This is a genomic window from Streptomyces sp. NPDC092369, from assembly GCF_044755245.1.
Taxonomy (GTDB): Bacteria; Actinomycetota; Actinomycetes; order Streptomycetales; family Streptomycetaceae; genus Streptomyces.
The window spans coordinates 1-922,746 of record NZ_JBIVQP010000003.1; the positions used below are offsets into that span (position 1 = coordinate 1).

Consider the following 922,746-nt stretch of genomic DNA (forward strand, 5'->3'; position numbering starts at 1 on the left):
CCCTCCCCCCCGCCGCGGGGCCCGCCCCCTCACCAGGGGCGGGCGGGGGCCCGCGCCCCGCCCCGACCCCCACCGGGGGGGGGGGGGGGCCCGCCCCCCCCCCCCCCCCCCCCCGCTCCAAGGTCACGCGTACGAGGGGTCGTACGCGATCAGACCTCCACCACCACCGGGAGGATCATCGGCCTGCGCCGATAGGTGTCGGAGACCCACTTGCCGAGCGTGCGGCGGATGAGCTGCTGCATCTGGTGCGGCTCCACCACGCCGTCCTGGGCCGACCGCTCCAGCACCTCCGAGATCCTCGGAGTCACCTCGCCGAAGACGGAGTCGTCGATGCCCGAACCGCGGGCCTGGATGTGCGGGCCCGCCGTGATCTTGCCGGTCGAGGAGTCGATGACCACGAAGACCGAGATGATGCCCTCGTCGCCGAGGATCTTGCGGTCCTTCAGGGCCGGCTCGCCGACATCGCCGACGGAGAGGCCGTCGACGTAGACGTATCCCGCCTGGACCTTGCCGGAGATCTTCGCCTTGCCCTCGATGAGGTCGACGACCACGCCGTCCTCGGCGATGACGATCCGGTCGTGCGGGACGCCGGTGAGGGCGCCCAGTTCGGCGTTGGCCCGTAGGTGGCGCCATTCGCCGTGGACCGGCATCAGGTTCTTCGGCCGGCAGATGTTGTAGAAGTACAGGAGCTCGCCGGCGGACGCGTGGCCCGAGACGTGCACCTTGGCGTTGCCCTTGTGGATGACGTTCGCGCCCCAGCGGGTGAGGCCGTTGATCACGCGGTAGACCGCGTTCTCGTTGCCGGGGATCAGGGAGGACGCCAGGATCACGGTGTCGCCGTCGACGATCCGGATCTGGTGGTCCCGGTTGGCCATGCGAGACAGGGCCGCCATCGGTTCGCCCTGGGAGCCCGTGCAGACCAGGACCACCTCGCTGTCCGGGAGGTCGTCGAGTGTCTTGACGTCGACGACCAGGCCCGGTGGGACCTTGAGATAGCCGAGGTCACGGGCGATGCCCATGTTGCGGACCATCGAGCGGCCGACGAAGGCGACCCGGCGGCCGTACTCGTGGGCCGCGTCCAGGATCTGCTGGATGCGGTGGACGTGGCTGGCGAAGCTGGCCACGATGATCCGCTTGCGGGCGCTGCCGAAGACCTGGCGCAGCACGTTCGAGATCTCGCGCTCGGGCGGGACGAAGCCGGGGACCTCGGCGTTCGTGGAGTCGGCGAGGAGCAGGTCGATGCCCTCCTCGCTGAGCCGGGCGAACGCGTGCAGGTCCGTGAGGCGGTTGTCCAGCGGGAGCTGGTCCATCTTGAAGTCGCCCGTGTGGACGACCATGCCGGCCGGCGTGCGGATGGCGACCGCCAGCGCGTCCGGGATGGAGTGGTTGACCGCGACGAACTCGCAGTCGAAGGGGCCCACGCGCTCGCGGTTCCCCTCCGACACCTCAAGGGTGTAGGGGCGGATGCGGTGCTCCTGGAGCTTGGCCTCGATGAGGGCGAGGGTCAGCTTGGAGCCGATCAGCGGGATGTCCGGCTTCTCCCGCAGGAGGAAGGGGACACCGCCGATGTGGTCCTCGTGTCCATGGGTCAGGACGATGCCCTCGATGTCGTCGAGGCGGTCCCGGATGGACGTGAAGTCCGGCAGGATCAGGTCGATTCCGGGCTGCTCCTCCTCGGGGAAGAGCACTCCGCAGTCGACGATCAGTAGGCGGCCTCCGTACTCGAAGACCGTCATGTTTCGGCCGATCTCGCCGAGGCCGCCGAGTGGGGTGACCCGTAGGCCACCTTCGGGGAGCTGCGGGGGCGGGCCGAGTTCAGGATGCGGATGACTCAAAAGACTCTCCTCACCACACGCGCCACGTACCGATGGGCACGTGGCGCGCGTGACGTTCGTGCGTGTAGCAGTTGTCATTGTGGATTGCAGGCATCGGTGGCCCGCTTATTCAGTTGTGAAGTCTGGTGTCAGAGCTGTACCCCGCCGGCGGCAAGATCGATCTTGAGCTGCTCGATCTCTTCCGAAGTGCACTCGACCATCGGTGCGCGCAGGGGTCCGGCGGGCAGTCCCTGGAGGGTGAGCGCGGCCTTCGTGGTCATGACGCCCTGGGTGCGGAACATGCCCGTGTAGACCGGGAGCAGCTTCTGGTGGATCTCCGTGGCCTTCTGTACGTCGCCCGAGACGAAGGCGTCGACGAGGGCGCGCAGGTCGGGTGTGACCACGTGGCCGACGACCGAGACGAAGCCGACCGCGCCCACGGAGAGCAGCGGCAGGTTCAGCATGTCGTCGCCTGAGTACCAGGCGAGGTCCGCGCGGGAGATGGCCCAGCTCGCGCGGCCGAGGTCGCCCTTGGCGTCCTTGTTGGCGACGATCCTCGGGTGTTCGGCCAACCGGACCAGGGTCTCCGTGGTGATGGGGACACCGCTTCGGCCGGGGATGTCGTAGAGCATGACCGGCAGCTCGGTGGCGTCGGCGACGGCGGTGAAGTGCCGGTACAGGCCCTCCTGCGGGGGCTTGTTGTAGTACGGGGTGACGACGAGGAGGCCGTGTGCGCCGGTCTTCTCGGCGGTGCGGGCCAGCTCGATGCTGTGGTGGGTGTTGTTGGTGCCGACGCCGGCCACCACGTGGGCGCGGTCGCCGACCGCCTCCAGTACCGCTCGTACGAGGTCCGTTTTCTCCGCGTCGCTGGTGGTCGGGGACTCACCGGTGGTGCCGTTGATGATCAGGCCGTCGTTGCCTGCGTCCACCAGGTGGGTGGCGAGCCGCTGTGCGCCGTCGAGGTCGAGCGCGCCGTCCGCCGTGAAGGGCGTGACCATGGCGGTGAGGACCCTCCCGAAGGGGGTCTGCGGAGTGGAGGTCGGAGCCATGGGTAACACGCTACTCGCTGCTCAATGCGGGGTCTGCCCTTGGGGTGCGGGATAAGTCCGGACAAAGGAGGAGCCCGGTACTGCCTGCTCGGGGGTTCAAGCAGTACCGGGTCCGTTTGATCAGGCTAGATGAACTTCTCCAAATGCCGCAATACGGACACTTCGCACGGCTGATCCGTACATGTGTGCCGGGTTACGGGGCGACACGGCCGTTGGTGTTGAAGGCGGCGTGGGTGAGCGGCATGAGCCTGGCCCACTCCTGCTCCATCTTCTCGCCGACCATCTCGATCTCCCGCTGCGGGAAGGACGGCACCTTGGCCAGCTCGTGCTGGGTGCGCAGGCCGAGGAAGTGCATCAGCGAGCGGGCGTTGCAGGTGGCGTACATCGAGGAGAAGAGGCCTACGGGGAGGACGGCCCGGGCGACCTCGCGGGCGACTCCGGCGGCGAGCATCTCCTGGTAGCGCTCGTACGCCTGGATGTATGACTCCTGCATCGAGCGCTCCACGATCTCCTGCTGCGCCTCGGTGCCCGCCACGAACTCGTACTTGCCCGGTCGTCCCTGCTGAACGAGCTTGCGGTCCTCTCCGGGGACGTAGAAGACCGGCTGGAGCTCCCTGTAGCGGCCGGACTCCTCGTTGTACGAGTTGTGGACGACGATGCCGTTCGCAAGGAAGTTGTGCCAAGGGCCTTCCACGGTCAGGTCGTACGTCATCTCCTCGCCGTCGTCCTCGATCGAGACGACCGGGTCCGGCACGGCCACGGCGATCTTTCCTCCGCGGCGCGCGAGCTTCTGTTCAGACGCGCTCTTGGCCGCATGGCAGGGCTCACAGGCGGGCGCCAGATTCCGCTCGTCGAGCGCTCGGGTCAGGTCCTCGGCGACGGGAACGACATGATCGAGCGCGAGCTGCTCGCGGGGAAAGGACTCTCCGCAGAGATGGCAGCTGTCGGTCTCGCCGATCAGTCGGTCGCGTTGCATCGAGGTCCAGACCCCCACACCACGGCGGAGGCTCGGCGGGACGGGCCTTTCCGAAGGCCCAGGCGCCGTGCCGGCGGTCATCACCGCGTCGCCGACCGTGAGTTCACCGGCCTTCCGCCATCCGTCCGGGGTGAGGACCGCATGATCGACCGTGGAACGCAGGACCTTGCCGCCTGAGGTGGTGATCTTGATCAGTGGCTTGATGCCCGACTGGATGACGTCGAGGATGGGAGCACGCTGCGCGGTCAGTGACTCCTCGTCGTAACAGCGGACGTGGTTCCGCCGCACGGATTCAAGCTTGCGCAGGCGGGTGGACGGGTTCTGCTCCCGGAATTCCGCGACGGCGGAGTCCGCCGCCTCACGGTTGTCGTACAGCCCGAGATAGTGGTTGGTCTCGCCTCGGCGGACCTGTGCCAGCCACTTCTGCGCGGGGGCGTGCCAGGTGACGCCCCCCGCCGAATGCGGCAGCCGGTCCTCCACTCCGAGATGCCACAGCTTGTAGAGATCCTCGATCGAGCGGCGGCGCAGATTCCCCGCCTCGCTCACGAGGGTGATCTCCGTGTCACCGGCGACGCACCAGCCCACCCGGTGTCGCATGAACTCGCGGAAGACGAAGATCGGGGCGCTGATGAAGAAGGTCATCGAGTTGTGCTCGAAGGGGCTGCCGTGCCGGTCCCGCATCAGGTAGTTGATCAGGCCCTTGGAGCGCTCCGGGTCCTTGCCCATCTCGTCCAGCGACTGCTCGCCGATGGTCGAGACACGGGCGGCGAACAGCACGTCCGCGTCGGACGCGGTGTGCTTGACCAACTCGACGGTGACGTCGCTGCGGAAGCTGGGCTTGTGGTCGTCGGTGGGGGTGTCGGTCACGGCTCGCGGGGTCCTTCCGTCTCTGCTCTCGGGCGGCGCCCACTCTACGGCCCGGGACTGACAACGGGCGTTCGGTGGCGGGTCGCGACATACGGCGGCGAAATTCTGTGAATTCGGTGAAACCGGGCACCTCTTGAGGCATTCGCTCGTCTGACCTGATGACAGTGATTCGTTCGACCCCGAAGGGAGAAGTACCTCTGATGTTCAGTCGGCGCGAACCCGTCCCGTTCGCCTTCCTCGCCGAAGCCGACAGTTTCCGCAGCAACGTCGCCCCGCCGCCCCGGGAGAAGGCGTCTCTCGGCCAGAGGGCCGGGCGCTGGCTGCTGGGGCTCACGATCGTCGCCGGGATAGCGGGTTCGCTGATCCTCGGCATGCCGGCGCTGTCCACCCCCACCTCCACGCCGGCCCAGCAGTCTCAGGCCTCCCAGGGGCGCTGACTCCATCCGGACCCCACAGGTGGTGAGCGCGGACACAGCCGGATAACCTCACCGGGCACAGCCCATGCATGGATTGAGTGAGGACCAGCCGTGCCCCTGCCCTTCCTGACGGCCGACCGAACCTTCGAGACGGCGGACGACATCGCGCTGCCGTTCGACGACCGCGACCGCTGGCGGCGGCCCTACCGTCCCGGACCCTGGCGCGTCGGCATGGCGGCCCTCTGGCTGCTGCTCGCCTCGTTCGTGCTGTTCTCCGCGGTCATCCTGGCGCTCACCACGTCGCCGTCCGACGCCGGCGTGATCCTCGCGATCGCGCTCGCCGTCATCCTCTGTTCGCTGCGGCTGCTGCGCGTGGGCGTGTGGGTCAGCGCGCACGGGGTGCGCCGGGTGGGCTTCTTCGGCACGCGGACCACGCCCTGGGACCGGGTCGTCGCCGTGCGGACGGTCCAACAGCCGGTGCGCTGGCTCGGGTTGCCCCGGACCGTGCAGGGGCAGGCACTGGTCCTCGTACGCAAGGACCGCGGCCCGGAGGACGCGCCGGTGCTGTTGACGACGCACAACGCCGACTTCCTCGCGCGCACGGGGTCGTTCGACCGTGCGGCGGACACCATCGAGGCCTGGGCCGCGGAGAACCGGCGGAGCTGACACCCACGCCTGTACGCAAGTCGAAGGGGCTGGCCCGCAGTTGGTGCGGGGCGGCCCCTTCGGCGTACCGGAGCGCGGGCGTCTGCCGAATGCGCGGTCAGGCCTCGATGGTCCTGCCGTCGTGGAGGGCGATCGCGCGCTGCATCGCCTTGCGGGCGCGCGGGGTGTCGCGGGCGTCGTGGTAGGCGACGGCCAGCCGGAACCAGCTGCGCCAGTCGTCTGGGGCGGCCTCCGTCTCGGCCCTGCGCTTGGCGAAGACCTCGTCGGCCGAGTCGCGGTCGATGCGGCCGCCGGGCGTGCGCACCAGTTCGTCGACGGGCAGGCCGCCCTCGGCGTCGAGTTCGGCGGCCAGCGCGTTGGCCCTGCGGACGAACTGGGTGTTCTTCCACAGGAACCACAGGCCGATCACCGGAAGGATCAGCACCGCCACGCCGAAGGTGACGGTGAGGAGTGTGCCGGACTGGATCAGCATGACGCCGCGGCTGCCGACCAGGACGAAGTAGAAGACCAGGACGGCGGCCGTGACGGCGTAGGTGAGCTTGGCTCGCATGGCGGTGGTCAGCCCAGGTCCAGGAAGTGTTCCAGGCCGAAGGTGAGGCCCGGCGTGGTCACCACGCGGCGTGCGCCGAGCAGGATGCCCGGCATGAAGCTGCTGTGGTGAAGGGAGTCGTGGCGGATCGTCAGCGTCTCGCCCTCACCGCCGAGCAGGACCTCCTGGTGGGCGAGGAGGCCCCGAAGGCGGATCGAGTGCACCGGGACGCCGTCCACACTGGCGCCGCGCGCGCCGTCCAGGGCGGTCACCGTGGCGTCCGGCGCGGGCGCGGAGCCGGCCTTGGCGCGGGCCTCGGCGATGAGCTGGGCGGTGCGGGCAGCGGTGCCGCTGGGGGCGTCGACCTTGTTCGGGTGGTGCAGTTCGATGACCTCGACCGACTCGAAGTACGGCGCGGCGATCTGCGCGAACTTCATGGTGAGGACGGCGCCGATGGAGAAGTTCGGCGCGATCAGCACGCCGGTCTCCGGGGACTGGGCGAGCAGGTCCCTGAGGTGCGCGAGGCGGTCGTCGGTCCAGCCGGTGGTGCCGACGACCGCGTGGATGCCGTGCCGTACGCAGAAGTCGAGGTTGCCCATCACCGAAGCGGGGGTGGTCAGTTCGACCGCTACCTGGGCGCCGGTGTCCGCCAGCGTCTCCAGCTTGTCGCCGCGGCCGAGGGCGGCGACCAGCTCCATGTCCTCGGCCGCCTCGACGGCCCGTACCGCCTCCGCACCGATCCGGCCCTTGGCACCGAGGACGGCCACGCGCAGCTTGCTCATGTTCTTGCTTCCTAACCGGAGGGGTGTCAGGCGACAGCTTCCTGCAGACGGGACGCCTGTTTGTCCTTCAGCGGCCCGATGACCGACAGCGAGGGCCGCTGTCCCAGGATGTCGCGGGCGACCGCGCGGACGTCGTCCGGGGTGACCGAAGCGATCCGGGCCAGCATGTCGTCGACGGACATCTGGTCGCCCCAGCACAGCTCGCTCTTGCCGATACGGTTCATGAGCGCGCCCGTGTCCTCCAGACCCAGGACCGTGGAGCCCCGGAGCTGGCCGATGGCGCGGTCGATCTCGTCGTCGGACAGACCGTGCTCGGCGACCTGGTCGAGCTCGTCACGGCAGATCTTCAGTACGTCATGGACCTGCGAGGGCCGACAGCCGGCGTAGACGCCGAAGAGTCCGCAGTCGGCGAAGCCGGACGTGTACGAGTACACGCTGTACGCCAGGCCGCGCTTCTCCCGGACCTCCTGGAACAGGCGGGAGGACATGCCGCCGCCCAGGGCCGTGTTGAGGACCCCGAGCGCCCAGCGGCGGTCGTCCGTGCGGGCCAGTCCGGGCATGCCGAGGACGACGTGCGCCTGTTCGGTCTTGCGGCCGATCAGCTCGACGCGGCCCGCGGTGCGCAGGGTGCGTCGGCCGTCGCGCGGGGCGATGGGCGCGGCGTCGGCGTTCTTGAAGGCGCCCGACTTCTCGAAGGCGGCGCGGACCTGGCGTACGACCTTGTTGTGGTCGATGTTGCCCGCGGCCGCCACCACCAGGTGGGTCGGGTCGTAGTGCTTCTTGTAGAAGCGGCGGATGCGGTCGGCGGTGAGAGCGTTGACCGTGTCGACCGTGCCGAGGACCGGGCGGCCGAGGGGGTTGTCGCCGAACATCGTGTGTGCGAACAGGTCGTGCACACAGTCGCCCGGGTCGTCCTCGGTCATGGCGATCTCTTCGAGGATCGCGCCCCGCTCGACGTTCACGTCGTCCTCGCGGATCAGCGAGCCCGTGAGCATGTCGCAGACCACGTCGATGGCGAGGGGGAGGTCGGTGTCGAGCACGCGCGCGTAGTAGCACGTGTACTCCTTGGCGGTGAACGCGTTCATCTCGCCGCCGACGGCGTCGATGGCGGAGGAGATGTCCAGCGCACTGCGCTTGGAGGTGCCCTTGAAGAGCAGGTGCTCCAGGTAGTGCGTGGCGCCGTTCAGCGACGGCGTCTCGTCACGGGAGCCGACGTGCGCCCAGATGCCGAAGGTGGCGGAGCGCACCGAGGGCAGCGTCTCGGTGACGATGCGCAGGCCGCCCGGGAGGGTGGTCTTGCGGACCGTGCCGATGCCGTTGGTGCCCTCGATGACGGTTTGGGTACGGGCGACGGCCCGCGCCTCCGAGGAGGTGCGGGCCGTCGCCGTGGAGCTGCTCGACGTCACTGGTCGGTGTCGTCCTTCTTGTCGTCGTCCGCTTCGCCCTCGATCACGGGGATCAGGGAGAGCTTGCCGCGGGAGTCGATCTCGGCGATCTCGACCTGGACCTTGGCGCCCACACCGAGCACGTCCTCGACGTTCTCCACGCGCTTGCCGCCGGCGAGCTTGCGGATCTGCGAGATGTGCAGCAGACCGTCCTTGCCCGGCAGCAGCGACACGAACGCACCGAAGGTGGTGGTCTTGACGACCGTACCCAGGTAGCGCTCGCCGACCTCCGGCATGGTCGGGTTGGCGATGCCGTTGATCGTGGCGCGGGCGGCCTCGGCCTGCGAGCCGACCTGGGCACCGATGTAGATGGTGCCGTCGTCCTCGATCGTGATCTCGGCGCCGGTGTCCTCCTGGATCTGGTTGATCATCTTGCCCTTCGGGCCGATGACCTCGCCGATCTTGTCCACGGGGATCTTGACGGTGATGATCCGCGGGGCGTTGGGGGACATCTCGTCCGGCGTGTCGATCGCTTCCATCATCACGTCGAGGATGTGGAGGCGGGCGTCACGGGCCTGCTTGAGGGCCGCGGCCAGGACGGAGGCCGGGATGCCGTCCAGCTTGGTGTCGAGCTGGAGGGCGGTCACGAACTCCTTGGTGCCGGCGACCTTGAAGTCCATGTCACCGAAGGCGTCCTCCGCACCGAGGATGTCGGTGAGGGCGACGTAGTGCGTCTCGCCGTTGATCTCCTGGGAGATCAGGCCCATGGCGATACCGGCGACGGGGGCCTTGAGGGGCACACCGGCGTTCAGCAGCGACATGGTGGAGGCGCAGACCGAGCCCATGGACGTCGAACCGTTGGAGCCGAGGGCCTCGGACACCTGACGGATCGCGTAGGGGAACTCCTCGCGCGTCGGCAGGACCGGGACCAGGGCACGCTCGGCGAGCGCTCCGTGGCCGATCTCGCGCCGCTTGGGGGAGCCGACGCGGCCGGTCTCACCGACGGAGTACGGCGGGAAGTTGTAGTTGTGCATGTAGCGCTTGCGGGTCACCGGGGAGAGGGTGTCCAGCTGCTGCTCCATCCGGAGCATGTTCAGGGTGGTGACGCCCAGGATCTGGGTCTCGCCACGCTCGAACAGCGCGGAACCGTGCACGCGCGGGATGGCCTCGACCTCGGCGGCGAGCGTACGGATGTCCGTGACGCCGCGGCCGTCGATGCGGACCTTGTCCTTGATGACGCGCTCACGGACCAGGGACTTGGTCAGCGAGCGGTACGCGGCGGAGATCTCCTTCTCGCGGCCTTCGAACTGCGGGAGCAGCTTCTCGGCGGCGAGACCCTTGACGCGGTCCAGCTCGGCCTCGCGGTCCTGCTTGCCCGCGATGGTGAGCGCCTGGGAGAGCTCGTCCTTGACGGCGGCGGTGAGCGCCTCCAGGACGTCGTCCTGGTAGTCGAGGAACACCGGGAACTCGCCGGTGGGCTTGGCGGCCTTGGCGGCGAGGTCGGCCTGGGCCTTGCAGAGCACCTTGATGAAGGGCTTCGCGGCGTCCAGACCGGAGGCGACGACCTCCTCGGTGGGCGCCTCGGCGCCACCGGCGACCAGCTGGATGGTCTTCTCGGTGGCCTCGGCCTCGACCATCATGATGGCGACGTCGCCGTCCTCCAGGACGCGACCGGCGACGACCATGTCGAAGACGGCGTCCTCGAGCTCGGTGTGCGTCGGGAAGGCGACCCACTGGCCGTTGATCAGCGCGACGCGGACGCCGCCGATCGGGCCGGAGAAGGGCAGACCGGCCAGCTGCGTGGACGCGGAGGCCGCGTTGATCGCGACGACGTCGTACAGGTGGTCGGGGTTGAGCGCCATGATCGTGGCGACGACCTGGATCTCGTTGCGAAGGCCCTTCTTGAAGGACGGGCGCAGCGGGCGGTCGATCAGGCGACAGGTGAGGATGGCGTCCTCGGAGGGACGGCCCTCGCGGCGGAAGAAGCTGCCGGGGATCTTGCCGGCGGCGTACATCCGCTCCTCGACGTCCACCGTGAGGGGGAAGAAGTCGAGCTGGTCCTTGGGGTTCTTGGAGGCGGTGGTGGCCGACAGCACCATGGTGTCGTCGTCCAGGTACGCCACGGCGGAGCCGGCGGCCTGCTTGGCCAGGCGCCCCGTCTCGAAGCGGATGGTGCGGGTGCCGAAGGAACCGTTGTCAATGACGGCCTCGGCGTAGTGGGTCTCGTTCTCCACTAGCGTTTTCTCCGTTACTTTTCGTCTGCTTTTCGTCTTTTGTCCCTACCCGCCCGTATGGCGGGGGGACATGAGCGGAGAAGCGCTCCGTCTGGTGCGGGCCGGTCTTCGATCGAAGCACCCGGGTTCGCATTGCCCGGGAGCCACTACCGAGGACCGGCGGCGGCGAGGTGCACTTCTCCTCGTGCTGTTGCGTTGTGCTACCACACTACAAAGCGGGTGTGACACTCCGCACGTTTCCGCACGTACGGCGGCACAAACGGCGAAGGGAGCGGTCCCCGATCGCTTCGGGAACCGCCCCCTTCACGGCGTACTACTTGGCGCCCGCCGCACCGCGACGGATGCCCAGGCGGTCGACCAGCGCACGGAAGCGCTGGATGTCCTTCTTGGCCAGGTACTGCAGCAGCCGGCGGCGCTGACCGACCAGGATCAGCAGACCACGACGGGAGTGGTGGTCGTGCTTGTGGGTCTTGAGGTGCTCGGTCAGGTCCGAGATGCGGCGCGAGAGCATGGCGACCTGGACCTCGGGGGAGCCGGTGTCGCCCTCCTTCTGGCCGAACTCACCGATGATCTGCTTCTTCGTGGCGGCGTCGAGCGACACGCGTACTCCTCATGGTCTGTGTGCCTTCGAGTGCCCCCGGTCTAAGTCTCGGGGGAGCTTCGGTGACTCGTCAGGCGGAAGGCCGTGACACAAACGGCCGTCACTCAGGGTACCAGGAGCCGGTGGGCGCCCTTACCAGCTCCGCGAACCCCGGAAGGCGGGCGTACCAGGTCACTAAGGTTGGCACACGGATCACGTCGGGAAGGGGTCGCTGCGGCATGGCGGAGACGGAAGAGCAGATCAAGGCGCGCAAGGAGCGGGAGCGGGACGAGTTGTACGCGCTCGACATCTCCGGCGTCGAGTGGCGCAGTGCGCCCGGTACCGAGGAGCACGAGGAGCGGGTCGAGATCGCCGACCTTCCCGACGGGGCGGTCGCCATGCGGTCCTCGCTCGACCCGGACACCGTGCTGCGGTACACGGAGGCGGAGTGGCGGGCCTTCGTGCTCGGCGCGCGGGACGGCGAGTTCGACCTGGAGCCGACGACGCGCAACGGGGGCCTGCCCGCGGAGTGAACCACGCGCGCGTAGGCGATCGCGAGAAGGAGGGGGGCGGCACGCACGCGTGCCGCCCCCCCTTTTTTTCGGTCAGATTCCGTCGGGGGCTGGTCGGAGTGGCCCCCACTGTGCCCGCCGCCTGGTGGAGCGCTCGGCCCTGGGGTGGACGGCGTTTCCTCAACACCCTTGCAGGGAACGCCTCTTCGGGTGTAAGCGCAGGCACCGCGGTGTCGATTCCTGTCCGGCACGTTTGCGGATCGTGCCCGGTTTGTTCACCAATACGGCGGCTCGGTACGGCACTTCTGGGCTGGTTGTGACGCACCGGGAAGGCGCTCAGGGGTGGACGGGCCTGCCGAGGTGGGGCCCCTGGTGATTAGGCTGGGAGAGGGCGCGTCACCGGAACCCGTGGACCGGGCGGTGGTGTCCCAGGGGGAGAGCCGGTGGATCGGACTACCTCGGACAACGTAAGGACGACACGAAATGGTCGCCCCCGCACGGCATGAGGGTGCTCGACCACACCAGGAGGAATTGTGAGCAGCGATCGGGACGGGAACCGCGGGGGCTGGGCCACACCCGGCGATGACCAGCCCGACGCGGAGTCCTCTGTCGAGACGACAGGCGAGTTCACCATCGATTACGCGCCGCCCGCCTGGTACACGCAGAACGCGTCCGGGGGGTCCGGATCGGGCTCAGGGTCCGGATCGAGCTCAGGGGCGGGATCGAGTTCAGGGGCCGGATCGGGTTCGGGGTCGCAGGAGGCGCAGGGAGCTGCGCAGGGGCAGGGTCCCGGTCATGGGCCGGGGCAGGTTCCTGGTCAGGGGTCCGGGCAGGTGCCTGGGCAAGTACCCGGGCAAGTACCTGGACGGGGGGCGGACTCCGGTGCGCCGGCCGTTGGACTCTCTCCTGCGGACTTCTCCGCGCTGCCAGGGCTGACTCCGCCTGCTCATTCGCTGCCGCAGCCGCCCAAGCCGGGTGCCTCCGGCGGTCCGACCTCCATTCCTGCGCCCTCTCCGGCTCCGGCTCCAGGGGCTCCGTTCACGCCGCCCGCGCCGCCTGTGCCTGCGCCCGGGGCCCCCTTCACGCCGCCGGCGCCTCCCGCGCCCGCGCCCGGGGGTGCCTTCACTCCCCCCGCGCCGCCCGCACCTGTGCCGGGGGCTCCGTTCGCGCCGCCCGTCACTCCGGCCTCGCCGGTGGTCGGCGGGCCGGGGTCGGTGCCCAGGCTTCCGGCGGGGAGCGGGTTCGAGCCGCAGGGGTCGCAGCAAGGGTTGCAGCAGGCGCCGGGGCCGGCTTCCGCGGCAACTCCGGTTCCGGTCGCGGACGTCTCTTCTCCGACGGCCGTGCCGAACGTTCCCGTCATCGGGGTCCAGCCGCTCGTGGGTCCTTCGGACGTGGCCTCGGATTCCGGGGACGAGCCCGGGAACGGCGATCTGGAGAGCGGCGCGACCATGCGCATCTCGCCTGTCGCCCTGAAGCGGGACTTCGAGGAGCGCGCCGCTGCCGCCGCCACCGCCGAGGAGGCGGAGGGTGCCGGTGAGGTCGTTGCGAGCGACGGACAGGACGAGCCCGAGGTCGCGGAGCCTTCGGCGGTTGAGCCGGAGGGAGCGGAGGCGGCTGACGCCGGGGCGGAGACCGAGGCGGAGGCCGCAGCCGAGCCCGAAGTGGACGCGGAGGTCGCTCCGGACGCGAAGGGCGAGGTCGAGACCGAGGTCGCTCCGGAGACCGAGCCCGAGGCTGCCACGGAGACCGAGGTCGAGCCGGAGGAGGTCGAACCTCAGGACACCGCGCCTGCCGACGCCGAGCCGTCGGGCTCAGTGACTGGCGATGCGGAGACCGAGGACGCGGTGGCCGCAGACTCGGTGACCGAGGACGTCGTAGGCGAAGACCTCGTTGACGAGAGCGTTGCAGACGAAGAAGAAGCCGCACGCGCAGACGCCACCCCCCAGAACAACGAGCCGCAGGACCACGCCCGGGACGAGGAGCCGCAGGCCGACGCTCCCCAGGCAGAGCCAGCGGAGCCAGAGCCGCAGGACGCTCCGCCCACCGGGCCGCCCGTCTGGACTCCCCCGCCGGCGCCGCAGAGCGGGTTGCCGCCATTGCCGCCGTCGTACCAACTGGCCGCGCCCGCACCGGCGGCCCATTGGCCCGCGCAGCCCCAGGGCCGGCCGCAGCAGCCGGAGCAGGTCGCGCCCGTGCAGCCGGAGCCGGCCGCCGCGCAGGCCCAGCCGCCCGTGCCGCCGTTCCAGCCGCAGGCCCCGCAGCCCGCCCCGGCGGCCTGGAACCAGCCTCCGCAGCAGCCCCCGGCCCAACAGCCGACCCCGCCCAACACCCCTGGCGGCTACGGCTTCCCGAACCCCGGCGCCCCCGCGGCACCGCAGACCCCGGCCGACGTACCTCCGCCGAACGGCTACGGCTTCCCGCAACCGCCGGCCGGCCCCAACACGCCACCCGCACCGGCCGCCACCGCACCGCAGGCCCCCGCGGACGCGCCCCCCGCCGGCTACGGATTCCCCCAGCCGCCGGCTCCCAACACAGCAGCCGCCCCGCCCGCGCCTGCCCCCACCGCACCGCAGGCCTCGGCCGACGCACCCCCGAACGGTTACGGCTTCCCGCACCCCGGAGCGCCCGCGCAGGCGCCCGCAGCACCGCAGCCCCCTACCGACGCGCCCCCCGCCGGCTACGGATTCCCGCAACCGCCGGCTCCCAACACAGCGGCCGCCCCGCCCGCGCCTGCGCCCACCGCACCGCAGGCCTCGGCCGACGCACCCCCGAACGGTTACGGCTTCCCGCACCCCGGAGCGCCCGCGCAGACGCCCGCAGCACCGCAGCCCCCTGCGGACGCGCCCCCCGCCGGCTACGGATTCCCGCAGCCGCCGGCTCCCAACACAGCGGCCGCCCCGCCCGCGCCTGCGCCCACTGCGCCCCAGGCCCCCTCAGCACCGCAGGCCCCGGCCGCCGACGCACCTCCGCCGAACGGTTACGGCTTCCCCCAGCCCCCGGTGCCCAACACTCCCAACACCCCACACCCTCCTGGCGGTTACGGCTTCCCGCAGCAGCCCGCCGCCCAGGGCCAGCCCCACCTGGGCGTCCCGCCGCAGGCCCAGCCGCAGCCCAACCCCCAGGCCCCGCACGCCCCTCAGCCCCCGCAAGCCGCCCAGCCCGCTCCCCAGGACCCGCACGCGCCGCAGCCTCCGCAGGCCCACGCGCCGCAACCCCAGCAACCGCCCGTCGACCCCCGCACCGGCACGTCCTGGCCGCAACCGATCCAGCACGATCAGCGGCAGATGACCAACCCCGGGGCCGCGCCGCTGGGTTACACCGCCGCCGTGGAGCTGTCGTCCGATCGGCTGCTCAACAACAAGAAGCAGAAGGCGAAGAGCGGTCGGCCCGGAGCCGCGCCGTCGCGGTTCAAGATCGGCGGGAAGAAGGAAGAGGCCGAACGGCAGCGGAAGTTGGAGCTGATCCGGACGCCCGTGCTGTCCTGCTACCGGATCGCCGTCATCAGCCTCAAGGGCGGGGTCGGCAAGACCACGACCACCACCGCGCTCGGTTCGACGCTCGCCACCGAGCGGCAGGACAAGATCCTCGCGATCGATGCCAACCCGGACGCCGGCACGCTCGGCCGCCGTGTGCGCCGGGAGACCGGGGCCACCATCCGTGACCTCGTCCAGGCGATCCCGTACCTCAACTCCTATATGGACATCAGGCGGTTCACGTCCCAGGCCTCGTCCGGTCTGGAGATCATCGCCAACGACGTCGACCCGGCCGTGTCGACCACGTTCAACGACGAGGACTACCGGCGCGCGATCGACGTGCTGGGCAGGCAGTACCCGGTCATCCTCACCGACTCGGGCACGGGTCTGCTCTACAGCGCCATGCGCGGTGTGCTCGACCTCGCCGACCAGCTCATCATCATCTCGACGCCGTCGGTGGACGGGGCGAGCAGCGCCAGTACGACGCTGGACTGGCTGTCCGCGCACGGGTACGCGGACCTTGTCTCGCGCTCCCTCACCGTCATCTCCGGTGTGCGCGAGACCGGCAAGATGATCAACGTCGACGACATCGTCAGGCACTTCGAGACGCGCTGCCGCGGTGTCGTGGTCGTGCCCTTCGACGAGCATCTCGCCGCCGGTGCCGAGGTCGACCTCGACATGATGCGGCCCAAGGTGCGCGAGTCGTACTTCAACCTCGCGGCGATGGTCGCCGAGGACTTCGTACGCCACCAGCAGGCGCACGGCCTTTGGACGAGCGACGGGAACCCGCCGCCGGTCGCGGCCCCGCCGATGCCGGGACAGCAGTACCAGCAGGTTCCGGGGCAGCAGCCGTATCCGCAGCAGGGCCAGCCGCCCCACCCCGGGCAGCAGCAGCCTCCCGTCCACCCCGGCCGGCCGCAGGCTCCCGCCCAGCCGGGCCCGTACCCGCCGCAACAGCAGCAGCCCCAGCCGCCGCAGCCCGGTCAGCCGTACGCCCAGCCGGGGCAGCCCTACCCGCCCCAGCCCGGACAGCCGTATCCGCAGGCCGGTTACGGCTACCCGCAGCAGCCGGACGGGCAGGTTCCGCCCCCGCCGCAGCAGTAGGCGAGCGCGAACGGCCGAAGGGCGGCCGGTGTCTCTATGACACCGGCCGCCCTTCGGCGTTCGTTCAGTCCAGTTCCGTTCCGCTCAAGGGACGGCTACTCCGCCGCCGAGATCAGCTCCCGGCACCGCTTCACGTCCTCCGCCATCTGCACGAGCAGCGCGTCCAGGGACGCGAACTTCGCCTGGCCGCGGACGAAGGCGAGGAAGTCGACGGCGACGTGCAGGCCGTACAGGTCGAGGCCGACACGGTCGATGGCGTACGCCTCGACCGTGCGCTCGGTGCCGTCGAACTGCGGGTTCGTGCCGACGGAGATCGCGGCCGGCATCGCCTCGCCCTCGACGTGCAGCCAGCCGGCGTAGACGCCGTCGGCGGGGATGGCGGTGTGCGGCAGCGTCTCGACGTTGGCCGTCGGGAAGCCCAGCTCGCGGCCGCGCTGGGCGCCGCGTACGACGACGCCCTCCACGCGGTGCGGGCGGCCCAGGATCTCGGCGGCGCCCTCGACGTCGCCCTCGGCCACCAGGCGCCGGGTCAGGGTGGAGGAGAAGGGTTCGCCGCCGCCCGCCTCGCCGGTCACGAACAGGTCGACGACCTCGACCTCGAAGTCGTAGACCTTGCCCTGCTCGATCAGGAACTCGACGTTTCCGGCGGCCTTGTGGCCGAAGCGGAAGTTCGGTCCCTCGACGACTGCCTTGGCGTGGAGCTTGTCGACCAGGACCTTGACGACGAAATCGGCGGGCGTGAGCTTCGAGAACTCGGTGGTGAAGGGGAGGATCAGCAGCTCGTCCACGCCCAGCTCGGCCATGAGTTCGGCGCGGCGGTGGTGCGGGGCGAGCAGCGGGGGGTGGCTGCCGGGGCGGACGACCTCGCTGGGGTGCGGGTCGAAGGTGACGACGACGGAGGGAACGCCCAGCTCACGGGCGCGTTCCACGGCATGCCGGATGATCAGCTGGTGTCCGCGGTGGACTCCGTCGTAGGAACCGATGGTGACGACGCTGCGCCCCCAGTCCTCGGGGATGTCCTCCAAGCCACGCCAGCGCTGCACTGTGACCGCTCTCCTCGAACCCGTGTCCGTATCTACCGACCTGTTACGCAGGTCTAAGGGTGCCATGCCAGGCGCCGCCCGCCCGCATCGGCATCAGGGCTGTGACCCGATGCACGTGACGATGTGCGCGGGGGCGAGCTCAGGCGGGCACGCGGACGCCGGACAGGTTCTCGATCATGCGGCGGGTGCTCGGGCCCACCACAGCGGCCCAGGCCTGCGGGGTGTCGGTCATCCAGCCCGCCATCCGGGCCGCGAAGCCGGGCACGTGCCGGCCCAGGTCGACGAGGCCGCGGTCGAAACGGGCCGCGCCGTCGGGGGTGCGGACCAGGAGGAGGCCGGTGCGGTGGACGAGGTCGCGCACGTCGTCACCGTCCTGCACGGCGGTGGCGTGCAGCAGGGCGTCCAGGACGGCCGGTGCGTGTTCGTGCGCCAGGAGGAATTCGAGGAGTTCGTGGCGCAGGGGGCGGGAGACCGGGGTGCCCGGGGCGGCGAGTACGGCCGCCAGCGCGGCCCGCACGCCTTCCTGACCGCCGTCCAGCAGGCCGGTGACCAGCGGCTGCAGCACGGCGCGGGCCGCCGGGCCCTGGTCCAGACAGCGGTCTACGTACGCGGCCACGTCGGCGGCCGTCTCCGGGCGCTGCTCGACGGCCTCGCGGACGAGGTCGGCGACCCGGCGCGCCAGCGGGGGCGTGGTGACGTCGGCGAGGGTGCGCAGCGCGTGTCCGGCGTCCGCGCGGCGCAGCCGTTCCCGGAAGGCGTCCAGGACCGGCTCGGGGTGGGTGGTGAGGGCGGCGATCAGCGCGCTCGGCGGGAAGTGCGGGTCGCCGGCCGCGAAGTGCCGCAGCGCCTGCGGGAGATGACGGGCACGCGTGCGTGGATCGCGGACCAGGAGGGCGAGGGCGCCGCCGTGCAGGGTGCAGTCGGCGGGGCGGGCGAGGAGGAACTGGGCTGCGTAGCGCAGGAGTTCACGGTCGGCCTCGGTCCGTACGTGCGGGGCGGCGCGCAGCCCGTAGGCGATCGCCGCGACCCGCCGGGAGGGCCGCTCGTCGTGCGCCCACCGGTCCACGGCCCGGCACACCGCCGACGGTTCGTCCTCCGCCAGCACGGCCAGCAACTCGTCCGCCCGCCGATGCGCACTCTCGACGAGCACCTCGGTCAGGTCGTCGAGGGCGAGATGCCGGTGCGTGTGCAACAACGCCTGCGCCGCCTTGGCCACGCTCGCGTGCGGGGTCGCGGGCAACGGCCGGTCGTCGTCGAACCAGCGGGTGAGCAGCGGTTGTACGGCGGTGGGGTCGGCGGCGAGCAGCCGGGAGGTCTCGTCGAGGAAGCGTGGCGCGGTGCCCGGGCCGTTGCCCGAACTGCCTTCCTTCGGTGGTCCGTCGGCGAGCACGAGCCGTCGGAGCAGGTCGAAGCGGTCGTCGTCCGGGAGGCGCAGGCCGGTCCAGAAAGCGGGCGTCAGGGCCCGGCTGCCGTGCTTCCTCCGCATCCTCACCACCAGCTCCGCCAGCGACCGCAACGGCTCCAGATACGGCGTCGCGTCCGGAACCCGCGTCAGGGTCTCCGTGAGGAGCGCGGCGGCCCACCACGAGTCCGGGTCGGCCTCCAGGGCGTGGGTCAATTCATCGAGGCGTAGGGCGAGTTGGGACACTCCTTGCTGCCGGGCCAGAAGGAGGAGTGCCTCGACGACCGGGCCGATGCGGTGGTGCGGCACGGGCAGGGGGCGGTCGCTCCGCGGAGTACGGCGGCGGTGGACCAGGGCGCGCAGGGCTTCGTCGAGGTCGAGGTGGACGCCCTGGATCCAGTCGGCGAGCTCCTCGTGGGCGAACCGGTAGCCGCCGCCGGCCGGCACGAGGAGGCCTTCGGTGAGGACGGCGGACGCCCAGCCGCTACCGCCGCCGAGCCGTGCGGGGGCCTGACCCCAAGGAAACACCGCCTCGAACGACTGTCGGTCCAACTCCCCCTGCCCCGGCCCGAGACTGCGCCGCGCCGCCTCGTGCACCTGCCCGGAGACCCTGGCGGCGAGCCGGCGTACGGCGGTCCCGCGCAGGCCGTTCTCGGCGGCCAGCCGGACGGCGATGCGCAGGCACATCAGGTCCAGGTAGGCCGAGAAGACCTCGTCGCGGTCCACGCGTGCGTGCGGGGCGTCGGGGAGAGCGGCGCGAACCTCGGAGAGCAAGCGGAGGGTGAGGGGGTGCCGGGCGTCGGGCTCGTCCAGGACACCTTCCGGGATGCCGTGATGGGCGCGAGCGCGCTCGGCTTCGTCGGGGGTGAGGTCGTCGAGGCGGACGCAGGGCGGGAGGCGCCGTGGGCTGTCGTCGGCGAGAAGATCGTCAGGGCGTGCGCCCGCCGACGGCTGTCGCGATGCGTGGTTCCCGCCTCCCTCATCGCCCCCGCCACTCGCCTCGGGCAACGCCACCCGGTGCAGCACCTCCCCCGGAAACTCCGCCCCCGCCCCCTCCCAGTACTCCGCCCGGCACGCCACCACCAGCCGCGCTCCGGTCTCCCCCAGCCACTCCGCCGTCCCACTTGTCCACTCCCGCAGCCGATGCGCCAGGACCGACGGCATCTCTTCGGGGCCGTCGAGGAGGAGCAGCAGGGGGCGGCCCGCCGCACGGGCGACCTGGGCCAGGCGGTGGGGCGTGATGTCGCCGAGGTCACCGGCCGGAGCCGACTCGGAAGCACGGCCGTCCCGGTCGCTCCGGGAACACCCAGCGGCCGATCCCGCTCCCACGAGACCCCCGAAGGGCCCCTTCCCCGCAGCCGATCCCGCCCCCACCACACCCCCGAAAGGCCCCTCCCCCGCCGCCGCCACAATCCGCCCCGCCCGAGCCAGCGCCCGCGCCACCGCGTCCGCGAGCGACCTGTCCTCGTCGTGCAGATCCGCCCCGCGCAGCCACAGCGTGGGAGCCGGTTCGGGAGCGCGGTGGCGGCGGCCGGCGAGGGTCGCGAGTGCTGTCGTACGGCCGCTGCCGGGGGCACCGACGAGAGCGAGGACGGCGGCCGGGCCCTGTTCGAAGGCGGCGAACTCCCGTGCCGTGGCGGCCCGTTCGACCGGTTCCACCGAGCCGAGGGCGTCGGCGTCCGCGCGGCCGACGTATCCGGCGAGGGTGCCCGGCGGGCCGTCCTGGCCGACCGAGGTGGCCGTCAGTTCGAGGACACCGGCGAGGTTGAGGTCGGCGCCGTAGGCGGGCACGGTGGCCGCGTTCTCCGTGAGCAGGTCGGCGAGCGGGCCGGCGTCGGGGCGCAGGGGCACGGCGAAGCCGGCGTCCCGGTGGCCGTTGTGCAGGGCGGTGCCGAGGACGCCGATCACGGCGCCGGTCGCGGGGTCGAGGACCGGTCCCCCGGCCGCCCCGCCGCCCAGCCGCAGGGCGTCCCGGCCCGCGGTGCCGATGGCCAACTCCAGGGCGTCGTCGAGGAGATGGAAGCGGTCGGTCGCGGTGTACGTCACGGACGTCGTGCCCAGCACCCGCGCCTCGCGCCAGCAGCCGGCGGCGATCCGTACGTACGCGCCGGTCCCGATGCCGTCCCGCGTGCTGACCGGCAGCGGGTCCGCGCCGAGGCCCTCGGTGCGGACCAGGGCCAGGTTCAGGTCGGGCAGCGCGGTTACCGCGTCCGCGGTCACCAGGCAGCTGCGGTCGCCGGCGGCGTACAGGATCAGCCGGGACAGGCCGTCGACCGCTTCGTGACTGGTGATCACCGTGCCGTGGTGGTCGGCCAGGAAGCCGGTGCCGCGGGGGCGTCCGGCGAGATCGCGGACGCGGATCAGGGAGTCGTCGCCGCCCGGCGCCGACTCCTCGACGTGGGCCCTGTCGCGTGCCGTCTCGTGGGCCCTGTCGCGTGCCGTCTCGTGGGCCTTGTCGCGTGCTGCCGGCCGCGGGCCCCGTCCCGCCATGATCGACCTCCCCGCCGTACACCTGTGCCCTGTATTCGACGGTAGGCGCGGGGTGATCGGCGGGACAGATCGCGTGTCGAAAGCGCCCCCTTCCGCTCCCTCGGTTCACTCCGAGCGCCTGCCCGGACGGGTGAATAGGAAGGGGCCGATGGATACACCCTAGGGGTGGGGGAACCGAGGGGGACCGTGGAGCGGCGGCACATTTCGACCCCGTGATCGCCGCTCCACGGGCGGGCCGGGCGGGCCGGCCCGGCCGTGCCTCAGCCGAAGACGGCCAGGCTCTTCGCCTTGCCCTTGTGGTCCTCCACCAGCGCGAGGAAGGTGCCCGCGGGGTCGAAGACGGCGACGGCGCCCCGCCCGGCGTACTCCTCGGGCAGGTCCAGCCGTACGCCGTTGGTGAGCAGCCGGGCCCTCCTCGCGTCCACGTCCCAGCGCGGGAACGCGGCCGCGGCCGCCTCGGCGAGCGGCAGCACGGTCAGCTCCTGCTGGAGCTGGTCCAGCGTCCTCGCGGTGTCCAGCTTGTAGGGGCCGACGCGGGTGCGGCGCAGGGCGGTCAGATGGCCGCCGACGCCGAGCCCTGCGCCCAGGTCGCGGGCGAGGGCGCGGATGTAGGTGCCGGAGGAGCAGACGACGGAGACGATCAGGTCGAGGACGGGGGTGCCGTCCTCGGCGACGGCCTCCCGGACGTCGTACACCTCGAAGGACGAGATGGTGACCGGGCGGGCCGGGATCTCGAAGTCCTCGCCGTCACGGGCCCGCTTGTAGGAGCGCACGCCGTCGATCTTGATGGCGCTGACCTTGGACGGCACCTGCATGATCTCGCCGCTCAGCTCGGCGATCCCGGCGTCGACGGCCTCGCGGGTGACCTTCGAGGCGTCGACCGACCCCGTGATCTCGCCCTCGGCGTCGTCCGTGACCGTCGTCTGCCCGAGCCGGATCGTGCCCAGGTACTCCTTCTCCGTCAGCGCGAGATGGCCGAGGAGCTTTGTCGCCTTCTCGACTCCGAGGACGAGCACGCCCGTCGCCATGGGGTCGAGCGTTCCCGCGTGCCCGACGCGGCGGGTGCGGGCGATGCCCCGCATCTTGGCGACCACGTCGTGCGAGGTGAAGCCCGACGGCTTGTCCACGATGACAAGGCCGTCGGGCGTCCGGATCTTCTCGGTCATTCGGCGGCGTCGTCCTCGTCGTCCTCGCCCGGCTTCTTGTACGGGTCGGCGTCACCGGCGTACGCGGCGCCCGCCGAGACCTCGCGGACCTTCTCGTCGGACTGCCGGGCCCGGTCGAGGAGGTCCTCGATGGTCTTGGCGTTGTCCGGCAGGGCGTCCGCGACGAAGGCGAGCGTCGGCGTGAACTTCACGCCGGCCGCGGCACCCACCGCGGAGCGCAGGATGCCCTTGGCGCTCTCCAGACCGGCTGCCGCCTCGGCCCGCTGCTCGTCGTCCCCGTACACGGTGTAGAAGACGGTCGCCTCCCTCAGGTCCCCGGTGACCCGGGTGTCCGTGATGGTGACGTGCGAGCCGAGCCGCGGGTCCTTGATCCCGCGCTGCAGCTTCTGGGCCACCACCTCTCGGATGAGGTCCGCCAGCCTCTTGGCACGCGCGTTGTCGGCCACTGGTCCGTCTCCTTAGTAACTACGTCGTGCTGCTTGCTTCAGTCTTCGTCGCTGTGGAGCCTGCGTCGAACCGAGAGCAGTTCCACCTCGGGCCGCCCGGCGACCAGCCGTTCACAGCGGTCCAGTACGTCGGTGAGGTGTCCCGTGTCCCCGGAGACCACCGCGAGCCCGATCTCGGCCCTGCGGTGGAGGTCCTGGCTGCCCGTCTCCGCCGCGCTCACCGCGTACTTGCGCTGGAGCTCGGCCACGATCGGACGGACGAGAGAGCGTTTCTCCTTCAGCGAGTGGACGTCGCCGAGGAGCAGATCGAAGGACAGAGTCCCCACATACATGTGTGCCCGGATGTCCCGCCGGTTCGGGGTATGGGCGCCTTCCTGGGCGCCGATACCGGAACCGTACACGCAACGGCCGGGGCCGATCGACGGAAATATTCTCTCCGCCGACCGGCCCCGATCGCGTGCTGTGCCGATCAGACGCGCGGCTTCTCGCGCATCTCGTACGTCGCGATGACGTCGTCGACCTTGATGTCGTTGAAGTTGCCGAGGTTGATACCGCCCTCGAACCCTTCGCGGATCTCGGTGACGTCGTCCTTGAAGCGACGCAGCCCGGAGATGTTGAGGCTCTCCGCGATGACCTTGCCGTCGCGGACGAGGCGCGCCTTGGTGTTGCGCTTGACCTCTCCGGACCGGACCAGGACACCGGCGATGTTGCCCAGCTTGGACGACTTGAAGACCTCGCGGATCTCCGCCGTGCCGAGCTCGACCTCCTCGTACTCCGGCTTGAGCATGCCCTTCAGGGCCGCCTCGATCTCCTCGATGGCCTGGTAGATCACCGAGTAGTACCGGACGTCGACGCCCTCGCGCTCCGCCATCTGCGCCGCTCGGCCCGCGGCGCGGACGTTGAAGCCGATGACGATCGCGTCGGAGCCGGTCGCCAGGTCGATGTCCGACTCGGTGACCGCACCCACGCCGCGGTGCAGGACGCGGATGTCGACCTCTTCGCCGACGTCGAGCTGGAGCAGCGAGGACTCGAGAGCCTCCACCGAACCGGACGCGTCGCCCTTGATGATGAGGTTGAGTTCCTGCACCAGACCGGCCTTGAGGGCCTCGTCCAGGTTCTCCAGGGAGAACCGGACTCCGCGCCGGGCGAAGTTGGCGTTGCGCTCGCGCGCCGCGCGCTTCTCGGCGATCTGACGTGCCGTGCGGTCCTCGTCGACGACGAGGAAGTTGTCGCCGGCGCCCGGGACGTTGGTGAGACCCAGGACCAGGACGGGGGTCGACGGAGTCGCTTCCTCGACGTTGTTGCCGTTGTCGTCGAGCATCGCCCGGACACGGCCGTACGCGTCGCCGACCACCATCGTGTCGCCGATGCGCAGCGTGCCGCGCTGGACCAGGACCGTCGAGACGGCGCCGCGGCCCTTGTCGAGGTGGGACTCGATCGCGATGCCCTGCGCGTCCTGCTCCGGGTTGGCCCGCAGGTCGAGCGAGGCGTCCGCGGTCAGGATCACGGCCTCCAGCAGGCTCTCGATGTTGAGGCCCTGCTTGGCGGAGATGTCGACGAACATCGTGTCGCCGCCGTACTCCTCGGCCACCAGACCGAACTCGGTGAGCTGACCGCGCACCTTGGTCGGGTCGGCACCTTCGACGTCGATCTTGTTGACCGCGACCACGATCGGCACGTCGGCCGCCTTGGCGTGGTTCAACGCCTCGATCGTCTGGGGCATCACACCGTCGTTGGCCGCCACCACGAGGATCGCGATGTCGGTCGACTTGGCACCACGGGCACGCATGGCGGTGAACGCCTCGTGACCCGGGGTGTCGATGAAGGTGATGCGACGCTCTTCGCCGTTGACCTCGGTCGCGACCTGGTACGCACCGATGTGCTGCGTGATACCGCCGGCCTCGCCCGCGACGACGTTCGTCTTGCGGATGGTGTCCAGCAGTCGGGTCTTACCGTGGTCGACGTGACCCATGACGGTCACGACCGGCGGACGGACCACGAGGTCGTCCTCGTCGCCCTCGTCCTCGCCGAACTCGATGTCGAAGGACTCGAGCAGCTCGCGGTCCTCCTCCTCGGGGCTGACGATCTCGAGGACGAAGTTCATCTCGTCCGCGAGGAGCTTCAGCGTCTCGTCGGAGACGGACTGCGTGGCAGTGACCATCTCGCCGAGGTTCATCATCACGCCGACCAGCGACGCCGGGTTGGCGTTGATCTTCTCGGCGAAGTCGGTGAGGGACGCACCGCGCGACAGACGGACGGACTGTCCGTTGCCACGAGGCAGCATCACACCGCCGACCGACGGGGCCTGCATGGCCTCGTACTCCTGGCGCCTCTGCCGCTTCGACTTGCGACCGCGACGCGCGGGACCACCGGGACGACCGAAGGCGCCCTGTGTGCCACCACGGCCACCCGGACCACCGGGACGACCACCGAAGCCGGGACGGCCACCGCCGCCACCGGCGGGAGCACCCGGACGGCCGGCGAAACCGCCGCCACCGCCACCGGGACCCGCGGGACGACCGGCGAAACCGCCGCCGCCACCACCGGGACGACCGGCGAAACCGCCGCCACCGGGACGACCGCCGCCGCCACCGGGACCGCCGGGACGACCGCCGCCACCGCCGGGACCACGGCCACCGGGGCCGCCACCGGGACGCGGGTTACCCGCAGCGGGACGCTGCGGCATCATGCCCGGGTTCGGACGGTTGCCACCGGGGCCACCGCCCGGACGCGGAGCGCCGCCCTGCGGACGGGGCATGCCGCCCGGGGTCGGACGCGCGCCACCCGGAGCGCCGGGACGGGGACCGCCCGAAGCACCCTGGGGACGGGGACCGCCCTGACCGGCACCCTGCGGACGCGGAGCGCCGCCGGGAGCACCACCCGGGCGGTCCTGGCCGCCGGGACGCGGGGCGCCACCGGGACGCGGCGCACCGGGGCGCGCCATGCCGGTGGAGCCACCGGAGGTGAAGGGGTTGTTGCCCGGACGGGGACCGGCCGGACGAGCACCGGGACGTGCGCCCTGGCCACCCGGACGCGGAGCGCCGGGACGGGCGCCCTGGCCGCGGTCGCCACCGCGCTCACCACGGTCCTGGCCGGGACCGCTCGGGCGGGAACCCGGACGCGGAGCCTGGCCGGCCGGACGCGGAGCGCCCGGACGGGGACCGGCGGCGGGTGCGGGGGCCGACGAAGCGGCGGGCGCGGCCGGGGCCGCGGGAGCCGCCGGAGGCGCGGTGAACTCGGGCGCCGTGGGCGCCGGAGAGGCCGGAGCCGGTCGCGGCGCGGGCCGCGGGCCCGGAGTGGGACGAGTGCCGGAGGAAGCCGGCGCGGCGGGAGCCGCGGGCTGCTCGGCGACGGCCGGCTTCGGGGCCGGCGGGCGCGGGGCGGCCGGACGGGCAGCCTGCGCCGGAGAGGGGGCGCCCGGCTTCGCCGGGGCAGCCTTACGCGCGGAAGCGGGCTTGCCGCCTCCGTTGCCCTGATTGAGGGCGTCCGTCAACTTACGGACGACGGGCGCTTCGATGGTCGAAGACGCCGAACGGACGAATTCACCGAGTTCCTGGAGCTTGGCCATGACGACCTTGCTCTCGACCCCGAACTCCTTGGCGAGTTCGTATACCCGGACCTTAGCCACTTCGCTCCTTTTAGGTCCGGGTGCGTCCGGACCGTCGCTACTTCATGGGCGTACTCATCGCGTGCTCATCGAGTGCTCATCGCAATCTCGACCTACTTCCAACTCGCGGAATACCGGGCCGCACGGAGGTTCCGTACGACTCGCTCTTACGGTGTTGCCTGCTCGACGTAGAGGCGCAACGCCTTTGTGTCGAGCGCTCCCGGGGCGCGCAGCGCCCTCGTGAACGCCCGGCGGCGTACCGCCAGGTCGAGACAGACCAGGGCGGGATGCACATAGGCACCCCGGCCGGGCAGCGTACCGCGATGATCGGGGACGCACTCGCCCTCGACCGCCACGATGCGCAGCAAGTCCTTCTTGGCCGCTCGCTCCCGGCACCCCACACAGGTGCGCTCAGGGCATGCGCGGGCTCGCGTCCGGCCAGACACTCTTAAGTCTACCTCCCCGCACCGACCTCACCCCTTGGGGGCAAGAATCGAACGGTTGTTGTCGTGATCTCAGCCAGCGACGGCTCAGATCTATTCCTCGGGCTGCTCCGTGTCGGGCCGGATGTCGATCCGCCAGCCGGTCAGCCGGGCCGCGAGGCGGGCGTTCTGGCCCTCCTTGCCGATGGCCAGCGACAACTGGTAGTCCGGCACCGTCACGCGCGCGGAGCGGGCCGCGAGGTCCACCACCTCGACCTTGGAGACCCGGGCCGGGGAGAGCGCGTTGGCGACCATCTCGGCCGGGTCGTCCGACCAGTCGACGATGTCGATCTTCTCGCCGTTCAGTTCGCCCATGACATTGCGGACCCGGCCGCCCATGGGGCCAATGCACGCGCCCTTGGCATTGAGCCCGGAGCGGGTGGAGCGGACGGCGATCTTGGTGCGGTGGCCGGCCTCGCGGGCGATCGCGGAGATCTCGACGGACCCGTCGGCGATCTCCGGCACCTCCAGCGCGAAGAGCTTCTTCACGAGGTTGGGGTGGGTACGGGAGAGCGTCACGGACGGGCCGCGGACACCCTTCGCCACCCGCACCACGTACGACCGCAGCCGCATGCCGTGCTGGTACGTCTCGCCGGGCACCTGCTCCTGCACCGGCAGGATGGCCTCCAGCTTGCCGATGTCGACGAGCACGTTCTTCGGGTCGCGGCCCTGCTGGACCACGCCCGTGACGATGTCGCCCTCACGGCCCGCGTACTCGCCGAGCGTCGCGTCGTCCTCGGCGTCGCGCAGCCGCTGCAGGATGACCTGCTTGGCGGTGGTGGCGGCGATACGGCCGAAGTCGGACGGGGTGTCGTCGAACTCGCGCGCCTCCTGCCCCTCCTCCAGGTCCTCGGGGTCCTCCTTCGCCCACACCGTGACGTGACCGGTCTCGCGGTCGAGCTCCACGCGCGCGTGGCGGCGGCTTCCCTCGGTTCGGTGGTAGGCGATGAGGAGGGCCGACTCGATCGCCTCGACCAGCAGGGGGAAGGAGATCTCCTTCTCCCGTACCAAGCCCCGCAGGGCACTCATGTCGATGTCCATGGCTACGCCTCCTCTTCCTTCTCGTCGGACTTCGCGTCGGACTGCTCGTCGGACTTGTCGTTGTCCTTGCGGTTGAACTCGACCTGCACGCGCGCCTTGTCGATGTCGGAGAAGGCGAGTCTGCGGCTGGTGGGCTTGCGGCCCTTCACGCCGGGCACTTCGAGGTCGAGGCCCTCGTCGTCGACCGCCAGGATCCTGGCGACCAGCTCGTCACCCTCGACCGGCTGGAACTTCACCAACCGCCCCACGGCACGCACGTAGTGGCGGTGTTCCTTCAGGAGGCGCTCGGCGCCCGGGGTGCCGACCTCGAGCGTGTACTCGCCCGCGCCCATCGCGTCGGTCTCGTCGAGCTTCGCCGAGAGCGCGCGGCTCACATCGGCGATCTGGTCCAGGTCCGCCCCGGTGTCGGAGTCGACGACGACACTCAGCACACGCTTGCGTCCGACGGAGTCCACCGCGATCTCTTCGAGATCCAGTCCCTGGGAGTTGACGAGCGGCTCCAGGAGCTCTCGCAGCCTCTCGCTCTGGGTGGTGCTCATCCGGGTGACTCCTCGGCCGCGTGTGCTGTTGTGGGAAGGTCGCGTGTCTGGTCAAAGGGTATCCGGTCGCGGGGTGTGTTGCCGTCCACGTACGGACCGTCGACGGCCCTCGCACACACGGGCGGTGCCGGTGAGGGGTGCCGGGCGGGGGCGCGGGTACGGTGATCACCTGCGGGCCGCCCTTCCCGCCCGCGGATTCGTACGAGCCTTCGAGGACGACTGCCGTGCCGTACCCCCCGCCACCGCGCACCCCCTCGGGTCCGCGCAGAAGAACCCTCCTCGCCTCGGCCGCCGGCGCCGCCCTGCTGACGGGCTGCTCCGCCGGGTCCGGCGAGGACGAGGAGAACACCAGCGGCAGCATGTCCGCGACCGCGCGGGTACGCGCGCGTGCGGCCCGGGACAGCTCCGGCCTGGCGGAACGCTACGACGCCGTGATCGCCGCGTACCCGGCCCTCGCGGAGCGCCTGGCACCGCTGCGGGCCGAGGTCGTACGGCACGCGGTGGCCTTCGGAGGTTCGGGGGCGCAGCCGAGCACGGGGAACGCCGGAAGCGAGGAGAGCGCGGGTACGGGGACGAGTACGACGTCCCCCGCGGCCTCGCCGTCCGGCACCGCCGTCCCCGCGACCGAACAGGACGCCCTCGTCGAGCTGGCCGCCGCCGAGCGCGCGCTCGCCGACCGGCGCACCGCGGCACTCCTCGATGTACCGGGAGAACCCGCCCGGCTGCTGGCCTCGGTGGCGGCGGCCGGGGCGGCCCACGCGTATCTGCTGACGGAGGGTGCCCGGTGAGCGATGACGGGAAGAAGGCGGTCAAGGCGCAGCTCGCGGCCTTCCAGGCGGCACTGGCGGCGGAGCACGCGGCCGTCTACGGGTACGGGGTCGTCGGCGGCCGGATCCGCGAGGGGCGTCGGACGGAGGCCCGGTCGGCGTACGACGCCCATCGGGCCCGGCGCGACGCGCTGGCGCGGGAGGTGCGGGACCTGGGCGGTACGCCGGTCGCGGCCTCGGCGGCGTACGCGCTGCCCTTCGCGGTGACGGACTCGCCCTCCGCCGTGCGGCTCGCCGCGGAGCTGGAGGACCGGGTGGCCGGGGTGTACTCCGACCTGGTGCGGGCAACCGACGGCGAGCGGCGGCGGACGGCCGCCGGGGCGGTGCGGGAGGCGGCGGTGCGGGCGGTGCGCTGGCGCGGCGAGAGCGTAGCCTTCCCAGGGCTCGCCGAACGGGCTTCCGACGCCTCGGCGACGCCGACGCCCACGGTGACGCCTGCTGGGTGACGCGTAGGGGAAAGGAACTGCTCGCGTATGGCTTTCGAACCGCCGCAGCGTCTGGTGCGGGCGCTCGGTGAGACGGCACCGGACGGTGACGGCTGGTTGGAGAAGCTGCCCGCGGCGGCGCAACAGGCCGTCGCTCTACGCGAGTTGACCGTGGAGCGGGTGCAGGTGCCCGGTGGGCGCAGCAGCCTGGTGGTGCTGGTGCGGCGGGCCGACGGGACGCCGGCCGTGCTGAAGCTGGCGCCGCCTCGGGCCCGGCCGGAGAGCGAGCGGGTCGCGCTGGCGCACTGGGGTGGGCGGGGTGCGGTGCAGCTGCTCGACGGGGTCGAGGGCGAGGGGGTGCTGCTGCTGGAGCGGTTGCATCCCGATGTCTCGGTGCGGTCGTTGCCGGAGGCGAAGGCGTTGCTTGAGGCGGCGGGGGCGTTGCGGCGGCTCTGGGTCGAGCCGCCGGGTGGGCATGTGTTCGAGACGGTGGCCGAGCGGACCGGGCGACAGGCCGGGGCGATGAGGGCGGGGGCCCGCGGAGAGGTTGTGGCGCTGGTCGATGCGGCGCTGGCGGCTCGGGAGGAGTTGTTGGCTGCGCCGCCGGAGGTTCGGTTGCTGCACGGCACGTTTCGGCAGAGCAAGGTGTTGGCGGGTGAGCGGTCTCCTTGGTTGGCGGTGGGGCCGGATCCGGTGGTGGGTGAGTGTGCGTTCGATCTTGCGCGGTTGGTTCGGGATCGGGTGGAGGATCTGATCGCTTCGCCTTCGGGGGCGGGGACGACTCGGCGGCGGGTCAAGCGGCTTGCCGAGTCGTTGGAAGTGGATCAGGAGCGGTTGCGGGGGTGGACGTTGTTTCGGGCGGTGGAGTCGGGGGTTCGAGCGCTTCGGGTGGGGCGGTTGAGGGATGCCGAATTGTTGCTGGAGTTTGCCGGGTGGCTCTAGGGGTTGCGTGTTGTCTGCGGGTGCGTGGGGGCTGGTCGCGCCCACGCGGCGGAGCCGCAAATCGATACAGCCCCGCGCCCCCGAGGTCCGTCACCTGAGCGCCAGCTTCAAAGCTAGGACTGGACAGTCTTCCGCTGCTCTGCGAGCCCGCCTTGCTGTGCGGGGCGGGACCGGAGCCCCGTCCACCAGGGGGTAGCCCCATTCGTCGAGAGTGATGTGGTCGGGTAGGAGCTCGGCGCACAGGCCGTGGCCCCGGCAGGACGTCCAGTCGATGTCGATGTGCTGGTCCATGTCAGCTCTCCTGAGGGACTGGCAGCAAGGGTGTGTGGTCGGTCGCCGTGCACAAACCCCTTGCGTGGGCGTCCAGTTCGGCCGCGAAAGTAGTGAGTGCGCTGCGGACCAGGCGGGCCGTGCCGTCGGGGTGGTGGCAGGCGCCTCGGCCTTCCACCAGGCCGGACCAGCGGGTCAGGGCGGTACGGGCGGTTCCTTGGGGACCTGGTGTCGCCAGGGACTGGAACGCGGCGGCCATGCGGGGCAGGCCGTTGAGGCAGGGGCCGCATTGGCCTGCCGACTGGAGGGCCAAGTAGCGCAGGACCCGGGCGGTTTCGATGAGGCCGCAGTGGGTGATGGGGAGGGTGGCCAGGACGCCGGCGCCCATCGTGGTTGCGTCCAGGGGGAGTTGGGCGGCTTCGGGGGCCGGGATCCAGGTGCCGTGGTAGCCGCCGAGGAGGACTGCCGACGTGGTGGCGTCCAGGGGGATGATTCGGCTCAGCGGCATTCCGAACGGAGCTTCCACGACCCGGACTTGACGGCCGGGGACGTGAACCGTGCACAGGGCGCTGCCGGGTTGGGTCGGGGTGCCCGCGGTGCGGAACCAGTCGGCGCCGTAGCGGGCGACCAGGGCGAGGTGGGCCAGGGTCTCGACGTTCTGGACGAGGGTGGGTGCCCGGCGCACTCCGCGTTCGCGCACGGGCGGGTCCTGGTGGACCGGCAGGGCGGCGGTGCCGGAGAGGTACTGGGCCAGCGCCGAGGACTGCCCGGACAGGAACCTCTTCGGCACTCGTACGACGGTGACGCGGAGCGGGTCGGTGCGCCGGGCCAGTACGGCTTCCAGGTAGGAGGCGCCGTCCTCGACCGCGAGGTGGGCCTCGTCCGCGCCGACCGCCTGTGCCGCGACCTGCAGTCCGTCCAGGACCAGGTGCGGGGAGAGGCGCAGCAGCGTCTTGTCCTTGTGGCTGGCGGGCTCGCCCTCGGCGCCGTTGGCGACGACCACCGGGGTGCGGCCGGTGCGGCGGCCCGCGTCGGCGACCGCGACCAGCTTGCGGTACACCGCGAACGCCGCTCCCCCGCGCCCGGTGAGCCCGGACTCCGAGACCGCGCGCAGGACGCCGTCCGGATCGCCGTACGCCAGGGGCCCGTACCGCTGTTGGTGCGTGGCGAGGTCGGCCGGGGTGCCGCCGGGGGCGAGCAGGCGCGGGGACATGTACAGGTCGGGGAAGGTCGCGGTCATGAGCGGGCTCCTTCGGCGGTGCGCAGCAGGGCGGCGGGGGTGCGGCGGGCCGCGCGGGCGGAGTGCGCCAGGCGGATGCCGACGGCGGCGACGACCGCGGCCACGCATGAGACGGTCAGCCAGGTCATCCAGTCGGCGCCGGTGTCCGTGCCGATGCCGATGCCGTGAACCAGGGCGACGGGCCAGGAGGCGTACGCGAGCCAGTGCACGGCGCGCCAGGCGCGGTGCCCCATCCGGGCGCGGAGCAGGCTGGTGACCACGACCGCGAGCATCAGGTCGAGGGCGACGGTGCCGAGGCCCAGCCACAGCGGCTGGTAGTTCGAGGCGAACGGGACGACGACGTCCACGACCGTGATGTCGACGTAGCTGTCGATCACCGCGAACGCGATGTGCAGGGTCAGGAAGGCCATCGCGGAGAGGGAGAGGCCGCCGCTGTGCAGGCCGACCGTGGCGTACGGCCCTTGCGCGGGCGTCTCGTCGACCGCTCCGGTCACGTCCTGGACGCGGATCTGCCAGCCGCCCGCCGGGGACTCGCCCGCGACGGCCGTGTCGCCGCCGAGGCTCACCAGCACTCCGCAGCCGGCCGCCTCCGCGAGCATCGTGGCGGCCCGGTCGGCGGCCCAGGCCTTGGCGGTCGCGCCCAGATCGAGCCGGACGCCCGCAGGGACGGTGACCGTGTCCGTCGTACGGTCCAGGCGGACCGTACGCCAGCCAGGGGCCCGCTTCACGGTGAGCCGGACCGGCCGGTCGTCCTCCTGAACGAGGGTGAAGTCACGGTCGTAGCCGATCGCGTCCATCGCCGAGCCGACCGTGGGATCGACGGTTCCGTCGGTCATCTCGGCGGCGCGCAGGGCGACTTCGAGGGCCTGGGCGAGCAGTGGACTGACCCGGACCGGGCGGCCGTCGGTGGTGTCGAGGGCGGCGAGTTCGGAGTCGGCGCGGAAGCGGCTGCAGGCCGCGTCCACCTCGGCGAGGAGCCGGGCGAGCAGCAGGTTGCAGGAGTCGAGCAGGGCCGGCGCGGTGACGACCAGACGGACGCCGGTGCCGAGGGCACGCCATTCGGCGGCGGCCGTGGTGCGCGGGGCGGTGTGCGGAGTGGCGTGCGGGGCGGCGGTCATCACGACGCCCCCGAAGTGGAGTCGGTGGAGCCGCCGTTGGAGGAGGTGAGACCACCGCTGGAGGACGAGCCGCTCGACGAGGAGCTGTCGGTCGAGGATGAACCACTGCTCGACGAACTGTCCGTCGACGAACTGTCCGTCGAGGAACCGCCGTTGGACGAGCCGCTCGACGTCGACGAGTCCGTCGTACCGCTACCGCTGTCACTGCTCGTGGTCGTGTTCGTCGAGGACGCGCTCGTGTCCGTGTCCATCGTGCCGATGAGCGCGAACATCCCGGCGGCGGCCGCCAGAGTGACCGCCGCCGCTGTCGCCGCCGTGCGCCGGGCCCCTCTGCGGACCGCGGCCGCGGCACCTCGTTCCCTGCTGTTCATGGCCGTTCCCCTCCCTGGTGACTCTGTGTCACTCACCACGGTCGGGGAACGGCCTGAGAGAAGTCTGTGAGGCGCCCATACGCCCCGGCAGAACTCCCTGAGAGGTGCCTTAAATCAGGGCGTCAGGCGGTGAGACGGGCGATCGCCTCGTCCACCGTCAGCTCCTCGCGCTCACCGGACTTGCGGTCCTTGAGCTCCAGGACGCCCTCGGCGGACCGGCGGCCCGCCACCAGGATCTGCGGTACGCCGATGAGTTCGGCGTCCGTGAACTTCACACCCGGGGAGACGCCGGCCCGGTCGTCGACCAGGACGCGCAGGCCGGCCGCGCGCAGCTTCTCGGAGACGTCGAGGGCGAGTTCGATCTGGAGGGCCTTGCCGGCAGCGACGACGTGCACGTCGGCCGGGGCGACCTCGCGGGGCCAGACCAGGCCGTGCTCGTCGGCGGTCTGCTCGGCGAGGGCCGCGACCGCGCGGGAGACGCCGATGCCGTAGGAGCCCATGGTGACGCGGACCGGCTTGCCCTGCCGGCCCAGGACGTCGAGCTTGAGGGCGTCGGCGTACTTGCGGCCCAGCTGGAAGATGTGGCCGATCTCGATGGCGCGGTCGAGCTTGAGGCCGGTGCCGCACTTCGGGCAGGGGTCGCCCTCCCGCACGACCACGACGTCGACGTAGGTGTCGACCTCGAAGTCCCGCCCGGCGACGACGTTCTTCGCGTGCGTGTGCTCCTTGTTGGCGCCCGTGATCCAGGACGTGCCGGGGGCCACGCGCGGGTCGGCGATGTACGTGACCTTCTCGCCGCGACCCTGCGGACCGACGTAGCCGCGGACCAGGTCGGGACGGCCGGTGAAGTCCTCCGCCGTCACCAACTCGACGGTGGCGGGGGCGAAGTGGGCCTCGACCTTGCCCAGGTCGACCTCGCGGTCACCGGGCACACCGACCGCGACGATGTCGCCGTCGACCTTCACCAGGAGGTTCTTCAGGGTGGCGGAGGCCGGGACGCCGAGGGAGGCGGCGAGGGTCTCGATGGTGGGGGTGTCGGGGGTCGGGATCTCTTCGAGCGCGGGCACGCCGGTGGCGTCCGCCGGCTTCAACTCGTAGGAGATCGCTTCGGTGTTGGCCGCGAAGTCGCAGTTGGGGCAGTCCGCGAAGGTGTCCTCGCCGGCCTCGGCGGGGGCCAGGAACTCCTCCGACTTGGAGCCGCCCATCGCGCCCGCGGTGGCGGCGCAGATGCGGTAGTCGAGGCCCAGGCGCTCGAAGACGCGCTGGTAGGCCTCGCGGTGCAGGGCGTAGGACTTGGCGAGGCCCTCGTCCTCCGTGTCGAAGGAGTAGGAGTCCTTCATCAGGAACTCGCGGCCGCGCAGGATGCCGGCGCGGGGGCGGGCCTCGTCGCGGTACTTGTTCTGGATCTGGTAGAGGATGACCGGCAGGTCCTTGTAGGAGGACGCCTGGTCCTTCACCAGCAGGGTGAAGATCTCCTCGTGGGTCGGGCCGAGCAGGTAGTCGCCGCCCTTGCGGTCCTGGAGGCGGAACAGCTCGGGGCCGTACTCGTCCCAGCGGCCGGTCGCCTCGTACGGCTCGCGGGGCAGGATCGCGGGGAGCAGCACCTCCTGGGCGCCGATCGCGTCCATCTCCTCACGCACGATCCGCTCGACGTTGGAGAGGACCTTCTTGCCCAGCGGCAGCCAGGACCAGATGCCGGCGGCGGTGCGGCGGACGTAGCCGGCCCGGACGAGGAGCTTGTGACTGAGGACCTCGGCGTCCGCCGGGTCGTCGCGCAGCGTCTTCGCCATCAACTGGGACATGCGCTGGACCGGTGCGTTCGCCATGGTTCTCGTACTCCTGCCGGAAAAGGGTGATGGCTAGGAGGTTAGCCGGGCGCGCTGTGGGGGTGGAAATCGGTTATCTGCGGCGGAGTGGGAGGGGGGCTCCCATGACCGCGTACGGCTTCGGGGCGCTCGGGAAGAGGACGCGGCGGGCCAGGTCCTGGTAGCCGAGGGAGTGGTAGAGGCCGCGGGCCGGGCTGTCGGTGTCGATCGCGGAGAGGATCGAACGGGGCTCGGCGGCACCGTCCGTGATCGTCGTGATCAGGGAACGGCCGATACCGCGATTCTGGTGGCCCGGGTGGACGTGCAGCTCGGTGATCACGAAGGAGTCGTCGAGCCAGTTGTCGTGACCTTGTTCGTGGAGGTAGGGCTCGACGACGGTGGACCACCAGTGGCCGCGGTTGTTGGGCATTCCGTACACGAACCCGACGAGGTGTCGTCCGACGGTCGCACCGAGGGCCCGCGCGCCGGGGTGGGTCATGTGGCGGAGGACGATCTGGCGGCGTACGGCGACTTCGTCCGCGCCGAGTCCGAAGGCGACGGCCTGGACGGCCAGGGCCTCGTCGACGTGGGTGGAGAGGTCGAGGGGGCCGATGACGAGGTCCATGCGGGGAGGGTACAGGGGGGCGTCGGTCATCTGCCTGGTGCGGGTTGCAAGTGGCTGACGGTGACTAGAACAGGACGCTCATGAACGCGCCGATCTCCTGGAAGCCCACGCGGTGGTACGTCCGCCTCGCCGGGGTGTTGAAGTCGTTCACGTAGAGACTCACCAAGGGAGCCACGTCGGCCAGGGCGTAGCGCAGGACCGCTGCCATGCCCGGGGCCGCCACGCCTCTCCCCCGGTACTCCGGGGCCACCCATACGCCCTGGATCTGGCAGGCCTGCGAGGTCGCCGCGCCGATCTCGGCCTTGAAGACGACCTTGCCGTGTTCGTCGACGCGGGCGAACGAGCGGCCCGCGCCCACGAGTTCGGCGACCCGGGCCTGGTAGAGGAGGCCGCCGTCGCCGGCCAGCGGGGAGACGCCGACCTCCTCGGTGAACATCGCCACGCAGGCCGGCATGATCGTGTCCATCTCGTCCTTGCGGATGCGGCGGACGTAGGGATCGGGGGCGATGTCGGTGGGCATGCGGTCGGCGACCATGAGGGGCTGGCGGGAGCGGACCTCGCGGGCCGGGCCCCAGCTCGGTTCGAGGAGCCGCCACAGCTGGGAGACGGCTTCTGCGGGGCCGACGATCGAGGAGCAGCGGCGGCCGGCCCGGCGCGCGCGGTCCGCGAAGGACCGGACGGCCTTGGGGGTGGCGCAGATGGGGACCAGGTTGGCGCCCGCGTAACAGAGGGACGTCAGCATGCCGTCCTCGTAGAAACCCCACATCTCGCCGCCGAGTCGCCAGGGGTCGAGGCCGGCGATCTGGACGCGTGATGTAACGAAGGCGTTCGCGACGGGCTCGCGGTCCAGAACTGCGAGCGCCGCTTCCAGGTCACTCGGTTCGAGCACTCGGGAGGTGGTCTGGGTCAACACGTGCGGGGCCTCACCCTGAGGGTTCTGCTGATCTGCGCACTGTACCTGCGGAAGCTGAGCGGTGCTGCCCCTGTTTTTGTGCGGGTGCGTTCTGCGGCTTGCGTGGGTGTCCGGACCGTCGTCTGGGGGCTGCCGCCCCCAGGCCCCCGCTTTCGGCCTGAACGGCCTCGTCCTCAAACGCCGGACGGGCTGGAATTACGAACCGGCGTCGAGCAGTTGGCGTGAATGGCAGCCCCCCGCCACGGAAAGCCGCTCGGGCCGCTGCCGACACCGACCCTCGGGTCACCGTCGGCAACGACCTCCAGGTCACTCCCAGCGGCAGCCTTCCGGCCCCCGCCCCCGAAAACCCTCAGCCCGCCACCGAAACCGACGGCTCGCCCGAGGTGATGCCGTCCGCCTCCATCTGTTCGGCCAGCTTCATGGCCTCTTCGATGAGGGTCTCGACGATCTTGGACTCGGGGACGGTCTTGATGACCTCGCCCTTGACGAAAATCTGGCCCTTGCCGTTGCCGGAGGCGACGCCGAGGTCGGCCTCTCGGGCCTCGCCGGGGCCGTTGACGACGCAGCCCATGACGGCCACCCGCAGCGGGACCTCCATGCCGGTCAGGCCTGCCGTGACTTCCTCGGCGAGCTTGTAGACGTCGACCTGGGCGCGGCCGCAGGACGGGCAGGAGACGATCTCCAGGCCGCGCTGCTTGAGGTTGAGGGACTCCAGGATCTGGTTGCCGACCTTCACTTCTTCGACCGGCGGTGCCGAGAGGGAGACTCGGATCGTGTCGCCGATGCCCTGGCTGAGCAGGGCGCCGAAGGCGACGGCCGACTTGATCGTGCCCTGGAACGCCGGGCCCGCCTCCGTCACGCCGAGGTGCAGCGGGTAGTCGCACTGGGCGGCGAGCTGGCGGTAGGCCTCGACCATGACGACCGGGTCGTTGTGCTTGACCGAGATCTTGATGTCCCGGAAGTCGTGCTCCTCGAAGAGGGACGCCTCCCAGAGGGCGGACTCGGCGAGCGCCTCGGGGGTGGCCTTGCCGTACTTCTGGAGGAGGCGGCGGTCCAGCGAGCCCGCGTTGACGCCGATGCGGATCGGGGTGCCGTGGTCCTTGGCGGCCCGCGCGATCTCCTTGACCTTGTCGTCGAACTGCTTGATGTTGCCCGGGTTCACGCGGACCGCGGCGCAACCCGCCTCGATCGCCGCGAACACGTACTTCGGCTGGAAGTGGATGTCCGCGATCACCGGGATCTGCGACTTGCGGGCGATCGTCGCGAGGGCGTCGGCGTCGTCCTGCGTGGGGCAGGCCACGCGGACGATCTGGCAGCCGGACGCGGTCAGCTCGGCGATCTGCTGGAGGGTCGCGCCGATGTCGGACGTACGCGTGGTCGTCATCGACTGCACCGACACGGGGGCGTCGCCGCCGACCGCCACGGTACCGACCTGGATCTGCCGGCTCTTGCGGCGCTCGGCGAGCCTGGTCGGAACGGACGGCATGCCGAGAGAAATCGCAGTCATCTGCTGTGCAACCCCAAGTCGTGGATCAAGGCCCCGGTCCCGGAACAACGGGCTCCAGGCTTCGAGATTACGTCACCGGCACGGGCCCGAGCACATCCCAGCGGTAAACCCACTCAATGGAGAACGGCCCGGCACAAAGGATGCCGGGCCGTCACAAACCAGGAATGGCTACGAGATTTTCACCGGGTTAACGACGTCCGCCACCAGGACCAGCAGCGTGAAGCAGACGAAGATGCCCGCCACCACGTACGCCACCGGCATCAGCTTCGCCACGTCGAACGGACCGGGGTCCGGGCGGCGCAGGAGCTTGGCCGTGTGGCGGCGCAGCGACTCCCACAGGGCACCCGCGACATGGCCGCCGTCCAGGGGCAGCAGCGGGAGCATGTTGAAGAGGAACAGGGAGAGGTTGAAGCCGGCCACCAGCATGACGAACATCGCCAGCTGCTGGCTGGCCGGGATGTCCAGGGTGAAGATCTCGCCGCCCACCCGGGCCGCGCCGACCACGCCCATCGGGGAGTCGTCGGCGCGCTCGCCTCCGCCGAAGGCCGCGTCCCACAGGGCGGGGATCTTGCCGGGCAGCGCCACGATGGAGTCGACGGCGTCACCGACCCGGTCGCCCATCCAGGTCACCGACTCGCCGAAGTCCTGCTTGACGACGCCCGTGGCCGCGCTGAAGCCGAGGAAGCCGGCGTTGACGTACTTGCCCTGGACGATCTGGCCGCTGGAGTCCTTCTTGGCGACCTGGTTGGTGGCGATCGTCGCGTGGAGGTCGATCTCCTTGCCGTCGCGCGAGACGACGATCGGGACGTCCTTGCCGGGGTTGGCGCGGATGAGGTCGGAGAGCTTGTTCCAGTCGTCGGTGCGCACGCCGGCGAAGGAGACGATCTTGTCGCCGGGCTTGAGGCCCGCCGCCGCGGCCGGGGAGGGCTCGTCGCCCTTGGTGCAGTTGTCGCGGTTCTCACTCTGTGCGATCACGCACTGGGAGACCGAGCTGACCGTGGTGGTCTGCTGGGCGATGCCGAAGCCCATCAGGACGGTGAGGAAGAGCGCCACCGCCAGGATCAGGTTCATGAACGGGCCCGCGAACATCACGATGACCCGCTTCCACGGGGCGCGTGTGTAGAAGAGGCGACTCTCGTCCCCGGGGCGCAGTTCCTCGAAGGCCGCCGAGCGGGCGTCCTCGATCATGCCGCGCCAGGGCGAGGTGGAGCGGGCCTCCAGGCGGCCGTCGGGTCCGGGCGGGAACATGCCGATCATGCGGATGTAGCCGCCGAACGGGATGGCCTTGAACCCGTACTCGGTGTCGCCCTTCTTGCGTGACCACAGGGTCGGTCCGAAGCCGACCATGTACTGCGGCACCCTGATGCCGAAGAGCTTGGCCGTGGACAGGTGGCCCAGTTCGTGCCACGCGATCGAGACCAACAGGCCGAACGCGAAGACGACTATGCCGAGGATCATCATCAAGCTCGTCATGCACGCGCCTCCGCGGTCGCCGTCTGCGCTGTCAGTTCCCGGGCCCGGGCCCGTGCCCAGGTCTCCGCTTCGAGGACGTCCGACACGGTGAGTGAAGTTCCCGCGCCGGGCGTGCCGTGCTCCTCGACCACTCTTGTCACGGTCTCCATGATTGCGTTGAACGGCAGTGCGCCGCCGCGGAACGCCTCCACGCACTCCTCGTTGGCCGCATTGAACACCGCCGGGGCGGTGCCCGCGAGCTCACCCACGTGCCGGGCGAGGTTCACCGAGGGGAACGCCTCATTGTCCAGGGGGAAGAACTCCCACGTCGAGGCCTTGCTCCAGTCGAAGGCGGGCGCCGCGTCCGGAACCCGCTCCGGCCAGCCGAGCCCGATGGCGATCGGCCCGCGCATGTCGGGGGGTGTCGCCTGGGCGATCGTCGATCCGTCCGTGAACTCAATCATCGAGTGGACATACGACTGGGGGTGCACGACGACCTCAATGCGGTCGAAGGGAATGTCGTAGAGAAGGTGCGCCTCGATGACCTCAAGGCCCTTGTTGACCAGGGTCGCCGAGTTGATCGTGATCACCGGGCCCATCGCCCAGGTGGGGTGGGCGAGGGCGTCCTCGACGGTGACGTCCGCCAGTTGTGACTTCGTACGGCCGCGGAAGGGGCCGCCGGACGCGGTGACGACGAGCTTGCGCACGTCGGAGCGGGTGCCGGCCGCCAGTGCCTGGAACAGGGCCGCGTGCTCGGAGTCGACCGGAATGATCTGTCCTGGCTTGGCCAGCGCCTTGACCAGCGGGCCGCCGACGATGAGCGACTCCTTGTTGGCGAGCGCGAGGGTGCGGCCCGCCTCCAGGGCGGCGAGGGTGGGGGCGAGGCCGATGGAGCCCGTGATGCCGTTGAGGACCGTGTGGCAGTGAGAGGCGGCGAGGTGCGTGGCCGCCTCAGGTCCCGCGAGGATCTCGGGAAGCGGCTCGCCGGGACCGTACAGACTGGTCAGCGCCTCGCGCAGGGACGGTACGACGTCCTCGCGGGCCACCGCGACGGTCCGTACCCGCAGCCGGTGCGCCTGCTCGGCGAGGAGGGCGACCCGGCCGCCGTTGGCGGAGAGGCCGGTGACCCGGAAGCGGTCGGGGTTGCGCAGTACCAGGTCGATGGCCTGGGTGCCGATCGATCCGGTGGATCCGAGGATCACCACGTCCTTCGGTCCGCCGCCCGCGACCGGGTCGTAGACGAGGTGCGGGTCGGCGAGGGGGGCTGGACTGTCGCTCATCCCTCCATTGTGGCCGCATCGGACCGCGAGGAGGACAGCGCGTCCCTCGCGCGGGTGGCTTGTCGCTTCCTGGGCCGAATGAAGCAGAAACCCCCTTTGTGAAGTCCGAGTGAAGATCGTGTGATAACACTTCTCTACCGACCGGGGGAGACATCGGTCGGGGGGACGAATTTCTTGGGATTCTTGGGGGATTTCCATGCGGATACGCACCGCTCTGCCCGCGCTCGCGGGCGCCGCCGTACTCACCGGCACCCTGCTCAGCACACCCGCCGAGGCCGCCGGCGGAGTCATCGTCTACCACGTCTGGTTCGACAGCCCGGGCTCGGACAACCGCTCGAACGCGAGCCTGAACGCCGAGTGGGTGCAGATCAAGAACACCAGCCGCTCGGCGATCTCGCTCAAGGGCTGGATCCTGAAGGACACCTCGAACCACAAGTACGTGTTCAAGAACATCAAGATCGGCGCCGGCAAGTACATGAAGGTGCACACCGGCAAGGGCTCGGACACCGCGTCGAACAAGTACCAGGGCCGCGGCGCGTACGTCTGGAACAACACCAGCGACACCGCCACGCTCACGAAGTCGACCGGCTCGAAGGTCGACTCCTGCTCCTGGACGACGCGGGATCCGAGCGACAAGTACTGCTAGTCGGACTACGTCACCGGCCGGTGCACGTTGTCGGTCTTCGAGGGCCCGGGGGTCGCGTCCGCGATCCACGGCCCCTCGCCCGACGGGTCGACGATGCCCTGCTCCAGCCACTGGTACGTGCCCGCCATGACGCCCTTGACCACCTTGCGGTCGACGGTGTCGGTGTTGCTCCACAGCCGGCCGAAGAGTTCCTCGACGCGCAGCCGGGACTGGCGGCAGAAGGCGTCGGCGAGTTGGTAGGCCTCGCGGCCGTTCTCGCCCTGGGAGCGCAGGAGTTCGGCGCGTACGCAGGCCGCGCTCATCGCGAACAGTTCCGCGCCGATGTCGACGATCCGGCCCAGGAAGCTCTGCTTGGTCTCCATCCGGCCCTGCCAGCGGGACATGGCGTAGAAGGTGGAGCGGGCGAGCTTGCGGGCGGTGCGCTCGACGTAGCGCAGGTGCGGGGAGAGGTCCACCTCGCGCTTGAACTCACCGTAGGAATTGGGGAGTTGACCCGGGCCCGCGACCAGCTTCGGCAGCCACTTGGCGTAGAAGACACCCGCGTTGGCGCCCGCCTTCGCCTTGTCCGTGAGGGACTTGTCGGGGTCGATGAGGTCGCCGGCCACGGAGAGGTGGGCGTCGACCGCCTCGCGCGCGATCAGCAGATGCATGATCTCGGTCGAGCCCTCGAAGATGCGGTTGATACGAAGGTCGCGCAGCACCTGTTCGGCCGGCACCGCGCGCTCGCCGCGGGCCGCCAGGGACGCGGCCGTCTCGAAGCCGCGGCCGCCGCGGATCTGGACGAGTTCGTCGGCGATGAGCCAGCCCATCTCGGAGGCGTAGAGCTTGGCGAGCGCGCCCTCGATGCGGATGTCGTTGCGGTCCTCGTCGGCCATCTGCGAGGACAGGTCCAGGACCGCCTCAAGGGCGAAGGTGGTCGCCGCGATGAAGGAGATCTTCGCGCCGACGGCCTCGTGGTCGGCGATCGGCTTGCCCCACTGCTCGCGGGCCGCGGACCACTCGCGGGCGATCTTCAGGCACCATTTGCCGGCCGCCACGCAGGACGCGGGCAGCGAGAGGCGGCCGGTGTTGAGAGTGGTGAGGGCGATCTTGAGGCCGGCGCCCTCCGGGCCGATGCGGTTGGCGGCCGGCACCCGGACCTGGTGGAAGCGGGTGACGCCGTTCTCGATGCCGCGCAGGCCCATGAAGGCGTTGCGGTTCTCGACGGTGATGCCGGGCGAGTTGGTCTCCACGACGAAGGCGGTGATGCCGCCCTTGCCGCCCTCGGTCTTCGGCACCCGGGCCATCACCACCAGCAGGTCGGCGACGACGCCGTTGGTGGTCCACAGCTTCACACCGTCGAGGATGTAGTCGTCGCCGTCGCGCACCGCGCTGGTGGCGAGGCGCGCCGGGTCGGAGCCGACGTCGGGCTCGGTGAGCAGGAAGGCGCTGATGTCGGTGCGCGCGCAGCGCGGGAGGAAGGCCTCCTTCTGCTCGGCCGTGCCGAACATCTTCAGCGGCTGCGGTACGCCGATCGACTGATGCGCCGACAGCAGCACACCGATCGCCGGGCACGCGGAGCCGGCCAGCGCGAGCGCCTTGTTGTAGTACACCTGGGTGAGGCCGAGCCCGCCGTACTTGGTGTCGATCTTCATCCCGAGGGCGCCGAGCTCCTTGAGCCCGTTGATGATCTCGTCGGGGATTCTGGCCTCGCGCTCGATGAGCGCCGCGTCCACCTTCGTCTCGCAGAAGTCGCGGAGCTTGGCGAGGAACTCCTCGCCGCGCTGGACGTCCTCGGCGGCGGGTGTGGGGTGCGGGTGGACGAGGTCCAGCCGGAAGCGGCCGAGGAAGAGTTCCTTGGCGAAGCTGGGCTTGCGCCACTCCTGCTCCCGGGCGGCCTCCGCCACCTGGCGGGCCTCGCGTTCGGAGACTGTGGCCTTGACGGGGGGATCGCTGGATGGTGCGGACATGAGGGTCACCTCGCCGCGAATCGGGTTCTCGGACCAGTTGGTTACCGACGGGTGCTACCCGATCGTTAGTACCCGATCCCGGGCGACCCCACCACCCTTCGCGCAGCCGTCCGACGGATTGAGGTGTTGCGCCGGGGGTCCGTCCGGGGGACGGTTCGGGTGCGGGTCGAGGCACGGTTGGGGTCCGGGTCGGGGCACGGCTCCCGAGTCGCGGGGCACCGGTTCGAGAAAAGCTGTCGAAGCGCTTCGACAACCTATGGACACCCACCCGCGCCGAAGCTAATGTCGAACCATCCTCACCCGTCCCTGTTCGTAATGCGCACTGTCGAAGCGCTTCACACCGCTTGGAGAGCTGGATGGTCACCCTCGCCGAGGTCGCCCAGCACGCCGGAGTCTCGGCGAGCACGGTGAGCTATGTCCTCAGCGGGAAGCGGTCCATCTCCGTGACCACCCGGCTGCGGGTCGAGCAGAGCATCCGCGAGCTCGGGTACCACCCGAACGCGGGCGCGCGCGCCCTGGCCAGCAGCAAGTCGAACATCATCGCGCTGATGATCCCGCTGCGCACCGACATGTACGTGCCGGTGATGATGGAGATCGCCATCGCGGTCGCCACCACGGCCCGGACCCACGGTTACGACGTCCTGCTACTGACCGGCGAGGAGGGCCCGGACGCGGTGCGCCGGGTCACCGGCAGCGGGCTCGCCGACGGAATGATCCTGATGGACGTCGAACTCGACGACGAGCGGCTGCCGTTGCTGCGCGGCACCGACCAGCCGGCCGTGCTGATCGGGCTGCCCGCCGACACCACCGAACTGACCTGCGTGGACCTCGACTTCAGGGCGACGGGCGCGCTGTGCGTCGAGCACCTGGCGACGCTCGGCCACCGCGACATCGCTGTCATCGGCGAGGCCCCCGCGGTCTACGAGCGGCACACCGGTTTCGCCGAGCGCACACTCGACGGACTGCGGTCGCGGGCCAACGAGTTGGGCCTACGACTGCTGCACCGGCCGTGCGACGGCGGGTACGACGCGATGGCGCTCACGCTCGCCCGCATCCTGGACGAGCGCCCGGGCACCACGGGCTTCGTCGTGCAGAACGAGTCGGCGGTGGAGCCGCTGCTCGCCCTGCTGCGCGGACAGGGCCGGGCCGTGCCGGAGGACGTGTCGGTGGTGGCGATCTGCCCGGAACAGGTCGCCGTGCAGGCCTCGGTGCGCCTGTCGTCGGTCGCCATCCCCGCGCAGGAGATGGGCCGGCACGCGGTGGAGCACCTGGTCGCCAAGCTGGACGGCCGCGGCAAGGACGAAGTCGTGCTGATCACACCGGAGTTGACGGTGCGGTCCAGTACGGGTCCGGCGCCCTCGACGTCCTGACCCTCCGCGTTTCAGGTTCCACGTTCCACGTGCCGGTGCGGGTCAGTCACCCCTGTCCGCTTTCCTCCAGGAGCACTCCTCGTGAATCAGCCTGCCGAAAACCAGTCCCCGACCGGCGCGGTGAGCCTCGCGCAGTCGTCCCCCACCGTCGGCACCTTCCGTGAGCGGGACGGCGCGCTGGAGTGGAGCGGCCGTCAGGAGACGCTGCGCGTCGAGCCGTGGGGTCCGGACGCCGTCCGGGTCCGGGCCCGGCTCGGCGGTCCCGTCCTCGACGGACTGCCGGGCGCGCTGCTCGCGGACGCGCCGCCGACGTCGTACACCGTCAAAATCGAGGGCGGAAAGGGGCAGTTGACCGTCGGGGCGCTCACCGTGGAGGTGGACGCCGAAGGGCTGATCCGGTTCCTGCGCACGGACGACCGCGTGGAGATCCTCGCCGAGGAGCGAGCGCACTTCTGGTGGCCGGGCTCACGCCTGTACACGGCCGTCGGCAACGGCCACCACCGCCTGGAGCAGCGGTTCTCGGCCTACGACGACGAGAAGCTGTTCGGCCTCGGGCAGCACCAGCACGGGCAGTTGGACCAGAAGGGCCTGGTGCTCGACCTGGTGCAGCGCAACGCCGAGGTCTCCATACCGGTGCTCTGCTCCAGCCGCGGCTACACCCTGCTGTGGAACAACCCGGCGATCGGCCGCGTGGAACTGGCCCGCAACGGCACGCGCTGGGTCGCCGATTCGGCCCGGCAGATCGACTACTGGATCACCGCGGGCGCCCCGGCGGACGGCCAGCGCCGCTACAGCGCGGTGACGGGCCGTACGCCGATGCTGCCGCAGTGGGCGGCCGGTTTCTGGCAGTGCAAGCTGCGCTACCGGACGCAGGACGAACTCCTCGCCGTGGCACGGGAGTACAAGCGGCGCGGGCTGCCGATCTCGGCGATCGTCTGCGACTTCTTCCACTGGACGCACCTGGGCGACTGGAAGTTCGACCTGGCGGAGTGGCCCGACCCGGGGGCGATGGTCCGTGAACTGGCGGACCTGGGCATCAAGTTGGTGGTCAGCGTCTGGCCGTCGGTGTCGCCGCTGTCGGAGAACCACCCGTTGCTGGAGCAGCGCGGCTACCTCATCGGCACGCAGTACGGCCCGATGGCGCACGCGGACTGGCCCGACAAGGGGGTCGCGTCCACCGTCCAAGTCGCCTTCTACGACGCCACGAACCCGGAGGCCAGGGAGTTCGTGTGGTCGAAGGTGAAGGAGAACTACCTCGACCCGTACGGCATCACGGCCTTCTGGCTGGACGCCTGCGAGCCGGAGCTGAAGCCCGGGTTCCAGGAGAACCTGCGGTACTGGACGGGCCCGGGCCTGGAGGTCGGCAACAGCTACCCCGCCGAGAACTCCCGGACGTTCTACGACGGGTTGCTCGCCTCGGGCGCCGGGGACGACGAGATCATCACCCTCAACCGCTCGGCCTGGGCGGGCAGTCAGCGCTACGGCGCCGCCCTGTGGTCCGGCGACATCGGCACCGACTTCCCGACCCTGCGCCGCCAGATCGCGGCCGGCCTCAACACCGCCCTTTCCGGCATCCCTTGGTGGAACACGGACATCGGCGGCTTCCACGGCGGCGATCCGGACGATCCCGCGTACCGCGAAGTGATGGTCCGCTGGTTCCAGTTCGGCGCCCTGTCCCCGCTGATGCGGCTGCACGGCTTCCGTGACCCCGGCATGGCGCTGGGCCCCGACATGACCGGCGGCCCCAACGAGGTCTGGTCCTACGGCGAGGAGACCACTCCGATCCTGGCGAAGTACCTGCGCCTGCGCGAGCGCCTGAAGCCGTACGTCCTGGACATGATGCGGGAGGCCCACGAGGAGGGGCTGCCGCCGATGCGTCCGCTGTTCCTGGAGTTCCCGGACGACCGCGCGACCTGGACGGTGGACGACGCCTATCTCTTCGGCCGGGATCTGCTGGTCGCCCCGGTGCTGACCGCGGGCGCCACGGCCCGCACGACGTACCTCCCGGCTGGCGCGACCTGGACGGACGCGTGGACCGGTGAGACGTACCAGGGCGGTGCGGCCGTGACGGTCGAGGCCCCGCTCGACCGCATCCCGCTGTTTTTGCGGGACGGGGCGCGGCTGCCGGTGGCGGAGTAGACGCGGGGGTGGCCGGTCCCGTGGGGAAGGGACCGGCCACCCGGCGATCAACAACTGCGGATCAACTACTGGTGACACTCTCGCTGTTGACGGTGAAGTTCAGGCCGCCGGAGGAGGACGTGATCTCGAAGCCGAACTGCACGTCTCCGATGGTCACGTTGCCGAACCAGCCCTTGGTGTCCTTGATCCACTTCAGGATCGGCAGGACGTTGACCGTGCCGGAGCTGGAGTTGGAGGTGCGGATGAAGGAGAACACGTCGTTGGCGCCGTTGTTGCCCTTGTAGACGGTCCAGGTGTGGCCGCCGAGGGTGAGGTTGCCCTGCGAGGTGCCGAGCGGGCCGACGGCTCCGGTCTTGTTCATCCAGAGCATGATCTCGTAGTCGTAGTTGGTGTCCCAGATGTCGTACGACGTGTTGTACGCGCCGGACGACGGGACGGAGACGTTGTAGCTGCTGGAGAGCGAACCGAGCGAGGTGATCGACTTGTTGATGACCTTCTTGGCGTTGGGGTAGGACTTGATGCCGCCCGTGTTGGGGTGGTTGGCGTTGACGCCCCAGTTGGTACCGGAGTTGGCCCAGATGCACTGGCTGCCGGCGCCGGAGCCCCAGATGTTGTTGTAGAGCGTGTAACCGTTCAGCGAGGTGTTGCCCCACTGGTCGCAGGAGCTCCAGACGGCGGCCGAGGCGGGGGCGGAGGCCAGTGCGACGGTGGCGCCGAGCGCGAGGGCCGGGGCCAGCAGCGCCATGGTGACCCTGCTCAGGGTGCGTGTTGCCATGGTGTCCCTTCCATGGGTGGGGGGAGTTGCGGGATCACCACGCCCTCAGGGTGAGGACGCGGTCTTCGCCGGCGACGAGATCGAGCGGCTCCGCGCCGGCGGAAGTCCGGAGTTCGACGCGGCGGCTGCGGGTGGGGCGCAGCCGCACGGTCGCTTCGTGCGGGCTCCAGGTCAGATCGAGCACGGCCCCGAACCGGGTACGGATGCCCTGGAGTTCACCGTGCGGGTACGCAGCCGGGAGCGCCGGCAGCAGGACCAGCCGGTCCGGCGTCGACTGCACGAGCGTCTCGACGAGGACCGCGGGGAGGGTGTGCGCCGCGTCCGCGTTGTAGACGTCCCGGTTCGGGTAGTGCGCGCTCATCAGGGAGTTGTGGAAGAAGTCGCCCTTGAGGACCTGCCCGAGCGCGTGCGCGACCCGGTCGCCGTCGCGCAGCCGGGCGGCGATCAGGGCGTGATGCAGATGCCCGTGCGCGGAGTCGTTCTCGGCGCCCCGCAGTTCGAGGGCGCGATGGGCGGCGGCCGCGAGGTCGGGGGTGTCGTACGGGGTGATCTCGTCGAGCGGCCAGACACCGTAGAGGTGGCTGAGGTGCCGGTGGTCGTAGCTGTCGTCGAGGCCGGGGTGAGCCCATTCGGCGAGCGCGCCGTCGGAGTTGACGCGGTGCGGTGGGAGACGGTCGGCGAGCGCCCGCCAGCGGTCGGCGTCGGGTCCCGGGTGGTAGTCGGCCGCGGTCAGCAGGGCGTGCCGGGCGGCCGACAGATCCATCGCCGCGTTGATGGCGCCCCAACTCCCGTTCGCGGGCCGGTTCTCGGGCGAGTAGGAGGGGACGACGACCAACCGCCCCTCGTCGTCGGTCCGGTTGAGGAAGTCCTCGTAGAACCTGGCGACCTCGGCGAGCGCGGCGGCGGTGCGCGGGTCGCGGGACCCGCGGGTCTCGTCGTGGTCGACGAGCGGCTTGAGCAGCCAGTCGGCGCCGGCGGTCCACAGATGGAGGGGGTATTCGCGGCTGAAGTGGTACGACAGCCCCGACTCGCCGTCGGTGTGGGCGGGGGCGACGACACCTCGGGCGCCGAAGACAGTGCGGGCGTTCTCGGCCCAGTCGTCGAGCTGACCGTGGATCAGAGAGGCGAGGGCCTTGCTTGCTTCCGGCAGAGCCGCGGTCGCCGCGGAGGCGGTCTGGAGGTTGAGGTTGGCGTCGTTGGTGAAGGCGCCGGACCATGCGGTGTCCCAGTCGCCGGTCCACAGGCCGGTCAGCCGGGGCGGGAGGAGGCCGCTCGCGGAGAGCAGGTGGTAGCGGCCGGCGGCGAAGAGGCGCTCCAGGAGGGCGGGGCTGTCGGGGTGGGTGAGCAACTCGGAGCCGGGGAGGGAGCGTTCGGCCGGGTCGGCGTGGAGGTCGAGGGTGACGCGGGTGTAGGCGGTGCGGTGCGGGATGGTGTGGCGGTCGAGGAGGTGGGTGCAGGGGTCGTCGGCGTTCGGGTCGTCGGCGTTCGGGACCAGCTCGCGCAGGGCGTGGACGAGGGGCTCGGTGTCCGGCTCGCCGGTGTGCCGTCGCACGCGGGTCAGCAGCAGCACCGAGTCCGCGCCGGTGACGCGGACTCCGGGCGGGGTGAGCTCGGTCCGGCCGCCCGTGACCACGACCAGGGTCACTCCGGTGTACGCCGTCTCGCTGCCTGGGTAGCGGACGCGCAGGGTGAGCAGGGCGCCCTCGGGGGTGAGGACCGCGCCGTTCCCGACGGCGAGTCCGGCGGGTGCGCCCGGGAGGCGGTGGTCGAGGGTGATGTCCAGGTCGGGCGCGATGACGTGCTGGACGATCACGTCGTCCGCACGGGACACGAAGACACGACTGCGGTGGCCCTCGTACTCGGTCTGCGTGACGCCGGTGGTGAAGTCGACGGAGCGGCGGTAGGGGGGTGCCCCTGTGCTTGGCTCGGCGGGCGCGCCGGCCTTGGTGAGCGCATCGGGCGTGCCGCGCAGCCGTACCTGGAAGGCCGGATGGAAAGGCTGCACCCACTGCAACTCGCGCCCGTCGGTGAAGGACTCGGCGGCGTCCAGGTCGCCCGCGAGCAACCTGTCCTGGAGGGCCGGGAGTCGGTCGGCGAGGTGGGGCGGGTGGGCGTGCTCGGCGCCGTTGGGGCGGACCAGGGTGTGGTGGGTGACGACGACCCGCTCGTCGTTCGGCTCACCGAACACAAGGGCGCCGTGATGGCCGTTGCCGCTCAGGAAGCCGTCCTCCCAGCGGACGGCGGGCCGGGGCTCCCAGGTTCCGTGCATAAGGTTCATGAGCGCAACACCATCACGCCGTAGCGGCCGAGGGTGAACTCGTCGGTGAGGGTCGCGCCCGTGAGCAGGTCGTGATGGGCGCCCGGGAGCCGGACGGTCACGGAGTCGCGGCCGTGGTGGAGCAGGAAGAGCAGCTCGCCGCGGCGCACGGCCTCGACCCGGTCGGGCAGCCCGTCGAGGACGGGGCGGGCGCCCGCGTCGGCCGCGATCCGGGCGAGGAGTGCGCGCAGCGCGTCGGGTTCGGGGAGCGTGGAGACGTACCAGGCACGGCCGTTGCGCAGCACGGCGGGAAGGCCGTCGAGCTCGCCTCCCTTGTACGCGGCCTCGGCCTCGGCGTTCCCGTCCGCCTCGATCTCCTCCGACCACAGGGCCCCGCGGAAGCGGTCGGTCTCGGCGACCTCCCCTTCGTCCAGGGGCCACCACTCGTGCAGGGTGCGGATGCCGAGGAGTTCGCGCAGCCGGGGGTCCATGCCGCCGGGGCGCACGCGGTCGTCCTGGTCGGCGACACCGGTGAGGAATCCGCAGACGAGGGTGCCGCCGTCGCGGACGTAGGCGAGGAGGTTGTCGATCGCCGGGTCCGTGAGGGCGTAGAGCTGGGGGACGACGACCAGCCTGTACGGGCTCAGGTCGTGCTCGGGGTGGGCGAAGTCGGTGGTGAGGTGGGACTGCCAGAGGGCGCGGTGCCAGGAGGTGAGGACGTCGGTGTAGTCGACGTGGGTGGAGAGGCGGCCTTCGTGGGCGCCGGCCCACCAGGAGTGCCAGTCGTGCAGAACGGCGATGTCGGCGGTGAGGTGACTGCCCGTCACCTCGGTCCCTATCGCGGCGAGTTCGGCGCCGAGCCGCTTGACCTCCTGGAAGGTACGGCCCTCCTCCCCCGCGTGGCTGACCATCCCGGAGTGGAACTTCTCCGCGCCCTGCCGGGACTGGCGCCACTGGAAGTAGCAGACGGCGTCGGCGCCGCGGGCGACGGCCTGGAGGGACCAGAGGCGGTTGAGGCCGGGCGGCTTGGGATGGTTGACACCCCGCCAGTTGACCGGACCGGCCGCCTGCTCCATCAGCATCCAGGGGCCACGCGCCTGCGAGCGGGTCAAGTCCTGTACGAGCGCCGCGTGTTGGGCGCCGAACGGATCACGCGGGTCGGGATAGAGGTCGACGGAGACGACGTCCTCCTCCTCCGCCCACCGCCACGCGTCCTGCCCGGCCCACAGCGGCATGAAGTTGGTGGTGACGGGGAGGTGCGGGGTGTGCCGGCGGACGATGTCGCGCTCGGCGGTGTAGCACTCCAGGAGCATGTCGGAGGTGAACCGCTTGAAGTCCAGCACCTGGGTGGGGTTCTTGAGGTAGTGCGCGTGCCGGGGCGGCAGAACCTCCGCCCAGTCACCGTAGCCCTGGCTCCAGAAGGCCGTTCCCCAGGCGGAGTTGAGGGCGTCGAGGCTGCCGTACCTCTCTCCCAGCCAGCCACGGAAACGGGCGGCGGCCTCGTCGCCCCAGTCGTAGGTGCAGTACTCGTTGTTGATGTGCCACATCGTGAGGGCTGGGTGGCCTGCGTAACGGGCGGCCAGGGCCTCGGTGATGGCGGCGGCGTGGTGCCGGTAGACGGCGCTGGAGTGCGAGAAGTGCTGGCGTCCGCCCCACCATTCGGTCCGGCCGTCCTCGTCGCGGGGCAGGGTCTCGGGGTGGAGGCGGCCGAGCCAGGGCGGAGGCGAGGAGGTGGGAGTGGCGAGGACCACGCCGATGCCGTGCTCGTGCAACAGATCCATCAGCCGGTCCAGCCAGCCGAAGTCCCGCTCCCCCGGCCGGGGTTCGAGCTTCGCCCACGAAAAGACACCGAGCGTCACGGAGTTGACGCCGGCCTCCTTCATCAGCCGGACGTCCTCGTGCCAGGTCTCCTCGGGCCACTGCTCGGGGTTGTAGTCCCCGCCGAAGAGGATGCGCCCACGGGTCGTGTCGCCGAGCCGGGGCATCAGATCCGCTCCCCGTACTGGATGCCGCGCCCGTTGGTGGCGAGGTAGACACGGCCGTACACGCGCGGGTCACCGGTGATGGCCTGCCCGGTCCAGCCCCACTGGTGCCGGTCGTCGTTGATCCGCACCCAGGTCTTCGCCTCGTCGTCGGAGCGATAGACGGCGGTGATGGTCTCGGTGGACCCGACCTGATAGATCGCCGGGTAGTCGGATCCGTCGGCGGCCTTCCCGAAGCCGAGGGTGTACGAGGCCCGGCAGCTGGCGACCTTGGTGAAGCTCGCACCTTCGTCGACGGACCGGTACAGCCCGTTCCACTTGACGCTCAGCCACAGGTCGCCGGACCGTCCCGGCGCCGCGACCAGCTGGAACTGGCTGTCCCCGGCGGGCAGCCCACTCGCACGCTCGGTGAAGGTGAGGCCACTGTCAGTGCTGGCAAGTAGCGTTCCCGTATCGGTGTCGTACGCGTAGAAGAGCGTCGGGTCGGCCGGGTCGGCGACCGGCGTGGCGCCCTTCGGGAAGGAGGAGATCTCGGTCCAGGTCGTGCCGTTGTCCGCCGAGCGGTGCGCTGCGTACTTCGTGCCGTCCCAGTGCACGAAGGACCACAGCAGCACGCTGCCGTCGGCGTTGGTGGCGATCGGCCCCGGTGCGTCATGGGCGAGGGAGGGCTGGGCAGCGAAGGGCGCCCAGGTCCGGCCGCCGTCGCCCGAGTGGGCACCGTTGCCGTTGTCGCCCCAGCCGGTGCGCACCACGTACGCCGGCCTGCCCGCGGCCTGCGCGAGTCCCGTCGCCGACCCGAACACGGGGTTCGTCGCCATGCCGCGGGAGGGCGAGGCCGTGAGCCGCTCGTGGTACAGCACGCCGATGTCCCCCGAGCCGCTCAGCAGGTGCGCCTCCCCGACCGGGGGCGACACGAGCTTGATCACGGACGTCTCCTCCAGGCCACGGATCTGCGGCGCCCAGTGCTTCAGGTCCCGCGTGCCGTAGAGCGTGGCACCGGTGCCGTACACCACGTGCCGGGAGTCGTACGGGTCGACGGCGACGGCCTGGATCCACCAGCCGAACTTGGGCTGCTCGGCACCCCACTTGAGGAAAGGAGTCTCGGACACGTCGAAGACGGCGACGTCCTTGAGGGACGTCCAGGTGCGACCGCCGTCGGTCGTGCGGTACAGGGTGTCGACGGCCGCCCAGCGGTTGTTGGTGGAGACGACGACGGCGCCGGGGCGACGGGCGTCCACGGCGACCCCGCCGTAGCCGAAGCTGTCGCTGCCGCCGGGCCGGACGGGGGTGACGTCCGTCCATCGGCCGGTGGCGGGGGCGAACTTGTGCACACTGCCGTCGGCCTGCCCGTTGGGCCCGGGCGCGTCGGCGTACGACACGTACAGCTCGCGGGTGTGCGCGTCGTACGCGGCCCGGATCGGCACCTTGGCGGAGGTGCCGGCGGGCTGCCCGGGGACGGCCTGCCAGGTGGTGCCGTCGGCGGTGCGGTACAGGTTGCTCGTGGCGGCGGTGCCGTCGCCGTCACCCCAGCCGGCGTAGACGACGCGGCCGACGGCGACGAGGAAGGTGACGCCCTGGCCGGAGGCGCTCGCGGTCGCCGGGAAGGCGGTCTCGGCTGCCCAAGTGGCCCCTCGGTCGGTCGACTTGAGCAGTCCGTCGTGTCTGGTCCCCAGCCACAGGGTGTCACTGTCACGCGGGTCGACGAGCAGTCGCTCGCCCGCCCCTCGTCCGTCCTCGTTGGCGCCGAGCTTCACGGTGAGGTCGGTACGGGTCCAGGTGGTGCCGCGGTCGTCGGAGCGCAGGACGGCTCCGTTGCCGGCCCAGGACTGGGCGTAGGTGCCGACGGCGAGGTAGAGCCGGTTCGGGTGGACGGGGTCGACGGCGAGCGCCTCCACGCCGAGGAGGTTCCAGTCGTCCCAACCGAGGTGGTCGGTCAACGGCGTCCAGCGGGCGGCCCGTTCGTCCCAGCGGTAGGCCCCGCCGATGTCGGTACGGGCGTAGGCGAGGCCGCGGACGGAGGGGTGGAAGAGGACACCGGTGACGAATCCGGTACCGCCAATCACTGCGTTGCGCCAGCGGTAGGAGGGGGCGACGGCGGCGTCGGCGCGACCTTGCAGGGTCGGGAGCGTGGTGAGCGCGGTAGCGGCAACGGTCCCGGCGAGCACGGTCCGACGACTCAGGCGCGGCGTGAGCATGACATACCTCGTCTAATGAAAGAGGGGACGTGGGCGCCCCTTCAGGGGCGCGGGGCTGTATCGATATGCGGCTCCGCCGCGTGGGCGCGAGCAGCCACAACGCAGCCGCAGACAAATGACCAGGTCAGCCCTTCACGGCACCGGTCAACATGCCCTTCTTGAAGTGCTTCTGGACGAACGGCGACAACACAGCCACCGGCAGCAGAGCCATCACCATCACCGCCATCTGAACAGCGAGCCCGGACAGTTCGCCGGTCTTGATCGCCTGCCCCAACCCCACCGGCGCCTCCTGCTTCTGCACCAACTGGATCATGACGTTCTGCAGCGGCATCATGTTCTGGTCGTTGAGATACAGGGACGCGTTGAACCAGGCACTCCAGTACCCGACGGCGTAGAAGAGCGTGATGACCGCCAGCACCGCACGGGACAGCGGCATCACGATCTGCCACAGGATCCGGAAGTCCCCGGCCCCGTCGATCCGCGCGCTGTCGGTGAGTTCCTGCGAGATCCCCATGAAGAACCCGCGCAGCACAAGGATGTTGAACACACTGAGCGCACTCGGCAGGATCAGCGCGAGATAGCTGTCGGTGAGGCCGAGCGACTGCACCAGCAGGTACGTGGGAATCAGACCCGCACTGAAGAACATCGTGGCGAGCAGGATCATCAGCAGCCACCGGTGCCCGAGCGACCCGATCCGCGACAGCCCGTACGCGCACAGCACCGAAACCGTCATCGAGAACACCGTGCCGACGAGCGTGACGAGGATGCTGATGATCGCCGCGCGGGTGACCTGACCGCCGCTGAGGAGTTCCTTGTACGCGACGAACGTGATGCCCCTGGGCACCATGACCAGGCCGCCGGCCTCGTCGATGGTCCTGCGTGAGGAGAGGCTGGTGACGAGGACGATCCAGAGCGGGAAGAGGATGCCGAGGCAGGCGAGGGTGAGGACCAGGCCCTTGCCCGCGAGGCCGGCCCGGCTGGGCTCCTCCTCCCAGGTGGGCCTGGGCGGCGCGGCCCAACGACCCGGCCGGCGTGCGGACTTGCCCGGGCTCACGGCCTTGTCGATGACGGCGGTCACTTCTTGTACACCCCCTGCTCGCCCATCAGGTGGGCCACTTTGTTCGCGGCGAGGACCAGGCCGAGGCTGATCACGCCCTTGACGAGTCCGGCGGCGGCCGCGTAGCCGAAGTCCTGGTTGCGGACGCCGTTCCACCAGACGAAGGTGTCGAGGACCTCCGCCGCTCCTGGGCCCACGGCATCGCGTTGGAGCAGGATCTGTTCGAAGCCGACCGTCAGCGCGTCGCCCACCCGCAGCACCAGCAGCAGCGCGATCACCGGCCGCAGCGCGGGCAGCGTGACGTGCCACATGCGGCGCCAGCGTCCGGCGCCGTCCATCGCGGCGGCCTCGTAGAGGTCGGGGCTGACGGAGGACAGGGCGGCGAGGAAGACGATGATCCCCCAGCCCGCGTCCTTCCACACGCTCTGCGCGGTGATCAGGAACTTGAACGTGGTGGGGTCGGTCATGATGTCGAGGCCGTCGTAGCCGTGTTGGCGCAGGAGTTGCGAGAACAGTCCTGCCCCGCCGAGCAGTTGCTGGAAGACGGCGATGACCAGCACCCAGGAGAAGAAGTGCGGCAGGTAGAGGATCGCTTGTGAGAGCGCCCGGACCCGGGGCCTGACCACGCTGTTGATGAGCAGCGCGAGCAGGATCGGGATGGGGAAGAAGAGGATCAGCTGGAGGAAGAAGAGGACCAGTGTGTTCCGTACGGCGCTCCAGAAGGCCGAGTCCTGGAAGATCAGCTGGAAGTTCTGGAAGCCGACCCAGGGGCTGTGCAGCATCGAGACGATGCCGTTGTCGCTGACGTAGGGGTCGTAGTCCTGGAAGGCGACGATGTTGCCGAGGATCGGCAGGTAGTTGAAGACCAGGATCAGCAGGAGCGCCGGCAGTGTCATCAGGAGCAGGACGCGGTCGCGCCGGAACCTGAGCCGCAGGCTCAGCTTCCTACGGGGTCGTTTCTGCCGGGTGCCGGTGGCGCCGCCGGACGCCACCGGGGTCCTCTCCGTCGTGTCGGCCTCGGTCCTGCTCCGAGGCACCGTGCTGTGGGACACGGCCGTTCTCCTCGCCTCGGTGCCGGTCAGCTCGTCGCGGTGCCGTTGTCGTCGAGCAACTTCTGGTACCAGTCGCGGAGTCTGTCGCCGCCCTTGCTCTTCCAGTCGGAGACGGCCTGCTGCATGTCGCTGATCTTCTTGCGGCCGCGGGTGATGTCGTCCTCCAACTGCTCGAAGTCGTTGGAGAGGTTGGTGTACCGGCTGGGCTCGGTGATCTGCTGGCCGTAGAAGGTGGACTTCTTGGTGAAGGCGCCCATCCGCTGCTGCCACTCGACCTGCGCCTTGGCGACGTCGGGGAAGTCGGGGTGGGCGATCGTGGCGGCAGGGCTCGCGACCATGACGTAGGCGTTCAGGACCTCGTTGTTGCCCTGTTCGGTCTTGGTGGGCACACCGTCCTTGACGGTGTAATGGGTGCCCTCCACCCCGTAGTTGGTGAGCATGTACTCCTTGGTGCCGTACGGCGCGGCGGTGACGTTGGCGACGGCCAGCACGTCACGGATCACGGACTCGGAGGCCTTCTTGCTGACGAAGGCGAAGATGCCGGCGGGCTGTTCGGCCCAGAGCGTCGGGTCGCCGCCGTCGTGGCCGAAGATGTCCATGCCCCAGATCTTGTACTCGGGGTTCTGGGTGGCCTGTTCGGCGGTGCGGCTCCACCACTGGACGATGTTGTTGGCGTAGATCAGGAACTCGCCGGCCGCGAACTTGGGGCCCGGGTCGGTGGCCGCGCTCTTGCCCAGCCTGGCGTCCGGGTGGACGTATCCGGCGGCGAAGAGCTTGCGGGTCCACTCCAGCGCTTCGAGGTACTCCTCGGTCTCGACGCGGTTGACCAGCTTGCCGTCGACGAGGTTCCAGCCGAGCGGCTTCTCGCTGCCGGAGAGAACACCGAAGGCCTGGAAGGCGGTCCACTTCATGTCCAGGCAGGCCCAGCGCTTGGCCTTGGGGTTGGTGATCTCCTTGGCCAGGGCCATGAACTCGTCGGCGGAGGTGGGGACTTGGTACCCCTCCTTGTCGAAGATGTCCTTGCGGTACAGGGGCACGATGCCGGTGACGTACGGGGACGGCTGCGGCAGGCCGCGGAGTTTGCCGCCGAAGATCGAGCGCTGCCAGGCGTCCGTCGGGATCGCCGCGAGGTTCGGGTACTCCTTGATCTTGTCCCCGGAGAGATAGGGGCCCAGATCGGCGAACTTGCCGACGATCGCGCTGGGTATCTTGCCGCCCATGTTCCAGCCGGGGATGACCACGACGTCGGGGATGTCGCTGGAGGCGAGCACCGCGCCGAGCTTCTGGTCGTAGGTGTTGCCGTCCTGGTTCTGCCACTCGACGTCGACGCCGATCAGCGCGTTCATCGCCTTGTAGTAGGCGTTGTCCGACTTCGGCGGGGAGCCCCAGAACGGCGACATGATGGAGACCTTGCCGCCCTTGCCGAGCTTCTTGGGCACCGAGGTCTTCAGTCCTGCGAGGTCCAGCTTGGCGGTGAAGCCGAGCGCGGAGCCGTTCTTCGCCGGGATGTCGGGGGTCACCACATTGCCGGCCACGTACGCCGGGAGCAGCTTCTTGACGCCCTTGCCCGACGACGAACCCCCGTTCGACCCGCTGTCCGAACCACCGCACGCGGCGAGCAGCGGCATTCCTCCCGCCACCGCTGCGGCGGCGACCGCCGTGGAGGCGAGGAAACTTCTCCGGCTGGGGGCGGAGGCGGCGGAGGCGTTCGGCGTCATTGCGTCAACCCTTCATGGCGCACCAGGACACCCGGCGGTGGGCCGTCGGCTGCGGTGTCTTGAGTGGAACAGAGCACTTGGCGAACTTGTCGAAGCGCTTCGATGTTGCTGCGAGGTTAAGTGAACACCCTGGGGTGCACAAGGGTCGCCTCCAAGATTCCTCCGAGGCGTCGGGGGCGAGCTCTTGGTATGTGCTGCTTGAAATAGCGGTGAGCATCCCTTGACACCCACCGGTCCGTCGAATGAGCATCGAAGCGCTTCGAAAGCGTTCCGCCGCTCCATCGCAAGGGGAACCCCACGTGACCGAACAGACGCCGTCCACGCCGCCGTTCCGCGATCCGCGGCTGCCGTTCGCGAAGCGCATCGACGACCTGTTGGAGCGGTTGACGCTCGATGAGCGGATCTCCTTCCTGCACCAGTTCGCGCCCGCCGTCGAGCGCCTGGGCATCGCCGCGTTCCGCACCGGCCAGGAGGCCCTGCACGGGGTCGCGTGGATGGGACCGGCGACTGTCTTCCCGCAGGCCGTGGGCCTCGGCGCGACCTGGAACCCGGAACTGGTACGCCGCGTGGGCGAGGCCGTCGCCAAGGAGGCGCGGGCCATGCGCGCCCGCGACGGCCGCGTCGGCCTGAACGTCTGGGCGCCGACGGTGAACCTGCTGCGCCACCCGCTGTGGGGCCGTAACGAGGAGGGCTACTCGGAGGACCCGAAACTCACCTCGGCGATCGCCACCGCGTACACCCGCGGCCTGCGCGGCGATCACCCCACCTACTGGCGCACGGCACCGGTCCTCAAGCACTGGCTCGCGCACAACAACGAGACCGGCCGCGATGTCACGTCCTCCTCGGTCCGCCCGCGTGTCCTGCACGAGTACGACCTGCGGGCCTTCCGCGAGACGGTCGAGGCGGGCGCGGTCGCCGGGGTGATGCCGGCGTACAACCTGGTCAACGGCCGCCCCAACCACGTCTCCCCGTACCTGCGCGAGCACCTGCGCGCCTGGACCGACGAGGAGCTGCTGGTCTGCTCGGACGCGGGGGCGCCCTCCAACCTGGTCGATTCCGAGCACTACTTCGACACCCATGAGGAGGCGACGGCCGCCGCGCTGAGCGCCGGCGTCGACAGCTTCACCGACCACGGCACGGACGCCTCGCGGATCACCGGGCGGATCAAGAGGGCTTACGAGCAGGGGCTGTTGACCGACGCGGACATCGACACGGCCGTCCGCCGCCAGCTCTCCGTACGCTTCCGGCTCGGCGAGTTCGACCCGCGCTACGACCCGTACGCCGGGACCGCCGACTTCGACACCCCCGCGCACCGCGCCCTGGCCCAGGAGGCCGCCGAGCAGGCGGTCGTGCTGCTCAGGAACGACGGTCTGCTGCCGCTCGCCCCCGACACCCGGATCGCGGTCGTCGGCCTGCTCGCCGACGAGTGCAAGCTCGACTGGTACAGCGGCACCCTCATCCACCGTTCCACTCCGCTGGAGGGGCTGTACGAGCAGTTCGGCGCCGAGCGCGTGGAGTTCGCGGAGGGCGTGGACCGGGTGCGGCTGAGGACTTCCCAAGGGGACTTCCTGCACGTGCCGGAGGTGGAGGTGGGTGACGAAGTACGGGGCGCGGAAGGCGCGTTGGACCCGGCCCTGCTGGCCGGCCGCACCGACCTGCCCCCGCTCACCACCGACCCCGCCGGCACCGAACTCGCGCTCGTCGACTGGGGCGAGGGCGTCCTCACGCTCCGCGCCCCCGACGGCCGCTACCTCTCGGTGGCCGAGGACGGCTACGTCCGCGCCTCCACCGACCAGCCCGGCGGCTGGGTCGTCCAGGAGACGTTCCGCCTTGTACCCCACGAGAACGGTCACCTCCTGCTGCATATCGGTACCGGTCGCCACGTCTGTGTCGCCGCCGACGGTGTGAAGGTTGCCGAGGCGGGCGCGGAGGTGTTCCAGCCGGTCTTCGTCGAGCGCGGCGAGGAGGCGGTGCGGCGTGTCGCCGCGCAGGCCGACGTCGTCGTGGTCGTCGCGGGCAACGACCCGCACATCAACGGCCGCGAGACCGAGGACCGTACGACCCTGCGCCTCCCCGACCAGCAGGAACGCCTGCTGCGCGCGGCCCGTGCCACCAACCCGCGCACGGCGCTGGCGCTGGTCTCCGCGTACCCGTACGCCGTCGAGACCGCGGCCCTGCCGGCCGTGCTGTGGACGGCCCACGGCGGCCAGGCGGCCGGCACCGCGGTGGCCCGCGTCCTGTCCGGCCAGGTCTCCCCCGCCGGGCGCCTCCCGCAGACCTGGTACGCGAGCGACGGTGACCTGCCGGACCTGCTCGACTACGACGTGATCGGCGGCCGGCAGACCTACCTGTACTTCGAGGGGACACCTCTGTTCCCCTTCGGCCACGGCCTGTCGTACGCCTCCTTCTCGTACGCGGACCTCGCCGTGCGGGTCGAGGACGGTTCGGCGCACGTCTCCTTCACGGTCACCAACACCGGTGACGTCACCGCCGACGAGGTCGCCCAGCTGTACACGCGGGCCGTGGAACCGTCGGTGCCGCGCCCGCGCCGCGAGCTGCTCGCGCACCGCCGGGTCACGCTGGCGCCGGGCGCACGGGCGGACCTGACCTTCGAAGTCCCGCTCTCCGCCTTCGAGTTCTGGGACGTGAAGGGCAGCGGGTGGCGCCTGGAGCCGGGTCCGTACGAGGTGTTGGCCGGCGCCTCCAGCGAGGACGTCCGCCTCCGTACGACGGTTCAGCTGGACGGCGATCCCGGTGGTCCGCGCCGCGTGCTCCAACGGGGGCTCTCCGCCGCCGACTTCGACGAGCAGATCGGGGTCGCGATCGTGGACCGTACGAAGGTGTCGGGGGACGCGGTGACGCCGGCGGGCGGTGAGGCCGGTGAACTGGTCTATCGGGACTGCGACTTCGGGGGCGGCATCACAGGGGTGACCGTGCGGGTGGCGGGCGAGGGAGCGGTCGAGGTGTCCCTCGACGGTAGTCCGGCGCTCGCCGAACTCGTCCTGCCCGCGCCGGCGTCGGGGCCGTACGACTACACCGTCCTCGGCACCGGGATCGTCGCCGAGGGCGTGCACGACGTGCACCTCAGGCTGCGCGGGCCGGTGCGGCTCGCGCATGTCGGCTTCTCCGGTTGAGGGTCCGGGGCGGGCCGACGCGGAGAAGGGGCCCGGCACCGGAAGGCATCGGTGCCGGACCCCTTCAGGGACAGCGACTCGCGTCGTCAGCGAGTGTATATGAAAATGGTTCCCATTAGCTAGGGGTGAGCTACAGCGCGAGGCCCGTCAGGACCAGTACGCGCTCGTACGTGTAGTCGTCCATCGCAAACTTCACGCCCTCGCGGCCGACGCCCGACTGCTTCGCGCCGCCGTACGGCATCTGGTCGGCGCGGTAGGACGGGACGTCGCCGATGACCACGCCGCCCACCTCCAGCGCGCGGTGGGCGCGGAAGGCGACCTGGAGGTCATGGGTGAACACCCCTGCCTGGAGGCCGTACTTGGAGTCGTTGGCGGCGGCGAAGGCGGCCGCCTCGCCGTCCACCTTCGTCACGGTCAGCACCGGCCCGAAGACCTCCTCGCAGGAGATCGTGGTGTCGGCCGGTACGTCGGTCAGGACCGTCGGCGCGTAGGAGGCGCCGTCGCGCTTGCCGCCGGCGAGCAGGGTGGCGCCGGCCGCGACGGCCTCGTCGACCCACGACTCGACCCGCTTCGCCGCGTCCTCGCTGACCAGCGGGCCGACGTCGGTCTTGTCGTCGGCGGGGTCGCCGGTGACCTGGGCCTCGACGGCGGCGACGATGCGCGGCAGCAGCCGGTCGTAGACGGAGGCGTCCGCGATGACCCGCTGCACCGAGATGCAGGACTGGCCGCCCTGGTAGTTGGAGAAGGTCGCGATGCGGGTCGCGGCCCAGTCGAGGTCGGCGTCGCTCGCGTAGTCGGCGAGGACGACGGCCGCGCCGTTGCCGCCCAGCTCCAGGGTGCAGTGCTTGCGCGGCACCGAGTCCATGATCGCGTAGCCGACCTTCTCGGAACCGGTGAACGAGATGACCGGCAGGCGCTCGTCCTGCACCAGCGCGGGCATCTTGTCGTTGGCCACCGGGAGGATCGACCAGGAGCCGGCGGGCAGGTCGGTCTCGGCGAGCAGGTCGCCGATGATCAGGCCCGAGAGCGGGGTGGCCGGGGCCGGCTTGAGGATGATCGGCACGCCGGCCGCGATCGCCGGGGCGATCTTGTGGGCGCAGAGGTTCAGAGGGAAGTTGAAGGGGGCGATGCCGAGGACGACGCCCTTGGGGAAGCGGCGGGTGAGGGCGAGACGGCCCTGGCCACCGAGGTCGGTGTCGAGGCGCTGGGCCTCGCCGCCGTTGAAGCGGCGGGCCTCTTCGGCGGCGAAACGGAAGACGGAGACCGCGCGGCCCACCTCGCCTCGGGCCCACTTGATGGGCTTGCCGTTCTCGGCGGAGATCAACTGGGCGATCTCCTCCGTGCGTTCTGCCAGGCGGCGGCTCACGTGGTCCAGGGCGGCGGCCCGGACGTGGGCCGGGGTCGCGGCGAAGTCCTCGCGGATCGTGTGGGCGGCGGAGACGGCCTCTTCCACCTGGGCGTCCGTCGGGACGGCGACCTTTGCCACCAGGCGGCCGTCCCAGGGGGAGGTCACGTCGAAGGTGTCATCGCCGGTGACCTGGCGGCCGGCGAGCCAGAAGGCGGTGGGGGAAGTCATTGCGGGGTCCGGCCCTTCCGTCGGGGGTGCGTGAGGTTTTCGCGCTGTTCGGGTCCACCGTAGGGCGGTGGGGGTGGAGCGGTGTTTGTCCGGGGTGTAGGGGTGGGGGCGGTGGGTTCGCCGCATTGGCCTAGTGGGAGGGGGGAGGTTTTTTCGCCCCCGCCGCCCCTACCCGTCCCATCCTTCTGGGGCTCCGCCCCAGACCCCGCTCCTCAAACGCCGGAGGGGCTGGATTTGGCGGACGTCAGTCCGAAGGCATCGTCTTCAGTGCCAGCCACAGCTCCATCCGTACGTCCGGGTCGTCCAGCGAACGGCCCAGGATTTCCTCCACCCTCCGCATGCGATAGCGCAGCGTATGGCGGTGGACGCCCAGGTCGGCCGCTGCCGCGTCCCATTGGCCGTGGCGGGAGAGCCAGGCCCGTAGGGAGGCGACCAGGTCGCCGCGGCCGGTCGCGTCGTGTTCCTGGAGGGGGCGGAGGAGGCCGTCGGCGAAGGCCTTCACCGCGTCGTCCGCCAGGAGGGGGAGGACGGAACCGGACGCCAGTTGTTCGTGTTCCACCGAGATCCGGCCCCGGCGTCTCGCCACCGAGAGCGCCTGTTCGGCCTGTTTGTACGCCGCTGCCGCCGCGATCGGACCCACCGGGGCCGACACACCCACGACGGGTTCGGTCTCGTCGCCGACGGGCTGGTCGCCCACCGAGCCCGTCCGTGCCGCCTCCAGCGCCGACGTGTACTCCCTGCACGCGGTGACCGCGGCGCCCTCGTCCGCGGCCAGGACGACCAGGCGCCCGCCCTCGGGCACCACCAGCACCGACTCCCCCGCGCGGGCGGCGGCGGACTCGACGGCCTCGGCGAGGGCGGCCGACGCCGAGGGGGATTCGGCCAGCACGATGCGGAAGGGAGCGTCGAGGAGGGTGCCGTAGAGGTCTCCGGCGACCGTGCGGGCGTGGTCCGGTTCGCCGGCCAGGAGCAGACGCAGGACCGCCGCGTCGATGCGCTGTTCGGCGTCCTGGAGGGAGCGGGAGCGTTCCGTGGTGAGGGTGAGGAGGGCGATGGCCGAGTGGACCGCGTAGCGTTCCGCCGTGCCCAGGGCGGCCGCCGTGCCGACGGCGAGGGCCGCTCGTGGTCTGCGGCCCGTGCCCAGTGAGTGGAGCTCCACGCGGTCCTCGTTCTCCGGGCCGCCGACCACCGAGGACGCGGGGGCCGGTCGTTCCCGCAGTCGCTCCACGTCGGGCGTGAGGCGCGCGGCCCGGCGACCCGCCCACTCCGGTGCCGCGGCGACCACGGCGCCCGAGGCGTCGTAGAGCGCCGCCCAGCCGTCCACCTGAGTGGCGAGCGCGGCGAGGAGTCCCTCGGGGCCGTTGGTCAGGGTCTGTCTGGTCAGTTCGCGCTGGGCGGCGAAGCCGGCCGTCACCGCGCGGTACTGGTCGGCCGCGATGGCCGCGGAGACCGCCTTGCTGATCGCGAGGAAGGGGGTGCGGCGCGGGACTTCGAGGAGGGGCAGGCCCTCCTTCTCCGCCGCGTCGACCAAGGCCTCGGGGATGTCCTCGTAGTTGACCCCGACGGCGAAGCCGAGTCCGACCACACCTGCCTCCGCCAGCCGCTTCACGTACCGGCGCATCGCCTCCGGGTCCTCCGCGTCCAGTTTCAGCGCGGTGATCAGGAGGAGTTCGCCGCCCTCCATGTAGGGCACGGGGTCGGCCAGCTCACTGGCGTGCACCCAGCGGACGGGCACGTCCAGGCGGTCCTCGCCCGCGCGCACGGTCAGCTTGAGCGCGGAGTGGTGGACGAGCGAGGCGAGGGTGGGGCGCATGGGGCCTTCAGGTCTGCGGCGGGAGCGAGGTGAGGTGAATCGACGGGAGAGGTCGGATGACCGGGCTGATCATTTGGCCGCTTCGTATGAACGACCTCTACCGATTCTGCCTCACCGTACGGTCCCGCCGCGTGCCTCAGTCCCGGAGGTCCACCAGGAGCGGGGGTGCGTGTTCGCCCTTGACGTTGGTCAGGGACAGGACCGCGTGGCCCGCCGGCACCCCGTGGGCCAGTTCGGACGCCGACCAGCGTTCCCGTTCGACCTGGCGGACGGTCACCGCTCGCTGGGTGGGGGCCTTGCCGGTGATCACGCGGCGGACCATGTGCAGGGCCTTGCCCGCGGGGGTCTCGGCGATGATCTGGCGGTCGGTGACGTCACGGGCCTCGGTCCACTCCTTGCCCCAGACCTCGGCGAAGTCCTGCCCGTCCCACGGGGTGAGCCCGGAGAGCGCCATCCGGCAGCCTGCCGCGCCGAGCAGGGGGGTGCGCAGGGGCCTGGGTACGTCGTCCAGGGTCCGCAGGGTGAGGACGACTCCGGCGTTCGCCGACCGCAGCCGCTGGATGCCGCGGATGGCCTCCGGGGTCACCACGCCGGACGCGTCGTCCAGCACCAGACAGGCGAACAGCGACCGGTCCTCCCGCGCCGACACACTCGCCGTGAACTGCGCCAGCACCAGGCGGGCCAGCATCCGCGAGGCGTCCGCGTGGCCGCGCTCGGGCAGGTCGATGCGGACCCGCACGGGATGGTCCAGCGCCTTGAGCGAGAACGGCCGTGTCTGCCCGGACGTGTCGAAGAACCCGGCGAACGCGGGCCGGTCCAGCAGCGCCACCCGGTCCGCGAGCACCGGCGCCACATCGCCCGGATGCGCCAACTGCCGCTCCCGCGCGTCCAGTTCGCGGATCAGCGACTCCTGCCCCGAGCCCTGCAGCGCCTCGCGCAGGGTGTCCAGCGGGCCGGGCGCGCCGTCCAGCAGCTGCCGCAGCTCCGGCACGGAAGGGAAGCGGCCGTGCACGGCCCGGAAGGGGCCGAGGAGCTGGGCCAGGACGGTCGTGGAGCGCCGGCTGTCGTTGCCCGGGTGCGGATCGGCGAGGTCCCCGACCAGCGCCTCGGCGAGCACGGCCGCGGCCTCGTCCGGGTCGGATGTGCCGCCGTACAGGTCCAGGTCGTAGACGGATTCCGGATTCCCGATCCGTACGACGACGTCGTACGCGTCGACCGGTCCGAGCCCCGCGCCCGCCGCGCCGACCACGACCACCGCCGCGCGGCCGGCCAGCGCGTGCAGGCACAGCGACTCGGCGAGCGGGCGGACCAGGGTGCCTGTCTTGCCGGAGCCGGCCGGTCCGACGGCGAGCAGCGAGGTGCCGAGCAGATCGGGGTCGAGGCCGAGGCCGGCACCGCGGTAGGCGTAGGGGTTGCGGGGGTCGTCGGCGGTGGTGCCGAGCCGTACCTGACCGGTCAGCAGGTCGTGGCGGGCCAGCCGGGCCGGCAGGTCACGCTCGCCGGAGGGGTGCAGACAGGCGGCGGAGCCGTCCTTCAGTACGGCTCCGGTGAAGGCGGCGAGACTGTGCCGGCCGCTGCGCACGCCCTGCCAGGCCCGGGTGATCCGGGCGTGGTCGACGTCCCGCATCAGCCCCGCCCGTGCCTCGGTCGTCAGCCGCTCGGCGGCGTCCGCGGCCCCGGCGGCCCGCAGCTGGGGCCATTCGGCGGGGTCCTGCTCGGGGGCCGGGGGGCGTTCGGTGCGGGGGGTCGCGGAGCGGTTCCAGGCGGGCGGGCCGTAGCGGCGCCAGATCTCGGCCCAGCGGCCGAGCCGGCCCACGCCGATCATGATGATCAGGGCGATCAGCACGTAGTAGGCGTAGACGACCACGACGGAGGCGAAGCTGTGGGGCGAGGCCCAGGAGTCGGGGATCATCGCGTAGAGCGGGAGCAGCCACCAGCCGCCGACGTAGCCGTTCCACAGCAGCGACCAGATCAGCCAGCCGACCAGGAAGGCGATCAGCGCGCCGCTGATCAGCTGGCGGCCCGGGATCCGCTCGGGCTCCTCCTCGGGCCGCGGCCGGTGTCCGAACCGCCACACGCCGGGCGGCGCCTCGGGGCGGGCCGTGCGCAGCCAGGTCAGGAAGGCCGAGCCGTCCGGGCGTGGTGGCGTGCCGGGGGCGTCGGCGGGCCGCGGCGGGATCCGGGGCGGCCCCGCCGGGCGCGGCACGGGATTCGCCTGCGTACCCCGCGTGTCCTGCGTCCCGTCGCTGTCCATCGCTCTCGCTTCCTGACCAGCCGTTCCGTCCACCTTCAGCGGTCAATCTAACGCGCCCGCAAGGGGAGTTCACCGATTGCGCGGCCGGGCGGCCCCGACGCTCCCGGAGTGGGCCATGTCCACGGTGGACAACCGGCGGCGCCGAAAACGCCCACATGGAGCATGCCCACCCCCCGTGCCCCGCCCTAGCCTGCGAGAAAAGGGAAAGACCGAAGCCGAAGCCAACAGTCCGTATGGCCGTAATACCCCCAGGAGCCCCTCATGACCGCACTTCCGCAGGAGCGCCGCGTACTCACCGCCATCCCCGGCCCGAAGTCGCAGGAACTGCAGGCCCGCCGCACCGCCGCGGTCGCGCAGGGCGTGGGCTCGGTACTGCCCGTCTTCACCGTGCGGGCCGGCGGCGGGATCATCGAGGACGTCGACGGGAACCGGCTGATCGACTTCGGTTCCGGCATCGCGGTGACGTCCGTCGGCGCCTCCGCCGAGGCCGTCGTGCGGCGGGCGAGCGCGCAGCTGGCCGACTTCACCCACACCTGTTTCATGGTCACGCCCTACGAGGGGTACGTGGAGGTCGCGGAGGCGCTGGCCGAGCTGACCCCGGGCGACCACGCCAAGAAGTCGGCGCTGTTCAACTCGGGCGCCGAGGCCGTCGAGAACGCCGTCAAGATCGCGCGGGCGTACACCAAGCGGCAGGCCGTGGTCGTGTTCGACCACGGGTACCACGGCCGTACGAACCTGACGATGGCCCTGACCTCGAAGAACATGCCGTACAAGAACGGCTTCGGACCGTTCGCGCCCGAGGTCTACCGGGTGCCGGTGGCGTACGGCTACCGCTGGCCGACCGGCGCGGAGAATGCCGGTGCCGAGGCCGCCGCGCAGGCCATCGACCAGATCAGCAAGCAGGTCGGCGCGGACAACGTGGCCGCGATCATCATCGAGCCGGTGCTCGGCGAGGGCGGCTTCATCGAACCGGCCAAGGGCTTCCTGCCGGCGCTCAGCACGTTCGCCGCCGACAACGGCATCGTCTTCGTGGCCGACGAGATCCAGTCCGGCTTCTGCCGTACCGGCCAGTGGTTCGCCTGCGAGGACGAGGGCATCGTGCCCGACCTGATCACCACGGCGAAGGGCATCGCGGGCGGGCTCCCGCTGGCCGCCGTGACCGGGCGCGCCGAGATCATGGACGCCGCGCACGCCGGGGGCCTCGGCGGCACCTACGGCGGCAACCCGGTGGCCTGCGCCGGTGCGCTCGGTGCCATCGAGACGATGAAGGAGCTGGACCTCAACGCGCGGGCCAAGCACATCGAGGCGGTCATGAAGCCCCGCCTGGCCGCGATGGCGGAGAAGTTCGACATCATCGGCGACGTGCGCGGGCGCGGCGCGATGATCGCCGTCGAACTCGTCAAGGACCGGACGACGAAGGAGCCGAACCCCGAGGCGACCGCCGCCCTGGCCAAGGCCTGCCACCAGGAGGGTCTGGTGGTCCTGACCTGTGGCACCTACGGCAACGTCCTCCGTTTCCTGCCCCCGCTGGTCATCGGCGAGGACCTCCTGAACGAGGGCCTCGACATCATCGAGCAGGCCTTCACCCGCATCTAGGGATGCCTTGGAGATGCCACCGGCAGAGCGTGTGAAGAAGGTGTGCGAGGTGCATGGCGGGACTCGATTCCGTCTGTCTTCGCCCACTCCACTGCCGTAGGTTCTTCCCAGATGAGAGATACACCCCGCCCACAGGGGACTGTGGGCGATTTCAGGCCGGGGCCTCCCCAGCTTCGACCTGGTCGTGCCCTCGCGCACACACCCGGGGCCTCCGGCTCCGGATCTCCTCACCGATCGGACAGTCGCCCGCCCCAAACCCCCCGGGGTGGGCGTCGATCCGATCCGGACGGCCACCCCGGAACCACCCCCCCTGTTCCGGGGTGGCCGACCTCCTCCCTCTCCTTCGTACTTCTCCTCGGGCTTCCCGCCCTCCTCTTCGCGCTGATCACCTGGCAGGTCGTGGCCGACGGCCCCCTGCTGCGCGCGGACGAACGGATCAGCCGGGCCCTCGTCCATCCGGACCGCGTCTCCGAACTGCTCGCCGACCTCGGCAACTTCCAGATCGCGGTCCCCGTGCTCGCCGTCGCCCTGTTCTACGTCGCTCTGCGGGGCCGTGCCATGGGCGTGGACCGCTGGTGGCTGCCGCCGCTCGCCGGAGCCGTCCTGATGGTGCTGGTCCCGGTGCTGGTCGTGCCCCTCAAAGAGCTGATCGACCGCCCCGGGACCCCGGTCGTGCCGCCCGCCACCGGCTACTACCCCTCCGGGCACACCGCGACGGCGATGGTCGCCTACGGCACCGCGGCCCTGCTCCTCCTCCCCTGGCTCCGCTCGGCGAACGCCCGCCGGGCAGTGGTCGTCGCGGCCGCCGTCCTCAACCTCGCCGTCGCCTTCGGCCTGGTGCGGCGGGGCTACCACTGGCCACTGGATGTGGTGGCCAGTTGGTGCCTCGGCCTGATTCTGCTGACCGCGCTGACCCTGGTGCTCGGCCCGCTCGGTCCGCTCAGGGGAAGTACGCGTCGAAGTTCCTCTGGAACTCCCAGTTCGAGAAGCGGTCCCAGTTGACCGACCAGGTCATCAGGCCGCGCAGGGCGGGCCAGGTGCCGTGGGTGGTGTACGAGCCGCAGTTGGTCTTCTTGGTCAGGCAGTCCAGGGACTTGGTGACCTCGGACGGGGAGACGTAGCCGTTGCCCGCGTTCGTCGACGCCGGCATGCCGATGGCTATCTGGTCGGGGCGCAGGGCCGGGAAGACGTTGTTCGCGTCGCCCGCCACCGGGAAGCCCGTGAGCAGCATGTCGGTCATGGCGATGTGGAAGTCGGCGCCGCCCATCGAGTGGTACTGGTTGTCCAGACCCATGATGGGGCCCGAGTTGTAGTCCTGGACGTGGAGCAGGGTGAGGTCGTCGCGCAGGGCGTAGATGACCGGGAGGTACGCGCCGCAGCGCGGGTCCTGTCCGCCCCACTTGCCGGTGCCGTAGAACTGGTAGCCCATCTGCACGAAGAATGTCTCCGGGGCCATGCTCAGCACGAACTTGGCACCGTACTTGGCCTTCAGGGTCTTCAGGGCCGAGATCAGGTTGACGATCACGGGAGTCGTCGGGTTCTTGAAGTCCGTGTCGCTCGCGTTCAGGGAGAGCGAGTGGCCCTCGAAGTCGATGTCCAGGCCGTCCAGACCGTAGGTGTCGATGATGTTCGAGACCGAGGAGACGAAGGTGTCTCTGGCCGCCGTCGTGGTGAGCTGGACCTGGCCGTTGGCGCCACCGATCGAGATCAGCACCTTCTTGCCCGCCGCCTGCTTGGCCTTGATCGCCGCCTTGAAGTCGGCGTCTGACTCGACGTTCGCGCACTCCGTCACCGGGCAGCGGTTGAAGCGGATGTCGCCCGAGGTGGTGGAGGTCGGTTCGCCGAAGGCCAGGTCGATGACGTCCCAGCTGTCGGGCACGTCGGCCAGGCGCGTGTAGCCGGCGCCGTTGGCGAAGCTCGCGTGGAGATAGCCGACCAGGGCATGAGTGGGCAGGTCGCCCGAGCCACCGCCTGAGCCCGCGGTGGTCGTGGCGGTCACCGCCGCCGACTTCGCCGATTCGCCGGCGTCGTTGCTCGCGGTGACCTGGAAGCTGTACGCCGTGGACGCGGTCAGGCCGGTCACGGTGGCCGAAGTGCCGGTCGCCGTCTGGACCTTGGTGCCGCCCCGATAGATCGCGTAGCTGGTGGCGCCGGTGGCGGCCGTCCAGGACAGGGCGACGGAGGACGAGGTGATCGTGCCGGTCCTCAGGCCGGTCGGGGCGGCGGGCGGCTGGCCGGTGCTGCCGCCGGGGCCGATGAGGGAGATGTCGTCGGCGTAGTAGGCGCCGGTGCCGTACCAACCGTGGGTGTAGAGAGTGACCTTGGTGGTGGCGGCGCCGGTGGTGAAGGTGGTGGTGAGCTTCTGCCAGTCGGGGGCGGACTGGGTCCAGGTGGAGACGTCGGTGGTGCCGGTGCCGTTCGCGCCGAGGTAGACGTAGGAGCCGCGGACGTAACCGCTCAGCGTGTACTGGGAGTTCGGCTGGACGGTCACCGTCTGCGCACACTGGGCGTAGTCGCTGCCGGCCGGGGTTGCCTGCAGCGCGGAACTCCCGCTGTGCACGGGCGAGTTCACCGTCGTGGCGGCCGAACAGGTCCAGCTGTCCAGGCCGGACTCGAAGCCCCCGTTCTTCGCCAGGTCCGCGTCGGCCGCACGGGCGGCCGACGAGAGCGCGGTGATTCCGGGCACGGCCAGCAGGGTGGCCGTGAGCAGGGCGAGGACGGGTCTGAAGCGGTCCACAAGTGCCTCCGGGCATGGGGGAATTGGAGGGGTGGAGCGCGCTCAATTTGGTCCAGACCAATCCTGTTGTCAAGACCTTCTGCCGCTACCCGCCTTCATCGCCCCCTGCCATCCCCGTCCTCACAGGCTGCCGTCATCGGTCGCCAGGCCGGCCGCCGCCTCGTGCATGGCGAGTTCGAGCAGCGCCGGATCGGTGAGCGTGCCGGAGCCGTCCGGTGGGACCAGCCAGCGGACCCCGCCGGTGGAGCGGCCCGGGTACGGCACGACGATCCAGGTGCCGGCGCCCGCCGTGCGGATGCCGGTGCCGAGCCAGCGCGCGGCCGTCCCCGGCGGCACGAAGAAGCCCATCCGGTTGTCGCCGAAGTCGACGAGCACGGGCCCGGGTTGGTCCAGCACCCGGGTGAGCACGTCGAGCGTGGGATAGCCGAGTTCACCCGGCAGGATCAGCACGTCCCACGCCTTGCCCGCGGGCAGCAGGGCCACCCCCAGCGGATTGCGTTCCCACTCCCAGCGGCATGCCTCGGGGTCGGGTGCCACCGATGCCAGCCACTCGACCGCCGTCTTCGCCCCAGTCATGAGACGACCTCCCTCTGTGTCGTGGACGCTGGTCGCGTCACGAGAGAGAGGGAGGTCTCGCGGGGAGCATTACGCGGGTTCCGGCACCCCGTTGGAGTGAACCGGATCACACCTCGCGAAAGCGGCGTTCAGCTGTCGAAGCCCAGGCCGAAGCGGTCCATCGTCCGCAGCCACAGGTTGCGCCGGCCGCCGTGCGAATCGGCTCGGGCCAGCGACCACTTGGTGAGGGCGATGCCCGTCCAGGCGAACGGCTCGGGCGGAAACGGCAGCGGCTTGGTGCGGACCATCTCCAGTCGGGTCCGCTCGGTGTCCTCGCCGTCCAGCAGGTCGAGCATCACGTCGGCCCCGAAGCGGGTCGCGCCGACGCCGAGGCCCGTGTACCCGGCCGCGTACGCCACGTTCCCGCGGTGCGCGGTGCCGAAGAACGCCGAGAAGCGCGAGCAGGTGTCGATCGCGCCGCCCCACGCGTGCGAGAAGCGGACGCCCTCCAACTGCGGGAAGCAGGTGAAGAAATGCCCCGCGAGCTTCGCGTACGTCTCCGGCCGGTCGTCGTACTCCCGGCGCACCCGGCCGCCGTACGAGTAGATCGCGTCGTAACCGCCCCACAGGATCCGGTTGTCGGCCGACAGCCGGAAGTAGTGGAACTGGTTCGCCGAATCCCCGAGTCCCTGGCGGTTCTTCCAGCCGATCGAGGCCAACTGCTCGTCGCTGAGCGGTTCGGTCATCAGCGCGTAGTCGTAGACCGGCACGGTGTACGCCCGTACGCGCTTGACCAGGTTGGGGAAGATGTTGGTGCCGAGCGCGACCTTGCGGGCGCGGACCGAGCCGTAGGGCGTGCGTACGGCCATGCCCGCGCCGTACGGCTTCAGGGCGAGGGCGGGGGTGTGCTCGTGGACGCGGACGCCGAGGCGGACGCAGGCCTGCTTCAACCCCCAGGCGAGCTTGGCGGGGTGGAGCATCGCCACTCCCCCGCGGTCCCACAGGCCGGCCTGGAAGGTCGGTGAGTCGACTTGTTGCCGTACCGCTTCGGCGTCCAGGAACTCGACGCCCTCGGCGAGGCCTGCGCGCTCCATCTCCTCGTACCAGTCGCGCAGTTCGGCCGCCTGGTAGGGCTCGGTCGCCACGTCGATCTCGCCGGTGCGCTCGAAGTCGCAGTCGATGCCGTGCCGGGCGACCGCGCTCTCGATCTCGTCGAGGTTGCGGGCGCCCAGCTCCTCCAGCTTGTGGATCTCCTCGGGCCAGCGGGCCAGGCCGTTGGGCAGGCCGTGGGTGAGGGAGGCGGCGCAGAAGCCGCCGTTGCGGCCCGAGGCGGCCCAGCCCACCTCGCGGCCTTCCAGCAGGACGACATCCCGTCGCGGGTCGCGCTCCTTGGCGATGAGCGCGGTCCACAGTCCGCTGTACCCGCCGCCGACGACCAGCAGGTCGCAGGTCTCGGCGCCGGTGAGGGCGGGCTCGGGGTGGGGCTTGCCGGGATCTTCGAGCCAGTACGGGACCGGCTGTGCGTCGGAGAGCGACTTCGTCCAACGATTCATGGCGACTGGGGCCATGATTTCAACTCCCTACAAGGGCTGTGCGTTTACGCCTTCTGCCTGTTGCGGCGATTTCCGAGAACCATGGAGAACAGCACCAACAGTACGGCGACCAGGAACATGGCCGTGCCGATGACATTGATCTGTACGGGTGTTCCGCGCTGTGCCGAACCCCAGACGAACATGGGGAACGTGACGGTCGAGCCCGCGTTGAAATTGGTGATGATGAAATCGTCGAAGGAGAGCGCGAAGGAAAGCAGCGCGCCCGCGGCGATTCCGGGGGCCGCGATGGGCAGGGTGACGCGCAGGAAGGTCTGCGCCGGGCCGGCGTAGAGGTCCTGGGCGGCCTGTTCCAGGCGCGGGTCCATCGACATCACACGTGCCTTGACGGCGACGACGACGAAGCTGAGGCAGAACATGATGTGCGCGATCAGGATCGTCCAGAACCCGAGCGGCGCACCGAGGTTGAGGAACAGGGTGAGCAGCGAGGCGGCCATGACGACCTCGGGCATCGCCATCGGCAGGAAGATCAGCGAGTTCACGGAGCCGCGCGCGCGGAAGCGGTAGCGGACCAGCGCGAAGGCGATCATCGTGCCCAGCGCGGTCGCGCCGACGGTCGCCCAGAAGGCGATCTGGAGGCTCAGCGAGAGCGAGCCGCACATGTCGGCGACCCCGCACGGGTCTTTCCACGCGTCGAAGGAGAACTGCTGCCATTCGTAATTGAAGCGCCCCTTCGGTTTGTTGAAGGAGAACACCGTGACGACGACGTTCGGCAGCAGCAGATAACCGAGGGTCAGAAGTCCCGCGATGACGACGAGATGGCGCTTGAGCCAGGTGATGACGGGCATTTAGACCAGATCCTCCGTCCCGGACCTGCGGATGTAGAGGGTGACCATGAGGAGAATCGCCGCCATGAGGATGAAGGACAGGGCCGCGGCCGTCGGATAGTCCAGGATCCGCAGGAACTGCGTCTGGATGACGTTTCCGATCATGCGGGTGTCGGTGGAGCCGAGGAGTTCGGCGTTCACGTAGTCGCCGGCCGCCGGGATGAACGTCAGCAGCGTCCCGGAGACCACACCCGGCATCGACAGCGGGAAGGTCACCTTGCGGAAGGTCGTGAAGGGTTTCGCGTACAGATCGCCGGCGGCCTCGTGCAGCCGCCCGTCGATGCGTTCCAGCGAGGTGTAGAGCGGCAGCACCATGAACGGCAGGAAGTTGTACGTCAGTCCGCAGACCACGGCGAGTGGTGTGGCCAGCACGCGGTCGCCGGAGGTCCAGCCGAGCCAGCTGGTGACGTCCAGGACGTGCAGGGTGTTGAGGGCGCCGACGACCGGTCCGCTGTCCGCGAGGATCGTCTTCCAGGCGAGGGTGCGGATCAGGAAGCTGGTGAAGAAGGGCGCGATCACCAGGATCATGATCAGGTTCCGCCAGCGGCCCGCGCGGAAGGCGATGAGATACGCCAGCGGGTAGCCAAGGAGCAGGCACAGCACGGTCGCGGCGGCGGCGTAGAGGACCGAGCGCAGGAACTGCGGCCAGTACTCGCTCAGCGCGTCCCAGTAGGTCGCGAAGTGCCAGGTGACCTTGTAGCCGTCCTCCAGGGAGCCCGTCTGCACGGAGGTGGAGGCCTGGTAGATCATCGGCAGCGCGAAGAAGACCACCAGCCAGAGCAGACCGGGCAGCAGGAGCCAGTACGGCGTCCAGCGGCCCCGCTTGCGCGGCGGCTTCTTCTCGGGGGCCGGCGCCAGAGGTGGCGCCTCGGTGGCTGCGGCCATCAGGCGGCCTCCTCCTCGATGTCGACGCCGGCGTCGATGTCCTGGGCCGCGTCGAGGCCGAAGGTGTGGGCCGGGTTCCAGTGCAGGACGACGTCGGCGCCTGGCACGAGGCGGGCATCGCGGTCGATGTTCTGGGCGTAGACCTCGAATTCGGGGCAGACCGGGCAGTCGATGACGTACTGCGTGGAGACGCCGATGAAGCTGGAGTCGGCGATCTTGCCGGTGATGCGGTTGCGGCCCTCGGGGATCTCGCCCGCGTCGTCCGCGTGCGTGAGGGAGATCTTCTCGGGGCGTACGCCGACCAGCACCTTGCCGCCGGTGGTGGTCGGCGCCGAACAGCGCGCCTCGGGCAGCACCAGCTTGCCGCCGCCCGCCCTGAGGACGATGTCGTCGCCGCTCTTGGTGTCGACCTCGGCCTCGATCAGGTTTGAGGTGCCGAGGAAGTTGGCGACGAACGTGGTGTGGGGGTTCTCGTACAGGTCGGTGGGCGAGCCGAGTTGCTCGACGCGGCCCGCGTTCATCACGGCGACCGTGTCGGCCATGGTCATGGCCTCCTCCTGGTCGTGCGTGACGTGCACGAAGGTGATGCCGACCTCGGTCTGGATGCGCTTGAGCTCCAACTGCATCTGGCGGCGCAGCTTGAGGTCGAGGGCGCCGAGGGGCTCGTCGAGCAGGAGCACCTTCGGGGTGTTGATCAGCGCGCGGGCCACGGCGACGCGCTGCTGCTGGCCGCCGGAGAGCTGGTGCGGCTTCTTGCGTGCCTGCTCGCCCAGTTGGACCAGGTCGAGCATGTCCTCGACCTGCTTCTTCACCGACTTGATGCCGCGCCGGCGCAGGCCGAAGGCGACGTTCTCGAAGATGTCGAGGTGCGGGAAGAGCGCGTAGGACTGGAAGACGGTGTTCACCGGCCGCTTGTAGGGCGGCAGATGGGTCACCTCCTGGTCGCCCAGGAACACGGTCCCGCCGCTCGGCTCCTCCAGACCCGCGATCATGCGCAGGGTGGTGGTCTTGCCGCAGCCGGAGGCGCCGAGCAGCGCGAAGAAGGAACCCTGCGGCACGGTCAGGTCCAACGGGTGCACGGCGGTGAAGGCGCCGTAGGTCTTGCTGATTCCGGAGAGGCGGACGTCGCCGCTGTTGTCCGTGGTGTTCATGGTCGTCACGCCCCTGTGAGCTTCGCGAACTTCTCTTCGTAGGCCGTCTCTTCCTTCGCGCTCAGGGAGCGGAAGGCATGGGACTTGGCGGCCATGGCCTGGTCGGGAATGATCAGCGGGTTCTCGGCCGCCGACTTGTCGATCTTCGCCAGATAGGGCTTCACGCCGTCGACGGGCGTCACGTAGTTGATGTACGCGGCGAGATCGGCGGCCTGCTGGGGCTCGTAGTAGAAGTCCATGAGCCGCTCGGCGTTCGTCTTGTGGCGCGCCTTGTTGGGGATCAGCATGTTGTCGGTCGACGTCATGTAGCCGCTGTCGGGGATGACGAAGTCGACGTCCGGGCTGTCCGCCTTGAGCTGGACCACGTCACCGGCCCAGGCGATACAGGCCGCGAAGTCGCCCTTGGTGAGGTCGGACGTGTAGTCGTTGCCCGTGAAGCGGCGGATCTGGCCCTTGTCGACGGCCTTCTGGATGCGGGCCACCACCGCGTCGAAGTCGTCGTCGGTGAACTTCGCCGGGTCCTTGCCCATGTCGAGCAGCGTCATGCCGATGCTGTCGCGCATCTCCGACAGGAAGCCGACCCGGCCCTTGAGCTTGGGGTTGTCGAGCAGATCGGAGACCGACTTCACCTCGACGCCGTCGAGCGCCTTCTTGTTGTAGGCGATGACGGTCGAGATGCCCTGCCATACGTAGGAGTAGGCGCGTCCTGGATCCCAGTCCGGGTTGCGGAACTGGGCCGAGAGGTTGGCGTAGGCGTGCGGGAGATGGGACGGGTCCAGTTTCTGGACCCACCCCAGGCGGATCAGACGGGCGGCCAGCCAGTCGGTGAGGACGATGATGTCGCGGCCGGTGTCCTGGCCCGCGGCGAGCTGCGGCTTGATCTTGCCGAAGAACTCGTTGTTGTCGTTGATGTCCTCGGTGTACTTGACCGTGATGCCGGTCCGCTCGCGGAACGCGTCCAGCGTCGGGTGGTGCTTGCCGCTGTCGTCCACGTCGATGTACTCGGTCCAGTTGGAGAAGTTGACGGTCTTCTCCGTGGCCGAGTGGTCGTCGGCGGACACGCCGCCCTGGGACTTGCCCGCCGCGGGGATCCCGCAGGCGCTCAGTGCCCCGACGCCGCCGAGCGCGAGCGCGCCGCCCGCGGAGGCGCGCAGCAGCGAACGGCGGGTGAGGGCGGCCCTCCCGTTGCGGAAGCTGCGCCGCATGGCGGCCACCTGGGCCGGGGAGAGGCGTTCGGGCTCGTACTGCTCCATGCGCTTGCTGCCCTTTCAGGAGGGACGAGGTTGAGGCCGTGGTCGGCGGCCGGTCTTCCCGCCCGGCGGTAGCCGGAGATGAACTACAGCCGGTCCCCGAAGATGGTGCGGTGCCAGTCCTTCCTGGCCACCGCGGTGTTGTCGAACATCACGTGCTTGATCTGTGTGTACTCCTCGAACGAGTACGCCGACATGTCCTTGCCGAAGCCGGATGCCTTGTATCCGCCGTGCGGCATCTCGCTGATGATCGGGATGTGATCGTTGATCCACACGCAGCCCGCCTTGATGTCGCGGGTGGCGCGGTTCGCCCGGTAGACGTCGCGGCTCCAGGCGGAGGCGGCGAGTCCGTACGGGGTGTCGTTGGCGAGGGCGATGCCCTCGTCGTCGCTGTCGAAGGGCAGGACCACCAGGACCGGGCCGAAGATCTCGGACTGGACGACCTCGCTGTCCTGCGCCGCGTCGGCGATCAGGGTGGGCCGGTAGTAGGCGCCCTTCTCCAGGTCTCCCCCGGGTGCCTCGCCGCCGGTCACCACGCGCGCGTAGGCACGCGCCCGGTCGACGAAACCGGCGACGCGGTCGCGCTGGACGTGCGAGATCAGGGGGCCGAGGTCGGTGCCTCCGGCGAAAGGGTCGCCGAGCCGGACGGTCTCCATCAGGGCGGCCGTCCGCTCGACGAACGCCTCGTAGAGCGGGCGCTGCACGTACGCGCGCGTGGCGGCGGTGCAGTCCTGGCCGGTGTTGATGAGCGCGCCCGCGACCGCGCCGTTGGCGGCGGCCTCCAGGTCGGCGTCGTCGAACACGACGAAGGGCGCCTTGCCGCCGAGCTCCAGGTGGAGGCGCTTGACGGTGGCCGTCGCGATCTCGGCGACGCGCTTGCCGACGGCGGTGGAGCCCGTGAAGGACGTCATCACCACGTCGGGGTGGCCGACCAGGTGCTCGCCGGCCTCCCTGCCCGTGCCGGTGACGATGTTGACGACGCCGTCCGGGATGCCGGCGTCGGTGACGGCCTGGGCGAACAGCAGTGAGGTGAGCGGGGTCAGCTCGGCCGGCTTGAGGACGATCGTGTTGCCGGCGGCGATCGCCGGGAGGATCTTCCAGGCGGCCATCTGGAGCGGGTAGTTCCAGGGCGCGATGGAACCGACGACACCGATGGGCTCACGGCGCACGTAGGAGGTGTGGTCGCCGGAGTACTCGCCGGCGGACTGCCCCTGCAGATGCCGGGCGGCGCCCGCGAAGAAGGCGGTGTTGTCGATCGTGCCCGGCACGTCGAACTCGCGGGTCAGCTTCAGCGGCTTGCCGCACTGCAGGGACTCGGCGCGGGCGAAGTCCTCGGCGCGGTCGGCGAGGACGGCGGCGAGCCGGTGCAGCGCGTCGGAGCGGTCGCCGGGGGTGGCGGCGGACCAGGCGGGAAACGCCTCGCGGGCGGCGGCGACGGCCGCGTCCACGTCCTCGGGGCCGGCCAGCTCGTAGGTGAGGACCTCCTCGCCGGTCGACGGGTCGACGACCGTGTGCGCACGGCCGGAGGTGCCCTTGGTCAGGCGGCCGGCGATGTACTGGGCGCCGTCCGCGAAGCGGTCCTGCGCCGGGAATCGGTCCGGGGTGGCAGTGCCCGGCTTGTGCATGTCGCTCTCCTCCGCCGGAGCCCCTCGGTCGCGGGGGCGGGTGGCGTAGCTCCAGCTCGATTTGAGTGCCGATCCTGACAGAGCAAAGGGCGTCCAACAAGTGATTCCGTTGTTGCCTTTTGGTTACGCGACGGAATCTGTCGACCAGGTGTCGAGTGACCACGGGAAAGGACGGACGGAATGTCAGTGGTGGCTGCCAGACTCGCGTGCATGGGACGGATCACGGGGACGATCGATTCACAGGAGACGCTGGTCAAGGCGGTCCGTGCGGGGGCGCAGATCAAGTACCTGCACTTCTGGGGGCACCGGGCGCGGGCGGACGGGCAGGTCGGGTCGAGCTGTCTGAGCCAGTGGTGGCCGGCGCCGTTCACGGTGGACGGGGTGGAGTACGGCACCGCCGAGCACTGGATGATGGCGCGGAAAGCGCGGCTGTTCGGGGACGCGGAGGCGGAGCGGCGCGTCCTGGACGCGGGGCATCCCTCGCTCGCCAAGAAGGCGGGACGGCTGGTGCGCGGCTTCGACGAGGCGACCTGGCAGCGGGAACGCTTCGCGATCGTGGTCGAGGGCAGCGTCCACAAGTTCACGGCGCACGCGGATCTGCGGGAGTACCTGCTGACCACGGGCGAGCGCGTCCTCGTCGAGGCGAGCCCCGTGGACCGGGTGTGGGGCATCGGCCTGCCGGCGGACGACCCGGTGGCGCAGGATCCGGAGCGGTGGCGGGGGCCGAATCTGCTGGGGTTCGCGCTGATGGAGGCGCGGGCGCGGCTTCGGGGTGAGGGGGACGGGACGGGTGGGGCTCAGGCCTGAGCCGGCGGCGGGGCGGGTGCGGGTCAGCCCCTGAGCTGGCGGCGGGGCGGGGCGGCTCGGCCCCCGGGCCGTTAGTGGACGCTGTTGGTCCGTTAGCGGGGCGGGGTCCGGCGGCGGGGCGGCTCAGCCCTCGGGCCGGTAGCGGGGCGGGGCGGCTGGGCTCCCGGGCTGGTCGCGGGGCGGGGCGGCTCGGCCCCCGGGCTGGTCGCGGGGCGGGGCGGCTCGGCCCCCGGGCTGGTCGCGGGGCGGGGCGGCTCGGCCCCCGGGCTGGTCGCGGGGCGAGTGCGGCTCGGCCCCGGGCCGGTAGCGCGGCCGAGATGCCCGGGGACGGATCGTAGGCCGGGAGATCGGCCGGCGGTGGCGCAGGGCGGGACCTGCCGGGTCAGCGCGGACGGAGGCGGCGCGGGGACGCCCTCGTCGTGTGGGTAAAGGGGCGGCTGGTCGGGGTCGCTCAGCCCCGAGCCGGCAGGGGAGCCGAGATGGCAGGGGCCGAGTTGTAGTACGAGCCGTCGTCCGTGCCGCTGTTGTCGTCGTCGTTCACCGCGATCGCGATGCCGACGATCAGCAGGGCGATCGTGGCGAGGCCCAGGACGATTCCGATGATGCCCGTGATGAGGCCGGACTGGGCCTGGCCGCGGTTGGTGGCCTCGCCGCGTTCGGCTCGTCGCTTGCCCTTGATGGCGAAGACCACGGCGAGGACGCCGAGGATGACGGAGAGGATGCCGTACACGCAGAACAGGCAGCAGGACAGGATGCCCAGCACCATGGCGGCGGTGCCCATGCCGTTCTGCGGGGGCGGCTGCATACCGGGCCAGCCGTAGCCCTGCGGGTAGGCGGGGTAGCCGTAGCCGCCGGGGCCCTGCGGGGCGGGGCCGGTCGGGGCGAACGGCGGGGGCGGCACGGCGGAGTCGGACCAGCCGGGCGGGGGCGTGCCGGGAGCGCCGTAGGTGGGGGCGCCGAAGCCGGGTGCTCCCTGACCGGGGGCGCCGGTGCCCTGGCCGGGCGGGGCGAAGCCGTCGGACGGCATGGCCGCCATCGTGGGCTGGTCGTGCACGGACGGCGGCTGCGGGTACGCCGGGGGCGGCGGATACGCGGACGGCGGGGCCGACTGGGGCTGCTGGGTGGGCCCGGGGCGGGCGCCCTTGTCCAGCGACGTCTTCTCCTCGGGCGGCGGTGCCCACGGGTCGCGTTCCGCGCCCGCTCCCCCGCCCGGTTGTGTCCCGTCCACCACGTTCCCGTCCCCCTCGATCGATCGCCTCGCCATGGTAAAGCCTGCCGCTGAACAGCTCACCGGCCGGTACACCGGCCAGGGCATCGCCCGGGCGTCACCCCCGCCCACCCCCCGCTCCCACCCTCCCGCCCCGGCCTACGATGATCCCTGAGTCATCGATCAGCCGATCACCCGCGTCCCGTGCGGCCGAGCCGTCCAGGGGCGCCGTTCCGGGGAGGAACCCCTTGTCCGACCACCTCGACGCTTCCGTCGCCCCGCGTGAGCTGCACGCCTTCATCGCCGGGCTGCCCAAGGCCGAACTGCACGTGCATCACGTCGGCTCCGCCTCCCCGCGCATCGTCTCCGAACTGGCCGCACGCCACCCCGACTCCCGGGTTCCCACCGACGCCGAGGCGCTCGTCGACTACTTCACGTTCACCGACTTCGCGCACTTCATCGACGTGTATCTGTCCGTCGTGGATCTCATCCGGACCCCGGAGGACGTGCGGCTGCTGACCTATGAGGTGGCGCGGGAGCTGGCCCGGCAGCAGGTGCGGTACGCCGAGCTGACCATCACGCCGTACTCCTCGACCCGCCGCGGGATCGACGAGCGCGCCTTCATGGACGCGATCGAGGACGCGCGCAAGGCGGCCGAGGCCGAGTTCGGGACCGTGCTGCGGTGGTGCTTCGACATTCCCGGCGAGGCGGGACTCGATGCCGCGGAGGAGACCGTGCGGCTGGCCACCGACGACCGGCTGCGCCCGGAGGGCCTGGTGTCGTTCGGGCTCGGCGGGCCCGAGATCGGCGTACCCCGGCCGCAGTTCAAGCCCTACTTCGACCGGGCGATCGCCGCCGGACTGCGGTCGGTGCCGCACGCCGGCGAGACCACCGGCCCCGAGACGGTCTGGGACGCCCTGACCTATCTGCGCGCGGAGCGCATCGGGCACGGGACCAGTTCGGCCCAGGATCCCAAGCTGCTCGCGCATCTGGCCCAGGAGCGCATCGCGTTGGAGGTGTGCCCGACCTCCAACATCGCCACGCGCGCGGTCCGCACCCTCGACGAGCACCCGATCAAGGAGTTCGTACGGGCCGGAGTCGTCGTCACGATCAACTCCGACGACCCGCCGATGTTCGGCACGGACCTCAACAACGAGTACGCGGTCGCCGCCCGGCTGCTCGACCTCGACGAACGGGGTCTCGCGGAGCTGGCGAAGAACGCGGTCGACGTCTCCTTCCTGGACCCGGCCGGCAAGGCCCGGATCCGCGAGGAGATCGACACCTTCACCACGGCGTGGCTCGCCCCCTGAGCCACCGGGTCACCACAATGGGGTCCATGCAGAAGGTGACCGCAGTCGCCCATCGCGGCGACCCCTACCGTGCCCGTGAGAACACCCTCGACTCACTGCGTTCCGCGTTCCGAACGGGCGCGGACGCGGTCGAGTTCGACGTCCGGCTGACCAGGGACGACGTCCCCGTGCTGCTGCACGACAGCACGCTGAAGCGGCTGTGGGAGCACGACCGGCCGCTCGGGTCGCTGTCGGCCGACGAGGTGCGCGGGCTCACGGACGGCGGGGTGCCGACGCTCGCGGAGGCGCTGGCCGCGACCGAGGGCCGCCGGGTCATGGTCGACCTGCCCGGCGATCCGGGGCTGCCCGCCGTGCGGCGGATCATGGAGGTTGTGCGCGAGAGCGGCGCGGCGGACCGGGCGTACTACACCGCGGACGCCCCCGCGATGCTCGCCGTCCGGGCCGCCGATCCGGCCGCCGAGATCGCGCTGACCTGGAAGACGCTGGCGCCCCCGCGGCCCGCGCTGCTGCACGCGGTGCGCCCGCGCTGGCTCAACTACCGCTTCGCGCTGGTCGACCGGGACCTCGCGACCTACGTCCACCGCTCCGGCTACCTGCTCTCCGTCTGGACCCCCGACACCCGCCGCTCCATGCGCCGCCTGCTCGACCTCGGCGTCGACTCCATCACCACCAACCGCGTCGACGTCCTGCACGCCCTGCGTGACGGCGACGGCGACTGAGCCGACGGCACCCCGGCGCCCCGTCTCCTACACGCGCGAACGCTGCGCCACCGTCGCCGGGTCCGCCGGGGTCGCGCGGGTGGCGTACTGCGGTACGGGGGTGTCGTCCCCGCCGGTGTCGCGGACCAGGCCGTAGCGGATCGCGCCCTGGGCGGGGCCGGTGGTGACGTCCTTCTCGACCGCGCGGTTGCGGGAGTCCCGGTACGGGTACAGCGCGGTGATCGGCGCGACCCGTGACCTCTGCCGGACCCTCGTCCACTCGGTGGGCGCGACGGACGCGAAGGGCGAGGAGATGATTCCCCCGGCGCAGCGGATCGCTTGGGCCGCGCTCAAGTAGCGAGTACCGGGGCGTGGTTCGGGGTGAGGGCCTCAAGTCGCTTGATCTTCCGGCGTACGACGTACAACGGGACGATCCCGATGACGCCGAAGGACATGTCGATCACCGTCCACCAGAAGGGGATGCCCCGGATCGGCCCGCAGATCAGGGCCAGCGGGACGATTCCGGCGCAGGCGATCATCCCGAACTCGACGACCCAGATGTTGCGGACCGGGTCGCGGTAGGGGCCGTAGAAGGCGACCGCGATGACGAGATGGGCGAAGGCCAGCCAGTCCGTGCCGTAGAGGACGAAGGGGTACTCGGCGTCGGCGGTGTCGAGGCCGCGGCGGACGTGCTCGATCCACTCCATGAGCGCGGGGAGGTGCTGCGGCACGGACAGGGACCGCAGGACGTCCTCGGTCCACCGCAGCTCGTGGACCAGCGGGAAGGCCGTGGCGCCGCTGAGCACCAGGCAGACGACGAAGAGGACCAACCAGGCGCGGATGCCCTTGAGCAGGGCGGCTCTGTCGCTCATGACGGCAGCGTACGCCCGTAGTTGAACATGTTCAAAACTCTTCGCGAGTGGTGTCAGCCACGTGGTTCGGCGGCGGTGCGGGCCGACGACGGCGCCACGGAACTCGTGTCCCGTGCGTCCGTCGGTGCCGTCGACGGTGCCTTGCTGGAGGACACCGTGGAGCGCTGGCCGGGCGGGACGCTGGACGGCACGCTGGACGGGATGCGGCGGCTGGGGACGGGGGTCACGGGGTTGGGGGCCGTCGGGGTGGGGGCCTCCGTCCGGTCATGGCCGGTGGAGGGACCGGTCGACGGACTGCTCGCCGGGGGCGGGGCCTGCGGGAGCGTCGGGACGGACGGGGAGTCCGTGGCGGTCAGCCGCAGGGGCAGGACGACGAGGGCGGCGACCCCGCAGGTCAGGGCGGCGCCGACGGCGGCCTTGGCCAGCTTGCGGCGGGCCGCGCCGCGGCGGATCGCCTCGTAGCGGCCGGTGGGTGGGCCGAGGTATTCGGTGGACGGGCGCAGCAGGACGGTGAGTTCGTCCTCGGGGTCGAAGTCCGGGCCGTCGTCAGAGTGTGTGATCAAGGCTTCTCCTCAGATGGGCGCGGAGCAGTTCGCGGGCCGCGTGGAGGTCGGCCTTGACGGTTCCTTCCTTGCGTCCGGTCAACGCGGACACCTCCCGGATCGGCATGTCAGCGTAGTAGTGCAGCAGGATCGGCACGCGCAGCCGTTCGGGCAGGGACTGGACCAGGAGCCGTACCGAGGGGTCGTCCTGTTCCGGCTGCGGGCGCACGGCCGCCTCGTCGGTGGCGCGGCGCACGGCCCGGCGCTCGCGCTCCAGTTTGCGCCAGTGGTCCCGGACCAGGTTGGCGGCGGTGACGTAGAGGAATCCGCGCGGCTCCGACACGGTCGTCCAGCGCGCCCACAGCCGGGTGAACGCCTCCGAGGCGATCTCGTGGGCCGTCTCGTCGTCGTCGACGAGCCGGCGGCACCAGCCGGCGAGGCGCGGGTAGAGGGCGGCGAACAGCTCGGACGCGGCCTTCTCGCTGGACCGTTTCAATGTTCTCTGTGGTCTCCATGTGGGGGGTGGTGGCGCTCGCATGCGTAGAGGAAGAGCCCGGACCGTCGGCTCGGGTTCCGACGGTCCGGGATCCGGGGCGCCGTGGTGCTCGTGGCGGCCGGCTACCCGGTCAGCGTCGCGAAGACGATGACGTTGTCCTGGTAGCCGTCACCGGTACGCGGTCCGCCACAGGTGATGAGCCGCAGCTCGGGGCGGTCCACGTCGCCGTACACCTCGTCCGTCGGGAAGTCCGCCTTGGCGACCGTGCGCACGGCCGTGACGGCGAACACCGCGGACCTGCCGTTCTCCAGGCGCGCCTCGACCTTGTCCCCCCGGTTCAGCTCCCCCAGGTGACGGAAGACCCCGTCCCCGTAGGAGCCGACCGTGACATGGCCGAGGATCACCGAGGGTCCGGTCTGGCCCGGTGTCGGTGAGTGCCGGTACCAGCCCGCCCGGTCGTGCGCGGTGATCGGCGGCACCTGGACGGTGCCGTCGGCCGCCAGCCCCAGCTGCATGACCGACGTGTCGACCCCGATGGCCGGGATCCTCAGGCCGACCGGGACCGAACGCCCCAGTGCCGACGCCGACTTGGCGGGCGGCGGGACGGAGGTCTCGGACGACACCGACGACGGCGGCGGACTCGCAGAGCCACCGGAGCTTCCGGTCGTGGTGCCCGGGCCACCGCAGGCGACGAGCAGCGAGGCCAGCGCCGCCCCGGCGAAGGCGCGCCTGGAGAGGGGGCTCATACCCCGTTCGCCCGGCGGCGGCGCACGAGGAGGACCCCGCCGCCGAGGGCGATCGCCGCGGCGGCGCCCCCGCCGATGAGGCCGCCCGTGGCGGAGCCGGAGGACGGGGTGACCTCGCCGGTGTTCGGCGCGCCGCTGGGCCGGACGGAGACCTGGGCGTCGGACGGTGCCCTGGTCGGCTCGGCACTGGTGGCGGGACGCGGGGCGTCGGACGGCGCCTTGGTCGGCGCGGCGGACTGGCTGGGGACGGGCGTCGGGGTCCCGTCGGCGAACGCGGGCACCGCACCCGCCAGCACGGCGGCGCAGGCGAGTGCCATGGCACTGAGGCCGGTTCGACGCATGAATCGCTCTCTTTCATCGAGGGGCTGTCGGTCGGCCGTCGGTCGAGGATCGGCCGACGGTCGGTTGACGGATCGAGCGGAGAGACGAGGCAGCCGGCGGACGGGTTGTAAAGGGCCGGCAAAGTCGTAGATGGCCTTGCGGTGTACGGGAGTTGGCAGGCCGGTTGAGCGGGAACGGCGAATGGGCGGGAAGTGGGCGCAGCGATCTCCGGCCGCCACGACGCTGGTTACGTTGAGGCCGTGCGGACACCTCAGCAGTCAGGGAACGGCAAGGCGGGCGACTCCCGGCAGGCGCCCCCGCCGATCCGAACCGCCCGGCCGACCGCGTCCGCCGCGCACCCCCTGCTCGGCGTCCAGAACTCCGCGGGGAACAGGGCCACCGCCCGGGCCCTACGGCACCACCGCGCCGGAGCCCCCCGGCCCGCGCTGCCGGGCGTGGGCGAGCGCCCGGAGACCGGCCTCGAACTGCCCTCCTACCTACTGCACTTGCAGGCGGCGGGACTCTCCACGGCCTACGGCCTGACAGGCCACGAGTTCGTGCGGCACGCAGTGGCCGCGGTTGTCGGACACGGTGACGGAGCCGTCGGTGACCTCGCGGCCGAACTGGCCGGGCGGCCGGAGAGCTTCTACGGGCAGGGCCGCGCCTTCGCCGTCCCGGGCCGCACCGGCAAGGAGTGGTACGACGTGACGGTCGCCGTCCGCCGCGCCCCCGACGACCGGCCGCCCGCCTTCCAGTCCCCGGAGCGCCTGGCCGACACGCCACTGGGGACCGACGAGGCGGAGCTGGAGGACGCCGAGGGCAAGGACACCAAGATCGACGTCCAGCACAACAGCGGTGCCACGGTGAGCAGTACGGCCGGGAGTTCGTCGAGCAAGGGCGCCGGCGGCATGGGCTTCGGGCTCGCGCCGGTCGCGCCGGGGCTCTTCCTCGGCGGCGCCGCCACCGGCAACGTGCAGCCCTGGCAGTCCTCCCGGGAGTCCCGCCGGCAGAAGAACGTGGCCGAGCCCCGCGTCCTGCGCAGCGACAAGGGTTCGGTCGAGGTGACGCGCAAGGTCGTCCACGACGTACGGGTGCGGCGGCACGGCAGCGCGGACGCGCAGTCCTTCCAGGGCGCCGGCACGCTCACCCAGCGGGTGCCGACCGAGCATCTGGTGCCGGTCGGCACCAGCGCTCCCGCCGCGCCCCGGCCGCTGCACGCGGACCCCGTGCGGGCCGCCGCGCTCGCCGCCTCGGTCTCCAAGGCCGACTCTCTGGCGCCCGTCGCCGTCGTCGAGACGGGTGCCCCGCACCGCGGCGGGGGCGGTCTGTTCGACGCGGTCGCCTCCGTGCTGCACCCCTCGATCACCGCGTCCGGCGCGCCGGGCCGGGCCCGGCTGCAGGAGGCGACCGCCACGGCGACCGTCCTGGAGGACCTGCCCCGGCTGCTGCGGGACGGGGTGGTCGGCGAGGACCTGCGGTCCAAGGACGGCAAGACGGCGGGCAGTTACCACCTGCGTGCCGTGCTCAGCGGCCTCTCCCCCGCCTGGGGCACCGGCAGGACCCAGCTGCGCACCCACCAGCAGGGCCAGGACACGGTCGCGGAGAGCGCGGGCAAGGGGCGCGCGGTCTCGGGCGGCGCGGGTCCGGCGATCGGTGTCGGCCTGTCCGGCAGCGCGGCCGTCGTGCGGGCCACGGCCATGCCGGTCGCGGGTGCCCGCAAGGCGCGCTTCACGGCGACCGAACAGACCGTCTCCAGCCGGCAGGGCGCGGAGGTCCGGGGCGAGAAGGCGCTCTACTCCGGGACGGTGACCATCAGCGCGGAGGGTACGGGTCCGCGGTCGGCGGAGATGATCCTGCACCCCGAACGCCGGACCGCCACGCACTCGATGAGGGTGTGGATGAGTCTGCGGGCCGACGAGGCGCAGGCGCTCGGCCTGCCGCTGCCGCCGGGGATGACTGCTGGGAAGTTCGTCGAGAAGCCGAGGCGGACCGACGAGAACGGCGCCGAGGTGGACGTCGAGCGCCATCTCCCTTACGGCGGCAAGGGATCCAACGTCGCGCTCAGTCAGATCGACACCGGGCCGATGGTGCGGGCCGTGCGCGAGATGTTCGCCACCGATCCCCGACTGGCGGGCTATCTCCCCGCGTTCGGCACCAACCCGCCCGGCACGCACACCAGCAACGAGGAGGCGGAGGTCCAGCGGCGCAACTACCGCGAGCTGATGACCGCCCTCTCGGAGACCAACCTCCGTGTCAACAAAGACCAGTTGCTGTCCACCGGTCTCACGGTCCGGCTGCGCCGCAAGACGACCATGCACGCCCACGACGTGCACCTGCGGGTCAAGGGCGACCTGGGCGACACCACCTATCAGGGCGACATCAAGGACTGGCTGGTGCGCGCCCACTCCGGGGTCACCAGCAACGCGCAGAGCGGGCGCAGCAGTTCACGCTCCATCGGCGGTCTGGTGCTCGGCCAGGCCCGGTTGATACCGGGCGTGCTGACCGGCGCGGCCCGCTACGAGCGGCAGAGCACCGGCAACCGGCGCAACCAGGCCGGCCCCACCGGCCGCTCCGACATCGTGGCCAACGGCTCCGAGTCGGCGAGCGCCTTCGCGGCTCCCCTGCGCCTGGACGTGGACGTCACCATGACGTCCCAGCCGCGCAAGCTGGCCCGTACGGTCACTCCCGGCTCTCCGGGCCAGGACGCACCGGCGTCCAGGCCGCTGGGCGGGCTGCACCTGCCGGAACAGGACGTACGGCTGCTGACGCCGACGGAGTTCACGCTGGACCAGGAGGGCAAGGAGCGGCTCGACGCCGTGGTCGAGGCCCGCAAGGCCCAGCCGTCCAGGCCCGATCACGACTTCGCCGCCGAGGGCATCGGCGACCTGGCCGCGGTGACCCCGAGGCCGTCGGCCGGACGGGTGCTGCGGGACTGGCAGTTGGTGGAGACCCTCGACGGGGAGCCCGTGCGGGCCCTGGCCTACGAGCTGCTCGCCCGGGCCGCCGCCCGCGACAAGGGCCTGCGCGGGGACACCGCGCTGGAGGCGGAGGGGCTCGCGCCCCGGCAGGCGCTGGAGGAGCGGTTCGGTGAGCGGTCGATCCAGGGGGCGCTGCGCCAGGCCGCGTCCTCGGGCTGGGTGGTGAAGAACCTCCGCTACCCGCGCCGGCTCGCGGCCCTCAACGGCTCGGTCGGCACCCGGATCGCCCTCGCCAACCCGAAGTATCTGCACACGGGTTCGGGGCCGGGCACGGAGACCTTCGTGCTGGGCGGGCACCAGTCGGCCGGGCAGGTCGGCCAGAGCACCACCAGCACGGTGCAGATCGGCGCGACCGTCACCGAGAACGCCCCCGAGTGGCGCACCGGCCAGGGCCTGTCGTCGTTCCGCACCTCGGGCGAGGGCGACACCCGGGCCGCCGCCGTGTCCGGCACGGTCGAGCGCAACACCCACACGCCGAGGAAGGCGCCGCTGTACCTGGTCCAGTGCGATGTGCTGGTGAACATGGTCGCGGAGGTCAAGGTGACCGGCGGCGGCCCGTACGTGACCAAGGGCGCGCGGACGCTGCCGGGCGCGGCGGGGGTGTGGCTGACGGAGGCGCAGCTGCCGCCGCGGATACGGCGGCAGTTGGGGCTGGACACGGAGGTGCCGGCGACCAAGGCCACCACGGCGTCGTCGCGGGTGCAGGGCGAGAGTCAGGCGGAGAGCTCGCGGACGGCGCAGGAGCGGGCGGACCGTAAGCAGGGGTCCGAGGAACAGCGGGCCGTTCGGGAGCAGGGGTCCGAGGAACAGCGGGCCGGGGAGCCCGCGGCCAAGGACTTGGCCGGCTCGTCCGGGGTCTTCGGGTCGGCGGCGGGGCCCGCCACCGGTCCGGCCCTCCGCGCCGACGCGGCGCTCGGCTTCGGCGCGATCGAGGATCTGCCGGACTTCGTACCGCTGTTGACGCGGCTGCGCGCGAACCTCGCGGCGTCCGGCCAACAGGCCGTTGCCGACGCCGTGTTGCCCCGGCAGCAGACCAAGGACCGCAACGACAACGTGCAGCGGCTGCTGCGCGTGCTGGACCGGGACGGTTCGGCCGGGCTGCTGTCGAGCGCCATGGACGGCGGGGTCACCGTCGAGCTGCTGGACGGCCGCAACACGCCGTACTGGGCGGTGTTCAAGGTCTCCCGCACCGGACCCGGCACGTACGAGGGTGACGTGGACGACGGCCGGGACATGGAGTACATCACCGCGGCCGTCTCCCAGAACGCCACTTCCCACGACGAGGGCGCGATGACCGGCGTCGAGGGCATCGTCGCCGGGTCGGGCAAACCGGAGGGCGGGGCCGGTCAGTTGAAGAGCACGGGTGGCTCGCTGGGCCTCGGCTACGCGTCCGGCGACTCGCGCCGCACCGGCGGCGCGGCCCGGGGTCAGCTCGGCATGAAGACGGTCGCGGAGGCGAGCGCCGCGCCGTCGGCGAAGATACGGGTGCCGATCCGGGCGAGCCTCGAACTGTACAAGCGGGACCTGCGGGTGGGGCTCGCGCAGCTCGGCGACAAGAACATGGCGCTGACCCACCGCGTCCTCAAGAGCGACCTGGCGGCGCTGAATCGGGTGGTCGCCCCCGCGGCAGAGCGGCGGCCGACTGCCGGAGCGACCGCCGGTCCGGCCGCCGGGCGGCCCCCGACCGGGCTCGGCGCCTGGCGTGCGGGCGGGGTGCGGCTGCCGATGGAGGCGCAGGTCAACGGGTTCCAAGGGGTCACGCAAATACGGCAGTTGCTGGACTCGGCGGTCCGGCAGGCGGGCGGTGGCGGCCGGTTCCGGGACAAGGGGCAGGCCGCCGCGTACGCGCTGAACGAGGCGGTCTCCACCGAGTGGATGATCGCCGCGCTGCCGCTGCTCACCTCAGCGGGGGCCGAGTTGCCGCCGGTGCACGCCTCGGGTGCGGAGGGGCAGGACCTTCGGGCCTCGCTGCACGCGCGGCTGCGGCAGGGGCGGGTGCTGGGCGTCGGCGACAGGATGACGTTCGAGACGGTGGGCCAGAGCCACCTGGACGCGCCGCGCCCGACCCAGACGGACGGGCAGAGCTCCACCGACCGGAGCCGGGCGGCCCGGCCGATGGGGGGTGCGGGACTGCTCAACGCGGACGAGTTCCGGCTCAACCAGCTGATGGGCAACACCGGCGGCTCCGGCGGCGCGGCGGACGCCACGGCGAACCAGGCGGGCTCGATGCCGCTCCACAAACCGAAGATGAAGTCGGTCCTGGTCCAGTTCACCCTGGACGTCAAGGTGGTGGCCCGGCTGACCAACCGCGTCCGCACCGGCCGCACGGAGACGGTGGAACGCGAGACGACCCTCGCCCGCCCGGTGGTGATCCGCATGCCCGAGCCGATGGTCCGCCGGATGCTGCAGGCGGAGGGTGCCAAACTCCAGGACCCGGACGACCACCTGGGGCTCAGGGCGACGGTGGCCCCACCGCCTCCGCCGTCCGGCAGCTAGGGCTCCGAGCACCGTACGCAAGCTCTAGTCAGCCCCCAACGCCTGCGGCAGCTCTCCCCGTCTCCGTATCCCCAACTTCTTGTACGTGCTGGTGAGATGGGTCTCCACGGTGCGGCGAGCCAGGTGGAGGAGGTCGGCTATCTCCGTGTTCGTGCGGCCCTGGGCGGCGAGTTGGGCGATGCGGCGTTCGCTGCCGGTGAGGGAGCGGGAGCCGGTGCGGACCAGGGCGGGGCGGCGGGCGCCGCCTTCGCGCAGGGCCTCCTCCGCGAGGGTCCTCAGGCGCAACGCGCCCAGGCGTTCGGCGCGTTCGGCCGCCTCGCGCAGGCATTCCCGTGCGCGGGCGCCCTCGGCGGCGGTCAGTTGGCGGCCCTGGGCGAGGAGGGCCGCCACCAGCTCCGGCTCGGCCGTGGCCGGCGCCGCGCGCAGCAACCGTACGGACTCCTCGGCCAGTTCGAGGCCGCGGCGGCCGCCGGTGACCGTGCCGAGGGTGCGCAGGGCGCGGCCCACCGTGCGGGGCGTGCCCCACTCGCGGGCCAGCCGCAGCTCCTCCTCGGCCAGCGCCAGCGCCTCGCGCGGGTCGCCCAGCGCGAGCCGGCACTCGGCGGCGGCCGAGCGCCACGGCGTGACGACCGGGCTGACCACGTCGCGTGCCGTCTGGCGGCGTCCGCACTCCAGGAAGTCGTGCAGCGCCGCCGCCGGATCGCCCGCGGCGGCCCGCTGGAGTCCGCGCGCGTAGAGGAACCGGTTCAACTCCCAGGAGTCCGGCGCCTCCCGCAGGTCGAAGCCGTCCGCGAGCCGGCGTGCCTCGACCGTGCGGCCGGTCTCCACCAGCGCGATCAGGGTGTGCGCGTGCACGTTGGAGGGACCGTCGTGCAGCCTCACCGGCGGCTCCACCGGGAGGTCCGCCCACTCGCCGCGCACCGCCGCGATGTCGGCGCGGGTGTTGAGCAGCGCCTGGTGCATGGGGTGCAGCATCCCGGGCCGCTGACCGGCCAGGCCGCGCTCGACGAGCCGTTCCGCCTCGTCGAGTTCGTCGGCCCACTGGGCGACGGCGGCGGCGGTGCCCAGCAGGAAGGGCTCGGTCAGCGGGTCGGCCGGTTCGGCGAACAGGTCCCGCACCTGGCGCATGGCGTCGGCGGCGGAGGTCAGTCCGGCGGTCGCCGCGTACCGGACGAGCAGGGCGCGGGTGGCCGGGCCGACCAACTCCGGTGCGTGCTGGGCGCGTTCGCACAGTCTCCGGTACACCTCGCGGCGGACGGTCTGGTCCTGTTCGGAGAGGAGGGCGGAGGCGCTCTGCAGGATGCCGGCCAGGTCGGGGCGGCCGACCAGCTGCTCGTCCAATCCGTGCAGCACCTCCACCGCGGCCCGGGCCCGGCCGCGCCCGGCGAGCGCGGTGCCCAGGGCCATGGCGGCGCGCACCCGGTCGTGCGGCTGTGCGGGCAGCCCGAGGGCCTCGGTGAGCCGGGGTATGCCGGCCGAGGAGCCGCGGCCCGCGCACTCCAGGGAGCCCAGCTCGGTCAGCAGCCGCTGCCGGCGGTCGTCGGGCAGCGTCTCGTCCAGGGCCCGGCGCAGATACTCCACGGCGTCCTCGGGGCGGCCGTCGCGCACGGCGAGCGTGCCGGCCTCCTGGAGCACGCCCGGCGCCCAGGAGGTGCCCACCCGGTCGGAGACCAGGAGTTGGCGGGCGACCGCCTCGGTGGGGGCGCCCCGGTGCAGCATCGCCTCGGCGGCGGCCCGGTGCGCGGCGCGCCGCCGGGTCATGGGCACGCCGGTGAGCACCGCGTCCCGCAGCAGCGGATGGGCGTAGCGGGGCCGGCCGTCGGCGTCAGGGCGCAGCAGGCCCAGGCCGGTCATCGCGGTCAGCCAGCCCGCCACCCGTGCGGGGTCGGCGCCCGCCAACTCCGCCAGCAGCCCGCCGAGTTGACCGGCCGGCTCGACGTCCTCGGCGCCGGCCGGCGCGTGGTCCCAGCCCTCGTCGAGGGCGGCGAGGGCCCGCGCCACCTCCGCGGTGCCGGGTCCGGCGCTGTCCAGCCACCACGACACGGCCGCCGAGTACTCGCCGGGGTAGAGGGCGGCGGTCGTCTCGGGCACGGTCGCGGGGCCGCCGGGCGCGCCGAGGTCCTCCAACAGGGCACGCAGGAGCAGCGGGCTGCCCGCACCGGCCCGCACGCAGTCGGCCACCCAGGAGGGGCGGGCCGCGGGGAACTCCGCGCGCACCACGAAGGCCGCCCGGTCGGAGGTGAGCGGGGCAAGGGTGTGGGTGTGCACGAGGGCGGGCGAGAGGGTGTGGGTCAGGCCCGGGGTCGGCACGTCGATGTCGTACTGGCTGCGTTCGGTGACGGCCAGCAGGACGGGCTGCCTTAATCGGCCCACGTGCCGGGCGACCTCCACGAGCCAGCGGTGGGAGGGGGCGTCGGCGAGGTGGATGTCGTCGACCGCGAGCAGCAGGGGGGACTCGTCGGCGTAGGAGCGCAGGACGCGGCGCAGCAGGGCGGCCCGGTCGCGTTCGCTCGCCGCGGGGCCGCCGTCGTCGAATTCGGGTACCGGGCCGAGGAGTTGGAGCACCGTGGCGAAGGGCGCCGTGGTGTCGCCCGGGGAGCAGCGGGCACGCAGCACGCGCATGCCGTGGGCGGCGGCGTCCGCCGCGGCGGCCTCCAGGACGGTGGTCCGGCCGGTGCCGGTGGCGCCGCGCAGCAGCACCAGGCTCCCGGTGCCCGCCCGGGCACGGGCCGCCGCGTCCGCCAACAGCGCGGCGGCTTCCCGATGTTCGCGCGGTCGGTCATGGTGCGCCTGTGACATCCCTGCCTCCTTGCTCGGACGTGCCGTGTTCCGCTGTCGAGGACGACCGCGGGAGCGGGTAGGTGACGTGACAAGTCCCACGGTGGCCGGAACCCGTCTTCGGGGAACCGGGCGCCCCGCCTCGGTCGTGGTATCCGTACCGCCGATCTCGTGGTGCTGCTCGTGGTGCTCCACGATTGCGCCCGCCCCACCCGTCACACGAGTGTGAGGAACACACGCCTGCCACCGCCCGCACAGAGATGACAGGCACGTGGACATGGGGGAAACGCTTGCTCAGCTCATCGCGGACCACACGCTCCGGTACGGCGGACGTGCCCGAGCGGATACCCGTGGCGGTGCACGCACCCGACCCGATCCTGCGCGAAGGGGCGACCGGGCAGCTGCGCCGGTACCCGGAGATCGAACTGCGCGAGGAGTCCGGCCCCGGCACGGTGGCCCTGCTCGTGGGCGACGTGCTGGACGAGGCCACGCTGACCCGATTGCGCCGGCTGGTGCGCAGCGAGGGGGCGCGGGCGGTGCTCGTGGTGAGCTCGCTGCGGGAGACCGAACTGCTCGACGTGATCGAGTGCGGGGTCGGCGCCATCGTGTGGCGGCACGAGGCCACGGCGACCCGTCTGGTGCAGGCCGTGATCGCCGCAGCGCGCGGCGACGGGGACCTGCCGGCCGATCTGCTGGGCCGGCTCATCAACCAGGTCGGGACGCTGCACCGCAGCGCGGCAGGCCGGACCGGCGCACCCTCCTCGGGGCTGACGCCGCGCGAGGTGGATGTGCTGCGGTTGGTCGCCGAGGGACTGGACACCGGAGAGATCGCCGCCAAGCTGTCCTACTCCGAACGCACCGTCAAGAATGTCATGCACGGGTTGACGACCCGACTGCATCTGCGCAATCGGGCGCACGCCGTGGCCCATGCCCTTCGGGAAGGTTACATCTGACCGGAAGGGCAGCCGGGGCCGCCCCCTCGGACAGGACGTTGTGCCCCGCCGCCGTCCCCTGCGTGCCTGCGGGGGCGGGGCCGGCCGGGGGCAGGATCAAAGAGCGGCAGGTCAGGCACGCGATCGGGCACGGCAGGGCGGGAGCACGACGGTGATCCACGAAGTGGACGAGGTCCTCAAGGAGTTGCTCGGCGGCGGCGCGCTGGCGGGTTCGGGGATCGACGTCGCCCTCGACGCGCCGACCCGCGACTGGGCCGCCCGCCGCAACGCGCCCACGATCAACGCCTACTTGTACGACATCCGTGAGGACGTCAACCGGCGTCAGCGCGGGCATGTACCGGTGCGCGACGACCGGGACGTGATCGTGAAGCGGCGTCAGCCGCCGCGCTGGTTCCGGCTGTCGTATCTGGTGACGGCGTGGACGAAGCAGCCGCAGGACGAACACCGGCTGCTGTCCGCCGTGTTGGCCACGCTGATCCCGCGCGAGCTGATCGCCCCCGAGGAACTCCCGGGCTCGCTCGGCGCGTTGGGCCTCACGGTCGGACTCTCGGTGGCCGGCATCCAGACGGAGGCGCGCTCCTTGGCCGAGATCTGGTCCGCGCTGGGCGGTGAACTCAAGCCGTCCCTCGACCTGGTGGTCACCGCCCCCTTCCCGGCCTACCCCGAGTACGACGCGGGCCCGCCCGTCACCGAGGGCGCCGCGGTCCGTGTCCGCACCATGGACGAGGAGCAGCCGGTCACCGAGGAACGCGCCCACCGCCCGGTCCAGGTGGCCGCCGCCCGCGACGCCCGCACGACGGCACGGCTCGGCGAGGGCACGGGGACGGGGACGGGCAGGGACCGGACGTGACGACACAGACCCCGCGCAGTGCGCCGCCCGACCCGGAGACGTACACGGAAGGACCGTCGGACCCGAAGACGTACGCGGAAGGGCCGTCGGACACGGAGACGTACGCGGAAGAATCGTCCGGCACCGAGCCGTACGCGGAGGTGCCGCGCCAACAGGCGGCGGACTCCGTCTCCGGCAGCGCCGCCGCGCTCGTCGCCCGGCTGGACGTCCTGCGCGAGCGCGTGGCCGCACTGGTCGAGATCCGCTCCGCCAACGACCCCACGGCCGGCGACCCGCTGCGCGGCCTGTACCTGTCGGACGAGGCGATACGGCATCTGCTGCAGCCGGTGGACCCGGTGCGGGAGGCCATCGCCGACGCCCGCCTTCTCGCCGGGTCCGGCGTCCCGCAGGACCGTCTCGTCGCCCTCGCCGCGCGTCTGGGGCTCGCCGAGTTCGACGCGGTGCTGCTGCTCATCGCCCTCGCGCCCGATCTCGACCGCACCTTCGAGCCGCTGTACGGGTATCTGAACGACGACGTCAGCCGGCGTCGGGCCACGGTCGCGCTGGCGCTGGACCTGCTCGGTGCGCCCGTGCACTCGGCGGGCGCCCGGGCGCGGTTGCATGCCTCGGCCCCCTTGTCGACGCTCGGGTTGCTCACCGTGGAGGAGCCCGAGCGTCCTTTCCTCAGCCGGTCGTTGCGGGTGCCCGACCGGCTCGTGGCCCATCTGCTCGGCGACGACACCCCGGACGCGGCACTCGCCGGGCATCTGCACCGGCTGCCGTCACCGCCCCCGTCGTACGACCCGCAAGAGCCGTTCCAGGACGGCGAGTTCGCGCCCTTCGTGCACCGGCTGGCCGCCGCTGTCTCCGCCGGGCCGCTCGCCGTCTACCTCCGTGAGCGGCGTGAGGGCGAGGGGCTCGCCTGTGTCGCAGCCGCCCTGCACACCGCGGGCGTGCCGGCGCTGCGCTTCTCGGGTCCCGAGGACCGCGTGCCCGACCTGCTGCGGGAGGCCCGGCTCAGCGGCCGGGCGATCGTCGTCTCCGGACTGCCGGACCAACCGGCCGGGCTGATGCGGGAGTTGATGAGCGCAGCCGACGTGCCCGTGCTGGTCACCGGGCCGCGCCCCTACGACCCCCTGTGGTGCGAGCACGACCCGCTCGTGCTGGACGTGCCCGCGCAGCAGGCGGAGGCGGTACACACCTGGTCGGCCGCCCTGGGCGAGGAGACCGGGTTCGATCTGGCCGCCGTCGTCGCCCCCTACCACCTCTCCGGCGACCGCATCGCGCGGGCCGCGCAGGCCGCAACTCAGCTCGCCCGCTTCGACGGCACCCCGCTCTCCCCCGCCCATCTGCGGCTGGGCGCCCGGCAGCAGTCCGCGTCGGGGCTCGAACAGCACGCCCGCCGGATCCACCCCGCCGTCGACTGGCAGGACCTCGTCCTGCCCGACCGGCCGCTCACTCAGCTGCGCGAACTCGCCCTGCGCGCAAGGCATCGCGACCGGGTGCTCGGCGACTGGCGGCTCAGCGCGGGCGGTGGCCGGGGCCGGGGTGTGCTCGGGCTGTTCGCGGGCGAGTCCGGCACCGGCAAGACGCTGTCGGCGGAGGTGGTCGCCGCCGAACTGGGCCTCGACCTCTATGTCGTCCAGCTCTCGTCCGTGGTCGACAAATACGTCGGCGAGACCGAGAAGAACCTGGAGCGCATCTTCTCCGAGGCCGACCGCACCGACGCCGTGCTCCTCTTCGACGAGGCCGACGCCGTGTTCGGCAAGCGCTCCGAGGTGAAGGACTCGCACGACCGGTACGCCAACATGGAGAGCGCCTATCTGCTCCAGCGCCTGGAGTCCTTCCACGGCATCGCGCTGCTCACCACCAACCTGCGGGCCAACATCGACGAGGCGTTCACCCGGCGCCTGGACCTGGTGGTCGACTTCCCGTTCCCGGACCGCCACCAGCGGCTCGCCCTGTGGCGGCAGAGCCTGTCCCACGTGCCGTGTGCCGGGGAGCTCGAACTCGGGCCCGTGGCCGCCGACTTCGAGCTGGCCGGCGGCTCCATCCGCAGCGCCGTGGTGACCGCCGCGTATCTCGCCGCGGCCCGCGACGACCTCGTCACCGGGACCGACCTCCTGGAGGGCGCCCGCCGCGAGTACCGCAAGGCGGGCCGGCTGGTGCCGGGTGAAGGGTCCTGGTAGTCGCGGCCTCCGGTGGCGGCGGCCGGGCTCCCGCTCGGCCGCCACCGATTCCGGTCAGTCCTGCACGCGCCACTTCTGGTTGGGCGTGCCGGAGCAGGTCCACAGCTGGAGCTTGGTGCCCTTCGCGGTGCCGTTGTCCTTGGCGTCCACACACTTGTCGGCCTGCGGGTTCACCAGGTCACCGGCCTGGCTCAGCACGAACTGCTGCGCCGGGTTGCCGCTGCACCGGGCCAACTGGATGTGCGCCCCGTCATCCTTCGAGCCCCACGCCACGTCCATGCACATGCCGAGCGAGCGCACGGTGCCGTCGCCGCGGAAGTCCCACTTCTGGTTGGCGCTCCCCGCGCAGTCCCAGATCTGGAGCTGGGTGCCGTCCTTGCCCTTGCCGTTCTGGGCGTCGGTGACATCGATACAGCGGTCCGAGCCCTGCCCGATGATGAGCTGCCCCACCACCTTGGCGGTCTTCTTCGGCGTGGGCTCGGCCTCGCTCCCCTGCTTCTTGCCGCCGCCCGTCGAGCCCGTGGACCCCGAGGAACCGGACGCGTCGGTGTCCCCCGAGCCGCCGGATCCCTTGTCCGACTCCTCCTCGGTAGCCAACGGGACGGACGGCTCCGGAGCCGCCTGGGCGAGGTCGGGACTGGCCTGCGACGAAGGGGCGAGAGGGTTGCCCGCCACGACGGGCTTGGGCCTGGCACCCGTACCGACCTGGGGCTTGTACGCGATCCAGAACATGGTGAAGGCGAGAGCCAGGGCGACGAAGACGCCGAAGAAGGTCGCCAGCCAGCGGGGCAGGAATCCGCCCTGGAGATAAGTCCCCTCCACCGGAAGGGGGTTGGCGCCCGACCGCAGCACCGACAGCGTGTACGGGCGCTGCTCCTTGGACCCGAACCAGATCATCCGGCGCGGCTTCAGCGTCGTCCTCACGAACGCCGCCCGGCCCGGCTCGATCTGCACGCTGCTGGGATGGATGTCGTAGGCGAGGTGATCGCCGTGGTCGCTGCCGCTGATCGACGCCGTCAGCGCGGTGTTGCCCAGGTTGTCCACGGCGAGCCGCGGACGCCCCCGGAACCGCCCCTTCACCGTCGGCGGCACCAACTCCGCCCGCACTTCCGTGAACGGAGTGATCGTCAGATTCCCCTCCGGGACGGTCGTCGCCTCCGGGTGTTCCGTGGGTGTGATCCGAACGGCGTACGGGTTCGGGCCCGCCGTCGCGTCGGGTGTGCGCGGCGGCTCGAACGTCAGGTCCACCGACCCCGTGGTCCCGGGGTACAGCCGGAGCGTCGGCGGCTCCACGACGGTCCAGGGCGCGATCGGCCCCACCGCCTCGAAGCGGTACTCGTCCACCACGTCACCGGTATTGCGCAACCGAAGCCGCACCCGCGTACTGCCGCCCGGATCAACCGTCGCGGAAGCGGGTTCCAGAGAAGTCCACAGAGTGGTCACGTCAGCCCTCCGTAGGGTGGACGATCCGCCACTCCTGGTCGTCGGTGGTGGAGCAGTCGAAGAGTGTGAGGTTGCGGTCATTGGCGGTGGAGCTGTAACCGTCCACGTCCAGGCACTTGTTGTTGCTGGCGAAGTTGCGGATCCAGTAGTCGCCGCTCTCCTGCTTGTCGATCCACCACAGTTGGTTGTCGGCGGTCGTGCCGTCGCAGGTGAACTCGGTGATCTTCGTGCGGATCGGCTGCGCCCCGTAGTACGGCAGATCCATGCAGAGCCGGTCCTCCACGTTGCGGATCTGGAAGAGCGGACGGCTGCCCGGGCCGCCCTTCGGGTACCGCACCTCAAGGTTCCAGAGCTGGTTGTCGTTGCTGGTGCCGTCGCAGATGTACTGGCGCACCGGCCCGTTGATCGTGCCCTTGTCGAAGTACGGGATGTCCGCGCACTTGTTGGTCGTGGCGTTGCGCAGCAGCACGTTCGTCGCCGGCACCACGGGCTTCGGCGCCTTCTTCCTGGGCGGGGCCTGCGAACTGCCGCCTCCGCCACCGCCACCGGCCTGCTGGGTCTGCCCGCCGCCGGTCTGCGCCGCCGGGGCGGACGGCTGCGGAGGGGGAGGCGTGAGGGCCGGGCTGGGGGTCGGCGTGGGCGTGAGGGCGTTGCCGGCCTCGACGGGCTTGGGCCTGGCGCCCGTACCGACCTGGGGCTTGTACGCGATCCACAACATGGCGAAGGTGATCGCGAGGGCGAAGAAGATCCCGAAGAACGTGGCCAGCCAGCGAGGGAGGAACCCGCGTTGGAGGTAAGTCCCCTCCACGGACACGGGGTTGGCCCCCGAGCGCAGTACCGAGAGTTCGTACGGCCGCTGTTCCTTCGGTCCGAACCAGATGATCCGGCGCGGCTTGAGCGTGGTCCTCACGAACGCCGCCCGGCCCGGCTCGATCTGCACGCTGCCCGGATGGATGTCATAGGCCAGGTGATCGCCGTGGTCGCTGCCGCTGATCGACGCCGTCAGCTTCGTATTGCCGATGTTGTCGATCGCCAGCTTGGGTCGGCCCCGGAACCTGCCCTTCACGGTCGGCGGCACCAACTCCGCCCGCACTTCCGTGAACGGAGTGATCGTCAGATTCCCCTCCGGGACGGTCGTCGCCTCCGGGTGTTCCGTGGGTGTGATCCGAACGGCGTACGGGTTCGGGCCCGCCGTCGCGTCGGGTGTGCGCGGCGGGGAGAACGTCAGATCCACCGACCCCGTGGTCCCGGGGTACAGCCGGAGCGTCGGCGGCTCCACGACGGTCCAGGGCGCGATCGGCCCCACCGCCTCGAAGCGGTACTCGTCCACCACGTCCCCGGTGTTGCGCAACCGAAGCCGCACCCGCGTACTGCCGCCCGGATCGACCGTCGCGGAGGCGGGTTCGAGTGAGGTCCACAGAGTCATGGGGTCACACCGTCAGCTTGATGGCTTCGATCCAGTGGGTGTTGCTGAAATTGCCGGCGGTGTTGAGGCCGGGGCGGGCGTCGTTGCAGACCTGTCCGCTCCAGTCCTGCTCAACCTGCTTGACGGTGTTGCAGAGTTGGCCGGCACCGACGTTCCAGACGAAGGTCACCATGTACGGGGCGTCCTTCGCCGTGCTGCCGACGTAGTTGTCCTTGCCGTCCTCGACGATGGCCGTCCACTTGGGCAGCCAACTGCCCTGGCCGTTCGTCGAACCGGGGTTGTGCACCATGGCCGTGCCGGCGGAACCGTCCACGCCGTACACCGCGATGTTGAGCGCCGTGACCTGCCTGCCCTGTCCGACCGTGCCGCCGAGGGTGCCGTCGCAGACCGGCTTCTGCCAGCCCACGCCGAAGACGAACGCGCGGTAGCAGACGTGCCGTCCACCGGGGTCGCTCTTGGCCAGCCGCTTCACGGCGGTCGCCGCCGTGTCCGCCTTGGGCTTGGCGGTCACCGTGGCCTTGGCCCCGCCGCCTCCGCCGCCGGACCCGCCTCCCCCGGCCGCCGCGCCGGAGTCGGCGGCCGGCGGCGCGCTGGTCGTCGCGGGGGCCGCCGGGATCACCGGAGCGGCGCTCGCCGAGGGAGTGGGCGTCAGGGCGTTGCCGGCCTCGACGGGCTTGGGCCTGGCGCCCGTACCGACCTGGGGCTTGTACGCGATCCACAACATGGCGAAGGTGATCGCGAGGGCGAAGAAGATCCCGAAGAACGTGGCCAGCCAGCGGGGCAGGAACCCCCGCTGGAGGTAAGTCCCCTCCACCGGATGCGGGTTGGTGCCCGAGCGCAGCACCGACAGCGTGTACGGGCGCTGTTCCTTCGGTCCGAACCAGATGATCCGGCGCGGCTTGAGCGTGGTCTTCACGAACGCCGCCCGGCCCGGCTCGATCTGCACGTTGCCCGGATGGATGTCATAGGCCAGATGGTCGCCGTGGTCGCTGCCGCTGATCGAGGCCGTCAGCTTCGTATTGCCGATGTTGTCGATCGCCAGCTTGGGCCGACCCCGGAACCGCCCCTTCACGGTCGGCGGCACCAACTCCGCCCGCACTTCCGTGAACGGAGTGATCGTCAGATTCCCCTCGGGGACGGTCGTCGCCTCCGGGTGCTCGGTCGGCGTGATCCGCACCGCGTACGGGTTCGGGCCCGCCGTCGCGTCCGGTGTGCGCGGCGGCTCGAACGTCAGGTCCACCGTGCCGGTCGTCCCCGGGTACAGACGGAGCGTCTGCGGCTCCACCCGCGTCCACGGGGCCACCGGCCCCACCGCCTCGAAGCGGTACTCGTCCACCACGTCACCGGTGTTGCGCAACCGAAGCCGCACGCGCGTGCTGCCGCCCGGATCAACCGTCGCGGAAGGGGGTTCCAGAGAAGTCCACAGGCTCACGCAGTCACGCTAGGGGTGGTCCGCGCCGCCGGTCAGGAGGCTTTGGGGCACATCGGGTGACCGGCGGGGCAGAGTGGTGGCGGTCAGTCCTTCATCTCGTCGAGTCCCGGCTTCGCGCGGGGTCCTGTCGAGTAGGGCCGCATGGTCATGTGCTGCTGGCTGTTGCCGGCCATGAGCTGGAACTGGGAGAGGCTCACCTTGAGTTCGATGTCCCCGTAGTTGGGGTCCTTGTAGGTGACGACGCGGCTCGACTTGTCGTAGGAGTCGATGAGGACGGCGTGCACCGTGCTCTCCATCTTGCTCGCCGACCGCTGCGTCAGGTCGACCACCGGACCCTCGTCGCCCCTTCCCAGCTTGAACCGCCGCCTGATACCGGCGTAGCTGGGCAGGCTCTGGTTCTCCAGGGTGAGGCGCACGTCGTCGAGGTTCTGGCTCGCGTCGATCTGCACGGGCGCGGTGTCGAGGAGTTTGCTCACCTCGTCGCCCGCGCTGCCGACCTTCTGCACCAGCAGCTTCGCGCGGTCGTACGCCTTGGTGTAGACCTCGTGGATCGAGTCGAACTGCGCCTTGCCGTCCTGGAACTCCAGTTTGTCGAGGGAGGTGTCCGCCCCCATGGCCCGGCGGGCGAAGGCTCCGACCTCTTCACGGGTGATGTCCGTTTCGGTCTGGTGGTGGGAGCGCCAGGTGCCCAGGACGCGCACCATGGCTGCCAGGGACTCGGCCGTCATCATGACCGCGAGCTCACGGCCGTTGACCTTGTTCCCCTTCTTCTTCTCCTCCTTCAGACGCTCGTCGCGGTTCTCCGTGGACGGATACGCCCGCATCGCGACGGACAGCGCCTGGATGGGCAGCCCGTGGTGCTCGGCGATGGCCTCCAGCACGTAGAGCCAGCAGGACGGCCCCTGTTGCACGGCCAGCTTGGTGACCCGCTGCACCGCACCGGTGGCCGCGGGCGCGGCGGAGGCCTGCGCCGTCGCCGGCATGCGCTGCACCCGCGGCACCGAACCGCTCATCACCTTGCGGGCGTTGTCCACCGCACGGCGTTCGCCCGAGTCGTTGACGTCGGAGACCCGCACCCCGCTCCCGTTGTCCGTCCCGGGGACCGGGCCGGCCATCTGGTCCTGGTAGTGGGTCAGTTCGTGGGCCCAGTCCTCCTTGGTCATGGTGTCGCCGACGACCACGTTCGGACCGGAGGTGTAGGCCTTGGCCTGGAGCTGTACGGCCGAGGCGCGGGCCGTGGAGCCGGTGTGCACGCGTACGCCGCTGAAGTCGGCCCCGCCGAACCGGGCTTCCATCTCGCCGCGCAGGACCGGGTCCATGGACTGGCCCGGGGAGCGCACCACGTCGTGCACGAGGGCCCGGCGCTGCACGGACGGTGTGTGCCCGCACCCCGCGTCGTGCTCGTGGCGCTCCGCCGCGATCGCCTGGGTCACGGCCGCGTTGCCCGCCAGGCGTTGCAGATCCAGCGCGCGCCGCGCGGGCGGGCCCGGTACCGGGGCGGGCCGTGCCCCCTGCTGGTCGCTGTCCTTGCGGACCGGTGTCCCCTGTGCGCGCACGGCACTCCCTCGAAGCTGGACGTCGACTCCCCAGCGTTACCGGGCTGTTGGGGGACGGGGAAGGACCGAAAGGGCAGCGCCGAGGGCACAAGGACCGGGCATCGCCGACCGGACTGCCCTTCCGGGCAATCACGTTGCCCCCGATCAGGCACTGGGGGCCGTTTCGCGGAGAGTTGCGCGCGCGTGAGGGTGGGAGGCGTTCCTGTCTCGTACCCCGAGGAGAGCAGAGCATGCCGTCCTACCTGTCGCCCGGCGTCTACGTCGAGGAGGTGGCCAGCGGCTCGCGCCCCATCGAGGGAGTGGGCACATCGGTCGCCGCCTTCGTGGGCCTGGCCCCGAGCGGCCCGCTGAACGAGCCGACCCTCGTGACCAACTGGACCCAGTACGTGGCGGCCTTCGGTGAGTTCACCGACGGGTACTACCTCGCGCACTCCGTCTACGGCTTCTTCCAGAACGGCGGCAGCGCCGCGTACGTCGTGCGGGTGGGCGGTGCTCCCGGCGCGTCCGCCACGAACGGCGCCGGACCCGCGGCGGTCACCGGTTCCGCCGCCCCGGCCGCTCTCCCCGCGGGCGAGCCCCGCCAGTTGGGCACCTTCTCCGTGACGGCGCTCGCCGCCGGCAGCGGCGGCCCGCTGAGCGTCGAGGTCGCGGACGCGGAGGGCGAGGGCCCGGCCGAGCGGTTCAAGCTGATCGTCAAGGACGGCGACAAGGCCGTCGAGAACTTCGACGTGACCGCCAAGAAGGGCGGCCGCAACTACGTGGTCACGCAGGTGAAGGAGCGCTCCAAGCTCATCACCGTGACCGAGGCCGCGCCCGCGGCCCAGCTGGCCCGTCCGGACAACCAGACGCTGGCCCTGGTCTCCCCGGCCGCCGCGCCCGCCGGCTCAGGCGGCACCGACGGCGCCGGCGAGACCTCGCACCCCGGCCCGGCCACCTACCTCGGCGACTCCGCCGACCGCACCGGTTTCGGCGGCCTGGAGGCCGTGGACGAGATCTCCATGGTCGCGGTGCCCGACCTGATGGCCGCCTATCAGCGCGGTGCGATCGACCTGGAAGCCGTCAAGGCCGTCCAGTTGGGCCTGATCGCGCACTGCGAGCTGATGGGCGACCGGGTCGCGATCATCGACCCGCCGCCGAGCCTGAACGCCCGTCAGATCCGGGTGTGGCGGCAGGAGACGGCCGGCTACGACTCCAAGTACGCGGCCCTGTACTACCCGTGGATCAAGACCTTCGACCCCTCCAGCGGCCAGTCCCGGCTGATCCCGCCGAGCGGTCACGTGGCCGGCATCTGGGCACGCAACGACTCCGAGCGCGGTGTGCACAAGGCGCCCGCCAACGAGGTCGTACGCGGTGCGGTGGACCTGGAGATGCAGATCACCCGCGGCGAGCAGGACCTGCTCAACCCGATCGGCGTCAACTGCATCCGGGCCTTCCCGGGCCGCGGCATCCGCGTCTGGGGCGCCCGCACCCTCTCCTCCGACCCGGCCTGGCGCTACCTGAACATCCGCCGGTACTTCAACTACCTGGAGGAGTCGATCCTGATCGGCACCCAGTGGGTGGTGTTCGAGCCGAACGACCACGCGCTGTGGGCCCGGATCCGGCGCAACATCTCGGCGTTCATGGTCAACGAGTGGCGCAGCGGCGCCCTGTTCGGGCAGCGGCCCGAGGAGGCGTACTACGTCAAGTGCGACGAGGAGACCAACCCGCCGGAGTCGGTCGACGTCGGCCGGGTCGTCTGCGAGATCGGCATCGCGCCGGTCAAGCCCGCCGAGTTCGTGATCTTCCGGCTGGCCCAGTTCTCCAGCGGCAACGGGGAGTTGGAGGAGTAGGCGGGTCCCGCTTCTCCAGGTCGTCCTCACCACCCTCAGCGCTTAGAAGGACAGCGATTTCATGAGTCTCCAGCCGGGTGACGCCCTCACCTCACACAATTTCGGCCTGCAGATCGACGGGGTGATGGTCGAGTACCTCGCCGAGGTCAGCGGCCTGAGCATCGAGCAGGACGTCATCACGTACCAGCAGAACACCCCCAACGGCCAGAACGTGGTCAAGAACCTGCCGGGTGTGAAGAAGAACGGCACCTGCACGGTGATCCGCGGTATGACCCAGTCGGCCTCGTTCACCCAGTGGATCAACGAGTCCATCTCCGGTCAGATGACGACGGCCCGCAAGAACGCGTCGATCATCATGATGGACTTCCAGAACAACCCGGTGAAGCGCTACCACCTGCGCAACGCCTGGTGCAACAAGATCGACGCGAGCACGGTCAAGGCCGGCGAGGCCGCCGCGCTCACCGAGACCGTGACCATCGCGTTCGAAGAACTGGTCATCGAGTAATGCGTCGTTCGGCTGCCAGGGCCGGCGGCGCCGTCTCGTACTCCGGCGCGGACGCGGCGGCGTCCGCGCCGGAGACGGACGGGGAGTTGACGGGTACTCAGGTGGCACCGGTCCCGGCGCCGCCCGCCCCCGTGCAGCAACCCGAGCCGCTGCGCACCGAGTTCGCCTTCCAGCTGCCGCGCGGATACGTCGACGAGGCGGGCACCGTCCACCGGGACGGCGTGATGCGCCTGTCGACGGCACGGGACGAACTGGTCCCGCTGCGGGACGTGCGGGTGCAGGAGAACCCGGCGTTCCTGTCGGTGGTGCTGCTGGGCCGGGTCATCACCCGACTCGGCACGCTGCCGATCGTCCACGACGGCATCGTGGAGAACATGTTCGCCTCCGACCTGGCGTTCCTGCAGGACTTCTACCGCCAGATCAACGCGGAGGGCCACACCCGCGCCGCCGTGCAGTGCCCGCACTGCTCGGAGCCGTTCGAGGTGGAACTCGGCGGGAGCCGCCTGGGGGAATCGTGACGTACGCGACCGACCGGCTGCACGAGGAGATCGCGTACGTCGCCTACCACTTCCACTGGAGCATGGACGAGATCCTCGACCTGGAGCACGCCGACCGCCGCCGCTTCACCGACGAGATCGCGTCCCTGGTGACACGGGCCGGGGCGGAGGGCTGAGCGGTGGGTTTTCTGGACCGGTTGCGGCGTGACTCCGTCGGTGGGCGGGGCGACAGTGGCGCAGGCGTCGACGTGGGCGCGAACAAGGGTGACGGCGAGGCGGCCGTCGCCCCCGCATCCGTGCCCTCGGGCGGTACGGCTCCGGTGCTCGCCTCCTGGCCGGGCCTGCCGCCGATCCAGCGGACCCTGACGCCGGGGCGTGCGGGGGTCGCCGACGCGGCCTTCGGTGGCCGCCTGCCGACCTGGCAGAACCCGTCGTTCATGGCCACGGCGTCGCACGCCGTCCTGGACGGCAGCTCCAGCGCCCTCCTCGGCCAGGCGGCTCGGGTCGCGGCCCGTCCGGTGTCAGGTCTCGAACGGCCCGCGGGCACCTTGCCGTTGGCCGGTCCCGAACCGACGGCGACACCGGTACGGCGTGCACCGGCGGTGCCTCTGCGGGTGCTCCCGCCGTCGATGCCGGGTGCGGGCGGCCGTCCGGCCGCGACCGGCGGCCCTGCGGCCGGGGCGCGAACACCCGTGGTCGGGCAGGTCGTTCAGCGGGTTGCCCGGGCCGGTGCGGCGGGTCCGACCGGCGCAACGCGCCCGGACGGCAGTCCCGTTGGGGGCGGAGGGGCATCGGGGTCGGTTCCCTCCAGGGGCACGCCGGCGCCGGCTCCTTCCGGCGGTTCATCGCCGTCGGGTCATTCGGAAGGTGCGTCGGCAGCGGCTCCTTCCGGCGGTGCCGCGGGTGCCGCTCGTACGAGTAGTGCGCCCTCCGTCGCCGCGAGCAGTACCGGCGGAGACAGGACCCCGGTTCAGCGGGTCGCCGCGGCGGGCCCCTCGGCTGTCGCCGCACCGACACGCGCTGTTCCCGCCGGACCGAGCGCCGCCCCCGTGGTGTCGCCGCCGGCATCCGGTCTCCGGGTGCGGAACGTCCCGGCCGCATCGCCGTCCCGGCCGCCGCAGTCCCTCACCAGGGCTCGGACCGGTGCTACGGCGGTACAGCGCCGGACACTGCCGGTGGCGGCCCGCACCTCGGCCGGGCCCATGGCCTCCGGCGCGAAGGCGGCGGGCGGTACGGCCGACACGGGCGGATCGGCGGCACCCTCCGCCGAGAGCGACCGAGCGGTTCGCTCCACGGATCCGGCGCCGACCGCCCCTCCCGTCGGCCCGGTCGCCGACGCCGTCGTGCAGCGGGCTCCGGGCGACAGCGGCACCACGCCGGTCGGCGCCCCTCGCGTCGAGGCCGCGCCGCCGGCTGTGCCCTCGCTCCCTGACTCGACGGACACGCTCCCGGTCGTCCAGCGGCGCGCGGCCACCGGCTCGGACTCGCCGACCGACGTCAGCCGTACGGCGACTCCGGGCCCTTCGCCGACCACGCCCCCGGTCTCGGCCTCGCGCATCGCGGACACCAACTCGCCGGTCCCGCCCAGCACTTCACCGCCAGCTGTGCAGCGGTCGGCCTCTCCTGGGCCTGCGCCCACCGCCGACGGTTCCGGGACACCCGTACGGCAGAATCCGGCGGCTCCCGGCTCCACCCCACCTCCCGTGCAGGGCACCGCAGAAGCTCCCGGCACCACCTCACCTCCCGTGCAGCGCACCACAAAGGCTCCCGGCGGCGGTCCGACGTCCGTACAGCGCACTGCAAAAACTCCCGGCGCCACCCCAACTCCCTCGCAGCGCACTGCAAAGGCTCCCGGCGGCGCTCCGACGTCCGTGCAGCGCACCACAAAAGCTCCCGGCGGCGCTCCGACGTCCGTACAGCACTCGCCGGCAGGGCCCGCCGGCGCCTCCGCTCCGGCCTCGCCGCCCCCACCCGGTGTCACACCCGCCGCCTCCTCACCCGCGCCTCCCCCGGGCCTCCCGATCCAGCGCATCGCCAAGCCCGCTCCCGAGTCGCCCGGGTCGCCCGCGTCCCCCTCGCCTGCCGCGTCCGCCTCGTCTCAACCGGACCCCACCGGCCCGACCACCCCGTCGAGCCCTCAGCCGGTCACCACCGCACCGGCCACCCCACCGACCCCCGCCCCGCCGACCCCCGCCCCGCCGGCCCCTGCTCCGCCCGGCCCCAAGTCGGCCACCGCACCGACCTCGCCGGCCGCCCCCCTCCCGTCGGTCCAGCGGAGCACCGCGCGCACCACGCCTCGCCCGCGCCCCGGCCTCGGCGCCCCACTGTCCGCACAGCCCCTCTCGTCCACGGCTCCGCAGTCGCCCCCGGCCGTGCCGAACCCGGCGTCTCCACGGACCAGTTCGGCCGCCCCCGCTGCGCCGGCGCCCAGCACCTCGGTGCCCGCCACGCGGCCGACTCCCACGACCATCGCCACGCCGGTCGCCTCCCCCACCCCGGCTGCCTCCACGGTACGTACCGGCACCACCGCCCCCACGGGCCCCGCCACCTCCACATCCCCGGTCGCCCCCGCGCGCCCCACCCCCGCCGGCTCCGCCACACCCCCCATCCAGCGCACCCCGGCCACCTCCCCCACACCCACCCCCCGTCGCTCCCCGCTGGGCGCCCCTCTAACCACCCTGCCGGCCGACGCCACGCCCCTCCTCGGTGCGCCCGTCCAGGCGCCCCCGGCCGTCCCCGCAGCGCGCTCCACCGCCGTACCGGACCAGCCGTTCGTGCAACGGATCGCCGGCGCTCCCGCAGCGCCGACGACGACCCCGCCCGGTTTTCCGACGGCACCTCCGGTGAGCACGCCACCCGGCAACTCCCCCTCGGCCACGGCCCCGGCGACCACCTTCGCCCCGCCCGGCTTCCCCCCGGCACCCGTCACGGGCACCCCCCTCAGCCTCCCTGCGGCGCCCCTCGCCATCTCGCACCAGCCGCCGACGCATTTCCCCACCACGGCCGACCCGTTGGGCCCCGGCCCGACGCCATCGCCATCAACTGCCCACTCGATGCCGCAGGTTCAGCGCAAGGCGATACCCGTCAAAGCCACCCCACTGCGCCGCCCGGCGCCACCCGGCACCGGCGGCGCTCCGCTCCCCGTGGCCGCGCTCACTCCGCCTCCGTCGCCTCCTTCTTCGGGCGTCCAAGGCTCGGCTCCCGCCGCAACCGGCAGCCAACAGAGCGCCGCCGCTTCCCCGTTGGCCGTCCAGCGCGCCCCGTGGAGCAGGTCCAAGTCGTCCTCACCGGCCAAGCACCAGACCAGGCACAGTGCCACGGGTGCCCTCGCGGCAGCCGCCGCGGCGACCGTCGCGAGCGCCGTCGGGCGCCACACGCCCGCCGCCCCGCCGGCCACCGCTCGTCGGAGCGAACCGCCACCGCCGTACAGCTCCCATACCGCGGGCCCGCCGCCGAACCCTCCGCCGCCCTACTCCGTGTCCGCGTCGGCCGCCGCGCCGCCGCCCGAGTACACGGCCGTGCCGGCAGGGGGGTTCGACCCGCGGGAACTCACCGACTTCCAGCTCGACGAACTCGTGCACCGGATCATCGGCCGCATCACGCGGCTGATCCGCACCGAACTCCGTATGGACCGCGAGCGGATCGGCAAGCTCCGCGACCCTCGCCACTGACAAGCGCCCGACCGACCAGCGTCCAACCGCCACTGAACGACAGAAAGGCCCCGTGATGTCCCGCCAGGACCCGGGCTCCACCATCTGGTTCACCCTCAGCATCGACGGGGAGAGCCTCGGCTACTTCAACGGATGCGAGGGCCTGTCGTCCCAGGTGGAGGTCGAGCACCGTCAGGAGGGCGGGAACAACGGCTTCGTCTGGCAGTTGCCGACGCGGGTCACGTTCTCCACGATCCGGCTGACGCGGCCGCTCACCCCGGACACCACGAAGGTCGCCAAGTGGATCTCGTCGGTGCAGACGGGCATCAAGCGGCCCACCGCGCAGATCGCGGCGCTGCGCGCGGACGGTTCGGAGGTGGCGCGCTGGGGTCTTATCGACGTGCTGCCGGTGAGCTGGACCGGGCCCACCCTCGACCCGGCGAGCCCGTCCGTGGCCACCGAGGTCCTGGAGATCGCCCACCACGGGTTCACGGACTAGCGGGGAGCGGGAGACATGGCGAAGGGCAGCAAGGGCGCGGGCAAGAGCCTCGTACACGCCACGCTCGCGATCCACGAACCGCCGAAGGGCAAGAGCAGGGCGCCCGGCGGGATCATCAAGACGTTCGGCTTCGACTTCAACCCGGCGCAGCTGTCGCTGACCCGCCGCGCCCAGTGGAAGGTCACCCCCGCGCAGATCGAACGGGACGGCCCGCTACCGGAGTTCATGGGTTCGGAGCCGCGCGAGATGAGCGTCGAGATCTTCCTCGACTCCTCCGACGAGCCGACCAGCAACACCGTCATGAAGAAGGTCGAGTCGCTGTTGTCGTGCTGCGAGGTGACGACCAAGTCCATCGCCGCCAAGCAGCCTTCGCCGCCGTGGGTCGTCTTCCAGTGGGGGTCGTTCGCGACGGCCCGGTTCACGGCGTACGTCAGCTCGGCGGAGGCCAACTACACGCTGTTCTCGACGACGGGCGTGCCCATTCGCGCGACCTGCCGGCTCCAACTGCACGAGATCCCCAGCAAGACGAAGGGGCAGAACCCGACGTCGGGCGCGCTGACGGCCCAGCGCGTGCACCGGGTTGTCGCGGGTGACTCCCTTCAGTCGCTGGCCTGGAGGGAGTACGGGAACGCGGGCGCGTGGCGGTCCATCGCCGAGATCAACGGCATCGACGACCCTCGCCACCTGCCCACCGGCATCGAACTCGTGCTGCCGGCCGCCGAGGAGGTGCGTAGCTGATGGTGCAGTCCGCGTACTCCAACGTCGTCGACGTGAAGATCGGCGGCGCCAAGCTGCCCCCCGAGTTCGCCCCCGACCTGGTGGAGAGTTACGTCGATCAGGGCGTCGGCGTCCCGGCCGCGTTCCGGCTCACCTTCCGCGACCCCTACCGGCTGCTGCTGGGCAAGCTGAACATCACCTTCGGCACCAAGGTGGTGTTCGCGCCGGTGGCCGACGGCGAGGGGGCCGGCGATCCGCTGCTGACCGGTGAGGTCACGGGACTTGAGGCCGACTACGACGGCACCGGCAGCTACACCGTCGTGCGCGGCTACGACCTCGGGCACCGCATGCTGCGCCAGCGCCGGGTGGCCGCGTACCGCAATCAGAGCGCCTCCGACATCGCCCGCAAGCTGGCGGGCCAGGACGGCGTGCCGATCGGGAAGATCGAGTCGACGAAGACGGTCTACGAGTTCATCAGCCAGTCCAACGTCACCGACTGGGACTTCCTCTCGCGCCTCGCCGACGAGAACGAGATGGTCATGTCCGTCGACGCGGACGGCAAGTTCCAGTTCGTGAAGCCCAAGTCGGCCTCGGGCGCGCCCTCGCCGAACACCGACGGCGACAAGAGCCCGTTCGTGCTGCAGGCCGGGCACGACATCCTGCGGCTGCGGGCCGCCGCCACCGCCGCCGACCAGGTCGGCAAGGTCGAGGCGCGCGGCTGGGACGTGACGACGAAGAAGAAGCTCACCGCCACCTCGCCCGCGACCTCCAACCCGGGCATCACCATCGGCACCACTCCGGGCGCGGCGGCCGGGAAGTTCAAGACGGCCAAGCTGGTCGAGACGGGCACGCCCTACGACAAGCAGAACGAGGTGAAGTTCGCGGCCGACGCCCTCGCCGACGACGTCACCGGGTCCTTCGCCGAGCTGGAGGTCGTCGCGCGCGGAAATCCCAAGCTGCGCCCGGGAGTTCCGGTCGCGCTCGCCGACGTCGGCGTGCCTTTCGAGGGCAAGTACACGGTCACGTCCGTGCGGCACGTGTTCGGCGACGGCAAGCACTACGAGGCGTGGGTGACGGTCAGCGGCCGGCAGTGGCGTTCGCTGTACGGCCTTGCCTCGGGCGGCGCGGACACCTCGCCGCGGCTGCCGAGTGTGGCCAACGCGCTGGTGACCGACGTCAACGACCCGCTCAAGCAGGGCCGGGTGCGGCTGCAGTTCCCGTGGCTGGACGACACCTACGTCAGCGACTGGACGCGGACCGTGCAGATGGGCGGCCTGGGCGGGGGTGGCATCTTCCCGTTGGACGTCAACGACGAGGTGCTGGTCGCCTTCGACCGGGGGGCACTCGACCATCCGTTCGTGATCGGCGGGCTCTACAACGGGCGGGACAAGCCGACCGTCGTGAGCGATGTGCCGCTGCACGACACCGTGCGCAAGAAGGCGAGCCGGCACACCGTCTCCGACCGGGACGGCAACCGGCTCGACCTGCTCAGCCAGAAGACCGGCATGCGCAAGCAGGGCGTGCGGCTGATCTCCGGCGACAAGATGCTGACCGTCTTCCTGGACCGGACGAAGACCGAGATCACCGTGGACAGCAAGGGCTCGGTCACCATCAAGGGCAGCCGGTCGGTGTCGGTGGAGGCAGGCACCGACCTCACGTTGAGCGCGCGGCGGGCGCTGACCATCAAGAGCGGCGGGCCGCTCAACATCCAGGGCGGCGGTGTGGTCAACATGCGGTCCGCGGGTGTGATCGGCCTGAACGCGGCGGGCGCCCTGAACCTCAACGCGCTGGGTGCCGCGAGCCTCACCGGCGTGGGCACCGTGCAGGTCACCTCGGCCGTCAACACGACGATCAAGGCGCCGACCACGATGGTCATGTCCCCGGTGTTCGGGGTCACCACCATCCCCGTGCCGATGGTTCCGTGAGCCGTTTCCCTGGAAGGCAGGTGCGTTGTTGATGGCGGAGCAGTTCGTCGGGTCCGGTTGGTCGTTCCCGCTGCGGATCGGGCCGACCGGCGGGATCGCGCTGGTCAGCGGCGAGCGGGAGGTCGAGGAGGCGATCCGCCTGGTCCTGTCGACCGCGCCGGGTGAGCGGCCGATGCGGCCCGACTTCGGCTGCGCGATCCACGACCTGGTGTTCGCGCCGGTCAACGAGCAGACCGCGGGCCGCATCCAGCACGAGGTGCACATCAGCCTGGACCGCTGGGAGCCGCGGATCGAGGTCGAGGACGTCGAGGTCACGGCCGGCGGCGACCAGAGCGTGCTCTACATCGACGTCCGGTACTCGATCCGCGGCACCAACAACCCGCGCAGCCTGGTCTTCCCGTTCTACGTCATTCCGTCCCACGAGGAGCCCGACGCCGGCCCCGGCGCGGGCACCTCCCTTGAAAGCGACCTCTGATGGCCCTGCCCTCACCCAACCTCGACGACCGCCGCTTCCAGCAGTTCGTCGACGACGCCAAGCGCTACATCCAGCAGCGCGCCCCGGAGTGGACCGACCACAACGTCTCCGACCCGGGCGTCACCCTCGTCGAGACGGTCGCCCACATGGCCGACCAGATCGTCTACCGGCTCAACCGGGTGCCGGAGAAGAACCATCTGGCGTTCCTGGACCTGGTGGGGATCACGCTGTTCCCGCCGTCGGCCGCGCGCACGGACGTGACGTTCTGGCTGTCGGCGCCGCAGGAGGAGGCGATCCCGGTGCCGGTGGGCACCGAGGTGGCGACCATGCGCACCGAGAGCGAGGAGGCGGTCGTCTTCGCCACCGAGCGCCAACTGACGGTCGTGCCGTGCGAGTTGAGCCACTTGCTGGTGCAGCACCGCGGCGAGCCGGCGGTGGACCGGACACCCGACCTGGCCGTCGAGGACCGGGACCTGCTGTGCTTCTCCGAGTCCCCGGACCCAGGTGACTGCATGCTGCTCGGCCTGACCAACGCGGTGCCGCACTGCGCGGTCGCGCTGGACCTGGACAGCCGGGTGGACGGCGTCGGCGTGGACCCGCGGCAGCCGCCGCTGGTGTGGGAGGCGTGGACCGCGGACGGCTGGCAGCTGTGCGAGGTCGACCGGGACGGCACGGGTGGTCTCAACCGGCCGGGGGAAGTGGTGCTGCACATCCCCAGTGGGCACGTCCTGTCCCGCAACGCCGGCCAGGAGGCCGGCTGGCTGCGCTGCCGGGTCACCGAACCCGGCCCCGGCCAGCCCTTCTACACCACCTCCCCCACCATCCGCGCCGCCGAGGCCTTCACCATCGGTGGCACCACCGCGGCCGTACACGCCGAAGCGGTGTACGACGAGGCGCTCGGCGAGTCCACCGGGCTGCCGGGGCAGCGGCTGCGGCTGGCGCACGCGCCCGTGGTCGGCGACGATCCGCCGGTGCTGCTGCAGACCGCCGAGCACGACGGCTGGACGGACTGGCGGGTCGTACCGCACTTCGCGGACTCCGGTCCTGACGACCGGCACATCGTCGTCGACGCGACGAGCGGCGAGATCGCGTTCGGTCCCGCCGTGCGCGAACCCGACGGTTCCCTGCGGCAGTACGGCACGGTCGCCCCCAAGGGCTCGCCGATCCGGGCCCGCCGCTACCGCACCGGCGGCGGTCGTTCGGGCAACGTGGCGCGGGGTGCCGTACAGATCCTGCGCACCTCCATCCCGTACGTCTCCGAGGTCGTCAACCGCGAGGCCGCGCGCGGCGGGGTGGACGGCGAGACGGTCCAGGAGGCCAAGGTCCGGGCGCCGATCACGCTGCGCGCGCAGGAACGGGCGGTGACGCTCAGGGACTACGAGGAGCTGGCGCGCCGCGCTGCTCCCGAGACCGCGCGCATCACCTGCCTGGAGGGCGCGGAGGGCGAGCACGGGGCGTACGCGGTACGGGTGTTGGTGGTGCCGCAGGCGGTGGCGGACCCCGGCGGCCGACTGCGCTTCGAGCAACTGGTGCCCGGTGACGCCCTGTTGGACCGCATCACCCGGCACCTCGACGAACGGCGCCTGATCGGGACGAGGTTGGCGGTCGGGCCGCCGTACTACCAGGGCGTGACCGTGGTCGCCACCGTGCACGCCTTCCGGGGCGTCGACACCGACAAGGTGCGGCGCGAGGCCCACGACGCGCTGTACCGGCACCTCGACCCGCTCACCGGTGGGGCGAACGGCACCGGTTGGCCGTTCGGGCGGCCCGTGCAGTCCGGCGAGGTGTTCGCGGTGCTGCAGCGCGTACCCGGGGTGGAACTGGTCGACGAGGTGACCCTGCACCCGGCCGACCCGCTGACGGGCAAGCGCGGCGAGGCGACGGACCGGATCGATCTGTCGGCGCCCTCGCTGGTGTTCTCGTTCGACCATCGCGTCCGGGTGATCGGGGACGGCAACTGATGAGAGGTTCCATCGACGGCCTGGAGTCGTCCGCGCCGATCGGCATGATGCTGCCGGCCGTGTTCGCCGACGACGACCTCGCGCAGCGCTTCGTCGGCGGCCTGGACGAGGTGGTGGCCCCGATCCACAACACGCTGGACTGCCTCGACACGTACTTCCGCCCGTCCCTCGCACCGCTCGACTTCACCCAGTGGCTGGGGAGTTGGGTGGGCGCCGAGACCGACGGCACCGAACCGGAGGCCCTGCTGCGCACGGCCGTCGCCGCCGCCGCGTACCTGCACCGGGTACGCGGCACCGTGCGCGGTCTCACCGAAGCGGTACGTCTGGCGTTCGGCGTCGCGCCGGAGATCACGGAGAGCGGCGCGGCGGCCTGGAGCGCACGCCCCCTCGGCCCGGTCCCCGGCGAGGCACGCCCCCGCCTCCACGTCCACCTCCGCCTGCCCTCCCCGACTTCGGCGGACCACCACCGCCTGGACGCCCTCGTGGCGGCCGCTCGCCCCGCTCACATGCCGTACACGGTCCAAGTGACCGCAGGCGACCCCGCCGAAAGGACTCAGCAGAGATGACGACCACCCAGAACTGCGCCGAATGCGGCACCCGCGCGGAACCGGGCCAGTCGTTCTGCGACGCCTGCGGGGCGGTGCTGAGCTGGACGGATCGCGGGAGTGCCTCCGGCGGGAGTGCGGGAGCCTCCGGCGAGAGTGCGCGTGCCTCCGGGCGGAACGCCGGCGCCTCCGGCGGGGGCACGGACGACTCCGGTCGTGACGGGGAGGCAGTCGACAGGAACACCGGTGCCTCCGCCGGCAGTTCGGGAACGACCGGCCGGAACGGGAACGGCTCCGTTCAGGGCGGGGACGCCTCGGGCCGCGGGTCGGACGAGGCCGCCTTCGCCGCGTCCTCCACCGGGGCCGCGTCCTCTGCCGGGGCGGGCGGTTCCTCGTCCGGTGGGCCCGGTGGATCGGGCGGGCCCGGAGGGTCCGGTGACCCCGGGTGGGACGCCTTCGCTCGGTCGGACGGGAGTGCCGGGCTGGTCCGCAGCGCCCGGGAGGAGCTGTTGGCCTCCGGTACGCCGGCCGCCGCGGCCGATGCCGATGGCGCGCCGGTGGCCGCGAACGCCTCCGCGGGCCCGTCCCCCTCGGCCGCGCACCCCGCCAGCCCGTCCCCTTCCCCCTCGCACCCCGCCACTCCGTCACCCACCCCCTCTCACGCCGCCCCCCAGTCCCCCTCCGACCCGTACCCCAATGTCCCGCCCACGGATGACGACACCCTCCCCAACGAACCGGTGTCCGCCGCGGCGGGGACGGTTCCGACTCCGACTGTCTTTCCGGCGGCCCCGCCCCCCGAGGACCCCGCGTACCACGACGACATGGCCCACCGCGCCCGGCAGTTGCTCGTGCCGGTCAACGACCCGCAGCCCCGCCCCGCGGCCGAGCCCGCCGTCGCGCCGGTGCTGCCCGGACGGCCCGCGCCGCAGCGGCCGCAGACCGTGCGGGCGCCCGGTGAGGAGCTCGGGGCGCACGGGGGGACGCCGTGTCCCTGGTGTGCCACGCGCAACCGGCCCGAGCGACACTACTGCGCCCGGTGCGCGATGCCGATGGCCGGCGAGGGGCCGCTGCCGGGTCGACTGCCCTGGTGGCGGCGGCTGTTGGGCTTCCGGAACCGCCAGACCCCGTGGGCCGGCGACCGGCCGAGACTGCGCCGCGCCTTCGACCGCGTGCTGACCTGGCTCACGGCCGCGGTCGTGCTGGCGCTGCTGATCTGGCTGGCGTTCAGCATTCCCAAGGGCATCCAGGCCACCCGCGACCACTTCGCCAAGCGCGCGCAGGTGGCCCCCGACAGCGTCAGCGCCTCCCGGTCCTACCCGGGCCACAAGCCGGCGCTGGCCTTCGACAAGCTCAACGACACCTGGTGGGGACCGGGGGTGTCGGCGTCGGGCCGAGGCGAGTGGATCGAGGCGAAGTTCGAGGAACCGACCCGGCTGCTCGACCTGCTCATCACGCCCGGCGTCTCCGCCCGCGCCGACCAGCTCTCCCAGTCGGCCCTGCCGCACCGCATCGAGGCCACCATCACGCTGGCCAACGGCAGGACGACCAAGCGTGAACTCACCCTCGACCAGGGCGCGGGCGCCCAGCGCCGGGCCTTCCGGGTCGGCGAGGTCACCAAGGTCCGCTTCACCATCGAGTCGGCGTACCTGATCTCCTCGACCAAGCAGGTGGCCATCGCCGAAATCGAGTTCTTCGGCCCGTCGAACGCGAACTCCGGCTGATACCGGCGATCGGCACAAGTAGCCGGACTACGAGGGAGATTCGTGGCGGTGGCGTGTGGATAGGTTCATACGCCACCGCGGGGCCCGTGGAACCCTTGCGGCGATCACTGCCGTGACGTAACAAGTTGGATCATGAACCTGTTCAACCGTGCTGCGTCCCTGCGCCGCCCGGCACCCCCCACGGACCTCCAACCCCCCACCGAACCCCCTGCCTTCGCCCCCGCCGCCCGCTTGGACCCCGGTCTGGCCGGCCTGACCGGCGACTGGCTGATCGACCCCGCGCACAGCCGTATCGGCTTCTCCGTGCGCCACGCCCTGGTGACGACCGTGCGCGGAGCCTTCACCGAGTACGACAGCCGGCTCCACTTCGACGGTCGCGACCCCTCCCGCTCACGCGCCGAGATCGTCCTGTCCACCGCGTCCGTCGACACCGGCGTCGAACAGCGCGACGCCCATCTCGTCGGCCGTGACTTCCTGGACGCCAGGAACTATCCGCGCATGCGCTTCGTCAGTACGGCCGTTCGGCTCGCGGGTGACGACGTCTACCGCATGACCGGCGACCTCACCATCAAGAACCGCACCCGTCCCGTGGACCTGGAACTCACCTACATAGGACACGTCACCGACCCTTTCGGATACGACCGGGTGGGATTCGACGGCACGACCACCATCAACCGCTCCGAATGGGGGCTCGCCTACAACGCCCGGCTCGCGGAGGGCGGCGCGATGGTGAGCGAGAAGGTCCGGCTCCAGTTCGACATCGCCGCCATCCGGACCGTACCCAACGACTGAACCGCTCGACTCCGGGGCGTCGACTCCTGGGCGCCACCCCCTGGGCGTCAACTCTTGGGCGCGGTCAGGTCGTAGACGACCGTCGAGCCCACTGTCCGCGCGGTGAAGGACGCCGTCACCCAGGCCGAGATCTGCGCACCGGTGCTGTCCTCGCCGTCGCGGGCGAAGCCGCCCTCCTCGCCGCCCTGGGCCACGAAGTAGTGGATCTTCCCGTCGGCGACGTACTGCTGGAACCGGGCGAGCGTCGGTGCCGGGTCCCCGCCGCTGAAGCCGCCGATGGGCATGACCGGTCGTCCGGTGGCGAGTTGGAGCCAGGTCTGGTTGTCCGAGGCGACGGTCGCGGCGACCCAGGTGTAGTCCTGGGCGTTCTCGACCAGCGTGGCGCGCAGTTGAGGCGTGACGGCGTCGATGCCGCCCAGCCGGCCGGCACCGCCCTTTCCCGTGCCGCCCGCGCGTCCCGTGCCTCCCCCGGTGGGGCCGCCGTGGCCCTGCGCGTCGGCGGCCGAGGCGGGGCCCGCGAGCGGGGTCTGCCCGGTATGGGCCGTGGTGACCGTGGCCCAGGTGTAGGACGCGGGTCCGGCGAGTACGGCGGCCAGTGCGAGACCGGTCGCCCCGAGGGCCAGGCGGCGCGGGAGGAGCCGCACGAGCGCCAACCCGACCGCGGCCAGGAGCCCAACCACGAGGACCGGCCAGCGCAGTTGGGCGGTCCAGCCGTCCACGCGGCCGAGCAGCACGAACGCCCACACCGCCGTCACCGCGACCGTCACCGCCAGGACCACCGCCGCGACGGCGCGGCCCCGCAGCCGCCACAGCAGGACCGTACCCATGGCGACCAGCGCGGCGACGTACGGCGCGAGCGCGACGGTGTAGTACTCGTGGAAGATCCCGGACATGAAGCTGAAGGTCACCGCGGTGCACAGCAGCGCTCCGCCCCAGGCCAGAAATCCCGCGCGGTGCGGGTCGGTTCGGGCGGCGCGGCGGGTGACCACCAGCGCGGCGACCAGAAGGATCAGCGCGGCGGGCAGCAGCCAGGAGATCTGACCGCCGAGCGCACTGTCGAACATGCGCGTGATGCCGCCCTCGCCGCCACGACCGCCGGCACCGCCTCCGCCGCCCGGCACACTGCCCCCTCCAAGCGCGCCGCTCGACACCGAACCGCCCCCGCCCGCGCCCCCCTTGGCCTCGTCTCCGGTGATGCGCCCGAGCCCGTTGTAGCCGAGGGTCAGGTCCAGGAAGCTGTTGTTCGTGGAACCGCCCACGTACGGGCGGGAGTCGGCCGGCCAGAGCTCGACCAGGGCCACCCACCAGCCGGCGCTGACCACGATCGCGGCCCCTGCCAGCAGGACATGACCGATCCGCCTGGTGACGGGCTGTGCCGCGCACACCAGGTAGACCGCCGTCAGCGCCGGCAGGATCAGCCACGCCTGGAGCGTCTTGACCAGGAAGGCGAGACCGAAGCAGACCCCGGTCAGCACCATCCAGCGGGCCACCCGGTGTCCTTCCAGGGCGCGTTGGAAGCAGTACAGCGCGCACACCATGAGCAGGGCCAGCAGCGCGTCGGGGTTGTTGAAGCGGAACATCAGCGCCGCGACGGGCGTCAGCGCGAGCAGTGCGCCGGCCAGCAGCCCGGCTGCCGGTCCGTACAGTCGCCGTACCGCCGCGTACAGCACACCGACCGTGGCGACGCCCGTGAGCGCCTCGGGGGCGAGGATCTGCCAGGACCCGACTCCGAAGAGCCGTACGGAGAGGTCCATCGGCCACAACGCGACCGGCGGCTTGTCGACGGTGATCGAGTTCCCGGCGTCCGACGCCCCGAAGAACGCGGCCTTCCAGCTCTCGCCACCCGCCTGCACGGCCGCCGAGTAGAACTCGTTGCCGTAGCCGGACGCGCCCAGGTCCCAGAGAAAGGCGATCGCCGCGACGACCAACAGGGCCCAGAACGCGGGCCGTTCCCATGGCGGACTCGCGGTGCGGTCGGTGGCGGTGGCGGCTCGGGGTGGCAAGGGGCCCTCAAGGACTGAGGGGTTGAGCGTGGTCATGTCTCTCCTCGTGGGGGCCGGGTGAGGCACTGTGGGGGCCGTCGGGACGTCGAAGTCCGTCCTCGGTGCGGCCGTCACCCTGCACGGCCGACTTCTCAGCCCGCTCTCAGCGCCGGGCCGAGGCGAGGTGCGCGAGCGGGTCTCCCGGAGGCCGCGCGCTGCCGCTGACCAGTAAGGACAGCGGGCCCCCGCGGGGTCGGCGGCCCGGCGCGCCGCTCCCCACCCGCACTCCGGGCCCGTACATCTCAGGCGAATCTCAGATTCGGGCGGTGTGATGTCACGGTGACTTCACGCCCTACGGACCCCGCCGCCCCGGCGCATCCCCTGGTCCGCCCCGACGGCTCGCGTGTCCGGGTGCTCGTGGTCGACGACGAGCCGGATCTCACCGAGGTGCTGTGCGGCGCGCTGGCCTACGAGGGCTACCACGCGCGCCCCGCCGCGGATCGGGCGTCGGCGGTGCGGGCCACGGCCGAGTTCCGGCCGGACGCGGTGATCCTCGACGTGATGCTGCCCGACGCCGACGGGCTCACCGTGCTGCGCGAGATCCGCGCCGAACTCCCCACCGTGTGCGTGCTGTTCCTCACCGCGCGGGACGCCGTCGAGGACCGGGTCGCCGGGATCCGGGCGGGCGGCGACGACTACGTCACCAAGCCGTTCAGCCTGGACGAGGTCACCGCCCGGCTGCACGGCCTGCTGCGCCGGGCGGGCATGACCCGCAGGAGCGCGGGCGAGACCGCGCTGACCGTCGGCGACCTGGTCCTCGACGAGGACGCCCACGAGGTCACCCGGGCCGGCGAGGTCATCGCCCTGTCCCCCACCGAGTACGCGCTGCTCAGACTACTGATGAACCACCCGCGCCAGGTGCTCAGCAAAACGCTGATCCTGGAGCGGATCTGGTCCTACGACTACGGCCACCACGCGCACGTGGTCGAGCTGTACATCTCGTATCTGCGCAAGAAGGTGGACGCCGGCCGACCGCCCATGATCCACACCGTGCGCGGTGTCGGCTACGTCCTCAAGCCCCCCACCTCATGACCGGCCCCCGCCTCATCACTGCGGCTGCCTCATGAACGCGGCGCCGCGTGCCCGGCTGGACCGGCTGCGCCCCCGCACCCTGCGCGCGAAGCTCACCTGGGGTCTCGTCGTCCTGCTCGCACTGAGCTGCGCGACCGTCGGGGTGGCGAGCGTCGTCGCCCTGCGCAGCTACCTCACCGACCAACTCGATCACCAACTGGCCGACTCCGGCTGCCTGTTCCCCTCCTCGCTGCGGCAGTCCGCGGACACCCAGCAACAGAGGGGCGGGGACATCGACTACGGCGACCTCGCGGCCCGTTGGCGTGCCGACACCCGGGGGCAGAGCATCGGTACCTTCGGGGCGCGTCTCGACGACGGACAGGTCACCGATGCCGCCGTGGTCCGGGCCAACCGGGGCACCGCCGTGACCCTCGACGCGGCCGACGCGGCGACGCTCAACGCCATCCCCACCGACGGAAAGGCCCACAGCGTCGCGTTCTCGTCCCTGGGCGCCTACCGCGTGTACGCCTGCACGGGAAAGGACGACGACGTCCTGGTCAGCGGCCTGCCCTTGGCGCCGCTCCAGGAGACGGTCCGGCGCCTCGCACTGGTCTGTTCCCTGGTCTTCGGCGGGGCACTGGTGATCACCGGGGTCGCCGGTGCCCTGTGGGTACGCCACTCGCTGCACCCGCTGCGGCGGGTGACGGACACCGCGGCGGCCGTCGCCGCGCTGAAGCTGGACAGCGGCGAGGTGACCCTGCCGGGCCCGACTGCGGCGGGCGATCCGCGCAGCGAGGCCGGTCAGGTGGCCGCCGCGCTCGACCGCATGCTCGGCCACGTCCAGGAGGCGCTGGCCAAACGCCACACCAGCGAGGAGCGGCTACGGAGCTTCGCCGCCGACGCCAGCCATGAACTGCGTACCCCTGTCGCCTCGATCCGTGGCCACGCCGAACTCGCCCTGCGCCACCCCGGACCGGTCCCGGCCAAGGTCGAGCGGGCCCTGGACCGGGTGGCCGCCGAGGCGGCCCGGATGAGTGCCATGGTCGACGACCTGCTGCTGCTCGCCCGCCTCGACGCGGGCCGGCCCCTGCAGCGCGACCGGGTCGACGTGACCCGCCTGGTCATCGACTGCGCGGACGACGCCCGAGCGGCGAGCCCCGACCACGACTGGGTGCTCGATCTGCCCGAGACGCCCGTCACCGTCACCGGCGACGCCCACCGCCTTGCGCAGGTGCTGACCAACCTCCTGGCCAACGCCCGGCTGCACACCCCGGCGGGCACGCTGGTGACCGTGCGGGTGGCGCGGAGCGGGCCGGAGCGGAGGGGGCCGGGGCCGAGCGAGCCGGGGTCGAGGGCGCCAGGGCCGAGCGGGCCGGGGTGGTGTCGGGTGTCCGTCGCGGACGACGGCCCCGGGATTCCGTCCGAGCTCCGGCCGACGCTCTTCGAACGCTTCACCCGGGCCGACCGCCGGCATCCCGGCACGGGGACGCGCGGGGCGGGTGCCGGGCTCGGTCTGTCCATCGCGGCGGCCGTCGTGGTGGCCCACGGAGGCACGCTGACCTTCGAGAGCGTCCCGGGTTCGACGGTGTTCACGGTGCTGCTGCCTGAGATTCCTCTTTAAAAGAGGCCGCGGGGCCCGTATCCGGCCTGGTCTGAGAGGGAACTGAGAGGTCCGCTGAGGAAGGTGAGGGCAGCCCACCGCTTCCGCGTCCGAGGAGCCTCATGAGCAGCGTTCACAGCAGTGCAGTGAGCGGCGTCGAAGGCCATGCCGTCTTTGCGACCGATCTGCCTGCTCGGTACGTCCACGTCGAGCACGTCATGGGCACCGCGGTCTCCCTCGACCTGCGCGACTGCGACCCGAAGGAGGCCGCCGCGGGCGCCGCCAGTGCGGTGCGCTGGCTGCACGAGGTCGACGCCCTCTTCAGCACGTACAAGCCGGACAGTGCCGTCTGCCGCATCGACCGCGGGGAGTTGCCGCCGGAGAACGCGGGCGCCGAGGTGACGTGGGTGCTCGACAGGTGCGCGGAACTCCGCCGTGCCACGGACGGGTACTTCGACGCCTGGGCCACGGGCGTCCTGGACCCGTCCGCCCTGGTGAAGGGCTGGTCGGTGCAGCGGGCGGCGGAGGCGTTGACGGCCAGGGGCCTGACCGACTTCTGTCTGACGGCCGGCGGCGATGTCGTGAGCCGGGGATGTCGGGGAGTCCGCGGAGTCCGGGGCGGCCGGGGCGGCGAGGGCGACCAGGAATTCCGCCAGGACGGTCTGCCCTGGCGGATCGGCGTCCAACACCCCAAGGACCGCGGCGCGTTGGCCGCGGTGGTGCAGGCAGGCGACCTCGCGGTGGCGACCTCGGGAACGTACGAGCGCGGCGCGCACATCATCGACCCCCACACGGGCTCCGCCCCGACCGGGCTGCTGTCGGTCACGGTCTGCGGTCCCGACCTGGGCACCGCGGACGCGTACGCGACGGCGGCCTTCGCCATGGGCCGCCGGGCCGCCGACTGGACGCTGACCCTCGACGGCTACGAGGCGATGACGATCACGGACGACGAACGCGTCCATCTCACCCCGGGCTTCCCCCTGGCCGATCCCGTGGAGGAGTCACGATGACCGCGCCCCACCTCTCCCAGCAGCCCCCGCCGAAGCCGCCCGTGCGGCCGCGCAACTGGCCCCCGCCGTCCGTCCCGCCGTCGGCACGGCGTGTCGTACGGGCGCCCCGGAGGTTCCCCGCCCGGCGCTGCCCGTTCGTCGTCGACGCCCTGGCCGCCGCCGCGGGTCTCGGCCTGGGCATCTCCCTTGCCCTGGGCATCAGTTCGCAGACCGCCAGCGCGTTGCAGGCCCCGGGTGGCATCGCCACCGCGCTCGGCCGTGTCACGGGGATGCTCAGCGGCTACGCCATGGTCGTCGTCGTCCTGCTCTCGGCCCGCATCCCGCCCCTCGAACGCGCCCTGGGCCAGGACCGGTTGATCCTCTGGCACCGCCGACTCGCCCCCTGGGGCCTGCACTTGCTCCTGGCCCACGCGGTCCTGATCACCGTCGGCTACGCACGCGCCGCGAAGACGGGCCTCCTCGCGGAGATCGGCCAACTCCTGTGGAGCTACGCCGGAATCCTGTCGGCCACCGTCGGCAGCGCCCTGTTGCTGGCCGCCGGGGTCACCTCCTACCGACGGGCGCGACACCGGATGAGGTACGAGACCTGGTGGGCCGTCCACCTCTACACCTACCTGGGTCTGGGTCTCTCCTTCACCCACCAGATCGACACGGGCGCCCCGTTCGTGGGGCACCCCCTGGCCACGGCATGGTGGACCTCGCTGTGGGTGAGCGCCCTGATCGTCGTACTCCTCTTCCGGGTCGGTCTCCCGCTGTACCGGTCCGTCCGCCACGACCTGCGCGTGGCCCAGATCGCGCCGGTGGGCCCCCGCACCTGGTCGATCGTCCTCAGCGGACGGCGTCTGGAGAAACTGCCCACGGCCGGCGGCCAGTTCATGATGTGGCGGTTCCTGCGCCGGGAGTTGTGGTGGCAGGCCCACCCCTACTCCCTCTCGGCCACGCCCCAGGCGGGTCATCTCCGCATCACGGTCAAGGAGTTGGGCGACCACAGCACTGCCCTGTCCTGCCTGACCCCAGGCACCAGGGTGGCGTTCGAGGGCCCGTACGGCGTCTTCACCGCCGACGCGCGGCGGTCCCGTAACGTCCTGCTCGTCGGCGCCGGCGTGGGCACGACCCCGATCCGCGCCCTCCTCGACGATCTGCCCCGGGACACCCACGTGGTCGTCCTGCTGCGCGGCAGGCGCTCCGAGGACATCGCCCACCTCGACGAGTTCGAGCGCCTTCTCGCCAAACGCCGGGGTCTGCTCCACACCCTCACCGGCCCACGAGACACGCTCCGCCTGGACGCGCCGTCCCTGCACACCCTGGTCCCCGACATCGCCGGCCGGGACGTCTTCGTCTGCGGCCCCGACGAGTTCACGCGGCGGATCGTCACCGCCGCGCGGGACGCCGGGGTGCCGGCCGCCCACATCCACCACGAGGACTTCGCGTTCTGAAACCCTTGGAGAATCCCATGCGACGTGCCCCGATCGTCCTGGTCACGACCGTCATCGGCACCACCGGGGTGCTGATGTTCAAGCCCCACGAGATCACCCCGACCATCGCGTCGTCCTCCTCCTCGTCCTCGTCTTCGTCTTCGTCGTCGTCGAGCCAGGACGCGACGGTCTCCAAGAGCGGCTCCACCACGACCGCGACCGGCGCCGCGATCAGCACCCAGTTCGGCAATACCCAGGTCCAGGTGACCATCAAGGCGGGCAGGATCACCGACGTGAAGACGCTCCAACTCCCCGCCAACGAACCGCAGTCCGTGCAGATCAGCAACGGAGCCGCACCGGCCCTGCGGGAGAGCGCGCTGGCCAAGCAGAGCGCCGCGATCGACACGGTCAGCGGCGCGACCTACACCAGCCAGAGCTACGCCGCGTCCCTCCAGTCGGCCCTGGACAAGGCGGGCTTCAAGGCGGCGGACGGCTCGACGGCCCCGACCACGGCACCGACGGAATCGGAGGAACGCGGACACGGGGGCGGCTTCGGGGATCACGGGGCTTTCGGCTAGGCCCCCAAGAATCGGCAAAGGATGCCTGGCCCATGCCAGAAGCACTTCCCTTTTGATCTTTCTTGGCGCTGTTTGCCACCTTTAAGCGTCAAGTAACTTCACAAGGCCATCACAGATGTGACGCCTCGTCACAGAACGCAACGGGGGAAGTGCATTGCTTCGTAAGCCTGTGCTCCGAAAGTCCTTGGGCCGAAGACGCTTGACAGCCGGCACCGTCTCGCTGGCCCTGGCCCTCGCGATGCTCGACGGCACGTACGCCGCCGCGGCACCCGCACCGGCAGGCGCCGGGACCGCCAAGGCCCCGCAGAAGGCGGCGGCCACGCAGGCCGCGGACATCCCGTCCGCACGCGTGGCGGCACGTCTGTCCGGCAAGCGGGTGGAGGCCCTGTCCGAGCGCACGGAGACCTCCACGACCTGGGTGAACAAGGACGGTTCGCTCACCACCGAACTCACCGCGGGACCCGTCCGGTTCAAGGACGACACCACCGGAAAGTGGCGCACCGTCGACCTGGACCTGGCGCGGGCCGCCGACGGGACGGTCGAGCCCAAGGCGCATCCGGACGGGCTCCGGCTGGCGAGCGGCACCGGAACCCCGGCCACCTCGTGGCAGGCGGCCCGCAAGGCCAAGGCCACGAACCTGGTGACGCTGGGCGGCGGCGACCGGCGGATCACCCTCCAGTGGAAGGGCGGCCTGCCGAAGCCGAAGCTGAAGGGGACGCGCGCGGAGTACGTCGACGCCGTTCCCGGCGCGGACGTGGTCGTGGAGGCCACACGGACGGGCTTCGAGCAGTTCGTCCGGGTCAACGAGCGCCCCGACACCGGGGGTTACTCCTACACCCTCCCGTTGCGGGCCAAGGGCCTCAAGGCGAGGCAACTGCCCAACGGCAGCGTCCTGTTCACGGACGGCAGCAACAGAAAACGGGCTGTCATGCCCGCGCCAACGATGTGGGACGCCTCCGTCGACAGTCGGTCCGGAGAGCACACCCACCGGGCGAAGGTCGGCCTGAAGGTCGTGCAGAAGGGTTCCTCCGTCGACCTGGTCGTCACCCCTGACGCGAAGTTCCTCGCCGACCCGCACACCACCTACCCGGTCACCGTCGACCCGTCCACGTCCGCGTTGTCCAACGTCTTCGACACCTACGTCCAGCAGGGCGAGACCGTCGACTGGTCGACCGACACCGAGCTCGACCTGGGCAACCCGGGCACCACGAACTCCAACGGCACCCCGCGCCTCGCGCGCTCCTTCATCTCCTGGAACACCACCCCGATCCAGGACGCCCTGGTCGCCGACGCCAAGCTGAGCCTGTGGAACTTCCACTCGGGCAACACCGACTGCAAGGCCTACCCGTGGGAGGTCGGGTCGGCCGGCGCGGCCTCCACCTCCTCCCGCTGGACCGCGCAGCCCTCGTGGATCGCGACGAAGGCCACCTCGACCGAGACCACCGGCAGCCCCGAGTGCGCCGCCCAGCCGGACGGCTGGATCAACGCGGACGTGACCACGCTGGTGCAGGAGTGGGCCTCGGCCAAGAACACCAGCAGCCACATGGGCCTGCGTGCCGCTGACGAGTCGGTGCTCGCCCAGTGGAAGCGGGTCAACTCCGCGAACGCCGCCACCAATCCGCCCAAGCTGACCGTCACCTACAACTACCGCCCCAAGACCGGCACCGACCGGCAGGCGGGGCCGCCCTTCTTCAAGGGCACCGACGGCGCCTGGTACGTCGGCACCACCACGCCGACGCTGCGTGACACCTTCGTCGACGTCAACAACGACACCGTCGACGGCACCTTCGAGATCGACGACGCGGCCACCGGCGCGCAGGTCGGCTCCTACCTCGTGTCGCCGTACGTGCCCAGCGGGCAGCCCGCGTCGGTGACCGTGCCGGCCGGGGTGCTGCAGAACGGCAAGACGTACAAGTTCCGCACCAACCCCTACGACGGCACGCACTACAACAACGCGTGGTCGGCGTACGAGACCTTCACGGTCGACACCTCCGCCCCCTCGGCGCCGGCCTCGGTGACCTCCACCGACTACCCGTCCGCCCAGTGGGTCAAGGGCGTGGGCCAGCCAGGCGTGTTCACCGTCACTCCGCCCTCCGGCGACCAGAACGGCATCGAGTGGTCGCTCGACGGCGTCAGCTGGACCACCGTGCCCACCGGCGGCACCACGACCCCGGTGAAGCTCACCCTCACGCCCGACACCGCGGGGACCAACATCCTCTCGGTGCGCACCACCGACAAGGCGGAGAACAAGTCCGACCCGGTCGTGTACACCTTCCACGTCGGTCCGGGCGGAGTCACCAGCCCGCGCAGCGGAACCCGTACCGCGGCCCGGGTGCCGCTGACCGCCGAGGCGGACAGTGGCAAGTACTCCGGCGTCTCCTTCGACTGGCGGCGCGGCGACGCCGACGCGTGGACCCCGGTGCCCGCCGCGGACGTGACCGTGGGCGGTCAGCCCCTGTCCTCCTGGCCGGCCCCGCTCACCTCGGGCAAGAGCGCCCAGCTCACCTGGAACGCGACCTCGACGGTCAATCCCGACGGGGACGTCCAGTTGCGGGCCGACTTCACCGGCTCCGGGGCCGCGGCCTCGTCCGACCCGATCAGTGTCGTGGTGGACCGTGCCGCGGACGGCGCCGCCACCTCGGACGTGGGACCCGGCAAGCTCAACCTGCTCACCGGTGACTACGGCCTGTCGGCCACCGACGCCTCCTTCTTCGGCCTGACGGTGGACCGCGCGGCCTCCTCCCGGTCGCCCCAGGCGGGCGCCGACGACGGCCAGGCGCCCATCTTCGGCAAGGAGTGGGTGTACGGCGCGGCCTCCGACCAGGTGGACACACCGTTCTCGTACCTGAGCAAGACCTCGGCCACCTCGCTGAGCGCGGTCACGGCCGGCGACGGCTCCGAGATCCGCTTCACGGCGACCGCGGACGGCACGGGCTGGACGCCCGAGCCCGGCTCGGAGGACTACACGCTCACCGGTGCCTTCTCCGGCGGGTTCACCATCGAGAGCAGCGACGGCCAGGCCACCACCTTCGTGCGTACGACGTCGACCAGCACCACCTGGCAGGCGAGCACCTCGTACACCGACGGTGTCGCGGACTCGACCACCACGACCGTTTCCGAGCCGGTCACCGTCGGCGGGACGCAGACCGCCCGGCCCAAGTACCTGATCGCGAACACCTCCGCCGTCCCGGCCGCGACCTGCCGGACCACCCCGTCGACCAAGGGCTGCCGCGTCCTGGAGTTCGTCTACGCGACGGCCACCACCGCGACGTCCTCGGCGGCCGGTGACGTGAAGGACCAGGTCTCGGGCATCCGGCTGTGGGCCACCGCGCCCGGGGCCACGGCCGCGACCGCCACCAACGTGTCGGCCTTCCGCTACGACGGCTCCGGACGCCTCGTCGAGGCCTGGGACCCGCGGATCTCGCCGGCGCTCAAGACCACGTACGGCTACGACTCCGCGGGACGGGTCACCACCCAGACGCCCCCCGGGCAGTTGCCGTGGAGCTTCTCCTACGGTCAGGCGGGCTCCAACGCCTCGGCGGGACCGGGCATGCTGCTGAAGGTGTCCCGGCCCACGCTCACCCCGGGCAGCGCCACCCAGACCAACGGCACCGGCGAGACGAACATCGTCTACGGCGTCCCGCTCAGCGGCGGCTCCGCGCCGGAGAACCTCGGCGCGACCGCCACCGCGTCCTGGGGGCAGAGCGACCTGCCCACGGACGGCACCGCCGTCTTCCCGGCCGACCAGGTGCCCTCGGGCCACGAGGGACCCGCCCTCGCCTCGACCGGCTACCAGCGGGCGACCATCCACTACCTGGACGCGTCCGGCCGCGAGGTCGACCTGGCCGTGCCCGGTCACCGCATCTCGGTCACCGAGTACGACGGGTTCGGGAACACGGTCCGCTCGCTGACGGCGGCCGACCGTGAACTGGCGCTCGGCGGCACCGCCGCACAGCGCGCCCAGCTCACCGGGCTGGGCATCAACGCCCTGGCCTCGGCGGAACGCGCCCAACTGCTGTCCACCGTCTCGGTCTACAGCGCCGACGGCGTCCGCGAGACCGACACCTACGGCCCGCTCCACCAGATCACGCTGGCCGCGAAGCTGGTCAACGGCACCACCACGCTCGCCGTCGCGGGAAGCGCCCTCGCGGCGCGGACGCACACCGTCCAGGAGTACGACACAGGCCGTCCCACCGACGGGACGGCGACCGTCGAGGACCAGGTCACCAAGGTCACCGAGGGCGCGCAGCCACGGTCCTGGCCGACCCTGCTGGCCGATCCCCGGGTCACCACCAACACCATCGACTGGACCAAGGGCCAGCCCACCGGCACCACTCAGGACCCGGGCGGTCTGGGCCTCGCCGCCACGACCTCGTACGACACCCAGAGCCGCGTCTCGGCCACGGCCCTGCCCGCATCGAGCGGGAGTGACGCCGGCACCACCAGGACCACCTACTACACCGGTGATGGCACCGGCACGTGCGGGAACCGGCCCGAATGGGCCGACCTCGTCTGCCAGACCGCACCCGCGGCCGCGATCAGCGGCGGTGGGAGCAACCCGACCGGCCGTGCCACCAAGACCTTCGAGTACGGCCTCTACGGCCAGGCCACGAAGGTGACCGAGACGGCCAACGGCGTCACCCGCACCACCACGTCCGGTTTCGACGCCGCGGGCCGGTCGACCACGCTCACCACCACCGGCGGACTGGGCGCCGCGGTACCGGCGGGCACCACGACGTACGACTCCGCCACCGGCCTTCCGCTGAAGGACACGTCGACGGACGGCGGCACCATCGCCAAGACGTACGACGCGCTCGGCCGGGACATCACCTACGCGGACGCCGACGGCGCCACCACCACGACGTCGTACGACGCCCTGGACCGGCCGCTCACGGTGACCGACAGCGTCCCGTCCACGACCAGCTACACCTACGACACGACGATCGACCCGCGGGGCCTGGTCACCTCCGTCACCGACTCCGTGGCCGGGACGTTCGCGGCGCGCTACGACGCCGACGGCGCCGTCACCAGCCAGACGCTGCCCGGCGGTTACACCATGACCCAGACCGCCGACCCGACGGGAACGATGACCAGCCGGGTCTACACCCGCACGTCGGACGGCACCGTCCTGGTCTCCGACAGCATCACCCTGACCGTGCACGGCCAGCGGGCCACACACACCGGCACGCCCGGCGTCACCGCGTCCCAGGCCTACGCCTACGACGCGGCGGGCCGCCTCACCCAGGTCCAGGACACCAGCACCGACGCCTACTGCACCACCCGCACCTACACCTACGACAAGAACAGCAACCGCAAGTCCCTGGCGACCGCCACCGGGACGGTCGGCAACGACTGCACCACGTCCGGCGCCACCACGACGAACTACACCTACGACACCGCCGACCGGCTGGTGAACTCCGGCTACGTCTACGACGCCTTCGGCCGCACCACCGCCCGGCCCGGCACCACGCTGGCCTACTTCGCCAACGACATGGTCCAGCAGCAGACCGCCGGCACTCGCCGGCAGACCTGGACGCTGGACTCCACCCTGCGCCTGCGGGCCTGGACCACCGAGAGCAACGCCTCGGGCACCTGGACCCAGACCGGGTCCAAGGTCAACCACTACGGCTCGGACGAGGACAGTCCCCGGTGGATCACCGAGGACACGGCCGGCACCGTCACCCGCACCATCGACGGCGCCGACGGCAACCTCGCCGCCACCACCACCAAGACCGGCGGAGTGGTCCTGCAACTGGCCAACCTGCACGGGGACATCACCCTGCGGCTGCCCGCCGACGCCTCGGTCGCGCCGACCGTCCTGGACGCCGACGAGTACGGCAACCCCAGGGCGGGCCAACCGTCCGCACGCTACGCGTGGCTGGGCGGCAAACAGCGCTCCGACGAGACCGTCACCGGTCTCACCCTCATGGGAGCGCGGCTCTACGACCCCACCACCGGCCGCTTCCTGTCCACCGACCCGGTCCACGGCGGCAGCGCCAACGCCTACGAGTACGGCAACGGCGACCCCGTCAACAACTACGACCTCGACGGACGGTGCGGCAAGGAGTGTCACGAGGCCAAGGCCTGCTGGAGCCTGGGCTACTCGAACTGCATCTTCGTGATGTACCTGTCCGGCATCCTGTCCTGGAACATCAAGGGCAACCACGGCCGGCGCAACGCCATCCGGCACTTCATCTGGCAGGCCAGCCTGACGTACTTCTTCGGCTGGAACGCCGCCGAGCGGATCGGCAACGCCCACGAGTGGGGGGAGAGGTGCCCCCGGCGCGGACGCTGCGACACCAAGGTGGACCAGCACAACAACCGCGTGGCCCGGATCTTCGAGAGCAGCAGCTGGAACCGCAGAACGACCCGGTACTGGCTGAACCGAGGACTGCTGTTCCAGTATCTCTACCAGGTGGGCAGCTACCTGTTCCGGTACGGCTACCTCTGGGGCTAGCCGCAGGCACCACGCAGTGATCTGAACGATCGACGAAGCCGGGCGCGGTCATCCCCTACGGGACCGCGCCCGGCCCTCAGTTGCCGCACTTCTAGGAGCACCGTCTTGTCCCCCACCTCATCGTCGACCGCCCGCGTCGGGCTGGCGGCCGCCCTCCTTCTGCCGGCCGCCTTCCTCGGCGGGTGTTCCGCCCTCGGTGGCGACGACGGCTGCCACGGCACGGCCGCCGAACTCAAGCGGCTGGCCGCTCAGCCGCTGCTCGGCGCGGCGCCCACGGGCGCCGCGGCGCCCGCCAACTACCGCGGTGTGGGCGTGACCACCGGATGCGACGACGACAGCGGCGGAAAGCCCTGGCTGCACGCGGACCGTGTCTACGCCTTCCCGGGCAGCCCCGACGACGTCCTCGCCCACTACACGAAGACCGCCGCCGCCGAAGGCTGGCATCCCGAGGCGGACCCGGACCCCGCGGCCCCGCCCGCCACGGTGGAGGGCAGCTGCTGGACCAAGACCGAGAAGAGCCGACACCTGCTGCTCAGCGTCGACTTCCGCACCGAAGGCTTCTCCCCGACCCCCAAGGTCGGCACGGGCCTGGCCTACGCGATAACGGTCGGCACCGAGGGCGACGGCGGCACCCCCACCTGCTGGCACTAGAACTGATCGCGGGTCCGGTCCAACGCCTCGCCCCGGAACCGGCCCGTTACTTCCTGGACCGCGCCTTCGACATCGTTGTCGAAAGCGCGGCCTGTCCGTGGCGCGAACCTACGGGATGCAGCGAACCCCGAGAGGGCGCCGGACGCCGAGGAGCATGGTCGGCCTACGGCGTGTAGCGGGCGTCACTGCCGTACAACTCCCTTGTGAACGCGGAGACATCGGCGCTGCGATTGGCGCCGTCGAGGTTGTAGGTCAGATAGACGCCGTACCCCTCGCTGACCGTGCGTCGGGCGAGGCTGGCGGCCGTGCTCTGCGAGGTGCCGCCGATCTGGACGGCCGCCGGCGACAGCTTCGACTTGGGCAGTGCGATGCCGGGGACCTGCCAGGTGCCGTAGTACGGGTTCCAGGCGTAGTCGAACTTGGACGTGATGTCGACGCCGCCGTAGGACAGGCGCGACGCGGACGGTCCGATGTTGTAGAGGCTGATGATCTTGCCCGGCATGTTGGCGCGCAGTGCCGACACCAGGTACACGAACGAGCTCGCGTTGGGCTGGCCGGTGCCGTTGTTGCCGTACTCGGCGTACTCGTCGTCGAAGTCGATGCCGTCGAGGCCGTACTTGGCCACGGTGTCCGACAGCTGCTTGGCGAACGTCGAAGCCGTCTGCTGGGACGGGAAGTTGGCGAAGCCCGAGCCCTGGTGGTTGCCGAGCACCGAGAGGACGACCTTGATGCCCTTCTGCTGCAACGGCCGTATCTGCGTGGCGGCGTTGTCGAGGACGCGCTGCACGTTCGGGTTGAAGTACAGGGTCCCCGCCTTCGTGCCCGCGTCGTAGTTGATGTTCGCCGCGAAGATCACGGCGACGTCGAAGACGTTGGCGCCGCCGTTGGAGAGGGCGTACTTGCCGACGTTCAGCATGCTGTTGTTGTTCACCTCGACGTACGCCACCGAGGTCGGTCCTTGTTTGGCGAGAGCGGCAGCGGGTGCCGCTGCCGCGCCGGTCGTGGCGGTCGCGCCGAAGGCGAGGGCCATGACGGCCGAGAGCGCGAGCGCGGCGGTCCGTACTCTGCTCCGCACCGGAGTGAACATCGTTGATCGGTCTCCCATCGCATGGAGCGGCGCCCGACCTGTCCACGGGCGCCGAGAAAGCTCCCCGAAACTTTCAGTGCCCATGACAGAATCGCCAGAACCCTGCGGGTGTGACCAGGAGCGGTAGTTGGCACTAGGCCAAGTTCGCGACCTGCACTGATGCCAAGTAGCTTCAGTAGCTGGAGGCACGGAATCAGAGAGACAGTTGGCACCTTGGTACACCGCAGGTCACGAGGCGTGTCACCGCGGCTGGACATCGAAGACCTGACAGTCCCAGCCACGATGGTCCCGACCTGCGAGCATGCCATCCGGTCGATTGCGGCCTTGCCAGTGCCCGTTTCCGGATTGGTGCGCTGAGGCGGAGGTCTGCCAGTGCAGTTGCGGTTCGGCTGTCGGCCGTGTTGTAGAGGTGTGCGACACACATTGCCTGGTCCTCGGCCTGCACGTGGTCGGGGCGTGCAAGCGCCTAAGACAGCAGCGCAGCCTCAAGGTCGGCAGCGACCTCGGTGACCTCAGCCAGGGATCTCCCTCTCTTCGAGCGAGGTGCAGTGATCGTCCGTGGGCGAAGCTCACCGGGAGGAGACGACGTCGGCCACGAGCGAGTTGAACGCGGGGAAGAGAGCAACTGGCCCAACTCGCGCTGCTGTCCGTGACCTGAAGGAAGGACCCCGCACCCACCACCCCGAACTGGTGCTGTTCGCTTCCTGGGACGACCCGCAGGACTGCATCACATTTCTGCTCGGCACTATAGGGAGTTCCTTGGGACTTTGGCGAGGAGGCTCGCAGCGTAGTCGGCGAGGACTGCCTGCGTGGCTCGGCTGTTCGGTGAGTTGTTCCGCAGCTTGGCCAGCAGGGTCTTCATCTGGAGATAGCGCTTCCGGCGCGTTCCGTCAGCGTTCCGTGGCAGGGGATCGGCGTCAGGAGCTAATCGCCACTCGCTGCCGGTGAGATGCGTCCAGATGATTGCGGAGCAGGCCCGCCGGCTTTTTTCCGACCACGTTGTTGGCCGACCGGGCAGTTCTTGGGCAAGGGTTTCCCAGGTTTCTTGGGACATGCGCCAGGAGAGGAATCGTCGACGCCGCTCTCGGTAGTCGATGCGATCTTCCGCCCCGCCGATGTGTGCGATGACGGCTTCGAAGGCGTCGGTGACGTTGAAATCCTTGCTGAGAACGTGCGCAGTTAGGGGCGCGACTTGGGGCCGGTGACCCGTGAACCATGTTTCGGGGATCTGCAGGAAGGTGGCGGCATCTGCCATCGGTGTGCCGGTCGCAATCTGGACCAATTGGACGGCTGCCGCCCGTCGGAAGCTGAGGCTTCGTGGGAGTGGGTTCTCGATGGATGCTTCGACGAGAACGGTGAACCAGTCTTCGGGCAAGTGCTGCGGGATGTGCTCTGGCTGGTAGTTGGACCGGCGAGGAAGAACGGGGCGGGCTCCACGAATGCCGGCTCGCCGATCGCGTTCACTCAGAGCAGCCAGAGCGGGTTCCACAGGCGAGGGTTCCGGGGACGGTTGAGTGAACGCGTATTTGAATTCGGCTCGGAGGACCGGTGAAAAGGATCCGAACTGGAGGTTCCAGGTGCTGCCCCAAGCCGGCTCTAGAGTGGATGGGGCATGTTCGGCGAGGGCCTGGAGTTCCATCCGCAGCTCCGCTACGGGCAGTTTCAGCAGATGTAAGGCGATTCTGAGCACTGCGGCAGTTGCAGGACCGGGCGCTGGAACAGTGTCCCAGCGGCATAACCGGTCGCCGGCTTCGAATGTTGTCTGGGGCGGGCGTTGGACCGCCTCGCTGAGCGCGTCGGTCAACGGCGTCGGAAGGCCACTGCCTCTCAGGCTGTGAGGCCATGCCGCGCAGACGATCGCTGCCATCACCCGCAGATGCGCCAGGGAACGCAGGCTTGGATCCGATCCCGTTCTACCGTCCAGCAGCCCCAGCAACTCCTGTTGGAGCTTTTCCAGAGCGGGCGTGAGTGCGAGGTCTGGCGGGCGTAACGAGTCGAGCCGATGTCCGCAGAGGGGGCTACGCGGATCTTTGCTGATTTTGTTGCGGCATTGAGCGGGGTGGAGTCCGGCGACCGTGGGACTGGTGATGAATGCCGAATCGAGGCGAACCGGGCTGACATCGGGTCGCTCGCAGCCTGGGCAGTAGTGCTGGAGGAAGACCTGGTGGTCCAGGCACGCAAACACGATGGGCAGATGCCACTGGAGCTTCCATGGGCCACCGTGCCTGCGCTGGACCTCCGAGCCGTCTCCGGCCAGGCAGAGTGGGCAGTACCGAGAACGGGAGACCAACAGCCAACTCGACAGCCTCCCTCGCCCGAGCAACTGAGCGGGATTGACCAGGTCATCGGTCACGGACGCGGAAGCAGTGAAGCAGGAATGCAAGGTGAGCCTGTCGACTGTCTCAATGCCGAGGCGGGTCGCGGCGGCGAATCTGCACTGTTGGTCGGGTTCAAGTGCAAACAGAAGTCGCTTCCGCGCGCGAGAGGACTGCAATCGACCCTTCAGCCCGAGACCAGTGCGCCAGAGGATGCGGCCAGGGGACTGGCCTAGGCGATGAGACAGACGCAGAACGTAGCCGTCGATGCCCTCTTGGGGGAGCGCGATGAGGCTGCGGGCAAGGGGCCGGGCAGAATCCACCGGTCAGCCCACCGCGACGGCGATCCGCGGACCGTGATCCTCAAAGGAGATGTTGCAGGCTCGTGACCTGCCGAACGGCGACTTCAGGGCAGCGGGTTGATCTTGGGCCAAATGTGGCGCTCTATGTTCCTCGCCGCCGAAACCCTGGAGCGCAATACAGAATCGGAAATCGTACGTGGCAAAGCCCATGTCTGAGCATTGAAACAACCACCTCAAGTCCTCGGGGCCCTCGCGCCCACGCATTCACCCATACGGGTGACTGTGGCAAGGCTGGTCGGCGGCGGGTGTGCTGCGCACGTACCCTCATCGCGTTCTTGTAAACGAATCGCGAGGCACAGGCAGTCACGGGAGTCAGCGATGAACTCGACTGGTTGCGGCTTAAGTTGGCGCTCCAGGACTCTTGCCACCTCCGAGGCCGCATGGTCTGATGCCTGCCAGCTCGAAGACCTTGCCGTGCTGTATACCGACTTCACGGACTACGCTCAAGCCTTGGACCTCGACGAGAAGTGGCCCGTGCGCTGGACCGCGTCGTGGAAGTTGGGCCGGAATCCTGTGATCGGCCCGGTGCGCGACCTGGACAAGGTAGACATCGGGCGGAGCGTTCCTACGCGCCGCTTCACGTGGCGCACGGACCAGTTCCACCGGCCGGGGCTCGAGTACCTGATGGCGACGGACCGGCACCACGGTTTCGAGAGCCACGAAGAGGAACGGCTTCTGCTGATCGCGGACTTCGCCGCAGGCCTGGTCGAGGCACTGTGCCAGCCGTTCCGGCTGCAGTTCCACTCCGGCGGCAAGGCGATCCGGCACACCCCGGACTTCCTGCTGGTGACGGAGTCCGGGCTCTTCCTGATCGACGTACGGCCAGCCGACCGGATCAAGCCGGAGGACGCTCTGAAGTTCGCCGCCACGGCGGAGGTCGCTCTGTCGGTGGGCTGGCAATACGGCGTCGTGGCGGGGTGGCGTCAACACGTATGGACGAACGTGGATGCCCTCTCCGCGGAGCGGCGCCCGCTGCCGGATGTGCTGGCGACTCAGGGACAGTTACGGGAGGTGGCGGCACAAGGCCCTTTGCCGTTCGGTGAGTTGGCTGCACGCTGCCGAATCCCGGCGATCGCCCGGGCCCATGCGATTCACCTACTGTGGCATCGCCACCTCGGCGTGGATCTCTCCGGGCCGTTGGGGGATGCGAGCCTGGTTCGGCTCGCTCCCCAGCAGCATCACCGGGAGCTGTCACAGTGAGCACTGCACTCGATCCCATGTGGAACCTGGCGCCAGGCTCCGAATTGATCATCAGCGGCGGCGCGTGGCGCATCGAGTCCTGCTTGCCCCATCTCGGCCAGGTCACGCTCGCCGACGAGGACGGCGAGATGTGGAAGACCTCCCTGAGCGAGTTGATGCATCGCACGGACTGCCGCCCCTCCACGCGGACCCGCACTGACCTGCCTGCCGCGGACCGGGGCCGGCAGCCCAAGGCAATGGACGACCTGGAGGAACATCAACGCGAGATCATCATGCTGCGCATGGAACACCTGCGGGAGGCCGAGACTGGGTATCGGAGCGGCGATCCGCTCGACGCACTCCCGCATGAACCGCGTCCGCAGTACAACCCTGAAACCACGACGCTGACCCAGCGCCGCCATGCGAAAGCGAGGGAGCTGCGGAAAGCTGAAGCCGAAGCCCCCGCACAGGCCAAGGCGAACGGGCTGCACCGGGCGAGTGTGCGCACACTAATCCGCTGGGACACGGCACGAGCGAAGTACGGTCCGATCGGCGTCGCGGACGACCGGTGGCTACGCGAAGCGACCGGGCACGTGATCTCCCCCGAGCTGCGCGAGGCACTGTTCGCGGTGTACGCCGAGGCAACTGATCGCCGCTCGAAGCTGACCATGCGGGACAAAGAACGACTCATCCACCAGTACGTCAGCGAGGTATTCGGCTCCGCTGACGCCGAACCCACCGACGGTGAAGCCACCGCCGCTGAACCCGCTGATACAGCAAGCGTGAAGATCCCCAACTACGACACCCTGCGGGCCATCTGGAAGGAGTGGTTCGGCTCCAACGGGGCGCGGCAGCGCTACGCCCGCTCGGCGGCGAAGGCTAAGCAGTATGCGACCGGCCGGCACATCGTGGTGCACCGGCCCGGCCAAGTAGTGGCCCTGGACAGCACAGTGTTGCCGGTGAAGGTGCTGGACAACGTGTTCGGCGATCCGGTGTCCGTGTATCTGACGCTAGCCGTGGACGTCTATACCCGCTCCATCGTGGCATTCCGGCTCAGCCTTGTCTCCGACAAGTCGATCGACGTGGCGATGGTGCTGCGGGACATGATGATGCCCCTGCCGATGCGCCCGGACTGGGGCCAGTCCGTGGAGTGGGCCTACCCCGGCGTCCCCAACACCGTGGTCGCGGAGTTCGCCGGGTACGAGGTCGCCGGCCTGCCGTTCTTCCCGCCTGAGACCGTCACCACCGACCATGGCTCCGTCTACCGCAACCACCACCTGGTCGAGGTGCAGCGGGTCATCAAGGCGAACATCAAACCCAGCCGCGTCCTGCGACCTACCGACAAGCACACCGTGGAGCGAACGTTCGGTGCCATCAGGTCACTGCTATTCGCCCTCCTGCTCGGATACCAGGGCACGGACGTCGCCGACCGAGGCGTGGACCCAGAGGCCGACGCCTGCCTGACCGTGACCGAGATGGAACACACCATCGCCACCTGGGTCGTCAAGACCTGGCAGAACCGTCGCTTCGGCTCGTACGCCCCCAGCTGGGACCCCCGCGGCGACCACAGCCCCAACAGCCTGTTCGCGGCCGCGATGTCCCAGGGCGGCTTTGCGCTGCGGATTCCGCCCGCCGAGCTGTACTACGAGCTCTTGCCGCGGCACAAAGTCGCGATCCACGGCAGGCGCGGCATGAAGATCAAAAACCTCTGGTACGACGGCGACGCCTTGGACCCGTACCGCGGGGAGCTCTCCCACCGCGGAGGCCGGCACAAGAACAAGTACGTCATCCACCGTGATCCACGCGATCCGTGCTTCGTGTTCTTCCAGGACCCGCGCACACACGAGTGGCACACACTTCGCTGGACGGGACTGCCCGAGGGAGGCGAAGTACCGGCCTTCAGCGACGCCCGCGTCCGTGAGGCCATGCGGGAACTGCGTAGGAGGGGCCTTGCCCCGAAGGCTGACACCGAACTCCTGCCCGTACTACTTGAGTTGATCGGCGGCAGCATCCCGGTCGAGCAGTGGCCGACCCAGCTCTCCAAGAGACAGCGCACCGAGCACTCACGCGCAGTTGCCCAGGCGGCCGCAGCAGCAGCCGACCGACCCGCAGGCGTGCTCAAGAAGGAGTCGCCGTCACGTCCCGCCACCACTAGCGCAGCCCGAGCAGGTTCACACGACGACAAGGTCGTGCCCTTTCGTCCGAAGGAGCGTGCTGAGCAGGTTCACGACGCGGTGAACAGCGAACGTCGGCGTCGCCGCGAAGCCTCCGTGCCCGACCGGCGGTCTCCACCGCCCGACCTGTCCGAACGGCTGCGCGCCAACAGTCTGTCGGCCCTGCTGGACGACTCCGACGATGACGACACGATCAACACGGCCGGTGAGGCCGAGGAAGAGGCCCGCCAGTGACCTCTCGGCAGAACCCGTTGTCGTTCCTTCCCGGTCCGGCGGTGGACCGTACCACCTTCGAGGGCTTCAACCGGTGGTGCCAAACCCGCAAAGCCTTCGTCCCCGCCCCCATCCTCACGGCGCAGGAGTACGACCGCCTGACGAAGCGCCAGCAGCGCATCCACGATCTGCACCGCCTCGCGACGCACAGTTCCCTGCCCATTCAGGCCACGCCGATGAGTGAGAACGTCGCCAACGCGGTGCTGGCCCGCATCGACGACGGCGCCTACAGCCACAAGGCCGGAACCCGCGGCGGCATCATGGTCAACGGCGACGGCGCCCAAGGCAAGACCGAGACTGTGTGCGAGGCCCTGGCCTGCTTCCAGGAGGAGTGGCTAGCCCTCAACAACTACGCCAACCCCGACGCCATGCCTGGCACCCGCGACCTGGTCGCTCCCGTCGCCTACGTACGCTGCCCGGTCAAGGCCACCCCCATCTCCACCTGCCAGCGGATCCTCGACTTCTACGGCGAGGACTACAAAGGCATGCGCCTGGAAGACCTCGTGCGCACAGTGAAGTCCGCGATCGTCGAGCACGCCACCAAAGCACTCGTGATCGACGACATCACCCGCCTCAAGCTCCACCGGGAAGCCGACCAGGACGTCCTCGACTTGATCCGCGAGATGATGAGCATGCCGGTCACGCTCATCCTCGTCGGCGTCGGCATCCCCACCTCGGGCCTGCTGCGCGAAGGCCGCCGCGACCCCAAAACCCAGGAGTGGATCTACGCGCCGGTCAAGGACCGCGGCCGCAGTCCTAACGACCACGCCGCCAGCCAGCACGAACGCCGCTTCCAGGTCGTCGATCTCGACCCGTTCAGATACACCACACCTGCGGAAATGGTGGCCTGGATGGATCATCTCAAGCGGCTGGAAGGCGAGTTGCGGCTGCTGATCAGCACGGCTGGCATGCTCACAGAGGGTGACATGCCGGAATACCTGTTCAGCCGTACCAAGGGCGTGGTCGGCATTCTGGAGAAGCTCATCCAGCACGGCTGCCGCCGCGCCATCAGCGACGGGAGCGAACGTCTGACCAAGGAGCTGCTCAACCAGTTCACCGTCACCCCCGACGACATGCCCGACCTAGACGCCGAATCCGGTGAGCAGCCCCACATCCCGCCCCATGACCCCACGCCGAAGAAGAAGCAGAAGGGCCACAACTCCGTGTTCGACGACGACGGCCCAGCAGCGGCCGGCTCAGCGAGCTGAGCCCGTGCAGCGCCGTGTACTAGCCAGGAGCCTGGAGCCACTGCCTGATGAGTCCCTGCCCGGCTTTCTGCTTCGACTGGCCTATCGATTGCACCGTTCCCCAGCCCGTGTAGCGCAGCTCTGTGGGATCGAGACCAACGGCCAACGGCGTCTGGCGGCTGACTACTTACTCGAACTGCCGCCGGACAGGGCAGTCGAGTTCGCGCGAGTGACCGGTCTGTCCCTGCCCGAGGTGCAGGGACTCGGTTTACGTCGATACACGGAAACGTTCCCCCTGTTGCTGACGATGCGGGGCAGCACATCTCGTCAGTCCGCAAGTCGGCAGGGGATGTTCGGCAGCGCCAGCCAGTTCTACGAGTCCAACTGGGCAGTCAATCTCTCAAGCCGTTTCTGCTCGCAGTGCCTCGCTGGTGACGGCAGTGCCTCGCAGGAAGCTTACGGTGGCCCCTGGGTTCTGCGCTGGCATCTCCCCGTTGTCTTCGCCTGCACGGTCCACCAGCAGCTCCTGCACAGCCGGTGCGCAAGCTGCCGGTCAGGTCTGGCCCACTCCTACCAGGGCCGCGCCACGCTGATCACGCAACCCGGTAGCACGCACATCCTGCATCCGCTGCAATGCCGCAACCTCGTCGCCGAACAAGACGCTGGAAATACCAGACCCCGCCCCTGTAGCGCGCGGCTGGACAGGGCTGAGGCGCGCAACCCAGCCACGCTGACCGCGGACGACCACGAACGTCTCATGGAACTGCAGCGGCGCCTGGACGCAAGGCTGTCTTTTTGTCCCGCCAAGATCGAGGAAAAGCAGTCGTCGCGTGACCCGTCGTTCCAAAAGCTCGTGCACATCGCCCAACTGATCAAACTTAGCTGGCCTGCCGGCGGCAGTCTGGTGCCCTCGGATTCCCTTGCCTCTCTTATCGACAACCATGCCGGTTCTCTGCACGCGGAACTGCGCAAGCCTCACGCCAGGTCCTCCTCCCGATTCTCCCTACTGTGGGCCGCGCCAGACGATAGCGGCCAGTGCGGCGCGCTGCTGTTGACCGCCGAGGCGGCGCTCAGTGCAGCGGACAGTCCAGCGCAACTGCGCGCGCTCATCCGTCCCATGGCGCGATTCGCATTGGAGCACGCCCCGGCGAGCGCCTGCCGATCCTTCTTCAGCCGCCCGGGCTTTTCACCAGCGCTGGCACGGGCCATGGTGCGCCGGTCGCACGGTTTCTACGCCGCTGGTCCGTGGGAGTATGCCAACCTGCGCGTCGCCTCCCGGGACTGTCACTTCACTGCCGAGGAAGTTCCATCCCACCTGCCGCAGAGCTGGTACGACGCATACTTCACGGACTTTGCTGACCACGTGCCGGGAGTAAACCTCTACACCGTCCGTCATCTGCGCCGTGCCGCGTCACTCAAACTCGTCGAAATGGCCAGAGGAGGCTCTTGGGTCGAGTGCGCTCAGGCCTTGGACATTCCACAAAGTCGAGCCCGCAGTGCGCTCAGCAAGCTCCGCCAGCAGTTCGGCGAAAGCGACCTGTGGACACGCTTCCAGGAATGCACCGAACAACTAGCCCGCCATCTGGATGGCTCGCCCCGGCGGATCAACTACGCTAGCCGCCGCCGCACTTTGGCCGACTGGCAGATGCCGCGTTCCGACTGGTCAGCCCTCATCGAGGGCCTGCCACAAGCCAGACGGCTCACCGCACGGTATGGAACGACGCTCGGAACCGTGCTCGCCTGGACCGATGCCACTCAGTCCGACTACCTCCTCTGCCCGCTTCTGCAAAACCTGCGCTCAGCCGGAGCCGACCCCTCGTATCTGATCGACGAACTCTCACTGTCATTCACGTCCGTCAACCAGAGAGGTTCACGCCTGGAGTTGCTGCGACGCATCAGGGACTACGCGACTTCTATTGGTACAGGTTGCCCAGAGGCGCCGGAACGCTCTTCGATATCGAATACCTGCGCGGCAGAAAATATGCGGGCCCCACACACGCACACCAACACTTGATAAAGTGTCAGCGCCAGTGGGACGCGCAGGCCACCACGCCATCAGCTGCCTAAGGCTTGTCCCGCAACTGATCTTGAGGGCGCTGTGCGCGGTCAGCGGCGATGAGCTCCGCCGCCGATTCGAGGCGCCTTGATGGTCCCAAATCGCGTCGCCCTGGCCACCGTGGTGCGAGTCAAGCGTCATGAGGCTTTCGCAGGCCACCGCAGTAAGCCGAGATCGCTGAACGCGGCAGGTGAAGTGCGTGGCGCCGAGCGGGTGGAAGTGATCTCTCCTACAGTGCGCTCGTGAACCGTAGTTCGTCCGATCCGGACGCGCCCGAGCCGTCCTCCGAGAGCGTCAGCAGTACATCCCGTCGTCGCCGACTTCTCGCGGCCGTCGGCGGAGTGGTCGCCGTCGTGGTCGAACTGACGACAGGGGTCGCGCAGAACGGCGTCAGCAAGATCTGGGACCACTTCTTCCCGCCTCCCTCTGGTCTCGCTGTGATCGAAGGTCGGGGATCCCGCCGATGACGATTCCGGCGGAGGAGGGTACATCTTTCGCCGACCGCTTTCAGAACTCGGAGACTTCATCGGCAAGGCAACCACCGAGCAAACAGGTCGCGCCCGACGACTATCGGTCAGCAAGCCTCCGGCGAGGCTCATGGGCGAGAACGTCCATGGTTCAACGACTGGATCTGAGGGCGCCCGTAGGACTCTTCGCCGTCGGGGTCACGCGGCCGGCGGTGCTGTGACCGTTTCCGTAGCCATGTGTTGGCGTGCAGTTCCGGGGCGGCGGTGATGATCAGCCGGTATGCCTCCGGCTTCGCCCGGTCGGTGACCTGCTGCAGCTCGTCCCAGGTCAGCTCGGACACGCCCGGCGCGTAGTTCGTCGTGAGGGTGAGGGTCTCCGGTCCCCGACTGAGCGCAAACTTGTGATCGGTCACGGTCTGATCCGCCCTCAGGCGGAGGGCCCTTGCCGAGGACGGCTGTGACGTGGTGTCCACCACCCCCGAGGGGATCGCGGCGGACAAGGAGCGAGACATGTTCTCGGAGCCGACTCTGGCGAACTGGGAGTGCGCGCGGTGGTCACTCAGGTGGTGGGTGAGGGATTGAGCCTGACCAACGCGGCCGAGGAGTTCGCCAGCGCCGTGTGGGAGCGTTGCTGCCCGGACGAGCTCTTCGCGTGAACCTCCCCTGTTCGATGAGCCGCACACCATATGCTGCTTGTGATGCGTCGGTGCTTGTCCGGGTTCGGGAGGCGGGCGCCATTGGGGAGGGGCGTTGGAACTGTGGGGGCCGCTGGTGCCGGCGGTGGCTGGTGTCTGGGAGCAGGCCGAAGGACAGCTCGACGAAGCGGTGCTGAGGGGTCTGGAAGAGGAGTTGGTCGCCGGGCTGCGTGCCTACGACGGGGCGTGCGCGGCGGCCGCCAGCGAAGCGCCCGCCATGACTCCGCAGACCTTCGACGCCGTCGACAGCGCGGCTCGCGCGGTGGAGGCCTCGCTGCGGGCTCGACCACCCTTGGGTACCTGGTTCAACCGGGAGTTCGACCGGCTCGTCGAAGGGCGAGAGCGCTTTGGTCCGGCCGCGGCACCGACCTACTGGACCTCCTATCTGCGCTCGCTCCTTGTTCCCGTCATGTATGCCAGCGACCGCGCATCCGAGGTTTCCGGCGCGGGTGCGGTGACGTACGGGTCCAGTCGGGGTGAACTCTCCTACGGCCGGGCCACGGTGAGTGTGCCGGACGAGCGTCCGGCGGGTACCGCGGGGAAACCCCGTTGGTGGCGGTTGCAGTTCCGTCCGGACCCGGGACGGGACGTGCTGCTCGGGGCGATCGAGGCGTTAGGCCACGATGTCTTCGCGGAACAGGTGCGCGCGCAGCTCGACGATGGTGCTGACCGTGAAGCTCTGGTGTTCGTGCACGGATTCAACGTGGCCTTCGTCGACGCTGCGCGACAGGCCGCGCAGATCGCCTACGATCTCAACTTCACCGGGGTGGTCCTTCTCTACAGCTGGGCGTCCAAGGGGCGCCTGCTGGACTACCCCGCCGACGGGGACGCCGTGCGCCGGGCCGTCCCGTACTTCCAGGACTTCCTGCGGACCTTGCTGACCCGGACGGGTGTGCGTGAAGTCCACATCATGGCCCACAGTATGGGAAACCGGCTGCTCACAGACGGGCTGGCAAGTCTGGACACCGAGGCGCTTCCGGAGGGATCCGGACGGCTGGGGCACGTCGTGTTCGCCGCGCCGGACGTCGACCGTGACGTCTTCGAGCACCTGCTGCCCAGCGTGCTCCGCCAGGCCCGCACCTGCACGCTCTATGTCTCAGACCGTGATCGGGCTCTGTCTGCGGCCCGGAAACTGTCGGACTTCCCGCGTGCGGGCCAGCGCGGCACCTCGGTGATCGTAGCCGCGGGACTGGACACCATCGATGTGACCGCGCTGGGCGCCGACTTACTGGGTCACTCGTACGTGGGCAACCACACGTCCGTGCTTGGTGATCTGTACGGCCTGTTCCGGCACGGCCACGCCCCGGCCGAACGTTACGGGCTGGCCCGCACATCGCATCCGGACGGCGACTACTGGTCGTTCGCACCCCAGAAATGACACCGCGCCACAAGCCGCGCACGACGACCGAGAACCGAGCGACAGACGATGACACACTTCGTGGACCGAGTTCCCTTCCGGTGGGATGCACCCGGCGCCCTGGAACTGCGGGATCTGCTGGCCGGGGCGTACACCCGTCCCACCCCAGCCGAGCAACTGGCGAAGCGGGCCGGTGTGGCGACGGGATACGTCAACTGGGAACAGCCCATGATGACGGTCTGGTTCGAACTCATGGAGAAGGCGGCCAACCAAAAGTGTCTCCGCCCCCTTTTGGAGGCAGTCACCGAGGGGCCCGACCAGGCTGTCGCCGACCGGGTGCGTGAACTGCTCGCCGCGCAGCCTGTCCTGGAGGCACCGGACAGGCCTCTAGGGCCGGGAGATTTCGCGGAGTTCGACGATCCCGACCAGCTGGAGCGGCAGATTTTCCGCTCGCACACGCTCCAGGACGTGTCCTTCCTCCGCCGGGGGACCGAACTGGCCACTTCAGTATGCCGGTTGCGCGTCACAGCAGCCGACGGCACGCTCTACCACGGCACGGCCTTCCGTATCACGGATGATCTCCTGCTCACCAATCACCATGTGCTGTTCGACGGCGACGCAAGCGCACCGCGCGCGGTCGAGGCGTGGTTCGGTTACGAGGCCGAGCTAAACGGGAGGACTCGCGAGCATCAAGTGGTGCCCTGCGACGTAGAGTCGGCTGTGGGAGAGCCTGAGCTGGACTGGGCGGTCGTCCGAAGCGCCAAGCCGCTGCCCGGCGACGCCCCGTGTGTCGCGTTCCCCAGCGCTGTCCAAGTGTCCCTGAACGACAGGGTGTACATCATCCAGCACCCGCACGGCGGGGTGAAGAAGCTCGCCGCGCACCACAATGTCGTACGTCATGTTGATGACACCGTGGTGCAGTACTGGACTGACACGGAACAGGGATCGTCCGGGTCGCCCGTCTTCGACGAGCGGTGGAACCTTGTCGCCCTGCACCGCCGTTGGCTCAGGGTCGGCGCCGACGACAAGCCCGCCGAGTTCCGCAACGAAGGTGTGAGGATCGGGCAGGTTCGGGACGGACTCGCACGGAAGCGACTGGTGTGAGCCCATGCCCGCGTTGATCGACGAGCGCTCCTTCAACCTCGATGACGAACGAGCCAGGAACCTCATCAGGGCCCTGGTCACCGTCTACAGCACCCAACCCGCCGCGCGGCAGGTCATTGTCGGCGCCGGACTCTGCGAGGGCGATATCAACTGGGGTCAGAGCATGGCCGACGTCTGGCCGGAGGCTCTTGAACTCGCGGCCCCAGCCGGTCGCCTGCGGGCCCTCGTTCAGTTGGCCGCGAAAGACCCCAACACGCAGGCATATCCGGTTATTCACTACCTTCTGACGGAGGAGGCGTCCGCCGCCGAAGCCGACCCGTGCACCACGTATCTCGTGGCCAACCGCCAAAGGGCGTTCTTCAACCGCCTGCAATTCCGCACCATTCTGCGCCAAATGGTGGAAGGGGCCGGCGGACGTGTCCTCGCCGTGGAGGGAGAGCGTCAGACCGGCAGGACACACAGCTGGTATCTCATCGCCCATGTACTGGAGAGTCATCGCGTCAACAATCGACGCATCAGCATGGACGACTTCTACTCCCCGGTGACGGTCGCCGACATAGGCGACACCCTCAGGGAACTCTTCGGGTGGGACATCACGCTCGATCTCAACACCTCGGAGGACAGCCAGTCCCGCAGTCTCGTCAACCAGATCAAGCACCTGCTGAACGACGAACACCGGACGGGGCAGGTGATGGCCGGACACTGGCTCGTCATCGACGACTCGCAGAGCGTGCGCTTCACCGAGCCTGCCCTGAGAGCGTTGATCCGACTGGTGACCGCCGTGATTGAGGAGGAGATGGCAGACCGACTCCGCATCGTCCTGCTCGCCTACGACGGCTGGCTCCCCTCCCACCTGGCGCCCTACGTCGCCCACCAGCAGTTCGCCCCGCTCACCGGCAAGGACCTGCATGACTACGTCCAGGCCGTCACCAAGGAAGCAGGCAGTCCCGTCGACTCCGAACAGGCCGACCAGCTCGTCAACGAACTGAGCAGCCAGGCCGGCTGCGGCCCCGTCACCGCCGACGCTCTACTGCCAATGTCCGACAGCCTGCAACTCGTCGCCGCATCCTGGGGCCGTGACCAGCTACGACAGGGGAGGTGCCCGTTGTGACCAACACTCCGAACGGTGACACCGAGCAGGCTTCCGCCTGCGAACGCGACGCCTTCCGGGAACGCACGGTGCTCCTGGGATCTTTCGCAGCCCTGGACCTTGAGCCGGACGGTGACCACGAGACAACTGGGCCCAGCGCCGCTCTCCAGGACTTTCTGTTGGACGAGTGCACCCGCGTCAGTACGCCCCTGGGCCGCCGGTGGCGCATGGCAGAAGGCTCCCGGACGCTGACCCTGGAGCGACTGCGCACCCGGAAGAGGCTGCTGGCCGCCGCACAGAACGCGCCCCGCGGTGAGGACCCGGCCCACGCCTGGGCTGAACGTCTCCTGCGAGGCGGGAATCCGCCGCTGGAGGAGCAAAGCTTCGACGAGCTGTACACCGCGCTCACCGTCGTGGGCTGGTTCCGTGACGCCCCGCTGTCCAAGAAGGCGCTGGTACACGACGGAGTAGAGCTTCCGGACCTCGACGACCTGGAGAGCGCGGTCAAGAGGGCACGCCTCTTCCAGCCGTTGCACGCTCTCGCCGACGCCAGGTTCGCCGGCCGCACTACCGAACTCGCGACGCTCGACGCGATCTTTGACGGTGCCTCAGACACGTCGAACTCGGCCCCGGTCCCTGCCTCAACGCTGTTCGTCGGCAGCCAGGAACTCAGCACCTGGGCTTTCATCCACGGACCCGGCGGCGTCGGCAAGTCCACGCTCCTCGCCCGGTTCGTGCTGGACCGCCTCGACGGACGGCCCTCCACGCCTGTGGATAACCAGGCTTCATCACAAGACCGGGAGCGATCTGAGGCGTCACCCTGCTTCTACCTCACTTTCGACCGGCACGACCTGGTTGCCGAGCGACCGTTGACTCTGGTTGCCGAATGCGTACGGCAACTGGGTCTGCTCCGTCCGGATCTGGCCGGACGGACAGCGGAGCTGGAGCGGGAACTGGAGATGACGCTCTCCGCCGACCGGTACACCCGATCCGAGGACAGTCACCACGGTCCCCGGGCCTCCCACCAGCGCGACGAACTGACCTTGATCGACGCGTTCGCCGCGCTGGTCGCCTCGATCACCGGCGGGGCCGGTGTCTCCCAGCCGTGGCTGTTGGCACTGGACGCGTTCGAACAGGTGCAGCGCGGCGGACCGGTCGCCCTGCGCCGTCTGTTGGACTTCCTCGACGGATTGCGCCGGGCGCACCCAGGGCTGCGGGTCATCGCGGCCGGCCGTGCTCCTGTCGCCGAACCCGCCTTCAGGCTCCTGCGGCTGGAAGGGTTCGACGCTGTCACCGCGCGGGCGTTCCTCCGCCGCGAACTCGTTGACGCTCCGTCGGTCCCACCTGCACATGACCAGGACACAGCGAGTGACCGGGACATCGAGGAGATCATCGGCATCGTCGGTACCAGTCCGCTCAACCTGAAGCTCGCAGCTGTCCTCGTCCATCGGAACGGGGCACACTTCCTCGGCGAGGGGGACCTGCCAGCCGAACTCCGGCTGAAACTCAGTGCGGAGACGGTGCAAGGTGTGCTCTACCGGCGTCTGCTGGATCATCTCCATGACGAGAACCTACGAAGGATCGCGAGCCCCGGTCTCGTGGTGCGCGTCCTCACCCCGGACGTCATCCGGGAGGTGCTGGCCGGTCCATGCGGTCTGGGTCGTCTGGGCAAGGACCGGGCCCGGCGGATGTACTACGCCTTCCGGGCCGAGGCCACGTTGGTGGAGGACGTACCGGGCCAGGAGGCTGTCGTGCATCGCGGCGATGTCCGCCGCGCCATGCTCCCGCTGCTCCGTCGTGACAAGCGAACCGTCGTGGAGAGGATCCACCGCAGGGCGGTGCGCTACTACGAACAGGGGCACGCGCACACTGACCCCGTGGCGAGCCGTGTCGAGGAGCTATACCACCGACTCGCTCTGGGGCAATCCGCCCGTACTCTGGACAGACGCTGGATCGAGGACGCGGGTCCGTTGTTGGAGCCGGCCATCGGGGAACTGCCCTCATCCGCCCAGGTTTATCTGATCGATAAGCTTGGCGGCTCTGCCCCGGACGACCTCCGTGTGGCGGGGGACGACGAGGTCTGGGAACGCCAGGCCCTGCGGACCGGCAAGGCTCTTCTGGCCGCGGACGATCCCGCCGGTGTCACCAATCTGCTGGACGAACGCCCTCACCGCGTCTCGGACAATCTCGACCTCACCGCGCTGACCATGCGGGCTGCGCTCGCCCTGCGGCGTCCCGTAGACGCCTACGAACGGGTCGGCAGGGCCATGGACCTGGCGGCTGACACAGCCGATCCGGAGGTGTTCGTCGAGCTGGCCTTGCTGGGCGCCCGCAGCTGTGAGGACCTCGGCCGCTTCGAAGAGGCTTTGAACCTCCTGGATCGGGCACGCCGGATCGCCGACGAGTCGGGCATGGAGATCCGTCTGCTGTCCGTGGCCGCGGCGCAGCTCAGAATCCACCGACGGTCCGGGGCCGCCGCGACTGCAGAGGCCACTGCCCTGCGTGCCGACACCGTGAGGAGAGTCAAAGCCCTCTCCTCAAAGGCGTTTCGAAGCCATCCCCAGCTGATCCGGGAACTGGCCGCCGAGATCGGCGACGAGCTGCCGCATCTGGTCTCCTACACGGCGAGGTCGCTGGGCGTCGGCGGCACCGAGGGGGCCGACGACGCCCTACTGGGTTCGTTGACCGGCGAGGTCGGCGTGATGCCGCAGGTGCCAGCCAGCACGGCGGACACGATCAGTGTCACCAGTGTGAGCCGGGGAAACGCCGTTGGCGAATACCTGGACACGCACGCCGATACCGCCGAGCCGCTGAGCGAGGTCCTGATTGACACCTATCGTCACGAACTGGACCGGCCCTACACAGGAGATGCCGTCGTCATCCTGCCCGGCTTCGCCGGGAGCGCTCTGATGAACCGGGAGACGGACGAGGCAGTCTGGGGAGCCGGTGTCAGTTCGCACCAGCTTGTGACTTCCGCTGGCCTGTTCCGGGATCTGGCACGGCTGAGGGTGACGGCGGCTGAACGTGCCGGTGATTTGGTCATGCTGCGCCCCACGGAGCTGCTGCGGGAGGTCGCCTGGCTGCCTCTGGTAGGCGGATTGTCGCCCTACGGCGCTCTCGTCAAGGGTGTCAACGCGTCGGTGCTGCATGACCGGGCCGTCCTGGAATTCCCCTATGACTGGCGTCTGTCGGTCACTGCCGCGGCCCGTCACCTTGCCAAGGCCGCGCTGGGGCACCTCGCCCAGTGGGTGGACCACCCGGCACGGCGCGCATCCGTCCTGGGCCGGGCCGGCGAAGGACCCAAGCTCGTGCTGGTCGCCCACGCGATGGGCGGACTAGTCGCCCAGGCCGCCCTGGCTGAGTTCCCGGAGCTTGCGAGGGCGACACGGGAGGTCGTCACCATCGGCACACCCTTCCGCGGGATTCCCAAGATCATGCAGTTTCTGGATCCGTTCGCTTCTTCGCTTAAGCATGTGTCAGTAGCCCGTCCCCTGACGGAGGCGGCGCGCTCCATGCCGGGAATGTACGACCTGCTGCCCGACACCCATTGTGTGTACACCGGCCACGGCGGAATGCGCAGGCTCACACCCCGCGACGTCGAGGAGGTGGGAGGGGACGGATCTCTGGCTGCGGACGCCTTCGAGGCCCGCCTCAAGCGGCACGCCGCCGAGGGCCGCCTGCCCCGCTGGCACGCGATCGTGGGTACGTCGCAGCCAACCGCACCCAGCATGATCATCAAGGGAGGTCGAGTACTGCTGCAGCCCGACACCCCGAAGGTGGACGACGAGGGGAACTCCCTCCGCGACGAGGACGACAGGCTGATCTCGGTACTGGGGACAGGCGACGGCCTGGTGCCCCTGGGGTCGGCAATCCCCTCCGGATTCGCCGGGTGTCTGCCGGTGGTAGGGCAGCATAGCTCCCTGCTCTCGAGCTCCACGGTCGTCAACCTGGTGCAAGAGATCGTCAGCGGAAAATCCGCATCCGGGATCGATCACCTCCGTGTGCATCCCGGTCTTCGGCCCACGGCCTTCGGTATCAGCGCCCCGCCTGAAGTCACCCCAGGAGACCAGTGGACGCTGACGGTCACGGGCGCGGACCACGCCGCTCTCTCGTGCAGCCTGGTCCATGCTTCCACCGGCGAGGTGGCCGAACGTATCCGGACCGCTCCTGTTGAGGGCCAACCCGGCACCTCGACCGCCCAGATCACGGTGCGGGAGCCCGGCATCTACGAGGTGGTGGCCCGGGCGGGCGGGCTTTCCGCGAGGGCGCTGGTGGTGGCCATGCAGTATGCGACGACTGGCTGAGGACGTCCGACAGCGACCTCTCCGGCCAGCGGCGAACCGACGCAGGCGCAGCCCTGTTCGCCAGGCCCGGCCTCCATCAGCAGCTCCTGAATATGGCCAAAACCCCCAACTGACCCACACGCAAAGGCTGTTTCGCCCCGCCCCATGGGTTACGGGACAAGCCTTAGCTTGACTCTGTCGGTGATCTTGGGGGCTGGGGTCAGGTGCCCAGGGTGCGCCAGGATCTCGGCCGGGGGATCTCGTGCTGATCGAGGTAGGTCTGGAAGGCGGTCGGCCGGCGGGGAGGGGGTGCTTCCCCGGTCGCTGGGAGACCGCTGAGGCGCTCGATGTTGATGGCGATGGCGGTCAGGACGTGCTGGAGATGGACCTTGTCCTGGCCTCGGTAGCGGCAGCGTCGCATGCCGTGTCCGTGGACGAACTCGTTGACCGTTCCCTCCACCCCGGAGCGGACCGCGTAGCGGGTCTTCCACTCGGATGTCTGCTGCTCGGTGCGGACGCGGAGTTGCAGGTCGCGGAGCTCTCGTGGGGGAAATCCCACGGTGCGGGCGTTGTCGGCGGTGGTGGTGCACTGGGTGCGGGCAGGGCAGGGGCGGCACTGGCTCTTGGTGAACCGTGCCACGATCAGTGGGGCCGCAGTGGGTGAGGAGGTCGGGTAGGGGCCGTGCCAGCCCTGGCTGACCTGGCCTTGAGGGCAGGTGACCTGCTGGCGGTCGTAGTCGATGTGGAAGTCGTCGCGGGCGAAGCCTTCACCCCGGCGGTGTTGGCGGGTGGGGTTGCCCCGGAGCGGCCCGGAGACGGTGACCTGGTGGTCACGTGCGGCTTGTTCCAGGTGAGGCAGGGAGGTATAGCCGGTATCGACCAGGTGCTCGGCGGGCAGCAGCCCGCGGCGGGCCAGGCGGGTGTGGATGCCGGGCAGAACCTGGCTGTCGTGGGTGGTGGCCGCGGTGGTGGCCACGTCCGTGATCACGTTGGGGCCGTCGGGAGCACACGTCTCCGTCAGGTGAGCGGAGAACCCCTTCCAGCTGATGATGTGTCCGTGGCGTGCGTAGCGGGCCGAGGTGTCATACGGGGAGACGATCGCCCGGGACGGGGGTGGCAGCCCGGGTCCGTCTTCCGTCTCGGCGGTGCGCCAGCGCAAGTGGCCTGCGGCATCGCGGTGGTAGTTCTGCACCATGATCTGTCGCAGGGCCTGGATGCGCGGGCCGGACGTGCGGTCCGCTCCGTGCTGTTGGAGGTGCTCCAGGAGCCGGACGGCGTCGTTTCCGGTGGCGAGGATCCTGGTCTTGGGCTTGGTGGGGTTCTTCCCCAGGCGGACCGGACGGCCGTAGCGGCGCCCCCAGTCCTCGTCGACCAGATCGTCCAGCAGGTGGGGAGAGACGCCGGCGACTTCTTCCAGTGCGGCGCGGACCGCCTCGGTGATCAGCTCCAGGCGGGTCAGATCCCGCACCGCGGCCAGGACATGGGTGGAGTCGGTGCGCTGCGTGGTGCGCTCGCTCACCAGTCCGGCCTCCTTCAGGCGGGCCAGCGCGAGGTCGAGGAGGCGGTCAGCACGGTCTCCCTCAGCGAGACGGTCGCGGAAGTCGGCCAGGACGCTGTGGTGGAAGCCGGGGTCGTCCAACTCCAGGGCCATCGCATACTTGAAGTCGATGCGGCAGCGGACCGCCTCGGCGGCCTGCCGGTCCGACAGACCGAGCACGAACTGCAGCACACAGACGGTCGCCAACTGCGCGGGCGAGAGACCCGGACGCCCGTCACGCGGATACCAGTCGGCGAAGTCGTCGTCACGCCAGAGCCCGTCCAGCCGGTCCTTCACCCACATCGCTGTCGTACCGCCCGGGTTGCTCGCCCGCGCGATCCGCGCGGTCAGAAACGGGACTTGCTCACCGGAACGGACACGGAGCGACAACGGACACCTCGAGAACTGCATCGGCCTTCGGAACAGCCCTGAGCATGTCTGTCGATCATGCTGCCGCACCGGCAAACTCCAAGATCACCGACAGAGTCAAGTTAGATCCTGCCAGTACGCATCGATGTGAACCGCACACCTACTCCCGGTAACCTCATCGGCGGGAATCTGCCACGGTCTATGGGTCGGCTAGGACATCCGGCGCAAGGTCGCCATCGTCGCCGGACGGCAGTCCTGGTCCGATGTGCTGTTGACAGGGAGATCCTCTGCCGGGGTCTGCTGGGCCGGCTCGGGTTCGTCAATCGCAAGGCGCAGCGTCGTCACGCGAAGGAGTAACTCGACAGACTCGGTGTCCGCACCCCGCCGATGATCCGCCCGGTGGAACTTCTGTCGGACGGTCAGCGCCAGGCCATCGCCTTCGCCAGGAGCGCCATCCGGGTCGCCGGGGAGTCCCATGGAGTACTGCTGCTCGACGAGCCCACGGCAGCGCTTGGGTACGAACAGACCCGTCAGGTCGAGGACTTGATCCGGAAACTGTCCGAGCAGGGAACAGCAGTCGTGGTCGTCTCCCACGACCTGCTCTTGTGCTACGAAGTCACCCACCGCGTGGTCATCCTCAACCGAGGACGAAAGGTCGCCGAAGTTCGTACAGCCGAAGCAGACCGTGACCACGTCGTCGGTTGGATCACGGGATCCCGCGCCTCGATGTTCGTGCCCTGACAGGTGGGTGGACCTGCTGGCGGGTGGACGGGATTTGCCCGCCAGCGGCAGGTGGCGAAGATACATACTTCGGCTCAAGAGAAAGACGCCGCCAGTGATCCGAACGCTGAGGAGTGCGTGGCACCTCCTCCGCTCAGGCCCAAACTCTGTCCTCGTCAGCGAAGTACGGCCATGGTTCCTGCCCAGGTAGGCCTTTTCTGAGGAGCTGGTCCATGCCACGCGCCCACGTCTGCAGATTGCTCAACTCCAGCATGAGTTGCTCAAGTCCGGCTCTGGCCATGGTGACCTGTCGGCCGTGCCCTCTGACGATGACGACAGGCCGGGCCGGTTCCATGTCGGCCCCGCTTGGCAGGACCCACTCAACGTCCAGCCCGTGCTTGCCGAGTTCCTCAATGAAGTTGTCCGATGACAGTGTCACGCTGAAGACAAGGACGTCGGCGATGAGCCCGGCACACTGGCCGGGTTGCAGCGGATAGATGCCCCACGGCGGGGCCATGGTGTTGCGGGCTGCGCTGTCCCCGCTGCTGAAGCAGATGTTCTGTCCGGTCAACCGTGTGCGGCGCAAGAGCGACGCATATGAGGCGTGGAACTGCTTGGTAGCCTCTTGGGCTCCCCATTTGTCGCCGGCTGCAGCGATATCGAGCGCCAGGAGAGCACGCTGCCCTGGGACACGCATCGTCTTGAGCCCGTCCTGATGCGCTTGGGCAAAGGCATCACTCAGCGCGGACAAATGGGTAGCGTAAGGCACTCCGGTTTCGACGAGAACAGCCTTGTCCGACCCGGGGAGCGGCCCGCCGATGTGCAGCGCCTCGGCGGCAAGCCGTGTTCGAGTCAGCTGGGCGCTCTCCTTCCGTAGCGGATTTGTCTTCAACTCGTACAGGTAGATCTCCTGCTCGCCGTCCTCTTGGTCGTGGAACACTGTCACGTCAGCGATCCGCAGGCAGTCAGTGATGTCGTGGAGCAGAGCGAAGTGCCTGTTCTCGCTCCACTGCTGTTCCACGAACTGGATCTCGTGAGCCGTGCCCTCCTTGCTGAGGGTCATCGGTCCGGGTGATTCGTTACGACGCAACGCGAGAATGTAGCGACGGTCGTACCGGAACGCGCGCCAGGCCATGGCGTCACCGATGGAGCGCAGCTGGCGCCCCACCCGCTCCAGAACGTCGTACTCCAGTCGCCAGTCGTTCAGGTCGTAAGGATCGCCAGCAACGAGTTCGGGGGCGTCAACGGGCAACGACTCCCTCTTCCTGAGCCGTTTGATCACTCGCGAGCGTTCCGCCCGGGCGAGGTTCGCGGCGAGCGTGGCCACCAGAAGTTCCCGCTGAAACGCCATGGAGTCCTCTGCGCTTTGGCACTCGCGCAGGTCCTTGATGAATCTGACCAACCGCTCAGCATTCTCCCGGTGGAACGGGTGCTTGATCAGTGCGTCCAGGCGGTCACTCGACATATCAGTCAGCATCGGAGCCACACACCGCATTCTGCCGCCATCAGGGGGCACGTTCCACTGAGTTCGCCGCTCGTCCTCAGATGGCGAAGCGGTACTTGACGCGCGCCCCTAAGGAAGCTGACTGCCCGCCAGGATGAGCGAGCTGGGAGGGGTCGGATGCCGCAATTCCGGTCATCCCTGTGCTTCGGCTTGTCAGGAGCCATCGACGGGAGCTGGTTGGTTTTCGATCCATGCGAGTCCTCCGAGGTCCAGTTGGTGCCGTGCGCGAGTGACGGCGACGTAGGCGAGGCGGGCGTCCGTTTCGCTCACGCGTTCCGGGATCGGGCAGCCGTTGTCGTCGAGTTGGTCGCTGTCCGGCGGCGGGGGAAAGTCATCGGCAATTCTGACCCCGAGCCACTCGCGGCCCTTTGCTTTGTGAGCGGTAGAGACCGCGACCTCGGCCTTGGCTTCATCGGTCAGGGCGGCAACAGCAGTGATGATGGCTTCGGGTCCATGGGTGTCGACGAGTTCGACGAACGGCAGGAGATCTCGGCCGGCGGGATCGTATTCCGCGTACTCCTGCAGCTCACCCCAGGAGGCGAAGAGAACCAGTTCAGGGTGGGATGTGCGTCGGCCGTCCTTGAGGTCCCTGGCGGCGAGCGCCAGTGCGATGAGTGTCTGTCCGCCGCGGGTGAGCGCGACCCGGCGGCCTGCCTCCAGCAGTCTCATGACCTCGGTCATGGCGCCGATGTTGGTGCGGCACAGGACCGCGTCCGGGCTCGTGACCAGGCCGACTTTCGTCGGGATGGTGTCGGATCCGGTCAGTCGGATCGGCGCGTCGGTGAACGCGAGCCAGCGGTTGGCCTGCTCGGCGAGGAGCGGGCCGAAGCGGAAAGAGCGGGTCAAGGTGAGGTGGATGGCGTCGAAGCCGGTCATCACGTCCCGGGCCCCGCGCCACCCGTAGATGGCTTGGGCGGAGTCGCCGACCATGACCAGCTGGGCGTGAGCGCGTTGAGCGGCGAAGACCTGCTCCAGGACGGGGTTGGTGTCCTGGGCCTCGTCGAGAAGGAGGAAGTCGGCCTCGATCCTCGGCTCGGTCAGTGCCCACATCTTCAGATAGTGGTCGTGCTCGAAGCGGACTACACCATCTTCGGGCTCCTGTAGGTCCTTCCAAGCCTTCCCAACGAACGGCATGACTGCTTCAGCGAGTTGGGCACGCTCGGCAGGCGTGTGCAACCTTCGCAGAGCCGGCACGTGATGGGGAGCAAGGGACGTGTCGGCGGACTGGCAGAAGCGGGTGACCGTACGCAACACCGTGTGGGACAAGGTCCGGTGGCTGATCTCGTGATCACCGATGCGGACGGGGGATCTGACGCCTAGGGCGTTGCCGATTCGCCAGGCGGGCTGGCGTGGGCTGCTGAGCCGACGGGCGAACCGGTGTCCGACAGCTGCGTAGGCAGTGGCGTGAGCCGTCCGGCACTGCACGGAGCGCGGGAACCGGGTGGCGGCGTCATCGGCAATGTCCTTGTTGAAGGCCAGATAGCGGCCTCGGCGTCCACTGCTCGCGGCCAGCAGGGCAAGCGTGCTGGTCTTGCCGGTTCCGGCGCCGGCCTGCAGCACCAAGTGGTGGCCGTCTCGGAAGGTGTCGACGGCGTGGGCCTGTTCGTCTGTGGGCGTGTGCAACAGGAGCTCCGCGGTGGGGAACGGTCAGGGGGTCTTGTGTGCGGTGCTTCGTCGCTGGTGGTCGGCGACGCGGGAGGCATCCGGCGGTGGGCACCGGTGGTCGATCAGGACGCGTGCCGCGCAGGCAAGGACGTCTTGGGGTGTGGTGGGTGAGAAGGCCTCGTAGCTGCGCGGTCAGTTGCACGGTGCGCGTCCGTGCGTCTCGTGCAACAGCTTCGTTGACGGCTTGGGCGAGAAAGTCTGCGGGCTCCTGCCCTTGAGTCGCTGCGGCCTGGTCGAGCGCAGAACGGATGGCTGGGGCGAACGCGACGTTGAGCAGGACCTGGCCCGAACTATCGGGGTAGTGGGTCGTCAAGACGTCGATGGGCAGGAGCCGATCGAGTTCGTGGCGGAGGGATCGCAGCGCGCGTCCCGCTGACTTGGCGCGGTGCACGACCACTAGGCGGGTGCGGTCCGTGTTCGTCGCGAGCGGCACCCTTCGACAGGCTCTGTGCAGCTCTGCCGGGGTGACCGGTCTGGTCAGGATGATCTCTACGGCGTGCTGTCTCCTCATCGCCGGACCGCTTTCCGGGCCCCGCTGCCAGGATGCGCCCGGCGACCATGGGCGGGGAGGCGCTGGTGAACGTACGCGTGGTGGACGAGAGGGTCGAAGGGTTCCCAGTCCGTCAAGGCCAGGTCCGCAGCTGTGGGGGTGGCTGCGTGCTGAGGACAGCGCTGCGTTCGCCAGCGGACTTGTTCGGCGTAGGGCAGGGAACTCAGGTCGTACAGGGCCATGACCTCAGCAGGAAAAGCCAACTGCCCCTGGGTGGCTGTAGCGGGAACCAGCCTCCAGACACCCGTCGGGCCGTCGGAGGAGAGCATCCCGCGGGTGCATCGGTCACGTCGTCGGGTCTGGGCCACGCACTGGATCTCGTCCAGAGGGCGTGCGGCGAGATAGCGGACAAACAGGATCTGGACGACAGGTCTGGCCGGCCGACAGGGGACCTCCGACTGCAGGGACTCCCGGTCCGCGGGTGCCGCTGGGATGAAGCCTGCCGCGTCCACCATGCGACGCGTGTTCACTGCCAACGCCTGACGGAGCCTTGCCAGTTCGGGGGCGGCAACGCTGTCGGCACTTCGGGCCGGGCAGACGCTGGCGTGGGTCAGACGGCACCAGGCGCTCCCGTCTCCGGAGGGATAGGCAAGGCCGGAGCTGACATGCCAGCGGTGGTCGGAAGGCACCACGGCCGCCGACAACTCCTGTGGATGCAGGCGGACGGGGCGGTCCCGGACTCGCTGGTACCACTCAACGGAATTACCGCATTCGCGACAGCGGTCGCGTTGAGCACAACGCAGCAGCCTGGTGGGGCTGTCTGAGTCGACGCACAGTGGGCGCCGCGGGTGGGCGAGGGCAGGGCCGCTGTTTCGGCGTCGGGGTAGGGGGGAGTAGTGCATGAGCGCGAAGGTGCCAGCACACACGCCGTCGAGCGACATCCGGGCCGGAGACGTCCACCGAACGGCCCCATCAAGGGCGACACGCGTTTGAATGAACGCACAGATGTTCGCGTCACTCTGCTCGATCGGCTGAACAGCCGACAGGCCCTGACGACTCGTCAGCCGCTCATCGGTTGCGGAGGTTCATGCCCGTGGCACAGGGCGCCGAAGAGCTCGTCGAGCGGAGTGCCTAGCGCATGAGCGAGGGCGTGCCATGTCTTGAGGGTGCCGATCGCGCGACCCTGCTCGATCTCGATGAGGGTCCTTCTGGCCAGGCCACTGCGGGCGGCAAGCTCGTCGTAGGTCCATCCCCGCACCGCACGCAGCCGGGCCAGCTCCAGACGCAGAGCCTGGAAGTCCGGGTCGGGCGTGAAGATCGTCACCCGTCCATCGGAAGGTGCAGACACCTACCCTGTCAGTGCAGACCTCTGCCCTATTTCGGCTCGCCGGGCATGAGAGCGAGGGCAGAGGTCTGCACTAGCGTGTGCGCCCGACTCCAGTCCGGCAGAGGGCCGGCGCAGAGAACGACGGGAGGAAGACGCGCGCCATGAGGCTCTGCTTCACACGTCCGGGAGTCCGGCGTACCTGGACGGTCGAGCTGCGTCCGCAGCCTGGCGGACCGGTGCTCGTGTGCCGACAGTGCACGCACGGTGGGCGGCCGCTCGTCGGCTCCGCCGCTCGAACTGAGCTCCTGGCCCACCTGGCCGCTCACGCCCGCCGAGATCCCCTTCCTGCACACCTGCGGATCTGCCAGTGCCACGAGCGAGGCTGCCGCCAGCATCCGCGCCACCGCGGGTGCAACGGACCGATCCGACTCCTCCTCGTCCGCGAACGCGGCGGACGCCGCTGGCGCCTCTCCGACGCCTGCACGGCGTGCGCGGCGTCCACATCCCAGGCCGCTGTCGTCCCCGAAACAACGCTGGCCGCCGAGGCCCCGCCTCCCTGGCGGACGCGCATTCGACGCAGACGACGTCCCAGAGGACCAGACAGCCAGACCCGGGTAAGCGAGTTGCTCAACTATCTCGCCACCGCATTGCCCGAGGAGGTAGGAGCGGGCGCCCGCATGCTCGCCCTTCAGTGCGCACTCCGTATGAACGACTCGGCTCAAGTCAGGCTGCCCAACGGCGTGCTGCGCAGCCTTCGCCTCAAATCTGCTGCGGAGGTCTGGCACGAACTCCACGACGCCGGACTGCTGCGCACACGCCATTTCGACCATCGCATGATGGCTGTCCAGATGCTCGATGCGGGTCTGCTGACCCAGCATCCGGCTCGACCTGACCGGCTCCGCGCCGCCGACTGGGCGTTGCGCGCCGCCTGTTTTACTCGCGCCTCGACTCCGCCGCTACGCCTCGCCGCTCTGTCCCTCGTCGCCCGCACTGCTGCCACAAGCGATCATGGCGCGGCGGAGGCCGAACGGGTGGCGCGGGGGTGCGGAGTACCTACCATTGCTCTCCTTTCGACGCTGGAACATCTCGTAGCGGCGGGAGTTCTCACGGCCTGGCAAGTGGCACCGGACGCAGGAGAGGTCTCATGGAGGCTGGGTCCCAGAGGGCTGCGGCGGCACCCCGCGATCGAGGACACCAACTGATCGTTCGGGCCCGGGGAGCGGCAGCTCAACGACGTCGGGGGCACGGCCCGTCGAGTTGGTCCAAGACTCTCGGCGGGCTCCCGCAGGAACGAGGGCCCAGTCTCCAGACAGCGTCACGTTCAGCGCTTCCGACGTCGCGCGACACCCTTCACCACGTACAGGACGCCTCTCGTCGCCACCCAGATACTCGGACGGACGATCAGCGTCCGCCAGACGGAAGAAAAGGGGCTTCGGTGACAGGTTCGGCAAGCAACACGCCCAGCACATCCTGCAAGACCTGCGCAGCACAGGGCTGTTGGAGCGTGACGTCGTCCTGGGGGCTCTGGCGGCCAGGGGTGCTTCCGATCGTGCGGTGCGGAACCTCGGCAAGTTGATCGACGCGCTGGAACGCGGCTGAGACTTGGCGACGGCCCCAAGCATCCGCCTGGCCAGTTGCGGAGAGTCCGCGGGCAGCGAGCCTCCCCACCTCACGCCGAGCTCGCCGGAGAACGACTTCGTGATGCACGGGATAAATTCGCCAGCAAGATCACTGGGACGCGTCTACTGTCGTGGAGTGTGCGAGTAGATCCCTGGGCTGAGTTGGCCCGCTCTCTTGAAGGTCTCCACTCTGCCTTTGCAGACAGCTACGACGCGGTCCATGGCTTCCTGGACGGATCACCTGCTAGCAAAGAGTGCGGCCGAGACGCTGCGCTGGCCGGAACCTGGGGAGATCGACCGGTCCGGAACGCCAACATCGCCCCGCTGTCGCCCGTCTTAGTGATGCTCGACCATTTGGACACCCTGTCTTCGGTGTTCAGATCACCTGGGGGTGTCACGTCCTCTCACACTCTTACCCGCGCCATCCTCGATATCGCGATGGGGCCTTGGTACTTGCTGGAGCCTGGCATCGGAGAGCGCGAACGTGTACGCCGCTACATGAACCTTCAGCTTCAGAGTCTGAAAGAACAGTCTCAGCTTGAAACGGGAACGATCAACACAGCGATCTTGGAGCACTCGAAGCAACGGATAGCGAACATCGTCAAGGCGGCCCGGGCTCACGGCTTCGAGGTGCGAAGAGATGGTGACCGATACCGACCGCCCTTCCTCGGTACTCAAATTCCGTCCACTACGTCTCTGGCGGCGGAGATGATCGCACCGCAGCTTCCGACGCTGGGACCCCTCTTCTGGCGCACCGGGTCAGCAGTAGCGCATGGTCAACAGCACGGCATCAGCATGTTCTTCGAACGGCTCGATCTTCCCGTAAACCCTGCGCACGGCGACACCGCAGTGACACTGCAAGCGAGCTCAAGGGACACTGCACTTCGATGCGGCGGTGCTCCTCTCGCAGTGATGGCAGCTCTCCGGCGCCTCTTCGCTCAGTACGGCTGGGATACCAGACGGCTCAACTCAGCTGAGATGGATGCCGTAAACACGTGGCAGGCCGTAGCAGGAATCCAGGCTGCCGTTCCGGGCACGTTCAAGCAGACGGACATAGACCTGCCGTAAGTCACATCAGGCTATCCTCCTTTGCCAGTTGGTTATACGCCAGCAGCCCAGTAGTTCAAGGCGCAGGCTGTTTCGCGAATGCACGTATCGACCAACTCACCCAGTTGCTCGAAGTCATATGCGGGGAAATATTGAGGCACTAGGCCGAAGATCGGCTGCGTCAGGTCTACCCTTGCGGTATCGGCTCCCCTCAGCAAGTTGTAGTGCATCAAGGTGTTCCGAAACTCTCGGACTGCGCTATCTGTGATGACGCGCACGGCATCAGTGTCCAGGATTGCCTCCAGTGCATCACCAGAAGAAGATGACAGTGGATAGCGGGCTTCATCCTTGAGAAGCTTGAGGCTTAGCAGCACTTGATACAGGGTGACATAGCGAATCTTGAAAACCGTGTACTCAAGATTGCGGACGTCTGCACCAGCAGTGATGATTCTATCGATGAAGTTCATCCGCACTTGGAAGTCGGTCAAGACGCCATTAATGGATTCTGTACCTGCCCCATTGAATGCCTGGGCGTAGTACGTTGAAGCTCGCACATCCGCAGACCACAGACGTTCACCCGATAGATGGTGAACAAACGTCTCCCCTCCCTGAGTATCCATGCGGGCACCGAGAGCCCCGAAGCATCTGCCCAGCTGTTGCATGACGCCCAGCATATAAGCGCCGTTATCCTCCTGAAGGAGGTTCTCCGTCTTGACTCCAAGATGAAACGCCGCAGCATGGGATGTCGTAACTAGCGTATTCTCGTACGTGAAGAGAACTAGATCTTTCTCCCACTTCCGGGCGAGCCAGAGCCAGGTATTTCCGAGGAAGTACTCAGAGTGCTTACTCGAAATTTCATCTTTGAAAAATTGCAACTGTCCGTCAATGTGCCGTTGTGTATCTTCGAAGAGCTTAAGGCTATGTCTCGCGCGAGCGCACACGTCTTCAGCTTCGGCAGAGAACCGATCAAAAACCGCAGGATCGATCGCCTGCGGCTTGCGCTTCGCCTCGTGAAGTATGAGGGAAAAGTACGGGGCCATGCACAGGGTCATGATCGTGATCGAGGATGGGCTCGCATCATGCGTTGTCTGAAGATCCCGGAAGAATCTACCCATATAGGCGGCATCGCTCGCCACGCCAGTCTTTATGACGTCATCATTAACAGACAATTCGCACCTCCTCTGCCTATATTGATATACGGTCGCACCTGGGCGGCGAGGGCGCCGCTAGATTAGTCGTCGGCTGGAATGATCTGCACGGTGCGCTTGTACTTGTTGCCGTGAGTCCATTCGAGCGCCCCATCATGCTGGAGACGACCCACGACAATTCCGGGAGCGATGCCGGCCTGCTGGGCGAAGGTCTCGATCCTGGTGAAGGGCATCGGCCTGCTGGCAAGGCGACGGTAAGCCGCAGCGTATTCCGGCGGGACCAGTGTTTCTGCCGCAAATGCGTTTGCCTCTTCTTCGCTCCGGTCGCCCTCAGGGGTCAGTTTGTCTCCATGGTCTGTGTCGTCCAAGAAGGTCAGTCGTTTTCCGTGAAGAAGAATGTGGGCGATCTCGTGGAAAACGGTGAACCAGAAGTGGTCGTCCTTCTTGAATCTGTCGCTCAGCGCCACTCCAACCTTGTCAGGCGCAAGCCACCGGGTGGCTCCGGAAACGTGTGATCGCGGTGGTGCGGGGATGAATACGACGGCCACTCCTGCCTGGGCGCACAAGGCGGTGATCCGGCCGCGCCACGTCTCCGGCTCCGCCACGGTGAGAGCGCGCAGGCGCGGCAGGAGCGCCGTGAGGGCGGCTCGGTCGAACGGTTGGCACGGCAGATCGCGAGCCTTGAGTTCTGCCTGGCGCAGCCAGATCGCTGTGGCGTAGTCGTTCGTCTCCAGGACGGTGGAGCGGCGGAAGGCGGTCCGGTAGCTGCGCCACAGATCCTCGGCTACCTCGGGATCGGCGACTCCGAAGAATGCCAACAGCTGCTGAAGGTTCTCTGCTGTCTTGTCCTTGGTGGGGAGGATCTTGCGTTTGACGAGTTCCGGCAGCGAGAACTTGTCCAACCAGTTGATGTGTTTGCTGAGCCGTCTGAGTTCCTCGTCACGGGTCACATGCGTGCGCCAGGCGGCCTCCAAGTGGTTCCACATGGAGGCGGGAATCTTCGTGGTCCGCTCCAGCAGGAGCGCGGTTTCCGGGCTGAGAACCGCGGTGCCCTGGATGATCTGGTTGATGTGCTTGGTCGACAAGCCGGTACGCCTGGCCAGGTCCGCCTGCGGAATACCCAGGGCGTCAAGCTGATCCTTGAGTGTTTCGCCGGGCGGTCGGGCGGAGTCGGGGTCATAAGCGACGTACGGAGTGGGCGGCGTCACGAGGACCTCTCTGAGGGCAGCAGGCTGAGGGCGGTGGCGGGGGTCAGCCGCGGATGGTGACCGCGGTGACGATCAGAGCTCGCACGGAATGTTCGTCGAGCAGGCCGTCCTGGTCGAGGACAGGCGGTGAGTCTCGGGGATGTACCAGCAGATCGCCGTACACCCCGAAGGAGATCAGCCGGGCGAAACGGTCGTCGGGCGGGCCTGCGCGTAGGCGGGCAGCGATCAGAACGCTCAGGTCGGCCAGGTGGGCTGCGGCCGCCATCTCGCCGAGCCGCCTGTGCAGCGCGACGGCGGCTTCCGACCCGAAGTGGGCCCTGCGAGCCGCGTCGCTGTTGCAGACGCGGCCCAACTCTGCGTCGACGAAGCCGATGTCCACCTGCAGCCCCAGAATTCACTTGCGTTTACCTGACAGCTCAATGCTACCCTCGGATCAAGGTCAATCGCATGAACCTGGTGAGTGCATCTAATTTATGATCTTGAAGTGCATTTATGCAGGCCAGGGCGATATATGAATCGACATGAGGTGGTTCTATGACAGTCAAGCGCAGTTCGTCCAGCGGATCCGGCGGCAAGCGCGGCCGGAGCGCGATCACCGGCAGGTTCGTGAAGCAGGCCACCGTGCGCCGCCATCCGGACACGACCGTGAACGAGCAGGCCGGCTCGAAGGCCAAGAAGCGCAAGTAGTCCGGAGCGGGCGAAGAGTCCGCATTCATCGATCCCTGCCCTTCACGGGCCGGGGAAGGAGGTGGCCGTCATGGCAGTGGCGGACACGCGGCACGAGGACGCCGCCCACAAGACGGTGAGGGTCATCGTCGACGAAGAGCTGGTCTCCGGGGTGCCCCAGCACACCACCCCGAACGAGATCCTGCGGCTGGCCGGGATCGATCCGGCCGACCACTACCTGGTCCGGGTCAACGGCCGGCACCGGGAGTCGTACAAGGACGAGGGCGACAAGGACATCACCGTGCACGAGCGGGAGAAGTTCGTGTCGGTGTTCACCGGCTCTACGCCGACCTCATGACCACGACCCTGCCGGAGGCCGGGCCCGCGGGCATGCTCGCGGGCCTGGCCGCAGCCGGCTACACCGTCGAGCCGCGGGGCGAGTTCGCTGTCTTCGACTACGTGATCGAGGTCGGCCCGCGGTCCGGCGAGACCGTCAGGATCGGCTTGGCTCTCGTGCAGGACTGGCCGCTCTCCCCGCCGCCCGGCCCTCACGTGAGCCCGCGTTTGGGACACCCCGCAGGCGCCGTCCACACTTCTCCGCTCGGGGACGAGTGGGAGTACTGGAGCCGCCCGGCCGCCAACTGGTCGGTCGATCGTACGATCCGGGGCTACCTGCGGCACTTGCGCACCTTGTTCTCGCAACTGGAGCCCCCGGCATGATCACCCGTTTCTCACTCGCCATGACCACCGACGTCGCGCAGTGTCTCACCCGCCATCTGCGCCGCGCCGATGGCCAGGAGGACTGCGTCTTCGTCCTGTGGCGGCCGAGTACCGGATCCCGCCGTACGACGGCTTTGATCGTTGAGGTGGTCCTGCCCGAAGACGGCGATCGAATCGTGCACGGCACTGTCGACTTCACCAGTGAGTACTTCCTGAGGGCCGCCGGCATCGCCGCCGAGGAGGGTTGCGGGCTCGGGTTCATCCATGCCCATCCCCGCGGTCGGCGCTGGCAGCGTCTGAACGACATCGACTACGCGGCCGAGGCGTCCTTCTCCGCCCAGGCCATCACCCTGACCGGACTGCCGCTGGTCGGCATGACCTTCGCTGGCGGGGACGCCCGCTTCGGCGCCCGGGTCTGGCAGCGGCACGCACCACGTACCTATGTCCCGACCGAGGCGGAGAACGTACGCGTGGTCGGAGAGCGCTTCACGGTCACCTTCAACGACACCCTCGTCCCGCCGCCCGAGACAACGAACCGGCAGGTACGCACCGTCTCCGCCTGGGGACAGGAGACCCAGAACGACCTGGCGCGGCTCCACGTGGGTGTCGTCGGGACCGGATCGGTCGGCATGCTCATCGTCGAAGCTCTGGCACGTACCGGTCTCCAACAGCTGAGCTTCTTCGACTTCGACACCGTCGAGAACCTCAACCTTGACCGGCTTCTCCACGCCACCGATCGCGACGTACGACTCCACAGGGCCAAGGTGGACATCGCCGCGCGTGCTGCACGCCGGTCCGCCACCGGCGCGGACATCCATGTCGCGACGCACGAGTTGAGCGTCGTGGAGCCGGACGGCTTCGCCGCTGCAGCAGACTGCGACCTGCTCTTTTCCTGTGTCGACAGGCCTTGGCCCCGCGCCGCCCTGAACCTCCTCGCCTACGCCCACCTCATCCCCGTCGTGGACGGCGGAATTTTGGTCGATGCGCGCAGCGGTCATCTGAAGGGTGCCGAATGGCGTGCCCACGTCGCCGCGCCGAGCCGCGCGTGCATGGAATGCCTGGGCCAGTACGACCCAGCTCACGTTCCGGTGGAGCGCGACGGACTGCTCGACGACCCCGCCTACATCAAGGGCCTCTCGGCCGATCATCCGTTGCGCCGGAAGGAGAATGTCTTCGTCTTCTCCGCGAGTGCGGCCGCCGCACAGTTGAACCAATTCCTCACTATGGTCACGGCACCGAGCGGCATCGCCGACACCGGCGCCCACCTGTACCACCTGACCACTGGAACCATCGACCAACGCTTGGAGGGCTGCGAGGCAGGCTGCCTCTATGACGGTCAGCTCCGCGCTCTCGGCGATCACACCCCTGTGAAGGTCACCGGGCGGCACAAAGCCGCCGAACGAGCGCGCGCTGCCCGCCTGGATGCGGCACGCCCATGGCCGCTCCGTTTCCGACGGGGTATCGACAACCTGCTGAGCAGGTACTGGTGATCGGGTTTTCCCGGAGGCGGCGCCCGATGCGGCGTCGGCAGACCAGCAGGCCACTCAACTGCCACGCGGGAAAAGATCTTGGTGATCGCGAGAGACGATCTTCGTCGGCGCAGCATACTCCTTGACCAGCACCTCCGTGGGTTCCCCAGTGACGGCAGCTACAAGCTCATCGATCCAGCCGGACTGCGGGCCGAACCGACGTGCGATCTCGGCACCATCGTGCGGTGCAACCCAGACTTCGGCGATGAGGTCTGGGCGCGGACTGAGCAACTGGCTTCTCGCACAGGCACGGATACCACCGCCATCTGGGAATGGGTAACCATCCATCGAGTCGTCAGCGGCGTCTACGCATGCAGTATTGGCTTTCAGTCCTTTGGCGATCTGCTGCTGGCCGAAGCGGACCGCCTCACGGCGTAGTCGCCTGTCGGGGGGACTAGCCCGCTCGCCCCGCCGGCCTCTGGGCGTGGCCACGACGGTCCGCACGACCGGCATGGAAGCAGGCTTCGTAGGCCAGGCCGCCGTCAACCCGGCGAACCTATGCGGTCACAGCACTAGCCGATCGTCCCCGCCGAGCGTTCGCACCGCTCATGTTCATACGCCAGGTCAGCATGCTCCTGCTGACCCCGTACGCAAGCATCGCCGCCTCAGGACTAAGCCGCTTCCTGGCTATGGACCAGGCCGCCTCGTTGGTGATCAAAAGACATCCCGCCAGCCAATCCGCTTCCCCTTCGACCTCACCGTCCCAGTGCCTACAACCGAGAACGTCAAGCGCCGGACCGGGTGGATGCATCAACAGGGCATGGGCGATCTCGTGATCGGCTGAGCTGTTCTGACGTCCCGGATCGTGGGAGTCGTTCACCCAGATCTCACGCCGCGGCCCTGCGTGCACAGTCAGGGCACTCAAGGATTCCCGCTCGGTCGTGAGGAGTCGCTCAATGCGAGCGTCATGCGCGATCGCCGAGCTGAAGGTCTTGATCGGGATCGCCAAGTGTTCAGCGAGTTGCGCGGGCGCGAGCGGTGCGGCGGGATGGAGTCCCAACTCCCTCCGCATCTGCACCGCCAAGCGATTGGCTTCAGCCTTGAAGCCATGACGCAACGACATAGGGAGCCCCCCTACTCCGGCTGATCGGTCACCAACTGGTTGTAGGCGACGGTGATCAGAGCTTCGAGGGCTTCCGCGGCCTCAGGAGTGAGGTTGCGATCGCCCCGCAGATGCGTAGCCACTTTGGTCAACGTGTCTTGACTGCGCGGTTCGTCGGTCCGGCGAACGAAATCATCGGCGCTCAGATTGGCCCATGTGACAAGAGCCGCGAGCCCGTCCACGTCGGGGCGCCGCCCCTGAGCCAATCTCGTCAGAGTCGAGGCGCTGACACCCGCCCGCTGGGCCACGTCCTTCCAGAGAAGGCCGCGCTCCTGACGTGTGCGATCCAGGGCTGTGTGAAACGCGACCGCGTCAAACCGTCCTGCTGCAATTCGCTCGTTCACGATCTCCTCCTCTCTCCACGCATGGTTACACATCAGGTATCGCTTGCGAAAGTCGAATCACACCCCTTACGCTTCTGATTGCAAGATCGGTACTGATGCCGATCTTGCAATCGGCTAGGCGTCAATGACGAAGGGTGGTGGCCATATGGCTACGAACACCGGCAAGGGATTCCGTCGCGGCAGCGTCTCCCGGCGGAGCCAGGTCCTCAATCCCCGGACCGCCACGTGGACAAAGCGAGGTGAGAACGGCCGCTTCATCGACGGGAAGGCAGGGGGCACGCCGTTCAAGGGTGTCCGCCGCGAGAAGTAGGAGCATCTCGCGCTGGTGGGAGGTCGAATCTCGTCTCCCACCAGCGCACAAGGAGGTATCAATGGTTAGCGAAGAGACCCTTGCGCAGCTCCTTGAGGAGGGGCGCCGCAAGATCCAGGTGACCGACAAGGAACTCGCCGAGGCCAAGCGCCGCCGCCTGCTCCTGGCCACGTCCGCACGCCGGGCCTTTTCCGGCTCCACCACCTACTACAACGGGAGCGTCGCGCACGGCGACGCCAACACCCCCCTCACCGACGTCGACCTCGGCGTCGTCCTCACCGAGAGGGACGCCGAGCCGTACGGTCCCGGCAAGAAGGGCCCCTTGGACCTCATGGAGAAGGTCCGCGAGGTGATCCACGAGGACCTCGACGACGAGTTCCACAAGCTCACCATCGAGGTCGAAGGCCGCCGCCGCGCCGTACTCGTACGCTTCGGCGACCCGGTCACACCGGGGCAGGCCGACTTCACCGCGGACGTGATGACCGCGCTCCCGCACCCCTCGGGCCGGGGGCTGTACATCCCGAACACGAAGATCGCGGACCAGTGGGACCGTGCCGACCCGATCACCCACACCCGGATGGTGCTCCAGGCCATCGAGGACACCGAGGTCGTCTTCGCGCGTACAGTCCGACTGCTGAAGCACTGGAACTGCACGCACAGCAAGCCCATGTGCTCGTGGAACATCAAGGCCCTCTGCCTCGGGTGCCTCGACAAGCCCATGCCGCTCATCAACGCGCTGCAGATCTTCTTCACCTACGCCGCGGACGAGATCGACAAGGGCCCGACGCCCGACCCGGCCGGTGTGGCCGGCCCGATCCCGCTCAACATGCCGCGCCGGGATGTGCACAAGCGGCTGCGCACCGCCAGGGAGTACATCGACCTCGCGATCGAGCACGAGAAGGCCGGGCGCCCGCTCAGTGCGCAGCACGCACTGCACCAGGTGCTCCCGGAGCTCGTGCCGGACGCGGACGGTACTCAGGAGGAGGCCGGGCGCCTTGCGCAGACGGTCCTCGCGGGCGGTACGGCAGCATCGGGATTGGGGCTCGCCACCCGGCTCGTCACTCCGACCCGGACCCGGGCCTGGGGAGACTGACCACCATGCCCCTCTGGTACGGGGTCCAGCCGGCATGGTGGGCCCCGCTCGAACGTGACGCCCGGCACCACTTCGGCGACGCACTCCAACACACTTACGACCGAGGTTCGTTGACGTACAGGATCACCGGACTCGACGTCATAGGCGAGCCCGACCCCATCGACATCCGGATCCGCTTCCACGCGGCCCCGCCCTACCCCACCTACGACCAGCGGCCCGAGGATTTCCCGCGCGTCCACGCCAAGCCGGGAGTCCTGTCAAAACACCGCTACAGAGCGGACGGCGCCCTCTGCCTCTGGTATCCGCGCGACCCGGAGGAGCGTCGGTGGACGAGTTCGAAAGGGCTGCTGGACCTCATCGAGATAGTCCGCACACACTTGTTCCTCGAACACTACTGGCGGCTCACCGGCGGTGAGCAGGGCGGCCAGTGGCTGGTGGAGGATGCTCCTCACGGCTTTCCGGGGAGTGGTGCGTGGCGGTCATCGCGGCGGCACAGGCGACGGACGGCGGCTGGACGTGGGCCCAGACCGCCGCGCTGATCGTCCCCTGCATCGCCCTCCTCGGCGCCTACCTCACGTACGCCCTCAACCAGCGGGCCGTACGCAGGGAACGCCGGGCGAAGACCTTCGCCGAAGCTCTGACTGCGGTCGAGGAGTACCTGGAGATGCCATACCGCATACGGCGACGTCCCAAGTCCTCCTCCGCCGTACGGCAGCAGCTCACCGACGAGGTCAGCGGCCTGCTGGCTCGGATGGCCTTCCACCAGGCGTGGCTCCAGATTGAGGCATCGGCCGTCGCGGAGCCCTACGCGACGCTCGTGGCCACGGCCCGAGCAGAGGCCGGCGCGCAGATGAGCCTCGCGTGGGACCAGCCGCCGATCACCACCGACAGCGGCATGAACCTCGGGGCACCGTATCCGCGTGACCGATCAACCGCTGCCCGAGCCGTGTGCGTCGAGGTGATGCGCCGTCACCTCGGCGAACAGTCGTGATCTTGGTGCCAACTATCCCTCTTTTGTGCCAACTAAAAATCCTCGTCACAGCGGGACCTCCCGGCGCGTCACAACCCCACGATCCGGTTCCACTCCTTCGCGAAGTCCACCCGTTCCTTCGAGGTGATGTCCCGAGCGATGGCCAGGTGCTTGCGCATCGTGGTGTCCGGGAAGATGAGGGGGTTCTCGGCGAGGGCGGCGGTGTCCTTGTCCTTGGAGGAGGCCAGGACGTCCTGGGCGGCCGGGACGGGACAGACGTAGTTCACCCAGGCGGCCAGCTCCGCGGCGACCCTCGGCTCGTAGTAGTAGTCGATCAGCCGCTCGGCGTTGGTCTTGTGGCGGGCCAGGTCGGGGATCATCAGGGAGTCCGACCACAGCTCCGCGCCCTCCTCGGGGACGACGAAGCGGATGTCGGGGTTGTCGGCCTGGAGCTGGATCACGTCGCCCGAGTACGCCTGACAGGCCAGGACATCGCCGCTGACCAGGTCCTTGGTGTAGTCGTTGCCGGTGAAGCGGCGGATCTGGCCGTTCTTGACGTACTTCTCGACCTCGTCGCAGACGGCGTGGAAGTCGTCGGCGGTCCACTTGGTGATGTCGACGCCGTTGCCCTGCATGAGCAGCGCGAACGCCTCGTCGAGGCCGGAGAGCAGCGTCACCCGCCCCTTGAGGTCGCTCGCCCAGAGGTCCTTCACGTGCCGGATCTCGCGGCCCACCCTGCGGCGGTCGTACGCGATGCCGGTGATGCCGGACTGCCAGGGCACCGTGTACTTACGGCCCGGGTCGAAGGCGGGCGAACGCAGCAGCGGGTCAAGGTACTTGGCCACATTCGGCTGCCGCGCGCGATCCATCTCCTGCACCCAGCCCAGCCGCACGAACCGCGCGCACATCCAGTCGCTGATGACGATCAGGTCCCGGCCGGTCTGCTGGTGGTTCATCAGGGCAGGGCTGATCTTGCCGAAGAACTCGTCGTTGTCGTTGATCTCCTCGATGTAGTCGACGGAGATCCCGGTGCGCTTCTCGAAGGCGTCCAGCGTGGGCCGCTTGCTGGAGTCGTCGTCATCGGTGTCGATGTACAGCGGCCAGTTCGACCAGGTCAGCCGGTGGTCCGAGGCGGAGAGATCGGCCCCGGCCCGCTCCCCGGGACTCACGTACGCGGCGGGCACCCCGCAGCCGGCCAGACCGCCCAGCACCGCGGTCCCGCCGAGCGCGCGCAGCAGGGTCCGGCGGGAGGGCGGGGGAGTCTTCGCTGAGAGGGCCATTCCCGAAGGATGCCGCCCCCGTCTGTGCCCGGACAATCGACGCAGCGTCGAGCGGCACCGCACAGGTCCGACACCTTGTCGATACGGCGGGTCAAGCCCGCGGCAAGGCCGGGTCCACCGGCGTGACCGCAGCCGACGCCCCCTCCCTCGTCCCCCGGCCCGGCAGACTGACCTCCACCGTCAGCCCACCCCGAGGCCGGGTCCGGGCCCATACGCGCCCCCCGTGCGCCGCGACGACGGCCGCGACGATCGACAGCCCGAGCCCCACCCCGTCCCGCTCCCGCCCCCTCCCCCGCGAACCCTGCGAGCCCTGCGAAGCCCACGAACTCTGCGCACCCCCCGGACCCCCCGGACCCCGCGAGCGGGCCCAGGCCTGCGGTGCAACCCGCTCAGGACCGAGCCGCCGGAACGGCTCGAAGAGCCCCGCCGCCTGATCCGCCGGAATCACCGGCCCACTGTTCTCGATCCGCAGCCCCGGCCGACCCGCCGCGTCCACCCCCGTCCACACGCTCACCCATCCGTCCTCCCCCGCCGGCAGGTTGTGGCGCACGGCGTTCTCGGTGAGGTTGACCACCAGCCGCTCGATCAACTGCGGATCCCCGAGCACGGGCGCCGGCTCCAGCCGCGCCTCGACCCGACAACCGTCCACGACCGGCAGCCGGTCCCTCACCATGGCCGTCAGGTCCACCGACTCCCGTCGCTCCAGCCCCCGTTGACTCCGCGCCAGCGTCAACAGCGCGTCGATCAACCGCTCCTGCTCCTGCCCCGCCGCCCGCACCCGCCGCAACGCGCCCCGCAGTTCGTCCGCCGAGGCATCGGGGTCGGCCAAGGCCACGTCCACGACGGCCTGTTGGAGCGTGAGCGGAGTACGCAGCTCGTGCGAGGCATTGGCGACGAACTGCTTCTGCGCCTCGAACGAACCCGCCAGCCTCGCCAGTACGTCGTCGAAGGTGTCCGCGACCGCCTTCAACTCGTCGTCCGGTCCCGCCACGGCGAGCCGTTCGTGCAGGTTGTCGGCCGAGATCCGCCGGGCGGTGGCGGTCATCGTCCGCAACGGCGCCAGCACCCGCCCGGCCATCACCCACCCCAGGGCGACGGAGGCCAGCGCCATCGCGGCGAGGGCGAGGGCCGCGTAGACGAGCAGGTCGTGCAGCTGGTCCTCGCGGATGATCTCGGCGAAGGCGCTGACGGTGGCGGGGGCGGTGGGCAGGGCGCCCGCCTCCGGGATGCCGGGTCCCTCGACCGAGGAGACGGTCCGGTGGACCCCCGCCGAGTGCGCGGCGAGGCCGTAGACGAAGCCCAGGAGCAGCGCGCCCGCCGCCACGAACAGGGCGCTGTAGAGCAGGGTCAGCCGCCACCGGATGCTGCGCGGGCGCCACGCGGGCACCTTCATTAGGCCGTTCCACGTGGGCACCCTCATAAGCCCGTTCCACGCGGGCACCCTCACAAGGCCCCTCCACGCGGACACCTTCGTAGAGCCGTTCACCGGATCCGGTACCCGGCCCGGTCCACCGTCTCGATCAACGGTGGCTCCCCCAGTTTCCGGCGCAGTCTGCTCACCGTCACCTTCACGGTCTGGCTGAAGGGATCGGCCGCCTCGTCCCACCCCCGCTCCAGCAACTCCTCCGTGGACACCACCGCCCCCTGCGCCCCGAGGAGCAGTTCGAGCACGGCGAACTCCTTCGGGCTGAGCGGCAGTTGGCCCCCGGCCCGGCTGGCCTCCCGCCGCGCAGGGTCCAGCCGGAGCTCTCCGCGAACCAGCACCGGCGGCAACGCCGGCTGCGCGCGGCGCGCCAACGCCCGTATCCGCGCGACGAGTTCGGAGAAGGCGAACGGCTTGGACAGATAGTCGTCGGCGCCGAGCCCCAGCCCCGCGACCCGGTCGGCCACCGTCCCGGACGCGGTGAGCATCAGCACCCGGGCCCGGCTGTCGCTCCCGGCCAGCCGTCGGCACACCTGATCGCCGTGCAGACCGGGCAGATCGCGGTCGAGCACGACGACGTCGTACCCGTTGATCCCGGCACGTTCGAGGGCGGTGTTCCCGTCAAGGGCGAGGTCGACTGCCATGCCCTCGCGGCGCAGCCCCGCGGCCACCGTCTCGGCGAGCTCTTCGTGGTCCTCGACCAGCAGCACACGCATGGCCGTCAGTGTGGCGGGCGGGGGGTTACACACGGATAAGGGAAACCGTTCCGCTGCTGTAACCGCACGGGGAGTTGCCTGAGTTCCGCACACGACAACGCCTGACCACAGGAGGAACCACATGCGCGCTCCGGCGACCCGATCGCAGAGCCTCGCCCTCGGCATCGTCGTACTGACGGCCGCCGCACTGGGTACGGTCGGGGCAACGGCCGCCCAGGCGTCCGGCACGTCGACGGCCAAGGCCCCGGGTGTGAGCGTAGGCAAGGAGAAGGGCGACGACGCCAAGCCCACCGAACCACCCCACGGCGCCCGCCTCGCGGTGAAGTACAACCCCACGGCCCAGGCCCCGGACGACCTCAACACCGCCAACGACGACTTCGCCACCTGCATGAAGGAGGAAGGCCAGTCCGTCTTCCCGGACTTCGAGGCGTCCAAGGGCGACGACGGCGGCATCCTGCTGAAGGTGAGCGTCAAGAGCCCGGACTTCGACCCGACGTCCAAGAGCTACCGCAAGGCGCTCAAGGCCTGCGGCCCGATCCTGGGGAAGGCCGGCATCACCTTCCCGGACCCGGCCGACCTGCCACCGCTGCCGACCCCGGGCAAGCCCGGCAAGCCGGGTGAAGGCCTCCCGTCACTGACCGAGAGCGGCTTCAGTGCCGCCTGACCATCGCATCAGTCACACCCAGCACGGCCAGCACAACCACCACGGCCACCGCGGAGGGGGAACGGCGCGGCCCCGGACGGGAGTTCACCGTCCGGGGCCGCGCCTCGTACCCGTACAACCGCCGGAGGCCTACGCGTCGAGCGACGTCATCACGTGCTTGATCCGCGTGTAGTCCTCGAAGCCGTAGCCCGAAAGGTCCTTGCCATAGCCGGACTTCTTGAATCCGCCGTGCGGCATCTCGGCGACCAGCGGAATGTGGGTGTTGATCCACACGCACCCGAAGTCGAGCTTCTTCGACATCCGCATGGCCCGCCCGTGGTCCTTCGTCCACACCGAGGAGGCGAGCGCGTAGTCGACGCCGTTGGCCCACTCCACCGCCTGGTCCTCGTCCGTGAAGGACTGGACGGTGATGACCGGTCCGAAGACCTCGTTCTGGATGATCTCGTCGTCCTGCTTCAGCCCGGAGACGACGGTCGGCGCGTAGAAGTAGCCGACGTCACCGACCCGGTGACCGCCCGTCTCCACCTTCGCGTGCGCGGGCAGCCGCTCGATGAACCCGGAGACCTGCTTGAGCTGGTTGGGGTTGTTGAGCGGGCCGAACAGCACGTCCTCGTCATCGGGCTGCCCGGTCTTCGTCTCGGCCGCGGCCTTGGCGAGCGCCGCCACGAACTCCTCGTGGATGCCCTCCTGCACGAGCACGCGCGTGGCCGCCGTACAGTCCTGGCCCGCGTTGAAGAAGCCCGCCACGGAGATGTCCTCGACGGCCTTGGCGATGTCGGTGTCCTCGAAGACGACGACCGGCGCCTTGCCGCCCAGCTCCAGGTGGACCCGCTTGACATCCTTGGCCGCCGACTCGGCGACCGAGATGCCGGCCCGCACGGACCCGGTGATGGAGGCCATCGCCGGAGTGGGGTGCTCGACCATCAGGCGGCCGGTGTCGCGGTCGCCGGTGACGACGTTGAAGACGCCCTTGGGCACGATCGAGCCGATGATCTCCGCGATCAGGACCGTCGACGCCGGGGTCGTGTCCGACGGCTTCAGCACGACGGTGTTGCCCGCCGCGAGCGCCGGCGCGAACTTCCACACCGCCATCATCATCGGGTAGTTCCAGGGCGCGACCTGCGCGCAGACGCCGACCGGCTCGCGGCGGATGATCGACGTCAACCCGTCCATGTACTCGCCGGCCGAGCGCCCCTCCAGCATCCGGGCCGCGCCCGCGAAGAAGCGGATCTGGTCGACCATCGGCGGGATCTCCTCGGACCGCGTGAGGCCGATCGGCTTGCCGGTGTTCTCCACCTCGGCCGCGATCAGTTCTTCGGCGCGCTCCTCGAAGGCGTCCGCGATCTTCAGCAGGGCCTTCTGCCGCTCGGCCGGGGTGGCGTCGCGCCAGGCCGGGAAGGCGGCGGCAGCGGCGGCCATCGCCGCGTCCACGTCCGCCGGTCCGGACAGCGGCGCGGTCGCGTACGCCTCGCCCGTCGCGGGGTTGACCACCTCGGTGGTCCGTCCGTCGGCGGCGTCCTTGAACTCACCGTCGATGTAGTTGCGCAGACGACGCAGCTCCGTGCTCACTGCCGGCCTCCTGTCAGGGGTCGAACCGTCCATTGACTGAGACACCCACCCTAATCCGCCGCCCCACGTTTTCAACACCCCTGGTCACCGCATTACTGCGAAATCCGTAGGTCTCCGTCACGTAAACAACGAATTTCATCGGTCCGCCCTTGCGGAACCGTTGAGACCTCGTGCACAGTGAGGTCGTGGCCAGTCGAAGCGCAGAGCACAGGGACTCCCGCGAGTCCAGGAACGGCAACAGTCCGCACCTGGACGCCGTCTCCCTCGCCATCATCGAGCAGCTCCAGGAGGACGGCCGGCGGCCGTACGCCGCGATCGGCAAGGCCGTCGGCCTGTCCGAGGCGGCCGTGCGCCAGCGCGTCCAGAAGCTGCTCGACCAGGGCGTGATGCAGATCGTCGCCGTCACGGACCCGCTCACCGTGGGCTTCCGCCGGCAGGCGATGGTGGGCGTCAACGTGGCGGGCGATGTCGAGTCCATAGCGGAAGCGCTGACCGACATGCCGGAGGTCGAGTACGTGGTGATGACCGCGGGCTCGTTCGACATCCTCGCCGAGATCGTCTGCGAGGACGACGACCACCTGCTGGACGTCATCAACAAACGCATCCGGTCACTGCCCGGCGTGCGCTCCACCGAAAGCTTCGTCTATCTGAAGCTGAAGAAGCAGACCTACATGTGGGGAACCCGATAACCGTGAGCCAGAAGGACCTCAGCAAGACCGCGTACGACCACCTGTGGATGCACTTCACCCGCATGTCCTCGTACGAGAACGCGCCCGTCCCGACCATCGTCCGGGGCGAGGGCACCTACATCTACGACGACAAGGGCAAGCGCTACCTCGACGGTCTCGCGGGCCTGTTCGTGGTCCAGGCCGGTCACGGCCGCGCCGAGCTCGCCGAGGCCGCCGCCAAGCAGGCGCAGGAACTGGCGTTCTTCCCCATCTGGTCGTACGCCCACCCGAAGGCCGTGGAGCTCGCGGAGCGCCTGGCCCACCACGCCCCCGGCGACCTGAACAAGGTCTTCTTCACCACCGGTGGCGGCGAGGCCGTGGAGACCGCCTGGAAGCTGGCGAAGCAGTACTTCAAGCTGCAGGGCAAGCCGACCAAGTACAAGGTCATCTCCCGCGCGGTCGCCTACCACGGCACCCCGCAGGGCGCCCTGTCCATCACCGGCCTGCCGGCCCTCAAGGCACCCTTCGAGCCGCTCGTGCCGGGCGCGCACAAGGTGCCGAACACCAACATCTACCGCGCCCCGCTCTTCGGCGACGACCCCGAGGCCTTCGGCCGCTGGGCCGCCGACCAGATCGAGCAGCAGATCCTGTTCGAGGGCCCGGAGACAGTCGCCGCGGTCTTCCTGGAGCCCGTGCAGAACGCCGGTGGCTGCTTCCCGCCGCCGCCCGGCTACTTCCAGCGGGTGCGGGAGATCTGCGACCAGTACGACGTGCTGCTGGTGTCGGACGAGGTCATCTGCGCCTTCGGCCGCCTGGGCACGATGTTCGCCTGCGACAAGTTCGACTACGTGCCGGACATGATCACCTGCGCCAAGGGCATGACCTCGGGCTACTCCCCGATCGGCGCGTGCATCATCTCCGACCGCCTGGCCGAGCCGTTCTACAAGGGCGACAACACCTTCCTGCACGGCTACACCTTCGGCGGCCACCCGGTCTCCGCGGCGGTCGGCCTCGCCAACCTCGACATCTTCGAGCGCGAGGGCCTCAACCAGCACGTCCTCGACAACGAGGCCAACTTCCTGCAGACCCTGCAGAAGCTGCACGACCTCCCGATCGTCGGCGACGTCCGCGGCAACGGCTTCTTCTACGGCATCGAGCTGGTCAAGGACAAGACCACCAAGGAGACCTTCACGGACGAGGAGTCGGAGCGCGTGCTCTACGGCTTCGTCTCCAAGAAGCTCTTCGAGTACGGCCTCTACTGCCGCGCCGACGACCGCGGTGACCCGGTCATCCAGCTGTCGCCGCCGCTGATCTCCGACCAGTCGACCTTCGACGAGATCGAGGGAATCGTCCGCCAGGTCCTGACGGAGGCGTGGACCAAGCTCTAGCCTCCGGCGGTTCAACGGTTTATACGGCCCGGGGTGCACCCGTACGAGTGAGAAGGGTGCACCCCGGGCCGCGTGCTGTCCGGGGTCGTGCCTCCGGCTCCCTAGCGTGCCTGGTAACCGATCGGTCCTGTCCTCGTTCCCCCACACGGGGGATGCGATACGGGAAATACGGATCTGAACGAGGTGTACGCGGATGGTGGCCCCGCCGGACAACGACGTGCTCTGGGCACGCGCCCTGCACTTCCAGCACAAGGACGGCTCGCCCGCGCTCAGCGGTGTCTCGATCGGCGTCCAGCAGGGCGAGATCCTCGCCGTCAGCGGCCCCCGGGGCAGTGGCAAGACGACGCTGCTGCGTTGTCTGTCCGGGCTGGTGCCCGCCCAGCGCGGCGAGGTGTGGTTCAACAGCGTGCCAGTGCACACCATGGGCCCGATGACCCGCGAACGGCTGCGCCGCGACCGCTTCGGCTGGATCGACCCGGCGCCCCTGCTCGTGCCCGAGCTGAACGTCTGGGAGAACGCCGCCCTCCCCCTGATGCTGCGCGGCACCAGCCGCCGGCGCGCCAAGGTCGCCGCCCTGGAGTGGCTGGAGCGCCTGGACATCGGCGACCGGGCCCGCAAACGCCCGCACGAACTCCTCCAGTCGGAACGCCAGCGCGTGGCCATCGCCCGCGCGCTCGCCCCGGCCCCCACGGTCCTGTTCGCGGACGAGCCGACGGCCCCGCTGCACCGCGCCGACCGCGCCCAGGTGCTGCGCACGCTCACCACGGCGGCCCGTTCGCACGGCATCACGGTCGTGCTGGCCACCCACGACGCGGACACGGCGGCCCTGGCGGACCGCACGATCACCCTGCTGGACGGACGGCGCGTGAACACCGTCCACCTGCCCCCAGTCACCGAGGCGGAAGGCCGGCCCGAGTGCTCGCTCTCCGCCTGAGCCGCGGCGCCCACCCGGCCGTACAACTGCGCCGCCTGCTGGTCGCGTTGGCCTCGGCGGGCACCGGCTTCCTGCTCCTGTGCACCCTCGGCTACGCGATGAGCCACCCCGGCGACCCCGGCGCCTCGCTGCTGCGGCTGGCCTGGTGTCTGACCCCGCTCGCGGCCACCGTCCACTTCGCCGTGGCGGTGGCCCGCACCGACCCCGGCACCAGGCCCCGCCCCGGCCTAGCGGCGATCGGCCTGGGCCCGGGCCGCCTGATGGCCGTCTCGGCCCTCACCACGGCCCTGTCCTGCCTCCTCGGCTCGATGCTGGCCCTCCTCTTCTTCCTCCACCTCCGCGGCGACCTCACGGGCATGCCGTTCGACGGCGCGGCGTCCCAATTCCTCGCGGCGGACAGCCCATTGCCCCTGCCCGCGGCCCTGACCCTCCTGACGCTGGTCCCGGCGATCGCGTCGGCGACGGTCGCACTGGTGCTGCGCCCACGGGACGCACGGCCCGCACAGACACGCGGAACGACCCGCGCATACGGCCGCTTCGGAGCGTACGACCGCTCCGGAACACGCGAGACGTTCGGAACATACGGCCGCTTCGGCTCCCGCCTACGGGCACAGGCGCAGCCTGCGGACAGTCGTGCGGCCGGGGCGGCGCCCGGCCCACAGGGAGGCGGCACCCCGCAAGCGCGGGCGGGCGAGGGAAACGCCCCTGCGGAAGCCGAGGCCGACCGCACCACCGAACCGCCGGCCCCCGCACCCGCCTCCTCCGACCTCGCCGCGCCGCGCACCGCCCCCGCCGGCCTCCCCTGGGGCATCGCCATCCTCGCCGCCGGCCTGGCTGTGGAGGCGTACGCGAGCCGCGCCACCCCCACCCCCCGCCTGTCCCTCCCCGGCGGCGTCACCACCGGCACCCCCGCCATCCTCACCGGCTTCGCCCTCGCCGCCCTGGGCCTCGCCCTGGCCGCCCCCGGCCTCACCCACCTCTGCGGACGCCTCCTCCAGTCCGCCCGCCCCGGCGCCCTACGCCTGCTCGCCGGTCGGGTCCTCATGGAGGAGTCCACCCGCATCGGCCGCCCCCTGGGCATCGTCTGCGCGGTGGCGGCCGGCGCGTACGCCATGACCGCGCTCTACGACACCAACGGCCCCGACTTCGGCCCGCTGACCACCCTCGGCACCCTCCTGGTCACCGGCTGCACCGTGGCGACCTTGCTCACCGCGGCCGTCGAGGCGAAGCACGCTCGCGCCGAGACCACCGCCGCGCTCGTCCGTCTCGGCGCCCCCGCCACGATGCTGCGCAGCGCCGCCGCGATCCGGGCCGGCGCCCTGCTGACGCTGTTCGTCCCGCTGACCCTGGTCGTGGCCGAACTCGCGGCCCTGCCGCTGACCCGCTGACCCGCTGACCCGCCAAAAAATCTCCGGGCACCGATGAGTTGTGCGCAGGCCCCCGGTCTACCCCACAGAACGACACACACTCGACGGGAGCCTTCCAGCCATGTACCAGCAGATGATCTTCGTGAACCTGCCCGTGAACGACCTCGACGCGTCGAAGAAGTTCTACACGGAGCTCGGCTACACGCTCAACGCGCAGTTCAGCGACGAGAAGGCGGCCTCCGTCGTGATCAGCGACACCATCTTCGCGATGCTGCTCACCAAGCCGTTCTACGCCACCTTCACCGACAAGGAGATCGTGGACGCGACGAAGGCCAGCCAGGTGCTGCTGTGTCTGAGCGCCGAAAGCCGCGAGAAGGTCGACGAACTGGTGGAGAAGGCGGTCGCGGCGGGCGGTACCGCCAACGACGACGTCCAGGACCAGGGCTTCATGTACGGCCGTTCCTTCAACGACCTCGACGGCCACGGCTGGGAGGTCATGTGGATGGATCCGGCGGTGGTCCAGAGCTGACCCCCGAGGTCTCTAGCATGGGCGCGTGCAGACGAGCCCGGCCCATGCGGCCCCCCACGACGAACGCGAGATCGAGACGGTCGAGGACTTCGACGCGGCCGTCTCAGCTCGCGGCACCCTCGCCGGACACCGCGTCCAGGCCGTCGATCTGACGGACCGTACGCGGGAGTTGCTCACCACGGACACCGCGGGCGCCGTCTTCCTGGGCTGCCCGATGCGCGAGGAGGCCGCCGCGAAGGTCCGCGCCGACGGCGCCCTGGTCTTCCCGCCGGTCCCGAACCTGCCCTTCGACCCCTACCGCGGCCGCCTCTACACGCCCGACGAGCTGTTCGCCTCGCTCGACAAGGGGTACGAGCGGACCCCGGACGCGCTCGCGTACGCCTGGTTCCAGCGGACCAAGGCCGACGGCGACATATACGCGTCCATGCTGCGCGCCGTCCACGACGACTCGGTCTCCGACGCCCTCGACGAACTCCTGCGCGGGACGCGGGTGGTGGGCGTGATGGGTGGCCACGCGATGGCGCGCGGGACGGACGCGTACGCCGGTGCCGCGCGCCTCGGCCGTGAGCTGAGCCGCGCCGGCCTCACCGTGGCGACCGGCGGCGGGCCCGGCGCGATGGAGGCGGCGAACCTGGGCGCCTACGCGGCGCCCTACGAGGACGCCGTGCTGGACGAGGCGTGCGAACTGCTGGCCGCCTCCCCGTCGTTCAGCCCCTCGATCACCGACTGGGCCCGGCGCGCCTTCGAGGTGCGCACCCGCTGGCCCAAGGGCAACCACTCGATCGGCATCCCGACGTGGTTCTACGGCCACGAGCCGCCGAACCCGTTCGCCTCGCACATCGCCAAGTACTTCGCGAACGCCACCCGCGAGGACGGCCTGCTGGCCCGCTCCAACGCGGGCGTGATCTTCCTGCCGGGCGCCGCCGGGACCGTACAGGAGATTTTCGACAGCGCGACGCCCAACTACTACGAGTCACGCGGTGAACCGACCCCCATGGTGCTGGTCGATCGGGCGCACTGGACCGAGCGGTTGCCGGCGTGGCCCCTCTTGCGGGCGCTCGCCCGGGAACGGTCGATGGAGTCCCGTATCGCCCTCGTTGACCGGATCGAGGAGGCTCCGGAGGCCTTGAAACGTCTCGCAGGTTAATAAGAAGGCAAAGCCAACGCACCAAGTGTGCATATGCATTGACACTCCTTATGGAACGCTTATAGACCTGTGAGTCCCCTGGGGAACGTGAAGTCTCGTCGCCACGTCGCCCCGGTTCTCTTTCAAGCCCCCCGCAGTTGCTCATCCGTGAAGGGCAAACGTGTCCATATCTCGCCGCACCGCACGCCGTTCAGCGCGCGTCCTGGGCGTTGCCGCCGCCACCACCGCTCTCGCGCTGGGTGTTGCCGGCAACGCGCTCGCCTGCAACATCAGTGAGTTCTCCGCCGAAGCCAAGTGCGACGGCAGCAAGGGCGTCATCACCGTCACCGACAAGGACGCCTCCGGTACCCCCGCGACCATCACCGTGTTCCTCGAGAACAACGGCGCCGACTCCAAGCAGGTCGGGGAGCAGGACGTCGTCGGTTCCCGTGAAGGTGTCACCATCACCTTCAACGAGGACTGGTCGCCGAACGCGGAGTACCGCATCCACGTCACGGCCGGGAAGGACAAGGAACACCCGATCGTCGACAAGGACATCGCGGACAACCTGAAGACCCCGTCCGCCGGTTGCTCGAAGGACGAGACCACCCCGCCGGCCACCACGCCGCCGCCGTCGGAGGAGACCACTCCCCCGGCCGAGGAGTCCGAGAGCCCGACCCCGTCGCCGTCGGAGAGCACCACCACTCCCGCCGACACGTCGAGCAACGCGCCGTCCCCGGCGGCCGGTGACTCCAACCTCGCCGAGACCGGTGCCAACTCCAACACCCCGATGATCGCCGGTGTCGCCGGTGCCCTCGTCGTCGTCGGTGGCGGAGCCGTCTTCTTCGGCATGCGCCGTCGTGGGGCCAACAGCGGTCGCTGACGCCTCCCGTAGGTCACGCGTGTGGCCCGTCCCCGGAACACCGAGGGGGCGGGCCACAGGCATGTCACCGTGCCCGCGGCATGCCACCGCGCCTGAGGCGCGTCCCGGCATCCGAGGCGGGCCGCCGGCTCAGAACGTCGCCCGCTCCAGCCAGAACTCCAGCAGCTCGCGCTCGCCGAGCACCTCCAACTCCGGGCTGTCCAGCGGCAGCCGACGGTAGAAGCCGAGGAGCACGGAGGTGAGCGGCCCGCGCAGGGCGACGGTCGCGCGCTCGTGGCCGCGCCGCCAGGACACCCCGTCCTCGGTGAGCTCGACCAGCCACTCGGCGTCGAGTTCGGGGGCGGTGTCGGTGGCGTGCAGGTGGAGACTGCGGCGGCCCGGTCCGCGCAACTCCTCGGCCGCCGGGTGCGGTCGCGTGCGCTGGATGTACGTCACGATCTCCAGCCACTCGTCGATCGCGTCGGCGGCCACCTCCGGCGCGACCTCGTAGGGCAGCCCGGCGGCGAGCGTGGCGTCGACGCGGTGGACGGTGATCTCGTGGGTCATCCGGCGGGCCCAGAAGCCCGCGTCGAGCGCTCCGGCCCATCCCCAGACCTTCGTGTCCGGCCCGGCCTCCCGCAGCGTGCCCACGACCAGCTCACCGGTCTCGGCGAGCCACGCGTCCAGCGCGGCGGCGTCCCCGCGCGCCTCGGGGCCGCCGATCCCGGGCACCCGCTCGCCGGGGACGGGCTCCTGGGCCCGCGTACGCACCATGTGCTCCGTCCAGCGCAGGGCGACGCCCACATGCTGTACGAGCTGTTCCAGCGACCAGTCGGGGCAGGTGGGTACGGTAGCGGCCAGGTCGGCGCCGGATGTCACCACGGCTCTCAACCCGGCCACCTGGTGGGCGATCTCGGCGCAGTAGCGGTCATGTGCGAGCAGCGTCATGCCCCGCACCCTACGGATGCGGCGATCAGCCGAGTACGACGATTTCGGCCGGGTCGAACTCCACCCCGACCGCGTCCCCCACCTCCGGCGCCTCCCGCAGCGCGCACGCCGCCTCCAGCCGGGGCGCGTCCGCCGGCTGAAGGTGCACGGCGACATGGGTGCCCTTGAAGGTGCGCGCGGTCACCGTGCAGCGCAGCCCCTCGTCGGCGGGCAACAGGCGTACGCCGGCGGGCCGTACGAGGAGCGTGCGCGACCCCTGTCGGGCGCCGTCGGGAACGGGGAGCTTCCCCCAGGGCGTGACCGCGAACTGCCCGGCGACCGTGCCCTCGACCACGTTGTCGAAGCCGAGGAAGCGGGCCACGAACTCGTCCACCGGCCGCTGCCACACCTCAAGGGGCGTACCGGACTGCGCGATCCGCCCGTCCCGCATCACCACGACCCGGTCGGCGAGCGCGAAGGCCTCGCCCTGGTCGTGGGTCACGGCGAGCACGGTGGTGCCCAACCGGCCGAACAGCTCCCGGAGTTCGACCACCAACCGCTCCCGCAGGGACCGGTCGAGCTGTCCGAGCGGCTCGTCCAGCATCAGCAGCCGTGGCCGGGGCGCCAGCGCACGGGCGAGCGCAACACGCTGCTGCTCGCCGCCGGAGAGCGAGCCAACGGCCCGACGCCCGGCGCCCGGCAGTCCGACGAGGTCGAGCAACTCCCGTACCCGTTCCGCCTGTTCGCTCTTCGAGGCGCCGTGCATCCGCAGCCCGAAGGCCACGTTGCCGCCCACGTCCCGCTGCGGGAACAGCTGGTGGTCCTGGAACATCAGGCCCACGCCCCGCCGGTGCGCCGGCACCCCCGCCTGGTCGTGCCCGTCGAGCAACACCCGTCCGGCGGTGAGGGGTTGCAGGCCCGCCACCGCCCGCAGCAGCGTCGACTTGCCGCTGCCGCTGGGCCCGAGCACGCACACGATCTCGTGCTCGGCGACATCGAGGCCGACGGCGTCGAGCACGGCCCGCTCACCGAACCGCACGGTCGCGTCCTCAAGGCTCAGCAGCATGCTGGGCCTCAGCGGCATGTTCGGCGTCAGCGGAATGTTCGGCCGAATGTCCGACGGCATCTAGAACTCCCCCGTCCGGTCCGTGCGGAGCCGCTCAAGGATCAGCAGCGCCACCGCGCACACCACCATCAGAATCGTCGAAAGGGCCATCGCCTGGCCGTAGTTGAGGTCGCCGGGCCGTCCGAGCAGCCGCGCCACCGCGACCGGCAGCGTGGGGTTGTCGGGCCGCGCGATGAACACCGTCGCCCCGAACTCGCCCAGCGACACCGCGAACGCGAACCCGGCCGCGACCAGCAACGCCCGCCGCACCAGCGGCAGATCGACCTCGCGCCACACCCGCCACGGCGAGGCCCCGAGCACCGCCGCCGCCTCCCGCAGGCGCCCGTCCACGGCCCGCAGCACGGGCAGCATGGTCCGTACGACGAAGGGCACGCCCACCAGTGCCTGGGCCAGCGGCACCAGGACCCAGCTGCTCCGGAGGTCCAACGGCGGCTCGTCCAGGGCGATCAGGAAGCCGAACCCGACGGTCACCGCGGACACCCCGAGCGGCAGCATCAGCAGCGCGTCGAAGCCCCGCACCAGCCGGCCGGCGTCCCGCCGGGCGAGGGCCGCGGCGGCGAGACCTCCGATCAGTACAGCGATCCCGGTCGCTGCGAGGGCGTATCCGAGGGAGTTGCCGACCGCCTCGATCGGCGGGACGAGGAAGGTCCCGCCGTCGTCGGAGGTGAGGGCCCGGTAGTAGCCGAAGTCCGGGGCGTCCAGGGAGCGTTGCACCAGCACGGCCAGCGGCAGCACGAGGAGGACCAGGACGGTGGCGAGGACACCGGCCAGCAGCGCCCACTGCCGGGCCCCGCGCGGCCGGTGCGCCGTCACGGACGCGTCCACCAGCCGCAGCGCGGTCTCCCGCCGCCGTACGGTCCAGGCATGCACGGCGAGGATCGCGCCGACCGCGACGAACTGCACGATCGTGAGGACGGCGGCCGTGGAGAGGTCGAAGATCTCGGAGGTCTGCCGGTAGATCTCCACCTCCAGGGTGGAGAAGGTCGGTCCGCCGAGGATCTGCACCACCCCAAAGGAGGTGAAGGTGAACAGGAAGACCATCAGCGCGGCGGCGGCCACCGCGGGCGCCAGCGCGGGCAGCACGACCTTGCGCCAGGCCCGCAGCGGCGAGGCGCCGAGCATCCGGGCGGCCTCCTCCTGCCGCGGGTCCAGCTGCGCCCACAACCCGCCCACGGTCCGTACGACGACCGCGTAGTTGAAGAAGACGTGCGCGAGCAGGATGGCCCAGACGGTCGTGTCCAGGCGTACGCCCCACAGCTCGTCGAGGAGTCCGCCGCGCCCGACCAGCGCCAGGAACGCCGTGCCGACGACGACCGTCGGCAGCACGAAGGGGACGGTGACGACCGCGCGCAGGACGTGTTTGCCGGGGAAGTCGTAGCGGGCGAACACGTGAGCGCCGGGCAGCGCGATCGCCAGCGTGAGCGCGGTGGAGGCGAGCGCCTGCCAGGTGGTGAACCACAGCACGTGCCGGATGTCGGACTGCCCGAGGACGTCGACGATCCGGCCGAACTGCCATACCCCGTCGACCTTGAGGCCGCGCGCGACGATCGCGGCGACCGGCCAGGCGAAGAAGACGCCGAAGAACGCGACGGGCAGGGCCATGAGCCCGAGCCGCGCCGCGTTCCCCGTACGGCCCGCGCGAACCGCGGGGCCGGCTACTTCAGTACGAGTGACGTCCACGACTTGACCCACTGGTCGCGGTCGGCGGCGATCTTGTCGGGGGCCACGGTCTCGGGATCCTTCGCGGCAGGCCCGTACTCGGTGAACTCGGCGGGCACGGCCGCCCCCTTGAGCACCGGGTAGACGAACATGTTCAGCGGCATGTCCTCCTGGAACTCCCTGGAGACCAGGAAGTCGATGAGCGCCTTGCCGCCCGCGGTGTTCTTCGCGTTGCTGAGCAGGCCCGCGAACTCGATCTGCCGGAAGCAGGTGCCCGTCGCGACCCCGGTCGGCGCGGTCGTCGGCTTGGGGTCGGCGTAGATGACCTCGGCGGGCGGCGAGGAGGCGTACGACACGACGAGCGGCCGGTCGGCCTTGGCCTTCTTGCCGCCGGCGGAACCGGAGAACTCCTCGTTGTAGGCCTGCTCCCAGCCGTCGACGACCTTGACGCCGTTCGCCTTGAGCTTCTTCCAGTAGCCCTCCCACCCGTCGTCGCCGTACTTGGCGGCCGTGCCGAGCAGGAAGCCGAGGCCGGGCGAGGAGGTGGCCGCGTTCTCGGTGACGAGGAGGTTCTTGTAGGCGGGCTTGATCAGATCGTCGTAGGACGTGGGCGGGGCCAGCTTGTGGTCGGCGAAGTACTTCTTGTCGTAGTTGACGCAGATGTCGCCGTAGTCGATGGGCGTCACCCGGTGCTTGCCGGCGTCGAGTTGGTACGCGCTGTCGACCTGGCCGAGCCCCTTGGCCTCGTACGGCTGGAACAGCCCGTTGTCCAGCGCTCGGGACAGCAGGGTGTTGTCGACGCCGAAGAAGACGTCGCCCTGGGGGTTGTCCTTGGTGAGGATGGCCTTGTTGACGGCCTGTCCGGCGTCGCCGTCCTTGAGGACCCGCACCTTGTACCCGGACTTCGTCTCGAAGTCCTGGAGCACGCTCTTGGAGACGGCCCACGAGTCGTGGCTGACGAGCGTGACGGTCTTGGAGCCGGCGGACGAGCCGCTGCCGCCGTCGGACGATCCGCACGCGCAGAGCGTGACGAGACCGAGGCAGACGACGGCAGCCCAGTACTTCTTGCTGTTCACAGTGATGACCGAACTTCCTACCCAGAATGACCTGGGCGAGGTTCAGAGGGTCTGCGGCCCGGTTGCCGCACTCTCAGCGCTGTCGCGCTCCCCTGTCGGATATGAAGATGTCGCATATGAAGATGTACGTACGGAGTAAAGATTACCGCTCGGTGGCCGCCAGCTGGCCACAGGCCCCGTCGATCTCCTGACCACGGGTGTCCCGGACGGTGACCGGCACCCCGTGCGCCGCGATGGCCTCGACGAACGCCTTCTCGTCCTCGGGCCGGGACGCGGTCCACTTCGAGCCCGGGGTCGGGTTCAGCGGGATCAGGTTGACGTGCACGGGCTTGCCCCGCAGCAGCCGGCCCAGCCGGTCCCCGCGCCAGGCCTGGTCGTTGATGTCCCTGATGAGCGCGTACTCGATGGACAGCCGGCGCCCGCTCTTCTGCACGTACTCGAACCCGGCGTCGAGGACCTCGCGCACCTTCCACCGCGTGTTCACGGGGACGAGGGTGTCGCGCAGTTCGTCGTCGGGCGCGTGCAGCGAGATCGCGAGCCGGCACTTGAAGCTCTCGTCGGCGAACCGGTGGATGGCGGGCACAAGCCCGACCGTCGACACGGTGATCCCGCGCTGCGACAGCCCGAGCCCGTCGGGGGCGGGATCGGTGAGCGCGCGGATGGACTGCACGACCCGCTTGTAGTTGGCGAGCGGCTCGCCCATCCCCATGAAGACGATGTTGGACAGCCGCGCCGGCCCGCCGGGCACCTCTCCGTCCCGCAGCGCCCGCATCCCGTCCACGATCTGGTGGACGATCTCGGCACTGGACAGATTCCGGTCGAGCCCCGCCTGCCCGGTGGCACAGAACGGACAGTTCATCCCGCAGCCGGCCTGCGAGCTGATGCACATGGTCACCCGGTCCGGGTACCGCATCAGCACCGACTCGACGAGCGTCCCGTCGAACAGCCGCCACAGCGTCTTGCGGGTGGTGCCCTCGTCCGTCGACAGATGCCGCACGACCGTCATCAGCTCGGGCAGCAGCGCGTCCCGCAGCTTCTCCCGCGAGCCGGCCGGGATGTCGGTCCACTCCGCCGGGTCGTGCGCGTACCGCGCGAAGTAGTGCTGCGAGAGCTGCTTGGCACGGAACGGCTTCTCCCCGACCTCGGCCACGGCGTCCTTGCGCTCGGCGGGAGTGAGATCGGCGAGATGCCGCGGCGGCTTCTTGGCTCCGCGCGGGGCTACGAAAGTGAGTTCTCCGGGTGCAGGCATAACCCATCCAGTGTCGCAGATCCCCCGGTGTAGCCCGCTCCACTGTGGATACGGGTGCCTACGTCATCGTCCCGGCACCCCTCCCCCCGGAATCGTGGAGCCCACAGAGCAGCACCCGAGCCTTCCACGAGGGGACCGTCCATGGCCGCCGACCTCCGCCGCCGACGCCGTATCACCACCATCGCCTCCGCCGTGGCAGCCGTCGCCCTGACCGTCGGGCTCGCCACCGGGTGCGACCCCGACGACCCGGATGCCCTCGGCGACTCGCTGGACTGCGCACGGACCTACGACGACTTCGTCGACGGCCTCAGGGCGATCCACGAGACGCCCGACTCCCAGCAGCTCGACGAGATCGAGGTAAGGACCGACGACAGCGAGGTCGGCAAGGCCGTGCGCGACCTGAACAAGGCGATCGCGGACTACAACAAGGCCGTGCTGCACGGCGAGCACCCCGACTCCGACGCGATCGACAAGGCGGCCGACGAGTTCAAGGACGTCTGCTCGTAGAACCCCCGTAGAACACACGGGAGCCCCCGCCCGACGAGCAGGCGGGGGCTCCGGCGGTTCGATCCGTCAGCCGGACCCCACGAACAGCACCAGCAGCAGCCACACCACCGGAGCCGTCGGCAGGAGCGAGTCCAGGCGGTCCATGATGCCGCCGTGGCCCGGCAGCAGCGTGCCCATGTCCTTGATGCCGAGGTCCCGCTTGATCATCGACTCGCCGAGGTCGCCCAGCGTGGCGGTGGCCGCGACCGCGAGGCCCAGCAGCAGGCCCTGCCACCAGGTGCCGTCGTCGATCAGGAACTGCATGAGCAGCGCCCCCGCCACCATGGCGAAGGTCACCGCGCCGAACAGCCCCTCGCGGGTCTTGCCGGGGCTGATGCGCGGCGCGAGCTTGTGCCGGCCGAACCGCCAGCCGACGGCGTACGCGCCCGTGTCGCTCACCACGGTCAGCACCAGGAACGTCAGGACGCGCCAGGCCCCGTCGTCGGCCATCAGCATCATCGCGACGAACGTGGCCAGGAACGGCACGTAGAAGGCCGCGAAGATGCCCGCCGTGACGTCCTTGAGGTAGCCCTCCGGCGGCTCCGTCATACGCCATACGAGGACGGCGAGCGATGTGAGCGCCATGGCGACCCAGGCGCCCTCGGCGCCCCGGACATACCCGGCGACGACCATCGCCGCGCCGCCGAGCGCCAGCGGGACCAGGGGCGCCTTGATGCCCTTGCGCTCCTGGAGCCGACTGGTCAGCTCCCACAGGCCGACGACGACGGCGACCGCTATCACCCCGACGAAGGCGGCCTTGACGACGAACAGGGACGCGACGATCACGGCACCGAGCCCGACGCCGACTCCTATGGCCGCACCCAGGTCGCGTCCCGCGCTCTTCTTCTGCGGGCGGGGCGCCGGCTGCGGGGCGTCGGACATGGGCTCCGGATTCTGCGGCGCGGCGTAGGGCTGCGCCTGCGGCGATTCGTCGCGGAACAAGGGACCGCCCGTGTGAGCGGCCCCCCGGTCGTCATCCTGGTCTCCGCCGTACGCGGGTCCGTCGGGCACGATGGGCATGGGGCGAGTCTGCTGCGCCTTGGGCGCATCGTAGGCGGGACCCGCCGGGGCAGCCCCCTGGACAGGCCCCTGGTCGGACGGCCCCCAGTACCCGGTCTGCGGCGGCGCCCCCCAGGAAGAGTCGTTCATCAGACCTCGAGCAGCTCCGCTTCCTTGTGCTTCAGGAGCTCGTCCACCTGGGCGACGTACTTGTGCGTGGTGTCGTCGAGCTCCTTCTCCGCACGGCGGCCCTCGTCCTCACCGATCTCGCCGTCCTTGATCAGCTTGTCGATGGTGTCCTTGGCCTTGCGGCGCACCGAGCGGATCGAGATCTTGGAGTCCTCGGCCTTGGTGCGGGCGACCTTGATGTAGTCCTTGCGGCGCTCCTCGGTCAGCTCGGGGAACACCACCCGGATGATATTGCCGTCGTTGCTCGGGTTGACGCCCAGGTCCGAGTCGCGGATCGCCTGCTCGATGTTGCGCATGGCGGTCTTGTCGAACGGGGTCACCACGGCCATGCGCGGCTCCGGCACGGAGAACGAAGCCAGCTGGTTGATCGGCGTCGGCGCACCGTAGTAGTCGGCCACGATCTTGTTGAACATCGCCGGGTGCGCTCGACCGGTACGGATCGCGGCGAAGTCCTCCTTGGCGACCACGACGGCCTTCTCCATCTTCTCCTCGGCCTCGAGGAGGGTCTCTTCGATCACCACTTGCTCCTGCGTGTCTTGAGTGAGGCCCGGCTGCGGTTCCTTGTTGGGGCGGCGGCCGGCTGCGTCGCGTCTTCTTTCTGCACGGTTCCCGACCGGCAGGACATTGTCCATCCCCCGGTCAGGGTCCGTGGGTGGTGTTGCCCGTCAGTCCCGGCCGCCCTGTTCACCCACCAGGGTGCCGATCTTCTCACCCTTGACGGCGCGGGCGATATTGCCCTCGGCCAGAAGCTCGAAGACCAGGATCGGAAGCTTGTTGTCGCGGCACAGCGTGATCGCGGTCATGTCGGCGACCTTGAGGTCGCGGGTGATGACCTCGCCGTAGCTGAGGGAGTCGAACCTGACGGCCTCGGGGTTGGCCTTCGGGTCGGAGTCGTAGACCCCGTCCACGCCGTTCTTGCCCATCAGCAGCGCCTCGGCGTCGATCTCCAGGGCGCGCTGGGCGGCGGTGGTGTCGGTGGAGAAGTACGGCATGCCCATACCGGCGCCGAAGATGACCACGCGGCCCTTCTCCAGGTGACGCACGGCGCGCAGCGGGATGTAGGGCTCGGCGACCTGGCCCATGGTGATGGCGGTCTGCACCCGGCTGTCGATGCCCTCCTTCTCCAGGAAGTCCTGGAGGGCGAGGCAGTTCATGACCGTGCCGAGCATGCCCATGTAGTCGGAGCGGGCCCGGTCCATGCCGCGCTGCTGGAGTTCGGCACCGCGGAAGAAGTTGCCGCCGCCGATGACGACGGCGACCTGGGCGCCGTCCCGCACGACGGCCGCGATCTCACGCGCGATCTTGTGCACGACGTCGGGGTCGACACCCAGGCCCCCGCCGCCGGAGAAGGCTTCTCCGGACAGCTTCAACATGAACCGGCCGCGTACTTTGCCGTCGTCGCTCTTCTGGGGCTTGGTGGTCATGGGAGATCCCGCCTCTTTCACGTCGTGCGCATACAAAGAAGGCCACTGCCGGTGGGGTGTCGATCGCATCCCATGCTCGGCAATGGCCTCCTCGTCAGATCTGCTGTCGTCCGTCACGCGCGCGCGTGACGGCGTACCGGACGACTGCGTCCGACCCTATCGGGGCCGGGCGCCGATCGCGGCACGGACTCAGATGCCGACCTTGATGCGCGTGAAGCGCTTCAGGGTGACACCGGCCTCGTCCAAGACCTTCTGGACGGACTTCTTGGGGTCGAGCGCGTACGGCTGACCGAGCAGCGTGGCGTCCTTGAAGAAGCCGTTGACGCGACCCTCGACGATCTTGGCGATCGCGGCCTCGGGCTTGCCCTCGGCGCGGGTGGTCTCCTCGGCGACGCGGCGCTCGGTCTCGACGACCTCGGCCGGCACGTCCTCCTTGGCCAGGTACTTCGGCGCGAAGGCGGCGATGTGCTGGGCGATGCCGCGGGCGACCTCGGCGTTCGGCTTGTCGAACTCGACGAGGACACCGATCTGCGGGGGCAGGTCGGGCATCGTGCGGTGCATGTACGCGGTCACGAAGCCGTCGGCGAAGGCCGCGAAGCGGTCCAGGACGATCTTCTCGCCGAGGTTGGCGTTGGCCTCGTCCACGAACGCCTGGACGGTCTTGCCGGCCTCGATCTCGGAGGCGAGCAGGGTGGCCAGGTCGGCCGGAGCGGTCGCGGCGACGTGCTCGGCGATCTGGTTGGCGACGACCTGGAACTTCTCGCTCTTGGCGACGAAGTCCGTCTCGCACTTCAGCTCGACCAGCACGCCGGAGGAGTTGTCGTCGGCGATGACGGAGACCACGGCGCCGTTCTCGGCGGAGCGGCCCTCGCGCTTGGCGACGCCCTTCTGGCCCTTGATCCGGAGCGCCTCGACGGCCTTCTCGACGTTGCCGTCGGCCTCGTCCAGCGCCTTCTTGCAGTCCATCATGCCGGCGCCGGTGAGCTCACGAAGCTTCTTGACGTCGGCGGCGGTGTAGTTCGCCATGAGTCGTTAAGTCTTTCTCGAAGTCGGAAGATCTGCCCGATCCACGATCTACACGGAGATGTAGATCGCGAACCTATGGGTGAACGGCGGGGGCGTCACGAATGACCTCGTCCCCCGCCGTCCACCAACCCTGGCGGGTCAGGCCTGCTCGGCGTCCGCGGCCGGAGCGTCGGCGGCCGGAGCCTCGGCCGCGGGGGCCTCGACAGCCTCGGCGGCCGGCGCCTCGGGGGCCTCGACAGCGGCCTCGGCGGCAGCCGGAGCCTCGGCCTGCTCGGCGTCGGCGACCTTCTCGGTCTCGGCAGAGGTCTGCACCTCGGCCTCGTCCGCCTTCTTCTCGCCCTCGAGCAGGTCGCGCTCCCACGCGGCCAGCGGCTCGCCCGCGGCCTTGTCGCCCTTGCCCTCGGTGGCGACACCGGAGCGGGAGATGAGGCCCTCGGCGACCGCGTCCGCGATCACACGGGTGAGCAGGGTGACGGAGCGGATCGCGTCGTCGTTGCCCGGGATCTTGTAGTCGACCTCGTCGGGGTCACAGTTGGTGTCGAGGATGGCGACGACCGGGATGTTGAGCTTCCGGGCCTCACCGACCGCGATGTGCTCCTTCTTGGTGTCCACGATCCAGACGGCGCTGGGCACCTTGGACATCTCGCGGATACCACCGAGGGTCTTCTCCAGCTTGGCCTTCTCGCGCGAGAGCACGAGAAGCTCCTTCTTGGTGAGACCGGACGCGGCGACGTCCTCGAAGTCGATCTGCTCGAGCTCCTTGAGGCGCTGCAGACGCTTGTAGACGGTGGAGAAGTTGGTGAGCATGCCGCCCAGCCAGCGCTGGTTGACGAAGGGCATGCCGACGCGGGTGGCCTGCTCGGCGATGGCCTCCTGCGCCTGCTTCTTCGTGCCGACGAACATGACCGTGCCGCCGTGGGCGACGGTCTCCTTGACGAACTCGTAGGCGCGGTCGATGTACGACAGCGACTGGAGCAGGTCGATGATGTAGATGCCGTTGCGCTCCGTGAAGATGAAGCGCTTCATCTTCGGGTTCCAACGACGGGTCTGGTGACCGAAGTGGACGCCGCTTTCCAGCAGCTCCCGCATCGTGACGACGGCCATGGCCGTACTCCTTGGTGTTCTCGGTTGTGCCGCGGATGCCGGACGGCTTCCGCGCCTGACGCCCACATGCGCCGTGCCACGAGGGACCGAGGGGCGCTGACAGGGACCGTTGCCGGCCGCGTGTCGGGGCGTGCGAAGTCGACCCGGTGACCCGGATCGCCAGAAGAAGTGTACGGGACCCTGGAGGTACCGGGTGACGCCGCTGTCCACAACCGGTGAGTAGTCCACAGATCCCGGCCATGATCGCCGGATCACGGGACCGTTCCCGCATGCGAGAGACGCGAGATGTACGGCAGTGGAAGCGATACGTGCGCCTGGTGGGAGCCCTGCTACTGGCCTCGGCGACGGTCCTCCTGGCCCCGTGGGCCCGAGCGGACACCCGGCCACCGCTCCCCGCTCCGGGCGAGCGGGCTCCGGCGATCGCGCGAGCCTGGCCGGTGGGCACCCGCCCCTCCGTCCTACGCGGCTGGCAGCCACCGGCGACGGTGTACGGCCCCGGCCACCGGGGCGTGGACCTGGCCGCGGCCCCGGGCACCCCGGTACGCGCGGTCGCCGCCGGCCGCGTCTCCTTCGCGGGCCGGGTGGCCGGCCGGGGCGTGGTCTCCGTGGAACTGACCGGCACGGACTTGCGCACGACCTACGAGCCGGTACGGGCGTCGCTGAAGAAGGGCGATGCGGTGGCGTCAGGCGAGACGGTGGGCACGGTGGAATCGACGACCGCGCACTGCCCGGTCACCTGTGTCCACTGGGGCCTGCTCCGAGGCGACGCCTACCTGGACCCGCTCACCCTGCTCCCACCATGGCTCCTGCGCACGGGCCCGTCCCGCCTGCTGCCGGTACTGGGCGTACCCCTGCCGCCGGAGTCGGTTTCGTACGCGGGGTGACGCCACTCCTGATCGGCAGGAAGCCCGGTCAGCACTCCTGATCGGCAGGAAGGCCGGTCAACCTCGCACACCCCGAAGCGCCATGCCGACGGCCGCGTCCGTGATCACCGACGGCTCCTCCGCCGCGCCGAGTTCGATGCGGCGGACGGCCGCGTCCACGACGCCCTGGAGCATCATCGCCGCGAGGCGGGGCTGGGCGTGGCCCAGTTCCGCCAGTGCCTCGACGATCATCGCGACGAGACCGCCGTGGGCGGCGCGGATCTTCTCCCGGGCACCCGCGTCCAGTTCGCTCGCGGAGATGGCCACGACGGCCCGGTGGCGCCGGTCGCCGACCAGGGCCAACTGCCGGCGGACGTACGCCTCGACCTTGCCCTCGGGCGTCTCCGCGCGCTCCATCGCCGCCTCGACCTCGGCGGCCCAGACCGGGAAGTCGACCTCGCACAGTTCCTCGACCACGGCGGCACGCGACCGGAAGTACTCGTACACGGACGAGCGCGCGAGCCCCGTCCGCTCGGCGAGCGCGGGGAAGGTCAGCGCCTCCGTCCCGCCCTCGGACAACAGGGACCGCGCCGCGTCCAGCAGGGCGGCTCGCTGCATCGACCGGTGCTCGGCCACGGAGGCCGCTCGAATCCTTGGCACGTCAACCACTGTACGGACGTGCCTCCCCGGGCGGGAGTCTCTCCGCCGGGACGGACGTCACTCAGCCCCGCCCGAAGAACCGGCACCCCACCGCTCAGCGGCCGAAACTCGCCAGCTTCGCGCGCAGCTGCAGCACCGACTTGGTGTGGATCTGGCTGACCCGGCTCTCGGTGACGCCGAGCACGTTCCCGATCTCGGCGAGGGTGAGGCCCTCGTAGTAGTAGAGCGTGACGACGGTCTTCTCACGGTCGGGCAGGGTGTTGATCGCCCGCGCCAGGAACCGTCTCAGCTCCCGGTCCTCGGCCACCTCCACGGGGTTGTCCGCGGCGGTGTCCTCCAGCGTGTCCATCAGGCTGAGCCGGTCGCCGCCCTCACGGCCGACGTGCAGCAGCTCCTCCAGCGCCACCACGTTCGCCAGCGACAACTGGCTGAACACCGCGTGCAGTTCGTCCACCTGGATGCCCAGCTCGGAGGCGACCTCCCCCTCCGACGGGGTCCGTCGCAGCCTCGCCTCCAGGGTCGCGTACGCCCGCTCCACGTTCCGCGCCTTCTGCCGCACGGACCGCGGGATCCAGTCCAGCGCCCTGAGCTCGTCGATCATCGCGCCCCGGATCCGCGTGATCGCGTACGTCTCGAACTTGATCTCCCGGTCGACGTCGAACTTCTCGATCGCGTCGATGAGCCCGAAGACCCCCGAGGAGACGAAGTCGGCCTGCTCCACGTTGGGCGGCAGCCCGACGCTGACCCGTCCCGCCACGTACTTCACCAAGGGCGAGTAGTGCAGGATCAGCTGCTCCCGCAGCCGCTCGTCCCCCGTGGACTTGTACGACCGCCACAGCTCGTCGAGCGTCGAGGGCGCGGGCGGTCGCACGCCGCCACCGCCGCGGGCGGCTGGCGGGATCGCCGCCCGGTCGGACCCGGAAGTGTGCTGGGGCATTCGTCGCCTTGTGCCGTTCTGCCGCGAATCGGGGCTGCGTGGGTGAGCTGTCGGTCTGATGTCGAGTTGCCTTGCTGCGTCGGAATTCAGGTGAGCGTAGCGTGACTGGAGTGTCGCGGTGAGCGAGGATCGGTGGCCAAGGTGCGCACCAAGGCGTCCCGTCGACGACTCACCGCGCCACGACAGTCGCTCTGAGTGATCGCCACGGAGCGCCAACTGCCCGGATTTCCAAAGGTGTCCGGCCTCCCCCGGACGGCCGAACACGCTCGGTCAGCATCGGCCCCGATCCGCTCCGACGGACGACACCGCCTGGCGTGTCAACTTCCAGCCGTCGCCGTGTCGTTCGACGTAACCGAGTGATCGGAGTTCGTACAGTCTCGCGATCGCGTCGTCCTGCGTGGTCCGCGCACCGCGGGCGATCGCGTCGACCGGCACCGCGCCGCGGGCGGACAGCGCGGCGAGGACGTGCCGGGCCGCCGGGTCCAGCAGATCCCTCGGCAGCACCGGACCGCGCCGCTCCGGGGCCAGCTCCCCCATGTCGCCGACGAGTTCGACGACTTCCGCGGCGTCGGTGACCAGCACGGCGTCGGCGCGCAGCAGTTCGTGCACACCGGCCGAGAGCGCGCTGGTCGCCGGCCCCGGCACTCCTATCGTGTGGCGCCCCAACCGCCGTGCGGCGCGCGCGGTGACCAGCGAACCGCTGCGGTAGGCGGCCTCGACGACCACCGTGCCCCTGGTCAACGCGGCGATCACGCGGTTGCGGACGATGAATCTGCTCGCCGTCGGATGCTCACCGGGCGCCAACTCGCCCACGACAAGACCCTGTTCCGCGATCCTGCCGATCAACTCGGTGTGTCCGCGCGGGTAGGGCCGGTCCACCCCGCAGGCCAGCACCGCGACGGTGGCACCACCGGCGCCGAGCGCGCCCCGGTGCGCGGCGGCGTCGACCCCGTAGGCGCCGCCGGAGACGACCACCCAGCCGCGCTCGGCGAGCCCGGAGGCGAGGGTGGCCGCCATATGTGCCCCGTACTCGGTGCAGGCCCGCGCTCCCACGACGGCAACGGATCTGAGCGCCCACATCCGCAGGCTCGCGGGCCCGCGCACCCACAGCCCGAGCGGACGCCCGTCCCCGAGATCGTCGAGCTGCGCGGGCCACTCGGAGTCCCCGCGCCGGACGAACCGCACCCCCGCGGCCCGCGCCACGGCAAGATCCCGCTCGGGCTCGGCCCGCTCGGCCCGCGCCAGCAACCCGGCCCACCGCTTATGGGTCACCCCGGCGAGCTGCGCCCCACGCCCCAGCAACCGCTCCAACACCTCCTCGGCCCCCAACTCCCGGACCCATCGCCCGCAGGTCTCGTCCCCCGGTTCGATGACCCGGGTGAGATGAACGAGGGCGAGCAACTCGGACGCGGGATCACCGCCCGTGGGCCCGGGGCCGGCGTCCGCAGACGCGCCCCCGACGCCCCCACCCACCTGCTCACCCCCGAAGCCACCCCACGCCACCCCACTCCCGCGTTCCTCCCCTGCCCTCACGCCAACGCCCCGATCGCCATCGGCACCCCGCGAGGCACCCCCGTACGCAGTTGCAGCGCCAGGGCCACATCCGTCGCGTCGGGCCGGTCGTGGCCGACCAGGTCCGCCACCGTCCAGGCCACTCGCAGTACCCGGTCGATGCCCCGAGCAGTGAGTACTCCCCGCTCCAGGCTGCGCTCGGCCTCGTCCATCGCCCCCGGCGTCGCGTGCCAGCGGCTGCGCAGCTCGCGTCCCGGGACCTCGCTGTTGCTGCGCCAGGGAGTGCCCGTGAAGCGTTCGGTCGCGCGCTCCCGGGCCGCTCTGACCCGGTCGGCGACCGTCGCGGTGGACTCGCCCCGCGCACCGGGCGCGGTCAGCTGGGCGCGGGTCACCGGGTCCACCTCCACCCGGAGGTCGACCCGGTCGAGCAGCGGGCCGGACAGCCGGGCCTGATAGCGGCGGATCGCCGAGGGCGGGCAGTCGCAGAGGGAGTTCAGCTGCGAGAAGCGTCCGCAGGGGCAGGGGTTGGCCGCGAGCACCATCAAGAAGCGGGCCGGGAACCGGACCACCCCAGCACTCCGCGCGATCACCACATGCCCCGCCTCCAGCGGTTGCCGCAGGGCGTCGAGGGTCTGGCTGTGGAATTCCGGCGCTTCGTCGAGGAAGAGCACTCCCCGGTGGGCCAACGAGACCGCACCCGGCCTGGGGATTCCAGGACCCCCGCCCACCAACGACTGCATCGTGGCCGAGTGGTGCGGGGCGCAATAGGGTGCCGTGTCGACGAGAGGCTTGCCCGGCGGCAGCAGTCCCGCCACCGAATGCACCGCCGTGACCTCCAGGGACTCCTCCCTGCCCAGCGGGGGCAGCACGGCGGGCAGCCGCTCCGCCAGCATCGTCTTGCCCGCTCCCGGCGGTCCCTCCAGGAACAGGTGATGTCCGCCCGCCGCCGACACCTCCACGGCCGTGCGCGCCGACATCTGGCCCACCACGTCGGCCAGGTCATGGCCGTGGTCGTGCTGTGCGGCGCCCATGCTGTGCATGCCCGTGGCGGCTCCGGTGCCCGGTACGCGCAGCCCCGCGAGGAGCGGATCCGGGCGGCCCAGGTCGTCCGGCACCTCCTCGGGCACGGGCTCGTCCGTGAGCACCGCGATGAGCTGGCGCAGACTGCGGACGCCCAGCACGGACACCCCCGGCACCAGCGTGGCCTCGGCGGCGGCGCACTCCGGCACCACCACCTGCTCGTAGCCGGCGTCCGCCGCGGCCAGCACCGCGGGCAGGATGCCCCGGACGGGCCGTACCCGCCCGTCGAGGCCCAGCTCTCCGATCATCACGATGTCGGCGAGCACCCGCGGGTCGATCCGCTCACTGGCGCCGAGCACCGCGCACGCGACAGCGAGGTCGAACCCGCTGCCCGCCTTGGGCACCGACGCCGGACTGAGTCCGACCGTCAGCTTCTTCTGCGGCCACTCGCCCCCGGAGTTCACCACCGCCGCCCGTACCCGGTCCCGGCTCTCGGTCAGGCTCTTGTCCGGCAGGCCGACCAGCGTGAACGCCGCGACCCCCGGTTCGAGGTCGGCCTGGACCTCGACGACCACTCCCTCGACGCCCACCAGGGCCACCGAGCACGTGCGCGCGAACCCCATCTCAGGCCACCCCCCGCGCGTGCTCGACCACGGGTGCGCCGCGGTCGGGGAGCAGGACGCCGATCAGGTCGATGCGGACGCCTCCCGGTGGTGCGCCCCCGTGTTCCTGGGCCCAGCGCTCCGCGAGGGTGCGCAGCCGGGCCGCCTTGGCGGGCGTGACCCCGGCCATGGGATGTTCGAAGGGGCCCGCCCTGCGGGTCTTCACCTCGCAGACCACCAGGACGTCCCCGTCCCGGGCCACGATGTCGATCTCGCCCGTCCGCCCGCAGCGCCAGTTGCGCTCCAGGACGGTCAGGCCGGCCTCGCTCAGTCGCCGGGCGGCGAGGTCTTCTCCGTACTTGCCGAGTGCGCTTCGTGCGTTCATGTCGGCACCACCTCCGGTGCCAACGCTCACGCAACGGGGCGGATCAAGTTGATCTTGGTGCGCTACTCACCGGTTGTGGAAAACTCCGTCACCCACACGAGCGACCCTCACCCCCACGGGCGGGCACCTGGTGCCACCACCCCTGCGACAGCCGACGTGGTGCCACCACCCCGGCGACAGCCACCATCACCCACCCGGCAGCTCCAGATCGCTCTTGTTCAGCTCCTCGATGTTCACGTCCTTGAACGTGAGGACGCGGACCTGCTTCACGAAGCGGGCCGGGCGGTACATGTCCCAGACCCACGCGTCCGCCATCGACACCTCGAAGAACACCTCACCCTGGACGGAGTGCACCTGCATCTCGTAGTCGTTGGTCAGGTAGAAACGCCGCTCGGTCTCGATCACATATTTGAACAGACCGACGACATCGCGGTACTCCCGGTAGAGCTTCAGCTCCATCTCGGTCTCGTACTTCTCGAGGTCCTCGGCGCTCATGGCATGTTCCCCTTCAGCCGTGCGATCCCACCATTGTGCGCCAGTCCCGTATGCCCCTAGACGATTTCTGGGTCAAGGGTCACCGGGCCGGGCGGGGGACCTTCGTCGAGCAGCCTGCGCAGCAGCTCGGCGAGTCTGGTCGGATACACCGTCTCACGTGCCCGGGTCAGTTCCTGACAGGTCCACCAACGCGCTCCGGCGACGCTGCGCCGCTCCAGCTCGGTCAGCCCCAGGGCCCGCGTCGCCGTCTGTGTCGTACGGGCCAGGTAGTACCACTCGTCCTGGTCCCAGCGACGACCTGCGAACGGGAAGGAGCACATCCGCCGCCACAGCACCGGGCCCAGTTCGACCTCGGTGATGCCGGTCTCCTCGGCGAGTTCCCGCACGGCGGCCTGTTCGCGGGTCTCCTCGCCCTCGACGCCGCCGCCCGGGGTGAACCACCAGTCGTCGGAAGGGTCGTCCGGTTCATGGCCGTGCAGGAGCAGGATGCGGTCGTCGGGGTCCAGGAGCACGACCCGGGCGACCTTGCGCAATCCGCCCTCGTAGGTGTCCGTCGCCTCAGCGGCCACCCAGGGGCTCCGTCCGGCTCCCGGCGCGGCGGCCGCCCAGCCGCTTGGCGATCGGGCCGTACGCGCCGCCGCCGAGGACGAGCACCGCGCCGACGACGATCAGTACGACGATCAGACGCAGCGGGCCCGGTGTGGACAGGGCGCCCAGTTCCTCGAACCCTGTCGGCTTCTTCAGCATGCCGTTCATGGGCCACACGACCGCGTCGACGCGGGCCGTCACCGCGGAGCGCGCGACCGTGCCGTTCGCGGTGTCCGTGAGGTGGGCGGTGGAATCCAGGGAGCCCTGGCGTTCGTCGCCGAGCAGGAACAGCCGGCCCTCGGGGACGGTGACGGACGGGAAGTCCGTGATCTCGGCGAGGCTGCCCTTGGGCAGATAGGGCTCGTCGATCTCCTTGCCGTTGACGGTCAGCTTGCCGTCCGTGCAGCAGGAGACCTTGTCGCCACCGACCGCGACCACGCGCTTGACGACCGCCGAGCCCGTCACCCAGCTCTTGTCGTTGAAGACGACGACATCGCCCCGGTGTATCTCACCGCCGTCGACGCGCTGCGCCAGCACCCGGTCGCCCGCGTCGATCGTCGGGGTCATCGAGCTGGTGGGCACGGTGTAGGGCCGGTAGACCACCGCACCCCAGGCGAACCCTCCCAGGAACAGCACAATGCCCAGTGCGACCGCCAGTCCGGACAGTCGCTGTCCGGTCCGGCTGCCCACCGGGCCCGTGCCTGTGCCGCCGCTGTGCGGGGCCGTACGCGTCATGCTCTCGCCACCCATGGATCCGCACCCTACCCGGCGGTACCTGACCCGGTCAGCCCCTCCAGGGGACCGGGGTCACAGCTCCACGATGGCTTCACGAAGGGGCGGTCCGAGCGACCCCAGCGGGTCGCCGCGGCAGGTCACCCCAGGGAGTCACCTCAGCGCGTCTCGGCGGGCTCGATCCGCCGCCGACGCCACAGGGCCACCGGCACCATCCCGGCGAGGGCGATCGCGTCGGGCGCGGTCGTCAGGGCGCCGGAGGCCGAGGACTGGTCGCCCAGGCCCGGCTGGTCGAAGGTGTCCGGGATCGGGAGGGTGTCCCAGCGGTTGATCGGCCAGGCGATCACGATGGCGCGGCCGACGACGTCCTTGACCGGGACCATGCCGTGGTGCGCGTCGTCCTGGTTGTAGCGGGAGTCACGGGAGTTCTGGCGGTGGTCGCCCATCACCCAGATGTAGCCCTTGGGGACCTTCACCGTGAACTGGCCGCCCTGGTCGTCCACACTGCACGGCGTGTTGCCGGCGTAGACGAACGAACTGTCGTTCAGCGCCTTGCCGTTGACCTTCACCGGGCCCGTGCCCTTGCAGGAGACCGTGTCGCCGCCGACGCCGATCACGCGCTTGATGAGGTCCTTCTCTTCCGCGGACGGCATCAGGCCGATCCAGCTGAGCACCTTCTGCAGCGCGTTCGGGTCGGCCGTGGGCTCGCCCGCCAGCCAGTTGTCCGGGTCGTGGAAGACGACGACCTCGCCGCGCTCGGGCTCCGACCCGAACCACGGGGTGAGCTTGTCGACGAGGACGCGGTCGCCCTGCTGGAGGGTGTTCTGCATCGAGTCCGAGGGGATCGAGAACGCCTGCACCAGGAAGGTCTTGATCAGCAGCGCGAGCACCAGCGCGATGACGATCAGGATCGGCAGCTCCTTCCAGAAGGAGCGGGGCTTCTTCGGTCCCGGCGTCGGATCGCCCGGACCCCGCCCCGATGCCGGATCGCCCGGACCCTGGTCCCCGGCCCGGGTCCGCTCGGCGGACGCCGGGGCGTCACTGCTCGCCCCGGAGTCACTCCCGGGGGTCACGGCGCTGTCCGCGGCCGGGACGGCTGCTTCCGCGGGTTGTCCGCGGTGCTCCTCGCCGTCGTGTCCGGACCGTGCGCCAACCGCCACATCCCCCACGCCAACTCCTTACTCTGTGCCGCCGCCTGCCCCATCTGCGGCGCAGGCCCACCACTCCCATAACGAGCGGGAGTTCCGCAGGGCTCGGGAGTTGGATCGTTCCGTTCGGATCGTCGGAGGCAACCCTATGCGACAGCTGGGGAACGGCGGTCGTCCCCGGCACCGAGTTGGAAACGGAGGCGAAAGTTTTAGGTTCGTTGAGGCTGGTCATGTGCCCGAACGGCCAGGCGATGACCTTGGCGCGGCCCACCACGGAGTCCAGGGAGACCGTTCCGCCGTAGTCGGTGTCCTGATGTGCGCGGGAATCGGCCGAGTTGGCGCGGTGGTCGCCCATCACCCACAGTCGCCCCTTGGGGACGGTGATGTCGAACTGCTGGATGGAGGGGGCGTTTCCGGGATACAGGTAGTCGGTCTCGCTCAGGGGAACGCCGTTGACGGTGACGCGGCCTTGCGTGTCACAGCACTTGACGTTGTCTCCGCCGACGCCGACGACGCGCTTGATGAGGTCCTTCTCGTTGTCGGACGGCAACAGGCCGATGAAGGTGAGCCCTTCCTTGACCTGCTTGATCACGATGGGGTCGCTCTTCTTGGTGGTGGTCTGCTCGTCGTCGAGCCAGCCGCCGGGGTCCTTGAAGACGACGACGTCACCGCGCTTGGGCTCGGAGCCGAACCACGGGGTGAACTTGTCCACCAGGACGCGGTCGCCGATCCGGATCGTCTGCTCCATGGAGCCGGACGGGATCACGAACGCCTGCACGAGGAAGGTCTTCAGGACCAGGGCTATGAGGACGGCGACACCGACGAGGAGGGGTATCTCCTTGACCGCGCTGCGCCGTCGGCGGCGCTTGACCTTGCGCTGCAGCTTGCGCCGGTCGGCGCGGGAGCGGCCGTCGACCGCCGGGCCGCGGGCGGTGCGCCGGGAGCCGGTGGGAAGCAGGTTCTCGGTGCCGAAGGGGTTGCTGGGCACCGAGCCCCGGGGTCTGCCGCGGTTACCCATGCGCACCGTCCCCCTTCTCAGACGTGGTCGCCTCCGTGGCGGGCACGCGCGCGTAGGCGCTCGGGCGGTGCAGGCGGGTCCAGTGGGCGGTGGGCCAGACGATCCAGTCGGCGCGTCCGACGACGTCTCCCACGGGGATCATGCCGCCTCCCGGCGAGCCCAGATGGTCGCGGGAGTCGCTGGAGTCGCTGCGGTGGTCGCCGAGGACGAAGAGGGTGCCGGCGGGCACGCGGACGTCGAAGGGGACCGTGGACGGACCGTCGCCGGGGAACAGGAACGTCGACTCGTCGACCGACCGGCCGTTCACCTGGAGCCTCCCCTCCCTGTCACAGCAGACCACGTGGTCTCCCCCCACACCCACTACCCGTTTGATGTAGTCGGCGTGCCCGAAGTAGCCGGTTCCGTCGAACACGACGACATCACCGCGCCGCGGCTCGGCACCAAAACGGTACGCCAACTTATTTACGAGAACGCGGTCGCCGATCCTCAATCCGTTCTCCATGGATCCGCTGGGAATCTGGAACGGCTGGACCACGAAAGCGTTGAGGAGCAGCAAAAACACCAGGCAGACCAGTGCGGTCAGGGTGAGGAACCCGCCGGGCAGCCAGTCGGTGATCCGCGCCACCAACGCGAAGCGCGACCGGCCCTCCGTACCCTCTGTGTCCGAGATCTCCCCGGATGTCCCCGGGGAGTCGGAAGGGCTGGAGGAGCGGTCGCGCTCCGTCGACTGTGCTTCGGTGTCCATCGGAGCCAGATGCTATCCGGCTGCGATATGACGCCCGTAAGCCGCTCAGTTGTCGCGCTTCTCCTTGATCTTCGCGGCCTTGCCGCGGAGCTCGCGCAGGTAGTACAGCTTCGCGCGACGCACGTCACCGCGGGTGACGAGCTCGATCTTCTCCACGATCGGGGTGTGCACCGGGAAGGTGCGCTCGACGCCGACGGAGAAGGAGACCTTGCGGACCGTGAAGGTCTCGCGGACGCCGGCACCCTGGCGGCGGATCACCACGCCCTTGAACTGCTGGACACGGGAGCGGTTGCCCTCGATGACGCGGACGTGCACGTTGACCGTGTCGCCCGGGCGGAAGGCAGGGATGTCGGTGCGCAGCGAGGCGCCGTCGACGATGTCGAGCAGGTTGGACATTTCGTCTGCTTTCTTCGCTGATGCCACAGGTCATCACCGGTACTAGGTTCTCTGAAGGATGTTGTCCGGGTCGGGGCGGGCGTCGTGTCCCCCTGTGGCAGGGGCGCGCGCCGGACGACGCACAACAACGGCCTATTCTTCCACGCCCTCGGGCCTGCGCCAAAATCGGCCGTGGGCCTCGCCCTCCGGGTAAGGCGCCCAGCCCAGGATGGAGAGCATCTCGCGGTCCTTCTTGTCGAAGGCCTTGGGCTCGCAGCGCTCGATGAGGTCGGGCCGGTGGGCGGCCGTGCGCCTGAGCGCCTCGTCGCGGCGCCAGCGGGCGATCTTCCCGTGGTGCCCGCTGAGCAGCACGTCCGGGATGTCCCGGCCGCGCCACAGGGGCGGCTTGGTGTAGACGGGCCCTTCCAGAAGGTTCGCCATCGCGCCGGGCGCGAACGAGTCGTCCCGGTGGGACTCGGCGTTCCCGAGCACGCCGGGCAGCAACCGCGCCACGGCCTCGGTGACGACCAGCACGGCGGCCTCTCCGCCGGCCAGCACGTAGTCGCCGATGGATACCTCGTGGACCGGCATCCGGGTCGCGTACTCGTCGATCACCCGGCGGTCGATGCCCTCGTAGCGCGCGGGCGTGAAGATCAGCCAGGGGCGCTCGGAGAGTTCGACGGCGAGTTCCTGGGTGAAGGGACGGCCGCTGGGGGTGGGCACGATGAGCGCGGGGGCGCCGGAGCCCGTCTCGTAACCGTCGGCCAGGACCGAGTCCAGGGCGTCGCCCCAGGGCTCGGTCTTCATGACCATGCCGGGGCCGCCGCCGTAGGGGGTGTCGTCGACCGTGTTGTGGCGGTCGTACGTCCAGGAGCGCAGATCGTGCACGTGGACGTTCAGCTGTCCACGCGCGCGTGCCTTGCCGACCAGGGAGACGTTCAGGGGCTCCAGGTACTCGGGGAAGATCGTGACGACGTCGAGCCGCATCACGCCTCCTCCTCCCTCGAGGACGCGATCTCGGCTCGGTCGTCGATCAGCCCGGGAGGCGGGTCGATGACCGCCCGCTGCTCCTCCAGGTCGATCTCGGTGACGATCGACTCGACGAAGGGGATCATCACCTCGCTGCCGTCGGGCCGCTCGACGATGAAGAGGTCCTGGGAGGGCAGGTGCGAGATCTCGGTGATGCGGCCGATCTCGGTGCCGTCCTCGGTGACCACGTCCAGGTCCATCAGCTGGTGGTCGTAGTACTCGTCCTCTTCCTCGGGCAGCTCCTCCGGGTCGATCTCGGCGATCAGGAGGGTGTTGCGCAGGGCCTCGGCACCGGTGCGGTCCCTCACGCCCTCGAAGCGCAGGAGGAGACGGCCGCTGTGGACCCGGCCGGTCTCGATGGTGAGCGGGCCCGTCGAGGCGGGGTCCGTCTGCAGGACGGCGCCGGGGGCGAGCCTGAGTTCCGGTTCGTCGGTGCGGACCTCGACGGTGACGTCGCCCTTGATCCCATGGGCCCGGCCGATGCGAGCGACTACCAGCTGCACGTGCTTGCTTCTCCTGATCTACGGCAGCCTCTACGACTGCAGATACGACTGCGGGCCAGGGACGGCCCAGTGGCCCTCCCCGGCCCGAGCCGGTGCTGTGTTCTTTGCGGGTTTCGTCAGCGGACGTGGTCCACGTCGACGAGGTCGACGCGGACACCGCGACCGCCGATGGCGCCCACGACGGTACGCAGAGCGCGTGCGGTGCGGCCGTTGCGGCCGATCACCTTGCCGAGGTCGTCCGGGTGGACCCGGACCTCCAGCACACGCCCGCGGCGCAGGGTGCGCGAGGCGACCTGCACGTCGTCGGGGTTGTCGACGATGCCCTTCACGAGGTGCTCGAGAGCCTCCTCGAGCATGCTCAGGCCTCGGTCGACTCGGACGAGGAGGACTCGGCCGCGGCCTCGTCCTTCTTGTCGGCCTTCTTCTTCTGGGTGATGGCCTCACCCTTGCCCTCGTCGTCGCCACCGAGGGCGTCGAACACCGGGCGCGCGGCCTTCGGCTCGGCCACGAGCAGCGGCGCCGGGGCCGGCAGGCCCTTGAACTTCTGCCAGTCGCCGGTCAGCTTGAGGATGGCGAGGACGGGCTCGGTCGGCTGCGCGCCGACACCCAGCCAGTACTGCGCGCGGTCCGTGTCGACCTCGATGCGCGAGGGGTTCTGCACCGGGTGGTACAGACCGATCTCCTCGATGGCCCGGCCATCACGGCGGGTACGGGAGTCGGCGACGACGATGCGGTAGTGAGGCGAACGGATCTTGCCCAGACGCTTCAGCTTGATCTTGACTGCCACGGGAGTGGGTTCTCCTGGTTTTGACGTGGTTGGGCACGGCAGACGGCCGCGTGGGGTTGCGGTACCCGAGTGCCCGATGGACGCGTCAGCCGGAGGCGAGAGGGTTCCTGTGCGGCTGTCGAGTACAGCTAGCCATTGTGCCACACCCTGCGGGTCCCTTCGCCCCCGGGAGTGCGAGGGCATGCCTGAGGGGCACCCGGCATGCCGGGTGCCCCCGGGCCGCGCACGCCACTACGCCGTCCGGGTGCGGCCGCCACGAGCAGCCGCACCCGTCAGCCGGCCGCCGCGCCCACGACCTCCGGGATCCGGAACGGCTTCCCGCAGCCCCCGCAGACGATCGGCGCCTGGGCGAGGACGGACGGGACCACCCGCACGTTCCGGCCGCAGTCGCACACGGCCTTGACCCGCACGCCGCCCCCGGAGGAACCGTGCCGGGCGGCCGGGCCGCGGAAGGAGCGGCCGGTGTCCGAGGACGTGGCCGCGGTGTGGGCCTTGAGGGCGCGCTGGAGCCGCTCGATGGTCGGGCGGTACCGGCGCTTGGCCTCGGGGTTGAGCGTGACCAGCGAGAAACCGCTGCTCGGGTGGGGCTCCTCCTGGTGGTCCAGGCCCAGCTCCTCGGCGATCGCGAGGAATCTCCGGTTGTGGTACCGGCCGGCACGGGACGTGTCACGCACGCCGCGCGCGGCGGCGATGCCATGGACTGCCTCATGCAGCAGTCGCTCGAAGGAGAGCTCGTGCCCGCAGGCGGACGACGACTCTCCGATCAGGGACTCGGGCGCGGCCAGATCGGGCAGTTCGGGGTGGTACCGCTGAATATCGGCCCACGCCTCTGCCAGCTCTGCGGCGAGAACAGGTGGTGTCTGTGTCGTGCTCACGTAATGACAACGAGCCGGGGTGCCCCTGTGTTCCGATTCCGGGCCATCCCAAATAATTTGCACGTACCCGTCAGTTGCCGCTGATGCGTCCGGACGAGGGCGGGTGCGCTGATCTGCGGAGAAGCCTCACAGCTCGTACCAAGCCGGTACGTAGCCTGACGTACGCACCTACGCGTAGATGATGTCCACACGCCGGTGCCGCTGCGATCCGCGGATGCGCAAGGGGCGTTTCGGTCGCTCTCGCGACGGAAGGGGCCCGCCCTAGTAAGCGCGTGCGACGACCGCGACGTTACCGGGCTGCCCGTCGCTCTCGGGCACCGACCCGTCCTCGGCGACCAGACACCGTACGGTCACGGCGTGCTCGGCCAGTCTGACCTCGCCCTCCGTGCCCAGATCCGCCCACGGGATGCGCGCCCAGCCCCCGGCCCCGGCGACCTCCACGGCCTCCTCGACCGTCGCCACGTCGGAGGTGCGGGACTCCCGGCGCTCCCGCGACTGCGCGAGCAGCAGCGCCTGATCCTCCTCGAAAACCTTCGGAAGCAGTCCTACGAGGGTGTCGATCGCCACCGGTTCCTTGCCCCCGGGGATCCGGCGGGCCAGCATCGCGGTGCCGTTCTCCAGGTCACGGGGGCCGATCTCGATCCGCACCGGCACGCCCTTGAGCTCCCAGTCGACGGCACGGCGGCCGAAGGGGACGTCCGTGCGGTCGTCGACGTGGACCCGTACGCCTGCCGCCTTCAACTGATCGCCGAGCTCGCGGACCTTGGCCAGAACCGCCTCGTCGCCCTTGATGGCGAGGACGACGGCCTGCGTCTGGGCGAGGTTGGGCGGGACGCGCAGGCCGTTGTCGTCGCCGTGCATCATCACCAGGGCGCCGATCATGCGGGTCGTGGAGCCCCAGGAGGTCTGCCAGACGAGCTCCTGCTTGCCTTCCTTCGACAGGTACTGGGTGTTGAACGCCTTCGCGAAGGTCTGGCCCAGCTCGTGGCTGGTGGCCATCTGGAGGGCCTTGCCGTCGCCCATCATGCCTTCGAGGGTGAGGGTGTTGATGGCTCCGGCGAACCGCTCCTTGACGGTCTTGCGACCGGCCACGACGTCCATCGCGAGGACCTTCACCATGAAGTCCTCGTAGACCTGGCGGTGGATGTGCGCGGCGAAGTCGCGCGCCTCCTCGAAGGTCGCGTGCGCCGTGTGGCCCTCCTGCCAGAGGAACTCCGTGGTGCGCAGGAAGAGACGGGGGCGCAGCTCCCAACGGACCACGTTCGCCCACTGGTTGATCAGCAGGGGCAGGTCGCGGTAGCTCTGGACCCACTTCGAGAAGTAGTCGTTGATGATCATCTCGGAGGTGGGGCGGACGACCGCGGGCTCCTCCAGCTCCTTGCCGCCGCCGTGGGTGACCACGGCCAGCTCGGGCGCGAAGCCCTCGACGTGGTCGGCCTCCCGGGCGAAGTACGACTGCGGGATCAGCAGCGGGAAGTACGCGTTCTGCGTACCCGTCTCCTTGATCCGCGCGTCCATCTCGGCCTGCATCCGCTCCCACAGCCCGTACCCGTACGGTCGGATGACCATGGTGCCGCGCACCGGGCCGTTGTCGGCCAGTTCGGCCTTGCTGATCAGATCCTGGTACCAGCGCGGAAAGTCGTCCGCCCGGGGCGTGAGTACGGGGGCCTTGGCCATGGCGAGATGGTACGGGTCCAAGTTGCCGGGATGTGAAATCTCGCCACAGACATACCTGAGCCACAAGCGGGACCCGAGAAACCCTGGACGCGGCTCCTGGTCCGGAGTTACCTGGCAATGCGGGGGCAGTGCGCGCGAACGTCACGGGGGCAGGGGAAACGGACACAGCGACAACTCTCGGCGGATTGGGGCGCTTTAGATGACACCTACGCTCGTGCGGCAGCACCATCCCCACGCGGACGAATCACCCCGCGTGGACCTGTGTGCACGCGCGCGTGACTGGTCCGAGATCCAGGAGCGGATGCTGGTACCGCTCCACGAGGCCGTCTACGAGCGAGTTGAAGTGGGCCCGGGTACCCGGCTGCTGGGCCTCGGCTGCGGCAGCGGCCTCGCCCTCTTGATGGCGGCCGCCAGAGGTGCGGCGGTCACCGGTGTCGACTCCTCCCGTGAACGACTCGCCCTCGCGCGCGAGCGGCTGCTCCCGGCGACCTCGGGCGCACGCACGCGTGAGGACACCCGGATCATCGACGGCGCACCCGGGGACGCGGCCGACGCGGAGACGCCCGCGTACACCCTGGTGACCGCCTTCGAGCCCATCGGGTGTCTGGCGGGCGACTCGGAGGGACTCGGCGGGCAGTTGCGGGCGGCGACTCCGCTCGCCGAGCGCGGGGCGCCCGTGGTGCTGGCCGGCTGGGGTCCGCCGGAGCGCTGCGCCACGTCGTCCGTGCTGCGGGTGGCCACCAGACTGGCGGATCCGCTGCGCAGTGCGGGCAGTTGGCGCCCCGCCCTTCGCGACGACCTGGAGGAGGTCGCCCAGCGGGCGGGCCTGAGGCCCGACGGTTCGGGGCGGGTGTCGTGCCCGTTCGGGTACGCCGACATGGAGAGCGCCGTACGAGGGCTGCTGTCGACGGGGCTCTTCGACGCGGCGATCACCGCGACCGATCAGGCGCAGGTGGACAAGGAGTTGGCGGAGGCCCTGCATCCGTATCAGCGGCGGGACCGGACGGTGTGGATGCCGAACGTGTTCCGGTACCTGATCGCGCGGACGCCCTGAGGACGGCTACGCCTCTTCCTTGAAGAGGCGTGTGACGCCCGCGATCCGGTACGCGTCCGTCTCCTCCAACGTCTCGTTCTCCAGCAACGCGGCCGCCAGGTCGTCGAGTTGGCCCCGGTGGTCGCGGAGCTTGCGGCAGGCCTCCTCGTAGCACTCGTCGACGATGCGGCGCATCTCGTCGTCGATGACGTCGAGGGTCTGGGGCGCGGCGGCGAGGCCGTACGCCTGCTGGGCGTCGTTCGGGAGGGCCGAGAGCCGGCCCACCCGTTCGCTCATCCCCCATCGCGCGACCATGCCGCGCGCGATGTTGGTGACCTGTTCGAGGTCGTTCTCGGCGCCGGTGGTGATCACCCCGTAGACGACCTGTTCCGCGGCCATGCCGCCGAGGGCGCCGATGATCCGGCCGCGCAGGTACTCCTCGGTGTACGCGTACTTGTCGGCGTCCGGGGTGGAGAGCGTGACGCCGAGTGCCCTCCCGCGCGGGACGATGGTGATCTTGCGGACGGGGTCCGCGCCGGGCTGGAGCATGCCGAGGAGGGCGTGGCCGCTCTCGTGGTACGCGGTGCGCCGGCGTTCCTCCTCGGGCATCACCAGCGGGCGTTCGGCGCCCAGTTGGACCTTCTCCAGGGCTTCCGAGAGGTCGGCCTGGGTGACCTGGTCCTGCTTGCGCTTGACGGCGAGGAGGGCGGCCTCGTTGGCGAGGTTGGCGAGTTCGGCGCCGGTCATGCCCGGGGTCGTACGGGCGACCTGGGCCAGGTCGACGCCGGGGGCGAGCGGGATCTGGCGGGTGTGGATCTCCAGGATCGCCTCGCGTCCGCCGCGGTCGGGCGGCGAGACCACGACCACCCGGTCGAAGCGGCCGGGGCGGGTGAGGGCCGGGTCCAGGACGTCGGCGCGGTTGGTGGCCGCGATGACGATGACGCCCTCCGAGCCGGAGAAGCCGTCCATCTCGGTGAGGATCTGGTTCAGGGTCTGTTCACGCTCGTCGTGACCGCCCATACCCGAACCGCCGCCGCGGGCCCGGCCGATGGTGTCGATCTCGTCGATGAAGATGATCGAGGGGGCCACCTTGCGGGCCTCCGCGAACAGTTCACGCACGCGTGAGGCACCGACACCGACGATCATCTCGATGAACTCCGAGGCCGAGGCCGAGAAGAACGGCACTCCCGCCTCCCCCGCGACCGCCCGCGCGAGCAGCGTCTTGCCGGTGCCGGGCGGGCCCGCGAGGAGCACGCCCCGGGGCATCTTCGCGCCCATCTTGCGATAGGCGTCGGGGTTCTTGAGGAAGTCGACGACGTCGTTGAGCTCGCCCTCGACCTCGTCGATGCCGGCCACGTCCTCGAAGGTGGTCCGCTGCTGGCCCGGCTCCAGCTCGACCGGCTTGGGCGGGGCCTTGCGGCCGAGCATGCCGCCCCCGCCACCGAGCCCCGCGCTCATTCGCCGCGCGATGAAGATCCACAGGACGACCAGGAGCAGCATCGGGGCCAGCGAGATGAGCAGATTGGCCAGAAAACTACGGTGCTGTACGACCGGCTCCGCCGTGACCGTGACGTTGTGCTTGGTCAGGTCCTCCCAGAGCTGGTCGTCCGCGAAGGTCGGCCGCTCGGTGTTGAACTTGGTGTACTTGCCGTCGCCCTCGGGGTTGTCCTGCCCCTTCTTGAGCTGGCCCTGGATCGCGTCGCCCTTGGCGTAGATCTTGCTGACGTTGCCGGCGTCGACCTGCTTGCTGAACTCGGTGTACGAGATCGTCGGCTCGTCGCCCTCGTTGAAGAACGACAGCACCAGGTTGGCGATCAGGTAGACGACCAGCGCGGTCAGGATCAGGCTCCACCAGCCGCCGCGCATCTTCCGCCCGCCCGGCGACGGCTTCGGGGGCTCGTCGGGGGTGCCCTCGGTACGCCAGGGCTGATCAGGGGACTTGCGCGGCGGCGCGGGGTTGGTCATATCGGGACGTTACGACACAGACCAACCCTTGGCATGCGCAGAGGGTGAACTCAGCCCATGAACTTCTTGAACTCGTCCGGCAGCTCGAAGTCCTGCGGAGCCTGCTGGCCCGGCACGCCGAACGCGCCGCCGCCGGCCTCGCGCCGCTGGGCCTCCTCCAGCTCCTGCTGCTTGCGCTTCATCGGGTTGCCGGAGCGCTGCTTGCCCTTGGCCTTCTTCGGCTGCTTCTTGCTGCGGCCGGGGCCGCCGCCCATGCCCGGTACGCCCGGCATCCCGGGCATCCCGCCGCCCTGGGCCATGCGGGACATCATCTTGCGGGCCTCGAAGAACCGCTCGACCAGGTTCTTCACGGCGCTGACCTCGACGCCGGAGCCCTTGGCGATACGGGCGCGGCGCGAGCCGTTGATGATCGTCGCGTCCTGGCGCTCGGCCGGGGTCATCGACTTGATGATCGCGGCCGTGCGGTCGACGTCCCGCTCGTCCAGGTTGTTGATCTGGTCCTTGATCTGCCCCATGCCGGGCAGCATGCCGAGCAGCTTGGAGATGCTGCCCATCTTCCTGACCTGCTCCATCTGGGCCAGGAAGTCGTCCAGGGTGAAGTCCTGGCCCTTCTTGGACGCCAGCTTGGAGGCCATCTTCTCGGCCTCTTCCTGACTGAACGTCTTCTCCGCCTGCTCGATCAGGGTGAGCAGGTCACCCATGTCGAGGATGCGGGAGGCCATCCGGTCGGGGTGGAAGGCGTCGAAGTCCTCCAGCTTCTCGCCGTTGGAGGCGAACATGATCGGCTTGCCGGTCACCGAGGCGATCGACAGGGCCGCACCACCGCGGGCGTCACCGTCGAGCTTGGAGAGCACCACGCCGTCGAAGCCGACGCCGTCACGGAAGGACTCGGCGGTGTTGACCGCGTCCTGACCGATCATCGCGTCGACGACGAAGAGGATCTCGTCGGGGCTGACCGCGTCGCGGATGTCCGCGGCCTGCTGCATCAGCTCCTGGTCGATGCCGAGGCGGCCCGCGGTGTCCACGATCACGATGTCGTGGACCTTGGCCTTCGCGAACTCGATGGAGTCCTTGGCGACCTTGACCGGGTCGCCCACGCCGTTGCCCGGCTCGGGCGCGAAGACCGCGATCCCGGCGCGCTCGGCGACGACGCTCAGCTGGTTCACGGCGTTCGGGCGCTGGAGGTCGGCGGCGACGAGCAGCGGCGAGTGCCCCTGGTCCCCCAGCCACTTGCCGAGCTTGCCCGCGAGGGTGGTCTTACCGGCACCCTGCAGACCCGCGAGCATGATCACGGTCGGCGGGTTCTTGGCGAAGCGCAGGCGCCGGGTCTCGCCGCCGAGGATCGTGACGAGTTCCTCGTTGACGATCTTCAGGACCTGCTGGGCCGGGTTCAGCGCCTTGTTCACATCGGCGCCGAGGGCACGCTCCTTGACGTTCTTGATGAACGTCCGCACGACGGGCAGGGCCACGTCGGCTTCGAGGAGGGCGATGCGGATCTCACGCGCCGTGGCGTCGATGTCCGCTTCGCTCAAGCGCCCCTTGCCGCGCAAGTTCTTGAAGGTCGCTGAAAGGCGATCGGAGAGAGTATCGAACACGGCGGCGTCGGTCCTCGGAGTCGGGGGCAGGATGGGCGTCTTCCAGGGTATCCGGCCGCGCAAGACAATCGTCCCCGCCTGCTGGGTTCATCGGGCGGGTACGCGGGAAACCTCGCGTCCGCGGGGCGGTCCGCCCGATGCGCGACAGGACCGCGAGCTCACGCCCGCAGCATCTCCTCCAGTTTGCGCGCCACCGCGGCCGCCTCCTCGCCCGGCAGGGCGGCCCCCTCCGCTCCGGTCACGTAGAAGGCGTCGACGGCGTTCGCGCCCAGCGTGGAGACGTGTGCGCTGCGCATCAGGACGCCCGCGTCCTCAAGGGCCCGGCCGATGCGGAACAGCAGCCCGGGGGCGTCCTGGGCGCGGACCTCGATCACGGTGGCGAAGCGGGAGGCGGCGGAGGCGACCGTCACGCGGGCCGCCGGTGCCACCACTCCGCGGCGGCGCGGATAGGCCGCGTCCCGCTCGGCGAGACGGCCCGCGATGTCCAGGGAGCCGTCCAGCGCGCGGACCAGGTCGGCCCGCAGCCGCGCGGCCTGGGGCAGTGAGCCGTACTCGGCGGCGACCCGCCAGTTCAGGAGCAGCACGGAGCCCTCGACGCCGGTCGGCAGGTCCAGGGCACGCAGTTCGGCGGTGCGCACGGTGAGCCGGTGCATCGCGAGGACGCCGGCCACCGCGGGCAGCACCCCGGGCTGGTCGGGCACGGCGATCAGCAGCTCCACGCCCAGCGGCTCGGGGTCCCCGGCGGGCTGGTCCTCCGTCGGCGGCTCGGTCTGCGCGCGCAGGGCGAGAACCGGGCTGCCGGTGGCGATGGCCTCGATGGCGAGCCGCTCCTGCTCGGCGGTGGGCGCGGCGGACTCGGGCTCCTCCGGGACGTCCCCGGCGAGCACGGCGGCGACCCGCTTCACCAGGTCGGCGACGAGGGACCCGCGCCAGGACGACCAGGCTGCGGGCCCGGTGGCCAGCGCGTCCGCCTCGGTCAGCGCGTGCAGCAGCTCCAGCGTGCTCTGCGTGCCGACCGCCTCGGCGACCGCGCGCACGGTGGCCGGGTCCTCCAGGTCGCGCCGGGTGGCGGTCTCGATGAGCAGGAGGTGATGGCGTACGAGGGTGGAGAGCACCGTGACGTCCGCACGGTCGAAGCCGATGCGGGCGGCGACGTCCTTGGCGATGATCTCGCCGGCCACCGAGTGGTCGCCCGGCCAGCCCTTGCCGATGTCGTGCAGCAGCGCGGAGACCAGGAGGAGGTCGGGGCGGCTGACCCGGCGGGTGAACTCGGAGGCGCGTACGGCGGTCTCGATCAGGTGCCGGTCGACGGTCCAGATGTGCACGGCGTTGCGCTGCGGCCGGCAGCGCACCCGCTCCCAGTCCGGCAGCAGACGGGTGATCAGGCCCTCCGCCTCCAGCGCCTCCCAGACCTCGATGGTGGGCTGCCCGGAACCGAGCAGCGTCACCAGCTGTTCGCGCGCCTCGGCGGGCCAGGGCGTGGGCAGCGGGCGCACGGTGGCGGCCAGGCGCCGTACGGCGTGCAGGGAGAGCGGCAGACCGGCCTGTGCGGCGGCGGCCGCGGCGCGCAGCGGCAGGACGGGGTCGCGCTCGGGGCGCGCGGCCCGCGCGAGCACCACCTCGCCGTCCTGCTCGACCACGCCCTCGGCGAGCGGGGAGCGTTCGGTGACGGGCTTGCTGCCGCCGAGCATGGCGCGCAGCCGCGGCCGCACGGCCCGCGACCTGAGCACGCGCCCCACCTCGCGCCAGGTGACGTCACTGGCGTACGAGATGACCCGGGCCGCCTCGTACACCTGGCGCAGCAGGGTGTCGGCGTCGAGCAGGCCGAGTTCGGCGGCGACCTGGTCCTGTTCCTGGAGGGCGAGCCGGTCGGTGGCGCGGCCGGTGGCCAGGTGCAGGGCGTCGCGGACGTCGAGAAGGCGGCGCCGGGCGTCGTCGAGGCCCTCGCGCGGGGCGTCGGCGAGCCAGGAGGCGGCGACGGCGCGCAGGGTGGTGGCGTCGCGCAGGCCGCCGCGGGCTTCCTTGAGGTCGGGTTCGAGGAGGTACTGCAGCTCGCCCTGGCGCTCGGCGCGCTCGGCGCAGAGTTCCTGGAGTTCGGGAAGGCGTTTGGGTGCTTGGTTGCGCCAGTCGGCGAGGACCGAGGTGCGCAGGGCGGCGGTGAGGCCGAGGTCGCCCGCGAGGTGGCGGGCGTCGAGGAGGCCGAGCTGGACCTTGAGGTCCTCGCCGGCGGTCTTGCGGGCCTCGGCCGGGGTGCGGACCGAGTGGTCCAGGGCGAGGCCGAGGTCCCAGACGGGGTACCAGATGCGGTCGGCCAGGGCGGCCACCGCGCCGGAGTCGGAGCCGTCGTGCAGCAGGAGCAGGTCCAGGTCGCTGCGCGGGGAGAGCTCGCCGCGGCCGTAGCCGCCGACGGCGACCAGGGAGACGCCCTTGAGGTCGGTGGCGCCGGCGGTGAAGAGCCCGGACAGCCAGTCGTCTGTCAGTTCGGCCAGGGCGGCACGGCGCGGCGGCCCGGACCGCGCCCCCTCCTGGAGGAGGCGCAGCCGGGCCGCCGCGTAGCCGCTGGGTCCCGAATCCTCTGCTTCGTTGCGCACGTCCGTGCTCGACACCCAGCGACTCCTGTTCCTCTTCTTTTAGAGCGCGTCCGGTCCGCGCTCGCCGGTCCGGACCCGTACGGCCGTCTCGACCGGGAGGGACCAGACCTTGCCGTCACCGATCTTGCCGGTGCGGGCGGCCTTGACGATGACGTCGATCAGCTGCTCGGTGTCGTCGTCCTCGGCCAGTACCTCGATACGGATCTTCGGTACCAGGTCGACCGTGTACTCGGCACCGCGGTAGACCTCGGTGTGGCCCCGCTGACGACCGTAGCCGCTGGCCTCGGTGACCGTCAGACCGTGCACTCCGAAGGCCTGCAGGGCTTCCTTGATCTCGTCGAGCCGGTGCGGCTTCACGACGGCGGTGATGAGCTTCATGCGTCCACCTTCTTCGTCTCCGCGGCGGCCAGCGCGCCGCCGCCGATGCCACCGCCGGCGCCGCTGAAGTCGTATGCGGTCTCGGCGTGCTCGGCCTGGTCGATGCCCGAGATCTCCTCGTCCTCGCTGACCCGCATACCGATGGTCTTGTCGATGAGGAAGGCGAGGATCGCGGAGGCGATCAGGGAGTAGGCGAGGACGGCGAAGACACCGGCGCACTGCTTCCAGAACTGGTCGAGGCCGCCGCCGTAGAAGAGGCCCTCGACGTCGGACTGGCCCTTGCCGCTGGCGAAGAAGCCGATGAGCAGGGAGCCGACGACACCGCCGACCATGTGGACGCCGACGACGTCGAGCGAGTCGTCGTAGTTGAAGCGGTACTTCAGGCCGACGGCCGCCGCGCAGGCGACACCGGCGATGACACCGACCGCGATCGCGCCGAGCGGGCTGACCGCACCGCCGGACGGGGTGATGGCGACCAGACCGGCGACCGCGCCGGAGGCGGCGCCCAGGGTGGTGAACGCGCCGTGCCGGATCTTCTCGTAGGCGAGCCAGGCGAGCATGGCGGCGGCGGTGGCGATCTGCGTGTTGACGAACATCAGCGGGCCGACGCCGTCGTCGTTGCCGAGCCAGGAGCCGGCGTTGAAGCCGAACCAACCGAACCACAGGAGACCGGCGCCGAGCATGACCAGCGGGAGGCTGTGCGGGCGCATCGGGTCACGCTTGAAGCCGCTGCGCTTGCCGATGACGAGGATCACGCCGAGGGCCGCGGCACCCGCGTTGATGTGGACCGCGGTACCACCGGCGAAGTCGATCACACCGAGGTCGAAGGCCCAGCCGCCGGTGCCCCAGACCCAGTGCGCGACCGGGAAGTACACGACCGTCGCCCACAGCGCGACGAAGAGCGACCAGGCGGTGAACTTCACGCGGTCGGCGATCGCGCCGCTTATCAGGGCCGGCGTGATGATCGCGAACATCATCTGGAAGACGGCGAAGACGAAGACCGGGATCGTGTACCCCGACCAGATGTCCATCTTGTCGATGCCGCTGAAGCCGACGAAGTCGGACTCCCAGCCGATCAGCGAGCCGTGGTCGGTTCCGAACGACATGGAGAAGCCGTAGAGCACCCACAGGATCGTGACGATCCCGATGCTGATGAAGCTCATCATCAGCATGTTGAGCGTGCTCTTGACGCGGACCATGCCTCCGTAGAAGAAGGCGAGGCCCGGAGTCATGATCAGCACCAGGGCGGAACAGATAAGCATGAAGCCTGTGTTGGCGGCAGACAATTTGTCTGCGGCAAGCGTGATGGCTGGTGCCATCGGCGTCTCCTCGTCGTTGGTACGGCCCCGTGCGGGCGAAGCCTGAGCGGTCATGAGGGGTGGGCCGGTTATGCGCCATGAGATTGGCGCAGCGCGGTTTCCGTCGAAGCCCCTCGATGTTTCGCCGCCGTGACGAAGGCGTCCTGTGTGTTACGCGTCGATGAACTGGCAGATGTTCGCCGAAGCGATCGTTATCGTGGCGCAACCTTCCGTGGGGGAAGGAAACCGGCCGCGGTCGACCTTCCGATGACCTGGCATGGGGGAGCCGAGTCGGGCAGTTCGGGAGGGCCGGCCGCGGCCGGGGTTCTGGGGTTGCGCCGTGTCTCAGACCGCTTCTGCGGTCTCCGGCAGTTCGATGGCGAGCTTGTCGGTGAGGTCGATGACCTCGGCGAGCTCACCGAAGTCACGGACGGCCGTGTCGACCGTCTTTCGAATACGAGTGTTGACGCGCTCCGAGCGGACCTTCTTGGCGACGCGCATGGCGTCCTCGACAAGAACCGTGCTCCGCTCGGGCTCGCGCTGCAGCAGGTGCACGGTGGCCATGCCGATCAGGTTCAGTGCGTACGACCGCTGGTGCTCGTCGTCCTTGGCGAACAGGTCGACGGCCCGCCGCATCACGGGCTCGGCCAGCGAGGCGTAGGTGGGGCTGCGGCCGGCCACGTAGGCCAGGTCGCGGAAGGAGTGGCTGTTCTCGCCGTGCAGTTCGGCCTCGGAGAAGAAGCGGATCCAGTCGGACTCCGGCTCGTCCCAGTCGTCGGCGTCGGCGAAGGTGTCCTCGGCCATCCGGACGGCCCGCTTGCACTTGCCGGGCTGCCCCATGTTGGCGTAGGCGCGGGCCTCCATCGCATACAGCATGGACTGGGTGCGCGGACTCGCGCAGTCCCGGCTGCCGTACTGCGCGAGGTGGATCAGCTCCAGCGCGTCCTCGGGCCGGCCGAGGTGGATCATCTGGCGGCTCATGCTGGACAGGACGTACGAGCCCAGCGGCTTGTCGCCCGCTTCCTTGGCGGCGTGCAGGGCGAGCACGAAGTACTTCTGCGCGGTCGGCTGCAGCCCGACGTCGTACGACATCCAGCCGGCCAGCTCCGCCAGTTCGGCGGCGACCTTGAACAGCTTGCGGGTGGTGGCCTCGGGCTGGGGCTCCTGGAGCAGGTCGGTCACCTCGTGCAGCTGCCCGACGACCGCCTTGCGGCGCAGCCCGCCGCCGCACTGGGCGTCCCACTGACGGAACATCACCGTGGTGGACTCCAGCAGTTCCAGCTCGGGCCGGGACAGCCGGCCGCCGCGCCGGCTCGCGGCGAGCGACTCGGCCTGGGCCGACTGGGGGCTGTGCTGCGAGGGCACGAGCCAGCGCTGCATCGGCTCGATGAGGGACGGGCCCGCGGACAGGGCCAGCGAGGTTCCGAGGAAGCCGCGCCGGGCCAGCATGAGGTCACTGCGCGAGAACTCGCTGAGCAGGGCCACCGTCTGCGGGCCCGTCCAGGGCAGGTCGACGCCGGTCGCGGAGGGTGACTGGCGGGCCGCGCGCAGGCCGAGGTCCTCCACGGAGACCACGCAGCCGAAGCGCTCGGAGAACAGCTCGGACAGGATCCTGGGGATGGGTTCGCGGGGGTTCTCGCCGTCCAGCCAGCGGCGCACGCGCGAGGTGTCCGTCGAGATGTGGTTGGCGCCCAACTGGCGTGCCCTGCGGTTGACTTGGCGCGCGAGCTCGCCCTTCGACCAGCCGCTGCGCACGAACCACGACGTGAGCAGCTCGTTGGGCAGCTTCTCCGTGCTGGTCGCGGTTGTCCCGCTTCCGCCGTTGCCGCTCACTGGAACGCCCCCATCCCTGAGACCACTTGTCGCTGAGTGCGCCAAGCCTTATCAGAATGCCGGGAAATACGGCCGTCCGTCTGCCCGTTGTCACCCTTCGAACGGAAAGCCGAGTTGCCTCCGGCATACCCACGAGTGCATGTGCCCCCAGGACCCGTGCACTCAAAGTAATCCTACGATCACTGCTCCAGCCATGGCGATCCCGGAAACGCCACCATTCGCCACCCCTTCGAATGAACTCACGGTCGTCCTCGCACGATTCACTTGACATAGGACGACCGGGAGTCGGCGGAGCGGTGCACTCAGGGGCGCGCACCGTCGAGTTCACCACCCGGGGCACGCCCGAGCGCCGTCTGGACGACGCGGCGCGGGGAAGTCGAAAAGCACGAGACAACACAGAGTCACGGTCTGCATCCGCGTCGTAACCACCGGCGCTTCGGACACGTTGGAGGGGGCATGGGCTTCACGATCGGCGGCATCCGGGAGATCCGCTCCGGCACGCGTCGGCGCGGCCGCTCCTTCGAGTGCACGGCCGTCGCCGAGTTCACCGGTCTCTGGGGCTGGGACGTGGTGCGGGGCGCGCGAGCCGCGGGCGGCGCCTGCTCCTGCGGTCGCACGGACTGTCCCGAACCGGGCGCGCATCCACTGGAGTTCGCGCCCCAGGTGCCGGCCGGCGCCACGCTCGACGAAGTCACCAAGGCCTGGGCGGAGTTCCCGGGAGCGTCGGTCATGCTGGCCGTCGGCCGCGCGTTCGACGTCATCGAGGTGGCCGAATCCGCCGGGCGCCGCGCCCTGATCCGCCTGGAGCGCATGGGCCTGCCCGTCGGCCCGGTCACCGCGACCCCCGAGGGCCGCGCCCACTTCTTCGTCGCCCCCGGCGCCGCCGCCGAACTCCCCGAGCTGCTCTACCGCATGGGCTGGGACGACCCCAGCTCGCTCGACCTGCGGGGCCTGGGCCCCGGCACGTACATCACGGCCCCGCCGTCCGACCGCGGGGGCCTCGGCCCGGTCCACTGGCTGCGCCCGCCGGCCCTGGACGCGGCGACCCGCCCCCCGGCGGCCCGCCTGCTCCTCGGCACGCTGGCGTACGTGGCCCACCGGTCGGGAGCGTAACTAACACCCACTGGCACCCCCCACGGCCGAAGCGCCCGTCCCTGACTGCATCTCGGGGGCGGGCGCTTCTTCGTCGGTGCACTCGGGCTCACTGAAGCCGGATGGAGTGTGTGCAGGTCAGTCCCCGATAAGCGCATCCACGAACGCCTCCGGCTCGAAGGGCGCCAGGTCGTCCGCGCCCTCGCCCAGGCCCACCAGCTTGACCGGTACGCCCAGTTCGCGCTGGACCGCGATCACGATGCCGCCCTTGGCGGTGCCGTCGAGCTTGGTGAGGACGATGCCGGTGACGTCGACGACCTCGGCGAACACGCGGGCCTGGACGAGGCCGTTCTGCCCGGTCGTCGCGTCGAGGACGAGCAGGACCTCGTCCAGCGGCGCCTGCTTCTCGACGACCCGCTTCACCTTGCCGAGCTCGTCCATCAGACCGGTCTTGGTGTGCAGTCGTCCGGCGGTGTCGATGAGGACGACGTCGGCCCCCATGTCCTTGCCCTCCTTGACCGAGTCGAAGGCGACGGAGGCGGGGTCGCCGCCCTCGGGCCCGCGCACGGTGTAGGCGCCGACCCGCTCGCCCCAGGTCTGCAGCTGGTCCGCGGCGGCGGCCCGGAAGGTGTCGGCGGCCCCCAGCACGACGGTGTTGCCGTCGGCCACCAGGACCCGGGCGAGCTTGCCGGTGGTGGTGGTCTTGCCGGTGCCGTTGACCCCGACGACCATCACGATGCCGGGCTTGCGGCCTTCGGGCTCGGTCTTCACGACCCGGTCGACGTCGGTGCCGACCAGCTTGAGCAGCTCCTCGCGCAGCAGCGTGCGCAGCTCGTCGGGCGTGCGGGTGCCCAGCACCTTCACCCGGGCGCGCAGGCCGTCGACCAGCTCCTGGGTGGGCTGCACGCCGACGTCGGCGGTGAGCAGGATGTCCTCGATCTCCTCCCAGGTGTCCTCGTCGAGGTGCTCGCGCGACAGCAGCGTGAGCAGCCCCTTGCCCAGGGCGTTCTGGGAGCGGGAGAGACGGGAGCGCAGCCGGACGAGGCGTCCGGCGGTCGGCTCGGGGACCTCGATCTCGGGAGCGGTGAGATCCGGTCCGGCGGGCGGCTCCTCCACGCCGACGGGCGCCGAGCCACCCGGCAGATCCACCTCCTCTATGGTCCGGCGCGGTTCGTCGCGCGGGGTCTCGGCCTCGTCGCCGACATGCGGCTCGGCCGGCGGGGCGGTGATGTCGGGCACGGAGGTGGGCGGCGGGGGCAGCGGCTTCTTGCGCCGGCTGCCGACGACGAGCCCGCCGATCGCACCGAGCACGACCACGGCGATGACTACAGCAAGGATGACGGTTTCCATAACCCACCCAGTATCGGCCATGGGTCCCGGCCGTGCTCAGTGCCGTAGGGCCCGGAACCGCCGCTCACCCGGATCGTGACCGAGGGCCCGCGACTCTGGCCGTCTGACGCTCCGTCAGCTACCGTCCCCCGCACATCCGCCCGGCGAAGGGGACCCCATGCCCGTCACGGTCGTACGTTTCAACCTCGTCGAACCCGACGCCACCCCCGCCTCCCTCGGCGCCCGCTACCGGGCCGCCGTGGAGATGGCCGCGTACGCGGACGAGCGCGGGGTCACCACCGTGCAGACGGAGGAGCACCACGGCGTCGCCAACAACTGGCTGCCCTCGCCGTTCGCCTTCGCCGCTACGGTGTTCGGCGCGACCCGCACGATCGCGGTCACCGTCTCCGCGATCATCGGTCCGCTGCACGACCCGCTCCGGCTGGCCGAGGACATCGCGGTGCTCGACCTGCTCAGCGGCGGCCGGCTGGTGACGGTCGCCGGCATCGGCTACCGGCCCGAGGAGTACGCCCAGTTCGACGTGGACTGGAAGCGCCGCGGCACACTCCAGGACGAGCTCCTGGAGACCCTGCTCAAGGCCTGGACCGGCGAGGAGTTCGAGTACCGCGGCCGCAGGGTACGGGTCACCCCGCGCCCGGCGACCCAGCCGCACCCGCTGCTCCTGGTGGGCGGCTCCTCGAAGGCCGCCGCCCGCCGCGCCGCCCGCCTCGGCCTGCCCTTCTTCCCCAGCGCCCACCTGCCGGAACTCGAGGCCTACTACAAGGAACGGCTGGTCGAGTACGGCACCGAGGGCTGGACCATGATGCCGACCGCCGAGACCCCGCTGCTGCACATCGCCGAGGACCCCGACCGGGCGTGGGCGCACTACGGCGAGCACTTCCTGCACGAGGCACGGACGTACGCCTCCTGGCAGTCCGGCGAGATCCGCTCGGCCGTGAAGTCGGGGGCGACGGACGTCGACGGACTGCGCGCCGAGGGCGTGTACCGGATCCTCACGCCGGACGAGGTCGTCGAGCAGGGGCTCGACAACCTCGTACTGCATCCGCTCGCGGGCGGGATGCCGGTGGAGGAGGGATGGCGGAGTCTGCGGCTGTTCTGCGACGAGGTGCTGCCGCGGCTCGGCTGAGCCCGGTCAGCCCATGTCCTCCAGCTTCTTGCCCTTCGTCTCCTTGACGAACTTCAGGACGAAGGGGATGGAGAGCGCGGCGAAGACCGTGTAGATCACGTAGGTCGCGGAGAGGTTCCAGTCGGCCAGGGACGGGAAGCTGGCGGTGATGGCCCAGTTGGCGATCCACTGCGCGGAGGCGGCGACGCCCAGGGCGGCGGCGCGGATGCGGCTGGGGAACATCTCGCCGAGGAAGACCCAGACCACGACACCCCAGGACAGGGCGAAGAAGAGGACGAAGACGTGGGCGGCGATCAGGGCGGTCCAGCCCTGGGCGCTGGGCAGTTTGCCGTCGACGAGGTCGTAGGAGAAGGCCCAGGCCTCCAGCGCGAGACCGACGACCATGCCGACCGATCCGATGAGGGCCAGCGGCCTGCGGCCGATGCGGTCCACGAAGATCATGGCGATCACGGTGCCGACGATGTTCACGATCGACGTGGTGAAGGAGTAGAAGAACGACTCCGTGGGGTCGACGCCGACGGACTGCCACAGCGTCGAGGAGTAGTAGAACGCGACGTTGATGCCGACGAGCTGCTGGAAGGCCGACAGGCCGATGCCGACCCAGACGATCGGCTTGAAGAAGAAACCGCCCCCGCCCAGCAGGTCCTTGAAGGTCGACTTGTGCTCGCTCCTCATCGCGTGCTCGATCTCGGCGACCCGGGCGTCCAGGTCGACGTCGTCGCCCTCGACCTCGCGCAGCACGGTGTGGGCGCGGTCGATCCTGCCCGCGGAGATCAAAAAGCGCGGGGACTCGGGGATGGCGAAGGAGAGCAGCCCGTACAGGACGGCCGGGATCACCATGACGCCGAGCATGACCTGCCAGGCCTCAAGTCCCATGAGCGTGCCGCGCTGGTCGCCGTCGGCGGCGTTGAGCAGACCCCAGTTGACCAGCTGCGAGATGGCGATGCCGATGACGATCGCGGCCTGCTGGAAGGAGCCGAGCCGGCCGCGGTAGGCGGGCGGGGAGACCTCCGCGATGTAGGCGGGGCCGATGACGGAGGCCATGCCGATGGCGAAGCCGCCGATGATCCGCCAGAAGGCGAGGTCCCAGAGCGCGAAGGGCAGCGCGGAGCCGACAGCGGAGATGGTGAACAGCACGGCGGAGATCTGCATGCAGCGGATGCGGCCGATACGGTCGGCGATGCGGCCCGCGGTCGCCGCGCCGATGGCACAGCCGATCAGGGCGACGGCGATGACCTGCGCCAGGGCCGCTGAGCCGATGTCGTAGCGGTCCCTGATCGCCTCGACCGCGCCGTTGATCACGGAACTGTCGTAGCCGAACAGGAAGCCGCCCATCGCGGCCGCCGCCGCGATGAAGATGACATGCCCGAGATGCTCGGGATGAGCCGGTCCGGCTCCTGACTTGGGGGCCTCAGCGGTGCTGGTCACGTGTACTCCTCGGGCCACCGGCGACACTGCCGAATGGGGACCATGCCAGATCGGTGGCATCTGCAAGTAAAAACGACGTTGCCGAGACTATGCCTTCAAGTTTCGAAGTCAATGGGCGACGAATGTGAGATATCAGCAAGCCCGTGAGGGGTTTGTGTTCAAAATTTGAAGGAACGGCTTCAGCGGAGCCGCTGGCTGATGACCTTCGAGACCCCATCGCCCTGCATGGAGACGCCGTACAGGGCATCGGCGACCTCCATCGTCCGCTTCTGGTGCGTGATCACGATGAGCTGTGACGCCTCCTGCAGCTCCTGCATGATCCGGATCAGTCGCTGGAGGTTGGTGTCGTCGAGGGCGGCCTCGACCTCGTCCATGACGTAGAAGGGGCTGGGTCGAGCTTTGAAGATCGACACCAGCAACGCTACGGCGGTGAGTGAGCGCTCGCCACCGGAGAGCAGGCTCAGCCGCTTGACCTTCTTGCCCGGCGGCCGGGCCTCGACGTCCACGCCCGTGGTGAGCATGTTGTCGGGATCGGTGAGGATCAACCGGCCCTCACCGCCCGGGAAGAGCCGGCTGAAGACGCCCTCGAACTGCACGGCCGTGTCCCGGTAGGCCTCGGTGAAGACCTGCTCGACGCGCTCGTCGACCTCCTTCACCACCTGGAGCAGGTCGGCGCGGGTCTTCTTCAGGTCCTCGAGCTGCTCGCTGAGGAACTTGTGGCGCTCCTCCAGCGCGGCGAACTCCTCGAGCGCGAGCGGATTGACCTTGCCGAGCTGCTGGTAGGCCCGTTCGGCCGCCTTGAGCCGCTTCTCCTGCTCGGCGCGGTGGAAGGACTTGGGCTGGTTGCGCGGGTGCTCCGGGTCGTCCGGAAGCTCCTCGCCCTCGGCGGCGAGCGAGGGCGGTACGAGCTGGTGGGGGCCGTACTCCTCGACGAGCCCGGCCGGTTCGACGCCGAGTTCCTCCAGCGCCTTGGTCTCCAGCTGCTCGATGCGCATGCGCTTCTCGGCGCCGAGCACCTCGCCGCGGTGCACGGAGTCCGTCAGCTTGTCGAGCTCGCCCTTGAGGTCGCGGCCGGTGGTGCGGGCGACGGTCAGCTCCTGCTCGCGCCGCGCCTTGGCCGCGTCGGCGGCGGTCCGCTCCAGATCGGCCCGGCCGAGCGAGACCTCCACGTGCAGGAGCAGCTGGCGCGCACCGGAGGCGACGGCCTCGGCGACGGCGGCCTCGTGGCGCAGGCGGGCGCGGCGCTGTTCGGCACGCGCGCGTGCGTCTCGCTCCGCGCGGGCGGCACGGTCGAGGGAGTCGGCGCGGCCGGCGAGTCCTTTGACCCGCTCTTCATGGGTACGGACCTGGAGGCGGGCCTCCATCTCGGTCTGGCGGGCGTTGGCGCCGTCGGCGGCGAGGCGGTCCCGTACGGAGGTGTCGGGTTCCTCCTCGACGGGCATCTCCTCGGCGACTGCCAGGCGTTCGGCCAGTTCCTCTGCCTCTTCGAGGGCCTTGTCGAGGGCGTCCTGTGCGCGGGAGGCGGCCGCGGTCGACCGTTCGGCCTCGCCGGCAGCTCCGCGAGCTTGGCCGGACAGGCGGCCCAGCTGTTGTGCGACGGCGGACTTCTCGCGGTCGGCGGCGCGTCTGCGTTCCGCCAGGTTCTCGACCAACGTCGCGGCATCTTTGCGGTGCTCGCTCGCGGCGTGCTGGGCCTCGGTCAACTCCGCGCAGCGGACTGCCAGTTCTTCGAGTTCTGCGGCTGCTTCGTCCACGGACGCCTGGACTTCGAGGAGGCTGGGGGCGCCTGCGGAGCCGCCGTGGGCGAAGTGGGCGCCGAGCAGGTCGCCTTCGGCGGTGACGGCTGTCAACTCCGGGTGCCTGTAGACCAGTTCCTCGGCGTTCTCAAGGGTGCCGACGACGACGATGCCTTGGAGGAGGCGGCGGATGGCCGGCATGAGGTCGGAGGGGGCGCGGACCAGTTCCGCCGCAGAAAGGGGGGTGTTCTGTGATTCGGCGGCTGCGGGCGCGTCGTGGCTGGTCGCGCCGTTCCCCGCGCCCCTTGAGGGCATAGGGGTTGACGTTGGCTCGTCCGGGCCGCCGGCCAGCAGGAGCGCTGCCCGGCCGCCGTCCTGTTTGCGCAGCAGGCGGATCGCGTCCGCCGCCGATGACGGGGAGGTCACCGCGATCGCGTCCGCCGCCACGCCGAACGCCGCCGCCAGCGCCACCTCGTAGCCCGGTGTCACCGTGAGCAGTTCCGCCGCCGGGCCCAGCAGTCCCGTGAGGCGGTCCTTCGCGCCCAGCAGTATTCCGGTGCCGTCCTTGCGGCGCAGGCCCATCGCCAGGGCCTCGTGGCGGGCCTGGGTGGCGGCTCGTTCGCGTTCCGCCGCGGTGGCCGCCTCGCGGGCGGAGGTCATCGTGGCCTCGGCCTCGGCCAACCGGCGCTTCGCCGCGTCGTGTTGCTCGCCGAGTTCCGCGTCGTCGGCGTCCAGGCCGTCGACCTCCGCTTTGAGGGCCTCGTACTCCTCCTGGGCGGTGACGGCGCGTTCCTGGGCCTCGTCGCGGGCGGCGGCCAGGCGGTCGATCTCGGCCTGGGCGGAGGCGGCGCGTGAACGGGCCGCGTTGACCTGGCCGTTGAGCCGGGCGAGACCTTCGCGGCGGTCGGCGATCGCGCGGGCCACGTCCTTGAGGCGCCGTTCCTCCTGGATGAGCTCGCGCTCCAGGTCGGAGCGGTGCGCGACGGTGTCCTCCAGGGCGCGCTCGGCCGCCTCCAGGGCCGCTTCGAGCTCGGCCTCCTGCTCGCGGATCCGGGCGGCCTCGCGCTCCATGTCCTCGGGGTCGCGCCCGCGCCGCTCCTCCGGAGGGACCGAGGTGGCGCTCTTCACGCGCGCGTCGGCCAGTGAGATCGTGCCGCGCACCCGCTCGGCGAGCTGCGAGAGTTCGTACCAGGTCTGCTGGGCGCGCTGGAGCCGGGGGGTGAGCCGGCGTACCTCGTCCTCAAGGAGCGCCTCGCGCTGCTGGGCCTTCTTCAGCTCCAGCTCGGCGGCTTCCTTGCGTTCCTTCAGCGCGGCCTCGTCGGCGACCTCGGTCTGCAGCGCGGAGCGCAGCCGTACGAGGTCGTCGGCGAGCAGGCGCAGGCGGGCGTCGCGGAGGTCGGCCTGGATGACGGCGGCCCTGCGGGCGACGGCGGCCTGGCGGCCCAAGGGCTTGAGCTGTCGGCGGAGTTCGTCGGTGAGGTCCTGCACGCGCGCGAGGTTGGCCTGCATCGCGTCCAGCTTGCGCAGCGCCTTTTCCTTGCGCTTGCGGTGCTTGAGGACGCCGGCCGCCTCCTCGATGAAGGCGCGGCGGCCCATGGGATCGGCGTGCAGGACGGAGTCGAGCTGGCCCTGGCCGACGATGACGTGCATCTCGCGGCCGATGCCGGAGTCGGACAGGAGTTCCTGGATGTCGAGGAGGCGACACGTGTCGCCGTTGATCTGGTACTCGCTGCCGCCGTTGCGGAACATGATCCGCGTGATGGTGACCTCGGCGTACTCGATGGGCAGTGCCCCGTCGGAGTTGTCGATGGTCAGGGAGACCTCGGCACGGCCCAGGGGCGGACGGCCCGTGGTGCCGGCGAAGATGACGTCCTCCATCTTGCCGCCGCGCAGCGACTTGGCGCCCTGTTCGCCCATGACCCAGCTGAGCGCGTCCACGACGTTGGACTTGCCCGAGCCGTTCGGACCGACGACACACGTGATACCCGGCTCGAACCGGAGCGTGGTCGCCGAGGCGAACGACTTGAACCCTCGGAGGGTCAGGGCCTTGAGGTGCACGCCGCTGGACTCTACCTTCCGACGCTGTCTCACTCCATGAACGTCCGGTTCCCCGCGGTTTCGCCGTTGAACGTGCAGGGCACACCAAACGTTAAAGAAGGTGAAGGGCGACGGGGGAAAGAAAGAAGGGACGCCGAAGCGTCCCTTGCAAACTCTGACAACTTAGCGGTTGATGTGGTCCACCGAACCCCTGCTGTCGTGGTGCGATGCAGTGATCAGGTGAGCGCAGGCTCCGCCTGGCGTGCGTCGATGCTCTCGAGAAGCGAGTCGTGAGAAGCGGCAGCCGTCAGCGCGTCGTTCTCCGCCTGGATCCGTCCGAGCTCGGATTCCAGGTCCTGGACGCGCTGCTGGAGCCGTCGCATCTCGGCGAGGAGTCGCGGGTCGGAACCGCCGACGTAACCGAGAAGCGCCTTTGCCATGATGGATGGTCCTCCACACTGAGTGACCGACCGAAGCGGTGTGGGTCGTGAGGGAATCGCACCCGCAGTGCCTGGCACTGTTGAGATAGTGCTGCCGTTCTCCATGCCAAACAGCTAAGGTGCGCGGGGTTTTCAGCGTCTCACCAAAAAGTTTGACGGTCAACACGATCACGCCCTGTATTGACGGGCAACCCGCGGTCTGCGGCCTGGAGACGGCGGCGACGCGACTCCTGCGGGGTCCTGAGGGCGTTCGATCATTCTTAGCTGCGGAGCCTGCCACGACACGGGGTTCTTGGCAACCACCAGGCCATTTCTGCTCGGGGCAGCTGCCGGTGGCATGTCCCTCCGCTTCGACCAGGGCCGCTTTACAGAACCGGGTCAACGGATGGCGAAGCCGTCGTATCCCCCACGGGGTGTGTCCCAGATCTCGGTGACGCCGTCCACGCGCCCGGGCGTGTCGTCACTCCGGAGCCACCCCAGGAGTCCCTCGCACCCCTCCCGTGGGCCCTCCGCGACCACCTGAACCCGTCCGTCCGCCAAATTGAGAGCAAAACCACTCAGGGACCCGAGCTCCAGCGCCTTGGCCCGCGTGAACCAGCGGAAACCCACACCTTGGACCCGTCCCCGCACCCAGGCGACCAGCCGCACATCCTCGCTCATGAGTGCAACCTAACCGGCCAATGTCTCTTGGGGCACTCCCTCCTCTGGCGCCATGCGGTACCGTCCCCATCCAATGAATCTCATATGAAACTCACTCCATCGAGTGAGATCGCGTGAGTCGGGTCACAGCGAAGATTCCAGGGCCCAGAGGTTCCGCGGATCCCGAGGTCCTATGGGTCCGCTCGACCGCAGCACGAGGAAGGCAAGGACATGGGACGCCACCGACGCTCCGCCGCCGGCCGCGCCGCCACAAGCCGCGCCACGGGGGTCACTGCAAGGGACGGCTCGTACGCGAGCGGTTACGACCCTCAGGAGTACTCGTACAGTTATGAACCGCCGCAGTCCTACGGCGGTGGGGCCCCGGAGTCGTTCGGGACCGGCCCCGCCACGGACAGCGACGTGCACACCAGGGCGTCCGCGCGCAGCGCCGCCTACCTCTTCGCCAACGAGGACGACTTCGCCACGGTCTTCCCCGAGGACGGGCGCTCGTCCGACGGCGGCTCCGGCCGGGGCCGCTCCCACCGGCGGCGCAAGAAGACCGTGACGCCGGTGAAGTCCGGTCTGCTCGGGGTCTCCGCCGCGGTCGCCATCGGCACCGTCGCGGTCGCCACCGGTTCGATGCCCGGGCTCGAGAACTACAAGCTCGGCGGCGGGAGCGGCGGCGACAAGACGCAGGCCGTCGGTACGCCGTCCAACTCCGCGACCGAGCAGGGCGGCACGTCCGGCAGCGCGGAGAGCCGGGACGACGGCTCCTCGACGAGCCGTGGCTCCGACCGGGCGGCCTCGCCGAGCACGGTTCCCTCGACCTCGCCGTCGACGGCCGCGCCGACCAAGAAGCCGACCGAGAAGCCGGTGGAGACGCCGAGCGAGAAGCCGACCACCACGCCGTCGGCGAAGGAGCCGGCTCCGCCGAAGGAGACTTCCTCCCCGATCACGGTGACCGCGGAGGCCGCCGCCGAGGCGCAGGTGCTCCAGCTGGTCAACGACGAGCGGGCCAAGGCCGGCTGCAGCCCGGTGGCCGCGAACAGCGCGCTGTCGGACCTGGCCACGGCCTTCAGCGACGCGATGGCCGCACAGGGCTTCTTCGACCACACCGACCCGAGCGGGGCCACTCCGTGGGACCGCGCGGCGGCACTGGGCATCACCGGCCTGGGCGGCGAGAACATCGCCCGCGGCCAGGCCGACGCGGCCGCGGTGATGGAGGCCTGGATGAACAGCCCCGGCCACAAGGCCAACATCCTGAACTGCGACTTCAAGACCCTGGGCGTCGGCGTGCACTTCGGCGAGGGCGGCCCGTGGTGGACGCAGGACTTCGGCTACTAGATCCGGGACGTCTCCGGGCAGATGCGAATTGAAGGCAGCGCTAACTTATGGTTAGCGCTGCCTTCGAGTACGCTCGTGGTATGGACATCACGCAGGAGCCCGCGGACGTACGGGACCTCCCGTACAGCGTGTTCGCGAAGGCGTGCCCCTCGCGCGTGACGCTGGAGCACGTGACCGGGCGCTGGGGCGGACTGACCCTGGGGGCCCTGTACGAGGGTTCGTTGCGCTTCAACGAGCTGCGCCGGCGCGTCGACGGCGTGAGCGAGAAGATGCTCTCCCAGACCCTGCACGCGCTGGAGCGCGACGGCCTGGTGCACCGCGAGGCCCAGCCGACGAACCCGCCCCGCGTGGACTACGAGCTGACCCCCCTCGGCCGCGAGATCGCCGAACGCCTCCTCGGCCTCATCCACTTCGTCGAGGGCCGCATGGACGACGTCCTCGCGGCCCGCGAGCGCTACGACGGGACGCGCGGCGCCCGCTGACACGTCGGGCAGAAGTAGCTGGACCGGTTCATCCACGGGCTCCGGCGCATCGGTGTACCGCACCTCCGGCACGGCAGACCCTCACGCCCGTACGCGTCCAGCGACCGGTCGAAGTACCCGGACTCGCCATTGACGTTGACGTAGAGGCTGTCGAAGCTGGTGCCGCCGACGGAGAGCGCCGCGTTCATCACATCCCTTACGTGGCGCAGGAGTTCGGCCGTGCGCGGGCGCGTGAAACCGGCCGTGAGGCGCTCGTAGTGGACGCGGGCGCGCCAAAGGGCCTCGTCCGCATAGATGTTGCCGACTCCACTGATCAACGACTGGTCCAGCAGGGCCCGTTTGATGGTCGTGCGCTTGCGGCGCAGCGCCTGGTGGAACGCCTCGTCGTCGAACAGCGGGTCGAGGGGGTCACGGGCGATGTGCGCGATGACGTCGGGCAGTCCGTCGGGGGTGTTGTCGTGCAACGACAGCCCGCCGAAGGTGCGTTGGTCGACGAAGCGGAGTTCCGTCAGCAGGTCGTCGGCGAATCGGACGCGGATCCTGAGGTGCTTCTCGTCGGGTGCGGTGTTCGGCTGGACCAGCAGCTGGCCGCTCATGCCGAGGTGCGCCAGGACCGACTGGTGGGTGTCCTCCAGGGGCAGCCACAGGTACTTGCCGCGGCGGCTGGGGACGCCGACGCGGTGCCCCTTGAGGCGGTGCGTGAAGTCGTCGGCGCCGGCGATGTGCCGGCGTACGGCACGCGGGTGCAGCACCTCGGCGTCGGCGACGACACGATGGGCGACCCATCGCTCCAGGCCGCGCCGGACGACCTCGACCTCGGGCAACTCGGGCATCGGGACTCCCGTACCGGAAAACCGCTGTGGATGAACCGAGCGCCCGGCCCACGGAGGGGACGGGCGCTCGGGATGGCGCTGTTCGTCAGGCGGAGACGGACGACGGGCCTTCCCCGTCCTCCTCGGCGGCTTCGACGACTGCCGGTTCGGCGGTCTTCTCGGCCTCCTGCTCGGCGACCTGTGCGGCCGCCAGCTCGGCAGCTTCCTCGGCGGCCTTCTCGACCGCCAGCTTGGCTCGCTGGTCCGCGTCGGCCCGGATGGACCGCCATGCGGACTCGGCGGCCTGCTGCTCCGCCTCCTTCTTGCTGCGGCCGGTGCCGGTGCCGTACGAGACGCCTCCGACGCGGGCGGCAGCAGTGAAGGTCTTCTCGTGATCGGGGCCGGTCTCCGTGACCAGGTACTCGGGCACGCCGAGACTTTCGGTCGCGGTGAGCTCCTGGAGACTGGTCTTCCAGTCCAGGCCGGCTCCGAGGTTCGAGGACTTCTCGATGAGCGGGTCGAACAGGCGATGCACCAGTTCGGAAGCCGCGTCGAGGCCCCGGTCGAGATAGACCGCGCCGATCACCGCTTCAAGGGTGTCGGCGAGGATGGACGCCTTGTCCCGGCCGCCCGTGCCCTCTTCACCCCGGCCGAGCCGGATGAAGGAACCCAGGTCGAGACCGCGACTGACCTCCGCCAGCGCACGAGAATTGACCACCGCGGCCCGCAACTTGGCCAGTTGGCCTTCGGGCAGGTCGGGGTGGGTCGTGTACAGCGTGTCCGTGACCACGAGGCCGAGCACGGAGTCCCCGAGGAACTCCAGCCGTTCGTTGGTCGGCAGACCGCCGTTCTCGTACGCGTAGGAACGGTGGGTCAGCGCACGCACCAGAAGGGCGGACTCGAGCTGGTAGCCGAGCCGCCCTTCCAGAAGCGTGTGGGACGAGGCCGTGCTGTCCGACTTTTTCCTGGCGGTTGGGTCCGCCTTGGCGTCATCCGCCTTCTTGGCAGTGGACACGGTGCCTCTCACCAGCCGCTCAGACCTCGAGGACCTGGCGCTTGTTGTAAGTGCCGCAAGACGGGCACGCGATGTGCTGCAGCTTGGGCTCGTGGCAGCGCTCGCACGCAACCAGGTTGGGGACCGCAGCCTTCCACTGCGACCGGCGGTGGCGCGTGTTGCTGCGCGACATCTTCCGCTTCGGAACAGCCACGGCTACTTCTCCTGCTTCTCGGCGGCACGGGCTGAACGAGGCTCGTCGCCGCTCATCTTGTCCTTCTCGCCGTCTTCGAGTGAACCGGCGAGTCCCTGCAGTGCCGCCCAACGGATGTCGACGGCGTCGTGGTGGTGGTCCGGGTCGTCCGTGAGCCGTTCTCCGCACTCGGAGCACAGGCCCAGACAGTCGTCCTGGCACACCGGCTGCATGGGCAGTGCGAGCACCACCGCATCCCGCAGCACGGGTTCGAGGTCGAACAAACCGTCCTCGATGAAGAGTCTGTCCTCGTCTTCCTCGGCGTCGTCGACCGGCTCCGCCTTGGGGCGGCCCCGGTCATCGGCGTCGGGGTAGGAGAACATCTCCTGGAATTCCGCCACGAGCGCCAGCTCGAGCGGCTCCAGACACCTTACGCACTCCCCCTCGGCCTGTGCACGGGCGGTGCCTGTGACAAGCACCCCTTCCATGACCGACTCAAGGCGGAGGTCGAGCTCCACCGGGGCGCCTTCCGGCACTCCGATGACCCCCTGCAGACCGAGGTCCTTCGGGGCGTCGATCGTGCGGGACAGCCGCTGCAGCGCGCCGGGCCGCCGCCCGAGCTCGTGAGTGTCGAACACGAGCGGGTTGCGGTGGTCTAGGCGTGCGTTGGAGGCCATTCCTGCTTTCGATCTTCAGAGCTCAGAGGGACGCCGCCCATCGGTGACTCCGGGCAGCGCTGATCGCGGACGTACACGCGACCGAAGAGCCAGGATACTGGACCTTTCGCTCTCGGCCCAATCCGGATGTCCGTTACTGGCCGCGACCCTGTTCGTAGGCCCGCAGCTGCTCCGGAGTGATCATGCCGGTGTCGAAGAGGCTGGTCTCGTCCAGGGCATACGACTGCTGGGCCTGCTGCGCCTGCTGGGCCTGGTTCGGGTCGTACGCCTGCTGCTGGGCGTCGTAGCCCTGGCCCTGGTAGGCGTAGGGGTCGGCCTGCTGCTGGTAGCCGTAGGCGTCCTGCTGGCCGTAGCCCTGCTGCTGGTACTGGCCGGCGTAGGGGTCGGCCTGCTGCTGGTAGCCGTACGCCGGCTCCGCGTAGCCCTGCTGCGGGGCGGCCTGCTGGGGCGCCGCGGCGGCGTTCTCCTGCTCGGTGAGGGCGGTGAGGTCGGCCAGGTAGTCGGCGTCGCTGGAGTGCTGGAAGGTCGTCTGGTCGTCGGCCAGGGCGCCGAGGTCGTCGGTGGCGATCCGGCCGTGCAGCTTCTGCCGGCCGCGGCCGACCGCCTCCAGGGTCTTGGCGAGCACCGCCTCGAAGGCGCCCAGCTTGACGTCGACGTAGGAGTCTGCGTCCTTGCGCAGGGTCTCCGGGTCGTGGCTGCGCTCGGGGGCGTCCTCGTCCTCGTAGCCCTGCTCGTCCAGGCCGGGGCCGGTGCCGAGCAGCTTCTCGCGGCCGCGGCCGACCGAGCCGAGGGTCTTGGTGAGGACGACCTCGAAGTTGGCGAGTTTGGAGTCGACGTAGTCGTCGGCCTCCGCGCGCACGTCCTCGGCCTCCTTGCGGGCCTCCGCGAGGATCCGGTCGGCCTCCGCCTGGGAGCGGCGGGCGATCTCGGTGTCGGAGATCAGGGAGCCGCGCTCGGCGTGCGCGTGCTGGATGATCTGCTCCGCCTCCTGGCGGGCCGACTCGACCATGTGGTCGCGGTCGCCGATCAGTTCCTGGGCCTGGGCGAGCGAGCCGGGCAGCGCCTGACGCAGCTCTTCGAGCTGCGCGAGCAGTTCGGCGCGGTTGACCACGCACGACGCCGACATGGGCATGGACCGGGCGCCCGAGACCGAGGCCACGATCTCGTCGAGCTTCTTCTGCACGTCCACCTGTACGTCCACCGGTACTCGCCACTCTCTACAGCCGTGTTGGAGACGGACGGGAAGACTGTAGCCCCATCAGCCCTTGCGCAGACGCTTGTCCAGAGCCTCCAGGACCAACGGCGGCACCAGGTGCGAGACATCGCCGCCCCAGGTCGCCACCTCCTTGACCAGTGAGGAGGAGAGGAAGCTGTAGGTGGGGTTGGTCGGCACGAAGAGGGTCTCCACGCCGGACAGGCCGTTGTTCATCTGTGCCATCTGCAACTCGTAGTCGAAGTCGCTGACGGCACGCAGGCCCTTGACGATCGCCGGGATGTCGCGCTGCTTGCAGAAGTCGACGAGGAGGCCGTGGAAGGCCTCGACGCGTACGTTGCCGTAGTCGGCGGTGACCTCGCGGATCAGGTCGATCCGCTCCTCGATCTCGAACAGGCCCTTCTTGGACTTGTTGATCATCACCGCGACGTAGACCTCGTCGTAGAGGCGGGAGGCGCGGGAGATGATGTCGAGGTGTCCATTGGTGATCGGGTCGAACGACCCGGGACAGACGGCACGGCGCACTTGTGGTCCCTCGCTCTCCGGTCCGGTCATCGTGCGTCTTCGCACGTAGAGGCGGCGCGACCGTACCAAAACGTCCCTTCGCCGTAGCGACGGGCCCTGATCGCTTCGAACCCGTCCGGCCACCGGAATTCGCCGCCTCGGGTACTGCGCTCAACGGTGACCAGTGCGTCCGGCGCGAGCCAGCCCCCGGTGCGGAGTGTGAGGAGAATCTCCCGAAGATCGTGATCCGTGACACGGTACGGGGGGTCCAGGAAGACCAGGTCGTACGGGTCTGCCGGCGCCGGTGACTGGATGATCTGTTCCGCCTTGCCCGCGCGGACCTCTGCGCCGGGGAGGCCGAGGTTCTTGACGTTCTCCTTGATGGTGCGGGCGGCTCTGGCGTCCGCCTCGACCAGCAGGGTGTGGCTCGCGCCCCGTGAGAGGGCCTCCAGGCCGATGGCTCCCGACCCGGCGTACAGGTCGAGGACGCGGGTCCCTTCCAGGGGGGTGCCGAGGAGGGACTGCCAGCTGGAGAAGAGGCCTTCCTTGGCGCGGTCGGAGGTGGGGCGGGTGCCGGTCCCTGGCGGGACGGCCAGGCGGCGTCCGCCGGCTTCGCCTGCGATCACGCGGGTCATCTTCGGTCCTTGGTCGGGGGTGGCTACGGATTCAGTTTGGCAGCAGGTCCGTCGTGGTTGCTCGCGCAGTTCCCCGCGCCCCTTACCGGCATCCCTCCTCAGCCCTTTTCCAAGTACTGCTCCCTTTCCTCGTCCAAAAGGGCGTCCAGGGCCGTGCGTAGGCCTGGGAAGTTGGTCAGCTCGGGATCCGTCGCCACCACCGCCGTCGCTTCCGCCCTCGCCTCCGCGATGACCTCCTCGTCCTCGATGACCGCGAGGACGCGGAGGCTGGAGCGGGCGCCGGACTGGGCCTGGCCGAGGACGTCGCCCTCTCGGCGTTGTTCCAGGTCGATGCGGGAGAGTTCGAAGCCGTCGGTGGTGGAGGCGACCGCGGTCAGGCGCTGGCGGGCGGGGCTGGCCTCGGGCATCTCGGTGACCAGGAGGCAGAGGCCTGGGGCGGAGCCTCGGCCCACGCGGCCGCGGAGCTGGTGGAGCTGGGAGACGCCGAAGCGGTCGGCGTCCATGATCACCATCGCCGTGGCGTTCGGGACGTTCACACCGACCTCGATGACCGTCGTCGCGACCAGGACGTCGGTGTCGCCGGCGGCGAAGCGGCGCATGACCGCGTCCTTGTCATCGGGGTGCATCCGGCCGTGCAGGACCTCGACGGAGAGGCCCTGGAGGGGGCCCTTGGCGAGGTGGTCGGCCACGTCGAGGACGGCCAGGGGCGGGCGCTTCTCGGCCTCGTCCTCGGGGGACTTCTTCTTGGCGGCCTTCTTCGGGTCGCCCTGTTCGTCGGCGTCGTCGCCGATGCGGGGGCAGACGACGTACGCCTGATGGCCGTTCTCCACCTCCTCGCGCACGCGCTCCCACGCGCGGGCCAGGAAGTGGGGCTTGTCGGCGGCCGGGACGACGTGGGTGGCGATGGGTGAGCGGCCGGCGGGGAGTTGGTCGAGGACCGAGGTCTCCAGGTCGCCGAAGACCGTCATGGCGACCGTGCGCGGGATGGGGGTGGCCGTCATGACCAGCAGGTGCGGGGGCTGTTTGCCCTTACCGCGCAGGGCGTCCCGCTGCTCGACGCCGAAGCGGTGCTGCTCGTCCACCACGACCAGGCCGAGGTCGTGGAACTGGACCTTGTCCTCGATCAACGCGTGCGTGCCGATCACGATGCCTGCCTCGCCGGTGACGAGATCGAGCAGGGCTTGGCGGCGGCCGGCCATGCCCATGGACCCGGTGAGCAGCACCACCTTGGTGGCCGTCTCGGCGCCGCCCAGCATGCCGCCCTCGGCCAACTCCCCCATCATCTCGACGATGGACCGGTGATGCTGCTGCGCGAGCACCTCGGTGGGGGCGAGCATCGCGGCCTGTCCACCGGCGTCGACCACGGCGAGCATGGCGCGCAGGGCCACCATCGTCTTGCCCGATCCGACCTCTCCTTGCAGCAGCCGGTGCATCGGGTGGTCCGTCGCCAGGTCGTCGAAGATCTCCTTCGAGACCTTCTGCTGGCCGTCGGTGAGGGTGAACGGGAGGCGGTCGTCGAAGGACGTGAGGAGGCCGTCGGGGGACGGTTTCCGTGGGACCGCCGGGAGTTGGGCGTCGGCATGGCGGCGGCGGGCGAGGGCTACCTGGAGGACGAAGGCCTCGTCCCACTTGAGGCGGGCGCGGGCGTCGGCGATGTCGGCCTGGGTGCGCGGGCGGTGGATCTTGAGGAGGGCCTCGGGGAGGGAGACCAGGCCGCGGCCCTCACGCAGGGAGTCCGGGAGGGGGTCGATGGCCTCCTGGGCGCTGGGCAGCACCGTCTGGATCGCCTTGCCGATCTTCCAGGACTCCATCTTGGCGGTGGCGGGGTAGAGCGGGATGAGGGCACCGGCCCAGGTCTCGACCGGTTCCTCTACCTCCCCGTGCAGCAACTCGTAGGCGGGATGGGCGAGTTGGAGGCGGCGGTTGAAGACGGAGACCTTGCCCGCGAACATCGCGCGCGTGCCCGGCAGGAGTTCCTTGTGGGGCTTGTGCACGCCGTTGCCGAAGAAGACCAGTTGGATCCGGCCGCTGCCGTCGGTGATCGTGACTTCCAGGCGCTGGCCCTTGCCGCGCGGTGCCTTGGACGAGGCGAAGGTGTGCAGACGGGCGTCGGCGACCTGGGCGACCACCGTGACGTGCTCGTCCATGGGAAGCTCGGCCAGGTGCGTGAGCTGGCCCCGCTCCTCGTATCTGCGCGGGTAGTGGTGCAGGAGGTCGCCGACGGTGTGCAGGCCGAGATGCTCGGCCATCACCTTCGCGGTGGCGGGGCCGAGCACCGATTTCAGTGGCTGGTGCAGCGGTTCTTTCAGTGCGGGCACGAGATCCATTGCACACCACGTCACTGACATTGCCGTATACGTCTGGGGAAACCCCTGGTCAGACGGCTCGTTCCGGCTCTAGGATGGCGCGCTCCGGCCATCCCCCGCGGTCACCACCCCAACCAGGGACCGCCCGACCCCGCGCCGTGCGTAAGTTCCCCCCAGCGGCGCTGCGACGATGGACTCCCAGACCTCACAGTCATCCCAGCCGTCCCAGCCACCTCACACGTTCCAGGTCGATCTGCGTGGCCTGGTGGACCTGCTCTCGCACCACCTCTACTCCAGCCCCAAGGTCTACCTCCGCGAACTGCTGCAGAACGCGGTGGACGCCATCACCGCCCGGCGCGCGGAGCAGCCCGACGCCCCCGCGCGGGTACGGCTGTTCGCCGAGGCGGGTGTCCTGCGGGTCGAGGACACCGGTGTGGGGCTCACCGAGGCGGACGTGCACAACCTGCTCGCGACCATCGGGCGCAGTTCCAAGCGCGCCGAGGGGCTGGAGGCGGCCCGCTCGGACTTCCTCGGGCAGTTCGGCATCGGCCTGCTGGCCTGTTTCGTCGTCGCCGAGCGGATCCGGGTGGTCAGTCGCAGCGCGCGGACGCCGGACGCGGCCCCCGTGGAGTGGACGGCGAGCGACGACGGTTCGTACACCGTGCGGACGCTGCCGCACGAGGCGCGGCCCGATCCGGGCACCACCGTGCACCTGGTGGCTCGGGCGGGTGCCGCCGAGTGGCTCGCCCCCGCGCGCGTGCTCACGCTGGCGCGGGACTTCGGTGCGCTGCTGCCGTACGACGTCCGGGTCGGCGACGAGGCGGTCACCGATCTGCCGGCGCCCTGGGACCGCTCGTACCCCTCCCCCGCCAACCGCAGGGTGGCGCTCGCCCGGCACTGTCACGACCTGTTCGGCTTCACGCCGCTCGACTCGATCGAGCTGTCCGTGCCGCTGGCCGGCATCCGCGGGGTGGCGTACGTGCTGCCGTCGGCGGTCAGTCCGGCGCAGCGGGCGGGTCATCGGGTGCACCTGAAGGGCATGTTGCTGACCGAGCGGGCCGAACAGCTGCTGCCGGACTGGGCGTTCTTCGTGCGCTGTGTGCTGGACACCGACAGTCTGCGGCCCACGGCCTCGCGCGAGTCGCTGTACGAGGACGAGACGCTGGCGGCCGTGCGGGACGCGCTGGGTGAGCGGATCCGGTCGTGGCTGACGGGTCTGGCGGCCGGCGATCCGGAGCGGCTCTCGGCGTTCCTGTCGGTGCACCACCTGGGCGTCAAGTCGCTTGCCCGGCACGACAAGGAGATGCTGCGCACGATGCTGCCGTGGCTGCCCTTCGAGACGACCGACGGGCGGTTGTCGCTGGAGGAGTTCGCGCAGCGGCACCCGGTGGTGCACTTCACGCGCACGGTGGAGGAGTACCGGCAGGTCGCGCCGATCGCGTCCGCGCAGGGCGTCGGGGTCGTCAACGGCGGTTACACCTACGACAGCGAGCTGGTGGAGGCGCTGCCTTCGGTGCGGCCCGGGACGGTGGTCGCCGAGCTGGACGCGGACACGGTGACCGCGCACCTGGACACGGTCGACCCGGCGGAGGAGCTGGCCCTGTCGGGCTTTCTGGCAGCCGCGCGGGCCAGGCTCGACCCCCTGGGCTGTGACGTCGTCCTGCGCGCCTTCCACCCGCTGTCCGTGCCCGCGCTGCACCTGGACGACCGGGAGGCCCGGCACGAACAGGCCCGCGCGGCGGCCGAGGAGGGCGCCGACGACCTGTGGGCGGGCATCCTCGGCTCACTGCGCGGCAGCACGCCCCGCGCGCGTCTGGTGCTCAACCACCTCAACCCGCTGATCCGCAGGATCAGTTCGCTCCGCGACCTCGAACTCATCGGCACGGCAACGGAGTCGCTGTACGGGCAGGCGCTCCTGATGGCCCAGCGTCCGCTGCGGCCGGCGGACACGGCGCTGCTGAACCGTTCGTTCATCGGCCTGCTGGAATGGGCCACCCATGGCGAAGCCGACCCCGGATCCGGCTCCGACTCCGACACCGCGGGGGGCGGTCACTCATGAGTGAGATCACCGATTTCGACTCGCTGCGCCAGGAGATGGCGGAGAACTCCGAACGTCCGGAAGGCCCTGCCCGCAACGCGCGCGCCGAGCAACTGCTCGCCGAGGCCGAGAAGTTGGGCATCCCACTGGCCGTGATCGAGGCACTCGGGCATCAGCTGAAGGTCTACAACTACAGCTCCGAGAAGGACAAGATGTTCGTCCCCTTCGCGCGTCTGCTGCGCATGTGGGACGAGCGGCCCGAGGACTTCGACGAGTACGAGACGCACTCGCTGCACTGGGTCTTCAAGTGGATGTCGTCCGGCATGCTCGACCAGCCGCACGTCCCGCTCGCCTCGATCGAGAAGTGGCTCGGCGAGATGGAGCACCGCTACCGGCTCGCCGGACACTCCGAACGGGCGGTGCGCAGCGCCGAGTTCAGCGTGGCCGCGCACATCGGTGACATCCCGCGCGCGGAGCGGGCGTTCGCCGCGTGGCTGGCGGCCGACCGGGACAGCATGGCCGACTGCCACGCGTGCGAGTTGCAGGGGCAGGGCTGGTGGCAGGCGGAGCGCGGCCGGGACGAGGCGGCGCTGGAGCTGCTGCGGCCGGTTCTGGAGGGCGAGTTCACCTGCGCGCACGAGCCGCACACCGCGCTTGCCTCCTCCCTGACGCCCCTGCTGCGTCTTGGCCGCACGGACGAGGCGCGCGCGAACCATCTGCGGGGCTTCCGGCTGGTGCGGTCCATGGAGAGCATGCGGGGCGCGTACGCGGACCATGTGGAGTTCTGCGCGCTGACGGGCAACGAGGCGCGGGGACTGGAGCTGCTCGCGGAGCGCCCCGCGTACTTCACGGACGCCGGACAGCCGCGCAGCAGACTGGACTTCCTGTCGGTGGTGGCGCTCCTCATGGACCGGCTGGAGGAACTCGGCCTCGGTGACCGCCAGGTGCCAGGACCGCCGGGCCGGACCTGGACCGCGAGCGAACTCGCCCCGCACGCGCGCGCGGAGGCCCTCGCCCTGGCGGCCCGGTTCGACGAGCGCAACGGCACGTCGTACGTCAGTGAGCGGGCACGCGCGCGTATGGGTCAACGCCCGCTGGTGGACCGGCTGCCGCTCGGGGTACGCGCCGTCGGCCCCGTCTCCGCGCCCATGTCGCCGGCCGTGGCGCCGGTCGCCGAGAACGCCGCGGAACCGGACCTGCCCACCCTCCTGGCCGAGGCACGCCGGCTGTCGGACACCCTCCGGCCGAACGCCGTCCCGGCCTGGGCGGCGGTCGCGCGGGCCGCCGAGGGCGTCGAGCTGGACGCCCGCGACCGCGCGGAGATCGTCGACCACGAGGCGATGGACCGGGGCCCCGAGGGCGCCGAACTCTTCGAGCGGGCCGCCGAGTTGTACGCCGAGGCGGGCGACCCCGGCGAGGCCCTCGCGGCACGCGCGCGTGCGGCCTACATCCGCGCCCTGTCCGGCCGTGTCGACGAGGCCGTCGCGGTGGTCACCGACCTCTACGACGAGGTCCTCGCGCTCTACGCCGACGAGGCGACCGGCGTCCGCCAGACGGCGTCGGTGCTGATGGGCCGGGCCCGGATCCTGATGCGGCGGGCGCACGAGGCGGGCGAGTCGGGCGAAGGCGTCGACAAGACGATCCTCGGTGCCGCCGACGCCGCCGTGCGGGAGCTGCTCGCGCTGGTCGACGGGCGCGGCGAGGGGGACGTACGACTGGCGTCCCGGTCCGCCGAGGGACAGGCCATGCTGGCGGAACTGGCACTGCAGAGCGGCGAGTTGGAGAAGTCCGCGGAGTTGTTCGGACGGGCCTCGGAGAGGTTCGTGGCGGCGGGGCTGCCGTGGTTCGCGGTGGAGTACGAGGCTCGGTTGGCCGGCCTCGCGCACCATCTGGGCGATGTCCCGGAGGCGGAGCGGGCGCTGCGGGCCGCGCTGGAGCACGGCGGACCGCACCTGGAGGCGGTCGGGCGGGCCCAGCTGCATCTCCAGCTCGGCGAGGTGCTCGGCGGCCGGGGACTGCTCCAGGAGGCCGCGGAGCACTCCCTGGAGGCGGCGCACTGGGCCGACGAGGCGGGTGAGGGCCCCACACTGGGCGCCTTGGCACGGCACCAGCTCGGCGGGGTCCTGCTGCGCCTGCAGCGGTGGGCCGAGGCCGCGGAGGTGCTGGAGTCGGCGCTGCCCGACCTGAACGCGGAGACGCACGGCGACGGCGCGATCGTCCAGACGCAGTGGTGGCTCGGCGACTGTCTGAGCGAGCTCGGCGAACACCGCGCGGCGGCCGAACGCCGGTTGCAGGCCGCCGAGATCGCCCGGCACTGGCCCGAGCAGCAGGACCACGCGACGCTGGCGCACCTCGCCGCCGAGTCCCTCGGCAACGCGGGACTGCTCGCGGAGGCGGACCAGGCCTACGCGCGCGCGGGCGACCTGTGGCAGTCGCTCGACAACGTCCACGGCCTCGTCCGCTCCCTGCGCGCCCGCGCGTGGCTCGCGCTGCGGGTGGAGGACGAGGACGGGACAGATGCGGCACGGGAGTTCATGGCGGCCGCGGTCCACGCCTGCGAGAACGCCCTGGGCGACGGCGTGGACGACGACACGGCACGGCTGCGGCTCGTCGCCGAACTCGGCCACACCCACCGCCAGTTCGGCGACCTGCTGGCCCGCTCCGCCGCCGAGGACGCCGACGACGAGGCGATCCGGGCGACGCTCGAAGCGGCCCTGGCCCAGGTCACCGAGGCGATCGCGGTCTTCGTACCGCTCGGCGAGGGCGCCCTGGACAGCCGCACCGGCGCCGAACTCGCCGCGGGCTGGCTGGAGTCCGACCTCAGCCGCCCGACCCGCGCGGCGGCCCGCGCCCGTTCGGTCCTTTCGGCGTACGACGGCGCCGCCAAGGAGGACACGACGGCCCAGGCCCGCCGAGCGGAGGCCCAACAGATGCTCGAGGTGGTCCAGGAACAGGGGGCGGACTGACGCGCGTAGCGCCGACGCCGGGCGGCCGTGCCACGCGAGGGGCCGGCACACCGGGCCCCGGCCATCGCCCGTGCCCGGCGAGACGGCTCAACGCCGAGTCGACGGCCGCGGGCTCTCATCACCGTGGGCGAGGAAGCGGATGCTCCGAATCCTCCGCGAACAGGCCAGCAGCCGCCCCACAACGCAACGAGCGTGCCCCGGCTGCACCCGCCATCCGGCCACGCGCGAGGGGCCGACACACCGGGCCTCCGGCCGTCCGCCGCGCTCAGCGGAGCCTCTCGACGCGGTCAGTGGCCGCGTGCGCTCGTCGCCGAGGACGGGATGCGGATGGTCGCCGAGCACGGGATGAGGATGTTCGCGCGGTCCCGGATCAGGTGACCGGCTGCCCCACGACCCAACGGGCCCGCGCCGGCAGCACTCGCCGGCCGGCCACGCGACGGGCCGCCTACCGGTTCTGCCCGGCGGCTCCACCCGCCACCGCCCCTGCCCCCGCCCGCACGCCCCCTCGGTGTCCTACTCCACCCCGATCAACAACAACGCCCCCTGCCGCCCACCCCGGTACACCACCGTGTCCACGGCCAAGTACCCCTCCCGCACGCGTGCTTCGAGGCGGGCGGTGACGGAGTCGGGGGCGTCGTCGCCGAGGACGAGGGTGACGAGTTCGCCGCCGGCCGAGAGCATGCGGTCGAGGACGGCCTCGGCGGTGGAGGTGACGTCCGAGCCGATGACGGCCACATCGCCGTCGATGAGGCCGAGGACGTCGCCGGCCTGGCAGATGCCGGCCATGGTCCAGGACTGGCGTTCGGCGACCGCGACCTCGGCGTACCTGGTCGCGCCTGCCGCCGACGTCATCGACACGACGTCCTCGTCGAAGCGCCGCTCCGGTTCGTGCACGGCGAGGGCCGCGATGCCCTGGACCGCGGAACGGGTCGGGATCAGGGCCACCCGGATGCCCTCGGCGCGGGCCTGCTCGGCCGCCGCGGCGGCGGTGTGGCGCAGGTCGGCGTCGTTGGGCAGCAGCACCACCTCGCGCGCGTGCGCCCGCCGCACGGCCTCGACGAGCTCCCCGCTCGCGGGCGGCTCCCCGGGCCGCGCGAGCACGATGGTCGCGCCGGCCTCGGTGTACAGCCCGGCCAGTCCCTCGCCCGGCACGACCGCGACCACGGCCCGCTGGGCGGGCTCCCGGGGCGGCCGCTCGGCACCCGTCGTATGGACGTCATCGAGCCCGAAGTGCGTGATCCGGATCCGGTACGGCCGCCCGGCCTCGACGCCCGCTTCCACGGCGGCGCCGGCGTCGTCCACGTGCACATGGACGTTCCACAGCCCGTCGCCGCCGACCACCACGAGCGAGTCCCCGAGGGCGTCCAGGCGGGCCCGCAGCCGGGTCACGGCCGCGTCCTCGGCCTCCAGGAGGTAGATCACCTCGTAGGCGGGACCGCCCTCTTCAGAGGAGTCAGGAGAAGACGGGGCGCATTCCTCGATCGCTACGGGGTCGGCGGCGGCGGCCGTATCGGCCTCCACGCGCGCGTGCCCCCCGACGACCACGACCGCCCCCGGCGTCTCCCCCGTGAACGTCTCCACCAGCGCGGCCAGCACCGCGACCAGCCCCCGTCCGCCGGCGTCGACCACCCCGGCCCGGTCGAGCACGGCCAGCTGTCCCGGGGTCTCGGCGAGTGCCGTGCGCGCCCCTTCGTAGGCGGCCCGCGCGACCGTCCCGCAGTCGCCCTCCGCCTCCTCGGCCGCGTCGGCGGCGGCGGAGGCGACCGACAGGACCGTGCCCTCCACGGGGTGCGCGACGGCCTGGCGGGCGGAGTCGGCGGCGCGGCGCAGGGCGAGGCGGAGACCGGAGCCGTCGGTGTGAGGCGTCTCACCGTCGACGGCGAGCACCTGGGCCATGCCGCGCAGCAGCTGGGCGAGGATGGTCCCGGAGTTCCCCCGGGCGCCTATCAGCGCGCCGTGCGCCATCGCGTGCGTGGCGTCCGCGAGCGTCGGCTTCTCCGGTGTCCCGGGACCCATCTCGTGGGCCGCGAACACCGCCTCCACGGCCGTGACCGCGGACTCCATGGTCAGATACAGGTTCGTGCCGGTGTCCCCGTCGGCCACCGGGAAGACGTTGATCGCGTCGATCTCCTCGCGCGCGCGGCCCAGTGCCGTCAGCGCGAGACCGCACCAGGTGCGCACCGCGAGAGCATCGAAGAATGTCTGCGGCACCTGCGCCACCTGCGCCTCCCTGAGCTGCTGGACTGCAGGAAGCGTAGAGCAGCCGTGGTAGTTTCGTTCTACTGGCGCAGCCGTTGTATGCTGCTCCGGTTGCCCGATCCACATCGGGCCATTCCCCTGGCAGCGCCACCAAGATCTCTGGTTCCAGTGATCTCGATCCCGGCATGCCGGGATCAACCGTAAGAGCATCTGAAGTCTTTGGAGTGACCCGTGGCTGCCAACTGCGACGTCTGCGGCAAGGGCCCGGGCTTCGGCAACAACATCTCGCACTCGCACCGCCGTACGCCCCGTCGCTGGAACCCGAACATCCAGCGCGTACGTACCGTGGTCGGTGGGACGCCGAAGCGCGTGAACGCCTGCACCTCGTGCATCAAGGCCGGCAAGGTCTCGCGCTGACGCACTGTTGAGCGCGTAGCCACTGCTGGTTCGCCGCACTGAGCCGGTCCACCTCGTGTGGACCGGCTTTTTGCTGTGCCCGGACCGCCACCCCAGAACCCGAAGCCCAGTAGCGCCTCACAGACGGCTTGTACGGCCCCGAGCCGCCCTCCGAGCCGCCGATGTTCCCAAGGCCGCGGCTACCGCGGCTACGCAGGCACGTGGCCCCGCCCACGGACATCACGCGGGAGCACCCGGCCCCGCCTTCGGCCCGAGGGCCCAGCCGTGATCCACGGGTCCGATCCCCGCGCCGAGCGCGAAGCCGGCCGCGATCGCCCCGGTGACGTACTCCTTCGCGGCCTTCACCGCCTCCGGCACGGACTGGCCCTTCGCCAGCTGAGAGGCGATCGCCGAGGCGAGGGTGCAGCCCGTGCCGTGCGTGTGCCGGTTGTCGTAGCGGGGCGCCCGCAGCCAGTGCTCCTCGGAGCCGTCCGTGAGCAGGTCCACGGCGTCGCCCGCCAGATGACCGCCCTTGATCAGCACCCATCGAGGCCCGTACGCCAGCACGGCCGCGGCGGCCTCCGGCAGTTGCTCCTCCGACTCGACGTGCACGCCGGTCAGTTGGGCCACCTCGTCCAGGTTCGGGGTCGCCACGGTGGCCGCCGGCAGCAGCCGCTCGCGTACCGACTCCAGGGCGGTGGCCGCCAGCAGCGGGTCCCCGTGCTTGGAGACGCCCACCGGGTCGACGACGGTCGGCGCGTCCGTCCCGCCGATCAACTCCGCGACCGCCTCGACCAGTTCGGCCGAGGCCAGCATCCCGGTCTTCACGGCCTGGACGCCGATGTCGTCCACGACGCTGCGGTACTGCGCCCGCACCGCCTCCACCGGCAGCTCCCAAGCCCCTTGCACACCCAGGGAGTTCTGCGCGGTGACCGCCGTGAGGACACTCATGCCGTGCACGCCGAGCGCGAGCATCGTCTTCAAGTCGGCCTGGATTCCGGCCCCTCCGCCGGAGTCGGAGCCGGCCACGGTCAGCACGTTGGGCCTCGTGAGCACGCCGGGCGTCACGACTCGATGTCCCCGAAGTGGTCCCAGCCGCCCTTGCTGGTCCAGGGCGCCCCGTCCACCGTCACCTGGGGCAGCGCCGAGGGGTTGAGGACCTCGCCGATGACCTTCCAGCGGGCCGGCAGCTTCACGTCCGGCGCGAAGGTCGCCACGATCGCGTGGTCCTCTCCCCCGGTCAGCACCCACTGCATCGGGTCAACCCCGACGGCCTGGCCGATGTCGTTCATCTGCGACGGGATGTCGATCGCGCCGGAGCGGATGTCGATCCGGACCTTGCTGGCCTCGGCGATGTGCCCGAGGTCGGCGATCAGTCCGTCGCTGACGTCGCACATCGCGGTCGCACCGAGCGCGGCGGCCGCCGGACCCGCGTGGTAGGGCGGCTCGGGGCGCCGGTGCGCCTCCACGAAGGCGCGCGGCGAGCGGAACCCGCGGGAGAGCACCGCGAACCCGGCCGCCGACCAGCCCAGCCAGCCGGTCACCGCGACGAGGTCGCCGGGCTGGGCGCCGCCCCGGGTGACGGGCTCGTGGCCCCGCAGATCGCCGAGTGCCGTGATCGACACCATGATCGTGTCGCCTCGTACGACATCGCCGCCGACCACGGACGCGCCCGCCACCTGGCACTCGTCACGCAGTCCGTCCATCAGCTCGCTCGGCCAGGTCACCGGCAGTTCGGCCGGGACGACGAGACCCAGCAGCAGCGCGGTCGGCACGGCGCCCATGGCCGCGATGTCCGCGAGGTTCTGCGCGGCGGCCTTGCGGCCCACGTCGTACGCCGTGGACCAGTCCCGGCGGAAGTGCCGCCCCTCCAGGAGGATGTCGGTGCTGGCCACGACCCGTCGGTCGGGCGCGGCGACCACGGCGGCGTCGTCGCCGGGGCCGACCCGGACCGCCGGGGTGGTGGTGAGACGGGAGGTGAGCTCCCTGATGAGCCCGAACTCTCCCAGCTCACCAACAGTGCCCTTCATGTCCCCAGCTCCCCTTCTGTCCCTGGCCGTGCCCGGTCGCGCGTCATCAGTGTCCTCGATACGGTCATATGGACCGTCACCCTCTGCCGTGCCCGCGCCTCGGCGCACGCTCCGCCCTCTCCGCGGGTCTCCCCGTGGTGAGCGGCGACGCGATACCGTGGCGTTCCTTTTCCCCACATGATCCTCGTGGCCGCCCTGGAGGTTCCGTGGTACAGGCGTACATCCTGATCCAGACGGAGGTCGGCAAAGCGTCGACCGTCGCCGAGACGATCAGCAAGATTCCTGGGGTGATCCAGGCCGAGGACGTGACAGGACCCTATGACGTGATCGTGCGTGCCCAGGCCGACACCGTGGACGACCTCGGCCGCATGGTGGTCGCGAAGGTCCAGCAGGTGGACGGCATCACCCGCACCCTGACCTGCCCGGTCGTGCATCTGTAGCCCCCGTCTACCCTTGGCCGGTGAACTTCTTCCGTCACCGGCACCGCACTGTCCTGGGGCCGCCGGCCCTCGCCCTGCTGCTCGCCGCGACGGGCTGCTCCTCAGCAGACGACAGCCCGTCGGCGGCGGTTCCCTCGCCGGGTACGAAGGTCACGAAGCTGTGCCGGAAACTGGACAGTGCGCTGCCGTCGAAGGTCGACGGCCAGGCCCGCCGGGATCCCGCGCCCGCGTCCGCGCTGACCGCGGGGTGGGGGAACGCGGCGATCATACTGCGCTGCGGTGTCGAACGACCCGAGAAGATGAGCGATCCGGAGGCCGACGGGGTCGAGGTGAACGGGGTCGGCTGGCTGCTGGAGAAACAGGACGACGGGTCGTTCCGTTTCACCACGACCTTGCGGACGGCGTACGTGGAGGTCACCATCCCGAAGGCCCGTACGGGAAACGGCGTGGCACCCCTCGTCGACCTGGCACCGGCAATAAAGAAGGCGATCCCCGAGGGGATCGCCGACTAGCCCAAACCTCAATCAGCGCAGGCCCGTTGAGCGGCGCAGTGCCGCCTGGATCAAACGGTCCACCAGGTCCGGGTAGTTGATGCCGCTCGCCTGCCACATCTGCGGATACATGGAGATCGGCGTGAAGCCGGGCAGCGTGTTGATCTCGTTGATCACGAACTCGCCGTCCTCCGTGAGGAAGAAGTCCGCACGGACCAGACCCTCGCAGGAAGCCGCCTCGAAGGCCTCCACCGCGAGCCTCTGCACCTCGGCGGTCTGCTCCGGCGTGAGCGGGGCGGGGACGATGCCCGGCGTCGAGTCGATGTACTTGGCCTCGAAGTCGTAGTAGGCATGCGCGTCCGGCGGCGGGATCTCCGCGGGAACGGACGCCCGCGGCCCGTCCTCGAACTCCAGCACCCCGCACTCGATCTCGCGCCCCCGAAGCGCCGCCTCGACCAGGATCTTCGGGTCGTGGCGGTGGGCCTCGGCGATCGCGTCGTCGAGGCCGGAGAGGTCGTCGACCTTGGTGATGCCGATCGAGGAACCCGCGCGCGCGGGCTTCACGAAGAGCGGCCAGCCGTGTTCCGCGGCGAAGTCGACGATCTTCTTGCGGGCGGCCGACTCGTCGCGCTCCCACTCACGCGGCCGGATCACCACGTACGGGCCGACCTTGAGCCCGAAGGAGGTGAACACCCGCTTCATGTAGTCCTTGTCCTGGCCGACGGCCGAGGCGAGCACACCCGAACCGACGTACGGGACACCGGAGAGCTCCAGCAGTCCCTGCAGGGTGCCGTCCTCGCCGTAGGGGCCGTGCAGGACGGGGAAGACGACGTCGACCTCGCCGAGCGCCTTGGGCACCGATCCCGGTTCGCTGTAGACGACTTCGCGGTTGGCGGGGTCGACGGGGAGCACCACTCCGCCCTCGCTCGACTCGGCGAGGTCCTCGACGTTGGGCGTACGGCGTTCGCTGATCGCCATGCGGTCGGGTTCGTCGGCGGTGAGCGCCCACCGGCCGTCCTGGGTGATGCCGATCGGCAGGACGTCGTACTTGGTCCGGTCGATGGCCCGCAGCACGGCGCCGGCGGTGACCACGGAGATCCCGTGTTCGGAGCTGCGGCCGCCGAACACGACGGCCACACGCGGCTTGCGAGCAGGCTGCTCAGGGCTCTGGGAGAGGTTCTCGGTGCTCATATCGCGTTGAGAGTACCCGGTGGTGGTGGCTTGAGTCAGCGTCCGCAGGGCGGGGTCGCTCAACGTCGTTCGGGCTTCGCGCTGCGCGACATCAGCTCCTTGAGGGCGACCACCGGAGGCTTGCCCTCGTGCACGATGTCGACGACCGTCTCCGTGATCGGCATGTCCACTCCGTGCCGGCGGGCCAGATCCGCCACGGACTCACAGGACTTGACGCCCTCGGCGGTCTGCTTGGTGACCGCGATGGTCTCCTGGAGGGTCATGCCCTTGCCGAGGTTGGTGCCGAAGGTGTGGTTGCGGGACAGCGGCGAGGAGCAGGTCGCCACCAGGTCGCCCAGGCCCGCGAGTCCGGAGAACGTCAGCGGGTCGGCGCCCAGCGCCATGCCGAGCCGGGTGGTCTCGGCGAGCCCGCGCGTGATGAGCGAACCCTTCGCGTTGTCGCCCAGGCCCATGCCGTCCGCGATACCGACGGCGAGCCCGATGACGTTCTTCACCGCGCCGCCCAACTCGCAGCCGACCACGTCGGTGTTGGTGTACGGGCGGAAGTACGGCGTGTGGCAGACGGACTGGAGCCGTTGAGCGACGGCCTCGTCGGTGCAGGCGACCACGGCGGCGGCCGGCATGCGGGCGGCGATCTCCCGGGCCAGGTTGGGCCCGGTGACCACGGCGATGCGGTCCGCGCCGACCTTGGCGACGTCCTCGATGACCTCGCTCATCCGCATGGCGGAGCCGAGTTCGACGCCCTTCATGAGGGAGACGACGACCGTGTCGGGCGCGAGGAGGGGTGTCCACTCGGCGAGGTTGGCGCGCATCGACTGGGACGGCACCGACAGGATCGTGAAGTCCGCGCCGGCGGCGGCCTCGGCGGGGTCGGTGGTGGCGCGCAGGTTCTCCGGGAGTTCGACGCCGGGGAGGTAGTCGGGGTTGGTCCGGGTGGAGTTGATGGCTTCGGCGACCTCCGCGCGGCGCGCCCACAGGGTGACCTCGCACCCCGCGTCGGCCAGCACCATGCCGAACGCCGTACCCCATGAACCGGCGCTGAACACCGCCGCCTTGACGGACTTGCTCACGCGCCCTGCCCCTCTTCCTGTGCTGCCTTCGCCTGTGTCGCCTGCGCCTGTTCGGCGTTCGCCTCCGCGGCCTGCACCTCGGCGGCCTTCACCTCTGCGGCCTTCTCCCGCTCGGCCTTCGCGTGCGCCTGCGCCTGCCGGGTCTGCTCGGCGGTCCTGCGCCGCTGCTCGATCCGTTCCTGGCGCGGGTCGTAGGGGGTCTCGGGCGCCTTCTCGCCGCGGATGTCCTCCAGCAGACCGGTGATGGCGGCCATGATGACCTCGGTCGCCTCCTTGAGAACGTCCGGGGACATCTCCTTGTCGTAGAAGGGAGACAGGTCCACGGGCGGGCCGGCGAGGACGTGCGAGGTCTTGCGCGGCAGGACGTGCAGCTTCTTGGCGTAGGGCGGCAGGAGTTCGTTGGCGCCCCACTGCGCGACGGGAATCACCGGGCACTTGGTCTGCAGGGCCACGCGCGCGGCGCCGGTCTTGCCGGTCATGGGCCACTGGTCGGGGTCCCGGGTGATGGTGCCCTCGGGGTAGAACGCGACGCATTCACCGCGCTCCACGGCGTCGATCGCGGCCCGGAAGGCGCTCAGCGCGTCGGTGGTCTCGCGGTAGACGGGGATCTGGCCGGTGCCGCGCATCATGGCGCCGACGAATCCCTTGTTGAAAAGACCGCTCTTCGCGAGGAATCGCGGAACGCGCCCGGTGTTGTACTGAAAGTGCGCGTACGCGAAGGGGTCGATGTGAGAATTGTGGTTCACCGCGGTGATAAATCCACCGTCGGCCGGAATGTGCTCCATTCCCCGCCAGTCCCGCTTGATCAGAACCACCAGCGGCGGTTTGGCGATCACCGCTGCGAGGCGGTACCAGAAGCCGATTCTGCGGCGGGACACGCGAACACCTTCCTCCAGGGCCCGGGGGGCCGCACAAGTGTCGCCCCAGGCCGTCGGTCTGTCGAGAACACCGTACGCCCCGGTGGCGCGACCGCCAGATGGACCAGGTGACGGCTGAGTGACAATGGCCGCGACAAGAGAGGGACGAAACGCTCGTGCAGTGGACCTTGGTCATACCCCTGAAAGCCCTGGCTCAGGCCAAGAGCAGGCTCTCGGACACCGCGGCCGACGCGCTGCGCCCCGGCCTCGCCCTGGCCTTCGCCCAGGACACCGTGGCAGCGGCCCTGGCCTGCCCCGCGGTCCGGGATGTGGCGGTCGTCACGGGCGACGCCCTGGCCGGCCGCGAGCTCGCCGCGCTGGGCGCGCGGATCGTCGCCGACGAGCCGCCGGGCGGCCTGAACAGCGCCCTGGCGCACGGCACGTCCGTCATACGCGCCCAGCGCCCGGGAAGTCCCGTGGCGGCCCTCAACGCCGATCTCCCGGCACTGCGCCCCCTGGAATTGGCCCGGGTACTGGACGCGGCCGCCGAATTCCCCCGCGCCTTTCTCGCCGACGCGGCCGCAATCGGCACCACTCTGCTGGCCGCCGCCCCGCACCGGGAATTGCTCCCGGCATTCGGCACGGAATCCCGCTCCCGCCACCGCACGTCCGGAGCGGTGGAGCTCCCTCTGGACGCGGTGGATTCGGTACGCCAGGACGTCGATACCGGGGCCGATCTGCGCGCGGCACTCGCGATGGGCGTGGGTCCCCGGACGGCCGCGGTGGCCGCGCAGTTGCTGATTCCGGGGCAGTAGCCACCGCCGGCGCCGCGGGACCCGCAGAGTTGCCGATCGGGGACGCTGGACGGACGCCGTCAGGCCGGCGTCAGTGCGTCGGGCCGTCGTACCCTCGCCCACCGCGGAGCACTAGGCTTCGGCCATGCAGGCGACCGCGTACACCTACGACTCCGAGACCCGCAGCGGGCAGGTGCTGCTCGACGACGGCACCCCGGTGCCCTTCGACGCGCCGGCGTTCGACGCGGGCGGGCTGCGGCTGTTGCGGCCCGGGCAGCGGGTGCGGATCGAGACCGAGGGCGCGGGCGAGGCCCGCCGCATCACGCTGGTGACGCTCCAGACCTTCTGAACGCCCCCTCCACGGCCCCCGGTTCCTTCCGAAGGTCCCCAACGCGCCGCGGGCCGGACTCCGTTGCGGAGTCCGGCCCGGCGCGTGAGTGCCCGTGCGCCCTTACCTCTTGCGGGCGGTGGCCTTCTTGGCGGTGGTCGTGCGCGCCGCGGACTTCTTGGCGGGGGCCTTCTTGGCCGTCGCCTTCTTCGCCGGGGCCTTCTTGGCCGTCGCCTTCTTGGCGGTGGTCTTCTTCGCCGCGGTGGTCTTGGCGGTGGCCGAGGTCTTCTTGGCCGTGGCCTTCTTCGCGGTCGTCTTCTTGGCGGTGGCCGTGGTCTTCTTGGCCGTCGTCTTGCGCGCCGTCGTCTTCTTGGCGGCGGCGGACGCCCGCTTCGCGGGAGCGGCCTTCTTGGCCGCGGCCTTCTTGACCGTCGCGGAAGCTCCGCCGCTCAGGCTGCCCTTGGGCGCCTTCTTGACGGCGACGTCGTTCTTCGGGAGCTTCTTCGAGCCGCTCACCAGGTCCTTGAAGCCCTGGCCCGCGCGGAAGCGCGGAACGGAGGTCTTCTTGACCCGAACCCGCTCGCCCGTCTGGGGGTTGCGGGCGTAGCGAGCCGGACGGTCGACCTTCTCGAACGAGCCGAACCCGGTGACCGAGACCCGGTCCCCTGCGACGGTCGCACGGACGATGGCGTCCAGGACCGCGTCCACCGCCTCGGCGGCCTGCTGACGGCCACCGACCTTGTCGGCAATCGCTTCTACGAGCTGCGCCTTGTTCACGTCTTCCCCTTCGGAGACATTGCCAGAACGAAAGTGTTCAAGCTTTTTCGCACGTTAGGCAGATATATACCGCAAATCAAACACGAAACGGGCTTATCACCCTTGTGCCGCAACGGTTTCGACTGCCTGGGACGTGTTCAGCGTTCCTCTTCGGGGAATCGACCCTCGTCGAGGTCCGACCTGAACCGCTCCAGACGCCTTGCCGCGTCGGCGAGATCGTGCTTGGCCGCGGCCGTAATGACCAGCAGCTTCCGGGTCAGCGCCATCCGTACGCCCTCCGGGACTTGCAGTGAGCGCACCCTTGTGTGCGCTTCCTTGAGTTGGTCCGCGACTGCCGCATAGAGCTTGAGTTGGCCGTCGCGTTCCATGCACAGATTGTGCCATCTGGGGCGAGTTGTCGCCTGCGGGGGTCGCAACTGATGCCTCAAACGGCCTTCCGGGCGGTTGCGGAAGTCACGGTTACTACCCTCGACTACCCCTGCAACAGCCCCTATAACGTGGGAAGTTGCCCGCGACTGCGAACGCTCGCAGGGCCGTTCGGGTACAGACACGGCTGTACCCCCGATCGGGCTGATCGGGGGTACAGGAAGGGTCCGTGGTGGCCGAAACTCGTCAGGCTTCGGCCCGCTGGGTCAGACCGGAAGCGTCCGCGGCTTGTACGAGGGGCGCTTGGCCTCGTACGCGGAGATGTCGCCCTCGTTCTGGAGGGTGATGGAGATGTCGTCCAGCCCGTTCAGCAGCCGCCAGCGGGCGTTCTCGTCGAGTTCGAAGGCCGCGGTGATGCCCTCGGCCCGCACCTCGCGGGCCTCCAGGTCGACCGTGACCTCGGCCTGCGGGTCCTTCTCGGTGAGCTCCTGCAGCGCGTCCACGATCTTCTGCTCCAGAACCACCGTGAGCAGGCCGTTCTTGAGCGAGTTGCCGCGGAAGATGTCGGCGAACCGGGAGGAGATGACGGCCTTGAAGCCGTAGTTCTGCAGCGCCCACACGGCGTGCTCGCGGGAGGAGCCGGTGCCGAAGTCGGGTCCTGCCACCAGGACCGTCGCGCCCTCGCGCTCGGGGCGGTTGAGGATGAAGTTCGCGTCCTTGCGCCAGGCCTCGAAGAGTCCGTCCTCAAAACCGTCCCTGGTCACCTTCTTGAGCCAGTGAGCAGGGATGATCTGGTCGGTGTCGACGTTGGAGCGGCGCAGCGGAACGGCCCGGCCGGTGTGCGTGGTGAATGCTTCCATGACTCTCAGACTCCAGCGGGCACGGGGGCGTCGGACAGGTCGGCGGGCGAGGCCAGATGGCCCAACACGGCGGTCGCGGCGGCGACCTGCGGCGAGACGAGGTGCGTACGGCCGCCCTTGCCCTGCCTGCCCTCGAAGTTGCGGTTGGAGGTGGACGCGGAGCGCTCACCGGGCGCCAGCTGGTCGGGGTTCATGCCCAGACACATCGAGCAACCGGCGTGCCGCCATTCGGCACCGGCGTCCTTGAAGACGACGTCCAGGCCCTCGGAGACGGCCTGCAGACCGACCCGCGCGGACCCCGGGACGACCAGCATCCGTACGCCGTCGGCGACTTTGCGATCCTTGACGATCTCGGCGGCCGCCCGCAGGTCCTCGATACGGCCGTTGGTGCATGAACCTACGAAGACGGTGTCCACCTTGATGTCGCGCAGCGGCTGACCGGCCTCCAACCCCATGTATTCCAGGGCCTTTTCGGCGGCGAGGCGCTCCGAAGCGTCTTCGTACGAAGCAGGGTCGGGGACGGAGGCCGAAAGCGGCGCGCCCTGACCGGGGTTGGTGCCCCAGGTGACGAACGGCGCCAGCGAGGGACCGTCGATGACGACCTCGGCGTCGAATTCCGCGTCCTCGTCGGTCTTCAGCGTCTTCCAGTACGCCACGGCGGCGTCCCAGTCCTCGCCCTCGGGCGCGTGGGCGCGGCCCTTGATGTACGCGAAGGTGGTCTCGTCGGGGGCGATCATGCCCGCGCGGGCGCCGGCCTCGATCGACATGTTGCAGATGGTCATGCGGGCCTCCATCGAGAGTTTCTCGATGGCCGAGCCGCGATATTCCAGGATGTAGCCCTGGCCGCCGCCGGTGCCGATCCTCGCGATGATGGCGAGGATCAGGTCCTTGGCGGTGACGCCGTCGGGCAGTTCGCCGTCGACTGTGATGGCCATGGTCTTGGGGCGGGCCAGCGGCAGCGTCTGGGTGGCCAGCACATGCTCGACCTGCGAGGTGCCGATACCGAACGCCAGCGCGCCGAACGCGCCGTGCGTGGAGGTGTGGGAGTCGCCGCAGACGACCGTCGTACCGGGCTGGGTCAGACCCAGCTGCGGGCCCACGACGTGGACGACGCCCTGCTCGACGTCGCCGAGCGAGTGCAGGCGCACCCCGAACTCGGCGCAGTTCTTGCGCAGCGTCTCCAGCTGGGCGCGGGAGACCGGGTCCGCGATGGGCTTGTCGATGTCGAGGGTCGGGGTGTTGTGGTCCTCGGTGGCGATGGTGAGGTCGAGCCGGCGCACGGGACGCCCCGCCTGCCGCAGCCCGTCGAAGGCCTGCGGGCTGGTCACTTCGTGCAGCAGGTGCAGATCGATGAAGAGGAGGTCGGGCTCGCCCTCGGCGCGCCGGACGACGTGGTCGTCCCAGACCTTCTCCGCGAGTGTCCTACCCATCGCTTTCCCTCCGGCCGGCCATGACGCGCCGGCCCAACTAGAGATCTGTGGAGGCGACGCCCGCGCCCCTGTACCCGGGCACCCGCCACCAGGCCCGTCGGTCTTCGGGCCGCCATGCATCCAGGGTTGCGCGTCTCACGGAAAAATGAACTTGCGTTTCACAGAGTGAGACGGGAGTATCGTTTCATGGACAACAGCAGCGGCGTGGGCGTTCTGGACAAGGCGGCCCTTGTCCTGAGCGCCCTGGAGTCCGGCCCGGCCACCCTCGCGGGGCTGGTCGCGGCCACCGGACTCGCACGACCAACGGCCCACCGCCTGGCGGTGGCCCTGGAGCACCACCGCATGGTGGCACGTGACATGCAGGGCCGTTTCATTCTCGGCCCCCGGCTCGCGGAGTTGGCCGCGGCGGCGGGCGAGGACCGCCTGCTCGCGACCGCGGGCCCGGTCCTCACGCATCTGCGGGACATCACGGGCGAGAGCGCCCAGCTCTACCGCCGCCAGGGCGACATGCGCATCTGCGTCGCCGCCGCGGAACGCCTGTCCGGACTGCGGGACACGGTCCCGGTCGGTTCGACCCTGACGATGAAGGCCGGCTCCTCCGCCCAGATCCTGATGGCCTGGGAGGAGCCGGAGCGTCTGCACCGGGGCCTGCAGGGCGCCCGCTTCACGGCGACGGCCCTCTCGGGCGTACGACGCAGGGGCTGGGCCCAGTCCATCGGTGAACGCGAGCCGGGCGTGGCGTCCGTCTCGGCCCCGGTCCGAGGCCCCTCCAACCGCGTGGTGGCCGCCGTCTCGGTCTCCGGCCCCATCGAGCGCCTGACCCGCCACCCCGGCCGCATGCACGCCCAAGCGGTGATCGACGCCGCGGGCCGCCTCTCGGAGGCCCTCCGCCGCACCAGCTGACGATCACAACCCAACAGGGCCGGCCTCAACGCCGCGGCAGGCCCTGACCGGGTTCAACGTGTCAGCAGGGGCGCACTGGTCCCACCTGAGGGGCGCGGGGAACTGCGCGTTCAGCCCCCACAGACCCGCACCCGCCGAACAACGAAAACGGCCCCCCACCTCAGCGAACCCGCTAAGGCGAAGAGCCATCGAATGCGTACCCCCGACCGGATTCGAACCGGCGCTACCGCCTTGAGAGGGCGGCGTGCTAGGCCGCTACACAACGGGGGCCTAGATTCTGCGTTTCTGCAGATCAGAGCTGGTCTACCAGGACTCGAACCTAGAATGACGGTACCAGAAACCGTAGTGTTGCCAATTACACCATAGACCAATGCAATTCAAGGAAAAGCGTACCCCCGACCGGATTCGAACCGGCGCTACCGCCTTGAGAGGGCGGCGTGCTAGGCCGCTACACAACGGGGGCCCTAGCGATCCTGCATGGGAGACAGCGGGTGCGACCCGTACTGCTTCCCCGGGAAGGATCTGTACCCCCGACCGGATTCGAACCGGCGCTACTGCCTTGAGAGGGCAGCGTGCTAGGCCGCTACACAACGGGGGCTTCGTGGAGCTGATCTCCACGTGTGCAGATGAGCTCTGCGAGCTGGCCTACCTGGACTCGAACCAAGACTAACGGAACCAGAAACCGTCGTGCTGCCAATTACACCATAGGCCACTGGAACGCAAGCCCCTGTGGGGATCTTGTTCTAGCGTGCACCTTCGGTTTCCGGCCTTTCGGCCCGCTCCCCGGCGGCGCAGGAAGAACATTACCCGAAGGTGGACGGGGCTCCAAAACGGGTATCCGAGCCGAGGATCATGGGGAGTTCGGCGAGGGAGGCGATCCGGTGAGGGCGGGTGGGGGCGTCCCCGCCGGCGTACACACCACCGCGATCGATCCACACCGACAGCAGTCCGGCGTCCGCCGCACCGCGGCCGTCGATCTCCGGATGGTCCCCGACGTAAGCGACTTGATCAGGGGTGAGTTCCAGGGCGTCGCAGGCGGCCAGGAAGGCGCCGGCCTCGGGCTTGGAGACGCCGAGTTCGGCGGCGCACAGGATGACCTCGAAGCGGTCGTGGACGCCCAGAGTGCGCAGTTTGCGGTCCTGGACGGTGATGCTGGAGTTGGAGAGCACCGCGTGCCGGTGGCTGGCCGCGAGGGCGTCCAGGACGGGCAGCACGTCCGGGAAGAGGGCCCAGGCGGCCTCGTAGTGCGTCATGTAGCGCCGGAACCACTTGTCCGCGTCGGCGTCGCTCAACTCCTCGCCCAGGAACACCCGTACGCGGTCCCGGCGTTGGCCCTCGAAGGTCGTCTCGCCCGCCGAGAACCTCGCCCACTGCTGATCGGTGATCTCCCGCCAGTGGGCGACGGCCTGCTCGGCGGTGCCGTACCCGTCGAGCAGGCCCTCGGCGGCGAGATGCGCGCCCATGCCGATCCGGTCGGCGCTCGTGTAGTCGAAAAGAGTGTCGTCGACGTCCCAGACCACCGCACGAATGCTCATGATCCGACGGTAACCCAACCCGTCAGTCGTGGGCGCCCCACCAGACGAACCGCTCGATCGGGATCTGGTCCGTGACCTCGGCCGTGCTGCTGTAGATGGCCACGCCGTTGTCCGAGGTGCGCAGTTGGTGCGCCCAGAGGTTCATGAGGCGGTTGTCGTCGCCGTTCCAGAACTGCTGGCCGCTGCCGCCGCACGGGCTCGTCCAGACAGCGTTGTTCTGGGACTTCCAGTCCGTGGTGAGGCAGTCGCCGTTGGCGTTGCTCACCAGTCGGCGGAAGGTGTAGCCGAAGCCGTCCTGGGTCACCGAGCCCCAGTGCCAGTTGCGGGTGGAGAGCGCGTCGTTGCAGGTGTCCGACCAGACCTTGTCGGTCGTCGCCGAGGCGACCAGACAGTTGCCCTCGTAGTCGTTCATGTACGTCCAGTTGGCCGCGGACGCGTAGGACAGGGTGCCGCCGGCGGCCAGCAGCAGGGCGGTGACGCCCGCGGGGACGGCCAGTCTCAGGGAAGTTCTCCAGGATGACATGATCATGAGAATTGAGGCCGCTCACGACATCTCCGCGAACCGATCATGAACGGGCGCCGTCGATCACCCCACATCGGCATGGAGAAAAACGGAAGGGCGGCGACCGTATCGGCCACCGCCCTCCACGCGTGCGTGCGTTACGCGGCCAGCTTCGCCAGGGCCGCGTCGATGCGGGTCAGGGTCTTCTCCTTGCCCAGGATCTCCAGGGACTCGAAGAGCGGGAGGCCGATCGTGCGGCCGGTGACCGCCACCCGGACCGGGGCCTGAGCCTTGCCGAGCTTGAGGCCGTGGAGCTCGCCGGCGGCCAGGACGGCCTCCTTGAGGGACTCGGGCGAGGTCCAGTCGGCCGCCTCCAGCTTCTCGCGGGCCGTGCGCAGGAGGGCGTCGGAGCCCTCCTTCATCGCCTTGGTCCAGGACGCCTCGTCCTCGACCGGCTCCGGCAGGAACAGAAAGTCGACGTTGTCCGTGATCTCCGACAGCACCTTCAGACGGGTCTGCGCGTGCGGGGCGATCGCCTGCCACTTGGCCTCGTCGAAGTCCTCCGGCGCCCAGGGGGCGAAAGGCGCCCGCAGCCACGGGGCGCAGCGCTCGGTGAAGTCCTTCACGTCCAGGAGGCGGATGTGGTCGGCGTTGATCGCCTCCGCCTTCTTGAGGTCGAAGCGCGCCGGGTTGGGGTTCACGTCGGCGACATCGAAGGCCGCGACCATCTCGTCCACCGTGAAGATGTCCTGGTCGGCCGAGAGCGACCAGCCCAGCAGGGAGAGGTAGTTGAGCAGTCCCTCGGGCAGGAAGCCGCGCTCGCGGTAGAGGTTGAGGGACGACTCGGGGTCACGCTTGGAGAGCTTCTTGTTGCCCTCGCCCATCACGTACGGCAGATGCCCGAAGGAGGGGATCTGCTGGGCGATGCCCAGGTCGATCAGCGCCTTGTAGAGCGCGATCTGGCGCGGGGTGGAGGAGAGCAGGTCCTCGCCGCGCAGAACGTGGGTGATCTCCATCAGAGCGTCGTCGACCGGGTTGACGAGCGTGTACAGCGGGGCGCCGTTGGCTCGTACGATCCCGTAGTCCGGGACGTTCTCCGCGGTGAACGTCAGCTCGCCGCGGACCAGGTCCGTGAAGGTGATCGTCTCGTCGGGCATGCGGAAGCGGACGATGGGCGTGCGGCCCTCGGCCACGTACGCGGCCTTCTGCTCGTCGGTGAGGTCGCGGCAGTGACCGTCGTAGCCCGACGGCCTGCCGGCCGCGCGGGCGGCCTCGCGGCGGGCGTCCAGCTCCTCGGTGGAGCAGTAGCAGTAGTACGCGCGGCCGGCGTCCTGGAGCTTCTGCGCGACATCCTTGTAGATGTCCATCCGCTGCGACTGGCGGTACGGCGCGTGCGGGCCGCCGACCTCGGGGCCCTCGTCCCAGTCGAAGCCCAACCAGCGCATCGCGTCGAGGAGTTGGCCGTAGGACTCCTCGGAGTCGCGGGCCGCGTCGGTGTCCTCGATGCGGAAGACCAGCGTGCCCTGGTGGTGGCGGGCGAAGGCCCAGTTGAACAGGGCGGTGCGGACCAGGCCCACGTGGGGGTTACCGGTCGGCGAGGGGCAGAAACGGACGCGTACGGGGGAACCGGGTGCGCTAGCCACGCTTGACAACCTTGTTGGTGAGAGTGCCGATGCCTTCGATGGTGACGGCGACCTCGTCGCCGACGGTGAGCGGTCCGACGCCTGCCGGGGTGCCCGTGAGGATCACGTCGCCGGGGAGCAGCGTCATGGCCTCGGTGATGTTGACGATCAGATCCTCGATCGAGTGGATCATCTCGCTGGTACGGCCGAGTTGGCGCTGGGCGCCGTTGACCGTGAGCTGGACGGTCAGGTCGGACGCCGTCGCGAGGTCGAGGTCCGTCTCCACCCAGGGGCCCAGCGGGCAGGAGGTGTCGAAGCCCTTGGCCCGGGCCCACTGCTTCTCGCGCTTTTGGACATCGCGCGCGGTGACGTCGTTGGCGCAGGTGTAGCCGAAGATGACGTCCTGGACGCGCTCGCGCGGGACCTCACGGCACAACCGGCCGATGACCACGGCCAGTTCGGCCTCGTGGTGGAGTTCCTCGGAGAAGGGCGGGTACTGGATCTCGTCGCCGGAGCCGATGACCGAGGTGGACGGCTTGAAGAAGGCGAAGGGGGCGTCCGGGACCTCGTTGCCCAGTTCGCGCGCGTGCTCCGCGTAGTTGCGGCCGAAGGCCACGACCTTGCTGGGGAGCACCGGCGGCAGCAGCCGGACCTTGCTGAGCGGGACCTTCGTGCCGGAGAGCTCGAAGTCCGTGAACGGGATGCCCTTGATGATGTCGAGGACGAGCTCGTCCGGCTTGTCGCCCTCTACCGCGCCGAAGGCGACGTTCCCGTCGATGGAGAATCTGGCGATGCGCACGGGATCCTGGCGCCCCTCACTGAGCCGGCTGGAGTCTGACGCTCCAGGCTAACGCGGTGAGGAGGGCCGGGCCGCGCGCATTACGGCGCGCGCCCGACCGTGCACTTCTGAATCACCCGCCCCCGCGGCGCGTACTACTGCGCGACGGCTGCCGGCTCGGGCAGTTCCATGAGGATGGTGCGGCGGGGGTTGGCGGTGTTGGCGGGGAGGTCGACGGAGTGCTCCTGCTGCTCCAGGGTCTGCAGTTCCTCCGCGCCATCGAGGTGCATCAGCGTCGTGCGCCGCGGGTTGGCTATCGTGCGGAACATCATCGTCGTCTTCACCGTTGTACGTGACCTTGTCGTGTACGGGCCCCCGGACCAGGGCCGATACGGGCTCTGGCGGGCGCGGTTGTCAAAGTGTTACGTCTTGTAAAGCGTCAGGCTAAACATGCAATTCCCCTCCGAAGACGCCGGGACCCCCTGAACCCCGTGTGAGTTTGCTCACGGACCCCTGGGCAAACCGGTCAATTCAGGCCCGCAACCGACCCTGACGAAAGGGACATTGGGCGCCTGAAGGCATCATTCCGCTCCTGATCATGGCGACTGGGACACCCCCCGTAAGGGGTCGACTCGCGGACATAAGTCCGATATGCAGGAGATCACTTTCTACGTCCGGTGACTCGCCACTCACGTGCTGTCACGTAGGTCACGGCATGGCCCACGGGCCTTGTTGGAGATCCGGCACTGTGCTGGAATTCCACGGACCGCCGCAGGATCGAGCCGGCGCACAGGGGGCGTGAACTCAGCGCCAGTGGCGGCGAGAGGGGGAACCAGCGCCGGTCACTCACGACCAAACATTGGGGCGCGCGTTCAGGGCGTTCCCCAACGCCGACACCGTGTCCTTCCGTTCACGCGGAGGGGTGCCTGGTCCAGAGGTTGCGACGCTAGTGCAGGGACGTTTCAAGAGGGATGGCAGTGCTTCGGCGGAGCCGGAGCCGCACGGCGGGGCTGGCCCCAAGGCTGGCAGCTCCTCGCCCCAGCACGCCCAGAACCCGGGCCCGGCCCCGTCCGGCGACGGCGGAGCCGCCGGGCGCCCTGGTGCGTCCGCAACCGGAGGGCCCGCGGGTACGCCCGCTCCCCCGGTCAAACCGCCCAAGGGCCCGAGTGGCCCCGGACCGCGCGTGGCGCTGCGCAACTGGCGAATCTCCACCCGCCTGGTGTCGCTGCTCGCGCTGCCCGTGGTCGCGGCCACCTCGCTGGGCGCCCTGCGCATCAGCGACAACATGGACGACATCCAGCAGCTCGACAACATGAAGCTGCTGACGGACATGACCAAGCAGGCCACCGAGCTGGCCGCCGCGCTCCAGCAGGAGCGCGACGAGTCCGCCGGCCCGCTCGCGCACGGCTCCAAGTCGAGCGCGTACACGGTCAAGGGCTACCGGGACGCATCCGACCGCGCCGTCCAGAACTTCGTGGACGCGGCCGAGGAGATCGACACCTCCAGCAAGGACGGCAACCTCCAGGGCGTCCGCGAGAGCCTGGTCGGTGTGGTCAGCGACCTCGACCAGCTGGCGAAGATCCGCTCCACCGCCTACGAGGCCAAGGGCAACTCCACCCAGACGGTGGAGGCCTACCACCGCCTCATCACGCACCTGCTCGACCTCTCCCAGGACATGGCCGAGGCCACGAGCAACCCCGAGATGATCCAGCGCACGCGCGCCCTGGCGTCGTTCTCCTCCGCCAAGGAGTACGCGTCGATGCAGCGCGCGGTCCTGGCGGCCGCGCTGCCCGTCACCAACAACACCTTCGGTGACCTCTCGGACAACGACCGGCTCTACGCCCAGTCGGCCCTGCAGAGCCAGACCTCCGAACTGCGCAGCTTCAAGAGCATCTACGGCACCGAGGCCGCGGCCAACCTCCTCAAGCCCATCGAGGAGAACAACGCCACGATCAAGGCCACCGACACCTACGCGGGTCGCGCGCTGGCCAGCACCGACGGCCTCGACGACCTGCAGAAGCGGTCCTACCAGGACTGGGTGGACGACAGCTCCACCAAGATCGACCAGATGAAGAAGATCGAGCACACGCTGCTCGAGGACATGGAGCAGAAGGCCCGCGAGCTGCGCTCCGCCTCCGAGCGCGAGGCGATCATCTCCGGTGCGCTGATCCTGCTCGTGCTCGGTGTCTCCCTGGTCGGCGCGTTCGTCATCGCCCGCTCCATGATCCGCTCGCTGCGCCGGCTCCAGGAGACGGCCAACAAGGTCGCCCAGGACCGGCTGCCCGAGCTGGTCAAGCAGCTCTCCGAGTCGGACCCGCAGGACGTCGACACCTCCGTCGAGTCGGTCGGTGTGCACTCCCGGGACGAGATCGGCCAGGTGGCCGCGGCCTTCGACGACGTGCACCGCGAGGCGGTCCGCCTCGCCTCCGAGCAGGCCATGCTGCGGGGCAACGTCAACGCGATGTTCACCAACCTCTCGCGCCGCTCGCAGGGCCTCATCCAGCGTCAGCTCTCGCTCATCTCCGAACTGGAGTCGCGCGAGGCCGACCCGGACCAGCTCTCCTCGCTCTTCAAGCTCGACCACCTCGCGACCCGCATGCGCCGTAACGGTGAGAACCTCCTGGTCCTCGCCGGTGAGGAGCCCGGCCGCCGCTGGACCCGTCCGGTCCCGCTGGTCGACGTGCTGCGCGCCGCCGCCTCCGAGGTGGAGCAGTACGAGCGCATCGAGCTGGCCTCCGTGCCGACCACCGAAGTGGCCGGCCGCGTGGTCAACGACCTCGTGCACCTGCTCGCCGAGCTGCTGGAGAACGCGACCTCCTTCTCCTCGCCGCAGACCAAGGTCAAGGTCACCGGTCACGCGCTGCCCGACGGCCGCGTCCTGATCGAGATCCACGACACCGGTATCGGCCTCTCCCCCGAGGACCTCGCGGCGATCAACGAGCGGCTCGCCTCGCCGCCCACCGTGGACGTCTCGGTCTCCCGCCGCATGGGTCTGTTCGTGGTCGGCCGCCTCTCGCAGCGCCACGGCATCCGCATCCAGCTGCGCCCCTCCGACTCCGGTGGTACGACCGCGCTGGTCATGCTGCCCGTCGATGTCGCCCAGGGCGGCAAGAAGACGCAGGGCAAGCCGGGCCAGGGTGCCGCGGGCGCTCCGGCCGCCGCGCAGGCCGCCGCCGGTATGGCCGCGGCCCGACGTCAGGCCGGTGCCGGTGCTCCGGCGGGCGGTGCCCTCGGCGCGGGTGCGCCGGGCGGTGGCGCCCTCGGTGCCGGTGCCCCCTCCGGTGGCCGGCTCGCCGCCGGTCAGGGTCCGCGGGCCGCGCTGCCCGGTGCGGGTGCGGGCCAGGGCGGCGGTCGTCCGGGCGGACCGGGCGGACAGCGTGGACCGCAGTCCCAGGGCGGTGCCCCCCAGGGCCGGCCGGCTCCCGCGGGTGCGGGTGCCGGGTTCGGTCAGGGACCGGGCTCGACGCAGGGCATGCAGTCCGTGGGTCAGGACGGCTTCGGCCAGGACAGCTTCGGCGGCGCCCGTGGTGCCGTACCGCCGCAGGCCGGGCGTGGGAACGCGCCCGCCGAGCAGGGACAGGGTGGCGGCGGCCGACGTCGTCAGCCGCTGCTGCCGGGCCGCGGTGGACCGCGCGCCGAGCTGCCGGGCGGCAACCCGCAGCAGCCCCGCACGCCGAGCTGGAGCGACGAGAACGCGCAGCCGCCGGTGCCGCGGGCCTCCCTCGACACCCCGCGCGGTCACGACGAGACCTCCCGGATGCCGCGGATCGACGCGACGAGCGAGATGCCGGCGGTGCCGCGCTACGACGAGCGGCAGGGCCCGGCCTCCACCTCCGAGTTCGCCCGCCCCGACTTCGGCGCCAACGGCAACCCGCAGCAGACGGGCCAGTTCGCCCGTCCCGGCGCGGAATCGCCGCACCACACCGGGCAGTTCCCCCGTCCGGACCTCGACGCGCCGCAGCAGGGCGCGAACGGCTCGCAGAACACGGGCCAGTTCGTCCGCTCGGACGTCTTCGGCAGCCCGAACCACGGACCGAACCAGCAGAGCAACGCCAACAACCCGAACAACCCCGCCAACACGGGCCAGTTCGCGGTCCCGCAGGCTTACGACAACGGTTCCACCGGGCAGTTCGCGGTGCCGGGTTACGACAACGGCTCCACCGGCCAGCACTCTCTGCCGGGCCGTCAGAACCCCGGTGGCACCGGGCAGTTCGAGCGCCCGCAGGCCAACGGCAACGGCGGCGACTTCGGTCCCCCGCGTCAGCCCGTCCCGCCGCGTCCGCAGCAGCGTCCCACCCGTCCGGAGCCCGAGGCGCTGCCGCCGGCCGGTCCGGGTGACGGTCGTACCCCGCTGTACGACACGCTGGAGACCAACTGGTTCCACGGTCAGGGCCAGAACGGTCAGGGCGGCCAGGACCCGCAGAACGGCACGAACGGAACCGGCTCCAACGGAGTCGTCCCGAACGGCCGGCAGAACGGCCAGCCCAGCGGCCGGCCGATCAGCAACGGGAACGGCTCCGCGCCGGCCCCCCAGCCGCAGGCTCCCGCGGCTCCCCCTCAGCGTCCCGCCCCGACTTCCTGGCGCACCTCTCCGAACGACGACCTCGTTCGGCAGGCGGAGCGCGTACGGCAGCCGGCCGCGGGCGGCGTCACCACCTCCGGCCTGCCGCGCCGGGTGCCCCGGGCGAACCTCGTCCCGGGCACGGCTCAGCAGCAACAGCACCAAGCCGGTCCGCAGGTCTCGCGTGCGCCTGATGACGTACGCGGCCGGCTGACCAATCTCCGTCGGGGCATCGCGCAGGGTCGGGCCAACACCGGCCAGACCGGCAGCTTCCCGAGCCCCACTCACCAGCAGGAGCGTTAGTTGAGCCAGATGAGCCAGGCGGCACAGAATCTCAACTGGTTGATCACCAACTTCGTGGACAACACCCCAGGTGTGTCCCACACCGTCGTCGTCTCCGCCGACGGTCTTCTTCTGGCGATGTCGGAAGGCTTTCCGCGGGACCGTGCCGACCAGTTGGCGGCCGTCGCGTCCGGGCTCACCTCGCTGACGGCCGGGGCCTCCCGGATCTTCGAGGGCGGCGACGTGGCGCAGACGGTCGTCGAGATGGAACGCGGATTTCTCTTCCTCATGTCCATCTCGGACGGCTCGTCGCTGGCCGTGCTCGCACACCCCGACTGCGACATCGGCCTCGTCGGTTACGAGATGGCACTTCTGGTCGATCGCGCGGGCGCGGTGCTCACGCCCGACCTGCGCGCCGAACTTCAAGGCAGTCTGCTCCACTGATCGGCCCCGGCACCACCCGTCTCACCAAATCACCGTCCGGCCGCCACAATCCCCCCACCGGCCTCGTCAGACGGCACGACTGACCGACTTGCTGTCCCGCCCGGAGGATTCATGACCCCGCCCACCGCCTCTCATGATCCGTACGCGGAGCCGTACGAGGATGAGGGCGACCAGCCGCTGGTACGTCCTTACGCGATGACCGGCGGCCGGACCCGGCCGCGCTATCAGCTCGCGATAGAGGCGCTGATCAGCACCACGGCCGACCCGGCAGCGCTCATGGGGCTGCTCCCGGAGCACCAGCGCATCTGCCACCTGTGCCGTGAGGTGAAGTCGGTCGCGGAGGTGTCGGCGCTCCTGGCCATGCCGCTGGGCGTGGCCCGGATCCTTGTCGCGGACCTGGCTGAGGCCGGGCTCGTCGCCATCCACCAGCCTGGTGGCGACGAGACGACCGGTGCGCCGGACGTGACCCTGCTCGAAAGGGTGCTCAGTGGACTTCGCAAGCTCTGACGGAGGGCGGGCAACCACCTCCGCGAAGATCGTGGTGGCGGGTGGCTTCGGCGTCGGCAAGACCACGTTCGTGGGCGCCGTCTCCGAGATCAACCCGCTGCGCACGGAGGCCGTGATGACGTCCGCGTCCGCGGGCATCGACGACCTCACCCACACCGGGGACAAGACCACCACCACGGTGGCCATGGACTTCGGCCGTATCACGCTCGACCAGGACCTGATCCTGTACCTGTTCGGTACGCCGGGACAGGACCGGTTCTGGTTCATGTGGGACGACCTGGTGCGGGGCGCCATCGGCGCGGTGGTGCTCGTGGACACCCGGCGCCTGGCCGACTGTTTCCCGGCCGTGGACTACTTCGAGAACTCGGGTCTGCCGTTCGTCGTCGCCCTCAACGGCTTCGACGGGCACCAGCCCTACGCCCCCGAGGAGGTGCGCGAGGCCTTGCAGATCGGGCCCGACACCCCCATCATCACCACTGACGCCCGGCACCGGTCCGACGCCAAGAGCGCGCTCATCACATTGGTAGAGCACGCCCTGATGGCACGGCTGCGGTAGCCGGCACCCAAGTCGGCAATGCTGTACGGCAGTTGTCGTAGATGTCCCGGAGCCGACTGTGGCCTTTGACACGGTCGGCCCCGGTGTTCATAACGTTTCGGCAGAGGTATCGGGTGGTACGGCCACGCGTCGTCGTCAGCCGGTCTCACTGTGCGCACGAAGGCCCCGTCTTTTGACGGGGCTCGTTCTTTATGACCGTTTTATCTGGGGCTTACATCACGTTGAAACCGTGCTTTCCACTGTTTGGAAGAGCACTGGTCGTCGTGCTGGAATGCCTGAACTGCCCATTAGTCAAAGACGTACTAGGAAGTAGTACGTACACATGGGTGAACTGGGCTCTGAGACACTGCGGCACACCGTTGGTGCCGACCGCCGGAAGGTTGTTGGTCGAGTGAGGCGAAGCAAGAACGGTCCCGAGCCGTCGGCACGGGGCAACTTCACCCCGCCGCCGCGCGGAGCGGCGCCCGCCACTATGCCTGGTCCGGAGCCGACGGCCGCGCCCCCATCGAGCGGCGGCCGTTTCTCCCCGCGCAACTGGCGAGTGCCGACGCGGCTGAACGCGATCCTGCTCATACCCGTGCTGGTCGGCCTCGTCATGGGCGGCTTCCAGGTGAAGAGCTCGATCGACACCTGGCAGGACGCCGAGGACGCGGCGGACACCGCGCGTCTGGTGCGCGCCTCGCTGACCTACGGCGACGCCCTCTACAACGAGCGCGACATCAGCGCTGCCCCGCTCCTGAAGGGCTCGTCCCAGAGCGCGACCGACAAAGCCACCGTCAAGGCCGTACGCGCCAACACGGACAAGGCCGCCGACGCCTTCGACGAGGCGGCGCAGAACATGCCGCAGAAGGCCGGCCTGCTGCGCCGCCTCAGCCTGTTCCGGGCCCAGGAGCCCAAGCTGGCGGGCATCCGCGCGGCGGCGTACACCTCCAAGCTTCCCGGCGTGCAGACCGAAGAGGGCTACACCCTCATCGCGCACCCCCTGATGGAGTTCGCCAACGAGCTCGGTCTGGGCACCGGAAACATCACCAGCTACGGCCGTACCGTCTACGCGATCTCGCTGACGAAGGCCGCGCTGTCGCTCGAGCGCTCGATCGGCATGCACCTGCTGGTCAACCCCGGCCCGTCGGCCGACTCGCTCGGCAAGCAGCGCGTCGCCATCTCCTCGTACGCCTACCTCGAAGGCATCGCCATCGAGGAGTACGTCGGTGGCGGTACCGCCGCGGACGCGAAGAAGCTCGACGTCGCCACCGCGAAGATCAAGACCGAGGGCGCCGCGCTGGCGCAGAAGGCCGCCGCCGACGCGAAGGCCAAGGGCGAGACCTACGTGCCGCCGCCGAGCAACCCGACCGACATGGTCACGGCGCTGGCGACCCTGCAGACGACCGACCCCAGCGCCCGCGCCGCGCTCGCCCAGAAGGGCACCACTGCCGAGAACTGGTGGGCGGTCAACACGCTCAAGTACAACGCCTACCGCCAGATCGAGTCGGACCTGGCCGACAAGGCGGTGAACGAGGCCACCGACATCGCGGACAACGCCAAGCGCGACGCGCTGATCACCGGTGCCGCCGTGGTCGTCGCCCTGCTGCTGGCCTTCATCCTGGCCGGCGCGGTGGCCCGCCAGATGTCCCGCGCCATGCGCCAGCTGCGCAACGCCGCCTTCGGCATCGCCGAACAGCGGCTGCCGATGCTGGTCGACCAGCTCTCGCGCACCGATCCCGGCCGCGTCGACACCCGGGTCGCGCCGATCCCGATCACCACCAAGGACGAGATCGGCGAGGTCGCCCGGGCCTTCGACCAGGTCCACCGCGAGGCGGTCCGGCTCGCCTCCGAGCAGGCCCTGCTCCGCGGCAACATCAACGCGATCTTCACCAACCTCTCGCGCCGCAACCAGTCCCTGATCGAGGGCCAGCTGACCCTGATCACCGACCTGGAGAACAACGAGGCCGACCCGGACCAGCTGGAGAACCTCTTCCGCCTGGACCACCTCGCGACCCGTATGCGCCGCAACGGCGAGAACCTCCTGGTCCTCGCCGGCGAGGAGCCCGGCCGCCGCTGGGACCAGCCGGTCCCGCTGGTCGACGTGCTGCGCGCCGCCTCCTCCGAGGTGGAGCAGTACGAGCGTGTCGAGCTGTCCGGTGTCCCCGAGGCCGAGATCCACGGCCGCGCGGTCACCGACCTCGTGCACCTGCTCGCCGAGCTCCTGGAGAACGCGACCACGTTCTCCTCACCGCAGACCAAGGTCCGCGTCACCGCGACCCGTCTCCCCGACGGCCGCATCATGATCGAGATCCACGACAAGGGCATCGGCCTCACCGCCGAGGACTTCGCGGACATCAACCACAAGCTGGCCAACCCGCCGACCGTGGACGCCGCGATCTCCCAGCGCATGGGCCTGTTCGTGGTCGGCCGGCTGTCCGACCGGCACGGCATCCGGGTCCAGCTGCGCCCCTCGGGCGAGCAGGCCGGTACCACCTCGCTGGTCATGCTGCCGGACGCGATCACCCACGGTGGCGGAGGCGAGCAGCAGCTGGACCGCGACGAGTTCACGGTCTCGCAGATCATTCCGGAGCAGAACTTCGGCGGCGAGGACTTCAACCTCGCCCCGCTGCGCACGGCGGCCGAACTCGGCTTCGACGACAGCCGCTACGCGGAGGTCCCGGACGACATACGGGAGCTGGACCCCGTAGGCCGCTCGCTGATGCGTGAGGAGCGCCGGGCGGCCCTGGAGGCCCAGGCGGGCCAGCAGCCCGGTCAGGAGTCCGCTGACGGCTCCGGGTACCCCGACTCCTTCGACGCGCAGCCGGCGTACGACAACGGCCAGGGCGGCTACCCGGACCAGACCGGGGCGTACGAGGTCGGTCCGGCGTACGACGAGCCGCAGCAGGCCCCGTACGAGGAGCACCAGCAGCCGTCGTACGACGAGCCGTACTACGCGCCGAACGGCGGACTGCCGCAGAACGACACCTTCTCCCCCAACGGCGGTTACCCGGAGCCCGCGTATGCGGAGCCCGTCCAGGAGGAGCGGCCGGCCGAGCGGGCCGGAGCGGCTCCAGCCTTCGCGGCGTTCGAAGAGCGTCGCTACCAGGACGACTGGCCGCAGCAGGACGGTTACCAGAACGGGTACGCCGACCAGTACGCTCCCGAAGCGGAATCCGCGCAGGCCGCTGACGTGACCGAGCGCGACCACGTAGGCTTCGACCGTCCGGGACCGGCTTCCTCCGTCGGCCACGACCTGACCGACGCCGGGCTTCCGCGCCGTGGCTCCATGGCGGGCGGCACCAACGGTTCGAACGGTGTGCGGCACACGAGCCTGGAAGCGTCGGCCCCCGCTCCGGCAACGGAGAGCAGTGCCCACGGGAACAACAACGGCAACACCAACGGCATCGGCAGTGGCGACAGTTGGCGCTCGGCGAACGACGCGCGCTGGCAGCAGGCCTCGGCACTGAAGAAGCCCAAGGCGGGCGGAGTCACCTCCTCCGGTCTGCCCCGGCGGGTACCCAAGGCCAACCTGGTCGAGGGCGCCGCCGAGAGCACCCCTCAGGGAGGCCCACAGGTCTCCCGTGCCCCGGAGGACGTCCGGGGCCGGCTGAGCAACCTGCGGCGGGGCGTCCAGCGCGGACGCAGCGCGGCGGGCAGCAGTGAAACGAACGGCCAGGGCTTCGGCTCTGACAGCACCTACAACCAGGAGCGTTAGTGTGAGCCCGATGAGCCAGGCGGCACAGAACCTGAACTGGTTGATCACCAACTTCGTGGACAACACCCCGGGGGTGTCCCACACGGTGGTGGTCTCCGCCGACGGACTCCTTCTGGCGATGTCCGAAGGGTTTCCCCGCGACCGTGCCGATCAGCTCGCGGCCGTCGCTTCCGGTCTGACCTCGTTGACCGCCGGTGCCTCGCGCATCTTCGAAGGCGGCAGCGTGAACCAGACGGTTGTGGAGATGGAGCGGGGATTCCTCTTCATCATGTCCGTCTCCGACGGTTCCTCGCTCGCGGTACTTGCACACCCCGAGGCGGACATCGGCCTCATTGGGTACGAGATGGCCCTTCTGGTCGACCGGGCGGGCACCGTCCTGACCCCCGACCTCCGTGCCGAGCTCCAGGGCAGCCTGCTCAACTAACAGTCAGACGGTGCGTATTGGCGTCCCGGGGCCGTAAGGTTTCGGGACGCGGCTCCACAGGGATCGGGTGCCCGGCACAGTCGGAGGAGGAGAAAGTGGCAACACCCCCAGGCGGTTCGAATTCGGGCAACTGGTCGTACGGCCCTGCCCAGGGCCAGGGCGACGGTTCCCAGAACCCGAACCGTTACAACTTCCCCTCCGCGCCCAGCCACCGGCGTCAACAGCCGTACGCGCCCCAGGGACCTGGGCCGTCGCCGTACGACCAGCCGCCGGCGCCGCGTATCCAGCCCGTGCAGCCGCAGCGACGCTCCGAGCCGTCGCCCGCAGGGGCGGCGAACAACCCGCTGGTACGTCCGTACGCCATGACCGGCGGCCGGACGCGCCCGCGTTACCAGCTCGCCATCGAGGCGCTGGTGCACACCACCGCACAGCCGCACCAGATGCAGGGGCAGTTGCCCGAGCATCAGCGGATCTGCAATCTGTGCCGCGAGATCAAGTCGGTGGCCGAGATCTCGGCGCTGCTGACCATCCCTCTCGGCGTGGCCAGGATCCTCGTCGCCGACTTGGCGGAGGCGGGCCTGGTCGCCATTCATCAGCCCGGCGGCGACGAGAACGCCGGCGGTCAGCCAGACGTGACACTGCTCGAAAGGGTGCTCAGTGGACTTCGCAAGCTCTAGCGGCGGTCCTTCCCGCTCCACCACCTCGGCGAAGATCGTGGTGGCGGGTGGCTTCGGCGTGGGCAAGACCACGTTCGTCGGGGCCGTCTCGGAGATCAACCCGCTGCGTACCGAGGCCGTGATGACGTCCGCGTCCGCGGGCATCGACGACCTCACCCACACCGGGGACAAGACGACCACCACGGTCGCCATGGACTTCGGACGCATCACCCTGGACCAGGACCTCATCCTGTACCTGTTCGGCACCCCGGGACAGGACCGGTTCTGGTTCATGTGGGACGACCTGGTGCGTGGCGCGATCGGCGCGATCGTCCTCGTGGACACGCGCCGTCTCGCCGACTGCTTCCCGGCGGTGGACTACTTCGAGAACTCCGGTCTGCCGTTCGTGATCGCCCTCAACGGCTTCGACGGCAACCAGCCGTACAACCCGGACGAGGTCCGGGAGGCCCTGCAGATCGGCCCCGACACCCCGATCATCACCACCGACGCCCGCCACCGCGCGGACGCGAAGTCGGCGCTGATCACGCTGGTGGAGCACGCGTTGATGGCGCGCCTGCGGTAGACAGGACACGAGAAGGGCCCCTCCGCGAGGAGGGGCCCTTCTTTTTGCGTCTGCCGTGGGGGTCAGTGCCAGCTGTGCGGGGCCCTGAAGCCGCCCTCGCGCTCCAGGCGGCGCCAGCCTGCCTTCGGCTTCGGGGTGCTGTCGGCCGGGTCGGTGGACGGCTGGGCAGCGGCGCGGGCCAGGAGGACGGCCGTGATGGCGGCGACTTCCTCGGGCTCGGCGTGGCCCTTCTCGACGCGGATGTCAGGCGTGGTCATAGGTCTCAGTCTCCGTGAGAGAGGTTTCCGCGCGGGTAGCGCGGAGGGTCCGCTGGGTTACTGCGGGGGGTTGCCGTGCTTGCGGGACGGCAGGTCCGCGTGCTTGGTCTGCAGCATCGTGAGTGAGCGGATGAGGATCTCGCGGGTTTCGGTGGGGTCGATGACGTCGTCGACCAGGCCGCGCTCGGCCGCGTAATACGGGTGCATCAGCTCGGACTTGTACTCCTTGACCATGCGGGCCCGCATGGCGTCGGGGTCCTCGGCCTCGGCGATCTGCCGGCGGAAGATGACGTTGGCGGCACCTTCGGCGCCCATCACGGCGATCTCGTTCGTGGGCCAGGCGTAGGTGAGGTCGGCGCCGATGGACTGGCTGTCCATGACGATGTAGGCCCCGCCGTACGCCTTGCGCAGGATCAGCGAGATCCGGGGCACGGTCGCGTTGCAGTAGGCGTAAAGGAGCTTCGCGCCGTGGCGGATGATGCCGCCGTGCTCCTGGTCGACACCGGGGAGGAAGCCCGGCACGTCCAGGAAGGTGACGATCGGGATATTGAAAGCGTCACACATCTGGACAAAGCGCGCAGCTTTTTCACTCGCCTCGATGTCCAGGACGCCCGCCAGGGTCTGCGGCTGGTTGGCGACGATGCCGACCACCTGGCCGTCGAGACGGGCCAGGGCGCAGATGATGTTGCGGGCCCAGCGCTCGTGGACCTCCAGGTACTCGCCGTCGTCGACGATCTCCTCGATGACCTTGGCCATGTCGTACGGACGGTTGCCGTCCGCCGGGACCAGGTCGAGCAGGACGTCGCTGCGGCGGTCCGCCGCGTCCGTGGAGTCGACGCGGGGCGGGTTCTCGCGGTTGTTCTGCGGGAGGAGGGAGAGGAGGTAGCGGACCTCCGCGATGCAGGTCTCCTCGTCGTCGTAGGCGAAGTGGCAGACGCCGGAGGTCTCGGCGTGCACGTCGGCGCCGCCCAGGCCGTTCTGCGTGATCTCCTCGCCGGTGACCGCCTTGACGACGTCCGGTCCTGTGATGAACATCTGCGAGGTCTCGCGGACCATGAACACGAAGTCCGTGAGGGCGGGGCTGTAGGCCGCGCCGCCCGCGCACGGGCCGAGCATCACCGAGATCTGCGGGATGACGCCGGAGGCCCTGGTGTTGCGCTGGAAGATGCCGCCGTAGCCGGCCAGGGCGCTGACGCCCTCCTGGATACGGGCGCCGGCGCCGTCGTTGAGCGAGACCAGCGGGGCGCCGGCCGCGATGGCCATGTCCATGATCTTGTGGATCTTCGTGGCGTGGGCCTCGCCCAGCGCGCCGCCGAAGATGCGGAAGTCATGGGCGTAGACGAAGACCGTGCGGCCCTCCACCGTGCCCCAGCCGGTGATGACACCGTCCGAGTACGGCTTCTTGGCCTCCAGGCCGAAGCCGGTCGCCCGGTGCCGGCGCAGTTGCTCGACCTCCTGGAAGGTGCCCGGGTCAAGGAGCAGCTCGATACGCTCGCGCGCCGTCAGCTTGCCCTTGGCGTGCTGTGCCTCGGTCGCCTTCTCGCTGGGGCCGGCCAGAGCCTGCGCACGGATCTCGTGCAGCTCGGCCACCCGCCCGCGCGCGTCCGTCGGCTCGCTCCCGGGAGATACAGCATCATCCAAAACGGTCATGTAGCGACCTTACGAAGGAGAGCGAGGTGAGCGGGACGTCGACTCCGTACAGTCTCCGACCCGTTTTCCTGGTAGCACTGAACAGAACCTTGACGGCATGCAGCCGTTCCGACTGCTCAGGGGGCTCTGGCCTTGTAGGGGTCACACAAACCCGTCAGCTGAGAGTCACCTCACATTCATGCGTGGCGCATGCCATCCCCGGAGTGACGCGGAGGCGGAGCCGGCGGCCCGTGGCGAGGATGTCGACCGTGTCGTCGGCCCGCACGACTTCGTGGACGGGGTGGTGCCAGGTGATCTCCAGCGGCTCGCCGGTGCGGGGCGGCTCGCTCACGCAGAGGGTAGCGGTACGGCCCCTGCGGCGGACCAGCACACTCGCCTCCGCCGAGACGGTGAGCGGGCCCGCGGTGCCCGCCTGCCAGAAGTTCGCCGCCGTCAGTCCGAGGGAGTGGACCTGGACGGCCTGGCTCACGCCGTCGTTGGCCAGGATCGACAGCCAGTGATGGTCGGCGGCTCGAGCCTGGACCGCCCCGCGGGTCGCGCCCGGCATGAGGAGGTACAGGTAGCGGGCGTCGACGGGGTCCGTGCCGTGATCCAGCCAGAGGGTCTGCCAGCGGCGGGTGGCCCGCTCCGTCGTGCTCGTGGTGTTGATGTCGGACCAGGCCCCGGTCCGGTCCTCACGCAGGCTCCTCAGCCCGCCCTCCTGGACCACCCAGCCGCCATGCCCCTCCAGATGCGCCCAGCCCGGCCTCTGCACCAGCCGCGCGCTCCCGCCCTCCCCCAGATTGCGGTTGTCCACCACCGTCTCGACCGGCACCCCGTCCGCGCAGCTGATCCCGGTACCGAGGCAGATCACCGCGTCCGCCACGCAGAACCAGGACTTGCGGGCCTCCAGGGTCGAGCCGAGCCCCTTGAGGTGCTGGCCGACGGCCGCGTACTCGCCGTCCGTCGTGCCGCCGACCCAGCGCACGTCGGGTCCGGGGGCGCCCCACTCGCCGCCGGCGCGGTCGGGCAGGCGCTTGGTGGAGACGGTGGTGCCGGGCAGCCGGTACCAGTCGACCGTCGGCCAGTACCAGTCCGTGTACTGGTCGCTCGCGCCCTTGGCCCACCAGGACACCATCCCGGCGCCGGTGTGCCAGCCGCGCGGGTTCTCGCCGTTGCCGCACTCGTAGTACGCGATGCGGTCACTGGCCATCGCGAGGCTCACCGTGAAGCCCGAACGGCGGTGCACGGCACGGTCCATGGCCGGGAAGAGGCGGTGGCCGACGGGTTCGGGGACGGGCGCGAGCGGCCGGGAGGCGACCGCGCGCAGCCGCGCCAGATCGGCTACGTCGAATTGAGGCGCCGTCAGAACCGGTGTGACCGTGTCCCGTTCGGCCCAGCCCTTGATCATGCCGTGCCAGCGGTCGCGCTCGGCCGGGCTCGCCGCGTCGGCCAGCAGCGCGATCGCGGCGATGACACCCTGTCCGTGGAAGTGGTCGCTGCGCATGACGTGCAGTTCGTCGTTCTTCAGGTAACCCCGGCTGATGGCACGGCCGTTGACGCCGTCCATGATCAGCCCGTCGTGGATCAGGGGCGCGTAGGCATGCTCGACGCTGTCGAGGACGACCTGCCGGTCGGGGTCCGTCACCTCCCACTCGGACCCGGCGAGCAACGCGAAGAGGCGCCCCAGGCCGTCGAGCATGACCTGTCCGTACGTCCCCGAGTACGGGACCCGGGTGTGCTGCACGAACGAGCCGTCGGCGTACAGCCCGTCCCCCTTGGTGACGTACGGGAAGACCGGCGAGAGGGCGTCGCGGGCGAGGGCAATCTTGGCGGGCGCACGGCCCAGGATGCCGCGCAGGGCGACCGAGCGGCACAGGTCGACGCGGTTGGCGCCGGTGGAGGTGCCGGAGTAGTCCGTGAGCATGGCATCGGGGATGAAGTGGTCGACTGCCGCGCAGGCGGCGGTGATTCGGGCGTCGGTGAGGTGGTCGTACAGGGCCGCGACGGTGTCCAGGAGGAGCCGGGGGCTGCCGATCTGCCACTCCCACCAGTTGCCGTAGCGGGTGGTGCCGGGGTGGTAGACCGTGGCGGAGAGGTGGTCGAGGCCGCGCAGGATGTCCGCGAGGAGGGCCGGGTCGGCGGTGGAGCCGGTGCCGGGCTGGACGTAGGCCCGGGCCATCGTCTCCAGGCGGGCGTAGCTCCGGGTGATCCCGGACGGCGGGTCGAAGGGGTGGCCCGGCCAGAGGGAGACCGGGGTCGGGGCCATGGTCGCGCGGAAGCCGCGGGCCCGTTCGCCGGTGGCGGTCAGGCGGGAGGCGTACGGTTCGAGACCTGGGTCGTAATCGGCTCCGAGGGCGATGTCCAGCCAGCGCAGGCGGAGCACGTCATAGGGGTCGGAATCGTTCCAGTCGTTGGCCATTCAGCACTCCTCCGGAAGTCCAGAATCCGCCAACGGAGTGTAATTCCATGAATACACGTGGATGATGTTGAAACCCGAACGGAATAGGTCTACGGTCTTCCGTGTTGGCATCGTTGAACATTCAACATCACCGCCTATCGTCCCCTCAGGAGCACATCATGGGCATCTTCGGCCGCAAGGACAGCACCGAGACCGAGACCGCCGCCCCCTCCGCGGTCAACCCCGAGCTTGCCGCGCTGACCGGCGAGTACACCATCGACCCGGCGCACTCGACGCTCGGTTTCGTGGCCCGTCACGCCATGGTCACCAACGTCAAGGGCAAATTCCTCGACTTCAACGGCACGCTGCACCTGGACGGCTCGGACCCGGCCAAGTCGACGGCCTCCATCGACGTCAAGATGGACAGCATCGACACCGGTTCCGCGGACCGTGACGGTCACCTGAAGAGCGCCGACTTCTTCAAGATCGAAGAGTTCCCGACGATGACCTTCCGCTCGACCTCGGCCGAGTACCTGGGCGGCGACGACTACCGCATCACGGGTGACCTGGAGATCCTCGGCACCACCAAGCCGCTCACCATCGACCTTGAGTTCAACGGTGCCGCGAAGGACCCGTTCGGCAACGAGCGCGTCGGCTTCGAGGGCAAGGCCGAGATCCTGCGCTCCGAGTGGGGCCTCACGTGGAACGCGGCGCTGGAGACCGGCGGCGTGCTCGTTTCCGACAAGATCAAGCTCAACTTCGACATCTCCGCGATCAAGAACGCGTGACCCTGCGGGGATAGGCGGCGGATTCGTAGTGCCGATCACTACGACTCCGCCGCCTTCGCTTTTCACGCGTCCCGGAATCGGAACAGCAGGCACGCGAGTACGAGCAGCGCCGCCGCGTAGGCCGCGAGCACGCCCAGGCCCGGCCAAGGGGCGATCGGGAGGTCGGCCAGGTGGCGGGTCGCCTGGATGGAGAGGGCCGCCGGCATGGGGGCCCAGCGCTCCAGGCGGTGTTGCCAGGTGGGGGACGGGATGATCGTGACCAGGAGCGGGACGACGTAGAGGATGCCCAGACCCAGGGTGATCGCTGCCGACGTGTCGCGGAGCACGGTCGCCAGGGCCAGGCCCAGCAGGGCGACCAGGGCCAGGGAGAGGACCGAACCCAGGGTGGGGCGCAGGGCGGGGGCGTAGTCCGGCAGGAGCGCGTCGGCCAGGAGGACGGAAGCCAGGACTCCCACCGCTCCCCCGGTCGCCGTCAGCAGCGCCAGCACAGTCGCCTTGGACGCCAGGACCCGCCAGCGCGTCGGGATCGCCGTCAGGGTCGTGCGGATCGTGCCCGTGCCGTACTCCGCGCCCATCGTCAGGACGCCCAGGATCAGACAGGCCGCCTGGCCCAGCCAGACGCCGGTGAGGCTGAGCTTCACCGTGTCCTCGTCGCAGGTGCCGCCCGGACAGACATCGGCGGCGACCGGGGCGATCGCGGCGGCGCCGATCGCGAGGGTGAGGGCGACGAGGGCCGACAGAAGCCACCAAGTGCTCGGCAGCGTACGGAGTTTCGTCCACTCGGCGTGCAGCGGGCGCAGTGCCTTCACGCGTCCCTCCTGCGTACCGTCCAGGCCGCCAGGAGCAGGGCCGCCGCCGTGTAAGCCGCCAGGACCGCGAAGCCGTTGCCGGGGGACAGGGGGTAACAGCCGCCCTCCGGAAGGCAGCTGTGCGCGGTGAAGTCGTACTTCTTCGCCCCCTGCTGGACCGCGAAGGCCGCCGCCGGGGTCACCCGCAGCAGCCAGCGGGCGGCCGGGAGCGGGAAGGCGAAGGACAGGATCTGCGGGAGGATCACGAGCATGACCACCGTGGCGATCGCGCCCGCGCTGTTGCGGAGCACGATTCCAACCGCCAGTGCCAGCACGGCGACCAGAGACAGCAGCGCGGCGCTGCCCAGGACCGCGCGCAGGGCCGGGTTCTCCAGCAGGGGGTGGTCCGGGAAGGCCGGGGGGCCGAAGCCGTTGCCGCGCAGGGTGCTCTGGGCGAGCGAGTAACCGATGGCCACGGCTGCGAGGCCGACCGCGAAGGTCACTGCGCCGATCACCGTCGTCTTGGCCGCCAGCACCTTCAGCCGGGCCGGCGTCGCCGTGAACGTCGTACGGATCAGGCCCCGTTTGTATTCGCCGGTCACGAAGAGCGCGCCGAGGGCGATCATGAACAGGATGCCGACGAAGACGCCCTGGAAGCTCATCTGGACGATGTCCGGGCCGCTCTGGTCGGGGCCGATGTCGCCCTGGCCGGTGAGGGTGTACGTGCCGTTGGTGACGGTGGTGGAGGAGTCCGGGCGGGCGTTGCTGGGGGCGGGGCCGGGGGCGGGCGCGTCGGAGGTCGGAGCGCCGACGTCCGTGCTGGTCCAGGCCGCTGTGGTCGAGGTGCCGCTCAGCGTCAGGTGGTCGTAGGTGGCCGTGGCGCGTCCGCCGCCGGTCGACTGGCTCGAACCGCCGAAGGAGCGGCGCACGTCCTGGTGGCCGGGGGTGGCCAGGACGAGGCCCACCTGCACGGTCTTCGGCAGGCCGGACAGACTGACGTCCTCGATCTTCGACCACTTGGCGCCGTCGGCGGACTCGTAGCCGGTGAGGCGGTCGCCGGTCCGCGTCAGGCGCAGCCAGCGCGGTACCTCCGTCACCTCGGAGTCCGAACCGGCCGTGTCGTGGGTGAAGTTCCACTGCATGCGCACGCCGTGGCCGGGGGTGGCCAGCACCGCCGCGTACGAAGAGCCCTGCCGCAGGCTCGACTTGACGATGATCCCGGCCTTCGCCCAGGGCTCCACGCTTCTGCCGTCGGCGGTCTTCAGGCCGGTGACCCGGGCCGTGACGGTGCCGTCGCCGGTGAGCGGGCGGTGGGTGAAGCGGAAGGCGTCGGTGACCGTGGTGCCGTCGGGGCCCTGGATGACGTCCGGTCCGCCGCTGGTGGCGGAGCCGCTCGCGCTCAACTGCGTGATCAGTACGGTGGCCACGGCGGCGGCCAGCAGCACGAGCGGCCAGGCGCGGACCGTACGGAACTTGGTCCACTCGGCGTGCAGGAGGCGGGGGAAGCCGGCGTGGGTGGGGTGGAGGCGGGAGCGGTAGGGGGTGGGCGCGGTCTCGGGCTCCGACGTTGTCCTCGTCGTCATCGGGTCACCTCGTCGGATGCCCCTACGGACGCGGACTCGGCCGTGAACTCGGCCTTGTCCCGGGTGAGTTCCATGTACGCCTCCTCCAACGTGGCCCGGTGGGCGCCGACTTCGGCGAAGGGGACGCGGGCCGCGGTCAGGAGTTCCACCACGCGGGGTGCGGGCAGGCCGGTGACGATGAGGATGTCCCGGTCGGTGACGGCGACCCGGCCGCCCTCGCGGGCGAGGAGTTCCATCGCCTGCGTACGGGCCTCGGTGCGCAGGCGGACACGGTCGCCGGAAGCGGCGTGCAACAGCTCGGAGACCGAGGTGTCGGCGATCAGGCGGCCTCGGCCGATGACCACCAAGTGGTCGGCGGTGTCCTCCAGTTCGCTCATCAGGTGGCTGGAGACGAGGACGGCGCGGCCCTCGGCGGCCAGTCGGCGCAGCAGGCGGCGGATCCACTGGATGCCCTCGGGGTCGAGGCCGTTGACCGGCTCGTCCAGGAGCAGGATCGGCGGGTCGCCGAGCAGGGCCGCCGCGATGCCGAGGCGCTGGCGCATGCCGAGGGAGTAACCGCCGGCCCGGCGGCGGGCGGCGGACTCCAGGCCGACCTGGGCGAGGACGTCGTCGACCCGGCGGACGGACAGTCCGTGGGAGTGGGCGAGCCAGCGCAGATGATCACGGCCCCGGCGGGCGGGGTGCAGCGCGGCCGCGTCCAGGAGTGCGCCGACCTCCAACAGCGGGGTGCGCAGGGCGTGGTAGGGGCGGCCGGCGATGAGGGCCTGGCCCTCGTCGGGGGCGTCCAGGCCGAGGAGGGCACGCAAAGTGGTCGACTTCCCGGCGCCGTTGGGGCCGACGAAGCCGGTCACCGTGCCGGGCTCGACCGTGAAGGAGAGGCCGTCGACCGCGAGGGTCCGGCCGAACCGTTTGCGCAGACCGCGGACTTCGATGGTTGCGTCGCTCATGGTGAGGGAGGCTAGGGGCGGCGGTGCGGGGGTGTCGTCACGCCGGGGAGGTCCCTCGCGTAGGGGATGCGCGCAGGAGGCGGCTCGGGACAATGGCGTACGTGGGTGAGAAGACTTCGACTTCAGCGGGGGTACGCGGCGGCATCGGGACACGGATCGCCGGTGCGCAGCGGGCCTTGCCCACCGCACTGGCGGCCCTCGCGGTCGGCGAGGGCCTGATCCGCAGCGGTGATCCGCACAGCAGCCTCGCCGTCGTGCTGCTGCTCGCGCTCGCCACGACGGGACCGCTCTCCTTCGTCCTGGGGACCGGGCGGGGCAGCCGGGTCGCGGCCGCGATCGCCGTGAGCGCCGCGTGCGTGCTCGCGCTCGTACCGTTCCAGGCGCTCACCGCGGGCGCCGCCGTCGCCGAGCTGATCTGCGTGTACGTACTGGCGCGGACGGGGTGGCCGCTGCCGGCCGGGCTGCTCGTCGTGCCGTACGTCGTCGTCGCGCTGTTCAGTCATGAGGACGCCACCCGGATCGTCGCCGTCCTGCTCGCCACGCTCGGGTCCGCCGCGGCGGCGACCGGTATCACGCATCACGTGCGCAGCACTGTGCTCGCGCACAGCGCGACCGAGCAGGCGTTCGCGGACACGCTCCTCGAACATGCCGCCCGGGGCGAACGGGCGCGTATCGCGCGGGAGTTGCACGATGTCGTCGCCCATCACATCTCGATGATCGCCGTCCAGGCGGAGACCGGCCGGCTCACCACGCGGGGGCTGCCCCCGGAGGGCGCGGACCGTTTCCTGGCCATCGGGAACACCGCGCGCACCGCACTGACGGAGATGCGGCGGCTGCTCGGCGTACTGCGGGAGGACGCGGACACCGGCGTCCAGCGGGCCCCGCAGCCCGGGCTCGGTCAACTCCTCGACCTGATCGACGAGTCACGCGACGCGGCCGGCGCGACGACCCGACTGATCGTCAGCGGACCGGTCACCGCGCTCGACCCGGGCGTCGAGGTCACCGCCTACCGAATCGTCCAGGAAGCCCTGACCAACGCCCGCCGGCATGCGCCGGGCGCCGCCGTGGACGTGGAACTGCGGTACGGGGAGACGGAGTTGGCGCTGCGTGTGCGCGACAACGGGCCCGGGCCCGCGACCGGCTCCCCCGGCCATGGGCTGCTCGGCATGCGGGAGCGCGCGGCGACCGTGGGCGGCACGCTGCGCACCGGGCCCGCGCCCGGCGGCGGCTTCCTGGTGGAGGCGCGGTTGCCGGTGCGGGCGGAGGTGCTCGCGTGAGCATTCGGATCGTCGTGGCCGACGACCATGAGATCGTCCGGGTCGGGTATGCCGGGCTCCTCGCCACCCAGGCCGACTTCACGGTCGTCGGGACCGCCCCCGACGGCGCCGAGGCGGTGCGGGTGTGCCGGGAGCAGCTGCCCGACGTGGTGCTCATGGACGTACGCATGCCCGTCATGGACGGGATCCGGGCGACCGCGCGGCTGCAAGGCCCGGACGCGCCGCGGGTGTTGGTGCTGACCACGTTCGACCTGGACGAGTACGTGTACGACGCCCTGACCGCCGGGGCGAGCGGGTTCCTGCTCAAGGACGTGACGGCGGAGCGGCTCTTCGACGCGGTGCGGGTGGTGGCGGCCGGCGAGGCCCTGCTCGCGCCCGCGATCACCCGTCGGCTGATCGCCGAGTTCGCGCGTCAGCGTCCTCGAACCGGCCCCGCGCACACGGCACTTGACGCTCTCACTCCGCGCGAGACCGACGTGCTGCGGTTGCTGGCCCAGGGGCTGTCCAATCCCGAGCTCGCCGTCCGTCTGCACGTGGGCGAGGAGACCGTGAAGACTCACGTCAGCCGGATCCTGTCGAAGCTGGGGCTGCGGGACCGTACGCAGGCGGTGGTGATGGCGTACGAGACGGGGCTGGTCGTGCCGGGGGTCGGGTGAGCGGCGGTCGGCCGATGACCTGACAGGTGAACTACCAGGTCCAGTGCGGCACTTCGCGCAGAGGATGGAGTTCCTCGTCCGTCTCGGCGCGTGAGTTCCGCTGGGCGACATGGGCACCGAACTCGACATGCTCGCGCACGGCCGTACGGAACGGCTCGTCGTCGGGCAGCCCCGCCTCGTCGAGCGCCTCCAGATACGCCCGCACGAAGCGCTCGCGCTGCTCGTCGGTGATGTGCAGCCCCCGGTGCACGCCGATGATGTACTCGAAGCCCAGCTCACGCGTGAAACGGTCGGGACCGCCGAAGGACTCGGCCGTGAACCAGGTCAGATGGTCGACGTGGGACGGGACGCGGTGCGAGAAAACCTCGCGGAGCACGGGGTCCGCGAGCGCCTTCGCGTAGAAGATCTCCTCCAGGCGGTGCAGTGCCTCGTCTCCGCCCGCGTGGTCGTAAAGACTCGTCATGGATCACACTGTCCGCCTGTGATGCGCCTTCCGCAGACGGTTGGCCGAGAAATGTCCTCGGCTCAGAAACCCCCGCCGAAGTCCCCTCCCCCGCCGAAGTCGCCGCCTCCGCCGTCGCCGAAGCCGCCGCTGAAGTCGCCGGAGTCGAAGTCGGCGCCGGAGACGTCGCCGCCGTCGTAGCCGCCGGTGGTGAAGTCGCCGTAGCCGGTGCCGTAGTCGGCGGCGTAGGACGGGGTGGCCATCATGCTGCCCAGCAGGGTGCCGACGAGGAGGCCGGGGAGCAGACCGCCGCCGAAGTAGCCGCCCGCCCAGGGGCCGTAGGCCGGGCCCGCGTCCCAGTAGGGGCGGCGGCCGTAGTCGGTGTCGACCTCGCGGATCGCCGGGTCGTGGCCGTCGGCCAGACGGGCCCGGTCGGCCGCGCAGACGGGTACCTCGCGCGGGGCGCCGCCGGCCGGCGTCCAGACGGCGTCGGCGACGGACGGGCCGTGGCGGGGGTCGAAGAAGCAGGGCGGGCGGCGCTCGGGCAGCGGGCGGCCCTCGCGGCGGGCGGCGAGCTGGGCGAGCGAGAAGCGGCCGTCCTCCAGGGCCTCGGTGACCGGACGGACGTCCTCCGGTTTCGTGGCCGCCGCCATGGCCGACTTCGCCTGCTCGTAGGCGTCCAGGGCGCGTTCGTAGTCCGCGCGCATGGCGTCGTCGGCGCCCGCCTCCGCGGGGTGGAAGTCGAGACGGTCCAGTTCCTCGCCGAAGGCCGTGATGTCCTCGTCGACCACTACCCGCAGTCGCTCCAGGGCGGCTCGCTGCTCCTCGGCCTTGCGGCGGCGGTTGCGGCGGACGAGGGCGTACACGCCTCCGCCGCCCAGCACCACGACCGCGCCCACGCCGATCAGCGCGCCGGACGACACTCCGCCGTCGTCGGAGGAGGAACCCCAGCTCGCGGGGGCCGAACCGCCCATGTTGGCGAGGGCGCGGTCGGTGAAGTCGGTCAGCTGGGTCCTGGCGTCGGTGTCGCCCTTGACGCTGGTGACCAGGTTCGTCACCGCCGTGCGCGGCAGGACGGCGGAGTCGGCCTTCGCGTCGAAGCGGTCGCCGAGGCGGATCGCGTACAGGCCCGTCACGCCCGTGTCGGTGCGCAGGTTCTGGAAGAGGTCCTGGGTCGGGTAACCGGCCGGGAGGACCGCGACGAACAGCGGCTTGTCGGCGTCCTTGATCTGCTTGGCCAGGGCGTCGGCGTCGGCCGCGGACAGCTGGGCGGACGCTGCCGGGTCGACGTAGACGGGGCTCTCGCGCAGGGCGTCGGCGATCGTGCCGACGCCGGTCGCGGTGGTGGCGGCGGAGGCGGGTGCGGGGCCCGTCGCCAGGACGGTCAGGGCTGCGACCAGCAGGGCCAGGAGCAGCCCCGGGAGGCTTCGGGTCCGTGCGACGACCTTCATACGTCGACGCTACCCGAAGCCTCCCCAAGCCCGCCGTTCACGCAGGTGGCGGCCCTGCGATCAGGCCGCCCGGTAGGCGGTGATCAGCTTCTCCACCGCCTCTGCGTACTTTCCGGTGAGCGACAGGTGATCCGCGTCCGCGAAGGGCTTCGCCGTCGCGGCCGTGACGTTCTGGCCGATCTTCTGCTGGACGATCAGCCGGGCCTTGTCGACGAGCGCGCGGGCCGCCTCGTCGGCTCCGTGCCGGTCGGCGAGCGCGGCCGCCACCGCGAGCGCCTTCAGCGTCGCCGTGCCACCACCCGGGACCTTGGTCTTCGTGGTCAGGCCCCAGCCGTACGGGTACTGCGGGTCGTACGCCGTGTCGCCGACGTTGATCGGCAGCTGGGCCTCCGACTTGGGCCAGGTGACCGGGAGTTGGCCGGTGAAGCCCCGCTTGCCGTAGAGGACGTCGGCGACGCCGTCGCCCTCGGTGCCCGGCAGCCAGGACGCCACCAGGGCGTCGATGTCGCCGAGTTGGTCGCCGATCAGCTGCGGGCGCCCGGAGACGATCAGCACCGCGCACTTCATGGCCGCGCACACCTTGTCGACGGCTGCCCGGTCGGCCGGGGTGAGGGAGAGGTCGTTGCCGTTGCCGACGTCTCCGATGCCCTCGGCGTACGGGGTCTCGCCGACGACGACCACACCGACGTCGTAGCCGCTGGTGGCGGCCGAGGCGTCCTTGGAGTAGGTGACGTTGCCGCCGGCGTTCTTCATGCCCTGGAGGATCGTCGTGCCGGTGGTGTTGGTGCCGGAGGAGCCCTGCCAGGTGATGGTCCAGCCGCCGGTCTGGTTGCCGAGGTCGTCGGCGTTCGAACCGGCCACGTAGACCTTCTGGTTCTTCTTCAGCGGCAGGACGTCACCCGCGTTCTTCAGCAGGACCTGCGACTCGGCCGCCGCCTGCCGGGCCACGGCCCGGTGCGAGGCCGAGCCGATCTTCGAGGCGTTGCCGGTGTCGGCGTACGGGTGCTCGAAGAGGCCGAGCTTGAACTTCTGGGTGAGGATGCGGGACACGGCGTCGTCGATCCGCCTCTCGGTGACGGCACCGGCCTTCACCTGGGTGATCAGGGTCGTGGTGAAGTCCTTGTAGCTGTACGGGACCATCATCATGTCGACGCCCGCGTTGACCGAGGTGCTGACGTGGGCCGCGTAGTCGCCCGGGAGTTGGTCGATCGCGTTCCAGTCGCTGATGACGAACCCGTCGAAGCCCATCCGGCCCTTGAGCACGCCGTTGATCATGTCGGCGCGGGCGTGCATCTTCACCGGGCCCTGGCCGTCGCCGAGGATGTCGAGCGAGGAGTAGGACGGCATGACCGTGCCGACGCCCCGGTCCACGGCGGTCTGGTACGGCGACAGGTGGACGGCTTCCAGCTGCTGCCGGGTGACCTTGGTGACGCCCTGGTCGATGGTGTAGGTGCCGGTGGTGGAGGAGCCGTACTCGGTGCCGCCGTCGCCGACGAAGTGCTTGGCGGTGGCGAGGACCTTGTCGTCGTCCTTCAAGTCCTTGCCGTTGGCGGCTCCTTGGAGGCCCTGGATGACCGTCTCCATGGACTTGACCAGTGCCGGGTCCTCACCGAAGGACTCGTAGGAGCGGCCCCAGCGTTCGTCGCGGGTGACGCAGAGGCAGGGGGCGAAGTCCCACGGGACGCCGGTGGCGCGGACCTCGGAGGCGGTCACCGCCCCTGTCCGCTGGGCGAGCCCGGGATCGCGGGTGGCGCCGATGCCGATGTTGTGGGGCATGACGGTGGCGCCGGCCAGGTTGTTGTGGCCGTGCACCGCGTCGACGCCGTAGATCAGCGGGATCTGGAACCGGGTCGCCTGCGTGCGGAGTTGGAAGCCGTCGATCATCTTGGCCCAGGCCGCCGCGGTGTTGGGCGTGGGCGTCGAGCCGCCGCCGGAGAGCAGCGAGCCGAGGTCGTAGGAGGCGATGTCCGAGGGCGTGCCCATGGCGCCGCGCTCGGCCTGGGTCATCTGACCGGCCTTCTCCTCAAGGGACATGCGGGAGAGGAGGTCGGCGACGCGCTTCCTGATCGGCAACTTGCTGTCCAGGTAGGGCAGTCCGTGGGCGTCGACCACGACCTCGGGCTGCTCGGTCGGGGCCTTGGCGCCGGTGACCGTGAGCTTGAGCGGGATGGTCTCGGCGTTCTCGGCCGACTTGTCCCTGAGGGTGGGGACCTTGACGGTCTGCGTCGTGCCGGAGACGGTGCCGGCCGGGAAGGTGAGGGTGCCGGTGACCGGGGTGTAGTCCTTGCCGGGTTCGGCGGTGCCGGTCGCGGCGGTCTCGTAGGTGACGGTCACCGGGTCGTCGATCGGGGCGGAGCCGGTGGTGGCGACGGTGACCTTGACGGTCGCCGTGCGGCCCTCCTTGACCGGGTAGACGGCGGCGTCCGTGGTGACGTTCGCGCGCAGGGCCTGGTCGGCCTTGCCGTACAACTCGACGCCGTCCATGGCGAACTGCCCCGGAGCGCCGACGGGGAGGGTGACGGCGTAGCCCCACATCTGGGTGAGGCCCAGGACGTGGTCGATGCCGCCGACGGGTTGGTAATCGGTTCGGTATACGAAATCGGTGAAGGGGATCTCGATCTGTCTCCAGCCGCTGAAGTCGTCCGTGAAGGACGTGGTCCACAGCTCGGAGGCCTCGCCGTGGGCGCCGCCGTCCTTGAGCTCGAAGGCGATCTTCTTGCCGTTGTTCCGGCCGTCCCACCAGAAGCGGATGCCCTTGTGGGCGGACCAGTCGTGGGCGGGTTCGGTGGCGGCGAAGTCGTGGGTGAAGCCGCCGTAGCCGCTGATGTCGTAGGTCCCGGACAGGACCTTGGCACCCTCGGGGGCGTCGGCGCGGTCGGCGAACTGGAGTTGGGGCGGGTCGTCGTTGTCACTGCCCCAGGTGAAGATGCCGTCGGCGGGCTGGCTCGCGAACGGCACCTCCCCCTCGAAGCGGTCGACGGGCGCCGGGGCGGGGTCGTCGGCGGCCTGGGAGACGGTTGGTGACAGCAGAGCGGTGAGCAAGGCGGCGGAGACGAGCAGAGCGGTTCTTGGCATAGACCATTCCTCGACTCTCTGGTTCACTCATGACTTAGATCACGCCGTGAGTTAACTAACGGCCCACACACCCGTCAAGACGTCACGTCGACATTTGGGTACCCACGTCAGACATTTCGGGAAGGGCGACGCAGCATGAGGAGAACCCCCCGCGCGATCCGGCTGTTGCTGGCCGGTCTGCTCTCCACGGCCGGCATCACCGCGGCCACCGTCCCCGCACACGCCGCAGGCGAACAGGTCACCGCCTATCTCACCACCACCGACGACGCCGGCGGCCGCCATGTCACCCGCGGCCTCCAGGCCCAGACGCCCTTCGCCTTCCAGTCCGGTTCGGGCGGCAGCGGCGAGAACATCACCGTCGACGAGAACACCCGCTACCAGACCTTCACCGGCGGCGGCGCGTCCTTCACGGACACCGCGGCCTGGCTGATGAACAGCAGCGGGGCGCTGTCCGCGTCGACCCGGAACGCGACCATGACCAAGCTGTTCTCGCCGACGGACGGCATCGGTCTGTCGTTCCTGCGCAATCCGATGGGCGCCTCCGACCTGGCGCGGTACGGGTACTCGTACGACGACGTGCCGGCCGGGCAGACCGACCCGAACCTCAACTCCTTCTCGATCGCGCACGACCTCGCGGATGTCGTGCCGCTGACCAAGCAGGCGCTGAGCCTCAACCCCTCTCTGACTGTCATGGCCTCGCCATGGACGGCGCCGGCCTGGATGAAGGACAGCGGGTCGCTCAACGGCGGCTGGCTCAAGTCCGAGGACTACGGGGCGTACGCCAACTACTTCGTGAAGTACCTGCAGGCCTACAAGGCCCAGGGCGTCAACGTCTCGTACGTGACCGCGCAGAACGAGCCGACCTGTTGTTCGGGGTACCCGTCCATGAGCTGGAACGGGAGCGGGCTCGCGTACTTCACCAAGAGCGAGCTGCTGCCGAAGCTCCAGGCGGCCGGGCTGACCACCAAGGTCCTCGCGCACGACTGGAACTGGGACGTCTACGACTCCTACGCGGCGCCGACCGTCGACGACGCGGCGGTCCGTTCGCACCCGAACTTCGGCGGGATCGCCTGGCACGGGTACGGCGGTGACATCAACAAGCAGACCACCGTGCACAACCAGTACCCGACGCTGGACGCCTTCGGGACCGAGCACTCCGGCGGCACCTGGATCGCCAACCAGCAGCGCGAGGACATGAACAACATCATCGACTACACCCGCAACTGGGCGAAGTCGGTGACCAAGTGGTCGCTGGCCGTGGACCAGAACATGGGCCCGCACAACGGCGGTTGCGGTACCTGCACCGGCCTGATCACCGTGCACAACGGTGACGGCGCGAGCGGGACCGTCGACTACACGGTCGAGTACTACACGATGGGGCACCTGACGAAGTTCGTCCGGCCGGGCGCCCAGCGGATCGCCTCCACCGCCTCCGCCAACGTGCCCAACGTGGCCTGGCGCAACCCGGACGGGTCCAAGGCGCTGATCGCCTACAACGACGGGTCCGCCGCCAAGACCGTGACCATCAACTGGGGTGGCCAGCACGCCACTTACTCCCTGCCGGGCAAGACGTCGGCGACGTTCACCTGGACCGGGACCCAGTCGGGCGGTGGCAGCCAGACCGGCGCCTTCGTCGGCCTGGCGAACAAGTGCCTTGACGTGGCGGGCGGTTCGACCACCAACGGCACCGCCGTGCAGCTCTACGACTGCAACGGCTCGACGGCCCAGCAGTGGACCGTGGGGACCGACGGCTCGGTCCGGTCGCTCGGCAAGTGCCTGGACGTGACCTCGGCGTCGACGGCGGACGGGGCGAAGGTGCAGTTGTACGACTGCAACGGGACCGGTGCGCAACAGTGGTCGTACAACGCGACGACCGGTGATGTGGTGAATGCGGCGGCGAACAAGTGCCTTGACGTGACCGGCAATTCGTCGGCGAACGGAACACGGGCACAGATCTGGACCTGCACGGGAGCCGCCAACCAGAAGTGGCATCTGCAGTAGGGCGGGATCATGTCCCGCCCTCACGGGGGGGGCGGGACATGAGACGTACAGGGGTGGCCTTCGCGGGTGCGGTGGCCGGGTGCCTGTTGCTCAGTGGGTGCGGGGCGATCGATCTTCCGCTGGCCGGGATTCGGGTCGGGGCGGACGGGGCGCCGCACGCGCTGATCCGGCCGTGCGGCGACGACACCTACGAGAAGCCGTCGCTCGACGGGTGGGCCGGGGCCGCCGATGACGGGCCGGCCACCACGGGATGGGATGTACGGAAGGAAAAGCTGGGCGGGGACGCCGAGTTCCCGCTGTTCTCGCCGCCGCCCGCCTGGCAGGCCCGGCACCGGGGCGAGCAGCGGCTCCTGCCCAAGCACCACTACTCGCTGACCTTCGGGCACTACGTCACGGGCGACTCGTACAACGGGATCGTGGAGTTCTCCACCGAACAGATCACCGCTCTGAAGCCCGGCCAGGTCTGGGCCGACGACAGTGTTATGAGCCTCGACGAGTTCGAGAAACTCGCCGAGGACTCCTGCTGAGGCGGCCGGAGTTACGCCGGCGGCTCCACGCCCGCCCGCAGCAGACCGTAGGTGTACGCGTCCTCAAGGGCCTGCCAGGACGCGGCGATCACGTTCTCCGCCACTCCCACCGTCGACCACTCGCCCGTGCCGTCGGACGTGGAGATCAGGACCCGGGTGGTGGAGGACGTGCCGTGGACGCCTTCCAGGATGCGGACCTTGTAGTCGACGAGGTCGAGCTTGGCGAGCTGGGGGTAGAGCTTTTCGAGGGCCACGCGCAGGGCTCGGTCCAGGGCGTTGACCGGGCCGTTGCCCTCGGCGGTGGCGACGATGCGCTCGCCCTTGGCGTAGAGCTTGACGGTGGCCTCGTTGGCGTGGGAGCCGTCGGGGCGGTCCTCGACGATGGCCCGCCAGGACTCGACCTCGAAGTACTTCAGGGGGCGGCCCTCGACCTCGCCGCGCAGCAGGAGTTCGAAGGAGGCGTCGGCGGCCTCGTAGGTGTAGCCCTTGAGTTCGCGTTCCTTCACGCGCTCCACGACCCGGCCGACCAGCGCGCGGTCGCCGCCGAGGTCCACGCCCAGTTCCCTGCCCTTGAGCTCGATGGAGGCGCGGCCCGCCATGTCGGAGACCAGCATCCGCATGGTGTTGCCGACCTGCTCGGGGTCGATGTGCTGGTACAGGTCCGGGTCGACCTTGATCGCGGAGGCGTGCAGCCCCGCCTTGTGCGCGAAGGCCGAGACACCGACGTAGGGCTGGTGGGTGGAGGGGGTGAGGTTCACGACCTCCGCGATGGCGTGCGAGATGCGGGTCATCTCGCGCAGCTTGCCCTCTGGCAGGACCTTCTTGCCGTACTTCAGCTCCAGGGCCGCCACCACCGGGAACAGGTTGGCGTTGCCGACGCGCTCGCCGTAGCCGTTCGCTGTGCACTGGACGTGGGTGGCGCCCGCGTCGACGGCGGCGAGGGTGTTGGCGACCGCGCAGCCGGTGTCGTCCTGGGTGTGGATGCCGAGCCGGGCGCCGGTGTCGGCGAGGACCGTGGCGACCACGGCCTGGATCTGCGCCGGGAGCATCCCGCCGTTGGTGTCGCACAGGATCACGACGGAGGCGCCGGCTTCCGCGGCGGTCCGTACGACCGCCTTCGCGTACTCGGGGTTGGCGCGGTAGCCGTCGAAGAAGTGCTCGCAGTCGACGAAGACGCGGCGGCCCTGGTCCTTGAGGAAGGACACCGTGTCGCGGACCATCTCCAGGTTCTCGTCCAGCGTGGTGCGCAGCGCGAGCTCGACGTGCCGGTCGTGGGACTTGGCGACCAGCGTGATCACCTCGGCGCCCGAGTCCAGGAGCGCCTTGACCTGCGGGTCCTCGCTCGCCTTGCCGCCGGCCCTGCGGGTCGCGCCGAACGCGACCAGCTCGGCGTGCTTGAAGTCGATCTCCTGCCGGGCGCGGGCGAAGAACTCGGTGTCCCGCGGGTTGGCGCCCGGCCAGCCGCCCTCGATGAAGCCGACGCCGAAGTCGTCCAGGTGACGGGCGATGGCCAGCTTGTCCGCGACGGTGAGGTTGATGCCCTCGCGCTGGGCGCCGTCGCGCAGGGTGGTGTCGAAGACGTGGAACGAGTCGTCGAGCTCGCTGGGTTCCGTCATGGTGTCAAGGCTCCTGTGTTGGATCTCGGTCTGTACCGGAATGACCGGCTCCACCGTCCTCCAATGATCCCTCGCGCTCCGCTCCCGGCTTGAGGTGGGCCAGAAAAGCGAAAAACCCCTCGCGGGTGCGAGAGGTCTGCGCGCGGGTCGAGAACGACGGTGTCCGCCCGTACCTGGTCGTACGTGGCGGTCACTGCGGACCGGCGCGCCTGCTGCCAATAATCATGGCGAACGAGAGCACGGGGGCAGTCTGGCACAGCCCCCGCGCTCCGCTCATGGGTGTCTCAGGATGCGAGCACCGCGCCGGTCACCGCAGGAGGCGCAGGAAGCCGTCGCCCGTGTCGTTGGTGTCGCCGGGGACGAGGTCGGGCGCGGTCGAGTAGAAGGCGAGGAGTCGGCCGTCGCGGCTGAACGCGCTGGGTGAGGAGTACCCCTCGGCCAGGGGTTCCCCGGTGAGGGAGCGGGTGACGAGTTGGGTCCGGCCGGTCCGCAGGTCCCGCACATGGATGTTCTCGATGACCGGCTCGTCCCCCAGGGGGGTCGTGGTGTGGTAGGCCAGCCTGCGGCCGTCGGGACTGAGGACGCCCCCGCCCAGTTCACCCCTGCCCTCGTGGGTCACCCACCGGGTCCTGCCCGTACGGCTGTCGAACAGGTACAGCTCCCAGGTGTACCTCGGTGCCTCGGGGACCGTGGACTCGTCGAAGGAGGAGTACGCGAGGAGGCTGCCGTCCGCGGAGAGCGACGCGCCCAGCGGAGAGCCGTTGGTGGGGTCGCCCTCGGGTGTGGCGTTCACCAGTTTCTGCTCACCGCTGCGCAGGTCGACGAGCCACAACTCGTGGCGCCCGCCGCGAGGATGGCGCTGCACGTAGGTCAGGTGGCTGCCGTCGGCGCTGAGCTGGATGCTGAAGACGTACCAGTCCGACGGGATGTGGTCGCTGACCTTCTTGACGGTGCCCGTGCGGCGGTCGAGGACGTAGCCGAGGATCTGGTCGTTCGCGGCTCCCTCCATCCGCTGCGACGAGGCGGTGAAGGCGACGTACCTACCGTCGGCGGACATGTCGAAGCCGTCGAAGACCCGGGCCGAGCCGCCGTCGGGAGCGACGCTGACCCGTTCCGTGCGGCCGGTGCGACGGTCGTGGACGTAGAGATCACTGGCGTGGGGATCGGGGTCCGACCACGCGTCGAGGTTCTTCGCCGAGGAGATGAAGGCGACATACCGGCCGTCGGAGCTGATCTGCGCCCGGTAGCTGCCGCCGCCGTCCGCCTGTGTCCCGTCCGTGGCCACGTTGACCCGCTCGACGGTTCCCCGGCGCAGGTCCCGGACGAACACGTCGGTCACGCCGTTGGTGTCGCCCGGCACCACCCCGGAGTCGTCCGAGACGAACGCGGCGTAGCGCCCGTCGGCGCTGAGCGCCGCGCCGCCCGCGCCCTTCTCGAGCTGCTCCCCGGTCGCGGACAGCGTGATCCGCTCGGTGGTGGGCGGCGGCGCGGCGGACGCGGTGGCCGAGGACAGCGTGATCAGGCCGGCGGCGAGTCCGGCCGCGAGTGCGGTGCGGTGGGTTCCGGTGCGCATGGTTGTTCCCCCGTAGTCGTTGCTGCTTGTCACTGCACTGTCCGCAGGAAGACGTCCGTCACCCCGTTTATGTCCCCCTCCACCAGATCGGGTGACGCCGACTCGAACGCGACGACCGTGCCGTCGTAGTCGACGGACGGGTGCCGTGCCCCCGAGATCCCCGTGGACGCTTCTCCCCGGCCCTGCGCCGAGGGCTCTCTTCGAGGCAAACGCACCGTCGGCCACAGGGTCAATCGGTCGTATTGCGTACAACCCGGGCACATCCTCAGACGTCCGCGAGGAGGCCTTCGTCCAGGAACTCCCGTACATGGCCGAGAACTTGTGCCCGGTCCGTGCCGCGCAGTCCGATCGCCACATGGATGGAGAAGCCGTCGAGCAGGGCGCGCAGGCGGGCGGCGAAGCGGTCGGGGTCGACGCGGCGGAACTCGCCCCGGGAGACGCCCTCAGCGAGCAGCGCCACCAGGTCGCGGTGCCAGGCGCCCTCGATGGCGGCCTGCCGGTCGCGGGCCGCCTCGTCGGCGTTCTGCGAGCGGTTCCAGACCTCCAGCCACAGGGTCCAGTGCGGGTCGCGGTGGCCGTCGGGGACGTACAGGTCGACGTACGCGTCGAGACGTGCGCGGGCCGTGCCGGCGCCGACCAGCAGCCGGCCGCGCTCGGTGCCGAGGCGGCCCTCGCTCCACTCCAGGGTGCGCAGCAGGAGCTCGTCCTTGGAGCCGAAGTAGTAGAGGAGATGGCCGCTGCTCATGCCCACCTCGCGGCCCAGTGCCGCCATGGTGAGCTGCTCAAGACCGCGCTCGGCGATCATGCCCATGGCTGCGGCGAGGACCTCCTCGCGCGGCGGCGCGTTCTTCCGCGCACCGACCATCGCCCGTCTCCCTCTCGCTGGGTCCTCAGACCCTCGGCTGCTGTTGCGTGATGCAGTGAATGCCTCCCCCACCCGAGAAGATCGTACGGGCGTCGACCAGCGTCACCGTCCGCTCGGGGAACAGCCGTCGGAAGATACCGGCCGCGACCTCGTCCCGCGGGTCGTCGAAGGCGCACAGCACCACGCCGTCGTTGCAGAGGTAGTGGTTGATGTACGAGTAGTCGGCCCAGTGGCCGTCGGCCTCCAGGACGGTGGGCGCCGGGACCTCGACCACCTCCAGGCGCCGGCCACGGGCGTCGGTCTGCGCGTTCAGCAGGCCGATGATCTCCTTGCTCACCTCGTGGTCGGGGTGCGCCGGGTCCGGCTGGGAGTGCGCGACCACGACACCGGGACGCGCGAAGGCGGCCACGATGTCGACGTGCCCGAGGGTGCCGAAGCCGTACGGGGGGTAGTCGCCGGTCAGTCCGCGTGGCAGCCAGATCGCCTTGGTGGTGCCGAGCTTCGCGTGGATCTCCGCCTCGACCTGCTCGCGCGTCCAGCCGGGGTTGCGGCCTTCGCCGAGCTGGACCGTCTCGGTGAGCAGGACCGTGCCCTCGCCGTCGACGTGGATCGCGCCGCCCTCGTTGACGAGGGTGCTGCTCAGGGCCGGCGCCCCGGCCAGGTCCGCGACCTGACGGGCGATCTTCGAGTCATGCTCCCAGCGGGCCCACTCCTGGGCGCCCCAGCCGTTGAACACCCAGTCCACGGCGGCCAGTTCACGGCCATCGGTGACGAACGTGGGGCCGATGTCCCGCATCCACGCGTCGTCCAGCGCGCGCTCGACCAGCTCGATGTCCGGGCCCAGCAGCTCACGCGCCGACTCGCCCTGCCCCGGCCCGTGCACCATCGTCACCGGTTCGAAGCGGCGCACGGCACGGGCGACGGACGCCCAGGCGGCGCGGGCCCCGGCCAGCTCCTCGTCGTTGGAGAAGGTCGGGTTGGGCCCGGGCCAGGCCATCCAGGTCCGCTCGTGCGGGGCCCACTCGGGCGGCATGCGATAGGTCATGAGGAACTCCGGGGGGGCCTAGAGGAAGTAGAGGCGGTTGAGGGATACGGAGTCGGCCGGTTCGGAGCGGATCGGTTCGCCGTCCAGAGTGACCAGGCCGGTGCGCTGGTCGACGTCGACCGCTCCGGTACGGGAGTTGAGGCGCAGGTCAGCGGGGCCGATGCCCCGGGTGCCGCGAACTGCCACGCGGCGGCGGCGAGTCGGCATCGAGTCGTTGCCCTGGTCCAGGGCCGCCTGCGCGACGAACGCCACGGAGATGTCCGCCGGCGTGCTGCCGTGCGCGCCGAACTGCGGCCCCAGGACCAGGGGTTCGCAGGTGTCGGTCGCCGCGTTCGGGTCGCCGACCACGCCGTACGCCGGGAACCCGGACTTCAGCACCAGCTGCGGTTTCGCGCCGAAGTACTCGGGCCGCCACAGCACGATGTCCGCCAGCTTGCCGACCTCGATCGACCCGACCTCGTGCGAAAGCCCGTGGGCGATGGCGGGGTTGATGGTCAGCTTGGCGATGTAGCGCAGGACGCGGTCGTTGTCGTGGTCCGCCTCCGGGAAACCGTCGTGGTCCGCCGCCGGGAAACCGTCGCGGTCCGCCCCCGGAAAGCCGCCGAGCGCGCCGAACTCGGCCTTCATCTTCCCGGCCATCGCGAACGTACGGCGGACGGTCTCCCCGGCCCGGCCCATGCCCTGCGCATCCGACGAGGTGATGCCGATCGCGCCCAGGTCGTGCAGCACGTCCTCGGCGCCCATCGTCCCGGCGCGGATGCGGTCGCGGGCCATGGCCGCGTCGCCGGGCAGGTCGGTCTTCAGGTCGTGGACGGAGACGATCATGCCGTAGTGCTCGGCGACCGCGTCCCGGCCGAAGGGGAGGGTGGGGTTGGTGGAGGAGCCGATGACGTGAGGAACTCCCGCCATTTTCAACACGTTCGGCACGTGTCCGCCGCCGCAGCCCTCGATGTGGAAGGCATGGATCGTCCGCCCTTCCAGCACCCGCAGGGTGTCCTCGACCGACAGGCACTCGTTCAACCCGTCGCTGTGCAGGGCGACTTGGACGTCGTACTCCTCGGCGACCCGCAGCGCGGTGTCCAGCGCGCGGGTGTGGGCGCCCATGTCCTCGTGCACCTTGAAGCCGCTGGCGCCGCCCTCGGCGAGGGCCTCGATCAGCGGGGCGTCCGAGGAGGACGAACCCCGGGCCAGGAAACCGATGTTGACCGGCCAGGCGTCGAAGGCGTTGAACGCGTGCCGCAGCGCCCAGGGCGAGTTGACGCCGACGCCCCACACCGGGCCGAACTCCTGCCCGATGATCGTCGTCACGCCGGACGCCAGCGAGGCCTCCATGATGCGCGGCGACAGCAGATGGACATGGGTGTCGACGGCACCGGCGGTGGCGATCAGCCCCTCGCCGGAGACGATCGAGGTACCGGTGCCGACCACGACGTCGACCCCGTCGAGGGTGTCGGGGTTGCCGGCCCGCCCGATCGAGCAGATCCGCCCCTCCCGGATGCCGATGGACACCTTCCTGATGCCCTGCACGGCGTCGATCACGACCACGTTGCTGATCACGACGTCGCAGGTGTCACGCACGGCGGCGGCCTTGAGGTGCAGCCCGTCCCGGGCGGTCTTGCCGAAACCGGCCAGGAACTCGTCGCCGTAGCGCTGGGAGTCGGACTCGACGCGGATCGTCAGCCCCGAGTCGCCGAGGCGGACGCGGTCGCCGGCGCGGGGACCGTGGGTGGTGGCGTACTCGTACGGGTTCACAGCTCAACTCCCAGGTAACCGCAGGCACTTGCCCGGCGCAGGGCCTCGTCCTTGGCGCCCGGCGCGTCCAGCGGGCCGTCGACGAGGCCCGCGAAGCCGATCGCGATCCGCTCGCCGCCGATCGGCAGCAGGCCGACCTCGACGCTCTCGCCGGGCCCGAACCGGACGGATGATCCGGCCGGCACCGCGAGCCGCATGCCGTAGGCGGCGGCGCGGGGGAAGTCGAGGCGCGGGTTGGCCTCGAAGAAGTGGAAGTGGGAGGTGACGGAGACGGGAACGGTCGCGGTGTTGGTGACCGTGAGCTGTACGACCGGCTCGGGTTCGGCGTGCGAGGGGCCCGGCAGCAGCGCGCCCGGGCTCTGATCCGCGAGGCCACCCCCACCGATGGGGTTGGAGACGATCGCGAGCCGCGAGCCGTCGTCGAAAACGGCCTCGACATGCACCTCGGTGACGATGTCGGCGACACCCGGCAGGACGTCGGCGGGGCCGAGGACCGAGCGGGCGCGCTCGACGGCCTCGGCCAGTCGCCTCCCGTCCCGGGCGGCCTCGCACACCGTGTCCGCGATGAGCGCGGTGGCCTCCGGCACGTTGAGTCTCAGGCCGCGCGCCTTGCGGGCGCGGGCCAGTTCGGCGGCCGAGAAGAGCAGCAGCCGGTCGCGTTCCGTGGGGGTCAGTCGCATCCCGTGTTCCTCCTTTAGAACATCACTCTAAACCGTAAAACCCATCTCCGAAACGGTTGACGCGCCACCGTCGCTCGGTTCACATTGAACGTCACTCTAAGAAAGAGGTGCGCTCACCATGCCGATAGAACAGCGCGGAGTCGACACCATCCCCGATGAGGAGCGCACCAGCGGGCCGCGCGACCTCGTGTCGATCCTGCTCGGCTCCAATCTCTGTCTCGGCGTGATCATCTTCGGCTGGCTGCCGCCGTCGTTCGGCCTCGGCTGGTGGGCGTCGGTCAGCTCGATCGTCGCGGGCACGGTGGTCGGCACGCTGTTCACGGCCCCGCTGGCACTGGTCTCGCTGCGCACCGCGACCAACCTGTCGACGTCGTCCGGCGCCCAGTTCGGGGTGCGGGGCCGGCTCGTCGGCTCGGTCGTCGGCCTCCTCCTCGCCCTCGGCTACACCGCGCTGACCGTGTGGATCGGCGGCGATGTGATGGTGGGCGTGCTGGGGCGACTGTTCGGGCTGCCGGCGGGCGACGGCTCGTACGCCGTCGTGTACGGGCTGCTCGCGGCGGCGACCGTGGCGGGCGCGGTGTACGGCTACCGGGTGCTGCTGGCCATGTCCCGCGTCCTGTCCATCGGCATGACGGCACTGCTGGTCCTCGGCGTGATCGCGTACGCCCCGCACTTCACGACCGGCGCGCTGCCGGAGGCCGGCGGCTATCTGCTGGGCGGGTTCTGGCCGACGTGGTGTCTGGCGACGGTGGCGGCGGGACTGTCCGGGCCGATCGCGTTCATCACCCTCCTCGGCGACTACACGCGCTACATCTCCCCCGCCCGCCACACCTCGCGCCGGGTCCTGCACGCGACCTGGCTCGGCCTGATCACGGGTCTCCTGGTCCCCCAGCTCTTCGGCACGTTCACGGCGTTCGGGGCACGGGCGGCCCTCGACTACGCGGGCCCGCTGGTGTCGGCGTCGCCCACCTGGTACCTGGTCCCGCTCCTGCTCGCCGCCTCCGCGGGCTCGGTCGGCAACGCGGGCCTGATGCTCTACTCCATGGGCCTGGACCTGGACGCGATCCTGCCCCGCGCCTCCCGCGCGCGGGCCACCTGCACGGTCGCGATCGTCGCCACGGTGTGTGTCTTCGTCGGGCACTACGCCTGGAACGCGCAGTCGGCGATGACGTCCTTCGTCCTGCTCCTGACGGCGATCGGCACGCCGTGGGCGGTGATCACCCTGATCGGTTTCGTGCGGTGCCGGGGCGTGTACGACGCGGACGCCCTCCAGGTCTTCAACCGCCGCTCGCGGGGCGGGATCTACTGGTACCGCGCGGGCTGGAACATCCCGGCCACCGTCTCGTGGGCGGTGGGTGCCGGGGTCGGACTGCTGGCCGTGTCGCTGCCGTCGTACGAGGGTCCGCTGCTGTCGCTGACGGGCGGGGTGGACTGCAGTTTCCTGCTGTCGGGGGCGGTCGGCGGGCTGACGTTCGTCCTGCTGACGACAAGGGCCGTCACGGACACCGAGTCCGCGACGGCCCCCGAGGTGACCAGCCGGGTCTAGCCGAGCCGGTGCATCCAGCCGTGCTTGTCCTCGACGGTGCCCCGCTGGATGTCGAGGAGGGCCTCGCGGAGGCGGACGGTGACCTCGCCGGGCTCACCGCCGGACTGCTGCCACTCGGCGCCCGCCCGCTTGACCGTGCCGACCGGGGTGATCACGGCGGCGGTGCCGCAGGCGAACACCTCGGTGAGGCTGCCGTTCTCCGCGTCGCGCTGCCACTGGTCGACCGAGACCCGGCCCTCCTCGGCGGTGTACCCGAGGTCGGCGGCGACGGCGAGGAGGGAGTCGCGGGTGACGCCCTCCAGGATGGAGCCGGTGAGGGTCGGGGTGACGATCCGGTCGCCGTACACGAAGTACAGGTTCATCCCGCCGAGCTCCTCGACCCACTTGTGCTCGACCGCGTCGAGGTAGCAGACCTGGTCGCAGCCCTTGGCGGCGGCCTCGGCCTGGGCGAGCAGGGAGGCCGCGTAGTTGCCGCCGGTCTTGGCGTCGCCCATGCCGCCGGGGACGGCGCGGACGCGGTCCTCGGAGAGCCAGATCGACACCGGGCGGACACCGCCGGGGAAGTACGCGCCGGCCGGGGAGGCGATGACCAGGAACAGGTACTCGTTGGCGGGCTTCACACCGAGGCCCACCTCGGTCGCGATCATGAACGGGCGCAGGTAGAGCGACTCCTCGCCGCCGTGTGCCGGGACCCAGGCCTGGTCCTGCCGGACCAGGACGTCGCAGGCCTCGATGAACGTCTCGACCGGCAGCTCGGGCATGCCGAGGCGGAACGCGGACCGCTGGAAACGCTGGGCGTTCTTCTCCGGGCGGAAGGTGGCGACGGACCCGTCGGGCTGACGGTAGGCCTTGAGGCCCTCGAAGATCTCCTGCGCGTAGTGCAGGACCATGGTCGCGGGGTCGAGCTGGAGCGGGGCGTACGGCACCAGCTGGCCGTCGTGCCAGCCGCGGCCCTCGGTCCACTTGATCGTCACCATGTGGTCGGTGAAGTGGCGGCCGAACCCGGGGTTCGTCAGAATCGCGTCGCGCTCGGCGGCGGAGAGTGGCGAGGCCGAGGGCTTGAGCTCGATCGTGGGCGTCGTCATGAGTAGGTGTCCTTCACCGGTTGTGTAGTGACGGGCCGCGCTCACGCCCGCTACTGCCAGTGGCCAGTGTTAGGACGTCCGAGCATTCCCTCATACCGCGGCTCCGCGTTCGATTATCGCGCGCGGGCTGCCGTGGAAGAAAACGGCGTGAATGCGACCCAGGGGATGATGGTGGCACCCGGCGGGGACATAGCGAAAGCCGCCGGGTGCATATGCGACCCGGCGGCTTCGAAGACTGCGAGAGTTTTCGAGTGACTCGGCGGGTCAGCCGGCTACTCGTACGGACAGCGCGTCGCCGATCTCCGACGTGCTGCGGGCGGGCTTGCCGGTGCGGTCGGCGAGGTCGGCGGCGACCGCCTCGTCGATGCGGGCGGCCTCGGCCTCGTAGCCGAGGTGACGCAGGAGCAGGGCGACGGACAGGACCGTGGCGCTGGGGTCGGCCTTGCCCTGACCCGCGATGTCCGGGGCCGAGCCGTGCACGGGCTCGAACATCGAGGGGAACTCGCCGGACGGGTTGATGTTCCCGCTGGCGGCGACGCCGATGCCGCCGGAGACGGCCGCGGCGAGGTCGGTGATGATGTCGCCGAAGAGGTTGTCGGTGACGATCACGTCGAAGCGGGCCGGGTCGGTGACGAGGTAGATCGTCGCCGCGTCGACGTGGATGTAGTCCGTGGTGACCTCGGGGAACTCCTCGGCCACCTTGTTGAAGACGTTCGTCCACAGGTGACCCGCGAAGGTCAGCACGTTGTTCTTGTGGACCAGCGTGAGCTTCTTGCGCGGACGGGCCTGGGCGCGGGCGAACGCGTCCCGGACGACCCGCTCGACACCGAACGCCGTGTTCACGGAGACCTCGGTGGCGACCTCGTGCGCGGTGCCCTTGCGGATCGTGCCGCCGTTGCCCGTGTACGGGCCCTCGGTGCCCTCGCGGACCACGACGAAGTCGATCTCCGGCTGGCCGGCGAGGGGGGTCGCCACACCCGGGAGCAGCTTGCTCGGCCGCAGGTTGACGTGGTGGTCGAAGGCGAACCGGAGCTTCAGCAGGAAGCCTCGCTCCAGGACCCCGGACGGGACCGACGGGTCGCCGATGGCACCGAGCAGGATCGCGTCGTGCTGCTTGAGGGAGTCCAGATCGGCGTCGGTGAGGGTCTCACCGGTGGCGCGGTAGCGCTTGGCACCGAAGTCGTACTCCCGGGTCTCCAGCTTCACATCCTGCGGAAGGACGGCGGAGAGGACCTTCAGACCCTCGGCCACCACTTCCTGGCCGATGCCGTCCCCGGGGATCACTGCGAGATTGATGCTGCGAGACATGTCGGCACCCTACTCCTCGTCCCATGGGATGACATGGGGTGTCCGCGATACGGACAGCCGCGGGCCCCCAGGGAAGGGCGGGCGTCAGCCGTTCGGCCTCCGTTCACCCCTGCGCATGGCGCCCGTTGAGGTTCACTGGGAACTTCATCGACATGGAGACACCGGATGTCGGCATTCCCGAGCACCTCGCACGCCGGATGAACATGGCCGAGCAGTACGAGTACCTGCGCACCAAGGTGACCCGGCGCCGCACGCTGGTGACCGCGGGCGCGGTGGCGAGCGGGCTGCTGACGGGGTGTGCGGGCACGGGATCCGACGGCAGGCCGGCCGGCGGACGGACGAGCGGCAGCCCGGCCGCCGCCACCTCGAAGGTGTCCGGCGCGGTCGTCACCCCCTTCGGCCGCCACCTCGCCTTCGGCGCCGACCCGAAGTCGCAGATGCGCGTCTCCTGGCAGGTGCCGTTCGCGGTCAAGAAGCCGTACGTCCGCGTCGGCACGAAGCCGGACGACCTGGGCCGCAGGATCACCGCCGAGATCCGCGACCTGCACACCCCGGGCCTGACCGGCGTGCGCTCCGCCCTGGAGCAGTACTACGTGCACGCGGCCCTGGACGGCCTGCGCCCCGGCACGACGTACTACTACGGCGTGGGCCACGAGGGCTACGACCCGACCGCACCCCGACACCGCGCGACCATCGGGGAGTTCCGCACCGCGCCGGCGAGCCCGGAGAAGTTCGTGTTCACGGCCTTCGGCGACCAGGGCGTCAGCCAGGCCGCGGCCACCGGCGACCACGCGATCCTGCGCCGCAAGCCCGCCTTCCATCTGCACGCGGGCGACATCTGCTACGCCGACACCAACGGCCGCGGCGAGAAGGCCGACGGCTACGACCCCGGCTACTGGGACCTGTTCCTCAAGCAGAACGAGTCGGTCGCGAGGACGGTGCCGTGGATGGTGACGACCGGCAACCACGACATGGAGGCCTGGTACTCGCCGGACGGCTACGGCGGACAGCTCGCCCGCTGGTCCCTGCCGGACAACGGCTTCGACCCGCGCAACTCGCCGGGCGTGTACGCGTTCACCTACGGCAACGTCGGTTTCGTGGCGCTGGACGCCAACGACGTGTCGTACGAGATCCCCGCCAACTTCGGCTACTCGCAGGGCAGGCAGACCACGTGGCTGGACACGAAGCTGGGTGAGCTGCGCGCGGCGAAGGGCGTCGACTTCGTGGTCGTCTTCTTCCACCACTGCGCCTACTCGACCTCGGCCCACGCCTCCGACGGCGGGGTGCGCGCCGAGTGGCTGCCGCTGTTCGCGAAGCACGAGGTGGACCTGGTGATCAACGGCCACAACCACGTCTACGAGCGCACGGACGCCGTCAAGGGCGACAAGGTCGGCCGGGCGGTGCCCATCGGCGCGTCGACCGATCCGACGAAGGACGGGATCGTCTACGTCACCGCGGGCGGCGGCGGCCGTGATCTGTACGGCTTCCCGTCGGGCGTGCAGGAGAGCTACGAGGGGCACGTCACGCGGCACGACTCGGTCGACACCTTCCGGTGGACGAAGTCGCACGGCTCGGCCCAGGAGACCGTGGAGTGGTCGCGGGTCCGCTACCGCGGCTTCTCCTACCTCTCGGTGGAGGCGGAGAGCGGCACCAGGCCGGCCCTGAAGGTGTCGGCGCTCGCGCAGAGCGGCGAGCGCATCGATCACTTCGAGGTGCGGCGCGGGAGCTGACCCCGCGCCGCACCCCTTGCGGGCGGCTCCCGGCCCACGGGCGTGCTCTGAGGAGCCGCGCCCGGAAAATCGCGTCGGCTCAGTGGCCGGTCTCGCCGCCGTTGTCCCGGCGGTCGAGGGCGCGCTGGAGCGCGGCGGCGGCGTTCTTGCGGTCGGACTCGCTCGTGCGGGACGTGTGACGGACTCGGCGGCGTGCGGTCGTCTCGGCCATGAGAAATCGACTCCTTCGACATCAACGGAGTGCGGAAATGGGGGGATTCGAGACGCCGGGTGGGGCGGAGAGCGGAGCCGCAGGGGTTACCTGCTCGGGGCCCGACTCACAACCGCCATTCGCTTGATCGAGCGAGACGTTCGGCTCCTACAAAGTTAAGTGAGGAGAGCCGGTCTGTCTCCACAATTACTCGGACTTCCTACTATCTGAGACGGCGCATGGGGCCGTACCGCCCTGACCTGCTATTTCTTCCCGGCCCGCAGCTCACGCACGAGGGCCCGGACGGCGGCCGTCGCCGCCAGTTCGGGAGTGGTCACATAGCCAACCCTGCGCGTCGGCCGCTCCGCCCCGAGATCGGTGACCTCGACCGAGGGCGGCGCTCCGGTGAGCGAGAGCCTCGGCATGATCGCCATCCCGAACCCGCTGCCCACCATCGACAGCACCGCCCCGTCGTCCTCCGCACGCACACTCGCGGCCGGGATCCAGTCCTGCGCGGCCCACCACGCGCGCGTGTAGGAGGAGCAGTTCTCGGCCCAGTCGACCAGCGGCAACGAGCGCGGCGCCGGATGACCGGCCGGGTGCACCAGCGCGTACGGCTCTTCAAGGAGTACGTCACCCACCAGCGCCGGCGGGATCGGCGAGCCGGTGCCGATGGTCGCGATGCCGAGGTCGGCGCGGCCCTCGGCCACCTCGCCGGCGGTGCCAGGACCGACCTCGCGGACCACGCGCACGGTCGGCTCGATCGCCGGGTGCGCGGCGGTGAGCCGCTCCAGCACGGGCGGCAGGAGATGCAGGGCCGCGCTCCGGAAGGCGGCGATACGCAACGGCCCGCCGACGACGTCCGTCCCGGGACCGGCGCCGAGCCCTGTCCCGACCCCTCTGGTCTCGGCGACCATCACCTCCAGCAGGCGCAGCACGCGCCGCGCGTGCGCGACGGCCCGGGCACCGGCGGGTGTGGGCCGAGCCCCGTAGCGCCCGCGCTCGAAGAGCACGACACCCAGCTTGCGTTCGATGCCGCGCACGGCGTGCGAGACGGCGGACTGGGTGCTCCCGAGCGGCACCGCGGCGGCCGAGAAGCCTCCCTCGTCGGCCACGGCGACCAGTGTCCTCAGCTCCTGCGGCGCGAGATCGACCGCACCGACCCTGCCCTCCATCCCCGCCACCACCTGCCCCTATGCGAGCGGCTCATGGATCCGCCCGTCCCATGAACCCAACCCCCTGCCCGCGCCGGCCATTCCTGCCTACGGTCACCCCCATGACCGCGCTCACCGTGCACCAGACCGCCCGCCCCACCGGCTTCCCGACCCCCGACCACTTCCGCTTCACCGAAACGCCCGTCCCCTCCCCCGCGCCCGGCACGGCCGTGGTCGAGAACCTCTACTGGTCGGTCGACCCCTACCACCGCGAAATGATGGACGGGGACTTCGAGTTGAACGCCCCGCTGGAGGGCCGCGCGCTGGGCCGGATCACCGCCTCGCGCGAACCGTCCCTGCCCGAGGGCGAGATCGTGTTCCACCGCAAGGGCTGGCGGACCCACTCGGTGGTGTCCCCGGCCGAGGTGAGACGGCTCCCCCGGCACGAAGGCGTGCCCCTCTCCGCGTACTTGAGCGTTCTCGGCGGCACGGGCCTGACGGCATACGTCGGCCTCACCCGTATCGCGCGACTCCGCGAGGGCGACGACGTGTTCGTCTCCGCGGCGGCGGGCGGAGTCGGCACGGCGACCGGCCGCTTCGCCCGGCTGCTGGGCGCGGGCCGCCTCATCGGCAGCGCGGGCTCGACGGAAAAGGTGACCTACCTGACGGAACAGGTGGGTTACGACGAGGCCTTCGACTACCGCACCGCCCCCGTCGCCGAACTCCTCACCAAGGCGGCCCCCGACGGCATCGACCTCTTCGTCGACAACGTCGGCGGCGACCATCTGGGCGCGGCGGTGGGCGCGTTGCGCGAACACGGACGGGTCGTGCGCGTCGGCACGGTCGGCCAGTACAACACCCCCGAGGCTCCCCCAGCCGTCTTCAACCACGCCGACGTCGTGGAGAAGAGCCTGCGCATCGAGGGCTTCCTGGTGCGCAACCACCTCGACGCCCAGCAGGAGTTGTACGACTTCGCCGTCCCTCACCTGCTCAGCGGGGCACTCGCCCCGGACGAGACGGTGATCGCCGGCTTCGACCGGATCGTGGAGGCGTTCCTGCTGATGCTGCGGGGCGGGAACACGGGCAAGACATTGGTGCGGGCCGGGTCCTGAGGACCCGGCCCGATCACCTGCGGGGCACGGTCAGCCCATGTGCGGGTACCCGTAGTCGGTCGGTGCGACCAGGGTCTCCTTGATGGCGCGGGTCAGGGTCCAGCGCATCAGGTTCTGGGGGGCGCCGGCCTTGTCGTTGGTGCCGGAGGCGCGGCCGCCGCCGAAGGGCTGCTGGCCGACGACGGCGCCGGTGGACTTGTCGTTGATGTAGAAGTTGCCGGCCGCGTAGCGCAGCTTCTCCATCGTGTACGCGGCCGCCGCGCGGTCGTTGGAGATGACCGAGCCGGTCAGCGCGTAGTCGGAGACCGACTCCATCTGGGTCAGCATCTCGTCGTAGTTCTCGTCCTCGTAGACGTGCACGGCGAGGAACGGGCCGAAGTACTCGGTGCGGAAGACCTCGTTGTCGGGGTCGCTGCACTCGACGACGGTCGGGCGGACGAAGTAGCCCACCGAGTCGTCGTACGAACCGCCCGCGACGATCGTGCAGTTGGGGTCCGCCTTCGCGCGGTCGATGGCCGCCTTGTTCTTGGCGAACGCGCGCTCGTCGATGACCGCGCCGATGAAGTTGGCGAGGTCGGTGACATCACCCATGGTCAGGTAGTCGACCTCGGCCGCGAACTCCTCCTTGAAACCGGAGTTCCAGATGGAGGCCGGGATGTAGGCGCGCGAGGTGGCGCTGCACTTCTGGCCCTGGTACTCGAAGGCGCCACGGGTCAGCGCCGTCTTCAGTACCGCCTTGTCCGCGCTCGGGTGGGCGACGAGGAAGTCCTTGCCGCCGGTCTCGCCGACCAGGCGCGGGTAGGAGCGGTACTTCTCGATGTTGTTGCCGACCGTCTTCCACAGGTACTGGAAGGTCTTGGTCGAACCGGTGAAGTGGATGCCGGCCAGGTCCCGGTGCTCCAGGGCGACCTTGGAGACCTCGATGCCGTCGCCGGTGACGAGGTTGATGACGCCCTTGGGCAGGCCCGCCTCCTCCAGCAACTGCAGGAGCAGCACGGCCGCGTGGGTCTGCGTCGGGGACGGCTTCCAGACCACGACGTTGCCCATGAGAGCCGGAGCCGTCGGCAAGTTGCCCGCGATCGCCGTGAAGTTGAAGGGTGTGATCGCGTAGACGAAGCCTTCGAGCGGGCGGTGGTCGAGGCGGTTCCAGACGCCCGGGGAGTTCGCCGGGGGCTGCTCGGCGAGCAGGTCGCGGGCGTACTTGACGTTGAAGCGCCAGAAGTCGACGAGCTCGCAGGGGCAGTCGATCTCGGCCTGCTGGGCGGTCTTGGACTGGCCGAGCATCGTGGACGCGGCGAGGGTCTCGCGCCAAGGGCCGGAGAGCAGTTCGGCGGCGCGCAGGATGATCGCGGCGCGGTCGTCGAAGGCCATCGCGCGCCAGGCGGGCGCCGCGGCGAGGGCCGCGTCGATCGCGTCCTGGGCGTCGGCCTGGGTGGCGTTGGCGTACGTGCCCAGCCGCGCCTTGTGGTTGTGCGGCTGGACGACGTCGACGCGCTCGCCGCCGCCCATCCGCCGCTCGCCGCCGATGGTCATCGGCAGGTCGATCGGGTTCTCGGCCAGCTCCTTGAGCTTGGCCTCAAGACGGGCCCGCTCGGGCGAGCCGGGGGCGTAGCCGTGCACCGGCTCGTTGACGGGGGTGGGGACCTGGGTCACAGCGTCCATGGGAACCGTAACTCCTTGTACGTGAGCGGGTGTTGGGGACAATCCCTGGTCGGCCTCGGTCAGCCCTTGGTGAGGGTCGAGCGAGCGAAGAAGAGGAGGTTGGCCGGCTTCTCCGCCAGGCGGCGCATGAAGTAGCCGTACCAGTCGGTGCCGTAGGCCGTGTAGACGCGCATGCGGTGGCCCTCGGCGGCGAGGCGCAGATGCTCCTCGCTCCTGATTCCGTACAGCATCTGGAACTCGTACTCGTCGAGCTTGCGCCCGGCGCGCCGGGCGAGTTCCTGGCCGATGGAGATGATCCGCGGGTCGTGGGACCCGATCATCGGGTACCCGGAGCCCTCCATCAGGATCCGCAGGGTCCGGACGTACGCCTTGTCGATCTCGTGTTTCTGCTGGTAGGCGACCTCGGCGGGCTCCTTGTACGCGCCCTTCACGAGCCGGACGCGGCTGCCGGCCTCGGCGAGGCGGCGGGCGTCGGTCTCGGTGCGGAAGAGGTAGGCCTGGATGACGCAGCCGGTCTGCGGGAAGTCCTTCCGCAGTTCCTCGTGGATCGCGAACATCGAGTCGAGGGTGGTGTGGTCCTCGGCGTCGAGCGTGACGGTCGTACCGATGGCGGCGGCGGCCTCGACGACGGGCCGGACGTTGGCGAGGGCGAGTTCGTGCCCGCCGGGCAGCGCCTGTCCGAACATCGACAGCTTGATGGACATCTCGGCCCGCGTACCGAGTTCGAGTTCCTTGAGCCGGTCGACGAGGAGGAGGTAGGCGTCGCGGGCGGCGGCGGCCTGCTCGGGGGTGGTGATGTCCTCGCCGACGACGTCCATCGTCAGCTCGAGACCCTTGTCGGTGAGGTCCTGGATGATCGGCACGATCTCGTCCACGGTCTCACCGGGGATGAAGCGGTCGACGACCTGCTTGGTCACCGGTGCCGCCGAGATCAGCCGGCGCATCCGGTCGCTGCGCGAGGCGGCGAGAATCACGGGACCCAGCACGGGGGTACCTCCAGGCAGTCGGACATAAGGGGAACCACCGTGAAACCTAGGGTTGTCTCCGATCGTCGGCCATCGACAGCTGTCACGCATCCGTGCCGCGGATCTCAGACAGATGTATGAAGGCACGGCGCGAATGCGGGAGAATGCCCGGGTGACATCCGATTCCACGGGCGACTACCAGGAACTGGTCGACGAGATCTCGGAGCTCCTCGGCGCCCCGGCGACCCTGGAGAACCGCGACTTCGAGCTGATCGCCTTCGGTGCGTACGACAGTGAGGGCGATCTCGACGCGTCCGCGCTGGACCCCGTACGCACCCGTTCGATCCTGACCCGGCGCTCCACGGCCACGGTCCGCACGTGGTTCGAGGGCTTCGGCATCACCCGCGCCACCGGTCCGGTCCATATCCCGCGCACCCCCGAGGCGGGGGTCTATCGCGGCCGGATCTGCCTCCCCGTCCGCCACCGCGGTGTCGTCCTCGGCTACGTCTGGCTCCTGGAGGACGAGCCCGGCCCCACCGAGGAGCAGCTGACGGCGGCCATGCGGGTGACCGCCCGGATCGGCGACCTCCTCGCCGACGAGGCACAGCACGGGGCGGACCTGACCCGGGAGCTGCGTGCGGTGCTGACGGCGGAGCGCGGCTGGCAGCTGGACATGGCGGTGGCGGAGCTGCGGACGGCGCTCGGCGCCCGTGCCGAGTCCCGCTACGCGGTCGTCTGCGTGACCCCTTGGCCCTACGCCGACCCGAACGACGCCCCCTCGGTCCGTACGGTGCCGGGGGCGACGGCGCTGTGCACGATGCCGTGGGGAGCGACGGCCACGTCCCTGGCCCTCCTCGTCCGCCTACGGACGGCTGACGTGCTGACCCCGGCGACATCGGCGGCGGGCCGCCTGCTGGAACAGGCACGCCGGACAGGGACGGCGACGGCATCCGCCGGGGAGCCGGCGGCCGCCGCCGGTGTCGCTCCCCTCCACGCCGGGCTCGTCGAGCTGGGCGCGGCCTGGCGACAGGCTTCGGCCGCCGCCCGGGCCGCCCTCGCGGAACCCCGCCTCGGCCCGATCGCCGAGTGGTCGTCCATCGGCCCGTACCGCCTGCTGACCGCCCTGCCCGCGGAGGCGGCGCACGACCCCGCCGTACGCGCCCTCCTCGCCCCCGCCCACCACGAACTGGCCCGCACGGCGGAGATCTACCTCGACTGCGCGGGCCAGGCCGGCCGCACCGCCGCGGAACTCGGCATCCACCGCCAGACCCTGTACTACCGCCTCTCCCGCGTGGAACAGCTCACGGGCCTGGACCTCGACGACGGGGAGGACCGGCTGCTGCTGCACATGGGGTTGAAGGGGGCGCGGCTGTAGCCATGCCCCTGCTGATGATCGACCTCGACAACACGCTGATCGACCGCGACGCCGCCTTCCGGGCGGCAGCCGGTGCCTTCCTCGCCGAGCAGGCACTGCCCGCCACCGACCTCGCCTGGCTGACGACCCTGGACGCGAGCGGCTACACGCCCCGCGAGGAGGTCGCCAGGGCCATGATCGAGCGATACGGCGAAAGCGGCGGTTGCGGCGAACACGGCACGGAAGACCTCGGCACAGCCGTCCACGCCCTGCTCGACGGGGGCGCCGCCGACCGCGTCACCCTCGCCGACGCCACCCGTGACGCACTCCGCGAGGCCGTCTCGGCCGGCTGGACCTGCGTGATCGTCAGCAATGGCCGGGTCGCCCAGCAGGAGACGAAGATCCGGCGCACCGGCCTCGACCGGCTCGTGCACGGGTGGGTGATCTCCGAGGCGGTCGGCCACAAGAAGCCCGCACCGGAGATCTTCCGCGCGGCGGCGGACACCGTCGGGGCACCCCTGAAGGGCGCCTGGATGATCGGCGACTCGGCACACGCCGACGTCCTCGGCGCATCGGGCGTGGGCGCGCGCAGCGTCTGGGTGTCGGGCGGACGGTCATGGACGGAAGCGGCGTACGGGCCTACCCGGATCGCACCGGACGCGGCGACCGCCGTCCGTCACCTGCTCGTCGGCTGACGCCGTCCGTCACCTGCTCGTCGGCTGAAGCAGCTCCGCCACCGCCGTGATGCCCTCCGTGATCCCACGGTCCGTCACATTGCCGAATCCGAGGACCAGTTGGGGCGGAGCCGTCGCCCCCGAGGTCCGGCACGCGCTCATGCCGTACAGGCCGACTCCGCGCGTGCGGGCCTGGCTTACGACCGTCTGCTCGTCCGTGTCCGGCGTGAGGTGGGCCACGGCGTGGAAGCCTGCCGCGAGGACCGACAGGCGTACCGCCGGGGCGTGTTGGGCGAGGGCGTCGACCAGGGCGGTGCGGCGGGTCGCGTACAGGGTGCGCATGCGGCGCAGGTGGCGGTCGTAGCGGCCGGACTCGATCAGGCGGGCGAGGGCGAGCTGGTCGAGGGTGGGTGAGCCGCGGTCGGCGATGTTCTTGAGGTCGGTGAGCGGTCCGGTCAGCGCGGGTGGGGACAGGAGCCAGCCGATGCGCAGGGCGGGGGCGAGCGACTTGCTCACCGTGCCGATGGAGATCACGCGGTCGGCCGCCAACCCCTGGAGGGCGCCGACCGGTTCGCGGTCGTAGCGGAACTCCGCGTCGTAGTCGTCCTCGATGACGTACGCGTCCCTGCGTGCCGCCCATGCGACCAACTCATGTCTGCGCTCCGGCGCGAGCACCACCCCGGTCGGCCATTGGTGCGCCGGAGTCACGATCACCGCGCGGGCACCGGTGGCGTCCAACTCCCGTACGTCGAGGCCCGATTCGTCGACCGGCACGGGGACCGCCGCCAACCCGGCCGCGTCCGCCGCCGCCTCCGCCGTGGCCGGGCCGCCCGGGTCCTCGTACGCCACGACCCGCACGCCGGCCCGGGCCAGGACGCGCAGGGTCAGGGCGAGGCCCTGGGCGTAGCCGGAGCAGACGAGGGTGTGCGCGGGGTCGGCGGCGGCTCCGCGCACCCGGCGCAGATAGCCGGCCACGATCTCGCGCAGGGCCGAACTCCCGCGCGGATCCCCGTAGTCGAGGTCCGCGACCGGCATGGCCCGGGCCGCCTCCCTGGTCGCCCACAGCCAGTCCGAGACCGGGAAGGAGCCGAGGTCCGGGACGCCGTGGCGGAAGTCGGCGAGGGGGTGGGGGGTGGGGCCGAGCCGCGGTGTCTCGGGCGCCCGCCTCACCTGCGCGCACGCCGCCACGCGCGTGGCCGAGCCGACCCGGGTCACCAGGTAGCCCTCGGCCTGGAGTTGGGCGTAGCAGTCCTGCACGAGACCGCGGGACAGGCCCAGTTCGCGGGCGAGTTCACGGGAGGACGGGAGACGTTCGCCGGCCTGCAGCCGGCCCGAGCGGATGGCGTCGCGCAACTGCCGTTCCAACTGCGCGCACAACCGCTCCCCGCCGTCCCGGTCGACGGCCAGGAGCACCTCGGGTGACAAACCGGCCCACTGCACTGGCATGGAATTGGAGCTTACCGGCGATCCGGTCGGTCTCTAACGTCGCTGGTATGACGACTTCGCCGAACACCCCGCCCTCGACTTCGACAAACACCCCGCCCCCGACCTCGCCGAACACCCCGTCCTCGGCCTCGGTGGACGCCCCTGCCCCGACGTCCGGCCGTCCGCCCCTGCTCAGCCGCCCCCTCCTCCTCCGCTTCGTCAGCATGATCGGCGCGAGTCTCAGCTTCTTCCTGCTGCTGTCGGTGGTCCCCGCCTACGCGGCCGAGACGGGCGGCGGCGGTGCGGCGGGCCTGGCCACGGGTTCCCTGATGGCGGCCACGGTCCTCGGCGAGCTGATCACCCCGAGGCTCGTCGCCCGCCACGGATACCGGACCGTCCTGATGTCCGGCCTGTTCCTGCTCGGCGCCCCCGCCCTGGTCCTGACCGTCTCCGGGAACGTGGCGTGGATCGTGGCCGTGTGTCTCGTCCGCGGACTCGGTTTCGCGCTGACGATCGTCGCGGGCGGTGCCCTGACCGCCACGCTGATCCCGGCCGAACGCCGGGGCGAGGGGCTGGCGTTGGTGGGTGTGGTGTCCGGCGTGCCGTCGCTGGTCGCGCTGCCGCTGGGCCTGTGGCTGGCAGGGCACATCGGGTACGGGACGGTCGCCGTGATCGGCGGGGTCGCCGCGCTGGCCGCCGTCGTCTCCGTACTCGGACTGCCGGACCGGCAGCCGAAGTCGGAGGAATCGGTAGGGGTGTTCCGGGGACTGCGCACGGGCGCCCTGCTCCGGCCCGTCATCGTGTTCGCGGCCACCGCCACGGCCACCGGGATCCTGGTCACCTTCCTGCCGCTGGCCGTGCCGTCGGCGTCGGCAGGGGTGGTCGCGGTGGCCCTCTTCGTACAGCCGGCGTCCTCGACGCTGTTCCGCTGGCTGTCGGGTCGCTACGGCGACCGGCACGGCAGCGCCCGTCTCGTCCTGCCCGGCCTGCTCCTGTCCGCCGCCGGGCTGTTGATCACCGCCGCGACCGGCAGCGCGATCGCCGTCGTCACGGGCGCCGCCGTCTTCGGAGCCGGCTTCGGCCTCGCCCAGAACGCCACCCTGACCCTGATGTACGCCCGTGTCTCCGCATCCTCGTTCGGCACGGTCAGCGCACTGTGGAACCTCGCCTACGACGGCGGCATGGGCGTCGGCGCCGCGGGCTTCGGCATCCTGGCGGGCGTCACCGGGTACCCGTGGGCGTTCGCCGTGACGGCACTGCTGATGCTGGGGGCGCTCGCCCCGGCACTGCGCGACCGCCGGATCACCACCGCCGTCACCGCATCCACCGCGGCATCCGCCGGAGTCGCCGCATCCGCCGGCGCCCCCTCGTCCGCGGGCGCCGTCACCGCCGTACACCCTCCAGTACCTGACGCAGACCCTCGGTGAGCCGCTCGCCGTCCGGTGCGGTCTTCGGGTCGAAGGTCCATTGCGCGATGAGTCCGGTGATCAGCGTCATGTAGAAGCCGCCGAGGGAGTCCGCGGTCTCGTCCGGGACGTCCGCCTCGGGCACGCTCGTCATCAGCGCGACCATGCCCCGCCCGCCCTCGCGCTGGGCCCGGGCCAACTGGTCGCGCACCTCCGGCATCTTGTCGCCCATCGTCACGACCTCCATGCCGAGCCGCCACATCGAACCGGGCTCGCTCATGGTGGAGACGATGTTCGCGAAGACCGCCCGGAACCGCTCCAGGGAACCGGGCGCACCGGCCATCTCCCCTCCCTCGGCCCCATCGAAGCCGTCGGCCGCCCGCTCCACCAGCGCGAGGTAGGCCTGCGCGAGCAGCGCGTCCTTCGAGCCGTAGTGGTAGCCGATGGACGCCAGGTTGGTCCCCGACTCCTTCACGATGTCGCGCGCCGTCGTCCGCGCGAACCCCTTCTCCAACAGGCAGCGCTTGGCGCCTTCGAGCAGATCCTCACGGTGTCCCATGCGGAACAGGCTAACCCGATTCCATACGGCCGTCCTAGACAAACGATTTATACAGTCGTTCTAGACAACCGTTTAATACGTCCGTACAGTTCCTGGCATGACAACGACTTCCGCACCTCCCGTACGTGCAGGCCGCCGTGAATGGACCGCGCTCGGCGTGCTGATGCTCCCCCTGCTGCTGGTCTCGATGGACGTCTCGGTCCTCTACTTCGCCATCCCCTCGATCAGCGCCGACCTCGAACCCAGCGGCACCCAGCAGCTGTGGATCTTCGACATCTACGCCTTCGTGCTGGCCGGCCTGCTGATGACGATGGGCTCGATCGGCGACCGCGTCGGCCGCCGCAGGCTCCTCCTCATCGGCGCCGCCGCCTTCGGCACCGCCTCCCTGATCGCGGCCTACGCGAACAGCGCCGAGACCCTCATCGCGGCGCGCGCGGTGCTCGGCCTCGGCGGCGCGACCCTGATGCCGTCGACCATGGCGCTGATCCGCACGATGTTCACCGACTCCGGCCAGCGCGCGAAGGCGATCGGTCTGTGGTCCGGCGTGATGACCGCCGGCATCGCGCTCGGCTCGGTGCTCAGCGGCGTACTCGTCCAGTACTTCTGGTGGGGCTCGGTCTTCCTGATCAACCTGCCGGCCATGGCGCTGCTGCTGGTCATCGGCCCGTTCCTGCTCCCCGAGTCGAAGGACCCGAACCCCGGCCGCTTCGACTGGCCGAGCGTCCCCCTCTCGATGGCCGCCGTGCTCCCCGTCATCTACGGCCTCAAGGAGATCCCGTCCGAGGGCTGGCACATCCAGTACGTCGCCTCGATCGCCGTCGGCCTGCTCTTCGCGGCCCTCTTCGTCCACCGCCAGCGCACCGCGGCCTCACCGATGATCGACCGGGCCCTGTTCCGCGGCCGCGGCTTCGCGCCCTCGGTCGCCCTCAACCTCATCGCCTCGTTCGCCATGATGGGCTCGGCCTTCTTCACCACGCAGTACCTGCAGTCGGTGCTCGGCAAGAGCGCGATGGAGGCGGCCCTGTGGGCGCTGCTCCCCTCGGTGCCGATCGGCATGGCGGCCCCGCTGGCGACCAGCCTCGTCCAGAAGGGCGTCAACCGCGCCTACGTCGTCACCGCGGGCTTCGCGATCGGCGCGGCCGGCTACGCGCTCCTGTCCCTCGCCGGCACCGACTCCCTCTGGCTCGTCCTGATCGCCTGCGGCGTCCTCGCCTCCGGGATCGTCATGGTCATCTCCCAGATCACCGACCTCGCGATGAGCAGCGCGCCGGTGGAGCGGGCGGGCTCGGCGTCCTCACTGATGGAGACGGGCGCGGAGTTCGGCGGCGCGCTCGGGATGGCGGTCCTCGGCTCCATCGGTACGGCCATCTACCGCCACGACATTCCGGGTTCGGCCCCGGCAGCGGCCCACGAGACGCTGGGCGGAGCGCTGGCCATCGCCCACCGACTGCCGGGGCACACGGGAGATGCCCTGGCGACGGCGGCCCGCGAGGCGTTCACCAACGGCATGCAGGGAGCCTCGATCGCGGGGGCGGTACTGCTGGCGGGGGCTGCGGTGCTGGCGGCGGGGGCGCTGCGGGGGATCCACGTCAGCGACAAGTAGGAGACACGCAAACGCCGGACGGGCATCTCAGCCCGTCCGGCGTTTACTCGTTCTGCGTCAGACCAGGTTCACCGAGCGGGCGAACGTGGCCCCGATCTCCACCTCGACCTCGCCCAACACCCCGGAGGGAACCGTGTCGTCGACCGTCAGGATGGCCAGTGCCTCGCCGCCCGCGACGGACCGCGAGACCTGCATGCCGGCGATGTTGATCCCGGACTCACCGAAGATACGGCCCACCGTGCCGACGACACCGGGACGGTCCTCGTACCGCAGGACGACCATGTGGTCGGCGAGCGCGAGGTCGACGTCGTACTCGCCGACGGCCACGATCTTCTGCAGGTTCTTCGGGCCGGCCAGCGTGCCGGAGACGGAGACCTCCTCGCCGCTGCCGAGGGTGCCGCGGACGACGACCACGTTGCGGTGGTCGCTCGACTCCGAGCTGGTCGTCAGCCGCACCTCGACGCCGCGCTCCTGCGCGAACAGCGGGGCGTTGACGTACGACACCGTCTCGTCGACGACGTCCTCGAACACGCCCTTGAGCGCGGAGAGTTCGAGCACCTTGACGTCGTGCTGGGTGATCTCGCCGTAGACCTCGACGTCGAGGCGGACCGCGACCTCACCGGCGAGCGCGGTGAAGATGCGGCCCAGGCGCTCGGCGAGCGGCAGGCCGGGCTTGACGTCCTCGGCGATGACACCGCCCTGCACGTTGACCGCGTCCGGGACCAGCTCACCGGCGAGGGCGAGCCGTACGGAACGGGCCACCGCGATACCGGCCTTCTCCTGCGCCTCGTCCGTGGAGGCGCCGAGGTGCGGGGTGGCGACGACCTGGTCGAACTCGAAGAGCGGGGAGTCCGTGCAGGGCTCCTTCGCGTACACGTCGAGGCCCGCGCCGGCGACCCGGCCCTCCTTGAGCGCCGAGTACAGCGCCTCCTCGTCGACGATCCCGCCGCGCGCGGCGTTGACGATGCGCACGCTCGGCTTGACCTTGCGCAGCGCCTCGTCGCCGATCAGGCCGACGGTCTCGGGGGTCTTGGGCAGGTGCACGGTGATGAAGTCGGAGACCTCGAGCAGCTCGTCCAGGGTCAGCACCTTGACGCCCATCTGCGCGGCCCGCGCGGGCTGCACGTAGGGGTCGTAGGCGACGACCTTCATGCCGAAGCCGGACATGCGCTGCGCGACGAGCGCGCCGATGCGGCCGAGACCGACGACGCCGAGGGTCTTCTCGGCGAGTTCGACGCCCGTGTACTTGCTGCGCTTCCACTCGCCGTTCTTCAGCGCGGAGTTGGCCTGCGGGATGTGGCGGGCCGTGGCGAGGATGAGACCGCAGGCGAGTTCGGCGGCGGTCACGATGTTGGAGGTCGGGGCGTTGACGACCATCACGCCGGCCTTGGTGGCGGCGGAGACGTCCACGTTGTCGAGGCCGACGCCGGCTCGTGCGACGACCTTCAGCTTGTGCGCCGCGGCGACCGCCTCGGCGTCCACCTTGGTGGCGGAGCGGATGAGAATGGCGTCGACGTCGGCGATGGCCGGGAGCAGTTCGGCTCGATCCGCTCCGTTGCAGTGCCGGATCTCGAAGTCCGGGCCAAGCGCGTCCACGGTCGCCGGCGACAGTTCTTCGGCGATGAGTACGACAGGTTTCGAGCTCACGTGAGTCCTCACATGTCCATTGCGGACGGCCGTCCCGACGGCCGCAGGCGGTGGAGGTACGGGCCGCGTGGAGACGCACGACGCTGTGGGCCTGACGCGTATGTAGTACGGCAGTGTAGTGGCGCGCCGACAGTCGTCTTACGCCGCTGCGGAAGGATCACCCGTCCGTGATCGGACGGGTTGGACAAAGGGGCCGGAGCCCACGCTCCGGCCCCTCGACCCTTGGGACCTACGCCTCTTCGTCGACCCAGCTCATCAGCTTGCGGAGCTGCTTGCCGGTCGTCTCCAGCAGGGACTCGGCGTCCTTCTGCTTGTACTCGTTGTACTTCTTCAGGCCCCCGTGGTACTCGGCCATCCACTCACGGGCGAAGGAACCGTCCTGGATCTCGGCGAGGACCTGCTTCATCGTCGCCTTGGTCTCGTCTGTGATGATCCGCGGGCCGGTGACGTAGTCGCCCCACTCCGCGGTCTCGGAGATCGACCAGCGCATCTTCTCCAGGCCGCCCTCGTACATGAGGTCGACGATCAGCTTCAGCTCGTGCAGGCACTCGAAGTACGCGATCTCGGGCTGGTAGCCGGCCTCGGTCAGCGTCTCGAAACCGGCCTTGACCAGCGCGGCCGTACCACCGCAGAGAACCGCCTGCTCACCGAAGAGGTCGGTCTCGGTCTCCTCGGTGAAGGTCGTCTTGATGACGCCGGCGCGGGTGCCGCCGATGCCCTTGGCGTACGACAGCGCGAGCGCGAAGCCGTTGCCGGTCGCGTCCTGCTCGACGGCCGCGATACACGGAACGCCGCGGCCCTCCTCGTACTGGCGGCGCACGAGGTGGCCCGGGCCCTTGGGGGCGACCATGCAGACGTCGACGCCGGCCGGGGGCTTGATGAAGTCGAAGCGGATGTTCAGGCCGTGGCCGAAGAACAGCGCGTCGCCGTCGTTCAGGTTGGGGGCGATGTGCTCCTCGTAGACCTGGGCCTGGATCGGGTCCGGGACGAGGATCATGATGACGTCGGCCCAGGCGGAGGCCTCGGTCGGGTTGAGCACGGTCAGACCCTGCTCCTCGGCCTTGGCCTTGGACTTGGAGCCCTCGTGCAGGCCGACTCGGACGTCGACACCCGAGTCACGCAGCGACAGCGCGTGGGCGTGGCCCTGGCTGCCGTATCCGATGACCGCGACCTTGCGGCCCTGGATGATGGACAGGTCGGCGTCGGCGTCGTAGAACAGCTCGGCCACTTTGGGTTCTCTCCTTGAGTGCAGGTGTTGCGTCCCACCGTATGACGGCGGGCGTCATCGAAGTCCGGGGGTCTCGGCATGCGGGCGGCCGGGCCGCCCGCACACGTCCTTACGCGGAGCGGTCCAGGGCGCGCAGCGAGCGGTCGGTGATGGAGCGCGCGCCCCGGCCGATCGCGATGGTGCCGGACTGGACCAGCTCCTTGATGCCGAACGGCTCCAGCATCTTGAGCATGGCGGACAGCTTCTCGTTGCTGCCGGTGGCCTCGATCGTGACGGCCTCAGGGGAGACGTCGACGGTCTTGGCGCGGAACAGCTGGACGATCTCGACGATCTGGGAGCGCGTCTCGTTGTCGGCGCGCACCTTCACCAGAACGAGTTCGCGCTGAACCGCCGAACCCGGCTCCAGTTCGACGATCTTCAGCACGTTGACGAGCTTGTTGAGCTGCTTGGTGACCTGTTCGAGGGGGAGTTCCTCGATGACGTTCACCACGATGGTGATGCGGGAGATGTCGGGGTGCTCGGTGACACCGACGGCGAGGGAGTCGATGTTGAATCCGCGCCGGGAGAACAGGGCGGTGATCCGGGCGAGGACACCGGGCTTGTTCTCGACGAGGACGGAGAGGGTGTGCTTGCTCATGGGTCTGACTCGGCTCTCTCTCAGTCGTCTTCGTTGTCGCCGAAGTCGGGGCGGACGTCCCGGGCGAACATGACCTCGTCGTTGGAGGTGCCGGCCGCGACCATCGGCCACACCATCGCGTCCTCGTGGACGATGAAGTCGACGACGACCGGGCGGTCGTTGATCGAGTTCGCCTCCTCGATCACCTTGTCGAGGTCGTCCGGGGACTCGCAGCGGATCGCGTAACAGCCCATCGCCTCCGACAGCTTGACGAAGTCGGGGACGCGCGTGCCGGCGCTGGGCTGCTTGCCGTCGGCTCCGGGACCGCTGTGCAGCACGGTGTTGGAGTAGCGCTGGTTGTAGAAGAGGGTCTGCCACTGGCGGACCATCCCGAGGGCGCCGTTGTTGATGATGGCGACCTTGATCGGGATGTTGTTCAGGGCGCAGGTGGTGAGTTCCTGATTGGTCATCTGGAAGCAGCCGTCGCCGTCGATCGCCCAGACCGTCTGGTCCGGCGCGCCGGCCTTGGCGCCCATCGCGGCCGGGACCGCGTAGCCCATCGTCCCGGCGCCACCGGAGTTGAGCCAGGTCGCGGGCTTCTCGTACTGGATGTAGTGCGCGGCCCACATCTGGTGCTGGCCGACGCCCGCCGCGAAGATGGTGTTCTCCGGGGCGAGTTGGCCGATCCGCTCGATGACCTGCTGCGGGGAGAGCGAGCCGTTGTCGGGCTGCTCGTAGCCGAGCGGGTAGGTCTCGCGCCAGCGGTTGAGGTCCTTCCACCAGGCGCTGTAGTCGCCGGTGTGGCCGTCGCTGTGCTCTTTCTGCACCGCCTGGACCAGGTCGGCGATGACCTCGCGCGCGTCCCCGACGATCGGCACGTCGGCGGCGCGGTTCTTGCCGATCTCCGCGGGGTCGATGTCGGCGTGGACGATCTTCGCGTACGGGGCGAAGCTGTCCAGCTTGCCGGTGACGCGGTCGTCGAAGCGGGCTCCGAGGGCGACGATCAGGTCGGCCTTCTGCAGCGCGGTGACGGCGGTGACCGCACCGTGCATGCCCGGCATTCCCACGTGCAGCGGGTGGCTGTCGGGGAATGCGCCGAGCGCCATCAGTGTGGTGGTGACGGGCGCTCCGGTGAGTTCTGCGAGGACCTTCAGTTCGGCGGTGGCGTGAGCCTTGAGGACACCGCCGCCGACGTAGAGGACGGGCCGCCTGGCGGCGGTGATCAGCTTGGCGGCCTCGCGGATCTGCTTGGCGTGCGGCTTGGTCACCGGGCGGTAGCCGGGCAGGTCCGTGGTGGGCGGCCAGCTGAAGGTGGTGCGGGCCTGGAGGGCGTCCTTGGCGATGTCGACCAGGACCGGGCCCGGGCGGCCGGTGGAGGCGATGTGGAACGCCTCCGCGATCGTCCGCGGGATGTCCTCGGCCTTGGTGACCAGGAAGTTGTGCTTGGTGATCGGCATCGTGATGCCGACGATGTCCGCCTCCTGGAAGGCGTCCGTGCCGATCGCCTTGGACGCGACCTGGCCGGTGATCGCCACGAGCGGCACCGAGTCCATGTGCGCGTCCGCGATCGGCGTGACCAGGTTGGTGGCGCCGGGCCCCGAGGTGGCCATGCAGACGCCGACCTTGCCGGTGGCCTGCGCGTAGCCGGTGGCCGCGTGCCCGGCGCCCTGCTCGTGGCGGACCAGGACGTGGCGGACCCGGGTGGAGTCCATCAGCGGGTCGTAGGCGGGAAGGATCGCACCGCCGGGAATGCCGAATACCGTGTCGGCCCCGACCTCCTCGAGAGAGCGGATGAGGGACTGCGCGCCCGTGACGTGCTCGGGTGCGGACTGGTGTCCTCCGGATCGGGGCCGCGGCTGCGGATGGTGGGCCCCGGTGGCCTGCTCGGTCATCGGCATTCTCTTCTCGATGCTGAGGGTTTTTGCGAGGTTTGTGCGGTGTTCAAACGGTGTGCGACGGGCACTTGTGCAACAAAAAACCCCTCGTGCCGTAAGGCAAGCGAGGGGAGCGCGCCGGGAGTGGGTCGCTGGGAGTTCCGGGTCCGTCCGGAGGTCACCAGCTTCAGCCGACGCGCTTTCCAAGTACGAGAATTCGGGTGCGCATGGCACAGACCCTCCCCCCGGCACGCACCACGTGTCAAGCGGGTGGGACGGGAGTCTCATTATGTGAGCGCAGACCGCTCCCGCCTCCCAGAACGGCGGGCACACCTCCTGTGTACACCCCCGCTCCCCTGTCCATGGTCAGTTCACCTCCAGGGCGCCCGAGGGGCTCTCGCAGGCCGCCCGCGAACGCGGGTTCGGCCGGACCGTGCGGTACGGGATAGTGGCCCGAGGCGAGCGCCCGGCGCAGCCGGTGCTCGTCCAGCGGGCCGGAGAACGCCATGCCCTGCCCGTGCGTGCAGCCCATCGCGCGCAGCGCCACGACCTGCTCCGGCAGATCCACGCCGTCGGCCACGGACTGCAGCCCGAGGTCGCCGGCGATCCTGAGCAGGCCGCTGGTGATCTTGTGCAGCCGCGCGGACTCGACGACGCCCTCGACCAGACCGCGGTCGAGCTTGAGCACGTCGACGGGGAGTCTGCGCAGTGCCGTGATCGCCGCGTAGCCACTGCCGAAGCCGTCCAGGGCGATCCGGATGCCGAGCCTGCGCAGCGCGCCCAGCCGCCGCTCCAGCTCGTCCAGGGAGACCAGCGGATCGGTGTCCGACAGCTCGATCACCAGGGCACCGGAGGGCAGGCCGTGCCGGGTCAGCAGGGCCTCTATCGTGCCCAGCGGCATCGACCGGTCCAGCAGGCGCCGGGCGCTCATCCTGACCCCCACGGGCACGGACAGCCCCGTGGCGGTGCGCTCGGCGGCCTGTTCGACCGCCTCCTCCAGGATCCAGCGGCCCAGCTCCTGCGTCCTGTCGCTGTCCTCGGCGACGCGCAGGAACTCGGCGGGGGTGAACAGCACCCCCTGGGAGGACCGCCAGCGCGCCTGTGCGCAGACCGACGTGATCCGGCCGTCCGCCAGGCACACCACGGGCTGGTGCAGCAGGGCGAACTCGCCGTCGTGCAGCGCGGCCCGCAGGCGCGTGGCCAGCTCCGCCTTCCGTACGACGTCCTGCTGCATCTGGGGCGCGTACAGCTCGACGCGGCCCTTGCCGCCCGCCTTGGCGCGGTACATCGCGAGGTCGGCGTTGCGCAGCAACTCGCCCGCGCCGAGGCCCGGTTCGGCGAAGGCGACACCGATGGAGGCGGCGACCCGGACATCGTTGCCGTCGATGAGATACGGCTGCGAGAGCGTGACCCTGAGGCGGTCGGCGAGCTCCAGTATGTGGCGCTCTCTGGCGGTGCGGTCCCGGGAGCCGTCGCCGACGATCAGGGCCGCGAACTCGTCTCCGCCGAGCCGGGAGGCGGTGTCCCCGTGCCGGACGGCGTCCTGGAGTCTGCGGGCGGCCTGCACGAGCAGTTCGTCACCGGCCTGGTGGCCGATGGTGTCGTTGACGGCCTTGAAGCCGTCGAGGTCGATGAAGAGGACGGCCGTGCCACGCACGCCGGCGCCCCGGTCGGAGGCGCGGCGGCCGGACAGCGCCTGCTGGACACGCTGGGTGAACAGGGCACGGTTGGGCAGGTCGGTGAGCGGGTCGTGTTCGGCGTTGTGCTGCAACTGGGCCTGCAGGCGCACGCGTTCGGTGACGTCCCGGCTGTTGAAGATCAGGCCGCCCTGGTGGCGGTTGACCGTGGACTCGACGTTGAGCCAGCCTCCGTCGCCGGAGCGGAAGCGGCACTCGATGCGGGTGATGGGTTCCTCGGGCGGGCCCGCGGCGAGGAAGCGGCGCACCTCGTGCACCACGCAGCCCAGGTCCTCCGGGTGGATGAGCTGCGCCAGTTCGGTGCCCACCAGCTCCTCGGCGGGCCGGCCGTAGACCCCGGCGGCCGCCGGGGAGACGTACCGCAGGATGCCGTTCGGTGCGGCGATCATGATGACGTCGCTGGAGCCCTGGACCAGGGAGCGGAAGTGGTTCTCCTTCTGCGCCAGTTCCTGGGTGAGGGTGATGTTGTCGAGCAGCATGATGCCCTGGCGCACCACGAGGGCGAGCACGACGGTGCCGCCGGTGAGGAGCACCACGCGGTCGACGCTGCGGCCGTTGAGGACGTTGTAGAGGATCCCCAGCGTGCAGACGGCGGCGGCGAGATAGGGCGTGAGGGCGGCCAGTGAGCCGGCGATGGGCCGGGCGGCCGGGTAGCGGCCGCTCTCGCCGCCGGGTGCGGAGGCGTGGTGCTGGTGCGTGCCGCCGCGCGGTCCGGGGAGGTGTTCGTGCACCACGCGCGTGTGCCCGTCGCCGGCCCACCGCTCGCCGTCCGCCGGATGACGGGGCGTGGCCCAGGGGGCGTAGGCGAGCAGCAGGGAGCCGGCGAACCAGCCCGCGTCGAGGAGTTGGCCCGAGCGGTAGTTGTTGTGCAGCAGCGGTGAGGTGAACAGGGCGTCGCACATCACGGTCAGGGCGAGCGCGCCGATCGCGGTGTTCACCGCGGTGCGGTTGACCGGCGAGCGCCTGAAGTGCAGCGCGAGCACCATGCTGACCAGCGCGATGTCCAGCAGTGGGTACGCGAGGGACAGCGCGGTGTGCGCGACGCTCGGTCCGTCGAACTTGGCGGCCTGGGCGAGCGCGAGGCTCCAGGACAGCGTGAGCAGGGAGCCGCCGATCAGCCAGGCGTCGAGCCCGAGACAGACCCAACCGGCCTTCGTGACGGGCCGCTTGGCGAGTACCAGCAGCCCCACGATGGCGGGCGGCGCGAAGCAGAGGAAGAACAGGTCGGCGAAGCTGGGTGTGGGCACCTGGCGGCCCAGGACCACCTCGTACCACCCCCAGACTCCGTTGCCCAGGGCCGCCATCGCCGAGGAGAGGGCGAACAGCAGCCAGGCGGGTCGAAAGCGGATACGGCGGCTGCGCGTGTGGACGAACAGGGACACGGCGGCCGTGCCCGCGGCGGCGCTCAGCCCGAAGTCGCCCATGACCAGGGCGACTTGCTCCGAACCCCAGCCGAGCGCGGAACCGACGGCGTATCCCGCGCAGACCAGGGCCAGGACGAGTTGGTGGACCAGGCTGGGTCCGCCGACGGCCGGCGGACGGGGCAGCGGCGTCCCGGACGAAGGCTGTGCCCGCAGCGCTCCGTCGAGGGTGGTCGCGGAAGGCCGTGGCGAGCTCACCGGGCCCTCCCGGTCCGCGTCGCTCCCGGGTCCCGCGGGTCCCGGTGCGCTGGATGCGCATGCCTTCTGCGGCCGCTGCTGTGCCTGCGGTGGTGATGGCTGTGCCGGCAGCCGTGGCTGCCGTGGTGACCGCGTCTGCGCGCGGTGGCACACCAGGGTCGCCGCCGGCGGCCCCGACGCGTCGGGTCGTTCGTCCATAGGCCGTGCATCGCCCGTCGCCCCCCTCACAGTCTCAATGTCCATCCCCGGCGTCGAACGGTGCACGACGCAGCCCCTGTCGGGACGATACACCAGTCTCGTCACTCAGGGACATAGTTCCTCTACGCTCCGTGACGGCCAACGGAGTTGAGTACACCCACCGCATCCGGAAGGTTGCGGAGGGTACCGGAATCGGATTACGCGCCCGTTGCGCCGGTCGCACGGGTGGCGCGCGCGACGCTCAACTCGTAGGGGTCACGCGCTGTTTGCGCCTGTCGTAAGGATCACGTTGCGCAACGGCTCGCGGTTCACGAATCGGGTCAACTGGTCCACGAGCAGACGCTTGGCGCGCGGCAGGAACGCGGACGTGGGACCACCGACATGGGGGCTGATGAGCAGACCCGGCGCCCGCCACAACGGGTGCTCGGCGGGCAGGGGTTCGGGGTCGGTGACGTCCAGGGCGGCGGTGATGCGGCCGCTCTCCAGCTCGGCGAGCAGCGCCTTGGTGTCGACCACGGGGCCGCGCGAGACGTTCACCAGGAGCGCGCCGTCCTTCATGCGCGCGAGGAAGTCGGCGCCGGCCAGGTGACGGGTGCTCTCGGTCAGGGGCGTGATGAGGACGACGACGTCCGCCTCGGGCAGCAGCGCGGGCAGTTCGGTGAGCGGATGCACCGGTCCGCGCTCCGTGGTGCGCGCGGAGCGCGCGACGCGCGCCACCCGCGCGACCTCGAACGGAGTGAGCCGGTCCTCGATCGCTGAACCGATCGATCCGTACCCCACGATGAGCACGTTCCTGTCGGCGAGCGCCGGCCGGAACCCGCCGCGCCACTCCCCCCGGTCCATGGCCCGCACGAAGTCGGGCACCCCGCGCAGCGAGGCGAGGATCAGGGTGAGCGCCAGCTCCGCCGTGCTCGCCTCGTGCACCCCGCGCGCGTTGCACACGCGCACACCTGCGGGCAGGTGCTTCAGCCCCGGCTCCAGGGTGTCGATCCCGGCCGACAGCGTCTGCACGACCTCGACGGAGCTCAACTCGGGCAGCGGACGCAGCAGGACCTCGGCGGGCTTCATGTAGGGGACGACGTAGTACGCGCACCCGGCCGGGTCCGCCGGGAAGTCGTCACCGCCGTTCCAGAAGAGGTAGTTCGGGCCTTCGGGAAGGCCCTCGATCTGTTCCGGCGGGATGGGAAGCCACACGTCAGCAGTCATGCCAGGAGGCTATGTCAGGTGGCCGGAGGCGCAGAGGTTAGGTTGGGGGCTCGGCACAGGGAGGGTCACGACCAGGTGGAGCGCAGGACGATCGGCGCGGGGGCACTCGCGGTGGGGGCCGTGGGCCTTGGGTGCATGCCGATGAGCTGGGCCTACAGCGGGTCCCGGCAGCGGGGCGACGAGTCGGTCAGGGCGGTGCACCGGGCGCTGGACCTGGGCTCGACCCTCCTGGACACCGCGGACATGTACGGCCCGTTCACCAACGAGCTGCTGCTCGGGCGGGTGTTGAGGGAGCGGCGCGCGGACGCCTTCGTGTCGACGAAGGTCGGACTGCTCGTGGGCGAGCAGCACATCGTCGCCAACGGCCGCCCCGGGTACGTGAAACGGGCCTGCGACGCGTCGCTGCGCCGCCTCCAGACCGACGTGATCGATCTCTACCAACTGCACCGGTCCGACCCCGAGGTTCCCGTCGAGGAGACGTGGGGCGCGATGGCGGAGCTCGTACAGGCGGGCAAGGTAAGGGCGTTGGGCCTGTGCGCGGTGGGCGCGCGGGCCGGCCGCCGCTCGGGCACCGGCCTGCACGACACCACGCTCGGCCAACTCCGCCGCGTCCAGCAGGTGTTCCCGGTGAGCGCGGTCGAGGCGGAGCTGTCCGTGTGGTCGCCGGAGGCCCTCGACTCGCTGCTGCCGTGGTGCGAGGCGCGCGGGGTCGGCTTCCTGGCGGCGATGCCGCTCGGCAACGGTTTCCTGACCGGCACGCTCACCCCCGGCGAGGGCTTCGAGTCGGACGACGTCCGCGCCCGCCATCCCCGCTTCACCGCCGAGATGATGGCCGCCAACCAGCCGATCGTCGCCGGCCTGCGCCGCATAGCCGCCCGGCACGGCGACACCGTCACCCCGGCCCAGGTGGCCCTGGCCTGGGTCCTGACCCGAGGCCCGCACGTGATCCCGGTCCCGGGCACCAAGCGGGAACGCTGGGCGACGGAGAACGCGAGGGCGGCCGCCCTGCGTCTGACCCCGCAGGACCTGACCGAGGTGAAGGAGCTGCCCGCGGTGCAGGGGTCGTGGGAGTGAGGAGGTAGAGGAGGTAAGGGGGACCGAGCGGGGCACTACCCGGTCAGACCCACTCACACTCCACAGCCCAGCGGCGCGACCCGCCTCGTTCGCGCATCGCCTGACGGAGATCGGGAACCTGGGAGGCCCGGGCGGTGTAAGACAAGTAGAACCCGCCGCTTCGAAGGGACCGAGATCGTGCGACGACGAGTTGTGTCGGCCGTGCTGGCCGCGACCGCACTCCTGCTGAGCACCGGATGCTCCTCCGATGCGGACGGCGGAGGAACACCGGGCGACGGTGACAGTACGACGTCAGGAGGGACGACGGCCCGGTCCTCCCCCTCCCGGCAGGCCGCCGACCAGGCCCCGCCCGCCAAGGGCTCGGTCAAGGTGGTCAGGACGGTCGCCACCGGACTGAACAGCCCCTGGGGCCTCGCCCCGCTGCCCGAGGGCGACCTGCTCGTCTCCTCCCGGGACAAGGGGACGATCACCCGGGTCGACGAGGAGTCCGGCAAGAAGACCGAGCTGGGCGAGGTCGCGGGCGTCTCCCCGGCCGGCGAGGGCGGCCTCCTCGGCATCGCGCTCTCCCCGGACTTCGCCTCGGACCACATGATCTACGCGTACTTCACCTCGGCCTCGGACAACCGCATCGTGCGCGTGCTCTACGACGAGAAGAAGCCCGCCGGCGAGCAGCTGGGCGCTCCGGACACGATCTTCAAGGGCATCCCCAAGGGCTACATCCACAACGGCGGCCGGATCGCCTTCGGCCCGGACAAGATGCTCTACGCGGGCACGGGCGAGAGCGGTGAGCGGGGTCTGTCCCAGGACAAGAAGTCCCTGGGCGGCAAGATCCTGCGCCTGACCCCGGAGGGCGACCCGGCCCCGGGCAACCCGTTCCCGAATTCGCCGGTCTACTCCTACGGCCACCGCAATGTGCAGGGCCTCACCTGGGACTCCGAACAGCGGCTGTTCGCCTCGGAGTTCGGCCAGGACACCTGGGACGAGCTGAACGCGATCAAGCCGGGCGGCAATTACGGCTGGCCGGTCGCCGAGGGCAAGTCCGACGACGCGAAGTTCCAGAACCCGATAGCCCAGTGGCACACGGACGACGCCTCCCCCAGCGGCGCCGCCTGGGCGGAGGGCTCGATCTGGATGGCGGGCCTGAAGGGCCAGCGGCTGTGGCGCATCCCGCTGAAGGGCACGGAGGCCGCGGCGGACCCGCAGTCCTTCCTGGACGGCACGTACGGCCGGCTGCGCACGGTGGTCTCGGCCGGCGGCGACAAGCTGTGGCTCACGACCAGCAACACGGACGGCCGGGGCGACCCGAAGTCGGGGGACGACCGGATTCTTGAGCTGCAGGTGACGTAGGACGGAGGACCGGGGGTCACTGCTCGGCGCCGTCGGTCTTCTCGGCGCCGCCCGTCTCCTTCTCGCCGCCCTCTCCGCCGACCTCCTCCGTCTCCTCCGCCTCGTCCGGGTTCCGCTTGCGCACGACCACCTTCCCGGACGCGAGGTCTATCGGTCCGCGCCCGGGGTCGTTGTCGCCTATGTCCTCCCGGGACAGTTCCAGCCGTTTCTGCTCGTCATGGGTGTGCTTGCGCCCTGGTGCGAACAGTTCCTCGAACATGTTGAACACGGCGCCTCCGCTGCCGGTAGGTCACAGGGTCGAGCCCAGCGCGTCGGAGGGAAACAGCTCCAGCCGATGAGCCAGTGCCGCCGCCTCTCCTCTGCCTGAGACGCCCAGCTTGCCCAGTATGTTCGATACGTGGACGCTCGCCGTCTTCGGGGAGATGAAGAGCTCCTCGGCTATCTGCCGGTTGGTGCGGCCGGCCGACACCAGGCGCAGCACATCGCGCTCCCGGCTGGTGAGGCCCAGGGCCTCGACGGGGTCGGCGGGCCGTGGGCCGGGGACGTGGGTCAGGGTGAGGCGGGCGCGCTGGGCCAGCAGGGCGACGGCGTCGGCGAGCGGACGGGCCCCCAGGTGGTCGGCGACGGCGTGGGCCAGGCGCAGCAGCTCTGTCGCCCGGTCGCGTTCCTCCGCACGATCACGCCCTTCCGCACGGTCACGTCCTTCCGCGCGGTCGCGTTCGTCGTCGCCGCCGGCCGTGAGCAGGGCCTCGGCCAGGCGATGCCGGGCCCGGGCGAGGTCGTAGGGGCGGTCGAGCCGTTCGAGTTCGGTGACCACCTCCGACCAGGTGTCGACGGTGTCGTGGCCCTGGGCACGGGCGAGTTCGGCGCGTACCCACTTCTCGTGGGCGAGCCAGAGGGGGGAGTCGGTGGTGGCCGTCTTGGCGGCGACGCGGAGCTGTTCGAGCACGGCTGCTCGGCCCTCGGCGGCGGCGGGCAGGGCGCGGGCGTCGGCCTCGGCGGTGGCGGCGGCCAGGAGCAGCGGCCAGCCGTACTGCTGGGTGCCGGGCGGCATGCCGGAGTCCAGGGCGCGGACGAGTTCGGTGCGGGCGTCGCGGATGCGGCCCTCGGCGGCGGCCACGCCGATCTCGATGCGGGAGAGGAGGAGGGTGTGCTGGGGCATGGGGTCGTGGGTGCCCAAGTAACTGTGAGCGGCGGCCAGTTGGCGGGCCGCTTCGGGCAGGTCGCCCCGGCCGAGGGCGACATGCGCGAGGCAGGCGGCGCCGGCGCCCTGGGGTTTGGCGTTGACTCCGACACGCAGGGCGGACGCGGCGGCGTCGGCTGCCTCGTCCCAGCGGCCCAAAAGGTACAGGGCTTCCGAGAGGTTGGCCCACACCCAGGCCTCGGCGTCCAGCTGGCCGAACTTCCGGGTGTAGGCGAGACCTTCCTGGAGGAGGGCCACGGCTTCCCGGGTGCGGCCGACGGCGTCGAGTTCGGAGGGGAGGTTGACGTAGGCACGGCCCGCGACATGGGCGACGCCTTCCGCCAGCGCCTGTTGCCTGACCTCCTCCATCTCGGCGAGACCCGCCTCGACGGAGCCGGAGTCGACCATGAGGCCGCCGAGGGTGAGGCGGGCGTTGAGCTCGATCTCGCGGGCGCCGACCATGCGCGCGTACTCGACGGCTCGCTCGGCGGCGACCAGGGCGTCGGGGCCGGGCTCATGGAGCATCGACCAGTTGGCCGCGTTGGCGAGGACGTCGGCGTGCACCTCGGACGGCGGCAGGCCGCGGACCAGGTCCTGGGCGGTGCCCAGTTCCTGCCAGCCGTCGCCGCGGGCCTGGGCCTGCACCAGGCGGGAGCGCTGGACCCAGAACCAGGCGGCGCGCAGCGGGTCGTTCTCGTCCTCCAGCAGGTGCAGCGCGCGCTTGGTGATCTTCAGGGCGCGTTCGCGTTCCCCGCACAGCCGGCCGGCGACGGCGGCTTCGGCCATCAGGTCGAGGTAGCGCAGGGGTGTGGTGGCGGGGTCGCAGCCGCAGGGCGGGTAGACCTCGGTGTAGTCGACCGGGCGAAGCTCGGCGCGGATGTCCTCGGGGGCGGTGTCCCACAGCTCCATCGCCCGTTCCAGGAGCCGCAGTTGCTCGCTGTAGGCGTGCCGGCGGCGGGCCTCGACGGAGGCGTCGAGGACGGCGGGCAGCGCCTTGGCGGCGTGGTGCGAGTGGTACCAGTAGCTGGCCAGCCGCATCACGCGCTCGTCGGCGGGGACGAGGGTGCGGTCGGCCTCCAGGGCTTCGGCGTAGCGGCGGTTGAGGCGGGAGCGTTCGCCGGGCAGCAGGTCGTCGCCGACGGCCTCGCGGACCAGGGAGTGGCGGAAGCGGTAGCCGTCGCCGGCCGGGGTGGCGAGCAGGATGTTGGCGTTCACGGCGGCCCGCAGCGCCTCGATGAGGTCGTCCTCGGCGAGCCCGGCGACGGCGGCGAGCAGCCGGTACTCGACGGTGGAGCCGCCCTCGGCGACGATCCGGGCGACCCGCTGGGCGCTCTCGGGCAGGCCCTCGACGCGGACCAGGAGCAGGTCGCGGAGGGTGTCGGTGAGGCCGGTGCAGCAGCCCTGGTGGGCGGCGACGGCGAGTTCCTCGACGAAGAAGGCGTTGCCGTCGGAGCGTTCGAAGATCTCGTCGACCACGGCGGGGTCGGGTTCGGCGGCGCGGATGCCTGCGATCTGGCGGGCGACCTCGGCGCGGTTGAAGCGGCTCAGGTCCAGGCGGCGGACGGTGCGCAGCCGGTCGAGCTCGGCGAGCAGGGGGCGCAGCGGGTGGCGGCGGTGGATGTCGTCGGCGCGGTAGGTGGCCAGGACGACGAGGCGGCCGGTGCGCAGGGTGCGGAAGAGGTAGGCCAGGAGGTGGCGGGTGGAGGCGTCGGCCCAGTGCAGGTCCTCCAGGGCGACGACGACGGTCCGGTCGGCGGCGACGCGCTCCAGGACGCGGGCGGTGAGTTCGAAGAGGCGGGCCATGCCCTCCTCGTCGTGCCGGCCGACGCCTTTGGCGGTGACCGCCTCGCCCAGTTCGGGCAGCAGCCGGTTCAGCTCCTCCTCCTGGCCGGCGGCCGCGGCGGCGAGTTCGTCGGGCAGGTCGCGGCGCAGGGCGCGCAGGGCGGTGGAGAAGGGGGCGAAGGGCAGGCCGTCGGCGCCGATCTCGACGCAGCCGCCGAGCGCGACGACGGCGCCCCGGCGGCAGGCCGCGGTGGCGAACTCCTCGACCAGGCGCGTCTTGCCGACGCCGGCCTCCCCGCCGAGCAGCACGGCCTGCGGCTCGCCCGCGGCGGCACGGGTGAGCGCGTCGCTCAGCGCGTCCAGTTCTTCGCTGCGGCCGACGAACACCGGACTGACGGACTTGGTCTCCACGAGCCCGAGCATCGCACGGGGGTCCGACAACAGGGCACCTGTTTTCGGTGCGGGGGCAGGGGTACGCGCGGCGAAGGCCTCCCGGAGAACGACGATGTTCTCCGGGAGGCCGTCGGCCGAGGCTCGGCGGGCATCCCCCGGTCGGGGATCCTGAGGGCGGCCGTCCCCCGTGCGGCCGCCCTCGCCGGGCCCCGCGTTCACGCGGCGCGGGATCGTAGCCGGCGGACGAGAGGGGTATGGCTCTCGTCCTCGGCGCGGGCCTCGCGGCGAGCGGCGCGACGGGCGCGGACCGCCTCGCGGACCAGGCGCTCGTGCTCGGCCTGGCGGAGCAGTTCGGTGGAGCGGGCCTGCTGGAGCTCGTACTCGTACATGGTGTGTCCCTTGGTCGGAATCGGTTTCGGGCTTCGCTCTGTGCGATGCCTCAACCTTCGTCTCCAAGGGGGGTGCGCCACATCGGGAGAGTTCCGCATCTTCGGGGGCCGCGGGGGCCTTAGACGCGCAGAAGGGGCCTCAGGAACTCCGTAAGGTGCTCACGGATGTCCTAAGACCCCTCGGGACCTGCGGTGATTCAGCTCGCGGAGGGCAGTCCCAGCAGGACGTCGGTGTACTTGAGGACCGCCAGGAGCAGTCCTACGACGCCGATGACGACGCCCGCCCAGGAGACCGACTTGATCCACACCGGCTGCGGCTTGCCCGGGGCGCCGAACGCGGGGCGCACCAGCACCACGGCGCCGACGATCAGGGCGAGCAGCGCGAAGATGCCGGCCCACAGGGCGCTGGTCTTCCACGCGTCGCCGTAGACCTCCTTGATCTGGGTGGCGACACTCGCCGTCGAGGAGGTGCCCAGCTGGCCCACGAGGGTCTCGCGCGCGGCGGCCACGGTGCCGATCCAGCCACCGGTCAGGGAGACCAGGCCGAGCACGGCGGACACGATCGCGCCCGCGCCCTGCACGACGACGCCGGAGGTCGACTCCTCCTCGGCGAGGACGATCTCGTCCAGCTCGTCGTCGTCCGTGAGGTCGGCGTCGGCCGCCTCGTCACCGGACTCGATGATCTCCGTGGATCCGACGATGTCCTTCGACTCGCCGGCCTCGGTGGCCTCGTTGTTCTCGGCCTTGGTGACGTCGACCGCCTCCTTGTCGCGCTTTTCTTCGGTGGCCTCGTTGGCGGTCTCGTCAGCTGTCTTGATTCCCATGCCTCGCACCGTACGGACGCAGTCTGAGAAGTCTCTTAATGATCGTCAACGCTTCTTGACGATCATGGGGACCCCTATCGGTCGGCGGCACGCGCGCGTGCTTCACGCCACTCGGGGGCGAGGATCGACCACACCTCCAGGTCGTGCCGCACCCCACCATAGGGGTGCGCCTGCCGATGCACGCCATCGCGGGTCATTCCAAGGCGCCGGGCCACGTTCAGGCTGGGGGTGTTACCTGCCGCGGCGACCCATTCGACCCGATGGATCCCGCGCTGTTCGACGGCGAAGTCGATGAGTACGCGCATCGCCCGGGTCACCAGTCCGCGCCCGGTACCGGCGGGCTCCAGCCAGCAGCCGACCTCGCAGTTGCCGTTCTCCGCGTCGAAGTTCAGGAAGAGCACCCCGCCGACCAGTTTCCCCTCCAGCCACAGGCCGTGCAGGGAGCCGGTGTCGGCGGCGCGCATGTCGGCGTAGCGCTGGAGCATGGCCCGGGTGGAGTCGACGTCCGTCGCCTTCGAACCGAACGCGATGAACTGCCCGATGAACTCCCGCCCGCGCTCAAGGTGCGCGAGGAACTCCTCGGCGTGCCACGGCTCCAGGGGCCGCAGTTCCGCTCCGTCGTCACCCAGTGATGTCGCGTACATCGAGCTGATCCCCCTCCGCCAGTACGTCCGCCACCTCGGCGTCCGTTGCCGCGGCCAGCCTTTCATGGGCGGCGCGGCACTCGGGCGGCTCGATGCTGATGTGGGGCAGCCGGGCGTCGAGCCAGCTCGGCAGCCACCAGTTGGCGCCGCCGAGCAGGTGCATGAGGGCGGGCACCAGGAGCGTGCGGAGCACGAAGGCGTCGAGGGCGACGGCGGCGGCGAGCGCGATGCCGAACATGGCGATCACGCGGTCGCCGGAGAGGACGAAGGCGAGGAAGACGGAGATCATGATGACCGCGGCGGAGTTGATCACCCGGCTGGTCTCGGCGAGCCCTACGCGCACGGCCCGCCGGTTGTCACCGGTCTCCAGCCACTCCTCGTACATGCGGCTGACGAGGAAGACCTGGTAGTCCATGGAGAGTCCGAACAGGACGGACACCATGATCACGGGCAGGAAGGGCTCGATCGGTCCGGCCCTGCCCAGGCCCAGCAGCTCGCTCCCCCAGCCCCATTGGAAGATCGCGACGACGACACCGAAAGCGGCGGCGACCGCGGCCACGTTCATCGCGGCGGCCTTCGCGGGAATGCCGAGGGAGCGGAAGGCGAGCAGCAGCAGGAGGCAGCCCAGGCCGATGACGACACCGACGAAGAGGGGCAGTTTGCCGACGATGACCTCGGCGAAGTCGTCGTAGCCGGCCGTGACCCCGCCGACGTAAATGTCGAGGGAGGTGCCGGTCTCGGCCCGCGGCAGCACCTCGGTGCGCAGCCGGTCCACGAGGTCGCTCGTCCTCTGCGACTGGGGCGCGGAGTCCGGGACGATCGTGAAGTACCCGGTGTCACCGCCGGAGTTGTACGTCACCGGGGTCACCGAGGCGACGCCCTCGGTGGTGCGGACGGTGGCGTCGAGGTTGTCGAGGGTGAGCTTGTCCTCGGCGCCGTCGACACGAGTCACCAGCGTGAGCGGGCCGTTGACGCCGGGACCGAAACCGTCGGCGAGGAGGTCGTAGGCCTGGCGCGTGGTCGACGACCTGGGGTCGTTGCCCTGGTCGGAGGTGCCCAGGTGGAGGGAGAGGGTGGGCAGCGCGAGGACGGTCATGACGGCCAGCGCGATCGCGCCGAGCAGCTTGGGGTGACGCTCCACGAAGGCCGACCAGCGGGCGGCGAGTCCGGTCGGCAGTTCGGGCTGGGGTCCGTGCTCGGTCAGCCGGCGCCGCTCGCGCCGGCTGAGGGCGCGCATCCCGATGAGGGACAGCAGTGCGGGCAGCAGGGTGACGGAGGCGGCGACCGTCAGGACGACGGTCGACGAGGCGGCGATCGCGACCCCGTTGAGGAAGCTGAGCTGAAGGATCAGCATCCCGAGCAGGGCTATGCAAACGGTGGCGCCCGCGAAGACGACGGCCCGTCCGGTGGTGGTCACGGCGTTGACGGCCGCCTCGGCGACGGTGAGCCCGCGTTTCAGCCCGCGCCGGTGCCGGGTGACGATGAACAGGGCGTAGTCGATGCCGACGCCGAGCCCGATGAGCATGCCGAGCATGGGCGCGAAGTCGGCGACGGTCATGCCGTGTCCGAGCAGCACGATCGCGGCGTACGCGGTGCCGACCCCGACCAGCGCGGTCGCGATCGGCAGCAGCGAGGCGGCGAGGGAGCCGAAGGCGAGGAACAGCACGACGGCGGCGACGACCACGCCGATCACCTCGGCCAGGTGCCCGCCGGCCGACCCGGTGAGCGCGACGGCGCTGCCGCCCAGCTCCACCTGGAGCCCGTCGGTCTGGGCGGCCTTGGCGGTGCGGACGACGGCCTCGGCCTTGGCGCTGTCGACGTCCTCGGCCCGGTCGGCGAAGGTGACCGTGGCGTACGCGGTGTGCCCGTCCGCGCTGATCCGGGCGGCGCCCTGGTCGCCGTAGGGACCGGCCACCGAGGCGACTCCGGGCAGGTCCGCGATCGCGTCCAGGGTCTCGGTCATCGTCTGTTCGACGGCGGCGGCGCGGACGGTGCCGGACGAGGTGTGCCAGACGACGGTGTCGCTGTCTCCGCCCAGCTCGGGGAACCCCTCACGCAGCAGCTCGGTGGCGCGGCCCGACTCGGTGCCGGGGGCCTCGTAGTCGTTCGAGTACGCCGAGCCCGCGGCGGCGGCGGCAGCGGTCACCCCGCCGAAGGCCAGGAGCCACAGGAGGACGGCGACGAGTCGGTGCCGAACACACCAGCGTGCAAGGGCTGCCACGAACATGCTCCCGGGGGACGATTTATGGATCTTTGACCGGGAAGAAGTCGTTCAGTACATGAACAGCCCGCAAAGAACGCATGAGCAATGTGTTGCCCACTCTCGCAGCCGGAAGTGATCGTTCCTGCCGTTCGTGCGTTTATTCACAGGAGTGGGAGCCAGATCACAGGACAGTAACGACGACTCTGTCACCTCAGTCGAACTGGTCCCCCAGCGCCATCACCATCGCCCCGGCGACCAGCAGCCACAGCGCCCGTCTGGTGCGGCCCCGGGCACCCAGGACCGAGGCGAGCACACAGACCGCGGCCCCGACGGCGTAGGCGGCCGGTACGACCGACGGCGCGGATCCGGTGACGCGGAGGATCGCGGCGGCGAGCCCGGCCAGGGCGAGCAGCGCCCCCGTCCCGGTCGCCGTCCAGCGGGCCCGACGCGCGTCCCCGGCCGGATCCACGACGTCGTCGACGTCAGGTATCTCGGATTCGGCGCGTGCGTTCATGGCGGGCGAGCGTAGCGCGTCCTCCTGGGAAAGCGGCTGCGGGCCGACCCCGGCTCCTGCTAGCTTCCGCTGGTCAGACGTCACCGGCCCCACGCCGACGACCAGAGCGGGTGCATTTTTTGAAGGTCCGACCGAGCTCCTACGCATCGCCTTCCACTACGAAGATCACAAGGAGCCCGTTCAACGATGTCCGACATCACTGCCAGGACCTCGAACGACCCACTCGCTGACCGCCTGACCCACCCGCGCTACCCGCGCAGCAGCCATTACGACGCCCGCTGGACCGTCGAGAACCAGATGGGTCCCCACGCCCTGTGGCTGCTGGAATGGCTGGCCCCCGCCCTGGGCCTGGACGCCCTGCGCCCCTGCGCGCGCGTCCTCGACCTGGGCTGCGGGCGCGCCATGACCTCCGTCTTCCTCGCCCGCGAGTACGACGTCCAGGTCACCGCGGCCGACCTGTGGGTGGCCCCCGACGACAACGCCCGCCGCATCGCCGAGGCCGGCTTCGCGGACCGGGTGCTGCCGCTGCGCGTCGAGGCGCACGACCTGCCCTTCAGCGAGGGCGGCTTCGACGCGATCGTGTCCGTCGACGCCTATCAGTACTTCGGCACGAACGACCTCTATCTGCCCACGCTGACCCGGCTGTTGAAGCCCGGCGGACGGATCGGCATCGTCGTACCCGCGTTGCGCCAGGAACTCGAGGGGGCCGAGCCGCCCGAGCATCTCAAGGCGCACTGGGACCCGGGCTTCTGGGCGTTCCACACCCCGGCCTGGTGGCGGCGGCACTGGACGCGCAGCGGGGCCGTGGAGGTGGAGACGGCCGACTGGCTGGAGGACGGCTGGCGCGACTGGCTGCTGTGGAGCGAGGTGTGCGCGCAGGAGAGTCCGTACGAGCACATGGCGCGCATGGCCCGTGAGTCGGTGGACCTGGTCAAGGCCGACCGGGGTCAACTGCTCGGCTTCGCGCGGATCGTGGGCCGCAAGATCTAGACGGAACGGCCCCGGAGGCCATGTCTCCGGGGCCGTTCACGGTGTACGGGCTCAGCCTTCGCTGACGCCCAGCTGCTCCAGGATCAGTTCCTTCACGCGGGCCGCGTCGGCCTGACCGCGGGTCGCCTTCATGACCGCGCCGACCAGGGCGCCGGCCGCGGCCACCTTGCCGCCGCGGATCTTGTCGGCGACGCCCGGGTTGCCGGCGATGGCCTCCTGGACGGCGGTGGTGAGGGCGCCGTCGTCGGAGACGACCTTCAGGCCGCGCTTGTCGACGACCTCGTCCGGGGTGCCCTCGCCCGCGAGAACGCCTTCGATGACCTGACGGGCCAGCTTGTCGTTCAGGTCACCGGCACTCACCAGCGCGGTGACCCGGGCGACCTGCTCCGGCGTGATGGCCAGCTCGTCGAGCGCGGTGCCCGACTCGTTGGCGCTGCGCGCCAGTTCACCCATCCACCACTTGCGCGCGGAGGCCGCGTCGGCGCCCGCGTCGATCGTGGCGACGATCGGGTCCAGCGCACCGGCGTTGATGATCGACTGCATGTCGAAGGCCGAGATGCCCCACTCGGCGAGGAGCCGGTTGCGGCGGGCCAGCGGCAGTTCGGGCAGTCCGGCGCGGATCTCCTCGACCCACTCGCGGGAGGGCGCCACCGGCACCAGGTCCGGCTCGGGGAAGTATCGGTAGTCCTCGGCCTCCTCCTTCACCCGGCCCGAGGTCGTGGACCCCGTGTCCTCGTGGAAGTGCCGGGTCTCCTGGATGATCGTGCCGCCCGAGTTCAGTACGGCGGCGTGCCGCTGGATCTCGAACCGGGCCGCCCGCTCCACGGAACGCAGCGAGTTGACGTTCTTCGTCTCACTCCGCGTGCCGAACTTCTCACGCCCGTGCGGGCGCAGCGACAGGTTCACGTCGCAGCGCATCTGGCCCTGCTCCATGCGGGCCTCGGAGACGCCGAGCGCCTTGATGAGCTCGCGCAGCTCGGCGACGTAGGCCCTCGCGACCTCGGGAGCGCGCTCGCCCGCGCCCTCGATCGGCTTGGTGACGATCTCGATGAGGGGGATGCCGGCGCGGTTGTAGTCGAGGAGCGAGTGCGAGGCGCCGTGGATACGGCCCGTCGCGCCGCCGACGTGCAGCGACTTGCCGGTGTCCTCCTCCATGTGGGCGCGCTCGATCTCCACACGGAAGGTCTCGCCGTCCTCCAGCTGGACGTCGAGGTAGCCGTTGAAGGCGATCGGCTCGTCGTACTGGGAGGTCTGGAAGTTCTTCGGCATATCCGGATAGAAGTAGTTCTTCCGGGCGAAGCGGCACCACTCGGCGATCTCGCAGTTCAGCGCGAGACCGATCTTGATCGCGGACTCGATGCCGATCGCGTTGACGACCGGGAGCGCGCCGGGCAGGCCGAGGCAGGTGGGGCAGGTCTGCGAGTTGGGCTCGGCGCCCAGCTCGGTCGAACACCCGCAGAACATCTTGGTCTTGGTGCCGAGTTCGACATGGACCTCAAGGCCCATGACGGGGTCGTACGTCGCCAGGGCGTCCTCGTACGACACCAACTCGTCGGTCGTGGTGGTCACGGTGAAACTTCCCTCTCAGCCCAGCAGGACGTCGTCGTCGCCCAGCCGCTTCAGCTCGCGGTAGAGGATGGCGAGGCCGGTGACGATGGCGGCGGCGGATACGGCGGCGTCGACGAGCCTCAGGAAGTCGCCGTCCTCGCGGGCGAGCTTGGCCTGCTTGGCGACGCTGAGCGCACCGAAAGCGGTGCTCGCGAGCGACACGTACACGCCCGTCTTCGACTTCTTGAAGTTCTTGGCCTTCTTTGCCATGGCACTCACAGCGACGGAGCCTCCTCGATCAGCGGGTGACCCCACCTTTCCACGAAGGCGGCCTCGACGGCGGCGCCGACCTTGTAAAGCCGGTCGTCCTTCAGCGCCGGGGCGATGATCTGCAGCCCGACCGGGAGGTTGTCCTCCGGCGCGAGACCGCAGGGCAGCGACATGGCCGAGTTGCCCGCGAGGTTGGTCGGGATGGTGCACAGGTCGGCCAGGTACATCGCCATCGGGTCGTCGGCGCGCTCGCCGATCGCGAAGGCGGTGGTCGGCGTCGTCGGCGACACGATGACGTCCACCTGCTCGAAGGCCTTCTCGAAGTCCCGCGTGATGAGCGTGCGGACCTTCTGGGCCGAGCCGTAGTAGGCGTCGTAGTAGCCGCTCGACAGCGCGTAGGTGCCGAGCATGATGCGCCGCTTGACCTCGGGTCCGAAGCCCGCCTCACGGGTGAGGGAGGTGACCTCCTCGGCCGAGTGGGTGCCGTCGTCGCCCACACGGAGGCCGTAGCGCAGGCCGTCGAAGCGGGCGAGGTTGGAGGAGCACTCGGAGGGCGCGATGAGGTAGTACGCCGACAGGGCGAGGTCGAAGGACGGGCAGTCCAGCTCGACGATCTCGGCGCCCAGCTCCTTGAGGAGGGCGACGGACTCGTCGAAGCGCTGGATGACACCGGCCTGGTAGCCCTCGCCGCGGAACTGCTTGACGACGCCGACGCGCATGCCCTCGACGCTGCCGTTGCGGGCGGCCTCGACGACCGGCGGGACCGGGGCGTCGATCGAGGTGGAGTCGAGCGGGTCGTGGCCGGCGATGACCTCGTGCAGGAGCGCCGCGTCCAGGACCGTACGGGCGCACGGGCCGCCCTGGTCGAGGGAGCTGGAGAAGGCGACCATGCCGTAGCGGGAGACCGCGCCGTACGTCGGCTTGACGCCGACCGTGCCGGTGACGGCGGCCGGCTGGCGGATCGAGCCGCCGGTGTCGGTGCCGATGGCGAGGGGCGCCTGGAAGGAGGCGAGCGCGGCGGACGAGCCACCGCCGGAGCCGCCGGGGATCTTGGTCAGGTCCCAGGGGTTGCCGGTGGGCCCGTACGCGCTGTTCTCGGTACTCGACCCCATGGCGAACTCGTCCATGTTGGTCTTGCCGAGGATGACGACGTCGGCGGCCTTCAGCCGCTTGGTGACGGTCGCGTCGTACGGCGGGATCCAGCCTTCGAGGATCTTGGAGCCGACGGTCGTCGGGATGCCCTCGGTGGTGAAGATGTCCTTGAGCGCGAGCGGTACGCCGGCCAGCGGGCCGAGCTGCTCGCCCCTGGCCCGCTTCGCGTCGACGGCACGGGCCTGCGCGAGGGCGCCCTCGCGGTCGACGTGCAGGAAGGCGTGCACCTTCGCGTCGACCTCCTCGATGCGGGCGAGGTGGGCCTCGGTGACCTCGACGGCGGTGAGCACGCCGGACGCGATGTTCGCGGCGGTCTCGGCGGCGGTCAGCCGGATGATGCTGCTGTGGTCCGTCATGGTGATTAGTCCTCCCCCAGGATCTGCGGCACCTTGAAACGCTGCTGCTCCTGGGCCGGGGCGCCGGACAGCGCCTGCTCGGGGGTGAGCGAGGGACGGACCTCGTCCGCGCGCATGACGTTCGTCAGCGGCAGCGGGTGGGAGGTCGGCGGTACGTCTTGGTCGGCGACCTCGCTGACGCGGGCGACCGCGCCGATGATGTCGTCCAGCTGTCCCGCGAAGTGGTCGAGCTCTTCGGGCTTCAGCTCCAGACGCGCCAGCCGGGCGAGGTGGGCGACCTCCTCGCGCGTGATGCCAGGCATGCGGCGTTCCTCTGGGGTGAGTACGGTTTGCTTTGCCGCCAATCCTATGGGGCGAGTGCCTCTGGCCGTTAAACGGTTTCCCCGGCGCCGGCGTCGGAGGCTGCACAACGGGTCGTCGGGTGTCTGCGGGGACATCGGGGCTGAGCGCGCAGTTCCTCGCGCCCCTTACGGGCGCTGCCGCTCAGGTCACTCTGCGGCCTCCGCCGCCGGAAGCGCCGCCCTCGGGCGCTGCCAGCCCCTCGACCCTCGCGCCAGCAGCCACGCCGTCGTCTCCTCCGACGGCATCGCCGCCGCCACCAGCCAGCCCTGTACGGCGTCGCAGCCCAGGTCGCGCAGGCGTTCCCAGGTCTCGTCGTCCTCGACGCCCTCGGCGACGACCAGCAGACCGAGGGAGTGCGCGAGGTCGACCGTGCAGCGCACGATCTCCGCGTCCTCGGTGTCGTAGGCCAGCCGGGCCACGAAGGAACGGTCGATCTTCAGTTCGCTGACCGGGAGCCGGCGCAGATGCACCAACGAGGAGTAGCCGGTGCCGAAGTCGTCCAGCGACATCTTCACGCCGTGTCCGGTCAGACCGGCGAGGGTGTCGGCGGCCCGCTGCGGGTCCTCGAGGAGGACGTGTTCGGTTATCTCCAGTTGGAGCGAGCCCGCCGGGACCCCGTGCCGGGCAAGGCGTGCGGCGACCGATCCGGCGAACCCCGGGGTGTGGACGTCACGCGGCGAGACATTGACGGCCACCGGCACGAACAGTCCCTGCGCCCGCCACTTGGCGACCTGCGCGAGCGCCGTGTCCAGCACGTACTCCGTGAGATGGGGCATCAGCCCCGACGACTCGGCGATCGCTATGAACTCGTCCGGCGGCACCTTCCCGCGCTCGGGATGCACCCAGCGGACGAGGGCCTCCAAGCCGGCCACCTGACCGTCGAAGCGGACCTTGGGCTGGTAGTGCAGCTGCACCTCGTGCGCGTCCAGGGCGCGGCGCAGATCGCCCAGGAGGCCGAGCCGGTCCGGGGTGTTGGAGTCCCGCTTGGACTCGTAGACCTCGACGCCCGTACGGTCCCGCTTGGCCTGGTACATCGCCACGTCCGCCCGCCGCAGCAGCCCCTCGGCGTCCAGCGCGTGGTCGGGGAAGACGGCGACGCCCGCGCTGGCCTCCAGGACGAGGGTGAGCCCGTCGAGGTCGAGCGGGGAGGAGAGGGCGGCGACGAGGTTGCGGGCGACGCGGGTCGCGGACGTCGTGGAGTCGGCGACCGGCAGGAGGACGGCGAACTCGTCGCCGCCGAGCCGGGCGGCCTCGGCGCCGCGGGGCAGCGCCACTTGCAGCCGGTCCGCTATCTGCAACAGGAGGCGGTCACCGGCGAGATGGCCCAGGGTGTCGTTGACGGACCGGAAGCGGTCCAGGTCTATGAGCATCAGGGCGGCGCGGGCGCCGATGCGCTCGGCGTCGTCCAGCGCGGTCCAGATGCGCTCCAGGAGCCACTGGCGGTTGGGCAGCCCGGTCAGCGGGTCGCGCAGCTGCTCCTCGGCGCGGGCGCGGGCTATCCACAGGGTGGAGTCGAGGGCGATCAGCGGGATGGCGAACAGCGGGAGCAGCACCGGCTGGGCGGCGGCGACCACGCAGACCAGCGGGGCGATGCCGAGCAGGGCGACGGCGACCAGGCCCTGTCTGACCAGGGCGGTGCGGGCGACGGTGGGCAGTCCGCCGTGGTGCGGGGCGTGCAGGTACCAGAGCAGGACGCGGGTGACGAGGAGGTAGGCGGCGGCGACCAGGACCACTTGGGGGGCGGTGTAGACCGTCCAGCTCTCCGGGTTCCAGGGCCGCTCCACGGACGGCACCCGTCCGAAGGCGCCCAGCACGAGCGCGCCGGCGCCGATGCCGAGGATGTCCACCGCGCCGTGCAGCACGCCCTGGCGCCAGCGGTTGCGCCGGGCTATGCCGACCAGCACGACGACGGTGAGGCTGACCATGCCGGCCGGCACCCATCCGTACAGCAGCAGGACGGCGAGGGTCAGGGCGGCGCCCGAGCCGGTGCCGCCCCACCAGCGGGCGCGGCCGAGCATGACCAGGTGGCCGACGATGATGCCGGTCAGCACCGCCAGGGCCCAGCCGACGGTGGCGGACGGGAAGAGCGCGTGGTCGTCGGTGAACGCCCGGTAGAACCCGGCGCCGAGGACGAAGGCGGCGGATCCGACGACCGCCGCGGGCAGCGCGGGCCAGGACAGTTGGCGTTCGGCTTCGGCGTCCTGCAGTGCGGAGGAGTCGCCGGGGCCGCGTCCGTCGGGGACGGTGAACTGTCCGCCGGCGCGGCCTTCGACGCCGGGACGTGCCGAGGACCGTCCGCCCAGGCGGCTCCCCCGCCAGACGCCGCTGGTCAGGCGTCGGCGCAGCGGTGAGTCCGGGGCGGCGCTCTCGGTCGGTTCCATTCCCGTCCCTCTCACAGCCGGCGGTGCCCACGCCACGCGGTCCGCCGTCCGACATCCGTCAGCGATTCCGCGTCGGAATACCCTTCCCCTTGCTCACCAGGAGCACGGGGTTGCCCCGACCGCAGCTGGGCACGGCAGGCGCACATCTCAACAGTAGGCCGCAGAAGGCTTCCACGGGCAGCGGTCGACCACGGTTGCCCGAATGCGACCCGGCCACCCGTATGCATCTGGTATGCGCCGATCGGGTGGCCTTCAACCGCTACTCCTCTGTGGGAAGCGCGACTTCGGCCGCCGCTTCGGGCCCTTGCTCCAGCAGGACGGTGAAGCCGTCCTCGTTCAGAACGGGGACCTTGAGCTGCATCGCCTTGTCGTACTTCGAACCAGGATTGTCACCCACAACCACGAAAGCCGTCTTCTTCGAAACAGAACCGGTCACTTTCGCTCCGCGCTGCTGGAGTGCCTCCTTGGCGCCGTCCCGGGTGAAGTGGTCGAGGGTGCCGGTGACCACGACGGTCAGTCCTTCGAGCGGACGCGGCCCCTCGTCCTCGTCGGAGACCTCGTCCTCCATGCGGACACCGGCCGCCTTCCACTTGCGGAGGATCTCCTGGTGCCAGTCCTCGGCGAACCACTCCTTGAGCGAGGCGGCGATGATCGGGCCGACGCCGTCGGTGTCCGACAACTCCTTCTCGGTGGCCTGCTCGATGCGGTCGATCGAGCGGAAGCTGCGCGCCAGCGCCTCGGCGGCGACCGGGCCGACGTGCCGGATCGACAGACCGGTGAGGACGCGGGCGAGCGGGCTCTCCTTGGCCGCCGCGATGGTCTCCAGCATCGCGAGGGCGTTCTTCTTCGGCTCGCCCTGCTGGTTGGCGAAGACCGTGGCGATCTTCTCCTCGCCGGTCTTCGGGTCCCGCTTGGGCAGCCCGCTGTCCTGGTCGAGGACGTACGCCTTGATGGGCAGCAACTGCTCGATGGTGAGGTCGAACAGGTCGCCCTCGTTCCGCAGCGGCGGGTCGGCCGGCTCCAGCGGGTTGGTGAGGGCGGCCGCGGCCACATACCCGAAGTGATCGATGTCGAGCGCTTTTCGACCGGCGAGGTAGAAGACCCGCTCGCGCAACTGTGCCTTGCAGGTACGGGCGTTCGGGCACCGCAGGTCGATGTCGCCCTCCTTCATCGGCCGCAGCGCCGTACCGCACGACGGGCACTCGGCCGGCATCACGAACTCCCGCTCGCTGCCGTCCCGCAGGTCGACGACCGGGCCGAGGATCTCCGGGATGACCTCACCGGCCTTGCGCAGCACCACGGTGTCGCCGATGAGGACGCCCTTGGCCTTGACCACGTCCTGGTTGTGCAGGGTGGCGAACTCGACCTCCGAGCCGGCCACCGTCACCGGCTCGACCTGGGCGTAGGGCGTGACCCGGCCCGTACGGCCCACGCCGACGCGGATGTTGATGAGCTTGGTGTTGACCTCCTCGGGCGCGTACTTGTACGCGATCGCCCAGCGCGGCGCGCGCGAGGTGGACCCGAGGCGGCCCTGGAGCGGGATCTCGTCGAGCTTGACGACCACGCCGTCGATCTCGTGCTCGACGGAGTGCCGGTTCTCGCCGTAGTACGCGATGAACTCCCGTACGCCGTCGAGGCCTTCGACCACCTTGTTGTGCGGGGAGGTGGGCAGGCCCCAGGTCTTGAGCAGGTCGTAGGCCTGGGAGAGGCGGGTGAGGCCGTCGAAGCCCTCCAGGACGCCGATGCCGTGGACGACCATGTGCAGGGGGCGGGTGGCGGTGACGCGCGGGTCCTTCTGGCGCAGGGAACCGGCCGCCGCGTTGCGGGGGTTGGCGAAGGGCTTGTCGCCGGCCTCGACCAGGCGGGCGTTGAGCTCCTCGAACTTCTCCATCGGGAAGTAGACCTCGCCGCGGATCTCCACCACGTCCGGGACCCGGTCGCCGTGCAGCCGGTCCGGGATCTCGGCGATCGTGCGGACGTTGGGCGTGATGTCCTCGCCCGTGCGCCCGTCGCCGCGGGTCGCCGCGCGCGTGAGACGGCCGTGCTCGTAGGTGAGGTTGACGGCGAGGCCGTCGACCTTCAGCTCGCACAGCAGGTGGTAGTCGGTCGTGCCGACGTCCTTGGCGACGCGCTCGGCCCAGGCGGCCAACTCCTCGTCGCTGAAAGCGTTGTCGAGGGAGAGCATCCGGGAGCGGTGCACGACCGAGGTGAACTCGGTCTCGTAGGCGCCCGCGACCTTCTGCGTCGGCGAGTCCGGCGTGCGCAGCTCCGGGTACTCCTCCTCCAACGCCTCCAGGGAGCGCAGGAGTGTGTCGAACTCCGCGTCGCTGACGACCGGGGCGTCGTTCACGTAGTACCGGAAGCGGTGCTCCTCGATCTGCTCAGCGAGTTGCGCGTGCTTCTCCCGTGCCTGTGCGGGCACCGTCGTCTCCGCTTGCTTGTCGCCGGCCACCGTGTTGTCCTCCCGTTACTCAGGGTTGTCCGCGAGGGATCTCGCCGCCTGGACGCAGTGGGCGAGCGCCTTGCGCGCGTACTCCGGGGAAGCGCCCGCGAGTCCGCACGCCGGGGTCACCGTGACCGCCTCCGCGAGAAGCCCCGGCGACAGCCCCAGCCTGCGCCACAACGTCCTGACACCCATGACGCTACCGGCCGGGTCCGACAATCGTGCGTCCGTGCCGGGCACGACACCGGCGAAGAGCCGGGCGCCCGCTTCCACCGCCTCACCGATCACGTCGTCGTCACGCTCGGTGAGGAGCGAGAGGTCGAAGGAGACGGCCGCCGCGCCCGCCCGGCGCAGCAGGGCGAACGGGACGTCGGGGGCGCAGGAGTGGACCACGACGGGCCCGTCGGCGTGCACGCCGACGACATCGCGAAGCGTGGACTCGACGAGCTGGCGGTCCACGGCGCGGTGGGTGCGGTAGCCGCTGGCGGACCGCACCTGGCCGCGCAGGACGGCGGTGACCGAGGGCTCGTCGAGCTGGAGGCTCACCTGGGCGCCGGGGATGCGGCGCCCGACCTCCTCCAGGTGGGCCCGCAGGCCCTCGGCGAGCGAGGCGGCGAGGTCGCGGCAGGCGCCGGCGTCGGAGAGCACGGCCTCGCCGTTGCGCAGCTCCAGGGCCGCGGCCAGCGTCCAGGGGCCGACGGCCTGCACCTTCAGCGGGCCCTCGTACCCCTGCGTGAACTCCTCCAGGGCGTCGAGGTCTTCGCCGAGCCAGGACTGGGCGCGCTTGGTGTCGCGGCCCGGGCGGTCCCCGAGCCGCCAACCGCTGGGCTCCACGCGTGCGTAGAGCTCGACGAGCAGTCCCGCGGTCCGCCCGATCATGTCGGCGCCGGGGCCGCGGGCGGGCAGCTCGGCGAGGAACGGGAAGTCGTCCAGGGACCCGGTGACGGTCTTGGCGGCCTCGCGCGCGTCCTCGCCCGGCATCGAACCGACGCCGGTGGCCGGACCGAACATGAACTGGCTGTTTTGACTCACCTGCGAAGACTACGGAATCCGGGCGGGCCCGCGGAATCGGTCGGCACGGGTCAGGGTCCCGGCCGTACCGTCAGGTCGGTGATCTCCGCGTCCCTGGGCAGGTCGAGGACTGTCAGGACGGTCGTCGCGACCGACTCCGGGTCGATCCACCGCGACGCGTCGTACTCCTTGCCCTCCTGCTGGTGGACCTTGGCCTGCATCGGGCTCGCCGTGCGGCCGGGGTAGACGGAGGTGACCCGGACGCCGTTGCCGTGCTCCTCGTGCCGCAGCGAGTCGGCGAGGGCCTTCAGCCCGTGCTTGGAGGCGGCGTACGCGGACCAGTCGGCGCTCGCCCGCAGTCCCGCGCCGGAGTTGACGAAGAGCACCTGGCCGCGGGCGGCGCGGAGTTGGGGCAGGAAGTGGCGGGTCAGTTCGGCGGGCGCGACGAGGTTGACGTTGAGCTGGTGGCGCCAGGACTTGGGGGTGAGCTCGCCCACCGGGCCCAGGTCGACCACGCCGGCGATGTGCAGCAGCGCGTCCACGCGGTCCGGCAGCGACTGGTGCGAGAAGGCCCAGGACAACTTGTCGGGGTCGGCCAGGTCGCCGACGAGGGTCCGTGCGCCGGGGAACTCCGCCGCCAGCTCCTTCGCCCGCCCGGCGTCGCGCGCGTGCAGCACGAGGTCGTCCCCGCGCGCGTGGAGGCGGCGGGCGACGGCCGCGCCGATGCCGGAGCCCGCTCCGGTGATCACATGGGTAGCCATGACCGCCATGCTCGCATCACAGCGTGCCGGCCGACTCCTCCAGGTAGGCGAGCGCGCCCACCGGCTCCTCGGCGAAGAACACCAGGTCGGTCAGGGGCAGCGGCAGGAAGCCCTCGCTCTCCATGCGGCGGAACTGTTCCTTCAGACCGTCGTAGAAACCCGCGGTGTTGAGCAGCACGACCGGCTTGTCGGTGTGGCCGTGCTTCTTCAGCTCCAGGATGTCGGTGGCCTCGTCGAGCGTGCCCGTGCCGCCGACCATGATCACCACGGCGTCGGCCTTCTCCAGGAGCAGCCTCTTGCGCTCGGCGAGGTCCTTGGCGATCACCATCTCGTCGGCGCCCGGGTGCACCATCGCCGCCAGGAAGTCGACGGAGACACCGACGAGCCTGCCTCCGGCCTCCTTCACGCCGTCGGCGACCACCTTCATCAGACCGGTGTCCGAGCCGCCCCACACGAGCGTGTGACCGCCCTTGCCCAGGAGCGTCGCGAACTCGCGCGCGGGGCGCGTGTAGCGGTCGTCGAGGTCGGCGGCGGAGAGGAAGACGCAGATTCGCATGAAGCAAGGGTAGGCGGGAACAACGCGGCCCCCGCCGCTGTCATCCCTGTATGGCTACTGGACACACGATCACCATCGAGAAGAGCGACCAGCGCGTGCGCGTGGTGCACGGCGATCTGATTCTGGCCGAGAGCGACCGGCCCCTCGTCCTGCGTGAGACCGGCTCCCCGGTGCGGTACTACATCCCCGCCGAGGACGTCCGGCTGGATCTCCTCACGCCCTCCGAGTCGCACACCGTGTGCCCCTTCAAGGGCACCGCCTCCTACTGGTCCCTGGAGGACGCGCCGGACCTGGTGTGGGCCTACCCCGACCCCAAGTCCGACGTCGCCGAGATCAAGGACCACCTCTGCTTCTACGACGTCGAGGTCATCGGCTGACGCCGGCTGTCGCCGCCGTCCGGGCGGTCGTCGCGATGGTCGCGGAGCCGACGACCCGTGTGCCGTCGTACAGGACGATCGCCTGGCCGGGGGCGACGCCGCGGACCGGCTCCGCGAAGGTGACCTCCAGGGTGCCGTCGACGAGTTCGGCGCGTACCTCGGTCTCGCCGCCGTGGGCCCGGAGCTGTGCCGTGTAGGTGCCGGGGCCGGTCGGGGCGGTGCCGCACCAGCGGGGCCTGATCGCGGTGAGGGCGCTGACGTCCAGGGCGGCGGCCGGACCGACCGTCACCGTGTTGTCCACCGGCGAGATGTCCAGGACGTAGCGCGGCTTGCCGTCGGGGGCCGGGGTGCCGATGCGCAGGCCCTTGCGCTGGCCGATGGTGAAGCCGAACGCGCCCTCGTGCGAGCCGACGACCGCGCCGGACTCGTCGACGATGTCGCCCTCCGCCTTGCCCAGGCGGCCCGCGAGGAAGCCCTGGGTGTCGCCGTCGGCGATGAAGCAGATGTCGTGCGAGTCGGGCTTCTTGGCGACCGCGAGGCCGCGCCGCTCGGCCTCGGCGCGGATCTCGTCCTTGGTCGTGAGGGTGTCTCCGAGCGGGAAGAGCGCGTGCGCCAACTGCCGGTCGTCCAGCACCCCGAGGACGTAGGACTGGTCCTTGGCCATGTCGGAGGCGCGGTGCAGCTCGCGCGTGCCGTCCTCGTGCACGAGCACCTTGGCGTAGTGGCCGGTGCACACGGCGTCGAAGCCGAGGGCGAGCGCCTTGTCGAGGAGGGCGGCGAACTTGATCTTCTCGTTGCAGCGCAGACACGGGTTCGGGGTGCGCCCCGCCTCGTACTCGGCGACGAAGTCCTCGACCACGTCCTCGCGGAAGCGGTCGGCGAGGTCCCAGACGTAGAACGGGATGCCGATGACGTCGGCGGCACGGCGGGCGTCGCGCGAGTCCTCGATGGTGCAACAGCCACGCGCGCCCGTGCGGAACGATTGCGGGTTCGCGGAGAGCGCGAGGTGGACGCCGGTCACGTCGTGGCCGGCTTCGGCGGCGCGCGCGGCGGCGACGGCGGAGTCCACGCCGCCGGACATGGCGGCCAGGACACGGAGGGGGCGCTGCGGGATGTCAGTCATAGCCCTTCAAGGGTACGGGGCCGCGGGAACCGGAGCCCGCGAGTATCCGTTGTGGATCACATGGGGGCGAGCGAGAGCGACAAGGACCGGCGCATCGGGCGGCGGGCGCTGCTGATCGGCGGGGCCGCGGCGGCGGTCGGCACGGCCGTGCTGGCCCGCGGTGAGCTGGCCCATCTGTGGTGGCGGCTGCCGGGGGTCCAGAAGCCGCGGGTCGAGGGCGCGGTGGACTTCAGGGGCGCGCTGTGGGTGGCGGCCTCGTCGGCGAACTTCCGGTGGGCGGACCGGCCGGACGACTACGCGATAGACCGGGTGATCATCCATGTCACCCAGGGCAGTTACGCGAGCGCGGTCAAGGTCTTCCAGGACCCCGCCCACCAGGCCGCGGCCCACTACATCGTCCGCAAGGACGGGGACGTCACACAGATGATCCGCGAGCTGGACGTGGCCTACCACGCGGGCAACAGGGAGTTCAACGAACGCAGTGTGGGCATCGAGCACGAGGGCTTCGTGGACCGCCCGCAGGACTTCACGGACGCGATGTACGCGGCCTCCGCGCGTCTGACGGCGGGCATCTGCAAGCGGTACGGGATACCCGTCGACCGGGAGCACGTCATCGGGCACGTGGAGGTGCCGGGGACGGACCACACGGACCCCGGGCCGCACTGGGACTGGGACCGGTACATGGGTCTCGCACGACGGGCCGAACAGGCCTGACCGCCGGTAACGACCGTCCTGACCACCGGTTCCGTCGGTGATGCAATCGTGATGTTGTGTGTGGCCTCCGCGCTTCATGTGTCCGTTGCGTCCCGCTCCCGTGGTGCGAGCTGCGCGCCTTCAACTTGGCTTTCTTCCAAGGGAGTTGCGGAGATCCCGCGCTCACGGCTCCGGCACAGGCTGCCCGGTCGCCCCCTAAGTTCGCCCCAGTCCTTACACAGCCCTTAGGTCAAACATCCCGGCCATGACCGACTCCACAGAGCCCACCACGGGCCGAAGCGACAAGGGCGTCCACCGCAAGGCGGGCCGGGCCAAGGGCGAGCACACCAGGACGAGCAAGGGCGGCAGCAAGGGTGTCCACCGCCGCAGGTTCCTCGGCGGCATGGCGGGCGCCGCGGGCCTCGCGGCGGTCGCGGCGGCCGGCACCACCTTCTCCCTGCTGACCGACGCGAAGGGGAACAAGGCGGGCGCGGCCACCAGCACCGCCACCCTGACCGTCCCGGACCTCCTGGAGGGCACCACCTCCGACAGCGTCACGACCTTCACCCTGGAGGCCAGGACCGGCACGCACGAGGTGATCTCGGGGGTCACCAGCAGCACGATGGGCTACAACCAGGACTTCCTGGGCCCCACCCTGAAGTGGACCAACGGCAACGAGGTCGTCCTCAACATCACCAACGACATCGGCGAGGACACCACGGTCCACTTCCACGGCGCCCACGTGCCGCCGAAGATGGACGGCGGCCCGCAGGTCGCCTTCGCGGACGGCGAGACCTGGTCGCCCACGTTCACGGTCAAGGACCAGGCGACCACGCTCTGGTACCACCCGCACGCCCTGGGCACCACCGCCAAGCAGGCCGTGCACGGGCTGGCCGGGATGATCATCGTCGAGGACTCCACGGACGCGTCCGCCGCGCTGCCCGGCGACTACGGTGTCGACGACATCCCGCTGATCTTCCAGTCCCTCGCCGTGGACACCGACGGGGACATCAAGTACGAGGCGGCCGGCTACCGGCTGAGCACCACCGCGTTCCCCCTCCTGCTCAACGGGACCAACGTGGACGACACCACGCTCACCTTCACCGCCACCAGGACGCGGACCCGGTTCCGCGCCCTGAACGCCTCGCCGTCCGACATCATCACGATCCAGCGCGGCGACGGCGGCACCCTCACGCAGATCAGCACCGACCAGGGCTATCTGACCGAGGCCACCGAGGTGACCACGATCCGCCTGGTGGCCGGCGCCCGCGCCGAGTTCGTCATGGACCTCTCCGCGGACGCCACCCTGCAGGCCGTGGTCACCACCGGGTGGATCCGCGGCGGCAGCGGCACGTACGACGTCCTCGCGGTGACGGCGAGCGGCACCGACACCCCGGCCGACCTGCCCAGCACCCTCAACACCATCGACCGGTACGACACCGGCGACTTCACCGCCCGGACGATCACCCTGGGCCAGAACGGCGCGACCATGCTGATCAACGGGTCGGCGGGCACGACCATGGCCGCGATGGCGATGATCAGTACGACGGTCGGCGCGAAGGAGATCTGGACCATCCAGAACGCCACCCAGCTGGAGCACTCGTTCCACCTGCACGACGTGCCGTATCAGCTGATCTCCGTCAACGGCGAGAAACCCACCGGCGTCCAACTCGGCTGGTACGACACCTACGAGGTGGTCGGCGGCGGGTCCATCGAGATCGCCATGGAGTTCACGGACTTCTCCGACGACACCTACATGTACATGCTCCACTGCCATCTGCTGCAGCACGAGGACGAGGGCATGATGGCCTCCCTCATGGTGACGGAGAGCTAGGAGGAGCGCGGTCTCTCAGGTCAGTCCGGCGGCGCGGGCACGCTCCACCGCCGGGCCGATCGCCTTGGCCACCGCCTCCACGTCCGCCTCGGTGGAGGTGTGGCCGAGGGAGAAGCGCAGGGTGCCGCGGGCCAGGTCCGGGTCGGTGCCGGTGGCCAGCAGGACATGGCTGGGTTGGGCGACACCGGCGGTGCAGGCCGAGCCGGTGGAGCACTCGATGCCCTGGGCGTCGAGGAGCAGGAGCAGGGAGTCGCCCTCGCAACCGGGGAACGTGAAGTGCGCGTTGGCCGGCAGCCGGTCCTGCGGGTCGCCCCCGAGGATCGCGTCCGGGACCGCCGTACGCACCGCCTCGACCAGGCTGTCGCGCAGGGCGCCGATCTCGCGGGTGAACCACTCGCGCTGTTCGGCGGCGAGGCGTCCGGCGACCGCGAAGGAGGCGATCGCGGGAACGTCGAGGGTGCCGGAGCGGACGTGGCGCTCCTGGCCGCCGCCGTGCAGGACGGGGACGGGGGTGTACTCGCGGCCCAGGAGCAGCGCGCCGATGCCGTACGGGCCGCCGATCTTGTGGCCCGAGACCGTCATCGCGGCGAGTTCGGAGGCGGCGAAGTCGACCGGGACCTGGCCGAAGGCCTGGACCGCGTCGGAGTGCAGCGGGACCCCGAACTCCTGTGCCACCTGGGCCAGTTCACGGACCGGCGAGACGGTCCCGATCTCGTTGTTGGCCCACATCACGGTCGCCAGGGCCACATCGCCGGGGGCGCGGGCGATCGCCTCGCGCAGGGCCTCGGGGTGGACGCGGCCGTAGGAGTCGACCGGCAGGTACTCGACGGTGGCGCCCTCGTGCTCGCCCAGCCAGTGGACGGCGTCCAGGACGGCGTGGTGCTCGACGGGGCTGGCCAGGACGCGGGTGCGGGCCGGGTCGGCGTCGCGGCGGGCCCAGTACAGGCCCTTCACCGCGAGGTTGTCGGCCTCGGTGCCGCCGGAGGTGAAGACCACCTCGCTGGGGCGGGCGCCGAGCGCTTCGGCGAGCGCCTCGCGGGCTTCCTCGACCGTGCGGCGGGCCTTGCGGCCGGAGGCGTGGAGGGCGGAGGCGTTGCCCGTGATGCTCAGGTGGGCCGTCATCGCCTCGACTGCCTCGGGAAGCATCGGGGTGGTCGCGGCGTGGTCGAGGTATGCCATGGTGAAGACGATTCTACGGGGGGCTCCGCCGTGGAACCGAGGGGCACCGGGGCCGGCTCGACCGGTGGGCAACTGCGGCCGTGCGGGGCGCGCTTGCCCGAACCCTGCTCACAGGCTCCAGGAGATCGTGTTCGAGACCGCCATGGTGAGGGCGAGGACCGCCAGGTCCGCCACGCCGAGGGTCAGACCCAGGTAGGCGCGGCCCTTGCGGACCGTACCGCGCCACAGGGACACCAGGGCCAGGATGATGGCGATCGGGCCGAGGAAGACGTTCAGTACGAGCAGGCCGAGAAGGCCGAGGATGAAGGACGCGACGGCCATGCCGTCCGCGTCACGGGGGCCGGTGCGCACGGGGGTGCGGCCGTCGGCCGGTGCGGTGAGTTGCATCGTGCTCAGCTCCAGGAAGTCGGTGGGGACGGTCGGTCGGCCGGGAGATCAGTGGGCCGACGTCTGCCGGCGGCGCCCGTGGCGCTCACGGAGCGCGAAGATCCCGAGCCAGACGGCGATGCCGACGGCCACGGCGGCGGACAGGGCCAGCGGTGCGTGGGCCACGGTGCCCAGCACGACACCGAGCAGCATGAGTGCGGCGACGAGGAACAGCATGGGACGGATCCCCCTCCGAGACACCCGGGTGGCGTCTCTCGTTTCGTTTCGGTGAACGGTTGTAGTAACACTTGTTCACTGACTATAGAGTCTAACCCTCCCGGCGACTTTTCAATTCCGGAGAACGGTTGTTAACTGGATGACATGAGTCACACCCTCGGCATCCGGCAGGCCCAGAAGCAGAAGACCCGGCAGGCGCTCCTGGACGCGGCGCTCGCCCTGCTGGCGGAGCAGAGCCTGAGCAGCCTGGGCCTGCGCGAGGTCACCCGGGCCGTCGGAGTCGCCCCGACCGCCTTCTACCGGCACTTCCGCTCCACCGCGGACCTCGGCGTGGCCCTGGTCGAGGAGGCGCTCGGCAGCCTGCACCCGATGGTCCGCGCGACGGTGTCCACCGCCGGCGACAGCGACGAACGCATCGTGCGCGCCGTCGAGTTGATCGCCGCGTACGTGGCCGCGCACCCCGCCCACGTCCGGTTCGTCGCCCGTGAGCGGCACGGCGGGGTCCAGCCGGTGCGCGAGGCCATCCGGGACCAACTGGCCCGGTTCGCCGAGGAGGTGAAGGTCGAGATCGCCAAGGACCCGGAGGCGGCGGGTTGGAGCGACGACGACCTGCTCATGCTGGCCAACCTGTATGTCGACCAGATGCTGATCACGGCCTGTCTGTTCCTGGAGGCGCTGGAGTCCCCGGACGCCTCGAAGGAGTTGGAGCAGGCCACCCAGATCGTGACCCGCCGGCTGCGGCTGATCAACGTCGGCCGCGTGCACTGGCTGGACTGAGCCCTCAACGCACAGAAGCGGCGCCCCCGTTCGCCGGGAGCGCCGCTTCTGTCGTACGACCGCTCGGGTCAGCTCTTCGTTGCCTGCCGGCTCGGAGCGCCGCTCGGGGCGCCACTGGGCGCACCACCACCGGCCCCGCCCGCGCCGCCGCCGCAGCCCCCCTGGCCGCCTCCGCCGGGACCGCCGCCCTGGCCGCCGCCCGGCGCTCCGCTCGGCATGCCGGAGGGCCTGCCCGACGGATGGCGCGACGGATTGCGTGACGCGTTGCCGGAGGGCCCCCCGCTCGGGCGGCCCGACGCGTTGCCGGTCGGCGCGCCCGAGGGCCGCTGACAGGACTGTTGCCGGCCGGAGTTGCCGCTGTTCGAGGACGACGACGAGTCGCTCGAACCGCAGGCCGCCAGGGCGAAGGGCGCGAGCGCCAGCAGAGCCACCGCGGGGACGAGACGCGCACGGTTCATGAGAAACAGCTCCAGGGAGGATGAGGGAGTCCTGAGGCGGGAACTCAATCAGCGGCGCTTGGGCCTTCCTTGGGGCCGCACTGTCCTCGGCCTGTCAATCGGGCAAAGAGGATCTCAACTCGCGCCGCTGACCTCGCACTTCACGAACGGGCCTGTGCTACTCGCTGGTACAAGCCCGTGACAGAAGAGGTCCGCGGAGCCGCTCAGCCGAGCTTGACCCGGGCGAGTTGGCGGGACTGGGCGACCAACCGGTCGGCGCTGTCCCATACTTCGGCGTCCTCCTCCAGGAAACCGCCGGCGAGGTTGCGGGTGGTGACCGAGACGCGCAGCGGGCCGGGGGCCGGGCGGCAGCGCACATGGACGGTCAGCTCGACGGTCGGGACCCAGCCGGACAGGCCGATCTCGAAGGCCGTGGGCGGCAGCGCGTCCACCGCGAGCAGGAGGGCGAACGGGTCGGGGTCCCGGCCGTCCGCGAGCCCGAACCAGGACCGCATCTCGCCCTTGCCGGAAGGCGCGCCGAGCGCCCAGCCCAGGGTGGCGGGGTCGAGCTTGAGCATCAGCCGCTCGGCGATGGTGGAGGTGTCGGAGGCCGGTGGCGGCGGCCCGTCCTCGGGGCCGAAGCAGTGCTCCGTCGGCGGGAACACCGGCGGCTCGGCCGCCGTGCGGACGTCGTCGGGCAGCGCGTCCAGGTCGCCGTAGGAGGCGAGGACGCGGATGCGCTCGACCTCCTGGCCCTCGTCGTCGTACTGGAAGAGGGAGGCCTGGCCGGTGGAGAGGGTGCGGCCGGTGCGGACGACGTCCGTGCGGACGACCGCGGGGCCGGGCCGGGAGGCGCTCAGGTAGTGCGCCGAGATCGTGAAGGGGTCGCCGTGCGGCAGGGCGTCCCCGAGCGCGCGGCCGAGGACGGCCAGCAGATAGCCGCCGTTGAGGGCGCCGAACACCGTCCAGCCGGCGGAGAGGTCGACGTCGTAGACACCGGGCGCGCGCCGGGTCGGGGCGGTGTCGCGGTCGAACTCGCTGTCGCCGACCGTGGCCCGGACGGCCTGCGCGGAAGCTGCTTCAGACATGTCTGAACCGTACAATGAGTAACTACTAAGCGGTAGCTTTTCTCCTGGGCGGGCTCTGGGCCATCGCGGTGAGAGCAAGGCAATTTCCTGGTAAGTGTCCGTACTCGTCCGTAAACCGGGGTCGCGAGGTCGGCCTCTATAGGGGCATGAGCCTTACCGGGACCGCGTTCCTCTACACGCTGATCGTGCTGTCCGTCGTCGCCGTCGTCCTTCCGCTCGCCCTGTGGTCGCGGCTGCGCGGGCCACGGGCCCTGCGCGCCGCCGCGCGCGTCCTGATGGTGCTGTTCGCCCAGGGCACGGCGGTCGCCCTGGTGTTCACGCTGGTCAACAACGAGAACAACCTGTACGACAACTGGGCCGACCTGCTCGGCACGGGCGACCATGTGCAGCAGGCCGCGAACCTCGGCGCCGACGGCACGGGCGGCATCGCGCTGCGGCGCCTGCCCAGGGTGGTGCAGCGGTTCACCCCCCTGTCCGACGGCGTCCGGGAGACCCAGCTCAAGGGCCGTGTGTCGGGCGTGAACGCCGAGGTCTACGTCTGGCTGCCGCCGCAGTACGACCAGCCCGCCTACCGCCACCACCGGTTCCCCGTGGTCGAGTTGCTGCCGGGCTACCCCGGTTCCGCGAAGGCCTGGTTCGGATCCCTGCACGCCGAGAAGCAGCTCGCGCCGCTGATGCGGGACGGCAAAGTGGCGCCCTTCATCCTGGTCGCCCCGCGCACCAACCTGCTCGCCGGCGTGGACACCGGCTGCGCCAACATCACGGGCACGGTGAACGCCGACACCTGGCTCAGCGTCGACGTGCCGAGGATGGTGACGGACAACTTCCGGGCCGCCCCCGCGCCGGCGAGCTGGGCGGTGGCCGGGTACTCCGCGGGCGGCCACTGCGCGGCCAAGCTCGCGATCGCCCACCCCGACCGCTACCGAGCCGCGATCAGCATGTCCGGCTACAACGACCCGATCGGCGAACGCAATTCGCTGGCCGCGCAGAACCCGCGGCTGCGGATCGCCAACAACCCCTACCTGCTGCTGCGCGGGGCCCGCACCCCGCCCCGGATCGCGCTCTACATCTCGGGGCAGCCGCACGACGGCTACGAGGCCGGGGTGGCCCTCGAACAGATCGCGAAGGCCCCGACGACCGTGCACGTGGTGTACATCCCGAAGAGCGCGGGCGGCCACACCATGGCGCTGTGGCGGCCGCAGGTGGTGCCGGCGTTCCGCTGGCTGACCGAGGAACTGGGCCTGGGAAACGGCCTCAGGGCCGGCTGGGGAACCGCTACTCCTCACTCACCGTCGAGCGCCGGTTCCACGCACGCGGCGCTCGCCAGTGGTACCTCATCGCGAGCAGGCGCAGGACGAAGGCGGTGACGACCGCGAGCCCGCTGGTGTACGGGTTGAGGGCGTCGTAGCGGATGCACAGGACGACGATGGCGGCGCCGACGATCGCCGGGACCGCGTACAGGTCGCGGTCCCAGCGCAGCAGCGAGGGCGTCTCGTTGGCGAGCACGTCGCGCAGCACACCGCCGCCGACGGCGGTGGCGAGGCCGAGGGCGGCCGACGCGGTGAGGTTGAGCCCGTAGTCGTACGCCTTGGTCGTGCCCGTGACGCAGAACAGGCCGAGGCCTGCCGCGTCGAAGGTGTTCACGCCGAGCTGGATGCGCTCGACGTGGGGGTGGAGGAAGAAGACGAGGAGCGCGGCGAAGAGCGGGGTGGTGAAGTACCCCAGGTCCGTGAACGCGGCCGGGGGCACCGCCCCGATGATCACGTCCCGGAAGATCCCTCCGCCCAGCGCGGTGACCTCGGCGAGCACGGCGATGCCGAAGACGTCGAAGTTCTTGCGGACCGCGAGCAGCGCGCCGGAGATGGCGAACACGAAGATGCCGACGAGGTCGAGCGTGTGCTGGACGGAGGGGCTGAACAGTTGCTGAAGCACCCCACATTCTTACCTGCCGCGGGGTGCTTCCCTTTCGATGCAAGGGTTACAGGGCGGGTTTCCCTGTGGTGAACAGCCAGGTCTGGAACAGGTCGTCGAGCTGCTGTCCGCTGACCTTCTCGGCGAGCCTGATGAAGTCGGCCGTGTTCGCGTTGCCGTAGCGGTGCAGCTTCGTCCAGGCCGGCAGCAGCTTGAAGAAGGCGGTGTCACCGATGCGTTCGCGCAGCATCTGGAGGGTCATCGCGCCGCGCTGGTAGACCGCGGACGCGAACATGGTGTCGCGCTGCGGGTCACCGACGACGGTCTGCCAGAAGGCGCTGTTCGCCGGGCGGGAGTTGTAGCCGGCCAGGAACGAGTCGTGCGCGGTGCGGGTGCCCTGGTGCTCGGCCCACAGCCACTGGGCGTAGGTGGCGAAGCCCTCGTTGAGCCAGATGTCCTTCCACTGCGCCACGCTCACCGAGTCGCCGAACCACTGGTGGGCCAGCTCGTGCACGATCGTCGTCTCGTTGCGCACCGCGGAGTAGACCGGCTTGGACTGCACCTCCAGCGAGAACCCCGCCTCCGGCATGTCGTCGACGATCGCGCCGGTCTCCTCGAAGGGGTAGGGCCCGAAGACCTGCGACCAGTAGTCGGTGGCGGCGGCGGTGACGGCGTACACGTCGACGCTGTTGCCGTTGGCGAGCACCGGGTCGATGGCCACGTAGATCGGGATACCGCCCGGGGTCCGGCCGGTCTTCACGTCGAACTTCCCGATCGTCGCCGTCGCGAGATAGGTCGCCATCGGCTTCGACTCGCGCCAGTGGGTGTACGTCGAGGCGCCCTTGTCGTACGTCGACACCAGCCGGCCGTTGGAGACGCCGGTCAGGCCCTTGGGGGCCTTGATGCGGATGTCGTAGGTGGCCTTGTCCGAGGGGTGGTCGCTGGAGGGGAACCAGGTGGAGGCGGCGTTGGGCTCGCAGGCGACGAAGACGCCGTCGGTGGTCTTCATCCACCCGTAGTCGGAGCCGAACACGATGGGCCCGCTGAGGGGTTCGGGGACCCCGCCGTAGGTGACGGTGACCTCGAAGTCGCGCCCCTTGCGCAGGGTCTGGCGCGGGGTGACGCGCAGTTCGTCGCCGTCGCGCGTGAACTGGGCGCGTCTGCCGTTCACTTCGACTCTCGTGACCTCCAGCTTCTGCAGGTCCAGGTCGAAGGAGGAGAGGTTCTGGGTGGCGCGGGCGGTGAGGGTCGTACGGCCGTCGAGACGGTCGGTGTCCGGGTTGTACGCCACGCTGAGGTCGTAGTGGCGGGCGTCGAAGCCGCCGTTGCCCAGGTCCGGGAAGTAGGGGTCACCTATGCCGGGCCCGCCGGGGCTTGGCGCGGGAGCGGCGGCGATGACAAGGAAAGAGGCCGCCGCGGTAGCGAGGGCCCCTAAACGTGCCGAACGGGAGAGATTCATGTGTCGTCCCTTGCGAGCGTGTGCCGATAAGTCGGACACGGACGACTCTGAACTCTCCCGTTCGGGCATGTACATGACTTTGCCAACTCGTCATGCGCTACTTGTCGGTTGACTCCTGGCTCTCACCCGCGGAGGCCGCCGGGGCCTCGGAAGCGCCGGAGGCTTCGGTGGACGTGCCGGGCTCGGCGGCCTCAGCGGCCTCCGCCGCCTCGGCGATCTCCTCGACCTCCGCCGCCACCGCCGCCGACGTCTCCGCCGACTCCGCGAGCACCTCGTCGGCGACCAGCTCGGCCGCCTCCTTGGCCACGGTCAGCAGCACCGTGTCCTGCGGGGCCTGGTCCTCGAAGTTCTCCGGGTGGTGGCAGGCGACCTGCTGACCGGGCTTCAGCTCGACGAGCTTGGGCTCGGTCGTCTTGCAGATCTCCGTCGCCTTCCAGCACCGGGTGTGGAACCGGCAGCCGCTCGGCGGCGAGATCGGCGAGGGCACGTCACCCTTGAGCAGGATGCGGTCGCTCTTGGTGTTCTTGCGCCGCGGGTCCGGGATCGGCACCGCCGACATGAGCGCCTTGGTGTACGGGTGCATCGGCGCCCGGTACAGCGACTCGCGGTCGGCGAGCTCCACGATCTTGCCGAGGTACATCACCGCGATCCGGTCCGAGACGTGCCGCACCACCGAGAGGTCGTGCGCGATGATCACGTACGTCAGGCCGAGCTCCTGCTGGAGGTCGTCCAGCAGGTTGACGACCTGGGCCTGGATCGACACGTCGAGCGCGGAGACCGGCTCGTCCGCCACGACCAGCTTCGGCTTCAGGGCGAGCGCGCGGGCGATGCCGATGCGCTGACGCTGACCGCCGGAGAACTCGTGCGGATAGCGGTTGTAGTGCTCGGGGTTGAGGCCCACGACCGACAGCAGCCGCTGGACCTCCGCCTTGACCCCGCCCGGAGGCGTGACGCCCTGGAGCTTGAAGGGGGCGCTGATGATCGTGCCGATGGTGTGGCGCGGGTTCAGCGAGGAGTACGGGTCCTGGAAGATCATCTGCACATCGCGGCGCAGCGGACGCATGCCGCCCACCCCGAGGTGCGTGATGTCCTTGCCCTCGAACTCGACCTTGCCGGCGGTCGGTTCGAGGAGCCGGGTGATGAGCCGGCCCATCGTCGACTTGCCGCAGCCGGACTCGCCCACGACGCCGAGCGTCTCACCGGACCTGACCTCGAAGTCGAGGCCGTCGACCGCGTGCACGGCGCCGACCTGCCGCTGGAGCAGGCCTTTCTTGATCGGGAAGTGTTTCTGGAGCCCGGTCACCTTCAGCAGGGTCTCGCCGGGGGCGGCGTCCTTGATGAGGGTGGCACCGTCGCTCTTCGCGGGAGTGGTCACGTTGTCCTCGCTCACAGCTTCGGCGCAATCTCTTCGGTCCAGATCCGCTCCCGCTGCTCCTGCGTCATGTGGCAGGCGGCCCAGTGCTGGCTGCCGACCACGGTCAGCTCGGGCCGGACCGTGCGGGTGACGTTGTCCTTCGGGACATCGGCGTACGGGCAGCGCGGGTTGAAGGCGCAGCCGGACGGGATGTTGATCAGCGAGGGCGGGGAGCCCTTGACCGGGATCAGGCGCTCCTGCTGCTCACGGTCCAGGCGCGGCATCGAACCCAGCAGTCCCCAGGTGTAGGGGTGGCGGGGCTCGTAGAACACCTTCTCGGCCGGACCGCGCTCGATGCAGCGGCCGCCGTACATCACCAGGATGTCGTCGGCCAGCTCGGCGACGACGCCCAGGTCGTGGGTGATGATGATGACCGCGGAGCCGAACTCCGTCTGCAGGTCCCTGATCAGGTCGAGGATCTGCGCCTGGACGGTCACGTCCAGGGCGGTCGTCGGCTCGTCCGCGATGAGCAGCTCGGGGTTGTTGACCAGCGACATCGCGATCATCGCGCGCTGGCGCATACCGCCGGAGAACTCGTGCGGATAGCTGTCGAACCGCTTGTCGGGCTGCGGAATGCCCACCCGGTCGAGCATCTCGATCGCGCGCTTCTTCGCGACCTTCTTGTCGACGTCGTGGTGGATCCGGTACGCCTCCACGATCTGCTTGCCGATCGTGTAGTACGGGTGCAGCGCGGACAGCGGGTCCTGGAAGATCATCGCCATCTCGCGACCGCGCAGCTTGCGCACGTGGTCGGGGTCGGCGGAGAGCAGCTCGGTGCCGTCCAGCCAGATCTCGCCGGAGATCTGCGCCTTGCGCTTGCCGTACTGGCCGGCGGTGTGCAGGCCCATGATGCCCAGCGAGGTCACCGACTTGCCGGAGCCGGACTCGCCCACGATGCCGAGGGTCTTGCCCTTCTCCAGCGTGAAGGTGAGTCCGTCGACGGACTTGACCAGGCCGTCGTCGGTCGGGAAGTGCACCTTGAGGTCGCGCACCTCCAGGAAGGAGGTCGGCGGGGCGGAGGCGGCGATGGGCTCACCCAGGGCGGCTCCGCTCTTGCTCAGCTCGGTCATGTCAGCCTCACTCGGGGGTCGATCACGGCGTACAGGATGTCCACCACGAGGTTGGCGAGCAGCACGGCGAGAGAAGTGATCAGGGTGACGCCCAGGATGATGGGCAGGTCCTGGTTCTTGATGGCGTCGAGCACCGCGCGGCCGAGGCCGGGCAGGTTGAACGTCGACTCCGTCAGGATGGCACCGCCGATGAGGGCGCCGAGGTCCATGCCGAGCATGGTCAGGATCGGGGTCATCGTGGAGCGCATGGCGTGCTTGCTGATGACGACCTGCTCCTTGAGGCCCTTCGCCCGTGCAGTGCGGATGTAGTCCTCGCCGAGGATCTCCAGCATGGTGGCGCGGGTGATCCGGGCGTACATCGCCGCGTACAGGAAGGCGAGGGTGATCCAGGGCAGGATCATGCCGCCCAAATAGCCGCCGAAGCTCTGGTCGAGCGGCACGTACTGCGCGTCGATCCAGTGCAGCCCGAAGGCGAAGATGGCCAGGCTGAGCAGACCGGTGAAGTAGATGGGGAGGGAGACACCCGCCAGCGCGACGACCATCGCGCCGCGGTCCCAGATGGTGCCCCGCTTGAGCGCGGAGAGCACACCCGCCGAGACACCGATGACCAGCCACAGCACGGCGGCACCGAGCGCCAGTCCCAGGGTCACCGGGAAGCGGTCGGTGAGCACCGGCCAGACGGCCTGCTCGCTGCGGAAGGAGTAGCCGAAGCACGGCGCGGCACAGTGCGTGACGTCGCCGCCGCCCGAGTAGGTGCGACCGACGAAGATGCCCTTGAAGAACTCCCAGACCTGGGAGTAGATCGGGTCGCCCAGGCCCAGCTTCTGCCGCACGGCCTCGACGGCAGCCGGGTCGGCCTGCTTGCCCACGAAGCTCGAGGCGATGTCCACGCCCGCCCACTTGGGGACGAGGAAGAAGATGCCGAAGACCACCATCACGATGACCACGAGCATCACAGCGGCGGCGAACAGCCGCCTGATCAGGTAAGCGAGCACAGCTTACGGCCCGCCGCGGGGCCGCGGGCCACCGGAGGTCATCCGATGGCCCGCGACCACGCCGCGCCGGCCTTCACCTGCCTTTCGTGCCGTTCGGCGGGTGTGCCGGGATTACTTCGCGGACTTCAGACCGAGGTTCACGAAGTCGTACATGCCGCTGTAGTTGTCCGACGTGTAGACGTTCGCGAGGTTGTCACCGCGCCAGTTGATGAACTTCTCGAAGACGAAGGGCAGGTAGTACGCGCCCTCCATGACCTTGTGGTTGATCTCGGTCGAGATCTTGGTCTTGCCCGCGTCGTCCAGCGTGGTGACGTACTGGTCGAACAGACCGTCGATGGTCTTGTCCTTGATCAGGGCGAAGTTGTTGTTACCGCTCGGCACGATGTACTTGCTGTCCCACAGCGGCAGACCGAAGCCCTGGACGGTCGGGAAGTCCGGACCCCAGCCCATGATGATGATGCCGTAGCCCTTCTTCTGCACGTTCGAGGGGCTACCGATGATGCCGGTGGTCTGCGAGCCGTCGAACTGGTCGATCTGGGCGTTGATGCCGATCTTCTTCAGCGACGCCTGGAGCGACTGGGCCGTGGCGACCTCGACCGGCTTGTTGTTGCGCACCGCGATGGTGGTGGAGAAGCCGTTCGGCTTGCCGCACGCCTTCAGAGCCGCCTTGGCCTCTTCGACGTTGCCGTTCTTGTTGGCGCCGGCCAGCTTGTACGGGTCGTACTTCTGGCCCTCGGAGCCCGGGACGGACGGCGGGAGCATGTTGGTGCCGATGTCACCACCGGCGACCGGGCCACCACGAGCGGTCTGCAGCGAGACGTGGTCCGCACCGAGGATGACGGCCTTGCGGCACTCGGCGTTGTCGAACGGCTTCACGCTCTGCGGGAAGGTCGCGTAGCGGATGTAACCCGAGACCGGGTTGTCCAGGTTGGCCTTGTGCTCCTTGAGGGCGGTGGTGCGGCCCTGCGGGGACATGCCGGTCTGGTTGATGTCCAGGTCCAGGTCACCGTTGAGCAGACGCTGGTCCAGCTGGTTGGCGTCCGAGAAGAACTGGACGGTGATCTTGTCCGGGTACGCCTTGCGGATCGGGTCCGAGGACTGCTTCCACTCGGTGTTGCGCACCAGCGTCAGGCTCTTGCCGGGGCTGTAGGACTCGAACTTGTACGGGCCCGAGGAGAACGGCTTGAGGCCGTACTTGGACTTGGTGTCCTTGTCCTGGCGGACCGGGGAGGCCGAGACCAGACCCAGCACCTCCTGGAAGTCCGAGTTGGCCTTCGGCAGGTGGAACTCGATGGTCTTGTCGTCCGGGGTGACGATGGACTTCAGACCGAGCTTGTCCTTGGACGTGTCCTTGTAGGGACCCTTGTACTCGCCCTTGGGGTCCAGGAAGTCCTTGAGGTACGTCGGGCCGCCGGACAGCACGTCCTGCGCCCAGACACGCTCGATGCCGTACTTCACGTCCTTGGACGTGATCGGCTTGCCGTCCTCCCACGTGATGCCGTCACGCAGGGTGTACGTGTACGTCTTGCCGTCGTCCGAGACCTTGGCGAGGCCGGTGGCGAGGTCCGGGGTGAGCTCGGCGCCCGCCTTGCCCGGCTCCGTCTTGCCCGTGACCAGCTGGCGGCTGTAGTAGCGCGCGAAGTTCCACATGAAGCCGTAGTAGCCACGCGTGGTGTCCCACGAGTCGGCATCCTGGGCGCCACCGAACCGCAGCGTGCCGCCCTTCTTGGCCAGGGAGGCCTGGGCGACCTTGTTGTTGGCCGCGTCGAAGCCGGCCGCGCCGGTCTTCGAACCGCCGCCGCCGTTGTCGTCGCTGCCGCCGCACGCCGCCGTGGTCAGCAGTGCGGCGACCGCAGCAGCGGCGGCAAAGGCCTTCTTCCGCCGCCCTGAGGTGCGTTGGGTAGTCACGATCTCGGATCCTCCGGATTAGATGAGAGACCCCGTGTTGGTGCCACGGGACGATTTGGGTACGGCTCTTTCAGCGGGACGCCTTCGGGTCCAGCGCGTCACGCACGCCGTCGCCGAACAGGTTGAAGGCAAGGACGGTGATGAAGATCGCCACACCCGGGACCACCATGTACATGGGGTCCGACTCGTAGTAGTCGATGGCGCTCGACAGCATCTGTCCCCAGGACGACGTGGGCGGCTTGACGCCCACGCCCAGGAAGCTGAGGGCCGCCTCGGTGAGGATGTTGGTGGGGATCATCATCGTCGTGTAGACGATGATCGGCGCCACGAGGTTGGGCAGCAGTTCCTTGAACAGGATGTAGAACCGCCCGGCGCCCAGTGATCGGGCGGCCTCGACGTACTCGCGCTCGCGCATCGAGAGCGTCTGGCCGCGCACCACGCGTCCGATGTAGGGCCAGCCGAAGAAGCCGATGACCAGGATCATCACGAAGACGCGCACGTTGGACCCGGAAAGGCCCAGCAGTTCGTTCGGCATCACGGAGACCAGGGCGATCGTGAAGAGCAGCTGCGGGAAGGCCAGCAGGCCGTCCATCACGCGGCTGACGAGCGAGTCCACCCAGCCGCCGAAGAAGCCCGCCAGGATGCCCAGGACGGTGCCCAGGACGACCGCGACGACGGCGGACAGGAAGCCCACCAGGAGCGAGACGCGGGCGCCGTAGAGGATGCGGGCGAGGATGTCGCGGCCGTTGACCGGCTCGACGCCCAGCAGGTGGTCGCCGCTGATACCGCCCAGGGACCCCGTGGGGGTGCCGAACAGCGGGTCGATCAGGTTCTCGTGGTAGGCGTCCGGGTCCTGCCCCAGCAGGTTGGTGATCACCGGCGCGAGCAGGGCGACCACGATGAGGACGACCACCACGATGCCGCCCGTCAGGGCGAGCTTGTCCCGCTTCAGGCGCTCCCAGGCGATCCGGCCCAGGGAACGTCCCTGAACGGTCTTGGCGCCGGCGGTCGCGGCCGCCGCTTCCTCGGCCGCACTCGGGGCCGCTTCCGCGGTCGGCTCGTGCAATGGTGCCGTCATCTGGCAGGGACCCCTCTCAACCGGCGGTAGCCGGCCCGCACTTGCCGCTGTAGCGGCGTGATCAGTCCGTCGTACTCGGGGCAGAAAGAGCCCCTGGTGCGGGAGTCTTCAACGCTTTGGCGATCTGTTGCCAGACTTGACGGTGAAAGGATGCGTAAACGTGATGAGGTCAGGAGGGTTCCGTTATCCGGACAGCGGGTAACGGGGGTCGGACGCGGGCGAATCAGGACATTCAGGAATCGGACGGATCTTCCGCCGCTATCTACGCGCGCAGACCCACCACTTCTCCAGTCCGGACCAATGGGTGCACCGGTCTGGACCAGCGGGCGCCCTCTCAGTATCCGCCAGGCGCCGGTGGATAGCCGTACCCGGCCGCGGGGGCCTGCGCCGGGGCCGCGTGCGCCTCACGGTCGTAGAAGGGCCGGGCACCCTCCCGCATCCACATCGCGACCGGGTCGTCCTCGTCCGACATCGCCACCGTCGACACCGGCAGTCCCTCCGGGACCGCGCCGATCGACTGCTGCATCATCGCCCGTACCGCGTCCACGGCCGGCGGCGAGGTGTCGTACACATCGAGACCGATGGCGAGGTACGGCGCCCCGAGCGCCGGCTGCACCCAGGCGCGGCGCAGGGCGCGCACGGCCGGGGTGCGGTGGGCGTTGTGCGCGAGCAGGGCGTAGAACTGCGGGATCTCGATACCGGGTTCCGACAGCCGCAGCGGGCCCGCGGGCTGGCGCTCCAGGCCGGTGGCGATACGGCGCAGATCGAGCCACGGGATGCCGACGCCGCCGCCGGGGGCGTGCGGGTTGAGCCACAGGCCGAAGTGGTCGGGGTAGAGCGTGCGGGCCACGTCGACGCCGTCGACGACCTCGTACGAACGGTTCCAGCCGCTGGCGGACAGCTCCTGGGCGGAGGTGACGCACGGGGCGTAGCCGTGCCCTTCGACCTCCATGTTTCCGTACTGGGCGTCCGGGGAGCCGGACTGGCCGTGCCACAGCAGCATCCAGACCTGGCCTGCGCCGGGGGTCGCGAGGGCGCGGAGCAGGGCCTCGTAGGCGTCGTAGCGCCCTGGCGTGACCTGGCGCAGCATGTGCTCCACGCTGCCGCTGAGGCTCGCGCTCACGTGTCTTACCGCCCCTTCGAAGTGACCCCGCGTTTCTGTGACAGCTTATGCGCCTACGGGGTGTTGGCCTGATGTGCGTTGGCGAGTGCGGGTTGATTGTGGCTGGTCGCGCCCACGCGGCGGAGCCGCATATTGGCACAGCCCCGCGCCCCTGAGTCGGCTACCCCTACGGCGATCAGAAGGGCCGTTGGTAGAAGGGCCGGACCTGTTGGCGCATCCACGTCGCCACCGGGTCGTCCGTCACGTCCAGGAGGACGAGGTTGACCCCCCACTGCGGCGGGGACTTGGCCAGGGCCCGGCCCAGTGCCTCCAAGGGGATGGCTCGCAGGTCGCCCTCCCATTCGGAGAGTTCGACGCCCACGAACATCACCGGGTCCGCCGTCTCGATCGCCGCGAGGCAGCGGCGGGCCGTGCGGATCACGGGAGTCGACTCGAACTCGGCGGAGGCGGCGGCGAGGAAGTCGACCGGGTCGTCCTGCCAGTCCGGTTCGAAGAGGCGGACGCGGCCGCCGGAGGTGGGGCCGTCGAGGGGGGTGCGGCCGATGCGGCACAGCTCGGCGACGGCGGCCGGCGGGAGCGGGATGCCGACCATGCCGTCCGGGTTCACCGCGATGCCGACCTGCGGGGGCAGACCCCGGGCGAACTCGACGGCGGGCGCGATGGTGAACGACATGTGCGAGCCGACGACATGGCGGAACTGCTCCTCGGAGCTGAACACCGGGACGTACGCCTGGCCCTCGATCTCCAGCGTGGGCAGGTCCAGCGGACCGCTGTGCGGACCGCCGCCGCTGGGCAGCGGGATCCAGAGGAAGCCGCGGCTGAGCACCTCGATGATCCGGCCGCCCGCCGTGGGCACGCCGAGGGACGCCGACAGCACCTCCTCCAGCTCGTTGCCGGGCCATCCGCCGTGCGGATGGGGGTGCGCCTGCATGGGAAAGTCCGCGGGGAGATCCGCTGGGAAGTCCATCTGTCCGACCGCCTGCTGTGAAGTACCGCTGTGGCAGCAAAGGCTAACGGGTACGGGGCCCCTGGCGGCCGGCTCGGCGCACACCACCGCCCCGTTCCGACCCACCGGTCCAGCCAGGCCCACCACCCCCGGCCGCCCCACTCTCAGCCCGTGAAGCCGATCCGGCGGAGCACGTCCGCCGCGTCCCGGTCCAGGAGGACCGCCGAGCCGACGCCCTCGGGCAGGTCGCCGCGTTCCACCGAGCGGATCAGGCGGCCGGCTGCCGTGCGGTGGCGCAGGAAGGCGTAGCGGGAGACGCCTCGGCCGCGGTCGCGCTGGCCCGCCAGGGCGGTGCGCGGGGGTACGTCGAGCAGGACCAGGTGCAGGATGCCGCCGCGCCGCCGGGCCTCGCGGGCCAGCCAGCCGCGGACCCAGGCCTGGGTGCCGCAGTCGTGCACGACGACGCCGGCGCCGGCGCGCAGGGCGCGGCCGAGACCGGCGTAGTGGGCGAGGCGGACCAGTGGGCGGTAGACGGCGTACGGCAGGAAGCGGGGTGCCCGGGTGTCCCAGCGGTCGCGGGCGTCCTGGGAGTCGATCCGTACGCCCCTGACCGCGCGCCGCATCAGCGTCGACTTGCCGCTGCCGGGCAGGCCGGTGATCACGACCAGGTCGCGGGGGCCGAAGAGCAGGGCGTGCGGGCTGCGGCCCGAGCGCTCGCGCAGGTCGCGGACGACCGGGGCCGGCCGCTCGGCGCAGCGCTCCCGGGCAGGGGCCGCGGGCTGCTTGGGCAGGGCGACGCCCGAGGTCGTGGCGTACGCCGTGGTCCTTGTCACCGTGATCGTCCTCCCTGCGGGGTCAGGAAAGCTTCTCCCCACCGAATGTAAAGAGAAGGTAATCCACGGTGTCTCCCGGTTCCGTTCGGTTCCGGCCACAAGCCTGTTACAGAGCCTGTGCGATGATGTGCGCGCCAACTGCATACCGGCCGTTTGAATCCGCGCGGGAGAGTCCCGGGTACGTGTACCCGGGCGCCGAAGGAGCAAGTCCCTCCCTTGAATCTCTCAGGCCCCGTTACCGCGCGGGCGAGGCACATCTGAAAAGCGGGTCCCCGGTTTCCTCCGGTGGCCCCACCCAAGGTGCAAGTCATGTCCCGTGCGGTCATGACGAACCTCTCAGGTTCCGATGACAGATGGGGAGGAACGACCTCGCCGTCATGCCTTGGGAGATTCACGTCCGATGAGCACCGAACCCCGTCACACCGCGCTCGATGCCCTGCACCGCTCGCTGGGCGCGACCATGACCGACTTCGCCGGTTGGGACATGCCCCTGCGCTACGGCTCCGAGCGCGACGAGCACCTCGCCGTCCGCACGAAGGCCGGGCTCTTCGACCTCTCCCACATGGGCGAGATCACCGTCACCGGTCCGCAGGCGGCGCAGCTCCTGAACTTCGCCCTGGTCGGCAACATCGCCTCCGTCGGCGTCGGCCGCGCCCGCTACACCATGATCTGCCGGGCCGACGGCGGCATCCTGGACGACCTGATCGTCTACCGCCTCGCGGAGACCGAGTACATGGTCGTCGCCAACGCCTCCAACGCCCAGGTCGTGCTCGACGCGCTGACGGAACGTTCGGCCGGATTCGACGCCGAGGTGCGTGACGACCGGGACGCCTACGCGCTGATCGCCGTCCAGGGTCCCGAGTCCCCCGGCATCCTCAAGTCCCTCACCGACGCCGACCTCGACGGCCTGAAGTACTACGCCGGTCTGCCCGGCACGGTGGCCGGCGTCCCCACCCTCATCGCGCGCACCGGCTACACCGGCGAGGATGGCTTCGAGCTGTTCGTGAAGCCGGAGCACGCCGTCGAGCTGTGGCAGACGCTGACCAAGGCCGGCGAGGGCGTCGGCCTGGTCCCCTGCGGTCTGTCCTGCCGGGACACGCTGCGCCTGGAGGCGGGCATGCCGCTGTACGGGCACGAGCTGAGCACGGAGCTGACCCCCTTCGACGCCGGGCTCGGCCGGGTGGTGAAGTTCGAGAAGGAGGGCGACTTCGTCGGGCGTACGGCTCTGGAGACGGCCGCCGAGCGCGCCGCCTCGCAGCCGCCTCGCGTCCTGGTCGGCCTGGTCGCCGAGGGCCGACGGGTCCCGCGTGCCGGGTACCCGGTCGTCGCCGACGGCCAGGTGATCGGCGAGGTCACCTCCGGCGCCCCCTCCCCCACGCTGGGCAAGCCGATCGCGATGGCCTACGTCGACGCGGCCCACGCGGCGCCCGGCACGTCCGGTGTCGGCGTGGACATCCGGGGCAGCCACGAGCCGTACGAGGTCGTGGCGCTGCCGTTCTACAAGCGCCGGAAGTAACACTTTCCGCAGTGCTCCCCCGCACCTCTTCCCCCTCCGTTCCTCCCCCTCTTCACCCCTCCACCGACACTCCCCCGCGTACAGGAGAATTCAGGCCATGAGCAATCCCCAGCAGCTGCGCTACAGCAAGGAGCACGAGTGGCTGTCGGCCGCCGCGGACGGCGTCGCGACGGTCGGCATCACGGAGTTCGCGGCCAACGCGCTCGGTGACGTCGTCTACGCCCAGCTCCCCGATGTCGGCTCCGAGGTGACCGCGGGCGAGACCTGCGGCGAGCTGGAGTCGACCAAGTCGGTCAGCGACCTGTACTCGCCGGTCAGCGGCGAGGTCACCGAGATCAACGAGGACGTGGTGAACGACCCGTCGCTGGTCAACTCGGCCCCCTTCGAGGGCGGTTGGCTCTTCAAGGTGCGCATCACCGAGGAGCCCGCCGACCTGCTGTCGGCCGACGAGTACACCGCCGAGACGGCTGGCTGAGAGGTCACAGACGCATGTCCGCACTGAACACGCCCCTGCACGAGCTGGACCCGGACGTCGCCGCCGCGGTCGACGCCGAGCTGCACCGCCAGCAGTCCACGCTGGAGATGATCGCCTCCGAGAACTTCGCGCCCGTCGCGGTCATGGAGGCCCAGGGCTCGGTCCTCACCAACAAGTACGCCGAGGGCTACCCGGGCCGCCGCTACTACGGCGGCTGCGAGCACGTCGACGTGGTCGAGCAGATCGCGATCGACCGGGTCAAGGAGCTCTTCGGCGCCGAGTACGCCAACGTGCAGCCGCACTCGGGCGCCTCCGCCAACCAGGCCGCCCTGTTCGCGCTGGCCAAGCCCGGCGACACCATCCTCGGGCTCGACCTGGCGCACGGCGGCCACCTCACCCACGGGATGCGGCTGAACTTCTCCGGCAAGCAGTTCGACGTGGTCGCCTACCACGTGGACTCCGCGACCGGTCTGGTCGACATGGCCGAGTTGGAGAAGCTCGCCAAGGAGCACCGGCCCAAGGTGATCATCGCGGGCTGGTCGGCGTACCCGCGGCAGCTGGACTTCGCGGAGTTCCGCCGGATCGCCGACGAGGTCGAGGCGTATCTGTGGGTCGACATGGCGCACTTCGCGGGCCTGGTGGCCGCGGGTCTGCACCCGAACCCGGTCCCGTACGCGGACGTCGTCACCTCCACCACCCACAAGACCCTCGGCGGTCCGCGCGGCGGGATCATCCTGGCGAAGAAGGAGTTCGCGAAGAAGCTGAACTCCTCCGTCTTCCCGGGCTTCCAGGGCGGTCCCCTGGAGCACGTGATCGCGGCCAAGGCGGTCTCCTTCAAGGTCGCGGCCGGCGAGGAGTTCAAGGAGCGCCAGCGGCGTACGGTGGAGGGTGCCCGGCTGCTCGCCGAGCGGCTCACCGCGGCCGACGCGCGCGAGGCCGGGGTGAACGTCCTGTCCGGCGGCACCGACGTGCACCTGGTCCTGGTCGACCTGCGGGAGTCCGCCCTTGACGGGCAGCAGGCCGAGGACCGGCTTCACGAAGTCGGCATCACGGTCAACCGCAACGCCGTCCCGAACGACCCGCGTCCGCCGATGGTGACCTCGGGTCTGCGCATCGGTACACCCGCGCTGGCCACCCGCGGCTTCACGGCCGAGGACTTCGCCGAGGTCGCGGACGTGATCGCGCAGGCGCTCAAGCCCGCGTACGACGCGGACGCCCTGAAGGCGCGCGTGACCGCGCTCGCCGAGAAACACCCGCTGTACCCCGGGCTGTAGTCGGCCCCTCGGGCACCGCGCACACTGGAAGGTGAGCGCGGTGCCCCACCCCGCACCACCAAGCGTTCTGAGGAGTTCCCGTGGCCATCTCGGTCTTCGACCTGTTCTCGATCGGCATCGGCCCGTCCAGCTCCCACACGGTGGGCCCGATGCGCGCGGCCCGGATGTTCGCACGCCGGCTGCGCAACGAGGGGCTGCTGGAGTCCGTCGCGTCGATCCGCGCCGAGCTGTACGGCTCGCTCGGCGCCACCGGCCACGGGCACGGCACGCCCAAGGCGGTGCTGCTCGGTCTGGAGGGCGCCTCCCCGCGGACGGTGGACGTGGAGGGGGCGGACGAGCGGGTCGAGGCGATCAAGGCGGCGAAGCGGATCCGGCTCCTCGACGAGCACGAGATCCCGTTCTCCTTCGACGACGAACTGATCCTGCACCGCCGTAAGACCCTGCCCTACCACGCCAACGGCATGACCCTGTGGGCGTTCGACTCCGAGGGCGCCGAGCTGCTGTCGAAGACGTACTACTCGGTGGGCGGCGGCTTCGTCGTCGACGAGGACGCGGTCGGCGCGGACCGCATCAAGCTGGACGACACGGTCCTCAAGTACCCCTTCCGCACGGGCGACGAGCTGTTGCGCCTGACGAAGGAGACGGGCCTGTCGATCTCCGCCCTGATGCTGGAGAACGAGCGCGCCTGGCGCACCGAGGAGGAGATCCGCGCGGGGCTGCTCGACATCTGGCGGGTGATGCAGGCGTGCGTCTCCCGTGGCATGGCCCGCGAGGGCATCCTGCCGGGCGGCCTCAAGGTGCGCCGCCGTGCGGCCATGTCGGCCCGCCAACTCCGCGCCGAGGGCGACCCGTTGGCGCACGCGATGGAGTGGATCACGCTCTACGCGATGGCCGTGAACGAGGAGAACGCGGCGGGTGGCCGGGTCGTGACCGCCCCGACGAACGGCGCCGCCGGCATCATCCCGGCCGTCCTGCACTACTACATCAACTTCGTGCCCGGCGCCGACGAGGACGGCGTGGTCCGCTTCCTCCTCGCGGCCGGCGCGATCGGCATGCTCTTCAAGGAGAACGCCTCCATCTCCGGCGCCGAGGTCGGCTGCCAGGGCGAGGTCGGCTCCGCCTGCTCGATGGCGGCGGGCGCCCTGGCCGAGGTCCTGGGCTGCTCCCCCGAACAGGTCGAGAACGCGGCCGAGATCGGCATGGAACACAACCTCGGCCTCACCTGCGACCCCGTCGGCGGCCTCGTCCAGATCCCCTGCATCGAACGCAACGGCATGGCCGCGGTCAAGGCGGTCACGGCGGCGCGGATGGCGATGCGGGGGGACGGCTCGCACAAGGTCTCCCTCGACAAGGTCATCAAGACCATGAAGGAGACCGGGGCGGACATGAGCGTCAAGTACAAGGAGACGGCCCGGGGCGGGCTCGCGGTGAACATCATCGAGTGCTGACGGCGAGGGAGGTACCGGCACGCTGCCGAGCCGCCCCGCACGCAGGGCGGCAGAGCGTTCAGCGCCAGCCGAGCTCCGGTGCGACCTGGGTCAGGATGCTTTCCAGCACGTGGGTGTTGTAGTCGACCCCGAGCTGGTTGGGGACGGTCAGCAGGAGGGTGTCAGCGGCCTGGACGGCCTCGTCCTCCTGGAGCTGCTTCACCAGGACGTCCGGCTCGGCGGCGTACGAGCGGCCGAAGATCGCCCTGGTCGTGTCGTCGATCATGCCGATCTGGTCGCGCGAGTTGCGGTCGCGGCCGAAGTAGGCACGGTCCACGTCGTCGGTCAGGGCGAAGATGCTGCGGCTGACGGACACCCGCGGCTCGCGCGTGTGGCCCGCCTCCTTGTACGCCTCGCGGTACGCCTCGATCTGCTTGCGCTGCTGGACGTGCAGCGGCTCGCCCGTCTCGTCGTCCTTGAGCGTGGAGCTCTGCAGGTTCATCCCCAGCTTCGCGGCCCAGACCGCGGTCGCGTTCGAGCTGGAGCCCCACCAGATCCGTTCGCGCAGCCCCTCGGAGTACGGCTCGACACGCAGCAGCCCCGGAGGGTTGGGGAACATCGGCCGCGGATTCGGCCGCGCGAAGCCCTCGCCCTCGATCACCTTGAGGAACGCCTCGGCGTGCCGGCGTGCCATGTCCGCGCCGGTCTCCCCCTCCTCGGGGGCGTAGCCGAAGTAGCGCCAGCCGTCGATCACCTGCTCCGGTGAACCGCGGCTGATGCCGAGCTGCAGCCGGCCGCCGGAGATGAGGTCGGCCGCGCCCGCGTTCTCCGCCATGTACAGCGGGTTCTCGTAGCGCATGTCGATCACGCCGGTGCCGATCTCGATCTTCGAGGTCCGCGCGCCGATGGCCGAGAGCAGCGGGAACGGGCTGCCCGCCTGCTGCGCGAAGTGGTGCACGCGGAAGTACGCGCCGTCCACGCCCAGCTCCTCGGCGGCGACCGCCAGATCGATGGACTGATGCAGGAAGTCGGCGCCGGACCGGGTCTTGGAATGCGGACTCGGCGACCAGTGACCGAACGAGAGGAAACCTATCTTTTTCACGCAGGCCAGAGCGTTCGACGGCCACGTTTGATTCCCCTGGTGTCGGTGCTGGGTGCCGGCGGGGTCGGACGTGCGGGAACGACGTGCCGCTGCCCGAACGGGATCCCGTCCGGGCAGCGGCGTGCAGGTGAAGCGATCCGGTGGCGCGCTCGGGCTAGCGGTGGTGACCGCCGCGTCGACCCGCCAGCCGGTGGACCACCGTGATCAGCGTGTCCACCTCCTCGTGCGTGTTGTAGAAGGCGAACGACGGGCGGACCGTGGCCTCCAGGCCGTACCGGCGCAGGATCGGCTGCGCGCAGTGGTGGCCCGAACGCACCGCGATTCCCTCCTCGTTGAGGGCGGTGCCGACCTCGGCGGGCTCGTAGCCGTCCAGGACGAAGGACGCGATGCTCGCCTTGTTCGGGGCCGTGCCGATCAGCCGGAGTCCGGGTACCCCGCGCAGGCCCTCGGTGGCGTGTTCGAGCAGGGTGTGCTCGTGGGCGGCGATGTTCGGCAGGCCGATGCGCTCGACGTAGTCGATGGCCGCGGCAAGGCCCACCGCGTCGGCGATGTTGCCGGTGCCGGCCTCGAAGCGGCCCGGCGGCGGCTGGTAGCTGGACTTCTCGAACGTGACGTCGGTGATCATGTTGCCGCCGCCCTCCCACGGAGGCATGTCCTCAAGGACCTCGCGCTTGGCGTAGAGCACGCCGATCCCGGTCGGTCCGAACAGTTTGTGCCCGGAGAACACCAGGAAGTCCGCGTCCAGCGCCGAGACGTCGATCGGCAGGTGCGGGACGGACTGCGCCGCGTCGACCAGGACGCGCGCGCCGGCCCGGTGCGCGGTCGCGATGATCTGCTCGACGGGTACGACGGTGCCGAGTGCGTTGGAGAGCTGGGTGACCGCGACCAGCTTGGTGCGGTCGGACAGCAGCGCGGAGTACTCGTCGAGCAGCACCTGCCCGTCGTCGTCGACCGGGATCACCCTGATCACCGCACCGGTCTGCTGCGCGATCATCTGCCAGGGCACGATGTTGGCGTGGTGCTCCAGGTGGGAGAGCACGATCTCGTCGCCCGCGCGGAGGTTCCTGGGCCCCCACGCCTTGGCGACCAGATTGATCGCCTCGGTGGTGCCCCGCACGAACACGATCTCCTCGGCGGAACCCGCCCCGACGAACCGCGCGACGGTGTTCCTCGCGCCCTCGTACGCGTCCGTCGCGCGGGCCGCCAACTCGTGTGCCGCGCGGTGGATGTTGGAGTTCTCGCGCGAGTAGAACTCGGCCAGCCGGTCGATCACCGCCTGCGGTTTCTGCGTGGTCGCCGCGTTGTCCAGCCAGATCAGCGGACGCCCGTTGACCAGTTCGGACAGGATCGGGAAGTCCCGCCGCACGGCGTGCACGTCGAACGCCGGGTGCGGGTCGAGCGGCAGCCCCTCGGGGGCGCCGGGTACGTCGGGCACGCCCGGTGCGCCGGGTTCCCGGAGGAAGTAGTACGGCGTTGTCGTGGCCGTCGCCGGCCCGGACTCGAAGAGGGGCGGGAGGGGCGGCAGCCCCAGGTGCCCGAAGCCGGGCAGCTCCGGCGGCTGGGCGGGGAAGCCGGGTGCCTCGGTGAGGAAGTAGTACGGCCCGGCGGAACCGGGGGTCACCGGTGGGGCCGGCACCTCTGGGGTGGGTCCGGCGAGGCCGGGCGCGCTCGCCGCGAACGTGGCCGGAGCGCTGGTCGGGGGCGGCCCTGAGGGCGGGCTCATTCCGGCGGTGGGCGCGGGAGGGGGCGGGTCCGCGGCGGGCAGGCCGGTGGGCGCGGGCCACTCCGACTGGATCGGCAGACCGGTCGGCGTCGGCCATTCCGGCTGGACCGGCTGGACCGGCTGCCGTTGTGGGTGCCCCTCGAGGACCGGCGCCGGGGTCGGGTGGCCGTCGGGAACCGGGGGCTCCATGTGCGTACCCACGTCCGTTCCCATGTCGGCGCCGCCGTCCGTCGGCTGCCCGGGCAGTGCCCGGAAGAACTCACCGGCCAGCCGGCTCAGCGTCTCCTCGTCAGGCAGCCACGCCGGGGCGGATCCGTTGTCGGTGGGTGAGGGCGTAGTCATGGCTACCGGTAACTCGGGGCGTAGTCATGGAACTTGTCGACCTCGACGTCGTCGAGCACCGCGAGCGCGTCCTCGGTGAGCACCGCGAGCGAGCAGTACAGGGAGATCAGATAGGAGGCGATGGCGCTGCGGTCGATCTGCATGAAGCGGACCGAGAGACCCATCCCCTGCTCTCCCGAGAGTCCGGGCTGGAAGAGTCCCACCACGCCCTGGCGCGACTCACCGGTGCGCAGCAACAGGAACTTGGTTTTGCCGTTCTCCAGCGGGACCTTGTCCGAGGGGATGATCGGAAGTCCGCGCCAGGTGATGAACTGCGAGCCGAACATGCTGACCGTGGCCGGCGGCACACCGCGCCGGGTGCACTCCCGGCCGAACGCGGCGATGCCCTCCGGGTGGGTGAGGAAGAAGGCGGGCTGCTTCCACACCTTGGTGATGAGGGCGTCCAGGTCGTCCGGGGTCGGCGGCCCGGCCATCGTGGAGATCCGCTGCCCGTCCGCGACGCTGGCCAGCATCCCGTAGTCCGGGCTGTTGATCAGCTCGCCCTCCTGGTGCTCCTTCACCGCCTCGATGGTCAGCCGCAACTGCTGTGCGGTCTGGTTGTGCGGGCTGGAGTACAGGTCGGCGATCCGGGTGTGCAGGTCGAGGACCGTCTGGACGGCCTTGAGCCGGTACTCGCGGGGCTCCGGCGAGTAGTCGACGAAGGTGTCGGGCAGCGGAGACTCGTCGTAGTTGTCGCACTCGATCCGTACCGACTCGGGATGAACGACCTTGTTCACCCGGTAGATACCGGCCTCGACCGGCACCCAGGACATCAGGTGCACCAGCCAGCGAGGCGTGATGGACGTCATCTGCGGGACGGTCTTGGTGGCGTTCGCCAGGGTCCGTGCCGCGCGGTCGCCCACCGACATCGAACGCGACGGTGGATTCACAACAGTGGTCATACAGCGTCTCCTTCCGCTTCCGCGCCCGGAACCGGGCACGCGTGAGAGGTGAGATCACCGACAGGGATACATACGGAAACGTCCGGGTACGTGCAGGACGGGATACGTACGGGACGGGATACGTACGGGACGGGATACGTGCAAGAGGGGTGCGGTCGAACTCACTCGCACCAACTATCGATTCACCCTCGCAGCGGCCCCGGTAACGGTCCAATGCGTGTTTTCGAGGCTTTCATCGACGCGGGCTATCATTCGCGCATGATCGACCTGAGTCGGCTGCGTGTGCTGGTCGCCGTCGCCCGTGAGGGTTCGATCACGGCGGCCGCGGAGTCGCTGCACTACGCCCAGCCGTCGGTCAGCCATCAACTCGCCAAGCTGGAAGCCGAGGTCGGCGTCCCGCTGTTGCAGCGGATGGGGCGCGGTATCCGGCTCACCGACGCCGGCCGGCTCCTTGTGGAGCGCGCCGAGTCGATCCTCGCGCAGGTCGAGTCGGTGCACGCGGAACTGGACGAACTGGCCGGACTGCGCACCGGCCGGGTCCGGCTGGCCGCCTTCCCCTCGGCGCTGGCCACCCTGGTGCCGCTCGCGGCGGCCCGCATCTCCGCCGCGCATCCCGGTGTCGAGCTCATCCTGTGCGAGGCCGAACCGCCGGACGCGCTCAGCGCCCTGCGCAACAACGACGTCGACGTGGCGCTGATCTTCGAGCACGGCGACCCGCCCGCGCGCGACCGCCGCGACACGACCATGACACCGCTGCTCGAAGAGCCGTTGTACATGGTCACGCCGGCCGACCGCTCCTGGGACGGGCCCCGCGCGGAGCTGGCCACGTACGCGGAGACCCGCTGGATCGCGGGGTGCGAGCGCTGCCGCGAGCATCTCGTCGCGTCCTGCGGGCGGGCCGGATTCACGCCGGTCGTCGAGTTCGAGACCGATGACTACGTCGCCGTGCAGGCGCTCGTCGCGGCCGGTCTCGGCGTGAGCCTGCTGCCCGGCCTCACCCTGCTCGCCAACCGGCACCCCGGGGTCAGACTCGACCGGATCGCCGGCATGCGCAGACAGGTCGTCGCCGCGGTCCACGGCAAACCGCCCGCGTCCCAACCCGCCCAAGTCCTGCTCGACGCGCTCGACGCGACGGTCTCCGAACCGGAATGGCCGACCTGACGTCTCAGCGGTGGACGCGCACCACGTCCTCGTCGAAGGGATCGACGGTCACCCGGTACCCGGCGGCCCTCAGGGCCTCCGTCCAGCGGCTCAACTCCACGGCGGGGCCGAGGACTTCGGGCGAACCGGGCGTTCGCCGGGCTCGTCCGGCTCGTCGGCCTCGCAGACGGGACACCCCGTACGGTTCACCGTCCTGGCCGGAGTCGACGACGAAGCCGCCGTCCCAGCGGACATGCTCGCGGTGGCCGGCCAGGCGCAGTACCTCGCGGACCGCGTCGGCGGGCGTCGCGGCGACGACACGACGCGCCCCGCCGACTCCCCTCAGCGGCGCGCCAGTTGGCGTTCGCCGGCCGCGCCGGGCTGGTAGGGCAGGCCGTAGTGCTTGAAGATCGCTTCCTCCTCCTCGGCGGGCAGGACGTCGTCGATGCCGATCGACGGGGCCTGCTTCACCAGCGCCCGCGCGTAGCCGACCCGGACGTAGTCCGGCCCGACCGTCGCGTCGGCCAGCGGGACGAAGACCAGCCGGTGCCGGGTGGGCAGACCGATCCGTACCGTCGCCATGGCCGGTTCGTCGGTCCTGGTGTTCACGTACACGGCCTCCAGCACGCCGATCTTGTGCGACTCCTCGTCCACGACAGCGCGGTCGCGCCACTCCCGGACCTCGGCTGCGTGAATCATGGTGTTCCCCTTCCGGACGGTTCCTCCTCGGGTACCCGCTCACACCCTCGGTTCTCCGCGTAGAGCCGTCGAAGTGCGCGCCGCAGGCCCCGCCGCATCAGCCGCGGGAGCGGCTCGCCCTCCCAGGCGGCGATCAGGGCCGTGGCCACGTCCTGCAGATCGGTGTTGCACTGCCGCGCGACGTCCAGCAGCAGGTTCCTGGCCGGTACGCGGCCGCAGGGGGCCAGCGCCATCACCATGCCGCAGGCCATGTCGACGTCCCGGCCCGGCGGCTCGTCCGCCGTCGAGGGCTCGGCCCGCGACCCCCACCAGCCCTTGGGAAGCATGGCTGTGCGCTGCACGACATCCACCTCGATCTCCGGTCGTCATCCGCGGCCTTCATGGTCCCGACGGCCCTCACGCCGCCGGCACGGCGGGTGCTCACGGCTGCAGCGACGGTCCCGGCGGTCCCGCCGGTCGCGACGCTCCTGATATTCCCGGTACCCCCGAAGGCGGCGACCATCGCCCCGGATCCGGCCTCACGGGGCGGTCACGTCGGAACTGTTCAGGGCACCGCCGGACGGCACGGACGATGCCGGCGTCTCGGGGGTGGGGCTGGACTCCGGGCTTGAGCCCTGGCTGGAACCGGAACCCGAGCCGGAACCGGAATCGGAGCCCGACCCGGTCTCCGGTGTCGCGCTGGTGTCCGGCGCGGCCGAGCGGCCGGGCTGCGGGGTCGTACCGCTGGACGTGCCCGGGGTGAGGCTCGGCCTGGTCGCGGGGTGGGAGTCGCCGGCCGAGCCGCCGCCCATCGACGTGCCCCTGCCCGGCTCGTTCTTGACCACGGCCGACACCGGCTTGCCCGCGATGAGCTCCACCGCGGTCACGGTGACCATCGCCAGCGCGAACACCAGGCCCGTCGCCAGGACGTACTTCTTCCAGCCGAAGTTCCGCCAGGCGAAGTTCTTCCCGCCGACGGCGGAGCGCCGGGAGCCGCCTCGATAGGTGGTGACCGTCTCGCCCCCGGAAGTCGCGAAGGACGGGCCCCCGTCGCCGCCCGAGGCGGCGACGGACGGCGGTAAGGCGAACGCCGCCCGGGCGTCCGCGCGGGCCTGCGCCCGCTCCTCCGTCGGCGTTCTCGGCCCGCCCACCAGCGGCACCCGGTTACGGATCTCCTCCCCCGTCCGCCGGAAGGCGTGCTGGAAGACGGCCGCGCCGGTGGTGGCGCTGGCACTGACCACGGCCGCGCCGATGATCGTCCCGGCCACCCCCAGCAGGGACGCCAGGAACGCGCCCACCACGGTCGCGAGCGCGCTCGCCGCCACCTGCACGGCGGTCAGGTCGAGCACTTTGCGCTTCGGCTCGGGCCCCCCTTCGTCAGCACGTCCCCCTGCTTCAGTGCGTCCCCCTGCTTCAGTGCGTCCCCCTTCTTCAGTGCGCTTCTCTCCTTCAGTGCGGTCCTCTGCCTCAGTGCGTCCCCCCTCCGCTTCCTCGCCGCGTTTCCTCACCGATTCGTCACTGCGATTCCCCACCGATACATCCCTCGATATTCCTGATGACACGTGGTGTCCGTTGGCGTCCATTGGTCCGATGGCGTCCGTCGGTTTCCATGGGTGTGCGTTGACGCCTGCCCGATCGCCGGGATTTCACCGGCACACGATGGACACAACCGGTGGCTTTTCGGTCACACGTGGCACGCAGCAATGCCACACGGCACAGGACCGAGGATCACGCCGGCCGGGACCAGAGCTCCCGGCGCTTTCGGGTCATGTCGTCCGCGGTCGCGCGCAGGGCGAGCCGGCGCGGATAGACGGCCTCCAGCAGGGGTCCGGTCATCGCGGTGGTCAGCAGGGCCATCACCACCATCAGCGAGTACAACCGCTCGTCCAGGATGCCGAGTTGGCGTCCCACGCTGAGGATGATCAGTTCGGTCAGACCGCGCGTGTTCATGAGCACGGCCAGGGCGGAGGAGATACGGCGGTCGAGGCCCACGGCGAAGGCGCCCGCGTACGCGCCGACGAGCTTGCCGCCTGTCGCCACCAGCAGGATCAGCCCCAGTTGGCCGAGGTCGGACCAGCCTAGCCCGGACAGGTCCACCTGGAGACCGGCGACCAGGAAGAAGACCGGGAGCAGCAGCACGTTGTTGACCAGACCGACCCGCTCGTGCAGGTCGGCGCGCAGCCGCTCCGAGCCCTCGCGCGGGACGACGGACCCGAAGAGGAACGCGCCGAAGATGAAGTGCAGCCCCATCCACTCGGTGGCCGCCCCGGACAGCAGCAGCCCGGCGAACACCGTGGCGAGCAGCACCGCGGTCGGCTGCGCGGCCACCGCCGGCCGGGCCAACAGCCGTCCCAGCAGCCGTCGTACGGGATAGAGCATCAGCAGCAGATACGGCAGGAAGAGCAGCGTCCGCTCGGGGTGACCGCCGGGAGCGACGACGGCCACCACCACGGCGAGCAGCGACCAGGCCAGTACGTCGGCGACGGCGGCGCAGCACAGGGCGAGTGCGCCGAGCGGGGTGCGGTGCAGGTCCCGGTCGGTGAGGATCCGGGCAAGCACCGGGAACGCGGTGATGGACATGGCGACGCCCATGAAGAGGACGAACCCGGTGCGGTTGTCGGTCGGATGGCTGTGCAGCAGGTAGGCGCCGAGTGCCATGCCCAGGCCGCACGGCAGCAGGAGCGAGGCCAGCGAGACCGAGGCGGCGATCCGGCCGGTGCCGCGGACCAGGGTGCGGTCGAACTCGAGGCCGACCAGGAACATGAAGACGGCGACCCCGACATCGGCCAGCGCGGTCAGGAACGGCCTGATGTCGGCGGGCAGCAGCGCGTGGGTCAGGGCGCCGCCGAACAGGGTCGGGCCGAGGAGGATGCCGGCCAGGATCTCGCCGATCACCGGAGGCTGGCCGAATCTGCGGGCCAACTGCCCCAGCAGACCTGCCGCGATGACGACGACGGCCAGACCGGTCAGCAGGGCGGTCGCTTGGGTGGAGGTCATGGCGGAGCGGACTCCTCGGGCCAGGGGACCACGACGTCGACGGGCGTACGACTGCCCACCCATTCGACCGGGCGCACCGCCCCGGGCACCAGCCCGCACCGCACGAAGCTGTCGATATAACGGATCTGCATAGCGGCGGCCCGGTCTGTGGGGCATCATCAACTTCCGTCCCCCCATTCACACTTCAGGGAGCCCCCACATGCTCCGCGGCATAGATGTCAGCGCGTACCAGTCCTCCACCTACGACACGGACGGTCTCTCGTTCGCCTTCATCAAGGCGACGGAAGGCCGCAGTTACGTCAACCCGAGGCTCTCCGCCCAGACCGCGCACGCCCGTGACGCGGGCCTGGTCGCCGGCTTCTACCACTTCCTGTGGCCCGGCAACCTCACAGCCCAGGCCGAGTACTTCGTCAAGCACGCCCCCGAGAAGGCGGGCGACATCCTCGCCGTCGACTGGGAGCGCAACGGCGAGGGCACCCACGCGAGCAATGCCGAGAAGGACAGTTTCATCCGCAAGGTGAAGGCACTGCGGCCCCACAACCGGGTCGTCCTCTACTGCAACCGCGACTTCTGGTTGAACGTCGACACCACCTCGTACGCCGGTGACGGTCTCTGGATCGCGGACTACGTCACCGCCGGCAAGCCCCGTATCAAGGCCAAGTGGCGCTTCCACCAGTACACCAGCGACCCGCACGACAAGGACGTGGCCGACTTCGCCGACAAGGCCGCGCTGAAGGCGTGGACGAAGGTCGGCTGACCGTCGCCGCTCAGCTCCGGAAGTCGGACGGGCGTTCCGGGCTCGCGTCGGTCAGTGCCTTGGTGACCGCCTCGACGCCTCCGCGCAGGCCGTAGACCGGGGTGCCCGGCTGCTGGCGCCAGGAGTCGTCGAGGCCGCCCGTGTCGACGGTGTCGAAGCCGAGTTCGTCGATGAGCGCCCGCACCTTCGCCTTGGCCGCCTCGTCGTCGCCCGCGACCGGGAGCGCGAGGCGGTCGGGGTCGCCGGCCGGGCGGTGCCGGTCCAGGATGTCGGCGGCGTAGGTGCCGTTGAATGCCTTGACGACGGGGCCGCCGACCTGGCGTTCCGTCCAGCGGCTCTCGGTCAGGCCCTCGTCCTCGATCTCCGCGATCCGGCCGTCGCGGCCGGGGTAGTAGTTGCCGGTGTCGATGACGGCGAGCCCGTCGGCCGCCCCGTCCAGCACCCCGGACGGCAGCTTCGGTACGCCCTTGAGCGGGATCGTGACCACGACGATCTCGGCGCCGCGGGCGGCCTCCTCGACGGGGACCGGGGTCGCGCCGGTCTCCTCGGCCAGCGCCGTGAGGGTCTGGGGGCCACGGGAGTTGGCCACGGAGACGTCGTGACCGAGGGCGGTCAGCCGTCGGGTGAGGTTGCCGCCGATGTTGCCCGCGCCGATGATGCCGATCTTCATGACAGACCCTTCCGGAGTCGATGCACATGCATTCGCCTGGGTCGCATCAACTCCGGAGGTCCCGGGGCTATTCCACCGGCTGCGGCGAACGGGTGACGGCGGCCCATGACGAGGGGGCCGGTCCGCAGCCGGACCGGCCCCCTCGTTCAGGTCACGCGCTCAGGTCACGCGCTCGGGTCACTTGTTCAGGTGCGCCCAGAACTCGTCGAAGGACAGGACCTTGTCGCCGTTCAGGTCCCGGCTCTTGATGATCACCTCGGCGACCGACTCGGTGACGTTCCAGTCACCTCCCTGAGCGAGGGCGGTCTTGAACTCGGCGGCGGTGATGAACCCGTCACCGTCCGTGTCGATCCGCTGGAAATGCTTGCGTGCTTCCTCGATGTCCGCCACCGGATCCGCCCCTTCGTAACGCACTACTGCTTGTTGACGCAGGCCAGATTAACCGGCCGCGCGAGCCCGCAGTGCGGCGACCACCCACGCGAACTCCTCCCGGTGCGCCGCCGCGGGCGTCCCGCCCTTCACCGTGGACAGCAACTCCCGGTACCGGGCGAGCCGGTCGTTGGACGCCGACACCATCCGTTCCAGTACGGCAGCCGGGTCGCCGCCCTCCCCCAGCACCTCCCGCACGATCTCCTCCGCCTCCGGCGACTCCGGTGCGATTCCCCGCCTGCGGGCGTCCGCGCCGAGCTGCAGCAGCCGCATCGGGAACCACGTGGACCGCCCGGGGTGGGCGCTGCGGGCCTGGTCCGAGGCATTGAACTCCATCGTCCTGCGCATCTGCGCCCGGAACTCCGGGTCCTGCACCATCTCCGCCAACTCCACCCAGGCGTCCACCTGTTCGGGGGTCGGGTCGTCCGGCAGGTCCACCGCGATGGAACGCATGCGCTCCTTGATGCACGGATCCACCGTGTCGAGCCCGTGGAACAACTCGTCCACGAACTCCTCCATGATCCGCCTGCGTTCGGCCGCCGACAGCCGTGCCAGCTTGTGCATGAGCGTCATCTCCTCCGCGGTCGAGCCGCGTCGCGCCACGGTCGACAGCACCGCCCTGGTCACCCTCAGTGAACGGATCTGCGCGTCCAGCGCCACCACATGGGCGGCGGCCACCTCCGCGACCGTCGTCTCACCGGCCAGCACCTTGCGCACGTCGTCCAGGCCGAGGCCCAACTCGCGCAGCGTGCGGACCAGTTCGAGACGGGCGACGCTCTCGGCGTCGTAGAGCCGGTAGCCGCCGGCGGAGCGGGTCACCGGGGTGAGCACGCCCTCGTCCGACCAGTAGCGGATGGTGCGCACGGTCAGCCCGGTGGACCTGGCCAGTTCTCCGATGGTGAGAAGTCCGGTGCCGTCATCGATCATGTCTGGGAGTCTGGGCCTTCCAGTGGGTGGAGACTCAAGGAGCGCGGTGATGGAGACGTTGCGGGACATTCTCGACTCGGCGGCCCGTGGTGTCTTCCCGCCCGCGGACGGCGGTACGACGGTCGTGCCCCAGGCCTCGGACCGGGACGCGGGTGTGCTCGCCTTCACCGCGCACGCGGTGGTCTTCACGGACGAGGACCCGCGATGGGTCCACGACACACTGGCCGCCGTGGACTGCGACGCCCTGGCTGCACCCATGAACCCGCGCTTCCTGACCGCCTTCCTGGAGCGGACGGGCCGGACGGCCGAGACCATCGACGCGATGCTGGTCGGCTCCCCGCTGCCCGGCGGACCGCCGCTCCCGTTGACGGAGATCACCGACGGCGACCATCCGCGCATCGTGTACGCCCGCGGCCGTCGCGACGACGTGCGCGCGTGGACGGCGGAGGGCGGGGTGCTCGTGATGGGGCGCGGGATCGCCGGCCGCCTTGAGGTCTCGGTGGAGGTGGACGACGCGGTACGACACCGGGGGCTGGGGCGGCTGTTGGTGACCGCCGCCCGCCATCTGGTCACGGAGCCGCTGTGGGCGCAGGTCGCACCGGGGAACGCCCGCAGCACGCGGGCGTTCCTGGCGGCGGGCTATGTGCCGGTCGGCGCGGAGGCGCTGTTGCTGCCGGGCCGCACCGACTGACCGTTTCTCAGCGGAAGATGCCGGTGTGGCCGAGCGAGTAGCGGCCCGGCTGCGGGTAGACGGCGAGGCCGTGCGGGCCGCTGCCGACCTTGACGCGGGCCAGTTGGGCGCCGGTACGGGTGTCGACGGCGTACACCTCGGAGTTGTAACGGCCCGACAGCCACAGGACTTTGCCGTCGGCCGAGACGCCGCCCATGTCGGGGCTGCCGCCGTCGGGCAGGTGCCACTTCTTGGTGAGCTTGTCCTTGGTGAAGTCGAAGACGGAGATGGTGCCTTCGCCGCGGTTGGAGATGTACATCTCGCGCGAGTCCCGGCTGACGTAGAGGCCGTGGCAGCCCTTGCCGGTGCGCAGGAAGGACGGTCTGCCGAACTTCTCGCCGTCCAGGACCCACACGCCGTCCGCCATCATGTCGGCGATGTAGAACTTCTTGCCGTCGGGCGAGATCTTGACGTCCTGGGGCATCGCGCCGTCGTACGGGAGCTTCTGCTGTCCGACGACCTTCATCTTCTCGGTGTCGACCTTGAGCAGTTCGCCGCTGAACTCGCAGGAGACGATGAAGTAGCGGCCGTCCGGGGAGAAGTCGGCGTGGTTGACGCCGTAGCAGCTGACCGGGACGGTCTTCATGCGCTTCATGGTGTGCGCGTCGCGGAAGACGAGTTCGCGGTCGAGGGAGGCCATGACGACGGCGTACTCGCCGTTGGGCGTGAAGTAGAGGTTGTACGGGTCGTGCACGTCGACCGTCCTGCCCGCCTTGCCGGTTTTCGGGTCGATGGGGGTGAGGGTGTTGCCCCGGTCGTTGTTGACCCACAGGGTCTTCAAGTCCCAGGAGGGCACGACGTGTTGGGGCTGGGCGCCGACCGGGATGGTCTCGATCACCTTGTACGTCTTCGGGTCGATGACCGAGACGGTGTTGGAGTTGGTGTTGGGGACGTAGACGCGGGGCGGGAAGTCCTTGACCACCGGGGAGAGCTTGTTCGGGCGGTCGGCCGCGTAGACGTCCTTCGGGTCGAGGACCGGTGGCATGCCGGGCAGTCCCTGGACGAGGGCCTTCTTCGCCGCCTTGGCGGGCGGGACGGCGGCTTGGGTGCCGAGGGCCTCGTTCTCGTGACCGCGGGTCCCGGTGCCGCAGGCGGCGAGGGCGGCGAGCGCGGCGCCCAGGAGAAGGGCACGGGTGAGGTGGGTTCGGGTGATCGGGGCGCGGGCGATCGGGGTTCCGGAGTTCGGGGTGCGGTGCATCAGCTGAACAGCTCCGTCGTGGTCACCGCGGACAGGCCGCGGCGGTCGAGTGCTTCCAGTACGGCGGGGAGGGCGGCGACCGTGTCCGGGTAGCCGAAGTGCAGGCTCACCACGGAGCCGGCGCGGACCTCGCCGAGGACCTGGCGGGTGACGGCGGCTGCGCCGGGCCGCGTGTAGTCGAGGGAGTCGACGTCGTAGGACAGGACGTGCGGGTAGCCGGCGCGGGCGGCGAGGCGGGTGACCTGGGGCGAGGCGCGGGGTGCGCGGGAGGGGCGGAACCAGGTGCCGATCGATCCCGTCAGGCGCCTCAGGCGGTCGGCGCAGGCGGTGATCTCGGCGAGGGCGTCGGCCTCCGACATGGCGTTGATGTCGAGGTGGCGCTGGGTGTGGTTGCCGAGGTCGTGGCCGCCGTCGAGGATGCGGCGGGCGAGGTCCGGGTGGGCGTCCAGCCAGGTGCCGACGGCCAGGACGGTGACGTGGGCGCCGTGGCGTTCGGCCTCGGTGAGGAGGCTGTGGGCGATGGCGGGGTCGCCCTGGCCGTGGAAGGTGAGGGCGACGCGGGGGTGGGTGCGGGGGCCGTGGGTGAGCTGGGCGGGGAGGCCTGGGTAGTGGCGGGGGGTGGGGGCGTGGGTGGGCTTGGCGTGCGTGGAGGTGGAGGCGGGGTGGGCGACGGCTCCGGTCGCGGCACAGCCCGTGGTGAACGCGCCTGCGGCGAGGAGGCGTAGTGCCGTCCGGCGGTTGGTCGGGGTCACCGGACCATTTAAGGCGGACGGGAGAAGAAAACCGCCCATTTACCCGATTGGCACCCTTTGCGGGTCGCCCCTGGATTAACGGTCCGCCACCCTCATCTCGAACCATGTCGTCTTGCCGCGTGGCAGGAGGTCGACGCCCCAGCGGTCGGAGAGTTTGTCGACCAGGAACAGGCCTCGGCCGCTGATGTCCGTCTCCTGGACCGGCATCAGGCAGGGCAGGCCTCGGGAGGGGTCGCGGATCTCGATGCGGATCCAGCCTCGGCGGCGGCGCATGCGGAGGCCGAAGACCCGGGCGCCGGTGTGGCGGACGGCGTTGCCGACGAGTTCGGAGACCAGGAGGACCGCGTCCTCCGTCAGTTTGGGGGTGAGGCCCCATTGGCGCAGGACGACCACCTGGGCCAGGCGGCGCGCCGTCGCGGCGGACTCGGGGCGGGACGGCAGGGGGACCTCGGCCTCGGTCGGGTTTCCGAACAACTCCAGCGCCTTCAGCGCCCGTTCGTCCTCGACCGCGGGCGACCAACGCGCCGCGGTCGCACGGCCGTTTCCCCGCGGCTGTTCCATGCCCTCCAGCCCCGCCATGCCCCCATCATGGCCGCCGAGCGCGCCCTCCGGGGCCGTTCCACTGGAATACGCCCCCCGGAATCCATCGTTCCGATTGGCGCGTTCGGCATATGTCAGAGGCAGTTCGGGTGTTCTGACAGCCTGCCTGAGCTGCGGTGAAGGCTCTGCTGGAGGCAATCGACGGACTCCCTCGACACGACAGATTTAAGGTTGGATTAAGGCTCCCATAATCCGCCCCATCGAGGGACCCGAATCAGACACCGCGTCAATTGCAAGGGCTTCAGAGGAACTTCGCCTTGCCGGGACCCTCCTCCACGAAGCTCCGCATCCCCCGCTCCCGGTCCTCCGTGGCGAACAGGCCCGCGAACCAGTTCCGTTCGACCGCGAGCCCGGTCTCGATGTCCGTCTCCAGGCCCGTGTCGATCGACTCCTTCGCGGCACGCAGCGCGAGCGCGGGGCCCTGCGCCAGCTTCGCCGCCCACGTGTGCGTGGCGGAGTACACCTCGCCGGCCGGCACCACCCGGTCCACCAGACCCAGCGTCAACGCCTCGTCCGCCTTGACCATCCGGCCCGTGAAGATCAGGTCCTTCGCCTTGGACGGGCCGATCAGCCGGGCGAGCCGCTGGGTGCCGCCCGCGCCCGGGATCAGTCCGAGCAGGATCTCGGGCTGGCCGAGCTTGGCGTCGTCGGCGCAGATCCGGAAGTCCGCGCAGAGCGCGAGCTCGCAGCCGCCGCCCAGCGCGTATCCCGTCACGGCCGCGACCACCGGCTTGGGGATCCGGGCCACCGCCGTGAACGAGTCCTGGAGCGCGCGCGCCCGCAGGATCATCCCGGTGTGGTCCATGTTCTGCATCTCCTTGATGTCCGCCCCGGCCGCGAACACCTTCTCCCCGCCGTAGATCACCACGGCCCGTACGTCCTCGCGCCGGGTCGCCTCCTCGGCCAGTTCCTTGAGCCGGTCCTGTGTGGCGACGTCCAGCGCGTTCATCGGCGGGCGGTCGAGACGGATCGTGCCGACGCCCTCGGCGACTTCGAGATTCACGGTCATGCTGGCAGGTTAAAGGGGCGGACGACATCGGGCCCGGTGCCGTGGGTCACAGCACCGGGCCCGTACATCTAGCGGACCGCTACGACGTCCACTTCGCCCACGACATGTTCCAGCCGTTGAGCCCGTTGTCGGGCGCCACGGTCGCGTCGTTGGAGTTCTTCACGACCACGACGTCACCGAGGATCGAGTGGTTGAAGAACCACGCGGCCGGCACGGTCTTGCTGTAACCGCCCTTGACGTCCTGGAGGCCGATGCAGCCGTGGCTGGCGTTGTAGTTGCCGAAGGCGCCGCCGCCCCAGTAGTTGCCGTGGACGAAGGTGCCGGAGTCGGTCAGCCGGGTGGCGTGCGGGACGTCCTTGATGTCGTACTCGCCGCCGTAGCCGACCGTCTCGCCGTTCATCCGGGTCACTTCGAGCTTCTGGCTCATGACCATCTGGCCGTTCCAGGTGTCGTAGCCGGGCTTGCCGGTGGTGACCGGGATGGTCTTGATGGTCTTGCCGTCCCGCGTGACCTTCATCGTGTGCTTCTTGGCGTCCACGACGGAGACCTGGTTGCGGCCGATGGTGAACTTCACCGTCTTGGACTGCTTGCCGTAGACGCCCGACCGGCCCTCGACGCCGTCGAGGGAGAGCTTGACGGTGACCTTGGTGCCGGACTTCCAGTACTTCTCCGGGCGGAAGTCGAGGCGGTCGTTGCCGAACCAGTGGCCCTCGACGTCGACGGCCGGCTCGGTCGTGATGCTGATCGCCTTCTTCACGTCGTCCGGGTTGGTGATGCCCCGGGTGAAGCGGATCGAGAACGGCATCCCGACGCCGACGGTGGAGCCGTCCTCGGGAGTGAAGTTGCCGATGAAGGTGTTCGCCGGCGTCAGCGTGGTGAAGCTGGAGTCCTCCGCGGCGACGCGGCCCTTGGCGTCCTTGGCGACCGCGTGCACCGTGTACTTGGTGGCCGCGGCCAGGTGGGTGGACGGCGTCCAGCTCGCCCCGCCGGCGGCGATCTTCCCGGATATCGCGGTGCCCTTGGCGTCCTTGACCTCGACCTGCGTCAACGTGCCCTTGCTGGCGCTGATTTTGAGAGCGCCACTGGTGTCGACGGACTTCGCGCCGTCCTTCGGGGCGATCGCGACGACCGCCTCCGACTGCTTCGTCTCCGCGGTGCTCGCCGCGTCCTTGCCCTTGCTGTCCCCCGACGACCCCGAACCGGAGTCCGAGCCACCCCCTCCACACGCGGTGAGAGTCACCAGCAGCACTCCAAGAACCAGCGCCGGCAGTTTTCTGCTCCCACGTCCGCGTGCGTCAACCGACGCCCCCGATATCGGCCGCACGTTCAACTCGTTCTCCCCTCGCCGGGCCTGGTCAGGCCCGCACCCCGGCGCGTTCGACGCGCACATTGGCGCATATTAACCGCAAGGTTTTGGGGAAGTTGTGAGCCGAAGGTCACCGTTCAGTAGCAACATCGACCTTCGTCCGCTCCCCCGGCCCACTCCCCGACCCGCCCCCCTCACCGGGTCACTTGAGCGCACTGCCCGCTTTCCACTCCTTCCAACCCATGTTCCACCCTCCGAGCCCGTTGTCGGGAGCGACCCTTTTGTCGTTGCTGTGCACGACCTCGACGACGTCCCCGATCAGGCTGCGGTCGAAGAACCAGCCTGCGGGGGTGTCGGATCCGCCGCCCTTGACGTCCCTGAGCCCCACGCATCCGTGGCTGACGTTGACGCGTCCGGGAGCGTTCGGCGCCCAGTAGTTGCCGTGCAGGAAGGTGCCGGAGTCGGTCAGGCGCATGGCGTGCGGGACGTCGGGGATGTCGTACTCGCCGCCGAAGCCGACGGTGCGGCTGTTCATGCGGGTCACGTCGAGCATCTCGGTCACCACCATTTTGCCGTTGTAGGTGGTGGTCTTGGGTGCCCCGGCAGTGATGGGCACGGTGGCCAGCAGCTCGCCGTCCCGCCGCACCTGCATGGTGTGCCGGGCCGCGTCGACCAGCGAGACCTGGCTGCGGCCGACGGTGAAGGAGAACGTCCTGTACTGGAGTCCGTAGACCCCGCTCGCGCCCTCGACGTCGCGCAGCCGCAGGGAGACGGTGACCCGGGTGCCGGGCCTCCAGTACTTCTCGGGGCGGAAGTCGAGGCGGTCCTTGCCGAACCAGTGCGGGCGGATCTCGGTGGCCGGGCGGGAGGTGACGTGGACGGCGCGCTCGACCGCGGCACGGTTGTCGATCTCCCGGTTGAACTCCAGGGAGACGATCATGCCGGTGCCGACGACGGAGCGGTTCTCGGGGGTGACGTACCCGATGAAGCGCTCGTCGGGGACGTACGTGGTGAAGGTGGTGTGCCGGGCCGAGCGGCGGCCGTGGCCGTCCAGGGCGACCGCGTCGACCGTGTACTTGGCGGCCAGCGCGAGCCTGGGTTCGTCGGGTTCCCAGCGCAGGCCGTCGTCGGAGATGTGCCCGGCGACCTCCGACTCCTGCGCGTCCTGCGCCTTGACGACCCGCACCGACTCCAGGCGCCCGCTGGGCACCCGTACGCGAAGGGTCTCCTCGGGCGGTACGCCCTTGCTCGCGTCGTCCGGGGAGATGCGGATGACGTCCTCCGGGGCGGGTGCCTTGCCGAAGGCCCCGCCGATGTCGATGCCGCCGTCGGGGTCCGAGGAGCAGCCGGCGGCTCCGGCCAGCAGTCCTGCCCAGGTCAGTAGGGCGGCCAGCGCGGCCCCCGCGCGCCGTGCGCGCCCGTGTACGTGCCTCACGGCGTGACAACGACAGGGGTCGCCAAGGGAAACGTGAGTGCGACGCAAGCTCTGGGCAGAACAGTGGGGAGGACGACGGGAAAGGGCGCACCCGGCCGGGACGCCGGACGCCCCTTTCCCCGTCGTCCCACGAGCCGTGGGAGGCTGACAGGTGTCCAGCGCAGCCGAGCAGGAGGCGGTGGCAGCGGAGCTCACCGCTCCGGCCGCCGTGGTGAACGGGTCCCGGCGCAGGACGCCGGGCGTGCCCGTGCGGCCCGGTGCGCCGATGCCGTTGGGAGCCCGCTACCGCGTGGGCACCGACGGGGTGGCGGGCACCAACTTCGCGCTGTGGGCGGGCGGGGCGGAGGCCGTCGAGCTGTGTCTGTTCGACGAGCGGGGCAAGGAGACACGGGCCCGGCTGACCGAGCTGACGCACGAGATCTGGCACGGCTTCGTGCCGGGTGTGCTGCCGGGACAGCGCTACGGCTATCGGGTGCACGGCCGCTGGGACCCGTGGACCGGCGGCCGCTGGAACCCGGCGAAGCTCCTTCTCGACCCGTACGCCCGCGCGGTGGACGGCGACTTCGGCCTGCCGCCCGAGGTGTACGGGCATGTCCGCGACTGGCCGCAGCAGCAGGTCGCCGACACCGTCCGCGACGACCGCGACTCGGCGCCGTTCGTCCCCAAGGGCGTCGTCGTCCACGACGACGACGAGTGGGAGGACGACCGCCGCCCCAAGACCCCGTGGGCCGACTCCGTCATCTACGAACTGCACGTACGCGGCTTCACCGCCCTGCACCCGGAGATTCCGGAGGAACTGCGCGGCACCTACGCCGGGTTGGCGCACCCGGCGGCGATCGAGCACCTGGTGAAGCTGGGCGTGACGGCGGTGGAGCTGCTGCCGGTGCACCAGTTCGCGCACGAGGACCACCTGCTGCGGCGCGGCCTGAAGAACTACTGGGGCTACAACTCCATCGGCTATTTCGCCCCGCACGCCGGGTACGCGGCCTCCGGTACGACGGGACAGCAGGTCGGCGAGTTCAAGCGGATGGTCCGCGCACTGCACGCGGCCGGCATCGAGGTCATCCTCGACGTCGTCTACAACCACACGGCCGAGGCGGGCGAACACGGCCCGACCCTCTCCCTCAAGGGCATCGACAACCGCGGCTACTACCACCTCCAGTCCGACGCCCGCCGCTACGCCGACTACACCGGCTGCGGCAACACCCTGCACGTCGTCCAGCCGCACGTCCTGCGCCTGATCACCGACTCGCTGCGCTACTGGGTGACCGAGATGGGCGTGGACGGCTTCCGTTTCGACCTCGCGGCGGCACTGGCCCGCTCGATGCACGACGTCGACATGTTGTCCCCGTTCCTCGCGGTCATCGGGCAGGACCCGGTGCTGCGGCGGGTGAAGCTGATCGCCGAGCCGTGGGACGTGGGGTCCGGCGGCTACCAGGTGGGCGCGTTCCCTCCGCTGTGGACGGAGTGGAACGACCGTTACCGCAACGCCGTACGGGACTTCTGGCGCGGCGCGCTGCCGGACGTACGAGATCTGGGCTACCGCCTGTCGGGCTCCAGCGACCTGTACGCGTGGGGTGGCCGCCGGCCCTACGCCTCGGTCAACTTCGTGACCGCGCACGACGGTTTCACCCTGCGGGACCTGGTCTCCTACGAGCGCAAGCACAACGAGGCCAACGGCGAGAACAACCGGGACGGCACCGACGACAACCGGTCCTGGAACTGCGGCACCGAGGGCGAGAGCGACGACGAGCGCGTACTGGCGCTGCGGCGACGGCAGTTGCGCAACCTGCTGACCACGCTGCTGCTGTCGACGGGCGTGCCGATGCTGGTCGCGGGCGACGAACTGGGGCGCACACAGCGGGGCAACAACAACGCGTACTGCCAGGACAACGAGATCAGCTGGGTCGACTGGAGCCTGTTGGCCGAGCCAGGCTGGCGGGCCCTGTCCGACCTCACCGCCCGGCTGATCGCACTGCGCCACCGGCATCCGGTGCTGCGCCGCCGCGCGTTCTTCTCCGGCCGCGCCCACGGCGTGGACGGCCTGCGGGACCTGGCCTGGTTCACGGCCCGCGGCGCGGAGATGACGGAACGGGACTGGTACGCGCCCGCCGCGACGCTCGGCATGTACCTCTCCGGGCGGGACATCCCCGGCCGCGACGAGCGCGGCGACCCCATCATCGACGACAGCTTCCTCGCCGTCCTGCACGCCGGGGACCGGCCGGTGAGCTTCGTACTGCCGGGGTCGCCGTGGGCGGAGCGGTACGAGGTGGTCGTCGACACGTCGAAGGAGGAGCAGCAGGAGGCACCGGGGGTGGTGCACCGGGCGGGGGCGGCGATCACGGTGCCGGCGAGGGCTGTGTTGTTGCTGAGGGTGGGTTGAGCGACGGCTGAGGGGTGGCTGTCGGGTGACCGGGGCGACGTTTCAGGTCCGTGAAATCCCCGTCGGATGCCTGGCTGTGGGACCGGGGCCGTTGATCAACTGAATCTCATGCCAGAGATATCCCGCCGTGCCTTCGGTGGTCTCGTCGGCGGCGGCGCCGTGACCGCCGTCGCCACCACGGCCACCCCCGCCGCCGCGTCCGCCTCCCCCGCCGAACGGCCCTTCAAGGCCCGCACCGGCACCGCCTCCGGCAAGCGCCCCAACCTCCTGGTCATCCTCGGCGACGACCTGGGCTGGGCCGACCTCTCCTCCTACGGCGCCCCGCACATCAAGACGCCGAACCTGGACCGGCTGGCCCGGCAGGGGGTGCGGTTCACGGACGCCTACTCCGGCTCCGCTACCTGCTCACCGACCCGGTTCAGCCTGTACACCGGGCGCTATCCGGGCCGTACGCCGGGCGGCCTGGCCGAGCCGATCGCCAACAGGACACAGGGCCTGGACCCCCACCACCCCACCCTGGCCTCGCTGTTGAAGAAGGCCGGCTACTCCACCGCCCTCATCGGCAAGTGGCACTGCGGCTGGCTGCCCGACTACAGCCCCACGAAGTCGGGTTGGGGCGAGTTCTTCGGCAACCACGGAGGTGTCCTGGAGTACTTCTCCAAGCTGGGGCAGCTCGGCGACTACGACCTGTACGAGGGCGACGCGACCTACAAGGACCTGCGCTACTACACGGAGGTGCTGACCGAGCGGGCCGTGGAGTACGTCGGTCGCGGGCACACCCGGCCGTGGCTGCTGAACCTCAACTTCACCACCCCGCACTGGCCTTGGCTCGCGGAGGGCGACGAGGAGACCGGCGCCGAGATCGCGGCGAGGATCCGGGCCGCGAAGAATCAGGCGGAGGTCTCCAACGCGCTCAACCACTACGACGGCGGGTCGGTCGCCAAGTACACGGAGATGGTGCAGAGCCTCGACGCGGCCGTGGGCGAGGTGCTCGCCGCGCTGCGCCGGTCCGGACAGGAGGAGAACACGCTGGTGTACTTCGCCAGCGACAACGGCGGCGAACGCTGGTCGTACCTCTGGCCGCTCAGCGGCGAGAAGTTCGTGCTCCAGGAAGGCGGCATCCGGGTGCCGACCATCGTGCGCTGGCCGCACCGGATCGACGGCAACCAGGTCAGCCACGAGCCGAACTTCTCGCCCGACTGGACCGCGACCTTCCTGGAGCTGGCCGGCGCCCGGCCCGACCCGGCGTACCCGCTGGACGGCACGAGCTTCGCGGGCTATCTGCTGAAGGGCGAGGAGCTGCCCGAGCGCGACCTGTTCTGGCGGGTGCGGGCCAACCGGGCGCTGCGGCGCGGCGATTGGAAGTACTACCAGGACTCCGACGGCGACGACCATCTCTTCGACCTCGGCGCCGACGTGCGCGAGCAGGCCGATCTGGCGCCCGACCGGCCGGAGTTGCTGGCCGAGCTGAAGGCGGCCTGGGAGCGGATCGCCTCCAGCCTGCTCCCCTACCCGAGCTAGTACCCGAACTAGCCGAGAATCCCTCGCTCGTACGCCGTCGCCACCGCCGCCGCGCGGTCGTTCACGCCCAACTTGCCGTACAGGTGGGTGAGATGGGTCTTCACGGTCGCCTCGCTGATGAAGAGCTCACGGGCGATCTCGCGGTTGGAGGTGCCCTTGGCGACCAGGGCCAGGACCTCGCGTTCACGGGTGGAGAGGGGCTCGTTGCCAGGGGCCTTGGGGGTGCGGACCGCGGAGACCAGGCGGGAGGCGACGGCGGGCGACAGCACCGTACGGCCTGCGGCCGCCGCGCGGACGGCGGTGAAGAGTTCGTCGCGCGGGGCGTCCTTGAGGAGGTAGCCCGTCGCGCCCGCCTCGATCGCGGGCAGGGTGTCGGAGTCGGTGTCGTACGTCGTCAGGACGAGCACCTTCGCGCGGGCCGCGCGGCGGGTCAGCTCGCGGATGGCGTCGACGCCCGCGCCGCCCGGCATGCGCAGGTCCATCAGGATCACGTCCGGGTCGAGGGCGGCAGCCCGCTCCACGGCCTCGACCCCGTCGGCGGCCTCCCCGAGGACGCGGAAGCCGGGCGCGGACTCGAACATGCCGCGCAGACCGTCGCGTACGACGGGATGGTCGTCGACGATCAGTACGGAGATCAGGGGCTCGGCAGGGGAGATCAGGGGTTCGTCACTCATGGCGGACCAACGGTACGCGAGCCGACAGGGCCGTGCCGTGCCCCGGCTCGGTCTCGATCGTGAGCGTGCCGGCGATGCGTTCGGCGCGGGCCCGCATGCCGTCGAGGCCGAAGCCGCCGGTGCGGGTGCGTTCGGGCAGGGCGAGCGCGTCGAAGCCCCGGCCGTCGTCGCGGATGTCGAGGATCACCTCGTAGCCCAGGAAGGTGAGGGTCACGCCGACGCGGGAGGCGTGCGCGTGCCGGGCGGCGTTCGACAGCGCCTCCTGGGCGATGCGCAGAAGGGTCGCCGAGACCTCGTCGTGGAGGTGCTCGGCGGTGCCCGTGACGGTGAACTCGGCGCGGACGCCGGTGCGTTCGCCCCACTCGGCGACCGTGTTCTTCAGCGCCTCGGGCAGACCGTCGTTCTCCAGCGCCATGGGCGCGAGGTTCTGCACGGAGCGGCGGGCCTCGCCGAGGCTGTGCCGGGCGAGGGTGGAAGCGCGGTCGAGATGCGTACGGGCGGTCGCCAGATCGGGCGCGTTCGCGACGACCTGGAGCTGCGCGATGATGCCGGTCAGGCCCTGGGCGATGGTGTCGTGGATCTCGGCGGCCAGCCGGCGGCGCTCGTCGGCGACCCCGGCCTCCCTTGCCTGGAGCAGGAGTTGGGCGTGCAGCGCGGCGTTCTCGTCGAGGGCCTGCTGCAGGGCGGTGTTGGCGCGTTCGAGTTCGGTGATGGTCTCGCCGCGCTCGTGGGAACGCCGGGTCTCCTGCTCCTGGAGATGGGCGACCGCCATCTGCAGGCCGGAGTTGGCGGCCACGAGCGCCCCGAAGAGGATCCACTGGACCGCGCTCCCCAGCGGCAGCCCGCCGGACTGCGCGCCGGCCACGGTGACCGCGCTGGCGAGCAGTCCCAGCCGCTGCCCCACCACACCCGGGATCAGCTCGTCGGCGTCCATGTAGCCGGCGGCGGCGTAGAACGCGAAGAACGGGTCGATCCAGGCGAGGGCGAAGGCGAGGGCCCAGCGGACCGCGTAGTACGCGGTCCCGGCCCGGGACGGGATCCGGCCGCGTCCTGGCCGCCGGGAGCGGGTGCCGTGCCACCACAGCTGGAGGACGACCGCGGCACCGACCAGGGCCCAGCCGGTGTACCACTCGGCGGCCGTGTAGTCGAACAGACCGGAGGAGGCGAGCGCGAGGACGACACTGATCCCGAGCAGACCGTAGGGCCCCCAGGTGTGCAGCTGCTCCCAGCGCTGCTCGATCTGCCGGTCCTTCGTGGTCATCTCCCCAGTCTGCACGGCAGCCTCCCCTACTCCCAGCGGAACCAGCGCGCGGCGCCGGCCGTCAGGAGCACGGTCCAGGCGACCAGCACGGCCAGGTGCGTCCAGCCCGGCCAGCTGCCCGCCGCCGCCCGGTTCAGGGCCTCGGCCGCGGCGCCGAAGGGCGTGCAGCCGACGGTCCGGGCGAGGGTGTCCGGCATGGCCTGCACCGGGATCCACACGCCCGCGCAGAACATCATCGGGAAGAACACCGCCGACCCGATGGCCCCCGCGATCTTCGTCGTGCGGGACAGCGCCGAGACCACCGCGCCCAGCGCGAGCGCGGCCAGGATCGCGAGGACCAGGGCGAGCAGGTAGCCGGGGGCCTGCTGGGGCAGCCGTACGTCGAAGGCGAGCCGGCCGACGAGCAGCGCGCACAGGGCGGAGACCAGGGCCGCACCGCCGTAGACCACCATCTGCGCGGCCAGCAGCGCGGACGGGCGGACCGGGGTGGCGGACATGCGGCGCAGGATGCCGCGCTCGCGGTAGCCGGTGAGGTTCTGCGGCATCGACTGGAGCGCGCCGACGATCATGCCCAGGAGGACGGCGACCGGGACGTACACGTCGACCGTGCGCAGGCCGCCCAGGTCCGCCTGGTGGTGGCGGAAGGACGGGATGGAACCCAGGATCACCAGGAGGAGGGTCGGGAAGAACAGGATCCAGAAGAGGGCGCCCGGCTCACGGCGGAAGAGGCGCACCTCGGTGCGCAGGACGGCGGTGTTCATGCGGAGACCTCCGTCAGGTCCAGGAAGGCGTCGTCCAATGTGGCGTCGGACACGCGGAGTTGGCGGGCGGTGATGTGCCGGCGGGCGAGCAGGGTGATGACCGCGTTCACGGTCTCGTCGGTGCCGGAGAGCGTGATCCGGCTGTCCTTGTACTCGACCGACACGAGCGCGGGCAGCGCGTTCAGGTCACCCTCGTCCAGCGGCGCGGAGGGCGTGAAGCTGATGACGGTGGAGCCGGCCGAGCGCCGGATCAGTCCGTCGGGGGTGTCCAGGGCGGCCACCCGCCCCTGGTCGATCACGGCGATCCGGTCGCACAGGCGCTGGGCCTCCTCCATGAAGTGCGTGACGAGCAGGACGGTGACCCCGCCCGCGCGCACGTCCTCGATGAGCTGCCAGGTGTCACGGCGGGCCCGCGGGTCCAGGCCGGTGGTCAGTTCGTCCAGGACCACGATCCGGGGGTTGCCGATGAGCGCGAGCGCGATGAACAGGCGCTGCTTCTGGCCGCCGGAGAGCTTCGCGAAGCGGGTGGTGAGCTTCGCGGTCAGGCCGAGCCGTTCGGCGAGCGGGCCCCAGTCCAGCGGGCTCGGGTAGAAGGAGGCGTACAGCTCCAGGGCCTCGCGGACGGTGAGTTTGGCCTGGAGCTCGCTCTCCTGGAGCTGGGCGCCGAGGACGCGGGCGACCCGCTCGTGGTCGGCGACCGGGTCGAGGCCGGTGACGCGGACGCGGCCCGCGTCGGGGACGCGCAGTCCCTCGACGCACTCGACAGTGGTGGTCTTGCCGGCGCCGTTGGGGCCGAGGATCCCGAAGATCTCGCCCTCCTCGACGGCGAAGGAGACGCCGTCGACGACGGGCCGGCCCCCGTAGGACTTGCGCAGTTCGGTGACTTCGATGACGGACATGGCTTCAGCGTCCCGGGGAGCGGGCATCCGCCACATCGGCCGTCGCGCTCGAAGGGACATCAGCCGATCGGTTGATGCCGGCCTCCCCCGTCCCCGACGGCTCCGGTACGACTCCTCGAACGCGCAGGTCGTAGGTCCAGCGGCCGATCAGGGTCCGGCCAAAACTCGCTGGGCGTTGTCAGTGCCGATCCGTAGGCTCACTGACGATGGCCACTACACGTTCGACCACCGAGGAAGGCACGGCGACCGGGGAGCGGTCCACCGTGCGCACGCTGCTGCGGCTTTGGCCCTACGTCCGGCCCGTGCGGGTGCGGCTGTTCACCGCCGCGTTCGTCGCCGTGCTGGCCTCCTGTACGGGGCTCGTGATCCCGCTGGTGCTGAAGTGGATGGTCGACGGGCCGGTCGCCGACCGGGATCCGGCCGGGGTGTGGCTCGGCGCGCTGTATCTGCTGCTGCTCGGCTTGGCGGAGGCGCTGCTGTTCGGGCTGCGGCGGTGGATGGTGGCCAGACCGCTGTCGCACGTCGAGGCGGAGATGCGGGCGGATCTGTACGGGCATCTGCAGCGGCTGCCGGTCGCCTTCCACGACCGGTGGGCCTCGGGCCAGTTGCTGTCCCGCGGCACCACCGACCTGATGCTGCTGCGCATGTTCCTCGCCTTCCCGCTGACCTTCCTGCTGGTCAACGGGGTGACGATCCTGGTCGGCGTGATCATCATGCTGCTCCAGGACTGGACGCTGGGACTGGTGATCCTGGGTCCGGCGATCCCGGTGATCGTCACGTGCGTGGTCTTCGAGAAGCGGTACGCGCTGGTGGCACGGCGCGCGCAGGACCAGGTCGGCGATCTGACGACGGTCGTCGAGGAGAGCGTGCTCGGCATCCGCATCATCAAGGGGTTCGGCCGGCACCGCAGCCAGGCCCTGGCGTTCCGGAAGCTGTCGCACACCCTGCGCGGCACCGAACTGAGCAAGGCGCGGCTGCTGGCCGCCATCTGGGGCGTCATCGTGACGCTGCCCGAGATGGCGATCGGCGCGGCCCTGGTCCTGGGCACCGTCCAGGTCGCCGACGGCGACCTGTCGGCGGGCACCCTGGTCGCCTTCCTCTCGACGGCCCTCGCCCTGCGCTGGCCGGTGGACTCCATCGGCTTCCTGCTGGCGATGAGCCAGGAGGCGGCGACGGCCACGGAGCGGTACTTCGAGGTGATGGACGAGCGCCCCGAACAGCAGGAACAGCAGGACGAGTCGAGTGCCTCGGCCGCTGCCCCGCAGACGAGGAGCGAGCGCGAGCGGGGCATCCGCTTCCGTGGGGTCCGGTTTCGATACCCCGACGCCGAGCCCGGGTCCGCGCCCGTGCTGGACCGGATAGACCTGCACATCCGTCCCGGCGAATCGATGGCGCTGGTCGGGTCCACGGGCAGCGGCAAGACGACACTGACCGCGCTCGTGCCGCGGCTGCACGAGGTGACCGAGGGACACATCACCCTGGACGGCGAGGACATCACCGCCATGTCCCGCGAGGAGCTGCGCTCCCGGGTCGCCGTCGCCTTCGAGGAGCCGACGCTGTTCTCGGCGAGCGTCGGGGAGAACGTGCTCATGGGCGCCGACGACGAGGCGGGCGCGGCCGAGCTGAACCGCGCGCTCTCCGTCGCCCAGGCCGACTTCGCGCACGCGCTTCCGCAGGGCACCGACACGCAGGTCGGCGAGCAGGGCCTGAGCCTGTCGGGCGGGCAGCGGCAACGGCTCGCGCTGGCGCGGGCGGTGGTGGGCAGACCCGGGTTCCTGGTCCTGGACGACCCGCTGTCCGCGCTGGACGTGCACACCGAAGCCGCCGTCGAGGCCGCGCTGCGGGAGGTCCTCGCGGACACCACCGCGCTCATCGTGGCCCACCGCCCCTCCACGGTCCTGCTCGCCGACCGGGTCGCCCTGCTCTCCGGCGGCCGGATCACCGCGGTCGGCACGCATCAGGAACTGCTGCGCACGAACGCCGAGTACGCCCACCTCATGTCCGGGACCGACGAAGCGGAGGACGACCGATGACGGCCCCGACCACCTCCTCCGTCCCGGCAGCGGACGACGAACCCGATCTGCCCAGCCCCGGGGACTCCAAGGTCACCGACCCCTTCGACCGCGACATCCTGCCCACTCCGCCGGGCGCCACCTCGACCCTGCTGCGGTCCCTGCTCGCCCCCATGAAGGCCCGCGTCGCCTTCACCAGCCTCCTGCTGCTCCTCCAGCAGGCGGCCGTCCAGGCGGGCCCGCTGCTGGTGGCGTACGCGATCGACAGCGCGGTGCCGGCGTTCCGCCGCAGCGACCACGGACCGCTGATCGCGGTGGCCGTGGCCTATCTGCTGTGCGCGCTGGTCTCCGGCGCACTGCAGTACGCGTTCATCATCGCCTCGGCCCGCGTCAACCAGGACGTGCTGCTGGACCTGCGCGGCCGCATCTTCCGGCACGCGCAGGCGCTCAGCATCGACTTCCACGAGCGCTACACCTCGGGCCGGCTGATCTCCCGCTCCACCACCGATGTCGAGTCCCTGCGGGAACTGCTGAACGAGGGTCTGCAGGAACTGATCACGGTCATCCTGTCCTTCGTCTACATCTCGGCGATGCTGCTGTGGCTGGATCTCGGTGTGGGCGCGCTCGCGGTGGCGTCCTTCGTGCCGCTGTACCTCCTGGTCCGCGTCTACCAGCGGCGCGCGGTCCGTGTGTACCGGCTGCGGTCCACCGCGATCGCGGCCGTGATCGTCAAGTTCGTCGAGACGATGAACGGCATCCGGCCGGTGCGCGCCTTCCGCCGCGAGGCCGCCAACGACACCGACTTCCGGGTGCTGAACCGCCGCCACGAGCGCTCGAACGGCGACGCGCTCCTGGAGATGGCCCGTTACGTCGTCGGCTCCCGCCTGGTCGCCAACACGGCGGTCGCGGGCATCGTCCTGTGGGGCGCCTACCGAGTGGCGAGCGGCTCCCTCGAACTGGGCGTGCTGGCCGCCGCGGTGCTGTACCTGCGCCGCCTGTACGACCCGATCGACCGGCTCGGCATGTTCCTCAACTCCTACCAGTCGGCGGCGGCCTCCCTGGAGAAGATCGCCGGGCTGCTCGCGCAGACGCCGTCCGTGCCGGAACCCGCCTCGCCCGTCGAACTGCCGGCCCTGGAGAGCGAACACCCGGGCCGCGAGGTCGTCTTCGACGGCGTCCGCTTCGGCTACCGCACCGGCGGCGAGGTCCTGCCGACCTTCGACCTGACCCTCCCGGCCGGGCAGACGGTCGCCGTCGTCGGCACCACCGGCGCCGGCAAGTCCACCCTGGCCAAGCTGCTCGCCCGCTTCTACGACCCCTCCGCGGGGCAGGTCCTGCTGGACGGCGTCGACCTGCGCGAGCTGTCCGTGCCCGAACTGCGGCGCGGGGTGGTGATGGTGACGCAGGAGGCGTTCCTGTTCTCCGGCACCGTCGCCGAGAACATCGCCATCGGCCGCCCCGACGCGAGCCGCGAACAGATCGAGCGGGCCGCGAAGGCGATCGGCGCGCACGACTTCATCGAGGCGCTGCCCGACGGCTATGACACGGACGTGCGCAAGAGAGGCGGCCGCATCTCCGCCGGCCAGCGTCAACTCGTCGCCTTCGCGCGGGCGTTGCTGGCCGACCCGGCCGTCCTGATCCTGGACGAGGCGACCAGTTCCCTCGACGTCCCGGGCGAACGGGCCGTGCAGCGCGCGATGTCGACGGTCCTTCAGGGCCGTACGGCCGTCGTCATCGCACACCGCCTGTCGACCGTGGAGATCGCCGACCGCGTCCTGGTCATGGAGCACGGCCGGATCGTCGAGGACGGCACGCCGGCCGAACTCATCGCGGGCACGGGCCGGTTCGCGGACCTGCACCGGGCGTGGCGGGACAGTCTCGCGTGACAGTGGTCGAAGGGGCCGGGAACGGATGATCGACGCGTACGAGGATCCGGGCGAACCCGACCGCCGGGGCGGTGGCCGCTTCCTGTGGTGGCTGGTGCGATGTCAGCCGGGACGGTCGGTCGCCGGGGCCCTGCTGGGCAGTGCGTGGATGATGCTGCTCGCGGCCACGCCGTACCTGCTGTCCCGGGCGATCGACGAGGGGCTGGTGCCGGGTGACTATCCGGCGCTGGCGGGCTGGACGGCGGCCCTCTTCGGGGTCGGGGCGTTCAACGCCTGGCTGGGCCTGATGCGGCATCGCACGATGACGCGGGTGCGGATGGACGCCAACTTCCGCACGGTGAAGGTGGTCGTCGACCAGGCGGTCCGCCTCGGCGCCGCGCTGCCCCGCCGGGTGGGCGCCGGGGAGGTCGTCACGATCGGCGTGGGCGACGTCCAGACGATCAGCATGTCGCTGACGGTCGTCGGGCCGGGCGTCGGCGCGGTCGTCGCCTATCTGGCGGTCGCCGGACTCCTGCTGTCCGTCTCGACTTTGATCGCCGCGGTCGTGCTGCTCGGCATCCCGCTGATCGTCCTGGTCGTCGGCCCGTTGCTCACCCGCCTGCAGGGCGCGGAGACCGAGTACCGGGACCGGCAGGGCGTCCTGACGGCCCGGATCGCCGACCTCGCCGGCGGCCTGCGCGTCCTCAACGGCCTCGGCGGCAAGGGCCTGTTCGCGGACGCCTTCCGCAACGACTCCCAGCACCTGCGCCGCCAGGGCTACCGCGTCGGCGCGGTGACCAGCTGGGTCCAGGCACTCGGCGTCGGCCTCCCCACCCTCTTCCTCGCCGTGGTGACCTGGCTGGCGGCCCGCCTCGCCGCCCAAGGGGACATCAGCATCGGCGAGTTGGTGTCGGTGTACGGCTATGTGGCCGTGCTGGTCGCGCCGGTGGGTTTCTGGGTGGAGTGCGGCTACCAGATCAGCCGCGGCCTGGTCTCGGCCCGCCGAGTGGTCCGCTTCCTGCGCCTGGACCCCCTGGAGGACACCGGCACCCGGGACGCCCCCGCAGAACCGTCGACTCTCCATGACCCGGAGTCCGGCGTCCGCATCCGCCCGGGCCACTTCACGGCCCTGGCGGGCGCCCGCCCGGCGGATGCGACGGCAGTGATTGATCGCCTGGGCCGATACGCCCCATCCAGGGCAACCTGGGGCGACATCCCCCTCGACCAGATCGCCCTCCCCCAGGTCAGACAACACATCCTGGTGGCGGACCACGACTCCACCCTGTTCACAGGCCAACTGCACGACTTGATCACCGGTGCGGGCACGCCCCCAAGGGGCGCGGGGAACTGCGCGAGCAACCACGGAGCACCCGCACCCGCCGACGAACAATCTGTGGCACTCCCTACGGCGCACATCATGCAGGCCATCCACACAGCGGTAGCCGACGACATCCTCCACGCCCTCCCCGACGGCCTCGACTCCCACATAAACGCCCAGGCCACCAACCTCTCCGGCGGCCAACGCCAACGCATCCGACTCGCACGGGCGCTGCTGGCCAACCCCGAGATCCTGCTCGCCGTGGAACCGACGTCCGCCCTGGACGCCCACACAGAGGCACGCGTGGCCGAACGTCTCAAACAGGACAGACAAGGCCGCACGACCGTGGTCACCACCACCTCCCCCCTCGTGCTGGACCACGCAGACACGGTCTACTACCTGGTGGACGGCAAGGTCGCGGCCGCCGGAACCCACCACACACTCCTGGCCGAAGACCCGGGCTACCGAGCCCTCGTCGCGCGGGACGCCGACGCCGAGGAGACCGTGGGATGACAACAGCTCAACTCCCCGTAGCCGAGCGGAAAGACGTACGCCGAGCCATCACCCGCCTGATCCGCGGCGACACCAAGGCATTCGCCGCCGTCCTCGCCCTGAACGCCCTGGCCGCAGCCGCCGGCCTCGTCGGCCCCTGGCTGGTCGGCCGCATCGTCGACGACGTCCGCGCCGGCGACGGAGTACGCGCTGTGGACCGCCTGGCCGTGTGGATCCTGCTCTGTGCCGTCGCCCAACTCCTGCTGGCCCGCTGGGCACGCTATGCAGGACACCGCTTCGGCGAGCGCGTCCTCGCCCGCGTCCGCGAGGAGTTCGTCGACCGCGCGCTCGCACTGCCCGCGGCGGTCGTGGAACGGGCCGGCACCGGGGACCTGACGGCGCGCGGCACGGCGGACGTGGCGACGGTCGGCACCACGCTGCGTGACGCGGGACCCGAACTGCTCATCAACGGCGTGCAGGTGCTGTTCCTGATCGGCGCGGTCGTCGTGATCGACCCGCTGCTCGGGGTCTGCGGGCTGCTCGGCCTGGCCGGCACCTGGCTCGCCCTGCGCTGGTATCTGCGCCGCGCCCGCGACGGCTACCTCGCCGAGGGCGCGGCCACCTCGGACGTCGCCGAGATCCTCGCGGCCACCGCGTCCGGGGCGCGCACGGTCGAGGCGCTGCGGCTGGAGAAGCGCCGGATCGCGGCGAGCCGGGACGCGCTGGAGGTCTCCCGGCGCACCCGGATGTACACGCTGTTCCTGCGCTCGGTGTTCTTCCCGTCGGTGGACGTCTCCTATCTGATCCCGGTGACCACGGTCCTGCTGGTCGGCGGGGTGCTGCACGGACAGGGCACGCTGAGCCTGGGCGCGGTGGTGACGGCGGCCCTGTATCTGCAACGGCTGAGCAACCCGCTCGACGAGATCCTGATGCGGATCGAGCAACTGCAGAGCGGCGGCGCCTCGTTCGCCCGCGTGGAGGGCCTGGCACGGGCTCCGCGCGCGGTGCCGGCCGACTCCCCGGCCCCGTCCGGCGACCGGATCGACGTGACGGGGGTGCGGTACGCCTACGAGCGCGGCGGCGAGGTGCTGCGCGGGGTCGATCTGACCGTGCGCCCTGGTGAGCGACTGGCGGTGGTCGGGCCGTCCGGTGCCGGGAAGACCACGCTGAGCCGGCTGCTGGCGGGCGTCGAGGCGCCGACCGAGGGCACGGTGACGGTGGGCGGGGTGCCGGTCGTCGGGCTGGACCCGGAGCAGCTGCGCCGCCAGGTCGTCCTGGTCACCCAGGAGCACCACGTGTTCCTCGGCACGGTCCGGGACAACCTGCTGATCGCCGAACCGGCCGCCACGGATGAGGAGTTGTGGGCGGCCCTCGCGGCGGTCGGCGCCGACGACTGGGTGCGGGAGCTGCCCGACGGGCTCAACACCGTGCTGGGCGAGGGAGGTTGGCGTACGGACGGCTCACAGGCGCAGCAACTCGCCCTGGCCCGTGTGGTCCTGGCCGATCCGCACACCCTGATCCTCGACGAGGCGACGGCGTTGCTGGATCCGACCACGGCCCGGCACACCGAGCGCGCCCTGGCCGCCGTACTCGAGGGCCGTACCGTCATCGCGATCGCGCACCGGCTGCACACCGCGCACGACGCGGACCGGGTGGCGGTGATGGAGGACGGCCTGCTGACCGAACTCGGCACGCACGAGGAGCTGGTGACGGGAGACGGGGCGTACGCGGCGCTGTGGCGGACCTGGCACGGCGGCATCGGCCCTGGCGGCGGGTCCGTGCGGCCGACCGGCACTGACTCGCCGGTCAGCGGATAGCGACTCCCGGGACCGGCCGGCACTGACTCGCCGGTCAGCGGATGGCGACTGGCGGGACCGACCGAACAACGGCTCCGTATAACGAACATGAACTACCGAACAACGGACGATTTCCGGCCAACCTTCTGACGCGCCCCTGACAGAAACCGCACTCCCCTGGCACGCTTCCCCACGGCCGCTGCACAGCAACCCCACAGACAGCACGAACCAGTGCCGTCTCGTCGGCGGCCGCCTGCACCTGGTTCCGCGTTTGGCCCAGTTCTGCCCGGACGGTCGACCCATCGTCCGGATCTCCCCTGGCCGTGCGACCCGCGGCCACGCAGAAGGAGTCAGTGTTGAGAAGCAGTTCCTCTCGCAGACGCACCTCCCACACAGCACAGCGCCCCACGGCGCACCGTCGCGTCGCCGCCGTCGCCCTGGCCGGCGTGACCGCCCTGCTCGCCGCGGCCGTCCAGTCGGGCGCCGCCTCCGCGGCCCCGGCCGCGGCGCCCGCCGCGTCCAAGGCCCACGCGGCCGTCAAGCTCAGCCCCTCCCAGCGCGCGGAGTTGATACGCGCGGCCGACACGGCCGGTGCGGCGACCGCCAAGGACATCGGTCTCGGCGCCAAGGAGACGCTCGTCCCGCGTGACGTCGTCAAGGACGCCGACGGCACCCTGCACACCCGCTACGAGCGCACGTACGCGGGCCTGCCGGTGCTCGGCGGCGACCTTGTCGTCGACACCGCCAAGTCGGGTGCCACCCAGCGCGTCATCAAGGCGACGAACGCGACCATCAAGGTCGCCGACGTCACCCCGGACATCACCAAGGCCGCCGCCGAGCAGCAGGCCGTCTCCCGCGCCAAGGCGCTGGGCGGAACCAAGGCGAGCGCCGACGCGGCACCGCGCAAGGTGATCTGGGCGGCGAGCGGCAAGCCGGTCCTGGCGTACGAGACGGTCGTCGGCGGTCTCCAGGAGGACGGCACGCCGAACCAGCTGCACGTCATCACCGACGCGGCCACCGGCAAGAAGCTCTTCGAGTACCAGGCCATCAAGAACGGCACCGGCAACACGCAGTACAGCGGCACGGTCACGCTGACCACGACCCAGTCCGGGTCGAACTACACGCTGACCGACGGCGCGCGCGGCGGCCACAAGACGTACAACCTCAACCGGGGCACGTCCGGCACCGGCACGCTGTTCTCCCAGACCACGGACACCTGGGGCAACGGCACCACGTCGAACACCGCGACCGCGGGCGCCGACGCGCACTACGGGGCAGCGGAGACCTGGGACTTCTACAAGAACACCTTCGGTCGCAGCGGCATCAAGAACAACGGCGTCGGTGCCTACTCCCGCGTCCACTACGGCAACGCGTACGTCAACGCGTTCTGGGACGACAGCTGCTTCTGCATGACCTACGGCGACGGTTCCGGCAACGCCCGTCCGCTGACCTCGCTGGACGTGGCCGGGCACGAGATGAGCCACGGCGTCACCTCCAACACCGCGGGCCTCAACTACAGCGGTGAGTCCGGCGGCCTGAACGAGGCGACCTCCGACATCTTCGGCACGGGCGTCGAGTTCTACGCGAACAACGCCTCGGACGTCGGTGACTACCTCATCGGCGAGAAGATCAACATCAACGGCAACGGGACCCCGCTGCGTTACCAGGACAAGCCGAGCAAGGACGGCGCGTCCAAGGACAGTTGGTACTCGGGGATCGGCTCGATCGACGTCCACTACTCCTCGGGCCCCGCCAACCACTTCTTCTACCTGCTGAGCGAGGGCAGCGGCGCCAAGGTCATCAACGGCGTCAGCTACGACTCGCCGACCTCGGACGGCCTGCCGGTCACCGGCATCGGCCGGGACAAGGCGCTGCAGATCTGGTACCGGGCGCTGACCACGAAGTTCACGTCCACCACCAACTACGCGGCGGCCCGCACCGGGACGCTGGCGGCGGCGGGTGAGCTGTACGGCACCACGAGCACCGAGTACAAGGCGGTGCAGGACGCGTGGGCGGCCGTCGCGGTCGGCGCGCGCTCGGGCGGTGGCGGCGGTGGCGGCACCTCGTTCGAGAACACAGCCGACGTGTCGATTCCGGACAACGGGGCTGCCGTCACGTCGTCGATCACCGTGTCCGGGCGGACGGGCAACGCCCCGTCGAACCTGGCGGTCTCGGTCGACATCGTGCACACCTGGCGCGGTGACCTGGTGCTCGACCTGGTCGCCCCGGACGGGACGACGTACCGCCTGAAGAACTCCAGCTCCTCCGACTCGGCGGACAACGTGCAGGCGACCTACACGGTCAACGCGTCCTCCGAAGTCGCCAACGGGGTCTGGAAGTTGAAGGCGCAGGACGTGGCGGCGCAGGACACCGGCTACATCAACAGCTGGAGCCTCACCTTCCCGTAGGCCGCACGGCCCGACCGGTGCCCGCAGGGGCCCCGACGTCAGGGCGCCGTCCCGGTGGTTCGACCCACCGGGGCGGCGTCCTCTTTTTGCCACGCCGATACCGACCGCTGGCTTGCCTTTGACCCAGGTCAGGCCCGTTTACATTCCCGCAATGTTCACCCGACAGACGATTTTGAGCCAACATCACTTCGGGGTCCTGACATGTACGCGCCCCCGATGCCACTCTTCCTCACAACCGCCGCACAACTCACAGCAACCCCGGTCGGGCGCCCCACGCCGGCCGGACTCCCCCACCACAAGGAGCTTGTGTGACCCCCCTCTACGCGCGTCACAAGCGCACCACGCTCGCCATCGCCACCGCCGTCGCCGCCGGAGCCCTGCTCAGCACCGGTCTGGCCGCCGGCACGGCCTCCGCCCAGACCCCGGCGGACTCCACGGGCAAGGCTCAGCTCGCCGCCGCGCCCACCTCGCTGACGGCAGCCGCCCGCACCTCGCTCCTGCAGAAGGCGCAGGCCGACGTCACCGAGACGGCGCAGAGGATAGGCCTCGGCGCCAAGGAGAAGCTGGTCGCCAAGGACGTCGTCAAGGACGCCGACGGCACCGTCCACACCCGCTACGAGCGCACCTACGCGGGCCTGCCGGTCCTCGGCGGCGACCTCGTGGTGCACACCTCCCCGACCGGCAAGGCCGAGGGTGTCACCAAGGCGGTCAAGGCGACCATCAAGGTGGCCTCCGTCACGCCGAAGATCACCACCGCCAAGGCCGAGAAGCAGGCGCTGACCGCCGCCAAGGCCGCCGGCTCGGACAAGACCGCGGCCGACGGTGCCAGAAAGGTCATCTGGGCCGGCGACGGCACCCCCGTCCTCGCCTACGAGACGATCGTCGGCGGCCTCCAGGACGACGGCACCCCGAACCAGCTGCACGTCATCACCGACGCGTCGACCGGCAAGAAGCTCTTCGAGTACCAGGGCATCGAGAACGCCACCGGCACCGGCAAGACGCTGTACTCGGGCACCGTCAGCCTCACCACCACGCTGTCGGGCTCGACCTACACACTGACCGACGCCTCGCGCGGCAGCCACAAGACGTACAACCTGAAGCACGGGACGTCCGGCACCGGGACGCTGTTCTCGCAGACCACCAACACGTGGGGCACCGGCACCGCCTCCAGCTCCACCACCGACGTGACCGCCGCCGCGGACGCCGCCTACGGCGCGCAGGAGACGTGGGACTTCTACAAGTCCACCTTCGGCCGCAGCGGCATCAAGAACAACGGCGTCGGCGCCTACTCCCGCGTGCACTACGGCAGTTCGTACGTCAACGCGTTCTGGGACGACAGCTGCTTCTGCATGACCTACGGCGACGGCTCGGGCAACACCCACCCGCTGACCTCGCTGGACGTAGCGGGTCACGAGATGAGCCACGGCGTCACCGCCAACACCGCGGGCCTCAACTACAGCGGTGAGTCCGGCGGCCTGAACGAGGCGACCTCCGACATCTTCGGCACGGGCGTCGAGTTCTACGCGGGCAACTCCTCCGACGTCGGTGACTACCTCATCGGCGAGAAGATCAACATCAACGGCGACGGCACGCCGCTGCGCTACATGGACAAGCCCAGCAAGGACGGCGGCTCGGCGGACTCCTGGTCCTCCACCGTCGGCAACAAGGACGTCCACTACTCGTCCGGCGTCGCGAACCACTTCTTCTACCTCCTCTCGGAGGGCAGTGGCGCCAAGACGATCAACGGTGTCAGCTACAACTCGCCGACGTCGAACGGCTCCACGGTCACCGGCATCGGCCGGGACAAGGCGCTGCAGATCTGGTACAAGGCGCTGACGACGTACTTCACGTCGACGACGAACTACAAGGCGGCCCGCACCGGCACGCTCTCCGCGGCGGCCGCGCTGTACGGCTCCGGCAGCACGGAGTACAACGCGGTGGCGGCGGCCTGGAGTGCCGTCAACGTGAGCTGACCCGAGGGGGGTTGGCGCGGGGCGGTACCCGGGACGAAGGCATTCCCGGGTACCGCCCTACCCTTGGTTCCCATGCCCCTGACGGACTTCACGTACGACGACGTCGGCGCGACCCGGCGCGTCGGTTTCTGCCCTCCCGGCTTCCACTCCCTGCATGTCCGTACTCGCCTCGGCGAGGGCGAGAAGGTCTTCCAGCGGGCCTCCGAGGCGGTCCTGACCTGGGAGATGCACCGCACGACGGGCCTGGGCATCGACACCACCGCCGAGCGCGCGGCCCCCGACGTCGAGGTCACGGTCACCCTCGCCGGCATGATCAAGGCCCCGTGCCGGGTGGTCTACACGGTCGACGAACCCCGCCGAGCGGGCTGGGCCTACGGCACCCTGAGCGGCCACCCGGAGTCCGGCGAGGAACTCTTCCTGGTCGACCGCACCGGTGACGGCACGGTCTGGCTCACGGTCTCCGCCTTCAGCCGCGCCGCCAAGTGGTACTCCCGAGCGGGCGGCCCGGCGGCGCGCGGACTGCAGAGCGCGTACGCGCGGCGCTGCGGGAAGGTGCTCCAGCAACTGTGCGCGCCGTTCGACGCGGCCTGAGCGGCGGTCGGTGCGACCGCCGCTCGGACCGAACGGCGCGGACCGCTACCTGAGCAACACCCCCGCCCCCTCCACCGCTTCCTCCGACGGCACGGCCACCAGGCCCAACTCCGCGCCGGACGCGAGGAGTCGGTGGGTCGGCAGGATGCGGACCGTGTAGCCGTAGGGCCCGGTGCGGTCCAGGGCGAGGGGGCCCTCGTAGACCCATTTGCCCTCCGCGTCCGGTCCGCCCGCCGGCTTCAGGGGGACGCTCGCCGCGTCGGTGATGCGGTCCTCGGGGTCGACGCGCCCGGAGACGGCCTGGACGTCGACGTCCTCGGGATTGAGGTCGCCCAGTCCGACACGGACGCGCAGTCCGAGGGTGGTGCCGAGCTCCGCGGTGGGTGTGGCGACGGACGTCTCCACGTGGTCGACGGTGACCGCGTGCCAGGCGGCCCGCACCCGCGCCTTCCACGCGGCGAGTTCGCGGGCCGAGGCCGGGTCCATCGCGCGGTGGGCGTGGGCGGCCGGGGTGTAGAGGCGCTCGACGTACTCCCGGACCATGCGCCCCGCCAGCACCTTCGGGCCGAGCAGGGTGAGGGTCTGGCGGACCATCTCGATCCAGCGGTCGGGCAGGCCGTGCTCCCCGCGCTCGTAGAAGCGCGGTGTCACCCGCTGCTCCAGCAGGTCGTAGAGCGCGGAGGCCTCGATGTCGTCCCGTCGGTCGGGGTCGGTCCCGGCGCCGTCCGCGGTGGGGATCGCCCAGCCGAAGTCGGGCTGGAACCACTCGTCCCACCAGCCGTCCAGGACCGAGAGGTTGAGGCAGCCGTTGAGCGCGGCCTTCATGCCGGAGGTGCCGCAGGCCTCCAGCGGGCGCAGCGGGTTGTTGAGCCAGATGTCGCAGCCGGGGTAGAGCTTCTGCGCCATCGCCATGCCATAGTCGGGCAGGAACACGATCCGGTGCCGCACCCGCGGGTCGTCCGCGAACCGCACCAGCTCCTGCACCAGCCGCTTCCCGCCGTCGTCCGCCGGATGCGCCTTGCCCGCCACCACGATCTGGATCGGCCGCTCGGGATGCAGCAGCAGGTCCATCAACCGGTCCCGGTCCCGCAGCATCAGCGTCAGCCGCTTGTACGAGGGGACGCGCCGCGCGAACCCGATGGTGAGGACGTCCGGGTCCAGGACCCCGTCGATCCACCCCAACTCGGCGGTCCCCGCCCCGCGTTGGCGCCATGAGGCGCGCAGCCGCTCGCGCACCTCGTCCACCAGGTGCTCGCGCAGCACCCGGCGCAGCTCCCAGATGTCCTGGTCGCCGATGTCCGCGACCGCGTCCCAGCGGTCCGAGCCGCCGACGGTCATCGCGTCCTCGGTGCGCTGGGCGCCGATCTGCCGCGCCCCGAGCCGGAACACCTCCGGCGCGACCCAGGTCGGCGCGTGCACCCCGTTCGTCACGGAGGTGATCGGCACCTCCTCGGGGTCGAACCCCGGCCAGAGCCCGGAGAACATCTCCCGGCTGACCTGCCCGTGCAGCAGCGACACACCGTTGGCCCGCTGCCCGAGCCGCAGGCCCATCACGGCCATGTTGAAGAGGTTGGGCTCACCGCCGGGGTAGGTCTCCATGCCCAGGCTCAGGATGCGCCCGACGTCCATCCGCGGGAGTTCGGCGTCGGGACCGAAGTGCCGGGCGACCAGCTCGCGGTCGAAGCGGTCGATGCCGGCCGGCACGGGGGTGTGCGTGGTGAACACGGTCCCGGCCCGCACCGCCTCCAGCGCGGCGTCGAAGTCCAGCCCCTGGTCGCCGAGTTCGGCGATCCGCTCCAGGCCGAGGAACCCGGCGTGCCCCTCGTTGGTGTGGAAGACCTCGGGATCGGCGTGACCGGTGAGCCGGCAGTACGTCCGCACCGCCCGCACGCCCCCTATGCCGAGCAGCATCTCCTGCAGCAGCCGGTGCTCGCTGCCGCCGCCGTAGAGCACGTCGGTCACACCGCGTTCGCCGAGGGCGTTCTCCTCGACGTCCGAGTCCAGCATCAGCAGCGGGACCCGGCCGACCTGGGCCAGCCAGATCCGGGCCCGCAGCAGCTTGCCGCCGGGCAGGGCGAGGGAGACCTGCGCGGGCGTGCCGTCGGCCTCCTTGAGCAGCGCGACGGGCAGCTCGTTCGGGTCGAGCACCGGGTACGTCTCCTGCTGCCAGCCGTCCCGGGACAGGGACTGCCGGAAGTAGCCGTGCCGGTACAGCAGTCCGACCCCGATCAACGGCACCCCGAGATCGCTGGCCGCCTTGAGATGGTCGCCGGCCAGGATGCCGAGGCCGCCCGAGTACTGCGGCAGCGCGGCGGTCACCCCGAACTCGGGCGAGAAGTAGGCGACGGCGGCGGGCAGTCCACCGGGCTGCGCCTGGTACCAGCGCTCACCGGTCACGTACTCGTCGAGGTCACCGGCGACCTCGGTCAGCCGGCGCAGGAAGCCATGATCCTCCGCCAGCTCCGCGAGCCGCGTGGGGGAAACACTGCCGAGCAGTCGTACGGGATCGCCGTCCGAGGCCGCCCAGCGCTCGGGGTCGACGGACTGGAACAGGTCGCGTGTCTCGGCGTGCCAGGACCAGCGCAGATTGCGGGCCAGATCGCTCAGGGGCCGGAGGGGGTCGGGGAGAACGGGACGGACGGTGAATCGACGGATCGCCTTCACATTCCACCTCAGCGCAGATCGCTGTGCGGACGCACGGCGGTGTGCGTCTCGACGTCATTGACGACGGTAATGGTTACCCCGGCGTCCGTGTGGCGGACCCTTCCGGATCAAGCGTGCCGATACAGGTCGATCACTCATCGACCGAAAATGAGCGCAACCCTCCCTCTCCACCTCGCTCACCACATAACCGATATGGCCGATTCCGCCCCCATAGGCGTCCTTGTGGGCCTTCCCACCTCACGAGAGGCTCCAAGTGGCGTGCCGCCCGGCCGCCGGGTGCGCCCGGTGTTCCGTGATCGCCGCACGCCGGATCGAGGAGGGGAACTCGAAGCATGGCAAGGACGCGCACATGGCGTCTGCGCTGGGCGGGGGGCCTGACCGCGGTGACCTGTGCCGCCGCGCTTTCGGCCATCGCACCGCCCGCGCACGCCGTCCCGCAGGGGCGGATACTCGGCGCCGGGGAGGCCGGTTCGGTCGGCGGAAGCTACCTGGTGACGCTCAAGGGGGCCACGAAGGCCCCGTCGGCCGCGGGCCAGGACATCGCCGAGCGGTACGGGGCGAAAATAAGCCACACCTACGGCACGGTCCTCAACGGCTACGCGATCAAGGCGAACGAGAGACAGGCGAGGCGGCTCGCGGCCGACCCCGGGGTCGCCGCGGTCGTCCAGGACACCCGGGTCGCGCTCGACGGCACGCGGACCGGCGCACCGACAAACCCGCGGGCCGTCCCGCAGTCCGACCCGCCGTCCTGGGGCCTGGACCGCATCGACCAGCCCGCCCTCCCGCTGGACAAGGACTACCGCGCGCCCGCCTCCGGGGGCAGCGGCGTCACGGTGTACGTCATCGACACCGGCATCCGCGTCACGCACAAGGACTTCGGCGGACGGGCGAGCTACGGCTGGGACTTCGTCGGCGACGACCACGCGGCCGGCGACGGCAACGGACACGGCACCCACGTCGCGGGGACGATCGCCGGCGCGACCTACGGCGTGGCCAAGAAGGCCAGGGTCGTCGCCGTACGCGTCCTCGACGACGCCGGCGCGGGCACCACCGCCCAGGTCATCGCCGGCATCGACTGGGTCACCCGGCACGCCCACAGGCCCGCGGTCGCCAACCTCAGCCTCGGCGGCTACCACAACGCCCAGCTGGACGCGGCCGTACGCACCTCCATCGCCTCCGGCGTCACCTACGCCGTCGCCGCCGGCAACGCCGGCCGGCCGGCCGGCGGCTACTCCCCCGCCGACGTGAAGGAGGCCGTCACCGTCGGCGCCACCGACAGGGCGGACGCACGCGCGGGCTTCTCCGACTTCGGGCCCGCCGTGGACCTGTTCGCCCCGGGTGTCGGGATCGTCTCGGCGTCGAACGCGAGCGACACCGGCCGCGCCACCTTCTCCGGTACGTCGATGGCGGCCCCCCATGCCGCGGGCGCCGCGGCGCTCTATCTGGCCGGCCATCGCAGGGCCTCTCCGGCCCAGGTGTCCAAAGCCCTGGTCAAACTTGCGGTGACCGGAAAGGTCTCCGGACGGGGTCCTGGATCACCGGACGAACTTCTCCAGGTGCCGCCCTCGTAGTGGCAAAGTCCTGTGCTGGTCCTGGCAGAGTCCTGATATCGGCCCCGTTCCCCTCGAACGGGGCCGGTCTTGTGTGTAGACATACGGCTGAGTAGTTAACAAAGTGCCGGATTGCTCACTCGCTTAGGGTGGGAAGGCTCCCCCAGGTACACCCCCAGCACGCTCGCCCGATACCTCTCAGCGGTACACCAGGTACATCCCAGCGCGTTCCACCGGAACACCACGCAGGACCCACCTCCCCACAGCCATCCGCCCACCCACGTTGACGCGGACAGGAGCGGTCATGCCCGCCACGCACCACTCGTCAGCACCCCCGACGCCCAGCACCGCCCCAGCCCCTGTACCCCCCACCGAGACCGTCCCGTCGACCCCGGAGCCACCCTCCGCGGGCGCCGCCGCCGGTATCGGGCGTATCCCCGTCCTCGACGTCGGCCCCGTGATCCAGCACGGGCGCCGGCCCGCCAAGGCCGTGACCGGCGAGTCCTTCCAGGTCTCGGCGACCGTGTTCCGCGAGGGCCACGACGCCGTGGCCGCCAATGTCGTGCTCACCGATCCAGAAGGCCGCCCGGGCCCCTGGACGCCGATGCGTGAACTCGCCCCGGGCACCGACCGCTGGGGCGCCACCGTCACCCCCGGCGCGCCGGGCCACTGGACCTACACCGTGGAGGCGTGGAGCGATCCCGTCACGACCTGGCGGCACCACGCCCGCATCAAGATCCCGGCCGGCATGGACACGGAACTGGTCCTGGAGGAGGGCGCGCGGCTGTACGAGCGGGCCGCCGCCGACTCCGGGGTCCCGGCCGACGGGCGCAAGGTGCTCCTGGCCGCCGTCACCGCCCTGCGCGACGAGAACCGCCCCGCGGCCTCCCGTCTGGCGGCGGGTCTGACGCCGGAGGTGGACGCGGTCCTGGCCGGGCATCCGCTGCGGGAGTTCGTGACCGCCTCGGAGCCGCTGCCGTTGCTGGTGGAGCGGGAGCGGGCCCTGTACGGCGCCTGGTACGAGTTCTTCCCGCGCTCCGAGGGCGGCACGCCCGAGCAGCCGCACGGCACCTTCCGCACCGCGGCCCGCCGCCTGCCGGCGATCGCGGCGATGGGTTTCGACGTGCTGTACCTGCCGCCGATCCATCCGATCGGGACGACGTTCCGCAAGGGCCGCAACAACACCCTGTCCGCCGGTCCGGAGGATGTGGGGGTGCCGTGGGCGATCGGTTCGCCGGAGGGCGGGCACGACGCGGTGCACCCGCAGCTGGGCACGGTCGAGGACTTCGCCTGGTTCGTGGGCGAGGCCGATCGCCTGGGCCTGGAGATCGCCCTGGACTTCGCCCTGCAGTGCTCGCCCGACCATCCGTGGGTGCAGAAGCATCCGGAGTGGTTCCATCACCGTCCGGACGGGACGATCGCGTACGCGGAGAATCCGCCCAAGAAGTACCAGGACATCTATCCGATCGCCTTCGACGCGGACTTCGAGGGTCTGGTCGCGGAGACCCTGCGGGTGCTGCGGTTGTGGATGGGTCATGGGGTGCGGATCTTCCGGGTGGACAATCCGCACACCAAGCCGGTGATGTTCTGGGAGCGGGTGATCGGTGAGATCAACGCCTCGGATCCGGATGTGATCTTCCTGGCGGAGGCGTTCACCCGGCCGGCGATGATGCGGACACTGGCGCAGATCGGTTTCCAGCAGTCGTACACGTATTTCACCTGGCGCAACACCAAGCAGGAACTGACGGAGTATCTGACCGAGCTGTCGACGGAGACGGCGGCTTACATGCGGCCGAATTTCTTCGTCAACACCCCGGACATCCTGCACGAGTTCCTGCAGGAGGGCGGGCGTCCCGCGTTCGAGTTGCGGGCGGTGCTGGCGGCGACACTCTCCCCTGCGTGGGGTGTGTACAGCGGGTACGAGCTGTGCGAGCGGGTGCCGTTGCGGGCCGGCAGTGAGGAGTACCTCGACTCGGAGAAGTACCAGCTCAAACCCCGCGACTGGCAGGCCGCGGCCCGCGAGGGACGTACCCTCGCCCCTCTGATCACCCGGCTCAACACGATCCGCCGCGCGAGCCCGGCTCTTCAGCAGCTGCGCGATCTGCATTTCCATCACGTGGATCAGGACGCGGTGATCGCGTATTCGAAACGGAGCGGCTCGAACACGGTTCTGGTGGTCGTCAACCTCGACCCCCACCACACCCAGGAAGCCACGGTCTCGTTGGACATGCCACAACTCGGCCTGGAATGGCACGAGTCGGTGCCGGTGCGTGACGAACTCACCGGCGAGACCTATCACTGGGGCAGGACCAACTATGTGCGCCTCGAACCGGGCCGTCGGCCCGCGCACGTCTTCACCGTCCTGCGACCGTCCACCCCGCAGATCGGAGGGTCACCCACAATATGATCGTCAACGAGCCCGTTCAGGACACCTTCGAGGACACGCCCGCCAAGGACCGGGACCCGGATTGGTTCAAGCGCGCGGTCTTCTACGAGGTCCTGGTGCGCTCCTTCCAGGACAGCAACGGCGACGGAGTCGGCGACCTCAAGGGACTCACCGCCAAACTGGACTACCTCCAGTGGCTGGGCATCGACTGCATCTGGCTGCCCCCCTTCTTCAAGTCCCCGCTGCGGGACGGCGGTTACGACGTCTCCGACTACACGGCCGTGCTGCCGGAGTTCGGTGACCTCGCCGACTTCGTCGAGTTCGTCGACGCCTCCCACCAGCGCGGGATGCGCGTCATCATCGACTTCGTCATGAACCACACCAGCGACCAGCACCCGTGGTTCCAGGAGTCCAGAAAGGACCCCGAGGGGCCCTACGGCGACTACTACGTCTGGGCGGACGACGACAAGCAGTACCCCGAGGCGCGGATCATCTTCGTCGACACCGAGGCGTCCAACTGGACCTTCGACCCGGTCCGCAAGCAGTACTTCTGGCACCGCTTCTTCTCCCACCAGCCGGACCTCAACTACGAGAACCCGGCCGTGCAGGAGGAGATGATCTCCGCGCTGCGGTTCTGGCTGGATCTGGGCATCGACGGCTTCCGCCTCGACGCCGTGCCGTACCTGTACCAGGAGGAAGGCACCAACTGCGAAAACCTTCCGGCAACCCACGAGTTCCTCAAGCGGGTCCGCAAGGAGATCGACGCCAGTTACCCGGACACGGTGGTCCTCGCCGAGGCGAACCAGTGGCCTGAGGACGTCGTCGACTACTTCGGCGACTACGCCAGCGGCGGCGACGAGTGCCACATGGCCTTCCACTTCCCCGTCATGCCCCGCATCTTCATGGCCGTCCGCAGGGAGTCGCGCTACCCCGTCTCGGAGATCCTCGCGAAGACCCCCGCCATCCCCAAGAACTGCCAGTGGGGCATCTTCCTGCGCAACCACGACGAGCTGACCCTGGAGATGGTCACCGACGAGGAGCGCGACTACATGTGGGCGGAGTACGCGAAGGACCCGCGTATGCGCGCCAACATCGGCATCCGCCGCCGGCTCGCACCCCTCCTGGACAACGACCGCAACCAGATCGAGCTGTTCACGGCTCTCCTGCTGTCCCTGCCCGGCTCGCCGATCCTCTACTACGGCGACGAGATCGGCATGGGCGACAACATCTGGCTCGGCGACCGCGACGCCGTCCGCACGCCGATGCAGTGGACACCCGACCGCAACGCAGGGTTTTCCTCCTGCGACCCCGGCCGACTCTTCCTGCCGACCATCATGGACCCCGTCCACGGTTACCAGGTCACCAACGTCGAGGCGTCGATGTCGTCGCCCTCCTCGCTGCTGCACTGGACCCGACGCATGATCGAGATCCGCAAGCAGAACCACGCCTTCGGCCTCGGCACCTACACGGAACTGCCGTCGTCGAACCCGGCGGTGATCGCCTTCCTGCGGGAGCACGAGGACGATCTGGTGCTGTGCGTGAACAACTTCTCGCGGTTCGCGCAGCCGACGGAACTCGATCTGCGGGCCTTCAGCGGACGGCACCCGGTGGAGCTGTTCGGCGGGGTGCGATTCCCGGCCATCGGCGAGCTGCCGTACCTGCTGACCCTCGGCGGGCACGGCTTCTACTGGTTCCGGCTCCGCAAGGACGCCGCATAGAACCCCAGGGTGGGGCGGTTTCCACTGTCCCACCCGGGGCACGCATCAGTAACACCCCGACCCCCGGGGAAAGGACATGACGCTCATGTCGGACACGGTCACCCGCTTCGACGCGACAAGTACCGGCCTCCTCGCGTCACTGGACCCACTGCTGCGGGAATGGCTGCCCAGGCAGCGCTGGTTCGCCGGCAAGGGGCGCCCCGTCACCGGATTCACGCTGGTCGCGGCCACCGAGCTGCTCCCGGCCGGCTCCCGGCTCGGCCTCTACCACCTGCTGGTCGTCGCCGAGCAGCCGCAGTCCTCAGGGGACTGCTACCAGCTCCTCATAGGCGTGCGCGAGGCGCTGCCACCACGGCTGGCGCCCGCGCTGATCGGACACGCGGAGGAGGGCGCGCTCGCCGGACGGACGGTGTACGACGCCCTGTACGACACCCGGCCCGCCGAGGTGCTCCTGGAGGCGCTGCGCACCCGGGCACGCATCGGCGGGCTTCGCTTCGAGCGGGACACGGGCCGGGACATCCCCGAGGACCTGGTCCCCCGCCTGATGACCGCCGAGCAGTCGAATTCGTCGGTCGTATACGGCGATACGTTCATCCTGAAGCTGCTGCGCCGGATCACGCCCGGCGTCAACCCCGACCTGGAGCTCCCGCTCGCGCTCGCCCGCGAGGGCTCTGCCCGGGTGCCCGCGCCGACGGCGTGGCTGCGCTCCGAGCTGGACGGCCAGTCGTACGTGCTGGGCGTGCTGCAGCCCTTCGTGCGGGGCGCGACGGACGGCTGGGAGCTGGCCCTGCGGGAGCTGGCCAAGGGCGAGGACTTCACCGGCGAGGCGCGGGCGCTGGGGCGGGCCACCGCCGAGGTGCACACCGCGCTCGCCCGCGCGCTGCCGACCGTCACTCTGGGCAACGCGCAGCTGCGGCCGCTGGTCGACGGCATGGTCGAGCGGCTGGAGTCGGCCGCTCAGGCGGTGCCCGCGCTGCGGCCGTACGTGCTCGGACTGCACTCCGCGTTCGAGGCGCTGGCCGACCTGGCGGCCGAGGGCCACACCTGGACCGCCCAGCGCATCCACGGCGACCTGCACCTCGGGCAGTGCCTGCGCTCTGCCGACGGGGAGTGGTCGCTGATCGACTTCGAGGGCGAGCCTTCGAAACCGCTCGCCGAGCGCCGGCTGCCGCAGCCGGTGGCCCGGGACGTGGCGGGCATGCTCCGCTCCTTCGACTACGCGGCCCACTCGGCGGGCCCGCCCGCACCGGAGTGGGCGGCGGCCTGCCGGGCCGCCTACTGCTCCGGCTACGCGGAGGCCGCGGGCCGCGACCCGCGCACCGATCCCGTGCTGCTGCGCGCGTACGAGACCGACAAGGCCATATACGAGGTCCTCTACGAGGCCCGGCACCGCCCCGACTGGCTCCCCGTGCCGATGGCGGCGATCGAGCGTTACGCCACTTCCGACCTGATCTGACCCCGGTTTTTCGCCTAGGAGGCGCCGCCCGTGACCCCCCGCCCCTCGTCCAGCGGTTCGCACGCGAAGAAGACGGCCGACTCGCAGGCCGCGAAGAAGCCTGCGAAGAAGACCACGAAACAAGCCGCTGAGAAGGCTGTCCTGGCGGAGAGGACGGCGCCCGAGAAGGCGGTGGCCAAGAAGGCGACGACAAAGAAAGCGGCGGCGCAGAAAGCGACAGCGAAGAAGATCCCGGCCAAGAAGAGCACCGCCAAGAAGTTCGCGGCCAAGGAGGCGGCACCCACCGCAAAGAAGGCGAGCAAGAAAGCCGCCACCAAGAAGGCGGTGACCAAGAAAGCGGTGACCAAGAAGGCCGCCGCCCAGAAGGCCATCGTGAAGGCGATCTCGGCGAAGGAGACTCCCGGCAAGAGGATCACCGAGTCGATCCCCACCCCACCGCCGGAGGCACCGGCACCCGTCGCTCCCGTCTCCCCCGTCATTCCCTCCGCCGACCGCGACCGCCTGGTCGCCGGCACCCATCACGACCCGCACGGCGTGCTCGGCGCGCACCCGGTGCCGGGCGGTGTCGTGTTCCGGGCGTTCCGGCCGTACGCGCTCGCGGTCACGGTCGTCGCCGGGGACCTGCGGCTGGAGCTGGAGAACGACGGGGGCGGGTTTTTCTCGGGCCTGGCGCCGCTGTCCGAGGTGCCGGAGTACCGCCTGCTCGTGGCGTACGAGGGGGCGGTGCAGGAGGTCGAGGACGCGTACCGGCTGCTGCCCACGCTGGGCGAGCTTGACCTGCATCTGATCGGGGAGGGCCGACACGAGGAGCTGTGGCACGTGCTCGGCGCGCACCCCATGACGCACCAGGGCGTGAGCGGCACCCGCTTCTCGGTGTGGGCGCCGAACGCGCGCGGCGCGTGCGTGGCCGGCACCTTCAACTTCTGGGACGGCAGCGGGTATCCGATGCGCTCCCTTGGCTCCTCCGGGGTGTGGGAGCTGTTCGTGCCGGGCATCGGCGAGGGCGAGCTGTACAAGTTCGAGCTGACCCGGCAGGACGGCTCGAAGACCCTGCGCGCCGACCCGCTGGCCCGCCGCACCGAGGTCCCGCCGAACACCTCGTCCGTGGTGACCGCCTCGCACTACGAGTGGCGGGACGAGGAGTGGATGGCCCGCCGCGCCGACATCCCCGTGCACGAGGCGCCGTTCTCGGTCTACGAGGTCCATCTGCCGTCCTGGCGGCCCGGACTGACGTACCGTCAACTCGCCGAGCAGCTCCCCGCGTACGTCAAGGACCTCGGTTTCACGCACGTCGAGCTGATGCCGATCGCCGAGCACCCCTTCGGCGGTTCCTGGGGCTACCAGGTCACCGGTTTCTACGCACCGACGGCCCGCCTGGGCACGCCCGACGACTTCCGGTTCCTGGTGGACGCGCTGCACCAGGCCGGGATCGGGGTGCTGATGGACTGGGTGCCGGCCCACTTCCCGCGCGACGACTGGGCGTTGGCGGAGTTCGACGGGCGGCCGCTGTACGAGCACGAGAACCCGCTGCGGTCGGCGCATCCCGACTGGGGCACGCTGGAGTTCGACTACGGCCGGCGCGAGGTGCGCAACTTCCTGGTGGCGAACGCCGTGTACTGGTGCCAGGAGTTCCACATCGACGGGCTGCGGGTGGACGCGGTCGCCTCCATGCTCTACCTCGACTACTCACGCGAGCCCGGCCAGTGGCTGCCGAACGAGTTCGGCGGCCGGGAGAACCTCGACGCGGTCGCCTTCCTCCAGGAGATGAACGCGACCGTGTACCGGCGGGCGCCGGGCGTGGTGACCATCGCCGAGGAGTCCACGGCGTGGGACGGCGTCACGCGGGCCACCCACCACATCGGTCCGGGCGGTTTCGGCGGTCTGGGGTTCGGGCTGAAGTGGAACATGGGCTGGATGCACGACTCGCTGGACTACATCGCCCATGAGCCGGTGCACCGCAAGTTCCACCACAACGAGATGACGTTCTCGATGGTGTACGCCTACAGCGAGAACTACGTCCTGCCCATCTCCCACGACGAAGTCGTGCACGGCAAGGGCTCGTTGGTCTCCAAGATGCCCGGCGACTGGTGGCAGCAGCGCGCCAACCTCCGCGCCTACCTCGCCTTCATGTGGGCCCACCCCGGCAAGCAACTCCTCTTCATGGGCCAGGAGTTCGCCCAGGGAGCCGAGTGGTCCGAGGCCCACGGCCCCGACTGGTGGCTGCTGGACCCGGGGTACGGCGCCGCGCCCGACCACCGGGGCGTCCGCGACCTCGTCCGGGACATCAACACCGTCTACCGCCACACCCCGGCGCTGTGGCAGCAGGACATCAAACCGGCCGGCTTCCAGTGGATCGTCGGCGACGCGGCGGAGGACAACGTCTTCGCGTTCCTGCGCTACGACGCCGAGGGCGGCCCGCTCCTGGCGGTCTCCAACCTCGCTCCCGTCGTCCGCCACGACTACCGCCTCGGCGTCCCGGACGACATCCCGGCCTGGACCGAGACCCTCAACTCCGACCTCGGCAAGTACGGCGGCAGCGACGTCACCAACCCGGACGACATCAAGCCGGAACCGCAGGCCTGGCACGGCCGTCCGGCCAGCATCAGGCTGACGCTGCCGCCGTTGGCGACGGTCTGGTTGCGGCCCGCCTGAGGCGGGTGGGGAGTTCTATAGTTGCCCGGGTCACCATCGGTGCGCCCACGGGGGGTTGTCGCACGTGCGATCCAACAGGTCAGTGGTGGCCGCGCTGTGCGCGCTCGCCGTGCTGCTGCTCGCCGGGTGCGGGACGGAGGTGGCCGGCCGGGGCTCGGCGACGGCGACCGCCACGGGGCCGATCCCGTGGACCCTCGCCCAGCCGTCCAGGGTCACCGCGGCCCGGCTCGCCGGTGACCACCGCACCTTGAGCGTCGACGCGGACGTACCGCACGGCAAGAACCCGTGCGTGCGGGACTTCAGGGCGAAGGTCACCGACTCCGACGCCCGGACCGTATGGGTGCAGCTCACCTTCGACTCACCGGACGCGGACCGGCGCTCCGGATGCACCGAGGAGACCAGGGCCACGGCCCGGGTCCGGCTGCCGCAGGCGCTCGGCGACCGGCATCTGTCCGTCGACAACGACACGGTCTTCACCGCCGAGGGCGCCACGTTGCCCGCCCTTCGGCTGTGCGGCCAGTTGGGCTGCGACCCGCCGGCCACCGGCTGCTCCCCCGGCTCCTACGACCAGGCCCTGATGGCGGTCGGCGCGCCCGAGCACACCTACCGGGACGCCGAGCACTGCGACGGCACGTGGCTGGTGCTGGACTTCTCCTGGCGCACCGGACCGGCGTGCGGCGACGACACGAAGGACTCCGCCTGCACGTCCCGGCTCGGTGACCGCTTCTTCTTCCGGGCGACGAAGGCCGGCTGGAAGACGATCGCCCGCAGCTCGGCGGGCGGCTGCACGGACGTGCTGACGGTCGAGCCCGCCTTCCCGACCGCCCTGTGCGCGTCGCTCGCCCCGCTCGACCCCTCCCTGCACCCCAGCCACCCGCCGGCCTCCGCCTCCCCCACGGCCACCGCTACGACCCGCTGACGGCGTCGGCCAGCGCCTTCGGCAGCCGCCCGGTGTGCAGCACCCCGAGCCGCTGGGTGGCCCGGGTCAGCGCCACGTACAGATCGCTCGTCCCGTACCGCCCCGGCTCCACCACCAGCACCGAGTCGAACTCAAGGCCCTTGGCCTGACGGGGGTCCAGGAGTACGACGGTCCGCGTCAGGTCGGGTTCGGCGCCCGCCGTCACTCCGTCGAGCCGCGCGGCCAGCCGGCGGTGCAGGTTGCGCGGGGCGATGACGGCGAGCCGGCCCTCGGCGGGCGTCAGCTCGTCGACCGCCTTGGCCACGGCGCCGGGCAGGTCGTCGGTGGCGCGCACCCAGGGCCGTACGCCCGTGGACCGCACCGAACTCGGCGGCTCGAAGCCGGGGTGCTCGGCGCGGACCACGGCCGCCGCGAGGTCCATGATCTCGGCGGGGGTGCGGTAGTTGACGCCGAGGCGCGTGTGCGTCCAGCGGTCCTCGACGTACGGGTCGAGGATCTTCTCCCAGGAGCCGACGCCGGCCGCCTCCGCGGTCTGCGCGGGGTCGCCGACCAGGGTCATCGAGCGGGTCGGGCTGCGCCGCATGAGCAACCGCCAGGCCATCGGGGACAGTTCCTGCGCCTCGTCGACGATGATGTGCCCGAACGCCCAGGTGCGGTCGGCCGCCGCGCGCTCGGCGGCGCTGCGGTGGTCGTCCTCCTCCTGCCGCTCGGCGAACCGTTCGGCGTCGATGATGTCGTGCGCCGACAGGACCTCGGAGTCCTCCGCGTCCTTGTCGTCGAACTCGTAGGTGCGCGAGGCGTAGGAGACGTCCAGCACGCCCTGCGCGTAGGCGACCTGCGTCTCCCGCTCGCGGTCGGCCCGCGCCCGCGCCAACCGCTCGTCCACGCCGAGGAGTTCGGCCGCCTCGTCGAGCAGCGGCACGTCGGCGACCGTCCAGTCCCGGGTGGCCGGGCGGCGGATGGCGGCGGCGTCCTCGTCGGGCAGGTAGCCCACGGGGTCGGCGAGGAAGTCCGCGACCAGCCGCTGTGGGGTCAGCCGGGGCCACAACTGGTCGATGGCGGCCCACACTTCGGGGTTCTCGGCGAGATCGTCCCGAATCTGGGTGATGTCGCTCGGGTCGAGCAGGTTGCCGCCGTCGAACGGGTCCGTGCCGATGCGTTCGGCGACCATGTCGGTGAGCGTGTTGAGGATGTGCCCCTCGAAGTGCTCACGGGCCACGTTGTGCGGCAGCCGCGCGGCCCGGGTGCGCTCGCGCGCGACGCTCACCAGACCGTCGTCGAGCATCAGGATCTCCCGGTCGTGCTCGATCGCGATCACCGGATCGGGCAGCGACTGCCAGTCGCGTACGACGTCGGCGAGCACGTCCGCCATGTCGGCGCGGCCCTTGACCGCGGCCGCCTCGCGCGTGTCGGCGGCCTTCGCCCTGACGCCGGGGAACAGCTCGCCGACGGTCGCGAGCAGGACGCCCGTCTCGCCGAGCGAGGGCAGCACCTCGGCGATGTAGCCGAGGAAGGCGGGGTTGGGTCCGACGATCAGGACCGCGCGCTTGGCGAGCAACTCCCGGTGCTCGTAGAGGAGATACGCGGCCCGGTGCAGGGCGACCGCGGTCTTGCCGGTGCCCGGGCCGCCCTCGACGACCAGGATCCCGCGATGGGGCGCGCGGATGATCTCGTCCTGCTCGGCCTGGATGGTCTGCACGATGTCGTTCATGCGGCCGGTGCGCGCGGAGTTCAGCGCGGCGAGCAGCACGGCGTCGCCGGTCGGGTCCTCGTGGCCGGTGCGCTCCTGGTCGCCCAGGTCGAGGATCTCGTCGTGCAGCGCGGTCACCGCGCGCCCGCTGGTGGTGATGTGCCGGCGCCTGCGCAGGCCCATCGGGGTGTGGCCGGTGGCCAGGTAGAAGGGGCGGGCGACGGCGGCCCGCCAGTCGATCAGGATCGGCGTGCGCTCGGCGTCGTCGGTGCGCAGACCGATCCGGCCGATGTGGTGGTTGCCGCCCGCGGTGAGGTCGATGCGGCCGAAGCAGAGCGAGCCGTCCACCGCGTTCAGCGCGGCGAGCAGTCCGGACCGCTCGGCGACCAGGATGTCCCGCTCCAGCCGGGCCTGCATCGGCGTGTTGCCCTGCCCGAGCGCGTCCGTGACACCGCTCTCGGTGTCCCCGCGCAGGGCGTCGACCCGCGCGTACAGTCCGTCGATGAATTCCTGCTCACTGCGAATTTCATCGCTGTTTGACAATTCCACTCCCGAGCAGATATAGTGTGCTCACTAAGCCTCTTCGCGACTCAATGCCCTGAAGTCGCGAACCATTGAATATACGCAAAAGAATCCCCCGAGCGCAATTGCTCGGGGGATTCTTTCGTACCAGGGCTCAGATCACGTCGGCCAGTTCCTCCAGCAGCCGGCGCTTGGGCCGGGCCCCCACCATGGCCTTCACCGGCTCACCGCCCCGGAAGACCATGAACGTGGGCATCGAGAGCACCTTGTAGGCGTTCGTGATCTCCGGATTCCGGTCGACGTCCAACTGCACCACTTTCAGCCGATCCGCCTCCTCGGCGGCGAGGGCCCGCAGCACCGGTCCCATCTGCCGGCACGGCGGACACCAGTCCGCCGTGAACTCCACCAGCACCGGCAGCTCGGCCCCGATCACCTCCGTCGCGAAATTCGTGTCCGTCACCTCAGTTACGCCCGCCGCCTCGATCACAGCTCCCGCCCTCCCAGTTCGCACAACGGTGAGTCGCCCTCGGCGGAGGCCAGCCGCACCCCGATCGTCGCCCGCACGGCCTGCAACTCCCCGATCAGGGAGTCCAGTTCGGCCAGCTTGCGCCGGTAGACCGCGAGCGAGGCGGGACAGGTGTCGCCCTCGGGATGGCCGGCCCGCAGACACTCCACGAACGGCCGCGTCTCCTCCAGGTCGAACCCGAAGTCCTGCAGCGTCCTGATCTGCCCGAGCAGCTTCAGGTCACTCTCGTCGTACGTCCGGTAGCCGTTCCCGGAGCGCCGCGCGGGCAGCAGCCCGCGCGACTCGTAGTACCTGAGCGTCCGCGTCGTGGTCCCGGCCCGTGCGGCCAGCTCGCCGATTCGCATGTCCATGAACGTAATCCTTGACGTCGGCGTCAGGGCAAGGGCTCGATCCCAGGACCCTCGTCGTCGTCCTTGGTGTCCGGCGGCCACTCGTCCTCGCTCCCGTCCCGTGCCCCGAGCAGCCGTCGGGTCAGCCGGTCGCGGTCGGAGAGGAGTTCGTCGAGGGCGGCGCGGACGTCGACGGCTTCGGTGGTGTCCGACTCGCGCTCGGCGGCGATCAGCACGGAGCGCCGGACCAGCTCCTTGGTGAAGGAGGCCGTCGTGCCCTCCGTACGGGTCACCACCTCGTCGGTGATGTCCGGGCCGAGGCCGAGACCCGTGCCGTAGAGGGCGAGCAGGGCGGCGCGGCCCGACTCGTCAGGGAGCGGGACCTCGACCGCGAGGTCGACGCGGCCGGGGCGCTGGACGAGGGCCGGCTCCAGCAGGTCGGCGCGGTTGGTGGTGAGCAGGAAGGCCACGTCGGCGTCGTCGCCGAGGCCGTCCATCTCGTTCAGCACCTGGAAGAGAAGGGGCTGTTCGCCGGCGCCGTGGTCGCGGGCCTCGGCGATCAGGTCGCAGTCCTCCAGGACGACCAGCGCGGGCTGGAGCATCCGGGCCAGGGCGCACGCGGGGCCGATGGCTTCGATGCTCTCGCCGGACAGGATCACGACGGTGAACTCGGGGAGGTGGGAGAGGAGATAGCGGATCGTGTGGGTCTTGCCGGTGCCGGGCGGCCCGTACAGGAGCAGTCCGCGGCGCAGGTGCTGGCCGGCCGCGCGAAGCTGCTCGCGGCGCCTGGCCACACCGACGACCTGGCGTTCGACGCGCTCCAGGAGCCCCTTGGGGAGCACGATGTCCTCGCGGGTCAGACCGGGGCGGCGGTGGAAGCTGAACGGTCCCAGGCCGTGCCGGAACTGGGAGCCCTCGAAGGAGAGCACCTGGCCGCGGAAGATGTTGTGCTCGTGCACGAGGGTGTCGATCTCGGCGAGCAGCCGGTCCGCGAACTCCTTGTCCTGGGCGAGGACTTCGATCTCGACCTTGTTGCGCCCGTATTCGTCGGCCGGTCCGCGCAGCAGGACCGCGAAGCGGTTCTCGCCCTCCACGCCGAGGTAGAACCCGCAGGAGACGCAGGCGAGTTCCTCGTCCGGCGCGATCGGCAGGTGCGCGTAGTCCACGGCGCCGATCGTGAACCGGTCGTAGCGGTCGGCGGCTTCGAGGATGTCGCCGAGGGTGAGCTCGCCGTGGTGCTGCGCGCCCCGCATGCCGACCAGCTGGTAGGAGCGACCCTGAGGAGTGAACCAGTTCTCCAGAGCGAGATGCACGTTGGGCAGGTCGTAGGGCGGGTACGCGGCCTTGACCACGGGCTGGTCGGCGGGTGCGCCGCCCAGGTGTTCGCGCAGCCGCTTGGTCAGGTTGCGGGCGGCGTCGTGGTCCTTGTTCTTGGGTCGCGCCACCGCGGTCAGGAACTCGTAGAAGAGTTCGTTGATCTGCTCCAGTGACAGCGGCGAGGGGTCACGCCCCTCGCCGTACCTGCGTTCGTATTCTTCCGAGCTGACGAGCTCCACTCCGCCCGTTTCCCCCATGGTGGCCTCCGCCTTTGGTCCGACCGGTCGTGTCAGGCCTCCCAGCGTGCGGCCGTGCCCGGGGGCGGGTCAAAGCATTTGCGGCGATTGTCCGTGATCAACCCCTGCCGTTCTCAGACCAGCACCCCGGCGGACGTCTCCACCTCCAGCAGGGACGCGCTCTCCCGCTCCTCGTCGAAGGCCCTGCGTCCGCCGCGCAGCCCGAACAGCCGCTTGGCGAGGGCGATGTAGAGCACCGCGAGGATGTTGAGGACCAGGGTGGCGATCTTCAACCAGCTGATGTGCTCGGTGAGTTCGTAGATCTCCAGCGGGAGGAAGGCGGCGGTGGCGACCACCGTCAGATACTCCGCCCAGCGCTTGGCGTACCAGAGCCCGACCGCCTCGACGAGTTCGATCAGCGCGTACGCCAGCAGCAGGACGGCCACCAGGACCAGCGTGGAGTGCTTGTAGCCGAAGGTCTTCTGGATGGTGCCGACGACCGGTGAGTGGTCGAGGTCGTAGTGGAAGTGCTTGAACACCGGCCGGAGGACGTCGAGGTACTCGTCGAAGAGCCTGCGCACCGCGTCCTGGCTGTTGCTGAACTTCCACACCGCCGCCGCGACCAGCACGATGAACACCCCGCGCACGGCCCGCTCGATCGCCAGGAAGCGCAGGATGAACAGATCCCGCAGCACCTTCCCGCGCGGCACCAGCGGCGCCTCGTCGGCCGGTCCCGAACCGTGCGGCTCGCCGAGCGCGAAGTCGCCGCAGCGCAGACAGCGCCAGGCGTCCCCGAGGGCGGTCCGCGCGTGCAGACGCGCCCGCAGCCGGGGGTCGTCCGGCGCGTAGGTGACGTGCCCCTTGCGCGCACACGTCCGCCGGTCCCAGTCGATCTTCATCCCCCGTGCCTCCAAAGAGAAGTGGCCTGCCGCGCCGGCAATGACCGGCGCGGCAGGCTAGTGGACGCGGGTAAGAGGTTGGTGAGGATCGGGGCGTGTGGATCGGTGCGCGCGGGTCCGGGCGGATCGCCGCGGACGGGTCAGCGGGTGCCGGCCGGCGCGGGCTCCTTCTCGCTCGCGTCCTCGCTCTCGACCTCGGCGTACTCGTCCCCGGTCTCGGCGACCCCGGCATCGTCCTTCGTGCCCTTCCCAGGCAGCAGCAGCGCCACCGCCACCGTGCCGACGGCCAGGATCACCGCGCCGATCAGGCTGGTGTGGGCCACGGCCGAGGAGAAGGACGAGCCCACCGCGTCCGCCATCTGCCGGGCGCCCTGGGCGAGTTGCTGGGCCTGCGCCTTCAACTGGGCGGCCTGCGTCGGGTCGGTGGCCCGCGCGGCCTGTGCCGCGAGCTGCTGCGCCTTCTCGCCGATGCCCTGTGCGACCGCGTACCCGGCGCCGACCGAGTCCTGGGCCGTGGTCAGGGTGGACGCGGGGAGCTTGCTGCCGGCGGTGGCGTCGGAGAGGTGGCCGGAGTACGAGGTGGCCAGCAGCGAGCCGAGGATCGCGATGCCGAGCGAGCCGCCGAGCTCCAGCGAGGTGTCGTTCACCGCGCCGCCGACGCCCAGTTCGGACTCGGGGAAGGCACCCATGATCGCGTCCGTGCAGGGCGAGAGGGCGAGGCCGATCGCCAGTCCGAGGACGACGAGGGGTGCCACGAAGTCGGCGTACGTCGATCCCGCGTCGACCCGGGTGAGCAGGGCCAGGGCCACCGTGCCGCCGACCATGCCCGCGGTGACCGTCCACTTCATGCCGACCCGGGGCGTGAGCCAGGCGGTGAGCGCCGAGCCGGCGAAGACCGCGCCGGCCAGCGGCAGCATGCGTACGCCGGTCTCCAGGGCGTCGTAGCCGAGGACGAACTGGAGGTGCTGGGTGAGGTAGTAGAAGGCGCCGAAGACGGCCAGGAAGAAGAGGGCCACCGCGAGGTTGGAGCCCGCGAAGCGGCGGTCGGTGAAGCGGCGGACGTCGAGGACCGGGCGCGGGTGGCGCAACTCCCAGGCGACGAAGGCCACCAGGCCCGCGCCGGCCACGATCGCGGCGCCGATCGCCTTGGCGCCCCAGCCGAAGTGCGGCCCCTCGATGATCATGTAGACCAGTGCGGCGATCCACCCGACCGACAGCAGGCCGCCGACGTAGTCGATCCGGTCGTGGTGGCCGGCCTTGGAGGGCGGGACCACGACGAGGGCCGCGACCAGGGCGACGGCGGCGATGGGGACGTTGATCAGGAAGGTCGAGGACCAGCCGTGGCCGCGCAGCAGCGCGCCGGCGACGACCGGGCCCGCGGCGATCGCGAGGCCCGCGGTGGCCGTCCACAGCGTGATCGCCTTGGCGCGCTCGGCACGCGGGAAGGTCGCGGCGAGCAGGGAGAGGGTGGCGGGCATGATCAGCGCGGCCCCTGTGCCCATCACGGCGCGGGCCGCGATGACCGTCGTGGCGGAACCGGCGAGGTAGCCGAAGACCGCGCCACCGCCGAAGACCACCAGGCCCAGGATCAGGGCGCCGCGGCGGCTGTACTTGTCGCCGATCGCGCCGAGCAGCAGCATCAGCGCCGCGTAGGGGACGGTGTAGCCGTCGATGACCCACTGCAGGTCCGCGCTGGACAGGCCCAGGTCCTGGGTCATGTCGGGGGCGGCGACCGTGAGGGCGGTGTTCGCCATCACGATGATCAGCAGGCTCAGGCACAGGACGAGCAGCGCCCACCAGCGCCGGGCGTAGGGGCGGTCCATCCTCTCGACCGGTTCGTTCATGACGAGTCGCATGGCGGGCGTGACCTTCCTCGACGGACTTGCACAGTGGCGTGCAGTTGCACAGCGATGTGCAATCTACTCCTCTGCACACCTCTGTGCAAGTAGTCGTTGCACAACCCTGTGCAGGAAGCCGGAAGAAGGGCACAATGAGGTCCATGACCACGGGTAACAGCAGTCGCGCCGACGCCAACCGGCGTCGCATCCTCGACGTCGCGCTCGCGGAGCTGCTGCGCGATCCCGACGCGTCCATGGACCAGATCGCCCGCGCCGCGGGGGTCGTACGGCGGACGGTCTACGGGCATTTCCCGAACCGGGAGGCGCTGATCGCGACCCTCGTCGACGGCGCAGTGGCGGCGGTGGCGCAGGCCCGCGTCGCGGGGCGGGAGGCGGCCGAGGGGCCGGTGGAGGCGCTGGCCGGCGGCACGCTCGCGGTGTGGGAGGTCGCCGACCGCTACCGCATCCTGGTCGCGATGGCCCAGCGCAGCGTCACCGTGCAGGGCATCCGGGCCCGCCTCGCACCCGTGCGCGAGGGCTTCGCGGAGGTGATCCAAGCGGGCCTGGACTCGGGCGAGTTCACCTCACCCCTGCCTGCCTCCACGCTGGCGTACGTGCACGAGCAGATGCTGTTCGCGGTGATGGACGCGGTCAACGACGGGCTGCTGACAGCACAGGAGGCGGGTCGCGCCGCCACGGTCACCGTGCTGACCGCGGCGGGCGTACCCGCCTGCGACGCCACCGAGCTGGTGGCGAAGCTGAGCGTCGAGCGGAGTGGGCCGGGCGGCTGAGCGACGGGGGGAACACCCAGCCACCCGGCGTCTTGCGGGCCGTTCCTCAGGCCTTGGCGAGTTCCTTCTCGCCGCCCTGCTCCGGGAGTTCGACCGGGGCGTCGTCCCCCTCGTCCAGCAGGGTCGTCTCGTCGAAGGGCAGATCGCCGGCGAGCACCTGGCGGACGCGCTCGTTGTCGATCTCCTTGGTCCAGGTGCCGATCAGGACGGTGGCGACCGCGTTGCCCGCGAAGTTGGTCAGGGCGCGGGCCTCGCTCATGAAGCGGTCGATGCCGACGATCAGACCGACGCCGTCCACCAGGGCGGGCTTGTGCGACTGCAGACCACCGGCCAGCGTGGCGAGACCGGCGCCGCTGACGCCCGCCGCACCCTTGGAGGCGAGCAGCAGGAAGAGCAGCAGCGGGATCTGCTCACCGATGGACATCGGGGTGCCCAGGGCGTCGGCGATGTAGAGGGACGCCATGGTCATGTAGATCATGGTGCCGTCGAGGTTGAAGGAGTAGCCGGTCGGGACGGTGATGCCGACGACGGGCTTGCTGACACCCAGGTGTTCCATCTTCGCGATGAGCCGCGGCAGCGCGGACTCGGAGGAGGAGGTCGACAGGATCAGCAGGAACTCACGGGCCAGGTACTTGAACAGCACGAAGATGTTCAGCCCCGCGATGAGCCGCAGCATCAGGCCGAGCACGATGAAGACGAACAGCACACAGGTCACGTAGAAGCCGAGCATCAGGACCGCGAGGCTCTTGAGCGCGTCGACACCGGCGGAGCCGACGACCGCGGCGATCGCGCCGAAGGCGCCGATCGGGGCGGCCCACATGACCATGGCGAGGATGCGGAAGACGAGCCGCTGGATGTGCTCGACACCGCGCAGGATCGGCTGACCGGTCGAACCCATCGCCTGGAGCGCGAAGCCGGCGAGGAGGGCGATCAGCAGGGTCTGCAGGACCTGGCCCTCGGTGAAGGCGGAGACGAAGGTCAGCGGGATGATCGACAGGACGAAGTCGACCGGCGGCAGCGCGTCGGCCGACACCTGGTCGTGGCCGGACGCCTTGATCGCGTCGGTGATGTGCAGTCCGTCGCCCGGGTGCAGGATGTTGCCGACGACCAGGCCGATGCCCAGGGCGACCAGCGACATCACCAGGAAGTAGCCGAGCGCGATACCGCCGACGGCGCCGACCTTGGCGGCCTTGCGTACGGATCCGATGCCGAGCACGATCGTGCAGAAGATGATCGGCGAGATCATCATCTTGATCAGGTTGACGAAGCCCGTACCGAGCGGCTTGAGCTCGATGCCGGCGTCGGGCCAGATCAGGCCCACGGCGATGCCGAGCGCCACCGCGATGATGACGGCGATGTACAGGTAGTGCGTGCGGTCCCGCTTCGCGGCGGGCGCGGCAGGTGCCGTAGGCGTCGTCGTCACGGCTGCCTCCTTGACGTCTTCGTCGGTAGGACCGGCGTGCGGCTCACGTCCGGGTCGGGCGAAGTGGGGGATGGGGTGGAGCGGGAGAAGAGTGGGGGGCGAGCGGCTGGAAACCGAGGCCGGAACCGGCCATATTGCTTCCGTATTGCGGTGACTATCTCCTGCCCTGTGAGCCCGGTCACCCTTCCGTTCATTGAGTTCACACGTAACGTGCGAGGCACACTGACGTCATGCGCATCCCCGTCCCGAGCCCCCGCAGCCTGGCCGGCCAGCTCTTCGCGATGCAGGCCGTGCTGATAGCGGTGCTCGTGGCCGGTTACGCGGTGTTCACCTACGTCAACGACGGGCGGCAGGCCGAGGACGCCGCCGGCCGGCAGGCGACGGCGGTGGCCCGCTCGGTCGCCGACTCGCCCTCGGTGCACGCGGCGATCGCCACCCCGAACCCCAGCACCGAGCTGCAGCCCTACGCGCTGCAGGTCATGGCGGACACGGAGGTCGACTTCGTCACGATCATGGCCCCGAACCGGATCCGCTGGACCCACCCCGACCCCGACCAGATCGGCCAGCCCTTCCTCGGCCATATCGACCGTGCGCTCAAGGGCGAGACCTTCACCGAGACCTACACCGGCACCCTGGGCGCCTCGGTCCGCGCGGTCACGCCCATCGAGGACGAGAACGACAAGGTCATCGGACTGGTCAGCGCCGGCATCAAGGTCGAGGCGATCAGCCAGCGGGTCCGGGGCCAACTGGCCGCCCTGCTCGGCGTCGCGGGCGGCGCCCTCGCGCTCGGCGGCATCGGCACCTACGTCATCAACGCCCGCCTGCGCCGCCACACCCACGGCATGAACGCGACCGAGCTCAGCCGGATGCACGACTATCACGAGGCCGCGCTGCATGCCGTACGCGAGGGGCTGTTGATGCTCGACGGGCAGTACCGTGTGGCGCTGATCAACGACGGTGGACGGGAGTTGCTGGGTGTGGCCGCTGACGTGGTGGGCAGATCGGTGGCCGAGCTGGGCCTGCCCGCACAGCTGACCGGCGCGCTGCTGGCCTCCGAGCCGCGGGTGGACGAGGTGCATCTGGCGGCGGACCGGGTGCTGGTGGTCAACACCTCGCCGGTGTCGGGCGGCGAGCACCGGGGCACGGTCGTCACGCTCCGGGATGTGACCGAACTCCAGTCCCTGATGGGCGAGTTGGACTCCGAACGGGGCTTCACGCAGGCACTGCGCTCACAGGCCCACGAGGCGGCGAACCGGCTGCACACGGTCGTCTCGCTCATCGAACTGGGCCGCGCCGAGGAGGCCGTCGACTTCGCCACCGCCGAACTGGAGCTGGCCCAGGCGCTGACCGACCAGGTGGTGGCCGCGGTGGGCGAACCGGTGCTGGCCGCGCTGCTGCTCGGCAAGACGGCCCAGGCGAACGAGCGGGGCGTGGAGCTGGTGGTGTCGGACGACAGCCGCCTCGACGACGGCCTGCTGCCGCCCTCGCTCCCGGCCCGGGACCTGGTCACGATCCTCGGCAACCTCATCGACAACGCGGTGGACGCGGCGCAGGGGAGCGGGCGGGCGCGGGTGACGGTGACGGCCTACACCGCGAACTCCGCGGACCCCGGCTCGGCCGACTCCGACGAGCTGGTGCTCAAGGTCTCCGACACCGGCGCCGGGGTGGACCCGGCCCACGCCGAGATGGTCTTCCAGCGCGGTTTCTCCACGAAACCGGCGGGACCGGGTGGCAGGGGCCTCGGCCTTGCCCTGGCCCGGCAGGCCGTGCAGCGGCACGGCGGCCTGCTGACGGTGGCGGAGGCGGACGGCGGCGGAGCGGAGTTCGAGGTACGGATGCCCTTGCGTACGACGGCGAAGGCGGCGGCCGCGAGCGCGCCGGCCGAACCGGCGGAAGCGGAACCCGCGAAGGCGGCGCCGTTGACGGGAGGCCGGGGATGACGGGCGCACCGGCCGATCCGGCCGACTCCATCCGCGTGCTGGTCGTCGAGGACGACCCCGTGGCCGCGGACGCGCACGTCATGTACGTCGGCCGGGTGCCGGGCTTCACGGCGGTCGGCAAGGCGCACACCGGCGCGGAGGCGCGGCGCCTGCTGGACCGTACGCCGGTGGATCTTCTGCTGCTCGACCTGCACCTCCCCGATGTGCACGGGCTGCAGTTCGCCCGGTCGTTGCGGGCCGCGGGCCATCACGCGGACGTGATCGCGGTGACCTCGGCGCGGGACCTGACGGTCGTCCGGGAGGGGGTCTCGCTGGGGGTCGTGCAGTACGTGCTGAAGCCGTTCACCTTCGCGACCCTGCGGGACCGGCTCGTGCGGTACGCGGAGTTCCGGGGGGCCGCGGGCGAGGCGAGCGGACAGGACGAGGTGGACCGGGCGCTGGCGGCGCTGCGGGCGCCCTCGCCCGCAGCGCTGCCGAAGGGGCTGAGCGGGCCGACCCTGGAGCGGGTGACCGGGGCGCTGCGGGAGGCCGAGGAGGGGCTGACCGCGGCGGGGGTCGCCGTCGCGGTGGGCATCTCGCGGATCACCGCCAGGCGGTATCTGGAGCACCTGGTGGAGGCGGGGCGCGCCGGGCGCAGTCCGCTGTATGGGCAGGTGGGAAGGCCGGAGCTGGTTTATCGGTGGGTTCGTACGCGTTAGCCCCCCGGTCGACCAAGACGTGACCCGCACGGTCATTGACCTGACTAGACCATTCCTCTTACGTTCGCGGGCAACCAACTCGGCCGACAACGTAGTCATGCCCGTAGGAGGTCGTCCCGTGCGCCCCACCGCCGTCCGCCCCCAGCTCACCGTTCTCCTCACGCTCGCCGTCGCCGCCACCGGCCTCACCGCCTGCGGCAGCGGGTCCGGCAGCGACCCGGACACCGTGAAGGTCTCCTTCAAACAGTCCACGGACAACTCGATCCATGTGATGGACGACTTCCTCGGGGACATCAAGAAGCAGTTCGAGAAGGAGAACCCCGGCAAGAAGGTCGAACTCGTCCCGATCAAGGCCCCGGACTCGGAGTACTACACCAAGCTCCAGCAGATGCTCCGCTCCCCCAAGACCGCCCCCGACCTGGTCTACGAGGACACCTTCCTCATCAACTCGGACATCACCAGCGGGTACTTGAAGCCGCTCGACAGCTACCTCGCCAAGTGGCCGGACTGGAGTCAGTTCATCGACACGGCGAAGGCCGCGGCCCAGGGCGAGGACGGCAAGACGTACGGCGTCCCGGACGGCACCGACACCCGGGGCCTCTGGTACGACAAGGACATCTTCAAGAAGGCGGGCCTGCCCGCGAACTGGCAGCCCAGGACGTGGGACGACGTGCTCGCGGCGGCCCGCACGATCAAGCGGAAGGTCCCCGGGGTCACCCCGCTGAACGTCTACACCGGCAAGCCGGCTGGTGAGGCGTCCACCATGCAGACCTTCGAGATGCTGCTGTACGGCACGAACGACGGCAGGACGGACCCGATGTACGACAAGGCGACGAAGAAGTGGGTCGCCGGCAGCCAGGGGTTCAAGGACTCGCTGCAGTTCGTCGAGACGGTCTTCAAGGAGAAGCTCGGCCCGGACGTCTCCGACGCCCTCGACCCCAACTTCGGCACCCAGGTCCGCGGTGAGCTGCTGCCCAAGGGCAAGCTCGGCATCGACCTCGACGGCTCGTGGCTGCCGCAGGACTGGCTGCCGGGCAGTGGGCACGAATGGCCCGAGTGGTCCCAGAAGCTGGGCCTCGCCGCGATGCCGACCCAGCACGGCCAGGCGCCCGGCAAGGTGAGCATGTCCGGCGGCTGGACCTGGTCCATCCCGGCCAAGGCCGGCAACCCCGACCTGGCCTTCGACTTCATCAAGACGATGCAGACCAAGGCGAACGCCCAGAAGTGGTACGTCGCCAACTCCGGTATCGCGGTCCGCAAGGACGTCGCGAGCGACCCCTCGTACGCCACCGCGCAGCCCGGCATCAAGTTCTTCACCGACCTGGTGTCGAGCACGCACTACCGGCCGGCGTATCCGGCGTACCCGAAGGTCTCCACGGCCGTCCAGGAGGCGATGGAGGCTGTGACGACGGGTGACGCGTCGGTGGAGAAGGCGGCGAGTTCGTACGACGACGAGCTCAAGTCGGCCACCGACAACCAGGTGATCGAGAAGTGAGCGGCGGCGACCGCCGATGACCACCGCACCGCAGCAGGCGGGCCCGGACCTGACGAAAGTCCGCCCGGGCCCGGCGCCGCACGACCCCGTCCCACCGCGACGCCCCCGCACCCGTTCCCTGACCCGCCTCCTCCCGCTCTCCCCCGCCGTGATCCTGCTGCTCCTGTTCCTGGCGGGACCGATCGGCTACTGCGCCTACATCGCCTTCACCGACCTCCAGTTGACCGGCCAGGCCCACTCCTCCTTCGTCGGCCTCGCGAACTTCCGCGCGGCCTTCAAGGACGAGGAGTTCCTCAACGCCGTATGGCTGACGCTGGTGTTCACGGTCCTGTCGTCGCTGATCGGCCAGAACACGCTCGGTCTGGCGCTCGCCACCCTCATGCAGCGCGCGTCGAAGCCGATCCGCACGCTCACCGGCGGCATCGTGATCACGGCGTGGGTCCTCCCGGAGGTCGTGGCGGGCTTCCTCCTCTACGCCTTCTTCCGCCGCGAGGGCACCTTGAACGCCATCCTGGACTGGCTCCATCTCCCGTCCCAGAACTGGCTGTTCACTCTCCCGATCCTGGCGGTGTCCTTCGCCAACGTCTGGCGCGGCACGGCCTTCTCGATGCTGGTCTACACGGCCGCGCTCAACGAGATCCCGAAGGAGATCACGGAGGCGGCGGAGGTCGACGGCGCGGGCGGCTGGCGCCGCATGTGGCACATCACGCTGCCGATGATCCGCCGCTCCATCGGCACGAACCTGATGCTCAACACCCTCCAGACCCTGTCGGTCTTCGGCCTGATCTGGGTGATGACGAGAGGCGGCCCCGGCGACAAGAGCCAGACCCTCCCCCTGTTCATGTACGAACAGGCCTTCCAGAACAGCATGATCGGCTACGGCACGGCGGTGGCGCTGCTGCTGCTGGTGGTCGGCGCGCTGTTCTCGCTCGTCTACGTACGACTGCTGCGGACGGAGGTCTGACACCCATGGCACTCACACGGACGCTCCCCCGCTCCTCCCGCCTGGCCGACCGCAGGACCACCCGGCGGCTGGCCGCGGACGTGGGCCTGCTGGTGGCCGCCGCCGCGTTCGCGCTGCCGCTGATCTGGGTCGTGCTGTCCTCGGTGGACCCGCACGCGAACCTCAGGGTGAAGGCCCCCGACGGCCTCACCTTCGGCAACTTCGACGCGATCCTCACGCAGGACATCACGTTCACGCCGTTGCTCAACAGCCTGATCCTGTGCGGCGGCGCGACCCTGCTGACGGTGGTCTGCGCGGCCCTGGCCGCCTACCCCCTGTCGCGCTTCAAGTCCCGCCTGAACCGCCCGTTCCTGCTGACGATCCTGTTCACCACGAGCCTGCCGATCACGGCGATCATGGTCCCGGTCTACGCACTCTTCGTGCAGGTGAACCTGATCGACACCATGCAGGGCACGATCCTCTTCTTCGCCGCCTCCCAACTCCCCTTCGCCATCTGGCTGATGAAGAACTTCATGGACGGCGTCCCCAAGGAACTGGAGGAGGCCGCCTGGACCGACGGCGCCTCCGCCTTCCAGTCCCTGATCCGCATCGTCCTGCCCCTCATGGGCCCGGGCGTGGCGGTCGTGACAATCTTCTCCTTCGTCATGATGTGGGGGAACTTCTTCGTCCCCTTCATGCTCCTGCTCACCCCGGACCAGATGCCGGCGAGCGTGAGCATCAACGAGTTCTTCGGCAACCGGGGCATGGTGGCGTACGGCCAGCTGGCCGCCTTCTCGGTCGTCTACTCGACGCCGGTGATCCTGCTGTACGTGCTGATCGCCCGACGGCTGGGCGGCGGCTTCGCGCTGGGAGGTGCCGTCAAGGGCTGAGCGGACCCGCCCGGCCTGGGGCAGGATGGCGCCATGGAACGTGTACTCGGAATCGGCGGATACTTCCTGCGGGCCACCGACCCGGAGGCCCTGACCGCCTGGTATCGCGACTGCCTGGGCCTGGACACCGACCAGCACGGTCTGTGGCACCCGGAACCCGGCCCGACGGTCTTCGCGACCTTCGAGCCCAAGACCGACTACTTCGGCTCCCCCACCCAACAGACGATGCTCAACTTCCGGGTCCGCGACCTGGACGCGATGCTCACGCAGTTGCGCGACAAGGGCGCGGACGTCTCCCCCGACATTCAGGACATGGAGGGGGTCGGCCGCTTCGGCTGGGTCACGGACCCGGAGGGCAACCGCCTGGAACTGTGGCAGCCGGCCGCCTGACCCGCGAGAGCAGGAGGCCCTACTGCGCTGCCACGGCGGCGAGTACGCCCCGCGCGGCCGTCCCGTCCGGCCAGCTCCATCCGGCGACGAGGCGGACGGGCGGCCCTTGCACGTCCTCGGCCGACCGCAGAACGCGGTTGACCCGGACATCGACCGCGTCGCCGAGGCCGGCTCCCACTTCCGTTCCGCCCGCGGTCCCGGCGAAGGTGACGGTGACGGTCGGGTCCGGGGTGTGGCTCCGGCTCTGCTGCTGAGGCACTGCCTCACCGCGCAGCAGGGCGCGCAACTGGCCCATCACCACCGGGTCGTGGACGCCGTCGTAGATCCACCGCGTGCCGAGCACCCCGTGCTCGGAGGTCCCGATGAGCGCCTCGCCGGGAGCACCTTCCAGTGCGGCAGCCCGGTAGCCCATCGGCACGAGATACGCCACGGGTTCCTGCGCGGAGGCGTCCACCACGACCATGAACTCGATCCCGACGGCCCCCGCCGGATCGTCCAGCCGAAACCCGCCGGCCTTGACCAACTCCGGCGCCCGCCCACCACCGACGTACCAACTCTGCTTCGGCAGCCAGTCGTTGAGCAGCTCCAGTTTGGTGGGGTTCATGGTGGTCTGGTGGATCACTGCCATGCGGGCTTCCTCACGCGTGGGTCCGGGTCCGTCCGCCGACGGGTCGTGTTCGAACCTATCGGAGACCGCGGCGGCGTCCGGATCGCGCCGCCCCCGCACCACCCCAAACCGCCACGCGTCACCCCCGCTTTGACGCACGTGCTTTCAAAGCGGGCCCCGGCGCTCGCTGCCGTCAAGCGCGAAGGGCAAGGTAGAGAGGCATATTCGCCGACCTCCACCATGAGCCGCCGCTGCCCGCTCCACCCCCTCCCCTGGCCGGATCCGTACGTTCCTACAATCCGTATTCCTGGCCGAACGGACCGTAGTCACCGCACCCAGGGGGGCCTATTTTGTGGCCCGTGCACCAACCCCCGACCCACCCGAACCCGCCGAATCAGCCAACCTCCTCGGCCCCGCCCTTCAACGGCCCCGCCGCCCGACGGCTGCGGTCCGGGCTCAACATGGGGCCCGAGCATGTCGCCCACGGGCTGCGTACCTCGTACGGGCTGCCCTACGTCACCCCGGATCTCGTCGTCGCCTGGGAGCGGGGGCTCACCGCGCCCAGCAGTCCCGAACTGACCGCTCTCGCGGGCGTGTTGTGGTGTTCCCTCGGTGAACTCATCGGGAGACCGCGGACGTTGGGCGAGCACCGGATCGCCCGTGCGCTCGCCCCGGAGGACGTGGCGCGGGCCGTCGGGCTCGAACTGCGGGCGTATCTGCGGATGGAGGAGGAGAACACCTGGCGCGGCGGCGACCGCCAGTCCACCGCGCTCGCCAAGGTGCTCGACCTCTCGATCCCCGACTTCGTCGCCGTCACCGGCCGCGAGCCCAGGCTCGCCGAACTGCTCCGCAGCGCCGCGACCACCCGCTGGCAGGCGTACGTCCGGCCGGTGACCAAGCTGGTGCCACTGGACCGGCGCCTCCTGGAGGACGTCCTCCAGGAACTCCACCAGGACTACCAGGGCCAGATGGCCGCCTCACTGAACTGGGGCGAGGGCGCCGCGGCCGGCACGGCACACGACTCCGGCCGGGCCTACCTGGACCGGATCGTCGACCACTTCTGGGCCGCGGTCCAGGACAACAGCTCGTAGGGCAGGAGGAGTTCGCGGAACGCCTACCGCTCGTAGGGCAGGAGGGGTTCGCGGAACGCCTACCGCTCGTAGGGCAGCAGGGGTTCGCGGAACGCCAACCGCTCCTAGAACACCGACTCCGCCTCGTCCATCCGGTCCTTCGGTACCGTCTTCAGCTCGGTCACCGCCTCCGCGAGCGGCACCATCTCGATGTCCGTCCCGCGCAGCGCCGTCATTTTGCCGAAGTCGCCCCGGTGCGCCGCCTCCACGGCGTGCCAGCCGAAGCGGGTGGCGAGGACGCGGTCGTAGGCCGTGGGGACGCCACCGCGCTGCACATGCCCGAGGATGACCGGCTTGGCCTCCTTGCCGAGGCGGCGCTCCAGCTCGTACGCCAGTGCCGTCCCGATGCCCTGGAAGCGCTCGTGGCCGAACTGGTCGATGTCGCCCTTGCCGTAGTCCATGGAGCCCTCGGCGGGGTGCGCGCCCTCGGCGACGCAGACCACCGCGAACTTCTTGCCGCGGGCGAAGCGCTCCTCGACCATCTTGACCAGGTCGGCCGGGTCGAAGGGGCGCTCGGGCAGGCAGATTCCGTGGGCGCCGGCGGCCATGCCGGACTCCAGGGCGATCCAGCCCGCGTGCCGGCCCATGACCTCGACGACCATCACGCGCTGGTGGGACTCGGCGGTCGTCTTGAGGCGGTCCATCGCCTCCGTGGCGACGCCGACCGCGGTGTCGAAACCGAAGGTGCGGTCCGTCGCCGAGATGTCGTTGTCGATCGTCTTGGGGACACCGACCACCGGCAGACCGGCGTCCGACAGCATCCGTGCCGCCGTCAGCGTGCCCTCGCCGCCGATCGGGATCAGCGCGTCGATGCCGAACTGGCGCGCGATGTCGGGCACGTTCTCGCAGGCCTCACGGAGCCGGTCGCGCTCCAGGCGGGAGGAGCCGAGGATGGTGCCGCCGCGGGCCAGGATGCCGCTGACCGCGTCGAGATCGAGCGGGCGGTAGCGGCCGTCGAGGAGGCCGCCGAAACCGTCCTCGAAGCCGATGACCTCGTCGCCGTAGTTGTCGACCGCTCGGTGCACGACCGACCGGATCACTGCGTTCAGGCCGGGGCAGTCGCCGCCTGCGGTGAGAACTCCGATGCGCATCGTGCTGTGTCTCCTGCTCGGTGTCGTCGATACCGGTGAGCCGGTCCGATTCTTTCATGCCGGGCAGGACCATGTCGCTTCTGGTAGGTATGCCCCGATTGCCCCTATCGGATGCTCGTGGGACCGACCGGACGGCCCTCCGGCCTGACGGGCGGCCTGTCCACCGTTACGGGTACCGTCAAGAAGGTTCTGCCCCATGAAAGACGGAACGGAGAGCACGCGTGACGCGCAGCGTGTACGTGACCGGGATCGACCGCGGCGACGGCCGCCAGGTCGTCGAGCTGGGAGTGATGGAGCTCCTGACCCGGCAGGTCGACCGGGTCGGGGTGTTCCGGCCGCTCGTCCACCACATCCCGGACCGTCTGTTCGAGCTGCTGCGCGCCCGCTACCGGCTCTCCCAGGACCCGACCACGGTCTACGGCATGGACTACCACGAGGCGTCCGCCCTCCAGGCCGAGCAGGGCACCGACGAGCTGGTGTCGACCCTCGTCGACCGGTTCCATCTCGTCGCCCGCGACTACGACGTCGTCCTCGTCCTCGGCACGGACTTCGCCGACACCCAGCTCCCGGACGAGCTCTCCCTCAACGCCCGCCTCGCCAACGAGTTCGGGGCGTCCGTGATCCCCGTGGTGGGCGGTCGCAAGCAGCCCGCCGAGTCCGTGCTCGCCGAGACGCGCAACGCCTACCGGGCCTACGCGAGCCTCGGCTGCGACGTGCTGGCCATGGTGACCAACCGGGTGGCCCGCGAGGACCGGGACGAGATCGCCGCGAGCCTGGACTCCCGCCTCCCCGTGCCGTGTTACGTCCTGCCCGACGAGCCCGCGCTCGCCGCCCCCACGGTCTCCCAGATCGGCCAGGCGCTCGGCGCCAGGGTGCTGCTCGGCGACGAGTCGGGGCTCGCCCGTGACGTACTGGACTTCGTCTTCGGCGGCGCGATGCTGCCGAACTTCCTGGGCGCGCTGACCCCGGGCTGCCTGGTCGTCACGCCGGGCGACCGCGCCGACCTGGTCGTCGGCTCGCTCGCCGCGCACAGCGCCGGCACCCCGCCGATAGCCGGCGTCCTGCTGACCCTGAACGAGGTGCCGACCGACGAGGTCCTCACCCTCGCCGCCCGCCTCGCCCCGGGCACCCCGGTCCTCTCGGTGGCGGGCAACAGCTTCACCACGGCCACCGAACTCTTCTCCCTGGAGGGGAAGTTGAACGCGGCGACGCCGAGGAAGGCGGAGACCGCGCTCGGCCTCTTCGAGCGGTACGTCGACAACACCGACCTCACCCGCCGTGTCTCCGCCCCCAGCAGCGACCGCGTCACGCCGATGATGTTCGAGCACAAGCTGCTCGACCAGGCCCGCTCCGACCTGCGCCGGGTGGTCCTGCCGGAGGGCACCGAGCCGCGCGTCCTGCACGCGGCCGAGGTGCTGCTGCGCCGCGGTGTCTGCGACCTCACCCTGCTCGGCCCGCTCGACCAGATCCGCAAGCGCGCCGCCGACCTCGGCATCGACCTGGGCGACACGCAGCTGATCGACCCGGCCACCAGTGAGCTGCGCGACTCCTTCGCCGAGAAGTACGCCCGCTTCCGCGCCCACCGGGGCGTCACCGTCGAGCTTGCCTACGACGTCGTCTCGGACGTGAACTACTTCGGCACGCTGATGGTGCAGGAGGGCTACGCGGACGGCATGGTCTCCGGTTCCGTGCACTCCACGGCCGCGACCATCCGCCCCGCCTTCGAGATCATCAAGACCAAGCCGGACGCGGACATCGTCTCGTCGGTCTTCTTCATGTGCCTCGCCGACAAGGTGCTGGTGTACGGCGACTGCGCGGTGAACCCGGACCCGAACGCCGAGCAGCTCGCCGACATCGCCATCCAGTCGGCCGCCACCGCCGAGCAGTTCGGGGTGGAGCCGCGGATCGCGATGCTGTCGTACTCGACCGGTACGTCCGGCTCGGGCGCCGACGTCGACAAGGTGCGCGAGGCCACCGGGCTGGTGCGCGAGCGGCGCCCGGATCTGCGGATCGAGGGGCCGATCCAGTACGACGCGGCCGTCGAGCCGACCGTCGCGGCGACCAAGCTGCCGGAGTCCGAAGTCGCGGGCCAGGCCAGCGTGTTGATCTTCCCGGACCTCAACACCGGCAACAACACCTACAAGGCCGTGCAGCGTTCGGCCGGCGCGGTCGCCATCGGACCGGTGATGCAGGGGCTGCGCAAGCCGGTCAACGACCTGTCCCGGGGCGCGCTCGTCCAGGACATCGTCAACACCGTCGCCATCACGGCGATCCAGGCCCAGAACCCGAACGAGAAGGCGAGCGCCCAGTGAGCCCGTCCCGCGTCCTCGTCCTCAACTCCGGCTCCTCGTCGGTGAAGTACCAGCTGCTCGACATGAGCGACGGCGAGAGGCTGGCCGCCGGGCTCGTCGAGCGGATCGGCGAGGAGAACGCGCGGCTGAGGCACACCCACCTCGGCAGCGGTACCGACCGGGAGTGGACCGGGCCGATCTCCGATCACGAGGCCGCGCTGAAGGCCGTGGCGGACGAGCTGGCGAAGGACGGATTCGGGCTCGACTCGCCGGAGTTGGTCGCCATCGGGCACCGGGTCGTGCACGGCGGCAAGACCTTCACCGAGCCGACGGTCATCGACGACACCGTGCTCGCCGAGATCGAGCGGCTGATCCCGGTCGCGCCGCTGCACAACCCGGCCAACCTCATCGGCATCCGCACGGCCATGGCGCTGCGCCCCGATCTCCCCCAGGTCGCCGTCTTCGACACCGCCTTCCACACCACGATGCCGGAGTCGGCCGCGCGCTACGCGATCGACGTACAGGTCGCCGACGAGTACCGCGTCCGGCGCTACGGCTTCCACGGCACCTCCCACGCGTACGTCTCCCGGGCGACGGCGAAACTGCTCGGGAAGGCGCCCGAGGACGTCAACGTGATCGTGCTGCACCTCGGCAACGGCGCGTCCGCGTCGGCCGTGCGGGGCGGGAAGTGCGTGGACACCTCCATGGGGCTGACGCCTTTGGAGGGACTCGTGATGGGGACCCGCTCGGGGGACATCGATCCGGCCGTCATCTTCCATTTGGCACGCGTTGGCGGAATGTCCATCGATGAAATCGACACTCTTCTCAACAAGAAGAGCGGGCTCGTCGGCCTGTGCGGCGACAACGACATGCGGGAGATACACCGCCGGATCGACGAGGGGGACGCGGCGGCGCAGCTCGCCTTCGACATCTACATTCACCGCCTCAAGAAGTACATCGGCGCCTATTGCGCCGTGCTCGGTACGGTGGACGCGATCGCGTTCACGGCCGGAGTCGGCGAGAACGCGGCGCCGGTGCGCGAGGCGGCCGTCGCGGGCCTGGAGACCCTGGGCCCGGCGGTGGACGGCGCGCTGAACGCCGTACGCAGTGACCAGCCGCGGCTGATCTCGCCCGAGGACGCACGGGTGAAGGTGGCCGTGGTGCCGACCGACGAAGAACTGGAAATCGCGACGCAGACCTACGCACTGGTGAGACGGAGCGACTGAGCGGTAACCGGCAATTGCGCACGAGCTCGCAATTGAGCACGGCCCCGCCCATGTGTTTCTTCCGCCAGACGGAATATTCCGTAGCGAAACAAACCGATAGGATCGTCCCATGCGCCGTTCGAAAATCGTCTGTACTCTCGGCCCCGCGGTCGACTCCCACGAAATGCTGGTCTCGATGATCGAGGCCGGAATGAACGTGGCCCGGTTCAACTTCAGCCACGGCACCCACGCCGAGCACCAGGGCCGGTACGACCGGGTCCGTGCCGCCGCCAAGGAGACCGGCCGGGCCATCGGTGTCCTCGCCGACCTGCAGGGCCCCAAGATCCGCCTGGAGACCTTCGCCGAGGGCCCGGTGGAGCTGGAGCGCGGTGACGAGTTCGTCATCACGACCGAGGACGTGCCGGGCGACAAGCACATCTGCGGCACCACCTACAAGGGCCTGCCGGGCGACGTCTCGCGCGGCGACCAGGTCCTCATCAACGACGGCAACGTCGAGCTGAAGGTCCTCGACGTCGAGGGCTCGCGGGTCAGGACGATCGTCATCGAGGGCGGTGTCGTCTCCGACCACAAGGGCATCAACCTCCCGGGCACGGCCGTGAACGTGCCGGCGCTGTCCGAGAAGGACGTCGAGGACCTGCGCTTCGCACTGCGCATGGGCTGCGACATGGTCGCGCTGTCCTTCGTCCGGGACGCCAAGGACGTCGCCGACGTCCACAAGGTCATGGACGAGGAGGGCCGTCGCGTCCCCGTCATCGCCAAGGTGGAGAAGCCGCAGGCGGTCGACAACATGGAGGACGTCGTGATGGCGTTCGACGGCGTGATGGTCGCCCGTGGCGACCTCGCCGTCGAGTACCCGCTCGAGAAGGTCCCCATGGTGCAGAAGCGGCTCATCGAGCTGTGCCGCCGCAACGCCAAGCCGGTGATCGTGGCGACCCAGATGATGGAGTCGATGATCACCAACTCCCGCCCCACCCGCGCCGAGGCCTCCGACGTGGCCAACGCGATCCTGGACGGCGCGGACGCGGTCATGCTGTCCGCCGAGTCGAGCGTGGGCGCGTACCCGATCGAGACGGTCAAGACGATGTCGAAGATCGTCGTGGCGGCCGAGCAGGAGCTGATGAGCAAGGGCCTGCAGCCCCTGGTCCCCGGCAAGAAGCCGCGCACGCAGAGTGGTTCGGTCGCGCGTGCCGCGTGCGAGATCGCGGACTTCCTCGGCGGCCGGGGCCTGGTGGCCTTCACGCAGTCCGGCGACACCGCCCGCCGCCTCTCCCGCTACCGCGCCGCGCAGCCGATCATCGCCTTCACCACCGACGAGAACACCCGCAACCAGCTGGCGCTCAGCTGGGGTGTCGAGTCGCACGTCGTGCCGTTCGTGAACAGCACCGACGAGATGGTCGACATGGTCGACCAGGAGATCGCCAAGATCAACCGCTTCAGCCTGGGCGAGATCGTCATCATCACCGCCGGCTCGCCCCCCGGCGTTCCCGGCACCACCAACATGCTCCGCGTCCACCACATCGGCGGCGCCACCAACTGACGCCCCCGAAAAGGCTCTTGAAGCCCGCTGTACGACACTGAGGGCGCCCCCTGGAGAAGGGGGCGCCCTCAGTGTTGTGCGGCTCCCGGAAGGGCTTGTGGCGATGCTCAGCTGGTGTAGACGTGCATCCCGGGGACGTGCAGCGTGCCGCCGAACTGCGCGGCCTGGACGACCTTCACGTTGGTGAAGTAGATCAACGGGATGTTCAGCGGCGGCGGGTTGTCGGGGCTGAACGTGATCGGGATCAGCCCGAACAGGTTCCCGGAGATGCTCTCCGTGTACATCGTGGTGTCGCCGCCGGTGATCGTCGACGTCGAGCCCTTGGCCGCCTGCACGTGGTAGGTCTTGCCGGACTGTTCGTCGTTGACCGTCTGGTGCAGGTCGCCGATGTCGGTGCCGCTGGAGATGACGTACTTCAGCACCTTCTTCTTGGTGCCGTTGGCCGTCTTCACCTCGACCACGCCCTGGTAGTCGGCGCCCTTGAGGAGCAGCGAGCTGGCGTTCAGGTACCAGGGGTCGTCCGCCACCGGCACCTTGTTGTCGACGCCGCTCTCGTCGTCCGTGGCGGTCGGGCAGTCGTCCGCGTCCGTGGAGGAACTCGGCGACGGGCTCGGGCTCGCGGACGAAGTGGCCTCGTCGGCCGCTTCCCCGGCGGCGTCGGTGGTGTCCTTCGCCGCCTCGGACGCCTTGTCGGTCGTGTCCTTGACGGTGTCCTTCACCGTGTCGGTGAGCTTGTCCGTCGTGTCCTTGACGGTGCCCGGGGCGTCGGACGAGGTGTCGTCCTTGCCCGCGCTCGCCGACGCGGAGGCGGAGGCCGACGGCGACGGGCTGGTGCTCGTCGTGGAGCTGTCGTCGGATTTGCCGCCGGTGAGGATGTCACCGATCGTGTCGCCGATGGTGTCCAGGAGGCCACCGCCGCTGCTCTCGGAGGCCGAGGGCGACGGCGTGGCGGTGTCGCCGCCGGAGCCGCCGGAACCGTCGCTCGTGCTCTTGGACGGGGACGGCGTGGGCGTGGCCTTGTCGTCGGAACCTGAATCCGACGAAGGGGTCTTGCCCGAGTCCGAGTCGGAGTCCGAACCGGAGTCCGAGGAGGACGTCTCCGAGGGGCTCGGCGTCGCCGTGTCGGTCGACTCGCTGGCGGACGGCGAGGGCGAACCCGACGCGTCCTCGGAGTCCTTGAGGGCCGCGAGGCAGTCCTTGTACTCGTCGGCGGTCAGGCTCTTGGAACTCGGCGACGGCGAGGAGCCGTTGCCGTCGGCGAGCGCGAGGCTCGACGTGAACCCCATCCCGACGATGACCGCGGTCGGCATCGCCGCCATGGCTATCGCCTTGCCGGCGGGCATGTGGAACCTGGTGAACAGCGGCTTCTTGGGCGCCGCGTGACGCGGCCCGGTTCTCCCGGGGGACTCCTCCACATCCGTCCCGCGGGTCACCTCGTCAGCCGGCACTGTGCCTCCCGTTCGCCCCGTTGGCCGGGCTCGTTCCTGACAGATCGTTCGGCTCGCCCACCACGGGCTTGAGGGTGGTGGTGTCCGGGTCGGTCCCCTGGGGAGCGTCTCCGTTCCCCTCGGGAGCGTCTCCGGTTCCCCGCGGGGCCTCGTACGCCCGCTCATCGGCGGGCGGTGCGCCCGGCGCCCACGACACGGCCATCGCGCCGCCGACAAGGGCGAACAGGAAGCCGATCAGGAAACCGCCGAGGTTGGACACGGGGATGGACACCAGCCCCAGCAGGATCGCCGCTACGCCCGCGAAGGTGCGGACGTGCTTCTGGAACCAGAGGCTGAACCCCAGGACGACGAGCAGCACACCGATGATCAGGGACCCGGCACCGGCAGTGGTGGCCATCGCCAACGTGAGGTGACCGATCTGCAGATTCGCGTACGGGAAGTACGCGATGGGGACTCCGGCGAGCATGACGAACAGGCCGGCCCAGAACGGCCGGGTGCCCCGCCAGGCGCGGAACTGCGACCTCCGGCGGCTGAACTGGCCGTCGGACACGGCAGGAGTCTCGGCGCTCATGGAAAACAGCTCCCTGGTGCGGCTTTTCTGTGGTGTGGTGCTGGTACTGGTGGTGTGGGTGTGGTGGTGGAGAGTTGTGCAGGCGGTGCAGAAGACCCGCGAAGAGTGGACGGGCGGGGGCGCCATCGGCTCCCCCGCCCGTCAGTGAGTGCTTAGAAGCACTCCTTGACACCCGTCGACACCGACATGTGCAGACCGCTGAGCTTGAAGGTTCCGGCGGTGGTGGCCCACGCCGTCTGCTTCACACCGGTCAGCGAGGCCTTGTCGGCCTGCTGCGCGAATCCGTACGGGTTCGCGGTGTCGCCCTTCTGAATGCCAGGACCCTTGGTGGCGTCCTTGGCCGCAACACCGATGTCGATGTTGGTGAACGTCGCGTCGGCGCTCAGGTCGTCGAGGTCGATGTACAGGTTCTCGGCCTCGACGGGCTTGTCACCGCCGCCCGCCTTCAGGATCAGGCTGACGCTGCCCAGCAGCGGGATGTCCGGGGTGACCACGGACTGGCACAGGCCCTTGATGCTCGCGGACTTGAACGCCGAGACCGCGACCGGGTGTGCCGTCTTCTTGCCATCGAGGGTGTACCCCGAGTCAATGGCTCCGTACTGCGAGAAGCCGGTGCCGCTCAGCGAGTCGGCCGACACCTTGAACTGCTGGCCGGAGACGCTGAATGACGCGGCGAGAGCACCCTGGGCAAGGGCGACACCTATCGCGGCCGTAGCGGCGACGCTGGGCACCATGACCACAGCGAACCGCTTCCATCTCGTCCCGCCACGCACCTGGGACTCCATATTTCCTCCTTCTCGGACGTACATCTCCTGGCCCTGACTGCCCCATCGGTCGGCTCAGCCGGGCAGGGATGGGAGAAGTGCTACGTCCTCGGGAAGGGGAGCGCCCGCACTCGGAGGCGCAGAACCGCGCACCGATCACCGGCGATCACCCCCGAGCGACAACCACTGGTCGCGCCTGACGCACATCACGCACAACCCTGCTGGACAGGCTCCACCCAGTGGGCGAAGACCCCCCTGTCCAAGAGCCGGCACCCGGGGCGCCGACTCTGCTCGGTGGGGACCCTGGAACTCCCGCGACCCGACCGGCTGTCGGAGTACGGGAATGGACCGAGCGTCGCCGATCGTGGTGCATTCTCGCCGCCCGCACAAGGGGGTTCGTTACTGGCTAGTAACGGCCGGATAACCGAACAACGACCCACAGGTCTCGACCGGCGACGCTGGGTGCTCCAAGCCGCCAGGACAAACCAGTTGACAGACGGACAGAATCCGACAGACCGACGCCCATTACTTACTCGCAGTAACAGCGGCCGCGATTACCAAGTTTTGGTAAAGCGCGGCCACTCTGCAGCCCTGTCAGCAAATCTTTCACTCGGGCAACACAGGGCGTCGCGTTTAGCGACTGGTCAGAACCGGCCCGCCGCCCCGCTCAGAACAGCGCGCGCGCCAACGCCCGCCGCGCGGCCGCCACCCGCGGGTCCTCGGCCCCCACGACCTCGAAGAGCTCGAGCAGCCGCAGCCGTACGGTGTCCCGGTCGTCGCCCGCCGTGCGCCGCACGGTCTCGATCAGCCGCCCGAACGCGTCCTCGACATGCCCGCCGACCAGGTCCAGGTCGGCCGCGGCGATCTGCGCGCCGACATCGGCCGGCTTCTGTGCCGCGTCCGTGCGCACCTGCTGCGGATCCAGTCCCTGCACCCGCTGCAGCAACTCGGCCTGGACCAGCCCCAGTTTGGCCTCGGGGTTGCCCGGGTCATCACTCAGCACGTTCTTGTACGCCTGGATCGCGCCGCCGAAGTCCCCCGCGTCCAGGGCCTGTACGGCCGCTTCGAGCAACGCGTCGTAGGGACCGACCGGGATCTCGGGCACCGACGGGGCCGGGCCCGGCTCGGCGTCCGGGTCGACCGCGAGACCGGTCAGGCCGAAGCGCTCCTCGGCGACCTGCACCAACTGGTCCAGGGTCTGCCGGATCTGCGCCTCACCGGCGGCCCCCTGGAAGAGCGGCAGCGCCTGTCCGGCGACCACCGCGAAGACGGCCGGGATGCCCTGGATCCCGAACTGCTGCATCAGCATCTGGTTGGCGTCGACGTCGATCTTGGCGAGCACGAAGCGCCCCGCGTACTCGACGGCGAGGCGCTCCAGGACGGGGCTGAGCTGCTTGCAGGGCTCGCACCACTCGGCCCAGAAGTCGATGACGACGGGCACCTCGGTGGACCGCTGCAGGATGTCGCGCTCGAAGGAGGCCTCGTCGACGTCGATCACCAGGTCGGCCGGGGAGACGGCACCGGTGCCGGTGCCCTGCCTGGCGGCTTCGGCGCGAGCCTGCTCCGCCTTCGCCTTGGCCTCCTGGGCCGCCTTCACCGCGGCGAGGTCGACGACTCCGCTCATGGACATGTTCCGTGGCTGCATGCGTCTATCCTCCCCCGTTCCCGCGTGTACGTGAAAAGCCCTGTGAAAGCCGGTCCCGCTACGTGCCGTTCACTCCGTGCCGTTCGGCGCCGGGTCCCCACCCCACGCCCGTGGTTTCGCTACGGGTCGTAGCGTAATGGCATGAGGGGCTCGCGGTACACCACATCCCGGTGATCTCCCTCACGACCGCACATGAAACGCCGGTTATGGTCTGGGGATGCAGAGCCGCACTCCCGTCCCACGCGCCACAGGGCGTCCCCGCAGCGCCGCGGCGGACGCCGCGATCCTCGCGGCCACCCGGGCGGCGCTGGTCGAACTGGGCTGGTCGAAGCTCACCCTCGGAGACGTGGCCACGCGCGCGGGCGTTGCGAAAACGACCCTGTATCGCCGCTGGGCGGGCAAGAACGAGCTGGTCGTCGACGCGGTGGCGGAGCTCTTCGACGAACTCCATCTCCCCGACCGCGGCACCCTGGCCGCCGACATCGAGGGCGTGGTCCTCCAGTTCGCGGCGATCCTGGCCCGCCCGGAGGCCAAGAGCGGCCTGATGGCGGTGGTCGCGGAGTCGATCCACGACGAGGCCCTGCGCGAGCGCATCCGGGCGTCGATCGTCGACCGCCAGAAATGCCTGGTCCTGGAGGGCCGAGCCCGAGCCCAGGCCCGAGGCGAACTCCCCCCGGAAACAGACCCGTCGGAAGCGACCCGCACGGTGGACCTGATCTTCGACATGGTCGCGGGCGCGGTGGTCCACCGCACTTTGGTCAGCGCGGAGCCTGCGGACGAGCAATGGGTCCACAACTTCACCCAGGTCCTACTGACAGGCCTGTCGGGCCAGCCGTAACCGACGGGGCCTGCCGCCAGGCCGGCTTACACAACCCGCGCAGCCCGCGCAGCGGCCAGCCCCTCCACCCCGCCTAGCCTGCGGGCAGTCGTGCCGTTGAGGCGGCGCTCACCCAACTTGCCTCCTGCGGCCAGCCGCACCGCAGGCGCAGCACCCACCCACCCCACTCAGCCTGCGGGCAGTCGTGCCGCTGGGGCGGCGCCCGTCCCAGAGAGAGGCGGCACCCCGTCGCGCCGGGCTGCGCAACGCCCTACGGCCCGCCCAACCCGCCAGGGCTGCGCAACGCCCCGCCCTTCGCCCCCAGCAACCGGCGCCTCAGAACCCAGCAGGCTCCGTGTACACCCCCCACTCGTCCCGCAAGACCCCGCAGATCTCCCCCAGCGTCGCCTCCGCCCGCGCAGCATCCAGCATCGGACCGATCATGTTCGACCCATCCCGCGCGGCAGCCAGCATCGCGTCCAGCGCAGCCCGCACAGCAGCCTCGTCCCGGCCGGACCGCCGATCCCCCAGCACCCGCACCTGATCCCGCTCCACCTCGTGACTGACCCGCAGGATCTCCAAGTCACCGGTCACGGACCCCGTGTGGACGTTCACCCCCACAACCCGCTTGTCCCCCTTCTCAAGGGACTTCTGGTACTGGAACGCGGACTCGGCGATCTCGCCGGTGAACCACCCGTCCTCGATCCCGCGCAGAATCCCGGACGTGACCGGCCCGATGGGATGCCGCCCGTCCGGATGCGCCCGCAGCCCCCGCTCCTTGATCTGCTCGAAGATCTTCTCCGCGTCCGCCTCGATCCGGTCCGTCAACTGCTCCACGAACCACGAACCACCCAGCGGATCCGCCACGTTGGCGACCCCGGTCTCCTCCATGAGCACCTGCTGGGTCCTGAGCGCGATCTCCGCCGCCTGCTCACTCGGCAACGCGAGCGTCTCGTCCAACGCGTTGGTGTGCAGCGAGTTGGTCCCGCCCAGCACCGCCGCCAGCGCCTCGACCGCCGTACGCACGACGTTGTTGTACGGCTGCTGAGCCGTCAGCGAGACACCCGCGGTCTGCGTGTGGAACCGCAGCCACTGCGCCTTGTCGGTCCTCGCGCCATACACGTCCCGCATCCACCGCGCCCAAATCCGCCGCGCCGCACGGAACTTGGCGATCTCCTCGAAGAAGTCGAGGTGCGCGTCGAAGAAGAAGGAAAGACCGGGCGCGAACACGTCCACGTCCATCCCGCGGCTGAGCCCGAGCTCCACGTACCCGAACCCGTCCGCCAGCGTGTACGCCAGCTCCTGCGCGGCCGTCGCCCCGGCCTCACGGATGTGGTACCCGGAGACGGACAGCGGCTTGTACGCGGGGATGCCGGTCGCGCAGTACTCCATCAGGTCGCCGATCAGCCGCAGATGGGGCTCCGGCTGGAAGAGCCACTCCTTCTGCGCGATGTACTCCTTGAAGATGTCCGTCTGGAGCGTGCCGTTGAGGACGGCCGGGTCGACGCCCTGCCGCTCGGCGGCGACGAGGTACATGCAGAAGACCGGTACGGCCGGCCCGCTGATGGTCATGGACGTCGTCACATCACCCAGCGGGATGTCCTTGAACAGGACCTCCATGTCGGCGGCCGAGTCGATGGCGACCCCGCAGTGCCCGACCTCGCCGAGCGAACGCGGATCGTCGGAGTCGCGCCCCATGAGCGTGGGCATGTCGAACGCCACGGACAGACCCCCGCCGCCGTTGGCGAGGATCATCTTGTACCGCTCGTTGGTCTGCTCGGCGTTCCCGAACCCGGCGAACTGCCGGATGGTCCACGTCCGCCCCCGGTAGCCGGTCGGGTGCAGCCCACGCGTGAAGGGGTACTCCCCCGGCCAGCCGATCCGCTCGAACCCCTCGTACGCGTCACCCGCCCGCGGCCCGTACACAGGCTCCACGGAGTCTCCGGAGAGCGTCGTGAAATCGGCCTCACGCGTGCGTGCGGCGTCGTACCGGGCCTGCCAGCGTCGGCGGCCCTCTTCGATGGCGTCAGCGTCCATGCCGTCGAATTTACTAGGACGTCCTAGTAAATGTCGATGGCTGACCGCCGTACGCATGTCGCACGGCGGTGAGCGTTACGCCTTGACGGGCGCCGGGGACGCCTCGGCGACCTTGCCCTCCAGCTCGTGGCTGATCTTCCGCTCCACGAAGAAGGCGGCCGTGGGGATGGTCCCGGCGAGCAGGACCCACAGCTGCTTGCCGACCGGCCACTTGGCCTTGGAGCCCAGGTCGAAGGCGAAGACCAGGTAGACCACGTAGAGCCAGCCGTGCGCGATGGCGACGACGCGGGTGAAGTCCGCGGCCCCGTCGACGTCCAGGCCGTACTTGGCGATCATGCTCAGGCACAGCAGGACCAGCAGCACACCGGTGACGTAGGCCATGACGCGATAGCGGGTCAGCACGCTCTTTTTCATGGCTACGAGCGTAACCACCCGTTTCGCGCGATCTTCCGGCGCCCCTGGGGGCCGTCACAAGAGCCCTACGCCTCGTCGAAGTCGCTCGCCGCGATCCGCAGCGGACGCAGCATCGCGAAGATCTCCGCGCACTCCTCGGCGTCGTAGGCACCGAGCCCGAAGTCCATCGCCATGAGATCCCGCGTGGCCGACTCGACGACCTCGCGGCCCTTGTCGGTGATGGTGGCGAGCGTGCCGCGCCCGTCGTTGGGGTTGGGCCGCTTGTCGACCAGTCCGGAACGCACCAGGCGGTCGACGGTGTTGGTCACGGAGGTGGGGTGCACCATCAGGCGCTCGCCGATCTTCGACATCGGCAGCTCGCCGGCCTTGGAGAAGGTGAGCAGCACCAGTGCCTCGTAGCGCGCGAACGTGAGTCCGTAGGGCTTGACCACCGCGTCGACCTCGGCGAGCAGGATCTGCTGGGCGCGCATGATCGAGGTGATGGCGACCATGGACGGCACGTTTCCCCAGCGCTGCTTCCAGAGTTCGTCGGCGCGGGCGATGGGGTCGAAGGGAAGGCTGAGCGGCTTCGGCACGGCAACGACCTTACCGGCCGGTCATATGGTGGTCAGCCCCGTCTCGCCTTTCGGTCGGGTGCGTACCGCCTCCCTTGCCAACAGGGCGCAGCACACGCCACCGAGCACCCCGGCACCGGCCACCGTCGCCCGTACTCCGGCGAACTCCGCGACCACTCCGGCGAGCGCCATCCCCACTCCCTGGATGGTCATCAGCCCGGCGGTGAGCAGGGTCATCGCCCGCCCCCGCAGTTCGTCGGGCACGGCCCGCACGAACCACTGGTCAAGACCCAGCGTGTACGCCGATCCCGCGCCGGAGACCAGGAGGAGGAGCAGCGAGGCCGCGAGGCCCGGGCGGAACAGGTAGCCGGCGTACGGCAGCAGCGTGCAGCAGACCAGCGGGAGGGTGATGCGCTCCCGGGCGGCCGGGCGCAGCCGGGAACCCGCGTACAGCTCGCCGGTGATGGTGCCGAACGGCAGCGCGCACATCAGCAGGCCGAGACCGACGGAACCGGCCGTCAGTTCGGCGGCGTAGGGAGCGGCCAGCGCCTCCGGGGCGACCGAGAACATCGGCGGGATCCAGAAAAGGAGGAGCAGGGCGCGTATCCGGCGGTCGGCGATGACCTGCCGGGCGCCCTTGAGGCCGTCCCGCACCAGGGCGTTGCCGACGCCCGCGCGGGCCGGCCTGCGGCGGGTGCCGAGGCGGAGCAGGAGCGCGGAGGCGCAGAAGGTGCCGACCGTGATCAGCAGCGCGTGGCGCGGCGACACGACGATCAGGAGCAGGCCGCCGAGTCCGTAGCCGACGAGCAGCGCGCTCTGCGAGACGATCCGCAGCAGGGAGCGCCCGAGCACGAACAGGTCGCCGTCGCCCAGGATGTCGGCCAGCGTCGCCATCCGGGTGCCCTGGAACACCGGTGAGACGACGGCCACGCAGCAGCGCAGCGCGAGCAGGACACCGATGTGCGCGAAGGGCAGCACCATCGGCGCGACGCACACCGCGCACACCAGGTCGCACACCACCAGCACCCGCCGGGCCGGGAAGCGGTCGGCTACGCCCGCGAGCAGGGTCCCGCCGACGACGTACGGCAGGAAGCCGAGCGCGAAGGTGAGGGCGCTGAGCAGGGGGGAGCCGGTGAGGTCGTAGACGAGGACGGAGAGCGAGATCTCGCTGACGACGACGCCGAGCAGGGAGAGGGCGTGCGCGGCGAAGACGGCGCGGAACTCGGGGACGGCGAAGACCCGGGCGTATCCCGTCGGGGCCTGGGGTGCGGGCCGCGTGGTGGTGCCGGCGGACTGGTCTGGCATGGGCAGCAGCGTGCTCGGCCGGCGCGGGGCAGGATAGAGATTCGGTGCGTGCCGAATGTTGGGGAGAGAGAGCATGCCGTCGCGTCTGTACTTCGGGGAGGACGACTTCCTGCGCTGCCGCTTCGCGGTGTCCCCGCTGTGGGAGACGCAGGAGGTGGTGCGGATGCTCAAGCGGCCCGAGCGGCAGGGGTATCACGCGCACTGGCTGCGCCGGATGGAGAAGGTGGCGGCCGGGCTCGACCTCACGGACCTGTGGCTGCTGATGCCGCGCCGGGGGCACTGTCCGGACTGGCTGTGCCCGCCGCCGATCGGTCCCGCGGCCACCTTCGAGGAGGAGATCGCGGCGGTGCGGGCCACCGACCCGGCCACGGCCCGCGCCGACACGGCCAAGTCGCTGGCCGACACCCCGGGCGCGCTCGACTCGCCGCAGGCCAGGAGGTGGCTGCGGGATCCGGTGGGCATGGTCCGGGAGCTGGCGGACGCGATGGAGGAGGCCTGGCGCGCGCTGATCGCCCCTGACTGGCCCCGCCTGCGCACCCTGCTGGAGGCCGACGTCTCCTTCCACTCCCGGCGGCTCGCCGAGGTCGGGCTCGGCGGGCTGCTGCCCGAGATCAACCGGCGGTTCGGCTGGCAGGCAGGCACGCTGACCGTCGACATGAACCTGGAGCACGAGCGGCGGCTGGGCGGCCAGGGCCTGATGCTGATGCCGAGCGTCTTCATCTGGCCGGACGTCGTCAGCACCTTCGACCCGCCCTGGCAGCCGACCCTCGCCTACCCGGCCCGCGGCATCGGCGGCCTGTGGGCCGAGCCGGCCGGCCGCACGTCCGACACCCTGCTACGACTCCTGGGCCGCGGTCGCGCCACGGTCCTCGCCGCCCTCGACGAACCCGCCTCCACCGCCGCTCTCGCCCACCGCCTCGCCCTCGCCCCGTCGTCGGTCTCCGCCCACCTGACCCTCCTGCGGGACGCCGGACTGCTGACCGCCCGGCGGTACGGCCATCAGGTGCTGTACGAACGGACACCGCTGGGGATCGCGCTGGTGTCGGGGGACGGGTGACGGAGGGCGGGCTCGGCCGACGGCGAGCGGGCGGCGGCTGAGGGGCGGCACCTGACGGCGGCCATGTCGGTTCCGTATCCATAGATCCCTTTATGCGACGATTGCTGACGTTCCGTCACCTCGCCCCAGGGAGCGGCATGTCCCGGCTGATCCACACCCTCGCGGCTCTCGCGGTCCTCGGGCTCGCGGCGGGCTGTTCGTCGTCCGGCGTCGACGAGGCGTCCGTCGCCGGTGCCGCCTCCGGCAAGGCGCGCGCCAAGACGTCCACCGCCTTCTGGGTCGACCCCGAGAGCCCGGCCGCGCAGCAGATCGCGATGTGGCAGCGCCAGGGCCGCAAGCAGGACGCCGCACTGCTCGCCCGTATCGCCGACGAACCCGTCGCGCTGTGGCCGGCCGGCGAGCTCGACCCGGGCCCCGCCGTGCGCACAGCGACCGCGTCCGCTAGCTCGGAGGACCGGACGGCGCTCTTCGTGGCGTACGACATCCCGCACCGCGACTGCGGGCAGCACTCGGCGGGCGGGGCGGCGGACGCGGACGCCTACCGGGCCTGGATCGGGCAGTTCGCGGACGCGCTCGGGGACAGCAAGGCGCTCGTGGTGCTCGAACCGGACGCGGTCGCGCACATCGTGGACGGCTGCACGCCGGCTGAATACCACGAGGAGCGCGAGCAGTTGCTGAGCGAGGCGATCGACCGGTTGAAGCAGCAGCCGAACACCAAGGTGTACCTGGACGCCGGCAACCCGTCCTGGATCCGCGAGCCGTGGAAGCTGGTCGACCCGCTCAAGCGCGCCGGCATCGACCGGGCCGACGGCTTCTCGCTGAACGTCTCCAACTTCCAGACCGACGACCGCACCACCAAGTACGGCCTCCAGCTCTCGCGCGACCTCGGCGGCAAGCACTTCGTCGTCGACACCAGCCGCAACGGCAACGGGCCGATGCCGGGCGCCTGGTGCAACCCGCCGGGCCGCGCGCTCGGCACCCGCCCGACGACCGACACCGGGCAGGAGGCCGTGGACGCCTACCTCTGGGTCAAGCGGCCCGGGGAGTCGGACGGCACGTGCGAGGGCGGTCCGGACGCGGGACAGTGGTGGCCGGAGTACGCCCTGGAGCTGGCACGCAACTCCAAGGCGTAGCACCGGCGTTCACTTCAGGCGGTCACTCCGGGTCGTCACTTCACCTGGATCCACTTGGCCTCGGACGGCGTGCCCTGCGCGTCCGTGACGAACAGCATGTACCAGCCGGGCGGCACCAGGGCGGGGTCGCTCGGCACATCCACGGTCACCGCGTGCGCGTCCTTGGTCAGGCCGAGTTCGATGGAGCGCTGCTCGACGTCGGTCGTGTGGGTGACCGCGCTGGGCCGCATCAGCCGGGCCCTGACGACCCGCTCCGGGTGATCGGTCCGGTACGTGGCCCGGTGGTGCCGGTCGAGTTCCTGCGGGCCGTCCTCCAGCACCGGCCGCACCGCGGCGCCGCGGTGCACGACGGGCGGGGTGAAGATCTCCATGCGCTGCTCGAAGTGGCCCAGTTTCGTGTTCTGTTGGTCGTCGAAGAGCGGGTCCGAGCCGAAGGTGACGACCCGGCCGTCGGGCAGCAGCAGCGCCTCGGAGTGGTAGTTGCGGCCCACCGCGGGGTCCGCCGCCTCGTGGAAGGTGTTGGCCTTGGGGTCGTAGAACTGCGCCTTGAGGATGTTGCTGGCGCCGCGGCCGCGGTAGTCCTCGGAGCCGTTGGTGGTGAACACCGAGTCGTCCGGCATGATCACGCTGTTCAAGTACCGCGTGCCCTGCGGGAGGTTGGGGCCGTCCTTGAAGACGGGGTTGTCCTTCTTCAGGTCGACGACCGCCGTCCGGGGCGTCGACCGCTTGGACTCACCGACCCCACCCCCACCCATGATCATCACCTTCTGGTCCTGCGCGGGCGGCAGCAGCAGGGAGGACGAGGTCTCGGTCTCGTCCGGGTCGCGCAGCCCCGGCACCTTGGTGAAGGTGTTGGTCTTCAGGTCCCACAGCCCTGGTTCACGCCCCTTCTCCGCGGGCCCGTAACCGGCGTTGGAGGCCGGGTAGAAGAGCTTGCCGCCCTTGGTGAGGAAGAGCGCGGGGTACGTCGGGAAGTACCGCTTCGGCCCCGGCGACCACTTCTTGGTCTTCGGGTCGTAGTACTCGTTGTCACCGGGGTCGATGACGCCGACGTCGTCAAGACCGGACACCGCGAGGACACGTCCGTCGTCGAGACCGACGAGGGTCGGGTACCAACGGGCCTTCTGCATCGGGTCGACGGGGATGTACCGCTCCGCCTTGGGGTCGAACTCGTAGGCGGCGCGGATGCCTTGGAAGTCCTGCTTGTCGAGCGTGATCTTCTCGCTCAGCCCGTACGTGTTGTTCGCGTCCTTGCCGGTCAGGCCCTCGATGTCGTACTGGGCCTGCTTGTCCGTGGCGGACAGCGGCCCCGTCTCGACGGCCTCGACGAAGACACGGACCTCGCTCGCGGTGACGCTGGTGCGCCAGGGCTGCATCACACCACGGGCGTTGTACGTCACCTTGAAGGCACGCTTGGCCTTGGGCACGGTGACGTCGAAGCGGCTGACGTACTCGACGCCGGCCGGCGACCTGAACCGGGTGCCCTTCTTCAGGAACATGGCCTTGTCGGGGTTCTCGTTCTTGACGCGCATCCCGCCGCCGGCCCGCCGCACCTCCCCGTCGAGCCGCTCGTAGCGGGCGGTGCCGCCGGCCACCAGGAGCCTGCCGTCGGGGAGTTGGGCGTGTCCGGAGCAGAAGAAGTCCTCGGGGGTGGGGATCTTCTTGAAGGTGTTGGCCTTCGGATCCCACAGGACCGTGTCGAAGGACCCCTTGTCGAACTTCTTCTGCTCGTTGCCCGACCCGGCCACGATGAGCACCTTGCCGGTGTGCAGCAGCGCCGCGTGGATGGCGTTGGTGCGGTACTGCTCCGGGATGTCGATCTGACTCCAGGAGCCGTACTTCGCCTTGTACTCGGGCCGCGAGATCTCGTACTCGTGGTACTTCTGGCTCGCGAAGTCCAGTGCGGCCGGGGCGTTCAGGCCCGCCAGAACGGCGATGCCCCCGATCCCCAGGACGGTCTTCTTGGTCTTCTGGGACGGCTGGTAGGCCATGGCCTAGTTGCCTCCTGTCGCGGAGCCGGAGACGGAGGGACCGGCCGCGCTGGTCGCGAGCGCCGGTTCGGCGCCCTCGACGCTGAGCGGGGACCGGTGCGGCGACTGCCGCGCGCGCCGCTCCTTGAGGAGCGTGGAGCACCACACCACGACCGGCGCCAGGGCTATCGCCATGGCCAGGACGGCCCAGGTGCGCATGGCCGCGTGGGTGTGGTTGAGGACGACGGAGGCGGCCAGGGACGTGCCGAGGAAGGTCGCCCAGAAGAGATGGATACGGAAGGTCGCCAGCCGGTCCGCGCTGGCGTCGCCCTTGGGGGTGACGACGAAGCGCGAGGGCCGGCGGATGAGGGCCTCGCCGAGGGACTTGAGGTAGATCGGCGCGGACAGCGCCGACATCGCCATGCCGGCCAGTCCGCCCGAGCCCTCGGGTTCGTGCGGGGAGACGTTGTGACGGCGGTTCCAGAGGTAGAGCCCGATCTGGAGCGCGGCCGCGTCGCTGTAGAGCATCAGCCACACGGAGGCGGAGACCTGGGTGCCGGAGGCCCCGAACCACAGGAACAGGAAGCAACTCATGATGCCCAGCAGCCAGTTGACGGCCGTCATCGGGTAGTACACGAGCATGAGGGTGTAGGAGAACAGCCGCCCGGGAGGCATCGTGAACGGCGCCTTCCAGTACTGCTTGAACAGGGTCTCGTACGTCCCCCGCGACCAGCGCATCTGCTGCGTGAAGAAGTCGGTCCAGGAGGCCGGGCCCTCGCCGGTGGCCAGGACGTCGGGCGTGTAGACGGACCGCCAGTGCTTGCGTGAGACCGGATTGCGGTGCCGGTGGATCTCGAACCCGGTGGCCATGTCCTCGGTGATGGAGTCGAACAGCCCGCCGACCTGCTTGACGGCGGAGATCCGTACGACGTTGTTGGTACCGACGAACATGGGCGCGCGGTAGCGGTTGCCGGCCCGCTGGATCAGCGCGTGGAAGAGGAACTGCTGCGACTCGGCGGCCTTGGTGACGGGGTTGTGGTAGTTCCCGTACACCTGGGGCCCGACGACGAAGGCGACGTCCGGATCGCGGAAGTACCCCATCATCCGCAGCAGGAAGTCGGGGTGCGGGACGTGGTCGGTGTCCACGGACGCGAAGAACTCGTACTCGTCGCCGTGCATCGCGATCCACGCGTTGTAGTTCCCGTGCTTGGTGCGGGCCTTGTGGACGCCCTTGGGCCGGTTCCACTCGGGCACCCCGTGCCGGGTGAAGTGCCGCACACCGAGTTCGGCGCAGAGCGCCTTGGCCTGCGCGTCGTCCCCTTCATCGAGCAGCCAGACGTCCAGCGGACCGGTGTGAGTGATCCTCACCGCCCCTTCAAGCGTGGCGCGGACCATCGAAAGGGGTTCCTTGCCCGGAACGTAGGTCGTCAGGAAGGCCACCCGGGTGCCGGCCTCCGGAACCACCGGGACCGGGTCGCGGGCGACGAGGGTGGCATGGGCGACGGAGGCGACATTGACGACCATGAACAGCTCGATGAGCCCGATGGCGACGAGCATCGCGATGTCGAGCCCGACCATCCACTCCTCCCCGCCCTCGCGCTCCACCCAGTGGGTGGGCCACACGAGGTACACGAGCAGGGCCGCGGTGAGCAGCGGCGCGAGGCTCATCAGCAGGACGGCACGTATTCGGTGGGGCTCGCGCGACAGGAGCGAGGTGTACTGCACCCGATAGGCCCCGGCGGACGGCTCCGTGAGCGGTCCGGCCAGTCGGCTGTGGGTGTCGTAGTCGTAGCCCTCCGGCCGCACAGCGCCCTCCAGTGAGTGAGGAATGATCGGCGATCTTGTCCGATATCCATACAAAAGAGGACATTTATGGGCGTGTCGAACTGGGGGCGGCCAGGTGGGGGTATGGGGTATCGAGTGGCGGTATCCCACCCACCGGAGGCTGCGCCTCTTGAACGCCGGTCCGCACAATCCAGCCCCTTGGGGGTCCCCCCTCTGGGGGAGTTTGAGGAGCGGGGGTCCGGGGGCTGGCCCCCGGAGACGGGGGTCGAAGGGGGCAGCGCCCCTTGGGGATGGGACGGGTAGGGGCGGCGGGGGCGAGAAAAGCCCCGTCAGCGACGAGCCGTCCGACGCAACCGATGCCGCACCGCCCGCTGGGCCACCGGCCCGAGCTCCTCCAACGCCGAGACCAGCACCCCGAGTTGATCGAGCGCGTCCAACGCCGAGTCCGCCCCCACCGCATCCACCCCCTCGTACAACTCCATCCCCACGAACGACGCCGCAACCGCCCGGGCCAACCCCGCCGGGTCCACGAACTCCCCCACCGGCGACCCACCCAACACCCTCACCAGCACCTTCTCGATCTCGACGATCCACAGATCGAGCCCCGCCGCCGTGGCAGGCCCCAGCGCCTCATGAGTCTGCGCCCCGGCAAGCAGCTGACCGAGGCGAGCGACATGCCCCCTGTCCCGCTCCGCCTCATGCATCTCCCGCCCCACGGCAAGGAGTTCGGACAAAGACGTCACCGCGTCGAACCGCTCCCGATACCGCCCGACCGCCTGCTCCGCCCCGTAACGACAGGCCGCCGCCAACAACTCGTCGACGGACCCGAAGTGGTAGAAGACGAGCGCCTGGTTGACCCCGGCCGCCGCCGCGACGGTCCGCGCCGACGTCTTCGCGATCCCCTGCTCGGTGAGCGTCCGCAACGCCCCCTCCAGCAACTTCGCCTTGGTCTCAAGGGACTTCTCCGTCTCGGGACTCACGCGCGCGCCTCCTCCCGGACAGGACGCAGACCGGGCCGCACACCACAGCTCCGGATGTCCGTGTACGTCGCCCCGAAAGAGCCCTCGTAACCGAACAGCGGCCCGAAGTACCTGTTGACCACGCGCACTTGGATACGGAACCGGCCGGCCACGTCGTCGTACGACTCCCGGACCTCCGCCGTCGCCCCGATCAGTTCGGGCACCCGCACATCCACCACCCCTTCCCGGAACCGGTGTTCACCGGACCGGATCAGCAACGACCCGTCCGGCTCGGCACGGAAGTGCAGATCGCTGGCGAGGTGCTGATGGGTACCGAGGTAGTCGAGGACACGGTCGCCCTTCGGGCTCAGCACCATCTGGGCGTCGAATCGGCGGCGGCCGGCGGGAAAGTCGAAGGTACGCACGAAGCTCACCGTCTCACGGCCGTAGGTGTCGACGTAGGGCACGTTCTCGATGACGAAGGGCACGTCACGCCCCTCCCGCGGGACAAGGATGTTGCGCGTGGCGCCAAGCGCGAGGAACGGCTTCACGAACGCCCCGCCGTGCCAGATCCGGTCCATGACACCTCTCCCGACGCACGCCTCACCGCTGGCGAGACCGACCGAGAAACGGCGCTGGAGCTGGGGGTGCAGGCGGTCGAGGTCCGCACCCATGACCGTACGGAAGATCGAGGGGTTCGTCATCGAGGGTTCTCCGAGTTCTCCAGGCCGGCCGGGCTGTCCAGGGCGTCCAACGTGCCGAGCAGTCGAGGCGCACGCGTGCGTGCCGGTGGCGTGCGCAGGCAGCGACGAGCCGCCGGAGTCGTCGGCAGCGGCGGAGCGAGAAGCGCCAGAGACAGCAGCACCAGCGTCAGCAAGGGCATCGCGTAGAAGAAGAGCGGCGCGAAAGGCCCCGTCAGCCGCACCACCTCCCCGTACCCGAAGCCCGTGCACGCGACGGCGATCGCCACGGCCCGCACCGACAGCTCGGCCAGCCAGTTCCGGCGTGCGCGCTCCGGTGTGATCCCTCGCTCCAGCCACAGCCGGAGCCGGTCGAAGGACCATGCCGTCGCCCAGCCCATCAGCGGACGGAAGAGAACCCGATCGGCGGCCGCACCGAAGACACCCCAGCGCGGCCGGTAGTCGTAGCCGGTGAGGAACCGGATCGTGTCGCCGTCCGGGACGTAACGCCAGTACCCGCTGCCCTCCGCGAGCAGCGAGAGGCGGCTGGGCGAGGAGAAGCGGAGTGCTGACGTACGCGTCCCGTCCGGGCGCTCCTTCTCTCCGGCCGAGACCCCCGTGCCGGCGACGCCGAGGAACGGCAGCGCGCGTGTGGCGTACCGAAAACGCTGAGGCTCGCCCTCCGCGCGCGGGAGGTAGGTGATCTCGGTGAAGCGCAGGTCCCAGCGCTGATGGAGGGACGGGTCCTGCGTACGGGCCCAGAGGTCGTCGAGGGAGGCGTGGATCCGCGCCTCTATGTACAGCCCCGCATTCCGCATGTGCTTCCCCCGTGTGTTGTCCGACATTTGAGCGATCGCTCAAACTCGCTGGACAGGAAAGTACACCTCTTTGAGCGATCGCTCAATCAGCCCGCCACAAGAAAGCCCCTGCCCGCGCGGGCAGGAGCTCGTCGCGTCAACCGGCGTGACTACTCGGCCAGATGCCGTTCCACCGTCGCCACCTTGGACGTGAGTCCGTCGGTCACGCCGGGGCGGATGTCCGCCTTGAGGACCAGGGAGACACGGGGCGCCCGTGCCTCGACGGCCGCGACCGCGCGCTTGACGACGTCCATGACCTCGTCCCACTCACCCTCGATGGACGTGAACATCGCGTCGGTGCGGTTGGGCAGGCCCGACTCGCGGACGACGCGGACGGCGTCGGCGACGTACTCGCCCACGTCCTCGCCGACGCCGAGCGGGGAGACGGAGAAGGCGACGATCATGCGTTCACGATTCCTTCCTTGCGCGCGCGGGAGGCGATGACCTCGGCCTCGGCCGCGTGCTTGAGCTTGCGCTCGGCGAAGAAGCCGCCGGTGGGCAGGACCGAGAGGACGAAGTAGAGGGCGGCGGTGCCGGGGCCCCACTTGGCGCGGTTCCAGGCGTCGGCCCAGAAGAGCACGTACAGGATGAACAGGACGCCGTGGACCATGCCCATCACCGGCACCGCGTTGAAGTCCGTGGTCCGCTTGAGGACCGAGCAGACCAGCAGGAGCAGGAAGGAGACGGCCTCGGGGGCCGAGACGAGGCGCAGGCGGCGCAGGGCGGAGGCGGTCTTGAGGTCCACGGGTCACCTTCGGTGGGAGGCGGGTCGCTCTTTGTGAACGTGAGCACAAGCGTTCACCCATTCTGACAAACACTCCCCCTAGGGGTGCGGTCAGGGTGCCTCTCCACCTCCGGGCCCTGTTCGGCGGGCCGATCCGGCGGCTACCGTCGCTGCGTGGCGATGTTCCGACTTCAAGGCAGCAAGGTGCTCGCCGTCGACATGACCGGGGATGCCGTCAAGGCGAAGAACGGCTCGATGGTCGCGTACGACGGGCAGATGGCCTTCAAGAAACTGAGCGGCGGCGGTGAGGGCCTGCGGGGGATGGTGACCCGGAGGATCACCGGTGAGCAGATGACCGTGATGGAGGTGCGGGGGCAGGGGACGTGCTGGTTCGCGGACCGGGCATCGGAGATCAATCTCGTGGAGCTCCGGGGGGACAAGCTGTACGTGGAGTCCAGCAACCTGTTGGCGACTGACGCGGGGCTGCGGACGGGGACCACCTTCACAGGGATGCGCGGCGCCTCGCAGGGCAACGGGCTGTTCACGACGACCGTGGAGGGCTCCGGCCAGGCGGCGATCACGTCGGACGGGCCGGCCGTCGTGCTGCGGGTCAGTCAGCAGTACCCGCTGATCGTGGACCCGGGGGCGTACATCGCGCATCAGGGCAACGTCCGGCAGTCCTTCCAGTCCGGCGTGACCTTCCGCACGCTGTTCGGGGAGGGCGGCGGCGAGGCCTTCCAGATCCGGTTCGAGGGGGACGGGCTGGTGTACGTACAGCCGAGCGAACGGAACACGATCGCGGGGGATGTGTGACATGACCTTCCGCGAGATCAACTCCAAGATGGTCGAGGCGACCGTGCTGCCCGGGCAGCGGCTGTTCAGTCAGCGCGGCGCGATGCTCGCCTACAAGGGCGAGGTGTCCTTCACGCCCAATGTGCAGGGCGGCCAGGGCGGGATCATGTCGATGATCGGGCGCCGGGTGGCCAACGAGGCGACGCCGTTGATGACGGTCGAGGGCAGCGGGACCGTGCTGTTCGGGCACGGCGGGCACCACGTCCAGGTCATCGGGCTCACCGGGGACACGCTCTACGTGGAGGCGGACCGGCTGCTCGCCTTCGAGGGCACACTGCGCCAGGGCACGATGTTCATGGGCTCGCAGGGCGGCGTGATGGGCATGGTGCGCGGGCAGGTCACCGGCCAGGGACTGTTCACCACGACCCTCCAGGGGCAGGGCGCCGTCGCCGTGATGGCGCACGGCGGCGTCTTCGAGATCCCGATCACCCCGCAGCGGCCGGTGCACGTCGACCCCCAGGCCTACGTCGCCCACCACGGCGACGTCCGCAACAAGCTGTCCACCGCGCTCGGCTGGCGCGACATGGTGGGGCGCGGTTCGGGCGAGGCCTTCCAGCTGGAGCTCAGCGGAAACGGTGCGGTGTACGTCCAGGCGTCGGAGGAGAAGCTGTGACCACCTACCCGGGGGCGGGTCCCACGGTCTACGACCCGATGACGCTGCCGGTCGACGACAACGTCAACAAGTACACCTTCTGCGTGGAACTCAAAGGGAGCCAATGGTTCCTGCAGAAGGGGAAGATGATCGCCTACTACGGCTCGATGGAGTTCAACGGCGTCGGACACGGCCGCCTGGACCGTCTTGTCCGTACGTCCTTTCATTCGCCTCTGCACGCCAGCGACTGGGTCGTGGCGGAGGGCTCGGGCAAGATGCTCCTCGCCGACCGGGCCTTCGACGTGAACTCGTACGACCTGGAAGACGGCAATCTGACCATTCGCTCGGGCAACCTTCTCGCTTTTCAGCCAACTCTGGCACTGAAGCAATCGATCGTGCCCGGTTTTCTGACCCTCATCGGAACCGGAAAGTTCGTGGCCGCCTCGAACGGTCCGGTGGTGTTCATGGAACCCCCGATCCGGGTGGACCCGCAGGCCCTCGTCGGCTGGGCCGACTGCCCCTCGCCGTGCCATCACTACGACCACGCCTACATGACAGGTGTAATGGGCGGTCTACGTGCGCTGACGGGCATCGGCGGGGCCTCCGGGGAGGAGCACCAGTTCGAGTTCGTCGGGGCCGGCACCGTGCTGCTCCAGTCCACCGAGATCCTCATGGCCGAGCAGGCCACGGGGGCGGTTCCGCAGCAGGCCGGAGTGCCGGGACAGGGCGGACCCACAGGCCCCGGACAGCAAGCCGGCGCACCGCGCCTTCCCGGACAGCTGGGAGACCTCCAACGTCGCTTCGGGCTGTGAGCGGTAGTCTGCGGAGTGTGACGTCGAACGCGTGCGCACCGTCACACCGCCCTCACTAGTTCGCATTTCAACATTTTAGGTAGACTTCATTCATGGAGACCGAGACGGCCACGCGCTGGCTGACCGATGCGGAGCAGTGCGCCTGGCGCACCCACCTGGAGGTCAACAGGCTGTTGACGTATCAGCTCGAAAAAGACCTCCAGCCATTCGGCCTGACGATGAACGACTACGAGATCCTGGTGAACCTCTCCGAGGCGGAGGACATGCGGTTGCGGATGAGTGACCTCGCATCCGCCACCCTCCAGTCCAAGAGTCGTCTCTCCCACCAGATCACCCGCATGGAGAACGCGGACCTGGTCCGCCGCGAGAACTGCGAGTCGGACCGCCGTGGCCTCTACGCGGTCCTCACCGAGCAGGGCCTGGAGACGATGAAGAAGGTCGCGCCGCATCATGTGGCGTCCGTGCGCAGGCACTTCATCGACCTCCTCTCCCCCGAGGCCCTGGCGGAGCTGGACAAGGGCCTGAAGCCCATCGCGGAACATCTGCGGGGGCAGCGGGGCCGGCCCTGACGGGCCTGATTCTCTAGTCGGCGAGCGGCAGGCGGAGTTCGAACAGGGCTCCGCCTGCCGGTGCGTCGCGGACCGTGAGGGTGCCGCCGTGGCGCAGGGCCACGTCCCGAGCGATCGCGAGTCCGAGCCCGGCCCCGCCCTCGTCCCGGCTGCGGGCGTCGTCGAGCCGTACGAACCGCTCGAAGACCCGCTCCCGGTCCCCGATGGGCACTCCGTCCCCGTCGTCGGCGACGGACAGCACGGCCCAACTCCCCTCCCGGCGCACGGACATGGTGACCGCCGACCGGGCATGCCGCCGGGCGTTGTCGAGCAGATTGCCGAGCACCCGCGCCACCTGCCCCCGCGATCCGCCCACTTCGACGGTCTCCGTCTCCACACTCACCCCGTCCCGCCGGGCCGCCTCCTCCCCCGCCAGCGCGCCCAGGTCGAACCGCCCCTTCCCCGGCCGCTCCCCGGCGTCCAGCCGCGCGAGCAGCAACAGGTCGGCGGCCAGGGACTGCAGTCGTACGGTGTCCTCGACCGCGCCCGGCACATCCAGCAACTCCGGGTGGGCGGCGCCCACTTCGAGCTGGGTGCGCAGGGAGGCGATCGGGCTGCGCAGTTCGTGCGAGGCGTCGGCGACGAACCGGCGCTGCCGCTCCACGGAGGTCTCCAGCGCGGCCAGCGTCTCGTTGGTCGTCCGCGCGAGGCGGGCGACCTCGTCGTGCGTGTCCGGCACCGGTACCCGGCGGGCCAGGTCCGCGGAGGCGGTGATCGCGGCCATCTCGCGCCGGATGCCCTCGACGGGCCGCAGGGCGCGCCGGGTGACCAGCCAGGTCACGCCCGCGACGACGGCGAGCAGCAGCGGAAAACCGATCAGCAGCGCGGTCAGCGCGGTGTTCACGGCGCTCTGCTCGGCGGCCAGTTGGGCACCGGCGTGGACGGTGAGCAGCCCCTTGCCGGGGACCTCCACGCGGACGGCGGCGAAGCGGTAGTCGGCGCTGTCGCCGTCGATGGTGGCGGAGCCGCCCGTGTAGGAGACCTCGTCGTCGATCTCGCCGGGTTCGAGCGCGGAGTCGTCGTCGCGGCCGTCGCCGCCGTGATCGTCGCCCTCGTCGTCGTCACCCGAGGTGGCGGTGGCCGTCGGCTGCGGCCGTACCGCGACCGTCCCGGTGCCGCCGATCCGCTCCAGCCCCTTCGTGGCCGCCACGAGCCGCCCGGCGCCGTCCACGACCTGGACCGGCTCCTCGTCGTCGTCCAGGGACAGCTGGGCGTACGGCGTCCCGGCGGCGAGGTCGGCCGCCACGTTCCGTGCGGTGCGCTCGGCCTGGGTGTCGGCCTGGTCGGTGAGGTTGGAGCGCAGGGACAGCAGCACGGCGACGCCGGCCGCGACCAGGGCCACGGCGACGACGAGGGTGGCGCCCAGGGTCGCCCGGGCCCGCACCGAGCCGAGGAGGCGCCTCATCGCGGGTTCTCCAGGCGGTAACCGGCGCCGCGCACCGTGGAGATGAGCCCGGCGCGCAGTTTGCGGCGCAGGGCGCTGACGTACACCTCGACGATGTTGGGATCGCCCTCGTACGCGAAGTCCCAGACGTGCTCCAGGATCTCGGCCTTGGACACCACCGCGCCGGCCCGCACGACGAGCTGCTCCAGGACGGCGAACTCCTTTGTCGTCAGCGTCACTTCGTCACCCGCGAGGTGGACGCGCCGGGCGGAGGTGTCGACCTTCAACTCACCGAGCACGTGGACGGGCGAAGCCCCTGCCCCCTGGCTCCGGCGCCGCAGCAGTGCCTTCACGCGGGCGACGAGGACGACGTACGAGAACGGCTTGGTGAGGTAGTCGTCGGCGCCGGTGTCCAGCCCCTCCGCCTCGTCGTACTCGCCGTCCTTGGCGGTCAGCATCAGGATCGGCACGTCGTGACCCGCGGCGCGCAGGGCGGCGCAGACGCGGTAGCCGTTGAGGCCGGGCAGCATGATGTCGAGGATCACGAGGTCGTACGCGCCCTCACCGGCCCGGTGCAGGCCCTCGCGGCCGTCGTGCACGACGTCCACGGCGTAACCCTCGGCGGCCAGGCCCTTGGCGAGCGACAGGGCGAGCCGGCGTTCGTCCTCGACGATCAACAGGCGCATGGGTACAGCCTCGCAAACTCCACCTGAAGATCCCTTCAGGTGACTTCAGGGTCTCCTCAGCATCGGTTCGCGAAGGTGAGGGTGTCGAAAGCGACGCGACTCAGGAGGAAACACCATGAAGCGCAACATCGTGATCGCCGCCGTGACGGCCGCCGCACTGATCGGAGGCGGCACGGCCACGGCTCTCGCGGTGACGGGGGACGACGGCGGCCGGGGGACGGCGGCGCGAGGGAGCGGTGACGACGGAGTCGGTACGGACGACAGGGGCGACGACACCGACCGGGACGACGACGGTCGGGACGCCGAGGCTCTGGTGGTCCGGCCCGGCGATGTGACGGCCGCCGACGCGATCGCCGCGGCACTGCGGGACACGCGGGGTACGGCCGTCTCGGCCGAGTTGGAGGACGACGACCGTCGGGGCGGGGCGACCGTGTGGGACGTGGACGTCCTTGCCGGGAACGGCAGTTGGCACAGTGTGCGGATCGACGCCGGCAGCGGCGCGGTCCTCGGTTCGCACACCGAGGACGAGGACGACGCCGGTCAGGTACGGGCCGCGCTGAAGGGCACGTCCGTGACGGCTGCCGAGGCCGCACGGGCCGCGTCCGCCAAGGGCACGGTGACGTCGGTGGACCTGGACGACGACGCCCGCTCGCAGGGCTGGGAGATCGAGACCCGCACCTCCTCCGCCAAGGCCGACCAGGACTGGCTGGTCGACCTCCGCACGGGGAACGTCACACTGGACCGATCGGACGACTGACGCGGTCGGCGCCTCGACGCCGATACACCCTCCGGTCGACGGCGGGTGGTCCGCCCGGCGCGCGGGAGCGCACCGGGCGGTTCGGCGACGGTCGCAGGTGGACGACGACCCACCGGGTATTTGGGCACATTCGCGGCCGCGGCACGAGTCCCGCACGAACCGTCCGCCCGACACACCGCAGCGAGGGCGACCCCACCGTCGACCGCACGCCGCTGACCCGCCCGATGCCCTGGGGCGAAGGCGGCCTCAGCGCCGGGCCACCGGTGCCGACCCGGTGAGCGTCCGGCTACCAGGACGACCCGGGACCGGCCGCTCACCGAGAACCCGCCCGATGCGCCGGGACCCACGCCGGCTCAGCGTCGGTCGGTGGCGGGCAGTTCGTCCGGCGTCCGAGGCTCAGGTCGCAGCCGCTCGGACCGCGAGGAGCTTCGGGGGCGGTGTCCCCGGCCGCCGACGGAGCGGGTGAGGGCCGCCGGGGCCAGTACCGCCACCCCTGCCACCACGAAGCACGTCCCGAGGGGGAGTCGGCCCAGCAGCAGGCCGGCCGCCAGCGCTCCGCCCGAACTCCCCGCGTTCACGCCCGTGTTGATCCAGGCTCCGGCCCGCGTCCGCGCCCCCGGTGCCGCCGTCTCGTCCGCCAGGAGGTACGCCGTTGTGAGGGCGGGGGCGACGAAGGCGCCGGCGCAGGCCACGGCTGCCGCGAGGGTCCACAGGCCGGGGGCGAGGCCGGCCGCGGCCAGGGTCAGCCCCAACCCCGCCGCCAGCCTGGGCAGTCGTACGCGGGCGGGCGTACGCCAGTCGACGGCGCCGTTGAGCAGGCCGCCCACCGCGCTGCCCGCCGAGAGCGCCGCGAGCACCCAGGCCGCCGAGTCGGCGCCGAGGTGACGCTGCTCGGCGAAGGCGACGACGAGGAGGTCGACGACGCTGAGCGAGAGTCCGACGCCGGTCGCGACGACGACCGGTTGCAGGAGCGCCCGCCCGTCCAGCGGCGAACTCTCCCTGGCCGACGGCGACTTCGGCCGGGTGCCCGAGTCCCCGCTCCGCGCCCCGCCCACCGCCGGTGACGTCACGAAGGCCACCGTGCCCACCGCCATCAGCACCGCGCTGAGCAGCACACCGGCGGCCGGCGAGGCGAACCCGACCACCACGCCGACGAGCAACGGACCGGTGACGAAGAGCAGTTCCTCGGCGACCCCGTCCAGGCCGTACGCGCGCTGCAACATCCCGCGCTCGACGACCAGTTCGGCCCACACGGCACGCATCGTGGGTCCCAGCGGGGGCGCACACGCGCCGGTGACGGCGGCGACCGCGCCGAGCACCACCGCGGGCGCGCCGGGGCGCCAGGTGGCCGCCGCGAGCACACAGAGCAGACCCGCGTACAGCAACGCCATGGGGGTCAGCGCACGGCGCGGCCCGTACCGGTCGACCAAGGCCGCCCGATACGGCATCAGGAAGACGCCGGTGGCGCCGAAGAGGGCCATGACCGTACCGGCCACGGCGTACGACCCGGTCGCCCGGGTCACGGAGAGCATCACGGCGACCGAGACCACTCCGTAGCAGAGCCGTCCCACGAGGGCGGCGAGAAAGGTACGGCGGGCGTACGGGACGCGGAGAACGGCGGCATACGAAGGCCGCGGAGAAGACGACGCGGACATGCGAAGGGTTCCTCAACTGGAGGCGAAGAAGGGGACGCCGAGGGACCGCGACGGCGACATCCGTACGCGCCGATCGCGGGCCGAGGCGGGCTCTATGCCAAGAGGAGGAACACGAGGGGCAACTTAACAGGGGGGTACGGGGTCCGACCAGCGATGTCCGACCAGGCATCGTCGACGCCGGCGCGGATCACCCACCCACGTCACCCCCACGTGAGCCCGGCGATCAACTCGTCCGCCGCCCGGTACGGATCCAGCTCCCCCGCCACGATCCGCTCCGCCAACGCGCTCAGACGCTGGTCTCCGTGCAGGTCCTCAATGCGTTCCCGCAGAGCCGTGACCGCGATGGTCTCCACCTCACGAGCCGCTCGGCCGCGCCGACGCTCCGTGAGAACCCCCCGCTCCTCCATCCACGCCCGGTGCTTCTCCAGCGCCTCGACCACCTCGTCGATGCCCTCGGAACGCGCGGCGACGGTCTTGACGATGGGGGGACGCCAGTCACCGGGACCGCGGGACTCGCCGAGCCCCAGCATGTGGTTGAGCTCGCGAGCGGTCGCGTCCGCGCCGTCGCGGTCGGCCTTGTTGACGACGTAGACGTCACCGATCTCCAGGATTCCGGCCTTCGCGGCCTGGATGCCGTCGCCCATGCCCGGGGCCAGCAGAACCACGCTCGTGTCCGCCTGGGAGGCGATCTCCACCTCCGACTGCCCCACGCCGACCGTCTCCACCAGCACCACGTCGCAGCCCGCCGCGTCCAGGACCCGGATCGCCTGCGGGGCCGCCCACGCGAGCCCGCCGAGGTGGCCCCGGGTGGCCATGGAGCGGATGTAGACGCCGGGGTCGGAGGCGTGGTCCGACATGCGGACGCGGTCGCCGAGCAGGGCGCCGCCGGAGAAGGGCGAGGACGGGTCGACGGCCAGGACGCCGACCCGCTTGCCCTGCTTGCGGTACGCGGTCACCAGGGCCGCGGTGGACGTCGACTTGCCGACGCCCGGCGATCCCGTCAGACCGACCACGTACGCGTTGCCCGTCAGCGGAGCCAGGGCCGCCATGACCTCCCTGAGCTGCGGGGACGCCCCCTCCACGAGGGAGATCAGCCGGGCCACGGCCCGCGGCCGGCCTTCCCTGGCCTGGGCCACCAGAGAGGAGACGTCCTGCATCACAGCTCCGTTCACAGAAGAGGCAGCGCCCGAAGTGCCGCTACCGATACCGCTCAGGCCTTGGCTACCCGCACGATGAGCGCGTCACCCTGGCCGCCGCCACCGCACAGCGCCGCCGCGCCGACCCCGCCGCCCCGCCGCTTCAGTTCGAGCGCCAGGTGCAGGACGAGCCGGGCGCCCGACATGCCGATGGGGTGGCCCAGGGCAATGGCACCCCCGTTGACGTTCACCCTTTCCGGGGACACCCCGAGGTCCTTCATCGACTGGACCGCGACGGCCGCGAACGCCTCGTTGATCTCGATCAGGTCGAGGTCGGAGACGTCCAGGCCCTCCTTCTTCAGGGCGTGCAGGATGGCGTTGGACGGCTGGGACTGCAGGGAGTTGTCCGGGCCCGCCACATTGCCGTGGGCGCCGATCTCCGCGATCCACTCCAGGCCCAGCTCCTGCGCCTTGGTCTTGCTCATGACGACCACGGCCGCCGCGCCGTCCGAGATCTGCGAGGCGGAACCCGCGGTGATCGTGCCGTCCTTGGTGAACGCCGGACGCAGCTTGCCGAGCGACTCGACCGTGGTCTCCGCGCGGATGCCCTCGTCCTTGCTGAAGACGACCGGCTCGCCCTTGCGCTGCGGGATCTCGACCGGGGTGATCTCGGCCTCGAAGACGCCGTTCTTCTGCGCGGCGGCGGCCCGCTGGTGGGACTGGGCGGCGATCTCGTCCTGTTCCGGGCGCGCGATGCCGAGCCGGCTGTTGTGCTTCTCCGTCGACTCGCCCATGGCGATGTTCTCGAAGGCGTCGGTGAGACCGTCGTACGCCATGGCGTCGAGCATCTCGATCGCCCCGTACTTGTAGCCCTCACGGGACTTGGGGAGCAGGTGGGGCGCGTTGGTCATGGACTCCTGGCCGCCCGCGACGACGATCTCGAACTCACCTGCACGGATGAGCTGGTCGGCGAGCGCGATGGCGTCGAGGCCCGACAGACACACCTTGTTGATGGTGAGCGCCGGGACGCTCATCGGGATGCCCGCCTTGACCGCGGCCTGGCGTGCCGGGATCTGCCCTGCCCCGGCCTGGAGCACCTGGCCCATGATCACGTACTGCACCTGGTCGCCACCGATACCCGCACGGTCGAGGGCGGCCTTGATCGCGAAGCCGCCGAGGTCGGCTCCGGAGAAGGACTTGAGCGAGCCGAGCAATCGGCCCATCGGGGTGCGGGCCCCCGCGACGATCACGGAGGTCGTGCTGTTCGTTCCAGACATGAGGTGCGATCCCCTTCCAGCTGCACAGCTGAAGAAGTGAACGAGGGTTTACTTCGAATGTACTGAGCGGTAGTGCACCCCGTCATCGGGCCGTCGGTGTGATCGCGCGCACGTTGCGTAACCACGGCGGTCGCGCTGCACTGACTCCATGCTGACGCGAATCGACCACATCGGGATCGCCTGCTTCGACCTCGACCGGACCGTCGAGTTCTACCGGGCCACGTACGGCTTCGAGGTGTTCCACTCCGAGGTCAACGAGGAGCAGGGCGTCCGCGAGGCCATGCTCAAGATCAACGACACCTCCGACGGCGGCGCCTCCTACCTGCAGCTCCTGGAGCCGACCCGCCCGGACTCGACCGTCGCCAAGTGGCTCGACAAGAACGGCGAGGGCGTCCACCACATCGCTTTCGGTACGGCGGACGTCGACGCGGACTCGACGGACATCCGCGACAAGGGCGTACGAGTTCTGTACGAAGAGCCGCGACGCGGCTCCATGGGGTCACGAATCACGTTCCTGCATCCCAAGGATTGCCACGGTGTACTGACAGAACTGGTCACTTCGGCGCCTGTTGAGTCACCTGAGCACTGACCCTCGTACATAAGGGCCGGTAGGGTTGGGGGCGGTCGCCGCCGGAACGTGGGCGACCGGGTCCTGCCTTCGTCGGCGGGACGGAGCCGGGGTCCGGGTTTCGGGGGGCGAGCGTCGGGCAGCAGCCCGTGTTCCGCCGTTGATCTGACACCATTCCCCGGGGGCCCCGTTCGGCGGATGAACGGAGTTCTTGGAGACAGACGCGACCAGGGGACGGATGGGACCGCGCAGTGCGGGGCTACGAACGCCAGGAGCGAGAGCCGGCGGCTGACGTCGACCACCTCTCTCGGTTCGAGGCCGAGATGGAGCGGCTGAAGACCGAGCGGGAAAAGGCGATCCAGCACGCCGAGGACCTCGGCTACCAGGTCGAGGTGCTGCGCGCCAAGCTGCACGAGGCGCGCCGCACCCTCATGTCCCGGCCGGCATACGACGGCGGGGACATCGGCTATCAGGCCGAGCAGATGCTCCGCAATGCCCAGATGCAGGCCGACCAGCTGCGCCAGGACGCCGAGCGGGAGCTGAGCCAGGCCCGGGCGCAGACCCAGCGCATCCTCCAGGAGCACGCCGAGAACGCGGCCCGGCTCCAGGCGGAGCTGCACCAGGAGGCCGTGACCCGGCGCCAGCAGCTCGACCAGGAGCTGGCCGAGCGCCGCCAGACCGTCGAGTCGCACGTCAACGAGAACGTGGCGTGGGCCGAGAACCTGCGCACCCGCTCCGAGTCCCAGGCCCGCCGGCTCCTGGACGAGTCCCGCGCCGAGGCCGAGCAGGCCCTGGCCGCCGCCCGTGCCGAGGCCGAGCGGGTCGCCGCCGAGGCCCGCCAGCGCCTTGAGATGGACGCCGAGGCGGCCCGCGCGGAGACCGAGCAGTTGCTGCGCCGCGCCCGCACGGACGCCGAGCGCCTGCTGAACGCGGCCTCCACGCAGGCCCAGGAGGCCACCGACCACGCCGAGCAGCTGCGCAGCTCGACGGCGAACGAGTCGGACTCCGCCCGCCGCCAGGCCACCGAGCTGAGCCGGGCCGCCGAGGCCCGCATCGCCGAGGCCGAGGCCTCGTTGCGCGAGGCGCGCCTGGAGGCCGAGAAGGTCCTGACGGAGGCGAAGGAGGCCGCCGCCAAGGCGCTCGCCAGTGCCGAGTCGGCCAACGAGCAGCGCACGCGTACGGCCAAGGAGCAGGTCGCCCGGCTGGTCACGGAGGCCACGAAAGAGGCCGAGACCACCAAGGCGGACGCCGAGCAGCTCGTCGCCGACGCCCGCGCCGAGGCCGAGAAGATCATCGCCGAGGCCGACGAGCGCGCTCGTACGCTCACCGCCGAGGAGACCGCCTCCCAGCTGGGCAAGGCGGCCAAGACCGCCGAGGAGGTCCTCAACCGCGCCTCCGAGGAGGCCAAGAACACCACCAAGGCCGCCACCGAGGAGGCCGAGCGCATCCGCGCCGAGGCCGAGGCCGAGGCGGACCGGCTGCGCGCCGAGGCGCACGACATCGCCGAGCAGCTCAAGGGCACGGCGAAGGACGACACCAAGGAGTACCGCGCCAAGACGGTCGAGCTGCAGGAGGAGGCCCGCCGGCTGCGCGGCGAGGCCGAGCAGCTGCGCGCCGACGCGGTCGCCGAGGGCGAGAAGATCCGCGCGGAGGCCCGCAAGGAGGCCGTCCAGCAGATCGAGGAGGCGGCCAAGACCGCCGAGGAGCTGCTGGCCAAGGCCAAGCAGGACGCGGACGAGCTGCGCGCGAAAGCCACCACCGACAGCGAGAAGGTCCGCACCGAGGCCATCGAGCGCGCCACGACGCTGCGCCGGCAGGCCGAGGAGACCCTGCAGCGCACCCGTCAGGAGGCGGAGCGGCACCGCGAGGAGGTCGTCGAGCAGGCCGAGGGCATCATGGCCGACGCCGAGCGGGCCTCGCGCGAGCTGCGCGAGGAGACCGAGCGGGGCGTCGAGGCCAGGCGCCAGGAGGCGGCCGGCGAGCTGACGCGGCTGCACACCGAGGCCGAGGAGCGGCTCGCGGGCGCCGAGCAGGCGCTCACCGACGCCCGCGAGGAGGCCAACCGGATCCGCCGCGAGGCCGCCGACGAGGCCGAGCGGCTGCGCGCGGAGGCCGCCGAGCGGCTGCGCACGCTGCACCGGCAGGCGGAGGAGGAGGCCGAGCGGCTGCGCGACGAGGCCGCGTCCGACGCGTCCGCGTCCCGCGCCGAGGGCGAGGCCGTCGCCGTACGCCTGCGGTCGGACGCTGCGGCCGAGGCCGAGCGGCTCAAGACCGAGGCGCAGGACACCGCCGACCGGGTACGGGCGGAGGCGCTGGCCGCCGCCGAGCGCCTGGGCACGGAGGCGTCGGAGACGCTGGCCGCCGCGCAGGAGGAGGCCAACCGACGCCGCCGCGAGGCCGAGGAGCTGCTCGGTGCCGCGCGCACCGAGGCCGACCAGGAGCGCGAGCGGGCCCGCGAGCAGAGCGAGGAGCTGCTCGCCTCCGCGCGCAACCGCGTCGAGGAGGCACAGGCCGAGGCGGTCCGGCTGGTCGAGGAGGCCGACCGGCGCGCCAACGAGATGGTGTCGGCCGCCGAGCAGCACGCCCAGCAGGTACGGGACTCCGTGGCCGGGCTGCACGAGCAGGCGCAGGACGAGATCGCCGGGCTGCGCTCGGCCGCCGAGCACGCGGCGGACCGCACCCGGCGCGAGGCGGAGGAGGAGTCGGACCGGGTCCGCGCCGACGCCTACGCCGAGCGGGAGCGGGCCACCGAGGACGCCAACCGGGTCCGGCGCGAGGCACGCAGCGAGACGGACGCCGCCAAGGCGCTGGCCGAGCGCACGGTCGGCGAGGCGATCGCGGAGGCGGAGCAGCTGCGCTCGGAGGCCTCGGAGTACGCCCAGCGGGTGCGTACGGAGGCCTCGGAATCGATCGCGGAGGCCGACCAGGCCGCCGCACGCACCCGGGCGGAGGCCCGCGAGGACGCCAACCGGATCCGTTCGGACGCGGCGAACCAGGCGGACACCCTCATCACCGAGTCGCGCAACGAGGCGGAGCGGCTCACCACGGAGACGATCGCCGAGGCGGACCGGGTGCGGTCCGAGGCCATCTCCAAGGCGGAGCGGCTCATCGCGGACGCCACCGGGGACGCGGAGCGGCTGCGTGCCGAGGCCGCGGACGCGGTCGGGGCGGCCCAGCTGCACGCCGAGCGGACCCGTGCCGAGGCCGAGCGCGTCAAGTCCGCTGCCCGCGAGGAGGCCGAGCGGGTCACCGCGGCGGCGCGCGAGGAGGCCGAGCGCACCCTCGACGAGGCCCGCAGGGACGCCAACAAACGGCGCTCGGACGTCGCCGAGCAGGTCGACACCCTCATCACGGAGACCACGGCCGAGGCGGACAAGCTGCTCACCGAGGCCCAGCAGCAGGCGCACCAGACCACCGCCGACGCGGAGGGGCAGGCCGACTCGATGGTGGGCGCGGCCCGCGCGGAGGCCGAACGGCTGGTGTCGACGGCGACGGTCGAGGGCAACTCGCTGGTGGAGAAGGCCCGTGCGGACGCGGACGAGCTGCTCGTCGGGGCCCGCCGGGACGCCACCTCGATCCGGGAGCGCGCGGAGGAGCTGCGCGACCGGATCACCGGCGAGATCGAGGCGCTGCACGAGCGGGCCCGGCGCGAGGCGGCGGAGACGATGAGGTCGACGGGCGATCGCTGCGACGCGCTCATCAAGGCGTCCGAGGAGCAGCTGGCCAAGGCGCAGGCGAAGGCCAAGGAGCTGGTCTCGGAGGCCAACTCGGAGGCGGGCAAGGTCCGGATCGCCGCCGTGAAGAAGGCCGAGGGGCTCCTGAAGGAGGCCGAGCAGAAGAAATCGGCCCTCGTGAAGGAGGCCGAGGAGCTCAAGGCGGAGGCGATCCGCGAGGCCAAGCAGACGGTCGAGGAAGGAAAGCGCGAGCTGGAGATCCTGGTGCGCCGGCGCGAGAACATCAATGCCGAGATCTCCCGTGTCCAGGACGTCCTGGAGGCGTTGGAGTCTTTTGAGACTCCGTCGGCCGGCAAGGACGGCGGAGTCAAGACGGGCGCTACGGTGGGGGCCCCTCGATCGAGTGGCAAGTCGTCAGACGGCTAGCGGGCCACGCCAGTTCGGTTCAGGTGCCTTCTGAGGCCTTTGACCAGATCTTTGGCAAGTCGTCCGCCGGTTAGCCACTCAAAAGGGGTGTCATTCTCCAGATCAAACACGTATCCGCTCGATGACACACCGCTTCGGCCCCTAGGATTCCACCTATCACCTCACCGGTCTCATTTGACAGGAACCCCATGAGCGACACTTCCCCCTACGGCTTCGAGCTAGTGCGGCGTGGGTACGACCGCGCTCAGGTGGACGAACGGATCTCCAAGCTCGTCTCCGACCGTGACAGCGCTCTCGCCCGTATCACCGCCCTGGAAAAGCGCATCGAGGAGCTCCATCTCGAAACGCAGAACGCCGCGGCCCAGGTAAGCGACGCGGAGCCGTCGTACGCCGGTCTCGGCGCGCGGGTCGAGAAGATCCTCCGCCTCGCCGAGGAAGAGGCCAAGGATCTGCGCGAGGAGGCCCGGCGCGCGGCCGAGCAGCACCGCGAACTCGCGGAGTCCGCTGCTCAGCAGGTCCGCAACGACGCAGAATCGTTCGCTGCGGAGCGCAAGGCCAAGGCCGAGGACGAGGGCGTCCGGATCGTCGAGAAGGCCAAGAGCGACTCCGCTCAGCTGCGTGGCGAGGCCCAGAAGGACGCGCAGCAGAAGCGCGAGGAGGCGGACGCCCTCTTCGAGGAGACCCGCGCCAAGGCCGCCCAGGCCGCCGCGGACTTCGAGACGAACCTCGCCAAGCGCCGCGAGCAGTCGGAGCGCGACCTGGCGTCCCGTCAGCAGAAGGCCGAGAAGCGTCTCGCGGAGATCGAGCACCGCGCGGAGCAGCTCCGGCTGGAGGCGGAGAAGCTGCGCACGGACGCCGAGCGTCGCGCCCGTCAGACGGTGGAGACGGCTCAGCGCCAGGCCGAGGACATCGTCGCCGACGCGAACGCGAAGGCCGACCGGATCCGCTCGGAGTCCGAGCGCGAGCTGGCCGCCCTCACCAACCGCCGCGACAGCATCAACGCCCAGCTGACGAACGTCCGCGAGATGCTCGCGACGCTCACGGGCGCCGCGGTGGCCGCCGCCGGTTCGCCGGTCGAGGACGAGCCGATCTCCCGTGGGGTTCCGGCCCAGCAGTCCCGGTAAGCACCGGCTTCGCTGACGAACAGCGCGATCAGAGGCCCGCACCGTCTCCCCCGGAGGTGCGGGCCTCTGGCGTGTCCCGGGTTGCGCCGGTTCTTCCCCGACCTCACTGTTGCCGATGTCGTGGGCATCTGTTTGCCCGTCCGGGTGGCATCGGCCGAACCGTCCCTTTAGCGTGGCCGCATGATCGAGCTGGAGGGGCTGACCAAGCGGTACGGCGAGAAAGTGGCGGTCGACAACCTCACCTTCGCGGTGAGACCGGGGATCGTGACCGGTTTCCTCGGGCCGAACGGCGCCGGCAAGTCGACGACGATGCGCATGATGCTCGGTCTCGACCGGCCGACGGCGGGTGATGTCCGTATCGACGGAGAGCACTACGACCGTCTCAAGGACCCGCTGAAGTACATCGGCGCGCTGCTGGACGCGAAGGCGATGCACGGCGGGCGGAGCGCGTTCAACCACCTGCTCTGTCTCGCGCAGAGCAACGGCATCCCCAGGAGCCGGGTGTCCGAGGTGCTGGACATGGTGGGACTCACCTCGGTGGCCAAGAAGAAGGCCAAGGGGTTCTCGCTGGGCATGGGGCAGCGGCTCGGGATCGCGGGCGCGCTGCTCGGGGATCCGCGGATCCTGATGTTCGACGAGCCGGTCAACGGGCTCGACCCCGAGGGCATCCACTGGATCCGCACCCTGATGAAGTCCCTCGCGGGGCAGGGGCGGACGGTGTTCGTGTCCAGCCACCTCATGAGCGAGATGGCGCTGACGGCCGATCACCTGGTCGTCATCGGACAGGGCCGGCTGCTCGCCGACACCTCCATGGCGGACTTCATCCAGCAGAACTCCCGCTCCTTCGTCCGGGTCCGCTCCCCGCAGCGCGAGCGGCTGCTCGACGTGCTGCACGAGGCCGGTGTCACCGTCGTCGAGTCCGGCAGCGGCGCGCTGGAGGTGGACGGCGGCAAGGCCGAGCGGATCGGTGAGCTGGCCGCGCAGCACCAGATCGTGCTGCACGAGCTGAGCCCCCAACAGGCCTCCCTGGAGGAGGCGTTCATGCAGCTGACCGCGGAGTCGGTGGAGTACCACGCGCACTCCGACGGCCCGTCCGCCACGACCTCGGCAGCCCCGCCGCAGGCGTGGGGCGACGACTGGAAGAGGAGCTGACCATGGCGGCGACCCAGGTCGTACGGTCCGAGTGGACCAAGATCAGGTCGGTGGCCTCGACGGTGTGGACGCTCTCCCTCGCCGTGGTCGTCACGATCGGCCTCGGCATGCTGATCTCCGCGCTGTCGGCGAACGACTTCGACAATCTGAGCCGGAACGACAAGCTCTCCTTCGACCCGACCTTCATCAGCTTCGCCGGCATGAGCCTCGGCCAGCTCGCGATGATCGTGTTCGGCGTGCTGGTCGTCTCGAACGAGTACAGCACCGGCATGATCCGCACCTCGCTGGCCGCCGTCCCGCAGCGCGGCACCTTCCTGTTCAGCAAGATCGCCGTCGCGTCCGCTCTCGTCCTGGTCGTGGGCCTGGTCACCAGCTTCCTCACGTTCTTCCTCGGGCAGGCGATGCTCGGCTCGCACAAGGCGTCCATCGGCGACTCGGGCGTGCTGCGGGCGGTGATCGGCGGCGGCCTGTACATGACCCTGATCGCGCTGTTCTCGATGGGCGTGGCCACGATGCTGCGCTCGCCGATGCTCTCGCTGGGCATCCTGATGCCGTTCTTCTTCCTGATCTCCAACATCCTGGGGAACGTCTCCGCGACGAAGAAGATCGGCCGGTTCCTGCCCGACCAGGCCGGCAGCAAGATCATGCAGGTGGTGACCCCGATCGACGACGACACCCCCTACGGCCCCTGGGGCGGCCTCGGGATCATGGCCCTGTGGGTGCTCGCCTCGGTCATCGGCGCCTACGTGCTGCTGAAGAGGCGTGACGCCTAGTATCGGAGGCGGACGGCAACCTTTTACTTGCCCTTGAGCGGAACCGTCAGCGCCTCGGTATCCTCCTAACCCTTACGGGGGGCGTGTGCCCCGCTGTCCTGAACCTTTCGATGGGTGCGGAGCATGATCGAGGCAGTCGGCCTGACCAAGCGCTACGGCGACAAGACCGCTGTGTACAACCTCTCCTTCCAGGTGCGGCCCGGTGCCGTCACCGGGTTCCTGGGGCCCAACGGCTCGGGCAAGTCGACGACCATGCGCATGATCCTCGGCCTCGACAACCCGACCGCGGGCCAGGTGACGATCGGCGGCCACCCCTACCGCAACCTGCCCAACGCGCCCCGCCAGGTGGGCGCCCTGCTCGACGCCAAGGCCGTGCACGGCGGCCGGTCCGCCCGCAACCACCTGCTCTGCCTGGCCCAGCTGTCGGGCATCCCGGCCCGCCGGGTGGACGAGGTGCTGGGCGTGGTCGGTCTGCACGAGGTGGCCAGGCGGCGCTCCAAGGGCTTCTCGCTGGGCATGGGACAGCGGCTCGGCATCGCCGCCGCGCTCCTCGGCGACCCCCAGGTGCTGCTCTTCGACGAGCCGGTCAACGGCCTCGACCCCGAGGGCATCCTCTGGGTGCGCAACCTGATGAAGGCACTCGCGGCGGAGGGCCGTACGGTCTTCGTCTCCTCGCACCTGATGAGCGAGATGGCGCTGACCGCCGACCACCTCATCGTGATCGGGCGCGGTCAGCTGATGGCCGACATGAGCGTCCGGGACTTCATCGCGGCGAACTCCGCCGGTTTCGCGCGCGTGCGCACGCCGGACACCGAGCCGCAGCTGCGCGAGAAGCTGACCTCCGCGCTGACCGAGGCGGGCGGGCACGTGATGTCCGAGCAGGACGGCGCGCTGCGGGTGACCGGGCTGCCGCTGCCGAGCATCAGCGACATCGCGCACGACACCGACGTACGCCTGTGGGAGCTTTCGCCGCATCAGGCCTCGCTGGAGGAGGCGTACATGCGGATGACGCAGGGCGCGGTCGACTACCGCTCGACGGTCGACCAGAAGGCGGGGCTGATGCTGCCGCTGCCGCCCGGTGCGCAGCCGCCGATGCCGGTGCCGGGGCAGGGCCAGCCGGACTGGTACGCCCCGCCGTCGCCGCAGCAGGGCGGTCAGCCGTTCGCGATGCAGCCGGGCGGGCCGGGCCCGTACGGCGCGGGACAGCCCCCGGCGGGCGCGTACGGCGCTCCGGGCGCCCCCGCCGGGGACGCACCCAACCCGTACGCCCAGCAGGCGTCTCAAGCGCCTCAGGCACCCGTCCAGACCGCGCCCTCGGCGCCCGCGCAGCCCCTGGCCGTCCCGACGGCCTCCGCCGACCCGCGGTCGACTCCACAGGGCGCTGCCCAGGCCACGCCGCCCCGCTCCGCGCCCCTCGCCCAGCCGGCCCCGGCCGACGCCGCGCCGGCCGACGTGGCCGGCCCTGCGGCGCCCGCGCCCACCGGGTCCGCGGCTCCCGTCGCCGCGTCCGCTCAGCCCGCGCAGCGACCCGCGCAGCAGCCCGCCGATCTGACCAAGCCCGAGGACGCCCGATGAGTACGCCCCAGACCCCGATGCCTCAGGTCGCCGGAGCCGAATGGCAGTCGGTGCCCGGTTCGCCGTATCCCACCTACACCTCGCCGATCCCCGTGGCGCCCACGCATCTCGGGAACGCGATCGCGTCGGAGTGGACCAAGATCCGGTCGGTGCGCTCCACGATGTGGACGCTCGGCGTGTTCGTGCTGCTCGTCGTCGGCATCGGGCTGCTGGTGGCCACGCTGGTGGCCGCCAACTCGGCGGACGCGGACCTGTCCGGCGAGAACCCGCTGTCGTTCGGGGTCTTCGGGCTGCTGCTCGGCACCATGTGCATCATCACGCTCGGCGTGCTGACCACGGCCTCCGAGTACGGCACGGGCATGATTCGGACGACGATGACCGCGTGCCCGACCCGGGGCCGGGTGCTGGCGGCGAAGGCGATCGTCTTCTTCTCGGTGGCGTTCACCGTGACGTTCACGTCGGTGCTGCTGGTCGCGCTCGCTGACGTCGCGCTGCTGGACGGTGCCCGGAGCCCGAGCGGCACGGAGTGGCTCAAGGGCACCCTCGGCATCTCGCTCTACATCGCGCTGCTCGGCCTGCTCTCGCTGATCATCGGCTCGATCATCCGGCACTCGGCGGGCGCGATCACCATCATGATCGGCCTGGTGCTGGCGCCGCTGGTGATCGCGCTGTTCATGTTCTCCTCGGCCCTGGAGGGCCTGCGCCAGGCGCTGTTCGACTACTCGATCCCGAACCAGCTCAGCGTCTTCTACACCGACGCCCTGAGCGACTCGGGCCCTTCGGGCTGGGAGCCGCTGTGGATCGCCGTGGGCGTGACGGCCGTGGCCTTCGCGGGCGCGGTCGCGCTGCTGCAGAAACGGGACGTCTGAGCCGTAGAAGAGCCCGGCGGCCCGCGGAAGGGGCTCAGAACTTCGGGCTGTTCCTGGACCGCTGCACCCTTGTGGTGCGGCGGTCCTTCGCGTTCCAGCACGCCTTGTGCCAGTGGCGGCGGTCGTCCACGCCCGAGTGCTCCGGCCAGGCCACCACGTGCGGGACGCCGGAGGGGATCAGCTGGTCGCAGCCGGGACAGCGGTACGTCTTGCCCTGGGCGCTGGCGCCCGCGACATGGCGCACGCTCCACTCCTCGCCCTGCCAGGTCTCCGTCGACTGCCAGCCGCCGTACCGGTCGGACCGCTCGTCGTCGGCACCGCGGCCGGACGAACTCGACGGGTCGGCTCCCTTGGGTCGGTTGCGACGCGGGGACACGGAACACCTCACGGGGCTATACAGGAAGCATGTGTCCGCTCCAGCCTACGGGGCGTGAGCAGGGGTACGCGTAGGGCACCAATCATCTCAAGTCCCCCATCGCCATGACGCATTCTGCAGACAATCCGCAAATCTCTTCGCCAGGCCGTGTCCTCGGCACGTGTCGTCCGGTTATGCCCGGTGGGGGAGCTCCATGTCGGAGCCAAGGAAGCAGGAAAGAGCGATGCACGTAGGAAGTTTCGTGTTGGCGGCCCAGTTCCCGGGGCAGGGCCAGGGGGAGGCTCTGCACCGCGCGGTCCGCTCCGCGGAGGTCGCGGAGGAGGTCGGGCTCGACTCGGTCTGGCTGGCCGAGCACCACTTCGTGCCGTACGGCACCTGCCCGTCGGCGATCACCCTGGCCGCGCTGCTGCTCGGCCGCACCAGCCGCATCCGCGTCGGTACGGCGGTCAGCGTGCTGCCCACCGTCCACCCCGTGGCCCTCGGCGAGCAGGCCGCGCTGCTGCACGTCACCTCCGGCGGACGCTTCTCGCTGGGCGTGGGGCGCGGCGGGCCGTGGGTCGACCTGGAGGTCTTCGGCACGGGTCTGGCCGCGTACGAACAGGGGTTCCCGGAATCACTCGATCTGCTGCTGCGCTGGCTGCGCGAGTCCTCGGTGGCGGGCCCCGGCGGGCGGTTCGCCTTCCGTGAGGTGCCCGTCGTGCCCCGGCCCTCGGAATCCCTGTCGGAGGCGGCGGGGCCCGAGGTCGTCGTGGCGTGCACGTCCCCGGCGAGCGTCCGGCTGGCCGCCGAGCGCGGGCTGCCGATGCTGCTCGGCATGCATGTCGGGGACGAGGAGAAGGCCGAGATGATCGCCCTGTGGCGGCAGTTCGCCCGCGCCGCAGACCGTCCCGCCGACGAGATCCTCGGCGCGGCCCATGTCTCGGCCGGCGTCTGCCAGATCGCGGACCGGCGCACGGACGCGGTGGAGACGCTCACGAAGGCGATGCCGGGCTGGCTGAAGCAGGGGCTCGACGCGCATGTCACGGTGGACGGCCGGCTCCGGCAGATGCGCGACCCGCTGGCCTACACGGAGTTGCTCTGCGGACTGCATCCGGTGGGCACGCCCCGGCTGTGCGCGGACCGGCTCGCGGCGACCAGCGAGCGGACCGGCATCACCCGCTTCGCCCTGCTCGTCGAGGGCTCGGGCGATCTGGCGGCCACCGAGGAGAACGTGCGGCGGCTGGGCACCGAAGTGCTCCCGCAGCTCGACTGACCATGGATGAACCCCAACTGCCCTGCCCGGCGTGGAGCTTGCCGCCCCGTACTGAAATGCACCTCCCGCGTACGGAGCGGCAAGCCGGCGGTGCCGCTCAGCAGTCCCTGAACTCCGGGGACTGGTTGAGCAACTGACTGCGCACCGAGGTGAAGCGGGCCAGCGTCTCGTCGACCGAGGCGTCCAGCGGGAACACCGCCACCCGGTGGCAGTTCTGGAAGGCCAGCCGCACGCCGAAGTGGCGTTGCAGCGCGCCGCGTATCGCGTCACTCGCGAGCGCACGCAGGAGCTGACCGCGTGCCTGCTCGTCCGGCGGCGGCGTCTGGTTGTCGGCGAAGTTGCCGCCGTCCACCTTCAGCTGGGCCACCAGGGAGCTGATCATCTCCCAGGCGTAGGGCAGGGAGGTCCGGACGCAGTCGACGAATTCCGCTTCGTCGACCTCGCCTCGCTCGGCCTGTTCGAGTAGGGCCGGTGAGACGTCGAGCGACATGGGTTCTCCTCTCAGACCCCTGTGGTCCACAGGGGTTCCCGGACAGGTAAGGGAGTTCGCGATGTCGAACACGCTGCGTACACGTTTCGCGACCTCCCGTTTACTACGGTAAGCAACCGACCGTGACGGCACCAGGCGAATGCGTACATGCGACGCCCTTGTTAGACCCACAACCGGCCATAAATGAACAGGCGTTGTCTTGGGTGTACTGGGGCGAATCGCGTGGACCACTGCCCGTCGAGTAGCGTTGCCGACCATGCGTCTCGTCATTGCCCGTTGCTCCGTCGACTACGCGGGCCGGCTCACCGCCCACCTCCCCGCGGCACCCCGCCTGATCCTGGTGAAGGCGGACGGCAGCGTCTCCATCCACGCGGACGACCGGGCCTACAAGCCCCTGAACTGGATGTCGCCGCCCTGCACGCTCAAGGAGGGCACGGGCGAGGAGGAAGGCGTGTGGACCGTCGTCAACAAAGGCGGCGAGAAGCTGATCATCACGATGGAGGAGATCCTCCACGATTCCTCGCACGAACTCGGCGTGGACCCGGGCCTGATCAAGGACGGCGTGGAAGCACACCTTCAGGAACTGCTCGCCGACCGCATCGACACCCTCGGCGAGGGCTACACGCTCATCCGCCGCGAGTACATGACGGCCATCGGCCCGGTCGACATCCTGTGCCGGGACGCCGAGGGGCAGACCGTCGCGATCGAGATCAAGCGGCGCGGCGAGATCGACGGCGTGGAGCAACTCACGCGCTACCTGGAGCTGTTGAACCGCGACCCCCATCTCGCCCCGGTCCGCGGCATCTTCGCGGCCCAGGAGATCAAGCCCCAGGCCCGCGTCCTCGCCACCGACCGCGGCATCGGCTGCACGGTCCTGGACTACAACGCCCTGCGCGGCATCGAGGACGACAAACTCCGCCTGTTCTGAGGCCTGTTGCTACGACAGTGAGGGCCGGGTCCGTCGACAACGGACCCGGCCCTCATGCGTCGCGCCTGCCTCAGATCACGTCGGCCGAACCGCTCGCGGTGGTGGCCTCCGGCGCGCTCGCCGAACTGGTCGTTTCCACGGGGGCACTTGAGGCCGGGCCACTGGCCGTGTCGGTGGTGCTGGGCTCGGTCGGTGTCGTCGTCGGCGACTCGGTGGGCGTGCCCGGGTCCGTCGGCGTGCCCGGATCGGTCGGCGTGCCGGGATCCGTGGGCGTACCGGGATCGGTGGGCGTGTTCGACGGGGTGTTCGACGGCGAGTGCGAGGGCGAATGCGACGGCGAGTGCGGCGCACCGCCGCCATGCGTCCCGCTCGGGTTGTCCGACGGCTTCGACGTGTCCGCGGGCGGCGTCGGGTCGTCGGACGTGCCGAAGGTGCCGTCGGGGCCCGGGTCGGTCGGTCGGCTGGTCGCCGTACCGGTGTCGCTCTTGCCGTCGTCGTTCGCCGGCAGGTCGGCGCCGAGGCTGCCGTCCTCCAGGCCCTGGCTCGCGGACGGGTTGGGGCCGACCTGGTTGGACGGATTGTCGGCGTCGTTGTTGGACGTGGCGCCGAGCGTCACCACCGTGCCGAGCACGGCCGCGAGCAGGGCACCCGCGCCGGCCGCCACGAGGTTGCGCCGGGCCAGGCCCCGCAGGCCGCCACGGCGGGCCCTGGAGGGGCCGGGGGCCCCGGAGTGGTGGGTGACCAGTGTCGTGCCGTCGCCGCCCGGTGGCAGCGCCAGGACGACCGCGGGGACTCCGCCGGGCGGCGACTGCGACTCCTCGGAGCGCGCGTCCGGCACCTCCTCGCCCGCGGTCGAACCCAAGCCAGGCGTGGTGCCGGTGCGGTCGGCGACCAGGGTCAGGGCACGGCGGCCGGCGACGGTCCCGCGCTTGTCGGCGACCGCGCCGCGCATGCCGACGGCGATCTCCAACTCGGCGCGGGCCTGGTCGAAATCACCGCCGCAGAGCGCGAGGATGCCCAACTCGTGGTGGAAGTAGGCCTGTTCCGACACCTCGCCGGACAGCTCGGCGGCCTGGGCACCGGACCGCAGGGCCCGCTCCCAGGCGCTCCAGTGCAGCCCCGCGGCGAACGCGGGCGCCGCCGTGCGGGCCAGCTGGACGGTGACGCTCTCCTCGTCCTCGGCCGGGGCCGTGGTGCCCGGCACCAGGAGGTCCAGGGCGGTGAGCAGGGCGTCGGCCTCGGCGCAGACCCGCTCCGGGGTGACCGAGGGGTGCCCGGCCCACCAGGCGTAGTGCCGGGCGGCGGCCAGCGCCTGCGCCTCGACGTCGTCGCCGTATCCGGCGGCCATCAGCTGGGCCGGCACACCGGCGGCGAGCCGGTAGCGGGTGCCGACCGGGGTGACGAGGCCGCAGCCCGCGAGTTCGCCGAGGGCGGCGTCCGCGTGGGTGTCGCCGACCAGCGCGGGCAGGTGGGCCTGGTGCGGTACTTCACCGCCGAGCGCGACGGCGAACCGCAGGGTGGCGCGGGCCGAGGCGCTGAGCCGGGCCGCGAGCAGCGGGGCGGGCGCGGCGGCCTCACCGAGAGACGGCAGGGGCACCTCGTCGCCGGGCTCGGTCTCGAAGGGCGCGTCCACCGGGAGGGCGTCCGCGAAGACGCCGAACTCGTCGACCGCGCCGGTGCCGTTGCGGATCCGGTCGCGCTGGCGCAGCAGGGCACCGGCCTGGACGAAGCGCAGCGGCAGGCCCTCGGACTCGAACCAGAGGTCGCCGGCCCAGTTGGCCTCCTCCTCGGTGAGGACCCGGCCGACGGCGCGCTCCAGGATCTCCACGCCGCCCGCGCGGTCGAGGCCGGCCAGGAAGACCTCCTCGACGGCGGAGTCGACGGAGGGCCCCGGTACGTCGGGCGTCGCGGCGATCAGGAAGGCGCACTCGGGTGTCGCGTCCAGGAGTTCGTCGAGCGCGGCGCCGCCGAACTCGAGATCGTCCAGGACGACGACCGCGCCGATCTCCCGGACCAGGGCGCGCAGTTCCTCGGGGGCCGGCCGGTACAGGGGTGCGTTGTAGACGGCGTAGAAGAGGTCGTGGAGCAGGTCGTCGGCGGTGCGGTGGAAGCCGTCGAGGCGGACGACGCCGTCGGGGGCGAGGTCTGCGCAGTCCCCGGCGACGAGGTCGAGCAGGCTGGTGCGGCCCGAGCCCGCGGGGCCGGTCAGCAGGACCGAGCGGCCGCGCGCGAGCAGCCGTACCAGGCGCTCGCGGTCGTCCTGGCGCTCCAGCAGGGGCAGGGACGGCTGTGTCTGTCCCGGTGGGACGGGCGGGCGGGCGGCGCGGTCGGTCTCGACGCGCTCGTCGGCCGTGAGCTTCACGGGCCGCTCGGGGCGTTGGCTGGGCGGGCAGGCCTCTATCTCGCTGCCGTCGACGGGATTGACGGTGAGCAGGTAGTCGCCGGTGACGAGCTGCACCGTGCGCGCGAGCGCGGGTGTGTGCTGTCCGAAGTCGGTGGTGAGGGGGTCCCTCGGCGGGCGTTGACGCGGCGAGCTGCCGTCGGCGTCATGGCCGTACTCCTCGGGTCCCCGGTCGTTCGGGTCCATAGGTTTCAAGCCCCCCAAAAGCGCTCGTGTGCTCTTCAAGCCCCTCCCGGCCTTGCCGCACACCACGCTGTCGCTTCTGGTCCGGTGCCCACTCGAGGGATCTAGGTGGCGGGCAGGCGAACCCTAAACCTTCGCACAGTATGTCCGACAGCCCGGGGTACCGCGCCGCCCGAGACGTCACAGTCTCGTGAGGATTGCGCGCGTCCGGTGTCTCGCGCCCCGCCCGTCCGTCCGCGCCGGGCGTCACACCCGGGGCAGTGACTCCACGCCGATGCCGCCCTCGATCGCCAGGATCCGGTGCAGCCGGGTGGCCACCAGCAGACGCTGCATCTGCGGCGGTACGTCGCGCAGCACCAGACGCCGGCCGCAGCGGCCGGCCCGCCGGTGGACGCCCATGATCACGCCGAGTCCGGTGGCGTCCCAGGAGTCCAGTTCGGACAGGTCCAGCACCAGATCGCCGACTCCGTCGTCGACGGCCGAGTGCAGGACCGTACGGGCGTCCGCCGCGCTGCGGACGTCGAGGCGGCCCCCGACGACCAGCTCGGCGTGGTCGCCCCTGATGTGCATATGCGCTCCCCGTGAGTGCGGTGGTGTGTCCTCGTACTCCGTGACGGTGGCTGTGCAACGTCTGACTGCTTCAGCGGCGAACAGGTTGCCGTCTGTAAGCGAACCGATACCGAATTCACCCCGGAGGGTGATACCTCCGGGGGCTGTGCGGTTTCAGTGGCTGTCCGTACGGGTGTGTCAGTACGTGTAGAAGCCCTGCCCGCTCTTGCGTCCGATGTCACCGGCGTCAACCATCCGGCGCATCAGCTCCGGCGGCGCGAACTTCTCGTCCTGCGTCTCGGTGTAGATGTTGCCGGTGGCGTGCAGCAGGATGTCGACGCCGGTCAGGTCCGCCGTGGCCAGCGGGCCCATGGCGTGGCCGAAGCCCAGCTTGCACGCGAGGTCGATGTCCTCGGCGCTCGCCACGCCCGACTCGTAGAGCTTGGTCGCCTCGACGACGAGCGCCGAGATGAGACGGGTCGTCACGAAGCCGGCGACGTCGCGGTTGACGACGATGCAGGTCTTGCCGACGGACTCGGCGAACTCCCGCGCGGTGGCGAGGGTTTCGTCGCTCGTCTTGTAGCCGCGGACCAGCTCGACGAGCTGCATCATCGGCACCGGCGAGAAGAAGTGCACGCCGACCACCCGCTCGGGGTGCTCGGTGGCCGCCGCGATCTTGGTGATCGGGATGGCCGAGGTGTTGGACGCCAGCACGGCATCCGGGCGCACGATCTTGTCGAGCGCACGGAAGATCTCGTGCTTGACCTCCAGCTTCTCGAAGACGGCCTCGACGACGAGGTCGGCGTCCGCGGCGGCGTCCAGATCGGTGGTCGCGGAGATCCGGCCGAGGGCGGCGTCGGCGTCGTGCGCCTCCAGCTTCCCCTTGCTCACGAACTTGTCGTACGAGGCCTTGATGCCGTCGGTGCCACGCTTCAGCGCCTCGTCGGTGACGTCCCGAAGGACCACCTCCCAGCCTGCCTGCGCGGCGACCTGGGCGATACCGGAACCCATCAGACCGGCGCCGATGACGGCCAGCTTCCGTGCCACTGTGCGACTCCCCTTTTGAACGCCTTACCCGCTGTTTAGTTGCCTCTTCGGCGGACCTTAGCGCTCGTGAAGCGCTGTGTGACCGGTAAGTAACGCGCGTCACGTCTCATCTGACGGACATCACACCGGCACGGCTCACGGGGCGCCACGGACGGCGTAGTTGAGCACCTTCTCGCCCAACAGCTCCTCGATCTCGTCGAGGAGGACGAGCACTTCTCGTGACACTACGTCCGGATTGCGCCCGGCGAGCATCGCGCGGCTGACGCTCACCATGACCATCTGCTGGACCCAACAGATCTGACCGGCGATCAGACCGGGCAGGGGGTCGTCCGCGGCGGCACCCACCTCTTCGCGCAGGGTGGCTTCGAGGTGGTCGAGGATCTCCTGCTGGAGCGTCCACAGCCGCGAACGCAGGGGCGGCGCCTCGTGGATGACGCGCATGAAGTTGCCGTAGCCCGCCATGAGACCGACCCGCGGCGAGACCACCTCGACCTCGGCGCGCAGCTCGCGCAGGACGGCCCGGGCCGCCGACTCCCCCGCGTCCCGGCCGCGCACCCAGCGGGAGGCCCGCTCCACCACCTCGACGGAGCGGTCGAGGAAGAGGTCCTCCTTGGCGGGGAAGTAGTTGTAGACGGTGTTGACCGAGACGTCGGCCGCCTCCGCGATCTCAGCGATGGTCACCTCCATGAACCCGCGCTCCAGGAACAGCCCGGTGGCCATGTCCGAGATGCGCTGCCGCGTCTCGCGCTTCTTCCGCTCCCTGAGCCCTTCCGCCATGGTCCACATCCTAACTTCGATGGACCCTATGAAACTTTGGGGTCATTGCAAACTTTCAGAGACTCTGTTTTTCTAGGGCCATGCCCATCATCAGTACGGCCTCACTGGCCCGTACCTTCCGGACCAGGCTCGGCCCCGTGGCGGCCGTGCGCGGTATCGACCTCGCCGTCCGGGAGGGCGAGATCCTCGGCCTCCTGGGCCCGAACGGCGCCGGGAAGACGACCACCCTCCGCATGCTCACGACCCTCCTGAAACCCACCGGCGGCGCGGCCACCATCGCCGGCCGCGACCTCGCCGGCGACCCGGCCGGGGTGCGCCGGGCCTGCGGATACGTGGCCCAGTCGGGCGGCGTCGACCCGCAGATCTCCGTACGCGAGGAACTGGTCACGCAGGGACGGCTGTACCGGCTGTCGAAGGACCGAGCAGCCGAGCGGGCCAGGGAGTTGGCCGACACCCTCGATCTCACCGGCCTCCTCGACCGCAGGTGCGGCACGCTCTCCGGCGGCCAACGGCGGCGCCTGGACATCGCGTTGGCGCTCGTCCACCGCCCGAAGGTCCTGTTCCTCGACGAGCCGACGACCGGACTCGACCCGGGCAGCCGCGCCGACCTGTGGGACCTGATCCGCGGCCTGCGCGACGAACACGGCACGACCGTCTTCCTGACCACCCACTACCTCGACGAGGCAGACGCCCTCGCGGACCGGCTGGTCATCGTCGACAAGGGCGTCGTCGTGGCCGAGGGCACGCCGAGCGCGCTCAAGCTGCGGTACGGCGGCTCGATCGACGCCACCCTCCAGGACACCTTCCTCGCCGTCACCGGCCGCGGCCCCGCCCCGGCCGACTCCGCCCCCGTAGCCGTATAGCCACCCGAACCGCCGTACAGGAGACCGATGTTCGTCCACGACACCGCGCTGATCTACGGGCGCTATCTGCGTCAGTCGCTGCGCTCACGATTCGCGCTGCTCTTCGGGTTGTTGATGCCGCTGCTGTATCTGCTGTTCTTCGGTCCGCTGCTCACGGGGCTGCCGCTCGGCGGTCGAGGCAGTTCCTGGCAGCTGCTCGTGCCGGGGCTGCTGCTTCAACTGGGGCTGTTCGGGGCCGCGTTCGCGGGGTTCACGGTCATCGTCGAGAAGGGGCAGGGGGTGGTCGAGCGGATGCGGGTGACGCCGGTCAGCCGGCTCGCGCTGCTGCTCGGCCGGGTGCTGCGGGATGCCACGGTCCTGATCGTCCAGGCGGTGCTGCTGGTGCTGGCGGCGGTGGCGATGGGGCTGCGCGCGCCGCTGGCCGGGGTGCTGATCGGGTTCGCGTTCGTCGGGCTGCTCACCATCTCGCTGGGCTCGCTGTCGTGCGCGCTGGCGATGCGGGTCTCGACCCCGCAGGAGTTCGGCCCGCTGGTCAACGCCGTGACCCTGCCGTCGATGCTGCTGTCCGGCCTGATGCTCCCGATGACCCTGGCCCCGGGGTGGCTGGACCTGCTCTCGCACGTCATGCCGCTGCGCTATCTGGTCGACGCGGTGCGGGACGCGTACGTCGGCTCGTACACGAGCGACCACATGCTCCACGGCGTCCTGGTGGCCGTCGCCTTCGCGACACTGACCGTGACGGTGGGCACACGCGTCTTCCGGACCGCCGGGGCGTAACTACGCTGGCCCCATGGTCAATCTGACGCGCATCTACACCAGGACCGGCGACCAGGGCACCACCGCCCTCGGCGACATGAGCCGGGTCGCCAAGACCGATCTGCGGATCTCCGCGTACGCCGACGCCAACGAGGCGAACGCGGTGATCGGCACGGCGATCGCGCTGGGCGGCCTGGACGAGGAGATCGTCAAGGTCCTCGTCCGCGTCCAGAACGACCTCTTCGACGTGGGCGCGGACCTGTCGACGCCGGTGGCGGAGAACCCCGAGTTCCCGCCGCTGCGCGTCGAGCAGTTCTACGTCGACAAGCTGGAGGCCGACTGCGACCGCTTCAACGAGGAACTGGAGAAGCTGCGCTCCTTCATCCTCCCCGGCGGCACGCCCGGCGCGGCCCTGCTCCACCAGGCCTGCACGGTCGTCCGCCGGGCCGAGCGGTCGACATGGTCCGCGCTGGAGGTCCACGGCGAGGTCATGAACCCCCTCACCGCGACCTACCTCAACCGGCTATCGGACCTGCTCTTCATCCTTGCCCGTACGGCCAACGCGGCGGTCGGGGACGTGCTGTGGGTCCCCGGCGGAGAGCGCTGACCCGGCCTCGAACTCCGCCCCCGGGCGCTTCTTCGGCCAGATCACGTAGGTCAGCGCGATCAGGCCGTGGATGCCTGCGGCCCTGAGAGCCACCCACTGGAAGCTGCGCAGGGACGTGGTGTCGCCGTCGCCGACGTACCAGATCGCGGCCTGGAGCAGGGCGCAGGCGACGGCGGCCATCAGGACCGTGCGCAGCCACAGCCGGCCCTCGTGCAGGGCCCGGGGCGCTCCGTAGCGGGGCGGCCTGGGCGGGCGCGGGGCTCCTGCCAGGCGGTGGGCGGCGTGGCCGTCTAGCCAGCGGATCGTGTAGTGGCCGTAGGCGACGGTGAAACCGATGTAGAGGGCGGCGAGACCGTGTTCCCAGCTCGGCTCGGCGCCGTTCTTGAGGTCCACGGCCGTCACGGCGAACAGGACCAGTTCGAGGACCGGCTCGCACAGCAGCAGCGCCACGCTCGTGCGGCGCATCCTCAGCAGGTAGCGGACGGCCAGCCCGGCGGCCAGCAGCACCCAGAACCCGACCTCGCAGGCGATGATCAGGGCGACGATCACGGTGTGCTCCCTTCGTTCCTTCCAGGCTCCCGTCCGTCGGCGGCCGGTTCGTCGTCGCGGGTGACGAAGTCGCGGTACATCGAAGGATGCAGTTCGGGACCCTTCCCGGGGAGCAGGCGGGCGGGCCGGGTGCCGTGTTGGATGGAGTCATGGCCGTGACGCTCCCCCGCCCGCACCGCGACGACGTACGCATCGCCGTCGGGGGCCTGCTCGGCGGACTGCTCGTCTGGGCGGTGAGCGTCGGCATCCGGCCGCACGACGACCCGCTCGTCCGCTGGCACGGCCACTGGCCGATCCTGGTGCCGCTGGTCGTGATGGCCGGCTGCGAGCTGCTGCGCCGGACCCGACCGCGTACGGGCCTGCTGATCGGCGTGGCCGCGCTGACCGTCGACACCCTCACCCAGGGCAACCTGGCCACCCTGGTGATGTTCACGGACCTCGTCTACGCGGGCGTCCTGTACACCCCGCCCGCGGTCGCCCGCCGGGTGCTGTGGATCAGCGGGCTGATGACGGTGGTCGCCACGGTGCTGCCCGTGGCCACCCTGCGCAAGCCCGAGGCGCTGCTGATCGGGGTGGCCGTGGGGCTGGTGGCGTTCACGCCCGCGGCCACCGGCTGGATCGTCCGCAATCATCGTGACGCCGCCGACAGCGCCCGGCTGCGCGCCGAACAGACCGCGCTGCTGGCCGAGATGGACCGCGTCCAGGCGGTGACCGCCGAACGTGCCCGGATGGCGAGGGAGTTGCACGACATGGTCGCCAACCACCTGTCGGCGATCGCCATCCACTCCACGGCGGCGCTCTCGCTCGACGACCCGAGGACGTCGCAGGAGGCGCTCGGCGTGATCCGCGAGAACAGCGTCGAGGGGCTGTCGGAGATGCGCCGGCTGATCGGCATCCTCCGTGACGACAGCGGAGACACCGAGCCCGCCGTCGCACCCACCCTCGAAGGGCTCGGCGCCCTGGTCGCCGGCGCCCGGTCCAACGGCCTCGACGTCACCCTGGAGGCCGCCCACGCCGAACGGCTGCCCGCGCCGGTGGAGTTGGCGGCGTACCGGATCGTCCAGGAGTCGCTGACCAACGCCCTCAAGCACGCCGGACCGGGGGTCGTCACGGTCGTTCTCGAAGAGTCGGACGGGGCGTTGGCCATCGCCGTGACCAGCCCGTACGGCCATCGCGACGGCCCCCGCGCACCCGGCTCCGGTGCCGGTCTGGTCGGCATGCGGGAGCGGACCGCGCTGTTGAGGGGCACCTTCGAGGCGGGGCCCGGGACGGACGCGTCGGGCGGCAAGGTCTGGTCGGTCCGGGCCGTCCTCCCCCTCGGTGAAGGAGATTTGGAATGATCCGTGTCCTGGTCGCCGAGGACCAGTCCGCCGTGCGCGCCGGGCTGGTCCTCATCCTGCGCAGCGCACCCGACATCGAGGTGGTCGGCGAGGCGGCGGACGGGGAGCAGGCGGTGGCCCTGGCGCGGGAGCTGCGGCCGGATGTGGTGCTGATGGACATCCAGATGCCGCGCCTGGACGGGGTGTCGGCGACCCGGCAGGTGGTCGCGGAGCGGCTCGCGGACGTCCTCGTACTGACCACGTTCGACCTGGACGAGTACGTCTTCGGGGCGCTGCGCGCGGGCGCCGCGGGTTTCCTTCTGAAGAACACCGACGCCAAGGACCTGTTGGAGGCGGTGCGTACGGTCGGACGCGGCGAGGGCCTGATCGCCCCGGCCGTCACCCGGCGGCTCATCGCGGAGTTCGCCGCGGGCCCCGCGCGGCGGCCGGCGGCCGACCTGGCCGTCCTCGACGCCCTGACCCGGCGCGAGCGGGAGGTGTTGTCGTGCCTCGGCGAGGGAATGTCCAACGCGGAGATCGCGATCCGGCTCGACATGGCGGAGGCGACGGTGAAGACGCACGTCAGCCGACTGCTGGGGAAGCTGGAGCTGCGCAGCCGGGTGCAAGCGGCCGTGCTGGCGCAGGAGTTGGGGATCTGATCCCGTATACGAGCGGTGGTCCAGACCTCTTGACCTGTGGTCCAGACCTTTCTATTCTCGCGGCACCGTGGGTGCGAAGGCTCAGTCGCACCCCCACCCCCGCTCTTTGAGCTCTTTGAAAAGAGGAGGCGCACCATGCGCTTCAGACACAGAGCCGCCGCAGGGTTCGCGTCCCTGCTGCTCCCGCTGGCCGGACTCGTCGGCCTCGCGAGCCCCGCCCAGGCCGCCACCACGGCGACCGCCACCTTCGCCAAGACCAGTGACTGGGGCACCGGCTTCGGCGGTCAGTGGACCGTCAAGAACACCGGCACCGCCGCCATCAGCACCTGGACCGTCGAGTGGGACTTCCCCTCCGGCACGTCCGTCACCTCCGCCTGGGACGCCGACGTCACGTCCTCCGGCACCCACTGGACCGCCAAGAACAAGTCCTACAACGGCACCATCGCCCCCGGGGCCTCCGTCTCCTTCGGCTTCAACGGCGCCGGCTCCGGCTCGCCCTCCAACTGCAAGCTGAACGGCGACAGTTGTGACGGCACCACGGTTCCCGGCGACGCGGCGCCCTCCGCGCCCGGCACCCCGACCGCCTCGAACATCACCAACACCTCGGTGAACCTGTCCTGGTCGGCGGCCACCGACGACAAGGGCATCAAGAACTACGACGTGCTGCGCGACGGCGCCAAGGTCGCCACGGTGACGACGACGTCGTACACCAACACCGGCCTGACCGCCGGCACCGACTACTCGTACACGATCCAGGCCCGGGACACCGTCGACCAGACCGGCCCGGTCAGCGGCGCGGTCGCCGTGCACACCACCGGCGGCACCACGACCCCGCCCACCGGCAACAAGGTCAAGCTCGGCTATCTCACCGAGTGGGGCACCTACACCCGCAACTACCAGGTCAAGAACCTGGTGACCTCGGGCTCGGCCTCGAAGATCACGCACATCAACTACGCGTTCGGCAACGTGACCAACGGGCAGTGCGCGATCGGTGACGCCTACGCCGACTACCAGAAGACGTTCACCGCCGACCAGTCGGTCAGCGGCGTCGCCGACACCTGGGACCAGCCGCTGGCGGGCAACTTCAACCAGCTGCGCCAGCTGAAGGCCAAGTACCCGAACATCAAGATCCTGTGGTCCTTCGGCGGTTGGACCTGGTCCGGCGGCTTCGCCCAGGCGGCGGCCAACCCGACCGCGTTCGCCAACTCCTGCTACAGCCTGGTCGAGGACCCGCGCTGGGCCGATGTCTTCGACGGCATCGACATCGACTGGGAGTACCCCAACGCCTGCGGTCTGTCCTGCGACACCAGCGGTGCCGCGGCGTACAAGAACCTGATGCAGGCGCTGCGCGCCAAGTTCGGCTCCAACAACCTGGTCACCGCCGCCACCACGGCGGACGGCACCTCCGGCGGCAAGATCGACGCCGCCGACTACGCGGGCGCGGCCCAGTACGTCGACTGGTACAACGTGATGACGTACGACTTCTTCGGCGCCTTCGACGCGGACGGCCCGACCGCCCCGCACTCCCCGCTCACCACCTACACCGGCATCCCGCAGGCCGGCTTCACCACGGCCGACGCGATCGCCAAGTTCAAGTCGAAGGGCGTCGCCGCGAGCAAGCTGCTCATCGGCATCGGCTTCTACGGCAGAGGCTGGACCGGCGTGACCCAGGCCGCACCCGGCGGCTCGGCGACCGGCCCCGCGCCCGGCACCTACGAGCAGGGCATCGAGGACTACAAGGTCCTCAAGACGTCCTGCCCGGCCACCGGCACGATCGCCGGCACGGCGTACGCCTACTGCGGCAACAACTGGTGGTCCTACGACACCCCGAGCACGATCGCCGGAAAGATGAGCTGGGCCAAGACCCAGGGTCTGGGCGGCGCGTTCTTCTGGGACTTCAGCGGCGACACCAGCAACGGTGAGCTGGTGACCGCCATCAACAACGGCCTCGCGTAAGCGAGTTGCCGCTAACAGCTAAGCGACGTTGACGCGCTGACCGGGCGGGGCTGCCTCAAGCCACGCGAGAAATCCGGTCAGCGCGTCATCGCTCATGGCGAGTTCGAGACGCGTGCCCCGGTGCAGACAGGTGAGGACCACGGCGTCGGACAGCAGCGCCAACTCCTCCTCGCCCTCGGGCAGTCGGCGGCCGGCCACCTCGATCGCGGCGCGCTCCAGCACCCGGCGCGGGCGGTAGGCGTAGGAGAAGACGCGGTACCACTCGATGCGGTCGCCGTTGTAGCGGGCGACGCCGTAACTCCAGCCTTTTCCACTGGTGTCGGATTTCGCCGGGACGTCCCAGCGCAGGGAACAGTCGAAGGTGCCGCCGGAGCGCTGGATGAGTCTGCGGCGCAGACCGAAGACGAACAGCCCCAGTACCACCAGGGCCACCAAGATTCCGCACACAGTCAGAGCGAGGACCATCGACACCGACCTCCTCGTCTCCTAGGTACCGAAAACAGATAACGGAACGGAAAAAACATCCAGATCTGCCTCAGCCGCGACCGGCTCCGGATTGCTCCGGTGCCGATCGCGGCTGAGTGACGTCATCGCAGCTGTGCTGGGTTCAAGCTCAGCTCCCGGCCGCCGTACGCAGTCGTACGTCCGCACGGCGCTCCGCGGAGGCGTCGCCCTCCGCCTTCGCGCGCTCCAGCTCCCGCTCCGCGCGCTGGACGTCGATCTCGTCCGACAGCTCGGCGATCTCGGCCAGCAGGGACAGCTTGTTGTCCGCGAACGAGATGAAACCGCCGTGGACAGCCGCCACGACCGTTCCCCCGTCGCTCGTACGGATGGTCACCGGGCCCGACTCCAGCACACCGAGCAGCGGCTGGTGACCGGGCATGACGCCGATGTCGCCGGACGTGGTGCGCGCGACGACCAGGGTGGCCTCGCCGGACCAGACCTCTCGGTCGGCCGCGACCAACGCGACGTGCAGCTCAGCAGCCAAGGTTGGCTCCTCGGGTCACCACCCGGCGGTTGTGCCGGGTGTTGGTTACAAGTCTAGTGGGCGTGAATGAGGGGGCGGGACGTGCCCCGCCCCCTCACCGGTGAGTCATGGGACTCACATCGAGCTCAGGGCTCAGGAGACGCCCAGCTCCTTGGCGTTGGCCTTCAGGTCCTCGATGCCACCGCAGAGGAAGAACGCCTGCTCCGGGAAGTGGTCGTACTCACCGTCGATGATCGCGTTGAACGCGGTGATCGACTCCTCCAGCGGGACGTCCGACCCGTCGACGCCGGTGAACTGCTTGGCGACGTGGGTGTTCTGGGACAGGAAGCGCTCCACGCGACGGGCGCGGTGGACGGTGAGCTTGTCCTCCTCGCCGAGCTCGTCGATACCGAGGATGGCGATGATGTCCTGGAGGTCCTTGTACTTCTGCAGCACCGTCTTGACGCGCATGGCGGTGTTGTAGTGGTCCGCCGCGATGTAGCGGGGGTCCAGGATGCGGGACGTGGAGTCCAGCGGGTCCACGGCCGGGTAGATGCCCTTCTCGGAGATCGGACGGGAGAGAACCGTCGTCGCGTCGAGGTGGGCGAAGGTGGTGGCCGGGGCCGGGTCGGTCAGGTCGTCCGCGGGGACGTAGATCGCCTGCATCGAGGTGATCGAGTGACCACGCGTCGAGGTGATGCGCTCCTGGAGGAGGCCCATCTCGTCGGCCAGGTTCGGCTGGTAGCCCACCGCGGAGGGCATACGGCCGAGCAGGGTCGAGACCTCGGAACCGGCCTGCGTGAAGCGGAAGATGTTGTCGATGAAGAACAGCACGTCCTGCTTCTGCACATCGCGGAAGTACTCCGCCATGGTCAGACCGGCAAGCGCCACACGAAGACGCGTGCCCGGCGGCTCGTCCATCTGACCGAAGACCAGGGCGGTCTTGTCGATGACGCCCGAGTCGGCCATCTCCTCGATGAGGTCGTTGCCCTCACGGGTGCGCTCGCCGACGCCGGCGAACACGGAGACACCGTCGTGGTTGTTGGCGACGCGGTAGATCATCTCCTGGATGAGCACCGTCTTGCCGACGCCGGCACCGCCGAACAGGCCGATCTTGCCACCCTTGACGTAGGGGGTGAGCAGGTCGATGACCTTGACGCCGGTCTCGAACATCTCGGTCTTCGACTCGAGCTCGTCGAAGTTGGGGGCCTTGCGGTGGATGGACCAGCGCTCGCCCTCGTACTTCTCGTCGCTGTTCAGGACCTCGCCGAGGGTGTTGAACACCTTGCCCTTGGTGAAGTCGCCGACCGGGACGGTGATGCCCGTGCCCGTGTCGGTGACGGCGGCCTGGCGGACCAGACCGTCGGTGGGCTGCATCGAGATGGTGCGGACCAGGCCGTCACCCAGGTGCTGGGCGACCTCCAGGGTCAGCGTCTTCTTCGCACCGTCGAGGGCCGGGTCGGCCACCTCGACGTGCAGAGCGTTGTAGATCTCCGGCATCGCGTCGACGGGGAACTCCACGTCGACGACCGGGCCGATGACCCGGGCGACGCGGCCCGTGGCAACGGCCGTCTCAACTGTCGTCGTCATTACCTGTCACTCCCCGCGGTCGCGTCGGCCAGGGCTGCGGAGCCACCGACGATCTCGCTGATTTCCTGGGTGATTTCGGCCTGGCGGGCCGCGTTGGCAAGTCGGGAGAGCGTGGTGATCAGGTCTCCCGCGTTGTCGGTGGCCGACTTCATCGCACGGCGCGTGGCGGCGTGCTTGGAAGCGGCCGACTGGAGCAGCGCGTTGTAGATACGGCTCTCCACGTACCGCGGCAGGAGGGCGTCCAGGACGTCCTCCGCCGACGGCTCGAAGTCGTACAGCGGAAGGATCTCGCCCTTGGGCGCCTCTTCCGCGACCTCGTCGAGGCTGAGCGGAAGCAGTCGGCTGTCGATCGCCGTCTGCGTCATCATCGACACGAACTCGGTGTAGACGATGTGGAGTTCGTCCACGCCGCCCTCGGTCGTCTCCGTCTCGATCGCCTCGATCAGCGGACCCGCGACCTTCTTCGCGTCCGCGTACGAGGGCTCGTCGGTGAAGCCCGACCACGACTCCACGACCTTGCGCTCGCGGAAGTTGTAGTGGGCCAGACCGCGGCGGCCGACGATGTACGTGTCGACCTCCTTGCCCTCGGCCTCAAGACGCGCGGTCAACTGCTCCGCGGCCTTGATGGCGTTGGCGTTGAAGGCGCCGGCCAGACCGCGGTCGCTCGTGAGGAGCAGGACCGCGGAACGGGTCGGCGACTCGGCCTCGGTGGTCAGCGGGTGCTTGGTGTTCGAACCGGTGCCGACCGCCGTGACCGCGCGGGTGAGCTCGGTCGCGTACGGCGTGGAGGCCCTCACCTTGCGCTGCGCCTTGACGACGCGCGAGGCGGCGATCATCTCCATCGCCTTGGTGATCTTCTTGGTCGCGGTGACGGATCGGATGCGACGCTTGTAGACCCGGAGCTGGGCTCCCATGAGTCAGGTCCCTTCCTACGTCACTTGGCCGCGGCCGGGGCGTCCTCGCCGAGGAGCTTGCCGTCCGAGGTCTCGAACTGCTTCTTGAACTCGGTGATCGCGTCCGCGGCGGCGGTGAGGGTGTCGTCCGACATCTTGCCGCCCTCCTTGATGGAGGTCATGAGGCCCTGCTGCTTGCGGTGCAGGTACTCCAGGAGCTCCTTCTCGAAGCGGCGGATGTCCTCGACCGGTACGTCGTCCATCTTGCCGGTGGTCGCGGACCACACGGAGACGACCTGGTCCTCGGTGGGCATCGGCTGGTACTGCGGCTGCTTGAGCAGCTCGACCAGCCGCTGACCGCGCTCCAGCTGGGCCTTCGACGCGGCGTCCAGGTCGGAACCGAAGGCGGCGAACGCCTCCAGCTCGCGGTACTGGGCAAGGTCGAGGCGCAGTCGGCCGGAAACCTGCTTCATCGCCTTGTGCTGCGCGGATCCACCGACTCGGGAGACGGAGATACCGACGTTCAGCGCGGGGCGCTGACCGGCGTTGAAGAGGTCCGACTCCAGGAAGCACTGGCCGTCGGTGATGGAGATGACGTTGGTCGGGATGAACGCCGAGACGTCGTTGGCCTTGGTCTCGACGATCGGCAGGCCGGTCATCGAGCCCTTGCCCATCTCGTCGGAGAGCTTCGCGCAGCGCTCAAGGAGACGGGAGTGCAGGTAGAAGACGTCACCCGGGTAGGCCTCGCGGCCCGGCGGACGGCGCAGCAGCAGGGACACGGCGCGGTAGGCGTCGGCCTGCTTGGAGAGGTCGTCGAAGATGATGAGGACGTGCTTGCCGTCGTACATCCAGTGCTGGCCGATGGCCGAACCGGTGTACGGCGCCAGGTACTTGAAGCCGGCCGGGTCGGACGCCGGGGCGGCGACGATGGTCGTGTACTCAAGGGCGCCGGCCTCTTCGAGCGCACCACGCACGGAGGCGATGGTGGAGCCCTTCTGACCGATGGCGACGTAGATGCAGCGGACCTGCTTGTTCACGTCGCCCGAGCGCCAGTTGTCGCGCTGGTTGATGATCGTGTCGACGGCCAGGGCGGTCTTGCCGGTCTGGCGGTCGCCGATGATCAGCTGACGCTGGCCACGGCCGATCGGGGTCATCGCGTCGACGGCCTTGTAGCCGGTCTCCATCGGCTCGTGCACCGACTTGCGGACCATGACGCCCGGGGCCTGCAGCTCCAGGGCGCGGCGGCCGGTGGTCTCGATCTCGCCGAGGCCGTCGATCGGGTTGCCGAGCGGGTCGACGACACGGCCGAGGTAGCCCTCGCCGACGGCGACGGACAGGACCTCTCCGGTGCGGGTGACCGGCTGGCCCTCCTCGACACCGCTGAACTCGCCGAGGATGACGGTACCGATCTCACGCTCTTCGAGGTTGAGCGCGAGACCGAGGGTGCCGTCCTCGAACTTCAGCAGTTCGTTGGCCATGGCCGAGGGGAGGCCCTCGACCTTCGCGATGCCGTCGCCGGCAAGGGTGACCGTACCGACCTCCTCGCGCGAGGCCGCGTCCGGCTTGTACGACTGGACGAAGTTCTCCAGCGCGTCCCGGATCTCCTCCGGCCGGATCGTGAGCTCCGCCATCTGGGTTCCCTGCTCTCCTTGTTGGGCCCGAAGTTTCACTTTGGGGGGTGCCTGAACTTCCGGACTCCCCCCTGAAAGAGGTGAATCCTCTGCACGGCCCAACCGGGCCGTAGGTACGTACTGCTCTGTCGCTACTGCTGTCCTGCTGGTACTGCGGTACTGCTCTGCTGCTGGTACTGCTCTGCTGCTCTGAAGTTGCTGCTAGCTCGCCAGGCGGCGGGCGGCGTCCTCGATGCGGTCCGCGACCGAACCGTTGATGACCTCGTCACCGACCTGCACCCGCAGCCCGCCGACGACCTCGGGGTCGACGTCGAGGTTCAGGTGCATCGGGCGGCCGTAGAGCTTCGTCAGGGCGGCGCCGAGGCGCCGCTTCTGCGAGTCGCTCAGCGGCTCGGCCGAGGTGACCACGGCCACCATGCGGTCCCGGCGCTCGGCGGCGAGCTTGGACAGGGACTCCAGTCCCGTCTCCAGGCTACGTCCCCGGGGCGCGGTGACCAGACGCGTCACCAGACGCTCGGTGGTCGGGTTGGCCCGGCCGTCGAGCAGGCGGTGCAGCAGCTCGGTCTTGGCGGTGCCGACGTCCTTGCGGCCGGTCAGCGCGGCGCGCAGCTCGGTGCTGGAGGAGACGATCCGGCCGAACCGGAACAGCTCGTCCTCCACGTCGTCGAGCGCGCCGGCCTGCTGGGCCGCCGTGAGGTCGGCGATGTTGGCCAGTTCCTCCAGCGCGTCCGCCAGGTCACGCGACTGCGACCAGCGCGAGCGGACCATGCCGGACACCAGGTCCACGGTCTGCCCGCCGACCTGACCGGCGAACAGGCGCTCGGCCAGCTGGGCCTTGCCCGCGCCGTCCTGCGCCGGGTCGGTGAGGACCCGACGCAGGGACACCTCGCGGTCGAGCAGCGCGGTGACGGCGGCCAGCTCGTCGGCGAGCGAGCCGGCGTCCACGGACGTCGAGTCCGTCAGGGCGTCGAGACGCTCGCGTGCGGCTGCCAGGGCCTCGCGGCTCGCTCCGTTCATCGAGCCGCCTCGGCCTTCTCCTCAAGGTCATCGAGGAAACGGTCGATCACGCGGCTCTGCCGGGCGTGGTCCTCGAGGGACTCGCCGACCAGCTTGCCGGCCAGGTCGGTGGCGAGCTTGCCGACGTCCTGGCGCAGCGCGGACGCGGCGGACTTGCGGTCGGCCTCGATCTGGGCGTGACCGGCGGCGACGATCTCCTCGCGCTGACGCTGGCCCTCGGCCCGCATCTCCGCGATGAGCGCGGCGCCCTGCTCCTGCGCCTCCTGGCGCAGACGCGCGGCCTCGTGCCGGGCCTCGGCGAGCTGGGCCTTGTACTGCTCAAGGACGCTCTGGGCCTCGGTCTGCGCGGCCTCGGCCTTCTCGATACCGCCCTCGATGGCCTCGCGACGCTCTTCCAGGACCTTGTTGATGGTCGGGAGGAGCTTCTTGGCGAGGAAGCCGAAGACGATGACGAAGGCGATCAGGCCGATGACGAGCTCCGGCCACGGCGGAACGAGGGGATTCTCCTTCTCCGCCTCGGCCGCCAGCTGAACCAGTGCGTGGTTCACATCAGTGCCTTTCGTCGAATGGGGCTGTCGTCGTGGTTCGTCTTAGTAGACGAACGGCATGACGAGGCCGATGAGGGCCAGCGCCTCACAGAACGCGAAGCCGAGGATCTGGTTGGCGCGGATGAGGCCGGCCGCCTCGGGCTGGCGGGCGAGGGCCTGGGTGCCGTTGCCGAAGATGATGCCGACGCCGACGCCCGGGCCGATCGCGGCGAGGCCGTAACCGATGGAGCCGAGGTTGCCGTCGACCGCAGCGAGGGTCTGGAGAGCGGACATGCCGGTTCTTCCTTCTCTTTCAGTGACCGGTGGGGGTTGGCCACCGGTGGGTCTGTCGGTTGGGTCAGGGGGTCGCTCAGTGGTTCTCGGCGAGCGCGCCCTGGATGAAGGTGCAGGTCAGGAGGACGAAGACGTACGCCTGAACCGCCTGGATGAAGAGCTCGAAGGCGGTCATCACGATGACCATCACGAACGAGACAGCGGAGTAGGCGATGCCGATGCCGTTCAGCATGTACCAGCTGGCGATCGTGAAGAGCAGCAGCAGGGTGTGACCGGCGAACATGTTCGCGAAGAGTCGCACCGCGTGCGTGAACGGACGGACCAGCAGGTTCGAGAAGAACTCGATGGTCATGGAGAGCGGCAGGACGGCGCCGAGCGACTTGTCGTAGCCGGTGACGTTCTTGAAGAAACCGACGAAGCCGTGCCGCTTGAAGGTGAGCGAGACCCACGTGATGTAGACGATCGCCGCCAGCACCATCGGGTAGGCGATGATCGACGTCACCGGGAAGGACGCGAGCGGGACGATCGACCAGAGGTTCATCATCCAGATGAAGAAGAACAGCGAGACGGCGAGCGGTACGTACTTCTCGCCCTCGCGCTTTCCGATCGTCTGGTAGACGATGCCGGTCCGGACGAAGTCGTAGCCGGCCTCGGCGACCATCTGGAGCTTGCCCGGCACGATCTGGGGCTTGCGGAACGCGGCCCAGAAGAAGCCCACCACGAGGATCGAACCGAGCAGGGCCAGCAGCATCGGCTTGTTGAAGTACAGGCCGTCGGTGTCGCCGGCGATCGGCTCGAACAGGAACGAGTGCAGGCCCGGAGCCGGGAAGCCGCACCCGTCGAACAGGTGGCAGCTCGTGTCGAAAGCGAGCGTCTGCGTCGGATCAGCACTCACCGCGGGCTCCTTCATCGTGGCGCATAGGTACGGCAACCTCGTTGTGTCGGCGCGGCGCGAGGCCGCGGTTCGGCACGGGACTGGTGTGACGGATGTGGGGGCGGCTGGGGGGCATCTCGCCTCGCGATTGAGCAGGCGTCAGCTCAGATGCCCGCGCCCGCGATGCCGCAGTTGGCACCGGACGATAGCAGGGTCCCGCGTGCGCTTTTATCCCGGCCCTACCTCTCACGACGAGTGCCCCGTCTTTTCGGGCTCGACGTAGAGGATCTTGGCTTTCATGTGGGCTCGCGTCTGCGCGGCGATCCAGGCGAGAGTGCCGGCGACGAGCGTGAGCGCGAAGGCCCGGGGGTGGAACAACGTCGTGTTCTTGAAGATCGCGAGGAACATGAACAGCAGAAGAATCTGTGCCGCGTAGAGCATCAGACCCATCATCTGGAACAGGTGCGGAAGCGATTTGGCAGTGCGCTGCAGAACGTAGAGCCCGATTCCCATGAAGAGGATGACGATCAGCGTCGCGACGGCCGCCCCGATCGCGCCCTTGCCACCCGCGACCACGCCGCTGACGACGGCGGCGATCGCGCCGACGGCAGCCGTGGGCACGGCGGCCTGGGCCAGGATCCGGACGTCATTGGACGGCATGGCGGCAACTCCGCTTTCGCAGGGGGGCTGGGGGTGTCGTCATGGACGAGCGTAGCCCCGGGGCGATGAGGAGTCTCACGCCAATGGACCGTCGCACTACGGTCCTTCGGCTCTGTCCGGGGTTCTCGTGAACCGTATCACAAACTATTTGATGCGGTCTTTACCAAGTGGGTGTGCTCGCTGTCACACATGAGAGTGACAGTGCGCGTCTGTGCGGAATCACGGGCAACTTGTCTGGTATTGGGAAGCTTTGCTCCCCCACGAGTTGGCAATGCTCTAGTCAGATTCTTACCTACGGCGTCGGGCACCGAGTGCGGTCGCCCCGTTGACTCCCGATACCCCGACGGCAACCGGAGTGCGAGATTCCGCACAGTCCGCCGCCGCTTCCTCCGCCAAGGCGGCGGCCACCGGCTCCAGTTCCTCGCCCTGCTCCTGCTCGGCGGCCCGCCGGCGGCGCCGGTAGCGCGGCGGCACGAAGGCCTCGGCCCAGCGCGGGGTACGCGGGGTGAAGCGCGGCAGCAGAAGCAGCGCGAGACCGATCGCGCAGAGGAACACGATCCCCAACACGATCCACATGGAAGCCGAGTTGACCGAGTAGGCGAGCGCGCCGAACGCGATCAGCGCCGACCAGAAGTACATGATCAGCACCGCCCGGCTGTGCGAGTGGCCGATCTCCAGGAGCCGGTGGTGCAGATGCCCGCGGTCGGCGGCGAACGGCGACTGGCCCTTCCAGGTGCGGCGCACGATGGCGAGGACCAGGTCAGCGGCGGGGATCGCGATGATCGTCAACGGCAGCAGCAGCGGGATGTAGACCGGCACCATCTGGTGCACCGCCTGGCGCTCGGAGCCGCCGAACAGGCTGTCGGGGTCGACCTGGCCCGTGATGGAGATCGCGCCGGCGGCCAGCACCAGCCCGATCAGCATCGAACCGGAGTCGCCCATGAAGATGCGCGCCGGATGCATGTTGTGCGGCAGGAAGCCCAGGCACATGCCCATCAGGACGGCCGCGAACAGGGTGGCGGGGGCGGCGGCCTCGATGCCGTACGAGTACCAGATGCGGTACGAGTACATGAAGAACGCGGCGGCGGCGATGCAGACCATGCCCGAGGCGAGGCCGTCGAGACCGTCCACGAAGTTGACCGCGTTGATGGTGATCACGACCAGCGCCACCGTCAGCAGCGTGCCCTGCCACTGGGTCAGCGCGACCGTGCCGACCTTCGGAATGGGCAGCCACAGGATCGTCAGACCCTGCATGACCATCACGCCCGCGGCGATCATCTGGCCGCCCAGCTTGATCAGGGCGTCGATCTCGAACTTGTCGTCCAGGACACCGATCAGCCAGATCAAGGCAGCCCCGGAGAGCAGCGCCCGCGGCTCGTTCGACTTGTCGAAGACCTCGCTGAGATTGGTCAGATGGTCCGCGACCAGCAGACCGGCGCACAGCCCGAAGAACATCGCGATACCGCCGAGCCGCGGAGTGGGTTCCCGGTGCACGTCACGGGCCCTGATCTGCGGCATCGCTCCGGCCACGATCGCGAACTTCCGCACCGGCCCTGTCAGCAGATACGTCACCGCGGCCGTGATGCAGAGCGTCAGCAGGTATTCACGCACAGGCTTCCCCACAGGTCTCGCTGGCCATCTCAGCCCCACACCCTAGCGAGGGACGCATATGAGTGGGGACTTCCGGGTAGCGACGATGGTTGCACGCGTGCCTGTGCACGCGGATTGCACCCAGGTGTACGCAGGTGCGTGTACCCCCGCTCAGCCGCTGTACGGAGGAAATCTACCCGCCAGCTCACGCACCTCGTCACGCGCCTTCTGGCTCTCGGTCTCCCCGCGCAGCACCCGCGCCATCAGCGCCGCCACGTACGCCATCTCCTTCTCCCCCATGCCCTGCGTGGTCAGGGCCGCCGTGCCCAGGCGCAGTCCCCGTCCGTCGCCGTGCGGGAGCGCGCAGCAGTCCAGGACCAGCCCGGCCGCGGCGAGCCGGCCGCGTGCGGCCCGGCCCTCGATGCCGAGGGGCGCGGGGTCGGCGGTGATCAGGTGGGTGTCCGTCCCGCCGGTCGTCACGACAAGGCCCTCAGCCGCCAGAGCGGCCGCCAGTACCCTCGCATTGGCGACCACCTGATGGGCGTACGCGGTGAACGCCGGTGTTGCCGCCTCCCCGAACGCGACCGCCTTCGCGGCGATGGTGTGCATCTGCGCCCCGCCCTGTGTGAAGGGGAACACGGCCCGGTCCACCCGCCCCGCGAGCTCCGCGCCGCACAGCAGCATCCCGCCGCGCGGCCCGCGCAGCACCTTGTGGGTGGTGGCACAGACGACATCGGCGTACGGCACCGGATTGGGCGCCGCTCCCCCGGCGACGAGCCCGATGGGGTGGGCCGCGTCGGCGATGAGATAGGCGCCCACCTCGTCGGCGACCTCGCGGAAGAGGGCGTAGTCGATGTGCCGCGGATAGGCGATCGAGCCGCACACGATCGCCTTCGGGCGATGCGTACGGGCCAGGGCACGGACCTGGTCGTAGTCGATGAGGCCGGTCTCCGCGTCCACCCCGTAGCCGACGAAGTCGAACCAGCGGCCGGAGAAGTTGGCGGGCGAACCGTGCGTGAGGTGGCCGCCGTAGGGCAGGCCGAGGGCGAGGACGGTGTCGCCGGGGCGCAGCAGGGCGGCGTAGGCGGCGAGGACGGCCGAGGAGCCCGAGTGGGACTGGACGTTGGCGTGCTCGGCGCCGAACAGGGCCTTCGCGCGGTCGACGGCGACCCGTTCGGCGACGTCGACGATCTCGCAGCCGCCGTGGTGGCGGGCGCCCGGGTAGCCCTCGGCGTACTTGTTGGCCAGGGGTGAGCCGAGTGCGGCGAGCACGGCGGGCGAGGTGAAGTTCTCGGCGGCGATCAGCTGGAGCGTCGTCGACTGCCGCTCCTGTTCCCCGAGCAGGATCTCGGCGAGCTCCGGGTCCTGGCGACGCAGGACGTCCGTGGCCTCAAGGGTGTGGATGACCGCCATGATGGGCTCCGGGGGCGTCGAGGATGACGTACGTCCAATGTAGGCCCGGGGCCGACGGGGTGCGCGGCCGTTACGTGCGCGCGGAGACGCCGGTGAGCGCCGTGACGACCGGATCCACGGCCTGGTGTATCTCGTCCCCGATGGAGCGGAAGAACGTCAGCGGCGCGCCGTAGGGGTCGTAGACCTCGTCCGCCTCGGCGGTCGGGGCCAGGAGCCAGCCGCGCAGGGCGGCGGCCGCGCGGACCAGGGCACGCGCGCGGAGGACCACGCCGTCCTCCAGGGGCGGCAGGGTCGCGGTGTCTATCGCCCGCACCAGGCGGGTGAACTCCTTCAGCGTGAAGGTGCGCAGGCCCGCGGAGTGGCCCATGGAGATGACCTGCTGACGGTGGTCGCGGGTCGCGGTCAGCACCAGGTCGGCCCTGATGACGTGCTCGTCGAGCAGCTCGCGGCCGACGAAGCCGGAGGCGTCCGCGCCGAAGTCGGCCAGGACCGCCTCCGCGTTGGCCTCCATGGGCGCGCCCTCGTGACCCCAGGTGCCCGCGCTCTCCACGATCAGCCCGCCGCCCAGGATGCCGAGCCGCTGCTTCACGTAATGCCGGGTCAGCCGCTCGGTGATGGGCGAGCGGCATACGTTTCCGGTGCTGACGTGGAGGATGCGGAAGCTGTCGCGCGGGAGCCCGACGAACGTCGTCGTGATCTCCGTGGCGCGTTCCCCGTTGCCTATGCCACGCCCCGCTTCAGGGGCCGTCAATTCGCCACCTCGAGGTCGGGTACGACCTTCCTCAGCTCCTCGGCCGACAGCGCGCCCGCGCGCAGCAGCACCGGCACCGGGCCGGTGACGTCGACGATGGAGGACGGCACGTTGCCCGGGGTCGGGCCGCCGTCGAGGTAGACGGAGACGGAGTCGCCGAGCATCTCCTGCGCGGCGTCACAGTCCTCCGGCGCCGGGTGGCCGGTCAGGTTGGCGGAGGAGACGGCCATCGGGCCGACCTCGGTGAGCAGTTCGATGGCGACGGGGTGCAGCGGCATGCGGACGGCGACCGTGCCCCGGGTGTCCCCCAGGTCCCACTGCAGGGACGGCTGGTGCTTGGCGACGAGCGTGAGGGCGCCCGGCCAGAAGGCGTCGACCAGCTCCCAGGCCAGCTCGGAGAAGTCCGTGACGAGGCCGTGCAGGGTGTTCGGGGAGCCGATGAGGACGGGCGTGGGCATGTTGCGGCCCCGGCCCTTGGCCTCCAGCAGGTCGGCGACGGCCTCCGAGGTGAAGGCGTCCGCGCCGATGCCGTACACCGTGTCGGTCGGGAGGACCACGAGCTCGCCACGGCGGACGGCGGACGCGGCCTCGCGCAGACCGGTCGTGCGGTCGGTCGCGTCGTTGGTGTCGTATCGCCGTGCCATATCTAGCGGGCCTCCTCGTACACGTACTGCTGCGGGTCGAAAGTCGGGGCGGAACTCACGGCATCGCCCTGCGGGCGGTGGCGAAGCGCGGGCGGTTGTTGAGGTCGGGGTGATCGGCCGCGTCGGCCCAGCCCCGCTCCTCGGTGAAGATCCACGGCACCTGGCCGCCCTGGGTGTCGGCGTGCTCGATGACGACGACACCGCCCGGGCGCAGCAGCCGGTGCGCGGTGCGCTCGATGCCGCGGATCAGGTCGAGGCCGTCCTCCCCCGAGAACAGGGCGAGTTCGGGATCGTAGTCCCGTGCCTCGATGGCCACGTACTCCCACTCGGTGAGCGGGATGTAGGGCGGGTTGGAGATGACCAGGTCGACATGGCCGTCGAGGTCGGGGAAGGCGTCCAGGGCGTTGCCCTGGCGCAGGTCGACGCGGGAGCCCTGGACGTTCTTGCGGGTCCAGGCGAGGGCGTCCTCGGACAGCTCCACGGCGTGCACGCGCGAGCGCGGGACCTCCTGGGCCAGGGCCAGCGCGATGGCGCCGGAGCCGGTGCACAGGTCGACGATGCGGGGCTCCACGACGTCCATGGCGCGCACGGCGTCTATGGCCCAGCCGACCACGGACTCGGTCTCGGGCCTGGGCACGAACACACCCGGCCCGACCTGGAGTTCCAGATAGCGGAAGTAGGCCCGGCCGGTGATGTGCTGCAGCGGTTCGCGCTGCTCCCGCCGGGCGATGACCTCCCAGTAGCGGGCGTCGAAGTCCGAGTCCTTGACGGAGTGCAGCTCGCCCCGCTTCACACCGTGCACGAACGCGGCGAGCTCCTCCGCGTCGTTGCGCGGCGAGGGCACGCCGGCGTCGGCCAGCCGCTGGGTGGCCTGTGCCACCTCTGCGAGCAGCAGGTTCACGCATTCCTCCGTGTCGTACTGGGTCGTGCGTACGTGCGTGCCTTACGCCGCCGCGAGCTTGGCGGCGGAGTCCGCGTCGACGCACGCCTGGATCACCGCGTCGAGGTCGCCGTCCAGGACCTGGTCCAGGTTGTACGACTTGAAGCCGACGCGGTGGTCGGAGAGGCGGTTCTCCGGGAAGTTGTACGTGCGGATCTTCTCGGAGCGGTCGACGGTGCGGACCTGGCTGCGGCGGGCGTCGGCGGCCTCCCGCTCCGCCTCCTCCACGGCTGCCGCGAGGAGCCTGGAGCGCAGGATACGCATCGCCTGCTCCTTGTTCTGCAGCTGGCTCTTCTCGTTCTGGCAGGAGGCGACGACTCCGGTGGGAATGTGCGTGATGCGCACCGCGGAGTCGGTCGTGTTGACGGACTGCCCACCGGGCCCGGAGGAGCGGTAGACGTCGATGCGGAGGTCGTTCGGATTGATCTCGACGTCGACCTCCTCCGCCTCAGGGGTGACGAGGACACCGGCCGCGCTGGTGTGGATACGGCCCTGGGACTCGGTCGCCGGCACGCGCTGCACGCGGTGCACGCCGCCCTCGTACTTCAGGCGGGCCCAGACACCCTGTCCGGGCTCGGTGGCGCCGTTGCCGCCCTTGGTCTTCACGGCGACCTGGACGTCCTTGTAGCCGCCCAGCTCGGACTCGGTGGCGTCGATGATCTCGGTCTTCCACCCCACGCGCTCCGCGTAGCGCAGGTACATGCGCAGCAGGTCACCGGCGAACAGCGCCGACTCGTCACCGCCGGCCCCCGCCTTGACCTCAAGGATCACGTCCTTGTCGTCGTTGGGGTCACGCGGCACGAGCAGCAGCCGCAGTTTCTCGGTGAGCTCGTCGCGGTGCTTCTCCAGCTCCTTGACCTCGGCCGCGAACTCCGGGTCGTCGGCGCCGAGTTCACGCGCGGTCTCGATGTCGTCGCCGGTCTGCTTCCAGGAGCGGTACGTGGCGACGATCGGGGTGAGCTCGGCGTAGCGCTTGTTCAACGTGCGCGCGTTGGCCTGATCGGCGTGGACCGACGGATCGGCGAGCTTCGTCTCCAGGTCGGCGTGCTCGGCGACGAGTTCCTCGACGGCCTCGAACATCTTGGGCTCCTGAACTACGTAAGAAGAGGGAAGGCGGGCGACCAAAAACGCCGGTCCCGGCACGCCTGTGGAGGGCGCGGCCGTGGACCGGCGAAATGGAAGCTCGCTACTTCTTGGAGCCGGCGCCAGCCTTGCCGAAGCGGGCCTCGAAGCGGGCCACGCGGCCACCGGTGTCGAGGATCTTCTGCTTGCCCGTGTAGAACGGGTGGCACTCGGAGCAGACCTCGGCGCGGATGTTGCCGCTCGTGATCGTGCTGCGGGTGGTGAACGACGCGCCACAGGTGCAGCTGACCTGGGTCTCGACGTACTCGGGGTGGATCTCGCGCTTCAAGGTGTCTCCTAGTTTCGGGAGGGCACCGGGTCGCTCCGCGGGTTTGCGGGGCGTGAACCGGGGCCGACTGTCCAGTCTGCCAGGACTGGGGCCATCCCCCAAAACCGGGGGCGGGTGTGGTCTATTCCCCTGCGGCTGCGTGGGGGCTGAGCGCGCAGTTCCCCGCGCCCCTACGGGGCGGCGCTCACGACGCCCTTGGCCTCGCCTGTCGCCGTGCCCTTCGTGGCCGCTGCCGGGATGGCCTGGTCGTTCTTCAGGGCCGTCCAGACCTGCTGGGCCTTGGACTTCTCGACGATGACGCGGTTGGGGTTGGCCGGGTCGTACTGGACCGGCATCGTGACCATGGTCATGTTCTTGGAGCTGATGCTCTTGAGGCCGTTGGCGAAGGACATCAGCGAGTTGACCGAACCGAGGTCGGAGTCGGTCGTCACGGCGCTGGTGGCGGTGTTGGCGAGGTCGTAGAGCTTCTTCGGGCTGGTGAAGACGCCGATGTGCTTGACCTGGTTGACCAGCGCCTTGATGAAGGCCTGCTGGAGCTGGATGCGGCCGAGGTCGGAGCCGTCGCCGACGCCGTGCCGGGTGCGGACCAGGCCCAGGGCCTGCTCGCCGTTCAGCGTGTGCGTGCCGGCCTTCAGGTTCAGGTGACTGTCGGGGTCGCTGATGTTCTTGGTCGTGGTGACCGGAACGCCGCCCAGCTCGTCGATGAGCTTCTCGAAGCCGCTGAAGTCGACTTCCAGGTAGTGGTCCATGCGGATGCCGGTGAGGGACTCGACGGTCTTCACCGCGCAGGCCGCGCCACCCGTGGTGTACGCGGAGTTGAACATGACGCCGGACGCGGCATCGTGCGTACCGCCCTTGGTGTCGGTGCACTCGGGCCGGTCGATGAGGGTGTCGCGGGGTATGGAGACCACGCTGGCCTTCTTGTGGCCCTTGTAGACGTGCACGATCATCGCGGTGTCCGAACGGGCGCTGCCGTCGTCCGTGCCGCCACCGAGCTTCTTGTTGCCGCCGGAGCGGGAGTCGGAGCCCAGCACGAGGATGTTCTCGGAGCCGTTGTCGACCTTCGTCGGCCGGGCGCTGCCCAGGGCCTGGTCGATGTTCACGCTCTTGATGTTGCCGTTGAGCTTGAAGTACAGATAGCCGGCCCCGGTGCCGCCCAGCACGACGATGCCCGCGGCGACCCAGGCCGTCACGACCAGACCCTTACGACGCTTGTCGCGGGTCCTGCGGTGGCGCGGCCCGTCGGTGTCGGGCTCGGGCGTGCTGTCGGCGGACATGTGCTCCTCGCGGGTCGGTTTACAGCTCCATCGTCGCTCCCGTCCGGTCAGACGGCGAAACTCGACAAAGAGTTGCACAACACCATGTGCCCGATTCGCACACTTTCAGGCACAGTGCGTAAGGGCCTGCGGCGCTCACGCGCCCCTCACCTGCGCTTTCGCGCCGAAACGGCATATCTGCGGAAACCCGCACCGACGGCCACGGTTGTGGCAAAGATCTCGCACGAGAAAGGCCGACCCCCGTCATGGATGACGGGGGTCGGCCTCAGTTCCCTTGACGGGCGTCGTCAGTCACCGTTGCCGGGAGTGGGCGTCGTCTTCTGAATCTGCAGCAGGAACTCGGCGTTCGACTTCGTCTGCCTCATCTTGTCCAGCAGCAGCTCGATCGCCTGCTGCTGATCAAGCGCGTGCAGCACCCGACGAAGCTTCCACGTGATCGCCAGCTCATCGCTGCCGAGCAGGATCTCTTCCTTACGAGTACCGGACGCGTCGACATCGACCGCCGGGAAGATCCGCTTGTCCGCGAGCTTCCTGTCGAGCTTCAGCTCGGCGTTACCCGTGCCCTTGAACTCCTCGAAGATGACCTCGTCCATGCGCGAGCCGGTGTCGACGAGCGCGGTGGCGAGGATCGTCAGCGAACCGCCGTCCTCGATGTTGCGCGCCGCACCGAAGAACCGCTTCGGCGGGTACAGCGCGGTCGAGTCGACACCACCGGACAGAATGCGGCCGGAGGCGGGCGCCGCGAGGTTGTACGCACGGCCCAGACGCGTGATCGAGTCGAGCAGGACGACGACGTCGTGACCCAGCTCCACCAGGCGCTTGGCGCGCTCGATGGCCAGCTCCGCGACCGTGGTGTGGTCCTCGGCCGGACGGTCGAAGGTCGAGGAGATGACCTCGCCCTTCACCGACCGCTGCATGTCGGTGACCTCTTCCGGACGCTCGTCGACCAGGACGACCATCAGGTGGCACTCGGGGTTGTTGTGCGTGATCGCGTTGGCGATCGCCTGCATGATCATGGTCTTGCCGGTCTTCGGCGGGGCCACGATCAGACCGCGCTGACCCTTACCGATCGGCGACACCAGGTCGATGATGCGCGTGGTGAGGACACCCGGGTCCGTCTCCAGGCGGAGGCGGTCCTGCGGGTAGAGCGGCGTGAGCTTGTTGAACTCCGGGCGGCCGCGGCCGTGTTCGGGCGCCATGCCGTTGACGGAGTCGAGACGGACCAGCGCGTTGAACTTCTCGCGCCGCTCGCCTTCCTTGGGCTGGCGGACCGCGCCGGTGACGTGGTCGCCCTTGCGCAGGCCGTTCTTGCGGACCTGGGCGAGGGAGACGTACACGTCGTTCGGGCCCGGCAGGTAGCCGGAGGTCCGGATGAACGCGTAGTTGTCGAGGATGTCGAGGATGCCCGCGACGGGGATCAGGACGTCGTCGTCGGAGACCTGCGGCTCGCTCGTGCCGCCGATCTCGTCACGGCCGCGGCGACCGCGACGGTCCCGGTAGCGACCGCGCCGGCCGCGCCGACCGCCCTCGAAGTCGTCGTCGTCCTGGGGGCCGTTGTCCCGCTGCTGGCGGTCCTGGCGTGCGCCGCCGCCCTGCTGCTGACGGTCCCCGCGGTCCTGACGGTCCTGCCGCTGCTGGCCCTGGCCGCCCTGCTGCTCGTCGCTCTTGGTGCCACGACGGTCGCGGTCGCGTCCGCCGCGGTCACGCTCGCCGCGGTCCTGACGGTCGCGACGGTCACGGCGGCCCTGACGGCCGTCCGCGTCGGCGTCGCCCCTGGCCTCGCCCTGCGGCTGCGCCTGGACGGGCGTCTCGGCCTTCGGCTCGCTCTTCGCCTCGGCGACGACGCTCTCGGGGCTGCCGGCCTCGGCGGTCGCACGGCGACGACGGCGCTCAGCGGGGGCGTCGTCGGACGCGGGCTGGCCGGGAATCTCGATCTGCTGCTGGGCCACGGCCTTCTCGGCGGGGGCCTCGGCGACCGCCTTCTCGGCGGCGGGGGCGACCTCGTCGCCCGTGCGGGCCTTGGAGGTGGCACGGCGCTTGGGCTTGGTCTCGGCGGTCTCCCCGGCGGGGGAGGACGCAGCCTTCGCCGGGGCACCCCCGGCCTGCGCTTCCTTGATGACCTCGATCAGCTGGCTCTTGCGCATACGCGCGGTGCCCCTGATTCCGAGGCCCGAGGCGACCTGCTGCAGCTCGGCCAGCACCATGCCGTCGAGGCCGGTACCGCGGCGCCGCCGGGAGCCGGCACCGGTGGCAGGCGCGGAGGCGTCCGTGGCGGGCGCGGCAGCGGTCTCCTCGACACGTGCGCCCATCAGATCGGTGGTGTCGCTCACGAAGGGTCCTTCCCTGGAGCGGACGTCGGCCTTCTGGCTCGGCGACCGGTTGTGCTGTCCGGCAGTGGTCCTTGCTGTGTGGACCGTGCCGGGGCGGTGGTCCGCCAATGCAGGCGGAGGGAATTTCTGGGATGGCACTTGCCTGAGCCTGGGCGTGGCACCGGTGTTTCAGTGTCACGTGGCTCGGTAGCACCGATTCCGGAGCGTGCCCGGCAAGTCGCTCAGCGCCCGCGTACGAGGTACTGCCCACGTACGTCGTACGGAACACAGTGCGGCTTGGGAGGCTCCCGGAAGAATGTCTGTCCCTGACGGGGACAACAAGCACCTCGCCATGGTGGGGTCGGGTGCAGACTTGAGATTAACACTACCGGATCCAACAAACATTCCCCCTCTCGAAATCCGGCAACCGTGCACTCCTAGATGTCACCGGAGGCCGCGAGCGGCAGTACGCACGCGCCTTGGGCGTCGAGGTCGAGCCGGTTGGCGGCCCACCCCTCGCCCGCCAGATGGGCCACCTTGTCCGCGCTGTCCCCGTCGACGAGCGCGAGCACGGTGGGTCCTGCTCCGGAGATGACTGCCGGGACTCCGTCGGCCCGCAGCCGCTCCACCAGAGCGGCGCTCTCCGGCATGGCCGGAGCGCGATATTCCTGGTGGAGCCGGTCCTCGGTGGCGGCCAGCAGCAGCTCGGGGCGCCTGGTGAGGGCCTCGACGAGCAGCGCGGCACGGCCCGCGTTGGCGGCGGCGTCGACGTGCGGCACGGTGCGCGGAAGCAGACCGCGCGCGGTCTCCGTGAGCACCGGCTTTCCGGGCACGAAAACCACCGGAACGACGGAATGGGCGGGCTCCATGGAAATGGCGCGGGCGGCGCCGGACTCCATCCAGGAGAGCGTGAATCCGCCGAGCAGACAGGCCGCCACATTGTCGGGATGGCCCTCGATCTCGGTCGCGAGCTCCAACAGCGCGATGTCGTCGAGCCGCGCTTCGCCGCCTATGGTCACGGCGCGCGCGGCGACAATGCCGGCGCAGATCGCGGCGGATGAGGAACCGAGACCGCGGCCGTGCGGAATGCGGTTGGCGCACACGATCTCCAGGCCGCGCGGCTGTCCGCCGAGCAGGTCGAAGGCGGTGCGCAGCGCGCGTACCAGAAGGTGGTTCTCGTCGCGGGGCAGCGTCTCGCTGCCCTCGCCCGCGATGTCGATGTGCAGCCCGGAGTCGGCCACGCGGACGACCACGTCGTCGTAGAGCCCCAGCGCGAGGCCCAGGGCGTCGAAGCCCGGGCCGAGGTTGGCGCTGGTGGCGGGGACGCGCACCCTGACGGCGGCGGCGCGGAAGGCTGGACCGGCCATCGCTCGATGACTCTCCTTGAGCTGCGTGACTGTCGAAGACATTCGATGGAGTTCGATGCGTACGGGAAACCCACGGGGAATCCCCTGGGGCCGTCGCCGGGCCGTCTCCGGGCCGCGGAGACGGCGCGGCACCGCCCTCATGCTCCATGCGTGGAGGCATATGCATCAGGCGGGTTCGGTACAGCCTATCGAAGGAAGGTTCTGTGGCGACATAGGGCGCACAGGAGGCGCACGATGCGTGTCGTAAGCCCCCTGTGCACCCCCGAGGGGGAAACCCCTGGCGCGCCGCGTCCCGGAGGCCTCCCCTCCGCCGGTGCTACGGCGTCAGGGGCCCCTCGGACGTGCGGAGTTACGCCAGCCCGAGGCGTTCGGCCGCCGTCGCCGCGTCGACCGGGACGGTGACGGGCTGCGGGGCGCCGGCGACGGCCCAGTCGGGGTCCTTGAGGCCGTTGCCGGTGACGGTGCACACGATGGTCTGGCCCGGGTCGACCTTGCCCAGCTCGGCCGCCTTCAGCAGACCGGCGACCGAAGCGGCCGACGCGGGCTCCACGAAAACACCCTCCTGCGCGGCCAACAGCCGGTAGGCGCGCAGGATCTCACGGTCCGTCACCTCGTCGATGGCGCCGCCGGACTCGTCCCGCGCGGCCAGCGCGTACTGCCAGGAGGCGGGGTTGCCGATGCGGATCGCGGTGGCGATGGTCGAGGGGTCCTTGACGATCTCGCCGCGCACGATGGGCGCCGAGCCGGAGGCCTGGAAGCCCCACATGCGGGGCGACTTGGCGGCGATGCCGTCGGCGGCGTACTCCTTGTAGCCCTTCCAGTACGCGGTGATGTTGCCCGCGTTGCCGACCGGGAGGACGTGGATGTCGGGCGCGTCGCCGAGCATGTCGACGATCTCGAAGGCGGCGGTCTTCTGGCCCTCGATGCGCACCGGGTTGACCGAATTGACCAGCGCCACCGGGTAGTTGTCGCTCAGCTCGCGCGCGAGGGTGAGGCAGTCGTCGAAGTTGCCGTCGACCTGGAGGATCTTCGCGCCGTGCACGAGGGCCTGGCCCATCTTGCCGAGCGCGATCTTGCCCTGCGGGACCAGGACGGCACAGACCATCCCGGCGCGCACCGCGTAGGCGGCGGCGGACGCGGACGTGTTGCCGGTGGAGGCGCAGATGACGGCCTGCGCGCCCTCCGCCTTGGCCCGCGTGATGGCCATGGTCATACCGCGGTCCTTGAAGGACCCGGTGGGATTGGCACCCTCCACCTTGAGGTGGACCTCGCAGCCGGTGCGCTCGGAGAGCACCTGCGCGGGTACGAGGGGCGTACCGCCCTCGCGGAGGGAGACGACCTCCGTGCTGTCGGACACCGGAAGCCGGTCCCGGTACTCCTCGATGATTCCGCGCCACTGGTGGGTCATTGCTGGTTACTCTCCTTCAACCCGCATGATGCTGGCGACACCCCGCACGGTGTCGAGCTTGCGCAACGCCTCGACGGTCCCGGTGAGGGAGGCGTCGGACGCGCGATGGGTGACGACGACGAGAGAGGCCTCGCCGTCTCCGTCCTGCCGACCGTGCTGGCGCACGGTGTCGATCGACACCCCGTGCTCCGCGAACACGGTGGCCACCTGCGCCAGGACGCCCGGTTTGTCGGCGACGTCGAGGCTGATGTGGTAGCGCGTGACGACATCGCCCATGGGCGACACGGTCAGGGCGGCATACGCCGACTCGCCTGGCCCCGTGGTGCCGTTGAGCCGGTTGCGGCACACGGCGACGAGGTCGCCGAGCACGGCGGAGGCGGTCGGGGAACCGCCCGCGCCGGGACCGTAGAACATGAGCTGCCCGGCCGCGTCGGACTCGACGAACACGGCGTTGTAGGCGCCGCGCACGGAGGCGAGGGGGTGGCTCAGCGGGATCATCGCGGGATGCACGCGCGCGGTGACGGACCCGCCGTCCTGCGCCCGCTCGCAGATGGCGAGCAGTTTGATGGTGCAGCCCATGTTCCTGGCGGAGGCGAAGTCGGCCGAGGTCACCTCGGTCATGCCCTCGCGGTAGACGTCGTCGAGACGCACGCGCGTGTGGAAGGCGATCCCGGCGAGGATGGCGGCCTTGGCGGCGGCGTCGAACCCTTCGACATCGGCGGTGGGATCGGCTTCCGCGTACCCCAGGGCGGTGGCCTCGTCGAGGGCCTCCTGATAGCCGGCCCCGGTGGAGTCCATCTTGTCGAGGATGAAGTTGGTCGTCCCGTTGACGATCCCGAGCACCCGATTGACCTTGTCGCCTGCGAGGGACTCGCGCAGCGGCCGGATCAGCGGAATGGCGCCGGCGACGGCGGCCTCGTAATAGAGGTCCTTGCCGGCCTCCTGGGCCGCCGCGTGCAGGGCGGCGCCGTCCTGCGCGAGCAGCGCCTTGTTGGCGGAGACGACGGAGGCGCCGTGCTCGAAGGCGGTGGTGATGAGGGACCGGGCGGGCTCGATCCCCCCGATCACCTCCACCACGACATCAATGTCCCCACGCTTGACGAGGGCGGTGGCGTCGGTGGTGACAAGACCCGGGTCGATCCCGTCCCGAACCTTGGAGGGCCGGCGTACGGCGACACCCGCCAGCTCCAGCGGCGCACCGATCCTCTGAGCCAGGTCGTCGGCGTGCGTCGTCATGATGCGCGCCACCTCTGAGCCGACCACTCCACAGCCCAGCAGCGCCACCTTCAGCGGACGCGTACGCATCATCCGACCTCGTTTCCTCATACCGTCTACCGTGGGAACAGTCTCACGCACCGGACGGGACTTTCTGTCCTTTGTCCGGATCGTGAGACATTGATTTCATTTCTACGGCCCCGGAAAACCGGAGATCTTCCGCCCCGTAATTCTCGTGGACGTCCGGACCACCGGCCCCTTTCCCGTCAGCCCACATCGAGCCGCAGCAGGTCCTCCTCCGTCTCGCGCCGCACGATGACCCGCGCGGCGCCTTCGTTGACCGCGACGACCGGCGGGCGGAGCACGTGGTTGTAGTTGCTGGCCATGGACCGGCAGTACGCACCGGTGGCGGGTACGGCGATGAGGTCGCCCGGTGCCAGGTCGGCAGGCAGGAACGCGTCCTTGACCACGATGTCCCCGCTCTCGCAGTGCTTGCCGACGACCCGGGCGAGCATGGGTTCGGCGTCGGAGGTGCGGGAGACGAGGGCGACGCTGTACTCGGCGTCGTACAGCGCGGTCCGGATGTTGTCCGACATCCCGCCGTCGACGGAGACGTAGGTACGCAGCCCGTCGAGGGGCTTGATGGTGCCGACCTCGTAGAGCGTGAAGGCGGTCGGGCCGACGATGGCACGCCCCGGCTCGACGGAGATCCGCGGAGTCCGCAGCCTGGCGGATTCGCACTCGCGGGTGACGATCTCGGTGAGCGCCTTGGCGATCTCGTGGGGCTCGCGCGGGTCGTCGTCGCTGGTGTAGGCGATGCCGAGCCCACCGCCGAGGTCGATCTCGGGCAGCTCGACGCCATGCTCGTCCCGAACGTCCTTGAGCAGCCCGACAACGCGATGGGCGGCGACTTCAAAACCGGACATGTCGAAGATCTGCGACCCGATGTGGGAGTGGATCCCGATGAGCTCGAGCCCGTCCAACTGAAGAGCGCGCCGCACGGCTTCGGCGGCCTGCCCGCCGGCAAGCGGAATCCCGAACTTCTGGTCCTCGTGGGCGGTGGCGATGAACTCGTGCGTGTGCGCCTCCACACCCACGGTGATACGAATCTGCACGCGCTGCCGCTTGCCGAGGGACTGCGCGATGTGGGCGACGCGCACGATCTCCTGGAAGGAGTCGAGAACGATCCGCCCGACACCGGAGCCGATGGCCCGGTGGATCTCCTCGGTGGACTTGTTGTTGCCGTGGAAGGCGATGCGGTCGGCGGGCATGCCAGCGGAGAGGGCGGTGGCGAGTTCGCCGCCGGAGCAGACGTCGAGGTTGAGCCCTTCCTCGTCGAGCCACCGCACGACGGCACGCGACAGGAACGCCTTGCCGGCGTAGAAGACGTCGGCGTCGTGCCCGAAGGCGCCGCGCCAGGCCCGCGCCCGGGCCCGGAAGTCGGCCTCGTCGAGGACGTAGGCCGGGGTGCCGAACTCCTCGGCCAGCGTCTTGACGTCGATACCGCCGACGACGACGACACCGTCCTCGTCCCGGGTGACCGTCTGCGCCCACACCTTGGAGTCGAGGGCGTTGAGGTCGGTGGGCGGGGCGGCGTAGTGCCCCTCGGGGAGGACGTCTGCGTGGCGGGGCCCGGCGGGGTGTGCGGAACGGCTCATGACTGTGTGGCTCTCTCGTGGCTCTCTCAGAGGTGACGGGTGCGTCGATCTGGGTGATCGAGTACGTCGGTCAAGGTGATCGGGTACGTCGGCCAAGGTGATCGGGTACGTCGGTCAGAGGTGATCTGGTGCATCGATGCCGAGCAGGGACAGGCCACCGGCGAGCACCGCCCCGGCGGCTTCGGCGAGCGCGAGCCGGGCGCGATGGGCGGCCGAGGGTTTCTCGTCCCCGAACGGCAGCACGGTGGGCACAAAAGCGAGCGTGGCATCGGCGACGGTGACGAGATGCCGGGCGAGACGATCGGGGGCGCGGTGGGCGGCGGCGCGGGTGAGGGCGGTGGGGTGGGCGGCCAGGGCGGTTAGGAGGGGGGTGGTGTGGGCGGGGGTGAGGGAAGGAGGGAGGTCATATGGGACGGGCGCGGAACCGGAGACGGCAGGAAGCGGCGCGCCGCCGGCAGGGGTGGTGGCAGTCCCGGGGGCGGCGGCATCCGGCCCGGGGTTGGTAGTGGCCGCACCGGCGGTTAGGGAAGAAGGTGCCTCGCCTAGGAAGGAGTCGCTGCCAGGTGCCGCGACGTCGAGGCCGAGGGCGGTGGAGATGGCGGCGGGGTCGGCGGTGAAGCCGAGGGTGGTGGCGTTGCGGGTGAGGGCACGGGTGCGGGCGTAGGCGTAACGGACCCGGAAGAGGGGGTTGCTCGCGCGCTGCACCAGGTGGTCGGCGGTGATGCGGGGCCGGTCGTGGGCGGCGGGATGGAGGAGGGCCCAGCGGGCGGCATCGGGGCCGAGCGGGGCGGGGTCCTCGGGCGCGGGGACGGGTCGGAGATTGACAGGTTCACCGTGGTCGACCTCGACGCGGCCGCCCTGCGCGGCGACGATCCGCACGATCGCGTCGGCGACGACCTCGGCACGGACGTCGTACGGAATGCGCAACTCGATGACCTGCCCGGCGAGGGCGTCACCGTGCCCGTACCGCGGGCCGGCGCGCAGGATCTCCTCGACGAGAGCGGCGGCGCCGTCCGCCGCGTCCCGCAGGCTGATGTTGATGAACCCGGGCCCGGTGACGACGACATCGGCGACGCCGGCATTCTCGATGAGATGCGGTCGCAGGATCTCGGCCACGCGCCGGGGCGGCTGCCCCGCGGGGCGGGCGAGCTGCAGGGCGATATTCGTGGCGTAGTCGCCACAGCCCCCGGGACCGGGCGCGGTCACCACGGCCCGCTCCGGCACCGCCACCTCCAGTTCCCCCTCGTCAACAGCACGACGCACCGCGCGCAGCACGGTACGGGAGAGCTCGACGGGGGTCACGGGACAAGCGTATGGGAGGAGGGGGGTGGGTAGGCGAGCCGGTTTGGGTGGGGTCCCGGGATGTGGACGGGGTGGTGGCGCGGAGGTGAGGCGTCCGGCAGGTCGGGGAGCAACGCGCTCGCTGCGGGACGGGGCCAGCAGCACCCGCCGCCCGGTCCGGGTCACACCGAGCACGGAGCTACTGCGGGAACAGTGACGCGGACCCCGGCACCGACCCAGCGCACCACTACTCAACAACGACGAACGACTCGCCTACTAACTACCGGCCTACTAACTACTGGCTACTGGCGCGCTCGGCCTCTAGCTACTGAACTACTAACTACTGGCGCGCTCGGCCTCACCGACGGCCCCGAAGGCGCTCCCCAGCCCGCCGCCCCCGCCGACCGCGTCTTCCCCGTCCGGCTCGCTCGACCCGTCCCACCCGCTTCGCCCACTCCGCCCACTCCGTTTCCGCTCGATCAACTCCTGGACGAGGCGTACGAGTTCGGCGGGCTCGAAGGGCTTGGCGAGAAAGGCGTCGACGCCGACGTCGAGGCCGCTCTCGACCTCGTACTGGGTACAGGCGCTGATGATGGCGAGGGGCAACTCACGGGTCCGCGGGTCGGAACGCAGCCGAGCCGCAGTCCTGAGCCCGTCCAACCGGGGCATGACCACGTCCAGGGTGACCACATCGGGCCGCACTTGATGAATGACATCCAGACACTCGGCACCATCGGCCGCGGTCACGACCTCGAGACCCTCAAGCTCGAGATTGACCCTGATCAACTGCCGGATGACCTTGTTGTCGTCCACAACAAGAACCCGGCCCGACGCGCCTGGCACAACTCGAGAGTAGGTCCGGACCGGCCACCGCGTCCGGGTTTTCCCCACTTCCACCCCGTGCGGGGGACGCGGGGTCGGCGCCCCGACGCCGCCCCGACCCCGGGAAACCCGTTCATGAACACCCCGGGGGAGCTGGTAGTGTTCAACCCGTCGCAGCGCACACCGCGCCGCCGACACGCCCCCGTAGCTCAGGGGATAGAGCAACGGCCTCCGGAGCCGTGTGCGCAGGTTCGAATCCTGCCGGGGGCACTCGCCAGTCAAGCAGCAAGAATCATGCTCTGACCTGTGCGGATGCCGACATGAGAGAGCGGGAGTCAGTCTCACTGACTCCCGCTCTTTCTCGTTGTCTCTCACGGTTCGCGTGTGAGGAGCGTGTGGGCGCCTACGAAGCAGGGATGACCACTTCGGCCTCCCCCTCCTCAGAGGCTTCGCGAGTAGCCTGATCATCTCGCCACAGCGGCAGTGCATGAGCAAGCACGACGAACCACGGGGGGCACGTGGCTGCAGCAGAAACCCTGCTCTCGACCGAACAGAAGATCATCGAGGTCGAAGCAACCCTCACACAGCTTCAGTTCTTCAGACGCCTGACGCTCCTATGGATGTTTGCAGGGAATACTGCCCTGACAGCTCTCCTGGTCGGCGCTAATTTTGCGATCGACTGGTCAGATATCAAATCCGGCCAGTCTGGGCTTAATATTTACGGGTGTATAGCCGTTGGCGCTTCAATCCTTTCCTCTGCCTGGTGGGCAAATCACCGCAGAGGGAAAATTTCAGAAACCCTAGTAGAGCTGCGAAAACTCGAAGCGGAGCGCCGATCACTTCAAGCTGGGGACCCTGATCAACAATCTATACCTAGCGCCTTTCACGCCTACTTCGAGAGCATCCCCTCATACCGAGACGAATACAGGAGAAGCGCAGAGAAGTATCGCAGCAGGCACAATCTCTTCCAGCTCACCGTAATCATTGGTTCGATCCTCACGTCTGTCAGCACCACAGCATCAGCCGAACAGGGCTTCTGGAGTTGGTTCGCAGTGGCCGTCAGTGCGTTCGTCAGCATCTCTGCCGGAATCATCTCTTACTTCAAATTCCGTGAACGAAGCCTCAACCTCCAACAAACTGCAGATTCAATCGACCTCGAACTTGCGGCGTATTCTTTGAGGATCAGACGTTACAAGAACCTTTCCCATGAGGAGGCGTCTGCAACTTTCGCCGAGGAAGTCGAGCGACTACGAGAAGAACAACGCAAGAAAGAACTCCAACTGGAACAGCCTCCCGAGGCATCACCTCAACGCAATCAGGCAACATAGTGACAGCACCTGCGGGAGCGGAACCCGTCCCTTCGGGTCCCGCTCCTCTATTTGCAGGAAGCTCAATGACTGGGAACTCGGACGAAAGCGCTACCTGTACTCTTGGTCCCATCCCATGGTTTTTTCGATCCTTTTGTTATTCTCCCCCTCGCTGTCGTCGATGACGCCCGCGTAGCGACGATGAATGACCTCTGGCGAGTTGCCCGCACGGCGGGCCACCTCGGCTACCGGAAGGCCGGCGCGGAGCCAGTTCGTGATGCACGTGGCCCGCAGGTGGTACGGCTTCCGGGCCAAGGGTGAGTCCACCTTGTCGAGCGGTAGTGCCAGCGGTCGGGCTTCCTGCCACACCCGCCAGTAGCTGGACGTGCCAAGCAGATCTCCTCGCTCGTTCGGGAAGAGCCGTCCGTCCTTGGCGGTGCCGAATTCCTTGAGGTGGGCCCGGAGCATCGCAACGAGCACGGGCGGAATCGGTACTGGCCGGTCTTCACCAGGCTCGCGTGATTTCAGCCCTCGCCTATCGTGACGATCTCCCGAGTCCGTCCAACTCTTGCCTGAGATCGGGCGCGTCTCGCGGAGGGTCAGAGTCCCCCACCCCGTTTCGGGGAGATGACAGTCAGCCAGCCTGAGTCCGACCACTTCCGCCGGCCGCATCGCCGCGTACAGGATGCATCCAAAGAATGCGACAAGGCGCCTCCCTCTGTTGCGGTGAACGGAACCGACATACGAGACAGCCAAGAGGAGTTGCCTCCCCTGCGTCTCGTTGACCAGGACCCGACGGTCTACTTTGTCGCTCCCCGGAGAGGTGGGACGCTTCAATCCCGCAAGCGGGTTTGCGTCCAGATACCCCTCCTGAATCGCGTACTCCATTGCCGTGTTGAAACCGCGGCGACGACGCCTATATGTGTCCGTTGCCGCCGGCTTGTCGTCCAGTCGGAACGACAGCCGATAGTGGACGTCCCGAACGACTCTGGGCTCCCCTAGAGCCGAAAGATGGAGCGCATGAGTCGACAGCCACGCACAGGCCTTTTCCAGGTCCGGCGGGGGCTCTTCGTCCTTGTGGCTGGGCACGACCGCCCAACGCACCGCGCGCCGTACGTCCTCCAACTCCGGCGCCCCCGGGTTCTCCCCCATCATGCCGAGCGCTGCGGTAGCGAGGCTGTCAGCCAGTCCCTCACGGGTCTTCGCGGCGGCAGTGCGCCAACGAACTCCCATGTACTCTCGGACGAATTCCCACCACGACGGGTCTGGTCGAGTGTTCTCCTTCGCTTTCTCTGCCGCCGCTCGGACCTCAGATTCAGGAAGGCCGGTTTCTACGTCGAAAGCCTCGCCCTTGCGCATGGCGTGCCACAATTCAGACCGGCGGCTCTCGGCAAGAGCCGACGTCGTGAACGTCGCGTGGCGCACCTTCCCAGCGACCTTCCAACGGAGCTGGTACGGCGCCGTCTTGCTGGAGATCTTGCTGACTTTCCACACCCGGACGTCGGTGGAGACTGTTGGCTCTTCGGGCGCGGTCGGGCGCTCGCCTTCGCGGGCGCCCGGAATTGAACTGGTCCTGCGATGGTTCACGCGGCTTCCTCCAGAGCAGCAATCCAGCGCTCCAGTTCCGAACGACGGATGCGAACGGAGCCGTTCGGGAGCTTGATGGCTTTCGGGCCTTTCCTCGTCTGCCGCCAGCGGTAGAAGGTCGACAGAGGTACGCCGATTTCCTCGATGACCTGGGAAATCGTGAGCATCTCGTCACGCGCCACGGTCGGTTCCCTCCGGGTTCTCACCAGCGGAACGGGAGTCGGACAGGTGGGACAGTCCCGATTCCGGCTGTCCCACCCCTTCGTGCAGGTCGGGGGGCATGTTGGGACAGTCGGACAGATGAGACACCCCCGGTGTGCCCTCTGTCCTGGTCTCGGTATCTGGGTAGTAGCGGCCGGCGCCGTCCTTGGTGAGCTGTCCGTCCGTAACCATGCGGGAGCAGGTACGGCGGACGTTGTCGGCATCGAGCTGCGGCAGTGCGGCGACGATGTCCTTGGGCCGGGTGCCGGGGTGGGCGCGGACGTGCCGGAGGATGGCCGCGCGGGTGTCGCCGATGGTGTGGTCGGTGACCGGTCCATCGAGCATCTGCCAGGCGCCGGACGCGGCTTGGAACAGAAGCGCGTACTCGGCTTCGTCGACGTCGCGTCCGGTGACGTGCAGGATGCCGTCCGCCTGCCCGCGCGCCCGCTTGAGTACGAGGGTGGCGTCTGCTGCTCCGGCGATGCCGTTGGTGCCGGACACCTCGGTCAGGAAGTCGTCCGAGCCTGCCTTGCGGACGTGGTGAACGAGCACCACGGCGATGCCGTAGTAGTCCGCGATCCGCTTGGCGTAGCCGACGGAGACGTAGTCCGCGTCGTAGGCGGACACACCCTGAGGTGCTTGGCCGCGCATCTTGGCGAACACGTCGATGACGACCATGCGAGCGTCCGGGTTGCGCTCCAGCCACCCGGCGATGGCCTCGCTGCCGCCCTGGGGGAAGGGTGGGCATTCGGTGACCAACGTCAGCCCGGCCGGGGCCGGTTGGCCCCCGAGCATCTTGCCCATGCGGGTCTTCAGACGGCGCGGGGTGTCTTCCAGGGCGAGGTAGAGCACGGGGCCGCTGTCGACTGGCAGGGTGTCGAAGGCGTGTCCGCCGGAGGCAACCGCGAGGGCGAGTCCGAGGGAGAGCCAGGACTTGCCTACCTTGGGCGGTCCGGCGAGCAGGCTGACGCCTTCCGCGAGGATGCCGGGCACCGCCCACTTGGGCTCGGGGAAGTCCGCAGCCATGAGCTGGTCCGCAGTCCATGCGGTGCGCGGGCGCTCCCGCCTGGTCAGCTCCGGTGGGGCCGGTTGGGGGTCGGTGGGGACGGAGTACAGGTGCAGTGGGGGGATGGGGTTGGCGCTCATGCCGCGACCTTCCGGGGCCGGTTGGCGCCGGCGCGCAGTCCGGAGGCGATGGTGCGGCGTGCCTCGCCCTCGCCCTGGCCGACATTGAGCGCGGCGTCTAGGAGCCAGCCGGTGACGTCGTGCTCGGTCAGCTCTCCCCCGGCGGCCAACTGTCCCAGTGCCACAGAGGCGACGTAGAGCGCCTTGTTGTGCTGGTGGGGGCCGGAGTTGAGGACCCGTGTCACCTCGCCGTCGACGGCCGAACGCAGGAACGCGGTGCGCCGGTCGTGCGCGGCGAGCGCGATGACCACGGGCCGTTGCGGCGGCAGCGGCGCAGGACGCAGCAACGCGGTGAGCCAGTTGGGCAGCACGGCGACGGGAGCGTCGTGAACGGTCGTGTAGGGGCGGCCGTTGACGATGCTGCCCGCGGCGACGACGTAGCCGCCGGCCGCGCGGGTGTCGACCTTCCAGCCGAGTTTGCCCGCGGTGTTGCGCGGCGGCTCGCCCTCGGGTGCGTCGTAGTACAGGTGCGTGCCGCCGCTGGGGGTCTTCACGATGTGCGCTGCGGGCAGCAGTTCGCGGAAGCCGTTGTGCGGCGCGCACGTGACGAGCGGACCGTCCCCGTCGTAGCGCTCGCGCAGGGCGAAGAACACGCCGACGCCGTCGCGGATGTCGGGATGCGTCCACGCGGCCGGCGGGGTGTCGTCCGGGTCCTTGGGCATGTCCAGGTCGACGACGACCAGGGTGGAGGGGCCGGTGGCGATACCGACGGACGTCCCCGGGCCGCGATCGGTCAACTCGTGACGGGTGGGCGCAGGTTCGACCGCGAACATGATCGGCGGGCGACCTGGCGGGCCCTCCGAGGCCAGCGGGATCGGTACTCAGCTGGCGAGACTCCGTGTATAGAACGAATACCTTGCCAGCTTCGGGCACCATCGCTGATAGACAGCGGTATCCATGATCACTGGAGCTTCAGCATGGATCTGCTCGATGAGTTCCGCGACGCGGCTTCCGATCAAAGTATCGGAGGGCATTTCCCGCAGAGTCTCTGTGATCTTGGTGTTCGGTGCGGCTGCCAGCAATGCCCGAAAGACGTCCTCTGATTGGCGTGGGCTGCCCACGAGCAAGGCAAGGAGGATCTGAACCACCTGATGCTCCCCAGGCATCTCGCGGGTGCCCTCGAACCGGGGAAGGTCGAGGGGTGGCACCCCAATACGCACGAGCCGGTACAGATTCACCATCTTCTTGGCTGCACGCGGCGTCTGAGTGAGGCTGCCTACCTGGGACATGAAGGCGATCTCATGGGGCTGCAGTTGCAACTGAACAGGACCGTCAACGACAGTCTCCTCCTGTTCGACCTCCTCTGAGGGCGCGGACTGGTTTGTGCCAGGCCCGGAAGACTCCACTTCATCGTCCGCCAACTCGTCGCCAGTCCCGGCGGACGAGGGCGGAGCTTCGGAAGGCGCGAGGAGGGCATTGATGAGGCGCGCGGTCTTCTCGGGCGTGCTGGGTGGGACGACAAAGGGAATTTGAAAGATCTTGTCGAGATAGTCGAGGGGAGTGGCCGCGTCCTGAGCGCCGGTGATGTGTGATGCTCCGGCCGAGTCAGTGAACAGTTCGCTGTAGTGGTACTCAAGGGACTTGAGCAACCACCTCGGGTCGACAGCAACGACGACGACGAAGAGCGGTAGCGCCAGCATCAGATGAACAGCTGCGAGTACCTCCACGACGCGCTGCGGGGAGCACCGGTCGAGATCGTCGATGTACAGGATGATTCGTTCAAGAGGCGGCCGTTGGGTGGACTCAGTGCTTGACCACTCGTCGTGGGCTTCCCGAAGCTTCTCACTCAGCTGGGACAAGTCCTGGTGGACAGTGCCCAGCAAGCCGCGCTGCGATTGGTAGGTGTCGCTGCGTCCCGTGAGGAAGTCGGAAAGGCCGACGGCTGCGTCTATCTCTGCGAGCCGAGCGCGCGCGGTGGTGATCTCTTCACGCAGATTGCGCTGGCGTTCCTCCAGCGATCCTCGGAGCTTTCCTGTCCAGGTGAGGCCTTGTGCGTGCCGACGCTGCACAACCATCCACAGCGGCAGCAGCGGGGCGGCGAGGGCGGAGGCAGCTCCCACGAGAGCTGTGATCCACGCGGTCAGCCAGTGCCGGGCAAGGAGGACAGTGCCGATGAGTAGCAGCCACGCTACTGCCCACAGCCATCCATATCTGACGTCGCGTAGGCCTAGGCGCACCGCTGTGCAGAGCAGGCGCGCACCCTCTCCCGGCGATCTGAGGAAGGCCATAAATCCTCTGGGGCGATCTCTTGCTGTACGAGCCAGTTCCTCGTCAAGTTGGTGCTGCTCCGTTTCCAGCCGTGCTAGCTCTGCCGCCTGCCGCTCGCGTTCCGCGATGGGGTTCTCAGTTGTCTCATCGGGCGCTGACTCCCGCGCGAGAGCGCGAAACAGGTGGTCGACCAGGCCTGGCCAGAGATGGTCGTCGTTGTAGTGCCAGGCATTGAAGTGGACTTGGATGACACTGGTGTTGAAAGCGCCGTAGGGACCGGCGTTCCCCGGTGAAGGGAGAGCTAGATCGTCGATCCGGCGGCTCATCTGGCTGATGAAGCTTGACTTGCCGGCTCCCCATTCGCCGAGCAGTGCCACCGCCAAGGGCGGGCTGGTGAGCTTCGCTATGGCAAGCTTCGCCAGCATGTCCACGTCTGTCTCATTGCCCAAGAGATCAGCCGGGCTCGCCAAGTCACTGTGCAGTCCCGGAAGTGGCGTCTCCAGGTCATCGAGAGGCGGTGACGGCCTCAGCAGATAGCGCCCTTGCAGTACATCCGACTCGTCCTCGCTGAAGGCCTGGAAGCGCATGATGTTGCGGTTGGAGTTCCAGCCCAGAAGTTCCCGAAGCTCCTCGATCGGGATATCGAACTCCCTGGTGCCAGCGAGAGCGTACATATACTCCCAGGTCTGGCCATTGTCGTCCGCGCCCCACAGACGTTCAGCAAGCTGCGGATTACGCCAGGCGAGGGCGACCGTACCTCCCAGATAGAGTCGCTTGTCTCCGCTGAAGAAGACCCAGTCCCCTGGCGACATCTTGCGAATCTCGGGCAGATTTGCCCCGTTCTTGCCTGGCATGACGCCCCACATCTGGGCGGCTCCGTTGGGGTACAAGCGCTGGAGGGCACTCAAGGTCGAGGGTTCGAGCACGTCCGCATGCGCGTTGAAGACCACCGGCTGAGCAACGGTGTCCTGGAAGTGCTGCTCGACGGTCCGATCCGACCGTCGAGCCGGCTGCGCGAGAACTCGCATAGCGCTACTCCCCGCAGCTTGCGTCTTGAGGCGCATACAGGACTCCAACGGGGACGGCGGAGTTCCTTGAGGTAACCGACTGCGCCTGGTCCCGCTCATCTATGAACCGCATCGAGGCGCCTTGGGGCTCTGGGGTCAGCATGTTTATATGCTTATCAGTCTCATCCGACAGGCGCGTAGGCGAGCGCGCCACAACTGCGGCTTCTTTGGGACCAGTTGTGGCCCTCTCTGGCACATCCAAGCTCCCCGCGGGACGGGCAGCCGTAGTAGCAAGTGATCTACCCCTGTCTACGGGCGTCCTAGAACCCGGCCGGGGGTAGCGCCCTGTTCTCTGCAGCAGCTACTGCGCCCGCGCCCGCCGCTGAGCAGGCCCCTCAAGGCAGCCCAACTCTGGACGGCCACACTGCGGAGCAGTCGGCCCCCCTCGCAGCAGCCGCCTGACATGGGAGCAAGCAGACTTGGTATGTCGGGCGCGGGCGAACGTACTGCGTCTCGCGAGTCCCTGCGAGCGCTGGGACGAGCAGGACGCGGACTTCATCCGCGAGATCCTCGACCTGGTTCCTGGTCATCGGCGCCCTGGCCGGCGGCGGCGCCCGCTACTCGGATCTCGACACCACGATCCCCGCCGTCTCGAGGCGCATGCTCACCCTTGCCCTCAAGCGCCTCCAGCGCGACGGCCTGGTCGACCGCACCGCCTACGCGGAGGTGCCGCCCCGCGTCGAGTACGCCCTCACCGACCTCGGCACCTCCATGCTCACCGCCGTCCAGCACCTGGCCGCCTGGAGCGCCGAGCATCACACCGAGATCCGACGCCACCAGGAAACGTACGACAAGGACAGCGACAACAGCAGGAACGGCAAGAACGCCACACGCGGATAGCACTCGGGACTCGGACTCGGCCGTCAGCTCCTGGCGCTCACCTCCCGCCACCCGGCCGTCAGCCCTCAACCTCCCCCGCAAGCCCCGTGAGTGCGTCCCGCAGCCCCGCCCTCGACGTGACGTTCAGCTTGGGATAGGCGTTGCGGAGGTGGGCCGCAACTGTCCTGGGGGACAGGAACAGTTGGGCCGCTATCTGTTTGTTCGTGAGGCCCGTCGCCGCCAGTTGGGCCGTGTGCCATTCCTGAGGTGTCAGAGGAGAAGGGCGGGCCTTCGTCGCATTCGTGGGGCGGGGCTGGAGGCCCGTCGCTCGGAGTTCGTTCGCCGCGCGGGTGGTCCAGGGGCTCGCGCGTAGGCGTTCGAACGTGGCCAGGGCGGCCGTGAGGTGGGGGCGGGCCGCGCCGCTGGCCCGGGCCCTGCGGAGGCGTTCGCCGTAGGCGAGGTGGATGCGGGCCAGGTCGAAGGGCCAGCACTCGGCGTCGGGGGTGGCGAGGGCGCGTTCGAAGAGGTCCCGGTCCACCGAGGCCTGGTCGGCTATGGCTGCCGCGCCGTCCGCGATCATCGCCAGGCGTGGGGAGAGTTGATGGACTCCGAGGGCGCGGATCGTTTCCAAGTGGGCGGTCGCTTCCGCGTGATGGCCGCTGTGGGCCGCGGCCTCGACGAAGTCCCACAGGAGCCACAGGTCGTGGGGGGAGGTCAGGCGGCCGGCCTCCGTCACCGACGTCAGGTGGTAGTACGCCATGCCGAAGTCCGCGTCGCCCAGCGCCGACAGGGCCTTGACGTGGGCGGAGTAGGTGCGCAGGATGCCCAGGCCGCGCGGGTTTCCCCAGGAGACCAGGGTGTTGGCGACGGTACGGGCGGTCTCGTCGTCGCCTCGGGCGGCGGCCAGCAGGCCCTGCAGGAAACGTCCCGGCCAGGCCTGGAGGCGGTAGTTGTACGTCGTGCACCAGCCCAGGCCCTCATCGGTGAGGGCGGTGATGTCGTCCCATTGCCCGGTGGCGTAGGCGTCGTTGGCCAGGAGGAAGAGCGCCTCGATCGCCAGGGTGACGGCGCCTCCGCCGCGGCCGTCGTCGACCACGCGCCGGAGTGAACTGCGGCTGCCCGGCAGGCGGTCGACGTAGGCGCCGGCCGCGGACGTACGGACGATGCGGGTGGGGTCCGTCTCGCGGTGGAGATCGGAGGTCAGTTCGTCGAGGCGGGGCAGTACGGGCAGCGCCAGGTGGGCCGGGTCGCCCAAGGCGGCGCGCATTACCGGGAGTTGGGGGTCGGGAGCGTGGGGGTGGAGGCGGCTCAGCGCGGTGTCGACGGAGCGCCATACGTCCGGTCGGCCGCTGAAGAAGCAGACCCTGAGCAGGGTGTGCAGTGCCTCGGAGAGCATGGTGTCGTCGCTCTGCCGCAGGGTCGCGTCGTTGTCGATCGCGTTGACCAGGAGCCGCTGGGCGGTGTCCACGTCGCCCTCGCCGTTGAGGAGTTGACTGGCCGCGGCGACGGCGGCCGGGAGGGACCTGGTGGCCCGGGAGTCCGCGCCGGTGGCGTTGTCCAGGAGGTCGCGCACGTTGCGCAGATCGCCGGTGATGTTGGCCCCCAGGCAGGCCGCCTCGGCGAGCCTGCGCCCCTTGCCCGCCCCGGTGGCACTGAGTTCCGAGGCGCGCAGCAGGGCGTTGATGGCGCCGACGGCGTCCCCGCGGCGCAGGGTGTCGTAGGCGAGGTCGTGCAACAGGACGGCCACGTGCTCGTCGGGTCCGACCGCCGCGTCGGCCAGGTGCAGGGCCCGGCGATCGGAACCGGCCGGGAACTCCTCGGCGAGCACCTGATGGGCCCACCGGCGCTCGGCGCTGGTCGACAGCTCCATGACGGCGGACCTGGTCAGCGGGTGCCGGAAGACCAACTTCCCTGTTTCGACGTCGACTTGTACGAGGCCGCCGCGTTCGGCGGGGCACAGTCCGGGCCGGGCTTCCGGGGTGGCCATGGCGCGCCGCAGGGTGCGCAGGTCGCCTGAGCCGTCCAGGACCGCGAGCAGGAGCAGCCTGCGGGTGCCGGCCGGGAGGGCGCTGACCCCTTCGCAGTAGATCCGCTTGAGCCGGTCGGACAGCGGGAGGACCGCCGGCAGCGTGCCGCGCTCGGTCTGCTGCGGCTTGTCGAGCGTGCTGGGCAGTTCGAGCAGGGCCAGCGGGTTGCCGCGGGCCTCCGCGACCAGGCGCCGGCGGACTCGGGGGGCCAGGGCGGGGAATCGTTCCGCCACCAACGCGGTCGCCGCGGTGTCGTCGAGCGGCCGGATCTCGTGCGTGGCCATTCCGGTGCCGCTCAGGAAGGACTCGTCGCCGGTCCGGGACGCGGCCAGCAGGGCGATGGAGCCCGTGCGGACGTAGCGGGAGACGATCCCCAGGACCATCGCGCTGGGCCGGTCCAGCCAGGCAGCGTCGTCGACGATCAGTGCCAACGGCCTGGCCCTGGTGGCGGTTTGGGAGAGCACCGCGTGTACGGCGCTGGCGATGGCGATGAACTCGACCGGCTGCCCCTCGGACAGGCCGAGCACGGCCTGCAGGGTCGCCGCCTGGTGGGTCGGCAGGGCCGCGATCTCCTCGGACAGCGGCTGCAGCATCTGGTGCAGCCCCGCGAAGCTCACGGTCCGGTCGAACTGCGATCCGGTGACGCGCAGTACCCGGAAGCCGGCCTCGGCCGCCCGCTGCGCGGCCACGTCGAGCAACGCGGTCTTGCCCACCCCGGCCGCTCCGGTCAGCATCAGCCCGGAGCCCCGGTCGATGGCGGTGGCGAGCAGCGAGTGGACGACTCGCAACTCCGCCGACCGTCCTACGAGGCTGACGGCGGCGCACGGGTCCATCGCGGAGAGCGCGCCGGTCAGCTTGTCACTCACGGCGGGCGTACCGGCCACCGTGTCCCTCGCGACAGGCGCGCTGACCACCGTGTCCCTGACGGCAGGCGTGCCGGTCACCGTGTCGCCGCCGGCCGCGGGTCCGGTGCGAGGAGCAGCCTCTTGTCCATGCCGGGCAAGCGGGAAATCGTGCGGCTCATCCTGCACTCCCCCTGTGTTCTGGGTAGGGCGCCACGGTGCGCTGCGCTGCTGTGTCGGCAGCTGGAAGGTCGGTTCGCCGGAGCGGGAAGGTCGGTTCGTCGGGGCTTCGAGCGCACCTTCGTCTTGTCGTCAGTCTGGGGTGACGGCGGCTTCGGCGGCTTCTGTCAGACGACCTGACTTGCCCGATCAGGTAGTCATCGGGCGCGTCTTTCTGCCCGTTCAGGCGACGACGTCCCGCAGTTGGAAGCGTGAGGTGACACCAAGCTTGGGGAACGCCCGGTTGAGGTGAAAGCCGACCGTGCGCGGCGAGAGGAACAACCGGGCGGCGATCTCCTTGTTCGACAGTCCCTGCGCGGCGAGTTGGACGATGGCCAGTTGCTGCGGGGTGAGTTCCATGGTCGCGTCCGGGCGGCGCCCTTCGGCGGTGTCGACCCCGGTCGCCCGCAACTCCGCTGCCGTGCGGGTCGTCCAGGGTGCCGCCCCGAGTCCCTGGAAGAGTTCCAGCGCCTCACCCAGGGGTGCCCGGGCGTCGGCAGGGCGTTGACGACGGCGCAGCCACTCCCCCAAGTCGGCGAGCGCGAGGGCGCGTTCGAAGGGCCACTGGTCTCCGTCGGGCGTGGAGGCCGCTTCGCGGAGCAACTCCTCCGCGCGGGTGGCGTCGTCGGTGAGCAGGCCTTGGGCCCGGCACAGGATGAGGTGCAGCCGCAGCGAGATGTTGGCGGGCAGTTGTCCCATGGCCGTGTCGAGCGTGGCCTGCGCCTCCGTGGACCGGCCGGTGCGTACGGCACTGGCCGCCAGGTCGCCGAGTCCGTGGTAGGAGCTGTGGAAGTGCACGGGGCTGCCGTCGCGGTGGAAGTACCGGCTGAGGTGGAAGTACGCGACCTCGTGATCACCTTCCGCCAGTGCGGCCAGCGCGCTCGCCTGGCGGGCGCGCACGTCGAAGGTGCGGGTGCCGCGCAGGTCGTAGTCGCGGACGGCGTCGGCGAGCGTCTGCTTGGCGCGCTCGCTGTCCCCGCGCACCGCGGCGAGCGTGCTGGCGAGGATGTGGTTGCTGAGGGTGGCGATCTCCATCCCGCCGGCGGCGGACGCCGCCCGGTCGGACTCGCTCAGACTGGCGAGGGCGGCGGGCCAGCGGCCGACTTCGAAGAGGGCGAGCGCGTGCGCCGAGGCGACGGTGGCGTTCGCTCCGGCGGTGGCGGCCTGGCGGTAGATCTCCAGCATGGTGCCGAGCAGGTTCACGGCCATCTCGGTCTCGTCCAGCGCCCAGGCGGCGGCCCCGAGCGCCGCCCAGGCCATGAGCGACTGGTCCTCCTCGGCGGCCGCGTGACGCAGGTGGGCGAGGGCCTCCTCGCGCGCGTCGAGCGCGTCGCAACCGGCCAGGATCCAGGCCGAGTCGAAGGTCGGCTCGCGGGGCGGAAGACGCCGGTAGCGGCTCAGGATGGCAGCGCGGAAGCGCGGGTCGCCGCTCTGGTAGCCGACCGTGGCCGCGGTGCCGAGCGCGTCCATGACCCGGTCGGGCCGGTCCGGCCACGAGGCGTCGGCGGCCGCCGTCAGGCGGTCCATCGCCTCGCCGTGCCGGCTGGTCAGCACGAAGGCCCACCCGCCCATCGTGTCGGCCAGGACCCGGGCCTCCTCGGTGTCGGCGATGGCAGCGACGGTGGAGGTGAGTTCGGCCACCCAGCGGGGATGGCCGGCCCACGCCGCGAACTCCGCGGCCGCGTTGAGCCGCCGGACCCGGTCCTCGGTACGCGGGCTGAGCTGGGCGGCCCGTTCCAGGGTCACCGCGGCCGCCGCGTAGCCGCCCCGACGGCGGGCGCGTTCCGCGGTGGCCTCCAGAGCGGCGGCGACACCCTCGTCCGCCGTGACCATGGCGGCGGCCCGGTGCCAGGCCCGGCGGTCCTCGTCGAGGTCCGGCACGGACGCGATCAGCCGGTGCGCCTGGGAGCGCTCGTCGAACGGCGCGGCGGCCAGGACGGCGGACCGGACCAGGGGATGCCGGAACCGGACGACACCCTCCCGGAGGGTGAGCAGCCCGGCCTTCTCCGCCGCGGCCCAGGCTTCGTCGGCGGCGCGGGCGACCTGGGCTCGGCGAGTGGGGGTTCCCTCCGGGGGGTGCGGCGTGAGGTCGGGTGAGGTGGGGGTGGTGGCGTGGAGGTGCTGGGAGTCACCATCCGTGTCCTGCGAGTTGGCCGGGGCGCCCTGCGAACCCCCGCCACCATCCAGGGAATCGCCGTGCCGAACCCGCGCGTTGGCCCGCCCGTCCTGTGAACCCCCGCCCCCATCTACGGAGTTGCCCTCCGCCCCCTGCCCCACCGGCACCGCCCCCTCCAGCCCCACCTCGTCCGGCTCCGGCAGCAGGACATCGCCCAGGATCTCCGTGAGCGCCGCCATGTCGGGCAGGTCGGCGACCGCGGCCAGCGTGAGGAGGCGGCGGGTCGGGCGTGGGAGGGCCTCCAGGTCGGCGGCGAAGAGCTGCTCCAGGCGTTCGGTGAGGGGGAGTTCGAGGCCGGCCCGCTCCTCGCCGAGCGAGCGGGTGGCCGCCGCGCGGGTCAGTTCGACCAGGGCGAGCGGGTTGCCGCCGGCCTGACGCAGCACCTGTCGGCGGGTGCGGCCCTCCGGCGGTGTCGCGAGGGAGTCGAGGAGGCGGGCGGCCTGGATCTCGTCGAGGTCCTCCAGCCGGTGCAGGGTGCTCTGGCGCGTCCAGGCGGCCGGCAGCCCCGTGGGACGGGAGGCGAGGAGGAAACCCACGGGCTCGCCCTCCAGGCGGTGGGCGCACAGGCTCAGGAGGTCGTGGGAGGACCGGTCGAGCCACTGGAGGTCGTCGATGATCACGAGAACCGGCCCCGCGTCGGCCCACGTGGACAGCACGCGCAGCAGCGCCCCGGCCAGCGCGAGCGTCCCGCCGGTGACCGTCTCTCCCCCGCGCAGGACGGTCCGGAGGATCGAGCGGTCCTCGGCGTCGATGCCGGCCAGGGTCTTGCGCCAGGGGTGCAAGAGGGCGTCGAGTCCGCTGAAGGCGAGCCCGGCCTCCTCGGTCCGGCCGACCACCCAACGGGCCTGTCCGCCAAGGTCCTTGGCCTTCCTGGCCCCGGCCTCCAGGAGCGAGGTCTTGCCGATACCGGGCTCGCCCACGAACAGCAGCGTGCGCTCGATCGCACCGCCCTCAGGGCCCCGGGCCTCGGTCGAGGCCTCTCCGCGCAGTCGATCGAAGAGGGCGTCGATGGCGTTCAGTGCCTGCTCCCGGCCGAACACCCCCATCGGAATCGATGACATCCGGGGCCTCCCCCACCTCGCTGCTGGAGCGCCAACCCTAGCCCGGCTTCCTATAGGAAACGGTTGCGTTCAGCCGATCATCGCCCTGCCGAAAAAGTGACAGCGCGCGACAGCGAGGCCCGGATCAGGCCCGGTCCGATGAGGCGCGTCAGGCCGAACGCTTGCGGGGCGCCGCCTTCTTCGCAGTGCTCTTGGCGGTGCTCTTCGCCGTGGACTTGGCCGCCGCCGTGCTCTTGGCCGCGGTCGTCCTCTTCGCGGTCGTGGTCTTCTTCGCCGCCGCCTTCTTCGTCCCCTGGGCCGACTTCGCCGTCGACTTCCGGGCGGCCGACTTCGTCTTCTTCGCGGCCGTCTTCTTCGTCGCCGTGGACGTCGACTTCTTGCCGGTCGTCTGCTTCGGTGCCGTACGCGCGGACTTGCGCTGCGGAAGGCGCCGGACCTCGGCCTCTTCCGGTGCCGCCTCTTCCGCCTCCGCCTGCCCCTCGCCCCGGGACTCCTGCGCCGCCCGCACGCTTTTCTCCAGGGCCGCCATCAGGTCCAACACCTTGCCGCCGGACGCCGGTTCCGGGGCGTCGGGGATGGACTCGCCCGCCGCCTTGGCCGCGATGACCTCCTCCAGCGCCTCGCGGTACTCGTCGTGCAGGTCGGAGAGTTCGACCTCGCCGAGGGTGTCCATCAGGGCGTCGGCCAGGTCGAGTTCCTTGGGGTTGACCGTGACGTCGATGTCCGGGGCGACTCCCGAGGGGGCACGGACCTCATCCGGCCAGAGCAGGCCGTGCATGGCGATCGCCTCGTCGACGACCCGCAGCATGCCGAGGCGTTCCCGGCCGCGCAGGGCGTACTTGGCGATAGCGACCTTGTTGCTGCGCTTCAGGGCCTCGCGCAGGAGGGTGTACGGCTTCGCCGCGGGGGCGCCGCCCGCCTGGAGGTAGTACGCCGCGTCCATCTGGAGCGGGTCGATCCGGTCGGCCGGGACGAAGGCCACGATCTCGATCGTCCTGGCGGTGGGGAGCGGGAGGTGGGACAGGTCGTCGTCCGTGATCGGGATGATCGTGCCGTCCGCGTCCTCGTACCCCTTGCCGATCTCGGCGGAGGTCACCTCGCGGTCCTCCAGGTCGCAGTACTTGCGGTACCGGATACGGCCGCCGTCCTCGGTGTGGATCTGGCGGAAGGAGATCGAGTGGCTCTCGGTGGCGTTCACTAGCTTGATCGGGATGCTGACCAGGCCGAACGAGATGGCGCCGTTCCATATGGATCTCACGTGCAGCACCCTTTCGGTCGGTTTACTCCGGTCTCTGCCCAATCGCGTGAGATTCTCATCGTATGACGCCCATCACAGAGGTGGAGGGGAGACGGCTCGCGCTCAGCAACCTGGACAAGGTGCTGTATCCGGCGACCGGCTTCACCAAGGGCGAGGTGCTGCACTACTACGCCACCACCGCCGCCGCGCTCCTGCCCCATCTGCGGGACCGGCCCGTCTCTTTCCTGCGGTATCCCGACGGCCCGGACGGGCAGGTGTTCTTCACCAAGAACGTTCCGCCGGGTACGCCCGACTGGGTCACCACCGCCGAGGTGCCGCGGTCGGAGGGGCCGGCGCGGATGGTGCTCGTACAGGATCTGGCGAGTCTGATGTGGGCCGCGAATCTCGTCACCGAGTTCCACACGCCCCAGTGGGTGATCGACGCGCCCGCGGAGGCCGACCGGATCGTCTTCGATCTCGATCCGGGGGCGCCCGCCACGATCGTCGACTGCTGCGAGGTGGCGCTCTGGCTGCGCGAGCGGCTCGCGGCGGACGGGATCGACGCCCATGCCAAGACCTCGGGCGCGAAGGGGCTGCATCTGCTGGCCGCGCTGCGGCCGACGCCGTCCGAGCGGGTCAGCGAGTACGCCAAACAGCTGGCCGTCGAGGCCGAGCGCGTCCTGCCCCGGCTCGTCGTGCACCGGATGACGCGGAGCCTGCGGCCGGGGAAGGTGTTCGTCGACTGGAGCCAGAACGCGGCCCGCAAGACGACCGCCGCCCCCTACACCCTGCGCGCCCGCCCGGAGCCGACCGCTTCCACGCCGGTGACGTGGGCCGAGGTGGAAGAGTGCGGGGCGCCCGACCGGCTGGCGTTCCGGGCCGCGGACATCGCGCCGCGCCTTGAGGAGTACGGCGACTTGTTGGCCCCGCTCATGGAAGCCGACGCGGCGGGTTCACTGCCGTGAGGCTCAGCGGGGAGGTGAGGAGCGGCGACGGAGGGGCAGCGGGCGTCTCCGCCCGGCCGCCGCTGCCGAGGCCGAGGCCGAGGCCGGCGGGACGGAAGCCCTGCTTCCGCGGGCACGCGGGCGCCGCCGGCTCGGCGCACCGCCCCACGGTCAACCGCCGGAAGAACCTCGCGACGCCCCCCGTTCGACTGTCCAGGACACCTCGTGACGCCCCTTGCCCGACCGTCCAGGACACCTCGTGACGCCCCTGTCCGACCGTCCAGGACATCTCGTGACGCCCCCCGCCCGACCGTCCAAGACACCTCACCCCACCCCCGTTCAACCGCCGGAGGCACCCCCGCTCCCCTTCACACCCGTACCCACGTCCCCCGGTCCCGGGCCATCGCGTGCAGGGCCTCCACGTCCGCCGGTTTGAGGACTCCGCCGAGGCGGGCGAGGCCCGCGAGGTCGGTGTCCTGGAGGACGCGGACCTCGCGGAGCGGTCCGGGGACCGAGACGTCGGCGGGGCCGACGAGGGCCAGGACCGGATGGACCTCGGCGGTCAGGGCGTACGAGGCGCGGTCGGCGTCGGCGCGGACGCGGCGCAGCAGGGGCTGGGGCTCTCGGCGGCCCAGCGCGACCATCGGATCGGCGATCGTGACCCGCTGCTTGCGCGCGTACAGCGTGTGCACGGCGAACAGGCCGCCCGGCCCGATCACCAGGTGGTGGACGCGGTCGCCGCCCGGCAGCGGGACCGAGTGCAGGGCGTGCCAGCCCGCGCCGTCCAGCCGGTCCAGGGCCTCGCCGACCGTCTGTTCCGCGGTCAGGGCCCGGCGGCGCGGGTCCGCGCGGAGGCGATGGGAGGGCCCCGGCTCCCGGTCCAGGTCGACCAGCAGCGCCTCGCCGGGGCGGTTGGGCGCCAGGTCGTCGTCCGGATGCAGGGAGAGCCGGGCCAGCTCGGCCGGGGTCGGGACGGGGGGCGGGCCCACCGTCACCGGGCCGGTGAGGAAGGGCCCGAGGGCTTCCAGGACGTCTTCTCTCTCGTCCTCGCTGAGCAGATTGATCCTGGCCGCCTCACGGTCGTACCAGGCGATGTTCCTGCCGTCCGTGAGACAGACGTAGAGCCGCTCGTGGCCATGCCGCCAGGCGGGTACGACGCGTAGTCCGGTCATGCACCATCACCCCTTGACCATGGGAACAGGCGGGGTGCTCCCCGGGCAAGAACCCGGTTACCTTTGAGACCAGTTGGGCGTGGAGTTGGGGAGGCGTTGTTGCGTACCCGCAGGAAGCAACCCGACGTACCGGCTCCGGACACCCCGTGGAGCGAGATCGTGCCCGGATTGTGGATGGGCGGGCACGAGTTCAGGGGGACCTCCGGACAACTCGAATTCGCTGTGGTGCGGGACGAGTTCGACCTCGTCCAGACTCTGCTCAGGCTGCCGGGGCACGGCCCCGATCCCGGTGCCGAGCACCATGTGTGGCCGATACCGGACGGGCCGCTGGACGGGACGCAGCTCGCGGGCGTCATCCGTCTCGCACGGGCCGCGAGCGACGCGATGGACGAGGGCCGAAAGGTCCTCGTCCGCTGTTACAGCGGCTACAACCGCTCGGGGCTCGTGGTCGCGCAGACGCTCGTCCAGCGCGGCGGCTCCGCCGACGAGGCGATACGGCTGATCAGGACCCGGCGTTCGCCGTGGGCGCTGCACAACGAGCTGTTCGTGGACTATCTGCGGACGGGTCTGTCGACGGCACGGCTGCTGGAGGAGCTGACGGAGTAGCGCGTGAGGGTGGGAGGGGGCGGGTCGGGTGGCATGCGATCGTTTCTCCAGAGGCGTCCCACGGGCCGGCTTCCCGGGGGAATTCTCCGGATGAATAGGGTGTACTGGGTCATCGATCACCCTCGCACCCAGGAGCACCGTGCCCCGCACCAGCCCCGCGCGCACCCGTCCCGCGCGCACCGCCCTCGCCGTCGCCCTGCTGACGGCGACCGCGGCGGTCACGGCGGCCTGTGGTGACACGGGCGGACTGCGCGGGGCCGGCGCGACACCGACCGCGACCAGTCCGGCCAAGCTGTGGCCCCATCTGTCCCCGGCCACCAGCCCCGCCTGGAACTACGACGACGGCGAGTCCGAGCTGGTCCGGGACATCACCGCGCCCGGCGACGACATCCACAAGGTGGACCCCGTCGCCGTCGTGCGCGAGGAGATCCGCCGGCATCCGGACGACTACACGCGCGCGTCGGCGCCGTACGCCGGGACGACCCGCCGGCTGGCCGACTGCGCCGAGGGCGCGGGGCACGGGAAGTGTCCCGTCCTCAAGCCGTACTACCGCGATCTGACCGGCGACGGGCGCGACGACCTGACGCTGGGGTTCCGGCTGCTGCCCGGCAATCAGACGGCCGTGCGCGTCTACACCTTCGAGTCGGGCCGGCTGGTCCAGGTCATGTCCAACGACGACGCGGTGAGCGGGGTCGAGCTGGCCGGCCGGTCCGTGATCATCCACTCGCCGTCCGACATCGCCGACTACGAGTACCGCTTCCAGTGGACCTGGGACCCGGACCAGCGCCTGATGCTGCTGACCCATGACGAGATGCTCCGCATGGGGGGCGCGAAGGCCGGGAAGCGGGACCGGCGCGTGCCGCCTTCGGTGACCCCCTCCCCCTCGGCCTCCCCCATGGTCTCCCCGTCGGTCTCGGTGGGCGCCGGATGAGGCTCGCGCTTCCGCACTGGGCCGGCACTCTCGCGGTCAAGGCCGCCGTGTTCATCACCGTGATGTGCTGCGCGCTGGCCGCCCTGCTCGGCGTCCTCGTGCATGTCTCGGTGAGCGACCAGATCGTCGGCCAGGCCCGTGATCTCGCGCTGTCCCGGCTGGGCGACGCCACGGAGTCGTTCGAGGCCGGGGACACGCTGACGCCGGGTGTCGGGGTCGATCCGCCTGGTCTGCCCGACCGGTTGCGGACGCTGGCGGCGGGCGGTGAGCGCGGCACGATGGTCGCCGACCACCGCGGGCGCCCCACGATGTGGGCGGCCGGGCCCGTCGACGGCGGGCGCGCGCTGGCCGTGCGGGTCGACTACGCGCAGGGCAGGCGCACCATCGTCGGGCTCGACCGGGCGATCGTGTGGTCGTCGGCGCTGGCGATCGGGGCGACGCTGCTGGTCGGCGCGTTCGCGGTGACACGGGTGACACGGCGGCTGCACGCGACGGCGCAGGTGGCGCGGCGGATCAGCGCCGGTGATCTGGACGCGCGCGTGGACGACTCGCGGACGAAGGATCCGTCGCGACCGCAGGACGAGGTGGCGGCGGTGGCCGCCGCGCTCGACTCCATGGCGGGCTCGTTGCAGGGGAAGTTGCTGAGCGAGCAGCGGTTCACGGCCGACGTGGCGCATGAGTTGCGTACGCCGCTGACGGGATTGCACGCGGCGGCCGAACTGTTGCCGCCGGGGCGGCCCACGGAGTTGGTGCTGGATCGGGTCGCCGCGTTGCGGACGCTGACCGAGGATCTGCTGGAGATCTCGCGGTTGGACACCGGGCGGGAGCTGTTGGAGGTGGACACCGAGGAGTTGGGGGCGTTGGCCGAGCGGGTGGTGCGGGCGTCCGGGACCGACACCGAGGTGGTCGTCGAGCGGGACGCGCGCGTGGAGACGGACCGGCGGCGGCTGGAGCGGGTGCTGGGGAATCTGGTCGCCAACGCGCATCGGCACGGGCGCGCGCCGGTGTCTGTGACGGTTCGCGGGGGTGAGGTGGTCGTGCGGGATCACGGGGACGGGTTTCCGGAGTATCTGCTGGCGCACGGTCCGCAGCGGTTCCGGACGGAAGGGGGCGCTCGGGGGCACGGGTTGGGGTTGACCATCGCCGCGGGGCAGGCGGAGGTGTTGGGGGCGCGGCTTGAGTTCGCGAACTCCGTTGACGGTGGGGCCGTTGCGACGCTGACGCTCGGCTAGAAGGCCGCAGAAAGAGCTCGGGCCCTCAGGTTGTTCGTTCACCGCGGCCTCGTGGGGCTTGTCGCGCCCACGCGGCGGAGCCGCACATCGATACAGCCCCGCGCCCCTGACGAGGCGCCCCGGTGCGCGGCACCTATTGGCCCAGCTTGGCGGGCGATCCCGCCACCCTCCTCCTAATGTGGCGATTAGTCCGCTTTGCGGCTCCGACTCCCCCTCACGGAGGTCTCCATGTCCCTGCGTCACACCCTCACCCGCCTCTCCATAGCCGCGGCCTCCGGTGCGCTTCTCGCGTCCGTCGCCGCCACTCCCGCGCTGGCCGACGACGACTGGGACGGCGGTGACGACCCGGGGGTCAGCAGGCAGGACGACGGCTTCGACAACCGCGGGGACTGGAACGACCACCAGAACAGCCCCCGGCTGTACCGGGGTGTCGTGACGGCGAGTGAGCTGCTGCTGCGCAGCGCGCCGAACCGGGGCGGACAGGTGATCCGGGTGGCCTACCGGGGCGACCACGTCAAGATCTTCTGCAAGACCCAGGGGCAGAACATCCAGGGCAACCGGAACTGGTACCTCCTCACCGACGGCACGTGGGCCTGGGGTTCGGCCAGGTACATCAAGACGCTCGGGCCCTCGCCACGCTGGTGCTGACGCCCTGAGGTCACAACACGCACTATTTGGGTAGGTTCCGGACATGACGAAGGCCGGAATCACCGTGGTGGCGGCGGATGCTCCCGCTCCCGCGGTCCGCCTGCCCCGACGCCGTGGCATCGAACTCGCCCTCATCGTCCTGGCCGTACTGCTCTCGGTGTACGGCTACTGCGCTGTCGGCCTCGCCAAGCACGGCACCGTCCCGCCCGGCGCCGCCGGTTACGGCGCCGGGCTCGGCGCGCTCGCGCTGCTCGCGCATCTCGCGGTGCGCGTGCGCGCCCCGTACGCCGATCCGCTGCTGCTGCCGATCGGTGTGCTGCTCAACGGGGTCGGCCTGGTGCTGATCTACCGGCTGGACCTGGAGACACCGGGCGATCGCGCGGCTCCCACCCAACTCGTCTGGTCCGCGCTGGGCGTGACCCTGTTCACCGTCGTCGTGCTGGCCCTGCGTGACCACCGGGTGCTCCAGCGGTACGCGTACGTGTCCGTGGTCGGCGCGCTCGGCCTGCTGCTCCTGCCGATCTTCTTCCCGGCGGTCAACGGCGCCCGCATCTGGCTGCGGATCGCCGGATTCTCCATCCAGCCGGGCGAGTTCGCGAAGGTGCTCCTCGCGATCTTCTTCGCCGCCTACCTGGCGGCCAACCGCAACGCCCTCGCCTACGCCGGCCGCCGTGTGGGATGGCTCCAACTGCCCACCGGGCGCGTGCTGGGCCCGATCGTCGCCGTCTGGCTGCTGAGCGTCGGCGTCCTGGTGCTCGAACGTGACCTCGGCACCTCGCTGCTGTTCTTCGGCCTGTTCGTCGTCCTCCTCTACGTCGCCACCGGCCGCACCGGCTGGATCGCGGTCGGCCTGCTGCTGGCCTCGCTCGGCGCGGTGGCCGTCGGCTGGCTGGAACCGCACGTGCACAGCCGGGTGCAGGACTGGCTGCACCCCTTCGCGTCGATCGAGGCCGGTCAGGGACCCAACCAACTCGCGCAGTCCCTCTTCGCGTTCGCGGCCGGCGGAGTCCTCGGCACGGGCCTGGGCCTGGGCCACTCCATCCTGATCGGCTTCGCCGCCAAGTCGGACTTCATCCTGGCGACGGCCGGCGAGGAACTGGGCCTGGCCGGGCTCTCCGCGCTCTTCATCCTCTACGGCCTGCTGGTGGAGCGCGGCTTCCGGGCGGGCCTCGCCCTGCGCGACCCCTTCGGCCGGCTGCTCGCCGTCGGCCTGGCGTCGATCGTCGCGCTCCAGGTGTTCGTGATCGCGGGCGGGGTGACCGGGCTGATCCCGCTCACCGGCATGGCGATGCCCTTCCTCGCCCAGGGCGGCTCCTCGGTGGTCACCAACTGGGCGATCGTGGCGCTGCTGATCCGCATCAGCGATTCGGCGCGCGGCCAGTACGACGGTGAGGCGGACCGGTGACGCGGCACATCGAGGTGGGCCCATGACGCGGTACATCCGGCACGCGGCCGTCTTCTGCGCCCTGCTGCTGGTGGCGCTCCTGGTCAACGCCACCCGCATCCAGGTCTTCCAGGCCCAGTCCTACGACGACAATCCCGCCAACCGGCGGCCCGGCATCGCCCGTTGGGAGCAGCGGCGCGGCGACATCCTGGTGGAGGGCGGGAAGATCACCGGCTCCCGGGACACCGGCGAGCAGCTCCGCTACGAACGGACGTACACGGACGGGCCGTTGTACGCGCCGGTCACCGGCTTCGCCTCGCAGGTGTACGGGACGTCGTTCCTGGAGCACTCCGAGGACGCGGTGCTGGCCGGGACCGATCCGATGCTCACGCCGTTCCCGCTGTGGAACGAGCTCACGCGGGCGCAGAGCCCGGGCGGGAACGTCGTCACGACCCTGGACCGGGCCGCGCAGCGGGCGGCGTTCGAGGGGCTCGGTGGGCGCAAGGGGGCGGTGGCGGCGGTGGAGCCGGCGACCGGGCGGATCCTGGCGCTGGTGTCGACACCCTCGTACGACCCGGGCGTGCTGTCGGGCAACTCCGCGGCCACGGAGCGGTCCTGGGCGCGGCTGAACGGCGATCCGGACAAGCCGATGCTCAACCGGGCGATCCGGCAGACGTATCCGCCGGGGTCGACCTTCAAGGTGGTCACCGCCGCGGCCGCGCTGGACGCCGGGGTGATCACGGACGTGGACGCGCCGACCGACTCCCCCGCGCCCTACACGCTCCCCGGCACCACCACCTCCCTCACCAACGAGTCCGACGGATGCGAGGACGCCTCGCTGCGGACCGCCTTCGAGTGGTCGTGCAACACGGTGTTCGCCAAGTTGGGCGCGGACGTGGGGGTTTCGGACATGGCGGCGACGGCGGAGGGCTTCGGTTTCAACGACGAGGGGCTGCGCGTCCCCTTCTCGGTCGCGCCGAGCACCTTCGACACCTCCGTCGACAAGGCGCAGTTGGCGCTGTCGTCGATCGGGCAGTACAACACGCGGGCCACGCCGTTGCAGATGGCGATGGTCGCGGGGGCGGTGGCCAACGGCGGGCAGGTGCGGACGCCGTACCTGGTGGAGCGGACGACGACGGACGACGGGGACACGGTCGGGTCGGCGGGCTCGCGGCCGGTCCGCCAGGCCATGCACCCGGCCACCGCGGTCCGGATGAAGGAACTGATGGAGGACGTCGTCACGGAGGGCACCGGCACGAACGCCGCCATCCCGGGCGCCGTCGTCGGCGGCAAGACCGGCACCGCCCAGCACGGCATCGGCAACTCCGGTACGCCGTACGCCTGGTTCGTGTCCTGGGCGCAGGGCGAGCGGGACATCGAGCCGAAGGTCGCGGTGGCGGTGGTGGTGGAGGACGCCTCGGCGGTCCGCGGCGACATCACGGGAGGCGGGGTGGCGGCGCCGATCGCCCGGGCGGTGATGGAGGCGGTGCTCACTCCGTGAGATATCCGGTACCGGGGCGATCGGTCGCTACCTAGCGTTCGGTCCATGACGTCATCGACGGCGACAGCCGCCCACCAACTCGCCCAGGTCAACATCGGCCGCCTCAAGGCCCCTTTGGACTCACCCCAGTTGAAGGACTTCGTCGACAACCTCGACCCCGTGAACGCCGACGCGGACAGCGCCGACGGTTTCGTGTGGCGCCTGGAGAGCGAGTCGGGCAACGCGACCGACGTACCCGTCCTCGGGGACGAGTGGCTGATCATCAACATGTCGGTGTGGCGGGACGTCGACGCCCTGACGGCGTACATGTACGAGGGGCGCCACCGCGCGATGCTGGCCCGCCGCCGGGAGTGGTTCGAGCGGGTGCGGGAGGCGATGGTGGCCCTGTGGTGGGTGCCGGCCGGACACCGGCCGACGGTCGCGGAGGCGGAGGAGCGGCTGCTGCACCTGCGCGCCAACGGACCCACGCCGTACGCCTTCACACTGCGCGCGCCATTTCCCGCCACAAGTGACGCCCAGGGGATTGACGAGCTTGCTGACAGGCAGTCTCATAAGACACGGAGGATGTGACCCCGGGTAACAAGGTGGGAGAACCATGACGACCCAGACGGAAGCCGTCGACCTGGCCGGTCTGCGTGACGCGCTCGGACTGCTCAAGGACCGGGAGCAGGTGGCCGAGCGGTTGCTCGACTCCTCCGCCAAGCACTCCTTCGACCCGGACAAGGAGCTCGACTGGGACGCGCCCTTCGAGGAGGGCAAGTGGTTCTGGCCGCCGGAGCTGGTGTCGCTGTACGACACGCCCCTGTGGAAGCGGATGGGCGAGGAGCAGCGCATCCTGCTCTCCCAGCACGAGGCCGCCGCGCTCGCCTCGCTCGGCATCTGGTTCGAGCTGATCCTGATGCAGCTGCTGGTGCGGCACGTGTACGACAAGGCGGCCACGAGCGCGCACGTGCGGTACGCGCTGACCGAGATCGAGGACGAGTGCCGGCACTCCAAGATGTTCGCCCGGCTGATCTCGCGGGGCGGCACGCCCTGGTACCCGGTGAGCCGCGTGCACCAGAACATGGGGCGGCTGTTCAAGACCATCTCCACCACGCCGAGCTCCTTCACCGCCACGCTGCTCGGCGAGGAGGTCCTCGACTGGATGCAGCGGCTGACGTTCCCGGACGAGCGCGTGCAGACCCTGGTCCGGGGCGTCACCCGCATCCACGTGGTGGAGGAGGCGCGACACGTCCGGTACGCCCGTGAGGAGCTGCGGCGCCAGATGGTGACGGCGCCGAGGTGGTCCCAGGAGTACACCCGGGTCACCTCCGGCGAGTTCGCCCGGATCTTCTCGGTGGCCTTCGTGAACCCCGAGGTCTACGCCAACGTCGGCCTCGACAAGCGCGAGGCCATGGCCCAGGTGAAGGCCAGCGGCCACCGCCGGGAGGTCATGCAGACGGGCGCGAAGCGTCTGACCGACTTCCTGGACGACATCGGGGTACTGCGGGGCGCGGGGCGGCGGCTGTGGAAGGCGTCCGGATTGCTGGCGTAGGAGGGCGGAGGCGGCGGCCGAGGTGCGGTTACGCTGCGAGGCATGACCCCGCCCGCCGCCACCCCCGCCTACCGTCGGCTCAGTGTCGAGGAGCGGCGCAGTCAGCTCCTCGACGCCGCGCTGTCCCTCTTCGCGCACCGCGTCCCCGAGGACGTGTCCCTCGACGACGTGGCGGAAGCGGCCGGAGTCTCCCGCCCCCTGGTCTACCGGTACTTCCCGGGCGGCAAGCAGCAGCTCTACGAGGCCGCCCTCAGGTCCGCCGCCGACGAACTCCGGCAGTGCTTCGACGAGCCCCGCGACGGCGACCTGCTGCCCCGCCTGTCCCGTGCCCTGGACCGGTATCTCGCCTTCGTCGACCAGCACGACGCCGGTTTCAGCGCGCTGCTCCAGGGCGGCAGCGTGGTCTCGACGTCCCGGACGACCGCCATCGTGGACGGCGTGCGCAGGGCCGCCGCCGAGCACATCCTCAGCCACCTCGGCGTCGCCGATCCCAGTCTGCCGCTGCGGATGACCGTACGGATGTGGATCACGGCGGTCGAGGCGGCCTCCCTGATCTGGCTGGACGAGGGCAAGCAGCCGCCGGTGGAGGAGCTGCGGGACTGGCTGGTGGAACAGTTCGCGGCCGTCCTGTCGGTGACCGCGAACCGGGACCCGCAGACCGCGGCCCTGGTCGAGGCGCTGGCCGGGGGTGTCTGACACTGGTGCCGTGAAGAGCGAAGACACCCCCTTCGAGGGCGGCCCGATGGACGGCCGGGTGCTGCCGGTCCTGGTCGGCGCCACCGGGCACCCGCCCAGGACCTACCGCATCCCGGTCCCGGACGCGGCCGGCGGCCCGCCCACGGTCCACGTCTACCGCCGCGTGCCGCGCGGCTTCAGCAAGCGGCTCGGCCTGCAGAAGGGCTGGAAGTACGCGTACGACCCCGAGGGCAGGGCGACCGACAGGCTCAGGTGGCCCTGGTCCAAGCCGGACGCCACGCCGGGCGGCAAGCCGGACGACACCGACGGGTGACGAGGTTGGGCCAAGCCGCCCACACCCGGCGCGCGCGGTCCGCGTCCGCGTCTGAAGCTCACGGTGCGGGGCAGAGGGGCTGCCCGCACCGGAGGTGATGACGTGTCAGGAAGGCTTCTGCGTCTGGTGTGTACGGCGGCGGTGGCGGCCGGCACCGTCCTGGCGCCGCTGCCCGCGGCGGCCGTGCCCGAGCCCGACCCCGGTGAGCGGCCCGTCTCCCAGCTGCTGACGGACCTTCAGAAGCTGTACCGGGAGGCCGAACAGGCCACCGAGACGTACAACGCCACCGAGGAGAGGCTGCGCAAGCAGCACGCCGAGGTCGACCGCCTCGACCGCGAGCTCGCCCGCACCCGCCTCTCGCTGCACGACAGCCGGGGCGCGGCAGGCCGGCTCGCCCGACAGCAGTACCAGAACAGCACCGACATCTCCCCGTACGTCCGTCTGCTCCTCGCCCGCAACCCCCAACAGGCCCTCGACCAGGGCCATGTGATCGAGCAGGTCTCCCGGGAACGCGCCGAGACCCTCGGCCGCCTCACCGGCACCGAGAAGAAGGCCGACGCACTGGCCCGCAAGGCCCGCAAGGCCCTCGACGACCGGCTCTCCCTCGCCGCACGCCAGAAGAAGGACCGCGACGAGGTGCTGGGGCGCCTCAAGGACGTACAGGAACTGCTCGTCGCCCTCTCCCCCCAACAGCTCGCCGACATCGCCGAGTTGGAGGAGAAGGACGCGGACAGGGCCCAGCGGCAGCTCGTCGCGTCCGGCGCCCTCAGCGACGAACACGAACCCTCACGCGAGGGCGACCGGGCCGTGCGGTACGCCGTGCAGCAGCTGGGCAAGCCGTACGAGTGGGGCGCGGAGGGCCCGAAGACGTACGACTGCTCGGGCCTGACGTCCCAGGCCTGGGCCCACGCGGGCGCCCCGATCCCCCGGACCAGCCAGGAGCAGTGGGCCCAGCTGCCGAGGATCCCGCTGCGGGAACTCCGCCCGGGCGACCTGGTGATCTACTTCCCCGAGGCCACCCACGTGGCGATGTACCTGGGCGAGGGCCTGATGATCCAGGCCCCCAGGACGGGCGAGAAGATCAAGGTCTCCCCGGTGGCGTCGTTCCCGATCCTGGGAGCAGTACGTCCGGACGAGGTTCAGGCCGCGCCCGCGACCGAGCCCAGGTAGGCGTTGGTCTTCTCCGGCTCGTAGAAGAAGTTCTCGAAGTCGGCCGGGTCGTTGAACGCGTTGGCGAACCGGTCGGCGACGGGCTGCAACTGCCCTGCCGCACCGATGAGGTTGAGGATGTGCTCCGGCGGCGGAGCCAGCATCGCGTTCGTCCACTTCGTGACGTGCCGCGCCGTCTCCCAGTAGCGCTCGAACGTCGCCCGCATCCACTCCTCGTCGAACTCCTTCTCGCCCTGGTCGAGGATCGAGGCGAGATACGAAGCCGCGCACTTGGACGCGGAGTTGGAGCCCTGGCCGGTGATCGGGTCGTTCGCCACGACGACGTCCGCGACGCCGAGGACCAGGCCCCCGCCGGGCAGCCTGCCGATCGGATTGCGGACGGTCGGCGCGTACCGGCCCGCCAACGTGCCACCGGCATCCGTGAGTTCGGCCTTCGTGGCCCGCGCGTACTCCCACGGCGTGAACTTCTCCATGAGTTCCAGGGTCAGGGAGAGGTGCTCGGCCGGGTCCTTGACGCCGTTGAAGACGTCGAGCGGGCCGCCGGGTATGCCCTCCCAGAAGAGGATGTCCGCGCGGCCGGAGGTGGTGAGCGTCGGCATGACGAACAACTCGCCGACACCCGGGACCAGGTTGCAGCGGACCGCGTCGAACTCCGGGTGCTCCGGACGCGGGCCGAGGCCGTGGACGTAGGAGACGGCCAGGGCCCGCTGCGGCTCGCTGTAGGGCGAACGGGACGCGTCCCGGCCGAACATGGAGACCAGCTCGCCCTTGCCCGCCGACACCATCACCAGGTCGTAGGTACGGGCGAAGTAGTCGAGGTCGGAGACCGCCGCGCCGTGGATGACCAGTTGGCCGCCGCGCTGCGCGAACGTCTCCATCCAGCCGGCCATCTTCACCCGCTGGTCGACCGACTGCGCGTACCCGTCGAGCCTGCCCACCCAGTCGATGGCCCGCTGGGTCGGACCGGGGTCGTGCGAGCCGGGGGCCGCGACCGAGACGCCGAGTCCTTCGATCTTCGGGGCCTGGGACTCCCAGAAGTTCAGCTGGAGATCGCGCTCGTGCTGCAGTGCCGTATGGAACATGCACTGCGTCGACATGACCCGGCCGGAGCGGATCTCGTCCGCCGTCCGGTTCGACATCAGGGTGACCTCGTACCCGTTCGACTGGAGTCCGAGGGCGAGTTGGAGGCCGGACTGGCCGGCTCCGACGACGAGTATCTTCCGCATGCGGGTGGTGTCTCCTAAAGGGCGGTCACTCGGGGGTGACGTCCAGGGCGTGGCCGACGAGGGACAGAAGGGTCTCGATCGCCGAGATCCGCCGGCGCGCATCCATGATCATTACAGGTATGTGCGCGGGGATCGTCAACGCCTCCCGTACGTCCTCGGGTTCGAACCGCTCGCTGCCGTCGAAGTGGTTGACCGCGACGACGTACGGCAGCCCGCAGCTCTCGAAGTAGTCGAGCGCGGGGAAGCAGTCCTTGAGGCGTCTGGTGTCGGCGAGGACGACCGCGCCGATCGCGCCGCGCACCAGGTCGTCCCACATGAACCAGAACCGCTGCTGCCCCGGCGTGCCGAACAGGTAGAGCACCAGGTCGTCGTCGAGCGTGAGGCGGCCGAAGTCCATGGCCACCGTGGTGGTCGACTTGCCGGGCGTGCCGGAGAGATCGTCGGTCTCCTCGCTCGCCTCGGTCATCAGCGCCTCGGTCTGCAGGGGCGTGATCTCCGACACGGCGGTGACCAGCGTCGTCTTGCCGACGCCGAAGCCGCCCGCCACCACGATCTTCGTGGCCACGGGGGCACGGGTGCGGTCCGTCTGCCAGGACCGCAGGTGCTCCTCGTCATCGGGGAGCGGGGTGACGCCGAAGGAGGCGGCGGCGTCAGAGACGACGGAGTCCACTCAGCACCCTTTCCAGCAGAGCGCGGTCGGGACGGCCCGTACCGTGACCGGTACCGGTGCCGTACACACGGATCTTTCCCTGGTCCGCGAGATCGCTCAGGAGCACGCGGACCACACCGAGCGGCATCTTCAGCAGCGCGGCGATCTCGGCCACCGTGCGCATACGGCGGCACAGTTCGACGATGGCCCGCATCTCCGGCATGACCCGGGTGTTGAGGGAACCATTCGTCAACTCCTTGCGCTCCTCGGGCGCTTCGAGCGCCGCGACGAACGTCTCCACGAGGAGTACGTGACCGAAGCGGGTACGCCCGCCGGTGAGCGAGTAGGGACGGACGCGGGCGGGTTTGCGCTCGCCGCCGCGTACCGGGAGCTTCTTCGGCTCGCTGCTCATCGGGTGCTCCCCGTCGACTCGGACCCCTCGGATTCCTCGGACTCGATGGACTTCCGCAGTTCGCTGCGGAGTTCGGGCGTCAGCGCGTGGCCGGCCCGGCCGACGAAGAGTGCCATGTGGTACGCCACGACGCTCATGTCGCAGTCGGCGGAGCCGTGCACGCCGAGCAGTGAGCCGTCGCTGATCGACATCACGAAGAGGCTGCCCTCGTCCATCGCGACCATCGTGTGCTTCACCGGGCCCGAGTCCATCAGCTTCGCGGCGCCGACGGTGAGGCTGCCGATGCCGGAGACGATGGTGGCGAGGTCGGCGGCGGAGCCGCGGGGTCCGGTGCGCTTGGTCTCCAGGGCTTCCCTGGCCTCCGTGTTCCGTCCCGGGTCGGAGGAGAGGAGGAGCAGGCCGTCGGAGGAGACGACCGCGACGGACTGGATGCCGGGGACCTCTTCGACCAGGTTGGTCAGTAGCCAGTGCAGGTTTCGGGCTTCACTGCTCAGTCCGAAGGTACTGGGCGCGGTCAACTGCTTGCCTCCTCGACTGTGCCCCCCGTGGCTGCGTCGGATGTGGGTGATCCGGTGGCCGGTTGCTTGGTCTGGCCTGCCTGTTCGGCCTGTTCGGCGATCTCCGCCTGTACGTCTCGGTGGCCTGCCTGGGCGCCTTGGCGGAACCCGCCGAGTCTCCTGCGGAGGGCTTCCGGGTCGACGCCGGTGCTTCGCTGGCGTGGGGTGTGGGTGGGGGCGGTGATTTTGGGGGTGCGCTTCGGTAGGCCCTTGGCTGTGACGGGGTCTTCGTCCGCGTCGGGGCCGTCGGGTGTGCGGGTGTGGTCCGCCTCGGCTTCGCCTTCGGCGGGATTGCTCCCACCCGCACCACCCGTGCGACTTTCGTCGCCGGGTGCGGGTGGCCCCTGTGGGGCGAATTCGCCATCGGCGGCCGACGGGTGGTGGGCGGGGGCAGCGGCGGACGACGGGTGCGCGGGAGGCGTGGGCGAATCCGGTGACGGTGTCGGGGTCGGGACCAGCAACTCCATCGTCATTTCCGACGGGCGCTCCGGGGGCTCCGTACTCGCCTGCGCATGCGCCTCCGTACCCGTCTCCGCGTGTTCCATCGCCTTCTCCGCCAGTTCGACCAGGGGGTCGTCCGGCTTGGGGCGGGTGTGGAGGACGTTGGAGTTGGCTTCGGCGTCGGCGCCCGGGAGGGAGAAGGTGTGGGTGCCGCCCGGGACCGGGGACTTGGCCGGGGCGGAAGGGACCGCTGCCGTGGAGGCCGCGGCCAGGAGAGGGCTCGGGACCACCACCACCGCTGCCACTCCGCCCTGCTTCTGCTCGCGGAGTTGGACTCGGGTGCCGTGGCGGTGGGCGAGGCGGGCGACGACGTAGAGGCCGAGGCCCAGGCCGTCCTCGCCCTCCTGGTCATAGGGGGAGTCCGGGTCGAACTCGGCCAGGCGGGTGTTGAGGCGGGTCATGCGCTCGGGGGCCATGCCGATGCCCTCGTCCTGGACGGAGAGCATGACCTCGCCGCTCTCCAGGAGCCAGCCGGAGACCTCGACGGGGCGGTCCGGCGGCGAGAACGAGGTGGCGTTCTCCATGAGTTCGGCCAGCAGGTGGGAGAGGTCGTCCGCGGCGAAGCCGGCCACATGGGCGTGCGGCGGGAGGGCCGCGATGCGGACCCGCTCGTAGCGCTCGATCTCGCTGACCGCGGCGCGTACGACGTCCACGAGCGGGACCGGGCCCGCGCTCTGCTGGACGTGTTCGGTGCCGGCGAGGACCAGGAGGTTCTCGCTGTGGCGGCGCATGACCGTGGCGAAGTGGTCGAGCTTGAAGAGGGTGGAGAGCCGGTCGGGGTCCTGCTCGCGCTCCTCCAGGCTCTCGATCACGGTGAGTTGACGCTCCACCAGGCCGAGCGTGCGCAGGGCGAGGTTGACGAAGGTGGAGCCGATGCTCGCCCGCAGGCGCTCCAACTGACCCGCCGCGTCGGCGACTTCGGTGCGCAGCTCCTCGCGGGCGTCGGCCATCCGCTGGCGCTGGCCGACCAGGTGCTTGCGGTCGGACTCCAGAGTGGTGACGCGCTCGTGGTGGGCGACCGCGTGCGCGTGCAGGGCGTTGACGGAGCGGACGACCTGGGCGAACTCGTCGTTGCGGCCGGTGAAGGTGATGGGTTCCTCGGCCGCCGGGTTCTCCGCCTGGGCGAGGCGGGCCGAGCCGCGGCGCAGCACGGAGAGCGGCCGGGTGAGGGTGCGGGCCATCGCGGTGGCGACGCCGATGGTGAGCAGGACCAGCGCGCCGAGGGCGGCGATCCGGATCTCCAGCGCGGTGACGTCGTCGTCGCGCAGCTGGGCGAGTTCCTTGCTGCGGCGCTCGTAGAGGCCGGACTCGGCGCCGCGCATCAGGTCGACGCGGGCGGAGAGCGCTGCGTCGGCCTTCTTCACGCCGGTGGACAGTTCGTCGTCGGTCAGCGTGGGCTGGTCGGTGAGGGTGGCGAGGTACTTCTCGGCGGAGTTGACCTCGGCGCCGGTGACCGTGGAGTCGTAGGACTCGCGGGCGGCCTTGGGCGCGGTGTCGCGGAAGTCGGCGAGGGCCGAGTCGGAGCGCAGCCGGGCCTGTTGGGCGGCCGCGGTCAGGGCGTCGCGCGTCTTGGTGTCGGCGGCCGAGGAGGTGGTCGTCGTGGTCGGCAGGCCGGTGACGGGGTCGACGGCGCTCTGCGTGCTGCGCGGCACGTTCAGCGCGGCGAGGAGCAGTCCGCGGGCGGCGGCGGCCTGCTGGACGGCGGAGTCCAGCTCGGCGAGGGCGTACCCGCCGGAGCTCGCGCGCGTGGGCATCCGCTCGGCCAACTCCTCGGCGAGTCGGTGCAGTTCGGTGATCGCGGCGGAGTAGGCGTTGTGCGCTTCCAGGGCGCTGCTCTGCCCGGTGAGCGCGGCGCGGCGCAGGGGCGCGATGCCGTCGAGGTCGGTGCGGAGCGCGGCGGGCAGGTCGGTGTCGGCGCGCAGATCCTGGACCTGACGGTCGACGCGGGTGCCGCTGTCCTCGGAGGGGGCCTTGGACTTGGGCCGTCCGGCGGCGATGTACGAGGTCACCTCGTCGCGCTCGTCGGCGAGCGAGTGGGCCAGCGAGAGGGCGTCCTGGGTCTGCTCGGCGAACGTCACCAGGTCCTGGGAGTCGCTCAGTTGCCCGGACGCGGTGAGGACGGTGGGCGCCCCGGCCCCGGCGACGGCGGCGGCCACGACCGCCACGGCGACGATCAGCCGGTTGCGTACGTGGGTGGGGCGGCCCTTGCCGGTGACGGTCTCGGGGGCGCGTTCCGCGCTCCCTGTGGAGGCCGTCTGCTTGCCTGTGCGACGAGGCCGCGTCTTCTGCACCGGTGCTCGCATTCCTGACTCGTGATACCCAAGGGCCGGGTGACGTTCCGCCACTTCCCGCCGACTGTGCGTACACCCTCCCCCATGGTCCCGGCCGAGCGGGCGCAGGGGGTGTCCCCACCGGTCCCCGACCCTCCCATGCCGGTGGGCGGTGGTCGCGCATCACCGGACCCGCCACCCGAAGGAGTGAACATCGGAGGGGAGTTGGCGGGCAAGTTCCTCCGGCACTTCGAACGGCCGCCCGCGGCGGGCCGGTTGGACGTCCGCGGCGGGCGGTGGCACTATGTGCCGCCACGCGTTCCGCGATCATCGGATTCCACCCCAAAACTGGCTTCTGACCTGCGCGGGTGTGTCAACTCCGCGACCGGTGCCAGCCTTTGGTGAAGCCTGTGAAGACGTCGTGCAGACTGGCCGGATGCGTACGGAACTTGTATCGGAACCCGGCGATCCGGCCCGCCCCAACGAGGACTTCGCGAGCGTCACGCTGCCCGCCTCCGGCCAGGGTGGCTCGCTGGTCGTCCTGGACGGGGTGACACCGCCGAGGGACGGCACGGGGTGTCTGCATTCCGTCCCCTGGTTCACGGCCCGGCTCGGTGGCGCGCTGACCGAACTGACCGTTTCCCTCCCGGATGTTCCGCTCACCGAGGCCCTGTCCCGCGCGATCACCCGCACCGCGGCGGCCCACGCGGACATCTGTGACCTTTCTCACCCACGCACCCCACAGGCCACAGTGGTCCTCGCCCGCTGGTCGGCCGAGTCGGTCGAGTACCTGGTCCTGTCGGACTCCGCGCTCCTGGTCGAGTCCCCGGCGGGCTCGGTCACCCCTCTCCTCGACGACCGCATCGCCCGCCTCCCCCGCTCCGCCCTGGCCACGGACGCGCTGGTGGACTCCGCGGTCCGCAACAAGGAGGGCGGCTTCTTCACGGCGGCCACGGATCCCTCGGTGGCCGGGCGCGCGGTGACCGGCACACTCCCCCGCGCGGAGGTCCGCACCCTGGTGGCCCTGACCGACGGGGCGACCCGCTGGGTGGAGAAGTTCCACGAGGGCGACTGGGAGGACTGCTTCAGGTTCGTCCGCAAGGAGGGGGCGGCGGCCCTGGTCGCCCGGGTGCGGGCCCTCGAAGTCGCGGACACCGAGCGGGTGTTCCTGCGGCGGAGCAAGACCCACGACGACGCGACGGTGGTGTTCGCGGAGGTGTGAGGGGGACGGCGGGAAGAACCCGTGCGGGGGTGGTCGCGGTACGCGGGCGCTGATTCCGGGTGCCGCCCCCGGCTCCTGATTCCGGGCGCCGCCCCCGGCTCCTGTTTCCGGGCGCTACTTCTCCACCTGCCGGTTCAACTGCGCCAGCAGCCGCGCCAGTTCCGAGACCTCCCGCCGGTCCCAGTGGGCGAGCTGGCTGACGTACCGGGCGCGGCGGGCGTCGCGGACCTTGGCCACCCGGCCGCGGCCCTCCTCGGTGAGGTCGACCAGCCAGGCGCGGCCGTCGGCGGGGTCGGGCTCGCGGGCGATCAGGCCGAGCTCCTCCAGGGCGCGCAGCTGGCGGGACATGGTGGCCTTGCCGACGCCGATGTAGGCCGCAAGTTCGGTGGCCCGCTGCCGGCCGCGCTCGTCGAGGCGTACGAGGAGGCCGTACGCGGCGGTCTCCAGGTCGGGGTGGACCTCGCGGGCCATCTCACCCTGACTGGCCCGGGCGCGCCGGAGCAGGACCGTCAGTTCGCGCTCCAGGGACAGGTACTCCTGGTCGGCGCCGCTCGGTGCCGCCTGTGCCTCCACACGGTGTTCGTCACCGATTGTGCCTTCGTCCACGTCAGCCCCTGCCTTGCTGTTCCGGGGTTTCCCGGTCCTGAAAGTTTCCGCCGAACACTGTCGTCTCCGCAGCTCGGCAAGTATTTCGCAGGGCTAGACCAACGGCAGCCTCTGGCCCCTCTTCCCACCTGCTCGTCCAGCTGCGTAGCGTCTCCGTCAGCCCTTGACTGGCATGCTCACGCCAGCAGAGGCCGTTCCCCCCACCTCTCCCTCGGAGGCACGCCATGCCCGTGCACAGACCCGGATCGGCCCGCCCAGGACACCTCTCCCCCACCGTCCTCACCTTCCTCGCCGGACTCCTGCTCGCCGCCCTCACCGTCGTGCTCGCCGTCCCGGCCTCCGCCGCCGACACCCCCGCCCGGGGCTCCGCCCGTATGGGCATCGGCGTCCTCTCCCACGACGGCAGCGCCGGCACGCCGGTTCCCGGTGACGCCACCCAGACCGAGGGCGTCGACGTCTCCGGCTACCAGGGCAACGTCGCCTGGGCGACCCTGTGGAGCAGCGGGGTCCGGTGGGCGTACAGCAAGGCGACGGAAGGCACGTACTACACGAACCCCTACTTCGCCCAGCAGTACAACGGCTCCTACGACGTCGGCATGATCCGCGGCGCGTACCACTTCGCCACCCCCGACACGACCAGCGGCGCCACCCAGGCCAACTACTTCGCCGACCACGGCGGCGCCTGGTCCCGGGACGGCAGGACCCTCCCCGGCGTCCTCGACATCGAGTGGAACCCCTACGGCGCCGCCTGCTACGGCAAGACCACGGCCGCGATGGTCAGCTGGATCGCCGACTTCCTGAACACCTACAAGGCCCGCACGGGCCGTGACGCCGTCATCTACACGGCGACCAGCTGGTGGACCCAGTGCACCGGGAACTACGCCGGCTTCGCCACCGCCAACCCGCTCTGGATCGCCCGGTACGCCACGGCCCCGGGGACGCTGCCGGCCGGCTGGAGCTACTACACGATGTGGCAGTACACCTCGTCCGGACCGACCGTCGGCGACCACGACAAGTTCAATGGGGCCCTCGACCGGGTGGTGGCGCTGGCCAACGGCTGAGGCGCGCACGGCATAGGAGAGCGCAGGAAAAAGGCGCGAGAAAAAGGCCCGGGCCTCCCTCACGGGACCCGGGCCTTCCCCTATCCGATGCCGTCCGTCACGCCGCCACCGGAACCTCCGACTCCGTCTCCGCGCCGTTGGTGGCCGGCGACAGGGCCAGTTCCAGGACCTGCCGGACGTCGGTCACGGCGTGGACGTCGAGCTTGTCCAGGACCTCCGCGGGGACGTCGTCCAGGTCGGGTTCGTTGCGCTTGGGGATGATGACGGTGGTGACACCCGCCCGGTGCGCGGCCAGCAGCTTCTGCTTGACGCCGCCGATCGGGAGCACCCGGCCGGTCAGCGAGACCTCGCCCGTCATGGCCACGTCCGTGCGGACGAGCCGCCCCGACAGGAGCGACGCCAGGGCCGTCGTCATGGTGACGCCGGCGCTCGGGCCGTCCTTGGGGACCGCGCCCGCCGGGAAGTGGATGTGCACGCCGCGGTCCTTCAGGTCCGCGACCGGCAGTTCCAGTTCGGCTCCGTGCGAGCGCAGGAAGGACAGCGCGATCTGCGCCGACTCCTTCATCACGTCGCCCAGCTGACCGGTGAGGGTCAGACCCGCCGCGCCCGTCTCCGGGTCCGCGAGGGACGCCTCGACGAACAGGACGTCTCCGCCGGCTCCGGTGACCGCGAGGCCGGTGGCGACACCCGGGACCGCCGTACGGCGCTCGGCCGGGTCCTGCGCCGACTCCGGGACGTGGTGCGGGCGGCCGATCAGGTCGCGCAGCTCCGCGTCCGTGACGGTGAACGGCAGCTCCCGCTCGCCCAGTTCGTGCTGCGCCGCGACCTTGCGGAGCAGCCGTGCGATGGAGCGCTCCAGGGTGCGGACGCCCGCCTCGCGCGTGTACTCACCGGAGAGCTTGCGCAGCGCGCTCTCGTCGATGACCACCTCGTCCTCGTTCAGACCCGCCCGCTCCAGCTGGCGCGGGAGCAGGTGGTCGCGGGCGATGACGACCTTCTCGTCCTCGGTGTAGCCGTCCAGCCGGACCAGTTCCATCCGGTCCAGGAGGGCCTCCGGGATGGCTTCGAGCACGTTGGCCGTCGCCAGGAAGACCACGTCGCTCAGGTCGAGCTCGACCTCCAGGTAGTGGTCGCGGAAGGTGTGGTTCTGCGCCGGGTCCAGGACCTCCAGCAGGGCCGCCGCGGGGTCGCCGCGGAAGTCCGAGCCGACCTTGTCGATCTCGTCCAGCAGGACGACCGGGTTCATCGAACCGGCCTCCTTGATCGCCCGGACGATCCGGCCGGGCAGCGCGCCGACGTACGTACGCCGGTGCCCGCGGATCTCCGCCTCGTCGCGGACACCGCCGAGGGCGACACGGACGAACTTGCGGCCCATGGCGTGCGCGACGGACTCGCCGAGCGAGGTCTTGCCGACGCCGGGCGGGCCGACGAGGGCCAGGACGGCACCGCCGCGCCGGCCGCCGATGACGCCCAGACCGCGGTCGGTACGGCGCTTGCGCACCGCCAGGTACTCGGTGATGCGCGCCTTCACGTCCTCCAGGCCGGAGTGCTCGGCGTCGAGGATCGCCTTGGCGCCCCGGATGTCGTACTCGTCCTCGGTCCGCTCGTTCCACGGCAGTTCGAGGACCGTGTCCAGCCAGGTGCGGATCCAGGAGCCCTCGGGGGACTGGTCGCTGGACCGCTCCAGCTTCTCGACCTCCTTGAGCGCGGCCTCACGGACCTTCTCGGGCAGGTCGGCGGCCTCCACGCGGGCGCGGTAGTCGTCGGACTCCTCGCCCTCCTGCTCGCCGTTCAGATCGCGCAGCTCCTTGCGGACCGCCTCCAGCTGGCGGCGGAGCAGGAACTCGCGCTGCTGCTTGTCGACGCCCTCCTGGACGTCCTTGGCGATCGTCTCGGCCACGTCCTGCTCGGCGAGGTGGTCGCGCAGCTGCTGGGTGGCGAGCTTGAGGCGGGCGATCGGGTCGCCGGTCTCCAGCAGCTCGATCTTCTGCTCGGTGGTGAGGAACGGCGAGTAACCGGAGTTGTCCGCGAGCTGGCCCACGTCGTCGATGGCCTGGACGCGGTCCACGACCTGCCAGGCGGCGCGCTTGCGCAGCCAGGCGGTGGCGAGGGCCTTGTACTCCTTCACAAGTTCGGTGACGTGACCGGGCAGCGGCTCGGGCACGGTCTCCTCGATCCGGGTGCCCTCGACCCACAGGGCGGCACCCGGTCCGGTGGTACCGGCGCCGATCCGGACCCGTCCGCGGGCGCGGATCAGGGCACCGGGGTCACCGTCGGCCAGCCGGCCGACCTGCTCCACGGTGCCGAGCACGCCGGTGCTCGGGTAGGTCCCGTCGATCCGTGGGACCAACAGCACCCGCGGCTTTCCTGGCTCGTTGCGGGCGGCGGCCTGCGCGGCCTCCACGGCGGCACGTACATCGGTGTCGTTCAGGTCCAGCGGAACCACCATGCCGGGCAGCACGACCTCGCCGTCGAGCGGCAGCACGGGCAGGGTGAGCGGTGTGGACGTCGAAGCCATGATCTCCCCTTCGGCATTCAAGTTGAGCTATGCCGACTCAATGCGTGGCGCTTCGCGGATGTTCCCGGTCCACTGTTCGCTGTGAGCAAACCGGCGTTGAGCTGGACGTTTACTGAGGGCTGCGCCCCCAGACCCCCCTTCGGCCCTTAAGGGGCCTCGTCCTCAAACGCCGGACGGGCTGAGTTTGTGCCGGGCCGCATTTGAGGGGTGTCGCCGGTCCAGGGTTGCGTAATACTCTGAGTGCTTGATCGATCCTTACTGGAGGACGAAACGTGAACGACCTCGTGCGCGCCTGGGTGGACGGATGGGTTCTGTCTCGCGGAGCAGCCCCGCCCGTCGAAGAACCGTGGGGGTGGAGCGTCGACGTGGGGCAGGTCGAGCAGGTCTCCCGGAGGGTGCTGGGGGACATCGGCGCCGACGTCGAGGAAGCCGTCGTACGGAAGGTGGCGGACTCCGTGACGGGCTACGGCGTCTGGCTGAAGGTCTTCGCGGATCCGGCGCTGGTACGGGGGTGGCTGGGCCCGGGGTGGTGGATCGACCCGGAGCCTGGGTTCCTGATGTCGGTGCCCCTGACTCGGGACGCGCCGCCGGCCGCGCCGGACGGCTACCGGCTGCGCACCTGGAGCCGCGGCCCGGTCACCCAGGCAGTGGTGACGGCCCCGGACGGTGCTCTGGCGGCCCGCGGGCAGGTCGGCGTCAGCGGGGCGACGGCCGTCGTGGACCGGGTGGAGACCGCCGAGGCCCACCGCCGCAAGGGCCTGGGGGGCCTCGTCGTACGCACCCTCCAGGCGACCGCGGCCGAACAGGGCGCACGGACAGGCGTCCTCGCGGGCACCCCCGACGGACGAGCACTGTACGAACACCTCGGCTGGACCACGACCGCACTCCTGACGAGCGCCAAGTTCACCGGCTGAGGGTTCCCCGCCATCGTCGAACCACCGGCCACATCGCCACCCCTATGGCCAGCGAGATCACATGCCCCCAGTTCGTCAGAGGATCCGTGAACTCGATCAAGTCCTCGATCAGCGAGCCGCCGAACAGCACGAGCAACGGCCATCGCACCCACGGGGACACCAGTCCGGCCAGAGCACCGACGCTCGTGGCGACGCCGAAGCTGATCCCGTAGTCCATCCGGTGCAGCGAGCTGTCCGGAAGGTGCCCGACCAGCACCGCGAGCCCCACCGGGACCTCGGTCGCGAGGGTCGCCAGGACGTGGCCGGCCAGGAAGACGACCGCCGTACGCGCTCCGCCTATCCGTCGCTCCAGCGCGGTCAGGACGAGCAGGAAGAGGACGGCGTACGGCGTGACGATCCCGCCCGCGATCCACAGCGCGCTGGTGAGCAGCACGAACACCGGCGTCCGCAGGAGGTGGTCCACGTCCGTGCTGGAGCCCTGGTGGAGGGCGTGCACAAGAGAGGGGGCGGCGTCGGCGACGATCAGCGACGTGAGGGCGAGGACCACCGCGAAGCCGAAGGTGAACGGTGTGCCGGTGGGGGTGGGGAGGAGACGCAGGACGCGCGGGACGCGAAGGGCTTGCGCCGGGGGTGTCGCTGCCGGCGTTCCTTGCATGTCACCGGCGGACGCGGCACAGCGGCTCCGCTGCCTCGGTACTCCGTCCAGCAGGCCGGAGGCCTTCGCGTCGGCCGGTGGGGCGGGATCCACGGTGAGGCACTCCTTCCGTTTCGTCCCAGCCTTCGACGCCCCGGGGCCCCCTGTCTATGACGAGCGCCACGTGGGGGGTGATTCTCAGGAAGCTCTCAAGCTTCCGGCGCGTCCGGCGGCCATGGGTGGTCAACCCCTCATTCCCGTGGCCGTAAAGCCGAGTTCGTGCAGGATGGGCTGATGACCGCCTTCTATGACAGCCCAGTGGTCCTGGACCGGCGCGAGGGACCGTACGGCGAGGTCGTGCTGCGTCGGCACGGCGACCTGCTGCAGATCATCGCCAACGGGTGCTTCCTGATGGACACCTCGGACGGCCGTTCGGAGCGGCTGCTGGTCGACGCGGCGCTCTCCGCGCTGGACGGCCGGGAGCGGCCGGAGCTGCTGATCGGCGGGCTCGGCGTCGGCTTCTCGCTCGCACACGCGGCAGCGAACCCGCGTTGGGGCGCGATCACGGTCGTGGAGCGGGAGCACGCCGTCGTGGACTGGCATCTGGACGGGCCGCTGTCCGGTATTTCGGACAGGGCGATCGCCGATCCGCGCACCCGCATCACCGAGACCGACCTGCTCGATCACGTCAATGAGACGTGCGACACGTATGACGCGCTGTGCCTGGACATCGACAACGGCCCGGACTGGACCGTCACGGAGGGCAATGACGGGCTCTACTCGGCGGCCGGACTCGCAGGCTGCGCACGGGTGTTGAGGCCTGGTGGGGTGCTCGCGGTGTGGTCCGCGCAGCCCTCTCCGGAATTTGAAGGAACACTGCGGAATGCCGGGTTCCAACGGGTGCGTACCGAAGAGATCCCGGTTGCCCGGGGAGTTCCGGACGTCGTGCACCTCGCTGTCCGACCTGGATAGCCGTGGCACCGTTACTCCCCGTACCCTGCTGCCCTGGCGCGGATCATTCAAGCGTCAATCGCAAGCATGCCCAGGCATGGGCAGCCAAGGGATCACCCCACGGATTCCGGAAAGCAACTCAGGGGCGGGCGATGGAGCAGACACACACCGCACACAACGGCACAGCGACGACCCCGGGCGCACAGCGCCGGGTACTGGTGGTCGAGGACGACCCGACGATCGTCGACGCCATCGCGGCCCGCCTGCGCGCCGAAGGTTTCGTCGTGCAGACCGCGAGCGACGGCCCGTCGGCCGTCGACACGGCCGAGGCCTGGCAGCCCGATCTGCTGATCCTCGACATCATGCTGCCCGGCTTCGACGGCCTGGAGGTCTGCCGACGTGTGCAGGCCCAGCGCCCGGTGCCGGTGCTGATGCTGACCGCGCGCGACGACGAGACCGACATGCTGGTCGGGCTCGGGGTCGGCGCCGACGACTACATGACCAAGCCGTTCTCGATGCGCGAGCTGGCCGCGCGGGTGCACGTCCTGCTGCGCCGGGTGGAGCGGGCCGTGGTGGCCGCGTCCACCCCGCGCTCGGGCATCCTGCGCCTGGGCGAGCTGGAGATCGACCACGCACAGCGCCGGGTACGGGTGCGCAGCGAGGACGTGCACCTCACCCCCACCGAGTTCGACCTGCTGGTCTGCCTGGCCAACACCCCGCGCGCGGTGCTCTCCCGTGAGCAGCTGCTGGCCGAGGTGTGGGACTGGGCGGACGCCTCCGGCACCCGGACCGTCGACAGCCACATCAAGGCGCTGCGCCGGAAGATCGGCGCCGAGCGGATCCGCACGGTGCACGGTGTGGGCTACGCGCTGGAGACACCGACGCCATGAGCGACGGGCGGCCGACCGCACGGAGGAGCCCCGGGGAGGAGCCCTGGGGCGGCGTACGCCCGTTCTCGATCAAGACCAAGCTCGGCGGCCTCGTCGTCATCTCGGTGCTGATCACCACCGGTCTGTCCATGATCGCGGTGCACACCAAGACGGAACTCCGCTTCATCACGGTCTTCTCGATGATCGCCACACTGCTGATAACGCAGTTCGTGGCCCATTCGCTCACCGCCCCGCTGGACGACATGAACACGGTCGCCCGGTCCATCTCGCACGGCGACTACACCCGCCGGGTGCGCGAGAACCGGCGCGACGAGCTCGGTGACCTGGCCCAGACGATCAACGTCATGGCCGACGAGCTGGAGGCCCAGGACCGGCAGCGCAAGGAGCTGGTGGCGAACGTCTCGCACGAGCTGCGCACGCCCATCGCCGGCCTGCGGGCGGTCCTGGAGAACATCGTGGACGGCGTCTCGCCCGCCGACCCCGAGACCATGCGCACGGCCCTGAAGCAGACGGAGCGCCTGGGGCGGCTGGTGGAGACGCTGCTCGACCTGTCCCGCCTGGACAACGGCGTCGTACCGCTGCGCAAGCGGCGGTTCGAGGTGTGGCCGTACCTCTCGGGCGTCCTGAAGGAGGCCAACATGGCCGTGCCCGCGCGCGCGGGCATCGCCTCGGGCTCCGGGAGTCACACCCGTACCGACGTCCATCTGCACCTCGACGTCTCGCCGCCGGAGCTGACCGCGCACGCGGATCCGGAGCGGATCCACCAGGTCGTGGCGAATCTCATCGACAACGCGGTCAAGCACAGCCCGGCGCACGGCCGGGTGATCGTGAAGGCGCGGCGCGGGACGCTGCCGGAGTCGCTGGAGCTGGAGGTCCTGGACGAGGGTCCTGGCATCCCGCGCTCCGAGTGGCACCGGGTCTTCGAACGCTTCAACCGGGGCGGCGCGGGCACCTCCAAGGGTCCGGGCAGCGACGGGGGTACGGGACTCGGTCTTGCGATCGCCAGTTGGGCCGTGGATCTGCACGGCGGCCGGATCGGAGTGGCCGAATCCGAGCGGGGGTGCCGGATCCTCGTCACCCTTCCGGGAGAGACTTCCGTACCAAGTTGACGTAAAGTCCGATCCGGAACTTCAAGATCCAGGTGCGTCCGCGCTGACGGGCACGTGTGATCTGCGACAGGCCCGCCCGTTCAGTGCGCAGGGCCTGCGTTCGCGCGTTCCGGCCACCCCGTTCCGGAGCGGAACCACGCTTGTTTCCCGCCATTTCACGGCCCGAAACACGATTTCCGGTGTGACTTACACGACGATGAACCGGCCCGGCCTGACCTTCGCGGTCAGGGGGGCGTAGCCTTAATTCCCGCTGTCCATCACCTTGTGAAGCGGAAGAGGGCGGTTGCCGCCGTGTCGTCACAGTCCCCCAGTAACTCGACCATCTCGACCGAGTCCGACCAAGCAACGGGGAAGAACCCCGCTGCCGCGTTCGGCCCCAACGAGTGGCTCGTCGACGAGATCTATCAGCAGTACCTCCAGGATCCGAACTCGGTGGACCGAGCCTGGTGGGACTTCTTCGCCGACTACAAGCCGGGCGCCGCTGCCGCCCCGACTTCGGCGGGCACTGCGGCCGCGGGGGCCGCAGCGACCACCCCGACGAACCCGGCTCCGGCTCCCGCTCCGGCGGCGCCCAGCGCTCCGGCCGCGGCCGCCCCGGCGGTTCCCGCGCCGGCCCCCGCGCCCCCGAAGCCCGCGGCCGCGGCTCCTGCGCCTGCCGCGGCCCCGGCCGCGAAGCCGGCCGCTGCTGCTCCGGCACCGGCTCAGGCGAAGCCCGCCGCGGCCAAGCCGGCCGCGCAGGCCGCGCCCGCCGAGGGCCCGGAGCTGGTGACGCTGCGCGGCCCCGCCGCCGCCGTCGCGAAGAACATGAACGCCTCGCTGGAGGTGCCCACGGCCACGTCCGTGCGCGCGGTCCCGGTGAAGCTGCTCTTCGACAACCGCATCGTCATCAACAACCACCTCAAGCGCGCCCGGGGCGGGAAGATCTCCTTCACGCACCTCATCGGGTACGCGATGGTGCAGGCCATCAAGGCCATGCCGTCGATGAACCACTCCTTCGCGGAGAAGGACGGCAAGCCGACCCTGGTCAAGCCGGAGCACATCAACTTCGGCCTCGCCATCGACCTGGTGAAGCCCAACGGCGACCGTCAGCTGGTCGTCGCGGGCATCAAGAAGGCCGAGACGCTCAACTTCTTCGAGTTCTGGCAGGCCTACGAGGACATCGTCCGCCGTGCCCGTGACGGCAAGCTGGGCATGGACGACTTCACCGGCGTGACGGTCTCCCTGACCAACCCCGGCGGCCTCGGCACGGTCCACTCGGTGCCGCGTCTGATGCCCGGCCAGTCGGTCATCATGGGCGTCGGCTCCATGGACTACCCGGCGGAGTTCCAGGGCACGAGCCAGGACACTCTCAACAAGCTCGGCATCTCGAAGGTCATGACGCTCACGTCGACCTACGACCACCGGGTCATCCAGGGCGCCGCCTCCGGCGAGTTCCTGCGGATCGTCGCCAACCTGCTCCTCGGTGAACAGGGCTTCTACGACGACATCTTCGAGGCGCTGCGCATCCCCTACGAGCCGGTCCGCTGGCTCAAGGACATCGACGCCAGCCACGACGACGACGTCACCAAGGCCGCCCGTGTCTTCGAGCTGATCCACTCCTACCGGGTCCGCGGCCACGTCATGGCCGACACCGACCCGCTGGAGTACCGCCAGCGCAAGCACCCCGACCTGGACATCACCGAGCACGGGCTCACCCTGTGGGACCTGGAGCGCGAGTTCGCGGTCGGCGGCTTCGCGGGCAAGTCCCTGATGAAGCTGCGCGACATCCTCGGCGTGCTGCGCGACTCGTACTGCCGCACCACCGGCATCGAGTTCATGCACATCCAGGACCCCAAGCAGCGCAAGTGGATCCAGGACCGCATCGAGCGCTCGCACACCAAGCCGGAGCGCGAGGAGCAGCTGCGCATCCTGCGCCGCCTGAACGCGGCGGAGGCCTTCGAGACCTTCCTGCAGACGAAGTACGTCGGCCAGAAGCGCTTCTCCCTGGAGGGCGGCGAGTCCGTCATCCCGCTGCTCGACGCGGTGCTGGACTCGGCCGCCGAGTCCCGCCTGGACGAGGTCGTCATCGGCATGGCCCACCGCGGCCGGCTGAACGTGCTCGCCAACATCGTCGGCAAGTCGTACGCGCAGATCTTCCGCGAGTTCGAGGGCAACCTCGACCCGAAGTCGATGCACGGCTCCGGCGACGTGAAGTACCACCTGGGCGCGAGCGGCACCTTCACCGGCCTGGACGGCGAGCAGATCAAGGTCTCGCTGGCCGCGAACCCGTCCCACCTGGAGACGGTCGACCCCATCATCGAGGGCATCGCCCGCGCCCAGCAGGACATCATCAACAAGGGCGGTACGGACTTCACGGTCCTGCCGGTCGCCCTGCACGGTGACGCGGCCTTCGCGGGCCAGGGCGTGGTGGCCGAGACGCTCAACATGTCGCAGCTGCGCGGTTACCGCACCGGCGGCACGGTCCACATCGTCATCAACAACCAGGTCGGCTTCACCGCCGCCCCGGAGTCCTCGCGCTCGTCGATGTACGCGACGGACGTGGCCCGCATGATCGAGGCCCCGATCTTCCACGTGAACGGCGACGACCCGGAGGCCGTGGTCCGCGTGGCCCGCCTGGCCTTCGAGTTCCGTCAGGCGTTCAACAAGGACGTGGTGATCGACCTCATCTGCTACCGCCGCCGCGGTCACAACGAGTCGGACAACCCGGCCTTCACCCAGCCCTTGATGTACGACCTGATCGACAAGAAGCGCTCGGTGCGCAAGCTCTACACCGAGTCCCTGATCGGTCGCGGCGACATCACCCTGGAAGAGGCCGAGCAGGCCCTCCAGGACTACCAGGGCCAGCTGGAGAAGGTCTTCACGGAGGTCCGCGAGGCCGTCACCGCCCAGCCGAGCGCGGGCCCGATCTCGGACCCGCAGGCGGAGTTCCCGGTCGCGGTGAACACCGCGATCTCCGCGGAGACCGTCAAGCGGATCGCCGAGTCCCAGGTCAACATCCCGGACTACTTCCACGTACACCCGCGTCTGCTGCCGCAGTTGCAGCGCCGGGCGGCGATGGTCGAGGACGGGACGATCGACTGGGGCATGGGCGAGACGCTGGCCGTCGGCTCCCTCCTGCTGGAGGGCACCCCGGTCCGGCTGTCCGGCCAGGACTCGCAGCGCGGCACCTTCGGCCAGCGGCACGCGGTCCTCATCGACCGTGAGACGGGCGCGGAGTACACCCCGCTGCAGTACCTCGCGGAGGAGCAGGCTCGCTACAACGTCTACAACTCCCTGCTGTCCGAGTACGCGGTCATGGGCTTCGAGTACGGCTACTCGCTCGCCCGTCCCGACGCGCTCGTGATGTGGGAGGCGCAGTTCGGCGACTTCGTCAACGGCGCGCAGACGGTGGTCGATGAGTACATCTCGGCGGCGGAGCAGAAGTGGGGCCAGACGTCCGGCGTCACGCTCCTGCTCCCGCACGGCTACGAGGGCCAGGGCCCGGACCACTCCTCGGCCCGTGTCGAGCGCTTCCTCCAGCTGTGCGCGCAGAACAACATGACGGTCGCGATGCCGACCCTCCCGTCGAACTACTTCCACCTCCTGCGGTGGCAGGTGCACAACCCGCACCACAAGCCGCTGGTGGTCTTCACCCCGAAGTCGATGCTGCGCCTCAAGGCCGCCGCGTCGAAGACGGAGGAGTTCACGTCGGGTCAGTTCCGCCCGGTCATCGGCGACTCGGCGGTCGACCCCGCCGCGGTCCGCAAGGTCGTCTTCGTCGCGGGCAAGCTGTACTACGACCTGGAGGCCGAGCGCACCAAGCGCGGCATCACGGACGTGGCGATCATCCGCGTGGAGCGCCTGTACCCGCTGCCGGGTGCCGAGCTCCAGGCGGAGGTCAACAAGTACCCGAACGTCGAGAAGTACCTCTGGGCCCAGGAGGAGCCGGCGAACCAGGGTGCCTGGCCGTTCATCGCCCTCAACCTGATCGACCACCTGGACCTCGCGGTCGGCGCGGACGTCCCGCACGGCGAGCGCCTGCGGCGCATCTCCCGCCCGCACGGGTCGTCCCCGGCGGTCGGCTCGGCGAAGCGGCACCAGTCGGAGCAGGAGCAGTTGGTGCGTGAGGTGTTCGAGGCGTGAGCCTGTGAACAGGCTTCGACACGTGTGACTGAGGGGCCCGTTCCCGGAGCGATCCGGGGGCGGGCCCTTCGGCGTGGACGGGCTCGAAGGAGTCCGGGCTCGACGAGGTGGCGGGCGTGCGCCCGCTCGCGCAGGTTGCGCAGGCAGTTGATGTTCCCGCGCCCTCGCGTTCACCGTTCCCCGAGTCCCCGTGGTTCTTCCTGCGCCTATCCTGGTTTCTCACGGGCCTCCCTGTCGGAAGACCGTATTTCTCCCTCCCACCAGGAAGAGGGGTCTTCCCGCGCGGGAGTGTGCCAACCCCTTCGACGAACCCACGGAGCACGATCCATGTACTTCACCGACCGCGGCATCGAGGAGCTGGAGAAGCGGCGCGGCGAGGAGGAAGTCACCTTCGAGTGGCTCGCCGAGCAGCTGCGGACGTTCGTCGATCTCAACCCGGACTTCGAGGTGCCGGTGGAGCGGCTGGCGACATGGCTGGCCCGGTTGGACGACGAGGACGACGAGTAGAGGTTCGTTCCGCGAAGGCGCCTTTCGGGGCGCCTTCCGCATGTCAGCAACGGCTTCCGCGTCTCCGCAGTGGGCGAGGCCGCTCCAGTCCTCACCGGCAGGGCTCCGGGGGCACTTCGGGCGACCTTCGGATGCACTTCGAGACCCTCACGAGGGCGTCTCCCAAGGCCCCTAGGAAGCCCATATCTCCCGAACGGGTGTCTTGACTTTCCTCGACCGCGATATATCGTGAATAGCGGAAGACGCGATATGGCGCGTCAGGACGGGGAGGTCAGGAACATGTCCGAGTGGTCCGTCGCAGAGCCGCGGAAGCTCACGTTCGACGAGCCCGTGCGAGAGCTGCACGTGCGAGTCGTCAACGGAACGGTGAACGTGGTGGGCACCGAGGAAGGTTCCGCCCGCCTGGAGGTCTCCCGGATCGAGGGACCTCCCCTGACAGTGACCCAGCGGGACGGCACCCTCACGGTCGCCTACGAGGACCTGCCCTGGAAGGGCTTCCTCAAGTGGCTCGACCGCAAGGGGTGGCGGCGCTCCGCCGTCGTCTCCCTGGCCGTTCCGGCGGACACGCGCGTCGAGGTGGGCGTGGTCGGTGCGGCGGCCGTCGTCTCCGGGCTCGACGGGCGCGCGGAGGTCAAGGGAGTCACCGGTGACACCACGCTGGTACGGCTCACCGGCCCGGTCCGCGCGGACACCGTCTCAGGGAACGTGGAGGCGCAGGCGCTCAGCGGCGACCTCCGTTTCAACTCCGTCTCCGGCGATCTGACCGTGGTCGAGGGCGCGGGTTCCTCCGTCAAGGCGGAGTCGGTGAGCGGCTCGATGATCGTCGACCTCGACCCGGCCGGGCGCCCGACCGACGTCAGCCTGACGAGCGTCTCCGGCGAGATCGCCATCCGGCTGCCGCATCCGGCGGACGCGGAGGTGGAGGCCAACACCGCGAGCGGCTCGGTGTCCAACGCCTTCGAGGACCTGCGGGTGAGCGGCCAGTGGGGCGCCAAGCGGATCACCGGCCGACTCGGCTCGGGCAGCGGCCGTCTGAAGGCGACCACCGTCTCGGGCTCCATCGCCCTGCTCCGACGACCGCCGACGGAGGACGGCCCCGAGGACGGGCCTTGGGACTCGACGCCGGACGGCTTCGAGGCGGAGGCTGACGGCTTCCAGGCGAAGGTTTCGGATGCGGCTTCGGATGCGGCTCCGGAAGTCGGTGACACGACCCGGAACGCCGACCTGCTGACCAAGGACGACAGCACGGACGACACCAAGGGCGCCACCGACGACGTCGACCCGTCGGCCGAACCTGACAGCAATTCGGGGGACAATTCCGTTTCCGGTCCGGGCGACGGCACGAGTGACGCCCCGACCGACGGTACGACCGACAAGAAGGTGCTCTGACATGCCCCCCGTCTTCGCCCACGGCCGCCTGCGCCTCTACCTGCTCAAGCTGTTGGACGAGGCCCCGCGCCACGGCTATGAGGTGATCCGCCTCCTCGAAGAACGGTTCCAGGGGCTGTACGCGCCGTCGGCGGGCACCGTCTACCCCCGTCTCGCCAAGCTGGAGGCGGAGGGCCTGGTCACCCACACCACCGAGGGCGGCCGCAAGGTGTACGCCATCACGGACGCCGGCCGCGCCGAACTCGCCGACCGCAGCGGCGAACTGGCCGACCTGGAGCTGGAGATCCGCGAGTCGGTCGCCGAGCTGGCCGCCGAGATCCGCGCCGACGTGCGCGGCGCGGCGGGCGACCTGCGGCGCGAGATGCGGGCCGCGGCGAGCGAGGCCCGCAGCGGTACCGGCGCCGGCGCCAAGAGCCGCGGCGACGGCGAACACGCCGGCCCCGCGGGTGACTTCGGTGACTTCACCGACAAGGAGTCCTGGCGCGTCGCCAAGGAGGAGATGCGGCGGGTCAAGCAGGAGTGGAAGGAGCAGGCCCGGCGGGCCAAGGACGAGAGCCGGCGGGCCCGCGACGAGGCCCAGCGGGCCCGGCGCCAGGCCAAGGAGGCGCAGGAGCGCGCCCGGGCCCAGGCGCAGGAGGAGCTGCAGCGCATCGGCAAGCGGGTGCAGGAGCAGGTGCAGGACCACTTCTCGCGGGGCGACTGGCCGACCGGGGTGCGCGAGGGGCTGACCGAACTGGCCAAGGAGTTCGGCGATTTCGGAAAGGACTTCGGCAAGGAGTTCGGGAAGGACTTCGGGTTCGGGCGAGGCGCCGCGGGGGCGGGCGCGGGCGCTGGAGCGGGTGCGGGTGCCGCCGGCACGCAGCCCGACTACTCGCAGACACCGGAGGACTTCCCGGCCGAGTACGAGCCGAGCTGGGCGCACGACGACTCGACGACCGGTGACGCGGCGCGTGACCTCGACCGGCTGCTCGACCGCTTCCGGGACGACATCCGCGACGCGGCCCGGGACCACGGAGTCACCGACGACCAACTGCGCGACGCCCGCCGCCACTTGTCGACGGCGGCGGCGCACATCGGGGCGATACTGCGTACGCCGAGGGCCTGAGCGGGGGAGCGGGACGGCACCAGGCGCACCGCACGGTGCGCCCGGCCGGCCCCTCACAAGCGCCGTCAGCCGCAGGAGCCGCCAGTCCCACGGCGCCCCTCACATGCACTGCCAGAGGAAGCGGCCCTCTTTGCCGTCCGGGGCGAGGAAGGCGTAACCGACGCCCGAGTCGCCGAAGTCGACGTCGAAGGGCAGTTTGCCGGAATCGAGCTGGACGACCAGGGACCAGCCGTCGCCGGGAGGCTCCTCGCCCTGGAGCCAGTGCGGTTCGACGCCGGGTCCACCGAGGTACTGCCAGGGCCTACGGTTCTCCCCGTCGCCGTCCTCCTCGGCCCCCTCGGCCTCGGCGGCACCCGGCACATGGTCGGCGCACGCACTCGGCCCCTCCGCCCGGTCGTCGACGGTCACGAACTCGGGGACGCGGCCGTCGGGTTGGACCACGAGCGCGTTCTCCCCGCCCTCCGGGTCGAAGGTGCCGTCGACGGAGTCGTTGCCGTCCCCCGTCATGAAGAGGTACGCGAGCCGACCGCCCGCCAGGGCGAACTGCCCGAGGAACTCCATCGGTCGCCCGGTCCCACGGGACAGCGGCCACTGGGGCTCCGCCAGCCACACCGGCTGCCCGCCCACCTTGGTCACCGCGTCCCGCACGGCCCCCTCCGCCGGGACGAGGACCAGCGGCACGGGCTCGGACATCGAGGACACCGGTTCGGACACGGTCATGGGCTCTCCTTCGAAGGACCAGGTCATTCTCGGCAGACCCAATCCCAGTACCCACCCCTGACTCCCCCACGGCCACATCTCCGCCGCCCGGTCCCGCCGCCGCGCCCGATCAGCCGGCCTTCGCCTCGCCGCCGCCGGCGCCCACCCCGTACAGCACCCGCGACAGCGACTCGTGCGTCACCCCGTGATCGGCGAGCACCTCGGCCGGTACGCCCGGCTGGACGGTGAGGGCCAGCAGCAGGTGTTCGTCGCCGACGTGCCGGTCGCCGTGGGCGACGGCGGTGCGCAGCGCTCGTACGAGGAGGTCCTTGGCACCCCGTTCGAAGGGCCGGCGCCCCAGGCCACGGCTGCCGCTCCCTCGACCACCGCTCCCCCGGCCACCGTCTCCCCGACTGCCGGTCCCCCCGCGGCCGTTCCCGCGGTCGCCGGACATCGCCCCGACGCCATGGACCTCCTCGATGCGGGCGACGATCTCCGAGACGTCGATGCCCAGTCCGGCGAGTGCCTCGGCCTCGGCCTGGGACAACCCGGCACGGCGTCGCGCCTCGGCCAGGGCCCGGCGTACGGACTCCTTGCGCTCGGGGTCGGTGACGCCGAGCGCGGCCAGGGCGCGCGGCTGCCTTCGCGGTCCAGCAGCGCGAGCAGTATGTGCTCGGCGTCCACGGACCGCGCCCCCGACCGTTCCGCCTGCTCCACCGCACCCTGGACCACCGTGCGGGCGTCCTTGGTGAACCGCTCGAACATCAATGCCTCCCGTACTTCTTGTGCACGGCCTGCCTGCTCACTCCGAGTTCCGCGGCGATCTCCTGCCACGACCAGCCCTGATTGCGGGCGTTGCGCACCTGCACCGCCTCCAACTGCTCAAGGAGTCGGCGCAGGGCACTGACGGCCCGTAGGCCGACCCGTGGGTCGCGATCGCCCGCGCGCTCGGCGAGATCCGTTGCTTCGGTCATGGTGTCAACTTACGTTGACGCCAGCCGCATGTCAACCACAGTTGACACACGCCGACGGCCGACCCGTCGTGCAGCACAGGTCGGCCGTCGCGCAGAAAGGGGAGCGGGGTCAGTCGTTGGTGAGGACGATCTTTCCGAACTGGTCGCCGGACGCCAGCCGTTCGAAGCCCTCGCGGGCCCGGTCCATCGGGAGGATCTCGTCGATGACGGGACGTACGCCGGTGGTGGCGCAGAAGGAGAGCAGGTCCTCCAGTTCGTCCTTGGTGCCCATCGTGGAGCCGACGACCTTGAGTTCGAGGAAGAAGATGCGGGTCAGTTCGGCGTGCGAGGGGCGGTCGCCGCTCGTCGCGCCGGAGATGACGACCGTGCCGCCGGGACGCAGGGACTTGATCGAGTGCGACCAGGTGGCCGCGCCGACCGTCTCGATGACGGCGTCCACACGTTGGGGCAGCCGCGCCCCCGGCTCCACCGCCTCGACCGCGCCGAGTTCCAGCGCCCGCTTCCGCTTGGCCTCGTCCCGGCTGGTGGCGAAGACCCGCAGCCCCGCGGCCTTGCCGAGCACGATCGCGGCGGTCGCGACACCGCCGCCGGCGCCCTGGACGAGGACCGAGTCGCCGGGACGTACCCCCGCGTTGGTGAAGAGCATGCGGTACGCCGTGAGCCAGGCCGTGGGCAGACAGGCGGCCTCCGCGAAGGAGAGTTCCTTCGGCTTGGGCAGGATGTTCCAGGTCGGGACGGCGACCTGCTCGGCGAAGGTGCCCTGGTAGCGCTCGGTGAGGATGGAACGGGGTTCCTTCGGGCCGACGCCGTGGCCGCTCTGGCCGATCACGGAGTGCAGGACGACCTCGTTGCCGTCCGCGTCGACACCGGCAGCGTCACAGCCGAGGATCATCGGCAGCCGGTCCTCCGGGAGACCGACGCCCCGGAGCGACCAGAGATCGTGATGATTGAGGGAGGCGGCCCTGACATCGACGGTGCTCCAGCCGGGACGGGCCTCGGGGGCGGGTCGGTCCCCCAGCTCCAGTCCGGCGAGCGGTTGGTCGCGGTCGATTCGGGCGGCGTAGACGGCGAACATGGCGTTGACGATAGGCTCCGCCGGTTGCGCGGGGAACCGGCGGACGCTGTGACACACGCCCTCTTGCGTCTTTCATCCTGTCCGGCGTTTGAGGACGAGGCCGCGTAGGACCGCAAGGCCGATGGGGGGCTGGGGGCGCAGCCCCCAGGACGCGCACCCCCACCGGCCCGCACAACCGAACCGTCAGCGACGGGCAACGCCCTCGGCCCGAGCAGCCGCGGCCACCGCCGACGTCACCGCCGGGGCGACCCGCTCGTCGAACGGCGACGGGATCACGTAATCCGCGGCGAGGTCATCCCCGACAACACCGGCCAGGGCCTCCGCCGCCGCGATCTTCATCCCCTCCGTGATCCGAGAAGCCCGCACCTGCAGCGCGCCGGCGAAGATGCCCGGGAACGCCAGCACGTTGTTGATCTGGTTCGGGAAGTCGGACCGCCCGGTCGCCACGACCGCCGCGTACTTGTGCGCGACGTCGGGGTGCACCTCGGGGTCCGGGTTGGCCATGGCGAACACGAACGAGCCCTCGGCCATGGAGGCGACGGCCGCCTCCGCGACCGTACCGCCGCTGACGCCGATGAAGACGTCGGCGCCGGACAGGGCGTCCTCCAGGGAGCCGGTCAGGCCCGCCTTGTTGGTGAAGCCGGCCACCTCGCGCTTGACGGAGGTCAGGTCGTCCCGGTCGGCCGAGACGACGCCCTTGCGGTCGGCGACCGCGACATCGCCGATGCCGGCCTCGACCAGCATCCTGGCGATGGCGACCCCGGCCGCGCCGGCGCCGGAGATGACCGCCCGCAGATCCGCGATGGACCTCCCACTCAGCCGCGCCGCGTTGCGCAGGGCGGCGAGCGTCACGACCGCCGTGCCGTGCTGGTCGTCGTGGAAGACCGGGATGTCCAGCCGTTCCTGGAGCTTGCGCTCGATCTCGAAGCACCGGGGCGCGGAGATGTCCTCCAGGTTGACGCCGCCGAAGGACGGGGCCAGCCGCACCACGGTCTCGACGATCTCGTCGACCTCGGTGCAGGCCAGCGCGATCGGCACCGCGTCGACGCCGCCGAACTGCTTGAACAGGATGGCCTTGCCCTCCATCACCGGCAGGGAGGCCTCCGGGCCGATGTCGCCGAGGCCGAGCACGGCCGTACCGTCGGTGACCACGGCCACCACGGACGACTTCCAGGTGTAGTCGTTGACCAGGTCCGGCTGCTCGGCGATGGCGGTGCACACCCGCGCGACGCCGGGCGTGTACGCCAGGGACAGGTCGTCCTTGTCACGGAGCGGCACGGTGGCCTGCACGGCCATCTTCCCGCCACGGTGGAGCGCGAACGCCGGGTCGATGGAATCGAGGGGCTCGGCCCCGCCGTCCTGGTCGGTATGGCCCGGCTTGTTGTCGCTGCGAGGATTGACGATCTCCGCTGCCACTTTGTTTTACCCCTTAAGTGTTCAATGGTTGAGGGTGGGCCACTTCGGGTGAGAAGTGGGCGGGACCGCGCATGCCCGCTCGATTGATGCGTACGGGTCATACGCGACGGGCGCGTCGCACACGCGCCCGGGGCCCCGGATGAGGGGTGTAAAGCACCTTCTTACCGGACGTCCCGCACCGAGGACGAGTCCATTCGGCGCAAGGTCACATCGCGGGTTGAGAAGGTCACATCTCGATGACAAGAATCGTCACGAAATAAGGGGACACGTCCTCGACAAGCCCCTGACCGGCGCTCAAACAGTGATCAACGCCTCGGGGCGCAGGTCCGCATCGTGGGATGCGCCGGAGATCTTCCGGCCGGAACAGTGGATTCCCGCAGATGGTCCGGACATGTCGTACCGAACCGGTGCGGTTCGGGGGTCACCCGTTATCCGATTTTGACATGGCTGGCACCTTGAACGGCTCAGTCCGAATGGCAAGATGCCGTAATCACACAAGGTCGCGACACCCGAAGCCGTGTGTTCTCGTCGACCCAACGGCACTGTCGACCTGTCGGCAAATCAACCCATCCGCCGGAGGAACCCAACATGACCGCACGCTCCACGCTTCGTACCACCGCCGCGCACCACCGCCTGGCCGCAGTGGGTGCGATCGCGGTCGCAGGCACTCTGCTGCTCGCCGGCTGCGGTGACCAGACCAAGGACAAGGACAGCTCCGACAGCGGCAGCGCGTCCACCAGCTCGGCCCCGCTGGCCGCCAAGCTCCCCCAGGCGATCCGCGACAAGGGCGTCGTCAAGGTCGGCTCCGACATCGCCTACGCGCCGGTCGAGTTCAAGGACAGCTCCGGCAAGACGGTCGGCATCGACCCGGACCTCGCGGACGCCATGGGCAAGCAGCTCGGCGTGAAGTTCCAGTTCGAGAACGGCACCTTCGACACCCTGATCACGGGTCTGCGCTCCAAGCGCTACGACATCGCCATGTCCGCGATGACCGACACCAAGGACCGCCAGGACGGCGTCGACTCCGAGACCGGCAAGAAGGTCGGCGAGGGCGTCGACTTCGTCGACTACTTCACCGCCGGTGTCTCGATCTACACCAAGAAGGGCGACGACCAGGGCATCAAGACCTGGGCCGACCTGTGCGGCAAGAAGATCGCGGTGCAGCGCGGCACGGTCTCCGAGGACCTCGCCAAGGCCGAGGCCAAGAAGTGTCCGAGCGGCAAGAAGCTGTCGATCGAGTCCTTCGACAACGACCAGCAGGCCCAGACCCGGGTCCGCTCGGGCGGCGCCCAGGCCGGCTCCTCCGACTTCCCGGTCACCGCGTACGCGGTGAAGACCTCCGGCGGCGGCAAGGACTTCCAGATCGTCGGCGAGCAGGTCGAGGCGGCTCCGTACGGCATCGCGGTCGCCAAGGACAACACCCAGCTGCGGGACGCCCTGCAGGCCGCCCTCGACGCGATCATCAAGAACGGCGAGTACGGCAAGATCATCCAGAAGTGGGGCGTCGCCGACGGCGCCGTCACCGCGGCCGCCGTCAACGGCGGCAAGTGACCGCGGCCGGCGGGCACTGAGAGGCAACAGCAGTGACAGCTGACATCGACAAGACGGCGGGGCCGCAGGACACTCCCCCGGCCGGACCGGAGGCCATCAAGGCCGTCCCGGTCCGGCACTACGGGCGGTACGTCTCCGCCGTCATCGCGATCGCCGTCCTGGTCGCGATCATCTACGCGTTCGGCCAGGGCAAGATCAACTGGAACGCCGTTCCGGACTATTTCTTCGACCACCGCATCCTCAAGGGCGTCGGCCAGACGATGCTCCTGACGCTGGTCTCGATGGTGATCGGCATCGCCGGCGGCATCCTGCTCGCCGTCATGCGCCTGTCGAAGAACCCGGTGACCTCGTCGATCGCCTGGTTCTACATCTGGTTCTTCCGGGGCACCCCGGTCCTGGTCCAGCTCTTCGTGTGGTTCAACCTGGGCCTGGTCTTCGAGTACATCAACCTCGGTCCGATCTACAAGAACTACTGGTCGGACTTCATGACGCCGTTCCTGACGGCGCTGCTCGGCCTCGGTCTCAACGAGGCCGCGTACATGGCGGAGATCTGCCGGGCCGGTCTGCTCTCGGTCGACGAGGGCCAGACCGAGGCCTCGCACGCCCTGGGCATGAGCCACGGCAAGACCCTGCGCCGGATCGTCATCCCGCAGGCGATGCGCGTGATCGTGCCGCCCACGGGCAACGAGGTCATCAACATGCTGAAGACCACCTCGCTGGTCTCGGCGGTCCAGTACTACGAACTCCTGCGCTACGCCCAGGACATCGGGCAGACCTCCGGCGCCCCGGTGGAGATGCTGTTCCTGGCCGCCGCCTGGTACCTGATCCTCACCTCGGTGCTGAGCGTGGGGCAGTACTACATCGAGCGGTACTACGCCCGCGGCTCCAGCCGCAGCCTGCCGCCGACGCCGTGGCAGCGGATCAGGACCAACCTGGCACCCGTGTTCAGCAGGAAGGGGGCCACGGCATGACCGAGCAGACGACGACGGCGCCCGTGTCCGACACCGGCGTCCCGATGGTCAAGGCCGAGGGCGTCCACAAGTCCTTCGGTCCCGTCGAGGTCCTCAAGGGCATCGACCTGGAGGTGAAGTCCGGCGAGGTCTTCTGCCTCATCGGCCCCTCCGGCTCCGGCAAGTCGACCTTCCTGCGGTGCATCAACCACCTGGAGAAGGTCAACGCCGGGCGGCTGTACGTCGACGGCGAGCTGGTCGGCTACCGCCAGCGGGGCGACAAGCTGTACGAGCTCAAGGACAGCGAGGTCGCGCTCAAGCGCCGGGACATCGGCATGGTCTTCCAGCGCTTCAACCTGTTCCCGCACATGACGGCGCTGGAGAACATCACCGAGGCGCCCATCCAGGTCAAGGGCGCGAGCAGGGCCGCCGCCCGGGAGCGCGCCGGGCAGCTCCTGGAGCGGGTGGGCCTGGCCGACAAGGCGGGCAGCTACCCCTCGCAGCTCTCCGGCGGCCAGCAGCAGCGCGTCGCCATCGCCCGGGCCCTGGCCATGGACCCGAAGCTGATGCTCTTCGACGAGCCGACCTCGGCCCTGGACCCGGAGCTGGTCGGTGACGTCCTCGACGTCATGCGCGACCTCGCCGAGTCCGGCATGACGATGATCGTCGTCACCCACGAGATGGGCTTCGCCCGCGAGGTCGGCGACAGCCTGGTCTTCATGGACGGCGGCGTGGTCGTCGAGTCCGGCAACCCGCGCGAGGTCCTGACCAACCCGCAGCACGAGCGGACGCAGTCGTTCCTGTCCAAGGTGCTGTAGCGGTACGACGGTGAAGGGGCGGTACGGAGATCTCCGTACCGCCCCTTTCCGCGTCGGCCGGGCTACTTGAGCGCGAGCAGCAGCGTGTCCGACGGCGAGCACCACACCGGACGCGCCTCCCCGAACCCCTTCTCGCGCAGCACGCGCGCGTGCCACTGGGCGGAGGGCATGTCGCCGTCCGCGTGGGCGCCGTAGATCTCGAAGCGGCGGGCGGTGGGGGCGGCGAGGACGGGGTCCTCGGCGGCGCGCTGCCACCACTCGGCCCAGTCGAGGGCGCCGTCGCGCAGGGCCTGGTCCATCTGTCGGTGACGTTGGCCGGATTCCGCCGCGTTGATGCGGGGTGTGGTGTCGTCGATCATGTGGTCGGCGTTCATGAAGACGCCGCCGTGGCGAACCAGTCCGGCGATCTGGCCGTAGAGGGTGGCGAGGGGTTCGGTGTGCAGCCAGTGCAGGGCCGTTGCGGTCAGGACGGCGTCGTACGACTCGTGGGGCAGCCGCGCGGGCCAGTCGGGGTCCTTGAGATCGGCCTCTACGAAGGTGACGCGGTCGTCGCCGTCGAAGGTGCCGCGGGCGATGGCGAGCAGGGCGGGGTCGAGGTCGACGCCGGTGCTGGTGGCGTTCGGGAAGCGGGCGAGCAGGCGGGCGGTGATGCTGCCGGTGCCGCAGGCGAGGTCGAGGACGCGGGGTTCGGGTCCCGCGAAGGCCTCGACCATGTCCAGCATGATCCGGAACCGCTCCTCGCGGTCCGGCATGTACCACTCCTGCTGCCGGTCCCAGCTCTCCTGCCAGGACTGCCAGTCGGTTCCGGTCGCAGTGGCCATGGAAACCCCTCTTCCCTTCAGCCGCGTAATACCCTGGATACACGACCGGCTGTTACCCGACCGCACCCACGACCATAGAGCGCCTCTGTAAGGACTACAAGTGGAACTGGCCTATTACTCGGATTACGCCGTACGTCTCGTCAACACCGAGGAGCCGGCCCGGGGGACGGACGGGCTGACCTCGGTCGAGGCCGTGCGGGAGCTGTTCGGCGCCAACCAGGAGTCGGCCCGGCGCACCACCGACGCCGACGTCACGCGCTTCCGTTCGGTCCGGGCGCGGCTGCGGGCGGTCTTCGAGGCGGCCGACGGCGGGGACGAGACGCTCGCGGTGAACCTGCTGAACTCGCTCCTGCTGGAGTTCCCGGTGAGCCCGCAGATCTCCGGCCACAACTTCCGGGACGACGACGGGCGCCCGCTGTGGCACATTCACCTGGCGGACCACCCGTCCAACGCGACCGCCGGCTACGCGGCCATCGCGGCGATGGGCCTGGCGTTCCACCTCACCGAGTACGGCGTCGACCGCCTGGGCCTGTGCGAGGCGCCCCCGTGCCGCAACGCCTACCTGGACACCTCGACCAACCGCTCCCGGCGCTACTGCTCCGACCGCTGCGCCACCCGCGCCAACGTGGCCGCCTACCGGGCCCGCAAGCGCCTGGAGGCCGACCGTCCGGACAGCACGGGCCGGGCCGCCGAGAGCACCCAGCGGGCCACCGCGAGCGGCGAGCGCTGATCCGGCTTGGGCGGCCGGTAGCGGAAGAGCACCTTGCCCAGCACCAGGTCCTCGGGGACGGCGCCGTAGTCGGTGCTGTCCCCGCCCGCGTAGGAGTTGTCACCGAGCACCCACCAGCCGCCGTCGCGGCGCTCCACCGCGCGCTTGACGACCAGCAGGTCCTGTTGGAACGGATGCCGCAGGACGACGACGTCACCGGGCCGGATCCTGGCCCCCCACCGCACCACGAGACGGTCCCCGTGGCGCAGTGTGGGCACCATCGACGGCCCGGTCACCTCCGCCACCCCGAAGGGCAGCAGCGCCCTTCCCCGCTCGATCTCCTGCGACAGCTCCGGCATCCCGGCACCTCCCCGGTCGTTCATCCACCAGTCTCAGTCTGACCCTGGACTTTTGTCCTAAGCCCTAGGGGGCACCCGCGAAATCAAGCTTCTCAGGGAGTAATGTCCCACCTGAGAAGACGATCACGAGGAAGGAATGCTCCATGCTTTCCCGCCTGTTTGCCCCCAAGGTGAAGGTCAGCGCGCACTGCGACCTGCCCTGCGGTGTGTACGACCCGGCCCAGGCCCGCATCGAGGCGGAGTCGGTGAAGGCCGTGCAGGACAAGATGGCCGCCAACGACGACCCGCACTTCCAGGCGCGCGCCACCGTCATCAAGGAGCAGCGCGCCGAGCTCGCGAAGCACCACGTCTCGGTGCTCTGGAGCGACTACTTCAAGCCCCCGCACTTCGAGAAGTACCCGGAGCTGCACCAGCTGGTCAACGACACCCTGAAGGCCCTCTCGGCCGCCAAGGCGTCCACCGACCCGGCGACCGGCCAGAAGGCCCTCGACTACATCGCCCAGATCGACAAGATCTTCTGGGAGACCAAGAAGGCCTGACGGACTTCCCGTCCACGGACCGGCGATCGGTGCACCATCGCGGGTCAGCGGGCACCCCGAAGGGGCCCGGCCGAAGTTCTGGCCGGGCCCCTTCGGCATGCGGAGAGACCTCAGGCGCTCTCGAAGATCCCCTGGTCGTCCTCGCCCGCCTCCAGCAGCCCGGCCGCCTCGCCCACGATGCGTGGGTCCGGGCTGCCGACGACCTCCTCGTCCTTGTCGTCGTAGTCGAAGCGGGCCAGCACGCTGCGCATGGCCTCGACGCGGGCGCGCTTCTTGTCGTTGCTCTTGACCACGGTCCAGGGGGCGTGTTCCGTGTCGGTCTCGCGGAACATGGCGACCTTGGCGGCGGTGTAGTCGTCCCAGAGGTCCAGGGACGCGAGGTCCATGGGGCTGAGCTTCCACTGCCGTACCGGGTCGACCTGGCGGATGGTGAAGCGGGTGCGCTGTTCGCCCTGGGAGACCGAGAACCAGAACTTGATGAGGTCCACGCCGTCGTCCGCGAGCATCCGCTCGAACAGCGGGGCCTGGCGCATGAAGCGCTGGTACTCGTCGTCCGAGCAGAAGCCCATGACCCGCTCGACGCCGGCCCGGTTGTACCAGGACCGGTCGAAGAGGACGATCTCGCCGGCGGTGGGGAGGTGCTGGACGTAGCGCTGGAAGTACCACTGGCCGCTCTCGCGTTCGGTGGGCTTCTCCAGGGCCACCACCCGTGCCCCGCGCGGGTTGAGGTGCTCCGTGAACCGCTTGATGGTGCCGCCCTTGCCGGCCGCGTCCCGTCCCTCGAAGACGATGACGAGCCGGCGGCCTGTCTCCTTGATCCAGCTCTGCAGCTTCAGCAGTTCGATCTGCTGGAGCCGCTTGTGCCAGTCGTACTCCTTGCGCTCCATGCGCTCCGAGTACGGGTAGTTCTCCCGCCAGGTGTCGACCGGGCTTCCGTCCGGCCGGATGAGCACGGGTTCGTCGGGGTCGCTGTAGTCGACCTTCAGGTCGGACAGCAGGGGTTGCGTCGTCATCCCGTCCTCCTCCTGTGGTGGGTCATCGAGTCAGTGGAACTGCGGCACGATCAGATAGATCCCGTACCCCACCACGGCAGCACATGCCAGGAAGCAGAGACCGGCCTGAGCGGCCCCGATGGTGGACGTACCCCCGCCATCGTCCCGCGCACCCTCGAATCGGGCGAGACCGAGGACGCCGAGGGCGAAGACGACGACCACGGCCACCGTGACGCCGATGCTCACCGCGGCGACCTGGCCGAGTGCGTTCCAGTCCAGATTCATGTCGGGTCTCCCTGGCTCAGGCGGCGGTGCCGACGGGGGTCGGTGCCGCGGTGCGGACGGCGACCTCGTGGTGGTCGTTGACGTTGTCGGCGCGCACCGGGTTGCGGCGCGAGAGGACGACGATGCCCGCGGCGACGGCGGCACCGACCAGCGCGACGACGACCGTGCCGAAGTTGCCCCCGTGCTTGACCGCGGCCGCCGAGATCCCGCCGACCAGGGCCGCGCACGGCAGCGTGATCAGCCAGGCGGCGGCCATGCGGCCGGCGACGCCCCAGCGGACCTCCGCGAGACGTCTGCCCAGACCCGCGCCGAGGATGCTGCCGGAGGCGACCTGCGTGGTGGACAGCGCGAAGCCGAGGTGGGCCGAGGTGAGGATGACGGTCGTGGAGGCCGTCTCCGCGGCGAAGCCCTGCGGGGACTGGATCTCGGTCAGACCCTTGCCCATGGTGCGGATGATGCGCCAGCCGCCGAGGTAGGTACCGAGGCCGATGGCGAGACCGGCGGCGGCGATGACCCACACCGGCGGGCTCGCGTCGTGGCCGAGGGCGCCCGCCGAGATCAGGGTCAGGGTGATGACGCCCATCGTCTTCTGGGCGTCGTTGGTGCCGTGGGCGAGCGAGACCAGCGAGGCCGAGGCGATCTGGCCGAGCCGGAAGCCCTTGGTCACCGAGTCCTTGCGGGCCCGGGTGGTGAGCTTGTACGCCAGGAAGGTCGCGATCAGGGCCGCGACACCCGCCACGATCGGCGAGGCGACGGCGGGGATCAGGATCTTCTCGACCACCTTGTCGAAGTGGACGCCGTCGGCCCCCGCGCCGACCCACACGGCGCCGATCAGGCCACCGAACAGCGCGTGCGAGGAACTGGACGGCAGGCCGACCAGCCAGGTCATCAGGTTCCACAGGATCGCGCCGATGAGACCGGCGAAGATCATCCCCGGCGTGACCAGGGTGTCGTCCACGATGCCGCCGGAGATCGTCCTGGCGACCTCCGTCGACAGGAAGGCGCCGACGATGTTGAGCACACCGCTGATGAGCACGGCGGTTCTCGGCTTGAGGGCACCGGTGGCGATGGAGGTGGCCATCGCGTTCGCGGTGTCGTGGAATCCGTTGGTGAAGTCGAAGGCCAGGGCCGTGACGATGACGACGGCCACGAGGAACGTGATGTGGTCCATTCCTTCATGGGAACAAGCGCTTCCGTACGGCAGGCGAACTCAAGGCAAAGGCAGGTACAGGACCCGGCGCCCGTGCAGTGTGGATCGTGCGATCCTGACAAGGTGAATCTCGACGACCTGGTTCGGCTGCGGCAGGCCCGCGACCGGATGGACCGCGAGTACGCCGAACCCCTCGATGTGGCCGCCCTCGCGAGCACCGCCCTGATGTCGCCGGGCCACTTCCAGCGCAGCTTCCGCGCCGCCTACGGCGAGACCCCGTACGGCTACCTCATGACCCGCCGGATCGAGCGCGCCAAGACGCTGCTGCGCCGCGGGGACCTCACGGTCACCGAGGTCTGCATGGCGGTCGGCTGCACCTCCCTCGGCTCCTTCAGCGCCCGCTTCACCGAGCTGGTGGGCGAGACGCCGAGTTCCTACCGGGCCCGCTCGCACGAGGAGAGCGCGGAGATCCCGCCCTGCGTGGCGCGGGCGTACACGCGCCCGCGACGGACGTGACGCCGTATCGACCTTAGGTTGGAGCCATGGACCTGAAACTGAGCAACTGTTTCATCGCCGTCGACGACCACGACAAGGCTGTCACCTTCTACTGCGACGTCCTGGGTCTGGAGATCCGCAACGACGTCAAGTACGAGGGGATGCGCTGGGTGACCGTCGGGTCGCCGCTGCAACCGGACGTGTCGATCGTCCTGGAGCCGCCCGCGGCCAACCCGGACCTCTCCCCGGCCGACCGCGAGGCCATGGAGCAGCTGCTGGCCAAGGGCATGCTGCGCGGGGTCAACTTCACCACCGAGGACTGCGACGCCCTCTTCGCGCGCGTCCGGGAATCCGGCGCCGACGTGATCCAGGAGCCGACGGACATGCCCTACGGAGTGCGTGACTGCGCGTTCCGGGACCCGGCGGGGAACATGCTGCGGTTCATGGAGCGGAAGGGATGAGCCCACAGGTCCTGTGGACCTACGCGTTCGTGGATCGACCGTACGAACTCTTCGGGCCCGCCTGCGAGTTCTGGACTGCCGTCACGGGCACGCGGCTCTCCGAGTTCCGTGGCGAGAAAGAGGAGTTCACGACTCTCCTGCACGACGGGGCCGACGCCTGCGTCAAGGTGCAGGGGGTCTCCTCGGGTCCGGGCGGTGCGCATCTCGACTTCCCCGTGGACGACGTGCGGGCATTCGCACGGTCGGCGCTGCGGCTCGGCGCGGAGACGGTCGCCGATCACGGGACGTGGGCCGTACTGCGGTCGCCTGCGGGGCAGTTGTTCTGCACCATGCCGTGGCGCGGGGAGGCCAGGCGCCCGCCCGTCGTCCGCGGCAGCCGCCTCGACCAGGTGTGCCTGGACCTCGCGCCGTCCGTCTTCGAGGCCGAAGTCGCCTTCTGGAGTGCCCTGTTGGCCGACTGGCAGTCGCAGCCCGGCTCACGCCCCGAGTTCCACGTGCTCAAGCCGCCGGCCGGCCTGCCGATCCGCATCCTGCTGCAACGCCTCGACGAGGAGCGGCCGGCCTCCGCCCATCTGGACCTGGCCTGCGCCGACATCGACGCCACTCGGGCCGAACACGAGCGCCTGGGCGCCGAGTCGGTGGCCCGCGCCCCCCACTGGACGGTGCTGCGCGACCCGACGGGCGGCCTGTACTGCCTGACCGGCCGGGACCCGGAGACGGGTGGACTGCCGACCGGGGGCGCTACGGCCGGGCCCTGAAGAAGCACAGGACACCCGCGTTCCCGTCCCGCTCGGCGGCCTCCGTGACCTGCGGGCACAGGCTCTCCCAGCCCTCCGGAAGGGACGGACTCGGGCTGCTCTCCCCCGGCCCGACCCGCGACGCCGACTCCGCCGCGTCGCGCAGCAGGAACGTCAGCCCGCCCCCGAGGACCACGACGACCGCCCACACCAGCAGCGCCCGGCGCCACACCCGACGGCGCGGTAAGCCGGTCACGTCCACGGCTCCACGTCGACGACCGCGGCCACCGGGATCGGCCCGTACACGTGCGGGAACTCCTCGCCGCCGGGCGTCGCGGACTCGAACTTCAGGGGTACGTCGAGCAGGTCGGGGTCGATGACCAGGACCACCAGGTCGTCCAGATCGGCGAAGAACGCGGCGGCGGTGCGCGGGAGTTGGGCTCGGGTGGAGCAGTGAACGAAGCCCTCCTCCCGGAGGGTCCGGCCACGCGTGGAGATCTCGTACGTTCCGGTCGCGCGGGCGGCGTCCCACAGGGCGCGTTCGGTCAGGTGCAGGATGGGCTCGGGCATGGCATCACGTTACGGGTCACGGCCCCGCCCCGACACAGCACGGCCCCGCCCCCGGCACCTCACGGCCCCAGCCGTGCCGCCCGCGCCCGCAGATACCGCTGCTCGGGCAGGCTCAGCGTCTGCCCGGCGGCCGACTCGTAGGCGGCGCGGGCCTCCTCGTACGCGCCCGCCCGCTCCAGGAGATGTCCGCGCACCGCGTCCGGGCGGTGGCCCAACTCGCCTTCCAGCACTGCGAGTTCGGCGAGTCCGGCGTACGGTCCTTCGACCATGGCGACGGCTACGGCACGGTTGAGGCGCTCGACGGGGCCCGGGACCAGGCGGATCAGCACCTCGTACAGGCCGAGGATCTGGTGCCAGTCGGTGGCCGCGGCTTCCGGTGCCTCGTCGTGCAGGGCGGCGACGGCCGCGCGTACCTGGTAGGGCCCGGCCGGTCCCCTGGCCAGCGCGCGGGTCACCAGGGCGACGCCCTCCTCGATCGCGGCCTTGTCCCAGCGCTCGCGGTCCTGTTCGTCGAGCGGGACGAGTTCGCCGTGCGGGCCGGTGCGGGCCTCGCGGCGGGCGTCGGTGAGCAGCATCAGGGCGAGCAGTCCGGCCACCTCGCCGTCCTCGGGCAGCAGTCGGTGGACGGTCCGGGTCAGCCGGATCGCCTCTCCGGACAGCTCGCGGCGCTGCAGGCTCGTACCGGAGGTCGCCGTGTAGCCCTCGTTGAAGATCAGGTAGAGGGTGTGCAGGACGGCGGGCAGCCGGCGGGGCCAGTCGTCCGGGCGGCCGAAGCGCACGCCGCACACCTTCGCCTTGGCCCGGCTGATGCGCTGGGCCATCGTCGGTTCGGGCACCAGGTACGCCCGGGCGATCTCGGCGGTGGTCAGGCCGCCGACCGCGCGCAGCGTGAGCGCGATCTGGGCCGGCGGGGGCAGGTCGGGGTGGCAGCACAGGAAGAGCAGCGAGAGGGTGTCGTCCTCGCGCGGGGCCCGGTCCTCCGCAGTGATCGGCGCGCGGGATTCGAGGGCCACCGCCTTCTCCTCGCGCGCCCGGCGGGCCTCGTCGGCGCGCAGCGCGTCCGTCAGCCGCCGTGAGGCGACCTTGATCAGCCAGCCGCGCGGGTTGTCGGGCACGCCCGCCGAGGGCCACTGCCCGGCCGCCGCGAGCAGCGCCTCCTGTACGGCGTCCTCGGCGGCGTCGAAATGACCGTACCGGCGCACCAGCGCGCCGAGGACCTGCGGCGCGTGGCGGCGCAGCAGGTCCTCGATGCCGGTGGTCCCAGTGGTGTCGCGCATCCGGCTCAGATGTCCCCGGAGCCGTCCTGAATGGGCCGGATGACCACCGCGCGGTTGACGGCGCCCTCGGGCTGGGGACAGCGGGTGACGCGGTCGGCGATCTCCGTGACGCGCTCCAGGCTCGCGCAGTCCAGGACCCAGTAGCCGGCCATCAGCTCCTTGGTCTCGCTGTACGGCCCGTCGGTGATCACGGCCTTGCCGTCCTCGCCGAGCGCCACCAGCCGGGTCTTCGCCGGCTCGGTCAGCCCCTGCGCGTCGATGAGCTCGCCCGACTCGGACAGGTCGTCGTTGATGGCGCCCATGTAGGCGAACATCGCCTGCATGTCGGCCTCGCTCCAGGCCGGGGAGCCCGGGGTGGGCTTGCCCTGCATGCCGTCGTAGTCCGCCTGTGTGCCCTGCACCATGACCAGGTACTTCATGAGTCCGCTCCTTCGGCTCGTGCCGCCCGGCCGTGGGCGGCTCTCACGGGGGACGTCGGAGCCGGATCCGGGTTCTCGACAGGGATGGGGTAACTACTCGGGAATTTTCTCCGGGGATTCTTCCTCCCGGTCCAGGAAGGTCTCGCACTTCGGGTTCTTGCAGGGTCCCGCCACCCAGCGCGGGACCCACGCGCCCAGCGTCTTGTGGCGCCGGACGACCGTCTCCACAGGCTGTCCGCAGGCCGGACAGACGTGCTCTGAGCTGTCCATGCCCTCAGCGTAGGACGGTCGGCGCTCGCGCGCGTGCGACGCGTCGCCCGCTCTTGCCGGCGGGCTCGCGTCAGCTGCGGGGTTCGCGCCACATCGGCCACATCCGCGGGCCGTCCGGCAGGTCGAGCGGGCGGCCGGTGAGCGCGAAGCCGAGGCGTTCGTACAGGGCGCGGCTGCGGGCGCTGCTCGCCTCCAGATACGCGTGCAGGCCCTCGCGGTCACAGCGGTCGAGTACGTGGCCGATGAGCGCGGCGCCGAGGCCCTGGCCCTGACGGCCCGGTGCGACGCCGATCATCCAGAGGTACTCGTGGGGGCGGTCGGTGGGGTGGATGTCCTGCGTCAGCCGGCCGATCAGCTCGACGCGCTCGTTGTCCGGGTCGACGGCGTCGCGCAGTTGGACGGGCCCGTCGTCCTCGCCTTCTTCACCTTCGGCCTCGGCGTGCTCCCCCGCGGGCACGGACATCCACAGCGCGCACGCGGCACCGTCCTCGGCGATGTCGATCCGGCCCTCGGCGAACACGATGTCCGTGAAGGCCGCCATCAGCCGGTGATGGGTCCTGCGGCGGTACTCCTCGCCGGGGAAGACCCAGTTGCTGACCGGATCCTCCTGGAAGGCCTCGTCCAGCAGCCGCACCACCAGCTCCCGGTCGCCCTCGCCCGCCGTCCGGATCACCACGCCCATGGATCGCCCCACCCCTCGTCTCAACCAGCCTTGGCTGTACGGGCGTTGACCCTATCGAGTGTGTGGGGGCGCACAAGGGCGGGCCCCGCACACCGTGGGGATGTGCGGGACCCGCCCGAACCGGGCCCGACGCCGACCGCGCGGGGTCAGGAGCCGCACGATCGGTCACTCGGTCCCGGGGTCCGGATACCTGCCCAGAACCTGCCTCCGCTATCTGTCCGGTGGCTGTCCGGTATCCGCCTCCGCGCTCAACTGCTGCGCCGCGTGACGAACTCCGCCAGCGCCAGCAGCCCGCCCGCCGATTCCGGGTCGGCGACCGCGCGGGTCAGTTCGTCCATCGCGCGGGCCATTCGGTCGGCCGCCTGGACCTGCGCCCAGTCGCGTCCGCCGGCCCGCTCCACGGCCCGTACCGTCCGCTCCAGGTCCTCCTTGGCGTAAGGGAGTTCGTACAGCCGGGCCAGCTCCGTCGCCGCCGGGGTGCCCGAGGTGAGCGCGGCGACGACGGGCAGGGACTTCTTACGGACGGCCAGGTCCGCACCGGCCGGCTTGCCGGTGCGCTTCGGGTCGCCCCATATGCCGATGACGTCGTCGATCAGCTGGAAGGCGAGCCCGGCCTGACGGCCGAACGCGTCCAGCGCCTCGACGTCCTCGTCCGGCGCCCCCGCGTACAGCGCCCCCAGGGCGCACGCACACCCCAGCAGGGCGCCCGTCTTGGCCTCGGCCATCGTGAGCACCTCGTCGAGGGTGACCTCACCGGGGTGCCGCTGCTCCAGCGCCGTGTCCGCGTGCTGTCCCGCGCACAACTCGACGACACAGGCCGCGAGTCGGGCGGCCGCCGCCGAGGACGCCGGGTGCGGGTCCTCGGCGAGCAGCCCCAGCGCGAGTGCCTGCAGGGCGTCCCCGGCGAGGATCGCGTCGGCGTCGCCGAACACGGTCCACGCGGTGGGCCGGTGCCTGCGGGTGGTGTCGCGGTCCATCACGTCGTCGTGCAGCAGCGTGAAGTTGTGCACCAACTCCACTGCGGCGGCTGCCCGTACGGCCGAATCCCGCGCCCTCGGTCCGCCGAGGGCGGCGGCCGCGGTGAGGACCAGCGCCGGGCGTATCGCCTTGCCCGCGCTGCCCGCCGCCGGTGTGCCGTCCGCGTGTTCCCAGCCGAAGTGGTAGAGCGCGATCCGGCGCATGGAGCCGGGCAACGAGTCGATGGCGGCGCGCAGTTCGGGGTCGACGGACGCCCGGGTGCGCTCCAGGATCACTGTCGCCTCGTGCCCGTCGACCGGCGGCCCCGCGACGGACGGCCGCTCGGCCCCCGTGCGTTGCTCCCCGGTCGACTGCTCCGCCGTCGTGAACTCGGCCATGGGATCTCCCTCGGTCAGTCCGCGGACGGTGGAGCTTCCGCTTCCGCTGGGCGCGTACGACCGAGATCTACCCTCACCGACCGGCGCGGACACGGCACGGAGGTGCAGAAACGTCACCTCCAGCGGCCGATCTCGACGTTCTCCAGCACGCCGAGCGCGTCGGGCACCAGGACCGCGGCCGAGTAGTACGCCGTCACCAGGTAGTTGATGATCGCCTGTTCGTTGATGCCCATGAAGCGCACGGACAGGCTCGGCTCGATCTCGTCCGGGATGCCGGCCTGCTGCAGACCGATCACGCCCTGCTCGGCCTCGCCGGTGCGCATCGCGATGATCGAGGTCGTACGGGCCTCGCTGACCGGGATCTTGTTGCACGGGTAGATCGGCACACCGCGCCAGGTCGGGATGCGGTTTCCGGCCACCTCGATGGTCTCCGGGACCAGTCCGCGCTTGTTCAGCTCGCGGCCGAACGCGGAGATCGCGCGCGGGTGGGCGAGCAGCAGCTTGGTGCCGCGCCGCCGGGAGAGCAGCTCGTCCAGGTCGTCGGGGCTGGGCACGCCGTCGTGCGGCTGGAGGCGCTGGTCGTACTCGCAGTTGTTGAGCAGTCCGAACTCGCGGTTGTTGACCAGCTCGTGCTCCTGGCGCTCCTTCAACGCCTCGACCGTCAGCCGCAGCTGCTGCTCGGTCTGGTTCATCGGCTGGTTGTAGAGGTCGGCCACGCGCGAGTGGATGCGCAGGACGGTCTGCGCGATGCTCAGCTCGTACTCGCGCGGCCGGGCGTCGTAGTCGACGAAGGTGTGCGGGATGTCCGGCTCGCCGGAGTGGCCGGCCGCGAGGTCGACCTCCTTCTCGCCGAACTTGTTGGTGCGCTGCTCCGGGATCGAGCGCGCGTGCTGGAGGTGCTCGCGCAGGGAGTCGGAGCGCTCGGCGACCATCTCGACGTCCGAGCGGGTCAGGGTCAGCACCGTGCAGGCGGTGACCGCGCGGGCCGTGCACTCCCAGATGGCGTCCGGGCCCAGCAGGGCCGCCTCGCCGAAGTAGGCGCCGTCGGCGAGCACCCCGAGGACCGCGTCGTCGCCGTAGGGGCCCTGGCCGATCTTCTCGACCCGGCCGTGCGCCAGCAGGTAGACCTCGTCGGTCGCGCTGCCGAACTCGGCGATCACCTCGCCCGCCGCGATCTCCCGCTGCCGGCAGCGCTGGGCGAGTTCGGCGAGCACCTCCTCGTCCTCGTAGGAGCGCAGGACGGGCAGTTCGCCCAGCTCGGCGGGGATGACCTCGACCCGGTCCCCGGTCTTCACGAAGGTGACACGGCCGTCCCCCACGGCGTAGCTCAGTCGCCGGTTCACCCGGTACGTACCGCCCTGGACGTTCACCCACGGCAGCATGCGCAGCAGCCAGCGCGAGCTGATCTCCTGCATCTGCGGCGCGGACTTGGTCGTGGTGGCCAGGTTCCGCGCGGCAGCCGTGCCGAGACTCTGCTGCGGCTTGCCCTGCTCCGTACGGACCTCTTCGCCTACCGACATATGAGAATTGCCCTCCCGGTCTGCACCGGCGCCGATCAGCGCCGGAGCATCGATGTGCACGGGCAACCCTTCCATCACGGAGCGTGCCGGTGCTATTACACGAAAGAGCGGGAATGGATCACCGGGGGCTGGGCAGAGGCGGACGCATAGTCGATTGGCACGTCGAACACCGAACGAGCGGGGACCGCCCCACGGCCGCGACAATGGTCGGGTGACCGGCTCCGACACCCCCTCCGCCCCCGACCTGGCAGCCGCCCTGCGCCCCCGACTCCCCTCTCCTCAGCAGGAGTTGGCCGACGAGCGGTTCGCGCGCCACGGCGTCCGCCTCCTCCTCAAGCGGGACGACCTGATCCACCCGGACCTGATCGGCAACAAGTGGCGCAAACTCGCCCCCAACCTCGCCGCCGCGGCCGGCTGCGCCGTCGTCACCTTCGGCGGCGCGTACTCCAACCACCTGCGGGCCACGGCCGCCGCGGGCCGCCTGCTCGGCCTGCCCACGATCGGCGTGGTCCGCGGCCAGGAACTGGCCGACCGCCCCCTCAACCCCTCCCTCGCCCGCTGCGCGGCCGACGGCATGCGACTGCACTTCGTCGACAGGTCGACCTACCGCCACAAGACCGACCCCGACACCCTCGCGCGCGTGCTGCGCGAGGCCGGCGCCTCGGACGCCTACGTCGTCCCGGAAGGCGGCAGCAACGCCGAGGCGGTACGCGGCTGTCGGGCCCTGGGCGCGGAACTGCGAGGACACGCGGACGTCGTCGCCCTCCCCTGCGGCACCGGCGGCACCCTCGCGGGCCTGGCGGCGGGCCTCGCCCCCGGCCAACGCGCCCTGGGCGTCCCGGTCCTCAAAGGCGGCTTCCTGGCCGACGACATACGGTCCCTGCAACACGCGGCCTTCGGCGGCCCGCGCGGCGACTGGACCCTCGACGACCGCTTCCACTTCGGCGGCTACGCGCGCGTGTCCCCCGAACTCGACGCGTTCGCGGACGACTTCGAGGAACGGCACGGGGTGCCGGTCGAGCGCCTTTATGTCGCCAAGTCGCTGTACGGACTTGTCACCCTTGCCGGGGAAGGCGCATTCCCGCGCGGGACGACGGTGGCGGCGGTGGTCACCGGGCGGCCTTTTCCCTGAGCCGGCCCACGGCACGCAGGACGTCGTCCCGGTTCTTCGCCCGCTTGATCCACACCGGCAGGCGGGCCACCAGCGTCATCTTCTGGCCGGTGTCGTACCAGGGCGCCCGCTCCCGAAGCCGCGCCTGGACGAAACGGCTGATCAGGTCGAGGTGTTCGAGGTCGTACGCCCACAACCAGCCGTGCCGGGTCTCGACCTGGAGCCTCAGCGGCATGCCGAAGTACGGATCCGTCACGGGACCGGCCGAGCCGCGGGGCAGCTCGACATCGCGGCCGCTCCGCACCGCGACAGCCCACAGCCGCGGCAGACGAGACGGCGAGACCTGAACAGCGTCCGGACCCGGGGGTCGGAGGGCTCCGGCCCCGGAACCACACGGGCGGCCTTCGCGCTGCCCGGGCAGCGCACGACGATCGAGCCGAGGAAGTCCTCAGCGGTGTATCGCGGGTCTCGGAAGCGGCCGGAGGGCTGAGCCATGCCGGGAGTGTGCGACCGCCCCGCAAGCCGGCGCATCCGGATTTCGCTCGCCGCCGGTCGTCTTCGATCACCGTGACCGGTCGACGCCCCCTCCCCGCGCTTCCGGCGGAGCCTCACGCCGCCTCCCGGAAGGCCGCCGCCTCCTCCAGGTCCAGCCTGCGCAGCATGGTGCGCAGCATCTCGTCGTCGATGTAGCGGCCGTCCCGCAGCCGGACGAACATCGCGCGTTCGGCGCTGATCATCTCGCGGGAGAGGCGGCGGTAGGTGTCGTCGACGGATTCGCCGGTGATGGGGTTGACCTGGCCGAGGCGTTCCCAGACCGCGTTGCGGCGGCGCTCCAGGGCCGAGCGGAGGCGGTCGGCGAGGGGCGGCGGGAGCGCGTTGCTCTCGTCGGCGAGGAGTTCGTCCAGGCGCTGTTCGGCGACTCGGGAGGCCTGCGCCTGGGCGTTGGCCTCGGCGAGGGTCTCGGCCTGGGTGTCGCGGCCGGGGAGCTTCAGGAGGCGGATCAGCGGGGGCAGGGTGACGCCCTGGACGACGAGGGTGCCGATGACCGTCGTGAAGGTCAGGAAGAGGATGAGGTTGCGGCCGGGGAATTCCTCGCCGTTGTGCATGTTCTCCGGGATCGAGAAGGCGATCGCCAGCGAGACCACGCCCCGCATACCGGCCCAGGCGATGACGAACGGCCCCTTCCAGGTGGGGTTCTCCTCGCGTCTGCGGATTCTGGCCGAGAGGATCCGGGGCAGGAAGGTCGCCGGATAGACCCAGATGAAGCGCGAGGCGACGACCACGAGGAAGACGGCGACCGCGTACCAGGCGGCCCGGCCGCCCTCGTAGGCGCCAAGGCCCTTGAGGACGACGGGGAGTTGCAGGCCGATCAGGGCGAACACCGCTGATTCCAGGACGAATGCCACCATCTTCCAGACGGCCTCCTCCTGGAGGCGGGTGGCGAAGTCGACCTCCCAGTTGCGGTGGCCCAGGTAGAGCGCGACGACGACCACGGCGAGCACACCGGAGGCGTGCACCTGCTCGGCGACCGCGTACGCGACGAACGGGATCAGCAGGGAGAGCGTGTTCTGGAGCAGCGCTTCCTTGAGGTGGGTGCGCAGCCAGTGCAGCGGCACCATCAGGATCAGGCCGATTCCGACGCCGCCGACCGCGGCCAGCAGGAACTCGCCGATCCCGCCCGCCCAGGTCGCGCCCTCACCGACCGCTGCGGCGACCGCGACCCGGTAGGCGGTGATCGCGGTGGCGTCGTTCACCAGGGACTCGCCCTGCAGGATCGTGGTGACCCGGGAGGGCAGTCCGACCCGGCGCGCGACCGCCGTGGCCGCGACCGCGTCCGGCGGCGCCACCACCGCGCCCAGCACCAGCGCCGCGGTCAACGGCAGCCCCGGCACGATCTGATAGGCGGCCCAGCCGACCATGAAGGTCGCGAAGAGCACGTACCCGACCGACAGCAGCGCGACCGGCCGCAGTTGCGCGCGCAGGTCGAGGTAGGAGCTGTCGGTGGCCGAGGTGTAGAGCAGCGGCGGCAGGACGAGCGGCAGGACTACGTCAGGATCGAGGGTGTACTCAGGCACTCCTGGGACGTACGAGACCAACAGGCCCGCCGCGACCAGCAGCAGCGGCGCCGGCACCGGTGTGCGCCGCGCCGCCGCGGCCACCGCGGCGCTGCCCGCCACCAGCAACAGCAGTGGCATCACGTCCATCGTCCTCGCCCGCCCTCTGGTTTTCCGCGCGGTCATCCGCACAGCCGTCGTAATCTGGCAATCATGAAACAGTGCACGCATGCCGACGCGCTGCCGCACCCGCAACCCGGACCGCTCAATGAGACCTGCCCCGAGTGTCTACGGGACGGTACGCACCCGGTCCAGCTCCGGCTGTGCCTCACCTGCGGCCATGTCGGCTGCTGCGACTCGTCTCCGGGACGGCACGCGACCGAGCACCACAAGGATTCCGGTCATCCGATCATGCGGACCTTCGAACCCGGTGAGAACTGGCGCTGGTGCTTCGTGGACCATGTGCTCGTGTGACGCGGCACGACTCCGCCGCACCGACGGTTCGACGGTCTGACGTCTGGGTACGTCAACCCGGCGCGCGCTCTTCCCAATTGGGCCCGCCGACCCCCTAGCCACGGAGCGTATCCGAAGGTTTACTATGAGTGACAGCAGGGGGTTGGGGTCCTGGGGACAGGAAAGTTCGGAGCGCGATAGCGTCACCGCTGAAGCACACGTCGCGTTACCCCGGGGGGCGACCCTCGGCCCTGAAATGCTTGTACCACCTTGGAGGTGAGGGTGTCCCAGATCGCAGGCGAGCCCGCGACCCAGGACTTCGTGGAAGTCCGGCTGCCGGCTGCGGGTGCCTACCTGTCGGTGCTGCGTACGGCCACGGCCGGCCTCGCGGCCCGTTTGGACTTCACCCTCGACGAGATCGAGGACCTGCGCATCGCGGTGGACGAGGCCTGCGCGATCCTGCTCCAGCAGGCCGTGCCCGGCTCGGTGCTCAGTTGTGTCTTCCGGCTTGTCGACGACTCGTTGGAGGTGACCGTCTCGGCGCCGACCACGGACGGTCACGCCCCCGCGCGGGACACCTTCGCCTGGACCGTCCTGTCCGCCCTGGCAGGCAAGGTCTCCTCCGCGGTGGACGACGACAAAACCGTTTCGATCAGCCTCTACAAACAGCGCGGCGCGGGACCCGGGCCGGCGTGAGGACAGGGGACGGGCCGGTGCGTGACGAAGAGCGCGGCACACGGGAGCTGCCGGCCGAGGGCACAGGCGGATCCCGACGCATTGGTGACGGCATCGACGGTATGGCCGGCATCCCCGAGCAGGCCCGGCCGCATCCGGAGGAGGACTCCTCGGAGACCGCCTCCCCGGACGGACCGCGGGATCGGGAAGGTGCCGTGCAGAGCGCGCCCGTGGACGGACGGACCGGGATCCCCCCGCTCCGTCCGGCGGCCGGCGCTCGGAGAAGGACAACGGGCGGGACGATGAGCGAGCACGAGCGAAACTCCGAGGCCGACGGGCAGGGCGCGCCGAGCGTCCAACAGAGCGCCCCGAGCGTCCAGCAGGCCACGCGGCACGACCCACAGGACCGCAGCGGAGCGCGCCTGCTCTTCATCGAGCTGCGCACGCTGAAGGACGGCAGCCCGGAGTACGCGGACCTGCGCAACCGGCTGGTCCGTATGCACCTGCCGCTCGTCGAGCACCTCGCCCGCCGCTTCCGCAACCGCGGCGAGCCGCTGGACGACCTCACCCAGGTCGCCACCATCGGTCTGATCAAGTCGGTCGACCGCTTCGACCCGGAGCGCGGGGTCGAGTTCTCGACGTACGCGACCCCGACGGTCGTCGGTGAGATCAAGCGGCACTTCCGTGACAAGGGCTGGGCGGTCCGCGTCCCGCGCAGGCTCCAGGAGCTGCGCCTGTCGCTGACCACGGCGACCGCGGAGCTCTCGCAGCTGCACGGCCGCTCCCCCACGGTGCACGAACTGGCCGAGAAGCTGGGCATCTCGGAGGAAGAGGTCCTGGAGGGCCTGGAGTCGGCCAACGCGTACTCCACGCTGTCCCTGGACGTCCCCGACACCGACGACGAGTCCCCGGCCGTCGCGGACACCCTCGGTGCGGAGGACGAGGCCCTGGAGGGCGTCGAGTACCGCGAGTCCCTCAAGCCCTTGCTGGAGGACCTGCCGCCGCGCGAGAAGCGGATCCTGCTGCTTCGCTTCTTCGGGAACATGACGCAGTCGCAGATCGCCCAGGAGGTGGGCATCTCGCAGATGCACGTCTCCCGGCTGCTCGCCCGCACGCTGGCACAGCTGCGGGAGAAGCTGCTCGTCGAGGAGTAGGCAGGAACAGCGGGTGGGCAGGGCGAGTCGGGCAGGGCTACTTCTGGTCGCCCTGCGCTCCGCCGGGCCCCCGGATCCCGAGGGCCCGGTTCGTCTCCGGGTTGACCAGCAGCACCAGCGCGGCCACGGCCACGACGGCGAGCGCGATCCCGGCCGGGATGGCCACGCTGTCGGCCTGGAGCAGGGTGTAGGCGACCGGCAGCGCCATGATCTGCGTGATGACGGCGGGGCCCCGACTCCAGCCGCGGCGCAGCAGCAGCCCCCGCGCGGCGAGCAGCGGCAGCAGCGCGAGGACGACCAGGGTGATGCCGCCGGTGACGGCGGACCCGCGGTCGTCGGGGTCACCGGCCAGGCCCTCCACGAGCATCCACAGGCCCCCGACGGCCAACGCGATCCCCTCAAGGCCGGCGAGCGCGGCCGCGTAGGTCAGGCGGCGCGGGCGCGGGTCGGTGCTGTCCGAAGCGCTGGGAGTCTGCTCACTGGTCACCCCTGAAGGGTAGTCCCGGGGCTGCCGCCGGCCGGAGCGGGCGGCCCCCGCAATGCGATCCGTCCCGAGCGGGCGACCCCAGCGATGCGATCCGTCGCAAGCGGGCGACCTTAGCGGCGCGATCCGTGCCGAGCAGCGAGCCTGCGGTGGGATCCGCCCCGAGCGGCGACTCCTGCGGCCCGATCCGCCCCGAGCGGGCAACCCCCGCGTCCCGGTTCGCCCCGAGCAAGTGGCCCTTCCGGTGCGGCCGGGCCCCGACTCCGCCGTGGTGAGGCTCACGTCCCCCGCTCTTACCTGATCCCTACTCGACCTGTGCCGAGTACCACCCAGTAGGTACGCTGCAACTCATGCGTGCACTTCTCGTGGTCAATCCGGCGGCAACCACCACAAGCGCACGTACGCGCGATGTCCTGATTCACGCACTCGCGAGCGAGATGAAGCTGGAAGCGGTCACCACCGAGTACCGCGGCCACGCGCGCGACCTGGGCCGGCAGGCGGCGGACAGCGAGGACATCGACCTGGTGGTCGCCCTCGGCGGCGACGGCACGGTCAACGAGGTGGTCAACGGCCTGCTGCACGCGGGCCCCAATCCCAACGGCCTGCCCCGTCTCGCCGTCGTTCCCGGTGGCTCCACCAATGTCTTCGCCCGTGCCCTGGGACTGCCCAACGACGCCGTCGAGGCGACCGGCGCCCTGCTCGACGCCCTGCGCGAGGGCACTGAGCGGACGGTCGGCATGGGCCTCGCCGCCGGCACCCCGGGCACCGAGGACGAGGCGGTGCCCTCGCGTTGGTTCACCTTCTGCGCGGGGCTCGGCTTCGACGCGGGCGTGGTCGGCCGGGTCGAGCAACAGCGCGAGCGGGGCAAGAAATCCACGCACGCCCTTTACCTGCGCCAGGTCGCACGCCAGTTCATCCAGGAGCCCAACCGCCGGCACGGCACGATCACGCTGGAGCGGCCGGACACCGAACCGGTGACCGATCTGGTGGCCTCCATAATCTGCAATACCTCACCGTGGACGTATCTGGGTAATCGTCCGGTGTACGCAACGCCTAAGGCTTCGTTCGATACCGGGCTCGACGTACTCGGCCTCAGCCGCATGTCCACGGTCTCCGCCGCCCGGTATGCCACACAATTGCTCACTTCGTCCCCCGAACGCGGAGCACACGGCAAGCACGCCGTCACCCTGCACGACCTGGACCAGTTCACCTTGCATTCGAAGGTCCCCCTGCCCCTTCAGATGGACGGCGACCACCTCGGACTGCGCACGAGCGTGACGTTCACAGGCGTACGCCGTGCACTGCGTGTGATTGTGTGAGCAGAAAGGGCTGAAGTCCTTTCACTCGAACGTTTAGGCCAGGGTCCACCCCATGGAAGTACGGCTGTGACCTAGTCGACACCGAGGAATCAAAAAAAACTTTCCAGAAGGGGTTGTATCCGCCGCTGAGGTTTGCGAGTCTCTACGTGGCGATCGAGACGGCCCGCAACACCGGCCTCCACGGATCACCGGAACCCCTCTTCAATCCACAGGACCCCGCCAGCGAACCTGGCGTTCGGCCCTTCACTTGTTGAGGGATTCGTGAAAGCGTTCACATTCACAAGCAACCCGCACGTAATACCAAGGAGAGGTAGCAGCCATGGACTGGCGTCACAACGCCGTTTGCCGCGAGGAAGACCCCGAGCTCTTCTTCCCCATCGGCAACACCGGTCCTGCGCTGCTGCAGATCGAGGAAGCCAAGGCCGTCTGCCGTCGCTGCCCCGTTATGGATCAGTGTCTGCAGTGGGCGCTCGAGTCCGGTCAGGACTCCGGCGTCTGGGGTGGTCTCAGCGAGGACGAGCGTCGCGCGATGAAGCGCCGTGCCGCCCGCAACCGGGCCCGTCAGGCAACCGCCTGACAACACCCGCCCCACAAGCCTGAGCTTGGCGGCGCGTACAGCGAGTACGCATCTCCCGCCCCCGAGCCGCAGCGCGCAGTACCCCCGATGCGCTTACGCTTTGCGAACGAGCAGCAACGAGCACTGGCCCCGGACCACACAAGGTCCGGGGCCCTTTGCTGTCCCCGGACTTCTGCCGGGCTCCTCCCGGGAGTTGGCGCGGCCCGACACCGGATCCCCGGGTGCCGAGGGCTACTTGTGCGCCTCGACCGGCACGTCCAGGATCACCCGGGTCCCCCGCTCCGGCGCCGGGACCATGTCGAACGTGCCTCCCAACTCGCCCTCCACCAGGGTCCGTACGATCTGCAGGCCCAGGTTGCCGTCGGTGTGCGGGTCGAAGCCCTCGGGCAGGCCGACGCCGTCGTCCTGGACGGTGACCAGGAGGCGGGCCTCCTTGCTGGGGCCGCCGCGCACGGCCGACACCTCGACCGTGCCCATCTCGCCCTCGCGGAAGCCGTGTTCGAGGGCGTTCTGCAGGATCTCGGTCAGGACCATCGACAGCGGGGTGGCGACCTCGGCGTCCAGGATGCCGAAGCGGCCGCTGCGCCGGCCGGCCACCTTGCCCGGTGAGATCTCGGCGACCATCGCGAGGACGCGGTCGGCGATCTCGTCGAACTCCACGCGCTCGTCCAGGTTCTGGGAGAGCGTCTCGTGCACGATCGCGATCGAACCGACCCGGCGCACCGCCTCCTCCAGGGCTTCCCGGCCGCGGTCCGACTCGATGCGCCGGGCCTGCAGGCGCAGCAGGGCGGCGACCGTCTGGAGGTTGTTCTTCACCCGGTGGTGGATCTCCCGGATGGTCGCGTCCTTGGTGATCAACTCCCGCTCGCGACGGCGCAGTTCGGTGACGTCACGGAGCAGGACGAGCGAACCGATGCGCGTGCCCTTGGGTTTGAGCGGGATGGCCCGGAACTGGATGACCCCGTCGCGCGCCTCGATCTCGAACTCGCGCGGCGCCCACCCGCTGGCCACCTTGGCGAGCGCCTCGTCCACCGGCCCCCGGGTCGGCGCGAGTTCGGCGGTGGTCCGGCCCAGGTGCTGACCGACCAGGTCGGAGGCGAGGCCCATGCGGTGGTACGCCGACAGCGCGTTCGGCGAGGCGTACTGGACGATGCCGTCCGCGTCGAGGCGGATCAGGCCGTCGCCGACGCGGGGCGCGGCGTCCATGTCCATCTGCTGGTTCGCGAACGGGAAGGCGCCGGCGGCGATCATCTGCGCGAGGTCCGAGGCGCTCTGGAGGTACGTCAGCTCCAGGCGGCTCGGGGTACGCACGGTCAGCAGGTTGGTGTTGCGGGCGATGACACCCAGGACGCGCCCCTCCCGTCGTACCGGGATCGACTCGACCCGGACCGGGACCTCCTCGCGCCACTCCGGGTCGCCCTCGCGCACGATCCGGCCCTCGTCCAGGGCCGCGTCCAGCATGGGGCGGCGGCCGCGGGGGACGAGGTGGCCGACCATGTCGTCGTGGTAGGAGGTGGGGCCGGTGTTGGGGCGCATCTGGGCGACGGAGACATAGCGCGTCCCGTCGCGGGTGGGCACCCACAGGACCAGGTCGGCGAAGGAGAGGTCGGAGAGCAGCTGCCACTCCGAGACCAGCAGATGCAGCCACTCGAGGTCGGAGTCGTCGAGTGCGGTGTGCTGGCGGACCAGTTCGTTCATGGAGGGCACGTGGCGAGCGTACCTGGGGGTATGTGAGGGGCATAAAAACACCCGCGGGCCGCGGCGCCTGGGAGGGACCCTCAACCCTCCCGGCACCGCAGCCCGGAGCAACAACGGCCGTGGGGTGTGCGATCCCGGTCGGCCGAAGGGTGAGGATCCGGGGCAGTCAGGGCAGAGAGCACCGGTTCCTCGGTCCGCCTTCCTGTGCGGGGAAGGCGGAAGTCTCGCGACTGTGCGTACAGCGCTTCAATTCTGGACTAGACCACTCTGCGTGTCCATGCGTTGAAGCCTGTTGATTGTTGTTATTTCCCCGACGGGCAGCCTAACCCGTGGGGGTTCGTGTGCGGGGGCGGTTGACGAGCCGATCTCAGCGGGTCTCCGTCACTTTCGCCAGGGCGCGGGGCGCGTCCGGGTCCTGGCCGCGGGCGATGGTGACCTCGTAGGCCAGGAGCTGGAGCGGGAGGATCTCCAGGATGGGCTGGACCTCCTCGGCCACGCCCTCGGTGGGCAGCACGAAACCGGCCGAGGCCTGCTCGACCTGGCTCTTGGGCCCGATGACGACCAGGTCGGCGCCGCGGCCGCGCAGCCGGTCCAGGACGGGCTGGAGGGCCTCACCGCCCTTGCCGTCGGTGACGACCGCGATCACCGGGGAGACGTTGTCGACCATGGCGAGGGGGCCGTGCAGGAGGTCGGCGCCGGAGTAGGAGAGGGCGGGGATGTAGCTGGTCTCCATCAGCTTCAGGGCCGCCTCCTTCGCCGTGGGGTAGCCGTAGCCGCGCGAGGTGATGACCATGCGCTCGGCGAAGCGGTAGCGGCCGGCGAGGGCGCGGATCTCGTCCTGCCGGGCGAGGAGCTGCTCGGCGAGGTCGGGGAGCACCTGGGCGGGGGCGCCGTCGCCGTCGCGCAGGCCCTCGACGAAGAGGTAGAGCGCGAGCAGGGAGGCCGTGTACGTCTTGGTGGCCGGGAGGGCCTTCTCCGGTCCGGCGAGGACGTCGATGTGGTACTCGGACACACCTGCCAGCGGTGAATCGGCGTTGTTGGTGACGGCCAGCGTGATCGCGCCGGCCTCGCGGGCGGCGCGGGTGGAGGCGACCAGGTCCGGGGAGCCGCCGGACTGGCTGACGGTGACGACCAGGACGTCGGTGAGGTCGGGCCGGGCGCCGTAGGCCGTGGTCGTGGACATCGAGGTGAGTCCGCAGGGCAGGCCGAGGCGGATCTCCAGGAGGTACTTGGCGTAGAGGGCCGCGTTGTCGGAGGTGCCGCGGGCGGTGAGCAGGACGAAACGGGGGTTGCGGGCGGCGATCTCCCGGGCCACCCGCCGGATGCCGGGGGCGCCCTCGGCGAGGATGCGGCGCAGCACGGCGGGCTGTTCGGCCATCTCGCGGGCCATGATCCCGCCCGGGAGGTCGACCGGGACGTTTCGCTGGGGGTCCGGTGTGGTGGCGGTCATGGGTTTCCTCCGAGCGAACTGTGGGCGGCTGGGGCTCATTCGACTCCCCCACGGCGAATGATGCCCGTCCTCCGGGTGGAATGCGGGGGCCGCCCGATCACCTGGGAGAACAGCAGGTTCCACCTGGGAGGACAGACCCGATTCTGTTAGATTGGCCTCACTATTGGTCTAAACCACATGGCACTCTTCAGATCGGCAGGCCCAGCGTGGAAGTTGTCATCGTTCCGGACGCCAAGTCGGGCGGCGAGCTCATCGCCGAGGCCATGGCACAGCTGCTGCGGCACAAGCCGGACGCCCTGCTCGGCGTGGCCACCGGCTCGACGCCGTTGCCCATCTACGAGGCGCTGACGGCCAAGGTGCGCTCCGGTGACGTGGACGCCTCGCGGGCGCGGGTCGCTCAGCTCGACGAGTACGTGGGGCTGCCGGCCGAGCACCCGGAGTCGTACCGCTCGGTGCTGCGGCGCGAGGTGCTGGAGCCGCTGGGGATCTCCATGGACGCGTTCATGGGGCCGGACGGTACGGCCGCCGATGTGCTGGAGGCTTGTGAGGCGTACGACAAGGCCTTGAGTGAGGCCGGCGGTGTCGATCTGCAGGTGCTCGGGATCGGGACCGATGGGCATATCGGGTTCAACGAGCCCTGTTCCTCGCTTGCTTCGCGTACGCGGATCAAGACGCTGACCGAGCAGACTCGGGTGGACAACGCGCGGTTCTTCGACGGTGATATTGATCAAGTACCGCATCACGTGATCACGCAGGGGATCGGCACGATTCTGGAAGCGCGGCATTTGGTGTTGCTGGCGACGGGTGAGGGCAAGGCGGATGCGGTGGCGGCGACTGTGGAGGGGCCCGTTGCCGCGGTGTGCCCCGCGTCGGCGTTGCAGCTTCATCGGCACGCGACGGTTGTCGTCGACGAAGGGGCCGCGTCCAAGCTGAAGTTGGCTGACTACTTCCGGCACACGTTCGTCAACAAGCCTGCGTGGCAAGGGATTTAAGGCACGGATTCGTCTGCCTGGTTCTGTGAGTTTCGGGGCGCGGGTCGTGCGTGGCTGGTCGCGCAGTTCCCCGCGCCCCTAAAAGCACTACAGCTGACCGGCGATGATCTCTGCCGCCGCCTGGCCGCAGACCCTTGCCGCTCCGTGGGTTGCCACGTGGAGGGCGCCTCGCGGTGGAGACATGGGGACGCCCATTTCCACGATCACCGTGTCGGGGCGGGCTGCCAGGAGGGTGTCGAGGGTCGCCGCCATCCACGCGTGGCGGTGTTCGTCCCGGACCACGGCCACGATGCGGCGGGAGCCGGCCGTCGTCAGGATCGTCTCCGCCGCGTTCTCTCCGGAGTAGCTGTCCGTCTCCGTACCGGGGAGCAGGGCCGCCAGTTGGGCCGCTGCGCCCCACGGGGTGTGGTCGCCGACCGCGATGTTCGGGACCGGGGTGAGGAGGGCCACGTAGGGCGCCTCGGTGAGGGGGGTGAACGCGGTGTCCGGGGCGGCGGTGACGCGTACCGCTCGGCGGGCGGCGATCAGGCCGACCTCGTCCGCGTCGGGGGTGTACGGCTCTGTCGTCGCCGTGGTCGCCGTCCAGCGGGCCAGCTCGCGGACTCGTTCCGCCGCGTCCGCCAGGCGTTCCTCGGGGAGTTCGCCGGAGCGTACGGCCGCGACCAGGGCGTCGCGCAGGCGGCTCACCGTCCCCTCGTCGCTGTGGCCGCCGCCCACGCAGATCGCGTCGGCGCCGGCCGCGATGGCCAGGACGCTGCCGCGTTCGATGCCGTAGGCGGCCGCGATGGCCTGCATCTCGATGCCGTCGGTGACGATCAGGCCGGTGTAGCCGAGCTCGACGCGCAGCAGATCGGTCAGGATGCGGCGGGAGAGGGTCGCGGGGAGGTCCGGGTCCAGGGCCGGGACCAGGATGTGGGCGCTCATGATCGCCCGTGAGCCGGCCGCGATCGCGGCTCGGAACGGGGAGAGGTCGCGGTCCGCCAGTACCTCCGCCGACACGTCCACCCGCGGCATCGCGTGGTGGGAGTCGACGGCCGTGTCGCCGTGGCCCGGGAAGTGCTTGGTGCAGGCGGCCACGCCGGCGGCCTGGAGGCCGGTGACATAAGCGGCGGTGTGCCGGGCGACCAGGGCGGTGTCGGCGCCGAAGGCGCGTACGCCGATCACCGGGTTGGACGGGTTGGAGTTGACGTCGGCCGAGGGGGCCCAGTCGAGGTTGACCCCGCAGGCCGCGAGCCGGCGGCCCATGTCGTGGGCCACGTCCCGGGTCAGCGTGACGTCGTCCACCGCGCCGAGCGCGAGGTTGCCGGGGTAGGAGGAGCCGGTGCGCACTTCGAGGCGGGTGACGTCGCCGCCCTCCTCGTCGATCGCCACGAGCACGTCGTCGCGTTCGGTCCGCAACTGGGCGGTGAGCGCGGTGACTTGCTCGGGGGTGGCGATGTTGCGGCCGAACAGGCCGACGGAGGCGAGTCCTTCGCCGAGCCTGCGCAGCACCCAGTCGGGTGCGGTGGTGCCCGCGAAGCCGGGCTGCAGGACGGTCAGGGCATCGCGCGTCAGGGTGTCCGCGCCGTGGGCGAGAGTCGTCATCGGGGGGCGTTATCCCTTCACGGCGCCAGCGGTGAGACCCGCGGCCATCTTGCGCTGGACGAGGAGGAAGAGGACCACGATCGGCACGGCCATCATGGTGGCGCCGGCCATCATCGGCGCGTATTCGGTGCCGTGCTTCGTGGTGAAGTTGCCGAGCCAGACGGTCGCCGTCTGCTTCTCCTGGCTGAGCAGCATCAGGGCGTACAGGTACTCGTTCCAGGCCTGGATGAAGCCGTAGACCGAGGTGGCGACCAGGCCGGGGGCCAGGAGGGGGAAGACGACCCTGACGAAGGCGCCGGTGCGGGAGCAGCCGTCGACCATCGCGGCCTCCTCCAGCTCCTTGGGGATGTTGACGATGAAGCCGCGCAGCGTCCACACCGTGAAGGGGAGGATGAAGGTCAGGTAGGTGAGGATCAGGCCCGAGAGCTTGTCGTACTGGCCCAGGTCGTTCAGGAGCAGGAAGACCGGGATGATCATGGCGACCAGCGGGACCATCTGCACCGCGAGGATGCCGACGATCACGATCTTGCGGCCGCGGAAGGCGAACCGGGAGATGGCGAGCGCGGCCAGCAGGCCGACGGCGATGCCGATCGCGACCACCGTCAGGGAGACGATGAGGCTGCGGCCGACCGGGCCCCAGAAGTCGGCGATGTCCAGCGCACGGTTGAAGTTGGACAGGGTGAAGCCGGTGGGCAGCAGGCTCGGGTCCGGGTCGATGGCGTCCTTGGCCGGCTTGATCGCCGTGTTGATCATCCAGTAGACGGGGAAGCCCGCGACGAGGAAGACCAGGAGGCCGAGGATGTTCCAGCCGGCCTTCGACCGGCCCTGCCGGTTGCGGCGGCGGCCCATGGAAGCGATGGCGCTCATTCGACCTCTCCGATCTTGAGCATCTGGCGCATGTACACGGCGACCACGCCCAGCAGCAGCACGACGGTGATCAGCGCGATCGCCGAGCCCTGCCCGTAGTCGTTGACGACGAAGGCACGGTCGTAGGAGTAGGTGGTCAGGATCTGGAACTCCTGCTCGGGGTGCCCGTTGCGCATCACGAAGACCTGCGGGAAGACGCCCATGTCCCAGATGACCGAGAGGGTCGTGAGCATCACGATGATCGGCTTGAGGATCGGCAGGGTGACGTAGCGGAACACGCTGAACGCGCCCGAGCCGTCGAGCCGGGCGGCCTCCTCCAGTTCCTTGGGGACCTGGGTCAGACCGGCGCTGAGCGTGATGACGACGAAGGGGACGGCTCCCCAGACCACCAGGAGCATGATCACGGCGAGGCCCTGCGGTCCGCTGGCGAACCAGTTGTGGCCGATCAGTTCGACGCCGGGCAGCTTGCTGAGCATCGCGTTCAGGACGCCGTAGTCGGCGTCGAAGAGCCACTTGAAGACGGTGGTGGCGACGATGATCGGCATGCCCCAGCTGGCCACCAGGGCGATGTTGACGAGGGTCTTCACCCAGCCGGAGACCTTCTGCAGGAGCAGTGCGATCAGCATGCCGGCGACCATCGTGAAGATGACGCAGCCGGCCGCGAAGATCACCGTGCGGAGGACGACCTGCCAGAACTCGCCGTCGCCCAGCACGTTGGTGAAGTTGTCGAACCCGACCGACTCGGCCGGCTGGAAGCCCCACAGCTGGGACTGCCCGAACTTCTGGAACGACAGGGTGACCAGGCGGACCAGCGGATAGCCCATGACCAGGATGAGGATCAGCAGGCAGGGCGCGAGCAGCAGCCAGGGCGTCCCGGCTCCGCCGCCCGTCCGCTTTCTCCTCGGCCGGTCCGGAACGTCCGGTGGTGGTGCCTGGCGCGGGGTCGGCACCTTGGCAGGGGTGGTCGTGTCTGCGGCACTCATCGCGCGCTCCTCAGCGGTCCCTCAGGTCGTACGAGGAGCAGGGCCCCGTCCCCCGGACGAGGCCCTGCTCTCAGGTCACTTGGTGTTGATGACCTTGTCGATCGCGGCGTCCGCTTCCTTCGCGGCGTCCTCGACGGACTTCTTGCCGGTGCCGATGCTCTGCAGCATGGTCTGCAGGACCTGCGCCTTCTCGACCTGACCCCAGCCCGGTGCCATGGGCACGAACCAGCTGGACTCGGCCGCGGTGGCCGGGACCTCGGTGGCGGGGTCGGACTTCAGGGGGGCGAGATCGGTCTTGTTGTTGGGCAGGTTGCCCTTGGCGATCAGGCCCTTCTGGCCGGTGGTGCCGGTGAAGGCGTTGATCCACTCGGCGGCGACGCCCTGGGCCTTCGACTTCACCGGGACGGCGAGGTCGGAACCGCCCAGGAAGACCGGCATGTTCTTGCCGGACGGACCGGGCATCACGAAGTTCTCGAGGTTGTCCTTGAGCTTGCCGGTCTTGTCGTTCTTCGGGTCGGCGGCGGTCGCGCCCTCCCAGGCCGCACCGAAGATCATGCCGGACTTGCCCTGGCCGTAGACGATGTAACGGTCGGACTCGTCCTTGGTCTTGTCACCGTGCATGTACTTGTCGATGACGTTCTTGAACTCGGTGAGGCCCTTGACGGACTCCGGCGAGGAGAGGTTGGCCTTCCACTGGCCGCCGCTCTCCGTGGCGATGGAGCCGCCGGCGTCGTAGACGTAGGACATGGCCGCGTACCAGTCACGGGTGGGCTGGTACCAGGCGGAGAACTTGTCGCCCTCCTTCTTCTGCACCTTGTCCAGCGCGGAGGTGAGCTCCGCGTACGTCTTCGGCGCGGTCTTGACGCCCACCGAGGCGAACAGGTCCTTGCGCCAGTTGCCGACGCGGCCACCCGCGTAGTACGGCACGCCGTAGGTCTTGCCGTCGTACGTCACCGAGGCCTTGAGGCCGTCCAGCCACGCGGCGGAGTTGTCGAACTTCGCCGCGTCCACCGGGGCGAAGGCGCCCTTGACCATGTAGGACAGCATCTCGGTGTTGCCCATCTCGACCACGTCCGGCACCTTGTCGGTGGCCAGGACCGCGTCGAGCTTGGTGTTCTTGTCCGGCCAGCCGTAGTACTCGTGCTTGATCTTGATGCCGGGGTGCTTCTTCACGATCGCGGCGTCGGCGGCCTTCACCAGCTCGGGCCAGTTGTTCTGCGCGTCGACGGTGAGCCAGACGGTCAGCGACTTGACGTCCGCGCTGTCCGACCCCTTGTCCTTGTCACTGTCCCCGCATGCCGCGATGGAGACCATCATTCCCGCGATACCGATCGCGGCTATCAGCTTGCGCTTCACGCCACCCTCCTCAGGGATGCCACAAACCCCCCTGGCCTCCCCGCATCGCGTTAGGCCGGGACCTGGACCAGTGGTGTAGACCAGTACCGGGAGCTTGGACCAGACCAGATGCCCTGTCAAGGGTGCTCGAAACCGCCCTGACCAGCCGTTATGGGACCTACATATGCAGGAACCTTTAAGTAAGAAGGCAGCGAAAACCCTGGCTGCGGAGTACGCTCCTCCGCTAGACCACTTGGCTCTGTGGACTAGACCAAAACTGGTGGCGACGGTATACAGAGGGGATCACGAAACGAGCCGCATCCGGAGCGGGAAGGCAGACCATGAGCACCGACGTCAGCAGTGCGGAGAACGAGGGTGGGGCGACCGTCCGTACCGCGCGCGTGCCCAAGTACTACCGCCTGAAGAAACACCTGCTCGACATGACGGAGACGCAGACGCCCGGTACGCCGGTGCCGCCGGAGCGGACCCTCGCGGCCGAGTTCGACACCTCGCGCACCACGGTCCGCCAGGCCCTTCAGGAACTGGTGGTCGAGGGACGCCTGGAGCGGATCCAGGGCAAGGGCACGTTCGTCGCCAAGCCCAAGGTGTCGCAGGCGCTCCAACTCACCTCGTACACCGAGGACATGCGCGCCCAGGGCCTAGAACCCACCTCGCAGCTCCTGGACATCGGCTACATCACCGCCGACGACCGGCTCGCGGACCTGCTGGACATCACCACCGGCGGCCGGGTGCTGCGCATCGAGCGGCTGCGCATGGCCAACGGCGAGCCGATGGCCATAGAGACCACCCACCTCAGCGCCAAGCGCTTCCCGGCCCTGCGCAGGTCGCTGGTCAAGTACACGTCCCTCTACACGGCGTTGGCCGAGGTCTACGACGTCCACCTGGCCGAGGCCGAGGAGACCATCGAGACCTCGCTGGCCACCCCGCGCGAGGCCGGCCTGCTCGGCACCGACGTCGGCCTGCCGATGCTGATGCTCTCCCGCCACTCGCTGGACCGGGACGAACAGCCGGTGGAGTGGGTGCGGTCGGTGTACCGCGGCGACCGCTACAAGTTCGTGGCCCGCCTCAAGCGCCCGCAGGACTGAACCTGCAACTCGACAGACCGAACGGGTAACTCGCCAACTCGCGCCACTGAGCCGGTCGCGACTTGCGACAGCGCACACCGCGTGGTGCACGCGGTGTAGCGCAACTCCCTTTCCTGCTCTACGTTCCTCCCGTCGCCGCATGGACGGGAGGACATCCCAGTGCGTACCGCGAACGTCCGCAGCATCGTCGTCTGGACCCTTGTCGCGCTGATCGGCGCGACCGGCTGGTCCGTACTGGCGCTCTCCCGGGGCGAGGACGTCTCGGCCGCCTGGATGGTCGCCGCCGCCCTCGGCACCTACGCCATCGCCTACCGCTTCTACGCGAAGTTCATCGCGCAGAAGGTGCTCAGGGTCGACGGCACCCGGGCCACCCCGGCCGAACGCCTCGACAACGGCATCGACTTCCACCCCACCGACCGCCGCGTCCTGCTCGGCCACCACTTCGCCGCCATCGCCGGCGCGGGCCCCCTGGTCGGACCCGTCCTGGCCGCGCAGATGGGCTATCTGCCGGGCACGATCTGGATCATCGCGGGAGTCGTCTTCGCCGGCGCCGTCCAGGACATGGTGGTGCTGTTCTTCTCCACCCGCCGCGACGGCCGGTCGCTGGGGCAGATGGCCCGCGAGGAGATCGGCCCCTTCGGCGGCGCGGCGGCCCTGATCGCCGCCTTCGCCATCATGATCATCCTGCTCGGCGTGCTGGCCCTGGTCATCGTCAACGCCCTCGCCGCCTCACCGTGGGGCACCTTCTCCATCGGGATGACCATCCCCATCGCCCTGTTCATGGGCTTCTACCTGCGGGTCCTGCGCCCCGGCCGGATCGCCGAGGTCTCCCTCATCGGCGTGGGCCTGCTGCTGCTCGCCCTGGTCGCGGGCCGCTGGGTCGCCGAGTCCTCCTGGGCCGACACCTTCACCCTCGCGCCCGCGACGCTGGTGGTCTGGCTGGTCGCGTACGGCTTCATCGCCTCGATCCTGCCGGTCTGGATGCTGCTCGCGCCCCGCGACTACCTCTCCACCTTCATGAAGATCGGCACCATCGCGCTGCTCGCCCTCGGTGTCGTCATCGCCCTGCCGACGCTGAGGATGGACGCGGTCACCGACTTCGCCCGGCACGGCAACGGCCCGGTCTTCGCCGGCTCGCTCTTCCCCTTCGTCTTCATCACCATCGCCTGCGGGGCGCTGTCCGGCTTCCACGCGCTGATCTCCAGCGGTACGACGCCGAAGATGATCCAGAAGGAGACGCAGGTCCGGATGATCGGCTACGGCTCCATGCTGATGGAGTCCTCGGTCGCGATCATGGCGCTGCTCGCGGCGAGCATCATCGACCCCGGTCTGTACTTCGCGATGAACGCGCCGGCCGGGGTCATCGGCACCACCGTGCAGAACGCCTCGCAGGTGGTGGGGGGTTGGGGGTACCAGATCTCGCCGGACGCGCTCGCGCGGGCGGCGCAGCGGGTCGAGGAGTCGAGCCTGCTCTCGCGCACCGGCGGCGCGCCCACCCTGGCCGTCGGTGTCTCGGAGATCTTCTCCAAGGTCACCGGCGGGAGCCTGCGGGCCTTCTGGTACCACTTCGCGATCATGTTCGAGGCGCTGTTCATCCTGACCGCGCTCGACGCCGGCACCCGGGTCGGCCGGTTCATGCTCCAGGACATGCTCGGCAACGTCATCAGGCCCTTCAAGAACGTGAGTTGGAAGCCGGGCCTGGCCATCACCAGCGCGATCGTGTGCGCACTGTGGGGCTACTTCCTGTGGGTCGGCGTCCACGAACCGCTCGGCGGGATCAACCAGCTCTTCCCGATCTTCGGCATCTCCAACCAGCTTCTCGCGGCGGTCGCCCTCGCCGTCTGCACGACCCTCCTGGTCAAGTCCGGGCGCCTCAAGTGGGCCTGGATCACCGGGATCCCGCTCGCCTGGGACGCCACGGTCACCCTCACCGCGAGCTGGCAGAAGGTCTTCTCCGGCGACCCGCGGGTCGGCTTCTTCAAGCAGCGCCAGGTCTTCCAGGACGCCATCGACTCCGGCAAGGTGCTGCCGCCCGCCAAGACCATGGACGACATGCACACGGTGGTCACCAACTCCACGGTGGACGGCGTCCTCACGGCCGTCCTCGCGGTGCTGATCATCGTGGTGATCGCGGACGCGGCCCGCGTCTGCGTCCGCCATGTCCGCCGCCCGGCCCTGTCCACGCTGAGCGAGTCGCCGTACGTCGAGTCGAAGCTCACCGCCCCGGCCGGCCTGTTCCCGACCCGGACCGAGAAGGAGGAGGAACGCGATGCGGCGACTCCGACGAGCGTTTAGGAGCGTGCGCTGGTACGTGCGCGAGCTGACCGACGAGTCGGCGTACGACCGCTACGTCCTCCACCTGCGCACGGGCCATCCGCAGGCCGAGGTGCCCACCCGGAGGGCCTTCGAGCGGATGCGCACGGACCGTCAGGAAGCGGATCCGCGACAGGGCTTCCGTTGCTGCTGAGAGCCTTTCGCGGAGCCCCGTTGGGCCATCTGTCGGGCCTTCACAGAATCGACATACCGATATGCGGACGAGGTCTTCCGCATCCGTGACACCGTGACCTACATTGCCTGCGCGTTACCCAGGTGATCACAGGCGATCCCTGGTGGCCAGTGAGGGGACGGAGCCGCGGAATGTCAGATGTACCCGAAGTGAAACCACCGGTGGTGACACCGGCCCGCGTGGTGATCGCCCTCTGCCTGATCGCCCCGTTCGTGGCGATGCTCTGGGTCGGCTCGTACGCCAAGACCGACCCGACGTTCATCGGCATCCCCTTCTTCTACTGGTACCAGATGCTGTGGGTGCTGATCTCCACCGCGCTGACCATGACCGCGTACCAGCTGTGGCAGCGTGACCAGCGCGCCCGCACGAAGGGGAGCGCGAAGTGAACGACGGCGTGAACGGCGTGGCGCTCGCCGTCTTCATCTTCTTCTTCGTGGCCGTCACGGTCGTCGGCTTCCTGGCCGCCCGCTGGCGCCGGGCCGAGAACGAGGCCAGCCTCGACGAATGGGGCCTGGGCGGACGGTCGTTCGGCACCTGGATCACCTGGTTCCTGCTCGGCGGCGACCTCTACACCGCGTATACGTTCGTCGCGGTCCCGGCGGCGATCTACGCGGCCGGCGCGGCGGGCTTCTTCGCGGTGCCGTACACCATCCTCGTCTACCCGCTGATCTTCACCTTCCTGCCCCGCCTCTGGTCGGTCTCGCACAAGCACGGCTATGTGACGACCTCCGACTTCGTGCGCGGCCGGTTCGGCTCCAAGGGCCTGTCGCTCGCGGTCGCGGTCACCGGCATCCTCGCGACGATGCCGTACATCGCGCTCCAACTCGTCGGCATCCAGGCGGTGCTGGACGTGATGGGCGTCGGCGGCGGTGACGACACCAACTGGTTCGTGAAGGACCTCCCGCTGCTGATCGCCTTCGGCGTGCTCGCGGCGTACACCTACTCCTCGGGACTGCGCGCGCCCGCGCTGATCGCGTTCGTGAAGGACACGCTGATCTACATCGTCATCGCGGTGGCGATCATCTACATCCCGATCAAGCTGGGCGGCTTCGACGACATCTTCGCCAAGGCCGGCGAGGCGTTCGCGCAGACCAACCCGGCGACCGGCAAGCCACGAGGCGCCCTCGCACCGGCCGAGGCCGGCCAATGGACGTACGCCACCCTGGCGTTGGGCTCCGCGCTGGCGCTCTTCATGTACCCGCACTCGATCACCGCGACGCTCTCCTCCAAGAGCCGTGAGGTGATCCGCCGCAACACCACGATCCTGCCGCTGTACTCGCTGATGCTCGGCCTGCTGGCACTGCTCGGATTCATGGCGATCGCGGCCGGAGTCAAGGTCAGCAACGGACAGTTGGCGATCCCGCAGCTGTTCGAGGACATGTTCCCGGACTGGTTCGCGGGCGTGGCCTTCGCGGCGATCGGCATCGGCGCTCTGGTGCCCGCGGCCATCATGTCCATCGCGGCCGCGAACCTCTTCACCCGCAACATCTACAAGGAGTTCATCAAGCCGGACGCCACGCCGGCCCAGGAGACCAAGGTCTCCAAGCTGGTGTCCCTCCTGGTGAAGGTCGGCGCGCTGGTCTTCGTCCTGACGATGGACAAGACGGTCGCCATCAACTTCCAGCTGCTCGGCGGCATCTGGATCCTGCAGACCTTCCCGGCCCTGGTCGGCGGCCTGTTCACCCGCTGGTTCCACCGCTGGGCCCTGCTCGCCGGCTGGGCGGTCGGCATGATCTACGGCACGGCCGCCGCGTACGGAGTCGCCTCCCCCACCCAGAAGCACTTCGGCGGCTCCTCCAAGGAGATCCCGGGCATCGGCGAGATCGGCTACATCGGCCTCACGGCGTTCGTGCTGAACGTGGTCGTCACGGTGGTCCTGACCTTCGCCCTGAAGGCACTGAAGGCCCCGGAGGGCGTGGACGAGACGCAACCGGGCGACTACACGGCGGACGCGGGCGACCCGGGCGTGGCGGTGGAACTGCCGCCGGCCACGGCGGGGACCTCGCACTAGGCGCTCCCGCTCATCGGGCCGCCGGAGGAAATCCGGCGGCCCGTTGTCGTACCCGTCGGGCACACTCGCCTGCATGGACATCGTGATCCGGGCAGCGCGCCCCACCGAATACGAGACCCTCGGCGAGATCACCGCCCAGGCCTACCTCCAGGACGACCTGCTGGCCTTCGGGGACAGCGACTGGTACCTCGGAGAGCTCAGAGACGTGGCCAAGCGGGCGGCCGCCGCCGACGTACTCGTCGCCGCCGATCACGACCGCATTCTCGGCGGAGTCACCTTCGTCGTGGCCGGCACGCACATGGCCGAGCGGGCCGGCCCCACCGAGGCCGAGATCCGGATGCTCGCCGTCGACCGGGCGGCCCGCGGCAGAGGCGCGGGCGAAGCGCTCGTCCGCGCCTGCGTCGACCGCGCGCGAGCCACCGAGGGCTGCACCGGCATCGTCCTGTCCACCCAGCCGACCATGCGCGCCGCCCACCGCATCTACGAACGCCTCGGCTTCGTCCGCGTCCCGGAGCGCGACTGGAACCCCGTTCCGGAGGCCGCCGACTTCGTGCTGCTCACCTATCAGTTGACGTTCTGACACGCTCCGAAGTCGGCACACGACACAACATCTAGGGGTGCTACTACAACCCAACACAAGATGTATGCTCGTGCTCGCTGTCGTCGCAGGGGAATCCGGTGCGAATCCGGAACTGTCCCGCAACGGTGTACTCATGCGTGTTCGCACACGTATGGGCGTCAGTCCGAGGACCTGCCGACAGTGCGCCCGACCGACGTGGTCCGGGTGCCAGACGTCCGGGCCTCGTGGAATGGGCCGGGGACGCGACGCCGTCGTGCGCTCGTGGCTGCCCCCTGCCCTCCGCCAGGCCCCCGTGCCCAGCGAGGGAGAGCCCCACGTGACCATCGCGCCAGCCGACCCGGCTTCAGTCACCGCGCCGGAGACCGACGGCCCCGGTACCGCGTTGCTGCGGATCCTGACCGAGCTGACCGCCGACCTCCCCGACGCCGACCCCGGCCGGGTCGCCGCCGCCGCGCTGCGCGGCCGCTCCGCCCGGGCCGACGAGGCCGAACTGCGCGAGCTGGCCACGGAGGCCGCCGCCGGTCTCATCTCGGAGGACCCCGCCTACTCGCAGGTCGCCGCCCGGCTGCTGACCCTCTCGATCCGCGCCGAGGCCGCGTCGCAGGGCGTGACGTCGTTCACCGAGTCCGTCGCCGTCGGCCACCGCGAGGGCCTCATCGCCGACCGCACCGCCGAGTTCGTCCGCCTCCACGCGGCCCGCCTCGACGAACTGATCGACCGCACGGCCGACGACCGCTTCGGCTACTTCGGCCTGCGCACCCTGCACAGCCGCTACCTGCTGCGCCACCCCATCACCCGCAAGGTCGTCGAGACCCCGCAGCACTTCATGCTGCGCGTCGCGGCCGGTCTCGCGGAGGACGACAGCACCCGCGCCCTGGACGAAGTCGCCGCGCTCTACCGCCTGATGAGCCGGCTCGACTACCTCCCGTCCTCCCCCACCCTCTTCAACTCCGGCACCCGGCACCCCCAGATGTCGTCCTGCTACCTCCTCGACTCCCCACTCGACGAGCTGGACTCCATCTACGACCGCTACCACCAGGTCGCCCGCCTCTCCAAGCACGCCGGCGGCATCGGCATCGCCTACTCCCGCATCCGCTCCCGGGGTTCACTGATCCGCGGCACGAACGGGCACTCCAACGGCATCGTCCCGTTCCTCAAGACCCTCGACGCCTCCGTCGCCGCCGTGAACCAGGGCGGCCGGCGCAAGGGCGCCGCCGCGGTCTACCTGGAGACCTGGCACTCCGACATCGAGGAGTTCCTGGAGCTGCGGGACAACACCGGCGAGGACGCCCGCCGTACGCACAACCTGAACCTCGCGCACTGGATCCCGGACGAGTTCATGCGCCGGGTCAACGATGACGGCGTCTGGTCGCTGTTCTCCCCCGCCGACGTGCCCGAGCTGGTCGACCTGTGGGGCGCGGAGTTCGACGCCGCCTACCGCAAGGCGGAGGCCGCCGGGCTCGCCCGCAAGACCATCCCGGCCCGCGACCTCTACGGCCGCATGATGCGCACCCTGGCGCAGACCGGCAACGGCTGGCTGACCTTCAAGGACGCCGCCAACCGCACCGCCAACCAGACCGCCGAGCCGGGCCACACGGTCCACTCCTCCAACCTCTGCACGGAGATCCTGGAGGTCACGGACGACGGCGAGACCGCGGTCTGCAACCTGGGCTCGGTCAACCTCGGCGCCTTCGTGGTCGGCCGGGACATCGACTGGGACCGGCTGGACGAGACCGTCCGCACGGCCGTCACCTTCCTCGACCGGGTCGTCGACATCAACTTCTACCCGACCGAGCAGGCGGGCCGCTCCAACGCGAAATGGCGTCCGGTCGGCCTCGGTGCCATGGGCCTGCAGGACGTCTTCTTCAAACTCCGCCTGCCCTTCGACTCCCCCGAGGCCAAGGCCCTCTCCACCCGCATCGCCGAGCGCATCATGCTCGCCGCGTACGAGGCGTCGACGGACCTGGCCGAGCGCAACGGCCCGCTGCCGGCCTGGGAGAAGACCCGCACGGCCCGGGGCGTCCTGCACCCCGACCACTACGACGTCGAGTTGACCTGGCCGGAGCGCTGGTCGGCACTGCGGGAACGTATCGCCAAGGTCGGCATGCGCAACAGCCTCCTGCTCGCGATCGCCCCCACCGCCACCATCGCCTCCATCGCGGGCGTCTACGAGTGCATCGAGCCGCAGGTCTCCAACCTGTTCAAGCGCGAGACGCTGTCCGGCGAGTTCCTCCAGGTCAACTCCTACCTGGTCGACGAGTTGAAGCGCCTCGGCGTCTGGGACGCCCGCACCCGCGAGGCCCTGCGCGAGGCCAACGGCTCGGTGCAGGCCTTCGCCTGGATCCCGGCGGACGTCCGCGCGCTGTACCGCACGGCCTGGGAGATCCCGCAGCGCGGCCTGATCGACATGGCCGCGGCCCGCACCCCGTACCTGGACCAGTCCCAGTCCCTGAACCTGTTCCTGGAGACGCCCACCATCGGCAAGCTCTCGTCGATGTACGCGTACGCGTGGAAGCAGGGCCTGAAGACGACGTACTACCTGCGGTCGAGGCCGGCGACGCGGATCGCCCGCGCGGCCCAGGCACAGACCGCGGCCCAAACCCCCATCCCCGTCCAGCAGATCGCCGACCCCGACGCGGTCGCCTGCTCCCTGGAAAACCCCGAGTCCTGCGAGGCCTGCCAGTAATGACGACCGAAGCCAAGAACCTTCTCGACCCGGGCTTCGAGCTGACCCTCCGCCCCATGCGCTACCCCGACTTCTACGAGCGCTACCGGGACGCCATCAAGAACACCTGGACCGTCGAGGAGGTCGACCTCCACTCGGACGTCACCGATCTCGCGAAACTGACGCCGGGTGAGCAGCACATGATCGGCCGGCTGGTCGCGTTCTTCGCGACGGGCGACTCGATCGTGGCGAACAACCTCGTGCTGACGCTGTACAAGCACATCAACTCCCCCGAGGCGCGGCTGTACTTGAGCCGCCAGCTCTTCGAGGAGGCCGTGCACGTCCAGTTCTACCTGACCCTCCTGGACACCTATCTCCCCGACCCCGAGGACCGGGCGGCCGCCTTCGACGCGGTGGAGAACATCCCCTCCATCCGCGAGAAGGCCGAGTTCTGCTTCAAGTGGATCAACGAGGTCGAGAAGCTGGACCGGCTGGAGACGAAGGCCGATCGACGGCGTTTCCTCCTCAATCTCATCTGCTTCGCCGCGTGCATCGAGGGGTTGTTCTTCTACGGGGCCTTCGCGTACGTGTACTGGTTCCGGAGCCGGGGGCTGCTGCACGGTCTCGCGACCGGCACGAACTGGGTGTTCCGAGATGAGACCTGCCACATGAACGCCGCGTTCGCCGTGGTCGACACCGTCCGAAAGGAAGAACCCGACCTCTTCGACGACGAGCTGGACCAGCAGATCACCGACATGATCCGCGAAGCAGTCCAGGCCGAGCTGCAGTTCGGCCGGGACTTGTGCGGAGACGGGCTTCCCGGCATGAACACCGAGTCGATGCGCCAGTACTTGGAGTGCGTCGCCGACGAGCGACTCGTACGTCTCGGCCTGGCCCCTGTCTACGGTTCCGAGAACCCCTTCTCCTTCATGGAGTTGCAGGGCGTCCAGGAGCTGACCAACTTCTTCGAGCGCCGCCCGTCGGCCTACCAGGTGGCGGTGGAGGGGTCGGTCGACCTCGACGAGGATTTCTGACGGTACGTCACTGATGGTTGCCGGGCTGTATGTTGCAGCCCGGCACTTTCAGCCCCTCTTCTTCAGGACGACATCGATGAGGCCCGGGTCGAACGGAGCGTTTCTGGTCCGGGTCTTCGGAATCGGTCGGATCATCACCTCGTCCACCACGGCATCGAGCGCGAGACGCTGCTGCCTGATGTCGAACGAGGCCCAGCGTTCCGGTGTGAAGCCGACGAGCAGGTTCCGGTCGTTCTGCTGGGCGTAGAACTCCGCGCGATCTTCCGCCAGGTCACGGAGTTGCAGATCCATTGTCGGCGTGCGTGCCTCGCATGCCTTGAGAAGGGTGAGTCGCTCTTCTCCCGGGAAGGCGCTCGCGTCAGGAACGGCATCGCCGTACTCCGCTTCCAACGCATGGAGCGCCACGCCGATCACGTACTCGTCCACGAGATCCACTCGCCGTCCCACCTTTCGACACTTTGCCGCATCACACCGATAGGAGGACTGGCGGTTCGTTCCACGGGGTGGCTGACCTCCCATGCGGCAACCGCACAGTGTGCCGTCGTCTCGTCGGTAGCCGCAGCGCAGGAACCCGCTGAGGAGATATTTCCGGCACGAATCCGTCTGGGCGCTGCGCTCCCGCGCGGTGCTCGGCATATCCCGATCCCTTGTCCGGGATGCGTGCTCCTGCTTGTAGGTGGGGCGTCGCCCTCCGGGGGAATGCCAGCGGCCACAACGCTCGATGAGCTTCCCCCACTCCTCGGGGGTGGCCACCGTCTGCCAGTCCCCGATGACCGGCGTCCCTGTCTCCCGATTGCGGATCAGGTCGCCGTCCACAATGCGGTAGCCGCAGATCGCCGGGTTCGTCACCATCGACTGCACCGTACTGACGGTCCATCGGCTGCTACGCACCGTCGGAACTCCTTCCTCGGTCAGCCAGTCGGTGATCGCCGTCCACGACTTTCCTGCCAACGCCATGTCGATGGCCCTACGGAGGTGGGCCGACTCGTGCGGATTGAGCACGGTGTTGGTGGGCCGGCTGGTGACCGCGTCGGGTCCGTACCAACCGAAGCGGCGACATCCTCCCGTCACCCGCCCTTCCCGGGCGTGGTCCCGCACGGAACGCAGTCGGCGACTGCTCATCCGCTCCGCCTCGCGCTTCCCACCCATGCCTGATGTACCGCTGTGGGGGGCCATCTCACCTGTCACGTCAACGAGTTGGTCCTTGTCCACCAGGTAGAGGAAGCCGTTCTCGACCAGTCCCAGGGCTCGGAGCAGGAGTGAGTGGTCGCTCTGGAGTCGGACAAGGCGCTCCTCCTCGACGGCGACAACGCCGTGTACTCGGAAACCTTGCTCCGTCCGACCAGCGCGTATGACCCGGAGCATGTGCCGGAACGCAGGCCGTTCCACGCCGGGATCGGAGGCGGTCAGCGCATTGTCCGTGAACCGGAAGATGACAGCCCAGCCGCGTCCGGCCGCCGCGTCGTCGTTGTTGAGGTGCTGCCGACCGACGCCCCGCCCGTCGCCCTCGGCGTCACGGCTGACCCTGGCGTAGGAGACCACGGGAATCCGCCCCGCGAGCCATCTATCGAAACTGCACCCGAGGGCGAGAGCATCCACAAGAGCTGGATGCGGGGCCCAGTGCGATGCCGATTCCAACGGTCCTCCTCGGCGATGACATGCAGCTTCCGGCCCGTCAAATACCGTTCCCTGAGCTGCTGTTTGCTACTTGCGGCTTCACTGTGAAGGCAGTGCGACACCGCGTGCAACATGCTTCATCGAATACATTCGATCGAGTGACCTGCCTCGACGATGGCGCGTATCGTGTCGGCTCGGCTACGCAGGCCCCCTCGGAGACACCGGGCGCCATGAACAGAGGAGACGGCATGTCCGCTCACCCGGGCGCAGGCATCCGGCAACGTCGTCTGGGCTCGGAACTGCGCAGGCTTCGCGAAGAGGCAAAGGTCTCGCAGCGTGACGCCAGCGCACACATCGACGGAGGGCAGGCCAAACTCTCGAAGATCGAGACAGGTCGCCAGAACATCCGGCGGCTGGAGCTCCTGGCCCTGCTCGATCTCTACGGGGTGGCGGACCCGGAGTTGCGCGAAGTACTGGTCTCCCTGCTCCCCAAGAGCCGCAGGCCGGGCTGGTGGCACGAATACGGCAACGCGCTGCGCACGGATTCGCTCGACATCATCTCACTGGAGGCGGAGTGCGAGCAGATCCTCCAGTACTGCAACGTGGCGCTGCCCGAGCTCCTGCAAACGGACGAGTACGCGAGAGCTCTGATCGGCGGCCTCGACCCTCACCTTCCGGACGAGCAGGTGCAGTTCTTCGTCCACCTGCGCATCCGGCGACAGCACATCCTCCACCGTGCCGATCCCCCCCGGTTCGTCGCCGTACTGGATGAGGCGTTGCTCCGACGCCCCGTGGGCGGCCCCGGGACCATGGCACGGCAGTTGCGCGGATTGGTCGAGATGAGCCGCCGCCCCAGGACCACGATTCAAGTCGTACCGACCGAGCAGGCCGTCTATCCCGGCATGTACGGGTCCTTCCGGGTGCTCTACAGCTCACCTCCCGCAGCCCTGAACGTGGTTGAGACGGACCACTGGACAGGCAGTCGTTATGCGGACGAGCCCGGACAGGTCGAGAGCCACCGCCTGCTCCATGACACGATTCGCTCGTCCGCCCTGTCGTCGCAACGATCCCTGGAACTCATCTCACAGCTCTCGGAAGAGTTCGACGACCGTGACGGTGCGGCCTCTCGTGACTCGTCCATGGACCGTCCATAGACCCTCCATCGGCCGTCCATGGTGTTCCTATGCGGCGGCAAAGTTCTCCCGGCGCATCTGGTTCCGCCTCCACACCCCCGGTTACGTTCTGGCCGTCCTGTTCATGCCATGCATAGCGGCAGCACAGGGTGTTCGAGATGTCATGCTCATGACTGCGCACTCTGCCGCCGCTACGCGCGTCACGGGCCTGCCGAAACCCCACCGTTGGAGGCAGTACCCCATGCGTGAGTCACGCCCGAGCAAGCGCCGCCGGAGTCTGCGAAGACTTCTGGCCCTGTCCGTTCCCGCCTTCGCCCTCACCGTCGCGGGCCTGATGGCGGCACCGGCCGCCGGGGCGCAGACCGCCCCGGCCACCTCGTCCGCCACGCCCCACACCTCCCGCGTCACCCAGAACGCGACCGCCCTCACCTCCCCCACCCGTCAGACCTTCCACTCCACCGGCAAGGCCGGTCAGAAGGTGCCGACCACGCACCTGTGCGCCACCGCCGCCCCGGGACACGCCTCCTGCTTCGCGCAGCGGCGTACCGACATCAAGCAGAGCCTGGCCGCCGCGCTCGCCGCCGCGCCCTCGGGGCTCAGCCCGGCCAATCTGCACAGTGCCTACAACCTGCCCTCGACCGGCGGTTCCGGTCTGACCGTCGCGGTCGTGGACGCGTACAACGACCCCAACGCCGAGTCGGACCTGGCCACATACCGTTCGCAGTACGGCCTGTCGGCGTGCACGAAGGCCAACGGGTGCTTCAAGCAGGTCAGTCAGACCGGTTCCACCACCTCGCTGCCCTCGAACGACACCGGTTGGGCGGGTGAGGAGGCGCTGGACCTCGACATGGTCAGCGCGGTCTGCCCGAACTGCAACATCACGCTCGTGGAGGCGAATTCGGCCAACGACTCCGACCTCGGCACCGCCGAGAACGAGGCCGTCGCGCTCGGTGCCAAGTTCGTCTCCAACAGCTGGGGCGGCAGTGAGGCCTCCTCCCAGACCAGCGAGGACACGGCGTACTTCAAGCACCCGGGCGTCGCGATCACGGTGAGTTCGGGCGACGAGGCGTACGGCGCCGAGTACCCGGCGACCTCCCAGTACGTGACGGCGGTCGGCGGTACCGCGCTGTCCACGTCCTCCACCTCCCGCGGCTGGACCGAGTCCGTGTGGAAGACCAGCAGCAGTGAGGGGACGGGGTCCGGCTGCTCCGCCTATGACGCGAAGCCGAGTTGGCAGACCGACACCGGGTGCGGCAAGCGCATGGAGGCGGACGTCTCCGCGGTCGCCGACCCGGCCACCGGCGTCGCGGTGTACGACACCTACGGCGGCTCCGGCTGGGCGGTCTACGGCGGTACGAGTGCCTCGGCGCCGATCATCGCGGGTGTGTACGCACTCGCCGGTACGCCGGGGTCGAGTGACTACCCGGCGAAGTACCCCTACAGCCACACGAGCAACCTGTACGACGTGACCAGCGGCAACAACGGCTCCTGCTCAACCAGTTACTTCTGCACCGCGACCACCGGCTACGACGGTCCGACCGGCTGGGGCACCCCGAACGGCACGACCGCCTTCACCTCGGGCACCAGCACCGGCAACACGGTGACCGTCACCAATCCGGGCAGCCAGTCGACGAAGACCGGCGGCTCGGTCAGTCTGCAGATCAGCGCGAGCGACAGCGCCGGCGCGACGCTCACCTACAGCGCCTCGGGGCTGCCGACCGGGCTGTCCATCGGCGGTTCGTCCGGCCTGATCTCGGGCACGGCGTCCACGGCGGGCACGTACCAGGTCACCGTGACCGCGAAGGACTCCACCGACGCGACCGGCTCGACGTCCTTCACCTGGACCGTCGGCTCCAGCGGCGGCACCTGCACCTCGGCGCAGCTGCTCGGCAACGCGGGCTTCGAGTCGGGCGCCACCACGTGGACCGAGTCCAGCGGGGTCATCACCAACGACAGCGGTGAGAGCGCGCACGCCGGTTCGTACTACGCGTGGCTCGACGGGTACGGCTCCACGCACACCGACACGCTGTCCCAGTCGGTGACCGTGCCGACCGGCTGCAAGGCCACCTTCACCTTCTACCTGCACATAGACACCGCGGAGACCTCCACCAGCAGCGCGTACGACAAGCTGACGGTCACCGCCGGGTCGACGACCCTGGCCACCTACTCCAACCTCAACAAGGCGACCGGTTACGCCCAGAAGTCCTTCGACCTGTCCTCGTACGCCGGCTCGACCGTCACCCTGAAGTTCAGCGGTGTCGAGGACTCCTCGCTCCAGACCAGCTTCGTCGTCGACGACACGGCCGTCACGACCAGCTGACCTCCACGACCTCCACGAGACCCCGGGCCCCGGTCGCCGCCTTCGCGGCCGGGGCTCCGGCGTGCGTACGGGACGACAGTCGCGTGGATCCAGGCGTACGGGTCATACGTCCAATGGCAGAGGAGGCCCCATGCGTATTCACCGCACGACCCCCGCTCTCGCCCTGACCACCCTGACCGCCCTCACGCTCGTGCTCACCGGCTGCGGCACCGATTCCGGCGGCGACGAAGGCTCGGCGGGCGGTGTGTCGCCGTCCACGGCAACCACGTCCCCGACGCCCGAGTCTCCGACCGCCGACCCCTCGCAGTGCGCGACCGTCTCCGGTTCGCTCGGCGCCGGCGACAGCGGTCGTACCGTGTGCCTCTCGACCGGGCAGGTGGTCCGGGTCGAACTGGACGGCACCGCCGACCGGCCGTGGAAGGCGGTGACCGCCGACGGATCCGGCCTGGAGGCCACCAACAGCGGCTTCGTGATGCAGCCCGGTGACGCGAACGCCGCCTACAAGGCCGTCTCGACAGGAAAGATCCGGCTGAGCTCGACGCGTCCGCTGTGCGGCGCCGAGTCCGGCCGGATCTCCTGCAAGGGCATTCAGGAGTGGTGGGTCACGGTGGTGGTGAGGTAGCCGTGCCGCCGGGCGGGGCGGGTCGGCTCCGGGTGCTCCCGGCGGGCCTCTTCGGCCTCACGGATCTGCCGGTCGATACGACGGTCGTGCGCGATGCCGATGACGGACGGGAGCACCAGCAGGACGAGGAGGGCGAGTACAGCGAGCATTCCGATCAGTCCTTCTATCTGTGCGGTATCCATGGACACCACTGTCGCGCTGTTAGCTCCTTACCGTCAGTGGCAGGACTGCCGTAGACCCTCGACTTCCTGCCAATGTCGAGGCACAGTGGAGACATGCTGAAAAACGTGGCCGCCATCGTCCTGGACGGTGTGAACCCCTTCGAACTGGGCGTCGTCTGCGAGGTGTTCGGCACCGACCGCAGTGACGACGGACTGCCGGTGTACGACTTCGCGGTGGCCTCGGCCGAGGGCCCGCGGCTGAGCTCCCACGCGGGCTTCACCATGAACGTCGAGCACGGCCTGGAGCGCCTGGAGTCGGCGGACCTGATCGCCGTACCGGCCGGGTCCTGCTACGAGACCCGGGAGTTCCCGCCCGAGCTGCTGGCGGCGCTGCGCAGCGCGGTGGACCGCGGGGCCCGGGTGCTCAGCGTCTGCTCCGGCGTCTTCGTGCTGGCCGCGGCCGGGCTGCTTGACGGCCGGCGCTGCACGGTGCACTGGCGGCACGCGGACGAGCTGGCGGTGGCGTATCCGGGACTGAAGGTCGAGCCGGACGTGCTGTACGTCGACGAGGGTTCGGTGATCACCTCCGCGGGGACCGCCGCCGGCATCGACGCCTGTCTGCACATCGTGCGCAAGGAGCAGGGCCCCGAGGTCGCCAACAAGATCGCCCGGCGGATGGTGGTCCCGCCGCACCGGGACGGCGGTCAGGCGCAGTACATCGAGCGGCCGCTCCCTCGCTCCCAGGTCGACACGGTCGCCGAGGTGCTGGTGTGGATGGAGCGGCACCTCGACGAGGAGGTCACCGTGGAGCAGCTCGCCGAGCGCGCCCACATGTCCCCGCGCACCTTCGCCCGCCGCTTCCAGCAGGAGACGGGAACGACTCCCTACCGCTGGATCCTGCGTCAACGGGTGCTGCTGGCGCAGCGGTTGCTGGAGGGGACGGACGAGACGATGGACGCGATCGCGGGCCGAACGGGGTTCGGCACCGCGGCCGCGCTGCGCCATCACTTCGTGCGGGCGCTGGGGACGACCCCCAACGCCTACCGGCGCACCTTCCGGGGCTCGGACGCGGAGGAGGCCGCCTGACCCCCACCCCTCACCTCGGCACGGGTTTCAGCAGGAGGCTGTGCGGGCGCAGGGTGATGCCCACCCGGGTGGTGTCGTCGGAGCCGGCCACCTGCTCCAAGCGGAACGCGGTCGCCACCGCCGCCGTGATCAGGCTGAGCTGGGCCATCGAGAAGTGGTCGCTGGGGCACTTGCGGTTGCCGACACTGAACGGGCTCATGGCGTATTTGGGTACGTCCTTGGCACGCTCCGGCAGCCAGCGGTCGGGGTCGAACTCCAGGTTGTCGGCGTACGACTTCGCGTCGCGTTGGATCGCGTACGGGCTGTACACGATGTCGGCCCCGGCCGGAATGCGATAGCCACCGAGTTCGGTGTCGGTGACCGCCCGCCGGGTCAATATCCATACGGCGGGGCGCAAACGCATGGCCTCGACGACGACATTGTTGGTGTGGGTGAGCTTGCGGACGTCGTCGAATGCGACAGGTCGGCCGCCGGTGACGGATTCGACTTCGTCGCGCACTCGGTCCGCGTGTTCCGGGTGTTCCGCGAGGACCTGGAGCAGCCACATGATCGTGGAGGCGACGGTTTCGCTGCCGGGGGTGAGTATCGCGACGACCTGGTCGTGGATCTCCTGTTCCCCGATGGGGTCGCCATTGTCGTCCTTCGCCGCCAGCAATGCCGTCAGCAAATCGTCCGGCTTTTGACCAGATGCCCGGCGTTCGGCGACGATCTCGTCGACGAGGAGGTGCAAATCGGCCAGCGCCCGGTTGAATTCCCGGTTGGCCGGCAGGGGCAGCCGGTACAGCGGCCCGAGCGGGACGACCATCCGGCGGTACATGCCGCGGAAGACGGTGGCGAGCGCGACGCACAGCCGCTCCGCCCGCTCGTCCATGAAGTCGCCGCGCAGCAGGCAGCGGGCCGCGATGCGTACGGCGACGCGGAAGGACTCGGAGGTGCAGTCGACCCTCTCGCCGGACCGCCAGCGCTCGGTGAGCGCGTGCGCCTCCTCCTCCATGATCGGCCCGTAGGCGGGGATGGCGTCCAGCCGGAAGGCGGGCTGGATGGTGCGGCGCTGGCGGCGGTGGCGCGGCCCGTTGGCGGTCGCGACCCCCTCCTTGCCGAGCAGGCCCTCCAGGGACTCCCAGAGCGGGCCGTCGATCTTGTAGTCGGTGCTGAGCGCCATGGCTCCGGTGAGGTCCGGGGTGGTGACCGCGTACACCGTCTTGGGGCCGAGCTTCAGCCGGACGACGTCGCCGTGCTCGCGCAGCCGGGACATGAAGGCCAGCGGGTCGCGGACCAGTTTCAGGCCGTGGCCGAGGACCGGGACACCGCCGCCCGCGAGGGGCGGTTCGCGCAGCTCCCGGGCCTGGACGGCCGCGGGCTTCACAGACTCGACGGTCATTTCTCACCTGCCGCTTCGTTGGTGACGTACGGGGGTGTGGACCGGTCGTCCCAGCTGTCGACCATGTAACGGCCGGACTCGTGGTGGAACCAGTAGACGGAACTGAACCAGTTCCGCATATTGGCGACGCAGGCCCTGACGGCGGTGCCGAGTTCTTTTCCGTGCACCGTGCCGTCGTCGAGTTCGTCGGCGAACCGTAATGCTTCGCGTTCCGCGACGACGAATTCGGATATGCATTCCTCGACGCGCCGCCTTACTTCGGCGACCGCCTCTTCGAGTGTCAGTCCCTCGTGCGTGACGAGACTGATTCCGAGATTGTGGACCTCGGCTCCCGCGATTTCCTTGGGGAGCGAGCAGAGGTCGTTGTACCACGCGGCGAATTCCTGGCTGAGCAGCGCGGGCCGCCGGAATGCCGGGTGTTTCCTCACCGAGTCCGGGAGTTCCACGCCCGCGCTCGGCTCCAGGAGGTCGGTCCAGATCCAGTGCGCGAAGGTCAGCCGGCGCAGTGCGAGGTATTCCTCGACCGTCGGGATGATCCCTTCGATACGGTTGTGGAACTCCCGGTCGTACGCCTCGATCACTTCGTGGAAGTGGCGCGCGAAACGGGCGTTCCACGTTCCGGGAAGGAACGAGTAGAGCCGCGCCACACTGTCCGCGAGCCCCGCGACCAGGGAGTCCTTGTGGTGCAGATGCTTCTCGGGAGCATCCAGCGCCGCATGCAAACGGAACCTCAACCGCCGCCACTCGGCGGGTCGCCGGTGGACGATGTCGCGGTCATGCCGGTCGTCCCAGACGAAGAACCACGCGCTGTAGTCCGCTATCGCCTGGAGTACCTCGTCGGGGGCGCCCAGGTAGTATCCCGCCATCAAGTCCGTATAGCACAGACCATCGGCATATTCCTCGACCTTGTCCGCCGGCATCAGGCGCTTTTCCAGCAGCCAGGTCCTGGTCTTCTCCTGGAGTCGAGGCCAATACGGATGCAGTTCCCGGGGAAACGCCGCCTCGATCACCGGAAGAGCAAGTGAGGGTGGAACCGCGATCGCTGTCGATGTGGTGCTGTGTGGGAAAGCAGGCACGAACAAACCCCTCTCAGCCGCCAAGTCGGCGTACGCCCCTCCCGCTGTGCCGGGCGCACGCCGTTGCGCATCCCCGCACTTACTATTCAGCACCACAACTGACCGTTCTGGGAACGGATTTGCTCCCTTCACTACCCCACGATGCCTAGAACACCCCCTTGCGTGACCGAATCTGGATCACTAGCTGCGCATACGCGATCGAACGTGCGACGCACACACGAACGGCGCCTGTTCCGGCAGGGATGCCTGAACAGACGCCGTACGGACGGGACCTGTGGGGTGTCAGTCGTTCGCGACCACCGGGTAGCGCGGCTCGTTCTCGGCCATCTGCCGCAGCGCGTCCTTGCGTTCACGCTTGGAGAGCCGGTCGATGTAGAGGTAGCCGTACAGGTGGTCGGTCTCGTGCTGCAAACACCGCGCGAAGTAGCCGGTGCCGCGGACCTTGATCGGGTTGCCCTGCTCGTCCTGCCCGGTCACCTCGGCGTAGTCGGGGCGGGCCAGCGGCGCGTACGCGGTGGGCACCGACAGACAGCCCTCGTTGCTCTCGTCCAAGTGCCGCTTGTCCGCGGGCAGATCGACCAGCTTGGGGTTGCAGACCACACCCACGTGCCGCTTGCCCTCGTCGTCCTGGCAGTCGTAGACGAAGACCTTCAGGTCGACGCCGATCTGGTTCGCGGCCAGGCCCACGCCCTCGGCGGTGCGCTGCGAGGCGAACATGTCCGCGACCAGCTGCGCCAGCTCGTCGCCGAACTCGGTGACGTCCCTGCACTCCTTGTGCAGCACCGGGTTCCCGACGACGGTGATCGGCCGCGAGACACCCCGCTCCCGCCAGCCGTTCTCCCGCTCCTCCGCCTCCTCGACGTCGATGACGAAGCCCTCGTCGTCCACGGGAAGCACGCCCACGTGCTGCTGATCGGTGTCCTGCTGCGCCATGCCGACGTACGCCTTCCTCAAAAACCGGGGGTTTGCTGCTGATACAGGGTACGGGGAGCGCCCCGTCAGGGGCGCGGGGAACTGCGCGACCAGCCACGACGAACCCTCGCCCGGCAGCAGTCCTCAACACACCTCTTCGAGATCCCGCCAGTCCCGAGAATCAGGACTGTCGGCAACCCACCCGTCCAGCAACCCCCGTACCAGCGAAGCCGGCGCAGCCACCCCGCACTCCCGCTCCGGCACCCACATCTGCCCGTCCGTCCGATGCCCCAGCGGCCCCGGATGCCCCGGCTCACTGTGATCGTGCGGATCGAGATGCTCCCCGTCACCCTCGTCGGACGGCATCCGCGACTCGGAACACGTCCGGCAGAGCAACCGCACCGACGACGACCAGTCCTCGGCGGCGAATCCCGCGTCCGCCGCCAACTGCTCCAGCGCGTCCCGGTCCGTCTCGCTCGCGGCCTCAAGGAGCACCACCCACGTCGGCACGGGCGACGGCGCCCACAGCTCGATCTCGTCGAAGACCGGGTAGGCATGCCCCGCGGTCGTGGTCCGCTCACCGTGCGGCACCCCGTCGTGCAGGACGACCTCACCCCAGCGCCGCCCGGAGGACGGCAGCGGGATCGACAGCACCTCCATACGGGCGGGGTCCAGGCGCCGGCCCCAGACGACCTCGGCCTCCCCCTCGGGAGACAGCCGTACGGCCGCGCTGCCGAGGTCCATCCCGACCGGCTCGCCGGAGTTCGTCGCCCCGCCCGGTACCCGCAGCCCGTACGCCTGCCAGGCCCGCCGGGCGAGCGGCCAGTCCTGGAGGGCGGTGGCCGCGATGCCCACGTTCCACCAGTCAGGTGCACCCGTCTCACGGTCGAGGAGGGCGACGGCCCTGAGGCCCGCGGCCCGGGCCTGCTCCCAGTCGTGCCGGAACTTGTGCAGCAGGGCGAGGTTGAACCAGGACTCGGACAGCCAGGGCTCCAGGTCGGCGGCACGTGTCAGCAGCGCGCCCGCGTCCTCGTAGCGGCCGTCGCCGATCAGCGTGAAGGCGCGATCGGTGGCCTGCCGCCAGGAGGCGGAGGGCCGGTGCCGTCCCTTGCCGAAGATCCTCACGATTCCCGCCTGCCAGTTCCGTTCTGTGGGCTGGCCAGTGCTGCCCCCGGACACCTTCTCATTCTCTTTCGCATCCAACCACGTAGGTCTGGGAGGCCGCTCATTACCCATGGGTTACCCCGCCATGGGCAGGGTCAGACAGTCCCGTGCCAGGACGCGGGCCAGCGACTCCACGACCTCGGGCGCGTAGTCCCCCGCGGTGGCCAGGCGCAGTTCCTCCAGTGCGGTGAGAGGCCCGCCGGGACCGGCGCCCTGCACCTTCTCCTCGTACGCGTTCACGGCCCGCACGATCCGGGCGGCGACGGGTTGCTCGCGATAGGGGTCGGCCTGCCGCTCCACGACCACGGCGACCGCCGCGTCCACCCCGGTCTGGCGGACGACGGCCCCGCCGAGCAGCGCGATCCTGAGCTGCTCGGCGGCGGGCAGTACGGCGGTGGCGCCGGCCGGTACCGGGTCGACCAGGCTGAGCTGGCCGATGTCGTGCATGAGCGCCGCGTACTCCAGGACGGTGAGCTCGGGCCGGGTCAGGCCCAGGTCGCGGCCGACGGCCCGGCTGAGCTCGGCCACCCGGCGGGCGTGCCCCGCGGGGGTGTATCCGGCTATCTCGGTGGCGCGGGCCAGGGAGGCGATGGTCTGCCGGTAGGTGGTGCGCACGGCCGCGTAGCGCTTGAAGGAGAGCTGGGTGAGCAGCAGGGGCAGCGAGAACACCGGGAGCGCCCACAGGCCTACGACGGCCACCGCGAGGGCCATCACCGCGCCCGTGGCGCACACGGCGGAGCCGATGCCGAGCAGGGCCCGCAGTTCGTCGCGGAGCAGCGGGCCGAAGGGCCAGCCGGTGCGGGAGTGGGCGAGCGCGGCGGCGAGCACGCAGTCGCACAGGGCGGTGAGGGAGAGCAGGGCGAGCAGGAGGAGTGCGTAGGCGGGGCCGACCCATGCGCCGAACACGCCCTGGTTGTAGAGGGGTTGGAAGCAGACGGCGGCGAAGGCGACGGTGAGCACCCGGCGGGCCAGATGGTCGAGGACCGGTCCCTGTCCGCGGGCGATGTGCGGCACGCTGCCCAGGAGCGCGGCGGCGCACACGACGGTGACGATCTGCGCGACCCCGTGCTCGGTGGGCCGTCCGGCGTCGGCGCCGAGCAGCGCGTACGACAGTGCCCCGGCGGCCCCGAGGGGCGCGGCCTCTCGCACGCGGGCGCCGGTCCACCGGGCCAGTTCGCCGACGGTGATGAGCACTCCGAAGGCGAGCGCGGCAGGCCGCTCGTCGAGGCCGCTCCAGAGGGTGACGGCGAGGGAGCCGGCGGCCAGGAGGGCGGCGGCGGTGTGGATGAGGAGCTTGAGCGAGGGAGGAGCGGTCATCGGCGTGCCCCTTGCCGGCATCACGCCACCCCCGACCGACCGGACACCGGCGAGCCCGGGACGGCGCGCACGCCCCGTTCCTCGTCGGCCGTCACCGCCGGGTGCCAGCCGTCCCTGGCCAGCGCACGCGTCAGCGCGGTGACCATGCGGGGGTCGAACTGGGCGCCCGCGCACCGCTGGAGCTCCTCCAGTGCGGCGGCGACCGGGCGGGCCCTGCGGTAGGAGCGGGTGGACGTCATCGCGTCGAAGGCGTCGGCGACGGCCACCACCCTTGCCGGTTCCGGGATTTGGCCGCCCATCAGCCCGTAGGGATAGCCGCTGCCGTCGAGCCGTTCGTGGTGGTGGAGCACCGCGGCCCGGGCCTCGCCGAGGAAGCCGATGCCGCGCACCATCTCGTGGCCGTACTCGGGATGCAGTTCGATCACCCGCCGTTCCTCGGGGGTGAGCGGGCCGTCCTTGCGCAACAGCCGGGTGGGGACGCCGAGTTTGCCGACGTCGTGCAGGATGCCGGCGAAGCGCAGCACCTCAACTCGGGCGTCGTCCATGCCCAGTTCGCGGGCGATCATCATCGAGGCCTGGCCGACCCGCTCGCTGTGCCCGCGGGTGTACCCGTCCTTGATGTCGACGGCCTGCACCAGCGCCCGGATGGTCGCCTGGTGGGCGGCGCGCTCGCGGTGGTACTGCGCGAAGACCCACCAGGACACGCACATCGGCAGCAGCACGAGCAGCGCGGCGACGGGTCCGTACCGGCTGCGCCACAGCACGGCCATCATCAGCCCGGCCAGCCCGTGCACGGCGATCGGCGCGAGGGAACGCAGGAACAGCCCCCGCCAGGCCCGGCGTACGGGTACCCGCTCCGCGAACGCGCGGATCCCGCCGTCGAGCACGGTCAGCGCCAGGCAGAAGGCGAGGACGGCGGCTCCGGCGGGGACCAGCGCGTACGGGAAGTCGGAGCCGACGACCGCGTCACGGCCGCCCAGCGCCCAGTGCACGCGGGCGGCCGCCCATACGGCGAGGGCCAGTTGGGCGGCCCGCCACAGGCGGCGCAGCCAGGGCTGGCGCCGGTCGACGCGGGACAGCAGCGCCCCCGGCAGCGGCACCAGGGCCGCGGCGGGCGGCGGCAGCAGGAACGCGCCGGCGAGCAGGACGGGGTAGAAGGTGCCGGCGAACCGCCACCGTGCGGCGGCCTGCTCGCAACCGACGTACACCAGGGCGAGCAACCCGACGGCCCACCACGGCGTCTGAACCGTGGGGAGCGGCAGCACGCAGGACAGGGCACCGAGGACCGCACAGGCGACGTACGCACGAGCCCGTGCCGGAACCGCCTCCATCACGCCCCTCCCCGGCCGAGCCTGCCCAGACTTCAGGAGCCTAGGGCGGCACAGGGGGAGTCCGCGGGCCGATGACCCGCCGATTAGCACGTTCGAGTGACGACAGCCCGTTCAACCCGGGGTCCGGGGGAGGCTACGACTCCTGCGGGGCCGCGGCGACGTCGTGGTCCGGCACCGCCTGCCCGGAGCGGATCAGATCGAGCCGCCCCAGGACCTTGGCGCGCAGGTCGGTGGGCACGTCGTCGTGACCGCAGCACCGCTTGACCAGCTTCTTCACGGCCTCTTCGAGACCGTACTTCTCCAGACACGGCGAGCACTCGGTGAAGTGCTGCTTGAACTTGGCGCGGTCGACGTCCGGCATCTCGCTGTCGAGGAACTCGTAGAGATGGTCGAGGACCTCACTGCAGTCCGTTTCGTGCGGCTCTCCGCAGCTCATGAGCCCGAGCCTTTCGCTTCGTTCGACTCTCCGGCACCGGCCGGGACGAGCCCGCGCTCACGGGCGTAGTCCTCCAGCATGCCGCGCAGTTGACGGCGGCCCCGGTGCAGCCGGGACATCACCGTTCCGATGGGTGTCCCCATGATGTCCGCGATCTCCTTGTACGCAAAGCCCTCTACATCGGCGAGATAGACGGCGATGCGGAACTCCTCGGGGATCGCCTGGAGCGCTTCCTTCACGTCCGAGTCCGGCAGATGGTCGAGCGCCTGCGACTCCGCGGAGCGCAGCCCTGTCGACATGTGCGACTCGGCACGGGCCAGCTGCCAGTCCTCGATCTCCTCGGCCGCGGAGCGCTGGGGTTCACGCTGCTTCTTGCGGTACGAGTTGATGAACGTGTTCGTGAGGATCCGGTACAGCCACGCTTTGAGGTTGGTGCCTTCGCGGAACTGGTGGAAGGACGCGTACGCCTTCGCGTACGTCTCCTGCACCAGGTCCTCCGCATCGGCCGGATTGCGCGTCATGCGCAGCGCGGCCGAGTACATCTGGTCGAGGAATTCGAGCGCGTCCCGCTCGAAGCGCGCGCGGCGCTCCGTGGTCGACTCCGCGCTGACGCCCTGGCCCTCGGGCAGCTCCGCCTGGCCGTTGTCGGTCCCTGCGTCGATCCCAGTGACCGGACCCACCTCCTCATGATTGCGGGTGGCACCGAGACCGGCCCCACCAGCTTCGGAGGATAGACGACGACCCGTCCCCGCCGCCCCTCGAATCGGGGTGGTCTTGGCCGCAGTCAGCACTGTCCAGTCCAGGTCAGTGCGGCTGTCGCGGCTCGGGCAGATGGTCGAACCCATACGGCGGACTTCCTCTCCCACGGCTACAAGTGCTGCTTGTTCAGCACTTCTGTCCCGCTCAACAGTGGGCCGCCGCCGCACATTCCCGCTCTTTACCCGAGTGACGCGATCCACCGGACGACACCGTCCGTGATGATCGCGAGCGCCTGGTCCTGGCCGATGTCCGCCCGTTTGGGCACCGCGAACCCGTGATCCCCGAAAGGCACCTCGACCAGCTCGTACGTTCCGTCGGGAAACTCCTCGGGCCTGCCGAAGGGGTCGTTCCCGCCCTGTACGACGAGGGTGGGCACCCCGGATCCGAGCAGTTCCCCGGCGCGGGACTTCTCCGGCCGCCCGGGCGGATGCAGCGGGAAGGAGAGAGCGAGGACGGCATGGGCACCGAGCTCGGTCGCCGTACGGCAGGCGACCCGGGCGCCGGCACTGCGTCCGCCGGAGACCACCGGGAGCCCGGGGGCGCTCAGCGCGGGCCACAGGCCCCGCCAGCCGACGTCGAGGGTCTTCGGCGCGGGGGCGACCTTCTTGCCGGCCACCCGCCAGGGCTGCTCGACGAGCGCGACGCTCACCCCGTGCCCGGGCAGGACGGCGGCCAGGGCGTGGAGGTCCCGCGCCTCGATGCCACCACCGGCGCCGTGGCTCAAGGCCAGCACGAGCCGGGGCTTCTTCGCCGGGTGCCAGGTGACGCGGGCGTCCCCCGCGTCCGTACGAACGGTCTCGGTCACGATCGCGGTCTTGGCCTCGGTCTTGATGATCTTCGTCGTCACATCAGAAGAGTGTGCCCTCTTCGGGCCCCTCCAGCTCCTTCAGCAGCTCCGGGCCGTTGTTGCGGACGTTGCTGACCGCCGTGGAGACCGGGTAGGCGCGCATCAGGCCGGTGGGCGGGGGCACGAGCAGGGAGCGGAGGTCCTCGACGTCCGTGCGGGACGGGTCGAGCCAGGTGTCCCAGCGGTCGGGGGTGAGCATGAGCGGCATCCGGGGGTGGATGTCGGCGAGGGCGCGCGGGCCCTCCTCGGGGGCGACGGCGAGCGGGGTGGTCTCCGCCTCGGTGGTGATCACCGAGCAGGTCGCCCACCAGGCCAGCGGATGGTCGTCGGGGAGGGTCTTGTCCCGCCAGAACTCGTACAGCCCGGCCATCGCGAAGACCGAGCCGTCGGCGGGCAGCACGAAGTAGGGCTGCTTGCGCGGCCGCTTCTTCTTCCCCTCGACCTCAAGGTCCCGCTCCTGCGTGCCGGTGACCCACTCGAAGTAGCCGTCGGCCGGGATGATGCAGCGGCGGGTGGCGAAGGCCCGCTTGTACGACGGCTTCTCGTGGACCGTCTCGGCGCGGGCGTTGATCATCCGGGCGGCGCCCTCGGGCGTCTTCGACCAGGACGGGACCAGGCCCCACTTCAGCTTGCGCAGCTGGCGAACCGGCCGTGGATCGGGCACGTCCTTAAGAGGACGGTCGAGGACTGCGTAGACCTCCTTGGTCGGGGCCACGTTGTAGTCGGGAGGCAGCGTCTCCTCGGGCTCCCACTTCTCGATCTCAAAGATTCCTGCGAGATCCTCGGGTCCACGACTCGCTGCATACCGTCCGCACATACGTGCAACACTGCCAGATTCCGCGTCACCAGAGGGAGCCACCGCCGAACATGGACAGCCTCGCCGCCACCTCGCTGCCCGACCTCTGGGACCGGGTTTTCGGCACCCAGCCCGATCCTGATCTGTGGGTGGTGATCGCGACCCTGGTCGCCGCGCTCGCGGTGATCGTCCCGCACGGCCTGTGGCGGCTGTCGCGCAACGCCATCACCATCGCCCACGAGGGCGGCCACGGACTGGTCGCGCTGCTGACCGGCCGGCAGCTCAACGGCATACGACTGCACTCGGACACCAGCGGTCTGACCGTCAGCCGCGGCAAGCCGCACGGCCTCGGCATGATCCTCACGGCGGCGGCGGGTTACACCGCTCCCCCGTTGCTGGGCCTCGGCGGCGCCGCGCTGCTGGCCGCCGGGCACATCACGCTGCTGCTGTGGCTGGCGACGGCGCTGCTGGTGGCGATGCTGGTGATGATCCGCAACGCGTACGGCGCGCTGACGGTCCTGCTGACCGGCGGCACGTTCCTGCTGGTGTCGTGGCTGGCGGGACCGCAGGTGCAGGCGGCCTTCGCGTACGCGGTGGTGTGGTTCCTGCTGGTGGGCGGGGTGCGTCCGGCGTTCGAGCTGCAGGCCAAGCGGAGCCGCGGTGGCGCGGGCGACTCGGACGCGGACCAGCTCTCGCGGCTGACGCACGTACCGGCGGGGCTGTGGTTCTTCCTGTTCCACGCGGTGTCACTGTGCGCGCTCATCGGCGGCGGGCGCTGGCTGCTGGACGTGTGAGCGGCGGCGGCCCCGGCCGGCCGAGCGGGGCCGCATGAGCGCATATATGCACGGCACTTCCCATGCCGTTGTTTCGCCGTGGTTTCGCCGCATTTGATCAAGATCTCCGGTCACCGACAGCCACTAAGGTGGAGCGCATGACCGTGAACCCCGCACACACCTCACTCTGGCCCGCCCCGCACGCGAGCGGAGCCGTCCGCGCGACGGTCCACGTGCCCGGGTCCAAGTCGGTCACCAACCGGGCCCTGGTGCTCGCCGCGCTGGCCTCGGAGCCCGGCTGGCTGCGCCGCCCGCTGCGCTCGCGGGACACGCTGCTGATGGCGGCGGCCCTGCGCGAGATGGGTGTGGAGATCGAGGAGGGCGTCGGCCCGGACGGCACCGGCGAGACCTGGCGGGTCCTCCCGACCGGCCTGCACGGCCCGGCCACGGTGGACGTCGGGAACGCGGGCACGGTCATGCGCTTCCTGCCCCCGGTCGCCGCCCTCGCCGACGGTCCGGTCCGCTTCGACGGCGACCCGAGGTCGTACGAGCGTCCCCTGCACGGGGTCATCGACGCACTGCGCGTCCTCGGTGCGCGGATCGACGACGACGGGCGCGGCACGCTGCCGCTGACGGTGCACGGGGGCGGGGCGCTGGACGGCGGTCCGGTCGAGATCGACGCCTCCTCCTCCTCGCAGTTCGTGTCGGCGCTGCTGCTGTCGGGGCCGCGGTTCAACCAGGGCGTCGAGGTGCGGCACATCGGTTCGTCGCTGCCCTCGCTGCCGCACATCCGCATGACGGTCGACATGCTGCGCGCCGTCGGCGCCCAGGTGGACACCCCGGAGTCGGGCGGCGAGCCGAACGTGTGGCGGGTGACGCCGGGCGCGCTCCTTGGCCGGGACCTGACGGTGGAGCCGGACCTGTCGAACGCGCAGCCGTTCCTGGCGGCGGCCCTGGTGACCGGCGGCAAGATCGTGATCCCGGACTGGCCGGCCCGCACCACCCAGCCCGGCGACAAGCTGCGCGAGATCTTCACCGAGATGGGTGGTTCCTGCGAACTGACCGAGTACGGGCTCGAGTTCACCGGATCCGGCGCGGTCCACGGCATCGACGTGGACCTGAGCGAGGTCGGCGAGCTGACCCCGGGCATCGCGGCGGTCGCCGCCCTCGCGGACTCCCCCTCGACCCTGCGCGGTGTCTCCCATCTGCGCCTGCACGAGACGGACCGGCTGGCCGCGCTCACCAAGGAGATCAACGAACTCGGCGGTGACGTCACCGAGACCGCCGACGGCCTGCACATCCGCCCGCGCCGGCTGCACGGCGGGATCTTCCACACCTACGAGGACCACCGCATGGCGACGGCCGGCGCGATCATCGGCCTCGCGGTCGAGGGCGTGCAGATCGAGAACGTGGCGACGACGGCGAAGACCCTGCCGGACTTCCCCGACCTGTGGACCGGGATGCTCGGGGCGTAGGGGCACGGGAACCAGTCATGCGCCGCTACGGCAAGAACACCGACGAGGACGACATCCGTCAGCGCCCGAACCGCAAGGGCAACCGGCCGCGTACGAACATCCGACCCAAGCACGAGGAAGCGGTCGAGGGCATGGTCCTCACCGTCGACCGGGGCCGGCTGACGTGTCTGGTCGAGGACCGGGTCGTGATGGCGATCAAGGCCCGCGAACTGGGCCGGAAGGCCGCGGTGGTCGGCGACCGGGTCGCCATCATCGGCGACCTGTCCGGCGACAAGGACACCCTCGCCCGGATCGTCCGCATCGAGCCGCGCACCTCGGTGCTACGCCGCACGGCCGACGACGACGATCCCTACGAGCGCGTGGTCGTCGCCAACGCCGACCAGTTGGCCATCGTCACCGCCCTGGCCGACCCCGAACCGCGCCCCCGCCTCATCGACCGGTGCCTGGTCGCGGCCTACGACGGCGGTCTCGACCCGCTGCTCGTCCTGACCAAGTCGGACCTGGCCTCCCCGGACGAACTCCTGGAGATGTACGGCGCGTTGGGCGTCCCCTACGTCGTCACGAGCCGTGAGGAGCTGGAGAACGGCACCGCGGTGGAGCGGGTGCGCAAGCAACTGGACGGCAAGATCACGGCGTTCGTCGGCCACTCCGGTGTCGGCAAGACGACCCTCGTCAACGCGCTGGTCTCGCTGGAGCGGCGGCGCAGCACCGGCATAGTCAACGCCGTCACCGGACGCGGCCGGCACACCACGACCTCGGCGCGCGCGATCCCGCTGCCGGACGATTCGGGCTGGGTCGTCGACACCCCGGGCGTCCGTTCCTTCGGCCTGCACCACGTCGACCCGTCCCGGGTCATCAAGGCGTTCCCCGACCTGGAGCCGGGCACCGTGAACTGCCCGCGCGCGTGCAGTCACGACGAACCGGACTGCGCGCTGGACGCGTGGGTGGCCGAGGGGCACGCGGATCCGGCCCGGCTCTACTCGCTGCGCCGGCTGCTCTCCACCCGGGAGCGCAAGGAAGGCGACTGACCTCCGCGTTGTTTGGCGCTACTCGAGTGCGGCAAGTGCATAATCGCACCGAGCCGCATACGGGAGGACAAGCACATGGCGTGGCTGCTGGTGGTGGTGGCCGGGTTGCTGGAGACAGGATTCGCCGTGTGCCTCAAGCTCTCGCACGGTTTCACGCGACTGTGGCCCACGATCGCGTTCTGTGCCTTCGCACTCGGCAGTTTCGGTCTGCTCACCCTGTCCCTGAAGAAACTCGACGTCGGCCCCGCCTACGCCGTCTGGACCGGCATCGGCGCGGCCGGCACCGCGATCTACGGAATGATCTTCCTCGGCGACCTGGTCTCCACCCTGAAGCTCATCTCGATCAGCTTCGTCATCGTGGGCGTGATCGGGCTGCAGCTGTCGGGGTCGGCGCACTAGAGCCGTCCGGCGGATCAGGCGGTTGTCGGTGCTGGGCGTCCTGGCCGGATCGAGCGAAACCCGGCAGGCGCGGGGGCGTTGCCACGAGCGCGGCCGGACGGGGTCGAGTCGGCGGCCGGCGAGACGACGGCGCGGCCCGGCTTCCCACCCCGTCGAGGCGGTGGGTGAGCGCGTCCCGCCGCTCGCGACGCCGGCAACTCTGTGCCGCACCGCCCCCAGGACCCGTCAGGCCGGCTGGCGGGACAGGGCCGTGCGGATCAGGTCGGCCACTCCGCCCTCTCCCGGCGGCGCCGAGACACAGGACAGGGCGAGGCGGGTGACCAGTTCGCAGGAGCGGGTCAGGTCGGCGGTCTCCGACTTGGGCGTGCCGGGGGCGGAGAGCTGGACCACGGCCCGGTCGCGGACGATCGCCACGAAGTCGCCGGGGGACGGCAGGGGGCCGTCGGCCCGCCGCTGTGCCGGTACCGCCGACGAGGACGGCACCGCGGACAGCGTCGGCGAGGGCAGCCGCTCGCTCCAGCAGCCGGTCAGCATGGCCCGTACGAGCGCGTTCTCGCGGGCCGAGGACACCGTCCACTCGGCGGTCGCGGTGAGCCGGTCGCGGGCGTCGGAGTGGGTGGCCAGCGCCCGTTCGACACCGGCGAGATAGCCGTCGGCCTCTCGTCTGACCAGCGCCCGGGCGAGCCCCTCCTTGCTGCCGAACTCGTTGTAGAGCGTCTGCCGGGACACACCGGCCGCGGCGGCGACGTCGACCATCCGCACCGTGGACCACGGCCGACCGGCCAGCGCCGTGTACGCGGCGTCCAGTAGGGATTCCCGCGCTGCAGGCATCATCGCCTCCCTCGGGCGGAGCACTCTGCGCCCAGATTTGACGCGCGAGGGAGCACTGTCAAGGGTTCGCGAGCGCACTGGGGGGCGCCCGTCGGACACTACGTGCCGTCACACCCCGTGGACCGATCGGCCGCGGCCCGTCAATGTGCCGCCAAACCGTGAGGTGGGGACGCTGGCACCGGCGCGACGCCGACGGATAGCGTGCGTTCCATGCCGGACTACCAGGATGACCTCCGTTTCGCCCACGTCCTCGCGGACGCCGCCGACTCGGCCACCATGGGCCGTTTCAAGGCGCTCGACCTGAAGGTCGAGACGAAACCGGACATGACTCCGGTGACCGAGGCGGACAAGGCGGCGGAGGAGATCATCCGCGGTCAGCTCCAGCGCGGCCGCCCGCGCGACGCGTTCCTCGGCGAGGAGTTCGGCGTCCAGGGCACGGGCCCCCGGCGCTGGGTGGTCGACCCGATCGACGGCACCAAGAACTACGTCCGCGGGGTCCCCGTGTGGGCCACGCTGATCGCCCTCATGGAGGCGGCCGAGGGCGGCTACCGGCCCGTCGTCGGCGTCGTCTCCGCCCCCGCGCTCGGCCGCCGCTGGTGGGCCGCCAAGGGCCACGGCGCCTTCACCGGCCGCAGCCTCTCCTCGGCCTCCCGGCTGCGCGTCTCCCGCGTCTCGAAGCTGACGGACGCCTCCTTCGCGTACTCCTCGCTCTCCGGCTGGGAGGAGCAGGGCCGCCTCAACGGCTTCCTGGACCTGACCCGCGAGGTGTGGCGCACGCGCGCGTACGGCGACTTCTGGCCGTACATGCTGGTCGCCGAGGGCGCGGTGGACATCTGCGCCGAACCGGAGCTGTCCCTGTGGGACATGGCCGCCAACGCGATCATCGTGACGGAGGCCGGCGGCGAGTTCACCGGCCTCGACGGCCGCCCCGGCCCGCACAGCGGCAACGCGGCGGCGTCGAACGGTCTGCTGCACGACGAGTTGCTGGGATACCTCAACCAGCGCTACTGAGCAGCGTGGCTCCAGCGGTACGGCGCGGCGCTTGTGAACGGCGTGACCGAGGGGCGCGTCGACACACACCGTGAGCACACATGAGCGCGTACGCCCTCAATTGGCCGTGCACGCCCCCTTGTTGACCGTTGCTTTACCTGGGACTCTGATGGCACCCTCAATTTGTGAACTTGTGAATCCCTGAACTATCAGGGGTTCCCGGGAGGTGACTCGCAGCCCATGCTCGTCCGCGAAGCCATGAGCACCGTGGTGCTCACGATCGGTCCCGCCCACACCCTCCGCCAGGCAGCCGCCCTGATGTCCGCCCGCCGAGTCGGCGCCGCCGTGGTCCACGACCCCGACGCCGGCGGCATCGGCATCCTCACCGAACGAGACATCCTCAACTCCGTCGGCCTCGGCCAGGACCCGGACTCCGAACGCGCCCACGCCCACACCACCACCGACGTCGTCTTCGCCGCCCCGTCCTGGACGCTGGAGGAGGCGGCCGCGGCCATGACCCACGGCGGCTTCCGTCACCTCGTCGTCCTCGACCGCGGCGACGCCGTCGGCATCGTCTCGGTCCGCGACATCATCCGCTGCTGGGTCCCGGCCCGCCAGCACGTACCGGCCTGACCGCACGCCGTTGGTCGCACGGTGGCGCCCGCGCGGGCGCCACCGTGGACAAAGTCCAAGACCGGTCAGGCTCCAAAATCACACCTGTTCGGCTTCTGGGCCGCCCACTGTTAAGCTGGCCTGCATGAGTGACCTTCTGGAGCGGCTGCGCGGACGCGGATGGCGGATGACCGCACAGCGGCGGGTCGTGGCCGAGGTCCTGGAGGGCCAGCACGTCCACCTGACCGCCGACGAGGTGCACGCGCGCGCTGTCGCGAAGCTCCCCGAGATCTCCCGGGCGACGGTGTACAACACGCTGGGCGAACTGGTCTCCCTGGGCGAGGTCCTCGAAGTCTCCACCGACAAGCGCGCCAAGCGGTACGACCCGAACGCGCACCAGCCCCACCACCACCTGGTCTGCGCCCAGTGCGGCACCATCAAGGACGTCCACCCGAGCGGCAACCCGCTGGCCGACCTCCCCGACTCGGAGCGCTTCGGCTTCAAGGTCTCGGACGTCGAGGTGACGTACCGCGGCGTCTGCCCGAACTGCTCGGCGGCCTGATCCAAACGACAGCCCCTGGCCACACCCAAGCTCCCTCGAAGCCCCGGCATCCTCCATGGATGCCGGGTTTCTGTTGTCGCCTACAGGCTTCCTCAATCTGACGGCCCGTCATATCGTCGTGCGGCACCCTCCACTCCGTCACCCTCCACTCCGTAACGAACTCCGCAAGGAGCAACCGTGGGAGACCCGCACCCCAAACTCCACGCCACCGATCTGACCCGCGCCTTCGGCCGCGCCCCGCACACCGTCGACGCCCTCGGCCCGCTCGAACTCACCGTCGCCCCGGGCGAGTTCGTCTGCGTCGTCGGCCCCTCCGGCTGCGGCAAGTCCACCCTGCTGCGGATCGCCGCGGGCCTGCTGCGCCCGAGCACCGGCACGCTGTCGATCCGTGCCTCGTCCGTCCGCCCGGCGGCGATGATCTTCCAGGACTACGGCATCTACGACTGGAAGACGGTCCAGGCCAACGTCCGCTTCGGCCTGGACGTCCAGCGCGTCCCGCGCCGGGAGGCGAACGCCCGCGCGGCCGACTGGCTGGCCCGCATGGGCCTCGCGGAGTTCGCCGACGCCTATCCGGCGACGCTCTCCGGCGGCATGCGCCAGCGCGTGGCGATCGCCCGGGCGCTCGCGGTCGAGCCCGAACTGCTCCTCATGGACGAGCCGTTCGCCGCCCTGGACGCCCAACTCCGCATGATCCTCCAGGACGAGCTGCTGGAGATCACCCAAGCCCTGCGCACCACCACGCTGTTCATCACCCACAGCCTGGAGGAGGCGATCGTCCTCGGCGACCGCGTCCTGGTGATGTCCGCCCGCCCGGGCCGGATCATCGCCGAACACCGCCCGCCGTTCCCCCGCCCACGCACCGGCGACATCCGCTCCGCGCCCGAGTTCACGGCGCTGAAGAGCCAACTGTGGGAACTGCTGCGGAAGGAGGCGGTGCCGGCATGACGACGATCGCCCCCGGCAGGCAGCCGGAAGCTGTCCTGGTCCGCCGCCCCGGCCCCGAGGAACTCCACCCCGTACGCACCCACCGCCGCAGGCGGGCACTTGAGCTGTCGCTGGCGGTGGCCGTACCCCTCGTCCTGGTCCTGTGGTGGCAACTGGCCGCGGATCAGCGCTGGATCGACGCCCGCGTCTACCCCGCGCCCTCCACGATCCTGGCCGACGGCTGGGACCGGGCCGCGGCCGGTGACCTGTGGCCGGACGTGTGGGCGACCCTGAAGCGCGTCCTGGGCGGCTACGCGATCGGCACCGCGGCGGGCTACGCCCTGGGCCTCCTCATGGGCTCACTGCCCCTGATCAGAGCGGCGCTTGAGCCCCTCCTGGACGCCCTGTACGTCGTCCCGAAGCTGGCGTTGCTGCCGGTCTTCCTGAACATGTTCGGCCTCGGCGAGGGACCGCAGGTGGCCCTGGTGGCGGCGACGGTGTTCTTCTTCGTCTGGATCTCCACGATGTCCGCGGTGATCGCGATCCCGTCCGGCCACCTCGACGCGGGCCGGGTCTTCGGCGCCTCGCCCTGGCAGATGTTCCGGCACGTCCTGCTGCCGGCCTCGCTGCCTGCGGTCCTGGTCGGCGCGCGGATCGCGGCGGGCGTGGCGGTCCTGGTCATCGTCGCCTCGGAGCAGATCGCCGCGAGCGACGGCCTGGGCCACCTGATCTTCGACTCGCGCGCGCTGTTCCAGAACGACGTGATGTTCGTCGGCATCGTCTGCGTGGCCGTCCTGGGGGTCCTCTTCTCCGAACTGGTGCGGATCGCGGGCAGGTTGCTGACGCCATGGGCACCTCGGGACCGGGGAAGGGGACAGTCATGAGAAGGCGTGCGTACGGTCGCCGGCACGGTCGCGGGCGTGCCTACGGTGTGATGGCGGCCGTGGCCGCGCTGCTCGCGTCGGCGGCCTGCTCGTCGGCGCCTTACTCGGACGACTCCGGAGCACCGGCGAGCGCGGGCGGGCGCACGGTCCGGCCCGTCGACGGCTGCGGCAAGACGTCCTGGACGGACCCGGCCGACCTCGCGACCGACCGTCTGCCGGCCCGCTGCATGCCGCTGGCGCCCGGCCCGCAACCCCTCGCCGAGAAACGGAAGGTGACGATCGCGACGGGCACGCTGAGCGCGGAGTACGTGGCGCCGCTGGAAGTCGCCCTCGACAAGGGCGAGTTCGAGAAGGAGGGCCTGGACGTCACGCTGAAGGTCCTGCCGACGCCGGACGCGCTGCCGCTGCTGGCCAAGGGGGACATCGACGCGATGTGGGCGGCGCCGGAGGCGGCCGTGATGAACGGCATCAAGGGCGGCTTCGACATCAAGTGGGTCGCGGGGAACTTCTCGCCCGCCGCGAAGTCGAAGAGCGGTCTGTGGGCGCGGCTGAAGGACGGCGAGACGGCGGACCGGGTCCGGCTCGCGGGCCGCAGCCTCGGCACGATGATCGGCAAGGGCTCCGTGATCGCGTACCCCATGGAGAAGACCCTGGAAGGACACGGCGGCGGCCTCGACAAGATCCAGTACCGCCAGCTGGGCTCCGCCGACGTCCTCACCGCCCTGCAGAACGGCGGCGTCGACTCGGCCTGGCTGCTCGACCCGATCTGGCGCAAGGTCGACGGGAAGCCCGGATACGCCTTCCTGGGCGGCCAGCCGCTCGGCGAGCCCCTCGGGGGCATGCTGTACGGCCGCAGCCTGCTGCACGACGACGTGGACGCCGGGGTGGCCCTGCTGCGGGCGTACATCCGCACGGTGAACACGTACTTCGCGAGCGACTACAAGCAGGACGCGGGCTTCGTCGCCTATCTCGCGAAGCTCCTGAAGACCGACGAGGCGGTCCTGAGCTCCACCCCGTCGCTCCGCATGGACTGGGAGATCCGCGAGGGCACCACGACCCGCCTCCAGTCCGCCTACCGGGCCCAGGGCGTGGCGACGGGGGATCCGCTGCCCGAGTCGAGAACCGTGGACCGGATGCTGTACGAGGAGGCGGTGGGCCACGTGCCGTGAGGAGCCGTGAACGCACCGAAGGCCGGAACTCTGATGAGTTCCGGCCTTCGGCCTTCAGTAGCGGGGACAGGATTTGAACCTGCGACCTCTGGGTTATGAGCCCAGCGAGCTACCGAGCTGCTCCACCCCGCGTCGGTAAACGCAACATTACGTCAGCCACGCGAGCAGAAGCAAATCGATTAACAGGCAGCCTCCGGTAAGCCTCCGACCAGGGCTTTCGCGGTCAGAGCCTTCGCGGCTCAGGCCGACAGCTCCTGGCCCAGCGCGTCCCGCAGCCGGGCCGCCCGCTTGCTCACCTCGGCCGGCCCCAGCGTCACCGCGCGGGCGGCCCAGCGCTGCCCCTCGGCCAGCTCGCCGCGGCGCGCGTAGACGAGGGCGAGGCGCAGTGCCGCGCGGCCGTGCCCGGCATCCGCGGCGCGGGTCCACCACACCGCCGCCTCCGGCTCGCTGCCCTCCCGGGCGAGCAGCAGCCCGAGGTTGAAGGCGCCGTTGCGGGAGCCCGCCTCGGCCGCCGCGCGGTACCAGCGGGCCGCCTCGACGACGTCGCCGCGAGCGGCGGCCATCATCCCGACGCGCACCTGGGCACGCCGGTGCCCCTGGGAGGCCGCGCGCTCGTACCACTCCTCGCACTCGGTCTTCTCGTGCACCGTCTCGCCCAGCTCGTGCGCCGGCTCCGGCGGACGCCGCGCGTCGAGCACGGTGGCCAGCCGGTACGCCGCCTCGGGGCTGCCGCCGCCGGCCGCGCACCGCAGATGCCGCTCGGCCGCGCGCTCGTCGCCGTCGCGCAGCCGGGCGATGCCGACCTGCAGCGCCGCCTCGGTGTGACCGGCCGCCGCGGCACGCTCGTACCAGCGCAGCGCGACCTCGTCCTCGTCCCGGCCCGCGAACAGAATCCCCAGGTTGAAGGCCGCGTCCACGCTGCCGGCCTCCGCCGCTTTGGAGAACCAGGGCTCGGCGCCGGCCGTGTCGCCGCCCTGCAGGAGCAGGATGGCCAGCGCGTTCGCCGCCTCGCGGTGTCCGGCGTAGGCGGCGCGCCGGTACCACTGCTCGGCCTGCGCGGTACGGCTCTGCTCGGCGCAGAGCAGCCCGAGGTTGTACGCGCCGTTGTCGTCGCCCGCGTCCATCGCCGCGCGGTACCAGCGCTCGGCGGTCTGGGTCTCGCCGCGCTCGGCGTGCAGGGCGCCCAGCGCGTTGGCCGCGTTGCCGTCGCCGTCCTGGGCGGCGCGCAGCCACCACACGGCGGCGCTCTCGGTGTCGCCCGCGTCGCGCAGCAGGAAGCCCAGGGCGCAGGCGGCCCGCGCCTCGCCGTCCTTGGCGGACGTCAGGTACCAGCGCCCGGCCTCCTTGAGCTCGCCGCGCCGCTCCAGGATCGCGCCGAGTTGGAGCGCGGCCCGCCGGTGGCCGCGCGCGGCGGACTGCCGGTAGAACCGCTCGGCCTCCGCGAGCAGCGCGGCGCCGTCGTCGGCCCCGGTCCCGGTCTCGCTCTCGTGCGCGGCCCTGCGGTCGATCGCACGCGCCAGCCGGTACGCCGCCTCCCGGTGCCCCCGCTCGGCGGCGGCCCGCATCCAGTCCTCGGCGCCCGCGTCGCCGCGGTGCTCCAGCAGATCGGCGAGCGCGTAGGCGCCCAGGGGGTGGCCCTGCTCGGCGGACTGGCGCAGCCAGTACTCGGCGGCGGGCTCGTCCCCGCGCTCGCGGTGGTGGCGTCCGAGGGCATGCGCGGCGGCGGCCGATCCCGCGACGGCGGCAATGCGCCACCAGCCGGCGGCCTCGTCGGCGTATCCGCGCTGGTGGAGGAGGACTCCCAGGTTGTTGGCGGCGGCACGGTCGCCCGCCGCGGTGGCGGCACGCAGATGGGGCTCGGCACCGTCGAGGTCGCCACGGCGCAGCAGCATGGCCCCGAGGACACTCTTCGCCTCGGCGTCACCGGCCTCGGCCGCGAGCCGCTGACGAAGCTCCTCGGCAGCCTCCTCGGCGGCCTCCACGGCATCGTCCTGCCCGGAGGGCTGCACAAATCGCCCTGTCTCGAACAGAGTTGCCTTGTCCCCCATAACGTCCATCGTCGCACCACCTGCAACCTGGGTACACCTGGTATACCGCAGCCAGTGAGGTCACTTCAGCGTTTTGTCGACATGCCCACAGAGAGACAAGTCAAACACAGTTCCCCCAACTCCCCGCAGCGGCACGGCCAACTCGGGCTCGGTACATGCGTTCGCACACGTCGAAGGCCCGGATCCGTAAAGGATCCGGGCCTTCGAACTGCAGTAGCGGGGACAGGATTTGAACCTGCGACCTCTGGGTTATGAGCCCAGCGAGCTACCGAGCTGCTCCACCCCGCGCCGTTGTGTGGCAACCGTACCACGGTGCGAGGTGGGCACTTGACCGGTCATCGGCCGGTCAAGTGCCCCGCGGACTTCCGTCAGGTGCTGCCGGGACTGCTGCTCGGTCTGCTCGTGGCGCTGGGACTGGTGCTGGGCTTGGGGCTGCCGCTGGGACTCGGGCTGCTCTTGGCGCCACCGCTGCCGCCGGCCTTGTCGGCCTTGGACTGCGCGTCCTCGGCCCGCTGCAGCGCGTCCTCCAGATCCTTCTGCGCGGTGCCGTACGCCTCCCAGTCGCCCTTCTTCAGGGCCGCCTGGCCGGCGTCGAAGGCCTTCTGGGCGTCGTTCAACGCCTCTTGGACCGTGGGGTTGTTGGACGTCGGTGGCGGATTGGTGGTGGTGTCGTCCGGTGGTGGGGTGACCGGACCCTCCGCTCCGAAGACCTTGTTGAGGGCCTCGTCGAGGGTGTCCTCGAAGGCGGTGTTGCCCCCGTAGGTCACCAACACCTTTCTCAGCAGCGGGTACTTGAGTCCGCCACCGCGTACGTAGACGGGCTCCACGTACAGCAGTCCGCCGTCCAACGGGACCGTCAGCAGGTTGCCGTACTCGACCTCGGAGTCGCCGCCCTTGAGCAGCTTGATCGACTCGGCGATGTCCTGTTCGGAGTTGAACTGGCTCTGCACCTGTTTAGGCCCGTTGACGGTCGTGCTGGTCGGCAGTTTCAGCACTCTGATCTTGCCGTAGTCGGTGCTGCCCGCCTCGGCGTCGACCGTCATGAACGCACTCAGGTTGTCCCGGCCGTTGGGCGTGAAGGTCGTCGTCAGCGAGAACGCCTGGGACGCCTGGTCGGGCATCTTCATACTGAGGTAGTACGGCGGCACCGCGTTGCCCGACTTGTTGGTCGGGTCGTCGGGCACCTGCCACACCTCGCTGCCGGACAGGAACGTCTGCGCGTCCTTGACGTGGTAGCGGGTGAGCAGCTCGCGCTGGACCTTGAACAGGTCCTGCGGATACCGCAGATGGGCCATCAGCTCGGGCGAGATGGACGACTTCGACTTGACCGTGTTCGGGAACGCCTTCATCCAGGTCTTCAGGACCGGGTCCTCGGTGTCCCACTGGTAGAGCTTGACCTCGCCGGTGTACGCGTCGACGGTCGCCTTCACCGAGTTGCGGATGTAGTTGACCTGGTTCTGCTGGGCCACCACCGCGCGCGAGTTGTTCGTCGCGGTCAGCGAGTCCGCCGTCGTGTCACCGAGGGTCGTACGGGAGGCGTACGGGTATCCGTTCGTCGTGGTGTACGCGTCGACGATCCACTGGATACGTCCGTCCACCACCGCCGGATAGGCGTCGCCGTCGATGGTCAGCCACGGGGCGACCGCCTCGACGCGCTCCTTGGGCGTGCGGTTGTACAGGATCCGCGAACCCTCGCCGATCGCACCGGAGTAGAGCATCTGCGGCTCGCTGAACGCCACCGCGTACGCGGCCCGGTTGATCGGGTTGGAGAGGTTGACCCCGCTCTTGCCGGTGTAGCTGGTGGTCTTCTCACCACTGTCGTCGGAGTAGTCGATCTCCTTCTGGGGACCGCCGACGATCGAGTACGTGGTGGTCTTCTCGCCGTAGTAGATCTGCTGCTCGTACGAGCCCAGGTCGCCCTTGGAGGGCAGGTCGGACTCGGTGAAGACCGGGCGGCCCTCGGAGTCGGCCGTGGTGCCCTTGGCGGCGACCACGCCGTAGCCGTGGGTGTAGCGGAAGTGGTCGTTGATCCAGTTGTTCTTCGGAATGCCGTTGAGGTTCAGCTCACGCAGACCGATGACCGTGTCCTGGTCCTTGCCGTCCTTGCTGTAGCGGTCGACATCCAGGTTGGTCGGGAACGCGTAGTAGTTCCTGATCTGCTGGAGCTGCTGGAAGGTCGGCGAGACGATGTTCGGGTCCAGGATGCGGATGCTCGCCGTGGAGTCGACGTCGTCGCGCAGCTTGGTCTTGTCCTTGGTGTTGCTGGTGCCCGAGTACTCGGTGACCTTGGCGTCGTCGATGCCGTAGGCCTCGCGCGTCGCCTTGAGGTTCTTCTCGACGTACGGCGCTTCCTTGGCCTGCTCGTTCGGCTGGACCTGGAACTTCTGGACGATCGCCGGGTAGAGGCCGCCGATGAGGATCGCCGAGAGCACCATCAGACCGAAGCCGATCACCGGGAGCTGCCAGGTGCGCCGCCACAGGGTGGCGAAGAACAGCAGCGCGCAGATGACGGCGATGCAGAACAGGATCGTCTTGGCCGGCAGATAGGCGTTCGCGTCGACGTACCGCAGGCCGGTCCAGTTGTCCGTCGCCTTGAAGTCGCTGGACTTCACCGCGAGGCCGTACCGGTCGAGCCAGTACGCGACCGCCTTGAGGGCGACGAAGATGCCGAGCAGCACCGACAGGTGCCCGGTCGCAGCGGCGGTGGCACGCGCGCCCGGGGAGGTGACCCGCAGCCCGCCGTACAGGTAGTGGGTGAGGGCGGCGGCGATCACGGAGAGGATCGCGGCGGCGAAGCCGAAGCCGAGCAGGAACCTGTACCAGGGCAGGTCGAACGCGTAGAAGGACACGTCGAGGTGGAACTGCGGGTCCTTCTGGTGGAAGGACACGCCGTTGACCCACATCAGCCAGGTGCGCCACTGGCTGGACGCCGACGCGCCGGCGATCAGACCGACCAGGGAGGTGATGCCGAGCAGCAGCCACCTCTTGTAGGGCGCGATGCCCATCCGATAGCGGTCCAGGCTCTGCTGCTCCATCGACATGGCGCTCAGCGGCGGCCGCAGCCGGTGCGCGAGCCAGATGTTGAAGCCGACCGCGAGGGCCATCAGCAGGCCGAAGACGAAGAACAGGCCGATCTTGGTCCACAGCGTGGTGGTGAAGACGGACGAGTACTGCACGGACCGATACCAGAGCCAGTCCGTCCAGAAGCCCGCGAACATGGTGAACGCCATGCCGAGGACGGCCAGCACCCCCAGGGTCATGAGCAGGGTCCGGACGCGCCGCGAAGGACGGCCCACTCTCATCCGCGGCCCCGTCGGGCCTCCGCCGCGGTCGGGCATCTGGAAAGCCAAGGTGCGCACCTCGAAGTTCGCTGTCGATCCGTCAGGCCCGCGTGTTCGTGGACCTTCCGTGGCCCCCCGTGATCGCGGGCCCACACCTATGCAACTTACTCACCGTTTACTCGGTTCCCGATTCAGGTGACGAACGAGAGAGGATTGTGACCATGTCGAACACTCCCATGGCGGCGAGCCCGCTCACCCGGGCCGTACTCGAGATCGACGAGTACGTCTCCGGCCTCGGCTGGGACCAGCCCGCCCGCCTCTTCGCACTCGTGGACACCGCACGGCTGCGGGTCCAGGAACCCGCCCTCGCGGCCCAGCTCGGCCTGACGGACGAACAGGAAGTCACCGGTCTCACCCCGATCGAGCAGGAGGAGATCCCGGCCGGCAAACCGCTGGACGAGTTCCTCGGCACGATCGCCTGGCCCGACGCGGTGGTCGGCTGCGCGCTCACGGTGGAGCGGCTGATGCTGCCGCCGTCGGCCGAGGCGTCCGTCCCCGAGGGGCTCAACGAGAAGAAGCTCGCCCAGTGGGTGGCCGAGCACCCCAGCCGCCAGGAGGTCCGGATGACGGTCGCGGTGCTGCGTGACGGCGCCCGCGACTCGGCCCTGCGGCTGCGCGAGAAGGACACCCCGACGGAGGTCCTCACGGGCGGCGACCTGGTACCGGGCCTCGCGGAGGCACTGTCGGCCACGTTCGAGGAGTAGCGGCTCCTACGAGGGGTGCCGGGGAGTCCGTTCGGCTAGGAGGTCGTGCACTTCGGCAGGGCGGAGGTCTTGCCGGAGCGGATGTCCTTCAGCGCGCCGAGGGCGTCGTCGATGGTCTTCACCTTGACCAGGGTGAGGCCGTCGGGGGTGTCCTTGGCGGCGGCCTTGCAGTTGTCGGCCGGCGTCAGGAAGTACTGGGCGCCCTTGCTGCGCGCGCCCACCGTCTTCATCTCGATGCCGCCGATCGGGCCGACCTTACCCTCGTCGTCGATGGTCCCGGTGCCGGCCACGAACTTGCCACCGGTGAGGTTGCCCGGGGTGAGCTTGTCGTAGATGCCCAGCGAGAACATCAGGCCGGCGCTCGGTCCGCCGACGTCGGCGAGCTTGATGTCGATGGTGAACGGGAACGTGTGGTCGGTCCCGGCGGAGATCCCGACGATCGCGCGCTTCTCGCCCTCGTCGTGCGAGGCGGCGGTGGTGAGCGTGATCTTCTGCGTCTTGGTCGCCGTCTTGTGCTCCTTCTCGGCGGCGGCCTGCTCCTTGGCCGGCACGACCGTGAAGACGACGTCCTGGCCCGGCTGATGCTTGGTCACGAGGTCGGCGACGTCGGTCGGCTCCTTGACGGCGGTGCCGTCGACGGCCTTGATGACGTCACCGGCGTGCAGTTTGCCCTCGGCCGGGGAGTCCTTGACGACCGTGGAGACGATCACCCAGGACTTCACCGGGACCTTCAGCGCGCGCAGGGCGGCGACCTTGGCGCTCTCCTGGGACTGGCTGAACTCCTCGGCGTTCTCCTGGGTCGACTGCTCCTCCGTCTTGCCGTCGGGGTAGAGCGTGTCGTGCGGGACGACCTTGTTGTCGTGCGCGAGCCAGCCGTACACGGCCTCGACGAGGTTCATCCGGTAGTCGGCGCTGGTGACCCGGACCGTCGTCATGTTCAGGTGGCCGGTCGCCGCATAGGTCTTGTGGCCGGAGATCTGCAGCACCGGCTCGCCGTCGTGGTCCCCGAGCGTGTTCACGGTCGGCCCCGGTGACATCTCCGAGTACGGCACGGGGATGAAGACTCCCGCGCACAGGAGCGCGATCAGCATCAGGGTGGAGGCGAGCATCGTCGCGGTGCGGCGTGGCATGGCACGACAGTACGGGACGTCACTGTCAGCGCACCGTCAGCCCCACCCCCGCTCGCGGTGCCGGCGCGTCAGGTGCGCGAGTCGGACTTCTCCATGGCCTCGCGGAACCGGGCGTAGCCGTCCAGCTCGGGGCCGTCGCTGCGGATTTTGCGGGTGCGGTTGGCCCAGCTTCCCCACAGGCCGGCGCCGACCGCGGCGATGAACGGAATCAACAACCAGACAAGCGCTCCCATGTCGACCTCCCAACCCTGGTGAGTGTGCGCGCGACTGACTGATCAGCAGATTAACCAGCCGCACTGACAACGCTCATGCCCGGGGTCCGGTTACGCAACCGGAGGGAGCGCCAAGAAGGCCGCGCAGTGACTCGCGCGGGCGCGCCCGGTCAGCAGGCGCCGACCCACTCCTCGGTGCCGTCGGAGAACTTCTGGTGCTTCCAGATCGGCACTTCGTGCTTGAGGTCGTCGATCAGCTTCCGTGACGCGGCGAAGGCCTCGCCCCGGTGGGGGCAGGACACGGCGACGACGACGGCGATGTCACCGACCTCCAGGTCCCCGACGCGGTGGACGGCGGCCAGCGCCCGCACCGGGTACTCGGCGACGACCTTCTCGGCGATCCGCCGCATCTCGGCCTCGGCGCTGGGGTGGCACGAGTACCCGAGCCGCTCGACGTCCGCACCGCCGTCGTGGTTGCGCACGGTGCCGACGAACAGCGTGCTCCCGCCGGCCGCCGAATCCCCGACGGCCCTGAAGACCTCGTCCACGGACAGGGCCGTGTCGCGGATCGCGATCAGCCTGATGGGGTCGTCCGCGGCCTGCTCACCGGGGTGGTCGCTCGTGGATGCCATGACTCCATCGTGCCTCACACGCGCGACAGCGTGGAATAGCACTTTCACCAGGCACACGCGCGTGCCGCCTTGGAGCCTCCTACAGAGCGTGCGCCGCGGGGAGCACGCCGGTCAGATCCGCCGCCGCGCCTTCCGCGCGCGGCGCACCACGGCCGCCGCGCCGAGCAGGGCCACCGTCGCGCCCGCCGCGCCGGCCGCGGTCGCGTCCTTGCGGCCCAGCCGCCGGCCGACGACCGTGTGCCGCCCGGTGACCTCCTCAAGGAGTTCCGCGAGCACTTCCTCGTTGGTCCACTGCGGGCGCCACCCCGCGTCGTGCAGCCGGCTCCCGCTCACCACCCACGGGTACATCGTGTACGCCAGGTCGCCGGCCGGGGACGGCGTCAGCCCGATGCGGTGCAGCCGGGCCGCCGCGCCGAGCGCGACCGCCGACGGCAGCTCCATGCGCCGGATCCCGCTGAGCTCCTCGACCTCCTCCTGCTCCAGCCAGCCCTCGCAGCCCACGGCGAGTTCCCCGTCGACCTTCTCCAGGACGGCGTACTCCAGGGCGCTGCACAGGTCCTCGACGTGGCAGAACTGCCAGGCAGGCCGCGAGCCGGCCACCACGAGCAGCCGGGGCGACTCGAAGTACCTGGTCAGCGCGGTGTCGGTGCCACCTACGAGGACGGCGGGCCGCACGACGGTGACATTGAGGCCGGGGTGCGCCCGGGGCGCGCGCCGCGCGAGCCGCTCGACCTCCAGGAGGTCGCCGACGCCGGTGGCCTCGGCCGTCGCACGCAGCTCGGCGTCCTCCGACAGCGGCAGCTCGTTGTCCGGCAGCGCCCCGTAGACCATCGCGGACGTGCACAGCACGACCCGGTGCACGCCGGCCGCGGCCGCCGCCGTCAGCACGGTCTGCGTCCCACGGACGTTGTACGCCGTCCGGGCGGCGGCGTCGGTCTCCAGGTCCAGGTCGAGCGCGAGGTGCACGACGACGTCCGCGCCGCGCAGCTTGTCGGCGATGGCCGGATCCCGTACGTCCAGGATGTGCCACTGGGCCGCCGCGCACTCGCCCCGCCGCTCGTCGATGGCGATGACCTGCTTGATCTCCCGCGAGGCGGCCAGCCGCTCGGTGAGCAGCGCTCCGATGCCGGACGCGGCGCCGGTGACCGCGACGACGGGCCCGCGGGTGGCGGGCGGGGTTGACTCGTTTCGCGCTGCGCGAACCTGCGGATCTGGGGAACTCACCGGGCGTCTCCAGCGGTTGTCTTCAGTACGAGCGCGAGTGACGCGTACGTACCAGGTGGCATCCATCCTGCCGCAGGCCGCGAGTCGGCGAAGCACCGAGGCCCGATCGGTCCGCGGTGTCTACGCTGGGTGGTGTTATCGGGCAGTCGTGCCGCCGGAGGCAACCGGTGGCCTTACCAGCCGAGGAATCCCGTGAGTGACACCCCATTCGGATTCGGCCTTCCGCCGGAGGAGCCGGACGACGGCGACGAGGGCAAGAAGAAGGACCAGCAGAGCGGTGGTGGTCAGGGCCCGGCCAACCCGTTCGGATTTGGCGGACTGCCCGGCGCCGGCGGCTTTGGCGGCCCCGGCGCGGACAATCCGCTCGCAGCCATGTTCGGTTCGCTGAACCCCAACGACCTGGGCGCGGCCTTCCAGCAACTGGGCCAGATGCTCTCGTACGAGGGCGGCCCGGTGAACTGGGACATGGCCAAACAGATCGCCCGCCAGACCGTCGCCCAGGGCACCGAGGACGGCACCAAGGACGCGAGCGTCGGCCCCGCCGAGCGCACCGCGGTCGAGGAGGCCGTGCGCCTGGCCGACCTGTGGCTGGACGACGCGACCTCCCTGCCGTCGGGCTCCGGCTCCGCCGTGGCGTGGTCCCGCGCGGAGTGGGTCGAGGCGACCCTGCCCGCGTGGCAGGAGCTCGTGGACCCGGTCGCGGAGCGCGTAGGCGCGGCGATGGGCGATGTCCTGCCGGAGGAGATGCAGGCCATGGCGGGCCCGCTGATCGGCATGATGCGCTCGATGGGCGGCGCCATGTTCGGCACGCAGATCGGGCAGGCCGTCGGCGTGCTCGCGGGTGAGGTCGTCGGCTCCTCGGACGTCGGGCTGCCGCTCGGCCCGGCGGGCAAAGCCGCGCTGCTGCCGGTGAACATCGAGGCGTTCGGCAAGGACCTCGGTGTGCCCAAGGAGGAGGTGCGGCTGTATCTCGCCCTGCGCGAGGCCGCCCACCAGCGCCTCTTCGCGCACGTGCCGTGGCTGCGCTCGCACCTGTTCGGCGCGGTCGAGGGCTACGCGCGCGGGATCAAGGTCGACACGGCCAAGCTGGAGGACGTGGTCGGCCAGTTCGACCCGCAGAACCCGGAGCAGCTGCAGGACGCTCTGCAGCAGGGCATGTTCCAGCCGGAGGACTCGCCCGAGCAGAAGGCGGCCCTGGCGAGGCTGGAGACGGCTCTGGCGCTCGTCGAGGGCTGGGTGGACGCGGTGGTCCACGCGGCCGCGAAGCCGCGGCTGTCGTCCGCGGACGCGCTGCGCGAGACCCTGCGCCGCCGCCGTGCGACGGGCGGCCCGGCGGAGCAGACCTTCGCCACGCTGATCGGCCTGGAGCTGCGTCCGCGCCGGCTGCGTGACGCCTCCCGCCTGTGGGCGTCCCTCACGGACGCGCGCGGGGTCGACGGCCGGGACGCCCTGTGGGCCCACCCGGACATGCTGCCGACCGCCTCCGACCTGGACGACCCGGACGGCTTCGTGCACCGCGAGCAGCTGGACTTCTCCGAGCTCGACAAGATGCTCGGCGAGGCGGCGGACGGTTCCGCCGAGAAGCCGAACCTGAAGAAGGACGCCACCGAGGACGGCACCGACGACGTCAAGGGCGACGGCAGCGAGTGAGCCTGTACGACGACGCGGTCCTCGTACTGAAGGGGTACGAGGGCCAAGAAGAGCTGCGCCAGGCCTATCTGGATCATCTCCAGGCGCACCCGGACGGCCTGTGGAAGGCCTGCCACGCGGGCCACATCACGGCGAGCGCCCTGGTGATCGATCCCTCGCGCGAACGCGTGCTGCTGACCCTGCACAAGAAGCTGGGGATGTGGCTCCAGATGGGTGGCCACTGCGAGCCGGAGGACGCCTCGCTGGAGGCGGCGGCCCTGCGCGAGGCCACGGAGGAGTCCGGCATCCCGGGGCTGACCCTGCTGCCGGGCGGGCCGGCCCGCCTGGACCGCCACGCGATCCCGGCGCCCTGCCACTGGCACTTCGACGTGCAGTACACGGTCCTGGCGCCCCCGGGCGCGGTGCAGGCGATCAGCGACGAGTCCCTCGACCTGCGATGGTTCGGTTACGACGAGGTCGCCGCCGTGGCCGACGAGTCGGTCCTGCGGCTGCTGGAGGCGACCCGCGCGCGGCTGGGCGCCTGAAGCCGGCTCCCGGGATCGGCGTCCGCGATCGGAGCCTGGGACATGTGTAAGGGGCGCCCGCGATTGCCGGCGCCCCTTACGTCGTACTCCTGCTACGTCGTAGTCCTGGCTCAGCTCCAGGCGTTGCCCTGGTTCTGCGCCCGCACCCCCTGCTGTCCCATGCCGTACTGCCCCGCGAGGCCGCCGCCGATCTGGGCGTGCTGCGGTGGCAGCAGCTCGCTGGGCTGGACGAGTGCGAACCCGCTGCCCATGAAGCTGAGCTCCCAGCCCTCACCGGTGTTGCCGCGCCGGCGCCACACCCCGGAGGAGTGCGTCTGGGCCTGCATCTGCACGCGCAGGCCGGTCGACCAGGCGACGATCGCGTCGGCGTCGCAGTTGACGTACTTGTCGGGCGTCACCTGCATCAGCAGCGGCGCGCCCGACGTCATCAGGGCGACCCGGCCGCGGCCGGTGATGTTGAGCTGGTACTTGCCCGAGCCGGAGATGCCGTACTGGCTGTCGACGGCGATGACCTCGTGGTGCAGCGAGGAGTCCATCGCCAGCACATAGCTGCTGTCGACGGTGAGTCCGTCCTGCTCGACGTCCATCACATGGACGTGCTGGGCGAGGTTGGCGAGGTAGACCGTGCCCTGCCCGTGGCAGCGCATCAGGCTGAGGCCCTCGCCGGTGGCGGCACGCGCGTACGCCTGCTGGGTGCTTTGGTACTCGGCGTCGAACTCGACGAGCCCCTGGTAGGCGACCATCGTGCCCTTGCGGGCGAGGATGTCGTCGTGGCCCTCCAGGGTGACGCGCAGCATCTGCTTGTTCTGCAGGCTCCAGCGTTCCTGGGTCTGCTGGTCGTTGTAGGCGAAAAGCGAGCTCTGCATGACGGTTCTGGCTCCCCCTCAGCCCCGGACCCGGAGGCGGTCGGTGCTGTCCTCGCTGGGCTGGACGACGACGATGCCCTGGCCGGAGAAGGCCATCTGGTAGGCCTCCCCGCTGCCGCGGCCGATGAGTGACTGCGCCTTGAAGCTGCGCTTGCCCTTCACCTTGAGGTTCGGGGACCACGCGACGAGCGCGTCGGGGTCGACGTACGTCTCGTCCTCACCGCCGCCGCAGTCGACGACGATCGGCTTGCCCCGGGAGGTCAGCGCGACCCAGCCGGATCCGGTGATCTTGGTGTTCCACAGGCCCTGTCCGGCGAACTTCGCCAGGCCCTTGACCCGCTCGACACCCCAGGTGAGGTGGCTGTCGAAGGCGAGCAGGTTGGTGGCGTTGACGGAGATGCCGTCGCCGTTGAGGTTGATGACGACGACGTCGGCGCCGTAGTCGGCGAGGTAGAGCAGTCCGTCGCCGGAGCACTTCATCAGCGGAGCGCCCTCGCCGGTCATCCAGTCGCGGGCGATCTGGCGGACGGCGGGCGGGTTGGGCTCGTACTGGATGAAGCCTTCATAGGCGACCATCGAGCCCACGCGCGCGAAGAGGTCGCTTCCGGACTGCATGGCGACCTTCAGCATGTGGTTGCCGTGGTTCTCCATGCGGGCGGTGACGGGTGCGGGCGCGAAGCCCGCGAGCGGCTGGTTCATGACGGGCTCCCTCAGACCTCGTAGGGCTGGACGACGACGAAGTTGCCGGGGGCGGCCCGGAACTGCAGGTTGACGCTCTCGCCGGTGTCGCCCGGGTAGGCGTTGCGGCGCATGCGGACCTGGCTGGAGACGATCACCTGGGCCGCGGCCGACCAGGCGACGACCGCGTTGCAGTCGGCGAAGGTGGTCGGCGTGACCGGCAGCACCACGGGCGTGCCGTGCGTCTTGACGACGATCGTGCCGGTGCCCTGGAACTGCATCGTGAACAGCGCGCCCCCGGGGATGCCGTGTCCCTCGATCCTTCGGACCTCGTACTGAAGGCTCTCGTCGAAGGCGAGGACGTTCTCCGCGGAGACGCAGATCGCGTCGCCCTGGAGTTCGACGGGGTGCAGATGGGTGGCCTCCTCGGCAAGGAAGACCTGGCCCTGGCCGGTGCAGCGCATCAGCTGCATCTCCTGGCCGGTCGCGTTGCCCACGAGCCGGCCGGCGAACCCGGCGCCCTTGTAACTGAAGTCGACCTTGCCCTGGTAGAGCACCATGCTGCCCTGCCGGGCGAGCACGGGCTGGCCGCCGATGCCGAGGTCGACGCGGACGAGCTTCTTGTTCTGCTGCGTCCAGCGCTGGCCGGTGGGCGTCTCCTTGAACTGCTGGAGCGCCGCGGTCACACCGGCACCGCCCTGCGGAGCTCCCTGGGGGACGCCGTACGCCTGCTGCTGCGCCGGGACCTGCCCGAAGGCGGGGGGCTGCTGGCCGTAGCCCGGCGGCGGGGTCGGCTGCCCGTAGCCGGGCGGCGGGCCCGGGGCGTGGGGCGCCTGCGGTGCCTGGGGCTGTCCGTAGCCGGGCGGCGGCGGGGCGCTCTGGCCGGGCGGCTGACCGTACTGCTGCTGCTGGGGCGGCTGGCCGTAGGGCGCGGGCGCCGGGGCGGGCGGCGGCACCGGGGCACCGCCGGGCGGGGTCATCGGCGCGATGACGGTCGGCGCGCCGTGCACGTTCGGTGCAGGCGCCGGAGCCGGGGGCGGCGGCGGTGTGAAGCCCTGCGGGGCGGGCTGCGGGGCCGCGAAGGGAGCGGGCGCCGGGGCTGCCGGGGCTGCCGGGGCTGCCGGGGCGCCGAACGCCGGCGGGGCGAACCCGGGGGCGGCGCCGGTCTGCGGCTGCTGCGGAGCGGGCGCCGCGGGTGCCTCCTCCTCGGCGACCTCGCCGCCGAAGTTCTTCAGCAGCGCGTCCAGACCGCCGTCGAAGCCCTGTCCGACGGCCGCGAACCGCCACACGTCCTTCAGGTAGAAGTCGCCCAGCATCACGGCACGCTCCGTGGAGAACTCCGTGCCGTTGAAGGAGTACCGGGCCACCTCCTCGCCGCCCGCGACGATCCGGAGGTATCCGGGGGCGACCTGCGACATCTGCCCGGCGCCGTCGATCGTCGCCGTGAACGACAGCTTGTGGATCTTCGCCGGGATCCGGTCGAGCGTGACCCGGAAGGACTCCGTGTCGCCCGCCTGGGCGCCCAGCAGCTGGATGGACTCCTCGGGAGTCTTCGGCTGGTTGAAGAAGACGAAGTACTGGTCGTCCGAGAGCCGTTCGTCGGCGTCCAGACCGAAGCAGCTGATGTCGAACGTCAGCCCGGGGCCGCCGATCTGCACACCTACGTACAGATCGGTGCCCGCAGTGAGGTCACTGATCTTGGCCTTGTGGCCGCGTTGGAATTCCCTGGCCATGCGTAACGACCGTCCCCCATCCCGAATGCGAGTGCGTCGCGTCAGGCTAACGGCAAACGCCGACACCGGAGGAAGTCGGTACAGACCCGGTACACAAGACCCATCTGCGCCAAGGAGGAGACGTCAGTCGCCGCGGGCTCCTGGCGGGTGCGGCAGCCGATCGGCGGCGACCACCCCTTCGAGGTAGCCCCGGGCCCGCTCGGTGCGCGGGTAGGCCTCAAGGAGCCGCCAGAAACGCGGCCCGTGTCCGGGCACCAGCAAATGCGCCAGCTCGTGCAGGAGCACGTAGTCGACGACGTACTCGGGCATGCCCTGCAGCCGGTGCGACAGCCGGATGCTGCCCTCGGCCGGGGTGCACGAGCCCCAGCGAGTGTTCTGGTTGGTGACCCAGCGCACCGAGGTGGGCCGGGCCCGCCCCTCGAAGTACTGGGCCGACAGCCGCGCGGCGCGCTCCGCGAGCTCGTCGTCGCCGAGCACCCGTTTGCTTTCCTGTGCGGCGAGCTTGTCGAGCATGACGGTGACCCAGCGTTGCTCCTCCGCCTCGGACATCCGGGCAGGGATCAGTACGACGGTGCGATCGCCCTCGCGATACGCGGAGACCGTCCTACGGCGACGGGCGCTCCTGCGGACCTCGATCGCGCTCGCCCCCGAGCCGCTCGGCGGCTGGCTCGTCGTACTGCGCTGTGGCATTGCGGCGCGGTGCAGTGGGTCGGCGGGCACGCCCCGACGTTACCCGTTGCACACGGGGGAAGTCCCGACTCCGGGACGGTTCCCTGTCGATCCCCCACCAAGCGTTTGATTCGTACGACGAATATCCACCGCCTGTGGACAACTTTGGGCACCCTCTCGCCCGGTCCGGGCATGCTGATCTCTCGCCGGCGGAGCAAGGACGGGCTTCACCGGCTCACGGGGACGTACGACGGGGGCCTGCCATGCAGTCGATGGACCGAATGGATCAGACGAAGCAGACGGAGCAGACGGAGCAGACGGATGAGGTGGGTCGGGCGAGTCCGGAGGATCAAACGGGTCCGGCCGACCGGACGGGGCGCACGGAGCGCGTCGGCGACCAGATCCGCGACCGGATGGTTCCGGTCGTGAAGCCCGCGTTCAGGCGGGCCTGGCGCGATCTCAACACCGTGCAGTTCGGGATGGCCCCGGCCCACGCGCTGACGCTGGGGCCGATGGACACGGCGACCGGCAGCTTCCTGGACCAGCTCAACGGCACCCGTGGGCTGCCGCTGCTGCGCGAGGAGGGCCGTCGCATGGACCTGTCCGACGGGCATGTCGACGCGCTGGTGGAGGGGCTGGCCAAGGCCGGTCTGCTGGACGACGCGAGGGGCGGCGGCGCCGCGGCGGACGTGCTGCGCGGCAAGAAGGACGTTCTCGACCGGCTGCGCCCGGACCTCGCCTCCCTGTCCGTGCTCACCGCCGAGCCGGGCGACGCGATGGGCCGCCTCGCCGCTCGCCGGTCACTGCGCGTGCAGGTTCGGGGTGCCGGGCGGGTGGGTGCGCTCATCGCCGCGCTGCTGGCGGGTGCCGGTATCGGCGAGGTCGACGTGCGCGATGTGGGCCGGGTCGAACCGTGGGACGTCTCCCCGGGCGGACTGCCCGTCGAGTCGGTGGGTGACCGCAGGGACGAGGCCGCCCGTCGCTCGGCACGCCGATCCGCGCCGGACCGACCGCCGCGCCGAGGTCCGAGGTCGACCCGCTTGGCCGACGGCCCCGTTTTCTCCCTGGTGATCCTGGCCCCTCGGGACGACGTCGCGGTGCACGCGCCCGCCCCCGCCGAGGCCGAACCGCTGATCGAGGCGGGCACCCCACATCTGTACGCCGGTGTGGTGGAGGCGACCGGTGTCGTGGGCCCCCTCGTCCTGCCAGGTGAGACGGGCTGCGCGCGCTGTCTGCACGAGGGACGCACCGACCGGGACCCCGTCTGGCCACGGCTGGTCGCGCAGTGGCGCTCCGGGACACCGCGGCAGGCGCGGCCCTGCGACCTCACGCTGGCCACGACCGTCGCCGGCCTGGCCGCCGCACACGCGCTCACCTTCCTCGACGGTCGGCGGCCTTCGAGCACGGGCGCCCGCTGGGAGGTGTCCCTACCGGGTCTGAACTGGCATGCGCGGCCGATCTGGGCGCATCCGGGATGCCCGTGCGGGGCCGCGGAGAGAGGTGCCGAGAAAGGTAAGGGGGAACACACACCTAAGGACGAGCAGTCACACGAGACAATGAAGGGGCATCGGTCGTCGAAGGAGTCCCGCCGTAAGGCAGACACGGCACGACCGGCTGGGACTTGGAGGGCGCATGTCTGATCTTCCCCGCAAGGCGGTCACCCGTACTGCCAAGCTGGCCGCGCTGCCACTCGGCTTCGCCGGGCGGGCCACCTGGGGACTGGGCAAGCGGATCGTCGGTGAGTCGGCGGAGCTCGTCGGCCGCGAGCTGCAACAGCGCACGGCGGACCAGCTGTTCAAGGTCCTCGGTGAGCTCAAGGGCGGCGCGATGAAGTTCGGCCAGGCCCTGTCCGTGTTCGAGTCGGCGCTCCCCGAGGAGGTCGCGGGCCCCTACCGGGCGGCCCTGACCAAACTGCAGGAGGCGGCACCGCCGATGCCGACGCGCACCGTGCACGCGGTGCTGGAGGAGCGGCTCGGGAAGGACTGGCGGGAACTGTTCCTGGAGTTCGAGGAGAAGCCCTCGGCAGCGGCCTCGATCGGCCAGGTGCACCACGGGGTGTGGCACGACGGCCGCGAGGTGGCGGTCAAGGTGCAGTACCCGGGAGCCGGCGAGGCCCTTCTCTCGGACCTCAACCAGTTGAGCCGCTTCGCCCGTCTCCTGGGTCCGCTCATCCCGGGCATGGATATCAAGCCCCTGATCGCGGAGCTGAAGGACCGCGTCTCGGAGGAGCTGGACTACGGCCTGGAGGCACAGGCCCAGGAGGCCCACGCCGAGGAGTTCCTGGACGACCCGGACGTCGTGGTGCCCGGGGTGGTCCACCAGTGCGAGCAGGTGCTGGTCACCGAGTGGATGGAGGGGATCCCGCTCTCGGAGATCATCTCGGAGGGCACGCCCGAACAGCGCGACCGCGCCGGGCAGTTGCTGGCCCGCTTCCTCTTCTCCGGCCCGGCCCGCACCGGCCTCCTGCACGCCGACCCGCACCCGGGCAACTTCCGTCTGCTGCCCGGCGGCCCGGCGGGCGAGGACGACTGGCGGCTGGGCGTCCTGGACTTCGGCACGGTCGACCGCCTCCCGGGCGGTCTGCCGACCACGATCGGCGACTCTCTGCGGATGACGCTCGACGGAGACGCGGAGGCGGTCTACGAACTCCTGCGCGCGGAGGGCTTCGTCAAGGACTCGATAGAGCTGGACCCGAGCGCGGTCCTCGACTACCTGGTGCCGATCATCGAGCCGGCCCGGGTCGACGAGTTCACCTTCACCCGCGGCTGGATGCGCAGCCAGGCGGCCCGCGTCGCCGACCCCCGCTCCCCCGCCCACCAGCTCGGCAAGCAGCTCAACCTGCCGCCCGCGTACCTGCTGATACACCGGGTGACGCTCAGCACGATCGGTGTCCTGTGCCAGTTGGGCGCGACGGTCCGCATGCGCGACGAACTGGAGGAGTGGCTGCCGGGGTTCGTCCTGGAGGAAGAGGACGTCGTGGACGTGGCTGAGGAGTCCGCCGCGGAGGCGTGATCACGGGGCTGCGGGGCAGCCGCATGACATGACCGCGGGGCCGGTCCGTTCGGACGGACCGGCCCCGCGGGGAGCTTTCACCTCCCTGATCGGGAGGCCACTGCTTCAGGTGTGATCGGTTACTGCATGACGGCGATGGCCAGCGCACGGCGGGCACGCCTCGAGGCGCGCTCGGCCCGGCGCTGCATCCGGCGGGCCGACGCCAGGCTCACGGCCCGGCGTTCGCTCTCCGCCTCCTGCAGTCGGTCGTGCATATGCGCACGAGCCAGGGCTTCTGGGATGAGTTGCATCTCGCGGGTCCTGTTCTGGCGCGAGTCGGTCGCGCCGGTGGTGGTGTCTTCGATCGCGGAGCCGGCAGTGGGCTCGTTGGTGGACGGCTTCATCGGGGCCTGCTTCTTGGGGTCGTGCGTGACGGGGCGGTCGATCGTTCCTGTGATGTTCATGCCGTGACCGGGTTCTTGCGCGGGCGGCCACGCGGCCGCTTCCGGGCGACGACAACACCCTGGACGAACAGCTCGCCACCCCAGACGCCCCAGGGCTCACGCCGCTCCTTGGCGCCGGCGAGGCAGGCCTCGATCAGCGGGCAGGTGCGGCACAGGGCCTTGGCGTACTCGACATCGGCCGGCGACTCGGCGAAGAAGACCTCCGGGTCGTAGGAACGGCAGGGGACGGGTACGCCGAGGTTCTCGATGGCGTCGTCGAGCGCGGTGAGCGCGGTGAGCGGAGTGAGCGCGGTCAAGGTGGAGTCCTCCGTGAGGCCGGGCGGGGGGATCGTTTCGGAAGGCGGTACGGACGGGGCGTGCGCTTCGAGATGCACGGTCGGTCTTCCTCGTCTGGTCGTTCCGGTCCTGTTGGACCGGGTGGCGGCTGGGTACCGGGTGCTGCTTCTGTCCCGAGGCCCCTTCGCTCCGTCGTCCCCGTTCGGGGACAAACAGAAGGGCCGCGGATCCCGGGTGGGGTTCCGCGGCCCTGAAGGCGCCGGCCTGATCGACGATCAGGCTGGATCACTCCAGGGTTCTGGCCCACGGAAGGCCCACATCAGGTGGTGCTGCGTCGTCTTCTTCCGGCTTCCGGCACCGGTCGCCGTAAAGGCATAGGCCTGCGCCTGTGCCACTACTGCTTCCAGTGCCTTGGTCGGTCGCTCATTGCGCTCGTTCACGGGGAGACCCACGACGGGCAGACCCGCGAGAGACACGGAGGACGCCGGCCGGGCGGCACGGATGCCGGACAGACCGGTGCCCTGGAACGAGGCGTCGAGGATGCACGTGGAGGCGACGACCGAGCGATCGGTCATTTTGACGGCGCTGGTGTAGCTGCTGTTGATGCTGATCACTGGACTCGCCTCCTCTCGGCGTCTCGGGGGGACTGGGGTGAACCAGTCCACGGATATGTAAGTAGAGCACGGAATCAGGGCCTTCGAGAAGGCCTCCGTCCCCGTGGATAAGAACCTATGGGGATTGCCGGGGCATGCGCAAACTATTTTCTCGACGAGTTTGAATCAGTCCTCCTCGTCGGCCCCGCCGCTCTCCTGGCCTGCGCAGATGGCCAGGACTTCGGCCCCGTAGCGGTTCAGCTTGCGCACGCCGACGCCGGGGATCCGTGCCAACTCGCCGTCGTCGTCCGGGACGGCCTCGGCGATCGCCATCAACGTCTTGTCGGTGAAGACGCAGAAGGCCGGCTGCCCGCTGCGCTGCGCCTGGACGGCGCGCCACTCGCGCAACCGCTCGTAGAGCCCCTCGTCCATGTCGGACGGACAGTCCTCGCAACGCATCAGTTTCATCTCACCGGCATCGGTGAGCGTGCGTCCACAAACTCGGCAGCGAGCCGGCGTGCGCTGGGTGCGCCGCGGCACGGCAGCAGCGGGTCTGCTCGTGGTGAAGCCGCGCTCGACACCCCCCGGACCGCCCACGGCGGCGCGCCCGGCGGCGCCGGTGGAACCGGGACGCAGTCCGTCCAGGAAGCGGCTCGGACGGCGGCTCGGACGGCCGCCGGGCGACCGGGAGAGCGCCCAGGAGACGTGCAGGCGCTCGCGGGCACGGGTGACGCCGACATAGAGGAGGCGGCGCTCCTCCTCGATCTGCTCGTCGGTCTTGGCGTAGGTGATCGGCATCATGCCCTCGGCGACACCGACCAGGAAGACGACGTCCCACTCCAGGCCCTTGGCCGAGTGCAAGGAGGCCAGGGTGACTCCCTGCACGGTCGGGGCGTGCTGGGCGTTGGCCCGCTCGTCCAGCTCCGCGACGAGATCGGCGAGGCTCGCGCCGGGTTTGGCGGCGGCGAAGTCCTGGGCGAGGTTGACCAGTGCGGCCAGCGACTCCCAGCGCTCTCTGGCGGCGCCTGAGCCGGCCGGGGGCTGGGACGTCCAGCCCTCCCCCGACAGCACGGCACGCACCTGTGACGGCAGGTCGACGACGTCGTCCAGGAGGGAGTCGTTGCCGCCGAAACGGGCGCCCGCGCGCAGGGCGATGCTCGCCTTGCGCACCTCGGGGCGGTCGAAGAACCGCTCGGCACCGCGCAGTTGATAAGGGACGCCGGCATCGGCGAGCGCCTGCTCGTAGGTCTCGGACTGGGCGTTGGTCCGGAACAGGATGGCGATCTCGCTCGCCGGGACTCCGGCGTCCACGAGCTCACGGATGCGCCGGGCGGCGCCCTCGGCCTCGGCGGGCTCGTCGGCGTACTCGGTGTAGCCGGGCTCGGGGCCGGCCGCGCGCTGGGAGATCAGCTCCAGGCGATGGTCGGCGGCTCGCCCGTGGGCCTGCGCCAGGAGGCCGTTGGCGAGGTGGACGACCTGGGGTGTGGAGCGGTAGTCGCGGACGAGTTTGACGACGGTGGCCCCGGGGTGGCGGGTGCGGAAGTCCAGGAGGTGGTCGGGGGTCGCCCCGGTGAAGGAGTAGATCGTCTGGCTGGCGTCGCCGACCACGCACAGGTTGTCCCGCTCGCCCAGCCACAGTTCCAGCAGCCGCTGCTGGAGGGGGCTGACGTCCTGGTACTCGTCGACCACGAAGTGCTGGTACTGGGAGCGGACCTGCTCGGCGATGTCGTGCCGGTCCTGGAGGACGGCGACGGTCAGCAGCAGGACGTCCTCGAAGTCGATGACGCCTCGGTCCCGCTTGAGGTCCTCGTAGACCGAGTAGAGCTGGGCGATCTCCGCCGGGTCCCTGGGCGCGTCGCGGCCCGCCTTGACGGCCGCGAGGGCGTAGTCGGAGGGGACGGTCTGGGTGACCTTGGACCACTCGATCTCGGCGGTGACGTCTCGCAGTTCGCCCCGGTCGAGGCGGATGCGGCAGGCGGCCGCCGCGTCGGCGACGAGCTGGATCTTGCGGTCGACGAGCCGGGGCATGGAGCCGCCGACCGCCTTGGGCCAGAAGTACTGGAGCTGGCGCAGGGCGGCCGAGTGGAAGGTGCGGGCCTGGACGCCGGCGGCGCCGAGCTGGCGCAGCCGGCCGCGCATCTCGCCCGCGGCACGGTTGGTGAAGGTGACGGCCAGCACGCTGGAGGGGTGCAGGATCCCGGCGCGCACTCCGTAGGCGATGCGGTGGGTGATCGCCCGTGTCTTGCCCGTGCCGGCGCCCGCCAGCACGCACACCGGACCGCGCAGGGCGGTGGCCACCTCGCGCTGCTCGGGGTCGAGCCCCTCGAGCACCGCGTCGGCCGAATCCGGTACCTGCGGGAAGAGCGTGGAGTGCGTTGCTGCTGTCACACGGCCATGCTGCCAGGTCGCCGGAGACAGGTGAGCCCGTTGTCCACAGGGAGACCCCCGCGGTCGTACTAATGCGGCAGGCGTCACGCCGGTGCGGCGGGCATCACGCCCGGCGCTGCACCGGGTGCGGGAATGGTGGCCCTTTCACGTACGTTCCCTCTCTGCGAGGACGGATCCCCGAGCAGCTGAGGAGTGCGAGAGACATGCCGGGCACTGTGACGATGTACAGCACCACGTGGTGCGGCTACTGCCGCCGGCTGAAGAGCCAGCTCGACCGCGAGGGCATCGCGTACGAAGAGATCAACATCGAGCAGGACCCGGAGTCGGCACTGTTCGTGGAGAAGGCGAACGGTGGCAACCAGACGGTTCCCACGGTTCTCTTCCCGGACGGGTCGACGCTGACGAACCCTTCGTTGGCGCAGGTCAAGCAGAAGGTCGGCGCCTGACCGCTCCCGCTGCTGTGGCAAAGGAAGGCGGCCTCCGAGACACGCACGTGTGTCTCGGAGGCCGCCTTCCTCGTTCGGTCAGACGCTCCTCGTCGGCAGCGGCTTGCCGTACCAGAGCTCGATCAGGCGGGCCGCGATGGAGATGCCGTAGGGCGGGAGCACCTCGCCGGACTCGAAGGCGGCGCCCAGTTCGTCGCGGGAGAACCAGCGGGCCTCGTGGATCTCCTCGCCGTCCACGTCGATCTCGGTCGAGGTGGCGTGGGCCATGAAGCCGAGCATGAGGCTGGAGGGGAACGGCCAGGGCTGGCTGGCGACGTACTCGACCTGGCCGACGGCGATGCCGGCCTCCTCGAAGACCTCGCGGCGCACCGCCTGCTCGATGGACTCGCCGGGCTCGACGAAGCCCGCGAGGGTCGAGAAGCGGCCCTCGGGCCAGTGGACCTGACGGCCCAGGAGGATGCGGTCCTCGTCGTCGGTGACGGCCATGATCACGGCGGGGTCGGTGCGCGGGTAGTGCTCCGCACCGCAGGCGGGGCAGCGGCGGATGTGGCCGGCCGCCGCGATGGCGGTGCGCTCGCCGCAGCGGGAGCAGAAGCGGTGGGTGCGCTGCCAGTTCTCCAGGCCGACCGCGTGCACCATGAGGCCCGCGTCGCGCGGTGACAGGAGCAGGCCGGCCTCGCGCAGTCCTGCCGCGCGGGCGGACTGGTCGATGCGGCCGGGCAGGGCGTCCTTCTGGAGGGCGAAGTAGCTGACGCCGTCCTCGTCGGTGCCCAGGAAGTAGCGGTGTGCCTCGGTCAGAGGGGCCTCGAACGCGGGGGTCATGACGATCTCGGTGCGTCCGTCCGGGGTCTCGTCTATGAGGACCTGGCCGCCGGAGACCACGAAGCAGCGCGTTGTGGGGTGGCTCCACGCCGCCGCGAGCCAGGCCTCGTCGAGCCGGTGGTGGGCGGCGCGGTCGATGCCGCTCGGGGCGGTGAGCGAAATGGGGCGGTCGGCGGTGTGGTCGGTCCAGGTGGTCACGTGTGCTTCCAACTCCCCCAGGGGAACGGGCTGTTTCGGCGGGCGGTGCGGCGGGACGTACGGCGGGAGGCGACCGGGTCCGGCGGGATCGAGCGGTTCGGGACGGTTCTTCCAGTGTGCCCCTCGCATGCTGTGACTTCGGACCGCGCGGAGTGGTCAGGGCGCACGGCGCCAGGTCTCCGCGAGGTCGCCCCACAGGTAAGCGGCGGTCTCGACGCCCTTGCGGAGCAGGTCGAGCTCGACCTTCTCGTTCGGTGCGTGCCAGCCGTCGGAGGGGACGGAGATGCCCAGGAAGAGCACCGGCGCCCCGAGGACTTCCTGGAGGTCGGCGGCCGGTCCTGAGCCGCCCTCACGGGTGAAGCGGACGGGTTTCTCGAAGGCGCGGCCCATCGCGCGGGCGACGGACTGCAGGGCGGGGTGGTCCAGCGGCGTCAGGCACGGGCGCGTGGCGGCGCCGAAGACGATGTCGTGCCGAATGCCGGCGGGCAGTTGCTCGGCGACCCAGGCGCGGACGGTCTTCTCGATGTGCTCGGGGTCCTGTCCCGCGACCAGGCGGAAGGAGAGCTTCACCATGGCCGAGGACGGGATGATCGTCTTGCTGCCGGGGCCCTGGTAACCGCCTCCGATGCCGTTGACCTCGGCGGTGGGGCGGGCCCAGACGCGCTCCAGGGTGGTGTGGCCGGCCTCGCCGTGGGTGGCGTGCGACTTGGCGGTGCGCAGCCACTCCCTCTCGTCGAAGGGCAGCTCGGCGAAGAGTTCGCGCTCTCGGTCGGTGAGCTCGACCATGCCGTCGTAGAAGCCGGGGATTGCCACGCGTGCGTGCTCGTCGTGGAGGGCGGCGACCAGGCGGGCGACGGCGGTTGCCGGGTTGGGCACGGCACCGCCGAAGGAGCCGGAGTGGATGTCCTGGTCGGGTCCGTGCAGCCGGATCTCGCACTCGGCGAGGCCGCGCATGCCGGTGCACACCGTGGGGGTGTCCTCGGACCACATGCCCGTGTCGGAGACGATCACGGCGTCGGCGGCGAGCCGGTCCGCGTGCTCCTCGACGAGGGCACGGAAGTGCGGGGAGCCGGACTCCTCCTCGCCCTCGATCAGGAGCTTGAGATGGACGGCGGGGGCGGTGCGGCCGGTGGCGGCGAGGTGGGCGCGGACGCCGAGTGTGTGGAAGAACACCTGGCCCTTGTCGTCGGCCGCTCCGCGCGCGTAGAGGCAGTTGTCCCGGACGACGGGCTCGAAGGGCTCGCTGTCCCAGCCGTCCTCGCGGGCGGCGGGCTGCACGTCGTGATGGCCGTAGACGAGGACCGTGGGCGCCTCGGGGTGGTTGGAGGGCCACTCGGCGAAGACTGCGGGGGCGCCCCCCGTCTGCCAGACCTCGGTGGTGGGGAAGCCGGTCTCCTTGAGCTTGGCGGCGAGCCAGTCGGCGCTCTTGCGGACATCGGGCGCGTGGTCGGGCTGGGCCGACACCGACGGGATGCGCAGCCACTCGGCGAGTTCGTCGAGGAAGGCCGCGCTGTGCTGCTCGATGTACGTACGGACGGCGCTGTCCGGGGTCTGGCTCATGGTCACGAGCCTATCGGCCCGCGCTGACATCCTCGGTGGGCGGTTCCTCACAGTTTGCTTGCCCGTCCGGCTCCTCCAGCAGCAGCCGTTCCAGGGCGGCCCGGTCCGGCAGACCCTCGGGACGTACGACTTCACCGCCCCGCACGTACAGGAACGCGGCGCCCACCGACTCCAGCGGCACGCCCCGCTGCTCCGCCCAGGCCAGCCGGTACAGGGCGAGCTGGAGAGGATCGGCGGTACGGGTGCGGCTGGTCTTCCAGTCGACGATCTCGTACGTCGCCGACTCGCCGTCGCCCTCTTTGTAGACGGCGTCGATGCGGCCGCGGACCACCCGGCCGGCGATGGCGAGCTGGAAGGGGGCCTCCACGCGGTACGGCGTGCGGTGGGCGTACTCGGTGCGTTCGAAGGCGTCCTTGAGGGCTTCCAGGTCGCGTTCGTCGGCGATCTCGGCCTCGCTGCCGGGCAGGTCGTCCGGCTCCAGCATGGGCAGCGTCAACGCCTCGAAGCGGGCCTCCACCCATGCGTGGAAACGGGTGCCCCGGCGCGCGGCGGGTTGTGGGGGGCGCGGCATGGGGCGCGCGAGTTCCCGTGCGAATCCGTCCGGGTCGGCGGCCAGGCGCAGTACCTGGGACGCGGTGAGCGACGCGGGCAGGGTGACGTCGGTGACGGCCTCACGCGCGCGCAGAAGCTCTCCGGTCAGAGCGTCGAGATCACGGTCCCAGGAGGCGATGGCGCGGGCCTCCTCGGGGGTGAGGCGGGGGGTGGCGCGGGTGCGCTCCGGGCCTGCGCGGGTGTGCTCCGGAGGCACGCGCGTGTGCGTGGCGCGGTCGGGAGCCGTGTCCTGGTGGCGATCCGGGGGGCCGGCCTGATGGGGGACGGCCGGGCGGTCCGGGGACAGGGCGTCCCAGTCGGTCGGCTCCTCGTCGGGGAAGGGGACCTCGTCCTCGGCGCCGTACTCCTCCCCGTCCGGGCCGGGCGGTCCCTCGTAGCTCTCGTACGGGTCGTCGTCCGGTGGCGGCGGCCAGTCCGGGTCGCCGTGGTCGTCGGGGTCGTGCGTGGCCGCCGGGTGGCCGTCCTCGTGGGAGGCGAGATCCTCCAGGTGGGCCAGGACGGTCTCGGCGGCGGCCCTGCGGCGGGCGAAGGACACGTCGTCCAGGGCCAGGGGCCACACCTGGTCGGCGCCCTCCTGGTGCAGGGCGGGGTTCTCCTCGTCCTCGGCGGGCTCGTCGGCCCAGGCCTCGATCTCGCCGAAACCGGCCGCGCAGTGCTCGTAGAGATCCTGGAGGAACTCGGAGGGTCCGCGCGGCTTCTTCTGGCTGGGGCCCCACCAGTGGCCGGAGCCCAGGAGCAGGGAGCGGGGGCGGGTGAAGGTGACGTAGCCGAGGCGGAGTTCCTCGGTGTGCTGGTGCTCCTTCATGGACTCCTGGAAGTCCTTCAGGCCCCGGGAGGTCCAGGAGTCGATGTCGGGCAGGGTGTCGGCGTCGCCGCGCAGTTCGTGCGGGAGCACCTTGCCCTGGGCCGTCCACTTCTCGCGGCCCCGGGTGCTGGGGAAGCTGTCGGTGACCAGGCCCGGGACGGCCACGACGTCCCACTCCAGGCCCTTGGACTTGTGCGCGGTGAGCACCTTGACGGTGTTCTCGCCGCCGGGGAGGGCGTTGTCGAGGCCCTTCTCGTACTGGGCGGCGGTGCGCAGGAAGGCGAGGAAGGCGAGCAGGGTCGCCTCTCCGTCGCCCGCCGCGAACGAGGCGGCGACATCGAGGAAGTTGGAGAGGGTCTCGCGGCGGCGGGCGGCCAGCGCGTGCGGGGACGCCGACAGCTCCACCTCAAGGCCGGTGACGGCGAGGACGCGGTGCAGGACGTCCATCAGCGGGTCGGCCAGCGAGCGGCGCAGGTCGCGCAGTTCGGCGGCGAGGCGGGCGAAGCGCACGCGCGCGTCCGGCGAGAAGGGCAGTCCGTCGTCCTCCCCTTCGGCGTCGAACGGCATCTCCAGGAAGGTGTCGAGGGCGTCCGCCAGCGATATCACCTCGGAGGGATCGACCCCCTCGACGGCCTCGGCGAGCCTGCGGTCCCGGTCGTCACCGGCATCCACGCGTGCGTGCGCCACGAGGAACCGGGCGCGGCGGCCGAGGAGGGCGAGGTCGCGCGGGCCGATGCGCCAGCGGGGGCCGGTGAGCAGACGGACCAGGGAGGCGTTGGCGCCGGGGTCCTGGAGCACTTCGCAGACGGCGACGAGGTCTGCGATCTCGGGCAGGTGCAGCAGCCCGGACAGGCCGACCACCTCGACGGGCACGTCCCTGGCGACGAGCGCGCCCTGGATCTGCGCGAAGTCGGTCGCCGTGCGGCACAGGACGGCGATCTCGCCGGGCGCCCTGCCGGTGCGGACGAGGTGGGCGATCGAGTCGGCGAGCCAGTCCATCTCCTCGGCGTGGGTGGGCAGGAGCGCGCAGCGGACCGCCCCGTCGCGTTCGGCGCCGGGCGCCGGGCGGAGGGCCTCCACGCCCGCGTGCATGGCGCGCAGAGGCTCCGCGAGGCCGTTGGCGAGGTCGAGGAGGCGGCCGCCGCTGCGGCGGTTCTCGCTGAGCGACTGGCGGGTGGCGAGGCGGCCGTCGGGGTGCGCGAAGTGCTCGGGGAAGTCGTCCAGGTTGGCGACGGAGGCGCCGCGCCAGCCGTAGATCGCCTGGCAGGGGTCGCCGACCGCGGTCACCGGGTGGCCGGTGCCGCCGCCGAACAGCCCGGCCAGCAGGATGCGTTGGGCCACCGAGGTGTCCTGGTACTCGTCGAGGAGGACCACACGGAACTCCTCGCGCAGGAGCCGGCCCACCTCGGGAATCTGGGCGAGCCGCGCGGACAGGGCGATCTGGTCGCCGAAGTCGAGCAGGTCGCGCTCGCGCTTGGCGGCCCGGTAGCGGACCACCAGGTCGGCGAGTTCGCGGCGTGCGGCGGCGGCCTCGGGGACCTTGCGCAGGTCGGCGTTGGTGAGCTTGACGCTCTCCAACGACCGCAGCAGCCCGGCGTCGTACGCACGCAGGGCCTCGGGGCGTACGAGGTGTTCGGCGAGTTCGGCGTCGAGCGCGAGGAGGTCGCTGACCAGGTCGGCGAAGGAGCGGGTGAGCGCGGGGTAGGGGCCCGGGGCCTCGCGCAGCACGCGCGCGGCGAGTTGGAAGCGGGTGGCGTCGGCGAGCAGGCGGGAGGTCGGCTCCAGCCCTATGCGCAGCCCGTGGTCGGTCAGGAGGCGGCCGGCGAAGGCGTGGTACGTCGAGATCACCGGCTCACCGGGCGGGTTGTCCGGGTCGATGACATCGGGGTCGGTGACGCCCGCCTTGATGAGCGCCTTGCGGACGCGCTCGGCGAGTTCCCCCGCGGCTTTGTTGGTGAAGGTGAGCCCGAGGACCTGCTCGGGGGCGACCTGGCCGGTGCCGACCAGCCACACCACGCGGGCCGCCATCACCGTCGTCTTGCCCGACCCGGCCCCGGCCACGATCACCTGCGGGGCGGGCGGCGCGACGATGCAGGCCGTCTGCTCCGGGGTGAAGGGGATGCCGAGGAGCTCCTTGAGCTGATCGGGATCGGTGATACGGGCGGCCATGTCGCAGAGGCTAGCGGCGCGCACTGACAGCGGCGGACGAATCGCCCCTCGGTCCGGAAGAGGCGCTGGTCAGCACGTGTGGTGCGACCGGTCACACCGGCGCGCCCACTCCACCAAGGGCCCCGCGGGCCGCGCGCTCACTCCACCACGTGCCGCCCCTCGGGCCGCGCGCTGCACGACGCCCGGAACGCGCAGTGCGCGCAGTGCTGTCCGGCGCTCGGGGTGAACCGCTCGTCGAGGACCTTGCCGGCCGCGGTGGCGAGCAGGTCGCCCACCCACTCCCCCTCCAGCGGCTCCTGCGCCTGCACCTTGGGCAGGGTCTCGCCGCCGTCGCGCTGGGCGGCACCCTGGCGCAGCTGCACGAGTTCGGCCCCGCCCGGCTCGGGCCGTACGCCGTCGAAGGCCTCGTCGACCGCTCCCTCGCGGACGGCGAGCTGGTAGACGGCGAGCTGCGGATGGTGGACCAACTCGGCCTTGCTGACGGCCTGTTTGCCGGTCTTGAAGTCGACGACGTACGCGCGGCCCTCGCCGTCCGCCTCGACACGGTCCATCTGGCCGCGGATGCGCACCTCGTAGCCGCCGGCTCCGAGGGTGACGTCGAAGTCGTGCTCGCTGGCCACGGGGGTGCGCCCGGTGCGGTCCATGACGTGCCACTTCAGGAAGCGTTCGAGCGCCACGCGCGCGTTCTCCTTCTCCTGCGCCGACTTCCAGGGCGCGTCGAAGGCGAGCGCGTTCCACACGGAGTCGAGACGCTCCATGAGGACGGCGAGATCGGCCGGGGTGTGTCCGGAGGCGACCTCGTCGGCGAGGACGTGCACGACGTTGCCGAAGCCCTGGGCGACGGTCGCGGGCGCGTCGGCCTTCACCTCGCGGCCCAGGAACCACTGCAGCGCACAGGTGTTGGCGAGTTGGTCGAGGGCGCTTCCGGAGAGCACGACGGGGTGGTCGCGATCGCGCAGGGGCACCTTGCTCTCGGTCGGCTCGTACATGCCCCACCAGCGGTAGGGGTGCGCCGACGGGACGAGCGGGCGGCCATCGTCGTCGGCGAGCGCGGCCAGGCGTGCCAGCCGGTGAGCGGCGGCCTCCCTGAGGGTGTCCGAGACGCGCGGGTCGACCGTCGTGGCGCGCAGTTCGGCGACGAGCGCGGCGATGGACAGGGGGCGGCGCGGGCGGCCGGTGACGTCCTTGGGTTCGACGCCGAGTTCGGTGAGGAAGCGGGAGGGCTGGTCGCCGTCGTCGGCGGGGGCCTTCACGGCGGTGACGACGAGTCGCTCACGCGCGCGTGTGGTGGCGACGTAGAAGAGGCGGCGTTCCTCGGCGAGCAGGGCTCCTGGGGTGAGCGGTTCGGCGAGTCCGTCGCGGCCGATGCGGTCGGCCTCCAGGAGGGAGCCGCGGCGGCGCAGGTCGGGCCACAGGCCCTCCTGGACGCCCGCGACGACGACCAAAGTCCACTGGAGGCCCTTGGAGCGGTGCGCGGTCATCAGGCGTACGGCGTCGGGGCGCACGGCACGCCGCGTGAGGGTGTCGGCGGCGATGTCCTCCGCGTCGATCTCCGCGAGGAAGTTGAGGGTGCCCCGGCCGCCGCTGCGCTCCTCCGCGCGGGCGGCGGTCGCGAACAGCGCGCACACGGCGTCGAGGTCGCGGTCGGCGTTGCGTCCGGCCGCGCCGCCGCGCCGGGCGGAGCGCTCCAGGCGCGCGGGCCACGGCGTGCCCTCCCACAGGTCCCACAGCGCCTCCTCGGCGCTGCCGCCGCCCGCCAGGCGCTCACGGGCCTTGCGCAGCAGCGCGCCGAGGCGTTGGGCGCCCCGGGCATACGCGGGGTCGTGCGCGACCAGGCGCTCGGGCTCGGCGAGCGCCCGCGCGAGCAGTACGTCCGACGGTGGCGGCAGTGCGTTGCCGGCGGCCCGCTCCTCGTCCCGCAGGGCCCGCCCGAGGCGGCGCAGATCGGCGGCGTCCATGCCGGCGAGAGGGGAGGCGAGCAGGGCGAGGGCGGTCTCGGTGTCGAGCCAGGAGGTGTCCGACGGCGGCTCTTCGGGAGGCTGTTGCGGCCCGTCAGAGGCATCTTCGGAGGCGTCCATCGAGACGCGTACGGCGTCGGCTTCGGAGGCGTGCACGGCATCGGCGTCCGAGCGCACGGATGCCTCCGCATCCGCGCCCTCCTCGGGATCCGTAGCTTTCGCGCCCCCCTCGGGGCCCGTCGCGCCCGCGCCCCCTTCGGGACCCGTCGCATCGACGCCTGCCGTAGGACCCGTCGTCTCCGCGGCGGCCTCGGGACCCGTCGCCTCCGTGGCCGCCTCAGGACCCGTCGCCTCCGCCGTCGCCACCGCCCGAAGCGCCGTCAGCAAAGGCGCCACCGCCGGTTCGTGACGCAGGGCGAGGTCGTCGCCGTCGATGTCCAGGGGCACGCCGGCCGCGGTGAGCGCGCGCCGGACCGTAGGGATGGTGCGGGAGCCGGCGCGCACCAGGACGGCCATCTCGCCCCAGGGGACGCCGTCCTCCAGGTGTGCCCGGCGCAGGATGTCGGCGATGTTGTCGAGTTCCGTACCGGGCGTCGGATACGTGTACACCTCGACGCGGCCGCCGTCCCGGACCGGGGCGAGTTCGCGGTGGGCGCGCACCTTCTCCGCCGGGAGCCGGGTCAGCGGCATGCGCTGGGTGAGCAGCCGGGTCGCGGTGAGCAGTCCGGCGCCGGAGCGGCGGGAGGTGCGCAGGACCTCGACGGGCGCCGGGCGGCCGTCCGCGCGCGGGAAGGCGTCCGGGAACTCCAGGATGCCGTTCACGTCGGCGCCCCGGAAGGCGTAGATCGACTGGTCGGGGTCGCCGAAGGCGACGAGGGTGCGGCCGCCGCCGGCCAGCGCGTGCAGCAGCCGTACCTGCGCGGGATCGGTGTCCTGGTACTCGTCGACCAGGACGGTGTCGTAGCGCGCGGCCAGTTGTGCGGCGACCTCGGGGCGGCGAGCCAGGAGCACCGCGCGGTGGACCAGTTCCGCGTAGTCGAGCACGCCCTGGAGGTCGAGCACGTCGAGGTACTCGGCGAGGAAGGCGGCGGCGGCACGCCAGTCGGGGCGGCCGATACGGCGGGCGAAGGCGTCCAGGGCGCCCGCGTCCAGGCCGAGTTCACGGCTGCGGGCGAGGACCGCGCGGACCTCGTCGGCGAAGCCTCGGGTGGTCAGACAGGCGCGCAGTTCGTCGGGCCAGCGCACGTGTGCGAGGCCGAGCCCTTCCAGGTCGGGCTGTCCGGCGAGCAGTTCGCGAACGGCGACGTCCTGTTCGGGGCCGGACAGCAGCCGCAGCGGCTCCACGAACAGGTCGGTGTCCTGGTGGGCGCGGACCAGGGCGTAGCAGAACGAGTGGAAGGTGGTCGCCTGAGGAGCGCGGGCGGCGCCGGTGCGGGTCGCCATGCGGTCGCGCAGTTCGACCGCCGCCTTGCGGCTGAACGTCAGCACCAGGATGCGTCCCGGGTCGGCGCCCCGGTCGATCCGGGCGGCGACCGACTCGACGAGCGTGGTCGTCTTCCCGGTGCCCGGACCGGCGAGGACCAGCAGTGGTCCGGACCGGTGGTCAACCACCGCGCGCTGTGGCGCGTCCAGACGAGGGGGAGCAGGTCGGTCCGGTGGGGTTCGCACCAGTCGGTAAGCGCCACGGTCCCCCTGACGCACCTGAGGGTGCGCCAGGCGCCTGGTGGAGGAAGAGGAGCTCACGTGGTTCGCCGGTCCTGGTGGTTGTACTGGTTGTCGGGCCACCGCGCGTGCAGGGCGGTGATCGCGGGGTGAGCGGGACGCCTGCAGCCGACGCTACGCCGACGAATTCCCTGGAAGCAGCGCTTCCGCTTCTTCCCACAAGACGCTCACGGCACGCGGGTCACGTGCGCCCCCTGCCCCTCGAACGTACGTCATGCCACGGACGTGCCCCCGTTCCCCCGTACGGAGCACACGACGCACTTGGGGGCGGCGCATGGCGGAAGCTGTCAGGTGTGACCGTCCGCGCGCTCGCCGCCGTCCCACCGCGCCCGCTTCATGTCGACGCGCGGCAGATGGCCCTCGGCGGCCCTGCTCGCCTCCTTCAGGGGCGTGCCCTCGGACCGGTAGTGGCCGATGGCCTCCAGTTCGTGGCCCGGCAGCAGCACACCGTCCGCGCGCATGACGCGCCACCACGGAACCGCACTCCCGTAGAGGGCCATCACCCGGCCGACCTGCCGGGGCCCGCCCTCCTCCAGCCACTCGGCCACATCTCCGTACGTCATGACACGCCCGGGCGGAATCAGTTCGGTGACCTCCAGGACGCGCTCGGCGTACTCCGGCAGCGCGTCCGGGAGCTCCGGGTGGACGTCCCGCGGCAGGCTCTCCTCGCTCATCCGGCCCATCCTGCACCACGCCACCGACAATGTGACGGGCCCGCCACGGTGGGTGTCCCTCGCCCCCAGGCGGCGCATCGGGCAGACTGTGCGCCCCCGCATTTGCACCCTGATGCCCCCGTGTGTCGGTGGGGCATGCCACCATCATGCGGGCGGTGACCGGTGATACGAGATCAAGAAGAGACGATGAAGCAACAGGGTGCGCACCCGGAGGATGCGGAAAGCACCTCTGACGCTTCGTCGCGCCCGGACACCGCCGACGGAGAGGAAACGGCTCCCGAGGAGACGGCCGCGAAGGACGTCGGCCGAGGCGTCGAGGACGACGCCGACTGCGCCGATGAGGTGCACAGCGAAGAGGTCGAGGGCGACGAACCGCTGCTCCCCGCGCGCGTGCACCGTCCCTCCGACCTGATGCGCCTCCTGGTGGGTGTGCTGGCCGTCGCCGTGCTGCTCGCGATCGCCGCGTTCGCGCACGGCACCACTTCCGGTCTCGAACAGGACATCAACAAGGGCACCGGACAGGCGCCCGATCTGCTCATCAAGATCGCCGGTCTGGCCTCCAGCATCGCGATCCTTCTGGTGCCCGTCGCCTTCGCGATCGAGCGGCTGATCAAACGCGACGGTCTGCGGATCGCCGACGGTGTGCTCGCCGCGGTCCTCGCGCACGGTGTGACCCTCGCCACGGACCTCTGGGTGGCCAAGGCCGCCCCCGGCTCCATCCAAGAGGCGCTCACCCAGCCCTCCCCCGGTGACATCCACGCCCTCACGGACCCGGTGCACGGGTATCTCGCGCCGGTCATCGCCTACATGACGGCCGTCGGCATGTCGCGCCGGCCGCGCTGGCGCGCGGTGCTGTGGATCGTGCTGTGCCTGGACGCCTTCTCGATGCTCGTCACCGGGTACACGACCCCGTTCTCGATCATCCTGACGGTCCTCATCGGCTGGACCGTCGCCTACGGGACGCTCTACGCGGTCGGCTCGCCCAACGTGCGTCCCACCGGGCGCACCCTGATGGCCGGGCTGCGGCACGTGGGCTTCCGCCCGGTGAGCGCCGCGCGCGAGGAGGTGCCGGAGACCTCGGAGACCGGCGACCGCGGCCGGCGCTACTTCGTCACCCTGGAGGACGGTCCACCGCTGGACGTGACGGTGGTCGACCGCGAGCAGCAGGCGCAGGGCTTCTTCTACCGCGCCTGGCGCAATCTGACGCTGCGCGGCTTCGCCACCCGCAGCAGCCTCCAGTCGCTGCGCCAGGCCCTGGAGCAGGAGGCGCTGCTCGCGTACGCGGCCATCGCGGCCGGCGCCAACGCGCCCAAGCTGATCGCGACCTCCGAACTGGGTCCCGACGCCGTGATGCTCATCTACGAGCACACCGGCGGCCGCACCCTGGACTCGATGTCGGACGACGAGATCACCGACGAGCTGCTGCGTGACACCTGGCGCCAGGTGCAGGCCCTGCAGTCCCGGCGGATCGCGCACCGCAGGCTCGTGGGTGACGCGATCCTGGTGGATCGTTCCGGCACGGTGATCCTCACCGACCTGCGCGTCGGCGAGATCGCGGCCGGCGATCTGCTGTTGCGCATGGACATCTCGCAGTTGCTGGTGACGCTCGGTCTGCGGGTGGGCGCCGAGCGCGCGGTGGCGTCCGCGGTGAGCGTGCTCGGCCCGGACGCGGTCGCCGACTGCCTTCCGATGCTGCAGCCCATCGCACTCAGCCGGACCTCACGCGCGACCCTGCGCAGACTGGCCCGGGAGCGGGCCCAGCGCGAGCGCGAGGCGGTCCTGGAGGCGTCCCACCAGGACAAGCAGGCCCGCCTCGCCGCGGCCGGGCACGACCACACCACGCCCGTTCTCGAGAAGCCCGACAAGAAGGCCGTGCGCGCGGAGCAGCGGGCCGAGAAGCGGGCCATCGACAACGCGCTGGAGGAGGCGCGCGAGGACGACCTGCTGACGCTGATCCGGCACGAGGTGCTGCGGATCAGGCCGCAGGCGCCGGTCGAGCCGGCCCGGCTGGAGCGGGTGCGGCCGCGCACGCTGCTCAGTTTCATCGCCGGTGCCATCGGCGCGTACTTCCTGCTCACGCAGCTCACCCACATCGAGCTCGGTCCGCTCGTGGCCAACGCCGAGTGGGGCTGGGTCGCGGCGGCCGTGCTGTTCTCGGCGGCGAGCTACTTCGCGGCGGCGATGGCGTTGCTCGGGTTCGTGCCCGAGCGGGTGCCGTTCCTGCGGACCGTGGGGGCGCAGGTCGCGGGCTCGTTCGTGAAGATCGTCGCGCCGGCCGCGGTGGGCGGTGTCGCCCTCAACACGCGCTTCCTGCAGCGCGCTGGGGTGCGGCCGGGGCTCGCGGTGGCGAGCGTCGGCGCCTCGCAGCTGTTCGGACTCGGCTGCCACATCCTGATGCTGCTGTCCTTCGGCTATCTGACCGGCACCGAGAAGACGCCGTCGCTGTCGCCGTCCAGGACGGTCATCGCGGGTCTGCTGACGGTCGCGGTGCTCGTGCTGGTGGTCACCTCGGTGCCGTTCCTGCGCAAATTCGTCGTCACGCGCGTGCGGTCGCTCTTCGCGGGTGTCGTGCCGCGCATGCTGGACGTGCTCCAGCGGCCGCAGAAGCTCATCACGGGCATCGGCGGCATGCTGCTGCTGACCGCCTGCTTCGTGATGTGTCTGGACGCCTCGATCCGTGCCTTCGGCCAGGAGGGCACCTCGATCAGCATCGCCAGCGTCGCGGTCGTCTTCCTCGCCGGCAACGCGCTCGGTTCCGCGGCCCCGACCCCGGGCGGTGTCGGCGCCGTCGAGGCCACCCTGACGGTCGGTCTGATCGCCGTCGGCCTCCCCAAGGAGGTCGCCGCCCCCTCCGTGCTGCTGTTCCGGCTGCTGACGCTGTGGCTGCCGGTGCTGCCGGGCTGGCTGGCCTTCAACCACCTCTCGCGCAAGGGCTCCCTGTAGGACGTACGCGCGCGTGCGCCGCACCCGGCATCACCCCGCGTACGCGCGCGTGGGCGCCGTACCTCGTACGGCCCGCGCCCCGAGCGCTCCGTCGCGTACGACCGCAGGATGGGACCATGCCGAACCCTCCTCGCCTGCGCGCCGCTGCCCTGACCGCCTCCGTCGTGCTGTTGTCGTCCGTACTGGCGGGCTGCGGCGGCGACGGCGCCCAGGACGAGGATCTGTCGGCCCAGACGCTGAGTTGGAAGGAATGCCCGGCGCCGTCCCAGGCGGAGGGCGGCGGCGGTGCCCCCTCGCCGCTGCCGGGTGGCGACGAGTGGCAGTGCGCCACCCTGAAGGCACCGCTCGACTGGGACGAGCCCAAGGGCGACACGATCGGCCTGGCGCTGATCCGCGCGAAGGCCAGCGGCGACAAGAGCAAGCACATCGGTTCGCTCGTCTTCAACTTCGGTGGCCCCGGCGGCTCGGGCGTCACCACACTGCCCGCCTTCGGCACGGACTACGCGAAGCTGCGCACCCGCTACGACCTGGTCAGTTTCGACCCGCGCGGAGTCGGCCGCAGCGCCCCCGTGGAGTGCGAGAACGACCAGCAGCTCGACGCGTACTTCCAGCAGGACGCGACCCCCGACGACGCCGCCGAGCGCACCGAGCTCCTGGACAACACCAGGAAGTTCAACGCGGCCTGCGAGAAGAACTCCAAGAAGGTGCTGCCGCAGGTCCGCACCACCGACGCGGCCCGCGACATGGACCTGATGCGCCAGGTGCTCGGCGACACCAAGCTCCACTACTTCGGCATCTCCTACGGCACCGAACTCGGCGGTGTCTACGCCCACTTGTTCCCCAAGAATGTCGGACGCGCGGTGTTCGACGGGGTCGTCGACCCCACGCAGACCTCCGAGCAGGGCTCGCTCGGCCAGGCCGAGGGCTTCCAGCTCGCGCTCGACAACTTCGCGAAGGACTGCACGTCGAAGGTCGAGGACTGCCCGGTCGGCGACACCGCGCAGGACGTCAAGGACCGCATCGCCAAGCTGCTCGAGGACCTCGACAGCAAACCGATCCCCGGCATCCTCCCGCGCCAGCTGACCCAGACCGCCGCGACCAACGGCATCGCGCAGTCGCTGTACTCGAAGGACTTCTGGGAGTACCTCACCGAGGGCCTGGAGCAGGCCTACGACGGCGACGGCAGGATCCTGATGCTGCTGTCCGACTCGATGAACGGGCGCAGTGAGAACGGCGAGTACAGCAACATCTCGGCGGCCAACATCGCCATCAACTGCGCCGACGACAAGCCCCGGTACACCGCGGACTTCGTGCAGGAGAAGCTGCCGGAGTTCCGTGCCGCCTCGCCGCTGTTCGGCGACTTCCTGGCGTGGGGCATGGTCAGCTGCACGGACTGGGCCGTGCCGGGCGCGGCCGACCATCCCGACGTGAGCGCGGCCGGCTCGGCGCCGATCCTCGTCGTGGGCAACACGGGCGACCCGGCCACGCCGTACGAGGGCGCGCGCAAGATGGTGGACGCCCTCGGCAAGGACGTCGGCGTCGAACTGACCTACAAGGGCCAGGGGCACGGCGCCTACGACAGCAAGAACAAGTGCGTGCAGAGCGCGGTGAACGGCTATCTGCTGGACGGGAAGGTGCCGACGGCGGGCACCGTCTGCTCCTGACCCCGGCCACGCCGGACACCGTCCGCCCTTGAAGCCGGCCACGCCAAACACCTCACGCCCCTGGACCCGCCACGCCAGACACCGCACGCCCCCGAACCCGACCATGCCCCCTCCCCCGAATTCCGGGAAAATCAGCAGGTCAGAGGGTTATCCACAGGCTCCCGCAGGCCCGGCGTGATCCGCCTACTATGGCCTGACCGCCGTCGGCCGGCCGATGTGCCGACGGCTCGTGAGGGGGGAACGCACATGGCGCGACTCGTACGGTGGGCGGCGCTGGGGGCCGCCGCCGCGCTGCTGGTCGGGGGGTGCAGCGGCGGCTCGTCGTCCGACGACGGCAAGGGTGACGGGGACACGGGCGCGGCGGCCACGCCGTCGGCCGACTCCTCCGATCCTTCGGGTACGAGCGCGGCCCTGCCCTCCTCCCTGACCGGGCAGCGGCTCGACTGGGGAGGCTGCAAGGCCACCGCCGACTCCGCCGCGCCGGGCAGCGACTGGCAGTGCGCGACGCTCAAGGTGCCGCTGGACTGGTCGAAGCCGGACGGCGAGACGATCGGCCTCGCACTGATCCGCGGCAAGTCCCGCGGTGCCAAGCCCATCGGCTCGCTCCTGTTCAACTTCGGCGGTCCCGGCGGCTCCGGTGTCTCCACCCTGCCGTCGTACGCGGCCACGGCCTCCTCCCTGCGGGAGCGGTACGACCTGGTGAGCTGGGACCCGCGCGGGGTCGACCGCAGCGAGGGCGTGCGCTGCCGCGGCGACAAGGCGATCGAGGCCGCCGAGGACATCGATGCCACGCCGGACACCCCGGCCGAGGAGAAGGCGTACTTCCAGGACGCCCTCGACTTCGGCAAGGGCTGCAAGAACGCCACCGGAAAGCTGTTGGCGCACGTGTCGACGACGGACACCGCGCGCGACATGGACCTGATGCGCCAGGTCCTCGGCGACGCGAAGATGCACTACTTCGGCATCTCCTACGGCACCGAACTGGGCGGTGTGTACGCCCACTTGTTCCCCAAGAACGTTGGACGGCTGATTTTCGACGCGGTCGTCGACCCCAGCGCCGACACCGTGGGTCACGCGGAGAACCAGAGCAGAGGCTTCCAACGCGCCCTCGACGACTACCTCAAGTCGACCGGGCAGGACCCGAAACAGGGCACCCAGAAGATCGCGGACCTGCTCGACCGGCTCGACGCGAAGCCGTTGGAGACATCGTCCGGGCGCGAGCTCACCCAGACGCTGGCCGTCACCGGCATCGTCCTGCCGCTGTACAGCAAGGCCGGCTGGCCGACGCTGACCAGCGCCCTCGACGCGGCGGAAGGCGGCGACGGCTCGGAGCTGCTGGATCTCGCCGACGGCTACAACGAACGTGACGCATCAGGGCACTACGGCACGACGACCCACTCCCAACGGGTCATATCGTGCTTGGACGACAAGCAGCGGCCGACCGCCGAGGAGACGAAGAAGCTGCTGCCGACGTTCGAGAAGATCTCGCCGGTGTTCGGGGACTTCCTCGGCTGGGACACGGCCGGCTGGTGCCACGACTGGCCGGTGGCCGGGCAGTACGACACCCCGGAGGTGAGCGCGCCCGGCGCGGCGCCGATCCTGGTGGTCGGCAACACCGGCGACCCGGCCACGCCGTACGAGGGCGCCCGGAAGATGGCCGACGAGCTGGGCAAGGGAGTCGGTGTGGAGCTCACCTGGAAGGGCGAGGGCCATGGTGCGTACGGGAGCGGGAGCGACTGTGTCGACTCCACGGTGAACGCGTATCTGCTGAAGGGGACGGTGCCGAAGGACGGCAAGGTCTGCGCTTCGTAGGAACCGGGGATACGGAAAGGGGCCCGGCACCCGCGGTGCCGAGCCCCTTCCGAAAGGGCGTTCGCCCAGTGGACCAACCTGTCCGGCTGGTACACCGGCTTGTCCCTCTAGTACACCGGCTTGTCCGGCTCGATCTGGTTGACCCAGCCGATCACGCCGCCGCCGACGTGCACGGCGTCGGAGAAGCCCGCGGACTTCAGGACCGCGAGGACCTCGGCACTGCGGACACCCGTCTTGCAGTGCAGGACGATCTTCTTGTCCTGGGGGAGGGTCTCCAGGGCGGTGCCCATGAGGAACTCGTTCTTCGGGATCAGCTTGGCGCCCGGGATGGAGACGATCTCGTACTCGTTGATCTCGCGGACGTCGATGATCTCGATGTTCTCGCCGTCGTCGATCCACTCCTTGAGCTGCTTGGGAGTGATCGTCGAGCCGGCGGCCGCCTCCTGGGCCTCCTCGGAGACGACGCCGCAGAAGGCCTCGTAATCGATGAGCTCGGTGACGGTCGGGTTCTCGCCGCAGACCGCGCAGTTGGGATCCTTGCGGACCTTCACCTGGCGGTACTGCATCTCCAGGGCGTCGTAGATCATCAGGCGGCCGACGAGGGGCTCACCGATGCCGGTGAGGACCTTGATGGCCTCGGTGACCTGGATGGAGCCGACGGACGCGCACAGCACGCCCAGGACGCCGCCCTCGGCGCAGGAGGGGACCATGCCGGGGGGCGGGGGCTCCGGGTAGAGGCAGCGGTAGCAGGGGCCGTGCTCGGACCAGAAGACCGAGGCCTGGCCGTCGAAGCGGTAGATCGAGCCCCACACGTACGGCTTGTTCAGCAGCACGCAGGCGTCGTTGACCAGGTAGCGGGTCGCGAAGTTGTCCGTGCCGTCGACGATCAGGTCGTACTGGCTGAAGATGTCCATCACGTTCTCGGCCTCGAGCCGCTCTTCGTGGAGGACGACGTTCACGTACGGATTGATGCCGAGGACCGAGTCGCGCGCGGACGCGGCCTTGGAGCGGCCGATGTCGGCCTGGCTGTGGATGATCTGACGCTGCAGGTTCGACTCGTCGACCTCGTCGAACTCCACGATGCCGAGCGTGCCCACGCCCGCCGCGGCCAGGTACATCAGCGCCGGCGAGCCCAGGCCGCCGGCGCCCACACACAGCACCTTGGCGTTCTTCAGCCGCTTCTGCCCGTCCATCCCGACGTCCGGGATGATCAGGTGGCGGGAGTACCTGCGGACCTCGTCTACGGTGAGCTCAGCAGCTGGCTCGACCAGGGGTGGCAGCGACACGGGGACTCCGTTGATCGGTCAATCACTACGGTTGTTCTCCCTGTAACACTGCCATGCCCATCTTCATTCCGAGACACCCGTCCCGACCCGCGAGACGATGTCGTCCCAGTAGCCGGGCAGGGTCTCCCAGGGATCGGCGCGTCCGCCTCTGTCCGTGCGGTCGGTGAAGTAGATCGTCGCGGCGCCCTGCCAGCGGGCGATGCGCAGCGCCTCTTCGAGGTGGGGCCCGGGCACTCCGTGGACGAAGTGGCAGAAGCGCTCGGGCGGATGGTCCGCGGTCCACTCGGCCACCTGCGACCAGCGGTAGTCGCTCCAGGACCCGGTGAAGGTGACCAACTGGTCGCCGCACTCGACGTACCCGGGGTGCGGGTGGGTGCCGTGACCGAGGACGACGTGCGCGTCGTCGCAGATCGAGCGGAGCGTGTCCACCGTGCGCCGGATCTCGGGGAGCGGGGCGAGCTCCGTCGGGCAGCGGTCCACGAGGAAGCCGTCGACCCGGTACCAGTCGCGGTAGCGGTGCGCGTCGGAGATCAGCTCGCCGAAGGTGCGGGCCCCGTACGCGCTGTCGAGGTTGCCGAGGACCCGCACGCCCGCGTTGCGCAGCCGCCCCGCCGCCTCCAGGCAGTGCGGGTCGGGGCGGGCGCCGGGGCCGTCGGCGACGTCGAGGACGACCCAGTGCAAGGGGGTGCCGGGGCGGGTGAGTTCGCCCCACTCGGTGGGCGCGACCAGGGGGTGGGCGTAGCCCGGGATGCCGAGCCCGGTACGGACGTCGGTGCTCGCGGTGCCGGTCCTGGTGCTGGTCAGATGCGGCATGCCGCCTCCATCCAGATGTCGGCCAGGGACTCTTCGAGGTTGATCCGGGGCCGCCAGCCGAGCCGGTCGCGCGCGGTGCGCACATCGGCCTGCTGCCAGCTGCCGCAGCCGTCCGGGTACGGGTACGCGACCGGGGAGGCGTGGTCGGACTCGCCGCGCGGGTGGCCGATGCCGGTCCGCATCAAGGGGCCGGGCGGGCCGTCCAGTTCGTGCAGGGCGCCGCCGTATCCGGCCACCCGCGCGAGCGTGGCGGCGGCGTCACGCAGCCGGACGGCACGGCCCGAGCCGATGTTGATGACGCCCTGGGCGGCGGAGAGCGAGGCCGCGTGCACGGCGCGCGCCACGTCGCGTACGTCGACGAAGTCGCGCTGGGCGCCGAGGCCGGCGAGTTTCAGCTCGCCGTCGCCTGACTGCATGGCGCGCCGCATGGCCTCGGCGAGCCGGCCCAGCGGCGAGCCGGCGGGCGTGCCGGGTCCGGCCGGTGAGAAGACCCGCAGCACGACCGCGTCCAGGCCGGAGCCGAGGACGAGTTCGGTGGCGGCGAGTTTGCTGACGCCGTACGGGCCGCCGGGGCGCGGCACGGCGTCCTCCGCGGTGGAGGAGCCGGGCTGGCTGGGGCCGTACTCGGCGCCGCAGCCGATCTGCACCAGCCGGGCGCCGCAGCCGCTGCGGCGCAGGGCCTCGCAGACGGTGGCGACGGCGACGGTGTTGTGCCGCGCGAGTTCACGGGCGCCGCCTCGGGTGGCGCCGGCGCAGTTGACGACCACGCCGGGATGGACCGCGTCGAGGAAGCGGGTGAGGGCGCCGGGGCTGCCGGACGCGAGGTCGAAGCGGACGTCGGCGTCGTCGCCGCGGCCGAGCGCGGTGAGCTGGACGGCGGGGTCGGCGAGCAGACGGTCGGCGACGAAGCGGCCCAGGTAGCCGTTGGCTCCGATCAGCAGAACTCTCATCGCACGGCTCCCGGAGCCGAGGGTTCGGGTCGGGAGGTGATCATTTGGTGTTCTCCTTCAGCGAGGGTGGTGCCGTTGCCTCGGGGTCGGGCGCCCGCGGCGCGATGGGCGGTGGGCGGGGTGTGCCGGGTCAGCACGGCCGGTCGGCCGGTGCGTGGGCCGAGGCCCGGGTGAGGGTGCGGGTCGCATGGACCAGCAGGGTCAGGGCGGCCGCCGCGCAGGCCAGGGCCGGGACACTGCCCGGGCCCGTGGCGTCGACGAGGGCTTCCACGGGGGCGGCGAAGAAGCCGCAGCCGGGAAGGCGGGCCGCGAAGACCGTGACCAGGGCTGCCGCCTCGGCCGTGGCCGTGGCGGTGAGGACGAGCGCGGGTGCATGGGTGAAGCCGTGGGTGGTGAGGAGGCGGGCGAGGAACAGGAGGGCGCCGAGGGCCAGTGCCTGGGCGTAGGCCGCGGGCTGGTCCAGCGCGGCGGCGCACCCGGCGAGCAGGGCCGTCAGGGCGCACAGGAACAGGGCGAACGTGCCCAGCAGCAGCGGCCGTACGGAGGCGGCGAAGTCCGCCAGGCCGCGGCTGGTCGTCAGTCTTCGCCGGGCGCGCACCGTGAAGAGGTGGGCGCTCCAGACGGCGGGGGCGCAGGCCAGGGTGAGCGCCAGGACGGAGGCGGTGGCGACGGGCCAGGGACCGTCGGCCGCGCCGGTGGGCAGGCTGTCGGGGCCGCCGCCGACGGCCGCGTTCAGGAGCCCGTCGCCGAACAGGGCGTAGGCGATGAGCCAGCACGCCCACAGACCGGTGGCGGGGGTGTGCGGGGCGGGGCGTCCCGACGGCGTGCGGTCGGTCACGCCCAGCGGGCCGCGGGCGAGCACCGCGCGCAGGCCGAGCGCCACGGCGAGAACGCCGACGCCTGCGACGATCAGACGGGTCCGGCCGTGGGTGAAGGGCAGGCCGATCACGGTCGCCGCGCACAGCGTGCCCGGCAGGAGGGCGAGCAGGATCCAGCCGGCGCGTGCGTCCGGGGCCGACGGGGTCTCGGGGGTCGGCCGTGTCTCCTCGCCGTGGGAGGCGCGGGCGTACATCTCCTCCGCGAGCGAGAACACGTCCCGGTGCCGGAAGCGCGTCGCCGTCCGGTCGGTGACACCGTGCGCCTCCAGCCCGGCCGCGATCTCCAGCGGGTCCACGGCCCGTTCGCACAGGTCGCGGTGACGGTGCATCAGTGCCTTGACCGGGTCGGCGGCGGTGGCGCGGCGACGGGGGGCGGGGGCTTCGGTGCCCGGTGCGGGGAGTGCGGTGGGGAGGGTTGCGGCGGCGCGTACGCCGGTGCGCCCTTGTCCCGCGCTCCCGTCGCCACGGCTCGCGCCGCCGCTCCCGGGTTCCCCGCTCCCCGCGCTCCCGTCACCACGGTCCGCGCCGCCGCTCCCGGGTTCCCTGCCTCCCGCGCTCCCGTCACCAGGCTCTCCGTCCCCCCGAATCCACTCCCCCGACCGCTCGTCCCACGCCCCGGGATTCGTCGGCGTGCCAGGTCGGTCCAGTTCTCCCAAGTCGCTCATCGGGCCCCCTCCGCAGCAGGCGTCGTGGCCGGTGTCGCGGTCGGCGTCACCGTCGTCGCCCTCACCGGGGCGCCCGCCGCCCAGCCGGGTCCGCCGCGGGCGACGACGCGGGCGGCGGGGCCGGTCCAGCGGCCGGGCACGTGGGCCTCGGCGGGGGCGGCGAAGGGCAGCGGTTCACCGGTGTCGTCCAGGACGACCCGACGTACCGGTGTGTGCGAGACGATCTCCAGGTAAATGCTGTGAAATGCCGTGACGTTCTGCTCGACGGTGAACAGTTCGAGCGCCCGCGCGCGGGCGGCGGCGCCCAGGCGCGCACGGCGCTCGGGGTCGCGCAGCAGCGTCACGCACGCCTCCGCGAGCGCCCGGGGGTTGCGCGGCGGTACGACGAGCCCCGTGCCCCCGATGACCTCCACCACCGCGCCGACGTCCGTGGACACCGTCGCCCGTCCGCAGAACATGGCCTCGACAAGAGTGATCGGGAAGCCTTCGACGACGCTGGACAGCACGGTCACCGCGCCGGCGGCGTACGCGTCGGCCGGTGCGGGCATGTCCGGTCCGCCGATCTCCTCGAAGGACACGGGGTTGTCGCCGACGGCGTGCATCCCGTCGGCCTCGTCTGGGAAGAGCTGCGCGGCGAGCGCCCGGCAGTGCCCCAGATAGGCCGCGCCCTCGGTGCCGACCGGCGTACCGACGATCCGCAGCCGGGTCTTCGGCTCCTCCTTGCGGATCTCCGCGAAGGCGTGCAGCAGTGACACCAGGTCCTTGGTGGGCTCGACGCGCCCGACCCACACCAGCGTGTCGGGGTCCGCGCACTCCGAGGACTCCCCCACCTCGGCGAAGTGCGTGGCGTCCATGCCCGGGTAGACCGTGCGCAGCTTGGCCCGGTCGGCGCCGCAGCGTTCCTGCCAGCGGCGGGCGTGCGTGTTGCCGGGCGTGACGATCGTGGCCCGGTCGTAGATCTCGGCGGCGAGCCTGCCGTGGAAGGCGGCGAGCAGGGACCGCACGGCCGGCGGCGCCTCGGCGGCGGCCAGGTAGTGCGTACGCAGCCGCACCCCGTACTCGGTCACCAGCAGGGGCACGCCGAAGAAGTGGTGGGCGAGCAGCCCGGGCAGGGCGGCCGGGCCGCCGGACGCCGCGTGGCAGAGGTCGACCGAGCCGAGCCCGTCCTCCTCGCACCAGTCGAGCGAGAGGGGGCGCAGGGCGCGCTCCAACTGCGCGGCCACGGCGAGGAGATCGGGTACGCGCGCCTCTCGCGCCGCACGCAGGGCGCCAGGCGCACGACAAGCGCGCTCAAGGGCGCTCACGGCGGCCTCGGAGCGCAGCGCGCCCACCAGCCCGCCCTCGTCGCGGGCGAGTTCGGCGAGCCCGTACAGAGCAGTGCCGAAACGGTCCGCCTGAACGGCGGACGCCTCCTCGGAGGAACCGGAATCTCCCCCCGCGCCCTCCGCGGCCGCCCCCGCACACAGCACGGCGGCCAACTCGCCGTAGTGCTCGGCGAACCGTCGGCGCGCGCGGCGCCCGTAGCTCACCCCGTCGTCCTCCGCGCCCCACAGCGGAGCCGTCCGCACCCGGCTGACCTGCGGCGGCAACTCGACCCAGCCCTCGGCCTCCTGGCGCTCGCTGCGGCTGAGCGCGTAGATGTCGAACTCGTGCTGCCCGAGCCCGCGCACGAGCCGGTCGCACCAGAGCCTGGCATCACCGCTCACATACGGATAGCCACCCTCCGTAAGCAGTCCGATGCGCACAGGTGCACCCCCGATCTCCCGTATGGGGAGCCGCCGTTGACCCGGCGACTCGCAGCGGGACGAACGTATGCGGACAAGGCGGTGGGGGGGGGGGGGGGGGGGGGGGGGGCCCCCCCCCCCCCGCGCCCCGGGGGGCGGGGGGGGGGGGGGGGGCGGGGGGGGGGGCGGGCGGCGGGGCGGGGGGGGGGCGCGGGGGGGGGGGGGGGGGGGGGGGCCCCCCCCCCCCCACCAGAAGGGGTGAACGCTCGTAACTTTCCCGTGCGGATCGCGTTCGATCGCGCTAAGGGATCAAGCAGTTACGTTCCGTCAGGCAGCGGCCAGCTCTCGCCGTTCGGCCCGGCGCCGCGCCGCGACCTGCGGATCCAGTGCCGGTACGGCGGCCAGGAGCTGCTTGGTGTACGGGTCCTGCGGGCTGTCGTACACCTCGTCGGCGGGGCCGGACTCGACGATCCGGCCACGGCGCATCACCGCGACCCGGTCGCTCACCTGCCGCACGACGGCGAGGTCGTGCGCGATGAAGACGAGCGCGAGTCCGAGTTCCCGCTGCAACTCGCCGAGCAGGGCCACCACCTGGGCCTGGGTGGTCACGTCCAGCGCGGAGACGGGCTCGTCGCAGACGATCACGCGCGGGTCGGCCGCGAGCGCCCGCGCGATGCCCACGCGCTGGCGCTGGCCTCCGCTGAACTCGTGCGGGTAGCGGTCGTAGTGCGCCGCTTCGAGCCCCACACGCTCCAGCAGTTCCGTCACGCGCCCCCTGATCCGCTGCTCGTCCCGCTCTCCCCGCGCGCGGAGCGGATCGGCTATCGACTCGCCCACGCTGCGGCGGGGGTTGAGGGAGGAGACGGGGTCCTGGAAGACCATCTGCACTGCCGGTCGCACGCCCACGCGCGTGTGGCCCTCGTAACGGACCTCCCCCGCCGTCGGCTCCAGCAGCCCGACCAGCATCCGCCCGAGGGTCGTCTTGCCGCTGCCGCTCTCGCCCACGACCCCGAGGGTCTCGCCCCGGCGGATCGTCAGCGACACGTCGCCCACGGCCGTGAACGCCCGCTTCCCGCGCCCGAATTCACGCCTGAGCCCGACGGCCTCCAGGACGACCTCCTCGGACGGCTGCGAAGGTGCTCGCGGCGCGTCCACGCGCGGGACGGCAGCCAGCAACTGCTTGGTGTACGGCTGGACGGGCGCCCCCAGGACGTCAGCGATCGCCCCGTGTTCCACCACGCGCCCGTGCCGCATGACGAGCACGTCGTCGACGCTCTCGGCGGCGACGCCCACGTCGTGCGTGACGAGCAGCAGCCCCATGCCCGTCTCCTCGCGCAGCGTGTGCAGCAGGTCGAGGATCTGGGCCTGGACGGTGACGTCGAGCGCGGTGGTCGGCTCGTCGGCGATCAGCAGGTCCGGCTCGCACGCGAGCGCCATCGCGATGAGCGCGCGCTGGCGCATACCGCCGCTGAACTCGTGCGGGCGGGACCGCGACCGGCGCTGTGCGTCCGGAATTCCAACTCGCTCCAGCACCTCCACCGCACGCGCGCGTGCCGCTCGCCGCGACACGCGCGTGTGCACGCGGTACACCTCGGCGATCTGGTCGCCGATCGCGTAGTACGGGTCGAGCGAGGACAGCGGGTCCTGGAAGACCATGGCGGCCTTCGCCCCGCGCAGCCGCCGCAGTTCGTCGTCGGACGCCTTCTGTACGTCCACGCCGGCTACCTCGATCGAGCCGCCGACCCGCGCGCCCGTGCCGCGGTGCAGCCCCAACAGGGCCGAGGCGACGGTGGACTTCCCGGAGCCGGACTCGCCGACCAGGGCGACCGCGGCCCCCGGCGCCAGGCTGAAGGAGAGGCCGTCGACGGCCCGCAGGTCGCCGAACTCGACGGTCAGGTCCGTGACTTGGACGAGATTCACGTCAGTACCACCCGGACTCACGCCAGTACTTCCCGGACTCACGTCAGTACCACCCGTCGGTCGGCCAGCGCGTACAGCACGTCCGCGACGGCGTTGGCGAGGACCACGAAGAACCCGATGACCAGGACCATGCCGACGACGACCGGCAGATCGACCACATTGACCGCGTGGACGAGCTCCTGGCCGATGCCGGGGAGCCCGAAGAGGGTCTCGGTGAGGACCGCGCCGCCGATCGCCGAGCCGACGTTGTTGGCGTTGAGCGCGATGACGGGCGCCAGCGCGCCGCGCAGCGCGTGGCGTCCGACGATCGTCCGCTCGGCGACGCCGTAGGCCCGGAAGGTGCGGATGTGGTCCTCGGCCAGCGTCTCCAGCATCGACGCCCTGGTCATCCGGGCGAAGGCCGCGGCCTCGATGAGGGCGAGCGAGAGCCAGGGCAGCAGGAGGTTCCACGCCCACTGTTCGGGGTCGTCGGTGAACTTCACGTACTGCGGGAAGGGCAGCAGTTGCAGTTCGCCGCAGACGACGATCATCAGGACCAGGCCGATGACGAAGACCGGGGTGGCCCAGCCGGCCAGCGTCAGGGCGGTCAGCAGCCGCTCGGTGAACCGGCCGCGTCGCCAGGCGGAGAGCACACCGGTGCCGACGCCGAGGATCAGCCACAGGACCATCGCGCCGAGCACCAGCGAGAGGCTCACCGGGAGCTTGGTCAGGATGATGTCCATGACCTGCTGGTCGCTCTGGTACGAGAGGCCGAGGCAGGGCGCCGAGCAGTGCTCCACCGAGGTTCCCGTGGAGTAGTCCTGACCGGCGACCAGGCCCACCAGGAAGTGCCAGTAGCGCACGTACAAGGGGTCGTCGAGCTTGAGTTGCTGGGCGACCTGGTGCACCTGCTCCGGGGAGCAGCGCGGGCCGCAGGTGATCTGGGCGACGTTGCCGGGAGTGGCGTAGAAGACGACGTAGACGATCACCGAGATGGCCAGCAGGGTCACCACGGTGCCGACGGCGCGGCGCAGGACGAAACCTCCGAAGCCGCTCATGCGGTGCCCTCCTCGCCTGTCTCGGTCACGCCCTTCCCGGACCCGGCCTCGGCCTCACCCTTCGTCGTCGCCCTCGCCTCGCGCCTGCGGCCCGTGCCGACGCTCAGGCGGGACGCGGCGCGCGGGTCGAGGGCGATACGGACGCCGTCGCCCAGGACGGTCAGCGCGAGCACGGTGACGAACAGCGCGCCGGCCGGGAGCAGGAGGTACTGCGGGGCGGCCTGGTACCAGACGTCGGCCGAGGTGAGCATCTGCCCCCACGACGGTGTCGGCGGCTTCACGCCGACGCCGAGGAAGGACAGGGCGGCCTCGATGCTGATGTTGACCGGCATGAGGATCGCCGCGTAGGTGATGACCGGCGCGGCGAGCCCGGGCAGCAGTTCCCTGCGGGCGATCCGCCAGGTGCCCCAGCCGCTGAGCCGGGCGGCGGAGACGTAGTCCAGCCCCTTGAGGGTGAGCGTCTGGGCGCGCACGATCTTCGCGATGGTGCCCCACGCGATGAACCCGATGACCAGGGTGACCAGGACGGGCCGCGGGAAGCTCGACGGGACGATCGCGAGCAGTGCCAATGCCATGATCATCAATGGCATGGCGATGAAGATGTCCGTGATCCGGCTCAACAGTTGATCAACCCATCCACTGCCGAGCGCGGCCGCGATGCCCATCACCACGCCCACGAGGACCTGGATGACGGTCGCGGCGAACGCGACCCCCAGGGAGACGCGGGCGCCGTAGACCAGCCGCGCGAACAGATCGCGCCCGGTCTGCGGTTCGACGCCCAGCCAGTGGTGGCCGCCGATGCCCCCGAAGGAGCCGATCGGCACGCCCCCGCGCGCGGAGTCGATGAGCGAGGGGTGGTAGGAGGTCGGGTCCTGGCCCTCGATCGCCGTGAGCAGCGGCGCGGCGAGCGCGACCAGGATCAGCAGGGCGACGAGGGCCGCCGCGACGAGGGCGGCCCGCTGCGCGCGCAGCCGCCGCCAGAACTGACGGGCCCCCGAGACCCCCGGGACGGGTTCGATGCCCGTCCCGGGGGTCTCGGCGGCGACAAGTGCCTCGCTCACGGCGCTACTTGACCGCGACCTGCGAGATGTCCAGCACACCGGTCCAGTCGCTGATCACGACGTTCTTGATGTCCTGGCCGACCAGTCGCTTGTAGACGGGGTGGAACAGCGGCACGGTGAGCGCCTGCTCGCCGATCTTCTTGTCCAGAGCACCCCACCGCTTGGCGGCAGCGTCAAGATCGGTCAACTTGTTGATCGCGTCAATCTCGGCATTGACCGACTTGTCGTTCAACAGGCCGTTGTTGAAGTTGGAGCCGTCCTTGACGATCTGCCGGCCGTCGAAGATCGGCGCCAGGAAGGGACCGCCGGAGGGCCAGTCGGCACCCCAGTGGGCGAGGAAGAAGCCGGGCTCGGTCTTCACGTTGTGGATCTTGTCCCGGTAGTCGTTGTCCTCCAGGCCCTGCAGCTTGACCGTGATGCCGGCCTTCTTGAGCGCGTCCTGGATCGCGGTCGCGATCTCGGGGCTGGTCTCGAAGTCCTTGCTGTTGGAGTGGGTCAGCGTGACGGTGAGCCCGTTCGGATAACCGGCCTCCTTCAACAGCTCCTTGGCCTTCGCCGCGTTGCCGGTCGCCCCCGCCGGGAAGAGGTCGTAGGGCGTGTAGCCGAAGGACTTCTGGTTGGGCAGGAAGGTCGTCGCGGACTCCGCCAGCGCGGAACCGCCGGCCGCGTTGATCACGGACGAGCGGTCGATGGCGTACGAGACCGCCTCGCGCACCTTGGCGTTGTCGAACGGCTTCACCGTCGGGTTGAAGGCGATGTAGTTCGTGTAGCCGAAGTGCCCGGTGCCCACGCGCGCGGCCAGCTTCTTGTCGCCGGACACCTTCGCGAGCTCGGCCGGACCGAGGTTGGTGTCCGTGGTGACCGCGGTCGCGTCCGCCCCTTGGGACGCCGACAGCCGCTGGTTGATCACGGAGGAGTCGAGCCCGGACCGTACGTCGATCTTGTCCGGGTACGCCTTGCGCTCGTCGTCGACGGAGGCCGACCAGTAGGTGTTGCGCTCCAGGACGAGGTGCTCGCCGTCGTTCTCGTTCGTGACGACCTTGTAGGGGCCGGACGAGACCGGGTGCTCCTCGTACTTCGTGCCGGTGTCCTTGGCCTGGGGGACGGGCGTGAACTGCGTCTGCGTGGCCAGGTACGGGAACTCGCCCTCGGGCTTGTTCAGGTGGAACACGATGGTGCTGCTGTCCGGCGTCTCGATCGCCGACAGACCCTTCTTGTCCTTGTAGGGCCCCTGGTAGTCGGCCGCGCCGACCAGCCAGTCCCGCAGGTAGGGCGCGCCGCCGGACAGCTCGGGCGCGAAGGAGCGCTCGATGCCGTACTTGATGTCGGCGGACGTGATCGCCGTGCCGTCCTCGTACTTGAGGCCCTTCTTCAGGGTGTACGTCCACTCGGTGGCGTCCTTGTTGGGGCGCCCGGTGTCGGTGGCGAGGTCCGGGACGACCTTGGCGCCGGCCGCGCCGCTCTCGCGGTTGCGGGTGGTGAGCGTACGGAAGACCAGGGACGGGACGTTGCCGCCGCCGGAGGTGTACAGGCGGGCCGGGTCGAAGTCCTGCTGCGGGTCGGAGTTCAGGACCGTGAGCGTGCCGCCCTTGTGCGGCGTGGAGTCGCCGCCACCGGAGGCCTTGGCATCGTTGTCGTCCGGTCCGCAGGCGGCGACACCCGCTGCCAGAACCAGGCCTACGGATGCCGCGACCACTCTGCGGCTGTGTACGGACGATTGACGCATCGGAATGACGACCTCTCGGGTGGTTCGAGCCACGTGGCTCGAATGGTGAGACGGATTGACGAGGGGTGAGACGAAAGTGAACAGACGTCTGCCCGGGCGTCAGGTCGTCGAGAGGCCATGACCAGGTCACGGCGGAGAAGAGAGATCGCGACGCGAACGCCCAGGGGCGAACGTCAGCGACAGTGGATGTCGGCCACGCAGAGCGGGGTCACGCCGATGAGCGCCAGCTCGATGGCGGCGCTGTTCTCGACGGATTGACTAGACCACATGCGCAGCAATATGTATGACCGATCAACGCATGTCAATGTGACATAAGCGCCACCGGTCACCCTGTGCGTCAACTTCCGGGGTACGGCCAGGGGTTGGGCAGACAGTGGATTCCGTCATGGTCAAGGAACTTGGTCTGCTGCTGCATCACTGGCGCGAGCTGGCCGTTCTTGTCGCAGGTCACATGGTGGTAGCCCAGTCGGTGACCCACCTCATGGTTGATCAACATCTGCCGGTAGGCGTGAATCTCGTCACCGTAGGTCGTCGACCCCTGCGCCCATCTGTATGCGTTGATCATCACTCGCTCGGTGGAGGCCGAGTCGCAGGACACGTTGTCCTCGGTGGTATCCAGACCGGACTTGGCGCACCACTCGGCGGTCGTCCCGGGGCTGGCGAGCGTGATCACGAAGTCCGGTTCGCCGGAGTAGACGCGCTCGAAGGTACGGGCGCCGTTGTGCGCCCAGCTCCGGTCGTCGTTGAGCGTCTTCTGCACGGCGGCGGCGAACAGTTCCCCGTCGAGGCCGAGCCCCTGCTCCACGTCCACGCGGTAGGTGTACTTCTGCCCCTTGCCGGACGCCTTGGCGATCCCGGGGATCGCGTCGAACTTCCCGGACCCCTTGAGCTTGGCGCTCAGCGGGTACTTCTTGTCCATCTTCTGCGTGTACGTCAGCGTCGCCACACGCGGCGACGAGGACGGCGTCGGCCGCCCGTCCCCGCGCGAGGACGAGTCCCGGGCGTCCCGCCCCTGATCCGTGGCCGCCTGCGTCCGTACGCCGTTGTCGTCACGTCCGTCCGCGACCTGGCCGGCGACGACGACGGCCAGCACGGTGACGACGGCGGCGGCCGCGATTCCGGTGAAGGCCCGCCCCTTGGCGCCCTTGGCCGTCGCGGGCACGCCCGTCGGCGGCGCGTCGAGGTCGTCGGTGTCGGTCTCGGAGGGGACACCGACGCGGGTACGGCGGTCCCACTCGGTACCGGAGTCGTAGAGGTCGGTCGCGGTTCGGCCACGCGGGGCGAAGACGTCGTCGTCCTCACCGAAGGCGTCGACGTAGTCCTGCCGCGGACCGCCCGAGGGTTTCTGTCGCCGCCGCGGCGCGGCAGCACCGGTCCCCGGCGCGCCTGCGCCCCTCAACTCGCCCCACCCACCACCGGATTCACGCTGCTGCGGGTGCCCCCCGCGCACCTGGGGGAAACCATGCGCGGGTGTCCCGTCGGGAAGCCGGGGGAAACCGTGCGCGGGGGTCCCGTCAGGAAGCCGGGGAAAACCGTGCGCAGGCGTGCCGTCGGGAAGACGAGGGAAGCCATGCGCAGGCGTGCCATCCGGAAGCCGGGGAAAACCGTGCGCAGGCGTCCCGTCAGGAAGTCGCGGTACCCCGCGCGCGGGCGTCCCGTCGGCGGGCCTCGGAAAGCCGTGCGCCGGCGTCCCGTCAGCCATCCGCGCCGCTCCACTCCGACCGCCCGGACCTCCCGGGCCCTGCCACTGTCCCTGCTGCTGTTGCTGTCTCTGTTGCTGTCTCTGTCCCTGCTGCTGACCTTGCCGCTGTCCTTGCTGAGGCCAACCGGCGCCCTGCTGAGGCCGGCCGGCCCGCTGCCACGCCCCGGGAACCGCACCGGAAGCCGGACCGTCCCCACGCCGAGGCCCGGGCACCTGAGGCACCGCACCGGAACCGGGCCCCCGGCCCGCGTCCGCCCCGGTCCCCGAAGCCGCACCCGGCCACTGCCGTTGCTGCCCCTGTTCCGGTCGCCGATCCGGCTGCCGCCCCTGCGAGGACGCCGCACTCGGCCCCCCGCCCGCGGCAGCGGCGGACGCGGCCCCGGACTCCGATCGCGCCGTCCGAGCACCCCGCCCCGCGCCTATGTCCGCGGCCTCGCCCTTGGCGAGCCCGCGACGGCTGTGGCGTCCCACGTCCCCCCTCAGCTCCTCGCGCTCTCGCCGACTCCGTCACCCTCGCCGGCCACCTTCGCACGCCCCGTCCTCGAACCCACAGTCCTGGAGCGCTCGGATTTCACGCTCTCGCCGGCAGCGTCGTTCTTGACGCCACCGTCACCGCGCCCGGCGACTGACGAGCCGTCGGCGACACCGGCACCGTAGGCATCATGGGTCCCACCGGCCAAGTCGCCCCGCGCGTCGGAGGGCGCCGACTCCCCCGTATCGGCCAGGAGTTCGCGGAAACTCCGGGCCACCAGCTCCGGGTACTCCATCATCGCCACGTGCCCCGCGTCCGGCAGGCTCAGCAGGCGGGAGTCGCGGAAGGTGCGGGCCGCCTTGCGGGCCATGCGGTAGCCGACGAGCTGGTCCCGGCCGCCGTAGACGAGCAGGGTCGGCGCGAGGACGCGTTCGGCCTGGCGCCACAGCCCGTGCTGACCGCCCAGCGTGTACGCGTTGACGATCCCGCGCGCGGAGCGGGTCATCGCGTCCCAGAAGTACGGCAGTTGCAGCCGCCGCTCCATCTCCTCCACGGCGTCGTGGAGCCCTTCCGGCGTCACCATCCCGGGGTCGCCGTAACACAGCGTCAGAACGCCCTGGACGCGCTGCTCCGCCGTCCATTCCCGGGTGAGCCGGGTGAACAGCCCGGTCACTCCGGGCAGCGCCATCAGCACCGTGGGCACGGCGCTGCGCTGGACCCGGATCTCGGGCAGTGCCGGCGACACGAGGGTCAACGTGCGCACCAGGTCGGGCCGCAGCGCCGCGACGCGCGTGGTGACCGCGCCGCCGAGCGAGTTGCCGAAGAGGTGCACGGGACCGCGGCCGGCCGCGTCGAGGTAGCGGATCACCGCGCGCGCGTGCCCGGTGATCGAGTAGTCGCCGTCGTCCGGTGGCGGGGAGTCGCCGAAGCCCGGCAAATCGAGGGCCTCGCCGTCGACGACGCCCTCCAGGTGCTCCATCAGCACCGACCAGTTCTGCGAGGAACCGCCCAGGCCGTGGACGTAGAGCGCGGGCGGCAGCCCCTCACGCGCGGGAGGGCGCGAACGGACTGTCAGCGTGATGCCCGGCAGCCCGACCGATCTGAGCCGCTCACCGTCCGCGACCCTGACGGGAGACACCTTCGGGAGCACATTGGACGCCGGCACGGACGGCGGCTCGGTCGAAGACATGCGGCAATGTTACGAGACGATCACGTAGGGGCCCGTGTGTTGGCCGTCACAGATCGCACCCACGGTCGCATAGCGTCCGGATCCTGTGTCTCCTACGCTCGTGGAGGGCACCCGCTGGTAGACCCTGCTTCTTCCAGGGACATTCGTAGGAAGGGAGCCCATCATGGCCATCGACCCCACCGATCCCGAGACATTCGAGGACGAGCGCGCCGAGGAAGCGACGGAGATCGACGTGGAGGCACCGGAGGCGGACGCGGCGGAGCAGTCCGCCGATGTCGTGCCGGACCGCGACGAGCCGCTGGAGGACGTCGACCAGGCCCGGGCGTCCGAGGCGGACCTGATCGAACAGCGCCGGGTCGTCTCGCTCGACGAGGACGACTACCGCTGACGACCACGAGGCCGACGGCCCCTGACCGGGCGGAAGAGGCTTTCTGCCCACACCGAAGAGGTCCGAAACCGCCTTTTCGGGTATCACCACGGTCCGGTCCGTGAAATTCTGCGCTCGCACCGCGCACACCAGGGTTACCGAAAAGTACGATGGCGACGCGGCGCTCACCGCAAGAGGACGACTTTGGGAGGCGGCGTGACAGCCATCGAGCAGACAGAGGCCGCGCGCCCGAGGGGTACGCGGCTGCCGCGCCGTGCCCGACGGAACCAGCTGCTGGGCGCCGCGCAGGAAGTGTTCGTGGCGCAGGGCTACCACGCGGCGGCGATGGACGACATCGCCGAGCGGGCGGGCGTCAGCAAGCCGGTGCTCTACCAGCACTTCCCCGGCAAGCTCGACCTCTACCTGGCACTTCTCGACCAGCACTGCGAGTCGCTGATCCAGTCGGTGCGCGTGGCGCTCGCGTCGACGACCGACAACAAGCAGCGTGTCCGCGCGACGATGGACGCCTATTTCGCGTACGTCGAGGACGACGGCGGCGCCTTCCGGCTGGTCTTCGAGTCGGACCTGACCAATGAGCCCGCCGTGCGCGAGCGCGTGGACAAGGTCACGAACGAGTGCGCCGAGGCGATCTGCGAGGTCATCGCCGAGGACACCGGTCTCTCCCAGGCGGAGTCGATGCTGCTGGCCTCCGGGCTCGGCGGCCTCGCCCAGGTGGTGGCCCGCTCCTGGCTGCACAGCGACCGCAGCGTCCCGCGCGACCAGGCGGTGCAGCTGCTGACCTCGCTGGCCTGGCGCGGTATCGCGGGCTTCCCGCTGCACGGCACCGACCAGCACCACTGACGCCACCGCGGCCCCGGGCGGCCGTTTGTTCCCGTCCGTTGTTCGCTCCTGGCGTTGGGGCGCGGACCGTGTACGTCCCCTCACCGGGCTAATGTGTGCTGGGTAGGGCGCGGACAGGTCGCGCACTTCACTGACCGTCGGAGGGACATAGCCGTGGAGGTCAAGATCGGCGTGCAGCACGCGCCCCGCGAGATCGTTCTGGAGAGCGGTCAGAGTGCCGAGGAGGTCGAGCGGATCGTGGCCGAGGCACTTGCCGGGAAGTCGCAGCTGCTGACCCTCGTGGACGAACACGGCCGCAAGGTCCTCGTCCCGGCCGAGCGACTCGCCTACGTCGAGTTGGGTGAGGCGGCCCCGCGCAAGGTGGGCTTCGGCGCGCTCTAGGCACACGCGAAGCAGAGGGGCCCGGCGACGTTTCGTCGCCGGGCCCCTCTGCCGTTCTCCGCCACGAACGGAGCACAACTCACTCACAGAGGAGGATTGCATTCCGCAGGTCACGGGTATGACGGGGTACGACCGTGATGCGCAGGCAGGCCAGGTGGGAGGGACCCCTCGTGATGTTGTTGGAAGCGCTCGCCGCAGCCGTTCTCGGTCTGGTGCTGGCGGCCCTGACATCCCATCGGCTGGCACACCGTCTGCCGGCCCGTTCCCTGGTCCTGGCCACCGGCGTCGCCGGCGCCCTGTTCGGCGCCTTCATCACCCACAGCGCCCTCGACCCGGGCAACCTCTTCGTGATCCTCCTGGGCGCGGCCGTCATCTCCGCCGCCTCCCTCTCCTTGCTGCTACGCCCGAGCCGCGGACTCCGCAGGCGCTCAGCCCCGGCGTAAGGCGGTAGGGGTAGCGGGCGGCACTTCAAGTCGCCCTAGGTGTGAGGTACTTAGGGGCGCGGGGAACTGCGCGACCAGCCCCCACCGGCCGGCAGCCGCAGATCCCCCCGCAACCACCCCCCACAGAGCGCTACGCCGCCAACCCAAGCGCAGCCATCCGCTTCGTGTGCGCCTCAGTGATCCGCGAGAACATCCGCCCCACCTCAGCAAGATCGAACCCATCGGCAACCCCACCGACCAGCATCGTCGACAACGCGTCCCTGTCAGCGACAACCCGCTGGGACTGCGACAACGCCTCCCCCATCAACCGCCGAGCCCACAACGCGAGCCGCCCGCCCACGCGAGGCTCCGCGTCGATCGCGGCCCGCACCTTCTCCACCGCGAACCCCGCATGCCCGGTGTCGTCGAGGACCGCCAGCACCAGTTCCCGCGAATCCGTGTCGAGCCGCGCGGCGACCTCGCGGTAGAAGTCGGACGCGATGGAGTCACCGACGTACGCCTTGACGAGCCCTTCCAGCCAGTCCGAGGGCGCCGTCTGCCGGTGGAAACCGTCCAGCGCGGCGACGAACGGCTGCATCGCGTGCGTGGGCTCCTCGCCGATCTCCGTGAGCCGGTCCCGCAGCCTCTCGAAGTGGTGGAACTCGGCCGACGCCATCTTCGCCAGCTCCGCCTTGTCCGCCAGCGTCGGCGCCAGCTTGGCGTCCTCCGCGAGCCGCTCGAACGCGGCGAGTTCCCCGTACGCCAGCGCGCCGAGCAGGTCGACGACCGCGGCACGGTACTGCGGGTCGGCGGCGGCCGTCGCCCAGTCCTGGGCGGCGACCCCGGTGTGCGCGACGGGGGCGTCGACGGTCGCCTCTCCGGTCGCGTCGGAGGCGTTGTCAGGCTTGTCAGAGGTCGTCATGAAGCGCACAATAGCCCGCTCGCCGCGAGGCGGAAGTCCCTGGTCAATCAGTGTGACGACGACTACGTGACCAATTCGGCCATCGCGTGTGCACGTTTCCGGGGTATGGTGGTAATGCGCCTGCTGAGTACGCACGTCCGTAACGACGACGTACCTCGTGCGGCCGCACGTTTGAGGATGCCCGGTCGGTGGCCCGATCGGCTCCGACCCGACAGCCCTCTGGGCCGTACGCACTCTGCGTACGGAGTACGGAGGGAACCCTCAGCGGTACGAGCGCTAGAGCGTCGGCAGAGGTCCCGTGCCCTACGGCCCGATGTCCGTAAGGCAGCCGACGTCCCCGGCACGGTCCGTCAACGACCCCTTCGCTCGCCTCGCGCCGCGCACACAGAAGAGGCAAAACCCTGACTACGACGTTCAGAGATCTCGGAATCCTTCCCGAGACCGCCGAGGCGCTTGAAGCCGTCGGCATCATCACGCCCTTTCCCATCCAGGAGATGACCCTCCCCGTAGCCCTCTCGGGCACGGACGTCATCGGCCAGGCCAAGACCGGCACCGGCAAGACGCTGGGCTTCGGCCTCCCGCTCCTCGAGCGCGTCACCGTCCCGGCCGACGTAGAGGCCGGCCGCGCCAAGCCCGAGGCCCTCACCGACGCCCCGCAGGCGCTCGTCGTCGTCCCCACGCGCGAGCTCTGCACGCAGGTCACCAACGACCTGCTGACCGCGGGCAAGGTCCGCAACGTACGCGTGACCGCGATCTACGGCGGCCGGGCCTACGAGCCCCAGGTCGAGGCCCTCAAGAAGGGCACCGACGTCATCGTCGGCACCCCGGGCCGACTGCTGGACCTCGCGGGCCAGAAGAAGCTCAACCTCAAGCACATCAAGGCGCTCGTCCTCGACGAGGCCGACGAGATGCTCGACCTGGGCTTCCTGCCCGACGTCGAGAAGATCATCAACTTCCTGCCGGCCAAGCGTCAGACCATGCTGTTCTCGGCGACCATGCCGGGCGCGGTCATCGGCCTGGCCCGCCGCTACATGTCGCAGCCCACGCACATCCGCGCCACCGCGCCGGACGACGCGGGCGCGACGGTCGCGAACACCGCGCAGTACATCTACCGCGCGCACAACATGGACAAGCCCGAGCTGGTCTCGCGCATCCTGCAGGCCGACGGCCGGGGCCTGGTCATGGTCTTCTGCCGTACCAAGCGCACCGCGGCCGACCTCGCCGACCAGCTCAAGCAGCGCGGTTTCGCCGCCGGCGCGGTCCACGGCGACCTCGGCCAGGGCGCCCGCGAGCAGGCGCTGCGCGCCTTCCGCAACGGCAAGGTGGACGTGCTCGTCTGCACCGACGTCGCCGCCCGCGGCATCGACGTCGAGGGCGTGACGCACGTCATCAACTACCAGTCCCCCGAGGACGAGAAGACGTACCTGCACCGCATCGGCCGTACCGGCCGCGCGGGTGCCAAGGGCATCGCGATCACCCTCGTCGACTGGGACGACATCCCGCGCTGGCAGCTCATCAACAAGGCGCTGGACCTCGGTTTCAACGACCCGCCGGAGACGTACTCCACGTCCCCGCACCTCTTCGAGGAACTGAGCATCCCCGTGGGCACCAAGGGTGTCCTGCCCCGGGCCGAGCGCACCCGCGCCGGGCTTGAGGCGGAGGTGCTCGAGGACCTCGGCGAGACGGGCGGCCGTGGCGGCCCGCGTGGCCGCGGCGGACGAGGCGACCGGGACAACCGGGGTGACCGCAACGACCGTGGCGACCGGAACGAATCCCGCTCCGGCGACCGCGAGCGGCCCGCGCGCACGCCGCGCAGCCGCCGTCGGACGCGCAACGGAACCCCGCTGGACGGCGCGGCCGCTGCCACCGCCCCGGTGACCGCCGTGCCCGAGGCCGAGGAGGCCACCGGCACGCGGACCCCGCGCCGCCGGCGCCGCACCCGTAACGGTGCGTCGGAGCCGGTGACGGCTGCCGTGACCGTATCGACCGAGGCCGCCGAGGCCGCGGTCACCACGGCGGAGGGCCCCGCCCTGGACGCCCCCGAGACCGCGTCGAAGTCGCGCCGCCGCCGGACCCGGCGGTCCGCGGAGACGCAGGTCGACGCCGCGCAGCCCGCTGTCGCAGTGGCTGCTCCGGCTGTCGTGGAAGCTCCGGTCATCGTGGAGACCCCGGTCTCCGTGACCGAGCCGGAGGCTCCCGCCGCCCCGCGTCGCCGTACGCGCAAGGCGACGGCCGCCGCGGAGACTGCCGTGGACACGGCGGAAGCGGTGGAGACCAAGCCGAGGGCTCGCCGCACCCGCAAGGTCGCCGAGCCTGTGGAAGCGGTCGCCGACGTCACCGAGCCGACCGAGGCCAAGCCGCGCCGCACCCGCAAGGCCGCCGCTGCCGCGGAGACTGCCGTGGACACGGCGGAAGCGGTGGAGACCAAGCCGAGGGCTCGCCGCACCCGCAAGGTCGCCGAGCCCGTGGAAGCGGTCGCCGAGGTCACCGAGGCCAAGCCGCGCCGTACCCGGAAGGCCGCGGCGACCGCCGAGGCCGTCGTGGACACGGTCGAGGCCACGGAGACCAAGCCCACGGTCCGCCGCACCCGCAAGGCCGCGACCGCCGCCCCGGAGACCGCCGAGGTCACCGAGGCACCGGCCGAGGTCAAGCCGCGCCGTACCCGCAAGGTGGCCGCCGCTGCCGAAACCGCCGTGGACACGGCGCAGGGCACGGAGACCAAGCCCGCGGCTCGCCGCACCCGCAAGACCGCCGCGACCGTCACCGCCGACATCCCGGCGCAGGCCGTGGAGGAGCCGGCGACCAAGCCGCGCCGCACCCGGAAGGCGGCGGCGACCGCCGAGGCCGTCCCGGAGGCGACCGAGGCGAAGCCCAAGACGGTACGGCGTACGCGCAAGGCGACCGCCACGGCCACGGAGCCCGCGGAAAGCTGACCGCGCACTCTCACCGACGGCCCGTCCCACGTCCTGTGGGCCGGGCCGTCGGCGTTTCCGCCCACGCCCTCGGCGAAATGCGCGCCGCCCCTGGTCCCCGCTCGCCCCGATCCGCACCCTCCTCGGTCCCCCTCCCGGACACCCCCGTGAACCGGCCCGACACGCTCCCCGTCACAGCCGCCAGATAGCCTCGCCCCATGAGCAGGCCTCCGTCCTTCACCCCGCCCCCCGGCGCCCGCGCGTACTCGTTGCGTACCGCGCGCGGAGAGTTCGCCGTCGTCGACGCAGCCGTGGCCGCCGGTGTCGAGCCGCGAGGCGTGGCGTTGATGTTGCCCGGGTTCACCGGCAGCAAGGAGGACTTCAATCCGCTGCACGAGCGGCTCGCGGCGCGCGGGTACCGGACGGTCGCCGTGGACGGGCGCGGACAGTACGAGTCCGACGGGCCGGTGGACGACGAATCGGCTTACGCGCAGGAGGAGTTGGCGCGGGACGTGCTCGCCCAGGTGGCTGCCGTGGACGCCGGTCCCGTGCATCTGGTCGGGCACTCCCTCGGCGGCCAGATCGCCCGTGCCGCCGTTCTCCTGGACCATTCGCCCTTCCGGTCCCTGACCCTCATGGCCTCCGGTCCGGCCCAGATCTCCTCCTCGCAGCAGCAGCGCGTGAAGCTGTTGCGGGACGCGCTGGCCGTGATGACCCTGGCCGAGGTGTGGGAGGCCATCCAGGCCATGGAGCCGCAGCCGCCGGAGGAGACGGACGCGGGTGAACTGGACGACGGTCTCGGGGACCAGGAAGACCTGCGGCGACGCTTCTTGGGCAACAAGCCCGCCCAACTCATCTCCACGGGACGCCAGTTGTGCGTCGAGCCGGACCGCGTGGCCGAACTGGCCGCCGTACCGCTGCCGTTCCACGTCCTGTCGGGTGCGCGTGACGACACCTGGCCGGTGACGCTGCTCGATGACATGGCCCTGCGGCTGCGCGCCCATCGGACCGTCGTCCAGGGCGCCGAGCACTCCCCCAACACCGACAACCCGGCGGAGACGGCCCGCGCCTTCGCGGACTTCTGGGACGGCGTCCACCAGAGCCGCTAGCACCGATCGTGCCACTCACCGCTGTGCCACTCACCGCTAGTACTGCGTCTGCAGGTGCTCCCAGAACCCGTCCCGCAGCGCCCGCCGCAGATCCGCCTGTCCGCGCAGGGAGTACTGGAGAAGGCCCTCCGCCTCGACCAGCAGGTCCTGGTCGACCGAGCCCGGCAGGTAGGGGTGGCCCGGCAGCAGTTCCACCAACGCCTCCCGGCCCCGCGCGGCCAGCCATTTCGCCGCGATCTGCGCGCCGACGAAGCGGACGTCCTCGCGGGTGGGCCGGGTCGCCGTGGTCTCGTAGGCGGGGGCGGTGCGGCGGGCGACGTACGGCTTGAAGAAGTCGAGGTCGAAGGTGCGTTGGCTGTCGACCTCCCAGAGCAGCGGCTCCGCCTGGTTGCGGCCCTCGGGGGCCTCGATGCCCCACAGGTGGACCCGGGCGCCGTACCCCTGCGCCGCCTCGACCGCCGACACCAGGTCCTCGTCGCCGCCGAGCAGGGCCGCGTCGCTGATGGCGCGGTGCCGGGCGAGGGATTCGAGGTCGGTACGGATGAGCGAATCGACGCCCTTCTGCTGGTTGTTGGCGTTCAGGTTGCCCAACCGGACCTTCACGTCCGGGAGTTCGGCGATGGACTGCTGCTCGGCGGTGTGGATGCGGCGCCGGGCGCCGTCGTACCAGTAGACCCGCAGCAGCCTGCTGTCCGCGAAGATCGTGCGTGCCTTGTCGATGAGCGCCTCGATCAGGCCCTCGGAGTCGAGGTCGAAGGAGCGGCGGTCCTCGGTGCCGGCGACGAGACGTCCCGCGGCGGCGTACAGGTAGCCCGCGTCGACGAAGATCGCATGGGTCGAGGGCGTCTTCGCCACCTCGGCGAGCATGCGTCTCAGCAGCTCGTTCGTGCGGTCGATACGGGCGCCGAGCGCCGTCAGGTCGTCGTCTCTCATTGCCTCCATTGTCTCGGCGGTCACGCTGCGAACACAACCGGTCCCGGTCAGTCTCCTGTGTGCACCTTGGGAGTCCCTTACCGGTCAGTAATTAGCCGTTCGAAAAATTTCCTTAGCGTAGGGAATGTTTGTAACACGCACCCCGTTGACTACATCAGTACCCAAGTAGTTCTCCTCAGGAGGATGACCAGACGAAGGGAGAAGCCATGCGCTTCGAAATCATGCGTCTCGACGAGGTCGACGGCACCACCGTGGACAGCACCGTCGTGGACGCCGCCTCCGTCAACCGGATCGTGCAACAGGCCGCCGCCATAGGGCAGCGTCTGTGGATCCGCCCCGCCGAGACCAAGGCCTCGTAACACTTACGCGGACTCCTCAACACACTTCAGAGCCCCGTACGGCGCACGCCGTACGGGGCTCTGTGTATACGAACGGACGATTCAGGCGCCCTTGATCACCTGCGTGATCCCGTTGATGATCTGCTGCACGGCGATCGCGGAGAGCATCATCCCGGCGAGCCGCGTCACGAGCACCACGCCGCCGTCCTTGATGACCCGGATGATCAGCAGCGAGTACCGCATCACCACCCACAGCACGACGTGGATCGCGAGGATCGCCGCCCACACCGACACCTGAGAGGCGACACCGTCGGCCTTCTGCACGGCCAGGATGACGGACACGATCGCGCCGGGGCCGGCCAGCAACGGCATGCCCAGCGGGACCAGCGCCACGTTGACGTCCTTGGTCTGCTTCGGCTCGTCGGTCTTGCCGGTGAGCAGATCGAGGGCGATCAGGAGGAGCAGCAACCCGCCCGCGATCATCAGCGCGGGCACGGAGACGTGCAGATAGTCGAGGATCTGGTGCCCTAGCAGCCCGAAGACGGTGATCACGCCACCGGCGACGCAGACCGCCTGGAAGGCCATCCGCTTCTGCACCTTGCCGGGCCGGCCGGCGGTCAGGGCGAGGAAGATCGGGGTGATCCCAGGGGGATCCATGATGACGAACAGGGTCAAAAAGAGGGAGCCGAAGACGGCGACATCGAACATGGGTGAGCACAGGCCTTGCGAGAGAAACGGGAAAGGGGGAAGCGGTCGACCGGGCGTGGGTGTCAGGCCCCGCCGGCCCCCGGCACCGGGAACGCGCCCGTCGCCCGGCGCGTGATCTCCCCGTAGACCTCGGGATCCGTGACGTACTCGCCGAGCACGCACGTCTTGCGGCTGCCGTGGTAGTCGCTGGAGCCGGTGGTGAGCAGCCCGAGTTCCTTGGCGAGCCCCCGCAGCCGCGCCCGCGTCTCCAGGTCGTGGTCCATGTGGTCGACCTCGATGCCGTCGAGCCCGGCGGCGGCCAACTCGGCGATCGAGGACTCCGGCACGGTACGACCGCGCTTGCTGGCGCCCGGATGCGCGAACACGGTGACGCCGCCGGCGGCCTTGACCAGCCGGATCGCCTCGAAGGGGTCGGTCTCGTGCTTGGGTACGTAGGCCCGGCCGCCGTCGGCGAGCCACTGCCGCGTGAACGCCTCGTCCACCGTCTTCACCACGCCCAGTTCGACCAGAGCGGTCGCGACATGCGGCCGCCCGACCGACCCGTCCCCGGCGATCCGCGCCACCTGCTCCCAGGTCACCGGCGTTCCGGCGTCCTGCAGCCGCGCCACCATCGCCCGGGCCCGCGGCACCCGGTCGTCCCGTACCAACTCCCGCTCGGCGAGCAGCGCCGGCTCCTCCGGATCGAAGAGGTACGCCAGCATGTGCATGGACACCCCGTCGATACGACAGGACAGCTCGGCCCCGGTGACGAGCGTGAGCCCCTCGGGCAGCGCGGCGATCGCCTCGGCGTATCCACGGGTGGTGTCGTGATCGGTCAGCGCGACCACGTCAAGCCCGGCAGCGGCAGCATTGCGCACCAGCTCAGCGGGGGTGTCCGTACCGTCGGAAGCGGTGGAGTGGGCGTGCAGATCGATACGCACTACGCGACTCCAGCCGGTGACGGAAAAAGGGGACCGCCCAAGAGTAACGGCTACACCGACCCACTCAGGGGCGCGAGGAACTGCGCGGCCAGCCACAACCAACCCGCAGCCGCCCGACGAGAGAACCCCCACGTCAGTAGGCGCTACGGCTGAAGCAAGCGCGGCGCCAACGCCCCACAGGGCACCAGCTCGACTTCGGCCCCCGCGTCCCGCAAGTCCGTGAGCACCAGCTCGTCGTACATCAGCAGTCCCGACTGCTCAGGCCACACCACGGCCCAGAGCCACAGCCCGAGCGCCTCTCCCGCGAAAACGGCCCGGTCATCGGGGCCGCCGGGGACATGCCACAACGGCGTAGGGCGGCCAGCCGCAAGCACCTTCGCCTGGGGCGGCTTCTCCACGTTCATGTACGGCCCGGGGTCCGGCCCGTCGATCCCCGCGTAGCGCGCGCCGAGGCCGACACCGAGTTCCTCCGCCACGAGGATGAGCTCTCCGATGCCACCGAGCGGACCCGGCCCGGAACACGCCACGGCCGTCGCACGGCCCCCGCTGCGGTCGTCGCCCGCGCACGCCACGCCCGTGAACAGCCAGCCGACCGGCAGCGGCCACGGCATCCACACCGGTACCTGCGTGCGATGCACGACGACTTCGAGGGCCTCGACGCTGGGCGGGATCACGGGCTGCAGCGGATGCACGGTCCCGTGCACATCGCACTGCCAGGAATCGGCGAAGAGTCCGGGAGCCCTGACCCGGCCACCACACTTCGGGCAACTGGGTTCGCCCCTCATAGGGCCCCACGGTCCTACCCTCGCTCGCGCACGTCAAGGACGATCACCCGTCCGGACTGAACCCTTCACCGGGCACAACTAGCTGTAGCTTGCATTAATTAGCCTCTCTAACTTAGTATGTGTATATACCAACTACCATCGACCGAGAGAGGCGTGAAGAAGCATGGACGACCCCTTCGACGCGGGAGCGACCGGCATCCTGCGACAGCCCAAGTCCGTGTGGGCGACGGCCGGCGCGTCCGTCGTCGCCTTCATGGGCATCGGACTCGTCGACCCGATCCTGCCGTCCATCGCCAAGGGCCTGGACGCCACGGCCAGTCAGGTCTCCCTGCTCTTCACCTCGTACTTCCTGATCACGGCCGTCGCGATGCTGGTCACCGGCTTCGTCTCCAGCCGGATCGGCGGTCGCAAGACCCTGCTGCTGGGCCTCGCCCTTGTGGTCGTCTTCGCCGGTCTCGCGGGCACCTCGAACTCGGTCGCCGAACTCGTCGGCTTCCGCGCGGGCTGGGGCCTCGGCAACGCGCTCTTCGTCTCGACGGCCCTCGCGGTCATCGTCGGCGCGGCGGCGGGCGGCAGCTCCGCGGCGATCCTGCTGTACGAGTCCGCGCTCGGCCTCGGCATGGCGTGCGGCCCGCTGGTGGGCGCGCTGCTCGGCGACGCGAGCTGGCGCTACCCCTTCTTCGGCACCGCGTTCCTGATGGCGATCGGCTTCCTGTGCATCACGGTGTTCCTCAAGGAGCAGCCGAAGCCGGCGACGAAGACCTCACTGCTCGACCCGATCAAGGCGCTCGGCCACGGCGGCCTCGCCTCCGCGGCGGCCTCGTCCTTCTTCTACAACTACACGTTCTTCACCGTGCTGGCCTTCACCCCGTTCGTGCTGGACATGACCCCGTACAAGTCGGGTGCCGTGTTCTTCGCCTGGGGCGTCCTGCTCGCCGTCTTCTCCGTGTTCGCGGCGCCGAGGCTGCAGGAGCGGTTCGGTTCGCTGAAGGTGCTGGGCGGCTCGCTGGTGCTGCTCGCGGCGGACGTCCTGATCCTCGGCTACGGCGACCACACCACCGCGATCGTCTGCACGATCCTGTCCGGTGCCTTCATCGGCGTGAACAACACCGTCTACACGGAGCTGGCGCTCGGTGTGTCGGACGCGCCGCGCCCGGTGGCGAGCGCGGGCTACAACTTCGTACGGTGGTTCGCCGCAGCGGCGGCGCCGTTCTTCGCGCCGAAGATCGAGGAGTGGAGCGACATCCACATCCCGTTCGTGGTCGCGGCGGTCACCGCTCTGCTGGGCGCGGTCGTGGTCGTCGTACGGCGCAAGGCGCTCACGCACGAAGCCGAGGAGCTGGAGACGCGGCACGCCGTCGAGGACAGTGTCACCGTCTTTGCCGACTGAAGCTTTTCGGCCACCGTCCGGTGAGCTTGCTCACTCCAGCGGGACGGACCTGCGGGACGGATCCCGCAGGTCCGTCCCGTTCGTCAGCCAGCGCTCCTGGATGGCCTGGGCGCCGTGGACGCGTTTCCAGGCCGCCTCGTTCGGGGTCATCGGGAGCAGCGGCAGGAAACGGACCGGGTCGAGGGGGGCGTCCAGTTCGAGGTCCTCGACCAGTCCGCCCGGCTCGGCCACCAGGACCGAGGTGAACGGGGCACCCGGCCACAGCGGCTCCCCCACGTCGAGGGAGGCGCCCGGCGCCACGACCACACCCTCCACCTGCGGAGACGCGGCGAGCACGGCGAGCGGGCGGAGCACCTTGTCCGTCTCGGCGAGTCCGGCGCGGACGGAGAGGACGAGTTCGGCGCGCGGTCCCGCGACCGGGTCGGCGAGCATCGCGGTGGGGTCGCTCATCGGCTGCGCGGACATCCCGAGCGTGGCGTAGCGGACGACGTCGCCCTCCTGGAAACGCAGCACCTCGACGCGGTCCGTGCCGAGGAAGGTGACCGCCGCGCGTGCGTCCGGCGCGCCCAGCGCGGTGCGCAACCGGGCCTCGACCAGAGGAAGAACATCAACCATGTCGCGAGCATAGAACTCGTCAGTACCGGGCAAAGCGGCGGCTTGACACTTCGCGTCACTGCTAGTCTTGCCCGGTGGTTCGGGGCAGCACGCTTGAGCGTCGCGATCAGGTCCCGACGCCGACACCACTCCCTTTCGAGGGATTGAGACTCCCTTACGAGGGACCGGCCGGAGGAGGTGGGGCTGTCATGGATCGAAGTCGACCGTGCAGTACCACTCGTTCTTCCGCCCGCTGATGCAGCTGCTGTGACTCCGGCAACCGCCGCCTCTCACACTCGCGTCCTTGCACGGAAGAGCACTTCATTCCGTTGTGCCTGATCCCTGTGATCTGTCTGATCTGAAGCAGTAGCTGATCCAGCAATGAAGCTCCGCTGCCGCGACGATGCGGTGCTCCCCGCTTTGTGGACGTGCCAAACACACCCGCAGTCAGGACGTCCCCATTCCGGGTAGTTCCACCCGTCGCCGCCGCCCTTTGTTGCCTGTCACGAAGGAGCCTGCCATGTCGATGATCCGTGACCTGCGTGCCGCAGTACGCCCGTCGCGCCCCTCGCTGCGCAAGGACACCGGCGCGTACGACACCACCCGCGACCCCGGTACGCCCTCGGCCGTCGTCGACTGCGCCGTCTACCGCGACGGCACCCGCGTCGTGACGCCGGCGCCGCTCACCCCGCACGAGGCGATGCGTCAGGTGCGCCGCGACGGGGGCTTCGTGTGGATCGGTCTGCATGAGCCGACCGAGGCCGAATTCGCCGGTATCGCAAGCGAGTTCGGGCTGCACCCGCTGGCCGTGGAGGACGCCGTCCAGGCCCACCAGCGCCCCAAGCTGGAGCGCTACGACGACTCCCTGTTCACCGTCTTCAAGACCATCCACTACGTCGAGCACGACCAACTCACCGCCAATAGCGAGGTGGTCGAGACCGGCGAGGTCATGTGCTTCACCGGACGGGACTTTTTCATCACCGTCCGGCACGGCGGCCAGGGCTCGTTGCGCGCGCTGCGGCACCGGCTGCAGGACGACCCCGAGCTGCTCGCGAAGGGCCCCTCGGCCGTGCTGCACTCGATCGCCGACCACGTCGTCGACGGCTATGTCGCGGTCGCCGACGCCGTGCAGGACGACATCGACGAGGTCGAGACCGAGGTCTTCTCGCCCGGGCGGGGCGGTATCTCGCGCGGCGTCGACTCGGCCCGGATCTACCAACTCAAGCGTGAGGTACTGGAGTTCAAGCGCGCGGTGTCGCCCCTGCTGCGGCCCATGCAGCTGCTGAGCGAGCGGCCGATGCGGCTGGTCGACCCGGACATCCAGAAGTACTTCCGGGACGTCGCCGACCACCTCGCCCGGGTCCAGGAACAGGTCATCGGCTTCGACGAACTGCTCAACTCGATCCTCCAGGCCAACCTCGCGCAGGCGTCCGTCGCGCAGAACGAGGACATGCGGAAGATCACCGCGTGGGCCGCGATCATCGCCGTACCGACGATGGTGTGCGGCGTGTACGGCATGAACTTCGAGCACATGCCCGAGCTGCACTGGCGCTACGGGTACCCGATGGTGATGACGTTCATCGTGGGGGTCTGTCTGGTCATCCACCGCACCCTCAAGCGCAACGGCTGGCTGTGAGGGTGCCGGGGCCGGTGCTGGATAGGCTGCGCCCATGACCGCGGAGCCGATGCCAAGCGAGCTGCTCGACCAGGCCCTCGTCGAGGAGGCCACGAAGAAGTCCGGTCTTGTCTGGGTCAACGGTCCCGGCGTCCCGGCGCGCGCCCTGTGGCACGTCTGGCACGAGGGCGCGGCCTGCCTGGTCGGCGACGGTCCGGGCGAGCAGCCGCTGCCGGGGCTGACCGACGGCGGCCCCGCCGAGGTCACCGTGCGCAGCAAGGACAAGGGCGGCCGGCTGGTCTCCTGGTCGGCCAAGGTCGTCGAACTCGCTCCGGACTCCGAGGCGTGGCAGGCGACGGTCGCCGAGCTGAAGGGCAAGCGGCTGAACGCCCCCGACGGCGAGGCGATGCCGGAGCGCTGGGCGCGCGAGTGCCGGGTGCTCCGCCTGGTTCCTACGGGGTCTGTGGCGCCGTTGCCCGAGGGGGACTTGGCGCAGGCGCCGCTGTCTTCACCGGCGACAACGCGTCAGCCGATTCCGGCGGGGCTGCCCCGGCTGCTGTTCCGCAAGCGGCGACGGAAGTAGCGGGCAGTGCGCGGAAGCAGTCGGCGGCAGGGGCGAGTTCGGTCCCGCTACGACGCCGGCAACTGCTTGCCGTAGTCCACCGTCTCGTCGTCCTTCGGTTCGGTCAGGGGGAATTGTTCGCCCCAGGACGAGAAGGTGAGGGTGCCCGCGCCGCCGGCGCGTTGGAGGCGGAGGGGATAGGGCTCGCCCTTGAGGGAGACGTCCAGCGTGCCGCCGGAGCCCTCGTCGCCGGTGATGCGGATGGTGCGGGTGCCCGACTGCTCGTGGTGGCCGTCCGTCGCGAGCGTGCCGTGCAGGGTCAGCAGTCCGTCGAGGAGGACGTCCTTCTCGGTGAAGCCACTGAACTTCTGGTAGGAGGGATCCCCCTTGGGCACCTTCACGTACTTGCCGTCGAGCGTGCTCGCGGCGCCCGCGTCCGAGCCGCCGTCGGCCTGGTTCCAGAACGCCGCGTCGGCCTTCAGGTACAGCTGCTCACCGACGCGCAGCAGCCCGAAGGCAACGCCCTTCGAGGTGACGGAGCCGGTGCCGCCGTCGGCCGACAGCCGCATGTCGAGCGTGTACGTCCGCCCGTTGGTGACGACGTTCCCGGCAAGGCGCACCGCCGTGGCGGAGTCGGCGGCCGCCTTGGACTTGGACTGGATCGTGGCGGCGGGCAGCTTGCCGACCCCGTTGGTGCCCGCGTCCGGATCCTCGCTGCAGCCCGTGAGCAACCCGGTCCCCGTCACCACCAGAGCGCACACCGCGCTCACCAGCGCGGCTCGGCGGGTACGGCCCTGGGCAATCGCGGTCACAGCTGGGGCTGCCTTTCTGTCGCGGGACGGAGGCAGCGTACCGGGGCCGCGCGGACTGAACGGAGCCGGTCCGTCCGGACCACCTACCAGGGCGGACCCGATCGGGACGGGCTAGCCTGAAGCCCATCCGAGCGGGCAATTCGGAAAAGGAACACCGTACGAAACACCCGTAGGAAACCGTAGGAAACACCCGTCGGAAACAGGAAGAAAAGGAGGCGCGTTCATGGCAGCGGGCGCCCCTTCCCGGATCTTCGTCTCGCATCTCGCGGGCGTCCCCGTCTTCGACCCCAACGGCGACCAGGTGGGCCGTGTCCGCGATGTCGTCGTCATGCTGCGCGTGGCCCGGCGCCCCCCGCGCGTGCTCGGGCTCGTTGTCGAACTGACCACGCGCCGCCGGATCTTCCTGCCCATGACCCGGGTCACCGGCATCGAGTCCGGCCAGGTCATCTCCACCGGCGTGCTCAACGTCCGCCGCTTCGAGCAACGGCCCACCGAGCGCCTCGTCTTCGGCGAACTCCTCGACCGGCGCGTCACGCTCGCCGAGACCGGCGAGGAGGTCACCGTCCTCGATCTGTCGGTGCAGCAGCTGCCGGCCCGCCGGGACTGGGAGGTCGGCCGCGTCTTCGTCCGCAAGGGGAAGAAGGGCGGCGCCTTCAGGCGGGCCCGAGGAGAGACGCTGACGGTGGAGTGGTCCGCGGTCACCGGCTTCTCCCTTGAGGAGCACGGACAGGGCGCCGAGAGCCTCCTGGCCACCTTCGAGCAGCTGCGCGCGGCCGACCTCGCCAACGTCCTGCACCATCTGGCCCCCAAGCGGCGGGCCGAGGTCGCCGCCGCCCTCGACGACGACCGGCTCGCCGACGTCCTCGAAGAGCTGCCGGAGGACGACCAGATCGAGATCCTCGGCAAGCTCAAGGAGGAGCGCGCCGCCGACGTCCTGGAGGCGATGGACCCGGACGACGCGGCCGACCTGCTCGGCGAACTGCCGGCGGAGGACCAGGAGCGGCTGCTGAACCTGATGGAGCCCTCCGACGCGGCCGACATGCGGCGCCTGATGTCGTACGAGGAGCACACGGCCGGCGGTCTGATGACGACCGAGCCGATCGTGCTGCGCCCCGACGCGACCGTCGCCGACGCCCTCGCGCGCGTGCGCAACGCCGACCTCTCCCCCGCGCTCGCCGCCCAGGTCTACGTCTGCCGCCCGCCCGACGACACCCCGACCGGCAAGTACCTCGGCACGGTCCACTTCCAGCGCCTGCTGCGCGACCCGCCCTACACGCTGGTCAGCTCGATCCTCGACGACAGCCTGCAGACCCTCGACCCGAAGGCCGCGCTGCCCGTCGTCGCCGGGTTCTTCGCGACGTACGACATGGTCGCGGCGCCCGTGGTGGACGAGGCCGGGTCGCTGCTGGGCGCGGTCACCGTGGACGACGTACTCGACCACATGCTGCCCGAGGACTGGCGGGAGACCGAGTTCCACCTCGACGGGACCGAGGAATCCGAGGAATCCGAAGAACCCGGGGAACCCGACGAGCGCGACGGACGCGACGGACGCGACGAACCGATCGAAGGGGAGGAGGCGACGGCGCATGGCTGAGCGTGAGACCGGCCGCGAACGCACCCCGGCGGGGGCGACGGCGAGCACGCGCGCGCGGGCCCGCCTGGACCAGCCCCGGCCGACGCGGCGCCGGCTCCTGCCCGAGTGGGACCCGGAGGCCTTCGGACGGTTCTCGGAGCGCATCGCGCGCTTCCTGGGCACCGGGCGCTTCATCGTCTGGATGACGGTCGTCATCATCGCGTGGGTGCTGTGGAACATCTTCGCGCCGCGTGACCTGCGGTTCGACAACTACCCGTTCATCTTCCTGACGTTGATGCTGTCCTTGCAGGCCTCCTACGCGGCCCCGCTGATCCTGCTCGCGCAGAACCGGCAGGACGACCGCGACCGGGTCAACCTCGAACAGGACCGCAAGCAGAACGAGCGGTCGATCGCCGACACCGAGTACCTGACCCGCGAGATCGCCGCACTGCGCATCGGTCTCGGCGAGGTGGCGACCCGCGACTGGATCCGCTCCGAGCTGCAGGACCTCGTCAAGGAGATAGAGGCCCGGCGGGACGGACACGTCGTATTCCCGGCAGAACGGTCCGCCGGGCGTGACGCAGACGACCGCTGAGGGGCTGGCCGAAGGGCCCGGTGGGCGCCGTACCATCGACCCTATGGCTAGCGAAGACGCGGTGCGCCAGGCACTGGCGACGGTGAACGACCCCGAGATCAACCGGCCCATCACCGAGCTCGGGATGGTCAAGTCCGTGGAGATCGACGCGGACGGAGCGGTCGCGGTCACCGTGTACCTCACCGTCTCCGGCTGCCCGATGCGGGAGACGATCACGCAACGCGTGACCGATGCGGTCGCCGCCGTCGACGGTGTCAGCCGCGTCGACGTGACCCTCGACGTGATGAGCGACGAACAGCGCAAGGAACTCGCGACCGCCCTGCGCGGTGGCAAGACCGAGCGCGAGGTCCCCTTCGCGCAGCCCGGCTCCCTCACCCGCGTCTACGCGGTGGCGTCCGGCAAGGGCGGCGTCGGCAAGTCCTCGGTGACGGTGAACCTGGCGGCGGCGATGGCGGCCGACGGTCTCAAGGTGGGCGTCGTCGACGCCGACATCTACGGCCACTCCGTGCCGCGCATGCTGGGCGCCGAGGGGCGTCCGACCCAGGTCGAGAACATGATCATGCCGCCGTCGGCGAACGGCGTGAAGGTCATCTCCATCGGCATGTTCACCCCGGGCAACGCGCCCGTGGTGTGGCGCGGTCCGATGCTGCACCGCGCGCTGCAGCAGTTCCTCGCGGACGTCTACTGGGGCGACCTGGACGTCCTGCTCCTCGACCTCCCGCCGGGCACCGGCGACATCGCCATCTCGGTCGCCCAACTGGTCCCCAACGCCGAGATCCTGGTCGTCACGACCCCGCAGCAGGCGGCCGCCGAGGTCGCCGAGCGGGCCGGCTCGATCGCCGTGCAGACCCACCAGAAGATCGTCGGTGTCGTCGAGAACATGGCGGGCCTGCCGTGCCCGCACTGCGGCGAGATGGTCGACGTCTTCGGCACGGGCGGCGGCCAGTCGGTGGCCGACGGCCTCACGCGCACGACGGGCGCCTCGGTCCCCGTCCTCGGCTCCATCCCGATCGACGTCCGCCTCCGCGAGGGCGGCGACGAGGGCAGACCGGTCGTCCTGACCGACCCGGACTCCCCGGCGGGCGCGGCGCTGAAGGCGATCGCGGGCAAGCTCGGGGGCCGGCAGAGGGGCCTTTCGGGACTGTCCCTGGGGATCACGCCCAAGAACAAGTTCTGAGATGTACGACGATGGGGTGCCCTCCAGGCTGGAGGGCACCCCATCGTCGCACTCCCGACTAGGCGTAGGCCGAGATGTCCTTGATCATCGCGAAGCCGAGCCCGTACGCGCTCATGCCTCGCCCGTAGGCCCCCACGTGCACCCCCGCTTGGGTGGACCCGGCCAGGACCCAGCCGAACTCCGACTCCCGGTAGTGGAAAGGCGTCGGGACGCCGTCCACCGGCAGGGACAGGGACGACCAGTCGGACCCGGCGAGATCGTCCGCCAGGGCCCACGCCGTCTCCGTCTGCTGATCCAGCCAGTCGTCCCGCAGCGAGTGGTCCATCTGCCCGGGCCAGGTGAAGGACAGCAGCCCCACCCCCGCGAGCCAGGCCGCCGAGGAGACCGACGTGGCCTCCAGCAGCCCCGTACCGTCGGCGCTCCTGCGGGACGGACTCGCGGCGACGGTCACGACGACCGCGAACTTCTCCTTCGGCTCACCGGCGGAGCCCACCGCGTACTCGTTCTTCACCGAGGGCTCGTCGCCGTGCCCGATCGACCCGTGCTCCACGGCCCCGTCGGCCGCCGTACCCACCTGCATCAACCAGCGCGGCCCCGTGAAGGCCTCGTCGAGGCCGTACCACGGGAAGGCCGCCTGCAGGTAGCCGTCGACCGTGCGCCGGGCGAAGGGGACCTGCTGTCCACCCTCCGCGGCCGGCGCCTGTGCGACCGCCTGACTCGTCGTCTCCATGTGCCCGGACGCCTCCTCGCTCTCGTCGGACCGAAGCGGCCCGCCCCCCTTCGGGCGGCGTTGCTTGTTCGCCGCCGGCCCGCACAACAACTCGGCAGCATAGCCACCCCGCCGCGGGCAACCGGGAAACCGCCCGGCGCGTGGGTCGCTCAGAGGGCCGGTTCAGGGCGCGCGAAGGCCCCCCCGGGTATGAAACGCGTCACGTACGGCGGGGGTGAACAGTCGTGTTCGTACGGCTCAGGTGGCGTCCGCGTCGAAGGGCGGGCGGTCGTCTTCCTCGGGCTTCTTGGTCATGTCGAGACGACCGCCGGAGGAACCGGACGAGGAGGAACCCGACGGCGAGGAGGAGTCCGACTTGTCGGTGTCGCGGCTGTGCACCGCGTCCGTGACCTCGGCCATCTCCTTCTTCAGGTTGAAGCCGTTGCGGATCTCCTTGAGCCCCAGTTCATCGTTGTCCAACTGCTTGCGGATGAACGTCTTGGGGTTGAGGTCCTCCAGCTCGAAGTCCTTGAACTCCGGGCCGAGTTCCTGCCGGATGTCCTCCTTGGCGCTCTCCGAGAACTCGCGGATCTTGCGTACGGTCCGCATGACGTCCTGGATGACCTTGGGGAGCTTGTCCGGACCGAAGACGAGCACGGCGAGGACAACGAGCGTCACCAGCTCCAGCGGTCCTATGTCATTGAACACCTGATGCTCCTTGTGGTCCGGGCCGGATCCACGGTACCCGGCGATCCGCTTCGACCGGTACTGTCCCGAGCGCTCCGAGTGCGCCCGCATGCCGGTTTTCCCGGTTGTTTGCCTTGTGGACCGTGGCTCGTGACCTCACGTGTGAGGTTCCTGTCAGTTGCTGCCGGAGATCAGCCGGTGTCAGGCATCGGCTGATGCCGGGGATCAGTCGCCGTCGGAGGATCCGAGCACCAGCGAGATCGTCAGCTCCCTGCCGTCGCGCCGCACGGTCAGCTCCAGCCGGTCGCCGGGGCGATGGGCCCTGGTCTTGACGATCAGCTCCTCGCCGGAGTGCACGCGCTGACCGTCGACCTCGGTGATGACATCGCCCGCCTCGATGCCCGCCTTGTCGCCGGGGCCGCCCGCGTTGACGGCCGGGGCGCCGCCGCTGCCCTTGGTGCCGACGCGGGCGCCGTCGCCGGTGTAGTCCATGTCGAGGGTGACGCCGATGACCGGGTGGGTCGCCTTGCCGGTGTTGATCAGTTCCTCGGCGACGCGCTTGGCCTGGTTGACGGGAATCGCGAAGCCGAGCCCGATGGAACCGGCCTGACCGCCCCCGGAGTCCGAGCCGTCGTCGGCGGAACGGATCGCGGAGTTGATGCCGATGACCCGGGCCCGCGAGTCGAGCAGCGGTCCGCCGGAGTTCCCGGGGTTGATCGGCGCGTCGGTCTGCAGGGCGTCCACGTACGACACGTCGCTGCCGTCGACGCTGTCGCCGGCCGTGATGGGCCGCGACTTGGCGCTGATGATGCCGGAGGTGACGGTGCCCTCCAGGTCGAAGGGGGCACCGATGGCGACGACGGGGTCGCCGACCTGGACGTTGTCGGAGTTGCCGAGCGGCAGGGGGCTGAGTCCGCGCACGCCGCTGACCTTCACCACGGCGAGGTCGTAACCGCTGTCCCGGCCCACGACGGTGGCCTTGGCGGTGTCCCCGCTGTTGAAGGTCACCGATATCTCGCCGGAGGAACCGGCGGGTTCGACGACGTGGTTGTTGGTCAGGATGTGTCCGAGGTCGTCGAGCACGAACCCGGTGCCGGTGCCGGACTCCTCGGAACCGGTCACATGCAGGGTCACGACGCTGGGCAGGGCCCGCGCGGCGATCCCGGCCACACTGTCGGCGGCCCGCCCGACCGGCTCCTTGCCGGCCTGCGGCAGCTGTACGCCCCCCACACCGCCGTTGCGCTCCAGATACGACCCGATGGCACCCCCGACGCCCCCGGACAGCAGCGCGAGCGCCAGCGCCCCGCCGACCAGCGCCCGCCGCACCCGCCGACGCCGTGAGGCGACCCCGTCGACTGCGGCGCCGGTCTGCTGGAGAGGGGCGGCCGGGGCGGCCCAGGGGTCGTAGTTCTGCCAGGGGGTGGCGGGAGTGGCGGGAACGGGGGCAGCGGAGGGCGTAGCGGGAAGTGGTTGTCGGACCGGTGGGGCGGGGGCCCAGGGGCCCGGTTCGCCGTAGGGCGGGGTACTGAAGGGGTCGGGGTCGTGCAGGGGTTGGGGGCGGTCCTCGGGCACCAGGGCGGCGGGAATGGGGGCTGTCTCCTCCGTCGGGGGCCCGTCCTGCGGGGGCCGCGACTCGACGTCGCCGGCGGCCAGTCCCCCGACCGGATCCGCGTCGCCCACCGCCACGGGCGGCGCCAGCGCGAAGTCGTCCTCCGCGGAAGCGGGCCGGGCCAACTCGAAGTCGCCGTCGGGGGAACCGTCCTCCCCCGCAACCCCCGAAGGGCCTTGCGGGTGTGGACGATTCCACCACTTCGCCTTCGTCGGCTTCCCCTCGTTCACTGCTCTCCCCACAGCTGACCGCGGCACGGCTCGTCGTCGGCGGTCGCGGTTCGTCGACTCCGCGTCCGGCTGCCTGCGCAGGGCGCGGCCCTCACAGGATTCAACCAGGTTCGCGGGCCGTGGCGCAGGGGCCGGTCAGCGGGCCGTGCGCGAAGAGGCGGAGGAGGTGGGGGAGGAAGGAGCGGAGGTCGTGTCGGGGACGGGTGCGGCGAGCAGGCTGCCGGGGGTCGTGACCTCCGACGGGGTGGACCACGAGGTCAGGGTGAACGGCGGGGTGGTGCCGAGCGGGCGTATCAGCGGGGACATGACGGCGACACCGGACACCACGGGCGTGGCCAGCGTGTGCATGGTCTCCTCACGTCCGGCGACCGCGGGGCTCGGTACGCCGGGCAGCAGGGGCGCGGACACCGAGGTCGGGGCGACCGGGGTGCCGAGCGAGCGCTGGCTCTGGCCCTGGGCGAGCAGGGGACCCACGCCACGGCGCCGGGACTCGGGCGCCGTGGCGGCTCCCGTGCCCTGCGTGCGCATCGGGGTCACGTTGCTGCCCGTGCCGGTGCCGCCTCGGGCGTCGGCGGTGTCGGTCGGGACGCCGCTGGTGACGCCGCCGAGCGCGATCGCGGCCAGCGACACCGCGCCGGCGGCGACGAACGCGAACCGCATCCCCCGCGAGGCGGAGCGGTCGGCCTCGTGCCGGCTGACGTCGTGTATACGGAAACCACCGTCGGCCGCGGCGGGCAAGGGTACGGGCCCGGGCCTGACCGACGAGGTGTGCGGGCGGGCCGGCACATAGCCGAACTCGAAGCGCTCACCACGCCTCAGTCCGAAGACCCCGGAGGTCCCGGCGCCTGCTCCGGCTCCGGCGGTGGGGCGGGCGGCGAAGCCGTCGGAGAATCCGCCCCCGCCGAACGGCGAGCCACCGCCATCCGTGTCACCTCCCCCGGGGAGCCCCTGGAGTCGGGCCAGGAAGCTCTCGGAGGGCGGCGGGGGTGCCGCCTCCGCGAACACGTTCTTCAGGCGTCGCTGGGCGTCGGCCTCGGCCTTGCACTTGGCGCAGGTGGCCAGGTGGGCGAGGACCCGCTCGCGCGACTCATGACCGAGCTCTCCGTCCACCAGGGCGGAGAGTCGGTCTCCCAGGTGCTGCTCGGAAAAGCGCCCCTCGGCGGGGCTGGGTCGTGATCCACTCACGCGGTCGCGCCCCCTCCCCCCAGTGCGGGCACCCTCGGCACGAAGGAGGAACGGCGCTCGGCCGCCCTGGCCTCCGGCGAACGGTGCGCCAGGGCCTTGCGCAGCTGGGAACGGCCACGATGGATCCGGGAACGGACGGTGCCGAGCTTCACGCCGAGGGTCGCGGCGATCTCCTCGTACGACAGTCCTTCGATGTCGCACAGGACGACCGCGGCGCGGAACTCCGGGGCGAGGGTGTCGAGGGCCTGCTGGACGTCCGCGTCGAAGTGCGCGTCGTTGAAGACCTGCTGGGGCGAGGGCTCTCGGCTGGGCAGCCGCTCGGCCGCGTCCTCGCCCAGCGCGTCGAAACGGATGCGCTGCTTGCGGCGGACCATGTCGAGGAAGAGGTTGGTGGTGATGCGGTGCAGCCAGCCCTCGAAGGTGCCGGGCGTGTAGGTGGACAGGGAGCGGAAGACGCGGACGAAGACCTCTTGCGTGAGATCCTCGGCGTCGTGCTGGTTACCTGTCAGGCGGTACGCGAGCCGGTACACACGGCCGCTGTGGGTGCTGACGATCTCCTCCCACGTGGGCGGAGTCCACGCCTGCCCGTCCGCGTCGGTGGAGAAAGTCGCGGTCTGGGTCTGGTCAGCGGCGTGGCTGGGGTCAGCAGCGGTGTCGTTCACGGATTTCGGCCTGCCCGCCGATCCGAGGAAGCGCCGCAGCACTCCTCCCCGATCCATAGGCGCAGCCGCACCTCCCCTGTCGGCTCTGGTGGTGTCCAGTGGAGCCCCTACCATAGCCACCTCGCCCGTTAGCTCCGGATAAGCGGTTTTACGAGAATTTGATGAGAGCCGGTCCGGCTCGGGCGGCCGCGTCAGCAGTCGTGCGAGGCCCTGCCCGTCCCCCTGCTCGTCTTCGTGATCCAACTGTGTCCCCCCGCTCCTTCTTCCTTCCCTCTAAACGCCTGGTCCCATCTGCGGGTTCCCGACGCCAGCGGATACAGTCACGCCCAGGCAACCACGGGGACAGGAGAGGGTCATTACCGGCAACCGGCAGACGAGCTGGGCGTTCTCCGACGCCTACGTCGCCGAGGACGAAGTGCTCCGCTGGGCCCGCGACCGGGCCCGTGAGGCGGGGCTGCGCTCGGTGTCGCCCGGCACGGGCTCCGCGCTGCGTCTGCTGGCCGCCTCCGTGGACGCGAAGGCGGTCGCGGAGATCGGCACCGGCACCGGCGTCTCCGGTGTCCATCTGCTGCACGGCATGCGCGCGGACGGCGTGCTGACCACCGTGGACCCCGAGCCCGAGCACCAGAGCTTCGCCCGCCAGGCCTTCCGTGCCTCCGGTTTCGCGAGCAACCGGGCCCGTTTCATCCCGGGCCGCGCCCTGGACGTACTGCCCCGGCTCGCGGACGCCGGCTACGACCTCGTCTTCTGCGACGGCGACCGGCTGGAGTTCCTCGACTACCTCGCTGAATCGTTGCGCCTGCTCCGTCCGGGGGGTCTGGTGGTCTTCGAGGGCGTCTTCGCCAACGGCCGCACGGTCGATTCGGGCCCGCAGCCGACCGAGGTCCTGCGGCTGCGTGAGCTGCTGCGCGCGGTGCGCGAGAGCCAGGAGCTGGTGCCGTCGCTGCTGCCGGTGGGCGACGGCCTGCTGTGCGCGGTCAAGCGCTGACGGGAAGCGAGAAGCGCGGAAGCGAGAGGCGCGGAAGCAAGAGGCGGAGAACCAAGAGGCGCAGACAAACTGCCCCGGCATCGAAGACGATGCCGGGGCAGTGACGGGTCTGGTCGCGTGCGCGTCAGCCGACGACCTTCTTGAGGGCGTCGCCGAGCGCGTCGGCCTCGTCAGGGGTCAGCTCGACGACGAGTCGACCGCCGCCTTCGAGCGGAACGCGCATGACGATGCCCCGCCCCTCCTTGGTCACCTCGAGCGGGCCATCGCCCGTTCGCGGCTTCATGGCCGCCATGCTCGTTCCCCTTCCTGAAACCAGCTCATCGTCAAAGCCGACGGCCCGGGAGGGCACGCGTGGCCACAGCGAGTGACTGGGACGCACGACACCGGCATCGAACACATTGCTTCCAGGCCATTATCCCGCATCTCAGGACCCGATGACCAACATCAGTCGGCATCGCTTGGGCAACGCGCGCGAGCAAAACCACTCAATTCGGCGATGTGACTGCGATACTCCGCCGCCGCACGGACTTCCGCGGACCGGAATCCGTCCAGATTTCTTTGACGCAGGTCACACGTCCGCTCCGGTCCCTCGGCGGTGATCTCCGCCATGCTGTCCTTCGGACAGGGGCGTACCGGACGGTACGCCCGAGCCGCGACACCGGAGGGGACATCACCATGGCCGACACCGTGCTCTACGAGGTGGGCGACGGACTCGCGACGATCACGCTGAACCGCCCCGAGGCGATGAACGCGCTGAACATCGCGACGAAGGTCGCCCTGCGCGAGGCGGTCGAGTCCGCGGCGGCCGACGAGGCCGTGCGCGCGGTGCTGCTGACGTCCGCCGGCGACCGGGCGTTCTGCGTCGGGCAGGACCTCAAGGAGCACATCACGCTGCTGGCGTCGGACCGCGAGACGGGGTCCGGGCAGACCATGACCACGGTGAAGGAGCACTACAACCCCATCGTGCGGGCGCTGACGGAGATGCCGAAGCCCGTGGTGGCGGGGGTGAACGGGGTCGCGGCCGGTGCCGGTCTCGGGTTCGCGCTCGCCGCGGACTACCGGGTGGTGGCGGACACGGCGGCCTTCAACACCTCGTTCGCCGGGGTGGCGCTGACCGCCGACTCCGGGATCTCGTGGACGCTGCCGCGCGTGGTGGGCCCCGGCCGCGCCGCCGACCTGCTGCTGTTCCCGCGCAGCATCAGCGCCCAGGACGCCTACGAGCTGGGCATCGCGAACCGGGTCGTTCCCTCCGGCGAGCTGCGGGCCGAGGCCGAGAAGGTGGCCCGCGCGCTCGCCGTCGGACCGACGGTGGCGTACGCGGCGATCAAGGAGGCGGTGGCCTACGGGCTCTCCCACTCCCTGACGGAGACCCTGGACAAGGAGGACGAGCTGCAGACGCGGGCCGGGCAATCCGAGGACCACGCGATCGCGGTGCAGGCCTTCGTGAACAAGGAGAAGCCGAAGTACCTGGGCCGATAGGGCCCGGACCGGGCGGACAGGGCCGACACGGAGTTCCCGCCGGGCGTGTCGGCCTCTTTCGCGGCCTCTCGCGCAGCCTCCCGTGCGGCCTCTGCCGGCCGCGTCGAGTACCGCGGGGATCCCCTACGGACCCCTGGGGCCCCTACCGGTCGCCTCTGGCCGCGCAGTCCGCCAGGTGGTCGTCCACCAGACCGCACGCCTGCATCAGCGCGTACGCCGTCGTCGGGCCCACGAAGCGCAGGCCGCGCTTCCTGAGGTCCTTCGACAGGGCCGTCGACTCCGGGGTGACCGCCGGGACATCCGCCGTCGTCCTGGGGGCCGGACGGGTGGCGGGGTCCGGGGCGTGGGACCAGATGAGGGTGTCCAGGTCGCCCGGGGCCCAGTCGGCGACCACGCGCGCGTTGGCGATGGTCGCGTCGATCTTGGCGCGATTGCGGATGATGCCCGCGTCGGCCAGGAGGCGTTCGCGGTCCTCGTCGGTGAAGGCGGCGACGGCCTCGATCTTGAAGTCGGCGAAGGCGGCGCGGAAGCCCTGCCGGCGGCGCAGGATCGTGATCCAGGACAGGCCGGACTGGAAGGCCTCCAGGCTGACCCGCTCGAAGAGGGCCTGGTCACCGTGGACCGGGCGGCCCCACTCCTCGTCGTGGTACGCCACGTAGTCCTCGGTGGACAGCGCCCAGGGGCAGCGCAGTGCGCCGTCCGGACCGGCGAGGGCGGTGCCTTCGCTCACTGCTGCTCCCCCGGGCCGTGCGCGGGCTTCTCCATGGAGATGTGGGCACCGGAGACATGGGCGCCGGCACGCGCGCCCGCCAGCGCGGACTCCAGGTCGGCGATGCGCGCGTCGCGCTCCGCGAGCTCGGCGGCGATGCGGTTCAGGGCGTCGTCGACGTCCGCCATGCGGTAGCCGCGGGCGGCGAGGGGGAAGCGGAGGTCGTCCACGTCCGCGCGGCTGACGGGGCGGTCCGGCGGCAGCGGGTCCTGGAGCCGCTCGGGGGCCACCTCGGGCAGCGGGCCGTCACTCTCGCCCCCGCCCACCACGGCCAGCGTCACCGCGGCCACCACGACGGCGAGGGCGACGACCAGGAACAAGAACATAACCATCGCTGTGGTCCCCAAACTCGATGTTCGGAAGCTGAATGTGTCAGGGTCCGATCGTGCCATGCGGGTCTGACAGTTAGGGTCGCAGGCGGCCGAAGACGGGCTCGTACGAGGAGAGGTCACAGGGGATGCTCAGGCTGGGCAGGCGCGAATTCGAGGCGCACGAGCCGGTGATCATGGCGATCGTGAACCGGACCCCGGACTCCTTCTACGACCAAGGGGCGACGTTTCTCGACGAGCCCGCCCTCGCGCGCGTGGAGCAGGCCGTGGCCGAGGGCGCGGCGATCATCGACATCGGCGGGGTCAAGGCGGGCCCGGGCGAAGAGGTGACGGCCGAGGAGGAGGCGCGGCGGACCGTCGGGTTCGTGGCGGAGGTGCGGCGGCGGTTCCCTGATGTCGTCATCAGCGTCGACACCTGGCGGGCGGATGTCGGGGCGGCCGTGTGCGAGGTCGGGGCGGATCTGCTGAACGACGCGTGGGGTGGCGTGGACGCGCGGCTCGCGGAGGTCGCGGCGCGGTACGGGGTGGGGCTGGTGTGCACGCACGCGGGTGGGGCGGAGCCTCGGACGCGGCCGCATCGGGTGGCGTACGACGATGTCATGGCCGACATCCTGCGAGTGACGGTCGGGCTTGCGGAGCGGGCGGCCGAGTTGGGGGTGCCGCGGGAGTCGATTCTCATCGACCCGGGGCACGACTTCGGCAAGAGCACGCGGCACAGCCTGGAGGCGACTCGGCGTCTTGGGGAGATGGTCGAGACCGGGTGGCCTGTGCTGGTGTCGCTGTCCAACAAGGACTTCGTCGGCGAGACCTTGGACAAGCCGTTGAAGGAACGGGTGGTGGGGACGCTCGCGACAACGGCGGTGTCGGCGTGGTTGGGGGCGCAGGTGTACCGGGTGCACGAAGTGGCAGAGACGCGGCAGGTGCTGGACATGGTGGCGTCGATCGCGGGACACCGTCCACCGGCGATTGCGCGACGGGGGTTGGCGTAGGACTTTCCTCGCCCCCGCCGCCCCTACCCGTCCCATCCTTCCGGGGCTCCGCCCCGGACCCCGCTCCTCAAACGCCGGAGGGGCTGACAGATCAGCCCCTCCCGCATGTCAAAGCTCCGCGCCTAGCGGCCCGCCTCCTTCGACACCAACGCCACCGCCTCGTCCACGTCGTCCGTCACGTGGAACAGGAGGAGGTCCTTTTCCGAGGCCTTGCCCTGGGCTACGAGGGTGTTGCGGAGCCAGTCGACGAGGCCGCCCCAGTACTCGCTGCCGAAGAGGACGATCGGGAAGCGGGTGACCTTCTGGGTCTGGACGAGGGTGAGGGCCTCGAAGAGTTCGTCGAGGGTGCCGAGGCCGCCGGGGAGGACCACGAAGCCCTGGGCGTACTTGACGAACATCATCTTGCGGACGAAGAAGTACCGGAAGTTGAGGCCGATGTCGACGTAGGGGTTGAGCCCCTGCTCGAAGGGCAGCTCGATGCCGAGGCCGACCGAGACGCCCTTGGCCTCGCCGGCGCCCTTGTTGGCCGCCTCCATCGCGCCGGGGCCGCCGCCGGTGATCACCGCCCAGCCCGCCTCCACCAGCGCCCGGCCCAGCCGTACGCCCGCCTCGTACTCCGGCGAGTCCGCCTTGGTCCGCGCCGAGCCGAACACGCTGATCGCGGGCGGGAGTTCGGCGAGCGTGCCGAAGCCCTCGATGAACTCCGACTGGATGCGCAGCACCCGCCAGGGGTCGGTGTGGACCCAGTCCGAGGGGCCGCCCGCGTCCAGCAGGCGCTGGTCGGTCGTGCTCGCCGTCACCTGGTCGCGCCGCCGGAGTACCGGCCCCAGGCGCTGCTCCTCCGGTGGCTGCTGCTTGCCCTCGGGGTTCCCGGTAGCCATGTGCGCTCCCTCCGCTTGCAGGTGTTTCCACCTCAGCGTAGATCTCCGCCGGTTACGGACGGGGGACGTCGGCATGTCCGCCGTGCAGCGGCGCCCCGCCCATCGGCCGGACCGGGGCGAGGATCAGGCCGAGAGCCATGCCCTCAGCCGCTCCTCACCCGCCAAGATCTTTGCCGTTTCGACCCTTTCATCCCGTTTGTGCGCCAAGTGCGGGTTCCCCGGGCCGTAGTTGACCGCCGGGACGCCGAGCGCGGAGAAGCGGGACACGTCCGTCCATCCGTACTTGGGCCGGGGTTCGCCGCCGACCGCCTCGATGAAGGCGACCGCGGCCGGGTGGGAGAGGCCGGGCAGCGCGCCGCCGCTGTGGTCGTCGACCACGAACTCCTCGACCCCGCAGTCCGCGAAGACCTCGCGCACGTGCGCGATGGCCTCCTCCTCCGTACGGTCGGGCGCGTAGCGGAAGTTGACCGTCACCACGCACGCGTCCGGGATGACGTTCCCGGCGACCCCGCCGGAGATGCCGACCGCGTTGAGGCCTTCGCGGTACTCCAGGCCGTCGATGACCGGGTAGCGGGGTTCGTACGAGGCGAGGCGGGCGAGGATCGGGGCGGCGGCGTGGATCGCGTTCGAGCCCATCCAGGAGCGTGCCGAGTGGGCCCGCTCGCCCTTCGTCTTCAGGAGCACGCGCAGGGTGCCCTGGCAGCCGCCCTCGACCTCGCCGTCCGACGGTTCGAGCAGGACCGCGAAGTCGCCGTCCAGCCAGTCCGGGTGGGCCTCGGCGACATGGCGCAGGCCGTTCAGCTCGGCGGCGACCTCTTCGTTGTCGTAGAAGATGAAGGAGATGTCCCGGTTGGGGGCGGGGACGGTGGCCGCGATGCGGAGTTGGACCGCCACCCCGGACTTCATGTCGCAGGTGCCGCAGCCCCACAGGACGCCCTCGTCGTCGAGGCGGGAGGGGACGTTGTCGGCGATCGGGACCGTGTCGATGTGGCCGGCCAGGATGACGCGCTCCGCGCGGCCCAGGTTCGTGCGGGCGATCACGTTGTTGCCGTACCGGTCGACCGTCAGGTGCGGAAGCGCGCGCAGGGCGGACTCGATCGCGTCGGCGAGCGGCTTCTCGGTGCCGCTCTCCGAGGGGAAGTCGACGAGCTGCGCGGTCAACAGAGCGGCGTCCAGCGTGAGGTCAAGGGGGGTGTCGGCCATGCCGTCGACCCTAACGCGCCGAGGCCGGGACCTCTGTCCACACCCGGCTCGGCAGCCACAGCGGCCTCCGCTACCTTGTACGCGTGTCAGAGCTGTCACCTCACTCCCCCAAGCGTCGTGGTCGCTTCCTCCGCATCTCGGCGGCCTTCGTAGTCCTGCTCGGTGTGGCGGGATATCTCGTCGTGCAGTACGAGACGGGCGGGAGAGGCCCGGGTTGCGAGGTCGTCTCCGGCAAGGGCGGTGAAGCGGCGTACGAGTTCACGCCGGAGCAGGCGGTGAACGCGGCGACGATCGCCGCCGTCGGCACCGGACGCGGCATGCCCGAGCGGGCCGTGGCCATCGCGCTGGCGACCTCGATCCAGGAGTCGGGCTTGCGCAACATCCAGCACGGCGACCGGGATTCACTCGGCCTGTTCCAGCAGCGTCCCTCGCAGGGCTGGGGCACCGAGAAGGAGATCCTGGACCCGACGTACGCGGCGGGCATCTTCTACGAGCACCTGGCCAAGGTGCCCGACTACACCGAGCTGCCGCTGACCGTGGCCGCGCAGCGCGTGCAGCGCAGCGGCTTCCCCGAGGCGTACGCCAAGCACGAGCCGGACGCGACGCTGCTGGCCGCCGCCCTCACCGGCTCCTCGCCGGCCACGCTGACCTGCCAGGGCCGCCCGGACCCCACCACCGTGACCGAGGCGGGCCCCGACGCCGTACGGGCCGCGCTGGTACGGGACTTCGGGCGCGACGCGCTGCAGCCGGCCGCCGCCGAGGTGAGCGGCGCCTCGACGAAGTCCACTCCCACGCCGACGGTGAGCGCGACGCCGGGTTCGCGGACCGTCACGCTGCCGGTGACCAAGGACACCGGCGCCGGCAAGGGCCGCGACGTGCGTGAGCGCGGCTGGCAGCTGGCCCACTGGGCCGTGGCCAACGCCTCCGCGCTGCACATCGAGCGCGTCTCCTACGGCGGGCGCGAATGGAGTGCGGGCAACACCGACAGCAAGTGGCGTACGACGGGTACGCGGGACGCCGAGAGCGCGAAGCAGGCCGCGAACGCGGTCTCGATCGTCACCGGGCAGTAGTGCGAGTGATCACCCGCGAGGGTCAGCCGCGGGCCCCTCGCGGCGAGGTGTGCGCAGGTTTTCGCGCAGTCACTCCCGAAACCGCGAAATCCCTTGAGAACAAAGGGCTGTAAGCATTCGGCAGACTTTCGGACCAGGCACTCTTTGCCCGTTTTTATCCGCAGCCGATTATGCGACGCATTGCCAACTCTTTACGTTGTCGCTGCGCAACCTCCGGGGGGCTTCGAGCGGTAGTCACGACGTCCGAGCAACGTTTCCTCCCGTCACAAGGAGCATCATGTCCCTCCCCCTGACCCGTCGGATTGCCCGTGCCGCGCTGCTCGTCGCGGCGGGAGCGGCTGCCGGGGTCGGTGCGGCCGGCGCCGCGAGCGCGGCCCCCGAGCTGCCCGCCACCCCCAACCTCGGCGGCCTGACCGCCCTGGACGGGGCGAACGTGGGCAACACCGTCGACGGAGCGGCACAGAACGTCACCGGGCTCGCGGGCGAGGCCGGCAGCAAGGCCGTCAAGAAGGCGGTGCCGGCCGCGGGCAAGACCGGCGGCAAGGCGGTCAAGAAGGCCGCGCCGGCCGCGCAGAAGACCGCGGGAGAGGCTGCGGGCTCCGCCGGGGACCTCGTCGGTGACACCACGAAGACCGCCACCAAGGGCGGGCTGCCCACGGACTCCCTCACCAAGGGCGGCGGCCTCCCCTCCGCGGACACCCTCCCCCTGAAGGGCCTGCCGCTCGGCGGCTGATCACCCGCGTACGAAGGGGCCCGGTATCGCCTCCCGGGCCCCTTCGCCGTGCGCGTGGTCGTGCACGTCGTCATGCACGCACGCGTACGTACGTCTACGCGTCTACGCCAGCCGCTCCACAGCCGCCCGCACCCGCTCGTCCGTCGCCGTCAGGGCCACCCGTACGAACGTGTCGCCCGCGGTCCCGTAGAAGTCACCGGGTGCCACCAGGATGCCCAGTCCTGCCAGGTGGGCCACCGTGTCCCAGCAGGACTCACCCCGGGTCGCCCACAGATAGAGGCTGGCCTCGCTGTGCTCGATCCGGAAGCCGTGCCCGACCAGCGCCTCGCGCAGGGCCGTGCGCCGGGCGAGGTACCGCTCCCGCTGCTCGCGCACATGGCCGTCGTCGCCGAGGGCCGCGACCACGGCGGCCTGGGTCGGCGCGGAGGTCATCATGCCGCCGTGCTTGCGGATCTCCAGGAGCGGGCCCAGGACGGCCGGGTCACCGGCCAGGAAGGCCGCGCGGTACCCGGCGAGGTTGGAGCGCTTGGAGAGCGAGTGGACGGCCACGATGCCGTCGTACGAGCCGCCGTTGACGTCCGGGTGCAGCACCGAGACCGGGTCGGCCTCCCAGCCCAGTTCGAGGTAGCACTCGTCGGAGAAGACCAGGACGCCGTGCTCGCGGGCCCAGGCGACGATCCGGGTCAGCTCGTCCTTCGACAGGACCCGACCGGTCGGGTTGGAGGGCGAGTTGAGCCAGAGGAGCTTCAGCCCGTCGGGGTCGAGGGTGGTCGGGTCGTCGTAGACCTCGTACTCGGCGCGGGCCAGGCGGGCGCCCACCTCGTAGGTCGGGTAGGCCAGGCGCGGGTACGCGACCCGGTCGCCGGGGCCGAGACCCAGCTGCGTGGGGAGCCAGGCGACGAGTTCCTTGGAGCCGACGATCGGCAGGACGTGCCGGTGGGTGACGTCCCGGGCGCCCAGGCGCCGCTCGACCCAGCCGGTGATCGCGTCCCGCAGCGCCGGGGTGCCCCAGACCGTCGGATAGCCGGGCGAGTCGGCCGCGTCGACGAGCGCCTTCTGGATCAGGTCGGGGACCGGATCGACCGGGGTGCCGACGGACAGGTCGACGATGCCGCCGGGGTGCGCCGCGGCCGTCTTCTTGTACGGCTCCAGCTTGTCCCAGGGGAAGGTGGGCAGGCGGTCGGAGACTGCGGACACGGTTACTCGCTCACTTTCTTCGGTACGGCAAACGCCTCGGCCCCGTACGGCCGCGATCCGGGGATCAGGCCGTACGGGACCGAGGCGACGCGATGTGCGGCCCGCGGGCGGCGGCTACTCGGCCTCGGCCTGCGGGGGCAGCGCGGCGATGAAGGGGTGGTCGCGCTCGATCAGACCCAGCTTGCTGGCGCCGCCCGGGGACCCGAGCTCGTCGAAGAACTCGACGTTCGCCTTGTAGTAGTCCTTCCACTCCTCGGGAGTGTCGTCCTCGTAGAAGATCGCCTCGACCGGGCACACCGGCTCACAGGCTCCACAGTCGACGCATTCGTCCGGGTGGATGTACAAGGACCGCTGGCCCTCGTAGATGCAGTCGACCGGGCACTCCTCGATGCACGCCTTGTCCTTGACGTCGACACAAGGCTGCGCGATGACGTAGGTCACGCTGTCGTTCCTCCTCGATAGGGCGCCGGCGGGCCTCCTCAGGCTCCGCCGCCTGGCGCGCGGGAGCGCGGCGTCGTCGATGCCCGCCCCTAGTATCTCCGTTCCGGGGCATGATCCGAACAGGAGGGGTGGACAGACCTGTGGAAATCTCGGCCGCCGGACGGCTTGAGGTCCGTATCACCGCAGCTGACGTGGGGAAACGAGTATCCGTACGGCGGTTGAACGAACCTGGGACAACCCAGGAGAAGTTCACCGACACGGTGGGTGTTCTCACATCATGGGACGACGGTGTGCTGCTGATCACACGCAAGAGCGGCGAGAGCGTCCACATCGCGGAATCCTCGCTGGTCGCGGGCAAGGTGGTGCCGACCGCGCCGGCCCGTCGCCGGGGCCCCGCCGCCTCGTACGAGGAACTCGCGCACGTCTCCTCGCGCGCGTGGCGGCCGGTGGAGAGCGAGCGGCTCGGCGACTGGGAGCTGCGGGCCGCGAGCGGATTCACCCGGCGCGCGAACTCCGTGCTTCCGCTGGGCGATCCGGGCGTGCCGCTCGACGAGGCGCTGGATGTCGTACGACGGTGGTACGGCGACCGGGGGCTGCCGGCGTACATCCAGACCGCGACCGGGGCCGAGGGCACGCAGGAGGCGCTGTGCGCGGAGTTGGAGCGGCGGGGCTGGGTGCGTGAGGTGAGCGCCGAGCTGTGGATCGGGGCGCTCGCGCCGGTCGCGGACCGGGCCGAGGGTGGGGGTGTCGTGCTCTCCCGGGAGGCCGACGAGGCGTGGCTGTCGCGGTATCAGCGCAAGGGGGTGAGCGAGGTGGCCTTGAAGGTGCTGGGCAGCGGGCCGTCCGTGTGGTTCGCGACGGTTCCCGGTGAGGAGTCGCCCGCTGCCATCGGGCGGTGCGTGGTGGACGGGCGATGGGCTTCGTTCGCCGCGGTCGAGGTCGATCCGTCGATGCGGCGGCGGGGGCTGGGGACCGTGGTGATGGCCGCGTTGGCCCGGCGGGCGCTGGAGGAAGGGGCCTCGGCCGCGTGGCTGCAGGTCGAGGCCGACAACGTGGGGGCGCGCGCGCTGTACGCCGGGATGGGGTTCGGGGCGCATCACGCGTACCACCACTATCGGGAGCCGGCGGACGGCGGCGACGCGACTGTCGGCGACGGCCGGTAGCGATCGCCGGGAAAGGGCACGAGCCTGCTATGCGTCACCCCACTCCCCCACCGCCCGAGCGGGCCGCCGAGGTGCGGCGGCGGTTCGCCGAAGAGGCCCGCTCCGAGCGGCCCGATCTGTCCGCGCTGTGCCTGCTGGTCGGTGCGGCGGCGGACGGCACGCTGGAGGAGCCCGGGCTGGATGCCGCGCAGATGGAACTCGACCGGCTGGCCGGGCAGTTGCCGTTCCGGCCCGGTGGGCCGTTGTCCTGGGCGACCGCGTTGCATCATCTGCTGGGCGTTCAGGAGGGGTTCCGCGGGTTCCCCGTCGACTACCAGCGGCTCGAGTCGTCCCTGCTGCACGAGGTGCTGCGGCGGCGGCGCGGGTTGCCGATCCTGCTGTCGGTGGTGTGGATGGAGGTCGCGCGGAGGGCGGGGGCGCCGGTGTACGGGGTGGCGCTGCCCGGGCACTTCGTCGTCGGGTTCGGGCCGCCCGAGCAGCAGGTGCTCGCGGATCCGTTCGCCGGGGGTCGGGTGCTTGGTGGGGGCGACGCGGAGTTGTTGGTCGCGGGGGCGACGGGGGCTCCGCTGGACGCGTCGATGTTGACGCCGGCGGATCCGTTGGAGGTGGTGTTGCGGATTCTCAACAACGTTCGGGCGTGGGCGGTGGCTCGGCCCGAGCGGTCGGATGTGGCGCTGTGGGCGGTCGATCTCTCGTTGCTGTTGCCTTCGCATCCTGCGCGGTTGCGGTATGAGCGGGCACAACTCCTCGTTCAACGGGGGGAGTTCCTCGGCGGGGCGGCCGAACTGGAGGCGTATGCCGATGTTGTGGCGGCCGTTGATGAGCCGGCTGCGGAGAGGGTGCGGGGGCAGGCTCGGGCTGCTCGGGCGTTGCTCAACTGAGTTCGCCGAATCGCCGTAGGGGTACTTCGAGTTGGGCGTGTGCGGGTGCGTTGTGGCTGGTCGCGCCCACGCGGCGGAGCCGCAAATCGATACAGCCCCGCGCCCCTGGGCCGGCTGCCCTGACGGCGTTCGAAGCCAGCCCTTCCAATCCCCCCAACTACAGCCAGCCCTTCTCCCTTGCGATGCGTACCGCCTCCGCCCTGTTCCGTACCGCCAGCTTCTGGATTGCCGTTGAAAGGTAATTTCGGACCGTGCCCTGGGACAGATGCAGGGCGGACGCCAACTCCGCGTTCGTGGAGCCGTCCGCTGCCGCGCGGAGTACCTCCCGTTCCCGCTCGGTCAGAGGGTTCGCTCCGTCGGCCAAGGCGGCAGCCGCGAGCGTGGGGTCGATCACTCGGTCGCCGTCGAGGACCTTGCGTACCGCTTGGGCGAGTTGGGCCGCGGGCGCGTCCTTGACGAGGAAGGCGTCCGCGCCGGCCTCCATCGCGCTGCGGAGGTAGCCGGGGCGGCCGAAGGTGGTGAGGACGACCAGCTTCACGGACGGGAGTTCCTTGCGTACGGCGGCCGCCGCCTCGATGCCGGTGCAGCCGGGCATCTCGATGTCCAACAGGGCCACGTCCACGGCGTGTTCGCGGACCGCGGCCAGGACCTCGTCGCCGCGCGCCACTTGGGCGACGACCTCGATGTCGTCCTCCAGACCGAGCAGGGCGGCCAGCGCCTCGCGGACCATCGACTGGTCCTCGGCGAGCAGGACCTTGATCGTTCGGCTCATGCCCCGGATCCTACGTCCGCCGGGGTGCCCGCGGGCACGCGGACGACCAGGCGGAAGCCCTGCTTGGTGCCGGCGGTCTCCAGGGTGCCGCCTGTCTTCTCCAGGCGTTCCGCCAGGCCCGTCAGACCGTTGCCGGGGCCCTTGCCCGAGCCGCCGGAGCCGTTGTCCTCGACGGTGAGTTCCAGTACCGGGCCGCCCAGGGTCTGGCGGGCGAGCAGCTCCACCGTGCAGCGCCGGGCGCCGCTGTGCCGGACGACGTTGGTGATCGCCTCGCGCAGTGCCCAGGCCAGGGCCGACTGGCTCTCCTCGGGGACACCGGTGAGGTCGAGGGCGGTTTCGTCGGGGAGTTCGGCGGTGACGCCGGCCGCGGTCAACGCGACCTGCGCGCCCGCCAGTTCGGCGGCCAGGCGCGGGCGGCGGTAGCCGGTGACGGCCTCCCGGACGTCGACCAGGGCCTGCCGGCTGACCTGTTCGATGTCGGCGACCTGCTGGGCCGCCTTCTCGGGCTGGCCGGGGAGCATCCGGCCCGCCAGCTCGCTCTTCAGCGTGATCAGCGAGAGGGAGTGGCCGAGCAGGTCGTGCAGGTCCCGGGCCAGGCGCAACCGCTCCTCGTTGGCGGCGAGCTGGGCGACGGTGGCGCGTGCCTTGCGCAACTCCACTGTCGTACGCACCAGTTGGCGTACGCCTGTCATCGAGTAGCCGACCAGGAGCACGATCAGGAACAGGCCCCAGGCGTCGTCCAGGTCGTCGACGTACCAGCCGGTCAGCATCATCGCGGCGGTGGTGAGCGGGATCGTCCAGTACGCGGCGCGCAGGGGGAGGGTGATCCCGCAGGTGACGGAGACGTAGACGTAGAGGCCCAGCCAGTGGCTGCCGAGGGAGAGGGACAGGGTGACGGCCAGGACCCACATGGTCGCCACGAGGGCCGCGATGAACCAGCCCGCGTAGGGGCGGCCCATGGTGCGGAAGACGACGGCCAGGTAGATCCCGGTGAAGCTCACCAGGCCCACCCAGCCGACGATCGTGGCCGCGGTGGTGTGGTGGTCGGCCAGCAGGTCCTGCACGGGGGCGCTGAGGAAGACCAGCCACGGCAGGACCCACACCAGTTTGCGGATCGCCTCGCCCCGGTTGCGGGGCGGCCGGCCGATCCGCACCAGCCGGTCCGCCCGGGCTTCCTCGTCCGACCGCAGATCTTCCGTCATCGCGCTCACGCCTTCAGCGTGTCCTTCCGGTACAGCCATGCCGCGCCGCCCGCGAACAGGGCGAAGTAGACGACGAGGAGGGCGACGTCCTTCGAACTCGGGGACTGGCTCCGCTCGATCGCCTGCCCCAGGGCAGCGTACGCGTGCGTGGGCAGCCACTTCGCGATGTCCTGCAGCCACTGCGGGAACGTCGTCGCGGGCATCCACAGACCGCCCAGCAGGGACAGGCCGAAGTAGGTGATCATCGTGATCGGGCGGACCGCGTCTCCGGTGGCCAGGTAGCCGATGGCCACGCCGAGCGCGGCGAAGACCAGGCTGCCGGCCCAGATCGCGCCGGTGAGCGCGAGCCACTGCCAGGCGTCCAGGCGTACGTCCTTCACCGCGGCCGCGACCAGGAAGACGATCACGATCGACGGCAGGCTGACCACGGCCGCGCTCGCGGTCTTCGCGATCACATAACCGCGCCCCGGCAGCGGGGTCAGCCGCAGCTGCCGTACCCAGCCGCTCTCCCGCTCCTTGGCGATGCGCTCGCTGTTGCCCATCAGGACGGCGGTCAGGGCACCGAAGGAGGCCATGGAGACCATCATGTACGTCGCCACGGTCAGGCCCGTGCCGTCGACCTTGTCCGTGCTGCTCGCGCTGCCCGCGATCAGCAGGAACAGGGCCGAGGGGTAGATCACGGAGAAGAACAGGAACTTGCGGTTGCGCAGGGCGCGGGTGAGTTCCAGCTTGATCAGGCTGTTCACTTCGACTTCGCCTCCTCGGCGGCGGTGATGGCCACGAACGCCTGCTCCAGGCCGAGCCCGGCGACTTCGAGGTTGCGGGGGTAGACGCCGAGGCCGTAGAGGGCGTGGACGGTCGCGTCGGCGTCGGTGGACTGGATGCGGACGGTCTGACCGGAAATGTCGACCGAGGTGAGGAACGGCAGTTCCCGGATCGCGGCCTCGTCGATCTCGCCCTCCAGGTCGAAGGCGACCTTGCGCGCGCCCGCCTTCGCCTTGATCTCGGCGGCGGTGCCGTCGGCGAGGAGCCGGCCGCGGTGCAGGACCAGCACGCGGTCCGCGATCGCGTCGGCCTCCTCCAGGTAGTGCGTGGCGAACAGGACCGTGCGGCCCTGGTCCGCCTGCTCGCGCATGGTGGCCCAGAAGGCCTGGCGGGCGGAGACGTCCATGCCGGTGGTCGGCTCGTCCAGCACGATCAGATCGCTGTCGCCCGCGGTGGCGAGGGCGAAGCGGACGCGCTGGGCCTGGCCGCCGGAGAGCTTGTTGACCTTGCGGTCGGCGATCTGCGCGATGTCGGCACGGGCCAGCACGTCGCTCAGCGGGTACGCCTTGGGGTGCAGATCGCAGGCGAGCCGGACCAGCTCGGCGACGGTCACCTCGTCCATCAGCCCGCCGCTCTGCAGCATCGCGCCCACCCGTCCGGCGACGATGGCCTCACGCGGACTGGACCCGAACACCCGCACCGAGCCACTGTCGGCCTGCCTCAGCCCCAGCAGCAGATCGAGGGTCGTCGACTTGCCGGCCCCGTTCGGCCCCAGCAGGGCCACCGTCTCCCCCGGGTGCAGAGCGAGCGTCAGCCCGTCCACCGCCCGCACGTCCCCGTAGACCTTGCTCACCTGGTCGAACCCGACCACTGTCGTTGTCATGTGATCCAGAATGGCCCGCCGGCCTTTTCACCCGTCAGTGTCGGCGGTCCTGAGTGCCGGATGACAGATGTCATACGACGAAGGGGGCGCCCGGCAATCACCGGGCGCCCCCTTCGAAGTCGACGTCAGCTGGGGTTCGTGTCGATGACCCCGATGCGCTCCTCCGCCGTCTTGCCGACCAGCGCCTTGCGCAGCGCGCCGGCGACGTCCTGGGGAGTGACGGCCGTCTTCTGGCCGGTGCCCCGGGTGATCAGTACGCCGTCGAAGGTGGTGCCGTACGCCTCCTTGAGCGCGTCCAGGTCGTACGTCTCCACCAGCTTGCCGTCCACCGCCTTGAAGCCGAGGATCTTCGGCAGGGACAGGGAACCGAACGGGATGCTGTGCGTCGCGTCGGTCTGCACGAAGACCTTCGCGGACATCGCCGGCTCCGCGAAGTCCTTCATCTCGCGGTCGACCTCGGCGTTCGAGATGGTCGGCTGTCGGGTGGTGGTCGCGACCGTGACCGGTGTGGTCGTGTTGGTCTCCACCTGGGTGCGGTAAGCCTGCACGACGGCGTCGATCGACTTCGCGGCGTCGATGCCCTTGCCCGCCTTGCCGTAGACGGCGACCGGCTTGCCGGACTTGAACTCGATCGTGCCCTCGGTCACGGAACCGGCGCCGCCGGCCGCGTCCTGGAGGGCGGCGGTCAGCTTCTCCTCGTCGACCGGCATGACCGGGGCGATGATCCGGTGGTTGCCGAAGAGGGAGCCGACGACGGAGACCGGGTTGTAGTCGCTCTGCGCGGCCGCGGCGACCGTGGCCTGCTCGTCGAACTGCAGGCCCGCCTGGTCCGGCGTGAGCGAGACCGTGCTGCCGCCGACCGACAGCTTCAGCGGCTTGTTCACGCGGTCGCCAAAGGCCTCGTCGAGCTTCTTGACGGCGTCGTCGCGGGTGCCGCCGCCGATGTCGACGCCCAGCACGGTCGAGCCCTTGGGCACGTCGGTGTGGTTCATCAGCAGGCCGGCGCCGTAGGCACCGCCGCCGATGACGAACAGGGCGACGACGAGGAGCACCAGCTTGCTGCGCCCCTTCTTCTTTTTCTTGCCCGCCTTGCTCGACGCCGCGGCCGGCACGTCCTGCGAGACCGGCTCGGGCAGCTTCGGGGGCGTGTGCGGCAGCGGCCCGTCGGTGTGGGCGCCCGGTCCGAAGGGCGCGCCCTGGCCGGACGGGACGACCGGGATGCCGCTGGTGACGGTGTGCCCGGAGACGTTGTCGGGGTTCGGGTAGCTCTGCGGGGTCCGCGCGGAGGCGGGAATCTGCGGGGTGAGGATCGCGGTGTCGTCGCTCAGACCGCCGCCGGGACCGAGCCCGCGCGGTCCGGCTCCGGGACCCGTGCCGGGAGCGCCCATGCCACCAGGACCGCCGGGGCCGCCGGGAGCACCGGGGCCGCCGGGCGCCGAGAAGTCGTGCGGGTCGCCCGGGCTGCCGTAGCCGCCCTGGCCGGTGGGGCCGCCCGGGCCGCCGCCCATCGGCGGGGCCATCGGCCCGTCGCCGGTGACCGGACCGCCGGTCGGTCCCGCGGGGCCGTGCGGGCCGCCGCCCTGGCCGCCGGGGCCGCCCGGTCCGTTGAAGCCGCTCGCGCCACCGGGGCCGCCATAGCCGCCCTGGGCGCCTGGGCCGCCCTGCTGGTCGCCCTCGGAGAAGTAGGGCAGCTCGGCGCGCCGCGGTTCGCCGCCGCCGGGACGCGAGCCGGGGCCCAGCGGTCCCGCGGCCAGCGCCTCGGTGACGTCGAAGGAACCGGTGCCGCCGCCGTGTCCGGGGGCCACCGGGCCGCCGGTCGCGCCGGTGAGCCCCGAGCCGTTGGTCCCGCCGGGCCGACCGCCGCTCGCGCCGCCCGGGCGGGAGCCGCCCGGCACGCTCATGGAGCCGACGACACCGCCGGGACGACCGGCGCCTGGACGGGCGCCGGGGGTCGGGGTGCCCGCGGGAGGCGTGGCGGGGGCGGCCGAACCGCCCGGGATTCCGGCGCCGTTGGTGGCACCGGTGCCCGGATCGGGTTTGCCCGCCGAGGACTTGCGGGGCGCGAACCAGTCGCTCGTCTTCTCCCCGCCCGAACCGCCCTGTCCACCGGGTCCCCCCGGTCCTGAGGGCAGCTCGGGAGAGCCCATGGACGGCGTGGCGGGCGGCGCCGGAGCCTCGGCCTCCGCAGCGCTGCCGTCGGAGGCGTCCGCGTCCGTGACGGGCGTCCGTACGACGACCGGCGGAATGGGCCGCGACCCGGGGATGTTGATCCGGATCCGGGTCGTCAGCGTGGTCTCGGTCTTGCGTTCCTCCGGCTGCGCGGCCGAACGACCCGCGTCCGTACCGGCGTCGGGAACCGCGGGGGTCCCGTACGGCGGCGTACCCGACGGGTAGGCGGCCCCGCCGCGCCCGTTGGGCCCGGAGGACGGAGTGTCAGTTTCACGACTCAAGGCAGGTTCTCCCGGTTGGCTCCGCCGCCCGACACAACCTCAGCGGGCGGCTCGGCGGCGCGCACCACCATACTGGCCACGTCTGGCGCGTATCCCGCGACCGCCGAGTAAACCCACACGGCACTTGCACGCGCCCTTAACGGCGAAGTGGTACGTCACTTGCCAAGTCGGACGTCACGGGCGCCTGGTTGCCGCCCTTGTCCAAGGGTGGCGCAGATCACAGCGACGGCCATCCCTCCGAGGAGGAAGAGATAAGAGCCACCTCCCGCGGCGAACAGGAAGTCGCCCTCGGGTCTGCTCGCGGTGAGCAGGATGACGGAGACCATCCAGCCGGCGGCGGGCGCGATCGCCCCGCCCCGGCCGCCGATCGCCCAGCCGCCGCCGAGACAGAGCCCGGCCTCGCCGACGAGCGCGAGCAGCAGTCCGCCCGGGAACCAGCCGGACTGCACCAGCGCCCCGGCACCCCCGACGACCGCACCGAGCACGAACAGCCCCGCGTAGAGGAGCGCCCGCCCCAGGGAGGGCCGCTGCAAGGGCTGGGCGAGCATGGAACCCCGGTCGCTCATGACGCCTCCTCGGTGCCGATGCCGGCGAACAGATCGGTCTCGCGCCCGCCGAAAGCACCTTCCGCACCGGAAGCCCGCTCAGCGCCCCCGGGCCCCCGCACGAGTTCGTAGTACTCAGTCGTGAAGAGCGGTTGCGCCAGCTCGTTGGAGAGCGCGAAGTACGGTTCCGCGACGGCGATCTGGGTCGCGTGCGCGCGCATCGCGGCGGCCTTGGCGGAGGCGTACGCGATGCCGTCGATCTCGGTGGTGATCAGCTCGTCGGCCACCACGCCCGGCACGTCGTCGACGGCGGCGGACTTGGCGAAGGGCAGGCCGAGCAGGGCGCCGGAGAGGCGGGCGAACGCGGCCTCGGCGACCGAGCGCGGCACGCGGTTCCAGTAGACCTTGGGGATCCGCCAGCCGGCGTCGGCGGCCAGCTCGGCGGCGCGCATGGCGACGCGGTGGGCCTGGATGTGGTCGGGGTGGCCGTAGCCGCCGTGCTCGTCGTAGGTGACGAGGACCTGGGGGCGTACCTCCAGGATCACCTGGACGAGGTGTCCTGCGGCTTCGTCGAGGTCGGCCTGCCAGAAGGCGGCCGGGTCGTCGTTGTCGGCGAGGCCCATCATTCCGGAGTCGCGGTAGCGTCCGGGGCCGCCGAGTTGACGGAAGTCCTCGACGCCGAGCGCACCCAGGGCCGCCGCGAGCTCGCCCCGGCGGTACTCCCCCAGGGCGGCACCGGTCAGGTGTCGCAGCTGCGGCGGGATGACCTCGCCGAGCTCGCCGAGAGTGCAGGTGACCAGAGTCACGTGGGCACCCTCGGCCGCGTACCGGGCCATGGTCGCGCCGTTGTTGATCGACTCGTCGTCCGGGTGCGCGTGCACCAGGAGCAGACGCCGAGCGGGCAGTTCCGTCATGGAGCCACCCTACGAGGCGCCACCGACGAGCCCGGCGCGGCCCGGGTCAGAACTTGAGGCTGCCGATCATCCCCGCGATGTTCGTCGTCAGCTCGCTGATGGTGGGAGCGACGGTCGAGGAGGCGAGGTAGAAGCCGAGGAGGACGCACACCACGGCGTGCCCGCCCTTCAGACCTGACTTCTTGACCAACAGGAAGACGATGATCGCCAGCAGCACCACCGCCGAAATCGAAAGTGCCACGGCGGCTCACCTCCAAAGATCCCAAGTACGCGGGGTCGGACCAGTCGGACCAAGGGGCAGATGAATCCAGCAGATAAATCCATACGTCAGCCAGCGGATTCATACCCACCATGCGTCAGTGATCATAACTATCCACACGCGCGCATCGATCGGCGCACGGCCGCACAAGGGGGCGCATGGCCAATATGGTCGGAGCATGACGACGACGTCCGACTCTTTCCCCCGCCGGCACGCCCGCACCCAGCGCTTCACGCTCGGCGCGCCGCGCGCGTTCTCGGTGGCGCCCGACGGTTCGCGGGTCGTGTTCCTGCGCTCCACCTCCGGTACGGACAGGGCGAATTCACTGTGGGTGCTGGATCCGACGGACGGCGGGGAGCGCGTGGCGGCGGACCCGCGCGCCCTGCTGGACGGAGCCGCGGAGGATCTCTCCCCGCAGGAGCGCGCCCGCCGCGAACGCGCTCGCGAGGGCGGCGCCGGCATCGTCGGCTACGCCACCGACGCGACCGTCGAGCTGGCCGCTTTCGCCTTGTCGGGGCGGCTGTTCACGGCCGAGCTGCGGGCCGGCACGGCACGTGAACTCACCGTCCCCGGACCGGTGATCGACCCGCGCCCGGCCCCCGACGGACGGCATGTCGCCTACGTGGCCGGGGGCGCCCTGCGGATCGTGGGCGCCGAGGGCGAGGGTGAACGGGCCCTCGCCGAGCCGGAGTCGGCGAACATCACCTATGGCCTTGCCGAGTTCATCGCGGCCGAGGAGATGCAGCGTCAGCGCGGTTTCTGGTGGTCGCCCGAGTCCGACCGGCTGCTGGTCGCGCGCGTGGACGACACGCCCGTGCAGCGCTGGTGGATCTCCGACCCTGCGCATCCCGAACGTGATCCACAGCACGTCCCGTATCCGGCGGCGGGCACCGCCAACGCGGACGTGCGGCTGTTCGTGATCGGCCTGGACGGGGCTCGCACGGAGGTCGTCTGGGACCGGGCGCGCTATCCGTATCTGGCGCATGTGCACTGGTCAGAGGCGGGTGCGCCACTGCTCCTCGTACAGGCGCGCGACCAGCGCAGTCAGCTGTACCTGGCGGTGGATCCGGAGACGGGAGAGACCCGTCTGGTGCACGCGGACGAAGATCCAATTTGGCTTGATCTTTTCCCCGGTGTGCCCTGCTGGAGTCCCTCGGGACGGCTCGTGCGGATCGCCGACGAGGGTGGCGCGCGGGTGCTCGCGGTCGGTGAACGCCCGCTGACCGGACCGCAGTTGCACGTGCGCGCGGTGCTGGCGGTCGGGGACGACGACGTGCTGGTCTCGGCGTCGGCGGGCGCGGAGGCCGAAGCGCCCGAGATCGGCGAGGTGCACGTCTACCGCGTCAGCGAACTCGGTGTGGAGCGGTTGTCGCAGGAACCCGGCGTGCACACGGCGGTGCGCGCCGGGGGCGTGACCGTGCTGGTGTCCGCCTCGCTCGACCACCCGGGCGCGCAGGTCCGACTGCTGCGGGACGGCAAGCAGTTCGCGACCGTGACCTCGTACGCCGAAGATCCTGGTTTGTCCCCGCGTGTGACGCTTGTCGAGGGGGGCGCACGACGAATCCCGTGCGCCGTGCTCTTGCCGCGTGACTACGCCGGTGACACCTCCCTGCCGGTCCTGCTCGACCCCTACGGTGGCCCGCACGGTCAGCGGGTGGTCGCCGCGCGCAATCCGTATCTGACCTCGCAGTGGTTCGCCGACCAGGGGTTCGCGGTGGTCGTGGCCGACGGGCGGGGCACACCGGGCCGCTCCCCCGCGTGGGAGAAGGCGGTGCGGGACGAACTCGCGGCCGTCGTCGTGCAGGACCAGGTCGACGCGCTCCAGGCGCTCGCCGCCGACTTCCCGCTCGACCTGAGCCGGGTCGCGATCCGCGGCTGGTCCTTCGGCGGCTACCTGGCGGCGCTCGCGGCGCTGCGCCGCCCCGACGTCTTCCACGCGGCGGTGGTGGGCGCCCCGGTCACCGATCTGCGCCTGTACGACACCCACTACCAGGAGCGGTACATCGGTCACCCGGGCGAGCAGCCGGAGGTCTACCGTCGCAACTCGGTCGTCCACGACGAGGGGTTGGTCGACGCGGCCGAGCCGCACCGCCCGATGATGATCGTCCACGGCCTGGTGGACGACAACGTCGTGGTCGCCCACTCACTGCGCCTGTCCTCCGCCCTGCTGGCCGCCGGCCGCCCGCACGAGGTGCTCCCGCTGTCCGGGGTGACCCACATGACCCCGCAGGAAGAGGTCGCCGAGAATCTGCTCCTGCTTCAGCTGGACTTCCTCAAACGATCATTGAAATAACCGCACAAATGCCCGCGAATCGTGTTTACACGCAGGCAACTTCGCGGAAGCGGTACCGATATACGGACGCGCCAGTCTGAACAGCGTACGGCCGTGCGGGTGCCGTAAACGGGCCGGGATGCGCCATGTCATCCCGGCCCGTTGCCGTCCTCTCCCGACTTCTCCTGCCCCGCCTCGTCGGTCGGCTCCTCCGTCGGCACGACCTGCTTCTCCTCCGCGAAGTGACAGGCCGAGTCGTGCGCGGCGGGACCGCTCATGAGCCGGAACTCCGCCGGCACCGCGAGCAGCGGCACCTCCAACTCGCAGCGCTCCCGGGCCTTCCAGCACCTGGTGCGGAAGCGGCAGCCGGAGGGGACGTTCGTCGGTGACGGCACGTCACCCACGAGGATGATCCGCTCCCGGTGCTCGCGGGCCTCCGGGTCGGGCACGGGGACGGCGGACAGCAGCGCCTGGGTGTAGGGGTGCGTGGGATGGTCGTAGATCTCGGCGTCCTTGCCGATCTCCACGATCCGGCCGAGGTACATCACGCCGACGCGGTCCGAGATGTGCCGGACGATGGACAGGTCGTGGGCGATGAAGAGGTACGACAGCTCGAACTCGGTCTGCAGCCGGTCGAGCAGGTTGATCACCTGGGCCTGCACGGAGACGTCGAGGGCGGAGACCGGTTCGTCGGCCACGATGATCTCGGGGCGCAGTGCCAACCCGCGGGCGATGCCGATGCGTTGGCGCTGGCCGCCGGAGAACTGGTGCGGATAGCGGTTGATGTACTCGGGGTTGAGACCGACCACGTCCAGCAGGTCCTGGACCTTCTTGCGCCGGTCGCCCTTGGGGGCCACCTCGGGGTGGATCTCGTAGGGCTCCCCGATGATGTCGCCAACCGTCATACGGGGGTTGAGGGAGGTGTACGGGTCCTGGAAGACCATCTGGATGTTGCGCCGTACGGTTCTGAGGGCGCGGCCGGACAGGGTGGTGAGGTCCTCGCCCTTGTACTTGATCGAACCGGCCGTCGGCTTCTCCAGGTTGACCAGCATCTTGGCGACCGTCGACTTGCCGCAGCCGGACTCGCCGACGATGCCGAGGGTCTCGCCCCTGCCGAGCGCGAAGTCGACGCCGTCGACGGCCTTGACGGCACCGATCTGCTTCTTGAAGAGGATGCCCTGGGTCAGCGGATAGTGCTTGACCAGGCCGTTCACTTCCAGGATCGACTCAGCCATTGAGGCACTCCCTCCAGAAGTGACAGGCGCTCACCCGCTGGTCGTCCACCTCGTACAGGGGCGGTACGTCCGTGCGGCACACGTCCTGGGCCATCGGGCAGCGGGGGTTGAAGGCGCAGCCGGGCGGGATGTTCATGAGGTTGGGCGGCAGTCCCTTGATGGCGTAGAGCTCCTGGCCCTTCTGGTCGAGCCGCGGGATCGACTCCAACAGGCCCTTGGTGTACGGGTGCGCGGGCGCCTTGTAGATGTCGTGCACCGGCGCCTGCTCGACGATCCGGCCCGCGTACATCACCGCGATCCGGTCGGCGACGTCGGCGACCACGCCGAGGTCGTGGGTGATGAGGATGAGCCCCATGTGCAGTTCGCGCTGCAACTCGGCCAGCAGGTCCATGACCTGGGCCTGCACGGTGACGTCGAGGGCGGTGGTGGGTTCGTCGGCGATGATGAGCGCCGGCTCCAGGGCGAGCGCCATGGCGATCATGATGCGCTGGCGCATCCCGCCGGAGAACTGGTGGGGGTAGTCGCGGACGCGCTCCTTGGCGGCCGGGATGCGGACGCGGTCCATCAGCTCGACGGCTTTGGCGCGGGCGTCCTTGCGGGACATCCCCCTGTGCACGATGAACATCTCGCCGAGCTGGTCGCCCACGGAGAGCACGGGGTTGAGGGAGGACAGCGCGTCCTGGAAGATCATCGCCATCTCGGCGCCGCGGACCTTCCTGCGCTCCTCCTCCTTCAGCTTCAGCAGGTCCTTGCCCTGGAAGAGGATCTCACCCCCGGTGATCTTCCCGGGCGGCATGTCGAGGATCCCCATCACGGCCTGCGCGGTGACGGACTTGCCGGACCCGGACTCGCCGAGCACGGCAAGGGTCTCCCCCGCGTCCACCCCGTAGTTCACCCCGTTGACGGCCTTGGCGACCCCGTCCCTGGTCCTGAACTCCACGTGCAGGTCACGCACTTCGAGCAGCATGACGCCGACTCACCTCAACTTCGGATCGAGGGCGTCGCGGACCGCGTCGCCGAGCATGATGAACGCGGACACGGCGACCACCGGCACGGCCGAGGGCCTCCGGGTGGGCGAGGCGGCCGGCACATCCGCGTCCACCGCACGGCCACCCCTCCCCGCCGGATCCCGCACAGGGACCCGCAATCCCGCCCCCACCCCGCACTCCTCCAGCACCGTCACGCCGTCACCTCAACTTCGGATCGAGGGCGTCGCGGACCGCGTCGCCGAGCATGATGAAGGCGAGCACGGTGATCGCCAGGGCGCCGGAGGGCCACAGGAGGGCGTGCGGGGCGTTGCGGACGTAGGTGGAGGCGGCGGAGATGTCGATGCCCCAGGAGACGGTGGGCGGTTTGAGGCCGACGCCGAGGTAGGACAGGGTCGCCTCCAGGGAGATGTACGTGCCGAGCGCGATGGTCGCCACGACGATCACCGGGGCGATCGCGTTGGGCGCGATGTGCCGCAGCAGGATCCGGGAGTTGGAGGCGCCCAGCGCGCGGGCGGCCTGCACGTAGTCGTTCTGTTTGGCGGTGATCACCGAGCCCCGGGCGATCCGGGAGATCTGCGGCCAGCCGAGCAGCACCATGAAGCCGATCACCGGCCAGACGGTGTTGCTGGTGACGACGGAGAGCAGGACCAGACCGCCGAGGACGACCGGGATCGCGAAGAAGATGTCGGTGATGCGGGACAGGACCGAGTCCCACGCTCCGCTGAAGAAGCCGGCCAGGCCGCCGAGGACCGACCCGAGGACGGCGACCCCGAGCGTGGCGAGGACGCCGACCGTGACGGACGTACGGGCGCCGTAGACCGTGCGGGTGTAGACGTCGCAGCCCTGGCCGTCGTAGCCGAAGGGGTGGCCCGGCTGGGAGCCCTCCTGGGCCTTGGAGAGGTTGCACTTGAGGGGGTTGCCCGACGCGATCAGGGAGGGCCACAGGGAGATGACGACGAGGAAGAGGATGACCAGCGCCGAGATGATGAAGACGGGGTTGCGGCGCAGGTCGCGCCAGGCGTCGGACCACAGGGAGCGGGCCCGCTCCTGGGGGCCGGTGCCGTCGGGGCCGCCCGGCACCTTGTCCAGCGTCTCCGCCTCGCTCGTCGCGAGGTCCATCGGACCGCCCATGCCGGTGCCGGCGATCGCGAGTTCGGGATCGTGCGGCTGCTCAGGCATAGCGGATCCTCGGGTCGAGTACGGCGTAGAGGAGGTCGACGAGCAGGTTGGCCACCAGGAAGACGAGGACCAGGACGGTCACGAAGCCGACGACGGTCTGGGTGTTCTGCCGCAGGATGCCCTGGTAGAGCTGGAAGCCGACGCCGTGGATGTTGAAGATCCGCTCGGTGACGATGGCGCCGCCCATCAGGGCGCCGATGTCGGTGCCGATGAAGGTGACGACGGGGATGAGTGAGTTGCGCAGGAGGTGGCGGATGATCACCCGGTGGCGGGGCAGGCCCTTGGCCACCGCCGTACGGACGTAGTCCGAGCGCCGGTTCTCCGCGATGGACGTGCGGGTCAGCCGGGTCACGTAGGCCAGGGAGACGGAGGCCAACACCAGCCCCGGCACGATCAGTTCGCCGAAGGTCGCCTCCGTGGAGACGGACGGTTTGATCCATCCCCACTCGACGCCGAGCAGCAACTGGAGCAGCAGGCCGGTGACGAAGGTGGGGACGGAGATCACGACGAGGGTGAGGAGAAGGACCGTGGTGTCCACGGGCCGGCCCCGCTTGAGGCCGGTGACGACCCCGAGCGAGATGCCGATGACGATCTCGAAGAGGATCGCCACGATCGTGAGCCGGATGGTGACCGGGAACGCCGTCGACATCAGGTCGGTGACCTTCTGCCCGTTGAACGCCGTACCGAAGTCACCGGTGAAGACGTTCCCCATGTACGTCAGGTACTGCTGCCAGACCGGCTTGTCGAGGCCGAACTCCTTCCTGAGCTGGGCCGCCGTCGCCGGGTCGCACTGCTTGTCGCCGCACAGGCCCGCGATGGGGTCGCCCATCACGTTCACCATCAGGAAGATCAGCAGCGTGGCCCCGATGAACACCGGGATCATCTGGAGCAGCCGCCTCGCGACGTAGCGCCCCATGGCGGGTCAGCTGACCTTGATCTCGTTGTAGACGGGGACACTGAAGGGGTTGAGCGCGACGTTGGAGAGCCGGTCCGACCAGCCGGCGCTGCCGTTCTGGTACCAGAGCGGGATCGCCGCCATGTTGTCGCGGACCACCTTCTCGGCGTCCTGGAAGAGCGAGATCGCCTTGCCGGTGTCGGTCTCGGTGTTGGCCTGGTTGACGAGCTTGTCGAAGTCCTTGTTGGACCACTTGCCGTCGTTGGAGGAGGCGTTGGTGTAGTAGAGCGGCTGGAGGAAGTTCTGGATCAGCGGGTAGTCCATCTGCCAGCCGGCCCGGAAGGGCCCCGACATCTTCTTCTGGGTGATCTGGCTGCGGAAGTCGGCGAAGGTGCCGACCGGGTTGCCCACGCACGCCTTGTCGTTGCCGAGCGCGTTGTTGATGGAGTTGCACACCGCGTCCACCCACTCCTTGTGCGAGCCCGTGTCCGCGTTGTACGAGATCTTGACCTGACCGTTGGGCAGTCCGCCGCCCTCCTGGATCAGCTTCTTGGCCTCGGTCGGGTCGTAGTCGCAGCCGTCCCCGCACAGCCCGTCCTGGAAGCCGCCCTCCTTGCCGAGGACCGGTGAGGTCCAGTCGGTGGCAGGGGTGCGGGTCTTCTGGAAGATCGTGTCGGTGATCTGCTTGCGGTTGATCGCCATGGACAGGCCCTTGCGGACCTTGTCCGAGTCGCTCTTGTTCCAGTCCTTGTCGTAGTACGGGAACGCGAGGGTCTGGATGATGCCGGCGGGGGTGTTCAGATAGCGGTCGCCGAGGTCGTTCTTGACGTTCTTGAGCTGGGCGGCGGGCACGTCGTCGACCAGGTCGAGGTTGCCGGCCATGAGGTCGGTGTAGGCGGTGTTGTTGTCGGTGTAGACCTTGAGGTCGACACCGCCGTTCTCCGCCTTGTCCGTGCCCGGGTAGTCGGCCCAGGTCCGCAGGGACATCTGCGAGCCCTTGGTGTACGACTTCACCGTGTACGGCCCGTTGCCGATCGGCTTCTTCACCCAGGCCGCGTGGTTGTCGTAGAACGCCTTGGGCAGCGGCGCGAAGGCCGGGTAGCCGAGGGTGTCCGGGAACGTCGAGAACTTCTGCGTCAGCTGGACGGTGAAGGTCCTGGCGCCGGTGACCTTGAGGCCGCTGAGGGTGTCCGCGGTCTGCTTGGAGCCGTCGTCGGGGTGGGTCTTGTCGTAGCCCACGATGTACTGGAAGAAGTACGCGTTCTTCTGGTTGTTCTTCAGGCTCGCGCCGTAGTTCCAGGCGTCGACGAAGGACTTGGCGGTGACTGCCTCGCCGTTGCTGAACGTCCAGCCGTCCTTGACCGTGACCGTGAAGTTCTGCGAGTCCGTGGTGTCGATCTTGTCGGCGAGCATGTCCTCGGCGGCGCCCGTCTTCGGGTTGTACCGCTTCAGCCCGCGGAAGATCATGTCGAGCACCTTGCCGCCCTGCACCTCGTTGGTGTTGGCCGGCTCCAGCGGGTTCTGCGGGTCTCCCCACGAGGAGCTGAGCACCGCGCTGCCGTCACCGCCGCCGCTGTCACTGCCCCCGCCCCCGCAGCCCGTCACGGCGAGTGCGACCGCCGCCGCGCCTGCGGCCCATTTGGCGTGCGTGGCTCCACGCATGGAGTGCCTCCTCAAGACTGCCAATCCGTTACCGGCCAATATCGACACAAAAAGGGCGCACCGCACACCAGTCGAGACCGTTCGGGGGACGCGCCATCCGGATGGCCGCCCGGGACGACGGATGGTCACCGTGTACACATTTCGATACACGCGCGTCCGCATATCGAACTCGATGCCCGTTTGGCGTAGTTAGTCGGAAATCAGGCACGGAACCATCACGGAGTGCTACGCGCGTAGTATCGACTTGGCCAAGCGGGCGCAAATATTGCAAAGAGAAACTCAACTCGACCGAGAATTTATTGACCTTGCATGAATTGCGTTGAAAAAGTCCGGCGTAGCCCGTAGGGGAGCGCCCTGCGGAGTCTCATCAGACCCTCCCTTGGGCCAGGAGCACCATGACCACCCCAACTCCATCCACGGCCCCGCTCGAGGTGACCGACGAGAGCCTCGAGAAGTCGATCACTTCTCCCGACTCGAAGGCCAACGCGAGCAGGTCCCCGGGACAGCTCGCGTGGCGCCGCTTCAAACGGGACCGTACGGGCGTCATATCCGCGGTCATCGTGATCTTCTTCTTCGTGATCGCGCTGGCCGCACCCCTGATCTCCAAGCTGTACGGCAAGAACCCGTACACGACGTACGCGAGCCAGGACCCGGGCCTGCTCGACCCCTTCTCGTACCCGGCGGGCGCCAACGGCGGCATGAGCTCGCAGTTCTGGTTCGGCATCGAGCCGCAGCTGGGCCGCGACGTCTTCACCTTCCTGATCTACGGCATCCGGACCTCGCTGGGCATCGCCCTGGCGGCCACCCTGATCACGACCGCCCTCGGCGTCGTCATCGGCGTGACCGCGGGCTACCTGGGCGGCAGGACGGACTACCTCGTCGGCCGGATCGTCGACATCGTGCTGTCGATCCCCTCGACGCTGTTCATCATCGCCTTCATGCCGGTGGTGTTCGGCCTGTTCGTCGCCGCCGACGACAACATCCCGACCTGGCTGCGGGCGACCGCGCTCATCGTCATGCTCTCGTTCTTCGGCTGGGCGTCGATCGCCCGCCTGCTGCGCGGCCAGGTACTGGGCCTGCGCGAGCGGGAGTTCGTCGAGGCCGCCAAGGTGACCGGGGCGTCACCGGCGCGCATCGTCTTCAAGGAACTGCTGCCGAACCTGTGGACCCCGATCCTCATCCAGTCCACGCTCATGCTCCCGGCCTACGTGACCGCTGAGGCGGGCTTCGCCTTTCTCGGTGTCGGCATGATCGACCCGACCCCCGACTGGGGCGTCATGATCCAGCGCGGCGCCCAGTTCTACACCCAGGACTTCACCTTCATGCTCTTCCCGGGCCTCTCCATGGTGATCTTCGTCCTGGCGTTCAACCTGCTCGGCGACTCGGCGCGCGACGCGCTCGACCCGAAGTCCAAGCGCTGACCCCTCTCTCATCCCCGGCCCGGTCAATGTCGTCCGGCTGGTCCCGTCCCACCCATAAGGCAGGGTTGCTGTGTCTTTTTCCCGTAGAAACTTCATGATCGCCACCGGCGTGGTGGCCGCGTCGAGCACCGTGCTCACCGCCTGCGGCGGCTCCAACTCGACCTCGAACAACAAGGTCCCCTCGGTCAGCAAGGCCAAGCAGAGCAAGATCGCGGTCGGCACGAAGGCCGACTCGACGGGCCCGGCTCCCGAGGTCGCCGGCGCGGTCAAGGGCGGGACGATCTACGGGCTCGACCAGTTCGACATGGACCACCTCGACCCGGCCCAGATCTACGTCTCCACCGAGATCCTCATCACCACGCCGATCATGCGCGGCCTGACCGGCTACAAGCTCGACTCCAAGGGCGGCGCCACCCTGGTCGGCGACGCGGCCACGGACGCGGGCACGGCCAAGGACGGCGGCAAGACCTGGTCGTTCACCATCAAGGACGGCATCAAGTGGGAGGACGGCTCCGACCTCTCCATGGACGACGTCCGCCACACCTTCGAGCGCCTCTTCGCCTCCTTCGTCACCGAAGGCCCGCGCTACGTCCAGCAGTTCCTGGTGGGCGGCGACAAGTACAAGGGCCCCTACGAGGGCAAGAGCCTCGACTCCATCGAGATCGACGGCAGGACCATCACCTTCCGCCTCAACGAGGCCCGTGGTGACTTCAACTTCACGCTCGCCGAGCGGGCGTACTCCTTCGTGAAGAAGTCGAAGGACACCAAGGAGAAGTACGACAAGCAGCCGTTCTCCTGCGGCCCGTACAAGATCTCCGCCCGCGACGTCGGCAAGTCCCTGACGTACACCCGCAACGAGCACTGGGACGCGGCGACGGACCCGATCCGCAACGCCTACCCGGACAAGTACCTCTTCCAGTTCGGCTACGAGCTGCTGGCCTCGACCGACCGCTACATCGCGGACAAGGGCAACGACCAGTACACGATGTCGATCTTCAACGAGGTCGCCCCCGAGCGGATCGCCACGGTCCTCACCAACGCGAAGCTCAAGGAGCAGGTGCTCACCGCGGTCGACACGGTCACCTACTACTGGCCGATCAACACCACCCGGATCACGGACGTCAAGGTCCGCCAGGCCATCAACTACGCCTGGCCGAACCAGCAGTTGCAGACCATCCGCGGCGGCGCGTCCACCAGCGAGATAGCGACCACCATCTTCTCCCCGGTGACGCCCGGTTACACGGACTTCGACCTCTACGGCAAGACCAAGAAGCCCGGCGGCGACCCGGTCAAGGCCAAGGCCCTCCTCAAGGAGGCCGGCAAGGTCGGACAGAAGCTGGTCATCGCCTACCAGACGTCGGACAACGCGGTGAAGCAGGCCGTGGCGATCAAGAACGCACTGGAGGCGGCCGGCTTCACGGTCGTCAACAAGCAGATCGACAAGTCGACCTTCTACACCCAGATCGGCAAGATCGACAACCAGTACGACCTGTTCGCGGCCGGCTGGAGCCCGGACTGGCCGGGCGGCTACTCGGTCTTCTACCCCTGCTGGGACGGCGAGAACATCGGCGACGGCCGCAGCAACTACGCCCAGCTGAAGAACGCGAGCGTCGACAAGGCCATCGCGGCCGCCTCCCTGATCACCGACGCGGACGAGGCCAACAAGGCCTGGGGCGCCATCGACAAGCAGGTCATGGAACTCGCGGCCTGTGTCCCGGACTACCACGCCATCCGCAACTGGATGCACGGCACGAAGGTCGGCGGCTTCGTCTACGACGCCGGAAACACCGGCATCGCGCTCACCCGGCTCTACGCCAAGGCGTAGGCGCCCCGGCACCAGGGGGGCGGTCCCGCAGCGGGCCGCCCCCACCGGCTCCACACCCCTCACGCCCCGGCAACGGCGCCTCGCCCGGAAAGTCCTGACCCCATGTTCCGCTTCCTTGTCCGCCGTACGATCGGCGCGCTGGTCATTCTCCTGATCATCAGCGCCATCACCTTCTGGCTCTTCTACGCCGTCCCGCGTGACCCGGCCATGATGTCCTGCGGCAAGAACTGCACGCCGGCCTCGCTGGCGCAGATCCGGCACAACCTGGGCATCGACCATCCGATCCCGGTCCAGTACTGGTACTGGCTGAAGGGGATCTTCGTCGGTCGGGACTACAGCGGCTTCGGGAACTGCAACGCGCCGTGCCTCGGCTACTCCTTCGCCAACAACGAGCCCGTCTTCGGCACGATCATGGACCGACTGCCGCTGACCCTCTCGCTCGCCTTCGGCTCGGCCGCCATCTTCCTGGTCTTCGGCGTCGGCACCGGCATGATCGCCGCGCTGAAGCAGGGCAAGTTCCTGGACAAGTTCGCCACCTCGGCCTCGCTGCTCGGCTCCTCGCTCCAGATCTACTTCGTCGGCTACCTCGCGCTGTACTTCCTGGTCTTCAAGGCCGGCATCCTCTCCCAGCCCTCGTACACGCCGCTGACCGACAACCCCGTCTCGTGGTTCTCCGGTCTGCTGCTGCCGTGGATCGTGCTGTCGATCATCTTCACCGCCAACTACACCCGCATGGCCCGCTCCCAGCTCGTCGAGCAGCTCAGCGAGGACTACGTCCGCACCGCCCGCGCCAAGGGCCTCTCGCGTGCGAACGTCTTCCTGCGCTTCGCCTGGCGCGGCGCCATGGGCCCGATCGTCACGGTGTTCGGCATCGACCTCGGCACGCTGATCGGCGGCGCGATCATCACCGAGCAGGTCTTCAGCCTCCAGGGTATCGGCCGGCTCGCGGTGACCTCCGTCAACCAGAGCGACCTGCCGATGCTGCTCGGCGTCACCGTGCTGGCCGCCGCCGCGATCGTGTTCTTCAACATCATCGTCGACGCCGCCTACGCCTTCATCGACCCGCGGATCCGGCTCGCCTGACCCTCCGCCCGTACCCCCTACCCCCGCATCACCCCCCAGGAGCGTCTCCCGTGACGAGCACCGATCAGCAGCCCTTCCTCTCCGTCAGGGATCTGAAGGTCCACTTCTCCACCGAGGACGGCGTCGTCAAGGCCGTCGACGGACTCTCCTTCGACCTCGCCAAGGGCCAGACCCTCGGCATCGTCGGCGAGTCGGGCTCCGGCAAGTCCGTCACCAACCTGACGATCCTGGGCCTCCACGACCGCGACCGCACCGCGATCGAGGGCGAGATCCTGCTCGACGGCAAGGAGCTCCTCACCGCGAGTGAGCGGGAGCTGGAGCGGTTGCGCGGCAACAAGATGTCCATGATCTTCCAGGACGCGCTCGCCTCGCTGTCGCCGTACCACACGGTCGGCAAGCAGATCGCGGAGACGTACCGCAAGCACACCGGCGCCTCGAAGAAGGAGGCCCGGGAGCGGGCGATCGAGATGCTGAAGCGGGTGGGGATCCCGCAGCCGGAGATCCGGGTGGACGACTACCCGCACCTCTTCTCGGGCGGTATGCGCCAGCGCGCGATGATCGCCATGGCCCTGGTCTGCGACCCGGAACTGCTGATCGCCGACGAGCCGACCACCGCCCTCGACGTGACGGTCCAGGCCCAGATCATGGACCTGCTGAAGGACCTCCAGCAGGAGTTCGGCACCGCGATCGTGTTCATCACCCACGACCTCGGCGTGATCGCCGACATCGCGGACGACGTCCTGGTGATGTACGGCGGCCGGTGTGTGGAGCGCGGCACCAAGAGGGAGGTGCTGAGTGACCCGCAGCACCCGTACACGCTCGGTCTGCTCAGCTCCATGCCGAGCCTCGAAGGACCGGTCGACGTACCGCTGATGCCGATCCCGGGCTCGCCGCCCTCGCTGCTCAATCCGCCGTCCGGCTGCCGCTTCCACCCGCGCTGCGCCTTCGCCGAGCAGGTCCCGGGCGGACGCTGCTCCAGCGAGCGGCCCGTGCTGGAGGTGGTCGACGGCCGGGGCTCCGCCTGCCACCTCACCACCGCGCAGCGCCAGGAACTCTTCGCCGATCTCGCCGCCGTAGCCCAGCACAACTGACGTACTAGAAACGGGACTTCCCATCATGAGCGACACGAACCCCCTCCTGGACGTCAGCGGGCTGACCAAACACTTCCCGATCAAGGGCGGTTTCCCGATCCGGCGTACGGTCGGCGCGGTCCAGGCCGTCGACGGCCTCGACTTCCAGGTCGCCGAGGGCGAGAGCCTGGGCCTGGTCGGCGAGTCGGGCTGCGGCAAGTCGACCACCGGCCGGCTGATCACGCGGCTGCTTGAGCCGACCGGTGGCAGGGTCACCTACCGCGGGCAGGACATCACCCACGCGGGCCGCAAGCAGCTGGCGCCCATCCGCTCCGAGATCCAGATGATCTTCCAGGACCCGTACGCGTCCCTGAACCCGCGGCAGACGGTCGGCAAGATCGTGTCCGGTCCGATGGAGATCAACAACATCAACCCGGCCGGCGGCCGGGAGGCCCGCGTCCGTGAGCTGCTGGAGATCGTCGGTCTCAACCCCGAGCACTACAACCGCTTCCCGCACGAGTTCTCCGGCGGTCAGCGTCAACGCATCGGCGTGGCACGGGCGTTGGCCCTGGAGCCGAAGCTGATCGTGGCGGACGAGCCGGTGTCGGCCCTGGACGTCTCCATCCAGGCGCAGGTGGTGAACCTGCTCCAGAAGGTCCAGCAGGAACTCGGCATCGCGTTCGTGTTCATCGCCCACGACCTGGCGATCGTCCGGCACTTCTCACACCGGGTCGCGGTCATGTACCTCGGCAAGATCGTGGAGATAGCCGACCGCGACGACCTGTACGGCAACCCGCGCCACCCGTACACACGGGCGCTGCTGTCCGCCGTACCCGAGGCGACGGTGGACGACGGCCCGGCCCGCGAGCGCATCCGCCTGGTCGGCGACGTCCCCTCCCCCATCTCCCCGCCCTCCGGCTGCCGCTTCCGCACCCGCTGCTGGAAGGCGACGGACAAGTGCGCGGCCGAGGCCCCGCCGCTGGTCCAGGTCGAGGGCAACAAGCCCGGCCACCTCACCGCCTGCCACTACCCGGAGACGGAGGCCCTGGTCCCGGCCCCGCGCCTCTCCAAGAACCCCGAGGCGGCGGCCTGACAACACCCCAATCCCGTCAGCCGCCACCCTTCGCGGAACGGACTTTCCAGGCCCATTGACCCGAGCCCACGAACGTCCGCTCCCCGGGGAGAAGAAGGCCCGCGTCACACGCGTCCGCGTGGGGCACGGGCCTTCGCTCTGTACGGGCGTTGTTCTTGGAGGGTGCCGTCACCGGTCAGGGTGACGGCGAGCGCGTGGTCGGCCGGTGATGACCGGCGGGGTCTGCCAACGCGGTGGAGTCCGTGCTCGCGACGGCGCGTAGGCCGTGGTCGACGAGGTCGATGAGGTACTCGAAGCTCTCGCCGATGTCGGCGGACCACTGGAATCCGCCGGATGCCTGAAGGTGGGCGAAGCCGTGGAAGACGCTGCGCACCGCCCGCAGCGCGTGGGTCATCCGCTCCGGGGCGATGTCGTATCCCCGCAGTACGGCTTCGAAGGGTCCGATCCCTCGTCTGGAGGCGAGCATGATCGGGTGGTCGGGACCGGTCGGCGTGAGGGCGAGGGTGGCCGCGTAGCGGCCGGGGTGGGTGAGCATGAAGTCGCGGAGCGCGCCGGCCGCCGCGGCCAGGGCGTCGCGTCCGGCGCGGCCCTGAATCGCCGCGCCGATCGCGTCGGCGGCCTCGTCGAAGGCGAGCGCCGCGATGCGCCGGTGGAGGTCGTCCTGGCTGGCGATGTGCTTGTAGAGCGACGGGGCGCGCACCCCGACCCGCTCGGCCAGCCGGCTCATGGTCAGCTCGGTGAAGCCGATCTCGTCCGCGAGTTCGGCGGCGGCGACGACGATCGTGGCCGCGTCCAGGCCTGCCCTAGGCATCGACACCGGCCAGGAAGGTCAGGATCGCGGCGAGGGTCTGCTCAGGAAACTGGACGTGCGGGTAGTGACCGGCCCCCTCGATCATCTCCAGCCGGCCCAGACCGGTCGGCAGGTCGGCGACGATCGCCTCGCCCTCGGCCTGCGGCGAGGCCCAGTCGGGGTCGAGGGTGCCCTGCACGACGAGCACCGGACAGGTGACGTTGCCGAGCTGCTCACCGGCGTCGGCGGGAGAGATCTTGCCCATCGCCTGGAGGACCTTCATCCGGCCGGGCTCCTCCAGCATCGCGGTGATCTGCCCCATGCGCGTGTCCCAGTCCGCGGGCTTGGCGCCGGGGTAGGCGACGTCCAGGTACTTGGCCCACTGCCGGGTGCTGCCGAGGATGGTGGTGCCCATGAGGTGGGTCGCGCCGCGGCGGTAGGCGGCCACCCGCAGGTCACCGAGCCGGATCTGCTGCTTGCGGGTGAAGGGCGCGAGCTCGACCAGCGCGGTGACGAGCTCCGGGGCCGTGGCCGCGGCGATCGTGACCGCGCCGCCGGCGATGGAGTGGCCGACGAGGATCGCGGGTTCGCCGAGGTGCTTCACCAGGGCGATCAGGTCACCCGCGAGGTCCGTACGGCTGTAGGACGCCCACCCGACGCTGGACTCGCCGTGGCCGCGCAGGTCCACCGCGACGACCCGGTACCCGGCGTCCACCAGGGCCGGGGTGAGGAACCGGTAGGCCTCGCGGCTGTCGCCCATGCCGTGGGCGACCACCACCAGCGGCCCGGTCGTGCCGCTCACCTCGTACGCGATCGTCCCGCCGTTGACGTTCAGGAACTCGGTCACGACTGCCTCCATCGACTCCGCCGGCCTGGCGGCTAACTCCATTAGCTAAAAGCTATCAGCATTAGCCAAGAAGTCAATGCCCGCGAGCGCGCTGCGAGCCGGGCCGTGCCGCACAGGAAGCCAGCACGCTGTGCCACGCCCCAACAAACGCGGCCGCATCGCCGACGCCCGCGCATCATCTACGTCGGCACCGCGGGCCTTGGCCGCGAAGGCCCGATCGAGCTGCGACTCATCCGCACATGCCCGCGAACCCCCGCCCGCAGCACCGCCCCTCGACTCCGAGGCGTGCCCCGCGAACGCGCCGCGAGCCAGGCCGAGCCGCACAGGAAGCCAGCACGCTGTGCCACGCCCCAACAAACGCGGCCGCATCGCCGACACCCGCGCATCATCTACCTCGGCACCACGGGCCTCGGCCGCGAAGGCCCGGTCGAGCTGCGACTCGTCCACGCGTGCCCGCGAACCCCCGCCCGCAGCACGGCCCCTCGACTCCGAGGCCTGTCCCGCGAGCGCGCCTCACCGGGCACTCACCCTGACGGACCTCGACTGCGGACGTCCTGGCAAGCTGCATCTCACCCACGCACCCCGTGCACCCACGGCCGCGCGCCCTCACCCCGAGCGCGCCCGTCCCCCTGCCCGCGGCGCCCCGCGTCCTACGCGCGATCCCCCGGCTCCTGAGCCCGCTCCGAGAGCGAGGTCTCGTCGGCGGGCTCCTCGGCCGGGCGGGTCCCCGCCACGGACGCCCCATCCGGAAGTACCCCGCCTGCGCCCACCTCGTCCGAGGCGCCCAGCCTGCGTACCTCCGGTGACAGCAGGGCCCCCGCCGTCGCTACGACGATCAGGGTCGCGCAGCCCGCCAGGGCCGTGTCCGTGCCCACCCTCGTCGCGACGGGGCCCGCGATCAGAAGGCCGAGGGGGGCGAAGGCCAGGGAGCCGAACCAGTCGTAGGAGCTGACCCGGGACAGGGCCTGTTCGGGGATGCGGCGTTGGACCGTGGTGGTCCACAGGACGCCGAAGACGTCGCTCGCGATGCCCGCGCCGAACATCGTCGTGGCGATCAGCCACACCGGGGCGCGGAGGCTGAGCAGGGTGATGGGCAGCGCGGCCGGGAACGTGCAGAGCACCGCCACCAGGACGGGACGGCCCACCCGTACCCGGGCCGCCAGGCCGGCGCCGGCGATCGTGCCCAGGGCCTGCGCGGCCACGATGACCGACCACGCCCGGGGGCCGCCGAGATGCTGGTCGGCCGCCAAGGGGCCCAGGACGCCGACGTTGGCGTTGTTCGCGGCGACGACCACCGCGTACTGGGCGACCACGACCCACAGCCACTGCCGGGAGGCGAACTCGTGCCAGCCCTCGCGGAGATCGGCCCAGCCGGATGCCTTCGAGCGGGCAGGTGTGGTCACCCGCAACCGGGCCGTCAGCGCCGCGCTGACCACGAACGACGCCGAGTTGAGGGCGAGCGCCCAGCCCGCCCCGACCAGGGCCACCGTCACGCCGGACAGCGCCAGGCCCAGGAGCATCGAGCCGTTGATGCCCATCCGCAGGACGCCGTTGGCCCGTTGGAGGCGGCTCGCGGGGACCAGCAGCGGTACGAGACCGTCCAGCGCGGGCGCGAACAGGGCGGTGGCCGTGCCCGCCGCCACCGCGAACAGGCACATCGCCGGCAGGGGCGCGTGCCCGGTCAGCACCATGGCCGCAAGGCCCGCGTACGCCCCGGCGCCCAGCACATCCGCCAGCGCCATCAGCCGCGACCGGGACATGCGGTCCGCGATGACCCCGCCGACCAGGATGAACACCAGTTGCGGCACCGCCTGACAGGCCAGCACCAACGACAACCGACTCGCGCCCGCCCCCGGCAGGGAGAGCACCGCGAACGCCAGCGCCACCCGCGCGAAGCCGTTGCCCAGCACGGAGATCACCCGGGCCAGGGCCAGCACCACGAACTGCCGATCACGCCACAGCGGCGCCCCGCCGGAAGACTCTGTCACCGTCACGATCAGGCACCCTACGACTCCGACCTGAGCCCGGCACGCACCCCACCGGGAGGTGTCACGCCAACTCCACGCCCTTTGCCGCCAGTTGAATCCGCGATCTTGTCATGTCCCACCCGTCGGTGTGCCACACTTCCCCGGTGGTCGACCGCGCCTTCGCCGATCCATCGCTCGCCGCGCTCTACGACGTGCTCAACTCCTGGGGCCCGGGCGACGACTTCTACCTGAAACTGGTGATGTCCGCGTCCTCCGTGCTCGACGTCGGCTGCGGCACGGGCCGTCTGCTGGCACGGGCCAGATCCGACGGCCACCGGGGCCGGCTCATGGGCCTCGACCCCGCGGCCGCCATGCTCGTACGGGCCCGCGACGCCGAACGGGACGTCGAGTGGGTGCTCGGGGACCTGCGCAGCCGGGCGTGGGACGGGGAGTTCGACCTCGTCGTGATGACCGGGCACGCGTTCCAGGAGATCGTCGCCGACGAGGAGATCCGCGCGGCACTGCGATCCGTGCGCGCGGCCCTCGGCACGGGCGGACGGTTCGTGTTCGAGACGCGCAACCCCTCGGCGCGCGCCTGGGAGCGGTGGACCCCGCAGCGCCGCTGCGAGGTCAGCGACGCCGACGGAACCGCCGTACAGGTGTGGCACGAGGTCGAACTGCCCGTCCGCGGGGACCGGGTGACGTTCACCGAGACCTACGAGGGCGCCCGGTGGAAGGGCCCCCAGGTCTGCCGGTCCACCCTGCGCTTCCTCTCCCCCGACGCCCTCTCCCGCTTCCTCACGGAGGCCGGCCTCACCGTCGTCGGGCAGTACGGCGACTGGGGGCGGGGACCGCTCACCCCCGCCAGCCCCGAGATCGTCACCGTGGCACAAGCAGCCTCTTAGAGGCGGCTACTGCGCCTCGGGCCCCTCCTCCAGCGCCGCCAGCGCCGGGTCGAGCACGATGTCCTCGTCGCGCCCCTCGATCGTCGGCTCCTCCGGGAAGTGGCAGGCCGTCAGATGGCCTTCGCGGTTTCCGGAGATCTGGATCAGCGGCGGCTCCTCGGCCGCGCACTTGTCCTGGGCCTTCCAGCACCGGGTGCGGAACCGGCAGCCGGAGGGCGGGGAGATCGGGGACGGCACGTCGCCGGCCAGGCGGATGCGCTCGCGCCGGCCGCCGTCCGACTCGTCGGAGAGGTTCACCTCGGGCACCGCGGAGAGCAGCGCGTGGGTGTAGGGGTGCCGGGGGCGCGTGTAGATGGAGTCGCGGTCGCCCACCTCGATGATCTTGCCGAGGTACATCACGGCCACGCGCTGCGAGAAGTGCCGTACCACCGCCAGGTCGTGGGCGATGAACAGGAACGCGATGCCCAGTTCCGCCTGGACCTTCTGGAGCAGGTTCACCACCTGCGCCTGGATGGAGACGTCCAGGGCCGACACCGGCTCGTCCGCCACGATCAGCTTCGGCTCCAGGGCCAACGCCCGTGCCACACCGATGCGTTGACGCTGACCGCCGGAGAACTCGTGCGGGAAGCGGTTGTAGTGCTCGGGGTTCAGGCCGACGATCTCCAGGAGTTCGCGGACCCGCTTCTCCCGGCCGCCCTCGGGCTCGATGCCGTTGATCTCCATCGGTCCCGAGATGATCTTGCCGACCGTCTGCCGCGGGTTGAGCGACGAGTACGGGTCCTGGAAGATCATCTGGATCTCGGAGCGGATGGGCGCCAGCTGCTTGCGGCTGGCGTGGGAGATGTCCTTGCCCCGGTACGAGATCGTGCCGGCCGTCGGCTCCATGAGCCGGGTGATCAGCCGGCCGGTCGTCGACTTGCCGCAGCCCGACTCACCGACCAGGCCGAAGCTCTCGCCGACGTGCACGGTCAGGTCGATGCCGTCGACGGCCTGCACCGCGCCGACCGTGCGGCGGATCGGGAAACCGCCCTTGACCGGGAAGTGCTTGGTGAGTCCTGCCACTTCGAGCAGGGGTTCGCCGGCCGAGTCGGCGGCGGCTTCCCGCGGGGCGGGAAGGACGAGGTCCTCTTTCATGACGTCTCCTCCTAGCCCAGTCGGGGCTTGATCTCTTCGATGAAGATGGTGCGTTTCTGCTCCGCCGTGAGGTGGCACGCGGAGGCCCGGTCCGGGGCCAGGAGTGGACGTTCGGTGACGCAGCGGGTGCCGCCGACCCGGTCCTGGAAGGTGCAGCGCGGGTGGAAGCGGCAACCCGACGGCGGGGTCAACAGCGAGGGCGGAGCGCCCGGGATCGGGTTGAGCGGCTCGTCCAGGGCCGAGTCCAGCCGTGGCATGGAGTTCAACAGGCCCCAGGTGTAGGGGTGTTGCGGCGAGCGCAGCACCTCGTTCACGGTGCCCCGCTCCACCGCGCCGCCCGCGTACATCACCATGATGTCGTCGGCCATGTCGGCGATCACGCCGAGGTCGTGGGTGATGAAGACGATCGCGGTGCCGAACTCCTGCTGGAGGTCCCTGAGCAGGTCGAGGATCTGCGCCTGGACCGTCACGTCGAGAGCCGTGGTCGGCTCGTCGGCGATCAGCAGGTCGGGGTCGCAGACCAGCGCCATGGCGATCATCGCGCGCTGGCGCATACCGCCGGAGAACTGGTGCGGGTAGTCCTTCGCCCGCTCCTTGGGGTTGGGGATGCCGACCTTGCCGAGCATCTCCACCGCCCGGTCCCACGCCACCCGCTTGGAGGCCCCGGTGTGCTTCATGAAGGGCTCGGCGATCTGCCGGCCCACCGTGTAGTACGGGGAGAGCGCGGTCAGCGGGTCCTGGAAGATCATCGCGGCCTTGTTGCCGCGCACCTTCTCCAGATCCGACTCGCGGGCGGTCGTCAACTCCTGGCCGTCCAGGAGGATCTCACCCTCGACGGTGGTGAACTTCGGGTCGTGCAGGCCGAGGATCGTCAGGTTGGTGACGGACTTGCCGGAGCCCGACTCACCGACGATGCCCAGCGTCCTGCCGCGCTGCACGTCGAAGGAGAGCCCGTCGACGGCTTTCACGATGCCGTCCTCGGTCTTGAAGCTGACGTGCAGGTCCCGCACCGAGAGGAAGGCGCCCGCGTCAGCCGGTACAGGTGCCCCGGCTTCCTTGGTCAGAGTGGTCACGACAGTCTCCTCTTACCCGGCCTAGGACAGCCGCACGCGCGGGTCGATGAACGCGTAGCAGGCATCGACGATGATGTTGAACAGCAGGATCATGGTGGCGGAGAACAGCATCACGCCCAGCAGCAACGGCAGGTCGCTGAAGGACACCGCGTCCACGGCGAGATGACCCAGGCCCGGCAGACCGAAGGTGTACTCGGTGATGATGGCGCCGCCGAGCAGCGAGCCGAGGTCGATGCCGAAGATGGTGACGATCGGGATCAGCGAGCCGCGCCAGGCATAGCGGAAGAAGACGTACTTGCGGGACATGCCCTTGGCGCGGGCGGTGCGTACGTGTTCCTCCTGGAGCTGCTCGATCATCGACGAGCGCGCCATACGGGTGTACTGCGAGGCGAAGATCGTGGACAGCACCACCCACGGGATGATCAGCCCGTCGAACCAGGCGATCGGATCGGAGGTGAAGTCGACGTAGGCGGGCTTGCTGAAGATGTGCGTCTGGTAGACGAGGATCGCCAGCGCCAGCGGGCCCAGGAAGTAGATCTGCATCGAACTGAGCACCATCGACGCGGCGGTGACCACCTTGTCGACCAGGCTGCCGCGTTTCCAGGCGGCGATCATGCCGGTGCCCAGGCCCACGACGAGGAAGACCGCCGCGCCGCCGATGGTGAGCGAGACGGTGGTGGGCAGCCGGTCGAGCAGGGTCGACCAGACCTGGTCGTTGGTGTGGTACGAGTACCCGAAGCAGGGGGCGGGGCAAGGGCCCTGGGCGAACTCGTTGCTGCCGAAGACGAGGTTGTGCAGGAAGATCCCGTACTGCTCGGGGATCGACTTGTCGAGGCCCAGCACATGATGGATGTTGGCCAGGCTGGTGGGGTTGCACGTCTTGCCGCACATCAGCAGCGCCGGGTCACGCGGCATTCCGAAGAACAGCAGGAACGTCACGATGCTCAACAGAAAGAGAATGACGACGGCACCGAGGAACCGGCGGAAGAGGAAGCGCAGCATGACAGGGGCAGCTCTCTGACGTCGACGGGCGGGGCGGTACCCGGTGCGCCGCCCTGTGGGGCCGCGCACCGGGTACCGGTCCGACGGTGGTTACTTGATGAAGAGACGGCGGGGGTCGACGCCGCCGATCACGTCGTCGTAGACGAAGCCGCCGACCTTGGAACCGGCGATCTGGGTCTGCTTGTAGTACGCGGTCGGGACCGCGTTGACGACCTTGGTGAGCAGGTACTGGTCGACCTGCTCCCACGCGGTCGAGGCCTTGACCGGGTCGGTGATCTTGTTGATCCGGTCGATCTCACTGTTCACGTGAGCGTTGTTGACCTGCGAGTAGTTCTGCGCGCCCTCGGCGATCCCCCGGCCGTCGTACAGCGGCGGGATGACGGTCGAGGCGGACGGCCAGTCGGCACCCCACGCGGTGTGGAAGATGTCGAACTGGTTGTCCAGCTTGCTGACCTGGTCGTAGTAGGTCTCGGCCGGGATCTCCTGGCGCTGGACGTCGAAGCCGGCCTTCTTCAGGCCCGCCGCCATGGCGGTGGAGTACTGCTGGCCCTCGGGGGTGTTGGTGTAGCCGAAGGTCAGCTTCATGTTGAGCTTGCCGGCCTCTTCGAGCAGCTTCTTGGCCTTGACCGGGTCACCCGCGGGCTTCTTCTTCTTGCCGAACGGGTCGAACTTCGCGTCGTAGCCGCTGACGGTCGGGCTCAGGAAGCCGCCGGCGACCTCCATGGCGTCGGTGCCGCCGAAGGCGCGGATGAACGGCGTGATCGGCAGCGCGTACGCGATGGCCTGACGGACCTTGATGTCCTTGAGCTCCGGCTTGCTCATGTTGATGTTCATCTGGCCCACGTAGGGCTGGTAGCCGGAGATCGTGCGGGACTTCAGCTTCGGGTCCTTGAGCACGCTGGACAGGTTGCCCGCGTCGACCTGGTTGCTGAGGCTTATGCCGGTCTGGTCGGCGCCGCTGTCGGCCAGCAGGGCCTTGGTGGACTGCTCGAACTGCTGGTTGAACGTGAAGTCCCACTGGTTCACGTACTGGTTGCGGATCGGGTCCGTCTTCGGGTCCCAGTTGGCGTTCTTGACGAGCACCATCGACTTGCCGGACTTGAACGACTGGATCTTGTAAGGACCGGTCGTCACCGGGTTCTTGTCGTACTTCTCCTTGGTGTCGCCCTTGGCCGACACGATGGAGTAGCCCGCCATGGCGAGCGCGTACGGCAGGTCCGGGTGCGGCGACTTGAACTTGAAGACGACGGTCTTCTCGTCCGGCGTCTCCAGCACGCTGGCGGGCAGGTGCTTGCCCTTGTAGGGGCCGTCCGGCAGCAGCTTGCGGTAGTCGGCGCCGGAGGAGTCGGCCAGCCACTGCTGGATGTAGCTCGGGCCCTGGTTGATGAAGGGCGCGAACAGCCGCTCGAAGGTCTGCCGGACGTCGGTGGAGGTGATCGGCGTGCCGTTGGCGAACTTGAGTCCGTCCTTCAGCGTGTACTTCCAGGTCTTGCCGCCGTCCGTGGTGGTACCGGAGTCGGTGGCGAGGTCGCCGACGACCTCGTGGCCCTTGCCGTCGGTGCCGGTCGCCTTGTAGCCGGTCAGGCCTCTGTGGATGAGCTGCGAGAGCGCCATCTCGTCGGAGACGTAGATCTGCCCGGGGTCGAGGTGGGCGAAGCTGTCGCGCTGCAGCACCTCCATCGTGCCGCCGCTCTTGGCGCCCGCGACCGCGGCCGCGGGTCCGGTGGAGTCCGCCGCGTCGCCGAACTTGATCGACGACTGCTGCCTCGCGGCGTTCTCCTTGTCCTTCTTGTCGTTGTCGCTCGCGTCGCTGCCGCCCTTGCTGCAACCGGTGAGCACGAGTGCCCCGGCCGCGAACACTGACAAAGCGGCGTATGCGTGGCGTCCGCCCCTACTCATCACTGAAGTTTCCACCCATCTGTGTGTCACCAGTGCAATCAGGAATTGCCGTGCGGTATCCGGGCGAGGACGCCCACAAACTGCCGGTCAACGCGACGACTTGGGGTCGAAGGCATCCCGGACAGAGTCCCCGAGCAGGTTGAACGCGACGACGAAGATGATCATCGAGACGCCGGGGAAGAACATGTAGGTGATGTCGTTCTGGAGCACGAGCTCGGTCGACGCCTTGGAGAACATCTGGCCCCAGTCGGGCGTCGGTTCGACGATCCCGACACCGAGGAACGACAGACCGGCCTCGATCGTCACGAAGTTCGGCAGCATGTAGGTGGACTGCACCAGCAGCGGCGTCACCACGTTGGGCAGGATCTCCCTGCGGATGATCCGCCACGGGGCGGCCCCGCTGACCTTCGCCGCTTCGATGAACTCCCGTTCGCGCAGGGCGAGTGTGGTGCCGCGCAGGATGCGCGCGAGGCTCATCCAGCCGAGCACCCACTGGACCACGATCAGCGCGACCACCCGGACATAGGTCGGGGTCTCGTCCGTCGGACTCACGAACAGCGAGACCACGACGGGCATGCTGGCGATGAAGAACAGCTGGGAGGGGAAGGCGAGCAGGAAGTCGATCACGCGGCCGATCGCGTAGTCGGTCCGGCCGCCGACATAGCCCGCGGTCACGCCGAGCAGGATGCCGGTGACGATCACGGCGAGGGTGACGGTGATCGAGATCATCAGCGAGGTGCGGATGCCATAGATCAGCTTGGTGAACACGTCGTAGCCGTTGCCCGGTTCCAGACCGAACCAGAACTCGCTGCTGATACCGCCGTTGGGCTGCACCGGCACGCCCGCGCTGTCGAACAGCTCGGGGCGTTCGTCCGCGTAGACGGTGTACGGGTTCTTTCCGTACACCTTCGAGATCAGGGGCGCGGCGAGCGCGATCACGAAGAAGAACAGCACGACACAGGCCGAGATGACGCCGGTGCGGTCGCGCTTGAAGCGGATCCACATCAGCTGGCCGGGCGAGCGCCCTTCGAGCTTCTCGGCCTCGGGCTGCGCCGGAGGCTGTGGGGCGCCGTCGACGACGACCGACGTACCGCCGCCGCCTTCAACGTCGAGAGGACTTGTCACAGTTGGCCCATTTCACAGGTGTGGGTGTGCCGAGCCGGCGACCGTCGCAGGGTGTGCGCGATCGCGGAACGGATCATGAAGAAGCGTGGGGGGAACCCCGAGGAGGCCGGGAAACCCGCAGCCGGACGCGCGTAGGCGTCGGCCCGCGTTAAACGGCCGCAGGCATCCTCAGACTGAACCGCCGTATGCGCGAGGGCAATTGGCGACGACGGACGGCGTGGCCCACCAGGTGTTCGTGACACCGCGCATGGGGCTCCTCCTCATGACTCCACGTATTCACCGAACGGGAGGGGGCACACGTCTGTCCTCCGACACCCCTGACGGAGGGGCAGACACCCCCATGGTGCTCGCGAGTCGGTGCTGTCCCCACAGCACGAGACCCATTGACCCGAGCGCTACGCGGCTAACTATCTGCCATGAGCCATGCACCGACCACTGTCTTCAAATCTCAATTCGGTCACAGCTGACGCGTACATCTTCCAAAATCTGGACAAACTGTTCGGCCGGAGAAGGCCACGAAACGGACGTGTTACATGGGTATCGGGCGGGGATCTCCGTAATACGGACACCGGTCGCCGAAAAATCGGTTGCAAAAAGCCCGGGCGCCCCCAAGATGGGGACGCCCGGGCTCTGTTTGGCCGATAGTCGACCTTCGTCAGCTGTGCTTGGCCCGGCTCGCGGAGCGGGCGCGCTCGCGGCCGTCCAGCACCACCTTGCGAATGCGAACGGACTCCGGGGTCACCTCGACGCACTCGTCGTCGCGGCAGAACTCCAGCGACTGCTCCAGCGAGAGCTTGCGCGGCGGGACGATCGCCTCGAACGAGTCGGCCGAGGACGACCGCATGTTGGTGAGCTTCTTCTCCTTGGTGATGTTCACGTCCATGTCGTCGGAGCGCGAGTTCTCGCCGACGATCATGCCCTCGTACACCTCGGTGCCGGGGTCGGTGAACAGCACACCGCGCTCCTGCAGGTTCGTCATCGCGAACGCGGTGACGGCACCGGCGCGGTCGGCGACCAGCGAGCCGTTGTTACGGGTGGTCAGCGTGCCGAACCACGGCTCGTGACCCTCGTGGATCGAGTGCGCGATGCCCGTGCCGCGCGTACCGGTCAGGAACTCGGTCCGGAAGCCGATGAGACCGCGGGAGGGGACCACGAACTCCATGCGGACCCAGCCCGAGCCGTGGTTGGACATGTTGTCCATCCGGCCCTTGCGGACGCCCATGAGCTGCGTGACCGCGCCCATGTGCTCCTCGGGCACGTCGATCGTCATGCGCTCGACGGGCTCGTAGACCTTGCCCTCGACGTCCTTGGTGACGACCTGGGGCTTGCCGACGGTCAGTTCGTAGCCCTCGCGGCGCATCTGCTCCACCAGGATGGCCAGCGCCAGCTCACCGCGGCCCTGGACCTCCCAGGCGTCGGGGCGCTCGGTGTCGAACACGCGGAGCGAGACGTTGCCGATCAGCTCGCGGTCCAGGCGGTCCTTGACCTGACGGGCGGTGACCTTGCGGTCCTTGACCGCGGCCTTCGCGGAGGCGCCCTTGCCGGTGCCGCCGCGGCCGACCAGCGGCGAGGTATTGGTGCCGATGGTCATCGAGATCGCCGGCTCGTCGACCGTGATCAGCGGCAGCGGGATCGGGTTCTCGGGGTCGGCGAGCGTCTCGCCGATCATGATGTCCGGGATACCGGCCACCGCGCAGATGTCACCGGGGCCCGCCATCTCGGCCGGCTTGCGGGTGAGCGCCTCGGTCATCAGCAGCTCGGTGATGCGCACGTTGGACATCGTGCCGTCGCGCTTGATCCACGTGACGGTCTGGCCCTTGCGCAGCTCGCCCTGCTCGACGCGCAGCAGCGCGATACGGCCGAGGAAGTTGTCGGCGTCCAGGTTGGTGACGTGCGCCTGGAGCGGGGCGGCCTCGTCGTACTGGGGGGCCGGGACGTGCGACAGGATCGTGGAGAAGAAGGGCTCCAGGCTGTCGCTGTCCTGCGGGACGGTGCCGTCCTCGGGCTTGGTCAGCGAGGCCACACCGTCGCGCGCACACGCGTAGACGATGGGGAACTCGATCTGCTCCTCGTCCGCGTCCAGGTCCAGGAAGAGGTCGTAGGTCTCGTTGACGACCTCGTCGATCCGGGAGTCGGGGCGGTCGGTCTTGTTGATGCACAGGATGACCGGCAGCCGCTGCTGGAGCGCCTTGCGCAGCACGAAGCGGGTCTGGGGCAGCGGGCCCTCGGAGGCGTCGACGAGCAGCACCACCGCGTCCACCATCGACAGACCGCGCTCGACCTCGCCGCCGAAGTCGGCGTGGCCCGGGGTGTCGATGATGTTGATGGTGATGACATCGCTGCCATCCTTCGGGTGGTACTTGACGGCCGTGTTCTTGGCCAGGATCGTGATGCCCTTCTCACGCTCCAGGTCGTTCGAGTCCATCATGCGGTCGTCGAGCGACTCGGCGGCATGCGCGGCGAAGGCACCGGCCTGCTTGAGCATGGCATCGACCAGGGTGGTCTTGCCATGGTCGACGTGGGCGACGATGGCGACGTTGCGGATGTCGTGGCGCGTGGCCATGGTGTGGCGTTCTCCCGGAGTGTGAGGAAGGCCTACGCGTACATCTGTGTTACGCGGACCCTGCCGGGCTGGACACGCCACGGCCTCACCCCATCCTACGGGCCCCGGCCAGGGGCGGCCTCCGCGGAGCGCTCCGCGGGCTCGGCAGCCCTGCCGCGTGCCCTTCGCCCCACCGGGCGCGGGCAGCCGGCCGCGGGGCTCTCGTCAGGGCGCGAAGCGGACCGGGCCCCGCTTCGACGGTCTCCTCGGGCACCCTGCCGAAGCCGCGAATGTGACCGGCCCCACGAGTGCCGGCTCCCCGTGCGAAGGCCGCCGCCCCGCTGGGGTGCGGGGCGGCGGCCTTGGTCACATTCACCGGCCGCGTACAGGCGCCGGCCCTTGTCCGGGCCCTGGTCCCGGCTGGGCGCTAGTCCTTGTCCGGGCTCGCCGAGGGGCGCTTCGTGCCCTTCTTCAAGAAGCCCATGTCCTCGTAGACCGGGGTCTGGAAGCCGAAGGCGCCGGCGTTGACCAGGTCCTTCCTGCTCGCCGTGAGCTGGGGGCGCTGGTAGAGCGGGATCGAGCCGGCGGCGGCCCAGATGCGGGAGTCGGCCTTGCGCAGCAGGCCCGCGCTCTCGTCGCCGTCCAGCGTGCCGACGGCCTGGTCGAAGAGCTGGTCGACCTGGTCGGTGCCGACCCGGGTGTAGTTCTGCTCGACGTTGAGGGATCCGTCGGCGGCCGGCACCGGCTTGGCGTAGACGGGCCGGGCGTCGGTGGCGGGGAAGGCGGAGGCGGGCCAGGAGTACAGCGCGAGGTCGTACTGCCCGGACGCGATGTGGTCCTTGAAGTAGCTGTCGTCGGAGACCTTGGTGATCTCGGTCCGGATGCCGACCCGGTCCAGCATCCCGCGGATCCGGTCCGCGACCGTGCGCAGCGTCGCGGAGCCGGCCCCCGACGGGAGCACGAAGCGGAGCACGAGCGGCTTGCCGTTCTTGGCCAGTGGCGCCGCCGCGGCACCCGGCGCGGGCGTGCCCTTGGGGGCGTACGCCCCGGGTGCGCCGCCCTGCTTCACCTGCTTCTCGGCGTACTGCTTGCCGTCGGCGAGGTGCGTGCCGCCCTTGTCGCCACCGCTCTTCTTCTCGTGCGCGCCCTGATGGTCCTTGGGGTCGGCCCTGCGCTCCCACTCGGGCTCCTGGGGCGCCTTGTCGTCCTCGCCGACGATGTACGTCCCCTCGTCGCCGCCCGCGGACTCCTCGTCGGCCTTCTCGCCCTCGGGTCCGGCGCCCTTGTCCCCCTTCTTCTTCTCTTCCTTCAAAGGCCCGCCGGACACCCACCCGGCGTCCGCGAGCAGCGCCTGCGCCTCACCCGTGTCCTGGCCACCGAGCGCGCCGCTGTTGTCGGCGTAGGCGGCCTGCCCGGACAGCGCGAGATGGCTGCCGACCGGAACCGCGGGCAGCCCCAGCGGCCCGAGCACGGCCTTGGCGAGCGCCTTCCGGTCCAGGGCGCGGGCCACGGCCCGGCGCACCCGCTCGTCGGCGAGCGGCCCCTCCGAACCGTTGAGGGCGAGCTGGGTGAAGGCGGGCTCCAGCGACTTGCGCACCTCGAAGGCGCGCAGCGCCTCCTGCTGCTTCCTGTACTTGGCGCCCTTCCTGCCCTGCTTCTTCAGCTGTTTCAAGGACTTCGCGGCCGCGCGCCCCGAGCCGGGCTCCGCCATCGGCGAGGCCCCCCGCAGCGGCGTGTTCGTGCCCCCGGTCCGCCCAGCCAGGTTGATCCGGTCGGCCGCCGAGGGGTCGATCTCGGCCAGGTCGATCTTCCCGTCGGCCAGCGCGGCGGCCCGCTCGTCGCGCGGTACGGCCTTCAGGACGATCTCGGAGAGCTTGGCGGGGTGGCCCCACCAGCGCGGATTGCGGGCCAGGGTGACCTGGTCGTCCTTGTGGTCGACCTTCTTGACGACGAAGGGCCCGGCGCTGACCTTCAGCTTCCTGCGCGCGCCGTCGTTGAACGCGTCCGGAGTGCCCGTGACGCCCTTGGGGTACAGCGGCGAGAACAGCGACTTCCAGTCGGCGTACGCCCGCCCGAAGGTGACCCTGACCTCCAGGTCGTTGGCCCCGCGCTCGATCTTCTCGATGCGCTCGTACCCGGCGTTGCGGGCGGTCCAGTAGGCGCTGTCCTTGCCGGACAGGGCCCGCCACTGCGCGGCGAAGTCGGCGGCCCCGATCTCCCGGCCGTCGCTCCACACCGCCTGCTGGTTCAGCTTGTACAGCACGACCTGCTTGGGCTCGGTCTCGATGACCTTGGCGGACTCCAGGAAGTCGCCGTCCGCCTGCGGACGCCCGTCCGCGTCCAGCCGGTACATGGCCGGCAGCGTCGCCTGGGCGATCCGCCCGGTGACCTGGTCGGCGTCCGACTGGAACGTGTTCAGCGTCTCCGGCACGTCGTCCACGGCCCACCGCAGCGTGCCGCCGTCGGCGACCAGCTCGCGGCCCGCCGGCGCGATCTCCTGCCCGGCGAGCGGCCTGCCCGCCGAGTCCTCGGAACTGCACCCGGCAACCGCCGGCACCGCGAGCACACCCGCGGTCAGGAAGGCGACCGAGCGCATGACCGCGCGCAGTCCGACGCCGTCGTGGGCCATCTCGTCTACCTCCGGGAGTGGGCCGCCGCAAACGATCACATTTGGCGGTATATGGAGCTGATCAGATCTATGCCGCCACTGAAGAGGAAAGGGTTCAGCAGGGGCCGCCGACACGGCGGGACGAGCCTTGAAGCCCACCCATGCGGCGCAACGGCTCTGTTCCGACGGCCCTGTGACCCGCCGGTCCGACCAACTCCCAGCCCGTCCGGCGCTTGAGGACGAGGCCCCTGGGCCGACGGGGGTCTGGGGGCGCAGCCCCCAGAACGCGCGCCCCCACCCACCCCGCACAAGACAACGCACCGAACCCAATACGTGCACACCGCTTCCCACCGAGAGGTGTGACGCGCAACACTCGCAGGCGCATGAACGTTTACGTCCAGGGCACAGCCGCCCGCGGAAGTGAGGAAACGTCATGTCCGTGCACGACGAACTGACGCATGTCCAGCGCAGTCTCGACGAGCTGTTCCGGTCGGTGGGCCGACTGGAGAAACAGCTCGGCACAGCCGGCCTGGAGATGCGGCGCGTCCGCGCCGACGCCAACCACCTGCGCGAGAGCGTCGCGCTGCTGCGCGACGCGGCCTCCGCGCCGACCGCCCCCAAACGCCCCGATCTCCTCCCCATGTCCGACGCCCCGTACGACAACAGCCTGTGGACGGACTCGGACGACGAGGGACTCGGCGCCCGCGACCGCCGAGCCCCCTGAACCCGACCGGAGTCATGAGTTGGCCACTGGTACGGAACCCCATCCGAACAGCGGCGGCGTACGCACCGGTACGCGCGCCGCCATCGACGCGAACCACCTGCGCACCGACCGGTGGTGGCTGGCCCCCGCCGTCACCGCCGCGGGACTGCTGGCGTTCATCGTGTACTCGACGTGGCGGGCCTTCGCCGACACGAACTACTACTCGGCGCCCTACGTCTCGCCGTTCTACTCGCCCTGTCTGGCCGACCGCTGCGCGACCATGCACGGCGGCCCCAACGCGGACCTCTTCGGCAGCTGGTGGGGCATCTCCCCCGCGATCATCATCCTGATCTTCCCGCTGGGCTTCAGGCTGACCTGCTACTACTACCGCAAGGCCTACTACCGGGGCTTCTGGGCGTCCCCGCCGGCCTGCGCGGTGGCCGAGCCGCACAAGAAGTACACCGGCGAGACCCGCTTCCCGCTGATCCTGCAGAACGTCCACCGGTACTTCTTCTACGCGGCGCTGCTGGTCGCGGGCACGCTCACCTACGACACCGTGCTGACCTTCCGGGACGAGCACTACCACTGGGGCCACATGGGCCTTGGCACCCTCGTCTTCCTGGCCAACATCGTGCTGATCTGGGCGTACACCCTGTCCTGCCACTCCTGCCGGCACATCGTCGGCGGCAAGCTCAAGCACTTCTCCAAGCATCCCGTGCGCTACAAGGCGTGGAAGTTCGTGGGGAAGCTGAACAACCGTCATATGCAGCTCGCCTGGGCGTCGTTGATCAGCGTGGCGCTGGCGGACTTCTACGTGTACCTGGTCGCCTCCGGCGCTTTCGACGATCCGAGGTTCTTCTGATGTCCGTGGTCGACCGACAGGAGTGGGACGTCGTCGTGGTCGGCGCCGGTGGCGCGGGCCTGCGGGCCGCCATCGAGGCGCGCGAGCGCGGCGCCCGTACGGCCGTGATCTGCAAGTCGCTGTTCGGCAAGGCGCACACGGTGATGGCCGAGGGCGGCATCGCGGCGGCGATGGGCAACGTCAACTCCGGTGACAACTGGGAGGTCCACTTCCGCGACACCATGCGCGGCGGCAAGTTCCTCAACCAGTGGCGCATGGCGGAGCTGCACGCGAGCGAAGCCCCGGACCGTGTATGGGAGTTGGAGACCTGGGGTGCGCTCTTCGACCGCACGAAGGACGGCCGCATCTCGCAGCGCAACTTCGGCGGCCACGAATACCCGCGCCTCGCGCACGTCGGCGACCGCACCGGCCTGGAGCTGATCCGCACCCTCCAGCAGAAGATCGTGTCCCTGCAGCAGGAGGACTTCCGCGAGACCGGCGACTACGAGTCCCGCCTGAAGGTTTTTCAGGAGTGCACGATCACACGGGTGTTGAAGGACGGGGGCCGTGTCTCCGGAGTCTTCGGCTACGAGCGCGAGTCGGGCCGCTTCTTCGTCATCGAAACACCCTCCGTGGTGATCGCGACCGGCGGCATCGGCAAGTCGTTCAAGGTGACGTCGAACTCGTGGGAGTACACGGGTGACGGCCACGCGCTGGCGCTGCTGGCCGGAGCGCCCCTGCTCAACATGGAGTTCGTGCAGTTCCACCCCACGGGCATGGTCTGGCCGCCGTCCGTCAAGGGCATCCTGGTCACCGAGTCGGTCCGCGGTGACGGCGGGGTGCTGCGCAACTCCGACGGAAAACGCTTCATGTTCGACTACATCCCCGACGTCTTCAAGGAGAAGTACGCGCAGTCGGAGGAGGAGGGCGACCGCTGGTACGAGGACCCGGACCACAACCGCCGCCCACCGGAACTGCTCCCGCGTGACGAGGTCGCCCGGGCCATCAACTCCGAGGTGAAGGCGGGCCGCGGCTCCCCGCACGGCGGTGTCTTCCTGGATGTCTCCACCCGTATGCCGGCCGAGACCATCCGGCGCCGACTGCCGTCCATGTACCACCAGTTCAAGGAGCTGGCGGACGTCGACATCACGGCGGAGGCGATGGAGGTCGGGCCCACCTGTCACTACGTGATGGGCGGCATCGCGGTCGACTCCGACACGGCCGCCGCACGCGGGGTACCGGGGCTGTTCGCGGCCGGCGAGGTGGCCGGCGGCATGCACGGTTCCAACCGCCTGGGCGGCAACTCCCTCTCCGACCTGCTGGTGTTCGGCCGCCGCGCGGGCTGGCACGCGGCCGAGTACGCGGCGGGCCTCACCGACGCGCGCCCACCGGTGGCCGAGGACCAGATCGACACGGCGGCGGCGGAGGCCCTGCGCCCCTTCTCCGCGGAGGGCCCCGCCCCGGGCGAGGACGACGGCCGCCCGCCCGAGAACCCCTACACCCTCCACCAGGAGCTCCAGCAGGCCATGAACGACCTCGTCGGCATCATCCGCCGCGAGGGCGAGATGGAGCAGGCACTGGAGAAACTGGCGGATCTTCGGGTACGGGCCCGTCGGGCCGGCGTCGAGGGGCACCGGCAGTTCAACCCCGGCTGGCACCTCTCCCTGGACCTGCGCAACATGCTGCTGGTCAGCGAGTGCGTGGCCCGGGCCGCGCTGGAGCGCACGGAGTCGCGCGGCGGCCACACCCGCGAGGACCACCCGGCGATGGACCGCAAGTGGCGCAACATCAACCTCCTGTGCGCCCTCACCGACCCCACGGGCGGCCTGGTCGAGACGGACCCCGTCAGCGGCCAGATCACCCTCACCCGCGAGACCACCGAACCCATCCGCGCCGACCTGCTCGCCCTCTTCGAGAAAGAGGAGCTGGTCAAGTACCTCGCCGAAGAGGAGCTCTACGAGTGAGCAGCTATGAGGCCGCCTTCAAGGTGTGGCGGGGCGACGTCAAGGGCGGGGGCCTGGAGGACTTCAAGATCGAGGTCAACGACGGCGAGGTGGTGCTCGACATCATCCACCGGCTCCAGGCCACGCAGACCCCGGACCTCGCCGTGCGCTGGAACTGCAAGGCGGGCAAGTGCGGTTCGTGCTCCGCGGAGATCAACGGCCGTCCGCGGCTGATGTGCATGACGCGCATGTCGGTCTTCACGCGGGACGAGACGATCACGGTGACGCCCCTGCGCGCCTTCCCGGTCATCCGTGACCTGGTCACAGACGTCGGCTTCAACTACCAGAAGGCCAGGGAGGTTCCGTCCTTCGTACCGCCCGCCGAGCTCGGTCCCGGCGAGTACCGCATGTTCCAGGAGGACGTGGACCGCTCGCAGGAGTTCCGCAAGTGCATCGAGTGCTTCCTGTGCCAGGACACCTGCCACGTCGTCCGCGACCACGAGGAGAACAAGACGGCCTTCGCCGGCCCGCGTTTCCTGATGCGGGTGGCGGAACTGGACATGCACCCCCTGGACGCGGCCGAGTCCACGGGCCTGGACCGCAAGGCCACGGCCCAGGAGGAACACGGCCTCGGCTACTGCAACATCACCAAGTGCTGCAGCGAGGTGTGCCCCGAGGGCATCCACATCACGGACAACGCGCTGATCCCCTTGAAGGAAAGGGCGGTCGACCGCAAGTACGACCCGCTGGTGTGGCTGGGTTCGAAGATCAGGAGGCGGTCGGCAGAAGGCTGAGCGCCTGCCCGAGGTTGTACTCGGCGATGCCCCGCATGAACTCCGGGTCCGGGAAGTCTCCGTCGAGCAGGCGGAGAGGACCCGCGACCAGGGAGAGATGCATGGCGAGGCGGTAGAGCCGGAGCCGGTCCTCGTCCAGGTCGGGGATGCGGTCGGGGGTGCGCAGCACGTCGTAGTGCGGGCCGAAGCGGAGCCGCAGGAAGACGTGCTCCCACTCCACGTCGAAGTACATCAGGCCCTCGATGTCGATCAGGGCCGGATGCCCGTCGGCGGTCACCAGGACGTGGTCCGGGCCGAGTTCGCCGTGGATGAGGGTGTACCGGTCGCGGGGACGGACGGCGGCGGTCAGATCCCGTACGGCGTCCGCCAGTTCGGCACGGACGGCCGCCGCCCGTGGCTCACGTGCGGCGATCTCCGCGATGTCGCTCAGGGCGCGCCCGGCGACCAGTTCTTCGCACGAACTCCCCGTCGGCACACCGCCGTTGTCGACCAGGGCGACCTTGCCGAAGGTGGGTCCCTGCTGGGCGTGGAGCGTGGCGAGCAGGTCGGCGAACCGCTCCAACGTCCCGGCCGCCGCCTGGGGTTCGCGCCGCAAGGCCTCCTCCAGGCTGCCGCCCCGCACGTCCTCGACGATCGCCGCGTCGGCCGGGAGGTGGGTGTGCGTGGCGTCGGCGTGCAGGAGGGCGGGGGTGCGGACGCCGGCTGTCGCGAGGCGGTCGTGCGCCGTGGTGAACAGGCCGAGGCCGGTGGCGTGGGAGAAGGGGTCGCGCGGGTCGGGCGGAGCCGCGTCCCAGTAGTCCTCGTCGGGCGACCAGACGTAGGCGACGGCGGTGGAGTCGTCGTCGAGGGTGAGCCGGTAGACGCCCTTCTTGGAGCCGCCGCGCAGGCGGGTGACGGCGGCGAGGGCGCGGTGGGGTCCGAGGGCGGCGCGGGTGAGGGGAGCGAGGTGGGTGCGGGTCAGGTGCGTGCGGGGTTGCCGCGCGGGCTGTGGGGTCGGGTGCTGCGGCCGGCTCACGATGTGTGTACCCAGTCCTTCCGGTAGGCCGTCCAGTCATTCTCCGTGGCGGCGAAGTCGACGTACAGGGCGACGCCGAAGCGGGCGCGGTCCGCGTCCGTGCGGGTCAGGCCGAGGCGGACGCCCCGGACGGCGGCCGGGACGGTCTCGGCGTGGCCCCAGTGGTCGAAGTTGCTCTCGTAGTAGAAGGGCAGGCCCATGAGGAGGTCGGTGGATTCCGGGGTGACCTCCAGGGCGAGTGAGGTCTGCTGGGCGACGTAGCCGCCGTACAGGCTCTCCAGAGGTTGTGCCGTGTCGTACGACATGACGGCGATCTGGTCGACGCGACGCGCCACCTGGCCGAAGAACGCCTGCGACCACCACTTGGGGTGCTCGGTGAAGACGCCCCAGACGGAGTGGAGGGAGGGGAGCGGGTCGATCTGGTGGGCGGCGACGGAGAGAAGGGCGTGGTGGGACTCGGTGACCGCGCGCAGTTTGTCGAGGAGGTCGAGGTAGTCGCCGTCGCCGGAGTGGAGGGGTTCGAGGTCGAAGTGGGCGCCCTCGAAGCCGGCGGCGAGGATCTGGCGGGTCGAGGCGACGATCGCGGTGCGGGTCGCCGCGCGTTCCAGGTGCAGGCCGTCCGGGCCCTCGGTGGCGAGGACGTCGCCCAACCAGGCCTGGACGCGGACGCCGGGCAGTTCGCGGTGGACCGACTCGATCAGCCAGGCGGCCTTGGGGTAGTCCGACTCCGGAAGGGTGCCGTCGTGCTCCAGGGGTCCTGAATGGACGTACAGGTCGCGGATACCGGTGCCTTCGAGACGGCGGGCGAGGGCGGCCAGGTCCGCGTCCGTCTTCCGGCCGTCGACCCAGGCGTGGCCGAGCCAGATCGCGTCCCGGTTCCGGGTGTACGTACCGTTTGCCGGGTCGCCCGCGTAGTTGACGCGGAGGGCGGTTTCGGCGGCCAGCACGGGCAGGAGGAGGGCCAGGAACAGGGCGAGGGCGGTGAGTCCGAGACGGCGGCGCCATGGTCCGCGCGGACTTTCCGGCCTTTCGGGAGCGGCGACCCCCTCGGCCTCCTCTGCGCCGGAGTCCTCGACCGACTCCTCCTTCTGTTCCTCCTGCCGCTCCGGCACGCCATCCCCCTCCGTCATCGCCTTCGCCCTCCGCCTCCCCGGCCCCCACCCCTGCCCCACCCCGGTCGCGCGCCCGCATTCCTGCTCATACGCTCCGAAATGTGACGTCATCCTTGATTCGGGGCCGGCCGAGGCGGGCCGGTCGGGCCCACATATCCGTGCGGGTGGTGCACACCCTGGTGGGCGGTGTCGCCGGGGTGGTGTGGCTGGTGCTGCCGGGGATGACGATCAACGCCGCCGTCCCGGTTCCGGCGGCCCGCACGACCCCGGGCACGGCGACCGCGACCGTGGCCAAGGTCGACGCGGCGCAGGAGGAGGACGAGAAGTCCACCATCGACCTCGTACTGCCGCTCGTCGCCGTGGGAGCCGCGGTCGTGCTCGCCGGGTACGCGTACGTCCGCCGCACCCGCCGCGCGCGGAACCGGACCACCCCCGCGCGCATATCCGCCCACCCCGTCCAGCCCTCCCCCACCGCACCCCCGCTCCCCGAACTCGACGACCGGGCAAGGGCGTTGCTCATCGAGGCCGACGACTGGGTGCGCACCAGCCGGGAGGAACTCGGGTTCGCGAGGGCACGGTTCGCAGAGGCCGCGGCCGAACCCTTCACGAAGGTGCTGCGGGACGCCGAGGCGGAACTCTCGGCCGCGTTCCGGATGCGGCAGCAGTACGACGACGGCGTACCGGAGGACGCGACGGCCCGGCGCCACGCGCTCGCGGGCATGGTCGGGCGGTGCCAGGAGGCGGGCCGGGTGCTGGACGCCGAGGCCCCGGCCTTCGACCGGCTGCGCGGACTGGACCTGGGTGTGGGCGAGGCCCTGGCGATCGCCGAGACCCGTTTCCGCGAACTGGCCGGCCGCACCGGTGCCACGGAGACGACGCTGACCGAGTTGGGCGACCGATACGGCCCGGCGGCGGTCGACTCCGTCACCGGCTATGTCGAACACGCCAAGGACCGCCTCGTCTTCACCACCTCCCGCCTCAACGAGTCGCGCCAGTCGGCCGACCGGGGCGAGAACCGGCGCGCGATCCGCCACCTGCGGGAGGCCGAGGGCGCCGTGACCCAGGCGGCCGAGTTCCTCACCGCCGTCGACGAGCTGGCCACGGACCTGGCGCGGGCTGAAGCTCTGCTTCCGCCGGCCCTGACGGGCGCGGAGGCGGAACTGTCGGCCGCGCGAGCAGCGGGGGGTGAGGGCAGTCCGGCAGCGCAGGTGCCGCCCGCCGAACTGCACGCCCGCCACGCCCGGGCCGACCTCGTCCTGGCCGCCGTACGGGAAGAGCTGACGGGTGGGCCGTACGACCCTCTCGATGCCCTGCGCAAGGTCGTGCGGGCGGTGTTGCCGGTCGCCGGCGGCCGGGCCGGGGTGCTGGCGGTGGCCGCGTCTCTCGTGGCGGGGTCGAGCGTGCGGGGTGCGGACGGTTTCGTCGCGACGCACCGGGGTGTCGTCGGCGTCACCGCGCGGACCCGCCTCGCGGAGGCGGTACGGCTGCTTCGCGCGGAGCCTGCCGACCCGCTCGCCGCCGATGCCCTGGCCCGCGACGCCCGTGCGCTCGCGGAGCGGGACGTGCGGGCGCACGGCAACCCGATCGCGGGCGCGGCCGAGCACGCGAGCGGGCTCGCGGGCGCGGTCCTCGGCGAGGTCCTGCTTCACGGGGGCACGCCCCCGAGCTTCGGCGGGCCGCGCACCAGGGCCCGGCACACCGACGACGACCTTTCCTGAGCCTGCCGGCCTGCCTCTTGTGCCTGTCCTGCCTGTCCTGTCTCTCCTGTTTCTCAGACCAGGCTCGGCAAGCCCGTCCCTCAGAACAGGCTCAGCAACGCCTCCGCCGGGTCCGTGAGCCCCGTCTCCCCGTCCGGCAGGGGCAGTTCGAACCACACCGTCTTGCCGCGAGGCGTCCGGCGCGAACCCCAGGCCGCGCTGAGCAGGCCGACCAGTTGGAGGCCCCGGCCTCCCTCGTCCGTGTCGCGGGCGCGGCGGCGGCGGGGCTGGACCAGGCCGGAGTCCCAGACCTCGCAGACGAGGGTGCGGTCGAGGAGGAGGCGGAGTCTGATGTCGCCCTCGCCGTAGCGCAGGGCGTTGGTGACCAGTTCGCTGACCAGGAGTTCCGTCGTGTCGACCAGGGGTTCCAGGTCCCAGGTCAGGAGCTGGCCGCGGGCGTACTCGCGGGCCTTGCCGACGCTGCGCGGCTCGCGCGGGAGGGTCCAGTCGCCGACCGAATCGGCGGGCAGTCCCTGGACCCGGGCCATGAGGAGGGCGATGTCGTCCTCGCCGTGGTGGCTGTCGAGGGTGTTGAGGACGTGGTCGCAGACGTCCTCCAGCGGGAGGGTGGGGTCGGTGAGCGCGCCCACGAAGGCCTGGAGCCCCTCGTCGAGAGGGTGGTCGCGGGACTCGACCAGTCCATCCGTGTAGAGCGCGAGCAGCGCGCCCTCGGGCAGTTCGACCTCCACCTCCTCGAACGGCTCCCCGCCGACCCCGAGCGGCATCCCCGGCGGCACGTCGAGCATCAGCGCGTCCTCGCCTGGCTCGACCAGGACGGGCGGCAGATGGCCCGCGTTGGCGAAGGTGCAGCGGCGGGTGACGGAGTCGTAGACCGCGTAGACACAGGTCGCGAGGTACACCTCGGAGAGGTCGGCCTCGCGGGGGCGGCGCGCGGCGCGCGTGGCCTGCTGGACACCGCCGGGCGCGCCGAGGCCGCGGGCGATCTCGTCCAACGCGCTGAGGACTTCCGCCGGTTCGAGGTCGAGCAGGGCCAGCGTGCGGACGGCGGAGCGGAGTTCACCCATCGCCACCGCCGCGCGCAGCCCGCGGCCCATGACGTCGCCGACCACCAACGCCGTGCGGTGACCGGGCAGTTCGATGACGTCGAACCAGTCGCCGCCGACCTCGCTGGGCCGGTCGGCGGAGGAGTTGCCGGGCAGATAGCGACACGCGATGTCCAGGCCGGAGGCGACCGGGTCGCCGGGCGGCAGCAACGACCGTTGCAGTATCAGCGCCCGCTCGTGCTCACGCCGGTACAGCCGCGCGTTGTCGATACAGACCGCGGCCCGCGCGGCCAGTTCGACGGCAAGATCCCGGTCCCGGTCCCCGAACGGCTCGCTCCCCTTGGTCCGGGCGAACTGCGCGAGTCCTACGACGGTGTCGTGGGCGACCATCGGCACGGCCAGCGTGGACTGGACGAGGCCGCCCTCCTCGGGAGGGATGCTCTGCGTGCGGGCGGTGCGCAGGGCGTCCGCGCACAGCGAGTTGAACGAGAAGTGGTGCACGGCGCCGACCGCGACGGGGTCGCCGGAACCGGGCAGCGGCGCGTCCGAGACGGCGCTGGCGAACGCGACCCGGCGCAGCTCGGCGCTGCCGTCGGCGAGGCCCGGCGGGGTCTCGTCGCCGGCCAGCAGCCCCTGGTAGAGGTCGACGGTGGCGAGGTCGCAGAAGCCGGGGACGACCACGTCGAGGAGTTCGCGGGCCGTGGTCTCCAGGTCGAGGGAGTTCCCGATGCGGGCACCGGCCTCGTTCAGAAGGGCGAGATTGCGCCGCGCGGCGGCCGCTTCCCGGGCGGCGGCTCGACGGGCGGTGATGTCGGTTCCGAGCCAGGCGATGCCGATGGGGCGGCCGCTGCCGCTGTGCACGCGGTAGAGGTTGATGGACCAGTGCCGGCGCTCGTCCGAACCCGGCAGAAAGCCGGTGACGTGCATGTCCGTGATGGAGTCGCCGGTCTCCAGGACCCGGCGCAGGGTCGCGGTGACCCGCTCGGCCTCGGGGCGCGGCAGATAGTCGGACACGCCCTTGCCGCGGTGGTCGTCCGGCGTACCGCCGAAGAGGGAGGCGAATCGCATGTTGGCGCGGCGGACCCGCAGGTCCGGGTCGATCAGCAGGAACCCGAACGGAGATTGGCCGAAAATGGCCTGCGAGGCGGCGAGGTCGGTCTCGATGCTGCGCAGGGTCCGCACGTCCACGACGATGCAGACGGCGGCCTTCTCCCCCTCCTCGGTCCGGGTCGGCATGACGTAGACCTCGGCGAGGCCCTCCCGTCCGCCCTCGCCGTCGGCGCTCTCCGGCACCCGGAAGGGGACCACTCCGGTCCACTCGCGCCCGTCGAGGATCTCGGCCATCTTCCGCTGGCCCTGCTCGCGCAGGTCGGAGTCGATGAACGCCTCGATGGGGTCCATGCCCACGGCGTGCTCGGCGGGGATCCCGAAGAGCTGCTCGGCGCGCAGGCTCCACTGGTCGACCAGGCCGTCGGGTCCAATGGAGAAGGACGCGACCTTGATGTAGTCGTAGATCGAGCCGGGCGGGCTGCTCTGCCACATGGCGTCGTAGGGCGGCGCCTCGTCGGAGCCGAACCCGATGTCGTGCCGGCCCGCGCCGGAGAAGGACCCGGCGGAGGACAGCGCCGAGCCACCCGTGGCCCCACGCCTCACGTCGGCCACGGCATCACCCGCGGCCTCCGTCCTCGCGCCGTCCGACGGGTCCTCGGACCCCGTGGCCTTCGCTGGTATCTCGCTCACGCGAACCGTCCCCTCCAGCTCACCGCGTCCGGCACCGGTCACCGGGGGCGGCTGCCCGCAGTATCCAGCACTACGGCGCCGCACAACACGGTGTTCACGATCACAGCACGGTCCCGACGGTTTTCGGTCCGGACCGTGACAACACTTCCAGTCTTCTAACCAGCCCACACGTCGTCGAATCACGCTCGTCGACAACCGCCACTGGCCTGAACCAGCCACTGGACAGCACGAAGGCCCACGTACAGGGCCCCGCTGGACAGTTCCGGCCCGTGCGTACAGGGCTCGCGCGCGGGCCCCGGGCAAGGACACGCTCCCGGACCGGTGCGCGGTTCACCCGGGCACCGCCAGTTCGAACCACACCGTCTTGCCCGCCTCCCCGGGGCGGGTACCCCAGCGGCGCGAGGAGAGGGCGACCAGCTGCAGACCCCGGCCGCTCTCGTCCTCGGCGCGGGCCACACGCTCGCGGGGCGGGTCGGGCAGCGGGTCGGAGACCTCCACGCGCAGCACGTCCCCGAGCCGCCCGGGACGGACCAGACGGACCCCGATGGGACCGGTGGCGTGCCGCAGGGAGTTGGTCACCAGCTCGCTGACCAGCAGCGCGGCGAGGTCACCGAGGGCGTCGAGGTCCCACTCGTGCAGTTGGCGGCGGACCGCGGCGCGGGCACTGCGGACGGCGCCCGGCTCCGCGGGGAAGCTCCACTCGGCGCCCTCGCCTTCGGTGTCGCTCACGCCGATCACTTCCCAGGCCGACAAGCCCACCCATGTCCGTTTTCATGGGGTTAATGGGCACATACCCGATATCCAGCGCCCAGTACCGTCCGCCGCGGCGCACTGTGGCACGAACGGCGTAGGGGGCGCCCGGTCCGGCGCCCCGGCATGGCCGCGCGCTCGCCGCTCACCCCGCCCCGTTCCCCCACCGCAAGGACGCGTACCCCGCCGCTACTCGGACAGGTACCCCGCCAGGAGCCGCCCAGCCACTTCCCGGACGGCGGGCACGTCGGGGTCGAGCCAGTCCACGTCCCAGAGTTCGCCGGGGCTGAGCCAGCGCAGCTCGTCATGGTCTTCGAGGGGCTCGGGTCCCGCGGAGCCGGGGAGCAGCCGGGCGGTCCACACCTGGAGGGCGTAGGGCGGGCGCAGGGGCCACTGTCCGGGGACGCGCTCGACGGGCTCGGCGTCCACGCCGAGTTCCTCGCGCAGCTCGCGCACCAGGGCCGCCTCGGGCGCCTCGCCCTCCTCGACCTTGCCGCCGGGGAGCTCCCAGCGCCCGGCGAGTTCGGGGGGCGCGCTGCGGCGCGCGGCGAGCAGGCGACCGCCGTCGAGCAGGGCGGCCCCCACCACGATCCGTTCCGTCATGCGCGGGAGCCTACGGGAGGCCGGAGTCCCGGAATCCCGGAGAGGTGGAGACCTGGACCGCCTGGGAGGTCGGCCCGGCGTCGGGCGTCAGTTGGCGGTGCTCGTGGCGCTCTGGCCGTTCTGCCCGATCTGTTCTACCCAGTACAGCTGCTTGTGGCCGCGGTCGTCGAGGCTGTCCGCGATCTTCTGGGCCTCGGCCCGGGTCGCGTACCTGCCGACGCGGTAGCGATTGCCGTTGTCGTCCTGCCGTATGACGAGCCAGGGAAGAGTGATCGTGCCGTCGTTCATCAAGCCCCGCCCCTCCGTCCCACCCCAGCAGCTCCGCCGCCCATCCGCGGCTCGTGCCGTGCCCCGCCCGCTAAGGAAACCGCAATCCGCATATGCCCGAGCCTACGCCTAACCTTCACGCAGCGAATACGGCTTTTCACAAAGAGGTACGCAACCGGCCAGAGTGAAGGGGGCGCGCGAGACCGTACGCGCCGCCCGCGGCCACCGACGCGTCCGGTCAGGGGCATCTCGGGCAGCCATGAGCGACCTGCGAGAACGACCGGATTCCACCGGCGGACGACGGGGTCGCAGGGGCGCACGGAGGGGGTACGGACCGGGGCCCGCCGGGGCGGGCTCCGCAAAGGCGTGCGCTACTTCACCGGCAGGTGGTACGCGATCCGGTAGCGGTCGGCCGGGACCACCACGTCCGCGGTCTCGACGGGACGGCCCGAGGCGTAGAACGTGCGCTGGATGACCAGGACGACGTGCCCGGGGACGCCTCCCAGCGCGTGCAGTTCCTCGGCGAGGCCGGGGCGGGCGCCGACCTCCTCGGTGACGTTGTCCACGATCACGTCGATCGCCGCCATGCGCTCGACGACGCCCATGCCGCCCAGCGGGCCCTCCTCGGGGAGCATCACCGGGGTGCGGCCGGTGACCGCGAGGGGCTCCCAGGAGGTGGAGAGCATCATCGCCTCGCCGGCCTCCCGGAACACGTAGCGCGTGCACATCACGCGGTCGCCGGGGTGCAGGCCGAGCCGCTCGGCGACCGCGCCGCTCGCCTCGGCCTGCTCGCTGCGGGACTCCCACGTGCCGCGCGACTCGTCGTCGGCCTGCTCCTGGCGGAACGGTGTGGCCCCGCCGTCCGGGCGGTAGCCGGAGCGGGAGACGCTGCGCGGCACGGGCCGCTCACGCACATAGGTCCCCGAGCCGGAGCGGCCCTCGACCAGACCCTCGGCCATCAGCACCTTGCGGGCCTCCAGCGCGACCGTGTCCGAGACCCCGTACTCCTCGCGGATCCGGGCCTGGGACGGCAGGCGGGTGTGCGGTGGCAGCGATCCGTCCGTGATCTTCTTGCGGAGATCACCCGCGACGCGCAGGTACGCCGGCTGCTCACCGAAAGTCACTGGCCGCTCCCATCAGGTTGTACAGACAGCAACAGCGTGGCAACCGTGGGTTCGACCATGCAAGCAAAGGCCAGAGAATCACCCGATGTGATGACTTGTTCCGGGGGAAGCCTTTACGCAGGCACTTTCTCCCCGCTATGGGAGCCGTCACACCTCAAGACCGGGGTCACCTTCCCCGTCGCCCCCGCCGCCGTCCGTGTCCCCGTCCGAGGGCGGGGTGGTGGCCAGGCCCAGAGCTTCGCGGGCGGTGAGGGAATGGTCGGGGCCGGAGAGCGTCAGGATCCGGTCGTAGGACACGTAGAACGCGTCCGCGTCCTTGGCCTGCGCCGCCCGGGCCCACTCCTTCTGGATGGTCCCGATCTCCGCCGCGACCTTCCCGACCGGCTTGTCCGCCGCGGCCGGCCAGCGGTGGGCGCGCAGTTGACGTGCCTCCTGGGTGAGCGCGGTCGCCATCCGGCCCGCCCACTTCCGGTTGGCCACGAGGTCGTCGTCGGGGCTGTCCACGGGCTGGGTGTCCATGGCCCTGTTCCCGAGGTTGACGGCCGTGAGATAGGCCCGCTGGTCGGCGTCCAGACGCGCCGCGTCGTTACGCAGCGACCCGGTCAGGCTCCCCGTCTCTTCGGTGTTGCCGAACAGGCAGGTGATCTCGCGGTCGCCCACCCGCCAGCTGTCCCGGGTCGGGGTCAGGTAGTAGATGTCGACGTAGTCCGGTACGGCCCACAGGTCCATGGCGTAGTCGTAGCGGAGCGCGTAGCAGCGGGTGTCGGCGATGTCGGTGACCTTGTCGTCCCCGGGGTAGACGGCGGAGTCGCCGTACCCGGGAATCCGGAGGGCCGCGAAGACCTCGCCGTCGTGCTCGCCCGCGCAGGTCACGCGGTCGACGTCGTAGGTGAAGCCGTCGAGGGACCCGCTGGGCGCGTCGAAGCACTCGCCCTTGGTGAGGGTGTAGGCGCTGCCGTTGTCACGGGCGGTGTCCTTGAACGCGTCCCACGGCTCGTCCAGTCCACCGACGGCCAGCACCAGCACCCACAGCGTGAGGCCGAAGGCCGACAGCGCGGACCCGGTGACGGCCATCCCCCTGCCCCGCTCGCCCTTCCGCCGGATCTGCGCGAGCGCGACCAGCCCCAGCACGAGTCCGACGCCCGGGACGCAGCACAGGAAGCCGAGCACCAGGGAGGCGATGGCCACGCCGTTGACCGGGGCGGGCTGCCCGTACGGTCCGTACGGGCTGTGGCCCTGGCCCCAGGGCTGCTGCGGGTACGGGTAGCCGTAGGGGTTCTGCGGGTACGGCCCTTGGGGCTGCGGGGGCCCTGGGGGCGGGGGTATGGACAAGAGTGCAGCGCTCCTGGAGTGGGCTGTACGGATGTGAGCTGTACGGATGTGAGCTGTGCGGGTGCGGATGCGGGCCCTGCTGAGCTGGGCCGTGCTTGATGGGGGCCGTGCTTGATGGGGGCCGTGCTCGATGTGGGGTGCTGAACGGCCGTACCGAATGGTCATACGACTGGCGCATGGTAAGCGGGAGTCGGGCGGGGACGGAATGGGGCCCCGCCCCGGCCCACCCCTGGTCCGCACAGGTCAGTCCGTCGGCTCCTTGACCGGTTCGCCCGCCAGTCTGCGCTGCTCCTCCTCGACGATCCGGCGCGCGATGCCGCCGTCGGTGACGTCGATGGCGTCCGGGGTGGACTCGGCGGTGTCGCTGCGGCGGGCGTAGGCGTCGAAGAGACGGGTCTTGTTCTCCAGGATGCGCAGCAGACGTTCGTCGACGCTGTCGGTCGCGAGCAGGCGGTGCACCTGGACCGGGCGGACCTGGCCCATGCGGTGGGCGCGGGCCACGGCCTGGTGTTCCAGGGTGGGTTTGACCTGCGGCTCGCACAGGATCACCACGGACGCGGCCTGGAGGTTGAGCCCGACGCCGCCGGCCTCGATCTGCGACAGCAGTACCGCGTGTCCGTCGGCGGCCGTGAACTCGTCGACCATCCGCTGCCGGCGGGCGGCCGGGACGGAACCGGAGACGGGCCCGAACTGCGGCTCCGGCAGGGCCTGTCGGACCGTTTCCAGGACATCGCGGAAGTACGAGAACACGACCACCTTGAGGTCGTTCGCCGCGGCCTCCGCGACGAGTTCGCGCAGCCGCTGGAGCTTCGCGGACTTCTCCGCGTCGGCGTAGGCGGCCCTGCGCATCGCCATGAAGTTCCCCTCGGCGACGGCCGCGCGGTAGGCCAGCCGGTCCGCGGCGCCGAACGCCTCCCACTCGTCGACCTGGAGCAGCGCGGGCAGTTCGGTGAGCACGTCCTGCTGGTTGCGGCGCAGGTAGGCGGGGGCGACGGACTTGCGGAAGGCGTACGGGCCGGCCACCGCCGCGCTGTCGCGTATCTGCGGGACCAGTTCCGGGCGCAGGTGGCGGACGAGGGCGCGGAACTCCTCGACGCGGTTCTCCATGGGGGTGCCGGTGAGGAACAGGACGCGGTCGCAGTGCGCGGTCCAGCCGGCGATCGCGCGGGCTCGGCGGGTGTCGGGGTTCTTCACGTAGTGCGCCTCGTCGACGACGAGCATCGCGGGCTTGGCGCCGGCCGGGGCGGGCAGGGTGTGCAGCACGTCGAAGGTGGTGACGGCGACGCCGCCGCGCTCGCGCCACTCGGCGTAGGCGTCCTGGCGGTCGGGGCCGTGCACCGGGAGCGCCCTGAGCGTGCTGCGGGAGCCGATCTCGCGGGTCCAGTTGATCAGCACGCTGGCCGGGCAGACCACCAGGAAGTGGCTCTCCCCGCGCGCGGCGAGGTGGGCCAGCGCGGCGATGGCCTGGACGGTCTTGCCCAGGCCCATCTCGTCGCCGAGGACGACCCGGCGCTGGGCGAGGGCGAACCGGGCGCCGAAGGACTGGTAGCCGCGCAGCGAGACCCGGCGGTGGGTGTCGTCGAGCGGCTGGGCGCGCACCCGCTCGGCGACGTCCGCCGGCAGGAAGCCCTCGGCCGCGGCCTCGTCCGTACGGTGCTCGGCGGCCTCGGCGAGCTGGCTGTAGTACTCGGCGGAACGCAGCTCGAAGTCGACCCAGGCCTCGATGTCGGCGGCCGGGCCGCGCAGCAGGTCGGTCGAGGCCTGGGCCAGTTGCAGACCCGTGCTTCGGGCGGCGGGCCCGCTGGTCAGCTCACGCAGCTCCGCCGTCGCCGCGAGGGCGGCCTCCCTGCGGCGGCGGCCGGCGAGCGCGAGGCGCACTCGGCTCGTCGCCGGCCGGGCGGCGGGCAGCAGCTCGCGCAGCCTGCGGTCGAGCCGCGCGGCGGTGTCCACGGCCCGGCGCAGCTCGGGTCCGGCCTCCACCAGCCGATGCAGGGCCACGACGAGGGCGGTGGTACGAGGTTCAGGGTGATCCACGTCGACCCGGACCGCGACGGTCTGCTCGACCTCCCGGGCGATCTGCCGGGCAGCGGCGAGCACTTGGTCGGCGGTCTGCGCCCCGACACCTGGAATCTGGCGCAGGTCGTAACGGCTCGCGTCGTGCACCGCGCGCACGGTGGTCAGCCCCGCCGCCTCCACGGCCGCCAGCCGTAGCCGCCCCTCGGTGGCGTCCTTGAGCCGGGCGACCGGGATCGACCCGAGCGCCTCGGCGACGAGCTCGTCCCGCAGCGGCGCCAGCGCGGACCGCACGGCCTCCAGCGCGCGGGCGTGATCGTCGAGCACGGCACGCGCGGCCCCGAACAGCCGCGTACCCTCCGCGAACACCCCCCGGGCCCGCCGCCCCACCGGCGCGTCCGTCTCCGACGCCCCCGCCACCTCCTCGCCCCGCGCCATTCCGCCCCTCACCCGCCGTCGTCCCCGTTACGCCCATCTTGACACCGGGGACTGACAACGGGGGTGGGTCGGGGAGGAGGGGTTGCTCGAAGCTGGAAGGTGGGGATGGAGGCGAGGACGCGGGGCTGTTGGCGTCACCCGGTGGAGATGGGCACGGGGGCGAAGACTGAGGGCGACACACGTCGCCCTGTGGCCGGTGGCCGTAGAAGCAGATGGGCGCGCGGACGAACTCTGGTCGCGGCAGCCACCGCCCATGGCCGAAGGCCGTGCTGAGGACACGGACCAGGACACGAAACAGCAGCAGCCGCCGACCAAGTCCTCGCCGCCGCCCGGCCTCACCCCGGAAGCGACAGAGCGAGGCGGACCAGGGGTGGCAGCCTCAGTGGGCGCACGTCGGTGGGGAGCCGACCCTCTGCGGAGCCCTCAGTCGCGAAAGCCCGTCGCCCTGGTGCGCTTCTGCCAGGTCTCGACCTCCTCGCGCACCTGGTCGAGGTGGTCGAGGACCGCGCTGACGCCGTCGTCGCCGAGGGGGAGGTGGAGCGGGGTGTTGCCCGATCGCAGGGCGGCCAGGATCAGGGCCGCCGCCTTGGCCGGGTCGCCTGCCTCGCCGTCGAAGCCGGCCTTCACCATCGCGCGCGTGCCGCCCACCGTGGCGTACACGCGGCTGTCGGCGCTGGCCCGCGTCCCGTCGTACAACGACGTACGGAAGGCGCCCGGCTCCACGACGAGGACCTTGATGCCGTACTCCGCGGCCTCGCCCGCGAGCGCCTCGGACATGCCCTCCAGGGCGAACTTGCTGCCGCTGTACGCCGAGAAGCCGGGGTAGGACGTCTGTCCGCCCAGGCTGCTCATCTGCACGATCGCGCCCGAGCGCCGCGCGCGCATGTGCGGCAGGACCGCACGGACCAGCGCCGCAGGGCCGAACACGTGCACGTCGAAGAGGGCGCGCAGTTCGGCGTCGGTGGTCTCCTCGAAGGCGCCGACATGACCGCGGCCCGCGTTGTTGACCAGGACGTCGATCCGGCCGTGCCGCGCGACCACGTCCCGGACCGCGGGTTCCGCGGCGGCCGTGTCGGCGACGTCCAGCCGCAGCGCCTCCACCTGGTCGGGGTGCGCGGCCACGAGGTCGGCCATCGCCTCGGGCCGGCGCGCCGCGCCGATCACCACGTCGCCGTCGGCCACGGCCGCCTCCACGAGCGCCCGGCCGAGCCCGCTGCTCGCGCCGGTCACCAGCCACACCTTGTTCATGTCGTTCTCCGTCCCCGTCACTGGGTTGTCCGTGAACCACCGTGCCGCGCGGGGCGGTTGCCCGTCCAAGACCTTCGGTGATAACCGATAGGCATGACCACGGACGTCCATGTGCGGGACCTGCGCTACTTCGTCACGGTGGCCGAGGAACTGCACTTCACCCGCGCGGCCGAGCTGCTCTACGTCTCCCAGCCCGCGCTGAGCAAGCAGATCCGGGCCCTGGAACGGCAGTTGGGCGTCGAGTTGCTGCGCCGCGACCGGCACGGGGTCGCGCTCACGGCGGCGGGCGCGGCACTACTGCCGTACGCGCGCCGGGTGTTGGCCGACTGGGCCGAGGGCGCGGTCGCGGTCGCCGAGGCGCGGGCGGCCCAGCGCAGCACGCTGGTGGTGGGCATGAGCACCAGCCCGGGGCGCGGCGGCCTGCTGCCCGCGATCCGCTCCCGCTTCACGGCCACGCACCCGGAGGCGGTGGTACGACTGCGCCAGGTGAGCTGGGACGACCCGACCGCCGGCCTTGCGGCCGGGGACGCCGATGTCGCCTTCGTGTGGCTGCCGTTGCCCGACGAGACCCGCTACACGTGGACGGTCGTCGCCGAGGAACCCCGCCTGGTCGCCCTCCCCCGCGCCCACCCGCTCGCCGCCCGTGCCGGGATCGACTTTGCCGACCTGGCCGACGAGCCCTTCCTCGCCCTTCCGCACAGCGCCGGTCCGCTGCGCGACCACTGGCTCGCCCTGCCCGACCGCGCCGGCCGCCCGCCCCGGATCGGCGCGGAGGTCGCCGGCACGGAGGAGACGTACGAGGCTCTCGTCGCGGGCCTCGGCATCTGCCTGGTGGCCGCGGGCAACGCCCCGCTGATCACCCTGGGCGACGTCGTCACCCGCCCGGTGCGCGGCCTCTCCCCCAGCCGCTACGCCCTCGCTTGGCGCACGGACGACGACAGACCGCTGGTACGGGCGTACGCGGAGGCCTGCCGGCAGGTGAAGGGCGATGCGTAGCGCCCGGCTACGGCTTGGCCCGCACCAACCCGGCGTCGTACGCCATGATCACGGCCTGGATGCGGTCGCGGGCGCCGATCTTGGCGAGGACCCGGCCGACGTGTTTCTTGACCGTGGACTCGGTGAGCACGAGGTGGTCGGCGATCTCCGTGTTGGTCCAGCCCTGGGCGACGGCGACCAGGACCTCGCGTTCGCGGTCGCTGAGGGCGCGCAGCACGGGGTGGTCCTGCGCGGGCGGGCCGGTGGGGGCGAGGACCTGGTGGGCGTAGGCATCCAGGAGGCGGCGGGTCAGGCGGGGGGCCACGACGGCGTCGCCGGTGGCGACCGCGCGGATGCCGGCGACGAGTTCCTCGGGTCGCGCGTCCTTGAGCAGGAAGCCGCTGGCCCCGGCCCGCAGCCCCTCGTAGGCGTACTCGTCGAGATCGAAGGTGGTCACGATGAGGATGCGGGTACGACCGCCCGCGGCGACGATGCGGCGGGTGGCCTCCAGACCGTCCACGCCGGGCATGCGGACGTCCATGAGGACGACGTCGGGCCGGAGTTCGGCGGCCATCCGCACGGCCTCGGCACCGTGCTCCGCCTCACCGACCGCGGTCAGCCCCGGAGTCCCCTCGATGAGCATCCGGACGCCCATCCGCTGCAGCGGCTGGTCGTCGGCGATGAGCACGGTGGTCATGACAGCGGATCTCCCTGCGGTACGTCGAACACGACATCCGCGACCCAGCCGCGGCCGGCGTCACCCGGACCGCGAACATCCCAGCGTTGGCGCGGCTGATCGTCGGTGATTGGCACGGTGGTCATGGCAGTTGGTCTCCCGGCGGTACGTCGAGTACGACCTCGACCGTCCAGCCGTGGCCGGTGTCGGCCGGGCCGACGACGACCGTCCCGCCGTACATGGCGGCCCGTTGGCGGATGCCCACGAGTCCGTGCCCGGGGTTGCCGGGGTCGCTCTCGTGCCTGGTCTGTCTCACGCGCGCAAGTGCTCCCGGTGGTGCGCCGGTGTCGGCGACCCTGATCCGGGCCCGTCCCGCCTCGACCGCGACGGTGACCTCGGCACTCGCGCCGGTGCCCGCGTGCTTGAGGGTGTTGGTCAGGGACTCCTGGACGACCCGGTACACGGTGAGCTGCACGCCGCTGCCCAGGGCGTCGAGGTCGCCCACGGTCCGGTAGGTGACCGACAGTCCGGCCGCGCGCACCCGTGCGATGAGCGGGTCCAGGTCGTCGATCCCGGGCTGCGGGCCGAGCAGGCGTTCGTCCGCCTGGCCCTCGCGCAGCACGCCGAGCACCCGGCGCAGTTCGTTCATGGCCTGGCGGCCGGTGTCGCCGAGGACGCGCAGTGCCTCGGCGGACCGTTCGCCCCGGTTGGCGGCGAGGGTCGCGGCGCCGTCGGCGACGCTGACCATGACGGAGAGGTTGTGGCCGACGATGTCGTGCATCTCGCGGGCGACGCGTGAGCGCTCGGCGGCGGCGGTGAGCCGTACGCGCTGCTCCTGCTCGATCTCCAGGCGTCTGGCCCGGTCCGCCAGCGCCGCCATGTACATCTGCTGGACGCGCAGGGCCAGCCCGACGGCGACGGACGCCGTCACGGTGCCCAGCAGCAGGAAGCTGCCGAGCAGAGGGTGGTCGCCCTTGCCCGGGACCAGCACGAAGGCGGCGAGCAGCAGTTCGCCGGCGGTCAGCGCGATGGCCCAGCCCAGCATCCGCAGGGAACCGTGGCGGGCCAGGCTGTACAGGGCGATGAGCCCCGCGAGTCCGGTGGGCAGCCACGCCCCCATCGACCACTGGAGGATCGATGCGAGCGCGATCACCAGGAACGTGATCGTCGGAGCCTTGCGGCGCCACCACAAGGGGATGGCGTGCGCGGCGACGAAGGCCCACAGGACACCGACCGGCAACTGGACGCGCAGGCCGCCGTCGCCGAAGGGGGACCGCTCGGTTCCGCCGCTGCGCAGCAGGACGGGCAGCGTGACGAGCACGATGAGCAGCACCGGCGCGGCGTCGACCAGCCATGGGTGGCGGGCGCCCAGCCACGGCCGACGCCCCCGGTCGCCGAGCAGCCGGGCCAGGAGCGAGTGCGTCCACACGCTGTCGGACCCGGGGAGCGACGGACGGGCCGCCCCCGGGCCGATGTCCGGGGCGGCCGCCGCGCGGTGCGGACTCATGACGACCATTGTCCGGTACCGGTTCGGACGCCCGGGCATCGTCCGGCCCCGTGTCACGCGTCCGGGCAGCGTCCGGTCCCGGTTCGGGCGTCCGTCCATCGTCCCGTACCGGATCAGGCGTCCGTGCGCAGGAGCCGGCCGGCGGCTCCGACGAGGGCCAGGGCCACCCAGCCGGCGAAGACGGCGAGCCCCGCCCCCGGGGAGAGGGAGCCGGAGGACTCGTGCAGGGCGTAGACGGCCTGGCCCGCGTTGCTCGGGAAGTACGGGCTGAGGGTGTCGTCCCACGAGTCGGGCAGCAGGGAGGCGAGGCCCGGCAGGATCAGCAGGATGCCGACCAGGGACGCGATGGCCCCGGCGGAGGAGCGGATCAGCATCCCGAGGGCCACGCCGAACACGGCGACCAGGGCGAGGTAGAGCCCGGCACCGGCCAGGCTGCGCAGCACGCCGTCGTCGCCCAGGGACAGGGCGATCTTGGTGCCGTCCAGGCCCGGCGCGCCGAATTCGAAGGCGGCCAGGGCGCCCACGGCCGTGAGCACCAGGGCGACGGGCCCGATCACGGCGGCCTTGGTCCACAGGACCGGGAGCCGGCGCGGGACCGCGGTGAGCGTGGAGCGGATCATGCCGGTGGTGTACTCGCCGGCGGAGAGCAGGACTCCGAGCACCCCGATGGCGAGCGAGGCGAAGGTCACGCCGGTCAGGGCCAGGCTCACGGCGTCGCTGTCGCCGCTGTCGCCTCCGGGACCGGGGCGTCCGCCGGCGACGGCGTCGGGGCTGTAGGTGTGGGCGGCGATCGTCCCGAAGAGGATCAGCAGGAACACGGCGACGCCCAGGGTGATCCAAGTGGAGCGCAGGGACCAGAACTTGGCCCACTCCGAGCGCAGGACGCGCGGTCCGGTCACCTTGTGCACGACCGTGCGGGCCGGTGCCGGCGTCGGGGTCGGATTCGTGGACAGGTCGGTGACGGTCATCATGCGGCCTTTCGTGCGGCGCCGGCCGGAGCACTCTGGTACTCGACGGAGTCGCGGGTGAGCTCCATGAACGCCGATTCCAAGGAGGCGGCCTGCGGGGTGAGTTCGTACAGCGCGACCCCGTGCGCGGCCGCGATGGCGCCGATCTCGCGGGCGTCGCGTCCGCGGACCATGAGTTCCTCGGTGGACGACGAGGTGATCGTGACGTCGGGGCCCACCAGCAGCGAGCGCAACTTCGCGGGGTCGGCGGTGGCGACCTTCACCGCTCCGCTGCCGGCGTCCCGGGTGAAGTCGTCGACCGTGGTGTCGGCGAGCAGCCGGCCGCGGCCGATGATCACCAGGTGGTCGGCGATCTGCGCGGTCTCGCTCATCAGGTGCGAGGAGAGCATCACCGCCCGCCCCTCGTCGGCCAGTTGACGCAGCAGGTTGCGCACCCACAGCACGCCCTCGGGGTCGAGGCCGTTGACCGGTTCGTCGAGCATGACGATCGACGGATCGCCGAGCAGCGCCGCGGCGATGCCGAGTCGCTGTCCCATGCCGAGCGAGAACGCGCCCACGCGTTTTCCGGCCACGCTGGTCAGTCCGGCCAGTTCGATGACCTCGTCCACCCGGCCGCGGGAGATGCCGTGGGTGTAGGCGAGGCCCATCAGGTGGTTGAACGCGGTGCGCCCCGGGTGCACCGACTTGGCCTCCAGCAGGGCGCCGACCTCGTGCAGGGGCGCCGAATGGCGGGCGTAGGAAAGGCCGTTGACGGTGACCGAGCCGTCGGTGGGCGAGTCCAGTCCCACGACCATGCGCATGGTCGTGGACTTGCCGGCGCCGTTGGGACCGAGGAAGCCGGTCACCTCACCTGCCTTGGCGGTGAAGCTCAGATTGTCGACGACCGTCTTGTCCCCGTACCGCTTCGTCAGCTGACGTACCTCGATCATGGGGGCGCCTTCCCTGCCTGAACCCGGCCGCGGATACGCCGCGGTGTCCGAGTTCGACGCTATGGGCGCGACCGGCCCGGACCGTGGGCCCCAGGGGGAATCTTCGCCGGGCGGGTGGTACCGCGGTACCACCACGGGATCGGCCGGCTCCTCCTCAGGGCGGGCGACCCCGCCCCTCACGCCCCCGCGAGAAGCGCCGCCACCCCGACCTCGAACCGCTCGTCGAAGGACGCCGGCGCCAGATGTCCGGCCACGCGATGCAGGGAAGGATGGGTCGTCTCGGAGATCGCGCGGGCCAAGAGGTCGCCGAGGGGCCGGTGGTCGACCGCCTGCTCCTCCTGGGTCAGGCCCAGGGCGAAGTAGATGACCGCCCACGAGGTCCACGCGGCCTCGCGGTCTCCCAGGCCGCACTTGAGCAGCGCATCCACCAGGGCCTCCGCGAAGGACAGGGTGCCCGGCTCGGCGGGGTAGGTGCCGACGACCAGGGCCGCGCCGTCGCGGTGGGACAGCAGGGCGCGGCGGAAACGGCGGGCCAGTTCGCGGGCCCGCTCGCCGGGGGCGGCCGGCAGGTCGGTCAGCGGAATCCCGCCGAGTACGGCGTCCGCCATCAGCTCCAGCATCCGGGCCTTGGTCTTCACATGCCACTGCACGGTGTTGATCCGCACGCCGAGCCGGTCGGCGACCGCGCGCGTGGACACTGCGTCGAGTCCCTTGTCGTCCAGGAGGTCCAGTCCCGCACGGATCACGGTGGCCGGATCCAGTCGGTCGCCCTGTTGCGTCTTGGTCACCGACCTAGTTTACTGCACGGCGAGACTTCTTGGTCAGTGACCAAGACAGTGCTCGATCAGTCGACCCGGCGGCAGGAAGAGGGTGGTCACGTGGCAACACAGCAGGCATCCGCGGAGCAGACATCCGCACATCAGACATCCGCAGAGAAGGCATCCGCACAGCGGACGGAAACGGCACAGGTCGTCATCGCCGGGGGCGGTCCCGTCGGGCTCTGGCTCGCCGCCGAACTCCGCCTGAACGACATCTCCGTCACCGTCCTGGAGCTCCGCACCGAGATCGACGACCGCTCCAAGGCGCTCACCGTGCACCCGCGCGGCATCGAGGTGCTGGCCTCCCGCGGCATCCACCGGCGCTTCCTCGACGAGAGCCTGAGGATCTCCACGGGCCACTTCGCCAACCTGTCCGACCGGCTCGACTTCTCCGTCCTGGACACCCCGTTCCCGTACAGCCTCTTCATCCCCCAGGCCCGCACCGAGGCGCTCTTCGAGGAGTACGCCCGCGGGCTCGGCGCCGACATCCGGCGCGGGCATCGCGTCACCGGCTTCACCGAGCACGCGGACTCGGTGACCGTCCAAGTGACGGGACCGCAAGGTCCGTACGAGATCGAAGCGGAGTACATCGCCGGCTGCGACGGCACGAAGAGCACCGTGCGCGAGGCGGCCGGCATCGACTTCCCCGGTACCGACTCCCGCTACCTCGGCTGGCTCGGTGACGTCCTCTTCGACAACCCGCCGGCGCCCGGCTTCAACCGCTTCACCGAACGCGGCGGCCTGATGATCGTGCCGCTGCCCGACAACCGGTGGCGCATCGCCGGCACCAGCCCCGACAGCGAGACCACCGAGTGGCCCGGCGAGCTCACCATGGACGAACTGCGGCAGAAGGTCGTCGACATCACCGGCGACGACTTCGGCATGCACGACCCGTCCTGGCTCTCCCGCTATGGCAACACCACGCGCCTGGCCACCCGGTACCGGCGCGGACGCGTCGTGCTCGCGGGCGACGCCGCCCACCAGCACTTCCCGACCGGCGGCGTCGGCATGAACGTCGGCTTCCAGGACGCCTTCAACCTCGGCTGGAAGCTGGCCGCGACGATCGACGGCTGGGCCTCGGACGGCCTGCTGGACACCTACCACTCCGACCGCCACCCGGTCGGCGAACAGCTCATGGAGCACAGCCGAGCGCAGACCTACCTCTTCCACGCCTTCACACCCGAGGGCCTCGCCCTGCGCGACCTGCTGAGCCGAATGGTCCCGGAATCAAGGGAGTTCAGCGACGTACTGGCCGGCCGCCTCACCGCCCTCGACGTCGCCTACCCGAGCCCCGACCCGACAGCCCACCCGCTGACCGGCACCCGCGCCCCCGACTTCGCCCTCCCCGGCACGGACAGCACCCTCTTCGGCGCGCTGCGGGCGCACTCGTACGTCCTGCTCGACCTGACGGCGGAGGGCACGTTGGCCGACCGGTCCCGGCAGCGCGTGGCGGTGCACGCCGGGTCCCCCGACCGGACGCGCCCGGCCTGGACGGACGTACGCGCCGCCCTCATCCGCCCCGACGGACACGTCACTTGGGCGTGGACGGAGGAGGACGACACGAAGCTGGCGGCGCAGGTGGACGCGGTCATCGCCTCGGCCCTCGGTCTCCAGGAGGAACCGGACTCATGGATCTCGGACTGAGGAACAGGGTGTACGTCGTCACCGGCGGCACCCGTGGGCTGGGGTACGCCGTCGCCCGCGAACTGGTCGCCGACGGCGCCAAGGTGGTCGTCACCGGCCGCGACGAGAAGCGCGCGGCCGAGGCGGCGGCCGAACTGGGCCCGAACGCGGCGGGAGTCGCCGTGGACAACTCCGCCCCCCTGGCACCCCACCGACTGATCGCCAGGGCACGGGAGTTGTTCGGCGCCTTCGACGGCATCCTCATCAGCGTCGGCGGCCCGCCCGCGGGCGGCGTGGCGGCCACCACCGACGAACAGTGGCGGGCAGCCTTCGGGTCGGTGTTCCTGGGGGCGGTACGGCTGGCCCGAACTGCCGCTGCGGAACTGGGAGATGGGGGCGCCATCGGCCTCGTCCTGTCCGGCACGGCCCACGAACCGGCCCCCGGTATGGCCATCTCCAACGGTCTGCGCCCCGGACTGGCAGGCTTCGCCAAGTCCCTCGCGGACGAGCTGGGGCCGCGTGGAATCCGCGTGTTCGGCCTGCTGCCGGGGCGGATCGGCACGGATCGCATGCGCGAGCTGGACGGGTTGGCGCCTGATCCGGAGGGCAAGCGAGCCGCCAACGAGGCCGCGATTCCGCTGCGGCGGTACGGGGCACCGGAGGAGTTCGGCCGCGTGGGGGCGTTCGTGCTGTCGCCGGCGGCTTCGTATGTGACCGGGGTGATGGTGTCGGTGGACGGTGGGGCGCGGCGCGGGTTCTGAGATCGGCCGTGAACGGGGTGCGGCGACCGCAGGGTGCGAGGCGCCCACGGGATTCCCCGCACCCTGCGCCTGTCAGCTCGCGGTGCAGGAGACCGTGGGCCAGGTCCAGTTGCCGTTCGTCTGGATGGTGGCGCCCCAACTGTTGCCGCTGCCGTCGGGTTTGGCGCTCAGCACCTGTGCGCTGGGGTAGGAGGCGATGACGTTCCAGGTCGCGATGACCTTCGCCGGGGACGGCACGTTCATGGTCACGGTCCAGTTACTGCCCCCGGAGACCGAGACGTTGAGGTTGTACCGGTCGCTCCACTGCGTGCCGGCCGACAGGGTGGCGGTACAACTGCCGCCGCTGCCACCACCGTTGCCGCTGCCGTCGGGGGCGACGGCCCGGCCGGTCTGTGGGGAGATCGTCCCGGCGCAGAGATTGCGGGCGGCCAGGCCCTGGGCGATCCGCGGGATCGCCGCGACCGTGTTGGCCGGCCAGTCGTGCATGAGGATGACCTGGCCGTTGGTGAGCCGGCCGGCCGCCTGGACGATCGCGTCGGTGCTCGCGCCGTTCCAGTCCTGCGAGTCGACGTCCCAAATGATCTCCGTCAGACCGTACTTGGCCTCGACGGCCTTCACCGTCGCGTTGGTCTCGCCGTAGGGCGGCCGGAACAGCTTGGGCGTGCCGCCGCCCGCGCTCGCGATGGCCTGCTGGGTCCGGGAGATCTCCGAGTCGACGGTCGCCTGGCTCTGCTGCGTCAGGTGCGGGTGGGTGTAACTGTGGTTGCCGACCCACATACCGGCGTCGACCTGGGCCTTGACCTGCGAGGGGTAAGCGGCGGCGTACTGGCCCTCGTTGAACATCGTGGCCCGAAGGCCGTTCTGCTTCAGCGCGTTGAGCAGGGCGGGCGTGTTGCCGGACGGGCCGTCGTCGAAGGTGAGCCCGACGTACCCGCCGCAGGCGGCGGCCCGCGCCGGCTCGGCGGTGCCGACGGCGAGGGTGCCCGCGGCGGTCAGGGCGACGGTGGCCACCAGCCCGGCGACCAGGGGGCGTAACGGGAAGCGCGGTACGGCTCTCATCTGAAGTGGTCCTCCAGCCTCGGCGGTCGGGGGTCAGCTCGCGGTGCAGGAGACCGTGGGCCAGGTCCAGTTGCCGTTGGGCTGGATGGTGGCGCCCCAACTGTTGCCGCTGCCGTTGGGTTTGGCGCTCAGCACCTGGCTGCTCGGATAGGTGGCGGCGATGTTCCAGGTGGAGAGGACCTTCGCCGGGGACGGCACGTTCATGGTCACGGTCCAGTCGCTGGAGCCGGAGACCGAGACGTTGAGGTTGTACCGGTCGCTCCACTGCTGCCCGGCGGACAAGGTGGCGGCGCAACTGCCACTGCCTCCGCCACCGCCCGAACTGGTGCCGCCCACCGTGATGTTGGAGTTCCCGCTGCTCTGATAACCCTCGGTGGCGAGGATCATGTAGTAGCTGAAGCTACCGAGCGGCATCCCGGCGCGCGACCAGGCGTCGAAGTGATTGCCGGTGGTGATGGTGCCGCCGGTCCGCTTGGACTGCCGGACGCTCCAGTACTGGTCGAAGGTCTTCGTCCCTTCCACGGAGGGGGCGTTGTACCGCGTCGTCTTGTAGATGTCGTACGTCCCGCCGTCACTGGTGACGGTGCCCTTGTACGTGCCCGTGGGCCGGTAGGTGCCCCAGTTGTCGACGATGTAGTACTCGACGAGCGGGTTCGACGTCCATCCGTACAGCGCCAGATACGCGTTGCCGGAGGGATTGAAGGTCCCCGAGTACGTCACGCTCCGACGGCCGCCGTTACTCCAGCCCTTGCCGGCCACGAAGTTGCCGGTGTTGCTCCATGAGGTGCCGTAGTTGCCCCCGGAGCCGAGGTTCATGGAGACCGTCCCCTGGGAGTCGGTCCAGAACGAGTAGTAGTAGCCGTTGTTGGTGCCGGTCTGATTCGTGGTGACAACCGTGTCGGCACTCGCGGTGCCGGGCAGGGTCATCGCCGCGAGGAGGGCCAGCAGCAGGGCGCAGGCGCCGCCGGCTAACAACCTGAAGTGCGTCGTGCGTGCGGGTGTGGTGTCCATGCGGCGTCAGTTTTGAACCGCCCCTGACAACTGTCAATAGTTTCGGTATTGAGAGCGAAATATTCGACACCAGGGCGCCACGACAGATCCCCAGATAATCCCAGTTCAATGCGGCACTTGAACGATTCACGGTTTGATTCATTACACGATGGATAGAGCCACAAGATCCAAAAACCGAATGTTGCGACCGAATGTTTCGAAGTCCTTCGACAGCCTAGGAGCGCCCCTCACACCGGCCAGGCGGTCAGCAGATCGCCCGGGCCGTAGGCGGCATCGAGCCCCGGACAGTCAACCCCGCTGCGCGAGACCGCCACGACGGGAACAGGTTCGTCGGTGAGGGCGGCCCGGTGTCGATGGAGGGCGGCCAGGTCGTGCCGGTCGAAGGGCGACTGCTCCAGCCATTTGATGGAGCCGACGAAGAACAGTTCCTTGGCAACGGGGGCGCGGTCCGCCCCGACGACATCGATCTCGACATCGTTCGTACGGGTCCAGTAGCCACCCACCGCAGGAGCCGCGGGCAGGCTGCCATCGGGCAGGATCCGCGCCAGGGCCTCGCGGACCAGGGGCTCGACGGCTCGGCCGCGCCAACTGGTCCAGTTCTCCCGGATGCGCGCCAAGGTCAGATCGCCCCGTCCGCGCTCGATCTCGTCCATGGAGGGGCCGAGCAGATGCAGCCAGAACCTCAGGTAGGGATCTGCCACCCGGTAACGGCGGTCCTTCGACGGGCGCAGCGACACGGGCAGCTCCGCAGCGACGATCCGCTTGTCCGTGAGCAGCTCCAGCGCTCGCTGCAACGGCGTGGCCCCGATACCGCCGGCCGCACGGGCGATGTTGGTGAAGGTCCGCTCACCGCTGCCGATAGCCGCCAGCACAGTGCGCGCCTGAGCCTGCGGAGGGAATTCGGCGGCCAGCGAGCGCTCGGCCGACACCAGCAGTGCGGACACCGGGTCGCTCAGCGCCTCGCCGAGGAAGTCCCACAGCCCCGCACCGCGGGGCCACTCCGCGCAGATCAGCGGCAACCCGCCGGTGACGAGCGCGGCATCGAATGCGTCCGCGGGCTCCAGTCCGAGCATCTGCCCCACCTCGGCGGGGTTGAGTGCTCCCAGCACCATCTCCCGGCCGCGCTGGTGGAAGGGGCGTCCATAGCTGTTCAGGGCCTCCATCATCGACAGATCGGAGCCGATGAGGACCAGCAGCACCGGTCTGGTCTCCAGCACCCGGTCCCAGGCCCGTTGGAGCATCCCCTCGAAGGCGCCCTTGGGATCCATCAGGTACGGCACCTCGTCGATGACGAGCACGCTCGCCCGGTCGGCCGGCAGTGCCGCGGCCAGCACGTCGAACGCGGCGTCCCAGCTCTCCGGCCGCGCGGCGGCGACCAGCCCCGCCAACGGCAGCGTCGACACCTGGGCGTCACGGCCGAGCCGTGCCAGATCGTCCCTGGGGGACGCGCCGGTCGCCGCGTAGAACATGAACGGGGCCCCGGAGCGCTCCGCGAACCGCTCGACCAGGCGCGACTTCCCCACCCGGCGCCGCCCGCGCAACATCACACACCGACCGGGCCGCTCCCCGCCGGCCCCGGCCGCCACCTTCTGCAGCTCCCGCTCCAGCGTCGCCAGCTCCTGGCGACGGCCTACAAAGTCCACCATGTCCGCCGACCTCCACCCATGAAACTAACGACGATGTTACTAACATAGACGTTAGTGGGGAGGAGGGGCAGTCGGCCGTGCGGAGGAAGCAGGGGGTTCGGAGCGGCTACGTCCCCCGCTCAGACGTTGAAGCGGAACTCCACCACATCCCCGTCCTGCATCACGTACTCCTTGCCCTCCATCCGCGCCTTCCCCTTCGCCCGGGCCTCCGCGACGGACCCCATCTCCACCAGGTCGGCGAAGGAGATGACCTCCGCCTTAATGAAGCCCTTCTGGAAGTCGGTGTGGATGACGCCGGCCGCCTCAGGGGCGGTCGCGCCCTTCTTGATGGTCCAGGCGCGGGATTCCTTGGGGCCTGCCGTGAGGTAGGTCTGCAGGCCGAGGGTGTCGAAGCCGACGCGGGCGAGGGTGGCGAGGCCGGGCTCGTCGGCGCCGACCGACTCCAGGAGTTCCATCGCGTCCTCCTCGTCCAGTTCGGCGAGGTCCTGCTCCAGCTTGGCGTTGAGGAAGATCGCCTCGGCGGGGGCGACCAGGGCACGCTGCTCGGTCTTGAAGTCCTCGTCGACCAGTTCGTCCTCGTCGACGTTGAAGACGTACAGGAAGGGCTTCGTCGTCAGCAGGTGCAGGTCGTGGAGGAGTTCCTCCTTGCCCGAGCCCTGGACGATGCCCTGCGAGAAGAGGGTGTCGCCGCGCTCCAGGATCTCCTTCGCCGCCTCGACCGCCGCGACCTTCGGAACGATGTCCTTCTTGATGCGCGAGTCCTTCTGGAGACGCGGCAGGACCTTCTCGATGGTCTGGAGGTCGGCGAGGATCAGCTCGGTGTTGATCGTCTCGATGTCGTCCTTGGGCGAGACCTTGCCGTCGACGTGGACGACGTTCTCGTCCTTGAAGGCGCGGATGACCTGGCAGATCGCGTCGGACTCACGGATGTTCGCCAGGAACTTGTTGCCCAGGCCCTCACCCTCGGAGGCGCCCTTCACGATGCCCGCGATGTCCACGAAGTCGACGGTCGCCGGAATGATCTTCTGGGAGGAGAAGATCTCGGCCAGCTTCGTCAGGCGCGCGTCGGGGACGCCGACCACGCCGACGTTCGGCTCGATCGTGGCGAACGGGTAGTTGGCCGCGAGCACGTCGTTCTTGGTCAGGGCGTTGAACAGGGTCGACTTGCCGACATTCGGCAGACCGACGATTCCGATCGTGAGCGACACGTTGCGACTTCCCGTACGTGAGAGACATCAAGGGGCTGGGACTGGGGCTGGCACTGGGGTTGCGGGCCCGGTCCTACTTCGGTGCGCGGTCCTTCTTCGGTGCGCGGGCGGGCCGATCCACCAGTCTACGGCGTGCCGAACCCCGCCCCGGCTACCAGTCGAACGCTTGGCCAAGGTCCGCCCTCGGCGTGTCCCGGAAGCGATTCGGCACATAAACCGACCTAAGTTTGTCCAGTGGAGCAACACAGGACGCGACCCCCGCAGCACGGACCGCGACGCGGCACACCCCCACTGCCCCCGCAGGCGACGCGCGGCGAGAGCGGCAGGAACGGGAGTGTCGGTGCGCGCCCCGGGCAGCGCCGCCCCGCGAACCGCCCGGCCGCCCGCCAGACCGCGCCGCCCGTACGCAAGCCCGGTCCGCCGTTGGTCGAGGCCGTGCGGCGGATGCCCAACCCGCGGCTGACGGGGCTGGGCGGCGGCCTGTTCTGCGGGGCGGTGATGTTCGTGCTCGGCTGCCTGGACGCGCTGCTGTTCGGGGCGTCCCTGACCGTCTACGGGGTGCTGTTCCTGCCGGTGTGCGTCCTGACCGCGTGCTGGGTGCGACGGGGTGATCTGCTGACCGCCCCGGTCGTCGTGCCGATCGCCTTCGCCGCCGGCCTGCTCCCCGTCGCCGACAGCAACGGCGGGATCCTCGGCCGCCTGATGGGCCTGGTGACAGCCCTCGCCACCCAGGCCGGCTGGCTGTACGGCGGCACCCTCATCGCGGGCCTGATCGCCTCCGCCCGCAAGATCCAGCTGATGCGCCAACGAACGGCGGCGGCACGAGCCGCTCGCCGCTGACCTGACGCTCCCGCCGCCCACCGACTGCCGGTGAGCCGACCGGAGCGCCGCCACTGACTGACGGTGAGCCGACCCGAGCGCCGCCATCGAGTGCCGATGAGCCGACCGAAGCGCCACCCACCGACCGCGCCTGACCCGGCAGGCCCGTTGCCGCCGGACCGCCGGTGGCCTGGCGGGAGCTCCGTCGGCGACTGCGGGCGACTGCCGGTGGCCTGAGGAAGCGCGCCCGCCCATCGCCAGTGACCCGACCCCACCGGATCGCCACCGTGGCGACCCGACCGGACCGCCGCTCAGCAACCGCCGGTGGCGACCCGGCCGAATCCCCGCCTACCGCCCGCCGTCCCGCCCCGCCGCGTGCATCGCCGCCCCCACGATCCCCGCGTTGTTCTGCAGCTGCGCCGGGACGATCTCCGCCTTGATGTCCTCGATGAAGTGGAGGAACTTGTCGGCCTTGCGGCTGACGCCGCCGCCGATGATGAACAACTCGGGCGTGAAGAGCATCTCGACATGGGCCAGGTACTTCTGGACGCGGTGCGCCCAGTGCTCCCAGGTCAGCTCGCCGTCCTCCTTGGCCTTGCTGGAGGCGCGCGTCTCCGCGTCGTGGCCGTGCAGCTCCAGATGGCCCAGCTCGGTGTTCGGGACGAGCAAGCCGTCCACGAAGACCGCGCTGCCGATACCCGTGCCGAAGGTCAACAGAATGACCGTGCCCTTGCGGTCGCGGCCCGCGCCGAAGGCCATCTCGGCGACGCCCGCCGCGTCCGCGTCATTGACGACCGTCACGTCATGACCGCCGAGCCGATCACTGAACAGCACGCGCGCGTCCGTGTCGATCCAGCTCTTGTCGACGTTGGCCGCCGTACGGATCGTCGACCCGCCCGTCACCACGCCGGGGAACGTCAGCCCGACCGGGCCCGTCCAGCCGAAGTGCTCGACGACCTCCTTGACGCCGTCCGCCACGCCGTCGGGCGTCGCCGGGTGCGGAGTGAGCACCTTGAAGCGCTCCTCCGCCAGGTCACCCTTGTCCAAATCCACAGGGGCGCCCTTGATCCCCGACCCACCGATGTCCACACCGAAGATCTGCATGGCTCTACGTTACGACGATGGGCTGACAGTCACTCAGCGGAGGCGGCATCCGTAACGGATCCCGCACCGGATCCGCCGCGCTCGGCGACCAGCGCCGCCGCCTCGTCCCGCAGGTCCCGGCGCAGCTCCTTGGGCAGCGAGAACGTGATGGACTCCTCGGCCGCCCGGACCAGTTCGACGTCCTCGAAGCCGCGCTGCGAGAGCCACTCCAGGACCTGCTCGACCAGGATCTCCGGCACCGAGGCGCCGGAGGTGACGCCGACCGTGGAGACACCCTCCAGCCAGGCCTCGTCGATCTCGTCGGCGAAGTCCACGAGGTAGGCCTCGCGGGCGCCGGCGAGCTTGGCGACCTCGACGAGCCGTACGGAGTTGGAGGAGTTCTTGGAGCCGACCACGATCACCAGCTCGGCCTCCTCGCCCATCTGCTTCACGGCGAGCTGACGGTTCTGCGTGGCGTAGCAGATGTCGTCGCTGGGCGGGGAGATGAGCTGCGGGAACTTCGTCTTGAGGGCGTCGACCGTCTCCATGGTCTCGTCGACGGAGAGCGTGGTCTGCGAGAGCCATACGACCTTGGACGGGTCACGGACCTCCACCTTGGAGACGTCCTCCGGGCCGTCGACCAGGGTGATGTGGTCGGGCGCCTCGCCGGAGGTGCCGATGACCTCCTCGTGGCCCTCGTGCCCGATCAGGAGGATGTCGTAGTCGTCGTTGGCGAACCGGACGGCTTCCTTGTGGACCTTGGTGACCAGCGGGCAGGTCGCGTCGATGGTGGCGAGCCGGCCCCGCGCGGCCTCCTCGTGGACGACGGGGGCCACACCGTGCGCGGAGAACATGACGATGTTCCCCTCGGGGACCTCCTCCGTCCGCTCGACGAAGACGGCGCCCTTCTTCTCGAGGGTCTGCACGACGTACTTGTTGTGCACGATCTCGTGCCGGACATAGATCGGAGCCCCGTACTGCTCCAGGGCTTTCTCGACGGCGATCACGGCGCGGTCCACACCCGCGCAGTAGCCCCGGGGGGCGGCGAGCAGGACACGGCGGCCAGGCGAAGCAGTCATGGGAACCATCGTAAGGCCGCGCCCGACGGGTCAAAGATCGCCTCCTTGGGGAGACTGGCCGTGCGGTGGGAGGGGTGGGGAAGGACTCGACGGGCGAGGCACAGGCGGAGGCACGATGTCCGGGACCGGCACGGCGGCACGAACGGGCGAGGCGGGAGACGACCTGCGGCGGAGCCTCGGGTTCCGGGATCTCGTCGTCTACGGGCTGATGTTCATCGCCCCGATGGCACCCGTCGGCGTGTTCGGCACGCTGGACGCGAAGTCGCACGGGGCCGTGGCCCTGGTCTACGTGGTCGCGACGATCGCCATGGCGTTCACCGCTTTCAGCTACGCGCAGATGGTGCGGGTGGTCCCCCTGGCGGGGTCGGTGTTCGCCTACGCGCGCGTGGCGCTCGGCAAGGAGGCGGGATTCGTCGCCGGCTGGATGGCGATGCTCGACTACCTGCTCATCCCGGCAGTGGCGTACCTGTTCTCCGGTATCGCGATGAACTCCCTTGTCCCGGAGGTCTCGCGCTGGGTGTGGACGGCGATCGCGGTCCTCGTCACGACCCTGCTGAACCTGTGGGGCGTGCGGGCCGCGGCCCGGGTGGGCTTCCTGGTCCTCGCCATGGAGATCGTCGTGCTGCTGATCTTCGTCGTGTCGGCCGTCGTCGTGCTCGCGCGGGACGGGGCCGAGCGGGGGTGGCTGTCACCGCTGTCCGGGGACGGCACCCAGGGAGCCTTCGCGCTGTCGGCGGTGATCGGCGCGGTGTCGGTGGCGGTGCTGTCGTATCTCGGCTTCGACGCGATCGCGTCCTTCGCGGAGGAGGTCACGGGCGGGTCGGAGAAGGTCGCCCGCGCGGTGCTGTTCTGCCTGGCCCTGGCGGGTGTGCTGTTCGTGGCGCAGTCGTATCTCCTGGCGCTCCTGGAGCCGACCACGTCCGCGCAACTGGCCGCCGATCCGGGCAAGCAGGGGACGGCCTTCTACGACGCCGTGGACACCTCCGTCGGTACCTGGCTGCACGATCTGGTGGCCGTGAGCAAGGCGATCGGCGCGGCGTTCGCGGCGCTGGCCGGGCAGGCGGCCGCGGGACGGCTGCTGTTCGCCATGGGCCGGGAGCGGCGGCTGCCCCGGGTGCTGTCGAAGACGGACTCCGGGGTGCCGCGGATCGCCCTGCTCTGCGCGGCCGTCATCACCCTGGTCGCCGCGGTCTGGGCGGCCCGCAGGGACGACGGCATGGACCACCTGGTGTCGGTGGTCGACATCGGCGCGTTGACGGCCTTCACCCTGCTGCACGCGAGCGTGGTGAGCTGGTTCGCGGTACGCCGGGAGGGCGGGCCGGTCGTCTGGTGGCGGCACGTGCTGATGCCGGTGGTCGGGGCGGCGATCACCATCGCCGTGATCGTCGAGGCGTCGGGGACGGCCCAGGTGGTGGGCGCGGTGTGGCTGGTGATCGGGTTGGCGGTGCTGGTGGCGCAACGGGGGCGGGACGAGAACACTCCCCTGGACAAGAGCACTCCCCGGGACGAGAGCACTTCCCCGGACGCGAACACCCCCTGACCGCCGCCCGCCCGGCCCCTGCCGCCCCTGCCGCCCCTGTCGCCGAGCCCGGCGCCCGCGTCCGGTTCGATGTCAGTGCCTGCGGATACGCTCACCTGCATGGCTCTCAACACGTCCGCGGAAGCGCCGCTCCCCGTCGGTGAGGTCTCCCGGCTGATCGGGGGGTGGATCGACCGGCTGGGGGCGGTGTGGGTCGAGGGGCAGATCACCCAGTTGTCGCGGCGACCCGGCGCCGGTGTCGTGTTTCTGACGCTGCGTGACCCCTCGTACGACATCTCGATCAGCGTGACCTGTTTTCGGCAGGTGTTCGACACGGTCGCCGATGTGGTGAGCGAGGGCGCGCGGGTCGTCGTACAGGCGAAGCCCGAGTGGTACGCGCCGCGGGGGCAGTTGTCGTTGCGGGCCACGGAGATAAGGCCGGTCGGGGTGGGGGAACTGCTCGCGCGGCTGGAGCAGTTGAAGAAGTCGCTGGCCGCCGAGGGGCTGTTCGCGCCGGAGCGGAAGAAGGCGATGCCCTTTCTGCCGCAGCTGATCGGGCTGGTCTGCGGACGCGCCTCCGCCGCGGAGCGGGACGTGCTGGAGAACGCCCGGCACCGCTGGCCCGCCGTCCGCTTCGAGGTGCGCAACGTCGCCGTGCAGGGCGTGCACGCGGTGCCGCAGGTGGTGCAGGCCGTGAAGGAGCTCGACGAGACCGAGGGCGTCGACGTGATCATCGTCGCGCGCGGCGGCGGCAGCGTGGAGGACCTGCTGCCCTTCTCCGACGAGCAGCTCGTGCGCGTGGTCGCCGAGTGCCGTACGCCCGTCGTGTCCGCGATCGGGCACGAGCCCGACAACCCGCTCCTGGACTACGTGGCCGACCTGCGGGCCTCCACCCCCACCGACGCGGCCAAGAAGGTCGTACCGGACGTGGGCGAGGAGTACGAGCGGGTGCGGCAGCTGCGGGACCGGGCCCGGCGCTCCGTGCGGGCCTTCGTCGAGCGGGAGGAGCGCGGGCTGGCGCAGGCGCTGGCGCGGCCCTCGATAGAGGATCCGCACCGGATGGTGGACGAGCGGGCCGATCATGTCGCGTCCCTGCTCGACCGGGGGCGGCGCACCCTGGGGCATCTCCTGGACCGCGCCGACTCCGAACTGACGCACACGCACGCGCGCGTGGTGGCCCTCTCCCCCGCCGCCACCCTCAAGCGCGGGTACGCGGTGCTGCAGAAGGCCGACGGTCATGTGGTCCGGGCGCCGGACGAGGTGACGGCGGCGGAGTCCCTGCGGGCGCGGGTCGCCGAGGGCGAGTTCACGGTTCGAGTCGACGCGGGCGATGCATAGGGTGGGCGGAATGACCAGCAAGGTGGCGGAAGAGACGCTCGGGTACGAGCAGGCGCGGGACGAGCTGATCGAGGTCGTACGACGCCTTGAGGCGGGCGGTACGACGCTGGAGGAGTCCCTGGCGCTCTGGGAGCGGGGCGAGGAGCTGGCCAAGGTGTGCCGGCGCTGGCTGGACGGGGCACGGGCGCGGCTGGACGCGGCACTGGCGGAGGAAGAGGGCGGGGCGGCGGACGAGGCCGACGCCGAGTAGGAACGGCACCGGGTACGGACCAGGGGCGGCACCGAGCGGAACGGTGCCGCTCCTGCCGTATGCGCCCCGCAATACGATCACGTATGTGAAGCGGATCACGTCACCCCGCTTTTTGTTGAACCTTGAACTTAACCTGGCGTACCTTCATGCCGTCAGCAGATCCGGACCGCGGTCCGGTTATCCGGTTCCAGGCTACCCCGAGGAAGTTCACGCATGTCTCTCGCACTCGACCCCACCGCCCAGGACCTGCTCTTCCGCGAGGCCCGCACCGCCAACACCTTCACCGACGAGCCGGTGACCGACGAGCAGGTGCAGGCGATCTACGACCTGGTCAAGTACGGCCCGACGTCCATGAACCAGTCGCCCCTGCGCGTCACCCTGGTCCGCTCCCCCGAGGCCCGCGAGCGCCTCGTGCAGCACCTGGCCGAGGGCAACCAGAAGAAGACCGCCGCCGCCCCGCTGGTCGCGATCCTCTCCGCGGACAACGAGTTCCACGAGGAACTGCCCACCCTCTTCCCGCACTTCCCGCAGGCCAAGGACGCCGTCTTCGGCGAGCGCGCGGTCCGCGAGACCAACGCCACCCTGAACGCCGCCCTCCAGGCCGCGTATTTCATCATCGGCATCCGCGCCGCCGGCCTCGCCGCCGGACCGATGACCGGGCTCGACTTCGCCGGCGTCCAGAAGGAGTTCCTGGACGACGACCACACCCCGCTGATGGTCGTCAACATCGGCAAGCCGGGCGAGGACGCCTGGTTCCCGCGCTCCCCGCGACTGGCGTACGACGAGGTCGTCACCACGGTCTGAGAACGGACCCGACACGCGTGAAGGCCCCCGGCACATCCGCCGGGGGCCTTCGTCGTACGTGGGTGGCAGGTCACTCCATCTTCAGCGCCCGCGCCATCTCCGTCAGCTGCGCGTAGGAACCCGTGCCCGCGACCACCGTGGTCGCGCCCTTCTCCGACAGCACGAGGGCGTCGTAGCGGCCGCCGCTGTACCGCGTCCAGGTGCGGCCGTCGATCCGCTGGGTGGCCTTGGTCGCCTCGGCGCCCTGGCTGGCGTCGTTTATGAACGCGCCCGCCTTCTGAGTCGACTGCTCGACCTGCACGTACTGACCACCGGGCGCGTTGAAGCCGAGATGCCAGGCGTCGAACTCGTCGCCGCGGAAGCGGACGGAGGTCGCCTTCCAGCCCGTGGACAGGCCCTCCGGGGCGGCCACCGGATAGGAGGCGGCGCGGCGCGCGGTGAGCAGCTCGACGCGGTAGTCGACCGGCTTGATGTCCGGGGGTGAGTCGTCGTGCGGGATGAAGACGTAGATGACCGCCGCCGCGATCATGATCAGGCCCAGGGACAGAATCATGTCCCGGACCGTCTTCTGCCTGCCGGTCGCGCCGGTCTTGCCGGTCTCGCTGTTCGAACCTGCCACGCGCCCCATCGTCGCAGGTGCCCGGCCCGCTCATCCGTGGGGGCCCCTGCTCATTTTGTCGGACTGACGATAGAGTCGATGGTCGAACCCTCATCCGGCCGTCGTCGTATCAGAAAGGTGCGCCTCGATGACCGAGCATCATCACTTGCCGACCGAACTCGAAGTCCCCAGCGAAGCCCCCGACCGCAACCTCGCCCTTGAGCTCGTCCGAGTGACCGAAGCCGCCGCGATGGCCGCGGGCCGCTGGGTCGGGCGCGGCGACAAGAACGGCGCGGACGGTGCCGCGGTGCGCGCCATGCGGACCCTCGTCTCCACCGTCTCGATGAACGGCGTCGTCGTCATCGGTGAGGGCGAGAAGGACGAGGCGCCGATGCTCTTCAACGGCGAGCGCGTCGGTGACGGCACCGGGCCCGAGTGCGACATCGCCGTCGACCCGATCGACGGGACCACGCTCAACGCCAAGGGCATGCCGAACGCGATCGCCGTGCTGGCCGCCGCGGACCGGGGGTCGATGTTCGACCCGTCCGCCGTGTTCTACATGGACAAGCTGGTCACCGGGCCCGAGGCCGCCGAGTTCGTCGACATCGAGGCCCCGATCTCGGTGAACGTCCGCCGGGTCGCCAAGGCCAAGCGGGTCACGCCCGAGGACGTCACCGTCGTCGTCCTGGACCGGCCGCGGCACGACGGGATCATCAAGGAGATCCGGGAGACCGGTGCGCGGATCAAGCTGATCTCCGACGGCGATGTCGCGGGCTCGATCCTGGCGCTGCGCGAGGGCACCGGCGTGGATCTGCTGCTCGGTGTCGGCGGCACCCCCGAGGGCATCATCTCGGCCTGCGCGGTGAAGTGCCTGGGCGGTGTGATCCAGGGCAAGTTGTGGCCGAAGGACGACGCCGAACGGCAGCGGGCACTGGACGCCGGGCACGACCTGGACCGGGTGCTCACCACCAACGACCTGGTGTCGGGCGAGAACGTGTTCTTCGTCGCGACCGGGATCACGGACGGGGAACTGCTGCGGGGCGTGCGGTACCGCTCGGAGACCGCCACGACCGACTCCATCGTGATGCGGTCCAAGTCCGGCACGGTGCGGCGGATCGACTCGGAGCACCGGCTGAGCAAGCTGCGGGCGTACAGCGCGATCGACTTCGACCGCGCCAAGTAGGGCCCCGCAACGGCCGGTTCAGAACGCGAAGGGCGCCCCCGGTGCGGTGGGGGCGCCCTTCGCGTGTGTCAGCCTGCCTGCGCTATGCGGCCCGACGCTCTGGCCGCCTTCTTCAATTCCATGTCGCGGCGGCGCCTGCGGGCCAGGACCACCCGGCGTTCCGCTGCGGTGAGTCCGCCCCAGACTCCGTAGGGCTCGGGTTGCAGCAGTGCGTGTTCTCGGCACTCGACCATGACCGGACAGCCGGCACACACGCGCTTCGCGGCCGCCTCCCGGGAGAGTCGGGCGGCGGTGGGTTCCTTGGACGGTGCGAAGAACAGGCCGGCCTCGTCGCGCCGGCACACCGCCTCGGTGTGCCAGGGTGCGTCTTGGTCCCTGTCCCGCACTGGCACCCGCTGGGCCGGAACGGCAGCGACCTGCAGGGACGAATGCGGCGGTTGCAGCACGGTCTACTCCTGACGACGGCTTCGCGAGCGAGAGACGATGCAGCAAGGCCTACCCGCTGTGCGCGTGCCTATGCACTGAGTTCCGAACCGCTGGAATTCGGGCCGCCGCAGCCGCGTGTCGGCCCGACCGGGGGTGGACCAACTCCCTCCGGAAACCGATCGATTCGCAACCGTCAACGGCCCAAGTGCTTGCGCAAATTCTTGTCGACCTTGCGCTGAACCCGATCGATGATGTCCGCGACGAGCTTGCCGCGCTTCGGTCGGCCTTCGACATTGCCCAGTACGGCCCACCCGTCGACGTACACGACGGGTGCCTCCGGGTCCTCCGCGTCGAGGTTGTCCACGTCGAAGTTGCCGAGCACACCGCCGCCGGTGCCGCGCAGCGACACGTTCTCCGGGACACGGATCTGGACGTCCCCGAAGACCGAGACGACCTTGATCATGACCTGTTGGTACTCGAAGATCGCCTCGCTGAGGTCGATCTCCACCGAGCCGAAGATCGAGTACGCGTGGATCCGGCGCCCGGCACGCCAGCGGCCCTTGCGGACGGCGGCGCTGAAGACCGCCACCACGTTGTCGTCGGGCTCCGCCGGTACCGCGCCCGGGGTGGGTCGGTCGGTGGCATAGGAAGGAGCCGCACGGCGGTGCGCGACCGGCAGGTCCCGGACGAAGACCTCCAGCTCACCCACCGTCTTGGCGGCGAGCACGCCCTCGACCCGCTCGGCGTGCTCGTCGGGAGTGAGCCGGCCCTCGGCGAGGGCCTCGCGCAGGATGTCGGCGATACGGTCCCGGTCGGCGTCCGAGGCGCGCAGCTCGACGACCTCCGGGGTGGCGGCACGCGGTGCCGTGTCCTGCTGCTGAGGCTGCTTCTGAAGGTCCACGACAGCAGGGTACCCAAACGCGATAGATCGCGACTAGGGGGTGTGGACAACCAACTCGAGCCAACTGAGGACTACCTCACAAGAACCGTGTCAGTGGCAGGTTCTACGCTGGTGAGCGCCCGCCAGTGTCGGTGGGCCAACCGTCCGTCAAGTGAGGAATGGGCTAAATGCCTGAGTTCGCGTACACCGATCTGCTCCCCATGGGAGAGGACACCACCCCCTACCGGCTGGTGACCTCCGAGGGTGTCTCCACCTTCGAGGCCGACGGGCGGACCTTCCTCAAGGTGGAGCCGGAGGCGCTGCGCAAGCTCGCCGCGGAGGCCATCCACGACATCCAGCACTATCTGCGGCCCGCGCACCTGGCGCAGCTGCGGCGCATCATCGACGACCCCGAGGCGTCGAGCAACGACAAGTTCGTGGCCCTGGACCTGCTGAAGAACGCGAACATCGCGGCCGCGGGCGTGCTGCCCATGTGCCAGGACACCGGTACGGCGATCGTCATGGGCAAGCGCGGGCAGAACGTCCTCACCGAAGGTGAGGACGAGAAGGCGCTCTCCCACGGCATCCACGACGCCTACCTGAACCTCAATCTGCGGTACTCGCAGATGGCCCCGCTGACCATGTGGGACGAGAAGAACACCGGGTCGAACCTGCCCGCCCAGATCGAGCTGTACGCGACGGACGGCGGCGCCTACAAGTTCCTGTTCATGGCGAAGGGCGGCGGCTCGGCCAACAAGTCGTTCCTCTACCAGGAGACCAAGGCGGTCCTCAACGAGGGCTCCATGATGAAGTTCCTGGAGGAGAAGATCCGTTCGCTGGGCACGGCCGCCTGCCCGCCGTACCACCTGGCGATCGTCGTCGGCGGCACGAGCGCGGAGTACGCGCTGAAGACCGCGAAGTACGCCTCCGCGCACTACCTGGACGAGATCCCGGCCGAGGGCTCGGAGCTGGGGCACGGCTTCCGGGACAAGGACCTTGAGCAGAAGGTCTTCGAGCTGACGCAGCGGATCGGCATCGGGGCGCAGTTCGGCGGGAAGTACTTCTGCCACGACGTGCGCGTGGTGCGGCTGCCGCGGCACGGGGCGTCCTGCCCGGTCGCCATCGCCGTCTCCTGCTCCGCCGACCGCCAGGCGCTGGCGAAGGTCACGGCCGAGGGCGTCTTCCTTGAGCAGCTGGAGACGGACCCCGCGCGCTTCCTGCCGGAGACCACCGACGAGCACCTCGACGAGTCCGACGTCGTCCGCGTCGACCTCAACCAGCCGATGGACGACATCCTCGCCGAACTGACCAAGTACCCGGTCAAGACCCGGCTCTCGCTCACCGGCCCGCTGGTCGTGGCCCGCGACATCGCGCACGCCAAGATCAAGGAACGCCTGGACGCGGGCGAGGAGATGCCGCAGTACCTCAAGGACCACCCGGTGTACTACGCGGGTCCGGCCAAGACCCCCGAGGGATACGCGTCCGGCTCGTTCGGGCCGACGACGGCCGGCCGCATGGACTCCTACGTCGAGCAGTTCCAGGCCGCGGGCGGCTCCAAGGTGATGCTCGCCAAGGGCAACCGCAGCAAACAGGTCACGGACGCGTGCGACGCGCACGGCGGCTTCTACCTCGGCTCCATCGGCGGCCCGGCCGCCCGGCTCGCCCAGGACTGCATCAAGAAGGTCGAGGTCGTCGAGTACGAGGAGCTCGGCATGGAGGCGGTCTGGAAGATCGAGGTCGAGGACTTCCCGGCGTTCGTCGTCGTCGACGACAAGGGCAACGACTTCTTCCAGGACCCGGCGCCCGCCCCGACGTTCACGACGATTCCGGTACGCGGCCCCGGTCTCGCGTGACGGTGTGATGCTGTGACGGACGCCCGCCCCTGATTGACGCAGGGGCGGGCGTCGTCGTTCCGGGCCGGGACCGGTCAGCCGGCGCAGAGCACGATGTCGACCGTGTCGCCCGGCTTGACGGCTTTCGGAGCGTGCGGCGACACCCCGACCACGGAGCCCGGCTTGCAGTTCTTGACCGCCTTCCTGGTGACGCCGCCGAGCTTCGTCCGGGTCTTCTCCAGGACGGCCTTGGCCATCTGCAGGTCATAGCCGCCGACCTCCATCCGGATGTGGGTGCCGTCGGCGAAGGTGTAGAGCAGGGTGGTGGCGTCGCTGCCGGCGACGTCGGTGGCCGGGCCGCTGGTGCTCGACGCCGGAGCCGAACTGCCGTTGCTCGCGACCGAGGTGGCCAGGGCCGTGCCCCCGCCGGCCGCGATGAGCGCGGCGGCGACCGCCGCGATGCCGGCGGTACGGCGGCGACGGGTGCGGCGCTCGATCCGGGGGGCGTCGAACGCGGGGGTCTCGGCGGAGTTCGCGAGTCGGTTCATGGCGTTCACCAGTTCCTCTTCGAAAGGTGTGCGGCCGGAAGGCCGTGCGTCGCCGTCCATGGGCAGTTGCTGCAAGGCGCGCAGCAACTGGTCCCTGCTGTCCACCTGTCCGTACTCGTCCCCCGGGGCGGCGGTGTCGCCGGTCCCCGGGTGGGCAGCGGTGGTCAGGCGCCTCACGGTTGCCCGTGAGGACAAGGGCGCCCCGGAACAGCGCGGTCGAGCGGGCGGCCACGAATTCCTGGAAGTCAGATGCCGGAGAATCCGGTGCCGGTAAGTCCGATGCCCTGAAGTCGGTCCCCACACGCTCCTCCCTTCCTGTCACCCCTCCTCGACGTGAACACATCCGTTTCTGCTGCACGGCCGTTCTGAGACCTGGGTCACAGGGCGGAAACCCGTTCGGGCGAAGTAGGCGAAGAACGGCCCTGGTCCGGAACATCCGCGCCGCGCCGATCGCTGTACGGGACATGAGCGACTACCGCATCGAGCACGACTCCATGGGCGAGGTCCGCGTGCCCGCCGACGCCAAGTGGCGGGCGCAGACGCAGCGGGCCGTCGAGAACTTCCCCGTCTCCGGGCAGCGCATCGAGCGCGCGCACATCGAGGCGCTGGCCCGCATCAAGGGGGCCGCGGCGAAGGTGAACGCGCGCCTTGGGGTGCTCGACAAGGACATCGCCGAGGCGATCCAGGAGGCGGCGGCGGAGGTCGCGCGCGGGGACTGGGACGACCAGTTCCCCGTCGACGTGTTCCAGACCGGCTCCGGCACCTCCTCGAACATGAACACCAACGAGGTCATCGCGACCCTGGCGACCGAGCGTCTTGGCCGGGGCGTCCATCCGAACGACCATGTGAACGCCTCCCAGTCGTCCAACGACGTCTTCCCTTCCTCCCTGCACATCGCCGCCACCGCCGCGGTCACCCGCGACCTCGTGCCGGCCCTGGAGCACCTCGCCGCCTCCCTGGAGCGCAAGGCCGAGGAGTTCGCGGACGTCGTCAAGTCGGGCCGCACGCACCTGATGGACGCGACGCCCGTGACGCTGGGCCAGGAGTTCGGCGGTTACGCGGCCCAGGTGCGGTACGGCGTCGAGCGGCTGCACGCCTCGCTGCCCCGACTGGCCGAGCTGCCGCTGGGCGGCACGGCGGTGGGCACCGGCATCAACACCCCGCCCGGCTTCTCCGCGGCCGTGATCGAGGAGGTGGCCCGTGCCACGGACCTCCCGCTCACCGAGGCCCGCAACCACTTCGAGGCGCAGGGCGCCCGGGACGGCGTCGTGGAGACCAGCGGACAGCTGCGGACGATCGCCGGTTCCCTCACCAAGATCTCCAACGACCTGCGCTGGATGGCCTCCGGGCCGCGCACCGGCCTCGCCGAGATCTCCCTGCCGGACCTCCAGCCCGGTTCCTCGATCATGCCCGGCAAGGTCAACCCGGTCGTCCCGGAGGCCGTGCTCATGGTCGCCGCGCAGGTCGTGGGGAACGACGCGACCGTGGCCGCCGCGGGCGCCGCCGGCAACTTCGAGCTCAACGTGATGCTGCCGGTGATCGCGAAGAACGTCCTGGAGTCGGTCCGGCTGCTGGCCAACGTCTCCCGGCTGCTGGCCGACCGCACGATCGACGGCATCGTGGCCCACCGCGAGCGGGCCCGCGAGTACGCCGAGTCCTCCCCGTCCGTGGTGACCCCGCTCAACAAGTACATCGGCTATGAGGAGGCCGCCAAGGTCGCCAAGAAGGCGCTGGCCGAGCGGAAGACCATCCGCCAGGTGGTGCTGGAGGGCCCGTACGTCGAACGCGGCGACCTCACCGTCGAACAGCTCGACGAGGCCCTGGATGTCCTGCGCATGACGCACCCGTAACCGATTGCGAACCAGAACCACAGTGTTCGTGAACCGTGACGCGGACCGCAGCGTCGTATGCCTGTGGCACCTAATATCTGTGCATGGCAGAGGGCGGAGCGGTGAGAGCTGAAGCGGAAGCGGGCGGTTCGGCGGGATTCTGGGCCCCCGGGAGTCAGATCCTGTGGCGCTACCGGGAGAACGCGGGACCGGGTTTTCACATCGCGCGCCCCGTCACGGTCGTACGTGATGACGCCGAGCTGCTCGCCGTGTGGCTCGCGCCCGGCACCGAGTGTGTGAAGCCGGTGCTCAGCGACGGTACGCCGGTGCACCAGGAGCCGCTGGAGTCGCGCTACACCAAGCCGCGCACCGTCCAGCTCGACACCTGGTTCGGCACGGGCGTGCTGAAGCTCGCGCGGCCGGGTGAGCCCTGGTCGGTGTGGCTGTTCTGGGAGCCGGGCTGGCGGTTCAAGAACTGGTACGTGAACCTGGAGACACCGCTGGTCCGGTGGGCCGGCGGCGTCGACTCCGAGGACCATTTCCTCGACATCTCCGTGCACCCGGACCGCAGTTGGCACTGGCGCGACGAGGACGAGTTCGCGCAGGCCCAGCGGGACGGGCTGATGGACGCCGAGGTCGCCGAGGGGGTGCGGGAGGCGGGGCGCTCGGCGGTGGACGTGATCCGCGCCTGGGGCCCGCCGTTCTGCGACGGATGGCAGCACTGGCGCCCGGATCCGTCGTGGGATGTACCGTCACTCCCGGAGGGCTGGGACCGTATGCCCGCGCACATGTCCACATGAGACCCTTGATGCGCCCCCGGTCCGCAACCGTAGGATCGTCCTCCGCAAGGGCGCGCAGTAGCAACTCCCGGAGCATGCGCTGGGCTTGACCGATCGTCACCGAGGGGCGGCAGGACGTGAGCGAGGGGTACGAGGGCAACACCGACAGGGACTGCGTGGACGCGGGCCCTGGCCCTGGGAGCCGCAGACGGTGCGCCGGTGGCGCAGGAACAGCTTCTGACCACGCGGGAATTCCGTTCCTGGGACACACATTCCGGGTATCGGGTTTTCTGCGGGACGAACTGCGCGCGCGGCGCGCAGCCCCGGACGGACGGATTCGACACGCGTGACGGAGCACCCCATCTCCTTCGAGCGCCCGCAGCCGGGCGTCGACCCCGCTGACCCCCGCGGGGCGCTCCTGCACACCCCGACACCGGCGACGGCGTCGCCCTCGGCCGCCTTACCCGCACAGGCGCGCACGGGCGAGACACCGTCGACACCGGGCACGGCGCATCCGTGTGACAAGGACATGGACAAGAGCACGGGCACGGGCAAGAGCACGGATCCGGCCACTTCCGCGGGCCCGGGCGGCTCCGAGCACTCGCAGCCCGCCGTCGCCGAGCCGGACACGCACCGGCCGCGGCCCGCCCCCGAGGGCATCCCGGTCCAGCCCGGCGCCGAGCAGGCCGGGTCGCAGAACTCCGGCGACGCCGAGCGCCGTACCGGGCAGGGACTGCCGCCCGGGCGCCCCACGCCCATGCGGCGGGACGGGGACCGGCTGCGGTTCGTGGGCGCCGCCACCCGGCGGATCGCCCGCGGCATCGACCTGGACGAGATCGTCATGGGGCTGTGCCGGGCCACCGTGCCGACGTTCTCCGACGCGATCCTGGTCTATCTGCGCGACCCGCTGCCGGTCGGCGACGAGCGGCCCACGGGTCCGCTGCTGCTGCGGCTGCGCCGTACCGACCGGATACCGGCGGAGCGGGACAGCGAGGCCGGGTTCACGCCCGCGCTCCAGCCGGAGCCCGCGGAGGTGACCGAACTGGACCTGCTCGGCGCCGAGTTGTGCGAGGTCCGTCCCGGCAGCGCGCTCGCCGAGGTGCTGCGCGGGGTCCGCCCCGTCTTCACGGACGCCCCCGCTGCCCGCGCCGCCCTGCCCGAACTGCTCGGTGACGGCTGCGAGTTCAGCGTGCCCGGCGGCCAGCGCGCGATCCTCGCCCCGCTGCGCGGCCGGCGCCGGGTGATCGGCGCCGCGCTCTTCCTGCGCCGCCCCGAGCGCATCGCCTTCGAGCCGGACGACCTGCTGGTCGCCGCCCAACTGGCCACGCACAGCGCGCTCGGCATCGACAAGGCGGTGCTGTACGGCCGCGAGGCCTACATCGCCGACGAGCTGCAGCGCACGATGCTGCCCGAGACGCTTCCGCGCCCCACCGGCGTCCGGCTGGCCTCCCGCTACCTCCCGGCCGCCGAGACGGCCCGGGTGGGCGGCGACTGGTACGACGCCATCCCGCTGCCCGGCAGCCGCGTGGCGCTCGTCGTCGGCGACGTCATGGGCCACTCCATGACCTCCGCGGCGATCATGGGCCAGCTGCGCACGACCGCGCAGACGCTGGCCGGCCTCGACCTGCCCCCGCAGGAGGTCCTGCACCACCTGGACGAACAGGCCCAGCGCCTGGGCACCGACCGCATGGCGACCTGCCTCTACGCGGTCTACGACCCGGTATCGCACCGCATCACCATCGCCAACGCCGGCCACCCGCCGCCCGTCCTGCTCCACCTGGGCGGCCGGGCCGAGGTGCTGCGGGTGCCGCCGGGCGCCCCGATCGGCGTCGGCGGCGTGGACTTCGAGGCCGTCGAGCTGGACGCGCCCGCAGGGGCCACCCTGCTCCTCTACACCGACGGCCTGGTCGAGTCCCGCCTGCGGGACGTCTGGACCGGTATAGAGCAGTTGCGCGAGAAGCTCGCCGCGACCGCGCAGCTGACCGGCCCCGACCATCCGCCGCCGCTGGAAGCCCTCTGCGACGAGGTGCTCGACATGCTCGGCCCGGGCGACCGGGACGACGACATCGCGCTGCTCGCCGCCCGCTTCGACGGGATCGCGCCGAGCGACGTGGCGTACTGGTTCCTCGAACCGGAGGACGCGGCCCCGGGCCGGGCCCGCCGGCTGGCCCGCCGAGCGCTGTCCCGCTGGGGCATGGAGGACATGAGCGACTCGGTCGAGCTGCTGGTCAGCGAGGTCGTGACCAATGCCGTGCGGTACGCCTCCCGGCCGGTCACCCTGCGGTTGCTGCGCACCGACGTGCTGCGCTGCGAGGTGGGGGACGACGTGCCGCAGCTGCCGCGGCTGCGGCAGGCGCGGGCCACCGACGAGGGCGGTCGCGGGCTGTATCTGGTGAACAAACTGGCCAGACGGTGGGGAGCGACCCGGCTCAGCACCGGCAAGGTGGTCTGGTTCGAGCTGAACCGGAACTGAGTCAAGTCTGGATCAATTCCAAAAGTTGCCGACATCATGCTGGAGGCGTTGACTGCTGGGGTACGCGAAGCGCCTGACCTACCCCTCACCCGAGGACGGGAGGACAATCGTGACGCAGGCACCCCAGCAGGTTCCGTACACGACGACCAACGCGGGCATCCCCGTGGAGAGCGACGAACACTCGCTCACCGTCGGGTCGGACGGCCCGATCCTGCTCCAGGACCACTACCTCATCGAGAAGATGGCCCAGTTCAACCGGGAGCGGGTCCCCGAGCGCGTGGTCCACGCCAAGGGCAGCGGCGCGTACGGGTTCTTCGACGTCACCAACGACGTCAGCCAGTTCACCAAGGCGGACCTCTTCCAGCCCGGCAGACGCACCGAGATGCTGGCGCGGTTCTCCACCGTGGCCGGTGAGCAGGGCTCGCCCGACACCTGGCGCGACCCCCGCGGCTTCGCGCTCAAGTTCTACACAGAGCACGGCAATTACGACTTGGTGGGCAACAACACCCCGGTCTTCTTCGTCCGGGACACGATCAAGTTCCAGGACTTCATCCGCTCGCAGAAGCGCCATCCGGTGACCGGGCTGCGCAGCAACGACATGCAGTGGGACTTCTGGACGCTCTCCCCCGAGTCGGCGCACCAGGTGACCTGGCTGATGGGCGACCGGGGCATCCCGAAGACGTACCGCCACATGAACGGCTACAGCTCCCACACCTACATGTGGATCAACGGCGCCGGTGAGCGGTTCTGGGTGAAGTACCACTTCAAGACCGACCAGGGCATCGAGTTCCTCACCCAGGCCGAGGCCGACGAGCTGGCCGGCAGCGACGCGGACAAGCACCGCCGCGATCTGTACGAGTCGATCGAGTCCGGGAACGCGCCGAGTTGGAGCCTGAAGGTCCAGATCATGCCGTTCGAGGACGCGGCGGACTACCGCTTCAACCCCTTCGACCTGACGAAGGTCTGGCCGCACGGGGACTACCCGCTGATCGACGTCGGCCGCATGACCCTGAACCGGAATCCGGACGACTACTTCGTCCACATCGAGCAGGCCGCCTTCGAGCCCTCGAACCTGGTCCCGGGCATCGGCCCCTCCCCCGACAAGATGCTGCTGGGCCGGCTGTTCTCCTACCCGGACACCCACCGGTACCGGATCGGCCCCAACTACGCCCAGCTGCCGCCGAATCGACCGCACTCGCAGGTCAACTCGTATGCCAAGGACGGCCCGATGCGGTACGAGGCGTCCAACGCGGCCCGGCCGTACGCCCCGAACTCCTACGGCGGTCCCGCCGCCGACTACGGGCGGTTCGGCGACCCGGCGAGCTGGCAGACCGCCGGTGAACTGGTGCGCGAGGCAACGAAGTTGCACCGCGAGGACGACGACTTCGGCCAGGCCGGCACCATGGTCCGCGAGGTCCTCGACGACGCGGCCCGCGACCGGCTGGTCTCGAACGTCAGCGGGCATCTCAAGGCCGACGTGTCCCGCCCGGTCCTCGACCGCGCCCTGCAGTACTGGCGCACCATCGACAAGGACCTCGGCGAGCGGATCGCCGCCGAGGTCGACGGGGACTGACGTCCCCGCCGACGTCGTACCTACTGCTCGTCGTCCCCCAGCGGGTTCTCCGGTTCCGTCGGTGTCTCCACCGGTGTGGAGGCCGGTGGTGAGGTGGTCGGTGTCTGGCTCGGGGTCTCGACCGGCGCCGAGGTGGTCGGCGTCTGGCTGGGCGGGGCCGAACTCGTCGGCGGCTTGGACGTCGTCGCCGACTCGCTCGGCGTCTGACTCGGCGTCTCGGAGACCGTCGGCGTCGTGCTCGGCTGGACGGCCGCGCCCTGCGTGGTGTCCAGGTCGAACTTGGCGCTCTTGGACGAGACACCGAAGGTGTACGTCGCCCAGATCTGCGCCGGGAAACCACCGCCGTTGACGCGTGGGAAGCCGCCCGCCTTGTACATCGGGACGTGCGCGCCGCCCTTCGCGGCCTCACCGAACAGGCCGACCGACGTGACCAGGTCGGGCGTGTAGCCGGTGAACCAGGCCGACAGGTTCTCGTCCGACGTGCCCGTCTTGCCGGCCACCTTGCGCCCGTCGCGCTTGGTGTTGTCCCGCACCGACACCTTGGCCGTACCGTCGTCGACCACGCCCGTCAGCACCGACGTGACCGTGTCGGCGGCCTCGCGGCTGACGATCTGGGCGCCGATCGGATCCGGCAGCTTCACCTGACGCTTGCTGTTCTCGACCGACTTGATGATGGTCGGGGTGACCTGTCTGCCGTGGTTGTCGAGGGTCGCGTACACACCGGCCATCTGCCATGGGCTCGCGCCCATGGTGCCGAGGGTCTGCGCGGGCACCGACTTGAGTTTGGCGGTGTCCATGCCCATCTGGTCGGCGACCTTGAGCACCTTGTCCATGCCGACGTCGACGCCCATCTGCGCGAAGACGGAGTTGACGGACTTGTTCATCGCCGTCTGGACGGTGATGGGGCCGTAGTTCTGGTCGTCCTCGTTCTCCGGGGCGAAGCCGACCTTGGTGCCGTTGTTCACGACCTGGCGCTTGCTGGTGCCGTCGTAGATCGTGTTCGCGGAGATCGCCTTGCCGGACTGGGTCTTGGCGTCCTCGTCGAGGGCGGCGGCGAGGATGACCGGCTTGAACGTCGACGCGGGCTGGTAGTCCACGCGGGTCGCGTTGGAGCGGTAGTGCTTGTAGTAGTCCGTGCCGCCGTACAGCGCGACGACCGCTCCCGTCTTCGGGTTCACCGACACCGCGCCGGCCTGGACGTCCGCGTCGACCTTGCGCTTCTTCGGGTCCAGCTTGCTGGTCAGCTGCGACTTGGCGGCGCTCTCCAGCGCCTTCTGCCGCTTCTTGTCGATGTTCAGCGTGATGGTCCAGCCGCCCGCCTTGACCATGGTGACGGCGTCGTTCACGTTGTCGGCGGTGCCCTGCGCGACGAGCTGCCTGGCCAGCTGGTCGTTGGCCGCGTCCACCAGGTAGCCGGTCTGGCCGCCCATCCCGGGCGCGGCCTTGGGCTCCTTGGGTACCGGGAACTGCATCTCCGCGCGCTTGGCCTTGTCGAGCCAGCCTTGGCCGACCATGTTGTCCAGTACGTAGTTCCAGCGCGCCTTCACCAGTTCCTTGCCGGTGTCCGAGGCGACGGCCCAGTCGTACTGGCTCGGCGCCTGGAGCAGCGCGGCGAGGTAGGCGCCCTGCTCGACCGTGAGCTCGTCGGCGTCGACGCGGTAGTAGGCCTGCGCGGCGGCCTGGATGCCGTACGCGCCACGGCCGTAGTAACTGGTGTTGATGTAGCCGGCGAGGATGTAGTCCTTGGACTTCTCGCGGTCCAGCTTGAGTGAGATGACCAGTTCCTTCAGCTTGCGCGTGACGGTCTGGTCGGCGGTGAGGTAGTAGTTCTTGACGTACTGCTGGGTGATCGTCGAACCGCCCTGGGTGCCCTTGCCGGAGAGCGTGTTGAGCAGACCGCGGGCGGTGCCCTTCAGGTCGACGCCGCCGTCCTGGTAGAAGGTCTTGTTCTCGGCGGCGACGAACGTGTACTGGACCTTCTTGGGCACCTTGGCCAGATCCACGATCTCGCGGTTGCGCTCGCCGTCACGGGTGAGCAGGCTGCCGTCGCTGTACTTGTAGACGTTGCTCTGCAGCTCGGCGTCGGCGTTGCCCGCCGGGATGTCGATCATCATGTACATCGCGATGAAGGCGCCCATGCCGAGCAGACAGAGCCCGAAGACGGTTCCGACGATCTTCTTCCACGTGAACATCCGGCGCAGGAAGCTCTTGTCGTTCTTGCCTTTGCCGGTCTTGCCCTTCTTGCCCCGGCCCTTGGCCTCGGCCTGGGCCGCCTTGCGGGCCGCGGCCCGGCCGCCGATGACGGTGGGCTCGGCCTCGGTGGTGGCCGTGGTCGCCGTGGACGCCGTGGACGCCGTGGACGCCGTCCCGGAGGGGTTCGCGCCGGCCGTCGGCGCCGTCTCTTCGGACGAGCGCGTAGGGGGCGCCGCGCGGCGTCCGCCGCGCTGTCGCGCTCGTCTCTCTTCCGCCCGTCCCATTGGTCCGTTCCGCTCCGCTTCGGTCATGTGTGCTCACACGCCACACAGGTTCGCCGCTCAAGTCAGCTCAGAAAGCTAACACCGGGAGTTGTGACACAGGCCCGCAGATCCGTCCTTTACCGGACGTGAGAATCAGCACCCGTCCCAACGGAACCGACGGCCGAGAGGCGTGAAGGGTTGCCCTGGAGGGTAAAGTGATATCACTTGGCTAGAGCCGCGATATGCATTCCAGAACGGGGAATCCATCATGTCCACACCCGCCGACGTGCCCGAGATGCCCGCCCCGCACGTGCGGGAGTTCACCGCGCACAGCATCGGGGGCGGGCTCGCGCTGCTGCTCGGGCTGGTCGGGATCCTGGCCGCCGTCGGCCTGTTCGTGGCCGCCTCGGCGAGCCCCGGCTTCGCCGTCGGCGGTGTCCTCGTCCTGCTGGCCGCGCTGATCTCGCTGCGCGGACTGAACACGGTCGCGCCCGGCGAGGCGCGCGTGGTCCAGCTCTTCGGGCGCTACCGCGGCACGATCCGCCAGGACGGGCTGCGCTGGGTGAACCCCTTCACCTCGCGCTCCAAGATCTCCACCCGCGTCCGCAACCACGAGACCGCCGTCCTCAAGGTCAACGACGCCTACGGCAACCCGATCGAGCTCGCCGCGGTGGTGGTCTGGAAGGTGCGGGACACCGCGCAGGCGACCTTCGAGGTGGACAACTACCTGGAGTTCGTGGCCACCCAGACCGAGGCCGCGGTCCGCCACATCGCCATCGAGTACCCCTACGACGCCCACGACGAGGGCGGCCTCTCACTGCGCGGCAACGCCGAGGAGATCACCGAGAAGCTCGCCGTCGAACTGCACGCGCGCGTGGAGGCGGCCGGCGTCCAGATCATCGAGTCCCGCTTCACGCATCTCGCGTACGCTCCCGAGATCGCCTCGGCGATGCTCCAGCGGCAGCAGGCCGGCGCGGTCGTGGCGGCCCGGCGGCAGATCGTGGACGGAGCGGTCGGCATGGTCGAGGCGGCGCTCGCGCGGATCTCCGAGCGGGACATCGTGGAGCTGGACAACGAGCGCAAGGCGGCGATGGTGTCGAACCTGATGGTGGTGCTGTGCGGCGACCGCGCGCCCCAGCCCGTCCTCAACACGGGGACCCTCTACCAATGACGGATTCCGCCGGGGGTTCGGCCCCGCAGAGCCGGCCGCAGCAGCGCAAGCAGGTGCTGCTGCGGCTGGACCCGTCCGTCTACGAGGCCCTGGCCCGGTGGGCCGGAGACGAACTGCGGTCGGCCAACGCACAGATCGAGTTCCTGCTGCGGAAGGCGCTGAAAGAGGCCGGCCGCCTGCCGGACCAGGCGGGACCGATCCCGCGCCGAGGCCGCCCGCCCACCGACCGCGAGTCCTGACCCCGGACACCTGGGCGCAGACCGCCGGATCCATGTAGCAGAACCGTGACAATCGGCCCCCACCTGCGCACCCGTACGCCCCGCCATGATCTACACACACCGCGTATACATGAGGCGTATACACCGTGTGTAGAGTGCTTGGCATGTCCATCGGTCACACCCTCCTGGGGCTCCTGGAGTCCGGCCCGCGCCACGGTTACGACCTGAAGCGGGCCTTCGACGAGAAGTTCGGTCACGACCGGCCGCTGCACTACGGCCAGGTCTACTCGACGATGTCCCGACTGCTGAAGAACGGGCTCGTGGAAGTCGACGGCATCGAGGCCGGCGGCGGCCCCGAGCGCAAGAGATACGCGATCACCGACGCCGGCATCACCGACGTGGAGCGGTGGCTGGCGACGCCGGAGAAGCCGGAGGAGTACCTCCAGTCGACCCTCTACACCAAGGTCGTCCTGGCGCTGCTCACCCATCGCGAGGCCGCCGACATCCTCGACAGCCAGCGCTCCGAGCACCTGCGCAGCATGCGCATCCTGACCGACCGCAAGCGGCGGGGCGATCTGGCGGACCAACTGGTCTGCGACCACGCCCTGTTCCACCTGGAAGCCGATCTGCGCTGGCTGGAGCTGACGGCCGCCCGGCTCGACAAGCTCCGTGAGGCGGTGGCCAAGTGACTCCTCCGCCCGGTTCCCTGCTGGCCGCCCAGGACCTGCGCAAGGCCTACGGCCCCACCCTCGCGCTCGACGGCGCCGAGTTCTCCATCCACCCAGGCGAGGTCGTCGCCGTGATGGGCCCCTCCGGGTCCGGCAAGTCGACGCTGCTGCACTGTCTGGCCGGCATCGTGCCGCCCGACTCGGGCTCGATCACGTACCAGGGTCGCGAGATGGCGACCATGAGCGACGCGCAGCGCAGTCAGCTGCGGCGCTCCGAGTTCGGTTTCGTCTTCCAGTTCGGCCAGCTCGTGCCCGAGCTCACCTGCGTGGAGAACGTCGCCCTGCCGCTGCGGCTGAACGGCACCTCCCGCAAGGAGTCCGAGCGGGCCGCGCTGACCTGGATGGAGCGCCTGGAGGTCGACGACCTCGGCAAGAAGCGCCCCGGCGAGGTGTCCGGCGGACAGGGGCAGCGCGTCGCCGTCGCCCGCGCGCTGGTCACCGGTCCGCGCGTGCTGTTCGCCGACGAGCCGACGGGCGCGCTCGACTCGCTCAACGGCGAGCGCGTGATGGAGCTGCTCACCGACGCGGCCCGGTCCACCAACGCGGCCGTCGTCCTCGTCACGCACGAGGCCCGCGTGGCCGCGTACTCCGACCGCGAGATCGTCGTACGGGACGGCAAGTCCCGGGACATGGAGCGGGCCGTATGAACGCGCGGCAGGTGGTCAGGGATCTGGCCATGGGGGTGCGGTTCGCCTTCGCCGGCGGGCGCGAGGGCTGGGTACGGGCTCTGCTGACCGCCGTCGGCGTGGGGCTCGGGGTGGCGCTGCTGCTGCTCACCACCGCCCTGCCGAACGCGCTGAGCGTGCGGCACGACCGGGAGGCCGCGCGCAGCGACATCACGTACACCTCGAAGAGGATCAAGAAGGCCGACGACACCGTGATCGTCGCGAACGTCGGTACGACCTTCCGCGACAAGGACGTCCGGGGCCGCGCGCTGCAGCCGGAGGGCCCGAAGTCCCCGCTGCCGCCCGGTGTGGCGAAGTTCCCGGGGGCGGGCGAGATGGTCGTCTCCCCCAAGCTGAAGAGGCTCCTGGACTCCTCCGACGGGAAGCTGCTGCGCGAGCGGCTGCCGCAGAAGATCGTCGGGACGATCGGCGAGAGCGGACTGATCGGCTCGGCCGAACTCGCCTTCTACCGGGGCGCCGACGACCTCGCGGCGAGGATCGACGGCGGCCGGGTCGAGCGCATCGACCACTTCGGGGACCCGGACCCCTCGTCCGACGCGATGGACCCCGTACTGCTCCTGCTGGTCCTGGTGGTGTTCGTGGCGCTGCTGATGCCGGTCGCCGTCTTCATCGCGGCGGCCGTGCGGTTCGGCGGGGAGCGGCGCGACCGGCGGCTCGCGGCGCTGCGGCTGGTGGGCTCCGACAGCGGGATGACCCGGCGGATCGCGGCCGGCGAGGCGCTCGCGGGCTCGGTGCTCGGACTGGTGCTCGGCGCCGGGTTCTTCATGATCGGCCGGCAGATCGCGGGCTCCATGGAGGTCTTCGACGTCAGTGTGTTCCCGAGCTACCTCAACCCCTCCCCCGCGCTCGCCCTGCTGGTCGCCCTCGCGGTGCCGGCGGCCGCGGTGCTGGTGACGCTGCTGGCCATGCGCGGGGTGGTCATCGAACCGCTCGGCGTGGTCCGTACGGCGAAGCCGGCCCGGCGCCGGCTGTGGTGGCGGCTGCTGCTGCCGCTGGCCGGGCTCGCGATGCTCTACCCGATGATCGGGCAGGGCCGCACCAACGGCGACTTCAACCAGTACCTCGTCATCGGCGGCGTGATGCTGCTCCTGGTCGGCATCACCGCGCTGCTGCCGTGGATCGTGGAGGCGGTCGTCGCCCGGCTCGGCTCGGGCGGAGTCGCCTGGCAACTGGCCGTGCGCAGGCTCCAGTTGAGCAGCGGTTCGGCGGCCCGGATGGTCAACGGCATCGCGGTGGCGGTGGCCGGGGCGATCGCGCTGCAGATGCTGTTCGCGGGCGTGGACGGCGACTACACCAGGGACACCGGCCTCGATGTGACGCGGGCGCAGATGCAGGTGACGCTGCCGAGCGGGGTGTCGACCGCCGAGGCCGGCGCCAAGTTCAAGGCGACCGAGGGCGTGCGCTCCGTCGACGTCTACTCCGACGGCACCCTCGGCGACCGGCGCAAGGATCCGGTGCGCTCCACCTCGATGACCGTCGGCACCTGTGCGGCGCTGCGCGAGGTGGCCCGCCTGTCCTCCTGCCACGAGGGCGACGTCTTCGCCGTCCGCAACGTCGAGTACGACAACGACACGCCCAAGCTCGCCAAGGCGGGCGGGACGCTGTACCTCGACCCGAGCTACGAGGGTGACTCCACGCGCGGCAAGGAGATCCCCTGGCAGCTGCCGGCCGGCGTGAAGACCGCCGATCCGCGCAAGGACATGACCGGCTACGAACGGGGCGGCTTCCTGGTCACCCCGAAGGCACTGCCGGCCACCACCCTGGCGGGCCTGAGCGGGCAGGTCTATCTCAGCCTCGACCAGTCGGTGCCCGATGTGCAGGACCTGGTCCGCAACACGGCGACCGCCATCAACCCGATGACGGATCCGATGACCTGGTCGGCCACCCAGCGGTCGGACAAGTACACCTCCATCCGCACCGGCCTGTTCGTCGGCGCCGCGGCTGTGCTGGCGCTGATCGGGGCGAGTCTGCTGGTGTCCCAGCTGGAGCAGTTGCGCGAGCGCAAGAAGCTGCTGTCGGCGCTGGTCGCCTTCGGCACCCGGCGGCGCACGCTGAGCCTGTCGGTGCTGTGGCAGACGGCCATCCCGATCGCCCTGGGGCTGGCGCTCGCGTCGGCGGTCGGGCTGACGCTGGGCGCGGTGCTGCTGCGGATGACGGACACGAAGGTGCGCGTGGACTGGACGAGCGTGCTGCAGATGACGGGCGTCGGCGCGGGGATCGTCCTGGCCGTGACCCTGCTCAGCCTGCCGCCCCTGCTGCGCATGATGCGGCCGGACGGACTGCGCACGGAGTAGCAGCCGCCCGCAGCCCTCCGCTCGCTCCGGTCAGAGTCCGTACTCCCGTACCACCCGGCGGACTTGGGCGAACAGCATGCCCACGTTCACCGACTTGCGGCACACGACCACGGCGACGACGTCCTGTTGCTCGGTCATCCGCACGAACAGATGCGTGAGGTTCTCGCTGTTGACGAGGATCTCCTGGAAGAAGTGGTGGTCACTGGTGATCCCGCGGCGCTCCTTGAAGACGTCCTCGATCATCACGACCGTACGGCCCTGGAACAGGTCGAGGGTCGCGCCCGCCAGCAGGTCGAGGACCTCTGGCGGGTGGTTGTCCACCGTCTCGTACGACAGCAGCATCCCGGTGGACATGTCGACCACGCCCGAGGCCACGCAGTCGGGGGCATCGGTGCGGAGTGCTTTGACCAGGCCCATCACCTGGTCGGAGAAACCTGGGGTCATGCGCTTCGTCGCCATCCCTTCAGACTCCTTCTGGTGCTTTTTCCGGTGCTTTCTCGGTGAGGATCAGGTCGATGCGGTGCAGCGCCTGCCGGGTCGCCCGGTGCAGGTGGTCCACGTCGATGCCCTCGTCTCCGAGTACGACCATCAGGGCGGCGTCGCCGACGGCGTAGAAGGCCGCGCAGCCGTGGCTGCCGTAGGTCACCGTCCGCCGCAGGGTGCCGCGGTCGGTGGCCGCCGCGGTGCGCCGGGCGAGGCCGACGCCGGCCGCGGCGAGGGCGGCGAGGCCCTCCGGATCGATGGAGTCGGCGGTGTCGGCGGCGATGAGCAGTCCGTCGGCGGCCGCGAGCGCCGTGTCGGTGATGCCGGCCACCTGTTCGCGCAGTCCGCGCATTTCCAGGGTCAGCGCTTCATGGTCCATGGAATCAACTCCCCATATTCCGTTCGCAATTGATCGGTTTTCTCATTTCGGGCTTCGCTCATTTCGAGGTTCCGTTCCGCAGCCGGAAGAACCCTTTCCAGCTCGCGCCGTGCTTCTCCGGGGCGAGCGAGGGGGCGAGTGATTCGGTGATGCCGCTGGCGCCGGGGCTGCGCCGGGGCAGTTCGACGGCGCGCGGCGCGGCGGGCACGGGCGGCGGGGGCGCGGGCGGCGGGGTGCGCTGCCGGACACCCCCGGGCGGGGTGCGGACGACGATCGGCGGGGGCGGTCCCGGGGTTTCCAGGAGCCCCTCGGCGAGCATGCGGGCCACCTCGACGGTGACGGTGTAGACCCCGCGTCCGGTGCGGAAGGCGAGGTCACGGGCGGTACGGCGGCCGTCCGCGTGGGCGAGCAGCTCGCTCCGCAACTGGGTGAGCGGACCGTCGGCCCAGCCGGCGGCGGGCACGGGCCGCTCGCGGTCGGGGTGGACGGGCCGGGGCATGGCGGCGACCGCGGCGAGCTTGCGGGAGGCGTCCTGGAGCAGCCGTCCGGGCGGCTCACCGACGGCGACCGGGGCCGGCGGCCCCACGTCCCCCTCGGTGCGCTCACAGCCGTGGACACCGCCCGCGGCGATCGCGAACGCGGCGTCCTGCAAGGCCATCACGCACATCACCCGCAGCTGCGCGGCCCCCGCGTACCCGTGCGCGATCAGCCCGGCGACCGGCCAGCGCGCGCCCCCCGCCTCCCGCACCAGCGCGGCCCACTGCTCCCCGTCGATACGCCCCGAGCGCAGCAGCAACGCCTCGGGTCCCGGCGCCCCGGGCGACTCCACGGCGACCACGAGCCCGTCGCGCAGATGGAAGGCCCCGCCGGGCGCCCCCGCCACCCGCAGCTCCCCCGTCAGCCCCTCCCGCCCGCACGCGACGAGGGACCGCGCCAGGAGGTCGTACCCCGACATCGCGCCCCCCAGCCGTGTCGCACATACGCCTGACGCGTAGCGCTCAGGGGGGAAGGTGTATCAGTCCGGGCGCATATTCCGGCTGGGGGTTTCCAACCTGTCTTCAGGTGACGGAAGTTACGCCCGAGGACGTGTCAATTCACTTCGTTCGACGCCGTATTTGAGCGATCCGAGGACGGGTCGGTATCGGCGGACGGAGGCGCGTCCCGCGGGTTCCGCTGCGCCGGATCCTGCCCCGGATCCTGCTCCGGTTCCCGTTCCAGCTCCTCCTCGCGTTCCAGCGCCTGCTCCTCGGCCCGCTGTTCCTCCGAATACCGCTTCAGATAGCTGACCACCGTGTTCGACACCGCCACCAGCGGTACGGCGACCACCGCGCCGCCGATGCCCGCGACCATGCCGCCCGCCGCGACCGACAGGACGACCGCGAGGGGGTGGACGCGGACCGCGCGGCCGAGGATGAAGGGCTGGAGGATGTGGCCCTCGATCTGCTGGACGGCGAGGACCACCGCGAGGGTCATCACCGCGGTGAACACGCCCTGGGTGACCAGGGCGACGACCACCGCGAGCGCGCCGGAGGCGACCGCGCCGACCAGGGGGATGAAGGAGAACAGAAAGATGAACACGGCCAGCGGGACGGCCATGGGCACGTCGAGGAAGTAGATGCCGACGCCGATGAAGATCGCGTCGATGAGGGCGACGATCACCGTGCCGCGGACGTAGGCCGTCAGCGTGTGCCAGGCGCGCGGTCCCGCACCCGCCACGCCGGGCCGGGCGTCAGCGGGAACCAGCTTGAGCACCCAGCCCCAGATGCGCTCACCGTCGTACAGCAGGAAGAGCGTCGAGAAGAACGCCAGCAGGATCCCGGTCAGGGCCTCGATGACGACCTGCACGCCCTCCAGGCCCACCGAGGTGATCTGGTCGGTGTTGGCGCCGACCGCGTCGCGCAGATTCTTGGCGATCTGGTTGATCTGCTTGTCGGTGACGTGGAAGGGGCTCTTCAACAGCCAGTTGCGCAGGTCGTCGATGCCGTTCTGGATCTGGTCGGAGAGGTTGTCGATGTTCTCCATGACCTGCCAGGTCACGAACCAGCCGATCAGCCCCATCACGCAGAAGCCGAGGATCGCGGTGAGCGCGGTGGCCAGCCCGCCCGGCACCCCGTGCCGCTTCAGCCGCGCCACCGTTGGCTGCAGCAGCGCCGTGATGAGCAGCGCGATCACGAAGGCGAGGATGACGAGCTGTACGGCGCTGATGACCCGCATCAGCACCCACACGGTGCCCGCGAGCACCAGCAGGCGCCAGCCGGCCTCCGCCGCCACCCGAACGCCCCAGGGCACGGCCTGGGCGGGATCGGGGCGGACGGTGAGCTGCCGGGGCGCGGAGGCGCGCTTGACGGTCGCGACTGGCTTGGTGGGCGGACGGTCGGCCGACGGGCCCTCGGGCGCGGACGCCTTCGCCTGGGCGCGGTCCGCGCGTTGGTGGTCCGGTTCCGGCGCGACGGGCGGTGACGGTACGTCGGAGTCGGAACTCTCCCGTTCCACCTCGGCCCGGCGCTGATCCAGCCGCTCACTCAGATCCGTGAGTCCGGCGCCGATCCGGCCGAGCCATCCAGGCACGCGCGACATGATTCGCCCTCTACCCCCGTCTGTGACCACCACTCCTCCCTGGAGTCGTCGCGTCCGACCGTACAGGGCGAAAGCCCCTCCCCTAAGGACGGGGAGGGGCTGCGCGAGGTTGAGAGGTGCGGCCGTCGGTTTCGACGCGGCGGCTCAGGCTTCGAGGCCTAGTACCAGCTGTTGGCCTGCCAGAAGGACCAGGCTTCGCACGGGCTGCCGTAGCGGCCGTCCATGTAGCTCAGGCCCCACTTGATCTGGGTGGCCGGGTTGGTCTGCCAGTCGGAGCCCGCCGAGGAGTACTTGGAGGCGGGCAGTGCCTGGAAGAGACCGTAGGCACCGGAGGAGGCGTTGACCGCGTTCATGTTCCAGCCGGACTCGTGGTCCACGATGTTGCTGAAGCACTGGAACTGGGCGCTCGGCACCATCTGGCGGGCGATCGCCTGGATCTGGGAGACCGAGTACGAGCTCTGCACCGGGAAGGAGGAAGCGTCACGCGTGCTGGTGCGGCTCGCGGCCTTCTTGGCCTCGGCGCGCTCCTTGGCTTCCTTCTCCGCCTTCTCGGCGGCCGCCTTCTTTTCGAGGGCGGTCTTCGCGGCTGCCTTGCGGGCCGACTCCTCGGCGCCCTTCTTGGCGCTCGCGTCGGCCGCGATGGCCTGCGCGTCCGCCTGCTGCGTCAGGGACGCCAGCTGCACGTGGGCCTGCTGGCCCGCGGGTATGTCCGCGAGGAGCGTCGCATCGGTTGCCGTCGCCTCTGCGTCGTTGTTCTGCGCCACGCTGCCCGAGGCAACGCCCACGACGCTTCCGACGGCGGTGACCGCGGTGGCCGAGACCACTGCGAATCCCCGGACCGAGATCCGGCTCACACGGTTTCCTTCCAGCATCGCCCGCTTCGGTGACCCTGGCGGACGCAATCGTGCCCCTGAACACTGGCCTCCCAACTGCGGGGTCACGGGAGGCACGGGCCCGGTGGGCAACTCCCACGAGGGGAGCGCCGCTTGGTGCTCGGGCGGCATACGACGACGCTGTTCAGTTGGCTGTGATGCTGCTGTTGCGTTGTACCGCTGGGGGCACAGGTGTGTCGTATGCGGGGCCTGACAGGAGTGAGACTCTGCCGTAACCGGACGCCGGGTGGCAATTCTGAGTTGCGTGTGAAAGCTCACATCCCGTTTGACGCCGGTGAATTCGAGAAACACCGGCACGCGAAGGCGCCGCCCGGCTAGGCTCTTGGCCTTTCCGGGCGGCGCCAACCAACGAGTAGCTACCGCAAGTTGAGCACTTGGGTCAGATCTGCCCGTCCTCCAGCATTTCGGTCACAAGAGCCGCGATCTGGGACCTCTCGGACCGGTTCAGGGTGACATGCGCGAAGAGCGGATGCCCCTTCAGCTTCTCCACGACGGCGACCACACCGTCGTAGCGACCGACCCGCAGGTTGTCCCGCTGGGCGACGTCATGGGTCAGGATCACCCGTGAGTTCGCGCCGATCCGGGACAGAACGGTCAGCAGGACATTCCTCTCCAGTGACTGCGCCTCGTCCACGATCACGAACGCGTCGTGCAGCGAGCGGCCGCGGATGTGGGTCAGGGGCAGCACTTCGAGCATCCCGCGCGCGGTGACCTCTTCGATGACCTCGCGGCTGGTGACCGCGGAGAGCGTGTCGAAGACCGCCTGCGCCCAGGGGCCCATCTTCTCGGCCTCGGAGCCGGGCAGATAGCCGAGCTCCTGTCCGCCCACCGCGTACAGCGGCCGGAAGACCATGACTTTCTGGTGCTGGCGGCGCTCCAGGACCGCCTCGAGACCCGCGCACAGCGCGAGCGCCGACTTGCCGGTGCCGGCCCGCCCTCCCATCGACACGATCCCGACGTCCGGGTCGAGCAGCAGATCCAGCGCGATGCGCTGCTCCGCGCTGCGGCCCTTGATGCCGAACGCCTCCCGGTCGCCGCGCACGAGGCGGACGTTGCCCTCGGACGTCACCCGGCCCAGCGCGTTGCCGCGCTCGGACTGGATGGTGAGCCCGGTGTGCACGGGAAGGTCGGCGGCCTCGGGCACGTACACGTGCCCTTCCTCGAAGAGGATGTCCACCTGCTCGCCGGCCAGGGTCAGTTCGGACATTCCGGTCCAGCCGGAGGAGCCCGTGATGGCGAGTTCCGCGCGGTACTCCTCGGCGAGGAGCCCGACGGACGAGGCCTTGATCCTGAGCGGCAGGTCCTTGGACACGACCGTGACGTCGAACCCCTCGGCCTGCAGATTGCGGGCGACCGCGAGGATGCGGGAGTCGTTGTCCCCCAGGCGGTAGCCGCTGGGCAGCACGCTGGGGTCCGAGTGGTTGAGCTCGACACGGATGGTCCCGCCCAGCTCCCCGATCGGGATGGGGGCATCGAGGCGACCGAACTTCACCCGGTAGTCGTCGAGCAGGCGCAGGGCCTGCCTGGCGAAGTACCCGAGCTCGGGATGGTGCCGCTTGGCCTCCAGTTCCGTGACCACGACGATGGGGAGCACTACTTCGTGCTCCTCGAAGCGGGTCATGGCGTTCGGGTCGGCCAGCAGGACGCTGGTGTCGAGAACATAGGTGCGCCGGTCTGGCATACGGCGCTTTGTGCTGGTCACCACGGAAGGACGTACCCCCTCGGATGAGGTCGGGGAGCGACGGAGTGGAGCTGGACCGGTCGACGGCCGCTGTGCACGGGCCGAGAACCGGCCCTCCACTGCTTCTTCCGTGCCGTGACCGCACGGTCGAGCTGGTGCAAAGGGCCTCCCGGGCGGACGGCCCCGTGCCGTCCGCTGAGATCCGACACCCGTGGTTCGGGCATCGACCTGCTTGGCTTATGCCCTCGAACATGCGCCGCCATGCCACGGCATATGACGGCGCCCCGGTGAACTCCTTGTTACTTCCGCCCCAAAAGGGATGGTCCCGATGTCGCCAGGACCGCCCCGCCGGCCCCCACGGGCCCGCTGTCAGCCTCCGTAGCGGCGGTGGCGCAGCGCGTAGTCGCGCAGTGCGCGCAGGAAGTCGACCTTGCGGAAGGCCGGCCAGAAGACCTCACAGAAGTAGTACTCCGAGTGGGCCGACTGCCACAGCATGAATCCGGACAGCCGCTGCTCGCCGCTGGTACGGATCACCAGATCGGGGTCGGGCTGCGCACCCGTGTAGAGGTGCTTGCTGATCATGTCTACGTCGACGGCCTCGGCGAGCTGGTCCATCGAGGTGCCCTTGTCGTGGGCGTCGAGGATCATCGAGCGGACGGCGTCGGCGATCTCCTGCCGGCCGCCGTAGCCGATGGCCACGTTGACCACTATCCCGTCGACCAGCGCGGTGGCCTCCTCGGCCTCCTTCAGCGCGGTCTGCATCTGGCCGGGCAGCAGGTCGGGGGTGCCGACGTGGTGCACGCGCCAGCGGCCGTCGGCGGCGAGGGTGCGCACGACGTCCTCGATGATGCCGAGCAGCGGGCCGAGCTCGTCCTGGGGCCGGTCGAAGTTGTCCGTCGACAGCAGCCAGAGGGTGACGACCTCGACGTCCGTCTCGGTGCACCAGCCGAGGAACTCCTCGATCTTCTCCGCGCCGGCCCGGTGGCCGTGCACGGTGGTGGAGCCCGCGGCCTTCGCCCAACGGCGGTTGCCGTCCATGATGACGCCGATGTGCTTGGGCACCTGAGCGTGGTCCAGGTGGCCTTCCACCCGGCGTGCGTAGAGCCTGACCAGCAGGCCGCGCAGCTTGTCGCGCAGGTTCACGTGATGTCAGCCCCTCCGTACGGTGGCGGTCCCCGCGTCCGGCAGCGTACCGCTGCCTGGCCGCACCCGAGTTGGGGGGTCCGGCGGTCGGGAACGCGGTGGGTGAGGACGCGGTGCTTGAAGTTGCGGTGCTTGAGGATGCGTCGCCGAGTGCAGGACGGCGGGGGCCGGTCGAGCGGTTCCCGCGACCCCCGGGTGCCTGCCGTGAGCGTCCACTCCGGGTGTCCCTGTCCGCCCACATAAAACGGGCCGGTCCGTGGGGGGGATACGGACCGGCCCGAGGGGGGGTTTCCACCATAACCCTTCGTAAGTGATGCTGCGTGCATCGGCGTGCCACAACTACTCTCCGGAATCGAACGGCGACGCGCCGATGGCCGCAGAAGGGCCCTTCCGAAGCGAATACATGGCCGAAACACAGCGGATTCCCAGGGGTTTTACCCGTCCCCCGGGTGGGTGACCCCGTCGGCGAACGCTCACTTGACGCGCACATGGGCACAAACGGACGGTCACGGAGAACAGAGAAATCGGCACCGCGCAGCCCCCTCCACTGCGCGGTACCGCCCGCGCAGCTTTGCTCACGCGAATTACCTTGGTACGAACTTACGTGAGCCATAGGCCCACATGCGAGCCGACCTCGATAACAATGTGGAAACCCCGCCCCTGCCTGCGAATACGCCGTCGGCGGGAGCTGTGGGGGCGTTATGCCATGGCGGCCACCTCCTGTCCTACTCGCCCTCTACCGTCGGCCCATGACTCTGACGATCACGTGGAAACAGGCGAGCGCGCGTCGGATGGAGCGGCAGTTCCTGGCCAACCCGGCGCCGGAGGGCACGCCGGTCGCCGATGTGGTGAGCGCCATGCTGGCGACGCACGCGCAGGTGCTGTCGGCGGCGGAGGTGTCGGTGGGGGTGCGGGCGGCCGGGCTGACGCGGGCGGACGTACGGGCGGGACTGTGGGCCGGGGTGCCGGGCGACGGGGCGTCGGTCCCGTCAGTGAAGTCGGCCGCCTCGGAGAAGCCGCCCTCCTTGGTGAAGACGTACGGTCCGCGGGGGACCGTGCATCTGCTGGCGGCGCGTGAACTGCCCCTGTGGTGCTCGGCGTTGCCCGCGATCCCGGGCGGGGCCAGTCCGTTCGCGCCGGACGTGCGGGTCACCGAGGAGCAGGCACGGCAGATCGTGGCGGCGATCGGGGACGCGCTCGACGGGACCTGTCTGACCATCGACGAACTGGGCGACGCGGTGGTCGCCCGCACCGGGCCCTGGGCCGGCGACCGGGTGATGCCCGCCTTCCAGGACCTGTGGCCGCGCTGGCGCCAGGTGATGCACCGGGCCGGCCAGTCGGGCGCCCTCTGCTTCGGACCGAACCGGGGCCGCAAGGTGACGTACACCCGCCCCCCGCACTTCGTCCCGCGGCCACCGGACGAGGCGCTACGCGAGCTGGTACGCCGCTATCTGCACGCCTACGGCCCGGCGACACCGGCGCACTTCGCCAAGTGGCTGGCGGCGCGGGGCGGTTGGGCGGGGCGGCTGTTCGGGGAACTGGCGGCGGCGGGGGAGATCGAGGAGGTGGGGCTGGAGGGGGCTGGGTCGCAAGGGGTGGCGTCGGAGGGTATGTCGTCGGAAGGGGTGGCGCTGGAAGGTGTCGGGTCCAAGGGTGCCGGGTCCAAGGGTGCCGGGGACGGGAGCGGGGTCGCGTGGGTCGTGGCCGGCGACACCGCGTTCCCGACCGAACCTCCGCGCGGGGTGCGGTTGTTGCCGTACTTCGATGCCTACGCCATCGCCGCGCAGCCTCGGGAGCTGCTGTTCCCGGGGGCCGCGTACCGAAGGGCCCTCGCGGGCGGCCAGGCCGGCAACTTCCCCGTACTGCTGGTCGACGGGGTCGTGGCCGGGGTCTGGCACCAACGGCGCCGGGGACGTCGTACGACGGTCACGGTCGAGCCGCTCGGCCGGCTGACGGCGCGCCAGGAACGGGAGTTGGGCGAGCGGGTCCGACGGGTGGGGGAAGTGCTGGAGGCGGAGGCGGAGTTGGTGATCGGAGCGGTGACGACGGGGCCGCACGCGTGACGGGGGCGGGGGCGCTCAGGCGGAGGGCTTGCGCGCGTCGAAGAGGTGCCGGGTGCTGTGCGCGACGAACGGGCCCTCGGACTCGATGCGTTCGTGCAGGGCGCGGAGCCGGTCCTCGTACTTCTCCACGCTGAAGTCGGGGACCATCCAGATCACCTTGCGCAGGAAGTGGACGACGGCGGCGATGTCGTAGAACTCGATCCGCAGCGTCTCGGCGCGCAGTTCGACGACTTCGAGACCGGCGGCCTCGGCGGCGGCGCGCTCGCGGTCGGGGTGCCGGGCGTTGCGGGTCTCGTCGGACTGGGTGCCGAGGAAGTGCTCGACCAGTTCGTAGACGCTGCTGGGACCGACGTGTTGGGCGAAGTAGGTGCCGCCGGGCCGGAGCACGCGGGCGATCTCGTGCCAGTGCGCGCGCACCGGGTGCCGGCTCACGACCAGGTCGAAGGCGGCGTCCGCGAAGGGCAGCGGCGCGTCCTCCTCGGAGGCGACGACGGCGACGCCGTACGGGCGGAGCAGGGCGGTGGCCTTGGCGACGTTCGGCGGCCAGCCCTCGGTGGCGGCGGTGAGGAGGGGGCGCCGGTCGGTGCCGGGCAGCGGCCGGGGGACGGAGGCGAGGGCGAACCCGAGGACCTCCCCTCCCCCGGTCTGGACGTCGAGCGCGGCGGTGGCCCCCGCGAGACGCTCCGCCATCGAACGGGCGTACCCCCAGGAGGGCCGTGCCTCGCTCGCCCGCCCCTCGAACCACGAGAAGTCCCAGCCCTCGGTGGGGACGGCGACGCCTTCTGCGACAAGGTCTTCGAAAGTGCGGCGGTGTACGTCCATGAGGTCATCGTGGCAGGGCGTTGTCAGTGGTCGCTGCTAATTTTTCGAGCATGACGACTGGTGACGGATCGGGCACGGTGGCTGGGGACACGACGGTGGGGGACACGACGGGCGGCGCGGGCCTGACGACTCCGGGCATGCCGTACGCGGGCGAGGAGAAGGAGACGCTGCGGGCGAGTCTCGACCGGCATCGGGACGCGGTGCTGTGGAAGCTGGAGGGGATGGACGACGAGGGACTGCGGCGCCCGATGACTCCGTCGGGCACGACCCTGCTCGGTCTGATGAAGCACCTCGGGTCGGTCGAGTACGGGTGGTTCGTGGAGACCTTCGGCGGCGAGACCGAGCCGCTGTGGTTCGACCCGTACAGCGACGAGGACATGCGCGCGGACCAGGGCGAGACGACCGGACAGATCATCGAGTTCTACGGCCGCGCCCGCGCCGCCGCCGACCGCATGATCGCCGAGCGGTCACTGGACGACCTGGGCCGACCGTCGTGGCGGGAGCACTCCGTGTCGATGCGCTGGACCCTGGTCCACATGATCGAGGAGACGGCGAGACATGCGGGGCACATGGACATCGTGCGGGAGTTGCTCGACGGGGCGGCCGGCGATCACCGCCGGGACTGACGGCTCCGCTCGCGTGACGGCCGGGGGACGAGGGGCAGGGTTTACGGGACGGACGGCGAGGTCTACGGGACCGAGGGGCGGCGTCTACGGGACGAACGGCAAGGGCTACGGGCCGGAGGGCTAGGTCCACGGGACCGAGGGGCGGCGTCTACAGGACGAACGGCAAGGTCTAGGGGACGAAGGGCTAGGTCTACGGGACGAGGGGCCGGACCTCTTCCGCCACGAACCGTACGAATCCCTCGGGGTCGGGCTCGTCGCCCGTCGGCTGGATGATCACCGTGTCGGCGCCGGCGTCGGCGAGCCGCTGTACCGCCTTGGCGACGGCTCCGGCGTCTCCGGCGACACCGAGGTCGGGGACGGACTCGACGCCCTCGGTGGCGAGTTCGGCGCGGAGACGGGCGGGGGCGTCGGGGCCGGTGGCGGCGAGGAGGTAGACGACGACTTCGTGCCGGGGAGCTCGGTTCTCGGGGGAGGGAAGGGTGGCGGCGGCCGGGCCGGAGGCTGCCCGCGTCTGCCGCCCCTGCTCGATGCCCTCGTCGATGAGCTGACGGGCCCGGCGTACCCCCTCGGGAGGGGTACTGGCGGTCAGGACGGTGCCGTCGGCGGCCTCACCGGCGAGACGCAGCGTGCGGGGTCCGGTGGCGCCGGCGAGAACGGGAACCGGTTCGGCCGGCGGCCAGTCGAGCCCCACGTCGTCCAGCTTCACGTACCGCCCACTGGTGGTGACCCGCTCCCCGGCCAGCAGGGCGCGCAGCGCGACGAGGTGCTCCCGCAGCAGGGTCACGGGCGACTCGACGCGGGCGCCGACCTGGCCCATCCAGTCCTGCACGCCGTGGCCGACGGCGAGGATCGGACGGCCGGGGAACATGCGGTGCAGGGCGGCGGCCTCCATGGCGGTGACGGCCACGTTGCGCAGCGGCACGGGCAGCAGGCCGACGCCGATCCGTACCCGTTCGGTCCAGGCGAGGGCGGCCGCGGCGGTGGAGATCCCGCCCTCCCGGAAGCAGTCCTCCCACAGCCACAGTTCCTCCAGCCCGGTCTCGTCGGCGAGCCGGGCGACGGAACGCAGTCGCTCAGGGGGCAGTTGGGGCCGGAACACAGCGCCGAGTCCAGTCATGGACCTTTCCTACCCGGCGCGGGGAGGAGGAACAACACCTTTACGCCGAGTCGCTGCTCGCGCCCCCGTCCGTGCCGTAACGGAGCAGCACGACGCCGTTGCCGAAGACGCGGTTCTCGATGAGGCGGAGGGAGGCGGCGATGTCGGTCCCCTCCGGAAAGAGCCGGGTCCCCTGCCCGACCAGCGCGGGATGGACGTACAACCGCAACTCCTCGACGAGCCCGAGCCGCAGAAACTCCCCGCCGACACCGGCCCCACCGACCCAGAGATCCCCCCGGGCGCCTTCCTTGAGCGCCACGACCTCCTCGGGCACGATCTCCCGCACGACCGTGGCATTCCACTCGGCCCGCGGAAGCGTCCGCGAGTAGACGACCTTGGGCAACTCCCGCCAGATCCCGGCGAACTCGGCGGTCACCGCGTCGGCCTCGGGATCGGCGTCGGCGGTGGGCCAGAAGTCCGCCATCAACTCATACATGACCCGCCCACTGAGCAGCACGCCCAGCCGGCCGATCTCGTCGTTGAAGTGCTGGTGGAGTTCGGCGTCGACCGTGTGCCAGGAGATGTCTTTGTCGGGGCCTTCGATGTAGCCGTCGAGGGATACGGACATCATCAACACGATTTTCGGCATCTGCCACTTCTCCTTCTCCTGGCTCACGTCCTTGCCATCATCCCTGGGAGCCCGCCGCGAACGGGTCGTCGAAACTGACGAGTTCCGCGATCTGACGCAGAAGGCCGCGGAAGGTGTCCCGGTGGGCCGTGGCCGTTGTACTGAGAGTGAGGAGCGCCAGGCTCGTGCCGTCAGGATGCGGCAGGTGGGCGTGGAATTGGAGCAGGGGCATCTGCGGAATGCCTGAGTCCGCGCGGGGCGTGCGGACGCTCTCGCTGAAGGAGGCCGGCCCACAGGGCATTTCGGCGTATTCGAGATGTGCGTGGCCTTCGCCAGCGGTTACGGCGCGGGCTGCGGTGACGCCTCGGGGAGCCCACGCGGTGTTCACCCAGGTGACGGTGAACAGGGAGAGCAGCATGCCGGCCTCTCCGCTGCCGGTGTCGTTTCGGTGCAGACCCAGGGAGCAGTGGACGGTGCCATCCGTGCGCAAGGTGGCGAACAGCCGCTCGGCGAAGAGGAGATCAGCGGCGAAACGCTGTCGCGTCGGTTCGTCGGGGGCTGTGGCCAGGAGAGGCTCCATCGCATCCCGCAGGGCCTCGGTCTTCCGGGAAGCGGGCTCGGCAGAGAGGGAGTCGAGAGGCAACGAGATGAATCCCGGTGGCCTGAGAAACCAGATGCCGTCTCCCTCTGTCCTGGCGCGGGGATGAATGACGAGGTTCGGCATGGGGGCCGTCATGGTTCGCGGGGCTCCGTGCGGGTGCGTAGTCGGTTGCACTACAGGTGCGGCTGCGGGATGTGGCCGACCTGTACGGCGCCTGCGCGACGGGCGCGCTCGATGTCCGCGGATGCGGCATCCCAGTTCTCGGGTGCGCAACGGCGGTCGAACACGGGGCGCTGGTAGAGGAGATGGAGGCGCTTGGGCATCTTGCCGCCCCGAGCAGGCGCGGCGATGACCGCGAAGAAACGCGGGTCGCCGGCGAACCAGAGGGGTTCGATCTCTGCTCTGCGCTCGGGCTTGGTGCCGGGTCCGTCCATGCGCCTAAGCCACCAGTACGACCGCTGATGCTTGATGAACACCAACGGGACCTTCCCATCCGGATCAGCCGGATTCCGAAACTCGAACCACATGCCGTCGTCCCGAGCATGGGGGTGTTTCCCGATCCCGTTGGGCACGCCTTCGAGGATCTGCCACGCGTACGCGCGCAGGATGCGGCGCATACGAAAGGCCCAGGAAAAATAGGTGAGTTGATTGGCGAACCGGTAGAAGCCGTAGAGGAAGCACGGCAGGAAGATCCATACGACCCAGTTGGGGGTGTATGTCGAGACGCCCAGCAGCGCGATCCAGACCGCGGGCCAGCCGACGAGTCCGGTCACGTTCATGGCCATGTGTCTCGTCCACGCATGACGGGTCGGCGGATGGTCCCACGCCACAGGGTGGTGGATCGCATTCATGTCAGGGGTCGCCTTCCCACTTATTTCGAGGAGTTGAGCAGCTTGGGATCTATTGGAAGGCGCGCCGGGCAAGGTCCACCGTCTCCGCCACGTCGACCGGCCCCAGGAAGAAGCCGTCCGCCGCGGTACCGGAATTCGCGACGCCATCGTTCTCCAGCGAGTCGAACCGGCTGGCGGCGACGCCGTACGAGGCAGTGGCGAAACCGGCCCACGGAGCGACCGTTTCGACGACCTCGACGGTCTTGGCCAGGCGAGGTGCTTTCTCCACCACCCAGGACGTGAACGGATTGTGCAGTTCGGTGAACTCCCTGGCGCCGGAGACCGTTTTGCTTCCGGCCGCGACGAACCTCTGGCCGAGCGTCAGCGCCTCACCCGCCTCCCCGACTCCCCTGACCACCAAGGGCATTCCCTTCGTGACGGCCACCAGTCCAGGAAGTGCCCCAAGTCCGTCCGCCGCGACACCGGTCGCGTTGCTCCAGAAATCGGCATCGAATTCCCCGTGCCGGACGCCGTCCCACAGGGACATACGGACCTCGGGATTCAGCAGCCTCCCCGCGAACGCGCCCGCACTCAATGCGGACGCGGCCAGCAGCAGCACGGCCGCGGCGGTGCCGCCGGTGACGACGAACAGGGCGGCGATGGCGAGACCTGCCGCCACCCAACTGAGAATGTCCGGCAGGTTCTCGACCAGCCAGTCGAGGGCGTCCTCGAAGAAGCCCGGCTCGTGCGGCGCCAGCCTCCTCGTGGCATCGCGAATCCTGCCGGCCCGGTGCCGGGCCTTCTCCTCGTGCTCCTCAGCGAGCTTCTTCGCCCTGCCGATGACCTTGTCGAGCTCGGCCTGCGCCTCTGCAACGGCCGTGTTCGCGTGGGTCAATGCGGCTTTCGCGTCGCTGCGACGGGAGCCCTTGTCGTGCAGGCCGGGATCGTTCTCCGCATCGCTCGCGCGCCCCTTGGCCCGGTCGAGCACGGCCCGCGCGTCCTTCGCATCGCCGTCAAGGCGTTTGGCGCGCCGCTGGAAGTCGTCGAGTTCGCCCTCCCACCGGTCGAGTTGCTTGGCCGCCTTGCGAATCGAGTGCGCGGCGTTCTTCAGATTGAGCGGCAACGGGCCGTCACCGAGTTGCTTCCGGAAGGCGACGGCGGCATCACCCCGCCAATAGCTGCCGTCCAGCAACTTGGTGACCAGGCCGTGGGTCTCTTCCAGCACCTTGGCGCAGTTCGTGAGCTTCTTCCGCAGATCGCAAACGGTGTCGGTGCTGCCCGGCGCGGGGTTGAACCCCAGGTGCGGGTAGTGCGGATTGGCCATCGGGCGGGACGACTTGAGGCCTTGCGGCTTGTCGAGATCCGCTCGGGACCGGGGGTCGAGAGCCGCGCCCGGTCGTTCGATACCAGGGGTGTACGTCACTTCGCACCACTCGCCCTGACATCTCCGCCCCGAGCTTTCTTCAGCGCCTCCTCCAGCGCCTTGTCGACCTCTCGGTAGCTGTCCCGGCTCTTGCCGATGATCTCGGCGAGGCCCTCCGTCTGTTCACCGATCTGCTCGGTGCCGTCCTTCCAGTCCTCCTGGAAGTCCTCGCAGGCAGAGTCCAGATCGTCGGTCCCGAGCCCGGCGACGGTCGCGTCGGCCAGTGTCCTGCGCAGTCCGTTGAGTGAGTTGCTCGACTTCCTCAGCAGCTTCATGAAATGCGCGAGCTCGTCGCCGTCGACGACCAAGCGTTCCGCCATGCCCCGCCCCTGTCCCAGTTGATCAGCACCGATGGGAGGAACGACCGCGTCCGGGATTTGTGACGGACCGTGGGGCGCTCCCCTCTTTAGGGGGAGCGCTTACCGGACACGGGGAGGTGGAAGCGGGTGGACTGGGGTGCTGGGTCAGCGGTTGACGGCTTGGATTTCCTGTACGACGACGTTCTGGGTGGCGCCGAAGGTGCCGGGGGCGAGGTCGCCGCCCGGGGAGTTCGTGCCGGTCCAGTGGATCTCCCAGGTGACCGTGGCCCTGAGCGGGAAGGTGTCGTCGCCCGAGGAGCGCAGGTACTTCACGCCGCAGGGTGGGGTCTTGCCGGCCTTGCCCTTGGCGTAGGGCTCGCCGATGCGGTCGCCGTTGAGCGGGCAGACGCCGGACGCGGGGTAGGTCTGGGCATCCGCGGTGCCGGGTTCGATCTTCACCGAGACCGGCGTGGCGGTGGTCGTCGCGGAGATCTGCAGCAGCGGGACGCTCGCCGTGACCGAGACCGGCTTGAACTTCGCCGCGTCCAGCCAGGCCCAGGTCGGAAGGTTCACCTTCGTGGTGTTCGCCGGGGCGAGGTCCATCTTCGTGGAGGGGACGCGGATCTCGGCGTAGGCGAGTTGGGCGAGCATCTCCGGCGTGACCGCCTCGGGGATGTCGGCGGGTGGGGCCTCGTTGGTGGCGACCCAGAAGTAGGGCTTCGTGCAGTTCAGCGCGGCGGGGTCGCCCTCGCGGCCCTGGGTGACGTACGAGTCCCACCAGAAGCCCTTGCCGGCCTGCTCTTTGTTGAAGTCCTTGTAGGGCTTGCCCTCGACGTACTTCGCGCGCTGCTCGGCGTCCCACTCGTAGCCCGTCGAACCGGCTTCCCAGATCGGTGTGAGGTACTTCTCGAGTTGCTCGGGGGTGTATTTCGGGGCGTAGTAGCAGGCGGGCGGGGTCCAGGTCGTCGTGGAGGTCACGGGGCCCACGGATTCGCCGGAGCCGTTCTTGGAACGGTCGTAGACGATGGCTCCCGCGGTCGAGGTGAGTTTGTCGCCCTCGTTGCCGCCCTGCTCCTGGGTCTCGGAGCCGTTGCCCTTTCCGCCGGGCACGAAATCGGCCCAGGCCGACGGGCTGGACGTGAATACCAGGACGCCTGCCATGACGGCGGTGCCGAGCGAGACTCTCCTTATGGCTGGCACTGAGCCGCCCCCCTTGTGGAAATGATCTGCGACGTCTGCCAGACACCGTCGGGGTTCTTGTCCAACCTGGTGTTGTAGAAGACGTAGCTGTTCTTGGTGACGGGCGTCTTGGAGACCTTCCCGGTCTTCTTGTCCTTGCTGAAGCCCTTGCTCTCGTCCGCGCAGAACGTGAGACCGGCCGAGGTCTTGCCGTTCAGCGTCACCTGGCGGTCGTAGTACCGGGCCGAGCCCGTCATCGTGGCGCCGGCGTCATTGAACTCGGCGATCCACGACAGGGCGGCGTCCAGCGCCTTGCCGGTGTTGTAGTAGCCGACCGCCTCGCCCTTGGGGTCGGTCCCCGTGATCGCGGCGTCGACGGCACGCATGCGCTCCGCGTTGTCCGACAGCACGGCGTCCTTGACCGCGTCGCCGGTCTTCGTGTCCTCGAAGTCGAGCGTCAGGTCGGACGGGAGCGTGATCTTTGGGCGGTTCGACGCCGTCGACGTCGAGGGCGTCGGGGAAGCCGACGGCTCCTTGCTGGTGTCGGCGCCTGCGATCTTGTCGTTCTTGCCGGAGCTGTCGTCGTTGCCGCATGCGGACAGCGACAGGGCCGCAGCGGCGGTCAGTGTGATCGCTGCGAGCAGTGTGGGGCGGCGGGTCACGGTCGGCTCCTGGTGGGGCGAGGCTTCTCTTGAGCGAACCAACGCTATCCAGCGGCATGGGGTGACACCAGGGTGACGCCGGTCAACCCAGGGAGCGTATGAGGTCAAATCCCCCACACCCGGGACCACTTGAGTCATTACAGTTACATAACGCGCCGACGTGTTCACCGTGCAGCGATGTGAGCCGATCATTCCACTCATGAACAAGCAAAGGTGAAAGTGGTCAGGGTTGGCACTTGTCGCTTCCGCGCAGGGAAGTCAGCTTCTCTGCGACCCAGACGCCCTTGGTGTTCTTGCGGAGTTGTGTGGTGTAGAGGACGTAGCTGTTCTTGGTGACCGACGTCTTGTTGATCTTCTCCGGCTTCAGGTACATGTCGTAGGCCTTGCTCTGGTCCTCGCAGTACACGAGTGAGGCGTTGTCCTTCGCGCTGACGTCGACACTCGCGTCGTAATAGCGGTACGCACCCGTGACGCGGGCCTTGGCCTTGACGTAGGCCTGGATGAATTCCTGCGTAGCGGCGGCCGCTTCGCCCTCGTAGTAGTAGAGGTACGCCCCGTCGAGAGCATTCTGGTGGGCGATGGCCAGGTCCACGGCTTTGATGGATTGTTCGCTGTCGGCCAGGACCGCGTCCTTGTCCTCGTCACCCGTCCTGGACCACTCGAAGGTGTACGAGAGGTCCGACGGCAACTCGATCCTGGGGCGGTCGGACGTCGTCGACGACGAGGGCGTCGGTGAGGCCGACGACTCCTTTGCGGAGTTGTCGTCGGTGCCGCACGCGGTCAGCGACAGGGCCGCGACGGCGGTCAGTGTGATCGCTGGGCGCAGGGCGGGACGGCGGGTCACGATCGGCTCCTGGTGGGGCGAGGTTCGGGTGGAGTGGGCAACGGTAGTCAGTGGGGCGTTCGGTGCGGGTACGTTCGGTGCGGACGGCAGGCGGGTGGGGTGGAGGTTGTGGGAATGGCTCGGCGGTGGCGGGATGGGCGCGGGGAGTTGGTCGTCGGGGCGGAGGGTGGGGTGCGGGGTGTCTCCGTTCCGTTGGAGGTCGCCACCTCCTATCGGGCCCGTACCAAAGGGCTGTTGGGGCGGGACTCCGTCGACGGGGCGATTCTGCTGTCGCCCGCCAGCGGCGTGCACACCTTTCGGATGCGGATCCCGATCGACGTCGCCTATCTCGACCGGCGCCTCAACGTCATCGCCGTACGCACCATGAAACCCGGGCGGTTGGGGCTGCCTCGGCTGCGTTCCCGACATGTGCTGGAGGCGGAGGCCGGGGCTATGGCGGGGTGGGGGTTGCGGGTGGGGGTGCGGGTGGAGGTATCCGTCGGCTGACTGGCAGGACTGGGGCTGGGGCTGCGGACGGGGTGATCCGCGGGAGCGATCGAGCATGCGAAGAGGGCCGTCCCGGGTAGTGGGGCGGGCCTCCGGCCTGCGAGTGGTGCGTGGGGGCGTCCGCGGTCAGTTCTCCGTCCGCGGGAATGACACTTCCACCCTGCGGTTCTTCTTGCGGCCGTCCTCCGTCGAGTTGTCGGCGATGGGGTACTGCTCGCCGTAGCCGCGGACCTCGAAGGTGATGGTGGGGTCGTTGAGTTCCTGGTCCAGGACGTCCTGTACGGCGTTGGCGCGCTGGCGGGAGAGGACGTCGCCGTGGGCCGAGGAGCCGAGGTTGTCGGTGAAGCCGAAGACTCGGATCTTTGTTGCGTTCTGGTTTTTGATCTCCGCCGCGATTGATGAGATGCGGGCTCTTGAGTCGGCGCTCAGCTTCGCGCTGTTCTTGCTGAACAGGACCTCGGCCTGGAGGGCGAACTTGACGTCGGAGTTGGTGTCCTCACGGCGTTCGTCGCCGCTCTGGTCCTCTACGACGGATTTGATGTCCAGGACTTTGGGGGTGGCGAGGGTGGCGCCCTCGGGGAGTTTGAGGTCGGGGTCGTTGGGATCCACCTGGACGGGGGCGGAGGCGGAGGGTTCTGTGCCGGGGGGGACGCTGGGGGTGTCGTCGGCGTGGGCCCCGACCGCGCCGTAGACATTGGCGGCGACCATGACAGTGGCCGCGGTGACCGCCACGAGCAGCCGTGGGGCGGTCGAGCGGGTGTGGGTACGGGTCATTGCCGGCCTCACCCGGAGATCTTGATCGTGGCGCTGGAGAACGTCGGCAGTTGGAGGGAGACCTCGGTCGTGCTCGCCGGTGGCGACGGGAACTGCATGAAGACCGAGAGTTCCTCGCCCGCCTTCAGGATCGAGAAGCCCGTGGTCGTCAGCGGGCGGCCCTCCGTGTCCCGTAGGACGTAGTAGCGCTTCTTCTCCTTGGAGTCCACGAGGGTGGCGCCGCCCAACGACCTGCCGTGTGCGATCACTTCGGTCTCGTCCCCGCGTAGGGCGGACGGCACCGTGACCGAGTTCGCGCTGTCGTTCTTCAAGGTGCCGTTCACCGTGACGAATCCACCGGAGTCGCGGTCCGCGGAGGTGACCTGGAGGAACAAGCCGTCCGAGCCCTTCAGTTCGGCCAGGGGGTCGTCCGACTGGCCTTCCTGGGCGCTGGGGTTGGATCCGTCGTCCTTGGAATCGCCCTTGGAAGCAGAAGCCGTCGCCTCCGGCTTCTTGTCGTCACCGCTGCCGCCGCAGCCCGCCATGCCGACGGCCAGGCCGGCCGCGACGGTCAGTGCGACCATCCCCCTGCGAGCCCGCGCAGTGAACCGAATGCTCATGCTTCTGCTTCCTTCGTCACTCGTCGTTCGCTATTGGTCGGCCAGATGGACGTCGAACAGGTCCTCGGGGTGGGGAAGCTCGGTGAGGTGCTCCGGGTCCAGATCCCAGAACGCGCCGTCATCGCAGGTGAGCCGTGGCAGCACGACGTCTCCCGCATCACCGTCCCCCGGATCTCCCTGTCCCGGATCGCCCTGTCCCGGATCGCCGTCCCCGGGGTCCTCGGCAGGGGGATCGAAGGTGCACAGGGACTGGATGACGGCAGTGGCATCCGTTGTGGACCGCTTGTCCTCCGTACCGGGGATGACGGATTTCCCGACGGTCCGGTTGGTCCTCACCTGGACCGTGAAGCCGAGCAGTCCCTGCGGTACGCAGCTCAGCACAGTTGCGTCGTTCTGCGCCGCGAGCTGGTCCGCACGCCCGCAGGAAGGTGCGAGGTCCGCGACGTCACCGTCGAAGATGTCCTGCCACTGCGTCGGGTCGAGGACGTCGGCCACCCACTGGTCCGCCAGCTGGTCCCGCCTGTCCTGGGCCGCCGCGAGGGCCGCCGCGTCGGCGGCCGTCTGGGCTCCGTTCCGATTCGCCGCGGCCTGGCCGACCGCAAGGTACGCGAACGCGAGAAAGAGCAGGCCCCCGACCACCGTGATGTAGATGGGGAACGCCTGCCCTGCGTCGCTGAGGTCGCGCCTGCGCATCAGCCAGTGATTTTGCCGATCTGCGTGGTGATCGCGTCGGCGATCGTGCCACCGAAGTCCGTGCTGAGAAGAACCAGGATGATCGCCACGACCACCGCGATGATGCCCAGATACTCGACCGCCGTCTGGCCCTTGTCGTCGCGAGCGGCGCGGGTCCGCAGGTACGCGGCGGTGGTGTTGATCCAGTTGCTCATGGTGTTCCCCTCCGGGTTCAGTGCCGGTGGCGCTGTCGACACGAGAAACGTACGCCGGAACACCCTGCGCGCCAGAGGGCCCCAGGGCCCAAATCCGGATCCGCTCCAGAACCGGGACCCACGTCCTGCTCCCCTTCGTCCCCACTGGTCACCCCAATCCCCGTGCCGTGCCGAGCCACTTGGCGGCGGCCTCGGAGCGACTGCTGCTGTGGAGCTTGGCGAAGATGCGGTTGATGTGGTTCTTGACCGTCTTCTCACTGATGAAGCACGTGGCGGCGATCTGCTGGTTGTTCATTCCGGATGCGATGAGGTCCATGATCTCCGCCTCCCTCGTGCTCAGTTGGTATTTCGACCGGTCGGGAGCTGCCGGACGGCCGCCGGACCACCCAGACGACGACTGTCTCACACTTGGTTGCACTTGCGAAAGGTTTTCTGAAGAAATAGCGGAGACGATGGGCGGAGAGTACCTGAAACTGCCTGCAGGAAGGGGTTCTTGGAGATGAGAACGGATGACGACGGGACGACTTGATCCGTATGCAATCGCACTTCCTACGATCTCCCGAACCGCATCGACCAGTTGGTCCACCGTGAACTCGCCGTGCACCAGATAGCCGGCGGCGCCCCGCCGCAGAGCCTCCTGGACGATCTCCGGCTCGCTGCTGTACGTGAGCATCATGACCGGGGCGATCTCGACCAGGTAAGGGAGCGCCGAGAGGCCGTCCACACGTGGCATGCGGACGTCCAGGAGGACCACGTCCGGGCGGAGTTGCCGGGCCGCCTCGTACGCCTCGCGGCCGTCCGCCGCCTCGGCCACGACCGTGATGTCCGCGCGGCCGGTGAGCAGGGCCGTCAGGCCCGCCCGGACCACCGGGTTGTCGTCGGCCACCACGACGCGCAGGGTCATCTCGTCCGGCATGGGGCGGCCTCCTTTCGTGTCGTGGGGGGTTATGAGGGCGAAGCAGTGAGGGCGGCCAGGGGGAGTTCCAGGCGGACTTCCGTGCCTCGGTCGTGGTCGCCCCGGCCGATGCGGATGCGGGCGCCCACCGAGGCGGCCCGCTCGACCATGCCGACCAGGCCGAAGTGGCCCGCTCTGCGGAGCTGTTCGAGGGTGGCATCGGGCGGGAAGCCGCACCCGTCGTCGTAGACGCTGATGCACAGCGAGCCGCCGTGCACGCCCGCGCTCACTTCGACCCGGGTGGGGCACCCGTGCCGGTGGGCGTTCTCCATCGCCTCCGAGGCGATGGTGAGGAGTTGGCGGGCCACAGCGGGCGGTACGGGCGGCACGGAGTGCTCCCCGGTGGGACGGTAGTGGGCCGCCACCCCGGTGCGGGACCCGAAGTCCCGGGTGCGGGCGGCAAGTTCGACCAGGACGTCGGTGACGTGGTCCGGGTCTGCCTCCCTGCGCAGGTCTGCGAGGAGTTCTCGGGATTCGGTCGCGGCTCTGCGGACCGAGCGGGCCACCAGTTCCGCCTGCTGTTTCACCAGTGCCGGGTCGAGGCGGTCGGCGCCCGCCGAGGCCACGAGACCCTCCGCCGCCAGGGCCACACCGTGCAGGGTCTTGGCGACCGAGTCGTGCATCTCCCTGGCCAGCCGCGCCCGTTCGGCGCTGATCGCCTCGGTGACGGCCAGGCGGGCCTGGACCGTGGTCAGTGCCTGGGTGGCGGCACCGAAACGGAGCATCAGCAGACGCAGGGTGACCCCCACGGCCCCGGTGATGACACAGAAGCCCGGGAGGAGCAGCGCCTCGGCGACCGTCGGGTGGAGGTCCTTCGAACTCGCGTAGACCGTCACGAGGACGATCCCCTGGAGGGACGCGAAGAGGCCGGCCCCTCGCCAGCCGTAGACGAGGCCCGCGAGCAGCGGGGTGCAGACGCTCACGTACGCGAGGGTGCTGTCGGGGCCGGCCGCGACCAGGAGCAGCGCGCCGAAGAGCGTGTCCACGGCCAGGAGGGTCGGGTGCCGCAGCAGGAGGGAGCCGAAGCGCTCCCAGTCGCGGAACAGTACGTAGGAACCCATGAAGGTGACCAGCACGGCCGCCGCCACCAGATGGGCCCCCAGACCGGGGGCCGCGTTCAGGAGGGCGGCCGGGGCGGCGAGGGCGATCATCGCCAGGCGGAAACCGAAGACCTGGCGGCACATCGCCTGCAGGGCATTGATCTGGATGGGGATCGTCGGGGCGGGTGCGCCGGAGTCCGGGCCACCCCCAGCGCCCTCGTCGCCGAGTGCGGGTTGGGCGCCGTCGGCGGTCGTCGTAACGGGCCCTGGCACGGATGCTGTCGCGGGCTGCCACGTCTCCCGCCGCGGTCCAGGCTGCGACGGTATCGCCCCGATCAGGGCGTCGGACCCCTCCCAGCCCGGAGGCAGCGCCGGAGTCGCCGACGTCACCACGATATCGGCGGAGCCGGTGCGCGCGTGGGGCGCGAGGACGGTGCCCACAGGGGGCGTCGTGATCGCCGCTGCCCGCGTGCGTCGGCGCAGCAACCGGGTACGCTCCTTCGTCGCCATGGCTGTAGTCCCCCGCCCTAGTTGCCGGTGATCGTGCCGAAGTCCGTACCGGAGCCGAGGATCAGACCCGCGCCGAGCAGGATCATCGTGGCGGGGACCATGAAGGTGGTGATCACCAAGGTGGCCCTGGGGACCGCGCGGGCCGCCTTGCGGCGGGCGTTCTGCGCGTCCGTGCGGCGCATGTCCTTCGCCAGGGACACAAGTGTCTCGACGATGGGGGCGCCGAGCTCCTCGCCCTGCTGCAGCGCCGTCACGAACATCGCGACCTGTTCGGAGTCGTTGCGCCGGCGCAGCTCCGCGAAGGCCTCGCGGCGGCCCATGCCGAGGTCCATCTGGCGCAGAGTGATGCGCAGTTCGTCCGCCCAGGGGCCCTCGTACTTGCTGGAGACCCGGTCCAGCGCCTGCCGGAAGCCGAGGCCGGCGCTCACCACGACCGCGAGTACGTCCAGGAAGTCCGGCAGCGTGCGTTCGATGACGTCCTTGCGGATGCGGATCGCCGACCATATGCCGACCTCCGTCCAGAACACGCCGAAGGCGAGGAGGAGCAGCGCCAGGAGGAGGTGCCCCTTCATGAGCATCACCAGAGCGCCGAATCCGCCCAGGAAGCCGTAGACCGCGCGGCGGGCCGCGTAGCGGTTGATCGTCAGGCCGCCGGGGTTTCCTGCGAGGTCGATCTTGCGACGGTATTTGGCGACCAGTTTGGGGCCCATCAGCCGCAGGACGGCCGGCGCGTACCGCATCCCGAGCCGGTCGACGACCGAGTCGACCGCGCCTGTACGAGTGGAGCCGACCTCGAGTGCCAGTACCAGGTCGCTCGGCAGTTTCACGTCGGCCCGGTACATGCGGATGCCCGCGAAGATGCCCCAGACGCTGAGGCCCATCGCCAGTGCGAGCAGTAGTGCCATCGGATGTCCTCCCTCCCGGTTTCTCAGACGTCGATACGAGACATGCGGCGGATCAGGATGAAGCCCACGGCGTACATCGAGAACGCGATGATCACGGCGGCCTGACCGAAAGGCGACCCCGTCATGCGTTCCAGGGCTCCGTCCTTGATGCTGTTCATCAAGAGCAACGACCCGATCCCCAGCACAGGCACCGCATAAGAAGTCATATTCACCTGCGACAACTGCGTCCGAACCTCCCGTCGCGTCTCCTTCCGCTCCTCCAGCGTCTCCGTGAGGTTCCGCAGTGCCGTCACCACCTGGCCGCCCGCCCGGTTGGAGAGGACCAACGTCGTGACGAGGACGACCAGTTCGCGGGACGGGAGGCGGTCCGCCATCTCGCCCAGCGCGTCGTCCATCGAGACGCCGAGGGCCAACTGGTTGGCGACCTTGGCCAACTCCTCACCCGCGGGCGCCTCCAGCTCCTCCGCCGCCATGCCTATCGCAGTCCTCAGCGCCAGCCCCGCCTGCGTCGCGTTGGCCATGATGCGGGCCAGTTCGGGGAGTTGGTTGATGAACTTCTCGATGCGTTTCTGGCGTTGCCAGTTGAGGAACTGGACGGCCGCCCAGATGCCGAGGAGGCCGGCGATGGGGCCGAAGAAGGGGGCCAGGGAGGCCTGGCCGATGAGGAAGAGGCCGGCGACCGTGGCGAGCATGTAGACGAAGAACTCGCCGGGCGTGACGTCCAACCCCGTGGCCGCCAGGCGGAGTTCGAGTTTGCGGCCCAGTCGCGTACGCCGCACCCGGCGGTCCACGTTGACGAAGCGCCGGCGTCGGACGCCCGTCGGGATCTGGCCGGTGGCCGACAGGCGGTCGACCAGGGCCTGGCGCTGGGCCTTGCCCTTCGTGTAGACGTGCAGGCCCACCACGGCCAGGACACACGTCAACAACGTGATGCCGGTGGTGAGCGTGACGAGCTGGTCCAGTTCCATCGGTCGGTCCTACCTGGCTTCTCGGGTGGTCAGCTGCGCCGCGGAGTTGGCCACTCCGAACGCCTGCGGGACGGGCTGGCTCGCCATGTAGAGGCGGTCGGCGGTGCGGCGCGGCAGGGGGGAGTACTCGAAGACGCCGTAGACCCGGCCGTCCGCCGCCATCGGCTGCGCGTGGAAGCGGGCCACGGTGGCAAGGCGGTACGGCTCGCCGCCATGGCTGTCGAGGATCGCGATCTCGGTGATCCGGCGGGCGCCGTCGGCGAACCGGGTGAGCTGGATGATCACGTCGATCGCGCTGTTGATCTGGTCGTGCAGCGCCTCGAAGGGGACCTCGACCTCCGACATCGACGCCAGCGTCTTCAGGCGCATCAGCGCGTCCTCCGCGCTGTTGGCGTGCACCGTGGCCAGCGAACCGTCGTGGCCCGTCGACATCGCCTGGAGCATGTCCAGGGACTCGCCGCCGCGGACCTCGCCGACGACGATGCGGTCGGGGCGCATACGGAGGGAGTTGCGGACCAGGTCGCGGATGGTGACCTGGCCCTGGCCCTCGACGTTCGGCGGGCGGGACTCCAGGCGGATCACATGCGCCTGCTGGAGCTGGAGTTCGGCCGAGTCCTCGATCGTGATGATGCGTTCCGACTCGGGGATCAGGCCCGAGAGGGCGTTGAGGAGAGTTGTTTTGCCGGTGCCCGTCGCGCCCGACACTATGACGTTGAACTTCGCCTGCACCAAGCCCGCCAGCAGGTACACCATGTGCTCGTCCAGCGAGCCCAGGCCGACCATCTCGTGCAGCGTGAACGAGCGCGGGAAGCGGCGGATCGTGAGGGTCGCGCCGGTCAAGGACAGCGGCGGGATGATCACGTTCACGCGCTCACCGGACGGTAGGCGGGCGTCCACCATCGGGTTCGACTCGTCCACCCGCCTGTTGACCGTGGAGACGATCCGCTCGATCGTCTGCATCAGCTGGTCGTGGGAGGGGAAGCGGAGCGGGAGTTGTTCGACCCGGCCACCCCGCTCGACGAAGATCGCGTCCGGGCCGTTCACCATGATCTCGGTGATCGACGCGTCCTCCAGGAGCGGTTCGAGGATGCCCAGGCCCAGGGCCTCGTCCACGACCCGGCGGATGAGTTGAGAGCGTTCGACCGTCGACAGGACCGGGCCCTCGCGGCTGATGATGTGCCCGAGCACGCGTTCCAGACGGGCCCTTCGCTCGGCCGCCGCCAGCGAGCTCATCTCCGCGAGGTCGATCTCCTCAAGGAGCTTGGACCGGTACGACGCGACCAGGTGGCCGTCCTCGCCCCGGCTGCCGTTCTCCTCCGGGGTGTTGATACGGGACCGCAGACTCATGGTGCACCTCGTTCAGTGGTCGAGCGGCATGGTGGCGGTCTTCTGCGCGGTGCCGAAGTCCCAGCCCGGGACGATGGAGGGGATGTCGACGGTGGCGGTGACGGTGACCGCGCCGTCGCCGAACCCCTCGCCGCAGGAGGTGTTGTCCGCGAGCCAACTGCTCACCGCGTTCTCGCACCCCGTCTGAGCGCTCTCCCGCAACGACGCAGCCCGCGCCCCGGCCCGCGCCGCGGTGCCCGCCTGCTGGGCCGTGTAGGCGATGAGTCCGATCTGTACGCCGGCCATGGCGACCAGGATCAGGACCGGGATGAAACCCAGGTACTCGATGGCGACTTGGCCGAGGTCGCGACGTCTGCCCTTGCGCTCGCTGCCGTACGACATCTCAGTCCTTCACCTCCTCCACCGCACCCGCGTGACCCGTCACCCTGAAGGGGAAGCCGATCGCGCCGGGGAAGAGGACCGGGACCTCAAGCCTCACGGTGGCTCTGACATAGCCGCCGCTGGTCTCGCACGTCACCTCGCCGCTCCACGCGTTCGGGAGCTTGTCCAGACCCGCCTGTTGGCACGCGGCGGTCCTGGCACCGCCCGGAGGAGCCGCCGTCCCCGCCCGCGCCGCCTCGTCCGCAGCATTCCCCGCCAGGGTGAACGTGTATCCCAACAGGACGAACTGCCACAGCAGCACCAGCGTGATGATGATCAGCGGGGTCATGCCGAGGAACTCGACGCTCACCTGGCCCGCGTCCCGCCGAACCGCCGGCAGCGCCGCCGGTCCCCTCACCGCTCCAACTCCTTGCGTCGCCGCAGCGTCAGCGCGCTCCGGTCGCCGCCGCGGGAGCCACCCTTGGAGCCGCCCCTGGAGCGGCCGTTGCGGTGCTGGGGGCCCTGGGAGCCCTTGACCAGGCCCAGTTCGCCCGCGAGGGTCCACAGGGCCTGCTTGACCGTGCTCCTGTTGTCCAGTTCGTGGACCCGGCCTGCGTCCACGGCGCTCTGGAGTTCCTTGAAGTTGGCGGGGATCACGGTCGCGGCGAGGCCCGTGCCGGTGATCTTCTGGATCAGGGGCGGCTGGATCTCCGTACCGCGGGTGTGGCGGTTGACGACGACCGTGGTCTCCTCCGCCTTGCGGACCTGGAGGCGGTCCCACATGCGGACGGCGCGCTTGGCGCCGCGGACGGAGACCACGTCGGGGGTGGTGACCAGGAGCGCGGTGTCGGCCATCTCCACCACCGTCGCGCCGGCGCCGCTGAGTTGGGCGCCGCAGTCGACGACGACGATCTCGTAGCGGGAGCGCAGGGCGCCGACGATCTGGCGGGCGGCACGGTCGGTGACCTCCTCGCCGCGTTCGCCGTCGGCGGGGGCGAGCAGGAGGGTGAGGCCGGTGTCGTGGCGGAAGACGGCGTCGGCGAGGACGCGCGGGGTGATGTCCGTGATGGTGGCGAGGTCGACGACCGAGCGGCGGAACTGGACGTCCAGGTAGGAGGCGACGTCACCGGTCTGGAGGTCCATGTCGAGCAGGACGGCGGCGCGGCCCGACGCCTGGGCGGCGAGGGCGAGTTGGATGGCGGTCGTGGTGGTCCCGACGCCGCCCTTGGCGCCGCTGACGGTGACGACCGTGCCGCCGACGCCGGTGAACACGTCGCCGGCGGCACCCAGATGCCGGCGTACGCCCACCGACCACTGGGCCACCGCGTGCACCCGGCTGGCGAGTTCCTCGTAGCCGAGCGGCAGGGCGATCAGGCCGCGGGCGCCGTAGTCCATGGCGGCCTGGAAGAGGCCGGGGCTGACGTCGGAGGTGACGAGGATGACGCCGACCGCCGGGAAGCGCAGGCTGACCTCGCGGACGAGTTCCAGGGCGGGGACGGGACCGATGCGCTCGTGGACGACGACGACCTCGGGCAGTTCGTCGATGGACTCGGCGGCCAGCCGGGCGAGGGTGTCGATGAGCTGGGTGGAGTCGGTCACGGGGGCGACCGGCTCGGCGTCCGGCAGCTGGCTCAGCAGTGTGGTGAGGGAGCGCACCGCGTCCACGTCGCCGACTGCCGGGAGGATCCTCGTGGGCATGGCGGCCTCTCACTTGTCCTTGGTGAGTTCGTACGTGCGGTCCTTGTCGGGCACCGTGCCGGTCTCCCCCGGCGCGACGAGCGCGAGCCGCACCCGCTTGGCGAAGGACTCGGCGTACGTGATCCGCTGGGCGTCGAGCGCGGAGAGCGCGAAGGTGATCGGGACGGCGTCGGTGGCGTCCCGGGTGCGGTCGTCGGCGTCGGGCTGGAGCGGGGTGAGGTCGCCGACGTCGAGGACGGACGCGTTCGTCACGATGATCTTGGAGAGGTCGGGATCGCCCTCCCGCTGGCCCTCGAAGGTGGCGTACACGTTGACCTTGGAGCCCGCCGTGATCTTGCCGGCCACGCCCGTCGCCGCGTCGATCATGATGGCGACCTCCTGCTGCCCGGGCTGCAGGGCGGGCTGGTCGACGATCATGTCGCTCTGCAGCAGGGAGCCCTGCTTGAGCGTGGTCACGGCGATCTTGCCGCGGATCTCGGTGAGATCGGTGATCGCGTTGTCCGACAGCCACCGCTTGGGCATCTCGGTCTTCTCGAACTGGGCCGAGGTGAGGCTGGTGTACGGCTTGATGTCCTTCTTGACCTCGTACGCCGTGACCTCGGGGCCGACCTTGGACTTCACGTCGTTGATGACGGACAGCACGCCGGCGAACGCGCCCAGGGCGCAGATGACCGACAGGAGCAGGAGTAGCACGCCGCGGCGCTGACGGGAGTTCATGAACCGTACAACCTCGTTGGGGGGCTCGGTCGAGCGGAATCGGGGACGGGAGGCCGAGGGCGGCTCAGCCGGCGGGCAGTTGGTTGTCGTGGACGGGTGACACCGGCGCGGTGGCCGAACAGAAGACGCAGCGGTCGCCGATGACGTCGATGCCGCACCAGTGACAACTGCCCTGCCGGACCGACGTGACCAGTTGGTAGAGCACCGACAGGTCCGGCAGATAGGCGGCGAACTCGACCAGCTTCCCGGTCTCCCACCACACCGCGGACTCGGCGGGCAGCGCGGTCTCCCGCAGGCCCTGCACGCTCCACTGCTTGGCCAGGGTGGCGGTGACCCAGTCCGACTGCAGCTGCCCCTTGGCCACTTGCATCCAGGTGCCGAACTCGGGCCCGGCGAGGGTGACGCCGGGCCCGATCTTCACCAGCTGCGGTTCGGGGTGCGCGAGGACGGCGAACTGGCTGCCCGGCACCCAGGACTTGGCGTGCGACTTCAGCGGGACGGGGACCCGGTCCAGCCGCGCGACGGAGCCGAGCAGCGCGCCCGCGTGGATGTAGTGCGTGAGGAGCCGGCCCGCGGAGGCGAGCACCCCGGGACTGAGGTCGCAGGACGCCAGCTGTCTCAACTGGCGGGCCAGGACGGCGAGTCCGAGCGGGGGCAGTTCGGGACGGAACAGGGCGATCCGGTCACTCTCCAGGAGGCCGCGGATGGTGCGCAGCCTTCGCTCCACCGCGGGCGGGGTGGCCTGCGAGTACACGACGATGAGATGCCCGTGCTGGTCCAGCAGCGACTGGACGGCGAACAGCGCCTGGTCGAGGGGCTGTCTGTCCAGGTCCGGCAGGACGACAGCGGGTAGCGTCCGGTCGTCGTGCGGTGGCAGCGCGAGGTCTGCACCGGTCACGGCAATGGCAGTTGGCACGCCCGCTCCCCGTGTTACGCCGTCGGCGGACCGAGATCACTCCGATACACCGAGTTGACTTCACTGCGTGACTACCTCAGCACTGTAACCACGCCCCTGTGACCGGAGAACAGCGTTTCTGTAGCTGGTAGGGAACTCGCCTTGCACAAGACGCGCCAAAACGGAGCAGGTTGGTCATCTTGCCGCTCCCTCCGGAGCGAGTCGACCTTCCCCCAAGTTGGTCTGGACCTCTTGACAGCCGGATTGGTCTGGACCAGCTTATTGTCATGTCCCCACTTAGAAGATCGGCACGGCTCTGGTCGGGAGTCGTCACCGCTGCCCTCGCCCTCTCCCTCGCGGGCGCGGGCCAGGCGTCCGCCGCGGACGTCAACAACGCCAAGAACGCCGGCTACGAGTCCGGCCTGAGCAACTGGACCTGTTCGGCGGGCAGCGGCACCACCGTCTCCTCGCCGGTGCACGGCGGCGCGGCCGCGCTCAAGGCGACGCCCGCCGGGCAGGACAACGCCCAGTGCACCCAGTCGGTCGCCGTGAAGCCCAACTCGACGTACACGCTGAGCGCCTGGGTGCAGGGCGGCTACACCTACCTGGGCGTGACCGGCACGGGCACCACCGACGTGTCGACGTGGACGCCCGACTCCGCGTCCTGGAAGCAGCTGTCGACGACCTTCACCACGGGCGGCTCCACCACGTCGGTGACCGTCTACACGCACGGCTGGTACGGCCAGGCCGCCTACTTCGCGGACGACCTCTCGGTGTTCGGCCCCGACGGCGGCGGTGGCGGCGACCCGGCCCCGACGATCCCCGCGGCGCCGGCCGGCCTCGCGGTGTCGGGCACCACGTCCTCCTCGGTCTCCCTCGCCTGGAACGCGGTCTCGAACGCCACCGGGTACAACGTCTACCAGGGCGGTACGAAGGTGTCGTCGGTGACCGGCGCTTCAGCCACCGTCACCGGCCTCGCGGCCTCCACCTCGTACTCCTTCCAGGTCACGGCCACCAACTCGGCCGGTGAGTCGACGAAGTCGGCGACCGTGACGGGCACCACCACCGCGACCGGCGGCGGGGGCGGCGGCACCCTGCCCAAGCACGCCGTCACCGGCTACTGGCAGAACTTCAACAACGGGGCGACGGTCCAGCGGATCTCCGCCGTCCAGTCGCAGTACGACATCATCGCGGTGTCCTTCGCGGACGCGACGGGCACGCCGGGTGGCGTGACCTTCAACCTGGACTCGGCGGGCCTGGGCGGCTACACGGTCGACCAGTTCAAGGCCGACATCAAGGCGAAGCAGGCGGCCGGCAAGAAGGTCATCATCTCGATCGGCGGCCAGAACGGCACGGTGTCGATCAACGACTCCACCTCCGCGACGAACTTCGCCAACTCGGTGTACTCGCTGATGCAGACGTACGGCTTCGACGGCGTCGACATCGACCTGGAGAACGGCCTCAACGCCACCTACATGTCGCAGGCGCTGCGCTCGCTGTCGTCGAAGGCGGGCTCGTCGCTGATCATCACGATGGCCCCGCAGACCATCGACATGCAGTCGACGTCGAACTCCTACTTCCAGACGGCCCTGAACATCAAGGACATCCTCACGGTCGTCAACATGCAGTACTACAACAGCGGTTCGATGCTGGGCTGCGACGGCAAGGTCTACTCGCAGGGCTCGGTGGACTTCCTCACCGCCCTGGCCTGCATCCAGCTGCAGGGCGGCCTCGCTCCCTCGCAGGTGGGTCTCGGCCTGCCGGCCTCGACCAGCGGCGCGGGCAGCGGCTATGTCTCGCCGACGATCGTGAACAACGCGCTGGACTGCCTCGCCAAGGGCACCAACTGCGGTTCCTTCAAGCCGTCCAAGACGTATCCCGACCTGCGGGGTGCGATGACCTGGTCGACGAACTGGGACGCCTCGGCGGGCAACGCGTGGTCCAACTCGGTGGGCGCGCACGTGCACGCGCTGCCGTAGCGGGCGCAGCGGCGTGCGGGGCGGTGGGGGTACGTGCGTCCCCCCACCGCCTTTCGACCAGGGACCGTCAGAAGAAGTCCGCCCACGGCTGGTCCCAGATCTGCTTCACGCACAGCACCAGGAACAGCACCCCGGCCAGCGCCAGCATCGCGTTGCTGAGCGGTCCGTTGCGCCATTTCGCCGGGGTGCGGCTGGAGTTGAGGAGCCAGATGAGGGTGGCGGCGAGGAAGGGCAGGAAGGCCGCGCCCAGGACGCCGTAGAGGATGATCAGGCGGAAGGGCTGGCCCTGGAAGAGCAGGACGATCGGCGGGAAGGTCAGCCAGAGCAGGTACGCGCGGAAGGGCCAGGAGCGTTCGCGGGCGCCGGAGGCGACCTCCTCGCCGCGGACCGTCGACCGCGCCCGGGAGCGGGCCACGAAGTCGGCGAACATCAGGCTCACGCCGTGCCAGACGCCGATCAGTGAGGTGAAGGACGTGGCGAAGAAGCCGATCAGGAAGAACTTGGCCGTCGCCGAACCGTATTCGGCCTCCAGGATGTCGCTGAGCTGGATCAGGCCCTTGTCGCCGCTGGCGATCGCCACGTTCGCGGAGTGCAGCAGTTCCGCGCCGACGAAGAGCATCGCGACCACGAAGATGCCGGTGGTGGCGTAGGCGACCCGGTTGTCGAACCGCATCACCTTCATCCAGCCGGTGTTGGTCCAACCCTTCGCGTTGACCCAGTAGCCGTACGCGGCCAGCGTGATCGTGCCGCCCACCCCGCCGATCAGGCCCAGGGTGTTGAGGATCGAGTCCTTCTCGTCGGGCAGGACGGGCAGCAGGCCCGCGAAGGCGTCGCCCAGGTTCGGGGTGACCCGGATCGCGAGGTAGACGGTCACCACGAACATGACGCCCACCAGGACCGTCATGACCTTCTCGAAGACCTCGTACTTGTTGAACCAGACGAAGACCAGTCCGACCAACCCGCAGGCGATGCCCCACCATTCGAGGTCCATCACGTGCGGGAACAGCGCCTGCAGGGGCAGCGCGCTCGACGACATCGCCGCCGCGCCGTAGACGAAGCCCCAGATCACGGCGTAGACGACGAAGAACCACGTCGTCCAGCGGCCCAGGCTCGCCCAGCCGTCGAACAGGGTGCGGCCGGTGGACAGATGCCAGCGTCCGGCCGCCTCCGCGAGGGAGATCTTGACCAGGCAGCCGACGATCGCGGCCCACAGGAGCGTGTAGCCGAAGTTGCTGCCCGCGATGAGCGTGGCGACCAGGTCACCGGCGCCGACACCGGTGGCCGCGACCACGATTCCGGGTCCGATGTACCGCCAACTCGATTTACGTGGGGTGGAGTCGATGCCGGATGCTGCCTCGGTGTCAGTGGGGTTTCCCGTGGTGTCCGTCATGTGGGTCAAGAAAGCGCAAAGGGGCGACAGGGGCAAGAGGGCCTGCACGTACGGCTATCCGTACTGGAGTCGGACCGTGGCCCCTTTCGAGTCGTCGCGCACGTCCACGTACGCGCAGACCTGGCGGGTGAACCACAGCCCCTGCGCGGGCTCCAACTCGCCGCCGGGCGGCGGCACGAAGCCGGCGAGGGGGTCGTCCACCCGCCCCTCCGTGCGCAGTTCGCAGACGACGGCCGGGGCCCGGCCCCACAGCAGCGCGCCGGTCACGGGCCCGAGCGAGGCCAGCGCGGCGGCGACGGCCTCGGTGAACAACTCCGCGTCCGCGGGGGCGAGTCCGTGCCCGGCCGACCGGGCGCGTACGGCCGCGGGGTAGGGCCGCGGGAGCAGTTCCGCGCCGGCCGTCGGCGGCCCCTGTGCCACGGCGTCGAGTTCGGCGGCGAGGACGACCGGGTCCTCGTAGCCGCCGGTGTCCGGGTGGGCGCGGCGGGCCGCTCCGACGATGGCGGCACCGGCGGTGCGGGTGTCGTACGCGCACAGGACCGTCGCGGCCGTCGGCGCGAACAGGAGGTTGGCGAGGGCCTCGTAGCGGATCCACTCGGCGGTCTCGCGCGTCGAGCGTCCGGCGCGGCCGGCCCAGTCGGGTTCCATGAGGAGGTGGACGCGGCCGTCGATTCCGGCGCGGGCGTCGAGGTAACCGGCGAGCTGGGCGACGGCGTTGGCGGCCGAGCCGGTGTACCAGTCCGCGTGCGGGACAAGGCGTACGTGCCGGGCGTCACCGCCGAGGGCGTCCCGTAACTGGTCCAGCCGCTCGGGGGCGGCCACGGCCACCGGCGGGGGTTCGCCCGGCGCGGCGAGGCCTTCGGCGAGGAAGGGCAGGGCGGCGGCCGCGAACGCGTCGTCCGCGTCGAACACGGCCATGCGGTGGTCGAACGTGCGGGGGTCGTACGAGGAGGTGCGGGTCATGGTTCTCCTCCGGCTGCGGGTCTGACCGGTGGGCTGCGGCTCCCCTCGCGCCACGTCCAACTGTCCCTTCCGGCCCGGCAGTTGCACAGCTCCCCCTCACACCCGCGAGTGCACTTCGCCGGGGACCGAGCCGGAGGTGGCCCCCACGCGTACACTGCGCGGCCGTTTTCCGAACGGTTCACGCCAAGGACTCTTGGGCCACTCTTGACCGGCTCATGACATACGACCACGATGGGCCCGCCACACGCACAGCTCGCGCACAGCACCCGTACGACCACCGGCACCCGCACCAGCACGTCCCTGGACCACCCCCCGCTCCACTCCCCCTTCCGGAGACCCCGGAACCCCAGGAGAAACCAGGAGACTTCATGCGACTTCGGATACGAGGCTCAGGCGCCCGGAGCGGCAGACGCACCGCCGCTCTCGCCGCCCTCCTCGCGCTGACCCTCGCGGCACCCCTCTCCGCGAACGCCGACGGCGCCGACAGCCCCGCCGACACCGCCAAGGCGGCCCCCGCCGCCGACGACATCCGGCAGTACGAGATCCACGTCGACCACAACACCCCCGTCACCCGCACCGCGATCGCGGCGGCCGGGGTGAGCGTGGACGAGGCCGACGAGGAGACGGTGGTCGTCTCCGGCCGGGCGGCGCAGATCAAGAAGCTGCGCGCGCAGGGCTACGCGGTCACGCCGCTCGGCTCGGCACCGGACCGCTCCGCCGGCGAGGCGCGGCTGTTCGACTTCCCCACGGCCGACTCGAGGTACCACAACTACGCCGAGACGAACGCGGAGATCGACCAGCGCCTTGCCGCGTACCCGAACATCATGAGCAAGCGGGTGATCGGCACCTCGTACCAGGGCCGGAACATCGTCGCGATCAAGGTCAGCGACAACGTGGCGACCGACGAGAGCGAGCCCGAGGTCCTCTTCACCTTCCACCAGCACGCGCGCGAGCACCTCACGGTGGAGATGGCGCTGTACCTGCTGCGGGAGTTGGGGGCCGGCTACGGCAGCGACTCCCGGATCACCAACATGGTCAACAACCGCGAGATCTGGATCGTCCCCGACCTCAACCCGGACGGCGGCGAGTACGACATCGCCAGCGGCTCCTACCGCTCCTGGCGCAAGAACCGGCAGCCCAACTCCGGTTCCTCGTACGTCGGTACAGACCTGAACCGGAACTGGAACTACAAGTTCGGCTGCTGCGGCGGGTCTTCGGGCTCGACCTCGTCCGAGACCTATCGGGGCGCGTCCGCCGAGTCGGCGCCCGAGGTGAAGGTCGTCGCGAACTTCGTGCGCGGCCGGATCGTCGGCGGCAAGCAGCAGATCACCGCGGGGATCGACTTCCACACGTACAGCGAGCTGGTGCTGTGGCCGTTCGGGTACACGTACTCGGACACGACGACCGGGATGACGGCGGACGACTACAACGCCTTCAGGACCGTCGGCCAGAAGATGGCCGCGAGCAACGGCTACACCGCCGAGCAGTCGAGCGACCTGTACATCACGGACGGGTCGATCGACGACTATCTCTGGGGTACGCAGAAGATCTTCTCGTACACCTTCGAGATGTACCCGACGTCCAGTTCCGGGGGCGGTTTCTACCCGCCCGACGAGGTCATCGAACGCGAGACCTCCCGGAACCGGGACGCGGTGCTGCAACTGCTGGAGAACTCGGACTGCATGTACCGGTCGATCGGCAAGGAAGCGCAGTACTGCTCCTAGTCGGCGTCCTTGGCCGATGACTTGACGTCGATCTCGGCCTCGGCCTTGTCCTCGGCGTCGGTCTCGACCTCATCCTCCACCTCGTCCTCGGCGTCGCCTTCTTCGAAGTAGGCGTCGAGGACGGCGTCCAGCTGCTCCTCCCACTCGGCGAAGCGTGCCCGGGCCGTGGCCTCGATCTCGATCGGGTACCAGCGGCGTTCGGGGGTGTGCACGGTGATGGTGAACCGCTTGCCGAAGCGCGGGGTCTCCGTCTCCACGGCGCCGATCTCGTCCCAGCGGAACTCGCACTGCTGGTCGTCCAGGGCGAGCCGGACGCCCTTCTCGTCGGCGACGATCCGCGCGCGCCGGTCGGAGGCCTCGAACACGGGCCCGTCGCCGGACTCCTCCGCGTCGTCGGTGTCCTCGTCATCGGACTCGACGTCGACCTCGGCCGCCGCGGCCTCGGTGTCCGCCTCGTCGTCGGTCCCGGGCTGCTCCGCCGTCGCGTCCTCGGCCTCGTCCGGCTGCTTCGCCTTCTCCGGCTCATCGGACACGGGCGACGTGAGCCCGGGGATGAATGCCGGGTCGAACCCGGCGCCCTCCAGGGGCTGGCTGCTCGAACCTATGCGCTGCTCCACAGCGGGAAGTATGGTCGACGATCCTGTGGTGGGCACAGCCAGCCCCGACTTTGTTATCGGACGCCTACACGAGCGCACCGAACACACCGGACACGGCGGCCCCTACACGAACAAGCCCACCAGCACGGCGACCACGAACCAGCAGCATCCGCCGGCACGCTCCGCGCGCGACACAGCGGCGACGACCGCCGACGGCCGGACGGCAACCGTCACCGACCGACCGCGACGATCACCACCCCCCTACACGAACAGGCTCACCACCGCCGCCACCGCGGCCGCATCCATCAGCGCGCCCCGCGCGCGGGCGCCACCGACGACACACGACGCGAAGACCCGGCCCACCGAGACCGAGCCCCCGCCACCCGCCGCGGCGCAGCCGCAGCAATCACCGACGGCCAGGCAGCAACCCACACCACCTCACCGCGACGATCACCAACCCGCCCCTACACGAACAAGCTCACCACCGCCGCCACCGCGGCCGCATCCATCAGCACGCTCCGCGCGCAGGCGCCACCGACGACACACGACGCGAGGACCCGGCCCACCGAGACCGAGCCCCCGCCACCGGCCGCGGCGCGGCCGCAGCAATCGCCGACGGCCAGGCAGCAACCCACACCACCTCACCGCGACGATCACCACCCCGCCCCTACACGAACAGGCTCACCACCGCCGCCACCGCGAAGCCCGCAACCGACAGCACCGACTCCAGGACCGTCCATGTCTTGAGGGTGTCGCGTTCGGTGATGCCGAAGTACTTGGCGACCATCCAGAAGCCGCCGTCGTTGACGTGCGAGGCGAAGATGGAGCCGGCGGAGATGGCCATGATGACGAGGGCGACGAAGGCCTGGGAGTGGTCGCCCTCGGCCAGCAGCGGTGCCACGATGCCCGCTGTCGTCACGATCGCCACCGTCGCCGAGCCCTGGGCGACGCGCAGGACGAGCGAGATCAGGTAGGCGAGGACGATGACCGGGAGACCGACGTCGTTGAAGGTGTCCGAGAGGGCCTGGGCGACCCCGCTGGCCTTGAGGATCGCGCCGAAGATCCCACCCGCGCCGACGACCAGCAGGATGTTGCCGACCGGCTTGAGGGAGGCCGTGGAGACGGTCTCCAGGGACTTGCGGGACCAGCCGCGCCGGATGCCGAGCAGGTAGTACGCCAGGAACAGGGCGATCGTCAGCGCCACGAACGGGTGGCCGAAGAACTCGATGACCGAACGGCCCGTGGACGGGTCCAGGGCGATCGAGGAGAACGTGGCCGCGAGGATGAGGATCAGCGGCGTACCGATGATGCCGAGCACCGTGCCCAGCGGCACCGGCGTCTCGCGCGGCTCCACACCCGACTCACGCTGCTCGGCCAGGACCGCTTCCTTGGCCTCCGCCGCCGCCTCCACCATGTCCTGCGGTACGGCGACGAAGATGCGGTTGCCGATCCAGGCCGAGAAAACCCAGGCCGCGAGCACCGCGGGCAGCCCGCAGACGATGCCCATCAGGATGACCCAGCCGAGGTCCACGTGGAGCAGACCGGCGGCGGCCACCGGGCCGGGGTGCGGGGGCAGGAAGGCGTGGGTCATGGACAGGCCCGCCAGCAGCGGCAGGCAGTAGAGCAGGATCGACTTGCCGCCCCGCTTGGCCGCCGCGTACACGATCGGTGCCAGGACGAAGATGCCGACGTCGAAGAAGACCGGGATGCCGAAGATCAGGCCGGTCAGACCCATGGCGAGCGGCGCGCGCTTCTCGCCGAAGAGGTTGAGCAGCCGGGACGCCAACACCTCGGCGCCACCGCTGACTTCGAGGATCGCGCCGAGCATCGTGCCCAGGCCGATGATGATCGCGACATGGCCGAGGATGCCGCCCATCCCGGACTCGATGGTCGACACGGCGTCCGACCGCTGGACGGTGCCGAAGAGTTCGGTGACCGAGAGACCGGCCAGCAGGCCGACGGCTATGGAGACCGCGAGAAGGGCGACGAACGGCTGGAGCCTGACCTTGATGATCAGGAAGAGCAGGAGCGCGATGCCGATGGCGGCGACGGTCAGCAGACCGGCGGTGCCGTCGATGAGGAGGAGCAGACCGCCGGTGTGGGGCGGGGTCTCGGTGGGGGCTGTTGCGGCGAGCGGATGGGACATGGGTGGGGGTCCTCTACGTAAGTGCATACGGCTTTCGGGCAGGGGGGATCGCGGCACGGCACCCGGGAGGTGCCATGCCGTGTACGGCGTGCGGGAGTTGAGGGGGCGTCAGCCCGATCGGCCGGTCAGCTCAGGACGGCGAGCGCGTCGATCTCGATGAGCAGACCCGCGGGGAGGCCGACGTAGACCGTCGTACGGGCCGCGGGCGGCGCGGTGAGGCCCTGCTCCTCGAAGTACGCGTTGTAGATCGCGTTCATCTCGGCGAAGTGGTCGACGTCGGTCAGGTAGACGCGGATCATCATCGCGTCGTCCCAGCTCGCGCCGCCCTCCTCCAGGATCGCCTTGACGTTGGCGAGGGTCTGGAGGGTCTGCTCGCGCAGGGTGGGCCCGGCCGGCGTGGGCGGCTTGCCGTCCTCGGCGGGGAGGAAGCCGACCTGGCCGGCGACCTGGAGGATGTTGCCCTTCTTCACGCCGTGCGAGAACTTCGCGGGCGGAGCGGTGTGGGTCTTGGGGGTGAGGGCGATCTTGTCGGTCATACGGTGTTCCTGTCTGGTGCTGATGCGGGCGTTCTTCCGGAGTACTCGCCGCTGATCGCGTCGGCCGTGCGGCGCACCAGCGGAAGCAGGGTGAGGAGTTCGTCGGCGGTCACGACGACGTTCGGCGCGGAGACCGACATCGCGGCGGCGACCTTGCCGTCGGCGCCGCGGATGGGTGCGGCGACGCAGTTGATGGACTCCTCGTGACCGCCGAGGTCGGTGGCCCAGCCCTGGTCGCGCACCTTGTCCAACTCCTTGAGGAAAGCGGGGGCGTTGGGCGTGGACCGGGCCGTGTACATGGGGTATTCGAGCTCGTCGGCGAGCACTCGCCGCTCGCCCTCGGGCAGATCGGCCAGGAGCAGCTTGGCGACGGCGGCGACGGTGATGGCGACGGGCTTGCCGATCCGCGAGTACATCCGCACCGGGTAGCGGCTCTCCACCTTGTCGATGTAGAGCACCTCGTGCTCCTCGTACACGGCGAGGTGCACGGTGTGCCCGCACTGCTCGTTGAGGCGTACGAGGTGGGGGTGGGCGATCTCGCGGATGTCGAGGTTCTCCATGGCCTCCTGGGCAAGCGCGATGAGGCGGGCGCCGAGGCGGTAGCGCTGGTCGGACTGGCGGTAGACCAGGCCGTGTTCGTGCAGGGTGCGCAGCAGCCGCAGGGCCGTGGACTTGTGGACGCCGAGCCGCTCGGCGACCTGGCCGAGGTCGGCGGGTCCCTCGGCGAGCAGCGGCAGGATGCTCAGCGCACGGTCGACGGTCTGGCTCATGGCGTACGTACCTCCTCGTCGGCCCGCTCTGCGGCTGCTGTCCAGCCGGGGCCGAGTCGAAGTCTCTCCCACGCCGAGTCGTCGAGGGCGACCAGCCGGTCGGCGTGGTCGCGGGCCGGCGGAACGGCCAGGTCGCCGGGGACGGTGAGGGCGGCGGCGGCCATGAGGTGGCCGTGCCGGATGCGGTCGCGGACCGGCAGTGCGCGCAGGGTGGCGGAGAGGAACCCGGCGGCGAAGGCGTCCCCGGCCCCGACGGCGGCGACGACGTCGACGTGCGGGGCGGGGACGAAGGTGGCGCCGCTCCGGTCGTAGACGGTCGCGCCCTGCCCGCCCTGCTTGACGACGAGCACCGAGGGGTCGGGGAACGCGGCGCGCACGGCGTCGGCGCCGACCAGCCCCCACACGTCCTGCGCCTCGTCCTCGCCCACGAAGACGAGGTCGGCGGCGCGGGCCAGCTCCAGCGTGGTCTGCGGGCCGTCGGGGGTGCGCCACAGCCCGGGCCGGTGGTTGACGTCGAAGGAGACGAGCGGGCGGCCGTGGCGCAGGAGGGTCAGTTCGCGCATGAGATCGGCGCAGCCTTCGGCCAGGGCCGCGGTGATCCCGGACAGATGCAGCACGCGTCCGGCGCGTACGGCGGCCAGGTCCACGTTGTCGACGGTCATCGCGGAGGCGGCGGAACCGGCCCGGTAGTACGCGACCTCGTGCGCATCGCCGGCCCGGTCGCCGGCCGTGCGGAAGTACACGCCCGTGGGCCGCTCGGGGTCCCGCTCCACGGCGGTGACGTCGACGCCGTACGCCCCGATCGTCTCGACCAGGTGGTCGCCGAACCCGTCGGCGCCGACCCGGCTGACCCACCGGACCGAGTGCCCGGCCGCAGCGAGCACACAGGCCACGTTCGACTCGGCGCCGCCGATGGCCCGGTCGAAGGAGGGCACGTCGGCGAGGCGGCCCGGCCGGGTGGGCAGGAAGGTCACCATGGACTCGCCGAGCGCTACGACGTCCACGACGTCGGGGGCCTTGCCGGGTCCGGTGGCGGTCACGATCGTCGTAGCTCCTGGGTGAGGGGGTTCCGGCGGCTCCGTTGACCCCGCGTTGGCCGAGATGTTAGACAGCCGTAAGCGCTATACGCAATGGCCATTGCAGATATCGCAACAGACCAGATCAGGGAGGCCCCATGGACACCGAGGCGCTCGACCGACTCGCCGAGGAGCGTGTCGACCACCGATTCAAGGGCCTCCCGCCGGACGCGGACGGCCTGACCGTCGGCGAGCTGACCGCCGAGCGCCGCAACCTCTTCACGGGCGGCTTCACCACGCCCCTGCTCGCCCTGTCCGCCGAGCGCCTGGAGCACAACCTCGCGCTGATGGAGACGTACGCGACCCGCCACGGCCTCGCCTTCGCCCCGCACGGCAAGACCTCCATGGCCCCGCAGCTCTTCCGCCGCCAACTCGACCGCGGCGCCTGGGGCATCACCCTCGCCCTCCCGCACCAGCTCCGCGTGGCCCGCGCCTACGGCTTCCAACGGCTCTTCCTCGCCAACGAACTGCTCGACCCGTCGGCCCTGCGCTGGATCGCCGGCCAGCTCGCCGCCGACCCGGACTTCCGTCTGATCTGCTACGTCGACTCCGTACCCGGCGTCGAGCTGATGGCCGCGGCCCTGGAGGGGTCCCCGCGTCCGCTGGACGTCGTCGTCGAACTCGCCGCCGGTGAGGGCGCCCGCACCGGCGTCCGTACCGAGGCGGAGTGCGCGGCCGTGGCCGACGCGGTGGCCGCCACCTCCGCCCTGCGCCTGGTCGGCGTCGCGGGCTACGAGGGCGAGGTCCCGGGGGCCGACCCGGAGCGCGTGCGCGGCTATCTGCGCCGACTGGTCGCCCTCGCCGCCGACTTCGACAAGGCGGGGCGTTTCGCGGGCGTGGACGAGATCGTGGTCAGCGCCGGCGGCAGCGCGTGGTTCGACGCGGTGGCCGACGTCTTCGCCGAGATCCCCGAACTCTCGGTCCCCGTCCTGAAGTTGCTGCGCTCGGGCGCCTACGTCTCGCACGACGACGGCCACTACCGCAAGCTCACCCCCTTCAACCGGGTCCCCGAGGAGGGCGCGCTGGAGCCCGCGTTCCGGCTGTGGACGCAGGTCGTCTCCCGCCCCTCCCCCGAGCAGGCCTTCGCCAACGGGGGCAAGCGCGACGCGGCCTACGACCTCGACCTGCCCTTCCCCCAGGTCGTCCGGCGGGACGGCACCGAGCACCCGGCCACCGGCATCTCGGTGCCCGCCCTGTCCGACCAGCACACCTGGCTGACCACCACCCCCGAGGCGGATCTGCGGGTCGGCGACTGGCTGGGCCTTGGCCTGTCCCACCCGTGCACGAGCTTCGACAAATGGCCGCTGATCCCGCTGGCCGAGGCGGACGGGACGGTCGTCGACTACATCCGCACGTTCTTCTAGGAGGGTTCGTGGAGCAGCTCGTCATCCGGGACGCGGACGTCGTCGACGGTTCCGGCGCACCCTCGTACCGCGCCGACGTGGTGATCGACGCGGGCCGGATCGTCTCGATCGTCCAGGAGGCCGCAGCGGCGGGCTGCCAACGCCCCAAGGCTCAGCGGGAGTTGGATGCCGAGGGTCTGGTGCTCTCCCCCGGCTTCATCGACATGCACGCGCACAGCGATCTGGCGCTGCTGCGCGACCCGGACCACAGCGCGAAGGCCGCGCAGGGGGTCACGCTCGAAGTCCTGGGCCAGGACGGGCTGTCGTACGCGCCCGTCGACGACCGCACACTCGCCGAGGTCCGCCGCTCGATCACCGGCTGGAACGGCTACGGCGACGACATCGACTTCGACTGGCGCTCGGTCGGCGAGTACCTGGACCGGCTGGACCACGGTTTCGAGGGCCGCGGCATCGCCGTCAACGCGGCCTACCTGATCCCCCAGGGCACGGTCCGCATGCTCGCCGTCGGCTGGGAGGACCGCGAGGCCACGCCCCAGGAGCTGGACCGCATGCGGCAGTTGGTGGCGGAGGGCTTGGAGCAGGGCGCGGTCGGCCTGTCGTCCGGGCTGACGTACACCCCCGGGATGTACGCCAAGGACGCCGAACTGACGGAACTGTGCCGGGTGGTGGCGTCCTACGACGGCTACTACTGCCCCCACCACCGCTCGTACGGCGCGGGCGCGCTGGAGGCCTACGAGGAGATGGTGGAGCTGACCCGCGAGGCGGGCTGCCCCCTCCATCTCGCCCACGCCACCATGAACTTCGGCGTGAACAAGGGCCGGGCGCCGGAGCTGCTGACCCTGCTGGACGAGGCGCTGGCGTCCGGCGCGGACATCAGCCTCGACACGTATCCCTACACCCCCGGCTGCACAACCCTTGTGGCGATGCTGCCCAGTTGGGCGAGCGAGGGCGGCCCGGAGGCGATCCTGCAGCGCCTCGCGGACGACGGAACGGCCGAACGGATCCGCCACCACGTGGAGGTCGTGGGCTCGGACGGCTGCCACGGTGTGCCCATCGAGTGGGACACGATCGAGATCTCGGGCGTGGGCACGGACGACCTGGCGGACCATGTGGGCCGCACGATCCAGCAGTCGGCGGACGTTCGCGGCGAGACCCCATGGGCGGTGGCCCGCCGCCTCCTCCTCGCCGACCGCCTCGGGCCGACGATCCTCCAGCACGTGGGCCACGAGGAGAACGTGCAGGCCATCATGCGCCACCCGGTGCACACCGGCGGCTCCGACGGCATCCTCCAGGGCGCGAAGCCGCACCCGCGGGCGTACGGGACCTTCCCGCAGTATCTCGGGCGGTACGTACGGGAGTTGGGCGTGCTGTCGCTGGAGGAGTGCGTCGCGCACCTCACCTCGCGCCCGGCGGCCCGGCTGCGGCTGCCGGACCGGGGCCTGGTCCGCGAGGGCTACCGGGCGGACCTCGTCCTCTTCGACCCGGCGACGGTGGCGGCGGGTTCGACCTTCGCCGACCCGCGCAGGCTCCCGACGGGCATTCCGCACGTCCTGGTCGACGGGCGGTTCGTGATCGAGGACGGGCGACGCACGGACGTACTGGCAGGGCGGGCGGTGCGGCGGACCACCCGCCCCTGACCGCTTACGGGTGGGGGCTCACGGCTTGGGCAGGGTGCAGGAACTGGCGTTCAGGTTCAGCTTGTTGCCCGTGGTGAAGCAGGCGGGGATGTTGTAGATCTCCTGCGCGTAGTTGATGCCCTGGCGGACGGTCACGGTGCCGTTGGCGTCGACCTCGCAGGGGTTGTTCTCGGTGCAGCGCTGGCCGTCCTCGTTGCCGGTGTTGTTGACGGCGACGACCTGCCCGGTGGCGTTGTCGAGCACCGGCGAACCGGACGTGCCGCCGATGGTCTGGCAGGCGGAGGTGTAACGGACCGAGTCCTTCCAGGTCCAGTCGCCCTCCTTGAGGCGGTAGACGAACCCGTCGATGTTGCAGGCGTAGGTCCGCTTCCAGTACCCGGAGACGACGGTGATCGCGGTACCGGCGGTCGGGTGGGTGCTCTGCACGGTCAGCGGGGAGATCCCGTAGGTGCTCTGGATCGACGCGTACGTGGTGGTGAGCTGGTAGATCGTGACGTCCGTGTCGGTCATGGTCGCGTAGGCGACCTTGCTGGCGCGCAGCGTGCCGACCCTGGTCGCCGAGGCGTTGAGCAGCCCGAAGGTGCGGGTGGAGGCCTGGTCGACGATGACCTCGCCGGCCGCCGGGAACCCGGTCTCCAGGCAGTGGCCGTTGGTCAGCACGAGGGCCGGGTCGGTGGACACGGAGTTCGGGAAGCGGATGACGGACCCGGAGCAGTTGCTGAGCGAGACGGTGCCGGCGAAGTTGACGGCCTGGACGGCGGGCGCGGCGGCCTTCGAGACGGCCGCCTTCTCGACGGGCGCCGTGTCGGGTGCGGCGACCGCGGGTGCCATGCCCGCCCCGGCGATGACCAGGGCGAAGAGCGTGGCAAGGAGAGGCTTGTTCATGTGGGGGTCCCCTCTGGAAACGCGAGCGCCCGGAGATCTTCCGGTCGCCTTCGCGTTTTTGTCATGGACATCTTCACGACTGGGGCGTGTCCCGACAAGAAGGCATGCGCGAGTCGTGTACAGCTGATCTACGCGCGACACCCGCATGTCTCATGTGGTGGAAAGCACGACCCGGGGGGCGTTACCGGGCCGTAAGCTCCCAGACATGCAGGTGATCCAGTCGACCAAGCTCGCCAACGTCTGTTACGAGATCCGGGGTCCGGTTCTTGAGGAGGCGATGCGGCTGGAAGCGGCCGGGCACCGCATCCTCAAGCTGAACACCGGCAACCCCGCCGCGTTCGGCTTCGAGTGCCCGCCGGAGATCCTGGAGGACATCCTGCGGAACGTGTCGTCGGCGCACGGGTACGGCGACGCGAAGGGCCTGCTGGCAGCTCGCCGGGCGGTCGTCATGCACAACCAGACCCTCGGCATCGAGACGGACGTCGAGCACGTCTTCATCGGCAACGGCGTGTCCGAGCTGATCGTGATGGCGATGCAGGGGCTGCTGGACGACGGCGACGAGGTGCTCGTACCCGCGCCGGACTATCCGCTGTGGACGGCCGCGGTCTCGTTGTCCGGCGGCACCGCCGTGCACTACCGCTGCGACGAGCAGTCGGACTGGATGCCGGACCTCGCGGACGTGGAGCGGAAGGTCACCGACCGCACCAAGGCGATCGTCATCATCAACCCCAACAACCCGACGGGGGCGGTGTACGACGAGGCGATGCTCAAGGGGCTGACCGACATCGCCCGGCGGCACAACCTGCTGGTCTGCTCCGACGAGATCTACGACAAGATCCTGTACGACGACGCCACGCACACACCGACCGCGGCCGTCGCGCCCGATCTGCTGACGCTGACCTTCAACGGCATGTCGAAGGCGTACCGGGTGGCCGGCTACCGGGTCGGCTGGATGGCGATCTCAGGGCCGCGCGCGCACGCCGACTCCTACATCGAGGGTCTGACGATCCTCGCGAACATGCGGCTGTGCGCGAACATGCCGGGGCAGCACGGGGTGGTCGCCGCGTTGAGCGGGCGGCAGACGATCAATGACCTGGTACTGCCGGGCGGGCGGCTGCGGGAGCAGCGGGATGTGGCGTACGAGCTGCTCACGCAGATTCCGGGGGTGAGCTGTGTGAAGCCGAAGGGGGCGTTGTATCTGTTCCCGCGCCTCGACCCCAAGGTGTTCAAGATCAAGGACGACCGGCGGATGGTCCTGGATCTGCTGCGCCAGGAAAAGATCATGGTCGTCCAGGGCACCGGGTTCAACTGGCCCGAGCCCGATCACTTCCGGGTGGTGACGCTGCCGACGGCCGGGGATCTGCGGGATGCGGTGGGGCGGATCGGGAACTTCCTCTCCGGGTACGGCCAACTTTAGACGAGATCTAAGGTAGGATGGCTTCCTGACAGTCACTGGAGGCCATCCCATGTACGAGCCGATCCGTACGAAGTCGGTCCACAGCACGGTGGCCGGCGACGCCGACTTCCCTCACCGGTCGCGTGAGGACGAGCTGGACATTCAACTGGCGGGTCATCTTTCGGCGTTGCTGGCGGTGACGGACGAGTTGCGCGTACTGGAGCCCTCCGGCGACCTCGACGAGGCGGCGGAGAAGCTTGCCGCGCAGGTGGGTCGGTTGCGGGGCGGTACGGCTCCGGTCCGTATGACGGTGGCCCCGCCCGGGACTGACCTCACGGCCTTGCATCAGCGGGCGCATGCCCTCGCGGGGCGCGCGCTGGTCGTGGCGGCGTCGCGTGCGGACACGGCGGCGGCGATTCTGGCGGCCGAGCAGATGGACGCGCACGCGGCAGCGCTGGCCCCTCTGGAACTGGCGTCCCACTGAGCGCGTCCGCGGTTTCGCCGTAGGCGTTGAGCACGTCTTGCGTGCGCGGTATCGCCGTCGGCGTTGAGCTCGTCTTGCGTGCGCGGTATCGCCGTCGGCGTTGAGCTCGTCTTGCGGCCGCGGCCCCGCCGTGGCTGGTCGCGCAGTTCCCCGCGCCCCTAGGGGGTTGCAGCGCGGTCCCTTGATCTGCGCCGCCCCATGCCCTCCGGCCCCATCTTCATCGCCGCCCATCTTTCTCCGCCGCAACGGCGATCAACCCCCGTCTCCCTCCCCGGCGGTGCCGAACCGGCCTTGCCCACCGCTCCGTTGTGTACCGGGACCGCCACTTCACCCCCCGTTCACCCGCTAAGCGCTGGAACATGGGGTTCCGGGAGCACGCTCCCCGGCGTGAGACGAATCGCAGGAATCGTCCTCGCTGTTCTGCTGATCGGCGGCGTGGTGGCAGCCGTCGTCGCGGGGCGGCACGCGGAGGACAAGGGCACGGCAACGAAGACCGTGCGTGGAGTGATCGGGTCGGAGAAGGCGGACTTCTTCGCCGATCCCGACGTGGTGAAGGCCCTCGCCGCCGAGGGCTACACCGTGAAGGCCGAGACCTCCGGGTCCTGGGCCATGGAAGGGCTGGATCTGAAGGGCTACGACTTCGCCTTTCCCTCCAGCCAGGCACCCGCCGTCGAGCTCGCCGCCCGCCACAAGGTGCGCGGCACCCTCCCCCGCCCCTTCTACTCGCCGCTCGTCGTCGTGGCCCACCGCAGCGCCGCCCAGGTGCTCGCCGCCAACGGCCTCGCCACGCTCGACACCGAGCACCGCGGCACGCTGAAGATGGCCGCCTACCTCGACGCCGCCCACCACGACCGCAGTTGGCAGCAGCTCAAGGGGGCCGGGAAGTACGGGGAGTTGAGCGGGACTCTCTTCATCTCCAGTACCGATCCCGCGTCCTCCAACTCCGGTGCTCTCTACCTCGCCGCCGCCTCCTACGTGGCCAACGGCGGACGGGTCGTCGCGAGCGCCGCCGACCTCGACCGGACCGAGCCTGTGCTGAAGAAGCTCGTCACCGTGCAGGGCGCCCAGCAGTCCGGATCGGACGCCGTCTTCCGGGACTTCGTCAGCGGGGCCGGGAATCCGCTCGTGCTGGTCTACGAGTCCCAGGTCGCCGCCCTGCTGGCGGACGGACAGCAGCCGGGCGACCTCGTCGTGCTCTACCCGGACACCACCGTCAACAGCGACCACACCGTCGTACCGCTCACCGACAACGGCCAGGCCCTCGCCCAACTCCTCTCCACCGACCCGGAGTTGCGCGAGCTCGCCGTACGGCACGGCTTTCGGCCGCAGGGGTCCGCCACCGAGTTCGCCTCGGCCGGCACCTATCTCAAGCAGGAACTGACCGGCGTCCGGCAGGCGCCCGTGCCCACCTCTGCGGTGCTGCACGAGATGGCCCGCCGGGCGAAGGGATAACGGGGGACGAAACGTGAACGATCACAACACCAGTCAGAACAGCAGCCACAGCGCCGACGACACCTTCACCCTCACCCCGCCCGAACCCGTCGCCGCCGTGCCGCGGGAGAAGGCCGGCGGACTCGTGCCCGTCGCCGACAGCGTCCGTACGGACATGGCGCAGAAGGCCGCCGCGTACGTCGACGGGCTCGCCGCGCTCGACGCCCGCTCGCCGGAGTTCGCCGGGAAGGTCGGCGAGATCACCGCCCTGGGCGCCGGCGAGATGCGGACCGCGACCGCGCAGTCCAACCGGATGCTGGAGCGGACCGTCCGCTCCCTGCCCGACAAGGGCGGGGACGCACAGTCCCGGGTCGCCGGATCACTCGTCGAACTCCGGCGGGTGGTGGAAGACCTGGATCCGCGTGAGGTGCCCGCCGGCAAGGGGCGAAAGTTCCTGTCCCGGCTGCCCGGTGGCAACAAGCTGCGCGATCACGTCGCCAAGTACGCCTCCGCGCAAGGGACCTTGAACAAGATCGTCGGCTCCCTGCGCGGCGGGCAGGACGAACTGCGGCGCGACAACGCCGCGTTGCAGACCGAGCGGGTCCGTCTGTGGGAGACCATGGGCAAGCTGCAGGAGTACGTCGTGCTCACCGAGGCCCTCGACTCGGCCGTCGAGCAGCACATCGCCGGGGTGGCGCAGCCGGAGGCGGCCGACAGTCTCCGGGCCGACGTGCTCTTCCCCGTCCGGCAGAAGCACCAGGACCTGCTCACCCAACTCGCCGTCTGCGCCCAGGGCTACCTCGCCATGGACGTCGTACGCCGCAACAACGAGGAGCTGATCAAGGGCGTCGACCGGGCGGCCACGACCACCGTGTCGGCGCTGCGGATCTCCGTGATGCTGGCCTCCGCGCTGGACAACCAGAAGAAGGTCGTCGAGCAGGTCAACGCGTTGCGCGGGACGACCGAGGATCTGATCCGGGGCAATGCCGAGATGCTCGCCACGCAGAGCGGGGAGATCCAGCGGATCGCCGCCGACCCTGCCGTGGGCGCCGAGACGCTGCGCTCGGCCTTCCAGCAGATCTACCGCACGCTGGACGCGATCGACACGTACAAGGTCCAGGCGACCGAGGTGATGGCCTCGACCGTCGAGTCCCTGACCGTCGAACTCCACTCCGCGAGCGGTTACTTGGCGCGCAGCCGGTCGCAGGGAGCGCTCGAAGGGGGGCTCTCATGAGACGGACTCTCGTCCTCGTCGCCGCGGCCACCGCCGTGTTGACCGCCTGCACGACGGCACCCGAGGCGGCCGACCCCGCCGACGGCCACTCCCCGCGGCCGGGCACCCTGCGCGTCCTCGCCTCCAGCGAACTCGCCGACATGACACCGGTGTTGGACCAGGTCCGCAAGGACACCGGCCTCACCGTCCGCCCCACCTACATGGGCACCCTCGACGCCGTCGACCTGCTCGCCAAGGGCGGGACCGACGGGCTGTACGACGCGGTGTGGCTGTCCTCGGACGACTATCTGCGGCTGCGGCCCGAGGCGGCGAAGCGGGTCGTGTCGGAGACGTCGATCATGTCCAGCCCGGTCGCGATCGGGGTGCGGACGGCCGTGGTGAAGGAGTTGGGCTGGCAGCCCGATCACGTCACCTGGTCGCAGGTCGAGCGGGCCGTGCAGGAGGGCCGGCTCAGCTACGGCATGACCGACCCGGCGCGCTCCAACTCCGGCTTCTCCACGCTGATCTCGGTCGCCTCCGCCCTCTCCGGCGCCCAGTCCGCGCTCACCGACGCGGACGTCACCAAGGCCACGCCGAAGCTGAAGGAGTTCTTCAAGGGGCAGCGCCTGACCTCGGGTTCGTCGGGCTGGCTGGCGACCGCCTACGAGCGGCGCGGGAACGTCGACGCGATGCTCAACTACGAGTCCGTCCTCAAGGGCGTCCCCGGTCTGACCGTGATCCGCCCCACCGACGGCGTCGTCACCGCCGACTACCCGCTCTCCTCCCTCGCCGCCACCAGCGCGGCGACCCGCGGGGAGGTCCGCCGCCTGACCGAGGCCCTGCGCACCCCGGCGATCCAGCGACAGATCACCGAGCGCACCCACCGCCGCCCGATCGTCCCCTCGGTCAAGCCGGCGGCCGGCCTCGACACCGGCCGTCGCCGTGAACTGCCCTTCCCCGGCACCAGGTCCGTCGCCGACGGACTCCTCGACGCCTACGAGAACAAGCTGCGCCGCCCCTCCCGCACGGTGTACGTCCTCGACACCTCGGGCTCGATGAAGGGCGACCGCCTGAACCGGCTGAAGAAGGCGCTCACCGACCTCACCGCGGACTTCCGGGACCGCGAGGAGGTGACGCTGATGCCCTTCGGCTCGGACGTGAAGAGCGTCCGCACCCATGTGATCGACCCGGCCGACCCGCGGACCGGCCTCGACGGCGTCCGCAAGGACACCAAGGCGCTCAGTGCCCAGGGCGACACCGCGATCTTCTCCTCCCTTGAGAAGGCGTACGACCATCTCGGCGCCGACGACGACACGTTCACCTCGATCGTGCTGATGACGGACGGCGAGAACACGACCGGCGCCAGGTCCGACGAGTTCGACGCCTTCTACCGCGGGCTCGGCGCGCAGCGGCGGCAGACCCCCGTCTTCCCGATCCTCTTCGGCGACTCCGACCGGGTGGAGCTGGAGCACATCGCCGACCTGACCGGCGGCCGCCTCTTCGACGCCCAACAGGGCTCGCTGGACGACGCCTTCGAGGAGATCCGTGGCTACCAGTAGGTTCGTGGGGTTCCTGGAGTCCCGCAAGAACATCACGGGCAGCGCCTGCGGGCTGGCCGGCGTGGTGCTGACCTTCGTCGGGGCGGCGGGACCGTACTGGCCCGTCGTGGTCGTCGGCCTGTACGGCGCGGGCGCGCTCATCGCCCCGCCGGAGCATCCGGCGCCGCCCGCCTTCCCGGACCCGTCCGCGCAACTCGACGAGGTGCGCGCGGACTTCGAGCGGCTCGGCGACTATCTCGCCTGCGTCGAGCTGCCGCCGGCCGCCGCGGGCCGGCTCACGGAACTGACCGAGCTGCTGGCCGCGTTGCTCGACCCGGGCTGGGCCACGGAGTTGCTGGGCCAGGACCCCGAGGGCCTGCACACCCTCTCCCGGGCGGTGCGCCAGGACATCCCCGAGGCCGTCGACACCTTCGTACGCACCCGGTGGTGGAGTCGGATGGCGCCGGGCCAGGAGCCGCCGGAACGCCATCTGGAACGGCAGTTGACGCTCCTCCAGGAGGAGGCGGACCGGCTGGCCGCGTCCCTGCGCGAGACGGAGGCACGGCGGCAGGAGTCGCACACGCGGTATCTGGAGGAGCGGGGTCGGGGAGCCTGAGCGCCGGCTCGCGCGGCTGTCAGAGAATTCCTGCCAGGATCACGATCAGCACCAGCACCACGACGATCAGTACCGCCACCTTCACCGCCACCTTCACCGCCCCCAACCGTCCGCCGCCCGACGGCTCTTGCGCGACCGGCGCCGGAACCGGTGGTGGCAGTGGGACAGAGGGTGGGCCGTTGAACACGTCGTGGCCGGTCAGGGCCGCGCGCGTGCACCAGGGGCAGGTCGGCAGGTGCGAACCGTAGGTGTGCAGGGGGCGGTTGGGGCAGATCCGCATGCGGGCCCGTTCGCGGTCCAGCGCCCGTAGCCAGGCCTCCGCCGGAGGGCGGGCGGCCGGGGCGTGCACTCCGGGGCCGAAGGCGGCGCGGGCCAGGGTGAGCAGCTCCGGTGGCAGGACCGACGGGTCGACCGTGCCGCGCGGGATGACGACCGACTCGGGGCGCACCACGTAGGAGCAGCTCGCGGCGATGTTGTCCTTGACCGTGGACTCGGAGGTGCTCTCGTGCGGGACGCCGCCGAAGGGGTGGTTCCCTGCCGTCAGCAGTTGGTAGACGAGGACGGCGAGGGCGAAGTCGTCGCTGGCGCGGGTGGCGGGGCCGCCCGCCTGGCGCTCGGGGGACGAGTAGTCGGTGGTGTGCATCAGGCACGGGAAGGGCTCGCCGGTGACCGCGTCGGTGAAGGCGATGGAGTCGCAGTCGAGGAAGGTGACGAAGCCGTTGGCGTCGACGACGACGTTGCTGCTGGAGAAGTCGCCGATGACCAGGTGGTCGTGGTGCATGCGGGCGGTCATGAAGGCGAGGTTCCAGGAGACGCCGAGCAGGAACCGCCAGTCCGCCCGCTCCGGGAACAGCCGCAGCCGCTGGGCGCGGGTGAACAGGCCGACCAGCTGGACGTGTTCGGGCTCGCCGAAGCGGTGCATGGCGTAGCCGAGGAACTCCCCCTCCGCGCCCCGGGCGATCGCGGTCGGCCAGGCCAGCTCCGGCGGCTGGGACTGGTCGGTGGGGCGCGCGGCGAGCGGGGACATGGTCAGCATCCGGGCCAGTCGCCGCTCCTGGTCGGGTCCCGGCGGCTCGCGGTAGAGCTTGACGACCGTGCCGTGGTCGCCCTCGACCGGGAAGACGGCCGCCTGGCCGCCGCCCTTGAGCGGGAGTTCGGCGAGCTGGGCCTGCTTGCCGTCCAGGTACACCACCCGGCCGCTCATCCCCGTACCTCCCGCACGGCCCGCAGCAGCGTCTTGTCGTCGGCGTTCAGCGCGGTCAGCCGGTCCGACCTGAGCAGCGCGGCCAGGTTCTCGTGCGCGCTGTCGGAGACCGGGCCCGAGGTGGTGTCCAGGGAGCGGAAGACGGCGTCCACGAAAGAGGTGTTGGGCGTGGGCGCGCCCGCGGCCGAGCGGGACAGGGCGGCCTGCGCGAGCCCGTCGGTGGACAGCAGGACCCCGTCGACACCCGGATCGACCACGCAGTCGGTGTGGATCCGGCGGCCCGCGTCCGGTGAGGTGAGGAAGACCGTCTCGTTGCTGTACTCGCTGACCGCGGCCGGCTGCGGCAGCGCGTGGAACTGCCGTTCCCCGTCCTCGGTCCCGGCCCGCAGCACGACGAAGCCGTCGCCGACGGTGAGATGACCGAGCCAGCCCGGGGTCAGCACGACGACGGTGAGCGTGGTCGCGAAGTCGACCGCCGAGGCCCCGGTGGTGTCCAGGAACACCTTGGTGACGTCGTGGAAGGCGTCCGCGAGCAGGTCGTGCACGGCCTCGCCGGGCGGGGTGTCGACGGCGGCGGACGACCTTCGTACGAAGTGTTCGACGGCCAGGTCCACCGCGAGCCGGGAGCCCTCCTCCGAGCGTGGTCTGCTGCCCGCGCCGTCCGCGACGGCGAGCACCGTGACCTGCCCCGACACGGTGTGCGCGCACGCGTCCTGACAGGGCCGGCCGTCCCTGCGGTGCCGGTAGCCCTCGACGCTCATGCCGTGGATCCGCCAGCCGGCCCGGCCCGCGCCCATCGCCTAGCTCTCCCAGGCCGGGCGCTGGGTCTTGAACTGGCTGAAGATCTTCTCGAAGACCTCGTCGCCCGCGCCCTTCTGCTCCGCGTTGGCGCTCGCCGACATCATCTGCAGCAGCTCGCGGAACGGGAAGCCCTGGATGCGGGCGTTGAACGTCGGCGCGAACGCCCGCAGCACCTGTTCGCCGACGTCGGTGATGCCGCCGACGCCGATGGCGTAGAGCCGGAAGCGGCGGGCGCGCTGCTCCTCGGCGAGGACGGGGACCAGCCGCTGCCAGGAATCGGTGCGGCGGCCGGTGCCGTCGGTGGGCAGTCCGTCGGTGACCAGGCAGATCTGCGGGCGGTAGTACTGCAGCCCGGAGGCGCGCAGTTCGGCCTTGCGGGCCGCGACCACGTGCATCGACAGCTCCAGCGCCTCGGTCATCAACGTGACGCCGGCGGCGGCCAGTCTGGGCGGCCGGAAGGTGTGGGCGGGCACGAACGGGCTCACCGGCGTCCCCGGCGGCAGCGGCTGCGGGCCGCGCCAGGCGGCGACGCCCTGTCCGCCGAAGGTGACCAGGGCGACCTCGACGGAGTAGCTGAGCGCAACGTCGTCGTGGAGCTCGCGGGTCCACTCCACGAGGGCGTCGTTGAGCGACTGGATCGGCGGCCCCGCCATCGAACTGGACGTGTCGAGGCAGAGCACCAGCGGCAGCCGCTGGGCGTTGTTCTCGAACTCGATGTCGGCGTACTCCGCCGGCAGGGTGGGCGGGTATTCGCTGGACATGGGCCTCTCCTGAGGGAACCGGTACGTCAGCGGGCGGGGGCGGACCGCCCGGCGGTGGGCGGGAAGGCGTACAGGACGTCCGCGTCGGTGTGCGCGGACTGGGCGTCGGTGACGTCGACGGGCGAGCCGGGCGCGGGCGGCGGCTGTCCGGGCTCCGCCCACACCGCCCGGTACAGGACGCCGTCGACCTCGACGTATCCCTGCGGGTGCAGGTCGGTGCGGACGACGGCGGACCTGGCGGGCGCGTCACGGTTGCGGGCCCGGTGCCGGCCGCCGGAGCGGGCCGGACGGGCGGGGGTGGCACGCAGGGCGCGGGTGGGTTCGTCGGCGTCGGCGGTGCGGGAGGCCTGGCCGGCCGTTGCGGGGGCGGGAGTTCGGGTGCGGCGTACGAGGAGGAAGAAGGCGCCAAGGAGGAGGACGAGGGCGGTGGCGATGGCGGGGAGGAGCCAGGGGGGCAGGCCGTCGTCGGTGGCGGGGTCGTAGACATAGCCGACGCGCTTGTCGATGTTCGTCCCGGTCAGGTCGTCGCCCGACACCTCGTCGCCGGCGACCTGACCGCACAGGTCCTTGCCGTCCTTGGCGCAGACTCCCTGCTCCTTGAGATCCGTGCGGGTCCCCTTCGACAACGCGGTGATCCTCGCGTCCGGGTCGACGGTCACGCTGTCGGCCAGGAGGAGCAGGACGGTGCCGCCTTCGCCGGTGGTGACGCCGGCCGGTACCTGGACCTCCAGGTCGTGCGCGCTTCCGTCGGCATTGCCGAAGGCGTCCTCGCGGTCCCTGGCGGAACCGTCGAGCGGCAGCTCGTGGTCGAGGGTGATCGTGACGTCGGCCTGATCCAGTCGGCTCGTCCAGCACTTCAGCCTGGCCGAGAAGTCCCCACCGCACCCCTCGTCCGCCTGGGCCGCCGGAGCGACCGACGCCAGGACGAGGAGAATCCCCGGAAAGATGATGAAACGCGATGATCGCCCCATGGGCACCCCCGTGGCCCGAAAAGACCCCCGCCCATAGTGGAGGAAACAGGCCCGCGTCCGAAAGGGGCTGCGCCCCCTCACACCTGTCACTTCTACAACTGGAACACCTGGTGGCAACGGATGAACATCTGCCGCGCCCGTTCCACCCAATCACTGGCCAGAGCATCGAAATCCGACTGCGTGACCCGGCAGATCAGCGGGAGATCGCACACCCCGGCGAGACACGGCCTGGGTCCTCGGACGTCCCAGACGGAGAGCATCGGATTGAGCTGTTCCGTGTTCCACGCGTTCGACGCGGCCGCGGCCAGGGCGAGTTGATCGTGGCGCAGGTACTGGCCGTCGGTGACGAAGGCGACGAGCAGCCGTTTGGTGGTCATGAAGCGGACCGTGAGCGTGCGGCCCGTCTCCTCCAGGTCGAAGCGCAGGGACACGGAGTCGGTGTCCGTCAGCGCGTGGTAGTTTCGGCCGGCCCCCCACTGCTGCACCAACTGGCGCCAGTGCGTGCCGATTTCGAGGACCGGGGCGGGAAAGGACTCAGAGGGAGCCACGGTTCACCGCCCGGGTGACCATCGCGTCGGTCAGGCCGGCGTCCAGCAGGGCCTGGGCGTGCAGCAGCAGACAGGACGGCACCGACACGCTCGTACCGGAGGAGCGGCGGGCCGCCAGTTCACTGACCCGGAGCTCGATCGTCCGTCTCACCTTGGGCGGCGGCCAGGACGGCGACTGCTCGGTCTCTTCCAGCAGTTCGGTCAGCAGCACGTCGAGCGCCGGCCGGTCCTCGGGTTTCTTGGCCAGGCACCGGGCGATCAGCGGGCGCATGGTCGGCGGTACGGCGTCGAGTTCGGGTTCGCCGCAGACGACCTGGTAGCGCACCGACTCGCCGGTGCCGTGCGGTGGGCGGCCGGTGAGGGCGTACACCAGGACTCCGCCGAGGGAGAAGACGTCGCTCGGCGGGCCGACCCGGGCGCCCTTCATCTGTTCGGGGGACATGAACGGCGGGGTGCCGACGATGAGTCCGGCCTGGGTGAGGCCGGGGGCGCCGTCGACGCGGGAGATGCCGAAGTCGATGACGCGGGGGCCGTCGGCGGCCAGCAGCACGTTGGACGGCTTGAGGTCGCGGTGGACGACTCCGGCCGCGTGCACGGCTTGAAGCGCCTCGACCAGGAAGGCGCCGAGCTTGCGCACCTGCGCCTCGGGCAGCGGGCCGTCGGTGCGGACCGCCTCCGTGAGAGAGGGGCCCGCCACGTACATCGTGGCCAGCCAGGGCAGTTCGGCCTCGGTGTCGGCGTCGATGACGGCCGCCGTGTACGCGCCGCTGACCACCCGGGCGGCGGCGACCTCGCGGGCGAAGCGTTCCCGGAACTCGGGCTCGGCGGCCAGTTCCTGGCGCACCACCTTCACCGCCACCTCGCGCCCGGCCGGTGAACGGCCGAGATACACCCATCCCATGCCGCCGGACCCGAGCCGCCCGACGATCCGGTACGGCCCCACCTTCAGGGGATCGCTGACCGGTGTGCGCACCCCGCTCACCTCATTTCGGGGTTCGTTGCAGGATGTCCCGAGTGTCCCGCGAAATCCGGGTGCGCACAGAGGTGATGCGAGAAGTGGAAGCCGTCGATTTCCCGGCAGGGACGGCGGCGGCGGTCGCCGGACAAGGGCGAGGGCCCGTCGCCGCGTTCCCGTCGGGGCGGACGGGAACGGTGACGACGGGCCCACGGTTCCGCACGCCGTTGTGCGGGACCTCGCCGGTCGGCACCGCGGCCGGCCGTGACGATCGCTGGTCAGGGCACCGTTGCCGGCCGCGGAGTCTTTCGGGTGCGGGACTCAGCCCAGGCGCTGCACCAGCGCGTGGTACTCGTCCCACAGTTCCTTCGGCGTGTGGTCGCCGAAGGTGTTGAGGTGGTCAGGCACCAGCGCCGCCTCCTCGCGCCAGATCTCCTTGTCGACCGTGAGCAGGAACTCCAGGTCGGACTCGGCCAGTTCGAGGCCCTTGGTGTCGAGGGCGCCCTTGGCCGGCAGCACGCCGATCGGGGTCTCGACGCCCTCGGCGCGGCCGTCGAGGCGGTCCACGATCCACTTCAGGACGCGGCTGTTCTCACCGAAGCCCGGCCACACGAACTTGCCCGCGTCGTTCTTGCGGAACCAGTTGACGTAGTAGATCTTCGGCAGCTTCGCCTGGTCGCGGCCCTTGGCGACATCGACCCAGTGGCCCATGTAGTCGCCCATGTTGTAGCCGCAGAACGGCAGCATGGCGAAGGGGTCGCGGCGCAGTTCGCCGACCTTGCCCTCGGCGGCGGCGGTCTTCTCGGAGGCCACGTTGGCGCCGAGGAAGACGCCGTGGTTCCAGTCGAAGGACTCGGTGACCAGCGGTACGGCGGTGGCGCGCCGGCCGCCGAAGAGGATGGCCGAGATCGGCACGCCCTTGGGGTTCTCCCACTCGGGCGCGATGATCGGGCACTGCGCGGCGGGCGTGGTGAAGCGGGCGTTGGGGTGGGCGGCGGGCGTCCCGGACTCCGGTGTCCAGGAGTTGCCCTTCCAGTCGGTGAGGTGGGCCGGGGTCTCCTCCGTCATGCCCTCCCACCAGACGTCGTTGTCGTCGGTCAACGCCACGTTGGTGAAGACCGAGTTGCCCCACAGCGTCTTCATCGCGTTGGCGTTGGTGTGCTCACCGGTGCCGGGCGCGACGCCGAAGAAGCCGGCCTCGGGGTTGATCGCGTAGAGCCGGCCGTCCTCGCCGAACCGCATCCAGGCGATGTCGTCACCGATGGTCTCGACGGTCCAGCCGGAGATGGTGGGCTCCAGCATGGCGAGGTTGGTCTTGCCGCAGGCCGAAGGGAAGGCCGCCGCCACGTACTTGGACTCTCCCTGCGGCGGGGTGAGTTTGAGGATCAGCATGTGCTCGGCGAGCCAGCCCTCGTCGCGCGCCATGACGGAGGCGATGCGCAGGGCGTAGCACTTCTTGCCCAGCAGCGCGTTGCCGCCGTAGCCCGAGCCGTAGGACCAGATCTCGCGGCTCTCGGGGAAGTGCGAGATGTACTTGGTGGAGTTGCACGGCCACGGCACGTCCGCCTCGCCTTCGGCCAGCGGCGCTCCGAGCGTGTGCACGGCACGCACGAAGAAGCCGTCCTCGCCGAGTTCGTCCAGGACGGGCTGTCCCATGCGGGTCATCGTGCGCATGGAGACGGCGACGTAGGCGGAGTCGGTGATCTCGACGCCGATCGCGGAGAGGTCCGAGCCGAGGGGGCCCATGCAGAAGGGGACGACGTACATCGTGCGGCCCTTCATGGAGCCACGGAAAACGCCCCCCTCGCCCTTCTCCCCCGCGAAGATCCGCCGCATTTCGGCGGGCGCCTTCCAGTGGTTGGTCGGGCCCGCGTCCTCTTCCTTCTCGGAGCAGATGAACGTCCGGTCCTCGACCCGCGCGACATCGGTCGGGTCGGAGGCGGCGTAGTAGGAGTTGGGGCGCTTGATCGGGTCGAGCTTCTTGAAGGTGCCCTTTTCGACGAGCTCTTCGCACAGTCGCTCGTACTCGGCTTCGGATCCGTCACACCAGACCACGCTGTCCGGCTGGGTCAGTTCGGCGATCTCGTTCACCCACGAGATCAGTTCTGGGTGCTTTGTGGGGATGACGGGGGGAGCCGCGATGTCGCGCGCCACGATTGCTCCTAAATGAGGGATTTTTTGTTGGAGGCCCCGTGGGGGCTGCGGCCCGGATGCTGCACGGCTGATCTTCAGCGCTCATCCGGTGCCGACCGCACTCATTTGATCATCCGACTCGCGCGCCCATATGTCCAGAGGGCCTCACGGATGAGCGGAGTGAGGATCGCCACGCATCACCGTGTTTCCGAGCGTGTCTTTACGTGCACGTTGGGTTCACCTGACGGTTCTTTTGCGCGGCGGTACGGACCATCAACTCCCGTGAGAGGATGGCCACTCTTGGCCGTTCCGCAGCTGCTACTGACACGTAACTTACGGGCCCGTAGGTACGATGCGGGGCATGACTGCGTCCGTCCCCGATGCGCACACGGACACGACGGCCGCCGGCCGCGTCGCCGAGGCGCTCTCCCTGCCCGACCACGTGAAGCCCAAGCTGCGCGGCTGGTTGCACCTCGGCATGTTCCCGGCCGCGCTGGTCTCGGGCCTGGTGCTGACCGCCCTCGCCGACTCCTCACGAGGCCGGATCGCGTGCGGGATCTTCGCACTGACGGCCTGCCTGCTGTTCGGCGTGAGCGCGCTGTACCACCGGGGCACCTGGAGCCCCCGCATGGACGGCATCCTGCGCAGGCTGGATCACGCCAACATCTTCCTGATCATCGCCGGCACCTACACCCCGCTCACGATGCTGCTCCTGCCGGGCGCGAAGGGGCAGGTGCTGCTGTGGGGCATCTGGGCCGCGGCGGCGGCCGGCATCATCTTCCGCGTCTTCTGGGTCGGCGCCCCGCGCTGGCTCTACACCCCCTGCTACATCGCGATGGGCTGGGCGGCCGTCTTCTTCCTGCCGGACTTCATGCGCACCGGCGGCATCGCGGTCCTGGTCCTGGTGATCGTCGGCGGCCTCCTCTACAGCGCGGGCGGTGTGATCTACGGCATAAAGCGCCCGAACCCGTCCCCGCGCTGGTTCGGCTTCCACGAGGTCTTCCACTCGCTCACCGTGGCGGCCTTCCTCACGCACTACGTCGGCATCTCCCTGGTGGCGTACCAGCACGGATAGCCCCTGACGCACCCCCTCCTTCATGGCCACGGCTCCTCAGCTGTGGCCATTTTTCGTGCGCCCGGCCACGTCCTGACAGTCACTACCCGTTGACATGAACCATCTTTTGAGAGTTACTCTCATTTCATGGCTACTGTCACTCAGAACACAGGCATGCGACGCGACCCGCGCCGCTGGTGGGCCCTCGGCGCCCTGGTCGCGAGCATGCTCACACTCGGCTTCGACACGACGATCCTGAACGTCGCCCTGCCGACGATGGCGGGCGACCTCGGCGCCACCACCGGCCAGCAGCAGTGGATGGCGGACTCCTACGTCATCGTCTTCGCGGCGCTGATGCTCCCCGCCGGACTGCTCGGCGACCGCTTCGGCCGGCGCCGCATGCTGGTCGTGGGGCTCGGCATCTTCCTCGCCGGATCCGTGGCCGGCGTCCTGGCGGACGACGTGAACTGGGTCATCGCGGCCCGCACGGTCATGGGCGTCGGCGCGGCACTGATCACCCCGCTCGCCCTGTCCGTGCTGCCCTCGCTCTTCGGCCCGGACGAGCGCACCAAGGCCGTCGGCATCATCTCCGCCGCCTCCTCGCTCGGTCTGCCGCTCGGCCCGATCATCGGCGGCTGGCTGCTCAACCACTTCTGGTGGGGCTCGGTCTTCCTGGTCAACATCCCGATGGCCGCGCTCGGCATCGCCGCCTGCGTCTTCCTGCTCCCCGAGACCAGCGACCCCGCCTCCCCCAAGGTCGACACCCTCTCCACCGCGTTCACCGCGGCGGGCCTCGGCGCCCTGATCTACGCGATCATCGAGGCCCCCAGCCGCGGATGGGGCGACCCGCTGATCGTGGGCATGCTCACCGGAGCCGCCGTACTGATCGCCGCGCTCGTGCTGCGCGAGCGGCGCATGGCCCGCCCCATGCTCGACATGGAACTGCTCGCCCACCGCGGCTTCTTCTTCAACACACTCGCCGCGACCCTGGTGATGTTCGTGCTGTCCGGCCTGCTGTTCGTGCTGCCGCAGTACCTCCAGGCGGTGCTCGGCAACGACGCCCTGGGCACCGGCGTCCGGCTGCTGCCCATGATGGGTGGCCTGATCGTCGCGGCCCGCGCCGCGCAGCCGGTCGTCGCCCGGTTCGGCTCCCGCGCGGTGGTCACCGCGGGCCTGGTCGTCCTCGCCTTCGCCGCGCTCCTCGGCAGCCGTACGAGCGTCGACTCGGGCTACGGCTTCACCGCCCTGTGGCTGTCGATCACCGGCTTCGGCTTCGGCTTCTCGGTCGTCCCGGCGATGGACGGCGCCCTCGGTGCGCTGCCCCGCGACCGGGCCGGCAGCGGTGCCGGGCTCCTCATGACGACGCGCCAGGTGGGCGCCGCGATCGGCATCGCCCTGCTCGGCAGCCTGCTGGCGAGCACCTTCCGCGACCGCCTCGACACCACCGGGCTGCCCGCGAAGGCCGCCGACACCGCCGGGGACTCCGTGGTCGCCGCCCATATCGTGGGCCGGCAGACGGGCTCGGCCGACCTCGTGGCCTCCGCGAACAGCGCGTACGTCCACGGCATGGGCCTGGTCCTGCTGGTGTGCGGCGCCGCGGCCCTCGTCACCGCCCTGCTGGCCGCGGCCTTCCTGCCGAACACCCCGGTCACACGCGCCGAGAAGGAGGGGGACGGGACCCCGGACATGGCCACCGCGTCGGCGGATGCCGGAGAATGAGCAGCATGACGGCCGCACCCTCCCCCTTCAGCCCCGCCGACCGCCCGCAGCTGGGCCTGCGCGAGCGGAAGAAGATCAAGACCCGCGAGGCGATCCGCACCGCGACGTACGCGCTGGTCGAGGAGCAGGGGTACGACGCGACGACGATCGAGCAGATCGCCGAGCGCGCCGAGGTGTCGCCGTCGACCGTCTTCCGCTACTTCCCCACCAAGGAGGACATCGTCCTCACGGACGAGTTCGACCCGATCATCATGGAGGAGCTGCGGGAGCGGCCCGCCGACGAGCCCTGGATGACGACCCTCCGGTACGTCATGCAGAAGGCCATCCGCCTCGGCATCAAGGAAGACCCCGAGGTGGCCCGGCTGCGGACCCACCTCATGGTCCAGGTCCCGGCGGTGCGCTCGCGGATGATGGAGAGCATGTCGGTGACCGGCAGCATGCTCTGCCAGGCCATCGCCGAGCGCACCGGCCGGGACCCGGGCAGCCTGGAGGTACGGGTCTACGCCATGGCCATCATCGGCGGCCTGATGGAGACGTCCCTGTACTGGGCGGAGAACGGCCACCAGGACGAGTTCAAGGACCTCGTGGACCGCACCCTGGACGTGCTGGAGCACGGGCTCTCCGACTGAGCCCGTGCTCCTCACCCGTACCGACCGTCAGCGCTTGGTCAGCACGCTCTTCACATCACCCTTCCCGCACGCGAGGCCGTCCTTGTTGGGGTCCAGGCCCAGCGGGTCGTCCTTGCCGTTGACCTTGAGACGGCCGTAGTCGTTCTTCTTGAGCCAACTGCAGCGCGCCTGAGCCGTCTTCCTCACCGTCTTCGGGAAGGCCGTCGGCACGCAGACGTTGATCGAGCCGTAGTGCCGGTCGCAGCCCGAGATGGTCACGGGGACCTTCTGCGAGGTGCGCTTCTTGCCGGGCTTCGCGACCTTGCCCTCAAGGGAGTCCGCGAAGGAGTGCACGTGCGCCGAGGCGTCCGAGGCGCTCAGCGCCGAAGGACCCTGCAGATGCACCCACTTGGCGACCGACGGCACCCCGTTGGCGTCCACCGCGAAGAGCATGTACCAACCCGGTGGCGCCACATTGGGGTTGCTCGTCACGTTCAGGTCGACGTTGTTGCCGTTCACCGACAGCGGCAGATCCACGAACCGCTGGTTGGGGTCCGAGGAGTGCGTGACCGCGGCCGGACGGATCAACTCGGCCTTGGCGATGGGCCGGTCGACCGTGATCCGCTGGGTGTCGCCGTAGGTCCACTCGGTGTCGATCACCGAAGTGATCGTCGGGCGCGTGCCCTTGAGCAGGTACGGCGGCGTGTAGATCGACACGTTGTGGTTCCAGGTGCCGTTGCCCGGGTTGTCACCGGTCGACATCACCCGGCCGTCCGGCAGCAGGAACGACGACGAGTGGTAGCCACGGGCCTGCGGGTCGGCGGCCACCGGGTCGAAGGTGTTGGTCCCGGGGTCGTAGATCGACGACTCGTAGACCGGGTTGGCGCGGTTGTGCAGCGCGCCGCCGGTCTCCAGCACCTTGCCGTCGGGCAGCAGTACGGCGGAGACGTACATCTTGCCCTGGTTGCCGGTCTCGGCCACCGGACCGTTGCCGAGGTCGACCGTGCCCTGCGGCAGCGGCGGCCCGGCCACGTAGGCCGGGTTCGCGGCCTTGAGGTCGATGACGTCGGTCAGCCGGTTGCCGTCCGGGTTGGAGTCGATGTTGCCGCCGCCGAGGGTGAGGACCTTCTGGTCCTGCGCCGGCGGCAGCAGCACGCTCGCCGACTGGTCCCGCTGGTCCTTGTTCTGCAGGCCGGGGACCTGCGTGACCGTGTTCGCGTTGTAGTCGTAGATCGCGCTGCCGGTGCCCGGGATGTTGTTGCCGAAGACATGGCTGCCCGAGTAGAAGAGCCGCCCGTCCTGCATCAGGATCATCGACGGGTACAGACCCCAGTACGACCAGGTCTGGTTGACCTGCCACAGCGCCAGCCACTTCTGCTCGGCGTCCGACCAGTACTCGGCGGTCACCGAGCCGGTCGAGTCCTCGCGCAGCCCGCCGAAGGAGATGACGTCACCGTTGCCCAGCTCGGTCGCCGACGGGTACCAGTGACCGTCGTTGAGGTCGTTGGTCTTGCTGTAGGTCTCGGTGACCGGATCGAAGATGTACGAGTCCTTGTAACCCTCGTAGCCGTGCGAACCGTTCGCCGCGGGGAACGCCTTGTTGCCGCTCATCACCAGCACCCGGCCGTCCTGCAGCTGGATGTGGCCGGAGCAGAACATGTCCTTCGGCGTCGGGATGACCTTGTAGGAGCCGTCGGCCGGGTTGTAGACGGCGCTGGTGAAGGTGCCCGCGTTGAACTGCTCCTCGCTGTTGCCGGAGCCCGCGATCAGCAGCACCTTGCCGTTGTTGAGGACGACGGAGTGCATCGAGCGCACCGGGTTCTGCGTGGGCAGCACGTCCCAGCGCCCGTTGGCGCACTGGTCGGCGGTGCCCGTGCAGGTGGCCGGCGGTGTGACGTCCGGGACCTGCTCCATCGTGTAGTCGTCGGTGGTCGCCGAACCGGTGCCGTAGACCGAGACCCCCCAGGTGATCCGGTCGGTACCGGCCGGGACCTCGGGTGTGCGGACCGTGGCCTGGGTCCAGCTCCCCTGCATCTCCAGGGTCTTGAGGTCGGTCCAGTACTGCCAGCCGGCGGTGGTGTCGTGCCGGAACAGGGTGACGTTGGCGTCCGGTGTCGTCGACTTGTACCAGAGCCCGAGGTCGTACTGCTTGCCGGCGGTGACCACCGGCGCGCAGTCCGTCGTCTCGGTGATCAGCGCCTTGCGGTCGCCCTCGACCCGACGCGTCAGCGACACCTTCATCGCCTTGGAACCGCTGTGCGCGTCGCTCGTGGTCTGGAAGGTGAAGTCGTTGTCGCCCCAGCCGGACTTCTCCCAGCAGTACGGCATGTCGCCGGTGCCGGCCGTCTCGAAGCCCGGGTTCTTGACGAGGTTGGCGGCCTCGGCGGACTGCGGCGAGGTGAGAAGCAGACCGGCGGTCAGGGCCCCCACCCCGACCAGCGCGGTTCTTCTTCGGTGTCTGCGCAGGTTCTGCTTGGTGAAACTCTCTCTGTTCACACGGCTCTCCTTGCTGCGGTGCTCCCCCCGCGCCCCCTGCGCGGGAGGTAGACCAGCGCCTCGGTCCCCACGAAGCGCAGGACGAACGTCGTCACCAGCGCCAGCGCGGTGGCGCCGAGCGCGCCCATCCCGAACCGGTGCACGAACAGCGCGATCAGCGGGATCCGCAGCACCAGGTCGGCGTTGGCGAGCAGCCCGAACCGGCCGACACGGTCCCACCAGCGGCGGTGCCCACGACGGTCACGGAAGAGCAGGTGCTCGATGAGTACGAAGTTCCAGGCCACGCCGAGCTGGTTGGCGAGGATCTCCGCCGGTACGTAGTGCATGCCGACCTTGGTCAGCGCCCACAGGCCGAGCAGGTTCGGCAGGAAACCGGTCGCGCCGATCAGCCCGAACCCCACCATGCGGGCCACCGGCGAGGCGGTGCGCAGGCCGATCAGATGGCGCAGGAAGCGGAAACCCTCCTGCGCACTGGACTTGGACTCCCCCGCGAACCGGTCCTGGAAGACGAACGGCACCTCGGTGACCTGCCGCGGCCGGCTGCGGACCGCCAGCTCCAGCAGGATCTTGTAGCCGAGCGGCTTGAGGGCGTCCGCGGTGATGTGGCTGCGGCGGATCGCGAAGAACCCGGACATCGGATCGCTGATCCCGCGCAGCCTGCGCGGGAAGAGGGACTTGGTCAGCCAGGTGGCCCCGCGGCTGACGGCCACCCGGTAGCTGCCGGCCAGACCGGCCCGGCTGCCGCCCTTGATGTACCGGGAGGCGACCACGAGTCCGGCGCCCGAGCGCTCGCCGGTGGCGACCAGGTCCGGCACCAGGGACGGCGGATGCTGGCAGTCGCCGTCCATGACGACGATCCAGTCGGAGCCGGCCGCCTTGATGCCCTCGACGACCGCGCCGCCGAGCCCGCCGACGGGTTCCTCGCGGTGCAGGACGGTCACCGGGAACGGGCAGTCCCTGGCGGCCTCGTGGATGACCTCGGGGGTGTCGTCGGTGGAGTCGTCCACGAAGACGACCTCGCACGGCAGCCGGGCGGGCACCGACTCGGTGATCTGGTGCAGGAGTTGACGGACGTTCGCGGACTCGTTGTACGTCGGCACGACGATGGTGACCGCGCCGGGCTCGGCCACCTCGGCCGCGCGTACGGCGGGATCGTTGAGTTCACCGGGGGCGGTGTATTCGTGGGTCATCGGGCGCCTCCGGAGGCCGTCTGGATCTGGCGGATCTCGATGCGGTCGTCTCCGGTGCCGAACGTGGCGACCGGGGTGGAGTGTTCGATGGCGGCCTTGACGTTGGGCAGGTCCACCGCGTCGCGCCGCACGGTCGGGGAGGCGACGACGTAGTCGATGTCCTTCCAGCCGTGCGGCATCGTCTTGGTCACGGCCGGGTCGAGGTCGGCCTTGTAGAACCAGATGACGCCGAGCCCGGGCTGGTACCCCTCGTGCACCAGGTCCAGCCAGAGCGCGTCGTCGACCAGGACCCGGGTGTCCTCGGGGTTGTCGACCTCGGAGGCCAGCCACTTGGAGGCGGCCCGGTAGGGGGCGTTGGCGTCGACGGTGACGGCCGTGTGGTTGCCGTCGTACCAGTGCGGGACGACGTACGCTCCCGCGGCGACGGCCAGGACGGCCGCGAGGGCGTACCTGCCACCGGTGACGTACCGTTTCTCCCCCTGCGCGCGCCATCTGCGCAGCACGGCGTGGGCGACGGACGCGGTGCCGCCGGCGAGGACCAGGGCGAGGAAGGGCAGTGCCTGGATGACGTACATCGCGGGCAGGTAGCCGTTGGGGCGCAGGGCCAGGAGGGCCAGGATGCCGACCGTCAGGGCGGGTCCGGCCAGTGAGCGGGCGGTGATCGACCAGCGCCAGGTGGCCAGCAGCAGGAGCGCCCCGGCGAGACCGCCGAGCGGCAGCACACGGTCGTAGTAGAGCCAGGACCGGAGCACGCCGTGGGAGCCGGACGCGCTGTCCAGGATGAAGCCCGAACCCGGCCTGGTCATCTGGTACTTGACGCCGTCCCACAGGGAGACGTGCCCGCCGCCGGGTATCAGTTCGCCCTTGAGCAGGGCGAACAAGGGGTAGGCGAAGCCGATCAGGACGCAGGCGGTGATGGCGCCGGTGAGGGCGAACTTGCGGGTGTCGCGGTGGCTGTGGCGCCACATGGTGAGGAACACCGCGGGCAGGATGACGAGCATCGTCTCCTTGGTGAGCACCGCGGTCGCCGCCGCGAGGCCCGCCCCGAAGTGGTGCCACAGATGGCGGCTCGGGGAGGCGGCCAGGGTGAACGCCAGCAGCGTCCACATCACCGCGATGTTGTCGAGGAAGATCTCGCGCTGCAGGACGACCGAGAGCGGCGAGAGACCGAACAGGACCATGGCGAGCCCGGCGGCCCAGCGGGGCAGCGAGAGGCGGCGGGCCAGGATGTAGACCAGGACCGCGCTGATCGCGCTGATCAGCAGCATCACCACACGCATGCTGCCGACGGTCATCGACTCGGGGCTGAGCAGCGAGGGGATCCAGGTCAGCAGCGCCAACTGGATCCAGCCGAGCGGGGGATGGTCGTACCAGTAGGTGTAGTGGGCCAGGCCCTTGCCCTGCTGGACCGCCCAGGCCTGGGCGAGATAGGTGCCCTCGTCGTCGCTGAGCGTCGGGTAGTCGGCGATGTTCCAGCCCTGCACGACGAGGATCGCCACGAGGAGCGCGCCGCACAGCAGGAGGTCGGAACGGGAGGAACGCAGGCGGGTCGGCAGGGAGGGCCGACGGGCCGGACCGGTTTCGGGCGCAGGCTGCCGCTGCGCGGGGACCTTCGTCGTGGTCACCGCGGGAAGGGTGGAAGTCACGCAGGGACATCCTCTCGGAGGTCACGGGTCGCTTCGGCCGGGCCGAGATGTGCGCCGATGTGGCTGGTCAACTCCCAGTCGTTGCGGCCGCGTTGCTCGCGCCAGACGGCGCGGATGGCGGCCCCGGCGAGGAGGACCTGGTAGAAGGGGCCGCCCACGATCAGCTTGAGGTAGTGGACGGCACGGACGCGCAGTCCGTACTGCTTGCCGAAGTCGTGCAGTCCGACCACCTCGAAGACGAAGGTGACGGCGGCGGTGACCAGCGGCAGGAAGGTCAGGAAGGCGATCCCCACGGGCACGTCGAGGAAGAGCGCGACGGCCGCGTTGAGCGGGATGATCACGCCGGAGATCGCCTGCAGGAACGGCGTCATCAGCGTGTACCGGGCCAGCAGCCGCTGCCCGAAGCCCGGCAGCTGCTTCCAGTCCTTCTTCCGGTAGACCTGCAGGAAGCCCTGGTTCCAGCGGGTGCGCTGCTTGAGCAGCGACATCAGCGAGCCCGGGGTCTCCTCCTTGGTCACCATGTCGGAGTCGTAGGCGACGACGACCTTCTTGCCGACGCTGGACAGGCGTACGCCCAGGTCGCAGTCCTCGGCGAGGCAGTTGGGGTCCCAGCCGTCGGCCTCGCGCAGCACGTCGGTGCGGACGAAGACGGTGTTCCCGCCGAGCGGGATGAACCCCTTCTGCGCGTGCAGGTGCAGCCGCGAGCGGAACCAGAAGAAGTACTCCAGGCAGTTGCGCAGGCTGTACCAGCTGGAGTGGAAGTTGATCAGCTGGACACCGCCCTGGACGACGTCCGCCCCGGTGGTCCGGAAGGCGTGGTCGACGTGCGCGAGCAGCTCCGGATGGACCTGGTCCTCGGCGTCGAAGACCCCCACGACATCGCCGCGGCAGTGCGGCAGCGCCGTGTTCATGGCCTTGGGCTTGTTCTTCTTCTCGTGGGTGTCGACGACGACACGGACGCGCGGATCGCGTTCGGCGGCCGATGCGGCCACCTCCGTGGTCTCGGGGTCGTCGTGCCCCACGATGACGATGATCTCGAAGTCGGTGTGCGTGGACTCCAGCAGCCGCTGGATGGTGTGGTCCAGGACGGCCTGTTCGTGCCGTGCCGGGACCAGCAGCGAGAAGCTGACGTGTTCGTCGCCGTCAGGTCTGCTGAAGCGGGTGGAGGCGAGCACTTCCGGCGTACGCCAGGCATGCATCTGCCACCACAGAGTGAAGGCCGCCATCCAGAACAGGGCAAGCGAAACGACAGCGACAAATATGGACGTGAGCAACAGATCCCCCCAGATCCCAAAACCCCCTGTCGCGACGGTGAGTTACACCCGCCGCGTCACTGTGCAGACATTAGGGGGGATCTGTGAAGTGCGCACGATCTTTCGATGAAGAGCGCGTTTCGTCACATCGGGTCCACCCTGTGAACAATGCCTACACAGGGTCCGTGCGCACTCATTCCGTTTCCGTCGTTTCAGCTGCTCAGTGCGGTCCGCAACCGGTCGATATCGGTCGTCGGCGCGTCGCAGGTGAAGTTACGACAGACGTACGCGGTCGGTGCGCCGCCGACCAGCGGCCGGTCCGCCAGCAGCGGGAACTCGTCACTCTCCGGTACGCCGAGGGCGACCACGGCACCCGGCGCGGCGCCCAGAAGTGCCGTGCGGTGCAAGGCCCTTGTCGCCTCGTCGTCCAGCGCGGGACCGACGATCGCGATCTCCCGCGGCCCGTCGAGGAGCGCCTCGGCGACGGCGAGCCCCCAGCCGATGAACCGGGGCACCCGCGGGCCGAGCGCCTTCACCACGCCGAGCGCCTTCTCGGCGGCGGCGCGGTGCGGCTGGGCGCCCGTCTGGGCGGCATAGCTCAGCAGGGCGCCCGCGGCGGCGCTCCAGCCGGACGGCGTGGCGTTGTCGGTCGGGTCCTGCGGCCGGCGGATCAACCGCTCGGCGTCCACGGCGGTGTCGTAGAGCGCGCCGCTGTCGGGGTCGGCGAAGCGGGCCAGTACGTGGTCCAGCAGGAACCCCGCGAACTCCAGCCACACCCCCTCGCCCGTGACGGACGCGAGCGCGAGGAAGCCCTCGGCGACGTCGGCGTAGTCCTCCAGGACGCCCGCGTTGGCGCCGACCTGGCCGTCCTTGCTGGTCCGGGCGAGCCGGGCCTGCTCGTCCAGGTGGAGGCGGACCAGGAGATCGGCCGCGCCGACCGCGGCCTCGACCAGGTCGGGGCGGTCGAAGTAGGCGCCGGTCTCGGCCAGCGCGGCGATCGCGAGGCCGTTCCAGGCGGCGACGACCTTGTCGTCCCGGCCGGGGGCGGGCCGCTCGGACCGGGCGTCCAGCAGCCGCCGCTTGACCGACTCGACCTTCTCGGCGTCGAACACGCCCTCCTGCTGCGGCAGTTGCAGCACCGAGGAACCGTGCTCGAAGGTGCCCTCCTCGGTGACCCCGAAGTACTGCGCGGCGAGTTCGCCGTCCTCGGCGCCGAGGACGGCCGTCAACTGCCGTGGCGTCCACGCGTAGTACGCGCCCTCCACGTGCCGCCCGCTCCCGTCGTCGCTGTCGGCGTCCAGCGCGGAGGCGAACCCGCCCTCGTTCGTGCGCAGTTCGCGGACCATGAAGTCGGCGGTCTCCAGGGCGACCCGGCGGGCCAGCTCGGAGCCGGTGGAGCGCCACAGGTGCGCGTAGACGCGGCACAGCAGGGCGTTGTCGTACAGCATCTTCTCGAAGTGCGGCACGACCCAGTCGCGGTCGACGGAGTAGCGGGCGAAGCCGCCGCCGAGCTGGTCGTAGATCCCGCCCCGCGCCATCCGCTCGCACGTGTCCTGGGCCATCTGCAACGCGCCCTCGGCGCCGGTGCGCGCGTGATGCCTGAGCAGGAACTCGACGACCATGGACGGCGGGAACTTGGGCGCCCCGCCGAATCCGCCGCGCTGCGGGTCGTACCCGCGGGTGAGCCCGAGCAGGGCCGCGGCCAGCTGCTCCTCCCCCGGTGCCTGCGAGTCCCCGTAGGAGATCTCCCGCCCGGCGAGATCCTTCACGATCTTCCCGGCGACCTCGGCGACCTCGTCCCTGCGGTCGGTCCAGGCGGCCCGGACGCCCTCCAGGACCTGCCGGAAGGACGGCGAGCCCTGGCGGGGCGTGGGCGGGAAGTACGTACCGAAGTAGAAGGGTTCGCCCTCGGGCGTGAGGAACACCGTCATGGGCCAGCCGCCCTGGCCGGTGGCGGCCTGGACGGCTTCCATGTAGACGGCGTCGACGTCGGGACGTTCCTCGCGGTCGACCTTGACGCTGACGAAGTGCTCGTTGAGGTACTCGGCGGTGGCGCGGTCCTCGAAGGACTCGTGCGCCATGACGTGGCACCAGTGGCAGCTGCTGTACCCGACGCTCAGCAGAACCGGTTTCCCGGTCCTGCGGGCCTCCTCGAAGGCCTCGGCCGACCACGGCCACCAGTCGACCGGGTTGTCCGCGTGCTGGAGAAGGTACGGCGACGTCTCATGGGCCAGTCGGTTCGGCATGGAGTCCATCCTGCCGCAGGACCCCACGCCTCACGCGCCGGGCGCCTGCCAGACGGTCACGTCGAGGATTCCGCCGCCGACGCCGCCGTCCGGCATCGTGATGACCTTGAGGTAGGCGATGCGGCCCTCGCCGGTCAGCAGACAGTACTGTTCGCCCCGCTTCACGGGTGACGCGGTGTAGCTGCCGTTGCGGTCCACGCTCTCCAGGCATGCCTCGGCCGTCGGGGCGCTGCCGGTGTCGGGCAGCGGAGCCAGGTTGTTCGCGCTGGCGGGGACGCTGATCGACGGGTCGCCGTTCGCCGACCCGAAGTACAGGTCCGCGCCGTCGCCTCCGCCGTTCAGCACGAGGGGTTCCTTCGGGGTGTCCAGGTCGACGTACGTCCCCGAGATGCTCTGCTCGGCCGTCGCCTTGGCGGGCCCGTAGACCTTCTGCCACTTCTCCGCGCCGGCCGCCGGCGGCGGGCTGCTCTGCGTCTTGCCGTCGCTGTCGCCCGCGGCACTGGACTGCACGGGGGTGGAAGGCGCCGACTGCGCGTTCCGGTCGCCGTCGCCGTCCGACGAGCCCGGCCGGCCCACCAGGATCGTGATGAGGATGCCCACGACCGGGATGACGATCCCGACCACCCACCAGGCCCAGCGTGGCGGGTGCGAGGGCGGCGGTCCCTGCGGCGGGACCGGGTACGGGGTCGGTGGACCCAGGTACGGGCTCGGTGGTGGACCCGCCGGCGGGTTCGGCGACGCCCCGTTGTCCGCGCTCATGTGCTCCCCGTCTTCCCTGTCTTCCGTGTCTTCCGTGCGATGTCGGCGATCACGATAACCACTCAGCGGGTACACAGAACGAATTCACAAACCCTCCACGGCGATGCGCGGACCGCCCGCCCTCTCGCCCCCGGGCCCCGTCCGCAGCACACTTGACCAAGAAAGCAGTTGTCGTCGGAGGGGGACGTGACATGCGGGACAGCCATCGGGCCGACGCCGAACGGCTGTTGGCCCGGGCCGTCGAGGAAGAGGTACGGCGCTCCGGCGGCCGTACCGACGGCAGCGTGCTGCTGTCGCGCTCGCGTGGCGCGCTCGACGCGATGGCGGAGACCGCCGCCGAGGAGTACGGCGCCTACACCCGCGCACTGGAGGAGGCCGCCGCCGGCAAGCTCACCTTCGGCCAGCGGTACGCGCAGGAGGGCGCCGGAACTCCCCTGCTGGTGGCGGCCGTTGCCGCCGTCGCGGCGGCGGCGGCCGACCTGGCGCTCGGCACGGGCACGGGGACGGCGCTGGGCGCGGGCGTGACCGTCGGCGTGGTGGGCGCCGCCGCGACCGTGGTGAAGGTCGCCGGCTCCCATCTCCCGGCCGCGCACCACCGCGCCGGCGCCGAGAGCCAGCCCGGCGGCCCCGAACAGCTGCGGCTGCAGTGGCTGACCGCCCTGGAGGTACGGGGCATCCGCCCGTTCCTCGACCAGCAGCGCGTCCTCGCCGCCTCCACCGGTCCGAAGAAGAAGCCGGGGCCGCAACTGCGCGGCACCGACAAGAGCGCGGCGGCCCGCGGACGCAGTGTGCTCGCCGCCTCCTTCGCCCAACTCCCGGACAAGGACGGCGCGTTCGCGGGCCGCCGGACGGAGATGGGACGCATCCGGCAGTGGGTGCAGGCCTCGCGGGCGAGCACCGAGACCCTGCCGACGGTGGTCGTGCTGCACGGGACGCCCGGCAGCGGACGGACGACCCTCGCGGTGCGCGCCGCCCACGACCTCAAGGACTACTTCCGCGGCGCCTGCGTCGTCGACCTGCGCGGCGGCGGCCAGGAACAGCCGCTGCCCACCCGCGACGCCCTGCTGCATCTGCTGAACCGGCTCGGCGCCCCGCGCGAACAACTCCTGTTCCGCGAGCGCTCCTCACCCGACCAGCAGGTCAAGCGGCTGAGCGAGCTGTACCACCAGCATCTGACCGGCCTCGCGGTGACGATCGTGCTGGACGACGCCTCGGATCTGGAGCAGGTCCGCACCCTTGTCCCCGAGCGCTCCGACAGCCTGGTCCTGGTCACCGCCGAGCACCCCATGGAGCTGCCCGCCGACCTGCAGGCCCGGGTGCACCAACTGCCGGTCCAGGCACTGGACTCGGCCGGCGCGGAGGAGCTGCTGGAATCGGCGGCACAGGACAGTTCGGGTCCCTACGACGCCGAATCGGCCGATCTGATCAGGGAGTTGTGCGGCGGACTCCCACTGGCGCTGAGCATCGCGGGCTCCTCGCTCGGCCCGCGCTCACCGCGCCAACTGGCCACGGATCTGGAGGCGTACGGCCCGGTCGAGCCCATCGAGCGGGTGTTGTGGCTGCGGTACAGCGACCAGTCCGAGCCCGCCCGCCGGCTGCTGCGCCGCCTGGCCCTGGCCGGCCGTGCCTCGCTGGGCGCCGCGGCGGCGGCCTCGCTGCTGGCGACCGACCAGGCGGAGGCGAAACGTCACTTGACCGCGCTCTCCCGTGCGGGCCTGATCGACCACGTGCGCGGCGACCGGTACCGCCTGCACGACCTCGTCCGCGCCTTCGCCCACGCCCGCCTCCTGGACGAGGAGGAGCAGGCCGAACGCACGTCCGCGCAGGAGCGGTTGATAGTCAGCTACGCGGAACTGGCGGACTCGGTGCTGCGCCTGGTCGACGGCAACATGTCGACCCGCTCCGACCGCTTCAGCCCGCACGGCTTCACGTCCCTGGACGAGGCGCTGCGCTGGCTGGACGACGAGTCGAGCTTCATCACCTCCACGCTGCGGCACGCGGAGGGCGTGGACCAGGGCGCGGTGCTGAACCTGCTCGGCGCCCTGTGCGACTACTGCCTGCTGCGCGGCGACCTCTACCGCCTGGGCGAGATCAGCGACCTGGCGCAGGCCGTGGACCAGGGGCTGCTGGTCCGCTCGGTGCAGTGGCGCACGGGCATCGCGGCCCGTCAGCTGGGCGAACTCGACAAGGCGCGGACCACTCTCACCTCCGTCGTCGACCTCTACAGGGAGGCCCACCACGACGCGGGCGCGGCCCGCGCCCTGTGCTCGCTCGGCATCACCCTGCACCACCAGGGCAACCTCACCGAGGCCGCGGCCAAACTCCGTGAGGCACTCGCCCTCCAGGCGCCGCCCGAACTCGCGACGGACCGCGCCTGGACGATGCACGCGCTGGCCGCGGTGGAACGCGACCGCGGCCAGGTCGCCGAGGCGATGCGGCTGCTGACCGAGTCCCTGGTCCTGCACCACGCCGGCGAGTCCGTGCACGGCGAGGCCTGGGCCCACTTCCAGCTCGGCCAGCTCTCCCTGCGCATGGGCGACGTACCGCGCGCGGAGACCGAACTGCACGCGGCCCTCGACCGCTACGGCCGCACCCGCGACACCCGCGGCGAGGCCTGGGCGCTGACCCAGCTGGCCCGGGCCCGGCTGGTGGACGGCGACCCGTCCCCCGCGGTGGACGGCCTGCGCCAGGCGGCCGCCCGGCACCGCGACAACGAGGACGCGCGCGGCGAGGCCTGGACGGTCTACTACCTCGGCCAGGCCCTGGAGGAGAGCGGCGACCTGGACCGGGCGGTGCGCGAACTGGAGCGCTCCCGCACGATGTTCTCCCGGATGCGGGACGTCTACGGCCTGGCCTGCGCCCGCCACCACTCGGCCCGCGTCACCCGCGACCAACGCGCCGCCCAGACCGGCTCGCTCCGCAACTCCGGCTTCGCCCGCCAGCTCCTGGTCGACGCCCGCGCCGACTTCCAGCGCATCGGCGTCACCCACGGCGAGGCCTGGACCTGCCTGGAACTGGTGGTCGTGGACGCCGGCAACAACCGCACCCAGCAGGCCCTGGCCCTGTGCGACGAGGCGATCGCCCTCTTCACCTCCTACGGCGACCGCCGCGGCGAGGACTGGGCCCGCTTCCTGCGCTGCACCCTGCTCCCGTACGCGGCTCCCGGCGGCGTCGACGTCGGCACGGCGGTAGCCCAGGAGGACCTCGCCCAGCTCTCCCGCACCGGCCATCCCCTGCGCGACGAGAAGCTGGACGACTACGTGGACACGTACCAGCTCCTGCTGGAACGGGGCATCAGCCTGGAAGCGGGCTGGCAGGCATGGCGCCTGGGGATGGTCCC

Annotated in this window: 798 protein-coding genes, 8 tRNA genes, 6 pseudogenes and 3 riboswitches (1 of these 815 only partly in view); of the genes and pseudogenes, 310 read left to right on the forward strand and 502 right to left on the reverse strand. The window is 70.3% G+C overall.

Features of this window, described 5'->3' with window-relative positions; translation table 11 throughout:
* Positions 1-149: 149 nt before the first annotated feature.
* The 5 genes and pseudogenes from ACIQI8_RS16990 to ACIQI8_RS17010 form a co-directional block, all read right to left on the reverse strand.
* The gene (locus tag ACIQI8_RS16990; RefSeq protein WP_402350544.1) at positions 150-1,835 is read right to left on the reverse strand and encodes a ribonuclease J; all 1,686 of its coding nucleotides are present in this window, start codon (positions 1,833-1,835) and stop codon (positions 150-152) included.
* A 128-nt stretch (positions 1,836-1,963) separates the two neighbouring features.
* Positions 1,964-2,863: a 4-hydroxy-tetrahydrodipicolinate synthase gene (gene dapA / locus ACIQI8_RS16995; protein ID WP_402350547.1), complete on the reverse strand. Its 900-nt coding sequence runs from the start codon at positions 2,861-2,863 to the stop codon at positions 1,964-1,966.
* A 193-nt stretch (positions 2,864-3,056) separates the two neighbouring features.
* Positions 3,057-3,506: pseudogene (thyX, locus tag ACIQI8_RS17000) on the reverse strand (FAD-dependent thymidylate synthase); the annotation flags it as partial.
* 3 nt (positions 3,507-3,509) lie between these two features.
* Positions 3,510-4,436 (reverse strand): annotated as a pseudogene (locus ACIQI8_RS17005) (HNH endonuclease); the annotation flags it as partial.
* Positions 4,416-4,706 (reverse strand): annotated as a pseudogene (locus ACIQI8_RS17010) (FAD-dependent thymidylate synthase); the annotation flags it as partial. The pseudogenes ACIQI8_RS17010 and ACIQI8_RS17005, both read right to left, overlap by 21 nt.
* 200 nt (positions 4,707-4,906) lie before the next feature.
* Here ACIQI8_RS17010 and ACIQI8_RS17015 point away from each other — a divergent pair.
* Together ACIQI8_RS17015 and ACIQI8_RS17020 are read left to right on the forward strand one after the other, a co-directional pair.
* A complete protein-coding gene (locus ACIQI8_RS17015; RefSeq protein ID WP_402350550.1) occupies positions 4,907-5,143 on the forward strand; it encodes a hypothetical protein in 237 nt (78 codons plus the stop codon).
* Positions 5,144-5,233: 90 nt separating this feature from the next.
* On the forward strand, positions 5,234-5,788 hold the full coding sequence (locus ACIQI8_RS17020) for a PH domain-containing protein (RefSeq protein WP_402350553.1): 555 nt from the start codon (positions 5,234-5,236) through the stop codon (positions 5,786-5,788).
* 97 nt (positions 5,789-5,885) lie between these two features.
* On the opposite strand, the gene ACIQI8_RS17025 is transcribed toward ACIQI8_RS17020, so the two are convergent.
* The 5 genes from ACIQI8_RS17025 to rpsO all read right to left on the reverse strand — a co-directional run bounded on the left by ACIQI8_RS17025 (position 5,886) and on the right by rpsO (position 11,319).
* Positions 5,886-6,338: a hypothetical protein gene (locus ACIQI8_RS17025; protein WP_402350556.1), complete on the reverse strand. Its 453-nt coding sequence runs from the start codon at positions 6,336-6,338 to the stop codon at positions 5,886-5,888.
* A gap of 8 nt (positions 6,339-6,346) precedes the next feature.
* A complete protein-coding gene (gene dapB, locus ACIQI8_RS17030; protein ID WP_402350559.1) occupies positions 6,347-7,099 on the reverse strand; it encodes a 4-hydroxy-tetrahydrodipicolinate reductase in 753 nt (250 codons plus the stop codon).
* A gap of 26 nt (positions 7,100-7,125) precedes the next feature.
* Positions 7,126-8,505: a M16 family metallopeptidase gene (locus tag ACIQI8_RS17035; protein WP_402350562.1), complete on the reverse strand. Its 1,380-nt coding sequence runs from the start codon at positions 8,503-8,505 to the stop codon at positions 7,126-7,128.
* Positions 8,502-10,718, reverse strand: coding sequence for a polyribonucleotide nucleotidyltransferase (locus tag ACIQI8_RS17040; RefSeq protein WP_402350565.1), 2,217 nt, complete (start codon positions 10,716-10,718; stop codon positions 8,502-8,504). The genes ACIQI8_RS17035 and ACIQI8_RS17040 overlap by 4 nt, the downstream gene beginning before the upstream one ends.
* A gap of 313 nt (positions 10,719-11,031) precedes the next feature.
* Positions 11,032-11,319 carry a 30S ribosomal protein S15 gene (gene rpsO, locus ACIQI8_RS17045; protein ID WP_073494901.1) on the reverse strand — a complete coding sequence of 96 codons (288 nt, stop codon included), beginning with the start codon at positions 11,317-11,319 and terminating at the stop codon, positions 11,032-11,034.
* Positions 11,320-11,537: 218 nt separating this feature from the next.
* On the opposite strand from rpsO, the gene ACIQI8_RS17050 reads away from it, so the two are divergent.
* From ACIQI8_RS17050 to ACIQI8_RS17060, 3 genes and pseudogenes are all read left to right on the forward strand, one after another.
* Positions 11,538-11,831, forward strand: a complete 294-nt coding sequence (locus tag ACIQI8_RS17050; protein ID WP_402350568.1) for a DUF397 domain-containing protein — start codon at positions 11,538-11,540, stop codon at positions 11,829-11,831.
* Positions 11,832-12,343: 512 nt separating this feature from the next.
* Positions 12,344-12,472: pseudogene (locus ACIQI8_RS17055) on the forward strand (SCO5717 family growth-regulating ATPase); the annotation flags it as partial.
* A gap of 678 nt (positions 12,473-13,150) precedes the next feature.
* On the forward strand, positions 13,151-16,387 hold the full coding sequence (locus tag ACIQI8_RS17060) for an AAA family ATPase (protein ID WP_402353951.1): 3,237 nt from the start codon (positions 13,151-13,153) through the stop codon (positions 16,385-16,387).
* A 95-nt stretch (positions 16,388-16,482) separates the two neighbouring features.
* On the opposite strand, the gene ACIQI8_RS17065 is transcribed toward ACIQI8_RS17060, so the two are convergent.
* The 9 genes from ACIQI8_RS17065 to rimP all read right to left on the reverse strand — a co-directional run bounded on the left by ACIQI8_RS17065 (position 16,483) and on the right by rimP (position 28,603).
* The gene (locus tag ACIQI8_RS17065; RefSeq protein ID WP_402350571.1) at positions 16,483-17,430 is read right to left on the reverse strand and encodes a bifunctional riboflavin kinase/FAD synthetase; all 948 of its coding nucleotides are present in this window, start codon (positions 17,428-17,430) and stop codon (positions 16,483-16,485) included.
* Between the two features lie 139 nt (positions 17,431-17,569).
* A complete protein-coding gene (locus ACIQI8_RS17070; RefSeq protein ID WP_402350574.1) occupies positions 17,570-21,322 on the reverse strand; it encodes a trypsin-like peptidase domain-containing protein in 3,753 nt (1,250 codons plus the stop codon).
* A 260-nt stretch (positions 21,323-21,582) separates the two neighbouring features.
* Entirely contained in the window at positions 21,583-22,488 is a 906-nt protein-coding gene (gene truB / locus ACIQI8_RS17075) for a tRNA pseudouridine(55) synthase TruB (protein WP_402350577.1), read from the reverse strand.
* Positions 22,485-22,934 carry a 30S ribosome-binding factor RbfA gene (gene rbfA / locus ACIQI8_RS17080; protein WP_402350580.1) on the reverse strand — a complete coding sequence of 150 codons (450 nt, stop codon included), beginning with the start codon at positions 22,932-22,934 and terminating at the stop codon, positions 22,485-22,487. The genes truB and rbfA overlap by 4 nt, the downstream gene beginning before the upstream one ends.
* Before the next feature lie 38 nt (positions 22,935-22,972).
* Positions 22,973-23,266, reverse strand: coding sequence for a DUF503 domain-containing protein (locus tag ACIQI8_RS17085; RefSeq protein WP_019074817.1), 294 nt, complete (start codon positions 23,264-23,266; stop codon positions 22,973-22,975).
* Between the two features lie 137 nt (positions 23,267-23,403).
* Positions 23,404-26,562 carry a translation initiation factor IF-2 gene (gene infB / locus ACIQI8_RS17090; RefSeq protein ID WP_402350584.1) on the reverse strand — a complete coding sequence of 1,053 codons (3,159 nt, stop codon included), beginning with the start codon at positions 26,560-26,562 and terminating at the stop codon, positions 23,404-23,406.
* 146 nt (positions 26,563-26,708) lie between these two features.
* Positions 26,709-26,987 carry a YlxR family protein gene (locus ACIQI8_RS17095; protein WP_266961235.1) on the reverse strand — a complete coding sequence of 93 codons (279 nt, stop codon included), beginning with the start codon at positions 26,985-26,987 and terminating at the stop codon, positions 26,709-26,711.
* Positions 26,988-27,077: 90 nt separating this feature from the next.
* Positions 27,078-28,064: a transcription termination factor NusA gene (nusA, locus tag ACIQI8_RS17100; protein ID WP_402350588.1), complete on the reverse strand. Its 987-nt coding sequence runs from the start codon at positions 28,062-28,064 to the stop codon at positions 27,078-27,080.
* Between the two features lie 2 nt (positions 28,065-28,066).
* Positions 28,067-28,603, reverse strand: coding sequence for a ribosome maturation factor RimP (gene rimP / locus ACIQI8_RS17105; RefSeq protein WP_402350591.1), 537 nt, complete (start codon positions 28,601-28,603; stop codon positions 28,067-28,069).
* A 224-nt stretch (positions 28,604-28,827) separates the two neighbouring features.
* On the opposite strand from rimP, the gene ACIQI8_RS17110 reads away from it, so the two are divergent.
* Genes ACIQI8_RS17110 through ACIQI8_RS17120 form a run of 3 tightly spaced genes read left to right on the forward strand, consistent with a single transcriptional unit; the run spans position 28,828 to position 30,797 of the window.
* On the forward strand, positions 28,828-29,391 hold the full coding sequence (locus ACIQI8_RS17110; RefSeq protein ID WP_402350594.1) for a hypothetical protein: 564 nt from the start codon (positions 28,828-28,830) through the stop codon (positions 29,389-29,391).
* Positions 29,388-29,876 (forward strand): ferritin-like domain-containing protein, encoded by a 489-nt coding sequence (locus ACIQI8_RS17115; protein ID WP_402350597.1) that lies wholly within the window; start codon positions 29,388-29,390, stop codon positions 29,874-29,876. Before ACIQI8_RS17110 ends, ACIQI8_RS17115 begins: the two co-directional genes overlap by 4 nt.
* A gap of 27 nt (positions 29,877-29,903) precedes the next feature.
* The gene (locus tag ACIQI8_RS17120; protein ID WP_402350600.1) at positions 29,904-30,797 is read left to right on the forward strand and encodes an aminoglycoside phosphotransferase family protein; all 894 of its coding nucleotides are present in this window, start codon (positions 29,904-29,906) and stop codon (positions 30,795-30,797) included.
* A gap of 90 nt (positions 30,798-30,887) precedes the next feature.
* On the opposite strand, the gene ACIQI8_RS17125 is transcribed toward ACIQI8_RS17120, so the two are convergent.
* From ACIQI8_RS17125 to ACIQI8_RS17135, 3 genes are read right to left on the reverse strand one after another with little or no spacing between them, the layout of a single operon-like run.
* Positions 30,888-31,088 (reverse strand): ferredoxin, encoded by a 201-nt coding sequence (locus ACIQI8_RS17125; RefSeq protein ID WP_402350603.1) that lies wholly within the window; start codon positions 31,086-31,088, stop codon positions 30,888-30,890.
* 1 nt (position 31,089) lies between these two features.
* Positions 31,090-32,307 (reverse strand): NADH-ubiquinone oxidoreductase-F iron-sulfur binding region domain-containing protein, encoded by a 1,218-nt coding sequence (locus tag ACIQI8_RS17130; RefSeq protein ID WP_402350606.1) that lies wholly within the window; start codon positions 32,305-32,307, stop codon positions 31,090-31,092.
* On the reverse strand, positions 32,304-33,425 hold the full coding sequence (locus ACIQI8_RS17135) for an FAD:protein FMN transferase (protein ID WP_402350609.1): 1,122 nt from the start codon (positions 33,423-33,425) through the stop codon (positions 32,304-32,306). The genes ACIQI8_RS17130 and ACIQI8_RS17135 overlap by 4 nt, the downstream gene beginning before the upstream one ends.
* A gap of 45 nt (positions 33,426-33,470) precedes the next feature.
* Between ACIQI8_RS17135 and ACIQI8_RS17140 the strand changes: the two genes are divergently transcribed.
* Positions 33,471-33,866: a hypothetical protein gene (locus tag ACIQI8_RS17140; RefSeq protein WP_402350612.1), complete on the forward strand. Its 396-nt coding sequence runs from the start codon at positions 33,471-33,473 to the stop codon at positions 33,864-33,866.
* A 52-nt stretch (positions 33,867-33,918) separates the two neighbouring features.
* On the opposite strand, the gene ACIQI8_RS17145 is transcribed toward ACIQI8_RS17140, so the two are convergent.
* The 6 genes from ACIQI8_RS17145 to dxr all read right to left on the reverse strand — a co-directional run bounded on the left by ACIQI8_RS17145 (position 33,919) and on the right by dxr (position 41,378).
* Positions 33,919-35,622 (reverse strand): proline--tRNA ligase, encoded by a 1,704-nt coding sequence (locus ACIQI8_RS17145; RefSeq protein ID WP_402350615.1) that lies wholly within the window; start codon positions 35,620-35,622, stop codon positions 33,919-33,921.
* 73 nt (positions 35,623-35,695) lie between these two features.
* Positions 35,696-36,226: a GNAT family N-acetyltransferase gene (locus ACIQI8_RS17150; protein ID WP_402350618.1), complete on the reverse strand. Its 531-nt coding sequence runs from the start codon at positions 36,224-36,226 to the stop codon at positions 35,696-35,698.
* Between the two features lie 64 nt (positions 36,227-36,290).
* Positions 36,291-37,139, reverse strand: a complete 849-nt coding sequence (locus tag ACIQI8_RS17155) for a GNAT family N-acetyltransferase (RefSeq protein ID WP_402350621.1) — start codon at positions 37,137-37,139, stop codon at positions 36,291-36,293.
* A 349-nt stretch (positions 37,140-37,488) separates the two neighbouring features.
* Positions 37,489-38,646, reverse strand: coding sequence for a flavodoxin-dependent (E)-4-hydroxy-3-methylbut-2-enyl-diphosphate synthase (gene ispG / locus ACIQI8_RS17160; RefSeq protein ID WP_402350624.1), 1,158 nt, complete (start codon positions 38,644-38,646; stop codon positions 37,489-37,491).
* Positions 38,647-38,814: 168 nt separating this feature from the next.
* On the reverse strand, positions 38,815-40,107 hold the full coding sequence (locus ACIQI8_RS17165) for a M50 family metallopeptidase (protein WP_402353954.1): 1,293 nt from the start codon (positions 40,105-40,107) through the stop codon (positions 38,815-38,817).
* Between the two features lie 8 nt (positions 40,108-40,115).
* Positions 40,116-41,378 carry a 1-deoxy-D-xylulose-5-phosphate reductoisomerase gene (gene dxr, locus ACIQI8_RS17170; protein WP_402350627.1) on the reverse strand — a complete coding sequence of 421 codons (1,263 nt, stop codon included), beginning with the start codon at positions 41,376-41,378 and terminating at the stop codon, positions 40,116-40,118.
* A gap of 196 nt (positions 41,379-41,574) precedes the next feature.
* Between dxr and ACIQI8_RS17175 the strand changes: the two genes are divergently transcribed.
* Entirely contained in the window at positions 41,575-42,024 is a 450-nt protein-coding gene (locus tag ACIQI8_RS17175; protein WP_402350630.1) for a lamin tail domain-containing protein, read from the forward strand.
* 5 nt (positions 42,025-42,029) lie between these two features.
* Here the strand turns inward: ACIQI8_RS17175 and ACIQI8_RS17180 are convergent, their stop codons facing one another.
* Positions 42,030-43,973 (reverse strand): acyl-CoA dehydrogenase family protein, encoded by a 1,944-nt coding sequence (locus ACIQI8_RS17180; RefSeq protein WP_402350633.1) that lies wholly within the window; start codon positions 43,971-43,973, stop codon positions 42,030-42,032.
* A 356-nt stretch (positions 43,974-44,329) separates the two neighbouring features.
* Here ACIQI8_RS17180 and ACIQI8_RS17185 point away from each other — a divergent pair, with 356 nt between their 5' ends.
* Both ACIQI8_RS17185 and ACIQI8_RS17190 read left to right on the forward strand, forming a co-directional pair.
* Entirely contained in the window at positions 44,330-45,343 is a 1,014-nt protein-coding gene (locus tag ACIQI8_RS17185; RefSeq protein ID WP_402350636.1) for a LacI family DNA-binding transcriptional regulator, read from the forward strand.
* A gap of 81 nt (positions 45,344-45,424) precedes the next feature.
* Entirely contained in the window at positions 45,425-47,482 is a 2,058-nt protein-coding gene (locus ACIQI8_RS17190; protein WP_402350639.1) for a TIM-barrel domain-containing protein, read from the forward strand.
* A gap of 61 nt (positions 47,483-47,543) precedes the next feature.
* Here ACIQI8_RS17190 and ACIQI8_RS17195 read toward each other — a convergent pair whose 3' ends face one another.
* The 7 genes from ACIQI8_RS17195 to ACIQI8_RS17225 form a co-directional block, all read right to left on the reverse strand.
* A complete protein-coding gene (locus ACIQI8_RS17195) occupies positions 47,544-48,257 on the reverse strand; it encodes a hypothetical protein (RefSeq protein ID WP_402350642.1) in 714 nt (237 codons plus the stop codon).
* Between the two features lie 34 nt (positions 48,258-48,291).
* On the reverse strand, positions 48,292-50,535 hold the full coding sequence (locus tag ACIQI8_RS17200) for a glycosyl hydrolase family 95 catalytic domain-containing protein (protein ID WP_402350644.1): 2,244 nt from the start codon (positions 50,533-50,535) through the stop codon (positions 48,292-48,294).
* Entirely contained in the window at positions 50,532-52,499 is a 1,968-nt protein-coding gene (locus ACIQI8_RS17205) for a beta-galactosidase (RefSeq protein ID WP_402350647.1), read from the reverse strand. The genes ACIQI8_RS17200 and ACIQI8_RS17205 overlap by 4 nt, the downstream gene beginning before the upstream one ends.
* Positions 52,499-54,691 (reverse strand): 1,4-beta-glucanase, encoded by a 2,193-nt coding sequence (locus ACIQI8_RS17210; RefSeq protein WP_402350650.1) that lies wholly within the window; start codon positions 54,689-54,691, stop codon positions 52,499-52,501. Before ACIQI8_RS17210 ends, ACIQI8_RS17205 begins: the two co-directional genes overlap by 1 nt.
* 124 nt (positions 54,692-54,815) lie before the next feature.
* Complete coding sequence (locus tag ACIQI8_RS17215) at positions 54,816-55,769, reverse strand: carbohydrate ABC transporter permease (RefSeq protein ID WP_402350653.1); 954 nt, start codon at positions 55,767-55,769, stop codon at positions 54,816-54,818.
* Complete coding sequence (locus ACIQI8_RS17220) at positions 55,766-56,800, reverse strand: ABC transporter permease (RefSeq protein ID WP_402350656.1); 1,035 nt, start codon at positions 56,798-56,800, stop codon at positions 55,766-55,768. Before ACIQI8_RS17220 ends, ACIQI8_RS17215 begins: the two co-directional genes overlap by 4 nt.
* A 26-nt stretch (positions 56,801-56,826) precedes the next feature.
* A complete protein-coding gene (locus tag ACIQI8_RS17225; RefSeq protein WP_402350659.1) occupies positions 56,827-58,518 on the reverse strand; it encodes an extracellular solute-binding protein in 1,692 nt (563 codons plus the stop codon).
* Positions 58,519-58,817: 299 nt separating this feature from the next.
* Between ACIQI8_RS17225 and ACIQI8_RS17230 the strand changes: the two genes are divergently transcribed.
* Complete coding sequence (locus ACIQI8_RS17230; protein ID WP_402350662.1) at positions 58,818-61,652, forward strand: glycoside hydrolase family 3 C-terminal domain-containing protein; 2,835 nt, start codon at positions 58,818-58,820, stop codon at positions 61,650-61,652.
* Between the two features lie 130 nt (positions 61,653-61,782).
* Here ACIQI8_RS17230 and ACIQI8_RS17235 read toward each other — a convergent pair whose 3' ends face one another.
* The 3 genes from ACIQI8_RS17235 to ACIQI8_RS17245 all read right to left on the reverse strand — a co-directional run bounded on the left by ACIQI8_RS17235 (position 61,783) and on the right by ACIQI8_RS17245 (position 67,295).
* Positions 61,783-63,228, reverse strand: a complete 1,446-nt coding sequence (locus ACIQI8_RS17235; RefSeq protein ID WP_402350665.1) for an aldehyde dehydrogenase family protein — start codon at positions 63,226-63,228, stop codon at positions 61,783-61,785.
* A 244-nt stretch (positions 63,229-63,472) separates the two neighbouring features.
* Positions 63,473-65,041 carry a PucR family transcriptional regulator gene (locus ACIQI8_RS17240; protein WP_402350668.1) on the reverse strand — a complete coding sequence of 523 codons (1,569 nt, stop codon included), beginning with the start codon at positions 65,039-65,041 and terminating at the stop codon, positions 63,473-63,475.
* A 136-nt stretch (positions 65,042-65,177) separates the two neighbouring features.
* On the reverse strand, positions 65,178-67,295 hold the full coding sequence (locus tag ACIQI8_RS17245; RefSeq protein WP_402350671.1) for an ATP-binding protein: 2,118 nt from the start codon (positions 67,293-67,295) through the stop codon (positions 65,178-65,180).
* A gap of 261 nt (positions 67,296-67,556) precedes the next feature.
* Between ACIQI8_RS17245 and gabT the strand changes: the two genes are divergently transcribed.
* On the forward strand, positions 67,557-68,891 hold the full coding sequence (gene gabT, locus ACIQI8_RS17250) for a 4-aminobutyrate--2-oxoglutarate transaminase (RefSeq protein ID WP_402350674.1): 1,335 nt from the start codon (positions 67,557-67,559) through the stop codon (positions 68,889-68,891).
* Between the two features lie 141 nt (positions 68,892-69,032).
* Positions 69,033-69,893, forward strand: a complete 861-nt coding sequence (locus ACIQI8_RS17255) for a phosphatase PAP2 family protein (RefSeq protein WP_402353957.1) — start codon at positions 69,033-69,035, stop codon at positions 69,891-69,893.
* On the opposite strand, the gene ACIQI8_RS17260 is transcribed toward ACIQI8_RS17255, so the two are convergent.
* The 8 genes from ACIQI8_RS17260 to ACIQI8_RS17295 all read right to left on the reverse strand — a co-directional run bounded on the left by ACIQI8_RS17260 (position 69,832) and on the right by ACIQI8_RS17295 (position 79,531).
* Positions 69,832-71,628, reverse strand: coding sequence for a chitinase (locus ACIQI8_RS17260; RefSeq protein WP_402350677.1), 1,797 nt, complete (start codon positions 71,626-71,628; stop codon positions 69,832-69,834). The two genes, ACIQI8_RS17255 and ACIQI8_RS17260, sit on opposite strands and share 62 nt — an antisense overlap.
* Positions 71,629-71,748: 120 nt before the next feature.
* Positions 71,749-72,204, reverse strand: coding sequence for a hypothetical protein (locus tag ACIQI8_RS17265; protein ID WP_402350680.1), 456 nt, complete (start codon positions 72,202-72,204; stop codon positions 71,749-71,751).
* A gap of 128 nt (positions 72,205-72,332) precedes the next feature.
* Positions 72,333-73,751 carry an NAD(P)/FAD-dependent oxidoreductase gene (locus ACIQI8_RS17270; RefSeq protein ID WP_402350683.1) on the reverse strand — a complete coding sequence of 473 codons (1,419 nt, stop codon included), beginning with the start codon at positions 73,749-73,751 and terminating at the stop codon, positions 72,333-72,335.
* A 29-nt stretch (positions 73,752-73,780) separates the two neighbouring features.
* On the reverse strand, positions 73,781-74,581 hold the full coding sequence (locus ACIQI8_RS17275; protein WP_402350686.1) for an ABC transporter permease: 801 nt from the start codon (positions 74,579-74,581) through the stop codon (positions 73,781-73,783).
* A complete protein-coding gene (locus tag ACIQI8_RS17280; RefSeq protein WP_402350689.1) occupies positions 74,582-75,505 on the reverse strand; it encodes an ABC transporter permease in 924 nt (307 codons plus the stop codon).
* Positions 75,505-76,665 carry an ABC transporter ATP-binding protein gene (locus ACIQI8_RS17285; RefSeq protein ID WP_402350692.1) on the reverse strand — a complete coding sequence of 387 codons (1,161 nt, stop codon included), beginning with the start codon at positions 76,663-76,665 and terminating at the stop codon, positions 75,505-75,507. The genes ACIQI8_RS17280 and ACIQI8_RS17285 overlap by 1 nt, the downstream gene beginning before the upstream one ends.
* Entirely contained in the window at positions 76,662-77,909 is a 1,248-nt protein-coding gene (locus ACIQI8_RS17290; RefSeq protein ID WP_402350695.1) for a spermidine/putrescine ABC transporter substrate-binding protein, read from the reverse strand. The genes ACIQI8_RS17285 and ACIQI8_RS17290 overlap by 4 nt, the downstream gene beginning before the upstream one ends.
* Before the next feature lie 83 nt (positions 77,910-77,992).
* Positions 77,993-79,531, reverse strand: a complete 1,539-nt coding sequence (locus tag ACIQI8_RS17295) for a gamma-aminobutyraldehyde dehydrogenase (protein ID WP_402350698.1) — start codon at positions 79,529-79,531, stop codon at positions 77,993-77,995.
* 210 nt (positions 79,532-79,741) lie between these two features.
* Here ACIQI8_RS17295 and ACIQI8_RS17300 point away from each other — a divergent pair, with 210 nt between their 5' ends.
* On the forward strand, positions 79,742-80,338 hold the full coding sequence (locus ACIQI8_RS17300) for an NADAR family protein (protein WP_402350701.1): 597 nt from the start codon (positions 79,742-79,744) through the stop codon (positions 80,336-80,338).
* A 451-nt stretch (positions 80,339-80,789) separates the two neighbouring features.
* Here the strand turns inward: ACIQI8_RS17300 and ACIQI8_RS17305 are convergent, their stop codons facing one another.
* Positions 80,790-81,602, reverse strand: a complete 813-nt coding sequence (locus tag ACIQI8_RS17305) for a DUF4190 domain-containing protein (RefSeq protein ID WP_402350704.1) — start codon at positions 81,600-81,602, stop codon at positions 80,790-80,792.
* A gap of 191 nt (positions 81,603-81,793) precedes the next feature.
* Between ACIQI8_RS17305 and ACIQI8_RS17310 the strand changes: the two genes are divergently transcribed.
* On the forward strand, positions 81,794-82,855 hold the full coding sequence (locus ACIQI8_RS17310) for an adenosine deaminase (RefSeq protein ID WP_402350707.1): 1,062 nt from the start codon (positions 81,794-81,796) through the stop codon (positions 82,853-82,855).
* Between the two features lie 26 nt (positions 82,856-82,881).
* Positions 82,882-83,574: a glycerophosphodiester phosphodiesterase gene (locus tag ACIQI8_RS17315; protein WP_402350710.1), complete on the forward strand. Its 693-nt coding sequence runs from the start codon at positions 82,882-82,884 to the stop codon at positions 83,572-83,574.
* A gap of 27 nt (positions 83,575-83,601) precedes the next feature.
* Here the strand turns inward: ACIQI8_RS17315 and ACIQI8_RS17320 are convergent.
* The 6 genes and pseudogenes from ACIQI8_RS17320 to ACIQI8_RS17345 all read right to left on the reverse strand — a co-directional run.
* Positions 83,602-83,757, reverse strand: a pseudogene (locus ACIQI8_RS17320) (sigma-70 family RNA polymerase sigma factor); the annotation flags it as partial.
* 146 nt (positions 83,758-83,903) lie between these two features.
* Positions 83,904-84,425 carry a hypothetical protein gene (locus ACIQI8_RS17325; RefSeq protein WP_402350713.1) on the reverse strand — a complete coding sequence of 174 codons (522 nt, stop codon included), beginning with the start codon at positions 84,423-84,425 and terminating at the stop codon, positions 83,904-83,906.
* 53 nt (positions 84,426-84,478) lie between these two features.
* The gene (locus tag ACIQI8_RS17330) at positions 84,479-84,988 is read right to left on the reverse strand and encodes a hypothetical protein (RefSeq protein ID WP_402350717.1); all 510 of its coding nucleotides are present in this window, start codon (positions 84,986-84,988) and stop codon (positions 84,479-84,481) included.
* Complete coding sequence (locus tag ACIQI8_RS17335; RefSeq protein ID WP_402350720.1) at positions 84,972-85,463, reverse strand: RNA polymerase sigma factor; 492 nt, start codon at positions 85,461-85,463, stop codon at positions 84,972-84,974. Before ACIQI8_RS17335 ends, ACIQI8_RS17330 begins: the two co-directional genes overlap by 17 nt.
* Before the next feature lie 122 nt (positions 85,464-85,585).
* Positions 85,586-86,209, reverse strand: coding sequence for a class F sortase (locus tag ACIQI8_RS17340; protein WP_402350723.1), 624 nt, complete (start codon positions 86,207-86,209; stop codon positions 85,586-85,588).
* A complete protein-coding gene (locus ACIQI8_RS17345; RefSeq protein WP_402350726.1) occupies positions 86,206-86,550 on the reverse strand; it encodes a sortase-dependent protein in 345 nt (114 codons plus the stop codon). Before ACIQI8_RS17345 ends, ACIQI8_RS17340 begins: the two co-directional genes overlap by 4 nt.
* 240 nt (positions 86,551-86,790) lie before the next feature.
* Here ACIQI8_RS17345 and ACIQI8_RS17350 point away from each other — a divergent pair, with 240 nt between their 5' ends.
* Positions 86,791-92,004 (forward strand): hypothetical protein, encoded by a 5,214-nt coding sequence (locus ACIQI8_RS17350; protein ID WP_402350729.1) that lies wholly within the window; start codon positions 86,791-86,793, stop codon positions 92,002-92,004.
* Positions 92,005-92,028: 24 nt separating this feature from the next.
* Here ACIQI8_RS17350 and ACIQI8_RS17355 read toward each other — a convergent pair whose 3' ends face one another.
* Complete coding sequence (locus ACIQI8_RS17355; RefSeq protein ID WP_402350732.1) at positions 92,029-94,803, reverse strand: AAA family ATPase; 2,775 nt, start codon at positions 94,801-94,803, stop codon at positions 92,029-92,031.
* A 269-nt stretch (positions 94,804-95,072) separates the two neighbouring features.
* Between ACIQI8_RS17355 and ACIQI8_RS17360 the strand changes: the two genes are divergently transcribed.
* The 3 genes from ACIQI8_RS17360 to ACIQI8_RS17370 all read left to right on the forward strand — a co-directional run bounded on the left by ACIQI8_RS17360 (position 95,073) and on the right by ACIQI8_RS17370 (position 98,753).
* Positions 95,073-95,735 (forward strand): response regulator transcription factor, encoded by a 663-nt coding sequence (locus ACIQI8_RS17360; RefSeq protein ID WP_280880068.1) that lies wholly within the window; start codon positions 95,073-95,075, stop codon positions 95,733-95,735.
* Between the two features lie 151 nt (positions 95,736-95,886).
* Positions 95,887-96,585, forward strand: a complete 699-nt coding sequence (locus ACIQI8_RS17365) for a DUF4255 domain-containing protein (protein WP_402350735.1) — start codon at positions 95,887-95,889, stop codon at positions 96,583-96,585.
* 140 nt (positions 96,586-96,725) lie between these two features.
* Entirely contained in the window at positions 96,726-98,753 is a 2,028-nt protein-coding gene (locus ACIQI8_RS17370; protein ID WP_402353960.1) for an AAA family ATPase, read from the forward strand.
* Between the two features lie 54 nt (positions 98,754-98,807).
* Here the strand turns inward: ACIQI8_RS17370 and ACIQI8_RS17375 are convergent, their stop codons facing one another.
* From ACIQI8_RS17375 to ACIQI8_RS17390, 4 genes are all read right to left on the reverse strand, one after another.
* Positions 98,808-100,196, reverse strand: coding sequence for a ricin-type beta-trefoil lectin domain protein (locus ACIQI8_RS17375; RefSeq protein ID WP_402350738.1), 1,389 nt, complete (start codon positions 100,194-100,196; stop codon positions 98,808-98,810).
* 1 nt (position 100,197) lies between these two features.
* Positions 100,198-101,622: an RICIN domain-containing protein gene (locus ACIQI8_RS17380; protein ID WP_402350741.1), complete on the reverse strand. Its 1,425-nt coding sequence runs from the start codon at positions 101,620-101,622 to the stop codon at positions 100,198-100,200.
* A gap of 4 nt (positions 101,623-101,626) precedes the next feature.
* Positions 101,627-103,054, reverse strand: coding sequence for a hydrolase (locus ACIQI8_RS17385; protein ID WP_402350744.1), 1,428 nt, complete (start codon positions 103,052-103,054; stop codon positions 101,627-101,629).
* Between the two features lie 83 nt (positions 103,055-103,137).
* Positions 103,138-104,610, reverse strand: coding sequence for a DUF4157 domain-containing protein (locus ACIQI8_RS17390; protein WP_402350747.1), 1,473 nt, complete (start codon positions 104,608-104,610; stop codon positions 103,138-103,140).
* Positions 104,611-104,840: 230 nt separating this feature from the next.
* Between ACIQI8_RS17390 and ACIQI8_RS17395 the strand changes: the two genes are divergently transcribed.
* The 4 genes from ACIQI8_RS17395 to ACIQI8_RS17410 all read left to right on the forward strand — a co-directional run bounded on the left by ACIQI8_RS17395 (position 104,841) and on the right by ACIQI8_RS17410 (position 107,617).
* Positions 104,841-106,439 (forward strand): phage tail sheath subtilisin-like domain-containing protein, encoded by a 1,599-nt coding sequence (locus ACIQI8_RS17395; protein WP_402350750.1) that lies wholly within the window; start codon positions 104,841-104,843, stop codon positions 106,437-106,439.
* 61 nt (positions 106,440-106,500) lie between these two features.
* Complete coding sequence (locus ACIQI8_RS17400) at positions 106,501-106,944, forward strand: phage tail protein (protein ID WP_123997412.1); 444 nt, start codon at positions 106,501-106,503, stop codon at positions 106,942-106,944.
* Positions 106,944-107,462: a hypothetical protein gene (locus ACIQI8_RS17405; RefSeq protein ID WP_402350754.1), complete on the forward strand. Its 519-nt coding sequence runs from the start codon at positions 106,944-106,946 to the stop codon at positions 107,460-107,462. Before ACIQI8_RS17400 ends, ACIQI8_RS17405 begins: the two co-directional genes overlap by 1 nt.
* Positions 107,459-107,617 carry a DUF6760 family protein gene (locus ACIQI8_RS17410; protein WP_185146030.1) on the forward strand — a complete coding sequence of 53 codons (159 nt, stop codon included), beginning with the start codon at positions 107,459-107,461 and terminating at the stop codon, positions 107,615-107,617. Before ACIQI8_RS17405 ends, ACIQI8_RS17410 begins: the two co-directional genes overlap by 4 nt.
* Positions 107,618-108,411: 794 nt before the next feature.
* Here ACIQI8_RS17410 and ACIQI8_RS17415 read toward each other — a convergent pair.
* Positions 108,412-109,134, reverse strand: a complete 723-nt coding sequence (locus tag ACIQI8_RS17415; protein ID WP_402350757.1) for a hypothetical protein — start codon at positions 109,132-109,134, stop codon at positions 108,412-108,414.
* Positions 109,135-109,578: 444 nt separating this feature from the next.
* Positions 109,579-110,082 (reverse strand): hypothetical protein, encoded by a 504-nt coding sequence (locus ACIQI8_RS17420; protein WP_402350760.1) that lies wholly within the window; start codon positions 110,080-110,082, stop codon positions 109,579-109,581.
* Positions 110,083-110,494: 412 nt separating this feature from the next.
* On the opposite strand from ACIQI8_RS17420, the gene ACIQI8_RS17425 reads away from it, so the two are divergent.
* From ACIQI8_RS17425 to ACIQI8_RS17465, 9 genes are all read left to right on the forward strand, one after another.
* Positions 110,495-111,112 (forward strand): hypothetical protein, encoded by a 618-nt coding sequence (locus ACIQI8_RS17425; protein ID WP_402350763.1) that lies wholly within the window; start codon positions 110,495-110,497, stop codon positions 111,110-111,112.
* 55 nt (positions 111,113-111,167) lie between these two features.
* Positions 111,168-111,590 carry a phage tail protein gene (locus tag ACIQI8_RS17430; protein WP_123999236.1) on the forward strand — a complete coding sequence of 141 codons (423 nt, stop codon included), beginning with the start codon at positions 111,168-111,170 and terminating at the stop codon, positions 111,588-111,590.
* A gap of 15 nt (positions 111,591-111,605) precedes the next feature.
* Positions 111,606-112,328 (forward strand): peptidase M23, encoded by a 723-nt coding sequence (locus ACIQI8_RS17435; RefSeq protein ID WP_402350767.1) that lies wholly within the window; start codon positions 111,606-111,608, stop codon positions 112,326-112,328.
* The gene (locus tag ACIQI8_RS17440; RefSeq protein WP_401722914.1) at positions 112,328-114,232 is read left to right on the forward strand and encodes a VgrG-related protein; all 1,905 of its coding nucleotides are present in this window, start codon (positions 112,328-112,330) and stop codon (positions 114,230-114,232) included. The genes ACIQI8_RS17435 and ACIQI8_RS17440 overlap by 1 nt, the downstream gene beginning before the upstream one ends.
* Before the next feature lie 31 nt (positions 114,233-114,263).
* Positions 114,264-114,707, forward strand: coding sequence for a GPW/gp25 family protein (locus tag ACIQI8_RS17445; RefSeq protein ID WP_402350771.1), 444 nt, complete (start codon positions 114,264-114,266; stop codon positions 114,705-114,707).
* Complete coding sequence (locus tag ACIQI8_RS17450; protein ID WP_123997419.1) at positions 114,707-116,668, forward strand: putative baseplate assembly protein; 1,962 nt, start codon at positions 114,707-114,709, stop codon at positions 116,666-116,668. Before ACIQI8_RS17445 ends, ACIQI8_RS17450 begins: the two co-directional genes overlap by 1 nt.
* Positions 116,668-117,234: a phage tail protein gene (locus ACIQI8_RS17455; protein WP_402350774.1), complete on the forward strand. Its 567-nt coding sequence runs from the start codon at positions 116,668-116,670 to the stop codon at positions 117,232-117,234. Before ACIQI8_RS17450 ends, ACIQI8_RS17455 begins: the two co-directional genes overlap by 1 nt.
* Positions 117,231-118,934 (forward strand): NADase-type glycan-binding domain-containing protein, encoded by a 1,704-nt coding sequence (locus ACIQI8_RS17460; RefSeq protein ID WP_402350777.1) that lies wholly within the window; start codon positions 117,231-117,233, stop codon positions 118,932-118,934. Before ACIQI8_RS17455 ends, ACIQI8_RS17460 begins: the two co-directional genes overlap by 4 nt.
* Before the next feature lie 132 nt (positions 118,935-119,066).
* Positions 119,067-119,726 (forward strand): YceI family protein, encoded by a 660-nt coding sequence (locus ACIQI8_RS17465; RefSeq protein WP_402350780.1) that lies wholly within the window; start codon positions 119,067-119,069, stop codon positions 119,724-119,726.
* A 47-nt stretch (positions 119,727-119,773) separates the two neighbouring features.
* Here ACIQI8_RS17465 and ACIQI8_RS17470 read toward each other — a convergent pair whose 3' ends face one another.
* On the reverse strand, positions 119,774-121,765 hold the full coding sequence (locus tag ACIQI8_RS17470; RefSeq protein WP_402350783.1) for a glycosyltransferase family 39 protein: 1,992 nt from the start codon (positions 121,763-121,765) through the stop codon (positions 119,774-119,776).
* 282 nt (positions 121,766-122,047) lie between these two features.
* On the opposite strand from ACIQI8_RS17470, the gene ACIQI8_RS17475 reads away from it, so the two are divergent.
* From ACIQI8_RS17475 to ACIQI8_RS17505, 7 genes are all read left to right on the forward strand, one after another.
* Entirely contained in the window at positions 122,048-122,800 is a 753-nt protein-coding gene (locus ACIQI8_RS17475) for a response regulator transcription factor (RefSeq protein WP_402350786.1), read from the forward strand.
* A 31-nt stretch (positions 122,801-122,831) separates the two neighbouring features.
* Positions 122,832-124,400, forward strand: coding sequence for a sensor histidine kinase (locus ACIQI8_RS17480; RefSeq protein ID WP_402350788.1), 1,569 nt, complete (start codon positions 122,832-122,834; stop codon positions 124,398-124,400).
* 101 nt (positions 124,401-124,501) lie between these two features.
* Entirely contained in the window at positions 124,502-125,389 is an 888-nt protein-coding gene (locus ACIQI8_RS17485; RefSeq protein ID WP_402350791.1) for an FAD:protein FMN transferase, read from the forward strand.
* Positions 125,386-126,825: a ferric reductase-like transmembrane domain-containing protein gene (locus ACIQI8_RS17490; RefSeq protein WP_402350794.1), complete on the forward strand. Its 1,440-nt coding sequence runs from the start codon at positions 125,386-125,388 to the stop codon at positions 126,823-126,825. Before ACIQI8_RS17485 ends, ACIQI8_RS17490 begins: the two co-directional genes overlap by 4 nt.
* A gap of 17 nt (positions 126,826-126,842) precedes the next feature.
* Positions 126,843-127,382, forward strand: a complete 540-nt coding sequence (locus ACIQI8_RS17495; protein WP_402350797.1) for an FMN-binding protein — start codon at positions 126,843-126,845, stop codon at positions 127,380-127,382.
* Positions 127,383-127,620: 238 nt separating this feature from the next.
* A complete protein-coding gene (locus tag ACIQI8_RS17500; RefSeq protein ID WP_402353963.1) occupies positions 127,621-133,839 on the forward strand; it encodes a DNRLRE domain-containing protein in 6,219 nt (2,072 codons plus the stop codon).
* A 105-nt stretch (positions 133,840-133,944) separates the two neighbouring features.
* Positions 133,945-134,490, forward strand: coding sequence for a hypothetical protein (locus ACIQI8_RS17505; protein WP_402350800.1), 546 nt, complete (start codon positions 133,945-133,947; stop codon positions 134,488-134,490).
* 163 nt (positions 134,491-134,653) lie between these two features.
* On the opposite strand, the gene ACIQI8_RS17510 is transcribed toward ACIQI8_RS17505, so the two are convergent.
* Together ACIQI8_RS17510 and ACIQI8_RS17515 are read right to left on the reverse strand one after the other, a co-directional pair.
* Positions 134,654-135,577 carry an endo-beta-N-acetylglucosaminidase H gene (locus ACIQI8_RS17510; protein WP_402350802.1) on the reverse strand — a complete coding sequence of 308 codons (924 nt, stop codon included), beginning with the start codon at positions 135,575-135,577 and terminating at the stop codon, positions 134,654-134,656.
* Between the two features lie 745 nt (positions 135,578-136,322).
* Entirely contained in the window at positions 136,323-138,215 is a 1,893-nt protein-coding gene (locus tag ACIQI8_RS17515; RefSeq protein ID WP_402350805.1) for a TniQ family protein, read from the reverse strand.
* A gap of 357 nt (positions 138,216-138,572) precedes the next feature.
* Here ACIQI8_RS17515 and ACIQI8_RS17520 point away from each other — a divergent pair, with 357 nt between their 5' ends.
* The 5 genes from ACIQI8_RS17520 to ACIQI8_RS17540 all read left to right on the forward strand — a co-directional run bounded on the left by ACIQI8_RS17520 (position 138,573) and on the right by ACIQI8_RS17540 (position 145,590).
* Positions 138,573-139,454, forward strand: coding sequence for a TnsA-like heteromeric transposase endonuclease subunit (locus tag ACIQI8_RS17520; RefSeq protein WP_402350808.1), 882 nt, complete (start codon positions 138,573-138,575; stop codon positions 139,452-139,454).
* On the forward strand, positions 139,451-141,841 hold the full coding sequence (locus ACIQI8_RS17525; protein ID WP_402350811.1) for a transposase: 2,391 nt from the start codon (positions 139,451-139,453) through the stop codon (positions 141,839-141,841). The genes ACIQI8_RS17520 and ACIQI8_RS17525 overlap by 4 nt, the downstream gene beginning before the upstream one ends.
* A gap of 41 nt (positions 141,842-141,882) precedes the next feature.
* Complete coding sequence (locus ACIQI8_RS17530; protein WP_402350814.1) at positions 141,883-143,088, forward strand: AAA family ATPase; 1,206 nt, start codon at positions 141,883-141,885, stop codon at positions 143,086-143,088.
* On the forward strand, positions 143,003-145,081 hold the full coding sequence (locus ACIQI8_RS17535; protein ID WP_402350817.1) for a TniQ family protein: 2,079 nt from the start codon (positions 143,003-143,005) through the stop codon (positions 145,079-145,081). The genes ACIQI8_RS17530 and ACIQI8_RS17535 overlap by 86 nt, the downstream gene beginning before the upstream one ends.
* Before the next feature lie 284 nt (positions 145,082-145,365).
* Positions 145,366-145,590 carry a hypothetical protein gene (locus tag ACIQI8_RS17540; RefSeq protein WP_402350820.1) on the forward strand — a complete coding sequence of 75 codons (225 nt, stop codon included), beginning with the start codon at positions 145,366-145,368 and terminating at the stop codon, positions 145,588-145,590.
* A 128-nt stretch (positions 145,591-145,718) separates the two neighbouring features.
* On the opposite strand, the gene ACIQI8_RS17545 is transcribed toward ACIQI8_RS17540, so the two are convergent.
* A complete protein-coding gene (locus tag ACIQI8_RS17545) occupies positions 145,719-146,003 on the reverse strand; it encodes a hypothetical protein (protein ID WP_402350823.1) in 285 nt (94 codons plus the stop codon).
* Positions 146,004-146,340: 337 nt separating this feature from the next.
* Here ACIQI8_RS17545 and ACIQI8_RS17550 point away from each other — a divergent pair, with 337 nt between their 5' ends.
* Genes ACIQI8_RS17550 through ACIQI8_RS17565 form a run of 4 tightly spaced genes read left to right on the forward strand, consistent with a single transcriptional unit; the run spans position 146,341 to position 154,140 of the window.
* Positions 146,341-147,663: an alpha/beta hydrolase gene (locus ACIQI8_RS17550; RefSeq protein WP_402350825.1), complete on the forward strand. Its 1,323-nt coding sequence runs from the start codon at positions 146,341-146,343 to the stop codon at positions 147,661-147,663.
* A gap of 60 nt (positions 147,664-147,723) precedes the next feature.
* Positions 147,724-148,746 carry a trypsin-like peptidase domain-containing protein gene (locus tag ACIQI8_RS17555; RefSeq protein ID WP_402350828.1) on the forward strand — a complete coding sequence of 341 codons (1,023 nt, stop codon included), beginning with the start codon at positions 147,724-147,726 and terminating at the stop codon, positions 148,744-148,746.
* 4 nt (positions 148,747-148,750) lie between these two features.
* Entirely contained in the window at positions 148,751-149,857 is a 1,107-nt protein-coding gene (locus ACIQI8_RS17560) for an effector-associated domain EAD1-containing protein (RefSeq protein WP_402350831.1), read from the forward strand.
* Positions 149,854-154,140, forward strand: coding sequence for a hypothetical protein (locus tag ACIQI8_RS17565; protein ID WP_402350834.1), 4,287 nt, complete (start codon positions 149,854-149,856; stop codon positions 154,138-154,140). Before ACIQI8_RS17560 ends, ACIQI8_RS17565 begins: the two co-directional genes overlap by 4 nt.
* A gap of 199 nt (positions 154,141-154,339) precedes the next feature.
* Here the strand turns inward: ACIQI8_RS17565 and ACIQI8_RS17570 are convergent, their stop codons facing one another.
* Positions 154,340-156,046 (reverse strand): IS1182 family transposase, encoded by a 1,707-nt coding sequence (locus ACIQI8_RS17570; RefSeq protein WP_402350836.1) that lies wholly within the window; start codon positions 156,044-156,046, stop codon positions 154,340-154,342.
* Positions 156,047-156,424: 378 nt separating this feature from the next.
* Between ACIQI8_RS17570 and ACIQI8_RS17575 the strand changes: the two genes are divergently transcribed.
* A complete protein-coding gene (locus ACIQI8_RS17575; RefSeq protein WP_402350839.1) occupies positions 156,425-156,766 on the forward strand; it encodes an AAA family ATPase in 342 nt (113 codons plus the stop codon).
* Between the two features lie 133 nt (positions 156,767-156,899).
* On the opposite strand, the gene ACIQI8_RS17580 is transcribed toward ACIQI8_RS17575, so the two are convergent.
* From ACIQI8_RS17580 to ACIQI8_RS17595, 4 genes are all read right to left on the reverse strand, one after another.
* The gene (locus ACIQI8_RS17580; RefSeq protein WP_402350842.1) at positions 156,900-158,231 is read right to left on the reverse strand and encodes a hypothetical protein; all 1,332 of its coding nucleotides are present in this window, start codon (positions 158,229-158,231) and stop codon (positions 156,900-156,902) included.
* 171 nt (positions 158,232-158,402) lie between these two features.
* Positions 158,403-159,872, reverse strand: coding sequence for a UvrD-helicase domain-containing protein (locus tag ACIQI8_RS17585; protein WP_402350846.1), 1,470 nt, complete (start codon positions 159,870-159,872; stop codon positions 158,403-158,405).
* Between the two features lie 549 nt (positions 159,873-160,421).
* Complete coding sequence (locus ACIQI8_RS17590) at positions 160,422-161,345, reverse strand: DUF6083 domain-containing protein (protein ID WP_402350849.1); 924 nt, start codon at positions 161,343-161,345, stop codon at positions 160,422-160,424.
* 119 nt (positions 161,346-161,464) lie between these two features.
* Entirely contained in the window at positions 161,465-161,728 is a 264-nt protein-coding gene (locus ACIQI8_RS17595) for a helix-turn-helix transcriptional regulator (protein ID WP_402350852.1), read from the reverse strand.
* 680 nt (positions 161,729-162,408) lie between these two features.
* Here ACIQI8_RS17595 and ACIQI8_RS17600 point away from each other — a divergent pair.
* Complete coding sequence (locus ACIQI8_RS17600) at positions 162,409-162,933, forward strand: hypothetical protein (protein ID WP_402350855.1); 525 nt, start codon at positions 162,409-162,411, stop codon at positions 162,931-162,933.
* Positions 162,934-163,488: 555 nt separating this feature from the next.
* Positions 163,489-164,418, forward strand: a complete 930-nt coding sequence (locus ACIQI8_RS17605; protein ID WP_402350858.1) for a hypothetical protein — start codon at positions 163,489-163,491, stop codon at positions 164,416-164,418.
* Positions 164,419-164,450: 32 nt separating this feature from the next.
* Here ACIQI8_RS17605 and ACIQI8_RS17610 read toward each other — a convergent pair whose 3' ends face one another.
* From ACIQI8_RS17610 to ACIQI8_RS17620, 3 genes are all read right to left on the reverse strand, one after another.
* Entirely contained in the window at positions 164,451-165,533 is a 1,083-nt protein-coding gene (locus ACIQI8_RS17610) for a hypothetical protein (RefSeq protein ID WP_402350860.1), read from the reverse strand.
* A gap of 95 nt (positions 165,534-165,628) precedes the next feature.
* The gene (locus ACIQI8_RS17615; RefSeq protein WP_402350863.1) at positions 165,629-166,753 is read right to left on the reverse strand and encodes an ImmA/IrrE family metallo-endopeptidase; all 1,125 of its coding nucleotides are present in this window, start codon (positions 166,751-166,753) and stop codon (positions 165,629-165,631) included.
* Positions 166,754-166,796: 43 nt separating this feature from the next.
* Positions 166,797-167,132 (reverse strand): hypothetical protein, encoded by a 336-nt coding sequence (locus ACIQI8_RS17620; RefSeq protein WP_402350866.1) that lies wholly within the window; start codon positions 167,130-167,132, stop codon positions 166,797-166,799.
* 155 nt (positions 167,133-167,287) lie between these two features.
* On the opposite strand from ACIQI8_RS17620, the gene ACIQI8_RS17625 reads away from it, so the two are divergent.
* The 5 genes from ACIQI8_RS17625 (at position 167,288) to ACIQI8_RS17645 (ending at position 170,046) form a co-directional block, all read left to right on the forward strand.
* Positions 167,288-167,440, forward strand: coding sequence for a hypothetical protein (locus ACIQI8_RS17625; protein WP_402350869.1), 153 nt, complete (start codon positions 167,288-167,290; stop codon positions 167,438-167,440).
* 70 nt (positions 167,441-167,510) lie between these two features.
* On the forward strand, positions 167,511-167,777 hold the full coding sequence (locus ACIQI8_RS17630) for a hypothetical protein (RefSeq protein WP_402350872.1): 267 nt from the start codon (positions 167,511-167,513) through the stop codon (positions 167,775-167,777).
* On the forward strand, positions 167,774-168,139 hold the full coding sequence (locus ACIQI8_RS17635) for a hypothetical protein (RefSeq protein ID WP_402350875.1): 366 nt from the start codon (positions 167,774-167,776) through the stop codon (positions 168,137-168,139). Before ACIQI8_RS17630 ends, ACIQI8_RS17635 begins: the two co-directional genes overlap by 4 nt.
* Positions 168,136-169,629 carry a ThiF family adenylyltransferase gene (locus tag ACIQI8_RS17640; RefSeq protein WP_402350878.1) on the forward strand — a complete coding sequence of 498 codons (1,494 nt, stop codon included), beginning with the start codon at positions 168,136-168,138 and terminating at the stop codon, positions 169,627-169,629. The genes ACIQI8_RS17635 and ACIQI8_RS17640 overlap by 4 nt, the downstream gene beginning before the upstream one ends.
* A 78-nt stretch (positions 169,630-169,707) precedes the next feature.
* Positions 169,708-170,046 (forward strand): hypothetical protein, encoded by a 339-nt coding sequence (locus ACIQI8_RS17645; protein ID WP_402350881.1) that lies wholly within the window; start codon positions 169,708-169,710, stop codon positions 170,044-170,046.
* A 118-nt stretch (positions 170,047-170,164) separates the two neighbouring features.
* Here the strand turns inward: ACIQI8_RS17645 and ACIQI8_RS17650 are convergent, their stop codons facing one another.
* Both ACIQI8_RS17650 and ACIQI8_RS17655 read right to left on the reverse strand, forming a co-directional pair.
* Positions 170,165-170,731 (reverse strand): ImmA/IrrE family metallo-endopeptidase, encoded by a 567-nt coding sequence (locus tag ACIQI8_RS17650; RefSeq protein WP_402350884.1) that lies wholly within the window; start codon positions 170,729-170,731, stop codon positions 170,165-170,167.
* 11 nt (positions 170,732-170,742) lie between these two features.
* Positions 170,743-171,114 (reverse strand): helix-turn-helix domain-containing protein, encoded by a 372-nt coding sequence (locus tag ACIQI8_RS17655; protein WP_402350887.1) that lies wholly within the window; start codon positions 171,112-171,114, stop codon positions 170,743-170,745.
* A gap of 145 nt (positions 171,115-171,259) precedes the next feature.
* Here ACIQI8_RS17655 and ACIQI8_RS17660 point away from each other — a divergent pair, with 145 nt between their 5' ends.
* The 3 genes from ACIQI8_RS17660 (at position 171,260) to ACIQI8_RS17670 (ending at position 173,508) form a co-directional block, all read left to right on the forward strand.
* The gene (locus tag ACIQI8_RS17660) at positions 171,260-171,424 is read left to right on the forward strand and encodes a hypothetical protein (protein WP_402350891.1); all 165 of its coding nucleotides are present in this window, start codon (positions 171,260-171,262) and stop codon (positions 171,422-171,424) included.
* 61 nt (positions 171,425-171,485) lie between these two features.
* Positions 171,486-172,517 carry a hypothetical protein gene (locus ACIQI8_RS17665; RefSeq protein ID WP_402350894.1) on the forward strand — a complete coding sequence of 344 codons (1,032 nt, stop codon included), beginning with the start codon at positions 171,486-171,488 and terminating at the stop codon, positions 172,515-172,517.
* Between the two features lie 472 nt (positions 172,518-172,989).
* A complete protein-coding gene (locus tag ACIQI8_RS17670; RefSeq protein ID WP_402350897.1) occupies positions 172,990-173,508 on the forward strand; it encodes a hypothetical protein in 519 nt (172 codons plus the stop codon).
* Between the two features lie 68 nt (positions 173,509-173,576).
* On the opposite strand, the gene ACIQI8_RS17675 is transcribed toward ACIQI8_RS17670, so the two are convergent.
* The 3 genes from ACIQI8_RS17675 to ACIQI8_RS17685 form a co-directional block, all read right to left on the reverse strand.
* Positions 173,577-174,767, reverse strand: coding sequence for a spermidine/putrescine ABC transporter substrate-binding protein (locus tag ACIQI8_RS17675; protein ID WP_402350900.1), 1,191 nt, complete (start codon positions 174,765-174,767; stop codon positions 173,577-173,579).
* A 91-nt stretch (positions 174,768-174,858) separates the two neighbouring features.
* On the reverse strand, positions 174,859-176,160 hold the full coding sequence (locus ACIQI8_RS17680; RefSeq protein WP_402350903.1) for a sensor histidine kinase: 1,302 nt from the start codon (positions 176,158-176,160) through the stop codon (positions 174,859-174,861).
* Positions 176,161-176,249: 89 nt separating this feature from the next.
* On the reverse strand, positions 176,250-176,906 hold the full coding sequence (locus tag ACIQI8_RS17685) for a response regulator transcription factor (protein ID WP_402350906.1): 657 nt from the start codon (positions 176,904-176,906) through the stop codon (positions 176,250-176,252).
* 121 nt (positions 176,907-177,027) lie between these two features.
* On the opposite strand from ACIQI8_RS17685, the gene ACIQI8_RS17690 reads away from it, so the two are divergent.
* On the forward strand, positions 177,028-177,570 hold the full coding sequence (locus tag ACIQI8_RS17690) for a hypothetical protein (protein ID WP_402350908.1): 543 nt from the start codon (positions 177,028-177,030) through the stop codon (positions 177,568-177,570).
* Positions 177,571-177,699: 129 nt separating this feature from the next.
* Here the strand turns inward: ACIQI8_RS17690 and ACIQI8_RS17695 are convergent, their stop codons facing one another.
* On the reverse strand, positions 177,700-179,139 hold the full coding sequence (locus ACIQI8_RS17695) for a gamma-aminobutyraldehyde dehydrogenase (protein ID WP_402350911.1): 1,440 nt from the start codon (positions 179,137-179,139) through the stop codon (positions 177,700-177,702).
* Positions 179,140-179,309: 170 nt separating this feature from the next.
* On the opposite strand from ACIQI8_RS17695, the gene ACIQI8_RS17700 reads away from it, so the two are divergent.
* From ACIQI8_RS17700 to ACIQI8_RS17730, 7 genes are all read left to right on the forward strand, one after another.
* Positions 179,310-179,828: an Lrp/AsnC family transcriptional regulator gene (locus tag ACIQI8_RS17700; RefSeq protein WP_402350914.1), complete on the forward strand. Its 519-nt coding sequence runs from the start codon at positions 179,310-179,312 to the stop codon at positions 179,826-179,828.
* Positions 179,813-181,195 (forward strand): aspartate aminotransferase family protein, encoded by a 1,383-nt coding sequence (locus ACIQI8_RS17705; RefSeq protein WP_402350916.1) that lies wholly within the window; start codon positions 179,813-179,815, stop codon positions 181,193-181,195. Before ACIQI8_RS17700 ends, ACIQI8_RS17705 begins: the two co-directional genes overlap by 16 nt.
* 193 nt (positions 181,196-181,388) lie before the next feature.
* A complete protein-coding gene (locus tag ACIQI8_RS17710) occupies positions 181,389-182,129 on the forward strand; it encodes an ABC transporter ATP-binding protein (protein ID WP_402350919.1) in 741 nt (246 codons plus the stop codon).
* Positions 182,111-183,517 (forward strand): hypothetical protein, encoded by a 1,407-nt coding sequence (locus tag ACIQI8_RS17715; protein WP_402350922.1) that lies wholly within the window; start codon positions 182,111-182,113, stop codon positions 183,515-183,517. The genes ACIQI8_RS17710 and ACIQI8_RS17715 overlap by 19 nt, the downstream gene beginning before the upstream one ends.
* Before the next feature lie 100 nt (positions 183,518-183,617).
* A complete protein-coding gene (locus ACIQI8_RS17720; protein ID WP_402350925.1) occupies positions 183,618-184,025 on the forward strand; it encodes a VOC family protein in 408 nt (135 codons plus the stop codon).
* 25 nt (positions 184,026-184,050) lie between these two features.
* A complete protein-coding gene (locus ACIQI8_RS17725) occupies positions 184,051-185,172 on the forward strand; it encodes an LOG family protein (protein ID WP_402350927.1) in 1,122 nt (373 codons plus the stop codon).
* A 160-nt stretch (positions 185,173-185,332) separates the two neighbouring features.
* The gene (locus tag ACIQI8_RS17730; protein ID WP_402350930.1) at positions 185,333-186,034 is read left to right on the forward strand and encodes an LAETG motif-containing sortase-dependent surface protein; all 702 of its coding nucleotides are present in this window, start codon (positions 185,333-185,335) and stop codon (positions 186,032-186,034) included.
* A gap of 129 nt (positions 186,035-186,163) precedes the next feature.
* Here the strand turns inward: ACIQI8_RS17730 and ACIQI8_RS17735 are convergent, their stop codons facing one another.
* The 5 genes from ACIQI8_RS17735 to rlmN form a co-directional block, all read right to left on the reverse strand.
* Positions 186,164-186,961, reverse strand: a complete 798-nt coding sequence (locus tag ACIQI8_RS17735) for a maleylpyruvate isomerase family mycothiol-dependent enzyme (RefSeq protein WP_402350934.1) — start codon at positions 186,959-186,961, stop codon at positions 186,164-186,166.
* Between the two features lie 25 nt (positions 186,962-186,986).
* A complete protein-coding gene (locus ACIQI8_RS17740) occupies positions 186,987-188,006 on the reverse strand; it encodes an ABC transporter ATP-binding protein (RefSeq protein ID WP_402353966.1) in 1,020 nt (339 codons plus the stop codon).
* Between the two features lie 60 nt (positions 188,007-188,066).
* A complete protein-coding gene (locus ACIQI8_RS17745; protein ID WP_402350936.1) occupies positions 188,067-189,668 on the reverse strand; it encodes an ABC transporter permease in 1,602 nt (533 codons plus the stop codon).
* A gap of 53 nt (positions 189,669-189,721) precedes the next feature.
* The gene (locus tag ACIQI8_RS17750; protein WP_402350939.1) at positions 189,722-190,801 is read right to left on the reverse strand and encodes a thiamine ABC transporter substrate binding subunit; all 1,080 of its coding nucleotides are present in this window, start codon (positions 190,799-190,801) and stop codon (positions 189,722-189,724) included.
* Positions 190,798-190,905: riboswitch (TPP riboswitch) on the reverse strand. It overlaps the preceding gene by 4 nt.
* A gap of 38 nt (positions 190,906-190,943) precedes the next feature.
* A complete protein-coding gene (rlmN, locus tag ACIQI8_RS17755) occupies positions 190,944-192,050 on the reverse strand; it encodes a 23S rRNA (adenine(2503)-C(2))-methyltransferase RlmN (RefSeq protein ID WP_402350942.1) in 1,107 nt (368 codons plus the stop codon).
* 141 nt (positions 192,051-192,191) lie between these two features.
* Between rlmN and ACIQI8_RS17760 the strand changes: the two genes are divergently transcribed.
* Entirely contained in the window at positions 192,192-192,557 is a 366-nt protein-coding gene (locus ACIQI8_RS17760; RefSeq protein ID WP_402350945.1) for a hypothetical protein, read from the forward strand.
* 66 nt (positions 192,558-192,623) lie between these two features.
* Here ACIQI8_RS17760 and ACIQI8_RS17765 read toward each other — a convergent pair whose 3' ends face one another.
* From ACIQI8_RS17765 to rpsB, 5 genes are all read right to left on the reverse strand, one after another.
* On the reverse strand, positions 192,624-193,745 hold the full coding sequence (locus ACIQI8_RS17765; protein WP_402350947.1) for a phosphatidate cytidylyltransferase: 1,122 nt from the start codon (positions 193,743-193,745) through the stop codon (positions 192,624-192,626).
* Positions 193,745-194,302 (reverse strand): ribosome recycling factor, encoded by a 558-nt coding sequence (gene frr, locus ACIQI8_RS17770; protein WP_280880122.1) that lies wholly within the window; start codon positions 194,300-194,302, stop codon positions 193,745-193,747. Before frr ends, ACIQI8_RS17765 begins: the two co-directional genes overlap by 1 nt.
* A 147-nt stretch (positions 194,303-194,449) precedes the next feature.
* Positions 194,450-195,208, reverse strand: coding sequence for a UMP kinase (gene pyrH / locus ACIQI8_RS17775; protein WP_280880123.1), 759 nt, complete (start codon positions 195,206-195,208; stop codon positions 194,450-194,452).
* Positions 195,209-195,397: 189 nt separating this feature from the next.
* A complete protein-coding gene (tsf, locus tag ACIQI8_RS17780) occupies positions 195,398-196,234 on the reverse strand; it encodes a translation elongation factor Ts (RefSeq protein ID WP_402350951.1) in 837 nt (278 codons plus the stop codon).
* Positions 196,235-196,372: 138 nt separating this feature from the next.
* Entirely contained in the window at positions 196,373-197,338 is a 966-nt protein-coding gene (gene rpsB / locus ACIQI8_RS17785; protein ID WP_402350954.1) for a 30S ribosomal protein S2, read from the reverse strand.
* Between the two features lie 269 nt (positions 197,339-197,607).
* On the opposite strand from rpsB, the gene ACIQI8_RS17790 reads away from it, so the two are divergent.
* Positions 197,608-198,222 (forward strand): murein hydrolase activator EnvC family protein, encoded by a 615-nt coding sequence (locus ACIQI8_RS17790; RefSeq protein WP_402350957.1) that lies wholly within the window; start codon positions 197,608-197,610, stop codon positions 198,220-198,222.
* A gap of 57 nt (positions 198,223-198,279) precedes the next feature.
* On the opposite strand, the gene ACIQI8_RS17795 is transcribed toward ACIQI8_RS17790, so the two are convergent.
* The 18 genes from ACIQI8_RS17795 to proS form a co-directional block, all read right to left on the reverse strand.
* Complete coding sequence (locus ACIQI8_RS17795) at positions 198,280-198,837, reverse strand: TetR/AcrR family transcriptional regulator (protein WP_402353969.1); 558 nt, start codon at positions 198,835-198,837, stop codon at positions 198,280-198,282.
* A gap of 118 nt (positions 198,838-198,955) precedes the next feature.
* The gene (gene whiG / locus ACIQI8_RS17800) at positions 198,956-199,798 is read right to left on the reverse strand and encodes an RNA polymerase sigma factor WhiG (protein ID WP_402350960.1); all 843 of its coding nucleotides are present in this window, start codon (positions 199,796-199,798) and stop codon (positions 198,956-198,958) included.
* Between the two features lie 270 nt (positions 199,799-200,068).
* Positions 200,069-201,271, reverse strand: coding sequence for a DNA-processing protein DprA (gene dprA / locus ACIQI8_RS17805; protein ID WP_402350963.1), 1,203 nt, complete (start codon positions 201,269-201,271; stop codon positions 200,069-200,071).
* Between the two features lie 56 nt (positions 201,272-201,327).
* Complete coding sequence (locus ACIQI8_RS17810; protein ID WP_402350966.1) at positions 201,328-202,953, reverse strand: YifB family Mg chelatase-like AAA ATPase; 1,626 nt, start codon at positions 202,951-202,953, stop codon at positions 201,328-201,330.
* A gap of 1 nt (position 202,954) precedes the next feature.
* Entirely contained in the window at positions 202,955-203,347 is a 393-nt protein-coding gene (locus ACIQI8_RS17815) for a YraN family protein (protein WP_402350969.1), read from the reverse strand.
* Positions 203,348-203,503: 156 nt separating this feature from the next.
* Positions 203,504-203,812 carry a DUF2469 domain-containing protein gene (locus tag ACIQI8_RS17820; protein ID WP_003965949.1) on the reverse strand — a complete coding sequence of 103 codons (309 nt, stop codon included), beginning with the start codon at positions 203,810-203,812 and terminating at the stop codon, positions 203,504-203,506.
* Between the two features lie 56 nt (positions 203,813-203,868).
* Positions 203,869-204,381 carry an NUDIX hydrolase gene (locus ACIQI8_RS17825; protein WP_402350972.1) on the reverse strand — a complete coding sequence of 171 codons (513 nt, stop codon included), beginning with the start codon at positions 204,379-204,381 and terminating at the stop codon, positions 203,869-203,871.
* Complete coding sequence (gene lepB, locus ACIQI8_RS17830) at positions 204,371-205,150, reverse strand: signal peptidase I (RefSeq protein ID WP_402350975.1); 780 nt, start codon at positions 205,148-205,150, stop codon at positions 204,371-204,373. The genes ACIQI8_RS17825 and lepB (ACIQI8_RS17830) overlap by 11 nt, the downstream gene beginning before the upstream one ends.
* A gap of 140 nt (positions 205,151-205,290) precedes the next feature.
* Complete coding sequence (gene lepB, locus ACIQI8_RS17835; protein ID WP_402350978.1) at positions 205,291-206,301, reverse strand: signal peptidase I; 1,011 nt, start codon at positions 206,299-206,301, stop codon at positions 205,291-205,293.
* Complete coding sequence (gene lepB / locus ACIQI8_RS17840) at positions 206,189-207,298, reverse strand: signal peptidase I (protein ID WP_402350980.1); 1,110 nt, start codon at positions 207,296-207,298, stop codon at positions 206,189-206,191. The genes lepB (ACIQI8_RS17835) and lepB (ACIQI8_RS17840) overlap by 113 nt, the downstream gene beginning before the upstream one ends.
* The gene (gene lepB, locus ACIQI8_RS17845; RefSeq protein ID WP_402350983.1) at positions 207,291-208,043 is read right to left on the reverse strand and encodes a signal peptidase I; all 753 of its coding nucleotides are present in this window, start codon (positions 208,041-208,043) and stop codon (positions 207,291-207,293) included. Before lepB (ACIQI8_RS17845) ends, lepB (ACIQI8_RS17840) begins: the two co-directional genes overlap by 8 nt.
* Before the next feature lie 45 nt (positions 208,044-208,088).
* Positions 208,089-208,439, reverse strand: coding sequence for a 50S ribosomal protein L19 (gene rplS, locus ACIQI8_RS17850; RefSeq protein WP_123997467.1), 351 nt, complete (start codon positions 208,437-208,439; stop codon positions 208,089-208,091).
* Positions 208,440-208,571: 132 nt separating this feature from the next.
* Positions 208,572-209,405 carry a tRNA (guanosine(37)-N1)-methyltransferase TrmD gene (gene trmD, locus ACIQI8_RS17855; protein ID WP_402350986.1) on the reverse strand — a complete coding sequence of 278 codons (834 nt, stop codon included), beginning with the start codon at positions 209,403-209,405 and terminating at the stop codon, positions 208,572-208,574.
* Positions 209,405-209,950 (reverse strand): ribosome maturation factor RimM, encoded by a 546-nt coding sequence (gene rimM / locus ACIQI8_RS17860; RefSeq protein WP_402350989.1) that lies wholly within the window; start codon positions 209,948-209,950, stop codon positions 209,405-209,407. The genes trmD and rimM overlap by 1 nt, the downstream gene beginning before the upstream one ends.
* A gap of 116 nt (positions 209,951-210,066) precedes the next feature.
* Complete coding sequence (locus tag ACIQI8_RS17865; RefSeq protein ID WP_007384965.1) at positions 210,067-210,306, reverse strand: RNA-binding protein; 240 nt, start codon at positions 210,304-210,306, stop codon at positions 210,067-210,069.
* Positions 210,307-210,308: 2 nt separating this feature from the next.
* Entirely contained in the window at positions 210,309-210,737 is a 429-nt protein-coding gene (rpsP, locus tag ACIQI8_RS17870; protein WP_123997470.1) for a 30S ribosomal protein S16, read from the reverse strand.
* 272 nt (positions 210,738-211,009) lie between these two features.
* Entirely contained in the window at positions 211,010-211,612 is a 603-nt protein-coding gene (locus tag ACIQI8_RS17875; RefSeq protein WP_123997471.1) for a hypothetical protein, read from the reverse strand.
* Between the two features lie 261 nt (positions 211,613-211,873).
* Complete coding sequence (gene proS / locus ACIQI8_RS17880) at positions 211,874-213,289, reverse strand: proline--tRNA ligase (RefSeq protein WP_402350994.1); 1,416 nt, start codon at positions 213,287-213,289, stop codon at positions 211,874-211,876.
* Positions 213,290-213,488: 199 nt separating this feature from the next.
* On the opposite strand from proS, the gene ACIQI8_RS17885 reads away from it, so the two are divergent.
* Entirely contained in the window at positions 213,489-214,343 is an 855-nt protein-coding gene (locus ACIQI8_RS17885) for a methyltransferase domain-containing protein (RefSeq protein WP_402350997.1), read from the forward strand.
* Between the two features lie 6 nt (positions 214,344-214,349).
* Here ACIQI8_RS17885 and ftsH read toward each other — a convergent pair whose 3' ends face one another.
* The 6 genes from ftsH to ACIQI8_RS17915 all read right to left on the reverse strand — a co-directional run bounded on the left by ftsH (position 214,350) and on the right by ACIQI8_RS17915 (position 223,982).
* On the reverse strand, positions 214,350-216,287 hold the full coding sequence (gene ftsH, locus ACIQI8_RS17890) for an ATP-dependent zinc metalloprotease FtsH (RefSeq protein ID WP_402351000.1): 1,938 nt from the start codon (positions 216,285-216,287) through the stop codon (positions 214,350-214,352).
* A 50-nt stretch (positions 216,288-216,337) separates the two neighbouring features.
* Entirely contained in the window at positions 216,338-217,882 is a 1,545-nt protein-coding gene (gene ffh, locus ACIQI8_RS17895; RefSeq protein WP_402351003.1) for a signal recognition particle protein, read from the reverse strand.
* A 158-nt stretch (positions 217,883-218,040) separates the two neighbouring features.
* Positions 218,041-220,488 (reverse strand): [protein-PII] uridylyltransferase, encoded by a 2,448-nt coding sequence (locus ACIQI8_RS17900; protein WP_402351006.1) that lies wholly within the window; start codon positions 220,486-220,488, stop codon positions 218,041-218,043.
* Positions 220,489-220,512: 24 nt separating this feature from the next.
* Positions 220,513-220,851, reverse strand: coding sequence for a P-II family nitrogen regulator (locus ACIQI8_RS17905; protein ID WP_123997477.1), 339 nt, complete (start codon positions 220,849-220,851; stop codon positions 220,513-220,515).
* A complete protein-coding gene (locus ACIQI8_RS17910; protein ID WP_402351010.1) occupies positions 220,848-222,170 on the reverse strand; it encodes an ammonium transporter in 1,323 nt (440 codons plus the stop codon). The genes ACIQI8_RS17905 and ACIQI8_RS17910 overlap by 4 nt, the downstream gene beginning before the upstream one ends.
* A gap of 324 nt (positions 222,171-222,494) precedes the next feature.
* The gene (locus ACIQI8_RS17915; RefSeq protein WP_402351013.1) at positions 222,495-223,982 is read right to left on the reverse strand and encodes a hypothetical protein; all 1,488 of its coding nucleotides are present in this window, start codon (positions 223,980-223,982) and stop codon (positions 222,495-222,497) included.
* Positions 223,983-224,438: 456 nt separating this feature from the next.
* Between ACIQI8_RS17915 and ACIQI8_RS17920 the strand changes: the two genes are divergently transcribed.
* The gene (locus ACIQI8_RS17920; RefSeq protein WP_402351016.1) at positions 224,439-225,095 is read left to right on the forward strand and encodes a bifunctional DNA primase/polymerase; all 657 of its coding nucleotides are present in this window, start codon (positions 224,439-224,441) and stop codon (positions 225,093-225,095) included.
* A gap of 117 nt (positions 225,096-225,212) precedes the next feature.
* Here the strand turns inward: ACIQI8_RS17920 and ftsY are convergent, their stop codons facing one another.
* Positions 225,213-226,424, reverse strand: coding sequence for a signal recognition particle-docking protein FtsY (gene ftsY / locus ACIQI8_RS17925; protein WP_402351019.1), 1,212 nt, complete (start codon positions 226,422-226,424; stop codon positions 225,213-225,215).
* Positions 226,425-226,581: 157 nt separating this feature from the next.
* Here ftsY and ACIQI8_RS17930 point away from each other — a divergent pair, with 157 nt between their 5' ends.
* Entirely contained in the window at positions 226,582-227,550 is a 969-nt protein-coding gene (locus tag ACIQI8_RS17930; protein WP_402351022.1) for an LLM class flavin-dependent oxidoreductase, read from the forward strand.
* Positions 227,551-227,556: 6 nt separating this feature from the next.
* On the opposite strand, the gene ACIQI8_RS17935 is transcribed toward ACIQI8_RS17930, so the two are convergent.
* From ACIQI8_RS17935 to ACIQI8_RS17950, 4 genes are all read right to left on the reverse strand, one after another.
* Positions 227,557-228,978: a sugar porter family MFS transporter gene (locus ACIQI8_RS17935; RefSeq protein ID WP_402351025.1), complete on the reverse strand. Its 1,422-nt coding sequence runs from the start codon at positions 228,976-228,978 to the stop codon at positions 227,557-227,559.
* A gap of 179 nt (positions 228,979-229,157) precedes the next feature.
* The gene (gene smc, locus ACIQI8_RS17940; protein WP_402351028.1) at positions 229,158-232,772 is read right to left on the reverse strand and encodes a chromosome segregation protein SMC; all 3,615 of its coding nucleotides are present in this window, start codon (positions 232,770-232,772) and stop codon (positions 229,158-229,160) included.
* Between the two features lie 215 nt (positions 232,773-232,987).
* Positions 232,988-233,191, reverse strand: coding sequence for a hypothetical protein (locus ACIQI8_RS17945; protein ID WP_079659246.1), 204 nt, complete (start codon positions 233,189-233,191; stop codon positions 232,988-232,990).
* 378 nt (positions 233,192-233,569) lie between these two features.
* Positions 233,570-233,851: an acylphosphatase gene (locus tag ACIQI8_RS17950; RefSeq protein WP_402351031.1), complete on the reverse strand. Its 282-nt coding sequence runs from the start codon at positions 233,849-233,851 to the stop codon at positions 233,570-233,572.
* A 210-nt stretch (positions 233,852-234,061) separates the two neighbouring features.
* Here ACIQI8_RS17950 and ACIQI8_RS17955 point away from each other — a divergent pair, with 210 nt between their 5' ends.
* Entirely contained in the window at positions 234,062-235,174 is a 1,113-nt protein-coding gene (locus ACIQI8_RS17955; RefSeq protein WP_402351034.1) for a CAP domain-containing protein, read from the forward strand.
* Between the two features lie 80 nt (positions 235,175-235,254).
* Positions 235,255-235,656, forward strand: a complete 402-nt coding sequence (locus tag ACIQI8_RS17960) for a winged helix-turn-helix transcriptional regulator (protein WP_402351037.1) — start codon at positions 235,255-235,257, stop codon at positions 235,654-235,656.
* Here ACIQI8_RS17960 and mutM read toward each other — a convergent pair.
* The 8 genes from mutM to recG all read right to left on the reverse strand — a co-directional run bounded on the left by mutM (position 235,629) and on the right by recG (position 243,011).
* Positions 235,629-236,489, reverse strand: coding sequence for a bifunctional DNA-formamidopyrimidine glycosylase/DNA-(apurinic or apyrimidinic site) lyase (gene mutM, locus ACIQI8_RS17965; RefSeq protein ID WP_402351040.1), 861 nt, complete (start codon positions 236,487-236,489; stop codon positions 235,629-235,631). The two genes, ACIQI8_RS17960 and mutM, sit on opposite strands and share 28 nt — an antisense overlap.
* A gap of 85 nt (positions 236,490-236,574) precedes the next feature.
* The gene (rnc, locus tag ACIQI8_RS17970; protein ID WP_402351043.1) at positions 236,575-237,495 is read right to left on the reverse strand and encodes a ribonuclease III; all 921 of its coding nucleotides are present in this window, start codon (positions 237,493-237,495) and stop codon (positions 236,575-236,577) included.
* A gap of 7 nt (positions 237,496-237,502) precedes the next feature.
* The gene (gene rpmF, locus ACIQI8_RS17975; protein ID WP_073491177.1) at positions 237,503-237,676 is read right to left on the reverse strand and encodes a 50S ribosomal protein L32; all 174 of its coding nucleotides are present in this window, start codon (positions 237,674-237,676) and stop codon (positions 237,503-237,505) included.
* Between the two features lie 2 nt (positions 237,677-237,678).
* Positions 237,679-238,332, reverse strand: a complete 654-nt coding sequence (locus ACIQI8_RS17980) for a YceD family protein (protein WP_123997491.1) — start codon at positions 238,330-238,332, stop codon at positions 237,679-237,681.
* Between the two features lie 133 nt (positions 238,333-238,465).
* Positions 238,466-239,521, reverse strand: coding sequence for an ATP synthase F0 subunit B (locus ACIQI8_RS17985; protein WP_402353972.1), 1,056 nt, complete (start codon positions 239,519-239,521; stop codon positions 238,466-238,468).
* 69 nt (positions 239,522-239,590) lie between these two features.
* On the reverse strand, positions 239,591-240,070 hold the full coding sequence (gene coaD / locus ACIQI8_RS17990; protein WP_280880318.1) for a pantetheine-phosphate adenylyltransferase: 480 nt from the start codon (positions 240,068-240,070) through the stop codon (positions 239,591-239,593).
* A 26-nt stretch (positions 240,071-240,096) separates the two neighbouring features.
* Positions 240,097-240,684 (reverse strand): 16S rRNA (guanine(966)-N(2))-methyltransferase RsmD, encoded by a 588-nt coding sequence (gene rsmD / locus ACIQI8_RS17995; RefSeq protein ID WP_402351048.1) that lies wholly within the window; start codon positions 240,682-240,684, stop codon positions 240,097-240,099.
* Between the two features lie 98 nt (positions 240,685-240,782).
* Positions 240,783-243,011 (reverse strand): ATP-dependent DNA helicase RecG, encoded by a 2,229-nt coding sequence (gene recG, locus ACIQI8_RS18000; RefSeq protein WP_402351051.1) that lies wholly within the window; start codon positions 243,009-243,011, stop codon positions 240,783-240,785.
* 169 nt (positions 243,012-243,180) lie between these two features.
* Here recG and ACIQI8_RS18005 point away from each other — a divergent pair, with 169 nt between their 5' ends.
* Entirely contained in the window at positions 243,181-245,049 is a 1,869-nt protein-coding gene (locus ACIQI8_RS18005) for an HSP90 family protein (protein ID WP_402351054.1), read from the forward strand.
* A complete protein-coding gene (locus ACIQI8_RS18010) occupies positions 245,046-247,994 on the forward strand; it encodes a tetratricopeptide repeat protein (RefSeq protein WP_402351057.1) in 2,949 nt (982 codons plus the stop codon). Before ACIQI8_RS18005 ends, ACIQI8_RS18010 begins: the two co-directional genes overlap by 4 nt.
* 513 nt (positions 247,995-248,507) lie before the next feature.
* Here the strand turns inward: ACIQI8_RS18010 and ACIQI8_RS18015 are convergent.
* On the reverse strand, positions 248,508-250,214 hold the full coding sequence (locus ACIQI8_RS18015; RefSeq protein ID WP_402351060.1) for a DAK2 domain-containing protein: 1,707 nt from the start codon (positions 250,212-250,214) through the stop codon (positions 248,508-248,510).
* 210 nt (positions 250,215-250,424) lie between these two features.
* Between ACIQI8_RS18015 and rpmB the strand changes: the two genes are divergently transcribed.
* On the forward strand, positions 250,425-250,610 hold the full coding sequence (rpmB, locus tag ACIQI8_RS18020) for a 50S ribosomal protein L28 (RefSeq protein ID WP_004924906.1): 186 nt from the start codon (positions 250,425-250,427) through the stop codon (positions 250,608-250,610).
* A 219-nt stretch (positions 250,611-250,829) separates the two neighbouring features.
* Here rpmB and thiD read toward each other — a convergent pair whose 3' ends face one another.
* Positions 250,830-251,657 (reverse strand): bifunctional hydroxymethylpyrimidine kinase/phosphomethylpyrimidine kinase, encoded by an 828-nt coding sequence (gene thiD, locus ACIQI8_RS18025; RefSeq protein ID WP_402351064.1) that lies wholly within the window; start codon positions 251,655-251,657, stop codon positions 250,830-250,832.
* Positions 251,654-252,619, reverse strand: a complete 966-nt coding sequence (locus ACIQI8_RS18030) for a thiamine-phosphate kinase (RefSeq protein ID WP_402351067.1) — start codon at positions 252,617-252,619, stop codon at positions 251,654-251,656. Before ACIQI8_RS18030 ends, thiD begins: the two co-directional genes overlap by 4 nt.
* Before the next feature lie 206 nt (positions 252,620-252,825).
* Here ACIQI8_RS18030 and ACIQI8_RS18035 point away from each other — a divergent pair, with 206 nt between their 5' ends.
* Together ACIQI8_RS18035 and ACIQI8_RS18040 are read left to right on the forward strand one after the other, a co-directional pair.
* A complete protein-coding gene (locus ACIQI8_RS18035; protein ID WP_003997603.1) occupies positions 252,826-253,059 on the forward strand; it encodes an Lrp/AsnC family transcriptional regulator in 234 nt (77 codons plus the stop codon).
* A gap of 20 nt (positions 253,060-253,079) precedes the next feature.
* Positions 253,080-253,571 (forward strand): DUF3515 domain-containing protein, encoded by a 492-nt coding sequence (locus tag ACIQI8_RS18040; RefSeq protein ID WP_402351071.1) that lies wholly within the window; start codon positions 253,080-253,082, stop codon positions 253,569-253,571.
* Between the two features lie 12 nt (positions 253,572-253,583).
* Here the strand turns inward: ACIQI8_RS18040 and ACIQI8_RS18045 are convergent, their stop codons facing one another.
* From ACIQI8_RS18045 to ACIQI8_RS18055, 3 genes are read right to left on the reverse strand one after another with little or no spacing between them, the layout of a single operon-like run.
* Complete coding sequence (locus ACIQI8_RS18045; RefSeq protein WP_402351074.1) at positions 253,584-254,741, reverse strand: D-alanine--D-alanine ligase family protein; 1,158 nt, start codon at positions 254,739-254,741, stop codon at positions 253,584-253,586.
* Between the two features lie 59 nt (positions 254,742-254,800).
* Positions 254,801-255,811, reverse strand: coding sequence for an NAD(P)H-dependent glycerol-3-phosphate dehydrogenase (locus tag ACIQI8_RS18050; RefSeq protein WP_402351077.1), 1,011 nt, complete (start codon positions 255,809-255,811; stop codon positions 254,801-254,803).
* Positions 255,808-256,689: a lysophospholipid acyltransferase family protein gene (locus ACIQI8_RS18055; protein ID WP_402351080.1), complete on the reverse strand. Its 882-nt coding sequence runs from the start codon at positions 256,687-256,689 to the stop codon at positions 255,808-255,810. The genes ACIQI8_RS18050 and ACIQI8_RS18055 overlap by 4 nt, the downstream gene beginning before the upstream one ends.
* A 155-nt stretch (positions 256,690-256,844) precedes the next feature.
* Here ACIQI8_RS18055 and cofC point away from each other — a divergent pair, with 155 nt between their 5' ends.
* Positions 256,845-257,483: a 2-phospho-L-lactate guanylyltransferase gene (cofC, locus tag ACIQI8_RS18060; RefSeq protein ID WP_402351083.1), complete on the forward strand. Its 639-nt coding sequence runs from the start codon at positions 256,845-256,847 to the stop codon at positions 257,481-257,483.
* Positions 257,484-257,607: 124 nt separating this feature from the next.
* Entirely contained in the window at positions 257,608-257,811 is a 204-nt protein-coding gene (locus ACIQI8_RS18065; RefSeq protein ID WP_280880171.1) for a hypothetical protein, read from the forward strand.
* Positions 257,812-257,913: 102 nt separating this feature from the next.
* On the opposite strand, the gene ACIQI8_RS18070 is transcribed toward ACIQI8_RS18065, so the two are convergent.
* From ACIQI8_RS18070 to leuC, 4 genes are all read right to left on the reverse strand, one after another.
* Positions 257,914-258,567 carry an HU family DNA-binding protein gene (locus ACIQI8_RS18070; protein WP_402351087.1) on the reverse strand — a complete coding sequence of 218 codons (654 nt, stop codon included), beginning with the start codon at positions 258,565-258,567 and terminating at the stop codon, positions 257,914-257,916.
* 137 nt (positions 258,568-258,704) lie between these two features.
* Positions 258,705-258,935 carry a hypothetical protein gene (locus ACIQI8_RS18075; protein ID WP_402351090.1) on the reverse strand — a complete coding sequence of 77 codons (231 nt, stop codon included), beginning with the start codon at positions 258,933-258,935 and terminating at the stop codon, positions 258,705-258,707.
* A gap of 264 nt (positions 258,936-259,199) precedes the next feature.
* A complete protein-coding gene (gene leuD, locus ACIQI8_RS18080; protein WP_402351093.1) occupies positions 259,200-259,793 on the reverse strand; it encodes a 3-isopropylmalate dehydratase small subunit in 594 nt (197 codons plus the stop codon).
* A gap of 5 nt (positions 259,794-259,798) precedes the next feature.
* A complete protein-coding gene (gene leuC, locus ACIQI8_RS18085; RefSeq protein ID WP_402351096.1) occupies positions 259,799-261,223 on the reverse strand; it encodes a 3-isopropylmalate dehydratase large subunit in 1,425 nt (474 codons plus the stop codon).
* Between the two features lie 186 nt (positions 261,224-261,409).
* Here leuC and ndgR point away from each other — a divergent pair, with 186 nt between their 5' ends.
* Positions 261,410-262,126, forward strand: coding sequence for an IclR family transcriptional regulator NdgR (gene ndgR, locus ACIQI8_RS18090; protein ID WP_123997509.1), 717 nt, complete (start codon positions 261,410-261,412; stop codon positions 262,124-262,126).
* Positions 262,127-262,323: 197 nt separating this feature from the next.
* On the opposite strand, the gene ACIQI8_RS18095 is transcribed toward ndgR, so the two are convergent.
* The 10 genes from ACIQI8_RS18095 to ACIQI8_RS18140 form a co-directional block, all read right to left on the reverse strand.
* Positions 262,324-262,396 (reverse strand) — tRNA-Glu (locus ACIQI8_RS18095).
* A 28-nt stretch (positions 262,397-262,424) separates the two neighbouring features.
* A tRNA-Gln gene (locus ACIQI8_RS18100) sits at positions 262,425-262,496 on the reverse strand.
* A 20-nt stretch (positions 262,497-262,516) separates the two neighbouring features.
* Positions 262,517-262,589: transfer RNA gene (locus ACIQI8_RS18105), tRNA-Glu, on the reverse strand.
* Between the two features lie 62 nt (positions 262,590-262,651).
* Positions 262,652-262,724, reverse strand: a tRNA-Glu gene (locus ACIQI8_RS18110).
* Positions 262,725-262,766: 42 nt separating this feature from the next.
* Positions 262,767-262,838: transfer RNA gene (locus tag ACIQI8_RS18115), tRNA-Gln, on the reverse strand.
* A gap of 91 nt (positions 262,839-262,929) precedes the next feature.
* Positions 262,930-263,661: an HAD family hydrolase gene (locus ACIQI8_RS18120; protein ID WP_402351100.1), complete on the reverse strand. Its 732-nt coding sequence runs from the start codon at positions 263,659-263,661 to the stop codon at positions 262,930-262,932.
* Between the two features lie 22 nt (positions 263,662-263,683).
* Positions 263,684-264,184 carry a hypothetical protein gene (locus tag ACIQI8_RS18125; protein ID WP_402351103.1) on the reverse strand — a complete coding sequence of 167 codons (501 nt, stop codon included), beginning with the start codon at positions 264,182-264,184 and terminating at the stop codon, positions 263,684-263,686.
* Between the two features lie 137 nt (positions 264,185-264,321).
* On the reverse strand, positions 264,322-265,806 hold the full coding sequence (gene gltX / locus ACIQI8_RS18130; RefSeq protein WP_402351106.1) for a glutamate--tRNA ligase: 1,485 nt from the start codon (positions 265,804-265,806) through the stop codon (positions 264,322-264,324).
* Entirely contained in the window at positions 265,799-266,584 is a 786-nt protein-coding gene (locus ACIQI8_RS18135; protein WP_123997513.1) for a fumarylacetoacetate hydrolase family protein, read from the reverse strand. Before ACIQI8_RS18135 ends, gltX begins: the two co-directional genes overlap by 8 nt.
* A 134-nt stretch (positions 266,585-266,718) precedes the next feature.
* A complete protein-coding gene (locus ACIQI8_RS18140) occupies positions 266,719-266,907 on the reverse strand; it encodes a hypothetical protein (protein ID WP_402351111.1) in 189 nt (62 codons plus the stop codon).
* 605 nt (positions 266,908-267,512) lie between these two features.
* Between ACIQI8_RS18140 and ACIQI8_RS18145 the strand changes: the two genes are divergently transcribed.
* The 8 genes from ACIQI8_RS18145 to ACIQI8_RS18180 all read left to right on the forward strand — a co-directional run bounded on the left by ACIQI8_RS18145 (position 267,513) and on the right by ACIQI8_RS18180 (position 278,273).
* On the forward strand, positions 267,513-271,427 hold the full coding sequence (locus tag ACIQI8_RS18145) for a nitrate- and nitrite sensing domain-containing protein (protein WP_402351114.1): 3,915 nt from the start codon (positions 267,513-267,515) through the stop codon (positions 271,425-271,427).
* Positions 271,428-271,436: 9 nt separating this feature from the next.
* The gene (locus tag ACIQI8_RS18150; RefSeq protein ID WP_123999246.1) at positions 271,437-271,850 is read left to right on the forward strand and encodes a roadblock/LC7 domain-containing protein; all 414 of its coding nucleotides are present in this window, start codon (positions 271,437-271,439) and stop codon (positions 271,848-271,850) included.
* 111 nt (positions 271,851-271,961) lie between these two features.
* Complete coding sequence (locus ACIQI8_RS18155; RefSeq protein WP_016432454.1) at positions 271,962-272,357, forward strand: DUF742 domain-containing protein; 396 nt, start codon at positions 271,962-271,964, stop codon at positions 272,355-272,357.
* Positions 272,338-272,913, forward strand: a complete 576-nt coding sequence (locus ACIQI8_RS18160) for an ATP/GTP-binding protein (protein WP_015657619.1) — start codon at positions 272,338-272,340, stop codon at positions 272,911-272,913. The genes ACIQI8_RS18155 and ACIQI8_RS18160 overlap by 20 nt, the downstream gene beginning before the upstream one ends.
* Positions 272,914-273,304: 391 nt before the next feature.
* Positions 273,305-276,610: a nitrate- and nitrite sensing domain-containing protein gene (locus ACIQI8_RS18165; RefSeq protein WP_402351118.1), complete on the forward strand. Its 3,306-nt coding sequence runs from the start codon at positions 273,305-273,307 to the stop codon at positions 276,608-276,610.
* A gap of 10 nt (positions 276,611-276,620) precedes the next feature.
* Positions 276,621-277,034, forward strand: a complete 414-nt coding sequence (locus ACIQI8_RS18170) for a roadblock/LC7 domain-containing protein (protein WP_005479603.1) — start codon at positions 276,621-276,623, stop codon at positions 277,032-277,034.
* A 95-nt stretch (positions 277,035-277,129) separates the two neighbouring features.
* Entirely contained in the window at positions 277,130-277,711 is a 582-nt protein-coding gene (locus tag ACIQI8_RS18175) for a DUF742 domain-containing protein (RefSeq protein WP_123997516.1), read from the forward strand.
* Complete coding sequence (locus ACIQI8_RS18180) at positions 277,692-278,273, forward strand: ATP/GTP-binding protein (protein WP_026248371.1); 582 nt, start codon at positions 277,692-277,694, stop codon at positions 278,271-278,273. Before ACIQI8_RS18175 ends, ACIQI8_RS18180 begins: the two co-directional genes overlap by 20 nt.
* Before the next feature lie 62 nt (positions 278,274-278,335).
* Here ACIQI8_RS18180 and ACIQI8_RS18185 read toward each other — a convergent pair whose 3' ends face one another.
* From ACIQI8_RS18185 to ACIQI8_RS18195, 3 genes are all read right to left on the reverse strand, one after another.
* Positions 278,336-278,530: an acyl-CoA carboxylase subunit epsilon gene (locus ACIQI8_RS18185; RefSeq protein WP_402351122.1), complete on the reverse strand. Its 195-nt coding sequence runs from the start codon at positions 278,528-278,530 to the stop codon at positions 278,336-278,338.
* Between the two features lie 57 nt (positions 278,531-278,587).
* Positions 278,588-280,180 carry an acyl-CoA carboxylase subunit beta gene (locus ACIQI8_RS18190; RefSeq protein ID WP_402351125.1) on the reverse strand — a complete coding sequence of 531 codons (1,593 nt, stop codon included), beginning with the start codon at positions 280,178-280,180 and terminating at the stop codon, positions 278,588-278,590.
* A 154-nt stretch (positions 280,181-280,334) separates the two neighbouring features.
* Positions 280,335-282,581, reverse strand: coding sequence for a polysaccharide lyase 8 family protein (locus tag ACIQI8_RS18195; protein ID WP_402351128.1), 2,247 nt, complete (start codon positions 282,579-282,581; stop codon positions 280,335-280,337).
* Positions 282,582-282,739: 158 nt separating this feature from the next.
* On the opposite strand from ACIQI8_RS18195, the gene ACIQI8_RS18200 reads away from it, so the two are divergent.
* Positions 282,740-283,348: a YceI family protein gene (locus tag ACIQI8_RS18200; protein ID WP_402351131.1), complete on the forward strand. Its 609-nt coding sequence runs from the start codon at positions 282,740-282,742 to the stop codon at positions 283,346-283,348.
* A gap of 62 nt (positions 283,349-283,410) precedes the next feature.
* Here the strand turns inward: ACIQI8_RS18200 and ACIQI8_RS18205 are convergent, their stop codons facing one another.
* The 3 genes from ACIQI8_RS18205 to ACIQI8_RS18215 are packed head-to-tail and all read right to left on the reverse strand — an operon-like array spanning position 283,411 to position 286,666.
* The gene (locus ACIQI8_RS18205) at positions 283,411-284,157 is read right to left on the reverse strand and encodes an ABC transporter permease (RefSeq protein WP_402351134.1); all 747 of its coding nucleotides are present in this window, start codon (positions 284,155-284,157) and stop codon (positions 283,411-283,413) included.
* Positions 284,154-285,719, reverse strand: coding sequence for a hypothetical protein (locus ACIQI8_RS18210; RefSeq protein WP_402351137.1), 1,566 nt, complete (start codon positions 285,717-285,719; stop codon positions 284,154-284,156). Before ACIQI8_RS18210 ends, ACIQI8_RS18205 begins: the two co-directional genes overlap by 4 nt.
* Positions 285,716-286,666 (reverse strand): ABC transporter ATP-binding protein, encoded by a 951-nt coding sequence (locus ACIQI8_RS18215; RefSeq protein WP_402351139.1) that lies wholly within the window; start codon positions 286,664-286,666, stop codon positions 285,716-285,718. Before ACIQI8_RS18215 ends, ACIQI8_RS18210 begins: the two co-directional genes overlap by 4 nt.
* A gap of 101 nt (positions 286,667-286,767) precedes the next feature.
* On the opposite strand from ACIQI8_RS18215, the gene ACIQI8_RS18220 reads away from it, so the two are divergent.
* Both ACIQI8_RS18220 and ACIQI8_RS18225 read left to right on the forward strand, forming a co-directional pair.
* Positions 286,768-287,943, forward strand: a complete 1,176-nt coding sequence (locus ACIQI8_RS18220; protein WP_402351142.1) for a sensor histidine kinase — start codon at positions 286,768-286,770, stop codon at positions 287,941-287,943.
* Positions 287,940-288,599 (forward strand): response regulator, encoded by a 660-nt coding sequence (locus ACIQI8_RS18225; RefSeq protein ID WP_402351145.1) that lies wholly within the window; start codon positions 287,940-287,942, stop codon positions 288,597-288,599. Before ACIQI8_RS18220 ends, ACIQI8_RS18225 begins: the two co-directional genes overlap by 4 nt.
* Before the next feature lie 31 nt (positions 288,600-288,630).
* Here ACIQI8_RS18225 and ACIQI8_RS18230 read toward each other — a convergent pair whose 3' ends face one another.
* From ACIQI8_RS18230 to ACIQI8_RS18240, 3 genes are all read right to left on the reverse strand, one after another.
* Positions 288,631-289,062: a group II truncated hemoglobin gene (locus ACIQI8_RS18230; protein WP_402351148.1), complete on the reverse strand. Its 432-nt coding sequence runs from the start codon at positions 289,060-289,062 to the stop codon at positions 288,631-288,633.
* Between the two features lie 62 nt (positions 289,063-289,124).
* Positions 289,125-290,492 carry a hypothetical protein gene (locus ACIQI8_RS18235; protein WP_402351151.1) on the reverse strand — a complete coding sequence of 456 codons (1,368 nt, stop codon included), beginning with the start codon at positions 290,490-290,492 and terminating at the stop codon, positions 289,125-289,127.
* Positions 290,493-290,552: 60 nt separating this feature from the next.
* The gene (locus ACIQI8_RS18240) at positions 290,553-293,567 is read right to left on the reverse strand and encodes a glycoside hydrolase family 3 protein (RefSeq protein ID WP_402351154.1); all 3,015 of its coding nucleotides are present in this window, start codon (positions 293,565-293,567) and stop codon (positions 290,553-290,555) included.
* A 135-nt stretch (positions 293,568-293,702) separates the two neighbouring features.
* Here ACIQI8_RS18240 and ACIQI8_RS18245 point away from each other — a divergent pair, with 135 nt between their 5' ends.
* Positions 293,703-295,568 (forward strand): ricin-type beta-trefoil lectin domain protein, encoded by a 1,866-nt coding sequence (locus ACIQI8_RS18245; protein WP_402351157.1) that lies wholly within the window; start codon positions 293,703-293,705, stop codon positions 295,566-295,568.
* Positions 295,569-295,606: 38 nt separating this feature from the next.
* Positions 295,607-296,095, forward strand: coding sequence for a hypothetical protein (locus tag ACIQI8_RS18250; protein WP_402351160.1), 489 nt, complete (start codon positions 295,607-295,609; stop codon positions 296,093-296,095).
* 11 nt (positions 296,096-296,106) lie between these two features.
* On the opposite strand, the gene cimA is transcribed toward ACIQI8_RS18250, so the two are convergent.
* From cimA to ureA, 7 genes are all read right to left on the reverse strand, one after another.
* Positions 296,107-297,711, reverse strand: a complete 1,605-nt coding sequence (gene cimA, locus ACIQI8_RS18255) for a citramalate synthase (protein WP_402351163.1) — start codon at positions 297,709-297,711, stop codon at positions 296,107-296,109.
* Between the two features lie 307 nt (positions 297,712-298,018).
* Positions 298,019-299,284, reverse strand: a complete 1,266-nt coding sequence (locus ACIQI8_RS18260) for a TolB family protein (RefSeq protein ID WP_402351166.1) — start codon at positions 299,282-299,284, stop codon at positions 298,019-298,021.
* Between the two features lie 29 nt (positions 299,285-299,313).
* A complete protein-coding gene (locus ACIQI8_RS18265; RefSeq protein ID WP_402351170.1) occupies positions 299,314-299,493 on the reverse strand; it encodes a hypothetical protein in 180 nt (59 codons plus the stop codon).
* Between the two features lie 56 nt (positions 299,494-299,549).
* A complete protein-coding gene (locus ACIQI8_RS18270) occupies positions 299,550-300,149 on the reverse strand; it encodes a TetR/AcrR family transcriptional regulator (RefSeq protein ID WP_402351173.1) in 600 nt (199 codons plus the stop codon).
* A 25-nt stretch (positions 300,150-300,174) separates the two neighbouring features.
* The gene (locus ACIQI8_RS18275) at positions 300,175-301,194 is read right to left on the reverse strand and encodes an agmatine/peptidylarginine deiminase (RefSeq protein ID WP_402351176.1); all 1,020 of its coding nucleotides are present in this window, start codon (positions 301,192-301,194) and stop codon (positions 300,175-300,177) included.
* Between the two features lie 18 nt (positions 301,195-301,212).
* The gene (locus tag ACIQI8_RS18280; protein ID WP_402351179.1) at positions 301,213-302,946 is read right to left on the reverse strand and encodes an urease subunit alpha; all 1,734 of its coding nucleotides are present in this window, start codon (positions 302,944-302,946) and stop codon (positions 301,213-301,215) included.
* Positions 302,943-303,626: an urease subunit gamma gene (gene ureA / locus ACIQI8_RS18285; protein ID WP_402351182.1), complete on the reverse strand. Its 684-nt coding sequence runs from the start codon at positions 303,624-303,626 to the stop codon at positions 302,943-302,945. Before ureA ends, ACIQI8_RS18280 begins: the two co-directional genes overlap by 4 nt.
* Positions 303,627-303,744: 118 nt before the next feature.
* Here ureA and ACIQI8_RS18290 point away from each other — a divergent pair, with 118 nt between their 5' ends.
* The gene (locus tag ACIQI8_RS18290; protein WP_402351185.1) at positions 303,745-305,172 is read left to right on the forward strand and encodes a cytosine permease; all 1,428 of its coding nucleotides are present in this window, start codon (positions 303,745-303,747) and stop codon (positions 305,170-305,172) included.
* Here the strand turns inward: ACIQI8_RS18290 and ACIQI8_RS18295 are convergent.
* Both ACIQI8_RS18295 and ACIQI8_RS18300 read right to left on the reverse strand, forming a co-directional pair.
* Positions 305,169-306,257: a branched-chain amino acid aminotransferase gene (locus ACIQI8_RS18295; RefSeq protein WP_402351188.1), complete on the reverse strand. Its 1,089-nt coding sequence runs from the start codon at positions 306,255-306,257 to the stop codon at positions 305,169-305,171. The two genes, ACIQI8_RS18290 and ACIQI8_RS18295, sit on opposite strands and share 4 nt — an antisense overlap.
* Before the next feature lie 264 nt (positions 306,258-306,521).
* The gene (locus tag ACIQI8_RS18300; RefSeq protein WP_402351191.1) at positions 306,522-307,565 is read right to left on the reverse strand and encodes a 3-isopropylmalate dehydrogenase; all 1,044 of its coding nucleotides are present in this window, start codon (positions 307,563-307,565) and stop codon (positions 306,522-306,524) included.
* Positions 307,566-307,717: 152 nt separating this feature from the next.
* Here ACIQI8_RS18300 and ACIQI8_RS18305 point away from each other — a divergent pair, with 152 nt between their 5' ends.
* Positions 307,718-309,295 carry a purple acid phosphatase family protein gene (locus tag ACIQI8_RS18305; RefSeq protein WP_402351194.1) on the forward strand — a complete coding sequence of 526 codons (1,578 nt, stop codon included), beginning with the start codon at positions 307,718-307,720 and terminating at the stop codon, positions 309,293-309,295.
* 79 nt (positions 309,296-309,374) lie between these two features.
* Here the strand turns inward: ACIQI8_RS18305 and ACIQI8_RS18310 are convergent, their stop codons facing one another.
* Positions 309,375-309,506, reverse strand: a complete 132-nt coding sequence (locus ACIQI8_RS18310) for a hypothetical protein (RefSeq protein WP_123997543.1) — start codon at positions 309,504-309,506, stop codon at positions 309,375-309,377.
* Between the two features lie 242 nt (positions 309,507-309,748).
* Positions 309,749-310,660, reverse strand: coding sequence for a LysR family transcriptional regulator (locus tag ACIQI8_RS18315; RefSeq protein ID WP_402351198.1), 912 nt, complete (start codon positions 310,658-310,660; stop codon positions 309,749-309,751).
* Between the two features lie 50 nt (positions 310,661-310,710).
* Here ACIQI8_RS18315 and ACIQI8_RS18320 point away from each other — a divergent pair, with 50 nt between their 5' ends.
* Positions 310,711-311,751 carry an NADP-dependent oxidoreductase gene (locus tag ACIQI8_RS18320; RefSeq protein ID WP_402351201.1) on the forward strand — a complete coding sequence of 347 codons (1,041 nt, stop codon included), beginning with the start codon at positions 310,711-310,713 and terminating at the stop codon, positions 311,749-311,751.
* A gap of 30 nt (positions 311,752-311,781) precedes the next feature.
* Here the strand turns inward: ACIQI8_RS18320 and pruA are convergent, their stop codons facing one another.
* Positions 311,782-313,413, reverse strand: a complete 1,632-nt coding sequence (gene pruA, locus ACIQI8_RS18325) for an L-glutamate gamma-semialdehyde dehydrogenase (RefSeq protein WP_402351204.1) — start codon at positions 313,411-313,413, stop codon at positions 311,782-311,784.
* Between the two features lie 59 nt (positions 313,414-313,472).
* The gene (locus tag ACIQI8_RS18330; protein WP_402351207.1) at positions 313,473-314,399 is read right to left on the reverse strand and encodes a proline dehydrogenase family protein; all 927 of its coding nucleotides are present in this window, start codon (positions 314,397-314,399) and stop codon (positions 313,473-313,475) included.
* Positions 314,400-314,532: 133 nt separating this feature from the next.
* Here ACIQI8_RS18330 and ACIQI8_RS18335 point away from each other — a divergent pair, with 133 nt between their 5' ends.
* Positions 314,533-315,753 (forward strand): PucR family transcriptional regulator, encoded by a 1,221-nt coding sequence (locus tag ACIQI8_RS18335; protein WP_402351210.1) that lies wholly within the window; start codon positions 314,533-314,535, stop codon positions 315,751-315,753.
* 2 nt (positions 315,754-315,755) lie between these two features.
* On the forward strand, positions 315,756-316,427 hold the full coding sequence (locus tag ACIQI8_RS18340) for an HAD family hydrolase (protein ID WP_402351213.1): 672 nt from the start codon (positions 315,756-315,758) through the stop codon (positions 316,425-316,427).
* A 9-nt stretch (positions 316,428-316,436) separates the two neighbouring features.
* Here the strand turns inward: ACIQI8_RS18340 and ACIQI8_RS18345 are convergent, their stop codons facing one another.
* A complete protein-coding gene (locus ACIQI8_RS18345; RefSeq protein ID WP_402351216.1) occupies positions 316,437-317,852 on the reverse strand; it encodes a PLP-dependent aminotransferase family protein in 1,416 nt (471 codons plus the stop codon).
* A 47-nt stretch (positions 317,853-317,899) separates the two neighbouring features.
* Here ACIQI8_RS18345 and ACIQI8_RS18350 point away from each other — a divergent pair, with 47 nt between their 5' ends.
* Positions 317,900-319,258 (forward strand): MFS transporter, encoded by a 1,359-nt coding sequence (locus tag ACIQI8_RS18350; RefSeq protein ID WP_402351219.1) that lies wholly within the window; start codon positions 317,900-317,902, stop codon positions 319,256-319,258.
* Here ACIQI8_RS18350 and ACIQI8_RS18355 read toward each other — a convergent pair.
* On the reverse strand, positions 319,215-319,796 hold the full coding sequence (locus tag ACIQI8_RS18355) for a TetR/AcrR family transcriptional regulator (protein ID WP_402351222.1): 582 nt from the start codon (positions 319,794-319,796) through the stop codon (positions 319,215-319,217). The two genes, ACIQI8_RS18350 and ACIQI8_RS18355, sit on opposite strands and share 44 nt — an antisense overlap.
* Before the next feature lie 97 nt (positions 319,797-319,893).
* Here ACIQI8_RS18355 and ACIQI8_RS18360 point away from each other — a divergent pair, with 97 nt between their 5' ends.
* Positions 319,894-321,399 carry an MFS transporter gene (locus ACIQI8_RS18360; protein ID WP_402351224.1) on the forward strand — a complete coding sequence of 502 codons (1,506 nt, stop codon included), beginning with the start codon at positions 319,894-319,896 and terminating at the stop codon, positions 321,397-321,399.
* 57 nt (positions 321,400-321,456) lie between these two features.
* On the opposite strand, the gene serA is transcribed toward ACIQI8_RS18360, so the two are convergent.
* From serA to ACIQI8_RS18390, 6 genes are all read right to left on the reverse strand, one after another.
* The gene (serA, locus tag ACIQI8_RS18365; RefSeq protein ID WP_402351227.1) at positions 321,457-323,046 is read right to left on the reverse strand and encodes a phosphoglycerate dehydrogenase; all 1,590 of its coding nucleotides are present in this window, start codon (positions 323,044-323,046) and stop codon (positions 321,457-321,459) included.
* Between the two features lie 229 nt (positions 323,047-323,275).
* Complete coding sequence (ilvC, locus tag ACIQI8_RS18370) at positions 323,276-324,274, reverse strand: ketol-acid reductoisomerase (protein ID WP_123997555.1); 999 nt, start codon at positions 324,272-324,274, stop codon at positions 323,276-323,278.
* 109 nt (positions 324,275-324,383) lie between these two features.
* Positions 324,384-324,911, reverse strand: coding sequence for an acetolactate synthase small subunit (ilvN, locus tag ACIQI8_RS18375; RefSeq protein ID WP_123997556.1), 528 nt, complete (start codon positions 324,909-324,911; stop codon positions 324,384-324,386).
* A gap of 20 nt (positions 324,912-324,931) precedes the next feature.
* Positions 324,932-326,788: an acetolactate synthase large subunit gene (locus ACIQI8_RS18380; protein ID WP_402351232.1), complete on the reverse strand. Its 1,857-nt coding sequence runs from the start codon at positions 326,786-326,788 to the stop codon at positions 324,932-324,934.
* Between the two features lie 238 nt (positions 326,789-327,026).
* Positions 327,027-330,080, reverse strand: coding sequence for a putative bifunctional diguanylate cyclase/phosphodiesterase (locus ACIQI8_RS18385; protein ID WP_402351235.1), 3,054 nt, complete (start codon positions 330,078-330,080; stop codon positions 327,027-327,029).
* 453 nt (positions 330,081-330,533) lie between these two features.
* Positions 330,534-331,484, reverse strand: coding sequence for a 2-hydroxyacid dehydrogenase (locus ACIQI8_RS18390; RefSeq protein WP_402351238.1), 951 nt, complete (start codon positions 331,482-331,484; stop codon positions 330,534-330,536).
* Positions 331,485-331,559: 75 nt separating this feature from the next.
* Between ACIQI8_RS18390 and ACIQI8_RS18395 the strand changes: the two genes are divergently transcribed.
* Both ACIQI8_RS18395 and ACIQI8_RS18400 read left to right on the forward strand, forming a co-directional pair.
* A complete protein-coding gene (locus tag ACIQI8_RS18395; RefSeq protein ID WP_402351241.1) occupies positions 331,560-332,558 on the forward strand; it encodes an aldo/keto reductase in 999 nt (332 codons plus the stop codon).
* A gap of 192 nt (positions 332,559-332,750) precedes the next feature.
* Positions 332,751-333,905 carry a PQQ-dependent sugar dehydrogenase gene (locus ACIQI8_RS18400; protein WP_402353975.1) on the forward strand — a complete coding sequence of 385 codons (1,155 nt, stop codon included), beginning with the start codon at positions 332,751-332,753 and terminating at the stop codon, positions 333,903-333,905.
* Between the two features lie 16 nt (positions 333,906-333,921).
* Here the strand turns inward: ACIQI8_RS18400 and ACIQI8_RS18405 are convergent, their stop codons facing one another.
* The 7 genes from ACIQI8_RS18405 to ACIQI8_RS18435 all read right to left on the reverse strand — a co-directional run bounded on the left by ACIQI8_RS18405 (position 333,922) and on the right by ACIQI8_RS18435 (position 341,837).
* Positions 333,922-334,164: a DUF6191 domain-containing protein gene (locus ACIQI8_RS18405; protein ID WP_402353978.1), complete on the reverse strand. Its 243-nt coding sequence runs from the start codon at positions 334,162-334,164 to the stop codon at positions 333,922-333,924.
* Between the two features lie 30 nt (positions 334,165-334,194).
* Positions 334,195-337,293, reverse strand: a complete 3,099-nt coding sequence (locus ACIQI8_RS18410; protein ID WP_402353981.1) for an AAA family ATPase — start codon at positions 337,291-337,293, stop codon at positions 334,195-334,197.
* A 185-nt stretch (positions 337,294-337,478) separates the two neighbouring features.
* The gene (locus tag ACIQI8_RS18415) at positions 337,479-337,652 is read right to left on the reverse strand and encodes a hypothetical protein (protein ID WP_401722570.1); all 174 of its coding nucleotides are present in this window, start codon (positions 337,650-337,652) and stop codon (positions 337,479-337,481) included.
* A 197-nt stretch (positions 337,653-337,849) separates the two neighbouring features.
* Positions 337,850-338,476, reverse strand: coding sequence for a hypothetical protein (locus tag ACIQI8_RS18420; protein WP_402351244.1), 627 nt, complete (start codon positions 338,474-338,476; stop codon positions 337,850-337,852).
* 74 nt (positions 338,477-338,550) lie between these two features.
* On the reverse strand, positions 338,551-339,120 hold the full coding sequence (locus tag ACIQI8_RS18425; protein WP_401722566.1) for a GNAT family N-acetyltransferase: 570 nt from the start codon (positions 339,118-339,120) through the stop codon (positions 338,551-338,553).
* Entirely contained in the window at positions 339,098-341,341 is a 2,244-nt protein-coding gene (locus ACIQI8_RS18430; RefSeq protein WP_402351248.1) for an MMPL family transporter, read from the reverse strand. The genes ACIQI8_RS18425 and ACIQI8_RS18430 overlap by 23 nt, the downstream gene beginning before the upstream one ends.
* 193 nt (positions 341,342-341,534) lie before the next feature.
* Positions 341,535-341,837, reverse strand: a complete 303-nt coding sequence (locus ACIQI8_RS18435; RefSeq protein WP_402351251.1) for a hypothetical protein — start codon at positions 341,835-341,837, stop codon at positions 341,535-341,537.
* Positions 341,838-342,023: 186 nt separating this feature from the next.
* Here ACIQI8_RS18435 and ACIQI8_RS18440 point away from each other — a divergent pair, with 186 nt between their 5' ends.
* Complete coding sequence (locus tag ACIQI8_RS18440) at positions 342,024-342,827, forward strand: SAM-dependent methyltransferase (RefSeq protein ID WP_402351253.1); 804 nt, start codon at positions 342,024-342,026, stop codon at positions 342,825-342,827.
* A 51-nt stretch (positions 342,828-342,878) separates the two neighbouring features.
* Here the strand turns inward: ACIQI8_RS18440 and gatB are convergent, their stop codons facing one another.
* The 9 genes from gatB to ACIQI8_RS18485 form a co-directional block, all read right to left on the reverse strand.
* Positions 342,879-344,396 carry an Asp-tRNA(Asn)/Glu-tRNA(Gln) amidotransferase subunit GatB gene (gene gatB, locus ACIQI8_RS18445; RefSeq protein WP_402351256.1) on the reverse strand — a complete coding sequence of 506 codons (1,518 nt, stop codon included), beginning with the start codon at positions 344,394-344,396 and terminating at the stop codon, positions 342,879-342,881.
* A gap of 15 nt (positions 344,397-344,411) precedes the next feature.
* Positions 344,412-344,645, reverse strand: coding sequence for a hypothetical protein (locus tag ACIQI8_RS18450; RefSeq protein WP_185146129.1), 234 nt, complete (start codon positions 344,643-344,645; stop codon positions 344,412-344,414).
* Between the two features lie 5 nt (positions 344,646-344,650).
* Positions 344,651-346,153: an Asp-tRNA(Asn)/Glu-tRNA(Gln) amidotransferase subunit GatA gene (gene gatA, locus ACIQI8_RS18455; protein ID WP_402351259.1), complete on the reverse strand. Its 1,503-nt coding sequence runs from the start codon at positions 346,151-346,153 to the stop codon at positions 344,651-344,653.
* Between the two features lie 5 nt (positions 346,154-346,158).
* Positions 346,159-346,455, reverse strand: coding sequence for an Asp-tRNA(Asn)/Glu-tRNA(Gln) amidotransferase subunit GatC (gene gatC / locus ACIQI8_RS18460; RefSeq protein WP_018531282.1), 297 nt, complete (start codon positions 346,453-346,455; stop codon positions 346,159-346,161).
* Between the two features lie 186 nt (positions 346,456-346,641).
* The gene (locus tag ACIQI8_RS18465) at positions 346,642-348,876 is read right to left on the reverse strand and encodes a putative bifunctional diguanylate cyclase/phosphodiesterase (RefSeq protein WP_402351263.1); all 2,235 of its coding nucleotides are present in this window, start codon (positions 348,874-348,876) and stop codon (positions 346,642-346,644) included.
* A 259-nt stretch (positions 348,877-349,135) separates the two neighbouring features.
* On the reverse strand, positions 349,136-351,328 hold the full coding sequence (ligA, locus tag ACIQI8_RS18470) for an NAD-dependent DNA ligase LigA (protein WP_402351266.1): 2,193 nt from the start codon (positions 351,326-351,328) through the stop codon (positions 349,136-349,138).
* A 15-nt stretch (positions 351,329-351,343) separates the two neighbouring features.
* A complete protein-coding gene (locus ACIQI8_RS18475; protein WP_402351269.1) occupies positions 351,344-352,351 on the reverse strand; it encodes a methionine synthase in 1,008 nt (335 codons plus the stop codon).
* Positions 352,352-352,401: 50 nt separating this feature from the next.
* Positions 352,402-353,100, reverse strand: coding sequence for an SDR family oxidoreductase (locus tag ACIQI8_RS18480; RefSeq protein ID WP_402351272.1), 699 nt, complete (start codon positions 353,098-353,100; stop codon positions 352,402-352,404).
* 7 nt (positions 353,101-353,107) lie between these two features.
* Positions 353,108-353,647, reverse strand: coding sequence for a TIGR00730 family Rossman fold protein (locus tag ACIQI8_RS18485; protein ID WP_402351275.1), 540 nt, complete (start codon positions 353,645-353,647; stop codon positions 353,108-353,110).
* 50 nt (positions 353,648-353,697) lie between these two features.
* Here ACIQI8_RS18485 and ACIQI8_RS18490 point away from each other — a divergent pair, with 50 nt between their 5' ends.
* Positions 353,698-354,024, forward strand: a complete 327-nt coding sequence (locus tag ACIQI8_RS18490; RefSeq protein ID WP_402351278.1) for a DUF427 domain-containing protein — start codon at positions 353,698-353,700, stop codon at positions 354,022-354,024.
* On the opposite strand, the gene mnmA is transcribed toward ACIQI8_RS18490, so the two are convergent.
* Positions 354,014-355,147: a tRNA 2-thiouridine(34) synthase MnmA gene (gene mnmA / locus ACIQI8_RS18495; RefSeq protein ID WP_402351281.1), complete on the reverse strand. Its 1,134-nt coding sequence runs from the start codon at positions 355,145-355,147 to the stop codon at positions 354,014-354,016. The two genes, ACIQI8_RS18490 and mnmA, sit on opposite strands and share 11 nt — an antisense overlap.
* A 60-nt stretch (positions 355,148-355,207) precedes the next feature.
* Between mnmA and ACIQI8_RS18500 the strand changes: the two genes are divergently transcribed.
* Positions 355,208-355,861: an N-acetylmuramoyl-L-alanine amidase gene (locus ACIQI8_RS18500; protein ID WP_402351284.1), complete on the forward strand. Its 654-nt coding sequence runs from the start codon at positions 355,208-355,210 to the stop codon at positions 355,859-355,861.
* 244 nt (positions 355,862-356,105) lie between these two features.
* The gene (locus ACIQI8_RS18505; RefSeq protein WP_402351287.1) at positions 356,106-357,674 is read left to right on the forward strand and encodes a multicopper oxidase family protein; all 1,569 of its coding nucleotides are present in this window, start codon (positions 356,106-356,108) and stop codon (positions 357,672-357,674) included.
* Positions 357,675-357,689: 15 nt separating this feature from the next.
* Here ACIQI8_RS18505 and ACIQI8_RS18510 read toward each other — a convergent pair whose 3' ends face one another.
* From ACIQI8_RS18510 to ACIQI8_RS18520, 3 genes are all read right to left on the reverse strand, one after another.
* Positions 357,690-358,853 (reverse strand): cysteine desulfurase family protein, encoded by a 1,164-nt coding sequence (locus ACIQI8_RS18510; protein ID WP_402351290.1) that lies wholly within the window; start codon positions 358,851-358,853, stop codon positions 357,690-357,692.
* A 108-nt stretch (positions 358,854-358,961) separates the two neighbouring features.
* Positions 358,962-359,240, reverse strand: a complete 279-nt coding sequence (locus tag ACIQI8_RS18515; RefSeq protein WP_402351293.1) for a DUF4190 domain-containing protein — start codon at positions 359,238-359,240, stop codon at positions 358,962-358,964.
* Positions 359,241-359,288: 48 nt separating this feature from the next.
* Positions 359,289-359,456 (reverse strand): hypothetical protein, encoded by a 168-nt coding sequence (locus ACIQI8_RS18520; RefSeq protein WP_402351296.1) that lies wholly within the window; start codon positions 359,454-359,456, stop codon positions 359,289-359,291.
* Between the two features lie 144 nt (positions 359,457-359,600).
* Here ACIQI8_RS18520 and ACIQI8_RS18525 point away from each other — a divergent pair, with 144 nt between their 5' ends.
* A complete protein-coding gene (locus ACIQI8_RS18525; protein WP_402351299.1) occupies positions 359,601-360,233 on the forward strand; it encodes a TetR family transcriptional regulator in 633 nt (210 codons plus the stop codon).
* Between the two features lie 68 nt (positions 360,234-360,301).
* Here ACIQI8_RS18525 and ACIQI8_RS18530 read toward each other — a convergent pair whose 3' ends face one another.
* Both ACIQI8_RS18530 and ACIQI8_RS18535 read right to left on the reverse strand, forming a co-directional pair.
* Positions 360,302-360,691, reverse strand: coding sequence for a hypothetical protein (locus tag ACIQI8_RS18530; protein ID WP_402351302.1), 390 nt, complete (start codon positions 360,689-360,691; stop codon positions 360,302-360,304).
* 203 nt (positions 360,692-360,894) lie between these two features.
* A complete protein-coding gene (locus ACIQI8_RS18535; RefSeq protein WP_402351304.1) occupies positions 360,895-361,758 on the reverse strand; it encodes a thioesterase family protein in 864 nt (287 codons plus the stop codon).
* Between the two features lie 146 nt (positions 361,759-361,904).
* On the opposite strand from ACIQI8_RS18535, the gene ACIQI8_RS18540 reads away from it, so the two are divergent.
* Positions 361,905-363,125, forward strand: a complete 1,221-nt coding sequence (locus tag ACIQI8_RS18540) for an alpha/beta hydrolase (protein ID WP_402351307.1) — start codon at positions 361,905-361,907, stop codon at positions 363,123-363,125.
* Here the strand turns inward: ACIQI8_RS18540 and ACIQI8_RS18545 are convergent.
* The 10 genes from ACIQI8_RS18545 to ACIQI8_RS18590 all read right to left on the reverse strand — a co-directional run bounded on the left by ACIQI8_RS18545 (position 363,034) and on the right by ACIQI8_RS18590 (position 374,501).
* Positions 363,034-363,690 (reverse strand): trimeric intracellular cation channel family protein, encoded by a 657-nt coding sequence (locus ACIQI8_RS18545; RefSeq protein ID WP_402351310.1) that lies wholly within the window; start codon positions 363,688-363,690, stop codon positions 363,034-363,036. The genes ACIQI8_RS18540 and ACIQI8_RS18545 overlap by 92 nt on opposite strands.
* Positions 363,691-363,736: 46 nt before the next feature.
* Positions 363,737-365,128 (reverse strand): M1 family metallopeptidase, encoded by a 1,392-nt coding sequence (locus ACIQI8_RS18550; protein WP_402351313.1) that lies wholly within the window; start codon positions 365,126-365,128, stop codon positions 363,737-363,739.
* Positions 365,129-365,225: 97 nt separating this feature from the next.
* Positions 365,226-366,518 carry an ABC transporter ATP-binding protein gene (locus ACIQI8_RS18555; RefSeq protein ID WP_402351316.1) on the reverse strand — a complete coding sequence of 431 codons (1,293 nt, stop codon included), beginning with the start codon at positions 366,516-366,518 and terminating at the stop codon, positions 365,226-365,228.
* Entirely contained in the window at positions 366,515-367,612 is a 1,098-nt protein-coding gene (locus ACIQI8_RS18560; RefSeq protein ID WP_402351319.1) for an ABC transporter ATP-binding protein, read from the reverse strand. The genes ACIQI8_RS18555 and ACIQI8_RS18560 overlap by 4 nt, the downstream gene beginning before the upstream one ends.
* The gene (locus ACIQI8_RS18565) at positions 367,609-368,607 is read right to left on the reverse strand and encodes an ABC transporter permease (RefSeq protein WP_402351322.1); all 999 of its coding nucleotides are present in this window, start codon (positions 368,605-368,607) and stop codon (positions 367,609-367,611) included. Before ACIQI8_RS18565 ends, ACIQI8_RS18560 begins: the two co-directional genes overlap by 4 nt.
* A 111-nt stretch (positions 368,608-368,718) precedes the next feature.
* Entirely contained in the window at positions 368,719-370,515 is a 1,797-nt protein-coding gene (locus tag ACIQI8_RS18570) for an ABC transporter substrate-binding protein (protein WP_402351325.1), read from the reverse strand.
* Positions 370,516-370,585: 70 nt separating this feature from the next.
* Entirely contained in the window at positions 370,586-371,593 is a 1,008-nt protein-coding gene (locus ACIQI8_RS18575) for an ABC transporter permease (RefSeq protein ID WP_402351328.1), read from the reverse strand.
* A gap of 334 nt (positions 371,594-371,927) precedes the next feature.
* On the reverse strand, positions 371,928-372,683 hold the full coding sequence (locus ACIQI8_RS18580; RefSeq protein ID WP_402353984.1) for an enhanced serine sensitivity protein SseB C-terminal domain-containing protein: 756 nt from the start codon (positions 372,681-372,683) through the stop codon (positions 371,928-371,930).
* 208 nt (positions 372,684-372,891) lie between these two features.
* Positions 372,892-373,683 (reverse strand): enhanced serine sensitivity protein SseB, encoded by a 792-nt coding sequence (locus ACIQI8_RS18585; protein ID WP_402351331.1) that lies wholly within the window; start codon positions 373,681-373,683, stop codon positions 372,892-372,894.
* 143 nt (positions 373,684-373,826) lie between these two features.
* Positions 373,827-374,501, reverse strand: coding sequence for an AAA family ATPase (locus ACIQI8_RS18590; protein WP_402353986.1), 675 nt, complete (start codon positions 374,499-374,501; stop codon positions 373,827-373,829).
* Positions 374,502-374,649: 148 nt separating this feature from the next.
* Positions 374,650-374,746, forward strand: a riboswitch (glycine riboswitch).
* Positions 374,747-374,895: 149 nt separating this feature from the next.
* Here ACIQI8_RS18590 and gcvT point away from each other — a divergent pair.
* From gcvT to ACIQI8_RS18610, 4 genes are all read left to right on the forward strand, one after another.
* Complete coding sequence (gcvT, locus tag ACIQI8_RS18595; RefSeq protein ID WP_402351334.1) at positions 374,896-376,011, forward strand: glycine cleavage system aminomethyltransferase GcvT; 1,116 nt, start codon at positions 374,896-374,898, stop codon at positions 376,009-376,011.
* 97 nt (positions 376,012-376,108) lie between these two features.
* Positions 376,109-376,486, forward strand: coding sequence for a glycine cleavage system protein GcvH (gcvH, locus tag ACIQI8_RS18600; protein ID WP_402351336.1), 378 nt, complete (start codon positions 376,109-376,111; stop codon positions 376,484-376,486).
* 14 nt (positions 376,487-376,500) lie between these two features.
* The gene (glyA, locus tag ACIQI8_RS18605; protein WP_402351339.1) at positions 376,501-377,760 is read left to right on the forward strand and encodes a serine hydroxymethyltransferase; all 1,260 of its coding nucleotides are present in this window, start codon (positions 376,501-376,503) and stop codon (positions 377,758-377,760) included.
* Between the two features lie 80 nt (positions 377,761-377,840).
* Positions 377,841-379,208, forward strand: coding sequence for an L-serine ammonia-lyase (locus tag ACIQI8_RS18610; protein WP_402351342.1), 1,368 nt, complete (start codon positions 377,841-377,843; stop codon positions 379,206-379,208).
* 58 nt (positions 379,209-379,266) lie between these two features.
* Here the strand turns inward: ACIQI8_RS18610 and ACIQI8_RS18615 are convergent, their stop codons facing one another.
* From ACIQI8_RS18615 to ACIQI8_RS18625, 3 genes are all read right to left on the reverse strand, one after another.
* Positions 379,267-380,289 carry an LLM class flavin-dependent oxidoreductase gene (locus tag ACIQI8_RS18615; protein WP_402351345.1) on the reverse strand — a complete coding sequence of 341 codons (1,023 nt, stop codon included), beginning with the start codon at positions 380,287-380,289 and terminating at the stop codon, positions 379,267-379,269.
* A gap of 154 nt (positions 380,290-380,443) precedes the next feature.
* Complete coding sequence (locus ACIQI8_RS18620) at positions 380,444-382,354, reverse strand: family 2A encapsulin nanocompartment cargo protein cysteine desulfurase (protein WP_402351348.1); 1,911 nt, start codon at positions 382,352-382,354, stop codon at positions 380,444-380,446.
* Positions 382,355-382,356: 2 nt separating this feature from the next.
* Positions 382,357-383,295 (reverse strand): family 2A encapsulin nanocompartment shell protein, encoded by a 939-nt coding sequence (locus tag ACIQI8_RS18625; RefSeq protein ID WP_402351351.1) that lies wholly within the window; start codon positions 383,293-383,295, stop codon positions 382,357-382,359.
* Between the two features lie 258 nt (positions 383,296-383,553).
* On the opposite strand from ACIQI8_RS18625, the gene ACIQI8_RS18630 reads away from it, so the two are divergent.
* Both ACIQI8_RS18630 and ACIQI8_RS18635 read left to right on the forward strand, forming a co-directional pair.
* Positions 383,554-384,456 carry a LysR family transcriptional regulator gene (locus ACIQI8_RS18630; protein ID WP_402351354.1) on the forward strand — a complete coding sequence of 301 codons (903 nt, stop codon included), beginning with the start codon at positions 383,554-383,556 and terminating at the stop codon, positions 384,454-384,456.
* A gap of 10 nt (positions 384,457-384,466) precedes the next feature.
* Positions 384,467-384,823 carry a hypothetical protein gene (locus ACIQI8_RS18635; RefSeq protein ID WP_402351357.1) on the forward strand — a complete coding sequence of 119 codons (357 nt, stop codon included), beginning with the start codon at positions 384,467-384,469 and terminating at the stop codon, positions 384,821-384,823.
* On the opposite strand, the gene ACIQI8_RS18640 is transcribed toward ACIQI8_RS18635, so the two are convergent.
* The 4 genes from ACIQI8_RS18640 to ACIQI8_RS18655 all read right to left on the reverse strand — a co-directional run bounded on the left by ACIQI8_RS18640 (position 384,778) and on the right by ACIQI8_RS18655 (position 388,110).
* Entirely contained in the window at positions 384,778-385,134 is a 357-nt protein-coding gene (locus ACIQI8_RS18640) for a PRC-barrel domain-containing protein (protein WP_402351360.1), read from the reverse strand. The genes ACIQI8_RS18635 and ACIQI8_RS18640 overlap by 46 nt on opposite strands.
* Positions 385,131-385,475 carry an ANTAR domain-containing protein gene (locus ACIQI8_RS18645; RefSeq protein WP_402351363.1) on the reverse strand — a complete coding sequence of 115 codons (345 nt, stop codon included), beginning with the start codon at positions 385,473-385,475 and terminating at the stop codon, positions 385,131-385,133. The genes ACIQI8_RS18640 and ACIQI8_RS18645 overlap by 4 nt, the downstream gene beginning before the upstream one ends.
* Before the next feature lie 177 nt (positions 385,476-385,652).
* Positions 385,653-386,462, reverse strand: a complete 810-nt coding sequence (locus tag ACIQI8_RS18650; protein ID WP_402351365.1) for a hypothetical protein — start codon at positions 386,460-386,462, stop codon at positions 385,653-385,655.
* 379 nt (positions 386,463-386,841) lie between these two features.
* Positions 386,842-388,110 carry a cation:proton antiporter gene (locus tag ACIQI8_RS18655; protein ID WP_402351368.1) on the reverse strand — a complete coding sequence of 423 codons (1,269 nt, stop codon included), beginning with the start codon at positions 388,108-388,110 and terminating at the stop codon, positions 386,842-386,844.
* A gap of 199 nt (positions 388,111-388,309) precedes the next feature.
* Between ACIQI8_RS18655 and ACIQI8_RS18660 the strand changes: the two genes are divergently transcribed.
* The gene (locus ACIQI8_RS18660; protein ID WP_402351371.1) at positions 388,310-388,867 is read left to right on the forward strand and encodes a glycoside hydrolase family 25 protein; all 558 of its coding nucleotides are present in this window, start codon (positions 388,310-388,312) and stop codon (positions 388,865-388,867) included.
* Positions 388,868-388,877: 10 nt separating this feature from the next.
* Here ACIQI8_RS18660 and ACIQI8_RS18665 read toward each other — a convergent pair whose 3' ends face one another.
* The 3 genes from ACIQI8_RS18665 to ACIQI8_RS18675 form a co-directional block, all read right to left on the reverse strand.
* On the reverse strand, positions 388,878-389,537 hold the full coding sequence (locus tag ACIQI8_RS18665) for an NADPH-dependent F420 reductase (protein WP_402351374.1): 660 nt from the start codon (positions 389,535-389,537) through the stop codon (positions 388,878-388,880).
* Between the two features lie 177 nt (positions 389,538-389,714).
* On the reverse strand, positions 389,715-389,927 hold the full coding sequence (locus ACIQI8_RS18670) for an EF-hand domain-containing protein (protein WP_123997625.1): 213 nt from the start codon (positions 389,925-389,927) through the stop codon (positions 389,715-389,717).
* 48 nt (positions 389,928-389,975) lie between these two features.
* Positions 389,976-390,893: a MerR family transcriptional regulator gene (locus ACIQI8_RS18675; protein WP_402351378.1), complete on the reverse strand. Its 918-nt coding sequence runs from the start codon at positions 390,891-390,893 to the stop codon at positions 389,976-389,978.
* 49 nt (positions 390,894-390,942) lie between these two features.
* On the opposite strand from ACIQI8_RS18675, the gene ACIQI8_RS18680 reads away from it, so the two are divergent.
* Entirely contained in the window at positions 390,943-391,584 is a 642-nt protein-coding gene (locus ACIQI8_RS18680; RefSeq protein WP_402351381.1) for a GNAT family N-acetyltransferase, read from the forward strand.
* A gap of 7 nt (positions 391,585-391,591) precedes the next feature.
* Here ACIQI8_RS18680 and ACIQI8_RS18685 read toward each other — a convergent pair whose 3' ends face one another.
* From ACIQI8_RS18685 to ACIQI8_RS18710, 6 genes are all read right to left on the reverse strand, one after another.
* Positions 391,592-392,821, reverse strand: a complete 1,230-nt coding sequence (locus ACIQI8_RS18685; RefSeq protein WP_402351384.1) for a hypothetical protein — start codon at positions 392,819-392,821, stop codon at positions 391,592-391,594.
* Positions 392,821-393,573, reverse strand: a complete 753-nt coding sequence (locus ACIQI8_RS18690) for a polysaccharide deacetylase family protein (protein WP_402351387.1) — start codon at positions 393,571-393,573, stop codon at positions 392,821-392,823. Before ACIQI8_RS18690 ends, ACIQI8_RS18685 begins: the two co-directional genes overlap by 1 nt.
* Before the next feature lie 75 nt (positions 393,574-393,648).
* Positions 393,649-394,152, reverse strand: coding sequence for an ATP-binding protein (locus ACIQI8_RS18695; protein WP_123997630.1), 504 nt, complete (start codon positions 394,150-394,152; stop codon positions 393,649-393,651).
* 262 nt (positions 394,153-394,414) lie between these two features.
* The gene (locus tag ACIQI8_RS18700) at positions 394,415-395,182 is read right to left on the reverse strand and encodes an enoyl-CoA hydratase/isomerase family protein (RefSeq protein ID WP_402351390.1); all 768 of its coding nucleotides are present in this window, start codon (positions 395,180-395,182) and stop codon (positions 394,415-394,417) included.
* Positions 395,183-395,261: 79 nt separating this feature from the next.
* Positions 395,262-396,512, reverse strand: a complete 1,251-nt coding sequence (locus ACIQI8_RS18705; protein WP_402351393.1) for an Ig-like domain-containing protein — start codon at positions 396,510-396,512, stop codon at positions 395,262-395,264.
* Positions 396,513-396,690: 178 nt separating this feature from the next.
* The gene (locus tag ACIQI8_RS18710; protein WP_402351396.1) at positions 396,691-397,923 is read right to left on the reverse strand and encodes an Ig-like domain-containing protein; all 1,233 of its coding nucleotides are present in this window, start codon (positions 397,921-397,923) and stop codon (positions 396,691-396,693) included.
* Between the two features lie 151 nt (positions 397,924-398,074).
* On the opposite strand from ACIQI8_RS18710, the gene glgX reads away from it, so the two are divergent.
* Both glgX and ACIQI8_RS18720 read left to right on the forward strand, forming a co-directional pair.
* The gene (gene glgX, locus ACIQI8_RS18715) at positions 398,075-400,306 is read left to right on the forward strand and encodes a glycogen debranching protein GlgX (RefSeq protein WP_402351401.1); all 2,232 of its coding nucleotides are present in this window, start codon (positions 398,075-398,077) and stop codon (positions 400,304-400,306) included.
* Between the two features lie 108 nt (positions 400,307-400,414).
* Positions 400,415-401,827, forward strand: a complete 1,413-nt coding sequence (locus tag ACIQI8_RS18720; protein WP_402351404.1) for a sulfatase — start codon at positions 400,415-400,417, stop codon at positions 401,825-401,827.
* Between the two features lie 8 nt (positions 401,828-401,835).
* Here the strand turns inward: ACIQI8_RS18720 and ACIQI8_RS18725 are convergent, their stop codons facing one another.
* Genes ACIQI8_RS18725 through ACIQI8_RS18740 form a run of 4 tightly spaced genes read right to left on the reverse strand, consistent with a single transcriptional unit; the run spans position 401,836 to position 405,422 of the window.
* Complete coding sequence (locus ACIQI8_RS18725) at positions 401,836-402,501, reverse strand: response regulator (RefSeq protein ID WP_402351406.1); 666 nt, start codon at positions 402,499-402,501, stop codon at positions 401,836-401,838.
* A complete protein-coding gene (locus tag ACIQI8_RS18730; protein WP_402351409.1) occupies positions 402,494-403,762 on the reverse strand; it encodes a sensor histidine kinase in 1,269 nt (422 codons plus the stop codon). Before ACIQI8_RS18730 ends, ACIQI8_RS18725 begins: the two co-directional genes overlap by 8 nt.
* A gap of 26 nt (positions 403,763-403,788) precedes the next feature.
* Positions 403,789-404,523: an ABC transporter permease gene (locus ACIQI8_RS18735; RefSeq protein WP_402351411.1), complete on the reverse strand. Its 735-nt coding sequence runs from the start codon at positions 404,521-404,523 to the stop codon at positions 403,789-403,791.
* On the reverse strand, positions 404,520-405,422 hold the full coding sequence (locus ACIQI8_RS18740) for an ATP-binding cassette domain-containing protein (RefSeq protein ID WP_402351414.1): 903 nt from the start codon (positions 405,420-405,422) through the stop codon (positions 404,520-404,522). Before ACIQI8_RS18740 ends, ACIQI8_RS18735 begins: the two co-directional genes overlap by 4 nt.
* A 206-nt stretch (positions 405,423-405,628) precedes the next feature.
* On the opposite strand from ACIQI8_RS18740, the gene ACIQI8_RS18745 reads away from it, so the two are divergent.
* The 7 genes from ACIQI8_RS18745 to ACIQI8_RS18775 all read left to right on the forward strand — a co-directional run bounded on the left by ACIQI8_RS18745 (position 405,629) and on the right by ACIQI8_RS18775 (position 417,877).
* Positions 405,629-407,455: an ABC transporter ATP-binding protein gene (locus ACIQI8_RS18745; protein WP_402351417.1), complete on the forward strand. Its 1,827-nt coding sequence runs from the start codon at positions 405,629-405,631 to the stop codon at positions 407,453-407,455.
* The gene (locus ACIQI8_RS18750; protein WP_402351420.1) at positions 407,452-409,320 is read left to right on the forward strand and encodes an ABC transporter ATP-binding protein; all 1,869 of its coding nucleotides are present in this window, start codon (positions 407,452-407,454) and stop codon (positions 409,318-409,320) included. The genes ACIQI8_RS18745 and ACIQI8_RS18750 overlap by 4 nt, the downstream gene beginning before the upstream one ends.
* 25 nt (positions 409,321-409,345) lie before the next feature.
* Positions 409,346-411,130 (forward strand): ABC transporter ATP-binding protein, encoded by a 1,785-nt coding sequence (locus tag ACIQI8_RS18755; RefSeq protein WP_402351423.1) that lies wholly within the window; start codon positions 409,346-409,348, stop codon positions 411,128-411,130.
* Positions 411,127-412,926, forward strand: coding sequence for an ABC transporter ATP-binding protein (locus tag ACIQI8_RS18760; RefSeq protein ID WP_402351427.1), 1,800 nt, complete (start codon positions 411,127-411,129; stop codon positions 412,924-412,926). Before ACIQI8_RS18755 ends, ACIQI8_RS18760 begins: the two co-directional genes overlap by 4 nt.
* 335 nt (positions 412,927-413,261) lie before the next feature.
* Entirely contained in the window at positions 413,262-415,313 is a 2,052-nt protein-coding gene (locus tag ACIQI8_RS18765; RefSeq protein ID WP_402351430.1) for a M4 family metallopeptidase, read from the forward strand.
* A 308-nt stretch (positions 415,314-415,621) separates the two neighbouring features.
* Positions 415,622-417,286, forward strand: coding sequence for a M4 family metallopeptidase (locus ACIQI8_RS18770; RefSeq protein ID WP_402351433.1), 1,665 nt, complete (start codon positions 415,622-415,624; stop codon positions 417,284-417,286).
* Between the two features lie 72 nt (positions 417,287-417,358).
* Complete coding sequence (locus ACIQI8_RS18775; protein ID WP_402351436.1) at positions 417,359-417,877, forward strand: DUF1990 domain-containing protein; 519 nt, start codon at positions 417,359-417,361, stop codon at positions 417,875-417,877.
* 45 nt (positions 417,878-417,922) lie between these two features.
* Here ACIQI8_RS18775 and ACIQI8_RS18780 read toward each other — a convergent pair whose 3' ends face one another.
* The gene (locus ACIQI8_RS18780; RefSeq protein WP_402351439.1) at positions 417,923-420,541 is read right to left on the reverse strand and encodes a glycosyltransferase family 1 protein; all 2,619 of its coding nucleotides are present in this window, start codon (positions 420,539-420,541) and stop codon (positions 417,923-417,925) included.
* A gap of 332 nt (positions 420,542-420,873) precedes the next feature.
* Here ACIQI8_RS18780 and ACIQI8_RS18785 point away from each other — a divergent pair, with 332 nt between their 5' ends.
* From ACIQI8_RS18785 to ACIQI8_RS18810, 6 genes are all read left to right on the forward strand, one after another.
* A complete protein-coding gene (locus ACIQI8_RS18785; RefSeq protein ID WP_402351442.1) occupies positions 420,874-422,112 on the forward strand; it encodes a S8 family peptidase in 1,239 nt (412 codons plus the stop codon).
* Positions 422,113-422,395: 283 nt separating this feature from the next.
* The gene (locus ACIQI8_RS18790) at positions 422,396-424,498 is read left to right on the forward strand and encodes an alpha-1,4-glucan--maltose-1-phosphate maltosyltransferase (RefSeq protein ID WP_402351445.1); all 2,103 of its coding nucleotides are present in this window, start codon (positions 422,396-422,398) and stop codon (positions 424,496-424,498) included.
* Entirely contained in the window at positions 424,495-426,195 is a 1,701-nt protein-coding gene (treS, locus tag ACIQI8_RS18795; protein WP_402351448.1) for a maltose alpha-D-glucosyltransferase, read from the forward strand. Before ACIQI8_RS18790 ends, treS begins: the two co-directional genes overlap by 4 nt.
* Before the next feature lie 85 nt (positions 426,196-426,280).
* The gene (locus tag ACIQI8_RS18800) at positions 426,281-427,651 is read left to right on the forward strand and encodes a maltokinase (protein WP_402353989.1); all 1,371 of its coding nucleotides are present in this window, start codon (positions 426,281-426,283) and stop codon (positions 427,649-427,651) included.
* Positions 427,652-427,681: 30 nt separating this feature from the next.
* Complete coding sequence (gene glgB / locus ACIQI8_RS18805) at positions 427,682-430,303, forward strand: 1,4-alpha-glucan branching enzyme (protein WP_402351451.1); 2,622 nt, start codon at positions 427,682-427,684, stop codon at positions 430,301-430,303.
* A 64-nt stretch (positions 430,304-430,367) separates the two neighbouring features.
* Positions 430,368-431,222 carry a hypothetical protein gene (locus tag ACIQI8_RS18810; RefSeq protein ID WP_402351454.1) on the forward strand — a complete coding sequence of 285 codons (855 nt, stop codon included), beginning with the start codon at positions 430,368-430,370 and terminating at the stop codon, positions 431,220-431,222.
* On the opposite strand, the gene ACIQI8_RS18815 is transcribed toward ACIQI8_RS18810, so the two are convergent.
* From ACIQI8_RS18815 to ACIQI8_RS18840, 6 genes are all read right to left on the reverse strand, one after another.
* Positions 431,209-433,437 (reverse strand): HelD family protein, encoded by a 2,229-nt coding sequence (locus ACIQI8_RS18815; RefSeq protein WP_402353992.1) that lies wholly within the window; start codon positions 433,435-433,437, stop codon positions 431,209-431,211. The two genes, ACIQI8_RS18810 and ACIQI8_RS18815, sit on opposite strands and share 14 nt — an antisense overlap.
* Before the next feature lie 151 nt (positions 433,438-433,588).
* A complete protein-coding gene (locus ACIQI8_RS18820) occupies positions 433,589-433,921 on the reverse strand; it encodes a thioredoxin family protein (RefSeq protein WP_402351457.1) in 333 nt (110 codons plus the stop codon).
* A complete protein-coding gene (locus tag ACIQI8_RS18825; protein ID WP_123999260.1) occupies positions 433,918-434,304 on the reverse strand; it encodes a MerR family transcriptional regulator in 387 nt (128 codons plus the stop codon). The genes ACIQI8_RS18820 and ACIQI8_RS18825 overlap by 4 nt, the downstream gene beginning before the upstream one ends.
* A 29-nt stretch (positions 434,305-434,333) precedes the next feature.
* Complete coding sequence (locus ACIQI8_RS18830; protein WP_402351460.1) at positions 434,334-435,863, reverse strand: AAA family ATPase; 1,530 nt, start codon at positions 435,861-435,863, stop codon at positions 434,334-434,336.
* 113 nt (positions 435,864-435,976) lie between these two features.
* Positions 435,977-436,741 carry a DUF2127 domain-containing protein gene (locus ACIQI8_RS18835; protein ID WP_402351463.1) on the reverse strand — a complete coding sequence of 255 codons (765 nt, stop codon included), beginning with the start codon at positions 436,739-436,741 and terminating at the stop codon, positions 435,977-435,979.
* 140 nt (positions 436,742-436,881) lie between these two features.
* Positions 436,882-438,597: an MFS transporter gene (locus tag ACIQI8_RS18840; RefSeq protein ID WP_402351466.1), complete on the reverse strand. Its 1,716-nt coding sequence runs from the start codon at positions 438,595-438,597 to the stop codon at positions 436,882-436,884.
* Between the two features lie 134 nt (positions 438,598-438,731).
* On the opposite strand from ACIQI8_RS18840, the gene ACIQI8_RS18845 reads away from it, so the two are divergent.
* Positions 438,732-439,370 (forward strand): TetR/AcrR family transcriptional regulator, encoded by a 639-nt coding sequence (locus ACIQI8_RS18845; RefSeq protein ID WP_402351469.1) that lies wholly within the window; start codon positions 438,732-438,734, stop codon positions 439,368-439,370.
* Between the two features lie 46 nt (positions 439,371-439,416).
* Here ACIQI8_RS18845 and ACIQI8_RS18850 read toward each other — a convergent pair whose 3' ends face one another.
* Positions 439,417-440,793 (reverse strand): cation:dicarboxylate symporter family transporter, encoded by a 1,377-nt coding sequence (locus tag ACIQI8_RS18850; protein ID WP_402351472.1) that lies wholly within the window; start codon positions 440,791-440,793, stop codon positions 439,417-439,419.
* Between the two features lie 230 nt (positions 440,794-441,023).
* On the opposite strand from ACIQI8_RS18850, the gene ACIQI8_RS18855 reads away from it, so the two are divergent.
* The 6 genes from ACIQI8_RS18855 to ACIQI8_RS18880 all read left to right on the forward strand — a co-directional run bounded on the left by ACIQI8_RS18855 (position 441,024) and on the right by ACIQI8_RS18880 (position 447,149).
* The gene (locus ACIQI8_RS18855) at positions 441,024-442,733 is read left to right on the forward strand and encodes an ATP-binding protein (RefSeq protein ID WP_402351475.1); all 1,710 of its coding nucleotides are present in this window, start codon (positions 441,024-441,026) and stop codon (positions 442,731-442,733) included.
* Positions 442,730-443,431, forward strand: a complete 702-nt coding sequence (locus tag ACIQI8_RS18860) for a response regulator (RefSeq protein ID WP_402351477.1) — start codon at positions 442,730-442,732, stop codon at positions 443,429-443,431. Before ACIQI8_RS18855 ends, ACIQI8_RS18860 begins: the two co-directional genes overlap by 4 nt.
* Positions 443,432-443,528: 97 nt before the next feature.
* A complete protein-coding gene (locus tag ACIQI8_RS18865) occupies positions 443,529-444,926 on the forward strand; it encodes an extracellular solute-binding protein (protein WP_402351480.1) in 1,398 nt (465 codons plus the stop codon).
* Between the two features lie 16 nt (positions 444,927-444,942).
* Complete coding sequence (locus ACIQI8_RS18870; protein WP_402351483.1) at positions 444,943-445,890, forward strand: carbohydrate ABC transporter permease; 948 nt, start codon at positions 444,943-444,945, stop codon at positions 445,888-445,890.
* Positions 445,891-445,895: 5 nt separating this feature from the next.
* Positions 445,896-446,759, forward strand: a complete 864-nt coding sequence (locus ACIQI8_RS18875; RefSeq protein ID WP_402351486.1) for a carbohydrate ABC transporter permease — start codon at positions 445,896-445,898, stop codon at positions 446,757-446,759.
* Positions 446,760-446,792: 33 nt separating this feature from the next.
* Positions 446,793-447,149, forward strand: a complete 357-nt coding sequence (locus ACIQI8_RS18880) for a VOC family protein (RefSeq protein WP_402351488.1) — start codon at positions 446,793-446,795, stop codon at positions 447,147-447,149.
* Between the two features lie 19 nt (positions 447,150-447,168).
* Here ACIQI8_RS18880 and ACIQI8_RS18885 read toward each other — a convergent pair whose 3' ends face one another.
* Positions 447,169-447,777: a 1,4-alpha-glucan branching protein gene (locus ACIQI8_RS18885; RefSeq protein WP_402351491.1), complete on the reverse strand. Its 609-nt coding sequence runs from the start codon at positions 447,775-447,777 to the stop codon at positions 447,169-447,171.
* Between the two features lie 329 nt (positions 447,778-448,106).
* Between ACIQI8_RS18885 and ACIQI8_RS18890 the strand changes: the two genes are divergently transcribed.
* Positions 448,107-448,847 carry a helix-turn-helix domain-containing protein gene (locus ACIQI8_RS18890; protein WP_402351494.1) on the forward strand — a complete coding sequence of 247 codons (741 nt, stop codon included), beginning with the start codon at positions 448,107-448,109 and terminating at the stop codon, positions 448,845-448,847.
* A 104-nt stretch (positions 448,848-448,951) separates the two neighbouring features.
* Here the strand turns inward: ACIQI8_RS18890 and ACIQI8_RS18895 are convergent, their stop codons facing one another.
* Positions 448,952-449,977 (reverse strand): ATP-dependent 6-phosphofructokinase, encoded by a 1,026-nt coding sequence (locus tag ACIQI8_RS18895; protein WP_401728771.1) that lies wholly within the window; start codon positions 449,975-449,977, stop codon positions 448,952-448,954.
* Between the two features lie 221 nt (positions 449,978-450,198).
* Here ACIQI8_RS18895 and pta point away from each other — a divergent pair, with 221 nt between their 5' ends.
* The 3 genes from pta (at position 450,199) to pyk (ending at position 455,031) form a co-directional block, all read left to right on the forward strand.
* The gene (pta, locus tag ACIQI8_RS18900) at positions 450,199-452,289 is read left to right on the forward strand and encodes a phosphate acetyltransferase (RefSeq protein ID WP_402351498.1); all 2,091 of its coding nucleotides are present in this window, start codon (positions 450,199-450,201) and stop codon (positions 452,287-452,289) included.
* A complete protein-coding gene (locus ACIQI8_RS18905; RefSeq protein WP_402351501.1) occupies positions 452,286-453,494 on the forward strand; it encodes an acetate kinase in 1,209 nt (402 codons plus the stop codon). Before pta ends, ACIQI8_RS18905 begins: the two co-directional genes overlap by 4 nt.
* Before the next feature lie 109 nt (positions 453,495-453,603).
* Entirely contained in the window at positions 453,604-455,031 is a 1,428-nt protein-coding gene (pyk, locus tag ACIQI8_RS18910; RefSeq protein ID WP_402351504.1) for a pyruvate kinase, read from the forward strand.
* A 107-nt stretch (positions 455,032-455,138) separates the two neighbouring features.
* Here pyk and ACIQI8_RS18915 read toward each other — a convergent pair whose 3' ends face one another.
* Together ACIQI8_RS18915 and ACIQI8_RS18920 are read right to left on the reverse strand one after the other, a co-directional pair.
* Positions 455,139-456,479: a hypothetical protein gene (locus ACIQI8_RS18915; protein WP_402351507.1), complete on the reverse strand. Its 1,341-nt coding sequence runs from the start codon at positions 456,477-456,479 to the stop codon at positions 455,139-455,141.
* Positions 456,469-457,050: a DUF6114 domain-containing protein gene (locus tag ACIQI8_RS18920; protein ID WP_402351509.1), complete on the reverse strand. Its 582-nt coding sequence runs from the start codon at positions 457,048-457,050 to the stop codon at positions 456,469-456,471. Before ACIQI8_RS18920 ends, ACIQI8_RS18915 begins: the two co-directional genes overlap by 11 nt.
* Between ACIQI8_RS18920 and ACIQI8_RS18925 the strand changes: the two genes are divergently transcribed.
* Complete coding sequence (locus ACIQI8_RS18925; RefSeq protein ID WP_402351511.1) at positions 457,049-457,198, forward strand: hypothetical protein; 150 nt, start codon at positions 457,049-457,051, stop codon at positions 457,196-457,198. The genes ACIQI8_RS18920 and ACIQI8_RS18925 overlap by 2 nt on opposite strands.
* A 4-nt stretch (positions 457,199-457,202) precedes the next feature.
* Here the strand turns inward: ACIQI8_RS18925 and ACIQI8_RS18930 are convergent, their stop codons facing one another.
* Positions 457,203-457,835 carry a DUF6230 family protein gene (locus ACIQI8_RS18930; RefSeq protein WP_402351514.1) on the reverse strand — a complete coding sequence of 211 codons (633 nt, stop codon included), beginning with the start codon at positions 457,833-457,835 and terminating at the stop codon, positions 457,203-457,205.
* Between the two features lie 646 nt (positions 457,836-458,481).
* Positions 458,482-459,459: a tetratricopeptide repeat protein gene (locus ACIQI8_RS18935; RefSeq protein ID WP_402351517.1), complete on the reverse strand. Its 978-nt coding sequence runs from the start codon at positions 459,457-459,459 to the stop codon at positions 458,482-458,484.
* A 217-nt stretch (positions 459,460-459,676) separates the two neighbouring features.
* On the opposite strand from ACIQI8_RS18935, the gene ACIQI8_RS18940 reads away from it, so the two are divergent.
* Positions 459,677-460,297, forward strand: coding sequence for a TetR/AcrR family transcriptional regulator (locus ACIQI8_RS18940; RefSeq protein ID WP_402351520.1), 621 nt, complete (start codon positions 459,677-459,679; stop codon positions 460,295-460,297).
* Positions 460,298-460,612: 315 nt separating this feature from the next.
* Here the strand turns inward: ACIQI8_RS18940 and ACIQI8_RS18945 are convergent, their stop codons facing one another.
* From ACIQI8_RS18945 to ACIQI8_RS18960, 4 genes are all read right to left on the reverse strand, one after another.
* On the reverse strand, positions 460,613-462,313 hold the full coding sequence (locus ACIQI8_RS18945) for a methylmalonyl-CoA mutase (protein ID WP_402351523.1): 1,701 nt from the start codon (positions 462,311-462,313) through the stop codon (positions 460,613-460,615).
* A gap of 75 nt (positions 462,314-462,388) precedes the next feature.
* Positions 462,389-462,727, reverse strand: coding sequence for a DUF3817 domain-containing protein (locus ACIQI8_RS18950; RefSeq protein ID WP_123997680.1), 339 nt, complete (start codon positions 462,725-462,727; stop codon positions 462,389-462,391).
* A 65-nt stretch (positions 462,728-462,792) separates the two neighbouring features.
* Positions 462,793-463,302: a MarR family transcriptional regulator gene (locus tag ACIQI8_RS18955; protein WP_123997681.1), complete on the reverse strand. Its 510-nt coding sequence runs from the start codon at positions 463,300-463,302 to the stop codon at positions 462,793-462,795.
* 21 nt (positions 463,303-463,323) lie between these two features.
* Entirely contained in the window at positions 463,324-464,586 is a 1,263-nt protein-coding gene (locus ACIQI8_RS18960; protein WP_402351527.1) for an MFS transporter, read from the reverse strand.
* Positions 464,587-464,659: 73 nt separating this feature from the next.
* On the opposite strand from ACIQI8_RS18960, the gene ACIQI8_RS18965 reads away from it, so the two are divergent.
* Complete coding sequence (locus ACIQI8_RS18965) at positions 464,660-465,643, forward strand: DUF5937 family protein (RefSeq protein ID WP_402351530.1); 984 nt, start codon at positions 464,660-464,662, stop codon at positions 465,641-465,643.
* Positions 465,644-465,780: 137 nt separating this feature from the next.
* Entirely contained in the window at positions 465,781-466,776 is a 996-nt protein-coding gene (locus ACIQI8_RS18970; protein WP_402351533.1) for a glycoside hydrolase family 6 protein, read from the forward strand.
* Positions 466,777-466,811: 35 nt separating this feature from the next.
* Here ACIQI8_RS18970 and ACIQI8_RS18975 read toward each other — a convergent pair whose 3' ends face one another.
* The 7 genes from ACIQI8_RS18975 to ACIQI8_RS19005 form a co-directional block, all read right to left on the reverse strand.
* Entirely contained in the window at positions 466,812-468,767 is a 1,956-nt protein-coding gene (locus ACIQI8_RS18975) for a galactose oxidase-like domain-containing protein (RefSeq protein ID WP_402351535.1), read from the reverse strand.
* Positions 468,768-468,770: 3 nt separating this feature from the next.
* Entirely contained in the window at positions 468,771-470,552 is a 1,782-nt protein-coding gene (locus ACIQI8_RS18980) for a glycosyltransferase family 2 protein (protein WP_402351538.1), read from the reverse strand.
* A 308-nt stretch (positions 470,553-470,860) separates the two neighbouring features.
* Complete coding sequence (locus ACIQI8_RS18985) at positions 470,861-471,511, reverse strand: TetR/AcrR family transcriptional regulator (RefSeq protein ID WP_402351541.1); 651 nt, start codon at positions 471,509-471,511, stop codon at positions 470,861-470,863.
* Positions 471,508-472,194: a DUF4166 domain-containing protein gene (locus tag ACIQI8_RS18990; RefSeq protein WP_402351544.1), complete on the reverse strand. Its 687-nt coding sequence runs from the start codon at positions 472,192-472,194 to the stop codon at positions 471,508-471,510. Before ACIQI8_RS18990 ends, ACIQI8_RS18985 begins: the two co-directional genes overlap by 4 nt.
* The gene (locus ACIQI8_RS18995) at positions 472,191-472,988 is read right to left on the reverse strand and encodes a hypothetical protein (RefSeq protein WP_402351547.1); all 798 of its coding nucleotides are present in this window, start codon (positions 472,986-472,988) and stop codon (positions 472,191-472,193) included. The genes ACIQI8_RS18990 and ACIQI8_RS18995 overlap by 4 nt, the downstream gene beginning before the upstream one ends.
* 149 nt (positions 472,989-473,137) lie before the next feature.
* Complete coding sequence (locus ACIQI8_RS19000) at positions 473,138-473,431, reverse strand: MTH1187 family thiamine-binding protein (protein ID WP_280880636.1); 294 nt, start codon at positions 473,429-473,431, stop codon at positions 473,138-473,140.
* Positions 473,428-473,772 carry a DUF3817 domain-containing protein gene (locus tag ACIQI8_RS19005; RefSeq protein WP_402351551.1) on the reverse strand — a complete coding sequence of 115 codons (345 nt, stop codon included), beginning with the start codon at positions 473,770-473,772 and terminating at the stop codon, positions 473,428-473,430. Before ACIQI8_RS19005 ends, ACIQI8_RS19000 begins: the two co-directional genes overlap by 4 nt.
* A gap of 159 nt (positions 473,773-473,931) precedes the next feature.
* Between ACIQI8_RS19005 and ACIQI8_RS19010 the strand changes: the two genes are divergently transcribed.
* The 4 genes from ACIQI8_RS19010 (at position 473,932) to ACIQI8_RS19025 (ending at position 476,576) form a co-directional block, all read left to right on the forward strand.
* Entirely contained in the window at positions 473,932-474,564 is a 633-nt protein-coding gene (locus tag ACIQI8_RS19010) for an AIM24 family protein (RefSeq protein WP_123999261.1), read from the forward strand.
* Position 474,565: 1 nt separating this feature from the next.
* On the forward strand, positions 474,566-475,216 hold the full coding sequence (locus tag ACIQI8_RS19015) for an AIM24 family protein (RefSeq protein ID WP_402351554.1): 651 nt from the start codon (positions 474,566-474,568) through the stop codon (positions 475,214-475,216).
* Positions 475,213-476,007 (forward strand): AIM24 family protein, encoded by a 795-nt coding sequence (locus ACIQI8_RS19020; RefSeq protein ID WP_402351557.1) that lies wholly within the window; start codon positions 475,213-475,215, stop codon positions 476,005-476,007. The genes ACIQI8_RS19015 and ACIQI8_RS19020 overlap by 4 nt, the downstream gene beginning before the upstream one ends.
* A 92-nt stretch (positions 476,008-476,099) precedes the next feature.
* Entirely contained in the window at positions 476,100-476,576 is a 477-nt protein-coding gene (locus ACIQI8_RS19025; protein WP_402351560.1) for a MarR family winged helix-turn-helix transcriptional regulator, read from the forward strand.
* 13 nt (positions 476,577-476,589) lie between these two features.
* On the opposite strand, the gene ACIQI8_RS19030 is transcribed toward ACIQI8_RS19025, so the two are convergent.
* A complete protein-coding gene (locus ACIQI8_RS19030; RefSeq protein WP_402351563.1) occupies positions 476,590-478,020 on the reverse strand; it encodes a sensor histidine kinase in 1,431 nt (476 codons plus the stop codon).
* Positions 478,017-478,685 carry a response regulator transcription factor gene (locus ACIQI8_RS19035; RefSeq protein WP_402351565.1) on the reverse strand — a complete coding sequence of 223 codons (669 nt, stop codon included), beginning with the start codon at positions 478,683-478,685 and terminating at the stop codon, positions 478,017-478,019. Before ACIQI8_RS19035 ends, ACIQI8_RS19030 begins: the two co-directional genes overlap by 4 nt.
* Before the next feature lie 115 nt (positions 478,686-478,800).
* On the opposite strand from ACIQI8_RS19035, the gene ACIQI8_RS19040 reads away from it, so the two are divergent.
* On the forward strand, positions 478,801-479,442 hold the full coding sequence (locus ACIQI8_RS19040) for a PepSY domain-containing protein (RefSeq protein ID WP_402351568.1): 642 nt from the start codon (positions 478,801-478,803) through the stop codon (positions 479,440-479,442).
* Positions 479,443-479,795: 353 nt separating this feature from the next.
* Here the strand turns inward: ACIQI8_RS19040 and ACIQI8_RS19045 are convergent, their stop codons facing one another.
* The 3 genes from ACIQI8_RS19045 to ACIQI8_RS19055 all read right to left on the reverse strand — a co-directional run bounded on the left by ACIQI8_RS19045 (position 479,796) and on the right by ACIQI8_RS19055 (position 483,510).
* Positions 479,796-481,097 carry an MFS transporter gene (locus tag ACIQI8_RS19045; RefSeq protein ID WP_402351571.1) on the reverse strand — a complete coding sequence of 434 codons (1,302 nt, stop codon included), beginning with the start codon at positions 481,095-481,097 and terminating at the stop codon, positions 479,796-479,798.
* A 200-nt stretch (positions 481,098-481,297) separates the two neighbouring features.
* Positions 481,298-482,254, reverse strand: coding sequence for a methylmalonyl Co-A mutase-associated GTPase MeaB (meaB, locus tag ACIQI8_RS19050; protein WP_402351574.1), 957 nt, complete (start codon positions 482,252-482,254; stop codon positions 481,298-481,300).
* 53 nt (positions 482,255-482,307) lie between these two features.
* A complete protein-coding gene (locus tag ACIQI8_RS19055; protein ID WP_402351577.1) occupies positions 482,308-483,510 on the reverse strand; it encodes an acetyl-CoA C-acetyltransferase in 1,203 nt (400 codons plus the stop codon).
* A gap of 148 nt (positions 483,511-483,658) precedes the next feature.
* Here ACIQI8_RS19055 and mce point away from each other — a divergent pair, with 148 nt between their 5' ends.
* The 7 genes from mce (at position 483,659) to ACIQI8_RS19090 (ending at position 493,671) form a co-directional block, all read left to right on the forward strand.
* Entirely contained in the window at positions 483,659-484,099 is a 441-nt protein-coding gene (gene mce / locus ACIQI8_RS19060) for a methylmalonyl-CoA epimerase (RefSeq protein WP_402351580.1), read from the forward strand.
* 230 nt (positions 484,100-484,329) lie between these two features.
* Entirely contained in the window at positions 484,330-488,178 is a 3,849-nt protein-coding gene (scy, locus tag ACIQI8_RS19065; RefSeq protein WP_402351583.1) for a polarized growth protein Scy, read from the forward strand.
* Positions 488,179-488,366: 188 nt separating this feature from the next.
* Positions 488,367-489,302, forward strand: a complete 936-nt coding sequence (locus ACIQI8_RS19070) for a cellulose-binding protein (RefSeq protein ID WP_401728820.1) — start codon at positions 488,367-488,369, stop codon at positions 489,300-489,302.
* A gap of 180 nt (positions 489,303-489,482) precedes the next feature.
* Positions 489,483-490,454: an ABC transporter ATP-binding protein gene (locus ACIQI8_RS19075; protein ID WP_402351587.1), complete on the forward strand. Its 972-nt coding sequence runs from the start codon at positions 489,483-489,485 to the stop codon at positions 490,452-490,454.
* A 2-nt stretch (positions 490,455-490,456) separates the two neighbouring features.
* Entirely contained in the window at positions 490,457-491,227 is a 771-nt protein-coding gene (locus ACIQI8_RS19080) for an ABC transporter permease (protein ID WP_402351590.1), read from the forward strand.
* A 123-nt stretch (positions 491,228-491,350) separates the two neighbouring features.
* Positions 491,351-492,802 carry an ATP-binding cassette domain-containing protein gene (locus ACIQI8_RS19085; protein WP_402351594.1) on the forward strand — a complete coding sequence of 484 codons (1,452 nt, stop codon included), beginning with the start codon at positions 491,351-491,353 and terminating at the stop codon, positions 492,800-492,802.
* On the forward strand, positions 492,799-493,671 hold the full coding sequence (locus ACIQI8_RS19090) for an ABC transporter permease (protein WP_402351597.1): 873 nt from the start codon (positions 492,799-492,801) through the stop codon (positions 493,669-493,671). The genes ACIQI8_RS19085 and ACIQI8_RS19090 overlap by 4 nt, the downstream gene beginning before the upstream one ends.
* 34 nt (positions 493,672-493,705) lie before the next feature.
* Here ACIQI8_RS19090 and ACIQI8_RS19095 read toward each other — a convergent pair whose 3' ends face one another.
* Positions 493,706-494,047, reverse strand: a complete 342-nt coding sequence (locus tag ACIQI8_RS19095) for an ATP/GTP-binding protein (protein ID WP_402351600.1) — start codon at positions 494,045-494,047, stop codon at positions 493,706-493,708.
* A 223-nt stretch (positions 494,048-494,270) separates the two neighbouring features.
* Here ACIQI8_RS19095 and ACIQI8_RS19100 point away from each other — a divergent pair, with 223 nt between their 5' ends.
* Positions 494,271-495,299 carry an LLM class flavin-dependent oxidoreductase gene (locus ACIQI8_RS19100; RefSeq protein ID WP_402351603.1) on the forward strand — a complete coding sequence of 343 codons (1,029 nt, stop codon included), beginning with the start codon at positions 494,271-494,273 and terminating at the stop codon, positions 495,297-495,299.
* Between the two features lie 97 nt (positions 495,300-495,396).
* On the opposite strand, the gene ACIQI8_RS19105 is transcribed toward ACIQI8_RS19100, so the two are convergent.
* Entirely contained in the window at positions 495,397-495,789 is a 393-nt protein-coding gene (locus ACIQI8_RS19105; RefSeq protein ID WP_280880658.1) for an SCO5389 family protein, read from the reverse strand.
* 256 nt (positions 495,790-496,045) lie between these two features.
* Here ACIQI8_RS19105 and nucS point away from each other — a divergent pair, with 256 nt between their 5' ends.
* The gene (gene nucS, locus ACIQI8_RS19110; protein WP_402351607.1) at positions 496,046-496,717 is read left to right on the forward strand and encodes an endonuclease NucS; all 672 of its coding nucleotides are present in this window, start codon (positions 496,046-496,048) and stop codon (positions 496,715-496,717) included.
* A 70-nt stretch (positions 496,718-496,787) separates the two neighbouring features.
* On the opposite strand, the gene ACIQI8_RS19115 is transcribed toward nucS, so the two are convergent.
* The 4 genes from ACIQI8_RS19115 to ACIQI8_RS19130 form a co-directional block, all read right to left on the reverse strand.
* Positions 496,788-499,304 carry an ATP-binding protein gene (locus tag ACIQI8_RS19115; RefSeq protein WP_402351610.1) on the reverse strand — a complete coding sequence of 839 codons (2,517 nt, stop codon included), beginning with the start codon at positions 499,302-499,304 and terminating at the stop codon, positions 496,788-496,790.
* Between the two features lie 243 nt (positions 499,305-499,547).
* Positions 499,548-499,871, reverse strand: a complete 324-nt coding sequence (locus ACIQI8_RS19120) for an STAS domain-containing protein (protein WP_123997713.1) — start codon at positions 499,869-499,871, stop codon at positions 499,548-499,550.
* A gap of 177 nt (positions 499,872-500,048) precedes the next feature.
* Positions 500,049-500,897: a 3-hydroxyacyl-CoA dehydrogenase family protein gene (locus ACIQI8_RS19125; RefSeq protein ID WP_402351614.1), complete on the reverse strand. Its 849-nt coding sequence runs from the start codon at positions 500,895-500,897 to the stop codon at positions 500,049-500,051.
* A gap of 135 nt (positions 500,898-501,032) precedes the next feature.
* Positions 501,033-501,674 (reverse strand): TetR/AcrR family transcriptional regulator, encoded by a 642-nt coding sequence (locus tag ACIQI8_RS19130; protein WP_402351617.1) that lies wholly within the window; start codon positions 501,672-501,674, stop codon positions 501,033-501,035.
* Positions 501,675-501,754: 80 nt separating this feature from the next.
* Here ACIQI8_RS19130 and ACIQI8_RS19135 point away from each other — a divergent pair, with 80 nt between their 5' ends.
* Genes ACIQI8_RS19135 through ACIQI8_RS19145 form a run of 3 tightly spaced genes read left to right on the forward strand, consistent with a single transcriptional unit; the run spans position 501,755 to position 503,900 of the window.
* The gene (locus ACIQI8_RS19135; RefSeq protein WP_402351620.1) at positions 501,755-502,537 is read left to right on the forward strand and encodes an ABC transporter ATP-binding protein; all 783 of its coding nucleotides are present in this window, start codon (positions 501,755-501,757) and stop codon (positions 502,535-502,537) included.
* A gap of 27 nt (positions 502,538-502,564) precedes the next feature.
* Positions 502,565-503,314: an ABC transporter permease gene (locus ACIQI8_RS19140; RefSeq protein ID WP_402351623.1), complete on the forward strand. Its 750-nt coding sequence runs from the start codon at positions 502,565-502,567 to the stop codon at positions 503,312-503,314.
* A 13-nt stretch (positions 503,315-503,327) separates the two neighbouring features.
* On the forward strand, positions 503,328-503,900 hold the full coding sequence (locus ACIQI8_RS19145; RefSeq protein ID WP_402351626.1) for a cob(I)yrinic acid a,c-diamide adenosyltransferase: 573 nt from the start codon (positions 503,328-503,330) through the stop codon (positions 503,898-503,900).
* Here the strand turns inward: ACIQI8_RS19145 and ACIQI8_RS19150 are convergent.
* Entirely contained in the window at positions 503,817-504,449 is a 633-nt protein-coding gene (locus ACIQI8_RS19150; RefSeq protein WP_402351629.1) for a hypothetical protein, read from the reverse strand. The genes ACIQI8_RS19145 and ACIQI8_RS19150 overlap by 84 nt on opposite strands.
* Positions 504,450-504,598: 149 nt before the next feature.
* Between ACIQI8_RS19150 and ACIQI8_RS19155 the strand changes: the two genes are divergently transcribed.
* The 3 genes from ACIQI8_RS19155 to ACIQI8_RS19165 all read left to right on the forward strand — a co-directional run bounded on the left by ACIQI8_RS19155 (position 504,599) and on the right by ACIQI8_RS19165 (position 508,383).
* Positions 504,599-505,789 (forward strand): sensor histidine kinase, encoded by a 1,191-nt coding sequence (locus tag ACIQI8_RS19155; RefSeq protein ID WP_402351632.1) that lies wholly within the window; start codon positions 504,599-504,601, stop codon positions 505,787-505,789.
* The gene (locus ACIQI8_RS19160; protein ID WP_402351634.1) at positions 505,786-506,427 is read left to right on the forward strand and encodes a response regulator; all 642 of its coding nucleotides are present in this window, start codon (positions 505,786-505,788) and stop codon (positions 506,425-506,427) included. The genes ACIQI8_RS19155 and ACIQI8_RS19160 overlap by 4 nt, the downstream gene beginning before the upstream one ends.
* A 135-nt stretch (positions 506,428-506,562) precedes the next feature.
* Positions 506,563-508,383: a glycosyl hydrolase family 18 protein gene (locus tag ACIQI8_RS19165; protein ID WP_402351637.1), complete on the forward strand. Its 1,821-nt coding sequence runs from the start codon at positions 506,563-506,565 to the stop codon at positions 508,381-508,383.
* 18 nt (positions 508,384-508,401) lie between these two features.
* Here the strand turns inward: ACIQI8_RS19165 and ACIQI8_RS19170 are convergent, their stop codons facing one another.
* From ACIQI8_RS19170 to ACIQI8_RS19290, 25 genes are all read right to left on the reverse strand, one after another.
* Positions 508,402-508,848 (reverse strand): DUF2550 domain-containing protein, encoded by a 447-nt coding sequence (locus ACIQI8_RS19170; protein ID WP_402351640.1) that lies wholly within the window; start codon positions 508,846-508,848, stop codon positions 508,402-508,404.
* Between the two features lie 148 nt (positions 508,849-508,996).
* The gene (locus tag ACIQI8_RS19175; RefSeq protein WP_401728848.1) at positions 508,997-509,371 is read right to left on the reverse strand and encodes a F0F1 ATP synthase subunit epsilon; all 375 of its coding nucleotides are present in this window, start codon (positions 509,369-509,371) and stop codon (positions 508,997-508,999) included.
* 132 nt (positions 509,372-509,503) lie between these two features.
* Entirely contained in the window at positions 509,504-510,940 is a 1,437-nt protein-coding gene (gene atpD / locus ACIQI8_RS19180) for a F0F1 ATP synthase subunit beta (protein WP_402351643.1), read from the reverse strand.
* Positions 510,940-511,854, reverse strand: a complete 915-nt coding sequence (locus ACIQI8_RS19185; RefSeq protein ID WP_402351646.1) for a F0F1 ATP synthase subunit gamma — start codon at positions 511,852-511,854, stop codon at positions 510,940-510,942. Before ACIQI8_RS19185 ends, atpD begins: the two co-directional genes overlap by 1 nt.
* Before the next feature lie 20 nt (positions 511,855-511,874).
* Positions 511,875-513,464: a F0F1 ATP synthase subunit alpha gene (atpA, locus tag ACIQI8_RS19190; protein WP_123997727.1), complete on the reverse strand. Its 1,590-nt coding sequence runs from the start codon at positions 513,462-513,464 to the stop codon at positions 511,875-511,877.
* 201 nt (positions 513,465-513,665) lie between these two features.
* The gene (locus ACIQI8_RS19195; RefSeq protein ID WP_402351650.1) at positions 513,666-514,481 is read right to left on the reverse strand and encodes a F0F1 ATP synthase subunit delta; all 816 of its coding nucleotides are present in this window, start codon (positions 514,479-514,481) and stop codon (positions 513,666-513,668) included.
* Positions 514,478-515,029, reverse strand: a complete 552-nt coding sequence (locus ACIQI8_RS19200) for a F0F1 ATP synthase subunit B (protein WP_402351653.1) — start codon at positions 515,027-515,029, stop codon at positions 514,478-514,480. Before ACIQI8_RS19200 ends, ACIQI8_RS19195 begins: the two co-directional genes overlap by 4 nt.
* 42 nt (positions 515,030-515,071) lie before the next feature.
* Positions 515,072-515,302, reverse strand: a complete 231-nt coding sequence (gene atpE / locus ACIQI8_RS19205; protein WP_103780068.1) for an ATP synthase F0 subunit C — start codon at positions 515,300-515,302, stop codon at positions 515,072-515,074.
* Positions 515,303-515,378: 76 nt separating this feature from the next.
* On the reverse strand, positions 515,379-516,212 hold the full coding sequence (gene atpB, locus ACIQI8_RS19210) for a F0F1 ATP synthase subunit A (protein WP_185146045.1): 834 nt from the start codon (positions 516,210-516,212) through the stop codon (positions 515,379-515,381).
* 210 nt (positions 516,213-516,422) lie between these two features.
* Entirely contained in the window at positions 516,423-516,836 is a 414-nt protein-coding gene (locus tag ACIQI8_RS19215) for a hypothetical protein (RefSeq protein WP_402351656.1), read from the reverse strand.
* Positions 516,837-517,124: 288 nt separating this feature from the next.
* Positions 517,125-518,447 carry an MraY family glycosyltransferase gene (locus ACIQI8_RS19220; protein ID WP_402351659.1) on the reverse strand — a complete coding sequence of 441 codons (1,323 nt, stop codon included), beginning with the start codon at positions 518,445-518,447 and terminating at the stop codon, positions 517,125-517,127.
* 150 nt (positions 518,448-518,597) lie between these two features.
* Complete coding sequence (gene glyA / locus ACIQI8_RS19225; protein WP_402351662.1) at positions 518,598-519,839, reverse strand: serine hydroxymethyltransferase; 1,242 nt, start codon at positions 519,837-519,839, stop codon at positions 518,598-518,600.
* A gap of 70 nt (positions 519,840-519,909) precedes the next feature.
* Positions 519,910-520,590 (reverse strand): protein-tyrosine-phosphatase, encoded by a 681-nt coding sequence (locus ACIQI8_RS19230; RefSeq protein ID WP_402351665.1) that lies wholly within the window; start codon positions 520,588-520,590, stop codon positions 519,910-519,912.
* On the reverse strand, positions 520,587-521,234 hold the full coding sequence (locus ACIQI8_RS19235) for an L-threonylcarbamoyladenylate synthase (protein WP_402351668.1): 648 nt from the start codon (positions 521,232-521,234) through the stop codon (positions 520,587-520,589). The genes ACIQI8_RS19230 and ACIQI8_RS19235 overlap by 4 nt, the downstream gene beginning before the upstream one ends.
* 55 nt (positions 521,235-521,289) lie before the next feature.
* Positions 521,290-522,135, reverse strand: a complete 846-nt coding sequence (gene prmC, locus ACIQI8_RS19240; protein ID WP_123997735.1) for a peptide chain release factor N(5)-glutamine methyltransferase — start codon at positions 522,133-522,135, stop codon at positions 521,290-521,292.
* Positions 522,136-522,177: 42 nt separating this feature from the next.
* Entirely contained in the window at positions 522,178-523,254 is a 1,077-nt protein-coding gene (gene prfA / locus ACIQI8_RS19245) for a peptide chain release factor 1 (RefSeq protein WP_402351671.1), read from the reverse strand.
* 106 nt (positions 523,255-523,360) lie between these two features.
* Positions 523,361-523,585, reverse strand: coding sequence for a 50S ribosomal protein L31 (rpmE, locus tag ACIQI8_RS19250; RefSeq protein WP_019073185.1), 225 nt, complete (start codon positions 523,583-523,585; stop codon positions 523,361-523,363).
* 170 nt (positions 523,586-523,755) lie between these two features.
* On the reverse strand, positions 523,756-524,862 hold the full coding sequence (locus ACIQI8_RS19255; protein WP_402351676.1) for an LCP family protein: 1,107 nt from the start codon (positions 524,860-524,862) through the stop codon (positions 523,756-523,758).
* Positions 524,863-525,149: 287 nt separating this feature from the next.
* Positions 525,150-527,192 (reverse strand): transcription termination factor Rho, encoded by a 2,043-nt coding sequence (gene rho / locus ACIQI8_RS19260; RefSeq protein WP_402351679.1) that lies wholly within the window; start codon positions 527,190-527,192, stop codon positions 525,150-525,152.
* Positions 527,193-527,608: 416 nt separating this feature from the next.
* On the reverse strand, positions 527,609-528,538 hold the full coding sequence (gene thrB / locus ACIQI8_RS19265) for a homoserine kinase (RefSeq protein ID WP_402351682.1): 930 nt from the start codon (positions 528,536-528,538) through the stop codon (positions 527,609-527,611).
* Between the two features lie 349 nt (positions 528,539-528,887).
* The gene (gene thrC / locus ACIQI8_RS19270) at positions 528,888-529,946 is read right to left on the reverse strand and encodes a threonine synthase (RefSeq protein ID WP_123997740.1); all 1,059 of its coding nucleotides are present in this window, start codon (positions 529,944-529,946) and stop codon (positions 528,888-528,890) included.
* A 6-nt stretch (positions 529,947-529,952) separates the two neighbouring features.
* Complete coding sequence (locus ACIQI8_RS19275; protein WP_402353995.1) at positions 529,953-531,251, reverse strand: homoserine dehydrogenase; 1,299 nt, start codon at positions 531,249-531,251, stop codon at positions 529,953-529,955.
* 176 nt (positions 531,252-531,427) lie between these two features.
* Positions 531,428-532,819, reverse strand: a complete 1,392-nt coding sequence (gene lysA, locus ACIQI8_RS19280) for a diaminopimelate decarboxylase (RefSeq protein WP_402351685.1) — start codon at positions 532,817-532,819, stop codon at positions 531,428-531,430.
* A 114-nt stretch (positions 532,820-532,933) separates the two neighbouring features.
* Positions 532,934-534,121: an ArgS-related anticodon-binding protein NrtL gene (gene nrtL / locus ACIQI8_RS19285; RefSeq protein WP_402351688.1), complete on the reverse strand. Its 1,188-nt coding sequence runs from the start codon at positions 534,119-534,121 to the stop codon at positions 532,934-532,936.
* A gap of 315 nt (positions 534,122-534,436) precedes the next feature.
* Complete coding sequence (locus ACIQI8_RS19290) at positions 534,437-534,943, reverse strand: response regulator (RefSeq protein ID WP_402351691.1); 507 nt, start codon at positions 534,941-534,943, stop codon at positions 534,437-534,439.
* A gap of 177 nt (positions 534,944-535,120) precedes the next feature.
* Here ACIQI8_RS19290 and ACIQI8_RS19295 point away from each other — a divergent pair.
* Positions 535,121-535,192: transfer RNA gene (locus tag ACIQI8_RS19295), tRNA-Arg, on the forward strand.
* Positions 535,193-535,440: 248 nt separating this feature from the next.
* Positions 535,441-536,250, forward strand: a complete 810-nt coding sequence (locus ACIQI8_RS19300) for a DUF4231 domain-containing protein (protein ID WP_402351694.1) — start codon at positions 535,441-535,443, stop codon at positions 536,248-536,250.
* A gap of 90 nt (positions 536,251-536,340) precedes the next feature.
* On the opposite strand, the gene ACIQI8_RS19305 is transcribed toward ACIQI8_RS19300, so the two are convergent.
* The 5 genes from ACIQI8_RS19305 to ACIQI8_RS19325 are packed head-to-tail and all read right to left on the reverse strand — an operon-like array spanning position 536,341 to position 542,438.
* Positions 536,341-537,816 carry a tyrosine-type recombinase/integrase gene (locus ACIQI8_RS19305; protein ID WP_402351697.1) on the reverse strand — a complete coding sequence of 492 codons (1,476 nt, stop codon included), beginning with the start codon at positions 537,814-537,816 and terminating at the stop codon, positions 536,341-536,343.
* Positions 537,813-537,983: an AlpA family transcriptional regulator gene (locus ACIQI8_RS19310; RefSeq protein ID WP_203618518.1), complete on the reverse strand. Its 171-nt coding sequence runs from the start codon at positions 537,981-537,983 to the stop codon at positions 537,813-537,815. The genes ACIQI8_RS19305 and ACIQI8_RS19310 overlap by 4 nt, the downstream gene beginning before the upstream one ends.
* Before the next feature lie 4 nt (positions 537,984-537,987).
* Entirely contained in the window at positions 537,988-539,163 is a 1,176-nt protein-coding gene (locus ACIQI8_RS19315) for an AAA family ATPase (RefSeq protein WP_402351700.1), read from the reverse strand.
* On the reverse strand, positions 539,160-539,975 hold the full coding sequence (locus tag ACIQI8_RS19320) for a bifunctional DNA primase/polymerase (RefSeq protein WP_402351703.1): 816 nt from the start codon (positions 539,973-539,975) through the stop codon (positions 539,160-539,162). Before ACIQI8_RS19320 ends, ACIQI8_RS19315 begins: the two co-directional genes overlap by 4 nt.
* Positions 539,976-540,023: 48 nt before the next feature.
* A complete protein-coding gene (locus ACIQI8_RS19325; protein ID WP_402351706.1) occupies positions 540,024-542,438 on the reverse strand; it encodes a P-loop NTPase fold protein in 2,415 nt (804 codons plus the stop codon).
* Between the two features lie 618 nt (positions 542,439-543,056).
* On the opposite strand from ACIQI8_RS19325, the gene ACIQI8_RS19330 reads away from it, so the two are divergent.
* Positions 543,057-543,317, forward strand: a complete 261-nt coding sequence (locus ACIQI8_RS19330; protein ID WP_402353999.1) for a winged helix-turn-helix transcriptional regulator — start codon at positions 543,057-543,059, stop codon at positions 543,315-543,317.
* Positions 543,318-543,375: 58 nt separating this feature from the next.
* Here the strand turns inward: ACIQI8_RS19330 and ACIQI8_RS19335 are convergent, their stop codons facing one another.
* The 3 genes from ACIQI8_RS19335 to ACIQI8_RS19345 form a co-directional block, all read right to left on the reverse strand.
* Entirely contained in the window at positions 543,376-546,189 is a 2,814-nt protein-coding gene (locus tag ACIQI8_RS19335) for an ATP-binding protein (RefSeq protein WP_402351709.1), read from the reverse strand.
* A 378-nt stretch (positions 546,190-546,567) separates the two neighbouring features.
* Positions 546,568-549,621 carry a LuxR C-terminal-related transcriptional regulator gene (locus ACIQI8_RS19340; RefSeq protein ID WP_402351712.1) on the reverse strand — a complete coding sequence of 1,018 codons (3,054 nt, stop codon included), beginning with the start codon at positions 549,619-549,621 and terminating at the stop codon, positions 546,568-546,570.
* A gap of 148 nt (positions 549,622-549,769) precedes the next feature.
* Complete coding sequence (locus tag ACIQI8_RS19345) at positions 549,770-550,879, reverse strand: Ku protein (protein WP_402351715.1); 1,110 nt, start codon at positions 550,877-550,879, stop codon at positions 549,770-549,772.
* Between the two features lie 62 nt (positions 550,880-550,941).
* Between ACIQI8_RS19345 and ligD the strand changes: the two genes are divergently transcribed.
* Positions 550,942-551,823, forward strand: coding sequence for a non-homologous end-joining DNA ligase (ligD, locus tag ACIQI8_RS19350; RefSeq protein WP_402351718.1), 882 nt, complete (start codon positions 550,942-550,944; stop codon positions 551,821-551,823).
* A gap of 347 nt (positions 551,824-552,170) precedes the next feature.
* On the opposite strand, the gene ACIQI8_RS19355 is transcribed toward ligD, so the two are convergent.
* Complete coding sequence (locus ACIQI8_RS19355; protein WP_402351721.1) at positions 552,171-552,974, reverse strand: nuclease-related domain-containing protein; 804 nt, start codon at positions 552,972-552,974, stop codon at positions 552,171-552,173.
* A gap of 99 nt (positions 552,975-553,073) precedes the next feature.
* Here ACIQI8_RS19355 and ACIQI8_RS19360 point away from each other — a divergent pair, with 99 nt between their 5' ends.
* The 11 genes from ACIQI8_RS19360 to ACIQI8_RS19410 all read left to right on the forward strand — a co-directional run bounded on the left by ACIQI8_RS19360 (position 553,074) and on the right by ACIQI8_RS19410 (position 562,989).
* Positions 553,074-553,580 (forward strand): protein phosphatase, encoded by a 507-nt coding sequence (locus ACIQI8_RS19360; protein WP_402351724.1) that lies wholly within the window; start codon positions 553,074-553,076, stop codon positions 553,578-553,580.
* Between the two features lie 139 nt (positions 553,581-553,719).
* Complete coding sequence (locus ACIQI8_RS19365) at positions 553,720-554,511, forward strand: hypothetical protein (RefSeq protein WP_402351727.1); 792 nt, start codon at positions 553,720-553,722, stop codon at positions 554,509-554,511.
* The gene (locus tag ACIQI8_RS19370; RefSeq protein WP_402351730.1) at positions 554,508-555,743 is read left to right on the forward strand and encodes an ATP-binding protein; all 1,236 of its coding nucleotides are present in this window, start codon (positions 554,508-554,510) and stop codon (positions 555,741-555,743) included. The genes ACIQI8_RS19365 and ACIQI8_RS19370 overlap by 4 nt, the downstream gene beginning before the upstream one ends.
* 228 nt (positions 555,744-555,971) lie before the next feature.
* Entirely contained in the window at positions 555,972-556,391 is a 420-nt protein-coding gene (locus tag ACIQI8_RS19375) for an SH3 domain-containing protein (RefSeq protein WP_402351733.1), read from the forward strand.
* A 43-nt stretch (positions 556,392-556,434) separates the two neighbouring features.
* Positions 556,435-557,796 (forward strand): FtsW/RodA/SpoVE family cell cycle protein, encoded by a 1,362-nt coding sequence (locus tag ACIQI8_RS19380; protein ID WP_402351736.1) that lies wholly within the window; start codon positions 556,435-556,437, stop codon positions 557,794-557,796.
* A gap of 22 nt (positions 557,797-557,818) precedes the next feature.
* On the forward strand, positions 557,819-559,276 hold the full coding sequence (locus tag ACIQI8_RS19385) for a peptidoglycan D,D-transpeptidase FtsI family protein (RefSeq protein ID WP_402351739.1): 1,458 nt from the start codon (positions 557,819-557,821) through the stop codon (positions 559,274-559,276).
* Between the two features lie 45 nt (positions 559,277-559,321).
* On the forward strand, positions 559,322-559,846 hold the full coding sequence (locus ACIQI8_RS19390) for a DUF3291 domain-containing protein (protein WP_402351742.1): 525 nt from the start codon (positions 559,322-559,324) through the stop codon (positions 559,844-559,846).
* A gap of 25 nt (positions 559,847-559,871) precedes the next feature.
* Positions 559,872-560,810, forward strand: coding sequence for a diiron oxygenase (locus ACIQI8_RS19395; RefSeq protein WP_402351745.1), 939 nt, complete (start codon positions 559,872-559,874; stop codon positions 560,808-560,810).
* Between the two features lie 42 nt (positions 560,811-560,852).
* A complete protein-coding gene (locus ACIQI8_RS19400) occupies positions 560,853-561,506 on the forward strand; it encodes a TetR/AcrR family transcriptional regulator (RefSeq protein WP_402351748.1) in 654 nt (217 codons plus the stop codon).
* A gap of 10 nt (positions 561,507-561,516) precedes the next feature.
* Positions 561,517-561,819 carry a hypothetical protein gene (locus ACIQI8_RS19405; protein ID WP_402351751.1) on the forward strand — a complete coding sequence of 101 codons (303 nt, stop codon included), beginning with the start codon at positions 561,517-561,519 and terminating at the stop codon, positions 561,817-561,819.
* Positions 561,820-561,921: 102 nt separating this feature from the next.
* Positions 561,922-562,989, forward strand: coding sequence for a C40 family peptidase (locus tag ACIQI8_RS19410; RefSeq protein WP_402351754.1), 1,068 nt, complete (start codon positions 561,922-561,924; stop codon positions 562,987-562,989).
* Here the strand turns inward: ACIQI8_RS19410 and ACIQI8_RS19415 are convergent.
* The 5 genes from ACIQI8_RS19415 to ACIQI8_RS19435 are packed head-to-tail and all read right to left on the reverse strand — an operon-like array spanning position 562,959 to position 568,625.
* Positions 562,959-564,215, reverse strand: a complete 1,257-nt coding sequence (locus ACIQI8_RS19415; protein ID WP_402351757.1) for a styrene monooxygenase/indole monooxygenase family protein — start codon at positions 564,213-564,215, stop codon at positions 562,959-562,961. The two genes, ACIQI8_RS19410 and ACIQI8_RS19415, sit on opposite strands and share 31 nt — an antisense overlap.
* A 25-nt stretch (positions 564,216-564,240) precedes the next feature.
* Positions 564,241-564,885 carry an ATP/GTP-binding protein gene (locus tag ACIQI8_RS19420; RefSeq protein ID WP_123997779.1) on the reverse strand — a complete coding sequence of 215 codons (645 nt, stop codon included), beginning with the start codon at positions 564,883-564,885 and terminating at the stop codon, positions 564,241-564,243.
* Positions 564,866-565,276 (reverse strand): DUF742 domain-containing protein, encoded by a 411-nt coding sequence (locus ACIQI8_RS19425; protein ID WP_402351760.1) that lies wholly within the window; start codon positions 565,274-565,276, stop codon positions 564,866-564,868. The genes ACIQI8_RS19420 and ACIQI8_RS19425 overlap by 20 nt, the downstream gene beginning before the upstream one ends.
* Entirely contained in the window at positions 565,273-565,794 is a 522-nt protein-coding gene (locus ACIQI8_RS19430) for a roadblock/LC7 domain-containing protein (protein WP_402351763.1), read from the reverse strand. The genes ACIQI8_RS19425 and ACIQI8_RS19430 overlap by 4 nt, the downstream gene beginning before the upstream one ends.
* Positions 565,791-568,625: a nitrate- and nitrite sensing domain-containing protein gene (locus ACIQI8_RS19435; RefSeq protein WP_402351766.1), complete on the reverse strand. Its 2,835-nt coding sequence runs from the start codon at positions 568,623-568,625 to the stop codon at positions 565,791-565,793. The genes ACIQI8_RS19430 and ACIQI8_RS19435 overlap by 4 nt, the downstream gene beginning before the upstream one ends.
* Before the next feature lie 415 nt (positions 568,626-569,040).
* Between ACIQI8_RS19435 and ACIQI8_RS19440 the strand changes: the two genes are divergently transcribed.
* Positions 569,041-569,826 (forward strand): protein phosphatase 2C domain-containing protein, encoded by a 786-nt coding sequence (locus ACIQI8_RS19440; protein ID WP_402351769.1) that lies wholly within the window; start codon positions 569,041-569,043, stop codon positions 569,824-569,826.
* A 114-nt stretch (positions 569,827-569,940) separates the two neighbouring features.
* Here the strand turns inward: ACIQI8_RS19440 and ACIQI8_RS19445 are convergent, their stop codons facing one another.
* Positions 569,941-570,432 carry a MarR family winged helix-turn-helix transcriptional regulator gene (locus tag ACIQI8_RS19445; protein WP_402351772.1) on the reverse strand — a complete coding sequence of 164 codons (492 nt, stop codon included), beginning with the start codon at positions 570,430-570,432 and terminating at the stop codon, positions 569,941-569,943.
* A gap of 224 nt (positions 570,433-570,656) precedes the next feature.
* Here ACIQI8_RS19445 and ACIQI8_RS19450 point away from each other — a divergent pair, with 224 nt between their 5' ends.
* The gene (locus tag ACIQI8_RS19450) at positions 570,657-571,493 is read left to right on the forward strand and encodes a lysozyme (protein ID WP_402351775.1); all 837 of its coding nucleotides are present in this window, start codon (positions 570,657-570,659) and stop codon (positions 571,491-571,493) included.
* 97 nt (positions 571,494-571,590) lie between these two features.
* Here ACIQI8_RS19450 and lon read toward each other — a convergent pair whose 3' ends face one another.
* The gene (gene lon, locus ACIQI8_RS19455; RefSeq protein ID WP_402351778.1) at positions 571,591-574,011 is read right to left on the reverse strand and encodes an endopeptidase La; all 2,421 of its coding nucleotides are present in this window, start codon (positions 574,009-574,011) and stop codon (positions 571,591-571,593) included.
* Positions 574,012-574,283: 272 nt separating this feature from the next.
* Between lon and ACIQI8_RS19460 the strand changes: the two genes are divergently transcribed.
* A complete protein-coding gene (locus ACIQI8_RS19460) occupies positions 574,284-574,925 on the forward strand; it encodes a GNAT family N-acetyltransferase (RefSeq protein WP_402351781.1) in 642 nt (213 codons plus the stop codon).
* On the opposite strand, the gene ACIQI8_RS19465 is transcribed toward ACIQI8_RS19460, so the two are convergent.
* A complete protein-coding gene (locus ACIQI8_RS19465) occupies positions 574,915-575,673 on the reverse strand; it encodes a rhomboid-like protein (RefSeq protein WP_402351784.1) in 759 nt (252 codons plus the stop codon). The genes ACIQI8_RS19460 and ACIQI8_RS19465 overlap by 11 nt on opposite strands.
* Before the next feature lie 180 nt (positions 575,674-575,853).
* On the opposite strand from ACIQI8_RS19465, the gene ACIQI8_RS19470 reads away from it, so the two are divergent.
* The 7 genes from ACIQI8_RS19470 (at position 575,854) to ACIQI8_RS19500 (ending at position 585,632) form a co-directional block, all read left to right on the forward strand.
* Positions 575,854-576,531 (forward strand): spermidine synthase, encoded by a 678-nt coding sequence (locus ACIQI8_RS19470; RefSeq protein WP_402351787.1) that lies wholly within the window; start codon positions 575,854-575,856, stop codon positions 576,529-576,531.
* A 131-nt stretch (positions 576,532-576,662) separates the two neighbouring features.
* Positions 576,663-577,400 carry a response regulator transcription factor gene (locus ACIQI8_RS19475; RefSeq protein ID WP_123997789.1) on the forward strand — a complete coding sequence of 246 codons (738 nt, stop codon included), beginning with the start codon at positions 576,663-576,665 and terminating at the stop codon, positions 577,398-577,400.
* On the forward strand, positions 577,397-578,509 hold the full coding sequence (locus ACIQI8_RS19480; RefSeq protein ID WP_402351790.1) for an ATP-binding protein: 1,113 nt from the start codon (positions 577,397-577,399) through the stop codon (positions 578,507-578,509). Before ACIQI8_RS19475 ends, ACIQI8_RS19480 begins: the two co-directional genes overlap by 4 nt.
* Positions 578,510-578,800: 291 nt before the next feature.
* On the forward strand, positions 578,801-582,631 hold the full coding sequence (locus ACIQI8_RS19485) for a multifunctional oxoglutarate decarboxylase/oxoglutarate dehydrogenase thiamine pyrophosphate-binding subunit/dihydrolipoyllysine-residue succinyltransferase subunit (RefSeq protein WP_402351793.1): 3,831 nt from the start codon (positions 578,801-578,803) through the stop codon (positions 582,629-582,631).
* 327 nt (positions 582,632-582,958) lie between these two features.
* Positions 582,959-583,138 carry a DUF6104 family protein gene (locus tag ACIQI8_RS19490; protein ID WP_003992906.1) on the forward strand — a complete coding sequence of 60 codons (180 nt, stop codon included), beginning with the start codon at positions 582,959-582,961 and terminating at the stop codon, positions 583,136-583,138.
* Positions 583,139-583,417: 279 nt separating this feature from the next.
* Positions 583,418-584,527: a DUF4097 family beta strand repeat-containing protein gene (locus ACIQI8_RS19495; RefSeq protein WP_402351796.1), complete on the forward strand. Its 1,110-nt coding sequence runs from the start codon at positions 583,418-583,420 to the stop codon at positions 584,525-584,527.
* Position 584,528: 1 nt separating this feature from the next.
* Positions 584,529-585,632, forward strand: coding sequence for a helix-turn-helix transcriptional regulator (locus ACIQI8_RS19500; RefSeq protein ID WP_402351799.1), 1,104 nt, complete (start codon positions 584,529-584,531; stop codon positions 585,630-585,632).
* 99 nt (positions 585,633-585,731) lie between these two features.
* Here the strand turns inward: ACIQI8_RS19500 and ACIQI8_RS19505 are convergent, their stop codons facing one another.
* The 5 genes and pseudogenes from ACIQI8_RS19505 to ACIQI8_RS19525 form a co-directional block, all read right to left on the reverse strand.
* On the reverse strand, positions 585,732-586,352 hold the full coding sequence (locus ACIQI8_RS19505; RefSeq protein ID WP_402351802.1) for a hypothetical protein: 621 nt from the start codon (positions 586,350-586,352) through the stop codon (positions 585,732-585,734).
* Between the two features lie 109 nt (positions 586,353-586,461).
* Positions 586,462-587,096: pseudogene (locus tag ACIQI8_RS19510) on the reverse strand (Clp protease N-terminal domain-containing protein).
* Positions 587,096-587,305, reverse strand: coding sequence for a helix-turn-helix domain-containing protein (locus tag ACIQI8_RS19515; RefSeq protein WP_123997798.1), 210 nt, complete (start codon positions 587,303-587,305; stop codon positions 587,096-587,098). The pseudogene ACIQI8_RS19510 and the gene ACIQI8_RS19515 overlap by 1 nt, the downstream one beginning before the upstream one ends.
* A 109-nt stretch (positions 587,306-587,414) precedes the next feature.
* Entirely contained in the window at positions 587,415-588,380 is a 966-nt protein-coding gene (locus tag ACIQI8_RS19520) for a zinc-binding dehydrogenase (RefSeq protein ID WP_402351805.1), read from the reverse strand.
* Positions 588,381-588,563: 183 nt separating this feature from the next.
* Complete coding sequence (locus tag ACIQI8_RS19525) at positions 588,564-589,796, reverse strand: NADP-dependent malic enzyme (protein ID WP_402351808.1); 1,233 nt, start codon at positions 589,794-589,796, stop codon at positions 588,564-588,566.
* A 588-nt stretch (positions 589,797-590,384) separates the two neighbouring features.
* Between ACIQI8_RS19525 and ACIQI8_RS19530 the strand changes: the two genes are divergently transcribed.
* The 3 genes from ACIQI8_RS19530 to ACIQI8_RS19540 are packed head-to-tail and all read left to right on the forward strand — an operon-like array spanning position 590,385 to position 593,115.
* Positions 590,385-591,347, forward strand: coding sequence for an ABC transporter substrate-binding protein (locus tag ACIQI8_RS19530; protein ID WP_402351811.1), 963 nt, complete (start codon positions 590,385-590,387; stop codon positions 591,345-591,347).
* A 32-nt stretch (positions 591,348-591,379) separates the two neighbouring features.
* Positions 591,380-592,318 (forward strand): amino acid ABC transporter permease, encoded by a 939-nt coding sequence (locus tag ACIQI8_RS19535; protein ID WP_402351814.1) that lies wholly within the window; start codon positions 591,380-591,382, stop codon positions 592,316-592,318.
* A gap of 44 nt (positions 592,319-592,362) precedes the next feature.
* Positions 592,363-593,115, forward strand: coding sequence for an amino acid ABC transporter ATP-binding protein (locus ACIQI8_RS19540; protein WP_402354002.1), 753 nt, complete (start codon positions 592,363-592,365; stop codon positions 593,113-593,115).
* Positions 593,116-593,177: 62 nt separating this feature from the next.
* Here ACIQI8_RS19540 and ACIQI8_RS19545 read toward each other — a convergent pair whose 3' ends face one another.
* Positions 593,178-593,936, reverse strand: a complete 759-nt coding sequence (locus ACIQI8_RS19545) for a class I SAM-dependent methyltransferase (protein WP_402351817.1) — start codon at positions 593,934-593,936, stop codon at positions 593,178-593,180.
* Positions 593,937-594,036: 100 nt separating this feature from the next.
* Between ACIQI8_RS19545 and ACIQI8_RS19550 the strand changes: the two genes are divergently transcribed.
* Positions 594,037-594,666, forward strand: coding sequence for a CGNR zinc finger domain-containing protein (locus ACIQI8_RS19550; RefSeq protein ID WP_402351820.1), 630 nt, complete (start codon positions 594,037-594,039; stop codon positions 594,664-594,666).
* Here ACIQI8_RS19550 and sodX read toward each other — a convergent pair.
* Positions 594,570-595,004: a nickel-type superoxide dismutase maturation protease gene (gene sodX, locus ACIQI8_RS19555; RefSeq protein ID WP_402351824.1), complete on the reverse strand. Its 435-nt coding sequence runs from the start codon at positions 595,002-595,004 to the stop codon at positions 594,570-594,572. The two genes, ACIQI8_RS19550 and sodX, sit on opposite strands and share 97 nt — an antisense overlap.
* Before the next feature lie 143 nt (positions 595,005-595,147).
* Between sodX and sodN the strand changes: the two genes are divergently transcribed.
* The gene (gene sodN / locus ACIQI8_RS19560; protein ID WP_019075224.1) at positions 595,148-595,543 is read left to right on the forward strand and encodes a superoxide dismutase, Ni; all 396 of its coding nucleotides are present in this window, start codon (positions 595,148-595,150) and stop codon (positions 595,541-595,543) included.
* 110 nt (positions 595,544-595,653) lie between these two features.
* Here the strand turns inward: sodN and ppk2 are convergent, their stop codons facing one another.
* Genes ppk2 through ACIQI8_RS19575 form a run of 3 tightly spaced genes read right to left on the reverse strand, consistent with a single transcriptional unit; the run spans position 595,654 to position 597,991 of the window.
* A complete protein-coding gene (gene ppk2 / locus ACIQI8_RS19565) occupies positions 595,654-596,556 on the reverse strand; it encodes a polyphosphate kinase 2 (RefSeq protein ID WP_402351827.1) in 903 nt (300 codons plus the stop codon).
* Between the two features lie 30 nt (positions 596,557-596,586).
* Complete coding sequence (locus ACIQI8_RS19570; protein ID WP_402351830.1) at positions 596,587-596,820, reverse strand: hypothetical protein; 234 nt, start codon at positions 596,818-596,820, stop codon at positions 596,587-596,589.
* Between the two features lie 16 nt (positions 596,821-596,836).
* Complete coding sequence (locus tag ACIQI8_RS19575; RefSeq protein ID WP_402351833.1) at positions 596,837-597,991, reverse strand: anion permease; 1,155 nt, start codon at positions 597,989-597,991, stop codon at positions 596,837-596,839.
* Positions 597,992-598,093: 102 nt separating this feature from the next.
* Between ACIQI8_RS19575 and ACIQI8_RS19580 the strand changes: the two genes are divergently transcribed.
* The 3 genes from ACIQI8_RS19580 to ACIQI8_RS19590 are packed head-to-tail and all read left to right on the forward strand — an operon-like array spanning position 598,094 to position 599,684.
* The gene (locus ACIQI8_RS19580; RefSeq protein WP_402351836.1) at positions 598,094-598,486 is read left to right on the forward strand and encodes a helix-turn-helix transcriptional regulator; all 393 of its coding nucleotides are present in this window, start codon (positions 598,094-598,096) and stop codon (positions 598,484-598,486) included.
* A 26-nt stretch (positions 598,487-598,512) separates the two neighbouring features.
* Complete coding sequence (locus ACIQI8_RS19585) at positions 598,513-598,926, forward strand: VOC family protein (RefSeq protein WP_402351839.1); 414 nt, start codon at positions 598,513-598,515, stop codon at positions 598,924-598,926.
* The gene (locus ACIQI8_RS19590; RefSeq protein ID WP_402351842.1) at positions 598,923-599,684 is read left to right on the forward strand and encodes a VOC family protein; all 762 of its coding nucleotides are present in this window, start codon (positions 598,923-598,925) and stop codon (positions 599,682-599,684) included. Before ACIQI8_RS19585 ends, ACIQI8_RS19590 begins: the two co-directional genes overlap by 4 nt.
* Here ACIQI8_RS19590 and ACIQI8_RS19595 read toward each other — a convergent pair.
* The 8 genes from ACIQI8_RS19595 to ACIQI8_RS19630 all read right to left on the reverse strand — a co-directional run bounded on the left by ACIQI8_RS19595 (position 599,668) and on the right by ACIQI8_RS19630 (position 605,756).
* On the reverse strand, positions 599,668-599,919 hold the full coding sequence (locus ACIQI8_RS19595; protein WP_402351845.1) for a hypothetical protein: 252 nt from the start codon (positions 599,917-599,919) through the stop codon (positions 599,668-599,670). The genes ACIQI8_RS19590 and ACIQI8_RS19595 overlap by 17 nt on opposite strands.
* Entirely contained in the window at positions 599,916-600,233 is a 318-nt protein-coding gene (locus ACIQI8_RS19600) for a DUF952 domain-containing protein (RefSeq protein WP_402351848.1), read from the reverse strand. The genes ACIQI8_RS19595 and ACIQI8_RS19600 overlap by 4 nt, the downstream gene beginning before the upstream one ends.
* A 59-nt stretch (positions 600,234-600,292) precedes the next feature.
* On the reverse strand, positions 600,293-601,510 hold the full coding sequence (locus ACIQI8_RS19605) for an RNA polymerase sigma factor (protein WP_402351851.1): 1,218 nt from the start codon (positions 601,508-601,510) through the stop codon (positions 600,293-600,295).
* A 5-nt stretch (positions 601,511-601,515) separates the two neighbouring features.
* Positions 601,516-601,929 (reverse strand): YciI family protein, encoded by a 414-nt coding sequence (locus tag ACIQI8_RS19610; RefSeq protein WP_402351854.1) that lies wholly within the window; start codon positions 601,927-601,929, stop codon positions 601,516-601,518.
* Positions 601,930-602,022: 93 nt separating this feature from the next.
* Complete coding sequence (locus ACIQI8_RS19615; RefSeq protein ID WP_402351857.1) at positions 602,023-602,199, reverse strand: hypothetical protein; 177 nt, start codon at positions 602,197-602,199, stop codon at positions 602,023-602,025.
* Between the two features lie 70 nt (positions 602,200-602,269).
* Positions 602,270-602,881, reverse strand: coding sequence for a GNAT family N-acetyltransferase (locus ACIQI8_RS19620; RefSeq protein ID WP_402351860.1), 612 nt, complete (start codon positions 602,879-602,881; stop codon positions 602,270-602,272).
* 248 nt (positions 602,882-603,129) lie between these two features.
* Positions 603,130-604,236: a family 2 encapsulin nanocompartment cargo protein polyprenyl transferase gene (locus ACIQI8_RS19625; RefSeq protein ID WP_402351863.1), complete on the reverse strand. Its 1,107-nt coding sequence runs from the start codon at positions 604,234-604,236 to the stop codon at positions 603,130-603,132.
* A 113-nt stretch (positions 604,237-604,349) separates the two neighbouring features.
* Positions 604,350-605,756 carry a family 2B encapsulin nanocompartment shell protein gene (locus ACIQI8_RS19630; protein ID WP_402354005.1) on the reverse strand — a complete coding sequence of 469 codons (1,407 nt, stop codon included), beginning with the start codon at positions 605,754-605,756 and terminating at the stop codon, positions 604,350-604,352.
* 211 nt (positions 605,757-605,967) lie between these two features.
* On the opposite strand from ACIQI8_RS19630, the gene ACIQI8_RS19635 reads away from it, so the two are divergent.
* A complete protein-coding gene (locus tag ACIQI8_RS19635) occupies positions 605,968-606,888 on the forward strand; it encodes a 1-aminocyclopropane-1-carboxylate deaminase/D-cysteine desulfhydrase (protein WP_402351866.1) in 921 nt (306 codons plus the stop codon).
* Here ACIQI8_RS19635 and ACIQI8_RS19640 read toward each other — a convergent pair.
* Complete coding sequence (locus ACIQI8_RS19640) at positions 606,866-607,171, reverse strand: hypothetical protein (RefSeq protein WP_402351869.1); 306 nt, start codon at positions 607,169-607,171, stop codon at positions 606,866-606,868. The two genes, ACIQI8_RS19635 and ACIQI8_RS19640, sit on opposite strands and share 23 nt — an antisense overlap.
* 304 nt (positions 607,172-607,475) lie before the next feature.
* Positions 607,476-609,071, reverse strand: a complete 1,596-nt coding sequence (locus ACIQI8_RS19645) for a Na+/H+ antiporter (protein ID WP_402351872.1) — start codon at positions 609,069-609,071, stop codon at positions 607,476-607,478.
* A 63-nt stretch (positions 609,072-609,134) separates the two neighbouring features.
* On the opposite strand from ACIQI8_RS19645, the gene ACIQI8_RS19650 reads away from it, so the two are divergent.
* The 3 genes from ACIQI8_RS19650 to ACIQI8_RS19660 all read left to right on the forward strand — a co-directional run bounded on the left by ACIQI8_RS19650 (position 609,135) and on the right by ACIQI8_RS19660 (position 611,203).
* Positions 609,135-609,395: a UBP-type zinc finger domain-containing protein gene (locus ACIQI8_RS19650; RefSeq protein WP_280880756.1), complete on the forward strand. Its 261-nt coding sequence runs from the start codon at positions 609,135-609,137 to the stop codon at positions 609,393-609,395.
* Between the two features lie 261 nt (positions 609,396-609,656).
* On the forward strand, positions 609,657-610,070 hold the full coding sequence (locus ACIQI8_RS19655) for an anti-sigma regulatory factor (RefSeq protein ID WP_030784224.1): 414 nt from the start codon (positions 609,657-609,659) through the stop codon (positions 610,068-610,070).
* On the forward strand, positions 610,067-611,203 hold the full coding sequence (locus ACIQI8_RS19660; RefSeq protein ID WP_402351877.1) for an RNA polymerase sigma factor SigF: 1,137 nt from the start codon (positions 610,067-610,069) through the stop codon (positions 611,201-611,203). Before ACIQI8_RS19655 ends, ACIQI8_RS19660 begins: the two co-directional genes overlap by 4 nt.
* Before the next feature lie 37 nt (positions 611,204-611,240).
* Here the strand turns inward: ACIQI8_RS19660 and ACIQI8_RS19665 are convergent, their stop codons facing one another.
* Positions 611,241-611,690: a hypothetical protein gene (locus tag ACIQI8_RS19665; protein ID WP_402351880.1), complete on the reverse strand. Its 450-nt coding sequence runs from the start codon at positions 611,688-611,690 to the stop codon at positions 611,241-611,243.
* A 347-nt stretch (positions 611,691-612,037) separates the two neighbouring features.
* On the opposite strand from ACIQI8_RS19665, the gene ACIQI8_RS19670 reads away from it, so the two are divergent.
* Both ACIQI8_RS19670 and ACIQI8_RS19675 read left to right on the forward strand, forming a co-directional pair.
* A complete protein-coding gene (locus ACIQI8_RS19670) occupies positions 612,038-613,006 on the forward strand; it encodes a diacylglycerol/lipid kinase family protein (protein ID WP_402351883.1) in 969 nt (322 codons plus the stop codon).
* 319 nt (positions 613,007-613,325) lie between these two features.
* Positions 613,326-613,583 (forward strand): WhiB family transcriptional regulator, encoded by a 258-nt coding sequence (locus ACIQI8_RS19675; RefSeq protein WP_010353616.1) that lies wholly within the window; start codon positions 613,326-613,328, stop codon positions 613,581-613,583.
* Positions 613,584-613,814: 231 nt separating this feature from the next.
* On the opposite strand, the gene ACIQI8_RS19680 is transcribed toward ACIQI8_RS19675, so the two are convergent.
* Both ACIQI8_RS19680 and ACIQI8_RS19685 read right to left on the reverse strand, forming a co-directional pair.
* Positions 613,815-615,281: a PAS domain-containing sensor histidine kinase gene (locus tag ACIQI8_RS19680; RefSeq protein ID WP_402354008.1), complete on the reverse strand. Its 1,467-nt coding sequence runs from the start codon at positions 615,279-615,281 to the stop codon at positions 613,815-613,817.
* A gap of 367 nt (positions 615,282-615,648) precedes the next feature.
* The gene (locus ACIQI8_RS19685; RefSeq protein WP_402351886.1) at positions 615,649-616,731 is read right to left on the reverse strand and encodes an SIS domain-containing protein; all 1,083 of its coding nucleotides are present in this window, start codon (positions 616,729-616,731) and stop codon (positions 615,649-615,651) included.
* A 206-nt stretch (positions 616,732-616,937) separates the two neighbouring features.
* On the opposite strand from ACIQI8_RS19685, the gene nagB reads away from it, so the two are divergent.
* The gene (nagB, locus tag ACIQI8_RS19690) at positions 616,938-617,723 is read left to right on the forward strand and encodes a glucosamine-6-phosphate deaminase (protein ID WP_402351889.1); all 786 of its coding nucleotides are present in this window, start codon (positions 616,938-616,940) and stop codon (positions 617,721-617,723) included.
* Between the two features lie 87 nt (positions 617,724-617,810).
* Here nagB and ACIQI8_RS19695 read toward each other — a convergent pair whose 3' ends face one another.
* The 4 genes from ACIQI8_RS19695 to ACIQI8_RS19710 form a co-directional block, all read right to left on the reverse strand.
* Positions 617,811-619,307, reverse strand: a complete 1,497-nt coding sequence (locus ACIQI8_RS19695) for a glycoside hydrolase family 3 protein (protein ID WP_402351891.1) — start codon at positions 619,305-619,307, stop codon at positions 617,811-617,813.
* Positions 619,308-619,316: 9 nt separating this feature from the next.
* A complete protein-coding gene (locus ACIQI8_RS19700; protein ID WP_402351894.1) occupies positions 619,317-620,174 on the reverse strand; it encodes a carbohydrate ABC transporter permease in 858 nt (285 codons plus the stop codon).
* A complete protein-coding gene (locus ACIQI8_RS19705; protein ID WP_402351897.1) occupies positions 620,171-621,157 on the reverse strand; it encodes a carbohydrate ABC transporter permease in 987 nt (328 codons plus the stop codon). The genes ACIQI8_RS19700 and ACIQI8_RS19705 overlap by 4 nt, the downstream gene beginning before the upstream one ends.
* A gap of 75 nt (positions 621,158-621,232) precedes the next feature.
* On the reverse strand, positions 621,233-622,513 hold the full coding sequence (locus ACIQI8_RS19710) for an extracellular solute-binding protein (protein WP_402351899.1): 1,281 nt from the start codon (positions 622,511-622,513) through the stop codon (positions 621,233-621,235).
* 320 nt (positions 622,514-622,833) lie between these two features.
* Here ACIQI8_RS19710 and ACIQI8_RS19715 point away from each other — a divergent pair, with 320 nt between their 5' ends.
* The 8 genes from ACIQI8_RS19715 to ACIQI8_RS19750 all read left to right on the forward strand — a co-directional run bounded on the left by ACIQI8_RS19715 (position 622,834) and on the right by ACIQI8_RS19750 (position 632,394).
* The gene (locus ACIQI8_RS19715; protein WP_123997833.1) at positions 622,834-623,598 is read left to right on the forward strand and encodes a GntR family transcriptional regulator; all 765 of its coding nucleotides are present in this window, start codon (positions 622,834-622,836) and stop codon (positions 623,596-623,598) included.
* A 159-nt stretch (positions 623,599-623,757) separates the two neighbouring features.
* The gene (locus tag ACIQI8_RS19720) at positions 623,758-625,893 is read left to right on the forward strand and encodes a carbon starvation CstA family protein (RefSeq protein WP_402351903.1); all 2,136 of its coding nucleotides are present in this window, start codon (positions 623,758-623,760) and stop codon (positions 625,891-625,893) included.
* A complete protein-coding gene (locus ACIQI8_RS19725) occupies positions 625,868-626,065 on the forward strand; it encodes a CstA-like transporter-associated (seleno)protein (protein ID WP_402351906.1) in 198 nt (65 codons plus the stop codon). Before ACIQI8_RS19720 ends, ACIQI8_RS19725 begins: the two co-directional genes overlap by 26 nt.
* Positions 626,066-626,235: 170 nt before the next feature.
* Positions 626,236-626,490, forward strand: coding sequence for a DUF3311 domain-containing protein (locus ACIQI8_RS19730; protein ID WP_402351909.1), 255 nt, complete (start codon positions 626,236-626,238; stop codon positions 626,488-626,490).
* Positions 626,487-628,115 (forward strand): monocarboxylate uptake permease MctP, encoded by a 1,629-nt coding sequence (mctP, locus tag ACIQI8_RS19735; protein ID WP_402351912.1) that lies wholly within the window; start codon positions 626,487-626,489, stop codon positions 628,113-628,115. The genes ACIQI8_RS19730 and mctP overlap by 4 nt, the downstream gene beginning before the upstream one ends.
* Before the next feature lie 73 nt (positions 628,116-628,188).
* Positions 628,189-628,695: a GNAT family N-acetyltransferase gene (locus tag ACIQI8_RS19740; RefSeq protein ID WP_402351915.1), complete on the forward strand. Its 507-nt coding sequence runs from the start codon at positions 628,189-628,191 to the stop codon at positions 628,693-628,695.
* A gap of 47 nt (positions 628,696-628,742) precedes the next feature.
* Positions 628,743-628,889: riboswitch (cobalamin riboswitch) on the forward strand.
* A gap of 122 nt (positions 628,890-629,011) precedes the next feature.
* A complete protein-coding gene (locus tag ACIQI8_RS19745) occupies positions 629,012-631,381 on the forward strand; it encodes a ribonucleoside-diphosphate reductase subunit alpha (RefSeq protein WP_402351918.1) in 2,370 nt (789 codons plus the stop codon).
* Positions 631,381-632,394, forward strand: coding sequence for a ribonucleotide-diphosphate reductase subunit beta (locus ACIQI8_RS19750; RefSeq protein ID WP_402351921.1), 1,014 nt, complete (start codon positions 631,381-631,383; stop codon positions 632,392-632,394). The genes ACIQI8_RS19745 and ACIQI8_RS19750 overlap by 1 nt, the downstream gene beginning before the upstream one ends.
* Before the next feature lie 48 nt (positions 632,395-632,442).
* Here ACIQI8_RS19750 and ACIQI8_RS19755 read toward each other — a convergent pair whose 3' ends face one another.
* Positions 632,443-633,936, reverse strand: coding sequence for a recombinase family protein (locus tag ACIQI8_RS19755; RefSeq protein ID WP_402351924.1), 1,494 nt, complete (start codon positions 633,934-633,936; stop codon positions 632,443-632,445).
* Positions 633,937-634,259: 323 nt separating this feature from the next.
* Between ACIQI8_RS19755 and ACIQI8_RS19760 the strand changes: the two genes are divergently transcribed.
* The 3 genes from ACIQI8_RS19760 to ACIQI8_RS19770 all read left to right on the forward strand — a co-directional run bounded on the left by ACIQI8_RS19760 (position 634,260) and on the right by ACIQI8_RS19770 (position 638,086).
* On the forward strand, positions 634,260-635,165 hold the full coding sequence (locus ACIQI8_RS19760; protein WP_402351926.1) for a helix-turn-helix domain-containing protein: 906 nt from the start codon (positions 634,260-634,262) through the stop codon (positions 635,163-635,165).
* Between the two features lie 220 nt (positions 635,166-635,385).
* A complete protein-coding gene (locus ACIQI8_RS19765; RefSeq protein WP_402351929.1) occupies positions 635,386-637,464 on the forward strand; it encodes a putative Ig domain-containing protein in 2,079 nt (692 codons plus the stop codon).
* Positions 637,465-637,594: 130 nt separating this feature from the next.
* Positions 637,595-638,086, forward strand: coding sequence for a hypothetical protein (locus ACIQI8_RS19770; protein ID WP_402351932.1), 492 nt, complete (start codon positions 637,595-637,597; stop codon positions 638,084-638,086).
* On the opposite strand, the gene ACIQI8_RS19775 is transcribed toward ACIQI8_RS19770, so the two are convergent.
* Positions 638,053-638,268, reverse strand: a complete 216-nt coding sequence (locus ACIQI8_RS19775) for a hypothetical protein (protein ID WP_402351935.1) — start codon at positions 638,266-638,268, stop codon at positions 638,053-638,055. The two genes, ACIQI8_RS19770 and ACIQI8_RS19775, sit on opposite strands and share 34 nt — an antisense overlap.
* A 93-nt stretch (positions 638,269-638,361) precedes the next feature.
* Here ACIQI8_RS19775 and ACIQI8_RS19780 point away from each other — a divergent pair, with 93 nt between their 5' ends.
* Positions 638,362-639,333, forward strand: coding sequence for a GlxA family transcriptional regulator (locus tag ACIQI8_RS19780; protein ID WP_402351938.1), 972 nt, complete (start codon positions 638,362-638,364; stop codon positions 639,331-639,333).
* A gap of 10 nt (positions 639,334-639,343) precedes the next feature.
* Here ACIQI8_RS19780 and ACIQI8_RS19785 read toward each other — a convergent pair whose 3' ends face one another.
* From ACIQI8_RS19785 to ACIQI8_RS19830, 10 genes are all read right to left on the reverse strand, one after another.
* Entirely contained in the window at positions 639,344-640,714 is a 1,371-nt protein-coding gene (locus tag ACIQI8_RS19785; RefSeq protein WP_402351941.1) for a cytochrome P450, read from the reverse strand.
* Entirely contained in the window at positions 640,711-641,790 is a 1,080-nt protein-coding gene (gene cyc1 / locus ACIQI8_RS19790; RefSeq protein WP_402351944.1) for an epi-isozizaene synthase, read from the reverse strand. The genes ACIQI8_RS19785 and cyc1 overlap by 4 nt, the downstream gene beginning before the upstream one ends.
* Before the next feature lie 282 nt (positions 641,791-642,072).
* Entirely contained in the window at positions 642,073-642,723 is a 651-nt protein-coding gene (gene def, locus ACIQI8_RS19795; protein WP_402351947.1) for a peptide deformylase, read from the reverse strand.
* 123 nt (positions 642,724-642,846) lie between these two features.
* Positions 642,847-643,827, reverse strand: a complete 981-nt coding sequence (locus tag ACIQI8_RS19800; protein WP_402351950.1) for a tetratricopeptide repeat protein — start codon at positions 643,825-643,827, stop codon at positions 642,847-642,849.
* Positions 643,828-643,941: 114 nt separating this feature from the next.
* Positions 643,942-645,183 (reverse strand): HD-GYP domain-containing protein, encoded by a 1,242-nt coding sequence (locus ACIQI8_RS19805; RefSeq protein ID WP_402351953.1) that lies wholly within the window; start codon positions 645,181-645,183, stop codon positions 643,942-643,944.
* Between the two features lie 20 nt (positions 645,184-645,203).
* A complete protein-coding gene (locus tag ACIQI8_RS19810; protein ID WP_402351956.1) occupies positions 645,204-646,514 on the reverse strand; it encodes an HD-GYP domain-containing protein in 1,311 nt (436 codons plus the stop codon).
* A 133-nt stretch (positions 646,515-646,647) separates the two neighbouring features.
* The gene (gene rsrA / locus ACIQI8_RS19815) at positions 646,648-646,950 is read right to left on the reverse strand and encodes a mycothiol system anti-sigma-R factor (protein ID WP_123997849.1); all 303 of its coding nucleotides are present in this window, start codon (positions 646,948-646,950) and stop codon (positions 646,648-646,650) included.
* Positions 646,947-647,630, reverse strand: a complete 684-nt coding sequence (gene sigR / locus ACIQI8_RS19820; RefSeq protein WP_221297653.1) for an RNA polymerase sigma factor SigR — start codon at positions 647,628-647,630, stop codon at positions 646,947-646,949. Before sigR ends, rsrA begins: the two co-directional genes overlap by 4 nt.
* Positions 647,631-647,887: 257 nt before the next feature.
* Complete coding sequence (locus tag ACIQI8_RS19825; RefSeq protein WP_402354011.1) at positions 647,888-648,514, reverse strand: alpha/beta family hydrolase; 627 nt, start codon at positions 648,512-648,514, stop codon at positions 647,888-647,890.
* A 43-nt stretch (positions 648,515-648,557) separates the two neighbouring features.
* Positions 648,558-649,373 carry an SOS response-associated peptidase gene (locus tag ACIQI8_RS19830; RefSeq protein WP_402351960.1) on the reverse strand — a complete coding sequence of 272 codons (816 nt, stop codon included), beginning with the start codon at positions 649,371-649,373 and terminating at the stop codon, positions 648,558-648,560.
* A gap of 50 nt (positions 649,374-649,423) precedes the next feature.
* Between ACIQI8_RS19830 and ACIQI8_RS19835 the strand changes: the two genes are divergently transcribed.
* From ACIQI8_RS19835 to ACIQI8_RS19850, 4 genes are all read left to right on the forward strand, one after another.
* Positions 649,424-650,146, forward strand: a complete 723-nt coding sequence (locus ACIQI8_RS19835) for a M50 family metallopeptidase (RefSeq protein ID WP_402351963.1) — start codon at positions 649,424-649,426, stop codon at positions 650,144-650,146.
* 137 nt (positions 650,147-650,283) lie between these two features.
* The gene (gene aroA, locus ACIQI8_RS19840; RefSeq protein WP_402351966.1) at positions 650,284-651,600 is read left to right on the forward strand and encodes a 3-phosphoshikimate 1-carboxyvinyltransferase; all 1,317 of its coding nucleotides are present in this window, start codon (positions 650,284-650,286) and stop codon (positions 651,598-651,600) included.
* Between the two features lie 17 nt (positions 651,601-651,617).
* A complete protein-coding gene (gene rsgA / locus ACIQI8_RS19845) occupies positions 651,618-652,628 on the forward strand; it encodes a ribosome small subunit-dependent GTPase A (protein ID WP_402351969.1) in 1,011 nt (336 codons plus the stop codon).
* A gap of 75 nt (positions 652,629-652,703) precedes the next feature.
* Positions 652,704-653,027, forward strand: coding sequence for a multidrug efflux SMR transporter (locus ACIQI8_RS19850; protein WP_123997856.1), 324 nt, complete (start codon positions 652,704-652,706; stop codon positions 653,025-653,027).
* A gap of 225 nt (positions 653,028-653,252) precedes the next feature.
* Here ACIQI8_RS19850 and ACIQI8_RS19855 read toward each other — a convergent pair whose 3' ends face one another.
* Positions 653,253-653,861 (reverse strand): TetR/AcrR family transcriptional regulator, encoded by a 609-nt coding sequence (locus tag ACIQI8_RS19855; RefSeq protein WP_402351973.1) that lies wholly within the window; start codon positions 653,859-653,861, stop codon positions 653,253-653,255.
* Positions 653,862-654,068: 207 nt separating this feature from the next.
* On the opposite strand from ACIQI8_RS19855, the gene hisN reads away from it, so the two are divergent.
* The 6 genes from hisN (at position 654,069) to ACIQI8_RS19885 (ending at position 658,999) form a co-directional block, all read left to right on the forward strand.
* Positions 654,069-654,869 carry a histidinol-phosphatase gene (gene hisN / locus ACIQI8_RS19860; protein ID WP_123997858.1) on the forward strand — a complete coding sequence of 267 codons (801 nt, stop codon included), beginning with the start codon at positions 654,069-654,071 and terminating at the stop codon, positions 654,867-654,869.
* A 219-nt stretch (positions 654,870-655,088) separates the two neighbouring features.
* Positions 655,089-655,481, forward strand: a complete 393-nt coding sequence (locus ACIQI8_RS19865) for a cyclic nucleotide-binding/CBS domain-containing protein (protein WP_402351977.1) — start codon at positions 655,089-655,091, stop codon at positions 655,479-655,481.
* Between the two features lie 124 nt (positions 655,482-655,605).
* Positions 655,606-656,022 (forward strand): Fur family transcriptional regulator, encoded by a 417-nt coding sequence (locus ACIQI8_RS19870; protein ID WP_402351980.1) that lies wholly within the window; start codon positions 655,606-655,608, stop codon positions 656,020-656,022.
* Between the two features lie 177 nt (positions 656,023-656,199).
* Complete coding sequence (locus ACIQI8_RS19875; RefSeq protein ID WP_402351983.1) at positions 656,200-656,967, forward strand: ABC transporter ATP-binding protein; 768 nt, start codon at positions 656,200-656,202, stop codon at positions 656,965-656,967.
* Positions 656,964-657,830 carry an ABC transporter permease gene (locus ACIQI8_RS19880; protein WP_402351986.1) on the forward strand — a complete coding sequence of 289 codons (867 nt, stop codon included), beginning with the start codon at positions 656,964-656,966 and terminating at the stop codon, positions 657,828-657,830. Before ACIQI8_RS19875 ends, ACIQI8_RS19880 begins: the two co-directional genes overlap by 4 nt.
* Before the next feature lie 50 nt (positions 657,831-657,880).
* Positions 657,881-658,999, forward strand: coding sequence for an ABC transporter substrate-binding protein (locus ACIQI8_RS19885; RefSeq protein WP_402354014.1), 1,119 nt, complete (start codon positions 657,881-657,883; stop codon positions 658,997-658,999).
* A 58-nt stretch (positions 659,000-659,057) separates the two neighbouring features.
* Here the strand turns inward: ACIQI8_RS19885 and ACIQI8_RS19890 are convergent.
* The 4 genes from ACIQI8_RS19890 to ACIQI8_RS19905 form a co-directional block, all read right to left on the reverse strand.
* Positions 659,058-659,131 (reverse strand) — tRNA-Met (locus tag ACIQI8_RS19890).
* A gap of 107 nt (positions 659,132-659,238) precedes the next feature.
* Positions 659,239-661,056, reverse strand: a complete 1,818-nt coding sequence (locus ACIQI8_RS19895) for a tetratricopeptide repeat protein (protein WP_402351989.1) — start codon at positions 661,054-661,056, stop codon at positions 659,239-659,241.
* Between the two features lie 205 nt (positions 661,057-661,261).
* A tRNA-Met gene (locus tag ACIQI8_RS19900) sits at positions 661,262-661,335 on the reverse strand.
* 80 nt (positions 661,336-661,415) lie between these two features.
* Complete coding sequence (locus ACIQI8_RS19905; RefSeq protein WP_402354017.1) at positions 661,416-664,385, reverse strand: UPF0182 family protein; 2,970 nt, start codon at positions 664,383-664,385, stop codon at positions 661,416-661,418.
* A gap of 164 nt (positions 664,386-664,549) precedes the next feature.
* On the opposite strand from ACIQI8_RS19905, the gene ACIQI8_RS19910 reads away from it, so the two are divergent.
* Complete coding sequence (locus tag ACIQI8_RS19910; RefSeq protein ID WP_402351992.1) at positions 664,550-665,092, forward strand: PPA1309 family protein; 543 nt, start codon at positions 664,550-664,552, stop codon at positions 665,090-665,092.
* Positions 665,093-665,127: 35 nt separating this feature from the next.
* Here ACIQI8_RS19910 and ACIQI8_RS19915 read toward each other — a convergent pair whose 3' ends face one another.
* The 4 genes from ACIQI8_RS19915 to ACIQI8_RS19930 all read right to left on the reverse strand — a co-directional run bounded on the left by ACIQI8_RS19915 (position 665,128) and on the right by ACIQI8_RS19930 (position 668,290).
* On the reverse strand, positions 665,128-666,222 hold the full coding sequence (locus ACIQI8_RS19915) for a PDZ domain-containing protein (protein WP_402351995.1): 1,095 nt from the start codon (positions 666,220-666,222) through the stop codon (positions 665,128-665,130).
* 68 nt (positions 666,223-666,290) lie between these two features.
* Positions 666,291-666,455 (reverse strand): hypothetical protein, encoded by a 165-nt coding sequence (locus ACIQI8_RS19920; protein WP_402351998.1) that lies wholly within the window; start codon positions 666,453-666,455, stop codon positions 666,291-666,293.
* A gap of 149 nt (positions 666,456-666,604) precedes the next feature.
* A complete protein-coding gene (locus ACIQI8_RS19925) occupies positions 666,605-667,066 on the reverse strand; it encodes a molybdenum cofactor biosynthesis protein MoaE (RefSeq protein ID WP_402352001.1) in 462 nt (153 codons plus the stop codon).
* 111 nt (positions 667,067-667,177) lie between these two features.
* Positions 667,178-668,290, reverse strand: coding sequence for an SDR family oxidoreductase (locus ACIQI8_RS19930; RefSeq protein WP_402352004.1), 1,113 nt, complete (start codon positions 668,288-668,290; stop codon positions 667,178-667,180).
* A 192-nt stretch (positions 668,291-668,482) separates the two neighbouring features.
* On the opposite strand from ACIQI8_RS19930, the gene ACIQI8_RS19935 reads away from it, so the two are divergent.
* Together ACIQI8_RS19935 and ACIQI8_RS19940 are read left to right on the forward strand one after the other, a co-directional pair.
* A complete protein-coding gene (locus ACIQI8_RS19935) occupies positions 668,483-669,940 on the forward strand; it encodes a zinc-dependent metalloprotease (RefSeq protein WP_402352007.1) in 1,458 nt (485 codons plus the stop codon).
* Positions 669,937-670,464, forward strand: coding sequence for an NUDIX hydrolase (locus tag ACIQI8_RS19940; protein WP_402352010.1), 528 nt, complete (start codon positions 669,937-669,939; stop codon positions 670,462-670,464). The genes ACIQI8_RS19935 and ACIQI8_RS19940 overlap by 4 nt, the downstream gene beginning before the upstream one ends.
* A gap of 110 nt (positions 670,465-670,574) precedes the next feature.
* Here ACIQI8_RS19940 and ACIQI8_RS19945 read toward each other — a convergent pair whose 3' ends face one another.
* The 4 genes from ACIQI8_RS19945 to ACIQI8_RS19960 all read right to left on the reverse strand — a co-directional run bounded on the left by ACIQI8_RS19945 (position 670,575) and on the right by ACIQI8_RS19960 (position 674,461).
* Positions 670,575-671,330, reverse strand: a complete 756-nt coding sequence (locus tag ACIQI8_RS19945) for an AIM24 family protein (protein ID WP_402352013.1) — start codon at positions 671,328-671,330, stop codon at positions 670,575-670,577.
* A gap of 18 nt (positions 671,331-671,348) precedes the next feature.
* The gene (locus ACIQI8_RS19950; RefSeq protein ID WP_401713065.1) at positions 671,349-672,029 is read right to left on the reverse strand and encodes an AIM24 family protein; all 681 of its coding nucleotides are present in this window, start codon (positions 672,027-672,029) and stop codon (positions 671,349-671,351) included.
* Positions 672,030-672,040: 11 nt separating this feature from the next.
* Positions 672,041-673,741, reverse strand: coding sequence for a TerD family protein (locus ACIQI8_RS19955; protein ID WP_402352016.1), 1,701 nt, complete (start codon positions 673,739-673,741; stop codon positions 672,041-672,043).
* A gap of 123 nt (positions 673,742-673,864) precedes the next feature.
* Positions 673,865-674,461, reverse strand: coding sequence for a M48 family metallopeptidase (locus tag ACIQI8_RS19960; protein ID WP_402352019.1), 597 nt, complete (start codon positions 674,459-674,461; stop codon positions 673,865-673,867).
* A 362-nt stretch (positions 674,462-674,823) separates the two neighbouring features.
* Here ACIQI8_RS19960 and ACIQI8_RS19965 point away from each other — a divergent pair, with 362 nt between their 5' ends.
* Together ACIQI8_RS19965 and ACIQI8_RS19970 are read left to right on the forward strand one after the other, a co-directional pair.
* The gene (locus ACIQI8_RS19965; protein ID WP_402354020.1) at positions 674,824-676,050 is read left to right on the forward strand and encodes a TOMM precursor leader peptide-binding protein; all 1,227 of its coding nucleotides are present in this window, start codon (positions 674,824-674,826) and stop codon (positions 676,048-676,050) included.
* Positions 676,043-677,422 carry an ABC1 kinase family protein gene (locus ACIQI8_RS19970; RefSeq protein WP_402352021.1) on the forward strand — a complete coding sequence of 460 codons (1,380 nt, stop codon included), beginning with the start codon at positions 676,043-676,045 and terminating at the stop codon, positions 677,420-677,422. Before ACIQI8_RS19965 ends, ACIQI8_RS19970 begins: the two co-directional genes overlap by 8 nt.
* Before the next feature lie 119 nt (positions 677,423-677,541).
* On the opposite strand, the gene ACIQI8_RS19975 is transcribed toward ACIQI8_RS19970, so the two are convergent.
* The 4 genes from ACIQI8_RS19975 to ACIQI8_RS19990 form a co-directional block, all read right to left on the reverse strand.
* A complete protein-coding gene (locus ACIQI8_RS19975; RefSeq protein WP_402352024.1) occupies positions 677,542-677,865 on the reverse strand; it encodes a hypothetical protein in 324 nt (107 codons plus the stop codon).
* Entirely contained in the window at positions 677,862-678,239 is a 378-nt protein-coding gene (locus tag ACIQI8_RS19980; RefSeq protein WP_123997878.1) for a WhiB family transcriptional regulator, read from the reverse strand. The genes ACIQI8_RS19975 and ACIQI8_RS19980 overlap by 4 nt, the downstream gene beginning before the upstream one ends.
* Positions 678,240-678,416: 177 nt before the next feature.
* Complete coding sequence (locus ACIQI8_RS19985) at positions 678,417-678,755, reverse strand: hypothetical protein (RefSeq protein ID WP_402352027.1); 339 nt, start codon at positions 678,753-678,755, stop codon at positions 678,417-678,419.
* Between the two features lie 165 nt (positions 678,756-678,920).
* On the reverse strand, positions 678,921-681,122 hold the full coding sequence (locus ACIQI8_RS19990) for an ATP-dependent DNA helicase UvrD2 (RefSeq protein WP_402352030.1): 2,202 nt from the start codon (positions 681,120-681,122) through the stop codon (positions 678,921-678,923).
* Between the two features lie 203 nt (positions 681,123-681,325).
* Between ACIQI8_RS19990 and ACIQI8_RS19995 the strand changes: the two genes are divergently transcribed.
* Positions 681,326-681,568 carry a mycoredoxin gene (locus ACIQI8_RS19995; RefSeq protein ID WP_402352033.1) on the forward strand — a complete coding sequence of 81 codons (243 nt, stop codon included), beginning with the start codon at positions 681,326-681,328 and terminating at the stop codon, positions 681,566-681,568.
* Between the two features lie 78 nt (positions 681,569-681,646).
* Here the strand turns inward: ACIQI8_RS19995 and nudC are convergent, their stop codons facing one another.
* The 5 genes from nudC to ACIQI8_RS20020 form a co-directional block, all read right to left on the reverse strand.
* Positions 681,647-682,588, reverse strand: coding sequence for an NAD(+) diphosphatase (nudC, locus tag ACIQI8_RS20000; RefSeq protein ID WP_402352036.1), 942 nt, complete (start codon positions 682,586-682,588; stop codon positions 681,647-681,649).
* A 156-nt stretch (positions 682,589-682,744) separates the two neighbouring features.
* The gene (locus ACIQI8_RS20005; protein ID WP_402352039.1) at positions 682,745-684,148 is read right to left on the reverse strand and encodes a dipeptidase; all 1,404 of its coding nucleotides are present in this window, start codon (positions 684,146-684,148) and stop codon (positions 682,745-682,747) included.
* A gap of 10 nt (positions 684,149-684,158) precedes the next feature.
* Entirely contained in the window at positions 684,159-687,734 is a 3,576-nt protein-coding gene (locus ACIQI8_RS20010) for a UvrD-helicase domain-containing protein (protein ID WP_402352042.1), read from the reverse strand.
* Positions 687,735-687,871: 137 nt separating this feature from the next.
* Positions 687,872-691,435: an ATP-dependent helicase gene (locus ACIQI8_RS20015; protein WP_402352048.1), complete on the reverse strand. Its 3,564-nt coding sequence runs from the start codon at positions 691,433-691,435 to the stop codon at positions 687,872-687,874.
* A gap of 266 nt (positions 691,436-691,701) precedes the next feature.
* Complete coding sequence (locus ACIQI8_RS20020) at positions 691,702-692,088, reverse strand: MGMT family protein (protein ID WP_402352051.1); 387 nt, start codon at positions 692,086-692,088, stop codon at positions 691,702-691,704.
* Between the two features lie 186 nt (positions 692,089-692,274).
* Between ACIQI8_RS20020 and ACIQI8_RS20025 the strand changes: the two genes are divergently transcribed.
* The 3 genes from ACIQI8_RS20025 to ACIQI8_RS20035 all read left to right on the forward strand — a co-directional run bounded on the left by ACIQI8_RS20025 (position 692,275) and on the right by ACIQI8_RS20035 (position 698,507).
* Positions 692,275-695,031, forward strand: coding sequence for a lysylphosphatidylglycerol synthase domain-containing protein (locus ACIQI8_RS20025; protein WP_402352054.1), 2,757 nt, complete (start codon positions 692,275-692,277; stop codon positions 695,029-695,031).
* Positions 695,032-695,147: 116 nt separating this feature from the next.
* Positions 695,148-696,695: an alpha/beta hydrolase gene (locus tag ACIQI8_RS20030; RefSeq protein WP_402352057.1), complete on the forward strand. Its 1,548-nt coding sequence runs from the start codon at positions 695,148-695,150 to the stop codon at positions 696,693-696,695.
* Positions 696,696-696,941: 246 nt separating this feature from the next.
* Positions 696,942-698,507, forward strand: a complete 1,566-nt coding sequence (locus ACIQI8_RS20035) for an alpha/beta hydrolase (RefSeq protein ID WP_402352062.1) — start codon at positions 696,942-696,944, stop codon at positions 698,505-698,507.
* Positions 698,508-698,614: 107 nt separating this feature from the next.
* On the opposite strand, the gene moeZ is transcribed toward ACIQI8_RS20035, so the two are convergent.
* From moeZ to ACIQI8_RS20095, 12 genes are all read right to left on the reverse strand, one after another.
* Complete coding sequence (moeZ, locus tag ACIQI8_RS20040) at positions 698,615-699,793, reverse strand: adenylyltransferase/sulfurtransferase MoeZ (protein ID WP_402352065.1); 1,179 nt, start codon at positions 699,791-699,793, stop codon at positions 698,615-698,617.
* Between the two features lie 63 nt (positions 699,794-699,856).
* Positions 699,857-700,606 (reverse strand): spherulation-specific family 4 protein, encoded by a 750-nt coding sequence (locus tag ACIQI8_RS20045; RefSeq protein ID WP_402352068.1) that lies wholly within the window; start codon positions 700,604-700,606, stop codon positions 699,857-699,859.
* A complete protein-coding gene (locus ACIQI8_RS20050; RefSeq protein ID WP_402352071.1) occupies positions 700,594-701,556 on the reverse strand; it encodes an NAD-dependent epimerase/dehydratase family protein in 963 nt (320 codons plus the stop codon). Before ACIQI8_RS20050 ends, ACIQI8_RS20045 begins: the two co-directional genes overlap by 13 nt.
* Positions 701,557-701,686: 130 nt before the next feature.
* Positions 701,687-703,099 (reverse strand): hypothetical protein, encoded by a 1,413-nt coding sequence (locus tag ACIQI8_RS20055; protein WP_402352074.1) that lies wholly within the window; start codon positions 703,097-703,099, stop codon positions 701,687-701,689.
* On the reverse strand, positions 703,096-704,844 hold the full coding sequence (locus tag ACIQI8_RS20060) for a DUF3492 domain-containing protein (protein WP_402352077.1): 1,749 nt from the start codon (positions 704,842-704,844) through the stop codon (positions 703,096-703,098). The genes ACIQI8_RS20055 and ACIQI8_RS20060 overlap by 4 nt, the downstream gene beginning before the upstream one ends.
* Before the next feature lie 306 nt (positions 704,845-705,150).
* The gene (locus ACIQI8_RS20065; RefSeq protein ID WP_402352080.1) at positions 705,151-706,743 is read right to left on the reverse strand and encodes a dipeptide ABC transporter ATP-binding protein; all 1,593 of its coding nucleotides are present in this window, start codon (positions 706,741-706,743) and stop codon (positions 705,151-705,153) included.
* 38 nt (positions 706,744-706,781) lie between these two features.
* Positions 706,782-707,780, reverse strand: coding sequence for an ABC transporter permease (locus ACIQI8_RS20070; protein ID WP_402352083.1), 999 nt, complete (start codon positions 707,778-707,780; stop codon positions 706,782-706,784).
* Positions 707,777-708,841 (reverse strand): ABC transporter permease, encoded by a 1,065-nt coding sequence (locus ACIQI8_RS20075; protein WP_402352086.1) that lies wholly within the window; start codon positions 708,839-708,841, stop codon positions 707,777-707,779. The genes ACIQI8_RS20070 and ACIQI8_RS20075 overlap by 4 nt, the downstream gene beginning before the upstream one ends.
* Before the next feature lie 4 nt (positions 708,842-708,845).
* The gene (locus tag ACIQI8_RS20080) at positions 708,846-710,567 is read right to left on the reverse strand and encodes an ABC transporter substrate-binding protein (protein WP_402352089.1); all 1,722 of its coding nucleotides are present in this window, start codon (positions 710,565-710,567) and stop codon (positions 708,846-708,848) included.
* A gap of 173 nt (positions 710,568-710,740) precedes the next feature.
* Complete coding sequence (locus tag ACIQI8_RS20085; protein WP_401713139.1) at positions 710,741-710,836, reverse strand: Ms4533A family Cys-rich leader peptide; 96 nt, start codon at positions 710,834-710,836, stop codon at positions 710,741-710,743.
* A 68-nt stretch (positions 710,837-710,904) separates the two neighbouring features.
* Complete coding sequence (locus ACIQI8_RS20090; RefSeq protein WP_402352092.1) at positions 710,905-712,269, reverse strand: DUF3152 domain-containing protein; 1,365 nt, start codon at positions 712,267-712,269, stop codon at positions 710,905-710,907.
* A gap of 479 nt (positions 712,270-712,748) precedes the next feature.
* Entirely contained in the window at positions 712,749-713,930 is a 1,182-nt protein-coding gene (locus tag ACIQI8_RS20095; RefSeq protein WP_402352095.1) for an alpha/beta fold hydrolase, read from the reverse strand.
* Between the two features lie 163 nt (positions 713,931-714,093).
* Between ACIQI8_RS20095 and ACIQI8_RS20100 the strand changes: the two genes are divergently transcribed.
* The 4 genes from ACIQI8_RS20100 (at position 714,094) to ACIQI8_RS20115 (ending at position 715,982) form a co-directional block, all read left to right on the forward strand.
* Complete coding sequence (locus ACIQI8_RS20100) at positions 714,094-714,318, forward strand: hypothetical protein (protein WP_402352098.1); 225 nt, start codon at positions 714,094-714,096, stop codon at positions 714,316-714,318.
* Between the two features lie 195 nt (positions 714,319-714,513).
* Positions 714,514-715,158, forward strand: coding sequence for a TetR/AcrR family transcriptional regulator (locus ACIQI8_RS20105; RefSeq protein WP_123997902.1), 645 nt, complete (start codon positions 714,514-714,516; stop codon positions 715,156-715,158).
* A 153-nt stretch (positions 715,159-715,311) separates the two neighbouring features.
* Positions 715,312-715,539, forward strand: a complete 228-nt coding sequence (locus ACIQI8_RS20110) for a DUF3107 domain-containing protein (protein ID WP_123997903.1) — start codon at positions 715,312-715,314, stop codon at positions 715,537-715,539.
* A 173-nt stretch (positions 715,540-715,712) separates the two neighbouring features.
* The gene (locus ACIQI8_RS20115; protein ID WP_402354023.1) at positions 715,713-715,982 is read left to right on the forward strand and encodes a hypothetical protein; all 270 of its coding nucleotides are present in this window, start codon (positions 715,713-715,715) and stop codon (positions 715,980-715,982) included.
* 130 nt (positions 715,983-716,112) lie between these two features.
* Here ACIQI8_RS20115 and ACIQI8_RS20120 read toward each other — a convergent pair whose 3' ends face one another.
* Positions 716,113-716,892, reverse strand: coding sequence for a ferritin-like fold-containing protein (locus ACIQI8_RS20120; protein ID WP_402352102.1), 780 nt, complete (start codon positions 716,890-716,892; stop codon positions 716,113-716,115).
* Positions 716,893-717,377: 485 nt separating this feature from the next.
* On the opposite strand from ACIQI8_RS20120, the gene ACIQI8_RS20125 reads away from it, so the two are divergent.
* A complete protein-coding gene (locus tag ACIQI8_RS20125) occupies positions 717,378-719,816 on the forward strand; it encodes a DEAD/DEAH box helicase (RefSeq protein ID WP_402352105.1) in 2,439 nt (812 codons plus the stop codon).
* Positions 719,817-720,013: 197 nt separating this feature from the next.
* Entirely contained in the window at positions 720,014-720,904 is an 891-nt protein-coding gene (locus ACIQI8_RS20130; protein WP_402352108.1) for an alpha/beta fold hydrolase, read from the forward strand.
* Between the two features lie 36 nt (positions 720,905-720,940).
* Here ACIQI8_RS20130 and ACIQI8_RS20135 read toward each other — a convergent pair whose 3' ends face one another.
* A complete protein-coding gene (locus ACIQI8_RS20135; protein WP_402354026.1) occupies positions 720,941-721,846 on the reverse strand; it encodes an NYN domain-containing protein in 906 nt (301 codons plus the stop codon).
* A gap of 197 nt (positions 721,847-722,043) precedes the next feature.
* On the opposite strand from ACIQI8_RS20135, the gene ACIQI8_RS20140 reads away from it, so the two are divergent.
* Positions 722,044-722,196 carry a hypothetical protein gene (locus ACIQI8_RS20140; RefSeq protein ID WP_019058373.1) on the forward strand — a complete coding sequence of 51 codons (153 nt, stop codon included), beginning with the start codon at positions 722,044-722,046 and terminating at the stop codon, positions 722,194-722,196.
* 81 nt (positions 722,197-722,277) lie between these two features.
* On the opposite strand, the gene ACIQI8_RS20145 is transcribed toward ACIQI8_RS20140, so the two are convergent.
* The 3 genes from ACIQI8_RS20145 to ACIQI8_RS20155 form a co-directional block, all read right to left on the reverse strand.
* Positions 722,278-722,883: a MarC family protein gene (locus ACIQI8_RS20145; RefSeq protein ID WP_123997909.1), complete on the reverse strand. Its 606-nt coding sequence runs from the start codon at positions 722,881-722,883 to the stop codon at positions 722,278-722,280.
* 62 nt (positions 722,884-722,945) lie between these two features.
* The gene (locus ACIQI8_RS20150; RefSeq protein ID WP_402352112.1) at positions 722,946-723,803 is read right to left on the reverse strand and encodes a PHP domain-containing protein; all 858 of its coding nucleotides are present in this window, start codon (positions 723,801-723,803) and stop codon (positions 722,946-722,948) included.
* Positions 723,804-723,946: 143 nt separating this feature from the next.
* Positions 723,947-724,588 carry a DUF6758 family protein gene (locus ACIQI8_RS20155; protein WP_402352115.1) on the reverse strand — a complete coding sequence of 214 codons (642 nt, stop codon included), beginning with the start codon at positions 724,586-724,588 and terminating at the stop codon, positions 723,947-723,949.
* 163 nt (positions 724,589-724,751) lie between these two features.
* On the opposite strand from ACIQI8_RS20155, the gene ACIQI8_RS20160 reads away from it, so the two are divergent.
* The gene (locus ACIQI8_RS20160; RefSeq protein WP_402352118.1) at positions 724,752-725,978 is read left to right on the forward strand and encodes an MFS transporter; all 1,227 of its coding nucleotides are present in this window, start codon (positions 724,752-724,754) and stop codon (positions 725,976-725,978) included.
* A 30-nt stretch (positions 725,979-726,008) separates the two neighbouring features.
* Here ACIQI8_RS20160 and ACIQI8_RS20165 read toward each other — a convergent pair whose 3' ends face one another.
* Entirely contained in the window at positions 726,009-726,593 is a 585-nt protein-coding gene (locus ACIQI8_RS20165) for a suppressor of fused domain protein (protein ID WP_402352121.1), read from the reverse strand.
* Between the two features lie 499 nt (positions 726,594-727,092).
* Between ACIQI8_RS20165 and ACIQI8_RS20170 the strand changes: the two genes are divergently transcribed.
* On the forward strand, positions 727,093-728,208 hold the full coding sequence (locus ACIQI8_RS20170) for a magnesium and cobalt transport protein CorA (RefSeq protein WP_402352124.1): 1,116 nt from the start codon (positions 727,093-727,095) through the stop codon (positions 728,206-728,208).
* 49 nt (positions 728,209-728,257) lie between these two features.
* Positions 728,258-728,770 carry a hypothetical protein gene (locus tag ACIQI8_RS20175; protein WP_402354029.1) on the forward strand — a complete coding sequence of 171 codons (513 nt, stop codon included), beginning with the start codon at positions 728,258-728,260 and terminating at the stop codon, positions 728,768-728,770.
* 47 nt (positions 728,771-728,817) lie between these two features.
* Here the strand turns inward: ACIQI8_RS20175 and ACIQI8_RS20180 are convergent, their stop codons facing one another.
* The gene (locus ACIQI8_RS20180) at positions 728,818-729,561 is read right to left on the reverse strand and encodes a hypothetical protein (protein ID WP_402352127.1); all 744 of its coding nucleotides are present in this window, start codon (positions 729,559-729,561) and stop codon (positions 728,818-728,820) included.
* A 223-nt stretch (positions 729,562-729,784) separates the two neighbouring features.
* Here ACIQI8_RS20180 and ACIQI8_RS20185 point away from each other — a divergent pair, with 223 nt between their 5' ends.
* From ACIQI8_RS20185 to ACIQI8_RS20195, 3 genes are read left to right on the forward strand one after another with little or no spacing between them, the layout of a single operon-like run.
* Positions 729,785-731,155, forward strand: coding sequence for a magnesium transporter MgtE N-terminal domain-containing protein (locus tag ACIQI8_RS20185; RefSeq protein WP_402352130.1), 1,371 nt, complete (start codon positions 729,785-729,787; stop codon positions 731,153-731,155).
* Entirely contained in the window at positions 731,148-731,729 is a 582-nt protein-coding gene (locus ACIQI8_RS20190; protein ID WP_402352133.1) for a DUF1003 domain-containing protein, read from the forward strand. Before ACIQI8_RS20185 ends, ACIQI8_RS20190 begins: the two co-directional genes overlap by 8 nt.
* A 43-nt stretch (positions 731,730-731,772) precedes the next feature.
* Positions 731,773-732,906, forward strand: coding sequence for an Mrp/NBP35 family ATP-binding protein (locus ACIQI8_RS20195; protein WP_402352136.1), 1,134 nt, complete (start codon positions 731,773-731,775; stop codon positions 732,904-732,906).
* A gap of 58 nt (positions 732,907-732,964) precedes the next feature.
* On the opposite strand, the gene ACIQI8_RS20200 is transcribed toward ACIQI8_RS20195, so the two are convergent.
* From ACIQI8_RS20200 to sigE, 5 genes are all read right to left on the reverse strand, one after another.
* On the reverse strand, positions 732,965-733,636 hold the full coding sequence (locus ACIQI8_RS20200) for a hypothetical protein (RefSeq protein ID WP_402352139.1): 672 nt from the start codon (positions 733,634-733,636) through the stop codon (positions 732,965-732,967).
* A gap of 237 nt (positions 733,637-733,873) precedes the next feature.
* Positions 733,874-734,323 carry a sec-independent translocase gene (locus tag ACIQI8_RS20205; RefSeq protein ID WP_402352142.1) on the reverse strand — a complete coding sequence of 150 codons (450 nt, stop codon included), beginning with the start codon at positions 734,321-734,323 and terminating at the stop codon, positions 733,874-733,876.
* Between the two features lie 204 nt (positions 734,324-734,527).
* Complete coding sequence (locus ACIQI8_RS20210) at positions 734,528-736,141, reverse strand: trypsin-like peptidase domain-containing protein (protein ID WP_402352145.1); 1,614 nt, start codon at positions 736,139-736,141, stop codon at positions 734,528-734,530.
* Between the two features lie 135 nt (positions 736,142-736,276).
* Positions 736,277-737,326, reverse strand: coding sequence for an anti-sigma factor family protein (locus ACIQI8_RS20215; protein ID WP_402352147.1), 1,050 nt, complete (start codon positions 737,324-737,326; stop codon positions 736,277-736,279).
* A complete protein-coding gene (gene sigE, locus ACIQI8_RS20220; RefSeq protein ID WP_401714395.1) occupies positions 737,323-738,030 on the reverse strand; it encodes an RNA polymerase sigma factor SigE in 708 nt (235 codons plus the stop codon). Before sigE ends, ACIQI8_RS20215 begins: the two co-directional genes overlap by 4 nt.
* A 313-nt stretch (positions 738,031-738,343) precedes the next feature.
* Here sigE and ACIQI8_RS20225 point away from each other — a divergent pair, with 313 nt between their 5' ends.
* Complete coding sequence (locus ACIQI8_RS20225) at positions 738,344-738,976, forward strand: O-methyltransferase (protein ID WP_123997922.1); 633 nt, start codon at positions 738,344-738,346, stop codon at positions 738,974-738,976.
* Positions 738,977-739,100: 124 nt separating this feature from the next.
* Here ACIQI8_RS20225 and ACIQI8_RS20230 read toward each other — a convergent pair whose 3' ends face one another.
* Positions 739,101-739,268, reverse strand: a complete 168-nt coding sequence (locus ACIQI8_RS20230) for a DUF3117 domain-containing protein (protein WP_003966491.1) — start codon at positions 739,266-739,268, stop codon at positions 739,101-739,103.
* A gap of 383 nt (positions 739,269-739,651) precedes the next feature.
* On the opposite strand from ACIQI8_RS20230, the gene ACIQI8_RS20235 reads away from it, so the two are divergent.
* Positions 739,652-740,455, forward strand: coding sequence for an enoyl-CoA hydratase/isomerase family protein (locus ACIQI8_RS20235; RefSeq protein WP_402352150.1), 804 nt, complete (start codon positions 739,652-739,654; stop codon positions 740,453-740,455).
* Positions 740,456-740,597: 142 nt separating this feature from the next.
* On the opposite strand, the gene ACIQI8_RS20240 is transcribed toward ACIQI8_RS20235, so the two are convergent.
* Entirely contained in the window at positions 740,598-741,185 is a 588-nt protein-coding gene (locus ACIQI8_RS20240; protein WP_402352152.1) for a DNA-3-methyladenine glycosylase I, read from the reverse strand.
* Positions 741,182-741,550: a DivIVA domain-containing protein gene (locus tag ACIQI8_RS20245; protein ID WP_402354033.1), complete on the reverse strand. Its 369-nt coding sequence runs from the start codon at positions 741,548-741,550 to the stop codon at positions 741,182-741,184. The genes ACIQI8_RS20240 and ACIQI8_RS20245 overlap by 4 nt, the downstream gene beginning before the upstream one ends.
* A gap of 131 nt (positions 741,551-741,681) precedes the next feature.
* On the opposite strand from ACIQI8_RS20245, the gene folP reads away from it, so the two are divergent.
* The gene (folP, locus tag ACIQI8_RS20250) at positions 741,682-742,542 is read left to right on the forward strand and encodes a dihydropteroate synthase (protein ID WP_402352155.1); all 861 of its coding nucleotides are present in this window, start codon (positions 741,682-741,684) and stop codon (positions 742,540-742,542) included.
* 122 nt (positions 742,543-742,664) lie between these two features.
* Here folP and ACIQI8_RS20255 read toward each other — a convergent pair whose 3' ends face one another.
* Both ACIQI8_RS20255 and dapE read right to left on the reverse strand, forming a co-directional pair.
* A complete protein-coding gene (locus ACIQI8_RS20255) occupies positions 742,665-743,423 on the reverse strand; it encodes a TIGR00730 family Rossman fold protein (protein WP_402352158.1) in 759 nt (252 codons plus the stop codon).
* Between the two features lie 123 nt (positions 743,424-743,546).
* Positions 743,547-744,626 (reverse strand): succinyl-diaminopimelate desuccinylase, encoded by a 1,080-nt coding sequence (gene dapE, locus ACIQI8_RS20260; RefSeq protein WP_402352161.1) that lies wholly within the window; start codon positions 744,624-744,626, stop codon positions 743,547-743,549.
* A gap of 83 nt (positions 744,627-744,709) precedes the next feature.
* Between dapE and ACIQI8_RS20265 the strand changes: the two genes are divergently transcribed.
* Both ACIQI8_RS20265 and ACIQI8_RS20270 read left to right on the forward strand, forming a co-directional pair.
* Positions 744,710-745,696, forward strand: coding sequence for a heavy metal transporter (locus ACIQI8_RS20265; protein ID WP_402352164.1), 987 nt, complete (start codon positions 744,710-744,712; stop codon positions 745,694-745,696).
* Positions 745,697-745,973: 277 nt separating this feature from the next.
* A complete protein-coding gene (locus ACIQI8_RS20270; protein WP_402352167.1) occupies positions 745,974-746,429 on the forward strand; it encodes an ATP-binding protein in 456 nt (151 codons plus the stop codon).
* A 102-nt stretch (positions 746,430-746,531) separates the two neighbouring features.
* On the opposite strand, the gene ACIQI8_RS20275 is transcribed toward ACIQI8_RS20270, so the two are convergent.
* Positions 746,532-747,626, reverse strand: coding sequence for a bifunctional succinyldiaminopimelate transaminase/glutamate-prephenate aminotransferase (locus ACIQI8_RS20275; RefSeq protein ID WP_402352170.1), 1,095 nt, complete (start codon positions 747,624-747,626; stop codon positions 746,532-746,534).
* 114 nt (positions 747,627-747,740) lie between these two features.
* Positions 747,741-748,067, reverse strand: coding sequence for a ferredoxin (gene fdxA / locus ACIQI8_RS20280; RefSeq protein WP_402352173.1), 327 nt, complete (start codon positions 748,065-748,067; stop codon positions 747,741-747,743).
* A gap of 140 nt (positions 748,068-748,207) precedes the next feature.
* Between fdxA and ACIQI8_RS20285 the strand changes: the two genes are divergently transcribed.
* Both ACIQI8_RS20285 and ACIQI8_RS20290 read left to right on the forward strand, forming a co-directional pair.
* Positions 748,208-749,230 (forward strand): GNAT family N-acetyltransferase, encoded by a 1,023-nt coding sequence (locus ACIQI8_RS20285; protein WP_402354036.1) that lies wholly within the window; start codon positions 748,208-748,210, stop codon positions 749,228-749,230.
* 29 nt (positions 749,231-749,259) lie between these two features.
* A complete protein-coding gene (locus tag ACIQI8_RS20290; protein WP_402352176.1) occupies positions 749,260-750,111 on the forward strand; it encodes a tetratricopeptide repeat protein in 852 nt (283 codons plus the stop codon).
* Between the two features lie 157 nt (positions 750,112-750,268).
* Here ACIQI8_RS20290 and ACIQI8_RS20295 read toward each other — a convergent pair whose 3' ends face one another.
* From ACIQI8_RS20295 to ACIQI8_RS20330, 8 genes are all read right to left on the reverse strand, one after another.
* Complete coding sequence (locus ACIQI8_RS20295) at positions 750,269-750,883, reverse strand: response regulator (protein ID WP_402352179.1); 615 nt, start codon at positions 750,881-750,883, stop codon at positions 750,269-750,271.
* Complete coding sequence (locus ACIQI8_RS20300; protein WP_402352182.1) at positions 750,880-752,094, reverse strand: sensor histidine kinase; 1,215 nt, start codon at positions 752,092-752,094, stop codon at positions 750,880-750,882. The genes ACIQI8_RS20295 and ACIQI8_RS20300 overlap by 4 nt, the downstream gene beginning before the upstream one ends.
* Positions 752,091-752,831 (reverse strand): ABC transporter permease, encoded by a 741-nt coding sequence (locus ACIQI8_RS20305; RefSeq protein WP_402352185.1) that lies wholly within the window; start codon positions 752,829-752,831, stop codon positions 752,091-752,093. The genes ACIQI8_RS20300 and ACIQI8_RS20305 overlap by 4 nt, the downstream gene beginning before the upstream one ends.
* On the reverse strand, positions 752,828-753,733 hold the full coding sequence (locus tag ACIQI8_RS20310) for an ABC transporter ATP-binding protein (protein ID WP_402352188.1): 906 nt from the start codon (positions 753,731-753,733) through the stop codon (positions 752,828-752,830). The genes ACIQI8_RS20305 and ACIQI8_RS20310 overlap by 4 nt, the downstream gene beginning before the upstream one ends.
* 125 nt (positions 753,734-753,858) lie before the next feature.
* Positions 753,859-756,183, reverse strand: a complete 2,325-nt coding sequence (locus ACIQI8_RS20315; protein WP_402352191.1) for a hypothetical protein — start codon at positions 756,181-756,183, stop codon at positions 753,859-753,861.
* A gap of 155 nt (positions 756,184-756,338) precedes the next feature.
* Complete coding sequence (locus ACIQI8_RS20320; protein WP_402352194.1) at positions 756,339-756,749, reverse strand: DUF6113 family protein; 411 nt, start codon at positions 756,747-756,749, stop codon at positions 756,339-756,341.
* A complete protein-coding gene (gene mshB, locus ACIQI8_RS20325; protein WP_402352197.1) occupies positions 756,746-757,642 on the reverse strand; it encodes an N-acetyl-1-D-myo-inositol-2-amino-2-deoxy-alpha-D-glucopyranoside deacetylase in 897 nt (298 codons plus the stop codon). Before mshB ends, ACIQI8_RS20320 begins: the two co-directional genes overlap by 4 nt.
* Positions 757,643-757,688: 46 nt before the next feature.
* Positions 757,689-757,883 (reverse strand): hypothetical protein, encoded by a 195-nt coding sequence (locus tag ACIQI8_RS20330; RefSeq protein ID WP_402352200.1) that lies wholly within the window; start codon positions 757,881-757,883, stop codon positions 757,689-757,691.
* Positions 757,884-758,079: 196 nt separating this feature from the next.
* On the opposite strand from ACIQI8_RS20330, the gene ACIQI8_RS20335 reads away from it, so the two are divergent.
* Positions 758,080-760,194, forward strand: coding sequence for a prolyl oligopeptidase family serine peptidase (locus tag ACIQI8_RS20335; protein WP_402352202.1), 2,115 nt, complete (start codon positions 758,080-758,082; stop codon positions 760,192-760,194).
* A 128-nt stretch (positions 760,195-760,322) separates the two neighbouring features.
* Here ACIQI8_RS20335 and ACIQI8_RS20340 read toward each other — a convergent pair whose 3' ends face one another.
* The 6 genes from ACIQI8_RS20340 to ACIQI8_RS20365 are packed head-to-tail and all read right to left on the reverse strand — an operon-like array spanning position 760,323 to position 766,133.
* The gene (locus tag ACIQI8_RS20340) at positions 760,323-761,408 is read right to left on the reverse strand and encodes an ABC transporter ATP-binding protein (RefSeq protein WP_402352205.1); all 1,086 of its coding nucleotides are present in this window, start codon (positions 761,406-761,408) and stop codon (positions 760,323-760,325) included.
* Entirely contained in the window at positions 761,401-762,375 is a 975-nt protein-coding gene (locus ACIQI8_RS20345) for an ABC transporter ATP-binding protein (protein WP_402352208.1), read from the reverse strand. The genes ACIQI8_RS20340 and ACIQI8_RS20345 overlap by 8 nt, the downstream gene beginning before the upstream one ends.
* Positions 762,376-762,384: 9 nt before the next feature.
* Positions 762,385-762,591: a hypothetical protein gene (locus ACIQI8_RS20350; protein ID WP_402352211.1), complete on the reverse strand. Its 207-nt coding sequence runs from the start codon at positions 762,589-762,591 to the stop codon at positions 762,385-762,387.
* A gap of 4 nt (positions 762,592-762,595) precedes the next feature.
* Positions 762,596-763,576 (reverse strand): ABC transporter permease, encoded by a 981-nt coding sequence (locus ACIQI8_RS20355; RefSeq protein ID WP_402352213.1) that lies wholly within the window; start codon positions 763,574-763,576, stop codon positions 762,596-762,598.
* Complete coding sequence (locus tag ACIQI8_RS20360; protein WP_402352216.1) at positions 763,569-764,492, reverse strand: ABC transporter permease; 924 nt, start codon at positions 764,490-764,492, stop codon at positions 763,569-763,571. Before ACIQI8_RS20360 ends, ACIQI8_RS20355 begins: the two co-directional genes overlap by 8 nt.
* Positions 764,493-764,498: 6 nt before the next feature.
* Positions 764,499-766,133, reverse strand: a complete 1,635-nt coding sequence (locus ACIQI8_RS20365; protein ID WP_402352219.1) for an ABC transporter substrate-binding protein — start codon at positions 766,131-766,133, stop codon at positions 764,499-764,501.
* Between the two features lie 395 nt (positions 766,134-766,528).
* Between ACIQI8_RS20365 and ACIQI8_RS20370 the strand changes: the two genes are divergently transcribed.
* The 5 genes from ACIQI8_RS20370 to ACIQI8_RS20390 all read left to right on the forward strand — a co-directional run bounded on the left by ACIQI8_RS20370 (position 766,529) and on the right by ACIQI8_RS20390 (position 772,625).
* Positions 766,529-767,554 carry an ABC transporter permease gene (locus tag ACIQI8_RS20370; RefSeq protein ID WP_402352222.1) on the forward strand — a complete coding sequence of 342 codons (1,026 nt, stop codon included), beginning with the start codon at positions 766,529-766,531 and terminating at the stop codon, positions 767,552-767,554.
* Positions 767,555-767,648: 94 nt separating this feature from the next.
* Positions 767,649-769,379 (forward strand): ABC transporter substrate-binding protein, encoded by a 1,731-nt coding sequence (locus tag ACIQI8_RS20375; RefSeq protein WP_402352225.1) that lies wholly within the window; start codon positions 767,649-767,651, stop codon positions 769,377-769,379.
* Positions 769,380-769,481: 102 nt separating this feature from the next.
* The gene (locus ACIQI8_RS20380) at positions 769,482-770,462 is read left to right on the forward strand and encodes an ABC transporter permease (RefSeq protein ID WP_402352228.1); all 981 of its coding nucleotides are present in this window, start codon (positions 769,482-769,484) and stop codon (positions 770,460-770,462) included.
* A 50-nt stretch (positions 770,463-770,512) separates the two neighbouring features.
* Positions 770,513-771,553, forward strand: a complete 1,041-nt coding sequence (locus tag ACIQI8_RS20385; RefSeq protein WP_402352231.1) for an ABC transporter ATP-binding protein — start codon at positions 770,513-770,515, stop codon at positions 771,551-771,553.
* 25 nt (positions 771,554-771,578) lie between these two features.
* Positions 771,579-772,625, forward strand: coding sequence for an ABC transporter ATP-binding protein (locus tag ACIQI8_RS20390; protein WP_402352233.1), 1,047 nt, complete (start codon positions 771,579-771,581; stop codon positions 772,623-772,625).
* Between the two features lie 175 nt (positions 772,626-772,800).
* On the opposite strand, the gene ACIQI8_RS20395 is transcribed toward ACIQI8_RS20390, so the two are convergent.
* The 3 genes from ACIQI8_RS20395 to ACIQI8_RS20405 form a co-directional block, all read right to left on the reverse strand.
* Positions 772,801-773,436: a TetR/AcrR family transcriptional regulator gene (locus ACIQI8_RS20395; protein ID WP_402354039.1), complete on the reverse strand. Its 636-nt coding sequence runs from the start codon at positions 773,434-773,436 to the stop codon at positions 772,801-772,803.
* Positions 773,429-774,262, reverse strand: coding sequence for an alpha/beta fold hydrolase (locus tag ACIQI8_RS20400; RefSeq protein WP_402352236.1), 834 nt, complete (start codon positions 774,260-774,262; stop codon positions 773,429-773,431). The genes ACIQI8_RS20395 and ACIQI8_RS20400 overlap by 8 nt, the downstream gene beginning before the upstream one ends.
* 650 nt (positions 774,263-774,912) lie before the next feature.
* On the reverse strand, positions 774,913-776,256 hold the full coding sequence (locus ACIQI8_RS20405; protein ID WP_402352239.1) for an MFS transporter: 1,344 nt from the start codon (positions 776,254-776,256) through the stop codon (positions 774,913-774,915).
* A gap of 137 nt (positions 776,257-776,393) precedes the next feature.
* Between ACIQI8_RS20405 and ACIQI8_RS20410 the strand changes: the two genes are divergently transcribed.
* A complete protein-coding gene (locus tag ACIQI8_RS20410; protein ID WP_402352241.1) occupies positions 776,394-777,134 on the forward strand; it encodes a class I SAM-dependent methyltransferase in 741 nt (246 codons plus the stop codon).
* Between the two features lie 6 nt (positions 777,135-777,140).
* On the opposite strand, the gene ACIQI8_RS20415 is transcribed toward ACIQI8_RS20410, so the two are convergent.
* The 7 genes from ACIQI8_RS20415 to ACIQI8_RS20445 all read right to left on the reverse strand — a co-directional run bounded on the left by ACIQI8_RS20415 (position 777,141) and on the right by ACIQI8_RS20445 (position 788,538).
* Positions 777,141-778,268 carry an ABC transporter ATP-binding protein gene (locus tag ACIQI8_RS20415; RefSeq protein WP_402352244.1) on the reverse strand — a complete coding sequence of 376 codons (1,128 nt, stop codon included), beginning with the start codon at positions 778,266-778,268 and terminating at the stop codon, positions 777,141-777,143.
* An 11-nt stretch (positions 778,269-778,279) separates the two neighbouring features.
* Positions 778,280-779,341 (reverse strand): ABC transporter ATP-binding protein, encoded by a 1,062-nt coding sequence (locus ACIQI8_RS20420; RefSeq protein ID WP_402352247.1) that lies wholly within the window; start codon positions 779,339-779,341, stop codon positions 778,280-778,282.
* Between the two features lie 21 nt (positions 779,342-779,362).
* Positions 779,363-780,343, reverse strand: coding sequence for an ABC transporter permease (locus ACIQI8_RS20425; RefSeq protein ID WP_402352249.1), 981 nt, complete (start codon positions 780,341-780,343; stop codon positions 779,363-779,365).
* 90 nt (positions 780,344-780,433) lie between these two features.
* A complete protein-coding gene (locus ACIQI8_RS20430) occupies positions 780,434-782,242 on the reverse strand; it encodes an ABC transporter substrate-binding protein (RefSeq protein ID WP_402352252.1) in 1,809 nt (602 codons plus the stop codon).
* A gap of 87 nt (positions 782,243-782,329) precedes the next feature.
* The gene (locus ACIQI8_RS20435; RefSeq protein ID WP_402352255.1) at positions 782,330-783,367 is read right to left on the reverse strand and encodes an ABC transporter permease; all 1,038 of its coding nucleotides are present in this window, start codon (positions 783,365-783,367) and stop codon (positions 782,330-782,332) included.
* A gap of 655 nt (positions 783,368-784,022) precedes the next feature.
* Positions 784,023-785,930, reverse strand: a complete 1,908-nt coding sequence (gene typA, locus ACIQI8_RS20440) for a translational GTPase TypA (protein ID WP_402352258.1) — start codon at positions 785,928-785,930, stop codon at positions 784,023-784,025.
* Between the two features lie 406 nt (positions 785,931-786,336).
* A complete protein-coding gene (locus ACIQI8_RS20445; protein ID WP_402352261.1) occupies positions 786,337-788,538 on the reverse strand; it encodes an ABC transporter family substrate-binding protein in 2,202 nt (733 codons plus the stop codon).
* Between the two features lie 412 nt (positions 788,539-788,950).
* Between ACIQI8_RS20445 and ACIQI8_RS20450 the strand changes: the two genes are divergently transcribed.
* The 4 genes from ACIQI8_RS20450 to ACIQI8_RS20465 are packed head-to-tail and all read left to right on the forward strand — an operon-like array spanning position 788,951 to position 792,798.
* Positions 788,951-789,241: a hypothetical protein gene (locus ACIQI8_RS20450; protein WP_123997959.1), complete on the forward strand. Its 291-nt coding sequence runs from the start codon at positions 788,951-788,953 to the stop codon at positions 789,239-789,241.
* Between the two features lie 19 nt (positions 789,242-789,260).
* Entirely contained in the window at positions 789,261-790,082 is an 822-nt protein-coding gene (locus ACIQI8_RS20455) for a hypothetical protein (protein WP_402352264.1), read from the forward strand.
* Positions 790,082-792,025: a fumarate reductase/succinate dehydrogenase flavoprotein subunit gene (locus tag ACIQI8_RS20460; protein WP_402352267.1), complete on the forward strand. Its 1,944-nt coding sequence runs from the start codon at positions 790,082-790,084 to the stop codon at positions 792,023-792,025. The genes ACIQI8_RS20455 and ACIQI8_RS20460 overlap by 1 nt, the downstream gene beginning before the upstream one ends.
* Positions 792,022-792,798, forward strand: coding sequence for a succinate dehydrogenase/fumarate reductase iron-sulfur subunit (locus tag ACIQI8_RS20465; protein ID WP_402352270.1), 777 nt, complete (start codon positions 792,022-792,024; stop codon positions 792,796-792,798). Before ACIQI8_RS20460 ends, ACIQI8_RS20465 begins: the two co-directional genes overlap by 4 nt.
* On the opposite strand, the gene ACIQI8_RS20470 is transcribed toward ACIQI8_RS20465, so the two are convergent.
* Together ACIQI8_RS20470 and ACIQI8_RS20475 are read right to left on the reverse strand one after the other, a co-directional pair.
* Positions 792,773-793,813 carry a phosphotransferase family protein gene (locus ACIQI8_RS20470; RefSeq protein WP_402352272.1) on the reverse strand — a complete coding sequence of 347 codons (1,041 nt, stop codon included), beginning with the start codon at positions 793,811-793,813 and terminating at the stop codon, positions 792,773-792,775. The genes ACIQI8_RS20465 and ACIQI8_RS20470 overlap by 26 nt on opposite strands.
* On the reverse strand, positions 793,810-794,943 hold the full coding sequence (locus tag ACIQI8_RS20475) for a hypothetical protein (RefSeq protein ID WP_402352275.1): 1,134 nt from the start codon (positions 794,941-794,943) through the stop codon (positions 793,810-793,812). Before ACIQI8_RS20475 ends, ACIQI8_RS20470 begins: the two co-directional genes overlap by 4 nt.
* A gap of 83 nt (positions 794,944-795,026) precedes the next feature.
* Between ACIQI8_RS20475 and ACIQI8_RS20480 the strand changes: the two genes are divergently transcribed.
* Complete coding sequence (locus ACIQI8_RS20480; protein WP_402352278.1) at positions 795,027-796,643, forward strand: hypothetical protein; 1,617 nt, start codon at positions 795,027-795,029, stop codon at positions 796,641-796,643.
* Positions 796,644-796,723: 80 nt separating this feature from the next.
* Here ACIQI8_RS20480 and ACIQI8_RS20485 read toward each other — a convergent pair whose 3' ends face one another.
* From ACIQI8_RS20485 to ACIQI8_RS20520, 8 genes are all read right to left on the reverse strand, one after another.
* Positions 796,724-799,426, reverse strand: a complete 2,703-nt coding sequence (locus tag ACIQI8_RS20485) for a SpoIIE family protein phosphatase (protein WP_402352281.1) — start codon at positions 799,424-799,426, stop codon at positions 796,724-796,726.
* 330 nt (positions 799,427-799,756) lie between these two features.
* Positions 799,757-800,185, reverse strand: a complete 429-nt coding sequence (locus ACIQI8_RS20490) for an ATP-binding protein (protein WP_402352284.1) — start codon at positions 800,183-800,185, stop codon at positions 799,757-799,759.
* Between the two features lie 180 nt (positions 800,186-800,365).
* Positions 800,366-800,779 carry a (deoxy)nucleoside triphosphate pyrophosphohydrolase gene (locus ACIQI8_RS20495; RefSeq protein WP_402352287.1) on the reverse strand — a complete coding sequence of 138 codons (414 nt, stop codon included), beginning with the start codon at positions 800,777-800,779 and terminating at the stop codon, positions 800,366-800,368.
* Between the two features lie 87 nt (positions 800,780-800,866).
* Positions 800,867-801,067: an SPOR domain-containing protein gene (locus ACIQI8_RS20500; RefSeq protein WP_402352289.1), complete on the reverse strand. Its 201-nt coding sequence runs from the start codon at positions 801,065-801,067 to the stop codon at positions 800,867-800,869.
* 350 nt (positions 801,068-801,417) lie between these two features.
* The gene (locus ACIQI8_RS20505) at positions 801,418-802,170 is read right to left on the reverse strand and encodes a GntR family transcriptional regulator (RefSeq protein ID WP_402352291.1); all 753 of its coding nucleotides are present in this window, start codon (positions 802,168-802,170) and stop codon (positions 801,418-801,420) included.
* A 147-nt stretch (positions 802,171-802,317) separates the two neighbouring features.
* Positions 802,318-803,502, reverse strand: a complete 1,185-nt coding sequence (locus tag ACIQI8_RS20510; protein WP_402352294.1) for a DUF4190 domain-containing protein — start codon at positions 803,500-803,502, stop codon at positions 802,318-802,320.
* Positions 803,503-803,745: 243 nt separating this feature from the next.
* A complete protein-coding gene (locus ACIQI8_RS20515; RefSeq protein WP_402352297.1) occupies positions 803,746-805,953 on the reverse strand; it encodes a DEAD/DEAH box helicase in 2,208 nt (735 codons plus the stop codon).
* Positions 805,954-806,376: 423 nt separating this feature from the next.
* A complete protein-coding gene (locus ACIQI8_RS20520; protein ID WP_402352300.1) occupies positions 806,377-807,201 on the reverse strand; it encodes an SDR family NAD(P)-dependent oxidoreductase in 825 nt (274 codons plus the stop codon).
* 93 nt (positions 807,202-807,294) lie between these two features.
* Between ACIQI8_RS20520 and ACIQI8_RS20525 the strand changes: the two genes are divergently transcribed.
* On the forward strand, positions 807,295-808,197 hold the full coding sequence (locus ACIQI8_RS20525) for a LysR family transcriptional regulator (protein WP_402352303.1): 903 nt from the start codon (positions 807,295-807,297) through the stop codon (positions 808,195-808,197).
* A 7-nt stretch (positions 808,198-808,204) separates the two neighbouring features.
* Here the strand turns inward: ACIQI8_RS20525 and ACIQI8_RS20530 are convergent, their stop codons facing one another.
* From ACIQI8_RS20530 to ACIQI8_RS20555, 6 genes are all read right to left on the reverse strand, one after another.
* Positions 808,205-808,873, reverse strand: coding sequence for a response regulator (locus ACIQI8_RS20530; protein ID WP_402352306.1), 669 nt, complete (start codon positions 808,871-808,873; stop codon positions 808,205-808,207).
* Positions 808,870-808,998, reverse strand: a complete 129-nt coding sequence (locus ACIQI8_RS20535; RefSeq protein WP_402352309.1) for a hypothetical protein — start codon at positions 808,996-808,998, stop codon at positions 808,870-808,872. The genes ACIQI8_RS20530 and ACIQI8_RS20535 overlap by 4 nt, the downstream gene beginning before the upstream one ends.
* Positions 808,995-810,359 carry a sensor histidine kinase gene (locus ACIQI8_RS20540; protein WP_402352312.1) on the reverse strand — a complete coding sequence of 455 codons (1,365 nt, stop codon included), beginning with the start codon at positions 810,357-810,359 and terminating at the stop codon, positions 808,995-808,997. Before ACIQI8_RS20540 ends, ACIQI8_RS20535 begins: the two co-directional genes overlap by 4 nt.
* A 113-nt stretch (positions 810,360-810,472) precedes the next feature.
* Positions 810,473-811,327, reverse strand: a complete 855-nt coding sequence (locus ACIQI8_RS20545; RefSeq protein ID WP_402354042.1) for an ABC transporter permease — start codon at positions 811,325-811,327, stop codon at positions 810,473-810,475.
* The gene (locus ACIQI8_RS20550; RefSeq protein WP_402352314.1) at positions 811,327-812,256 is read right to left on the reverse strand and encodes an ABC transporter ATP-binding protein; all 930 of its coding nucleotides are present in this window, start codon (positions 812,254-812,256) and stop codon (positions 811,327-811,329) included. The genes ACIQI8_RS20545 and ACIQI8_RS20550 overlap by 1 nt, the downstream gene beginning before the upstream one ends.
* 176 nt (positions 812,257-812,432) lie before the next feature.
* Positions 812,433-813,044, reverse strand: coding sequence for a TetR/AcrR family transcriptional regulator C-terminal domain-containing protein (locus tag ACIQI8_RS20555; RefSeq protein ID WP_402352317.1), 612 nt, complete (start codon positions 813,042-813,044; stop codon positions 812,433-812,435).
* A gap of 186 nt (positions 813,045-813,230) precedes the next feature.
* Here ACIQI8_RS20555 and ACIQI8_RS20560 point away from each other — a divergent pair, with 186 nt between their 5' ends.
* Both ACIQI8_RS20560 and ACIQI8_RS20565 read left to right on the forward strand, forming a co-directional pair.
* A complete protein-coding gene (locus ACIQI8_RS20560; RefSeq protein WP_402354045.1) occupies positions 813,231-814,718 on the forward strand; it encodes an FAD-dependent monooxygenase in 1,488 nt (495 codons plus the stop codon).
* On the forward strand, positions 814,703-815,458 hold the full coding sequence (locus ACIQI8_RS20565) for an SDR family oxidoreductase (protein ID WP_402352320.1): 756 nt from the start codon (positions 814,703-814,705) through the stop codon (positions 815,456-815,458). Before ACIQI8_RS20560 ends, ACIQI8_RS20565 begins: the two co-directional genes overlap by 16 nt.
* 72 nt (positions 815,459-815,530) lie before the next feature.
* On the opposite strand, the gene ACIQI8_RS20570 is transcribed toward ACIQI8_RS20565, so the two are convergent.
* From ACIQI8_RS20570 to ychF, 4 genes are all read right to left on the reverse strand, one after another.
* On the reverse strand, positions 815,531-816,517 hold the full coding sequence (locus ACIQI8_RS20570) for a polysaccharide deacetylase family protein (protein WP_402352322.1): 987 nt from the start codon (positions 816,515-816,517) through the stop codon (positions 815,531-815,533).
* 33 nt (positions 816,518-816,550) lie between these two features.
* The gene (locus ACIQI8_RS20575) at positions 816,551-817,528 is read right to left on the reverse strand and encodes a glycoside hydrolase family 11 protein (protein WP_402352325.1); all 978 of its coding nucleotides are present in this window, start codon (positions 817,526-817,528) and stop codon (positions 816,551-816,553) included.
* A 227-nt stretch (positions 817,529-817,755) separates the two neighbouring features.
* Positions 817,756-819,174: an ATP-binding protein gene (locus tag ACIQI8_RS20580; protein WP_402352328.1), complete on the reverse strand. Its 1,419-nt coding sequence runs from the start codon at positions 819,172-819,174 to the stop codon at positions 817,756-817,758.
* 119 nt (positions 819,175-819,293) lie between these two features.
* Positions 819,294-820,382 carry a redox-regulated ATPase YchF gene (gene ychF / locus ACIQI8_RS20585; RefSeq protein ID WP_402352331.1) on the reverse strand — a complete coding sequence of 363 codons (1,089 nt, stop codon included), beginning with the start codon at positions 820,380-820,382 and terminating at the stop codon, positions 819,294-819,296.
* Positions 820,383-820,616: 234 nt separating this feature from the next.
* On the opposite strand from ychF, the gene ACIQI8_RS20590 reads away from it, so the two are divergent.
* Positions 820,617-821,222 carry a DUF6542 domain-containing protein gene (locus ACIQI8_RS20590; RefSeq protein WP_402352334.1) on the forward strand — a complete coding sequence of 202 codons (606 nt, stop codon included), beginning with the start codon at positions 820,617-820,619 and terminating at the stop codon, positions 821,220-821,222.
* 327 nt (positions 821,223-821,549) lie between these two features.
* On the opposite strand, the gene ppgK is transcribed toward ACIQI8_RS20590, so the two are convergent.
* A complete protein-coding gene (gene ppgK, locus ACIQI8_RS20595; RefSeq protein WP_402352335.1) occupies positions 821,550-822,305 on the reverse strand; it encodes a polyphosphate--glucose phosphotransferase in 756 nt (251 codons plus the stop codon).
* Between the two features lie 29 nt (positions 822,306-822,334).
* A complete protein-coding gene (locus ACIQI8_RS20600) occupies positions 822,335-823,372 on the reverse strand; it encodes a 4-hydroxy-3-methylbut-2-enyl diphosphate reductase (RefSeq protein WP_402352338.1) in 1,038 nt (345 codons plus the stop codon).
* 106 nt (positions 823,373-823,478) lie between these two features.
* Between ACIQI8_RS20600 and ACIQI8_RS20605 the strand changes: the two genes are divergently transcribed.
* From ACIQI8_RS20605 to ACIQI8_RS20620, 4 genes are all read left to right on the forward strand, one after another.
* Positions 823,479-824,903 carry an APC family permease gene (locus tag ACIQI8_RS20605; protein ID WP_402352340.1) on the forward strand — a complete coding sequence of 475 codons (1,425 nt, stop codon included), beginning with the start codon at positions 823,479-823,481 and terminating at the stop codon, positions 824,901-824,903.
* A gap of 99 nt (positions 824,904-825,002) precedes the next feature.
* The gene (xseA, locus tag ACIQI8_RS20610; protein ID WP_402352343.1) at positions 825,003-826,220 is read left to right on the forward strand and encodes an exodeoxyribonuclease VII large subunit; all 1,218 of its coding nucleotides are present in this window, start codon (positions 825,003-825,005) and stop codon (positions 826,218-826,220) included.
* 10 nt (positions 826,221-826,230) lie between these two features.
* Positions 826,231-826,470: an exodeoxyribonuclease VII small subunit gene (locus ACIQI8_RS20615; RefSeq protein ID WP_402352345.1), complete on the forward strand. Its 240-nt coding sequence runs from the start codon at positions 826,231-826,233 to the stop codon at positions 826,468-826,470.
* 213 nt (positions 826,471-826,683) lie between these two features.
* The gene (locus ACIQI8_RS20620; RefSeq protein ID WP_402352347.1) at positions 826,684-827,274 is read left to right on the forward strand and encodes a malonic semialdehyde reductase; all 591 of its coding nucleotides are present in this window, start codon (positions 826,684-826,686) and stop codon (positions 827,272-827,274) included.
* Positions 827,275-827,344: 70 nt separating this feature from the next.
* Here the strand turns inward: ACIQI8_RS20620 and ACIQI8_RS20625 are convergent, their stop codons facing one another.
* Positions 827,345-827,902 carry a DUF4245 domain-containing protein gene (locus ACIQI8_RS20625; protein ID WP_402352350.1) on the reverse strand — a complete coding sequence of 186 codons (558 nt, stop codon included), beginning with the start codon at positions 827,900-827,902 and terminating at the stop codon, positions 827,345-827,347.
* Positions 827,903-828,020: 118 nt separating this feature from the next.
* On the opposite strand from ACIQI8_RS20625, the gene glpX reads away from it, so the two are divergent.
* Positions 828,021-829,055, forward strand: coding sequence for a class II fructose-bisphosphatase (gene glpX / locus ACIQI8_RS20630; protein WP_402352353.1), 1,035 nt, complete (start codon positions 828,021-828,023; stop codon positions 829,053-829,055).
* A gap of 68 nt (positions 829,056-829,123) precedes the next feature.
* Here the strand turns inward: glpX and ACIQI8_RS20635 are convergent, their stop codons facing one another.
* Positions 829,124-829,501, reverse strand: coding sequence for a WhiB family transcriptional regulator (locus tag ACIQI8_RS20635; RefSeq protein WP_123997989.1), 378 nt, complete (start codon positions 829,499-829,501; stop codon positions 829,124-829,126).
* Positions 829,502-829,674: 173 nt separating this feature from the next.
* Positions 829,675-830,382, reverse strand: coding sequence for a DUF1707 domain-containing protein (locus ACIQI8_RS20640; RefSeq protein ID WP_402352356.1), 708 nt, complete (start codon positions 830,380-830,382; stop codon positions 829,675-829,677).
* A gap of 167 nt (positions 830,383-830,549) precedes the next feature.
* Here ACIQI8_RS20640 and ACIQI8_RS20645 point away from each other — a divergent pair, with 167 nt between their 5' ends.
* Positions 830,550-832,214, forward strand: a complete 1,665-nt coding sequence (locus ACIQI8_RS20645) for a fumarate hydratase (protein ID WP_402352359.1) — start codon at positions 830,550-830,552, stop codon at positions 832,212-832,214.
* Positions 832,215-832,288: 74 nt separating this feature from the next.
* Here ACIQI8_RS20645 and ACIQI8_RS20650 read toward each other — a convergent pair whose 3' ends face one another.
* Positions 832,289-832,918 (reverse strand): PASTA domain-containing protein, encoded by a 630-nt coding sequence (locus tag ACIQI8_RS20650; RefSeq protein WP_402352362.1) that lies wholly within the window; start codon positions 832,916-832,918, stop codon positions 832,289-832,291.
* A 287-nt stretch (positions 832,919-833,205) separates the two neighbouring features.
* On the opposite strand from ACIQI8_RS20650, the gene ACIQI8_RS20655 reads away from it, so the two are divergent.
* The 4 genes from ACIQI8_RS20655 (at position 833,206) to ACIQI8_RS20670 (ending at position 839,395) form a co-directional block, all read left to right on the forward strand.
* Positions 833,206-834,591, forward strand: coding sequence for a class II fumarate hydratase (locus tag ACIQI8_RS20655; protein ID WP_402352365.1), 1,386 nt, complete (start codon positions 833,206-833,208; stop codon positions 834,589-834,591).
* A gap of 83 nt (positions 834,592-834,674) precedes the next feature.
* Positions 834,675-835,370, forward strand: coding sequence for a DUF402 domain-containing protein (locus ACIQI8_RS20660; RefSeq protein WP_402352368.1), 696 nt, complete (start codon positions 834,675-834,677; stop codon positions 835,368-835,370).
* Between the two features lie 325 nt (positions 835,371-835,695).
* Positions 835,696-837,822 carry a SpoIIE family protein phosphatase gene (locus ACIQI8_RS20665; protein ID WP_402352371.1) on the forward strand — a complete coding sequence of 709 codons (2,127 nt, stop codon included), beginning with the start codon at positions 835,696-835,698 and terminating at the stop codon, positions 837,820-837,822.
* A gap of 109 nt (positions 837,823-837,931) precedes the next feature.
* A complete protein-coding gene (locus ACIQI8_RS20670; protein WP_402352374.1) occupies positions 837,932-839,395 on the forward strand; it encodes a catalase in 1,464 nt (487 codons plus the stop codon).
* Positions 839,396-839,415: 20 nt separating this feature from the next.
* Here the strand turns inward: ACIQI8_RS20670 and ACIQI8_RS20675 are convergent, their stop codons facing one another.
* Positions 839,416-841,872 (reverse strand): transglycosylase domain-containing protein, encoded by a 2,457-nt coding sequence (locus tag ACIQI8_RS20675; RefSeq protein ID WP_402352377.1) that lies wholly within the window; start codon positions 841,870-841,872, stop codon positions 839,416-839,418.
* A 247-nt stretch (positions 841,873-842,119) separates the two neighbouring features.
* Between ACIQI8_RS20675 and ACIQI8_RS20680 the strand changes: the two genes are divergently transcribed.
* The 5 genes from ACIQI8_RS20680 to ACIQI8_RS20700 all read left to right on the forward strand — a co-directional run bounded on the left by ACIQI8_RS20680 (position 842,120) and on the right by ACIQI8_RS20700 (position 846,948).
* A complete protein-coding gene (locus ACIQI8_RS20680; protein ID WP_402352380.1) occupies positions 842,120-843,022 on the forward strand; it encodes an SPFH domain-containing protein in 903 nt (300 codons plus the stop codon).
* On the forward strand, positions 843,019-843,261 hold the full coding sequence (locus ACIQI8_RS20685; RefSeq protein WP_402352383.1) for a hypothetical protein: 243 nt from the start codon (positions 843,019-843,021) through the stop codon (positions 843,259-843,261). Before ACIQI8_RS20680 ends, ACIQI8_RS20685 begins: the two co-directional genes overlap by 4 nt.
* A 143-nt stretch (positions 843,262-843,404) precedes the next feature.
* Positions 843,405-843,929 (forward strand): PadR family transcriptional regulator, encoded by a 525-nt coding sequence (locus tag ACIQI8_RS20690; protein ID WP_123998000.1) that lies wholly within the window; start codon positions 843,405-843,407, stop codon positions 843,927-843,929.
* Positions 843,926-844,615: an ABC transporter ATP-binding protein gene (locus ACIQI8_RS20695; protein WP_402352386.1), complete on the forward strand. Its 690-nt coding sequence runs from the start codon at positions 843,926-843,928 to the stop codon at positions 844,613-844,615. The genes ACIQI8_RS20690 and ACIQI8_RS20695 overlap by 4 nt, the downstream gene beginning before the upstream one ends.
* Positions 844,612-846,948 carry an ABC transporter permease gene (locus ACIQI8_RS20700; protein ID WP_402352389.1) on the forward strand — a complete coding sequence of 779 codons (2,337 nt, stop codon included), beginning with the start codon at positions 844,612-844,614 and terminating at the stop codon, positions 846,946-846,948. The genes ACIQI8_RS20695 and ACIQI8_RS20700 overlap by 4 nt, the downstream gene beginning before the upstream one ends.
* 30 nt (positions 846,949-846,978) lie before the next feature.
* Here the strand turns inward: ACIQI8_RS20700 and ACIQI8_RS20705 are convergent, their stop codons facing one another.
* The 7 genes from ACIQI8_RS20705 to ACIQI8_RS20735 form a co-directional block, all read right to left on the reverse strand.
* A complete protein-coding gene (locus ACIQI8_RS20705) occupies positions 846,979-847,407 on the reverse strand; it encodes a hypothetical protein (RefSeq protein WP_402352392.1) in 429 nt (142 codons plus the stop codon).
* Between the two features lie 4 nt (positions 847,408-847,411).
* On the reverse strand, positions 847,412-847,810 hold the full coding sequence (locus ACIQI8_RS20710) for a roadblock/LC7 domain-containing protein (RefSeq protein ID WP_185146059.1): 399 nt from the start codon (positions 847,808-847,810) through the stop codon (positions 847,412-847,414).
* A 58-nt stretch (positions 847,811-847,868) separates the two neighbouring features.
* Positions 847,869-848,765 carry a MarR family transcriptional regulator gene (locus tag ACIQI8_RS20715; protein WP_402352397.1) on the reverse strand — a complete coding sequence of 299 codons (897 nt, stop codon included), beginning with the start codon at positions 848,763-848,765 and terminating at the stop codon, positions 847,869-847,871.
* A gap of 134 nt (positions 848,766-848,899) precedes the next feature.
* Positions 848,900-850,387, reverse strand: coding sequence for an AI-2E family transporter (locus ACIQI8_RS20720; protein ID WP_402352400.1), 1,488 nt, complete (start codon positions 850,385-850,387; stop codon positions 848,900-848,902).
* Positions 850,388-850,545: 158 nt separating this feature from the next.
* The gene (locus ACIQI8_RS20725; RefSeq protein ID WP_402352403.1) at positions 850,546-851,241 is read right to left on the reverse strand and encodes a transglycosylase SLT domain-containing protein; all 696 of its coding nucleotides are present in this window, start codon (positions 851,239-851,241) and stop codon (positions 850,546-850,548) included.
* Positions 851,242-851,659: 418 nt separating this feature from the next.
* Positions 851,660-852,985 carry a PhoH family protein gene (locus ACIQI8_RS20730; RefSeq protein ID WP_402352406.1) on the reverse strand — a complete coding sequence of 442 codons (1,326 nt, stop codon included), beginning with the start codon at positions 852,983-852,985 and terminating at the stop codon, positions 851,660-851,662.
* 345 nt (positions 852,986-853,330) lie between these two features.
* Positions 853,331-854,104 (reverse strand): isoprenyl transferase, encoded by a 774-nt coding sequence (locus ACIQI8_RS20735; protein WP_123998008.1) that lies wholly within the window; start codon positions 854,102-854,104, stop codon positions 853,331-853,333.
* Between the two features lie 749 nt (positions 854,105-854,853).
* Between ACIQI8_RS20735 and ACIQI8_RS20740 the strand changes: the two genes are divergently transcribed.
* Complete coding sequence (locus ACIQI8_RS20740; protein ID WP_402352410.1) at positions 854,854-856,167, forward strand: winged helix DNA-binding domain-containing protein; 1,314 nt, start codon at positions 854,854-854,856, stop codon at positions 856,165-856,167.
* 15 nt (positions 856,168-856,182) lie between these two features.
* On the opposite strand, the gene ACIQI8_RS20745 is transcribed toward ACIQI8_RS20740, so the two are convergent.
* On the reverse strand, positions 856,183-856,989 hold the full coding sequence (locus ACIQI8_RS20745) for a methyltransferase domain-containing protein (protein WP_402352413.1): 807 nt from the start codon (positions 856,987-856,989) through the stop codon (positions 856,183-856,185).
* A 137-nt stretch (positions 856,990-857,126) separates the two neighbouring features.
* Here ACIQI8_RS20745 and ACIQI8_RS20750 point away from each other — a divergent pair, with 137 nt between their 5' ends.
* Complete coding sequence (locus ACIQI8_RS20750; protein WP_402354048.1) at positions 857,127-857,615, forward strand: DinB family protein; 489 nt, start codon at positions 857,127-857,129, stop codon at positions 857,613-857,615.
* 190 nt (positions 857,616-857,805) lie between these two features.
* On the opposite strand, the gene ACIQI8_RS20755 is transcribed toward ACIQI8_RS20750, so the two are convergent.
* The 9 genes from ACIQI8_RS20755 to ACIQI8_RS20795 form a co-directional block, all read right to left on the reverse strand.
* The gene (locus tag ACIQI8_RS20755; RefSeq protein WP_402352416.1) at positions 857,806-858,732 is read right to left on the reverse strand and encodes an LLM class flavin-dependent oxidoreductase; all 927 of its coding nucleotides are present in this window, start codon (positions 858,730-858,732) and stop codon (positions 857,806-857,808) included.
* A gap of 40 nt (positions 858,733-858,772) precedes the next feature.
* Positions 858,773-859,360 carry a dihydrofolate reductase family protein gene (locus ACIQI8_RS20760; RefSeq protein ID WP_402352418.1) on the reverse strand — a complete coding sequence of 196 codons (588 nt, stop codon included), beginning with the start codon at positions 859,358-859,360 and terminating at the stop codon, positions 858,773-858,775.
* Between the two features lie 37 nt (positions 859,361-859,397).
* Positions 859,398-860,063, reverse strand: coding sequence for a hypothetical protein (locus ACIQI8_RS20765; RefSeq protein WP_402352421.1), 666 nt, complete (start codon positions 860,061-860,063; stop codon positions 859,398-859,400).
* Between the two features lie 50 nt (positions 860,064-860,113).
* Positions 860,114-860,791, reverse strand: coding sequence for a hypothetical protein (locus ACIQI8_RS20770; protein ID WP_402352424.1), 678 nt, complete (start codon positions 860,789-860,791; stop codon positions 860,114-860,116).
* Positions 860,792-860,840: 49 nt separating this feature from the next.
* Positions 860,841-862,193, reverse strand: a complete 1,353-nt coding sequence (locus tag ACIQI8_RS20775; protein WP_402352427.1) for a hypothetical protein — start codon at positions 862,191-862,193, stop codon at positions 860,841-860,843.
* Positions 862,190-862,513: a hypothetical protein gene (locus ACIQI8_RS20780; RefSeq protein WP_402352430.1), complete on the reverse strand. Its 324-nt coding sequence runs from the start codon at positions 862,511-862,513 to the stop codon at positions 862,190-862,192. The genes ACIQI8_RS20775 and ACIQI8_RS20780 overlap by 4 nt, the downstream gene beginning before the upstream one ends.
* 144 nt (positions 862,514-862,657) lie before the next feature.
* On the reverse strand, positions 862,658-863,692 hold the full coding sequence (locus tag ACIQI8_RS20785; RefSeq protein WP_402352433.1) for a hypothetical protein: 1,035 nt from the start codon (positions 863,690-863,692) through the stop codon (positions 862,658-862,660).
* On the reverse strand, positions 863,680-864,333 hold the full coding sequence (locus ACIQI8_RS20790) for a hypothetical protein (protein WP_402352436.1): 654 nt from the start codon (positions 864,331-864,333) through the stop codon (positions 863,680-863,682). Before ACIQI8_RS20790 ends, ACIQI8_RS20785 begins: the two co-directional genes overlap by 13 nt.
* Positions 864,334-864,556: 223 nt before the next feature.
* Entirely contained in the window at positions 864,557-865,177 is a 621-nt protein-coding gene (locus ACIQI8_RS20795) for a hypothetical protein (protein WP_402352439.1), read from the reverse strand.
* Positions 865,178-865,291: 114 nt separating this feature from the next.
* On the opposite strand from ACIQI8_RS20795, the gene ACIQI8_RS20800 reads away from it, so the two are divergent.
* The gene (locus ACIQI8_RS20800) at positions 865,292-865,663 is read left to right on the forward strand and encodes a DUF192 domain-containing protein (RefSeq protein WP_402352442.1); all 372 of its coding nucleotides are present in this window, start codon (positions 865,292-865,294) and stop codon (positions 865,661-865,663) included.
* A 126-nt stretch (positions 865,664-865,789) separates the two neighbouring features.
* Here ACIQI8_RS20800 and ACIQI8_RS20805 read toward each other — a convergent pair whose 3' ends face one another.
* The 14 genes from ACIQI8_RS20805 to ACIQI8_RS20870 form a co-directional block, all read right to left on the reverse strand.
* Positions 865,790-866,437 (reverse strand): OmpA family protein, encoded by a 648-nt coding sequence (locus tag ACIQI8_RS20805; RefSeq protein WP_402352444.1) that lies wholly within the window; start codon positions 866,435-866,437, stop codon positions 865,790-865,792.
* Positions 866,438-866,445: 8 nt separating this feature from the next.
* Entirely contained in the window at positions 866,446-867,036 is a 591-nt protein-coding gene (locus ACIQI8_RS20810) for a hypothetical protein (protein WP_402352447.1), read from the reverse strand.
* 30 nt (positions 867,037-867,066) lie between these two features.
* Positions 867,067-867,729 carry a pilus assembly protein TadG-related protein gene (locus ACIQI8_RS20815; protein WP_402352451.1) on the reverse strand — a complete coding sequence of 221 codons (663 nt, stop codon included), beginning with the start codon at positions 867,727-867,729 and terminating at the stop codon, positions 867,067-867,069.
* On the reverse strand, positions 867,729-867,923 hold the full coding sequence (locus ACIQI8_RS20820; protein WP_402352454.1) for a Flp family type IVb pilin: 195 nt from the start codon (positions 867,921-867,923) through the stop codon (positions 867,729-867,731). Before ACIQI8_RS20820 ends, ACIQI8_RS20815 begins: the two co-directional genes overlap by 1 nt.
* 148 nt (positions 867,924-868,071) lie before the next feature.
* The gene (locus ACIQI8_RS20825) at positions 868,072-868,839 is read right to left on the reverse strand and encodes a response regulator (RefSeq protein ID WP_402352457.1); all 768 of its coding nucleotides are present in this window, start codon (positions 868,837-868,839) and stop codon (positions 868,072-868,074) included.
* 29 nt (positions 868,840-868,868) lie between these two features.
* Positions 868,869-870,428, reverse strand: a complete 1,560-nt coding sequence (locus ACIQI8_RS20830) for a sensor histidine kinase (protein ID WP_402352460.1) — start codon at positions 870,426-870,428, stop codon at positions 868,869-868,871.
* Positions 870,429-870,445: 17 nt separating this feature from the next.
* Positions 870,446-871,333 carry a DUF5936 domain-containing protein gene (locus ACIQI8_RS20835; RefSeq protein WP_402352463.1) on the reverse strand — a complete coding sequence of 296 codons (888 nt, stop codon included), beginning with the start codon at positions 871,331-871,333 and terminating at the stop codon, positions 870,446-870,448.
* A 23-nt stretch (positions 871,334-871,356) separates the two neighbouring features.
* Positions 871,357-872,301: a type II secretion system F family protein gene (locus tag ACIQI8_RS20840; protein WP_402352466.1), complete on the reverse strand. Its 945-nt coding sequence runs from the start codon at positions 872,299-872,301 to the stop codon at positions 871,357-871,359.
* Positions 872,302-872,310: 9 nt separating this feature from the next.
* Positions 872,311-873,648: a CpaF family protein gene (locus tag ACIQI8_RS20845; RefSeq protein ID WP_402352469.1), complete on the reverse strand. Its 1,338-nt coding sequence runs from the start codon at positions 873,646-873,648 to the stop codon at positions 872,311-872,313.
* A gap of 12 nt (positions 873,649-873,660) precedes the next feature.
* Positions 873,661-874,029: a TadE/TadG family type IV pilus assembly protein gene (locus ACIQI8_RS20850; protein WP_402352471.1), complete on the reverse strand. Its 369-nt coding sequence runs from the start codon at positions 874,027-874,029 to the stop codon at positions 873,661-873,663.
* 1 nt (position 874,030) lies between these two features.
* Entirely contained in the window at positions 874,031-874,357 is a 327-nt protein-coding gene (locus tag ACIQI8_RS20855; protein ID WP_402354051.1) for a pilus assembly protein, read from the reverse strand.
* 65 nt (positions 874,358-874,422) lie between these two features.
* On the reverse strand, positions 874,423-875,706 hold the full coding sequence (locus ACIQI8_RS20860) for a CpaE family protein (RefSeq protein WP_402352474.1): 1,284 nt from the start codon (positions 875,704-875,706) through the stop codon (positions 874,423-874,425).
* Between the two features lie 9 nt (positions 875,707-875,715).
* Positions 875,716-876,423 (reverse strand): Flp pilus assembly protein CpaB, encoded by a 708-nt coding sequence (gene cpaB, locus ACIQI8_RS20865; RefSeq protein WP_402352477.1) that lies wholly within the window; start codon positions 876,421-876,423, stop codon positions 875,716-875,718.
* 64 nt (positions 876,424-876,487) lie between these two features.
* Entirely contained in the window at positions 876,488-877,339 is an 852-nt protein-coding gene (locus ACIQI8_RS20870) for a hypothetical protein (RefSeq protein WP_402352480.1), read from the reverse strand.
* 266 nt (positions 877,340-877,605) lie between these two features.
* Here ACIQI8_RS20870 and ACIQI8_RS20875 point away from each other — a divergent pair, with 266 nt between their 5' ends.
* Complete coding sequence (locus ACIQI8_RS20875) at positions 877,606-879,297, forward strand: chitinase (protein ID WP_402352483.1); 1,692 nt, start codon at positions 877,606-877,608, stop codon at positions 879,295-879,297.
* 67 nt (positions 879,298-879,364) lie between these two features.
* Here the strand turns inward: ACIQI8_RS20875 and ACIQI8_RS20880 are convergent, their stop codons facing one another.
* On the reverse strand, positions 879,365-880,687 hold the full coding sequence (locus ACIQI8_RS20880; protein ID WP_402352486.1) for an Nramp family divalent metal transporter: 1,323 nt from the start codon (positions 880,685-880,687) through the stop codon (positions 879,365-879,367).
* A 54-nt stretch (positions 880,688-880,741) separates the two neighbouring features.
* Positions 880,742-881,650: an anti-sigma factor RsbA family regulatory protein gene (locus ACIQI8_RS20885; RefSeq protein ID WP_402352489.1), complete on the reverse strand. Its 909-nt coding sequence runs from the start codon at positions 881,648-881,650 to the stop codon at positions 880,742-880,744.
* Between the two features lie 368 nt (positions 881,651-882,018).
* Between ACIQI8_RS20885 and ACIQI8_RS20890 the strand changes: the two genes are divergently transcribed.
* Positions 882,019-883,374, forward strand: coding sequence for a M14 family metallopeptidase (locus ACIQI8_RS20890; RefSeq protein WP_402352492.1), 1,356 nt, complete (start codon positions 882,019-882,021; stop codon positions 883,372-883,374).
* Here the strand turns inward: ACIQI8_RS20890 and ACIQI8_RS20895 are convergent.
* The 5 genes from ACIQI8_RS20895 to ACIQI8_RS20915 form a co-directional block, all read right to left on the reverse strand.
* The gene (locus ACIQI8_RS20895) at positions 883,371-883,991 is read right to left on the reverse strand and encodes a hypothetical protein (protein WP_402352495.1); all 621 of its coding nucleotides are present in this window, start codon (positions 883,989-883,991) and stop codon (positions 883,371-883,373) included. The genes ACIQI8_RS20890 and ACIQI8_RS20895 overlap by 4 nt on opposite strands.
* Before the next feature lie 646 nt (positions 883,992-884,637).
* Positions 884,638-886,116 (reverse strand): GntP family permease, encoded by a 1,479-nt coding sequence (locus ACIQI8_RS20900; protein ID WP_402352498.1) that lies wholly within the window; start codon positions 886,114-886,116, stop codon positions 884,638-884,640.
* A gap of 125 nt (positions 886,117-886,241) precedes the next feature.
* Positions 886,242-886,652, reverse strand: a complete 411-nt coding sequence (locus ACIQI8_RS20905) for a RidA family protein (protein WP_402352501.1) — start codon at positions 886,650-886,652, stop codon at positions 886,242-886,244.
* Positions 886,649-887,422 carry an IclR family transcriptional regulator gene (locus ACIQI8_RS20910; RefSeq protein ID WP_402352504.1) on the reverse strand — a complete coding sequence of 258 codons (774 nt, stop codon included), beginning with the start codon at positions 887,420-887,422 and terminating at the stop codon, positions 886,649-886,651. Before ACIQI8_RS20910 ends, ACIQI8_RS20905 begins: the two co-directional genes overlap by 4 nt.
* Positions 887,419-888,462, reverse strand: coding sequence for a sugar kinase (locus ACIQI8_RS20915; RefSeq protein WP_402352507.1), 1,044 nt, complete (start codon positions 888,460-888,462; stop codon positions 887,419-887,421). Before ACIQI8_RS20915 ends, ACIQI8_RS20910 begins: the two co-directional genes overlap by 4 nt.
* Before the next feature lie 134 nt (positions 888,463-888,596).
* Between ACIQI8_RS20915 and ACIQI8_RS20920 the strand changes: the two genes are divergently transcribed.
* Together ACIQI8_RS20920 and ACIQI8_RS20925 are read left to right on the forward strand one after the other, a co-directional pair.
* Positions 888,597-889,862, forward strand: a complete 1,266-nt coding sequence (locus ACIQI8_RS20920) for an amino acid deaminase (RefSeq protein ID WP_402352511.1) — start codon at positions 888,597-888,599, stop codon at positions 889,860-889,862.
* A gap of 8 nt (positions 889,863-889,870) precedes the next feature.
* Positions 889,871-891,499, forward strand: coding sequence for an amidohydrolase family protein (locus tag ACIQI8_RS20925; protein WP_402352514.1), 1,629 nt, complete (start codon positions 889,871-889,873; stop codon positions 891,497-891,499).
* 18 nt (positions 891,500-891,517) lie between these two features.
* Here the strand turns inward: ACIQI8_RS20925 and ACIQI8_RS20930 are convergent, their stop codons facing one another.
* Entirely contained in the window at positions 891,518-892,384 is an 867-nt protein-coding gene (locus ACIQI8_RS20930) for a serine protease (RefSeq protein ID WP_402352517.1), read from the reverse strand.
* Between the two features lie 205 nt (positions 892,385-892,589).
* Between ACIQI8_RS20930 and ACIQI8_RS20935 the strand changes: the two genes are divergently transcribed.
* The 6 genes from ACIQI8_RS20935 to ACIQI8_RS20960 all read left to right on the forward strand — a co-directional run bounded on the left by ACIQI8_RS20935 (position 892,590) and on the right by ACIQI8_RS20960 (position 899,062).
* Complete coding sequence (locus tag ACIQI8_RS20935; protein WP_402352520.1) at positions 892,590-893,801, forward strand: pyridoxal phosphate-dependent aminotransferase; 1,212 nt, start codon at positions 892,590-892,592, stop codon at positions 893,799-893,801.
* A gap of 49 nt (positions 893,802-893,850) precedes the next feature.
* On the forward strand, positions 893,851-894,264 hold the full coding sequence (locus tag ACIQI8_RS20940; protein WP_402352522.1) for a hypothetical protein: 414 nt from the start codon (positions 893,851-893,853) through the stop codon (positions 894,262-894,264).
* A gap of 387 nt (positions 894,265-894,651) precedes the next feature.
* A complete protein-coding gene (locus ACIQI8_RS20945; RefSeq protein WP_402352525.1) occupies positions 894,652-895,716 on the forward strand; it encodes a hypothetical protein in 1,065 nt (354 codons plus the stop codon).
* Positions 895,717-895,729: 13 nt separating this feature from the next.
* Positions 895,730-896,929 carry a toxic anion resistance protein gene (locus ACIQI8_RS20950; RefSeq protein WP_402352528.1) on the forward strand — a complete coding sequence of 400 codons (1,200 nt, stop codon included), beginning with the start codon at positions 895,730-895,732 and terminating at the stop codon, positions 896,927-896,929.
* Entirely contained in the window at positions 896,926-898,467 is a 1,542-nt protein-coding gene (locus ACIQI8_RS20955; protein WP_402352531.1) for a substrate-binding domain-containing protein, read from the forward strand. The genes ACIQI8_RS20950 and ACIQI8_RS20955 overlap by 4 nt, the downstream gene beginning before the upstream one ends.
* On the forward strand, positions 898,454-899,062 hold the full coding sequence (locus tag ACIQI8_RS20960; RefSeq protein WP_402352534.1) for a hypothetical protein: 609 nt from the start codon (positions 898,454-898,456) through the stop codon (positions 899,060-899,062). Before ACIQI8_RS20955 ends, ACIQI8_RS20960 begins: the two co-directional genes overlap by 14 nt.
* Positions 899,063-899,081: 19 nt before the next feature.
* Here the strand turns inward: ACIQI8_RS20960 and ACIQI8_RS20965 are convergent, their stop codons facing one another.
* The 7 genes from ACIQI8_RS20965 to ACIQI8_RS20995 form a co-directional block, all read right to left on the reverse strand.
* The gene (locus ACIQI8_RS20965; RefSeq protein ID WP_402352537.1) at positions 899,082-900,266 is read right to left on the reverse strand and encodes a hypothetical protein; all 1,185 of its coding nucleotides are present in this window, start codon (positions 900,264-900,266) and stop codon (positions 899,082-899,084) included.
* On the reverse strand, positions 900,263-901,063 hold the full coding sequence (locus tag ACIQI8_RS20970) for a PP2C family serine/threonine-protein phosphatase (RefSeq protein ID WP_402352540.1): 801 nt from the start codon (positions 901,061-901,063) through the stop codon (positions 900,263-900,265). Before ACIQI8_RS20970 ends, ACIQI8_RS20965 begins: the two co-directional genes overlap by 4 nt.
* A 3-nt stretch (positions 901,064-901,066) precedes the next feature.
* Positions 901,067-901,828, reverse strand: coding sequence for a hypothetical protein (locus ACIQI8_RS20975; protein WP_402352543.1), 762 nt, complete (start codon positions 901,826-901,828; stop codon positions 901,067-901,069).
* A 26-nt stretch (positions 901,829-901,854) separates the two neighbouring features.
* Positions 901,855-902,799: a hypothetical protein gene (locus tag ACIQI8_RS20980; protein WP_402352546.1), complete on the reverse strand. Its 945-nt coding sequence runs from the start codon at positions 902,797-902,799 to the stop codon at positions 901,855-901,857.
* Between the two features lie 92 nt (positions 902,800-902,891).
* Positions 902,892-903,347 (reverse strand): hypothetical protein, encoded by a 456-nt coding sequence (locus ACIQI8_RS20985; protein WP_402352549.1) that lies wholly within the window; start codon positions 903,345-903,347, stop codon positions 902,892-902,894.
* Positions 903,334-904,320: a serine/threonine-protein kinase gene (locus ACIQI8_RS20990; protein ID WP_402352552.1), complete on the reverse strand. Its 987-nt coding sequence runs from the start codon at positions 904,318-904,320 to the stop codon at positions 903,334-903,336. Before ACIQI8_RS20990 ends, ACIQI8_RS20985 begins: the two co-directional genes overlap by 14 nt.
* Positions 904,321-904,623: 303 nt before the next feature.
* Entirely contained in the window at positions 904,624-906,456 is a 1,833-nt protein-coding gene (locus ACIQI8_RS20995; protein ID WP_402352555.1) for a phosphoenolpyruvate carboxykinase (GTP), read from the reverse strand.
* A 340-nt stretch (positions 906,457-906,796) separates the two neighbouring features.
* Here ACIQI8_RS20995 and ACIQI8_RS21000 point away from each other — a divergent pair, with 340 nt between their 5' ends.
* The 3 genes from ACIQI8_RS21000 to ACIQI8_RS21010 all read left to right on the forward strand — a co-directional run bounded on the left by ACIQI8_RS21000 (position 906,797) and on the right by ACIQI8_RS21010 (position 909,837).
* Positions 906,797-907,510, forward strand: a complete 714-nt coding sequence (locus ACIQI8_RS21000) for a hemolysin III family protein (protein WP_402352558.1) — start codon at positions 906,797-906,799, stop codon at positions 907,508-907,510.
* 126 nt (positions 907,511-907,636) lie between these two features.
* Positions 907,637-909,208 (forward strand): DHA2 family efflux MFS transporter permease subunit, encoded by a 1,572-nt coding sequence (locus tag ACIQI8_RS21005; protein ID WP_402352561.1) that lies wholly within the window; start codon positions 907,637-907,639, stop codon positions 909,206-909,208.
* The gene (locus tag ACIQI8_RS21010) at positions 909,205-909,837 is read left to right on the forward strand and encodes a TetR/AcrR family transcriptional regulator (protein ID WP_402352564.1); all 633 of its coding nucleotides are present in this window, start codon (positions 909,205-909,207) and stop codon (positions 909,835-909,837) included. Before ACIQI8_RS21005 ends, ACIQI8_RS21010 begins: the two co-directional genes overlap by 4 nt.
* Positions 909,838-909,864: 27 nt before the next feature.
* On the opposite strand, the gene ACIQI8_RS21015 is transcribed toward ACIQI8_RS21010, so the two are convergent.
* From ACIQI8_RS21015 to ACIQI8_RS21040, 6 genes are all read right to left on the reverse strand, one after another.
* Entirely contained in the window at positions 909,865-912,282 is a 2,418-nt protein-coding gene (locus ACIQI8_RS21015; protein WP_402354054.1) for a galactose oxidase-like domain-containing protein, read from the reverse strand.
* A 26-nt stretch (positions 912,283-912,308) separates the two neighbouring features.
* The gene (locus tag ACIQI8_RS21020; RefSeq protein ID WP_402352566.1) at positions 912,309-913,502 is read right to left on the reverse strand and encodes a glycosyltransferase; all 1,194 of its coding nucleotides are present in this window, start codon (positions 913,500-913,502) and stop codon (positions 912,309-912,311) included.
* Positions 913,499-915,148: an ArnT family glycosyltransferase gene (locus ACIQI8_RS21025; protein ID WP_402352569.1), complete on the reverse strand. Its 1,650-nt coding sequence runs from the start codon at positions 915,146-915,148 to the stop codon at positions 913,499-913,501. Before ACIQI8_RS21025 ends, ACIQI8_RS21020 begins: the two co-directional genes overlap by 4 nt.
* Positions 915,145-916,422: a glycosyltransferase gene (locus tag ACIQI8_RS21030; protein WP_402352572.1), complete on the reverse strand. Its 1,278-nt coding sequence runs from the start codon at positions 916,420-916,422 to the stop codon at positions 915,145-915,147. The genes ACIQI8_RS21025 and ACIQI8_RS21030 overlap by 4 nt, the downstream gene beginning before the upstream one ends.
* Before the next feature lie 191 nt (positions 916,423-916,613).
* Positions 916,614-918,647: a thioredoxin domain-containing protein gene (locus ACIQI8_RS21035; RefSeq protein ID WP_402352575.1), complete on the reverse strand. Its 2,034-nt coding sequence runs from the start codon at positions 918,645-918,647 to the stop codon at positions 916,614-916,616.
* A 30-nt stretch (positions 918,648-918,677) separates the two neighbouring features.
* Positions 918,678-919,406 carry a hypothetical protein gene (locus ACIQI8_RS21040; RefSeq protein WP_402352577.1) on the reverse strand — a complete coding sequence of 243 codons (729 nt, stop codon included), beginning with the start codon at positions 919,404-919,406 and terminating at the stop codon, positions 918,678-918,680.
* A 191-nt stretch (positions 919,407-919,597) separates the two neighbouring features.
* Here ACIQI8_RS21040 and ACIQI8_RS21045 point away from each other — a divergent pair, with 191 nt between their 5' ends.
* Positions 919,598-922,746, forward strand: partial view of a tetratricopeptide repeat protein gene (locus ACIQI8_RS21045; protein ID WP_402352580.1) — the 5' portion only. It continues 52 nt past the right edge of the window; 3,149 of the gene's 3,201 nt are visible here — the first part of the coding sequence; the start codon lies at positions 919,598-919,600; the stop codon falls past the right edge of the window.

Coding starts and splice junctions, on each gene's coding strand:
- dapA (WP_402350547.1), bottom strand. CDS start 2,863: ATGGCTCCGACCTCCACTCCGCAGACCCCCTTCGGGAGGGTCCTCACC.
- ACIQI8_RS17015 (WP_402350550.1), top strand. CDS start 4,907: ATGTTCAGTCGGCGCGAACCCGTCCCGTTCGCCTTCCTCGCCGAAGCC.
- ACIQI8_RS17025 (WP_402350556.1), bottom strand. CDS start 6,338: ATGCGAGCCAAGCTCACCTACGCCGTCACGGCCGCCGTCCTGGTCTTC.
- dapB (WP_402350559.1), bottom strand. CDS start 7,099: ATGAGCAAGCTGCGCGTGGCCGTCCTCGGTGCCAAGGGCCGGATCGGT.
- ACIQI8_RS17050 (WP_402350568.1), top strand. CDS start 11,538: ATGGCGGAGACGGAAGAGCAGATCAAGGCGCGCAAGGAGCGGGAGCGG.
- ACIQI8_RS17070 (WP_402350574.1), bottom strand. CDS start 21,322: ATGGCGGGACGGGGCCCGCGGCCGGCAGCACGCGACAAGGCCCACGAG.
- truB (WP_402350577.1), bottom strand. CDS start 22,488: ATGACCGAGAAGATCCGGACGCCCGACGGCCTTGTCATCGTGGACAAG.
- ACIQI8_RS17085 (WP_019074817.1), bottom strand. CDS start 23,266: ATGTATGTGGGGACTCTGTCCTTCGATCTGCTCCTCGGCGACGTCCAC.
- nusA (WP_402350588.1), bottom strand. CDS start 28,064: ATGGACATCGACATGAGTGCCCTGCGGGGCTTGGTACGGGAGAAGGAG.
- rimP (WP_402350591.1), bottom strand. CDS start 28,603: ATGAGCACCACCCAGAGCGAGAGGCTGCGAGAGCTCCTGGAGCCGCTC.
- ACIQI8_RS17120 (WP_402350600.1), top strand. CDS start 29,904: ATGGCTTTCGAACCGCCGCAGCGTCTGGTGCGGGCGCTCGGTGAGACG.
- ACIQI8_RS17125 (WP_402350603.1), bottom strand. CDS start 31,088: ATGGACCAGCACATCGACATCGACTGGACGTCCTGCCGGGGCCACGGC.
- ACIQI8_RS17130 (WP_402350606.1), bottom strand. CDS start 32,307: ATGACCGCGACCTTCCCCGACCTGTACATGTCCCCGCGCCTGCTCGCC.
- ACIQI8_RS17135 (WP_402350609.1), bottom strand. CDS start 33,425: ATGACCGCCGCCCCGCACGCCACTCCGCACACCGCCCCGCGCACCACG.
- ACIQI8_RS17145 (WP_402350615.1), bottom strand. CDS start 35,622: ATGGCGAACGCACCGGTCCAGCGCATGTCCCAGTTGATGGCGAAGACG.
- ACIQI8_RS17150 (WP_402350618.1), bottom strand. CDS start 36,226: ATGGACCTCGTCATCGGCCCCCTCGACCTCTCCACCCACGTCGACGAG.
- ispG (WP_402350624.1), bottom strand. CDS start 38,646: ATGACTGCGATTTCTCTCGGCATGCCGTCCGTTCCGACCAGGCTCGCC.
- ACIQI8_RS17165 (WP_402353954.1), bottom strand. CDS start 40,107: ATGATGATCCTCGGCATAGTCGTCTTCGCGTTCGGCCTGTTGGTCTCG.
- dxr (WP_402350627.1), bottom strand. CDS start 41,378: ATGAGCGACAGTCCAGCCCCCCTCGCCGACCCGCACCTCGTCTACGAC.
- ACIQI8_RS17175 (WP_402350630.1), top strand. CDS start 41,575: ATGCGGATACGCACCGCTCTGCCCGCGCTCGCGGGCGCCGCCGTACTC.
- ACIQI8_RS17180 (WP_402350633.1), bottom strand. CDS start 43,973: ATGTCCGCACCATCCAGCGATCCCCCCGTCAAGGCCACAGTCTCCGAA.
- ACIQI8_RS17185 (WP_402350636.1), top strand. CDS start 44,330: ATGGTCACCCTCGCCGAGGTCGCCCAGCACGCCGGAGTCTCGGCGAGC.
- ACIQI8_RS17195 (WP_402350642.1), bottom strand. CDS start 48,257: ATGGCAACACGCACCCTGAGCAGGGTCACCATGGCGCTGCTGGCCCCG.
- ACIQI8_RS17200 (WP_402350644.1), bottom strand. CDS start 50,535: ATGAACCTTATGCACGGAACCTGGGAGCCCCGGCCCGCCGTCCGCTGG.
- ACIQI8_RS17205 (WP_402350647.1), bottom strand. CDS start 52,499: ATGCCCCGGCTCGGCGACACGACCCGTGGGCGCATCCTCTTCGGCGGG.
- ACIQI8_RS17210 (WP_402350650.1), bottom strand. CDS start 54,691: ATGCTCACGCCGCGCCTGAGTCGTCGGACCGTGCTCGCCGGGACCGTT.
- ACIQI8_RS17225 (WP_402350659.1), bottom strand. CDS start 58,518: ATGACGCCGAACGCCTCCGCCGCCTCCGCCCCCAGCCGGAGAAGTTTC.
- ACIQI8_RS17235 (WP_402350665.1), bottom strand. CDS start 63,228: ATGACTTCCCCCACCGCCTTCTGGCTCGCCGGCCGCCAGGTCACCGGC.
- ACIQI8_RS17240 (WP_402350668.1), bottom strand. CDS start 65,041: ATGCGCCCCACCCTCGCCTCGCTCGTCCACCACTCCGCGCTCAAGCTG.
- ACIQI8_RS17245 (WP_402350671.1), bottom strand. CDS start 67,295: ATGGACAGCGACGGGACGCAGGACACGCGGGGTACGCAGGCGAATCCC.
- gabT (WP_402350674.1), top strand. CDS start 67,557: ATGACCGCACTTCCGCAGGAGCGCCGCGTACTCACCGCCATCCCCGGC.
- ACIQI8_RS17265 (WP_402350680.1), bottom strand. CDS start 72,204: ATGACTGGGGCGAAGACGGCGGTCGAGTGGCTGGCATCGGTGGCACCC.
- ACIQI8_RS17270 (WP_402350683.1), bottom strand. CDS start 73,751: ATGGCCCCAGTCGCCATGAATCGTTGGACGAAGTCGCTCTCCGACGCA.
- ACIQI8_RS17275 (WP_402350686.1), bottom strand. CDS start 74,581: ATGCCCGTCATCACCTGGCTCAAGCGCCATCTCGTCGTCATCGCGGGA.
- ACIQI8_RS17280 (WP_402350689.1), bottom strand. CDS start 75,505: ATGGCCGCAGCCACCGAGGCGCCACCTCTGGCGCCGGCCCCCGAGAAG.
- ACIQI8_RS17290 (WP_402350695.1), bottom strand. CDS start 77,909: ATGGAGCAGTACGAGCCCGAACGCCTCTCCCCGGCCCAGGTGGCCGCC.
- ACIQI8_RS17295 (WP_402350698.1), bottom strand. CDS start 79,531: ATGCACAAGCCGGGCACTGCCACCCCGGACCGATTCCCGGCGCAGGAC.
- ACIQI8_RS17300 (WP_402350701.1), top strand. CDS start 79,742: ATGGGACGGATCACGGGGACGATCGATTCACAGGAGACGCTGGTCAAG.
- ACIQI8_RS17305 (WP_402350704.1), bottom strand. CDS start 81,602: ATGGCGAGGCGATCGATCGAGGGGGACGGGAACGTGGTGGACGGGACA.
- ACIQI8_RS17315 (WP_402350710.1), top strand. CDS start 82,882: ATGCAGAAGGTGACCGCAGTCGCCCATCGCGGCGACCCCTACCGTGCC.
- ACIQI8_RS17325 (WP_402350713.1), bottom strand. CDS start 84,425: ATGAGCGACAGAGCCGCCCTGCTCAAGGGCATCCGCGCCTGGTTGGTC.
- ACIQI8_RS17340 (WP_402350723.1), bottom strand. CDS start 86,209: ATGAGCCCCCTCTCCAGGCGCGCCTTCGCCGGGGCGGCGCTGGCCTCG.
- ACIQI8_RS17345 (WP_402350726.1), bottom strand. CDS start 86,550: ATGCGTCGAACCGGCCTCAGTGCCATGGCACTCGCCTGCGCCGCCGTG.
- ACIQI8_RS17355 (WP_402350732.1), bottom strand. CDS start 94,803: ATGTCACAGGCGCACCATGACCGACCGCGCGAACATCGGGAAGCCGCC.
- ACIQI8_RS17380 (WP_402350741.1), bottom strand. CDS start 101,622: ATGACTCTGTGGACCTCACTCGAACCCGCCTCCGCGACGGTCGATCCG.
- ACIQI8_RS17395 (WP_402350750.1), top strand. CDS start 104,841: ATGCCGTCCTACCTGTCGCCCGGCGTCTACGTCGAGGAGGTGGCCAGC.
- ACIQI8_RS17400 (WP_123997412.1), top strand. CDS start 106,501: ATGAGTCTCCAGCCGGGTGACGCCCTCACCTCACACAATTTCGGCCTG.
- ACIQI8_RS17405 (WP_402350754.1), top strand. CDS start 106,944: ATGCGTCGTTCGGCTGCCAGGGCCGGCGGCGCCGTCTCGTACTCCGGC.
- ACIQI8_RS17425 (WP_402350763.1), top strand. CDS start 110,495: ATGCCGCAGGTTCAGCGCAAGGCGATACCCGTCAAAGCCACCCCACTG.
- ACIQI8_RS17430 (WP_123999236.1), top strand. CDS start 111,168: ATGTCCCGCCAGGACCCGGGCTCCACCATCTGGTTCACCCTCAGCATC.
- ACIQI8_RS17435 (WP_402350767.1), top strand. CDS start 111,606: ATGGCGAAGGGCAGCAAGGGCGCGGGCAAGAGCCTCGTACACGCCACG.
- ACIQI8_RS17440 (WP_401722914.1), top strand. CDS start 112,328: ATGGTGCAGTCCGCGTACTCCAACGTCGTCGACGTGAAGATCGGCGGC.
- ACIQI8_RS17445 (WP_402350771.1), top strand. CDS start 114,264: ATGGCGGAGCAGTTCGTCGGGTCCGGTTGGTCGTTCCCGCTGCGGATC.
- ACIQI8_RS17450 (WP_123997419.1), top strand. CDS start 114,707: ATGGCCCTGCCCTCACCCAACCTCGACGACCGCCGCTTCCAGCAGTTC.
- ACIQI8_RS17455 (WP_402350774.1), top strand. CDS start 116,668: ATGAGAGGTTCCATCGACGGCCTGGAGTCGTCCGCGCCGATCGGCATG.
- ACIQI8_RS17460 (WP_402350777.1), top strand. CDS start 117,231: ATGACGACCACCCAGAACTGCGCCGAATGCGGCACCCGCGCGGAACCG.
- ACIQI8_RS17465 (WP_402350780.1), top strand. CDS start 119,067: ATGAACCTGTTCAACCGTGCTGCGTCCCTGCGCCGCCCGGCACCCCCC.
- ACIQI8_RS17470 (WP_402350783.1), bottom strand. CDS start 121,765: ATGACCACGCTCAACCCCTCAGTCCTTGAGGGCCCCTTGCCACCCCGA.
- ACIQI8_RS17480 (WP_402350788.1), top strand. CDS start 122,832: ATGAACGCGGCGCCGCGTGCCCGGCTGGACCGGCTGCGCCCCCGCACC.
- ACIQI8_RS17485 (WP_402350791.1), top strand. CDS start 124,502: ATGAGCAGCGTTCACAGCAGTGCAGTGAGCGGCGTCGAAGGCCATGCC.
- ACIQI8_RS17490 (WP_402350794.1), top strand. CDS start 125,386: ATGACCGCGCCCCACCTCTCCCAGCAGCCCCCGCCGAAGCCGCCCGTG.
- ACIQI8_RS17495 (WP_402350797.1), top strand. CDS start 126,843: ATGCGACGTGCCCCGATCGTCCTGGTCACGACCGTCATCGGCACCACC.
- ACIQI8_RS17500 (WP_402353963.1), top strand. CDS start 127,621: ATGCTCGACGGCACGTACGCCGCCGCGGCACCCGCACCGGCAGGCGCC.
- ACIQI8_RS17510 (WP_402350802.1), bottom strand. CDS start 135,577: ATGTTCACTCCGGTGCGGAGCAGAGTACGGACCGCCGCGCTCGCGCTC.
- ACIQI8_RS17520 (WP_402350808.1), top strand. CDS start 138,573: ATGAACTCGACTGGTTGCGGCTTAAGTTGGCGCTCCAGGACTCTTGCC.
- ACIQI8_RS17535 (WP_402350817.1), top strand. CDS start 143,003: ATGACCCCACGCCGAAGAAGAAGCAGAAGGGCCACAACTCCGTGTTCG.
- ACIQI8_RS17560 (WP_402350831.1), top strand. CDS start 148,751: ATGCCCGCGTTGATCGACGAGCGCTCCTTCAACCTCGATGACGAACGA.
- ACIQI8_RS17590 (WP_402350849.1), bottom strand. CDS start 161,345: ATGTCGCTCGACGGCGTGTGTGCTGGCACCTTCGCGCTCATGCACTAC.
- ACIQI8_RS17600 (WP_402350855.1), top strand. CDS start 162,409: ATGCTCGCCCTTCAGTGCGCACTCCGTATGAACGACTCGGCTCAAGTC.
- ACIQI8_RS17625 (WP_402350869.1), top strand. CDS start 167,288: ATGACAGTCAAGCGCAGTTCGTCCAGCGGATCCGGCGGCAAGCGCGGC.
- ACIQI8_RS17630 (WP_402350872.1), top strand. CDS start 167,511: ATGGCAGTGGCGGACACGCGGCACGAGGACGCCGCCCACAAGACGGTG.
- ACIQI8_RS17635 (WP_402350875.1), top strand. CDS start 167,774: ATGACCACGACCCTGCCGGAGGCCGGGCCCGCGGGCATGCTCGCGGGC.
- ACIQI8_RS17640 (WP_402350878.1), top strand. CDS start 168,136: ATGATCACCCGTTTCTCACTCGCCATGACCACCGACGTCGCGCAGTGT.
- ACIQI8_RS17650 (WP_402350884.1), bottom strand. CDS start 170,731: ATGTCGTTGCGTCATGGCTTCAAGGCTGAAGCCAATCGCTTGGCGGTG.
- ACIQI8_RS17660 (WP_402350891.1), top strand. CDS start 171,260: ATGGCTACGAACACCGGCAAGGGATTCCGTCGCGGCAGCGTCTCCCGG.
- ACIQI8_RS17665 (WP_402350894.1), top strand. CDS start 171,486: ATGGTTAGCGAAGAGACCCTTGCGCAGCTCCTTGAGGAGGGGCGCCGC.
- ACIQI8_RS17675 (WP_402350900.1), bottom strand. CDS start 174,767: ATGGCCCTCTCAGCGAAGACTCCCCCGCCCTCCCGCCGGACCCTGCTG.
- ACIQI8_RS17680 (WP_402350903.1), bottom strand. CDS start 176,160: ATGAAGGTGCCCGCGTGGCGCCCGCGCAGCATCCGGTGGCGGCTGACC.
- ACIQI8_RS17685 (WP_402350906.1), bottom strand. CDS start 176,906: ATGCGTGTGCTGCTGGTCGAGGACCACGAAGAGCTCGCCGAGACGGTG.
- ACIQI8_RS17690 (WP_402350908.1), top strand. CDS start 177,028: ATGCGCGCTCCGGCGACCCGATCGCAGAGCCTCGCCCTCGGCATCGTC.
- ACIQI8_RS17710 (WP_402350919.1), top strand. CDS start 181,389: ATGGTGGCCCCGCCGGACAACGACGTGCTCTGGGCACGCGCCCTGCAC.
- ACIQI8_RS17720 (WP_402350925.1), top strand. CDS start 183,618: ATGTACCAGCAGATGATCTTCGTGAACCTGCCCGTGAACGACCTCGAC.
- ACIQI8_RS17735 (WP_402350934.1), bottom strand. CDS start 186,961: ATGACGCTGCTCGCACATGACCGCTACTGCGCCGAGATCGCCCACCAG.
- ACIQI8_RS17740 (WP_402353966.1), bottom strand. CDS start 188,006: ATGCTGCTGAGCCTTGAGGACGCGACCGTGCGGTTCGGTGAGCGGGCC.
- ACIQI8_RS17745 (WP_402350936.1), bottom strand. CDS start 189,668: ATGGCCCTGCCCGTCGCGTTCTTCGGCGTCTTCTTCGCCTGGCCGGTC.
- rlmN (WP_402350942.1), bottom strand. CDS start 192,050: ATGCCTGCACCCGGAGAACTCACTTTCGTAGCCCCGCGCGGAGCCAAG.
- ACIQI8_RS17760 (WP_402350945.1), top strand. CDS start 192,192: ATGGCCGCCGACCTCCGCCGCCGACGCCGTATCACCACCATCGCCTCC.
- ACIQI8_RS17765 (WP_402350947.1), bottom strand. CDS start 193,745: ATGAACGACTCTTCCTGGGGGGCGCCGCCGCAGACCGGGTACTGGGGG.
- pyrH (WP_280880123.1), bottom strand. CDS start 195,208: ATGACCACCAAGCCCCAGAAGAGCGACGACGGCAAAGTACGCGGCCGG.
- tsf (WP_402350951.1), bottom strand. CDS start 196,234: ATGGCGAACTACACCGCCGCCGACGTCAAGAAGCTTCGTGAGCTCACC.
- rpsB (WP_402350954.1), bottom strand. CDS start 197,338: ATGGCCGTCGTCACGATGCGGGAGCTGCTGGAAAGCGGCGTCCACTTC.
- ACIQI8_RS17790 (WP_402350957.1), top strand. CDS start 197,608: ATGCGAGAGACGCGAGATGTACGGCAGTGGAAGCGATACGTGCGCCTG.
- whiG (WP_402350960.1), bottom strand. CDS start 199,798: ATGCCCCAGCACACTTCCGGGTCCGACCGGGCGGCGATCCCGCCAGCC.
- ACIQI8_RS17810 (WP_402350966.1), bottom strand. CDS start 202,953: ATGGGGTTCGCGCGCACGTGCTCGGTGGCCCTGGTGGGCGTCGAGGGA.
- ACIQI8_RS17820 (WP_003965949.1), bottom strand. CDS start 203,812: ATGAGCGCCGAGGACCTCGAGAAGTACGAGACCGAGATGGAGCTGAAG.
- lepB (WP_402350975.1), bottom strand. CDS start 205,150: ATGGGTGGCGAGAGCATGACGCGTACGGCCCCGCACAGCGGCGGCACA.
- lepB (WP_402350980.1), bottom strand. CDS start 207,298: ATGGGTAACCGCGGCAGACCCCGGGGCTCGGTGCCCAGCAACCCCTTC.
- lepB (WP_402350983.1), bottom strand. CDS start 208,043: ATGGACACCGAAGCACAGTCGACGGAGCGCGACCGCTCCTCCAGCCCT.
- rplS (WP_123997467.1), bottom strand. CDS start 208,439: ATGTCCAACCTGCTCGACATCGTCGACGGCGCCTCGCTGCGCACCGAC.
- trmD (WP_402350986.1), bottom strand. CDS start 209,405: ATGCGGCTCGACGTCGTCACGATCTTCCCCGAGTACCTGGAGCCCCTG.
- ACIQI8_RS17865 (WP_007384965.1), bottom strand. CDS start 210,306: ATGCTCGAGGAGGCTCTCGAGCACCTCGTGAAGGGCATCGTCGACAAC.
- proS (WP_402350994.1), bottom strand. CDS start 213,289: ATGGCCAAGGCCCCCGTACTCACGCCCCGGGCGGACGACTTTCCGCGC.
- ACIQI8_RS17885 (WP_402350997.1), top strand. CDS start 213,489: ATGACACCTACGCTCGTGCGGCAGCACCATCCCCACGCGGACGAATCA.
- ftsH (WP_402351000.1), bottom strand. CDS start 216,287: ATGACCAACCCCGCGCCGCCGCGCAAGTCCCCTGATCAGCCCTGGCGT.
- ACIQI8_RS17905 (WP_123997477.1), bottom strand. CDS start 220,851: ATGAAGCTCATCACCGCCGTCGTGAAGCCGCACCGGCTCGACGAGATC.
- ACIQI8_RS17910 (WP_402351010.1), bottom strand. CDS start 222,170: ATGGCACCAGCCATCACGCTTGCCGCAGACAAATTGTCTGCCGCCAAC.
- ACIQI8_RS17920 (WP_402351016.1), top strand. CDS start 224,439: ATGGGCTTCACGATCGGCGGCATCCGGGAGATCCGCTCCGGCACGCGT.
- ftsY (WP_402351019.1), bottom strand. CDS start 226,424: ATGGAAACCGTCATCCTTGCTGTAGTCATCGCCGTGGTCGTGCTCGGT.
- ACIQI8_RS17930 (WP_402351022.1), top strand. CDS start 226,582: ATGCCCGTCACGGTCGTACGTTTCAACCTCGTCGAACCCGACGCCACC.
- ACIQI8_RS17945 (WP_079659246.1), bottom strand. CDS start 233,191: ATGGCAAAGGCGCTTCTCGGTTACGTCGGCGGTTCCGACCCGCGACTC.
- ACIQI8_RS17950 (WP_402351031.1), bottom strand. CDS start 233,851: ATGAGCGAGGATGTGCGGCTGGTCGCCTGGGTGCGGGGACGGGTCCAA.
- ACIQI8_RS17955 (WP_402351034.1), top strand. CDS start 234,062: ATGGGACGCCACCGACGCTCCGCCGCCGGCCGCGCCGCCACAAGCCGC.
- ACIQI8_RS17960 (WP_402351037.1), top strand. CDS start 235,255: ATGGACATCACGCAGGAGCCCGCGGACGTACGGGACCTCCCGTACAGC.
- mutM (WP_402351040.1), bottom strand. CDS start 236,489: ATGCCCGAGTTGCCCGAGGTCGAGGTCGTCCGGCGCGGCCTGGAGCGA.
- ACIQI8_RS17980 (WP_123997491.1), bottom strand. CDS start 238,332: ATGGCCTCCAACGCACGCCTAGACCACCGCAACCCGCTCGTGTTCGAC.
- rsmD (WP_402351048.1), bottom strand. CDS start 240,684: ATGACCCGCGTGATCGCAGGCGAAGCCGGCGGACGCCGCCTGGCCGTC.
- recG (WP_402351051.1), bottom strand. CDS start 243,011: ATGGATCTCGTGCCCGCACTGAAAGAACCGCTGCACCAGCCACTGAAA.
- ACIQI8_RS18005 (WP_402351054.1), top strand. CDS start 243,181: ATGGACTCCCAGACCTCACAGTCATCCCAGCCGTCCCAGCCACCTCAC.
- ACIQI8_RS18010 (WP_402351057.1), top strand. CDS start 245,046: ATGAGTGAGATCACCGATTTCGACTCGCTGCGCCAGGAGATGGCGGAG.
- ACIQI8_RS18030 (WP_402351067.1), bottom strand. CDS start 252,619: ATGAAGGGCACTGTTGGTGAGCTGGGAGAGTTCGGGCTCATCAGGGAG.
- ACIQI8_RS18045 (WP_402351074.1), bottom strand. CDS start 254,741: ATGAGCACCGAGAACCTCTCCCAGAGCCCTGAGCAGCCTGCTCGCAAG.
- ACIQI8_RS18065 (WP_280880171.1), top strand. CDS start 257,608: ATGCAGGCGACCGCGTACACCTACGACTCCGAGACCCGCAGCGGGCAG.
- ACIQI8_RS18075 (WP_402351090.1), bottom strand. CDS start 258,935: ATGGAACGCGACGGCCAACTCAAGCTCTATGCGGCAGTCGCGGACCAA.
- leuD (WP_402351093.1), bottom strand. CDS start 259,793: ATGGAAGCATTCACCACGCACACCGGCCGGGCCGTTCCGCTGCGCCGC.
- leuC (WP_402351096.1), bottom strand. CDS start 261,223: ATGGGTAGGACACTCGCGGAGAAGGTCTGGGACGACCACGTCGTCCGG.
- ndgR (WP_123997509.1), top strand. CDS start 261,410: ATGGACAACAGCAGCGGCGTGGGCGTTCTGGACAAGGCGGCCCTTGTC.
- ACIQI8_RS18120 (WP_402351100.1), bottom strand. CDS start 263,661: ATGAGCATTCGTGCGGTGGTCTGGGACGTCGACGACACTCTTTTCGAC.
- ACIQI8_RS18125 (WP_402351103.1), bottom strand. CDS start 264,184: ATGTCATCCTGGAGAACTTCCCTGAGACTGGCCGTCCCCGCGGGCGTC.
- ACIQI8_RS18150 (WP_123999246.1), top strand. CDS start 271,437: ATGAGCCAGGCGGCACAGAATCTCAACTGGTTGATCACCAACTTCGTG.
- ACIQI8_RS18155 (WP_016432454.1), top strand. CDS start 271,962: ATGACCCCGCCCACCGCCTCTCATGATCCGTACGCGGAGCCGTACGAG.
- ACIQI8_RS18170 (WP_005479603.1), top strand. CDS start 276,621: ATGAGCCAGGCGGCACAGAACCTGAACTGGTTGATCACCAACTTCGTG.
- ACIQI8_RS18185 (WP_402351122.1), bottom strand. CDS start 278,530: ATGACCACGCCTGACATCCGCGTCGAGAAGGGCCACGCCGAGCCCGAG.
- ACIQI8_RS18190 (WP_402351125.1), bottom strand. CDS start 280,180: ATGACCGTTTTGGATGATGCTGTATCTCCCGGGAGCGAGCCGACGGAC.
- ACIQI8_RS18195 (WP_402351128.1), bottom strand. CDS start 282,581: ATGGCCAACGACTGGAACGATTCCGACCCCTATGACGTGCTCCGCCTG.
- ACIQI8_RS18200 (WP_402351131.1), top strand. CDS start 282,740: ATGGGCATCTTCGGCCGCAAGGACAGCACCGAGACCGAGACCGCCGCC.
- ACIQI8_RS18210 (WP_402351137.1), bottom strand. CDS start 285,719: ATGACGACGAGGACAACGTCGGAGCCCGAGACCGCGCCCACCCCCTAC.
- ACIQI8_RS18215 (WP_402351139.1), bottom strand. CDS start 286,666: ATGAGCGACGCAACCATCGAAGTCCGCGGTCTGCGCAAACGGTTCGGC.
- ACIQI8_RS18230 (WP_402351148.1), bottom strand. CDS start 289,062: ATGACGAGTCTTTACGACCACGCGGGCGGAGACGAGGCACTGCACCGC.
- ACIQI8_RS18235 (WP_402351151.1), bottom strand. CDS start 290,492: ATGAAGGTCGTCGCACGGACCCGAAGCCTCCCGGGGCTGCTCCTGGCC.
- ACIQI8_RS18240 (WP_402351154.1), bottom strand. CDS start 293,567: ATGCCAAGAACCGCTCTGCTCGTCTCCGCCGCCTTGCTCACCGCTCTG.
- ACIQI8_RS18245 (WP_402351157.1), top strand. CDS start 293,703: ATGAGGAGAACCCCCCGCGCGATCCGGCTGTTGCTGGCCGGTCTGCTC.
- ACIQI8_RS18250 (WP_402351160.1), top strand. CDS start 295,607: ATGAGACGTACAGGGGTGGCCTTCGCGGGTGCGGTGGCCGGGTGCCTG.
- cimA (WP_402351163.1), bottom strand. CDS start 297,711: ATGACGGAACCCAGCGAGCTCGACGACTCGTTCCACGTCTTCGACACC.
- ACIQI8_RS18260 (WP_402351166.1), bottom strand. CDS start 299,284: ATGCGCACCGGAACCCACCGCACCGCACTCGCGGCCGGACTCGCCGCC.
- ACIQI8_RS18270 (WP_402351173.1), bottom strand. CDS start 300,149: ATGGTCGGTGCGCGGAAGAACGCGCCGCCGCGCGAGGAGGTCCTCGCC.
- ACIQI8_RS18275 (WP_402351176.1), bottom strand. CDS start 301,194: ATGACCTATCGCATGCCGCCCGAGTGGGCCCCGCACGAGCGGACCTGG.
- ureA (WP_402351182.1), bottom strand. CDS start 303,626: ATGCGACTGACCCCCACGGAACGCGACCGGCTGCTGCTCTTCTCGGCC.
- ACIQI8_RS18290 (WP_402351185.1), top strand. CDS start 303,745: ATGCCGATAGAACAGCGCGGAGTCGACACCATCCCCGATGAGGAGCGC.
- ACIQI8_RS18295 (WP_402351188.1), bottom strand. CDS start 306,257: ATGACGACGCCCACGATCGAGCTCAAGCCCTCGGCCTCGCCACTCTCC.
- ACIQI8_RS18300 (WP_402351191.1), bottom strand. CDS start 307,565: ATGTCTCGCAGCATCAATCTCGCAGTGATCCCCGGGGACGGCATCGGC.
- ACIQI8_RS18305 (WP_402351194.1), top strand. CDS start 307,718: ATGGAGACACCGGATGTCGGCATTCCCGAGCACCTCGCACGCCGGATG.
- ACIQI8_RS18310 (WP_123997543.1), bottom strand. CDS start 309,506: ATGGCCGAGACGACCGCACGCCGCCGAGTCCGTCACACGTCCCGCACG.
- ACIQI8_RS18315 (WP_402351198.1), bottom strand. CDS start 310,660: ATGGAGGGCAGGGTCGGTGCGGTCGATCTCGCGCCGCAGGAGCTGAGG.
- ACIQI8_RS18320 (WP_402351201.1), top strand. CDS start 310,711: ATGAACCCAACCCCCTGCCCGCGCCGGCCATTCCTGCCTACGGTCACC.
- pruA (WP_402351204.1), bottom strand. CDS start 313,413: ATGGACGCTGTGACCCAGGTCCCCACCCCCGTCAACGAGCCGGTGCAC.
- ACIQI8_RS18335 (WP_402351210.1), top strand. CDS start 314,533: ATGCGGGAGAATGCCCGGGTGACATCCGATTCCACGGGCGACTACCAG.
- ACIQI8_RS18340 (WP_402351213.1), top strand. CDS start 315,756: ATGCCCCTGCTGATGATCGACCTCGACAACACGCTGATCGACCGCGAC.
- ACIQI8_RS18345 (WP_402351216.1), bottom strand. CDS start 317,852: ATGCCAGTGCAGTGGGCCGGTTTGTCACCCGAGGTGCTCCTGGCCGTC.
- ACIQI8_RS18350 (WP_402351219.1), top strand. CDS start 317,900: ATGACGACTTCGCCGAACACCCCGCCCTCGACTTCGACAAACACCCCG.
- ACIQI8_RS18355 (WP_402351222.1), bottom strand. CDS start 319,796: ATGGGACACCGTGAGGATCTGCTCGAAGGCGCCAAGCGCTGCCTGTTG.
- ACIQI8_RS18360 (WP_402351224.1), top strand. CDS start 319,894: ATGACAACGACTTCCGCACCTCCCGTACGTGCAGGCCGCCGTGAATGG.
- ilvN (WP_123997556.1), bottom strand. CDS start 324,911: ATGAGCAAGCACACCCTCTCCGTCCTCGTCGAGAACAAGCCCGGTGTC.
- ACIQI8_RS18380 (WP_402351232.1), bottom strand. CDS start 326,788: ATGCCGATGACCGAGCAGGCCACCGGGGCCCACCATCCGCAGCCGCGG.
- ACIQI8_RS18390 (WP_402351238.1), bottom strand. CDS start 331,484: ATGACTGCTGACGTGTGGCTTCCCATCCCGCCGGAACAGATCGAGGGC.
- ACIQI8_RS18405 (WP_402353978.1), bottom strand. CDS start 334,164: ATGTTCGAGGAACTGTTCGCACCAGGGCGCAAGCACACCCATGACGAG.
- ACIQI8_RS18410 (WP_402353981.1), bottom strand. CDS start 337,293: ATGCTCGGGCTCGTGGAGACCAAGTCCGTCAGTCCGGTGTTCGTCGGC.
- ACIQI8_RS18415 (WP_401722570.1), bottom strand. CDS start 337,652: ATGTACGAGTACGAGCTCCAGCAGGCCCGCTCCACCGAACTGCTCCGC.
- ACIQI8_RS18420 (WP_402351244.1), bottom strand. CDS start 338,476: ATGGGAATCAAGACAGCTGACGAGACCGCCAACGAGGCCACCGAAGAA.
- ACIQI8_RS18425 (WP_401722566.1), bottom strand. CDS start 339,120: ATGTACGCGACATCACTGGGTGACGACGGAGCGGAACTGCGGCCCCTG.
- ACIQI8_RS18435 (WP_402351251.1), bottom strand. CDS start 341,837: ATGAACGCACGCGCCGAATCCGAGATACCTGACGTCGACGACGTCGTG.
- ACIQI8_RS18440 (WP_402351253.1), top strand. CDS start 342,024: ATGTCCGACATCACTGCCAGGACCTCGAACGACCCACTCGCTGACCGC.
- ACIQI8_RS18450 (WP_185146129.1), bottom strand. CDS start 344,645: ATGGCAAAGAAGGCCAAGAACTTCAAGAAGTCGAAGACGGGCGTGTAC.
- gatA (WP_402351259.1), bottom strand. CDS start 346,153: ATGACGGACCACAGCAGCATCATCCGGCTGACCGCCGCCGAGACCGCC.
- gatC (WP_018531282.1), bottom strand. CDS start 346,455: ATGCCTGGCATCACGCGCGAGGAGGTCGCCCACCTCGCCCGGCTGGCG.
- ACIQI8_RS18465 (WP_402351263.1), bottom strand. CDS start 348,876: ATGGAACCGACCGAGAGCGCCGCCCCGGACTCACCGCTGCGCCGACGC.
- ACIQI8_RS18480 (WP_402351272.1), bottom strand. CDS start 353,100: ATGGCGGTCATGGCTACCCATGTGATCACCGGAGCGGGCTCCGGCATC.
- ACIQI8_RS18485 (WP_402351275.1), bottom strand. CDS start 353,647: ATGCGAATCTGCGTCTTCCTCTCCGCCGCCGACCTCGACGACCGCTAC.
- ACIQI8_RS18490 (WP_402351278.1), top strand. CDS start 353,698: ATGGCTACTGGACACACGATCACCATCGAGAAGAGCGACCAGCGCGTG.
- mnmA (WP_402351281.1), bottom strand. CDS start 355,147: ATGACTGACATCCCGCAGCGCCCCCTCCGTGTCCTGGCCGCCATGTCC.
- ACIQI8_RS18500 (WP_402351284.1), top strand. CDS start 355,208: ATGGGGGCGAGCGAGAGCGACAAGGACCGGCGCATCGGGCGGCGGGCG.
- ACIQI8_RS18505 (WP_402351287.1), top strand. CDS start 356,106: ATGACCGACTCCACAGAGCCCACCACGGGCCGAAGCGACAAGGGCGTC.
- ACIQI8_RS18510 (WP_402351290.1), bottom strand. CDS start 358,853: ATGGCATACCTCGACCACGCCGCGACCACCCCGATGCTTCCCGAGGCA.
- ACIQI8_RS18515 (WP_402351293.1), bottom strand. CDS start 359,240: ATGCAACTCACCGCACCGGCCGACGGCCGCACCCCCGTGCGCACCGGC.
- ACIQI8_RS18520 (WP_402351296.1), bottom strand. CDS start 359,456: ATGCTGTTCCTCGTCGCCGCACTCATGCTGCTCGGTGTCGTGCTGGGC.
- ACIQI8_RS18525 (WP_402351299.1), top strand. CDS start 359,601: ATGAGTCACACCCTCGGCATCCGGCAGGCCCAGAAGCAGAAGACCCGG.
- ACIQI8_RS18530 (WP_402351302.1), bottom strand. CDS start 360,691: ATGAACCGTGCGCGTCTCGTCCCCGCGGTGGCTCTGCTGGCGCTCGCG.
- ACIQI8_RS18535 (WP_402351304.1), bottom strand. CDS start 361,758: ATGTCTGAAGCAGCTTCCGCGCAGGCCGTCCGGGCCACGGTCGGCGAC.
- ACIQI8_RS18540 (WP_402351307.1), top strand. CDS start 361,905: ATGAGCCTTACCGGGACCGCGTTCCTCTACACGCTGATCGTGCTGTCC.
- ACIQI8_RS18550 (WP_402351313.1), bottom strand. CDS start 365,128: ATGAATCTCTCCCGTTCGGCACGTTTAGGGGCCCTCGCTACCGCGGCG.
- ACIQI8_RS18560 (WP_402351319.1), bottom strand. CDS start 367,612: ATGACCGAGCTGAGCAAGAGCGGAGCCGCCCTGGGTGAGCCCATCGCC.
- ACIQI8_RS18575 (WP_402351328.1), bottom strand. CDS start 371,593: ATGACGGCACCATTGCACGAGCCGACCGCGGAAGCGGCCCCGAGTGCG.
- ACIQI8_RS18580 (WP_402353984.1), bottom strand. CDS start 372,683: ATGCTGCGCCAGGTCACGCCAGGGCGCTACGACGCCTACGAGGCCCTG.
- ACIQI8_RS18585 (WP_402351331.1), bottom strand. CDS start 373,683: ATGGACTTCCCAGCGGATCTCCCCGCGGACTTTCCCATGCAGGCGCAC.
- gcvT (WP_402351334.1), top strand. CDS start 374,896: ATGAGCACCGAACCCCGTCACACCGCGCTCGATGCCCTGCACCGCTCG.
- gcvH (WP_402351336.1), top strand. CDS start 376,109: ATGAGCAATCCCCAGCAGCTGCGCTACAGCAAGGAGCACGAGTGGCTG.
- glyA (WP_402351339.1), top strand. CDS start 376,501: ATGTCCGCACTGAACACGCCCCTGCACGAGCTGGACCCGGACGTCGCC.
- ACIQI8_RS18620 (WP_402351348.1), bottom strand. CDS start 382,354: ATGACTACGCCCTCACCCACCGACAACGGATCCGCCCCGGCGTGGCTG.
- ACIQI8_RS18625 (WP_402351351.1), bottom strand. CDS start 383,295: ATGACCACTGTTGTGAATCCACCGTCGCGTTCGATGTCGGTGGGCGAC.
- ACIQI8_RS18630 (WP_402351354.1), top strand. CDS start 383,554: ATGATCGACCTGAGTCGGCTGCGTGTGCTGGTCGCCGTCGCCCGTGAG.
- ACIQI8_RS18640 (WP_402351360.1), bottom strand. CDS start 385,134: ATGATTCACGCAGCCGAGGTCCGGGAGTGGCGCGACCGCGCTGTCGTG.
- ACIQI8_RS18655 (WP_402351368.1), bottom strand. CDS start 388,110: ATGACCTCCACCCAAGCGACCGCCCTGCTGACCGGTCTGGCCGTCGTC.
- ACIQI8_RS18660 (WP_402351371.1), top strand. CDS start 388,310: ATGCTCCGCGGCATAGATGTCAGCGCGTACCAGTCCTCCACCTACGAC.
- ACIQI8_RS18665 (WP_402351374.1), bottom strand. CDS start 389,537: ATGAAGATCGGCATCATCGGCGCGGGCAACATCGGCGGCAACCTCACC.
- ACIQI8_RS18675 (WP_402351378.1), bottom strand. CDS start 390,893: ATGATCGATGACGGCACCGGACTTCTCACCATCGGAGAACTGGCCAGG.
- ACIQI8_RS18680 (WP_402351381.1), top strand. CDS start 390,943: ATGGAGACGTTGCGGGACATTCTCGACTCGGCGGCCCGTGGTGTCTTC.
- ACIQI8_RS18685 (WP_402351384.1), bottom strand. CDS start 392,821: ATGCACCGCACCCCGAACTCCGGAACCCCGATCGCCCGCGCCCCGATC.
- ACIQI8_RS18695 (WP_123997630.1), bottom strand. CDS start 394,152: ATGGCGGGGCTGGAGGGCATGGAACAGCCGCGGGGAAACGGCCGTGCG.
- ACIQI8_RS18700 (WP_402351390.1), bottom strand. CDS start 395,182: ATGACCGTGAATCTCGAAGTCGCCGAGGGCGTCGGCACGATCCGTCTC.
- ACIQI8_RS18720 (WP_402351404.1), top strand. CDS start 400,415: ATGCCAGAGATATCCCGCCGTGCCTTCGGTGGTCTCGTCGGCGGCGGC.
- ACIQI8_RS18725 (WP_402351406.1), bottom strand. CDS start 402,501: ATGAGTGACGAACCCCTGATCTCCCCTGCCGAGCCCCTGATCTCCGTA.
- ACIQI8_RS18730 (WP_402351409.1), bottom strand. CDS start 403,762: ATGACCACGAAGGACCGGCAGATCGAGCAGCGCTGGGAGCAGCTGCAC.
- ACIQI8_RS18735 (WP_402351411.1), bottom strand. CDS start 404,523: ATGAACACCGCCGTCCTGCGCACCGAGGTGCGCCTCTTCCGCCGTGAG.
- ACIQI8_RS18740 (WP_402351414.1), bottom strand. CDS start 405,422: ATGTCCGTCATCGAAGTCACCGAACTGCGCAAGTCCTACGGGGGCCGG.
- ACIQI8_RS18745 (WP_402351417.1), top strand. CDS start 405,629: ATGGCCACTACACGTTCGACCACCGAGGAAGGCACGGCGACCGGGGAG.
- ACIQI8_RS18750 (WP_402351420.1), top strand. CDS start 407,452: ATGACGGCCCCGACCACCTCCTCCGTCCCGGCAGCGGACGACGAACCC.
- ACIQI8_RS18755 (WP_402351423.1), top strand. CDS start 409,346: ATGATCGACGCGTACGAGGATCCGGGCGAACCCGACCGCCGGGGCGGT.
- ACIQI8_RS18760 (WP_402351427.1), top strand. CDS start 411,127: ATGACAACAGCTCAACTCCCCGTAGCCGAGCGGAAAGACGTACGCCGA.
- ACIQI8_RS18775 (WP_402351436.1), top strand. CDS start 417,359: ATGCCCCTGACGGACTTCACGTACGACGACGTCGGCGCGACCCGGCGC.
- ACIQI8_RS18785 (WP_402351442.1), top strand. CDS start 420,874: ATGGCAAGGACGCGCACATGGCGTCTGCGCTGGGCGGGGGGCCTGACC.
- ACIQI8_RS18790 (WP_402351445.1), top strand. CDS start 422,396: ATGCCCGCCACGCACCACTCGTCAGCACCCCCGACGCCCAGCACCGCC.
- treS (WP_402351448.1), top strand. CDS start 424,495: ATGATCGTCAACGAGCCCGTTCAGGACACCTTCGAGGACACGCCCGCC.
- ACIQI8_RS18800 (WP_402353989.1), top strand. CDS start 426,281: ATGTCGGACACGGTCACCCGCTTCGACGCGACAAGTACCGGCCTCCTC.
- ACIQI8_RS18825 (WP_123999260.1), bottom strand. CDS start 434,304: ATGCGAATCGGCGAGCTGGCCGCACGGGCCGGGACCACGACGCGGACG.
- ACIQI8_RS18830 (WP_402351460.1), bottom strand. CDS start 435,863: ATGGGGGAAACGGGCGGAGTGGAGCTCGTCAGCTCGGAAGAATACGAA.
- ACIQI8_RS18835 (WP_402351463.1), bottom strand. CDS start 436,741: ATGAAGATCGACTGGGACCGGCGGACGTGTGCGCGCAAGGGGCACGTC.
- ACIQI8_RS18840 (WP_402351466.1), bottom strand. CDS start 438,597: ATGCGACTCGTCATGAACGAACCGGTCGAGAGGATGGACCGCCCCTAC.
- ACIQI8_RS18845 (WP_402351469.1), top strand. CDS start 438,732: ATGAGGTCCATGACCACGGGTAACAGCAGTCGCGCCGACGCCAACCGG.
- ACIQI8_RS18855 (WP_402351475.1), top strand. CDS start 441,024: ATGCGCATCCCCGTCCCGAGCCCCCGCAGCCTGGCCGGCCAGCTCTTC.
- ACIQI8_RS18860 (WP_402351477.1), top strand. CDS start 442,730: ATGACGGGCGCACCGGCCGATCCGGCCGACTCCATCCGCGTGCTGGTC.
- ACIQI8_RS18865 (WP_402351480.1), top strand. CDS start 443,529: ATGCCCGTAGGAGGTCGTCCCGTGCGCCCCACCGCCGTCCGCCCCCAG.
- ACIQI8_RS18870 (WP_402351483.1), top strand. CDS start 444,943: ATGACCACCGCACCGCAGCAGGCGGGCCCGGACCTGACGAAAGTCCGC.
- ACIQI8_RS18875 (WP_402351486.1), top strand. CDS start 445,896: ATGGCACTCACACGGACGCTCCCCCGCTCCTCCCGCCTGGCCGACCGC.
- ACIQI8_RS18880 (WP_402351488.1), top strand. CDS start 446,793: ATGGAACGTGTACTCGGAATCGGCGGATACTTCCTGCGGGCCACCGAC.
- ACIQI8_RS18885 (WP_402351491.1), bottom strand. CDS start 447,777: ATGGCAGTGATCCACCAGACCACCATGAACCCCACCAAACTGGAGCTG.
- ACIQI8_RS18895 (WP_401728771.1), bottom strand. CDS start 449,977: ATGCGCATCGGAGTTCTCACCGCAGGCGGCGACTGCCCCGGCCTGAAC.
- pyk (WP_402351504.1), top strand. CDS start 453,604: ATGCGCCGTTCGAAAATCGTCTGTACTCTCGGCCCCGCGGTCGACTCC.
- ACIQI8_RS18925 (WP_402351511.1), top strand. CDS start 457,049: ATGGAAAACAGCTCCCTGGTGCGGCTTTTCTGTGGTGTGGTGCTGGTA.
- ACIQI8_RS18920 (WP_402351509.1), bottom strand. CDS start 457,050: ATGAGCGCCGAGACTCCTGCCGTGTCCGACGGCCAGTTCAGCCGCCGG.
- ACIQI8_RS18930 (WP_402351514.1), bottom strand. CDS start 457,835: ATGGAGTCCCAGGTGCGTGGCGGGACGAGATGGAAGCGGTTCGCTGTG.
- ACIQI8_RS18935 (WP_402351517.1), bottom strand. CDS start 459,459: ATGCAGCCACGGAACATGTCCATGAGCGGAGTCGTCGACCTCGCCGCG.
- ACIQI8_RS18940 (WP_402351520.1), top strand. CDS start 459,677: ATGCAGAGCCGCACTCCCGTCCCACGCGCCACAGGGCGTCCCCGCAGC.
- ACIQI8_RS18945 (WP_402351523.1), bottom strand. CDS start 462,313: ATGGACGCTGACGCCATCGAAGAGGGCCGCCGACGCTGGCAGGCCCGG.
- ACIQI8_RS18950 (WP_123997680.1), bottom strand. CDS start 462,727: ATGAAAAAGAGCGTGCTGACCCGCTATCGCGTCATGGCCTACGTCACC.
- ACIQI8_RS18960 (WP_402351527.1), bottom strand. CDS start 464,586: ATGCCAGACCAGTCCGCCGGCACCACCACGCGGCCCGCACCCCAGGCC.
- ACIQI8_RS18965 (WP_402351530.1), top strand. CDS start 464,660: ATGCCGTCGCGTCTGTACTTCGGGGAGGACGACTTCCTGCGCTGCCGC.
- ACIQI8_RS18970 (WP_402351533.1), top strand. CDS start 465,781: ATGTCCCGGCTGATCCACACCCTCGCGGCTCTCGCGGTCCTCGGGCTC.
- ACIQI8_RS18975 (WP_402351535.1), bottom strand. CDS start 468,767: ATGGCCTACCAGCCGTCCCAGAAGACCAAGAAGACCGTCCTGGGGATC.
- ACIQI8_RS18990 (WP_402351544.1), bottom strand. CDS start 472,194: ATGACGAACCCCTCGATCTTCCGTACGGTCATGGGTGCGGACCTCGAC.
- ACIQI8_RS18995 (WP_402351547.1), bottom strand. CDS start 472,988: ATGCGGAATGCGGGGCTGTACATAGAGGCGCGGATCCACGCCTCCCTC.
- ACIQI8_RS19000 (WP_280880636.1), bottom strand. CDS start 473,431: ATGATCGTCGCCTTCTCCGTCTCCCCGCTCGGCGTCGGCGAGGACGTG.
- ACIQI8_RS19010 (WP_123999261.1), top strand. CDS start 473,932: ATGTTCCGACTTCAAGGCAGCAAGGTGCTCGCCGTCGACATGACCGGG.
- ACIQI8_RS19015 (WP_402351554.1), top strand. CDS start 474,566: ATGACCTTCCGCGAGATCAACTCCAAGATGGTCGAGGCGACCGTGCTG.
- ACIQI8_RS19025 (WP_402351560.1), top strand. CDS start 476,100: ATGGAGACCGAGACGGCCACGCGCTGGCTGACCGATGCGGAGCAGTGC.
- ACIQI8_RS19030 (WP_402351563.1), bottom strand. CDS start 478,020: ATGAGGCGCCTCCTCGGCTCGGTGCGGGCCCGGGCGACCCTGGGCGCC.
- ACIQI8_RS19035 (WP_402351565.1), bottom strand. CDS start 478,685: ATGCGCCTGTTGATCGTCGAGGACGAACGCCGGCTCGCCCTGTCGCTC.
- ACIQI8_RS19040 (WP_402351568.1), top strand. CDS start 478,801: ATGAAGCGCAACATCGTGATCGCCGCCGTGACGGCCGCCGCACTGATC.
- ACIQI8_RS19045 (WP_402351571.1), bottom strand. CDS start 481,097: ATGTCCGCGTCGTCTTCTCCGCGGCCTTCGTATGCCGCCGTTCTCCGC.
- meaB (WP_402351574.1), bottom strand. CDS start 482,254: ATGCAGGACGTCTCCTCTCTGGTGGCCCAGGCCAGGGAAGGCCGGCCG.
- ACIQI8_RS19055 (WP_402351577.1), bottom strand. CDS start 483,510: ATGTCTGGAACGAACAGCACGACCTCCGTGATCGTCGCGGGGGCCCGC.
- mce (WP_402351580.1), top strand. CDS start 483,659: ATGCTGACGCGAATCGACCACATCGGGATCGCCTGCTTCGACCTCGAC.
- ACIQI8_RS19070 (WP_401728820.1), top strand. CDS start 488,367: ATGAGCGACACTTCCCCCTACGGCTTCGAGCTAGTGCGGCGTGGGTAC.
- ACIQI8_RS19075 (WP_402351587.1), top strand. CDS start 489,483: ATGATCGAGCTGGAGGGGCTGACCAAGCGGTACGGCGAGAAAGTGGCG.
- ACIQI8_RS19080 (WP_402351590.1), top strand. CDS start 490,457: ATGGCGGCGACCCAGGTCGTACGGTCCGAGTGGACCAAGATCAGGTCG.
- ACIQI8_RS19085 (WP_402351594.1), top strand. CDS start 491,351: ATGATCGAGGCAGTCGGCCTGACCAAGCGCTACGGCGACAAGACCGCT.
- ACIQI8_RS19090 (WP_402351597.1), top strand. CDS start 492,799: ATGAGTACGCCCCAGACCCCGATGCCTCAGGTCGCCGGAGCCGAATGG.
- ACIQI8_RS19100 (WP_402351603.1), top strand. CDS start 494,271: ATGCACGTAGGAAGTTTCGTGTTGGCGGCCCAGTTCCCGGGGCAGGGC.
- ACIQI8_RS19105 (WP_280880658.1), bottom strand. CDS start 495,789: ATGTCGCTCGACGTCTCACCGGCCCTACTCGAACAGGCCGAGCGAGGC.
- nucS (WP_402351607.1), top strand. CDS start 496,046: ATGCGTCTCGTCATTGCCCGTTGCTCCGTCGACTACGCGGGCCGGCTC.
- ACIQI8_RS19115 (WP_402351610.1), bottom strand. CDS start 499,304: ATGGACCCGAACGACCGGGGACCCGAGGAGTACGGCCATGACGCCGAC.
- ACIQI8_RS19120 (WP_123997713.1), bottom strand. CDS start 499,871: ATGCACATCAGGGGCGACCACGCCGAGCTGGTCGTCGGGGGCCGCCTC.
- ACIQI8_RS19130 (WP_402351617.1), bottom strand. CDS start 501,674: ATGGCGGAAGGGCTCAGGGAGCGGAAGAAGCGCGAGACGCGGCAGCGC.
- ACIQI8_RS19135 (WP_402351620.1), top strand. CDS start 501,755: ATGCCCATCATCAGTACGGCCTCACTGGCCCGTACCTTCCGGACCAGG.
- ACIQI8_RS19140 (WP_402351623.1), top strand. CDS start 502,565: ATGTTCGTCCACGACACCGCGCTGATCTACGGGCGCTATCTGCGTCAG.
- ACIQI8_RS19145 (WP_402351626.1), top strand. CDS start 503,328: ATGGTCAATCTGACGCGCATCTACACCAGGACCGGCGACCAGGGCACC.
- ACIQI8_RS19155 (WP_402351632.1), top strand. CDS start 504,599: ATGGCCGTGACGCTCCCCCGCCCGCACCGCGACGACGTACGCATCGCC.
- ACIQI8_RS19160 (WP_402351634.1), top strand. CDS start 505,786: ATGATCCGTGTCCTGGTCGCCGAGGACCAGTCCGCCGTGCGCGCCGGG.
- ACIQI8_RS19165 (WP_402351637.1), top strand. CDS start 506,563: ATGCGCTTCAGACACAGAGCCGCCGCAGGGTTCGCGTCCCTGCTGCTC.
- ACIQI8_RS19170 (WP_402351640.1), bottom strand. CDS start 508,848: ATGGTCCTCGCTCTGACTGTGTGCGGAATCTTGGTGGCCCTGGTGGTA.
- atpD (WP_402351643.1), bottom strand. CDS start 510,940: ATGACGACGACAGTTGAGACGGCCGTTGCCACGGGCCGCGTCGCCCGG.
- ACIQI8_RS19185 (WP_402351646.1), bottom strand. CDS start 511,854: ATGGGAGCCCAGCTCCGGGTCTACAAGCGTCGCATCCGATCCGTCACC.
- atpA (WP_123997727.1), bottom strand. CDS start 513,464: ATGGCGGAGCTCACGATCCGGCCGGAGGAGATCCGGGACGCGCTGGAG.
- ACIQI8_RS19195 (WP_402351650.1), bottom strand. CDS start 514,481: ATGAACGGAGCGAGCCGCGAGGCCCTGGCAGCCGCACGCGAGCGTCTC.
- atpE (WP_103780068.1), bottom strand. CDS start 515,302: ATGTCCGCTCTCCAGACCCTCGCTGCGGTCGACGGCAACCTCGGCTCC.
- atpB (WP_185146045.1), bottom strand. CDS start 516,212: ATGAAGGAGCCCGCGGTGAGTGCTGATCCGACGCAGACGCTCGCTTTC.
- ACIQI8_RS19215 (WP_402351656.1), bottom strand. CDS start 516,836: ATGCCGTCCAATGACGTCCGGATCCTGGCCCAGGCCGCCGTGCCCACG.
- glyA (WP_402351662.1), bottom strand. CDS start 519,839: ATGGCGGTCATCCACACCCTTGAGGCCACGGACGTCCTGCGTCGCCAG.
- ACIQI8_RS19235 (WP_402351668.1), bottom strand. CDS start 521,234: ATGGCACGGCGATACGACACCAACGACGCGACCGACCGCACGACCGGT.
- prfA (WP_402351671.1), bottom strand. CDS start 523,254: ATGTTCGAGGCCGTCGAGGAACTCGTCGCCGAGCACGCCGACCTGGAG.
- ACIQI8_RS19255 (WP_402351676.1), bottom strand. CDS start 524,862: ATGTCCGCCGACAGCACGCCCGAGCCCGACACCGACGGGCCGCGCCAC.
- thrB (WP_402351682.1), bottom strand. CDS start 528,538: ATGGCCGGTCCAGCCTTCCGCGCCGCCGCCGTCAGGGTGCGCGTCCCC.
- thrC (WP_123997740.1), bottom strand. CDS start 529,946: ATGACCCACCAGTGGCGCGGAATCATCGAGGAGTACCGGGACCGGCTT.
- ACIQI8_RS19275 (WP_402353995.1), bottom strand. CDS start 531,251: ATGCGTACGCGTCCGCTGAAGGTGGCGCTGCTGGGCTGTGGAGTGGTC.
- lysA (WP_402351685.1), bottom strand. CDS start 532,819: ATGAGCCGTTCCGCACACCCCGCCGGGCCCCGCCACGCAGACGTCCTC.
- ACIQI8_RS19310 (WP_203618518.1), bottom strand. CDS start 537,983: ATGCTCACGATTTCCCAGGTCATCGAGGAAATCGGCGTACCTCTGTCG.
- ACIQI8_RS19315 (WP_402351700.1), bottom strand. CDS start 539,163: ATGAGCGCCAACCCCATCCCCCCACTGCACCTGTACTCCGTCCCCACC.
- ACIQI8_RS19320 (WP_402351703.1), bottom strand. CDS start 539,975: ATGTTCGCGGTCGAACCTGCGCCCACCCGTCACGAGTTGACCGATCGC.
- ACIQI8_RS19325 (WP_402351706.1), bottom strand. CDS start 542,438: ATGCGAGTTCTCGCGCAGCCGGCTCGACGGTCGGATCGGACCGTCGAG.
- ACIQI8_RS19340 (WP_402351712.1), bottom strand. CDS start 549,621: ATGTCATCGATTCCGATGGGGGTGTTCGGCCGGGAGCAGGCACTGAAC.
- ligD (WP_402351718.1), top strand. CDS start 550,942: ATGACGCCCATCACAGAGGTGGAGGGGAGACGGCTCGCGCTCAGCAAC.
- ACIQI8_RS19355 (WP_402351721.1), bottom strand. CDS start 552,974: ATGACCGGACTACGCGTCGTACCCGCCTGGCGGCATGGCCACGAGCGG.
- ACIQI8_RS19370 (WP_402351730.1), top strand. CDS start 554,508: ATGAGGCTCGCGCTTCCGCACTGGGCCGGCACTCTCGCGGTCAAGGCC.
- ACIQI8_RS19375 (WP_402351733.1), top strand. CDS start 555,972: ATGTCCCTGCGTCACACCCTCACCCGCCTCTCCATAGCCGCGGCCTCC.
- ACIQI8_RS19380 (WP_402351736.1), top strand. CDS start 556,435: ATGACGAAGGCCGGAATCACCGTGGTGGCGGCGGATGCTCCCGCTCCC.
- ACIQI8_RS19385 (WP_402351739.1), top strand. CDS start 557,819: ATGACGCGGTACATCCGGCACGCGGCCGTCTTCTGCGCCCTGCTGCTG.
- ACIQI8_RS19390 (WP_402351742.1), top strand. CDS start 559,322: ATGACGTCATCGACGGCGACAGCCGCCCACCAACTCGCCCAGGTCAAC.
- ACIQI8_RS19395 (WP_402351745.1), top strand. CDS start 559,872: ATGACGACCCAGACGGAAGCCGTCGACCTGGCCGGTCTGCGTGACGCG.
- ACIQI8_RS19400 (WP_402351748.1), top strand. CDS start 560,853: ATGACCCCGCCCGCCGCCACCCCCGCCTACCGTCGGCTCAGTGTCGAG.
- ACIQI8_RS19415 (WP_402351757.1), bottom strand. CDS start 564,215: ATGCGGAAGATACTCGTCGTCGGAGCCGGCCAGTCCGGCCTCCAACTC.
- ACIQI8_RS19425 (WP_402351760.1), bottom strand. CDS start 565,276: ATGAGCAGCGAGCCGAAGAAGCTCCCGGTACGCGGCGGCGAGCGCAAA.
- ACIQI8_RS19440 (WP_402351769.1), top strand. CDS start 569,041: ATGCGTACGGAACTTGTATCGGAACCCGGCGATCCGGCCCGCCCCAAC.
- ACIQI8_RS19450 (WP_402351775.1), top strand. CDS start 570,657: ATGCCCGTGCACAGACCCGGATCGGCCCGCCCAGGACACCTCTCCCCC.
- lon (WP_402351778.1), bottom strand. CDS start 574,011: ATGGCTTCGACGTCCACACCGCTCACCCTGCCCGTGCTGCCGCTCGAC.
- ACIQI8_RS19470 (WP_402351787.1), top strand. CDS start 575,854: ATGACCGCCTTCTATGACAGCCCAGTGGTCCTGGACCGGCGCGAGGGA.
- ACIQI8_RS19475 (WP_123997789.1), top strand. CDS start 576,663: ATGGAGCAGACACACACCGCACACAACGGCACAGCGACGACCCCGGGC.
- ACIQI8_RS19480 (WP_402351790.1), top strand. CDS start 577,397: ATGAGCGACGGGCGGCCGACCGCACGGAGGAGCCCCGGGGAGGAGCCC.
- ACIQI8_RS19490 (WP_003992906.1), top strand. CDS start 582,959: ATGTACTTCACCGACCGCGGCATCGAGGAGCTGGAGAAGCGGCGCGGC.
- ACIQI8_RS19495 (WP_402351796.1), top strand. CDS start 583,418: ATGTCCGAGTGGTCCGTCGCAGAGCCGCGGAAGCTCACGTTCGACGAG.
- ACIQI8_RS19500 (WP_402351799.1), top strand. CDS start 584,529: ATGCCCCCCGTCTTCGCCCACGGCCGCCTGCGCCTCTACCTGCTCAAG.
- ACIQI8_RS19505 (WP_402351802.1), bottom strand. CDS start 586,352: ATGACCGTGTCCGAACCGGTGTCCTCGATGTCCGAGCCCGTGCCGCTG.
- ACIQI8_RS19515 (WP_123997798.1), bottom strand. CDS start 587,305: ATGACCGAAGCAACGGATCTCGCCGAGCGCGCGGGCGATCGCGACCCA.
- ACIQI8_RS19520 (WP_402351805.1), bottom strand. CDS start 588,380: ATGTTCGCCGTCTACGCCGCCCGAATCGACCGCGACCAACCGCTCGCC.
- ACIQI8_RS19530 (WP_402351811.1), top strand. CDS start 590,385: ATGACCGCACGCTCCACGCTTCGTACCACCGCCGCGCACCACCGCCTG.
- ACIQI8_RS19540 (WP_402354002.1), top strand. CDS start 592,363: ATGGTCAAGGCCGAGGGCGTCCACAAGTCCTTCGGTCCCGTCGAGGTC.
- ACIQI8_RS19545 (WP_402351817.1), bottom strand. CDS start 593,936: ATGGCCACTGCGACCGGAACCGACTGGCAGTCCTGGCAGGAGAGCTGG.
- sodX (WP_402351824.1), bottom strand. CDS start 595,004: ATGCCGGAGCTGTCGCAGGAGATCGAGCGGGGAAGGGCGCTGCTGCCC.
- sodN (WP_019075224.1), top strand. CDS start 595,148: ATGCTTTCCCGCCTGTTTGCCCCCAAGGTGAAGGTCAGCGCGCACTGC.
- ppk2 (WP_402351827.1), bottom strand. CDS start 596,556: ATGACGACGCAACCCCTGCTGTCCGACCTGAAGGTCGACTACAGCGAC.
- ACIQI8_RS19570 (WP_402351830.1), bottom strand. CDS start 596,820: ATGAATCTGGACTGGAACGCACTCGGCCAGGTCGCCGCGGTGAGCATC.
- ACIQI8_RS19575 (WP_402351833.1), bottom strand. CDS start 597,991: ATGGACCACATCACGTTCCTCGTGGCCGTCGTCATCGTCACGGCCCTG.
- ACIQI8_RS19585 (WP_402351839.1), top strand. CDS start 598,513: ATGGACCTGAAACTGAGCAACTGTTTCATCGCCGTCGACGACCACGAC.
- ACIQI8_RS19590 (WP_402351842.1), top strand. CDS start 598,923: ATGAGCCCACAGGTCCTGTGGACCTACGCGTTCGTGGATCGACCGTAC.
- ACIQI8_RS19600 (WP_402351848.1), bottom strand. CDS start 600,233: ATGCCCGAGCCCATCCTGCACCTGACCGAACGCGCCCTGTGGGACGCC.
- ACIQI8_RS19605 (WP_402351851.1), bottom strand. CDS start 601,510: ATGCGCGACACCACTGGGACCACCGGCATCGAGGACCTGCTGCGCCGC.
- ACIQI8_RS19610 (WP_402351854.1), bottom strand. CDS start 601,929: ATGAAGTACCTGGTCATGGTGCAGGGCACACAGGCGGACTACGACGGC.
- ACIQI8_RS19615 (WP_402351857.1), bottom strand. CDS start 602,199: ATGGACAGCTCAGAGCACGTCTGTCCGGCCTGCGGACAGCCTGTGGAG.
- ACIQI8_RS19620 (WP_402351860.1), bottom strand. CDS start 602,881: ATGGGCGTGGTGATCCGGACGGCGGGCGAGGGCGACCGGGAGCTGGTG.
- ACIQI8_RS19625 (WP_402351863.1), bottom strand. CDS start 604,236: ATGGCCGAGTTCACGACGGCGGAGCAGTCGACCGGGGAGCAACGCACG.
- ACIQI8_RS19630 (WP_402354005.1), bottom strand. CDS start 605,756: ATGTCGGTAGGCGAAGAGGTCCGTACGGAGCAGGGCAAGCCGCAGCAG.
- ACIQI8_RS19645 (WP_402351872.1), bottom strand. CDS start 609,071: ATGGACGTGATGCCACTGCTGTTGCTGGTGGCGGGCAGCGCCGCGGTG.
- ACIQI8_RS19650 (WP_280880756.1), top strand. CDS start 609,135: ATGAAACAGTGCACGCATGCCGACGCGCTGCCGCACCCGCAACCCGGA.
- ACIQI8_RS19670 (WP_402351883.1), top strand. CDS start 612,038: ATGCGTGCACTTCTCGTGGTCAATCCGGCGGCAACCACCACAAGCGCA.
- ACIQI8_RS19675 (WP_010353616.1), top strand. CDS start 613,326: ATGGACTGGCGTCACAACGCCGTTTGCCGCGAGGAAGACCCCGAGCTC.
- ACIQI8_RS19680 (WP_402354008.1), bottom strand. CDS start 615,281: ATGAACGAACTGGTCCGCCAGCACACCGCACTCGACGACTCCGACCTC.
- ACIQI8_RS19685 (WP_402351886.1), bottom strand. CDS start 616,731: ATGACCGCCACCACACCGGACCCCCAGCGAAACGTCCCGGTCGACCTC.
- ACIQI8_RS19695 (WP_402351891.1), bottom strand. CDS start 619,307: ATGACGACTCTCGCCCACGGCGCGGACACCCTGACGCGCGATGCCCTG.
- ACIQI8_RS19700 (WP_402351894.1), bottom strand. CDS start 620,174: ATGAGCGCCATCGCTTCCATGGGCCGCCGCCGCAACCGGCAGGGCCGG.
- ACIQI8_RS19705 (WP_402351897.1), bottom strand. CDS start 621,157: ATGAGTGCCGCAGACACGACCACCCCTGCCAAGGTGCCGACCCCGCGC.
- ACIQI8_RS19715 (WP_123997833.1), top strand. CDS start 622,834: ATGAGCACCGACGTCAGCAGTGCGGAGAACGAGGGTGGGGCGACCGTC.
- ACIQI8_RS19725 (WP_402351906.1), top strand. CDS start 625,868: ATGCGGCGACTCCGACGAGCGTTTAGGAGCGTGCGCTGGTACGTGCGC.
- ACIQI8_RS19730 (WP_402351909.1), top strand. CDS start 626,236: ATGTCAGATGTACCCGAAGTGAAACCACCGGTGGTGACACCGGCCCGC.
- ACIQI8_RS19740 (WP_402351915.1), top strand. CDS start 628,189: ATGGACATCGTGATCCGGGCAGCGCGCCCCACCGAATACGAGACCCTC.
- ACIQI8_RS19750 (WP_402351921.1), top strand. CDS start 631,381: ATGACGACCGAAGCCAAGAACCTTCTCGACCCGGGCTTCGAGCTGACC.
- ACIQI8_RS19760 (WP_402351926.1), top strand. CDS start 634,260: ATGTCCGCTCACCCGGGCGCAGGCATCCGGCAACGTCGTCTGGGCTCG.
- ACIQI8_RS19765 (WP_402351929.1), top strand. CDS start 635,386: ATGCGTGAGTCACGCCCGAGCAAGCGCCGCCGGAGTCTGCGAAGACTT.
- ACIQI8_RS19770 (WP_402351932.1), top strand. CDS start 637,595: ATGCGTATTCACCGCACGACCCCCGCTCTCGCCCTGACCACCCTGACC.
- ACIQI8_RS19775 (WP_402351935.1), bottom strand. CDS start 638,268: ATGGATACCGCACAGATAGAAGGACTGATCGGAATGCTCGCTGTACTC.
- ACIQI8_RS19780 (WP_402351938.1), top strand. CDS start 638,362: ATGCTGAAAAACGTGGCCGCCATCGTCCTGGACGGTGTGAACCCCTTC.
- ACIQI8_RS19785 (WP_402351941.1), bottom strand. CDS start 640,714: ATGACCGTCGAGTCTGTGAAGCCCGCGGCCGTCCAGGCCCGGGAGCTG.
- def (WP_402351947.1), bottom strand. CDS start 642,723: ATGGCGCAGCAGGACACCGATCAGCAGCACGTGGGCGTGCTTCCCGTG.
- ACIQI8_RS19805 (WP_402351953.1), bottom strand. CDS start 645,183: ATGACCGCTCCTCCCTCGCTCAAGCTCCTCATCCACACCGCCGCCGCC.
- ACIQI8_RS19810 (WP_402351956.1), bottom strand. CDS start 646,514: ATGGAGGCGGTTCCGGCACGGGCTCGTGCGTACGTCGCCTGTGCGGTC.
- rsrA (WP_123997849.1), bottom strand. CDS start 646,950: ATGAGCTGCGGAGAGCCGCACGAAACGGACTGCAGTGAGGTCCTCGAC.
- ACIQI8_RS19830 (WP_402351960.1), bottom strand. CDS start 649,373: ATGTGCGGACGGTATGCAGCGAGTCGTGGACCCGAGGATCTCGCAGGA.
- ACIQI8_RS19835 (WP_402351963.1), top strand. CDS start 649,424: ATGGACAGCCTCGCCGCCACCTCGCTGCCCGACCTCTGGGACCGGGTT.
- aroA (WP_402351966.1), top strand. CDS start 650,284: ATGACCGTGAACCCCGCACACACCTCACTCTGGCCCGCCCCGCACGCG.
- rsgA (WP_402351969.1), top strand. CDS start 651,618: ATGCGCCGCTACGGCAAGAACACCGACGAGGACGACATCCGTCAGCGC.
- ACIQI8_RS19850 (WP_123997856.1), top strand. CDS start 652,704: ATGGCGTGGCTGCTGGTGGTGGTGGCCGGGTTGCTGGAGACAGGATTC.
- ACIQI8_RS19855 (WP_402351973.1), bottom strand. CDS start 653,861: ATGATGCCTGCAGCGCGGGAATCCCTACTGGACGCCGCGTACACGGCG.
- hisN (WP_123997858.1), top strand. CDS start 654,069: ATGCCGGACTACCAGGATGACCTCCGTTTCGCCCACGTCCTCGCGGAC.
- ACIQI8_RS19865 (WP_402351977.1), top strand. CDS start 655,089: ATGCTCGTCCGCGAAGCCATGAGCACCGTGGTGCTCACGATCGGTCCC.
- ACIQI8_RS19870 (WP_402351980.1), top strand. CDS start 655,606: ATGAGTGACCTTCTGGAGCGGCTGCGCGGACGCGGATGGCGGATGACC.
- ACIQI8_RS19880 (WP_402351986.1), top strand. CDS start 656,964: ATGACGACGATCGCCCCCGGCAGGCAGCCGGAAGCTGTCCTGGTCCGC.
- ACIQI8_RS19885 (WP_402354014.1), top strand. CDS start 657,881: ATGGCGGCCGTGGCCGCGCTGCTCGCGTCGGCGGCCTGCTCGTCGGCG.
- ACIQI8_RS19895 (WP_402351989.1), bottom strand. CDS start 661,056: ATGGACGTTATGGGGGACAAGGCAACTCTGTTCGAGACAGGGCGATTT.
- ACIQI8_RS19905 (WP_402354017.1), bottom strand. CDS start 664,385: ATGCCCGACCGCGGCGGAGGCCCGACGGGGCCGCGGATGAGAGTGGGC.
- ACIQI8_RS19910 (WP_402351992.1), top strand. CDS start 664,550: ATGTCGAACACTCCCATGGCGGCGAGCCCGCTCACCCGGGCCGTACTC.
- ACIQI8_RS19915 (WP_402351995.1), bottom strand. CDS start 666,222: ATGCCACGCCGCACCGCGACGATGCTCGCCTCCACCCTGATGCTGATC.
- ACIQI8_RS19920 (WP_402351998.1), bottom strand. CDS start 666,455: ATGGGAGCGCTTGTCTGGTTGTTGATTCCGTTCATCGCCGCGGTCGGC.
- ACIQI8_RS19925 (WP_402352001.1), bottom strand. CDS start 667,066: ATGGCATCCACGAGCGACCACCCCGGTGAGCAGGCCGCGGACGACCCC.
- ACIQI8_RS19945 (WP_402352013.1), bottom strand. CDS start 671,330: ATGCAGAGCTCGCTTTTCGCCTACAACGACCAGCAGACCCAGGAACGC.
- ACIQI8_RS19950 (WP_401713065.1), bottom strand. CDS start 672,029: ATGAACCAGCCGCTCGCGGGCTTCGCGCCCGCACCCGTCACCGCCCGC.
- ACIQI8_RS19955 (WP_402352016.1), bottom strand. CDS start 673,741: ATGGCCAGGGAATTCCAACGCGGCCACAAGGCCAAGATCAGTGACCTC.
- ACIQI8_RS19965 (WP_402354020.1), top strand. CDS start 674,824: ATGGTTCCGGTCGTGAAGCCCGCGTTCAGGCGGGCCTGGCGCGATCTC.
- ACIQI8_RS19970 (WP_402352021.1), top strand. CDS start 676,043: ATGTCTGATCTTCCCCGCAAGGCGGTCACCCGTACTGCCAAGCTGGCC.
- ACIQI8_RS19975 (WP_402352024.1), bottom strand. CDS start 677,865: ATGAACATCACAGGAACGATCGACCGCCCCGTCACGCACGACCCCAAG.
- ACIQI8_RS19995 (WP_402352033.1), top strand. CDS start 681,326: ATGCCGGGCACTGTGACGATGTACAGCACCACGTGGTGCGGCTACTGC.
- ACIQI8_RS20005 (WP_402352039.1), bottom strand. CDS start 684,148: ATGAGCCAGACCCCGGACAGCGCCGTCCGTACGTACATCGAGCAGCAC.
- ACIQI8_RS20010 (WP_402352042.1), bottom strand. CDS start 687,734: ATGGCCGCCCGTATCACCGATCCCGATCAGCTCAAGGAGCTCCTCGGC.
- ACIQI8_RS20020 (WP_402352051.1), bottom strand. CDS start 692,088: ATGAGCGAGGAGAGCCTGCCGCGGGACGTCCACCCGGAGCTCCCGGAC.
- ACIQI8_RS20025 (WP_402352054.1), top strand. CDS start 692,275: ATGAAGCAACAGGGTGCGCACCCGGAGGATGCGGAAAGCACCTCTGAC.
- ACIQI8_RS20030 (WP_402352057.1), top strand. CDS start 695,148: ATGCCGAACCCTCCTCGCCTGCGCGCCGCTGCCCTGACCGCCTCCGTC.
- ACIQI8_RS20035 (WP_402352062.1), top strand. CDS start 696,942: ATGGCGCGACTCGTACGGTGGGCGGCGCTGGGGGCCGCCGCCGCGCTG.
- ACIQI8_RS20045 (WP_402352068.1), bottom strand. CDS start 700,606: ATGCCGCATCTGACCAGCACCAGGACCGGCACCGCGAGCACCGACGTC.
- ACIQI8_RS20050 (WP_402352071.1), bottom strand. CDS start 701,556: ATGAGAGTTCTGCTGATCGGAGCCAACGGCTACCTGGGCCGCTTCGTC.
- ACIQI8_RS20055 (WP_402352074.1), bottom strand. CDS start 703,099: ATGAGCGACTTGGGAGAACTGGACCGACCTGGCACGCCGACGAATCCC.
- ACIQI8_RS20070 (WP_402352083.1), bottom strand. CDS start 707,780: ATGAGCGGCTTCGGAGGTTTCGTCCTGCGCCGCGCCGTCGGCACCGTG.
- ACIQI8_RS20080 (WP_402352089.1), bottom strand. CDS start 710,567: ATGCGTCAATCGTCCGTACACAGCCGCAGAGTGGTCGCGGCATCCGTA.
- ACIQI8_RS20085 (WP_401713139.1), bottom strand. CDS start 710,836: ATGTGGTCTAGTCAATCCGTCGAGAACAGCGCCGCCATCGAGCTGGCG.
- ACIQI8_RS20090 (WP_402352092.1), bottom strand. CDS start 712,269: ATGGCTGACGGGACGCCGGCGCACGGCTTTCCGAGGCCCGCCGACGGG.
- ACIQI8_RS20095 (WP_402352095.1), bottom strand. CDS start 713,930: ATGTCTTCGACCGAGCCGCCGTCCGTGCCGGCGTCCAATGTGCTCCCG.
- ACIQI8_RS20100 (WP_402352098.1), top strand. CDS start 714,094: ATGGCCATCGACCCCACCGATCCCGAGACATTCGAGGACGAGCGCGCC.
- ACIQI8_RS20115 (WP_402354023.1), top strand. CDS start 715,713: ATGTTGTTGGAAGCGCTCGCCGCAGCCGTTCTCGGTCTGGTGCTGGCG.
- ACIQI8_RS20125 (WP_402352105.1), top strand. CDS start 717,378: ATGACCCTCCCCGTAGCCCTCTCGGGCACGGACGTCATCGGCCAGGCC.
- ACIQI8_RS20130 (WP_402352108.1), top strand. CDS start 720,014: ATGAGCAGGCCTCCGTCCTTCACCCCGCCCCCCGGCGCCCGCGCGTAC.
- ACIQI8_RS20135 (WP_402354026.1), bottom strand. CDS start 721,846: ATGGAGGCAATGAGAGACGACGACCTGACGGCGCTCGGCGCCCGTATC.
- ACIQI8_RS20140 (WP_019058373.1), top strand. CDS start 722,044: ATGCGCTTCGAAATCATGCGTCTCGACGAGGTCGACGGCACCACCGTG.
- ACIQI8_RS20145 (WP_123997909.1), bottom strand. CDS start 722,883: ATGTTCGATGTCGCCGTCTTCGGCTCCCTCTTTTTGACCCTGTTCGTC.
- ACIQI8_RS20155 (WP_402352115.1), bottom strand. CDS start 724,588: ATGAGGGGCGAACCCAGTTGCCCGAAGTGTGGTGGCCGGGTCAGGGCT.
- ACIQI8_RS20160 (WP_402352118.1), top strand. CDS start 724,752: ATGGACGACCCCTTCGACGCGGGAGCGACCGGCATCCTGCGACAGCCC.
- ACIQI8_RS20165 (WP_402352121.1), bottom strand. CDS start 726,593: ATGGTTGATGTTCTTCCTCTGGTCGAGGCCCGGTTGCGCACCGCGCTG.
- ACIQI8_RS20170 (WP_402352124.1), top strand. CDS start 727,093: ATGTCGATGATCCGTGACCTGCGTGCCGCAGTACGCCCGTCGCGCCCC.
- ACIQI8_RS20175 (WP_402354029.1), top strand. CDS start 728,258: ATGCCAAGCGAGCTGCTCGACCAGGCCCTCGTCGAGGAGGCCACGAAG.
- ACIQI8_RS20185 (WP_402352130.1), top strand. CDS start 729,785: ATGGCAGCGGGCGCCCCTTCCCGGATCTTCGTCTCGCATCTCGCGGGC.
- ACIQI8_RS20190 (WP_402352133.1), top strand. CDS start 731,148: ATGGCTGAGCGTGAGACCGGCCGCGAACGCACCCCGGCGGGGGCGACG.
- ACIQI8_RS20195 (WP_402352136.1), top strand. CDS start 731,773: ATGGCTAGCGAAGACGCGGTGCGCCAGGCACTGGCGACGGTGAACGAC.
- ACIQI8_RS20200 (WP_402352139.1), bottom strand. CDS start 733,636: ATGGAGACGACGAGTCAGGCGGTCGCACAGGCGCCGGCCGCGGAGGGT.
- ACIQI8_RS20230 (WP_003966491.1), bottom strand. CDS start 739,268: ATGGCGGCCATGAAGCCGCGAACGGGCGATGGCCCGCTCGAGGTGACC.
- ACIQI8_RS20235 (WP_402352150.1), top strand. CDS start 739,652: ATGGCCGACACCGTGCTCTACGAGGTGGGCGACGGACTCGCGACGATC.
- ACIQI8_RS20245 (WP_402354033.1), bottom strand. CDS start 741,550: ATGTTCTTGTTCCTGGTCGTCGCCCTCGCCGTCGTGGTGGCCGCGGTG.
- folP (WP_402352155.1), top strand. CDS start 741,682: ATGCTCAGGCTGGGCAGGCGCGAATTCGAGGCGCACGAGCCGGTGATC.
- ACIQI8_RS20255 (WP_402352158.1), bottom strand. CDS start 743,423: ATGGCTACCGGGAACCCCGAGGGCAAGCAGCAGCCACCGGAGGAGCAG.
- dapE (WP_402352161.1), bottom strand. CDS start 744,626: ATGGCCGACACCCCCCTTGACCTCACGCTGGACGCCGCTCTGTTGACC.
- ACIQI8_RS20270 (WP_402352167.1), top strand. CDS start 745,974: ATGTCCCTCCCCCTGACCCGTCGGATTGCCCGTGCCGCGCTGCTCGTC.
- ACIQI8_RS20290 (WP_402352176.1), top strand. CDS start 749,260: ATGCGTCACCCCACTCCCCCACCGCCCGAGCGGGCCGCCGAGGTGCGG.
- ACIQI8_RS20295 (WP_402352179.1), bottom strand. CDS start 750,883: ATGAGCCGAACGATCAAGGTCCTGCTCGCCGAGGACCAGTCGATGGTC.
- ACIQI8_RS20310 (WP_402352188.1), bottom strand. CDS start 753,733: ATGACAACGACAGTGGTCGGGTTCGACCAGGTGAGCAAGGTCTACGGG.
- ACIQI8_RS20320 (WP_402352194.1), bottom strand. CDS start 756,749: ATGAGCGACCGGGGTTCCATGCTCGCCCAGCCCTTGCAGCGGCCCTCC.
- mshB (WP_402352197.1), bottom strand. CDS start 757,642: ATGACGGAACTGCCCGCTCGGCGTCTGCTCCTGGTGCACGCGCACCCG.
- ACIQI8_RS20335 (WP_402352202.1), top strand. CDS start 758,080: ATGACGACGACGTCCGACTCTTTCCCCCGCCGGCACGCCCGCACCCAG.
- ACIQI8_RS20340 (WP_402352205.1), bottom strand. CDS start 761,408: ATGGCTGAGTCGATCCTGGAAGTGAACGGCCTGGTCAAGCACTATCCG.
- ACIQI8_RS20345 (WP_402352208.1), bottom strand. CDS start 762,375: ATGCTGCTCGAAGTGCGTGACCTGCACGTGGAGTTCAGGACCAGGGAC.
- ACIQI8_RS20355 (WP_402352213.1), bottom strand. CDS start 763,576: ATGCCTGAGCAGCCGCACGATCCCGAACTCGCGATCGCCGGCACCGGC.
- ACIQI8_RS20360 (WP_402352216.1), bottom strand. CDS start 764,492: ATGGGGCGCTACGTCGCGAGGCGGCTGCTCCAGATGATCCCGGTGTTC.
- ACIQI8_RS20365 (WP_402352219.1), bottom strand. CDS start 766,133: ATGCGTGGAGCCACGCACGCCAAATGGGCCGCAGGCGCGGCGGCGGTC.
- ACIQI8_RS20370 (WP_402352222.1), top strand. CDS start 766,529: ATGACCACCCCAACTCCATCCACGGCCCCGCTCGAGGTGACCGACGAG.
- ACIQI8_RS20375 (WP_402352225.1), top strand. CDS start 767,649: ATGATCGCCACCGGCGTGGTGGCCGCGTCGAGCACCGTGCTCACCGCC.
- ACIQI8_RS20380 (WP_402352228.1), top strand. CDS start 769,482: ATGTTCCGCTTCCTTGTCCGCCGTACGATCGGCGCGCTGGTCATTCTC.
- ACIQI8_RS20390 (WP_402352233.1), top strand. CDS start 771,579: ATGAGCGACACGAACCCCCTCCTGGACGTCAGCGGGCTGACCAAACAC.
- ACIQI8_RS20395 (WP_402354039.1), bottom strand. CDS start 773,436: ATGCCTAGGGCAGGCCTGGACGCGGCCACGATCGTCGTCGCCGCCGCC.
- ACIQI8_RS20415 (WP_402352244.1), bottom strand. CDS start 778,268: ATGAAAGAGGACCTCGTCCTTCCCGCCCCGCGGGAAGCCGCCGCCGAC.
- ACIQI8_RS20425 (WP_402352249.1), bottom strand. CDS start 780,343: ATGCTGCGCTTCCTCTTCCGCCGGTTCCTCGGTGCCGTCGTCATTCTC.
- ACIQI8_RS20430 (WP_402352252.1), bottom strand. CDS start 782,242: ATGAGTAGGGGCGGACGCCACGCATACGCCGCTTTGTCAGTGTTCGCG.
- typA (WP_402352258.1), bottom strand. CDS start 785,930: ATGGCCACGCGCCACGACATCCGCAACGTCGCCATCGTCGCCCACGTC.
- ACIQI8_RS20445 (WP_402352261.1), bottom strand. CDS start 788,538: ATGGCCCACGACGGCGTCGGACTGCGCGCGGTCATGCGCTCGGTCGCC.
- ACIQI8_RS20450 (WP_123997959.1), top strand. CDS start 788,951: ATGTCCGTGCACGACGAACTGACGCATGTCCAGCGCAGTCTCGACGAG.
- ACIQI8_RS20460 (WP_402352267.1), top strand. CDS start 790,082: ATGTCCGTGGTCGACCGACAGGAGTGGGACGTCGTCGTGGTCGGCGCC.
- ACIQI8_RS20475 (WP_402352275.1), bottom strand. CDS start 794,943: ATGACGGAGGGGGATGGCGTGCCGGAGCGGCAGGAGGAACAGAAGGAG.
- ACIQI8_RS20495 (WP_402352287.1), bottom strand. CDS start 800,779: ATGACGGAACGGATCGTGGTGGGGGCCGCCCTGCTCGACGGCGGTCGC.
- ACIQI8_RS20500 (WP_402352289.1), bottom strand. CDS start 801,067: ATGAACGACGGCACGATCACTCTTCCCTGGCTCGTCATACGGCAGGAC.
- ACIQI8_RS20515 (WP_402352297.1), bottom strand. CDS start 805,953: ATGGCGCGGGGCGAGGAGGTGGCGGGGGCGTCGGAGACGGACGCGCCG.
- ACIQI8_RS20520 (WP_402352300.1), bottom strand. CDS start 807,201: ATGAACAAGGTGTGGCTGGTGACCGGCGCGAGCAGCGGGCTCGGCCGG.
- ACIQI8_RS20525 (WP_402352303.1), top strand. CDS start 807,295: ATGACCACGGACGTCCATGTGCGGGACCTGCGCTACTTCGTCACGGTG.
- ACIQI8_RS20530 (WP_402352306.1), bottom strand. CDS start 808,873: ATGACCACCGTGCTCATCGCCGACGACCAGCCGCTGCAGCGGATGGGC.
- ACIQI8_RS20535 (WP_402352309.1), bottom strand. CDS start 808,998: ATGACCACCGTGCCAATCACCGACGATCAGCCGCGCCAACGCTGGGAT.
- ACIQI8_RS20540 (WP_402352312.1), bottom strand. CDS start 810,359: ATGAGTCCGCACCGCGCGGCGGCCGCCCCGGACATCGGCCCGGGGGCG.
- ACIQI8_RS20545 (WP_402354042.1), bottom strand. CDS start 811,327: ATGACCGTCACCGACCTGTCCACGAATCCGACCCCGACGCCGGCACCG.
- ACIQI8_RS20550 (WP_402352314.1), bottom strand. CDS start 812,256: ATGATCGAGGTACGTCAGCTGACGAAGCGGTACGGGGACAAGACGGTC.
- ACIQI8_RS20565 (WP_402352320.1), top strand. CDS start 814,703: ATGGATCTCGGACTGAGGAACAGGGTGTACGTCGTCACCGGCGGCACC.
- ACIQI8_RS20570 (WP_402352322.1), bottom strand. CDS start 816,517: ATGAGAGCCGTACCGCGCTTCCCGTTACGCCCCCTGGTCGCCGGGCTG.
- ACIQI8_RS20575 (WP_402352325.1), bottom strand. CDS start 817,528: ATGGACACCACACCCGCACGCACGACGCACTTCAGGTTGTTAGCCGGC.
- ACIQI8_RS20580 (WP_402352328.1), bottom strand. CDS start 819,174: ATGGTGGACTTTGTAGGCCGTCGCCAGGAGCTGGCGACGCTGGAGCGG.
- ppgK (WP_402352335.1), bottom strand. CDS start 822,305: ATGCAGATCTTCGGTGTGGACATCGGTGGGTCGGGGATCAAGGGCGCC.
- ACIQI8_RS20600 (WP_402352338.1), bottom strand. CDS start 823,372: ATGGTTCCCATGACTGCTTCGCCTGGCCGCCGTGTCCTGCTCGCCGCC.
- ACIQI8_RS20605 (WP_402352340.1), top strand. CDS start 823,479: ATGTCCGGGACCGGCACGGCGGCACGAACGGGCGAGGCGGGAGACGAC.
- xseA (WP_402352343.1), top strand. CDS start 825,003: ATGGCTCTCAACACGTCCGCGGAAGCGCCGCTCCCCGTCGGTGAGGTC.
- ACIQI8_RS20615 (WP_402352345.1), top strand. CDS start 826,231: ATGACCAGCAAGGTGGCGGAAGAGACGCTCGGGTACGAGCAGGCGCGG.
- ACIQI8_RS20620 (WP_402352347.1), top strand. CDS start 826,684: ATGTCTCTCGCACTCGACCCCACCGCCCAGGACCTGCTCTTCCGCGAG.
- ACIQI8_RS20625 (WP_402352350.1), bottom strand. CDS start 827,902: ATGGGGCGCGTGGCAGGTTCGAACAGCGAGACCGGCAAGACCGGCGCG.
- glpX (WP_402352353.1), top strand. CDS start 828,021: ATGACCGAGCATCATCACTTGCCGACCGAACTCGAAGTCCCCAGCGAA.
- ACIQI8_RS20645 (WP_402352359.1), top strand. CDS start 830,550: ATGCCTGAGTTCGCGTACACCGATCTGCTCCCCATGGGAGAGGACACC.
- ACIQI8_RS20655 (WP_402352365.1), top strand. CDS start 833,206: ATGAGCGACTACCGCATCGAGCACGACTCCATGGGCGAGGTCCGCGTG.
- ACIQI8_RS20660 (WP_402352368.1), top strand. CDS start 834,675: ATGGCAGAGGGCGGAGCGGTGAGAGCTGAAGCGGAAGCGGGCGGTTCG.
- ACIQI8_RS20675 (WP_402352377.1), bottom strand. CDS start 841,872: ATGGGACGGGCGGAAGAGAGACGAGCGCGACAGCGCGGCGGACGCCGC.
- ACIQI8_RS20680 (WP_402352380.1), top strand. CDS start 842,120: ATGTCCACACCCGCCGACGTGCCCGAGATGCCCGCCCCGCACGTGCGG.
- ACIQI8_RS20685 (WP_402352383.1), top strand. CDS start 843,019: ATGACGGATTCCGCCGGGGGTTCGGCCCCGCAGAGCCGGCCGCAGCAG.
- ACIQI8_RS20690 (WP_123998000.1), top strand. CDS start 843,405: ATGTCCATCGGTCACACCCTCCTGGGGCTCCTGGAGTCCGGCCCGCGC.
- ACIQI8_RS20700 (WP_402352389.1), top strand. CDS start 844,612: ATGAACGCGCGGCAGGTGGTCAGGGATCTGGCCATGGGGGTGCGGTTC.
- ACIQI8_RS20705 (WP_402352392.1), bottom strand. CDS start 847,407: ATGGCGACGAAGCGCATGACCCCAGGTTTCTCCGACCAGGTGATGGGC.
- ACIQI8_RS20710 (WP_185146059.1), bottom strand. CDS start 847,810: ATGGACCATGAAGCGCTGACCCTGGAAATGCGCGGACTGCGCGAACAG.
- ACIQI8_RS20715 (WP_402352397.1), bottom strand. CDS start 848,765: ATGTCGGGGTACGACCTCCTGGCGCGGTCCCTCGTCGCGTGCGGGCGG.
- ACIQI8_RS20720 (WP_402352400.1), bottom strand. CDS start 850,387: ATGTCGCGCGTGCCTGGATGGCTCGGCCGGATCGGCGCCGGACTCACG.
- ACIQI8_RS20740 (WP_402352410.1), top strand. CDS start 854,854: ATGACTCTGACGATCACGTGGAAACAGGCGAGCGCGCGTCGGATGGAG.
- ACIQI8_RS20745 (WP_402352413.1), bottom strand. CDS start 856,989: ATGGACGTACACCGCCGCACTTTCGAAGACCTTGTCGCAGAAGGCGTC.
- ACIQI8_RS20750 (WP_402354048.1), top strand. CDS start 857,127: ATGCCGTACGCGGGCGAGGAGAAGGAGACGCTGCGGGCGAGTCTCGAC.
- ACIQI8_RS20755 (WP_402352416.1), bottom strand. CDS start 858,732: ATGACTGGACTCGGCGCTGTGTTCCGGCCCCAACTGCCCCCTGAGCGA.
- ACIQI8_RS20760 (WP_402352418.1), bottom strand. CDS start 859,360: ATGCCGAAAATCGTGTTGATGATGTCCGTATCCCTCGACGGCTACATC.
- ACIQI8_RS20765 (WP_402352421.1), bottom strand. CDS start 860,063: ATGCCGAACCTCGTCATTCATCCCCGCGCCAGGACAGAGGGAGACGGC.
- ACIQI8_RS20770 (WP_402352424.1), bottom strand. CDS start 860,791: ATGAATGCGATCCACCACCCTGTGGCGTGGGACCATCCGCCGACCCGT.
- ACIQI8_RS20780 (WP_402352430.1), bottom strand. CDS start 862,513: ATGGCGGAACGCTTGGTCGTCGACGGCGACGAGCTCGCGCATTTCATG.
- ACIQI8_RS20800 (WP_402352442.1), top strand. CDS start 865,292: ATGGCTCGGCGGTGGCGGGATGGGCGCGGGGAGTTGGTCGTCGGGGCG.
- ACIQI8_RS20805 (WP_402352444.1), bottom strand. CDS start 866,437: ATGACCCGTACCCACACCCGCTCGACCGCCCCACGGCTGCTCGTGGCG.
- ACIQI8_RS20810 (WP_402352447.1), bottom strand. CDS start 867,036: ATGAGCATTCGGTTCACTGCGCGGGCTCGCAGGGGGATGGTCGCACTG.
- ACIQI8_RS20815 (WP_402352451.1), bottom strand. CDS start 867,729: ATGCGCAGGCGCGACCTCAGCGACGCAGGGCAGGCGTTCCCCATCTAC.
- ACIQI8_RS20820 (WP_402352454.1), bottom strand. CDS start 867,923: ATGAGCAACTGGATCAACACCACCGCCGCGTACCTGCGGACCCGCGCC.
- ACIQI8_RS20825 (WP_402352457.1), bottom strand. CDS start 868,839: ATGCCGGACGAGATGACCCTGCGCGTCGTGGTGGCCGACGACAACCCG.
- ACIQI8_RS20830 (WP_402352460.1), bottom strand. CDS start 870,428: ATGGCGACGAAGGAGCGTACCCGGTTGCTGCGCCGACGCACGCGGGCA.
- ACIQI8_RS20835 (WP_402352463.1), bottom strand. CDS start 871,333: ATGGCACTACTGCTCGCACTGGCGATGGGCCTCAGCGTCTGGGGCATC.
- ACIQI8_RS20840 (WP_402352466.1), bottom strand. CDS start 872,301: ATGGAACTGGACCAGCTCGTCACGCTCACCACCGGCATCACGTTGTTG.
- ACIQI8_RS20845 (WP_402352469.1), bottom strand. CDS start 873,648: ATGAGTCTGCGGTCCCGTATCAACACCCCGGAGGAGAACGGCAGCCGG.
- ACIQI8_RS20850 (WP_402352471.1), bottom strand. CDS start 874,029: ATGTCGTACGGCAGCGAGCGCAAGGGCAGACGTCGCGACCTCGGCCAA.
- ACIQI8_RS20855 (WP_402354051.1), bottom strand. CDS start 874,357: ATGACCCCGCTGATCATCATCACGCTGGTGCTGCTGTGGCAGTTCGTC.
- ACIQI8_RS20860 (WP_402352474.1), bottom strand. CDS start 875,706: ATGCCCACGAGGATCCTCCCGGCAGTCGGCGACGTGGACGCGGTGCGC.
- cpaB (WP_402352477.1), bottom strand. CDS start 876,423: ATGAACTCCCGTCAGCGCCGCGGCGTGCTACTCCTGCTCCTGTCGGTC.
- ACIQI8_RS20875 (WP_402352483.1), top strand. CDS start 877,606: ATGTCCCCACTTAGAAGATCGGCACGGCTCTGGTCGGGAGTCGTCACC.
- ACIQI8_RS20880 (WP_402352486.1), bottom strand. CDS start 880,687: ATGACGGACACCACGGGAAACCCCACTGACACCGAGGCAGCATCCGGC.
- ACIQI8_RS20885 (WP_402352489.1), bottom strand. CDS start 881,650: ATGACCCGCACCTCCTCGTACGACCCCCGCACGTTCGACCACCGCATG.
- ACIQI8_RS20890 (WP_402352492.1), top strand. CDS start 882,019: ATGCGACTTCGGATACGAGGCTCAGGCGCCCGGAGCGGCAGACGCACC.
- ACIQI8_RS20900 (WP_402352498.1), bottom strand. CDS start 886,116: ATGTCCCATCCGCTCGCCGCAACAGCCCCCACCGAGACCCCGCCCCAC.
- ACIQI8_RS20905 (WP_402352501.1), bottom strand. CDS start 886,652: ATGACCGACAAGATCGCCCTCACCCCCAAGACCCACACCGCTCCGCCC.
- ACIQI8_RS20910 (WP_402352504.1), bottom strand. CDS start 887,422: ATGAGCCAGACCGTCGACCGTGCGCTGAGCATCCTGCCGCTGCTCGCC.
- ACIQI8_RS20920 (WP_402352511.1), top strand. CDS start 888,597: ATGGACACCGAGGCGCTCGACCGACTCGCCGAGGAGCGTGTCGACCAC.
- ACIQI8_RS20930 (WP_402352517.1), bottom strand. CDS start 892,384: ATGAACAAGCCTCTCCTTGCCACGCTCTTCGCCCTGGTCATCGCCGGG.
- ACIQI8_RS20935 (WP_402352520.1), top strand. CDS start 892,590: ATGCAGGTGATCCAGTCGACCAAGCTCGCCAACGTCTGTTACGAGATC.
- ACIQI8_RS20940 (WP_402352522.1), top strand. CDS start 893,851: ATGTACGAGCCGATCCGTACGAAGTCGGTCCACAGCACGGTGGCCGGC.
- ACIQI8_RS20955 (WP_402352531.1), top strand. CDS start 896,926: ATGAGACGGACTCTCGTCCTCGTCGCCGCGGCCACCGCCGTGTTGACC.
- ACIQI8_RS20965 (WP_402352537.1), bottom strand. CDS start 900,266: ATGAGCGGCCGGGTGGTGTACCTGGACGGCAAGCAGGCCCAGCTCGCC.
- ACIQI8_RS20970 (WP_402352540.1), bottom strand. CDS start 901,063: ATGGGCGCGGGCCGGGCCGGCTGGCGGATCCACGGCATGAGCGTCGAG.
- ACIQI8_RS20975 (WP_402352543.1), bottom strand. CDS start 901,828: ATGTCCAGCGAATACCCGCCCACCCTGCCGGCGGAGTACGCCGACATC.
- ACIQI8_RS20980 (WP_402352546.1), bottom strand. CDS start 902,799: ATGGGGCGATCATCGCGTTTCATCATCTTTCCGGGGATTCTCCTCGTC.
- ACIQI8_RS21000 (WP_402352558.1), top strand. CDS start 906,797: ATGACTGCGTCCGTCCCCGATGCGCACACGGACACGACGGCCGCCGGC.
- ACIQI8_RS21005 (WP_402352561.1), top strand. CDS start 907,637: ATGGCTACTGTCACTCAGAACACAGGCATGCGACGCGACCCGCGCCGC.
- ACIQI8_RS21010 (WP_402352564.1), top strand. CDS start 909,205: ATGAGCAGCATGACGGCCGCACCCTCCCCCTTCAGCCCCGCCGACCGC.
- ACIQI8_RS21020 (WP_402352566.1), bottom strand. CDS start 913,502: ATGACCCACGAATACACCGCCCCCGGTGAACTCAACGATCCCGCCGTA.
- ACIQI8_RS21035 (WP_402352575.1), bottom strand. CDS start 918,647: ATGCCGAACCGACTGGCCCATGAGACGTCGCCGTACCTTCTCCAGCAC.
- ACIQI8_RS21040 (WP_402352577.1), bottom strand. CDS start 919,406: ATGAGCGCGGACAACGGGGCGTCGCCGAACCCGCCGGCGGGTCCACCA.